Consider the following 922,746-nt stretch of genomic DNA (forward strand, 5'->3'; position numbering starts at 1 on the left):
TAATTGTCTGATCAGAGTTGTAGTCTGCTGCAGTAACATAGTTAAAGTCGACCGTATTACCAATGGCAGTACTTCCTGCGTCAATAGAGATTACATCGTTCAGGGTAATGTTTACGGTTGTGGTTGCAGTTGTATTTTGAGCTTGAACATTGCTAGTTCCTAATATAATAGCTCCAAAAGTTAAGGCTGTGATTACGATTTGTTTTGTCATGGCAATAATATTTTATTGTTATTTTTATTTAATTGTTATCTTTTGTATACTGCAAATCTACAGCGGCGATAAAAGTTTCTTTGTAGTGGAAAAAGGAAGTTCATGTAGTAAAATCACTACACGGTTTATTCATATGATCAATAGAAAAGCCCTCAATACTTTTGTAGTATTGAGGGCTTTTCTATTTTAAAATTGATATTTACTTACAGTGCAGTGGCAGTATAAGTTATTTTTTGTGTGTAAGTTCCCTGTGGTTTTCCTAGAAGTACCTTGGATGCATTTTCCGCCGAAATGGAGTAAGCAATATTTAAAGACTGTTTGGTCCCTAAACTTGCATTGCTCACCAGCACCTGATCATTTGTAGATAAAGTGACCTCATTCAGGGTTCCCACCAAGCTTCCGCCCGGTATTGCTTTTACCTGTAATATATCTACAGGAATTACATTTGCACCACTTACAAAGTGTGTACCTTCAGATTTTACTTTTACATCAAAATTTTTAGAGGAAATAATGACTAAACTGTTGGGAACGGTCACATTTTTTGCTGAATTATAATCTTTTGTGTTCCCATAATTAAAATCTACAGAACCTTCAGAAGCAACAGAGCCAACATCCATTGCAATAACGTCCGATAAAATAATATTTACTGATGTACTCACCTGCCCTGAATTTTGTGCCATAACCCGGTGGGTTCCTAAGGCAATGGCTACCAGAGACAGCGCAACGATAAAGATTTGCTTTTTCATGATTAATAAATTTAGTGAGGTGTATAAAATATTGTCGTAGAACTAATTATAAATTTAATAACATTATCTGACATTACCAAAGCCTTTTTCATCATTGGCTAGTCCACTATTTTTTATTCCTAAAATTTATCCTGAATTCTTACCGCTAAATTGCCAGAAACTTTAACTATAAAAAATACTTCAAAATGAGTTTTAAAAATTCAACAATAATCAATTATCAATTAAACTTATTAATCTTTATCACAAAATAATTCATTACATGATGAAAATTTATTATTTTAGTAATAAAACTAAAACCAACGCAAATGTGTAAAATATTTATAGTTGACGATGATATTTTCCTGGGAGAAATGTTAAAATATCATCTCCAGCTAAATCCTGATTATAAAGTTCCGCTATTCAACAGCCAAAGACTGCCTTTTCAATCTTTACCTTACTACGAAATTATTAGATATAGGTAAATCAACCATTTATAATCTAATTAATAACCTTGAAATTGAAAATAAATAAATGAAAGTTGCCAAGTTACTTTTTACAAACGGAGAATTCAAATCTGAAAGAAATGATGAAAATCTTGACTATAATGAAGCTCAGCTTGTTATAGGATATGGAGCCCGAAATATTATTGAAGAAAATAACTTTTATATTCTTTTAAAGGAAAAGTTTCCGCATGCAGAGATAGCACTGTCTTCTTCTTCCGGAGAAATTTTCTGTAATGAAGTCTATGATGATACAGTAGCTTTAACTATAATCAGCTTTTCAACATCCTATATAAGAACTTCACAAATTGATATTGAAGATTTTTCATACAGCTATGATGCCGGAAAAAAATTAATTGAGAATCTTCCTTCAGAAGGACTTAGATGGGTATTTATTTTATCAGACGGCAGTAAGGTCAATGGCAGTCAATTAGTGCGAGGATTAAACGCCAGCCGCCCCAATGAAGTTTTAATCTCAGGTGGATTAGCAGCAGATGGAGATAAATTTGAGAAAACCGTTGTTGGCCTCAATCAGATCCCTGAACCTAATAAAATCTTAGCCATTGGATTTTATGGAGAACACCTTGAACTGTCTCATTCTTCAATTGGAGGCTGGGAAAGTTTTGGACTTGAAAGAGTAGTTACAAAATCCCATAATAATATTCTTTATGAAATTGATAATAAGAATGCATTAGATCTTTATAAAAAATATTTGGGAAAATATGCTGAAGAACTTCCCGGCTCTGCCCTTCTTTTTCCGTTATCCCTTAAGCTGTCTCAAGACTCTTCATCAGTAGTAAGGACCATCTTATCCATTAAAGATAATACGATGATTTTTGCAGGAGATTTACCGGAAGGAAGCAAAGTGAGATTTATGAAAGCCAATATGGACAGACTTATTGACGCAGCAAATGATGCAGCAAATGAATGTCTTAAAATGACTACACACGATACAAAACTGGGAATCATAATAAGCTGTGTAGGAAGAAAAATGGTACTTGGAGACAGAGTTTATGAAGAAGTAGATATTGTAAGGGATGTTTTTAAATCCAATACAGTATTAACCGGATTTTACTCATATGGAGAGCTATCCCCTTTGAGCCCATTTGGCGATTGTGCCCTGCATAATCAGACTATTACCATCACCACAGTTAATGAAATTGAATAACATGGAAATCAAATTTCACAACTTACTCGAAAGACAGATTAATAAATATCTTACAGAAGATTGTAAAAACAATCCACAGTTTGCAAATTTCATTCATGCAGTTAATGAATCTTACAAATCATTTGAAAGAGATAAAGAGCTGATGGATTATGCATTCAAACAGAGCGAAGAAGAATATCAGGAAGTTTATCAGAGTCTCAAAAATGAAAATACGCTGAAGCAGGAATCTATCAGTAACCTTTATGAATCATTAAAAATTATTGATTCCGATATTGAAATAAAAAAATCTGAAGATCTTAAAGAATTATTGTTATATCTATCCGAACAGTTAAGGAAAAGAAAAAGAGCAGAAGATTACATAAAACAACAGGAGGAAAAATATAGGAATATTATTGCCAATATGAATTTGGGACTCATTGAAGTTGATAATGATGAAATCATTCAGTATGCCAACCAAAGCTTTTGCAATGTATCAGGGTTTGAGCTGGATGAAGTAATTGGTAAAAATCCCAACACGCTTTTCCTATATGGAGAAAACAATCTCAGATTCTTACAGGACCAGATAGAATTGAGAAAAAAAGGAATTTCCAGTGTATACCAGCTTCCTGTAAAAAATAAAAGAGGGGAAATAAGATGGTGGGCCATAAGCGGGGCTCCTAATTATGATGACCATGGAAATTTGTTGGGATCTATAGGTATCCATCTTGATATTACAGACCAAAAAAAACTAGAAGAAGAATTAAAACTCGAAAAAGCAAAAGCATTAGAAGCATCTAAGGCAAAAGAGGTTTTTCTTGCCAATATGAGCCATGAAATAAGAACACCTCTTAATGGTATCATTGGTTTTTTAAGAGAATTAAAGAGAAGCTACCTTTCTGATAATCAAAAAGAATTTGTGGAAAATAGCTATAATGCTTCTCAACATTTATTATCAATTATTAATAACATCCTGGATATTTCTAAAATTGAATCAGGAGAAATGTCTCTGGAAAACAAAAGTTTCTCCATAACAGATAGCATTCAAAAAGTTATTTCTGTCCTTAAACCCAAAGCAGAGGAAAAAAAACTCAACCTCATTACATATTTTTCTCCTGATATTCTTCCTGCTTTAAAAGGAGATTCTTTAAGACTTGAACAGGTTTTGTATAACATCATTGGGAATTCTTTAAAATTCACCACTGAGGGCCACATTAAAGTTGAAGCTAATGTATTGAAAAGCTTGCCAAATCAACAGACCATTTCGATCAGCATTACAGACACGGGTATTGGAATGAGCGAAGAATATGTACGCAATATATTTAAAAAATTCAATCAGGAAGACAGTTCAATTTCAAGAAAATATGGAGGCACAGGCCTAGGAATGTCTATTACCCGGGAACTTGTTCACCTTATGAAAGGAGAAATTAATGTAAAAAGTGAAAAAAACTCAGGTACCTGTATCACAATAATTCTGATTTTAGATAAAGGTAGTGAAGAAAACCTAAAAGAGAGTGACTGGAAAAACCAAAATATTTCTATTGTGGGGACAAAAGTTTTACTGGTAGAAGACAATGCTCTTAATCAACTGGTTGCAGAAAAATCTCTGAAACATTTTAAATGCAGCATTGTTAAAGCTGAAAATGGTAAAATAGCTATAGAGATATTAAAAAAAGAACAATTTGACATTATTCTGATGGATGTGCAAATGCCTGAAATGGATGGTATCGAAGCGACGAAAATACTACGGAATGAATTGGGTATCAGCACCCCCATAATAGCACTCACCGCAAATGCCTTTAAAACAGAAATAGATAATTGCATTAATGCGGGAATGAATGACTATATCACCAAACCATTTAGTGAAGAAAACTTACTTAGTACCATTTATAAATATGTAAAAATTACGGAAAAAATAAAAGATATACCATCAGATACAAACGAAGCTCTCTATGACCTCAAAAATATAGAGTTTCTCAGCAGAGGTGATGAAAATTTTATTCAGAAAATGTTATCAATTTTCATTTTACAGACCGAAACAACGATTCCTTTGGTAGAAAAAGCATTTGAGAAGAAAAACTACCCTGAAATCGCAAAGCTGATGCATAAAATCAAACCAGGTATTCAAGCTGTAGGAATAAATTCTATTGAAAATGGAATAAAACAGCTTGAATTACTTGCTATAGAGCAAAATAAAGAACTCCCAGAATTATATTCTCTGTTTGAAAAAATAAAACAGACTCTTGAAATAGTAGTCAAGCAATTGAAAGATAAAATCACCCCCTCAATCTGATCCAAAATCAAGAAATAATTCCCTATTTTGGAAAAATACCAAAACACAAATACCTACAAAAGTGTTCGAAGATACGCTCAACCGGGTCACAAATAGTCAAAAGGCACCACTTTAAAACAAGTAGTGCCTTTTTATGTATTAGGATTTAGTATAATTATTTTTAAATCAATGCTTTTGTCTTTAATCCGGTTTTTCAAAAATTAGCTTATCAACTGATGATATTATTCAAATTTCTTAAAAACCCATTGTATTATTAACCTGATAGTGTAATGTTTTATAATAACGATGTAAGTAATCATATATCACCATCTCAAATACCCTTTGATTGGAAACAAATAATCTATTAATATTCATATGAAAGAAACTTTTAAAGAAACTTTCCATAGAAACTTCTAAAGTTTGATTTTCACTGTGGTAAATGATATTTTGTAATATTAAAGCCATTTCGTCAAGATTGGAGATAATAAGTTCTCTTTCTTCTGCAAACTCTTCAGACTGTATAAAATCCCTAAATTTGGGTTTAAAAGCTCTATATTTTTTATCTAATTGGCTGTTCAGTCTTTTATCTGTATTAAATTCCTTTTTAAAAGCTATATTATAATTGTTTACCCATTTCATTCTTTCATCAATGGAAAGATTAAGCCTATCCAACAGCTTATCAATATAAAACAGAGAAGCAATAATTTTTTCTTCGTCATCATAATCCAAACACTGTATGGCCAGTTCACTATTTCTGTAAAACAATGTTTCTGCATCTTCAATAGTAGCTTTACCGTACCTTTCAATCTCTCTGTTGTATATGTCTGTCTGAATAGATGAAATCTCACCACTGGCTACATATTCCTGCAAAATCATGTTGATTCTTTCAAGAACTCTGCTATATTCTGCGGTATTCTGTAAATTAAACCTTACTCGAAGATGGGGTTTAGGATCATTATAACGAATAAAAAACCATTTTGAAATATATCTTTCCTCATCAAGATAAGCAACTAAGGGCATAATTGCCTCTTCCAGAATCAGATCTGAAGTTTTTACACCTGCATAAATTTTCAGGTAAAGCCATTCGCTGCCAATAATAAATTTTCTCATTTCCATTATTAATTATTTCCCCTTTTCATCTTTATACATCGGGAAAATAAATTCACGCTTAAAATTATCCTGAGCGTTATATAAAAATTCTTCAATGATACTATATTCTTCATTTTTTATAGTATCAATAAAAACTTTCAACAAATCATAATTTTCCAAATTAAGAGTCAATTTATGATCCGATTTTACCAATTGTACCCATTGTGGAATCTGCCTAATTTTTCTCCATTCTTGAATTTTTGAAAACAGTAAGTCTTTTTGATTTACAGATAAAGAAAATTGCTTAATTTCTTTTTTGGTGATTTTCCACGAGGCCTTAGACAGAACAATATTATTGTATTCTACTCTAGGAAAAAAATGATAAATATTTTTCAAATCTCCCCAATTAAAATATAATCCTGATCTAAGATTTTGAGATTTCAGATCACATAAAAAATGATAAATCGGTAAACTATTTGCTGAATAATTATGAGCGTTGGTTAGATAGGGTTTAATCTCTTTATTGAGTTTCTTTGACCGTAAAATGATTCTGTTATTCTTTAAAGAAATATATAAATCATCCACGCATATTTGATTTTTTTCGGGCAAAACAGATTGTGCTAAATACGGAATTTCGTATTGCCGCAGTGCAGGCCGTCTTATTACATTGCCTATTCTGGCTTCCGGAAGATGAATAATTTCTGCTGTGATATAATCCGAATTCAGATATTCTTCTTTCTTTGCAATTGCTCTTGTTACATTTTTTACATTTGATTTTTCTGAACAAAATCTCCCTAAAAGATTAGCTGCACTCCCTCCTCCACTTCTGTTTAGATAGAGTTTCTCTACATTATTTTCAGTATTTATTTCAGCTAAAAATGATAAAGTATCAGGTAAATTATCCCAATTTTCTTCAAAATCTTTAAAATCATCATCTGTAAGCTGTATTATTTGTCTATTTTCGACTAAAGCTTCCTGCAATTTTTCATTTAAAATTTGCTGAATTGGATTAAGTTCAATTTTTATATTTTGTTTTTTTTGAGAGGATGGTAATTCTAAATCATCAAGATAAGCGTGCAATCCCTTGGCAGCAATATCTTGTCTATAACCAATCCCAACTTCAGTATCTAAAGCGTAAGCTAAAGAAATTTCCTGCGTTTCAAATCTTTCATAAAAGGCATTTTTAAACTTCTCAAAATGACTATCCTTATTATGTGATGTAATTTTATTTAAAAAGCTTATACCCTTTTTCAGTTCCTTTTTTAACTGAGGATTAATAGTAAATTCTCTCTCAAAATAAAGATCCGTCTGAAACAGGTATTTTTTTTCGTATTCTGTTGTAAATGTTTTTATTAAGTTTTCAATTTCAGAATAGAGAGTAACTGAATTTCCGATGTTACAATCTAATGCATTCAGTCTTTCTTTTATCAAATGTAAAGCTTCAACCTCTTTTACAGATCCTATTTTATGTAATACAAAAATTAATGTATCTAAAAAATCTCTTCCTGAAACATTTGCCTCAATTTCACTTACTAAAATTTGATTATCTATCAGTTCTGTTACAAATTCCCGAGCTTCAGAATAGGATACTTCTTCATTAGTAATGACTTCAGCAATCTGTTCCATAGTTTTACCTTGCTGCGAAAAGGTCAGTATCTGCTGTAACTCATGTGATTGAGCCACTGATGAAATTATATATTCTCTTTTACCCCCAACACTTGTATATTCTACATACCGAATTTTATTCCCTACTTTATAAATACTGTTATTGGGAAAAAATAACAATTGCTCTCTAATTTCCGTAATTGCTAAAAAATGCTGAGCCAGATTGACTAAGAAACACATATCCAGTTTTGTATCTCTTATAAGATCAATATGGGTTTCTTTGTTTATTTCACTATTGAAAGTACCTGTTCCAACACCGGAAAATAAGCCAAAAGGAGTACAGCGGGTGCTCATTCGGCTATAATATTTCAATAAGGTATTTCTTAATTTTTGATCTTGCTTTAAAGACAGCTCTTTATTTGAAAGCCATTGAATAATTTCTTCATATAAATAAGGTGATGCCAGGTAAATAGCTTCCTGAAATATCTCATTATCAGCTATTCTTTTTAATTCTTCATCTGAAATATCTTCTTTATCAAACGTTTTAATGAAATCTTCATAGGTAAATAAAGGAGAACGAACAATGAATTTTTCAAAAAACTGATAGGGAAATCTTGACATTTTTATTTTTTAATTTCCTTAAATTTATAATCAGGATGCCCTAATTGCCATAATGCAAATGCAAAAGTATCAGCAATATTATCATATTTCTGAGCAACCGGGATATCACCTCCGTGGCCTCCTTCATAGTCAATTTTTAGGAATATTGGATTTTTGGATTTATCTGCTGCCAAAAGCTTTGCTGCAAATTTTGTAGGCATCCACGGAGAAACTCTCGGGTCATTAATTCCTGAAGTGATTAATGTAGCAGGATATTTTTCACCCTTTCTAATCTGTTGATAAGCATCCATTTCTAAGAGTGCTTTGAATTCCGATTCATTACTAAGCGAGCCAAACTCTTTTGCGCTGTTCAAACCATTGGGTGTAAATTCCATTCTTGTTGTATTGACTACTCCTGCATCAATAATAGCGACCTTAAACAAGTCCGGCCTTGCTGTTATTGCTCTGCCAATAGTAATTCCTCCTGCACTTGCCCCCCAGATTGCTATTTTATTTTTTGAAGTGTATTTCTCACTGATCATATATTCTGCACAGGAAATCAGATCTTTCCAGGAATTCGATTTCGTCATTTTATATCCTCCTTCATGCCAAGGTTCTCCTTTCTCGCCACCTCCTCTTACATGAGCAATGGCTACTATTCCTCCTTGTTGAACCCAAAGCAGATAAGTCTTGGATAAATTAGGACTGATATTAGTTCCGTAAGCTCCATAAGCATAGATTAAAACCGGATTATCTGCGTTTCTCTTAATGTTCTTATTGTACATCAAAGAAACCGGGATATCTAATCCGTCATGAGATTTTATGGTAATCTCTTCAGCAATAATATTTTTAAATTCGGGATATTCAATGATCGGAGCTATATTTTCCGGAACAAATTTATTTTGTAACGAGTCATATTTAAATCTCTCAGAATCATTTTTCCAACCGCTGCAAACGATCCAAAAATCATTGGAAATATCTCCTTTAGAGGTAATTGAGACATTACCGGCAAGAAATGGTAACGGCTGTAAGATCTTATTTTTTTCTTTATATAAATATACCTTAGCTTCTACTCCATTCTTTGAAGTACTGAAAACAAATCCCTCTTTTAAATTGTTCAAACTTGTAATTACTTCATCAGCTATATTGGAAACTAATATTTTTGCATTTTGAAAATCTGGATTTTGCAATGATGTACTGTAAATTGCATTTGTTCCGTTTTTTTCTGAAATGTAAATAAGATGATCATCCTTTTCTATAAAATCGGTAATTTTTTCTTCCTTTCTAAATAAAAGTTTCCATTTTCTTTGAGAAAAAACCTCACCAATTGGCATATAGTAGGTATCCTTAAATGTTGTAGCACCGGATATTTGTCCAAAAATATATTTAGAATTTTTTGAAGACAGGCTAATACGAGGAAAATCCTCAGGGTTTATTTTAACCTCGGGATTATTTTGTCTTGATAATAATATTGTATGTGCTTGAGGGCTTTGTCCTATTGTATATAGTACAGATTCCGTATCCTTTAAGAATAACGGTGATTTGGGATCAATAACTGGATAATATCTGTAAATAAAGCTGTTATTATCAGAAAGCCATGCAATACCTCCGCTGTCAGAAGGCCAGCAATTGGTAAGAAGATCCGGCAGTAATTTGCCATGCGGTATATCATAAATTACCATCTCCGAAATCTCTTTACCACTTTCTGTCAAAGCAATAACGACCTTTGAACCATCGTAGCTTGGCTTGATATAATTTATCTGATATTTTTTCTTGTTTTCAGGTTTAAAGTTTTCAGGATTGAAAATTTCTGTTTCTGTTCCATTGAAGCTTTTCCTGTAAAAAAGTTTTGCTGTTTTTTCCTGTGGTAACCTTTTTAAATAAAAGTAAATATCATTATCCGTAATATTTAGCTGGTTGATAGAAACTGACTGTTTTTTATCAAATTCCAGTCTTTTATCAATATAAAACTGTCTGTTTGGAATGTTCCTTAAAACTGATAATGAATATTTCGTCTGATCTTCCATCCATTTTGAGGTCGAAAGATCATTCAGGTTTTCCAGGTTTCTGTATTCATCGACTATTTTTGTTCCAAAATACTCATTAGTTACAGGCTTGGAAATAGCTAGATTTGTCTTTTGAGCCTTCACTGTTGCACATAAAAATATCAGGAAAAAATATAATTTATATATATACATGTTTTAAAATATAAAAACAATTAATAATATATTGATTCAACATATTATTAATTGTTATACCATTAGCACTAAAAATTAATTAGTCCGGACTTGTAGGATCTGTTCTTGTATCATCTCCATTTTCTAAACCCAGACCGGTGTTTCCACCTCCTCCACCTTTAATTGAGCGAGGATTTATAACCTTAGTAAGTTGTAATTTTTCTAAAGACAATTTTTTTTGACCTTCTTTTTTCTTCTTCATTTCTTTCAAATAATGTTTAAAATTTATGAGTCGCAAAGTAAATTATAAATTCTTCCCAAAACAAAAACTTATACTCTGGATTTATAAATTTCGAGTACAAAATTCATATAAATCACTCATAAACAATCAATTATTTATTTCATTTTTATCGAGTGCTTTTATGAAATAAGAGGGTAATGTCCCTGTTATTTTACGGAATGCATTAGTAAATGATTCAGAATTATTGTATCCTGCATGGTCAGCAATGCTTGAAATTGTATATTTTTGAAGCTGGGTATTGGTTCTAAGTTCTTCTACAATATAGCTTATTCTAAGTTCGTTTAAGTACTGCGAAAAATTCTTTCCTTTTAACTCATTTACGGACCTTGACAAATAGGCTCTGTTTGTATTGAGTTCTTTTGACAAGAGATCTAAGTTCATATTTTTATTTAAAAAACTACTTCCTTCTTCAAATTCCTGTAATTTTAAACTTAATTGTTTAAGCTTTTCATCTGATAATTTCGGTTTTGTTTTTTCTTTTTCACTATCAATAATTTCAGGAATATCAAGATCCGGCTTTTCAATTGAAATAACTTGAGATGCTGACTCCGTTAATAGCAGATCTGCCTTTTTCTTATATAATCTTACTTTGTTTCTGTTTTTTGTATATAAAAATGATAAGACTATTAATAGTATGCCGCCAATTCCCAGTAACCAAAACAGCTTATTATTTTTTGAACTTAAGTCTTCAATTAATCTCTCTTTTTCTTTTAATAAAAGTGGTGTATCATACTTTTTATTAATCTCATGAGAAAGTGTATTATTTTTTTTATATAAAATAGAGTCTACAGCAAGCAGACGTTCAATATAATACAATTGTTTATCCTTATTATGATGGTTTTTATAGTGATCAATTAAAATTGGATAAACGTCTCTGAGTTCAGAAGTGGCATCTTTTGTTTTTATGATGATAGAATCTACAGTCTCAAATTTCTTTAAAAAACTGTCATTATTTAACTTTATAAGAGATTTTCCGGAATAGTATTCACTTAATGCTAAATTTTGTGAGTCAAAAGAATTCCTTCTTATTATATCTGAAACCTTAGATAGTGTACTTAAGGATTTAGTGTATTTCCCTCCAAAAAATTCATTAATACCCGAAATTAACAACAAATTTGAATACATTTTTTCATTTTTATTGGTTTCGTTTTTCTGAAATCCTAATTTCAAATATTGGTTAGAAGTTGCAATTTCTTTACGCTTGCTATAGGTATATGCCAATGCATAAAGACATCGCACGTAATTTGAATTGCCTGATAGATTATTTTTCTCTAAAAAATCTTTATAGTTTAAAAATAGATTTAGGGCTTCATCATAATTTTCCAGCTCCAATTTCAACAACCCGATGTTAAAATTAATGAGATTATAATTCTTACTGTTCTTATCACTTACCTTTCTCGCTTCCAGATAGTTATCTAAGGACTTTGAATAATCTCCGTTTAAATAATAGTAATTGCCTTTATAGGTATAGCTTTTAGATAAATACGGCAGATTGTTGATCTTTTTTGCAGCCACAATTGCACTGTCTAAATACGGTATCACTTTGTTATCATCAGAAAAACGGGATAGCAGCAGATATCCGTCAGCCAGCTTCGTATAATTTTTATTTTTCTTACCATTGGTAATCAGGTTATCCGCAAAAATCTTAGCTTTCACTGAATCTTTGGTTGAAAAATCTTTTATATTTTGTGACAAAAAGAAGTTCTGGCAGAGAAGAAAGAATAAAAAAAGTGAAATCTTACGCATATGATCATTTTCCATGAGCAAAAATACGGCTTTTTTATATTTTCAAGGCAACAAAAAAAATACACTGAAGATCAAACACTTAAACTCCATTCATCCACCTACATTTATAAATTCTATACAGCAAAATCCCAAAATATATAAATTTTGGAATACTAGTCTTGTGATAGTTTATGATCTCATGCATCTTTGTATCAGAAAAAAGCGCAATAATTAATTTCTGTAAGTGCATTAATAAAATCCTAAATGAAAAATATCATTCCTATATTCTGTCTTACTTTTCCAATACTTACTTTTTCGCAAAAGAAAGGTAATGATTCTATCAGCAGATTACCTGAGAAAAACATACAGGAAATAGAAATAAAAACCCGAAAAAGGATTATCGAAAAAAAAATTGACCGACTTGTTTTCAATGTTGAAAATTCCACTTCTTCATCCGGAGCAGATGCTATTGATATTCTAAGAATATCACCGAATGTCAGGGTTAACAATGATCAAATATCAATCATAGGGAAATCAAATATGACAGTTATGATTGATGACAGATTAATTCAACTTTCAGGAGATGATTTGATTAATTATCTTAAAACAATAAAATCTGATAATATAAAAAATATTGAAGTAATTACTAATCCCCCTGCAAAATATGATGCAGAAGGAAATAGTGGTATCATCAACATTAATCTCAAAAAAGCAAAGTCAAACAGCTGGAGTAATTCAGTAAGGAGTACCCTTAAACAGGCTACGTATTCTTCGTTTTCTGTAGGGAATAATTTCAGCTACCAAAAAAATAAACTGAGTGTACTTGTAGATATTGATTATAGAAGAAACCAGGATATCTATTCTAATGATACAGATTTTTATTATCCGTCTACTTTCTGGAAGTCATCGATTTATGAAAAATCCACAACAAATGGTATAGGAGGAACGGTGAACTTAGGATACAAATTTAATGATAATACACAGCTGGGAATTCAATATTTTGGATATGCTACAAAATCTGATAAGGGTAATAATAATATCTCTGATATTTCCGACTACAGTAATATTTTAAATGATAAACTTTTATCCTACGGCAATACACACAGAGTTAATAGCAGCAATTCATTAAATCTTAATTTTATTAAAAAAACGAATAATTCTAAAAACAAAATGACTTTTGATTTCGATTATTTCGATTTAAAAAATGACAGAGAAAATAACTTTATTACCGATAAAACAGTTTCATCCAACGTTACTTCAGAATACACAGAAAATATAAGTAAGCAAAATATTCAAAATATTTCATCAAGAATTGATTTTGAAATGCCTAATGATTTAGTTAATATAAATTTTGGGGCTAAGGTAAGTTTTACAGAAACAAAAAATAATCTTAGCTTAACTTCATATGATACAACTGAGGGTTTATCATCAGTAAATTTATCTCAAAACAATATTTTTAATTATAAAGAAAATATTCAGGCGCTGTATTTATCTCTTAATAAAAAGATAAACAAATGGAACTTTAAGGCAGGACTAAGAGCAGAATCTACCCAAAACAAAGGGTATTCGGCAGAGTTAGATCAGACCAATAAGAATAATTTTATAAAATTATTTCCTACATTATATGTCTTATATAAAAGTAATGACAAAAATACATTCTCTTTCTCTTATGGAAAAAGAATCAGACGTCCTAATTTCTCAAATTTAAACCCTGCTAAATGGTATTTTAATTCCAATTCATATGAAGAAGGGAATCCTTTTTTGCAGCCTTCATATTCTGACAATGTTGAATTATCACATACTTATAATAGTTTTTTAACATCTTCTGTTTCATTTACCAAAACAAATAATGGTTTTGGGCAGATAACACTTCACAATTCCGATGATCTTCAAAATTTAGATACTCAAATTATTGTAAGAAGAAATTACTTCAATAGCTCTTCTTTAAATTTTTCCGAAGAAATCAATTTTGACATTTTCAAATGGTGGAATACCAGCTCTGCTTTGTCACTTTTTTATAGCGAAACTAATACAAATTCGGATGTTTTAGCGCCTAAATTTTCAGGCTGGGGAGGAGATTTCAGCAGTACGAATAGTTTTATTTTAAATAAGAGTAAATCAATATCATTACAGGTGATATACAATTATACTTATCCATCTATTCAGCAAGAGAATAAAATAAGTGATTTTTCTAATCTGAGTATTGGAATAAAGGCTCAGTTCTTAAAAAGAAGTTTACAAGCTTCCTTGTTTGCAAACAATATATTAAGATCTGATGTAATGACTATCAATTCCACATCTGGAAATGTTTATCAGCAGTTTAAGCAATATTATGATACTCAATATGTTCGATTATCGTTATCCTACAATTTTGGGAATAATAAAATAAACCTCAACAAGAGAAATACCAGTAATGAAGATGAGAAGAAGAGATCAAATTAAGCATCGTTTGATGTTCGGATAAATAAAAATACCGTCAACCTTTTTCGCAATTTAATTTCAAAGACTACTATTTACTGAATAGTGGTAAGGGATTGTTGTTCATTAAAATAAGTCCAATGAGAGGTATTATGACTCTAAAAGATAACCGATTGTTTAACTATAAAATTTTAATTAAAGATGAAAAATCAAAAATTGAAATTGGCATTGAAAAATGTTTCTTCTCAAAAGAATGAGCCTTTTACAGTATTAGGGATTGAGGAAATCCGTACTATAAAAGGAGGAACGAAAGAGTCCACCCTTGATCCGGGAGAATGTACAAGTGGAAATTGCCAAAGTACGAATTGTGGTTGGAACTAATTGAAAGACTGCCTGCAATTTTTCTGTCCAAGAAAGGATTTATGACAATAAAAGAAGATCCTGTTAACTGTAAAAAAAAATAAAAATGAAAAATCAGAAATTGAAATTGGCATTGAAAAATGTTAGTAAAAAAAATGAATCTTTTCAGGTACTAGGAATTGAAGAAATTCGTACTGTAAAAGGAGGTACAAAGGAATCCGGCTTAGATCCTGGAGAATGTACAAGCTCAAACTGTCAAATGACAAATTGCGGTTGGAACTAAAATTAATCCGGGTGCAATGATCAATATTGCACCCATTTAAAAAACAAAAATTGAATGTATAAATTATCAAAATATCACGAATTTGAAGATATCAGTGAATCAGAAAAGCTATTATTTTCAACAAGAACCTCCAATTTATTACATATTTCTCATGATGTCTTTGAACACGTCCAGAAAGGTAACTTTGATCAGATCAATGAAAAAGTACTTTTTAAGCTTCTTTCATCAGAAATTCTAGTTCCGGAAGATGAAGACGAATTTTCGGTGATTATTGAAAATTTTAAACAAAAAACTTCTCAAAAAGGAAAAATACTCAACTATACCATCCAGCCTACAGCCAATTGTCAGTTAGGATGCCATTATTGCGGACAGGTCCATGAGAAAATAAATATGGATCAAAATATTGTTGATCAGACTTTTGATTATCTAAGCAATATTTTATTAAATGGTGAGTACGAAGGTCTGTTTATAACATGGTATGGTGCGGAACCTTTATTGGGGATAAAGGGAATCAGATCTTTAAGCGAAAAAATCATCAAATTCTGTGACGATAATAATATTAAGTATACAGCAATGATGATCACGAACGGTCTGGCTCTTAAAGAAAGAATCTTTGAAGAATTAGTTAACCTTAGAATTGTAAAATATCAGATTACATTAGATGGTGACGAAGATTCTCACGATTTGAGCAGATATACGAAGAAAAAGGAGAAAACTTTTAAAATAATACTGAATAATATTATCCAGGCGGCTAAAAACCCTATCTATGATGAAAAAGATTGTGTTATTTTAATTCGTTGTAACATACATAAAGACAATTACCAATCAATAGACAGTCTTATCGATATGTTATATGAAACTGGTATTTCAGAGAAATTAACTCTTGATTTTGCTCCGGTACATGATTGGGGTAAAAACTATGCAAAAGATAATTTAGGATTAACACCTACATTCTTTGGAGAGCTGGAAATAGAATGGTACTTAAAAATGAAAGAGTACAATTTCAAATTTGTTAAAGATGTTCTTCCTCAAAAAAGAGCAGGAACCTGTATGGTGACTAATAAAGAATCTGAACTTATTGATGCAAAAGGCCGTTTATCATATTGCTGGGAGACTCCATATACTCCGGAATTCGACAATGATGAAAGCCAGCTTTTCCATGGAGATATCTTCAATCCATCAGACAAAAAAGACAGAAATGATCTTCCGTTAGGAAACTGGTATGAAGACATAGAAAATGAAAATTACGGTACAACCTGCAGAAAATGTAAATTTTTACCTGTTTGTGGTGGAGGCTGCCCTATTCACTGGTACAAGGAAATGGCTATGTGTCCGTCATTCAAATATAATTTTAAAGATAGAATGGTTCTTCAATACGTAATGTCTAAAGAATACTTTGGTGAAGCTGCTGTATAAGGAATTAATTGTAAAGCTGGATCATACTCTAAAAAATTTAGAAAAGAGAAAGTCTTTTAATAGAGATCATATTTTTTATGATATGCTGGAGTTAATTAAAAGTAAAGTCAGTGCTTCTGAAAGGCTGAAAATAATATATACATTCAGCGAAATTGAAAAAGCACTTACCCTGTTAAAGTCCAAAAATGGCAACATTGAATTTCAAATTGGCAAAGTTGATAATATATACTTAAACCTGGATGATAATTTAAAGCATTATTTAAGTTTAAGCTATTACCCAATGAAAGCCTTACAGTATTTTGATATCAAAGAATATAATAAAGCTATAGCCCATTTGAGTTTTTTCTTTGATAATGCTAAAGCAATTTTAGGTGAAAACGCTATGCTTTTAAATTTAGCTTCCGGTGAACAATACCTGAATCTTTTCAGAATATTTTACGATTCTGAAAATGAAGACGAAACAATTACTACAGCTTTAAATTTAATGCTATTATGCCATTATAAAATATTGACCAAAAAGGATAAATGGGGTACAGAACCAAAGTTTGTAGAATTATCCGAATATGATGAAAGTGAGTATTTATTCTGGAAAATCTACCATACAGATAGTGTTTTCAAAAAGTTTATTACAAAAGAAAATGATGCACTACTGAAAAGGATTGTTCAAAAAATGACCTCTAAAATAAGTCAGAAAAACGATAACTTTTTTTATTATTCCTTAAAAAGCTTAGACGTTTTTTTCAATGAAAATTATATAGATACCATTAAAAATTTCATGAATAGTTTAGATCATTTTGATGAACGTTCAGATTCATTATTTTATTTGAATATGATGAAGGTTAATGATGCTCTTTCAAAACTAAATATTAATAATCAGGACTTTATCATGATTTGCAACTCATATATTTCAGATAAATTAATTAAAATAAACAATCAACAAAAGGTTGAACTCTTAAGCTAATGATTTTTGTTCCCCAGTTTGACAGCATGGACTGCGCTCCAGCCTGCCTTTGTATGATCGCAAATGCATATGGAAAAAATTATACTCTACAATACCTTAGAGAGAACTCTTATATCACTAAAGACGGGGCTTCTCTCTTGGGACTTGTACAAGCCGCAGAAAAAATAGGGTTTGAGACAATACCATGCAAGCTTACTGATGAACAGATAATGAATGAAGAACTATCTTTGCCATGTATTCTGCATTGGAATAACAATCATTTTGTTGTTTTAAAGAAAATAAAAAGAAGCTTATTTGGAAATAAAATATCCTTCCATATTTCTGATCCTGCTCATGGCCTGATTACATTAAATAAAGAAGAATTTTTAAAACACTGGAGTTCCGATAATACAGGAATTGCATTATTCTTAACTCCTACGAAAACTTTTTTCAATTTAAAATCTCCTGGTAAACAAAAAATAGGATTAAAATTTCTTTTTGAATATTTAAAATCTTTCAAGAGGCAACTTCTAATTATGTTTAGTATGCTTCTTTTAGGAAGTTGTATTACATTGATATTTCCATTTTTAACACAAAAATTAATAGATGAAGGGGTAAATGCAAAAAACTTAAATTTAATTACAATTCTTTTATTAGCTCAAACTACTCTATACCTGGGTTCTATATTTATTGAAGTTATAAGAAATTGGTTAGTATTATATATTGGAAGTAAGCTGAGTATTTCTATAATTTCTGATTTCTTAAAAAAACTATTATACCTTCCGTTTGTTTTTTTTGACAGCAGAATGATTGGTGATTTCAGTCAAAGGATACAAGACAATGAAAGAATTGAACAGTTCCTGACATCCCAAAGTTTATTAACCTTTTTTTCAATGTTCACTTTTTCTGTATTTTTTGGGGTTTTATGGTTTTATGATTTTAAAATACTGTTAGTTTACCTGGCCTTAACTTTAATTTCGATAGTATGGTCTTTATACTGGCTAAGAAAGAAGAAAATATTAGACTATTTTAAATTTCAGGAAAAAAGCAGAAATCAGGAATCTATTTATGAAATGATTAATGGGATTACGGAAATTAAGCTGAATCAATTTGAGGATTATAAACGTCAGGAATGGGAGTCTATACAGCAAAAATTATTCGCTGTGAACACCCGGATTCTAAAAAACGATCAAATACAGACTTCAGGATATGAGCTTATTAATCAGATAAAAAATATTATTGTTACATTTCTGGCAGCTACTTTTGTTGTACACGGAAAAATGACTTTAGGTGAACTTCTTAGTGTATCTTATATTGTGGGACAAATGAACGCTCCAGTCAATCAACTGATCGTTTTTTTCCGCTCCCTACAAGATGCTACATTAAGTTTAGAACGATTAAATGAAGTTCAGGAACACCCTGTTGAAGATGAAAAACTCTCTGAAAATAAAAATATTATTTCTAAAGAGAATTCCTCAGAATTAGCCATTCAGCTTAACAATGTATCATTTCAGTATGAAGGGCCAATGTCTCCATATGTTCTTGAAGATATAAATGTATTAATACCCAGAGGAAAGATTACGGCTATTGTTGGAGCTAGCGGAAGCGGAAAAACAACATTATTAAAATTACTTTTAAAGTTCTATAATCCCACAAAAGGAGAAATCCACTTTGAAGGAAAAAAAATTGAAGAAATACCCGCAATAAATATCCGCGAAAATTGTGGTGTGGTAATGCAGGACGGATTTATTTTTTCTGATAGTATTGAAAGAAATATAGCCACAAAAGATTTAGTTATTGATGAGCAAAAATTAAGAGTAGCCACAAAAATTGCAAACCTGGAAAATTTTATTGAAAATTTACCATTACAATACAAAACTAAAATAGGATCATCAGGAAATGGTCTGTCAGGAGGACAGAAACAAAGAATCTTGATTGCAAGGTCGGTTTATAAAAATCCACATTTTATTTTTTTTGATGAAGCAACCTCAGCATTAGACTCGGAAAATGAGAAAACTATACATGACAATTTACAGGAATTTTTTAAAGGAAAAACCGTAATAATAATAGCACACAGATTATCAACTGTAAAAAATGCCGATCAGATAATTGTTTTAAGAAATGGAAAAGTTACAGAACAAGGAAATCACAAAGAATTGGTAGAAAAAAATGGTGAATATTTTAATCTTGTAAAAAATCAATTAGAGCTTGGTAATTAAAAACCATTCCTATATCAGGACCTAACCCAATCAACAAAAGTCAGAAATTTTCTCAACAGTAATTTCTGCTTCTATATTTAAATTTCAAACAAAAAAAATCCCGAATTAACGGGATTTTAATTTATCTTATTTAAATTTATTTTATCTCTACAGGAACTGAGATTTTATCCCAATCCATTGTAAATCCATTATTATTTACTTTATAAACTAAAGTTTCCTGTGTTGCCGGCAAAGCTTTTGTTTTTACATCAACACGTAAAGCATCCTTTGCTTCCTCATATTTATAAGCACCCCATTGTTTTGGCTCTTTGTTAAAAATAGCAGTCCAGGTTCCGCTTTCTTTAGGGATTAAGAAAAAGCTGTATTTACCCGCAGCCAGTTTTTTACCCTGAACGGTAATGTCTTTGTCCGTTTCAAAAGTAGTTGCTTCATTGGCACCCGCACGCCAAACTTTATTATAAGCTTCTAAACCACCCCAGATTGTACGCCCTTTAACAGAAGGACTGCTATAGGCAATTGTAATAGTTGCATCTTTAATTTTTCCCGTAGCAGTAGCCGGAGGGCTGGCAGGTTTTTTAGTCTCCTGTGCAAAAGCATTCACTGAAATTGTCATTGCAGCAAAAAGCATGGTAGCAGATTTAATCATTGTATTCATAATATTTCGTTATTTGATTGTTTTTATTTATTAGTTTACGAATTTACTGCTTTTGGCTTATAAAACAACAACCCGATTGCTGAAAATATAATAACTGCCGCTGCCCCAATTACATTAAGCCAAAGGAAAGAAACAATATCGAACTGATAAACGGCAATAACCGCAATTTCTGATAAAATAGCAGCAATAAATACATTAGAACCGGTAATTTTTTTATAGTAAAATGCAACCAGAAAAATACCTAATATCGGGCCGTAGAAAAGAGAACCTAATACATTCACCGCTTCAATAAGGGAACCCATCTGCGTTGCAAACATAGCAACACCAATTGAGAAAATACCCCATGCTAAAGTATGCAGGCGGCTATACTTCAATTCGGTTTTCTCATCAGGAATTTCTTTTTTAAATATCAGATGAACATCTTTTAATGAGCAGGCGGCAAGGGAATTCAGCGCTGCCGAAATTGAACCCCAGCTGGCCAGAAAAATGACAGCAAACAGTAAACCGATCATTCCTACAGGCAAGGTATTTTTTACGAAATACAGGAAAATGTAATTCGTATCCGTTTTCTCCGCATTATAGTTTGAATTATTGATAGCTTCCTCTACCCTGCCGTGAAGTGCTTTTACCTGGGTTTGTGTGTCTTTAAAATCCTGAATTGTTTTGCTAAGTTGAGGAGAATGAGTTTCTTTTAACTTTAGAATTTCTTTGGATTCAGCATTAAATTTGATTTGTAAATACTGATGTTCTTTTTCAAAAACCGCAGCCTGTTCAGGTTTTGTATCCTTTAAATATTGATAAGAGCGTTCGTTGAAATAAATCGGAGCCGGTTTTAGAGAAAAGAATGCGAAAAGCAAAGCTCCAATCAGGAGAATAGCAAACTGCATCGGAATTTTAACCAATCCGTTCAACAGCAGACCCATTTTTGCATTGGTATTATCCTTAGCAGTGATATATCTTCCCACCTGACTCTGGTCTGTACCGAAGTAAGAAAGTGCCAGAAAAAAACCGCCAATCAGTCCGCTCCAAATATTGTATTTATCTTTCCAATCAAATTCTGTAGTAATTACATTGAGTTTTCCGGATTTCCCTGCCAGATAAAGTGCATCTTTAAAGCCAATTCCATTCGGCATATTCTGAATAAGCAGAAAACCTGCAAAAGCCATTGTTCCCAGAATAATGAGAAACTGTAATTTTTGGGTATGAGCGATTGCTTTTGCACCGCCAACATAGGTATAAATCAATAGAATACCACCTGTTAAAACATTGGTTAAATAAATATTCCAGTTTAAAACGCTTGACAAAATGATACTGGGAGCGTAAATGCTGATCCCTGTTGACAGCCCTCTGGAAAAAAGAAAAAGCAGTGAAGTAAGTACCCTTGTTTTCTTATCAAAACGGTTTTCCAAATATTCATAAGCCGTGTAAACATTTAAGCGCTGAAAAATCGGAATGAAAGTGATACAGATAACAATCATCGCCAAAGGCAGACCAAAGTAATACTGTACGAAACGCATACCGTCTGTATAAGCCTGTCCTGGTGCTGAAAGAAACGTAATAGCACTTGCCTGTGTAGCCATAATACCTATAAGTACAATATACCAAGGCATTTTATTATCCGCTTTCAGGTATGATTCGTTGCTTTTTTGGCCACGACCGATAAATACGCCATAAACAACCACTACCACCAGTGTAAAAATGAGAACTGTCCAATCTATATTACTCATGCCCAGAATTTAGTAAACCAATAATAAAATACGATCTGTAATACTAATGCAACGGCTAATAGTATGTACCAGATATTCCAGTTTTTAAGTTGCTTGTTCATTAGTTTTTCTGCGCAGATAAAAAGTTTAAAAATAAACGTGCCGCCCCAACATTTCCCGCAGGCAGCTGTCTGAAAAATGCCAAAGGGGTGTAAATAAAATTACCCTTCCCGTATTTGGCATACAAAGTAGATCCCTGCAGAGGCTCTTCATCTGTATCATGCATTTCAAAAAGAGGTTCATATGCTGCATCCCATTGAACAGGGAAATAGGCACCACGTTCCTGTACCCAGCCTTTAAAATCATCTGCAGTAATTTTGTTTGGGAAGTTCAGTAGTTTATGATTGGGATTTAAAAATTTAACCTCAGCATTTTCCTCCGTAACACGCTTATTGGCAATGCTGAATTTGTACATTCCCAATTGGTCAACGGTTGTATCCTGATTGGTATTGTACTGCATCACCAAATTACCCCCAGCTTTTGCATAAGACCATAAAAACGGCATCCAGCGACCCAGTTTTTTCTCCGTGTTATTGGCTCGAACACCCATTATGATGGCATCATATTGTGATAACTTACTTTGACTACCGTTTCCTCCAGATTCGTCTAAGTTGCCATAAAAATCCTCGTCTTTCAATACCTCTACCTGAATACCTGCAATACGTAGGAACTCAGGAATGAAATCTCCCGCACCTTCTATATAGCCCACTTTTTTTACCTTCGCCTGAATATCGCCTTTCATTACGGTTACCGTTGCAGGCACAAAATATTGTAAAGAAGATAAATGTGGATATTGAATTAATATTTGTTTTTTATTATACGTAACTCCATCTGCAACAAAATTGGCATCCAACTGTAAACGAGATGAATATATTGTGGCCAGCTTAGTTTTTGGAATAACGTAATCAATGGTAATATCTTTTCCTTTGATTGAATTTATATCAGCACTTCCTACTCTCTCTCCTTTATATGTCAGATTTAGAATACCTTTAGTGAATTGTTTATTAGAATTGACCTTAACATTTAGACTCAAATGCAGATCTTCATTTTCTTTGACCAGATAAAGTGGCTGCGTAAATTTCAGTTCCAATGCAGGAACAATACGCAAGGCTTCAACTACATCACCACGCACCGGATCTAATTTCTTGAAAGATAAAGGAAGTTTAACCTGAAACTTTTCCGAACCTACTCTTAAACCAAGTAAAACATTCAATGGTGATTCTGCTTCAGGCAAACCGATTAAAGTATCGTTTGGAACGGAGAAAGTGGCTGCATTCGTGGCTGGTTTTGCCAACCAGTAGGGTTCTGTAAGGGCAGCATCGGCAGGAATCTGAATGTCATGCTGAATGGTAATTAAAGAATCTTTTGATAGTTTTCTGTTAAAACTTTCTGACTGAGTTAACCATTTTACATCTTCTAAAACGACAGGATTTTCAGCTCTTGAAATCAGATTTAACCTGAAATTGTAATGATCTCCGGCAACAGCCTCAGCCTGATTTGTAACTACTTCACCCATAAACCCTGCACAGCTTAAAATGATATTGTCAAGAGATTTAAGTTTATCCCTTTTTAGATCCTCATCGTTTAGAGCTATAACCTTTTTTCGCAAAGCAAGCAAAGCAGGCAAGCTATTGTCTGGATTATTAAAATTGAAGGTAGAAATAATTTTATCTAATGATTGGTCAATATCAGCGTTTCCTTTTGAAGTCCAGGTTTTATCTATCCCATCAAAAAGTGTCGCTTTTGCAGGCTCACCGATAACATGGGAAAAATATTCAGTTCTGATCCCGGCTACAGACTGTGTTCCTGCACCCTGGCTTTTATGTAAACTTCTGCTTAATCCTGCCAACTCACCATAGCCCATCCCCAGTTGCGCGTCATATTGACCAACGGTAACTTTCAGTTGATTTTCAGCTGTCGTATTGACCCCACCAAAGCGGAAAGTATTCCACAATACACGTTTTGGCTGCCATACATTCACATGTTTTAATTGATCTGGGAAAGCAGTTTTATCGCCTGCCAGCTTAAAAGCTTTTTCCGCAACCACGGCCGAAGCCGCATGTTGTCCGTGGCCTGCCGCAGCAGTAGGAGGAAAACGGCAAATGATAACATCAGGACGAAATTTGCGAATCACCCAAACAACATCAGCTGTAATGCTGTCTGCATCCCATTGTTTAAAAGTATCAGTAGTATTTTTAGAGAAACCAAAATCAATCGCCCGGGTAAAAAACTGCTGGGCGCCGTCTAACTTTCTTGCCTCTAAAAGCTCATGCGTTCTGATTAAACCCAATGCAGCACCTTGCTCTGTTCCTAATAAATTCTGACCGCCATCTCCCCTTGTTAAAGACAAATAGCCCGTTTCTACATTTTGGTCGTTAATTAACCAGGAGAGTAACCCTGTATTTTCATCATCGGGATGAGCCGCGAGGTATAAAACTTTAGGCAGATGTTTAAGGGTTTTGATTTCGCGGTAAATTTCAGATGATTTGGAAGGCCGGACCTGCTGGGCCGAACAAAAAACCGTATAAAATCCGAGGATAAATACTGTACTTACTTTTTTGAACATTTAGATTTGCTTTGCAGGGCAAATATAAGTAAATCATCTTTCTTTCAACTTTAAAAAGAAAAAGCGATGAAAAATTTAAACATTTTATCATATCGTACTTAATAAGAAAACAAAAGTTGGAAAATAGAATATTGTTTGTATTGAACACATTGAAGTGTAGCGCAAAAACTCATTTTCTTATGGTATACTTTCAGGGTGTAAAGAAAGGATAAGCTCCGTTGATTTCATGAAGTAAATATTATATAAATAGTTTTAATTAAAAATAAACACTAAAATGAAACAGAATGTTAACAATTAATTAATTTTTCTCAATTATAAAGGTATTTTTTTATTATCCATAAAAAAGTTATATTTGATTTACCAAATCACACTTTAACATGAAAACAAAATTTACACAACTCAGTGCTATCCTTATTTCAGGATTCTCATTTGCTCAAGTAGGGTTTAATACAGCTTCACCAAAAACTACGGTGGATGTATCTGCTAAAAGAGATACTTCAGGACTGATTACGGATAACACACAAACATTCGGATTACAGGCGCCGAGACTTACAAGAGCTGAGCTTACAGCAAATACTGCTACCTATAGCAGCGATCAGAGTGGAGCATTAATTTATATTACGGATGTTACTGGCGGAGATGCTGCAGGACAACGTATTAATGTTACTGCAATGGGCTATTATTATTTTGATGGATCAGTATGGCAAAGACTTACACAAGCCACCAATGCTGTAGCTCCGGCAATTTCCGCATTACAATGTACTACAGCTTACTTAAATCCTTCTACTTATACTCCCGGTACTCCTTTCAGCGGAAACCTGAGAGTTACCTACAGCCAGGGAAACGGAGGGTCATATAATTCAGGAACTCCTTTTACGGTGAACGGATTAACCTTCCAGCTAAGACCCGGAACGCTAGAGTTTGGTGATGGCGAATTGGTATTCTCAGTGAGTGGAACTCCTACCACTGGTAATGATATGAGTCTTCCTATAACCAGCACTGCCGTTCCCTTCTTAACAGTAGGGCAAAATTGTACCGCTACAGTGGGAAATACCAGTCGTGCAGACATTTCATCTGTTGCTGTGATGGGATATCCTACCCTAACAACCGATCCCAACGGGAAACAGGCGTATACTTTCCCTCTTGCTACCCCAGATGGTAAGTATTCTATCAGGGTAATATTTGATACCACAAATGGTACAGCCCTTGCCAATCCTAATGTACAATTGTTCAATAATACAGGTACTACCGTTAATCTCTATTGGAATTATAATACCGAATATGGTGGTTATATTGGTTCAGCTGTAACAACAAACAATATTACTTCAGGAGTATGGGGTGGTATGGCAGATTCATCAACTAGCTGGTTTCCTCAAGGTACAGGGGCAATGGGAAATGCTTACTGGGGAAATATAGGGATTATAGATGGGGCCGGTGGTGGACCTGAACATAGAAGATACACCTGGATAGACAGTAATTCTTCTTCAAAAACGGCTTATACTGCAACCATTATGGCAGGCGCACCCACTTCCGGCAATGCCCAACCTAACCTTACTAAAATATTCATAAAACTAGAGCAAGTAAAAGCACAATAATATAAATAGGCTGTCTTGAAGCCAAATTATTGGACTTTTAAGACAGCCTTATTTCTTACTCATCTACGAAATTTACGGTACATTCATCATGTATAGAGTTTCAAGGTAAATGAAAACACTTATGTTTTTCTAATTGTATTCTGCGTGAGGTTGATATAATTAAACATACAAAATGTTGCTATTGCCCCGAAAGTATGCCATAAAAAGTGGGTTCCGAAACTCAGCCATTCCCATTTATCAGCGATGCGGAAGGTCAGTGCAAAAACAAACGACAATACAGCAAAGCCTACCCATTTGCCAGCTTTCCATTGAGTATACATCAAATACCTTAGTACTGAGAAAACTACCAATGAGGCCATGATTGCATAATTGACATTGATAAAAAGAGAAGGATTATCTGCCAGAATCCAGTTTCTCAAAGCGAACATAAGCATTGCATATCCCAGAACCATTACAGCAGCATAGTACCATCTGGTACTCTGAGCTATAAAATAAAATCCGGCAGAGAGGCATAATAACATAATGGGCAGCCAATCCATCATAATAAATACCGGCCATTGTCTGAATGAATGGTAAATAGTTCCTCCTATGGCACCAATATATAATAAAATTAGACAATAGGTTAAAAAAGGATATCCTTTAAAATTACCCTTTATTTTAAGAGTCCAGAAGATAGCTATGGCTAAAAAAAATATGGCAGTTATTGCATTTAATGGTTCAGGGAAAAACTGAGCCATATCTGTTTCTTTATATAACATGCCTCCATCGGGAGGTATTTGGTTTATTGGCATTGTCTTTTTTATATTATATTCATAGGCATGCTGTAGAGTACAAAATACAAACACAAGCCATTTTTCTAAACATCAGTAAAACAATTATTATATACTGATATACTTCTTCTAAATATAGAAAAAATTATGGCATAATATATTTTGATGTGCCGATTATATTTTACAAAATTGTTAATTCTATTTGTTATACAAATAAACCACATTGACTAAAAAACAAAAAGTGGAGAGCAATAACAGCCTTTCCACTTTTCATATTCTATTGTATTTTATTTAAACTTCTATTTTAATTTGAAATTAGGGGTAATTTTAATGCCTAACCAGGTCCATGTCTGTAAATTTTTAGGATCCGGGACATTTTTAACAAACTTCATGCTTTCGCCTGCGAACATAAATGAATGACCAAGATTTACTGTGATCACTTTTCCCAATGTATGGGTAAAAACCATGTCTAATTCGCTTCCTAAATAAGATGAATACTTCTCTCCTACATTATTAAATCCTAATTTTCCGTTTGAAGTAAAGACATGGAAATTGGTTTGAAACTGGGAATTTGAACTGATCTTAAAATTTGATTTTACATAATAATCATTCAATCCAAAGCTGTTGAAATGGCTGTTTCCCAAGTAGAAATAATCCATAAAACCATTATACAAGTGGTTGGTGCCGTACAAAGGACTAAAAGATAAGTTCTTACCGGATTCAGTATCATAGTTTTTCCCTGAAAGCCATTCCGTTCCGGCAATAATATTAAACCTTGGATGAATGATAAAATCAGAATTGAAAGAAAACTGATATGCAGATTTACTTTGAGCCAGAGTGTTTTTCCCGGTTTGATAATATGCTGAACCGAAAAACCCAAAATTTTCAAAATATTTTTTGGCATTCACCCCAAAAGTGATCATATCATAGTGTGTACCGGAAGGATTCTGAAGTACATTATTCATCGCAATAGCTGAAAATTGGAATTTATCTTTTCCAGTATATTGATAATGGATGATTTGAAGAGATTTTGTGATTTCACCACTTTCAGCAATACTGTAGATTTCTTTTTCAGGGAGATCATTGATGTCATTATCATCATTATTGTATGTTACAACAGCCTCAATTCTTGAGTTTGGATTAATTTTATAAGCTGCTTTTAATGCATCGAAACTTCTTCCCTGCATAGCCCAATCCAGCGCCCCTACTAAACGTTCATTATCATAAGAAAGAATTTGTCTACCAAGTTTCATTGCAAATTTGTCTGAAAATTGATATTTTGCCCAAGCTTCATTCAAGATAAAATTTTGATTTTTCCCGGCAGTCGTAGTTGTTTCTCCCCATGTTCTTACGTCCTGGGCACTGATATAAACTTCCAGATTTTTGTAATAGTAATCGATTCCGAAACGGGCACGTGAGGCAACCGTGGTTTCAGCAGATTTTCCTTTTGGGATTAAGGTTTTTACGCCATTATCCAGTTCACCTCTAGTTCTCAGGTCAAAATTCAATTTTAAACTATCCATTTGCGCATTCGCATGGCTGAAAGCTAAAACTAAAACTCCGGCCGCTATCATTCTTTTAAACATCTTTTAATAATTTATATTGCATTTTTTAATTATTTACAGGTCTAGCAAGGTCTTTCACAACCTTTTCTTGCATAGAAATACCAATTCACAAAAGTTGCCATCACACAACCTGCAATGAGAAACCAGAAGAATAAACGGGCATCACCGGAAATGGCTCGGGATTGACTGATGAGTACGTTGAAAACAAATGGACCAAAAGCAGCCACAGCAGCTGTCCATCCGATCACTCCAGCCGCTTTTCTGGGAGAATTTGAGAAAATCACAGGATATTGCTTGAAGGTTGCGGCATTCCCAATTCCTGTAAAAAAGAAGATACAAAGAATAATTGCTAAAAATCCATTAAACTCATTTTTGCTGGTAGGGGTTAGGTATCCGCCAAAAATCAAAGCCAGGAAAAGAAGAATTAAGCATAACCCCGTAAGTTGAGTAAGAAATGCACCTCCTATCTTATCGGCTACCTTTCCAAAAATAATTCTGGTGGCTGAGCCAATAAGAGGACCATAAAATGCATATTGCAAAGGATCCAGGTCTTTATCTAAAGGGACATACAGGTTTTTGATCATTAATGGAAAAGAGGCGGATAAACCTGCAAAGATTCCAAAAGTCATAATGTAAGTCATCGTACAATACAGGGTATGCTTATCCTTGAAAATATCTAACTGTTCTCTGAAAGTAGCCATCACCGGAATACTTTTTAAAGAAAACCATGCCCAGATACCTGTTATAAATAAGGGAACGATATAAATGAATGCAATATTCTCAAGGTAAATTTTCTTTCCGGTAGCGACAATTGTTTCACCTCCTCCCAGGAATGAGAATATCGTCAAACTCATAATGAGGGGAGAAAGCAACTGTACAAGGCTTACTCCAAAATTTCCAATCCCAGCCTGAATTCCCAATGCTGTTCCTGCTTCTTTTTTGGGAAAGAATAACGAAGTTGAAGGCATATAAGATGAAAAATCTCCTCCGCCAATTCCCATTAAAAAACCAATAACCATGAAATACTGGAAAGAAGTATTGGGATCCATTACTGCAAATCCAAGCATGAGCAGAGGGATGATTTTAATAAAAGTAGTTATGGAAATTACTTTTTTTGTTCCATAAATAGGAATGAGAAAGGTATTTACAATCCTTAGTATACCACCGGCAAGGCCAGGCATTGCAGCAAGCCAGAAAAGCTGATCATCTGAAAACTGATAACCGATCTGTGGAAGTTTAATGACAATGACACTGTATAAGAACCATGTAGCAAAAGAAAAAAGTAATGCAGTAGTAGTAATTGTAAGAGTTTTCCAGGCAATTTTTTTTCCTGTAGAGTTCCAAAACCCTTCGTTTGAAGGATCATAGTTGGATAACCATTCTGAGTTATTCATTTGTATTGATATTAAATTAGAAATTTTTGTTTTATGATCAATGTTCAATTTTATCTTTGATATGAGGAGCCTCCCGGTACGTCATATGTTTAATAACATGATTCATCCAGAAAAGAGATACGGCTGAAATGATGAATACAAAGATCCACGAGCTGGTCCATAACCCAGAAAAATCAAGGAGATAACCAAAAAGAATGGGCCCGATAAAACCTCCCAGCCCTCCTATAAGGCCTACCATTCCGCCAACAACGCCTATTTCGTTTGGAAAATATTCGGGGATGTATTTATAAACTGCGGCTTTACCAATTCCCCACATTATTCCCAGCAGAATAACAAGAACAGAAAACACCCAGATGTGAGCTTCAAATTTGATAAGTGTATGACCTTGGGCCAGCAGTTGCTTTTTAGATACCTGCTGGTTTTGCTTCACTAAAACTTCCTGCCATGAAAAGGATTCGGGAAGTATGGAAGTGTGTTCAGGAATTTCAGGTTTGGATTTTATATTCAGAACTTCGTTTTCCAATACAATTTTATTGCTGGAAACCTGAGTAATAATTCCTGTTTTCTTTGCGGTGATTCCTTTACCCGGCGTCAGTATATCCATTTTAGGGAGCATCAGAAAACCGCTCAGAATAAGAGACGAATACAATACCCAATTCATTACTTTTCTTGCTCCGAATTTATCTGATAAATAGCCTCCAAAAGCTCTTATGACTCCGCTTGGTAAACTAAAAGCTGAGCTTAAAATCCCTCCAAGAATCAGTGATGTTTTATAAACACTTACATAATAAGGAAGTAACCACTGAGAAAATGCTACAAACAATCCGAAAACAAGAAAATAATAAAGTCCGAATCTCCAGACTCTAAGCTTGGAAAGCGGAGCCAAAAGCTCTGACATTGTTTTATCCTGTACCTCAGCCTTTTTATTTTTAACAAAGAATATGAAAATCAGCCCGATCAGTATCAGTATAATTCCGTAAATAACAGGAAGCATTCTCCAGCCGTTTTCCGGATCATTTAGAGACAGATAATTCAGTAAAGTAGGTGCAAAAAAGGTAGTTAAAGCAGCACCGGCATTTCCCATTCCGAAAATACCCAGCGCTCTTCCCTGCCATTCTTTCGGATACCATACAGATGTAAAAGCAATTCCTACGGCAAATCCAGTTCCTATCATTCCGAATAAAGCACTTAATAGAAAATAAATCCAGTATGAATTTGCAAAATAAAGTAAAAATAAAGGGATACTACAGAGTAATAATAAGGTTGCAAATACAGGCTTTCCCCCATACTTATCTGTGAGAATTCCTAAAGGCAACCTCATGACAGAACCGGTAAGAATGGGAATTCCCAGCAGCCAGCCTGTTTCAACTACTGACCAGTTAAAAATACCATTATCAACCAGATAAGTAACCAATACACCATTCATTGTCCAGCAGGCAAAGCAGACTATAAATGCAAGGGTATTCAGGAAAAGGACTTTGTGTGCAGAGCTTAGAGAATTTTCAGTCATCATTATTTCTTTTGAATTTCAAAATTACTTTTTAAATAAGACAAAAACATCCTATTTAAAATTATTTTTCTGATTTCTGTCAAAAGTCATGCATTCCATCTTTTTCAATAATATTTCACAATAATTGGAAAAAATAAATCGTGAGAGGTAAATAATTGATAGTCAAATAATAAAAACCGCATCGTAAGCAGAATACTTTAATCATCTAAAATGTCATTACACCGCATAATTACTTAGTTTCAGACTGGATTTCGTATTTTTGTACATTAATGAGCCGGAAAGATTTTCTTTTTTAGCTTTAAAAATTCACATAAAAGAATGCTGATATTTTCATATACATGTCAATACGCCATCAAAGCCTGTATAGTGCTGGCGTCCGAGAGAAAAAAAATAGGAATAATTGATATCTCTGAACAGATTGGTACGCCTACTCATTTCACCTCGAAAATTCTTCAGCAGCTTACCAAGAAACAACTGATTTCTTCCGGAAGAGGAAAAGGAGGAGGATTTTATCTTAATGATGAGCAATTTGAAAAACTTACCATTCAGGATATATATGAAAGCCTTGAAAAAAAGGGAGTTCTCTCTTCATGTCTTTTAGGGCTTAAAGTCTGCAGTAGCGAAAACCCTTGTCCAATTCATGATATGGCAGTAGTAGTGAAGGAAAAAGTTAAAATAATTTTTGATTATAAAATTAAAGATTTAAAAGATCTCGGAAGCGTAATGAAAATGATGGAATATCCTGGTTAAATTTATTGATTTAAAATCATCTGATAACCAATTTATTGTGAGCATAGCCCTCAAATTCATTTTCGTTATGGCTGATCACAAAGAAAGTTAATCCCTGATTGACAGACGTTTTTACAATTTCATCTTTCATTACTTTTTTCATTGCGGGGTCTACAGCTGAAAAAGGTTCGTCCAACAGAGCAACTCTGGCATTCTGAACCAATGTCCTTGCAAGCGCAACTCTTTGCTGCTGACCGCCTGAAAGCTTAGAAGGGGTTACATTTTTTAAATTCTCCAGATTAAATATCTTTAAGAGATAATTAATGATAGTTTCATCCTTTTTTTTCTGGGCAAATTCAATATTTTTTTTCACAGTCATATTGGGAAACAAAGCATAATCCTGAAACATAAACGAAATATCGCGTTTTTGAGGTGACAGAACGTTTTTATTTTCAGTATCTGATACAATTGTATTATTTATTTTAATGAATGCAAAATCAGGAGATATTAATCCCGATAAAATTTTAAAAAAAGTGGTTTTTCCAATTCCTGAATCTCCGGAAACGTGGATAATACTCCCCTCTTCAAACTGTTCATTCACTTCAAGAAACTGGTTTCCTGAGGATGTAAAAATCTGGTGTTTAATATTGATTTCAATCATCGGAATGTTGTGATATTAACTTTACGGTTGATACTATAAATCAAAACTAACGTAAGAAATGAAAGAATAAAAAGGACAAATGCATATCTGTTTGCTGCTTCAAAATTGAGAGCCTGAACCTGATCGTATATTGCAACGGATGCAATTCTGGTTTCTTTCGGAATGTTTCCTCCCACCATAATGACAATACCAAATTCTCCGATACAGTGGGCAAATGTGAGGGCAATTCCGGTAATAACGGAAGTTTTTATGTTGGGAAGAAGAACTTTAATCAGGGTAACCATTTTGGATTTCCCCATCGTATAGGAAACCTGCCTCAGCTCGTCGGGCAGTGAAGAAAAACCATTCTGAAGCGGTTGAATCATAAATGGTAAATTGGCAATGATGCTTGCAATAACAATTCCGTTAAATGAAAAAGCAAGCCGCACATCAAAATATTGCTCTAAAAATTGTCCAAAAGCATTATCAGGACTGAAGGCCACCAAGAGATAGTATCCCATTACTGTTGGCGGCAAAACCATTGGCATACAAATAAGCGCTTCCACGATAAATTTCAGTTTAAATCGTGAATACGTAATCCAGTAAGCGACAGGAATTCCAATGATGATCAGAATGGTAGTGGTCACCAGTGCTAACTTTCCGGTAAGAAGTAAGGTATAAACAAAATCCTGATCCAGCATTAGAATTTAATTTCAGATTGGTAACCGTATTTTTTCCAGATTCTTTTTGATTTTTCGCTTCTAATAAAATCAAAAAAAAGCTGTGCTTCCGTTGTTTTTTTTCCCTTCAGAATAATACCGCTTTGTGGAATTGGAGATGATTCATTGTCTGAAAGCTCATAAAATTTTCCTTTTCCTGTCATTTCTTTGCCCATCACATTTGAAAGTGCTACAAAGGCAACATCAGCATTACCGGAAGTGGCAAATTGTGCTGCCTGATTAATGTTTTCTGCCCAGACAATTTTATGTTCAATGATTGTATATAAGCCTGATTTTTTCAAAGCTTCAACTGCATTTTTCCCGTAAGGAGCCAATTTCGGATTGGCAATGGCTATTTTTTTCACTTTGGGATTTAATACAACTTTCAGTCCTTCAGAAACATCTAAATCTGAACTCCACAGAGCAGTTCTTCCGTAGGTGTAGACTGAAGAATTACCGAAAGTTTTATTATTCATCTTCAGTTTTTCGGGAAATGAAGTGTCTGCTGAAAGAAACAGATCGAAAGGCGCACCATTCAATATTTGCTGAACCAGCAATCCTGAAGATGCAAAGCTGATTTCAACTTTTCTGCCTGAATTTTCTTTTATATAAGCTTCCTTAAGTTCTTCTAAAACATCTCTGAGATTGGCTGCTGCGGCAACAGAAATTACAGAATTCCCATTGTAATCCTTATTATCTGATTGTCCTTTTTTGCAACTGAAAATTACAATTGAAATTAAAAATATACTTAATACAAGTTTTAACTGAGTCAATTTATTCATAACATTAACTGCATAAAAGAAAGATTTAAAATTATTATCTGATTAAAAAGATAAGGTTTTCTGACCAATCAAAGTATTACCAAACAAAATTACTTTAGTTTTTCCAATGTTTTACATTTTTCTTTATCTCCGGTTTTTATCACAGAAATATCAATATATTTTACGGTTCCGCCACTTGATAATTCAAATTGTTTTGCTTTTTTGTCTGCATATTCAAGGGTGTACCCAATTCCCATAACGACTTTATGCCCGTTACATTCTCCCATTGCCAAAAACAGATATTCTCCTAATGCAGATTGAATATTAATGCTCATTTTTATAAATATTTAGATTCTTTGATTTGATTTTTTATACAATTTTTAATGCTGGGCTCCTGCCACTATTTTATAGATATGAAGAATTCCCGGAAATATGGCATCCATTGATTCCTCAGCACCTTTTGTAGAACCGGGAAGTGCAATGACAAGGGTATCACCAATCATCCCCGCCAGACTTCTGGAAAGCATTGAATAAGGCGTGCGCTGCTGTCCGTAACTTCTTATAGCTTCTGCAACACCCGGAATTTCCCGCTCCAGAAGTGGACGAACAGCCTCAGGTGTTACATCACGCTTTGAAAGACCGGTTCCTCCCGTGATCATGATAAGCTTAGTTCCCTGCGCTACATCCGATTTTATTTTTTCCTGAATTTCCATGACTTCATCCGGAATAACAACATAGTCATTGATAGCTACATTATGTTTTTCCAGAGCTGTAATGATTGCTTTTCCTGCTTTATCTTCTTTTTTTCCTGCAAAAATGCTATCTGAACAAACAATCACAGAGGCATCAATACCTTCTCCCGAATCTTTACTGTCAGATTTCCCTCCTTTTTTCTCAAGCAGCCTGATATTTCTGATTTCAATATTCTTATCAATCGGTTTCAGCATATCATACATGGTGAGTGCTACTACAGAGGCGGAGTGCATTGCCTCTACTTCTACCCCGGTCTTGTAGATGGTATGAATTTCTGATGTGACATGAATATCCAGATTCTTGATTTCAAACTGAATTGAGGTATACTCTATCGGAAGCGGATGGCAGTCCGGAATAACATCGCTTGTTTTTTTTGCAGCAAATAATCCAGCTGTTTTTGACATTTCAAAGACATTTCCTTTGGGAACTTTATGATTTACAATGGCATCGATAGTTTCCTGTTTGCTGACGCTTACTACTGCTTCTGCAACGGCTTTTCTAAGGGTATTGTTTTTGTGGGTGATATTGACCATATTCTTGTAATTAATTTATTGTGGAAACCTTATTCTATGTTTATCTGTTTTCTTTCCAGGTATGGGATTGATCTTCTAAAATCTCTTTTCCCCACAAAGGAATTTCTTTCTTAATTCTGTCTACCATTTCGTCACAGGCGCTGATGGCTTCTTTACGATGTTCTGCAGAAGTAAAAACAAAAAAGCAGATCTCCCCAATCTTGATATTTCCCAATGAATGGTAGATATGCGCACATATCAGCTTATATTTTGAAATAATTTCTTCCCGGATATCATGTGCTTTTTGCAATGCCATTTCCTGATAAGCAGTAAACTCCATGGATTGGATTTTTTGATCATTAATCATTTCTTCGCGAATCTGTCCCAGAAAAATACTATGCCCGCCAATATTAGTTTTAACGGTATGTTTGGCTATACTTTCTGCAACAAATGAGGGACTGATAGGGCCTTCAATAAATATATTTTTGATTTTTTTCATGATGATATTGATTTTGCTCCGGATGGAAAATGTCTGATTTCTTTTTCCGGAAAATAGGTTTTTGTAAGTTGTAATGCTTTTCTGCTTCTGCTTCCTGAGGCACAGATGAAGCAAAGATTTTCGTAGCTTTCTAATGTGTTCAAATGTTGTCTAAGAGAAGCTAACGGAATTTCCAAAGCCTGTAACGAGTTGAGCCTCGGCAACTCATCTGTTTCACGGACATCAATCAAAATGCTGTTATCCTGATTCAGGAATGTCTGTAAATCTGCCATTGACCGGATGTCTTTTTCTTTCCTGATATTACAGAATTCTTCATAGTTGAAGTTTTTAAATTGTTCAATTGTTTCAGGACCTGATTTTTCTTTACAAGGCGTAAAATTGACAATCATTGATTGGTAATTTCTGGTATTGAAAGTCAAAAGTTTATGAATCAACACCTCATCTGAACCAATTAACAGCTTGATTACTTCGTTAGCCTGAAAAGCACCTATCACAGCTGAATGTGCGGGTAAAACTCCTGCTTCATTACAATCAGGGACTTCATTTTGATCAGGGGGTACCGGAAAAAGATCACGGTAGCTGGTCACCTGATTGTCCTTTTCCACATTAAAAACGGAAATCTGGCCTTCATGCCTGAAAATGGATGCATAGACCAATGGTTTTTTCAACAGAGAGCAAGCATCATTGAGTAAATATCGGGTTGTAAAGTTATCAGTGCAGTCTACAACTACATCGAAATTATGAATAATGGAAAGTACATTGACAGTTGTTATTTTCTCCTGAAACGCAGCAATCTCAGTATCCGCATTCATCTTGTTCAACTGTTCAACGGCAGCAATGACCTTCGGTGTTCCAACATCCTGTTCATCATATAAAAACTGCCTGTGAAGATTATTCATCTCTACGATATCAAAGTCAACGATTCCTATTGCCCCGATTCCTGAGGAAACCAAAATCTGAAGAACCGGACAGCCCAAACCTCCTGCACCGACAACCAAAACTGAAGATTCAGCAAGTTTTTCCTGTGCAGAGAGTCCGAAGTCAGGAAGTATAATTTGTCTGTCATATCTTTTTAAATTCATTCTTTTGATGGAGTTTTTATTTTTCTTAATGTATCAGATAGGTATCAACCTCCTGAATAAGGTGGCAGCAAAGCGATTTCTGCATCTCCGGAAATGGGTTCACTGTCTTCAGCCTTTACTCCGTTCACTACAATTAAAAATGTAAGATCTTTTAAAGCCGGAAATTTTTCATTCAATACTTTTTTTAAATCAGAAACATTACTGATGTTTTCTATGTCTAAATCATATTGATCTTTCCTGAAGATGTCCGTAAGTTTTCCAAATATTTTAAGTGTCATTATTTTAATTTTAAAAGTGATAATTTAATGCTGTTATGAATGATCTTCCCTCTTTTGGGTACCCATAAGACAAATAATAATTTCTGTCTAACAGGTTTCTGACACCGAAGTCAAAGTTCACCCCTTTTACAATATTTACAGAGAGTTTGGCATTCACCAGGGTAAATTCAGGGGCCTGATCTCCTGTGCTGGTTATATATCTTTTTCCATAAAATTCTACATTAATATTGAGGGCAGAGCGAAGTGACGGAGCCTCTAATTTTGTGTAGGCCATCATTTTATGGTTAGGAACATCGGTGAATTTTTCACTGCTTCCTTCTGTTTTGTCCTTCATGTCAATATAACTGTAATTGGCTCCCAACGTAATATTCCTCATCGGCATGTAATTCAGGGCCAGTTCATATCCCTGAAATACAGCTTTACCAATGTTTACATTCTGAACAATAGGATTTCCGTTGTCTAAAGTTCCGACTGTTCTTGCAAAAATGGCATCCCGTATCGTATTGATAAATCCTGAAACTTCATAGTTAAAATTGTTTCCAAGCTTTGCAGAATAGGTAATATCGTAAGCCCATGTGTACTCTGATTTCAAATCCGGATTGGGAACCTGACTTCCAAAACGGCTGGAATATCTTTCTTTCTGAGAGGCAAATCTTGATCTTTTAGATGCAGATGCTGTAATAACATGATTTTTAAAAGGTTCTATGATAATTCCTCCTTTGTAGTCTAATGCATGATCAGACCCTTTCGGGAAATCATATAAAACATTCTTTTCTCCTGTTTCATAATGAGTTCCGTATTCCTGAGCTTTGATGTTGTTTCTTGAATTAAAAGATGCTCCAATCACTGCTTTTAAAAAAGAATTTATAGTTACAACATCTTCTACACCAACATAAAAAGTGTTGTCTTTATAATTTTGTTCCGGTTCTCCGGCTTTGAACTTTTGTCCTGAATTACTGTCAGCTAAAATTTCTTCGTTGTATTCTGTATGTGAATCGTATTTGTTGTTTACTGAAAGGGTAATGACATTGTTTTTGACCGCTTCTGTGGTCAGATTGAGAATCGCACCTAATGAATAGTCATCATAAACACTCGAAAAAGAAGAATTTTTGTTGAGTAAAGTATAGGTATTATCGTCATACTGCTTCATTTTATTGTAATAGGTATCATAGTATCCCGTAAAATTCAGGAAGGTTTTGGGAGCAATTAAAGTCTTTGTTTTAATGTATACACTTCTTTTATCATATATCGGATAATCGCGCCAATTACTGTTTCCTTTATTGTAAGCATTGGGTGAGATATTCTTATCAGCATTTTGTGAAAGAACACTCAATGAGTACTCATCTGTTTTGTTAGGCGTATACCCAAATTTTGCACTTAATCTGACATCAACAGATCCGGAATTTTCTCTTTCCAATGAGGGTTGCAATTCTGTACGGTCAAACTTTCTGGAAATTATATAATTATCAATTTTCAAGATTGAAGCGGAACCCATTAAGTAATATTTCTTCTGCCTTGTTCCGATGTTGAGTGATGTAAAATAAGAATTAATACCGGCTCCGTCTGCAAAACCCACTCCTGACTGGCCATCAATATCCAAGATCTTTACTGGTTTTCTGGATATAATGTTTACAGCTCCCCCCATTGTATTGGGACCATACTGAACGGAAACCAATCCTTTTTCCACAGAAATACTATTGATATCAAAAGTGGTAAACCGGCTCAAATCAAAATTACCGTCATAAGGTGTATAAATAGGAATTCCGTCATAAAAAACCGGTGTTCTGAGGGAATTAAATCCCCGTACCAGAATGCTTCCTTCATTTCTTGCTCCCATCTGTGTGATGCCTACACCAGGCAGTAGATTTACCGCATCTACCACATTCATTTTGTTAAAATCCTGCATCAGCTCAGCATCAATTCTGGTAATGGGCCCTTCATTCCTTTCTTTCCCGTGGATATTGACCTCCTGAATTTCATAAAGCTTCTGTAGGGTATCTACCTTCACCTGTTCCTGCCCAAACATATTGAGAGAGAGCAAAATTGCCCCTGCAATCACATAATTCTTTTTCATTTTCTTAACTGATTAATTAAAATTTCGGCATTTTTAAAGCATTCCGGTGTATTGATATTCAAAAACTGATTTTCAAAATCACCACCAAACTGTATATAATTGGCATTTTGCAACTCAAGAAAGTACATCATTTTCAGGTTCTCGTTTTCTATTGATCTTGTTAAGGCATCAAGAATGCTAAAGGGGTAAATTCCCACAACCGGATACACTTTTTCTTTATACTGTGCTACATTTATCCTGTTTTCCTCTTTTTTTTGAAGTATACTTTCTATTAACTCTGGTGAAAAGAAAGGCATATCACAACTGCAGACAAAAATATCTTCTCCACAGTGTTCTAAAGCTGAACGAATTCCTCCCATCGGGCCTTTAAGGGTAATAATGTCTTTAATGATCCCTTTAGAATTCGGATAATTTGAATGGTTGACTGAAATATAAACCTCATCAAAGACCTTCGCCAAATTATCTATTACATGCTCTATCACAGTTTTCCCGCCCAGCTTCATCAAGGCTTTGTCCTGTCCCATTCTGGAACTTTGCCCTCCTGCTAAAACAATTGCTTTCATGATTTTAAATTGTTTCCTTTGAAAATTTTATAAAAGACTCTTCCGCTGTCCTGAATTTTTCAACGATAAGTTTTCCGTAATCAGTGAGCAGACTTTGCCCTCCGGATTTTCCTCCCACTTCTTTTGTAACAATTTCACTGGAAGAATTAGCGTTAATATCACGCACGATTCCCCAAGCTTTCCGATAGGGTATTTTGAGTGCTTTCGCCGCTTCGGCAATACTTCCCAACTGATGAATATGCTCTAAAAGTCTGGCTCTTCCGACACCTATCTTCAGGCCGGATCCGGTTTCTATCCATATTCTTCCTTTAATTTTCAGATTTTCCATATTCTCACTTTTTCACCAATATGTATTTCAGTGGCTGTTTCAGAAAATTCTACCAGACAATTGGCCTGAGCTGCTGAATTCATTTTATAGGATTCCTGACCGTTGAGAATATGAACATTTCCTTTTGAATAAAATGCCTTCAGAAACTGGGTTTGCTCATTGTTTTTTTTCTTTACGTAAGATTCTGAAATAGCAAAATCCACTTCCTCATCAAAGTTTTCACGTCCGAAACACCCAAGTAAGAATGGCTTCACATACTGATGGTAACAGGAAAAAACAGAAGCAGGATTTCCTGGTAATGCGAAAACAAATTTCTCATTTTGCGTTCCGAAAAACAGTGGTTTTCCAGGTTTTTGCCTGATTTTGTAGAATAATTCTTTAACGTCCAACTTTTCCAGAGCAGGTTTCACATAGTCATAATCCCCCACCGAAATTCCCCCTGTGATCAACACAACATCATTATGCTGTAAAACTTCTCTGATCGCATGAAATGTTGCCTCTTCCGTATCTTCAGCATGCTTTATGTACGAAAACTGATGATTGATTTCTGCCAAAGCTGCTTGCAGAGTATATTTATTGGAATTGTAAATTTCACCTTCCGACAAAGGATTTCCCAGTTCTACCAATTCATTTCCTGTGAAAACGAGCCCCATTTTCAGACGCTGATAAACTGTAACTTTTTCAATTCCAAATCCAGCTAAAAATCCGATCACTGCGTGATTGATGTATGTATTTCTTTCAACAATCACAGTTCCTGACAATGTCTGTGAAGCTTTCAGACGAATATTTTCACCTTTTTGAATTTCAATATTTTTACAATGAATAAGATCTTCATTCTGTTTTACCTTTTCCTGCATTACAACAGTATCAACACCTTGTGGAATTTTTGCACCTGTAAAAATGCGAACGGCTTCTCCCCTGCCTAAAACAAAATCATTTTTTGAGATTCCTGCGGGAATTATCCGGGTAACCTTCAATTCCGTATATTCTGCCAGATCATCAAAACGGAATCCATATCCGTCCATTGCAGAGTTATCAAAAGATGGAACATCTAAAGTTGCCCGTATCTCTTCTGCAGCATAAAATCCCTGTGCTTCTAAAAGTGAAAGCTCTATTTTTTCTGTTCTGAAAATCTGATTTTCAATGATTTTTCTGGCTTCGGAAACGGATATAAAATGGTTCATCTTTTTTAGGTTTGAAATTTTTCAATTTGATTATTTAACTCTTGTCACTTCTATGCTTTTCAGCCATTTTACATGACGAGGGCCTGTTTTGATATCAGAAAGACTTACCACAATCATTTCTCCTTTTTTCTTTAGCGGTTCTCCGTTTTGTTCAAAAACCACATATACTTTTTCTCCTGTTGGATTGTTGAATAATTCTGCCCAGGAAAATGTAGCCTTGTAATCATCTGCAGCACGGGCAACAATGTAAAAATTACGGTCTTTATGATCCTTTTGGGCGATTTTTGCTTTATTTAAAATATCTGTAAGAAGAACACCTTTTGTAGATTCTATACTGTCTTTGGTTAAGCCGCTCTGACAGACAATTTTGAAGTCACGGAGTTCCTTCACATTCATTTTTTTCAAAGAATCTACCGTTAAGGTAAGCGGGTTGACTACATCTCCTTTTACGTGTACTTCACTGCTTACATATTTCAGATCATCTTTATCATCATGTTTATGGTTTTCTTTTTCAGAAATGGCTTGTGAGGTCTCTGCCTGTTTTTTAGCCTGAGCAGTTTCTGATTTTGTACACTGTATCATTATGAATGTTATCATGACAACAGCAATGAATTTAGTTATGTGTCTCATTGTTTATAAATTATTGAGTTTACTATAGCTTCGTTATGTCTTTTTTATCCTATCGGTTTATAAAAATTTTATCCTCCTATTTTGATCATACTTCGATTGATCATTGATTGGTTCCTGACACTTTCCATTTCAGAAAATTGTCCGCCTTTTTCTTTGTGTTTTTTGATCATACCGAGTTGTATGAGTTCTGTTATTTCTTCTTTATTTCTGAAAGCTTTAAGCAAATCAAACTCATCAGCACCAAAGAGGCAGTTTTTCATTTTTCCATCAGAGGTTATTCTGATACGGTTACATCCTGCACAAAATGAGTTGCTCATGGTAGAGATCAATCCAAAAACACCTTTACTTTCTTCGTTAACTCTATATTTTCTGGAGGTATCATTTTTATGATCTTCTATTTTTTCATGCGTGAAATGCTGAGAAATGATAGTGAGCATCTCCGCAATTGGAATTACTTTTTCTTTTTCCCAGGAATTTCCGTTAAAGGGCATGAATTCTATAAACCTCAGCTCAATTGGGTAATGATGTGACAAGGCTATGAACTCAGGAATTTCATCTTCATTGAAACCTCGCATGACTACAACGTTCAGCTTAACATTGAACCCTCTATTAATACTGTCTTTGATATTCTCCCAAACTGTTTGAAATAAGTCTCTTTTGGTAATATACCTAAACTTATCCCGATCTAAAGAATCAATACTGATATTGAGGTTTTTAACACCACATTCCTGAAATAAATCAAAATATTTGTGAAGCAAAACACCATTGGTTGTTATTCCTATACTTGTACCTAATGTTGAAATCTGACGGATAATTGTTTCAAAATCATTTCTTACCAAAGGTTCTCCACCTGTAATCCGAATTTTATTGATATTAAATTCATTAACGAAGATTTTTGCAATTTCAAAAATTTCCTGGCTGCTCATCAACTCGATGGATGGTGTACTTTTAAAAGGCTCATCTGGCATGCAGTACAGACATCTGAAATTACAGCTATCGGTAATTGAAAGTCTAAGATAATCGTGCTTTCTGCCAAAAGAATCAAGCAGATCAGTAGGCATTGTCATTTTCATCTTCCTGTTTTTTATTTTGACCTGTCGGAATATCCGGTACATATCTTAAAAAGAACATTGTACACAGAAATATGATAACCGAAGCAATGGCTGAATAGGTTGAAAAGTCTAAATGCTCTTTGTCTAAAGCTTTATTGATGGTTCCAAACAGAAGCCACATCTGCAGACTTACCAGTAAAATATAAACACTGATAATGGCTACAAGCATTTCATTGACTCTGAAGGTTACTTTTTTTATGGGTTTCTTTCGTACTGACATCTTTTGTTATTTTTTGGGTGAATCTATCCGTGAGATTCTTCTGTTACTTTTACGAAATCTGTTACGAATATTTTATCTTCCTTGATAACAACCGTAAGTTGCGGAAGTGGTCTGGGCGGCGGTCCTTGTATAACCGAACCATCCTCTGGATTGAAAAAACCATGATGGCAAGGACATTCTATCACTTTTTCATTATGATTGTATAAAACCGAACAGGAAAGATGGGTGCATTTCTGCTCAAAGACTTTCCATTTATCTTCTGACAGACGAATCAGCATATAAGGCGTTCTATGATCTTCATTGATATAGAAAGTCCGCATTCCTCCTACATTGAGATCCGTTGTCAATCCAACGAAATATTGCCCAATTTCCTTTTCTTCTTTAAAAAAATTGAATGCAGGAATGGCAACATTAGCCAATGCTAAAGTCCCTGAAAAAAAGGTAATCAATTTGATGAATTCTTTTCTGGAAACATAGGCTGCTTCACGTTTTTTGATCGGAAAATCAGCTTTCCAGGCGGGTATTTTTTTATTATCTTCTGACATTGTAATTAGTTTTAAAAGACTTTTAATTCTTCACTGCCTTTCGGCATCATTATATTTACTTTTGTGTTTACGATTTCCTTTCCGAAAATAAAGCGGTTAACCGGTGTACTGTTCGGTCTTTTCTTAGCTACGTTTTCTCTGGTATCAAAGGTTAATGCTCCACTTGGACAAACCGTGGCACACATAGGTTTCAGACCTGTACTGGTTCTGTCGTAGCACATGTTACATTTCATCATCAGCATTGCGCTCTGATCCGGAATTTGCGGAACTCCGAACGGACAGCCGATAACACAGTTGGCACAGCCGATACATTTGGAAGTATCTGCAGTGTGAACAATTCCGTACTCGTCTTTTGTGATGGCATCTGCCGGACAAACATTGGCACATATAGGATCTTCACAGTGCATACATACCTGAACGGTAGTCTGAATTGTTTCTGCTCTGTCCACATAATGAATATGAATCATTGAGGTTTCTCCATTGGTTTCGCACTCTGCACAAGCCATCTCACACGAGTGACAGCCTATACATCGCTGCATATCCACGAAAAACTCCATATCATTAAATCTCTCAAATTGCTCTGCCATAATTTTTTTTAACTTAATATTGAATGTCTCTGCTTTGATTGGCAAATTCTTTTGAATGCTCTCCTTTTTTTCTTCCTGTCTTTTCTATTTTGCAGGCACAGACCTTAAACTCAGGAATTTTTGATACAGGGTCTAAAGCATCAATCGTTAATTGATTTGCTGAGTTTACCCCTCCCCAATGGTAAGGGATAAATACGGTGTCCTGTCTGATTGTTTCTACAACATTTGCAGGGAACAAAGCGCTTCCTCTTCTTGTAGAAACCTTAATCAGATCGTTTTCTTCAATGCCATATTCTGCTGCAAGCTTTGGATGAATTTCCAGTAAAGGTTCCGGATACAGGTCTACTAATTTCCCAATTCTTCTTGTTTGTGAACCACTTAAGTATTGACTTACCACCCTTCCTGTCGTTAGAACAACCGGATAATCTGCATCCGGTTCTTCGGTTGGTTTTTTGTAGGGAGTAGGATTGAAATGTGCTTTTTTATCATTGGTATTAAATTGTCTGTCTTCCCAAAGTCTGGGAGTTCCGGGATGATCTTCAGTTGGGCAGGGCCAGAAAATACCCAAATTCTTTTCTACTCTTTCATAGGTAATACCGTAATAGTCTGCTGCACTGCCTTTTGAAGCTACTCTTAATTCATTAAAAGTTTCCTCACTGTTTTTATAATTGAATTTGTCTCCTTCCCCTAATCTTCTTGCTAGTTCCATCAGAATTTCGCTGTCTCTTTTGGCTTTCCCAGGTGGGTCTACTACTGCCCGGATTCTAATTACCCGACCTTCAGCAGATGTAGTTGTTCCTTCTTCCTCTTCCTGTAATGAGCCGGCAAGAATGATGTTGGCATGACGCAGGGTTTCGGATAAAAAGAAATCAATTCCGGCATAGAATTCCAGTTTTTCTAGTGCTGCACGTACATTGTTATTATTAGGTAAGGAAACCAGCGGATTAAAACAAATTGATAAAAGTCCTTTGATCTCACCACGGTTGATGGCTTCGATAATTTCATAGGCGCTCAAGCCTTTTCGTGGCAGATCTTCTTCTTTGATTCCCCAGACATCTGCTACAAATTTTCGGTGTTCAGGATTTTCAATGTCTCTGTTTCCGGGAAGCTGATCGCATTTGTGACCATGTTCTCTTCCTCCCTGCCCGTTTCCCTGTCCGGTAATTGTTCCGTAACCGCAATAAGGTTTACCGATTCTGCCTGTTGCCAGCACCAAATTGATACAGCTTGAAACATTCTGAACTCCTTTAGAATGGTGTTCTATTCCACGAGCATGCATCAGGAAGCTGGTTTTTGCTTTCCCCCACATTTCTGCGGCTTTAAAAATCAATTCTTTTGGAATTCCAGTAACTTCTTCGCCCCATTCTAATGTACATTCTTTTACCGCCTCAGCTGTTTCTTCAAATCCTGAGGTATAATTGTTAATGAAATCATTATCCAGCCAATTATTATCAATCAGAACCTTAAGCATCGTATTCGTTAATGCAGAATCAGTTCCCGGTCTAAGGGGCAAATGAATATCTGCAGTTCTCGCAATGGGTATCTGACGTGGATCAATTACAATTAATTTCGCTCCGTTATCACGAGCTTCCCAAATCTTGTGTGTGAGAACCGGAAAACATTCACTTACGTTGGCTCCGGTAATGATAATAACTTCTGCATGCGCCAAATCTGCCCAGCTATTGGAAGAGCGGTCCATCCCAAATGCTTTTTTATTTCCTGCACCTGCACTTACCATACAGAGACGGCCGTTATAATCAAGATTAGCAGTTTTTAAGGCAACGCGGGCGAATTTTCCCACCATATAACTTTTTTCGTTGGTCAGTGAAACACCGGAAAGCATTGCAAACGCATTTTTCCCATACTGATCCTGTATTCTTCTGATTTCTTTAATAACTGCATCATAAGCTTCATCCCATTCTATAGGTACAAAACCTTTTCCTTCTACTCTTTTATAAGGAGAAAGCAAACGATCCGGATGATTGTCCTGCATATATCGCTGAACTCCTTTGGGGCATAATCTTCCTTCATTAAAAGGGAAATCATTCCAGGGTTCAAAGCCTACTACTTTTTTGTCTTTTACTTTTAGCTGAATTCCACATTGCAGGCCACAAAAGCAGCAATGTGTTTTTATTAAAGCATCAGGATTCTGAGGGTTAGATCTTACTGTTCCTTTATTGGGATAGTGTTGATGTGGTCCGAATACACTGATGATTTCGTCGGCTGATACGGGTAATTTTGCCATTATATTTTATTTTAACCAAAATAAGTTCCTGATTCCTGTCTTGCTTTAAGATGTGCTTTTGCAAGCATTGCTCTTTTTCCTTCCGGGCTATAGTCCAGATAGCTTTTACCATCTTCACGCTCAAGATCAAATCCCATTTCTTGTGTAATTTCTTTCAAGTCTTCGATGTGCATTTTTGTAGTGTACTCGTCTCCGGTGTGCGGACAAACCTGCATTCCTCTGCGTTTTCCCTCAATTTTATAAATATTGGCTCCTACCTGCGCAGGTCTTTGGAAAATGTGAAAGAATTTCCCAAAAGGAATCCACATCAGAAACAGCGCTACGGTAATGGCATGGGTAATTGCCATAAACTGGCTCATTTTCCCCTCCAAAAAAGAATAGTCAAACCAAATTCCTAAGCCCGTAACAGAAACCGCTACCAATAAAATCAACGGCAACCAGTCTCTCTCAAACCATTGGGTTGCAATCTGCCCTTCGTCTACAAATCTCCTGTGCATCATGATCAGACATCCGATAATGACCATAATTGCAGTCCAGACCAGAATATGAAATAATATGAGGGCCATTATTGTATTAAGAGGGAAAGTCATCACTGTAAAACCCATCATATGAGTTTCGTACATATCAGTAGTTCCTTCCTTTAGGGTAAAATGCATCCATCCGAATGTCAATCCAAAAGTCACGGCAAAAGATATAAGACATCCTGTAGCTAAAAGAAAATGGCCAAACCATCTTGCCTTACCTCTTGGAAGAATAAATCGTTGAAATAAAATATTACGGACAGATAAACGGATTACTTCTTTGATGTATATGGGATAATCTTTGCTGAAAATAAATTCCCATGTGCGTTTCCAGTATTTCTGTGTTGCCGGACGCTGTTTCCATACTGAGTGGTGATAGACCACTCCAAAAGTCATACTGATTGTTCCGAAGAAATAAATAATTAACGCGGCATCAAAGTTCTGAAGATTAACAGACCCTATTATTGTCATAGCGATAACCACTAAAGTTGCAATAATGGCATTAATGAATGCTTTCCTGTTGATATTTGTAAAAATGCTGAACATCTTTTATGTTTTTACTAGTCAATGATGAATTCTCAAGGAGAAACTATATTATTCTTAAGCAAAGATACAGCAATGAAATTTTAAATAAGACTATTTTGTCTTATTTAAAATTATTCAAAATAAATTACTGAAATTACAGACCAAAAAATACTGATAAACAACACTTTAAATCAAATATGATTTACATCATATAAAAAATTATACTTTAAAAATATTCCTGATGTTCGTAAAATCAGAGATCAAAAAACTTTATCATTTCTCATTGAAAATAAGATTTGCATACTACAGCACAAAGCCCACAGTCAGAAGACTTTCATCTCTGACTGTGGGCTTTATCTTACATGATAGTAAGAAGTTTTTAATCTATATTCCGTAGAATAACTATTCTATTTTTTACCAGATAAACTTACAGTTTTGCTCTTGTTCTGCAATTATTCTTCGTGATTTTGTCACATATAACCTAAGGAAACAGCCCGGGCTGATATTATATATTCTTTTACCATATACATCAACTCCCATCGTACCTCCACCATTGTCAAAGTTATAAATAACGATCTGCTGTTTTGGGTAGATTTCTTTGAAATTGACCACCATTTTAATCTGTTCTCCAATAATATGGATAAGCCTGTTTCTATCATCTATGCTAAGATTGCTGGAAGAGAACTCATATTCATGCGGATCTAATCTAACGGCATAATCCTTAGGATCAGACTGATCATTAACAATTTCATCTTTGAGAGTAGCTGTTCTGCCATTAGGAATAAACATTGTATCTGGGTTTTCATCTTCAGATTTAAAGTTTTCACTGGCTTTTATGGATCCTTTTACCGCTAACTTATCACTATCATTGGCTCCTCTTCCCATTCCGAAGTGAGCAGACTCTATATGGAAATTTAAACCTCCCAACCCATCATACTCAGAACCATAAGAATAATATTCTTTTCGTTTCGTTGCTAAAAACCTTTTCTGATGAATATCTACAATACCTGACTCGGAACTATTCAGATGGTTATCCGAAATCATTAAACCTGATCCGGTATTTACCGTAAAGTCCTGGTTTAGCTGTAATCCATACTGAGTCATATAATTCCATTGCTGGATATTTGTTTCAGTAAAATCTGCCTCTGTCCATAATTTATACCATGGTGTCGTCCAGCTTCCATCAATTCCTTTTCTGATTTTCAGCATCGGAACGCCGGAACCATTAATCCCATTCTGATTGGCAAATGCTAACTGATAGGATGAATCGCCTGTAGAGGCAGTGGTACCATCCCATGGAGCGTAAGTCATTATACCTGCATAATTTCCAGACGCTCCCAGACCTGCACTGTTAGATTTAGCAAAATCAAATCTTACTCTTCTAGGTGTAGAATTGGGTGTAATATCATCTGCATTTCTTGATCCGTCTTTTGATGTTACAAAGTAATTTGTAAGACTAACAGAATTGTTGCCACTTATAGTTAATTGCTGTCCTCCTTCATTTTCAGGGCTGGCACTTAATGCAATTTGGTTCCTGTTTACAGCATGAGTTCCTAACGTTCCATTTGGAATCACAGGACTATGGGTAAATGTCTTTGTATCACTTATTGTTTCAACTCCGGTTTTTCCAACAAATAAATCTAAAGATTCACTTTTTGTGTAGTAATTAGATAATAAAGCACTCGTAAGATATCCTGCATTGGCATGATTTCCCCAATTAAATGCGGTATTCCAGTTGTTTATATTGGTGGCAGAAAAATCATTTGAATCCCAGTCTTTTGTCCAAGGATACCAAGTTCCGCTAAAATAGTACCTTCTATAAACGTCATTGTTATTAGCATACGTAGTATATTCCTGAACTATATGTACTGAACTATAGTAAACTCTTAGTTGTCCTGCTAAACCTGCGGGATAATTATTTGCAGAAGTGGCGTTTGCATTTCCTGTCTGAACCCACCATCCTGTAGAAGTAATACTATTTAAATCTACTGTAGGACTTAAAACACCTCTGTAAACAAGCCCTGTATTGTATGCTGACATCCAATCTGAGGAGGTTCCATCATTTAACGTTGTAATTTTACCGGTATTACTAATTTTCACAACCTCAGTTAATGTGGGAACACTGCCATTTGTACCGGTAGCACTGCCATAATTAAATGAAAAAGTTTTATGGTTGTTCACAGTAAGGCCCAAAGAATTTAATGATCCTCTTGGCTGAATAAAATCAGTACCATTAAATTGTAAATTATGGCCTAACCACATTCCATAACCATGTGTGGAGTTAGCTAGATTAGTATGGAAAATAGTTGATCCTGTCGATAGTTGATTGCCAAACAACAAATTATAAGCATCCACAAACTGAGTATTATTAGCATTGATCGTTATCTGCCCTGTACTTGTTGAATCTCCCTGAGGCCTCAAATAAATGATTCCTGAAGCTCCCTCCGCTGAAACTAATGTAATGGTAGAACTTGTTCTAATCCTGTTTACTCCCTGTCTTTGAATCTGAAGCTCACCTGTTGGATTGTTAATAGTTCCTGCTACTCCTATATTACCGGATGTATAGCTATTCCCGGAAACATGAAGCCTGTATCCATCCAGCGGCAAGGATGATCCATTTAATCCAATTCCTACCCTCTGATCTGATGTCCAGAGCAGCGCTTTAGTAGCATTGTAAGCTGTTGCACCGAAATAACCATACGACATTTTTACTGTCCCATCCGCCTCTACAGCTCCAAACCATGCAACAGTATCTACTACGCCATTAGAACCTGCTAATTGCAAAATATCTCTCGCAAACCCTGATGCTGCAGTTATTGTAGATAAATCTTTTTTTATTGTACTACTTACAGCATGATTTAATGTGAGGGTGCCACTCATCGTGTCTCCTGATTTACTAACATAAGAGTTGTTATCCAGGGAACCATCTGCCTTTAAGAATTGGGCAGCAGTGCCGCCCGTTACTTTATAGCCTTTAGAAGTGTTATAATATGCGTATTTTACATCCATGTTAAATATCTTTACGCGTTACTGTTATGGATACAGCATTAGGTAAAGCAGAGTCAAATTCAACATCTATTTTATTCGGATCGGTTAATTTTATTCTGCCCTCTATTTTGTACAAGGTTACCGTATCATACATGGTTACATCTATATTTCTGGTTCCTAAATTGTGTACCACCCCTCCTGTTCCTGAAATAGAGGTAGTGTATGACTTTACATTATTACTTCCGGCAATTACTCTACCTTTCGCATCAACGGTCACCTCATCATAAGTCCCGGCAGTTACTCCTGTTGCAGCTAATGTCAGCCCTGAAGTAACATTGGAAGAACCATCAAAGGTTGTTGTCCATGTAGCATCACCTGAAGCAGAAATTGTTCTCGGAGTTGTTAATTTTGCAGCTGATCCGGTTGTATTGACTGCTGCAGTTCCTGTTAATAATGTTGCAGGGACAGCAGTAATAGGAACTGTTACGTTTCCGGAACCGTCAATATTTTGTGCTGTTGCGGTAACTCCGGAAAGTGTAATGGTACGTACTGTAGTCCATTTTGTAGCGGAAAGAACATTTTTCGCTGCATCTGCCGTATTATCGGCATTCCCTAAACCTACATGAGATTTGTTTAAGACTACAACCCCCGTTAATCCGTTTACAGAATCTACAGCTCCGGAAGTGATATAAACGAACGTTGTTCCCGTCCATCGGTAAGTTTTATTGGTATCAAGGGATACATAAATTTTACCTGTCTCACCAGTGATAAGCGTAGCATAAGACGCTTCTTTATAAAACTTTCCGTCAGCAGTTTTATAATATCCCTCCAAAACATCATCCACATAAGATGGCAATTGAGATGCAGGTACCAATCCGGATGCATCCAGTGCAGCAACCCCATTCGCAGCTCCTTTTTGAGATAACGGGATATAATTAGCCAAATCAGATGTAGTGGGCATAGACCCCAGAGATACTATTATTCCATTGGTTGTCTGACTCACTCCCGTAACCACATTTCCTGTACCTGAAGTAGTAACCGGTAAAGAAAATGAGGCTCCTGTCAATGTTAAACCATTACCTGCACTGTAGGTTGTATCGGTAGAGACTAACGTAATTGTATTTCCTGTCTGGTTAACCGCCATATTTGCACCTGCAGCAAGGGTAACATCTCCGGATACCAACGAACCGGATGCACCGCCTTTCAGACGGGTAATGGTATCTGGCGTTGTAAATGATCTGTTTGCTGACAAATCATAGGCTGTCCCGTTAATTGTTAAAGTACGTGTTTTTGGTACATAATCTAACGGATTTAAATTTCCATCATGCCAAAAGGAATTGATTCCCCTTGTACCGCCGCCAGCGGTTACAATATCATTGTCTGTTTTCCCTTCTATTTTGTATCCAACAGAGCTTCGATAATAAGCGTATTTAATGTCCATAATTATATTTTTTTAATTGTTAACTGAATTATATTGGGTGGTACTGAATCAAATAGCACTTCAATTGTATTGGTGTCTATTCTTCTCACCTTAATAGGTATTGTAAACATGGTAACTGTGTCGTAAGCATCAATCACAAAACTTAGGGTATCAAGATCATGTTTTATCCTGGAGTCACCCCTCACTCTCTCTTCATATTTTATTTTTTCGGCATTGGCCGCATCTTCGATATTTTTAATTTTATCATACACCAGATCATTAAACTGATTTTGATACGTAATTGTGCCCCAGTGTGAATACAGGCCTGCAAGGTTGATCTGATCATCTGAAATATTTCTGATAACAACCTCTTTAAGCAATTCTATCTGTTTCCTGTTTTCTTTGATATAGTCTACGATTTCCTGAAGCTCATCAAGATTGGGGTCATTAGAGGCTAATATTTGGTTAATTCTCGAAATATGTTCAAGCATTTCATCGTCTTTTGCCTGAAATACATTAACAATTTCTTCGATCTGCTCTTTTGTATAGACATTTCCAGTCTCTTCATTCCCATCTATAGTAGCGGCAAATTTTATTTTTAATTTTTCTTTCCATTCATCTACGTTGACATCAGTAAGATTGGACGCATTACGTTTTGCCAGCACTGAAATATGTGCATTTTCATCTTCCAGATGGCTTGTAAAAGTTGTGGCAGACAGTGTTTTTTGAAAAGCCTCGTTTAAGCCCGTCACTTCATCCATTTTGATTTTTTCATCTAAATGGCGGAATGAAGAAAAGGTCTGCTTAAATTGATACTCTGTAGGAATATCACCTTTTTCAAACCAACTGAAAATTATATTTAATGGTGTACTCATTGTGATTATTGAAAATTATTTTGATAAAATTGACAATCCGGGAAATCTATAGGATGATTACTTTGAATGGAATCCTACATTTTTGGGCGATTTTTGACCAACCTTTTTATAACCCTGTCAATTGGTGAATTACCTGTATGTCATCAGCAAGAAAACCAGGCATTTTGCAGATGTTACTATTTACATTCTCTGGAACTCAAATTTCATTTTTATTTTGCTCTTATAAAAGTTTTTTGACCTTCCCATTCTGTAGTTGCAGTAAACTCTATCTTTCTGAAACGGAATGATATTGCTCTGTAATTACAATGTTCAAAATTCATTTTTTCCCAGCTCCTGTGAAAGTTTTTCAGCCTCTCTATTCTGTAGTTGCAGTAAGCTTACAGCTCAACAAGCCCGATCGAGCTAAATAATTTATAAAAGGGTTTGAAATAAGCGTGTCTTGGTCACCAACAGATATAATTTTTATAAAAGCAGGAACTTTTAAAAGAAAATGCTAAATATTCCGTTTAATTCTTAAATTTGGCTAATGCAAAAGTATCTTTACCTCATCATTACATTGTTATCTCTTACCAGCTGCTATACTTATCAGGTAAAAAAACAGCCGGATCCGGCAACCGAGAATAAAAAGGAGTCAAGAAAGGCGCCCGAATTAGCTAATAATACCTCAACGCAACTACCCAATGCGGCAGCTCAACCGCCTGCTCCGATTAATATTCAGGAGAAGCTTGCTCCTAATAAAAATGTCAAAATTGATGTTGATGGCAAAAGCTATAAAATAATCGTTGACAGATGGGAAAGTGACAGTCTGGTTGCTCATGCTGTTTATAATCCTAAAAAAGTTCTGAAATTTCATAAAAACCAGATCAACAGCGAAAAAATTGCAGAAAAACGTTTTTCACAACCTATTGCTGATATCATTACAGTGACTGTTTATGCCGGAATCGGTGTTTTAATATGGGCGCTTGTTCATTAATCTTAGCGACCCAATTTTGAAGATAACCCGATATGATCACGAACGGGCAAATGACGCCACTTTAAGACAAGTGACGTCATTTTATATTAGTTATGACTAGTCATTTTAATACATTTTATTTTCGGCATATCTATAAACAGTCTTTTCATCCCAGGCAAATAATTGAATAGAGCTATATGGTGGTATTTTGTATGAATACCCTGCACTTCTTATATCAAATCCTTGTCCGTAGCTGTCACTAGCATTGATTACCAATATTCTTTGACCCCGGAAACATTTTTCTAATGTAAATTGCTCACCATATCTACATCTGATTACCAACATTCTATTTTCAGAATCATAATACTGAACTCCCGGCTGCTGCTCAATCATACCATGAGACAATCTCATTCTGGAGTCTTCATTGATAATCTCATCTTCAAGATAGGAAAGACTTCCGTCCGGAATAAATAAAGTATTGGGCTTCTCATCTTTTGATTTAAAGTTTTCGGTAGCTTTTACCGAGCCTGAAACAGTTACTTTATCCGCATCATTAGCATCTGTACCTATACCAATGTTATAGCTCTTTCTATTGAAATTAATACCTTCCCAGGCACTATATCTACTTGAATATTTATAATACTCACCTTCCAATACAGCTAAATAGAATCCATCCTGTTCATTATATATACCAGATTCTCCGCCATTATATTCATCAGCAAGCATTAATCCGTTACCTGTATTATTAGTAAATTGCTGGTTTACGATAACGCCATTGCTGGACATAAAATTCCAGTTATTAATATGACCTTGTGAGAAATTCAAATCACTCCAGACGGTTCTCCAAGGCTGCCATCCAATATCTCCGGAACCTGAATTACTACCTCTGAATTTCATACCACCGCCTGCTCTGTCAATGGTTAACTGCTGTCTGCCATCAGATGAGTTGAGATTTAAAGTAGTAGTATAATTAAAGCCGGAAGAAGGGGCTTCCTGTCTGTAAATTCCAGATTCAGAGACTAAGTTTAAATCAGCAACAAACTTTAAATCTTTAAACTTATTGTTCCAATTACTGATCATGGTCGTAGTAAGATTACCTGCGTCCCACATTACATTTCCCTGAAATGTAGGTCTTGATCTTACATGGTTAACTGTACCTTGATTATCAATAGTCATTGCTATCTGAGGCCCTGCTGCAAACGAATTTGTTGTTGCAAAAGCCATAGATGTACCATTTTGATCATTACTTCTTACATATATACCCGCTTGTGTTCCACTGTTAGAAGAAAATCCTATGGAGGCTGTATATTGATTATCAGTATTTGAACCACTTTCAGTTTCTACTAAGAAAGAATATTCGGCTGATGTACTGGTATTGCCCCAGCCCGTGGCTGTATTTTTTGCTCTTCCTTTAATAGTCTTAAGTCCGGTAATGTCTTGTTGACCATCGACATTGACAAACTTGCCGGCAACCCAATTGTGTGTTGCTAAAAATACGTAGCCATCTGTTCTGTGATAGATGTAAGGCGCACCTGTAGACAAACCATTTGAAAATCCTAATGTCTGAGCATTTTCTGAGGAATTAACTTTAGCATCAGGATTAAAATTATTGTTAGTCCAAAGCGCTTCTCCGTCTGACAATAAAGGAATATTTCCTTTTTTGGTCATGGTTGTTGTATTGATCGCCTGCCAATATTCTAAGTGATTGCTGAATAAAGGAAAATCTATTCTATGATACCATGTATTATTTCCTGCAATGTGTAAAGAGTTCCCATAAGTAGTAGGGAATCCGGTACCTGAAGCCCAATCTGTAACGCTTAAAGGATAATCTGTTTTTACTGTAGCTGCATCCTGATGATTACCTCTTTTCGCTAAGTATTCTGCGGGGTTAAAATTGTTGGTAGTCCAAGGAATACCACCCTGAATTCTAACAGCACCATTGTCTGAATTTAATAATAAATCACCATCATTTACCGCTCTAATTACAAAATTATCTCCTGTTCCACCCCATGTAGCAGAACCTCCATCAGCTCCAATATAAGCTATATCTGTAGCCCCGTCATACTTTTGCCAGGTCAGGTAATTCCCTGTTTGTGCTGTACTTTTCCACCTACCTAACATCGCTGGAGTCTCTATATTAAAGGCTCCTGTCATAGTACCACCATCTTTTCTGAGATAGTTTCCTAAGTCTGAAGATGATACAAAGTCTGAGGCCAATCTCTGCCCACCACCTGCTGTTAAGATATAGTTATCATTATACCCGATTTTATTAAAACCTTTTGATGAAACCTGCCCGGCATCAGTGAATTCTACCCTGTTAGCCAAATCCCAATCTTCTGCATTATTTGTAACAGAAGGTGCCAATATTAAGTTGTTATTGGTAGGTTTCTGAATTGACCAGGATTTATATGAACTATTTTTTAGTTTAAAAGGTATTCTGTTATAATAGGATTTTGCTGCCGAAATAATTTCGTCCGTGTTTCTTGTCTGATAATCACTTGGTTTGAAATTTACATTATCCCAGGCTCTTCTCCATTGTGTCCAGTTACCATTATGCCCACTTCTATAGACTAATTCTCCTGCATCTGCATTACCATCATTGTATTTTATCTGCAACTGTGCTGTGGTATCCTGAGCCCCCATGTGCAACATTGGACTGTATAAATGCTGAACTCCTCCTGAGTTATTGTTTGCTCTATAAACTCCGGAACTGGAATAGCCTCCAAGGCCGTTGAAGTTATCATTGAACTGAACTGCTTTAGGAATATAGCTGCTATCTGCAAAATTTGTTAACCAACTTCTTGTAGCAACTACATCAGAAGGTAACACAATAATATTGGCAGGATATAAATCAAAGTTAGGTTCTATCGCATGAGACCATCCTACATTCCAGTCAAGATTATAGTTTCCGTATTTAACTTCCACTTTCGCGACTTCAAATGAGAAATACCCATTCCAGAATGTATTCGATTCTCCTAATAAAATACTCACATAGCCATCAGTTCCAATCCCAACCCTTGCTGTAGTGGTAGGAAAGTTATCTGTTACTTCCCATATGGCTTTTGAACCATTAGAAACCATAGTTCCTGATACATATTTATAGAAAGCTACATTCACTTTACCTAAGTATTGGCTTTCATATCCATAAATATTGATATCAATACTAAACATGGCATGTTCTGTTGAAGTTTGTGGCATTTTAATCGCTAAAATACCTGTGTGCCCTCCATCACCATAATAACCCTGATAAACTTTATTAAAAATCCTTACATTATTCTGGTGTTTGCTTACAGATCCTCCTCCTTCAAATTCCAAATCCTTTGCCCCAAGATTAACATCCTGTGCTGCGCCATTATAGGGAACATAATTATTTAGAGCTGATGCATTAACAAAAGTTGAAGGATCTAAGTTATGAGCATCCCAAACCACTCCATTTACTCCATTTTTGGAATGTATTATATCATTGTTATTAGATTCTATAATCGTATTAATGGTAGGATTTCCTATATAGAGTGTAGATGGACCACTATAATTTAAAACCTGGTTATTACCTGTAGTAAATGAATTAGAATAAATACCTACTTTAGAATAAATCTGCCCTGACCGTCCCAGAAAATGGGTAGGATTATTGGCATCTCCAAAATGAAAACCTATCCCTTCATTCAAGCTATTGGCACTTCCCTGATAATAGGAAAGTCCATAAGTATCTGCGTTGGCAAATGACCAGATTCTGTTTCTTTCATCTACTTTGTAAAATCTGTTCTGAAAACCTTCATCAGTTTGTACAAAGCCTCTTGAATGTATTCCGTAAGGAGGAATAAACTGAGAGTCCGAATAAGCAGAAGAAGCCAGTAAACCACCTGATAGAATAACCTGAGAACTATTACCATTTAAACCCGCTATAGGTCTATCTGAATCTAATACCCAATAGCCACCTGTATTTTTTTTCTCCCAAAATGTACCGGCAGAAGCTAATTCCTCCTTTGTAAGTAAATGCTTAAGGTTTATCTCAACTCTTTTTGTCCCTCCCGGATCCGGATGATCCGAAACTGAAATAACCCGGTTTCTTCCCTGGTCTAAACCTCCATACCCAACAGTTACTTTTACATCAAACCCCTGCCAATAAGACAATTGAGCAAACCAAAAACAAAGTTTACCGTTTAAGTTTAAGGCAGTAATTCCATTCCAATAATGTAATGTAGAATAACCACTATGAGAAATAATAGTACCGTTATAGATATATCCCTGGATCTTACAATCTAAAGGCTGATCACTTCCGTACATATTTCCTTTGATCTCTAAAAGAAACTGATCTCCATAGTCTACAGAATAGTCTACGTCAGTTTCAATCAATGTTCCCTGTGGAAAGTTTCTTCCGGAATGATACCAGGAATCTTCTTTTCTTCGGGAATCATAGTCATTTCCACCCCCTGTTAAAAAGAAGTTATCAGAGGAACCATTTTTCCTATAACCGGCAGAATTTACGTAATCAAAATCATTACCATTGATGTTCATAAAGTGGTAACCGTTTGACCTATACTGCAATGTAGCGGCATAAAGGCCCGGTTGATGAAAAGAAATTGCAGGGTAAATTGTATCAGATGTACCATTACCTCTTAATTCTAAAGCAGCTGAATTGTAAGCATTCCCGGTAGCTCCTGAGAATGTTTTTCTTGCCGATATCTCTTGCTCGGTATTAGTCGTTACTAAATTTAAATCAGAAACTATTTCCGCATGGGTTCTTTTGCTGATTTTTTTCGTTACAGAATTCCAAACCATTACAGAACCTGCATCGTTTGGAACACTTTTCACAATGATCTCGCCTTCTACGGCGATGTGATTGTTAAAATATTCAGGAGCAATCATTAGTCTAGTCTTGCAGTTAAAGTAATTCTATATTCATTCGGGGTAAGAGGCGCTAAAACATCTATCTGTACATCATTTGCCGATGTAGCCACACAGCTTACATTTATTTTTCTGTTATCAGCATTACGATAACAGATATAATCAACATTCAGGGTATCCCAGCCATGAGTAATGGAAAAAGCAACAGAAGAGCCGTCTCCGATTTGCCATGTTTTGGATTTAATTTTTGCATCCAGAACAGCTTTGGTAGATTTTGGAGTCATTGCTTTAATAGGATTAACACCCGCAATAGCTTCAACATCTGTAGCGATTTGAATCAGTCCTTTCACTGTATCTGTAGCATCTACAATGTCAGGAATCCCTTTTTCTATGATCTGATAATTCTTAGGCGCATTGGAAGCATCATCGGTATTAGCAATAAGATGATCACCAACAGAAACGGGCTCATTGCCCACCCAGCCATTTGCTGTAATCACCCACACCATCCCTGTTTTAATGGTGGCTGATGTAACGGGAGAAGGAGTCGTCATTGAACCTTCAGTAGTAGAAGGAATATAACCTCCGGGCTGATAAATTAATGCTCCTGTAAGGCTTTGCCCTATTAAGTTTTCAATATAAGTTTTAATCTTATTGGATGACCATGTATAAGTGCCTGACTGAGTAGCGTCATTCAGAAAGATAGAGACAATATCGGCATTGGTAAGATTTCTACCTGCTACTTTAATAACATGTCCTGAACTATTGGTCAGAATCTGACTTAGCAATAGAAGTCCGCTTGTTTGATCTGTCTGAAATGGATTATTGGTCAGTGGATAATCAGGATGTACATAATTCTGAGCCAGGTTAATCCATTCGGCTCCGTTCCATTGATGCAGCTGCCCCTTATAATCAATGATCCAACCAGCAGGAACTCCAGTTGTATCAGGTAATGAATTATGGTAATGAAATCTGGTACGTTGCAACTCACCGAAAAAATTATCCTGATTTGCGTTATTACTTATTACTGCGTTATTATTCATAGTTTTTATTTTTTATGGTTTAACTTTTAAAATGAGAATATTAATTGGGTTAACGAGAACGCCTATCATCTTAACCTCTATGGTTTGATTGGTGGCGTAATCGTCAATATTTATTTTTTTACCCGTGACACTATCTCTAGCCTGAATGATCACATTTTCTGTTTCAAGGGTATTAGGGAATACGGCATTTCCTGCAACTTGTACCACTGCACTTGTAGGGGTCTGCGAGATCAGCAAAACCCTATCATAGATCTGTTTATTAAATTCTTGCTGATTTTTCGGGCTGCCTACTCCATTGTAGTCAAGTAACAGCTTTACTTTATCTTCACTTGTCTGTCCTGAAGCAGCTTTTAAAATTTCAATATCGTCACGGCTTTTTTTAATGAAATCGATTATTTCCTGAAGCTCATCCAAAGAAAGATCATTAGATAACAGTATTCTTTTAATATTTTCTATATCAGATGCTAAGTCTTTATCTGTATCTTTTAATTCATTAACAAAGCCATCTACCTGTATTTTAGTGTATACATTGCCTAGCTGATCAGAACCGTCAACTGTCGCAGCATTGATTAATCCAAGTTTACTTTTCCAGCTGTTAACATGAGCTGAAGTCAGGTTACCCGCATTCAATAAAGCCAAATATTCAGAATGAGCATTTGGATCTTTTAAATGTGCCTGAAAGGCTTCTGCACTGGCAAATAATTGAAAGATTTCTTCAAACCCTTCAATACCTTCCATCGGGATTAATTCATCTTTGTGATAAAAAGATAAAAACGTGTCTTTAAACTGGTTTTCTGTTGGAAAATCTCCAGTTTCAAACCAACTGAAAATTGTATGTAATGGTGTACTCATTTGATAATTGATAATTAGTTTTGATAAAATTGATAATTTGGGAAAGGGCTAAAGGCTATTCCTATTGCGTGGCATGTTAAAGAGGCCGAAGAAAGCAATATGGTTGCTGGTGAAACAATATGGCTATGCATTCACGTAGAAGAATCAATGAAGCTGATTACGCCTTTACGATCTCAAAATATTACAATGATATCTATAAAATCTTCGTGAATTTAAGCTGTATGAGCAGTTAGAAGCCGGAACATGGAAACGAGAAAAGACCATTTACCTGATTTAAAGATTTATTTCCAATGATAATATGGTTTAAAATCCCACTAACAAGTGGGAATTGTTTATTTAGAAAAGAACAGATCAGCTTCAGCCTTTCTTCTTCGGATGAGTCCGTTTAATGTTTTTCCGCCAGCGGTAATATATTTTGTGGTAAACCAATTTCTGATTGCCTGCTCTTCTGCTTTTTTATTGATCAAAGAAAATAATCCATCTGATCCACCGGTATTGTAAGTGTGCGATACGAGAGCATCAAATTGATTTTGAGTAAGAGTCACTTTAATTTTACTGTTGACGATTTTTTCATAAGTCGGTAAAACAGCTGAAAATAGCTCTATCCCTTTTTCTTTGCTGATTGCAGGATCTTTCATGGTTACTTTCTTGCCTCCCGGATAGTAAGTGTTGCCATACCCTATTGTCGGAATTCCTGCAGAATCCAGATAAGGCTTAGCACTGAAGCCTTCAAATGATACAATCAGAGTTATTCCTTTTTGTGATGTTTTCATGTCTTAAAATATTTGTAGGTGAAAAAGATGAGTATTAAAGTAATTCCAAGAATTGTAATGATAATCCAGGCTACAATTTCAAATCCATTTGACTGAATTTTTTTTGTTTCTTCAGAGACTTTTGCATCCACTTCTCTGATGGTTTCTTTTGTGCTTGTTTTCTGGGCTAAATCGTGAATAATACGAGTAGATTCTTCTTTTTTAATTTCTGATTTTTCGTGATTGGCCTTTGCATAATGACTGCTTACCGAGTATTCTGCATTTCCTGTGATAGAAATACTTTGAATGGTATCACGCCCTACTACATTATGGTAAACAAAAGGATTAGATGCATCTGATTTTCCTTTGATCACCAGATCTCCGGATAGTTCATTTGTCTTTTCCTGTAGCGACACATCAGCTATTTTACTTTCAGTTGTTTGTGAACTTTGCAGACTTGAAGAATCAATTTTTACTGTTTCTGTCGCTTTTATATTCTCTTTATAAGTGGTTGTAATTTTGTGTTTACTCCGGCAGCCCAACATGAAGCTGCTCAATATGATTAATAGCAGAATTTTTAGTTTCATTAGTTTTTAGTTTTAAAAATTGAACAGATGTATAACTTTGATTTTTTCAATTCCAGGAAATCTAATTGAAATTCAAATTCTTACATAAATATTTTATCTTCTTTTACGTACTCTTTTTTGATGCTGTCTAATAACATGTCTGCACTTACTTTGTAGCCCGGTTCTTTTAATGCAATTGTTTTTAAACTTACATCCTGTATGATATTCATAATATTAGAACCGGTTAATTCATAATGTTTGGCAATTTGGTCCAGATCAATATCTTCAAGTTCTAATTGTTCAGGTATATTTTGCTGCCAGATACGCAGACGCTCCTCATGCTTTGGATTATTGAATTGTATGCAGCTATGAAAGCGTCGCGTAAAGGCTTTATCCATATTGTTTTTAAAGTTGGATGCCAGAATAATAAGCCCTGAAAATGTTTCTACACGCTGTAGTAGATAAGAAACTTCCTGATTGGCATATTTGTCATGGGCATCTTTTACAGAGGTTCTTTTTCCGAAAATAGCATCTGCTTCATCAAAAAATAAAATCCAGTTTTTATTTTCTGCTTTGTCAAACAGTTTCGCTAACTGCTTTTCTGTTTCTCCGATGTACTTTGAGACCAGCATAGAAACATCCACTCTGAAAACCGGACGTTTGGTGTATTTTCCTAAAAGACTGGCTGCAAGAGTTTTCCCGGTTCCCGGCTCTCCAAAAAACAACACCCTGAACCCTGGTTTAAGTTTTGCCTGCATGTCCCAATCTTCCATAAGAATCCGGCTGCTATGGTACCAGGCTTCAATACATTTAAGCTCATGCAACGTAGTTTGGGGAAGTATTAAATCTGTCCATGACCTGCGGGTGTGTAGTTGTTCTGCCGGAAAATCATTGCTCATTTTTGGTAATAATTCCAGGCCGAAAATGATTTTATTAAAAGCTTCTTCATGAACACTTATCTGGCTGTTCATTGATGCTTGTTCGTGAGCTGAACCTGAAAAAGTAATGAGTTCTTCTCTACTCAAAACCGAATTCGGGCCAAAATAATCCAGTGATTTCAATCGTTCTGAAATACTATCTCCTCCTAAAATGTATTGAGCGGCCTGAATGGTAGGATAAAAGAGCCTGCCGCTATCGTTGGTTGAACAAAAGTCAAACAGCACATTCCCTGGAAATTCCAAATAAATGCGTTTCAGAAATGACGGATCCAATCGTGGTAACAAAGCCATTAAAAGAATCACAACTTCCTGATGGGCAAGCTCTTTCCCTGAAATATAATTTCCTAATTGAAAGTTTTCATGGTTACTAGTATTAAATTCAGGGGCTCCTACATTAAAATCCTCTGATGGATTATTTATACGCCATGTAATAACCTTTTCTAAATGAGTAAATAATTTTTGTAATTGTTCTGGCTCCATTAGTTTTTATGCTTTTTAGATCTGGTGTATTGCCTCTTTTTACTTTTTAAGATGCTTCCACTTATCTTGTAGTTGATTTTAGAAAACCTCAACCGGAAAGTAGCTCACATTCGAGTGTCTCTCCACAACTACCAATGCAGCTGCCTTTTGGAAAGTCGCTCCATCACTGGAATCCTACTTTTTTAAAGAATCAATCTGCGCCTGAAAGAGAATAATAGATCCGAAGGTTTGTCACTCTGCTTCCGGGAGGAGATTCTAATGCTTTTACATCAGAAAATTCCCGGATTTCAAGCGCTCAAAGGTATCCTGTTAATGAGAATCTCTCCGATTGAGGTATGTTTTATATGTTTAAAATATTGTGCAACACATCTCAAGATGGTTACGTTGTATTTTGTAGTTTACTTAAAGAAACCTCAACCGGAAAGTAGCTCACATTCGAGTGTCTCTCCACAACTGCCAATGCAGCTGTCTTTTGGAAAGTCGCTCCATCACTGGAATCCTACTTTTTTAAAGAATCAATCTGCGCCTGAAAGAGAGCAATAAATCCGAAGATCTGTCACTCTGCTTCCGGAAGGAGATTCTAATGCTTTTACATCAGAAAATTCCCGGATTTCAAGCGCTCAAAGGTATCCTGTTAATGAGAATCTCTCCGATTGAGGTATGTTTGTGTTTTTATATGTTTTTAAAGATCGTGCAACACATCTCAAGATGGTTACGTTGTATTTTGTAGTTTGCTTAAAGAAACCTCAACCGGGAAGTAGCTCACATTCGAGTGTCTCTCCACAACTGCCAAAGCAGCTGCTTTTTGGAAAGTCGCTCCATCACTGGAATCCTACTTTTTTAAAGAATCAATCTGCGTCTGAAAGAGAGCAATAGGTCCGAAGATCCGTCACTCTGCTTCCAGGAGGAGATTCTAATGCTTTTACATCAGAAAATTCCCGGATTTCAGACGCTCAAAGGTATCCTGTTAATGAGAATCTCTCCGATTGAGGTGTGTTTGTGATTAATCAATAATATAATTAACCAAATCGTTCACGTCACGTCCTAAGACAATTTTTATATTAACGGGATACGATGTATATTTTGTTCCGTTTATCTCAATTTCCAAAAACATCTGAATAAGAGAAAATGGTTTTCTATGATGAACCGTATGTCTGAATGAGCCTGGTCTGGTAAGGGTTCCTGATGGATAAAATTCATTGAACTTTGATCCGGGTTTGAAATAATTAATAGGATTAATATCCAGAATCATTTCTTTAGACGTTACCGGATATTCGGACATTCTTCCCCAGGATTTTGCATCTAACAGGTGTTCCCTATAAAAACCGGAGTCTTTCACTCCATCCTTGATCTTTTTTTTCTGTTTGTAACGTTTTATGATAATCTTAGGCTTGTATTTATCAATATCTAATTCGTTTGATAATTTTACCTTTAAGTATTTATAACTTACAATTCTACTGAAAGCATGTACATAATTTTCTATTGGCTGTGGTTCGCTTCCGGATTCAGCTTCCAGGTTGATATGCCCTCGTCCTGATTTTTCAATGTTTCCAGCCTGATAGAAATGATAGTATTTGGCAGTCCAGTCTGCAGATGCTTTTACATCCAGTCCGAAATTAAGCTCATTTAAATGAAGATAATTATCTATGAACCTTCCAAACTGACTTTCTGTAGGATATTTACCGGTTTCAAAGTAGGTTTTCAGCTCCTCTCTTGGGATTAATGTATTGTTTTCTTCCATGATATTTTAGTTTTCTTTATTTGCTTTATGCTCTTAGTATACTTGTTTTCCGGAGCTGATTACCCGTTTTGATCTACAGTTCAAAATTGATTCTTTTTTTGTTCTTATAAAAGTTTTTCGCCCTCTCTATCCTGTAGTTGCAGTAACTCACATCTCACTAATAAACAAACCATTACACATATAACCTGCAGTTACGTTTCTTCATCTTCTGCAATGCATTTCCGCCTTCCGTTTTCACAGAATTTATTATTTGTTTTTGAAAAAAAATAGATTTGACAACCTTTATTCCGCTTTCCGGATGAAATTCCAATGGAAAAAACTTCCATTGTTGTGTATCTTACCGATTGAGGTTGTATTTTTAGTAGTGAGAATGTAATGGATAACTTCTCTGCCGTTCCTGGGATCTCAGTATCTTTTATAATGATAGAATACGGCTTGTTTTTTTATATAACAGCAATTGCTATTTATGTTGTGATGTACAGTTCAAAATTAATCACTTTTCTGTTCTTATCAAAGTTTTTTGCCCCCGTTTGTCTGTAGCTGCAGTTATTTATTTTTTAGGCTTTCTTAGTTTACATTCTCATAATAGCTGCATTCAATTCTTACATTTCTGAAGTCATTGATCCTACCGCCATTCACAGAATTCTGGTTTTGCCCTGCTGATAAATAGCCTGTCGTCAAAAGGGTATCATTTTCGGCATTATAAACCTCACACTTTATGTGTTGATTGATTTTTGTAAGGTCTGCCTTATAAAAGAAGGTCAAATAATCTCCCAGATCATAATGATCAGTAATGGTATCTTCAGCTCTATACCGATCACTCCATCCAACGGCTTCTATTCTATACCAGATGGGTACTTCCGTTTTATTAATGAATTTAACACTGGTGTTTAAAACGTTTATTTTTTGTCCATAAGCTCCTTTTGTGATTTGTATGGGTAAGCCGATACTTTCCACCTCTCCAAAGTCAAAACCAGCAGAAACGGCCTTCAGATTATTTCCGAATAATCTATTAATAGTATAGGTCTGATTTAATTGGTAAGCCAGAATGTAATATTCAAATTCTCCTAAATCACCTTCAAAAATTTCTTTTACTTTTATAGTATAAGGCGCACTGCCTATCACATACTGTTTATCAAAAAGGCTTTTAAAATCACTCGATGAAATCACCTGATCCGGTGCATCATTTGTACTTACCACTATTGAAAATTTTAAATTTCCGACACCATTTGCTAAATAATTAACAAATAGGTTATCAATAGATGCTAAACTATTGGCAAAAATTGCCAGTTCCTTTTTGGTAAAGACATCTTGTCTAAGTCTTAAAGCATCTATTAAATCTGCAAACTGGTTTTCTGTAGGATATTTCCCAGTTTCAAAATAAGTTTTTAATTGGTCTCTTGTAATCGGTTTATTATCTTCCATGATATGTTACTATTCTTTTACGGTTTATGCCTGGCATAATTACCTTTGGTTTCAATTATTATTTATGTTATGTTTTTAAATTCGGAATTCAGATTCTTTTATTTCACTTCCGTGATAAGATCCTGATAATTACATTCTATCCTCACATTTCTGGCTCTATCTGCTGTACCATTACTTGGGATATTTATATTGTTTTGGTTGGCAGCCAGGTAACTGGTCGCTAAAAGCTGATCAGTATCTCCATCATAGATCCTGCATTCTATAGTCTTATTGATTTTTCTAAGGTCTGCTCTATAAAAAAAGTTCAGGTAATCTTCTATATCATAGTGATCAGTAACAATATCTCCACTTGTATATTCATGCCCCCAAAGAACTCCTCCTCCTCCATATACCATATACTCAATAAATGCTTCAGTTTTATTAACAAACTTAATATTGGTGTTTACTATGTTTATTGTTCTCCCATAATCACGCTTGTTGACTTCAAAATAAAATCTTTTACCTTTAAGAGGTCCAAAGTTAAACCCATCAGGAATTGGAGGCAGCGTATTCCCGAACGTACGAGCCATTGTATTATTAAACGAATAAGCCGGGTCTGCTTCATAACGCAAAACATAATATTCTGTTCCTTTTAAATTATCTGCTGAGAATTTTTTTGTACTAATAGTGTAAGGTCCAGTACCAGCAAAATACCTCGTTGCTCCAAAGTTATTGCCTTTACCTGCATCAATTACCTCATCTTCTTCATCCTGTGAACTTATCACAATTGGAAAATGTTCATCTTCAGTACTATAATTTGCATAGCTGATGAATCCGTTATCAATAGCTGCCAACCTATTAGCAAGATATACGATTTCCTTATTGGTAAGGCCGTCTTCTTTATGTCTCAAAGAGTCTATCAAATCAGAAAATTGATTTTGTGTGGGAGATTTACCCGTTTCAAAATAGGTTTTTAATTGATCTCTTGTAGTTAATTTATTGTCTTCCATAATACTTTACTCTTATTTGCAATGCATGCTTGTCAGCACAATTATTTTTTGGTCTCAATGATTATTTATGTTATGTTTTTAAAGTTTGGAGCTTGTGCTTTTTTAATTCCTGTGAAAGATCTTTTGACTTTTCTACTCTGCAGTTGCAGTACCTTTTAGTTGTAATAACAGATGAGGAGTTGCTTGATTTCAAAACCCAAAATTCAGACTTTTTGTGTTTTTGTGAAAGTTTTTTGCCCTCTCTATTCTGTAGTTGCAGTAAGCTTTATTTTTAAGAGCAGGATGATATGTTGTTTAATTTCAAAGCTCAAAATTCAGCTTTTTTTTATTCTCTGGAAAGTTTTTGAGCCTCTCTATTCTGTAGTTGCAGTACCCTCTTTTTTCTGAATACATATTTGCATTTTGTATAGTAAAACATCATTTCTATCTATAATAAAAAAGGCCCGGATTATAAAATCCAAGCCTTGCTTTTTTAATGTATATCGTTAAAAGGTGAGTTTCCTTTATGAACAGGTTATCAATCTAATTTAAAGAAGAAATATACCACTGCTGCCCATTCTTTTTTGACTCCCCTGGCATACCCGATAGTACTGTGACTGCTGTTTTCTACCGTTCCATCGTCTTTGATATAACCAATGGTTGAGTGACTGCTGTTTTCTACCGTTCCATCACTTTTTACATACCCCACCGTTGAATGGCTCTTGTTTTCAATAGTCCCGTCACTTTTGATGTACCCAATCGTGCTGCGGCTTTTATTTTCGACAGTTCCATCACTTTTAATATATCCCACGGTGGAATGACTGCTGTTTTCTATGGTACCATCACTTTTAATATATCCTGTGGTGCTGTGACTTCCGGATTCTATAGTTTGGGCGCTTACAGCAGAAAGGCTGAAGAGAAGGGAACAAAGGAATAGTATTTTTTTCATAATCAATATTTTAATGGGTTATTAACTTTGGTTTATTTGATGTATTCAAAAGTATTGATTATTCTTTTATGTTGGATGCTATACCATTAAATCTGAGTTGATTTTTTGGGAATATCGAGTTTTATTGATCAAAAAAAGCGAAACTCTGCAGTAAAGTTTCGCTTTAAGTTTTTCACTATAACAAGGAAGCCGTTTTTATTGTCTAATAAAACGGCTTCCTTTAAAATTTAAATCAAAATTGTATAATATATATTAAATGCTTTTTTCGGCTTCTTCTATATTATACACAATTCTGTTATCCTCGCTTGTTAAAGGACTAAAAATATCTTTGTATTTATTAAAAGTATTTTTGTCATAATGCACCATCACCGGAAACAGCTGACTTGCCTGATAATACCTTTTATTTTCTAAGGCATGATCTATTGCCTGCTCTACTTCTTTTAAAAGTGGTCTGCAATTCTTCTTTAAAAGAAAATCTTTTAGATTGGATTCAAAAAATTTATCTCCATAAATGCTTAAAAAATGCTTAATATATGGATAAATCTCCTGCTCGGTCTTTCCATTTAGTGTAGCAATATATAAGGCATTGGTAATTACATCATATACATTGTCTTCACTATGGAGTCTGTGGGGTTCAAAACTTTCTTTTTCATCCCATTTTTCGACAATAAACCTATCTAGCTGCTTAAATCCTTCAGGGTTTGCCCACGCCAATAAAATAAGCATGGCCTGATAAGCAATATATTGATTGTCATTATGAAGAAGCAATTTTAATTTTTCAACTCTGTCCGGATCTATTTTTTCAAGGAGTTGTACTTCATTTAAATCATATCCTTCGCTTCCTTCTTCGTTATAGTGATAAAGGAGTTCGTTTATTTGAGTATTCATTTTTATTATTAATTATTTTTTAATATTAGTATAGGAAACTATTCCTTCTTTAAAGATTATTTTTTTCAAAATTAAATTCCGAAATCCAATTTTCATTTATAATCAATGATTTATTTTTTAAAGTATTTTTTAAATCATCCATATCCATTGTATAATCTGAGAACACACAATCGCTTTTTGGAAAATCAGAATATGATTTATAAATAAACTCTCCTTTACGAATAACTAATTACAACTTCTTTAGCTCCAAGTTTTTTCATTGATTTTAATTAGATTTTTACCATTCAGTGTTTCTTATAAATCTAATCTATTTGTATTGAAATTTCCTAATTTTTTTGCTATCCATATCCTTTCAGCTTGCCTTTTAGTTAATCCTATAAACATATTGGATAGCTTTTCTATTTCTTCTTTATCAAAAAAACTGCTAGATATTCCAAACCAGTCCTCACCATTTAATAGATTAATTTTCAAGCGAAAATATTTTTCTTTTCCTTCTCTTTTTTTTATGTCATCAATTATTCTAGCACAAGGAATTATGGTCACTTGTATGTAATCTAATGTCTTCATATATTTTCGCATGATAGCATTACTTCCTGACCTTGAAATCAAATCTTCTTTTTTTTCATTATCACTTGTATCAGCGAATATTTCCCATATTTCACCATTCTCTGAATGATATTCTCTCCATTCTTTTCTCATATATAAATAATTTAATAATATAAATGTACGTTATCTGAATAATATGTACCAGAACTTTTACTCCATGCATTAAAATGTCTAGGTGCTCCAAATGTGGAATGTCCTATTTCGTGGTCGTGGTATCCACTTGTTGGTTTTTTGTTAGAATCTAATTTTGATGAATGTTTTCCTATTTTTCTATTGGAATTATTGTTTTTATATGTATTCATTTCGTCTATGTAATCTTTTCTTCTAATAGTTATAGGATCGCTGCCAAGATCACCCGAAATCTCCGATGCTGCTTTCTTGGCACTATTTTTATCTGTGAATGTATATCTATTTTCGCCTATTTTTTCTCCACCGTATTTTTTAGCAATTTTGTCAACATCTCTTATTATTTTATTATTAGCTAATCTTTCACTATTTTTAAGATTTGTCAAATTTTCCTTAGCTTTAACCTTATTCTCTTTCTTTATTTTAGAAAGCTTAGGTTCTATTTCCTTCGCAATCCAATCTGCTTTTTCCTGATCGGTAAGCGTAAGATCTGCTTCCAGCTCATTTATCTGACGACTAATTTCGGGATTTTCTTCTAATTCTAATACATATTTTTCACGGATAGGCTCACAAGGAGAAGCACATACGTAAATTTCCCCTTTTTCCGTCATAGTAACCGTATGCCCTTCTTGAGTTTTAGCCTGTCCATAGGATTTGCCATGCTCGGTTTGAATTGGTCTTACATCCTCTTCCTTAATATTAGATTTACCACTGCCTTTTTCATTTCTCTTATTTTCGGGTAAAATATCCTCAGGGATCTTATTTTTAGTAGATTTCACTTTAAAATACTCCGAAGGAATTTCGCCTTTAATTAAAATCTCTTTGTCTCTGACACTGTTGTTAAGATCTCTTACCGCATCATCCACTCTTTTTTGATTTTTAGGCGTTGGACTTTCTTCAAATCTTTTCACCGCCTGATCTATTTTAGCCTGTAATTCCGCTTGTACCTTTTCAGGTCTCAATACCTCTACCTCACTTATTTTACCTGCGGCAATATCAGCTTCCAGTCTTTTGATATCAACTTCAATCACATTGTCTCCGTAAGTTTTGCCTATACCAGGACCTTCATCTGAGAAAGAAGTATAAGGGCTCTTACTTTTCATAGGTTCGCTTCCTCTTACGTGATCTGAAACAGTAGCGCTTCCGTTTTTGTCTGCAGGAGTTAAATTTCCTTCTTCATTAATGTGAGATTTTATCCTTCCTTCTTTTGAACCTGCAGGAGAATAAGGTCTGTTATCTTGTCTGAATATGCTTTCTTCGTATACATTTTCCTGCACTGGAGCTGATTTCACATCCTCTTGCTTACTATTGGATTTTGCATTACTTCTTTCATTTCTTACAGGCTGTTCATGCATTCTGTCAGGAACGGTCTGCTCTTCAAAAGGAAGTTGATTCAGGTTACGGTTTGGCGTTGTAGTAGTCTTTTTCTTGAAAGGTTCAGTAACCCAATCTTGTGCTTTTTTATACGCTGCTTTAAAATTTTGTGCCCCTTTAATCCATGTTTCTTTTTTGAAAACAGAGGTTATTCTTCTAGGTATAGAAACAATACTTGCTTTTATCCCGTTTCTTGCGGTAATGAACATTCGTTTACCAAAAGTTTTCGGGTTTCTTTTTGCCAGATCTTTTATGGAAGCTCCACCTTTTTTCGAGGCTTTTCCACCTATCATTGCCAAAATAGCCATACCTGAATTGGTAATATCACTTTTTAATTCACCAGAATTTTTGAATAAAACGTCAGCCGTTTTTGCCGTATGTACGTCATAAATATTTTTAATTCCGTTTAGTATATTCAACCCTAATGCTATGGCACCAATCCAGAATGTAATGGTTCCCATTGTTATTGTTGCTCCACCCAGCCAAGCTGCTAATGGTGCTAAACCACCCAGAGTGAAAATTGATCCTACAGCTGCCGCTAGTGTTAATATTCCCAGTATACCTGTAATTACACCAGCTATGACAAGTACTTTATTCGCTATTCCGGCTGCTTTTTGAAGAATCATTCCTACAGGGTCTTCTGAGAATCCTTTCCAATTTGTCAAATCGTCCCAGATACCACTTATAGATCCGGAAATAGCCTCAACCCATGCTTTAGGACTAAAGATCGATTCAATAAATTTACCTACATCGGTCCAGGTAATGGATGTGACGTCATTCCAAATATCTGAAAAGGCAATAGATATAGACATCCATAATCTTTTTAAACCTGTAATTCTATTCAGATTTTTGGTTACTAAGTTTAATGGTTTCTGTAAAGAATCTTTACGTTTGTTGTTAAAGGCTTCTATCTGAGAATTTCTGATGCTTTCAACATTTTGATCGATTAAGTTCTGATGCTCAGACTGATCACTATCATAATTAGCTTTTACTTCTTCAAATTTATCTCTTAGTGCATTTTGTTTATCCGGGCTTAATTGTCTTAGGAAAGCTACTTGTTCATCCTGTGTTTTCAATTGTGTAAAATCAACTAATAAACGCTCTGCCTCATTAAGTTCTCTTGGTGTTTGTTGAATTTTATCTTTTTCTTTTTGTATCAAACTATTTCGTCCCTCAACTTTAGACATATTGGCATAATAAGCATTTTGCGTTTTTATAACCTCATGTTCAATAATGTAAGAATCCAATAACAATGCATTTGCTTCCTGGTTTAATTTCTTACTTTGTGATTCTGCCTGTTTTAGTTTTGGGTTAAGTTTTCCTAACTCTCTTTTTGCTTCTTTGTTCTTTTTAGTGTCTGCAGCCAGTTTAGCTTTTGATTTTAATATCGATGCTCTGGAAGACATTATTTCACTCTGTATCCTTGTATTCTTACCTTTGGCTTGCTGAGCTTCCTGAGATAATTTCTGAGTTGTATTTCCTGCCTGAGATACTGCCTGATTTATTGTACCGGCGTTTGTACTTAGTTCATTTAATTTTCTGGTAAGGTTTCCGGAATCAGCATTTTCTGGATCCTGATGTTTTTGAGATCCGCCGAGTAAGCTTTTTGCTTCGTTATTGAAATCACTTGCTTTGGTCTTATTTTTATTATACTCCTGCTGGTATATTCCTACCTCTTTTTCTACCTTTTGCTGTCTTTTTACTGAGGTCTCCAGTCCTTTTTCTAATTTATGGATGAGAGCTTCTTTGCTTTCTATGCTATCTTCTGATTTCTGTAAATCATCGTCTGACTTCTGAATTTCTTTTTCAACCTCTTTAATTTTGCTTTTCAGTGTTTTAGCGGCTTCATTTTGAGATTTTACCTGATCTCTGGCTTCCACTCCCTGATCCCTAAATTCCTGTGCAGCTGCCACAAGCCCTACAATGTTGATTGTCGTTTGTGCATCTGGGGCTATTTCAGCCTGTTCACTATCAAAAGCCTTATCCATTCTTGGAGTAACAACGGATTGAATATCATCCGGAATAACAACTTTTGTGTCTTTTTCTCCTTTAGTTTTTGAATTTACTTTTTTATTGTTAGATTTTTTGTTATCCACAGCCTTTTCTGAATGAGGCACTTCATTTTTATCTGCAGCCTTTTTTGAGCTGTTGCTATTAACTTCGGATGAGATTGGTTTAGCTGAAGGTATTTTAATCTCTACTGCTTTCTCTTTTGGTTTCTGATCTGCAAGAGGTTTTGAGACTTCAGCTTTGCTGCTCATGTTTTTTAATCCTTTCTCTCCTTCTCTTGTCGTCTTTGCAGAAGTTTCCTGATTTTTAACCATTTGACTCACTGCGGACTGTTCTTCCGGTGTCTTTAGTACTTGATTTCCAGATTTAATATTATTATAATCTTGTACCTGACTGACATTCAGGGTTGCCAGATATCCTTTCTCCATCTTTTGAGTATCAGGATGGTTGATATCGCCGGTTTTGATTAAATTCTCCTGAAATCTTTCATGCATTATTTCTGCACCTTGGTCATAAACGGTCTGTGAGCCGTGAACGGCTGTAATAGGACCATTTAACCCAAGTCGGTTCCTATCAGGTTTTACTGATCCGGTTTTAGCGGATGAGTCTCCGGATTTTTGTGTCTGTATATTGGCCACTTGCCCCTCAGACAGAGGTACAACCACCCGATCTTTCAGCTTTTGCTTTTTGCTCTGGTTTTTATGGGCCTTATTGTCTTTTTCTACAGGTTTTGCTGCTTTCATTGACTTAGTTTTTTTAATTTCATATTGTTTTAAAAGACCTATAAAGCACAACCAAACTGTTATGCTTTATAGGGTGCCTGCCGGGTTTGAAAAATCGTACGTGTGGGGTGGATTCTTTAAGAAAGGAAGTAAATAGAAATGGTATTTGACTTTGAGAAACAGGCAACACTGAACCATTTCCTTGTTTGTTCTCTTGTTTTTTAAATTTTCAGGTTTTCAAGTTTTAAAATCACTCGTTTCGGGAAGATTTTCCGGTTTTTGAGTGATTAATTTGTAATTGCAGTAAAAAGCTTTTTACCATCTTTTCTATTGCAATGATTTAAGTATACCGACAAGTCCATTTATGGATATAAATCCTATTCATCAGGTTCCAATTGAGATCTACATCCAGATCGATTTTTCTACTCTGGTTCTCTCTTAATTCATATCACCTTTCTTTTCTTCCTCTTCATTAGGCTGTCTGTCGGTTTTCACTCCATAACGATTTTCAATAAAAAGATTTACTGCTTTATCAATCCAGTTAGGAAGGTTTGTGGTGATCATTTTCAGAAATTTATCGTAGCCGTAACCGAGTACAAATAATACCCCTGTTGAGTACCATTTGTCATGCAGTTCAGCTCTGTTCATTAAATAACTCATTGTAAAACCCACTATCACTACTATCACCAATGTTATAAAGTGTTCCCATGGCTGTTTTTTCTCTTTATTCTGTATGGAGACCAGTACCCTTAACAATCCTCCTGAAAATGCTATTGCAGTTCCGATCAAAAGGGCTTTTATACTATCCAAATTCATTCTTATCTATTATATTATTTATTAAAAATTTTGATTTTCTAACGGCTTTCAGATGCTTAATCATTCCTGAGACAGGATGTACATATCATCTAAAAATTTTCTGATTTTCCGGATATTTTCACTCTCATCCGCATAGGCCAGCTCATCAATAAGATCACTGATATCTCTGCCTGGCTTTTTCAGTTTCTCTTTATCTTTTTTCTTTTTTTTCTTTTCTTTTTTTTTCATGGCTTCTAGGATTTATTAATTACTTTTTTAGTTTTTTTTAAATTGATTTCTCTTCCAATCAACCAAGGCCAAACGGTTTCTTTTTAAATTCATGTGTCATTTAAAACAATAGAACTAAAAAGCAAAAACCGTTTTTCACCTTAGTATTTTTTCTATAATTTAAATTTGAGAAAGATATCAGAGCAGCCCTTTAATCTGATGTATGGGGCGATTGAGGATGTAGCATTAACTTTGAATCCTTTTGTATCTTTTCAGAATGAATAATTTTAAGATATGAATCGTAAGTACACATTATCACAAACATTATCTTTGACATTCACATTATAGCATGGTATTGATCGTAAGGACGGAACATTCTGTCACCGCCTGTACGCTATTATGGCTGAAGAATGATATTATATATTGTTCTTTCAGACAAAAACAACATTTCCATCAGCTCATTCACAATCACTTTCATTTGTTTATCCTGATTACGTTTTACATAATCAATGACAAAATCTTTTCTTTTTTCGACTAATTCTTTACTACGTTTCATATTCTATGGTTAAAGTTTTTTGGTTAAAAAGTTTTTTTTCGGAATCAGACAGACTTCCTGTTCTTATCTATTGACCGTTTCATTGAGTCATAAGAAACCCTAAAGACGAAAATTCCGTCTTTTAAAAGATGTCTAATTCAATTATTTAATTTTGTTTTTTTAGAAGCCGGCACCAGGTATTTCCCAATAAAATCTTACCCTGACTTCTTTATTCTAAATTTCATTTGCCTTTTTAGTATATATTAGCAATTTTACTGACAACTATAATTAATCGATTTTTTATATGCTGAACAGTAGATTATTCTACATTTTAGGCTCGCTTTTTATTTTCAGGAAAACAAAGAGCAAAATGATTGCTTTATTCAGATATCAATCAAAAAATAAACGCATTTTTATCATTATTCAAACAACACACAAACGAACAAAAATCAAAATATTCAATATTTTAAAACGCACTTTTTACATTTTATAGATTGTTTAAAATTTTTCCTGTTTCTATTAGTACCGGATTAAATAAAAAAGAAAAATATTTACATTTTAAAGACATTGCATGCAAAATAATTATTTAACATTTTTAATTACAGCTAATTACAATCAAAAATCAATATTTCTAAATATTAAAAAAATATTAAATTTTAAATATAATTTTGTACATTTGTACTGTTCTATCATACTGACGGAACAAATATACGAACATTGTTCGTTTTTCAAAACAAAAACGAACATTTTGTTCATTTTTTTTTACAAATAACTATAAACATATCAAAATGAACTATTTAGAATTCAAAGAAATCAGAAAGAAACTAAACATGAAGCAGGCTGATATCGCAAAATCTATAGGAGTAGGCACCAGAGCCGTGCAGTATTGGGAAAAAGGCGAACGAAAAATACCGGAAACAACGGCCTACTTCGTTACCAATTTACTATTAAAACAACAGGAACTTAATGATGACAGTGCATCTCCAGTTGTTTTTTCAGATTTAAAGGTTATGCACGTTCCACTGGCAAATCAATACGCACAAGCCGGCTATCTTAGTAATTTTGCTGATGAAGAATATATAGAAAGTTTACCAACTATTCCTTTTACAGACGATGTAGAACACCGCGGTGAATACATGTGTTTTGAAGTGAAAGGAGACAGTATGGATAACGGATCCTACGAAAGCTATTTAGAAGGTGACATTATCTTATGCAGAAACATCAGACAGGATTACTGGATGAGTAAGCTGCATTATGATAAGTGGGATTTTGTAATCGTTCACAAAGAAAAAGGAATTTTAGTAAAGCGAATCGTTAACCACGATGTTGAAAGAGGCATCATCACCCTTCATTCCCTGAATGAATATTATGAGGATTTCGAGATCCACCTAAAGGATGTTGCGAAGCTTTTCAATATTATAAGTACAAGACGTAAGAATAACAGAAGATAAACTGCCTGAGTGAATAAAATCCTCAATTTCTTGAGGATTTTATCGGGGCCTTTCAGATAACGTAAGAGAGTCTAACAAATATATCTGAGTGTTTCTCTGATTATTTCACCTGTATCTTGGTTTACATCATAAACTTTACTGTTACTGTAACTTGGAAATCTTACCCATAGGATTCCCTTTTCATTAAATCCACTTGCACCATTTGTATCAAACTCTGACAGATTTCCTGGTATTGCAGGGGTTATACCATCCTCAAGATAAATAAAACTTCCTACCTGCGGAAAAGGTGTTGTCAGATTCAAACTCTTAGTCCATCGGCTTGCTGACTGGCAAATACTTTCTCCTACATCACTAGGATTTGTTGGGTCCTTAAAACCCGCTGATACACAACAGGCATTTTTAACGGAATAAGGTGCTTTCTGAATTTTCCATTCCCCGGATTGAAACTCAACTGGACCTGACCATTCTGAAACTCCGTTAGATAGACAATATTTCCTTGCCCTTATGTATAAAAGAGTGTTATTATTAATCTTTCCAGTATTCATATCAACATATTCAGGCCAGGCATAAGTAAGGCCTACCTTTGAATAAATAATATTTTTAAATTCGGGATCTAACGCTATTTGATATTCCAGTGTAGCAAGGTCTGTATCGTCTCCTGAAAAATACACTTCTATCTGACCAAATTTATCTACCAAGACTCTGTCAATAGACGGAACTTTACAAGATGAAGGAATACACTTACCAATTTTAAAGGAACTTGTATCCTGGGCACTCACATTTCCTAAATCTAATTTTACCGTCAAATCGTAATTGCCCGGAGCTTGAATGATAGGAAGTTCTACTAATTTATTACTCTCAGGGTCTGGTATCTGATATTCCGCAGGTGAATGTCCCGTGATCCCGTAGTATGCAGTTGCCTTTTCTATTGGTGAAGAAGATGTATAATCTATCTTAAATGAAATCTTGCATTGTGCTTCTGCCATTATATTATGTTTTTATTGTTATTATTATGTTTTTCATTAATATGTAAGGGGATGATTTGAACTCATAGAATTACCATATCACCCCCTTTTACAGTATCATACACAGAATCTGTCCCTAAGTTCATCTTCATGCATGTGCAGATACAGGATTGTGATTATTCTTGTACAACAGCACTCACATCCTTAAAATCAAACGCATCACTGTCAGGATCAAAAACCATAAATCGGAATACATAGGGTCCATAATTCAAATTGGTAACTGTCAAAGCTCGTGTATCAGCATCTATAAGTACCGCTCCCGCTGGCCCGCTTGTCTGAATCCATGAATAAATAAGTTTTGCAGGATCACTATCATCAGGCTCTCCATTTAATGAACCTGTTCCTTTTAATATAAAAGAAAGGTCACGCTGATGGAATTTAAAACCAGTTTCTGCTACAGCCGTAACAACAGGCTTAACACCTTCACAGCACTGTACTCCTTCTGAGAAGTCGATATTGTTTATTACAACAGATGTAGGTCTGTACCAATCTCTTATGGACAACCTTTGATAACATCCGCCACCAGTCACTTCCACTCCTATCACCGGAATATTATTTGGATTAATATTGGTGTATTTGTAACTGATCTTACCATTTACAAGAGGCTGGGTAGTAAAATTCCCAGTACCCAGAAAATCCCAACCGTAAGTATATTCTGTAAAGTAAGGTCCGGAAACTTCAATGTTTATTGTTGTTTCTGTTGAACCGTTAGCCGGATAATCAACCGTATAATTAACGTTCACTTTAGGCGGTGGAATAACCTTAATACGGCAGTTAGTTGCTTTATCGTTTACAGTAAATGTAATATATTGACCATATAAGGCAGGGTTTACTAAATTCGGAGCAAAGGAATAGTTCCCATTTCCGGATCCAACAACACTAGACTCAGCACCAGGACTGGCTTTTACAACCCCATTCGCAGGGAATAGATCAATAAAAGGTATAGCGTCGGCTACAGAACAAAGAATATCTGTTGCTAAACTTACACGAACCGGAATATCATACCAATCTCTTATTGCTGTACTTTGATTACATCCTCCACCTGTTACTTTCACCCCTATCACAGGAATATTTTTCAAATCCAGATTGGTGTATTTGTAACTGATCTTACCATTTACCGGATTTTGTGCGGTAAACTGTCCCTGACCCAGGAAATCCCAGCTGTAATTATATTCTGCAAAGTACGGTCCTGAAACTTCAATGTTTATTGTTGTTTCTGTTGAACCACCACTTGGGTAATTAACAGTATAAGCAAAATCAACTTTAGGCGGCGGAATAACCTTGATCTTACAGTTCGTAGATTGTCCGTTTACAGTAAAGGTAATTTCCTGACCATACAACGTAGGATTCACTAAATTCGGAGCAAAGGAATAGCTCCCACCGTTGGATATAACACTAGCTTCAGCGCCAGTACTGGCTGCCACAACTCCATTCTCAGGGAATACGTCAAAAGGTAAAGGATCGGCTGCAGAACAAATAACACTTGCTGGCAAGCTCAATCGAACCGGAGCATCGTACCAACCTCTTATAATAATGTCCTGAGTACATCCGTGACCGCTCACATTCACTTTTATCAATGGAATATTTTTAGGATCCAGATTATAGAATTCGTAGCTTACATTTCCGTATTCATCCGGTTGCTTGTTAATGAAATGTCCATTATCCAGGAAATCCCAATCATAAGTGTAGTCTGCAAAGTCTGGTCCTGAAACTTTAAAGTTTACCACGGTTATGATAGACTCACCTTCCGGATAGAAGACATCGCTAACCACTATATTTATTTCTGGCTGTGAAATAACTTTGATACTGCAGTTTGTAGGTTTCCCGTTCACCGTAAATGTAATTTCCTGACCGTGGAACTCTTTAGCTACTAACTTCGGATCAAAGACATACTGTCCGTTGCCGGATTGTTTAACTCCACCACCAACACTAGCTTCTACAACTCCATTCAAAGGGAATACCGTAAAAGGTATAGGATTGGCTTCAGCACAAATAACAGCAGTCGGCAAACTTAATTTAACAATTGCTTTTGGTGTACAACAGATATATGGAAGTGAAAAGTCTGCGATAACTTTTGGATTTTTTATGGAATCATAAACCATTATAAAAGTACCTCTTCTTTCAACGCCTCGTTTGTGTTCTAACCCTGAGTTCTTTTCTATATATTCATTGAAATAAGCTTTTGACAGATCTTTATTGCCTACCAGTTCTTCTAAAGACAAAAGCATAACGTCAAATCCCAGCTGCTGCTTGTCCCTGATTTCTTTTATCTGTTCAAAAGCAATTCGGTGATCCATCCCCTGATGGCCTTCTATATTATAAAACGAATAGTTATCGATATTGAGATTTAAAGGTTTTTCTTTTTCAAACAGACCTACCGATACCCATTCTGTATCAAATGTCAAATTATTTCCAGATGACCGATTGCTTGTCTTATCAAAATTCCATGTTTTTAAAAACTCTTCTGTAGCCTGGTAGTAAAAAGGAACCGCCTTATTGCTCAGAGGATTTAATTTTTGCGACGGGGTAATTTTAACCTGTACTTTATTTTTAATAATATTATCCGGATCAAAATTTCCTACTTGTTGATTAAAACGCTTAATTAAGGTTTTAACTCTTTGGGTCGTTTTCTCATCGTCTAAAGCAGGTGAATTATAAAACTGATGTCTTGAGAAATCCAACTGAACATCTGATATTATTTTCCCCAGCATGATGTGTTTAGGAAAAGAGGCAAAATCGGGAAAACAGTTAGTAAATGCTTTAGGAAGTAATTCTATAATTTCAGAATAGGTATCCATCAAATCCTTTATCACATCATAAGTATACTGAAACCCTGTTTCCTGATTAATAACTCTGTCTAGTGATGCCTTGAAAGATTCATAGCTGGCACTTGGAATTCTTAAAATTTTAGCGATTGCCGTGATTTTTTCAAAAATACCCTTCCCATAATCAGCTTTATCTATCGCCTTGATATACATCTTTTTTAAATCAGAGACTTCCACCTTGTTTTTTGAAACAAACCGTTCTAAAATAATACGATTTTGTTTTACAGGCTCCATGATATCTTCTATAAACAAAGGATGAGGCTGAAGACGATCTTGTCTTTTAGGTTTAACAGCACCTGTTACGGGATCAGGCAGAGAAAAACCTTCTTCTCCAAGAATATGCGTGATACCACTTGCTGTAGTAACCAATACTTTAAGGTTTCTGATTTGCTGTATTCCATGATTATCACAGTCAACTCCTCTACAAGGTTTAACTTCTTTTTCATAATCCTCCAAATACAGCAACAGGTATTTATCTTCTAAATTTGTAAGGTTATTAATGGGTTGAAAATCAGGCTTAGCTTCATGAGCCGCAGCCAGTTCCCATAGTTCAATCTGATTGTTTCCTTCGTAAAAGGCCGGGTATTTTACTTTAAAATTATCATATACTTTAAAGTGGGTAAAGCTTTTATTTTCCAGATCCACGGTTTTCAGATCACTCATGTACAAGTCTTCACTCGTCTTGCTGGTATTATTCAGGGTGAGTAAATCTCCGTCAGTTGTAACTGCTACTCCCTGTGAAAGCTGTATGCTGTTCAGCAGCCTGTTTTTATAAATAAGTTTTGGTTTGAGACCGCATACAATACCTACTCCCTGCAGCAGTACTCTGGACAAACGGTCCTGATCTTCAAAAAAATCCAGAAACTCATTGAACTGATCCGGATCTTCTATATACTGTCCTTTACTGAATTTTCGATATTGAACTGATATATTACTTAATTGATTCTTCATTGTAATTCATTTTTTATGATTTTATTAAGCTGGTGTAATAACTTCTCAGGCAGAACACTGCCTAAGAAGTTATTGTTATTATTAAGGAATGTTATAACCCAGCTCTTGAAGCGCACCAACAACTTTACTCAAGTAGTTTTCAGGAGTATCTCCATCAGGAACATTATATTTGAATTTTACTTTTCCTGCTGCCACTTCGGATTGAAGGTTGAACTGCGAAGGATAAGACGCATTAGAACCATTTTCTACTGCCTTCATAAGCTCCTGGAATCTGGCATCTCCATCTACCTGGAACACTATTCCTCGGTAATAATTAGGATTATTTGTACCAAAATTGTTTGCAATTCTGGTTTTTAAAGCCTGAATATCATTTGAGAAACCATTTGTTCTAGGAGTAATAGACTGATAGCTATGATAGATAGAGTCTGCTTCATCCTGGAAGACCATAACAATTACATTACCTACCGCTGCCGGTCCACCTTCCATATTCAGGAAGTCGAATGTTCTTTCTGAACCTCTGGAGACTACCTGTACTTTCTCATCGTATGCTACAGAATCATTTCCATATAATGGCAACAATCTGTTTTTAAGTAAGGTTTCTTTCATCGTTTCCAAAGGTCTTAAAGTTGAGTTCATAGAACCTGAAGAATCGAAATAAATATATATTCTTGTATTTTTGTTAATAACCAGTTTTAATGTAATAGGAGTAATAGTATATGTTGTACTACATCCATTCTGATTTTTAACTGTTAAAACAGGTCTGAAAACGTCTTCCTGTCCTGCTACTCCTAATGAGTATACATGAGTGACCGTACCATTACCATCCGGCACCTGGCTGCCTGATGAATTATCACCAAAGTTCCAGTTATAAGTATATCCTGGCTGGTGACCGCTAATATTAAACGTAACTGTTGCTTTTGGATCATTAATATCTTCTCCGTAAACAACTTCTCCGACAGAAACATTAATAACAGGTTCTGCATACACTACCATTGTAGATTCTACAGGTTCATCATTAACGGTAAATGTGATTGTCTGCCCAAAATAAGTTGGGCTAACCAAACTTGGATCAAATAATTTCTGTCCTCCGGATTGTGTAACTGCAGGAATCTGAGTACCATTTACAAATGCTTTTACCTGAGCGTCTAACGGAACGAGTGTAAGCGTAACCGGATTATCTCTTTGGCATAGCTTGTTGGCCGGCAATACTAAGAATACAGGGTCTTTTTTAGAGCAGCACAAGTAAGGTAATGAGAAATCTGCAAGAACCTGATTATCAGATTCAGAATTATAAATCAAAGCAAAGGTTCCACCCGGTTCTACACCGCCCATATGTTCAAGACCCGGTTTTCGCTCTACGAATTCGCTTAAAAGTTCGCTGACAACGTCTTTTTTAGGATCTTGTTTTACAACGGTAATTCCTTCAGGTGATTCTTCTTTTGAGAATTCAGCCTTGTTCAGTAATCTTAACTGTTCATCCAGTTTGGAGATGTTCAGTAAGGTATTTTGTGAATTAACTGTCCTGTTGCTGACATCCGTGGAAATGGATACCAATTGCTTTCTAAGTTCTTCTATAGATACCGTTTTCTCTCTGATTGGCGGCTCGCTGCCAGGTTTTTCACCTTTATCCAAAACCAATGCAATGACATCAAAGGCTAATCCGTATTGTGTTTTAAGATCATTGATGTTTTGCAATGCTGTTTTATAAGGCATTCCTATGTGACCTTCAATTCTATAGAAGTCATTATTGTCAATGTTATAATTCAGCGGATTCTGAATAAAGTCTTCTCCTGCTAAATTGGCCGTATGATAGCTTAGATTGTAAGCAGCTCTATCGGTTTTTGCTTTTTCAAAGTTCCATTGAGCCAATAAAGATTTATCTACATTATAGTAATACGGTATTGCTTTATTACCCAATCTTACATTCAGATTGGAAGGCGTGATTTTAATACGTCCGATATAGGATTGAAATCCATTAACTTTCTGCACAAAACGATTGGCAAGCATGATGACTCTTTCATAATTCTCATCATCACTTGTGGTAACCGGTGAATTATAAAAACCGTGACGTAAAGGAGTATACTCTCCTAATTCCTGTTTTGCTCCAACATGTCCTAACAGAAGGTGTTTAGGGAATGAAGCAATATCCGGACAGCATTCAACATTCAGATGCAGGATCAAGCTTTTTATTTCATTGTAGGTATCCATCAAATCCTTTAGTAAATCATATCGGTATTGATAATCTTCCAAGACTGGAGAAGTGCTTGACAGTAAAGGATTTAATTTGTCAAATAATGTCTGACCTCCCAGATTCATATTTATATTAAAAGTTCCTGCGATAGAAGTAAAGCCTTCACTTAATTCTGCAACAGTACTGATGGCTCCTTTAAATTTTGTTTTTAGCTGCGGTGCTGTTTTAACAAGCGTATCCAGAATCACTCTTTTGGCTTCAATATTGGGTAAACTGTCAAAAAGCTTTTCATAAACATCATGCTGTTTATAGATTGTATCTTTTGCATCTCCCCTGGCAATAAGCTCTGAAACAGATGCTGAATCTGCCAGAAGCACTTTAAGATTAGACACCTGCTCTGCTCCGTTATTATCACAATCAGCATCCTGACATGGATTTTCATCGTTGGAATAGCTTTCTAAATAAAGGATTACAATTTTATCATTTAATGAACCACGAATATCCATTACCTGTTTAAAATCTCCTGCATTAGCTCCTTCCCTCACTAACTTTGTATACTCTTGCGTTGTAAACAATTCTAAAAGAGGAATCTGCTGTCCTCCGATACGAAAATGCTCATATCCTACGACATCAATATAATTTCTATAGTATCTGTAATTTTTAGCCTGGAAATCAATGGTGACCTCTGAGTTCTTGCTTCCCGCCTGACGCAGTGTTATTAAGTCTCCATCCGTAGTTACCCCGGCTCCCTGTGTAATTGCAATTGTATCAAAAGGAATCTCTTCAAGATCTCCGGGTCTGGCTGTTTTTTCTACTAAGGTAGGTGTAAGTTCAAGTTCTACATATTCCGATTGAAAACCACACACTATCCCCACACCACTCAAACGGGTTCTTGAAAGTCTGTCCTGATCTTCAAAATAATCTATAAATTCGTTTAATTGCCCCTCTGTTAACGCCTGATTGTCGTTAAACTTTCTATATTGGGTTGTTACATTGTCTAATTTGGTATTCATTATTTTTCAATTTTTTTTGATAAGTTCGATTGTCCTAATATGATTTTTCCGTCCAGACTGTCATTATCATTTGCATCACAATCCAGGAGTCTTCCCGGTCTGTAAATATTGTTCAAATGGCTAAGAGCGGTCAATAAATCCGTAATGCTGTTTCCAAGATTCACAATATTGTTTCTTGCCTTATCTGAAAGATATTTTTTAAAGGCTACTTCAAATTCAGCCAAATCATTCTGAGCCGTTTGTTTTTCACTTAAACGATCTCCTACCCAGCAGATTTTCGCTAAAATATGAGCCGGAATTTCCTGTCTGATAACGGTTTCTGCATAGCGCCTGAAATCAGGGTCCTGAAAACGATAAGCAAACCCCGGAAGGACAACACTTACTCTGTAAGAATAAGGGTCAAACACATCTGCTTCACAATCTTCTTCACAAGAAGACATAAAGGCTTCCGAATATTCTATCGGGTCTGTTGTAGGATTTTCTTCTTCCAGATCATACATGATTTTGAAGGTACCTCCGATAGACATACAGCCAATACCGCCCATGAGTTTATAATCTTTAGTGGTTGGCTTTAATAACAAATGCTCAATCAGAAAAATACCCTCTTCTGTAAATTCATATTTGAAATACTTCACTGTAGTTCTAATTCCTGTGATCAAATCTTCCAGATTTGAATAAGGATTTGTCTTTTTGTGAGTAGCAATTACATTTTTCTTTACGGGATCATCTACAATCTCAAAATAGTAATTGCCTCCCAGTGAAAAACGAATGATTATATTTCCAATTAACTGATTATGCTCGATTGGTTTTTTTAATGCATTTTCAAGGTCTTCCTCATCAATCTGAATGCTTTGATAAATCGCATCATTCATATTTTTGGTAGCAATATATTCCGTTGTATAACTGTTTACTGATGATAAAACAATGTTGTTATCAGCATCTTTTATTTTCCAGGTATATGTCTTTTTGCCAGCATTATCTATTGTTTCAATGATCGTTACCGGCGACTGAGATAAGTTTCTCTGTTTGTAATTTTTAATTCCCAACAAACGGGCTATTCTTTTCTGAACACCGGAAATATTACTGGTATTCCAAAGGTCTGAATCTCCGATTAACGTGTAATTGTAGCCTAATCCTCTGTCTTTACTTAATGACGGGTACTCTTTTAAGAAGTTTTCTTTGTTACTTAAGACAATTTCATCGGTAGATTTCCCATATAATGATTTCATTAAGAAGGTATAATCACTGAATGTTTCAGCAAAACGGGAGATCAGATGATCCAACACTTCATTTCGACGTTCCACGCTGTTATCCAGCTCTTCATATAACGAATCTGTAAGCAGATCATCATTCTCAGTATTATATTTAGATTTAGAAACCAGTTCATCAAAACCTTTAATATTCTTAAGAGCCTGTGTAAAAAAGGTTCTTTTTAACTTACCATTAATGCTTAATACTTCTTTTACTTTTTCAAGGTGTTTGAAATAGCCGGCAAGAATTTGATCAAAAAACAGCAAATACCCTTTCATTTGTTTGGCCAGGGCTTCTCTCTCAGGGGATTGATTTCCTATAATTCCTGATTCTCCTACTCCATAGGTATCCGGAAATTCATTCAGAATCGTAGCATAGTTTGCAATATCATATGAAGTTCCTTTTGGTAAAGCCAATTCTTTATTCTGTCTTGCATCCTCTCTCAGTACTTCTTCTTCTCTTTTAAGAGTTTCTAAGTAATCCTGAACTTTCTTATCGTTGATATTTAACGGAAGAGATCCTTTACTGTAACTGAATGAACTCAGTTCGCACAGTTCCGGTTTTCTGCCCTTTTCAATACAGATCAGCCAATCGTTATTTTGTTTGATGATGTTATCACACCCGGCAATAGAAACGTCATGAATTTCTTTCACCCCTTCAATTTTCATGATTTCACTGATGATATCGGAAAGGCGAACTTCTCTTCTCAGCTGGCTGTTTTTAAGCTCTTCAGTATCAATAAATCCGTTTTCCAAAAGTGGTCCCTCAAAGATCTGATCTGTAGTAAGACCTTTATCAAGCATTTGTTTCAGTGAATAAAAATGAACCTCAGGAGACAGGTAATTATTGATCGCTCTGATGACCTTAGCATGCACCAGTTCTTCATCTGCTTTACTGGCAAGCCCAAGACGGGCGCACACTGCAACTTTCTGAATTTCTACTTCTTTAATTTCCGCCAGATCTTCACAAAGTCCTCTATTGGCGTGGTAACTGTCTAATATTTTAATATTAACATTAGATTTATCACATCCGATACCATCCTCATCAATATCTTCAGTATAATCTACATAAAGGTCATACAGCCCTTTTACGTCAAAGCTTTGTGTTTTTTCTCCGATAGGTTTAAAGTCTAAATCCCCGGTTTTGCAATCAACGTATAATTTTTCATTTTTAGGAACCAGCCAACAGTTACGGATTGGTCTTTTATGGCTTCCCGTCATGTTAATATCTATAAACAACTTTCTGTAGTCCAGTTCGTTTAAAGGTCTTGATGGTAAAATTTCTTCAGCCTTTAAAAACTGGGTATGAATGTCATTTTTTACATCATCGGATGCTAAGATATCTTCCATGTTCAGGTTCATCCTCATCCCAAGATCCGTTATGGCATAGCTTAACACTTCCAGAGTGGTAATACCGGGATCATGAGAATTATAATCGGTCCAGAGTTTTCCTCCTAGCTTCTCGATGTATTCAATCCCTGTTTTGCGTAGAAAATGAAAATCTGTCTGATCCCCGGTTTCTATATTTTTTGATATACTAATATGTTTATTTTCTGACATGATTATGTTTCTTCTTATTTATTATTAAATACATACCTGTTCTGTAATAGTGACATTGTGCTGTTTGGCAGATACCAGAATTGATTTTGGATCTACTTCAATTAAAGATTGCCTTTGCGGGACATTGTTCACCAATATTTTAATATCATCAATGTAGTCTACATAATACAGCTGCTCCAAATAGTTAACCAACTGATTCACATTCAGCTCTACATTAAAATCAATATTTTCAGAGTCTGTAAAAGCCCAAGGCGATATGTATTTTTTAATATCTTCGTCCAGCTGCTTGGTATAAAATGTTTCGTCATACTGCTCAAAGAATTTGACCTTTGTTTCTACTTTTGCTTCTTTATAGTTGGGATTAATCACCTGAGCTTTCACATGCATTGTATTTAACTCATTTACATAATTCTGAATTTTATTCAAAGAGGCTCTGCTTACTCTGGGCTGATAGACATCAAAAGCATTTTTATTTTTAATATTCGGAACCACCATAAGGGTTACATGACCCGGAGCCATATAGGAATTTTCGGAAGTGTGATTTAAACATTTCACCTTAAAAACTTCCGGGAATTCCTGTAATACCAAATGTTCGTAATCCCATTGTGTAATAGCTCTGTGCTTATGTCTTAATCTTTCACTCACACGTCTGTAAAACTCTGTATCTGTTTCTTTGTATTTCCCATCAAACGAGTTATAAGGCTGGCTAACTGATTTTACCTGAGGAACTCTGGAGATAAGCTTAGCAATGGTTTTTGCTTCCAATCCGTTATTGAGATGAGACAGATTATTGTCCTGATTCTGGAATGTTGCTAAAACAGCCTGAGTGTAGATTCCCTGAATTTTACATACGGCATCATAGCTTCTTTGTGATTTCGCTCTGATCCAGACAAGTCCGTCGGTAAACCTCGTATGGCTTTTATCAACATCTTTAGGCACTTTAAATTTGAAAATCCCCGATTCCAGGAACTTTCTCGTGTCGTTCTGCAACATATAATTCGACAAACTCATCCAGGTATTGTTTGAAAGAATATGCCATTCTATGAATTCTTTTTCAAGGAAAGGATCTGCTAAAGGATTCTCACTTCCCTCCAGCATTTGGATTAACAGTGAAACTGTTGTCTGAGGCATTGCTTCCAGACCGATGTATAATTCACCTCCATTCTGATGTACAGGCACAATGCTGTTGGTTTCGACTTCTTTTTCGTATTGTCCGAACACATCTTCATGAAACAGCTGTACTTCTTTATTTTTTGAAGCTTCACCGGCCGATTCTTTTTCTAAATATGAGTACGCATTTTCTTTTGCGCTGTAATTCAGCTCAATATCTTCAGCAAAAGGAATATACGGCTCGTTGGGAATAAGCTTTTTAAAAGTCGGATTACTTGATAATGCCAGAGTATACAGTTTAGGATATACATCCTGAAGAGAGGACTGATTAAGGGTTAACCTGATCGTCTCACTTGTTCCTGCTTCATTACTTGCATTATTTACAGAAAACTGGATTTTATAAGCATCTCTTACTTTCGTGAATACATCAATATCATTGGCTTTTTCATACCATATTTCTTTATCCAGTAAGGCGACATCAGCTTTAAAATAACCATCAGAACCTACGATTGAAGAATTTTTTAAACCCTCAAAATCGGTTAAACTTATATTTTGATTAGGCTGAATGACATATCCGCTGTATAAATCTTTTATAGAATCCGGAGCATTTTTCCAGTTGATCGTAATGTCTGCATTCTGCCATTTTTTGGAAAACATCTCAGGACATTTGATAAAAAAATTGGATCCTTTAATGGGTTGTGCGGTGAAAGGATAGTAAGGCTTTTCTGAATTCAATGCCCCGTTGTCATTTTCTATCTGAATAGATTTTACTCCTTTTACATCAACTCCTATTTCTATGTTTTTTATTTGTTTTTCTGAAAGAGCTTCATACATATCATAGTATTTTTCTCCTTCAATCATCAATCTTACAACAGGAAAGCTGGTTTGAAATGTTTCTGCCAGCACTTCTTTGTTGTATTTTACAACTGCCGGGAAATCTTTAGGTAATGTAATAGAAAGCTCTAATCTTTCTTCTTCATTTTTAATACATGTTAAAATGGCACCTGACAACCATTCTTTCTCTCCGCTGCAAAGCACTTTGATATTATTTTTAATATCTGTTTTTGAAAGACTTTGTAATTTTTGGGTTGAATTTTTATTAAAATCAATCTTAAGGGTGATAGTACGGTCTCCTTCTTTTAAATCAAATAGTGAGGAGGCAATTGAAAAGCCAAGTTTGGCTTTCGGAAGTTCTTTATAAATAGATTTATTTGAGTTGGTTTCATCGGAATTATATCCAAACGGCCACCAATAATTACCGTCTTCCGGCAATTTATCACCCAATCCGTCAGCAGAGTTGGCCACCGGAGCCATTTTTAGTTCTCTGTTTTCAACATCATTTAAGAAACTTTTAATTTCTACTACTTTTGCCTGGTTGGCAACAAGTTCATTACCTGTTTTGTAGATTCGTTTTTTTCCATCAGCATCTTTATCTCCATCCAGTAATGTACCGGCCGGAATTTTTTCCTGAATCGCTTTTTTGGCGAGTTCAAAAATCACATACACTTTGTCTGATTTGGCATCATTTTTCTCAATTTGAAGAATTTCGTTGTAGTAGAAATCCAAGTGCCTTTTAGTAAGATTATTGAAGGCTTTTTTTGAGAAATCTAATAATTTTAAAAAGCAGACAAATAATGTGAGATGAGGAGTCAGGCTGCTATCCTGTTCAAACTGGGACATAAGATCTGTAACCTGTTTTTTCATACTTTTATACTCAACGCTTTCTCTACGCGGGATCGCATTGGCATCATCACCCAGGAAGAAGTTTCCCCAGTTTCCTTTTGGTGTTGTATTATCATCTTTGTCAAAATAGTTTACACGTTGAGCAAAATTGTTTGCGAATAATAGCCAGTCAAACAAATCGAAATCGTGTAACTCAAGATTCCCAGGATCTAGTTCTGCTAAAAAGCGCTGCATTTGTGATTTTCCTTCACGATAATGTGAAAATGTATCTGTTTTTTTCATTTGTTTATATTTATCTTTCTATGGTCAGATGCAATACTTATTGTAGTGTTTGGTAGTATTCAAAATGGCTACAGACATCCCGTAATTCATTATATTTCGGTAGCTTCTCCTTTGTAAAAAGGAAAAACCATATTGCTTCTTGTATTAGTATTTCTTACTTCGTAGTCAACTTGTATCAAAACTTCTCCTTGAATTTCTTCCTGAGTATCAATTTCAATACTTAGGATATTTATTCTGGGTTCATGATATAAAATAGCACGCTCAATGATTCCTTTCATTTGGGTAACCAGCGTTAAGTCCAGAGGTTTAAAGAGCATTTCCTGCAAGTCACACCCGTAGTTTGGGAACATTACACGTTCACCGGGGCGTGTTGACAATAAAATCTTAAGGCTGTTATTGATGTCTTCTACATCTGTGGTCATTGCCAGTTTTCCTTCAGTCTCGTTAAACTCAGGCGGAAAACTCCAGCCTGTTCCTAAAAAATCTGTATTTATTTTCATACGTTATTTGTTATATTTAATGTTCACATCCTGCATCTGTAGCATAGAGTTTTGGTTATTCTAACCGCTTGTTATTGATGTTTTACATTTTTACTTTTGGTCAGATCCTAATGTATTGGACAGCTTAAAAGCTTCCTTTAATCTCATCCGCCTATTAAAACAGTGGCTTCACCTGCGGTTATCACTCCTCCATGAGCGGTAGAATCGCCCATTCTTGCTGCAGGTTTTCCGCCTATTAAAACACTTGAGGATCCTGACGCAATGGTGTCTGGCGGACCTGTACATACTGCTTTGTCTCCCTGTCTTGCTGCAGGCATTCCACCGATAAGTACCGTGGGCTCTCCTGCCGGAATGATAGGACCTCCTACGTGGGGAACATTTCCCGTTACCATAGGACAGGTATGCATATCTGTAATTCTTGCTGCGGGTTTCATGATTATTAATTAATTTTAACTTGAGATCCTTTTACTACTGTTACTGCTCCTGATTTAAGCTCTGAACCGGAACTGCCTTCTGCTTTGAACTGCGCACTTGCTTTTACACTGATATTGGTTCCTTCCATTTTAATGTCACCTTTTGCTTTGATCTTGATGTCTTTTCCGCTTTCTATACTGATACCATCTTTATTAAGTGTAAGAATATTAGAATGCTCATCTTCTATTTTAATAACATCAGCATCTTCGTCTACAATCACTTTTTTACCTTTCGGGGTTTCCAGTGTGTATGAAATTTTGTCGTCATTAAAAATCATTTTCATTTCGCTTCGGGTAACAAAGCCCTTTTCGTGATTATCATCAGATGCTACAATAGGAGCTGGTTTTGCGCTGCTGTTCAGCATTCCAAGTACTACGGCATCATTGGGATCGTCATTAACAAATCCGATGATAACCTCATCTCCGATTTCCGGTCTGAAGAATGATCCTCTGTTCTCCCCTGCATCAAGGGTGGCAATACGTGCCCAGATTCCTTCTTCCTCGTTATTAATGATAGGGATCTGCACTAAAATTCTGTCTTCTCCGTCCGGATCTGATTCCAGTTGTGATACTACCCCTACATGCAATCCGCTTATGGCAGGCATAATTCCTGAACCTGGCTTTTCACTTACATCATAGGTTTCTGAGAACCATGTTGGAGAAAGCCCGAATTGAGCGTCTACCAGCCAGTTTCCTTCAGCGATTTCATGACGGACACCGGTTACGTATATTTTCCCGTTGAATCTGTTTCCTACGCCTTGCAGTGTTAATGAAACTCCTGGTATCACAGATGGGATTCCCTGAAATTGCACTCTTCCTCTTGTTTTGGCTAATTGCTGGAAGGTTGCTTTGGCATCGCTCCATTCCTGCAGTTCTCCCTGAGTAAGATTCCCACCATGTTTAAGCTGCAGATCTTCAATTCCGAAGACCTCTGCTAAATCACCTGATGAAAGATTTCCGTTGAGGTTAATGGCAGGATCCTGAGCTTCAACTTCCGTCATTTCCTGATCCGTATAGCTCCATGTTTTAGCTGTAATTTTGCTGAACTGGTCTCTGGCATCAATTTCGCCGTCAAATTCATGTACGGATGATCCGTAAACCACTGTTTCTACTGTATCACCGCTAAAATCAGGTTTACCGATTTTGATGGTTCCATCTTCAACGAAACAAAGTTTACCGTTTGCCTGTGCTCTGGTAAGCATAAAATCCCAATCAGAAACCTGATACTGCACCAATTCCTTATGTGAATTTGAAGTAGCTTCAACATCGGCAGTAAGCCCGTTATTACTAATAAGTTCTTCCATGACATCGCTGTCTGTGCTTTCATAGAAATACTTACTTTTTCTTCCTAGAGTCATTTTTACAGCCTTATCTCTGCATTCTACAATGAGGTAAGAAGAACCGTTTCTGATTTTTATGTTGTGCTTTACAACAACTCCTTTAAAAATGGTTTCCTCTTCGGAATGGTATCCAGCGGTAATCTCAATTTCTTTTCCGGGAATTAACAGATCTTCATTACTAAGCTTGAAATCCTGCTCCGGTATACTTCCGTCTAAAATAACAATGCGGGCATAAGGAATTCTGTTGAATTCTTTTTCCACGACAATGTTTTTTACCCCGTACTTGCCCGGCAATTCTGTTCCTCCAGACATTACCTTATAGGTGACTAAATCTGGATTTTTTGCTGTTTGTATGTATCCGCTATTATTCATATTATGAAACTTTTTCTAATGGCGGAAAGAATAATTCCTGTCCTGGTTTTAATTGTCTGAAGTTGATAAGATTGTTTATTTTAGCTACCTCCAGATAATATTTGGAATCTCCGTAGATACTTTCGGTCATTAATGGCAGTGTATCTCCGGCTTGTATTGTTCTTTTGTGGGTAACGTCTGGTGACTCATTTTTTTTCTGTGCAGCTTCCAGCTTAGGGCTAATAGATTCGCTGAACTTTGCTTTTCCTATCGCTCTCAAAGGCTGTCCTTCATTGTCAAACAACTTATATTCTACAGTAAATTCTGCCAGTACTCCTTTAAATTCAAAGTCTCCCCAATTCAGAATTACGTTATAAGGTTTGTGTATAGGACCTGAAACCTGGCCTGTAGCCTTATAAAAAGCATCAACCTGATCTTTTACAGATGTCTTTTTAAAAGCTTTCCCTTTAATTTTATTGATAAGTTTAATCCCGGAATTCGCTTCTGTAACTCCTGTACCATCAAATAGAAATTCTAATTGTAAATCCGTTGAAGGTGATGCTACATATTTTAAATCGGTTTTAGCAGTTCCTGGCACTGAGCCGGGTTCAAGTTCCGTTTTATATGTTACAGAATATCCTGTAGGATTGATAAAAGCCTTAAAAGCACCATTCTGAATTCTTTTTTCATAATCAGAATCTTTATAGGTTCCAATTGTCAGTTTTTGAATTGCTCCTCTCATTATCTTTCTTTTTTACGTTGTTCTATCTTTGCTGCCTGCTCTACACTTTCACTGATCGCACGCATGAGCAATGTTTCATCTACCGATGCGGCAGTTGTGGTTGCTGCTGCTTTTTCGTCCACATTTATTTTAATGTGAAGCTCTTTTATTTCTATTGGCATTTCGTTTGTTTTTTAATCGATCATTAATATTCAAAACACTAATAACCAATGATTTAACATATTTATTTTTAAAAATCTAAGCACATGAAGGGTGTGTTCAGTCTCTGTTATAGACCAATCTGTTGTTTTTTATGAAAAAAGATTTGGGTAAAAGTTATCTTTAAACTAACACACGTTCAGGTGCTTAGATTTGATTTAGAAATTACAAGCCTAAGCTTGCTAACGATGAGGGTATTGTGAAATATCTATATTTCAGTTCTATTGTTTCAATAGCAAGTTTGCTTTCTTCTGCGTTGAATTCTGACACTTCCCATCTTACGGGGTATGCTCCAACTACATTCCAAACCATTAAGGGTGCTGTAGACTGAATTCCTCCTGAAAGAGAAATGATCAGGTCTCTGGGTTCAAACTGGAAGTTTTCCATCGCATTTCTACACCAGCTTATCAATCCGGAACTTACGATTAACCCACGCTTAAGAACAAGATTAGGATATTTGGGTCTCAAAGGAAGCTGGTGTGTAAACCTGTTTTCGCCTCCTTCGGCATATTCTTCAGTTCCAATTTCTGTTGATAAACCAGATATAGATTGAAATCTGGAGTCAATACCCTCTGTTGTTGAAATCCCATTAACAATAAAAGAGAAACTGGTTGGAGGATATAAAACTGCCATGATTAGTTATTTTCAATAGTTAGTCCTTCGTGTGCAATTTCCAGCGTTTCAATAGCCACCTCATTACCTTCAGCTTTTAAGTCTGTTGATTGTAATTTAAGAGGGAATGCATTTTTCACTTTCCACGTTACTGCAGGTGCTCCTGTTTCATCTAAAAGAGAGATTGTAATAGATCTGCGCTCTACTGTACTTAGCTGAATACTCTGGAACCAGTCGAAATATTCGTTATCAGTTTTAAAAGTTCCTCTCTTTAAAGTAATGTTGCTGAAACTTTTCATTCCAGGCATTTTAATCTTACTAAAATCAGGGCTTGCACCGTGTCTGTATTCAATTAAAGCTGCTTCAACATTTAAACCGCTTACTTCCTGGAAACCTACTTTTGTTCCGCCCCAATCTACTTCAAAGGCAAACTTTACTAATGGATATGTACTCATAATGTATTTATTTTTATTTGTTATTTAGTTTATTTTTTATGCTTCCTGTAATTTGTGTGAAAAACGTAGCACAATAAATTCTGCCGGACGTACTGCAGCCATCCCAATTTCAATGATCATTCTTCCTTCCAGAATATCCTGAGCAGACATTGTTTTGTGTAAACCAACGCTTACATAATAAGCTTCTTCCGGCTTGCTTCCTGCTAAAGCACCGTCTCTCCACTGCTGATCAAGGAAATTCTCGATCATAGCCTGTACACGAACCCATGTATTGGCAGTATTCGGTTCAAAAACGAAACGTTCTGTAGCTTTCTTTACAGATTCTTCTACCATATTGAAGAAACGACGTACTGGTACATATCTCCATTCGTTACTGTTTCCGTCTAATGTTCTAGCTCCCCAAACTAATGTTCCTTTTCCTGTAAAAGTTCTGATGGCGTTGATGGATTTTCCTGCTACCGCATCTACGTTAAGACCATCCTGCACTTCGTTAGAAATTTTTACAACAGGTGCCAATACATTGCTGATTGCTAAGTTGGCAGGTGCTTTCCATACTCCGGAAGTACTGTCTACTTTAGCATAAATTCCGGCAATTGATGAAGATGGAGCTAATACCAGTCTTTTAGCTTCAATTTCTTTTTTAGCCTGATTATACAATGCTGAACTTTTTGATTTCAACCATGCTAAAGTATTTCCATTTTGAGGCATTGCAACATCTACAAGAACTCCTAAGTCATTTAATTCTTTATAGCTCTCGATTTTAACATCTTTATCATCAAAGCTATAGCTTAAAACGGTCTCCAATTTTGGATAATAGGCTGCTCCATATTTTAATCCTGTAGCATCTACTCCGGCTCTAAAAGCAGCAGCATTTTCAAAAACATCCATAATAACGAATCTGTCTTTCAAATCTTCTGCCTGATCCAAAGCTTTATTGTATAATTTGTAAGCATCTGCTCCTAAAACTTCAGCATCCGGGAAAACGATAAGTGTAGGCTCATCTTCTTTTTCTAGTGATTTCAATCCGAACCATAAACCGCCAACAAACGTTTCAGTTCCTAATACAGGAGTGTGTTCATAGTCAGCTACTGAAACAATATAACATGGTCCGCCACCATTAGCAAAATACATTTGCATAGCATAATACATTTTGTAAGGGCTTACTTTGCTGTTATCGATAGTTGCAGTAACAGTTGTATCTTCGATCTTAACAGAGATTGCCGTTTTTTCATCTTTTGCTCCTCCAAAAATTGTTTCGTATTCCAACATAGAAGAGATTCTTGTAGGTTCATTTCTTGGTCCTTTATCTGTATGACCGATAAAAGCAGGGATAGCCGTTTCTACTTGCGCTACAGATGGTGGGAATTTTGCAGTTTCCTCTACGTAAACTCCAGGTGTTTTGTAATTCATTTTTTAAAATTTTAAAGTTAATATTAGTTATTTTCAATAGTTAATCCTTCGTGTGCAATTTCTAAGGTTTCGATTGCCACTTCATTTCCTTCAGCTTTCAGATCTGTTGATTGTAATTTAAGAGGGAATGCATTTTTCACTTTCCATGTTACTGCAGGCGCTCCTGTTTCATCTAAAAGAGAAATCGTAATAGATCTGCGCTCTACCGTACTTAGCTGAATACTTTGGAACCAGTCGAAATATTCGTTATCAGTTTTGAAAGTTCCTCTCTTTAAAGTAATGTTACTGAAACTTTTCATTCCAGGCATTTTAATCTTACTAAAATCTGGGCTTGCACCGTGTCTGTATTCAATTAAAGCTGCTTCAACATTTAAACCGCTTACTTCCTGAAAACCTACTTTTGTTCCGCCCCAATCTACTTCAAAGGCAAACTTTACTAATGGATATGTACTCATAATTTATTTTTAATTTTAATTGTTATTTAATTGATTTTATGCTTCCTGTAATTTGTGTGAAAAATTCAGCACAATAAATTCTGCCGGACGTACTGCAGCCATCCCAACTTCGATGTTCATTCTTCCTTCCAGAATATCCTGAGCCGACATTGTTTTGTCTAAACCAACGCTTACATAATAAGCTTCTTCCGGCTTGCTTCCTGCTAAAGCACCATCTCTCCACTGCTGATCAAGATAATTTTCAATCATTGCCTGTACACGAGTCCATGTATTGGCAGTATTCGGTTCAAAAACGAAACGTTCTGTAGCTTTCTTCACAGATTCTTCTACCATATTGAAGAAACGACGTACAGAAATGTATCTCCATTCGTTGCTGTTTCCATCCAGCGTTCTTGCACCCCAAACCAGGTTTCCTTTTCCTGTAAAAGTTCTGATTACATTGATGGATTTTCCTGCTACCGCATCTACGTTAAGCAGATCTTGTTCTTTATTGGAGATTTTTACTGACGGTGCTTCTACTAAGCTAAGTCCAACATTAGCCGGTGATTTCCAAACTCCGGAAGTACTGTCTACTTTGGCATAAACTCCCGCCATTGCTGATGATGGACCCAATACTACTGATTTTGATGCAATTGCTTTTTTAGCCTGGTTATATAATTCTGAATTTTTTAATTTCAGTTCTGCTAAATTTTTAATACCAGCTGCGCCCGTAATCAAAACATTAGCTTCATTAAAATCATAGCTCAAAACCGTTTTTAATTTTGGATGATAAGCGGCTCCATACTTTAAACCTTTAGCATTTACTTCTTTTCTAAAAATGGTATCATTTCCAAGAACATCCATGATAACGAATCTGTCTTTCATAGATTCTGCCTGATCCAAAGCGCTATTATATAGAGAATAGGCCTCAGTAATAAAAGAATCTATGTTGGCATCAGAAACATTATCGGCATTTTGAGAAGCAAAAGCAGAAATAAGATTAGTAGTTGTAAGATCTTCATTATAAGCATCTGCTACAACTTTAGCAGCAGCCTTAACGGTAGCAACAGTAGAATTTGCAACGGCAGCAGCAACTTTAGCAGCATCTACAACATCTTGAGCAGCCTTAACAGCAGCAATTTCGCTAAGGTTTCCAGGATTAGTAACTTCATAATCATCAGCAATAGCAACAGCAGCGGCTATAGCAGCAGCTACATTAGCACCGTCAACCGCGTTTGAAACAGCTTTAGCAGCAGCTTCAGCAGCAACAGCTATATTCCTGTTATCCATAGTCACTTGCAAGGCATCATCTGCAGCAATAACTTCAGCAGCAGTGGCAACCAAACCTTGAAGATCCGGGAAAACGATAAGAGTAGGCTCGTCTTCTTTTTTTAGTAATTCAAGACCGTATAATAAAGTTCCGGCTACTGTTGTAGAAGTTCCAGCAGTTACCTCATCATTGTAACCTCCTACCGAAACAATATAGCAAGCTCCTCCTCCATTCGCAAAATACATTTGCATAGCGTAGTACATTTTATAATCGCTTACTTTAGGCTGTATTGCTGTTGCAACACCATCTTTGAAAGCTACAGCAAAGGTTTCCGGGTTTGCTTTTCCAAAAAGCTGTTCATACTCCAACATCGAAGCAATTCTCGTTGGTTTATTTTTCGGTCCATCCGCTGTATACCCAATAAAAGCAGGGATAGCCGTTTCAACTTGCGCTACGGAAGGTGGAAATTTTCCTTGTTCCTCCACGTAAACTCCAGGGGTTTTGTAATTCATTTTAAAAAAATTTTACGTTAATATTAATTATTCCTCGAAGTAAAAACTTCGGATATTTATTCGTGACTGATATATTGATTTTATTGTTTAGAATTGTTGCAGTGTGTGCGAGAATTTAAGTAGAATAAACTCTGCCGGACGTACCAATGCTATTTTAAGGTCTACATTCATTGTAGTAGTCCCATCAACTCCCTTAACTGTTACTTCGTAAGCTTCCTTCGGGGTACTGCCTGCTAATGCACCTTCCATCCACTGCTCGTGAAGAAAATTTTCTAACATTGTTTTTGCCCGTAACCATGTGTAGGGAATATTAGGTTCATTAATAAACTTGTCAAGTGCTTCTTTTATCGCCTGTCTGAGCATATTATAATAGCGACGTACATGTATATACTTCCATTCGTTATCTTTCCCTTCATCATTTTTATCCTTCCCCTCAAGAGTTCTTGCTCCCCAAATTAAGGTTCCTTTGCCTGTAAAAGTTCTGATTGCATTGATTGATTTTCCGAAATCATCTATATTTAAAGCAGCCTGTTCATTGTCAGAAATTTTTTCTGTAGGAGTAATGACATGGCTAATATTAACATTTGCCGGAGCTTTCCACACTCCTCTTGTACTGTCTACTCTACCGTATGCTCCTGCAATTGCTGATGATGGCGGTAAAACAACTTTTAACGACTGTATTTCTTTTTTTACCTGATTGTATAATGCGGAATTAGATGATTCTAAATTTTTAAGTGTTATCCCGTCTGCATCTCCTTTTTCGTCTTTTACCTCAAGAATGGCAGTTTTTAATGCCTCAAACTCTCCACTGAAGACAGGTGCATTTTCGTCGAAACCATCGGGAATCATAAAATCGTCAATTATTCCGTCATATATGGCTTCCAAAACAACTTTTGCCTCATCAATTACTTCTGTTAAAGCATTCTTTTTATCACCAGCATCAGCTGTTTCATTTATTTCTTCCGCTATTGCAATGGCCTGATCTAATAAATCAGCAAGGACGTAAGCATCAGCAGACCCGGTTGAAATTTCGGCACTTGCCAACCTTTTTAATTCATCTAAAGCAGCGATCTCACCCGCATAAAAAAGAGAACTTCCTTGTCCCGCTTTTTGTAAACCAGCATGAGTTATAGGAGTTTTAGTCTCATCAAAAGTATAATTCAAAATGGTTTTTAAGTGAGGGAAGTAAGCTGCCGCATAATTAGTGGGGTCTATATTACTTCTAAAAGCTTCAATAGTGGTAAGATTGTTTGATTTCGTAACAGAATTTCCGTAATAGGTATCTAAGATAACAAACCTGCTTTTCTTATCATCTTTAGCTTTATCAATTGCCTGATTATAGATATCATAAAACTCAGATTCATTGGTTAATGAAACAGCATCGGGGAAAATAATAAGAATCGGTTCTTTAACATTTTTATGATCAATCTTACTGAGCCCTGTTTCCAGTGAGGATAGTTGTACTTCTCCTGATGTATAATCCCCTACAGAAATGATATAACACGGCCCACCGCCATTTGCAAAATACATTTGCAGTGAATAATACATTAAAAATTGTACTTGAGGTACTATAATAGTTGTTCCCTGGCCTTCAACATCTTTTAGCTGGATATTTTCTTTTTTTGCTTTTCCAAAATATTGTTCATATTCTAAAAGAGAACTGATTCTGAAAGGGTCATTATACCCGGCAGGGAGTAGTTCGGTATACCCAATAAACGCTGGCATAGCTGTATCTATGTAGGCAACTGAGTACGGAAGTTTTGTAATTTCTTCAACAGAAACACCTGGTGTTGCTGAATTTAACATGTTTAAAAATTTAAAGGGTTATTAGTTTTTAGTTTTTGCTTTTATGATTAATCAACTTTAATACTTTGTATATTAACGTCATTAATTAATTTAACAGGGAATACCTCTTTAGCTGCAATTTTTATCACACTGATTTTATATAAAGCAGAAGGCATTACTTTTCCGCCTAATAATCCCCAGACGTAACTTAGCTGCTCAAAGGGAATAGAGTGCAGTTCAATTCTGAAACTGAAGTTGTTTTCCGGTTTAGGATCAACATATTCCAGAACATTTTTTGCCTGAAATACTTCAATAACTTTTGAAATACTTAGTAAAGATTTGCTATATGTACTTCTGTTGGCAGCAATCATTACATAGAGGTTTAAGTAAGCCGGAGTACTTTCTTTATCGTAACGGACTGGATTGTTGTCTACCACCACCTGCTGATACCTTGGTCTGTTTTTCAAGGTTGATTCTTCCTCAACGGTGAGCAGGCTGATTACTACTTTGTTATCAAGTCCTTCAGGATTGCTATCATGCTTTGCGATATCATCAACAACAGCGATTTCAATTTCGTTAGGAACGTTAGGGTCCCATAAACCATCCGGAGCATTTAGCTGATTTTTTAAAACTGTTAATACTTTATTAATCATAATTTCTGTTCTTAATTATTATGGTGCAAACATACAATCACCACCCCTCAGAAGACAAATATTTTGGGGACTCAATACAGTCTTTGCAGTAAATAGGATTTTATTACTTAGTTAAAAAAAACAAAAACACCACAATTAACACACTGAAAACAAATACATTAAAAACAATCCTAAAAAATAAAAATTTATACTGAAGATTTTCCTTGTCTAATTATGACTCAATTTCAGTCTGCCTATTGAGTCTCATTCTGCTTTTAAAAATCACTGTATTTCAACATCAGATTGTCCAATAATTAAATGACAATTTTATTGGTCCTTCCATTTTCTGGGTTGTAAATAATCGAGTATAATAATTGATTCCCTGAAATATTGGTTTTCAAAAAAATCACAGACTTTCTATCACGTTTTCCGTACTCAACAGCTCTAAAAATTGTAAACCTGCATCACGAGGAAATGATTTTGTCTTTTACTGCAAAGACAGAATAGAGCGGTCCTATAATTCGCAAAATGGTTTCTCTTCTTTCTAATTTTGACCCAATAATTAAAAAAACTTTAATCATATGAATATTAAAAATCTTTTCAGCAAGCGAAATGAAATCATTGGTGGTCATTTTAATGAATTACGTTCAAAACTGGGTGCAGCGAATCAAAACGAGGAGGCTATTTTCTCTTTAAGGGAAGAAATTTGTAATGCATGTCCTTTAAAAAACGGTAATAATTGCAACGCAATGAAATGGCTCAATCCAGAAACACTGGAAGTAATAGATGGTCCAAAAGACGGATTTATCAGAGGCTGCGGATGCAGATTGAGTGCCAAGCAAAGATCAAAATTAAGTCTTTGTCCTGCAGGTTTTTGGGGTGGAGAATTCGACCGAAAGTAAAATCATTTAACGATTTCCCATATTTTAAAAATTAAACCCATTTAATGTGAAGCAAAATCATATCATTCAGAAAGTTTTTGTTGAAATTACCGTAAACAACAAATCCAAAGCATTGAGTATAAAAGATGATATTAATAGCTTTTTGTCTATTGATGTTCTTCCGGAAATAGAAAATCATATCATGGCTTTAGAATATAAGTTAGCCGGTCATACCCTGCAGATTCCTCGTTTAGAATTAAATGTGGAGGTAAAAAGCAGCGCATTAAATACTGAGTTAAAAGATAAAATAGCTGAACTCTTCAAAGAAGAACTGTCAGAAGTGGCGAAACCTGTAGAAGTTTCCCATCAGGAAACAGAAAACGATACTAAAGCATATCTGGTAGACAATCAGGAAAAGATTCTCAAAGCTTTTATCTATTTTTTAGAAGAAGGAACTATGCCTTGGTGGAATTCGGAGAGCAATAGCATGGCTATTTTGGAATCATCAGTTTTTGACCGTATTATTTCGGCAGGAAGCTTTCAAAAAAGCATTGTATCAGTTTTGTCAAAAGAAAATGTCAGAAATCGAATTATCAACCAGCTTTCCAATGAACAAATTGCACAGTTATGCCTCGCAATTTTGAAAAATAAAGAATTGAAAATCAATCTAAACACTGATACAATCCATCATCTATCAAAACTGAAGCATACAGACAGAATTGCGATATGGCGTTTGATTTTCAATGTAATATCAAAGTATTTTAATACATCCGATAATCATCCCCGGGAGTATCTGTTACAAGAATTTTCAGCAACAAAAGAGCTTGGTTTATCAACCACAAAAAACAATCATCAGAACAGGAAAACAATAGTTAAAATATTCCCTTTTATTACAGAAAATGAAATTTCTGAAAGCATCAAAGTGAATGCAACAGATCAACCGGAAGATTTAAAACCTTTGGATCCTATTCAGGAAAATGTAAATCAGGACAAGGAACAATACATTCAAAATGCAGGGCTTATTTTAATCCATCCATTCATCAAAACCCTGTTTGAACATTGTGAACTCATTGATCCCAAAACCCAACAGCTCACTGATCCGGAATTGTGTGCCCACCTATTGCATTATATTGCTACGGGAAAAATAAATGCTCCGGAATACGACATGATTTTTGAAAAATTCCTGTGTAATATTCCGATGAACCAAACGATTAACAGGCATATTAAACTTTCTCGTAAGCATAAAACACAGGCTAAAAATGTAATAGAAAGTGTACAGCACAACTGGGCTCCTATGAAAAAATCTTCTGCAGCATTAGTACAAAACGAGTTTTTCCAACGACCAGGGAAATTAGTCATCACTGACTCTGATTACACGCTTACCGTAGAACGAAAAACACAGGATATTCTTCTTGAAAAGCTTTCCTGGGGCATTGGTCTTGTCAAATTGCCGTGGCACAAAAAATTCATATTTGTGAACTGGTAATAACAGGCTGCATTTTCTAGATACTCTGAAGCTTTCCAAATTCTCTAAAGTTGCTGATATAAAATCAGGAATACGATCACCACAACACTATTAATTCAAAATAAGATTATGAAATCTCCTATTAACCATGAACATACGTCATTAATTAAGACAAATATTAATGAAAAAACAGAAATAATCAATCCTTTATTCCAAGTCAATACTGTAAATCATAACTCTTTAAATGAAGAAATGAAATGGTTACAATCACTTATTGAAAAACGATGCAAAGAATTGTTTCTGGAAGATGAGATAGAATTGAATGGTGATTATGAAATCCCTGAACCTCCAAAATCAGACGATCAGTCTCCTTATTCGGTTACGGTAAACATCCATCAGCTTACCGTTGTGGACAGAATAATCTTAGCGCTGGGGATTGCTTCCGCTCATTATCCGTCTGTCCTGAAAACTTTTGTACAGATAGAAGAAAGCAGCAATGCATTTGCTATTGAAGCAGGCGGTGAATATGATAAAATAAGCCGCAGCTTTAAGCCAACTTTTCAAACCGCACTTTTCTTGCTGGCAGGTAAAGATTTGTCCCTGTGGTCACAATATGGTGCGCAACTCATCAATGGAAGTGTCCTGCTCAAAAATGATCTTATTTATAATCGTTCTTCAGCAGAGTTCATTCATGGAAAAATTGAATTGGATACCGCTTATCTGAATTATTTTTTATCAGGTCAAAAACCACAATTAGATCATGGTTCTTATTTTCCGGGAAAGCTCTACAAATCTGATCTCACCATGGAAGATATTATTTTAGAAGATAATGTGAGGGAACAAATAAAACCCATCGGACATTATATAAAAGCATTGGAAAACGGTTTTTTCAAAACCAATGAGCATAGTTTTAAACCTGGTTTCATTGCTTTATTTTACGGAACACCGGGAACTGGAAAAACGATGCTGGCAGGCATTCTTGCTAATGAATATGGTATTGATATGTATCATGTAGATCTTTCACAGGTAGTGAGCAAATACATTGGTGAAACTGAGAAAAATCTTGAAGTGCTATTCAACAGGCTTCAGGGTAAAAACTGTATGTTGTTTTTTGACGAAGCCGACGCTTTATTTGGAAAACGTTCTGATGTAAAAGATGCTCATGACCGCTACGCCAACCAGGAAGTTTCGTATTTGTTGCAGCGAATAGAAAAATTTGACGGATTAACAATTCTTGCTTCCAATTTTGAAAACAACATGGACGATGCTTTCAAGCGTCGTATAGATGTTTCTGTAAATGTAATACGACCTACAGAAACTACAAGAAAAGCCCTGTGGGAGCATTATCTCCCTCATAATATAGCTTTTGAAAGTGAGGAACTTTTAAAACATTTAACCAAAGAGTATGCTTATACTGGTGCTAACATCCGAAACATTATGAAAAATATAGCTATGGCATTACATGATCGTAATGAAACCACTATTACCTATTCATTAATAAGCACTTATTTAATGATAGAAAACGAAAAGGCTTTCGGAAAAAACCAGGCCCGCCTAAGCCCATTTGTACAAACCTCTTAGCATAACATAAACTCATCTAATAACCAATACCATGAGCAGACACAAAAAAACATTTGCGCCGAGGGCCGGCAGGTCCGATAAGCAAAAAAACAACAGTAAAGAAGATAAAGAAAAGCCTGAGCAGATCACCGATCAGGACAGCAAAATATCCCTCGCAAAAACAGAAGTTACCCAAATAACATATAGTCCTTTTAAAACCAGAGCATTCAGTAAAGTAGAAAAAAACGGATCTGTCATTCAATTGTTTGACACAGGGCAGCATGTTTCAACGCTTAATACCACACTTGAAAAGTTAGGGCATAAAGTATCTGAAAATAAGGCTTATTTTGGTGATAAAACAAGGCTTGCACTCATCAACTTTCAAAGCAATAACGGCATTACAGCTTCCGGAATTTTTGATAAGGAAACTTTGTTGAAAATGAATCACGAAACAAAAAAATCAGATGAAGGGGAAACTATCGGAAAAACCACATTATCAAATAAAAAAACAGAATCGGACACAAGAAATAAAGGTATATCTGAACCTGCATCTCTTTTAGAATCTAAGCTTGAAAGTCAAGAATTTTTTCAATCATCTTTCCAAACAGGCAAAGATCCTATACAATTAAAAAAATGTAACCCTGAACATGCAAATGATTATTGCCTAATTGTTAGCTTCATTCCCAATACAAAAATCCCAAAAGGCAATACAATTGAAGGATATGTTATTTATTATCAGGCTGTATATGGTGGCAGTAAAGAGAATGCGATAAAAGTAGCTGAGAGCTGGGGTGAAGAGGGTAGAATAAACTTTGCAGGAGAGATCAAAGCAGGAACACCAACAAATGTTACTGTACCTCTTGAGAAATATCTGGATAATCTTTTCTTTGGAGCACCAAAAAATGAATCTGCCAGAGAAGCTTTAAAACAAAAATTATTAGGAATTGTAGACAATGATCAAGATAAAAAAAATGAAAAGAAAATTAACAGAGAAGAGCTTAACAAATTTTTAACTAGCGAATACAGTAAAATTACAGAGGATAGTGAATATATAGCACTAAAAAACAAACTAAAATCTTTAAAAGCACCTGAACTTTCTCCAAAAGGTAAAAAAGCAGCTGCACTTTTAGAGAAAACCCCTAAAAATAGCGAAGCTCAAGACATATTAATTGAAGAGTTTGAAAAATTCGGAAAAGAAATGGCTCTTTATATGCTTCAAATTAACAGGAAATTAATTCTTACAGAGGCAGAGAGACATGGTATTTGGCTGCCATATGGAGAGCATAAAAATAAATTACAGGAACTTAAAACCGGTATAGAAGCTTATAAAAAACAAATGGCTGCTATACAAGCTAGTCTGCCTAGTTTTAAAGAGCAGCAAAAGCTATATCAAGAAGCCTACGATGCTGTTGGTAGGGATCCTTATGCAACAGACATTCATGATCAAAAAATAAATAAAGCATCAGGAATTGAAAGAAAATACTCTGCCAGAAATGAAATCTACAGATCTATTCCTATTTTATCAATAGGTGATGATTTCAACAATAAAGGACTGAAAGTCGAAAAGCAAGAATGGGCTCCTGATTGGGAAAATTTTGATTTCAAAACCGACGAACAAATTATAGCTGCTTTAAAAAACAGTATTATAACACAGTTGGAAAAAATAAATGAAGCTGAAGAAAATATAATAGATGAGGATTTAGATTTTATTTGGGATTTGGGAGAACTTATTCCTATTTCTATACAACAAGCAGGTATTTCCAGCAATAAAAATGCTGTAAAAGTTATACAGGATAAAGTCCGACAAGAAGCGAAATATGAATTTATAAAAAATATTATTCTTATAGCCGGAGGTATCATTCTTTCCATTGTATCTTTAGGGCAGGCTACTCCATTTTTGTTAGCTATTTTAGCCAGCGGTGGTACTTTAGCGATTAGTACATATTTTGTAAAACAGGAGATTCATGACTATAACTTAAACCAAAGTTTATATGATGCCTCAATACAAGTCGGGCAGGTGCTGCAAGGTGACGATCCTAGCTTGGCTTGGCTGGTACTCGCCATTGCTGGTGCTGCGTTAGATGCAGGATCATTAGCAAAAATACTAAGATCAGCTAAACCTATTTCTGCAGCAGCCAAGGCATTTAATGATGCCGACGATACTACAAAAGCATTAACTATATTAGAAAGTGATCTACTTAAAATTGAAGGTCTTGAAAAAAAAGTAAGGGAAAATATTGTTAAACAGGCCAAAATACAAGCCCAACAGCAAAAAATACTGGCTGGCTTTGTAAAAGCAAAACAGCTTACCTACGCAACAATACCAGGTTTAGCACAAACAGGCGAATTATTAGCCAGAGCGGTATTTGCTATTCGAAAAGGAATTGTTACATTTGATAGTTTTGTAGCCGAACTCAAACTAAACAAACTCATAAGTAATACAGGATTAACCCCTGAACAATTGCTTTTGGTTAAAAATACCTTTGAAAAGGCAAAAACTTTAGCTAAAGATGACAAGCTGGCTATTGAACTTGAAAAAGCAATGGCAGATAATGACCTTGTAAAGGTGAGGAGTTTACTGGAAGAAACTGAAAAAATTAAAGGTGAAAAACCGGTCAAAAATACTAATTTAGATGAATCAAAATCACCTAAAGAAAAGGAAACAAATTCCAGAGAGAGCAAGATTGAAGAAGAAGATATTTCTATTCCCTCTTCAATTAAAACAACAGAACAAATAATTACTGAAGCATCAGATAAATTATCTCAAATAATACCTGGTCTCTCAAAAGATCAAGCAACATTTATCTTAAAACAGGCATTTTCTAGAAACTCTTCTGTTATATTTGGTGGTAGTAGAATAAGAGGTAATTATACTCTAACAAGTGATTTAGATGTTGGATTTGGTCAATTGACAAGCTCTCAAGCAGGAAAAATAATAAAATCAAATAATGCTATTTTTGATGCCGGAAAAATTGAAGGATGGTTAAAAATGGAAACGACTAAAATAATTCCAGGTAATGAAACAAAAAGTATTGAAAGAATTACAACTCCTGAAGATTTTTTTCAGAGATCTGGTGTCAGATCAGCAGAAGATGCAAAAGCAGGTGAAGCATATGGTCCATCAGGATCTATTACAGTTGAACCAGACGGAAATATTTTTAAAATAGATATAAATGGAAACCAAACAAATATTAAATTAAATTAAATTAAAGATAAATAAGATGCAAGTATACATTAATAATCAAGAAACGAATTCTCAACATTTATTCTATGATGAACATTACTATGAAAAATATATTGAAGACAAAGAAATATATCAATTTGATATAAATATTGAGCTAGATATTTTCAATAAAATAATGCAACCCAAGTATGAAGAATTGTTGAATGAATTAATAGAAGATGATAAACAAACCGGTGAAAACTATGCCTTAGAATTATTTGAAAATCTTACCGAATATCCTTCTTATGAAGATATTTTGAATGACTCAAAAATTGGAATGAAAGAAAAAATGAGCTATCTTAATACTTTTTTTATATCACAAATTTTGAATGTGTATTTTAGTCAGAAAAGTAACTTTGATAATAAACGTTGGGTAATAAGGGAAGTTTTGTATCTAAATCAAAAAGAAAATAATGTTATAATCAAGGGTAATGCCCAAAAAATAGATTAATTATAGTAGTACAAACAAATTATTCTATTCTTAATATTATCAATAAATTGTATCAAGGTTAGCTCAAAAATGAGCTAACCAGCTCTCCGAAGTCTCCCGACTTCGGAGAGTTTTATTTCAAACAAATCGCTAAACAGGCTGCAGAATATAAAAAAATAAAAACACCAAAAAATATAAATTTACTTGAAAATGAATAAAAAAGATACAATAGAAAAGATCTTATATTATCACTTTGAAATAGAAAAGATCAATAATAAGGAACACTATTCACTACTAAGAGCGGTAATGTATAAAGACACAGGATTGCAGGGAGAAGAATACTATAATGGAGAATGGCATAATGAAAAAGCAGCATTAAGTTATTATCCGGATCCAACACCGGGAGAATTTGTAGATGAAATCAGAGCAAAAGAGATCATGAAAATAATAGATAAAGAAGTAAGATGAATTATAAAGACCAGTTGTATAATGCCAGAAAATTTGCAATAGAAAAGCACAATGGTCAGCACTATGGAATATACCCGTATGAAATTCATTTAGGCAATGTAGTAAGTATATTAATGAAATTTTCTATTCTTCCGACAAATCAAGAAAACACTGATATCCTGATAAGCGCATGGCTTCATGATATACTGGAAGATACTACAGTTTCAATAGAAGAATTAGAGAAAAAATTTGGAAAAAAAATTACTGATATTGTATTTTCTTTAACTGATGGAGAGGGGAAAAATAGAGAAGAAAGAAAAAACAATATGTATAACAAACTGATTCACAATCAAGCTGGCATTATTGTAAAATTAGCGGACAGAATAGCTAATATAGAGTTTTGTTTGATACAAAATAATAAGAAATTATATGAAATGTATCAAAAAGAACAACCAAAATTTCAACAAATAATATCATCTAAAATGAACACAGAATTAGCAAATTCTCTATTAATCTACTTAAAAACATTACTGTAAAAAATCTCTATCCGAAATTGACTGCCTGATATATTTTTTTGTTACTGCTGTTAGTCAAAGCCACTATAATTTAGCTAAAAGATATTATAAAGAGTCAAAAGCAAAACATAAAATTTATATTGGGTAAAGAATCAGAGCAGAAATCATCTGCTCTGATTGATATTTGATCAGCAATTATTTAATCTCTCAGACCTTACTGTTTGCCTGAAAAAACCATATCTTTTTCGGTCACTATCTTGGCCGCCTGATCATTGGTATACACACATACACCGCCTACCCAGGTTTCCAATACCGGAATGTCCCGCATTTTCATATATTGTAATGCAGGAGTATTTAATGAAAGAGGGTTCTGTTCCAATATCACAAAATCAGCAAAATACCCCTTATCTAAAGACCCCACCCATTTGTCTGCATAACATTGCCATGCAGCATCATAAGTAACAGCAATCAAAGCCTGTTCAGGGGTAATACGTTCTGCACTGTTTAAAACTTCAATATCTTTTGGATTCTTTTCCATAATTCTGGTAATCGATTGTTCCATCATTCTCAAAGGGCCTAATGGACTCACCTCATTATCACTATGAAGAGTAATTCTCATACCGGCAGCAAGCGTTGAACCACAAAGATCAAGCATTTGCGCCTTTTCACCGAATATTACTTCCTTAAAAGCATATCCCCAGTAGCCTACGTGTCCGATAAGGAAACTTGGAGAAACTCCCATTTGAAGCATATTCGTAATCTGATCTGCCGTCAGAAGCGAGCAATGCTCTATACGGTTACGAAGTTCAGAACCTTTATATTGAGCCAAAGTACGCTGATAAGCATTGATAGCAAATGTTACTGCCTGATCACCATTGGCATGAACCATTAACGGCCAGCCTTTTCCAGCCACCACAGTATTGATCAATGTATTATAACTTGGCGGAATTGTATTGGCAGGAATACCTGTCTGCGGGAAATTAAATACCCCTGTATTATTTGCAGGATCACACAGATATGGAGTACTCTGATATCCGGTTAGTCCTTGATTTGAACCATCCGAAACCACCTTAATATGTCCATAATATACAGGCTTATAATGTTCCGGTTCTTTATAATGATCCAGATTATTTACGTCTTCCTGATTAGAACAAAGAAGTGCCCCGCCCGTTCTTACCACTTCAGGATGAGTCTCAAAATATTTGGTTAAAAGTGTTTCTGATCCCTTATTCAGTCCCGCATCATACATAAAAGTTACACCTCTTGAATTAGCCGTGTGAAAAAGCTCCGTAAGATAACGATTGATCTCTATGCTCATCGCAATGATCTGTAGTTTTACGGTCTTCAATGCCGGAGTCATCTGCAAACCTTCCTGTAGCTGGCCTTTCGTTTCACTGATATATTTGTCAACAGTTTTATACTCGTTCTTTATATCCGAATTGTGATCAAACACATACTCCAATGCCTTAGTATTCAGATAAAGGGTATGCATAGAGGCACTTAACAACATCATAGGAGTATCATGATTAATAGTATCAAGTATTACATTATCAATCGTTATTAATTCTTTTTTGCCCTCTTTTTCCTTAAAAGGCATTAATGACGGATCCAATCCTCTACCTAAAATAACAGCTCCTGGAATTTTAGGAATATGTCCGTTGATGATTGCCCCAACAGAAGTTAAATCATACACAGCCTTTAAATTCTGCCCGTCAAAAGGACTCAGATCCAGCCAGCCAGTCATCATTGCTGTAGGAATCATATGAACATGGGGCTCTATCAGTCCTGGTAGTAAAGTTTGAGTACCTGTTAATTCTTTTCTTTGAAATCCTGAATGCTTCTCATTCATATAGGTTTCTACCTGATCTGCTGTACCGGTTACAACTACTTTTCCGTCAGCAAATCCAATGGCATCAATGGTACCAGTTGAACCTCCGATCATTGGCAGAATATTACCTCCGCTTATCATCAGGGTTTGCGGTTTTTCATGGGTTGCTTTTCCGGAACCGGGATTTATTTTCGTCAGATTTTCGGCGCTGAAAAGCTCGTCTTTAAAAATTTTCAAAATAGGATTGTCACAAGAACAATGTGTACATCCGTGAGAGTGCGTTTGTTTAAGCTGTTTTTCCATAAGAATAATTTGGTTTTAAGAGTATGGTTAAAGTTTAATTCTTTCTGTATCTATTTTAATAACATCCTATCTTAACGACATAGAAAGGCAACCTTATTAACGAATAAGACAGATTACATTATTAAAATTAAATGAGATTATTTTTAAAAGATATATTCAAATAAATATTTATGTATAAATATTTTTCATTTATTTACAGGTATTAGTTTGTTTTATAAAAATAACAAAAATATTCTTTCAACAAACTTTTTTCACTTAATATTGATTATTTTTTTCTGCCTAAAATTTTAATTTACAGTACCTTCTCATTTAATTCACATTTACAGCATACGTTTTTCAACACATTATAATGCGCTGTCTCTCAAAATTTCATGTTTAAAATCATTAGTTTGAATCCAGATAATTTTTCAGGTCTGAAATATTTTTAATTTTAAGTTCATTTGCCTGTTTCTTTCGCATCATCAAGGCATAAGCATTATTAAAACCAAGTGGTTTCAGCCATTCGATTCCGTATTGTTTCCGGAATTCCAGATTGACATAATCAAATGTTTTTTCCGGACTCTTAGAGACTTCTTCTATCTTTTTTGCCGAAGGTTTCAGCAAAACCAGCAGACCGGTTCCCGTATATTCGGGATAAAAATCAATTGCGTCATTCATCAGAGCATCAAAGCAGATTTTCGTTCCGCCAAGCCCTGTTTTCGTTTCCACTTTATAATCGGTATAGCCTTCAATGAGCATCTTATAAATTTCGGCAAGAATATATTGCTCACCAAAAATTTTTGACCCGATTTTTATGGTTTGGGAATTTCCTTTACGCGGATCTTTATATAAATTGGTTTTTATTAAAAAATCTTTAGCAATTTTCTCAGGAGTCTGCTTGAGATACTCTGCTTTATAATTCAGATCTGTCATGATTGAATCATTGAATTTCCCTGCTAAAAGATTCAGTGTTTTATCTAATTCAGGAAACTTTTCCAGTGTTTTTGTCTTGATCACCGGAGCTGCAAAATACGGAGGAAAAATCTTCTTGTCATCTTCCAGAACATACAGATCAAAAGCCTTGATTCTCCCGTCTGTTGAATATCCGCTGATGAGGTCCAGGTCTTTTTCGTAGGCTGCTTTGTACATAATAGCATCACTTACAACCAGAGGATGCGCATCAATCCCGTATACAGAACGAAGTCCCAGATCTCCGTCCTGCCTCCCCATAAATTCAGGGGTAAAGCCTGCTTTAAGTTTATGATCTGAAACAGAAGTCAAAAGGTAAATGATCCCAATAATCGCCAATACAGCCGGAACAATATATTTTAATTTCTTTACAGAGTGATAGCTTAATTTCTGCAAAACCGCGATGGTCTGATCTAAAAAAACCGCCAGCAACGCTGCCGGAATAGCGCCGGCCAGAATCATATTGGTATTATTGAGGGAAATTCCGCCAAAAATAAATTCGCCCAAACCTCCTGCCGCCACAAATGAAGCTAATGTTGCCACCCCAACATTAATAACCGCCGCCGTTCTGATACCCGCAATAATGACAGGCATCGCCAAAGGAAGCTGAACTTTGAAAAGCATTTGATTTCTATTCATTCCCATTGCTTTTGCGGCTTCAGTGACCGCCGGATCTACTTCCATTATTCCGGTGTAGGTATTTCTGATAATGGGTAAAAGCGCATAGATCAGCAATGCAACAATGGCCGGAGTTGCCCCAATCCCGAAAACAGGTATCATAAAACCGAGCAATGCAATGCTGGGAATGGTCTGCAAAATTCCGGCAATTCCCAAAACAGAACCTGATAATTTCTTTTTTCGGGCAATTAAAATCCCTAAGGGCACACCAATAATGATCGCCAGAAACAGAGACAAAAAAGTGAGTCCCAGATGCTGTACAACCTGAGTGAGCAGTTTTTCGTGCTGCTCTGCGATAAACTGCCAAAAACTCTGCTCACTCATACAGTCTGAAGTTTTCGGTATTCATTAAAAGCTTTAACCAGATTTTCGTAATCTTTAGAAAGCAAAATATCTGCACTCAATTGTTGCAACGCATCCCATACACTTGTATTGCCTGAAAACTGAAGTTCTTCATAGAAACGACCGCCTTCAATCAGAGAGGCCATATCTTTCAGTCTGGCCACTTTGTATTCCAGTAAAAGCCGGTTTTTAGCAAAGAAATTTTTAACAAAATCATTTTTCGGCTGATAGAGCATTTCTTTTGGAGTTCCCGTCTGAATAATTTTCCCCTGATCCATCAAGCAGATTTTATGACCTAAATCGAATGCTTCCTGAACATCGTGAGTTACCAGAATAATGGTTTTATTTTTAAGCTCTTCCAGTGATTTAAATTCTGCATGAATATCAGCTTTGGTAATATTATCCAACGCACCGAAAGGTTCATCCATCAACAGAACAGGCGAATCGGCAATCAAAGCACGGGCAATTCCCACTCTTTGCTGCTGACCGCCGCTTAATTCATTGGGAAACTGTGTAAGCACCTCTTGCGAAAGATGAAGCTTATGCAATAGTTCAAGAGTTCTTCCAGTTGTCTTTTTTTTGTTCCACTTCAGCAAATCAGGAATGACGGCAATATTCTGCTGAATGGTGTAATGGGGAAACAATCCGGAATGCTGCATGACAAAACCAATTCCCATTCGTACCTCTTCCACTTTTTGGGACTGAATATTTTTACCGTCAATCAAAATATTCCCGGAATCTACTTCAATAAGGCGGTTTATCATTTTCAGCATAGTGGTCTTTCCACAGCCGCTTGTTCCCAGAAGAACTAAAATTTCCTTGTCATTGGCCTGAAAAGAAATAGTATCTACTACTTTTTTTCCGTTAAAACTTTTTGAAACCGATTCCACTGTAATCATAGGCAAAATTATTGTGCAAGTCTGATTCCGGTAAACTGCCACTGCAAATGAGTCTGGAAAAAGTTCCGGTAGGTATTTCTGCTGTGTCCGTTCGGAGTCGCTATTGAAGCACCACGAAGCACCATTTGATTCACCATAAATTTACCATTATATTCTCCCACTGCTCCTGCTTCTTTTTTATATCCCGGGTACGGAAGATAAGCAGAATTGGTCCACTCCCAGCGTTTTCCCCAGTCAAAATATTCTGATGCAGCTTCCCATTCAGCTTCAGTGGGCAGGCGTTTTCCCTTCCATGAAGCAAAAGCAGAAGCTTCAAAAAAACTGATATGACAGACGGCTTCCTCCAAGTCGACTTCCTGTAAGCCGTTTAAAGTATAATTCATCCATTTCCCATCAATAAAATGCCAGTATAAAGGTGATTTTGCATTATTTTGCTTCACCCAATCCCAACCTTCAGCGTGCCAGTGCCGAAAATCTTCATAACCTCCGGCTTCAATAAATTCTAAGTACTCTTTATTGGTCACTAACTGAGTACAAATTTTAAAATCATTCAGATATACTTTGTGTCTCCCTAGTTCATTATCAAAACAAAAACCTTCACCATTAAAACCAATTTCATAAATTCCTTCTGAAAAACTTATCATTTCTGAGTTTCCGATACTTTCCTTTTTTGAAATATTTTCCTTTTTGTAGGCAGGAAATAAAGGATTGTGTCCTAAAATATATTTAATATCTGTCAGTAACAGTTCCTGATGCTGCTGTTCGTGGTTTAAGCCTAATTCCAGCAAAGATTCCAGCGATTCTGTGAGATATCCTTTCTGTAGAAATTCATCCATCTTCTGATCTACATATTCACGGTATTTAAAAACATCTGAAACAGAGGGACGGCTCAGATTCCCCCTGTCAGTACGGATCACACGCGCTCCGATGGTTTCATAATAACTGTTGAAGACAAAATTGTACTGAGGATCAAAAACTCTATATCCCGGAAAATTGGGCTGTAAAATAAAGGTTTCAAAAAACCAGGTTGTATGGCCTAAATGCCATTTCGGAGGACTCACATCCACGATAGGCTGAACCACGTAGTCTTCAATTTCCAAAGGACTGCAAATCTCAACGGAATGATTCCGGATTGCAGAGTATTTTTTTATCCAGTTTTTATGAGGATTTGCTTGTACAAGTAATGCATCTTTTTTCATAAAAATCATTTTAAATTATACCATCCAGATAGAATCTACAAACCAGTTTTTGGTATCTTTAATCTCAACAAGGATATGAAACCCCGAGTCTCCCGCCAGTTTTTTAATATCCTGTTCCGAAAATTTCTGAGAAATCTCCATATCAATCCACTCATCTTTTTTAAAGTAAAACAACTGTTTTCCCACATGAACTTCCTGATCACAAAGGCTTACCAGAAAACTTCTGCAGGCCCCCGAAACAGGATCATAATTTTGATAGTGCTGAAAATTTTCCACCTTGAAATCAGCGTTCAGCTCCCGGTTGATTCTTGTAAGAAGATTAAGGTTAAATGAAGCGGTAATACCCTCTGGATCGTTGTAAGCAGCGAGAATGGTATTCGGATTTTTTTTGAGATCAAACCCTATGAGAAACAAATCTCCGGCATTCAGTTTTCTTTTCACTTCATTGCAGAAATGTATGGCTTCCTCACTTTCCATGTTACCGATATTTCCACCTAGGAAAAGGACTACTTTTTTTCTTTTTGAAATACCGGTGGCTTTATCAAGCATATCAAAATACTCTCCTTCTAACGGTAAGATTTCCAGTTCAGGCAGTTTTTTCTTCAGGTTTTCCTGCAAAACAGAAAGAATATTTCCTGAGATATCAATAGGCATATAGGTGAAATTTGTTCCTTTCTCTACTAGGTTTTTGAGAAGGTAAGATGATTTCATTGCATCACCTGCTCCTAATTCTATCAGGTCAAAAGATTCATTGATATTGGAAATCGCTTTTGCAAGTTCCTCTGTTTTATTCTGAAATATGTCCAGTTCACAATTGGTAAGATAATATTCAGGCATGGCCATAATCTGCTGGAAAAGGCGATCACCTGTTTTGTCGTAAAAATATTTTGAAGGTAATTTTTTCGGATGAGCGGACAAGCCTTTTAAAATGTCTGAACCGAAATTATCGGCACCATCATTTTTAAAATGACAATCCTGTTTTAACTGTACATTCATAGTTTATATTTTGGTTTGGTTTTTTATTGAGTACAACTATCTTGCCGACACCGGAAATCCTTCCCTGTATCTATAAGCGTCTTCAATTCATCTAATTAAAGATAGGTTTTATTTACGATTTTAATGTACCACATCTTATTTTTATTAATTAGATACTGAACGGCATTGGGTATTGCACCCTGATAAAACTGCTTTATGATCGTCATTTTTTCAAAAAAGATCATCATAAATTTTGTGGTTAAAAAGCCAACTCATCAAAACATGAAAGAAATACACCTGAAATTCAATCAATATCAGTTTCCGAAGTCTTTAAATGATTACTTTAGCATAGAATTAAAATGCGCTGAGATTTTTATGAAAAATATATTCTGTGTTTTGCTTATTTCAATGGTAACCCCCGTACTGGCACAAACCAAATTAGAAAAAGCAATTACCAATCTTGAGAATAATTACGAACAGGAGAAAGTATACTTACTTACCGACAAGTCACAATATGCCGCTGGTGACAAAATCTGGTTCAAAAGCTTTGTATTTGACGGATATAACCGTTCTGCATTATCCACTACTCTATTTGTAGAATTGTACAATTCTGATAAAAAATTAATAGACTGGAAAACCGTTCTTCTTACCAATGGTGAAGGCAGCGGAGATTTTCAGCTGAAAGAAGATCTTCCTGAACAGGTGTATTTTGTGAGAGCCTATACGCCTTACATGACCAATTTTAATGAAGATTTCCAGATTGTTAAAACACTTCCCGTCTACAACCCAAACTCCACAGAATCATTAGTAATTTCTAAAAGTTCTGACTGGTCTGCAAAAGTATTTCCGGAAGGCGGAACTTTTATTAACGGAATGCCTACCAAATTTGCAGTAAGATTATCTGCCAATTCTTTACCGGAAAACTGGACGGGAAAAATAATTGATGTACAAAATCCAAAAACTCCCCTCACTACATTTAAATCTTTTGACAAAAATGTAGCTTCTTTTACAATAACTCCTGCATCAGGAAAAAAATACCAGGCTGTTATCCAGGATAATGCAGGAAAAAGCCAGACAATAGATCTACCACAAGCTGCAGACAGCGGTCTGAATGTAGAAATTCACAGCTCTAAGGAAGGAATTAAATATAGCTTAAAAGGTGTTAACCTGAAACAACAGCTTCAGGGGTATAAAATTATCGGGCTTATCAATAACCATCTTGCTTACAGAGCAAACATTAACCATTTAACCAATGAAGCTTCAAGTCTTATTCCTACAAAAATCAGCAATGGAGCCAACGGAGTTTTACAATTGGCAGTTTTTGATGAGCAGGACAATCTTGTAGCCCAAAGACTTTGCTTTATAAAACCCGGCGATTTAAAGGTTGAAAAAGCAGAAATCATAGCGCAAAGCTTAAAACAAACTCCAAGATCATTCAACAGCATTGATCTTTCTCCGGAGTCTTATTTTAAAAATTATACTGTTGTGGTAAGTGAAGATGACGGCTCCCAAACTCCTGACGAAGAAAATATTCTGAGCGCACTTTGGTTAACGGGTGATTTTACCTCAAAAATTGACAGTCCGGCACAATATTTTTCTAAAAATGCCAATACTGAAGCTTTGGACGCACTTCTTATTTCTGAAAACTGGAAAAGATTTGACTGGAATTCTGTACTCAGCGGAACTGCACCCACCATTAAAACCCAATCTCAGCAATACCTGTCTTACAGGGTAAAACCTATTAAAAACAATGCCCTGCTGATCAACTCTGATGTAAATTTAGTATTGCAGCTAGGAAAAAATCAACCGGCATTTAATCAATTTAAAACAGATCAAAACGGATATGTCTATTTAAACAATCTTAATAATGATGAACCGGTGAATGTTTCTTTATTTGTAAATTCAGATAACAAAGAATCAGGCAATGATAATTTATTCCTTACTGTAGAGCCCCTGATCAATCCTTCAGAATTTAAAGGCAATTTCCCGGGTACAAAGTATACATTGGTAAAAGCTGCTAAAAACAAAACCCTTCCTCCGGCAATTTCAAGAGCCATTAATACTCAGAAAAATTATAAAAAAATAGAAGGAAATGATATCCAGATTCAGGAAGTAGCATTGGTAGGGAAAAAGAAAGACCCAAAAGAAGAATTAGATAAACAACTGTCCACCGGAATGTTCAGCTCTGTAAATTCTACGGTATTCGATTTTGTGAATGAAGATCAGCATGCCGCAGGATATACCAATATATTAGACTGGCTGCAGGGAAAAGCTGCCGGCTTAACGTTTCAAAGAAATAATTCCGGAATAAATGTACCTTACATCCGCGGTCAGCAGGCTAAACTGTATTTAGATGAGGTCCTTACTGATCCTACCATGATTTCAAGCATGCCTGTCAATAATATTGCAATGGTAAAAATTATTAAAGGCTCAGGATTAATAGGTGATGCCGTAGCCATCTACACCATGAAAGGCAATATGAAATCTAAAACCAAAGTAAAAGAGGAACCAAAGAACAACTCAGCCATCATCAAAGGATATGACAAACCTTCTGAGTTTCTTGTTGAAATGATAGATGAAGATGCTCCGGCAAAAATTGAAAATGACACCCGCGAAACCCTTTATTGGAACCCGAATTTATTCGACAGCGATTATGTTCCGCCGAGAATTAAATTCTTCAATAACGACAGTGCAAAACAATATAAAGTACTGATCATAAGTTTTGATGAAGATGACCATCTTCTTTTTGATCAGCAGATTCTAAAATAGCAAAAAAGCCTTTCAATGATCTTGAAAGGCTTTTTTAGTTTTGAAGCAGGAAGCGGGAGGCAGGAAATTATAATGGATATAAAATAACCGTTTGCCTTTTTTAAAGAATGATAAGATCTGACGAGCAATTGTCATTGGCTACGCCGAATCTTCGATTTCTGACGAAGGAAGAATCTATTTAAATATATAAGATTCTTCACTACATTTCATTTCGTTCAGAATGACAGCATTGAAATCAGAAGTTTCGCACCAACCATCTATCACTGCACCTTAAAATACCTTCCTTCTTCCAACCTCCCGCTCCCAACCTATCTTTCTAAAACGCAAAGATTAAGTTCAAACCTTTTTTATCTTTAAGGGAGCCAAGATTGCGACAAAGTCGCGGATGAAGCTATATGGCTATGTGTCCGCTTAGAAAAATCAATGAAATTGATTACTGCTTTGCTCCCTTGTAATAAGATTTGATAGTAGTAAACCTTTGCGTTAAATCCTTAGCCCAGCACTGTCATTGGCTATGCCGAATCTTCGATTTCTGACGAAGGAAGAATCTCTTTAAGTTCTATAAGATTCTTCACTACATTCCATTTCATTCAGAATGACAGCATTGAAATTCAGATATTTCCACACCATCCCCGTCACTACGGACTCAAACTACCTTCCTTCTTCCAGCCTCCCGCTCCTTTCCAGTATAAGATGCCCCGCATCAAGCATTTTTATCAGATGAAGGTACGGAATGACAATATTTCTCTCCGGCAGATTATCATACATACCCAGTGAGAAATAGACAATTCCGGACATAAAATAATCAAACTCTTTGATGCTGTATTCTTTGAAGGCTTTTTTAAAAACCAACAGTGGGTTTTGGTATTCTTTCTCCGACAACAAGCCAAGAACCCATGGAGAAGGATTGTCCACCGGAGGATCTGCAACCCATTTCTTTCCCTCCAGATGGATGAGGTAGCACGCACGTACAAACGACCGCACCGCCTGATGAAACTGAAAGACTACCGACGGATCTTCATTGATCCAGCTATTTCGCTTTACGGCGTAGTTCACAATGCTGTTTAACTTCTCTTTAGAGGATGCCAGATCATTGAACTGGAAAAAGGTCTCCATCAGCTGTAATCCGGAGCGCTTCTTACCGCCTTTCCAAAGCTGAGGTTCAAAATGTGTGCTTGTCTTTTTCATGTTTGTATTTTTTTATAAATGTAATAAAAAATCACAAACATTCGGATTTAAGTCCGAGATTTTTATAAGAATAAGTAATTTATTTGTTTCTATGACAGAAGCAAATAGAAAGATTGTTGAATTTATAAGGGATGAATGGGTTATCCCTTTGAACAATAACAGCAAATTTGCAGTAGATCATAATATCGATGAAAAGACTGTCCGAAGAATAAAAGACGATGAAAATTATCAAATCGCTCTTCTTACAATCATGCGAATTTGCCATGCTAAAAACTTAACGCTGGCTAGCTTTTTTAAAATGGTTGGAATATAGATTACGAAAATAATATAATGAATAAATCCTAACGAGAGTTGGGATTTATTTTTTGTAAAAACTTTACAAACTTTTATTGAATTTTAATAAAATTCAGTAAAAACACTGAATTTTAATTAAAATCAATATTATATTTTTAACACCTAATATTTTATAAATACTAGATTATTATTTGCTAAAAAGGGACTAACAATATGACTGATACGGATTCCCGTAAAAAAATAAATAATTTCTATTATACATTTGTTCTCCACCAATAAGTAGATTATAAATTTAAACGTTAAAAACTGTATACTATGTCAGACAAAAAAATTATTTTTATTGCATTTGCAATTGAAGATGAGACACAAAGAGATTTTTTCAAAGGACAATCGCTTCATCCTAGAGCTCCTTTTGAATTTATTGATATGTCAGTAAAACAAGCATATGATAATGATTGGAAGGAAAAAGTTAGAACAAGAATAAGACGGTCTCACGGCATCATAGTTCTTGTTAGTAAAAATTCATTAAAATCTACCGGGCAAAAATGGGAGATTGATTGCGCCAAAGAAGAAGGTAAAAAAATTATGGGTATTTGGGCGTATACAGACGATAGAACTATTATTCCAGATATAGTTACCAAAGAATGGTCAGATAACAACATTAATAATTTTATTGATAGTCTTTAAATATTTCATTGATTTATGAAAAAAGCATTAGTTATTGGTATAAATAATTATCCAACCGCTCCTCTTAGAGGAGCGGTGAACGATGCAAAAGTTATATCAAAATTATTGAAAATTAATGGAAATGATAGCACTAATTTTGAAGTACTAAGCGCTTATGACATTCCAACGAGATCACAATTACTAAATCAAATCGTTGATTTTTTCAATGTTAGTTGTGACATGGCGTTACTTTATTTTGCAGGCCACGGTTATGTAAATGAATTAGGAGGTTTTATAGTAACCCCTGATCATAAAAAATATGATGAAGGAATTGCTATGCATGATATTTTAAATCTTGCAAATGGGGCCAATATCAGAAATAAAATTATTATTCTCGATTGTTGTAAATCTGGACATTTTGGAAATTCAACAGTAAATGGAAGTGTGATGGAAATAAAAACAGGTACTACAATCCTTACAGCCTCTCGAGAAGATGAACCAGCAAAAGAAATTAATGGTCATGGAGTTTTTACAAACTTAGTCATTGAAGGACTTAAAGGAGGTGCTGCTGATATAAGAGGTCATATTTCTCCTGGAGGACTGTACGCATACATAGACCAAGCTTTGGGAGCTCATGAGCAAAGACCTGTTTTCAAAACAAATGTTACTGAATTTGTAGAATTGAGAAATGTTGTCCCTCAAGTTCCGTTAAAAATTCTTCGTAGGCTAACAAAATATTTTGATTCTCCATCAGAGAATTTCAAATTAGATCCTTCTTTTGAGGACACTAATACGCATGACATTCCACACAATGTAATTGAACCACATGCCGATAAGAAAAATGTTTCCATCTTTAAAGATCTCCAAAAATTAGAAAGCGTTGGACTAATTGTTCCAGTTGATGAGGAACATATGTATTATGCAGCAATGCGATCTAAAGCTTGTAGACTAACATCTTTAGGACACCATTACTGGAGATTAGTTAATGAAGGTAGAATTTAATCATGGAAGGTTACAAAGAAAATTTTCTGGGAGATAGTTTTGTAGTTGGAATACCTAATTATGAAGAGTACACAGATGATATTGCTTTGAATAATCAAACATCAAAACATCTATTAGATTATATATATTATAGTGTAATCCAAAGTAAAAGTAGAAGAGTTCCTATTATTAGCGCAAGCAATATTTATAGAACAAAATTTGAAAAAGCAGATAGAATAGGAAATTTTAAGCAAGATGATAGGATTAAAACTGAGGAACAATTAACGTCAAATGATTACACAAAATTAAATACTCTTAAAACTGCAAGTATTGAAAAAGGACATATGACTAAAAGAGAAGATGTGCAATGGGATATTAATGGTGATATTCCTAATGCTCAAAAGGCTGCCCAAAGTACCTTCTTTTACCCAAATGCAGTTCCACAACATGATTCTTTAAATAATGGACCTTGGAAACATTTAGAAAATGCTGTTATTATAAAAGGTAGAGTACCAGAGCCAGTAAAGGTTTCAGTCTTTACCGGTCCTGTTTTAGATAAATCAGATCCAGAGTTTAAAGCAATGCTTCATGATGGCTCAGTATTTAAAATTCCAGTTTTATTTTGGAAAGTAATCTATTATTTAAAAGAAGATGGTAAACTTTACAGAGCAGGATTTTTAATGGGTCAAATTAATCCTTTAAGAAAGGATAATCTAATTAATGAAATTGGAATTAGAGACTTTGATATAATTGAAAAAAAATCATCATTGAAACCCTTCCTTGATTTTAAAGAAGATGAAAACTATCAAGTTTCAGTATTATTAATAGAAGAGCTAACTAAACTAAAATTTCAAGATGCTATAGACAGACATCAAGATAAAAAACCTACAATTTTGACACTTCAAGAAGTCCAAATTCGAAATTTTGATGAAAGTATAGTTAACCAAGAATCTAATTATGAAATTTCCGGGTTAATAGTTTAATATATAAATATGAAAAGTACTAAAAACGTTTTTATTTCTCATCCTACACCTCATAATAAGTATCAAGAAGTTTTTTTGTCTCATATAAGAAGCGAGCTAGAGAAGCATGAATTACATCCTATTAATCTAGGAATAAATAATTGGAGTTTTAAAAGTCCTTTACAACCTATTAAAGATTTAATAGATAATTGTGTTGCAGCGATAATCATAGGGCTAGAAAGACATCATTGTTATATTGGCTATGAAAAAGAATTTACAAAACACTCCAAGGAAACAACTCATAAATATACTTCTTCTCCTTGGGTTCAAATTGAAGCAGGAATGGCATATCAAGCAGGACTTCCATTACTAATTTTAAAGGAAAATATAATATATAGTGAAGGAATTTTTGATCCACAAGTTAGTGATTCTTTTGTTTTTGATTTTGAATTAAGAAAAATGCAAAAACAACTATCTCCTGAAATAAAAGAAATAATTCTAAGTTGGACAAAACATATTAATTAATTTATATTATGCCATTATTTACTAGTGATTATTTAAGAAGGCAATCAAGTGAAACATTAATTACCGAAAGTAAACGACTTTTTTCTTCTCAAGATAAATCAAATTTAAAGTTTGATATTTTTTTATCACATAGCTATTTAGATAGAAATGAAGTTTTTGGTTTATATAGAGAATTATCTTCTATGGGATATTTAGTATATGTTGACTGGATTGTTGATTCTGATTTAGATAGAAGTAATGTTACGAAGGCTTCTGCTGAATTAATCAGAAATAGAATGAAAAATTCGAAAAGTTTATTATTAGCTATTTCAACCAATGCTGCTATTTCGAAATGGATGCCTTGGGAACTGGGATATGTTGATGGTAATACTAATAGATGCGCAATAATTCCTGTTGCACAAAATAATGTTAATTATAATACATTTGAAAGAGTAGAATATTTAAAATTATACCCATATTTAGATAGAGCAACAATGATGGGTAGTCAAGATCAAAAAATTTGGGTCAATGAGGATACAAATACTTATGTTCTGTTAGAGCAATGGATAAGTGGTACAAATCCTTATAAAAGATAATTATATTAATATATTCTTAGAACTATTTTACAAATCCCTAACTACCACACGAAAGGATTCGTGTGGTTTTATTATTATAATTATTCAACCGTTCTACCAACAACATAATCTAAAAGTCCTATCTATTGTACTGTTCTATCTTTTTCAAACCAAAGCCCGCCCTATATCAATATTGAAGAGAGTTACCTATATTTGACACTTAACGAAAATTGTAGAATACCCCAACACTTACCATATGAAAACAAAACTTAGCTATCTGTTCATTCTGTTATATGCTCTTGTAAGTGGTCAGGAAAAATCTATCATTAATGACCTGAAGTTTTCTAACTATTTCGGACATCCAAAAACCATCACAGAGATCATCACTTATTCACCGGAGAACATCTATAAAAATATTTCCTATTATGACAAAGAGGGATTTCTGACAAAAATAGAATATTACAATGCTATCGGAAGCGGATCTTCACATGAAAGGTCTATCAATAAAATCATTACCTATAATTCAAAGGACAAAGCCAAACGCCATTTTGAAGCCTTTAATCCTGGAAATAAGAAGATAGAAACTACAGGCTATTTTGAAAAAGTTTCGGATTCTCTGTACAAAAGAGTTTCAAATGGTTCTGTTCACAATATATCCCTTAGCAAGTTGTTTTATTTCGACAAAAATAACCGTCTTATAAAAACAGAAGAAACCGGAAATTTCTTTGAAACCCCAGTTAACAGTACTATTTTCTACACCTACATCAATGAAATGAGAAGTGAAACACTTCTCGAAGATGCCATTAAGCAAAAAAAATCTAAGCTCATTTATAAAAATGTAAAACTTGATTCTCAAGCCAACTCCATTTATGAAGAATTAGTAGATGATCAGGGAGCAATACAACAAAAAATAGAAAGAGTATTTGAATATTATTAACCAGACTGGTTCAGCGCTTTCATAAACCTCCTACACCCTAAAAATTAATCAATAACACTTACTCAAGTGTCTGGAACCAATTACAGAAATAGCTTCAGCTGGTTCTCTAGTCATTACAGGTTCTTCCAAACAGCCTCTACGCACTTGAGAAACTGTCTGCAGACACTTAGATAAATATGTGTTGACAGTTATAAAAGTGTGTCTTAGAACATATAAACCGCCTTCCGACAGTTATCAAAGTGGCTATAACCACTTATCATACCCCCTCGAGGGACTTCCGAACGGACTCTACCCACTTGAGCAAGTGGCTCTACCCTGTTAAGTAAGGGTATCTCCCCCCTTGGGTAAGGGGGTGTAGGGGGTTGTACAAGGGGGTAAAGGGTGTTACATAAGGGGCTCGAGACCGTTATCAAAGAAGGTCCAGACCGTTGTTTTAGTGGCTCGAGGGACTTCTGAAGGGGGTAAAGATTATAAAACCACAAACATCCGTGAAAATCTGTGAGATCTGCGGTTAAATAAAACCACAAAAGTCACAAAAGCTTTAAACACTTAAATAAGCTTTAGAGATTATCATTACACAAAATAAGGACACATAAGTTTTTTTAAAAATCTTTGATTTTTTTTAAGTGTAGAATATTAATAACAACATCTGTGAAAATCTGTGAGATCTGCGGTTAAAATAAAACCACAAAAGTCACAAAAGCTTTAAACACTTAAGTAAGCTTTAGAGATTATCATTACACAAAATAAGAACACATAAGTTTTTTAAAAATCTTTGATTTTTGCTTAAGTGTACTTTTCATGTCTTTTATTTCAAATTTTCTTAAGTGACTAAAGTGTTAAAATAAACTAAAAAATTCTTAAATATTTAAGTAAGCTTTAGAGATTATCATTACACAAAATAAGGACACATAAGTTTTTAAAATCTTCGATTTTTGCTTAAGTGTACTTTTTCATGTCTTTTATTTCAAATTTTCTTAAGTGACTAAAGTGTTAAAATAAACTACAAAATTCTTAAACATTTAAGCAAGCTTCAGAGGATATTCTTGCGCAGAATAAGGACACGTAAGTTTTTAATCTCAGATTTTTCTCAGATTTAAAGATTAGGCTACTGTGTGGAAAACTTAAATAATTTTTATATTTGAAGATCAACCAATACACCAATCAAAATGAAAAATAGCACCTATGAAATAGAACTCAGGCCGACTGTAGTGGCTGATCTGGATACTCTTTTTGAATTTCAGCTTGATCATGAAGGAAGGCATTTGGCAGCATTTACTTCAAAAGATTCTACGGATAAAGAAGCTTATCTGGCAAAATACACCAGATTACTGGCTGATCCTACCATCAACAATCAGACGATTATCGCCGGTAATGTAATCGCCGGAAGTATCGCCAAGTTTATCATGGAAGGTGATGCAGAAATTACCTATTGGATAGATAAGCCTTTCTGGGGAAAAGGCGTTGCCACCACAGCACTGAAAGATTTTCTTACCCTTGAAACCACAAGACCTATTTTCGGACGTGTAGCCTTTGACAATTTTGGCTCACAAAAAGTTCTGGAACACTGTGGATTTGTCAAAATCGGTACAGATAAAGGTTTTGCCCATGAGAGACAAACCGAGATCGAGGAATATATTTATATACTTGAGTATTAATGCAGCCCCTATACCGCAAAGATTAATTGAAAGACTTCCTGAATTCTAAAGGAGAAAGCTTGGTCTTGGTTTTAAATAAATTACTGAACGACTGGGAATGCTCAAACCCCAGTGCATAGGCCACTTCACTCACAGACAGGCTGGTGGTGGAAAGCATTTCTTTGGCCTGACTGATCAGTTTATCATGAATATGCTGCTGGGTACTCTGCCCCGTTAAGGAACGCAGCATATCGCTTAAATAACTGGGTGAAAGATGGAGGTTTTCTGCAAAATAACTTACCGTAGGAATTCCTTTATTGAGAGACATTTCATCTTTAAAATACCCATCCAGCAAATCTTCAAATTTCTGCAGAAGGGTGCTGCTGGTTGCTTTACGGGTGATAAACTGGCGTTTATAAAAACGGTTGGCATAGTTAAGGAGCAGTTCTATCTGAGAGATTATCACATCATGGCTGAAGTCATCAATACGGCTGTTGAGTTCAGATTCAATAAAATTAAAGATAGAAAGTACCGTATTTTTCTCTTCTTCAGAAAGGTGCAGGGTTTCTTTTGTGGAATAGGAAAAAAAACCATATTGCCTGATTTTTCTGGCGATGGGATATCCTAAAAAGAAATCAGGATGAATAAGCAGAGAATATTGTGAGCAGACCGTATCACTGTTTCCGTTCCCTCCTATCACCTGGCCGGGTGCTGCAAAGAGCAGTCCGCCTTCATTAAAATCATAATAGCCCTGTCCGTATTCTATTCTGCCGTCCAGTTTGGGTTTATAGGATATTTTATAGAAACTCAATACATGTTTTTGGGACAATTTATCAGTAGCAACCAGATTATGTGCCCCATTCATTAAGCTAATGAGAGGGTGCTTGGGCGTTGGCAGTCCGAAAAACCGGCTGGCCTCTGATAACGATTCAAATTTGAACGGAGTTTGATCTGTCTTTTTCATAAATGGTATTTTAAAGGTACGAAAAACCGGCTATAATTTTATAACCGGCTGTTACTGTTTGTTATGATCCCTGTGCTGCGCTGGAAACTTCATCCCAGGCTTCCCAAAGATTGATTCTTTCTGCATATACAGACTTCACCAAAGGAAGGTTATGGCTTCCCAGATGGAAACGCAACGGTGGATTTTCGGCATCTACCATTTTGAAGAGAGCTTCCGGTGTTGCTTTAGGATCTCCCTTCTCATAAGACTGAATGGTCTTTATAAATTCTGTCTTAAAGTCATTGTACACCTCCATGTTCTGGGAAAACTTCAGTGAGTCCTGACTTCCGAATTCTGTAGCATACGCTCCCGGTTCTATAATAGTTACTTTAATCCCAAATTGCCTGATCTCCTCCGCAAGACTCTCATGGATGGCTTCAAAAGCCCATTTGGAAGAACTGTAATACCCAATCACTGGCAATGTAACGTGCCCGAGATTACTTGATGTCCCCAGAATATGTCCATATCCCTGCTCTCTCATGATGGGCAATACCGCCTGAATGACACTTACAGGACCCAAAATATTGGTTTCATATAAAGCACGGATTTCATCTGCACCCGCCTCTTCAATAGTTCCTACCAGCGAATATCCTGCATTGTTCAGTACGATATCCAGTTTTCCGAAATGCTGGTGGGCTTTATGTACGGCTTCTTTTACCTGCTCAGGCTGGGTAACATCCAATGCTAAAGTAAGTACATTATCCCCATATTTCTCTTTAAAATCGGCAATGCTTTCCAGTTTTCTTGCAGTGGCCACCACTTTGTCACCACGTTCCAACGCTGCCTCAGCCCAGATACGCCCGAAACCTCTTGATGCTCCGGTTATAAACCAGATTCTATTTTGCTGTATCATAATTTTAAAATGTTTTTTTGATAAAGCAAAATTATAAAGCCTGTCTCCTGAAATTGTAGTCTAATCGCAGAGCTTTGTAGGCGAATTGAGGATCTTTAATTTTTAAACAAAACCCAGAGGTGGCTATGCAAATAACCCTTGTCAAGGTTTAGAACCTTGACAAGGGTCTCAGATAACGTGTGGTAGCATCCTGACAATGTTATCAATTGTTATTTTGAGGTATTACCATTGAGCAAAAAGTGATTCCTTAAAAATTACAACAGCTCTGCATGCATCTCAATAAAGCACTGCAAAGCTTTAGACTGCGGACCGTCTTTCCTGAAAACAAGAATGGTATTCATGGTTCCCAGCTGCTTGTTGAGGCCATAGGTCTTAATGTCTCTTCCGGCGTAGTATTTAGAAATAATTTCTTCCGGCAGTATGCTGATTCCTAACCCTGCCTCCACGAAGTTGATCACGCCCTCAATAGAATTCAGGGTGGTACTTTTATAGTTCAGAATTCCTTTATGGCTTAACCACGATTCTAATCTTTCCCTGAAAATACAGCCTTCATCAAATACCACAATCTTCAGGGGTTCGTTCGCTATCAAAGTTTGCAGATTCGGACCTTTTGATGAGGTAAGAATCACAAGCTGTTCTTCTTTAATGCAGATTTTCTCCAGTCCTTTGGCATTTACCGGAGCAGAAACAAAAGCAGCATCCAACCTGTAATCCAGAACTCCGGAAAGTACAGCATCTCTTGTATCAGATTTAAACTCCAGCTCTATACCGGGGTATTTTTCGTCGAAACTGGTAAGGATCTCAGGAACTTTCAAAGCCATTGTTGTCTCTATACAGCCTATTTTCAGACAGCCTCTGATATTTTCACCACTCAGAATATTGTTCTTTGCTTCTTCCACCAAATGCTGAATCTGTTTAGAATACTGCATCAGGATCATACCTTCGGAAGTAAGCTCTACTTTCCTTGAAGTACGTGAAAAAAGCTGGGTCTTAAACTCATCTTCAAGACTTTTTATTCTTGCCGTAACATTAGACTGAACGGTAAACATCGTAGAAGCAGCTTTAGTAAAACTGCCACTTTCTGCGACGGCTTCAAATATTTTCAAATCGTTTATATTCATCCCAACTAATCATTAAAAGTGATTGCATTGATTATAATTAATCGTTTCCAGTAATCAAATATCCGTATTAATTTTGAACTGTCAAAAAAAATCAATGAAAACAATTTCAAGACAATTAATTGCAAGCCTGTCGCTTGGCTTAGTGATGAGCAATATGACAATGGCCCAATCCAAACAAAAATTAACTTTAAACAATCACATCATGGAAAACCATCCTATCCACTACAGAAACATCAAGGTAAATGATCTAAATCTGTTTTACAGAGAAGCAGGCCCAGCCGATGCTCCTGCAATACTTCTTCTGCACGGATATCCTACCTCATCCCATATGTTCAGAAACCTGATCCCGATTTTGAGTAAAAAATACCATGTCATCGCTCCGGATCTGCCTGGTTTTGGTTATTCTGATGCTCCGGATCATCAGCAGTTCTCATACACTTTTGACCACCTTGCAGAAACGGTACAGGCATTTATAGACCAACTGGGAATGAAACGTTTTGCGGTTTATATCTTTGATTATGGCGCTCCGGTAGGATTACGTCTTGCCATGAACAATCCTGAAAAGATCACGGGAATTGTTTCTCAAAACGGAAATGCCTATGAAGAAGGATTAAGCAAAGAATGGAATCCTATACAGAAATACTGGAAAGATCCTTCACAAGCCAACCGTCTTGCGCTGAAAGATTTTGTGTCTAAAGAAGCAACCGTCTTTCAATACGTCCATGGTGTTTCCGATCCTTCTCTCATTGCACCGGAATCCTACACCCTTGATCAGAAATTCCTTGACAGACCAGGTAATATAGAAATCCAACTGGACTTAGTAAGAGACTACAGAACCAATGTTGCTTTGTATCCTAAATTCCATGAATATTTCAGAAAACACCAGCCGAAAGTATTATTGGTGTGGGGAAATAAAGATCCTTATTTCCTGCCTGCAGGAGCTGAAGCTTATAAAAAAGATCTGCCGGATGCGAAATTAAAATTTTATGACACAGGCCACTTCGCCCTTGAGACCAATGCTGAAGAAATAGGTGCTGAGATATTTGAATTTATGGGAACGCTGCCTCAATAGTCAATGTAAGTTTTAAACTTTTAAAAAGTAAGCGAAATTATTGTATGAAAACAATCATCATTAAAAACTATGGCGGACCGGAAGTACTGGAGGTAACGGAAAGCCCCATTCCTTTTATAACGGAACCTTCTCAGGTATTGGTGAAAGTGAGAGCAACTTCGGTAAACCCTCTGGATTATCAGGTAAGACGCGGAGACTATGCATCACACTTTGAATTACCTCTCACAACCGGTCACGATATTGCCGGTGATGTTATCACAGTAGGTGAAGCCGTAAAAAAATGGAAACCTGGTGATAAAGTCTATTATTCTCCTCGTTTTGGTGGTACAGGCAGCTATTCTGAATACCATGTTACCGACGAATCCTCATTATCAAGAATGCCTGATAATCTTAGCTACGAGGAAGCAGCAGCCATTCCACTTATTGGAGGAACGGTATGGGAAATGCTTGTGGTAAGGGCCCGGATCAAAAAAGGAGACCGCATTCTCATTCTCGGAGGGGCAGGTGGTGTTGGCTCACTCGCCATACAGGTGGCTAAATCCCTAGGTGCTTATGTGTACACAACAGGACAGCGCATTTTACACGAAAAGCTTCAGCATCTTGGGGCGGATGTAGTCATTGATCATCATAAAGAAAACTGGGTTGAAAAAATACAGTCTTACACCAACGGAAAAGGTGTTGATGTGATTATTGATACGGTTGGAGAAAGCACACTCTCAGACAGCCCGCTTGCTTTAGCTGATTATGGAGCTGTTGTAACGTTGGTTGATATTGCCCAGCCACAGAACCTTATCCACGCCTGGGAAAAAAATGCAACCTATCATTTCGTTTTTACCAGACAAAGCAGGGATGAACTTCATCATATTACCCAATTAATTGAAACCGGACAGATAAAACCAGTCATAGACAGCATCTACCCTCTTGAAGAGATTCAAAAAGCCCATCAGAGAATAGAGGATTCTCAACGGGACAGACCTTTATTAGGGAAAATCGTATTGTCATTGTAAATGAATATAATTCTGGGAAAAAACATTCCGTTCTACTAACCTGTTATTGATCCGTTTTATAGCAAATCATTATATTTGAAAAAACATCTCAAAAATGTTTTCTTCGGATATGGAAAAGAAGTTGGCATTGGAGCATTTAAAGCTTGCAACATTAGATAGTCAGGGATTAACACAGAATACACCGTTCGGAACCGGAAAAGAAGCGGTTCTTCATGCTTTGGAGCATCTTGGATATATACAGATTGATACTTTGTCTATGGTGGAGCGCGCCCATCATCATACGCTTTGGACGAGAATTCCGGACTTTAAGGCAAATTATCTGGATGAACTGGTAGAAGAGCGTAAAGTATTTGAATATTGGTTTCACGCTGCTTCTTATCTTCCAATGCAGGATTTCCGGTATGTTTTGCCTCAAATGCTGACCATCAAACGAGGAGAATCCCGTTACTATAATGCAGATCCAAAAGTAATGGAATATGTTATAGACATCATCCGCAATGAAGGTCCTCAACGGGCAAGAGATTTTGAAAACGAAAGTCATAAAGCAGGAACCTGGTGGAACTGGAAGCCCGCCAAGCTAGCTCTTGAAAGACTTTTTATGCAGGGAGATCTCATGATCAGCGGACGCTCCGGTATGCAGAAGACCTATGATCTGGCTGAAAGGGTTCTTCCCTCTTCCGTTAATACCACAGAACCTACGCCACCTGAGCTGGCAGAATATCTGGTAACAACCAACCTCCGAGCTTATGGATTTACTACGGTGAAGCAGATTACTCATCTTAGGAATGGCAATGATCTGAAAAAGAATGTGAATGAGGTGTTACAAACTATGCTGGAAGAAGACAGAATATCTAAAGTCAAAGTTGATAGAGGAAACTCTGTCTTTGTTCAAAATAATCAATTAGAGAAAACCTTTGATCTGACAGATTCCAAGGTATGGCTGCTTTCTCCGTTCGATAATTCTATTATTCACCGTGACCGGATCAGGCAGATTTTTGATTTTGATTTCCGGTTAGAATGTTATACGCCAAAGGAAAAAAGACAGTATGGTTATTTCTGCCTGCCCATTCTGTTTGGAGATCAGTTTATCGGAAGAGTGGACTGTAAAGCGCACAGAAAGGAAAAAAAGTTTGAGCTTATCCATCTACATATTGAAAACCATACAATAGCCCCGGAAGTATGGCTTCCCCCTTTTGCAGAAACCGTAAAACGTTTTGCAGTCTTCAATAGCTGTGAATCATTAGTACTGACGAAAGTAAGCCCTTCAAAATTGGGTTCTATGGTAAAAAAAGTATTATCCTCCGGATCAAAGCTAAAAAAATAGGCTTCATTGATATTAAAAAACAAATCGCATTATTGACTTAATAATGCGATTTTATTTTTTCAGGAAACCCTGATTAGTTTAATTTCTGATTCGTTTTCTGGACAAAATCATTCCATTGCTGATTCAGATAAGCTACCGCTTTCTTTTTCTCATTTTCATTCAGAGAAGAATAATTAATGGAATTGAAAACCAGTTTTTTCAATGCTTTCACATCCAATTCCCAATATACCTGCGCTACCCAAAAATCATAGCTAAGCCCTTTATATCCGTATACGGAAGGATCATCACTGCTGATGGAACACTGTATTCCATTGCTTAATAATACTCTGGCAGGGTGGTTTCTCATGTCACTTACATACCCCAGAACCTGGTTACTTATAGGACTTACCTCAACCAGTTTGTTCTGTTTTCTGATCTGCTCCATTGTTTTTGGAAAATAGATCAGATTTAGTCCGTGGCCAATTCTTTTATTGTTTAATAAGGCAATATCCAGAACATTTTTATTCAGGGCAGAATTACTTTCTCCGGCGTGAAGGAAAAGAGGCATTTCTACCCCATACTTTTTATTAAGGTCGTTCAGTTTTGACCAGTTTTTCTCAAAAAAACTGATGTTATGTCCTGCGGCTTCATCAGCCACAAGGTCAAAGCCTGAGATCATATCCGGAAATTCTTTTTTCATCTCAAATGCTGTTTCCAGCTGTTTTCCGATACTTTCATTATTAAGAAATTTAAAGCTTGAATAAATCAGCTTCAGGGTGAACTGCGGATCAGATTTGTGTACTTCTTTCAGAATATCCTGCAGATCTGTGATGGTCGTTTTCAATGGATATTTCCCATGCTGGAAATCGTAAAGCTCATCAAAAATATATCTTATTTCTACATGCTGTACTTTATCTTTGATTAAATCCTGAAATCCTTTCAAATAATATTCTTTAAAGAATGGGCGATATGGAAGCAGTAAATTGATACGCTTAAAACGTTTTTCAAATTCAATCCAATAATCTGTATAGGAACAGAGATTATCACGTTTCAGAGTAAGAAGTTCCTGCAATTGTTTTTCAAAATCAGGGTTTGCGTTCAGTTTCTTATCAAGACTTACAAATCCGTTCGGAACTTTTCCTTTCTCAAAAAAAGCCAGCTGTCCGAAAATGAACTGGTCATTATCTTTCTGATCGTAAACATAGCATTCCTGATATTTTCTGGCAGCCGAAATAATCCATTTCACCTCTGTTATCCCTCCACTGTGGGTGTGCAGTAAACCTCCTTTCGGCATGGTCTGTAATATTTCGTACAGCTTACTGTTTTCTATTAAGGGTCTTAATTCATAAAAAGAGCTGTTGTATAAGGATATTTTTTTGGATTCTGTATCACTCAGAAATTGCTTACGTATCTGGAATAGCTTTTTATCCAAAGCTATTTCAGCATCAGACAGTTTTATATCGGCATCAAATGCCATGGCTTTATTTTCTTCTTCAGATACTTTCCAGTTCTGCTGGTAAGCAGAGATTTCGGTTACTTTATTTTGTCCCCAAAACAAAGGTGTTCCCAAAAGTGATATATAAATAAGGTATTTTTTCATCATAATAAATATTGGAGGAGTTTTTTGTATTATCGGTTATGTTCTAACCGTTAAAAGTAGCTTGTTACAGCAAAAATTGTGCAGAGTAAAGCTATTTCAAAAATAAGATTTATTTTTCTGTTAAAAAACTTCAGGAAGCTTTTCCAGTTAAATAAAATTAATTAAAACTGAACCTGTAGATTTTACCTTTCAGCATTGCAAAAAACCACAGCATCATTAAAAATTAATAACACTGTGGTTTCTTGAGTATTAAAGAATTCATTTATCAATTCCTTACTGAAAAGAATTTCTAAATTCCAATGGTGAAATTCTGGTTTTATTTTTAAACAGTTTTGTAAAGGACTGCGGATGTTCAAAACCCAGTTCATAAGCAATTTCACTTACTGAGCGATCTGTCGTGGAGAGCTTTTCCTTTGCTTTTTCAATCAATTTATCATGAATAAACTGCTGGGTACTTTTTCCGGTAAGAGTTGTCAACAGCCGGCTAAGGTAATTGGGAGAAATTCCAAGCTCTTTGGCTGTGAACTGTACTGTAGGCAGCCCTTTTGATATGAGATCATTATCATTGAAATAATCTGTCAATAAAGTTTCTAAACGGCTAAGAATGGTATGATGGGTTATTTTCCTGGTGATAAACTGCCTTTCATAAAACCTTTCAGAGTAATTGAGCAATGTTTCAATATGGGAGATTATAATATTCTGACTGAATTTATCAATCACTGCATGATATTCGTGTTCAATATTTTCTATAATTCCATTGATTGTAAGTTCTTCTTTTTTTGAAAGAAACAGAGCTTCATTCACAGAATAGTCAAAAAAATCATATTGTTTTATGGTTTTTGCCAGTGAGGTCTTCCATAGAAAATCAGGATGAATCAAGAGCATCCAGCCAGATTGTTTCTCCTTGAGACCGGAATCTGCTTCAATCCTGAAAACCTGATTCGGGGAAATAAAAAATAAAGTTCCTTCATCAAAATCATATTCCTGCTGACCATATTTCAGTTTGCCATTCAATCCTATTTTCAAAGAAATCTGGTAAAAATCCAACATCCAGTTAACTTCTCCAATGTCATCAGGCCGTTTGACATCTTTGTAGTCAATCACACTGATGAGCGGATGTTCAGGAGGTGGCAATCCTCTTGAACGGTGAAATTCTGTGATGGTTTTTATTCTTTTTACAGCCCGTCTTTCCATATCTATAAAATTACAAATTGTTTTACAAGTTATTAGCCTGCAGATAACACATATTTTGTGGTTAATAATGTACACTTAAGCAAAAATCAAAGATTTTTAAAAACTTATGTGTACTTATTCTGCGTAATGATAATCTCTAAAGCTTACTTAAGTGTTTAAAGCTTTTGTAACTTTTGTGGTTTTATTTTACCGCAGATCTCACAGATTTTCACAGATGTTTGTGGTACAATACTACACTTCCTCATTTTGGTAAGCAACGGCAAATTCCCTTGCAAAGTCAGCCAGTTTTATTTTTCCTAAAACGGGTGGATGCTGATCATAATCTTCATACAGAATTCCGCTTCTCTGTGCTGCCTGAGTTTCTACAAAGCCTTTAGCCGCCTGTTCATTGAAACCGATATCAAGCCAGCTTTTCAATAATTCCTGATCTGAAATCACTTTCCACTGTAGATCCGGTTTACCGATTGATTTACCCAAAGCTTTTGCAATTTCATTAGGAGAAACCTCATCACTGGCCACATAATGTATTGTCCTTCCATCAAATGGTTGTTCAATTTCCTCAGCTACAGTATCTGCAATATCCAATGGAGAAACCCACGGCTCTTTCTGATCTCCTCCCCAATTGGAAATAATAGCCCCTTGGTTTTTTATCGTATGGATAAACGAAAACATATTGAAATAAATACCAACAGGACGAATGAATTTAATCGCAATATCATCAGGTAATTGTTTCAGAATCTGTTCTACATGATGATGAAAAACAATAATCCCTGTCCCCTGATCCGTATGGGCACCAATACTGCTGAGGTGAACAATTTTCTTCACTCCCGAACGTTCCACAGCAGTTTTGTAATGCTTCCCTATTTCACTGATCTTCCCGATAAAATCAATGTTTTTATCAAATAAATCTCCCGCGGCTTCCATTGTTTCCATTAAATAAACAATGTCTGCTCCTGTAAATGTTTCTGTAAGAAATTCTACATCAAACATACTTCCTATAGCGGCCTTGGCTCCTAAAGCTTCAATAGCAGACTTTCTTTCTGCATTACTGCTGATCACCGTTACCGAGTGTCCTTTTTGTACAAGTTCTTTTGTAAGTGGCTTTCCGATGTTCCCGATGGAACCTGTTAAAACAATATTCATTTCTTTAATTTTTTGTTGATGTAAAATTCCGAAATGTGTCTAAAGAAGATTTCGCCAGATCTATCTTCTTCTTAGCCAAAAAAGCAAATCTGATTAACTGAACTTTTTTCAATAAACAGGCACTTTTTAACACTTTTTTAATCTATATCGGTTGCACTTATTTTGAACTTTACCTACCTTTGTCCCCGGGATGCGGAAAAGATTTCATCAATATTTGTACAGCTTGTTATTTGCATTGCTTACCGTTTTAGGTTGGTATTATGGGCAAATTCAGCAGTATATCTCTACCAATACTTCTTCCGGCCTTCATTTCACCACTGATCTTCTTGTTCACCAGAATAAAAGCAGTGAAGAATCTTTTGCCTTTCTTACCAATCAGGAAGCTCATGATGCTTACAGAGTCAGCCATCCGCGTTACAACAAAATCCGAGCTAATCTTTCTGAAAACGACAATGAAAACGACGACAATGTAGATACTTCCGGTTCTACAGAACTTCTTGCACTTTTCAAAGATGGTTTCTGGCATCTGATCTCAGGTTTCGTCACTACATTTCACAACAGACAAATCGCTGTTTCACTAGCTCAATCAGAACATTTAAAGCCTTTACATGATGATCTGTACATTCAGTACAGGGTCATCAGACTGTGATTTCATAATATTTTTTCCGAAAATTTTTATATGCTTTCATTTCCTATTTGAGAGCAGGTAACTCTATTTTTCAATTATAAATTATTATAAAACAATATATTATCATGGTCAAGAAAAGTCTCATGTATATCAACCTGTGCCTTATTTTCCTGTTTGCCGGCTGTCAGTCTGAAAAAAAGGAAAAAACAGAAGCAGCATCTTTCAACGTTACAAGCCCACTTATAAAAGATACTTTAGTCAACAAAGATTATGTTGCGCAAATCCGTTCTATCAATCATATTGAGCTTCGTGCCCAGGAAAAAGGATACATTCAGTCTATTTATGTAGATGAAGGGCAATACGTACAGAAAGGACAGCTGCTGTTCAAAATCATGCCTAATCTTTATGAATCTGATGTAAACCGTGCAAAAGCAGAGTCTAAATATGCACAAATCGAATATCAGAATACCAAAAATCTTTCCGACAAAAACATTGTTGCCCCACAGGAAATGGCTATGGCTAAAGCGAAATATGAAAAAGCCCAGGCAGAACTTTCATCTATGAATACCCATTTAAAATTCACCGAAATCTATGCTCCTTTTACCGGGATTGTAGGAAAATTACATGTCAGAAAAGGAAGCCTTGTGGATGAAGGAGAACTGGTAACGGAACTTTCCGACAATAGTAAAATGTGGGTATACTTTAATGTACCGGAAGCTGAATATCTTAATCAGATGGATGCAAAAAAGGACAACAAGCCGATGCATGTACGCCTGAGAATGGCCAATGGCAAAGAGTTCACCCAAGACGGTATTGTAGAAACCATAGAGTCTGATTTTGACAACGAAACAGGAAATATTGCGTACAGAGCTACATTTCCCAACCCTAAAGGACTGTTGAGATACGGGGAAACCGGAAATATCGTCATTACCTCGCCTTATGCTAATGCAATGATGATTCCCCAGAAGGCCACTTTTGAGGAGCTGGAAAAGAAATATGTCTATGTGATCGGCAAAGACGGCAAGGTACATGCACGGGAAATAAAAGTAGCTGCTGAGCTGCCCCACATTTATGTAGTTTCTTCCGGGCTTGGAAAAGATGACAGAATCCTTCTGGAAGGTCTTAGAATGGTTCAGGAAAACCAAAAGATTGGTTCAAAATACCAAAAGCCTGAAAAAGTAATGTCGAATCTGTATCTGTACGCCGAGTAACCCTAAAAACAGCATTATGTTTAAAAAAGTAATACACCGACCGGTTTTTGCTATCGTAATATCGGTTGTTATCCTGTTTATGGGGGGAATCGCGATGAAACAGCTTCCTACAGAGCAGTTTCCCAAAATTGCCCCTACCACTGTAGCGGTTTCTATTGCCTACCCTGGTGCAAGTGCAGATGTATTGGTAAAATCATCTCTGATTACCATTGAAAATGCCATCAACGGAGTTCAGGGAATGCGTTATATCACCACAGATGCTACCAGTGCCGGAGAAGCTACTGTAAATGTTGTCTTTGATCCCGGAACAGATCCCAATGAAGCGGTAGTTCTTGTAAAAACAAGAGTAGACCAGGTAATGCCTCTACTGCCAGAGCTTGTACAGAAAGAAGGTGTTGTTGTAAACCCTATTCAGCCAAGTATGCTGATGTACGTAAACCTTTACAGTACGAATAAAAGTATGGATGAAAAGTTTCTGTACAATTATTCTATGGTGAATATCATCCCGGAAATCAACCGTATCCACGGGATTGCAAAATCCCAGATCTTAGGTAGCCGTAGATATGCAATGCGTATCTGGCTGAACCCTGACCGCATGCGTGCGTATTCTATTTCTGTAGATGAGGTGATGAAGGCTATCGGTGAGCAAAGTATCATCGGACGTCCGGGAAGAATCGGGCAGAGTTCCGGTATTGCAGCACAGTCTCTGGAATATGTATTGACTTATAAAGGACAGTACAACAAACCGGAAGAATATGAAAATATCATTGTACGTTCCAATGCTGAAGGAGAAAATGTAAAGCTGAAAGATATTGCTAAAGTAGAATTAGGAAGTGAATTCTTTGATATTTATTCTAATCTTGACGGGCATCCTTCCGCTTCTATCGTACTAAAACAAAACTATGGAAGTAATGCCAATGACGTGATCAGAGATGTGAAAGCGAAACTGGCAGAAATGAAAGGAAACTTCCCTCCTGGTGTTGATTATAAAATAAGTTATGACGTTTCCCAATTCCTGGATGCTTCTATTGAGCAGGTAATGCATACTTTGAGAGATGCCTTTATCCTTGTTGCCATTGTAGTTTTCATTTTCCTTGGTGATTGGCGTTCCACCCTGATCCCTATTATTGCCGTACCGGTTTCATTAATCGGAACTTTCTTTGTAATCCAGTTTTTTGGGTTAACGATTAATCTTGTTACGCTTTTTGCATTGGTACTGGCGATCGGAATCGTTGTTGACAATGCGATTGTTGTCATTGAAGCCGTTCACGCCAAAATGGAAGAAAGCGACATCTCACCTTATAAAGCAGTAAAAGAAGTAATGGGTGAAATTGCGGGGGCTATTATCGCTATTACGGCTGTAATGGTTGCAGTATTCATTCCAATTTCTTTTATGACAGGACCTGTAGGAACTTTCTACCGTCAGTTTTCTATTACTATGGCCAGTTCTATCGTAATTTCTGCGGTTGTAGCTCTTACCTTAACTCCGGTATTGGCCGCAATGTTATTAAAGAATAACCATGGAAAGCCTAAAAAGTCTAATATTTTCACGAAATCTTTAGATGCTTTTAACAGCGGTTTTGATAAAGTGACAGGCAGATATGCTTCATTCCTTAGAAAGATTGTAAACCGAAAAGTGGTAACATGGGGAATTCTGATTGCTTTCTGTGCCGGAATTTTTGTGATCAACAAAGTACTTCCGGGCGGTTTTATTCCTAATGAAGATCAGGGAACTATCTATGCGATTATACAGACTCCTCCCGGTTCTACCCTTGAACAGACCAATAAAGTTTCGAGAACCTTACAAAAAATGTGTATGGGGGTTGACGGTGTAGAATCAGTATCATCACTTGCCGGATATGAAATCATGACAGAAGGACGTGGTTCCAATGCCGGAACCTGTCTGATCAACCTTAAAAGCTGGGACAACCGTGATCATTCGGTAAAAGAAATCATGGAAGAACTTGAAGAAAAATCAAAAGATCTGGGTGCAACCATTGAATTCTTTGAACCTCCGGCTGTACCGGGATTCGGGTCTTCGGGAGGTTTCTCCATGAGATTGCTAGATCTGAACAGAACGACCAATTATCAGGAATTTGATAAGGCTAATAAAGATTTCATCGCACAACTGAAAAAGCGTAAAGAACTTTCAGGAGTATTTACCTTCTTCGCAGCCAACTATCCTCAGTATGAACTGGTTTTTGATAATAATGCAGCCATGCAGAAAGGAGTTTCTATAGGAAAAGCTATGGACAACCTCAACATTCTGATCGGAAGTACATATGAACAGGGCTTTATTCGTTTTGGACAGTTCTTTAAAGTATATGTACAGTCATCTCCCGAATTCAGAAGGCTTCCTACGGATATTATGAATCTGTATGTAAAAAATGACCGCGATGAAATGGTTCCTTATTCTGCATTTATGACCATGAAAAAGACCCAGGGACCTAACGAAATTACCCGTTACAATATGTACAATTCTGCAGCAATCCGTGGACTTCCTGCAGCAGGATATACTACAGCAGATGCAATTCAGGCGATCAATGAAACGGCAGCAAAAACACTTCCTCACGGATATAAGGTAGCATGGGAAGGATTGTCTTACGATGAAGCACAGCGTGGTAATGAAGCTATTTATGTTTTCCTTGTTGTTCTTGTATTTGTGTATCTGGTTCTGGCGGCTCAGTATGAAAGTTTCCTTATTCCGTTTGCTGTACTTTGCTCACTTCCTGTAGGGGTTTTCGGATCTTTTTTATTATTAAAAGCAATGGGTCTTGAAAATGATATTTATGCGCAGGTAGGATTGATTATGATCATCGGATTATTAGGAAAAAATGCAGTTCTTATTGTAGAATTTGCGGTGAAAAGGCGTCAGGCCGGCGATTCTATTCTGGAAGCAGCAGTGGAAGGATCCAAAGCCCGTTTCAGACCTATCCTGATGACTTCATTTGCCTTCATCGCCGGTTTGGTTCCGCTTGTTTTTGCAAGAGGTGCCGGAGCTATCGGAAATCATACCATCGGAGCTTCCTCATTGGGAGGAATGTTGATAGGAACCCTTTTCGGAGTTATTGTAATTCCAGGGCTTTACTACATATTTGCCAAGTGGTCTGATGGTAAAAAAATGATTAAAGACGAAGATGAATCTCCATTAAGCGAAGACATGATCCATTATGAATAAAAGAAAAATATATCAATATACAGGTCTGGCAGTCTTCTTATTAAGCCTTACTGCCTGTAAACCTATAGAAATAGAACAGCGTGCTGAAAATAAAACCGTTCCTGAAAAATACGGTTCAGCAGAAAATGATACCTCCAATACCGGAAAACTGACATGGAATGAATATTTCAGTGACCCTCATCTTCAGGAGTTGATCAGCCAGGCACTTCAGAACAATCAGGAACTTAATATTGTTCTTCAGGAAATTGAAATGTCGAAAAATGAAATCAAAGCCAGAAAAGGCGAATACCTTCCTTCGGTAGGTTTAAAAGCCGGCGCCGGAGTAGACAAAGTAAGCCGATACACCAATATCGGAGCTATGGAAGCCAACACGGAAATAGAACCGGGCAGGGAAATGCCTGAACCCTTATTTGACTTTGGAGTGGGTGCGCAGGCGAAATGGGAAACAGATATCTGGGGGAAACTTCATAATGCAACAAAAGCTCAGGTACAGAGATATCTTGCCAGCGTTGAAGGGAAAAATTTCATGATCACCCATCTGATCTCAGAAATTGCTGATTCTTATTATGAATTACTGGCCATGGATAATGAACTGGTGATTTTGAATCAAAATATCAAGATTCAGAATGATGCACTGGAAATTATCAGGGATTTAAAAAAGAATGCCCGATCCAACGAGCTGGCTGTGCAGAGATTTGAGGCTCAGGTTCTGAAAACTCAGGGCATGCAGTATGATATTCAGCAAAAGATTGTGGAAACGGAAAACAGAATTAATTTTCTTGTAGGAAGATTTCCCCAACATGTAGAAAGAAGTCAGGATTCATTTGATTCTGTTGTTCCTCAAGCCGTTTATGGAGGGATTCCTTCTGAACTTCTGGAAAACAGACCTGACATCAAACAGGCTGAGTACGAACTTGCTGCAGCTAAGCTTGATATCAAAGCAGCCAAAGCAAGGTTCTACCCTTCTCTTGATCTTTCTGCAGGTGTCGGGTTACAGGCTTTTAATCCTTTGTATATCATCAGGCCTCAGTCGTTTCTGTTTTCTCTTGCAGGAGAACTTACGGCCCCATTGATTAACAGAAGAGCGATTAAAGCGGCCTATTACAATGCCAATGCAAAACAGATTCAGGCAGTGTATCATTATGAGCAGACTGTTTTGGGAGCTTATATTGAAGTAGCAAACCAGTTGTCCAAAATTCATAATCTGGAAAGCAGCGTGAACATCAAATCGAAGGAAGTAGATGCTTTAACCAAATCTATTGATATTTCCAATGACCTGTTCAAATATGCCCGAGCCGATTATATGGAGGTTCTGCTTACTCAGCGTGATGCACTGGAGTCAAAGTTTGAACTGGTGGAAAAGAAAGTGAATCAGCTTAAAGCGAGTGTGGCAGTATACAGGGCTTTAGGTGGCGGCTGGGATCAGACTCCTTTGGCTGTTCCTGATATTAAAAAACAATAAATCCATATTTCAATCTTGTTTTCATAAGAAGTCTTCCGAAAGGGAGGCTTCTTTTTTTAGTTAAAAAGACTAAATTAGTTTCTATTGAATATTACAACCTGTAAGTTATTTAACCACAGATTTCACGGATGAACACAGATGTTTGATCATTTTAAAATAAAGCTCCTAATGCCTATTCTGTAGTGAACGTGCTATAAAATAAACAAAAAGTCTACAAAAACAATAGACTTATAGTGTTAACTTTAATTCACACCTTTAAATCTTATTTTTTTATAATTTTTTAACATTTTAAATTATAGTTTAAATAATTGATTAACAAATAAATAAAAACAATACGCTTTGTATTTTTTAAATAGTCTACTAATTTAGTAGGTTAATATGATTTATCTCATACCCTCCTTTTGCCGGGTTCATCAATTATTAAATAATTTTGACCCAGTTAAAAAAACATAAACTTTATTCTCATGAATAAGAACCACTTTGATTCTTACCTATGCACTATCGCGGCAACTGCACAACAACAGTGTTCTGCAGAGCATCGCCTTTCACAGCACACCTGTATTTCTCAAGACATGTGCTTTGATATGATGTGCAAAATGATGATGTCATAACTTGCTAAGAGATACATTCATTACTGTAGGAATGAAAGCCATGAGTTCAGGGCTTCTTTAATCCGGGTACATCTCCTGTACATTTTATTATTCTGTTTCTTATATCTCCCTGAAAAAGGAGGAGGAAAGTTGTTATTGAGTACAGACAGATCAGCAGTAATACACACTTCAATTTTAAACCTAGATTAATATAATGAAAAAGAAACAATGTAAACTTGGTGTATTAGCTGTACTTCTGTTCGCGGAATATGGTTATGCCCAAACTAAAGACAGTCTTTCCAAAGAAACTTCAATAAAGGAAGTGGTTGTGGTAGCCTTCGGGAAGCAGAAAAAAGAAGAGATCACAGGATCTGTACAGTCATTGAAGGCAAAAGACTTGTCTAATCTTCAGAACGGAAATATCCTTCAGGGAATTGGAGGAAAAGTAGCGGGTGTACAGGTAATTTCTTCCGGCCAGCCTGGTTCTCAGCCCACCATCAGAATGAGAGGAATAGGTTCTATCAACGCTTCCAGTGATCCATTAATTGTATTGGACGGTATTCCTTACAGTGGAAACCTGAACAGCATAGCAGCATCAGATATTGAAAGCATTTCTTTTCTTGAGGATGCTTCTTCCAATGCTTTATATGGTTCCAGAGGAGCCAATGGAGTGATTATTGTGAATACAAAAAGAGGTAAGAGTAAAGGACTGAGCATTGAAGCCGATGTCAGAACCGGAGTTAACTTCAGATCTATTGAAGATTATTCTGTGTATACTTCTCCACAAGATTATTATACAGCCTATTATAACAGAGCCAGAATTGGCGAAATAGCCAGATTAAAACAACCAGGAGCAGTTCCTTCCGGAGCCAGTCCGCATGATGTGGGACTTTCAGCATTGAATAAATTAGGATATAATGTTTATAATGTCCCGTTCAGTCAACTTATTTCAAAGGATGGATCTTTCAATCCGGATGCGAAACTATTGTATCAGGACAACTGGAAAAAACTGCTTTTCAGACCTTCTTTGAGAAGAGAAGCGACAGTAGGTATCAATGCCAATGGGGATCAGGTAAAATCTTATACTTCCCTTAATTATCTGGATGATAAAGGGTATTTAATTTCTTCAGGTTTTGAAAGATTCGGGATCAGATCGAATGTAGATTATTCCATCACATCAAAACTGAAGTTAACCAGTGCTTTGTCTTATACCTACAGTAAGCAGGATTTCGGAGAAACAGGAGGCTTTTCCAACCCTTTCCAGTTTGCGAGAAACATTGCTCCGTTTTATCCTGTTTTCCTCAGGGATAACAATTACCAAAGATTGTATGACAGCAATGGAAATGCTTTATACGACTATGGAGACGGTCAGGGACCCAACGGAGCCACAAGGTCTTATGCTGTTTTTGAAAATCCTGTAGGCAATCTTCAGAAAGATAAATCTCAGACCGTAAGTAATATCACCAATCTTAACCTTGGTTTAAATTATGAAATTGTCAAAGGACTCGATTTCACTTACAATTTCGGAGCCTATCTTGAAAATACAAGAAATCTTCAGTTTGGAAATACGGAAGGAGGAACTTCATCTTCTGTAGGAGGAACTATTTCGCAGGGTTCTAATTTTAAATATACCCTGAACCACCAGCAATTGCTTACGTATCAGAAAAAATTGGGAAATCACAGTTTTAATCTTCTTGTAGGACATGAGCTGAACAAGATTAAAGATGATGGTTTTTCTGGATCAAAACAGCAACTTTTATTACCGGACTCCCAGTCTTTTGACAATGCTGTAAAAATTACAGATTTATCAGGCAGCGGCTATGAATATGCTGTGGAAGGATATTTCACAAGGTTATTGTATAATTATGACGGGAAATATTTCTTTAATGCTAATATCCGCAGAGATGGTTCTTCCGTTTTTTCTCCGGAAAGCAGATGGGGAAATTTCTATGGATTGGGGCTGGCCTGGAATATTGCAAAGGAAAATTTCCTTAAGGATAATACGATAATTAATTCTTTAAAATTAAAAGCATCTTACGGACAGCAGGGAAATGACAACATTCTTTTAGGAGGTTCCAACAGAGATTATTATGCTTATCAGGATATCTACGGAATTAATAATTTCGGGGATGACAAACCCGTTCTTTCGCTTAAAAAACAAGGAAATAAGGATTTAAAATGGGAAACTTCCAAAAATCTGAATGCCGGTTTTGAACTGTCACTTTTAAAAAACAGAATAACCCTGAATACTGATTATTTTGAAAGAAAAGTGTCGGATATGATTTACACACTTCCTCTTCCTCCGTCCAATGCAGGTTCTTATGTGAAATATGGAAATATCGGGGATATGACCAACAGAGGTGTTCAGGCCAATCTAAGCGTGGATATTCTCCGTGGTGACGAGTTCCAATGGAATATCTATGCTAATGCCACTCATTATAAGAATAAAATTACCAGATTACCTGCTGAACAAAGAAATACAGGTCTGGTTACCGGCTTGTTTATCCTTACAGAAGGTGGAGACCGCTATACCTATTTCCTTAAAGAGTTTGCCGGAGTAAATCCGGAAAACGGAGATGCATTATGGTATCGTACATCCATAAACCCTGCCACTCAGAAAGAGGAAAGAACTGTCACCAGCAATTATAAGGATGCTACAGATTATAACACTGGCAAATCAGCCATTCCAAAGGTATATGGTGGATTCGGGACAGATTTTACCTACAAGAGATTCAATCTGGCCGTGAATTTTGCCTACCAGTTCGGAGGATATGGATATGATGATATTTACAGAAGCTTATTCCATTCGGACAGCTATGGATCTAACTATTCAACGGATCTGGATAAAACATGGACTCCTGAAAACCCGACTGCTGCACTGCCAAGAGTAGATCTTACTGCAACGAACCAGAACGGAAATTCAACACTTTATCTGATTAAGTCGGATTATATCAGTCTTCAGGATGTCACCCTCTCCTATCAGCTTCCTGATGGTTTTGCACAGCAGGCAGGCTTATCAGGTCTAAAAATCTATGTGACAGGTAACAACCTGTATCTGTGGTCTAAGAGAAAAGGATATGATCCAAGAGCTTCACTAACAGGAGTTTCTGACGCCTACCGATATTCTCTGTTATCAAGTGTCTCTTTAGGCTTTAAACTTAATTTTTAAAAGAATAGAATGAAAAAAATAAAATACTTTATAGCAGCTGTAACCATAGGTTTTATAACCACCAGCTGTGCCAATGATCTCAATACTTTACCGGAAGGTGATATTTCCGGTGAACAGCTGAATAATGATTCTTCCAGTCCGGAAAAAATCCTGGGCGGAATCTATCTTGATCTTCGCAGCAATGGTGCCGGCGGTACTACCGTTCACTCAGATTTTGGAATCATGGGAATCAAAGCAGGTGCCGACCTGATGTCAAATGATGTTATCCAGTCTACAAATCAACATTTGGGAATGTTTTATAATTACGAAGCTACTAATGCCAGCAACATTGCTTCTGAGATTGTATGGACTACTTTTTATGCGAGAATATTTGTGATCAACAAGCTTCTAGATGATTTGGATAAAAATGCGAATGCAAAGAACAGAGCCATTGCAGGACAGTTATTGGCTTTGAGAGCCTACTCTTATTTTTATTTAGTCCGTTTTTATGCCAATGATTATAGCGGTCATCAGGCTGAACCGGGACTTCCATTGGTTCTTACGGCAAAAAATCCCAGCCAGGGACTTCCAAGATCAACTGTTGCTGAGGTGTATGCACAAATCAAAAAGGATATTGAGGAATCTATTACTCTTTTGGATACGTATGCCCGCCCGTCCAGAGCCCAGATTGATAAAAGAACTGCCAAGGCCATTGCAGCTGAAGTATTTCTGGAAACGGGAGATTACATCAAAGCTGCCCAATATGCTGAGGAAAGTAAGCAGGGTGTTGGCCTTATGACAGAAGATGATTATACCACTACCGGATTTTCCAATATCAATAATCCTGAGGTAATATGGGGTTTTCATAATACGATTTCTACCATGAGTATCGGAAATTATTATGCATCATTCTTCTCGATGTTCGATAATACCAATGAAGGATATGCCGGAGCTGCACAGATCCGTAAACTGATAGACAAACGTCTTTATGAAGCAATTCCTGAAACGGATTACCGTAAAAAAGTGTTCAATGGCAGTCAGGCTGCAGCTTATACCTTTAACGGAAAAACAAAAAATTATCCGCCTTATGTAAGCTTGAAGTTTAAGGATCCAACTCTTTTTGAAGGAGATTATATTTACATCCGGGCTTCTTCATTATATTATGTACAGGCTGAAGCCCTTGCCAGACAGGGAAGAGAAGCGGAAGCAAGACAAGTATTATTCGATATTACCTCGAAAAGGAATAAGGCTTATACACTATCTACAAAATCAGGCAATGAGCTGATCAATGAGATTGTCCTTCAAAAAAGAATAGAACTTTGGGGAGAAGGCTATGCATGGTTTGATATGAAAAGATTAAATACCCCTTTAGAAAGAGTATACACAGGAACGAATCATACTTTTGGAAGATTCAACCTTACTCCGGATAAATTCAGATTCCAGATTCCTAATAAAGAAATTAATAATAACCCACAAATCAAGCAGAATGAATAGATAAACCTAAAACAATTTTACATTCAAATATATTCAGTGACGAGGCATCATTTACTAGTAAATGATGCCTTTTTTATTGATAATTACTGAACTGTAAGTTTCTCAAACGCAAAGTTTTATTATTTAAATAATCATTAAAGAAGGCAAAGCAAGCGACAATGTCGCTGATGAAGCTAATGATAATACATAAGCTTAGAAAGAATCAATGCAATTGATTTCCTCTTTGCCTCCTTGTAAAATCATAATAGCAGAATTAAACTTTGCGTTGAATATTCTCATCCTCAGATTTTTAAAATTCACTTATCTGCAAAATATATAAAAACTAAAGGTTATTTTACAATAATATCAGACTTGTAATGATCTTTTAAAAGCTCACCGTTTTTATACAACCTCTGATTAATCACCTTCCCCTTTTCATTGAAATAAAGCCACAGTGCATTTTTTCTTCCTAAAGAATCCAAACGTCCCATTTCTTTCGGCATCTTATTATTGTGAAGAATCTGAATCGGGAACAGGCCTTTCAAATCTTTTAAAGAATCCATTTTTGCAGGAATCAGTTCAGCTTCATTCCCTATTTTGAAAGTATATTTTTTTCCTTTATCACTTTTTAAAGTAAGCTCATCACCCGAAATCTCATATTTCCCCTCTGAAAATGGAGCAGTCAAAATTTGATCGTAACTTATAAGTTTCGTTTTTAAAAATTCAAAGGTTCCGTTTTTTATATACAGTGAATATTCTCCGCCACCGGACTGCAGCTCAACATATTTCGGATACTCTTTATTTTTTTTACAGGAAATAATAGTGAAAAGAAGTACAAAAAGGCCAATAATTTTAATTTTCATGGAAACTAAATTATTAAAATATTTACAATAAAAGAAGAAGCGGAAATACATATATTTGGAAACATTTTAATGCCACCTATATTTCTTACTTTTCAATACAAAAACATAATGACCTCAACACAATTATTCTTCACAGCTTTATTTTCAGCGATACTGTCTGTCAGCGCAACAGCTCAGAAAAAAGATATTTATAAACACAAAATAGACAGCATTATAACGGCTTCCAGCCCGATCGCATTCAACGGCGTTGTCTTGGTTGCCCAAAAAGGAAAAATCCAATATCTGAAATCCAATGGCTACAAAGATTTTGAAAAGAAAATTCCTTTGAAAACAGATGATCAGTTTGAAATCATGTCCAATTCAAAGCAGGTTACCGCTGTTTTGATTTTACAGGCTGCAGAACAGGGAAAACTGAATCTTCATACTCCCATCAAAAAATACCTTCCCTCTCTTACCCAAAGCTGGGCAGACACCGTTACCATACATCACCTTCTTAACCATACTCATGGTATTACGGATATCAATAAACCGACAGCTTTCAAAGCCGGTTCCCAGTTCAAATATGGTAACCTTTCTTATATGCTGTTGGGAGAAATCCTTACAAATACAACGGGAAAAAATTTCACAGAACTTGCCACGTCTCTTTTCAAAAAGCTTAAAATGGATAAAACACTGGTATTCAACACCAAGAATAATCAGGCTCTTGTTCCCGGCTATATGAATGAAAACAATCAGTTTGAAAAGGTAAAACAGTCATTCCTGAATGATAATAATGCTCCTGCAGCTGGTATTATTTCTACTGTACAGGATCTTACAAAATGGGATGCTGCATTGTTTAAAGGAAAGCTTCTCTCTCCTGAGTTTCAAAAACAGATGCTGACTCCTTCTACCAGCTCCCAACACAATGTTTTTGGAAAAGAAAGTATGGGATTTGGGTACAATGTAAGATTTATCAAAGAATCAGGCCTTGATTATTTTGCCGTGACAGGTCTCGGTGATGGGTTTACATGTCTTAACGCTTACTTTCCTTCTACAGATACTACTTTGGTTATTTTAGAAAATCAGATGCCTGAAAAAAGTGAATACTGGAGTTTTAAAGAGGCTTCGATAAAAAACATCGTGTTGAAAGCTATGACATCCAAGTAATTTTAAATAATAAAGATCTGCTCAATTAGAATCATCTGTGGAATATACATTCTTAAACGCAAAGTTTCAATAACTTAAATGGATAAATTAAAGAGGGCAAAGAAATAGCGACAAGGTCGCATTGAAGTTGCATGATTATCACTCGCTTTGCTTTGCTCCCTTATTATATTAAGATTGAAAAGATAAAACTTTGCGTTAAAAAAGAATGAATATCAGGTAATCTTCACAGGCTTAAGAGGCTATACAGATTTTTTTAAAACTTTAGATTTAAGGACTGAGAAAGGTTTTTCAATAATAAAACGGTAAAACAAACCACCCAAAATACAAGCAAACAGACAAGTCAAAAGAATGAGATTATCTGAGGTTTCAAGTTTAAAATAATCAAGAAGGTCCTGCACCATATGAATAATTCCCTTATGTGAAAGGTAAACAGCATATGATAAGGCAGCCAGCTGAGCGGTAATATACGACTTTGAACGATACAGAAAAGACGATGGTGAAATGGCGGCCATCAGAATAATTCCATAGCTTATTGCCACCAGTGTAAAACCAAATACAGAAGCTGTTTTTGAAGCCTGCTCACTGCACATCCAAAATGAAATTCCCAGCAGTACTATTCCAAGAAAAAAAAGCTTATTTCCATTGCCGGCAACTATCCTTTTACCTATTGAAGAATACTGCATGAGATACCCGATCAGGACACCCATTCCCAGACCATCTAATCTTGTGTGGGTAGGGTAATATATTTTCATATACCATAATTTCCAAAAATCTGTGGAGGATGTATTTGCCGCTGCAATAAATTCATTCCATGCCATCAGCCTTGCTGTAATAGAAAATCCAATAACAGCAATCATCAGAACGGCCATATATCTGAACAGTTTTGTTGGCATAACAACCAAAAGGAACAGAGGAAGAATGAGGTAAAACTGTTCTTCAATACATAGCGACCATGTATGAGAAAATGTTCCCCGGCTGATGACATCCAATCCATAATTCTGAGTGAAAGTAACAAACTTCCATAAAGGGGATAAAGCTTCCCTCTCCCTGAAAAAAGGACACATAAAATAGAGAAAAAGGGTAAAAAAGTAAGCCGGAATAATTCTGAAAAAACGTTTTATATAAAATGTTTTCAGACTGATACTTTCTTTATTTTCTATTTCTTTGAACAACTGACTTGAAATCAGAAAACCACTTAAAACAAAGAAAAGATCTACTCCTGTCCATCCAAATTTTCCGATGCTGTCGATCCAGTCGGGATGCTTAAATGCTCGATAATGATATAGTAACACGAGTAAAATAGCAGCAGCCCTCAGATGATCCAATCCGTAAAGCCTTTCAGAACGTTCTGTCATTATTTTTTATGCAAATGTTGAGAAATTCCGGTGTATTTTCTGATGAAGAGTTTAGACAGCACAATATCTGCTTTCAATAGCAAAATTTGCCATTTGTACTATGAATAAAGTTGTCTGCCATTAATTTCAAGCATTTAACATTGCTTTTCCATCATATCAATTAAGATTTTATATTTTTGATAATGATGAAAACCCCGTCACAAAGCCAACTCAGACAAACCATTTATTTCCAGTTATTCTTCTGGACTGCTTTATTATTATTTGGAACAGCAAAAATGTATGGAGAATATAATGGCATGATTTTTAAAGATGTATTTCTTTACAACTTTTGTCACTGGATTTTTCAGATTATAGGAGCCAATTTCATCTATTTTATCCTGATCCGGTATTTTTTTGACAGGAAAAGATATATTGAATTTTCGCTGTATCTTATGATCAGTCTTTATCTTACCTCCGTTATGAACAGGTTTTTTATTGTTTATATTGCAGAACCACTTTTTATCAATAAATTAAAAGACAGCGTATTTGATATCTTAACTGATATTCCTTATCTTTTAATTCATTATACATTTACTATTATCAGCGGGGCATTTATCTTTATTTCAATTATGTTTTTTATAAGGTATAAGGATGAAAAGGAACGAACAATCAAACTGCAAAAGGAAAAAACAGAACTGGAATTACAATCGCTCAAATCCCAGCTCAATCCCCATTTTCTCTTTAATACTTTGAACAATATTTATTCGCTGTCAATCAGTCATTCTGATAAAACCTCTCAATCTATCAGCCAGCTTTCTGATATACTGGACTATATTTTACACAAGGGACAGAAAAAATGGGTAACCGTTTCTGATGAACTGAGTATTCTTGATGATTATATCGCTCTGGAAAGCCTTCGGTATCATGATGAAAGATTAAAAATTCAAAAACACATCAGATTAAACTCCCCGAATACTATTCCGCCCCTGCTCTATCTTACTTTGGTAGAAAATGCCTTTAAACATGGAGTTGGAAAAAGTTCGGAAACCACGGAAATAAAGATTGATATAGAAACTAATGACCTTCATTCTGTTTTTAAAATTGAAAATACCTTCTCAAGTCACCAGACAGCTGATGAAAAGGGAATCGGGCTGCAGAACATAAAAAGACAACTGCAGTATCACTATCAGAAAAATTTCACCTTCAGTATCTCACAGGAAAACAATATTTTTAAAGTTGAAATAACCACTCCTTCACATGATGATTAACTGTATTATTGTAGATGACGAACCGCTGGCCATGTCATTACTTGAAAACCATATTTCTAAGATCGACGATTTAAAGCTGGTGGGAAAAGCTCAAAATGCAATGCAGGCTTATAAAACACTGCAAAATCAAACTGTAGACCTTATGTTTCTGGATATTCAGATGCCTCACCTCAGCGGAATTGATTTCCTGAAATCACTGCCGCAGAAGCCTCAGACTATTTTCACTACAGCTTATAGGGATTTTGCCATTGAAGGTTTTGAACTGGAAGCTGTAGATTATCTCCTGAAACCGATTACTTTTGAACGTTTTTTCAAATCTGTGGAACGTATACTGAGAACTATAACTGATCATAAAGAAGATTTCATCCTCGTCAAAACTGAAGGAATGTACCGGAAACTGATGCTCTCGGAAATCGTTTATTTTGAAAGCCAGGGAAATGACATCAAAATAGTACTCCCTACCAATGAAAGTTTTATTTCAAAGAATAAAATTACAGATTTAGAACAGACATTATCGGGTAAAGGTTTTGTAAGAATTCACAGATCTTTTATCATTAATTCTATTTTTATGACGGCATTCAGTAGTAATGAAATTATTGTAAACCACCATAAAATTCCTGTAGGAAGAAGTTATAAGCAGGAGTTTGAAACCTTCATATCTTCTGTTTCTAAAGATAAATTGTTATAAAATTGTTTCCGAAAACTCCAATATTCTGTTTTCTGCTTCCCTTTTAGAATTAAATCTATAATGATATTTTTTTAACATTAATTTTAAATTAGTTTTTAACTCAACCTTATTCGAGCATTTTTCAATCTGTTTTTCAATACATTACATTCCCTTAACAGCTATCAGTCAGTTTTAAATCAAATAGGCTCTATTTTCACAAAAAATGACCAAACAATTAATTAACAAACATTTACGTAAACAATGAAATCCATAGCATCCGCGGATAATCTCATAGTGATATTAAAAAAAAATATTACTTTTGCTTGAACAAATAAAATTGCTTTTTAGCTTTTTTATTAGTAAATTTATGTACACCAAGTTGTAAAACATTAAAATTCATTTTATGAGAAAAATAATTCTACTTATTACTTGTATGTTCGGTATTTCAGTTTTCTCACAGATTAAAGTGTTGAAGAATGAAAGTTTGGTGGAAATTGGTAAAGATAATTCCGTTGGTCTCTATAAAAAGGAAGATAAATTTACAATTAACTACCAGGATCTGAACACTGCCAATCTGAATACAATCCGATCTTTTTCATTTCAGAATCTTAATGGTGATGTTACCGGATTATTTAAACTTATTATGGATGGGTTTATCTCTGCTCCTGGTGAGAATATCATTCTGGAACTGCCTAATGATATCATTGAGCTTCATTATGAAAAGAACTATGGCCAGCCAACCGTACAGTTTATCCAGGTAATCAACAAGAACCGAAAGTATATAGGAAAATCACAGTTTTTAACCCAAAAGCAGGTGGAGAAAATTTTCGGAAGAACCAATGGAAAGTATGCCATGTATGATTCAGCAAATCCAGCTGTAACCAAAGGAACTGGTAATACGGCCTCTACTGCTAATCCGGCAACAGGTGGAACCAAGAAAAAATCAAGAAAATAATTATATTTTATAAATATTGCGAAACTCATTCTATTGGATGAGTTTTTTTATTTTATTTTTGCAGAAAGACATTAAAACTTATGCCGCTTCAGATAATCAATTTAACCAAAAAATTTGGTGAGCAGACTGCCCTTGACAATATCAACATTTCTATTGATAAAAATGAGATCATCGGTCTCCTTGGCCCAAACGGTGCCGGAAAATCTACCCTGATGAAATCTATTGTCGGAGCGCTGAAAATTGACCAGGGTGAAATTATTTTCAATGGGATGAATATCGCAAACCATGAGATTGAAAGCAAAAAGAAAATAGGCTTTCTTCCTGAAAACAATCCGCTTTATCTGGAGATGTATGTAAAAGAATACCTTCAGTTTGTTGCCAATATCCACAAAATCCCCGAATCCAGAGTAGATGAGGTGATTGAACTGGTAGGAATTACCCCTGAAAAATCTAAAAAAATAGGACAGCTATCTAAAGGATACAAACAACGTGTTGGGCTGGCACAGGCTATTATTCATCAACCGGATTTACTGATTCTTGATGAGCCTACGAATGGTCTGGATCCTAATCAAATTATTGAAATCCGTAATGTGGTAAAACAAATTGGCCAGCAAAAGACTGTTTTACTTTCTACCCACATCATGCAGGAAGTGGAAGCACTTTGTTCAAGAGTTATACTTATTCATAAAGGGAATATTCTTCAGGACTGCCCTATTGATGAGTTTAAAGGTAAATTTGAAAGCCTGGAAGAGGCATTTGCAAGTTATACTGTATAAAGAATATGAGATCGCCCGGAAAAATTTCCGGGCGATTTTTAATTTTTAATTATATATCCTACTGGTGCTGTAATTTTTAAAATCTCATACTTTTTATAGTGAACCCAGAATTTATTTTTGTCATGAAAATCCTGATTCATGTAAACCGTATCTTTTTGAGGCATAAGCACTATATAAATATCCTTGTCAACAACTCTAATTTTCTCACTTACAATATGAATATCTGACAGTTCTCTTTTGGAAAAAAATGAATTGCTCTGATCTATTGTCGATGTCTTTATGTTTTCTACAAGTTCATTTTTAACCAAATGGTTGCGCACAGTAATCATTAAAAAAAATAAAGCGAAACTGATAAGCATAATCCAATAAGTCCTGGATTCTTTTTTTACAATCTTACAATAGATTTCAACAAAAGAGAAAATAACAAAACTAAGGATCAGAAGAGCAATAATGATCTGAACTATATAAATCATTTTAAAATACAAAATGTTTGGGAGTAAGCTAAAATTAAGAATTATCCTGCGGTTTTTCCTCGATCACAGTAACTGTTTCAGTATTTTTCTTCTGCACCTGTTCCAAAAGTTGAAGTCCTAAAAGGCCGCTGATACCGCCATTGGCAGAATCTCCACTTCCTCCGATTAATACCTCAGGCATTATTCTTACATTCTGATTAGCTATATTCTCCATGATTTTCAATTGGGTAAAGTTATTTCCACCCATTGCTTCTACAGATAGTTTGTAGGATTCCGCATTGGATTTACCAATCGCAAGAATTTTTTCCGCTTCGGCATTACCCGTTAATGAAATTTGTTCTGCATTTGCTTTTGCCAGCAACTCTATCTTTTCTGCTTCGGCTTTTGCGAGAAGTCTTGTTTTTTCTGCTTCACCTGTTGCTAACAGTTTCAATCGGTCTCCTTCCGCATTCGCCTGTAATCTTACGGAATTGGCATCTCCGGTTGCTTTTTTCACTGATGCATCTGCTATTCTTTCCGCAATCACAACTCCCTGATCCGCTTTTACAATTTCTTTCTGCATATCAGCAACAGCAGTTTCCTTTTCCAGGGCCTGACGCGTTTCCTGAGCCAACATTTCAGTTTCATAAGTAATTTTCTGTTCTTCCGCCAATTTTCTATCCGTTAAGGTTTTCATCAGACTTTCCGGAGGAACAATCGCTCCTATCAAAGTGTCTACAGCATTTACATTATACTGTTCCAAAACACTGCTGATATGGTCTTTTGCAGATTGCTGTCTTTCTTTTCGGGTTCCTAAAAACGCAATCACATCACTGTCCTGCGCTGAATTTCTGAAATAATTTCCAATAGTTGGTTCTAAAACCTGGCTTACAAGATTGATCATATTTCCAAAACGTGCGATTACTTTTGGAGCTTCATACGTAGGAATATGAATGATTTGCGAAACATCAAGATTGAAAGGGAAACCGTCTTTACTTCGTACAGTAATTGTTGAGAGGTTTTTATCCAACTGGTGAGATTCACTTCTTTCATAAGCCCAGTTCAATACCAGATTGGTGGTAGGAACAAGCTCAACCTTCATAATATAAGGATTGATGGGATATTTTCCCGGGCCAATGGGTTCTGCCCAAACTCCTTTATGACTTTTCTCAACAATATTCCCATGTTTAAAATCAATTCCGCTCAAATCTTGTCCTTCTTCTCCTACATAACTGATAATAACCCCCACATGGCCAATCGGAATTTCCGTCATTTTCACCATTTCCACTTTTGTAAACCAGGGATTCAGAAAATAAGAACCTGCCAGTATTACCTGCTCCTGAAGACCTTTGAATCCTCCGTTATTTAGAAAAGTGTCTACATCCTGAAACTTATTATGTTCATTGATAATTTTACCTGCAATCTGTCCTTCCGCTAAAGGATCTCCTTCCATAGTCGTGATAATTCCCACTGCATTATCAGGAATCTGAGTCATATCCGTTAATTCTACTTCAAATAACAGTGTATTGATTCTATAGGATCCAGGTGCAATAATCGCGGTTTGGCGGCCTTTTCTTCCTCCGTTTTTTAAAAAAGCTTCGGCATCCTGAAAAGAATCACAATCAACTTTTCTACCTAAAATTCTTCCGGTTTCTAATTCTACCCCATCTTTTGCCAGTAACAATCCTATTTTTCCGGTTGGAATTACTGTAAAAGATTGAAAATCGATAGTATATTGCCATATCCATTTTCTGAAATACACCCCCGGTGCTAATGTCTGAGCCTGAAAACCCGCTTCTCCATTGGTTGCAATAATTCTTCCTTCCGGAAGTTCCTGCTTACCCACCAACACAAATTTTTTGGTCACCAAACCAATTTTGTCCTGAGGAACAATGATTAATCCAAAGAAAATTCTTAAAATGAATTTATAAAAAAGTACGCACAAAAGTGCAATTACGGCCGGAACCATCCAGCCATGAAAAGCTAATTCCATAGTTTTGTTTTTTGATTTTGATTATATTTTAAAACAGGGATTGCGCTCTATTTCTTCGGTATATGAAAAAACAGAGTATGAATTATGTGATAATTCTCTCGAAAAAATTAAGAAATTACAGGAGGAGAAGTATTAAAAATCGTGAAGATGATTTCTGATACTTTTAATAGAAAAAACTTAAAGTTAATTAGTTTCATTTTGATAATAAAGGAACGAGATCCTTTGATGGTACAAATGTACAGAAGAAAAGTAATCAGTTGTTTCAAAAACTGACAATATTTCACAAACAAAATTATAATTAACTGAAAATCAAAGCAATTATTTCACTTAACAAACCTTCAAGCGCCTAAAATTTTATTTTGCAATACCTTATATTCTTCTTGATTGTTGAAAAATGGCTCTAAATTTGATAGACTCTGAAATGTTAACCAATAACCACTCAATATGATAAAGTCTATTTTACTTGGAACTTTCTGCTTAGCTCAGTTTTCTTTTGTTTATGCGAAAGAAGTTCCGAATCCGAAAACAGATATTTCTGTAACCTCTTCTGTTCTTCAACAGGTACCGAAAACAGTTATTATTAAAACCAAAAAGTTCAAGATCAGAATTGACAAACAACCCAATGGCAAGTATCTTTACCAGTCCTGGAATGCCAATGCAAAGATCACAACAAAACCAAGTATGATTATCAGCGATGGTGAGCTGGTTCCTGACGGCAGCGGAGGAAATTATTATATTGTCTTTAACAATGAAGGCCACAGTTATCAGGTGTGGAGGAATTATTTAACAGATTCTCCGAAAAAAGCTCCTTATACTTTGACGGTAAACGATGCCAACGACAATGAAATTGTACGTCAGGATGGGTATGTAGTGAAAAATTAAGAGTATAAAGGCTGGAAGTTTGAGGAAAGAAGCTGGAAGTTGTTACTGTCTGTCTATGACTTTACTTTAAGAACTCAAAATTTGCCTTTTTGTATAAACAAAATCCTGCATTGTTGTGGGATTTTTTATGTTCCGGACTGTTTTAATTCTTCAAAAAAGCCACTGGCTTCATAGCTTTCTTTTGCAGCTTTATAACCTATATTAAAAATCTCTTCCAGTCTGTCTTTTCTGCGTTCAAAAGTTCCATAAGAGGATAATTTTTGGGAAGAAATAAACCAGTCACAGTAATCAAATTTTACTTTTTCAATTCTGTAGGAAAGAAGATCATAGGAACGGGAAACGATTGCTTTAATGGAGTTCAGGTCTTTGATTTTAGCTTCGTTGGGCGGAGATACAAATACACCAATCAGCTTATCACAATCATCTCTGATGATATCTGCCGGAAAATTGTTCAAAACCCCTCCATCACAATACATTTCCTCTCCAATAATATAAGGAGTTGTTATTCCGGGAATGGAACATGAGGCAATGATGGCATCCACAATCTCAAAATCTTTATCAAAAATCTTCTGAGTTCCGGAAACCAGTTCTGTGGCCACAATTTTCACTTCAATATCGAGATCACCTAATTTCATTTCATGGAAGATAGGCTTCAGATAGTTCCTGAAGATTACCGAGGAAACAAGTCCCGGCTGATTGAATGTAAAATGTTTCCAGTTGAAAAAATACACAGAATTGAAAAATTCCAGGATTTCGTCCGGAGTCTTTCCGATAGCATGAAGACATCCTACAATAGACCCTGCACTACAGCAGGAAAGGATATCTACTTCAACTCCTTTTTCCTGTAAGAATTTTAATACTCCTGCATGAGCGATTCCTTTGGTACCGCCTCCTGATAATACAAGTCCTACTCTCTCAAAATTCATAGAATAAATGTAAGGAAACAGGCTGAAATAATTAAGTTAATTTTTATAAATATGCTAATTTTAAAATTATTTTAATAAAATCACTGATTTTATTGATTTATTTCAACGAAAAAACCCGGATAAATCCGGGCTTTTATACTATAGATTTCTGTGTATTTCAGATTAAATGTGAATCACTTCACCGTAAGCAGCAGCAGCAGCTTCCATAATTGCTTCAGAAACTGTTGGATGCGGGTGGATAGATTTGATGATCTCGTGACCTGTAGTTTCAAGTTTTCTGGCAACAACAGCTTCAGCAACCATATCTGTTACTCCTTCACCAATCATGTGGCATCCTAACCATTCACCATATTTAGCATCGAAAATCACTTTGATAAATCCATCTGTGTTTCCGTTTGCAGTAGCTTTACCACTTGCAGAAAGAGGGAATTTTCCTACTTTGATTTCGTATCCTTTTTCTTTAGCCTGTTTTTCAGTAAGACCTACAGAAGCTACTTCAGGGTGGCAGTATGTACATCCAGGGATATTGCCATAGTCGATTTTTTCAACGTGCATTCCTTTGATTTTCTCAACACAAGTGATTCCTTCTGCAGAAGCAACGTGAGCCAAAGCCTGAGTTGGAATGATATCTCCGATTGCATAGTAACCTGGTACAGAAGTTTCGTACCATTCGTTTACCAATACTCTTCCTTTATCTGTTTGAATTCCAACTTCTTCTAATCCGATATTCTCGATATTAGCAGCAATACCAACAGCAGATAATAAGATATCAGCTTCAAGAGTGATGTTTCCGTTAGCTGTTTTCACAGTAGCTTTTACTCCTTCACCTGTTGTATCAACACTTTCTACAGAAGCGTTTGTCATGATCTCAATTCCTGTCTTTTTCAGAGATTTCTCTAAGTGTTTAGAGATTTCTTCATCTTCTACCGGAACAATATTTGGCATAAATTCAACAACAGTTACTTTTGTTCCCATTGTGTTATAGAAGTCGGCAAATTCTACTCCGATAGCTCCTGAACCTACAACAATCATAGATTTTGGCTGCTCAGGAAGAGATAATGCCTGTCTGTATCCGATTACTTTTTTACCATCCTGTGGTAAGTTTGGTAATTCTCTTGAACGCGCTCCTGTAGCAATGATAATGTGGTTCGCTGAATATTCAGTTACTTTACCCTCTTTATCTGTTACAGAAACTTTTTTACCTTTCTGTACTTTTGCAGTACCAAGAATTACGTCAATCTTATTCTTTTTCATCAAGAATTCGATTCCTTTGCTCATTTTGCTGGCAACACCACGGCTTCTCTGAATTACATTCGGGAATTCAAAGCTAGCCTCCACTTTATTCAAACCATAATCTTCAGCATGGTTGATATAATGAAAAACCTGAGCAGATTTCAATAAAGCTTTAGTTGGAATACATCCCCAGTTAAGGCAGATTCCTCCTAAATTTTCTTTTTCGATAATTGCGGTTTTGAAACCTAATTGCGCTGCTCTGATCGCAGTAACATATCCACCAGGACCACTTCCAATGACAATAATATCGTAATTCATTACTTTAAAAATTTTTATGCGAATTTAAGGAAAAATATTGGATGTTTCATGTTTCTGCAAACTGATCTTAAAATGCATCAATAAAGCTATTTTTATTCAATTTTAAACAAAGAAAGAGAACACAAAACGCATTCTCTTTCAATAAATTTTCTTTTACTTTGAAAACTTCTCAAAGTTAAAAATATAAAAAACGGCTTTTCTTATTTTAATAACCGCAAAAATTCTGTATTATTTTGCCTGTCTAAGCAATCGTTTTTCGGCCGCATATCTTTGGTTTAAGGCTTTCATCTGATCTCGCTTCATCTGTTTGGTAGCAAGCGGATGATTAAGAATGAGCTTTTTCTCAGTATTATATTTTTTGGTAAGCTCTTGCATTTTAATATTAACCAATTCCGTTTTTGATGGATGTGGAGGTGCTGGCGGACGTTTCTGGGCAGAAACATTCATGGATAAACCTAATATTAGTAGTGTTGAAATTAATAACTTTTTCATAATGTTCATATTTTTGAATGAATTTAATAAATTCCAGTATTCATTAAATTCATTCCGGTTCGTGATAAATCTTGCATATATCATACCAATATTTTTTATGGAAAGTAAAATTCATCATGTAAAATCATTGGTTCATTTAAAATTACGGCCATTAATAACGATCTATTTTTCATATATTTATCTTTTAATAAGCACTTATGAAAATGTCTGCAAAAAAGGGTAATCTGACCAAAGACAGTATCTGGATGAAAGAACCTGAAACCCATGATTTTCCTGCAGCACAGGATTATCTGGAACTCCTTTTTGAACCGGATAAAGCCAGAAAAATGGTCGAAAAATTAAAGGCCGCTCCTACGATTACAAAAAAGTCGAAAGATATTTTAAGAGCGAGCAAGCTTGCCCTGCTTCCTGAGACTAATATTCATGTAAAAGAAAACCTGAAAAAGGTAGAAAAAAACAAAAAGCTTTCACCTATACTTCTGGTGAGAGGTGACAGTGAACTGATTATTGCAGATGGCTATCACCGTCTTTGCTGCAGCTATTATCTTACTGAAGATTTGGAAGTTCCGTGCAGATTGGTTTAATAATTTTTAAAAGTTTTTACAATATCAGATCATGCTTTTAATTAATAATATATTATTTATAAAGTTTTATTTAATTTTTAGTTATTTTTTTTCTATATTTGATCGAAAGCAAATTTCCAACACATGAAAAAATACATTTTGATCCTTTTATTTGGAACCGTTCCCTTAACTGCACAAGTAGGTATTAATACTACAACTCCCAACAGTACTCTAGCCGTAAATGGTTCCTTAAGAGCTGGCTATAGCGAAGTCACCTCCACTTCTTATAACATTCTGACTACTGATCATTATATTACGTATAATGGAACAGCCGATGCCACATTTACCCTTCCTGTCATCGGAACCGGAACAACAAGTTTTACGGGGAGAATTTATAAGATCAAAAACATTTCGCCGAATAATATCACACTTCAGGCCTCCAGCGGCAATACCTTAAGAATTGACAATACTCCTGTTGCTTCTTTTGTGATTCCTATAGGAGCCTATGCTGAAGTTGTGAACAACAGCAATACAACGGGCGGAACATGGGATTTATCTTTTACCGTTCTTCCTAAACCGAGCAACGTTGAAATCTATGGTACACAGGTTCTCATTCCCCCTCACAGACTAGGAACTGCACCTGTTGCCGACTGGACCAACCATGCCAATCCAGGTTATGATACAGGAGCAACAAACGACAGATGGTGGATCATCAGTAAAACATCAGTAGATAATGCTCACACTGCCACCTATGCCAATGCCAGCAGAATGACCCTGGTTTATGAATACCAAGGTACTCCGTTCAACGTTACGAATATGTATCCAATTCTTACTGCAGGAAATAATTCAAGTTTCCCTGATGTATTTACTGCATCTTTTGTAAGTCTTGCCAATAACGGTACTGCAGGAAGAACCAGACTTACTGTATCTGTAGCCCGTATAGATTTCATTGGAAATAACGGATCGAATAACAGTAACTGGACCGGAACATTCTTACTGAACGTTTTATTAGCCAGAAAATACTAGATATCTTCAAAAAAATATATTTAAAAAGAGCAGAAATTTCTGCTCTTTTTGTTTTTTAATTTAATCTAAAAAATTTCAATATTCTGTTTTAAAGGAAGGTTTTTGGATGAATTACCTACCATAATTCTGTAGGTTCCTTTTTCTACAGCCCATTCCATTTTTTCGTTCAGAAACTGTAATTGCTTTATGGGAACTTCGATGGTGACAGATTTTGATTCTCCTGGCTGTAATTCTACTTTTTGAAATCCTTTGAGTTCAATAACCGGTCTTGAAACGGTTGCCAATAAATCTTTTATGTATAGCTGAACGACTTCACTTCCTGCTTTTGATCCTGTATTCTTTACGTTGATCTTAGCAATAATAGTTTCATTTTCTGAATATTTGGTTTTGTTCAGCTGTAAACCGGAGATTTCAAAGGTGGTATAACTTAAACCAAAGCCAAACGGATATAATGGCTCACCACTCAGGTCATAATAATCATTTCCTCTTCCCGTTGGATGGTGATTATACGTCAAAGGCAGCTGGCCTTCTTCCGCCGGAAAGGTTATAGGTAATTTTCCGGACGGATTTTCTGCACCGAAAAGTGTTTTTGCTACCGCATTCCCTCCTTCTTCTCCAGGATACCAAACATCTAAAATAGCTCCTACTTTATCTTTCCAGGCGGTTGTTTTTATTGCAGACCCTCCTACTAAAACTACGGCTACCGGTTTTTTTAATGTCGAAATTTCCTGAATAAATGCTTCCTGATTTCCGGGCAGACTCAGTGAGGAACGGTCCTGAAATTCGCCTTCATGAATACCTGCAGTAACAATGATATAGTCTGCATACTGAGCAAGATTTAAAGCTCCCTGAAACTCTTTACGGTAATCATGAAGTCCATAGTTCCAGATCAGTTCAAGGTTTGCTTCTCCTCTATTTTCGTGAAACTCAATGGTAATGTCATATTTTTTACCTTTTACAAAATCTATCTCAACCATTTTGGTGGAATAGCTTAGTTTTTCCCATTGGTCAATGGCTAATTTTCCATCAAGATATAATCTGAAGCCATCATTTCCCCGTAATCCTAACTGGTATTTCCCTGAATCCGGAGCTTCCAGTTTTCCTGTCCAGCGGACACTGTAATGATCCGGTTGAAGTTTTTCAGGATTAGGAGAGTATAGTGTCCATTTAAAATTGATCTGCTCGTCCTGTTTTTCAAAAACCGGATTTCCTTTTAAATCAGTATTAGAAAAATACGTTCCTTTTAATCCTTTTTTGTTTTCGGAGGATAAATAGTCATTGGAAATTGTGGTAAAATCCTTTACATCCCAATCAGTTCCTTTTGCATAAATGACTTCAATATTTTTATCTCTGATATAGTTTTTAATCCCGTCCAGAATATTGATTTTTTTATTTCCAGGCCCTGAATAACCGCCTAATCTTGCATCCACAGCATCTCTTCCTACCACCAGAATTCTTTTTACATTTCCGGGAACGGGAAGAGTCTGATGATTATTCTGAAGCAAAACGAAAGATTCTGCAGCCGTATTTTCTGCCAGAGGTTTATGGTTCAGCTTTTTTAATTCATCAATTTCTTTGAGCGAAACATAAGGGTTTTCAAATAACCCAAGCTCAAATTTGGCCCTCAGTACTCTTGCAACCGCATCATCAATTCTTTCTTTTGAAATTCTTCCATCCAGAAAAGGAGGAATAAAGAGTTTATAATGCTTATATTCTGTCTGAAAAATCACATCCAGCCCTGCATTGACTGCCTGTGCAGAAGCATCATCATAATCTTTTGCTGTAAAATGCAGTACATTCGCTCCTCCTACCGCACTGGCATCACTGATGACAAAGCCTTTGAAATTCCAGTCATTTTTTAATTTTTCAGTCAGTAACCAGTGGTTAGCTGTTGAAGGTCTTCCATCGAGCAGATTATAGGAAGTCATCGCTGAACGGCTTTTCCCCTTTGTAAAAGCACTATAAAAAGGGATTAAATGGGTTTCCTCAAGGTATCTTTTACTCCAATGAATCGGGTATGAATCTCTTCCTCCTTCTCCTACATTAGCCAGAAAGTGCTTGGGAGTAGTGATGATTCCCATATTTTCAAATGAACTGACAAAGTTTACTCCCATTATGGAGGTCAAAAAAGGATCTTCACCATATGTTTCTTCTGTTCTTCCCCATCTCACATCACTCGCCAGATTTACTACAGGGGTAAGAATCTGACGGATTCCTCTTAATTTTGATTCTTTTGCAATCGCTGTTGAGACTTTGTTCATCAACTCCGGATTGAAAGTAGCTGCCAAACCGATTGCCTGCGGAAAAGCTGTAGCTCCTTCTCTCACCAAACCATGTAAAGCTTCGTCAAAGGGAATAATCGGGATTCCTAATCTTGATTCCTCAACGAAATATTTCTGAATAGCATTGATTTTTTTTACCAGTATTTCGGCATCTTCATTAGCATTATACTTCAATAACTGCCCTGCAGCACCATCTCCCTGATTTCCCGCACTCACCTGCAATCCAAAAATCCCATGGGAATACTGTCCTTTCGGGACGTGATCCAGATCTCCGGGGATCATAAAACACTGCCAGAATTTTTCTTCAGGGGTCATTCTCTTCAAAAGATCCTGAACTCTGGTTTCAATAGGTTGTTTCGGGTCTTTATATAAAGGTTTTTGAGCGGAAATAATGACAATATTCAATAATAATGCGGCTCCCGTAAGTTTAAAACGAAATAATCTCATTATTGTGTTATTTGAATTACGGTTGCATATTTCAGGTTTTTTCTTTCTTCAGGTAACTTAATTTCAACGGTATTTTCATTTGTTTTTTTCCATTGAATTTTTGATGAAATGCCAAGTACTTTCATAGATTTTGGCTGAAAGTTTTCCGGAACAGAAAAAGTAAGTACTGCCGGAGCTTTATATTCTGATTTTTCATCAAGATGGAAAACATTCACCGTATGGTGGTCTTTGCTTTGGGTATAATAGTAATTTCCTTCGTGGTAAGGAGCAATACTTCTTGTTGCAAAAACGGCAGACTGATTTTTGTTCATCCAGTCGGAAATCTGATGTAATCTTTCATACACTATGGGATCATAGTCACCATTAGGTCCGGGAGCAATATTCATCAGGTAATTTCCGCCTCTTGAAATGATTTTCACCAATGTTTCAATGATCTTTTGAGAGGTTTTATAATTGTCATTGGGAACGTAAGAAAAGGAATCTCCCATTGTGATACAGCTTTCCCAAGGGATGCTTAGAGCATGTTCAGGAACTGCCTGTTCCGGGGTAACATAATTTTCCCATTTTCCGGGAACGGTGCGGTCTACAATAATAATTCCCGGTTGATTTTTTCTGGCCATTGTTCCTATTTTATCCATATCAATATCCTGCTCTACTTTAATGGTGCGCTGCCATTCCACTTTCGGATCAATGGTATGAAAAGGGCGTACCCAGCCTCCGTCCAGCCAGAGAATATCAATTTTACCATAATTGGAAGTAATCTCGTTCAGCTGACTGAAAGTGAATTGTTTAAAATTCTCCCATCTTTCCGGATATTTCTTAGGATCATAATTAACATTTCTGTCTTTAGGCGGAAAGTATGGCCACCAGTAATCATCGGAATGCCAGTCAGGTTTTGAAAAGTAAGCTCCAATTTTAAATCCTTCTTTTCTAAAAGTGTTGAAGATTTCTTTTGTCACATCTGATTTTGGATTTTTTGAAAAGGGAGTTTTAGGGGATGTGATTTTATAATCTGACTGCTGTGTGTCAAACATCGCAAAGCCATCATGATGCTTGGTGGTAAAAACCACATATTTCATCCCTGCTTTTTTTACAGCATCTGCCCATTTTTGAGGATTAAACTGAGTGGGATTAAAGGTTGTCTGAAGGTTTTCATAATTCTTTACATATTCGTCATAAGATTTCCCATGCTCAGGCTTTCTCTGGGTCCATGATTCGTCTTCGGGGCATAAGCTCCAGCTTTCAACAATTCCCCACTGGCTGTAGGTTCCCCAATGCATAAACAGTCCGAATTTCATATCCTGCCATTGTTCCAGATTCTGAACAACAAGAGGGTCTGTGGGTTTCTGATATCCGTCAGACACATTATGAGCCTGTGAAAATACAACTGAACTTATTAAAAAAGATGAAAGGAAAAAGGGTTTTATTTTGGGTATAACCAGCATATGGAATAGTTTTCCGCTAATTTAATTATCCTTTGGGAAATCCGCAAACATTAGGCTTCCAAGAGATTAAGAATAGCTTCATCAAAACCCGGAAATGAAAACTGAAACCCGCCTTTAATCAATCTTTCAGGGTATACATTACGGCTTTTCAACAGTAATTCGGTTTCTGTTTTGAGCAATAAGGAAGCAATTTCCAACTGCCAGACCGGAGCATTAAGCCCGAAAGGCACTTTCAATTCTTTTCTCAATTTTTTCATCATATTATCATTGGAAAGCGGAGCCGGAGCAGTTATATTGATAGCTCCTGACATATCCTCATGTTGAATAATCCAGTCTAAGGCTTTACAAAAATCATCGATATGAATCCAGCTTACCATCTGATTTCCCTGGCCCTGCTTTCCTCCTAAGAACAGCTTTGTAACCATTTTCAGCTTTGGAAAAGCACCACCATTATTTCCAAGAACAATTGATGTACGAAGAGCTATTTTTCTCATCCCTTCATTTTTAAATGCAAAGAATTCTCTTTCCCAGCTTTTGCAGATATTCATTGAAAAATCATCTCCGATAATTCCGTTTTCTTCAGTATTCAGATGCTGTTCAGAATGAACGTAAATGGTTGCAGAACTGGCATTCATCCAAATTTTTGGTTTTTCAGAACACTGGTTTACAGCTTCCTGCAATATTTTCGTGCTGTTAATCCTTGAAGAATAGATTTCTTGTTTATTTTTCTCGTGATACCGGCAGTCTACAGATTTTCCTGTAAGGTTGATCAAAACATCTGCTTTTTCCAAACTGTTTTTCCATTCGCCTAATGTTTTAGCGTCCCAATAAATTTCGTTTTTACGTTGAGGTTTACGGGTCAGGATATAGACTTGGTTTCCTTTTTCTGTAAAGTATTTTTCTAAGTTTTCACCAAGAAATCCGGAGCCTCCGGCGATGATTATTTTCATTGTTTTCAAATTTAAAGGTTTTAACCACAGATTTGCACAGATGTTTGTGGATAGAATATGCTTATTTTAGCTGATATATTTCTTTGTTTTCACCTGAATTTCTGAGCCTTCGGCAAGCATTACTGAAATAGGTTCCTGATGATTCAGGCATTCAAAGTCATTTCCGTAATTTTTTTGAAAATCAATATCGAGCTGATGGTTTTTTATAGTGTAGCAATTCCATTTTGGGTGGCATACTTCATATTCAGAGGTTGTATTTTCTTTTTTTGTAAAGCCAAAATAATGTTCTGTGATAAATTCAAATTCGGAGTTTTCTTCCATAGGTTTTGCCGTACTGTCTGCCATAATTTCAATGGAATGCCAGCTTTTATCTTTCCATGAATACCGGATCAGCAGTTCACCTTCTTTTTTATGAATCTGGTTTTTCATCGGCATTGTGTGATAATTTTCTTTGTATACCGTATTAGCGACAAAGCTTAATGCGGATTTGGGAACTATCTCCTTGATAAAAACCACCCCTCTTTTCCAGATTCCGTTTTCTTTTTTCTTTACATAAAATCTTAGGTTTACTTCTTCAAAGTTCCGGTGAAAAGGGATGGGTAATCCCAGTAGTTTTGTATTTAAAAACATAAATCCCACTAAGCTTACATAACATCTGCCTTCGTAAAAATCGAGTTCTGTACCTTTTGGTAAGTAAGGCATTAAAATATTAGGATCAATTTCGTAATTGATGATGGCCAATTTTCGCCATTCTGCTTTTAAAAAGTTCATAATACTGTGTTTTTTAGGTTAAAAAATGGCAATTCCGTCGCGGGTAGAAGATTCTGCTATGGTTTTGATCATCTCGTTTCTTTTGAGCAGAAAATCTTTGAGATATCCTGTAAGAAAAATAACATTAAACAGTTTTCCTATGATCCCGAATGGAGATTCAAATTCAAAAATATCAGTCATTAATGTTCTCCCGTTTACAGATTTAAAAATATGCCTGTGCCGCATAGATTTGAAGGCTCCTTTCTGCATCACATCAATAAACTGAACCGGTTTTTCCATGCTGACAATTTTCGTAGTGAGGTTTTGGTATACTCCCAGATGTTTTGCCCGCCAGGTTACGGTTTCGTTTTCTTCAATCAGCCCTGAAGTACGTCCTGCAATTGCTTTTTCATGAGATGTTGAGGTTGACTGCTGATGCAGATCAATATTTCTTGCCAGATCAAAAACATAGTGAATATCTGCATTAATTACTGTATTCAAATAGATTGTTGACATTTCAGAGGTATTAAGTTTTTTAAATTTTAAATTCTATGGTTGTCAGAATAATGATAGCCAGTGCTGTTATCCTAAACAACATCCAGGAGATGGTAGGAAGAAAGTTCAGTTGAAGTATTCTGCATCTTCTTATATGTTCCAGAAACATGATCAATACTACAATTCCAAAGTATATGATGTGAAAAAAGGGAGTAAACCCTGTCATCAGTGCAGGAATTAAAAGTAAAGTCCCGATTAAGGATACAGTCATCATATTTCCGATATAATCCCAGATTTTATCTTTGAGATAAGCTTTTAAAAAGAGGGTCTGCCAAACGATCTGGCCAAGGCAAACTGCAAATTCTCTCAGAAAATTCCGTTCTAAATTAAAGCCCAGCTTTACAGAAAATTCACTTAGAATATATGCTGAAAAAATAACAACAAAACTGATGTAGACCATTCTGTATTTCATGTTAAAATCCGGAATACAAGATTGCTCTGTATTATCTTTTGGGGAAGGAATAATCTGTTTCCGATTGTAAGAAACGAAGGAATACAGCTTTTGAAAAAACCAATACAGAGGTTTTATGCGAGCAATTTTTTCCAACATAGGAAAAGAGTTTCCAATGATAAGAAGCAGGCTGTCTAATCCGTAAACGACTTCATTTTTGTTGTGATCTACGAGAGCAATTTCATTTTTCGCCCGATTGAAATCGATTAGATTTTTATTTTTACCAGAGAGTTCTGTAAATGCTTCTCTTCCATCTTCATCCAGCATTCCACATTTTGTAAAACCTTTGGAATAAAGATTACACATCGGACATTCATTGTCGTAGATCAGAGTGTGGTTTTTGAGCGTTTTCATAATTGTGATTTATAAGATTCATAAGTATTGTAGCAGTCGTAAACATATGCTGCTGCCATCACGGGGCTATATAAAAGAGCAGCCATTAAAACATATCCAAAAAAATCATTGATGTGTTTCTCTGTGAACAAGATTGTTACAATATTCCAGACCGGTACTATTACAATTCCATATGCGATATACAAGGCTGATTTTTTTGTTCTAAGAAATAGTTTGATTATGAAACTTATCAATTGAGGAATTCCAACTATAAAATAAAACAGAATAAATCCCGACAAGCCACCAAATATAAAAGCCAGTGGCCCAATTATTATAAAGAGTAGCTGAAGATAATAATCATATTTTGCAAATGTTTTCATGGCAATAATTGTTTAAAGTGATCCTTTTCTTCTGAAATAAATAATCAGGAATAAGTGAATGATTAAATTTTTCATAATTATTATTAATTTTATATTTTCAGTAATTTTTGAAATATAATTTCAAATAAAAAGCTAGTTTCTTTTCACGTGAAGAATTTCAACCAAATCCAAATATCTTTTGTGAGAAATGATAAACAATCCATTATGATTAAACTGCTCTCTCATATCTTCAAGACTATCATTTTTGTTGATATAATGAAAAAGTTTCCCAAATTCGTTTCCAAAAATTTTTGAAACAAGTACTTCAATATACCATTTCACACAACTAAATCTCCATGGTGTTTTGGGCTTTACAAATTCTACGATCATAATCTCTCCTTTTTCATCAATGATTCTTGATAACTCATCCACAAAAATCTTTTTATTGTTTTCCTCTATTGTTTTTGTCCCGTAAGAGCAAAGTATAATATCCATAGATCTGTCCGGAATTTGGTTTTTGAAGAAATCATCCTGAATCTGATTTATTGTGAGCTTCTTTTTAAATGTTGAAAAAAGTTTCATATTCATTGCTGAAGAAAAATCTAAGGTTACAATTTTCGTATTTTCATTGTGATCCTTTAGAAATTCCAAATTTTCACCTTGTCCACTCATCAGATCAAGAACTCTTTTATCCCTATAGTTTTTTACTTTTTGAACAGCCATCTTTCTGAATAGTCTGGTAAAACCTAAAGATGCAATTTCATTGATGTAGTATCTAGGCTGTATACGGTCAAAATATTGTTGTAGATCATTCATTTTCAAATTGAGATTTATTATTAGTTTAAAAAAATAAACATTTTATAAATTTTATATTTTCAGTAATTTTTGAAACTTTATTTGAAATAAAAAAGGATTTTCATCCTCTTTCAATTTTCTTATTTCAACAGATTGGTAATCTTCCCTACCAGCCAGTGATCATCACTTTTAATCGCCAGATCCATAATATTATTGATCTTTCCGGTTACCGAACTGAAGTCGTTCATCAGCTTGATAAATTCCTGAGCTTCTTCTGAGTCTTTATCCTCAATATTCTTTAATTCTTCAAGAAAAGAAATCACAGGCTCAATTTCCCTTTTTCTGCGTTCTTTCGTAATTTGTTTGAAGAGATACCAAACATCTTTTTCTGCAACAAAATATTCTTTACGGTCACCTTTCACAAATTCTTTTTTCACAATTCCCCAGTCGATCAGTGCGCGAAGATTCATATTGGCATTTCCTCTTGAAATCTCCAGCTGTTCCATTACTTCATCAGTAGAAAGAGGTTTTCCGCTAGCCAAAAGCAGGGCATGTACCTGTGCCATCGTACGGTTGATTCCCCAATTGGTAGCAAAGGTTCCCCAGGTCTGAATGTATTTTTCTTTTGCTTCTGAAAGTTGCATTTTGTTTTCCTTTTAGATTTCTGTAACAAATGTAATTATATTTTTTGAATCTTCAATAATTTTTGAAAATTAATTTTAAAAGATTTGATTGCCTAGTTTTTTATCCTTGTCAACGTTTAAAATCTTGACAAGGATAAATTCCTGAGAATGTCTGTTTTTGAAGTTTAAAAAAATTAAGGTTCAATACTCGCTGTAATCCCCTGATTCCAATATTTTGCTTCCGGCATATAATACAGATAGACATTGCTTGATTTACCTGTATAAGTTCCCGCAAATTCCACTTTGAGATCGAGATTGATGGTTTTCTTTTCCTCGGCATTGAAATGTTCCCAGTAAAGTACCAGATAGTTGTCAAAGATTTCATAGTAAGAAATCTGTTTTTTATCAATCAGGTCTTTCAGCAAGGCATTATGTAAGGTTAAGCCTGCAGGAATACCAATCTTCGCTATCGTCATTGGCAGCTGGCCGTTGATTTTGTTTTTAACGGTAACTGTCATTCTGTTGGTCTCTCCTACTCTGGACACCGTGGATTTTAGTTTTGTTTCCATCATAACAGGAATATCTTTGCTTTCCGGTGCCTGAAGGGTATAATACTGGTAATCTAATTTATAAGGCAGTCCATTTTTGGCGGGATAATGAATACTGATCTTATTTTCTCCGGCTTTATATGCTGATGAAAGGCTGATATTAGGATAAGTATTAGCTTTATTGATGGTGATAACCGGTCTTTCAGTTCCGTATAATTTTTCATTTTTAGAGAAAAACTCAGACAATGCCTGTATTGCCAACGTTGTTGCCTGGGTAGAACCGAACCCGTAATATCCATTGAAATTAATAAGCCTGTCTACAGCTTCAGCAATCTTCAACTGATTCAGTTTGTCATCTTTCTGAAGGGCTATGATGTATAATGAAAGAGTTTCCGCATCGGCAGACATTCCCCAGGAGCCTGTAAAAGTTGTGTTGGATTTTGCATTCTTCATTTCATATTGTTTCTCCAGCATCTTCATCAGATCGTCATACCCCTTCTGTTTTCCCAAATGAGCGGCGGTATTGGCAAGTAATGCCAGCTGATAGGTATCTTTTGTAGCCAAAGCTCTTTTCATCAAAACTTTAAAGGAATCTTCAATTTCATTTTTAAAGCCTAGTTTGGATAAAGCATAGATAACATACATATTTCTTGACCAGTAATATTCTGAAAAATCTCTTTTTAGTTCATAGCCTTTTCTTACTTCAAATAATCCGTTTGTATTCTTTTTGGATAAAATGAATGAGGAAAGTCCCTGAATAAGCTTAGCATCCGGATTCACATACTTTTTTAAATCTGTAAATTCCAGTAACGCAAATGCGGAAAGTGCCACATCTGATTCCTCACTGTTGAAATACCCGAAACCTCCGTCTCTGTTTTTATAGCTCAGCATTTTCTGGAATCCTTTTTTCATGTTTTTAACTATAAGATTCTCCGTTGCTGTATCAATTTTTTTTCCTGATTTTAAGTAATCCAGAATGAACATATTAGGATATACTGTTGATGAAAGCTGTTCAAAGCATCCGTAAGGCTCTCTTTTCAGCTGATCAATATTTGCAAACAACTGTAAAGCTGTATTTTCAAATACATAATATGAGGAATACAGGCTTCCGTTGATATATTCCGGAATATTGATTTTGATATCTTCTGTTTTGTTATTGATGATGGAAAACTGATGCGGGAATCCTTTCTCTTCTACTTTAAACGGAAGAATCATTGTTTCCCTGAAATCTCCGGATCTTATGGTAAACTGAATATTGGAATCCACAATCTCATCGGTCTGTATTTTGACAAATAATCTTCCTGATTCTAATGGTTTCAGGGTAATAAGACTATCTGAACGAATTAGTTTTACATGATTGGGAACAATCACATCCATTGTCATTTTTCTGATTTCCGAAGAATTATTTTTTATCACAACAGGAATCGCCATCTGATCTGTTCTTGTCAGGTATTCTGGAATTTTAGCATCTATTGAGATAAGGCTCTGTGCGGCATAAGTAGTTTCATCATTTCCAACAAGTCCTGATGCAGCAATACCTTCTGTCATAACTCTAAAAGTGGAGTTGGCATCAGAATTATAAAATTCCACTTTTGCTTTTCCGTTTTTATCAGTTTCTACTACAGGATTCCAGTAAAGAGCTTCTCTGTAATCGAAACGGTAGGAGGTATTGGTGGTTTTATATTCCGGATAGGCAAATTCTCTTGATCCCGCGTATGATATAAGCCTTCCTTGTGGTAGGGCTTCAACAGCAATATAAGATTTCGGGGTAATATCAAAACTGATTTTTGAGTTGTTGTTTTTATTTGAATTTACAATCACTACTCCATTCACAGCTCTGCTTCCATAAATAGCGGTAGCAGCCGCATCTTTGAGAATGGTGATACTATTGATGTCATTCGGATTTATGATGGTGTTGAAGTTTTCTACAGGAGTTCCATCTACAATGAACAATGGGCTCTTATTGGCAATGGATGCTGCTCCCCTTATTCTTATTTGGGTACTGGCTCCGGACTGTCCCGCTGGCGTAATTATCAATCCGGCCGCTTTTCCGCTTAGTAATGAAGTTACATTGGGATTCTGAATCTCCATCGAAGACACTATTGTTGTAGAAGTGATCGCAGTTTTATCTCTTTTCAAATTGTATCCTAAAACGACAACTTCTTCAATCCTTTTATTCCGAATAGTATCTTTTCCTGATGTGGGTTTATTTAGTGATTGAGTATTATTCCTGTTTTCTATTTTTATCTCTTCTTTTCTTTCAGCTTCTTTTACAATTTCTTCTACATCAATATTGGAGAGCTTCTGCTTCACAAAAGGGTTAATATCCAAATTGTAAGACAATATTCTTATTTTCAATTGATGTTTAGGCTGAGAGGATCTGGCTATTATTTTATATGAATTACCTGCATTCAGATCTGAAAAATAAAAACGTCCATTTTCCTCAGCGGTTTGTTTAAGAATTTTTTTGTTATCTGTGTTCAAGAGAAAAACATCTGCTTTTACAGGTTTCTTGTTTTCATCTTCTACCACTCCATAAATTGTATTTTTCTTTTCGGGCAGGTATTTGTATTTATGGGTTTTCAGAACTTCAGGAATCAGTTCAAAATACCGGTAACCGTTTGTAAGCATCACAAGATCTAAGCTTTTATCAGCTTTTTCTTCTTTTTTATCGAAATAAAATTGTGGTTTTTCAATTTTCCCTTTCAGCTCAGAGTCCATCAGAAGCCAGGAAATGATATGATTCTGCTTGTCATCAGCGTAGGTCCATAGTTTATCATCCACTACGCTCAATCCCAGGTTGGCAGGAACAGGTCTGTTATTTTCATCAGTAGTTTCAATGTCCAGAACTACTTTTTCTCGTGGCAGGTAATGTTGTTTTACAGGCTTAACTTTTATATTCAGGCGATTTTCTTTATTGGTAAAAACAACACGTTCTGCAAGAGGAATATTATTTTCCAGAACAGTAAACCTGCAGATTCCTATGGGGAAGTCTTTTTCATCAATTTCCAGATAGTTGCTGCCTTTTTTCAACAGAAGGTCTTTGGTATACAATTCTTTTCCACGGAAACTTCCCTTCAGGGTAATCGTTTTTTCATCAGTTGAAATGATGGTAAAAATCAGTTTTTTGTTTTCATTCTGAATATTCAAAACCAAACCTTCATCTTTTGCCACCGGAAAGTTAAAAGTCTGGGTAATATTTTCAGGTTTTACCACTTTTGCATAATAGGTTTCTCCATTTTTAGCGGTAAAATGAAAGCTTCCCATCCCAAAATTATAGGCTGAAATTTCTTTTATTTTTTCATGATTCTGGTTATAAACAGCCAGAACAGCGTCTACAGGTTTTTCAAATTCATCCAGAATTTTAAAAGCAATATTTTGTTCTATTCCATTGATAAAAGTTCCTCCTTCAGGCAAGAATTTCACATCCAGATTATTCAGAACAATCGGAATATTTCTTGAAATAGATTCTGTAAATCCGTCAAAATTCACTTTAATATTCAAAAGTCCATCAGAGGATTTCAAAACTTTAGGGAGCTTGAAAATTAATTGACTTTTACCTTCTTTATTGGTGATAAATTTTCCTTCTGAAACGGTTTCTCCGTTAGTCATTACCGTATAATCGGCTTCATAAAAAGGAATGGGAAGGCTGCTCAGACTTCTCATTGAAAAATCGGCTGTCACTTCATCTCCCGGGCCGTATCCTTTTTTAGGAAAATCCAGTTTCATTAATATTCTTGGGGATACTATTTTCTGGAGCGTAATTTCTTTCTCAAAGGCATTTTTACCTTCTTCATTCTGCATCCAGTTAGTAAAAGCTCTGATCTTATAAATTCCGCCTTTCATATCTTCATCAAAATAGAAATACCCTTGGGCATATCCATTGGTAATTTCATATTTTAATTTTTTCAAAACGCTTCCTGCGGGGTCAATAATTTCAAAATTAACAACTCTGCTGTCTTCCACCGGAAGGTTATTATTTCCTTTTACAATATATATTTTAAAATACATTTCCTCACCAGGTTTATAAAAAACATGATTGGTCTGAACATAGGTCTTTTCTTTCTCAAAGTCCTGAAATGGCTGCTGTGCTTGTAGTAAAACCGTTGAAAATACTAAGCTCAGCAAGATGATATATGGTGATATAAATTTGAAATTCATGGGTTAAAATTTGAGTGAAACAATACATCCAAATGTTTTAAAGGACGGAAGGTTGAAAAAATCCAGCCCTCTTCCGTTATCCATATCATAAAAATTCTGATTGGGATCTGCTCCTTTATTGGCCTGCCAAAGCATTAGATTATTCACATAAAAAGTAAGTTTAAGATTCTGCTTTCCATAGTTGATTGGAAAATTGGAAGACAGTGAAATATTGCTGATTCTTATATAGTCTGCCTTTTGAATATAGTTTTCTGCTACACCAAGGTAACCATATCTGGACCATCGGTTTTGCTGAACATTCAGATTGGGATCATAGAAATCTACGGGAATCTGGTTTACCGTTCCGTTGGCCTGCACGCCCTGAAAAACATAGTTTTTGATGTTTCTGTCTTCTCCTGAATCAGAAGAACGGCCGTAATAATCAAGAACTGCCTGCGTTCCGTTCCAGAGCTGACCTCCTTTTTTCCATTCCCAATTGATGTCTAAAGACAGGTTTTTATAAGCAAAACTATGAGTAAATTTCATCACGAAATCCGGGGTAGGATCTGCGATAATTTTCATTCCGTCTGCTTTTTTGGGGAATCCGGACTCATCAATGATCAATTGCCCGTCTGCATTTCTTTCAAAGTAGCTTCCCATGACAGCTCCCAAAACCTGTCCTTCCGACAGTGTTTTATAAATGTCCTTAAACCCCGAAACAGCCATATTCTGATATCCTGCAGATACTCTGTCTACGATATCTTTATATTTGAAAAATGAAATTTTATTGGTTAAAAATATGTCGTATCCAAAGCGCAGCCTGTCATAGGTAAAACTGAATTCATATCCACTGTATGTATGGTCAGCTATGTTCTTTAATTTCAGCTGATTGTTTTCAAAAACAGGAAATACATCATCTGTATTTTTTCTGTTGAAATATTCTCCTTCCAAATTTACATTATAACCAACATTAAGCTTAGCTCCAACTTTCCATTCTCTGGTGTTGATATTGGATAAACCTCTGAAGCTTTCCACTTCCTGTACGGGGAAATATTGATTATAGTTTTGTGCATTCAGTAAAGTTGTTGCATAAGAAGCATATGATCTTGTAATTTCCGGCTCGGAGCTTAGCTGCGTGTAACTTCCCAATAATTTAAAACTGTAATTGTGCCAATTGAAAATGTCACTGAATTTCACATAGAAATTAGCTTTGGGAAGCCAATAGTTATTTTTAAGCGATGTATTAGAAATGTAAAATGAATTTCCAAGATTAAGACCTGCTTCAAAATCATAATCACGGATATCCATATTATAATTAAAAATATGATCCTGTGAAGTTCTCTGATAGAAATACTTTTGATTGGTCAGACTGTTATAAACATCCGATTTTCTATCGTTTAAGATAAAATTCAGGCTGAACGTATTTTTAAAATCATATTTCCCTAATGTATATGAACCCAATATGTTGGAATGATATAAGCTATTGTTTTGAATCCTTTCATTGAGCAAACCGTTACTGAAACCATTGGTAGAAGGCTTATACTGATCTTTGTTCAAGATGTTGCTGTTTTCATAGGACTGGCTGATATTCAGTTTCAATTCATCCCAGTTTTTAACAACATTAAAACTAAACAGTCTTTCGCGGTTCTGATAGCGGTATTTGCTATCCTGTTCAAAAAGGAATGAAGGATTGTCTGCGTCTTTGCTATAACTTCTCTGTGAACCGTTACTCAGGAGGGTATTTTGCTCATTTGAAAAAGAAACAGGTGTTAATAAAGAATTCTGATAAGCTCTGTTGAACAACCCTATTCTATTGGTATTGGTAGCTTTGTCTTCTTCGTAATTAAAAGCAAGATTAATGGAATATCCGCTTAGTTCTGTATTCAGCTTTACTTTAAAGGTATTGGTAATATCAAACTGATCTATAAAATACATCTGGTTCTTCTGCTGGCCCAGATTTAATGACAATCGGATTTTTTCATTGTAACCTTCTTTTATAAAAGCATTTACATTCAACTGATTATTGTATCCTACAGTTGTTTTAAAAAGGTTGTTATCATATTTTCGGGAATGTTGAAGCCCATCAATCCACGGAATAAGTTTTCCGTTCTGATCGTACTCATAAGGCAATCCATTAAATCCCAAGGTAGAAATATCTGGTCCAAAGCTGAACATCTCATTGGTTTCAGGACCTTTCCAGACAAGGTTTCCGTTTTCTGACCGTCCCTGTACATATTTGCTTTGAGTTCCCGGAATAGAATTCCTGTTTTTAATCTCTAATGATGTGGTAAAGCTTCCATTGAGTACCAATGTTCTTTGATTGAGCCTTTTTAAGATATAAAGGCTGTCATTTTTTTGTCTTAATTGCCTTATTTCTTCAAAATAAGAGTGTGACCTTTTACTTAAATGGGTCTTCGTTTTTTCAATACTAAAATCATCTTTAATTTGCTTTGAAACCAGACTGTCATAAGCTTTATTGTAAATATTTTCTACATTTTTCTTTTCTGTCTGACTTTCCAGAATGGCTTTTAATTCTCTAAGCTCATAGGTAGAAATAACATGCGTATTCTTACCCTGATTCCAAGCAAGAGTATCATAAGGTTTGGCAGCAATTATTGCAAATCCTTTATCATCGGTAAATTCATAAATACCGCTGTTTTTATTATAAACCTTTAAAAAGTTCTGTTCTTTATTTTTAGTCGTTAAAAATTTTCCAGAGTAATATAATTGTGAATTTTGTGCCTGTAATACGGTAATCGTAAATGGCAGTAACAGCAGATAATTCTTTTTCATCGGTGATTAGTATGCTTAAAAATATGAAAAAAAGAAATTTCCGGGGAAATTTCTTTTTAAAAACAGTTAATTTTTAATGACTTTAAACGTCTCCCATAGATCATTAGTATAAAGACGTACAAGGTAAATTCCTTGAGGATAAGAAGTTAAATCAATTGTATTTTTACCTTCCGACAGATTTTCTTTCCTCATGATAATTTTCCCGGCGAGATCATAAACAAACAGTTCATCAATCATTTTTCTTGTTTTTATCTGCAATAGACCTTTTGTCGGATTAGGAAATATTATGGTCTTAGTATCACCCTGACTGTTAATTTCGGTCTCCATCTTTTTATTGATATTCTCATTTGAAATCCCTGTGCTGCATTCCGGCAAAACAGCTCTTTGGAGAATCAATCTTAATAATAAATCATTCAGTTTTTCAACTTCATAAGAATCTATCGTAGGTTTAATGTGATTATTTCCTATTCCGCTGTCATTGGTAAGGAATGTATAGGTTCCGTTTGTAAGCAAAGCAAAGGTCCGCATCAGATACTCCGTCTGTTTATCCGTATCGCTGGCTGCCAGTGGGATGATGGTAATACCCTTTTTTGCTGCGGCTTTTATTTTATTGTAAAGCTCCTTTATATTCTGCTCCGAATGATGTGGCGGTGCATCCAGAATTAAAAACATGATTTTAGTAGAGTTTTCATTGCTCCATTTCAACTCATCAACAGAGACATTCAAAGCTTCCACAACGGCTTCCGGTGTATCTCCTCCTCCTGCAGCTTTCTGTTTTTTGATAAAACTTACCAGATCTTCTGCCTTATCTGAAAAATCAAATTTTCGGGTTACATATTCATCTCCTTTATCTCTGTAGAAAACGGATCCATACCTTACAGTTGTATTTTTAAGCTGTCCTTCAATCTTTTTCAGCACATCCAAAAGTTCAGACTGAAGATAAGCAATTTCATCCCCCATAGAACCTGTTGCATCTACTACAAAAGCGAGATCCAATACTCGTTTTTGCAGACACGGTTTATCCAGGATAATCAGATTCTGTCCATTTTTAAAGGTTCTGATATTGCTGCTTACGATCTGCCCCGAACCATCAGACAGATAATATTTCCCTGAATCTGAGCTTTCATCTGTTATGGGTGATATCCATAATTCTACATTCCCAAGGTTATCGGAAACAGCTTCCCAAATAATATTTTTCTTATCATCCAGTAGCTTCACTTTTTCCCCTACAACAGGTTTTTTGTCTCTATTAACCAACTGAACTGAAACTCTTTTATCGGGAAAGAACTTCCATGTATTTTTATACTGATCAAGCGTAGGCACTGCAATATCTTTCCAATAATCCCATTTAGAAAAATCATTGACTTCTCCTGCTGTGAGCTGGCCAGCTTTTGGGAGTATTTTTTCGGGTTCTTCCGGTTCTTTTACTTTTTTCTCCGCACTGTCTGAAGAAACTTTTTTGAGTCGTTCTATTTCTGCTTCAGATAGTCCTTTTGTTGTGATCACAACAACTCCGTTATTGGCTTTGCTTCCATACAGGGCAGTAGCTTCCAGCCCTTTCAGTACTTTTAATTCTTTTATTTTTTTAGGATCCAAAGTATTTAAAAATTCAGACGCTCTCCCCATTACAATTCCGTCAACAATATACAGCGGGGTTACAGATTTTTCATCTATACTTTTTAATCCTCTAATTGATATTTCAGCTTTATTTTTAATCCCTGGTGATATTTCTAATCCGGCCACTTTTCCTTCCAAAGAAGACAATTTCATAGAAGGCCTTGCATAAGTTTTGTCTGTGGAAGCAATCGTTACAGTTGAAGATGAGGTTACAGACTTACTTTTAACTACTTTTGAATATCCCATTACCACCACTTCTTCAATTTCTTTTGTTTTTAAAGTATCACTGTATACATATGGTGAAGGTGTGAATATTTTATCAGGAGCTTCTACTGACGGTAAGCTACGAGCAGGAGGAACGGTATATAAATCCATTGCTACAACCGGTTGAGATTCATAGGCAATAGGAGCCGGTAAATGAAGTTCTTTTTTATGAATATTATTTTTGGTTAGGCTATCTATTTTTGCAATATCTGTTTTGTTAATCGGGCCTCTTGAAGTTCTGTTCTCTGCTATGACTGGTTTTAAAGACTCTACAGGCTCTTTTTTATTTAAAAAGTATAAAGCACCCAAACCTATCACCAGACTTGCAGCAGTACCATACGGCAGCCAAAAAGGAACTGTTCTTTTTTTCTCTTCTTTTTTATCTAATTTCTCTTCAATTTTTCCCCATACTTTTTCAAAACCAGGAAAAACAGTTGGCTCTTCTGAAAGCTTGGAAGCTTCATTGAATTGTTGATCTATATGATTATTTTCCATTGTTGTAAAAGTTTAAATGTTTTGATTCACTAAAAGTTCCTGCAGCTTTTTTCTTGCAAAATTGAGCTGTGATTTTGAAGTTCCTTCACTGATAGAAAGCATGGTGGCTATTTCTTTATGGGGATATCCTTCAATAGCGAAAAGATTAAAAATCGCTCGGCAGCCTTCAGGAAGGAAGTTTAATAAACTCAGGATATCTTTTTCCAGAGAAAGGCTCTCTGTAGTTTCTTCAGAATGATCCATGACATTCTCTTCAAGAGAAATCAACAATTGTTTATTAGATCTTAATTTCTGCAGACATTCATTTACCGCAATTTTTCTGGCCCACGCCTCAAAAGTCTCAGGGTTCTGAAGCTGAGAAATTTTTGTAAAGATTTTATAGAATGTATCCGCTAATACTTCCTCAATATCTTCATCGTTTTTCAAATAGCGTCTGCAGACTGCGTAAAGTCTGCCCGCCATTTTCTCGTAGACTTTCCGCTGTGCATTACGGTCACTACGCTGGCATTCCAATAATAATTCTTGTTCCATAGTCAGGAGTTATATTATTATAGATGCAGAAACTTTTGCCCGGGTTGGAAACATGATCAACTTTTTTAGAAAAATAATGAAAAAGTAACTTTTTTTCATTTCAAATTTAACTTTTCCTTCTGTAACAAATCTCTATTATCAACGACTCTTAATATAAATAATCTTTTTATAGTAATGAAAAATGCCAAAATTGCATCATTACTTTTTGTTTTGTCTGCAGGAAGTATGATGTTTGCCCAAGATGACTTAATCAATAAGTTAAAAAACAACCAATCACAAAATGCTAATTTTCAGTTCACAACGTTAAAAGACGTTGGCGCAACTTCTGTAAAGAACCAAGGTTCCTCAGGAACTTGCTGGAGCTACTCAGGAAACTCTTTCCTTGAATCTGAAATGCAGAGAATGGGCAAAAAACCTGTAGATCTTGCAGAAATTTTTACAGCGAGAAACTCTTATCATGATAAAGCGAAATTATATGTTCTAAATAATGGAGCAATCAGCTGGGGTGACGGAGGAGAACTTCACGACGTAATCAATATGTACAAAAAGTATGGAGCAGTTCCTCAGGATGTTTATACAGGATTAAAAGCGGGACAGACTACCAACAACTTTAAAGAAATGCAAGGGAAACTGAAACCGGTTCTTGACAGTCTTGTTCAGGCTTCTTCAAAAGGAAAACTGACTGACAACTGGATGGATTCTGTAGATGCTATTCTTGATGAGTATTTAGGAAAAGTGCCAGCTAATTTTACGTATGAAGGGAAGAACTACACTCCTAAAACATTTGCAAAAGAAGTGGTAGGAATCAATGCTGAAGATTATGTAGAATTATCTTCTTATAAAGATTATGCTTATTATGAGAAATTTGTAGTTCCGATTCCTGATAACTGGAGCCACGATTCTGACTGGAATGTACCGATGAAAGATCTTACAGCAATCATTGATAATGCTGTAACTAAAGGATATTCTGTAGGTTGGGCAACTGACGTTTCTGAACCTTATTTCTCTTACAAAAACGGTGTGGCTTATGTTCCTGATATGGATCTTGATCAGATTACTGCAGAGAACAAGCAGACTTTGTTTACAGAGCCTAAAAAAGATAAAACCATCACTGAAGATATCCGTCAGAAAGCCCTTAACAATCTTTCTACAACGGATGATCATGGTATGCACATCGTAGGTTTGGCAAAAGATCAAACTGGGAAAGAATATTATATGGTGAAGAATTCATGGGGAGTAACCAATGACTTCGCCGGATATATTTACGTAACAAGACCATATGTTGAATATAAATCAACAGCGATTCTTGTCCACAAAAATGCAATCCCGAAAAACATCTTAAAGCAATTAAAACCAACCAAAAACATTGGTTTATAATCAAAGAAATCATTTCTGCCGTTTTAAAGGGCAGTTTTAGATATTTAAATCTGTTAAAACCCGCTCCCGGAAATTCCGGGAGCGGGTTTGTTTTATTCTGAAATATTTCTTTCAACCAGAGGTTCTTTATATACGACTTTAAAGTATTCGCAAACCATTGGAATATCAGATGTGGGTATTTTTCCAATACATTCACATTCTGACCGAATATATTCCTGGTACATTTCCCTCCAACTTTCTAAGGTCCGGTCTCCTTCCCCACAATCAAAAGCAAACTTACTTTCTACTTTATCAAAAGGAACAATTGATAATCCTGTAGTTTCAATGATACAAACCGGACGGTCATCAGAATCTGTAATGATATTATATTCACCTACTGAAGGGACAGGATTATTTTCGGACTCAAACACCCACAGCAATGAGCCAGTAGCCGTTTTAGTGCCGGATACAACAAGCTCTGCAATAGATGTGGCATCTTCCTTTCCTCCAAAATGAAAGAAACCAGATAATTCAGGTAATTCTGAAGAACTATTATTCAAACTGTTTAAAAATTGTTTCCAGTATGCTATAATTTGAGACATGTCATTAGTGTTAAAAACGTAAATATAATGGTTTCAAAAAATGCAGGTGTCAAACAATAAAAATATTTCACATTTAAGTGCGAAATATTGTTTTATTTTAAAAAAATATTATATTTGTATGAATCAACAAACTAATTAACATGAAAAATCTAAAGAAATTAACAAAATCAACATTGAAAACAATCAACGGAGGAAATGCACCACAGTGTGAAGGTGATACTGTTGCCTGCCGCCACAAAGCTGAAAATGGTGTTCCTGCTTACTGGTCATGCGAACCCGCTGCAACCGGATGCAGATTCTTATAAAATAGTCAAGCTTTTTAGAAACTGTTTATAAAAAATAAAAACCCGATTTCAGAAATTCTGAAATCGGGTTCTTTAATAAATAGGTGAAAATTAAATATAAAATAAAGTGAATTATGCTGATTTAATACCAGATTGAATTGTCAACTCTGCTTTGCAAATCAATAAAATATGCTGTTAAAAAATTGACAGCGAAGCGAATTCACTATTCGATATTGATATTAAAATAAAACGCCCATACTTTCTGCTGAAAAGTCCAGAAGAGCTTCAATATTCCCGTCTTTGATCTTCTTTACCCATTCGTGGTCCTGTAAAATTGCTCTTCCTACTGCAACCAAATCAAATTCTTCATTATCAAGTCTTCTGATCAACTCGGTAAGATCTGTTTTTTCTGTTCCCTGCCCTGCAAAAGCATTAAGGAAATCTCCATTTAAGCCTACAGAACCTACTGTAATCGTTGGCTGACCTGTAATTTTTTTAGCCCATCCTGCAAAGTTTAAGTCAGAACCTTCAAATTCCGGTTCCCAGAAGCGGCGTTGTGAACAGTGGAAAATATCTACCCCAGCTTCTTTTAATGGTAATAACCAATCTTCCATTTCATTAGGAGTAAATGCTAATCTCGTTTTATAATCCTGCTGTTTCCATTGTGAAAGACGAATGATAATGGTAAAGTCCTCTCCTACTGCTGCTCTGATTGCCTTCACGACATCAACAGCAAATCGGCTTCTTTCTTTTAATGTTTTACCACCGTATTCATCTGTTCTTGTATTGGTTACTTCCCAGAAAAACTGATCGATAAGATATCCGTGGGCACCATGAATTTCAAGACAGTCGAAGCCAAGATCTTTCGCTGATTTTGCAGAAGCTGCAAACTGTGCAATGGTATCCTGAATATCTTCAATAGTCATTGTTGAAGCCTTTTCCATCTGAACTAACGGATAGTCTTCTGCCATTCTAGTATCACCTACGTGCCAGATCTGAGGTCCCATTTTACCGCCATTCTGATGTACGGTGTCGATTACATTTTTCCAGCCGTTCAAAGCTTCATTTCCGTAAAAATCAGGAATGTTCTGTAAGTTCTTTGATCCCGGTCTGTTGATTACAGTTCCTTCGGAAAGAATTAATCCTACTTCTGAAGCAGCTCTCCTTCCGTAATAGTCTGCAATATTCTGAGTGGGGACTCCATTGTCAGATTGTGCTCTGGTCATAGGAGCCATTACTATTCTATTTTTAAGCTGTAAATTCTTGTATTGAAACGGTTTAAATAATGATGATGTGCTCATATTTAAATTTATATTTTATAATTGTTACACAAAGTAACTAATAATAGTTCACTTTTGTATCTTTTATTAAAAAAATAGTGGTAACTTCGCAGTAACTTACATTAGTAACATCAAAGTAACGTATGGAATTCCGGTTTCATATGGTATTTAAAATCAATATTTTCTCTATGAAAAAGAATGAATTAATGCAATACAGCTGTCCTCTGGGTAAGGCAATGGCCGCTTTAGGAAGCAAATGGAAGCCTATTATAGTTCTTGTTATTAAAGACAGGAAATTACGTTTTGGAGAACTGGCAGTACGCATTAATGTCATTTCCAGAAAGGTATTGACTGATCAATTGAGGGAAATGGAAACCGATGGGCTGGTAATCCGTGAAGAGTTTAAGGAACTCCCTCCACGTGTAGAATATTCTCTTACAGAAAAAGGATTGGCCTTGTTGCCTATTTTATACTTACTGGAAGAATGGGAAGCAAAATATCAGGTGAAAGGACAACACGAAGATAAAGATTGTGCTTTTTTGAATGAGGATGTGAAAAATAATAAGGCTGTCAATGTTTGATAGCCTTTTGCTTTTAATAGGCAAAATTTATTGAAGCTGCTTTCAAAAAGGTAAGTATATAACCAAAGTGTAAGCATATAGGTTCAAAACCATTTCTGATGCAAATTTGCAGAAAAAATTTCATTATGAATTACAAAGAAATTGCAAAAGAAACCATTGGAAATCTGTATAAAGCCCATACCAGTATCCGAAAATCCGGAATTGATGAAAAACTGATTGCTCTGGCAGAACTTCGGGTATCTCAAATTAACGGCTGTGCATATTGCTGCAGTTATCACGCAAAAGAACTTTCTGATTTTGGCTTTGAACAGGATGTCATTAACAGGCTTCCAGGATGGAAACATACCAATGCCTTCAATGATCAACAAAAGCTTGTTTTAGAATGGGCAGAAGCTCTTATTTACAGTAAAGATGAGTGGCAACATATCAAAGTAAAACTTTTAGAGCAATTCACGGAGAGAGAAATTGTAGAATTAACAGCAAGTATAACGCTGATGAATACTTTGAATAAACTGAGGATTGCTTTGGCTGAGAAGGAGTAAAAGACGTTGGGCTTTCAGAAATCTGAAAGCCCAACATTTTATTATTGTTATCCAATTAGAATATCGCAGGATATTTCTGAGGATTTGTTTCATTAAACATTGCGTAAATCTTTTCTACCATATCGTCTGTAGACGGCTTACTGAAGTAGTCACCATCACTTGCATAAGCAGGTCTGTGATCATTTGCAGAGATTGTCAATGGATCTGAATCCAGATATCTGAATGCTTTTTGTTTTTCAAGGATCTGCTGTAAGATGAACCCTGTAGTTCCTCCTTCCACATCTTCATCAATCACTACTAATCTGTTGGTTTTCTTAACACTTTCAGCAATTTCGTGAGATAAATCGAAAGGAATTAACGACTGAATATCAATTACTTCTGCAGAAATTCCCAGTTTTTCCAATTCGTTGGCCGCTTCTGTTACAATTCTCCATGTAGAACCGTAAGTAACTAAAGTAACATCTTTTCCTTCTTTTGTAACTTCAATTTTACCTACAGGAACAGTGAATTCTCCTAAGTTATCCGGTTGTTTTTCTTTTAATCTGTATCCGTTCAGACATTCTACGATGATTGCAGGTTCGTCAGCCTGAAGCATAGTGTTATAGAATCCTGCAGCTTTAGTAAGGTTTCTAGGGACAAGAACTAAAATTCCTTTTGAAAGGTTAAGAATACCTGCCATTGGAGAACCTGAATGCCAGATTCCTTCTAATCTGTGACCTCTTGTTCTGATGATCAATGGTGCTTTCTGTCCTCCTTTCGTTCTGTAATGTACAGTTGCCAGATCATCACTCATTCCCTGCAGACAGTAAAGAACATAGTCTAAGTACTGGATTTCAGCGATAGGTCTCAACCCTCTCATTGCCATACCAATTCCCTGTCCAAGAATGGTTGCCTCACGAATTCCTGTATCAGCGATACGTAAAGCACCATATTTTTCCTGCATTCCTTCCAATCCCTGGTTTACGTCACCAATGTTTCCGGTATCTTCACCAAAGATTAAGGTTTCAGGATATTTTTCAAAAATTTTGTCAAAGTTATTTCTGATCACTACTCTTCCATCAACATCTTCAGAGCTGTCGGAATATACCGGCTTAATCTCCTGAATGTTTTCAGACTTCCACTCAGACTGAGAGTATAAGTGAGATGAATAGTTGTCTTTTTCAACAGCAGCTACTTCATTGTACTTCTGCATCAACTGATTTCTTTCCGCAGAATTAGTTCCTCTTGTTGCCAGTAAAGCTTTTCTTACTAAATGGAAAATGTCCTTTTTAGCTTTTGAAACAAGCTTATTGAATTGAGAAATGTATGTTTCAACTTCAGCATTTTGCCCTTTAAGACTTTCTACTAAAGGTAAGATAGACTGAATAAGTTCTGAAACTGCTTTCTGATAGTTTTCCCAAGCCGTTTTCTGTCCTGCTTTTGCAATCTTTTTGGCTTCTTCATCAATAGTTTCCAGCTCTTCAGCAGTAGCAATCACCTCTTCATTTCCATCAATTTCAATAGAATAGTTCAAAATCCATTCTTTGAATTTTGCTAATCCGTCAAACTCAGCTTCCCAAGCCAGACGTTCTTCATTTTTATATCTTTCGTGAGACCCGGATGTAGAGTGCCCCTGAGGCTGAGTAACATCAATTACATGAACTACTACCGGTACGCTTTCTGTTCTTGCAAAATGTTCTGCCTTAGCATATGCATCCAACAATGCAGGATAATCCCAAGCTTTCACCTGAATGATTTCACATCCCTGATTCTCTCCTTCTTTTCTCTGGAAACCGCTTAGCATCTCACTGATGTCAGCTTTTGCTCTTTGATTTTTAGTAGGAACTGAAATTCCGTACCCATCATCCCAGATAGAAACAATCATAGGAACCTGAAGTGCGCATGCTGCATTCAGAGTTTCCCAGAAATGACCTTCTGCAGTAGAAGCATCTCCAATTGTCCCGAAAGCAATTTCGTTTCCTTCTCTTGAGAATTTTTCTGAACCTTCAAATTTTACACTTTTATAAATTGTAGAAGCCTGAGCCAATCCTAACAATCTTGGCATCTGACCTGCTGTAGGAGAAATATCGGAAGAAATATTTTTCTGAGCTGTTAAGTCTTTCCAGCTTCCGTCTTCATTTAAACTTCTTGTTGCGAAATGTCCGTTCATCTGTCTTCCAGCTGAAGCAGGCTCTCTTTCCACGCTTGTATCTGCATACATCTGTGCAAAGAAACTTTCTACTGTTAAGGCATCTATTGCCAATGCAAAAGTCTGATCCCTGTAATATCCTGAACGGAAGTCTCCATTTCTGAAAACTTTCGCCATTGCAAGCTGAGGAAGTTCTTTTCCATCCCCGAAAATTCCAAATTTAGCTTTTCCAGTGAGTACTTCTCTCCTTCCGAGATAAGACATTTCACGAGAGATCCTTCCTAACCTGTAGTCTTCAAGTATCTGATTTTTAAAATCTTGAAAGGATATTTGCTGTGTTTCAATATAGGTTGTTTGCATAGCTAAGTAAAAAAGTTTTTAATCTTCAAGTATTTTGCTAATATACACTTTTTAAATTAATTTTAATTTTTAATAATCTTTTTTAAAAATTTGATAATAAAAAAAATTGTGCTTTATTTTGAAAAAAATTGTAAAAGATGGAAAAAAAATCACCCCATATTTTGAATGCATCGAGCAATCTTTTAGGATTTTCACTGATTATCATGACGTCTTTAAAAATCGCTAAAATAAGTCAGAATACGCATTTGGACGAATTTGCAGGTCTTGCCAGCATTTTTTTTGCATGCAGCTGCTTCTTCTCATTTCTGGCTATCAGAACGAAAACCGAAAAACGGGAATATACCTTTGAGAGTATTGCGGATTATTTATTTTTAATCGCTTTATTTTGTATAGTTCTAGCAGTTATTATTGTAAGTCTAAAAATAATTTGATTCCGAAATAGCGATTAAATTATGATTATCGAACTATAATTCATAGATATTTATCGAAAAACATTCATTTTTATTTTTCTGGTATATTATTTGAAATTAACGTCAGTAATTATTTTTAAAACACAATAAGATGATAAAAAAATTACTGACCGTAGTTAAGGTCTTCGCCTTTTCTACACTTTACTTTGCACAAGTAGGAATCAACACATCAAATCCTCAAACGACCCTTCATATTGATGGTGCCAAAGACAACTCAACATCCGGCGCTCCTTCAGTACTACAACAGGCTAATGATTTTGCAGTGACCAATTCAGCGCAAGTAGGTATAGGAACAATTACTCCAACAGAAAAATTGGATGTAGGTTCAGGAAATGTACGCGTCCGAAATATTAACTCCAATATTGGTGTTGGCGGAACGGACAGAGTAGTTGTTGCGGATGCCAATGGTGTCCTGAAAACTATAGATTTTACAGCCTATTCATTATTCCATGCACGTTTGGCTGCTGATCAGAACATCAGTAGTGCTGCTTCAATTGTGACATTAATGTTTGCCAGCCCGGTTGCTACTTCTCCATTTTATTCTTATAATACCTCTTCAGGGGTTCTGACTTTCAGTCAGGCCGGTAATTACCTAGTGACTTTGCAGGCAAGTTTTACCAATATTTCTGCAGGAGCGCAATTACTTTTAGGAATCAGACCTGTTCCGGACAATAACTACCTGGGAAGAGGAAGCCACTATGCAGGAGCTTCAACTCCTACTCTGACTGCTTCAACAAGAATTGGTGAACTAATGAATTACACAACTGTAATTGTAGTGCCTACAGCAAATTATCAGATTCGCTTTACAGCAGCTCCTAATCAGGCATGTACTATTTTATCAACAGAAATGGGACCTACAGGAAATGGAAATGTGACGAATGTAACGGTACAAAAAATATAAAAAAGAAAACACAGATAAAAAAGATTCGGCGCACCACAGGTGCGCCGAATCTTTTTTATTTATAAATATTTTTTTAAAACTTTCTTTCAATTACATAATCCAACATGCTATGTAAGGATTTTCTTGCTTCAGAATCCGGAAACTCGTTTAGGAGATCTTTTGCTTTCTGCTGGAAGTCTTTCATTACCTGAATAGCATATTCCAAACCACCGGAGCTTTTAACAAATTCTATAAGCTCTTTTACACGCTTGGGGTTGTTGTTATAACGTTTTATGGTATCAAAATAATACTTTCTATCCTTCTCACTGGCTATTTTCAGGGTATGAATTAAAGGCAGGGTCATTTTCTGTTCTTTAATGTCAATTCCTACAGGTTTTCCAATGACATTTGAACTTAAATAATCAAAAAGGTCATCTTTGATCTGAAATGCCATCCCAGTATAGGTTCCGAAATCCATCATTTTCTTAGCCAGAGCTTCGTCTGCATTGTTGGAAAGAACCCCTATTTCACAGCAGGCAGCAATCAGAGTAGCTGTTTTCTGGCGGATAATCTCGTAATAGACATCTTCAGTAATATCCAGCTTTCTCGCTTTTTCCAGCTGAAGAAGCTCTCCTTCTGACATTTCACGGATGGTTCTGGAAATTACACCAAGCAAGTCATAATCTTTATGGTCTGTAGATAATAATACGGATTTTGACAAAAGATAATCACCTACTAAAACTGCAATTTTATTTTTCCACAACGCATTGATTGAAAAGAAATTACGACGCTTAAAGCTTTCATCCACCACATCATCATGGACAAGAGTCGCGGTGTGGATCAACTCAATCATAGAAGCGCCACGATAGGTTTTTTCCGTCACTTCACCCACCAGTTTGGCACAGAGAAATACAAACATTGGGCGCATCTGTTTTCCTTTGGTGGTAACAATAAAACGGGTTACTTTATCTAATAAAGCTACTTTACTCTGCATTGATTCATAAAACTTCTGTTCAAAAAGTTTCATTTCATCATTGATCGGTCGTTTAATCTCTTCTACAATGTTTGCCACAATCTGCGATGCTGGGTGAATAATTATTAATTCTCACAAAGATAATTTTTTTCGCTCAATTTTAAGACAAATTAATCTTTGAGTTGATCTTTCGGGATAAAATAAAAAGAAGGTTTTGTAGTTCCCAATGGAGATTTAAATTTTTCTCCGGAAATATAAATTCCCGTTTCATCTACACTTATTCCTTCAATCTGAGCTAATGAAAGAGCCGTTCCCAGATAATAGTGCTTTGGTTTTTCTTTGAAAAATATTCCGGGTTCCGTTTCGGTAAAGACATCTAAAAAGACTTCCGTTTTCTTTGTATACCCCACTAAATAAAGCTTTTTATCAAAATAAGAAGCATCTGTAACTACAAAACCAGTTTTATAGGCTTCAAGCTTTTCTGCTTTTTGTAGTTCTGAAATATCTGGGTCTACAATATAATGAGAGGTCGCTTTTGCAGCCCACTCTTTAGTAAAAATATGCAGCTTTCCATTCAGATAAATCATGGCTTCTGCATCAAAGTCATTTCTGGTATTTCTGGAAATGAATTCGGTTTGTTCAGGATAATAAAAAGAAATCGTTGTTCCGTCTAACGCTCTTTCTGAACCGGGAATTTTAATGTTAATAGATGTATCAAGACGTTCGTAAGGAACTTTATAGATCATCAGATCTTTCCTTATTCCTGTATTATTTCCAAAATCTCCGATGTAAAAATTTTCACCATCATTCGCCAAAGCTTCCCAATCATTATTAATTAAATTGGTTTTCAGTGTTCGGATAATTTCACCATTATTTTTATCAATTTCAAAAAGCTCAGCTGGATTTCCACTATCATTGAAAGTATATAATTTCCCGTTCAAAATATCCAGTCCTGAGGTCTCATCAATCTTATCATTCAGATAATTAACTCTGTATTTTTTAATTTTCAGAAAGTCTGTCTGCTGGGAAAATGCAGATTGAAAGGCAAAAAGAGCAACAATGAGAAGAAATTTTTTCATAGAACAAAAGTAAGGTTTTATTGCCAGTTGAGTGGTTGGGATACGGGATACGGGGTTCGGGATTCGGGATTCGAGTTTTGAGAGATTGAGAGCGTTAAGATTATTGTAAGAATATAGATTCCTACAGAATGGACAAACTAAGCGATTATTTTTCTACAACTTGTCATTCCGCAGGAATCTAAATATTTTATGTAACCCTTTGAAAAGAATTCTTGATTTTGAGTTGGAGAGTTTAAGAGACTTATTATTTTGTTTATCCATCTTTATCTCATCTTAATCTTAAAACAGAAAAACGAGCTAAAATAGCCCGCTTTCCCTTAGATTTCTATTGATTTTAAAAACAAGTTTAAGCAGTTTTCTGCTCTTCCTGAGTTTGCTGTTGTTCTTTCTTTTTTGCCTGTTTTGCAAAATATTCTTTCTGATATTGTCTTACCGTTTTTCCGGTTCCATCATGTCTCCATCCCGGTGAATTGAAAATATAATTGATTCTGTCGGTGAATTTTAATCCGGGTTGTTTAAGATCTTTCCAGATTTTTCGCCATTCATAAAAAAGGACTGTATCTGGTCTGTTATCCGGCATTTTGGGATAGATTCCATATTTCACAGGAATATTAGGGTCTTCTTTTTGAAAGGTCCCGAAAATTTTATCCCAGATGATCAGGCACATTCCCATATTCTTATCCAGGTATTTTACATTACATGCATGATGAACACGGTGGTGGGAAGGTGTGACAAGAATATATTCCAAAAATCCCATACTCTTCACAGTCTGTGTGTGAACCCAGGTTCCATATACCTGACCAATGGCGTAAGCCACCATAATATGCCACGGATTGAATCCTAAAAATGCAAGCGGTGAAAAATACAAGTATCTGTAAAGCGGCTGCAGCACAGGACTTCTGAATCCTGTTGTAAGGTTAAAATATTCTGAACTATGGTGTGTGATATGAACTGCCCAGAATGCTCTGGAACGATGATCAACATAATGCAGAACGTAATAGGCAAAATCTGTGATTATGAAACAGGCCAGCAGATACCATACACTAAGATCCCATGAAAAAAGTCTGTGATTGTAGAAGAAAAACATAACGCCCATGGCAAATGCTTTCATAATAAGGTCCAGCCCAAAATTCATCAATGCCAGATAAACATTTGTAGCAAGATCTTTTCCACTGTATAGCTTAGCTTCTGAAACATGGCTGTAAATCATTTCAGCTAAAATAACGGTTGCATGCAACGGGATAGCCCATGCATATACATTTTCCAGCCCATCCTCGCTCATAAGAAAATCCATCATCACAAAATAATTTGTGCAAAGGTAGGGTTTTAACTTTTCTTTAAGGAAGTCTTGATTTTTTTTAAGGAAATTTTAATCCGTTGCTTTGTTCGCCAATTGTCCGCAGGCTGCATCAATATCACCTCCACGGCTTCTTCTGACCATTACAGTAATCCCAGCATTTTCAAGCTGACGGATATAGTTTTCTTCCGCCTGTTTGTTACATTGGTCATACTTTCCGTCACCAATAGGATTGTATTGAATAAGGTTTACTTTTGAAGGAACCTGTTTGCAGTACTTGATTAAAGCTTTAATGTCTTCATCCCCGTCATTGATTCCTTTCCATACACAGTATTCAAAAGTAATGACAGAACCTGTCTTTTGATACCAGTACTGAAGGGATTCCATAATATCCGTCAACGGAAATTTATCCGAGAAAGGCATAATTTCGTTACGCTTGGATTCTATAGCTGAGTGAAGGGATAAAGCCAGTTTCACACGCAGTTCGTCATCTGCAAGCATCTTGATCATCTTTGGAATACCGGATGTAGAAACGGTAATTCTTCTTGGAGACATTCCCAATCCTTCCGGCTGGGTAATTTTTCGGATGGCTTCCACTACGTTTTTGTAATTCATCATCGGCTCTCCCATTCCCATAAATACGATATTGGAAAGCGGTCTCTCGAAGTACATTCTACTCTGACTGTCAATCAGGGCTACCTGATCTACAATTTCAGCTACTTCAAGGTTTCTCATCCTCTTTAGTTTTGCTGTAGCACAGAATTCGCAGTTTAATGAGCATCCTACCTGCGAAGATACACAGGCTGTGGTTCTTGTTTCTGTAGGAATAAGAACAGATTCCACCATCAGTCCGTCATGAAGCTTCACTCCGTTTTTGATGGTTCCGTCAGAGCTTTTTTGAAGAAGATCTACGGAAACAGGATTAATGGTATATTCTTCGGAAATTTTTTCACGAAGTGATTTCGAAAGATTCGTCATTTCATCTATCGAATGGAGGTTTTTACTCCATAGCCAGTCATAGACCTGTTTCGCACGAAACGGCTTTTCTCCTAAAGACTCAAAGTAATCTTTAAGCTGGTCCAGTGATAATATACGGATATCTTTCATTTTAGAGGGCAGATTTTAGGTTGCAGGTTGCAGATACTATTACCTGCAACCTATTACCTAATATCTTTTTTATAGAATTAACATTGCGTCACCGTAAGAATAGAATTTATATTTTTCTCTTACAGCTTCTTCATAAGCCTGCATTACAAAATCTTTTCCAGCAAACGCAGCAATCATCATAAGAAGTGTAGACTTCGGTGTGTGGAAGTTTGTGATCATTGAAGTAGCTACTCCGAAATCGTGAGGCGGATAAATGAATTTATTTGTCCATCCGTTGAAAGCAGAAATCTTTTTGTTTGAAGAAACAGAAGTTTCCAATGCTCTCATTGTGGTAGTTCCTACTGCACAAACTCTTCTGTGAGACTCTACCGCTCTGTTGATAAGCGCAGCATTTTTCTCGTCAATGATGATCTCTTCAGATTCCATTTTGTGCTTAGAAAGGTCTTCTACCTCAATCGGGTTGAATGTTCCCAATCCTACGTGAAGTGTTACTTCAGCAAAATTGATTCCTTTGATCTCTAATCTTTTCATCAAATGCTTAGAGAAGTGAAGACCTGCTGTAGGTGCAGCAACTGCTCCTTCTACTTTTGCATAGATAGTCTGGTATCTTTCTGCATCTTCCGGCTCTACCGCTCTTTTGATATACTTTGGAAGTGGAGTTTCTCCCAATTCTTTTAATTTCGTTCTGAATTCGTCGTAAGAACCGTCGAATAAGAATCTTAGTGTTCTTCCTCTTGAAGTGGTGTTATCAATAACTTCCGCTACCAAAGATTCATCTTCAGTGAAGAATAATTTGTTACCAATTCTGATTTTTCTTGCCGGATCTACCAAAACGTCCCAAACTCTGGTTTCTTTATCAAGTTCTCTTAATAAGAAAACTTCAATTTTAGCACCTGTTTTTTCTTTATTTCCGTAAAGACGAGCAGGGAAAACTTTAGTATTGTTGAAGATAAACAAATCATCTTCATCAAAATAATCCACTACATCCTTGAATAATTTATGCTCAATAGTTTGTGTTTTTCTATCAAGTACCATTAATCTGGCTTCGTCTCTGTGTTCTGATGGGTGTTCTGCTAATAATTCCGCAGGAAGATCAAAATTAAAATCTGATGTTTTCATTTTTTAAATTACGGTTTAAAAATTATTGTAATTACAAGGTGTAATTTTCGGAGTGCAAATATACGACATTGAATACCCCTTTGTCAAGTATTATTTACAATGAAATATAAAACCGTGATTTTACGGGGATTTTTAAGCTTAAAAAGTTTTATTTTTGGAAAAATTAAAATTCAGCATGGAGCCAGTAAGCAAAATCTACTTCCTTAATAATCCGTATCCTAGCGGTCATAAAATCGTTACATTCAACTGGAGCGGACGGATTGATGAGGATGGATTTATCTGGTTTGATTTTCATTTAAAAACTGAAGATTATTATGCCAATGATGATCATGATAGCGATGAAGAAGACGAAGATTTATCGGACTGGGACTCTAAAGCCGTATGGGGAAACTACCATGCCTGTACTTTATCTTCCAATTATTGGGGTGAACAAAAGGGAATCAGAATAAACGACCTTGATGGAAAACTGGACTTTGAGGCTGTTGTTAAAAATAAACTTTTCAGTAACGATCTTCCGTCTGAACAAAATTTTGATGATGATGATCTGGCTTTTAATATTTATCTGCTTGGGCATGACAGCTGTGCGGATCATGAAATCCGGTTTTTAGAAACAGACAACAATCAATACAATATTACATGGACCGGCAAAATTGCATTAACCTACGCAGGCGATGACGAGTTTTCCCATGAGTTTAAAGCAGAGATTTTCAAAGTTGAATTTGAAGGATTCCATTATCCTAAAACCTGGTCGGTAGAAAAAGCCACTGAGGTATTCAAAGCTAAACTTGCCAACTTTGAGGCATACGAATTTGTGGATCTGAATCCTAAAAGTAATAAGAGAGAATATAAATTAAACAAAATCAAATCGATAATCGCATAAAACAACCAATCAAAAATTATTATGAGTAAATATTCAATTGAAGCATTTATCAACGAAACAAAAGAGAATCCGCAACAGAGAGATTATTTTGAACTGGAAACCAAACATCTTCTGGAAATCAACCTTAATAATCAGGCAGTATGGACCAAAAAAGGAAGTATGGTAAGCTATGTGGGAAATATCAATTTTGAAAGGCAGGGAATGCTTGCCGGAGGAATTGGGAATCTCCTTAAAAAAGCAATCAGCGGCGAAGGAAGTAAGCTTATGAAAGCAGAAGGAACCGGAAAATTGTATGTAGCAGATTCCGGAAAAAAAGTACGTATTCTTTATCTGAACAATGAATCCGTATGTGTAAACGGAAATGATGTTCTTGCCCATGAGCAAAGTGTAAACAGTGATATTACCATGCTTAAGAGTATTGCTGGAATGATGTCCGGCGGACTTTTTCAGGTGAAACTTTCAGGAACAGGGCATATTGCGATTACTACTCACGGGGATCCACTGACTTTACTGGTAACTCCTGATACGCCTGTATTCACAGATCCTAATGCTACTGTTGCATGGTCCGGAAATCTGAGTCCTGAACTGAAAACCAATGTTTCTTTCAAAAGCCTTATCGGAAGAGGAAGCGGTGAAGAGTTTCAGATGAAATTCTCAGGCCATGGTTGGGTATTGATTCAACCTTACGAAGAAGTGTATTATATGGAAAAATAATATATTAAAAATTGATAATTGTAAAACGGCTGCCCTTTATCCAGACAGCCGTTTTTTATTTTGCCAGAGCATTCCTTACCCCATATTTGCTAAAATTTAATATAAAAATAATCAGCAGATAACTTGTTGAAAAACCATCGCTCTGCAACCTAAAATCCTATAAACTCCCATCCGAAACCCACAGCTATAGCCTTTACCTCACATCTTTTTAATATATTTAAGAAAAAAATTTAATGGACACCACCACTTCACGCAGAAATTTCATTAAAACTGCTACTTTAGCAAGCTTTGGGGCATTGGTTTTACCCAATTCATTATTTGCTTATTCCAATGATTTTAAAACAGATAAAAAAGTCCGTGTCGGTTTCATCGGTGTTGGTCTTCGTGGGCAGGAACATGTGAAATTACTGGCTAAACGTAATGATGTAGAGATTGTAGCGTTTGCCGATCCGGAGAAAAGAATGCTTGCAGCTTCACAAAAAATATTAAAAGACAATAATAAACCGGCTGCTCAGGAGTTTTCCAACGGTGAATATGACTATCGAAATCTTTTAAAATTAAAAACTATAGACGCTGTTGTGATTGCAACTCCATGGGAATGGCATCTTACGCAAGGTGTAGAGGCAATGCGTGCAAAAAAAATTGTGGGTATGGAAGTTTCCGGAGCGATAAAGCTTCAGGACTGCTGGGAATTTGTAAAGGTATATGAAGAAACAAAAGTTCCTATCTTCATGATGGAAAACGTATGCTACCGAAGAGATATCATGGCTATTCTGAATATGGTCCGTAAAGGGATGTTTGGGGAGCTGGTACACGGAAGAGGCGGTTATCAGCATGATCTGAGAGGGGTTCTTTTCAATGACGGAATCAATCCTTACAATTCCGGTGCGGAGTTTGGAGAGAAAGGGTTCAGTGAGGCAAAATGGAGAACTGAACATTATGTAAAGCGTAACGGAGAGCTTTATCCTACACATGGATTAGGTCCGGTAGCGATGATGATGGATATTAACAGAGGAAACCGTTTAACGAGATTATCTTCATTTTCATCAAAATCAGTAGGACTTCATAAATATATTGTTGAACATCCAAAGGGCGGAGAAAATCATCCTAGTGCGAAAGTAAAATTCAATCAGGGTGATGTAGTAACCACGCAGATTGCCTGTGCCAATGGTGAGACCATCCTGCTGACTCATGATACAAGCTTACAGAGACCTTATGATCTTGGCTTCAGGGTTCAGGGAACTGAAGGATTGTGGCAGGATTTCGGATGGGGAGATTTCAACCAGGGGCATATTTATTTTGAAAAAACAATGAACCATACCCATCGTTGGGATAACACTGAAAAATGGATGACAGAATACGATCATCCGATGTGGAAAAGGTTTGAAAATACTGCTGCAGGAGCCGGACATGGCGGAATGGATTTCTTTGTGATGAATACTTTTATTGAATGCATCAAACGAAATATAGAATTCCCGATGGATGTGTATGACCTTGCGTTGTGGTACTCAATTACGCCACTGAGTGAAGAGTCTATTGCCAAAGGTGGTCAGGTAGTTGACATTCCTGATTTTACCAATGGAAAATGGAAAACTCGTAAACCTGTATTTGGAATGACCGATGAGTTCTAAAAAGACATTACTCATACTAGCAGGCGGATTAGGAAGCAGGTATAAAGGGCTTAAACAGGTGGATGGAATACTTGATAACGGTTCGCCGATTCTGGAGTATTCTATCTTTGATGCATTGGAAGCCGGTTTCCAAAAAGTGGTCATTGTTGTCAACAGGCTGATTCCTCAAAGTTATATTGAAAGGCTCAACAGCATCTCAGAAATTAAAAATTTTGAGCTACATTGGGTGTATCAGGAAATAGATAGTATTCCTATTTCGCTGGAGGGTTTTGATTATCCTGATCGTGAAAAACCATGGGGAACTGCTCATGCCGTTCTTTGTGCCAAATATTCAATTCAGGAGCCGTTTGTAATGATCAACGCAGATGATTTTTACGGAAAAGAAGCGTATCAATTGGCCGCACATGAAATGAACCATCATCATATTTCAGATTCACAACTGGGCATGATTGCCTATCCCGTAAAGACAACATTGAGTGGTAATGGAGCTGTAGCCAGAGGAATATGTACACTGGATCCTGAAAATTATCTGATCAATGTTGAAGAGCAGACTTCCATTCAAAGAATAAATAATTCTATCGTTTATATTAAAAATGGAGAAAATGTAAAATTAGATCCCGACACATTGGTATCGATGAATTTTTTCATATTCCATCCTCATATTTTCTGTTATCTGGAAGCTTATTTTTATGACTTTATTGAATCTGATCCACTGCCCACTCAGGAATTTTATATTCCTTCTGCTGTGCAGAGAATGATTGATGAAAACAGAGTACAGGTAAAGGTAAAAGCATCTCCTTCTCAATGGATGGGAGTCACTTATGCAGATGATAAAAAGGAAATTAAAGATTTTCTGACATCAGAGATTAAAAACAACAGATACCCAGAAAGTTTATGGAGCTAAACGATATTGTCATTCAATTTATTGGTACAGATCATTACGATCTCACTCCTATTACTGACGGACTGATCAATACAACCTATCTTTTGGAAAATAAGGATCAGGGAAAGAAGTTTATCTTACAAAAAATTAACAATCATGTCTTCAAACGGCCGGAGGTTATCGTCAACAATCATTTAATGATTAATAAGCTTCTCAGGTCAAATAATTATCAGTATCAAATCATAGAGCCAATTCCTTCTCTTACTGGTAAACTTTTGGTAAAAGATGCCAATGATGATCCGTGGCGCATGTTGAGTTTCGTAGAAAACAGTACTACTTTTCTTACTGCACCATCATTGCAGACGGCTTTTGAAGCAGCTAAGACCTTCAGCTATTTCCTTACCATTGTAAATCCTGAAAAACTGCCTGCTATTGAAGATACACTTCCTAATTTCCTCAATTTTGAGAAAAGGGTTGCAGATTATAAAAACTCATTAAAGAATGCAGCTCCTTATTTAAAAGAAAACGCAAAAGCTGAAATAGAAATCACCAATCAGCTTCTGTCCTTGCCTGAACAATGGATTGAAATGGAGAAAAACAATCAGATTCCCAAAAGAATCATCCATGCCGATGTAAAAATCAGCAACATTCTCTTCGATCAAAATCATCATCCTTTAGCTGTCATTGATCTTGATACGATGATGATTTCTACGATTTTGTATGATTTTGGAACGATGATTCAGTCTTATACCAATACAACCCATGAAGATGATGGCAGTGCCAAAAACAATTTCAATCCTGAAATGTATAAGGTTGTAAAAGAAGGATTTTTATTTTATTTAAAGGAAAAACTGACCCCCAAAGAATCTGACAATCTTGATTATGCCGCGCAGGTCGCTATTTATATTCAGGAAATTCGTTTTTTAACGGACTATCTGAATGGAAGCACCTATTATTCTACGAAATATCCTGAGCATAATTTAGACCGAACTAAAAATCAGCTAGAGCTGTTGAAAGGATTGAGGGAGTATTTGGGAGTTTGAGAGGGGGAGGGTTTGAGAATATTAGAGTAAAACAGACTCCTACGGAGTGACAAGGTGTATGGATAGATAAAGCGTTCTGTTTGTCATTTCGTAGGAATCTATACACTTACAAAACAATCCAACCCTCAAACTCTCCCACTCTCAAACCCGCAACTTATTCTAAAAATCCAAGATTCGCCACCGAAAATTATGTACAATGCTGAGACTCCTACGGAGTGACAAGGTGTATGGATAGATAAAGCGTTCTGTTTGTCATTTCGTAGGAATCTATACACTTACAAACCCTCAAACTCTCCCACTCTCAAACCCGCAACTTATTCTAAAAATCCAAGATTCATCACCGAAAATTATGTACAATGCTGAGACTCCTACGGAGTGACAAGGTGTATGGGTAGATAAAGCGTTCTGTTTGTCATTCCGCAGGAATCTATAAGCTTACAAACCCTAAAACTCTCCCACTCTCAAACCCGCAACTTATTCTAAAAATCCAAGATTCATCACCGAAAATTATGTACAATGCTGAGACTCCTACGGAGTGACAAGGTGTATGGGTAGATAAAGCGTTCTGTTTGTCATTCCGCAGGAATCTATAAGCTTACAAACCCTAAAACTCTCCCACTCTCAAACCCGCAACTTATTCTAAAAATCCAAGATTCATCACCGAAAATTATGTACAATGCTGAGACTCCTACGGAGTGACAAGGTGTATGGGTAGATAAAGCGTTCTGTTTGTCATTCCGCAGGAATCTATAAGCTTACAAAACCTTCAAACTCTCTGACTCTCAAACCCGAATCACGAACCCCTAAACTCATCCCAAAAACTCCAAAATCCTCTTCCACTCTCCCAATTTCTTTTCAAAGGAAACCGTATGAAGCGGACTTGTAGAAGGCAATAGAAAAATGGGTAATTTATAATTTTTCCCCAATAGCTTTTGTAAATTTTTATAAGATTTTCCTCCATTACAGAAAATAGCTTTCACGGCTGGATGTTCTTCCAGCAATTCAGCAATCTGATTGGCTTCTTCATTTTTGATTTCAGAATCCAGGCTTCCTTTTCTCTCACAGGAATCAATGACGTCCCAGAGGGCAATGTGATATTTCTTTAATGTTTCGATTCTTTGAGTATAATCTTCGGTAAATTCTTCATTCAGCAATTCAAAGATGATTTTCCAGAATTTGTTCTGGGGATGGGCATAATACTGCTGCTTTTCCAGTGATTTTACTCCGGGAATTGAGCCTAAAATGATAATTTGAGACTGAGCATTAATAAGGGGTTGAAATGAGGAAATCCGGTTTTGCATATTCAAATATAGAGATTTATTTCGCGCAGATTATGCTGATTAAGCAGGTTAAGAAATATGATCTTTCAAGGTTTTTAGGCATAAAAAAAGCGGGCTTCCTTCGTCTACGCTCAGGATAATAGCCCGCTATTATTTATTTGATATTTTATTTGTCTTATAAAGTTTCTTTCAACCAATCGAAGAATTCTCTCTGCCATACCAATCCGTTTTGTGGATGAAGTACCCAGTGGTTTTCGTTCGGGAAGTAAACCAATTTAGATTTTAATCCTTTTAATTTTGCAGCCTGGAAAGCTTCCTGCCCCTGCTCGTAAGGAACACGGAAATCAATTCCCCCCTGAACGATCATGATAGGCTTGTTCCATTTATCTACAAAATTACTTGGATTGAATTCTGTGTAAGCTCTTGGTTGTGGCTTTTCCCATGGTGAACCAAGATCCCAGTTTGCGAACCAAAGCTCTTCAGTAGTAAGATACCATGATTTCATATCAAATAATCCATCATGAGCAATGAACGTTTTGAATCTGTTTTCATGAATTCCTGCCAGCATAAATACGCTGTATCCTCCGTAGCTTGCTCCTACAGCTGCTACTCTGTCACCATCTACGTATGGTAAAGTCTTCGCAAAATCTGTAGCTGCCAGATAATCTCTCATCGGCTGTCCACCCCAGTCTCTTGAAATTTCTTCATTCCATTTTGTTCCCCAGCCTGGCATACCTCTTCTGTTTGGAGCTACCACGATATAATCGTTAGCCGTCATCAGAGCAAAGTTCCATCTTACGCTGAAATATTGCGTTAAAGCAGATTGCGGTCCTCCCTGGCAATACACCAAAGTAGGATATTTTTTGTTCGGATCAAAGTTTGGCGGGTAGTGGAACCACACTCCCATTTCTTTACCGTCTGACGTTTTCACCATCTTAAGTTCAGATTTCCCTTGAGCTAATTTAGCATATGTTTCTTTGTTAGCTTCAGTCACCTGCTTCATTTCTCCGTTTTTAACGTTTACAGAGAATATTTCTGTTGCATGATTTACGTCTGTTCTTCCTACTAAAAGTGAAGTTTTATTGTCTGTAAAGATCTCGTTTACGTCAAAATCTCCCTTCGTTATCTGCTGTACTTTTGCTGATTTTGAATCTAAGGCAAAAAGTTGTTTTGTTCCTCTGAATGCTGCTGTAAAGTAGATTGTTTTTGAATCTGCTCCCCAAAGTACATCTCCTGAAACACTTTCGTCCCAACCTGCCGTCAGATTGGTTGTTTTTCCAGACTTCCAATCCATGATTTTCACATCATTCTTATCTGCTTCATACCCGTCTCTGGCCATACTCTGCCAGATCAGAGATTTTCCATCCGGACTGAATTTAGGGTTTACATCATATCCTTTATTAGATTCTGTAAGGTTTTTGGTTGTACCTGATGCTAAATCGTAAGCAAAGATATCTGTATTGGTACTTGTAGAATACTCTTTTCCACTTTTAGGTTTTGTAACATATAAAAGCTGTGCAGAATCTGCACTCCAGATAAAGTCTTCAGCACCTCCGAAAGGTCTCTGAGGAGAGTCCCACATTTTTCCTTCCAGCAGGTCTTTAGCTGATTCTGCTTTGTCAGAAGTATTCACTACAAATACATGGTTGTATTTTCCTTCATTGAAATAATCCCAGTGTCTGTGGTTAAGATCTGTGTACACCTGAGCGGTAGTTTTAGGAGTATCAGCAAATTTATCTTTCCCCATCACTTTCTCTACCAATACCTGCTTGCTGAAAGCAATTTTCTTCCCATCCGGAGAAATGACAACATTATCAGCTTCACCAATGGTATAAAATTCTGTCCAGGTTTTCCCTGCATCTTTAGAAAGATAGATTTTATCACCTTCCTGAGCATAGATTCCGTTTTTATCCCACTGAATAAGGGCTTTCTTACCGAAATCAATTTTGGAAGACTGATTATTAAGAACATTCAGAAAATAGTTCTCATTTTTTGTTTTTTCTGTTTTCAGGTCCACTTGTCCTACTTTATAGATAAGGGAACCCTGATCCGGTGAAACAGCCTGTACCCCAACTTTTTTCAAAGTCCAAAGAATTTCAGGTGTCATTACTTGTTGTGCATTCATTAAAAGCGGAGCTGCCAAGGCCAGCAGACTGTACTTAAGTTTCATATGTTGATATTCATTTTTTAACGGATATACGGAATCCTGCTGATTTCGTACTTTCCTTTTATTAAACTCAAAGATTGCCAAAGTTAATATTTAAAATAAAAACGGACGAAAGAATTAACATTAAAATTCTTTTTATCCTGTAAAGTACATTTCCGGGAAAACACCTATTTTTTGAATATGGGGATTTTCCCTGTACCACTGTCTGCTTCAAATACTGAATTTTACATCATCAGACGTCCGATAAAATAAGTAACCAACCCATTAAAATTTTACATTATGAGTACACCAGACACAGGTAATTTTAAAGCAACGCGTGTAGACGCAGGTGCAGCTAATCTTTGGCATGTACATGAAGGTCATTTCAAGTATGGATCTATCAAAGAAACGAGAGTCAATTTTGCAGGCAGAACCCTTGAACAAATTATGGAAAAGATTGCTGAGAACGAACCCATTAATGCACCTTATACGAAAACAGACAACCAGAAACGAACTTATGAAGACTGCATAAAATGGATCAAAAAGAATTGTTAAAAAATAATAGGCTGCCTAAATGGGCAGCCTATTTTATGATATGATCTATTTTATAATTTACTCTCCATCTGAGAACATTGAATTCGCCAGAGAAGTCACAATGGACAGCAGGATACTGAAGATAAATGCCCACCAAAAACCGTCTACCACCATACTATCTATGAAATAGTCTGCAATCAGAATAATTCCGGCATTGATTACCAAAGCAAAGAATCCTAAAGTAAGGATCGTTAACGGCAGCCCAAATAGGCTTAAAATTGGCTTTACAAATATATTGAGAACTCCCAACACAATTGCAAAGATAATGGCTGAAGAAAACCCTTCAAAATGTACTCCCGGTAGAATTTTGGTTAAAAGATAAGCAACAATTGCTGTTACAAATAGTCGGATAATTAAGTTCATTGTGATATTTTTTAATGTTTATGGGGGATATGGAGCAAAAGCTATTCCATTTCAAAAAAAAGAATTCCTTGAAATCCTTTATTTAAGGAATATTTTCCCAGTTACTCCTTTTAATTTGTTATTTAATTTTCATCATGGTGACCAATGAGGTCGCTACGTGACTTTCTGAATCAGAATTTTCACTCTGAACATAGATTTCCGTTCTTACCACAATGATTTTCCCTCCGCCTTTAATGACATAGGATTTTGAAACCAAAGCATCCCCCATCGCAGGACGAAGATAGTTCACTTTCAACTCAACGGTTACCACATAACAATCTTCTGCATAATGACTTACCGCTGCATATCCTGACGAAACATCCACAAGAGAAGCAATCATAGCCCCGTTGAACATTCCTGCTTTTCTGGTCATCATTTCCATTTTAGGAATCTTCATGGATATAAAGTCGGTTTCTACTTCCAGCAGCTCTGCTTTATAGAACTGTAAAGTTTCCGAACGGTTGAAGCTGTCTGTGATGAGTTTTCTTTTCTCTGGTGTCATTATTTTTTGAATTTGCATGTAAATTTAAAGATTGATTTAAATAGTAAAGAATTAAAAGAGTAAAAATTTCCAACTGCAGGAATTTTTGTTTGTTCAGTAATAATTAAAATTTTTCAGTTCAAAAGGTTAGATTTGCAGGAAAGCTTTATTATGGGTTTAAAGAGGTTTTTTCAATTTTTAGGTTTAATTGCCGGCTCCAGTTTCCAGGCACAGACCCTGCATTTATATGGCGGTGCAGATCAGGATCAATATCTGGGTTGCTTAAACTGTGACAAATTTGATAAGAATTCGATCTGGAACAAGTTTAGTGATTATGGAAATGTATTCAGTTCAAAATCAATCTGGAATTCATATGGAAATTATGGAAGTCGCCACAGCACCTACTCTCCATGGAATGAATATGGAGCTTATCCTCCGGCAATCGTTGATCAGGATGGAAATTTCTTTGGTTATCTTACTGTAAATCCCTACAAATCTGAAAGATCGGAACTGGAACTGGCTGTGATTTTATGCAAACATCATGATGAGATTGCAAGTGATATTAGCGGCTGGCATGAGAAATTGTTTCGGTAGAGAATTGCTGGCAAAGGCACAAAATAGTTTACTATTGCATACTGACCACCCCGTCAAAAATTCTCTGAATTTTCGCCACCCCTCCGGAAGAGGGGAATTTTTACGCCCTCAGCTGGGGTATTTGTATTAAGATAATAATGGTGAAACTATAGCTGGATTCCTTCGGAATGACAAACTGTGTGGATAAACCAAGTGCCATACTTCTCATTCCATAGAATCTAAAATGTGTAAATTAAGCTTTTTAAAGAATGACTGTGTATATTTGCTGTTGACTCGTTATTTACAGAAAAAATTAATTAACTTTCACCTGATTTACTTCAAAACGAAACTCATCCATCATGCTGAATGATTACAAAAAATATGAATTATTTGGAAAGACCCTGATACAGAAAATTGATATGAAAGGGCCATTCAGATATGATTTTCCGGTTTCGGAGCAAGCGTGTTTTCTGTATGTGATTAAAGGAGCGTTTCAATATAAAACAGATGAGCAGGAATTTGACGTCCCTGCCAATTATTCCCTGTTTCTTAACTGTATCAACTCGGGAAAGCATATTCAAAATTCAAATTTAGAAAGTAACTGTCAGGTGGTGATTGTTACCTTCTACCCGGATATTTTGAAAAAAATTTACGACAGAGAGTTACCTTCCTTACTGCAAAGGCCTGCCCATATAGTTTCCAATCAATCCAGTGAGAAAATAAATAATGATTTTCTGATTCAAAAATATGTAGAAGGATTGCTTTTTTACTTTGAAAATCCATCGCTCATTAATGAAGATATATTAATTCTTAAGCTAAAAGAAATTATGCTATTGCTGGCCCAATCACAGAATGCAAATGCCATTCAATTGATTTTGTCTCAACTTTTTTCTCCAACAACTTATTCTTTTAAACAAATTATTGAAGCAAATTTATTTTCACAGCTCACCATTGAACAACTTGCAGAAAAAAACAACCTGAGTATATCATCCTTCAAAAGAGAATTCGCAAAACTCTATGACGATACTCCCGCCAACTATATAAGAAACAAAAAACTGGAAAAAGCCGCCGAATTGCTTTTAATATCTGATGAACGAATTACGGATATTGCATTTGACTGTGGATTTAATGATCTGGCGACTTTTACAAAAAACTTCAGCGATAAATTTCATGTAACGCCCTCAAATTACCGTCAGGAAAAGAAAGGGAAATAATTTGATACTTATTTTATACCCACGCATTTCTCTATTTCAATAAGGAATTTTTGTTGAACCAAAATATCAAATTCTTGAACGAAATCACAAAATCATTTCTGTGATTCTACCGCAACTTTGTACTATAAGTTTCAGGGAATAATTTTCCCATTCTGGTGCTGTAAAAGCAAAAAAGAATAAGAAGCTTAATACATTTAAAATAACATCAATATGAATCTATCAGTTTTAGGAATTTTTCATACCATCATTGGTATAAGCGCTCTTGCCGGTGCCATTATCGGATATATCAGATATGGTAAGATTAATATGGCTCATCTATCCGGAAAGGTCTATTTTTATGCTACACTCATCACATCACTTTCAGCGTTAGGGATCTCCAAAGCCGGAGGGTTCAATGCAGGGCATGTATTCTCTTTATTTATCATTGTTTTAATCTCTGTTGCCTATTTTCTTTTCTCTAGTAAAAAGGAAAGCAGGAAAGCCAGATATTTTGAGAATTTTTTGCTGTCATTCAGCTTTTTCCTGTCCCTTGTTCCAACCATTAATGAGACTTTTACAAGAGTTCCCATTGGACATCCTTTAGCCAAAGATATCAAAGACCCAATAATCGGTCAGACTCTTCTTGTCATTTTCCTGCTTTTCGTGATTGGATCCATCTTTCAGTTTATGAAGCAGAAAAAAGAGAATGTTGAAGTTTCACGTCTTCAGTAATGTATTTTTTTATGATAAAGATTGTGAAAGTATAGAAAATAAGGTTGGATTCCTACGGAATGACAAATACAACGCTTAGTTTATCCGTACAGTTTGTCATTCCTTAGGAATCTCGGTGTAAATTAAAAGTCAGAAGATTGTTGGAAAACGCAAAGGCGCAAAATGTTTTCCGAGTTGTATATTTAAGGCGCGAAGATTTTATCTCCGATAAAATATGGCAATGTCGAAAAATGGATCATCTATCTGTGTGCAGTTCTTTTTTTATCTCTGAAATATTAGCTAAGTTGAGTCTGAAAATCGTTACTCAACGTCAAAACACCTTCTGTAATAGCTTCCGGATGGGTGGTAAAGCCTTTTAACTTTGAAGTTTTTCCTTTTAATACAAGGTCTAAAAGCTGTTTATCTGATAATTTTTTACCGAAAATTTCAAAGGTGATTTTGAATCCACAATTTTTGAAATCGGAACATCCTACGGCTGTTTTTCCTTTGATGAGGTTGTGTTCTTTACATTTCGGACATTTTGTTTCTTCCCAGGACTGAAGTTCTTTTTTCTGTGCAGGTTCTCTTTTTTTCTTCTCCTTTACTTCTTCTTTCTCTTCTTCCTGAAGGGTAATCACTTTTCCTTTTCCGTACACTACTTTCTCGGTAAGTTCGGTCACCATCTGAATCAGTTCTTCTTTGAAAAGATTGGCTTCATACTCACCTTTTTCAATTTTACGAAGTTTTGATTCCCATTCACCTGTAAGTTCCGGACTTTTTAAAAGTTCGTCTTCGATGGTATCGATCAACTGAATTCCGGTTTGGGTAGCGATGAGGTTTTTCCTTTTTTTCTCGATGTATTTTCTTTTGAAAAGGGTTTCAATAATGTTTGCACGGGTGGAAGGTCTTCCGATACCGTTGTTTTTCAGCATTTCACGCAGCTCTTCGTCTTCAACCTGTTTTCCGGCTGTTTCCATTGCTCTCAGCAGTGTTGCTTCCGTGTAAGGTTTTGGAGGCGTTGTTTTCCCCTGGTGAATCATCGGATCGTGTGGTCCGGTTTCTCCTACAATAAATTCAGGGATCGTTTGTTCTTCTTCTTTTTCTTTGTCCTTATCAGTAGTTTCTTCTTTGGGTTCTTTGGCATAAACGGCTCTCCATCCTGCTTCAAGAACTTGTCTTCCACTGGTTTTGAAAGGAATTGTTCCTACTTTCCCTTCTACCAAAGTATTTGAAATTTTACATTCCGGATAGAATACAGCAATGAAACGTTTGGCAATCAGATCATAGATCAACTTTTCTTCCCTGCTCAGATTCTGGGAAGGTGGAATTTCCGTAGGAATGATCGCATGGTGATCGGTAACTTTGGTATCGTCGAAAACGGCTTTGGATTTTGGAATCGGAGCTTCTAATAACGGAGCAATCAGATCCTGATAAGGGTACATTTTCTGAAGAATCCCTGTTATTTTCGGATATAAACTTTCAGATAGATAGGTGGTATCAACACGCGGATAGGTTACGTGCTTCTTTTCATACAGACTCTGGATATAATTCAACGTATTTTCCGCTGAATATCCATATTTTTTATTGGCTTCTACCTGAAGTCCGGTCAAGTCGAAAAGTCGTGGATTTTTTTCTTTCCCTTCTTTAATTTCAAAAGAAACGATTTCAAATGGATTGACTTTAAGGTATTCCAGTCCTTTTTCTGCTCGTTCCAATGTTTTTAAACGATCAATCGCTGCACTGAAAAGAACGTCACGGTATTTGGTTTTAAGTTCCCAATATTCTTCTGTGGTAAAAGCATCAATTTCTTTCTGACGCTGCACCAGCATGGCTAATGTGGGAGTTTGTACCCTTCCAATGGAAAGAACGGCTTTATTTCCACCAAATTTCTTGGTAAAAAGTCTGGTGGCATTGATTCCCAATAACCAGTCTCCAATGGCTCTGGCATTTCCGGCCAGATAGAGATTTTTATAATCTTCTGCAGGCTTTAAACTCGCAAAACCTTCTTTAATGGCATCTTCCGTCAATGAAGAAATCCATAAACGCTGGATGGGTTTGTTACATTTTGCCTTCTGCAATACCCAACGCTGAATGAGTTCTCCCTCCTGCCCGGCATCCCCACAGTTAATGACCTCATCACATTCTTCCACCAATCTTTCAATGACTTTAAACTGATTTTCAACGCCTTTATTCGGGATCAGCTTGATTCCAAAACTGTTAGGAATAATCGGCAGTGAAAAAAGATTCCAGGATTTGAACTGAGGACCGTAATCGTGAGGTTCTTTCAACGTACAAAGGTGTCCGAACGTCCATGTCACGCAATAGCCGTTCCCTTCCATATAGCCTTGCTTAGGCATGGTAGCGCCCAATACTTTAGCGATATCTCTGGCAACACTGGGTTTCTCGGCAATACATAATTTCATGAACTCGGGTTTATTGAAGGAATGCAAAAATCGTGATTTTTTTTGACTTTTCAAATTTAGTTGAAGATTGAAGACTTAGAGTTGAAAGAGAAGGAATTAGGCTCTGTATTGTAGAAATGTAAAGTTTTACAATGTATATCATCAGTTTATTTAAATGCAAAGATGATTGAATTCTATTATTTATTTAGGAGGCAAAGAAAATGCGAGTAAGTCGCTGATGAAGCGAAAAGATAATTCATAAGCTTAGAAAAAAATCAATGAAATTGATTTCACCTTTGCTGTCTTAGAATTTTTTTAAAAAAATATATTAAATCTTTGCGTTTAAATAAACTGATACATATTTTTTGCAAAAAGCCCCCTTAAAAAAGGAGGCCGAATCAACAATGTAATGAAACTAGGTTCATTATTTCTTTTGAGCTTCTAAAATGGCATCGGAAATCCCTCCACCTGCGGTTTCAAAGAAGGCAGGGCCGGCCAGAAGGTATACTTTTTCTAATTTTTTTGTGGTGGATAGTTTGTGTTCTTTCAGGTAATTTTCAGAACGGTTGGCAAGTACAATTCCTCTTACTACATTTCCTGCTACCAAAGCGGTTGGAGAATCTATTCCTGCATCTTTCAAATCACTGGCGAAAGCAAAATTGGTAACGCCTAATCTCATGGCTTCACGGGCTGCTACTTCTCCTACGGAAATCATTAAATCAGGAGTGAATTTATTACGGTCACCTAAACCGATTAACAATAATTTTTTCGCAGACATAGATCCGGAAGGGGGCATAATTAAAAGGGTTTCTAAAGAATGTCCTTGAAACTGTCCTGCTTTTCTAATATTGGTTAGTTCTCCTTTTAAAGCTTCATCCAAGTGAACCAATCCGTTCAATTTAGCGGGTAAAGCCTGAGCATTGAAGATGTCTCCTTCTGTATATTCAAAGACACAGGCTACCTGAAGTTGGGCATCAGCAGAAGATGGTCCTTGTACCAATCCTACCATGGAGATTCCGTCTACGGTTCCCCATATTTTGGAAATTCCAATGGCTGTAGTAGTCTGTGCTAAGTATAGTGTTGAAAAGAACAGACCTAAAATGATGTATAATCTGATTGCGTTATTTTTCATGATTTTAATGTTGTTTTGGCTGATGATAATTCCTTAAAGTGTCATTGGCACGTCCATTATAAGGATTTCTGTACCTTCTTTAAGTGCTTTAATATTGATATCCTGAATATCCCATACTCCGAATCCATCTCGTTCTGCCAAAGTCTCTCCGCCTATTTCTGCGCTTCCTTTAAGAATGAAAATATAGATCCCGTTTCCTTTTTTTCTGATCTGATAATGGGTTTCTGTATTCTGATCAAAAGTTCCCAGATGAAACCATGCGTCCTGATGAATCCATACTCCTTCGTCATCGGAATTTGGAGAAAGTATCTGTTGAAACTGATTGTGGCTTTTTGTTTTGTCTAAAGTAATCTGGTCATATCTTGGCGTAACATTTCTTTTTTTCGGATAGATCCAGATCTGAAGGAATTTCACAAGTTTATCACTGTTTTTATTGAACTCGCTGTGCATAATTCCGGTTCCTGCACTCATTACCTGAATATCTCCGCTTCTTATTACTGCTGTATTTCCCATGCTGTCCTTATGTTCAAGATCGCCTTCCAAAGGAATACTGATGATTTCCATATTGTCGTGAGGATGTGTTCCGAAACCTCTTCCTGCTTCCACTTTATCGTCATTCAGGACTCTCAGGACTCCAAAGTGCATTCTTTCAGGATTATAATAATTGGCAAAACTGAAAGTGTGCTGGCTTAATAGCCATCCGTGGTCTGCTTTCCCTCTTGAGTCTGCTCTGTGAATGACAGAGTTTTCTTTTATCTTTGATTCTGTATTAGGAAGATGATTGTATCCGATGGGTTCTAATGGTTCGATCTCATCAATGTCATTTTTCATAGCGTTTGCAAGAGAAGCTGATGCTACAAACATTCCTGTTCCCAATAATCCTTTCTTTAAAAAATCTTTTCTGTCCATATCAGATTGTTATTTGTTCTTGTTTGATAGTACAAATTTAGGGAGACCGGAAAACCTGCACATTTAACTAGTTTAATAAATAGCTTTTGTAGCAAAAAAATGCCGGATACAAAAGTATCCGGCAGTAAGATTATATTTGAACTTCTTAGGGAGTCAAGAATATTTAAGAATAATTATGTTTTAGATTCCTACGGAATGACAAATAATACGCTTTCTTTCTGCATACAGTTGTCATTCTGTAGAAATCCCGCCGTTGCATTCATCAGTATTTATTTTTGAATTGAAAAAATAAAAAAGAAAGTTATTAAAACCTAAAGATTATTTCTCTTTTGAAGCAAGGCGTTTTCTGATGGTACTTACAAATTCTTTTGAAACACCAAGATAGGAAGCAATATAGTATTGTGCTACTCTTTGCGGGATTGAAGGATATACTTTTACAAACTCAAGATATCTGTCTGATGCGGTCTTGGAAATGGTATTTACCAATCGGCTCTGCAATGTAGAAAGGTTTCTCTGAACCAGCATTCTGAATACTCTTTCAAATTTAGGGACTTCCTTTAGTAGTTTTTCTTTGGTTGCAGGATTCAGCATATAGATTTCCGAATCTTCCAAGGTTTCAATATACACTTTTGAAGGTTTCTGCTCCTGAAAAGAGGCAATATCACTGATCCACCAGTCTTCAATAGCAAACAGTAAAGTGACTTCTGTACCATTATCATCCAGACAGTACATTCTCAGGCATCCTTTTTGAATATAGCCTTCAAACTGGCAGATCTCTCCTTCTCTCAGTAAAACTGTTTTTTTGGGAAACGACTGGCATGACAACAGATCTGTAAATGTTTTTTCTTCTTCGGGGGTGATTGAGATAAATCGGGTAATATTTTTGATGATATTTTCAAACATAATGTCAGGTTTACCCCTGCAAATTAGGAAAAAGACTGTAAACTTCGTTCTTTAAAAGTCCACTTCCTCCTCCGTAATGTTCTATCACTTTAACATCTTTATGTAAATCAGCGCAAAATATTTTAATATCTTTTTCAAAATCTTCCTCAAGGCCTGAACTTAAAAGAACAATATCTACTGTGTTGTCTCGTATATATTCATAGCAGAAATTTTCATCACTTTGTATTTCGGCAGCCCAGCCTTCATTATTTTCTATAATTCTTTTTAAAGTCTCGAGAATTTCCTGATTCTTTCCAATGACTAAAAAATGTAATGTTTTCATTTTGTTCAGGGTTTAAGGTTTAAAATTCAAGGTTAAAGGTTTATAGTGTTTGAATAAAGTGGAGATTCCTACGGAATGACAAAAAGTGTATAGAGAGGTAAAATTACTCTAATACACTCAAACCCTCCGACCCTCAAACTCGCATCCCGCATTATCTTACAAATGTTTATTTCCTGTAATTTTCAGTTCGTTCAGATCAAGCTGGGATTCTGCTTTTCTTATCTCGTCTTCACTGAATCGTTTTTCACGTTTCATCTGAAACAGTTCTTTTCTCTGCAGGGCAAATATATCCAGCATCACCTTGTGATATTCTACCATATCATTTCTTCTGTTAGTACACATTTCCAAAGAGTTTAGATGATTCTGGTGAAGTTTGATATCAGTTTCCAAAGCTTTTTTAAAGTTTTCAAGCAGACTATTGCTGTTCACCAATTCATTATATTCTTTATCAAGTTTTTGAACGGCAAGTTTATCCAGTCTCATTTGAATTCCGGCCTGCTGTTCATGAGAAGGAAGAATGGGGTCAATTTCCTGAATTTTTGTCAATTTAATTACCAATGACAGTGTCAATCCCTGAAATACCAATGTCACAAAAATGACAACAAATGTGATAAAAATGATGAGGTTTCTCATGGGAAATTCTGCCTGAGTATTCATCATGACCGGAATTGACAGGGCTGTTGCCAAAGAAACCACGCCTCTCATTCCTGCCCATCCAATAATTAAAGGATTTTTCCATCCCGGGCTTGGGTCACGGCGGGCTTTTTCACTCAACCATCTTGGGATATGAGCCACAGGATAAATCCATAACAGACGTACTACAATAACGATCAAACTTATAATTAAACCATATTTGATTCCTTCCATTAATGAAATTTCACCCAATCCATTAATGATATCCGGAAGTTCAAGACCTATTAATACAAATACCAAAGCATTCATTACAAAAATCAGGGTATTCCAGACTCCTGTCATGTTGATTCTTGTGGTTCCTGTTTTAAAAATTTCATGAGCGCGGAAAGACATAAATAAACCTCCGCTCACTACAGCCATTACTCCCGAAAAATGAAAATGTTCTGCAGAGAGAAACAGAATATAAGGTGTAATTACTGTAATGGCAGCATCAATGGCCGGTGTAGTAGGTAAAAACCTATGAATGGCGTAAAAAATATGAGCCCCTGCAATTCCTATTACAATTCCCATCCCTGCTACCAGAAAAAACTGTCCTGTTGCTTCATGCATTGAAAAAGCTCCTGTCATCACTGCGGCCAGCGCAAATCTGAAAACAATCAGTGAAGAGGCATCATTAATCAGACTTTCCCCTTCCAGTATAGCAAGGGTACGTTTTGGAACTTTCAATCCTTTTAGGACTGTCGTAGCAGCAACAGCATCTGGTGGAGAAACAATTCCTCCCAATAAAAACCCTAATGCCAGTGTAAATCCGGGAATCAGCATCTGTGAAGTATAGGCAACTACCAGAGAGGTCAGAAATACCAGACCAAAAGCCAGCAGACTAATAGGACGTTTCCATTTCCAGAAATCATTCCATGAAGTATACCAGGCTGCTTCATATAAAAGTGGTGGTAGAAAAATTAGAAATATAATATCAGGATCCAGCTTTAAAACAGGAACTCCCGGAATAAAACTAATTCCTAATCCGGCAAGCACCAGAAAGATAGGATAAGCAATCTTAATCCGTTGTGCCAGCATGACCAGCATCATGACGAGTAATAAAAGTCCCAGTATTAAAAGTAGTTGTTCGTGCATAGTTTTTCAGAAGTTAGATTTCAGATTCTGGTTATTCAGGTTTTGGCTAAGGCCAGCTATTTTTGTTTTTTGTAAAGCGGGCTAAATCCCACTCCTAATTGAATGTTCATTAATTTATTTAGATTCCTACGGAATGACAAATATTACGCTTTATCTATCCGTTCACTTTGTCATTCCGTAGGAATCTCAACATTACTTAAACACTTGAAGGATCATCAAAAATTACAAATAATTTTAAAGTTAAAATACTTATTTAAAAAGTATTGAATTAGCCAATTCAATTTCTTCCTCATTAATAGAATGTCCGAAATTAGCATACACTTTTTCTGTTACCTCAGCGTTCATTTCTCTTAAAATATTGGCTGTAGCATATACTCTTTCTACAGGAACATGAAAGTCAGGATTGCTTGTTCCCAGAAAAACGGGAGTTCCGGCAAAGTCTCCTTTATAATTTTCACTATTGATCTTATCTCCTATTACTCCTCCAATAATGGCTGCTGCCCCACCGAACTTCTGAGCATTACGGGCTAGAAATTCCAAGGTAAGACAGGCACCCTGAGAAAATCCGAAAAAGAATATATTCTCTGGTTTAATTCCTGCATTTACAGCCGCTTTTACTGTTTCTTCAAGCATTTCAAGGGCTGATGACAGCCACGGTTCGTTCTGATCCACGGGCGCTATGAATGAAAATGGATACCAGGTATGATTCAAAGCCTGCGGGGCTAATAAAGCGTAATCTTTTACATTCAAATGCTGAGATAAACTCAGAATGTCCTGAGCGCTTCCTCCACGTCCGTGAACCATGATCAAAGCTTTTTCTGCCTGACTCAACGGAATTCCTGCTGTTTTTATATTTAAAATATGACTCATTATTTCTATCTGAATTTTTCTGTTGGATAATTAATTGCGGGTAGAACTTCTGTCAGACGTTCTCTCCTTTTTTCAAACTGTGGCGGCAACTGCAGATCTTCTCCTAAAAATGCGGCTTCTTCATCTACATCGAATCCGGGACCTGAAGTTGCAATTTCAAATAAAACACCTCCCGGTTCTTTAAAATAAACTGAGGTAAAATATTTTCTGTCCTTCACTTCAGTATGTTCCAATCCGTATGCATTTAACCGTTTTACCATTTCAAGCTGAGATGCTGCATCCGGCGTGGCAAAAGCCACATGATGAACAGTTCCTCTTCCTGCCAATCCTTTCAATGCACTGGGTACAGAAAGCAGATCCACATATTTCCCAGGCAAATTGTCTGTCCCCAATCTCAATCTGTCAGGGGTTTCTTTAATCACTTTATGATCCATCTGAGTGGTCAGAAGAGCGGCTGTTCTTTCATAAGCATCCTGCCAGATTTCCACATGATGAATTCCTTTAACGGCATAATCTTTAGGAATATAACCATTGTAATACCCTTTTCTCTCATCTTTATCATTAAAAACCAACTCCAAACCTAAGCCGTCAAAATCTTCAAGATAAATAAAAACTTCATCAGAAAATCTTTGCTGTGGCTGTTTGAAAGGAATATTGAATTGTTCCAAACGGTTCATCCAATAATCCAAAGCTTCTATAGAAACTGAAAATGCAGTTGTATTGAGCATTCCTTTACCATGTCTGCCATTGATCAAATCTTTACCATACGGAAAAGTAGTCATGATCGTCCCCGGTGTTCCATATTCGTCCCCGAAATAAAAATGATAAACATCCGAGTAATCAAAATTGACCGTTTTTTTGACCAGACGAAGTCCTAAAACTCCGGTATAAAAATCTATATTTTCCTGTGCATTGCCAGTAATTGCCGTTACATGATGCAGTCCTGTGATAAGTTTCATTGTGTTGAAATTGTTAATTGGTTATTATGATGGGAAGCGAGATTTCGAGATTCGGGATTCGAGTTGATAATTTCGAGCGTAGCTTTATTCATCTTTTTTTTCACTTCTTTTTTTTAGCCCGAGACTCTCAAACCCTCTTACTCTCTTACCCTCCGGCTCTCAAACTCGAATCTCGAAAACCCGCATCCCGAAACCCGACTCTCAAACCCATTAGAGTTCTTCCTTTAACCAAACATCATTATATTCTTCCGGATGACGTTTGAACTGTGCGTGAACATACGGACACAACGGCAGAATCTTTAAATCGTTTTCTCTTGCGTAGGAAACCAGTCTTTCCAGTAAGATTTTAGCAAAGCCTTTTCCTTCGTATTCCGGATTTACTTCAGTATGATAAACCGTCAGTTTTTTACCAATGACTGAAATATCCATTTTACCTGCTTTATGATCATCTGAGAAAAGCTGGATTTCTCCTTTTCTGCCTTCTAAAACTATTTCTGTTCTTTCCATTTTCTTTGTTTTTTAAATCTTGATTCAAAATTAGCATCTTTATCAAAGCTGACCGATGATCTATGATAAGTTCGGAAGTACTCCTTCTATTTTCTCACGCATTCCTTCGTACTGTGCAGGAAGCTTCAGGTTGGTTCCCAATTCATTCAAAGGTTCATCTACAGTGAAGCCAGGATTATCGGTTGCAATTTCAAACAAAACTCCTCCCGGTTCACGGAAATATAATGAATAGAAATAATCCCTGTTGATCTTTGGAGTGATACTCAATCCTGCAGATAATGCTTTCTCACGATATTCCATCAGAACGTTGTCATCCTTTACCCTGAATGCAATGTGGTGATTGGTTCCGGCAGCATTTCTTCCGGCAGGAATGGTATCATTTTCAATAATATCTATAAGATTAGCTGTATCAATTGCATCAGTAGCAAATCTGTATCTTTCTCCTTCCTGTTTCTGCAAATCGTATCCTAAAACATCGGTCAGAACTTTGATAGTAGGATCTGCTTTTCTTAAGGTTAATGTTACATTATGGAAACCTTTCAACGCATTTTCATCTTTGATATCATCTGTTGTCCATACTTTTCTGCTGTCTTCACCTGCAGGTTCTATAAACTGTAACTGAAGCCCGTCCGGATCTTTAAAAGAGATCATCTTTTCACCAAATATTTCGCCTTCTTCTGCGTTTACATTAAAGCTTTGTAGACGGTTTTTCCAGAATTCAAGGCTTCCTTTGGGCACTGAGTATCCTATATGGGTAGCCATTCCGCTTCCGTTGTTTCCTTTACCAATTCCTTCCCATGGAAAAAAAGTAAGGATCGTTCCCGGTGTTCCGTTTTCATTCCCAAAATAGAAATGATACGTTCCCGGATCGTCAAAGTTTACTGTTTTTTTCACCAGTCTTACTCCTAAAACTTGAGTATAAAAATCCAAATTTCTTTTAGCATTGTCTGCTATTGCAGTAATATGATGCAGACCTAATATTCTATTGTCCATTGTCTTTAATTTTTATGCTAAATTACAGTGAACAGAAATGCTGCACATTTAACTAGTTTAATAAATAAAAATAATCAATGATCTCTTCCCGTTGATCTGATAATAATAAGATTTAAAATTCACAGATGTAATGGGAATTCAAGCAAGTAAATAACTTAGGGTTTATAAATAATCTACAAAATAAAAATGCATCAGAATAAATTTCTACCTAATTTATTTTTAACAATATAAAAATTATTTAATTCTCATAAATTTCAATTTATATTACATTTTCAGCAATAACAAATAAGTGATATTTTCAATATTTTTTGAAATAAAAGGCATTAAAATCGTTTTTAAAATTAAAATAAATGAATGAGTTATTACACTACAAAATACTGACAAACAACATATTAAATCATTAACAATAAATTAATATTTAAAATGTCTACATTTTTAGTGGACTAATAAAAATTAAATTATATATTTGCAACCGTATTCAGGAAATAAAACAAAATGAAGGCAGAATTCAAAAATAATTCAATAAAGAAACATATCATCAAAAACATGATGAAGGATATCTGTATGCCTGTACATCAAGAATACTGTGGTTGACCTTACTTTTATATAGATATATTTTCAAAGGCTTTACCACGTGGTAGAGCCTTTTTTATTGAACACAAAAACATAAAAAAATAAAAATGAGCAATTCTAAAAACAAATGGTTAATTCCATTAGCTTTTACAAACATCTATGTGATATGGGGAATTACGTTTTTAGCTATTTCATTTGGCTTAAAGGGTTTTCCGCCATTCATTCTTTCAGGGTTAAGATTTCTAGTTGCTGGAATCCTGATGATAGGATATCTTCTTTCTAAAGGAGAAAAAGCAAATTCTCTGATCAACTGGAAGAAAAATGCTATTACCGGTATTCTTATTCTTACCGGAGGAACAGGACTTGTAGCCTGGGGAGAACAATATGTGACAGCTTCAGAAGCGGCAATTTCTATTGCAACCGGCCCGTTCTGGTTTATTGCAATCGACAGAAAAAACTGGAAATATTACTTTTCAGATAAATTCATTCCGATAGGACTGGCCATTGGATTTGCTGGGTTAATTATGTTTTTAAAAGGCAGTGTACATTCAAATGCAGCCCATGCAGTTGCTGACGGAAACCTTCGTATTACTGCGTTTGTGGTATTAGGATTAAGTTCCATAGCATGGGTACTGGGATCTTTATATTCAAAGAAAAATCCGGCTTCACAATCTACCTTTATGAATATTGCTCAACAGCTTATAGTAGCGGGACTAGCATCTTTTTTAATTGCTTTTTTAAGAAAAGAATGGACTGATTTTTCAGTTTCTGCTGTTCCGTTATCGGCATGGTTTGGAGTCCTATTTTTGATCTTCTTTGGATCGATAGTCGCTTATTTGTCGTACATTTGGCTTCTGTCCGTAAAACCAGCTGCTTTGGTAAGCACCCATACCTACATCAATCCTATTGTAACAGTGATTGCAGGCTGGATTGTTGCCAATCAAAGCATCAATGGAGGTCAGCTATATGGTTTATTCATCATATTGCTGGGAGTACTTCTAACGAATGTCACCAAGTATTTCAGACTTTCAAAACGGTCAAAGGTAAAAATCAGAAGAGTAAGAAGATTTTTTAACAGAGCAGGCAGACCATATCAGCCTATTTAAACAGTATACAAAATCAGAATGATAGAAATCAGAAACATATCGAAAACATTTCACCAGAAAAAGCAGTCCTTTAAGGCCCTGGATAAGGTGAGTTTAAATATAGAGAAGGGAGATATTGTAGGAATTATCGGTTTTTCGGGGGCAGGAAAAAGTACCCTGATCCGTACAGTAAATTTACTGGAAAGACCAGATGAAGGGCAGATTATTATTAATGGAAAAGATTTTACCCAGCTCAATTCTAAGCAACTGGCTGAGGAACGTAAAAAAATCGGAATGATCTTCCAGCATTTCAATCTTCTTTCTTCAAGAACTGTTTTTGATAATGTAGCTCTTCCTTTGGAACTGGATCACAGCAGTAAGGATGAAATCAACAGAAAAGTTAACGAACTACTGAAGATCGTAGGCCTTGAGGATAAAGCCAATGATTACCCCAGAAGCCTTTCGGGTGGGCAAAAACAAAGGGTAGCTATTGCAAGGGCCCTCGCTAATGATCCTCACCTTCTGCTTTGTGATGAAGCAACCAGCGCACTGGATCCGGCTACCACGCAATCTATCTTACAGCTTTTAAGAGATATCAATCAGAGACTGGGAATTACCATCCTTTTAATTACCCACGAAATGGAAGTTATCAAAGCGGTCTGCAACCACGTTGCAGTGATCGACAAAGGAAAATTATTAACAAAAGGAACTTTAAGCGAGATTATTTCGGATAAAGAAAACCCGATAATCAGGCAATTTATAAATTCAGACATCATGACCCTGCCACAGGAACTCAGCAGCAGACTGCAGAAAGAACCAAAAGACGGTTTATTTCCGCTGGTCGAAATAGAACTTAACGAAAACATCAGTGTTGAACAAATTCTTTCAACGCTGTACAATCAATATAAAATCCCTTATAAACTTTTAAAAGCAGATGTAGAGTATTTTGGAAATTCCAACTTCGGTAAGCTTCTGCTGCAGCTTCAGGGTGAGGCGGAAGAAAACCAACAGGCGATCTATTATTTCAACCAAAATAAAATTCAAAATACAGTAAAAGGATATGCTTAGTGATACGGTAATTGCCCTTTTGGCAAAAGGAACCTGGGAAACGGTTTACATGACATTTTTATCCGGATTTTTTGGTTTTGTGCTTGGACTTCCGGTAGGAATCATGTTATTTTTAACCAGAAAAGGACAGCTGTTGGAAAATGCAGTCTATCATAGAGGATTATCTATTCTGGTTAATATTTTCCGTGCTATTCCTTTTATTATTCTGATTGTATGGATGATTCCTTTTACCAGAATTCTGGCGGGAACATCTATTGGAGTAAATGCAGCTTTGGTTCCGCTAAGTGTGGGTGCAGCTCCGTTTATTGCGAGACTTGTTGAGAACAGCCTTATTGAGGTTCCTCATGGTCTTATAGAAACGGCAAGAGCTTTGGGAGCTTCTCCTTTACAGATTATCAGAAAAGTATTGCTTCCTGAAGCACTTCCTTCTTTAATTAACAATGCCACTATCACTTTAATCACACTTGTAGGATACTCTGCAATGGGTGGTGCTGTAGGTGCAGGCGGACTTGGACAGGTTGGTTACCAGTACGGGTATATCGGCTATGATATTGTCATTATGAATACAGTGTTGATTCTGCTTGTTCTGCTGGTCTTCATCATACAATTTGCGGGAGACCGATTGTCAAAAAGGTTTGATCACAGGTAGTTGGGTGAGAGTGTCGGAGGGTTTGAGGGTTTGAGATTCGGGTTACGAGATGCGTAATGCGAGATATGTGATGCGAGATCAGTATATATAAAATTTAATTAGAATGAAAAAAATAAAGATTTTTGGTTTATTAACTGCAGGAATATTACTGTTCAGCGCCTGTTCGGGAAGAAAAGATGACCCTAACTTTATCCGCGTGGGAATCACCTATGGTCCGGAGCAGGAAATTGCTGAGGTGGCCAAAAAAGTAGCTAAGGATAAATATAATCTGGAAGTGGAACTTATTCCGTTTAATGATTATGTAGTTCCCAATGAAGCCCTGACAAACGGAGATATTGATGCCAATGCTTTTCAGCATCTTCCTTATTTGACAGAACAATCCAAACAGAGAGGATACAACCTCGTCCCTGTAGGAAATACATTTGTGTACCCTATTATCGCCTATTCAAAAAAGATTAAAAATATCAGTCAGCTGCAGGAAGGCAACACTGTTGTTATTCCCAATGACCCAACCAACGGAGGGCGTTCTTTACTTCTTCTGCAGAAAAGCGGTCTTTTAAAATTAAAAGAAGGTGTAGGACTTTTACCAAAAGTAACAGATATTACAGAAAATCCGAAGCAACTAAAAATCATGGAGATTGAAGGAGCGCAGATTCCAAGGGTTTTAGATGACAGAGACGTTGTTGTAGGGATTATCAATAACAATTTTGCAGCTCAGGCTGGATTAGATTCGGAAAAACAGGGTGTCCTTGTAGAAGATAAAGACTCTCCGTATGTAAATCTGGTGGTTGCCAGACAGGATAATAAAAACAGTCAGAAAGTAAAAAACTTTGTAAAAGCCTATCAGTCTCCGGAAGTGGAAAAGAAAGCCAAAGAAATCTTCAAAGGCGGGGCTGTGAAAGGATGGGATTAATGAGTTTGAGGGTTGGAGAGTATTAGAGTTGTGAGAATGGATTCGGGATACGAGTTTGAAAGTATGAGGGTTTGAGAGTATGAGGGATAATGTCTTTGTAATCTGCTCTTTTCATTTTTTCCACCATTATCAATAAAAAATATTCAACAATGGGCTGTCTGCGAATATGTGGGCAGTTTTTTTATTCTTTAAAATTTATTTTCTCAATTTGAGATAATAAAGAAATTTTCTTTATTTTTGTTTTTAATCAAATAGAAAGGCATCATGTTAAAGAAAACCGTCATTATAAGTTTATTCACCTTTATTTCTGCTTCTTATATGGCTCAGACTAATAATACCCTTCCCGTTTATTTAGATGAATCCAAACCTGTAGAACAGCGTATTCAGGATGCATTATCAAGAATGACACTGGAAGAGAAAGTGGCAATGCTTCATGCACAGTCGAAATTCAGTTCACCAGGTGTTCCAAGATTGGGAATTCCGGAATTTTGGACCACTGACGGTCCCCACGGGGTACGTCCGGAAGTAATGTGGGACGAATGGGATCAGGCCGGATGGACCAACGACTCTATTATCGCCTACCCTGCTCTGACTGCTTTATCCGCTACCTGGAATAAAAAAATGTCATGGAACTATGGTAAAGCTTTGGGTGAAGAAGCCCGCTACAGAAAAAAAGATATTCTTCTGGGACCTGGAGTTAATATTTACAGAACTCCGTTGAATGGAAGAAATTTTGAATATATGGGTGAAGATCCTTATCTGACTTCAAAAATGGTAGTTCCCTATATCAAAGGGGTACAATCTAATGGGGTGGCAACTTCTGTGAAACATTTTGCCCTGAACAACCAGGAAATGTTCCGTCATACAAGCAATGTGAATGTGGATGACAGAACTCTTTATGAAATTTATCTTCCACCTTTCAAAGCGGCGGTAACAGAGGGTGATTCGTGGACAATCATGGGTGCTTACGATATGTATAAAGGCCAGTATGCCAGCCAGAATCAATATCTGTTAAACGATATTTTAAAAAAAGAATGGAATTATAAAGGCGTTGTAGTCTCTGACTGGGGTGCTGTAAACAATACGGAACAAGCCATTCACAATGGTCTTGATCTGGAATTCGGATCTTGGACCAACGGACTTTCTGCCGGAACTAAAAATGCCTATGACAATTACTATCTTGCTAAACCTTATCTAGATCTGATTAAAGCAGGAAAAGTAGGTACTACAGAACTTGATGATAAAGTAACAAGATTGCTTCGTCTTGCCTATAAAACAACAATGAACCGCAACAAACCTTTCGGAAATATTGCTTCTGAAGAACATAAAGCTGTTGCAAAAGAAATTGGTGAAGAAGGAATTGTTTTATTAAAAAACCAGGGAAATGTTCTTCCAATTGATATCAGTAAGGCTAAAAAAATAGCCGTTATCGGAGAAAATGCCATTAAAATAATGACTGTAGGAGGAGGTTCTTCATCTTTGAAAGTGAAATACGAAACTCTTCCTCTTGACGGAATTAAATCCAGATTTGGAAAGCAGGCAGATGTACAGTATGCAAGAGGTTATGTAGGAGATATCGGAGGTGAATATAACGGTGTAAAATCCGGACAGGATTTAAAAGATACCCGTTCTGAAACCGAATTACTGAATGAAGCAGTAGAATTGGCAAAAAAATCAGATTACGTCATTTTCGTTGGAGGGTTGAATAAATCAGACTTTCAGGACAGTGAAGGAAACGACAGAAAGAGTTATGGATTACCTTATAATCAGGATCATGTGATCTCCGCTCTTGCAAAAGCAAATAAAAATCTTGCCGTTGTTCTGGTTTCCGGAAATGCTGTAGCTATGCCGTGGATCAAAGAAGTTCCGACCGTTTTACAGTCGTGGTATCTGGGTTCTGAAGCCGGAAATTCTATTGCCTCTATTCTGGCAGGTGACGCGAATCCATCAGGAAAACTTCCGTTTACATTCCCGGTAAAGCTTGAAGACAATTCAGCGCATCAGCTTGGAGAATATCCTGGACAGAAAGATGAATTTGCCGCAGGAAAAGGTAAAGATCAGAAAAACCCTATCAATATTACTTACAACGAAGGTGTTTTTGTAGGATACCGCTGGCATGACACTAAAAATATAAAACCTTTATTCAGTTTTGGACATGGACTGAGCTATACGACTTTTGAATTCGGAAAGGCAAAAGCAGACCAGACAACCCTTTCACAGGATGGTAAAATTACGTTTACAGTAACGGTTAAAAATACAGGTAAAAAGGCAGGTGCTGAAGTTGCCCAGCTTTACATCAGCGATTTAAAATCATCTGTTCCACGTCCTGCAAAAGAGCTGAAAGGTTTTGAAAAAGTATATCTGAATCCGGGTGAACAAAAAGAAGTTACTTTCACCATTGATAAAACGGCTTTAAGTTATTTTGATGCTCAAAAGCACGACTGGGTAGCTGAACCTGGAGATTTTGAAGCATTGATCGGGAATTCTTCCGATGCCATTAAAACGAAAGTGAAATTTACACTTAAATAAAAACTGAGAGTTAAGAGTATAAACTCTATTTAATAATTATTTGATAGAATGCAAACAGATTCCAGATTGGGATCTGTTTTTTTATTCTCCAACTGATCACATAGTTTTTGCTCTGCTTAAATTACGAAATCTATAAGATGATATTATTTAAACGCAAAAGAACGCAATTCTTTTAGAAATAATTTTATGGAAAAGATTTCGCAAAGCCGTTACACTCAGCTGAGAAAAATACCTTTTTGCTAAACGAAGTGCCGCTGCGATCGAAAAAAGTATACAATATAATACACCTTTGCGAATATTACATTTAGATAGAATGCAAGCAGATTCCAGATTGGGATCTGTTTTTTATGCTCCAACAGATCACATAGTTTTTGCTCTGCTTAAATTACGAAATCTATAAGATGCTATTATTTAAACACAAAAAAGCGCAATTCTTTTAGAAATAATTTTATGGAAAAGAGTTCGCAAAGCCGTTACATTTAGCTGAGACAAATGCCTTTTGCTAAACGAAGTGCCGCTGCGATCGAAAAAAGTATACAATATAATACACCTTTGCAAACATTACATTTAGATAGAATGCAAACAGATTCCAGATTGGGATCTGTTTTTTATGCTCCAACAGATCACATAGTTTTTGCTCTGCTTAAATTACGAAATCTATAAGATGCTATTATTTAAACGCAAAAAAGCGCAATTCTTTTAGAAATAATTTTATGGAAAAGAGTTCGCAAAGCCGTTACATTTAGCTGAGACAAATGCCTTTTGCTAAACGAAGTGCCACTGCGATCGAAAAAAGTATACAATATAATACACCTTTGCGAACATTGCGTTTATACAGCAACTAGTCTCCTACACTTTATGTACGCTTCTGAGAAACCAGGTGTTTATATAGTTAATAAAAAAGCAGATTCCCAATTGAAACCTGCTTTTATACGATCTAACAAATCTTAAATTATTTTCCTCCGCCAGCGTTTTTCTCAACGTCGGTTTTTGTATTTTCTTTTACCTTCTGGTTTCCGAAACGCTTCACAAACGTAAGAGAAACTCCGTACCAGTCCCATTTTGAATACTCTCTGAAAGTTCCATCCTGACTGTAAGTTGTGTTGTCACCATAAGGTCTTTTAAAAATATTCATCAGCTGCATACTTAGTTCCATCTGAGTTTTCGGGAATATTTTGGTAACTGAAATATTGTGGAATACGTTGGTATTATTCGCATATGAATTTCCATTGTTCTGATTGGCAAGTTCCACCCATGCACTCAGGTTAATGTTTTTATTGAAAAGATTCGTGTAAGAAACATTCGCAGAGGCTCCCCAATAACTGATATAATCTTTAGCTCCTAATTTGTTTTTTTCGTTAAAATCCTTATTATTAATATAATACCATCCAAATCCGGCATTTACGTTCAGTTTATTTTTCAGGAAATTTTGATTGGTATTGGCAAAAAGGTAGTATTTTTCTACTTTTCCGTCAAAATTCCCGGGCAGAGAAACCGTTCTGCCGTTTTCTGTTACATAAGTAGTCCAGTAATCCTGATTGGTATGCATATATCTTGCAGAAATAAAATACTTTTTCAGAATTCCGAATTTCAGATAAAGCCGGTCATTCGGGTTGGGATTCAGATAAAGGTTTCCTCTGGAATAGGTTCCGTTAATTTCCGGCATCACGAAAGGATTAAACTCAGAATACCAAGGTCTCCAGATGCTTCGGTTATAGGTAAGACTCAAATCAAATTTCTCTGAAAAATTGTATTTCAACAATAAATTGGGAAGAAACGTTCCATAAGAATCTCTTCTCTCTGTGCCTGCTACATCTTGTGTTACTTTATAATCAATATATTCATATCGGATTCCTACTCTTGTTTCCAGTTTTTCGAAAAATGTTTTGCTATAATTGGCATATAAAGAACTTAGGTGATCTTCATAATGGAATCTGTCATTCTTGGAAAGATTGGCATATTCCGGTGTGCCATTATCAATACTGAATCCATAGAGTCTGTTAGGAATAACATGATTATTCAATTCGGTTTTCCCTCCTACTTCCATGGTGCCGCCTGTTTTACCAAAAGGATGGGTATAATCAATTTTCAGATAATAATTACGCATTTGGTTTGTACTGATAACTCCCAGCTGCTGATTGGTAATCACACCCTGCTTATTAATTTGTTTGTCTATCAAATTATCATTGTTATCACTTGAATAATTGGTCCCCAAATTAACATCTAAAATCCTGTTCTTTTCTTTATCATAGTATTTGTAGAAGGCATTAGTCCCTAAATTACGGCTGAATCCCCAGTTATTTTGGCTTTGGTGAAAAGATTCACCGGGATCTCCATCTTTTGAAGTCATCCCATCAGATTCTGCTGAAAGCAAATTTCTGTTCTGTGAATACTCCAGTACAAATCCGAAATTATTTTTATCATTGATTTCAAACTCTGATGTAGAAGAAAGAGAAGGGCTTTCATTTCTCATTAGATTTTCCAGATTGAACTGGGTAAGCTTATTCCCTTCATATCGGTTATCCCATGTCTGGGTTTTCTGTACATAATTTCCACTGCTGTAACTTCCAATAAAAGTCTGGGTAAACTTTTTCTTATGGTAATTCAGGTTAAAATTCGTGTATTGTGAATTCTTGGTACTTTGTCTGTTGTTTAGGGAGATGCTTCCTTTCAATCCTTCGTCATCTCTTTTTTTCAGGACAATATTGATCACGGAGCCTGAAGTTTCATATCTTGAGGAAGGGCTGGTAATGACTTCAATTTTCATCAGGTTATCGGCAGGAATCGTCTTGAGATATTCCTTTAATTCCTTCCCTGTAAAAACAGATTTTCTATCATTGATGTATACCGTAACCATCTGCCCTTCGGCTTTTACATCATCATTATTATCTATGCTTACCAAAGGAGTCATTCTAAGAACGTCCCATGTTGTATTTCCTGCCAGAATTGCACTGTTTGCTACATTAAATACAGTTCTGTCTACTTTAGATTCTACGGTCGGTTTTCTGGCAACCAAAGTAACCGCTTCTATTTCTTTTGTATTTCCTTTTACAGTATCCTTTGCTGCCGGGGCCTGTGCCTGCTGAGCCATTGCAAATGAACCTGCTAATATTGCTATTGGAAATAAGATTACTTTCATGTGAAATTATAGTTTTTTCTATAAGACCATTATCTTCACAAGTTTGTTACATCAAAAAGTAAAAAAAAATAAAATAAATCCTTAATTCCCAGCAAGATACCAACCGAAAACCCCAGCATAAATTAAAAAACAGTGAAAAATTTTCAAAAAATCAACACAATACAAATCACTTTCGTAATAAATATTCTTAAAAATATATTTTATCTGTAATTTAAATTTTATTAAAAAAATTTTATCATTTATCATTAATGCGTGAATCTTCACTAGGAAAACAATCTGTTAATTCATTCAGTTTCCAAAAGTCTTATCAACAAAAAAGCCCGGATCTCACCCGGGCCGCTAGCAATAGCAAATTTACAAGGATTAAATATTAAAAAATATATGCTAGTTTACATTTTCAAAATAATGGATAACGCCTACTTCAGGCAGACGACGAGGATCTTTATTAAAATCCGACTCCTTATTCTTACTGTTTTCCAGAAAAGAATTGCTGAAAAGGGCATAAGAAGGCTGTTCTGCCACTCCGTTTTTCAAAAGCTGATGGGCTTCCACAATCGTTTTTCCATATAGCTTTCTGAAGTTTCCAATATTATATTGTGAAAAAGATCCATAATGAACAATAAACTTGAGAGCCAGATCAATGGTAGTGCTTAAACTTTTACTCAGCTCCTCAATCTTTCTGTTGAAGGCGCTTCTCATCTTCCACAGCATTTTTGAAATACTCTGGTAAGACGGATTTTCATCATACCGGTAAAATAAAATGGCATCCCCTTCAATCTCGGAAATTTCAAAATACTGATCGTTTGCATCAATCAGTGTAGACAATAACTGTCTTACAATATACTCGCCTGTATACAATTTTGTATTGAACACAAATTCGGTAAATCCGCTGAAATCCGGAATTAAAATGATCCCCTCCTGTATATTTGTCTTCATAATGATAATGGATTAAAAACCTGCTTCATCATTACAGACGAAGCAGATTCAATTTTACTTTATTGCCACCCGCCACCTACAGAGCGGTAAAGTGCTGTTATAGCATTCAATCTCTGAGTTTTCAGAGAAGCCAGTTCCAGTTCTGCCTGAAGTTTATTGGTTTGAGCAATTATTACCTCTACATAAGTTGCTGAATTATATTTAAATAAAAGATCAGCCTTCTTCACTGCTTCACCGGATTTCACGGCCAGTCCTTCTGCAATTTTCTGCTGTTCTTCCAGTTTTTGGATTTGCACCAATGCATCGGACACTTCTGCTACCGCTTTTAAAACAGATTGTTTAAAGTTGAGTTCTGCCTGATCAGCGACTACTTTAGACTGTTCATACTGTGTTTTCAACTGTTTTCCATTCAGAATAGGCTGCGCAACAGCTCCTGCCACCATTCCGAAAAGTGATCCCGGAACACTGAACCATTTACTGATCTGGAAAGCATTTACACCTCCTTGTGCTGTAATATTCAATGACGGATACATGCTCATTTTGGCAACATGGATTGCTGCAGCACTTTTTCTTACCTCAAGTTCCGCTGTTTTAATATCCGGTCTGTAACTTAATAATTCTGAAGGAACTCCCGCTGCAATATGATCCGGAGACTGTACATTGTTCAGTCCTGCGCTTCTTTCAATTTTCCCTGGCATTGAGCCTGTCAGCAGACTTAAAGCATTTTCCTGGGTCGTCACAGAGCTTTCAATCGCGGGAATTGATTTCAGGATCTGATCTTTTACAATTTCCTGCTGCTGCACTGCCAACGCTGTTGTTAATCCCAGTTCCTGCTGTTTAGTCAGATATTTTAAAGTATTATCAGCATATGCTAAATTGGATTTTGTAATTTCCAATTGAGTATCCAGCATCAGCAGATTATAATATCCCTGCACTACAGCAGACACCACTTGTGTTTTCACCGCCTTTGCTGCTTCCTGCGTTTTGAGATATTCTGCCAAAGCCTGCTCTTTTCTGCCTTTGATCTTACCCCAGATATCTGCTTCCCATGAAAAACTAAGAGAAGTTGTATAATCTTCCATATACCTTTTTCCCATGAACTGTCCGGCCATCATCCCGTTCATGCTGTTGTCTGAAGGGCGGTTGATATTTGCATTGGCAGAAGCACTGATCGTAGGAATATTAGCCCACTTACTCTGATTATATGCCAATGATGCAAATTCTATCTGCTTTAAAGCTACCTGAAGATCATTATTTTGTATCATCGCTTTATCAATCAATCCTACCAAAACCGGATCTTTGAAAAAGTCTTTGTAACTGATCTTAGCAATATTCTCTTCCTGTCCTGTTACAATACTGCCACTTCTGAAGGCTTCGGGCATTTTTACCTCAGGCTGTTCATATTTCTGAACTTTACATGAAATTGCCGTTCCAGAAATGAATGCGATATATGCTATATTTTTAATTTTCATTTTTAAAATCATTTGAATTAATATTCCCAATCCGCATCCGTTACTACTTTTCCGTTGATTCTTTCATGCAAGGCCTGGAATACCACGAAAAGAACCGGAACCACAAAAATTCCTAAGATCGTTCCGAAAAGCATCCCTGAAATGGCCGCATATCCGATAGAATGGTTACCCATCGCTGAAGGCCCTACCACAAAGATCAACGGCAGCAATCCGGTAATAAATGCCAGCGAGGTCATCAAAATGGGACGTAAACGGGCTTTTGCTCCTTCTACAGCGGAAGCAATAAGACTCTTCCCTGCTCTACGTCTCTGAATGGCAAATTCCACAATCAGGATACCATTTTTTGCTAAAAGTCCAATCAGCATAACGAGAGCAATCTGTACATAAATATTATTAGACAGCTCCGCAAATGTAATCCCTACAAAAACTCCTGAAAGTCCTACCGGAATGGCAATTAATACAGCTAATGGAAGGATATAACTTTCATATTGAGCAGATAAAAGGAAGAACACAAACACGATACATAATCCGAAAATCATTACTGACTGCGAGCTTGAACCTGCTTCTTCACGGCTCATTCCTTTATAATCGTAGGTATAACCCGGAGGAAGCACCTGCTTGCTCACTTCTTCAATGGCAGCCATCGCCTGTCCGGTACTGTATCCCGGAGCAGCCATTACCGTTAAGTTGGATGAGTTGAATAGATTGAAACGGTCTACCACCTCAGCTCCCGTTACCTGCTTAAGGCTTACCAACGTATTGATAGGAACCATCTGTCCTAAATTATTTTTAACGAAAATTCCGTTCAGGGATTCTTTATCCTGTCTTGTTTCCGGAGTAGATTGTACCAATACTCTGTAATACTTTCCGAATCTGTTGAAATCCGAAGCCTGAATACTTCCGTAATACCCCTGCATTACTCCCAATACGTCGGAAACATTCACTCCCAGCTGTGCAGATTTCACTTCATCTACAAGAACTTCAAACTGAGGATATGTAACATCGAAAGTAGTAAATGCTACTGCCACTTCCGGTCTCTGCATCAAAGCTCCCATCATTCCATAAGAAATATTTCCTAAATTCTGAAGTTCTCCGTTGGTACGGTCCTGAAGCACAAGCTCCATACCACTGGTATTTCCGAAACCGTCTACCGTTGGTGTATTGATCACAAGGAAATTGGCTCTTTTGTCCTGGGACAGCATTCCCTGAGTTTGTCCTATGATATCATTGATGTTATTCACAGGTCCTCTCTCACCTCCTTTTTTTAATTTAACAAAAATAGAAGCTGCTGAAGAAGACATAGAACCACTGAAAAGGTTTAATCCATCTACTGAAATTACTTTGTCCACAGCAGGATTCTTCATCAATAAGTCTTCTGTATCAGAAACTACTTTTGAAGTTCTGTCCTTTGATGCTCCCGGAGCAAGATTCGCTGTTACAATAATAAAACTCTGATCTTCATCCGGAATAAATCCTTTAGGGGTTGTCATAGACATCCATGCAAACAATCCACCGAAGGCTACAATGATGATGAGAGCCACCCATTTTCTTTTTAAAAGGAATAAAACAGCTTTCCCATATCGGAATGTCAGCTTATTAAAACTCGCATTGAATCCTGCAAAGAAACGGTCTTTGAAATTCATCTTTTCATGCGTTCCCGGATGATGTTGTTTTAAGAATAAAGCGCATAACGCCGGACTCAATGTTAATGCATTGATCGCTGAAATCACAATCGCAATCGCCAATGTCAAGGCAAACTGTTGGTAGAATAATCCCGTGGAACCACTCATAAAGGCCACCGGAACGAATACGGCAGACATGATCAGAGTAATAGAAACAATCGCTCCTGTAATCTCACTCATTGCCGACATTGTAGCCGCTCTAGGATTCAGCTTTTTATGTTCCATTTTGGCGTGAACGGCTTCTACCACTACAATGGCATCATCCACCACAATACCAATCGCCAACACCAGAGCAAACAAAGTCAGGATATTAATCGAGAATCCAAAAACCTTCATAAAGAAGAACGTTCCTACAATAGATACCGGAACCGCAATAGCCGGAATCAGGGTAGAACGGAAATCCTGAAGGAAAATGTACACCACAATGAATACCAGAATAAATGCTTCTATCAAAGTATGAATTACCTGTTCTATAGACTGATCCAATGCATCTTTAGTCGCGTATGGAATTTCATAATCCATTCCCGCCGGGAAAGATTTTTCCAGTTCTTTCATTCTTTCCTGAAGAGCGATCTGCACTTCATTCGCATTAGATCCTGCCATCTGGAAGATCGCCATCGTTACGGATGCTTTTTTATTATAATTGGAAGATACCGTGTAACTGTACGCTCCGAATTCTACTTTGGCAATATCTTTTAGTTTTAAAACAGAACCATCATTCAATGCTTTGATGGTGATATTTTCATATTGCTCCGGTTCTGTAAATTTCCCTTTGTACCGGAGAACATATTCCATAACCTCTTTACTTCTCTCTCCTAATCTTCCGGGTGCTGCTTCAAGGTTTTGAGTCTGAATAGCGCGGGAAACATCAGATGGAGTAAGATTGTAGGAAGTCAGTTTATTAGGATCCAGCCAGATACGCATAGAGTAATCTTTGTTTCCATACACCATGGCATCTCCTACTCCTTTTACTCTCTTCAGTTCCGGAACAATGTTGATTTTCGCGTAGTTTTCAAGGAAAAGGTCGTCCATCTTTCCATCCTTACTGGTCAGGGAAACCATCGCAATCATACTGTTCTGTCTTTTCACCGTGGTTATTCCCGCCTGAATTACTTCTGCAGGAAGCTGGTTGGTTACCTGTGCCACCCTGTTCTGAACGTTAATTGCGGCCTGATCGGGATCCGTTCCTAGTTTAAAAATAACGGTAATGCTTAATGTTCCGTCATTACTTGCGGTAGAAGTAATGTAATCCATATTTTCCACTCCGTTGATCGCATTTTCCAAAGGTGGAGCTACAGACCTGGCAATCGTTTCAGCATTGGCTCCCGGATAAGCAGCGGTTACCATAACAGTAGGTGGTGCAATGTCCGGAAATTTGGTAATCGGAAGGCTTACCATCCCGACAATCCCCAGTATAACAAGCAATACGGAAATAACCGTTGCCAGTACGGGTCTTTTTATAATTTTCTTTAACATGATTTCTTCTTACGATTTTTTCTGTTGAGCATTTTTCTTTTGTGCCACTACAGGAGTTCCCGGCTGTAATCGGTCGAAACCGCTGGTGATATACTCATCTCCGGCCTTAAGCCCTTTGGCTACGATGAAGTTATCTCCGGCTTTTCCATTCACCTCAATAGGAAGCATTGCTGCTTTCCCACCCTGAATGGTAAAAACAAACACTTTATCCTGAATGGTTCTGGTAGAAGCAATGGGAAGTAAAATAACATTGCTGTAGAACTGATCCAGTACAACTTTACCGGTATTTCCACTTCTTAAAAGATTGTTCGGATTGTTGAATTTTGCTCTTAGTGTAATAGATCCGGTTGTTTTATTAAACTGTCCTTCTACGGCATCAATCTTTCCTTTTTCAGCATATTGCTCACCGCCGGAAAGAAGTAATGATACTGCCGGAGTGTTTCTGATCACCTCATCAATACTGCTTCCCGTATATTGTTTCTGGAAATTATTAAAATCATTTTCGCTCAAACTGAAATACGTATATACCTGATGAATGTCTGACAATAAAGTAATTGGTTCCTGATTGCCCGGTGTCATCAAGCTTCCCAGACGATAGTTGAATCTTCCGATAAATCCGCTTACCGGAGCTTTGATTGTAGAAAAATTAAGATTAATTTTTGCAGATTCTATAGTGGATGTAGATTGGCTTACGGCTCCTCTTGCTCCATTGTAAGCCGCTTCAGCTTCTTTCACCTGAATTTCTGAAACCATTTTATTTCTGAACAGTTCTCTTTTTCTGTCCAAATCAATTTTAGAGGTTGAAAGAGTAGCCTGAGCGGTAATTAAAGCTGCCTGAGCGCTTTTCAGCTGCTCACGGAAAACCTGATCTTCAATTTTGAACAGAGGCTGGCCCGCTCTTACAAAGTCTCCTTCATCTACATAGATTTTGCTTAAATATCCTGTTACCTGAGGTCTGATTTCAACATTGGAAACACCCTCCACAGAGGCTGCATATTCTCTGGAAACAGAAGCGTCTCCCTGAGTCACTTTTGCAACAGGCAATTCCGGTGCCTGCTGCTGATAGCCTTGGTTTTTATTATCTTTCCCACACCCCGTCAAAACGATCAGTGAGAGGAAAAGTAAGGTTGATTTTTGAATAAAAAATCTTTGCATAACAATAGTCCTTTTAAATTTTCCGGACAAAAATCGAACGAAAAAAATTCAATAGGATTATTCAAAAAACTCCTTGTTTTGTCAAAAAGACTCCTTATTTTGAAAAACATGAGAAATATCATTCATAGACAATATAAATGATACTATTTGTTATTTTTAATTGGAATTATAGTTGATATTTGGTAAAAAGACGTCTTAAAACCATAAACAACTGATTATCAATACAAATCATCCTTTCTGTATTCCAGAGGAGATCTACCCACATGTTTTTTGAAAAATTTACTGAAAGACGCCTGATCAGAAAACTTTAATTGAGATGCTACTTCAGCGATATTCAGGTTGGGATTTCTTAACAGCAATCTGGCTTCGACTGCCAAAACCTGATGAATAATATCTCTTGGAGATTTAAAGATTGTTTTATTGATGACCTTTGTAAGGTATTTACGGCTGATAAAAAGCTTATCGGCATAGAACTGCACATTATGTTCTTCTTTGAAATGATGCTGAACCATCGTAAAAAAACTTGTGGTTAATTCATCTTCTCTATTGGTTACCTGATGAGGTTTTTCTGTTTTCTTGAAATAGTTATCAATTTCATAGATCACCAGCGAAAAGTGATGCCAGATCATTTCATTAAAATAATAATTATCTTTTTCTTTATCATTCAAAACCTTAAGTTCATCGAGATGAAAATTCAGTTTCCTGTACACATCTGCTTCGTTTCTGATGATATGAGTAGGGTCTGATGAAAGACTCTTCAAAACATTATTTGACTTATAATTAAAACCTGCATCAGAAATAAAATTTAATGAAAAGAAAATATACTTAGCATTATAATCTTCAGTAATTTCATCCACCCAGAAAGTTTCTAACATCGGACAAAAAACAATATCCCCTTTGGAAACCTCATAACTCTTGTCATCCAACCTGAATGTAACCCCGCCTTTCTGTATCATAAAAATGCAGAAATAATCTGAACGGTAAGGGATATTCGGTTGTATGATATAATTGGCCTTATCAATTTCCATCACCACAAATTCCTTGATTCTAAGATCAAATTCCACTTGCTGCAACACTTCATCAAAAGCTAACTGCGAAACAAAATCTGATTTTGGCTGGGATTTTTTAGACATTGGAAAGAAAATTAAGCACGAAGATAGTAATTAAGGTCAAAAAATTAAAAATACCAATAAGTGAATAATGCTTTTGTTAAATAACAACAATCAATTCTTTATCATACCCATTGTACTTTTCATCAATGTAACCGTGAGGATTACAGATGATTTCTGTCTCTTCAATTTTGTATCTGCATGGAGTATGAATATGCCCGTGAATCCAATATAATGGTTTATGTTCTGAGATTAAGTATTCCAGATCGGAGGCATAAGCAGACGTTACCGGATCTTCCTTGTAGTGTTCAGGAACAGATTTTATACTGGGTGCGTGATGGGTAACGACTATATTTTTAAGACCTTTTGAAGCTTCAAGACTTTCTTTTAACCATTCTTTTGAAAACTGATGGATTTTGAAGGTATCCAATGTTCTCATTTTGGAATAGGAAGGATCTCTTCTGATCATTTTATAGTCATTCATTTTAGACTGGCAAAGCATTCCGTACTGAACCGGATTCCCAAAGATGGAAAAATCCGTCCATAAAGTAGCACCATGAAAACGAATACCTTCAATATCTATAAATGAGTTTTCCAGGACAAATACATTGGAATCCAATGCTGCTTCTTTAATCTTATTAAGGGTTTTAGGGTAGGAACCTTTATAATATTCATGATTACCCAAAACATAAATTACAGGTTTATCGGGAATGGTATTTTTAATCCATTCAATGCCTTTGGTTCCTAAATTGACATCACCTGCCAAAACAACAATATCAGAATGATCAAAACATAATTCCGTACTCCCAAATTCCCGGTGAAGATCACTGATGATCTGTATTTTCATGATGTATAGTAAAAGAACAAAGGTAACGAAGTGAAGCGGAAAGACAAAAAAAAGAACCGACACCTAAGCACCGATTCTTCCTCATATAGTTTGTGTATTTTTAGGCCGCCTGCTATGAAACGGCTACTTTTGCCTGCTTCACTTTTAAGCTTTTCAATATAAAATAAAACAACATTCCGAGTGCTAAAAGAGCATAACTGATTAAGACAATCAGGTTCAGACTTCCTACTGAAAACTCTGAAGGAAAGATCTGGCTCATTAAAGTCATGAATGACAATCCAATCCCTGCACCCAAAAAGTAACTTGTAGAACTCAAACTTGATGCCAATCCATAATTTGAAGGTTCAACATCCTGAATTCCCATTACTGAAAGCGCCGTAAAACAAAACGTCATTCCTACTCCCGAAATACACGCCGCCCCCAATAAAACTACGGCTAGCGGATGTCCGGTATAAACGGAGATCAGCAATAACAATCCTCCCATCAGCATAAACAACCATCCTAAAACCCCCATTTGAGATGAATTCAGACGTTTTGAGACATGAGGAAGAATAAATTTAGCAGTCAAAGCAGATATGATACTGAATGGAACCAGCATTAATCCTGCTGAAGCAGCGCTATAGCCCATATCTTTCTGAAGCATTAATGAAATCAGGAATAAAAATCCGATAAAAAATGCACCCAGCGTAAAGAATACGGCATTGGAAATTACTAAAGATTTGTGTTTGAATAATTTTAAATCAACCAAAGGTTCAGCTACAGATTTCAATCGGTAATACACCATAACAAGCAGCGATACTGCCAAAATCAAAGAGCCAATGACCATAAAAGGCTGTTCTTTAACATAAACTAATTCATGAGTACCGTAAGTAAGACTTAAAAGCCCAAGCACCATTAATATTCCGGAAATCATATCTGTTTTCTGCGCTGTTTCATTTTTCTCATCTGCTGGCAGATAGTAGTAAGACAGCACAAGTGTTATCAGAAGAATAGGTACATTAATCAGGAAAACCCAGTGCCAGCTCAGGTATGTACTGATAATTCCTCCAACCGAAAGACCACTTCCTGAACCGATAGCAGCAAATGAACTGAAAATTCCGATCGCACGGTTTCTCTCCTGCTCTCCTCTGAATGTATTGGTCACAATCGATAATGCTGAAGGCATCACCAACGCAGCTCCCAATCCCTGTAAAGCACGGAAAACAGCCAGTACTTCAAAGTTTTGAGACAATCCTGCGCCTAATGAAGTCAGCATAAAAACCAGCGCTCCAAGCAAGAACATTTTCTTTCTTCCGATCTGATCTGAAAGCTTTCCGCCAATAATCAGAAATCCTCCAAAGAACAACACATACAGCGTTTGCAGCCATTGAACAGTCTCTGCTCCGATCTGAAACTGCTGTTGAATAGAAGGAATTGTTAAATTAATAATGGCAATATCCAAAGCCTCCACAAATGTCCCCACCGATGCTAAAATTAATATTACATTCTTCCTTGTATCCATATATTCAAATTTCCTGCAAAATTAAAATTTACAGAACGTATTTAAAAATTTAACCTTAAATTTGGAACAATGTTAAAATTAAAATCACAAAAAAAAGAACAAAACTCCTGATACACCAAACAACAATCCATAAAAACAGAACAAAATGGCAACTGAAAATTATATCCCCGACGAAAAAGACTTATCAATCCTGCGCCTTCTTCAGAAAGACGCCAAGATGAGTGTCCGTGACATTTCAGCAAGAATCAATCTAAGTCCCACACCCACCCATGAACGTATCAAACGTATGGAAAAACAGGGAATTATTAAAGAATACACAGCTGTTGTAGACCGTAAAAAAGTCAACAAGGGAATGATGGTGATCTGCATGATCGCACTGAGTGTTCACAATAAAAAAACAGCAGGAAAATTTATTGAGGAAGTCGGGAGACTGAAGGAAGTTGTGGAGTTTTATAATATCAGCGGAGATTTTGATTTTATGCTGAAGATCCTGGCTCCCAATATGGATGAATTCCATGAGTTTTTTGTAAATAAATTATCAGAAATTGAGGGAATCGGTCAGACCAAAAGTATTTTTGTGATGAACAGCATTAAAGAAAGTGCCCAGATTGTTTAAATCAAAATAAAAAACAGCCATATAAAACATATGGCTGCTATTTTATTGTTAACCAGAACATTCCGATTAATTCCTCATCATTATTTCCAGTAATTCCAGACTGATCCATCAAATATTGCCAGTGTTTTACTGGTTGTATCATAACAGATCATACCCGGATAAGGATTCTTTACGCTAAGATGCGGTGTTGCTATTTTTGGAAGAATCATTGCTTTATCCTGAGATTCAAGGACCAGCACTCCATCAGCTGCACTTACTCCTTCTCCCATAATAACTCCTTTCCCTGATTCTGCTGAATTATTGACAATAACCGCACTTGAATTACCGGCATCTGACAATGATTTCCAGGTGTCATTTTCATAGACTTTTACTTTATTATCTGTGATATCAAAGATTAATGTTCCATTCACCAAATTTCCGGTTGGAAATCCGGATGTTGCAGGAAGAATCAAACCTTTTGTATTTCCGGAAACGTTATCAAAATCCAATACGGTACTTTTTCCATCCACCGTCTGTTTTCCAATAGCTACCTGAGCGTAAAATGAATTAAAAACAATCAGGGCAACGGCTATACTTATATTTCTTATATTTTTCATACTCTTATTGGTTAAATTAATCATTACAGCTTTTTTGTACACATTTCCATTCTGTACCGTTATAAAGCTTTACACATTTGTCCTGAATATCATATAGAAGCATTCCTTCTTTCGGATCGGCAATGGCATCACCAGGTTGCGGTGTCTGGCTTACATGCTGAACTCTCGTCATAACAAAACCTTTATTTTTTGATTCCATTGCTAAGAATCCATTAGGTATATTTTCCGGCCAAGAATCGCTTTTCTGCTGTATGGTAATTCCAAATTTGGTAAAGCCATCGGGTGTTCCTGAAGCTCCTGGTTTTGTACAAAACCCATCAATTTCATCAATAATAACAGGAGCATTACCACAGCTTGATTTATCTTCGGACAACCCTTCAGGCCACAGCCCCGGGCACATGGCTTTCGTTGCATTAGGACCACAGAAGCTTGAATTCCCCATCCCTAATCCTGTGACAGATCCCATGGCAATTGTTACAATCTGACTATCATCACTAATAATAGAAGCTCCTCCACCTCCACTTACGTCTGCTTTTGCAATACAGTATGCTTTTCCGGTAGGAATTCCGACATATTCCACTGAAGGATAAGTGGTCGATTGCTGGGTAAATGTTCCACATATTTCTACAACACTATTGGTTCCCATTTCAATAACTGAAGTTGTACCAGGATAAAAGCCACCAAAAGTTGGATCTTCCTGAACTACCGATCCAACAAGGGATAAGAAGGATTTGGTTCCTAATTTAATTTTTGAATTTTTCTGAGATCCGAAAGTTCCTACTTTCACGGTCCCTGTAGACTGAACACTGGCACCATCACCGATTTCCAGAACACCATCCACCTGAATACTATTAGACTGAAGCTGTCCGGATTGAATAATAAGTGTTGCCCCATTCGGGATACTAATATTTGTACTTACACTAAGGCTGCCGTTAAGACAATAAGTATTACCACTTGTCATCGCCTGCCCTGTATAAGGAATACACTGACCATAGACTACAACGCTAAAAATAAGCATTAATAAAAAAATGACTTTTTTATTAATCTTTAAAAAAAATAATTTATCCATGTATATTTATAATATTTTAACAGATTATTACCGTTTAATTGAAAAATATTTAAATTTTCAACATCATTGCCGGACTAAGAAACAATTAACATACCAAACAGGTGTTTAATTTTTTATAATCTTAAAATACTTTATCAGCATTTGTATTTAATCATCCTACTAAAATATTTATAAAACACTATATTACAGTAAATTACAACACAAAAAACCACTATCAACCAAAAGATTACTTTTTATTATTTGAAAGTTTAAATCTTCTTTTTCATACCCAATCAGATTATGGTTTAATAAAAAAATGTTACGCTTTCATATACAACATCCTTATTTACAATCACTAAATAGTTAAAATCATGATAAATTTTATCACAATAGCCTCTTACCTGATTTTCATCTGAATACAACAATAGATAATCTGAATAACAGACCTCAGCAAAAATTCATATTAAAAATCGTAAATTTGCAGCATGAATAATGATACGATATGCGCACTGGCTACTGCCAATGGAATAGGTGCTTTAGGCATCATCCGGGTTTCAGGAAATGAAGCTTTATCTGTAGTTCAGAAAAGTTTTCCGGCAAAAAAACTGGAAAAACAGAAATCCCATACCATTCATTATGGTTATTTTATGGATGAAACGGAAGCAATTGATGAGGTAATGCTTTCTCTATTTCTTGCGCCGAAAAGTTTCACCACTGAAAATTCTGTGGAGATTGCTTTTCACGGCTCCCCGCATATCGGAAAACGTATTCTTGAAACTCTGATCAAAAACGGAGCGAGAATGGCCAAAGCAGGAGAATTTACACTCCGTGCCTTTATCAACGGAAGAATTGACCTTTCTCAGGCAGAAGCTATTGCTGATGTAATTGCCTCTGACAACGAAGCATCCAGAAAAGTAGCTATCAATCAGTTAAAAGGAGGAATCACCAACGAAATCTCTCTATTAAGAACAGATCTTCTGAATTTTGTTTCCCTGATTGAACTAGAGCTGGATTTCGCTGAAGAAGATGTAGAATTTGCAGACCGAACAGCTCTGAACGGATTATTGGATAAAATTGAATTAAAACTAAATTCTCTTATTGAAAGCTTCCAATACGGAAATGCCATTAAAAACGGAACTGCCGTTGCCATCATCGGAAAACCAAATGCCGGAAAGTCCACACTATTGAACTCTCTTTTGAAGGAAGAAAGGGCAATTGTAAGTAATATTGCCGGAACTACCAGAGATACCATTGAGGAAATTCTTCATATTAAAGGCCACGCCTTCCGACTGATTGATACTGCAGGACTTCGCGAGACTATGGATGAAATTGAAGCTATCGGGGTTAAAAAAGCAAAGGAAAAGGTTGAAAATGCTAATATCCTTGTTTATCTGGCGGATGCAGCTACAGAAGATTTTTCAGAGGATATTGAAATGATTCAGTCTCTGTTGAGAGAAGATCTGAAACTGATCATCTGCGCAACAAAAATTGATGAAGTAATTCCTACCAAATACGAAACGGTAGAAAACATCTTCAGGAATGCCATCACCCACGAGTTTGATTTCATTAAAATATCAGCCGTTGAAAATCAAAATATTCAGGATTTAAAAAATGAACTTTCATCCTATGTTGAGCATTTAAAATCCGAAGAAAACAATGTCGTGATTACCAATCAACGTCATTTTGAAGCACTACGAAAGTCACTGGATGCTGTTCATAAAGTAAAGGAAGCTATTTCTTTCCAAATTTCTACAGAATTACTTGCTTACGAGCTTAGAAATGCGCTGGAACATCTTGGAGAAATTTCCGGAGAGGTTACGAATGATGAAGTGCTGGGAAATATTTTTTCTAAGTTTTGTATCGGAAAGTAGGCTATGTTTTAGATTGTATATAGATTACAATTACAATAATACGAAAAACCCTTTAAATGTAATATTTAAGGGGTTTTTTATTTATTTTCTATTTTATTTCAAAATTTAATATTGCATAATATATACATTCTATTTGTTTCTATTCCGTTTCTATGAATTTGATTTGGAATAAAATTTGTAATTTCATCGTTAAAAAATGTTACATTTTGAAACAATGAGAAACATGGGGAAACAATGTGAAACATTTTTAGGGAGAATTTAGACATTATGGAAGTCAATAAAATTTGTCAATTCTGCGGAAATAGATTTGTAGCTAAAAAGACTACAACAAAATGCTGTTCCGATGACTGTGCTAAGAAATTCTACAAAAAGAGAAAGCGTGATGAAAAGATTCAAGAAAGTGATAAGGATTTGGAAGTTCAAATTAAAGGTTATGATATTGAAGAAATTCAAAAGAAAGATTACTTATCAATCAAAGAAGTTATGCTTTTACTCAATATTAGTAGAACATCAATTTACCGAATGTTAAAAGATGGCAGATTAAGCAAATTAGAAGGCTTTAAATCGGTTAGAATTAGAAAGATTGACTTAGATATACTCTTTAGGCAAAAAGTCGAAAATAACGAAGAAAAACAATATAATTTACCATATTTCTGTGATGATAATTATTATACTATTAATGAAGTTTTAGATGCATTTAATGTAAGTTCTGGTTCATTTTATCATTTATGCAAAAAACATAATATTCCGAAAATTCCCAAAGGTAAAAATGTGTATGTTCCCAAAAACCTAGTAAATACAATCTTCAATGAGTAAAAAAATAACCGTTCTAAAAAAACTTGTAAAAGGAAATAAGAGTAATTTGTCTTTAAACTTCTATCCACCTGTTTTCAATAGAAAGACAGGCAAATATACACGTTACGAGAAGACCAGTTACTTTTTGTATAATGACTTCCAAAGCGAGACTGTATATTACAACGATTCAAAAGGCAAAAAACAATCTAAAGTTGAAATTATTACAGATAAAACGGGTAGCCCTAAAAAATTAACTCTTACTCCGGCGCAAAAGCACCACAATAAAGAAATACTTGAAGCTATTGAATTACTTAGAGCCAAAAGATTCAGGGAAATTACGAAGCCTGATATTTATACAGAAACGGAGCTGAAAACATTAGAATTAGCTGAAAATAAAAAGAAAATATTTACAGAATACTTTAAAGAGAAAGCGGAAAACGCAACTAATTCAGTTGGCGCTTGGAAAGCTTGTTACGGGTATTTTGTCAAATATTATAATAATGTCCTTTTCAGTGATATTAATAAAACTTTAATCGAAGATTTCAAAAATAGATTACTTGACTCATATCAACTAAAAAGTACCAAACATAAACTAAGAAGAAACTCAGCGGCAAGTTATTTTATTCGATTTATACAGGTGTTAGAAATGGCTTATGAAGATAATTATCTATCACAAAGTTTTAAGGGACGTATTGGCTGGATTGAAGAAGAGGAAGTCATGAAGAATTTTCTTACAATTGATGAGTGTAGAACTCTATTCACAACAGAATTTTCTGATGAAACATTAAGGAGATATTGCATGTTTGCATTTTTAACAGGTCTTCGTTATAGTGATATTAATAATTTGACATGGGAAGATGTTGTTATAAGGGATGGTGTAAGCTATATATATTTCAGAATGCAAAAAACCTCAGCATTTCAATACCATCCTATTTCAGAAGAAGCTGTAAATTTAATGGGAGATAGAACAAAAAAATCAGATTTTGTTTTTGATAGAATTGCATATCATTCACTCAATGATAATTTGAGGAAATGGCTGTTGAAGGCAGAAATTGATAAGAAAGTAACTTTTCATAATTTCCGAACATCCTATGCTGTTACACAACTAGAAGCCGGAGCAGATATATATCTTATTTCAAAAATGCTTGGTCATAAAAATGTAACTACAACCGAAATTTATGCTAAAATAGTGGATAAAAGAAAAGTAAGTACAATTAATAATATAATATTGGAATATGATAGAATTTTTACCTGTTATAGATAATGATTTTGATTTCTCTCCGCTATTTCAATATTTTGAAGAAGGGAATAAAGACGACGAAGAATTCGATGTATACCCATTCTCAAAGTTTCGTTATTTCTTTTGGAATAAAGAAAGTTTACGTCCAAAAGGTTTAAATATTGATGAGACGAAAATAGAGAACTTTGATATGTTTAAAAATATCTTCATTAGAGGTGATTACTTTTACCTTATAGCATATCATTACTTTATCAATGTTAAAGAATATGAATTTGAGTATAAAGTTGAAGGTAAGATGAGAATTGAAGGTGAAGACGGAGAGCTTAAAATGGTTTCATTTTTTGAACCTTTATATAATGCTTTGTTAAAAGAAAAGACAAAATCACAAACTTTGCTTCGGCATGAGTATATCCTGTCAAAGAATAAGTTTAACTATATTAACAAACTTACTAAACTTTTGTTGAGTGATTATAATAATTTAGATGACGCAATTCGCAAGGAAAAAAATGTATTTTCTAAATATGGAATTGCTGTTAAAGAGATCTATTTAGATGTTTTTCGTGATTTCTATTCTAATTTTGTTGATTATTTATCTAAAGATAATTTTAATGCTTTAAAAAAACTTGTTTACCCCTCTAAGAAAGAAGTTCAATCTTTTCAGATAGAAAATAGACCTAATTTTAAAAAGGGATTAACTGATGAAGCAAGGAAAATTGTAATAAATTCTATTAAAAATGGTTTGTTAGGAAATGGGTTCATTTCAAATTTGACAACTTATGAGCAAGTAGATGATTTGTTCAATAATCGAAGAAGAGAAAGAGATAAAATTATTTGGCTTAAAACACCTTCACTATTAAAAAGTTTGTATAAAGTTTTGAATGATAAAAATATTATTACTTCAACAAATAATACACATTGGAAGATTTTATCCGATTTTTTCATTTATCAAAATAATGCTGAAGTAAATTCTGATAAGCTAAAAGATTTAAAATACTCAACCAATCAATCAGATGTTTTGAACTTAGAAAATTGCTTTAGGATTCTTGATGAAGTGGTAAGCATAAAATAACAAACTCCTACTTTGTATTTTTTATAAAAAAATTACATTTTATTAATAAAATCAGATATTATAAATGAATTGATATTTTATTTTAAATCATAAATACATGATTGCCAATTATTTAAAACTCCCACTACAAAGTGGGAGTTTTTTTGTTTTTGGCACAATTGCTAAATTCTTGATACGCCAATGGTATGGAAAAAACTACCATGACGGCGAAATCCAGCCATAACGAAAATTTCGGTTTTATAATCGAAAAGTTGGTACAAAAAATAGTAACCAGACTATTTTCTGTTTATATAGCAAAACTAGATATTTTTAGTCGTATTGTACAGACAAAAGAAGTTTTAACAACTAAAGAGGTTGCTGAACTTCTTGGAATGAATGAAAGAGTCGTTAGAGACAAAATTAATTCTGGATTGATTCCAGCATACAAACCTGAATTTGCAAATAAATTTCTTGTATTGAGGAAAGATTTAATGAATGAAATTATATCTGGACAAAGATATAAATCTCTTTCAATGATAGAAGCAGAGGTAAATTGCGGATTTGATAGCAGAAAATATGTTTAATCTTAATACTTCTGAAAATGATAGATTATATTAAAGCATATTTTCCCGATAAAAATGAAATTTTTGGAATTATGAAAGATAATTACAACCTTGAAAAAATAAGTTATACCAGATTTGATAAAGCTGAAAATGCACTTGTTTCGTATGAGACCTACAAAAAAGAATTTGAAAATATGGAACTTAAAATCACTAATCAAGGAGCTTATCTTCATAACTCTTTACATCATTTTTATAATAAAATAGTGTATGGAATTGATGGGAATTATAATGATTTTAAGCATTCTTCTCTTGTTAATGCAATTGATTTTCTAGAGGATAGGATTAAGTTCCCGGTTGATAAACTAGAACTTTCACAAGGTTTAGAATTTGGATTAAATATAAGATTGCCATTTGATTTGGATGAATTTATATTGAATCAATGTATTCTCTATGACTTTTGTGAAGTTTCTAAATTCCCTCCGCCCACAGAAGAGCAGGTCTATAAAGAATTTCAAAAAGGTAATTATAGACTTAAGATTTATCATAAGGGTAGGCAACAATGCGATGGAGAAGCAATTTTAAGAATTGAGATTAAATTTTTAGATAAAAGAGATTTTAATAAAAATGGAATTTGCTTTTTAAGCGATTTAGATGATCGAGATAATTTAATTTTTCTCTATGAAAAATTGCATAGTATTGTGAAATTTAAACTAATGTGCATTGATGATATCGAGGTTAGAGATTTTTCACATTATAAGAAAAATAAGCTATATAAATATTGCTCACACAAGTATTGGGCTGAACTAAGTAAGGATAGTTTCAAGTTAGAATCGAAAAAGGTTTACCCATACTTTGAAAAAAATAAATTATTAGAAAATAAAAAAACACTCTTATCGCTTATGGATAGTAAGTTTACTGAACTAATAGAAAGTTAGTTTACGGACATTGTATAAGAAGCCGGAGTTGTAATATTCGAAAAAAAGTAGGAGTAATTTCCTACTTTTTATGATAAGCAATTAGCTATTTTTGAACTAATTGATTTAAGTTCTGTTATTCCATTTGAATCATCTTTTAAGTATTCATTTTGGTAATGCTCCAAATCCTCTAGATAAACAAATACGTTCGATTTAATAAAATAAAGATGTTTTCTAATTTGTGAAAGTTTTTGCATTATTTCCATTCCTCCATATTCATCTGGACCAATTACTTTTATAGTGAAATTTGCTCCTTCAATAAATTCTGTAAACACAGTATCATTCAAATAATCAATATCATTTTGTTCGTTTTTTTTAGCACATTCATCTAAATATTTATAATATTTTTCGATTGATTTGTTAACTTTTTCAACCCAAGGTTTTATATGATGAATTCCTGGGAAAGCTCTTTTGTAATTTGTTATTAGGTTTGCTTTCATATTATATAAATCCAAAATTTCTTCACCCAAATTTTCTAATTTTTTAAATTTTTGTCTTTTATAGCTTTTATTATTTTTCTTAAGCTCAATCAATAGATCATTATAAAAATCTAAATTTTTAAATAATTCTGAAAATAAAATTTCAAAATCTTGATTAGAGCTTAAAGCTTTTAAGGCATTATAAATATTTTGCGGGTCATTGCTGATTATTCGAGAAAAATTTTTATTTACATTGAAATAGAGTGTATGTATTTGAGAGGGGGCTTTTTTTTCTTTTTCTATATAAATAGTAATTTGATTATTCATTTCTTTTAATGAATTAATAAATGACTCAATATGATTTACGACTAAATGTAACCTTTTTTTCAAATCATTTTTTTCATCAGTTACTTTTGTCTTTTCAACAATTACACTCTCATTTTTTTGATAGATTATAGTATATATTACAAAAGCAATTGATAAAAAACTTAAAAGACTTCCTATAAGGGACGCATAAGCAGATATCTCTGCTTGTTTACCATTAAAATCTATTTCATACAGTCTTTGAGATTCATTATTAATTAATTGAAAAGTTATAATTAATATAAAAATTATTATTATGATTGAAACGACTATTATAAAATTTCTATAAAGTATAAATCTTTTCATATGCTAAATGATTTTATAAATATTTCTAAGTTGTTAAACATTTCAGGATCATAATTCCTTTCAGGGATAATAATATTTAATGATTTCCCGATTTTATTATTTTTTGAGTTTATTAAATATGAGACAATTATAAGCTGACATAAAGTTGTTTTAGACATATTTAAACCTGTTATTCCTGCCCCTAGTATAGGTATATATATGTTTTTATTGTTACTATTATTTCTAATGGTTGACCATATTTTTTCTAATGCTCCAGTTAGCATTTTTATATCTGCTTCTTTCGTTTTAGCTCCTCCTTTATAAACTATTTTACATATTGCAGAAATGAAAACTTTAATATTTATATTTGATGGGATAGAAAAATAAGCAGTATCACCTATTTCATATCTAACTCTTTTTCCGACTGGTTTTTCAGTTGGCGAGACAGTTATACCACGAATGTTTTGAATGTTTAAACTTGTTTCTATTTGGCTATCCAAACTTTGGATGGCTCCATTGAAAAATTTATCTATTATTTGTTTTTTTATAGATGTTGTATTATTTGTAGTAGTATCAAAAAAATCACTTGACCCAATAATAATATTTCCTTCTTTGTCTAAAAGTTCACCAATTTCAATTTTTACAATAGTATTATTTAGATTTTTAAACTCTCTTGAAATTTCTGTTTTTGGATAATTTATTTTTAACGTAATAAGTAATGTAACTATTAAAATAAAAATAAATAATCCTAAGTTTTTGTTAGAAAATTCATTGAACCATTCCCAAAAAAAAGATGTTACTTCAATAAGCAACCAAAATAATCCTAATAAAGTTAAAAACCCTTTAATAAGATCTAATTTTCTATGGCAGAATAGAAATGTCATTTTTTTTCTCATTATTTAATTAATTATAGGTTATTGTAATTTTTTTCTATTTTTATTCCTTATTAGAAGGCATTTCATCATAGGTTCTACCATTTAATAATCTTCCTGCTGCTTTTTTATTCTTCCCTCCCCATTGCTTAAAAAAGAATGCTACATCAGCATTTTGACATTGTTTCTGTATATCAATAACCCAATCTTCCTTCATTGGTCTAGGTCGATGCCCACTTTCACCACCAACAATAACCCAATCAATATTTTGCAAATTCAAATTTTCTAATTCTCCAATTAATGGTTCAAGAGATAAAAATTTTACTTTTGCATTCGTTTTTCTAAGAAAATCTATACGCTCAACTACATCTTTACTTTCTACAGAAACCCCCATCCAAATGTTATGAGTCCATTTAAGGTCTTGATGAACCTCAAACAGACGCTCTGATCTTTTGGTCAATACTTGAAATATGTGTTGTGGATTCTCATTCATTACTTTGAAAACATCTTTTATAAACTCAAGTGGAATATCTTTATGAAAGAGATCACTCATAGAGTTGACAAATACAACCTTTGGCGCTCTCCAAGTATAAGGAATAGTTAAAGTATCTGGATGAGATTTAACAATTTTAAAACCGTCTTTGTATTTTTCCTGCCCCATAGCTTTTAATCTACGAGTCATGATTTCAGCATAACAAAATTTACATCCTGTTGAAATTTTTGTACATCCTGTTGTAGGATTCCAAGTCATTTCAGTCCACTCAATTGATGAATTTGCCATTAGTTAAAATTTAATAAACAGTCTTTAGATATTAAAACTGTCACTTTATGATTTTTGTTATCTGTAAATATTGCTTTTATCTTTTTTTGGTCAACTAGTTTTCTTAGTGCTTCAGTGTAATGATATCTACTGTAAAGACCACTTATTTGATGCTCGTCAAAAAGCTGACTTGCAGCTAGTTGTTTATTCTTATACTTTAATAATAATTCGTCCGCAAGTTTGTCAATATTTATTGACTTTTCATCAAAAAGTTCATTGATTTCTGTTTCATACTTTTTTGCATCAAAAGTGTAGGTATTAACTCCGTCGAAAACAGTTCCAACATTTGCGAAATCATTATAGGTTGTTTTAATCAGATCATATCCTCTTGCTCCTTTTGTTAAATGTAGTATATAATGACTCGTAGCATCAACATCTTCTTCTTGGAATTTGAAAGCTGTGTAAAAAATTTTTTGTCCAAGATGTGTTTTATATTCATCTCCTAAGCTATCAATAATTAAATTTAGTTTTTCGGGTACTGTAGCTTTAAATCGTCTATCATTCTTAAGTTTTTTAAATGTAGTAGGAAATAAATCCTGCATCAATCCTTCAAACTTATCATTTTCTAGAGCAGGATGAATCCTTTTTGTATTGACGAAAATAAATATTTCGTTTCCCCAATTTTTTAAAAATTCAGCTAAAACGAGCGTTTCAATACCTTTATATCCAAAAGGATCAATAAAAAGCAGTGACGGAAAATCATTTTTAGATCTATTTCTTGCCCCACTATGGGTATTAGCTTTTAAAAATTCCGTTATAGCAGTGCTTTCTCCTACCGTACTTTTTCCAAAATGAATGGATTTAGCAAAAGTACCTTCAGGGAATTCATTTTTGAAGTTTGTTTTTAAAGCATCATGATAGTAATTATCATTAAAAATCATTTTAACATTTTGTCTTAGCAACTCTATTTTACTACAATGCTTCCCAATTAGAATAGGTGTAGAAGGATTTCCGTCTTCATAAAACCCAGGACCAGCAAATAAGTCGATATATCTAATTTGCTTAGGCTGATATTTACTTGTAATTATACTGCAATAGCTTGGAAAGTATTCCGAAATTATGCTCGCTTTAATTTTCGACGAGATAGTTTGATTTTCGAAGAAATGATTTTCTTTCATTTTATTTGTGAATATGTCGTTATTAGTTATTAAACATTATGAATAATAGCAAATATATTAAATATTAACACTTATTCAAAAAAGCAATAATTTATTTAACAGAAAAATAAACCTGCTTATAAAAGCAGGTTTTAAAATTGCTACATATTCTTTTTGCTAAAAAAACATTTGAGTCTTTGTATTCCGATTTTTAAAGTAAGTGTGAGATAATAAGCACAAATAGTATAGAAAATTAAGAGTGTAAACATAATGAAGAAAAATAAAATATCTTCCCAAATCGTGTGCTCATTGTATTTAAATGTGGGTATACAACCGCTTTTAAACTGCAATATCATTTTGCATTATTAAAAGGATTTTTCCCCTCGCGCATAAACACAGTTCCCATTTTTTGATACTGAACAAGCTGTCCCTTTATGCAGGTAGTATAAATCCCACTTCCAAAGCCGTTTTGTGCTCTGATTATAGTTACCTCTTTTTCTTCAACACCGTTATCAATTGCTACAAATTTTTTCAAACGATTGTTTTTGATTGGCTCCTTGAAATCCTTTGGTAAGTCACACTCTTTAGCGGTTGTTGATGCTTTTTGTTTTTCTTCCTGTGCAAAATAAAACATTGGTAATACGAACATTAAAGTAAAAATTAATTTTTTCATTGTAATTATTTTTGAATTGTTAATAATGTCTATTTAATAAATTCTTCTCTCTGTTTTGAGGCTTCGGCGTAACTGTCAAAGACAAGAATTTTTCTTTTTCTGATATTCATTCCTACGGGAACAGCACCTTCCTTGTATAATGTTCTCTCGAACTCGTCCATCTTTTTGTACTTAGCATCTTCACTTATATCTGTCATTTCAATAACATCACTTCCGATACTTTGGTAGCGAGAAATATTCTCTTTAGTAAGTGTGGAATCACTATTGGGTGCTATTATAGCCCATACAATTGCGTATTTAGGCTTTATTGGAGCAATTGTTACTGTATCATGAATAATGCTTGTAGAATTGTTAAAAACAGGTGTAGAAGTCTGATAGGTGGTGTCAGTGCTAATGGAATCGGAGTCCAGATAAACATCATCCCATATATCACGCTTTTTACAACCAACTATTGCACAAAAAGCCATTAATAGATAAATCTTTTTCATAATGAATTATTTTTCAGATAATAATGTGATAATTCCAATGAGAATCAAGTATCCGATGTAGGAGAGAATTCCCCAAAGTATCATAAAGCCGATTGCTCCTACAAAAGATTTTGGTTCAATCCAGTTCCAAGAGAGAATTCCCGAACCGATAATAACGACTGCGTAAAGAATAAATCCCACTATGGGTAGGCATCCGCCCTCATTTGTGTTGCTCATATTTTAATAAATTTTATTTGATTTGGGCAACAAAAAAAAGCAAGTGGTTCTCACATGCTTTTAGTTCTGAAGGCTCGGCAAAGCCTATGTTACATAAAAACAGGATAAGCCACTCGCCCTATGACGAGTGTGCTGAAACTGTTTGCATTTTGTAACATTTTAGAATTTTGCCGATTCACAGAACAAAAGCAAAAGTTTTACACTTTTTATTTTTTCGTTGATGTCTTGGCGCAAAACTACAAATTTTGTGCCTTATTTTTTTATTCTAATAAAAAATATAATTATAATCCTTTATCAATTTTAAGGTTTCAGGTAAATTAAATGCTTTTGATTTGTGATTGTAAATAATGTCTTGTAGATCTTTCTCTAATTGACTAAGATAAAATAAATCTCCGTTAAGCTGCTTGATTTCTTTTGTATTAATATTTTTTATTATAGTGAAAATCTCTTCACAAGTTTCTAAATCATTTTTTTGACATATATTGAGGATAACTTCATATGCAATTCTGAGAGGGGAAAAATTACTGTTTAATTTGATAATTTCTTTTTTTGTCATTGCTAATTCAAGAATTTTTACCAAGTCACTAATTGAGTTTTTATTTGAGAAGTTTTGCCAATTTGAATTTTTAAAACTTTTTTCAATTTCTTGATATGGAAAAATAGTATTTTCAAGAATTATAAGTAGCATTTTGAAGCCATACTCGGAATTACAATTTATCAATAGTTTTATTAAGGACGACTCCATAATTATTTGATTATCGATCAAGTAATTATAATTCTTTCGAATATAGGTCTCAGCATAATCTGAATTTTCATATCTAATTAGCATACTTAAAATATCTTCTAAAAAGTTACCATCTTTAGTACCTATTTTTTTAATATTGATAATTTCATTTACAAATTTGATATCTTTAAAATATAATAACTCAATCAATTTTTGTGGATAATAATAATTATTGTTACTCAAGGAATGAATAATTTTGGCTTTTATATCAATTATAACTTTATCAAGATTCTTTTTGGAATTAACTAAGTGCTTCAAATAAATATAGATATTTGTTAAATCATTTTCATGATTAATATTTTGAATAATTCTTACATTTACTTTTTCCATATCAAAGTTTTCAGGAAAAAAATTTAAGCTTAATTTTTGTCTGACATTTAAACTTATCATTTCTAATAAAAATTCTTCCTTAATATTGAATTTAAAATATCTTTGAAATAGATATAGCAAGTCGAATAATAAAAAATCTCTATTACCTGAAGTTTTCCCTATACATTTAGATATTTTCTCACCATATATTTCTTTTAGTTTTTCTAATTTATTTTTACACCATATTTCAATTACTAATTTTTGCTCATTTGTTAATAGAACACTGGTATCATTTCTTTTTGGTAAAAAGTTTTCAACAGCTCTCATTATCTCAAGTTCATAATTGAGAATAAGCTTTGGTATCTCTGAATCTTTTACTGCTTTACCATTCTTTTTACTTAATATAAAATCTTTTAATATTTGTATAGAATTTCTTGTGATATTTTTATAAATATTATAATCTGTAGAGTACTTTTTATAAAAATCATTCCAGTCTGTTATTAAAAACTGCTTCTTTTTACTGAAATGAAATATTGATAATATTTCATCTCGCAAAGCTTCAAAATTTAATAAGATGTCAAACTCTCTTTGTCTTTCAACTAAATAAAACTCGGTTCTAATTTCGTATTCATTTACTGTCAGTTTTTCGTTAAATTTATAGCCTAAAGTTGATTCTATATAATTTTCAAAAAGTGAACTCAAATGAAAATCATTATCACGAATCGAATTACGAAACTTTATGAGAAATTCCTCCTTAACATTACCCTCTTTATAAACTTCTAAAATTTCGCAAAATAATTCTTCTTTTAAAATCTTTGACAAAAAAAAGATAATATAGTAGTTCTCTAATGAATTATTATGTAATACCTTCTTAAAAACGGGAATATTAAGGTCGCAAGCTATTGTTATCTCAATTAATAAATTATCTGCATAAAAAGATATTTTATCATTAATAACAGATTGTGAGATTATTTCGACAAGTTCACTGTATATTTCTTTTTTATTACCATATTTTTGATTTAAATGGTCCAAAAATTCACTTGTATCATAATCTTTACTATCAACAATATCATAATTCTTAATTAAATAAGTGTAAATAATTATTAATGAGTTAGAATTTTCAATTTGTTTTAATAATTCAAAAACGTAATGCTTCAATGTAGAGGCATGTTTATAGCTTACAACTTCATATTCTTCCCTTATAGAAATGTCTAAAGCATTGAGAATATACTTAAGATTTTTCTCGATTAATTCTTCGGGCATTGTTTTTAATAATTCAAGAATGACATCTTTATCATTCTCTAGCTGGAGCTTTTTAAATATTATTGAATAAAAGACAGATGTAGAAGTAAATGTGGGGTTTTTGAATAGTTTTAAAATGTTTTGTAAAAACAGAATGTTCCTTTCTTTACTAGATTGAAATTCAGAAACTAATTCTAATATTGTATTTCCAATTATATTTATTTGTTCCGCTGAGAAGCTCATGTACGATAAAAGCTCTATAGCTGTGATTCTTGCTCTTGAATGGTGTGATTTATTTGTTATTTGAGAAATTAAATAATCTACACTACTTTCTGTATTAGAAAATCTTGCAATTTCAGATATTCCTTCCAACCACAAAGTTTTTTCTATACAAATTTCTGTAAATCTCTTAACCAAACATTTTGTACGAATATCTGGATCAATTCTGTCAGAATCTACTTGAAAAATCAATTCTAAATCATTTTCAATTATCCAGTTTACTAGTCTTTCATAATCTTTTTTTTCCAATTCTAAGTTTAATAAAAATGATACAACATTATACCAAGTTGGATGAACTTTAAGAGTGTCAGAATCAATTTGTATGAAATCTATTATTTGTTCAAAATCTAATTGTGATAAAGTCTTTGCAACAAAATATTCTTGTATGTTTTTATACTCAAAGCTCCATGTTTCATCAAGATTTTGTTGAAGAAAAGAGTTCTTTGATAAATCTATTTTTTTTTCACATAATCCAAAAGATTCACTTGTTGAGATAAAGGATTTTTGCATCGCTTCCATTGACAATGCAATTTTTTTAGAACACTCTAAAATTTCTGCTTTACTAAATGAACTGTCATTTAAATATTTAATTTTTTCATCATCATCCAATCTGTTTTTCACATATGTTTCTAAAAGTTTTGACTTATTTAATAAAATTCCACGTGTATTATAATAATGTTGTCCAAGTAATTCTAAATAAAAAGGAGTTTGTAGTATATCTCTGAATTTCCAATAACTAAATCTTTCATCTTGTGTTACATCAAGGCTATACTTATTATATAGAAAATTAACAGCCATATTCTCAGGAACTTCATTAATAAAACATATGTCAAAACCATCGATGCTTTTTATATGATTATTGTAAATATTCGTTCTACAACTAACAACAAACTTAATTTGATTTGACTCAATAACATGTTGATTATCATAAATAAACGCTCTTAATTTAACAGCGAAATTTGTAATGTCATGAATTTCATCAATCCCATCTAAGATAATGATAAGGTTTGAGATATTTTTATAATTCTCGGGAAGTAAGTCTGTAAAATTTGTTCCAGATGAAAAGTTTTTTAGGATGCGAAATCTTGGAATTTTATTATTAGTATCTCTATTTTCCCATAGTTCTATGGCAAAGTTTTTTAATTCATGACTTTTGCCACTTCCTGGGTTTCCAAGCACAGCAACCCCAAACCTTGATTTATTTAATTGCTCCTCTAACTTGATTTCATAATCAGGATTATCAAAAACAAATCTTTCTCTTTCTTGATATTTTCTAAAAGAACGAGAAATGTAAAATTGATCTTTCTTCAAGTCATCAATAAATAAATTTCTATCTTCTTCTTCAATTATAGTTTTTTGTAGATTTTTATCAGAAAAAATTAGTTTTTTGAACTTTTGTAAAAGTTTTGTTCTGTTTTCAATTGAAATTTCTTCGATATCCTCTTTGTAAACTTTTTTGTATAGATTAGGGTATAATGAAAAATACTCTTTAATGTATGATTCAGGTGTTAGAAATTCAACTGGGCATTCATCACCTAATATTTCATAAAAACTCTCCAATTTCGAATCTTCATTTGTATTTGAAAAATTTTTATGAGGTGAAATGAAAAGAAGCAAATCAATTTTTTTATGTGTTGAAACAATATGTGGAATTTTTTCAATAGCCATAGAATAATTAAGAACAGTAGAATAGTCTTTGCACTCAGAATAAATAGTATAAGTTTTAAATTTCCTATCAACTATTTCCACAAGATTATCAAATCCATCTTGAGAACCTGTTTTTTGTATTCTTTTTCTTACAACTTCATAATCTAATTCCTGAAAGATTTTCTCAAGAAAATCAAGTGCAATTACTTCAAAGTCGCCACCTTTCTTTGCCATATTATTTTTCAATATTTTCAAATATAATTAATATTTGGCAATAGAGAAGGTACCTAAGCAAAAGCACCCCGTTATAAGTTAAGTTTTTGGTAGTACCCCCTATATACTGAAGGTCAGACAAAAGTTTTCGAAAATGTTGAGAGCTTATTTCTTTTTTTGATTTTTTTTCAATATGCTTAAAATGTGAATGAAAGTAGACGTCACCCACTTATTTTATAAATAACTACTGATGTTAATGTATAGTAATAAGGGAATAAGAAGTACTTTTCTTTGTATAGTAGTCAATCAATAGCTTTATTATTCTATATATTTAAAATGGTATCAAGTTATTTTGAATGTTCATTTTTCAAAATAATAAATTCCCACAATTGTTAATTGTATAGGCAATGGAGAAAAAATACTCAATTTGAAAATGCCAAAATTTATTTCTTTATAATATCTATATGAATATCTTTATAACTTGAGACTCGGCAGAATTTTGATGAAAATTTAAAAATTTCAAATCATTTGATTCTATATTGTTACTATTTATAGTAATCAATTGATATTCAGTTTTAACTATTTTTGTATCGGAAAATAACCTAGCATAGCACTATAATAAAGAAAACCCTTAAATGTTATATTTAAGGGTTTTTTTTCATGCACACTCCAATAAATCACAGAATTTTTAAATAAAAATACCGATTTGAATAATTAAAAAACAAATGTCTCAATTTCGAGACATTTGTCGTATATTTGAGGTGATAAAACAATGAATACACAACAAAAAATTATCAATACCGCCATATCAGTCTTCAATGAGGATTTTTCGGCAACATTTGAAGAAATCGCGGTACGTTGTAACCTTAACCGCAGGACATTGCATCGGTATTTTAAAAACCGAAACGAACTATTAGAAGCTTGCAATGCAAATATGATGAAGGCCTGGGAAGAAGCGGCCATAAATGCTTTCAACAGCTCTACCAATCCTTTGATACAATTGGAAAACTTATTATATGCCGGCATTGACAGCGGAACAAAGTATGCCTTTTTAATTAAACTCAACGAAGTAGAGCCTGCTTATACAACCAAAATAAGTAAGGATTATTTAAAAACAAGAAATGATATATTCAGTGCAATAATAATTCTACAAAAAGAACAATTGATAGACAACGAGCTACCATTAGCGTGGATAAGAATACTCTTTACCAGCACAATCACAGCAACTATCACAGCATACAGATCGGGAGATATCGCTGCTAATGAAGTAAAAAAATTAGCCTGGAACTCATTCAGTAGAAGCATAGGTTTAGTAGTAAATAAACAAAAATGATACAATCTTTCTTAATGATAGGCCAATCCAATATGGCCGGACGCGGTTATGCAAAAGAGGTTCCGCTTATTTTTGATGAACATATTAAAATGTTGAGAAACGGCCTATGGCAGATCATGTCAGAACCCATTAATTTTGACCGTCCCAGCGCGGGTGTGGGGCTCGCTTCATCATTTGCAGCTTCCTGGAGACAGGATCATCAACAAGATGAAATCGGATTGATTCCATGTGCTGATGGAGGAACAAGTCTTGATGACTGGGCTATAGAGAATGTCTTGTTTGAGAATGCCATTTCACAAGCCAGGCTTGCCCAGCGAACAAGTGAAATTAAAGGAATCTTATGGCATCAGGGTGAAAGTGACTGTTCTCCTGAAAAGGCAGACCAATATCAGGAAAAATTTTCCAGGATTATTGATACTTTACGTAAGGAACTCAGTATTTCTGAGGTCCCACTTATCATTGGAGGATTAGGAGACTATTTACCCACCGGAATATTTGGCCAGTATTTCACACATTATTCTTTGATCAACCGCGAACTTGAGGAGTTTGCACAATCTCATGAAAACTGTTATTTTGTTTCCGTAAAAGGACTTACAGCTAATTCTGATGGCATTCATTTCAATGCACATTCACAAAGATTATTAGGAATCAGGTATTATTGTGCGTATCGGGGTCTAAAACATCTTCTGAACCCCAATATTGATGAAAATGACATTTTGAACGAAATCTACAATCGTTCTTATACCAAGACAGAAAAACTCAAGCTGCTGGAACACGAATTTGCACTTGGGAATATTGAAGGCAAGGATTATTTAATGCAACTAAAAGCTATAGGTCAAGAGTAAAAGAATACGTTAATTATTATTTTCAGCATGTAATATATCAGCAAATCAATAACAGCCGATATTCACCATCATTTTCTACAGGAGCCCTGTGAACACATGGCAATGCTTTTTGTTCGGGATGATCCACAGCGATTCTCCAAAGATGGCCCACCTGTAAGTTTACTGGTTGAGCATTGGGTTTCGGCTGATAGTGAAGATCAAAGAAATATTCTTTGAGGAAATCTTCAAATTCTTCTTCGGGGCCGTCATGTAGCTTTTTGAGCTGTTCCCGGATTTCAGGAATTAAAATTTTCTGTTCCACCTGATCATTGGGAATAATATCACTTGCTGTCCCATGATAGGTACATAAAAAAGTATCCGTCCCGATGGGTGAGCGGTCTACATGATACGAATATACATCTGTGGAAATAAAACCAAGTTCTTCATCCCGTTCATAACATTTAAGCAAATTAAGAACAGGAGATGCTCCAAAATCAGTCAATAACTGTAAATCATTTAAGATCATTTTTCTTGCTGTATCTCCTTCTTCTGATAATTGTAAGGCTAAAAGATCTTGAGCAGAAACTACTGTTATATCATCTTTCAACTGAAGTTGAGAAACAACTTCTTTAAAATCTCCAACTAAACTCCGATGCCAGCAAATTGCATTCATCGTTCCTTGAAAATGGGTGTTGACAAGTTCTGAGAATGAAGATATCACCTCTACCTGCTGATTATCAGAAAATATATTGCTCATGTTTTTGAACCAAGCAGTTTAATGGCTTAGCTGTCTACAAAAATACGGAATAGGTTATTCAAATCGGCATCACAAAAAAAATCGAATATTCTTTGATATGGAATTTTTATTTTGACATTCTTCTTTTCTAATCATATTATATTTATTCCTAACTTAGAAGAAGCTATCTCCCAATGAATTAACACCTACCACCGCTATGCAAATTTCACCTTCCGCCAGCTTAGCCCCTTACATAAAAAGCTTTACCGTTGTTACAATTGACAAGGATCTCACGGATGAAGTTTTCTATCCCAGCGGATATATAGATCTTATAATCAATATTTCCGGTGGCGCTGCAGCTACTATTATTAACGGAAAAAGAAAGGATACTCCTGATATAGAACTCCTGGGACACCTTACCCTTCCCACCCGGCTTACAGTTGCGCAGGGAACTGTGGTACTGATAGCACGGATTTATCCATATGCCGGTATTTTATTCTTTTCTGATCCTTTGTCGGAATTCACGAACTACGCTACTGATATGTATGATGTAGCAAAAAGTGAAAGCAGAGATTTGTATGACCGCATTATACAGGCTAACGGTCTCCATACAAAAATCAATATTTTAGAAACCTATTTTCTTCAACAGCTGAAAAAAAATGAAACCAGGCTAAAGAAAACCAAAATACTTCAGGAACTCAGCCAGCAGTTTTTTATGAATCATCACATATTGGATCTACCTGTAATGGCAAAGGATTCAGGGATATCGGAAAGATATATTCAAAAGCTTTATCTTACAAATATGGGCATAAGTCCTTCTTCTTTTGCAGCTGTTATCAGGTTTAACAAAAGCCTTCAGATGGTTCTCAACACTCCGCAATCACTTACAACCATAGCTTATGACTGCGGGTATTATGATCAGGCACATTTTATCAAAGAGTTTAAAAAATTTACAGGCATTAGTCCTTCTGCATCCAGACATTCAATGATTAAAAACGATACAGATCTTCAACAGGCTGTCAATATTGGTTTTTGATTTTATTTTGCATGATGATTGCTGCTGAACATATCGCGGTGCATCTTCCAGCCTTCTTTTGTATTTTTCCAGATTACGATTACTTTTCCGTCATCCAGCTTTTTACCTTCTAAATCTGTCATTTCGTAATAACTTTCTTCAGTGACTGATGCTGTACCATCACCATACAGATTCTGAATCGTAAATTTAACACGTACTTTAGGTCCACCCTTAAAGAAACTGAGTATCTGTTCTCTTCCGCAGACTGGCACTGCATTGGGTGGAAACAGACAGGCATCATCTGTATATCTTGTTAAAATAGATCCGTCATTTTTGTTAGCCAGATCGGCATAGATTGCGTTACTGGCTTCAATAGTTTTTCTTACTGTTTCCAAATCTTTAGTCTGAGCATTAGACCATGAGGTAAGCAGTAATAGTGTGTTTAAAATAAGTAACTTTTTCATTTTATTTTTTTTACAAAGCAACTACTTCCTGCAGGCAAAAAATTGTAAAATAACGAACAAGTTCATTTTTCAACCCAAAAGTATCCTATAAAAAACAGCATCCTCTTTGGAGAACACTGTTTTATATATTAGGTTATTAATTTTCAGTTTTGTTTTTTTTACTTCTTCAATATTTTTTCTGTTACTGTAGAAGATTTTGTTTTAAGTTTAATATAATATACTCCTGTCTGAAGAGAGGATAATACCACTTGCTCCTGCATGAAATTCAAAGTTCCCTGTTTTACCAGCTGTCCTGCTGCACCGAAGATTTCATAGGAAACCAAAGGTTCTTTACTTCTGATCGTAAGTACCTCCTGAACAGGATTCGGGTATAATTGTATTCCTGCCTGAACAGCTGTTTCTTCTACTGACATTTGGCTGCATGCTGATTTAGCATATTTTGTAAAAAATGATTGAGATTTCCCTCCTGCTACATTGACAGCCATTGTATTGACATTATCATTAGCATCTGTAAACAATTGGTCATGAAAAAAGCCTCCTACAATATAATTGCCATTGTTATCTGCAGCTACTGCCGTAAATTCGTCTACCACATTAAAATTACTGCGGATCTCTCCGGCTCCCAAAACAGCTCCTGTGTCTTTGTTGAGTCTAACCAATAAAGGATCTGATCTATCTCCATCAGGTCGTGTCATTGTATAGCTGCCCCAGATATCAGACCAGCTTCCTTTGGCAAAAGCTACTTCATTTCCATTAATGACAATGGTACCTTTCGTAAAACGGTAACCAAACTGAAGACCGGACATTCCTTCAGGAGTTCTTGCCCACTGCACTGAACCAGCAGCATTAAGCTTCATCACAAATGGAACGGCTTCAACATAACTTCTTAAAGGGAAAGTATAACTCCCAAAAGTTGCTGGCACCGTTATCCCATTAAAATAACGTCCTGAAATATAGATATCCGAAGTAGCCGGATCTTTTATAATGGAATGAATTTCATCATCCGTGCTTACCGAGCCATTATCAAGTTCTTTTCTCCATACCTCTACTCCGGTAGTTCCATCAAAAGCCAATACATAAGCAGCTTTGGTAAATGGTACATTATTATAGGAAAGATCGATCAGGTTACTAAACCCAGCATCCATTCTTTTTCCTGCAAGATAATAGCGATTTAAGCTTTCATCGTACACCAGATTTACTTTACCTTCTCTTCCCACCGCATTTATTGCATCTCCGGTGATAGGAAGAAGTACAGGTGCTGCAGGGGTCATATTACCATTATCATAGTTGAATTTAACGGCATAATACTGATAGGTTGAGGTAAAAGTTGACGGTACTGTAATTAAACCATTCAAATGAGTTCCCGCCCGGAATCCCATAACAGCATGAATGTTTTTGGAAGAATCCATATACATCATCTGGACATCGCACATTCGGGTAGAATAATTAACATCTCCCTGCAAAGGCTTGCTCCATGCCAATGTACCGTCAGATGTATTATATTTTAACAGAAAGGCTGCTTTATGAGCAGGATCTATCGTTTGATCATAGTGGGTATACAAAGGTAAGGTATGGGTATCATCAAAATGCACCGGAACGGCACTCGGATCTCCCACATATGAATTATTATAAATGGTGGCCATCACATATAACCCCCCATTATTATCGACTTTAATGTGCCATGCATTTTCTCCGTCTCCCGATCCTCCTATTGGTCTGGACCATCTTATATTTCCTTCACAATCGGCAGAGAACAGAAAAAGGTCACTAAGCCCATAATTGTTTACAGAGGTACCATTCAGGTTTTGTCCCTGCTCACGCATCGTGGAGAGAAAATAGGTATTGTTGTTGTTATCCACTACAATATCCCTTATTGATTCATCAAATACATAATGAAATCCGGGATCAGCCGAACCTGTTATTCCTCCAGCCTGCTTTCCCCATTGCCATTGGTAAGTCTGGCTAAAAGATAATGCCGGCAGTATAAGAAGCAGTCCCCACAGTTTGTTTTTTAATTGTATCATAAAAATTCATTTAATTATCACATACTATAAAAAGACAGTGTCCTCCTAAGAGAACACTGCTTTATAAGCTACTAATTTTTAATTAGTTTTCCTTGTAATGAGGTGTCTCCCGTTTGTACAATAACAATGTAAACACCTTGCAGCCAGCTGTTAACTTCTACGTCTACCTCTCCGGAAGCCGCTTTTAGTTCTTTACGGAATTTGACATTGCCCATGGCATCAAAAACTGTAATCTGTTTTGCAAGTAATTTTTCATTGCCCGTATTATACGAGATTTTCACTTTTTCCTTCGCAGGATTTGGTATCATTTTCAGAGAAGAAACTGAAGCAGCAATTACGCTTCTTCCTGCGCTTCTCATACCTATCCACTCCGGATCTGATGCTTTGGTAGTAAACTTACAAGTTTCATTTGAGAATAAAATCTCATCAGTACCCTGGAAGTTTGAGTTTGGATAGAATGATAATGGATTAGCGTTCATATCATAGACTCCTCCTGCCGGAATAGTAATGATAGACGGAATATAACTTCCATATCCGTTAAGACTCGAAACTGTAAGACTTATCGGCTGGCTTCCTGCATTTTGAAGAATACCATTAACTTCGTAATGATCTCCAACCCATTTCATTCCTTTGATATTTGTCTCAAGCTTACATTCTGTTTCAAATCCACATTCTTTGCCCGGATAGTAATTCATAGTTCCGGAAGTGAACTGACATCCTAAATGATCAATCTGAAGCTGATATGTTCCCGGAGCATTGATATAAAGCGGATAGATGAAATTATTATTTCCGCTTTGGATACTGTTTCCGAACAGCTGCCAGTCATGATGATCAAAGATTCCTTTTGGTCCTAAAATATAATTCTTTCTAAGACATTCATCATAACATCCTGTAGGGAATACCCACATCAAGCTCTCAAGACTTAATGGAACTTCTGTATAATTACTTACTTTACAGCCGCTTGGCGCAGTATAAATAACCTGATAAGCACCACCTTCATTTACCGTAATAGACTGACCTGTCATTCCATTACTCCAGTTGTAATCTCCTGCAGATGGCCCGGAAGCTGTTAACTTAATTTTATAAGGCTGACAGCTCACCAAACTATAGGTTACCGTAACCGGTGATGGTGGAGGACTTACCGTAATAGTAAAGTTTTTAGAACTTGTACATCCTGATGTACCCGGAGTTCTTACTTCCAGCGTATAAACATAGGTACCTGCGGTTAATGTTCCTGTATCAAAAACAATCGGATAAGGGGCAGTACTCCATGGAGCTGATGCCAATCCTCCGTTTTTCTTCCATTGATATTCCAATGTATTATCCGTTACAATACCGCTAAGGATTGTAGAAGATCCTTCACAGATATTAGCTTTTCCGGATATGTTAACATATGGAGGATTTTTAAGCGTTACAGGTATTGCTTTAGTACTCATGATACTTGTTCTACATCCATCTGAAGATACCAGCACCGGCCAGTAGCTACCTGATTGAGTTGGAGTGAAGACTGGAGAACTCGGCGCTCCAGCCACAGGCTGAGAACCATTCATCCAGATATACTGACTTGGAGATCCAAGAGTACTTGTAAATATGATATTAGGCGCACTTCCTATACAAGCAACAAGAGCCGGAGGCGCCATATTACCATCAAGAGTAGCCTCTTTCACACTAATATTAATGACAGGAGAAGAATATTCACATCCATTAGGAGTTTTTATTTTCAGCTGTATTGTCTTTGTTCCGCTCGTATTGTAAGTAATCGTAGCATCTGGTCCTCCGGTTACATAAGATGTACCATCAAAGACCCAGGTATAAATATTTCCGGGAACATATGACAGCGGAGAGAACGTAATCGCCTCACGTACACATATCCATGCCGGAACCAGGAAGCTTGTACTTGGAACCGGAGCCAATGTAACAGTCTGCGTAGTAGTACACGTTGGTTTTCCAGGTGCAGACATTGTCATTGTAAAGGTGTAAGTACCTGGCGCCAGATTGTTATAAGTAGCCGTTTGTCCTGTTTGAGTAGGCTGTCCCGGGCTGGTGAATGTATATGTAATAGTTGACGGATTGATTTCAAATATAGTAGATGTATTGAAAAGAGTTACATTGTAACCACCTCCGTTACATACTGTGCTTACATTGAATTTAGGTTCGTAATTCTTTCTTACTTCTACTCCTTTGCTGTACCAGCATGTACCGTATCTTAAACGTACGAAAACAATATGTGCTGCGGCAAGATTCGTCTGATAGATCGGTGTAGCTGTTCCCTGTCCGGAAGACAAAGTAAGTACACTATCTGACAACCACTGAATCTCGTCAGGAGTTCCAACGTAAGATAAACCGGTAACAGAAATTGTGTTACACCCTGACCATTGTGGAACAAAACTAATCTGTGGGTCTGTTGTACAACCTCCGCTGCTAGGACATAGCTGAGTTACATTAACATTCTGAGAATACACCACACAGTTATTAATATCTACTGCCTGTACTTTATAAGTTCCAAAAGCACCTGCACCTGATATTGTATATGAGTTCGTATTAGCTCCCGGTATGATTCCATTGTTTTTATACCATTGCCATGAAATAATATTCGTAAGCCCTGTAGAACTGTTTGCCGTAAGAGTATACGGTGTCATTGTCGTAGGGTCACAAACAGTGATATTATACACCGGAGAAATTGTAATAACTGTCTCTGGATAAATAGTAAAGTTTGCGCTTGCTGTTGGCTTATAATTACATCCGTTAGTTCCCGTATACGTTACAGTAACTATCTGAGAAACATTACTTCCTGAAGTATTTGAGATATATCCATTATTCGGGAAGCTATAATTTCCTGACGGATTGAAAGCTGTAGTATAAGTTGTTCCGTTAGCAAATGTAAAAGTAACATTGGTAGCCGTAGTAATTGTACCCTGATTCACAGTGAAAGAAAGGTTTGAACCTAAGCAAACTCCGCCTACATTGGTAAAGTTTACTACCGGCAGTGTTATTAACGACACCGGTATGCTGATAATTTTCGTTACCCCGCATTTTACAATTCTTAAATTCAGAGTTGTGCTGCTTGTAGAAGAGATCTCGTTGAAGTTTACAGTAATATTAGCGGTACCCTGTCCTCCAATCACACTTCCGAAGTTGGAACTTCCAAATGTCCATTCCATAAATTCCGGAACAATTCCGTTCAGATTAGCACTGAAAGTCTGAGTACTACTCGGACAGAAAGGCCCTGGATTAGGATTAATTGTAATAGAGTTAAGATCTAAAGGTGCTACATTAAACGAAGTCGGAGCCGAAAGGCATCCTGCGCTGCTGATAGATTTATTCTGTGCAGACACGGTATACGAAGAAGCACCAGCATTAAATATAACCGTTACAGAAGATCCCGAATTACTTCCCTGAATCGTTCCGTTGGTAACACTCCAAACCGGAACCATTCCGGCATCAACAGGGTTGATCGTATACACATAAGGTCTTCCGGAACATACTTTTGTCTCTCCGGAAATAGTACCTGTAGGCACCTGAGGAATTGGTAATACCTTAATAATTCTTGCATTGCTTTCACAGCCTCCACCTTGTTTAGTAGCAGTAATTGTATAAGTGCCTGCTGCTGTAAATGTATGGGTAAATGGCCCTGTTGTTACTCCTGAAACAAAAGAAGATCCACCTGTGGTTACTTTCCAGATAACAGGCACATTAGGGTTAGTTGTAAATACCTGGCTTGTTCCTGCACAGATCTCATCAGTACCACCACTTACCACTACCGGTGCTTCCACTACAATATCAATAGAAGCCTGACCTTCACATGGTAATAAAGTATTGTGATAGTTTGCTACAAGGTGATAAGTACCAGGTTGATTTGCAGAAAAAATAGCTTCGTTTCTCTGTTGAGTATAATATAACTGTCCTCCTGCAGGACCCGTTACGTTCCATTGAACACTGGTTGTAGGCCATTGAGGAATTGAATACGTATATTGCTTACCTGCACACACTACCGCCTGTCCTTTCACTTTTGCATGGGCTAAAACTACAGGAATTTTGATGGTAGTCCATTCAGGGCAAGCACATTCAGATAAATACATTACATAACCAAAACCATCAAGCGGATCTACCTGATCCCACTTCACTTCGATTTCGCTTCCGAAATTATTCACAATAGATCCTCCAATCACTTTCCACTGTCCTTTACCACATCCGTCCTGTGCGCTGTATTTTTCAACACTGCCTTCACATACTACAGATGCACAGTTAATCTGTACAGGATCTGATTTTAGTACCTTGATCTCCTTTTTATATATACTTTGGCAGCCACACTTATTGGTTACAGTCAGCCGAACAGTAAAGGTACCAGGGTTAGTATACACATGAGAAGGTTCAAAAGCTGTGGAAGTGGAAGTAGCTCCATCCCCAAACTCCCAGAAATAATTGATAATATCCGATCCTCCGTTTTGTTCAGAAAGGTTATCAAAATACACCGTTGTATTTTTACATACAGTATAATCCAGGTTTAACAATTCAAATTTAGCAATCGGTCTGTTGATTTTTTCAATACAAATCGTCTGAGTTTCAACAGTTCCGTCATTGTATGTAATAACAGCCTGTAAAGAGCCATTACCTGCCGCTCCCCAGGTAACATACGCAGCGGTATTTCCTGGTCCTGAAGGGCTTAAAGATCCTCCCGAAATAGTCCATTGTACATTAGAAACATTCGCTCCCTGAACAAGATATTTGACAGGATCTAATGATTTCTCACAGACACGCAGACATTGGGAAGAGTTGATGTAGGAAACAGCGACTCCATTGTCAGGAATCTGGTCTTCTTTTTCGCCACGGAATTCCTGGCATCCGACCTGTTCAGTCCATGTAATTCGAGCTTGTGCTTGTAGTACCCAGGGTACCAAAAGCCAACATAGTAGCAGCCATCTAAAGATATGCCCCCTACTAAAATAGGTGTTGTTTTTCATAGTTATTAAAAAAGTGTTATTAATTTTTTGTCAAATTAATAAAAATAACAATACAAAAATCATTTAATAGTGAAAAAAATAACATTATTTCACTATTGAATTTCAACTATATAGACAAATTCATGATTATATGTTATTTCACCAACATATTAATTATATAAAAAAAATCTACTCATTCTCAATATCTGCGGATTCACGAGGTTTTCAACAAAATAAAATACTTAATTTTCGTCTATTCAAAAACCAAATCAATAACTAAGAACTTAATTTATTGATATTTTACTAAATAAATTTATTTTACATTAAAATAAATCACTTGAAAAATTACAAAAACGAAAGCTAATTTTTAAATTAAATTTCTCACTACCAACACCATCTTCCTACAGTCTTTTCAATACAAGATTAACGGCTATAATAAATGAGCATTGCCGACAAGATCAAAATATTCTATCTTTGTTTTTCGAGGCTTATCATAAACATTTTATTTGAAGATCTTCCCTATGAAAAACAACAGCTTTTTATTTTCTGCAAAAGGAATTTGTACCGCAGCTTTTCTTTCCTTAAACACAATAGTTTACGCTCAGAAAACCGCAGACATTTCAACAATTTCAGAAAAAACGTTAAACACCATTCTGGAAAAAAACAGAGCCTATTACACACAAGGCAAAGTGGCAGATTATATTCCTGAACTGGGAAAAATGGATGCTAAAGCAATTGCCTTTTCAGTAGTAGATAAAAACGGAAAAGTATTCAACACGGGTGATGTAAGTAAAAAATTCACCATGCAGAGTATCTCCAAAATCATATCATTAATGGTGGCTGTAAATGAAAAAGGTGAAGCTCACATTTTTGATAAGATGGGATATTTCGGTTCCGATAAACCCTTCAACCATTTTTCAAACCTTGAAACCACAGGCAAACCCCTTAATCCTATGATGAATGCAGGGGCTATTCTTACCACTTCATTAATTTCAGGAGATGGTGAGAAACCTTTCCTTAAGATCCTGGACATGGTAAGGTATATTACCAAAAATCAGACAATTGAGTATAACAAATCGGTTTATGAATCCGAAAAAGCAACCGGGCACCGTAACAGAGGTATGTTTTACATCATGAAAAACAGCGGGCTGATTTCCGGAAATGAAGACCAGCTGGATAATTATTTCAAGCAATGTTCTATTGAGCTTACCGCTGAAGACCTTGCAAAAATCGGTTATTTCTTTGCCAACCAATGTGTAAGGTTTGACGGTGATACTACTTATAAGAATGCAGATATGGCAAAACTGGTAGAATCACAAATGCTGACTGCCGGAATGTATGAATTCAGTGGTGAATACTCCAGAACCGTAGGCCTTCCAAGTAAATCCGGTGTTGGAGGGGGAATTACCGTAAGTGTTCCCGGAAAAATAGGAATTGGGGTATTCAGCCCATCTTTGGATCAGCATGGTAATTCACTGGCTGGATATCATATGATTTTGGACCTTGCAAAACAATACGGATTAAGTATATTTTAGAATCTAAAAGCCTGTCACCGGATAATAAAATACCCGACAATATTAAAAAGGCTTTATTTATAAGAAAAAACTTAACGATCAATCTATTTAAAAACAGTAAGTATATCAGATACTTACTGTTTTTTTATGAATTTCGGAAAGATATTTTAATTATTCATTAAAATATCTATCTGTTTATTTATCAAAAAGATAGATAAAGTTCACAAATAATTTAAATTAAATCACAATATATTGATTAATTTTACATAAATTCGCATATCCGTTTTATCAGATTGATAAAGGTTATTCTTACAGTTTCGGACCCCATCTATAGTATATTATCTTTTTGTAATATACCCGAAAACAAATCTCTCATTTTTGAAATATTCTATTTTTTATTCCTATATTTGCTTAACATTTTTTTAACTATAAATATTTATAGTTATAGTTAATAAGATTGTACCGGCCATGTTTATAAGAATAAATAAACAATAAATATACTTTAATAGCATTTGAACAATTGATAATTTTCTATTAAAAAATCATTATCAAATTACATTTATGATTGAAGATATATTATAGTTTTATTATTTTTATTCTCTCATAACAGTAAATCACGATTTATACCAATGGTATTAGTGTTTTGCTATGAGATATCATTAACTATTCCTATACCGTAAATGCTATGAAAAACTTGACCAAAATCAGGCTGATGCCTTTTGAAAAGCCGGATATCGACCTTATATCATATAATCTATTAACAAACGATAGATTCTTGAATAATTGCCATAAAACGACATACATCGTTAACGATTTAACAAAAACCAATTTTATTATATCGTAGCAAAAATCATTTGCCTTATTACCGAAAGGCCCTGCATTTTTTGTTATGAAACTCTTGCTATCATTCAATAATTATCACGCCATGAAAAACTTAACCATTATTGGACTAACGCCTTTTGAAAAACCGGACGTTAACCTTATTCCTAAACTGCATCAGGCGGGTGCATTTCCCGTTCTAAGTTTAGGAAATGAGTTAGTGACTGCCCAGGAAGCGTTACATCAACTTGATCAGATAGACGTACCATCGTATGGTATTTATTTTTCTAATGACAATTTCACCGCTCTTCAAATTCCTGAAAAAGTAAGGTTTGCAATCCTTCCGTTCGGAATGTCTAAACCTCAAAACCTGCCTGTAGTTTATCAGGTAACCAGTTTGGAAGAGGCCAGACAAGCTGAACAATCAGGAGCAGAAGGAATCATTATCAAAGGGAATGAAGCAGGTGGATGGGTAGGCTATGAATCCACGTTTGTATTATTTCAGCGTGTGATCAAAGAAATTCAGAACATTCCGGTGTGGGTACAGGGAGGAATAGGTCTCCATACTGCAGCGGCATCAAAAGCATTGGGAGCAACAGGAGTTGTACTGGACAGCCAGCTGGCACTGTTCCCTGAAAGTTCAGTTCCTAAAGATCTGAAAGAAGTTTGCTCAAAGCTGAATGGTACGGAAACTAAGGTGATTGCTAATCATCGTGTATTGGTAAGACCCAATTCACCGGTATTACCAGAAAACACAACGACTAAAGATCTGAAACAGTACTTCAACGGTCTGGATCTTAGTACATGTTATATCCCTATGGGACAAGACATTTCGCTGGCAACAGATCTGTATGAGGATTTCAAAACCTTGAAAAAACTGGTTTTCGGATTCAAAGAAGCCATGTATGGACACCTTAAGCAGGCAAAAGCACTTAAAGTAATTGATAAAGACAACTCTTTAGCTCAGGAACTGGGTCTTCGTTATCCCATCGCTCAAGGTCCAATGACGCGTGTAAGCGATGTTCCGCTATTTGCCAATGCAGTAGCAGACGCCGGAGCTTTACCTTTTGTTGCCTTATCGTTATTGAAAGGAGAATCCGCCAAGTCTCTGGTAATGGATACCAAAAAACTTGCTGGTGAAAAAACATGGGGTGTAGGAATTTTAGGATTTGCACCACAGGAATTAAGAGATGAACAGACATCCTATATATTAGAAGCCAAACCTCCCGTAGTTTTGATTGCGGGCGGAAGACCAGCTCAGGCTAAAGTATTTGAAAAAGCCGGAATAAAATCATTCTTACACGTTCCTTCCCCTGCCCTTCTGGATATTTTCCTGAAAGAAGGTGCCAGAAACTTCATTTTTGAAGGACGTGAGTGCGGAGGCCACGTAGGTCCGCTTTCAAGTATGGTTCTTTGGGAAAAACAAATTGAACGTATCTTAAAAGAAGAACACCCTGAAAACATCAGTGTCTTTTTTGCAGGAGGAATTCATAATGCTTTTTCAACAGCGTTTGTTTCTATCATGACTGCGCCATTAGCTGCAAGAGGAGTAAAAATTGGGGTACTGATGGGTACTGCTTATCTTTATACACATGAGGCTGTACAGACGGGAGCCATTCAGGAAGAATTCCAGTCGCAGGCTATGCAGGCAAAAGATACCGTTCTATTGGAAACAGCACCAGGACACGAAACCCGTTGTTTAAATACTGCATTTGCTCACCATTTCAATACAGAAAAAGCAAAGCTCCTTGCTGCAGGTATGGATAAAAAACAGGTGTGGGAACAGCTTGAAAAATTAAATGTAGGCCGTTTAAGAATTGCGGCTAAAGGTATAGAACGTCAGGGTGATAAACTTGTCAATATTCCTAAAGATGATCAATTAGACTTAGGAATGTATATGATTGGCCAGGTCGCTACCATGCACAATCGTGTAATTTCATTGGCTGCCCTTCATCAAAGTGTAGTTGACAATTACGAACATGTTCAGAATGCGAAATTACCGGAAGAACCAGTTTCTACGGAAAAACCTCTGGATATCGCTATTGTAGGAATGGAATGTATTTTCCCGGGTGCTAAAAACCTTGATGAATACTGGAGAAATATTATTTTAGGAAAAGATAGCGTTACCGAAGTACCGGATGAAAGATGGAATAAAGAATTGTATTACCACCCGGATTCTGACGGACCGGATGTGTCTCACTCCAAATGGGGTGGATTTATTCCTAAAATTGATTTTGATCCTTTGGCATTCGGAATTCCGCCACAATCTCTTGCTGCCATTGAACCTACACAATTGTTGACCTTATTGGTCGCAAAACGTGCAATGGAGGATGCAGGATATGGTGAAAAACACATCAACAGAGAAAACATTTCTGTAATTATAGGTGCTGAAGGAGGAAATGACCTTGCCAACAGCTATAGTTTCAGAGGATATTATAAGCAGGTTTTCGGAGAACTTCATGAAGAAGTAAAAGAAGCCTTCCCACATACCACAGAAGACTCATTCCCGGGTATTCTTGCCAATGTTATCGCAGGTAGGATTACAAACCGACTGGATCTTGGCGGTAGAAACTTTACGGTAGATGCAGCGTGTGCATCTTCATTAGCTGCTATTGATCTGGCTTGTCAGGAACTTGTATTAGGAAAATCTGATATGGTTCTTGCCGGAGGAGCAGATTTACACAACGGAATCAATGATTACCTGATGTTCTCCAGTACTCATGCTCTATCCAGAAAAGGAAGATGTGCTACATTCGATGGTGATGCAGACGGTATTGCCCTTGGAGAAGGTATTGCTATTCTTGTTTTAAAAAGATATGAAGACGCGGTACGTGATGGTGATCGTATTTATTCGGTGATCAAAGGAGTTGGCGGATCCAGTGATGGTAAAGCACTGGGATTAACTGCTCCAAGACAGATAGGTCAGGTAAGAGCATTAGAACGTGCTTATTCCCAAGCTGGTATCAGTGCTGCTTCTGTAGGTCTTGTAGAAGCTCACGGTACTGGAACTGTAGTGGGTGACAAAACTGAATTAAGTGCATTAACTAACCTATTCAGTCGTTCAGGTGCATTACCGGGGCAGACTCATTTAGGTTCAGTGAAGACACAGATCGGGCATACAAAATGTGCTGCGGGATTAGCTGGTTTAATAAAAGCTTCCCTTGCGGTATATCACGGAGTAAAACCACCTACACTTCACCTTCAGCAGCCTAATGCTTATTATAATGCAGAAACAAGTCCATTTGCCTTCCATGCAGAAAGCGGATTATGGGCAGAGAAAAACCGTTATGCAGGAATCAGTGCTTTTGGATTTGGAGGAACGAACTTCCATACGGTAATTGCCAATCATTCTAAGCAGGATAATTCAATCGCGATGCAGTCATGGCCTTCAGAGCTTTTTGTTTTCCGTGGAGATACTTACGAAGAAGCAAAAGGACAATCAAGCCAGATTAAAGCTTTATTAGAAATCAATGATGGTATTCCGTTAAAAGATATTGCTTACAGTTTAAGCATCAGCTCAGAAAAGCCAATCCAATTCAGTATTGTTGCAGACACTGCTGAAGATCTGATGATGAAGCTTGAACTGGTACTGCTAGGGATTGAGACAAAAGACACATTTACCGTAAATAAAAAAGAAGGTAAAGTAGCTTTCACATTCCCTGGACAAGGTAGCCAGAGAATCAACATGGCTCGTGACTTATTCGTCGTTTTCCCTGCTATGCGTAAGATTATTGATGAATATCCTGAACTTGAAAAAGTAGTTTTCCCATCTAAAACCTTTAATGAAGCTGATTTAAAACAACAAAAAGAAACCATTAAAGATACCCGTTTAGCGCAACCACTTTTAGGAATTGTAGACCTTGCACTGGCTAAGTTCTTAGAATCATTAGGCATTATTCCTGATATGCTGGCAGGTCACAGCTATGGTGAAATACCGGCTTTATGCTTTGCAGGGGTATTTGGAGAAGATAAGCTGGTTGACTTAAGTGTTCAGAGAGCTCAGTCTATTTTAGACTCAGTGGAAGGCGGAGATCCAGGTTCAATGCTGGCAGCAAGTGCTACCGCGGAACGCTTACAACCAATCATTACTAAAGTAGAAGGATGTTATCCTGTGAACTTCAATGCTCCTACACAATGTGTTATTGCAGGAAGTACAGAAGCAATCAACAAATTACTGGAAGTTCTTAAACAGGAAGGTATTTCTGCTAAAAAGCTGGAGGTTGCATGTGCATTCCACAGTCCATTATTGGCAAAATCCAAGGATTTATATGCTGAGGTATTGAAAGAAGTACCGTTCGGGGAAATGCAGATTCCTGTTTGGTCTAATACTACAGCTGAAATATATCCGTCAAATCCGTCTGAAATAAAAGAAAGACTTACTGATCATTTAGTACAGCCTGTAAGATTCGTAGAACAGCTTCAGGCCATGTATAACGACGGTGCAAGAATATTCATCGAAGTAGGGCCAGGAAAAGTACTTACCGGATTAACCAAATCCTGTCTTGAAAAAGATCAGCTGACCTTATATGTAGAAGATAACAGCCGTAATAAATTCAGCCACCTGCTTTGCATGCTGGCACAATATTTAGGAACAGGCCGAAGCTTCAATATTGATAAACTTTTCGATGGCCGAAGCGTTAAGGTTATTGATCTTAACCAACCTGAGCTTTACAAGAAAAGCCCCGCCATCTGGCGTGTAAACGGGCAGACTGCCCACCCAACTCATGGTAATCTGCCATCTAATGGTGCTTTACCACTAATAAACCCTATTCCCATGAACAATTTTACTAATAATCCACAGGCTCCTGCAACCGAAGCTCAGTCTACTGCTGAACGCATGCTGCAGGAATATTTAAACAGTATGAAATTAATGATACAGGCACAGCGTGATGTGATGCTTTCCTTTATGGGGCAGAATCCTCAGGCGTTCCCTGCTCCTGTATACCATTCACCCGTACAGACTCCTGCACACCAGCCAATATCTGCCATTCCGGTTCAGCCTGTTCAACAGGAAAAACCGGTAGCCGTTGCAGCTGTGAAGCAAGCGCCTTCAAGAGATATCAAATCCTTATTACTACAGGTAGTAAGTGACAAAACAGGATATCCTCAGGAAATGCTGGGTATGGAAATGGACCTGGAAGCTGATTTAAGTATTGATTCTATTAAAAGAGTTGAAATCATAGGAACCCTTCGTAATGAACTGGGAACTCTGGGCAACGGAAATACCAGTGAAGATACCGTTATGGAACAGTTAGCAGGAATAAAAACCTTAAGCGGTCTTGTTTCATGGCTTACTGAATTCTCAGGAGCAGGAACAACTGCTGCCCCTGAAAAAAACGGATCAGCAGCTGAAACCATTACTTCACAAGCTCAGCCGGCTTTCTCTTTTGAAGACCTTCAAAATGCTATTCTGAATATTGTAAGTGAAAAAACAGGATATCCAAAAGAAATGTTAGGTCTTGATCTTGACTTGGAGGCAGATTTAAGTATAGATTCCATTAAACGTATGGAAATCATCGGTGATCTTAAAACTAAGATCGGGTTTGGTCAAAACCTTGAACAGGCTGATGATGTCATGGAAAAGCTGGCTGCTATTAAAACCCTTCGCGGTCTGGCAAGCTGGATCAGCGAAATGAATGGTGAAGCGAACGAAACCAGTAACGAAATCAAGGAAACAAACACTGTAGAGCCAACGCTAAACGTACTTTCACGTCTTCGTTTTGATATTACTCCTACAGACGCCTCTTTAGTACAAAATACAGAAGTATTGCAGGGAAAACGTTTTGCCATTACTCAGGATGACAGCAAACAGACTTCCGCGATCAAAGAAGCTTTAGAAAAACATGGAGCTATCGTAGAATTGGTAGATACAGAAAAAGATCTTTCAAATATTGACGGATTAATTATGCTGGACCTGTTCTCAGCTGTTGACAAACCAAGCATTATCGATCACGTAGATCTGATCAAAAAACTGGATTTTGATAAAGCTAAATGGGTATACCTTATTTCAGATATTCCGGCTCATCTTCAGGAAATCACTGATGTAAGCATATTGCGTCATCATCAGGGGTATCCGGGACTTTTCAAAAGTCTGGCAAGAGAATTTGACAATACCACTTGCAGATTGATCAGTCTAAGCACTCCTCAGGAAGTAGATCAGATAGCTGAAATTACATTAAAGGAAATCCTTACTAACGATAAACCAGCAGAGATCATTTACAAAAATGACCAAAGACATAAAGTAGACATTATCCCTTCCCCATTGTCAACAAGTCTGAATGAAGCACATATTCAATTGGATAAAAAGTCTGTGGTCCTGGTATTGGGAGGTGCTCAAGGAATTACTGCTGAATTGGTAAAACATATGTCTCAGGCTTATCCTTGTACCTATATTCTGGTAGGAAGATCAGCAGATCCGAGAAATGAAATTTCTGCAAAAGAATTTGAAGGAATGAAAACCAAAGAGGAAATCAGAGGTTTCCTTATTAAATCCGGTCAATTTACATCTCCTGCAGAAATAGAAAAAGAAACGACCAAGATTTTCAAAAATAATCAGATCCTACGTACAATCCGTGATATGGAAGACCTTGGAAACACCATTATTTACCAATCATTGGACCTTTGTGATGAAGAAGGTTTGAGTAATCTTATAAGCAATATCTATGAAAAATACGACCGCCTTGACGGAGTAATTCATGGAGCAGGTCTTTTAGAAGATAAATTATTCAAACAAAAGACAACAAGCTCTTTCGGACGTGTATTTGATACCAAAGTAAAACCACTTCGTGTATTGGCTGAACAACTTCGTACCGACTGCCAGTTTGTAGTATTATTTTCGAGTATCGCTTCCGTGTACGGTAACAAAGGACAGACAGATTATGCTGCTGCCAACAGTGTACTGGATGATTACGCGAACGCTTTAAACAAAAGGTTAAAAGGAAAAGTAATCTCTATCAACTGGGGACCATGGAAAGGAGCCGGAATGGTTTCTTCCACCCTTGAATCAGAATACGAACGCAGAGGAATTTCCATGATTCCATTGGATGAAGGGAAAGAAATCTTCCTTAACGAAATAAAATACGGAACTGAAAGCCAGGTGCTGATCATGTCAGGAAATAATTGGTAAAACTCTGTAGAAACTAAGTATGAAAAAAACAGATGTTGCTGTAATTGGTCTATCCTGTGTCTTTCCCGGGGCACAGGATGCCAACACTTTTTGGCAGAATATTGTCAATAAAGTTGATTCTACCGAGCTGGCTCCGGCTGATCGGATAGATCCGGTTCATTTCAGTGATGCGACAAGCCCCGTTGACCGTTTTTATTGTCAGCGTGGAGGATTTATCCCTGATTATACTTTCGATCCTACAGCATTTGGTATTCTGCCATTGGCTGTTGAAGGAACAGAGCCAGACCATTTGCTTACCCTTGATCTGGTACAGAAAGCACTGGAAGATGCAGGTGTATTTCAGAAAAATATTTCCCTTGAAAAAACGGGAATCATCATCGGTAAAGGAAACTACACTGGTCCTGGAGCTACCCGCGCTATTGAAATTGTAAGAACCGGTGAACAGATTTCTTCATTACTGCAGGAATTACTGCCCAACGTTTCTTCATCCGACATTGAAAAGGTAAAACATGCTTTTCAGGAACGAAAAGGACGTTTTGCAGCAGATACTGCTATGGGATTAATTCCTAATCTTGTAGCCTCTCTTGTAGCCAACCGTTTCAATTTAGGCGGTGCTGCATTTACTGTGGATGCCGCTTGTGCCTCTGCCTTAATTGCTGTTGATCATGCCGTACAGGAACTTCAGAGAGGACGTTCCGATATCATGATTGCCGGAGGCGTACACACAGGGCAAAATGCCGCTTTCTGGAGTATTTTTGCCCAGTTGGGAGCTATGTCACGCCAACAGCAGATCAAACCATTCAGTATGGATGCTGACGGATTACTGATTGGTGAAGGTTGTGGTTTTGTCGTATTAAAAAGATTGGAAGACGCCGTTCGTGATCAGGATAAAATCTATGCAGTGATCAAAGGTGTTGGAGTAAGCAGTGACGGTACCGGAACCAGCGTAATGAGCCCATCCGTAAAAGGGCAGTTAAAAGCTTTGGAACAGGCATGGATCAATGCTGATTTAGATAAAAATAAAGTGGGATATCTTGAAGCTCATGGCACAGGAACACCCCTTGGAGATAAAACAGAACTTCAGACCTTAGCTCAGTTCTTCGGAAAAGAAGAAACTGCTCAGACGGCAGGTATCGGGTCTGTGAAATCCAATATCGGGCACGCTATGCCGGCAGCAGGAATTGCAGGACTGATTAAAACCTGTCTGGCATTACACCATGATACTTTACCACCAACCTTATATTGTGAAAATCCAACTTCGGATATGCAGAACACAAGGTTTGAACCGGTACAGGAAGCAAAAAACTGGTCAAAAACCGGACTTCCAAAAGTAGCAGCAGTAAATGCTTTCGGATTTGGAGGAATCAACGCTCATGTAGTTCTTGAAGGCTATGATATGCCGAAAAAAGATCAGGTACTGATATTAGCAAGACCCACTCATGAAGAACTGCTTTCCGCATTACAAAATAATGAAACAGCCATTGGTGAAGGAGATTTCAGAGTTGCTATATTCGATCCAACGCCTGCAAGAATAGAAAAAGCCATTAAAATTGTTTCCAAAAATATCATCTGGAAAAACAAACAGGATATCTGGTACACTTCTACCCCATTATTAAAGGATGGTGGTAAAGTAGCCTTTGTATTTCCGGGCCTAGATGGTCTTGCAAAAGGTGAAGTAGATACGGTTAGCCGTTATTTTGGATTAACAGCTCCTATTGAAACAGAAGGTGAAGGACTTCTAACCGATGCTTTAAACATCTTCAACAACTGCAGTATCCTTGATAATTCATTGAAAAAATTGGGGATTATCCCTGATATGAACGCCGGGCACAGTTTAGGAGAATGGCTGGCAGGATATTCGTCCGAATTAGCAGAAGCCAATTCTGTAAAAGCTCTAATTGATGTACTTCACCCAGAAACATTTGAATTAAAAGATTCCAAATTCATCGCCATAGGAGCAGGAATTGACGTTATAAAACCTTTTATTACTGAAATTTCAAATCTGTATGTTTCCAATGACAACTGCCCTAATCAGGTCATTCTTTGCGGAAGTAATACAGCGCTGGATGAATTGGTTCCTTTATTAAAGGCCAATCAGATTTTCCATCAGGTACTCCCTTTCCAATCAGGATTCCACTCTCCTTTTATCGCAGATAAACTGGATGTGATCCTTGCGGGAATGGAAAAAGCACAGTTCCAGCAGACCAAAATTCCATTGTGGTCTGCAACAACCTTAGAACCTTATCCCGCAGATCAGGCAGCGATCAGAAAACTGAGTGCAGAGCATTTGGTTCAGCCTGTTCGTTTCCGTGAACTGACCGATAAATTATACGATGAAGGGGCAAGAGTATTCATTCAGGTGGGTACCGGAGGATTAATCGGATTTATTGATGACACCTTGAAAGGAAAAGCATTCAGCACGATTGCTTCCAGCGTTCCAACCCGCTCTGCATTAGCACAGTTACAACGTGTGGTCGCTTCATTGTTTGTAGAAGGAAAAACGATTGCTCTTGACTTTTTAGAGATTCAGAATCACACAAAAAAAGCATCAGGAAAAGGTATTAAACTGGAATTAGGCTCTCCTATCATCCGTAATTTTAAAGAAGTGAAAGCGTTGGCTCAATCATTTGAGACACCAAAACAATATACCGCAACTGCTTCAGCTATTGCCACCAAAAGCGGTCATCCGCTGGTACAGGCATTCCAGGATAACGTTGCCGATATGATACGTATGCAGGAAGAAGTATTGACTTTATTCCAAAACCGTCCGGAAATCACAATTCAACGCCCTGCAGCTCCGGCAGCACAAGTTGCTCCGAAAGCACCAAGAAGTACAACCTTCTCAAAAGACTTGTATGTAACGCTTGAAAGTCATCCTTATCTGATTGACCACAGCTTATTGAGACAACCAAAAGGTTGGGCTCATGTCGCTGATATGGAACCGGTAATTCCGATGACCATGATTTTTGAGCAGCTTGCAGAAATAGCAGAAGCGGAAATTCCGGGAACGCTGGTTCATAAAATCATGAACGTAAGTGTATTCCAATGGATGAACGTTGCCAAGCCTTTTGAAAAAACCGTAAAAGGAGAATGGCGAGGAGCCAGCCATGCTTATCTGGATATTGAAAACTTTGCCAATGCAGAAGTGATTTTAAAATCTTCTCCTGTTCCAACACCAGCTTTCAATCTTTCCATCGGTAATCTTTTACCTATCGAAAGAACCCCAGAAGAAATCTATGACATGCACATGTTCCATGGAGACAAATATCAGGGAATTACTGAAGTTTCAGCCGTTGGAGACAAAGGAATTATCGGAAAAATAAAAGGAAACGGTGGAAAAGGTTCGTTACTGGACAATGCAGGACAATTATTCGGGCTTTGGCTGCAGCTTACTTTGGTGAAAGACCGTATTGCATTTCCTGTAAAAATCAGAGATATTGAATTCTTCGGAGATATGCATGATCAGGAAGGCATTTTTGAATGTACCTGTATGCTGACAGAGCTTAATGATGAATTCGCCATCGCAGATATCATCCTGAAAAGAGACGGAAAAGTATGGTGTGCCATTACAGGCTGGCAGAACAGAAGACTGGAAATTGATGCTCCGTTATGGAATGTTTCCATGTCTCCGCTGCACAACCGCCTTTCAGAAGAGATTGCTCCTGAAGTATTCTTCTTCCACCAGGCTTATACCAGAGTGGCTTCGTGGGATTTTATCCTGAAAAGATATTTCAACCAAACGGAAAAACAGCATCACCAGCAATTATTACCAAACAAGAAGAAAAACTGGATGGTAAGCCGTGTAGCAGTGAAAGATGCTGTAAGAAACCTTCTTCGTCAGGAAAAAAATCATGCCTGCTTCCCGATTACGTTTGAAATCCGTTCCGATGAAGTGGGAAAACCTTACCTCATCAGTGATTTTACAGAAGACATTCATATTTCTTTAGCTCACAAAGGCAAAGAAGCTGTAGGAATCGCGAGATATGGAAAATCTGTAGGAATTGATATGGAACTGATGGAAGAACGCAGCTCCGGATTCTACGACATGGTATTTACCGACAAAGAATTAGCCTTATTAAAAGACAGAGATCAGGCAGAATGGACCACCCGTTTCTGGGTAGCCAAGGAAGCTTACGGAAAGTTCCTTGGAACAGGACTGAAAGGAAATCCAAAAGCCATTGAAATCGAACTTATAAAAGATGATCACTTGTGGATCAACAACATTGAAATCAAAACTATTAAACATAAAAATTATATTATCGGATGGACACTGTAAACGCAACATTAAAAATGAACCACGAGGAACTTTTTACTTTATTAAAAGGTTTTATTACTGAAGTGATAGGTGCTGAATTTGTAGAAGAGATGGACATTACCCCTGAAAGTTCATTCACCAAAGATCTTGAAATGGACAGCATTGAGATTGTCTCTTTCTCTGAAAAAATCAAAGCGCATTTTGGCGATCAGATCGACTTTACAGGTTGGTTATCTTCTATGGATCTTGACCAGCTTATTAATCTTGACCTTAGTATGATCATCAATTATATCTACGAATGCCAATAATCACTGTCAATAACAGACAAGTTCATATACAGGAACTCAACAAAGGAGCCGAACAAACCGTGGTACTCATCCACGGTATGTTCAGTAACCTGTCCATTTATTATTTTAATATTGCCCCTGTGCTGGCAAAGCATTTCCATGTGGTGATGTACGATCTGAAAAGCCACGGTATGAGTGAACGCTTTTTGGATGGGTACGATCTTGATAACATGTCATCCGATTTAATAGGTTTAATAGATCATCTTCAACTGGAAAAAGTACACCTTGTAGGCTATAGCTTCGGAGGTCTTATTGCTTTAAAAACAGCTTTGGAATACCCTGACCGCGTGAATCAGCTCGTGGTAATGGAAGCTCCGGATCCTCAGGATGAAAAAGCCCGTAACATCATTGATGAATACAGCAAAGAATTTCTTGAGCATTATGTAGCCAATTTTACAGATACCACCAAAGTACAGATGGGTAAAAGACAAATGGAAAAGAACCATCGCATGTATGAATTTCTGTTTAATCAGACTACCATTAAAGCAGATATGATCAGGGAAAAACATTTCCTTGGTGAAGCTGACTTCAAGGGATTGGAAACTTCCACTTTATTGCTTTATGGAGCTGACTCCAACTGCAGACCTACCGGTGAGTGGCTTCAGTCTCAAATCAGCCAGTCTGAACTTGAATTAATCCCGGGCGATCACAACATTCCAATTCAGGAACCTCAGCTCATCGCTGAAACAATCGCTCAATTTTTATCTAAAATTTTAACACAAAACCATGGCTAAATTTGCATTTATAGTTCCACCATTGACAGGACATGTCAATCCTACCTTAAGCATCGGTGCTACTCTGCTGGAAAGAGGACATGAAGTAGCCTGGATCAGCCTTGACCCTACTTTAGAGGCTAAACTTCCGGAGGGAGGAAAATTATTACTGATCCAATACGATCAGACCGACGAAGAAAAGAAAGAAAGTGAACAATATCTTGATATCATTTCAAAAAAAGTAGTGTACGGTATAGACAGCGTTAAGTTCCTGTACGAAGAGGTTCTTATTCCGCTGAACAGACACTGCTATAACGGAATTGTTGCTTTACTTACAACATACCAGCCCGATTTGGTTATCGGAGATCATCAGTTGTTTGCAGCTCCTGTTGCAGCGAAGATGCTTGGAATTCCTTATGCCACTTCCGTTACTGCTCCGGCCGCCATTAAAATCATGAATGAACTGCCAAAAGTACACGAATGGGAAGTGAATCAAATCATAGGTTTGCAGAAAGAATTAGGTTTTCAGGAAGAACGTTCTCTGGCAACTTCAGACCTTTTGGCCCTTGTTCTGACTTCCAATTATTTCTTTGGTGAAATGGATGATCTGCCTTCTCAATATCAGTTCACAGGTCCGGTCCTTACAGAAAGACGTGTGTCATGTGAATTTGACTGGGAGAAATTAAAAAGCAAAAATAACAAAAAGATCCTGGTAAGCATTGGAACTACCTTCGATCATGATCATAAAAAAGCATTCTTTCAAAAGGTAGTTGATGCCTTTAAAGATGAAGATTTAACCGTTGTAGTGGTTTCCGATCCGCAGCTTTTCGAGCAGTGGCCGGATAACTTTATGGTGTATCAGCAGGTTCCTCAGCTGGATCTGTTGCCTCATCTTGACGGTGTTGTTTGCCATGGCGGTCACAATACTGTATCTGAAACCTTATCCAACGGTATTCCTTTGGTTGTGATCCCGATTGCCTATGACCAGTCACACGTTGCAGGACGTGTTGTACGTACAGAAGCAGGTGAACGTCTTAATTTTAACAGATTTAAAGCCAATCATCTGAGAGAAGCTGTACAGCAGATTCTGAATAATCCAGGTTATAAGGAAGCAGCTCAGAAAGTAGGACAGTCTTTTGTGGAAGCAGGAGGTGCAGCTACGGCAGCCAACTTATTGGAACAAGCAATATTGAAGACTTCAAAACCTGAAAAACCGTCTAAGTTTTTATTTGTAGTTCCTCCGTTTTTCGGACATGTGAGCCCTACTTTAAGTGTTGGAGCAAGTTTAATTGCCCGTGGCCACGAAGTAAAATGGTTCGGAATTACCCCATTAGACAGCAAACATATTCCGGAAGGAGGATCTTATTTCTATCCTGAGGAAGATCTTATTCCCTATCAGGAGGAAATTGCCCGTATTTTAAAAAGACAGGATGACGGACCAACCTGTTCCGGACCTGAAGTGATGAAGCTGGCACTGGAAGAAACCTATGTTCCTTTTGCCAAAATGATGATGCCGGGATTAACCCGTTTAACAGAAAGCTGGATGCCGGATGTGATCGTGAATGACTGTATTACATTCGGAGGTGCTCTTTTCGCTCACAAACATAATATTCCCTGTGTAACGACTACTCCGGTTCCGCCGGATGTGATGGGAGATACGGAAAAAAGTTCCCCAAAAATCTGGGAATGGCAGCAAAACCTGATCAAAGACCTGCAAAAAGAAGTGGGAATTCATGAGGAGGGTATTTACATCCATTCTCATAAACTGAACATGGTGTTTACTTCACAAGCCTTTGCAGGCTTTGAAACCGTTCCGCCTCATATGAAATTTGTAGGTCCGGTAAAAGGACGTCCGAATGATGCTCCATTTGACTGGGATAAACTGAATGCTTCTACTACTCCAAAGATATTCGTATCATTGGGAACTCTGTTGGTAGACATCAGAAAAGCTTTCTTTGAAAAGATCATCGCTGCATTTAAAGACCAGCCCGTAACAGTCATTGCTGCTACCCCACCGGAAATCTTTGAAGAATGGCCGGACAACTTTATTGTGAACAGTTTTGTTCCTCAGTCTGCAGTGATGCAGCAAATGGATATGGTAATTTGCCACGGTGGATTCAACACCGTTAACGATACTTTCCGAAACGGATTACCAATGCTGATCACTCCTATTGCCTATGATCATTTCCATATTGCAAAACTGATCGAACAGGCAGGCTGCGGAATCAGTATCCGATACAAAAGACTGCGTGTAGATGCCCTTCGTGAAACCGTTTTTGAACTGTTGGAAAACCCGAAATACAGAACAGCCGCTCAGGAAGTCCGCAATACATTTACCCTTGCAGGAGGAAACGATAAGGCAGTAGAATTATTAGAAAACTTTGTACAGGAACATTCAACACTAGCTTCGGTATAGCCTATGAATCAACACATAAAAAGAAGATTGCTATTTGGTGAGCGCATGTTACTCGGGGACGGTACAGAACCTTTTAATGCGGTCATCCCGTTCAGGCTGCGAGGTACTTTTACATTAAAAGATATCCAACAGGCTCTCACTCAAATTCAAAATAAACATCCATGGCTGAGAGCATTAATCAGCCATGATGAAAAAAATATTCCGTGGTTCAATGTTCCGGAAAAACCCATTTCTATCCCTGTAAGGATCATCACCCGACAGAGTGAAGATCAATGGCAGGAAGAATCCAGAAGAGAATGGAACACTCCATTTAATTATGAAAAATTACCCCTGATCCGGTTTATCTGGATCAAAGGAGAAGATGTTTCTGATATGCTGTTTGCCTTCCACCACTGTTTATGTGATGGAGGTTCTGCAATGTCTTTCCTGAATGAGTTTCTGAAAGTGCTGGATAATCCGGCTGCTGATATCGGGATAGAAAAACCGATTCTGGGAATACAGGATGTAGTTCCCGCCAACATTCTGAACAGCCGCAGACAAAAACTGAAAGCTAAATTTATAGGAAGACTGGCTGCTACTGCCATCAAATGGATTCCTGTAGGCAAAAAAGCCGTAGAAAGACAAAATGACTACCTAATCAACTGGAAATTGGATGAAACCGTAAGCAAGGAATTAATCTCTTACTGCAAATCTCAGAAAGTGACCGTGAATACCTTTCTGAGTGCAACTGTATTGCAGGCATTTAAAAAAGTAAGAGCTGAAAAATCCTTCAATAAAGTTTCCTGCCCTGTTGATATCAGACGTTTTGCCAATCAGATCAAAGAAGATCATATCTTCGCTTTTGGGCTGATGATTGTGGTTTCTTCTGATGAAAAGCTAAGCTTTGAGGATAACCTCCGCGCCATGCAGAAATCTGTGGAACAAAAAACTTCAAAACTGAATCCTTACATCACCATGATGGTCATGGAATCCGGGCATGATGCACTGAATAGTTTCACCAAACTGTTAAAGAACGGGAAATCATCCAACGACTGTATGTTTTCCAATCTGGGACGTATTCAGATTCCTCATGAGTATAAAGAATTTACGGTTGAAACAATCTTCAGTCCGTCAGTCATTGGACCGTTGGGAAATACCACTACTTTGGTGGTTTCTACCTACCGTGGAAAAATGGATTTTTCATTCATGGGAAGCGAAGGTTATTTACCGTATACAGAGGCATTAGCTATCCGCGATGAGGTTATGCAGACAATTTATTCACAAATTAAACAGACCGCAATATCATGATCAAGAGACCTTTAATGATGGTAGAAAGGATCATGTATGTAGATCCGGAGACGCCCTTAAACTGTGTGTATACCGCAAAAATCAAAGGACAGATTTCTGAGGAGACTTTTAAAACAGCTTTAATAAAAATCCAGCAGAAACATCCCATGCTGAGAGCTATCGTTGATCATAAGATCGGACGGTATCCTTTTTTTATGGGACAGAAAGATATCGAACCTATTCCCCTTCGTATTGTAGAGCGAAAGACAGACGATGACTGGTTCAAAGAATCCGAAAAAGCATGGTTTCAACTCTTTGACCAACCCAAAAAACCACTGGCCGAAGTAGTCTGGGTGAAGGGACAGGATCATTCCGAAATTCTTTGGATCATGCCTCACTGTATTTCAGACGGAACTACCGGAGTGACCTTAATGCGTGAACTTTTGAGTTTGCTGGATAATCCTTATTCTCCGTTAATTCCTTATGTAGCTTTTGAATCGGTAGATGATTTTCTGCCTTCGGATTTTAATACGGGAATTAAAAAATACAAAGCTGGTCTTTATCTGCTGTTCGCCAGAATATTCTTTTCTATCCAGCGAAAAAGTAAAAAGAGAAACCTTGGAAAAAGTTACGCCATCCACTGGAAAATGACTCCGGAGGATACAAAACTGATCACTGAGAAATGTAAAGCCAACGGAATCTCTGTACATGCTTTGCTATGCTCTTCCGTGATGCAGGCCTTCCGCGATATTCAGGGAGACCGCGCCAAAGGTAAGGTGATCAGCCCTGTAGATGTACGCCATTTCATTCCGGAAATTAAAGAAGATCATTTGTTTGCTTTTGCCCCAACCGTAGAACTTACCATCAGGAAAGACAGTAAAGACGTTCTGGGTAATGCCAAACAGATCAAAAGAGAACTTATTGAGAAAATCAGTAAGCTGGAAGCCCGTGAACTCCTGTGGATGGGAGAACGTATGCACCCTATTGTAGGACGCATGATCAATATGCTGAAATCCAGTGAAGGTGGGCATGATATCACCTTATCCAATATGGGAAAAGTGAATATCCCGAATGATTACAAAAACTTCAACCTGGAAACGGTATTCAGTCCTACCGTGGCTTTCCCATGGCTGAACTCGAATACTTTAGTTGCCAGTACGTACAACCAGCAGATGGACTTCACCTTCATGTCCAATGAAAATTTTCTTCCGAAAGAAGAAGCTCATCTGATAAAAGATAAAGCCATTGAGCTATTGACCACCTCTCTATGAAATTTAAAATAAAGCCTCCGAAGCCAAAACCTATAAAAAAAACCACCCTGAAGCGCTTTCTCATTAAGCGCACGATTTATTATGTCCTCCCGAATGTATTTTTTAATTTCATTATTGCGTATGCCAGCTTCAAAGAGTTAGGCTACACGCATTTTTTCTCAGGTACCCAAAATCTGGCCCGCCTTACCCTGCCAATGGCTATTTTCCTTCCGGTAGTTCTTACCATTGATATCATCAAAAGAGTAACGGATGCCGCCAGCCAGGAAGCCATAGAATTTACCGTAGACGAACAGCTGAATATTAAAAAACTCATGACTAAGCTAAGCATCTTACACGGTCTGATTACAGGTTCATTAGTACTCTCCCTACTCTTTATAGGACAGTACAATTTTTCAAAGGATTATAGACTGGATGCTACAGCAATGGCTGTGGTAGTGGGTGTATTGGCAGGTGTATTATCTGTGATTTTTGTGTATTTACCGGTGTGGAGATTGAGGAGGTGGATGTGTAGGAGGACCGTTGCAACAGTTTTAGATATTAATCAATAAAACTTCTTTAAAAGTATTAAAGGAGTTTTATTTTACTAATCTTATATAATTTGCAGATATATAAAGGTTTCCCGTTTGTTTTATACCACAATTTTGTCTAAATTAATCCCCTCTTATTTTAGACAATAACACATGAAAATTAATAAACTCGAACCTCAAAAAGCACTAAATCCAGCATACAAAAAGTTTAAACCTTTAAGAGCAGATATTGATGATTTTTCAGCGAAACTTCAAGACTGTATCAATGCTATTAATTTAGTTGACAGTAGAAATGAGAGTGAAGAGCATTTAAAATCTCCAATATCAAGATTTCTTTCATCAACTTTCTATTCTGAAAATGAAATCAATACAAAGGAGAGAATTGATCTGGCAATTTATTTGGGGAAAGATGCAACTTCTGACGTTGGAGTTTTAATAGAAGCAAAAAAACCAAGTAATAGAGTAGAATTTCCAACAGAGAAACAACTTAATAAAAAAGCATTTCAGGAAATGCTGTTGTATTATCTTAGAGAAAGGGTTGATTACAAGAACAACAATATTAAACACCTTATTATCACCAATGGTTTTGAATGGTTTTTTTTCAATGCAAGTGATTTCTACAACTTATTTTATAAAAACAGCGAATTAATTAAGGAATATAAAGCATTTAGAGATGGTTTAAAAGACACCATAAAAAATGAACTATTCTATAATGAAATAGCAAAGAAATATATAGAACAGGTAGAAGATACTCTTCCATTTGTATATCTTGATTTTAGAAATAAAGAAGTTTCAAAATTTAAAGATAAAGAGCTTGTTAATATTTACAAGTTATTCTCTGATGTTCATTTACTTGGAAAAAGCTTTGGCAACGATAGTAATCAGCTTAATAAAGCTTTTTATAACGAGTTACTTCATATCATAGGGCTTGAAGAAGTAAAAGAAAGTGGTAAGAAAATTATCCAAAGAAAAAAGAATAAAGAAGCAGATTATGGTCCATTGTTAGAGAATACAATTTTTACCCTTGAAGACAAAGATTATCTTATCAAGGTTAAAAATATCCCTAATACTGAAGAAAAATCGTTTACCGTTGGGTTAGAACTTTGTCTGACATGGGTTAACAGAATTCTTTTCTTAAAGTTACTGGAATCTCAATTGAGAAGTTACAATAATGATTCTCCGGAATATAAATTTTTAAATTCAGAATTCATACCTGGTTTTGATGCACTTAATGAAATGTTCTTCTCAGCATTAGCAAAGCCAGTAAAAGAACGTCACCAACGATACGCAGAAAAGTTTAAATATATTCCTTATCTGAACAGCAGCTTGTTTGAAAAAAGCGAACTCGAAGACCTTACTTTTGACATTACAGCATTAATGGATGAAGAAATGGAAGTTTTTTCATCAACAGTCTTAAAAAGCTCTAATGGAAAAAAACAGACTGGAAAACTTAATACTTTAGAATATTTATTCAAATTTCTAGATGCTTATGATTTTTCTGCGGATGCATCCGTAGAAATTAATGATAAGCAGCAAAATAAAACATTAATTAATGCCTCCGTTTTGGGATTGATTTTTGAAAAAATTAATGGTTACAAAGATGGATCTTTCTACACTCCCGGTACTATTACCATGTTTATGTGCAGAGAAACTCTGAGAAAATCTGTCGTTCAAAAATTTAAAGAAGAAATTGCTCCAACCATTGAAACATTTGAAGATGTTATTGATTATTGCAATACTTTTTTCAAGAAGGAAGATCGTAAGAAATTCAATGAAGTAGTTAACTCTATCAGGATTTGTGATCCTGCGGTAGGATCAGGGCATTTTCTCGTTTCTGCTCTTAATGAAATGATTGTCATTAAAAGCGAGTTGGGGATTTTAGGAGATGAGGACGGGAAAAAACTGCCATGTACAATAGAAATTGATAATGATGAAATTTATATTTCTGATGCTGATGGAGATTTATTCAGCTATAACCGTAAAGATCCACAGAGCTTAAAAATTCAAAAAGCAATTTTTCATGAAAAGGAAACTCTTATTGAAAACTGTTTATTTGGTGTAGATATTAATCCTAACTCAGTAAATATCTGCAGACTGAGACTCTGGATCGAGCTCCTTAAAAATGCTTATTATACAGATGAAGGAGAACTGCAAACCCTTCCTAATATTGACATTAATATTAAATGCGGAAATTCACTCATCAGTAAGTTTAAATTGAATGACAGTTTAAAGAGTGCATTTAAAAGCAAGGAAATTACATTCTCAGTCGAAGATTACAAACAGGCAGTAAAAGACTACAAAACCACCAACTCCAAAACTAAAAAGAGAGAGATTGAAGATATTATCAGTACTATTAAAAACAATCTCAAATCAAGTCTTGACAATAAGGAAAAAGAAAAAGTTTCTAAAGCATTAGGTGAATACCAAAATGAAGAACAAAGACAAAACAACTTAATTGCTTTTGGAGAAACCATTAAAAAAGCAGAGAAAGATAAACTCAAAAAACTCAAACTAAAGGCTGAACAAGCTAAAAAACAAAAAGAAGAAATTCTCAACAATGTTATTTATCGTAATGCTTTTGAATGGCGTTTTGAATTTCCGGAAGTGCTGGATAATGATGGAAATTTCATTGGTTTTGATGTCATTATTGGAAATCCCCCATATATCCAATTACAGAAAATGGGAGCTGCAAGTGATGCATTACAAACATTAGGTTATGAAACTTTTGCCAGAACGGGAGATATTTACAGCTTGTTTTATGAGCTAGGATATAATGTCTTAAAAGAAAAAGGACTTCTCACATTTATCACTTCTAATAAATGGATGCGTGCCGCTTATGGAGAAAACCTTAGAAATTTTTTTGTAGATAAAACGAATCCAGAAATTCTTATAGATTTTGGTGGCACCCAGATATTTGATACAGCTACTGTTGATACCAATATTTTAATGTTTTCAAGGGATAAAAATAGACAACAAACTTTAGCTTGTATTATAAAAGAAAAGGAGTTAAAAAATTTGAGCGATTATTTTAGACAGTTTGTTGTTCTTACAGATTTCAGTTCTTCAGAAAGTTGGGTTGTCTTATCATCGATTGAAAAAGAAATTAAAAGAAAAATAGAGACAATTGGTACACCACTAAAAGATTGGGACATTAATATCTATCGTGGAGTTTTAACAGGATATAATGAAGCCTTTATTATTGATGGAAGAGAGAAAGCTAGACTTATAAAAGAAGATCCCAAATCTGCTGAAATTATTCGACCTATTTTACGTGGCAGGGATGTCAAAAGATTTGGATATGACTTTGCTGATTTATGGCTAATTAATACTCATAATGGTATAAAAGAAAAAAATATAAGTCCCATAGATATAGAAAATTATCCTGCTATTAAAAAACACTTAAATCAATTTTATTCTCAATTAACCAAAAGAAGCGATAAAGGAATGAGTCCATACAATTTAAGAAACTGTGCTTATATGGAGGATTTTTATAAACAGAAAATAATTTGGGGGGAAATCTCAGACTCTCCAAAGTTTTCTATTGAGTTAGAAGGTAAATATATTAATGAGGCTACTACATTTTTAATGGTTGGCGAAAGCCTACTTTATCTTATTTCTTTTTTAAATTCAAAAATATCTGAATACTTTTTCTCAAAAATTGGAACTACAACAGGTGTTGGTACCGTAAGGTGGAAAAAATTCACAATTGAACAACTGTTTGTACCAAAGATTTGTCCCTCACTACAAAAGCAGTTTGAAGATATAACGATTCAGATCATTAATAATACAAAAAATAATAAAGATTCTTCTTCTCTTTTTAAACAAATAAATTCATTGACTTATGAATTATTTGAATTTTCTGCTGAAGAAATTGAATTAATAGAAAATAATTAAGATTCTTCTTCATAAATAAGTTTTTGAACAAAATTTTCAATTTCATATACTTCTTCTTCGCTAAAGTTATAGAAGCTATAAACCCATTTATCAATTTTTTCCATATTTATTTCATGTAATAAATCATTTGCTTGATTTAAAGTGGTATGATTTGGTTTTGGTATTGGAATATTTTGAAAGTAATCTGTAAACATTTTAAATCCGGTTTCATCAAATGAATATATATAATATCTAAATAGATAGCCTAGTAACGTAGAATTTAAAATAAGCCAAATGTATTCAATATGTTCACCAATAATAAAGTAACAATCATTTCCAAAAAAAAAGTTTTCAGATTCATCGTAAGCAAAACGGGGAAAATTTAATAAATTGCTTTTAGCTATTCGCATTATACCGGGATATATTATTTTCTGTTTATAAAAATCCTCCCAATAATTTATGCTATCTTGGGTCTCAAACCATTGATTATTAGTTTTTTTTCTTGCTCCCCTATCGCCTGTTTGCTTTAATCTGTCATATCCGAAACTCATAAGATGCTGTTTTACAGCCGGATAATCATCAATGTTAATTTTCAGACTTGGAAATGTTGTAATTATATGTAAATCAGCAAATTCATAAGAATAACGTTTAATATCACGCCCTCTTAATAATGGTCGTATGATTTCGGCAGATTTGGGATCTTCTAATATTAATTCTTCTTTCTTTTTTCCATCAATAATAAAGGCTTCATTATATCCTGTTTTAACTCCGTAGTTAATACTAATATTCCAATCTTTTAGTGGTGTACCAATTGCTTCAATTTTAGTTTTTATAGCTTGTTCAATATCACATAAAATCACCCAACTTTCAGTACTTAAAAAAGTGGTATTTGCTCCATTTTGTCTAAAATAATCGCTCATTTCCTTGCTATTATTATTGCATAGAATTATTTTAGACAGTATAGGTATAAATTAAATCAAAATAGCATAATAATTTTTAACAACAAATACAATGATTTACGGATACATCAGAGTAAGTACAGACAAACAAACAGTAGAGAACCAACGTTTTGAAATCAATCAATTTTGTCAACATCAGGAAACTATAGTAGATAAATGGATTGAAGAAACCATCTCTGGTGCAAAAAATGTGGATGACAGAAAGCTTGGTAAGCTCTTAAAAAAGATGAAGAAAGGAGATATTCTTATCTGCTCTGAGCTTTCCAGATTGGGAAGAAATTTATTAATGATTATGGGAATTCTTAATGAATGCATGAATCGTGATATTCAAGTTTGGACGATCAAAGACAACTATCGGTTAGGAAGCGATATTAGTTCTAAGGTATTGGCTTTTGCTTTTGGACTTTCCGCTGAAATCGAAAGAAATTTAATTTCACAAAGAACTAAAGAAGCTTTAGCGAGAAAACGGGCAGAAGGAGTAATTTTAGGAAGACCAAAAGGAAGCAAGTCTTCAAAAACTAAACTTACAGGACATGAAAAGAAAATTCAGGAGCTACTTGATAAAAAAGTATCTTATTCTGCAATTGGAAGAATCCTAGGTGTGCATAGGCTGACTGTAAGTAGCTTTGTAAGCAGGCAAGAGAGTTTTAATTAAACCATAACAAAAAAGGTTCAGCATCTGCGTGAACCTTTTTCTATATATTAAGTTAGCCCTTCTCAATCAACCTCACCATCATCTCATCCTTCTCCTTCAACATCCTTTCATAAGTTCCATTTTCTCCCTTTTCATCATTTCCTTCTTTACACACTCTTTTTTTCTTCAAAAAGTCAAAAAAAACAAACCTCATTATCCCGTTTTCATTTTCTGATGAATGCCTCCTAAAAATCTTATTACCCTCTATTTTTCTACGCTTTACACTTATTATATTTGATCAGATTAACAATCAAAAACACAAGCATATGGCACTAGACAATTTAATCAGTATAAGTTTTACCGCAGAAGAACTTAATAACCTCGATCAGGCATTACAAACTATTGAAACGGTTTTATCAGGAAAAACCATCAATCTTACTCCCGAAGAAAGACAACAGTATGGAAGTATTGCAGAACAGAACAAACTCTTCGTCAATAAAGCCAAAATCTACATGGAACAATATCCCCAGCATGTTCCGAATTTCTTAGATAAAGCGGAATTCGATAAGGATTATCTGGGAAGAGAACAGGTAGAACAACGTCTGCAAATAATGAGTTCATTAACAGAACAGCTGTCTGATACTAAAGTTTTGCTGGATCATGATAACTATCACAATGCTATTACCTTCTATAGAAACATGAAATTCCTTTCAGGAGAAAATGTTCCCGGCACGAATGTCATTTATGAAGATATGAAACAGTTCTTTGTGATAACAGGGGCTTCAACCCCTCCGGCAACTCCCTCTGATGATGTAAAGAACTGATAGCAATCGGTTAAGCAAGTATCAATAGGCGGTTCTGAAGTTCAAACACCTATTTCAATAAGTATCAATACCCCCTTCCCTAAGGGGGTATTGTTATTTAATAACTGCCTGCAGGTTATTGAGGAAGTGTCTATAAGCTATTTTAAAATACCTACAGACACTTGATTAACTTATCACAGCTATTTCAAGACCGGCTTTTGACATATTGATAACGTGTTTTAGGGGCTTATCCATCCCACTTTTGGTTCTTAAGAAATACTTATGGCTACTTTTATAAGTACCTATAATGACTATTCTATAAAATTTACGCTTTCCCGTAAGCAGAAGCTTATTCATAAAATTCAACTATTAAGAAGGTGGAGTTATTTTTGGTTTGGTAAAGTTTGATAATAAGAGATGAGAAAATAGGAGTTTAGATTCCTGCGGAATGACAAGGTGGGCGCGTATTTTTTTTTGTGTGTATGTATTTGTAAATAGCCACTTATTTGTCCCAGACTTAATACAAATTATTCGCTTAGTCTACCCACACCGTTTGTCATTCCGTAGGAATCCAGATAGAGATCTACGTAAATAAATGATGATACAATAAAAGTGTAGATTCCTGCGGAATGACAAGGTGGGCGCATATTTTTTTGTGTGTATGTATTTGTGAATAGCCACTTATTTGCTCTAGACCATAGTACAAACTATTCGATTAGGCTATCCACACCATTTGTCATTCCGTAGGAATCCAGGCAGAGATTTAGATAATAAATGATGAGAAAATAAGAGTTTAGATTCCTGCGGAATGACAAGGTGGGTGCGTATTTTTTTGTGTGTATGTATTTGTGAATAGCCACTTATTTGCTCTAGACCATAGTACAAACTATTCGATTAGGCTATCCACACCATTTGTCATTCCGTAGGAATCCAGGCAGAGATTTAGATAATAAATGATGAGAAAATAAGAGTTTAGATTCCTGCGGAATGACAAAGATTGTGTCTCATTACCTTGTTTGGGTTCATTATATATTTTTGCTCCTTTCTTACAAATAGAAATTCATACTTAACTAAGAAGCAGTTGAAACATATTTTTTGTAACTTGTTATAAAACAAATACACAAATGATTGAGTTTTCAACAGGAAGATATACCTACTATATCTATATTCTTACCAATAAAAATAGAAAAGTACTTTACACTGGCGTTACAGGAAACCTCCACAGGAGATTGCATCAACACAAAACAAAGCTAAATCCCAGTAGCTTCACAGCAAGATATAATCTTGAATTTCTAATTTATTACGAGAAATATGATTGGATTCATCATGCCATTGAAAGGGAAAAGGAAATTAAAAACTGGTCAAGAATTAAGAAGCTTGAACTTATAAGGAAGACAAATCCTAATTTAGAATTTTTGAATTACTTGTTTGAAAATTGGCTTTGATATGGGCAGTATTCACATCAAATGATAAAATTGTTTATCGCTGGTAGTGAACTACAAACTATGCACTTAGACTATCCACAGCGTTTGTCATTCCGTAGGAATCCAGACAGAGATTTGGATAATAAATGATGATGCAATAAAAGTGTAGATTCCTACGGAATGACAAGATAGGTACGTATTTTTTTGTGTGTATGTATTTGTGAATAGCCACTTATTTGTTCCAGACTTAATACAAACTATTCGCTTAGATTATCCACAGCGTTTGTCATTCCGTAGGAATCCAGACAGAGATTTGGATAATAAATGATGATACAATAAAAGTGTAGATTCCTGTGGAATGACAAGGTGGGTGCGTATTTTTTTGTGTGTATGTATTTGTGAATAGCCACTTATTTGCTCCAGACTTAATACAAACTATCCACTTAGACTATCCACAGCGTTTGTCATTCCGTAGGAATCCAGACAGAGATTTGGATAATAAATGATGATACGATAAAAGTGTAGATTCCTACGGAATGACAAGATGGGTACGTATTTTTTTGTGTGTATGTATTTGTGAATAGCCACTTATTTGTTCCAGACTTAATACAAACTATTCGCTTAGATTATCCACAACGTTTGTCATTCCGTAGGAATCCAGACAGAGATTTGGATAATAAATGATGATACAATAAAAGTGTAGATTCCTGTGGAATGACAAGGTGGGTACGTATTTTTTTATGTGTATGTATTTGTGAATAGCCACTTATTTGCTCCAGACTTAATACAAACTATCCACTTAGACTATCCATAGCGTTTGTCATTCCGCAGGAATCCAGACACAATCTACGCAATAAGTGATGAGAAAATAGGAGTTTAGATTCCTGCGGAATGACAAGGTGGGCGCGTATATGGATTGTTTGTTATACACAGTTCAACTAACTCCTACGCCCCTCATAATACTTTAACACCCATTATACCTATTCCCCAGATAAATTTTCGTTCTTTTGCAAAAAGTTTTAATTTTTAAATAATCGCATGTCGAAGTTTGATGAAATACGGTATTTTCATGATCATGAAGTGAATGAAAGATTGCAGAGTGTAGCCCGTGATCCTATGATGAAAGCACTGATGAACTTTACTTTTCCCGGTGTGGATGAGCAAGTCTGGCTGGAACAGTTTAAGGATATCCATTCTATAAGTGATTTTCAGCATCATTTTGTAGCACATACCGTTCGTCAGATCCTTGCAAAAAGTTCTGAAGGTTTAACGACCTCAGGTTTTGATAAACTGGATAAAAATACGCCATACCTTTACATTTCAAATCACAGAGATATTGTATTGGATACTTCACTGCTTAACCTGGCTCTTCTGGAAAGCGGCCATATTATGACTGCTTCAGCCATTGGTGATAATCTTGTGAAAAGAAACTTTTTGAATATATTGGCTAAACTGAACCGTAACTTTCTAGTTCAAAGAGGCTTGTCGCTTCGTGATCAGCTTAAAAGTTCACAAACCATGTCTGAGTACATTGATCATCAATTGTATTACGAAAACCGCTCTGTATGGATTGCTCAACGTGAAGGCCGTACCAAAAACGGTAATGATGCCACTCAGCAGGGTGTTTTAAAAATGCTTGCTATGGCATCCGGAGATCAGTCACTGATAGAATATTTTAAAACTTTAAAAATTGTTCCTGTATCCATTTCTTATGAATATGATCCTACAGATTCTTTGAAAATGCCTCAGCTTTTGGCACAGCACAGGGATGAGGAATATATCAAAGGTAAAAATGAAGATTTTACCACCATGCTCAGCGGAATATTAGGACAAAAGAAGCGAATTCATCTTCATGCCGGTGATGTTATTGATACAGAACTGGATGAAATTGCCGCTACAATCGAGAATAAAAACAAACAATTGCAGGCTATTGCACAGTTAATTGACCATTCAATCATTAAGAATTATAAGCTTTGGCCTACAAAATATATAGCCTACGATCTGATTCACAATACAGATACGTATGCTTCACACTATACCGAACAGGAGAAACAGCTGTTTATCAGAAGACTTGAGATGCGTATAGACCCTTCTGACCCCGTTTCTAAAGAATATTTCTTAGCGATGTATGCCAATCCTTTAGTTAATAAACTGAAGCTCGAAGAGGGTTTTGAAGGATAGTTTACGATAAGAAAAAGACTGTATCATACGTTAAATCATTTGACTCTCAGTTTACGAAGGAAGAATTTTATTAATGAGATTCTTCCTTCGTCAGAATGACACTTTTGAGAAAGCCTCGAATGTTGCTATGCTATAAATCCGATAGGTTTTATTTAGACTGTGACATGGAGTCTACCTCTATAATGGCATCAGCAAATGCTTTTGGAGCTTCCTGTGGTAAATTGTGCCCAATTCCTCCCGTTAACGTGTGGTGTGCATACTTCCCTGTATATCTGGAAGCATAACTTTCCGGGGCAGGAAACGCAGCTCCGTTGGCATCACCTTCCAGGGTAACTGTTGGAACTGTAATGGACGGAGATTTTGCCAACTTAGCTTCAAGGGCATCATATTGTTTTTCTCCTTTCGCTAATCCCAGACGCCAGCGGTAATTGTGAATCACGATATCTACATGGTCAGGATTATTGAATGCTCCGGCAGAGCGTTCGTAGGTCTGATCATCGAAAGCCCATTTTGGGGAAGCTGTTTTCCAGATCAGTTTGTTAAATGCCATTGTATTCTCTTTATAACCTTTATACCCTCTTTCAGTTGAAAAGTAATACTGATACCACCATAATAACTCAGCATTGGGAGGGAGAGGTTTTTCGTTTGCCTTTGGACTTCCTATTAAATATCCGCTTACGGCAACCAAGCCAGTGCAGCGCTCTGGCCATAATGCGGCCATGATATCTGCAGTTCTGGCTCCCCAGTCAAAACCACCAATGATCGCTTTATCAATTTTTAAGGCATCCATAAAAGCAATGATATCCAATGCTACAGCACTCTGCTGACCATTACGTTTTGTATTGGGAGATACAAAAGTAGTTGTACCGTAGCCTCTTAAATAAGGGACCAAAACACGGTAGCCTTTTCCGGCAAGTATAGCAGAAGACTGTTCAAAACTGTGGATATCATAAGGCCATCCATGAAGAAGGATGACAGGTTTTCCATTTTCAGGGCCTACTTCTGCATAGCCTACATCCAGCAGTCCTGCTCTGATTTTCTTTGTATGCTGAAAAGCTGATCTGACCTCTGTATTTTCTATGTTTTTTTCGCCAGCGGTATAAGTCTGTGCTTTCAGAGACCATAATCCCATTCCTATCAAAATAAGTAAGGATAAAATAGCCTGTACTTTTTTACTGAAGTTCAATGTAGTATTCATAATAGTGATGTTTTTGTTATGGTAAAATTATTGCAAAACAGAGACAGAAATAAGTACAAATACTCTGAACAGGTCATATTAAACGGTGAATACTGATTATCGGCCGTTAAACCAGACAGCGGATACCTGAAATGATTATCAAAATGTGTAAAACAGAATTCAGCATCCAACAGTTTTTCCAAAAACAGTATCTTCGTACCTGAAAAAATTTGACAAAATGAAGAAAATACTATTTCTGGCTTCGGCTGTGCTTGTTCTCAATTCATGTGTGGTAAGAACGGCTACAAAAGTAGTTTCAGGCGCTGTAAGCTTAAGTTATAAAGCAGTAAAAGGAACGGTAAACGGAATCAGCTGGGCGGTAAGCAAAGCGAAAGGAAAAATTGATGAAGACCGTATAGACGGAACCTGGAAGGTGGTAGGTGTTTACCGTGGTTCTTTCGAGGATTTTTCAAAAGATCAGAATCCTGACGGCTCATTCACTTCAGAATGTACGGAAGGTTTTGACCAGATTATTTTCAAGACTAAAAAGTCTAAATTCAAACCGGTACACTGCAGTTCACAAGATGAAGACTGGGTAAAATATTCTATGGAGTTCGGAAAAAATCCTTCAACGAAAGAAAAAGAGAATTATATAGAATACAATTCCAACAACTATATTTCTGTCATCGATGCTAATAATAAAACGATGATTCTGGAAGGAAATCTGATGCCTAAGCTGGGATTTTCGGGAGCTAAATTATACCTTCTTGAAAAAATAAAGTAGAAATACAGAGGATCAGGTTATTTTAAAAACTGCTCTGCAATAAAATAACCTCCTCCTACCACCAGTAATGGCAATGCAATAGAAATCAATATTAAAGGCCAGGCAAAAATTCTAAAATACGTATATAATTCTACGGAAGAGGGATCGGCAGGATCGTAAATAACGGTCTCCGTCTCCCCTACCGACCAGGCTGAAGGATTGGTGCCTTCCGGCAGTTCATACGTATATTCAGTATTATTTTGTGTTCTGAAGGTAAAGAGAGGACTGAATACTGTTCCCTCTGATTCATATTCCCTTAATGAAGTAACAGTTGCGGTTGCCTTTTCTGCTTTCTTTAAGAATGAAAGAGTGTTTCTTAAACTTAAGAATGCAAAAATAAACAGCACTATTCCCGCACCGAGAATTATATAATATTGCCACATAACTTTCTTTTTATTTCTGCTCATAATATTGCAATCTGAAAATAAATATTTAGCTAGCTTACTTATTTTCAGATTGATATTCTAAATATACAAAGATTTATTACAAACGGACAGCTATTTACTTTCTATCTCCACAATCTTCTTCCCCTGCTCTCCCAGATAGTGAAGAACGAGTTTTTCATAGACTTTGTACCCGTCATCTACATTGGTGAATATCACTATCCCTTTTCCCGAATTGGGCAGTACAATGGCAATACATCTTGTTCCCTGATCTGCCCCGCCGTGAGATAATGCATATTCACCATTCCCCAGATCATAGATTTCAAAACCTAACCCGGAATATTTACCCTCTTTTACTTTAACCTGTTTTTTGATCATTTCCTGAAAGACTTCCGGCTTCAGATTTTTTCCTTTCATAATGCTGATCATAAAATTTCCGTAATCTTCTATCGTAGTATGCAGATCATCAGCGGCATTGGCTGTTTTAATTTTTTCTACTGGATAAGCATTCCCTTTTTCATTGTATCCTGTTACAAATTTTGTTTCATCTGTATTCTGATCCCAGATATAGTTTGTATTGTGCATTTTGAGAGGCTGAAAAATAAGTTCTTTCGCAAGCTGGTCCAGTGATTTTCCAAACTTCTTTTCCAGCGCTTTCCGAAGGTATTCAAAACCTTCTCCTGAGTATTGGTATTTTGTACCCGGATCGAACTGAAAGTTCAGTTTTTTATCAGTGTTCATCCATCTCCAGTTGGGAAAACCGGTCTGGTGGCTAAGGACCATTCTGGTTGTCAGTTTCTGATGTCTCGGATCGCTGATGATATCGGGGTCTGTCCAGTAGGTATCTAAAGGTTCATCTAGTTTCCATTTTCCTAAACTTATCAGGCGTAACGCGACTATTGCGGTGACAGGTTTGGTAAGAGAGGCTACATTAAAACAGGCATTAGGAGGAGTTAAAATTCCTGTTTTAGTATTTCCAAATACTTTTACCTGCTGTAGTTTTCCTCCTTCTATAATTCCTAATCCCATTGTGGGAATATTATTTTCTTTCAGCCAGCTTTGCATCGACTGATCGTTATCAAACATAGTTTCATTATCAGTAGTCTGCTTCGGATGATGATCAAAACTCAGTGAATTCTTAAGTTTCCACTCTGCATTTTCCAGAATCCACAGATGGGTAAACTTTGCTTCTCCGACTAATTTTTCAGCCTGATCTCCCATCTTTTCGTAAAACAGATGATCTCCGTTCTGAATGGCAGCATATATTTTTCCCTCTTTATACATGGGATAAATCTCGGTGCTTTTATCAACTAATACTCTTTTTAACTGGTAGGTTTCCGGAGATTTGCACAGTCCGTTTTTAAAGTCAATGATGAATTTATTTTTATCCTCAAAGCCGCCTTTATCGTGATAAAATTCAAACCTGTCACTTAACATACTTTCCATCTTTCCGATGTTGCAGGTATTGTAGCCTGCTGAAAAAAAGAGGCTGTCTTTTGAGATAATTGTTTTATAAAGAGGGTCTGTTTTTGTCATCTGTGCATGAACGATATTCATCAACAGAATAAAAAAAGGAAGAATAAACTGTGTAGATTTTGTCATTGTTATTTTTTTGACAAAGGTTCAATTTCATTTTGGTTTTCAAATAAAAATGAACCCGACAAAAACCCGACAAAGCCATGACACAAATTATAACATGCTGAATTTCAGTTTAAAATACAGTTTCTTTTTACGATCAATCTCAGCAGTATTTCTGAGGATCATGAATACATTAGACAAGGCAATAAGGATCATAAGAATAAGCGTAAACTCTTTTCCAAGCTTTAAAAAGATACCAATTATAAATACAATGGGTGCTATTGCAGTCCAAAACATTTGCAGTGAGATAATCTGTTTGGTAAGACTGTTTCTCTGCTTCATGATAAACATCAGCAGAAAGGGAGCAAGAATATTTAATGGTGGTACTACTACAAATAATAAAGAGGAGAGATTGATCATTTTAGCTACAGAATAATTGATTGTTTCAGATTCTTCTGTGCTTTCTGTTTTTAGCTCAATATCTTCTCGGAAAATAATGTTTTGTTCCTGTAATAATGAAGATTCTTCTATCTCCAAAGTCTGCGCCAGCGCTCTTAAAGTATGTCCCTTAGGTTCTGTTCCGGATTCTATACGCTGAATGGTTCTTACAGAAATTTTTGATTTTTCTGACAGCTCTTCCTGAGTCAGATTTTTTTGTTCTCTTATGGCTTTTAGTCTGGACATGTTCTAAGGGTAATACGAAAAAAAATTGTTTGGCTAATTTACAGTTTTCCATTATTAAAAAACAGAGGACTTCTTTTTTAATCTGAACAGTGCTAAAATTAGTATTCATATAAGAAATAAGTGTACTTTTATTAAAAAATAACCTTCTATTTTTCAATCATTTATAAACTATAACACCCAATCAGTTTATGGAAAATACAATATCCAAATCCGAAATAAGGAAGAATATTGCCACTTATCTTTGCCTTACCCTGCTTTTCTGTCTTCCGGTGTATTATATGTGTATTCGTACTGGGAAACTCGGTGGCGGAATTATCTCTTATGCTACCATTGTGATGTGGTGTCCGGCTATTGCAGCCCTTCTTACCTGCCGTATCCGGAAAATTCCTGTTTCTTCCCTGGGTTGGAAATGGGGTCTTACAAAATATCAGATCATGGCTTACTGCATTCCTATTCTATATAGTTTTGTTCCTTACCTCATCATCTGGATCAGTGGAGCTGGCGGTTTTTATAACCATGAGTTTGTGGCAGATGCCGGTAAAGGTATGGGCTGGAATCTTTCTGATGGCCAGACCATCATCCTGTATGTCATTCTGATGAGCAGCTTTGGCATGGTACGGTCGGTAGGATCAGCATTGGGTGAGGAAATAGGCTGGCGCGGTCTTCTTACTCCGCAGTTAGCTAAAATTAATTCTTATACTGCCACTTCTCTTTGGATGGGTCTGATATGGGCTATCTATCATTATCCTCTTCTGCTTTTTTCCAATTATAATACGGGCGGTCCCAAATGGCTGGCTCTTTTATGCTTTACGATCATGATATTTGCCTCTTGTTTCATTTTCACCTGGTTACGGTTAAAATCAGGGAGTTTATGGACGGGTGCTATTTTACATGCCAGCCACAACCTTTTTATCCAGTCTATTTTTACACCGCTTACTGCAGATACGGGAAATACCAATTATTATATTGATGAGTTTGGTATTGCTCTGCCCATTGCAACCGCTGTTGTTGCCTATTTCTTTTGGAGAAAGAGAAAGGAATTGCCTGAAAGAGAGACTGAAGATGCTCTTCTTTCCTCATAGCTTTATAATCAAACGGCCAGTCTTCTGTACAGAAGACTGGCCGTTTGATTATTTATTTTTTTGATTTTTTTGAAAGTTTATTTCGGAGCAATCACTTCAATAAGGTCTACTCTTTTAAGTAAACGTTGAAATACTCTCTGTGTTTCTTTGTTTCTTCCTAATGAAATACTTAATGCTTCTCCTCCCTTGTTTTCATTTTTAAGACCTATTTTACCTGCTTTGTGCGCTTCCCCACTCTTTACCTCCTCAACCTGCATTTCTTGATTGTCTAACCAGGATTTTATCTTTGATGTGGTAGTATTCTTTGATGCTTTTTGTAAAACCAACTGCTCCGGATCTCCTAATAGTTCTCTGGCATTTTTCTTCAATGTAAACTGTAAAAGAAATTTATAGCCGGCATCGGCTTTTGCATACTGTTTTGCCTGGCTGTACCCTCCTAAATGATTCTGAACAGGTATATCATCAGGTATATCCTCATCATTGGGTACATTTTCATCCATTATCGGATGCCTGAAGGTAAGATAGCTTTTAATTTCTCCCCCCATCCTCTTGTGTTTTTTAGCCCATTCACTTATCCCTTTAAATTCGGTTTCCCCCATTGTCCTGTAAATCATCATCTTGCTGAGGCCAGGATCACTTTCTGTTATATTTCCGAAGGAGTCCAATCTCTGTTGCATAAATTCTTTCTCTTTATCTCCCATGGTTAATTTTCTTTCGTGAAATTTTTCAAAGAAAAACAACTGGCGCAAATCCCGATATACAGAAGCTGTAAGGCCCTGAACACTGATAATGGTATTAACTTCATTGAATTCTTTTTCACTGATGTCACCATACTTTTCTTTTCTTATCTTTTCGTTTTCATCACTTTCCCACTGATCCTGATTAAATTTATAATCTATTTCAGACTGATAATCTGTGTTATAAATATCAAGCACCTGAATAATATCTTTAACATCCGCACCTAATTGCTGCAATGTTACCAGCATTTTTCTTTCAGCTTCCCTGCTTCCGATGAAATAGGTATTGAAAACTTCCTGTACGCTCATTCTTTTTATTTTCCCATTTTTCATTCTGATTCCTATCTTCGCTTTATCATTCGTCCCCTTAGAACTGAAAAACAAGTCATTGTATTCTTTTATAATGTTCATAATTGTTTTATTTTAAAGTTAACTGATCCGATTTTCACTTTCCTATTACGAAAGTTTTTCTCTCAATTCCGCGGCTGATTTCTGTATGAAAGCCCTGGAATTTCCATCAAATGCAGCACCTAATCCAGCCATCAGTTTACGCCCCGGATGACTTTCGTCATTCCATTTACTCTGCCAGTATTTTTGCTCTTTGTCTCCTACATTCTGATGGTTTTCATGGGTACCGAGTTCTTTCAGCAGTTGCTGCATTTCCGGATCATTGAATATTTCGCCAATCTTCTGTTCCCCGATATTTCCAAATATTAAGTGAATCAATCGTATGGAAGGATAAACTCCGTACCCAACCTGATCAGGGGTGAAGTCTTTGGTGGCAAGCATCGCACCCAGTCGTCCAGTCCGGTCTACTCTATCAGGATCCAACAATGCTTTGTACTGCTGGTATTCATTTCTTCCCATCCAGGCGGTTCCTGCTCCTGATGCAGAAAGTAAAAACTGTAAGTATCTTTTTTTCATGTTAATAGGTTTTACATTGAATAAATATTTGTATCACAAATTTCTGTGTAAACATTAGGATTCATCAAAGGGGAAAGCCCCATTTTCAAAAATTAGGGGTTTACCCGTATCAGCGACCGGCATATTTGTGTATTCATGCAATAATGATTATTAGATCACTTATATATTGGGGTATTTTCCTTCTTTATATTATTTAGAATATAATGTTTTATCTGAAAATTTCACTCGTAGGAGAATTCCCTTATTTTTTAAAATTCCGTTTTTTCCCTTAATGAAGATTTATTTCGATTGATGAAATTTGTATCAGACAAAAGAGATCAACAATCTCATAGTTAAGACTTAACCAAGAAATAATAATAAGGTTGAGCTGAAGAAAGTCTTTGAAAAAAGATGTTTGAAAATAAAAATAATAATAACCCATTAAAACCAGAATATGGCAGAAACCGTAAACACCCAGACTACAGATGCAGTAACGCAGACCAATGTTACCGTACTTGGTGAGTCTCCCGCACAGGCTATGAGTATGCTTTACCAGATGGCCACGCATGCCAGTGGAATTTCCATTCAGAATTCTGTAACCAATCAGCAGAACTTGAACCAGCTCAACCCTGCGATTGTTGCAGATGCCATTAAAATTTTAAAAGGATAATATAAAACCTTACAATCATGAGTGAACACAACAGTGAAACCCAACAATCCCAGGCAGCAAATGCTACCACTCCGGCGGAAAAAGCTGTAGTATTTGTGAACAGTGAGGTACTGGCCCCGCCTAAGGCTTCCCCAATGACCGGAGTAACAAAAGTAATGATAGAACAGTCTACAGGAATGATGGTTCAGGATTTACAGTCTTTTTTGAAAGGATTTGAGCAGGTAGGCCTGATTGCATTAAGCAGACTCGCCAATAATTTACTGACGTATGGAACGACTTTCGGGCCGGCTCCGGGCAGTAAGGACACCTCCACTCAGATGGCAGAGCAACTGCAAGGCCAGGATGCAGGAAAAGGAAATGAAATGATGAAAGATTTATTCAAAATGGTAAGTGAATATGCTGAAGTGAAGGCTAAAATTTCCAATACTATTTATAATGTCAACACATCTCCGGTTCCTGCCGCTCTTCCATCTCCCCCATCGTTTACGGAAGTTTCTCCTGAGGTTGAAGATCCCGAAAAAAAAAACGAGTAGATCCGGTTCCGGAAGAAGTCTCATCAGAAAAGGAAGGTATGAGAAAAAGCTTTATCACGGCTGATCATGGGGGAAAATTAGTATTAAAGTCAGTAAAACTGACACAGCCACTCGTAAAACCAGAGATTAAGGAAGCAGTAATTCCTTCAGTAGAGCTTGAAATTAACCAAAAGAAAAAAACAATAATAAGCCAACTTCTTGAAAAAATTAAAATAAATAAAAGATGAATTATTCTTCAACAACTAAACCCGCCAAAATTTTAAATCTAGAAAGTTTAAATGATTTAAATGAACGACTTTACCTGACGCGAAGTAATGATATTTCTTATTTTGACCCGAAAAGTACTGATGCCAAAAAAACCGATCATAATGCAGAGCGTATTGTATTTAATCTTCAGACCTCCAATATTAATATTCAGCCTTCTATACGACTGGTCAACTGCATCAACAGGGGAAATAAAAGGTACAATTATTTCCAGTCTTTTGTAGTGGAACCTAAAGATAAGTCAACGGGAATTGCTGTAATCATGGTTAAACTGGATGATCCGAAAGCTTTTTACTGTAACGTCAGAATTTTACCTTTTACAACCTTAAGTGAAATTGCAGTTCCGGATCTTGATTCAAAGTTTTTAACAATCAATCTTGAAAAGGCAAAATGGATTCTTAAAACTGATATCACAATTACACCATCTGATACGGGAGAAGCCCAATATTCGGTACATGACGTAGATGTAGCTTCTATTTCCGAATTGATAAGTCAAGAAGATATAATCACATTAAAAAGAGAACTGGAATTCCAGGCTTCTAAGTTGATTGCACACTATTTCCAGGAAATCCTGAGCATAATTGTGAACGAAAACCCTCCAAACAACGGCAGGCTTCCTGTGATTCCTGATGATTATATCCTTACTCTGCCTGCTAATCAGTTAAAAGAGATGTTGTCTGCCAGTGCTGTGTCCGCCTGTATTGCTTTGGAAATTACAGGATATAATGTAGTAAAAGATATCAATCTGGATTGGAGAGCTGCAGCAGCATACATCAATTATCTGCTGTAAGTAAACGCTCTCTTTTTTCAACACTCAAAACAATACTTATGCGCAGAAGAATCCGTAAGAAGGCCCCCGCTCAGAAACCTCCGGTACCTGTAACGGAACCTGAAATCATCGACAAAGAAATCATGCCTTTTGTTTTAAGACATGAAGATGAAATCATCAATTATATCAGGGATAAAGCCGTAAAAGAGACTATGAAATCTCTCGCCCCACTGCTGGAAAAGCTGGAAGAAGCGGTGAAACAGCAAGAATCTCCTCAGGCACAGGTCGTCACACCAGCTCCGGCTGATCCTCCTATGATGAACTACGAAGAACAATTGAAAAGACTTCAGGAGGCATCTACGGCAAAGGTAAAAGAGAAGGAACTTAAAATTATGGACCGAATGAATAAACTGAATGCCAGATTTGGTAATATCCGTCCATAAAAACATCAAAACCAACAGATATTATGAACGAAATTGATACTATAATCATGGGAATGTCTACGGCTGTACCTAACGCTATTTCAACACAGGTAAGCGCACATTCTACGGGTGCAATGCAGATCAATTCTGCCTTGAACCAACAACGAAATAACATGACCGCCATCGGCAGCTATGTCATGGGCTTAAAAAAAATGAGTCCAAAGAATATGAAAATAAAAGAACTGGAGACCATTAGAAAAGGACGTTTCTAATTTCAGTTCAACTCAAACCACGGATGCGGTTTATTTTCTCTGTAAAGATGAAATCCGGTGCCCTCAGCATATACAATCAGGTCAACATTTATTTTGCACCGTTTTTCAGATGCTGTTTATGTACAGAAACAATTATTCAGAATCCATCTTTAGCCCAAAGGAAGCCAGCATTGCCAGCATACCTACAGCAGAAATGTATTTTTAAGACAGATATTAAAAATAAAAACCGCATCCTTTTTATCATGAAATATGCTTTAAACTCATACAGGTTTTACAGATAGGGGTTTCAATCATTGTATTCAGAGCCACCCTTCAAGTCTAATTTATTCATAACCTGTTAATATCAATGCCTTTGAAATGTATTCATCTGCAGAATCTGTAGTGAGTTTAAAATAAAATAGAAAACTAGTTTACCTCAATAATTATTAACCGAGATCAGATCTCAACAAAAAAACAAAAACAATTATGCCAGTTAATGAACAAATCACAGACGCAGTAACGCAATCTAATGTGAAAGTAGTAGGAGAATCTCCTGCAATGGCTTTGGCCAACGTGTATCAATCTGCAGCACATTCTACAGGAATTATGTTTGAAAATGCAGTGAATGCACAAAACCAACAGAATATTCTAGGTCAGGCAGCTACCACTCAGGGTATTCTGCAGATCTATAGCCTGGATACGGTAGCAGATGCGGTTTCCATTGCTAAGATTCTTAAGCCTTAATTTTTAAACTTTTTTAATAAAAGTAATTCTCTCAGCCGGAAAATCCGGTCGTTTCTTAACCTAAATAAACAATAATCATTATGCCAGTTAACGAACAAATCACAGATGCAGTAACACAGTCTAACGTAAAGGTAGTAGCAGAATCACCTGCAATGGCTTTGAGTAACGTGTATCAAACTGCTGCCCATTCTACAGGAATTATGTTTGAAAATGCGATGACTGCTCAAAATCAGCACAACATCGTAACGCAGGCAGCTACTACGCAGGGTATCACTCAGATCTACAGTAAAGATACCATAGCTGATGCCATTTCTATAGCTAAAATCCTTAAACCTTAATCCATTTTTGCTGATCGCAAATAAAACAATTTTATACCACCGGAAAATCCGGTTATTTTAACCCAAATAAACAATAATCATTATGCCAGTAAACGAAAAAATCACAGACGCAGTAACACAATCCAACGTAAAAGTAGTAGCAGAATCTCCTGCAATGGCACTTGCCAACGTATATCAGTCAGCTGCACATTCTACAGGAATCATGTTTGAAAATGCAGTGAATACACAAAATCAACAAAATATTGTCACTCAGGCAGCTACTACACAAGGTATCACTCAGATCTACAGTCTGGATACCATTGCTGATGCTGTTTCTATGGCTAAAATCCTTAATCCGTAATCCATTTTTGCGAAAAGCTTAAGTACATTGTCCGAACAACCGGAAAAACCGGTTGTTTTTTAACCCAAATAAACAATAATCATTATGCCAGTAAACGAACAAATCACAGACGCAGTAACACAATCGAATGTAAAGGTAGTTGCAGAATCTCCTGCAGTAGCTTTAAGCAACGTATACCAGACCGCAGCCCATTCTACAGGAATCATGTTTGAAAACGCAGTGAGCGCACAAAACCAACAGAACATTGTTACTCAGGCAGCTACCACACAGGGTGTCGCACAGATCTACAGTCTGGATACCATTGCTGATGCTGTTTCTATGGCTAAAATCCTTAATCCGTAATCCATTTTTAAGGAAAGCTTAAATAAATAATTAATCAAACAACCGGAAATCCGGATATTTTTAACCCAAATAAACAATAATCATTATGCCAGTAAACGAACAAATCACAGACGCAGTAACGCAATCGAACGTAAAAGTAGTAGCAGAATCTCCTGCAATGGCTTTAAGTAACGTATATCAATCTGCTGCACATTCTACAGGAATCATGTTTGAAAATGCAGTGAATGCACAAAACCAACAGAACATTTTAGGTCAGGCAGCTACCACTCAGGGTATTCTGCAGATCTATAGTCTGGATACGGTAGCAGATGCGGTTTCTATTGCTAAAGTATTGAATCCTAAATTATAGTGTATTTTTAGATTTCTTGTTATCAGGGAGTGCATTCATGTACTCCCTGATTCTTTTTTGGATACAACTATTTATCAAATAATATGATTTCGTTCGGATCTATAACCTGATTCTGTACTGCATAAATAACAAGCCCGGCCATATTTTTCACTCCTGTTTTGATCATAAGGTTTGTTTTATGGGTCTCTACAGTTTTGGGAGAAATAAAAAGAGAATCTGCTATTTCCTTAGTACTCAGCTGCTGACAAACCAGTCGCAGAACATCAACTTCTCTATCGGTAAGCTCATTCTTAGAAAAGGCATGAAACTCCGGAAGTTTATTGGAAAGCTGACTTCTCATGACATCAATCTGATCATTGGAAAAGTAATGTCCTGTATGGTAAACAGTTTTGATGACAGCCAATAATTCTTCTAATTCAATTTCTTTGGGCAAAAAAGCGTGGGCTCCCATTTTCAGCATTTGCCCCATGAATGAACGGCGGTAAAAACTGGAAAGAACAATGATTTTTGTTTCAGTTTCCCTTTTGGCCAGTTCTGTCATTACTTCAAGGCCATCACCATTGGTCATTCTGAGGTCCAGAATCAGAATATCTAAAGATCCGGAATCCTCAGTGAGAAACTGATAACCTCCTGTTGAGGTCAGTGTAACCTGATAATCCTCATTCTTATCAATATAGTTTTTCAAAAGCTGTACAAACAGCAGATCGTCATCTACAATTCCGATTTTAATTTTTGTGTGTTCCATGTTTATTTTTATTGTATAGCCATACAGGCTATGAATTTTGTGCCTTTTTCAGGCTGTGTTTTAAGTTTATAAATGGCTTTTATTTTTTGTGCCCTTGACTGAATATTTCTCAATCCGATACCTCCCGAGTGGGTTTGCATGATAAAACCTCTCCCGTTATCTTCTATGGTAAGCATCAGATAGTTTAGAGATATTCTTAGGGATACATCTACTCTGGTGGCTTCAGCATGTTTCAAAATATTGGTGATCAATTCCTGAACGATTCTGAAAAGATTTAGTTTTACAGGGCTGCTGATCGGAGTTCTTATCGTAATATGGTGGAAAATGACCTCTATATTTTTATTAACCTGTTCAAGATAATCTGCAATTAAATCTGCCAGTTCAACCTCATCAAGATCCGGCGGTGTAAGATTATGGGACAGTTCCCTTATCAGCTGCATAGATTTTTTTAAATCACGATTAAGCTCTTCCTGGTTTTTATCTGTAAGATTTAAACGGATGAGATTCAATTGTGAGATAATATTATCATGAAGTTCTTCTGCCAGACGTTCCCTGTCCTGTTCCTGTAAAAGCAGTGTATTTTCCCAGTATTCCTTTTTTGTATTCCGGACCAGCTGAGAAACTTTCTGCTTATTTTTCTTTATACTTCTCAAATAATTAATAACCAATAACGTAATGAATAACGTTGTTAAAAAAAATAGTCCAATACCGATCCATATCCATAGAACTATCTGATCCTGATTTTCCCAACGCCACATCCCAGATTAATAAAAGCAATATAAAAAGACAATAGCAAGATGCCTCTGAAAAGCCAGATAGGAGCTACCCAACTTAAATGGTTGCTGATTAAAAAATTAAAGGTAGTGGATATGATGCATTCAATAGAAAAAAACAGGAAAACAATGATGTTCACGATAAACATATCCCTGTCTGCCCTACCTTCCCTGATAATCTTCATAAAATAAGAGGCGGCATAACTACAAATAATAATACTGGTGATAATATTGGAATAAAAAGTAACCTGCGTATCATCTTGCACATACAACACATTCATAATCAGCGCCAAAATTGCATAACCATAGATCATCCATCTTAACTCGCGGGAAAGCTGAATGTAATAAATGTTATAAATCACAGTAAGAATCATTAAGCCAAAAAACTGGCTCAATGTATAGTTGTAAATATTAAGTGTATTTAATTTCATCATCCGGTCCGCTAAGTCCGTCAGCTCCAGCATGAACTCTCCTGAGAGCAGTATAATCACAGGAAGTTTTGTTTTTATCCCTTCTCTTACCAATACAATCAGTCCTGTACATAAGACCAGGTTAATAGTAATCTGTAAATAAAGGGATAAACTGTTATACGAAAACACTGGTGCTTTGCTTCAGAAGTTGATAATCATTAAGAGTATCAACAGTAAAAGGAGGTCTTGGAGTAGAATAATTTTCTGCCGTCTCACTCATATGATTAATTGCAAGGCTTTTCACTGTAATAATTTCTATATGATAAGGAAAATCCGGGTCTTTTTTCTCCAGATCATCAGTAAGTCCAAAGAAGCTGGTACAGGTTTGCTCCCCAGTAATCCCCATTCTGTCATAATCTGAAAACGGAATGGAAATCAGTTGAAAAATATCTTCTGTTTTCTGAGCCTGCAGCCACGCAGTACCAAACATATTCCATCTGAAATTTCGGTTAATGGCCGACTCTGAAGTAATTGGAGGAGAATCTAGCTCAAGATCATTATTACTTTCCATCTTTTCTTCAGTGAAATTTCGGGAAAATTCTTTAATAAAAATGTTATTAAAATCACCATCTTTATCACATTTAGAATCAATCAGGAAAAATTTCAGCTGTCCCTCATGAATACCTACATACGCATGAATTTTCTTTAATTCTGATGTTCCGAGATTCTGTTTCCATTGTTCAATTTCCTTACCTGAAACACTGAAATGAGTTCCCTGATTTAAAAAATTCAAAATTTCTACCCCATTTGTATCAATTCCGTTTTTATAGGAATCAATAAGATTTTTCCATTTTCTGATGGCTTCAAAGATGTTTTCAGTAGTCATGATAATATTTATTTGTGAATGATAATTATTTTATGTGTTGAAATTTACAAAAAAAACAGACTGCTATTTATTTTAAATCACATTCAGGTGGAAAATAAGATTTAACTAAGTGAAAATTAATATTTATTCAATTTTTTATAATATTGAATGAAACACAGTCAGTATCTTTGTGCGTGGAATACTCTCATTTAAATAACTACTGCCAATGATCCCATTTCACGAACTTATATTTTTCATCCTGGCCGCACTCATCTTAGTGATCAGTCCCGGTCCTAATATGATTTATCTTATTTCAAAATCTATAACGCAAGGAAAAAAGTCCGGGTTTATTTCCTTAGCCGGAGTGGTGTGTGGGTTTTTATTCCACATTATCATGGTATCTTTTGGTCTGACAGCAGTTTTACTGGCCGTTCCGCTGGCTTACACCGTTCTTAAAGCCATGGGAACTGTTTATCTTTTATATCTGGCCTATCAGGCTGTAAAACCAAAGAGCAGGAATATTTTTGATGTTGATAAGAATGCTGCGCATGATAGTCCTAAAAAGCTTTTTACTATCGGCTTTTTAACAAATGTATTAAATCCGAAAGTAGCGGTCTTTTATCTGTCTTTCTTTCCTCAGTTCATCAAACCTGAGTATGGTTCCGTATTCACCCAAAGCCTTGAACTTGGGGTTATTCAGGTTCTGATCAGCTTCAGCATTAATTTTATCATTGTGTTAACTGCTGCAAGAGTTGCTCTGTTCTTTTCCCATAACCGGTCTGGATAAAGGTTCAAAAATGGTTTATGGCGAGTGTGCTAACCTATTTAGCCATAAAAATGGCATTTTCAAAAGCAAAATAGAATCCGGAACAAGGTTTCTTTCTGTTCCGAATTCCGGTGTATATTCATATAAAATCTAATCTAAAGAAAACATGATCATGATGCACCGCGAATTTGAGATTAATATTCCGATTGTAAAACCGTGAAAATACCTAATTTTAAGGTTGCGTATTTATCCTCATAACAACAGGTTTACAGATGAAGCAGACAATTCCTACTTATGATTTAAACGGCATTTCCCACCACAGATTCCATGTCAAAAGAATGGACAAACGTACTCAGGATGCTGAGGATATTCTTTTGGACAAAGGGATACACAGGGACAGTCATTACATTTTCACCTGTATGGAAAGCGGTCATGTAAAAATGATGGTAGATTTTAAAACGATTGAATCAAAAGACGCCGGTATTTTCTGTGTATTGCCGGGACAGGTACATCAGGGACTTTTGATGAAAGACGTTTGCGGATGGTTTGTCGCTGTAAAAGCTGAACTTGTTCCAGATATGGTACGTTCTTTTTTTGATGAATCTCTAGGTGAAATACAGCCAATGCCTATAGATAAAAGCCTCATCAAAAAAATAAATACGACAGCCAGTATACTTCATGCCTCGTATACAAATGAGATGCTTTCCTCCAAAGAAGGTTTTTTGGTTGTACAGTCACTGCTTAATGCATTCTTAGGAATGTTTGCTTTGATCTATTCCCAGAAGAATCTATCTCCTTCTTCCAGCGAAAATAGGGCTTTACAGCTGTCAAGAACATTCAGAAGTTTGGTTCGGAAGGATTTTAAAACCTCGAAAAGTCCATCTGAATATGCAGAAATTTTAAATATTACAAGAGGATATTTAACGGAGGCTGTTCGGGAAGCAACCGGTAAACCCGCACAGCACTGGATTCATCAGGAGATTTTAATTGAAGCTAAAAGATTACTGGTCTTTACCAATCTAAGTATAAAAGAGATTGCTTATGAATTGGGATATAGCGATCACACTTATTTCAGCCGTTTATTTTCAAAACTTGAAGACCAGTCACCGTCAGAATTTCGGAATCTTCATCAAAACAAACACTAACCACGAATAGTCCAATTATTCCCCCGAAACAGCTATCGGTATTTTCTGATTTTGCAACTTCCTTTGCAATAAAAATGATTTATGCCGAGCTTACCAAAATGGATCAACGACACTGTAGAAAATGTCTGGTCCTCAAAATTTAAAGACTGTACGGTTATCCATATAGAAAAAGTTACGAATGATCTTCGTCTTATACGTTTTCAAACAGATTTACAGGATGTTTCTTACGAACCTGCGTATGCAATAGGGATAAGAATCAATGGCCGTGATTTCAGAAATTATTCACCCTTCAACTTCAATCAGGAAGCAGGGACTTTTGACGTTCTATTTCATCTGCATGACTCTTCTGCTGCCGGAAGCCATTTTGTTACCCAACTTTCTGCCGGAGATTCTATAAAACTTTTAATGCCCAGAGGGAAACAATTTTTTGCTCCCAACGCAAAAATTCATTTTTCTGTGGGGGATGAAACTTCACTGGGAAGCTCACTTTCGATAAAAGAAGCCGTGGAGGAAAACGGGGCTTTATTTGTCTGTCTTCATGAGCTGGAAGAGTATTCTGCTCTTGAAAAACTGAATTTATATGGCTATCACAGCCCTAAAAACAATACCATGAGAGTGATTGAAGCACTGAATGACTTTCTGAGGGAAGAAAAAGAGGCTATCTACAATGATGATGCTGTTTTTTACCTCACCGGAAACGGAGGAAGAATGTCTCTGATCAGGAAATTCCTTAAGGCGAGAGGTGTTTCTCCCAAATGTATAAAATCACAGGCGTATTGGATTGAGGGAAAGAAAGGACTGTAAAATGACAGGACAACAGCATTTTTATTCGGTAATTATATACAGTTTACATTAATTCTACTATCTTATTATTATGACTCTGTCATTCTGAATGTAACGCAGTGAAATGAAGAATCCAGGCTTTACAAGAGATTCATCCTTCGTCAGAAATCAAAGATTCGACGTAGTCAATGACAATGGTGTAAAATTGCATGTATTCGCCTTTTATTTTAATAATGAAACTTTATCTGATAATAAAAACAATTATTACCGGATAAAGTTATCATTACTCTGCATTCTAAAATTTGTATAGATTATTTATGTTTCTTCCCTAATTCCTTTACTTTTCTAAGCCATTGAGACCGCTGCTCATCTTTAGAATTCCGGATGATCCCGATATAAGTCAGTTTTACAGGTTTTACACCGCAATATTCCAATATGGATTTTTTAAGCTGATTCACACTTGGCCTTCCAAAAAACAAGCGGTAATACCAGCCCGGCTGATCTAATGTGGTAATTATATGTGCTGTTTTTCCTTTTAACAATTTATCCCACCATACAGAATTTTCCCGGTATTTATAGGCCATTCCCGGTAAGAAAAGGCGGTCTATGAATCCTTTCATCAAGGCTGGAAATCCTCCCCACCACACAGGATGAATCCAAACCAAATGATCTGCCCACTGAATAATTTCCCATGCTTTCATCAAATCCGGTTCAAGTTCCATTCTTTTCTGATATCCAAACTGAAGATTAGGATTAAAATTTAAATCCCTTATAACAATTTCCTTTACTTCTGCACCTGTTTCTACAGCTCCTGCCCTGTAAGCTTCCGCCACTCCAAAATTGAAAGAATCTTTATTGGGATGCCCGTTGATAATTGCTATTTTTTTCATTGTGTGACATTGATATTGATGGTTTCATAGCTATGAAGCTGCGCCATTAATGATAAAGGCTCATGCAGCTGATGACTGAAATACACCTTATTTTCATGGGGATTTCTCAGTAGTTCTTCGGTATGCAGAACAGCAGATAAAGCAGTAAGCTCTGCCTGTCCTTTCATACTTCGTAAACTTAGTTTCTTCTGACCTTCTTTATCTTTTACCACAATTTCAAAGACAGACTGATCTCCGTTTCCGCTGGATCCAAAAATCATTTTTCTTTCTTTTAATGATAAAATATTGAATATTCTCAGATACTGAAAAGAGCCCAGCAGCCAGGTAATGAATTTCGAGTTATAAGTCATTTTTACACTCACTCCGGGAATTCGTTCTACTTTATTAAGAATATAGAGATCCGGCACATCAAAATTATAAGCCTTTCTCTCTCCTATTCCAAAAGAGAATTTAAAAGATTCCGTATCCAAAAAGTGTCTAATGGAAACAGGTTTGTCATTTTTATAATGCACAAAAGGAACTGCTACATTTTCTGCCATAAAATGAGCTGAACTCTCCCCTGCCAGATCTTTTACCGAGTAATATACAAAAACCTTTACTTCTTTAATATCATCCGGATTGGAAAGGGTATTCACCAACCCCGGTACAATTCCACCCATCCATCCTGAACTGAAGACTACTCTGCTGTTCACGTCTGCTTTTCCGGCAATAGCATAAGCTTTCACCAAAGCGGGAGTAGGTTTGGTAATATCCAGATAATCTATATGATGAGCAATCGCAAAACGAAGAACATTATCTTCTCTATCATTCACAGAAAGGATGATGAGGTTTATTTTTTTTTCTAAAATAATTTTAAAAGAAGAAGGATCTGTAACATCAATCCTCAGGTCTTTATCTGTTTGCCCGCCTTTTCGTCCTCCAATAAAAACAGTAAGATGAGGGTTTCTTGATTTCAGAATGCGGGAAATAGTTTTTCCAACCAATCCATTTCCTCCAATGATTAAAATATTTTGCTCCATAACTTTTTTTGACAAAAGTATAGCGCTCCTGTTTCAATAAGCAGGACAAATGTCTAAAAAGAAACTTCCTTTCTGATACGGCTCAGATGACGTTGCGTAATCCCAAGGTAGGAAGCCAGATACTGCAATGGAATATTCTGAATATAATCAGGGTGATTCTTTAATAATGTTTCATACCGCTGTGCTGCACTATCTCTTTGAAGCTGAAAAAACCGTGTTTCCAGTTCTAGATATTCCTGTTCTGCAATGATCTTTAAAAACTTTGTCCAGTTAATACTATCTTTCACAAGTTCATCTACCGCTTCTTTTTTAAGAATAATCAGTTCTGCATTGGTAATAGCCTGCATACTTTCTTTGCTTGGACATCCTGAAACAAATGATGAATAAGCGGCGATCATATGATTGGGAAACCGGAAACAATACGTCATATCCTTTCCGTCATCAGAGGTATAAAAAGACCGGAAAATACCAGACTTCACCAGTGCAACTTCTTTACATTGTCCTCCTTCCCGTATGAAATAATCATTTTTATTGATATTCCTGAACTCGGAAAGTTTCAGAAATGCTTCAATTTCATCTTCTGAAAACAGATTAAAGCTGCGAAAATAATTACGTTCCATCATTCTTCAATTTGGGAAATTCTAATGAAACACGAAAATAGATAAAATCAGGATAAAAAATGAATGTAATTTTTTTATAAACGCAAAGTTTTTATTTTTATAGAAATTTATTTTAAGAAAGCAAAGATAGGATCAATTTCATTGATCTTTTTAAGCAAATACATAACTATATAGTTAGTTTATCAGCGACTTTGTTAATTTCTTGGCCTACTTAAGAATAGGATGATCTAATATGAACTTTGCACTTTTATATAATTTCAAAGTAGCAACATAATTTTTGATATAATTTCAATTAACAGCAAAAAAAATCATCTCAGGACGAGATGATCACCGTTTTGAATTTACTTGAGTTATTTATGAAGATATGAATGATGTTTTGGTGTAACAAAGATAGAGCAACACTGTTTTTTATCCATCAGTAGAATCCCTAGAATTATATCCGTAAAAATACGGTTGTACAAAAAGAAAAGCCCTGCAGGAAATACCTTACAGGACTTTGGTTTATCTAACAATTCTTTTGTTTATTATTTAAAAATCAAGATATACAGTAATGATTTTACTTAAACCCTGACACATCGCTATTAAAGAGGGCTTACCAATTGCATGAACCATTCTTTAACTTCTCCTTCTAAATAAGGAGCCAGCTTTTCTTCACAGGTTTTATGGTAACCATTTAACCACGCGATTTCATTTTCTGAAAGGATTTCTTTCACTACCGTATCTTTGAAGAACGGGCAGAATGTTAATGTCTCAAATTCATAGAACGTTCCGTGAATTGTTTTTTCTGCTTCTTTTACGGCGATCAGGTTTTCGTGACGGATTCCATAATGTCCTTCAAGGTAATATCCGGGTTCGTTTGAACATACCATTCCCGGAAGAAGTTCCTGAGGATTCAGATCTTTTCTGATGTTTTGCGGTCCTTCGTGTACATTCATGAAGCTTCCAACTCCATGTCCTGTTCCGTGGTTGAAATCTTTACCTTCCATCCACAAAGGAAGTCTTGCAATAGCGTCAAGGTGTACTCCTTTTGTTCCTTTCGGGAATTTTACCATTGATAAACGGATCAATCCTTGTAATACCAATGTTGAATTTCTTTTAAACTCCTCCGAAGGTGTTCCCAGGGCGAAAGTTCTTGTAATATCTGTAGTTCCTTCAAGGTACTGACCTCCTGAATCTACCAGGATCGTTTCCTCGTTGGTTACTTCTTTGCTTCCTTCTTTTTTGGCAGAATAGTGCATGATGGCACCGTTATCTTTATATCCTACAATAGAACCAAAGCTTTCTCCGACAAAGTTTTCACCTTCTGCACGGAATCCTCTTAGTTTCTGCCCGATAGAATATTCATTCATGGCTTCTTTTCCTGCATTGTGAGTTAACCAATAAAGGAATTTCACCATAGCCACCCCGTCTCTTACCATTACTTTTCTGAAACCTTCCAGCTCTGCCTCGTTTTTCTGGGCTTTCATCAGGTTACCGGGAACCGGAGCTTTGATAAACTGGTTGTCTGTTTTTAATGTTTCAAAAATCTGCTGGTTGCTGTTTGGAGAAACCAGTACTTTTTCATTTTTGAAGGTCTTCAGGTAATTATAGAATTCTTCGTAAGGCATCATTTTCACAAAGGAGTCATCCATTTGCTTTCTTGCCGCTACTTCCATTTTTTCTAATCCTGTGAAAAGTACAGCATCGTTTTTAGTGATTACAATATACCCTAGAAATACAGGATTGCTTTCTACATCACTTCCTCTCAGATTGGCAGTCCATGCTACATCATCCAGACTTGATATGATATGTACGGTAGCTTCCTGATCTTCCATTTTCTGGCGGATAGCAGCAATTTTATCGGAAACAGATTTACCTGCCCTTTCTACCGGATGTACAAAAATAGGATTGGCAGACGGCGTTCCTCTTTCTTTCCATACTTCTTTTAAAAGCGGAAAATCTACCAGCGTAATATTTTTTGAATTAAATTTCTGAGAAAGCAGTTCCCAGTTGGCATTAGAAGCTGCTAAAGCATTTACAGCCACAGTACCGCCTGAAGGGATTTCTGAAATGATCCAGTCGATATAATTAGGAGTTCCTTCCATACCATCTTTGAAAAGATCGATTCCTGAACCATCCAGTTCGATGGCAGCTTGTGTAAAGTATCTTCCGTCTGTCCAAAGTCCGGCTTTGTCTTTGGTAACTACCACAAAACCAGCAGAACCTAAGAAACCTGACAGCCAAGCTCTCTCCTGCCATTCTTCGGGAAGATATTCGCTCATATGCGGATCTGCAGAATATACTATAAATGCATCAACATTATTTCTCTGCATTTCTTCACGAAGCGCAGCAACTTTTTCCTTTGAAGTCATTCTTTTCTTTTTTAAACACCGAAAGTTACAAAAAATTTGAAGCCTGGAGCGGAAATCTACCGGCTATTTTGCTTAATAATCTGTTATTTTAGCAGGAATTCTTTTTGAAGAGATTTTTTTATGTTTTTAGATGGGATGATGTTAATTATTTAGCCTTTAAAATCACAAAATCTTTTTAATATTCCAGTTTTTCAGAAATTTTTTTCTCTTGAATAAGTGTACAGGAATTGGTTCGACTTAACAACACATTTATTATTTCAAAAACATTAAAAATATTAATCATATTTAATAAAATAAATCATTTTTATCTAAAAAAACTACCACATTATCAAAATAATCAATTTTTGGAAGGATTATTGCTGTATTCAACTCCATGAAACAGCAGAACTACAATAACCACAGGAAGTTTTATCCACCTCATCATTTTATTTATCTTCCTTTACTCATTCTATTAGAGATTTTCGGAATTTATAAAATCTGGGATGACCCTGGAAATCAGCTGATCTGGATTCTATTTTCTATCGTGATTTTTCTGCTTTTTTATCTGGCATTTATGACACGGCAGCATTATGCATTGGGACTTCAAAACCGAATGGTGATTCTGGAATTTCAGCAGCGGTATTTTGAAATCTTCAATAAAAGATCGGATGAAACTGTTGAAAAACTAAGATTTGATCAGATTGCTGCATTGAGATTTACCTATGACGATGAGTTCAAGGAGCTTTTATACAGGGCTCTTCATGAAAACATCTCAGAAGATGAAATTAAAAGGTCTATCAAAAAATGGAGAGCTGACCGACTCAGAATCTAACACCTCAACAAAATATAAACTTATGAAAAAGTGGAGCTTTTACAGTATTACGATATTAAGTTTGTTGACACTAACAAGTTGTGAAGCAGTAGAAACAATTTTTAAGGCAGGAATGTGGTGGGGAATTCTCTTAGTCTGTGTAATAGTAGGGATTCTTTTACTGATTTTTTCGAAGGGTAAAAACTCTTAACCATGTTTTATGGAGAAGAATGCAGATTTGGAGATGATTTCTCACCTTAAGCCTTCAAAAATTGTTAAAATAATGAAGGATCCGGAAGCTTCTGCAAAGGCGGTACATCTTGTATATACCTCCGATGCAGAGACAGCCGGAATTACCCGTAAGAAAACAGGAAAGAAATATTCCTATTATAAAGACGGTGAAAAAATAAAGGATAAGGAAGAGATTACAAGAATCAACAGCCTGGTACTTCCTCCCGCCTGGGAAAATGTATGGATCTGTGCCCTTGACAACGGGCATCTTCAGGCCACCGGCTTTGACGTTAAAAAAAGAAAACAATACCGCTACCATCCTCTTTGGAGCGCTTTAAGAAATCATACAAAATTTTACAGGATGCTTCAGTTCGGATATGCATTACCTGATATACGACTGCATATAGAACAGGATCTTGCGCTGAGAAATTTTGAGAAACGGAAAATTCTGGCTTTAATTGTAAGCCTTATGCAAAGAACCAATATCCGTATTGGTAATACGATTTATGAAAAACTGTACGGTTCTTTTGGACTGACTACTTTAAAGGATAAGCATGTAAAGGTAAAAGGGCAGAAAATCACTTTTTCTTTCAAAGGTAAAAAAGGCATTATGCACAATGTTGATCTTAGAAGTAAAAGGCTGGCAAGACTCGTTCAGAAATGTAAGGATATTCCCGGTAAAGAACTTTTCCAGTATTTTGACGATGAAAGGAACCGCCATTCTGTAGATTCAGGGATGGTGAATGACTATATAAAAGAGATCAGCGGCGAAGATTTTACGGCTAAAGATTTCAGGACATGGTCCGGAACGGTAAGTGCTTTAATTGCATTTAAGGAAATTGGGTATGCTGAAAACGATACTCAATATAAAAAGAAAGTAAAAGAAGCTCTGGACATGGTTGCAGAAAATCTAGGAAATACCTCGGCTGTCTGCAGAAAGTATTATGTTCATCCTTTAGTCATTAACCTTTACGAAAATAATACCATCAAAAAATACCTTGACGAACTGGAAGTTATAGAAGAAAATGACGGGAAAGCCGATCTGACACAAGAAGAAAGGCTGGTTCTGAAAATTCTGGAAAATGAGAGGATGTGAGAAGATTTGCCAATCAATAGTGAATGGTGAATTTGCTTTGCAGTGAATTTTTATTCTGTACTTCATCAACCAATTGACTATTCACTTGCGCAGCAAAAATTGACCATTGACATTCAATTATATTCTTTATATCAGACCGAAATCCTATTGTTATTCAAAAACTGAATTCTATATTCCTTCGGGGTAATGCCTGCAATCTTTTTAAAAAGCTGTGTAAAATGGGAAGCAGTATGAAAGTTCAGTTCGTAGGCTATTTCAGCAATATCTTTGCTGGAATGGAGTAATGCCTTGCTGTAATTGATATCAATCTCATTAATCCACTGTTTTGGGGATTTCTGGGTAACGCTTTTTACGCATTTATTCAGATAACTTTCCGTTACAGACAGTTTATCGGCATAGAACGCCACTCTTTTTTCTCCTACATGATATTTAAATAAAAGATCCCGAAACTGAAGAGACAGTTCCATAGGACGTGTTGCAGATTTGTGATGGGTATCAGAATCTGTACTCAGCATTTTGATTAAGATAAGATGGAGCATCGTAACGACTACATCATTGATATTGAGATTATTTAGCCATAATTCCTGTTCCATTATAGGAAGAAGCTGGGTAATGGTTCCATAAGTCAGGCTGTCCAGATTCAGAAAGGGAGTCATGAAAAAAATACTGCTTTTGTGTTTGGGCAGTTCTTGTTCGGACAAAATATTATTTTCATAAGCAAGGAAGAAACCTTCAATATCGTCAGATAATTCTACGGTTGCCGTAATGGTTCCCTGTTTGATAAAAATCACTCCTCCTTTCTCGGCATGGTATTCTTTATTTTCAAGATATTGTCTGATATGACCATTGGTAACGAAAATAATAAAATTAAACGTTGTACGGTACGGAATCACCGGCATCAGAATACCTTTAAGATAATTCTCTATCCGATAGAGCTGTATATCAGCATTATTAGCTAATATTTTGTCCGTAATATTCGGAAGAAAAAGCTTTTTATATTGAAAATTGGATAGTACTTCCATATCCTTGTTATGATTAATTAAAGTTATACAAAATATTTTTAAGACTCAATATTGAATCAATGGAAGGTAAAAGGGTAAAAACAACTCCTGCATATCCCAACTTCATCTCTCAAACCCTTCTACTCTCCCACTCATTCATTTAGAATTTATAATACACTCCTACTCTCACTCCAAAAGGACTTCCCGGTGTATAGGTAAGATCTGTAACAGGTTCAGCTTCTCCCTTCAACTGAGTTTCTGTTGCAAACTGAGCTTCATTCCATTTTACATTGAAAAGATTGTTAAGCTGAACATTTGCGCCCCATTTCTGGCGGTTATAAGAAAGCATTAGATCGTTTACAAAGTAAGCTTTGGTTCTGATGCTGTTATCCTCTACTGCTGGTCTTGCTCCCAGATATCGGTATTGAAGTCCTAAAGAAAAGCCATCCAGAAAATCCCAGTTTACAGATCCTGTACTGGTAACTACCGGAGCCAACGGAACGTAATCCTGTCCTTTTTCTTCTTCGGTAAATCTTGCATGGGAATAGTTGATATCAGCATTCAGATAAAAGTTTTCCAATGGCTGAAAACGAACTCCAAGATCAGCCCCGAAACGTCTTGATTTTCCGGAAGGTTCCACTACTGCATCGTCTCCTACATAGACAAATTCCTGTTGAAGGTCCATATACCATAATGCCGGAGTAATAATCAATGATTTTAACGGGTGTAACCTCACCCCGAAATCTGCTCCAATAGAATATGGAAGGGTGTTTTCGTTTTTATTGGGAACGACTACTCTCAGGTCATTGGAGTGGAAGCCCATTCCTGTTTTCAGGAACCACATTACATTATCGTTCTGAGCGTAGGAGAAGTTCAATTTCGGGCTTAGTCTTGTTGCTTCTTTTGACTGTCCGGACGGCAGTTGTTCCACATCCAGCAGATTATGCATATTAAAAATAAAATGATCTACTCTCAAGGCAGGGTTGATAGTCCATTTTCCTGTTTTCCAAATCAAACCTGAGTAGGCATGAAGATTAGTTTCTGTTCCCGTCACATCTGATAATCTGTCTAGCAGCATATCTCTGTGATAAACATGGTTAAGCTGTAAAGTATTGATATCATCATTTCTTAGCCCTATTCCTGAAGTCCAGTTTAAAGAGCTGTTTGCAAGGGAAAACGTCTTTGTATATTTCACTTCAGCTCCGTAAATATTTCTTCCGTCGGTCTGCTGAATTTCATCTCCATGATCTTTATCTTTTAAATTAAAGGTAAAATCGGAATATAGATTAAAATTGTACTTTGAATAGAAAGCCATAGCATCAATCTGCTCAGAAGGAGAAATGATGTGCTTGAAATTCATCTGAAGATTTGTTCTGGAAGTCTTTCCGCCTTCTGTAGGATCTATACTTCCCCATCTTCCAATGATCCCTTCATCTACAGCACGTTCCGGGATCTGTCCCGAAGCATTCCATGAAGAATTGAATGTAGAGAACTGTATATTGAAATAGTCTTTATCAGTTAACCATTGATTATATTTCCCGAAAATATTAACCCTGTTAAAGTTCTGTTTTACATCAAAAGGCCCGTCAGTATAGTTGTATTCTGCTGCGATATAAGCATTTTTTCTCCCCAGATCATCATGCAGAATATTGAACATTCCCAACACTCTTTTTGAATTAAACGAGCCTCCTTCCAGTTTAATCATACTGTTTTTCAACCCATTGTACGTCTGAAAATCAACATATCCTGCCGTATTAAAATCTCCACGATCCATATAATACGCTCCTTTTCCGAAGTCAATATTATTTACGGTTTCAGGAATTACAAAGTGTAAATCAGAATATCCCTGACCGTGGGCATGAGAAACAATGTTCACCGGCATTCCGTCTACATTAACGCTGACATCAGTACCATGATCTGCATCAAACCCTCTTAAAAAAAGCTGTTCGGCCTTTCCTCCTCCGGCATGCTGTGCAATAAACAATCCCGGAACTTTTCTCAATAAATCCTGTGCTGAATTTACCGGAAATTTATTCAGATCCACTTTGGTAATGGCTGATAAAAATGAACTGTGATTGATGGCAACTTCAGAAATCTGAAAAGGCTTGTGCTGTAAAAAAATAACTTTATTTTTATCTTCATCACTGGCTACCACCCATTTTACCTCATCATATCCCTGACGGCTGATTACAAGTGTATCAGGAAGGGATTTTACAGGAATGGCAAATGTACCATCTGTTCCTGTATGGGTATGGCTGTTTCCGTGGTCATATTTTACCAAAGCGTCTGCAATGGGAAATTTGTCATCTGCATCTTTTATCAGCAACTGTTTTTCTGTTTCCTGCGCCATCATTTTTCCATTGAATGCCATGACCAGAAATACGGCTGCTATTTTTGTTATTTTCATTTTTTGATTTAATTGTTTTTGATTTAATATGTATTTATGATGTTGGAAGTTAGAGTGTAGAAACCTGAGAGAAATCAATGGTGAATTTTGCATTGCAAGTGAATCGTTAATCATCAGGAAAGAACTTTAAACAGTCTTTCATTCTCAAACTCTCTCACTCTCCTACTCTAAGACTCTCCAACTCTCAAACCCTTAGCTTTTTACTTTAAGGAATACCTTCTGAATTAAAAGTGTAATCCACGTTCCGGCTACGAATGGGAAAGTAAATACTCCACCCACCAAATCCAGACAGTGATTATCTATTAAAAGATCATCAATTGCAATAGTGATAAGAACGGCAATAAGCACCCATAAACCATCTGTTTTTTTTACTCCGGAAAAAACGATTGCGGAAAGCACTGCATTAAAACCAAATAATCCCATATGGATTTCTTTGATAGGTTCTCCATTCAACTGTGATAATCCTGCACCAAGAATAGATGCTGCCAGCCCATATAAAGCTGCTATGGGAGAACTGATAAAAACGGCAAGAAAGAAAATCATTCCTGAAAGTATGCCACCCTGAAATATCACTTCGCCAAAACCATTGGTACAGGCAAGAAAGTCATCATATTCTGTAGGTACCACTTCACTGCTCAGCATCGCTGATGGCGGAATATGGGTAAAATGATGGAGTGCAAATACCAATACCCATGTAATAATGATAAAAGGAAAAGTAAAGACCGGAATTTTCTTCTGAATAAAGAAATGCTGAATAACAGCCGCCAATGCTCCACCCAACACTATTAAAATCCAGATCAGCAATGTAGTCTCAAACAGAAAAGACAACGCCACTCCTACAAGGGCCGCACTGAAGCCGTAAAGTCCGGCATTAATTTCAGATTTAGCATAGTTAAGTTTCATGGCAGTAAAAGTTCCGGCTGCAGTTGAAAGCAATACCGCCACCCCGCACTGCCAGCTTCCCATAAATATTCCTATAAGAAACAAAAGTCCTGTCCATCTGTTTTCCTGAAGCATAATCTGTCCGATTCCTTTCAAAACATGGTCTAGAAAAGGGAGTTTTTTGAAAAATTCGTTCATAGTTTTTTTTAATTGTATTAATGTAGAATGTTGTATCAGATTCGAGATACGGGTTTCTAGGTAAGGGGATCAGATTTGATATAAAAATTACGAGATTGTAAATTCATCATTTTCAATTTCAATTATTCTTCAACTCTCAAACCCTCTTACCCTCAAACTCTGCCACTCGCACCTCGAAACTTGTTTACCATCCAAGAAAGACCATTCCTACCCCGCAAACGGTTACTACTGCTCCGCTTACCACTCCCATATATCTTTCCAGTTTTTCGGTATTGAATAATGTTGAATAACCATAACGTCCCAGAAGAACCATTCCAAGCATTGTCAGGACTGTAGTTGCCGTGAAAGAAGTTACCAGAACAGCAATTTCAGACATGGAATGTTTCACTCCCGAATAGAATAATAAAGGAATTAAAGGTTCACTGGGTCCCATTACAAAAATCATGAAAAGTACAAGCGGAGTCACTTTTATTCTTTTTTGAGGCATTACCACTTCACTGTGATTATGTTCGTATACATAAACATCATCACCCATCACATCAAAATGTTTGTGAGGTTTGTTTCTGACTGCCTGAATGAGACCATATATCAGATAGACTCCTCCAAAGATGAGAAGTGCCCATCCTGAGAAATTCCCTCTGATATCCTGAAACCAGGAGATTTTATTAAGCTGCCATCCAAGGAAAACCCCGATAAAGCCTAAAATCAGAGAACTGAATACGTGTCCGAAACCGCAGACAACCGTTAATATTGCTGTTTTCATTCCGCTCCACTTCTTGGATTTTGAGATCACAATGAACGGCAGGTAATGATCCGGCCCTGAAGCAGTATGTATGAAACTTATTGAAACGGCACTCAAAAGAAGCGCCCAAACTGTACTATCCATTTTTTTATTTATTTTTTTTTACCTACCTTTTACTCCAGCGACCAGAGAATTTCCTGAATATGCAGGAAAAAGTTATACATCAGCTCTCCTCCATGTCCCAAAGCTCTTACTACAAAACCATTGTCATCCATTGCAGAGACTCCAACTTCCATTTCTTCATGATGCTGTGCTGCTGCTTCAACAATCTCTTCAATCAATCCGTTTTTATCTACATTTTCCTTTGTACTGTAGAAGATCAGGGTTCCCTGGTGGGTATATTGTTCCAGATTTCCGATGCTGCTGATCGGGATCATATCAGGCTGGATCAGAACATTATCTTTCACTACCAGCTTATTGTTGTGATATATTTCCATCACATTCTGAAAGCGCTTTAACTTAAAAACTTCTCCATAATGTTTTCTTCCGCAGGTAATGATCTCACTGATGATAATCTGGCTGTTGTTCCCGATATGAATATTCGCTTTACTCTTAAAATTGGAATCTTCATGCGGAACGATAGGATGAGGAACGTAAGCAAAAGATGTTTCATCTTCCATGGAAACATTCAGCTCCTGAAGTGCTTTATCCTTCATATTGAAAAGCCTCTGATAGGATTGTGACTGCAGCTGAAGGGCAGCACCTTTTTCAAGAGCAACGTCCAGATGATAGTGGTCTCCATCCAGAATTCCGGGAGAAGAACTCATCACCATCTGATAGAGCTTTTTGTCACTTTTTCGCTGTCCTACAGAAACTACTCTGAAAGGAAGTGAGACATAAAGATCTTTCACATAGGATTCTCCTCCTTTAAATCCTGCAATAATTTTTAAACGACTGTCCATTTATCTTACTAAGTTCGGTTCTTCAATCTCCTCTAAAAGAGCATATTTTTTGATCCAACCTATTACTTTGTCCAGTCCTTCGTCTGTTTTAAGGTTTGTGAATACAAAAGGGTTTCCTTTTCTCATTCTTCTGGCATCATTTTCCATCACTTCAAGACTGGCTCCTACGTAAGGGGCAAGGTCAATTTTATTGATAATTAATAAGTCTGATCTTGTAATACCTGGACCTCCTTTTCTAGGAATTTTTTCTCCTTCTGCCACGTCGATGATGAAGATAGTAACGTCTGCAAGGTCCGGACTGAATGTCGCTGAAAGGTTATCACCTCCACTTTCGATAAGAACCAGTTCAATCTCAGGGAAACGTGCTGCAAGCTCATCTACGGCTTCAAGATTCATACTTGCATCTTCACGTATGGCTGTGTGAGGACATCCTCCCGTTTCTACTCCGATAATTCTGTCATGAGGAAGAAGACTGTTTTTCGCCATAAATTCAGCATCTTCTTTGGTATAAATATCATTGGTGATTACTCCAAGGTCATAAGTCCCGAATAGTTTTCTGCTTAAACGTTCCAGTAGTGCGGTTTTTCCGGATCCTACAGGTCCTGCTACTCCTACTTTTATGTATTTTCTATTTTCCATTTTTTTTGATTTAATTGATTTTATTTAACGCTATAGACGCTAATTTTTTAATCCTGTATCTTATTTTTTTTGATCGCAAGGGCGTTTCACTCAGCAAAAAACAATTCATTCATTGCTTTATTTGCTAATTCACCTATTTGCTATTTTACCTTTTACGACATATAAAGTCTTGAATACAATCTCTCATGCTGCATACACCTGATATCAAAAGCGGTATTACAAAGTCCTACCATATCTCTGTCCAGCTCCATAGTTTCCCAGACTGTCTTTTCCATTACAGGATAAAGGGAAAATAAAATATCCTGCCCGTCCAGCTGACCAAGCGGCACAAGTTTTACCGCATTGGTAATCATTCCCGCAACTGAGGTATAATAGAATCCTAAAAGAGCTTCATACAAAGGAATTTCCATTAAGTAAGCATACACTCCAAACACAATACAGTAATGAGAATTAGCTTCTTTATTCTGCACTGCTTTTTCAAAAGCTTCCATAAAAGGGAAATGATCTCTCCTTTTAAAGATTTTGATCAGCCTGATCCCCAATTTCTGACTGGCCTGGCGGATTTCTTTTGGACATTTTATTGCGTTGCACTCATTATCAAGAAGTAACAATGCTTGCAGATCTCCCTTTTCGGCTGCTTCATAAGCCAGTTTTACAAAAGCCCCATCATTGAATTTAAGGTTGTACTGAAGCATATTCTGCACAAATTCTTTCGCTGTCTCTAAATTATGTACAATCCTCTCCTGCACATAGGTTTCAAGTCCGTTGGAATGGGTATAGCCCCCGATGGGAAGTGTAGGATCTGCAAGATGAAGCAGTCCTGACAGGAAATTTATGTTGCTATTATTCATCTTTCGGGGCTGCCATTTTTAAGATTTTTGTAAAGATTGTTGATCCCAGACTTCCATGTCCGTGAGGTTCTACGTTAGATTTAAGAAGGTTCAGCAATTTCACAGATTGTTTCTCTGGTTTAAACCCGCTAGCCTCCAGCCATCTGAACATTGGCATCTCAAAAGGAAGCAATACTTTATCATTCTGAATAAAAAGCGGAATATGCTTGTTTCCGATCTCATAACATACGGTTCCCATTTCCAATAATGAAGCGGGCGACATCACGATAGCTTCTGTTTCCAGAACATTTACCGCAATTATTTTTTCTGCATCCTCAAAAAGAATATCTCCTTCACGCAGACGCTGCCCTTCTCTAAGAAATTTAATGGCTACATCAGTCCCCTGTCTGGTTTTTTTACGCTGAATTCTTTTGGTAGTTTCAAACCATTCCAGATCAAGATAATCTATGGTTTTCCCTGTAGGATTTTCAGAGAGATTGCCTATGATTTGATTAATTATCATTTTTGATTTTTTTTCTGAAGTCTAAGTTTTTGGAGATTCCTACCCCGAATGTTGAACCACTGATCCCAGCTACATAGTTTTTTGTCCAGCCTTCTTCTTTGGTCTTTGTCTGAAGCATTGAAAGTTCTGCAAATTTGAATTTCAAAGCCCAGCCTCCTCCAAGTAATATTCCGATCAAAGGATAGGCACGAAGGCGGAAGCCATTAAAGTTCTGCATTGCATCTGCTGCCGTTGACAGTTGCTGACCCCAAACATAGTGAGCATCTACCTGCCCAATCAGTACAAAGTATTTTCCCAACATTAATGAAGGGCTATACCAGATACCGGCTTCATTTTGTTTATAGACAACATTATGATCAACCGTATTCTGTGAGTACGCATAATTGACTCCGATAAGATCATTATTGTTGATAAAGTATCCCACCCCAAGTGGCGCACTTGATACCGTACTGCTGCTGCTGGAGGGAGTTGTAAGTTTAGAATAGTCTAATGAACCGTACACCATAAACTGCCCTTTTGGCCCGTCTTCATCACTTTTAAGCCTGTGCCCGCCTAAGAACTGAGCGCTTAAATTCCCTGAAAGCATGGAAATTCCTGCTATGGCAAGAGAAAAAACTGTTTTATTTAATAAATATTTCATTTTAAACCTGTTCAAATTAATTATACATTCATTTTCCTGGAAAAGGCCCGGAATAACCGAGCCTTAGAAAACTCAAGATTAAAACAAGTAATACAGCTGTGTTAAAGGAAGTGTTTCCGCCGGTTCGCAAGTGATGTACTCACCGTCTACCGTTACTTTATAGTTTTCAGGATTCACTTCAATTAAAGGCGTCTTATCGTTATGAATAAGGTCTTTTTTGGAAATATTTCTACAATTTTTTACAGGGAGAATCATTTTCTCCAATTTGTAAGAAGCGATGGTGCCGTTGTCGATAGAAACCTGAGACACGAAGTTCGCACAAATACCAAACTTAGCTTTTCCGTGTGCCCCGAACATATTTCTGTAAATAATCGGCTGAGGTGTTGGAATAGATGCATTCGGATCTCCCATCTTAGCAGCAATTACAAATCCTCCTTTTACAATCATTTCTGGTTTCACTCCGAATAATGCAGGTTTCCAGATCACCAAATCTGCCAGTTTTCCTTCTTCAACAGATCCTACATATTCAGAAATACCGTGTGCAATAGCAGGGTTGATGGTATATTTAGCTACATATCTTTTTGCCCGGTAATTATCATTTCCACGATCCTGATCTTCGGCCAAATCACCTCTCTGCTCCTTCATTTTGCTTGCCGTCTGCCAAGTTCTTGTGATCACTTCGCCTGGTCTTCCCATCGCCTGAGAATCTGAACTCATGATACTGAAAACTCCCATATCATGAAGGATATCTTCTGCTGCAATAGTTTCCGGACGGATACGGGAATCTGCAAACGCCACATCCTCAGGGATGTTTTTACTTAAATGATGGCAAACCATCAGCATATCTAAATGTTCGTCAATAGTATTGACCGTGTAAGGACGCGTAGGGTTTGTAGAAGCCGGTAATACGTTTGGATACATAGCCGCTTTAATGATGTCCGGTGCGTGACCTCCTCCAGCTCCTTCCGTATGGAACGTGTGGATTACTCTTCCGTTGATTGCTCTCATTGTATCCTCTAAAAATCCTCCTTCATTCAGAGTATCGGTGTGAATGGCAACCTGAACGTCATATTTATCAGCTACTTTCAATGCTGCATCAATGGTTGCGGGAGTTGCTCCCCAGTCTTCATGGATTTTTACTCCTAAAGCTCCCGCTTCCACCTGTTCTTCGATAGGTTCTTCTGCTGAGCAGTTCCCTTTTCCGAAGAAACCAAGATTCATAGGATATTCTTCAGCTGCTTCAAGCATTTTCTGCATGTTGAATTTCCCCGGAGTAACAGTTGTAGCATTTGTCCCGTCATTTGGTCCCGTACCGCCACCGATCATTGTTGTGATTCCGCTGTACAGGGATGTTTCAATCTGCTGAGGACAGATATAGTGAATATGGGTATCAATACCTCCGGCTGTTACAATGTATCCTTTTCCACCATGAACTTCAGTTGAAGCTCCAATGATCATATTAGGGCTTACACCATCCATCGTATCAGGGTTTCCCGCTTTTCCGATTCCTACAATCTTCCCGTCTTTGATTCCGATATCCCCTTTTACAATTCCCCAGTGGTCAATGATTACTGCTCCTGTGATACAAAGGTCCAAAACACCTTCATCTCTTTTAGCAGTAACATTCTGCCCCATTCCGTCACGGACTGTCTTTCCTCCACCGAAAACGGCTTCGTCTCCGTAATGGGTAAAATCTTTCTCGATTTCAATAATAATTTCAGTGTCTCCCAGTCTGATTTTGTCTCCGGCTGTTGGACCTAATATATTGGCGTATTGTTTTCTGTCTACGTGTAAGCTCATCTTAGTGATTTTTAAAGTTTAATTCTTCAACTTTTGCAAGACTTTCTTTTTTCTGTTCTTCGGAATCTACCTGTCCGTCCACAAGATTATTGAAGCCCATTGCTTTTTTGGTTCCTCCTATTACTACCAATTCCACTTCTTTTTCTTCTCCCGGTTCAAAACGTACTGCAGTACTTGCTACAATATTCAGTCTCTTTCCGAAAGCTTTTTCGCGGTCAAAGCTCATCGCTTTATTAACTTCAAAAAAGTGGAAGTGTGAACCTACCTGAATAGGGCGGTCTCCTGTGTTTGTTACTTTTATTTTCACAGTTTCTCTGCCTTCATTGCAGATAATGGTGCCTTCTTTTACAAAAATTTCTCCTGGTATCATAATCAGTGTATTAGCGGATTGGGTTGTGTACGGTTACCAGCTTAGTCCCATCTGGGAAAGTGGCTTCAATCTGAACATCGTGAATCATTTCTGACACGCCTGGCATTACATCCTCTTTTGTCAGAAGATTAGCGCCTTCCTGCATCAGTTCGGCTACTTTTTTACCATCTCTTGCTCCTTCCAGCAAAAAATGGCTGATGAGTGCTATTGATTCAGGATAGTTTAATTTAAGGCCTCTTGCCTTTCTTTTCAGAGCGAGTTCGCCTGCCAGAAATAGCATAAGCTTCTCCGTTTCTCTCGGTGTTAAGTGCATAATGTTTTTTATTTAAAATTGGACAAACAATATCCTATTCACCTCTCCATAAAGGCAAACAGATATATGTTCAAAAATGTAAAATGGGAATGATTCTTACGGATCTGTATTCACATGAATACAAACCACAACGGATCATTAAAAATTTAAAAAAGGGATTAGCAGCCCGCTATCTGCAGACAGTGATACAGGATGTATCTTGGTGCTGTAATATAAATACGGTTTTGAACGGCCGCAACCCGTGTATTGTGAGAATACCCTGCAAAGAAATAATTAAGCCACTGCTGTGCAAGTACTGAGTAATCAAATTTCACTTTCTCCCAATCGTTGGAATCCTGTACATCCTGCACATCTGAAAAGCTATACATTTCAGGCTGGGTCTGCTGATCGGATTTCTGCTGAAGGAGATTAATTTTTGAAAGAATATCAGAGTATGGCTGAGTTTTCCCTTTCTGTGCAAAAAGACCTGCACACAACGCTGAGAAAAATATCAGAAAAGAGAAAAATATGACTCTTTTTTTCATACCCTGTTAATAATGGTGTAAAATTAGAACAATCTTAAAACCCCGGCTATCAAAAAAATTATTTAAAATGTTCAAAATCGCAACAAATACAACTTTATACATTTTTAACATTCCAGCTCAAATCCCTTATTTACAATACTTAAGCATAATTTATAAACTATGACAAATTTTTCATTGTCCTAAATCCTATAATTATAATAAAATGATGTATTTTTTTCTCAAACCTAAAAAATAAGACAAATCCATTAAGATTTTATAAAATTTATATGAAAAAAAAACATATGTGTTATCGTCAAATCTATTTTGGAATTTATTTGACAAAACAGAGTGTATTTTTTCTTTCCTTATAATTATTGTAAATTTGTATACACATCTTATTTAATTTAATAAAATAATAAAACGTAATATGTCAAAAGCAATTTCGCAAGTACCATTAGCGGTAAATGAGCCGGTAAATTCTTATGAACCGGGATCTCCGGAAGTTAAAAGCCTTATCGACACTTATAAAAAAATGTGGGCTGAAAAGGTAGAAGTTCCAATGATTATCAATGGAAAAGAAGTGAAAACTGATACAAAAGTACAGCTTCAGTCTCCTCAGGATCATGCTCATGACTTCGGTTTCTACTATCAGGGTGGTATGCAGCATGTGGATGACGCTATCAACGCGGCATTGGCAGCTAAACAGGAATGGAATGAACTAGGCTGGGAACAGCGTGCAGCAATTTTCTTAAAGGCAGCTGATCTTTTGGCAGGTCCTTACAGAGATGTAATCAATGCGGCTACCATGATCGGGCAGTCTAAAAATGTACACCAGGCTGAAATTGATGCAGCTTGTGAGTTCATCGACTTCTTAAGATTCAACGTTGAGTTCATGACAGAAATGTATGCTGAGCAGCCGGTTTCTGACAATGGAATCTGGAACCGTGTTGAGTACAGACCATTAGAAGGATTCTGCTTTGCAGTAACTCCGTTCAACTTTACAGCGATTTCAGGAAACCTTCCTACTTGTATGGCAATGTTAGGAAACGTTGTAGTTTGGAAGCCGTCTGACAAGCAGGTATATTCTGCAAAAGTAATCATGGATGTATTGACAGAAGCGGGTCTTCCTGCAGGGGTTATCAACATGATCTTTACCGATGGAAAAGAAACTGCTGAAAAAGTATTGGCACACCGTGATTTTGCTGGTCTTCACTTTACAGGTTCTACAAAAGTATTCCAAGGAATGTGGAAAATGATTGGAGATAATATCCACAACTACAGAACATATCCAAGAATTGTTGGAGAAACTGGTGGTAAAGATTTTGTAATCGCTCACCCATCTGCTAACGTAGAAGCTGTGGCAACTGCATTGGTAAGAGGTGCTTTTGAATATCAGGGGCAAAAATGTTCTGCTGCTTCAAGAGCTTATGTACCTAAGTCTCTTTGGGCTGACGTGAAAAAAGTAATGGAAACTCAGATGAACTCTATTAAAGTAGGTTCTCCGGAAGATACTTCAAACTTTGTAAACGCTGTAATTGACAAAAATTCTTTTGAGAAATGTAAAGGATATATCGACAGAGCTAATGCTTCAGGTGAAGCTACTGTAGCTATTGGAGGAAAATATGACGATTCTAAAGGATGGTTTGTACACCCAACAGTAATTGAAACTACAAATCCTCACTACGAAAGTATGGTAGAGGAAATCTTCGGTCCAATCTTATCAATCTATGTATATGAAGATCAGGACTGGAAAGAAACGCTAAAACTTGTAGATTCTACTTCTCCTTATTCATTAACAGGTTCTGTATTCTCACAAGACCGTTACGCGATCAACGAAGCTTATAAAGCTTTAGAGAATGCTTCAGGTAACTTCTATATCAACGATAAGCCAACGGGTGCTGTAGTAGGACAACAGCCTTTCGGTGGGGGTAGAGCTTCAGGAACAAATGATAAAGCAGGTTCTAAAATGAATCTTCTAAGATGGGTTTCTGTAAGAAGCGTAAAAGAAACTTTTGTTTCTCCAAAAAACTACAAATATCCATACCTGGGATAATAAACGATAAATGATCATTGATAAATGATTCAACAGCCTCGAAATTTCGGTTTCGGGGCTTTTTTTGTGGTGGTGACGGGATGCAAGGTTCGGGATGCGAATTGCGGGGATTCAAAGTTTAAAGTTTAGGGTTTAAGATTATTGGCAGTTTAAAAAGAAAGGTACTCTCATTTTTCATAACATTATCACTCCCCACCTCTCAACCTCAGAAACTCATAAATTCCTCCCTCAAGCTCTCAAACCCTCAAACCCTCTAACTCTCCCACCCTCTAACACCTCATCTCTGCTACCTGCTACCTAACATCTTTTAACAAACTTTACCTATATTTTACGATTCTCCGTACCCTCTTAGGAATAGTTATTGATTTTTAATATGTATTACACCCCAAAATAAAATAGTATGAAAAAGTTATTGCTAACAGTCATTGGAATAGGAATATTTGCAGTGAGCTGTGGAACCAAAGAATCGACAATGTCATCTAGCAGCCGTGATTCAGCGACGGTAGACACCACACAAAAAAGTGTACCGCCTACAACAACTGATACCATGACTACAAAGACGACAAATCCTGACAGTATCAAGATAAAAAAAGATTCAGCGGTAATGTCTCCTGTCAAATAGTATTGATATACGTTCAATTTAAAATGGAAAATCTGCAGATGAAAGTTCTGCAGATTTTTTTATTGGGAAGCTAGAGGTGATGTTGATCTAATTACTTCTATTGAATTTTAATAACAACATCTTTTATCTTTTATCTTTTATCTTTTATCTTTTATCTTTTATCTTTTATCTTTTATCTTTATATTTGATTAAAACCAACATTAAAATATATTGCTATGAAAAAATTCTGGATAGGAGCAGTTCTTGGACTTCTTTTCCTTGGAAGTTGCGCTCAGAATAAAGAAAAAAGAGAGGAATATAAAGAAGCCCACAACAAAGATTCTTTAAGAAACAAAATGGGTGATTCTGCTGTAGCCAATTCTATACCTGCTCCGGCAGCTGCCGATACTTCAAAAACAAAACCCGACAGTACAAAAGTTAAATAAAATCACAAATCCACAGACTTCTGTGGATTTGCACTTAAAAAAACTTGACTGAAAAAAAACCGGGCAATCAACCCCGATTATGAGATATGGTTTATATTCTGTGAACAGAATACTTCTTTTTAAAGATAAAAATAGGAACCGTGGCTGTTTCAATGATGAAATACACACGCGTTCCATATATCAATTTTCATGGTTTAGTTTTCAGTTTAGGGATGATTTCCTCATCATATAGCTTATTTCAGAAAAAGGAATATTCTTTCAAAAAATAAAAGAGATAGGCTGTAGTATGATTGCGTTCATGTCCCTGGAACTGGCGCAAAGATAGGATAGCAAAGGCTTCCTGTAAAACAATAGGTTGTTCATTTTCGTGAAAACAATAAGATAGAATTTAAAAATTTATCTCTTTTTAATCATTTTCCGGAAAATGAACATTTTTATCTGATTGATTTTCAGCATCAAGATATTTAATATAAGCTGACGGAGAATAGTCTGTAACCGCTTTGAAAACTGCAGCAAATTTACTGTGGGAAGAGAAGCCACATTCATCAGCAAGGATACTTATTTTATACTGCCGGTACTTTTCATCATTGATCAGTTTATCCACAATGTATTTGATTCTTAGACCGTTGATATATGATTTGAAGTCGGCACTCTTATGCTGATTAATTACATAAGACAGATATTTTGTATTGGTATTCAATTCACCTGCAAGAAAAGACAGAGACATTCCTTTATTGTTATAAAGGTCACCTTTCTCAAAATCTTCAAGAAGTTCAAGTAGTTTTGATTCTGTTTCGGATGTCATCAGAGAATCATTTCGTCTTCGGTCTGTTTCAGAATCTTTTTCATCAATTTCTTCTACAGATATATTGGAAAACTCAGAATTATCAGATTGCTTTAAAGGATGATTACTTCTGCTGCTGATCATATTCAACTGAGCCCTTATTATATTTCTGAATTTTGAACGTTGCTTTTTCTGCTTTGTCCTAAAGAAAACAAGTAAACCAACCAATAAAGTAAACAGGACAATAATAGTAGCATTTTTCACCAGATTCAGATGTCCGTTCTTTTTGCTGGCCTTCCCTTTTGTAATCTCTGCTCCTTTCATAGTGAAGCTTTGATTACGTGCCGCAATGCTGTCGTAGGTCCTTACATATTTTACAGCATATAAAGAAGCTTTGAAATTATCCCCCGTTCCTTCATAATAATCATTTATATTGGAGTATACTGCTTTTTTCAGGGTAAGACTTCTGGAAGTATCTGCTATTTTTTCTGCTTTTTTCAGGTACAGTTCAGCATCTTTCCAGTTTTTCTGCTTCAGACGGATTCCTCCCAGACCATTATAAACCAATCCGAGTGTACAGCTTCCAACTTTAAGCAAGCTTTCAGCTTTTCTGTAATAATTTTCTGAAACAGGATAATCATTAAGTTTGAAATAAACATCACCCAACAACTGATAAGAAGCAGCAGCCGTCTTGTTTTCGTTGCGGCTGTTTATTCTTTCAAAATATTTAAGAGAAGATTCTATAAATCGTATTGCATTCGAGTAATTACCCAGCTCCATTTCATAGAATGCCATTTCCTGATTCAGGAGTCCTGCCGCTTCATTGCTTTTTTGAAAGTCAGTAATCCTTCCGGAGGCTTCCAGACCTTTTATAATATATTTTTTAGATCTTTCGTACAACCCTACCTGTCTATATTGTCTGGCAAGTAATCTGGTTACAACAGCCATCCGTTCCGGGTCGTTAATCTGATTGATTACCGAGTGTGCGTTTTCACTATAACAAATTGCTTTCTTAAGCTCACCTGCATGTTGATAAAGTTCTGAAGAGAGAATAAGACTCTGTATTTTCTCAGAAGGCTTCTGTGCCAACATATAAAGAGAGTCTGCTGTCTTGATCGCTTTTGGTAAATCCTTATGCGACGTAACAGAAGAAGTTCTTTCACAGATAAGGTCAAAGCTGTTTTTTTTCTGAGCGAATATGGGGACTGCCGTTATCAGCAAAAACAAAAATTTCAGGAGATTATTAGACATACAGAAACAAATTATTATTTTAATTTTATAATAATTCATCATTATTTTCACTGGGTGTCTTTTTGTTTTTTACAAAACTAGTGATATTTTATTTTTTATTAAAACATTCTATTGAAATTTAATCATTTAACTTAAAATAGTTATTTGCATTAATTTTAATAATTATACCAAAATAATAAATGATTATCCTTCATATGAACCGATATCTGTTTTAAAGGTAAAGTTCATGTATAATTATTTTCAATATGAACGGCTCGTGTGTCTTCATATTTATTACATTTGCAGGGAATAAAAAAGTTTTTATGAAAAAAATAGCAATACTTTCCTCAATCTTTATAGGAGTTCTTGCATGGGCACAAGGGATTAAATTTGAAGACGGCAATTTTGCCTCTATCCTTGCCAAAGCAAAAAAAGAAAAAAAACTGATCTTTATAGATGCATATGCTTCATGGTGTGGACCTTGTAAACTAATGGTAAAAAACATTTTCCCGCTTCAGTCTGTGGGAGACTACTATAATTCTCACTTCATCAATGCTAAAATTGACATGGAAAAAGGTGAAGGAATTGAGCTGGCTAAGAAATATAATGTAAAAGCATTCCCTACTTATCTGTTTATTGACGGAAATGGTGAAGCGGTTCACAGAACATTAGGATATGTTGAAGAAAAAGATTTTATCCAGTTTGCAAAAGATGCTGAAGATCCAAACAAAAGATTAACTTCTTTGAAGCAACAGTTTGAGAAAGGGGAAAAAGATCCTGAATTTCTAAAGAATCTTGCAGGGCTTACAATGTATAATGATGCTGAGTTTGCCGGTAAAGTTATGAACCGTTATTTCCAGCAGAAAGCAACATTAGATCAGGAAGATATTCAGATGCTTCTTTCAGGGGTTCAAACTACAGACAGCCCTTTGTACAAGATTTTTCAGGATAAAAAAGCAGATATCGTTAAATTCTTTCCGGAAGATAAGTATGAAAAATTTGATAAAAACATCAAACTGAATACCGTTTCCAAAAAAGCATATAATGCAGATACTAAAAAATGGGATGATACCTATTTCATGTATGAAACTCAGAAATTTCTTAGTAAAGAGGAAGCAGAAAAGATCTTAAAAAGAATGAAAGCTAACAGAGCTTTAAAGAATAAAGATATTCCTGAATATGAAAAATTGATCCTTGAACTTTACAAAGACTACTCTGCAGCAGGTTCTGAAGAGCTGAATTCTCTTGCGTGGAACTTCTTTGAAAATGTAAGCAATAAGACTTCACTGGAAAAAGCAATTGCATGGGCACAGGAATCTGTAAAGAAAGATCAGAACTTTGCCAATACAGATACTCTGGCAAATCTTTACAATAAGATTGGTGATAAGAAAAATGCAAAAACATGGGCTGAAAAGTCTATTGAGCTGGCAAAAAGTACAGGACAAGATTCTACTGACACCGAAAAATTATTAAAAAGCCTTTAATAGGAATACATAAAGCAAAAACCGCAGAACTGAAGTTCTGCGGTTTTTTTATGTTGTTTGGAGAGTAGAAAATGGTAAAATAAACCATCCCGTCAAAAATTCTTTGAATTTTCGCCACCCCTCCAGCGGAGGAGAATTTTCACGTCTTCGGTTGTGATATACGAGAAAATAGGGCTACCTCTTGTATTTTATAAATATCATTAAGCAATTTTGCTATGATCTTCTCTTAGTATTCAAATAGAACACTTCCCCAGGTAAATCCGCTTCCGAAAGCTGAAAGAAGCACCAAGTCTCCTCTTTTGATTTTCCCTTGTTCAATCGCTTCACTTAAAGCAATAGGAATAGAAGCAGCGGTTGTGTTTCCGTATTTCTGAATATTGTTAAAGACTTTTTCGTTCGGTAAACCGAATTTTTCCTGTACAAACTGAGCAATTCTAAGGTTCGCCTGATGTGGAATGAACATATCAAGATCTTCAACTGTTTTTCCTGCTTTGTTTAAAGCTTCCATCATGGTTTCAGGGAATCTTGTTACTGCATGCTTAAACACGAAGTTACCGTTCATAATTGGGTATACTTCCTTGTTAGTTACATTTTCAGGATCTTTTCTCATTCTGTCACTCCATCCGAATTTTGAGCCCGGGAACTGAGTACAAAGATCATCAGCATATTTTCCTTCTGAATGCATGTTCATTGCCAAGATATCTCCTGCATTTTCATCTTCTGATGCAGAAAGAACAACAGCTCCTGCCCCATCTCCGAAAATAACAGACACTCCTCTACCTTCGTCAGAAAAATCCAATCCGAAAGAATGAACCTCCGCTCCTACAACAAGAATATTTTTATAGGTCCCTGATTTGATAAATGCATTGGCAACACTCATAGAATACACAAACCCTGAACACTGATTTCTTACATCCAATGCTCCGATCGTATCACATCCCAGCATATCCTGAAGCAATACTCCACATCCGGGAAAGTAATAATCCGGTGAAAGAGTAGCAAAAACAATATAATCAATATCTTTTGAGGTAAGTCCTGCATTCTGAATTGCTTTTTCCGCAGCCTTAAAACCTAGATAAGCACTGGTTTCCTGAGAATCGTACCTGTTTTTTCTATGTCTTCTTTCCTTGATACCCGTTCTTTCCGTAATCCATTCATCATTGGTAGTCATTAGTTTTGCTAAATCATCATTTGTAACAACGTTATCTGGAACATAAAATCCCACACCTTTTATTGTACTTTTAATCATATAGTTTTTTAATTTTGGCAAAGATAAAACTTATTTAACACATAGTTTTTCAAAATATTAGTATTTTTACTTTATGCCAATTGATACGATATACAGAACCTCCCAGTGCGAATGGGTAGATGTAGAGGCTCCTACTGCAGAAGACCTGAAATTTCTTCATGAAAGATATGAAATCAACAATCTTCTTCTGGAAGACACCATGGATCCCAACCACCTTCCCAAATATGAAGAAGACGGAAATGTCAAATTTTTTCTCCTTCGTGAAAGTACAGAGCTGGAAAGAAAGAATCTGAATACCATCAGTGATATCAGCACCAAGATCGGGATTTTTCTGGTGGAGAATACAATTATCACCATCCACAGGATGAAAACCAGAAGCATCACTGAAGTGAAGAAGAAAGTTTCTTTGATTCAGGAGGATCTTAATCCTCAGCAGATCACGCTGATGATTGCAATATTGATCATGAAAAGTTTTGATGATGAATCTTTAAGTCTGTTTGAAACTATGGACAATATAGAGAATGAAATTTTCCTTAAAAATACCAATCATACAAGCCAGATCCGCCGTCTTTATAAGCTGAAACGAAAATCAGGATTAAATTCACGGGTACTGGTAATTTCCACAGATGCCATTGATAAATTTAAATTACTGAATTTACAGGACTCCGAATTTGTTGATTTGAAGGATAAGCATAAGGATGTAGTAGCGGATTTTGATCACCTGAATATTCAGATCACCAACCTTATTTCGATGTTTCTGGCTCTTTCGGATCAAAAAGCGAATCAGGTTATGAAAGTTTTGGCTATCTATTCGGTTTATTTCTTACCGATCACTTTTATTGCCGGAGTTTACGGAATGAACTTCGACAATATGCCTGAACTTCATCATAAATACGGTTATTTTATAACGCTGGGAGCTATGGCAACCGTTGTGATCAGTACTTTTATTTATGTGAGACGAAGACAGTGGTGATTAATTTTTATATCAACGCAAAGACGCAGAGAATATGCAATAATATAATATTTTAAGGCGCAAAGATTTTATCTTCGATAAAATATAAAATCGGTTGATTACTTTTTTGTCTTTAACCCAAATACCATCAAAATAAAATACCATGACCGCTGAAAACCTCAACAAAATTCTGGAAGATTCTTCTCTTTCGCAGGCCTCCAAAGATAAACTGGCTGCTTTGCATGAGAATATATCTGCCAAAGAGTTTTCTGATCTCCTTGATCAGTCCGGGAATCAGTATATAGAGTTTGTACAGGAAGGTGGTGGTGTCTGGGGAAGTGCTTTGGTAGGTTATCTTTACGGTCTGGAAATATTCAGCATCCGTTTTCTGAAAGTGGCCGGAACGAGTGCCGGAGCCATTAATACAATGCTTATTGCAGCCTGCAAAACCAAAGAAGAGTCCAAAAGTGAGCTTATCAAAGATATCCTTTTCAGCTGGGATTTTTCGGATTTTATGGATGGGAAAACCTATGTGAAAACTACCCTCCATGCGATGCTAAACAATAAGGATTTTTTTAAGATCAACGCCATTATTGCTGTGATCCTTTTCATTATCCTGATCAGTATTCCGTTTTTGGCTTCTTCAGCTACGATACTGAATGCCAAACTGATGTTTCTGATTCCTCTGATTCCGGCTGTCATTCTCTTTTTTTGTGTTAAAAAGCTGTACAACAATTTCAGGAAAGAAAACAGCGGTCTCAATCCCGGAAATGTTTTCCAGAATACCATGCAAAATGCACTGGATCAATTTGGAATAAAAACGGTGGCCCTCCTCAATGAAAAATTTATTCAGAAAGAACGGGATCTGAATCTCAATTATCGGTATGGAAACGGGCAGGAATATTATACAATGACACTGCAAAGTATCGAGAAGATTAAAATAAAAAATAAGGAACATATTGATCAGACCCGATATAGAATTTTCTATGAAAGCGCCCTCAATAATGATTATTATAAAAACAATCCTTTTTACCTTCTCAAATCTGAATATGTTGTCATTACCACCGATATCAACGCTAAAATTAAAGTAGAACTTCCTACAATGGCCAACCTCTATTGGTCTGAAGAAGAACTGAAGCACATTAGTCCGGCTGAATTCGTAAGAGCTTCTATGGCTGTTCCTTTTTTCTTTGAACCTTTTCAGAAACAAATCAATAAAGACGACAGCTCTGTAAAGTATGCCTGGAGATATTGGATGAATACCCAACCGGAAGATATTAACCCTGCCGGAGTTTTCATTGATGGAGGCAGTATTTCCAACTTCCCGATCGATCTGTTTCATGCCGATGAAGTATTTTATCCGAGAATGCCGCTTTTCGGTGTACAGCTGACGAGTGATTCTGCTATTTTATCGGAAAAAGGGAAAACCAGTACAGAAATCCTTAAGACCCCCTTCAGCTATGCGGGGAATATCATCAGTACTTTAAAAGGTTTTAATGACAAAACCTTCCTTACCAAACATACTTTTTACCGTTTATACAGTATACAGAGTGTAAATTGCGGGACTAGCAGCTGGCTGAATTTCTTTATGAAAAGAGACGAGAAAGAAGAACTTTTCAACAGAGGTTTTCAGGCTGCTCTTGATTTTCTCAATGGATTCGATTGGGAAAAGTATAAATATGAAAGAATGATGCTCACCATGAAAGAAAAGAAAATATTGAAAGAAGAGGATACACCTACGGTGGGATAGGGATTTTTAGGTATTTTAGCGGAAAAACAAATTTAATCATGAAATACATCTGCCAATGCTGTGGAGAAGAGAAAGAAGACTGGCCTGCGTTAGCCTATAATGCTCCTTATTTTTATTCCTGCTTATCCGAAGAAGAATTAAAGAATGCAGAACTCAGTTCAGACTTGTGTGTCGTAAATGATCCTGAAAATACACACCGATTTATCCGTACAGTTCTTGTACAGGAGGTTAATGATGACTGTAGAGATCTGGATTATGGAATTTGGGTTTCATTGAGTGAAAAGAGCTTTAATGAATATGTTGAGAATTACGATAATAAGGAATTTGAAGCTGAATATTTCGGATGGCTTTCCACGTATCTTCCAGATTATGAGTTTGAGGAAAGTGTCCCTACAACTGTGGTAGTAAATAATTCTATTGGACGTCCGCTTGTTTATCCTCATCAAAGCTATGATCATCCGTTTGTTGATGATTTCTATAATGGAATTACAAAGGAAGAAGCTGAGACAAGAATCAACAGGATTTTAAATAGAGAATAGATGAAATGTAGATCATAGAGCATGAAAAAATTTATCTTTGAAAAATTCCATATTATTCTTTTGGTACTCACTTTAGGATTGATCATTTTCTGCATGGTAGACGAGAATTTATGGGTAAAAAAAATGCTCAAAAGGCCTAAATATACAATTGGAGAGGCTATTACGGATTGGCATCCAAAGAATAACAATGGTGTAGGAACAGATTATAGCTATCAAGTTAGTAATAAAATATATTATAAAACGACAAATTGTTCTTACAAAAAAGGAGATAAGTTTCTCATCATTTTTGATTCTATAAAACCTAAAAATGCAAAAGTTCTTGATATCTACTCCATTGAGAACTATCTTATAGATTTAAAAGTTCCTTCAAAAGGCTGGAAATATCAGGATGTTCCCTTTAATATTGACAGTAATACAATAAAGAAATATGTGCAGGACTGGAATGTAGAGCCTTTTGAATACATAGAAAAGTAAGTTGAACTCATTTAATTAAAGTTCAACTTTACTTTTTACTCTGTTATAAATTATCCAAAAACTCCAGATACATCGGAACACTTCTGTTGATCCATTCATCGGAAGAATCTCTTTCAATTCCGTAATAAACAAAAGGTTCTTTGTAATCAGCCTTTATATAATCAAAAGTCAGTTCATAAGGTCTGAAAAGCTCTTTCATGGTATATTTGTACTCTCCGGATGCGCTGTACCCTTCTTCATCAATTCCTGCTGTAACAGCCAGTGACATTTTCTTTCCGGCAAGCTTGAAACCGCTGTTACTTCCATAGGCCCAGCCGTACAAAACCACCTCATCCAGCCATTGTTTCAAAAGTGGCGGACTGCTGAACCAGTAAAAAGGAAACTGAAATACAATCTTGTCATAAGATTCCATCAGCTTTTGCTCTTTTTCTACATTAATTTTCCCATCGGGATAAGCTTCATATAATTGATGAACCGTATATTTTTCAGGATATTTTCTTAGCTCATCAATCCATTTTTTATTAATCGCTGATTTTTCAATATCAGGGTGTGTTACAATTATTAAGGTTTTCATTATGCTTAAATTTCTGATACAAAATTACTACACGTAACTTACATTTCGTACATTAGCTACCCATTGTATGGTACTATAAAAAATGTAAGTAATGACTAAAATAAAGGAAACCTCAACCAGTTTTGCCAATAAAAAAGCCCTTGCTGATGAATGTCCGGAAATCTATGCGTCCAACATTATCGGAGGACAGTGGGCATTGGCCATCTGCTGTTATCTGGTCAATGGAAAAATGAGATTCGGGGAACTTAGAAAAAAGCTTCAGAACATTACCGAACGTATGCTTACCCTTCAGCTTCGCAGACTGGAAGAAGACAAGATTATTACAAGAACAGTGTATGCTGAAGTTCCACCACGGGTTGAATACGAGCTTACAGAAATTGGTTATAAGCTTAAACCCATAATTCTTGAATTTGAAAAATGGGGGAATGAGCATAAAGAACTCATGAAAGAAACTTTAAAGAATGATTAAGTTTCCTACGGAATGACAAAGGCCTGTTTAAAGTTAAATACTTCTATTTCTCATTCCGTAGGGATCTAAATGTATTAGTGATCTAGATTTCTCTTCCACAAAGGTTTTTGGGCCAAAACTTTTGAGTGTATCGGACAGGTTTCATGATGGGCTCCTTTCAGATATCCGGTACTCATCAAAAATTCATTGACAATCTCTCCGCCTGTGAATTTGAATGTTTTTTTGAATAACTTCATCCATTCCTGCAATGTCAAAGGATGATTGTATTCCAGCCATTTTTCAAATGATCCGAATTCTTTCTGAAGTTCCAAAATTGTTCTGGCATTTTCAATGGCAGCATTTACCTTTAATTTATTTCTGATAATTCCACTGTCATTCAACAGTCTTTCTCTGTCTTCCTCCGTATAAGCTGCTATTTTCCGGATATTAAAATTGTCATAAGCTATTCTGAAACTGTCTTCTTTTTTGAGAACGGTTTCCCAGCTTAAGCCTGCCTGATTGATTTCCAGAATCAGTCTTCCAAACAATTCATTATCATCATGAATAGGAAATCCGTAATAGTTGTCATGGTAATTTTTGTGCAGTTCTTTTCTGCTTTCGGGCTGCATGCCTTCTATTGCTAAACAATAACTCATTACAATATTCTGTTTAAATTCTAAATAATGTTATAAAGATAAGACAGGTTTGTGACAACTGTCCGTCAGTAGTGTTTTTTTATTTTAAAATCTAATCATATTTGTATCAGTTTATTTTCTTCTGATCCGAGAATATTCAGTAGTTTAGAAGACTCAAAATAACCACCATGAAGCCACTGATCTCAGTCCTTTTTGTACTATGTTCAATTATCTTTAAAGCACAGAATTTATATTCTAAGGCGTATGGAAATCCGAAAAATCCGTCTGTTATTTTTATTCATGGAGGACCGAGCGGAAATGCCACTTTATTTGAAGGAACTACAGCTCAAAAACTGGCTGATAAAGGATTTTATGTCATTGTTTATGACAGACGCGGTGAAGGCCGTTCAAAAGATGAAAATGCCACCATGACCTTTAAAGAAAGTTTTGAGGATTTAAAAGGAATTTACACAACTTATCATCTCAAAAAAGCAAATATTCTTGCTCATAGCTTCGGTGGAATTATCGGGACTCTATTCGCTTCACAATTTCCAGAAAAAGTAAGTACTCTGACTCTTGCCGGCGCTTTATTTACCCAGCAGGAAACTTATGATCATATTTTAAAACAGGCAAAAGAACATTTTAAAAACGATTCTGCACAGCTTAAAGAGATTTCGGAAATAGAAAATCTGGACAAAAATTCTGCGGCCTACAGAAAAAGATGTTATGAAATGGCTGCTAAGCTAAGCTTCTTTGATATGCCCAATCCTACTCCCAAAAGTGAAATGCTGAGAAACGAATACAAAGCGGGTGAATTTTATAAAAACAACATCAGAAATTCTGATTCTCCTCTGAAATTCTATAAAAATGAACCTCTGAACAATCTTGATAATACTGCCGTTCTAAAAGACATCCGGAAAAAAGGAATTCCCATTTTTGCGGTATATGGTAATAATGACGGAATATTTTCACAAAAACAGCTGAATGATCTTAAAAATATCGTAGGAAAGAAAAATTTCAAGCTTATTGACAACTGTTCTCATTACTTATTTGTTGATCAGCAAGACGATTTTTTACAATTTATTAATCTTACATTGAAATAAAGTGTAGTTTTGTAACCATGCCCCATTCAGGACTCCATATGAAAACCTATAAAGCTGTCATTACCATGCTTGTATTGGTGTTTTCATTATCGCCGTGTTCTGTAAAAAGAAATGTACTTGATATTTTTGACATCCAGTACATCAGCGGGCTGAATAAGGTAAAGATAACTTCATCTCTTTCTTCAAGCTGTGATGTGGCATCTGCCTCAACAAAGATCTCAGCATCAAAAGCTAACATTCAGAAGCAGTACAAAGATTCTTTTTCCAGCTTTTATTCTTCTGCAGGAGTCTTTGCTGATAAAAAGATATTTTTCAACGAATACTCAGGGCATTCTACCGGAAACAGCCCTCCGAAATATATTTTATTTAAAAGACTGAAGCTTAATCTGGTTTAAACTTTTTTAACCTAATTAAAAATCAGTTTTTTACAATACAATATTAATTTCAATGAAACATACCGTAAACAGCCAGTCTTCGGACCTGGCCGGATTATATACTTTATCCCTCCGCATGGTGATCGGATGGACTTACTTTTCAGCCTTCTGGCGCAGACTTATCCTCGAAAATAAACTTATTCCTGATGAACAGGGATATATCGGGGAAAAATTTAATCATTTTTTACCGAATGCACTCGGCATAAAACCTATTATTGAATATCTGGTTACTCATCCGGATGCCCTACAGCGATCCATGATGATGTTCACTATTATTGAAGCTATTGTGGGATTATTCATTATTCTCGGGTTATTTACACGGTTGATGAGTATCGGGATCTTCAGCCTTGCCCTCGGGATTCTATTGGGTTCCGGCTGGCTGGGAACAACCTGTCTTGATGAGTGGCAGATAGGAGTTTTAGGAGTTGCTGGCGGATTTGTTCTGTTTCTTACCGGAAGCGGTCCTTATTCACTAGATTATTATTTCATGAAGAAGAATGAAAGCTTCACTCAAAAAAGGTGGTTCAAATGGTTGGGCTCAGGAACTTTTCCTGTCACACAACCAAAAATTCTTGTATTGACAGGTTCGCTTATCCTATTTGGTTTAACGCTTTTTACCAATCAGTATTTCCATGGAGGTGTATGGGGAACTTTGCATAATAAATCGGTAAAACCCAAACTGGAAATTTCAAATATCTCCCACAATACTTCGGATTTAAAATTTGAAGTGTACAGAACGGAAGGAGCTGATGTCTATGGTTCTTTCCTGATAGGTATCCACATTTTGGATAAAAACGGAAGGATTTTAAAAGAATTTGACCAGCAAAAGCTCTCTGGACTTTCAAAAGAAAATATACAGAATCATTATGTTGCCAAAGTAAAACCCGGAAAGCACAGCCTGGTCATTCCTCTGGGAGCAAAGGCGAATATAACTTTGAATATTGATGATATTCTTCAGAAAAGTGAAATTCATGCGCTGAAACTCACAGATATCAGTGGAATTGAGTGGATTGAGAGTATTAAATAAAATATTTTGTTGGTATACGCAAAGGCACAAAGGATTTTCATGCTTAGGCTATAAGACGCAAAGATTTTATCTCCGATAAAATTGAATATGGCAGATGACCTATATGATTTCATGAAAATAAAATCTACGGAATCAACTAAATCGTAAGTTTTCTTATAGTTTTGTCCAAAACCATTGGATATTTATTCATAATAAAAGCGGATTAAAGTCCGCTTTTATTACTATTTTGAGATAAAAATTCATTACAGTAAGATCTGTGAAATCCGTAAAATCAGCGAGATATTTATAAGAATCCTATTTTTCTGCGATAACCACATGATAGCTGCATGAACTGTCCGGATCAAGTTTCAGTACTTTTATTTCCAATAAAACATCCAGCCCCATGGTATCGCAAACTCCCTGAATAAAAGGTTTTATGACTGGCCATTTCAGCAGACCCGCGATCTGCAGGCTCTGCGTAATTTTATGGTAACGGTCTACTCCTTTGATCAGCAGCTCACATTGGTGGTCATTTAATTCTTTAAATTCAAAATTATATTCGGGACTGGATGTAAAAATTGCTCCTATCAGTATTTTGGCTACAGCCGGAATCCCGGGCTGCAGATTAGGTTTTGCTTCGAGATTTCTCAGTGTCATTCTGGATCCGAGATCATACATGAATGTACTGGAAAGCTGCTCGATTGCTTCGGCCCCGTAAAGTCTGCCAATCTGCTTGAGCATTCCACCGTAAAAAGCTCCTGTAATATCTGACAGACGCTGGGTAAGTTCTGTAAAGGTTGAGGGGAAAAAATCTGAAATAATCTGAGCCTGATTCATTTCAGGAAGATAGACATCATGCTTTCTGAAGTCTGATAATGCCAGATAGGTTTCCGGCAGCTGTATTTGATTCATATTTAATAGTTTGTAAGTATATTGAGATCATGGTTTAGTAAAAAAATGAAACGAAAGACGATATTTATAAGCTTTCGGAAATAAGAACATTGTCTTTATTGAATATAAAAACAAAGTAAAAGGCAGCTCAATCAATAATATTACAATTGATATTCAGATAAAATCCGGTACTCTATTGGGAAAATGCCTTTTTGAAAAGAACTTGAGGGATGAGGGAATCTATTCATATTTTTTCATTTGTTCGTGTAAAGCTAGAAAAAATAATTAAACTCTCCAATAAGTGATATTATTTTTTATTTAACAGAATTAAAACTTAAAGTTACTGTCTAGCATTATTTTACAGCTAAAATGAGCAAAAAAAACCTTCGATATTCTCGAAGGTTTTTAATTAAAATTTAGTGCATGGCTTCACTCAAATCTATTTTTTCTTTGCTCTTTCTTTCTTTTACGAGTAAGATAAACGGAATACATATCAGGAATATTACCCCGAGATAAAGAAATACGTCCATATAAGAGAGTACTGTTGCCTGTTTAGTTACAGATAAATCGAGCATTTTATAGGCGGCATTCATTGCAGCATCAGGTGTCATTCCCTTTGCTATAAAATTTGCTTTAAGGGCTGCGAGCCTTTGCTGGACATCAAAACTGTTTTCATCCAGATGGGAAATTAAGTTATTTCTGTACTTCTGTCCTGCATTGGCAATAAAAGTGGTGATCGCTGCAATCCCGAAAGATCCTCCCAGCTGTCTCATCATCCCGGTAAAAGCTGCTCCCTGACCAATCTCCTGCCCTTTCAATGTACTTAAGGATAGGGATGTAATTGGAATAAACAGTAATCCTAAACCAGCTCCTCTTACAATCAGCATCCAGAAAAATGCATCTTTACTGGTGTCCGGTGTCAGAATTTTATATCCCCAAAAACTATAGACAAAGAAGATAAACAATCCTAAAGAAACCAGGATCTGCTGTTTCGCTCCTTTGGCCAATAATCTACCGATAATAGGCATCATGAAGGCTGTCGTTAAAGCTGCCGGAATCATCAATGCTCCTGACTGAAGTGCCGTCCAGCCCAAAATACTCTGAGTATAAAAAGGAACGATGAACGTGGAGCCGTAAAGCCCAAATCCAAGTACAAAAGACATCATGGTCCCAATTCTTAAATTACTATTTTTGAGTACTCTAAGCTCAACAATAGGATACTTAAAGGTAAGTTCCCTCCAAAGGAATAATATAAATCCTAAAACAGCAGCTACTGTGAAGGCTACAATCATTCCGCTGGCAAACCAGTCTTCTTCATGTCCTCTTTCCAGAATGAACTGTAATGAGCCTACCGTTACTGCCAGCAATCCAATCCCAATCCAGTCTACATCCGAGACTTTACGTTTTTCTGCATATTTCGGACTTCTTACAAACTGCAGTGTCATCAAGGTTGCTGCAATTCCAATCGGAATATTAATATAGAAAATATATGGCCAGCTGAAGTTATCAACGATATATCCTCCAAGAGGCGGACCTAATGTAGGACCAATGATTACTCCCAGACCATAAATAGCCTGTGCCATACTTCTTTTTTCAATCGGATAAGATTCCGTAATGATCGTCTGTGAGGTTACCAATAAGGCTCCTCCCCCGATTCCCTGCATCAATCTGAAGAACACGAGTTCCCAGATATTAGTCGCATTTCCACATAAAAATGAAAATATGGTAAATATAATGATGGATGCCGCAAAGTAATTTCTACGCCCAAACTGCTGGGAAAGCCAGCTCGTCATTGGTACTATAATTACGTTACCAATGGCATAAGCCGTAATTACCCATCCCACTTCTGAAAGTGTAGATCCAAGATTCCCCTTCATTTCATTCAAGGCAACATTTACAATCGTGGAGTCTACAATTTCAAGAAGGGCACAAAGTATAGCCGTAATCGTAATGATTACTCTCCGCGCTCCATATTCTACTAATGAATCTTGCATAAGTTTTTTTCGATGTTAAAAATCAATGGTGAATTAATTTTTCTTCGCAAGTGAATGGTGAATTTTAAAGCTTCTTATTTTAATTGACAGCAAAGCTAATTCACTATTGACAACGAAGTTCATTGACTTTTAACAGTTTTAAATGTTATTTCAAAGCAACTTCTGCCTTTACGTTCATTCCTGTTCTTAATCTTTTTGCAATATTCTTGTCAAGATTTACAAAATCAATTTTTACAGGAAGTCTCTGAACTACTTTTACGAAGTTACCACTCGCATTATCCGGAGGAAGAATAGAGAAAGTAGCTCCTGTAGCCGGAGAGAATGAACTTACCACTCCTTCAAACTCCTGATCAGGGAAAGCATCAATCTCAATTTTCACCTTCTGTCCTTCTACCATTTTATCTACCTGTGTTTCTTTAAAGTTAGCTACAACCCATTTCTGATCATTTTTAACCAAAGCAAACAACTGTGCCCCCGCCTGTAGATACTGGCCTGCCTGTGTAGGTACTTTTCCAACGTATCCATCTTCTGGTGCAAGGATTACAGTGTATGATAAGTTTAATTTTGCATTTTCTACATCTACTTCTCTTTGTTTAGCAACAGATCCTGCAACACTGATTTGTTGTGAGCTTGCTGCTGTCTGAGAAGAAGCAATATGAGTTTGCTGTGCAATTTGATTTCTCTGATCAACTAAAACCTGTAACTGTCTGTCTGCAGATTGTTTTGCTGCTAAAGCCTGCTCATACTGTTGTTCTGTAATAGAATGATCTTTTACAAGATTAGCATATCTCTTCAAATCCTGAGAAGTCTTCCAAACGTTTACTTTTGCCGCTTCTATCTGAGCATTAGCCGTTACTACTGCTGCTTCTGAAGAACCGATATTTTTAGAAGTCGCTGTAGTAGTAGCTTCTGCATTTGAAATATTACTTTTAGCAGTAGATAATGCTGCCTGAGCCTGATCAAGAGCCATTTTCTGATCTCTGTTATCCAAAATCACCAATGTATCTCCTTTTTTTACAAACTGGTTATCTTTTACTTTTACCTGAGCTACATATCCAGAGATTTTAGAAATTACCGGTGCCATATTGGAAGCAATCTGAGCATCGTCAGTCTCTTCATGATACTGTCCGTAAGTAAAGGCTCTGTAACCATAGATTCCTCCTCCGATTACTACTGCCGCTAAAATGATAGGAAAAACTAAACTTTTTTTCTTTTTAGGTTCAGCTGCCTGTGTATTATTATTTTCCATTTTGGTTTCGATCTGATTATTTAATTGTTAAAGTTCCTGTTGTCTGTAATAGTTTTCTATATGCCAAGGCAGCATCTGCTTTAGCATTGATCACACCTACGTTTGCTGCGATCTGAGCCGCGTCTGCATCCAGTAATTCTGTCATGGTTGCAAGACCGTTATCGTATTTATTTTTTGTAATTCTGTAATTTTCATTAGCCTGTTCAGCTGATTTTTCAAAAACAGCAATTCTCTTTTTTGAATAGTCTGTATTCTGATACTCTCTGTTGACATCAAGCTTAATGTTGTCATTCAGTAATTCATCCGTAGCTGCCAATTGCTTTTCTCTCGCTTGCGACTGTCTTAATGAAGAATTTTCTTTCCATAGATTGGATAAGTTATAAGAAACCCCGATTCCTACATTGATGGCATTGTATACGGTAAGAAACTTAGGAATATCTGCAGCTACATATCCTCCGGTAAATGCAATAGAAGGAAGGTTTTCAGCTTTTGCAGCTTTTGATCCCAACTCTGCCGCTTTTCTCTGCTGTGCCAAAGCCTGTAAATCTTTACGGTTTTCTCTGGCTTCCGTTACATAAAAATCAACCGGTTTCACATCTGAACCTTCTTCAATATAGTTTTCATCCACTTCTAACTCTGTAGTCTCAGGAATGCCTAGTAACAAATCCATATTGATATTGGCAATATTGTAATTGTTCTTAGCTTCCAATAGCTGAAGTTCGATATTTGAAGTCTGAAGGTTTGCTTTTAATCTGTCATTTCTTGCAATCAAACCATTGTTTTCCATTTTAAGGAAAGTTTCATCTCTTTTTTGAGAAGCAGCAAGGTTTTCTTCAAAAACTTTGATAGACTGGTTAGCTTTAAATAAGTTGTTATAAGCCTGAGCCACATTATAAGCAATAGCAATTTTGTCGTTCTCAGTGCTTAATTTTGAAGCTTCCACCAAATATTTCGCAGACTGGATACCATATTTGATTCTTCCGCCACTATAGATGGGAACACTAAGATTAGCTGAACCATAAGCCACCTGATGCACCTCAGGACCTCCTGCTCCTGAAACACCCGGAAGTTTAATATCTACATTCGGTTTTATAGGAAGGTACATATAGCTTCCTGATACTTTCAATTCCGGCAACTGTCTGTTTTTAGCTTCCAAAAGATCAGCTGTAGCCTCTTCGATCTTGGCTGCATCGATCTTGAGATTCTTGCTGTTCTGGATTCCCAACTGTACAGCTTCGTCAAGAGAAAGTGTTTTTTTCTCCTGAGCATTTGCATTTGCTATCCCTACGAATAGTGATAATGCAATCACTGAATTATTTATTCTCTTCATAACCTAAAAGGTCTTTTAGTAAGTATTTAATATGTTTATTAAGTTCTGTATAGTATTTTTCATCAAAAGTTTCTTCATCTTCTGTTTCATTCAGGAACTCTTTATACATTTCTTTAGCATTGAAAGCATAAAATAAAGTGCCGCTTACCGTGGAATGAAGCAGATAAATAGGAGGATTTTTGGTGAAAATTCCATTTTTAAGACCACTTTCCAATATTTGAGAGTACATAGAAAGGAATCCCATTTTGGTTTGTTTCAAAAATTCTACAATCTGAGGATTCTTTGTATGCAGCTGCTCTCTCTGCATAATCCTGTAGAAGCATTTTTGAGTTCGGATCTTGTTAGAAAACTGATCAATTACTTTTTCAATTTTCTGCCACTCGTTGATATCGGTTCTTCCCAAAAGATCTTTTGAAAAAAACTGACCTTCATTCATTCTGTATTCTACTAATTTCTCATAAAGTTTTTCCTTAGAGCCAAAATAATACGAGATCATAGAAATATTTACATTAGCGTCCTTTGCTATTTCGCGGGTGGAAGTTCCTTCAAATCCCTTTTCTGCAAAAAGCTTTTCGGCTGCAAATAATATATTTTCTTCTTTTGAAATCATGTTAGTGTTCATTTTTCAGGGCGCAAATGTACACAAGTTTTAACACAAATCAAACGATTGATTGATTTTTTAATATAGATTTAATTTATTGCAAGGAAAAGATGGTTTCTATAATAAGCGCTGGAACTGCTGGAAAGCCTCTTTTTAGACAAAAATGGCTTCAGAAAGTTTAATAATAATGAAATATTTAGAAAAAATTCACTGCAAAATATGAGTCTTTAACACAATGTTAATGTAAAATACAGTTAAAAAAAGGAAAAAAAAAACAAAAACTCCGGCTATTACCGGAGTTTTATTTATGCGCTTTTGTGAATATATCTTGATAATTTTATCCCTAGATCAGTCCAGACAATTTTAGGATTTCCGTTTCGGGTAAGATGCAGATCGGCTGTATTGATTTCCTCTAAAATATGTTCAATATTCGCCCCGCTGATAAATTTTGAGAATCCTGTCCAGTTGAATCCATTCACATTGATTTTTTTATATACCAGATTTTCGGACTGATAATTCTGAAGCAATGCCAGTCTGAAGATTTCTGAACAGTAGTTCAGGAAATTTTTCTGCTTTTCTCTGTTCCATCCGGCAATTTCTCTTGCCCAAAGAATAATACTTCTCAGATACTCAGGTTTCTTTTTTACCATAAAGGCATCTCTCACCCATTGTACAAAAAGTTTTTCAAATTCATTGGTTTTATCTCCGGAATTCAACAGTTTTATGGCTTCATTAAGATCACCCTGCGCTTCATGAACAATCTCTTTCACTTTTTCTTCTGAAACAGAAAAGTTCTTTTTGAGATGGTTTTCAATATCCTCATCATGAATTCTCGGGATTTCTACAATCTGTGTTCTGGAAAGGATGGTAGGAAGAATATCATTGCTGCTTTCTGCTGTAAGGAGAATGATCGTTTTTGCGGGCGGTTCTTCTAAAAATTTCAGAAATTTGTTGGAAGCTGCAATATTCATTTTATCAGCTCTCCATACGATAAGGATTTTGGTTCCTCCTTCAAAACTTTTCAAAGAAAACTTCTGATTCTGGTCATCAATTTCATCGGCAGAAATAAACAGCTGTTTGTTTTCAGACTCTAAGAAAGCAGTCCAGTCATCATAGCTTGCATAGGGAGAAGCCATGATCATTTCTCTGAATTCATCAAATTTATTCTTACTTAAAGAATTTCTGTTGTCAGTAAAAACAGGAAAGCTGAAATGCAGATCCAGGTGATTGAGATGTTCTACCTTCGCCGCAGCATGCTCATTTTCACGATTTAAAATCTCTTTTGCATAGGCCAAAACCATAGGCAGGGTTCCGTATCCCTCTTTTCCTACAAAAAGTTGAGCATGACTCACTCTGTTTTCGGCAATGCTTTCTCTAAGAAGTTTTTTCAGATTCGTCTGTCCGGCGATGTTCTCCCAATTCATGTTTCAAAGATAAAAAATCTTATCTCAATTTATAAAATTAAGTCTGCTTAAAATGCATAAAACTATAGATTGTAACTTTAAAAAGAGCATGACTCCTACTCTATTATAGGAAATATCAATAATTAGATTAGAATAAAACTTAAAATTAAATTTTACACAATTTAATTTTAAACAATAAATTCACAGAGTGAAATTTTTCGTAAATTCATTACACTTTCACATCATTTTCAAATAATAAAAAATCGTACACCAATGGATACAAACCTGGAACAAAAGATCAAAAGAATATTTCAACAGCAGAAAGCCTTTTTCAAAACCAATCAGACAAAAGATATTGAATTCAGAAAAGCACAATTAAGAAAATTTCGTGACGTTTTCTTAAAACATACGGATGATCTTTGTGAAGCCTTATCTATTGATCTGGGAAAAAGCAGAAAGGAAGCAGAGTATGTGGAAATTCAAATTGTCATTAGCGAGCTGGATTATTTTCTGGAGAATATTGATGAATGGGCAAAACCAACACCCGTACCTTCAAAACCACATCCATCAGGAGCCGAAGTAATGAGCAAAGTAATGTATGAACCTTATGGTGTTACGTATATTATTGGTCCTTTCAATTATCCGGTTCAGCTTACATTCAGTCCGCTTATCGGAGCTTTGGTTGCAGGAAATACAGCAATTCTAAAGCCTTCTGAAAATACGCCTCATGTTGCCCAGGTTCTTGAAAATATTGTAAAAGAATCTTTCGATGAATCTTATGTAGCAGTCATTCAGGGAGCTATTGAAGAGAATACTCTGTTATTAAGCCTTCCTTTTGATTATATTTTCTTCACAGGAAGTCCGAACGTTGGAAAAATTGTGATGAAAGCTGCTGCAGAGCAATTAATTCCACTTGCTTTGGAACTTGGAGGAAAATCACCAACGATTGTTCATAAAGATGCCAATCTGGATAAAGCAGTAGCAAGAATATCTTATGGAAAATGGATCAATTGCGGGCAAACCTGCGTTGCTCCGGACTATATTTATATCCACGAATCTGTAAAGGATGCATTTATTGACAAGTTTAAAGCTCATTTAAATACCACTTATGAAGGCAATTCATTAGGAAAAATCGGGAAAATTGTAAGCCAAAATCAGATTAAACATTTGGCAGGTTATCTGGAAGCAGCTCCTGAAAAAGTAATTTATGGAGGAAGCTATGATCTGGAAACCCGTCATTTTGAAGCTACTTTAATGGATAATATCACATGGAACGATCAGGTAATGCAGCAGGAAATCTTTGGTCCTATCCTTCCTATTATGACATATAATGATATTAATGAGGCGCTGGAAGAAATAAACAACCGTCCAAAACCACTGGCACTCTATGTTTTCACAGAAAATCAGGAATTTGCAGATAACGTTTTGCATCATACCACGAGCGGAGATGCTGAGATCAACAGTACTATCATTCATGTGGGTTCACATTATTTACCATTTGGAGGTGTGGGAACTTCAGGAATGGGAAAATACCATGGGAAGTTCAGTTTTGAAAGCTTTAGCCACAGACGTTCTGTGTTACAGGTAAAATAATACATAGAGATGATAAATCCTATAAACAAAGGCTGTCCAATATTGAACAGTCTTTTTTTATATAATAAAATTGATATTCTAATTGATGAAAATTTGCATTTTTCTTTGAAAGAAAGGCCCTTAACAAACTTTAACCACATATAATTTTTACAATTCATTAATATTTAAGATATTTGCGCATTGTTTTAAAAATAAAGAATGAAAAAAATCTTTGTAGTATCATTCATATCAGTTGGATATTTTCTGAATGCACAGAGTCTAAGCAACTCGCCGTATGCAACTTATGGAATTGGGGATGTGAAATATGATAATACGATCGAGACTACTTCTATGGGAGGTATATCAACTGCTTTTATAAGTGATTTCACGAGTAGTTTCAATTTTGCCAACCCGGCAAACAACGCCAATTTTGAACTTACGAGTATCAGACTGGAAGCTACCAATGAAAACAACTATTTCAAATCGAACTATAACGATATGAAATCTACAAAGCATTCTACGTATCTTTCCAATATTTCGCTTGCATTTCCATTATCTTCAAAAGTGAAAATGGGGATCTCTTATCAGCCATACAGTTCTAAAAGTTATGACATCGTAAATGAACAACTGGCAGCAGACGGAACTCCACTGTATAAAAATAACTTTAAAGGCAGCGGAACATTGAATACTGCACAGGTTGCTGTTTCTTATAAAATTAATCAGGAACTTTCTGTAGGAGCAAGAGCGAACCTTTATTTTGGAGACCTTAATGACCTTAATGAATTCCGTGCGTACAACCCTGCTACAGGCAGTTACGCTGGTGAATATGTTAATGGTTATCAGACTAAAAACAGAGTCAGAAACTTTAACTTTACGCTCGGTACAAGCTACCAGACTTTAAATACCCGTACTGATAAAAAGTTCACAGTAGGAGCTACTGCTACTTTTGGGAACACCAGTAATATGACTACTGAATACATCAACAGTACTTACAGATACTCTGATGCTCAGGAAACCAATAAGGTATATGAAACAATCATAGATCAGCAGGAAACAAAATCTAAAAACCTTCTTCCATTACAGGCATCCGTAGGGGTTGGATATGGAAGTGAAAACCATTGGTTCCTATCAGGACAGGTGGATTATAAAAAAGGAGAAGATATCTCTTATTTCGGTAAAACTTTCGACTTTCAGGATACGTACAGAATTTCTGCCGGTGGATGGTACTTACCTAACTATAATAACTTCAGAAGCTATTTCTCAAGGGTTATCTACAGATATGGAGCTTTCTATGAGAGAGGAAATCTTAAACTGGAAGGAACAAGCATCAACAAATTCGGTATTTCTGCAGGGGTTATGCTTCCATTCAAAAACAGTAGTATCACAAGAATGAGTGGTCTTGAAATAGGACTTGAAGTAGGTAAAAGAGGAACTCTTAAAAATAACCTGATCAATCAGAACTTTATCAACCTGAAAATCGGCTTTAATTTTGCTGACAAGTGGTTCAGAAAGACTCTTTATAACTAGAATGAATTTTTCAAAAAAAATATCATATAAAAATATAGCATGCCTTTTTAGTTGTGCTATATTTTTTATATTGACATCCTGTGAAGAGGATCTTACCAAGAGAAATGGCAGCCAAAGCAAAAACTTCCCTTCACAGATTATCAATAATGCCAATATTATACAGCGTGACTCCGGCTTTGTTACTTTAAAAGCCAAAGCGCCCATCATTGAAAAGTATGAACTGATCGACAGCCCGTATGTAGTAGCCAGAAAAGGAATCGACATTGAGTTTTTTGATAAAAAGAAGCCTAAGGTTCCCGGAAGGATTACAGCTAAATATGCCCGTATTTTTGAGTATAAAAGATTCTACGAAGCAAAAGGTGACGTAAGGATAAAAACCAATGAAGGGCAGAGATTTGCAATGCAAAGCATTTATTGGGATCAAAGAAAAAACAGAATCTATACTAAAGATACAGTATATGTTACCATGGAAGACGGTTCTACACTAGTAGGTGCCAATGGAATGACCGCGAAGGATGACTTTTCTGAATATACTTTCTATAACAATTCAGGAGATTTCAGCTCAAAGAGAATTTCTGAGAATAAAAAATAATCCAAAAAAAGAATGAAAGCGCTGGCTATTGGACTGATGTCCGGGACAAGTCTGGACGGTCTGGATATCTGTCTTGCTGAATTTGAAAAACAAGACAAATGGACCTTTCAGATCCTGAAAGCCGAGACAATCCCCTATTCTGAGGATTGGGAAAACAAGCTTAGAAACTCCATTCATCTTTCAGCTGAAGACTTACTGGAACTGAATTCAGAATATGGCTTTTACCTTGGTCGGCAGGTGAAAGAATTCATTCATAAACATCAGCTCGAAAATATCAGCCTGATTGCCTCTCATGGTCATACGATTTTCCATCAGCCTGAGCGAAAATTTACCCTTCAGATTGGTGACGGCAGAGCAATCAAGTTGGAAACCGGATTACCCGTTATCTACGATTTCAGAAGCCAGGATGTGCTGATGAATGGAAACGGAGCCCCACTGGTTCCTATAGGTGATGAGTTACTTTTTTCAGAGTACAACGCCTGTTTAAACCTTGGCGGATTTTCCAATATTTCTTTACAATCAGACGGAAAAAGAATAGCTTTTGATATAGCTCCTGTTAATATTATTTTGAATCATTTGGCACAACAAATCAACAAAAGTTTTGATGAAAACGGAGAGCTAGCTCAAAAAGGAGAAATAAATGAAACTTTACTGAATGATCTTAATTCTTTAGATTTTTATCAGCATTCGCACCCAAAATCTTTGGGAATCGAATGGTGTTATGAACATATATTTCCAGCTCTTAAAAATATTGAAATCCTAGATGCTCTCGCCACTTTTACAGAGCATACCGCACAACAGATCGCCAATGTTATTAATAAAAATAACATAAAGAATATCCTTATTACTGGCGGAGGTGCTTACAACTCATTTTTAATTGAAAAAATAAAATCAAAAACCCCAACTGAAGTGCTCATCCCTAAAAAAGAAATCATTGATTATAAGGAAGCTCTGATCTTCGCTTTTATGGGGGTTTTAAAGATAAATAACGAAGTGAATGTACTTTCTTCCGCTACAGGAAGTCTCTATGACCACTGTTCAGGAGTCATAGCATAAATTTCATATCAAAAAACAAAAAAACCTTCAAAAAGAAGGTTTTCATATTATTTATAGGCTTCGATTTTATCGGTAAGCGTATTGATAAAATTCTGTAACGGTTTTTCTACCATCATTTTGATGAATGGGTTGAATTTCCCTTCAAATAACATCTGAACTTCAGTCTGGTTATCATTGATAGGGTTCAAAGTTGCCGTTAAAGTGAAGTCCAGGCTTGAACTTGCAGATCTTAAAACAGCTTTTTGATCATCCACTTCATCTATTTTTAACGCAATTTCCGGCATTCCCTGTAATCCGAATTTAAATCCGTTATCTCTTGTTTCAAATTTTTGAAGACCATCCGGCATAAAATCTTTATAATTTTCAGGTGATTTCAGTAACTCGGTAAGTTCTTTAGATGATTTATTGACAATAATCTTTCGTCCTTCTAAATTCATTTTTTATTTTTGTATTTAAATTCTTAACTATTACAAATGTATAAAGTTTTTGTCAACGAAAAAAAATTATTGATATCTAAGCATCCGGAAGAGCTTGAAAAAAAGCTTAGGTATGAAAATTATACAACTTTAGAGATCGCTTTAGATCTTCTGGAGAATACTTCTGTACAGGAACTCAATGTATACGGAGAGAATTTGGATGAAATACGGCAGGAATTCCAAAAACTTTTCAGAATTATAGAAGCGGCAGGGGGCCTTGTTAATAACCCTGAAGGAAAGATTCTTTTTATTAAAAGGCTCGGCAAATGGGATCTTCCGAAGGGTAAGATGGAAAAAGGAGAGTCCAGAGAAGAGTCTGCAGTAAGAGAAATAGAAGAAGAAACCGGCCTGAGTGATGTTGAGCTGGGAAAATTCATCAATACCACCTACCATATCTATGTAGAAAGAAATGGTGAAAAAATCTTAAAATGTACTCATTGGTTTGAAATGAACTTTGACGGAGAAGATACTTCCAAACCGCAAATAGAAGAAGGCATTACCGAGGTGGCATGGAAAACGACATCAGAAATTGAGCATGAAGTTTTTCCAAGTACCTTCAAAAATATTATCCTGATTGTACAGGAATTCTGGGATATAAAGAAGTTGGAAGCTTAAAGGCCAGAAGCTGGAAGAAGGAGGCTGGAAGTTATTATTCAACAACTTTCAACCTCCTTTTTTCTTTTTATAATTAAACAAAGTCGATTAGCTTTTCCAAAGCAATCCCCCTGGAGCCTTTCAACAATATATTTTCAGACTGAATTTTATTCTGTTTTAAATATTCTATTAGGACAGTTGTATTTTCAAAAGCAAGATCTGAAGAATTAACCTCTTTGAAATGTTTTCCTACTGTGATAATTTCATTGAAGTTAAGATCCTGAGCCAATTTTAAGATGTTCTGATGTTCTTTTTCACTTTCATCACCCAATTCCAGCATATCTCCGATAATAATAGTTTTACTGCCTTCAAAACTGATGAAATTATTTAGTGAAGCAGTCATAGAGCTTGGGTTAGCATTATAGGTGTCCAGCACCAGAGTTCTCCCCTCTTTTTTCACAACCTGCGATCTCATATTGGTAGGTGTATACAATTCCAGAGCGTGTTTTATTTTTTCAAAACTAATTCCGAAATGAAGTCCCAGAGTTGCCGCTGCACAAAGATTGGTGAAGTTATATTCTCCAGTCAGTTTTGAAACTGCTTTTACTCCCTGATAAGTCAATCCTACAAAATGTTCTGCAGAAAAAGATTCAAAATTGTAATCTGATGTATCTTTTCCAAAAGTAATCTTAGGTAAATAGTTTTCAGTTTTCTCGGCTTGGATAGGATCATTTTCATTAACAAGAATAGTTCTGTTATTGTTTTTAAGATAATCGTAAAGCTCAGACTTTCCTTTAATCACACCTTCAAAACCTCCGAATCCTTCTAAATGAGCTTTCCCAAAATTGGTGATATACCCAAAATCAGGTTGGGCAATGGTACACAGAAACTCAATTTCTTTCTGATGATTAGCACCCATTTCAATTACGGCCATTTCATGTTCCGGTTTAATGGAAAGAATTGTCAAAGGAACTCCGATATGGTTATTCAGATTTCCAAATGTATACTGCACATTATATTTTTCCGAAAGGACAGCATGAATCAATTCTTTGGTAGTCGTTTTTCCATTACTTCCCGTAAGCCCGATAAAAGGAATGGTAAGTTTGCTTCTATGATAAAGAGACAATTGCTGTAAAAATTCAAGAGTAGACGGAACATAGAAAATATTTTTATCTCTGTTTTCAAACTCCGGAAGTTCAACAATTACGGCCAAAGCTCCATCTTCTATGGCTTTTTCTGCTAATGTAGCTGCATTGAAATTCTCACCGGAAAAGGCAAAGAAAATATCGTTCTCTGCTATTTTTCTGCTGTCAATAGTCACTTTCGCAGCCTGCAGAAATAAAGGATAAAACTGTTCTATATTCATGTGGAAATATATATTATTTTTTAAAAGAGGTATATGCAACCGCCAAATCTATAGGAATATTTCAGACTTTTTAACCCAAGCGATTTCATGGTTCAAAAATAAAAAAACCTTCCGAAAGTTCGGAAGGTTTTTTATAAGTATTTTTTGATAAATATTATCTTCTAGTTCTACCCTTATCGTTAGTTCTTGAATCCTGTGCAACACGGAATCCTACCCAACCATAAGCTCTGTTTTGATTTTTATATCTTCTTTGTCCCGGATCCAGCCAATATGCTGTATCCTGCCAAGAACCACCTTTTACAACTCTAACCTCGTTAGAAATTCCTGAAGTTCTGTCTTTAGTATCTTTTTGAAGTTTCACTCTACCGTTTCCGTCTACAACAAAGCTTTGTTTAGGAGCATTGTACATATCGAATCCGGCAGCAGAATCAGAAGCTCTGTAATATTCTAAAGAAGACTGTCTGTCACCATCTCTGTAGTTTCTGTAATCAGCGATAGTTTGTCTTTCAAATTGTCCAGGAAGTCCTTTGTAAACTAATCTTCCGTCAGCTAAAGTATCATATTTGATAGAGCCTTCGTCGATCATTTTATAAGTTCCGTCACCGTTTCTTACGATAGCCTGAGGCATGTTTCCTCTATAGTAATTGAAATCACTGTAATCTTCATCAATGATTGGTCTGTAAACATCTGCAGTCCATTCTGAAACGTTTCCGAACATACCATATACACCTAAATCATTAGATGGATACTTTCTTACGTCAGAAGTCTGTGCAGAACCGTCATTCTTCCATCCTGAGATTCCTGAATAGTCACCTTTACCCATTTTGAAGTTTTCAAGGAACATTCCTCTGTCTCTTCCTTTGGTGCCTCTTAATCTTTCGATTTCAGGTTTTTTACCTAGGTATTGGTTGTACTCTCTCGTTTTAGCCATACCAAGAGCTGCATATTCCCATTCAACTTCGGTAGGAAGTCTGAACTTCTGTACCATAGCAGAATTTGGCGCTCTGTTAGCTGCAAGCAATCTCTGGTTTGTAGTTTTCATACCAGTTTTTTGCTGCATTCTTTTTTCATTGATATATCCTTGCATTTCAGGATCATTCGATTTGAATTTATCCATGTTAAATGCAGTCCCTCCTTGGTTATTGGATTCGTTGATATACAAATCTTTAGCAATAATACCAGACTGCATCAAAGCTTTTTCATTTGCTCTGTCTGTCAGCCACTCACAGTATCTGTTTGCCTGAGTCCATGAAACACCTACTACCGGATAGTAATCAAATTCCGGAGAACGCAGATAAGTTTCATTATAGTCGTTTCTTGCTAATTTGTTGTCCCATAATAAGGTATCCGGCAAAGCACCGTTATAAATTTCCTTAAAACTAGGATCACTTGGTGGGAATACATACTTCAACCATGTAAGGTATTCGCGGTATTCGTAGTTAGTAATTTCTGTTTCTCCGATAAAGAATGAACTTACCTGCATTCTGCGAGGCGTGTTATTCCAATCGTGCATAACATCATCTTTCACTAATCCCATTGTAAAAGTTCCACCTTCTACATATACCATTCCAGGCCACCCCTTCTGCTTTTGTTGCTTTCCTGCAAAAAACCAACCTTGTTTTTCGTTTGGTTTCCAACCTGTTTTACTGACAAATTTTTTGGTACCGCCACCTTTGCTGGTTCCTGATCCGCCACAGCTGGTTAATGCAAGTGTAGAACTTAATGCTATTAATGAAAACAACTTTAGTTTTTTCATAGTCGATATAAATATTTTCAAAGTACAAAGAAAAAATAAATTATTCAATAAATCAAGTAAACATTTGATTTTTTTGAAAAACGTTAACAATTTAATTTTATTGTATCGCAATTTAATTCTAAAATTTTCATTTATTTTGTAATTTAGCAATTTCAATAGTAAACATGAAACGAAAAATTACGCTTTTATCTTTAATCGCTTTTGCATCAACACTTTACGCCCAAAGAAACACCATAGAATGGAATGGATCGAAAATTCAGGATTTTGGCGATACAAAATTAAATCTTCCTAATTTTAAAAATGAGGGCTTTTCTTTCAGCCAAAATAATGTTTTTATAGTAACCAAGCAAAAAATCGGAGAAAAGCAGCTTAAAATTTCAGATCTTGTCTGGGAAAACGTTCCTGCTCAGGATTTATTTGAGTTGGATAAAGGAAGACTTCCTGATTATGATGTGGCAGATGTTTCCTATTATAATCTGGATGGAGACAGCTATGCCAGTATCAGTGTTGCTTTGTTTAAAAATGTAAAAGGCCGTGTTCAGAGATTATCTTCGTTTAATGTTTCAGAAGCCTCTTCATTTGTAAATACTACCGGAACTGTTAATAAGATAGGCACAACCGGCAACCCATTATCAAGTGGCAACTTTTACAAAATAAAAGTCGACAAGTCCGGCGTATTCAAAATCACATCTCAGTTTTTAAAAGACAACGGAATCAATCCCGGATCTGTAAATCCTAAGAATTTCAGAATTTATGGGAACGGAGGGGTAATGCTTCCTGAATATAACCAGGATGCAAGATATGGAGCCTTACAGGAGAATTCCATTCAGGTAGTAGGTGAAGATGACGGAGTATGGAATGATAATGATTATGCTCTTTTCTACGCACAGGGTCCTGATGGTTATAACCTTTATGACACTTCCAATGGAAATGGTTTTAAAAGAAAGGATACCCGATTCAGCGAAAGAAGCAATAATGTCAAAAATATCTATGAAGATTTTTCTTATTATTATATCAACTTTGACAAAGGTGCTGGAAAAAGAGTTCCGACTGTTGATGGAACCCTTCCTGCACAGCTGATTACAAGGTATGACAATTACCAGGTGATCAACAAGGACCAAAAAAACTTGTTGAAAGTTGGTAGAACTTGGGTGGAGGACACTCCTTTCAGTAATGAAAAAACAGTGACACTTAGTACCAACTCGCCAATACAGGCAGGTGATGTTATACGATACAGAACTCAGGTGGTAGCCTATAATTCGCAACAGAATACGATTGATTTTAAGATCAATAATTTAAATCCTCATCCACTGCAGACTATCCCTACGGATACTCCATCTTATCAGTATACTTTTTACCCTGTAACGTATGCCGGGGCGCTTACCAATCTTACAGGAAATCAGATTACAATGGTGTTGAATCCTGATATTTCCAAAAACCCTAACGGAACTTTCTATTTTGATTATGTAGAAGTACAGTACAAAGAAAACCTTGCGTTCAATGGTTCACAGATGAACTTCAGGGATTATTCAATTGTAAGTGGAAGCAATACAGATTACGGATTCAGCATTACCAATGCTGCTAATATAGAGCAGGTATGGGATGTAACGGATATTACCAACGTCAGCCGAAGAGTGAATAAAGCAGGAGCCGGCTCATTCAACTTTGCTTATACAGCCGCTGATCCGAATTTCAATAATGAATTTGTGGCTTTTCGTGCTGATGCGGCTTTCAGTCCACAGTTTGTAGGAAGAATTTCCAATCAAAATCTTTCCGCTTTACAAAATATAGATTACCTGATTCTGACAGTTCCTGAAATGATGGGCCAGGCACAGAGACTTGCCAATTATCATCAGACTGCTCATAATTATAAAGTGGAAATTGTAGATGTCAACAAAATCTACGAAGAATACGGCAGCGGTAGTAAAGATCTTACAGCTATAAGAGATTTTGTCAGCAAGCTCAATACTCCTCTTGGAAGGCTTCAGTATGTATTTATTCTGGGCGATGCTTCATTTGATTATAAAAACAGAGTTCCCAATAATACAAACGTTGTTCCCAGCTACCAGAGTGAGCAATCTTCAGATTACGTATCCTCATTTGTAACGGATGATTATATTGTAATGACCAAGCCACAAACTACATTATTAATTGAAAACAATTTACCGGATCTGCCTGTGGGAAGAATACCCGCTGCAAACGCAAGTGAAGCCGGAGATATGATTAATAAAACACTGGCTTATTACAACTCTCTTCAGGGGCAGTCAACTCCTTTTGGAGACTGGCGTATGCGACTTGATTTTGTTGTGGATGATAATAATGAAGGAGGAAGTCCTTTCCACAATGTAATGGACAACAGTCTGGCCGCTATATTTGAACAACCTGGCCAGCTGGAGCTGAAAGAATACAACGTTAAAAAATTATATATGGATGCCTTTAACGCTCAGAGTACATCTGGGGGACGAAGATATCCACAGGTAAACCAGGCTATTTCCAATGCCATTGGTAACAGTTTATATCTGTTTTATTTCGGGCATGGAGGAATTAACGGCTGGGCACAGGAAAGAGTATTAACATCTACTGAGGTTCAGAATGCCAATAATTTCTCTAATGTATACAGCAGATTCCCGTTTGTATCTACCATTACGTGTGAATTTACGTTATGGGATGAGCCTGCAACCAATTCTGTAGGGGAACAGTTTATCAAAATGAAGCAGGGAGGTGCATCAGCAATGATTACTTCCAGCCGTGCTATCGGGGTAGATTACGGACGTGATTTTACGAATACATTCACTCAGAATATCTTTAAACTAACCAGTGACGATTTCAATACGTTAGGAAATGCCCATTTACTGGCTAAAAAACAAAAGGGGCCAAACAATAACCATTTAAAGGTAAACTTCCTGGGTGATCCTGCCATGAAATTAAGCAGACCGCAAAGACTTCTTACCATTGATAACATTGAAACTCCTGTTCCGGGACTGATCAGAGGATTAGATTTCGTAAAAATAAAAGGACGCATCAATAATCCGAACGGAACATTGAACAATACCTTCAACGGAAAAGTCAGTATCAATATTTTTGATAAGAGATTAAATAAAAAAACATTAAATAACACTGGAGTTTTAACCCCGGTTTTAGATTATACAGAGGAAGGAAGTGCTATTGTAAAAGCTGCCGGAACTGCTGTAAACGGAGTATTCACTGCAGAATTCTATGTTCCTAAGGACATCAACTATGCGGTGGGTCAGGGAAGAATTTTAGCCTATGCAGACAACAAAGCAACGGATGTTTTCAACAATCAGGCAGTACAAGTAGGTGATATTAACCCTAATGGAGTGAATGACAGCCAGCCTCCAAAGGTAAAACTGTACATGAATAACACCAACTTTGCGGATGGTGGAATTACCAACCAAAACCCAATGCTTCTTGCCTGTCTTACGGATGACACAGGAATCAACTCTACAGGATCAGGGGTTGGTCACGATATTACAACGTACCTGGACGGGCAGATTATCAATACCGTTGTTTTAAATGATTTTTACTCTGCGGGAGAAGGAAACGGATGTTTAAATCCAAGTCTTGCTGACTACCAAAAAGGAAATGTAACCTATCCTTTCAGAAATTTGGCAATTGGACAACACCAACTGACATTTAAAGTTTGGGATATAAACAATAATTCTACATCTGCTACGTTAAATTTTGAAGTTAAAGATGAATCTGACCAACACCTAGTGATTAACCGTCCTTTGAACTGGCCAAATCCATTTACGAATAAAACCTACATTCAGTTTGAACACAATTGTGATGATATTCTGGATGTGAACGTACAAATTTATACAATAACCGGAAGATTGGTAAGAACTTTATCACAACCGGTAGTTGCAGAACCGTTCCTACAGGGCTTTAGAACCCCACGTCAGGCAATAGAATGGGACGGAAGAGATGATTTTGGGGCAACAGTAGCAAAAGGTACGTATATTTTTAAGATATTTGCAAAAAGTCAAAATCAAGAAAAATGCAAAGGAAGTGCTACAGCTGTAGAAAAAATGGTACTTTTGAAATAATTAAATAATACATAGACAATAATATTAACAAAAAACTGATAATATATAAAAGACAACATATGAATTTAACTACTAAACTGCTTTTAGGATTTGGTTTGAGTGCTGGTTTTTTAGGCTATTCGCAAGATTTAGGTAAAGTAAACCCAGTTCTTACCGGAGCCCCTTTCCTAAGAATTGCGCCTGATGCGAGATCAGGAGGTATGGGAGATCAAGGGGTGGTAACCTCTCCGGATGCATTTTCACAATTCTGGAATGCGGCTAAATATCCTTTCAGCAGAACAAGTTCTTCCGTAGGTCTTAACTATACGCCTTACATGGGAAAACTTACCAATGATGTATTCTTATTATATGCTTCGTTCCATAAGTTTCTGGGGCAGGAAGAGAGATCTACAATCTCTGCAAGTATCTATTATTTCAACATGGGGCAGGTAGACCTGACTCAGTTGGTAGGTACAGAAATTGCATCAATGGGTACATCAAAACCAAACGAATTCTCAATTGACGTTGCTTATGCTTTGAAGCTTTCTGATTCATTCTCTGGTGCTGTTACCGGTAGATTTATCCGTTCAGACTTAGCCGGAGGATTCAACACAGACACTACACTTAAAGCGGCTAACAGTTTCGCAGTAGACGTTTCAGCATACTATACCTCACCAAGATTCTCTAGTATCGGAGGATATGATGGTAAAGTGAATGCAGGTTTAGCGATTCAGAACGTAGGTCCAAAACTGGATTATACAGGAAATGAAGAATCAAGATCTTATCTTCCTACAATGGCAAGATTAGGGGTTGGATATGACATGTACCTGGATGATATGAACAGAGTTGGAATTTCTGTAGAAGGTTCAAAACTTTTGGTTCCCGGATCTGAATATGCAGGAATTGATCCCAATACAAGACAGCCTATTTATCAAATCCCGAATGTAGGGCCAATGGCTGGTATCGGAAAATCTTTCAAAAATAAAAACAGTATCATGTATAGTGGTGCTTTAGAATACTCTTATGACAACGCTTTTTCTGTAAGAGGAGGTTACTTCCATGAAAGTGAAGAGCAGGGAGCAAGACAGTTCGCTACAGCGGGTGTTGGGTTAAGATACCGTTCTTTCGGTCTTGATCTTTCTTACCTGATCAACATGTCTAAAATCAACAGTGCATTGGATAACACACTTCGTTTCGGTCTTACCTGGAACATTGGAGAAGAAACATCCAACAACGATCGTTAATAAAAGCTACAGCTATATAAAAAAAGCCTCATACATTGTAATGAGGCTTTTTTTATGGGCAACTGTGAATCGTCAATCCGCTTCGCTTGTCAATTTCTTTTACATACTACAGCCATTCACCATTCAATTTGCAAAGCAAAAATTCACTATTGAAAATATGAAAAGGGCAACTGTCAATTGTGAATCGTCAATTCGCTTCGCTTGTCAATTTCTTTTACATACTACAGCCATTCACCATTCACTTTGCGAAGCAAAATTCACTATTGAAAATATGAAAAGGGCAACTGTCAATTGTGAATCGTCAATTCGCTTCGCTTGTCAATTTCTTTTACATACTACAGCCATTCACCATTCACTTTGCGAAGCAAAATTCACTATTGAAAATATGAAAAGGGCAACTGTCAATTGTGAATCGTCAATTCGCTTCGCTTGTCAATTTCTTTTACATACTACAGCCATTCACCATTCACTTTGTGAAGCAAAAATTTACTATTGAAATATGAATGGTCAATCGTCAATTCACTTCGCTTGTCAATTTCTTTTACATACTACAGTCATTCACCATTCACTTTGTGAAGCAAAAATTCACTATTGAAAATATGAAAAGGGCAACTGTCAATTGTGAATCGTCAATTCGCTTTGCTTGTCAATTTCTTTTACATACTACAACCATTAACTATTCACTTGCGAAGCAAAAATTCACTATTGACCTTTAAACAATGCAATGGTATAATCAAGAAGCCTCCCATCCCCATACTCTCCATGTCCGGGAACTACAATTCTCACATTGGGATATTCTTTCTTAACTTTTTCTACTGTATTCGACCAGGCAGAGACATTTGCGTCTCCCAAATACCCTTTACCAGCTTCAAGTTCCTTTAATAAACAACCTCCAAATAAAATATTTTCACTTGGGAAATACCCCACTGTATTATCTTTTGTATGTCCTCCACCGAAAAATTTTGCAGTAACTTCTTTATCTCCCACTTTCAAAGTAACAGAATCAGTAAAACTATTTTCAGGAATGACGAAATTATTTTCTTTGGCCAGTTCTATTGTTTTAATATATGAATAAGAGGGAATATTATGTTTATGGAATGCCAGCAGTCCTCCAAGACTGTCATCATGAAAATGAGTAGGAATCACTGCATTAATTTTCGCATGAAGTTTTTCATTAATCCATTGTATCAGCTCTTCTGAACTTTTATCATTAGTAGGCGTATCAAAAACAATAGTTTCATTCTTATCTTTCACAACCAATCCGTTACAGGGGACATTCCCGAAATCATTTGTCTGTTTAAAGGAAGTATGAATAAAAGAATTCTCTGAAATCTGAGTAATAATTAGACTGTTTGATTTATAAATTTCTTTTGTTTTAAAACTTTCCTTGCTCTGTGAACTACAACTTAGAATGAAAAAAGAAAAGAATATGACGAAGATATTTTTAATGGTGTTTTTCATAAAGTTGTTATTTAATAGTTGAAACAGGCTAAGGTAAGAATTCATGGAACAAGATTTGTTAGCTGTTGTGTTAAAAGTGAATTGTGAATAGTCAATCCGCGTCGCTTGTCAATTTTTTTTAATATCATAACAACTCACATAAAAAATATAATATTTAAGTTTACAAAAGTCTCTTTTTTATGGCGATTTTCTTAAATTCAATAGCTATTTTTGTAGTATGAACTATTCGGCAGAACTAAAAAAATTTGTAACCAGTCAGTATGTATATTCTGCTATCAGAATTACATTAGCTACTGTTCTGCCCTGCTTGGTCCTCGCTCACTTCGGAATTTTGAAGGAATATTTCCTTTTCCCTCTCGGAACAAGCTTTGTAGCCCTTACAGATCAGCCCGGACCATTTATCCGAAGAAGAAATGCCCTTACTTTTGCAATCTTCTGTTTTGTTTTTGTCGCGCTCATTGCAAGTCTTGTGATGAATATCAAAATACTGGTACTTCTGGAAGTCATCGTATTTGGGATGTTTTTCTCCTTGATCGGAGTTTACGGTCAGAGGCTGGCCGCAGTAGGTTCGCTGTCACTCGTTGTACTCGCTATCTTTATTGACGGTCACCTTACAGGAAGTAATATCTTTAAAAGTCTATTGATCTTTGCTTCCGGCTGTATATGGTTTCTGCTCATATTCCTTATTGTAACAACAATTCGTCCTTATAAACTGGCAAGCCAGATGATTGGAGAAAATTATCTTCAGCTGGCTGAGTTTTTAAAGATTAAAGCTAATTATTATCAGAAGAATCCGGATTTTAATAAACTGACCACTCAGGTTATTGCCAAGCAGATTGAAATAAAAAACCTGCAGGAAGACACCAGAGAAACCGTTTTTAAAACAAGAACCATTGTCAATGAATCAACAACAACAAGTCGTTTATTGATGTTGATGTTTTTGAATTCCATGGACCTTCACGAGAAGCTGATGACCTCTGAAAGTGATTACCAAAAGCTTCAACAGAGCTTTGAAGACAGCATGATTCTGGTTAATATCCATGATTATCTCAATCTTTTAGCAGAAGAGATCACCAATATCGGAATCGCACTTCAAAGTGGTACCAGAGCAAAACCGATGGTGAATCTGGAACTGGAATTAAAAAATCTTAATTATAATTATTTCGAACTCCGAAATAAACAGCTATCTCCCGATAACCTGGAAAATTTCATGATCCTGCGCCAGATCCTGATGCGTATCTATGAAATCACCAAAGAAATCAACGAGATTTATAAAGTATTTTCTCAGAATATAAAACTGGCAAAGAGTTTATCCACGGGGTTAGACCTTAGGAAATTTATGCCTAATGAGCCCAAACTCAATGCTAAGGTTTTAAGGAATAATATTTCGTTATCATCTTCCCATTTCCGCCATGCGATAAGAATTACAACAGCTTTGCTGCTGGGATATATTTTCTCGATGTTTGATTTTCTGGGACTGGGGCATACGTATTGGATATTAATTACCATTACTGCCATTTTAAAACCAGCCTACTCCATCACGAAACAGAGAAACCTTCTCCGTCTCTATGGAACAATTGCAGGGGCCAGCATTGCCTATGCCATTCTGCATTTTGTACATATTAACGGTGTTTTATTTGCTATTCTGCTTATCAGCATGATTATGTGTTTCAGTTTCCTGAAGGGGCGGTATTTCTGGGCGGTATTATTCATGACCATCTATGTTTTCCTGAGTTTTAATTTTTTAAATCCGGGGAAAGTCAATATCATTTTTAAAGACAGAATATTTGATACAGCGATTGCCGGAATCATTGCTTTTGCAGTGTCCTATATTGTATTGCCGGTTTGGGAACATACCCAAAACCTGGATCTGATGAAGAAGTCTGCGGCAGACAACCTCATCTATTTTCAGAGTGTGATTTCCAAATTCTTACAGGGAAATTTTGATCTGGAAGATTATAAGGTAAAGCGAAAAAATGCAATTATTTCTCTGGCAAACCTGTCCGACAATTTTCAGAGAATGATTTCGGATCCTAAAAATCAGCAGAAAAAGCTGGAAGTTGTACACCAGTTTGTAGCAACGTCACACCTGATCACAGCGTATACTGCTTCTCTTTCTCAATACTCCAAGAGCAATGAACAATATCCTGAAATAGATGCTGAAAGCTGGAGCCGAAAGATTGAAGCAGAAATGCAGCAAACCTCTACCCTTCTTAACGGAAATGACATCAACGAAACATTGAAAATGGAAAGCCGTCTTGAACCGGAAGATTCTTCCATTGAAGATATGCTTCTGAAAAGAAAAACCGAAATTGAAGAAAATGACATTGTCGACAGAAGAGATCCTGATAAAATATCGCATTTAACGGAACTTAAAAACATCCATGATATTTTGGAACTGATCTATGATGTAGCTAAAGAACAGAGAAAAGTAATTGAGAAGTACAAAAACGAAACAGATTCTACTCCTCCACAATCGTAAAGCAATAGTCGTCGAAAAACTCTACCCTTGCCTTGAATTCATCTGAAAACTGATCATCATAAACACGGCAGCTTATTTTATGAAGATGCTTCAGCTCGAAAGGCTTTACTTCATAGTTTTTCTTTAAAGACCAGTATTTTGAGTGGTGAATTTTGTACATACTTTCTTTCACACTCCATATAATGGTATAAAAAGTATCCGCTTTATCCTCAGGAATAAATCCTCGCTCATTTTCATAGGTAAATTTATCGATTACCCTTAAAATCTTAGGATTGAACTTTTCTACATCAATCCCTATCTTATTTTTAGAAATGGCAATGGCTGCAAAGGGAAAAGAATGCGTAATGGAAATTTCCGCATCATTAGGAGAAAGAAAAGGTTCTCTTTCTTTATATAAAATCTTAGAATGGGGTTTTAATCCTTTCAGGAGCTGACGTACCATCAGGACTTCCAATAATTTTTTGGGATGATAATCTTTTACCTTCTCTGCATTTTCCGGTTCCAGAAGTTTATGGATATCAAGTTCTTCACTTTCATCATACTTCCAAACAAGGATGGTGGCATTATCATCTGAAAAATCTCGGTAAAGGGGCATTCTTTTTTTATATGAGACAAAAATACTAAAAAAAGCTTGAAGCTGGGAGCTGGAGGATGGAAGTTACTATTTGTTATAAAAATAATCTTCAGATCAAATTAAAAAAATTCATTCATGAAAAAACCAATTCTTTGTTTCCTTAATCTTTATAAACCTCAAGCTTCCCGCTCCCAACATCCAGCTTAATTATTTAGACTGATGATTTGCATCATTTCTGTGTTCTATAATTTCAAGATTCGCATCTACAAAATAAGCACTTCCGAATCCGTTTACGTAAGATCCTTTCATAGGCTGTAAAGCAATTAAGATAAAATCTCCCATTTCAGAGATAACATCCACTACTTTCCCGTGGGTTTCTTTTAGTTTGGCAACTACCTGAGTCCATACTTCAGAATCTCTTTCAATTTGAGAAGTTGTTGCCTCAAAAGTTAAACGTTCGCGGGCATAAATCTGTTTGGTAGCGGATTCGTCTTCAATAAACATGATGGATGTTTTTCTTCCGTCAGCAAGGTTTTTAGTATGCTTTGCCATAAAAGACACCAGAATATAAAAGGTCTGCTCTACTTGTACAAAAGGAGCATAGCTTGAATTGGGATTTCCTTCTGCATCCACAGTAGCCAGGATAATGCTTTTAGATGCATTGATCAGTTCTTTTACTTTTGGAGTAAGTGGCTTGGCATTCTTCTCTGTATGGGTTTGATTCATAATATATTTATTTATGAGCTAAATTAGTTATTTATATTAAGACTAAATAATATTAACTCATGTTTAATCTCATAAACCTGAACTTGATATGCCGTTTTTATATCTTAATTATTAATCGTAATTTTGCCTTTCGTTATCAATTGAATTTAAAATTATTCATTACATATGAGTACTACAACACAATACGTTCCTTATAAAGTTAAGGATATCTCCCTTGCAGAATGGGGTAGAAAAGAAATTACCCTTGCTGAAGCAGAAATGCCAGGTTTGATGTCTATCCGTGAAGAATACGGACCATCTCAACCGCTTAAAGGAGCAAGAATCGCAGGATGTCTTCACATGACAATCCAAACGGCTGTGCTTATCGAGACATTGGTAGCTTTAGGAGCTGAAGTTACCTGGTCATCTTGTAATATTTTCTCTACGCAGGACCACGCTGCTGCTGCTATTGCTGCTGCAGGAATTCCGGTATATGCATGGAAAGGTTTAAATGAAGAAGAATTTGACTGGTGTATTGAGCAGACTTTATTCTTTGGTGAAGACAGAAAGCCATTAAACATGATTTTGGATGATGGTGGAGATTTAACAAACATGGTTTTTGATAAATACCCTGAATTCACAAAAGATATCAAAGGACTTTCTGAAGAAACCACTACTGGTGTTCACAGACTTTACGAAAGAATGAAGAACGGAACTTTAGTAATGCCTGCAATCAACGTAAATGATTCAGTTACTAAATCTAAATTCGACAACAAATACGGATGTAAAGAATCTGCTGTAGATGCAGTGAGAAGAGCTACAGACGTCATGTTAGCCGGAAAAAGAGTGGTAGTTTGCGGATACGGAGACGTAGGTAAAGGTACTGCTGCTTCTTTCAGAGGTGCTGGTTCTATTGTTACTGTTACGGAAATTGACCCAATCTGTGCGCTTCAGGCTGCTATGGACGGTTATGAAGTAAAAAGATTAGATACTGTGGTAGATAATGCTGATATCATCATCACTACAACAGGTAACTTTAATATCGTAAGAGGAGAACACTTCCTTAAAATGAAAGATAAGGCTATCGTTTGTAACATCGGTCACTTCGATAATGAAATCGATATGGCTTGGTTAAACAAAAACTATGGTCAGACGAAATCTGAAGTGAAGCCTCAGGTTGATATCTATACTATTGAAGGAAAAGAGGTAATCATCCTTGCAGAAGGTAGATTGGTAAACTTAGGATGTGCTACAGGTCACCCAAGTTTCGTAATGTCTAACTCTTTCTCTAACCAGACTTTAGCTCAGATCGAACTATGGAATAACTCTGCTGCTTACAAAAACGAAGTATATATGCTTCCTAAGCACTTAGATGAGAAAGTAGCTGCTTTACACCTTAAAAAATTAAGCGTAGAGCTTGAAACTCTTTCTCCTGAACAGGCTGAGTATATCGGAGTAGACGTAAAAGGGCCATTCAAGCCTGAGTACTACAGATACTAAGATTTAAATAAATATGATATTATCCCACTATTGCTAAGATGGTGGGATTTTTTTATGCAGGGACATGGAGCATTCTGTATTTTTGTCAACTAAAAAAATAACATGAAAAACTACTTATTTCTGGGAATGATAGGCGCTGTTGTATTCTTTAACAGCTGCAGCAGCAATGATGATAATGAAGGGACAAATAATCCTTCCGAACAACCTCAGCTATTACTGAGTAAAGTTACAACTACTTATTACGACAATCCTGCTAATCCTGAAACAACAGTTTCAACATTAAGCTATAACAATCAGAAGCAATTAATCAAAACTATATCAGAAGGCAGAGCTTCAGTTTTTGAATATGATAATACCGGAAAACCTTCAAAAACCACTTATTATAAACCGGATGGTACGGTAGACTATTATTCTGCCTATACTTACAACGGAGAACTGCTTACAACAGTTAAGGCAATCTATACTAATAATCCGGATTATAACAGAACCATTACTTATAATTATAATACCGACGGACAGGTGATTTCTTCATCTCTTTGCCAGTCACCAGCCTGTTCCAATCCCATCATTGATACTTATACTTATAGCGGAAACAATATTTTATCAGAAACTTCAGAAGGTGGAGGATCCAGTTACAGCACTAAAATTGTTTACTCTTATGATAATAAACTGAACCCATACATTAATATCAATAAATACTTAAAAATTATGATGGGAGGAGCCTATTCGGTAAGTCAAAACAATTATCTGACAGAAAAGATCAGCTTTAAAAGTAATGGTGCCTGGGAACAAAACCAAACCCGCACTTCTACAATTCAATACAATAGTTCCGGTTTTCCTGTTCAGGTGATCTCAAAAGAAGCCAACGGAAACCTGTCAGCTCAATACAATTACGAATATATTACTCAATAATATTTAAACTCTCCAATTTGGGGAGTTTTTTTATGAACTAAATATTTTCGTCACCATTCTTATGGCTATTTTACAAATAAAGAATATATTTAGTCCTCATTTAAATAAAAACTTTTAATGCATGAAAATACAATTTTTTATAGGGCTGATGAGTTCATTTTTATTCTTCAACTGTAGTAGTAATAATGAAGAAAATGAAACCAATCCTTCTGAACCTCAAATATTATTAAGTAAAGCCACTACAGTGTATCATGGAAATTCAACTAATCCCTCAACAGATGTTGTCAAATTTGATTATAATAACCAAAAGCAGCTCATCAAAATCTCATCAGAAAACACAATTTCCATTTTGGAATATGATGCCACTGGAAAACCTTCAAAAATTAATTACCAGAAAACAGATGGTACTGGAGCATATTATAAGACCTGCACCTACAATGGCGATCAACTGACTATGGTTAAAACAATATACCCCACTAGTACATATAATACAGCAATAACGTACAACAATGGTAAAGTTACTGCCACATCCCTTTGCGAATCTCCCAATTGTACAAACCCGTCTACAACTTCATATTCATATAGTGAGAATAATGTTTCAGAAGAAAATTCAATAAGTGACGGTATTGGTGGGGCCCATCATTTTAAAAAAGAATTTTCATATGATAACAGAGTAAATCCTTATTCTTTAATCAATAGATATTTTAGGATTTTTATGGGAGGTCCACAATTTTTAAGTCAAAATAACTATACAGCCGAAAAAATAAGCAAGAAAGACAATGCAGGAAACTGGAATCAAATTCTAAATATCACCTACCAAATAGAATACAATAATTCTCAATTACCCACTCAGGTCATAGGAAAAGATGATGATGGTAATGAGTTTGTAAGATATACATACGAATATATTACACAATAATACTAAGCTCTCCAATTTGGGGAGTTTTTTTATGAGCCTATTTCGATAAATGATGATTATAAATTTTAAAAAATCATTGAAGGGCATTGTCCAGTATTTTCCCCATATTTCTCCTCTATTAAGGCTCTATTTATAAAAAATGAATATCTTAGCCTCTTAAATAAAACATTAAACTATGAAAAAACAAAGAGTATCGAATGCGTTCGTTGCAGCGTCGTGGGTAGCATTGGGTGCAGGAATGATTGGCTTCATCGTCGGTCTTGCAAGAGCTGAAATGCTGCTGAATGAAAAAGGATATTATTTTACCATTCTTCTTTATGGCTTATTTGCTGTTGTTTCTCTTCAGAAAGCGGTACGTGACAGATTAGAAAACATTCAGGTAACCGATATTTATTACGGGATCTGTTGGTTTGCCACATTATCATCCATTGTATTACTGGCTATCGGGCTTTGGAACGCCACCATCCTTCCAAGTGAAAAAGGGTTTTATGCCTTTGCCTTTCTGCTTGCACTCTTCGGAGCCATCGCAGTCCAGAAAAATACACGTGACAATATGCTTCAGGAATAAAGTAAACTCTCCATTTTGGAGAGTTTTTTATTTAAAAAATTTCATTAAAATACATAAAATACTACAAATTCCACATTTACATTAAAAATATATTAAGTTTTTTGTTATTTTAGCTACGCTTATTTCACAAACTAATGACATGTACAAAAAACTTCTCCCTTCTACTCTATTTATTCTATTATTTCAGTTTTCAAATGCTCAGAATGAGTTTATCACTGTTTGGAAAACCCAAAATGCACAATTCATAAAATTTCCCGGCCGGGGAACCAATTTCCAGGTATATTGGGAAGAAGTAGGCTATCCGCAACACAATGGAACGATGAATAATGTAACTTCCACTACTGAATTCATCATCAATTTAGGAACACCATTAAACCCATCTCCTGCCCAAGCCAGTTACAGAATCAAAATCAGTGACGGAAACGGAAGTTTTGATCAGGTGAGATTTTATAATGGTTCATCAATCCCGGTTTACAATGCTGCAGACCGTTCAAAAATCACTCACATTACCCAATGGGGAAATATAAAATGGAAAAGCTTTGATAGTGCTTTTGTATACTGCGATAATATGGATGTGACCGCTACTGATGCACCGGACCTCAGCATGGTAACCAGTATGCGCCAGATGTTTTATTTATGTATTTCATTGATCGGCAATTCTTCTTTCAATACATGGAACACCTCTACCATTACAGATATGTATTATATGTTTGGTGATGATAATTTATTTAACCAGCCACTGGGAAACTGGGATACTTCCAATGTGACAGATATGTCTTATATGTTTGACTATACGGGATTCAATCAATCTTTGAGCAAATGGAACACTGCAAAGGTTACCACCATGGAACATATGTTTCATGATTCAGAAAACTTCAATCAGGATATTCAAAACTGGAACACAGGAAATGTCACGAATATGAACGAAATGTTCCGTGGCACCGCTTTTAATCAAAATATTGGAAGATGGAACCTAAGTTCATTAACAACAGCTACCAATATGTTTCTCGATTCTGCGATGAACTGCCTGAATTATGATAAAACACTTTACGGATGGAGCCAAAGCTCTTCAACACCTGCTAATATTAATCTATCAAGTGCTGCTCCATTAATTTATTCCCATGCTGATGCTGTAGCCGCAAGAAATTATTTAATTAATTCTAAAGGATGGACTATCTCAGGAGATACTTACAACGGACTATGCAACCAGACACTTTCAACTTCTGAAAAGGAGATTTCTGGTAAAGCATCTATCTATCCCAATCCTGTAAAAGATCATATTTACCTGAAAAACATTCCAAATGGAGTAAGTTATATCATCACCGATATGAGTGGAAGAACACTTGCCAAGAACAACCTTGAATATGAAAAGATTAATGTCAGACTTTTGACCCCGGGAAATTATATCCTGCAAATTTTGACAAAGAATACAATTCATTCTTTCTCATTCATCAAACAATAAACTAATACATAAACTATAACCATGATTCTAAAAAAAATCCCAACCTTCATTTTTCTTTTGCTGGCTTTCATTGTAAAAGCTCAGGACGAATTCATTACCATCTGGAAACCTGCATCTACCGTATTACCAGCAGTAAATGTAGATGCTCCCTACCAAGCCACGACTCAGCAGATCTGGTTTCCCGGAATTGGTGATAATTATGATATTTACTGGGAGGAAGTAGGCTATCCACAGCACAATGGTTCGCTTCTCGATGTAACTTCCACAAAACAGGTTCTTATTGACTTCGGGACGTCAATCGCAGAAAAAAATGATGCAAAATACAGGGTAAAAGTTACGAATGGTAACGGAACTTTCAGACAAATAAAATTCGGAACTCCTCAACTATTTCCTGGTCCTGAGCAAGTCATTCCTATCTGGCAGATCAATGGAAGTTCAGATAAAATACTGGAAATAGAACAATGGGGTAATATTTCATGGACTACGATGGAAAGCGCCTTCAGTCTGTGCAGGCTTATGCAGCTTACGGCAACAGATACTCCCAATCTTAATAATGTTGAAGATGCTTCTTTTATGTTTTATGGTACAACCAGCTTTAAGGGAGCCAGTTCTATGCAAAACTGGGATACTTCTAAAATTAAGAATTTTAGTTTTATGCTCTCTCTTTTATTCGATGTGAATCCATCTTCTGCCGTAATAGAACAGTTCAACTCACCTTATCTGGACAGCTGGAATATGTCTTCTGCTACGAACCTCAGCTATATGCTGGGAAACAGAACGGCTTTTAACCAGACTCTTAACAGCTGGGATGTTTCAAAGGTGACGGATATGAGCTGGATGTTTGGACAATGTTTAAGCTTCAATCAACGTTTGGATAACTGGGATACTTCAAGTTTAGAGGACATGCACTTTATGTTTCATATGATTCCTGTTTTCAATCAGCCGTTAAACTGGAACACTTCTAAAGTTACTAATATGTCCCATGTATTTCATGGTTGTACAACCTTTAATCAGTCTTTAGAAAATTGGGATATGACAAAAGTGACCAGAATAGATCAGATGCTTAATATTGCATCAGGTTTCAATCAGTCATTAGGAAACTGGAACTTAGTTTCTCTTACCAATGGTAATGGTGCTTTAACACTGTCAGGCCTTAATTGTGAAAATTACAGCAAAACGCTTATGGGATGGGCCAACAACCCTAATACAGCCAACAATATTGCATTAGGTTCTCTAACGGGATTAAAATATGCTTCAAACGTGTCGGACAAAAGGGATATTCTTATCAATAAAGGCTGGTCATTAATAGGTGATACGGTAGGAAGTTGCTTATTATCTTCATCAGATGTAAGACTGAATAAAAAACTTTCGCTATATCCTAATCCTGCAGTGGATGACATTCATGTTGAAGGGTTAAGCGATATAAAGAGCTATAAAATTTATGATGCCAGCGGAAGATTGGTAAAGGAAGGAAATCCCAATAATGATATCATCAATGTAAGCTCCCTGCCTAAAGGAAATTATATGATACAGCTGATCATGAAAGAAAAAACAGTTTCTTCAAAATTCATTAAGAAATAACTATAAACCTCAATATGATATTGAAAAAAATTTGGGTGGGCTTTTTTATTTTACTGATATTCGTTGCGAAAGCCCAGAATGAATTTATCACTATCTGGAAGCCTGCTTCTACTGTGATACAGCCTATTACTGTAAGTGCTCCTTATCAGGCAAGTTCTCAACAAATATGGTTTCCCGGAATTGGCGAAAACTATGACATTTATTGGGAAGAAGTAGGCTATCCCCAGCACAACGGTTCTCTTACCAATATAACCTCTACAAAACAGGTTTTTATTGATTTTGGTACATCAATCGCAGAAAAGAACGATGCAAAGTACAGAATAAAAGTAAGCAATGGAAATGGTGTTTTTCAGCAAATAAAATTTGGAGACGTACAGGAAGTTCAGCTTCCGGACCAGATTTTTCCGGTCTGGCAGATCAACGGAAGTGCAGATAAAATACTTGAAATAGAACAATGGGGTAATATTTCATGGACTACGATGGAAAGCGCCTTCAGTCAATGTAAACTTGTTCAGCTTACTGCTACAGACCTTCCTGATCTTAGTAATGTTGAAGATGCTTCTTATATGTTTTATGGTGCAAAAACCTTTACAGGCGCAAGCTCCATGCAAAACTGGAATACTTCTAAGATTAAGAATTTCAAATTTATGTTTTCTATTATCTTTGATAGTATCAATACTTCAATTCCCGATCAGTTCAATCCTCCTTATTTTAATAGCTGGAATATGTCATCAGCAACTAATCTCAGCTTTATGTTTGCAGGACGGAGTATCTTTAACCAGATATTAAACAACTGGGACGTTTCAAATGTCACTGATATGAAATGGATGTTTGCTCTTTGCCCAAGCTATAATCAACCTATGGATAACTGGGATACCTCCAGCCTTGAAGACATTCGTTTTATGTTCCATTTTGATTCTGGTTTCAATCAATCTTTAAACCATTGGAATACTTCTAAAATTACCAATATGGCTCATGCTATTCATGGCTGCACAGCCTTTAGTCATTCCCTTGAAAACTGGGATATGACCAAGGTTATCAGAATAGACCAGATTCTTAAGGAAACGCCCAACTTTAATCATTCCCTTGCAAGCTGGAATCTTGCCAGCGTTAATAATGGAGCCCAGGCTTTGATGCAGACAGGAATGGATTGTGAAAATTTCAGTAAAACACTTGCAGGATGGGCAGATAATCCTGACACTGCCAATAATGTTGATCTAGATATTGTAACTCCTTTGAGTTATGCTTTCAATGCAGCAGATAAAAGGAATATTCTCATCAGTAAAGGATGGACAATGTCCGGTGATACAATAGGAAATTGTTTACTCTCTTCATCGGATGTAAAACTGAATAAAAAACTTTCGCTTTATCCTAATCCAGCAGTGGATGATATTCATATTGAGGGATTAAGTGACATTAAAAAGTATAGAATTTTTGATGCAAGTGGAAGACTTGTACTGGAAGGAAACCCCAATAGGGATATGATTAATGTAGGATCTTTACCAAAAGGAAATTACATTTTACAGCTCATTCTGAAAGATACTACCCTCTCTTCAAAATTCATTAAGAAATAAAACAAAGAAGCCTCGCTGAAAAGTGAGGCTTTTATTTTGAGATTAAAAGTAAACTATTTGTCAAAATGATTAGGATGCTGGGCTTTGATATCATCCACAGTTCCCAATACTTTATCTTTTAAAGAATCCTGGTATTTCTGAAGTTTTGCAGCGACTTCTTCATTACCGCTTCCTAAAATTTTTGCTGCTAAAATCCCTGCATTCAAAGCTCCGTTCAGGGCTACGGTAGCTACCGGAATTCCGCCAGGCATCTGAAGAATAGATAAAACAGAATCCCATCCGTCTATTGAATTACTAGACAAAATCGGAACCCCGATTACCGGAAGTGTAGTACAGCTTGCTACCATTCCCGGAAGATGCGCTGCCCCTCCTGCTCCCGCAACAATTACCTTCAGACCTCTTTCCTGAGCTGTTTTGGCATAATCGAACATTCTTTCCGGTGTTCTGTGCGCTGAAACTACTGTTAATTCATAAGGGATATCAAGGCTTTTAAGAAAATTTGCAGCCTGTTCCATGATCGGCAGATCACTCTGACTGCCCATAATAATTCCTACCATCTTCAATTTTTATTAGATCTTCAAAGATAAAAAATAAAGCGGGAAGTTGGAAGAAGGAAGCGGGAAGTTCTTTTATCACAATCAAACAAAATCCAATCAATCATCAATTATTTTCCCTTTTCCCATCTGTATCATCAAAAATTGAAAGAACTGTATCCATTATTTTTTCTGCAAAATTTTTACATTTGTTTGTTACACTACTTATTTACGTTGAAAGATTATAAACTTATTTTTGCTGTTCTTACCGTTGCTATGGTCTGGGGAACTACCTTTTTGGCTATACGTGTAGCTGTGGAAACCATTCCTGCATGGTTTGTAGCGGGAATCCGTCAGTTTTTGGCATCTCTTATTATGCTTGTCATTCTACTTTCGAGAAGAGAATTCAAATGGATTGGCTGGAAAAGCTTAGGATACCAGATTATTTTTTCTTCCCTGATGCTGGTTGTTGCTAATGGTATGACTACAGTAGCTGAGGAAACTGTTTCGAGCAGTCTTGCCTCTCTCATCAGTGCGTGTTCACCTATCCTTGTTTTTCTGGGAAGCGTAGCTGTGGGATTGCAGAAATTCAGTTTAAGGGCGCTTAGTGGTGTTTTGTTATGTTTCAGTGGAATTCTTTTTATTTTCTGGGACGGACTGAAAGACCTTGCCAACCCGGATTACAGAATGGGGATGATCTTTCTTTTCTGCGCTATTGCGGGCTGGGCTTCCGGAACTATTTTCACCAAGAAATTAAATATTCAGAGCGGAAATATAACATTGAATCTGTTTTATCAGTTCCTGTTTGCAGGTGTTGTTCAGATTATATTTGCATTCCTGTTTTCTGAAAATTATAACTTCGGAAACTGGACAGCAAAGAGTATTTCCGCAATGTTATACCTTTCTGTTTTCGGTTCGGTGGCTGCTTTTTTTGCCTTTCATTATGCACTGACCAAAATTTCGCCGGTACAGGTCTCTATTCTGGCCTATATCAACACCATTATTGCTATATTTTTAGGATGGCTTATTATGGATGAAAAAGTCACTTTCAAGTTCATTCTTGCAGCTGTAATGATCATCTGCGGTGTTTTTATTATTAATTACAAACCGGAAATGTTCAAAAGACAACGAATGGAATCTTAAGGTAAAAAACAATATCAATAATCTCACCCCATCTATCCAGCTGTTTTTTAACTTATTAAATATAATTAAAATCAAATCCGTTTCAGACGGAGTTTCATATTCCCTTCATTTTTCTTATATTGTAATACTCCAACCCATACAATATGCTGAAAAACACATTTTTTTTATTTCTGGTCTCCTCTTTTCTTCTTGTAAGCTGTGATTACAAAGAGAAAGAGAAAAACCTGACAGACAGAGAAAAACAATTATTAGAAAAGGAAAAAGTATTTGCGAAGAAAGAATCCGAATATCAGTCACTCCTGAAAATGAGAGACAGTATTTATGCTAAGAAAGATTCTGTAGTTATCGCGACATGGCCTGCGGAGATTTCCGGCCCATGGAACGGAAAAGTTATCTGTACAGAATCCAACTGCAGTGAATATGCTGTGGGCGACCAACGTACTGATATCTGGGAGTTTGATGACGATTCTACCCAGCCTATAACAAAAATCATCAATAACAATAATCTGGTAAGGCTGTACACCGGCAAGTTTGAGAATAATGAAATCAGATTGTCTTTCAAAACAGATTCTACGGCCAAAAAGAATGTAGAAATGAGCGTTCTTCTTAATGATATTTCAGACAGCAAGATCAAAGGAACAAGAACCATCACCTCTGATGGCTGTACCGCCAAGTTCTCTGTTGAATTAGTACGTTCCACAAAATAAACACCTATGATTTTACTGAGTATACACAACCTGAGTCTTCCTATTGAAGATCCGGTACTGAAGTTCCTGTTGGTACTGGTCATCATTCTGGCAGCACCATTGCTGTTAAATAAAATTAAAGTTCCCCACCTTTTGGGGCTTATCATCGCCGGAGCCATCATTGGTCCTAACGGATTTAATGTATTATCCAGAGACAGCAGTATTGTTGTAACGGGAACTACTGGACTGCTTTACATCATGTTTCTGGCAGGTCTTGAAATAGATATGGGAGATTTTAAAAAGAACAAGTGGAAGAGTCTCACCTTTGGTATCTATACCTTCACCGTTCCTTTTGTACTGGGATATCTGGGAGGATATTACCTTCTTCATTTCTCCATGCTGACATCTATCCTGTTTGCCAGTCTTTTTTCATCCCATACTCTTATTGCTTACCCATTGGTGAGCAAGTTGGGAATTGCCAAAAACAAGGCCGTTAATATCACAGTTGGAGGTACAATGATCACAGATATCCTTGCTCTATTGGTACTTGCCGTGATTGTGGGAATGTCCCAGGGAGATGTAGGAACAGAATTTTGGGTAAAGCTATCTGTTTCTTTCATTGTTTTTGCATTGATTGTCCTCATTGTATTTCCGATTATAGGACGTTGGTTCTTTAAAAGAGTAGATGACAAAATCTCACAATATATTTTCGTACTGGTCATGATTTATCTGGCAGCGATGCTTGCAGAACTTGCCGGTGTGGAAGCCATTATCGGGGCATTTTTTGCAGGATTGGCTCTAAACAGACTTATTCCTCATACCTCTTCTTTGATGAACAGAGTTGAATTTGTAGGAAATGCCATCTTTATTCCATTCTTCCTGATCAGTGTAGGAATGCTGATTGATTTTAAAGTGTTCTTTAAAAGCTGGGAAACACTGGAAGTTGCCGGAATTATGCTTGTAGCTTCTATCGGTGGAAAATATCTTTCTGCGGTAGCGACTCAGAAAACATTCAGACTGACCAAAGAGGAAGGAAAACTGATCTTTGGATTAAGCTCAGCCTCTGCAGCCGCAACACTGGCTTCAGTAATGGTAGGATATAATATCATCCTTTCTGAAACTGAAACCGGAGAACCTGTAAGGTTATTAAATGAACACGTGCTGAACGGAAGTATTTTACTGATCCTTGTTTCCTGTACTATTTCTTCCTTCATTTCCATGGCGAGTGCCCAGAAAATTGCTGAGAGCGATAATGAAGATACCGTTTCCGGAAACACCCATGAAGAAGAAAGTATTCTATTGGCAATCAACCACGAAGCGACAGTCGAAAGGATGGTAAATCTGGGAATTCTGATCAAAGCACATTCTAATACAGAAGATCTGTTTGCACTGAATGTCATCAATGAAGATAAAAATGAATCTTCAGTAAAGAATGCTGAAAAGCTTCTTCACCAGGCCGCAGATGCCGCAGCAGCAGCGGATGTGAAACTGCAAGCCTTAAAAAGATATGACAATGATGTCGTTAATGGAGTAAATAATGTGATTAAAGAACAGAAAATCACAGACCTCATCATCGGATTAGAGGATGAAAAGGGATTTTCCCCTTCTTTTGTTTACAATCTTTATAATGGTTATCTACAGAATGATGATGTGAATGTACTGGTATATCATGCAGCTCAACCACTTTCAACGATTAAAAAATATGCTGTGATGATTCCCGAAAATGCTCATCAGGAAGCAGGATTCTTCCATGCATTGCTGAGAGTCTGGAATATCGCCAGAAATTCCGGAGCTACGGTTGTTTTCTATGCTCCCGAAAATATTCTTGATATCCTGCAGAAAATTATTAAAAAAGCCAATATAGAAGCTGAGTTTATCATTATGAGTACATGGCAGGATGGCGAAAGAACCGCTGCCCAGCTGAAAGATGATGAAGCCTTAATTATTTTGATGGCAAAACGAGGCATGAAATCCTATATTCCACGAATGAGACTGATCCCGGAACTTCTGAACAGGAATCTGAGTGATAACAATTACCTTCTGATCTTCCCTTTCTCAGAATATGATAAAAACAGTCCGGAAATACGTTCCGTAGGAAATCACGGAGATTTTGTGGAGATCGGAAATGTGATTCAGAAGATTTTTAAGTAAGAGATTGGAAGCTGAAAGAGGGATGATGGAGGTGATCGATGATGTATAAATAATCATTTTTTATTAAATCATCAAACCATTCAGTCATCAATAGGATCGGGCTAAAGCCATTTAAATGGATAATTATTGATAAACGGGCTAAAGCCCATTCCTATTGAATTTCGTATTTTGGCCAAAAAAAAACAACCTATGAAACAAACTATCGGATTTTTCTTCTTTTTTATGTCCATCATTATTTCTGCACAAAGCCTTACTCTTTCTGATAAAGCGGTGAAAAAGAAACTGGACTCTATCAAAACTGAAGGAAATCTACTCTACTCTTACGAAAATGCGTCATGGCATGCAGGAGATCTTGTAGGCAGCAATAAAAGGCTTGCTGAAAATACCGGAAGCTATATCACATATCAGAAAAATGACACCATCAAAACTTCTTTTCTTAATAAAGCCGGTAATATGGTGATCGCAGAACTTTCTTTCAAAAATAACCAAACAAAACCTGTCAAAGAAAATTTTAAGGAAAGGGTAATTAATGAAACTGAAGGCACCTTAAAAAATATCCGTTCAACTGTTATCCCGCAGTTATCCGATCCAAAATATGCGGTAACAGTACCACAAGGATATAGTCTTAATATGATTATTATTCCGTTTAATGAAAACTATAAAGTATATTTAATACCAGGTACCGCACAATCCGGAGTCATTCCTTTCGGAAATGATTATCTTTTTGTTTCTGATAAAAAAGGGAATATTATTTCCCATAAAAAATTTCATTCAAGACTTATTCCAACCTCTACAGTATTGGAAAATGGAGGAACAGTAACAATGTCTACTCACAGCCATTTGGCAACCAATCCTTTTATTTCGGCAACGGACATTTGTACGTTTAAACTCTATGCTCCGTTTACAGCACTTGAAGAATTTTCTGTTTTATCAACAGCTTTAGGAAGTTATATTAAATACAATTATAAAAAAGACAATATCGAAGTGGTTAAGAACCCTTAATTATAAAAGCAATTACATCATCAATAGGATTGGGCTTTAGCCCGATGTAAACCATAGCAAAAAATTGCCTTTAGCCAAACCTAAAATTAAGTTTTGGCTAAAGTCAATTTCTATTGAATTGTTTGTAGAACAACATAAAAAGGGAGCTGTTTTATCTTTAAAAACAGCTCCCGTTCTTTTATTTTAAATTGATTTTACTCAGAAATTACTCTTACCATTCCCTTCACCATAACCAGCTTTTCCATAAGCTCTTCTCTGGAATCTGCAAGAACGTTGATGTGTCCCATTTTTCTTCCTGGTTTGGTTTCTGTTTTTCCGTATAAGTGGATGTAGGTTTCAGGTAACTGAAGAACGTCTTCCATTCCCTCATATACTACTTTTCCGGTGTATCCTTCCGCACCTACCAGATTCAGCATTCCGCTGTAAGTGATAGCATCGGTATCTGCTAAAGGTAAGTTTTTTACCACACGGTACATCTGCTCAAATTGAGAATTGGTATTTCCTTCCTGGCTCTGATGTCCTGAATTGTGAAGTCTTGGAGCCGTTTCATTCACCCATATTTTTCCTTCTTTGTCAAGGAATAATTCTATGGCAAATAATCCCGGAGAATTTACAGCATTTAAAAACTTCTCTGTAATGGAATCAATTTGATTCTGAACATCTTCTGTTAAAAGAACCGGACATACATTGAAATCCAAAAGGTTCAGCTTTGGATCAGCCACCATTTCTGTTACAGGAAAAATATTCGTTTCTCCTTTCTCATTTCGTGCTACAATCACAGAAAGTTCTTTATCAATATCTACCAGACTTTCAATGACAGATGCTTCTGTCCATAAGTGCTGATAATCTTCTTCTGTTTTGATCACCTGTACCCCTTTTCCATCATATCCGCCTGTATTCATTTTCTGAACAAACGGCAAAGGCATGATAATTTTCTCATCACTATTCCATACTACCTGAAATTCCGGACTTGGAATGTCGTGAGCTTTATAAAATTCTTTCTGAAGGATCTTTTGCTGAATTGTTTTGATGATACTGGCATTAGGAACTACTTTTATTCCCTGCTTTTCAAGTTCTGCCAGTGCATCAGCATTTACATGTTCAATTTCAATGGTTACAACATCCTTGTCTTTACCGAAGTTAAGAACCGTATTATAGTCATTAAAATTTCCCTGTGTAAAATACGATATGTTATGACATGGTGCATCAGAAGCCGGATCCAGAGTATAAAACTCATCATCATACTTCAATGCGCTTTGTATCAGCATTCTTCCCAGCTGTCCGCCTCCCAGAATTCCTATTTTCATTTTTTATTTTTATTAGATTTACTTCTTATTGAATTTTATCGATTTTTAAATACCCAAGTCCCATCGGGTTTTCCTGATTTTCTGCATCAGATTTTTTAAGTACGATAGCATATTTTTCTTTCATATAGGCAGGAAGAATATCACTCACATTGAAAATATCATCAATATCTACTCCATGCTTATCATCAATATGGCTTACCGCTCCTTCAAATCCCATCGTCTGATAAAACTGGGTAGCTTTTGCTCTTTTTACAATCTCTCCCATAGACTGGCCTACCATCAAGTGCTGCTCATGAAATTCTTCAAAGAAGCCCGGTTTGTACCCTCCCAGATTAAGGAAGAACAATTGATCTTCTGATGATTTCTCTCCCTTTTCTACAATCTCCACTTCATAGCCGTCAGCAAATTTAACCTCCTGATAACAATCAAGATGAATTTTACCTTCTGCTTCCTTCCAAAACTCTTTCATATCCGGAATTAAATCTTTAAGATTCTCTGCTATTCCGAAGAAAACATCGTGCTGCTCAATATTTCTTCCTTTAGGAGTTGACCCAAGGATGACATAAAATAATTTCATTACATTTTTCATGCATACAAAAATACGTTAAATTTATCTTTTTCAAATGTTTGGCAGACTACTACAATAATTTTATATTTGTAACATTATTTGTAGTATGTCAGAAATCATCATACTCTTCCTTGGCGCAATTTCCGCTGGTCTATTAGGTTCACTTACGGGTTTAGGAGGAGGAGTTATCATCATTCCTTTATTAACGCTGGGATTCGGCGTTCCAATGCATTATGCTATTGGTGCTTCACTCATATCTGTGATTGGGACCTCTTCCGGTGCGGCTGTAGCTTTCGTCAAAGAAGGGTTTACCAACATGAGAATCGGGATGTTTCTCGAAATTGCCACCACAGCAGGAGCTATTGTGGGTGCTTTGGTTTCGGGAATGCTTAATCCTAATACAATCGGGATTATTTTTGCAAGTATCCTTCTTCTTACTGTGATTTTGAATCTTAAAGGTAAACCTGATCATCAGGAGCCTCTGATCAAAGGAAGTCTTGAAGAAAAACTGAAATTGTACGGGACATTCCCTGATAAAGGAGTATTGAAAAGCTATTCAGCAAGAAATACAGTTCCTGGATTTTTGATGATGATGTTCGCCGGTGCTATGTCCGGACTTTTAGGAATAGGTTCCGGAGCATTGAAGGTATTGGCAATGGACAATATGATGAAACTGCCTTTCAAAGTATCTACAACAACCAGTAATTTTATGATTGGGGTAACGGCAGTAGCCAGCGCACTGATCTATTTTCAGAGAGGTGAAATTATTCCTGTCATTGTAGCTCCGGTATTAATTGGAGTTGTAATCGGAAGTTTTATCGGTTCAAAAACGCTGATGGTATCAAAGACCAAAAAATTAAAAGTATTTTTTGCCATTGTAATCACCATTCTGTCAGTTTACATGATGTATAACGGTATCAACAAAAGCTTCAGATAATGAGAAAGAATTTTACAGACGTAGATCTGAACCGCTCCGTTGGAAATCTTTTGAGGTTAGGTGTTATTCTTTCTGTAGCAACATCTCTGATTGGTTTTATCAAATTATTTTTTGAGGGTTTTAAAATGCCCGAAAAATATACAAGCCTTGTGGTAGGTACTTCTTCAGATAAAGTATGGGGACATTTCTGGAATTCTCTTTGTAAAGGAGAAGGAATGGCGATTATCCAACTGGGAATTCTTCTGTTGATCTTCACTCCCCTGATGAGGATTGTTTTTGCTTTAATTGGTTATTTAAAAGAAAAAGACTACGTATATGTAGTCATTTCTTCTATTGTTTTAGCAATTATGGCAGTGAGTTTCTTTGCAGGCTACGCCCACTAATTTTACATTTCATAAAATTCTAACGGCAACTGATCCGGATCCTGGGTAAAGAAAAACTCTTTTCCAGTGAATTCATCTATGCGGATTTCTTCGCAATTCAGCCCCTTTCCTATCAGTTCATTTCGTTTTTCCGAAACATTTTCTACAGAGAAAGCAAGATGTCTTAAACCGCATGCTTCAGGACGTGACGGACGTTGTGGAGGATCAGGAAAAGAGAATAACTCAATCACATAATGATCACCGATAGCCAGATCAAGTTTGTATGATTTTCTTTCTTCACGGTATACTTCCCGTATTATATTCAGACCTAAAATTTCCGTATAAAATTTCTTTGATACAGTATAATCTGAACAGATGATGGCAATATGATGGATCTTCATTCTTTAAATTTTAAACTACTTCTTAATTCAACATTTTTATTTAATCTCCTTACAGTTATCTTTTCTTCTTGTATCAATAATATACTGAATTTTCCATTCGTTATTCTGCTTTACCAGCTGAAAACTATTGGCTCCGCAATGTGACAGTTTTTCTTTTAAATAAAAAGAATAAGGAGTAAATACGCTTGCCAGATTTCCGTCCGTATGAATAGCTTCTATGATAATTCTTTCATCCAGATCTCCTTTTGTAAATTTTGAAACCGAAGCAACGAAATCCGGTATACTGTCACTTTTTACAGTACCGTCTTTGGTTATGGTCTGAAGAACTGCATTTTCTGTAAAAGCTGATTTTACCAGCTCAGGATCGGCATTTTTCATTCCAAGGAACAAATTACGGATTGGTTTTTCAATATCCTGACTCTGCTGACCAAAACAGGCAACACTGAGTAACAAAAGAATGCCGGCAATCTTTTTCATATAATAGGTTTTTAGAAAATAAAAATAGGGAAAATAATGTTTCAGCTAAGGGAATTTTTCTTCAAATACAAATATCTTTACGACAGTATATTTAGTTTTCTATAGAATGACAACTTTTGTTTGTGTCACTATAATTGTTGATATCATCAGCCTTTGTCATTCCGAAGGAATCTAATTTGTTTTAAAATATTTTCTCATAATACTCTATTGAAAATGATATGGATTAATAATCTTTATTATACAAACCAATGCCTCCTCATACCAAAAAAAGTGGGCTAAAGCCCACTCCTATTGAATATTTATTCCTTATTTTAGAATTTCATAACATCCTTCACTACCCCATTTTTCTGAGTGTGCTGTAATAATTCAGATTCAATGAAGTTTTTAATCTGCTCTTCAGAACCATTGCTTGGGAACAGAAGATGAACGTTTGCCCCCGCATCAAGGGTAAAGAATAAAGACATTCCTGTTTCTCTTCTGAAATCCCATACTTTATTGATAACCTCCAGCGTTCCTGTTTTCATCAGGATAAAAGCAGGATCACTCATCATCATCATTGCATGCAGTGTAAGCGCTTCATGTTCTACCAGCTTAATGAAACGTTCCATATCTCCGTTTTTCAGAATCTCTTTCATTGGAACAAAATTTTCTCTTGCTTCCTGAAATCTTCTTTCCGCGTAAGGATTGGTATTCATCAAACCGTGTCCTACTGTTGAGGAAACACTTTTCTGACCTTCATGAATTAACAGCACCCAGTCATTAAAGTTTTTGAATACTTCATGAACTTCAGCATCCGGATATTGCACCCCGAACAAATCTGAACTTTCTTCTACCTCATGTGTTTTCCCCCACACTACAAGTCCGTTGTATAAGCTTCGACATGCACTTCCACTTCCTAGTCTTGCTAAAAATGAAGCTTTCCTTAAAGATTCTTCTTCAGAATTTTTTCCTGTAAACGAAGCATCCAATGCCATAAGACATTTCGCAATGGCACCAAAACCAGACGCCGAGCTTGCAATCCCTGAACTATGAGGAAATGTATTTTCAGTTCTGATAATATATTTTCCTTTCAAAATCCATGGAAGGTATTGCTCTATATTTCTGAAATATTTCTCAATTTTCTCTGCAAACTTTACTTCTTCATTTCCAGCCAGAAAAGTCTGTACTGAAAAAGTTTCATTTGCTGTAAACTCCATTGAAGTATTGGTTTTACAATGGTTTAAGGTATAACTGATGCTTGGATTCGCAGGAATCTGATCAGCATATTTTCCCCAATATTTAATCAGGGCAATATTAGACGGACAGCTTTCTGAAACCGTTTGTGTATGAATGGTGAAGTTTTCTTTTCCTATAAAATCTTGTGTCGTCATAGTCTAATTTAAGTGTACTGTTTAGTACATTTTCTCGATAATATCTGCGTATTTTTTGATCACTACATTTCTTTTGACTTTCAATGTAGGAGTAATTTCGCCTGTATTGATATCAAATTCTGCCGGCATTAAAGTGAATTTCTTCACTTTTTCGTAATCTGCCAGATGGCTCTGTAATTCTTTAATTTTCTCTTTATAAAGGTTGATGATCTTCTCATTTTTCACAGCATCTTCCCAATTGGTAAAAGGAATATTATTTTTCTTGATATAATCCTGTAAAAATTCAAAATTAGGAACAATCAACGCTGAAACAAACTGTCTTCCTTCTGCAATCAGCATAATCTGCTGGATGAAGTTATTATTGGTCAGAAGGTTTTCGATCTGCTGCGGAGCAATATATTTTCCGTTAGAAGTTTTCATCAGATCTTTGATTCTGTCCGTAATAATCAGGTTTCCTTTATCATCAAACTTTCCTGCATCACCGGTTTTGAACCATCCGTCTTCCGTGAATACTTTCTGAGTTTCTTCAGGTTTATTATAATATCCTTTCATGATTCCGTTTCCTCTGGCCTGAATTTCATCGTTTTCTCCGATACGCATTTCCACTCCCGGCAAAGGTTTTCCACTGGTACCATGTTCAAAATGAGTTAAAGGGAAAAGGGTCAATGTTGCCGTAGTTTCCGTTAATCCATAACCTACTGTCACGTGAATTCCCACTGATTCAAAGAAACGGGTAACTTCTGGAGAAAGAGATGCTCCGCCACAAGGCAAAAACCAAAGTCTTCCGCCCATTTTTTCTTTTATTTTACTGAAAACCAATCGATCTGCAATAGCTTCTTTGAATTTTAATCCAAAAGGAACTGGTCTTTCATTTCTTCTTAATTCTGCAGTTTCCCATCCGGTTTTAAGGGCCCAGTCAAATATTTTCTTCTTCAGTGATGAACCTTCTTCTGCTTTTTCCAAAACTCCGGCATAGACTTTCTGGAAAAATCTTGGTACGGCACACATGGCTGTGGGTTTTACTTCTTCTAATGCTTTGGCTACATTTTTAGGATCTTCCAGAAAATAAACACGGGCACCTCCATACAGACACAATAAACTCCAGCTTCTTTCAAAAACATGGCTTAATGGTAAGAATGCCAGTGAAAGTTCTTCTTCAAAGTTTTTAAACTTAAAAAATTCAAAGTGGGAATCAAATGCCTTGATGAAATTTCCATGGGTAAGCATTACCCCTTTTGGAACTCCGGTAGTTCCGGAAGTATAGATCAATGTGGCAGTATCCTCATTTTCTTTTTTACAGATTTCCAGTTCTGACGAAGCTTTTACGATAAAATCTTCAAGATAAAAACTGTTGAATTCTTTCTTGATCCACACTGCTTTCTTAGAAACAATAATTGTTTCCAGAGTGTTTTCTTCTTTATTTAAAAACTCAAGACAGGCATCATACTGCATCTGGTTTCCTACTAAAACTGCTTTAGCTCCGGAATCGTTGATGATATGTTCTGCCTGCTCAGCATTATTGGTTGAATAAATAGGTACTGTAACGGCACCAATAGCCATTGAAGCCAGGTCAACGATCATCCATTCGGATGAGTTATCTGAATAAATAGCGACTCTGTCATTTTCCTGAATTCCAGCTTCTTTTAGTGCATTGGCTGTTTTAAAAATAACCTCACTGAATTTTTTCCAGCTCAGCTCTTTCCAGGCTGCGTCTTTCTTTTTAAATCCGATCGCCGCTTTTATAGGATGTTTTTCTACATTTTTAAGGATAATTGCCTCTGCAAGATTCATTTCTTCAGCTTTTTGTCGTTAATATAATTATTCAGGTGAAAGTCGATACTTTCTTTTACAGGAATAAACTGATAGTTCAGTTTTTCTTTGACTTTGTGATTGGAAATGGTGTTGAATGAAGAAATGGCTTCAATATTTGATTTGGTAACCATTTTCAGTTTGGGAATCAGCCATCCGAAAAGGATGTTGGCTATTCTTCCGATATTTAATACAGATTGTGAAAGAATTCTGGCATCTTTAAGTCCCAGACGGGTTCTTACCTGTTTTGCCAGATCGGCATATCTGTTGTTCTCAGCAACAATGATAAAACGTTCTCCGAAGAGATTATTGTCCATCAGCCCGATTGCTGTATTGGCCACGTCTCTTACATCAACATAGGCGGAGCCGCCGGAAAAGGTAAAACTATTGTCTTCAAAGGTTGAGAAAAGTTCTCCACTGCTTTGAGTCCAGTTTCCGCTTCCTACGATCATTCCAGGATTGATAATTATTACATTCATACCTTCTGCTGAGGCTCTCCATGCTTCCATCTCAGATAAATGTTTTGAAATAGCATAGGCAGAGTGTTCCAGTTTTGGATTAAAGTCCGAATCTTCATCCAGTTCTCCTTTTTCATTGAAATTATCAAGAACAGCAACGGAACTCACATGAAGAAATTTTTTAACGTCTGATCCTTCACAGGCAAACAGGAGATTTTCTGTACCCTTGATATTTGTACGGTACATTTCTTTTTCATCTTTGGGATGAAAGCTCACTTTTGCAGCACAATGATACACCTCATCCACACCCTGCAGTGCTGTTGTAAGAGAATCGAGATCATCAAAATCTACGTTTACCCATTCGATCTTGTTGAAAAAATCGTCGGGATTTTCCGTATAAAAGCTGTATGAATGCTTTACTTCGTTTATATTGCTTCCCGGTCTTTTAGAAGCACGTACATTTTTACCTCTTTTAAGAAGTTCCAGTACAATTATTCTTCCCAGAATTCCGGTAGCACCCGTTACAAAAATCATTAATTATTTTACTTGATTGCTGACTAAAATATAACAATATTTTCTATCCGGCAATTCTTCCGGATCCGGCAAAAATTCCTTAGAAAAACTGCTTTTGCAAATTTGCGATTTTTAATGCATAATTCAACTTTATTTAACCAATATTATCATTCATAAAACAATAAAAAAGGAAATTTCAACCGCTATAGATGATCAAACTTAAAAGTCCTGAAAGAATTTACAACTTTCAGGACTTCTATGATTAAAAAACACTTTGTTTTTAAGCCATTACCTCATTATTTCTTCTTGGAGCTTTATCGCAAAGAACGTCTGCAATACTCTTAGAAATAAGGTTTCCTTCTGTAAGATTATCCAGCCAGAAGAATTCTCCTGCTGCATTGATCTCGATGAAATAGTATTCGTCTTCAGGAGAAACAATCATATCTATTGCGCCGTAATCTACATTGTAAATATCCAGAAGTTCAAGCAGTTTTGCTTCTACATCTTCCGGAAGTTCCGTTCTGGTCCATTTATCAATCAGATTGATTCCGTCTTTTCTCCAGTCCACTTTGGCATCTTCGGATTGCTGGGAGTCTATTTCAAATGCATAAACATCTCTTCCTACAATGGTGATACGAAGTTCTTTTTTCTTTTGAATCATCTGCTGAAACTGCATCGGACAATATAACAATGAATCAAGCTCTTCTAATTTATCTTCATTAACGACGTTGGTAAACACTACATTTTCTACACCGTCTTCATAGATGGCAAAACCGGTTTGCATTTTTGCCACTACATTTTGATGTTTCAGAATAAATTTTCTGGCTTCATCAGGGTTATTGGTAAGGCAGGTTGCCGGAATGGTCAGCCCTAATTTATCTGCAATTTTCAATTGTTCTTCCTTACTGTCGAGTCTTCTGTACACACTTGGCTTCCCTAAAGAATAAGCATCTACAGATTCAAAGAAACCGAAAAGGGTATTTCTGATTTCTCCCATTGCCGCACCGTAAAACTTAGAGTCCATTTCTTCCCTAAGGCCTTTTCCAATATTGTAAGCTCTTCTGTACCAGATGGCGGAAATATCATCCAAACGATGCTTTGCTTCGGGAGTTTCAAGAAAACTCACCCATTCTCCATCCTGGAAAATAGTAGACAGTTTATTTTGTAAAGGATAGACGTCAACATCAAAACGAATGACTTCACAGTTATTTTTTTCAATGTATTCTGTTACTTTTTCAATAGAAAAATTATCTGCGGTATGGGTTATAATTAAAATTTTATTCATGGAAATTGATTCTGTTGATAAGATTATCGGCAATTCTTTCTGCGATGGGAAATCCCAGCTCTTTTTGCAGCATTCCCCATTCTCCCTGTGGATTCACTTCAAGGAAATAATATTCTCCGTCTCTTCCTTTGATCATATCGATGGCTCCCATATAAAGTCCCATTTCATTCATCATGGAAGTGAGATTGGCTTTTACAGATTCCGGGAGTTCATATGCTGACCAGAAATAACCTTCATGTGCTACTCTCCAATCTGCATTTTCACTGTTATTGATCTTTCCTGTGAAGAAATCACCGTCTATATAGACGATTCTCAATTCGTATTCTTTTTCAATATAAGGCTGAAAAATCATAGGGCAATAGGCAATGTCAGAAAGGTTTTCAAGAGATTCCTCTTCAATAATTGTAGTTGAAATCATGTTTTCACCCGACATTGTTTTTGCTGTTACTCCATGAAGCTTAGCAATTGCTTTTCCCTGACAGTATTGATGGAAAAATGTTGTTATTTTCTCTTCATCATTGGAAAAAATAGTTTTAGGGATCGTTAAGTTATTTCTTTCTGCAACTTTCAGCTGAAATAATTTATTGCCATCTGCCTTTTTTTCATTTTCATAAGGGTTGATCCAGGGAATATGTTCTAAGGAAGTCATCAGATTGTAACGCAGGCTTCCGTATTCGTTCAGAAAGATTTTTTCATACTCCTGATCCAGTTCTTCAGGAGCATTGATTCTCCATGCTTTTCTGTGCCATACTCCTTTGATTTCCTCAGAATGGAAGGTATTTCCATACTCATCTGTCAACTCAAATGAATTTTCATAAATGTTGATTTTCTGAAGGTGGTTCAGGCGGTCAGAATTCAGTCTGAAATATGGGATATTTTTGGAGGCCAGGTATTCGAAAAAGATATCGATATTATAAAAATCCTGTGAATGAGTGATGCAGAGAATCATTTGCCGGTTTTTATTAAAAAGGGAAACTTAATGTTTAAGTTTCCCCTACTATTTTATTGAATATTCTACTGATTTTATAGTGGAATAGTGATTACATCATCATCACCGTCAGATGGATATTTCAGCGTGTGCATCATATCATCTTTGGGAGAAGTTACAACGTCTATTGCAGGTTTTGTAATAACGTCTCTTTCAGGAATTGACATATCAGTTCCCCCTTTTACTGTTTCAGGATCCTTTACCTGTTTTTCTAAGAATGATGCGAAAAATGGCTTCTTCTTTGAGTTTTGGTTTTTCATAATGTTTAGTTTTGGTTTGATATATAATTTAGCTTAAGCTGTATGTATATTCTTACACATCTAAAACATCCTCATCTCCGTCAGAAGGATATTTCATCGTTACATTATCATTATCAGGCTTAGTAACATTATCCTTAAGAGGAGTAGTGATCTGATCCTGAAGGGATGTAGTAATCTGGTCTGCCAATACAGAAGTAATACCTCCTCCTTTTACTGTTTCAGGGTCTTTCACCTGTTTTTCCAAGAATGTCGCGAAAAATGGCTTCTTTTTTGAATTTTTGTTTTCCATAAGTTAATATTTTTATCGTTTTGGAAATCCAAAGTACGAAAAATTCAAATCATGGAGAAATAATATTACGTTTTAATAAAATTTTAACATAATGTTGAAAATCAAAGTATAATATTAATTTAAACCAAGAAAATCCTTCACAACATTTGCAAAATCTACCGGATTTTCAGCCTGCACCCAATGTCCGGCATTTTTCACCGTAACGACTTTAGCTTTAGGAAATTGCTGTTTGATTCCGAATTCATCCTGTGGCAGGATATAATTAGATTTTGCTCCTGCTATAAACAATGTATCACCTTCAAAAACACCGAATTTAATGGCGTTGGATACAAATTCAGTATATTTTTCGGATAATGTTTTAAGATTAAATCTCCATCCCAGTTTTTTATTGTCATCCCAATAAAGGTTTTTCGTTAAAAACTGTACGGTAGATCTTTCCGGGATATATTGGTTCAAAACTGCTTCCACATCATTTCTTGAAGCTACCGTATTGAAATCAACGGTTTCCAGTGCTTTGATAATTCCCTGATGATGTGGTGGATATGCTTTAGGAGAAATATCAACAACGATCAGCTTTTCAACACGTTCAGGATATTTTATAGCAAACTGCATCACAGCTTTCCCTCCCAGAGAATGTCCTAAAACATGAGCTTTCTGAATCCCATAATGATCCATATAATGTGCAATATCATCTGCCAGGTCGTCATGAGACATACTATCTGAATGAAAGCTTCTTCCGTGGTTTCTAAGGTCAATCAGGTGTACAGGAAGATATTCTCCCAGATCTTTTCCGAAACTTCCCCAGTTGTCAAGCATTCCAAATAATCCGTGAAATACAAGAAGCGGCGTATTGGTTGAATTTTCGCCGAATATTTTTGAGTTTAAAATTTCCATATTTTTAGAAGTTAGATGTGAGAAATTAGAAGTCAGATAACAAAAGAGATCAGCAACGAAATTGTACTAATTTCTGGTATCTGGCTTCTCATTTCTTATTTATTACCATTTTGCCAGTCTCTTCAGATAAGCCTGAACTGTATTTTCCAATCCCATATAAAGTGCTTCTGAAACCAAAGCGTGTCCGATAGATACTTCTAACAGGTTGGGAATAGTATCGGCAAAGTATTTCAGGTTTTCTAAGCTCAGATCATGACCGGCATTGATTCCCAATCCAAAATTGGTAGCTTCAACAGCTGTGTCGTAATAAGGTTTTATAGCCTGTTCTTTATTAATCAGGTAATTTTTTGCGTAAGCTTCGGTATATAGTTCTATTCTGTCTGCCCCTGTTTTAGCGGCGTATTCTACCAATTCCGGTAAAGGATCAAGGAAAACGGAAGTACGAATCCCTGCCTTTTTAAATTCCGCGATAATCTCTGTAAGGAAATCGAGATGTTTTTTGGTATCCCAGCCTGCATTGGATGTAATAGCATCATCAGCATCCGGCACTAAGGTTACCTGCTCCGGCTTCACTTCCAGCACCATATCAATAAAACTCTGATGTGGGTTTCCCTCAATATTAAACTCAGTCGTAACCAACGGTTTCAGATCATAGACATCTTTTCTTGTGATATGCCTTTCATCAGGTCTTGGGTGGATGGTAATTCCCTGTCCTCCGAATTCCTGAATTTTTACAGCTGCTTCTGTAACACTTGGGGTTTCACCTCCTCTTGCATTTCTTAACGTCGCAATTTTATTAATGTTTACGCTTAGTTTTGTCATTTTTTATTTTAGATGTTAGATATAAATGTTAGAAGTCAGAAATTCACAGTTGGAAGTAAATCCAGACTTTGTGCTTCTATTGGTCTTCCACATTTATGATCATTTAAAAATTTAATTTAAAATTTGTTTAAAAGGTTCTGAAACTTCCAGCTTCCCTCTTCAATCTTCCTACTTTATACTTTCACACTTACCTGCATCACCTGAAGCTCAAATTCTTTTGAAGCGACTAATAAATGGTCAAAAATATCGGCCTGTATTTCCTCAAAACGTTCCCATTTGGAATCATTAGCAAAACAATAGACTTCAAGAGGTAATCCTTGCGGGGTAATCTCCAGTTGGCGTACCATACGGGTTCCGTTTTTGTCCACATCCGGATCATTTTCAATATATTTCTGTGCATAATATCTGAAAACGCCGATATTGGTAAGCTGCCTTCCGTTTACTATTTTATCCTTATGTTCAAGGCTTTCTTTTTCTTTTTTGATCTCAGAAGTTCTTTCTTCAAGATAATCTGAAATGAGGTTGATCTCCTTTAAACGCTCTACATCTTCATCAGTCAGAAACTTAAAAGAATTAATGTTAAAGTAGATTGATTTTTTTATTCTCCTTGTATTGGACTCAGACATCACCTGCATATTCTTGATCTCTGTAGTCATCAAATCATAGGTAGGAATAGTGGAAACCGTTTTATCAAAGTTGGTAATTTTCGTAGTCAGAAGATTAATTTCCGTAATATTTCCTTCAATAGTATACTTTGGAATGCTTACCCAGTCACCTACTTTCAGGTTTTTAGAAGTCGCAACGTGAAGCCCTGTTACAAACCCTAATATTGTGTCTCTGAAAACCAATACCAGCACCGCTGTAATCGCTCCAAGACTTCCTACGATAGTGGTTCCTTTGATCCCAAAAATGACACAAAGTCCTACTACGGTAAATATAAAAAGTCCTAAAATCTTTACCGTTTCTGAAATGGCATTAAGCGCCATAATCTTATAGAAATCCTGTTTGATGCTGAAATAATTTCTGAAAGCTGTCAGCGATCTGTAGAGCATTCCTGCTAACATGAGTACCAATCCCAGATTGATACATCGTATGATAAAAATGGTTGTTTTTGGCAATGCATTTTCCGGAAATATGGATCCCTGGATCCCTGCTACAGCAATCAGAGCGGCAAAATGTGCTACAGAATTGGTGATTTTGGCCTGATAAATAGATTTTAAGATGGGAAATTTCTGTTCATTATGAAATAACCTGAATACAGAATTGATGATGAATTTAAAAACAAAATCAGTAATAAAAAACAGGACAAGAAGTAAACTCAATTTAACAATAATATGAAACACCCAGTCCAGCCCGGCTGGTGATATCTGGGTAATATAAATGTAAAGCTGTTCACTCAGCTCCTGTATAAAGTTTTTAGTTTCTTGTAACTGGTCATTCATTACAGCAAATTTATGAAATTAAGAATCATCATTTTACTATTCACAATCAATTTTCATCCCAAAAAGTATTAAACGAAAAATATTGTACAAAAAAACTTTTGCGAATTTATTTTCAAAATATCAAATCTTCCACAACCCTCAATTATAAATGAAAAATCAACTACAATTAATTGATTTAAATGAAAAATATTAAAATAAATTACAATTTTAACATTTTAATATTAAAAAATTATTAAATTTGATTAAAACTAACCCCATAAAAATCAATTAAATATGAAACAAAATTACTTGTTGATCATGCTATGCAGCCTTCTGCTCCTAGCTAATTGTAAAGGAGACGACTCTGTTACTCCCGAAGAAAATCCTATCAAAGTAGTTTCCACAGGCAAAGTGGAAGGCAAAGTATTTGCAAAAAACGGAACCAAACCCATTGGGGGCGCTATTGTATTTACTACCGACGGCCAAAGCAATATTTACCATACGTATTCTAACGCTGATGGTAGTTTCAGCTTAACAGCTCCTGAAGGTAAGACGACACTTCACATTCAAACCGGTGATGGTAAAAATTTCAGAACAGAACTTTCTGTTACCATTAAGAAAAATGAAACAGTTACTGTAGCTGCAACAGATTCAAAATTAGATCAGATTGCAAAAATGGCTTATATAAAAGGAAGTTATGATGAAATTGAAGCTATTATAACTTCTCTTGGATATACTGCTACTGAGATTACTTATCAGGATTTAAAAAACATCAATACTATTTCCCAGTATGATATTATCTTCCTGAACTGCGGATCGCGTACTTATGCCCAAACAGGAACTTCAATGCCAAGCAACGATGCCAATGTATATTCCAATCTTTCTACTTTTGTAAGCAATGGCGGAAGTCTTTACAGCTCAGACTGGGCGTCTGCTTATCTGGTAGGAGGAAATACAAATACTGAAAACTGTAATGCTCCCGGCGGTTTCATCAACGATAACCTTCTTTGTCTGAAAGATATTGGTACTGCCACCAATTATATAGGCTGCAGTGTTTCAAATCCTGCTTTGGCAAATGCATTAGGATTTAATACACTGGATATTCAATATGATATGGGTGCGTGGGAAAAAATTCAGAATTATGATCCTGCATTCTGGGATGTTCTGGTACAGAAAGGCAACGAGCCACTGATGATAAGAACAGGACATTATACAAACCCTTCTGCTCCACAGACTCCTGTAGGAACTTCTTTAAATAACAATCACATCACAATCTGCCATCACACAGCCAGTGGAAATAATATTACCATTACCATCAATCAGAATGCCTGGAATGCTCATCAGGCCCATGGAGATACAATGGGGCCTTGTACAGGAAACTCCAGCAGTGGGAATATCTACTATACTACATTCCATAACCATGCAAGTGGAAATATCGGTAAAGCAGGACCGATTCTGGAATACGTAATCTTAAATTTGTAATAAAATTTTATAACTCAGTTCTCTAAGTGGTCTTTTATAAGGCCACTTTTTTTATATTGCATCTATATTTTAAAAGAATGGATACAACAATTATTAATATCTTCTGCCTTATTCTTCTGTTTATAGGGATTTTGGGAACTTTCCTCCCTGTTTTGCCGGGACTTTTGCTCAGCATCTGCGGGCTTCTGATCTATAAATTCGGGACGGATGCAGACCTTCCCATGATCTATATCTGGGCTTTCGGGATTCTTACAGCAGCCTCTGTAGTGTTAAGTTATGTAATTCCTGCAAAAACCAACAGAAAATATGGAGGTACTCGCTGGGGAAGCATCGGGTCTGTAATAGGAACTATTGTGGGGATATTTATACCGATTCCCTTAGGTTTTCTGGTAGGAATGTTTGCTGGGGTATTTATTGGTGAATTACTTCATGACAGTAAGGATATGAATAAAGCCTTACAATCTACCAAAGGGGCCCTGATTGGATTCATTTACGGAACCGGATTCAGTTTTGTGGTAGGAGTGGCAATGTTTTTGGTAGTACTTCTTAATATGTTTAACGTTATTTAATTAAAATATAAGAAACTATGTTCCATAAAGTTATCATAATCAGTCTGGGAATTTTTGCATTAATAGGATGCGATGCCCAAAAGAAATCTAAGATTAATACAAAAGCTTCTGAAATGCAGACCAATCCAAGAGCTACAAATCCTAATAATCAGAAAGACGGCGTTCTGTACCTTAGTGAAGGTGAAAATAAGTTTTTAAGGGAATATCAGATGAATGTAACGTTCAAAGGGGTTTCTGAAGACAGCCGTTGCCCTGAAGGAGTCAATTGTATATGGGCAGGAGCCGCTCTTGCTCAGGTGGAAGTAATGGGAACTTCTACACGGCCTATGACTCTGAACCTCGCAAGCATAGATTACCCGGGAAAGAATTACCGCCAGTCAGCAGAATTTAACGGGTATATCATTACCTTACAGGATGTTACTCCCTATCCAAAACAACAGGACGGAGCAAAAGCATTGGCCGGAAAATATAAAATCGGAATTACGATAAAAAAGGCAGATCAATCAACAGATTCTACCAAGAAATAGGCTTCTTCCCTTTGGAAACAAGATACTCATTAATTTTTGAGAAAGGCTTGCTTCCAAAAAAACCTCTGTACACAGAAAATGGTGAAGGGTGTGCCGATTTCAGAATAAAATGCTTAGCCGGATCTATGAGTTCGGCTTTTTTTTGTGCAAAAGCTCCCCACAATACAAACACTACATTTTCTTTTTTATCTGAAATTTCTTTAATGATAAAATTGGTGAATTTTTCCCAACCCAGATCTTTATGGGAATTGGGTGAATGAGCGCGAACCGTTAACGTTGCATTCAACAGCAAAACACCTTGTCTTCCCCAGTCATCCAATTCTTTGGAAGTTCTTACGACTCCTAAATCATCTTTTAACTCAATAAAAATATTCTTAAGAGATGGTGGCGCAGCAACCTGTTCAGAAACAGAGAAACACAAACCATTTGCCTGAAAATCATTATGGTAAGGATCCTGACCAATAATAACGACCTCAACATCATCAAAAGCCGTTAGCTCCAACGCTCTGAAAATCTGATTTTTCGGTGGAAAAACTTTAGTTGTTGCATATTCATTCTTTACTTTCTCCCAAAGGGTTGTAAAGTATTCCGTACTCTTTATAGGGGCTAAAATTTCTGTCCACGTCATACTGCAAAAATAATAATATTAAAATAAGAGCCTGCATCATACTTTAAATATCTTCAGTTTTCTTTCAATCAACATATAAGAAATGTAGGACAGCAATAACGAAAAAGATATCAATAACAGATTATTAAGATGATAAGAATGTACAATAACAAAATTCTGCTTCTTCACAACATAATGGATAATATATAGTGAATAAGAGATATTTCCCAGGAAATACACTGCCTTGGTTTCTAAAAATGTCTTTATAAAGTTTTGCTTTCCTTCATACAGGTATTTTATCATCAATGCAGATAATAAAGGAATAAATAATAACCCCTTTTCAATAAACAACATAGATACAAACAGCAGGAGAATGATATAAATAATGAGGTTCTCTTTTTTCATTTTAAATGATGGTAAAAGAGCAACTCCAATTCCAAGAAAATAGGAAGATACTGTTCTCAGCAGAGAAACAAGACCATAAGAAAGATCAAGATATCGCGAGGATTCTCCTACCTTCATCGGGATCTCAGAACCTAAATACAAATTATTGGGAAAATAAGGAAGCACAAACCTCAAGACCAAACTTGCAATAATTAAAACTTCACTGCGTATTTTATAACGAAGGATAAACCATAAGATAAACGGGAATATCAGATAACAAATCCATTCTGTACTAAGTGACCAGTAAACAACATTCAGCAAATAATCCGGATTAAAAAAACATTGTAATAATGTGGCATTGATAAAGAATCCGCTTATAGAGCTTTTCTCTAAAAACAAAACAATAAAAATGACTGATATAATGTATACAGGATAAATCCTATTGATTCTTTTTTTATAAAAAACTTCTATTATTTTATAATTCAGCGTTTTAAATTTCCCCGCATAAGAAACGGTCAGTAAAAAAGCACTTAATACAAAAAAGATATCTACTGCCACATATCCCTTCCCTACTATATCCTGAATGAATTCATTCCTGAAAAAACTAAAATGAAAAAAAGCTACCCATAATGCAACAACCCCTCTAAGCCCCGTTAAAGATTTTATTTCATTTTTCATATATAAATTCAATCGGTGATAAAGATAGAAAAAACCTGTCAAATTTTATATTACCCATTACTGGCTGGTCTTTTTAAACTAAAAATAATGTTATCAGGAAAACCTTCATCTTTCTTTCCCTCCAGCAAAATAAAATCATATTTTATAAGAAGTCCTTTTGAATTTTCATTAATTTTATTGGTAATCGCAACAATTTCCTGTAAGTGTAAATCATTAAATCCAAAATCTAAAACCGCGTTCAATGCTTCAGACATTATTCCCTGCCTGTGATATTCCGGTAACAATTCATAACCAACTTCTGCTGTTTTCCGGTCTTCAGAAAAATTCCAAAGACAGATTGTTCCGATAAGATTCAGACGATCTTTTAGAGAAATTCCCCAATACACGGTTTGATTATTCTGAACTCTTTCCTTAATTGTCAAAATAAACTGCAGGGCATCATAGTTTGTCTTTGGCGAAACCCTTTTTACAAATTTATTGACCTCCGGATTGCTTCGGATTTTTAAAATATCTTCTGTTTGGCTTTCATTGATTCCGTTTAAAATCAATCTTGAGGTTTCTAGTTTCACATCTCAAATGTAGTAAAAAGAATATCATAAATTTATATAAACGTAAAGGTTATTGCATTCTCTTACTTATTTTGAGTAAGCAAAGAAATGCAGCTAAGTGAAAGATAATCGACATGCTTAGAAGAATTAATTTTATTGATTCCGTCTTTGCCCTCTTGAAATAAAATCCTATAAAAATAAAAATTTTAGCGTTTTAAAAGATTGATCTTTTTTTTGAAGTTTAAAAATTTCCAAGAAAAAAAGTAACTCTATAATCATACTATTCAAAGTTAATTTATTCTGTAAATCTCTCAGATATACGTAATAATCAAAATTCTCACTAAATTTGCAGTGTGTATATAGATAAAGAAGATTTAGACGAATTAGAGTTTCCGCAATTGCTCGCGGAAATCTCCCCATTTGCGTATTCTCCGAAAACAAGAGAAAAAATTCTTCAACTTCGCCCAATGGAAATAGACGAGGCGGAACTTTCCTTAAAAAAAACGTCAGAATATCTGTCCAGTTTTGAAAGTTCAAATGCGATTCCGTTTGATGAATATGAAGATATTGAAAGTGAGCTGAAATTGATGCTGATTGAGAACTACCGTCTGGAAAATGCTGCTTTCATCAAAATAAAAACCATCACGGAACAGATCGGAAGACTTCAGAAGTTCTTTCCTACCATGCCCGAAACATTTCCTACTTTATTAGAGGAAGTTTCTGTACTGGAATTCAGAAAAGAGATCATTGATAAAGTGGATAAGGTTTTCAACCGTTTTGGTGAGGTAAAAAGTGAAGCTTCTCCGGCTTTAAAAGGCTTGAGAACTGAAATCCAGCTTGCTAAAAAAGCAATTCAGGAAAATTTCAACCGCGCACTGACCACATATGGACAGAGTGACTTTTTGGATGATATACGGGAAACCATTATTGATGACCAAAGGGTTCTGGCTGTAAAATCAGGATTCAAAAAAAGAGTCGCCGGAAGAACACTGGGAATTTCCAAAACAGGTTCCATTACTTACATTCAGCCGGATAGTGTTGTAAAGCATTACTTCAAACTTCGTGAAAGTGAAGAGGAAGAGAAAAAAGAAATTGATAAAGTTCTCCGACAGCTTACCACAGAACTGGCAGAGTTTCAACCTCAGCTGTGGAGGTATCAGGTTTATATTTTTGACCTAGATCTTACAAGAGCGAAAGCTAAGTTTGCGGATTTAGTGAACGGAATTCTTCCCAAGATCAACCGTCACAAGACATTAAAACTTAAAGACGCTTATCATCCGTTGTTATGGTTGAGAAATAAAGTAGAGAATAAAACAATTCACCCTCAGACTCTTGCTTTAACGGAACATAACAGAATTATTTGTATTTCCGGGCCCAATGCCGGTGGAAAATCAATTACTCTGAAAACAGTGGGATTATTGCAGTTGATGATCCAGAGTGGTATTCTTGTTCCGGTTCATCCCAAATCTGAAATGTTTTTCTTTGAAAAGATCATGACGGATATTGGTGATAATCAATCCATTGAAAACCATCTATCGACCTATTCATCAAGATTGAAGAAAATGTCCGGAATTATCCGTGAGGCAGATGCCAATACACTTTTACTGATTGATGAATTCGGTACCGGTTCTGATCCGGAACTGGGTGGTGCCCTCGCAGAAAGTTTCATGGAATTTTTCTACGACAAAAAGAGTTTCGCGATTATTACCACTCACTACACCAATATTAAACTGGTGATAGAACAGCTTCCCAATGCCCAGAATGCAGCAATGCTCTTCAATGAAGAAACTCTGGAGCCAATGTATAAGCTGGAAGTAGGCCAGGCAGGAAGTTCATTTACTTTTGAAGTTGCAGAAAAGAATAAAATTCCAAGATTTATTATCCATTCTGCCAAGAAAAAGGTAGAGCATGATATCGTTAACCTTGACAAGACCATTGTAAAGCTGCAGCAGGAGAAATTTGAAGTTGAAAAGCTGAAATCCGACCTTGCAGAAAGAAAAGAGTCTGTAGAAGATAAGCGTGATAACCTTCAGAAGCTGAATGATCAGCTTCAGCAGAAACTGTTTAATTTCCAGAAACTGTATGAAGAGGAACACCGTAAGCTTCAGTTCGGGAATAAGATTGAAACGTTCATCGACAGTTATACAAAGGGAAAATCCAGAAAAGACGTTGTAAAAGACTTTGTAAAACTTCTTGAGCAGGAGAAATTCAGGAAATTAGGCCACGATAAGGACGAAACAAAACGTCTGCAGGTTGTTAAGAGAAAAATCACTCAACAGCTGAAAAAGGAGGAAGTCATTGAAAAAATTGCAGAGACCAATGAAAAACTTGAAGAACAACGTAAAAGCGACCGTGCCATTTGGATGAAAATCGGACAACGTGTTCGTATTACCGGAAGTACCAGTGTGGGAACGATCGAAAAGATTTCCAGAAACAAGGTGATTGTTAATTATGGAACCTTCAAGACAACGATTAATGCAGATGAACTTGAGAGAATTTAATATCTGAAATGAGTTCATTTTTAAACTCATTTTACGCAAATAGAAAGAGAGAGTGCCGGAAAGTACTCTCTCTTTTTTATTTTTATTTCTTAATGAATTTTAACCTGATTGCGCTGTTTTTATCTTTCAGCTGAATAAAATAAATTCCTTCGGATAAATTACTAAGGTTTACTTTATGATCGGAAACTTTTCCTTCATCTGTTTTCTGTCCCAAAACATTATAAATTTCATAATCCGTTGCTTCTGAAATTCCGGAAATATTTAAAATATCAGATGCCGGATTGGGATAAATTTCCGGTTTTGTCGATTTTCCAGCTTCGTTCACTCCCAATGTAGGGGTAAGAAAGTTTATACCATAATCCTCAACTTCTCCATAAGTAAATGAACCACAAGCATCCGCAGGCACCTCCTGTCTGCACATTACCCTCATTACAAGTCCGCAACCATTAATTACAGAGCTTGGCAATATAGGATAACTCGGGATAGAAAATGTGGTTACAACCGGAGTTGTTGATGTCACATTATTTGCAACCAATATTCTTTCACTAGCATCAAAAACACCATTGCCATTGATATCTATCCATGCTGTTACAGTAATAGGACTTGGTGTACCGGCCCATGTATTACTCACTGAAAGCGTATTTCCTACACTTCCTGCTAAAAATTTAATTCTTCGGTCTACATCAGTTCTGTAATCGATATAGTTGGAAGCTCCTGAGTTGCTCACCATTGGAGCTGTAACTCCTGTTGAATTTACGGTTACATTGGAAATATATACCATTGTTGCATCTATAGAGGCAGTAGTGCAATAATTGAGTGATGTCACAAAAAATACCGGATTAGACCACATTCCCTGAGTAGTACATATTTTTGCTACCTGTACTTCATAAACTGTACATGGCTCCAGATTCGTAATAGTAAATGAATTTTGTCCTGGTACAGGAGTAGCTACCGTCCAGGTAGTAGTTCCAGGTAATCTGTATCTGATAAGATTATTCGGGGTATCCGGATCAGCCGTCCAGGTAACAGTTCCGGAGGTAAGGGTTATACCGGACATCTGAACACCGGTGGGAACATTTGTATCACAGTAAAATAAAGATTTTGATTCTGCTTCTATTTTGTTTTCTGCCTGAAAGCTGGAAATACCCAAAATAAAAGAGAATACATAAAGTAGTCTTTTTGTCATGCTTATTAGTTTTAAAAATTCCTCTGAAAAATAGGATATTTTTCAAATATTACCTAGATCTCCTTTATATATTATTGTTTTTTTTAATACTTTTGAAATTAAAGTACAGAAATCTCATGCTTTTTTTATTAATATATGCTCAAAAGTATCTCTATTCTCTGGATCTTTTATAAAAAGATATTGATTCCTGCCTTGCTGTTTTCATTACTGATTTCTTTTCTGGTCCCCTACAGGTTTGAAACATTTGGATTGAGTTTTCTTTTAATTTCACTTGTTCTTCATTACTTTATTTATGAATTAAGGTTTAAAAGCGAATATTACTTTTATGCCAATTCAGGATTTTCAAGGACTTTTCTTTGGGCAGGAACAACATTATTGGGGATTATTGTAAAAATTATAATATCGTTTTTATGAGCAAACTTCATGTTGATAGTATAACAAAATCTTTTAATGAAAGAAAAATTCTGCAGGATATTTATATAGGATGTGAAACAGGAAAAATCATAGGGCTACTAGGCAGAAATGGAAGCGGAAAATCAACACTGTTAAAAATTATCTTTGGAGTTGTGCATGGTAATACTCAGTTTATAAAATATGACAATACAATTCTGAAAAGTATTTCTGACAGAAAAAACAGGATCTCCTACTTGCCACAGGATCTTTTTTTACCAAAAAATATAAAAATAAAAAATCTGATTCCCCTTTTTTGTAATCAAACGAATACTGATCTCCTTTTTACTTCAGAATTCGTACAACCTTTCCTTCATGAAAAACCTAAAAACCTTTCTAAAGGTGAACAGAGAATTATTGAAACCCTGATGATCATTTATTCTGAATCTAGTTTTATTTTACTGGACGAGCCATTCCACAGTCTTTCCCCCAAGGTTACTGAAGAACTAAAGAAAAATATACTTCGGGAGTCTGCACATAAAGGTTTCATTATTTCTGATCATAATTTTAATGATGTTCTGGATATTTCTGAACTTATATACCTGCTTTCAGACGGTCATCTGAAACAAATACAAGATTTAAGTGAACTGCAGCGGTATAATTATCTTCCGAAAAGCATTTAATTTATATATTTGGGGATCAAAAAAATTTCATAATGACGTTCATAAACAAAGCATTCTACGTATCGGCCTTGAGTATTTTTTCTTTAGCCCTTGTAAAAGGACAGAATAAAGTTCCTTTCGGAGTGGTAAAAGCTGAAGAAGGATATGCCAATGTACGGGTCCATAAAGACAATTACAGAAAAATTGTAGATAAAATCCGTATGCGTAAAGGAGATGTATTTGTTTATGTAAAGCCTGCTCCCGGAGAAACAGAGTGGATCTGGATCAAATATCCTGAAAAACAGGATGAAGACAAACCATTTGTACGTTATGAAACACTTGATAAAGAAGGAATGGTCAACAAAGAACGTATTGCTTATATAGACCAGCTTCCGGCCTATACCCCTTCCAAGTCTAAAAACGGGAAATCACTTATTTTCACAGACAATTCTGATCCGAAAGTTCCTACTGCCCAAAGAAGCAAAGTTGTGATTGATATCTACCCTTCCAACGCCGGCTACCGTAAAAAGGAAAAAGATGCGGAAGGAAAACTTCTTACCATTGATAAAGTAAAACCCTGGGGAATTGGAAATGATCTTCCTGAAGGAATGACCGAAATCAAATCGATCCGAGTACAACAGCCCGGAAGAGGTTCTGTCTTTGTAAGAGAGGCCATTAAAAACATGTTCCAGCCTACTATGGATTTTGAGAACATTGGTGTAACGTCCCTGGACACCGATAATATTTTCTTATACATGATAAACGGTTCAGGAGAAAACAGATACACTACGCTGTGGACGATCAAGAAGGGAAGAGTAATCAGCCAGATTATTTACCATAATCCGGAATAAATTCATTATTTTTGCACCCGAAAAGTTTTAACGCTTATTCATCACAGAAATTGGTTCTGCATCACTGCAGATTAAAAGGGAACCGTGTGAAAATCACGGACTGTCGCGCAACTGTAAGTAACTGAAATCTTTATCAAAGATCCACTGTGCGAGGCATGGGAAGGAGATAAAAGATGTTACAAGTCAGGAGACCTGCCTATTTCTTTAAACAAATAACTTTCGCGATTTGAAGTTGTATTGATCTGATGGATTGTTTCAGGGCTCTCTAAGCTCCTGTCATTATTCTGTTGTTTTAATATCGTTTTCATTTCGCTTTAATTAATAATGATATATGACTACAGAAGAAAGAATTGAAGCATCCGAAACCAGAATCTTTAAAGCGGTTTTTCCTAACACAACCAATCATTACGATACCCTTTTTGGTGGTACGGCCATGCAGCTGATGGACGAAGTAGCTTTTATTACAGCCACCCGATTTGCCAGAAAAAGAGTGGTAACAGTGAGCAGTGACAAGATCGATTTCAAAAAACCTATTCCTGCCGGAACTATTGTGGAACTGATCGGGAAAGTTTCCTACGTGGGAAAAACCAGTATGAAAGTAAATGTTGAGATCTATACTGAGCAGATGTATTCCTATGAAAGAGAAAAAGCTATTGTAGGTGATTTTACTTTTGTAGCGATTGACGAATTCAAGAAACCAATTCAGATACTATAAATGATGATTCGGGCGGCCTTTGGCCGCCCGAGTCTTTCTATTTTCAATAAATTTATTTCACAACTTTCTCTGTTTCCAGACTTCTGTTCAAAAGAAGTTCAAAAGCCTCACCCATTTCATCTGATGCTCTGCCAATTGCATTTTCAAGCATATTTCGGATTTGTTTTTCTGTTACTCCGGCTTCCGTCCAGCTTTTTCCTGAAGTATGAGAATTTAAAATAAACGGCATAATTCTGTCGATCCCACAGGCAAAAATAGCATCAGGCGTTTTCTCATCCTCAAATTCCAGCCATAGATTAAAGAATTCTGAGCGTAAAGGTTCATCCAGAATTCCAAAGATCTTTTGGGCAGATGCTTTTTCTCTTTCAAATTTCCCAACCATTGCTTTTTCATCAAAAATAAAAGTATCTCCAGCTTCTATTTCTACCAAATCATGAATAGAAAGCATTCTTATTACTCTCAGCAAATCAATATCTGCACGGTTTTTAGCATACGGATAAAGGATCTGAGCCAGAATAATAATCTGCCAGGAATGTTCTGCGGTATTCTCTCTTCGGGAATCATCAGCATTATAATTTCTTCGCTGTACATTTTTCAGGGCATCTACTGCCAGAATAAAGTCAATCTCTTTCTGAATTTTCATCTTACTTTTTATTTCTGTTATATTGATCTGCAGGATATACCTTTGTTTTGGTAATCCATTTATTATTGATCTTTTCTTTAGTTATTACTTTCACCTGATCTTCATTGGTCATATCCTCTTCTTTTTCAAAGACTTTCTCCAGTCCTTTATTGGGAATAACGGCATATTCAGTAGTAAAAATATCGCAGCAACCAGACTTTCCGTAGGAGATTAGTCGTTTGCGTTTGGCATCAACATCAAAGATATCCAGACCGTTTGAACCCAGCTCTGTAAGTTCGTCACTTTTTACAAACCCCATTCTTGTTTTGTTGAAGACATATACATCATAAGATGCACCACTATAATTTCCCATATTTCCGTTTCTTATTGCCACGTCTTCTGTTCCGTCAAAATTAAAGTCATCTATTATCACTACCCGCTGATCTTTTGAAAGAGGCATCAACTTATTTTGAATCAGTTTTTGCCCTTGTTCAGCATATAAAACAAGATCATCAGAAACAAAAGTCTGTACTTTGCTGTTTTTGCTATCAAACAACTCCACCGTTCCTTTTCCTCCACATCTGTCATCATAACAGTTTTCTATCTGGATGATAGCATCGTAGCTCTTCGACACATTTTTAATTTCAAACTGATATTGTCCGAAACATGCAGGCCCAAATAAAACAAATGCTGATAAATGCTTATATGTATGGAATAAATTCATGGTAATAGTAAATAGATTTAGGTGCTTTTTCCTAACAAAAATACGAATCATAATACCGATCTCAAAATTCCGGCCTTATTATCTGTAAGGATCTGAAACAAATGAACTGCCATTAAATACAGGAGTATTCATTGATAAGAAGCTGTTTCCCGCTATACGCTCATACTCCTCGCGCCTCATCTGAAGCCAATCTGCTGTGGGGTAACCGCTGCTATCGGGGCTAGAGGATAATGAGTAACGAGATAATTAATGAATAATAAGTAATTAGTAATGGGTAATCTCATTTATTTCTGCATATTTTTCCAATTATATCAAAAATTTTAGCAACTTTTTCAACAATTTTTCAGCAAATTCATTTTTCTTAAAATTCACAATGAAAATTATTTAATTGATTATCAATCATTTATGTTATTTATTTTAAAAATTTCACTACTTTGTATTGCATAATACCATTTTATTTACATATCTTTGTAATGTAAAATCGAAATAGGTACAACTAGCTAGGTTCCGAACTTCGAAAATTATATAACTAATTAACAAAACTTATCAAAGATGAATACCGAAAATACCAAAGCGCAAATGCGAAAAGGAATTCTGGAATTCTGTATTCTAAGTCTCATCAATAATCGCGAAATGTATGTTTCTGATCTTATTGATGAACTGAAAAAAGGAAAACTGGATGTAGTAGAAGGAACCCTCTACCCTCTTCTTACAAGACTTAAAAACGGAGAGTTTCTCTCTTACAGATGGGAAGAATCTACAGGAGGACCACCCAGAAAATATTATCAGATCACAGAAAAAGGAAAACTTTTCCTGGATGAACTTCAAAATACATGGAATGAGCTGACAGCCTCAGTAAACCACATCACCCAACAAAATTAAAAAACAAAGCTATGAACAAGACACTCTCAATAGGACTCGCAGGTTTTTCTTTTACCATAGAAGAACACGCATATATAAAGCTCAGCGATTACCTGAACGCACTGAGAAGCTCACTTGAGGCTTCAGAAGCAGATGAGGTAATGCATGACATAGAAATAAGAATGGTGGAGATCTTCAAAGATTCTCTGGGAAAACGCGAAGTGATTAACGATACCGATGTAGAAAAGGTAATCGCACAGATCGGAAGCCCTGAAAAAATTGAAGAACAGGAAGAGGCTTATTTTTCTGAAAAAACATCTACCAGAAAGAATTATTCAGGAAACAATTATACCGATAAAAAACAACTGTTCCGTGATCCGGAAAAACAAAAAGTAGCAGGGGTTTGCGCAGGTTTAGCTCAATATGTAGGAATGGATATTACTACCATGAGAGCCATCTGGCTGGGAATCTTCGTATTAGGAATTTTCACTGCAGCAATCTCTTCTTCACTGATCGGTCTTTTATATGTAATCCTTTGGATCGTACTTCCAAAAGCTGAAACAGCGGCAGATTTCCTGAAAATGCAGGGAAAGCCTATGAACTTCGACAATCTTAAGAATGAGTCTAATAAATTGGTTCAGTTTGCCAATGAATCTACTCAGAGGGTCGGAGAAATATACAACGAAAACAAACCTTACATCAACAATGCAGGAAGTGGAGTTTGGAATATATTCAAATATATCGTAGGAGGATTCTTCGTATTGATGGCTGTAGGAAGCATTATCGGAGTATTTGTATTATTCGGTCTTTTCGGAATGGATACAGATTTCCCGGGAGCTAATGAGATCAGATTCTATATGGATGACCAGGGACTTGATAAAGTATTGGCTGCCATGATGGTAATCGGAAGCTTAATTCCGGCAATTCTTTTCAGCTTATTAAGTATTAAGATATTCTCTCCAAAAACAAAACTGAGAAATATCGGATGGGTTATAGGAGGTTTATTCCTTCTTCTGATCGGACTGGGAACTTACTTCGGAATAAGCATGGCTAAGAAAGACATGATTTACAGAGGAAGCAAGGAGGATGTAGAAAATGTGGCCATCAACACTACTTCAGATACATTATATGTAGATGTAAAACAAATCAACATACCTCAGAATTTTAAAGCTTATAATAATGATATTTATTCTGACAAAAGATCTGTGTATGAAGAAGACTATATCTCAGTAGACGTTACAAGAAAAGCTGATATCAAAACACCTTATCTGATCATCAAAAAAGAAGGAAAAGGATACAATTTCCCAATCCAGCTGACAGTTCCTGTAGAAGTTGTAAACAATAAAATACTACTTCCAAACTATATCAAATATCCATATGAACACAGATTCAGAGACTATAGCCTGGAATATGAACTTGTAGTTCCGCAAAAAGCAAGGGTTATTTCAATGAACCAAAACCATATCCATATGGACGGTGACTTAGATGGAGACGGGATCAATGATGAAGATCAGGACAGCGATGAAGACAACAACAATGTCAGAATTGAAAAAAATAAAATCACGGTAAACGGTTCCAGTATTGAGTACAACTCTGATGACAAAGACAGCATCATTGTAAACGGTAAAAAAGTTCCAAACAACCAGGCAAAGAAAGTAATTGATTCTGCAGTGTCTAATATCAAAAAATCAAATAAAGATATGGACATTAAGATCAAAGACGGAAAAAACGAAATTTCCATACAAACTAAATAATTAACTTCAGAGAGTGGTAGAAGGTGTGGGTGGATGGCAACCGTTTGAAATTCACACCCTTCTTCTCTCAGAAAAGTGAAAATAAAGCTATATTTAGTTCGTTATGTAAAAAAAAAGTTTTAATTTCGTAGAGCTAAAATTTAATAACTAATCAACCAAAAACACAGCCTTATCATGATACAATTTGCAATGGAATTCGTAATGAAAATCGTAGATTTAATTAGCGGTTTGTTTTAAGAGCGATAATATTTCAATATATTTGTAAAGTATAACCAAAGTTTGGTTATACTTTTTTGTTTTTAATTCAAGAAATCTATGAAAAAGCTGATAGGCAAAGCAATGTTAAAAATATTAGGCTGGAAAGTCGTTCTGCAGGGCGATGTAAACAACCTGAACAGGTGTATCCTTGTAGTAGCACCGCACACCCATAATATGGAATATATTTTAGGGAATTTCGCCTATTGGTCTCTGGAAAAACCCTTAAAAATCATTATTAAGGATGCTCATACCAAAGCCTGGTACGGAAGTATTGTAAAAGGACTTGGAGGTATTGGGATTGACAGAAGCCAGAAAAATGATCTGGTAAATTTCGTAGCTAACCAGTTTGCTAAAGAAGATTTCAGCCTTGTGATTACTCCGGAAGGAACAAGAAGCTGGGTTCCGAAATGGAGAAAAGGGTTCTATCATATGGCATTGGCAGCGAAAGTACCTATCGTACTGGCCGCTGGTGATTTTAAAAGAAACATTGTTTATCTGGGATATACAATTCCGTACGAAAGAATAGCATCAGTCCCTTTTTCAGAAATCATGCAGGAAATTCAGGATTATTATGTCAAAAATGACATTGTCCCTAAAGTTCCGGAAAACTGGAATCCTAATATTATGGGAACCGGTACTGAATAAATGCTAGATGCTAAATTAAATCAATTATAAGAAATGAAAGGTCAGACAAAAGAAGAAATATTAGAATTCATCAATAACTGGGGTGACGTAACGCTTGCAAAAACTCTTGAGATAAAATTTATAGATATTGATCTGGAAAATGAAACCCTTACTGCCACGATGCCGGTTCTTCCAAGAACGCATCAGCCGTTTGGGATCATGCACGGAGGAGCAAGCTGTGTTTTGGCTGAAACTTTAGGATCAAGCCTGTCTAATATCTTTATCGATGGCGAAAAATATTATGGAGTGGGAACCAATATCAATTCTAATCATTTAAGAAGCAAAAAGGATGGAATTGTAACAGCTACAGCGCGTTTTATCAGAAAAGGGAAAACAATGCATGTTTCTGAAATTGAAATCCGTGACGAAAAAGGTGTTTTAATCAATCATACAACGATGACGAATAATATCATTCACAGATAAGTTGTACAACATAAAAAATAAAGAGCTTAAAATAAATTTAAGCTCTTTTTATTTTGACATCTTTAAGACTAGTAATACCTTTGCAGAAAGCAAAATCACACTGGGAATTTCCTATATTATTTCCCGTTATTGATTTTCAAAATTACTTCATAGCTCATGATTTATTTTAAACTTCCTTTCGACGAAAGACTACTGTCTGCCGATGAAAAAAATATAAAAAATGCAGTCAGTTTTTATTCCTACAATGGTTTAGACCAAATTAGCTTCCATGGAAATATTGTTGAAGTTAATGCTGAAGAATTCATTCACACCTCAATTACAAACGAAGAATTGATCAATGACTCAACAAATTCTGCTGCTGAAACTAAGGAAGAATACTGTAAAACATTACAGGAAGTCATTGAAGTGATCAAAGAAAATAATCTTCCAAAACTTGTTTATTCAAGAAGAAAGATCTTTACAGACTTTTATACAATCAATTATAGAGAGAGTTTTAAAAACCTCTGCGAATCTTACCCAAATGCTTTCAGATATCTGTTTAATGACGGACAAAATGCGTGGATGGGAGCTTTCTCCGAAGTGCTGGGGAGATTCAATAAAACAACTCACGAGTTTGAAACTATGGCTTTAGCAGGTACTCTTCCGGTATCTGAAGAATGGTCTGAAAAAGAAATTGAAGAACAAAAACCTGTAACAACCTATATTCAGGAGATTCTCAAAAATTATTCTGACCATGTAAAACAGTCGGAAACCTATGATCACATTTCAGGAAACATAAAACATCTACGCACAGATTTTACAACTCATATTAAAGCAGAGGACCTTGATAAGCTCATTCAGGATTTACATCCTACTCCTGCTGTTTGTGGAATTCCTAAAGATTTTTGCAACGAAAATATTCGTAAATATGAGAAATTTCCACGTGAATTCTATGCCGGTTACATCAAGATCGAAACTGAAGAAAGTATTCTGTATTTTGTGAATCTTCGTTGTGCAAGACTTTATAAAGACTCTGTACATGTTTTTGTAGGAGGTGGAATTACTGCCCAAAGCAATCCGGAAAAAGAATGGACCGAAACAGAACTGAAGTCTGAGGCAATATTGAAAAATCTGGTTATTTCTTAGTATTTGTAGATTTGCCCACAAATTCCGCAGATTTTCACGGATGTTTGCGTATATTTTTCTTTGCTGAGTGAAACGCCCTTGCGAACGACTCCAATGCTATTTATAAAACTTTGTGAACATTGCGTTGTAAAATAGTTTTGGTTAAAGCCAATAGAAATTCATACCTTATTTTAAACGGGTTAAAACCCGCTCCTATTGATATAAAAAAACTAATGGCAACCAGCCCTGCTACCTACCACCTATTGCCTGCTATCCGCAACCTATTACCTAATCCCTGCAACCTAATAAAAACAAAAAACCTCCTTCAAAAAGAAAGAGGCTAGTATCTATATTGAAAAGATTCAATTTATTTCTTTACACCTATTCTGCTCCAGGTATCCATTACAAAAAGTAAGATAAGACCTATTGCAGCAGCAGATGCTGAAAATACAAATCTTACATTATCTTCATCTCCTAAGATATCTGTTGTCTGCCAGTTGATCGCATAAAGATTGATGGCGATGAATACAATAAACAGTACTAAAAATACTTTATAAAACTTCTTCATGACTCTTAAAAATTAATATAATTCTGCACTAACTGGGCAAAATTTGCGGTGAATAATTTAATTGAAATTGCCAAAAGGATAATTCCGAAAACTTTTTGAAGGATCATCAAAGTAGCATCCCCAATTTTTCTCTCCAACCATTTCGCTGATTTCAGCACCAAATATACGAAAATTGTATTAAGAATAATTCCCAAGATAATATTAATATCATGAAATTCAGCTCTCAGAGACAGTGCAGTGGTTAAGGTTCCAGCTCCTGCAACCAGCGGAAATGCGATGGGTACAATAGATGCGGCCTTTGCTTCAGTTGTTTTATTAATTTCAATTCCTAAAATCATTTCCAGGGCTATGACAAAAATCACAAAAGCTCCGGCAATAGCAAAGGAATTTACATCTACTCCAATAAGCTTAAGAATTTTATTTCCTACGAAAAGGAAAACAATCATAATAGCACCGGCAGTGATTGCAGCCTTTCCGGCCTCAATCTGTCCAAACTTCTGCTGAAGACTTACGATAATAGGAACTGAGCCGATAATGTCAATAACGGCAAAAAGAACCATAAAGCTGGTAACGACCTCTTTAATAGAGAAACCATCAAGAATTTCCATCTCTTTGTAATTAAAAATTTCGCAAAAATATGAAAATAAACTGATTATTTGCTAATTTGTGAATACAAATTAACAATTGTTTTCAAAAGTTCTTCAAGTGCATCAGCAGATTTCACAGGATTGTATTTTTCCATTTGAACTCTCTGCTGCAATTTGCTGTATTCTTCTGCAACTGAAGCACCTTTGTGCTTTTCAAGAAAAGTCTTAAACTCTGCTGTAGAGCCTTGGAAATACTGACTTCTCACTTCCTGATCCAATTCCTCCAGTGTTGTAAAGAACTTTTCGTACTCACCGTTATCTTTAAGATTTTCCAGATATCCGAAATAATCATTGATATCTGTTTTCATCAATTCTCGGATCTCTTTTTCGGTTTCAGCCACTGAACCTAAGGGTTTTGACGGTACAGTTTCCCTAACTAATGTACGTTTTTTTTGCCAATTTTTAAATAACAGATAAGCAACAAATAAGCTTATCAGAATGGCAATATTCGTTAAAAGGATGTTCCAGTGGAATTTACTTTTTTCTTTTACTTTAAATGAAGTGGTTTTTAAAACCGGAGTGTTTACTGTCTCCAGAAGGTTATTGGTATATTCATTTACTTTTTCTACCGTAGAGCGGGCTTCCAGGATCTGATCGTGAGAAAAGGCATTCAGATCCAGAGTTTTTTGTCCCAGATCTACATATTCTTTGTTTTCAGGATTAAAGAAAGCAAATTGTTCAGTTTTAATAGAGATTGCCCCTGATTTTTTTGGAATAATGACATAATTAGCCAGAATCTCACCCTTCATTCCTGCAGTTCCCGGAGAAACTTTGGAGGTAATTTTCGGAGGAAAAATTTCATAATCCGGAGATGCTGCAATTTTAGGAAGTTCCATATCCGGTAAGTTTCCTTCTCCTGAAACCTTCACTACAACATTCAGTGGCTTCTTGGCTTCCGGTTTTTCTTTGGAAGCATTATATACGTTAACATTAAAGTTTCCGACTGCATTTTTAAAACACTCAGGCGCGCCTTCCGGAAGCTTCCTTACATTGATTTTTACTTTATTGGAAACAATCTTGGTTTTATTAGAATAAGTACTTACAGAGGCTGATACCCCAGGAACTTCTACATATCCGGCTTCATTAGGAAATACCATAAACATGGCCAGCACCTGTGAAGGCATATTCCCATATCCGGAAGGATCTATCTCTGATTTATCGAAATTGATAGGATGTACGTTGATATTATCCTGCTGCGGAAGATGGATATTTTTCACCTTTCTCAGGTTATCCATATTTCTTGAGTACACTCTAAGAACAGCAATGGTAGGCTGATCTTGATAGACTTCCCGATCATCAATCTCCATATTCAGATAGACATCATTGGATGTGTTGGCAGCTAATGATCTTCTGTCAACAATATCCCGGATATTGACATCGAAAGGTTCTGTTTTGTAGATTCTGTTGTTTACTGTAACCAGAACCGACCCTATTTTTATTTTCCCTTTTTTCTTTGGCTCAAGGGCAATTCTGGATACTTTTTGAGTAATTAAAGTATTGGTAGCGGGATCAATCACGGTATTGGTAACGGATCCGCTTCCTATGATATTAAATTTTGAAAGATCCGGAAGCTGGAAACCTGTCTGCTGTACAAGATCACTTCCGTTAAGTTCAAGAACAATGGTAAGGTTTACAATATCTTTCCCTCCATACTCGGATTTATCAGCATCCAGAGTAAGATTTACCTGTCCGTAAGTAATTACGGATGCAAGGGTAAGCAATATGTAAATCAATTTGTGCTGCATCACCAATCTTTCTCGTTGCTTTCAGGCATCGAATAAGAATTTTTGTTTAAAATTCTTCTGGCGGTTTCTTTTTCTTTTTCGTTTATTTTATCTAAGATCGCATTTTCAAGATTCTTAGGCATTCTGCCTTCATTATTCTGATTCTGCTTAGGATTATCACCTTGGTCGCTTTTACCTTCGTTTTGCGGGCCATTTCCCTGATCCTGTTTTTTATCTTTGTCGCCTTTCTGATCATCCCCTTTGTTCTGATCATTTCCACCGCCACCTTTACCTGAGTTATTCTGCTGGTTCTTTTGTTGTTCTTTTTCTTTCTCTTTCAGCTTGGCAATCTCATAATTTTTTCTTGTTACCTCACTGTAGGGATCCTGCTTCAGCGCTTTCTTATAAAAATCAGCAGCTTTTTCCGGCTGATTCATCTGCATATAAGCATTCCCTAAATTATGAAGAGCGGCAGTCTTATCAGGAAGTGTTTGTGAAAGTTTTTCTGCTTTTTCAAACTCTGTCTTTGCCTCTTCGTATTTTTTACTTTTATAGAGAGCATTCCCCATGTTATAATGAGCAGTAAAATCTTTATCATTAGACTTTATTGCTTCCATATATTTTGAGGAGGCTCCGTCATAGTCTTTACCGTCAAATTTCTGGTTGCCTTCATGAACTAAATTTCTGTAGTTTTCCTGCCCAAACAAGAAGCCTGAGAATGAGATGACGACAATAAACGATAAAAATATGATTTTAGTATTCATCACTTGCAAAATTATTCCTTTATATGTTAAGAAACAGAGTTTTATTTGTTAAAATTCGGTTAAAGTACTTGTAGAATTTCTTCTATATAAAGAGGAAATCTACACATTAAAATCCTTTTTAGGATTAAAAATATAAATTAAAAAGAAAAACAGTATTGATACTCCAAGGAAATATTGGTAATAATGATTGGCGTTCTGTGATTTGACCATCGTTTCAGCACCTGCAGACTTTTTATTGACTGCATCAACAATTCTGTCTGGAGCTTCATTGATATTATTGCCGTCAATATAAGTTCCGTCTGTAGATTCTGCCATTTTCTTCAAGGCTTCAGTCTGTCGCTTTGAAATAACCGTTCCTCCGTTCACATCTGTTTTGTAGCCCATCAGCTGTCCAAATACATATTCCGGCACTGGGGCTCCTTCGTCTGTACCAATTCCTACAGAAGTAATGCTTATACCCTCTTTATTAGCCAGTCTTATCGCAGCATTGTCATTACCTTCATTATCTTCACCATCGCTCAGTAAAATCACTTTTCTGGACCCTTTGCTTACATTTTTAAATTTTTCAACAGCAGCCTGTATCCCTTTCAAAAAATCTGTTCCCTGAATCTGCATAGAATTGGTTTCAATCCCGCTGATATAGGTCTCCGCAGAATTATAATCTGTTGTAAGAGGCATGATAGACATTGCATGTCCGGCAAAGATGACAATACCAACCTTATCATTATTCATTTTCTTCATGGTGGCCGTCATCAGGTTTTTAGCTTCTGTAAGACGGCTTGGATCTATATCCTCAGCATTCATAGAATTGGATACATCGAGCATAAAGATTACATTGTTCAGCTTTTGAGTACTTTTCACCTCTTCCGAGCCATTCAAAAGATCAATGATGGAAAATATAAGAAACAAGGTTCCTAATAAATATAAAGCAGGAAAAAACTTCGTAAATCCTGATCTCTTTTCAAATAAGTTTTCATGAAACTGGCTGGCTGCAAAAATTTCCCTTTTCTTGTTTCTCCATTGTAAAAAACGGATCAAAAAGGAAGCTAACAGCGGCAGAAGCAACAGTAAAAATAAATACCAATAATTTCCTAAAGACCAACTCATCAGCTTAAAATTTTATAAAACACCCATCTCAACAATGCATCAATCACCAACATTCCTAAAGCAACCCAAAGAAATATCTTGAAATATTCTTCATAATTGTACAGTTTGGAAACTTTCACATCAGATTTTTCCAGTTGGTTGATCTCATCGTACACTTCTTCAAGACTACTGTTTGAGGTAGCTCTGAAGTATTTCCCTCCCGTAGTCTGTGCAATTTCTTTCAAGGTATTTTCATCAATGGTCACCTCGGTTTCCGTAAAAATAAGGTCACCAAAGATGTCCTGCGAGGTCGGCATCAGAGCATACCCGTTGGTCCCGATTCCGATTGCATATACCTTTATATTATTATTTTTTGCAAGCTCGGCAGCAACCTGTGGAGGGATAGCATTCTGAATATTGCTTACCCCATCCGTCATCAGGATGACCACTTTACTTTTAGCTTTACTTTTAACCAAATGATTCACTGCAACAGAAAGACCTTCTCCAATGGCTGTACCCGGTTCAAGACCTGCAGAATTCAGGTTTTTAATTTCATCAATAACAACCTGATGATCTGAAGTCACCGGAACTTTCGTGAAAGCTTCTGCTGCATAAGCCACCACTCCTATTCTGTCATTGGGACGTTTCTGGACAAATTTTACAGCAATATCTTTCAAAGCTGTAATTCTGTCGGGATTCAGATCTTTTGCAAGCATACTTAACGAAACGTCAATGGACAGCATAATATCTACTCCTTTTGTATCATCCCTGTCCTGAGAAATCGTAAACGTTCTCGGTCTTGCCATGGCAATGATCAAAGCAGAAAGAATGATATACTTTGAAATTTTCAGCAAAAAAAGTACACCCTGAATTCCATCGCTGTGATCCATATTTTTGATGGTAGGCACTTTTATACCTTTTCTTTTCCGTTTTCCGGCATCCTTAATTAAAAGTGGGATAAACAGTAGAAAAAGCAATAAGAACCACGGGCTGTAAAACTCAAAATTAAACATCCTTTCTTAAGTTTTCAAATTCTAAATCTTTGGATGATCTTTTCACAAAATCTCTGATATTGGCAAAATCAGTCTCCATTGTATTTTGATCAGGAAAGGTTTTGGCAAATTTCACCAGATCTCCTCTCAGGAATACATCTTCTATTATTTTTTCGTTGTCCTGCGAAATCGTATTGTTCTTTTTCATGACGTCAATAAGGTCATCTGTAAGGAGAACATCTGCAGGAAGGTGATATTGTTTAGTAATGAATGTTCTGGAAATATCAATCAGTTCAACATAAAATGAACGAAAGTTTCCACCTTCAATATATTTTTTCTTTTTAAGGGAATCAAGTTCTTTCAAAGTCTGATTAGTAGCTACTACAGGGGAACTTTTTGATTTTCTTCCCCATTTTACAATCATAATAATTGCAATGATTATAGCAATACCAGCCAATGCTGCCAGAATATAAAATTTGTAAAGTTCCCAATAATCTTTAGCTTCAAGTTTCACTTGCTTATTCCCCATAATATCATTGATCTGATCTGCTTTCTGAGCAGTATTAATGACATCTATTTCATAAGGAATAGTTTTAAGTACTTTATCTCCTACTTTGAATTCCAGTTCCGGAATGGTGAATTTTCCTTCATCAAAAACGGTAAATTCAATCTTTCTTTCGTAAGAATTCGCAGTCTGTCCTATACTGTCTTTGGTTTCTTCAAAGTGAAAAGGCAACAGTTCATTTTTCGGAGCTGAAGTTACCTGCTGCTCATTAAGATTGTCAATCTTTATGGTAATATGATTGATTTCTCCAAGGGCAAGAGTTTTCTTTTCTACGTTAGAGGATAATATCTGTGAAAAAGCATTCGCACAGATCAGAAAAGATAATATTAAAAGTATTTTTCTCAATGTTACAATAATAAAGGCAGACGCCTCATGTTTTTTAGTTATGGGTTGAGCCCGGTGTTATTTTTTCTGAAAATAATTATACAACAATTTTGAATAATCTGAACCGGTATTAATATTCATAAAACTTGCAGAACTGCTGGCAAAATCTTCTTCCAAAGCTCTCAGTTTTTGTTTTTGAGCTTCTGCAAAGGTATACCGCCATCTTGCACTGGATGTATTGGCCCATATTTCTTTTCCGGTTTCCACATCAAGTAAACGGGCATATCCTACATCAGGAATTTCATTATCTTTTTCATCATAAATCCTCATTCCCAACAACTGATGTTTCTTTGAAGCGACTCTCAGCATTTTGGAATCATATTCATCTCCAAAATCTGAAAACAGAAAAACCAAAGATTTTCTTTTAAAAATCCCCATCATATATTCCATTGCTTTGTCTATTTTAGACTCGGCCGGAACATAATCTGCGGTCAGAATATTGCTAATGATGGAAAGAATATGTTTTCTTCCTTTTTGAGGAGGAATTACTTTATATACTTTATCAGCAAACAGGATCAATCCTACTTTATCATTGTTTCCGGCTGCTGAAAATCCTAAGCTTGCTGCTATTTCGGCTACATATTCTCTTTTCAGCTGGACTTTCGTACCATAATCCATGGAAGCGGAAATATCAACAAGAATCATCATCGTTAATTCCCTTTCTTCCTCCATTACTTTTACGAAAGGTTCACGAAACCTTGCGGTTTTATTCCAGTCGATTCTCCTGATTTCATCTCCAAACTGGTAAGGACGAACTTCAGAGAAGGTCATCCCCTGCCCTTTAAAGGCGCTGTGATATTGTCCCATCAAAGCAGCCTCCGTCTTTTTTCTGGTACGGATTTCAATCTGCTTTACTTTTTTTACAATATCTTTTATCTGCATAGATGAGTTCAAGGTTTAAAATTCAAAGTTTAAGGTTGAATGCGGACTCTGGTTTCGGGTTAATCTTTTAACTCCATAGAAACATTCGACCACTCATTGTCAAACTTTGTATTGTATTTTTTATAAAAATTGATGGCTGGTTCATTCCAGTTCAATACCTGAAAAACCATTCCGCTATAATTGTTTGATTTTCCATGTTCCAATGTTGCATCAAACAGCATTTTTCCGATCTGCTTTCCTCTCAATCTTTCTGTCACAACGAGATCTTCAAGATACAGCCTTCTTCCTTTCCATGTTGAATATCTGTCATAATACAGTGATATTCCCACTATTTCGCCCTCAAATTCCGCCACAAAAGCTCCCCACACCGGAGACGTCCCAAAACCATCCTGAATAAATTCATCCAGTGTCACCGTTACTTCATGCAGCGCTTTTTCGTATTCCGCCAGTTCTTTGATTAAATCCAGCATGGAAGCACAATCTTCCAGAACTGCTTTTCTGATTAGTACATCACTCATTATGGTGCCTGGATTTTTGCTAAAATTCTATTAACAATTTCTTCTGATGAAACTTCTTCGGCTTCAGCCTCGAAAGTCAAGCCTATTCTGTGTCTCAATACATCTTTTGCCAATGCTTTTACATCCTCAGGAATTACAAAAGCTCTTCCTTTTAAGAATGCGTATGCTCTTGAAGCGATAGCAAGGTTAATAGATGCCCTTGGAGAAGCCCCGAAGCTGATATAATTTTTAAGTTCAGAAAGACCATAATTTTCCGGATAACGCGTTGCAAAAACCATATCCAAAATATATTTTTCAATTTTCTCATCCAGATAAATCTGGTTGATCAATTCTTTTGCATCTATAATATCCTGAAGGGAAATCACAGGTTTCACAGCCGGTTGATGTGAAGTTGAGACCATTCTCATCACTTGCCTTTCATCTTCAAAAGAAGGATAATCTATGGTACATTTCAACATAAAACGGTCACTCTGTGCTTCAGGCAGCAAGTAAGTACCTTCCTGATCAATTGGGTTTTGGGTTGCCAATACCAGAAACGGCTTTGGAAGCTTCATGGTTTCATCACCAATTGTCACCTGTTTTTCCTGCATTACCTCCAAAAGAGCCGACTGTACTTTTGCCGGCGCACGGTTGATCTCATCCGCCAATACAAAGTTCGCGAATACAGGTCCTTTTTTTATAGAAAAATCATTGTCTTTGATATTATAAATCATGGTTCCCACTACGTCTGCAGGAAGCAAATCCGGAGTAAACTGAATTCTCGAAAATTCACCATGAACAGCATCTGCCAACGTTTTTATGGCAAGCGTTTTGGCTAACCCCGGCACCCCTTCCAAAAGAACGTGACCATTTCCCAAAAGCCCTACCAAAAGACGGTCTACCATGTAATCCTGCCCAATAATAACTTTGTTGATTTCCTGTCTCAGAAGAGAAAATAAGTAGTTTTTTTCTTTTACTTTTTCCGTCAATTGGCGGATATCTTCAGCTTGATATATCTCTGACATAGCTTGATTTAAAATAAGTGGTAAATTTCTGATAAATACTTGCATTAATCAACACAATAAATGCCATTTTTGAGTTAAAGTTTGTTAAATATTCCGGGATTGACGTGATATTTAAGGCTATAATGCTGAATTTCTTGTCTATAAAAAAATCTATATACACAAGTTATTTCCATAGGTTCAGTCAGCAGTTTTTCTCATTATTTATATAAAAAAGTGCTGCAAAATTACTTTCACAACACTTTTGATTTATCATCTCAATTTTTAATCAAAATCTGATTCCCGAATACTTTAAAGCTTGGTTACCGTGATGGTAAAAGTATTTTCAGGGGCATCTGTTGTATCATCATAAGCGCCTACATTTATAAAATAATCAATTCCTGACACAGTAGTAATTGTAAGCGTTTCTGCAGCACCGCCACCACCGTTATCTACTGTATCTGTACATGACAGATTGCTGCAACTTCCACTATACACGCCTATTTGAGGATCGAAACTACTTCCGGAAGGCATTGTTACTTTAATAGTATATTGACTTCCGTCTCCTACCAGTTTGAACCACGTTCCGTCATTCATTCCTGTATCTCCATTGCTGGTACAGACACTTATATTTCCGGAATTATTAGTCGCAGATACAGCATCATCCTGGGTATAACTGTAAGGAAAGACGGATGCAAGTAAAGCACCCGAACAAGCATCATTAGCAGGTATTGCAGGAACTGTTTTAAACATAAATTCCGAACATCCGGAAGATTCAACATTAGCAGAAACAGCTGTTACCTTCAAATAATAAGTCGTTCCTGTAGCAAGAGCAACTGAAGGTGAAAAAGCATTTCCAGATACTACCTGCTGATTCACAACATTAGCACTTCCCGGACTTGTCCCTATTGAAACTTTATAAGAATCTGCCCCGGAAACAGGAAACCAGGTAATATTAGGAGATAAGGAAACATTCTGGGCATTATTTGCAGGATACATCATAAAAGGACAGGCAGGACCGGCATTCGATGTAAGTCCTGAGATTGTAACTGCTGATTTATAATCTGCCCTTATTCCACCCGGCGGAGTAGAAATATCTACCACACTGCGATCTCCTTTGTAATAAAGAGTTGAGTTGGGAATATGAGGATAGACATGGAAGGCTTCATCAAAATTATTAATATCAATATTCGGAGCATTTTCTTTTGCAGCAACAATCAGATTATCAATATTATTATAAGCAAAAGGAGTTGTAAAAACAACCTGAACTTTATTATTATTTTTAGTTACAGTTCCGGTAAACACTTGAGTCAGCTGCACAGCAGGAATCCAGTCTGTACCGGAAGAAAATGATGTTTTTGAGGTATGACCAAGATAAACAGTCCAGTTTGAAGATTCTGTAATGGTTGAAGAAGGGTCTACATAAAATGTAAGACCTGTAATATTGCCCGCTGCATTAGCATTTATTTCCTGTTTAGGATAGATCTGCTGCACATAGGAGTAAGAGAAAAAACTACTTACGGGTGCTGTGCCCACATTCGCAGCTCCAATATTTATATTGATTTGAGCATTTAGCCCCGCCACTACAAAAAACAAAATTAAAAGTAAAGTTTTTTTCATTATTGATAATATTAATATGAAATAGCATGCTAATTTAATAATAAATACCTTGATCATAGCTATAAAAAAATATTTTCAACTATATGATTCAAAATAATTAAATTAATTAAACACAAATATGATTTAAAATTAAAAAAATCAAACATTTATTAATAAAAAACTACAAATAACAAAAATAAAAGAAATAAAAAGTAATTTTGATACTTAATTAATATATTTACACCAAACATCAATCTATGTATAAAAGGCTATTTTTTTCAAGTATTTTCATAGCAAATCTGGCTTTATCACAAACTACGATGACGAATGTGATTTCAGATGCTATTTATTACGATGGTTATGCAGCTACAGTTTCCAATCCCGTTCCCAGTGGCTTGACACGATTAAATAATGCCAGATATACAAGAAAACTTACTGATGCTGAATTAGACTCTTTTAAAGCCAAGATCGCCATGCGGGTAACCATAGGAGCATTGTGTGATAATTATGACCGCCTGGGAGAAGTCTTTTTAGCAATGGTTCCTAAAAATCAATCTACTTATATTATTAATGATGCGAACGTCAAAAGAATTGAAATAGGAAGATATATTACACCATTCATGAATAAAAACAGAACTCCGTCAGAAGTTCCTTACACTTATGACATTAGTAATCTTTACAGTGTTTTTCACGATACAGCATTACGTAACGCCTATGATTTCTATATGGAACTAGATGTTTTTGGTGTTCCTTATGCAGCTCAAACGCAGGTTTCAGGTTGTTCAGGGAGAATTGATGTTTTTTCCGGAACCCTTACTTTTTTTTCAACGGATACGGGAGCAACTCCCTCAGATTCAAATAATCTTATACCCATATTAAGTTACAACAGACTCAATAACTATAACAGCACCGATGTTACCGGAGAAACAGTGAGAATTGTCACTTTCAATCTACCAAACGCAGTAACAAACGCCCGTTTTTTTGTAATATCGACCCCTCATGGTGCCAACAGTGGCGGTGAAGAATATATCAGAAGACAAAACTACACCTATATCGATGATGTACAGGTACTCACTTACACACCGGGAGGTATTTCATGTGAACCTTACCGGGTATATAATACTCAAGGAAATGGAATCTATGGGGCAACTCCTAAAACTTTCGCAGATTGGACCTCATGGAATAACTGGTGTCCCGGAAACGCAGTTCCGATCAGGGAATTTACACTTCCCAACTTAGCTGCGGGTAATCACACTCTGAAACATACAATACCAACAGCTGTTTTCAATCAACAACAGGGAGACGTTATGTTATCAGTTTACATGCAGGGTAAAAGCAATTCTGTCTTAGATGTAAAAGATATCAAAACAGTAGACGTAAACATATATCCAAATCCTACTTCTGACTTTGTCCATATAAAATCAAAAACAGCTGTAACCTCAATAAGTCTGTTCAATATAGAAGGAAGAAAACTTATAGAAAATTATAATGAGAACAAAGTAGATCTTTCGCCATACAGTACTGGAATTTATTTTTTAAATATCATTCTAAAGGATGGAACTACATTTAAACATAAAATCATCAAAAAATAAAACTGCCTGTAAAAGCCATACAGCAAACAGAACAATAAAACCTTCCTATTTTCTAGGAAGGTTTTCTGTAAATATATACCTTGGTATGTTGTGTAAAAATAAATGTAAAAACATCATAATAACAATAAAAATCTGTTGGAAAAACAATCTAAATTTATCCTTTTTCTGAATAGTTAAAAAATTTTAACTTCAATCCTTTACCTAAAAAAATTGTCATTTCCAGTTTATTAAACTATTTTTGGTGATTAAAAATTTTGCAAAATGAATTATCATTTTCAAGCGCACAGACAGGTAAGAAAAAACCTTTTAGACATCCTTCAGAACACATCTCATGAAGATCTGATTCTGATTCCGGATGGTTTTAACAATAATATTTACTGGAATATTGCTCATACGGTTGCTACACAACAACTTTTGCATTATTACCTAAGTGGAAATCCTTTCCGTATTGACAAATATTGGATTGAAACTTACAAAAAAGGAACTTTACCGAATTTAAATGTGCAGAAGTCAGAAGTAGAAGATTTAGAATTTTTACTTACGGAAACTTCAAAGATTTTAATGAAGGATTATGACAGTGATTTCTTCTCAGACTACACGCCTTACACAACAAGTTTCGGGATGGATCTGAAAAGTATTCAGGATGCCATTATCTTCAACAATATGCATGAAAGCCTTCACTACGGATATGTGATGGCGCAGAAAAGAGCAATTTTAGGAGAGAAAGGGAGATAGTGAATCTTGCTGCGCAAGTCAATGGTCAAATGTGAATATACACACACGAAAAATTGACTTACAACGTAAAATTCACGATTGACAATTCACTCTATAACTATATAATAAATTTCAATGAAAGACGATTTTATTTTCGGGCTGCGTCCCGTGATTGAAGCAATTGAAGCGGGAAAAACGATTGACAAGGTCTTTGTGCAGAATGCACTTCAAGGTCCTATTTATGCTGAACTAAAAGCAATTTTAGCGAAAAATAAAATCCGTCCCAATTATGTTCCGGTTGAAAAACTGAACCGTTTTACAAGAAAAAACCACCAGGGTGTGGTTGCTTTTATTTCGGATGTACCGTTTCATAAAGTGGAGGATATTGTTCCACAGTTATTTGAACAGGGAAAAACTCCTTTTCTTTTGATTCTGGACAGACTTACCGATGTAAGAAACTTTGGTGCCATCTGCAGAACGGCAGAATGTGTAGGTGTTGATGCTATAATCATTCCGGAAAAAGGTGCAGCTCCTATTAATTCTGATGCTATAAAAACCTCTGCAGGTGCTATTTACAATATTAAAATATGTAAAGAAAATAATCTGGCTCATGCTGTGGATTTCCTTCAGCAAAGTGGAATTTCTGTGTATGCTGCCAGTGAAAAAGCTCAGAAATTAATTTATGATGTGAACCTTACAGAGCCATGTGCTATTGTTATGGGGAACGAGGAAACCGGAATTTCTAAAGAAGTCCTGCATCATGCTGACGAAAAAATAAAGCTTCCTATTGAAGGAAAAACTCAATCTCTGAATGTTTCTGTAGCGTGCGGAGCGATTTTGTATGAAGCGGTAAGACAGAAAATGACTGCTGTACCAAATCCTTAAACATGAAAATAAAATTGCTTTTACCATTATTTTTTGCGCCATTTATTTGTAATGCACAGACAAAAAATATAGCAACTGACAACCGCCTTACCACTGAACTTGATAAAATGGTTCAGAAGGAAGCACTTACTTATATGCAGAATCCTTCACGTGTAGGACTTTCAATAGGTATTTTTAAAGATGGTAAAAGTTATTTTTATAATTATGGAACAACGGAAATAGGAAAATCAGAACTTCCGACCTCCAAAAGTGTTTACGAGATTGCATCCATCAGCAAGACATTTACCGGAACTCTTCTGGCTCATGCTTTAACAGATGGTAAAATTAAAATGGAGGATGATATCCGGAAATATCTGAACGGAAATTTTCCTAATCTTGAATTTGAAAAGCATCCGATAACAATCGGTAATCTTACCAATCATTCATCGGGATTGCCTCAGTTCTTACCGGATCAGTCTGAGACATTTAAAAAACCTATGGACTCTGTTGCTATGGCATTAGCCAGTTTTTATAAAAACTACTCAAAAAAGAAGTTTTATGAAGATCTTCATCAGGCTAAAGTAGATTTTGTACCCGGAACAGACTATAAATATTCCAATGTAGGAACACAGATTGCCGGAGATATCCTGGAAAAAGTGTATCATAAAAGCTATGAAGACTTACTTTCAGAGTATATTACAAAGCCTCTGAAAATGAGCCAGACCATTATTGGTACGAATTCTGCACAGCTATTGACTTGCTATAATGAAAAAGGAAAAGTAATGCCCAGAAATTTCACAACAATTTTTGCTCCGGCAGGCGGGATCCTCTCCACAACAGGAGATCTGGTAAAATACATGCAGTATCATTTAGATGAAAACAATACATATGTAAAAATATCCCATACTCCTCTTGTAAAAAGCGATGGAGATGCAATTGGACTGTACTGGAGAGTACACACCTATGAAGACGGAACCCAAACGGTTTATCATACAGGAGGTACATTTGGTTTCTCAAGTGTGCTTCAGGTTTATCCGTCAAAAAATATGGGAGTAGTTATATTATCCAATGAGTCAGATGGAGAATCTCAGGGGAAACTGCATGATATTGCAGACCATATATTAAGAAATAGTAGTAAAAAATAAAGTTAAAAATCAAATGAAGAACATTGCAGCGCTTGCGCTTATATCATCAATAGCTCTTGTATCTTGTAAAAAAGAAACAGCAAAAATAACGAAAGTAGATCCTAAAACCGGAAAAACAGTAACCGTGGAAGTTCCTGCTGATTCTGTAGCAAAAGTTGCAGAAAACCCGGCAATCAAAGATTCTGCAGGAGTTATCACACAGACTTTTAAACTTGAAAAAGGGAAAACATATCCTCTTACCACTTATCAGAGAGATGTAAAAACAATGACGGATCCTCAGGGAAAATCCATCACTGCAACCAGCGAATCTACAGATGAAATGAACTTTGTAGTGAATGATATTAAGGGGAATGTATACGAAATGACCCTTAATCTTGTAGCGAAAAGAAATTCTCAGTCTGCACAGGGAAAAACAGTTGTGGTAGATACCAAACTTGCTCTTCCTAAAGAAGATGATCTTAAAATGATCTGGAACGTAAACAAAGCACTTACCGGAAACAAACTAGCCATGAAAATGGATACGAAAGGTAATGTAATCTCCATTACAGGATTTGATGCTGTTTATACAAAAGTTTCCAATGCAGTAGGGACTCTTATCAAAGATGCTAACCAAAAAGCGAGTGTTGTGGCAAGCCTTAAAGAATCATTCAATGAAAAGGTATTAAAAGATCAGTTCCATAAAAACCTGATGCTTATTCCTAAAAAAGGAGTAAAAATTGGTGAAAAATGGTCTACTTCCGAAAATGCGGATGCAAGCGGAGCGGTAAAAGTAACCTCCAATTATGTAATGAAAAGCTTAGGAAACGGAACAGCAGAAATTGCCGTTACCGGAGGTATTCCTAAGAAGACTGAAAAGAAAGCTCAGGGACCAATTACACACAGCCTGAGCAGTGAACTGGTTCAGAACGGAACCATTAAGTTTGACGAAAGCACAGGATGGATTACCAATCAGAATATCAACGTAAAAACGACACAGATAGAAACCATTTCAGATGGAAAACAATCTCAGTCTATGAAAAGCGTTTCCAATTCTTCGGTAATGGTAAACCCATCTGCTAAATAACTGAAGTAAATGCATTCAGGGTTTACTCTTAAACCCTGAACTTTAAATTTTAACATTATGAAGTACATTCTTGAGTTAGTACTCACTGCCATTATTATTTTCTTTGTCTGGAATATTCTTAAAAGGATTTTCTTTAAGACATTTTATAGTTACCGTTTTAATAACAATAATCAAAACAACGGGCAGCAGGACATACACAACTCGAATAAGAATAACAAACAGAACCTTAACTGGGATGCAGAAACTGTAGACTTTGAAGAGGTAAAAGAGAGTAAGGACAAAAGGTAAACATTCCAAGAAATAAAAGATAATAACCAGCATGGCAAAAAATAAAAACTTCATTTATATTGCAGCTTCATTAGTAGTATTTATAGTTTTAGCATTTTTATATTCCACTCCTGTATTTACAGGAAAACAACTTTTCCAGCACGATATTGTGCAATACAGAGGAGGCGCAAAAGAACTGCTCGACTATAGAGCGAATACCGGAAATGAGACCTATTGGAGCGACTCCATGTTTGGGGGAATGCCGACTTATCAGATGGGAAGCCAGTTCAAAGGTGACATCATCAAAAAAATCGACAGCAATCTAAATTTCCTGCCAAGGCCGGTTAATTATCTCTTCCTGCTATTTGCAGGTTTTTTCCTTTTGGGAATGGTAGTGGTCAGAAACTGGAAGTATGCACTTTTAGGAGCTACTTTCTTCGGACTTTCGACCTATTTTTATATCATTATTGCAGCCGGTCACAATGGTAAAGTAAATACCATTGAATATTTTGCACCGCTGTTAGCCGGAATTTTACTGGTTTATATCAGAAAAAAATACATCTGGGGATTCATTGTTACTACCCTTTTTATGGGGCTTCAGATTGCAGCCAATCACCCACAGATGACCTATTATCTGTTCCTTGCACTAGGATTTTTATTCTTGTCTGAACTGATCAGAGCAATACAGAAAAAGACACCAATGAAGCATTTCCTTATTTCATCAGGAATTATTGCTGCATCATGCATTATCGGAGTTGGAATGAATTCACAAAGAATCATGGCCAATTCTGAGTATGTAAAAGAAACGGTTCGTGGAAAACAGATCTTAGATAACGACAGTCACACTTCAGGAAAATCCGGAATGGATAAAGAAAGTATGCTGATGTGGAGCTATGGACAGCTTGAAACGTTAAACCTTTTCATCCCAAGACTGATGGGTGGCGGAAGCCAGGAGCCGGAAGGAAAAGAAATGATGAACAGGGTTCAGGAACTGGTTCAGGAAAATGTAGGGTCACAGGCTGAAATGGACAGAATTTCAAAAGGTTTCAGCGGAATGACTTACTGGGGAGATCAGCCGGGAACTTCAGGACCTGCTTATCAGGGAGCTATTGTATGTTTCCTTGCTTTATTAGGCTTTTTCTTTGCCGGAAAAAAATACCGATACTGGATTTTAGGTGCTTCTATCCTGACTATTTTACTGGCTTGGGGAAGCAATTTTATGCCGTTATCTGACTTCTTTATAGATTATGTTCCGTTCTATAATAAATTCAGAGCGCCTTCTTCAATTCTGGTTGTCGTAGAATTATTATTCCCTTTGATTGCCATTCTCGGATTATACAGATTCTTCACAGACGAAGAGTTGACTGAAGAATACAAACAGAAAATTCTTATGTACGTAGGAGGTGGAACTTTAGGATTTTTATTAATTCTTTTAATCTTCGGAAAATCATTATTAGGATTTTCAACAGAAAGCGAAAAGACTTATTTTCCTCCTTTCCTACTGGATTATCTTGTAGATGAAAGATATAAACTATTCAGAATAGATGCCATAAAAGCATTTATTTATGTAGCGATTACAGCGGTTGCTCTATTCCTGACTTTAAAGAAAAAGCTGAATCAAAATATTGCTCTGATAGTAATTGGAGTTGTAAGTTTATTTGACCTATGGACCGTAAACAAACGTTATTTGAATGACGAAAACTACGTAGATAAAATATTTGCTGAAAATCCTTTCCAGACAGAAAGTTCAGATCTGCTTGCTGAAAAAGTTCAGGGGAATCCCAATCTGGAATCTATTTTATCCAATGTAAACATCAACAAAACATTGGAAACAATTGCTGAAAAAGACAAAACTCACTATAGAATTTACAACCAGACACTGGGTGTAACAAGTGAAACCAATACCTCTTATTTTAAAGCTTCAATTGGTGGTTACCACGCCGTAAAACTAAGAAGATATGATGACGTTCTGAATGAATATATCAATAATGTAGACAGTGTAAAAACACCTAATATTTTAAACTTATTAAATGCCAAGTACATGGTTTTCGGGGGACCAGAGCAGCCACAGGTTGTTCCTAATCCAAAAGCCAATGGAAATGCATGGTTTGTAAGTGATTTAAAGTTTGTAGATACTCCTAATCAGGAAATTAAATCCATCGGGACGATTGACAACAAGAAAACGGCCGTTATTGCATCATCTGATAAATCATATTTTGACAATAAACCGGTTCAGGCAGATTCTACAGCATTTATCAATCTTACAAAATATCAGCCTAACGAACTTGAATTTAAATCTCAGTCGAAGACACCTCAATTAGCCGTATTCTCTGAAGTTTATTATCCTCACGGATGGAAAGTACTGGTAGATGAGAAAGAAGTTCCTTATGTGAAAGCAGATTACTTACTTCGTGCAGTACATGTTCCTGCAGGAAACCACCACATCAGAATGGTTTTTGAACCAGAAGTGATTGAAAAAGGAAAATGGGTTTCTCTTCTTTCATTCGGATTATTTATCCTGCTGTCTGCATTTGGAATTTTCTGGATGAATAAGAACAAGAAAAAAGAGATTTTAGCTGAACAAAAAGCTTAAAACAATATAATATTGCGCAATGTCATTCTGAATGGCAAATTATTCAAAATGGAACAGAAAAAAATATTGATTATCACCTATTACTGGCCTCCTGCGGGAGGTCCTGGTGTTCAAAGATGGCTGAAGTTTGCAAAATATCTGCCGGATTTCGGATGGAAACCTATTATTTATACTCCGGAAAACCCAAGCTACCCTTTGCTGGACGAAACCCTGATGAAAGATGTTCCCGAAAATATCGAGATGGTGAGAACCAGAATCTGGGAACCTTATCAGCTGGCTGAAAAACTGAATAAAAGCAATAAAAAATTTAAAGCAGGACAGTTTGATGTAGGGAAAAATCAAAGCTGGAAATCCAGACTTTCAATCTGGGTAAGGGGTAATTTTTTCATTCCCGATGCCAGAGTTTTTTGGGTAAAACCTTCCATTACATTTTTGGAGAAATATCTGAAAGAAAATAAAATAGATACCATTGTAACTTCGGGTCCTCCCCACTCTCTTCATCTGATTGGTTTGGGACTTAAAAATAAAATGCCTGACCTGAAATGGATTGCTGATTTCCGTGATCCATGGACAGAAATTTCTTATTACAAACATCTGAAACTAACCAAAAGTTCAGATAAAAAACATCGTCAGCTGGAAAGTGCTGTATTTAAAAATGCAGACATCACCTTAGCTACAAGCTATACTGATGCAGAAAACTTTAGAAATGCTGGAGCTAATGCCGTTTGTATTACGAATGGATTTGATGAAAGTGATTCAGACGGCAAAGTAAAAGGACAGCATAGTAAAAATCAATTTACTTTAAGCTATATCGGGGTTTTAGAACAACTCAGAAATCCTGAAAACCTTTGGAAAGCACTTGATGAACTGGTGAAGGAAAATGCTGAGTTTGCAACTGATTTTAAGTTGAAATTTGTAGGAAGAATAGATGATAAAATTCTTCAGTCTATCGAAAATTCAAGTCTGAAAAATCATATTCTGAACCTTGGATATCTTGCTCATGGTAAAGCTGTGGAGGAAATGCAAAATTCGGAATTGCTTCTTATTACTAATTTCCCGAACGAATCTTCAAAAGGAATTATCCCCGGAAAAATATTTGAATATCTGGCTTCGGGAAAACAGATTCTGTCATTCGGCCCGGACAAAGCTGATGTTGCAAAAATTCTGGATGAAACCCAGGCAGGAAAACATTTCAGTTATCAGGATACAGAAACAGTTAAGAAATTTATTCTTGAAAAATTCATCCTTTGGAAAAACGGAAATCTTCTCGAAAACACTCAGCATATAGAGCAGTTCTCAAGAAAAAACCTAACCCGTCAGCTGACTGAAATTTTAAGATAAAAAAGAATCGGGGCCGGAAACTTTGTTTCCGGCCCCGATTCTTTTTATAACTTCTAAATCGTCCATTGGTCATTTACCACGGCAATCAGATAATATTTTCCCTGAAATTCTTCAAATACAAAACGGAGTGTTTTCCAATCCATTTCGCCATTTTTTTCAGTTCCTTTGATATAGTTTTCGGTGAAATCATCTTTGGAGTAAATTTCCTTTAAATTATTCAGAGAATTACCTCCGCCGATGAATTTATTCAGTGAATATTGTGATGCTGTAAAATCTTTTGAAAAGACCCATTTACCAAGATAATCATTAACCGTTGCTTTATAAGGATCTCCTGAGCCGTCATGCGCTCCCCATGTGAATAATGTTTTGGTAGGCTGATATTTTTCAAACTCTGCTTTAGAAAAATGTTTGTCTCCTTTTATATCCACAAAAGCATACATTGAAAAACGGATTCCTTTTTCAGGGTGGATCAAGGCAGCGAAACTGGTATAGTCTTTATTTTTCAGAGCCTTCAAAACCTCATCATTGGTCTGTTTCAAAACAGCTTCTTTATTAGCAATATTCTGAACAGTGCCTGCACTGTCAGTTTTATTTTGAGCTATAGAATCAATCACATTGGGAACAGGTTTTCCTGCCTCTTTTTTACAGGCAACAACCAAAACCAAAACAACCAATGGAATAAGTAATTTTTTCATATTTAAAATTTTGCAATTGGTAAAAAACACCAAAACTGATGCCAAGCGATAAATAATTTAAAGAGATAAAGACTATGAGAGTTGCCGGGCTACAGCTTCTCATTTTAAAAATTACATCGTACATTTGTTAGATGGAAATGTTGGATATTCTCATTATCGGAGCGGGGCCAATAGGTTTGAACTGTGCCCTCGAAGCTCAAAAAAACAATCTTAGTCATTTAATCATAGAAAAAGGAACCATTGTCAACTCTCTGTACAATTATCCTTTATATATGCGTTTTTTCTCCACTGCAGAAAAACTGGAAATTGATGAAATTCCCTTTATTTCGACAGCTCCCAAACCGGGAAGGCAGGAAGCTCTGGAATACTATCAGGGAATTGCGCGACAAAAAAAGCTTAACATCAATCTGTATGAAAAAGTATTGAACGTTTCTAAGAGCAACGAACGGTTTGAGATAAAAACAACCAAAGCAAATTATCTGGCCAAAAATGTAGTGATTGCTACCGGATTCTATGACATTCCTAATCTTATGAATATTCCCGGTGAAAATCTTCCAAAAGTAAAGCATTATTACACTGAACCTTATCCTTACGCAAAACAGAAAATCGTAGTGGTGGGATCAAGTAATTCTGCGGTAGATGCAGCTCTTGAAACCTATAGAAAAGGGGCTGAAGTAACGATGATTATTCGTCATTCCGAGATTTCCAAAAGTGTAAAATACTGGGTAAAACCGGATATAGAAAACAGAATTGCAGAAGGCAGCATTAAGGCTCATTTTAATGCTGAAATGATTGAAATAAAAGACAATACGGTTACTTTTAAAGACGAAAACGGAGACATTCACGAAATTGACAATGATTTTGTGCTGGCCATGACAGGTTATCTTCCTGATTTTGATTTTCTGAGAAATTCAGGTATTGAACTCAACGGTGACTGTCTGAACCCGTTTTATAATCTTGAAACGATGGAAACCAATATTCCCAATCTCTATCTTGCAGGAGTAGTATGTGGTGGAAAAGATACTCATCTCTGGTTCATTGAAAACTCAAGAATTCATGCCAATATGATTATCAATACTATTCTTTCCAGATCTTAATTGGATGAATACATTGATATGAAAAGGCGGATAATTCTCAATGTTAGAATTATCCGCCTTTTCAGTTTATTACTATCAATCAGAGTTTTATTGTCTCTATATCAATTTATCTTCAACTTTATTCTTATCCTTAAGCATCCATGGAATGATAAAGTAAAACCCGATGGCAATAGCTACAGCCAGCACACCAGTTCCAATCCATAATGTGTTAAAGCCTAATTTTTCAGCAATAAGTGTTCCTATATAAGGTGTAATGATGAATGCTATAGAAAATGACATCCCGTTCAATCCCATGTAAGCACCTTTATTATTCTCTCCTGAACGTAATGCCGTAATGGTTGACATGAAAGGAAGTGTCCATATTTCTCCCACACAAAGTAATGTCATAGACAGCACAAGGGTAATCATACTATAATCGAAAGCCAGCATTGCATAAGAAACTCCACACAGGAAGGTCCCGATAAGCATGGTAAAAGCTAATGTAAAATACTTCTCAGCAATCTGTACCAGTCCCATTTCAAGCAATACAATCAGAAAACCGCTGTATCCAAGAATATACCCGATATTTTGCTGACTCATATGGGCAGTATCTTTATAAAATATGGTCAATGTACTGAACAACTGGAAGAAACATATGGAGAATAGCATACAGAATACACAGTAAATCAAAAATTTTCCATCTTTGTATGGAGAACTTTCTTTCTTAATAACAATTGCTTCTTTTACTTTTTTCGCCTGTTGCTTGGCTAATTTTGCACGGTCTTTAAAGAACCATATATACATCAACCCTGCCAGCAAAGCAGCCAGTGCATTACTGAAAAACAGAAATTCATAAGAAATAGCAGATAAAATACCTCCCAATGCCGGACCGATAGAAAACCCAAGATTGACGGCCATTCTGTTCAGTGAAAAGGCACGGGTAATATTTTCAGGCTTTGCATATTTGGTAATTGCTACTGAGTTTGCCGGACGAAAAGTTTCACTTACAATACTTTGAGCCAGAATAATCCCTGCCAATCCTGCTTCTGTTATAAAAAGCGGTATTAAACAAAATAAAGGAACACTGAGAAGTAAACTCAGGCTCTGTACCCTATATTCACCAATTTTATCTGTGATCATTCCTCCCAGCCACGAACCAATGACCGAACCTATTCCAAAAAAGCTCAGTACGATTCCTGAATTTTCAATACTAAAATGTAAATGATTCGTCATATAAACTCCCAGAAACGGAAGTACCATAGAACCAGCTCTGTTGATGAGCATTACCAACGCCAGCATCCAACTCTCCTGCGAGAGTCCTTTAAAAGAACTCGTATATACGTTAATTAGTCTCACAATAATATTTTGGGGAAATTTGAAAGTGCAAAATTAGATAAAAATAACCCAAAAGCCCTTGTTTAGCCCATTTTTTTATCAATAACATTGATAAGAACATACAATTAACTGTATCCTGAAAAAAACGGATTTTTTTAATACATAATCTCCAAAAACTTTTATAAAAACCGTAAATTGCAGTAACAATAGGGGTTTTTAGACTAAAATTACTTAAAAACACAATAAAAATTTAACCAATACGCAAGAATGGTAACCTACGAGAATTTACATGATACGCTATCTTTTTACAGTATTGACTGTCGGCAATCTTATTATATTTCTTCCGGAAAACCTATTTTTGAGTTTCCTAAAGCTCCTTTCAGGATGGATTATTATGCTCTGTGTATCTGTACTGCAGGAGAAATCAATATTGAGATAGACCGTCAGAAATATAAAGTAGATGCACACAGTTTTCTTATGGCTGCTCCTTCTACCATCGTAAAATTTGGAAAAACCAGTGATGATTTTACCATGAAACTGCTTTTCTTTGATAAGAATTTTCTGATTAAAAATATTTCCAATCCTTTCATCATTGAAAAAATGAATCTTTTCTCCAAAGGGTCTTACAGTATTGTGAAAACTACTTCAAAAAATTCTTCGTTGCTACAAAATCTCCTGGATTATCTTGAAAAAAAATCGAGGAAGCAGGGTAAATTTACAGAAGAAATCATCCGGACCATTATTTTTAATCTGCTGCTTGAAACTGCTGAGATTATGGAACAGGAGAATTCTTTAACTCCGGGAAAGGAGGATGGAAAAAAAGATCTTTATCTGAAATTCAGCAAACTTATCAGGGAAAATATCAGGCAGCAGCGAACGGTTCAGTTTTATGCAGACCAGCTGCATGTTTCTAATAAATATCTCATAGAAATTATTAAAAAATCAAGTGGTAAAACACCTCATGAGGTTATTGATGAAACCCTGCTGAAAGAAGCTTACGTCATGCTTGGGAATTCTGATATTACGATTTCAGAGATTGCATTTGAACTTCAATTTAATTCGGCTTCTGCATTTGGACGTTTTTTCAAAAAACATACTACTCTCTCTCCCTCAGAATACAGAATTAAAGAAAATATTCAGTCATAAGAATTTGGGGATAATAATTCTGAACTTGGGGATATATATCGCTTTGGGAATAGAGGTACCTTTATACTGTTAATTAAAAACAATACAAAATGAGTACGATCAATTCAAAATTCGATAACGTTTTAAATGCCTCTGACCAGTTTGGAAAAGTAAATCACGAACCGGATTCAAGTAAAGAAGTTCAGATTAACACTCCTGAAAAAACAATGCCTTTTTCCGACCAGATCGGAAACTATCAACGCAATAAAGGAATCCCTTTACAATCTTACGAAAATAGTAAAATCTATATTGTAGGAAGCGGAATTGCCGGTATGTCGGCAGCTTACTATTTTATCCGTGACGGACGTGTTCCCGGCAAAAACATTATTTTCCTAGATCAGCTGAATGTTGAAGGCGGATCTCTGGATGGCGCCGGTAATGCCAAAGACGGCTATATCATCCGCGGAGGAAGGGAAATGGATATGACCTATGAAAATTTATGGGATATGTTCCAGGATATTCCTGCTTTGGAACTACCTGCTCCTTACAGTGTACTGGATGAATACCGTCTTATCAATGACAACGACCCTAATTATTCTAAAGCAAGATTAATTCACAACCAAGGGCAGATCAAGGATTTCAGCAAATTCGGACTTGAGAAAAAAGATCAGCTGGCAATCGTAAAACTGCTGTTGAAGAAAAAAGAGGAACTTGATGATCTTACGATTGAAGATTATTTTGCAGAATCCTTCCTGAACAGTAATTTCTGGTTCTTCTGGCGTTCTATGTTTGCCTTTGAAAACTGGCACAGCTTACTGGAACTGAAACTGTATATGCACAGATTCCTCCATGCTATTGACGGAATGAAAGACTTTTCATGTCTTGTATTCCCTAAATACAACCAATATGACACCTATGTAACTCCACTGAAAAACTTCCTGGTTGAAAAAGGAGTACAGATCCAGTTTAATACTCTGGTAAAAGATCTTGACATCCATATTAATACAGAAGGTAAAACTGTAGAAGGGATTATCACCGAACAAAACGGAGAGGAAGTAAGAATACCGATCGGTAAAGATGATTACGTGATTGTGACCACCGGATCTATGACAGAAAGTACTTTCTACGGAGACAACAATACCGTTCCTGAAGTTACAATAGACAACAGCAGTGCCGGACAAAGTGCAGGATGGAAACTTTGGAAAAATCTTGCCGCGAAATCTGAAGTATTCGGGAAACCTGAAAAATTCTGCAGCCATATTGAAAAGTCTTCATGGGAATCTGCAACTTTAACGTGCCTCCCTTCCGCATTTACGGAAAAACTGAAAGAACTGTGTGTGAATGATCCTTATTCCGGAAGAACCGCTACAGGAGGTATCATTACGATTACAGATTCCAATTGGGTAATGAGTTTCACCTGCAACAGACAACCTCACTTCCCTACCCAGCCGGATGATATTCTTGTAGTTTGGGTATATGCTTTGTTAATGGATAAAGAAGGTAATTATATCAAAAAAACAATGCCTCAATGTACCGGAAATGAGATTCTTGCCGAACTATGTTATCACTTGGGAATGACAGACCAGCTGGATAATGTTATAGAGAATACAATTGTACGTACTGCGTTTATGCCTTATATCACTTCTATGTTTATGCCAAGAGCGCAGGGAGACCGTCCAAGAGTCGTTCCTGAAGGATGTACCAATTTAGGTCTTGTAGGACAGTTTGTAGAAACCAATAATGATGTTGTATTTACGATGGAAAGTTCTGTGAGAACAGCAAGAATCGCCGTTTACAACCTATTAAATCTCAATAAACAGGTTCCGGACATCAATCCGTTACAGTATGATATCCGACATTTGTTAAAAGCTACTCAGGCTTTGAATGACTACAAACCTTTCTTAGGAGAAGGTATTATAAGAAAAATACTGAAAGGAACTTATTTTGAACATATTCTGGTAAACCGTCCTGAAGAAAAAGAAGAACATGAATCTTTCATCATGGAACAGGTAGGCAGATTCCAGGAATGGGTAAAAGGGGTTAAGGGTTAATATCTTAGCACATTTTTACTACTTAGCACAATAAAAAAGCAGGACTTAGATTAAGTCCTGCTCTTTTTATTATTTATTCCTTAAAGTTATTAAGGTTTAAAAGAATCTTTCAGTGTTACTGTACGGTTAAATACCATCGTTTCATCTGTAGAATCCTGATCTTTTGTAAAGTATCCAATTCTCTGGAACTGAAGAGGCTCACCCACAGCGACATCTTTCAGGCTTGGCTCAACAAAACCTTTCACGATAGCCATAGATTCAGGGTTGATGAAGTTTAGGAAATCAACATCTTTCTCTGCATCAGGCTGTTCTACTGTAAACAGTTGATTGTAGATTCTTACATCTACAGGAATGGCATGTTTCGCAGATACCCAGTGTAGAGTTCCTTTTACTTTTCTTAAACTTTCTTCTGTTCCGCTTCCGGATTTGCTCTTCTCATCGTAAGTAGCATAGATGGTAGTGATCTCTCCATTCTCATCTTTCTCTACTCTTTCAGCTTTGATGATGTAAGCTGATTTCAAACGAACTTCTCCGCCTAATTTCAGTCTGAAGAATTTATTATTCGCTTCTTCTTTGAAGTCTTCACGCTCAATGTATAACTCTCTTGAGAAAGGAACTTCTCTTGTCCCTGCATTTTCCTGTTCAGGATTATTTTCAGTCTCTAACCACTCTTCTTTGTCCTCAGGATAGTTTTCGATCACTAATTTTACAGGATCTACAACCGCCATCACACGTTTTGCAACCTTATTCAGATCTTCACGTACACAGAAGTCCAGTAATTGGATTTCGATAAGGTTTTCTCTTTTCGCAACCCCTACTTTATCAATAAAGTTTCTGATGGAAGTTGGAGTAAATCCTTTTCTTCTCATTCCTGAAATAGTAGGCATTCTAGGATCGTCCCATCCGGTTACTACACCTTCAGCCACTAATCTCTGAAGCTTTCTTTTGGAAGTAATCATGTAGGAAACATTCATCCTTGCAAATTCTCTCTGCTTGTTTTTAACTCTTCCTTCTTCGTAAACCTGATCTAAATACCAGTTGTATAAAGGTCTGTGATTTTCAAACTCTAAAGAACAAAGTGAGTGTGAAATTTGTTCAATATAATCAGATTCACCATGAGCCCAGTCGTACATCGGATAGATTTTCCATGCAGTACCTGTTCTGTGGTGAGGTTTGTTCAAAATTCTGTACATCACAGGGTCACGCATATTCATATTTGGCGAAACCATGTCAATTTTTGCACGAAGAGACATTGAACCACTTTCAAATTCTCCGTTTTTCATCCTTTCAAAAAGATCCAAAGACTCTTCTACCGGACGGTTTCTGAATGGAGATTCAATTCCTGGTTCTGCAGGATTTTTTCTTTGCTCAGTAATCACTTCAGACGGTTGCTCATCTACATAAGCTTTTCCTTCTTTAATTAACTGAACTGCCCAATCGTAAAGCTGCTGGAAGTAATCGGATGCGTACAAAACTTTATCCCATTTGAAACCTAACCATTCAACGTCTTTCATAATAGAATCTACGAATTCCTGCTCTTCTTTCTCAGGGTTCGTATCGTCGAAACGAAGGTTTACGGGAGCGTTGTATTTTTCACCCAGACCAAAGTTGATGCAGATCGCTTTTGTGTGCCCTACATGCAGATAACCATTCGGTTCAGGTGGAAAACGGAAACGGATCTGATCTTGTTTCAAACCGTTTGCCATATCATCTTCTATAATTTGCTCAATAAAATTGAGTGATTTTTTTTCTTCTTCCATTAAAGTAGCTTTTATTTTTTAGCAAAAAAAGTTTCACAAAGTTACGGAAAAATAAGCTTTTGTAAAAATGATAATTTAAAAGCCTTATTGATTGTAATTCAATATTTTTCATTAACTTCGGGATAACTAAAACCATTTTAACCAATTAACCATCATGGCTGTTTATATCTTAAGCAACCGGAAAATAATCCGGCATAAAGGCGAAAGAGTGGACTCTTTTTCCAATGATGAATACTCAATTCCCAATTTCAGGATTGCCAAATGTGATTTTGATAACTACAAAGAACCTACCGCTCAAGCCAAAAAGAAAAAAGACTATACCAACAGGAATATCTTAAACTACAAGCTTTTCTCTGAACCCGAAAAACAGGGATATGAAGATGTTTTAGACGTTCTGCTAAGTGAGAAAGGGATTAAAAAGTCTTCCCTTACAGCCAATAATCTCGGCGGAACTCAAAGAATGTTCTATGAACTGTACAAAAACATGTCTTCTACCAAAGACCGAAGCGATGTACTGATATTCATTCATGGTTATCTGTATGATTTTGATGATGAATTAAAGGCTATTCTCGATCTTAAGAAAATATTCATTGATAATCCGGCATCTCCCGTAGAGCATATTTTATTCGTAAGCTGGCCGGCCTCAGGAAGCATTATTCCGTTGAGCTATTTTGATGATAAGGCTTCCAGTATCAATTCCGGAACCTCTCTGATGAGGTTGTTTTATTTCTACACTCAGTTTTTAAAAGATATCTTTTCCAACCGGGATCTTGCCCCCTGTAATCAAAGAATTCACATAATGGCTCATTCTTTGGGAAACAGAGTACTTCAAAGTATGCTGTACAGCCTTAAAAGAGAGAATATACTCCGTGTTATTGATCAGGTTTTACTGTTGAATGCAGATGTCAGTTACAAAGTATTTGAAGATTCTGAAGATTCCTATAATAAACTTCCATTACTGGCCAACCGGATCTCTATTTATCTGAACAGACAGGACGCCGTTTTGGGAATTTCTCAGTTTACAAAAAATATTCTGACACCACGACTTGGTAAAAATGGACCAAGTGATATCAGCCATTACAAAGACATTGTTTCTGTTATCGACTGTACATTTGTTAAAGATGATCTTCTGAACAGCTTTAAATATGAAGTGGGAAACCATTGGGGATACCTCTCCAGTTCACAGGTACAGTCAGATATTTTCCAGAATTTATACGGAGTAGACAGAAATCTTATCACCAACCGATCTAAGGATAACGAGAACATTTTCACAATTATTTCTTAACAAATAGTTTAAATAATTCTTAAAAAATGAACACTACGTTAAAATTAGTTCAGGTTTATAGTATGGCATAAATATTGCTAATTCAAACTATAGGGAATTATAATTTTTTTAATTATGGGACATATTAAAAAACAGTTTTCTTATATATTAAACTATATTAAGAAGGCCATCTTCGTAAAAGATGTCATTTAACTGAATAACAACCTCTAAATCAACAAAGTATCCGAACCAAAAATTACTCACCCTTATAAAACAGAACCGAAAAAACAAAAATTATTCCTCTTCATCTGATGTAGGAACACATTTTTATATTTAAAATTTATTGAAAAATTTCTTTAATATTGTTAAATATTGCCAAATAATTCCCCACTTGTTGTATAATTGAAAAAAGTTTTCGACATTTACTTACCAATCAAATAAAATTAATAACATGAAAAATCTTAAGAAAATCAAAAGAGGAGAATTAAAAACGATCAAAGGAGGAAGACCACCTCTTGGATGCAACAGTTGGAATCCGGCAGCAATGTGCTGCAGATCATGGGCTCCTGATTATTGTGGTCAGACTACATGTCCGGATTCACCTCCACCATTATGCTAATTAACTTTTCTAAATTTTATTTTTGAACCACAGCAGCTCATTTCTGAGTTCCAGATCGGATTCAAAATTATTTACAAATAAAGCTCCAGTGCCTAAACCTTGAGGCATTGGATTTTTTTTGGTAAAGGTATACTGAGCAATGGCATTCAAGCCGATATTACTTTCTAAAGCTGAAGTGATCCACCAACCTATATTCTGATTTTCTGCGAGGGAAATCCATTCATCCGAACCGGAAAAACCTCCCACCAATGCAGGCTTCAGAATGATATATTGTGGTTGTATTTTTTCTAAAAGTTTTTTCTTCTCTTCAGGATCAATAATTCCGATAAGTTCTTCGTCTAATGCAATAGGGGTAGGTGTTTTAGCACATAATTCCGCCATATCTTCCCAGTTCCCAGCTTTGATAGGCTGCTCAATAGAGTGAATATGGAGATCTGCAAGCTGCTGCAAAACTGTAACCGCTTCATCTTTACTGAACCCTCCGTTGGCATCCACACGAAGCTCCAACTGATCTTTAGAGAATTTTTCTCTTAATTTCTGAAGAATAATATGTTCTGATTTCCAATCGACCCCGATTTTTAATTTAATACAATGAAATCCTTTTTCAAGTTTCTCCTGAATCTGTTCTTCCATGTACTCTGCATCGCCCATCCATATCAGACCGTTGATGGTAATGGCAGATTTTCCATCCGTAAATTCACTTGGAAAATACAGGCTATCTCCATATTTCAGGTTCTGAACAGCCTGTTCATATCCAAACCAGATGGATGGAAATTCTTTCAGTTCTTCTTTCAAAAAAGAGGTGTCGTGATTAATATTTTCACAAAGCCATTTCAGTTTTTCTTCATAATCGGGTCGGTCGTCAAAACTCAGTCCTCTGAAAATGGCACATTCCCCTACTCCTTTTCTTCCGTCTTCCGAAATAGTGAGAATAAAGGTCTCCTTATCAAGCAAAACGCCGCGAGATGTTCCACTCGGGCGTTTGAATTGTAATGAATATTTTAAATAAGTTGCTTCCATTTATTTTACGCTGTCAATACGCATAAATTCCTCAGCTTTTTCTACCATTTCTATACTTCCGCAGAAGAAAGGAATTCTCTGGTGAAGTTCTGTAGGTTCTATTTCCAGAATTCTTCTGAATCCGTCTGTTGCTTTTGCTCCAGCTTGTTCAGCAAGGAAAGCCATTGGATTACATTCGTATAATAATCTTAGTTTACCATTTGGAGCCTGCGAATAAGAAGGATAGATATAAATTCCTCCTTTCAGCATATTTCTGTGGAAATCTGCTACCAGAGACCCGATATATCTTGAGGTATAAGGACGGTCTCCTTCTTCCATCTGGCAATATTTAAGGTAATTTTTTACTCCCTGAGGAAATTTGATATAGTTTCCTTCGTTGATAGAATAGATTTTACCTGTTTTTGGGAAAGTCATGTTAGGATGAGAAAGATAATACGTTCCTAATGAAGGATCCAATGTAAATCCGTTTACTCCATTTCCTGTGGTATAAACAATCATTGTAGAAGATCCGTAAATAACATATCCTGCTGCAATCTGATTGATTCCTTTCTGTAAAAAGTCTTCCAGCTGTACAGGAGTTCCGGGTTCAGTAACTCTTCTGTAGATAGAGAAAATAGTTCCTACGGAAACATTTACGTCAATATTCGAGGATCCGTCTAAAGGATCTATCAATACTACATATTTACTTAAATGTCCGTTTTCCCCGCACTTAATATCAATAAAGTCATCATTTTCTTCAGACGCAATACCACAAACAACCTCTCTTTGAGACAAAGCCGTAATAAAAATTTCATTAGCAATTACATCCAGTTTCTGCTGTTCTTCTCCCTGAATATTCTGGTTTCCGGCAGCTCCTGTTATATCTACAATTCCTGCTTTATTTACTTCTCTGTTTACCACTTTCGAAGCCAATCTTATTGCGCTCAGAAGACGAGAAAATTCACCTGTAGAATATTGAAAATCGTCCTGTTTATCTATAAGAAATTCTCCTAAAGTCTGTAATGGTTGATTTGACATATTTTTCTTTTTACGTTTTCCCCAAATTTCGGAAAATTTATTGCATTAAGAAAATTTAATTACAAAAGAGGTTACCAACTGTATTTCAATACAATACAAACGAAATTTTGCGTAACACTAAGCAACTATTGAAAATTATGTCTCCAAATTTGCTATATCAGACAAACGAAAAATTCAAATTATTTCATTAATTGTTGATTTTAAGGAAATCTTAATTCCATCTCCGTGCCTGCCTATTTCATATCTCGTTGTAAATTTATAATTTTGACGTCCGTAAAAAACTCATGTAATTTTTTATCTAACAATTTTATTTTTAACAATTTAATGAAAATTTTCAAGTTTGGTGGAGCATCTGTAAAAGATGCCGAAAGTGTGAAAAATGTGTCTATGGTTCTAAAAAGCCAGGGATTTGCCAAATGTTTGCTGGTGATATCAGCAATGGGCAAAACGACAAACGAGTTGGAAAAAGTTGTAGAACTTTATTTCAAAAAGGATAACTATCAAACTGAGATTGAAAAGATAAAACGAAAACACATTGAGATTGCGGAAGGTCTTTTTCCTGAAAATCATGCGGTTTTTGCAGAAATCAATCTCTTTTTTGATGATATTGATTCTTTTTTAAGAAGAAATAAATCTCCCAACTACAACTTTGTTTACGATCAGGTGGTAAGCTGCGGAGAAATGATTTCAACCAAAATCGTGAGTGAATACCTGAACGAGATTCAATTTACCAATCAATGGCTGGATGCCAGAGATTATGTGAAAACGGATAATTCATACAGAGAAGGTACAGTAGACTGGGTGAGAACTGAAGAATTTATTTCCAATCTGAATCCTGAGATCTGCTATGTTACTCAGGGATTCATTGGTTCTGACGAAAACAATTTTACGGTAACGTTAGGAAGAGAAGGTTCAGATTACTCTGCTGCTATTTTTGCTTATTGCTTAAATGCCGAAGCAATGACGATCTGGAAAGATGTACCGGGAGTAATGACCGGAGATCCACGAAAGTTCAAAGATGTTTCTCTTCTTTCCAATATCTCTTATGAAGAAGCAATTGAGATGGCTTATTACGGAGCAAGCGTTATTCACCCGAAAACGTTGCAGCCACTACAGCAAAAAAGCATTCCTTTTTATGTAAAATCTTTCGTAGATCCTACTAAAGAAGGAACAAAAGTAGGTGCTTCTGACAAAAACCAACAGGAAGAATCTTATATTTTAAAAGAAAACCAGGATCTTCTGAAAATATCAACAAGAGATTTCTCTTTTATCGCTGAAGACCATATGAGCTTAATTTTTGGATATTTATCTAAATACAAGATCAAGGTTTCTTTAATGCAGAATTCTGCTATCTCCCTGGCATTGTGCCTTGAAGATAAATTTAATCATATAGATGAGCTTAACCAGGAGCTTCAAAAAATTTTTAAAACCGAAGCAATTAAAAATGTATCTTTATTCACAGTAAGAAATGCGAAGATGGATCACATTGATAAATTTTACCATGAAAAAAATGTATTATTGGAACAAATTTCCAAGAATACTCTTCAAATGGTAACACAATAATATTAATTGCGACTAAACACACATGAGTTTAATTTCGAAAAACGATCTGATCAAAGCTTCCGGCTTAAGTAAACTTGGGTTTCTAAAGAACCCGGTAGCATCTGCTGTGATGAGCATTGCTAAAATAAACGAAGTAAATAAATTATACGACAAACTAAAAGATAAGGAAGGCAAAGACTTTTTCGACTCATTTGTAAGAGAAAGAAACCTAAGCTATGTAGCTTTTGAAGAAGATCTGGCAAAGATTCCGAAAACAGGACCGTTTGTTCTGGTTTCCAACCACCCGCTGGGTGCAATTGACGGAATTCTGATGTGCAAGATCTTATCAGAGGTTCGTCCGGATTTCAAGGTGATGGGGAATTTCCTTTTGGAAAAAATCAAACCTATGGAACCGTTCGTAATCGCTGTAAACCCTTTTGAAAACAGAAAAGAAGCTTACAGCAGCTCTTCAGGAATGCGCGATACGCTCAAGCATTTGCAAAACGGAGGCTGTGTAGGTATTTTTCCGGCTGGGGAAGTTTCCAACAAAAACAATCCTTACGGAGAAATTTTAGATAAAGAATGGGAAAAAACGGCACTTAAGCTTATCAGAATGGCTAAAGTGCCGGTAGTTCCTATGTATTTCCATGCTAAGAACAGCCGCCTTTTTTATCAGGTAGCCAAGCTTCATCCAAATTTGCAGACCCTGATGCTTCCCGCAGAAATGATGAATGACAGAGAAAAACCTATCAGAATCAGAATCGGGCGCCCAATCACTGTAAAGGCAATGGATGAAATGGAAACCATTGAGGAATTGGGAGAGTTTCTTAAACGTAAGGTTTATATGATGAAATCTTACTATGAAAAAAGAAAATCCCTTGCTCAAAGCATCAATCTTCAGAATTTATCTGTGAAGTTTCCTTTGCTGAAGGAAGAAAATATTGTTCAGAACATCATTGATGAAACACCTCTTGAAGACATTATTAAAGATGTTGATAAATTGAGAGGAACGGATAAAATGTTGTTCAGTAATGGAAATTACGAAATCTACTTTACTACTTACGAGGAAATTCCTTCTATTATGAGGGAAATCGGACGTCAGAGAGAACTTACTTTCCGTGCTGTGGGTGAAGGAAGTAATCTTCCGTTTGACCTTGATGAGTATGACAAGCATTACCACCACCTGTTTCTTTGGGATAACGGTGAGAAAAAACTGGCTGGTGCTTACAGAATGGCACTGGGTAGAGAGGTCATGAAAAAATATGGTATTAAAGGCTTCTATACAAGCTCTTTATTTGAGTTTGAGCAGGACATTCACCCTTTCTTTAAAAAGGTGATCGAAATGGGTCGTGCTTATATCTGCCAGGAATATCAGCAGAAGCCCCTTCCACTCTTCCTTTTATGGAGAGGAATCGTACATGTATGCCTGAGAAACCCTGATCATAAATTCCTTATGGGTGGCGTGAGTATCTCAAACAAGTTCTCAGAATTCTCAAAATCTCTGATGATCGAGTTTATGCGTTCCAATTATTTTGATTCCGCAGTAGCCCAGTATATCACTCCGAGAAATGAGTACAAAGTAAAGCTTCGTGACAGGGATAAAAATATTTTCTTTGAGGAAATGGAATCTGATCTTAATAAACTGGACAAGATTATTGATGATCTTGAGCCTGAATTGAGACTTCCTGTTTTGATCAAGAAATACATCAAACAAAACGCTAAAGTAATTGCTTTCAATGTTGATCCCAACTTCAATGATGCAATTGACGGATTGATGTATATCCGAATCAGTGATCTTCCGGAAAACACGATCAAACCGGTATTGGAAGAGATGAGTGAACAGATTAGAAAGGAGCAGGAAAATAATCCGACTGATAATCAGTAAGTTTTTAACTTTATTCAAAAAAAGTACGATGAATACTTGCTTTGTATACCAAAACTTACTACTTTTGCATCACTTTAAAACAACGAAGTAATAAACAAAAACATAAATGGTTTCTTAGCTCAGTTGGTAGAGCAATGGATTGAAAATCCATGTGTCCCTGGTTCGATTCCTGGAGAAACCACTTGAAAACCTCTGATTAGTCAGAGGTTTTTTTGTTTTATATATAGTTCCTTTTCCTCCCCCATTAGCTGCTTCCGGAATATTGAAAAATAAAAATTAATCAAAAATATGGGAATTAATTTTTTATTTGATCGGTAAAACTTAATTTAGTATTGTAAACCAAATTACAAATACTATTATGAAAATAAAATTATTAGCCGATACTTTTATGGGTATCGCTCTGCTTGTTTTTCAATCATGTGCAGAAACCCCTGTAGCAACAGAAGACACTGCTGCAGCACAAAAGAATATCTCAGCTTTAAAGAACGCATCGGTCTTTAGCGTTCCGGTTGCCGGAAATTCTTTTTTCACAGTAAAACCTTCGGGAGCCAGCGAGGTGATTACCTCTACTAACTTAGGTAACTGGACCAACTCTGCTACTGTTATCAGCACTTATTTCAGAGTAAGCAATACAGGAACATTAAACATTGGGCTAAAAGCTTCTGTTCCTTCGGGCACAAGTGTTGTAAAAGTAACGGTAGGCAATACATCCAAAAATATTACTTTAACAGGATCGGCTAATACAGATTATACCGTTGGAGATTTCTCTGTTTCAACTCCAGGTTATGTAAAAGTTGATCTTCAGGGTGTCTCTAAAACCGGCGGATATTTTGCGGATGTTACAGATGTTACTTTTAGTGGGCCTGCTTCTACCGGAACCAATATTTACAGTAATGATCCTTCTTACTATTATTGGGCGCGCAGAGGGCCTTCCTGTCATCTGAACTATATTGTTCCAACGACTGATAACGTAAGCTATTATTACAACGAAGTAACAGTTCCTGTGGGAGAAGATAAAATAGGCTCTTATTTTATGGCTAATGGCTTTAGTGCAGGCTATTTTGGAATGCAGGTTAATTCTGCCACTGAAAGAAGGATTCTATTCTCTGTATGGAGCCCATTTGATACTGATGATCCCAATAATATTCCTCCTGATCACAAAATTGTTCTCAACAGAGCGGGTACCGGAGTAACAATTGGAGAATTCGGGAATGAAGGTTCTGGTGGCCAAAGCTATTATAAGTATAACTGGAGTGCCGGACAAACTTATAAATTCTTACTAAGGGGTGAACCTGACGGAACCGGAAAAACAGATTTTACAGCCTGGTTTTTATCTCCAGATACAACAACATGGAAATTGATAGCCAGCTGGAAGAGGCCTCAAACCAGTACTTATCTTAAAAGCTTCTATAGCTTCGTTGAAAATTTCAATCCTGAAAATGGATATCAAGGCAGAAAGGCGGAATTCAAAAATCAGTGGGTAAGAACTTCAAACGGCAATTGGGTTGCTGTTTCCGGGGCAAAGTTCAGTGTTGATAACACGTATAATGCAAAACAAAGAATAGATGCAATGGGAGGAATAAGTGGTAATGCGTTCTTTTTACAAAATGGAGGATTCTTTAATGCAACGGTTGCTCCCGGCTCACAATTTTCTATTACTACGCCTACACAGGCTCCCAATATCAATTTTTCAACTCTCCCTTAACATTATAATCTAAAAAGTAAAAGCCAGTTAATTTATAAGAACTGGCTTTTTATTTATATTTTCCCGACTCCGTTTCATGGAAAAGAATTTCAGGACCGTAATAAAAAGGTATTTAAAATAATATCTTCAAAAAAATATAAAAAAAATAAAACCTACCAAACCACTGATGAACAAAGCATTGAATGTAAAAACATGCGATACCAAAAGCTTTCTTTGAAAAAATAAAACAAAATACTTGCGCGGTATTATAAAATGTTATACTTTTGCATCACTTTAAAACAACGAAGTAATAAACGAAAACATAAATGGTTTCTTAGCTCAGTTGGTAGAGCAATGGATTGAAAATCCATGTGTCCCTGGTTCGATTCCTGGAGAAACCACTTAAAACCTCTAATTTATTTTAGAGGTTTTTTTGTTTTTATATGCAGAATCAGATTAATGAATTGGAGATCACCTGTTCAGCCAGTTTAGGCACTCAGTAATCTGTGTTTTACTGATAAAAACTTCAGCATTCACTTCCGGTTCCGGAGAAAGTCTAAGCTCTACTTTTTGGCTGGAATATTTGATAATTTCGGAAACAGCTTCCTTATTAATGATAAACTTCCTGTTTATTTTAAAGAAGATATCGGGATTGAGTTTCTGAATAATATCTTTAATAGTATCATCATAGATATAGGTCTGATGATCTTTTGTAGTAAGGAAAAGGTATTTCCCGGAAGCGAAAAAATACGCAGTGTTATGCTCGTCAATTGATTTAAGCTTATTCCCTTCTCTTACCATAAAGCGTTTCATCACCTCATCATCTGCCTGACGCAATGAGGAAATAGATTTCAATACCGGTTCCGGATCAAAATTGTTTCTTATGGAAATAAACTTCTGTAAAGCTTTATGCAAATCCTCTTCTTCAAAAGGTTTCAGAAGGTAATCAATGGTAAAATGCCTGAATACTCTCATGGCATATTCATCAAATGCTGTAATGAAAATAATTGGGGTAAAAAGCTCCACATGTTCAAAAATTTCCAGACTCATCCCGTCACCAAGGTGAATATCCATAAAGATAAGATCTGCGGAATCTTTCTCAAAAAAATCAATTGCCTGTTTTTTGGAACGAAGAACAACAGTCTCTGTAACAGGGACTATGCTCTGTGTATCTAAAAGATTTTTCAGATAATTCACAGCCAGCAGTTCATCTTCTATAATGGCAATTTTCATAACAATGCAAAAGTACAAAAAAACCGCTGAAACAATTAAGTTCAAGCGGTTTCATCTGTATTGAATTTGATATGAAGTTCTATAGATTAGGATTATTCTTCTTCGCACTCATTGGATATTCAATGGTATATCGCGGGTCATTCTGCTGAAGAATATATTCCTTGCCACTGATGGTGTGGCTTATTTTTTTCTGATTTGCTCTTCTTAAGTCGAACCATCTTTGTCCTTCCAAAGCAAATTCTCTGAATCTTTCATCCAGAATAAAATTCATAAACGCTGCTGAATCCATCAAATTCACGGCATTTTGTACTGAAGTATATCCATCCGGAGTATATCTGTTCTTCATTACTTTAAGAAGGGTTTCTTTAGCCTCAGCCAGCTTATTCAGTTTTAATAATGCTTCAGCTTTTATAAAGTACTGCTCAGCTGCTCTGAAAGACACTTTGAATTCTAAGCTTCCTCCTTTAATAACTTTATACTTACTACCATTTTTTTCAAAATATATGCCAAACCTTTTGTCTGCAGTAGTATTGTATGAAGAAATAAGTTCGGGAGACACAAAAGATAAGTTCTTTATAGAGTTGTCCCATGTATTGTCCAGAGCCATGATAGATTCTGGGGAAGCATAATGGTTAGGCGGTGTATTTACGGTATTTAAATTCACCAGATCACCTTTTACTGCCAGTACCTGATCTGCATAGTTTAAAGCTTTGTTCCAATCTCCTTCATAAAGAGCTGCCCTTGCTTCAAAAGCCTGTAATACTATTTTTGAGAACCTGTAATTCATTCCCGTTACCTGCTTCTGCTCTACCATCAGATCTTCTGCTTTTTTAAGATCTGAGTGAACTTGATTGTATACTTCCTGTACTGATGATGGTTTCAAAACCTGTTCAAGATCAATTTCAAGATTGATTGGAACTCCTCTGTCTGTAGAAGCTGTAGCACTGTTGTATGGTTTCCCGTATAGATTCACCATATCAAAATACAGATAAGCACGAAGAGCATATGCTTCTGCCAAAATCTGACTCTTCTCGGGTGAGTCCTGCATAGTTTTGCTTCCTTCGTTAATAATCTGGTTCAGGTAGAAGTTTACAGAGTAAAAACTTACCCATGGAAATTCAGTAGATGCCGGATCATTGTTAGCATCTTTCCACATCGCAATTTCACGGTAGGAAATAAAGTCTGTGGAATTATCATCAATATTCACCTCATCGGTACGAAGAGCTACCAGAGATTTATGAACAGGATATTTTGAATAGGCAGATGTAAGTACTTTTCGGTAGTCTTCAGCAGTGGTAGGAATAACTTTCCCTTCTGGCTGAATATCTAAAAATCTGTCACATCCGATAGTGATAAAGCTGATTGCAGCAAGTGCTATGATTGTTGTAATTTTTCTCATTTTACTCAAGTTTTAAAAAGAAACATTAAATCCTACGGTTACCGACTTGGTGATAGGCTGTGCATAAATATTACCATACGTTTCAGGATCGAAATATCCTTTATATCCATTACTGAATACAAAAAGGTTACGTCCCTCAACGCTCAGTCTCAGACTGGAAATCCCCATAGGATTTGTAAATTCTTTAGGAAGTGTATACCCTAAACGGATACTGCTGATTCTGATATAGCTGATCTCTTTTGCCCATACATCCAGTAAGCTGTATGCATTGGAACGGTTTCCGGCAAACCATTTGTTGGCCATCCATCCGTCCGGATTAGCATCCATATCAGGACTTGTAATTCCCGGAAGTGAACCTCCTGCTTCGTAGATATCTCTTGTATAGTTTCTTCCTCTGTCCAGCTCCATTCCTCGGTAAGAAGGTGTTTTCATTACCGTCTGCTTCAGGTTGAATGTTGCAGAGATGGTAAGGTCAAAATTACTTACCTTAAAGGTGTTGATAATACCTCCGGTAAATTTCGGATCTCTGTCTCCCACATAAGTAAACAGGCTTCTTAACTCAGCGTTTGAAAGTTTCGTATCTACAAGTTGTCCCGGAAGGAAATCTGCATATACATCATACAATTTAAAGAATTCTGCTGCTGAAATCTTCTGATCCCCTTTCCAGAATAATGGATTTCCGTGTTCATCCATCCCTGCCGTTTTCAAAGCAAAAACAGCATTTACAGGAAGTCCTTCTCTTGATGGAAGCAATGAATTATCACGTGGCTGCTCGCTCAATACTCTACTCTTGTTATGAGCAAAGTTGATTGTAGTAGTCCACTTAAAATTATCATGATTGATGTTTCTGGTAGATATTGCCAATTCAAAACCTTTGTTCGTCAAACTTCCCCAGTTCATCATTGTATATTCAAACCCTGTTTCAAGAGGTGTTTCTTTCATGCTGATCATATCCGTACCTTTTCTGCTGTAGACATCAGCGGTAAGGCTCACACGGTTATTGAACAATCCTAAATCAAGACCGAAGTTGGTATTGGTTGTTTTTTCCCATCTCAGTTTATCGTTTGGCGGACTGATTACGTTGATGATACCTTCTTTTCCTCCAGGAAGAATCGTTGCATCGTTATATTCACCGATAAAGAATGGCGATGTATTTCTGTCGATATTTCCCTGAAGACCATAAGAAGCTCTCAGTCTAAGATTGGATACCGCAGCAATATTTTTCATAAAGTCTTCCTTCGTTACCAGCCATGATCCTGAAATTGCCCAGATTGGAAGATACTTATACTTTTTATTTACTCCGAAAAGGTTTGTACCATCATATCTTACACTTCCGAAGAATGTATATTTCTGATCATAGGTATAAGATGCTGTTGCAAACATGGAAGCATAAGCATTCTCAATTGGCGGGTTCTCACGGTACGTTTCATATCTCTTATCTGCAGCGAAACTTGTATTCGGGAATACAATTGCTGTAGCTCTTCTGGTCTTTGGATCATATCCGAAAGCTCTTGTGATCGTTGTATTATCCTCTGTTTTACGGATTTCAGTACCGGCCATCAAATCAATTTCATGTTTTGAATTGATCTTCGTGCTGTATGCTGCCTGCAATTTCCAGTTGTACTGGAAGAAATCATTATCCCAGTTTTGTTTTACAGCACCAGCTGGTAGAAAGTAATTATATTTGCCGTCTTTGTAATAACGGGTATTTTCTTTCATTTTTCTGGTGAAATACGTATTCTCTGCCGCAAACTTCTCTGTTTTATTAGTATCATACTGAATACCAAGCTGAGAGGTAAATCTTAAACTTTTTGAAGCTTTATATTCTAAATCTAAAATAGCTTTCAAAGAGTTATTTTTCAGTGAATAGTTTGTATTCTCTCTTTCTTCAAGGAAGTTAAAAGGAATATAACGGTCCTCAAAACCATCCATATCTTTATCATAATTATAACTTCCGTCTGCATTGAAAGGTTTCAGATAAGGATTGGCATTTCTTGAATAGTTAACCGGGTTTATTGAAGCATCAGCATCCGTTACAAAAGATTCACGTTCACTTTGCGTTCCGAAAATAGAGATTCCTGCATTTAACTTATCGCTTAATTTATAGTTATTTTTTAAAGTCAGGTTGTAACGTTTAAAACCTGTCCCGATAGTTGTTCCCTCTTCATCATAGTATCCCAGGGAGAAATAGTAATCTGCACGGTCACTTCCTCCGGAAACACTTAATCCATATTGTTTGTTGATGGCATTTCTGTATAACAGTTTGCCCCAGTCTGTATTATTATTTCTTAAACCATTAATTTGCTGGCGTGTGAATGAATTCAATGCATCGAAACCACCGTTTCTGAAAGCATCAAGCTGGTTGTTTTGAGTAAGAATTCTCATCACTTCTCCTTTATCTGCACGGTAAGTAAGATCTGCACGCTTGGCAAGCATCAGTTCAAGATCTACTTTTTCAGAAGCATTCAAAAGATTCAGTTTCCCAAAATCAGGACGTGAAGTGACGAAAGTATCTGCTGAGAAATTAAGTCTAAGGCTCCCCTTCTTTCCTTTTTTCGTTGTAATGGAAATTACCCCATTTGCTGCTCTTGCACCGTAAATAGCTGTTGCAGCCGCATCTTTAAGGATGGTGATATCTTCAATATCATTAGGGTTCAGTCCTGCAATAGAGAAGTTCTGAAGCTGGTCAATATTATCTTTATCCGTAAAGTTCGGGACATCATTTCCTTCTAACGGAAGACCGTCAATAACCCATAGCGGATCCTGAGGACCGGAAAGAGAAGCTGTACCTCTGATTCTGATCTTCGCCGGACTTCCAGGAGCCCCTGTTTCAGGAGTTACTGCCACACCGGCAATCTGTCCTGCCAGCATCTGGTCTACACTGGCAACACCAGCCTGGCTGATGTTGTCCATTTTCACTGTAGAAACTGCTGAAGTCTGCTTACGTTTTTCAATTTTCTGATATCCGGTGATGATTACTTCCTGGATCTTATTTTTATCTGTAACTTCAGAAGTAAGTCTGATTGTATAGTTGGTCTGCCCTTCATTAAGCTGAATGACTCTGGATTCGTAACCTGGATAACTTACTGATACAGACTTGGTATCTGCAGGAATTTCCAATATAAATTTTCCGTCCTTATCAGTCACTGTACCTACGGATACACTTTCGATAATTCCTTCCAATTCTGTTTTTGTAGAGACCGACTGTGTCTCGATTTTTATAGATGCACCGGTAATCACATGAGAAGTGTTTCCGTCTTCTATTTTTCCGGTGATGGTTTTCTTTTGCTGGGCCATTGCTATATTAGCAGCCAAAAGAGGTAAAAGTATTAGAGTTTTTTTCATTGCCGTTTATTTGTTTAAAGCCTCTTGTATACGAATGATTAAATCTGTGTAATGCGCTCTTGAAGCATCATCACCTCTGTATCTTGTTCCGTTCAGTAAGTCCAGAACCTTCTGAAGTTCCGCTCTCTTGTAAGTGGTCACTTCAGATACTCTTTTCATGGATGAATAATTGATATTCCTAAGACCGTGATCATCTTCATGGAAATTACAGATGGTCGGGATATTCAGGGTGTCATCTGTTTTCAATCCTTTCACTGCTGTTTTTTCAAACAATTTGTTCACCGAAACAATCAGGGCATCCACATAGTTTTTCTGAGTCATCTTTTCAAGCATTGTCAGGCTTCCTTTTTTATTAAAAATGGCCGTTCTTACCTGATCAAATAATTTCTCAACAGTGTAGATCTCTTCTTTTGAACCGGACATCTGATGCTTCAGCTCATTTTCAAGTAACCTCAGCAATCTGTCATCCATAAACAGGGAATAAATATTTGCATACTGCATTCCTCTTGCCATGGTATACGGTGTCTGCTCGAATGGTCCCATTGGTGAATCTTTCACCGGATACGTTTTTTCTGTAATCGGATTAAAGAATAACCATTCCGGAAGGTTGATGGCATTTTTAACAAGATAATCAACAGCTCTTCTCTGAATGTCTGCAGGAACAGCTTCATACGCCTTTTTCTTGTTGCCAAAAACAGTATGATTCAGGTAAATTCCTCCAACATTTGCCATCACATGACCTGTATACAGATCCCATTGCCCGATAGCTCCCATATACAGCTTTCCGGCATCCGTATACTCTTTACCATCTTCATAAGTCCATTTTAAAAGGCTATTGACAACCACTTTCAGATTTTTCATCCCATACTCACTGGCTTTCATGGCATCATCCCCTAAGTCTTCAGACTGCGAACGCGGATCAATAGTTTCCAGATAGCTCTGCTGCTCACCATAGAAATACATTGGGTCGTCCTCATGTTTTTCAATTAAGTTTCTCAGTGCTTTTTTCTCAACAAATTCATCCGGATACCAACGGTAACCCCAGTCTATAGCATATTTGTCGTAAAGACCAATTTTCGGTGTGATGGCTGTAACCCCATCTTCCGGCTGAGCTACGTAATTGTAACGTGCATAATCCATAATGGAAGGTGCCGTACCACCCATTTTGTCTGTAAATTCTTTTGAACGAAGCGATTCTACAGGGAAGGCAAATGAAGCTCCCATATTGTGCTTCAGTCCGAAAGTGTGTCCTACTTCATGAGATGAAACAAAACGGATCGCCTCACCCATATGTTCATCACTGAATTTATTTCCTCTTGCTTTCGGGTCAATAGGTCCTGTCTGAATTCTCATCCAGTCATGAAGAGAGGTCATTACATTATGCCACCAGATGATATCTGCTTCGATAATTTCCCCACTTCTCGGGTCTACTACTGATGGGCCCATTGCATTTGACTTTGGCGAAGCGGCGTAAGTAATCACAGAATATCTTACATCATCAATATCAAAATCTTCATCTTTTTCATCCGGCATTTTCGCAATCACTGCATTTTTGAATCCTGCCTGCTCAAACGCCGCCTGCCAGTCATGTACTCCGGCAATGATCTTTTCACGCCATTGTTTTGGTGTTGCCGGATCGATATAATAAACGATCGGTTTCTTAGGTTCTACCAGCTCACCTCTTAAGTATTTTTCTTTGTCCTCGTCCTTTGGTTCAAGGTTCCATTTAGTAATGAAGAATTTTTCATCCATTTTCTGCTGATTGTCATTAAACGACCAGTGCTTTTCGGAGAAAAACCCTACTCTTGAATCAGCTACTCTTGGTTTCATCGGTATTTTAGAAAGTAGTACCAGATTTGTAGTAACACCCAATGTCACCGGCAAATCTACTCCACCTTCATTTACAGAAGTAGACAATTGAGACTTCACCACAAGGTTCTGAGGAAATGTCTTCACTCCTTCTATGTAAGAAAGGCTTGATTTCACAGATCCTCCCAATCCTACATTAGCCAACACATCATTGAAGCTCTTTTGATTACCATCAAAAACTTTATTAACTTTGATTGCCACTGCTGTAGAATCACTGTTTTGTGCTTCAATATCAAAAACTTCAATCACAGATTCTGAAAAGTTATCTTTCACAGATTTTGTAATGGCATCATTTTTTGGGGATGACACTTTAGGAACAAGAGTTTTTACCCATACCTTTTTAGCAACGGGATCGCGGTGAAAAGAGATGACTTTATTTTCATAATTCATTCCTTTGTTCAAGCCAGCTTCATTTACCTGCATAGGCACCTGAGAAAGTTTGTTCACCACCAAAAACTGGCGTCCCATCAAACTGTCAGGAATTTCAAAATAAATATCCGTTTTTACCTGTATCGTATTAAAAAGTCCTTTTTTATAAGTTCCTTTTTTGATCAGTTCTTCAATTTTCTTTGTTTTCTTTGATGAGGAAGCTTCTGTCTTATCAGTTTTGTCTTTGTTGACCTTTACTGTATCTTTTTTCTGTGCCATCGCCATTGGTGAGGCCATAGCAAGACCTAAATACAGTGCCAGTCTGTAATTCTTCATTAAAATAGTCCGATTCATTCCAAATAGTAAATATCTTAGTTTCAGCTAGCAAAGCTATAGGTATAGTGAATTATATAAATAATATTAGGGAGTGAAAGGTGATTTTTCGGGAGTGAATGGATTTTTATTTTCACTTCATTAATGGTAAAAAACATATGAAATATTCACCATCTACAGAAATATGAAGAAGATTATTCTTAAAATATTCATAAACTTGATTCAAATAATCAATTCCGAATTTCTCTCCCTGCACCGGTTCAGTTTTTGGCTGCCAGGTGTTCTTCACGGTAATCCCATCTTCGTCAACAATAATGATAATTTCCAAAGGCTGATCTATGGTCGCAATATTGTGTTTGAGTGCATTCTCAGTAACGATCTGCAGGGACAAATACGGAATCCGCTTTTCCAGACTTTCCGGGTCATTAATGATCAGCTCAAAACTCATCTCTTCATCAAACCTGCTTTTCAGGAGTTCCATATACTGTTGTATAAATTTGATTTCCTGAGAAACCGGAACGATATTCTCCTTCGGAGGTACTATAAGATACCTGTAGATCTTGGAGAGATTCATTGTAAATTTCTGTGCATTTTCTTTATTGATACCTATTAGCATATAAAGAGAATTCAGAGAATTAAAAAGAAAATGTGGATTGATGTTATTCTTAAGCTGCTGCAACTGGTTGATCACCTCAGCTTTGTGCATCTTTTCATTCTCTATCAAAAGGAAATTTTTCTCCGACTGTATTTTTTCTTTTTCCTGATAGGCCAGATTGGCGGATCGCTGAAATAAAATAAAAACAGTTACAATCAGGAATAAAGCTGCAAGAAAAATATACACCGTATAGGTTTTTATCTTGTTTATATTTTCATCAATAATGAAATTAACATGGTTCACAACTGTATATCCCTCAAAATTCTCTGTTTTTAATGGTTTTATAAAACGTGTTACTTCAACTCCAAGATATTCCGAGACCGCTGTTCCTTTAGTGTATCCGGTTTCAGTGAGGCCGGACAAGGTATCTTTAGCTTTAATATCTGTAAAATCAAAAATATTCTTTCCGATGTATTTTTTTTCGGGATGGGTAATACAAATCCCTTCCTTGGTAAAGACATACGCGTAAGTATTGGAGCTTTTATCTACATTGATAAAATACTGATGAAGATCATCCAGACTTACGGTAGAACCATAATAGAGCTTATTTTTATCAGGCAGCATCAGAGAATCATAGCTCACCCAATACATACTGTCTTTTTTAGTGATCAAAAGATCCCTGAAATGTCCGGACCCTGTGTTTTTTAAAACAATAGATTTTTCTTTATGATCTGTCTTTTTGAAAATATCGGACAGCGGATTATTACTTTCTGTTTTTCCGGAAGCAGTATTTTCGTAATAATACCAGCTATAGGGCAGCAGATTTCTTTTTTTGTTTAAATCATTTAAAACCAAAGAATAATCTTTAAAATTCTTCAGGCCGTCTTTCTGAATCAAGGCACGAAGCAGATATTGATAATCCTCAATATTTCTGAATTCATGTTCTATAGATTCATATTTGCGGAAGAAAGTTTTCTTCGCAAAATCATCGGTATTTCTACGGCTGTCTTCAGTAATTAAAAGACTCAAAACAGCAAAGGCTGCCACTGCAATCAGGCAGGCAGACAGAACAGCGATGTAAATGGATTTTTGGGATAAAGCGTGTTTAAAATTAATAGCCAAGTTTCTCTAAATTGTTATTCTCCTACATATAAAATATTCGTTTGCAAAGGTATAACAAAGATTCCAGTACCGTAAAGTGAATTATTTTTATATTTTAAACCGCCAGTAAGCAAGGCTATTTTTGGACAAAAAAACCACTAAAAAGATGGCAGTTTCATTGTATTCAGATTATAATTTTCTACAGGTTTTTTAATAATTCTTCGGTATTCAGGATTATGGCAAATTCTTCACTCAGATTGGCTAATGCCATAAGATGAACCAGTTCTGCTTCATATTTTTCTCCGTGTATCCCTATTCTGTCAAAAGCTGCTGTGGCATCAGAAATCACGTAGGTTTCATATCCAAAGTTTCCTGCCATTCTTGCCGTAGTGGAAACACAATGATTGGTCGTAATTCCCAGAATCACTAAAGTATCTATTTTCTGAAGATCTAATTTTTCTTTCAGATCCGTTCCTATAAAAGCGCTGTTTACATTTTTTGTAATAATAGGTTCATTATTTTGAGGTAAGACATTTTCATTAAATTCAAATCCCGGATCAGACTCATGTAGTTTAGATGTAAGGTTGGTTGAACTGTGTCTGATATGAAATACCGGCAAATTCAGGTTCCGCCATGTATCCAATATTTTTCCGCTTAATTTTTCTGCCTCTTTATTGTTTCTGTTTCCTCCCCAATAGTTTTCATCAAGAAATCCTTTTTGAATATCAATAAGAAGTAATGCAGGTTTTTTGTCTCGCAATTTCATCTGTTTTATTTTATATCATTATTTGAATAGTCTGTTCATAAGAAACGTATTATATTCATCCTTTAAAGGAGAGTCGAAGAGATCAAATACATGCAGCGCGCCGGGAATCACCCATAATTCCGTTTTCACTCCTGCTTTATATAAAAGCTGCGCATATTCTAACCCCTCATCCCTTAAAGGATCCAACTCACAGGCAACAATAGTGGTTTGTGGTAGCCTTGAAAAATTATTATAATAAGTAAGATCCGAATATTGAATGCTTTTATCCTTATTTTCTTCACCCAGAAAATGCAGCCATGCTGTCTTTGCATAATTTTTATTCCATAGTGGGATATCGGTAAACTCTTCCATTGAAGGAGTATCCAGTCTGTTGTGAATGACAGGATATAGTAAGAACTGATGTTCTATATTTTTAATATTATGATCTGCCGCCATTTGAGTTACAGCCGCTGCAAGATGTCCCCCTGCACTTGCCCCGAAAACGGTAATACGATCAGAATCAATCCCCAACTCCGGTTCACCATGTTTTATGATCCATTGTAAAGCATCAAACCCATCTAAAACAGGAATAGGAAACCGATATTGAGGAGACAGCCTGTAATCAACAGAAATAATGGTAGCTTTGAGCGTATCTGCTATGTCAAACATCTGGTCATCCACCTGCTCCGGCAACCCGAAAACATATCCTCCTCCATGAAAGTAAAGAAGAACCCTTTCCGGGTTGAAGCCTTCAGGCTGATAAATGTGAAGTCTGATCTCATAACCGTCTTCTGAACTTGGTATAAAAATATCTTGCACAGCAACATGATCTGGTTTCATAAAAGGATGGGTAATCACAAATTCTTTTCTTTCCTGTTGAATAATTTCCGGAGCATTCAAAAATAAATTTTCATCAATTTCCAATGAATAGGGAATATTTTCAATACTATTTTTCAAATCACTATTAATTCTATTTAAATTCATATTATTTTAAAAATTTTATTCTACATAAACAACAAAACCACTTTCCTACAGGATATTCCCTGTTTTTATTTGTAAATTTAACTTATCAACGTCGTCCTTTCCAAGTGAACAAATGATTGTCCGGAACGAACAAAAATGTAAGTATGAGTATTAAAGAATCATCCACCAATAATGAAAATAAAAAAACACTGGAGTACAGCTGTTCTGAAATATATGCTGTAAACCTTATCAGTGGCCGCTGGATTCTTTCCATTTGTTATCATCTTAAACATGAAAAATTAAGATTTTTTGAACTGAAAGATAAAATCCACAATATTTCCGAAAGAATGCTTACCCTTCAGCTGAAAAAAATGGAGCAAGAAGAACTCATCATTAAGAAAGTATATGCAGAAGTCCCCGTAAAGGTAGAATATGAGCTTACAGAGATTGGTAAAAAACTGATTCCGGTCTTGGATCAGCTGGAAATATGGGGTAATGAGCATAAAAAGATTAAGAAAAAATAGTCTAAATTCTCACTCATCATTTTAAGCCTACTCCAAAGGATAACTCTTATTTCATATATAAACTGAAAGAAAAGAAAAATAGGTATAAGTCTTAAAATTAGTTAATATCAACGCTTGAACAGCAGATTCAGCGTTTTATATTTTTAAAATTAATTATCTTCGCCTACAAATCTTATTTGAAAATGAAGAAGATCATCTCCGGGATATCTATTTTTTGTGCCATCGCTATCTCTGCTCAGGAAGCCATCCAGTTTCAGGAACTCCCATTCAAGGATATTATTGCAAAAGCTAAAAAGGAAAAGAAATTAGTTTTTATTGATGCATATGCTTCCTGGTGTGGCCCATGTAAAATGATGGAAAAGAATGTTTTCACCCAGAAATCCGTGAGTGATTATTACAATACCAACTTCATCAATGCAAGATTTGATATGGAAAAAGGAGAAGGCAGAGATATCGCTTCTAAATTTGCAGTACGTTCTTATCCCACTTATCTTTTCCTGAACGGTGAAGGGGAACTTGTTTCCAGAAATACCGGTTATATGGAAGAGAGCATGTTTGTGGCTATGGCTCAGGATATCAATTCACCAGGCAATAAAAAAGGATCCCTAAAAGATCGTTTTGCCAGCGGTGATAAAGACCCGGAATTCCTGATCAATATTATGAAGCTGAACGCCAATACAGATTATGATTTTGCCAAAAAGGCTTCCGAAAGATATTTTCAGAATAAAAAGAAAACAGAGGAACTTACAAAAGATGAAATTGGCTTTCTTCTTTATTTCGTAAAGTCTTCAGAGGATACCAATTACAATGTTTTCGCATCCAGAAAAGCAGAGATCATTAAATTTCTTCCTGAAGAAACCTACAACGAATTTGATGCTCAGCTGAAATTAGGAAAAATAGTAGAACAGTCTATTGATGATAAAAATAAAAAGATCAATGATGATTATTTTCTAAAAACAGCAGAACCACTGGTAGGAAAAGAAGCTGCTCTTAAAAAACTGAATCAGACTAAACTCAGCTATTATGAGCAAAACAGTAATTTTCCTGAATACGAAAAAGCGGCTTTAGATTATTATAAAAATTCTGATTCATTTGATCCTAATGAACTTTTGAGAGCTGCATGGATATTTGTAGATCATGTGAAAACACCGTCTTCATTGAAGAAAGCTACAGAATGGGCTGAAAAGTCTGTCATGAGAGGCGAGACTTCAGAAAACACTTACATTCTTGCTAAACTCTATTACCTTACCGGAAATAAAGAAACAGCAAAAAACTATGCTGAAATGTCTAAAAATATAGCAGCTCAGGGCAATAAAGATTCTCAATTAGCAGATGAACTATTAAAGCAAATAAAATAAACATTACATACCGGATGAAATATAAATTATTAGCAGCGGGCATTTTAGCTTTCCTGTCAGCAAGCACAGTAAGTGCCCAGGAACAGGAACAAGGGGGACAGGAGAAAAGTTTATACATAAAAGGAAATGCTTTATTTGCTCCGATAGGTATTTTAAACCTGGGGGTTGAAAAACAGATAGCTCCAAGATATACACTTCAGGGAGATGTTTTTATTTCGCCATGGAAATCTTTTGCAGGCCACAAATTACAGTTTTATTCTGTCTCCGCTGAAGGAAGATACTATTTCGATGAAGCTTTCAAACATTGGTATGTAGGAGCAAACGTTTCTGTTGCCGCCTATAATGCCTCAAAATGGAATTACTGGAACGATGAAACTGTAGAAAACTGGAACGGAGAAATTCTAGTCAATTCTAATCTTTATCAGAAGGGATTCTCCATTATGCTCGGTGTTACAGCAGGATATCAATTCCAGTTATCTGAACGATGGAATCTCGATCTGTACGCAACTGTGGGGACATCACAAGGATTTTATAAAGGATATGACAAATCCACAGGAAGACGTTATGATTCTGCTGAGAAGTTTAACAAAAGCGGTGAAATTATGCCATACAGAGGAGGGGTAATGATTTCTTATAAATTAAAATAATACAATGAAGCTATTCGGAAAAAATCATATTATCATTTTGGTGATCACTTTTGTGATTCTTTTTTTGATGAATTATATCGGGAACGATCTTCCTGATAAATTGCAAAGAGCTTTATTAACTGCTTTTGCAGGAGTTGTTGGATTAACTATCGGGCTTTTTATATTAAATAAGGGCAGAAATGATAAAAATCCGCCCCAAAATTTTGATTAATTAATCTTCATATACCACATACCGGGTTCTGATCTTTTCAAAACTTTCCAGATCTTTTTTCCAGGAATTCTTAATTTCCTGAATTGATTTTCCGTCAATGATTTGTTTTCTGAAATTATCAGTACCGGAAAGGGTATCAAACCAAAGATTTTTCAGGAAGAAATCCTGCTGGGGATTTTTATAATTCTGATAAGCTTTAATTACCCATTCAAGATTGAGCTCTCTTAAGTCTTTAGGATATTCTGAAAGATTTTCACCATAACATAGTTTTCCGTTCAGAAATGGATCTTTAGCACCGTAGCTTGGCTTTGGTGTAAACTGATAAGGAAGATTTTCCGTCCATGGAGAACCATAAATCTGGAAAGGAAGATCTGTTCCTCTTCCTACAGAAACCTGAGTTCCTTCAAAAAAGCACAGACTTGGATATAAATTGATTGCTTTATCATTGGGTAAATTCGGAGAAGGTTTATCAAGCATCGGATAACGCTGTTTTTTATGATAGTTTTTCATCTGAATAAGCGTGTATTTAGCCTGAACACCATTTTTCAGCCATTTTTCGCCATTCACCATTTTCCCATACTCTCCTATCGTTAATCCATAAACTACAGGAACTTCATGCATTCCTACAAAACTTGTCCATTTTTTTCTCAATACAGGGCCGTCAGTATATCCATCATGTGGATTGGGACGATCCAGTACCATAATCTCCACATTATTTTCAGCTCCTGCTTCCATCAGATAAGACAAAGTGGAAATATAAGTATAGAACCTTACTCCAACATCCTGGATATCAAAAACAACAATATCAATTCCGGCCAGCTGTTCCGGTTTTGGTTTTTTATTATTTCCATATAGGGAAACAATCGGGATTCCTGTTTTTATATCTACACCATTTTTCACTTTTGCACCTGCATCTGCATCTCCTCGGAAACCATGTTCCGGAGCAAAAATCGACTTGATCTTTATTCCGTTTTTTACCAGAAAATCCACCAGATGAGTTTTGTCACTCATCAAACCCGTCTGGTTGGTTACCACTCCTATTGTCTTACCTTTTAAGAGAGGCAAATACATTTCAGGCTGGTCTGCCCCAGTTTTAAAATCTGATTGAACTTGAGTCTGAGAATAATATTGATTGAATACTCCTAAAAAAATTAGGCAAATCAGAAGTAAATTTTTAATTTTGAAATCTAAATTCATAAGCTTGAAATTTCCTTTATATTTCTCTAGAAAAATAGCATTTTCCAAAGATAACAAAAATAACCTTTCAAGGGTTATCATCTTCATTGGCAGGCTTTCCGTAGCACTGGGGATTATTGTTTCCTTAATTACCGTAGCCACCGGTTTTGGTTCAAAAAAAGCTATCAAAGAGAGGCTTGCAGATTTCAGCGGACATATTACTGTAAGATCAACTCGTTCAAATTCTTCCTATAACACTTCCGTACTTGATAATCAGGGACTCAATATTGCCAAAATAAAAGGGCTTCCCGATGTGGAAAGTACTCAGAAATATGTGATGGTTACCGGAATTATGCGTAATGAACACAATTTTGCGGGCATCATATTTAAAGGAATCGGAAAAGATTTTGACAGCTTAAGATTTAAAAAATTCCTTATTGCCGGTACTACTCCGAAAGTTACTGAGAAAGGCTTTAACAATGATGTTGCTATTTCGCAAAAAGTAGCCAATGATCTTCATCTCAAAGTGAATGATAGTATTGTTACCGTATTTTTAAAAGCTGATCAAAAACCACTTTATCGTAAATTCAAGATTATAGGAATCTACAGAACTGATATTAAATTAATTGATGAACAGTTTGTTATCGGTGGAATCAATCATGCCAGAAAAATTCAGGATATGAAACCTGATGAAATTGGCGGAATAGATATCTTTCTGAAAAATGTAAATGATATTGACAAGGATTTTCCTGAAATTGAAAAACTGATCGGCTATAAAAACTATGCTGAAAAAGCTACTGAAAAATTTCCGCAGATCACAGACTGGATCAGTATTTTTGATACTAATATAGCATTGATCATTATCATCATGCTGATTGTAGTGGTTATTAACATCATTATGGTTCTTCTGATTCTTATTATTGAAAGAACAAACTCTATCGGTCTTCTTAAAACATTGGGTGCAAGCAACTCACAGATAAGAGCCACCTTCATCAATTATACCCTGATTATTATGATTCCGGGACTTTTGTATGGAAATGCTGTCGGATTGGGGCTTATTCTGATCCAGAAATTCTTTGGGGTAATAAAGCTTAATCCGGAAAACTACTATGTAAGTACGGTTCCTGTAGACCTGAATCCTATTGCCATTATTTCTATCTCATTAGGAATTCTTCTTATTTCGGGATTGGCGTTAATTATTCCGAGTTATCTGATCAGTAAAATTTCTCCGGTGAAGGTTATTAAGTACAACTAAATTGACAATTAATAATTGATCATTACCTATTGTTTTTCAAAGGGTTTTGATTTTATCCACAACTTATCCACACGTTATCCACAGCGCAGATAATTTTAAAAGCCTTATCTTTGCGCCGCATATAAAACATTTATGAAATACGCAAAAAATATCCTTGAAACTATAGGTAACACGCCGCTGGTAAAGCTTAACAAAGTATTAGGTGAAGATTTCCCGGCATTAGTATTGGCAAAAGTAGAGACTTTCAATCCCGGAAACTCAGTAAAGGACAGAATGGCTCTTAAAATGATAGAAGATGCCGAAAAAGACGGCAGATTAAAACCTGGAGGAACCATTATTGAAGGTACTTCCGGAAATACAGGAATGGGACTTGCATTAGCAGCAATCATCAAAGGCTACAAATGTATTTTTGTAACCAATTCTAAGCAGTCAAAAGAAAAGTGTGATATCCTTCGTGCTGTTGGAGCTGAAGTAATCGTTTGTCCTACAGACGTAAAGCCTACCGACCCTCGTTCTTATTATTCAGTATCCAAAAGACTGGCAAAAGAGACGGAAAACGGATGGTATGTGAACCAATATGACAACTTATCCAACAGAGCAGCTCATTATGAATCTACTGCTCCTGAGATCTGGGAACAGACTGAAGGAAACCTGACTCACTTTGTGGTAGGAGCCGGAACAGGAGGTACCATCACAGGATGCGGAACTTTCTTCAAAGAGAAAAATCCAAACATTAAAGTAATTGGTGTAGATACATACGGTTCCATTTTGAAAGAATTCCACGAAACCGGGGAGCTTCACTACGATCATGCTTATACCTATATTACAGAAGGTATCGGGGAAGATATCATTCCTGAGAATTATGATATGTCTGTGATTGACCATTTTGAAAAAGTAACGGATAAAGATGGTGCCATCTATGCCAGAAAACTAGCTAAAGAAGAAGGAATTTTCTGTGGATATTCTGCCGGAAGTGCTATTGCTTCTTTGATTCAGATGAAAGATCAGTTCACTAAAGATGATGTGATCGTAGTTTTACTTCATGACCATGGTTCAAGATATGTAGGAAAAATCTACAATGACGAGTGGATGAAAGAAATGGGTTGGCTGGAAGAAAACAAAGAAAGCTAATAAATCACTTTACAGATAACAAAAAACGGAACAAAATTTTGTTCCGTTTTTTATTTTTATTATTTGATATTTTCTTTTAATCTGCTTTTAAGAAAACTGTAATCTTTCTCACTCATTGCTTTCCTGGGAAACATATAACTGTATTTTCCTTCAAGGAAGATAAATTCATGATTACTGTCAAAATATTCAAAATCTTTCCATTCACTGGTTTCTTTTTCACCATCAATATTCACCGTGAAAAAATTCTGATCAAATCTGATTTCATAGACTTTACACTTTTCCAGAATATTTAAATAATGATTCACCTGTTTTTTCCATCTTGAAACTTTATTAACACTTACTGAGAGGAAAACAGCACAAAGCAAAAATATAAAACTCAAAAAGTATAAAATACCCGCACTTTCTTTACTCAGGCTATCTTTTAAAAGAAACACTATAAAAACGATCACTGCAGCTGCAATGGTAGTAATGGTTTTACTTTTTGTTGTAGGTGAAAAAAGCAGACTTCCCTGATTACCGCTAAAATAAATATCTTCAAAAATCTTTCTGTCCGGTTTTAGTGTAATCACCTTTTCTTCATTCATAATTATAGAGTTTGCTTTAAAAAGCTACAAAACTAAACTAAATATCTTCATATTGGTCACTTATTGCAGAAAGTTTATTCATCAGCTCCCTGTTTCTGCGGTTCAGTGCATCCAGTTTTTTCAGCATATTGTGAATCACTTCAAGACCAGGAAGATTAACTTCAAGGTCATAATACCAGTTGGCAAATTTTTCCAGATCGGGCAGATCTTCATACATCAGATAATGAATATTGTCTTCAATCTGTATATTCAACAGCCCATAGTCTACAAGCTCATCAAAAAAAGTGATTTCTATATTATAGATTCTTACGAGTTCTTCCCGTGATATTCTTTCACTCATAGCTTAGGAATTTTTTAGTTGTTCAAAAAGTTCTTTCTGCTTTTCAGTAAGGTTGGTAGGCAGTTTCACTTCATAGGTTACAAAAAGATCTCCATGCTCTCCTTCTTTTTTATAGACAGGAAAGCCCTTCCCTTTTAGTCTTACCGTCATTCCCGTTTGGGTTTCCGGTTTTACTTTAAGGTTTACACTGCCCTCCAGGGTATTTACTTTCACCTCCCCTCCTAAAACAGCTGTATAGAGATCAATTATTACTTTGGTTTTCAGATCATCACCGATTCTTTCAAAATCCGGATCAGCCGGGATATTGAATGTGATGTACAAATCTCCGTGAGGACCGCCATTGACCCCCGGATTTCCATGTCCTTTCAGTTTGATCTGCTGCCCGTCATAAACTCCTGCCGGAATTGTGATTCTGACTTTTTTTCCATTGATTTCAAAGGTTTGCGGATGGGTTTTTGCAGCATCTCTTAGATTTAGATTCAATTCTGCTTTAATATCCTGCCCTTTGAATTTACCGGAAGCCCTTCCTCTTGAACTTTTACCGAATCCACCGCCAGATCCACCGAACATATTCTGGAAGAAATCTGAAAAATCTTCCCCTTCACCAAAATCAGCACCGGAGAAACCTCCGCCATAATTTTGTTGTTGATATTGTCTTTGTTGCTGCTGTTGGGCTTTTTCGTATTCTTCGCCGTGTTTCCAGTGTTCTCCGTACTTGTCGTATTTCGATCTGTTCTCCGGATTGCTGAGTACTTCATTGGCTTCATTCAATTCTTTGAACTGTCTTTCTGCTTCCTTATCATCAGGGTTCAGATCGGGATGAAGTTTCCTGGCCTGTTTCCGGTAGGCCTTTTTAATATCATCCTGTGTTGCGCTTTTATCTACGCCTAAAATTTTATAGTAATCTATATAAGCCATAGAAATGAGGTTTACCCAAATTTATGAAATTTAGGTCTGAAAATTGTATAACAAAATGTTAAAAATAAACCTATCTTTGATAAAAAGCACCACATGAAAGAGGTACTGAAAAACTACTCCGGAATCATATTTTTACTTTTGGGAATCACTATTGGAAGCATCATTGGAATTGTTGCCCCCGGTTTTGTGGAATATATAAAACCTTTAGGAGATATTTTTCTTAATCTTCTTTTTGTGAGTGTAGTTCCTTTGGTATTTTTCGCGGTATCCAATTCTATTGCTTCTTTGGAACAGCAATCAAAATTTGGAAAAATCATCCTTGTGATGTCTCTTACTTTTTTATTCTTTATTCTTACAGCCGCTGTTTTTACGATCTGTGCCGTATATCTTTTCCCGGTTTCAGGTGTCTCAGGAAGTTCTGAGATTATTTCTGAGGCGGCGAATGATGATACATGGGGCAACAGAATTGTAAGTTTCTTTACGGTAGGAGAATTCACTGAACTTTTCTCAAGAAGGAATATGCTGGCTCTTTTAGTATTTGCTTTTCTGACAGGATTTGCGGCCAGAAAAACAGGTGAAAAAGGACAGCCTTTCAGGGTTTTTATAGCTTCAGGGTATGAGGTAATGAAGGAGCTTCTTCTATTAGTGATGAAACTCGCACCAGTTGGTTTAGGAGCTTATTTTGCTTATCAGGTAGCCACTTTAGGTCCGCAGCTTTTTGGATTTTATGCAAAGCCCTTGGGACTTTATTATATTGCAGGAATTATTTACTTTCTGGTCTTCTTTTCTATTTATGCTTTTATGGCGAATGGGCAGAAAGGGGTCAAAAGTTTCTGGACGAATGCCATCTACCCTACCTTAACCGCTATCAGTACCTGCAGCAGTTTTGCAACCATGCCTGCCAATTTACAGGCAGCTTCAAAAATCGGGATTCCGAATTCTATTGCCAATCTGGTGATTCCTATTGGGACTACTTTGCATAAAAACGGATCATCCATGTCTTCTATTATTAAGATTTATGTGGCATTCCTGATCATTGGAAAAGATTTCTTTGATCCAGCCAACCTTCTTTTAGCTTTAGGAATTACTGTATTTGTCAGCATTGTGGCTGGAGGGATTCCTAATGGCGGGTATATTGGTGAGATGCTGATGATCTCTGTGTATAAATTACCTCAGGAAGCCATTCCTGCTGTAATGATTATCGGAACTTTGGTAGATCCTTTAGCTACAGTATTAAATGCGGTAGGTGATATAGTCGCCGCTATGTTTGTCAACCGGTTTGTAAAGGTCTGATTTAGTTTAATTATTTTCTTTAACAGATGAATTCATTTCTCAAAAGCATTGGCTTATACAGCAGCCTTACTATTGATCTCAATATCGGCAGTGCAGAACTTATACAGAGATTATGGAAAGTAACTTACAAAACCAATACTACCTTCATATCGCTGGAAAAAGATTCTTCAATTCCTACCCGGTTTGAATATCGGGGGATGATTGATGCAAATACTTTCACTATTAAAAGAAGAGCGAGACTATTTGATATGAACAGAAATAATCCTGTATTTCATGGGACTATTTCTGATAAAAATGGTCTATCATCTGTTTCTGTAGAGTTTTCCCGTCAGGATTTCAGATTTTTAACTGGATTATGATTCTGTGTTTTTGTTTAGTTATAATTTTTGTCAATATTCAAGGTGATCAACAGTTTCTAATATTCGCAGCAATTGCCTTAGTAGTTGGTGTTACTCAGTATTTCATTTTAAAAAGAGGGATTTCAAAAGGTAAGTATGAATTTGAAAGAGAGCTTATCTATATTGCACAGAAACCTTAAATCTATACTTTATTCACTACGTTTTACCGGCTCAAGCTTTTCGTATTCTTCAGGAGTAAAAAGCCTGTAATGAACTTTAAAAGTTTTTCCCAAAGGAGTTTCCAGTGAAAAACCACCAGGCCCGAAACCATTTGTAACATCTAATGTAAAATGTGAATATTTCCAGTATTCAAAAAGATCCCGGTCTATCCAGAACTCATATCCATTAATGGTTCCGATCATTGCATCATTCATCCTGGGAAAAAATCCTCCTTTTTCAAAACATTGGGGCTGGGTGCCTTCACAACATCCTCCTGCCTGATAAAACATCAGAGGGCCATATTGGTCTTCCAGCTTTCGGATTACCTCAAGAGCTTCTTCTGTAGCGGAAAGTCTTGATATTTTTGCTTCCATTTTTATATTTTAGTTTACTGCAAACTTTTATCGTTATAAAAGATCCCGGCAATTGAAACCAGCCGGGATCAGCAACACATCATCAATTAATTTGAGCCGGCAATATCCAAAACGATTCTGCCGTCAATCTGTCCTTTTTTCATTTTATCGAATACATCATTGATATCTTCCAGTTTTGCGGAAGTAACGGTGGCTTTTACCAATCCTTCATTGGCAAAATCCAATGCTTCCTGCAAATCTTTTCTTGTTCCTACAATAGAACCTCTCACGGTAATTCTTTTTAAAACTGTTTCAAAAATCGGAAGTTCAAAAGAGCCGGGAGGAAGACCGTTCAGGGCGATAGTACCTTTTCTTCTCAAAACATCTATTCCCTGTTTGAATGCGATGGGTGAAACGGCTGTAATCAATGCACCATGCATTCCACCTACTTCTTTATGTAAATATTCTCCAGGATCTGTGTTTTTTGCATTGACTACAAGGTCTGCACCTAATTTCTTCGCCAGTTCAAGCTTATCATCTGCAACATCAATGGCTGCAACATGCATTCCCATTGCTTTGGCATACTGAACGGCTACGTGCCCCAACCCACCGATTCCTGAGATAGCTACCCACTCTCCAGGTTTAGTTTCTGTTTCTTTTAATCCTTTATACACTGTAACTCCGGCACATAAAATAGGAGCAATCTCCAAAAAGTTAACATCTGATTTTAAATGTCCTACATATCTTGAGTCTGCAATAACGTATTCTGCAAAACCACCATCTACGCTGTATCCTCCATTTTTCTGTGCTTCACAAAGGGTCTCCCATCCTGTAATACAATAATCACAACAGCCACAGGCACTGTACAGCCACGGAACTCCTACTGCATCTCCTTCTTTTACAAAAGCCTCAGGTCCGCAAGCTACAACAATACCTACTCCTTCATGTCCTGGAATAAGGGGCATCTTGGGTTTTGCAGGCCAATCGCCATCTACAGCATGTAAATCTGTATGACAAACCCCGCAGGCAATTACCTTGACAAGGACTTCGTATCTTCCGGGTTCTCTTACGGGTACTTCTTCAATTTTCAGAGGCTGGCCGTAGCCCTGAACTACTGCGGCTTTCATTGTTTTTGGAATCATATCTTTTTTTTTGGATTGAGTTATTTGGGTTAATAGTTTTTATCACCAGGTCTAAACGACAGCTGTAAATCTTTGTGCTATCTCTATAAAGTCAATAATTATATCAAATGACTGAATTTCCCTGCGTGAGGGATAGTAAGGGCGGCGAGGAACGAGCCGGTGCGCAATGCAATGAAGTACCGAAACGAAGTGCAGCCCTGCATAGCCCGACCGTTTTGCCCTGGATAAAGCCAAGGCAATCGGGCACGTCCTAAATAATATTAAAAGAAACCTAACTTATTCTTGTTATAAGAAATCAGCATGTTTTTGGTTTGACGGTAATGATCAAGCATCATTTTATGGTTTTCTCTTCCGATTCCTGATTGTTTGTATCCTCCAAAAGGCGCTCCTGCAGGGTAAGAGTGATATTGGTTTACCCATACTCTTCCTGCCTCAATCTGACGCGGAATATTGTACAGCTGGTGAGCATCTCTTGTCCATACTCCTGCTCCAAGTCCGTAGATGGTATCATTGGCAATTTTCACTGCATCTTCTTCATCTTTGAAGGTGGTAAATGCCAGCACCGGACCGAAAATTTCTTCCTGGAAGATTCTCATTCTGTTATTTCCTTTGAAAATTGTCGGCTGAATGTAATATCCGTCTTCAAGATCTTCTCCAAGATGATTGACTTCTCCTCCTACCAGAACTTCGGCTCCTTCTTCTATTCCCAGCTGGATATAAGAAAGGATTTTATCTTTCTGAATTTTTGAAGCCTGCGCTCCCATCATCACCGTTTTGTCCAGTGGATTTCCTACTTTGATGGCTTTTACTCTTTCGATCACCTTTTCAATAAAAGCATCTGCAATATCTTCCTGAACGAGTAATCTTGAAGGACATGTACAAATTTCTCCCTGGTTAAGGGCAAAAAGTACGGCTCCTTCTATTGCTTTATCTAAAAATTCATCATCGGCATCCATTACAGAATTGAAGAACACATTGGGTGATTTCCCTCCTAATTCCAATGTCACAGGAATGATATTTTCTGTTGCATACTGCATCACCATACGTCCTGTAGCCGTAGAACCTGTAAATGCTGCTTTTGCTACTTTCGGATTGGTCACCAGGGCTCTTCCAAGCTCTGCTCCAAACCCGTTTACAATATTGATAACTCCTGCAGGTAAAAGGTCTCCAATAAGCTCCATCAAAACCATAATGGAAACAGGGGTGCTTTCTGCCGGTTTCAGGACCACACAGTTTCCTGCTGCCAATGCGGGAGCCAGTTTCCAGACCGCCATAAGTATCGGGAAATTCCATGGGATGATTTGTGCAATTACTCCAAGGGGTTCATGAACAATAAGAGATACGGTATCTTTATCCAGCTCGTTATGAGATCCTTCATCTGCACGGATAACAGAGGCAAAATATCTGAAATGGTCAATTGCCAAAGGTAAATCTGCTGCCAGTGTTTCTCTCACTGCTTTTCCATTATCTATTGTTTCTACGGTAGCAAGATATTCCAGATTCTGTTCTATTCTGTCTGCAATTTTATTCAGAATAATACTTCTTTCTGTAGATGAGGTATTTTTCCAGGTTCGGAATGCTTTTTCTGCAGCATCTACAGCCAGCTCCAAATCTTCTTTGGAGGAATGGGCAACCTGAGTAAAGTTCTTACCATCTACGGGAGAAACTACGTCAAAATATTGTCCTTTAACAGGTGGAGTGAATTTTCCGTCAATATAATTATCATATCTGCTTTTAAATTCAGGACGCTGTAAAAGTGTCGCTGATCTTGGTTCTGTAATAGTACTCATATTAGTATTGTTTTTATTTTTCGATAAAGCCAAATTACATTGAGATGCCCCAAAGAGTATAGCACAATCCTATAAAAAAAGTGTAAAATAGTGCAAGGTCTTCAATTTTAGTATTTTATTAACAGCAACGTACTGTCAAATTTTCTATATTTGAGTTACCTCCTTTTTAAAAAATTTTAGAAATGAATAACAATAGTAAGATTTTATTAAATACTCCTGAATTACGTAAGGAGAGCCAACTATTGAGTCTTGTTGAACACCAGACGAAATTCAATCTAAACAATTGTGAATTCAGTATTTATGAGACTCATCAGACTGCTTTTGATGTTAAACTTCATTTTGAAAACATTGCATTTACAGCCATGCTGAGAGGTAAGAAACACATGAAACTGGATAATAAGACCAATTATTTTGATTATTATCCGGGAGAAAGTATTCTGGTAGCTCCGGGGGAAACAATGGTTATTGATTTTCCTGAGGCCGATGAAACTCCTACCCAATGTATTTCTTTAAGTCTTAATCCTGATTTTATAGAGGATTCTCTTAATTATCTTAACTATCATCTTCCCAAAGTGGATGAAACTTCACAATGGAATATTCAACTGGATGAGTACTTTCTTTTTAACAATAAAGCGCTGGCTTCAGCTACTAACAATATTATGAGAATTGCCATGGATGATAATTCACAAAAGGATATCATGGCTGATTTTGCATTGAAAGAACTTCTGATAAGATTGATGCAGACCCAGGCAAGAGGCATGGTGGAAAAGAATATTGTTAAAAATAAATCCAGGATAGGCTTTGTGGTGGATTATATTAAAAGGAATCTGCACCAGAAACTCTCCATTGACAGTATTGCCAAGCTGGCTTATGTAAGCAAATCCAATTTCTTCAAAATGTTCAAAGATGAGCTGGGAACTTCCCCGAATGATTTTATTTTACAGGAGAGGATCAACAGGGCAAAAGAATTATTAGCCAACCAGACCAGCATTAAAGAAACTGCTTTTCAGACTGGGTTTTCAGATACAAATTATTTTACAAGAGTATTTAAGCAATTGGAGGGAGTAACTCCGAAAAGTTATCAGGATAGAATGATTATGAGATAGCGAATTGACAATATACCAATAAAAAAGGACTCCAATTAATGGAGCCCTTCTTATGTAAAAAAACAATAATTACAAAATTAGTAACCTTTATTTTGTTCAATTTTTGGATTAGCCTGGATTGCCGTAATAGGAATTGGCCACTGCCATTTGAAGTTTCCAGCCTCAAGAGTCTGTGCTACCGCTGGTGCACCTGTACCGTCAAAAAGGTCTCCTTTACCTGATCTCTGAACAGGAAGGTTTAATCTCTTCAATGTGTACCATCTGTCATTTTCAAATGCAAGTTCCATTCTTCTTTCTTTCAGAATAGCATCTAAAAGAGGCTGTCCTGTTTCAGTACCTGGAGTAAATGAAGAATGTCTTTCTGCTCTTAGCTTGTTCAATAAAACAAGAGCCTGTGCTCCATTACCTGTTCTGTAATAAGCTTCAGCAACATTCAATAATACTTCAGCAGATCTAAGATATTTAATCGGCACGATGTTAGCAGGGCCACCATTACCAGCATATTTTGTAACATGGTTGTATTTTTGTCCGCTATATGTACTCGTTGTGAAATAAGCTGTTTTTCTGATATCGTCAGCTGCATAAGCTGTGTATAGATCATAATCTACAACAAACTCAGATCTTAAAGCTGGAACTGACTGGTTATAAGCTGCACCAACAGTATTATTTGGCTCTGCCGCAGCGTTCGATACCTGGAATAATACTCCGTCAGTAATTCTTGATAAACCTTCATTTTCTTTCCAAATTCTTGTAAAGTTATCCAGTGTTGTGATGCTTGGAGAAAGTCCTAATGCCAGTTCACCATATTTGATTGTATTGGTATAATCTCCTTTATAAAGATTTACTCTTGATAACAATCCGTATACAGCTGCTTTGCTTAATCTTCCTTTATCAGCATCATTTTGTGTAATATTATCAACGGCAAATAAAAGATCAGCGATAATTTTATCATACACCTGCTCAACAGTCAGGTTTCGAGATGATGTTGTATTAGAAGGATTATAATTTTCAGCATAATAAATTCCAACAGAGTTTTTAGCACCTGCAGACTGAGTTGGGATTTGAGAATATGCTCTTACAATATCAAAATGAGCGGCTGCTCTTAATGCTCTTGCCTCAGCTTCTATATTTGTTTTCTGCGCTCCTGATAATACTCCGTTATTTATGTAAGACAATACAAAGTTTGCTCTGCTGATTACAAGGTAAGCTGCACTGTATAATCCTGTCGTCTGTGAGTTATCAGAAGAAAATTCAAAGTTTGACGCTGCAAAGTTGGTATTTCTTCCTGAAGCTGTACGGATTAGGTTGTCTGTAGTAAGGTCACCCATAATAAGCTGACTTCCTGTATCACCACTGTAATATCCAGCTCCTTTAAGAACTGTATAGGCACCGTCCATAGCCTGTCTGAATGATTCAGGTCTGGTCATTGCCTGGTTCTGCTCTTCATTAATTGAAGATGTTTGATCTAAATTTCTGTCGCAAGACGTTAACGAAACAAAGGCAGTTAACGCAGCTAAACTTATTTTTATTATATTCTTTTTCATAAAGCTATTCAATATTAAAATTCTAATTGCAATCCTACCAAGATTGTTTTTACCGCTGGATAAGTATAAAGGTTATATGCTCCAGGAACGAACAATGCTGTAGATTCACCAGATCCTACTGAAACTTCAGGTTCTCCGTGGAATTTAGTTACTGTAAATAAGTTTTGTCCCTGTACATATGCTCTAAGCTTATTGATAGGAGATCCTTCCCCAAGGAATGCTTTATCAAATGTATATCCTAATGTAAGTGATCTTAATCTTAAATAATCTGATTTTTCAATCCACTGATCAGAATCACGCATACCATTTGAGTCAACTTTTTGGAATACTCCTGTGTCTCCTGGATTTTGCCAAATCTGAGCAGCAGCCTGCGCCATGTTTCTACCTGCAACAGCCAATGTTGGGTCAACAGCAGCAGCATACATGTTGTTATACGTATATCCACCTAACTTGAATGCAAAATCTGCACTGAAATCAAGTCCTTTGTACTGAACTGTAGTTCCGAACCCACCAAAACTTTTTGGGAATGGAGATTTATCAGTAAGAGGAACTGCATTAGATGCACTGTAAACACTAGTAATGTTTCCTGCTTTATCATAGTATAATGCATTTCCGTTGCTTGCATCTACTCCTGCAAATCTTACATTATAGAATACATATGGAGTCTCTCCTACTTTCAGATAAGTATCCCCTAAGTTTCTTTCTGTCTGTCCGTCTGCTAACTTATCAAGAATTGATTTCTGGAAAGACATGTTAGCATGTAAGTTCCACTGGAAATCTTTCTGCTTGATTACATCTACACTCAATTCAACTTCAAGACCTTTCTGAGACATATCTCCCGCATTGATATACTGGTAGTATCCTCCTTCTTGTTTATCCAAAGGTACAAGCTGTACGAAATCTTTTCTCTTATTTTTGTAAACTTCAACGGATCCACGGATTCTTCTGTTCCACATTGTAAAATCAACTCCTAAGTTGGTGATTGCGTTAGATTCCCATTTAAGATTACTATTACCGATGATAAAGCTGCTGGATGTACCAGGATATAGTGCTCCGTTGGCACCATATAAACCATAGCTGACATTGGTTACGTTGTAGTAATCCGGCAATGTTCCGTCATTACCTGTCGTACCATATGATCCTCTAAGTTTTAAATCATTGATAAAACCACCTTTCATGAATTCTTCCTTCGCAATATTCCAGGCAGCACTTGCAGACCAGAAAATACCACTTTGGTTATTGGCACCAAATCTTGATGAAGCATCTCTTCTCAATGATCCTGTTACCAAATATCTACCTTCATAGTCATAGTTTAACATACCTGCTAAACTGAACAGGGTATTTCTTACTTTAACCCCGGTAAATGTATTTCTGTCAGACGGTGTCGTAATAGATGGAACATTTAATGCCGGTGATTTCAATCCGTAAGCTCCTCCGTTCATTGTTTCGTTGTAGTTATCGTTATATTCGATAAATCCTAAGAAATCGAAGTTGTGGCTTCCGTATGATTTTTTATAGTTAATGGAGTTATTCCAAGTATAGTTAAATGTATAGAATGAATTTTTGTTCAATGAACCTGTAGGAACTTTGTTCACTGTGATATCCAGGTTTGAACCTTTCTTCAGCCACTGAGTTCCCATGTACCAATCGAAAAGTCCGTTAAAGTTTGTTTTAAACTTCAGACCATCGATAATTTTATATTCAGCGAATAAAGTTACCGGAATTCTCAGTCTCTGATCATCTAATCTGTAATTACGGATCTGCTCAACAACGTTAGAACCCGCTCTCATTGTCTGATTATAGCTTCCGTCCGCATTATAAACCGGTTCATATGGAGCATATTTGTACATGGCTCCAAATGGGTTCTGTGTATTGTTTCTGTCTCTGAAATTCTGAGTTTCCTGATACTGAACTCCAAGGTTAATCCCAACGTTCAGTTTTTCACTCAGTTTATTCGTAAATCCAAAGTTACCAGTGTATCTCTTAAGTCCGTCTATGTCTCTGATGATCCCGTTGTCAGAATCATATCCTAAAGAGTAATAGAAAGTACTTTCTCTGGATCCTCCTTGCGCACTGAATAAGTAAGACTGGATGCTTGAAGGCTTCAACAGGTCTTTTTGCCAGTTGTGATCATAGGCAGCAAGTCTGTCCATTTCCTGCTGAGATCTTGGTTTAAATCCAAGGTATCCCAATTGATTCTGGAAATCCATCAACTCCCTAGAGTTCATCATGGTGTAGTTTTTGTCTCTTAGCTTTTCACTGAAACCGAACTTAGTTTCAAATGAATAGTGAGTTTTCCCGGCTTTCCCGGCTTTAGTAGTAACTACTACTACTCCGTTTGCTCCTCTCGCACCATACTGTGCTGTAGCGGCAGCATCTTTAAGAATTGAAATAGACTCTACGTCTGCAGGGTTAATTGCACTGAACTGTCTTGCAGTCATATACATCCCATTTACTACATAAGTAGGCTCTGAAGAACCACCAACACCGGCAATCCCTCTTACCTGAATTGTAGCAGCAGCACCTGGCTGCCCGGTAGTACTTTGTACAAATACCCCTGAAGCTCTACCCTGTAAAGAGTTACCAATAGATGTGGTAGGAGAGTTTCTTCTGATTTCATCACCACCTACAACAGCCTGAGCCTGGGTAATTTCATCTGCTTTTTTCTTCTGGTATCCAGTAACGATTACTTCATCGATCTTATTCTCCTTCAGAACAGAATCATTCTTAGATTTTTGTGCAAAAGCCGCCTGCCCTAAAAAGAACAAAGCACCAGCACTTAATACATGCAACTTCACATTCATATTAACAGATTTTAATATATTCAAGGGACAAATATGTCAATAAATATCTGTAACATCAATTCATTAAACTCTGAAAACAGGCTTCCACAGCGGAGAGATTCACATTCATACTAAAAAAATGATAGAGAATCATTTTAATTGTATTTAAAAAATTAACAAAAAATAAGTCAATTTAAACATTAACGGAATTTTAATAAATTTTAAAATTAAAATCAATTTTCTTTCATTTAAAATAATTAATTAAAAAAATCAACTTCAAATGTTGTTATTAACGAAAAAAATAAAACAAAACAATTCTTAATTTTATTGAAAATGGAGAAAAAAACGCCTTATTTTCTTAAATTTTATAAAAAAAATACACCTTTACAAGCAGACAGCCCCTATTTTGAGATAGTCTCATTGAGAATAAGATGAAAAAACCGTTAATATACTATATTCAGAATTCGGTTGAGGCCTGTAAAATTTTCATAGATATTCCCTGTCTTTTCCTAACTGTTTTACCGTTACATTTAAAAATAACTCAACTATAAAAATGAGGAAAATCCCAACCGTTTTAAAGTGATAAAAAATTAAAGCACCCCAAAATATGAGATGCTTTATATAGTAAGTTTACCTTAATTTTACTTCTGATAACTGTAATATCTGGCTCCAATTAACACCGGATTTTCTGCCTCAACAGAAACTAGCCCGAATCCTTTATATCCTCTGTTTACAGATTCCTTAAGCTGTTTTCTGTGAAGTTTTTCATAGGTTTCAAAATCAACGGCAGTTCTCTGGTTCAGGTTTTCAAATACATTCCATTTCTCTACCACCTGTTTCCAGTTCTTAGAAATTTTCCCTGCAAACACCTTTGATTTTGAACCACTTCCATAGCCTACAAATCCAATTTCTTCCCCTGCAAGTTCTTCATTTTCGTTAAAAGAAGTTTGTAATGCAGAAAGAAATGCCATAAAGACAGAGGCTGTGTACATATTTCCTATTTCTGAAGAGGCTCTCTGTGTCTTTTCTATTTTATTATTGATTAATTTTAAATAGTCTTCAGATTTTGCAACGGCTTTCTGTTCTTCTGCTGTTTCATAAGACAGACCATTCTCAAGACTGTAGATTTCAGTAAAAACCCTTTTCCCATGAAAGGCGTATGGAAGATGGAAAATAATATACTTCCAGTTTTCATAAGGTTTTTCCTGTCCGGTTATTTCTTTATAATGATGATAAGCTTCTTTTATTCTATCCTGATAACATTGGTTAGAATATTGTCCGTCAAAAACAGGTTCATCCGTAAAAATTTCAATCTTTTCAGGATAATTTTCCGGAGCAACTTTCAGGTCTTCTTTATTATAGGTTCTTCTCGGTTTGAAAAAATCAAAGACACTTTCTGAAGCTACTCCCCAGTTATTTTCAATTTCAAGAAGGTCCGGTTTTGATGAAACCAAAAGGGCTACCGCTCCTCCTCCCTGTGTATATTCGCCTGAAGAAGCCAACTCATATTTAGCATAATCACTGGCAATCACTACTGCTTTTTTATCAGGATTTACCCTTACAAAATCAAGGGCATTATGTAATGCATCTACACCTCCTACACACGCAAAAGTCATGTCCAGCACATCACAGTTTCTGAAACATCTGGTTCCAAATTCTTCTTCCAACACCTGCTCTACCATTTGTACCGCATAAGATGCCGTTGGTTTTGCTGCATCTACAGCACTTTCAGTTCCCAGATATACTCTTGCTATTTCCTTAGGATTGATATGATAATCTTGTATAAGCTTCAGTAATGCTTCTGCTGCAAAGGTTGCCGCGTCTTCGTGAACATCAGAAAGTCCCATTTTGTGAAGACCTAAGCCTTTTTCCAATTTTGCCGGTTCTATTCCCCTTTTTTCTGCTAAATCCTTAATTTCTAAATATAAACCAGGCACATAATAGCCCGCTGCTTCAATTCCAAAACCCATAATTGTCTAAATTTTAAACGAATTTATGAAAGATAATGCAAAAAACGGTGGTAAAAAATGCTGATTTTTGTAATATTACTAAAAACCAATCTGCTTTATATTATATTTCCACAAATTGATATTTGGTCATGATAAAAAAGAAAGCCGGCAAAATCTGCCGGCTTATCTGTTTACTTATAGTTTTCAATTGCTTTATTGATCACATCAATCTGTTTATTAATGCTTGCAGCATTCTGTGGATTCTGTTTCAGCAATTCCATTTTTTTGCTTAAGCCATCTTTCAGCATCTGAACGATCATCATTTTAGCCTGTGGATTACCTGCCATCTGATTCTTGGCATATCCTGCTATTTTCGTAATGCTCTCCGTTGCTTTCAGATTATCAGAGGTCATTATCCAGTTGAAACCATCTTCAGCGGCTTTCCCCAATTCCGGATTCTGGAATTTAATAAATGGATAAAAAGTGGCAAGAGGAGCAATATTCTCTATCTGAGAAGTAATTCTGTTCTTTACAATAATTGGAAGCAGCTGCGCCTGCAGTTCATCCGATGCTCCTTTCAGATCAATTTTATCAGCCAGTCCATTGGCTCTTGAAGGATCAATAGTAAGAAGTGCGCTCATTGAACTTCCTTTCACGGCGTTTGAAACTGCGTTGATCCCTTTCTCAAATAACGGAAGATATTTTTTTTCTTTTATTTTTGCTAAAGCAGTAATAGCCGCCGCCTGAGTTAAAGTTTTAGGATCATTGGAAGCCAGTTTTTCAACTTCAGCACCTAGTGCCTTCATCTGTTCAGGATTGGTAAGGTCTATTAAGCCTAACGCTTTTATTCTTACTCTAAAGAAAGGATCTTTCAATGCAGCAGCCAATAATTTTACTGCGGTAGGACTTTTTCCAACCTGGTCTTTTATTCCCGTTAAAGCTTTATATCTGCTTTTGAATTCCTTAGAATTTGTAAACTGCATCAGGTTCTGTTCAGGAGTTTTGCTCTCTGTAATATCTGCCAGTAAAACTCCGTCAGCATTGATATTTAGCAGATCAGGAGTTTTGGAAACATCAAAACTGAATGTGTTTTTTGCTTCTGCATTTACCCAGACATTATATCTTTTAGGCTTTCCATTGTCATATACATCTATGGCCAGAGGAAATTCAAATGGTTTTTCCTGAGACTGATTAATGGTTACTGCCACCTGTTTTTTCACAGGCTCAAATGTAAATGAGTAATTAAGTTTCGGGGTTCCGCTTCCAAAATACCATTGGTTGAAGAACCAGTTCAAGTCTTTCCCTGATACTTTTTCAAAAGATAATCTCAACTGATGAGCTTCTGCATTCTGATATTCGTTGGTTTTCAGGTAATCGTTCATTCCTGCAAAGAAGGCATCATCACCAAGATAGTTTCTCAGCATATTTAAAATACCTCCTCCTTTCTGATACGTTACCAGATCAAAAACATCTTCACGGGATTCATAATTGAACCTTACCAGATTCTTATTAAAATCGGATGGGTTGTGAAGATAATTATTCACATCGGTCATCAGGTGGTAATCTGCCTGATCTTTTCCGTATTTATATTCATTCCAAAGGTATTCGGAATAGTTGGCAAAAGATTCGTTGACGGTAAGATTGCTCCAGCTTTCTGCTGTAACAAGATCTCCAAACCAGTGATGGAACAATTCATGGGCAATGGTATCTTCCCATGTATTTTCATCAATAAGCTGCCCCGGTTTCTGAAGGATATCACTTCCATGAAGGGTTGCTGTGGTATTTTCCATCGCTCCACTCACATAATCTCTGCCTGAAATCTGAGCATATTTCGCCCACGGATAATCATAGTTCAGCTTTTTGGAGAAAAAATCAATCATTTCCGGAGTATTTCCGTAGATCTGCTTAGCATAAGGTTCGTATTCTTTTTCGATATAATAATCTACCGGGATGTTTTTCCATTTGTCTTTTACAATAGCATATTCTCCTACTCCCATGAAGAAAAGATAGGTAGAATGTCTTTTATCCATCACCCAGTGGTCTGTTCTAAGGCCGTTGGATTCTTTTTTAGATTCTTTCAGAAGACCATTGGAAAGGGTGACGTATTTATCAGGAACCGTCATATAGATTTCCTGTGTTGTCTTTTGGTTGGGTTTATCAATAGTAGGAAACCATGCAGAAGAAGATTCTGTTTCTCCCTGTGTCCAGATTTGTGTAGGCATATCCGGGTCTGTTCCCTGAGGATTAATGAAATATAGTCCTTTGGCATCATTGATCGCCATACTTCCCTGTTGTTTTACCTCATTCGGGCGGGACGTATATTTGATGTAAACTGTATACTCTTGATTTTTCTGGTATGTTTTGTCCAGACTGATTTTCAGAACATCATCTTTGTAATCATATTTCAAAGGAGATTTTTTCCCGTTGTTATCAAGAGCAACTTCATGAATCAGCATTCCTTTTGCATCAAGTGTAAGTTCGTTTGTCGCATAAAAATAAGGTGAAGCAGTAAGCCATTCTTCCCCATTCATCTGTTCTTTCTGATAATCGAAATTTACTTTCAGCTTTGTGTGTTTAAGTTCCGTTACTTTGGTGGGAGTCGCTCTGTATACTTTTTCCCTTCCTGAAGTTTCGGTTTGTGCTGATACATTGGCGGAAAATAAAATTCCGAGTATAGCAATTGATAAAATGGCCTTTCTCATCTGTCTACTTTATTATTTTTTAGAATTATTTTTTAATGATGATATCGAAAATATCATTGACTAGGGTCTCATAGTCACCTTTTTGAAGTTGTTCTTTGGTTTTTGCAAAAGCTTTTTTCAGCTCGCTTTCCGGATTTTCGTCATCCACTATTTCTGCTGAAGCTACTCCTTTCAATTGAAGTACAGCGTTTTTCAGCGCTTCAATGTCTGCGTTTTCTTCAATATTAATTTTTAAATACTTCATGATTTATTTTTAAGCATTTGAAATTTATGATCTGCAACCCACAATCTATTTTATTTTTAAAAGGATTAAATGACCAGAAGTTGTTCTTTCAAATTTAAGAAACAATTGCCAAACAAAGTGTACTAAAGGATTTATATTCTGATTCCCTAATTTATGAGTACAGATAATGCATCTATTACTATTAAAGTAACAGATGTAAATAAAAAATTAAAGTGATATTAGAATATTAAATCGCCACAGGAGCTTTGATTCCCGGATGTGGATCATAATTTTCCAGACTGAAGTCTTCAAAATCAAAATCAAAGATGTTTTTAACTTCCGGATTCAGTTTCATCGTTGGAAGGGCTCTCGGTTCTCTTCCAAGTTGTCTGTTTACCTGCTCAAAATGGTTATTGTAGATATGAACATCTCCGAAACTATGAACATAATCTCCCACTTCCAGATCACAAACCTGCGCCACCATCATCAACAGCAATGCATAGCTTGCAATATTGAACGGTACTCCAAGGAAAACATCAGCACTTCTCTGGTACAGCTGTAAGGAAAGCTTACCATCTGCTACATAAAACTGAAACAGGGCATGACAAGGTGCCAAAGCCATATTTGGTATTTCTGCAACATTCCAGGCGGAGACAATCAGTCTTCGGGAATCTGGGTTCTTTTTAATCTGATCAATTACTTCTGTGATCTGATCCACAACTTTTCCGTCTGCACCGCTCCAGCTTCTCCACTGTGCTCCGTAAACCGGTCCCAAATCTCCATTTTCATTAGCCCATTCATCCCAGATGCTTACTCCATTATCTTTAAGATACTTGATGTTGGTATCTCCTTTCAGAAACCAAAGCAGCTCGTAAATAATAGATTTCAAATGCACTTTTTTTGTTGTTACCAAAGGAAATCCTTTAGACAGATCATATCTCAGCTGATATCCGAAAACACTTCTTGTTCCAGTGCCTGTTCTGTCGGTTTTATCAGTTCCGTTATTTAAAATATGCTGTAAAAGGTCCAGGTAGTTTTGCATTTTGAATGAGATTTTAAGTTCCAAATTTAGTAAAAACCATCAAAAAAAGCACTCATTTTTATGAATGCTTTTTATAGACGTGATGTCTATTTTCTATTAAACAACTGTATATCTGCGATCTAACCTGTATTAATTTTACCATATATTTTCAATGGTCTGATGAATGTTATTTACAGTGAATGATTCTCCTGTTTTTTTACCATACATCACTTTTACCAAGGGAGATTCTGCAGATACGGTCATGATTTTCTGATTTTCAAAGACAAGTTCACCCATTGAGGCAGAGATATAGAACAGTCCTTTATTGGTTTTTACCAATGCACCATTCTGAACTTTTTCTGAAGGATCGGAAGTTATTTTCTGTAGCACAGCCTGCTGATTCAAAACTTCGTTAAGCTGTCTCTGCAGATTATTAATTTCCTGCTGAAGCATTTCTCTTCCGGTTTCGTATTTGTCACCCATCGAACTTTTGGTATCGTTATTGGAAGCCCGTGTTTCTGCAATAAGATTTTCAAAATACTGGATTTTGTCGGCTGCTTTTGCTTTTATGATATTGATTATTTCCTGTTTGTTCATTGTAATGATGGATTTTTATTGTAGGGGCAGCTAATACCACCCCGTCAAAATCATAGATTTCGACACCCCTCCGGCGGAGGGGAATTGAGTACCGTTAAAGGCTATTCATTAAGATTTTATAATTTCAGCCAAAAATTTAAAGGTTGTACTACTCATTTTTCAAATACGGCATAATCCGAAACTTTGAAACTAAAGTCTTTTCCATTGCTGAAATCTCTTTTGGTTTTATCAAAAACATTTCTGAATGTTCCGGATACATGTTCGTCTTCAATTGAAAAGGTAACAGGTTCTTTTGACATATTTAAGACCACCAATACTTCATTATTTCCATTTTTTCTTACATACGCCAGAATCTTGTCATTGGCTGTGGTATTAAGAAGATAAGTCGTTACGTTAGAATCTCCTCCTCTTAGAGCCGGATTGGAAGCTTTTAAATCTAATAATGTTTTATAGAAATCGGCAACCTGATAGGTATTGGTCCATTTGATGACATCTTTTTCAAAGAACTCAAGTCTTTTCATATTGGGAAGTTCCTGGCCTGAGTAGAGTAACGGAACACCATTCCATGTGGCAGAGAATACTGCCATAGGTTTTGTAATGACTCCATATTTTTCATATTCGGTTCCGTTCCATGAGTTTTCGTCGTGGTTTGTGGTAAACCATGCTCTCATTGAAGTATCTCCTATATTCGAGTATTGTCTCAGAAGATCTTTTAATTCCTGAAGAGGTTCATTCTTTTTATAGTAGTCGGCAGATTTGTGCATCCATTTCCAGGAATAGCTGGCGTCAAAAACTTTCCCGTATTCAGGGCTTTCCAACTCATCAAATTCTCCCAGCCAGAAAAGGGGTTTTACTTTTTCTACTTCGGGACGCGCTTGCTCCCAGAAATCCACTTCTACCCATGAAGCAAGATCACATCTGAAACCGTCAATATTGGTTTCCTGCACCCAGAATTTCATGGCATCTATCATTGCATGGCGCATTTCCTGGTTTTTATAATCCAGTTCGATAATATCATCCATTCCGGAAGCAATATGGAATTTTCCGTCCGGGTCTTTCAGATAAAATTCGGGATGAGTTTTTGTCCATACATGATCCCATCCTGTATGATTGGCCACCCAGTCTATGATTACTTTGAATCCCAATCTGTGTGCTTCATTCACCATATCTTTAAAATCCTGCAATGTCCCGAATTCAGGATTGATGGAAGTATAATCTGAAGCGGCGTAAGGACTTCCCATGCTTCCTTTCTTATTCTGCTGGGCAATGGGTGTGATGGGCATAAACCAAAGGGTTTTTATTCCCATAGATTTCAGGCGGGGCATTTCTTTTGCAAATGCTTTGAAGGTTCCTTCCTGAGTATATTGTCTTATGTTTACTTCGTAGATATTCGTATTATGTTTCCAGTCTTTTGGCAGTTCTGTCATCTTCCTTGTATTTTTTCGAGTGGTACAGGAAACAATTCCCAGACCAATTACAGCTAACAAAATTAATTTTTTCATTAAACTATTTTTAACAAAAGTAAGGATTGTTTTTTGGGAAAAGGCAAAATTTACGGACAGATGAATATAGTTTTTGATGTTACCAGACTGTTTTTATTTAAATACCTCAGCGCTTTTGCAAAAAAAAGCCCCGGATTAAAATCCAGGGCCTGTATATTGTGTTGACTATCTTTCGTCATCATTGTCATCCTCATCATCAAAGACATCGTCATTGTAGTCTTCTTCTTCCTCGTCATCGAAGCTGTCGTCTTCATCTGCGAAGTTTCCTCCTGATCCGAAATCTTCATCGAAACCAAACTCATCATCTGCCAATGGCATTGCTGATTTCTTTTTAGATCCTCCTGCACTTCCGTTTTTGCTTGGTGCCTTCAACGGAACGTTTCCGAATCTGTATACTGTGATAGGATAATTAACTCCTTTTGTTTCTTCAATTACTTCTATAAGTTCACAGAAGAATTCCCAAAGATCAAGAAGCCCATACTGGAACTGTGCTTTGTCTCCTACACTTTCAAAAGCTTCATCAATGTAAACATCTGACATAATCTCACCATCACCATCGTCACTCATATCTTCCAATGGGACACTTTTTACAATTGTTCCGTCATCTTCTAACAGGTTAAAAGTAGAAAGCTCATCTCCCTGCAGACTGAACGCACTTTTAATTCCTAAATGTAAGTTCCATAACGTTTGTTTTCCCTTAACTTCGACATCACGGAAAATATCTTCTTTCGCATCTAATATTACGCGGATTTTGTAAACCATATCAGTTTCTTAAATTACTTTTTTGCCTTTATAATTATGATAAATCTCTGGTGCAAATATATAATAAATGACATGTGACAAAAAAATATTTCAGGATTTTTTAAAATATTTTTTTTTCTTACATTTTGCCGGAATTATTTACTTTTTTCGAGCATAAAACTAAACTTTGTCCCTTCAAGGTATACGCTTTCTACGGTAATATTTTCGTTATGTGCTTCAAGTATATGTTTTACAATGGCTAATCCAAGTCCTGAACCTCCTTCTCTTCTGCTTCTGCTGGTTTCTACACGGTAAAATCTTTCAAAAATCCTTGGAAGAATCTCAGACTTTATTCCCATTCCGTTGTCTATAACTTCTATCAGGACCTTATTTTTGAGGATACTGGTCTTTACGATCACTTTTGCTTCCTGTCTGTTGGCATAATGGATCGCATTAGAAATAAGATTAATAAAAACCTGGGAAATTTTCTGTTTATCAGCTTCCACAAAAATCTGTGGATGAAGGGTCTGAATCTGTAATGTTGTATTTCTTTTTTCTGCTTCAAGATCAAGCAGATCAAAAATCTCTTTAATCAGGAGATTGACATCAAATTTTGAAACAGTAAGATTGATTTCGCCTGCTTCAAGCCTGTTGATCATATCAAGATCTGTTACAATAGCAATCAGTCTCTCTACAGATTTATCAATTCTTTCCAGGTATTTGTCCCGAATGGTAAGATTGTCTACCCCACCGTCTCTTAAGGTTTCTACATATCCCTGAATAGAAAACAAAGGTGTTTTCAGTTCGTGGGACACATTACCGATGTATTCTTTACGGTAGCTTTCCATCTCTTTCATCATATCAATTTCTGATACCTGCTGCTGATTGAGATCTGAAAATCTTTCTCCTAATTCTTTGATGGTAATATTTTCATCCTGATTCTGCACTATTTCCTGCGGCAAAAATCCGGAAAGACCTTTTACCTGTTTTCTGCTGTAATAATTGAAAAGCAGTTCCAATACCACACAGTTAATCAAAAAGATCAGGACAATACAGATGAAAAGACCCGTTTTGAACAAAGGGGTCTCATAATAGATATCTTTCAGTGAATCGAAGACGACTACCAAAAGGAGCATTACCAGTGTCAGCAGACAGGAGGCAACAAGGGTAAGTCTGTAAAATTTCAATTTTACAACGTTTTAATGATTGAACGTAAAGTTAAGATTTTTAGCGAATTAAACGATCAGTTTGTACCCAATCCCTTTTAATGTCTGAATCGTATTGATTCCCAGCTTTTCTCTCAATCTTCTGATATGTACATCGATCGTTCTTTCACCAACAATCACATCATTCCCCCAAACCTTTTCAAGAATTTCTTCTCTTTTGAAAACCTTTTCAGTATTAGAAGCCAAAAGGTAAAGCAAGTCAAATTCTTTTTTAGGAAGAAGAAATTGCTGTCCGCTTTTGGAAACTCTGAAATTATCTTTGTCGATAACAAGGTCTCCGATTTCGATTAGTTTTGCATTGTCAGAAACCTGAGAGGTAAGCTGTAATAATGCATTTACTTTAGAGATAAGGATTTTCGGTTTGATCAGTTTTACGATGTAGTCATTGGCACCCGCCTGAAAACCTGCTAACTGAGAAAACTCTTCGCTTCTTGCAGAAAGAAACACGATAAGTGTTTTTTGAAGTTCTTTCACTTTACGAAGTTCCTGACAGGTTTCTATACCATCTTTCTCAGGCATCATGACATCTAATAAGATAAGGTCCGGAACAATTTCCTTTGCTTTTTCTATACCTTCATTACCATTGGTAGCTGTATAGATATCATACCCCTCCTTTTCCAAATTGTAAGACAGAATCTCTAAAATGTCCAGTTCATCGTCTATTAAAAGAATTTTTTTGCTCATCTTCTAGTTTAAGAATTCCCACAAAATTAATTATTTCCATTGATTTCATCTATCTGCCAAATGTTAACTAATTATTAAAAAACCACATTTTAACATCGAATTATAAAATCAATAAAAAAATTAAACAATAAATACACATAAATCAAATATACGAAACAATATCTGAATTTAATATAAAAATTATAATTATATAAATTAAACATCGATAACTATAAAATCCATTCATTCGTTAATACAAATTTCATAATTAATTAAGATTCTCCTAAAGTTTTCTTAAAAACTTAGCCTTTATTTTGCCCTTGAAAAAGAAGTAAAAGAAGTAAAATGAAAAAACAACTCCACAAGAGCATCATGCTACTTGCCTTGTTTTCTGCTGGCTATGCTTTTGCACAAAGTCAGATTTTGGAAGGTAGGGTATTGGACGAGAAAGATAACACTCCTATAGAAGGGGTAAAGGTAAAAGTAAATGGACAGGAAGTAACGACTGACATTTCCGGATACTACTCTATCAACCTGTCCCCCGGCACCAATTACATTGTAACGGTAAGCTCCAATGGGTATAACAGAAAAGAGATCAGTGAGGTTATTATCAAAAATGAAGGTAATACTCATCTTGATATCGTAATGGACAAGCCCTCTACCAAGGAAAAAGAAATTGAGGGAGTTGTCATTAAATCTAACGCGAGAAAAGAAACCATAGCCTCTACGATCGGATTACAGAAAAATGCCGGTGTAGTTTCTCAGGTTATTGGTGTTGAAGCTATTAAAAGAAGTCCGGACAGAAACACAGGGGAAGTTCTGAAGAGAGTTTCCGGAGTGAGTTTATCTGAAGGAAAATATATTGTAGTAAGAGGTTTATCAGACCGTTATAATCAGGCGATGCTGAACGGTATTCAGTTATCCAGTACGGAGCCTGACAGAAAGACTTTCTCTTTTGACCTTTTCCCGGCAAACGTTATCGAAACCCTTGTTATCAACAAAACTTTCATTCCGGAATATACCGGTGAATGGGGAGGAGCGTTGATTCAGGTAAATACAAAGGATATTCCTAATAAAAACTTCTTCAATGTACAGGTAGGTGTAGGAGGAAACACCGCTACTATGGGACAGGAGTTCCATATGCAGAAAGGTGGAAAATGGGACTTTTTAGGAATTGATGACGGTTACAGAAAGCTTCCTACCAATATGCCTGCAAAAAATGCTTTCAGCATTCTGACTGAAGATCAGAAAACACAGATTGGTAAAGGATTTACAAAGAATTTAGGGTACAACAGTATTGGTTATCCTGAAAACTTAAGTTTACAGCTTGACGGAGGTTTCAATACCAAATTATTCGGAAAAGATTTAGGGGTAATTGCTGTTTTAAACTATAGTAACAACAAAAGAAGAACTGAGTCTACCAACCGTTTCTTTACCATCAACGACCAACTTGCTGATACCAACTTCGATTATTTTACAGAAAAATACAGCAACGATATTATCTTAGGAGGAATGTTGAACCTTGCTCTAAAGCTCAACAGCAACAATAAAATCTCCTTAAAGAATATCATCACCAACAATACGGTGAACCACATGTCCTTCAGAACAGGAAAGGACTTTGAATTTGACCCTATCAACGGGACAAACATTATGGCAAGGGAAATAGGTTTTAAAGAAACTACTTTCTACAACTCTACCCTTACCGGTAACCATAAAATTGATATCCTTGGCGGTCTTACTGTAAACTGGTACGGAAGCTTCGGGATCTTAGATCAATACATTCCTTTGCTACAGCGTTTACAGTATAACCAATATACTAATATGCCGGGAAGTCCTTATTTAGCTTTAATTTCTAATGGTCTTTCTCAAAAATCAGGAAGTGTATTCTACTCTACTCTAAGCGACTATTTATATAATGCCGGAGGTGATGTATCCAAAACATTTACCCTATTTGGACAAAAACAAACGATCAAAGGAGGGTATTTATTCCAGGTAAAAGACAGAATATACAATTCAAGGCCATTCTCTGTAAGACTTGAAAACTTCAATCAGGGATTACTTTCCCAGCCTTTTGAAACGATCTTCAATCCTGGGAACTTCGGAGGTAACGGTGGATTTACATTTGATGAAATTGCAGGAAACCAGTACAGATATATCGCCAACACAATCCTTAATGCGGGGTATTTACAGTTTGACAACAACTTTACACCATGGTTAAGAGCGGTTTGGGGATTAAGAGTTGAGAACTTTGATCAATTGGTAGGAAGCACGAAAAAAAGTGATGACCGTTTTGTGAACACCCGTGTTACAGATTTCTTACCTGCTGTAAACTTAACATTTAAGGTAAATCCTAAAATGAATATTCGTGTTGCAGGTTCACAAACTGTTGTAAGACCGGAGTTTAGAGAGGTTTCTCCTTTAGCATATTATGATTTTGATCTTGGAGCTACTGTAATTGGTAACAAATCAATTGAAAGAACTAAAATCACGAGTGCCGATGTTCGTTGGGAATATTACCCAAGAAATGGAGAAATTATTTCCGTGGCAGGTTTCTATAAAAACTTCAAAAAGCCAATCGAGTTATACTTCAACCAGTCTGGGGTAGGAACGAGTAATACCTTCAACTACCTTAACGTAGATAAAGCTGACGCCTATGGAGTGGAATTGGAAGTTAGAAAAAAACTTGATTTTGTAAGCGCTCTTAAAAACTTTACGCTGGGTGGAAACGTAGCTTTAATTAAAAACAAAGTAACAGACGAGGCTACTAAGATTGACAGACCAATGCAGGGGCAGTCTCCTTATACTGTCAACGTAAGCCTTCAGTATGATACTGAAAAATCAGGATGGTCTTCTACGGTACTATTCAACATGATCGGAAGAAGAATCCTTTATGTAGGAAACGATCAGGTACCACCAATTTGGGAAGCACCTAGACCTCTTTTGGATTTCCAGCTTGCTAAGAAAATATGGAGCAACAAAGGGGAAATTAAGCTGAATGTTTCAGATATTCTGAACCGTCGTGCTAAATTCTACCATGACCTGAATGACAACGGTAAGTATGACAGCAAAGATGCTCTTGCTATTGAAAGACTTTCAGGAACCAATATCAGTTTAACATTGGGATACAATTTTTAATTCACTCAACAAATAATCTAATAAATAATTTAATTCTTTATAACATGAAAAAGTTCGTTTTATATTCTTTAATGCTTGGCGCTCTAGTATCAACTACCGCATGTAGAAATATAGAAGAAGATGGACCTACCATTATTCAAAATGGAGGTAACGGAAACGGAGAAACTGAAAACCTTATTCTTTCAGGAAAGATCACTTCCAGCCTTACGCTTAAAGCAAATAAAATCTATAAGCTAAGAGGATTAGTATATGTAACTAACGGAGCTACTTTAACTATCGAGCCAGGTACAAAGATCGTAGGTGAAGCTGATAAAAACGGAGCTTTGATCATTACAAAAGGAAGTAAAATCATGGCAGAAGGAACTGCTGCCAACCCAATTATCTTTACTTCTGAAAAACCAAGTCCTAAAAGAGGAGACTGGGCAGGTGTAGTAATTTTAGGAAATGCTCCTACTAATGCTTCTTTCGGTGGAGCAAACGGAGTTGGAGAGATTGAAGGAGGAATCAACAACTCTGAAGGTCTTGGACTTTACGGTGGAAACAATGCTGCTGACAACAGTGGTGTATTAAAATATGTAAGAATAGAATATGCAGGATATGCATTCTTACCGGATAAAGAGATCAACGGACTTACATTCGGTGGTGTAGGTAGCGGAACTACAGTAGATTATGTAGAAGTTGCTTATGCTAATGATGACAGTTTTGAATGGTTCGGAGGAACGGTAAACTGTTCTCACCTTATTTCTTACAAAGGTCTTGATGACGATTTCGATACAGATAACGGTTTCTCAGGAAATGTACAGTTTGGTATCGCAGTAAGAGATTCTCAGGTAGCAGACGTTTCCGGTTCTAACGCATTTGAATCTGATAATGATGCTAACGGTTCTACTTTGACCCCTCAGACATCAGCAACATTCTCTAACATGACGATTATCGGGCCAATCAACTCTGCAGCGCCAGGATCAATCAACGCGTTATTCCAGAATGCATTACAGATCAGAAGAAACTCTTCAATCTCTGTATTCAACTCTGTATTCACAGGATTCCCGGTAGGTTTATTCATTGATGCTACAAAAGGGGCTCCAACAGATAACAATATTGTAGGTAATAAACTGTTCTTTGAAAACAACGTTTTAGCAGGAATGCAAACTCCTTTAAAATTCGGACCATCTACATCTACTCCGACAACTTATACATTGAACGATCTTACGACTTGGTTTAATGCTAAAGGAAATACAATCCTTGCTTCTACAGCTGATGTAAAACTTGCCGGTGCATGGGCTCCTGCAGGAACTACACCAAACTTCACGCCTAGCGCAGGTTCTCCATTATTAACAGGAGGTGCATTTACTAATCCTAAATTAGCGACTTGGTTTACACAGGTAACTTACAAAGGTGCTGTAAAAGATGCGAACGATACCTGGTATGCAGGATGGACAAACTTCAACTTATAATTATTACATAAGTACTTAGATTTAATTTCAAATAGAAGGCCTTCGGAATCATTTTCCGAGGGCTTTTTTTATTGGTATGAGCAGATTGTATGACGGTCTGCAGAAATCAATATTAAGAGGTGTTCATATTGTAAAAAACAAAAAAGAAATATGAACAGTTATTATTTTTGTTTAACAGGGGATTTTCATTAAGAATTTTGGCTAAAGCCAAAGAAATATATAGAGCAGCAAACCCGTAACCCGTAACCCAAACCCCGAAACTCATAATTCAAAAAAAAGCCACCAGGAAAACTCCCGATGGCATTCACAAAAAACAAGTGTATAAAAAATATATACTTCAATTAATTTCTCCAGAATAAATTCCCGTCATTCATCAGGGCTTTTATTTCAGACATTCTGGAAACAGCTTCTGCAGAACATGAAGCATCTGTAAGAACAATGGCAGCTTCATCACCGGCTTTAGGCCATTGCTGCTTCCCTTTTTCATCCAGAGGAAGAATACTCTGAGTGGCAAACTGTAAAGCTCTTGACAATGCATATTCTGTAGCATACCCATACAATTCGGCAATAAGATTGGCTTTCTGCAACATACTTCCTGAACCGAAAGTACTCCAGTAGTCCTGTACATTATCATTTCCAATCAATACATTTACCCCATATTTTTTCAGGGTTGGTATTGGCATTACCGTTCCTTTAAACGGTACGGATGACGCGATTCCCACTTTTCCGGCAGCCAGTCTTTCTGCAATCTGCTCTGTTTCTTTGGGTGAAAGATGAGCTAAAGCAAATGCATGACTTACAAATGTTTTCCCTTGCAGTGCAGGATTTTCAATTGCTTTATCAATCAGATAATTGATTGTTTTCATTCCGGATTCTCCTACTTCATGCAAATGAATATCAATTCCTTTATTGTGATCTAAAGCCAGCTGAACGGTAAAATCCATTACTCTTTCAATACTTCCGTCAATACTTAAAGGATCCAATCCACCAATGAATCCTACACTTTTCAGTTGTGCTGCTTCTTTCATCAACGGAGCAGATTCAGTATAATAAACTCCATGCTGAGGAAAGGCAACTAATTCTGCTTTGAAAGAATCTTTTTTATTTTCAAGAGCCTGCTCAAGATGTTCCAGAGATTTCAGTCCTGAAGTAGTATCAATATTAAAATGTGTTCTTGCGAAATGAGTTCCATAATGCTGCTGCAGACTGATCAGCTGTTCTGCTCTGCTTACGGATGTTTTTAACAGTTCAGGAATGATTTCCTGTTCATAAGCAATCATATCTTTTACCGTTCTTCTCTTAGGAGAAAGAGCCTGCCATGGAAGGCCGTACAGTGTTTTATCCAGATGGATGTGCATATCTCTGAAAGCAGGTAGCATCAGATATTCTTTAGCATCAATTGCTTCGGAAGCCGGATCATTGGATTTTACGGCTTTTATTTTTCCGTCTTCAATTTCAATACTGAAAAGATCAGTTTTTGTTCCGGTTACCTCTTCATTTTCGTATTCAAAACCTGTTTCCAGGCGGACATTTTTAAGGGAATATTTTCCTTTTGCAGTTAATTGATAGGGAAATTGCATGATTTAAAATTTTAACAATACAAAATTAGTCCGGCTTAAGCATAAAACCGGTGTATCAATTATGTCTTGTTTTGTACAGATTATTCTTTGAATTGGGAAGGTGTCATTCCCGTCTGTGCCTTAAAGAATTTGGAAAAGCTGGCATGATCATAGAAACCAAGATCATATACAATATCTTTCACCGACATTTCAGAAACTTTTAAAAGCCTTTTTGCTTCCAGTAAAATACGGTCCTGAATAAGCGATGAAGCCGAAGCATTGAGGTTTTTCTTGCAGACAATATTCAAATAATTGGCCGAAATATTCAGTTTATCTGCATAAAAAGAAACGGATCTTTCTGTTTTGAAATGTTCATCAATAAGATGAAGAAATTTTGAAATAATAGGGTTTGAATTATAGACTTCAAAGTCTTTGAAAGCTCCTTCCACAGATTTACTCACCAACAGCCCGATAAGTTCACTTCTTTTTTGAATAAGTTCCCAGAATACTTTTTCTTCATTGAGTTCTTTCTGGATGGCCTGAAATTCATACAGAAAAGTTTCAAAAACTTCCCGGGAAAGATTAATAACCGGATGATTCTGATAATATGATGCCGAGAATCTTAACGATGGCAGAAAACTTTCAAACCAGTCCCGACTGATCATCAGCTGATACCCAATGGTTTCTTTTTCAATCACCCACTGATGCACCTGATCCGGAAAAACCAAATGAATCTGATAATCTTTCACCTCATATTCTGTAAAATCTATGGTATGTGAGCCTACTCCATGCTCAAAAAGATTGATGATAAAAAAATCATGCTTATGAGGATCGTCAATGGAACGCGCCCCGTAAAGTTCATTAAACAGCAGATTACAGCCCTTCAGCTGATTTTCACTAAATTCCTGAATTTCTAAAATTGGAAAATGATCCGTATGATAGCTCACTCTGCCTGATTTTCTCCTAAAATTACTAAAATTTGTGAGAAAAAACTAAAATAACCACAAAAGGGACAAAAGTCTTACATACACCACTCCTTCTTCAATCCTATCTTCGCTTAGTAGCTGTTTCCGAAAATCAATAATGAATTCTCAGGCTTTCCCTCGTAAAACTTTCATACCCTTTGTGGTTAAAAAAACACAACTAAAAATATATTAATTTATCAAATTTCTTTTTTGAACTAAAAGACAACATTTCCATCATGTACCAATGATTCCACATCTGAAATTCTTGATACCGCTTCTGCAGAACAGCTTGCATTCATCAGTACAAAATCTGCTTTATCTCCTGTTTTTGGCCATTGCTGAGTTCCTTTATCATCCAGTGGAAGAATATTTCCTGTTGCCAGTTTTAGACTTCTTGACAATAAGAACTCTGTTGAATATCCGTATAACTGAGCCATTAGATTGGCTTTCTGAAGTACACTTCCTGTTCCAAAAGTATTCCAGTGGTCTATGATACTGTCATTTCCTGTCAGAATAGTTACATTATGTTTATAGAGTGTTGGTATTGGCATGATCAGCCTTCCGAAAGGGATTGTAGAGACAATTCCTATCTGGGCTTCTGCTAATTTTTCAGCGATTTCTTCCTGTTTTGCAGCTTCTAATTTTGCCAGAATAAAACAGTGGCTTAAATAAGTTTTTCCTTTCAGAGAAGGGCTTTCGTTTACTTTTTTAATAAGATATTCTACGGTTTTCAATCCTGAATCTCCGGTTTCATGCAGGTGAATATCGATCCCCTTTTTATTATCCAAAGCAAGCTGAACAGTGAAATCTACCACTTTTTCAATATCGCCATCTACGTTGAAAGGATCTACTCCACCGATAAAATCAATATCCATCTTCGCCGCCTCTTTCAGATAAGGCACGGAATCCGTATAGAACACACCATGTTGTGGGAATGCTACCAGCTCAGCTCCAAAACCTTTCTTTTTATTTTCTAAAGCTTTCTGCAGGTTTTTTAATGACTGAAGTTTTGAAGTGGGCTCAATATTCACATGACTTCTTGCATAGGAAGTCCCTTTTGACTGTAATAATTCGATGAGTTTTTCTGCCTTGAAGGTTGAATTTTTCAGCATATCAGGAAGCATTTTCTGCTCTAATTCTATCATTCCTTTTATGCCTCCCGTTCTTTTTCTAACGGCCTGCCATTGATCTCCATAAAAGGTCTTATCAAGATGAATATGCATATCTTTAAATGCAGGAAGCATCAACAGCCCTTTGGCATCTACCGCTTTAGCATTGGGCTGGTTTGGGGCAATTTTTGTCATTTTTCCATTTTCAACCTCTACATAGAACAGATCTGTTTTGGTAGAAGCTACTTCCCCATCCTGATATTCAAAACCTGTTTCCAGACGAACATTTTTAAGGCTCATTTTTCCTTTTATTGAACTCTTATTTTCTTCCAGGAAAGGTGATGCAGTCATGATATTAGGTATTAAAGTTAATCCCGCTACAGCCAACGCTGAATTTCGGATAAAATCTTTACGGGATATGGTATTGTCTGAGGTCTTCATTTCCAATCTATTTATGACAAAATTAAAAAGAAGTGTCTTGAACAAAGTGTATCGTTTATTACAAAATCTGTATGATTTATGCTTTGTGTTGATTAGGCATTCAATCCCCGGTTTATCTTTCCTTTACTACAATAAGGAAGACAGCCATCACAATTGTCATTCCGTAGGAATCCAAATTATGCTACTTACTCTGTTGAGATTTCTACGGAGTGATAAACTTTGCGGATATTTTTGTTAGAGGTAAACGGATCATTTATCATTTATACAGGAAGTATTATCAGGCTGCTTGTCCATTCCGTAGGAATCTAAATTATGGTGTTCTTTATACCGCCGAGACTCCTACGGAGTGACAAAGATGGTGCATAACTTTGGTTGCATAGAGTTTTTTATTGATCTCCAACCTTCCTAATTCAAAAATTCAAATCATTATGCATAAAAAAACCGGATCTAAAATCCGGTTTCATTTATATTATTTATTAGAATATTCAAATTTTCTTACAGCTTCCAGTGTCATATCAATTTCTTTATCCTTGATGGCATCACTGATGAAGTACGTTTCATAACCGCTTGGCGGAAGATACACTCCATTCTGAAGCATCTGGTGGAAGAAGTTATTGAACAATGAATGGTTAGCTTCCTGAGCCTCATCAAAGTTAGAAACTCTGTTGATATGGAAGAAAACAGACATCATAGAACCTTTTCTGTTGATTTTATGAGCGATTCCCTTTTCGTTTAAAATTTTTCCGATCTCAAAATCCAACGTTTCTGTTGTTTTATGCAATCTGTTGAAAAACTCAGGGTCATTTTTAATAAGCTGAAGGGTTTTTAATCCGGCTCTCATTGCTAAAGGATTTCCACTTAATGTTCCTGCCTGATAAACACCTCCTTTTGGTGCCAGATGGTCCATGATTTCGTTTCTTCCTGCGAAAGCTCCTACCGGAAGCCCACCACCGATTACTTTCCCGTAAGTTACTAAGTCTGCTTTTACATTGAAAAGTTCCTGCGCTCCTCCGAAAGCCAATCTGAAACCGGTCATTACCTCATCAAAGATTAATAAAGCACCGTTTTCGTCACAGATCTTTCTCAGGTTTTGTAAGAAGTTGTTTTCCGGCAGTACACAACCCATATTTCCTGCAACAGGCTCTATAATTACCGCAGCAATTTCTCCCTGATTGTGACGGAAAAGATCCTCAACCTGCTCAAAATCGTTATAACGGGCTAATAATGTATCTTTAGCTGTTCCTGCTGTTACTCCCGGAGAATTTGGATTTCCAAAGGTAGCAGCACCACTTCCTGCTTTGATCAGGAATGAGTCTGAATGTCCATGATAACAACCTTCAAATTTTACGATTTTATCTCTTCCCGTATATCCTCTTGCCAGTCTTACGGCACTCATACATGCTTCTGTTCCTGAAGAAACCATTCTGATCTGGTCAATATTCGGAACGTTATCAATAATGAATTTTGCAATTTCCGTTTCCAGTTCTGTAGGCGCTCCGAAAGAAAAACCTTTCTCTGCCTGTACTTTCAGTTCTTCCAGTACTTCAGGATGTGTATGTCCTAAAATGGCCGGACCCCATGAGTTGATATAATCGATGTAAGTATTGTCATCTGCATCGGTAAGGTAAGCGCCTTTTGCCGATTTCATGAAAACAGGCACTCCTCCTACGGATTTGAATGCTCTTACCGGTGAGTTTACTCCTCCCGGAATGTATTTGTAGGCTTCATCAAACAAAGCCGAACTTCTTTGATACTTCATATATACTTAGTTGCTGTTGGCAGTTGCCGGTTGGCATGTAGCTGTCAACGGTAAACTCTCAACAAAAAATTAAATTAGTTTCGTGGTTTTTTGTCTATTAAATAAATTAGCTGTCCTGCAGATGGTTTCTGTCCTTCATCCATTCTGTTTTTAGCATACAATTTATTTAATTTGATTCCGAATTTCTGAGCGATATCATGCATATCTTCTCCAAATTCTGCTTTATAAGTAGCTGTATTTCCTGTAGAGTTTTTTGATTCAAGGAAAACAATATCATTTTTCTTTAAGGTTTCACCTTCCAGTTCATTCCACTTTATCAGTCTGCTTTCGCTAACTTTGAATTTATTGGCAATGAATTTCACATCAGTATCTTCAGGAATTACGATATATTTCAGGCCGTCATTTGGATGGCTTTTGATAAGAATCGAATTAAGAATTTCAGCTTTCGTCTTGATTCTTTCCACTCTTTTTTGCTGTTGTGCATAAGAAGTTTGTTTATACGGAACTTCTACAGTAACCGGGTCTTTAGCTTTTTTAAGGGCTTTTGAAGGCTCAAGCTGTGCCATGAAAGTTCTGTCGTCTTTCAGATCCGGATACATTTTAAGTACAGCATACAATACCTCATTAGAACTGGTATTGTCGAATTCATATAATTTGTACTTTTCAATTTTGGTGATAAGAATTGAAGCATAACGTGGGTTGGTAGCATAACCCGCTTTTTTTAAGCCGGTAGCCCACGCTCTGTAATCTCTCATATCCAGTTTGAAAAGATTTGCATAATATTTTCTTGTGGATAAAAATATAGAATGATCTTCATAAGACTGTCTTGGATCGTCATACACACGGAAGCATTCATTGGGTGCATCATCGGTATGTTTCATCGTTCTACCGGTCCAGTCTTCTTTACATTTTATACCGAAGTGGTTTTTACCTTCCTGTGCTAATCTGCTTTGCCCACCCCCGGTTTCCAATAATCCCTGGGCAAGGGTAATAGAAGCCGGAATTTTATATTTTTCCATTTCTTCTACGGCATATTTAGCAAACTTCTGAATATACTGATCTTCGGTTGCCCAAGTCTGGGCAGAAAATTTTGATAAAACTAAAAGGCTTATGGATAGGAAAAGTCTTTTCATGTTTTTCAATTTTACTTATATAATTAAATTTCTATTCTGTTTTTCTAAAAGCAGATTAGCACCTTCAATTCCCTGTAATCCACCAGTATGAAAGCATAAAACCCTGCTGTTTTCAGGAAAATAATCAGCTTCAATCAGTTCAAAAACTTTCTCCATCATTTTTCCTGTATATATCGGTTCTAAAGGAATACCATATTTCTCTTTGAAATCATTGATAAAACGGATGTTTTCATCATTTATTTTACCGTAACCTCCAAAACATGAATCTATTAGATTAAAATTCTGTTTCAAAGTTAATTCAAAAATTTTATTTTCCAGTGAAGTATCATTAACTACGTTAAATCCTATAACTTTCTGATTGTCTTCACTAAATTTTGAAATTCCTGCAATGGTTCCTCCGGTTCCAACTGCGGTGCAAAGATAGTCAAAATCTTTTGTTTGTTCGTTGAGCATCATTTTTACCCCTTCCACAGCTTCTTCATTAGTACCTCCTTCAGGCACTACCAATGCTTCGGGAAACTCCTGATAGAGGAATTCTGTCAGTTTTTCCTTATGACGGTATTCTTCGCGGGTGACAAATTTCAGGTTCATCCCATTTCTTTTAGCAAAAAGTAAAGTAGGGTTATCGCGCCACTTATTCTGCAGTTCTTCTCCTCTGATGATCCCTAACGTTGGAATACCTGCAAGATTTCCTACTGCTGAAACCGCTGCGATATGGTTGGAAAAAGCACCTCCAAAAGTAATAATATAAGGTTTATCCGGATTTTTTTCCAGATAGTAGTTCACATTGTAAAACAGTTTCCAGTATTTATTCCCTGAAATTAGCGGATGAATCTGGTCTTCCCTTTTAATGAAAAGTTTTACGTTTTTATGAATGGGAATTTCCTGAATAGAAACAGGTTCTTTGGGAAGTTGTAATAGCATTTCAGTTTTTAGCGGCTCAAGGTTTATTCTTTACAAAAGTAGGAAAAGATTTAGTGTTGTATGAGTTTTCTTTTTTCCCACAGATAACGCAGATTTACACAGATTTTTTTTGTTTTTTTTAAGTTTGGGCTAAAGCCGAATAAATTTGGAGTTATTTGATAAGCGGGCTAAGGCCAATTCTTAATATAGAGAACATTGAAGTTAGAACATAAAATTCCAAAAACTCGAATCCCGAATCCCAAAACTCATCATTCTAAAGATATTTCCTGAAGTTCCAGAATTTTCTTTTTTTAAGATAGTTCGGGTTATTTTCATTGGTATAGGCTTCTCTTTCAAAAGAGATTCTTCTGTAAGCCAGATAACCGTCTTTCAGTTTGAAAAACCAGTAATAATATTCAATAACATAGAAAATATAGAAGAAAATAATGAGCATTTCCAATTGTTGGCGTAAATGGATTTTTTCGTGATTGATCAATACATTATTTTCCTTATCTTCGGGTTTCCTAATGAAGATAAAGGGAAAGAGAGCAATGCCATTAATTTTTAATTTTTTTAAAGGCTTTTGGCATACAATTATCATAGTAACAAATATAAAAAGTTTTTTGACTAGCATTTAACTTATGGCCCATTATGACATCAAAGAAGGTGAAGACTTCTACTATAATGAACAGGGGTACAAGGTTTTTACAGAAAAATTCCATCTGAAAAGAGGATATTGCTGTAAAAGCGGCTGCAGACACTGTCCTTACGGGTACGATAAAAAGACTGATACATTCATTAAAAATGATAAAAAAAATAAATAAAATGAAAAAATATATTTTTATTTTGTTGGCATCTGCTACTTTAGGATTAACTTCTTGTAGCCCTTTTCAGGTACGTTCAGATTATGCTGAAACCGCCAATTTCAATTCTTTCAAAACGTATAAAATAAGAATTGATGATCTAAAATTGAATGATATTGATAAGGACAGAGTCCTGAATGAACTGTCAAGGCAGCTTCAAAGTAAGGGGCTACAATCCGGAGAAAATCCTGATCTGATTATCAATGTAAAAGCTAATCATAAAAAGGTTACGGATATCAATTCTTCTTCACCTTACGGAATGTGGGGATGGGGCGGACCATTCGGATGGGGCGTTGGAATGAGCAGAACGTGGACTTCAAATTATAATGAAGGCGCACTCATTGTAGACCTTATTGATGCAAAAACCAACAAATTGGTTTGGCAGGGTATCGGAAGCGGAATTTCTGTAGATTCTCCAAAAGCGAAACAGAGACAGATTCCGGAAATCATGGCCGAGATTATGAAAAATTATCCGCCACAAAGAAAATAAAATTTAAGTCATCCATTATATAAGCCAGTATTTTTTGTACTGGCTTTTTTTATGGGTAATTATTACGTTTTTCCAAAAGATACACTAAATTTTTACGGATTGATTTTGATAAGCGGGCTAAAGCCCATCACTATTAAACTAAAAAACAATCACTTATTAATAGACAAATAATTTATAAATCATAATTCATCATTACTAACATGTAGTACATTTAAAATTAACGCTTACTTAATTTTTTATTCACAAAAATGTGTTATTCTTGCTTAAACTTATATTATATGAAAAAAGTTATTTTATTTTCTGTATTTGCGGGACTTGCACACGCTCAGGCTCCAGCAGGATACTACAATTCTGCCAACGGACTGAGTGGCGCAGCGCTGAAAACTGAATTAAGCAGCATTATCACCAACGGACATATGGACAAAGGTTACAGTGGACTGTGGACTGCTTATAAAACCACTGATATTGATAAGGATTATGAAAATGATGGTTCTATCCTTGATATCTATTCCGAAAGACCTTCAGGAACAGATCCTTACAAGTATACTCCTGGGACTAACCAGTGTGGAACGTATTCTACGGAAGGAAACTGCTACAACAGAGAGCATATTGTTCCTCAAAGTCTTTTTAATGAAGCTTCACCAATGGTTTCTGACATTAATTTCATCAGAGCTACAGACGGAAAAGTAAACGGAATGAGAAGTAATTATCCTTTCGGAAAGGTAGGAAGTGCTACTTTTACTTCACAGAACGGATCAAAACTTGGAACCTCAGCTTCTTCAGGATATTCGGGGACAGTATTTGAGCCGATTGATGAGTTTAAAGGAGATGTGGCGCGTATGATTTTCTATTTTGTAACCCGTTACCAAAGTAAACTTTCTTCTTTCTCATCAGGAAACATGTTGGGAAGTTCTACATTCCCGGGATTACAGACATGGGAACTGAATGTTCTTCTGGCATGGCACAATCAGGATCCGGTATCCCAGGCTGAAATCAAAAGAAATAATGCTTCTTATACTTTCCAGGGTAACAGAAATCCATTTATTGATAACCCGAGTTACGTAAATCTTATCTGGGGTTCTCAACAGCCTTCAGGTGATACTCAGGCTCCAACCACTGCAACAGGGCTTACTATTTCAGGAAAAACTTCCAGCAGTATTTCTCTTGCCTGGAATGCCTCTACGGATAATGTAGGAGTAACGGGTTATAACGTTTATATGGACGGAAATCTGAAAACTACGGTAAGCTCAACCTCAGCAACTATTTCAGGACTTACTCCTTCTACTACTTACAGCTTCTATGTTGTGGCGAAGGATGCAGCAGGAAATTCGTCATCAAACAGTTCAACGGTTTCCGGTACTACCAATTCAGGAGGTACTACTCCAGCGACTAATTGTGCTAATGAGACTTTTGAAACAATTCCTGCAGCCAGCTCTACTTATTCAACCAAAACATGGAGCAATGGAGGGATCTCCTGGACTGCAACGGATGCAAGAACTGATCAGACTCTTAACAACAAAGCTATTACGGTAAGAAACGGATCTTTAACTTCCAGCAGTTCTGCAAACGGTATTGGTTCTTTAACCGTAACTACACAGCTTAAATTTTCAGGAACTAATGGTACTTTTGATGTAAAAGTAAACGGAACAAGCGTAGGAACTATTCCTTACAGTACTACATCTACAACTACTACCATTAGTAATATCAATATTTCCGGAAATGTAGTGGTAAGCCTGGTTAACAATTCATCAAGTAACAGAGTTGCTATTGATGATCTTGCATGGACATGTTATCCGGGAACATCTGCAAGGATGGCACAAACTACAGCTTTGGAAACCCCTGCAAAGAGTTTTAAAATTTCTCCTAACCCAATTACCAATCAGGAGATTTTTGTAAAAGGAGATCTTCAGAAGGTAAAAAAAGCTGAAATTTATAATCTTCAGGGGAAAGTTCTTCAGACGATTGATCAGCCTTTCAGAGATGGGAATTCTATTAAAACCAGGAATCTTGGTCAGGGAATTTATATTCTGAAACTGGATCAGACTACGATGCAGTTCCTTGTAAAATAATTCAAATATTAATTTTATATAAAATGCCGGTCTTTTTTAGACCGGCATTTCTTATTTTTAAAAACTCCTCAGATTTTGTTAATTGAATATTTTTTAACGCAGAGGTTTTATTTTTAGAGAGCAAAGAAGAATCAGCAAACTGATTTGACTAAGCGAATACTCTAATTTTTTTATTTATTTTATCTTAATCTAATTTTAGTTCAAGGAAATTTTATCCAGATCCGGATATCCTGATCCTTTTAAAAGGTCTTTCCATTCTTTATTTTTGAAAACGAAAAGATTACAGCGGTATTCATCAGGTCTGTTGTCTATTTTGGTTTCGCAGTAGTAATAGAGCATATCTTTGTTTCTCCAAATAGCCACTTCCTGTCTGAGTTTATTTTGAGTCTGAATAATCTCATTATCTACAACTTCCGATTCAAAACCTTCATGTATAGTATCAAAACTAGGTTTCTGAAGTGTTTTGTTCAGATTATCCAGAAGTGCAGTTTTTTCCTGTTCTGTATAAATATCAAGCTGGTACATTCCCAATTCATCTTCTTTTTCATTGGCAAGAGGACCAATTTCCTGATCTACTTTTCCAAAGTGTAAAATTACTTTATTGGTATTTTTATTGTTCTTTCCTTCCAGATCTATTCCGTTGAAGTGTAATAGTTCTTTTGATGAAAAAGCCAGTTTTTCATTTCCGATGAGGGTCACTTCGCTGGTACGTACTGCTTCTTTGGCTGTTGCTCCGGCAGATTTTAAAATATCATTGATGTTCTGTCCGGTTTTAAGTTGGGCAAGATTAAAGGGTTCTGTCTGCGTGCTTCCCTGGGTTTCAACAAAAGCCTCAGTATCTTTATTTTTCTGATGGCCACATGAAGAAATTCCCCAACAGATCATTGGCAGTATTATATATTTCAATCTTTTCATAATGTTAGTGTTAGTATGCGGTTCTCAATAATAAAACAGAAAAAAAGGGATTCAAGTATCTGGAAAATGTTTTTTTATCAATTTTTCTTTTTTATTATCTTCCTACGCTGATCTGTTTTTTTATTCTTACTGCCTGTATTTTGTATCATGGATCAGATCTCTTATTCTTTTCACAGAAAAGAATGCTGCAACTTTATATTATTTCAAATTCTTCTTTTCCTTCAGGGATATAGAATGAAATATCAAGCATGAGTTCTTCTTCTGTTTCCGGATTTTCCAGGTACAATGCAGATTCTCCGTTTACCTTTTTTAAAAAAGCCACTCTATTCTCGGCACATACAAACATAACGGCATCTTTAGAAACAGGCTGTATTTTAAATCCTGATTTGAAGTCATTTACAAGATCACTGAAGCGTTCTTCTGATTCTGCTTTTGACAGATACATAGAAGCCGCCATATTTTCTTCTCTTCTGGATATTGATTTTTTATAATCCTCAAATTTATTTTCCCTGATCAATCCTGACACCTTGTCGTAGGCCTGTTCCAGTTTTTTTCTACTGTCTTTAATATCCTGCAGGTTTCTTCCGTTCTGCCATGCAGCCAGTTGATAAGGAACTTCTGCCTTAAAGGATCCGACATGTTTTATAACCTGTTTCTTTTTATCTTCTATGGCTTCAGACTTAAAGTCTCCGAACTGCTGATCGAAAACAAAATCATTAGCTACATCAAAAAGTTTAATATTAAATTTTAATTCTGATTTAGGGTGCAGCTCCATGTCACCAATATTTGGTAAAATAGTGGCTGATATAGATTGAACACCACTTTTCAGTATTGCAAAATTGATAGGAATATTAGTGGCAACCTGGCCCTCAACATTCATGTGAATAACAGGATAATCATTAATCCTTATTTCAAATAAACAGGCAGATGCGCTGAAATCGATCATATAATAAGGTTGTTTTATCATAATTTTAGTTTTTAATGATTTTAGACCAGTCAGTAAACATTTTACTGATCGTATTGGTATTTATTATGCTGAAACAGAACATTCCTATAAGAATAGCCGACCAGCACCAGGCAAGTTTAACTCCGTTTTTGTCTGTTATAAAGAAAAGAATCAGCATGGTAACTGTTCCAAAAAAAAATGTAAAAAGCAAGGTGTATAGTAGGGCCTGAATAATATACATATTGAATTTCAGCTTTCTGAAAACCCATCCTATGATACTGATCACCATTATCAGCCCTATAGGAAGAAGCATTGCTCCAAACAGAACAACTTCTGGTTTTTCCATCAGTATATTTTCATACCCGAAAAATGTATTAAAACTGAACTCCTTCATACTGTTTTTCCTGATTTGTAACTTCTAATAGGGTCTTGTCATTATATCCGAGCATTTTTGCTAATATAACATTGGGAAATTCATGAATTCCTATGTTATAAAGATTTACACTGTCATTGAAAAATTCTCTTCTGTCTGCAATTTTATCTTCCAGTCCGGAAACTCTTTTCTGCAGTTCTAAAAAATTATTGTTGGAAAGTAGATTCGGATAGTTTTCTGAAACGGCAAAGAATGATGACAGCGCCTTGGATGTCTCATTGGCCAGCTCTGTTTTTTTATCAGAATCATTTGTACTGTTATAAAAAGTTCTAAGTTCGGTAAGTTTGGTAAGCAGATCATTCTCATGGGCCATAAACTGCTTGGCTACATTGACAAGGTTAGGAATTTCATCTGCTCTCTGTTTCAAGATAACGTCTATGTTTCCATAAGCTTTTTCTACATTGAATTTCAGCATGACAAGCTTATTGTATAAACTGATAAAAAAAGCCAGAATAGACAGGATAAGAAATACAGCGATGACGATGGCTACAATCTGATTCATTATTTTGATAAGATTAAAATCATTAATATAAGTATGATGATACAGGTGAATAGAAAAGACCTCAAAAGGGGCTGGTATTTATTCCATATCGAAATTCCTGAAACAGTGGTGATTCCTAAAAGTTTATGTCCTGTATCTTTTCTGATAAAAGCTTCTCCGTTTCTGGAATCTGCAGCACCCACCAGCAGCATTTCCTGCCCGGATTTCAGCAATGTCTCCTTATATCTTTTCTGTCCGTTATAGCTTATATTTGTTTCTTTGATGAATATAAGTTCTATTCCTTCCGGATGTATTTCAATTATTCCCGAATCATCCTGCATTTGAAAGACATTACACTGGGTTTCTTTATGAATTGTTGAATAAGAGTTTCTCCCTTCTTTGTCTTTTGTAACATCTTCAATGGTGTAATAATATCCTATGCACTCTTCTCTTGAGACAGGTGAAATCAGAGGTTCTTTCATAATAAGTTTTCCCTGGATTTCCACCAGCCCCATTGCCAGTGATTTTATTTTGGATGTAGGCAGCGATGCCTGAATTCTTAAAAACCTTTTTCTTGAATTGGGAAGCAGTAAAACAACCGCAATGACAGAAAGTATAACCAGCGGTAAATATGTCAATACTTTTTCTGCATAATAATCATAATTATCCATCAATAAGAATCTGCTATGGAGTATAAGTTTTTAAAAGATGTGAAGCTGCAGTCTCCTGCCCGTCCGCTGTTTTTACCTGATTGTCTACAATATACAGCACGGAAGAAGTGTTGGGTTTATTATTGGTGTATTCATAATATTGTACCAATACCATGGTTTTATCTTTCAGATTCCAGGAATAGGCTGCATTTCCTAATACTTTTCCTTCGTTGTTCTTTGCGGGAATTCCGGCCAGTACTTTAGGATTTTTGTATTGTGATTTCAGGTAAGCCAGAAGATCATTTCCTGCTGCGGTGTCTTCCAGTTCTATTTTTATTCCTTTTGTAAGGCGTTCTGTGGTATTGTTTATTAATAATCCTACTGCTGAACTTTTCACATTGTTTTCTTTATGTTCGGGAAAGGTTATGTTCCCGAATTTAAATCCGGCAACGTCCTTGGTATACGCTACAGGCAATGTAGTTACAATTTCTCTTGCTTCTGTCTGATACTTAGTATCTTTTAAAACTTCTTTATACCCTTTAGCAAAATCTACTTTTTCCAGGTCTGTCTTTTGTTGTGACTGGCATGATACACACATGATAAAACACAAAATTATTAAAACTATCTTTTTCATATTATCTAATTTCTTATTAACGGAATATCGGCGCTAAATCCGAAAAGTTCTTCGAGACTTTTGATGACATCAAATTTAGGTACAATTTCGTTAAATTTTCCTTCTGCGATGATACCTTCGTCTTCTGAACTTCCTTTAAGTTCTGCCGGCTTTTTGTTTCCTCCTCTTGGTATTTTCTTTTTTGCTGACATTCCTACTTTCCCTTTGATGACATATTCAGCATTAAGGCCGTCAAATCCTAATTCCGGACGGTAATTTAATCCTTTATCATCAAATTTCACACCATGTCCGAATGTAATGGAAGCTGACCCCTTTCCGCTCATTTCAAAATATCCTTCTATTTTGACAATCACAAGATTGGCTTCTGCTTTTGCCCAAACGCCTGCTTTTAATTCAATCTTAAGGGTATTCTTTGCTTCTATTTTGCCTTGTTTGTCTCCTTTTTCACTTACTGTATTAAATGAAAAACCAACCGTTGTCTTTATCTCACTTGAAATGATAAGATCAATGTAAACATCTGAACTCAGTTTTGCCCCGAAATCATCATTCCCGAATTCCACGCCGGTGTTCATCTGGTCTTTGATTACTCCGTATAATCTTACGGCTCCCGGTGCTGCTGTTCCTCCGCTCACTGCTCCTGCAACAAGTCCTACGGCTGTACACAGAAGGTCAACTGTAACTTCTAATCCTATCAGAGGTTCGGCATTAAAGGATATATCTACTTTTGTTCCTAATCTTTCTATCTCTGTATTTTTCTGTTTGGCTCTTTCTAAACACCATTCTCCTTTGAGATTAATATTAGGAGGTTTAATGGCAAAAGTTACCGGAAGTCCTTTAAAACCGATGTTTCTGACCTGTCCTTTGGTTTTGTTGGTAATACCGTCAGACATGGCTCCAAGTGAACCGAAAAGGTCATACAGTTTTTTGAATTTTGTTTCGTATTCTCCTTTCAGTTCTTTACTTTTCTGATAACTGCCACTTCTGTTTTTTTCCCATTCGCTTTTAAGACTGAATCCGAAAGAGGCGTCTTTTTGCTTCCATCTCCTCTCGGCTCCTATTTTACCTGCTTTGGCCTGTAGATCTTTATGTTTTGCTGCCGGTTGATTCTGCCATTTTACACTAAGCTCATTGGTAAGATTCACAAAAAATGTCAGTGTCCATTTAATATCCGGATAAGCCTTTATTAATACCGTAGTGCGTTTTTCATTACTGAAATATCTACAGGTATGTGCGTGCAGATGGAACTGGTTTGGATTGGCCCACATAGGCCAGATGTATTGTATAGGCATAGTATCAAATTTGGATAAATCTGAATACACTCCGTAATTGAATGAGGGTGTGGTAAATGTTTTCACCGTATCTCCCTTGTCTATTGCCTGTCCTACGTCTACAATCAGAGCTTGTTTTTTATGTTTTCCTTTACTGGCTCTGAAGCATTCATTAGTCTGAAAACCTGTGATATCAATTGTAAGATCTTTTTTGGTAGATACACTAGGTGCTGTTACTTCGTAATTAACAGTCTGGGCATCATGGGCGTTAAATATAAATGAGATATCTACTCTACGGTTGTTTTCATAGTCTTTCTCGTCTTTATACTTAATGTTATCTCTTCCTTTTTTATCGTCTGTAGGATCTACTTCTCCTTTTCCTACAGAGATTATTCTTCTGGGATCCAACCCTCCGTCTGCAAAGAATTTTTTGACAACGTCTGCTCTTCTTTGGGAAAGTCCTTTATTGTAATTTTGTTTTCCAATCACACAGGCATAGCCACTGAGATTCATGGTGGCATCTTTATGTTCCAGAAGGAATTTGAGAACATTATTCAAAATGGCTACCCCGTCTTTATCTATGACGGTAGAATCAAATTTATAAAAGATTGTTCTCTGAATATGCTCCTGCAGTGCAGGGGATTGTATTTGTTTTACACCTAACCCGTTATCAAAAACCTTAACCGTTGTATTATTGGCTTTCCCGTCTTTTATTTCACTTTCGGTGATTTTGATGACTTCAAATTTGCATGGTTCAAGCCTTACAGAGTTTACATCCGGCTTATATACTTTGGTAGGGGTCTGATTTTGGGCTCCGTTGGTATTGGTAGTGACTACTTTACTTTTTACATTCAGATAGATGGCGTGAAGATCATCACCAAGCTTATCTTTAATATATTGTTTTGATGCTATATCTTTTACTTTAACATAAAATTCTTCTACATTTTGGATATTGTCTACAGCGGCCATCCAGGCGAAGGTATTTTCTATCTTCAGATTCACTTCTCCGTCTATTACCTGCACATTGTTGTATACATGAACCAGCTTATCTTTTTTTGCAGTCTGCTGGTTCCACAGCTCTATAATCAGTAAATTCCCGTTGAGTCCTTCTGTCATCAGATTCAGGTGAACAATGTGTCCGTAAGAAATATACTCGGTCTTTTTATTGTTTTTTATGCTTTTGCTGTTTTTTTGTGTGGACCACTTACTGCTTACAATTTTGGGATCACACCAGCCTTTTACATACAATCCTGTATTGTTTTTAGTATCTCTTACTCCTGAAAGACTGGCTTCTATATAGAACTGATAGCTTCCGCAGTATTGTTTATCTATTAAAAATTTATACCCGCCTGCGGAGGATATCTGATTGATAATAATTTTCCTGCTGTTATTCTGCCTCATCCAGATAAGAGGTTTCTTTTTGTCTGCATCGGTAGTGCCTGGCAGCCATTCACCCACTCCAAATTGCACCCACTGATCAGGCTTTATGGTAACCCTTTGTCCTAATACAGACATTTTAGGATAATAAAGTCCACTTACAACTTTTATTTTTTTAACGCCTTTTGCCATTTTTTTATCATTTAGATTGCACCATCCTGCCCTCCTCCTGAAGGCTGTTCGTTATACATTTCTTCAGAGTCTACCAGCGGATTGATCTGCTGCTGGACGTCTTTATCTGCATTTTTAAAATTCTGCTGGCTGGCTTCTGCTCTTTGCCCGTGGTCTATAATCTCAATGCATGGAGTTCCGGCAATAGCACATACGGCTTTGCTGTCTTCTACAATGATATATCCGCCATTGCTGAGCTGTACTTTATCATAAAACTTCTGCCATTCTGTAACCATAATCTTGCAGGGTGGTGGCGGAACTCCCATTTTGGTACAGTTTCCGAATGTATTTTTTTCAAATGTGGCTGCTCCTATTTCTTTCGTGGTGACGATGAGCTTTTTGGAAGCGCTTTTATCATTGGCATATTCTTTTTGGTGTGTAAGTACTTTCAGCTTGTCCGGAGCCTGCCCGAACTGGCATTTGCACATGGCGCCCTGTACTACAATATGTTTTTCTGCCATATTAATTTTATCTTTAGTGAAATGGTAATTTAGTTTTCATCAATTCCTGAAACTGATACTGAAATCTTTTTTTCTTCCTGCAGCATGATACTGCATTCCAGGTAAAGAGATTCCGGAAGTGAAGTTTCTCCTTTCATATAGCTTATGAGTCTGAAAGTTCCTTCTTCATTCATTACAGGTTCGTCTTCTATAATCAATGAAAAAGGTGATCTTCTTATGAAATCATCAATGTCTCTTTCTTCATATAATTTCCCTGATCCTTCTATAGTGATCAGGCCTGTTTCTCCTTTTAGCGGGTCTGTTTGCAGTGTGATCTTGTATCTGGGTTCAATTGCATTGTCTACTACCGGAAAAGCTGTCATTATTTCTGTTTTATAATCCGGTCCGAAACGTTGGTACATCCCAAAGAACAGGGCACGGATGAAATAATCATTTTTAAGGTAAAGATCTATTGCTTCAGGCTGGCTGATCACTTTTTCAATCTTTCCGCAGTATTCATCTACGGTTTCGCCTTCAAATTCTTTATACAATTCTTCTTTTACTGCCGGCCATCTTTTGATAAATACCTCAGCATTTTCAACTGCTTCCAATTTCCCATGTTCATCAGTACTGATCTGTAGAGGGTACAAAATCTTAGAGGTCCTGTACGCCAGCAGATCTGCAATTTCATTGACTTCTTCTTCATTGAGATAAAGGTTTGATGTTCTGTCTATCTCAAAAAAATGGTGTCCTTTCTCCGTTTTCAGCCAACGGACTGATGTTTCATATTTTAATTCGCTTTTGTTGTCTCCTTTTTCTATGGTGATGACAACACTGTATTTTCGCACTGTTGTTTCCGGCTGAAAAACAATGCTGTTTCCTCTTCCGAATTTTACCAGATTGTTTTTATCTGCAACTGCTGTTCTCGGAACAAAAAGTTCTTTCTGCCCATTAAGGTTGATCAGGATCATATCCTTAACAGCGCAGTGGTTATTATGGAAGAGTTTTAATGCATCTTTATCCAACCCATACAGCGAAGCTATACTTTTTAAAGTTTCATCTTTCTGAACGGTATGTATGTTATATTTCTGCATAAAAATGTTCCTGCTTCAATTTCTTTCTTTGTATAAATCTTATTAAAAGTTTAATGGATAACCCTTGTTCTGTTCGGTCTCGGATCCATCCCTATTTTTTCTCTTCTTGCAGACCAGTGAAGGTATTCATGACGAAGCTTTCTTAAATCATTCTGTTCCTTTACTTCTTTCTGATAAGCTGCCTGACGGTCTTCCGGAACTTCGTTTCCTCCATAGGCATCTCTCAGTTCTTTATAATGTCTGAAAGAATAAGGTTTGCCATCTCCCATTACATAAGTTCTGAGACGGTCTTTTATTCCTATTAAAAACTGATCATTCAAAATGGAATATTTATCATCCGTCATTTTTTTTAAGGTGATAGGAAGGTTTTTATCAATGCCATATTCCGCCATAAAATGCAAAGGAATATAACTGAAAGTCTTCAGCAGCATGCGTGTTCCTCTTAGTGATAAATAGAATCCGGGGGTAATGGTGAGCTCATCTTTATGATACCAACCTTCATTTTCAAGCTCTGTTTTTAATGCTTCCAGTTTGCTGCTGGTAGTCCATGACGTTTCCACTTCTTCCCATGTTTCCCTTCCGTTTTCATAGGCTCCGCCCACATCACAGTGTACACCTGGAAATGTCTTTTCAGTTCCTATGTGTACTCTTGTAAGGTCAAAGTTTTCTCTGTGTTCATCGGTTGCAACAAAGTGAACTACAGTCTGCGCTTTTCCAATTTCATTCAAGCTTAATTCTTCTACGTCATTGCTGAAATTGGGCATTGGTGACAGATATTTTGAATAGGAAGAAACAGTATCGTAAATTCCCAGGAATCTTACTTTTAAAACATCTACCTTTAATCCGGCTTCTTCAAGTTTAAGACCTAAATGCCCCCATTTTGGAAGTTCTTCCGAAGCAACACTTTTCCCGTCATCATCTGAATAGGTTGTCACCGAAACAGCTTCATTGGCAATTGTGCGTGAAGTGGCTTTATACTTTGCTCTTCCTATTTCGTATACAAAATTACGGGCGGCAGCTGCTCCACGGCTGAAACCGAATACATCAAAAGTAAGCACAGCAATTTTATCGGCCTTTTTTTCTGCTTTAATGGTTTTCACCTTTTTCACAATTTCTTCACAGCCTTTTCTCACTTTCGATCTGATTCCCGTTTCTCCTGTTCCAAAAGCATATCCCAACGTAGCATCTCCTTCTTTATCCTGAGTACCGATACCTTCTATATAGATTCCAAAGTTTTTATCATAGTTATCCCACATGCGGGCCACATTACTCCAGTCATTGTTATAACTGGTATTGTCTGTAGCTTTACCACCATGTTTTTTGTGGGCATCAGTTTCGTTCTTTCTTTCGTCTGTATTGGTTTTATTATTCAGGGTTCCGTCAAAAAAAATCCCAATGGTAATATCCAGTACTTCCTCTTTGGATACAGATGGTGTATAACTTCCAAATTGATTGTTGTGCATAGTTCTTGTTTTTAAATTGACTGATTGAACGCTATGATTCTATCTTTCGGGATACCCTTATTTTTGCTTTGGTAACAGCCAGTTTTTCTTTTTCAGATTCTAAGGATACCAAAACATTTGTATTGTCTTCATTAACTTTAATGGTAAGATTAATGTTTTTATCCTTCCCGAGTTTCTGAAACAAATCAAATATTTCTTTATCATCAAAAGAGTCTATCCATACTGCATATCTGTTGTTATTTTTATCTTTCCAGTAAAAACCGCAGAATTTTGGTACGGCTCTGCTTTTATAGGTATTATCTTTTAAACTCTGGTCAAAAAGATTTTCCTGTTCTCCGTTATAATTGGTAAAACCGAAATCTATCCATGTTGCTCCTTCCGGAAGAACTACTGAAGGTTTCCAGTTGTATTTCTCTCTGTATACATTATAGATGTCAGCAGCAGGATATCCTTCTTTTTCAATTTTCTCACGCACTTCCGGCTTGAATGTCTTATAAGACGGATCTTTCAGCATTCTGTCTGCAAAGCCTTCTGCCAGCATATACTGAGCATTATCGTATGCTTTTTCTTTGGTAATAACAGTATCATGAGCCTGGAAAGCGCCTATTTCTTTCTGGTTTCCTGCTCCTTTCATCCAAAGGACAACTTTTCCTAACGGGGCTAATCCTACAACAAAGGAATTGTAGGTAGATTTCTTTTTCGTATCCTGATCTACAAATCCTTCATCAAAAAGGCTTTTTATCTTTTCTTTATCCAGATTCCATTTTCCGGTATAGAATTTTTTTTCTACCAAAGAATACCATGTGAATTCCAGTTCATGGGGAGCATTCATTCTTTCCGTGGTTACATTCATCGTTCCTCCTTCTTTCCCCCATCCTGTATTCTGTGTTCCCCAGATGGCATCAAAGCTGTAAGTAAAACCATCAGCAACAATAGCTCCTTCATATACTTCCATCGGATATTCCTGTGGGGCAGAAACGGTTCCCAGCCAATTGTATTTTTCTTCCATTTTTTTATTCTGACAATTCGTTAATGAGAAACAGCATACTATAAAAAGAATCAGTATGTTATATTTACTTATGACCATGGGACATAATCTTCTTGTTACTCGCTAAAACAAGATTATCTCTGTGTGCTTCCACATTGATTTTCTTTGCTATTTTTTCAACCTTTTTTCCTACGCTCAGATGATAAGAATCTTTAACTGTGATGCGTAGATTCGTTGCTGTCTTTATAATGGCCATATCAGAAAAGTTTTGATTTTTCAGCACTGTTGAATTCTACGATCTTTCCACTCTGCATGGTCATATTTTCCAGTTCGCTGAACATAGAAATTTCACCTGCTATTTCATTGGATGTTTCAGATTGTCTCTTGAATTCTTTTTCAATCATTTCTGTTCGGGTATCGGAAGCTTCTGTGATATCTCCCGAAGCCGTAAGTTTCATATCTTTTCCTGCAATAGAAATAATATTATCATTCGCGGTACTGGTAATGCTTGCTCCTGCTCCTATCGAAATTTCTTTTCCCGCTGTGATATTGATATTGTCACCGGCATTTAAAGTAAAGTTTTTAGGCGCTTTCATGCTGATATTGCCCTGTCCATCCATGAAATAAGTATTTCCGCTCGGATCAAGAATGGTTACGCTTCCTTCTTCATCATTCATTAAAATTCTGATCCCGCTTCTGGTTTGAATTGACTTAAGGTGATTGTTTACCCCACCTCCTAATGCAATACCTCCATGGAACATTCCTCCCATTACGAAAGGTCTGTCCGGATGGCTGTGAACAAAGTTGACCATCACCTGATCTCCTACTTCAGGAATGGCTACATAACCGCGGTTTTGGGTAATCTGATCTGTTCCTCCTGCATCAGGACTCATCATACGGATAAAGTGGGTGGTATCATTGGTCTGCCAGTCAAACCTCACCTGTATTCTTCCCTGTCCTTCCGGATCTGTATTGGAAATTACTGTTGCAGTCTGTGGTTCCGCCTTTGGAATAATATATTCCGGTTTTGGAAGAAATCCTGTATCTGCAGCTATTCCTATGAAGCTTCCATTATAATGACCTATTGTGTCAATTTCATGTTCTGCTTCTGTAATCATTATTCTGGTAAAATAGGAGGTTTCATTAGAATCCTGTTTACGCATCTGTACATCTGCCACACAACCCGGGTGCAGGAAAGGAACTGTTGTATTTCCTGAAATGGAAAAAACGTTGACCGCTTCACTTCCTGATGCACTTTTCTGAGAATACTCTACGTCAAGGTGTGTGGTAGCCTTAATGGGGGCCATTTGTAAAGCCGGAGTTTTATAAATAGACTCGTTATGACTGTATGCTGTTTTTGCCAGATCGCCCACATGTTTGATTGGTGTTGAACCGGAAGTCAGTCTTTCATTTTTATTACTGTTGTAGCCGTAGAATTGCGGCTTGGTATGTACAGCTTTTAATTCCACTTTTATATCATTGGCACTGCTTCCGTAAGTAAGGGTTATGGGCTTATTCTGAGCAGGAAGTTTTCCGAAGTGCAAAACTTCACCGTCATAATAGAACTGTTCACCATAAGCTTCAGCCATTCTTGCCAGGTAGTTATAGTGGGTTTCATCATACTGGCTGCTATAGATGATCTGGGAATAGTTATTGGCATCTACCCTGATATCAAAACGGCTTTTGTCAATACCCTGTTTAATCACTTCTTCTGCAATGATTCCTACATTTACAGACTGCGCACCTCCAAAACTCTGGATATGTGGCGCTCCGTCAAGGAGAATGGTAGGGCTGTATCCTGTAAGGACAATATTACCTAAGCTCATTTTTTCCTGGCTGAATCCTACTCCGGTAATCACTCCTACAAAGGTTCTCTCCGGGCTGTTGTCTATATCTTTATAGGAAATAACAGCGGTAAGTCGTTTTCCAAGAAACTTATTGGCTTCTTCCAGTGAGTGGGTCTGTCTGTCTCCCAGGGTATCATGTGCCAGTGTCAGCGTAAATTCGTGGTGTCGTCTGGTACTTTGTTTAAGCTTAAAATGTTTATAATACTTGATAATTTTCCCTTCTATAACAAGAGAAAGTTTTACCAAACGGTTGATACCTGTATGATGGTTTTCGGAAATACCATCTGCATTCTGCGTCGGACGAAAAGACGTCGCTTGTGATTTTCCAGGTGTATTTGACATATTTTTAGTGATTTGATTATTTTCTAAACGATTATTCAACGAGGCGGGAATTTAAAAATAAAAACAAAAAGCACCCACTGAATATAGTCTAAGGTAAAAAAAGACCGTCTTATTTAAGGACAGTCTTTTATTTTTTACTCATGAAAGACCTAGCTCATTGGCCAAAGTCCGTCATAAGATGAGTTTCCATATGTAATGCTTTCAGCACTTACTACAAAGCTGATCAGCATATTGTTGCTGTCCACTGCATCAAAGTCTACTTCATGCTGGATAACATATCCGTTTTCCCACTTTAAAGAGATTAGTGTTCCTTCTTCGTGAGATTTATTAAAGTTTATTTCTCCGTTTGTAGGCTTATATTTGCTGTTCAGTAAACTTTCTAAAACATCAGATTTTTCTGTTGCTTCAATGGTTACTTTAATCAATGCATTAGACGGATCAGACGCTACACGTCCTGAAATGTCTGTAGATCTTGATACGCTGTAGTTAAGCTTTAATAACTTTTGACCTTCCCCTCCATTGAATTTTAAGATTCCTCTTGAATTTCCTGCCATATTCTTAAATTTTAATCATTAACAACTGTTCCCTGATATAGGATTTATATAACAAAGATAGAGTTCATGTTCTAATTTAAAAAGTTTTTGTGGCACTGTTTTATAAATTGTAGTAGTTCTACGACATTTTCGAAATACCGTATTCAAAATTAATTTTAGAATTTCAAACTAAATTACTTTATTTTTCATTGAAATTTTTCTACAAAACCCTTTATAATCCCATATATAAAGGAAACCAAAAAAACAATCACTTTACTTGATATCAATTATTTAGCATTTTTTTGTGAAATCAATAATGCTTATATCCATACCCAATTACCATAATAATAAGGTTAATGATTACCAGTCCCATTAAAATATTGCTGTATTTTCTTTTTTTGTCTATAAAGCTCAGGCCCAGAGTCAAAAAAAACAACAATAAGGTATATACGGCAGGATACATTTGAAAAGCTTCAGAAAACTTTCCTTCAAACACCATTACAATTGCTCTCTGGGCACCACATCCCAGGCATTCTACTCCAAGGAATTTTTTACTGGGGCAGGTAAGCATGAAGTCTTCGATATCCATTTTTGTAATTTTGAAAGCTGTTTCCAGAATTAGGAAGAGATTTTGGCTCTGGTATACTGATGCGGGAAAAAGCAGTCTTCCTTCATTTCAAAAGACCCCTGAACAGCGATATATGGGTTTCTAAGAATCTCTCTTGCTACAAAAACAAGGTCTGCATCACCTTTCTGAAGGATTTCCTCAGCCTGCTCTACTTTGGTTATTAATCCTACTGCTCCTGTCTTTACACCGGCTTCATTTCTCACCTGTGACGAAAAAGGAACCTGATAGCCATCGAAAACCGAGATTTTTGCACCATGAATATTTCCACCACTGGATACATCAACAAGGTCTACAGAATGTTCTTTTAAAATTTTTGCCAGTTCTACACTGCTCTGGATGTCCCAGCCGTTCTCAGCATACTCTGTTCCGGAAATTCTTACAAAAAGAGCCGTATTTTCATTCAATTCTTCATTAACAGCATCTACAATTTCAATCAGAAATCTGATTCTGTTTTCAAAGCTTCCTCCATATTCGTCTGTTCTGATATTGGAAAGCGGTGACAGAAACTGATGAATCAGATATCCGTGCGCCCCATGAATTTCAATAATATCAAACCCTGCATCCACTGCTCTTCGGGCAGCTTTTCTAAAGTCCTGAACCAGTTCTTTTACTTCATCGGTACTTAATACATGTGGAATTCTTTCTGTGGGATGATACGGAATAGGGCTTGGGGCAACGGTTTCCCAGCCTTCTTCAATAGAGATCTGCAGGTTATTCCATGTGGAGCCTTTTCTTCCGGCATGAGCGAGCTGAATTCCAATTTTGCTGTCAGAATTTTCATGTACAAATTCTACAATTCTTTGTAATTTTTTGGCCTGTTCATTATTCCAGATTCCCATACAGTGATTGGTGATTCTTCCTTTTGGAACTACTCCTGTAGCTTCCACAATCAGTAGACCTGTACCGCCTTGTGACCTGCTTCCGTAATGTACAAAATGGAAGTCGTTAGCTTCTCCGTTTTCACATGAATACATGCACATAGGTGACATTACCCATCTGTTTTTCAACTCTACATTCCTGAATTTTATTGGTGTATATAACATGGTATCTTTTAAAAAAATTGAACTTTTTAACGGAAGAATAAAATATTGCCCACCTCATTAAAAAGAACTAATTTTACCCCCCTTTTTTAGTTGACAATATATGAAAAAAGACCTACAGATCAGTTACGAATATTTTAAAAATAGCAGTGAGCTGAGCAATATAGAAAATACATTATTTGAAAGAGCCAAAGAGGCCCGTGAGAATGCTTATGCACCTTACTCCCAGTTTTTGGTAGGATGTTCTGTATTATTGGAAAACGGAGAAATCTACTCCGGGAACAATCAGGAAAACGCCGCTTATCCATCCGGACTCTGTGCAGAAAGAACTACTCTTTTTTGGGTAGCCGCCAATTTTCCGAATGTGAAAATAAAAAAGATCTTTGTGGTAGGAGGTCCTAAAGAATTTCATGAAAAAAATCCTCCGATTCCACCCTGTGGAGCATGCCGTCAGAGTCTTATAGAATATGAAACCAAACAGCATGAAGATATAGACCTTTATTTCTCAAGCATGAATGAAGAGGTGGTAAAAGTGCGTGCAGTGAAGGATCTGCTGCCTTTTTATTTTGATTCTTCATTCTTGTAATAACGAGTTTAAAATATTTAAATTTAAAGGGTTTTCAGCAGCATGTCAAGGTTTTAAACCTTGACATGCTGCTGAAAATAACAAACCTCACATTTCAAAATAAAAAGGGCTGTCTCACAATTTGAAACAGCCCTATTTTTATCTTTTACTCTTTAGATTCTGCATCCTCATCTTCATCGTCTTCATATTGCTCCAGATAGTAGCTAAAGCTAAAGTCTTCTACTTCATCTTCGGCATCTTCAAGAGTGGTCAGCAGATCTTCAAAAATCTCCAGCTGATCTACAGTCATGTTTACGAATTCCAGGTGGAGCGGCATTTCCATATCTCCGGTGATGGTATCAAAAAGTGCATCAAGATTATCACCAAAATGTTCAGGAAGCTGAATTTTTTCCTTTAACTGGGCGTAAAAATCTTCATAGTCACCTATGTCTGTAAAATCTATATATATTGTCTTCATATTGAATTAAATTTCCAATTTTTATTGATTAAAAAAGTTTTGCATTTTTTGCAGAAATCCGTTTCTTCATTAGTAGGATTCTTGCCTTCAGCATCCCTCATAAAACACATTTTTTCCGGGCAGTGCGGCAGTCCTTGAGTATGTCCCAGCTCATGAATAGCTATTTTATAAAACTGCTCATCTGAGTTTTCTTTGCTCAGTCTGAACTTTGAAGCCACACAAGCCTTCCCCGGTCTATAGCCCAATCCCATGATTCCAAAGTCTTTTATTTTTCCTCTGGTAGCACTGATATCTTTTGATGTCAGACCAATCGTAACAAAACCTTCTTTTGTTTCCTTATTTAAGAATTTAATGATCGAATCGGCTCTATACCGGTTTCTCTCTTTATAATAAGTATTTTCCGGAAAGTCTATGGCATCCAAAACTTTTACATTCGGATATACTTTCTTGATACCTTCCGTTACTTTTGCTATACTTTCAGGCTGAATATCTTTAAATGGCTGAATAAGGATAACTACTCCTGATTTTTCAACTTTTTCTTTTCCAATACTTCTCTTTTCCGAACATGAAAGTATCAGAAGTAAGACGGTTGTAAGGTAAAAAAAGTTGTTATTCTTCATAAATTACTACTTATCCTTATTTAAATTACAAATTAAGCAATGACCTGATGTTATTTACATATTATTGTTTCTCAAAGCTCTTATAATGGTTCTTGGTAAGGTATACATCGCCATTTTGAGTGTAAATGATACGGTCAGCATTTCTTCCGCCACAATGATAGTTTACATCGGCTTCAAAATATTTTTCTCCATCTGGCAAACGTCCTTCTCTGTTTCCGAATTTATCTCCGCCAATAGCTTTTCCGGGAAGTACATCACACAGATTTCCCTGGGAAGGATTCCAGCCTTGCTTTCTGGCTTCATTTTTAGTGATATAATAATCCGGCAACTTATGATTTTGTTTCACATAGCTGATCACCGTCTTTTCTTCTGTCAGCTGGTCGATAGAAACCTGATTAGAATTTCCGTTACTGGAAACTCCGTCCGAAGAAGCACTGCCATAACTCACGGTTTCCTTTTTTACCGGATCCGGCTGATTTTTTTTATCTGCAATAAAGTTGTTGTAGATATACATTGCAGACATTCCGAAAAGGAGCCCGAGGCATATAAAAAACACAGATCTTATTTTACCGTTCATAACAATAGTTGTATTAATGTGACAATTTATCAGTACTGTTACCGTTTACGATACTCTCCACTCTTCGGGGATATCACAAACCGGAATTGGGTCCATTTTATGTTTTGCTGCTTTATGCATTCTGTCAAAGATCTGGAATACCTCCTTATCCCTTCCTTCGTAGTCATCAGCAGTTTTTGTTCCGTATTCTTTCTGGATTTTTTCCAGTTCCGGGTAAGTGGCACCAATCTGCTGTTCATCTGTTCTGTCTACATCCCAAAGTCCGTCTGTAGGAATGGCTTCCTGAATACTTTTGATCAGATTTAATCCTTTGGCAAGTTCATATACTTCGGTTTTATAAAGGTCTGCAATGGGAGAAACGTCTACTCCGCCATCACCATATTTTGTATAAAATCCGATCCCGAAATCTTCCACTTTATTTCCTGTTCCACATACTAAAAGTCCGTTCAGCTGTCCATAATAGTAAAGAGTAAGCATTCTCAAACGGGCTCTTGTATTTGCAAAAGCAAGTTTCTCGTTAGGAAACAGATCATCTTTTACATCAAAAGTTTTGTACAATTCTTCAAAAGCAGGTGTCAGATTTACAGACATTGTTTCTACATTTGGGAATCTGGATTTAAGGTCATTCATATGATCCTGTGCGCGGCCTACCTGATCTACCTTCTGACGAATCGGCATTTCGATCAGTAATGTTTTCAGGCCCGTCATTGCGGCTAATGTAGAAACAACTCCGGAATCTACTCCTCCTGAAACTCCAATTACATACCCGTTCACTCTTGCTTTTACAGCATAATCTTTTAGCCAGTTTACAATATGATCTATCACTTTTTGTGTCTGCATCGTTTATATTTTTTTAGTCTATTCCAAATTCCTGAGGGTATTTTACCACTCCTTTTTTATTTTTTAATCCGTCTTTTACCAATTCTACCGCCATACCGTTTTCTTCCGGAATATCGAATGGAAAAGAAATCCCAAAATTACTTGTTTTTTTGTAACCAAAGCGTGGATAATAATTTTCATGTCCAATCAATATTACAGATTCATATCCCAGTTCTTTTGCAATATGATGTCCTTGTAAAATCAATTTCGCTCCGATTCCCATATTTTGAAATTCAGGTTTTACAGAAACCGGTGCCAATGCAAGGGATTGGAAAGATTCTCCAGCACCTTCAATTGTAATTTCTGTAAACAGAATATGACCGGCAATTTCACCATTTTCATCTTCTGCCACTAATGACAATTCCGGAACAAAAGCATCAGATAATCTCAATTTTTCAACAAGAAACTGTTCCTGATGATCGCTGTGTTCCATATCTCTGAAAGCTTCCTCTACAAGGCTGAAAACTTTTTTATGATCTTTTTCTTCTTCTTTTCTAATAGTCATTTTCATTACTCTTATATTTCTCACGTTTCAGTTCGTACCAGAAACAGATTCCGTCCGGTTCTTCAAATTCGCTGGTTTTTTCAAATCCTAATTTTCTTAAAATATGATTAGAAACCTGATGTTCGGAATGAGCATAGGCATAAATAACTTCTGCATTCAGATCATTAAAACCATAATCCAGAGAAGCTATTCCGGCTTCCACAGCATATCCTTTACCCCATGATTCTGGCAAAAAACGATATCCCAGTTCCAAAACATTTTGGTAACCATTGGTTTCATGGGTAAGTAGTTTCAACCCGCTCCATCCTATCAGCTGCCCGCTTTCTTTTTCCACCACTCCAAGTCTTCCCACTCCATTTTCTTCATACTGTTTCTGAATCATACGGATAACATTCCGGGATTCATTAATATCCGTCAACACGGGCACTCCAATATATTTCATCACTTCCGGATTAGAATCCAAAAGAAAAATCCGTTCAACATCCGTGTCTTCAGGCTTTCTTAAAACCAGTCGTTTTGTTTCTATTTTCATATCATTAGTTTTTACTCTCCAGCTCCAAAAATGGTAACATCTGTTTTCATCCCCTTTTTAATATCCGTTTCTTGTATTTTATTTCCCATTACGTTCAGGGTTTGCAAAGCAAGGTTTCCGGAAATATCAATTTTTTGAAGCTTATTATGTTCTAAATTCAGTTTCCTTAATGCTTTAAACTGGGTCAGATCAATTGTTTTTAATTGATTTAAAGATAATGTTAATTGGTCAATTTTTGGAATTCCATTCAAAGAAATACTTTCCAACAGGTTATTATCCAGATATAAGGAACTTAAACTTTTCAGATTTTCTGCTTTGAACGAAGATATTTTACATCCTGTGCAGGAAAACAATTCCAACTGATCGAGATTATTTACTTTAATGTTCGGGATCACATTATCATCCAGGATAATCATTTTTACATTTTTAAAAAAATACAGATCTTCCGTGGAAGTGATTCCTTTCTGAACAAGGAACAGATTCGTAACTGTCGCTGCTTCCAGTGGTTCAAGTATTCCGTTTTTATTCAGATCAAAATTCTCAAGGACTGCTTTTTCAAAGTTTTTATCTTTAAACTCAAGCTTTTGCCCATAGAAAAAAGAAAGTCCCCAAATAAGGCAAAGGGTTGTAATTATTTTAATTTTCATCATGAATTGTGCATTTAATCCTTATTTTTGTAAACTTAAATTCCATGTAAAAATAATGAAGATTTTTAGATATATTGCGCTTTCTTCTATTTTAGCTGCCGGACTTGTTTCCTGCAAAAAAGAAACTGAAAATCAATGGAAGGTAGAAGTCAAAGAAACTGCCGAAAAAGTTGATGTAACAGATATTTCCAAAGAATTTTACAATCCGAATGTTCCGCTGGAGCAATTTAAAACTCAATTCCCATGGTTTCAGGGAAGTGTTTCAGATGCAGATTTTGAAAAAAGAAGGATGGATGCTGAAGAAATCAAAATCTACAAGGAAGCAATTGGTAAAATAAATCAGGCTACATTACAAACGGAGCTGAAGAGTTTATTCTCACATATTAAATATTACTTTCCGCAGTTCAAAAGCCCCAAAGTATATTTATTTTCATCAGCCTTACAGATGATCCAGGATCCTATATTTTATGACCAGAAAGGAAATCTTCTGTTTATAGATATTACCGGTTTCATGGGAGACGGAAATCCGAATTATAAAGGGTTGGAATTGTATTTCCAAAAATCAATGAACCCTCAGAATATTGTTCCTAAAGTATCACAGCTTTTCGCTGAAAATATTGTTACAGAATCTCCTGACCATCAGAAATTCATTGATCAGATTGTTCTGAACGGAAAAGTAATGATTCTTCAGGATGCTTTTCTTCCTGATGTTCCTGATTATCTGAAAATAAATTATACCAAAAAGCAGTATGAATGGGCAACAGGTAATGAAGCCAACATCTGGAATTATTTTGTAGAAAGCAACCTGATCTTCGGTGATGATCCAAGATTGGGAGAACGTTTCATATCGCCCGGACCATTCTCAAAGTTTTATACGGAGATTGATAATGAATCTTCACCACAAATCGGAATTTTTACTGGATGGCAGATCTGTAAGGCGTATCTTAAGGAAAAGCCTGAGACAAAACTTACCGCTTTCCTGAAAATGGATGCAACCACCATTTTTAATGAATCCGGTTATAAACCGAAACTTAAACAATAGAAAATTTAGAATTTAGAAAAAATAGAAAAATGAGAAAGACTCAGATTACGATAGATGTAGAGCTTGATGAAAATCATGTGCCTGAAAATATTACATGGAACGCTCAGGATGGAGGTATTGATAAACAAGATACTAAAGCAACGATGATTTCTGTATGGGATGACAAGACAAGAGAGGCATTAAGAATTGATCTTTGGACTAAAGAAATGCCTGTAGACCAAATGAAAATGTTTATCCACCAGATTTTAATATCTTTAGGAAGTACTTATCAGAGAGCGACAGGTGAAGAGGATGTAGCACAGTGGATGGAAGAGATTGCAGAAGAGTTTGCTGTAAAATCTGCCATTAAGTAAAAAAACAATTGTGATAAGCTGGAAGGCAGTAAGCGGTAAGCTTTTTGTATTCAGCTAGAGCAAATTTAATAAAACAATGGGCTTAAGTAATATATTCTATTCCTTAATGCTCAAACCTAAAGCAAAAAATTATGAATTTTAATACAAAAGTAATTCACGGAGGGCAGCACCACGAGTCTGCAACAGGTTCTGTAAATGTTCCTGTATTTTTGACCTCTACGTTTGCACAAAAAAGCCCAGGAGTACATTCCGGATATGAATATTCAAGAGCGGCCAACCCTACAAGGCAGGCATTGGAAGATTCTTTGGCAAGTATTGAAAATGGAGCGAGAGGTTTAGCTTTCGGTTCTGGTCTTGCTGCCATCGACTGTGTTTTGAAATTATTAAACCCAGGTGATGAAGTTATTGCTGTAGATGATCTTTATGGAGGTACTTACAGAATGTTCACAAGACTTTTTGAAAAATATCAGCTGAAGTTTACTTTCGTAAATTTTGATGATGTTTCTAAAATCGCTGATGTTATTACTGATAAAACAAAACTGATCTGGGTAGAAACGCCTACCAACCCATTGATGAAATTGGTAGATATCAAAGCAGTTGTAGATATTGCAAAAGGAAAAGATATTTTAGTAGCAGTAGATAATACTTTTGCAACACCTTATATTCAGAGACCTATTGATTTAGGAGCTGACATTGTAATGCACTCTGCAACGAAATATTTAGGAGGACACTCTGATGTGATTGCAGGAGCGCTTATTGCTAAGGATGCTGAGCTTGGAGAAAAACTTCACTTTATTCAGTTTGCGAGTGGTGGTATTTTAGGACCTCATGATTCTTACCTTGTATTGAGAGGGATCAAAACACTGGCTTTAAGAATGCAAAGACATTCTGACAATGGTCTTGCTGTAGCGAAGTATCTTGAAAATCATCCTGCTGTAGATAAAGTAATTTATCCGGGATTGGAATCTCACCCCCAATATGAATTGGCAAAATCTCAGATGAAGGAAGCAGGAGGAATGGTTTCATTCACTTTTAAATCCGGTAAGAAAGAAGATGCAATTAAATTCTTAGAGAAAGTAAGAGTATTCACCTTAGCAGAATCTTTAGGAGGTGTAGAATCTCTGGCTAACCACCCTGCTCTGATGACTCACGCTTCAATTCCTGCAGAAAAACGTGCTGAATTGGGAATCACTGATGACCTGGTTCGTTTAAGCGTAGGTATTGAAGATGCAGAAGATCTTATTGCTGATCTTGAGAAAGCTTTTTCTTAACATACAATAAAAACTAAAATGAGAAGGGTTAATCAATCCTTCTCATTTTATTATAACCACCACTCAATCATATGAAAAACACAAGAAAAGCGGTCATTTCTGACCTGCATGAACTGGCTGAACTATTTGACCAGTACAGAATATTTTATCATAAGACTTCAGATATTCCTGCCGCGACCAATTTTCTTCAGGAAAGACTTGAAAATAAGGATTCTGAAATTTTTGTTGCGGAAGAAAATGGGAAACTTACAGGCTTCGTACAATTATATCCCATATTTTCATCTACAAGAATGCAGCGTTACTGGCTGTTGAACGATCTCTACGTGAATGAAAACCATAGAGGAAAAGGTTATTCTAAAGAATTAATTGAAGAATCTAAAGAACACTGCCGTTTATCAAAAGCGTGTGGTATTCTTTTAGAAACAGGAAAAAGCAATGATATCGGGAATCAGCTGTATCCGGCCTGTGGATTTGAATTGTATGACTCTGTGAATTTCTACGAATGGAGCAATTCATGAGTAATGAGCAATAGGTAATGAGTAATTTTTGTAAAATGGATAATTTATAAAATATTCAAAAATAGCTCTGTCCTTTATACCAATAACTCGAATCTCGTACCCCGTACCTCAAAATCAATTTATAAAACAAAAAAATAATATGACCGATTTTCAAAAATACATCCAAAGATATTTAGATCAGATTCCATCAGGAAACTGGTTAAACGAATTACAGATATCAGCTGATAAAACCATAGGAATTTATTCTAACCTTACCGAAGAGCAGTCTACTTTTGCTTACGCAGAAGGAAAATGGACATTAAAAGGACTTTTACTCCATTTATCAGATACGGAAAGAGTTTTCCAATATAGAATATTAGCTTTCGCAAGAGGAGAAAAAAATAATCTTCCAGGGTTTGATGAAAATGAATATGCTGATCAGTCTTTCGCCAATGAAAGAACACTGGAGTCTCTTTTGGAAGAATATAAGCTGGTGAGAAAGTCTTCCCAGATTTTATTAGAAACGCTTACTCCTTCCGTTTTACACAATACAGGTATAGCCAATGGTCATGAAATCACCGTAGAAACCATCGGAAAACTGGTTGTAGGACACAATTACCATCATCTGAATATTATTGAAGAAAGATATTTATCTAAGTTGGGATGGATGTAGGAAAACGGACAGCGCTTATCAGTATATTCATCTTTATACTCTCACTTTGTTTTACAGCTTTTAAAATAGAAGATATGGGAGAAATCAAAGATTATAAATCATTTGAAGTATTTCTCATGGGGCCAATTAGTTTTTTGGGTGGTGGGATCTTTGAATTCCTAGTATGGACAGCCAATGGTTGGTTTTTCATTTCAGCTTTATTTTGTTATAAAAAGTCTCCCTTATTCTCTTTTATATTTGGTTTAGAGTCTTTTTTAACTGCCGGATCATTTTTTTTCTGGAAGGAAATTTTAGCTGCTGAAAATGGAAGAATGGGCAAAATATACAGTTTAGAAATGGGTTATTTTTTGTGGATGGCTTCTATTTTATTTTTAGTTCTCGGTTCATTTTATTTAATGATAAAATCTAAATTTAACAAAAATAAAATACCCGCTTAATTCCGAATGAGGTCTCTAAAAAATTTAAGAATTATTGAAAGTATTCAATCTAAAAAATTAGTTTTTGAAGAAAGTTCATATGATAAGTTTGAGACGATCTCAATCTATTTTGGATTTTCAGCATTGGCGGGGGCTTCTTTGCTCTTTTTAAGGGGTATAACAACTTCTCTTAATAACAGTTTTGAGTATTTAATTCTTATAGGTTTATTTCTCTTTAGCGTGTATGTTTTGTATTGCAAATATACCGAGAAGCATCTAAAAGAAATTAATTTTGATATTCCCAAAGAAGAAGCTAAAAATAGAATCATTGAATATGGAAAAAAACATCATTACAGAATTTCTAATGTTTCAGGCAATCTGATTTTCCTTAATGAACCAAGTGACATTTATAGCTTGGGCAAAGATTATGAACAAACTACAATTATTTTCTTTAAAGATAACGCTATTCTTTATACTTTAATTAAGGAAGGATCAAGATCGAATTTCACGGTATTGCTTTCTCAACATTTAACGAAAAGTGATTTCAAAAAAATACTTCAGCCGAAATATCGTGAACCTATAAAACGTGAAACTTATTTTAATTCATTTTTTCACGGATTATAATCTTTATAAAATGATCATTTGCGTACTGATCGTTTGCCCAAAATCCTTATATTTTCTACCTTTATCCACTCTTTGAATTCACATACAATTATGGAACATATTATTGAAGTATTAAAATCCGGCGGAACAATCCTTTACCCTACAGATACAATTTGGGGAATTGGTTGTGATGCTACCAACATAGAAGCTGTCAATAAAATTTTTGACATTAAGAAGCGCGAAAAAAACAAATCCATGATCATTCTTGTGGAATCTGAAAAAAGACTTCAGGATCTGGTGGATGTTCCTGAAATGGCCTGGGAAATTATTGATCTTAGTGAAAAACCGGTAACTATTGTTTATGAAAATCCAAGAGGATTACCCAAAGAACTTCTTGCTGAGGATGGAAGTATCGGGATACGTCTTGTAAAAAGTGATTTCTGTAAAAAACTGATTACAAAACTGAACAAACCTTTGGTATCTACCTCTGCCAATTTTAGTGGTGAGAAAAGTCCCTTGAAATTCTCTGATATTTCTGAAGAGATGATCAGCCTTGTAGATTATGCAGTGGAAGAAGACAGAGAAAAAGTTTCAAAGTATTCGGGTTCTTCTGTGATCAAAATATGGAATGACAATAGAATAAAGGTTCTTCGGGAGTAGAAATTCAGAACCTTTCTGTTTCTTTTTTTAGAGTCTTGTCAGTTCATATCGGCAGGATTTCTTTTTTTTAATTCTATCTTTGCAAACTCAACTCATAAATTATTTGCTATGAATCATCAGGAATTTGCTCAAATGTGGATTAATGCATGGAATTCTCATGATTTAGAGGCTATTCTTAACCATTATTCGGATGATATTGAGATTACAACTCCCATGATTGCTATGGCTACAGGGGGTAAAGAAAGCTCTTTAAAAGGAAAAGAAGCCGTTCGTGAATATTGGAGAAGAGCCCTGGATAAATTTCCGGATCTTCATTTTGACCTTATTCATTCCACGGCAGGAGTAGATTCAGTAGCATTATTTTATAAGTCGATCATGGATAAACATGCGGTTGAAGTTATGTTTTTTAATGAAGACGGAAAAATTAGTAAAATGTATGCTCATTATGATTAATGAGTAACATTGGTAGAAATTGACACTATTATTAACGATGATAATTAATCTTAATCAAAATAAGAATTTAAAACTTTTCAAAATAATTTCTGAAGCAGCAGAAAGGAATAATCAGTCTGTATATATTGTGGGCGGTTATGTTCGTGACCTTCTGATGAAAAGAAAAGCTTCCACAGATATAGACTTTGTAACGGAACAAAGCGGTATTGAGCTTGCCCAGAATGTGGCTCAGGATATAGATCCTAAATTAAAAGTTTCTGTATTCAAAACGTATGGAACTGCTATGATCAAGTATAAAGAACTTGATCTTGAATTTGTGGGAGCCAGAAAGGAAAGCTACACCGAAAACAGCAGAAAACCTGAAGTGGAAGGTGGAAGCCTGGAAGATGACCAGAAAAGAAGAGATTTCACCATCAATGCGATGGCTATTTCTTTAAATAAAGATAATTTCGGAGAACTGATTGATCCTTTCAATGGAGTTGAAGATCTTGAAAAAGGAATTTTAAGAACTCCTTTAGAGCCAGCTCAAACCTATTCTGATGATCCGTTGAGAATGATGAGAGCCGTGCGTTTTGCTTCAACTTTAAATTTTAAAATAGAAGAAAATTCCCTGCAGGCCATTCAGCAGGAAGCTGAAAGAATCAAGATTGTTTCTATGGAGAGAATCATGGTAGAATTCAACAAAATCATGCTTTCTGAAAAGCCATCTATCGGATTGAGACTGATGGAGCAAACCGGTCTTATGAAACTGATTATTCCGGAACTGATAGAATTAAAGGGAGTGGAAGAAGTGGAAGGCCAGACTCACAAAGATAATTTTTACCATACACTGGAAGTTGTAGATAATATTTCTGTGAATACAGATAATCTTTGGCTTCGTTGGTCTGCCCTGCTTCATGATATTGGTAAAGCACCTACGAAAAAATTTGTAGAGGGTACAGGATGGACGTTTCACGGTCATGAGTTTTTAGGCTCAAAAATGACCAAGACCCTTTTCCAGCGATTAAAATTACCTTTGGGAAGCGACATGAAATATGTTCAGAAAATGGTAAAACTTTCATCAAGACCCATTGCATTAATCACTGATGATGCTTCAGATTCTGCATTGCGAAGACTCTTATTTGATGCCGGAGAAAATCTGGAAGATCTTTTCACACTTTGTAAAGCCGATATTACGACTAAAAACTCTAAGAAGCAGGAAAAATTCAAAAGAAACTTTGAATATGTAGCGGTAAAGATCAAAGAAGTGGAAGAAAAAGATCAGGTAAGAAATTTTCAGCCTCCTATTACCGGTGAAGAAATCATGGAGATGTTTAATCTTAAGCCGGGCCGCGAAATCGGTATCTTAAAAGAGAAAGTGAAAGAAGCTATTCTTGAAGGTGAAATCCCCAATGAAAAAGAAGAAGCCACAAAATTTGTGATTGCCGAAGCTGAAAAACTGGGATTAACAATATAATTCAATTGATAAATAATAAAAGCCCGGCGGGATGTTCCATCCCGCCGGGCTTTTTTGTTCACTATGAAAACAAAAGCCGGCCGGTTTCAAAAGAAACCGGCCGGAAAAAAACACAAATGATGAAAAAATAAAAAATTATTTTTTATATACTGTAAAGTATTATGGATTCAGGTAAGTACCGTTAGCACCAAGACCTCCTGTTTTAAGAGATCCCATTTTGCTCCCTGTAGCTGCTGAATATATTACCATTTCACTTTCTTCTGTGAACTTCTTAACGTCTGATGCAAAGATTCTTCCGTCAATAACGTTGAATCCATAAAGCGTATAATAAAGACCACCATCCGCAGCTGTTAATAATGGGCTTGCAGGAATTGTTGGTGTAGCTAAGCCTGTTGTATACACTTTATTGGCAGAGCTGAAGTAGAATTTATCATTATCAATCTGAAGATTGGTAGCATTAGGAATTCCTGTCAGGGTAATTACCGGTGTCACGGTTCCTGTGCTTGTAATCTTGTAGATATAAGAATCTGTAGCTGTTGAAGAAATAGTGTAAACATTAGATTTATAAGATACTGTGTTTCCAATCTGACCATTCGGAATGGTAATTTCAGTTTTAGCATCATTGTTGGAAGTATTGATATACGTAATTTTATTTCCAAATCCTGATGAAGCATTCTGTACAAAAACATTACCTCCTGCTTCTACCGTTTTGTCAGAAACTTCAGTCATACTGATTTTGCTTACAAATGAATAGTCAGAAGCTTTATACTTTGTTACACTTTGAGTATTGGCAACGAAATTAGTATTGGCAACATAGATAAAGCCATTAGCAAAAGTAATTCCTCTTGGATTATCAAGCTGATCTGTAATCACTGCTAATTTCTTGAATGTATAACGGTCTACTACAACAATTTTGTTCGAGTTGTTAATCACAAGATAAGCCTTATTTCCGTCAAGACCAATCGTCTGAAGAACGTCACCAAGAATTTCTTTATTGTTGTTATAACCGTACACATCATCCTGTTTCAGACTCAAATCTCTTGTCAGGAATGTTACTTTAGCTCCCTGACTATTGAAGTTACCTTCATTAGAGATAAAATATCCGTTCTGGTAAGTGATCGGAGACATGTCAAACTCCGCAGAATCGCTTGTACATGAGGACATGTTAAATAATAACACTACTGCAAATAGTACAGTTAAAAGTTTAGTTATTTTCATAATTTATTCAATTTTAATTTTTAAAAATTTATTGCTGCGTATACACTATAGTTTCTTTTCGGTAAAGGATAGAAAGAAACTGTTTTATAGTAGGTATTTGTTAGATTATTCACTTTGAACCCTAAGGTATATTTTTTTGCTAAGGTTGCAGAAACTCCCATATTTAAAAGAAAATAAGGATCAATGGCGTCTGATCTTTTTTCGTCACTTGTGGTATAGGTAACACCATTCAGTAATCCCTGTGCAAAAAACTTAAAGAAACCGTATTCATAATCTACATTAGCAGTTCCTCTATGCATAGGAACATACGGTCTTTGCATCTTCGTTTCCTTATCAATAGATCTTGCATAATAGTATCCTGCATTCGCCCGGATTTTATGATTTCCCAATTGTTTGTTGAAAGACAGTTGAGATTCCAATCCGTAAGATTCAGATTTATTGACATTAAATGCCTGCCAGTAGCCCAAAGCAGTAGGCAGCCATACAATAAGGTCTGTCACATTCATATAATAAGGAGATAACGTAAGTCTGAAATCTCCCACCTTGAACTCATTCGTCATATCTACCTGAGTAGAAGTTTCCGGTCTCAGATCTTTATTTCCTCCCGGCTCATAATAAATATCATTAAATGACGGATATCTGAAGTTTTTTGACACGTTAACGCTTACATCATACCATTTTGCAGCACTCCATTTTCCGGAGAATGAATACATAAATGGCGACTTCACATCTTCCACAAAATCTTTCTTGAATCCACCTTCAAAGCGCAGGTCTTTTGTTGCAAAATACCTCAACAATCCGGAAACAGAGCCAATATTTCTACTGACACTGGAGATTCCGCTTTGGTATCCTTCACCTTTATTGATCTGAAATTCTCCGATAAGATTAAAATTCCATTTAGAATTCAGGAAATAATTGAAATCATTTTTAAAGATATAATTCTTACCTGTTCCGCCACTGGATTTAGGTTGGTTTAAAGAACCGAAATACTGAAAATTCTCTTCTGTATAGGCTGCTCTGAGAGAGTTGCTAAACTTTGCTTTGTTCCAGTCCCAGGAAAGAAGGCTTCTTATACTTTGGGTTTTATATTTTGTTTTTGTTCCCGTTTCTTCATACACAGGATAATGTTGTGAAGAATCAAAGAACTGGCTCTGCCAAGAAATTTTATGCTCGTTCGTAATTTTGTAGGATGCTCCTGCATTGAACGTTGTATTGTAATAATTTCCGTTTCTGTTGATGTAATTCAGATCACTTACCTCATAATTATTTTCGCTTACAGAATAATTTCCGGAAGCTTTAAAGCTGAACTTATCATTGCTGTAAGATCCTTTTACAAAATTATTATAGGTATTAAAAGAAGCTACTTCCGAAAATAAAGAACCATGGAAACCTTTGTTAAAATCAAGGGTATTATTGAGGTGAATACTTCCTCCGATAGCACCACTTCCGTACACTACACTTCCTCCGCCGGCTTTTATACCGATCTGGTCATACCCGAACAGAGCAATATTATTGATATCTCCCTGTCCTAAAAAACTGGAGTTGATATTAATTCCATTCCATACAAATGCGGTCTGTTGGGCAGTAGTTCCCCGGAAAGAGGGCGAAGAAACAGCTCCACGGCCATTTTCTTTAATAAAAACCTGTGACTGAAATCTCAGAAGTTCTGAAAGATTACTTGAATTTTTCTCGGCTTCTTCTGCCGAAATCGTTTTTACGGGATGAAAAAGCTTCACCCTATTCATCTGGTTGTCGAAGACATAAATAGTGTCAATGGTTTTCTCTTGTCCAAAAAGAAAACAGCCATAAGATGAAAAAAGCAGTACTAAAGATCTTTTTATATCCATACTTTTTTACTTTTCCTCCGAAAGCAATCTGTTTTTTTATTATAATTCTGGCAGGTCTCCTGACTTTCGCATTCTGCTCCTTCCCGTTTTAAACAGTGGCTGTTTGCAGAAACTTTTAGTGCGATTTACAGTTGCGGGGACAGTCCGGGAGTTACACCCGATTCCCTTTTCATTCCAAAATACTGGAAACCAAAATTTTTGCAAAGATAGTTTTTTATATGTATTTGCCAAAAACCGGACTTATCCATCAAAATCCTATCTTTTGTCATGTAAACGAAAAAAGAATAGCTGCTTTCAATATTGAAAACAGCCATTCATCCCACTACTTTACTATTTATATATGTTATTTTTTTATAAACTTATAAGCCTGTTGCTTTTCTCCCTTCACTTGATATTGCAGAATATAATCACCTTTTGACAAGGATGAAACATCAATCTGTCCTTCCACAGTATTGAATGATTTCACCCTTTGCCCAACCAAATTGTAAATTTCTGCTTTCTCTATTTTTCCTGTTCCTTTAAAATATAGGATGCCAGCAACCGGATTAGGATAAATACCTATGTTGCTTTTCTCCTTTACTGTATCATTTACTGATAAAAATTCTGAAGTATCCAGATAAAAAGCGACCATTTGACCTGAAGCGTTCGTACCCGTTCCCGCAATCTTTTTTCCATCCTGAGAAATGGCTAAAGGAAGTCCCATCGTTACTCCATTCGTTGCAATTCCTAAGGATACTGCATAATCATTCAGGTTAACTCTTCCGGTTGCCGAGGTCCAGATAAAACCTTCTCCCGACATTGGAGGCGCTCCAAATGCTCTGTAATATCCAATAACTTTTGTTCCATCAGCTGAAATTCCCGTTGCTCCCCCTTTAAAACTGAAAGAAGCATTAGGATGCGTTATATAGGTCAGCCCGCTTGCAGCATTCCAAACATAAGGATTCGGATTTGCTGATCCAATGATGGTATTTCCGTCCGCAGAAATTCCTCCAGCTTCCCCTACATTATTCCCGTTATTATCTGTGATGAAGCTTTCTACTCCATCCTGCCATTTTGCACCACTTCTTGTTCCGTTTGATTCATCCTGCCATCCTACAATCACTGTGCCTGAAGCATTGATTGCATTTGCTCTGGAACTACGCCCGGAAACTATACTTCCCAGATCTACCATTCCGTTTACTGCATCCCATTTTACAGCATGTGCATTGGCCGCAGTGAGGAATCCTAGCCCTACGATGATATTTCCGTTGGGTGACATTCCCCATGTAGAACTTACACTGCCATCCCAGCCGGTAGGAACCAACCCGCCCCTGTTTACCCATGTAGAAGCAGCCACATCATAAGTCGATATTTCATTAAATCCTGTTGTTACATTTGTAACGGAAGACGATATTTTAGTTCCGTCATTTGAAACAATAGTTCTGCCTGCAGCCGGATATCCGTTTGATATTGAACCTATTTGTACAAGTCCTCCTGCTGCATTCCATTTATATACTCCTCCTGCACTTGTATGCATACTCACCACTCCATTATCCGAAACTGCACCTACATTATAATTTCCCAAACCTATTACTGTAAGCTGAGCTTCAGCAATACCAAATTTCAGAAAAAGACCAGCCGTCAATATTTTCATTGACATTCTGTAAATTTTTTTCATATTTTATTATATTTAGCTTTTTGAATTGGTGAAAACAATATTAAAACAATATTTACCTTATTCAAAGAAAGAGACTTTCATAATTCGTGAATTTCAAAAGAGATTAATTTTTAAATAATTAATAATCAAACAGATACAAAAACATCATTTTGAATATGGATTTTACCAGAACTATTCAAAAAAACACAAAAAACAAATTATCAGGACAAAAATTATTTCAAAATAGCAGAAAAATCTTACTGCTTATTTTTATTTTCAGCTCACTTATTACCAATGGACAGTCCAGTCCGGATTTTAATCTTTTAGCAGATAAGGCATTTCTGAAATTGTATCAGAATTCTGACGAATGCATCACTTATACTCAGGGAATCCTTGTAAGCGATCAGAATACAGAGCATAAAATTGTACTTCAAAACATTATTTCACAAGCTTTTGCCATGAAAGGTGATTACGTACAATCTGTGAATATTTTTGCTCAGAAAGAAGATACTGATCAAAAAAACGAGCTTTCTTATTTTATGCAGATTTTCAGTGATTATAATCTTGCTGATCAGTATCAGAATCTGGGTCTGTACAATCAGTCAAAAAGAATCATCACCCATCTTTTATCTGATCAAAAGCTTCTTAAAAGTAATGATCCTGCATTAAGAATAACCACCGCAAAGCTTTACCAACTGCAAGCTCTGAACTCAGGAATCAACAGAGATTATCCTGCAGCATTCAAAAATCTTGATAAAAGCAATCATTACCTCAGCGATCATAATGAAGAAAATAGAATATTAAAAATGGAAAACAGAATTTTCCGTTCTTCTTATCTGCTGAAGCAAAATAAACTGACTGAATACAATCTGCTTATAGAAAGTATCATTTCCGATCTTGAACAGCAGAAAAACCAGCCATTTTTGTTAGGTCTGGCATATGAAAATCTTTCCCAGTACTACTTTTTGAAACAGGATTATACCGCATCTGTTAAAAAGCTGGAAGCCGGACTTTCATTGATTGAAAATCTACCCTTCAACAACTTAAAAATTAAAATCTACGAATCGCTCTCCCGCTGTTATTATGCACTTCATGATGATGCAAAATACCACCAGTACAATAAGCTTTATAATGAACTGAAAACCAAAACAGATTCCAGTTCAAGAGAAGGAATCCGATATATTGTAAAACTTGTTGAAACCAATCAGAATAAAAATATCGAGTTTCAAAAGCTGATGTTCCTTAAATCTTTTTTGCCTTTAGCTCTCACACTATTTCTAATAGTTATTGGCCTTCTCACCTATTTTTTAATGATTAAAAGCAAAAATAAAGATTTAAAAAAGCAATTTGATTTCTTTGAAAAACAGAACAATGAGAAACCTCAACCTATCTTATTAAACAAGGTTTCTACAACGGCAAAAGATTCCGGCTCTACCAAAATATCAAGAGAAAAAGAAGATGAAATTCTACAAAAGCTTGAAGAGTTTGAAAAATCTGACGGATATCTGAATAAAAATATGTCCCTGTCTATGCTTTCTTCTCAAATGGAAATCAATACAAAATACCTTTCGGAAGTGATTAATAATAAAGAGAAAAACTTCAACGGATACATCAACAAGCTTAGGATCAACCATATTGTACAGCTATTAAGGAACGATTCTACTTTTCTACATTATAAAGTAAGTTATCTTGCTGAATATTCGGGGTTTTCATCGCACAGCGCCTTTACAACCGTTTTCAAATCTGTTACCGGAATGTCTCCCAATGCCTATATTCAGGAAATCAGTAAAACTAAAGCCGTATGAAACTATTTTTAAAAATATTACCCCTGTTTCTGCTATTCTTTTATCCTTTCGTAAAAGCACAAAAGACACCAGATAGTGTTTTAATTAAAAAAGCCAGACTTGAAATTTATGACAATCCTGATAATACAATTAAAATCGGAGAACAGCTTTTAAAGAAATCTCATGATATCAAAACCTCTATTAGTCTTTATATGCTCCTTTCCACAGCTAATATTGCAAAAAGAGACTTTGAAGAATCTTTAAAATATATTTTAAAAGCTAAGGAACTGTCACAAAAAACCAACGACTCCAAAAGTCAGGCAAGTGTTCTTATTTCCGTTGCGATTCAATACCAGCAGATGGAACTTTTCAATAAAAGTCTGGAAACCTTGAACGAGGCGGATCAATATTTAGCCAAAATACCAGAAAAAACACCAGAAAAATATGTAGAAACAGCGACAAGCTATGCCATAAGGGGAATGATTTATAAGAGTCAGTCTAATTCAGAAATTGCGTTGGAAAAGTTTTTAATTTCAATACAGAACTTTGATAAAGTACCTTTAAAGAAAACCACCTATTCTAATATGAGTGTAGTGTATTACAATATCGGCTATTGTTATCTTAATCTGAATCAAATTGAGAAAGCACAGGAAGCTTTTTCAAAATCTATAGATTATGCACAGAGAAATCACGCCAAAAGCCTGGAGGCATTTGCATTGAAAGGAACTGCTGAAATCCACAAACAAAAACATGAAAATCAATCTGCTGTAAGGCTTTTATTAAAAGCAGAAAAGCTTTGCAAAAATACTGGAGATCTCATCCTGAACGAAGGAATTTACAAGGAACTGGCAGATAATTACCTTGCAATGGGAAAACAAAATCTCTATCAGCTGTATAATAAAAAATACCTGGAAATGCGTTTTAAAAGAAAACAAAACGAACTGAAATCCATTAATCAGGTTATAGACAATCACAATAAGGAAACTTCTTTAAAAAGCGAAAGGTTAAAAACTTATTACCACGCTATTAAAATTGGGTCGGTTCTGCTTGGAATAGTTTTTATCAGCATTCTGTTATTTCTTATCACAAAAACCAGAAAACAAAACAGGAAATTTCAGAAAGAAATACAACAGATCATACGCACTTCATAGTCTATGGAAAATAAAAAAACATTCCCGATTGGGAATGTTTTTTATGATGTATAATTTTCAGTTTATTTACCAATAACTTCTGTAATTGGATTTCCTACATTTCCGCTTGGGAACTGAATTTTCAATAAAGAAGATACAGTAGGCGCAATATCTGTCATGTGATACTCTTTATTACTTTCTCCCTGTTTAACTCCCCATCCCATAAAGATCAATGGAATATGTGAATCATAAGAATTCCAAACGCTGTGGGTAGTTCCTGTTTTAGAATATGGAGGAAGCATAGAATCATGAGAAATCAATTGAATATCTCCACTTCTCTGTCTGTTGATTCCGTTGATAATTCTTTGTTTGATGGGTTCCGGAATGCTGGCCTCCTGAACTTTATCTACAGAAACAGCATATAAAACGGTAGGATCTTTCTCCAGTTCTTTTACGGTGTAATTTCTTACATCATCCAATTCAAGTTTGCTGTCTGCCAATACTTTTCTGTCAAAATAAATCTGATAGTTATCAATCGCATTAATCAGTTTATCAGCTCCGAATTTATCTTTCAGTTTTTGGTTCAGATTTTTCTCTGCATCTTCTCCGAAGAAACCTGTCGGGATTTTATGTTCTTTAAGGAATCCTACAGAGTGCGCTCCACCATGGTCAGCAGAAAGGAAAACCGTATACTCTCCTTTTCCTACTTTTGAATCCAGATAGTTGAAAAATTCTGCCAAATCCTGGTCTAATCTGATGTAAACATCTTCTACTTCAATAGAATTCGGTCCGAATTTATGACCTGCATAATCTGTAGATGCAAGGTTGATCGCTAAGAAGTCTGTAATATTATCTCCACCCAGTTTTTCACCTTCTACAGAAGCTTCTGCCAACTTTAATGTCAGCGTATTTCCGAAAGGTGTATAACGGATATTATCCTTTTTAGTCTGATAATCCTTTGCCAGATTACTGTAAGGGAAAGTAGGCGTTTTTGCACTTCCCAGCAAACCTTCCCAAGAAGAATTGTCCGGCGCACTTTCAGTATATTGATTGATCGGAAGTAAGGTATTCCAGCCGTTTGCTACTAATTTTTCAGGAAGATTCTGAGAGTTGAATGATTTTACCCATTGAGGAAGATCATTCATATACCATGTACTGGTAATGAAGTTCCCTGTGCTGTCATCGAACCAGAAAGCTCCGTTTGGCGTATGTCCCGCAGGAAGAATGGAAGCACGGTCTTTCAATGAAACACCAACAACTTTTCCCTGGAAGTTGGTTGCTAATCTCAATTCGTCAGTCACCGTAGTAGACCAAAGATTTTTCGGAGAGTGGCTTCCTGTTTTTGTATTAGTGGTTCCTACTGGCTGAACGCTCTCATCCGCAGTACAGTAAACACCTTTCCCTGTTTCCTTATCCGTCCAGTCATTTCCGGCAATTCCGTGAATAGCCGGTACCGAACCCGTATAGATACACGTATGTCCCAAAGCTGTAATGGTAGGAACATAAGGAATATGTACATTATTTAAGGAATATCCTGTATTCAAAAGTCTTTTGAAACCGTCATTTCCATATTTACCATAAAAACGGTATAAATAGTCCCAACGCATCTGGTCTACTACCAGACCTACAACTAATTTTGGTCTTTCCAGTTGGGTATTTCTGTTCTTCTGCGCATTGATTGTAACTACGGACAATAAAGTAGCTGCCGCAATTGAAATGTTCCTAAGCATCCAAGTAAATTTTTATTGACAACAAATTTAAGGGTTTTGAAAGTTTTGGAGTGTGAAATTTTATTTAATTTTGATTATTGTACAATTCATCAATCAACCTTCAATGATTTTAGGCACATACTGGTATTTCAAATTTCCGGATCATTTATATGATTTCAGGTTTTTCAAATTTTATCCCGGATATGGCGGACATGCCGATAACTCTGCTGAACTGGCGGCAAGAGTTCAGGTGGAAAATACAGGTGAATTTATCAGAAAGCTGGAAAAATTAAAAGAAGACTTCAAAAACACCTATTTGCACCTGAACATCAATAAAAATCAGCTCATTATCAATATTGGAGATTATCAGCTCTTTGATTTTCATTTTCAGCTGGCGGAAGAAATAGAAGAACTGTTAATTCGTGAGCATGCAGAATTGTTAGATTCCGATATTCCTTTTACCATACAATCCAGCAAAAGTTATGCTCCGGAAAGAGAAGAATTCAAAAATATAGAACACCGATTCATCCAAATGGTTGGTTCGGATTTCAAGACAAATAATGCTGAAAATTACACCATCAGAATTGATTGTAATCTGCCTTTACAGTACAAAAAGGATTTCATCAATGACCTGACTAGAGTATGCAGAGAAGAAAATATCAATGTATTTTACTATAATGATTTTGATTGTAAAGATCATGGTAACCTGATGCTCTTTTTCAGCAATGGAAGACAATACAAAGAGTCTATTCAAAAGGTTGATATCAATTCGTTTGGAAAGAAAGTACGCCTGCTTACTCAAAAGTTTCCTCTTCATTTCGGACACTTCGGAAATTTCAAAGAATATCCTTTACATGGGCCTCATGTCAAACTCATGGTGGATGAAGAGTATATTTTAAATAAAAAATAAAACCATTTTAATTCAATACGATGATCAAATTCAAATATGTTATTCTGTATGTGGAAGATGTAGAGCAGTCTATGAGCTTTTATAAAAACACCTTCGGCTCTGAAATAAAATTCATTACACCTGAAAAAGATTATGGAGAGCTGCTGACGGGAGAAACCACTCTTTCATTCGCCTCTATCAGCCTCGCAGGTTCCAATATTAAAAAAGGATTTTTAACTTCAAAAACAAAAGACAAACCTTTCGGAATGGAACTTGGGTTTACAACAGATAATGTAGAAGCCTTAGTAGAAAAAGCAATAAAAAACGGAGCTGTACTCTATGAAGATATTGCAGTAAAACCTTGGGGACAAAAAACAGCTTATATTAAAGATCCCAATAATTATCTGGTAGAAATCTGTACTGAAATTCAATAAGCTTAAAATATCTGGTGTGGAAATAAGAAAATTACAAAAGCTAACCTCTGACCCGAGTGTAAATTGGGGACATAACGGCTATACAACAGACAGAATATACGTCGTTTCATCTATTGAATTTGGCAGTTCTTTCGAGTTTATTTTAAAAGAAAAGGCTTTACCTTATACCAAAATCTGGGAAACCACTTCTGAAGAATTTAATGAACTGAATACTCTTATTGAACAGGAAAATTCTTTCGGTGTGTTTGTTAATGAAGAACTTGTGGGCTGGATTATCTGTGAGTACAGAACATGGAACAACAGTCTGTACATAGAAAACATCCTGATTGACGAAAAACACAGACGACAGGGAATCGGGATTATGTTGATTAAAAGTGCTATTAAGGAAGCCCGTAGATTAAACTGCAGAGTTATTGAACTCGAAACACAGAATACCAACTACCCAGCCATCCAGTTTTACAGAAGAATGGGATTCAATATTACCGGACTGAATACAAGGCTATACAACAATGTGGACGAGATCGCCCTTTTCATGACTTTAGATGTGGAATAAACCTGATAAAAAAGTAGTATTATAAAATATTTTAATTCCCATTATTTAAAACACTTGTCGGTGTGCTAATTTTTCTATATATTAGTAATCAACAAATTAAATATTATTACTATGAAAAATTTAAAAAAACTAAAGAGAAGCCAGCTTGTGCTGATAAGTGGTGGTGACACTCCTTATGCACTATGTGATATTGATGGTAACTGCCCTCCTACAATAGGCTCATACTATTGCAGTGATGGTACTTGTTACAGAGTTTCCGGCGGCGGTGGCAGTAACCCAGGATGCAATGAACCAATGCGTCTTTGCCAGGAATGGGAAACCGGATGCGGATGTGTTTACATGTAATATATTTTGTTAGATAAAATCTTGTGGAGGGCGGTTTTTACCGCTCTTTTTTGTTTTAAAAAATGCATATTTGCAATAAACTAATATCAAAAGTCTCATGATGCGACAAACTTGTTTTATAGCTGCAATCATTATTTTTTCATTTACACATGCACAAAAGAAGGCATTCAAATGTGTAGAAGTTCATGATGCCATCAAACTCATTGATGAAGAAAAATATGACGAGGGTATTGCTATCCTGAAAGAATGCGAAAAAAAAGATCCAAAAGATTATACATATCCCTATGAAATTGCACTCGCCCATATCCGAAAAGAAGATTATAAAATTGCTATTTCACAATTGGAAAAAATTAAAGGATATTCAAATATAGATGACTATTATTATGCGCTTCTCGGAAATGCCTATGACTATGCAGATAACCCTGAACAAGCTATAAAGACTTATGATGAAGGATTGAAAAAATTTCCGTCTTCCGGAAAACTTTATTTGGAGAAAGGAGTTGTCTTTGAACTTCAAAATAAAATGAATCAGGCCATTGAAAGCTACGAAAAAGGGATAAAGGCAGAACCGTCATATCCATCTAACTACTACAGAATAGCTAAATTATTTTTAAATTCTAATAATCCACTGTATGGTCTCGTTTATGGTGAAATATTCTTAAATCTGGAACGCACCACTGCCCGAAGCCAGGAAATGAGTCAACTTTTATTTGACGGATATAAAAAAGCAGTGAAATTCACAGATAAAAATACTACCGTTGATCTTTGCCAAGCCTTTATCATTATTGAAAAAGACAGCAAGCCTGATGATCCACTCCCTTTCTGCCTCATGTACAGCGGATATTTTGCACTCGCTGCTGTTGACAAAAAAGAAATTAATCTGGAAACGCTGTCAGACATCAGAAGAAAGGCAATAAAAGAATATTTTAAATACAAGAACAATCCATCAAACGTTTTGTTAAACTATCAAAAAATAATGGAGGAAAAAAATGTTTTTAATGCTTATAATCATTATCTGTTTCAGATAGGAGATAAGGATGCCTTTAAAACCTGGCTCACCGATAATAAAGCAGAATATGAGAAATTTGTAGACTGGTACACCAATGATAAAAACAGTCTAAAAATCAATAAAAAAAATCTGTATATCTCTGATCCTTTACCCAAATAATATGGTGTTTTAACTTTAGATTTTATAAAAGTATATTTTTGTAAAATCTTATCTGAGGAAGACTTGTTTCTACAAATAATCTATGAGAATTTCACTATTTTCGTAAAAACAGGATCACTCAATATCATGCAAAATCTTCTGAAATACATCAGATCTCTCACCCCATTTTCTGACGAAAGCTGGAAAATACTTCAACCTGCTCTATCGGAAAGGAATTACAGGAAAAATGAACTGATGATACAGGAAGGTGAAATCTGCAACTCTTTATTTTATATCGATAAAGGGTTTTGCAAAAGCTATTATGAAATGGACGGAGATATTAAAAACACCGGATTTTTCTTTGAAAACGAAATTGTTACCAATATCAGCAGTTTTGGAAGCGGACAAAAATCAGAATTTAATATTATAGCTTGTGAGGAACTTCAGGTTGTTATTTTTGATAAAACAAAACTATTTGAAGCAGCCGGAAATGCACCTGAAATTGAAACATTAGGACGCCATTGCATTCGGGAATTTGCTTCCAGACAAGGAGAATTTTCAGATTTGTTCAAACTTTACACGGCAAAACAAAGACTGGAATATATTGAATCCAAACATCCCGAAATGCTGCAACGTATCTCACTCACTCAGCTGGCTTCATTTCTTGGAGTAGCAAGGGAAACATTAAGCAGAATACGGAAACGAAGAATCACCCGTTAATTACATCCAAAACTATCTATATGAAAACACTAATCTGGCAGGGAATTCTTTACCAGTCCCTTGAATATTTTCATTTACAAACCAATGATAAAGGTTATACTGTAGAATCAAAAATCATCGGTTACCACGAAGGTAAAATATATGCTGTAAATTATAGAATCCTCACTGATAAAGACTGGATTGTTCAGGACTTTCTGGTAGAATCTGAGATAAATAACATTCTAAGAACATTTGCTGGAAAAAGAAGCGGAAACCAATGGGAAATCAACAATACTTTACATCCGGAACTCAATAATTTCAAGTTTATTGACATTTCTTTAACTCCATTTACCAATACTCTACCGATCAACAATTTAAAACTTTCAGAGAACAGCTCACAAAAAATAGATGTCATTTACATTGATGTACTCAACCAGCATATCAGACCTGTTCAACAACAATATACAAGGACAGCATCCCATAAATATCTGTATGAAAATATTGAAAATGATTTTAAAGCTGAAATTTCAGTTGATGAAATGGGATTAGTCATCAGCTACCCAGAATTATTTGAGAAAATTGCCAAACTCTAATCTCATAATTTCTAATCTTAGTAATAAACAGCCCCTTACAATTGTTATTACTATATGAAAACAATCTCTGCACTACTCTTTTTGTTCATATCTCTGACTGTCGTTTCGGCTCAGAATCACCACTCTGAAGGTTTTTATGAAACTTCAGATCACGTAAAAATCAAATATAAAGTCTCCGGAAAAGGAGAAGCCTGTTTCTATATTCCCGGAGGTCCAGGTCAGGGATACCCGTCTTTTGAACTGATGGGTGGAAATAATCTGGAACAAAGTATGCAGATGGTTTACATGGATCAGCGAGGTTCTGGGGAATCCGGTACATCAGAGAATTATCATCTTGATAAAATGATTCAGGATATTGAAGAATTGAGACAACATCTTAAATTGAAAAAAGTATTCTTACTGGCTCATTCTTTTGGTGGGATCATCGCGGTAAACTATGCCAAAAAATATCCTCAATATACGAAAGGACTCATTCTTGCCAATGTTACCCTCCATTTTCTGAATGATGAATCAGTTAAAGAGCAGATTGAATATGGAAACAGTCTCTTACAGGCAAAGACCAAAGTTGTTCCTAAAGACAGTCTTTCATCCGAACTTTCAAAAATCAGCAGTGCTTTAAGGAAAAAAAGAATCGGGTATAAATTTCTGACTGATGATATTGAAACCATAAAAGTATCTGATAAAATTGATTCTCTCCATCCCCGTATCATCGACTTTGGAATGGCAGTCATCTCAAAACCCAAAGATTTCCCTGAATATTATGCTGATTATGCTCCCATAACAAAAGACATTCATGTTCCTGTACTCATCATTACCGGAAAAAAAGATAAAGCAGTAGGAATCCAGCACTATAAAACCTTTCAGTTTCCCAATCAGAAAGTAGTGTCCATTGATGGTGGGCATCTTTTGTACTACGAGAAAAATAAAGAATTTGTGAATACTGTTACCCATTTTGTGAAAACAACGAAATGACAATGTATCTATAGTTTTTAAAATGATTTTTAAGGATTAAAAAACAAAACTGGCTGTTTCAAATTGAAACAGCCAGTTTTTATCTATTATAATTCCTGCTTAAAGCCGGTAATTATTAAAATTTAAGATCTCCATTCACTTCTCTTACTGCATTAGCAGCTTCAGCAAATTTCAATTGCTCTTCAGCAGTCAATGTTACGTTTACAATTGATTCTACTCCGTTTGCTCCGATGATAGCAGGAACACCAAGACAGATATCGTTTTGACCGTACTCACCTTCAAGCATTAGAGAACAAGGGATCATTTTCTTCTGATCACATGCAATCGCCTGAACCATTACAGAAACTGCTGCACCTGGAGCATACCAAGCTGAAGTTCCTAATAATTTAGTAAGAGTAGCTCCTCCTACTTTAGTTTCTTCGATTACATATTTTTGCTGATCTTCACTTAAGAATTCAGTTACAGGAACACCATTTCTTGTAGCTTTACTCAATAATGGAAGCATACCTGTATCACTGTGAGCAGCGATTACCATACCGTCAACATCAGAAATTGGAGCTTCTAAAGCTTCCGCCAATCTGTATTTGAATCTTGCAGAGTCTAATGCACCACCCATTCCGATGATTTTGTGCTTAGGAAGACCTGAAGTTTTGTGTACAAGGTAAGCCATAGTATCCATTGGGTTAGAAACCACAATGATGATTACTTCCGGAGAATGCTTTACTAAGTTTTCAGTAACTTCTTTCACGATACCAGCGTTGATACCGATCAATTCTTCTCTTGTCATTCCAGGTTTTCTAGGAATTCCCGAAGTGATTACTGCTACATGAGAACCTGCAGTTTTGCTGTAATCTCCTGTTGTACCCGTAATTTTTGTATCAAATCCGTTAAGAGATGCTGTCTGCATCAAGTCCATTGCTTTCCCTTCAGCAAACCCTTCTTTAATGTCTACCAAAACTACTTCTGAACAGAAGTTCTTCATTGCGATGTATTCCGCACAGCTTGCTCCTACAGCGCCTGCACCTACTACAGTTACTTTCATATTGTTACTTTTTAAAATTATTTTTTGTTAGTTAAGTTTAAATTTGAAACTCCCCAAATTTAACAATTCCTGAAAAAATGCGCAATTTTTCAGGAATTTAATTAGAATTAAAATAAATTAGTTGACGTTCAGTAAAAACGTATACAGTTTTTTCGCGCCAGAAAGCACTTCATGGTAGTTTTCTTCAGCAACTTCCGTGTCCAGAACTTCTTTGAAATTCTTCCACATAGGCCCTGTATTTTCCTGATAACATCCGAAAAAGTTAAAAGTAACTTCATCAAAACCTTCCGTTTTAGAAAGCTGTTTGGCAATTACGTTCCCGCCAAGTGTAGAACCTTCAATTACATACATCGCGCCAAGCGCTTCATGCTCATTGCTGAATTCAAGATTGTGGGAAGCTTCCTGATTCTCCAGGGAAAGGCTTTTCAGATCTTTTTCAATAAGAGAAAGCTTCTTTCTTTCGTCAAGCTGAAGTTTTTCTGCATACTTATCAGAAAGGCTGCTGAAAATTTTATCTTCGCTGTGAAGAAGCATCAGGTAATTGGTATGAATGATTTTTTTATAATCCTCTAAGGTGAAAGTTTTGTTAAAAATCTTTTCAGAATTAAAAAGTTTCTCTGCTGCATCGTGATAATCTGCTGTATTCTGTTTAAGATATTCTGATACCATAAATAACGTTTTAAAAGTTTCTCAAATATAAGGCTTTTTGAACGTTAAAATAAATGAAGTTCCGTCACTGCTGCTTTCATAATCCACATTTCCTCCTAGCCTTTTCATGATACGGTGTACAATGGACAGACCTACTCCGTTTCCTTTAAATTTCTTGGCATTATCCATTCTGTTGAAGATCTTAAACATCTTATGCTTTTCCTCCTCGGGAATCCCGATTCCATTATCGGAAACTCTGTAAATAATAGTCTCACCATCTTCTGTTCCTTCAATTTCCACTTTCGGAAGCTCTTTATGGGAAGAATATTTCACAGCATTATTGATGATATTCAGGAACACCTGATGAAGCATCGTTTTATCGGCCAACACATCCGGACATTCCTTAATGATAATTTCACTGTTTGGGCTGCCGTAGGTCATCTTAGCATTTTGAGATATTTTCTCAATGGTATGAGCCGTTTTAAGACTTTCAAGCTGTATTTCACTATGCTTGGCACGGCTGAGCTGAAGTACATCATGCATCATTTCAGCCATATTATCTATTTCCTCAATAATGGTATTGATCTTGGTTTTGCTTTTTATAGAATCATCAGCAAGATTTCCCAAAAGCATTTGTGCATTCAGTTTCATTACCGTAAGAGGAGTTCCCAGATCATGCGAAATGGTATATGAAAAACTATCCAGTTCATCATTTACCTTTTTCAGCTCATCATTAAGCCTTTTGATTGCATTATAATTTTTGTGGGAGGTTTCTAAAATCAAATCCCTTACAGCCTGTACAGCACTTATATTTCTGGAATTCCATCTTTTAGAATTCCCTTTGATATTTTCTGTAAAAATACGGAAGGAGGTTCTGGGCGATACCATCTGCTTTTCCTCTCCGTTTTGAGAAAAGACCCCTATTTTTTTCTCCGGATTCCCGGCCCAGTTGATATGTTCATCAAACTCTTTCCGGAACCAGATCAGCATTTCGTTTTTCTCCCTTTCAATAAAGTAAATAACAATTCCTGCCGAATTTTCGGGCACATCCAGCTCCTCACCATGTTCTTTAAGGAAGTTCCGGCTTACATAGATTCTTTCATTGGTATTCTCCAGTGCCCATTGTACAATTCTACTGATGCTTTCCAAATTAGGAGTTTTGCCGTCTGTGATGATACTCTCATCTGAAACAATGGCAAGCCCGTCTGCTTCAGGAAGGTTTCTGATCTCTGTCTTACACTCAATAAGAGAGTCAAACAGATTATTATGTTTTAAAAACTCCGTTTTAAGCAGAGACACTTTCTCATTCAGTTCCAAACGGTAGTTCAGTTCACTTTTGGATTTAAAAGATGAATAAGCGTTGGCGGCCAAAGCTGTAAAAATTCCTGCCTGTACCCTGTCCTCAAGGTCAATATGCTTAGGCTCTACATTCTGGCAGGTTACTAATCCCCAAAGATGATCATCAATAATAATCGAAACACTGAAACTTGAAGCTGCCCCTGAATTTTTAAGATACTGACCGTGAATAGGTGACATTCCTCTGGAAGCAGAGAAAGTAAGATCAATATTTTCAGAACTTTTGCTTAAAATAGGAACCGTATCCGCATATACATTACTGAAGATCCGCTTTCTTTTTTTCAGATAAAGGTCACGTGCCTGTTTTGGAATATCAGATTCCGGGTAATGAAGCCCCAGAAAACTTTCCATATTCTCATTTTTCTTTTCGGCGATTACTTTTCCTGAACCATCCATCATGAATTTGTAGACCATCATCCGGTCATAGTTCACCACTTTCGACAGGGTTTCCAGAAGATGATTCCAGAGTTCCTTTTCATTATCGATGATATAAAAGTTATCGTACTTATTTGAAATCCGTTTATTGGGGTTAATCAAAACTTCTTCAAACTCCATAAAAATATAAAGTTCACTTCTGAAAACAGAGAAATGATACTCTGTATCTCCAATAAAAATCTTATCAAAATAAGTTTCATTCTTCCGTCTGGTAAACTTATCCAGCGAAGTATAGATTTCTGAATCAATAATGCTTTGAAAGCTTTCCGGAAAGTCAGTAAGCTGTCTTCCGAATAGTTCCTCTGAACTCCCGATTTTAAAAATATCCGAAATATTCCTGCTAAAAAAAGTAATGGTACGGGACTCTGCATCAATGCCAATCAAATAACCAAAACTTTGTATAGAACCCGGAATATGGATAGGTTCTTCATGGCATTCTATAAAATTCATATATCTCTTCAGTCTATCTATCAAATATAGCGTTTTTTAGAACAGCTTTCTATTTTGTGGTACTTAATTTTAAACCCCAGTCTATCAAGTATTCATAGAAAAAATCAGGTAAATAAAAGGTCAAAAACACATTAAAACATTCTTCATTTTCACCCACTTTTACTGTCATATCTATAAAATATACAAAAAAATAGACAATAATCCAATTATTATGCTTTAACCATGATTCATAACATGAATTACATATTATTAACCTTAATAATTATTTTATTTAAACAAATTTATCTAAATTTATATCACCAAATAATGAATATGATCAAAATTAATTGAATTATTCACAACAAATTCAATACAAAATTTAAATTCAAATAATACTATTATGAAAAAGTTCCCATTAATTTTATTTTCTCTGGTCCTATCCATAGGATTATGGAATCCATCAGAAGCATGTACAAGAGTAGTTTACAAAGGACCCCAGAATACCGTTATTACAGCACGGTCTATGGACTGGCGTGACGAAATCCCTGCCAATCTATGGGTTTTACCAAAAGGTATAGACCGCAACGGGCAGGTGGGCTCTAAATCTGTAAAATGGACCGCTAAATATGGAAGCCTAGTCAGTACGTCATGGGATATTGCATCATCAGACGGAATGAATGAAAAAGGACTGGTTGCCAATCTTCTTTGGTTAGGAGAATCTCAGTACCCGAAATTCGATGGAAAAGGAAGTAAAAAGGGAATTGCCATCTCATTATGGGCACAATATTATCTTGATAATTTCGCCACTGTAAAAGAAGCAGTAGAGTATTCACAAAAAGAACCTTTCGTGATTGTAAGTGATTATATTCCGGGGACAGAGAGATTTACGACTGTTCATCTTTCCCTTTCCGATGCTTCAGGTGACAGTGCTGTTTTTGAATACATCAACGGAAAACTGGTGATCCACCATGATCCTTCTTATACCGTAATGACCAACTCTCCTATTTTTGAGGAGCAGCTTGCTCTTAACAATTACTGGAAAGGCATTCCGGGAACAGTTATGCTTCCGGGAACCAACCGTGCTGCAGACCGTTTTGTAAGAGCTTCTTACTATGTGAATGCGATACCACAGACTGCCGATACCCGTACAGCTATAGCAAGTGTCTTCAGTGTCATCAGAAACTGTTCTGTGCCTTATGGAATTACTTCAGCAACGGAGCCTAATATTTCATCAACAAGATGGCGCTCTGTCTCAGATCAGAAAAACCTTGTGTATTATTTTGAAACGGTTTTCACCCCGAATACTTTTTGGGTAGATCTTAAAGATTTCGACCTGAGCCCTAAGGGAAAAGTAATGAAGCTGGATCTGAGTAATAATAACACTTATAACGGTAAATCCAATGCAAGTTTTAAAGAATCTGCACCGTTCACATTCTTAGGATTAAAATAAATTACCACAAAGACGCTTGCTTTAAGTAGACAACATACTTGAGTTTACTATACTATAACTGAATACATACCATTCCCCTTCCTTGGAAGGGTAGATTCAAAAATTATTTTTTTGAAGACGAAGTGGTTATGCTATTCACAAAAAACAAAAATAGATATGGCCTTTTTTTCAATTAAAAAGAAAAGCCTGATCCTGTGCATGCTGGCCTGTGGATTAACGGCTTATGCACAAAATCAGGATTCTCTGAAGACCACACCTCCCACACAGGAAGAAGACAATGTAAAATATCCACAACTACAGATTAAAGGCCTTTTTCAGGCACGTTATCTGGTAGGGATGAGTAAAGATGTAGATGTAAACGGACTTCATCATACAGATGGTTCCGGAACCGATAATAATTTTATGCTCAAATACATGAGGGTTCAGGTTCGGGCACAGATCAGTAAACGGACAGAAGTTGTTGTATTGGCCAATCTTGCCGATTTTAAAAATGATCCCAAAAGCAGAGTTCTTGAAAATGCTTATCTGAAATATACCTTCAATCCTAAATTGGCAATTACGGTAGGACAGTTCAGACCCTGGTTTGGTATTGAAGAGACTTATCCAATTGATATTATCAAATCTTTAGACTGGTCCAATCAGTATACGGAATTCGGAAAACTGGGCTGGACGAGTTTCCAGATCGGGATGTCTGCTACAGGACAGTTTCAACTGGGAGAGGTCCCTTTCCAATATGCTGTTTCGGTGGTAAACGGAAATGGAAAAAATCAAATCAATGATAACGATAACGGAAAGCAGTATTCGACCCGTCTCGTTTTCGGATTATCAAAAAAATACAATTTCAATGTAGGTCTGAATGGAGGTATCGGCGAAGTGTTCAGTAAAAAAGTATACGCACTGGGAGTTGATCTAAGTTCATTGATTCAGTTTGATCCAAAATGGAGTCTCGATATGCAGCTGGAAGCTAAACAGGCTACCAACCATGTCCTGTACAATTCCATTGCACCTGAATTACGACCTGACAATCCTGATCAGTATCTTATCCGTGGAGCCTACTTTCTTCCGAATCTGAGATATGAGATCAATCACAAAAATCTTAGTGCTTTTGAATTATCATGCCGGTATGAATATCTTGACACCAATTTCAGAATGGCTTCCAACCCAAGACAAACGATTACCCCGATGTTCGGATTGGAATTCCTGAAAAATTACGGTGCAAGAATTCAGCTGGGAGTACAGTTTGACCGCTACAAATATCAGGTGGAAAACACCTCACAATACAACAATAATCTATTTATAGTGCAAGTGCAAAGTAGGTTTTAAACGATTAAATAGTTAGTATCATGAAAGAAATAAATATCAGAAACGTAGCGATCACATTTGTTGTTGCGTTAATCATATGGTTCATTCCTGCTCCGGAGGGAGTTGCTGAGAATGCCTGGCATCTGTTTGCCATCTTTGCGGCAACCATTTTAGGAATTATTCTTAAAGCCGCTCCTATGGGTACAATGTGTATGATGGCTATTGGTTTTACAGCCCTTACACAAGTTGTTGCTCCGGGAGATGCAGGAAAATCCATTACAAAAGCACTTTCCGGGTTTGGAGATAAAGTAATCTGGCTGATCGGGATTTCATTCTTTATTGCCAGAGGATTTATCAAAACAGGACTTGGAAACCGTATTGCCTTTTTATTCATCAGAGTTTTTGGTAAAAGCTCATTGGGGCTGGCTTACGGATTAGGACTTGCCGATGTTTGTCTGGCACCTGCCATTCCGAGTAATACCGCAAGAGGTGGTGGGATTATCTATCCTATTATGAAATCTATGGCGATAAGCTTTGATTCCGTTCCTGAAAAACCTGAAACTCATAGAAAATTAGGTTCCTTCCTAACATTGAACAGTTACTACATGAACCTCATCGCGTCTTCTATGTTCCTTACCGGGACAGCAAGTAACCCGATGTGTCAGAAATTTGCGGCCAACCTTGGGATTGATATTACCTGGATGTCATGGGCCGCAGCAGGTTTCATTCCTGGTGCTGTAGCATTCTTTGTAGTTCCTTTGGTATTGTACAAATTATATCCGCCTGAACTGAAAAAAACAGGTGATGCTCCTAAAATGGCCGCTCAGAAACTAAAAGAAATGGGACCTATCTCTAAAAATGAATGGCTGATGCTGCTGGCATTTTTCATCCTGTTAGCCCTATGGATATTTGGAGGAGCGCTTTCAATTGATGCGACAACTACGGCGTTCATTGGATTAACCTTATTGCTATTAACCTCAGTATTAACCTGGGAGGACGTAAAAGGTGAAAAAGGGGCATGGGATACCATTGTTTGGTTCGCTGTACTGGTAATGATGGCAAGTTCTTTGAATGAGCTGGGTTTCATTGGGTGGTTCAGTAACCTTATCAAAGTTCAGATCGGAGGTCTGAGCTGGCAGGTCGCCTTCCCGGTTATTATTGTAGTCTATTTCTTCAGTCACTATATTTTTGCCAGTGCTACAGCTCACGTGGCGGCTATGTATGCAGCCTTGCTGGGTGTAGGGGTGTCTTTAGGTATTCCTCCTATGTTATTGGCGATGATGCTAGGTTTCATGGGTTCTATTTATGGTGTACTTACCCATTATGGCCATGGTCCTGCTCCTGTATTTTTCGGAAGCGGATATGTAGACCTGAAAGCATGGTGGGTCAGAGGTCTTGAAATAGGAATCGTCTTATTGATCATTTATATGGTTGTAGGAGGATTGTGGATGAAAGTCTTAGGATATTATTAATTTTTTAAATCAAAAATATGTTATCAACACTGTCAAGAAAAATGCTGATGTGCCTTACAGGACTCTTTTTGGGATTCTTCCTGTTGATTCATTTCCTTGGAAATCTTCAGCTTTTTCTGCCACAAGAACAGGCGCACCTGCAGTTTAATGCTTATTCACATTTTTTATCCGGAAATATTATTATCAAAATAGTTTCTTACGTTTTGTATGCCAGTATTATTCTGCATGCTGTAGACGGGCTGATCATTACGCTAAAGAATAAAAAATCTGGTGGTGGTTATCAGTCGGACAGACGTGGAAGAGCCAGTAAATGGGCTTCCAGAAACATGGGGATTCTCGGAACATTAATTTTGATCTTCCTGGTGATCCATTTTCAGAACTTCTGGTATATCTACAAATTCGGAAATCCTCCTTTGGATGAGAACGGAAATAAAGATCTGTACATTCTGGTAGTAACAGTGTTCAAAGAATGGTGGTATGTCCTCATTTATGTACTGTCAATGATTGCCTTATGCTATCACCTGATCCACGGAATACATAGTGCCGTAAGAACTCTGGGATTATACCATCCTAAGTTTGTACAATGGTTCAAAACGATTGGGATTGCCTATTCAATCATTATCTGTACAGGTTTTGCATTGATGCCGGTGTATGTATTCTTTACTTATCATTAAACAGAACGGTCATGATTTTAGATTCAAAAATACCACAAGGCCCATTGGAACATAAATGGGAAAATTATAAAAAGAAAGCAAGACTCGTAAACCCAGCCAATCGTAAAAAACTGGATGTGATTGTCGTGGGAACCGGACTGGCAGGAAGTTCTATTGCCGCTTCTTTGGGAGAAATGGGATATAATGTCAAATCATTCTGCTTTCAGGACAGCCCAAGAAGAGCGCACTCTGTAGCAGCACAGGGAGGTGTAAATGCAGCAAAAAATTATAAAAACGATGGTGACAGTGTTTACCGAATGTTTGTAGATACGCTGAAAGGAGGAGACTTCAGGGCCCGTGAAGCAAATGTATACCGTATGGCAGAGTGTTCTCTGAACCTCATCGACCAGGCGGTGGCTCAAGGTGTACCTTTCGGACGTGAATACGGCGGATATCTGAATAACCGATCTTTCGGAGGAGTTCAGGTGAGCCGAACTTTCTATGCAAGGGGGCAAACGGGACAACAGCTTCTTCTGGGAGCTTATCAGGCATTGATGAGGCAGGTTGGAAAAGGTTCCGTGCAATTGTTTTCAAGACATGAAATGCTTGATCTGGTTACTGTTGATGGGAAAGCCAGAGGAATTATCGTAAGGAATTTAGATACCGGAGACATTGAAAGACATGCAGCCCATGCCGTAGTATTGGCAACGGGAGGTTATGGAAAAATATATTATCTGTCCACCCTTGCTATGGGATGTAATGGTTCTGCAATCTGGAGAGCCCATAAAAAAGGAGCTTTAATGGCTTCCCCAAGCTGGATTCAGGTACACCCTACTTCTCTTCCACAATCCGGAGATTATCAGTCTAAACTGACTTTAATGTCTGAATCATTACGTAATGACGGGCGTATCTGGGTACCATTGAAAGAAGGTGAAAACAGGCCTCCGAATGATATTCCGGAAAATGAAAGAGATTATTACCTTGAAAGAAGATATCCGGCTTTCGGGAATCTTGCTCCGAGAGATATTTCCTCCCGTGCGGCGAAAGAAAGAATTGATGCCGGTTTCGGAATCGGGCCTTTGAAAAATGCAGTGTATCTTGATTTTTCAAAAGCAATACAGGAACAGGGAAAAGATAAGATCAGGGAAAAGTATGGAAACTTATTCGATATGTATCTGAAAATAACAGGGTATGATGCGTATAAAGAACCTATGATGATCTCTCCTTCTGCGCACTTTTCAATGGGCGGACTTTGGGTGGATTATGAATTGATGACCACCGTTCCGGGATTATTTGCTCTAGGTGAAGCTAATTTTGCGGATCATGGAGCCAACAGATTGGGAGCTAACTCTCTTTTACAGGCTTCTGTAGACGGTTACTTCATTGCTCCTTACACCATTGCAAACTATTTGGCGGATGAAATTCACACCGGAAAAATCTCACCAGATACTCCTGAATTTGAACAGGCTGAAAAAGCAGTTAAAGAACAGATTCAAGACTTTATGAATATCAAAGGCACCAAAACCGTTGATTATTTCCATAAAACATTAGGAAAACTCCTGTATGATTATTGTGGCTTGGCCAGAAATGAAGAAGGTCTGAAGTATGCCATTCAGGAAATCAGAAAGCTGAAAGAGGAATTTTATAAGGATGTAAGAGTTTCCGGACAGGGCGATAAAATGAATACCGAACTTGAAAAAGCAGGCCGCGTAGCAGATTATTTTGAAATCGGAGAATTGATGTGCTATGATGCCTTAACCCGTAACGAATCCTGCGGAGCGCATTTCCGGGAAGAATTCCAGACTCCGGACGGAGAAGCGATGAGAAATGATGCGGAATACCAGTTTATCTCCGCATGGGCATGGACAGGTGAAAATGGTGAACCTGAGCTGATTAAGGAACCTTTAACCTTTGAAGAAATTCAGCCAACGGTAAGAAGTTACAAATAAAAACAGAAAATTATGGATTTACATCTTAAGATATGGAGACAGAAAGACAGAAAAAGTGAAGGAAAACTCGTAGGCTACGATTTGAAAGGATTGAATTCTCATATGTCTTTCTTAGAAATGCTGGATACCCTGAACGAAAAGCTGATCATTGAGGGCGATGAACCCGTAGAGTTTGATCATGACTGCCGTGAAGGGATCTGCGGACAATGTGGAATGATGATTAATGGGATTGCCCATGGTCCTCTGAAAAATACAACCACCTGCCAGCTTCATTTACGGTCTTTTAAAGATGGGGAAACGATTCTGATAGAACCCTTCCGTGCTGAAGCTTTTCCAGTGAAGAAAGATTTAAAAGTAGACCGTTCTGCTTTTGACAGAATTATATCTTCTGGAGGATTTGTGTCTGTAAACACTGGTCAGGCACCTGATGCTACTGCCATTCCGGTAACCCATCAGACTGCTGAAGAAGCTTTTGATTCTGCAGCTTGTATTGGATGTGGAGCTTGTGTTGCTACGTGTAAAAATGGAAGTGCAGCATTATTTACATCTGCAAAAATCACTCATATGGCACTTCTTCCTCAAGGGAAAGAAGAACGAAGCAAAAGGGTTCTGGATATGGTAGCTCAAATGGACACCGAATTATTCGGGCATTGTTCCAATACAGAAGCCTGTGAAGTGGAATGTCCGCAAGGAATTTCGGTACTCAATATTGCCAGAATGAATTTTGAGTACAGCAGAGCCTTATTTTTCAGAAAAAAAGCTTAGATCAATAAACGAAGAACGCTAAAAATGATATGTTTGAAAGGGTAAATTTGCCAATGCAAGTTTGCCCTTTCTCTTTTAATTCACTCTCTCTATTCGTTCATCATAGCCACTACCCTTGCCGGAGCTGCAGAACCGCCTACAATCTTTAACGGAAATACACAGATTTTAAATCCGGACGGAGGCAGCGCACTCAGATTTGTAAGCTGCTCGATGTGTAAATATTCTTTTTCAATCCCTACGCGATGGCCTTCCCAGAAGAACTCTGGATCATTCATTTCTTTGGCTTTTTGAGCCATATATTTTAGAGGAAGATCCCAACCCCATTGATCAATTCCCATTACTTTCACGCCTTGGTCAATCAACCACTCTGTAGCTTCTTTGCTCATTCCGGTTCCTTTTTCTACAAAATCAGAGGTTCCCATCATTTTGTCCCGGTCAGTTCTGATCAGGACAATGTTTCCTTCTTGTATGGTGATTCCGTTTTTATCAAGGTCTTTTTTAAGATCATCTATTGTGATAGCCACAAAATCTTCTTTATGAGTACAGTCAATCACGATTCCATCCCCATAACACCATTCTAGAGGAATCTGGTCTATGGTCTTAGCGGGTTTCCCTTCTACTACAGGACCATAATGCCATGGAGCATCAATATGAGTTGTAGCATGAAGACCCATATTTTTGATCGTGTCGTCTGCCCAGCCTGTCCAGTTTTTAGGGAAAAGTCTTGACGGAAGTCTCAACGCCAGACGAATCAGCCAATGTGATTTTCTGTGTGCTTTATGTTTGATTTTCACCCTCATAAACCATGGGTCTCCTTCATTGTATTGAATAGGTTTTGTAAGATCAACAATTGTTGTTTTCATATGATTTTTAGGCTAAGAAGACAAAGATAGTGAATAAGGCAAAAAGCACTCTGTATGTTTGAATAAGAATGACGGATTTTTTAAAACCCCTTAGGAATCATAATTTTCTTCGGATCATTCTCATCATACATGATCTCAATGCTTCCATATTTAGGGACAGAAGAAAGATTCAAAAGACTGACAACTTTCTTGTAAACAGCAATATGTTCAGTTCCTCTGAAATCTTTAAAACTTACCTGAAACATAATTTGAGGCTGATCATTGACAAGAAGACCCGTCTGGCTTACGCTGATGATATTGGCTTCAGCATTTCTTCCTGAGAAGAGGATCCGTTCTTCTTTTTTATTTTTAAAAAGCTTACTAACCAGTAACTGGAAAACCAACACATAAATAAGAGTCATCACTCCACTGAAAATAATCGGATGCATGAATGTTAGAAATCTCCAGCCAAAATCAAAGGATTCCCGCATATAGAAATAATAGTAGAGTCCGGTTACGTATGCAATCATCAATATAGCAAACACAATTCTTAAAACGATTCCTGAGGTATTGAATCCCACTTTCTGATCACTTAAAATAAAGTAAGGCTCCTGCGAAACGTTGGGATTTAGCAGTACTTTCACCTTATTTCCGATATCAAATCTTTTTTCCTGTGGCTTAGAATCGTGAAACATCATTTCATGTTCAATCAATGTATTTCTGAGATTAGGAAAAGAAAGTACAATCTGAATGATATTCATATTGGTTTTCGGAATATACTTCAGGAGTTTATAATTGATGATTTTTGCTTCTCTCGGAATTCCGTTCCTCAGTATGGATTGAATAGTGTTCTTCTCTTTAAAGGTTTTTATAAAAAGGATATTCATAAAGAAGAAAATCACATACAACCATATGAGCAAAGAAAAACCGAGATACCCATAGCTCACAGCTAATGAATTTCTCGGTTCTGTTGCCAATTCCTCACTCATCATATAAATGAAAATCGGAAAAGGAACGCAGAAAAAAAAGAGAAAAATCCCCCAGAAAATGATCATAAATTTCATAGCTGCTATTTTGTAATCAGCAATAAAGTTATGATATTATTATGAACGGGAGACCTCTTTTTACACCTCTTTTTCGAAATAAAGTCTGTAATATTTTCCTTTATCATCTTCACCCATTTCAATTTTCTGTCGGTCTCCGTGGATGTAGATATGGAAGTTTTTATCCAGTTTAATAATACTTTTAAAGTGTCTCTGAGTCTTTTTTACCGCAGCTTCACTGATCGGGAATTCTTCAGCAATATTTACCTGCATATCTTGTTCGTAATCTGTTTTAAAGTTCACAAAACTTTCAATCACATGCTCGTCTCCCAATACTTCACTGGCAAATTCATCCAGTTTAAATTCTTCTTTTTCTTTGAAGAAATTGATAGACTTATTCAAGAAATCTGCCTGATCTGCTTTGGAAACTTCAAACTCCTGAGGAAGCTGTTTGGTAATATAATCTTTATAGACCATCAAAGCCTCCTGCGTGTGGAAATATTCATCATCACGCTGTTTTACTTTCAGGAAATCTTCAAACCAATAGTACATATCCCCGTTTTTGTTGTTATCAACTACAGAAAGTACATATCCGGTTTCCTTATTGTTGTTATAAATCAAAGCCGCCTTATCAATTTTAGACAAGCCGATTCCCTGATCTTTTTCAATATCAAATGTTTCTTCTGAAGGGTTGATCTTCAGGAAAGATTCTCTCTTCTCTGTTTTAAAAATCCCGATTTTATCCACTTTATCAGGACGGTCACTTTCGTCTTCAAAAAGTACGATAAAAAGTTCTCCGCTCTGAACTCTAGGGTTTTCTGCAGCATCAAAAAGGTGTTTTGCAATATTCTCAGACTCCCAGATGAATTTGGATTTATCATCAAAAATTTCAGAAACAGCACTGTAAACCGGGTTATTCACGAGATAAGTATCACTGTAAAAATGAAAAGTTTCTTCCGATTTGAAAGAGCCTAAAAAGTAATCTTCAAGCATTTCTGCCATTCCTTCTTCCAGCTTCAATTCCTCCTGGGAAATCGTCAAAGAATCTCCATTGATCTTATTTCCTACTCTGTGTACTATTATTTTTGAAAACATTTTTCTGAATATTTGGACTGCAAAGATATTCATTCTAATTCTTTCTGCGAAAATTAAAAAAAGTCATTTTAGAGAGAGCGCTGAGTTTTTAACCACCCCGTCAAATCTTCGATTTGCCACCCCTCCAAGGGAGGGGAATTCTCAGTCATTCATTTGTAGTAAGCTTTGTGGAAGAAGTTTTTTTGACTTTTATTTTCCAAATTGATAAAACCCTTATCATTTTGACATGCTTTTTTATTTAAAGAACCAACCTTAAAAATCACAAATCATTATTTATCAACACCTTAATTTAAATTTATTTTCAACGGAATACCATTGGCATCATGATTTGAAAACATAGCAAAATGGACTTAAAGACATTAAACAGACTCGATAAGCTTAGACGATTAAAAAGCAAAGGACCGGAAACTCCAAAGTGGCTGAAACCTTATCATCTGCTCTTTTTTGCTTTTTTAACCATTTTCATCTTTGGTGCCATCATTAAAATGTTAGAACACAATCCAAATTAAAATATAATATTATGAATTATCTACAGGCCGTAAAGGAAATCACAGACGTGGTTCCCGATTTTGAACAAGAAGTAAAAGAAATTAAAATTCAAAACTCATACAGTATCATCCGCACTTTCACAGAGCGTATTAAAAATATGATCCGCCAGAATGACAGAAATCTGCTGTTCAGAAGTTTACAGAAAATGGACAAAATTTATACTGACGGAGATACCATATTAAAAAATGCTATTGAGACGACTTTCATTTATTCTCTGGACAATTGTACCGCTTTCTGCAGTGAAGAATACAGAAAAGTGATTTTTAGTCACATTTCGGCCAACCTTCAGAAGGTATATTCAAGACAAATTTACAGTCACGGCATATAAAGGTTTATTACATTTTTTATCCCTTTCATTACAAAGTGTTTAAATTAAACAAAATTAAAAATAACTCACAATCAATAGATTATGAAAAATAAAATAAGAAGAATTTCAGACTGGAAAACCTGGAAAACTACGACCAACAGACACAATACAGAGATATTACTCACTCACATCGCTGTAATAGTAAGTGTATTTATTTTTGCGGCCTGCCTTTAAATTTTGGTATACATTTCGCTGCAATATAAAGTGTTTGAAAAATTCTTAATTATGATGAAAGTACAAATGCAAACTATTAATCAAAAAATAGCTGTTGAATACTTAAAATTTTTCTATCCGCCACTTCGCAATGAAATCACACAGTTGTCTGTTCAGAACAATTTTGCTGGGATCATGCAGGCTACCGTGAACTATCTGAAGAATCTTTTACAGGAATCTAAAATCAGCATTATTGCCCATCACCTTAAACTAATGGACTCAATCTATAAAAATGGGGATTCTTACGTAAGAACCATGATTGAAAATCTGTTTGTAAGATCTTTTGAAAGTTTCAAGAAACACGCAAAGATTCAACATTGGAAACTCCTTTATCAGTATATGCCTGTAAGCTTCCAGATCATTTATAATGAACAGCAGAAGCAGGATATGATATATTTTGGAAAATAACATGTAAAACAAAAAGGCGAATAATTGAATTCGCCTTTTTTGTTTTTCTATTACTGACAAATCACATCCTTATCTATTTCACCAATACGTGCAAAACCTCTATTTTTGTAAAAAAAAATAACGATGAAGTACCCTTTTTATGCAGCAATGATGTGCCTCTCGCTGATCTCATGTGGAAATAATGACAACACTATTGACGATCCGAAGCCGATTGATAAAGAAATGTATCAGTTTGAATTCAAAAGCTATGCGGTAAAAGGAACTACACTGTACACAGGATCATTTGGAAGTAAGTCTAATCCTGATGAATCTTATCTGAGCAAATACTGGAGCATGTATCAGGAACCTGCATGGAAAAAGATAAGTCTTGATCTTACAAACAAGACCATCAAATTGATTTCCGAAGCCTCAACTACAGATTTCACTTATAGTTTCACGATTGTAAATGACTCTGTACTTATCAAAGAGAATACTACTAATAAACCAACTTATATTGGTGATTTCAATAAAAATACATCCTTGTTCACTCTAAAAAGAACTTACAGATATATTAAAAGAGTACCCCGAACCAATGAAGAAGGGCTTCTGATTACTAAAAGTGCGCATTTTGGGATAACCCAATACGAAAATATTTTTGGGAATATATTTACCGCTCCTTCTGAAATGGTAAGATCAGAAGATCAGGTTTTATGGACAAATATTGAATATTACTACAAGAAGCTTTAATCAACCGATGATATAATAAAAATCCCTCCAATGAACTTATTGAAGGGATTTTTTTATTTTTTAAAGTCTTATTTCGTCACAAATACCTTTTCTATCGTCTGTGATTCTTCTTTACTCAGTGTTGAGGATTTCCCAAGCTTAGCAATGAAAGCAGATACTTCTTCCGGTGTTGCCGGTGATCCCAGGTTTTGTCCTTTAGCATCAAAAGAATCTGCGAGTACTTCTCCTTTTGGATTCAGAATCAGCCAGAAAGGGAGTCCGGCATTTTCACCTTTATATTTATTCATCAGCTCTTGTCCGCCAGGGTTTTCAAGGCTTTTCTTCTCGCCTCTTTCCTGAACATCCACATAAGCAGTAACGAATCTTTTATCAAAAATAGGTTTAGCTTCAGGAAGATCCATGTTTTTTTCCATCATTTTGCACCATTTGCACCATGAAGCATGGAATACCAGCAAAACATTTTTATTGTTCGATTTAGCTTCTTTGAAAGCTGTATTTAATACTACATCTGCCTTTTCCTGTGCTGCTCCTAACTGAAATAAGAACAACATAACAACGATAATAATTTTAGAGTATTTCATTCTGAATTTTTGTTTAAATCTACACGAATTTAGGCATTTTTCTTTGACAATATAACTTTAGAAATAATCAATTTAATTAAACATTTTGTAATTTAGTCAATGATAAATTTGTTTTCTGACATATTATAAAACAGAATTTTCTATTCATAAATAGATTTAAAAATGATTGAAATAAAAAAATATTCTAATCAATCAGGGCATGCTGAGCCAAGGCGGGTCATCAAATACACATTATTCTGGTGTGATCATGGGAGCGCTGAAATTCTGGTTGATGAAAATATTTTTTTCCTGAAAACCGGTCAGACTATAACCATTACTTCAGGACAGTTTCATCAGTTAAAATCGGTGGAAGGAGAACTTACAGCATTAGAATTTACCCTTGACTTCTTCTCTAAAAGTGACAGCGATATTGAACTTATTTTTCACAACGGGCTTTTTTGTCATTTTGGAATGAATGAAATGATTACTGTACTTCATCCCGAATTTTTCTCCGAAACACTCAACACTATTGAAAAAGAAATTCAGGAACAGCCTTATCAGTATCTGATCTCCACGCATTCTTTGGTTGAATTGCTGTTGGTAGAAATCAACCGTAGTAAAATTGCCAATGGTGATGAAGTCTGGAAACCGGATGCTTTATTCTTAAAATTCCTTGAAAGTGTAAGAACCCATTTTAAAAATAATTATCAGGTCTCCCATTTTGCTGATATCCTCGGAACTACTGAAGCCAAACTGAATGAAGTTTCAAAACTACACACCAGCAAAACCGCTCAGAATGTTATCTACAGCCTTATTATTTCTGAAGCGAAGAGACTTTTACTGTATGAAAAGCTTACCGTGAAAGAAATTGCTTACCTTCTTGGTTTCAATGATCCTTTCTACTTTTCCAATTTCTTTAAAAAACATACTTCCCGTTCTCCAAAAGATTACCAGAAAGCGGTAAAGGAAATTTAAAGAAGTCAGGATGGGAATCAGGTACAAAAATTGGAGAAATCTGTAATTCTGGATTTTTATAACACGCAAAGATTTATTTTCAATTCCGTTTTATCTTAAGTGAGCAAAGTGAATCGATATTCAATCGATTCTGATGAAGCTTGTGCCTAAAACTGTACTATAATTTATGGCCAAATGTCAATATACTGAATTCTCTACAGCCTTTGAGGACTCGTCTGTTTTATACGTCATCACTTCCAACTTCCATCCTTGTGCTTCTCTCTCCCCTCATTAAATATTCTATGCTTTTCCCGGAATTGTCTATTCTTTAGACATTGCTTTTCGCTGAACTTTGTACCTGTAATTAAGACCTAAAAATTATAAGTATGAAGACTCAACAGGACACCGCCGTTTTTTTATTAAGGATAGCTCTGGCATCCGGATTTTTATCTGCTGTAGCAAGCAGACTGAACCTTTGGGGAACTCAATCTTCGGGCTGGAAAAAATTTGTCGATTATACTGCTGAAACAAATTCATTTTTACCGCAGTCATGGGCTTCCATAATAGCCGTATTGTCTACAGCCACTGAATTATCAATCGGTATTCTGCTTCTTGTTGGGTATCAAGTAAAAGGAACTACACGGTGCGCCTCTATTCTTACTTTATTTTTTGCGGTTGCGATGAGTATTTCTTTTGGCATTAAAGAGCCTTTAGATTATTCCGTCTTTGCATTCAGTGCCGGAGCATTTCTCCTGAGTACGTTCTCACGCTATCAATGGAGTTTAGACCAATTTTTACAACAATAACAATTAAAATTTATATATTATGAACACTAACATTCACGACTACATCGTAAAAACAGAACAGAAAGAATGGCAGCCTTTAATTGAAAAAGGGATTCATTATGAAGGTATTTTTGTAAAATCTTTAAAGTTTGATCCGGAGAAAAACCGCTCAACCAGTATTCTTTTAAAATTTGAACCGGGAGCCAGCTATCCTTATCATAATCATCCTGCCGGCGAGGAGCTGTTTATTATGGTAGGTGATGCTACTATTGCAGGTGCCCAACTTGAAAAAGGGGATTATCTGTACACTCCACCGAATTTTAAGCATTCTGTGAAGTCAGAGCATGGATGTACCATTCTTTTTGTGATACCTGAAGAAGTGGAGATTCTTTAACTCATTATTAAAAACAAAACCACAGTGAATCTTTTACTGTGGTTTTGTTATAAAATATTTTTTAGCCTTAAATTGACATCTTTATTTCAGGGCTGTTTTGTTTGATGATATAGGTCTGAAATTAATTAAAGTTTTTTTCTTTCTTAGAATATCCACCAAAGTCTGTACTGAAAATGTGAGGATAATATACAATACAATCAGCACAGACACATAACCAATTTCATGTTGTCTATATCCAAAAATTCCTTTCCCCCAAGAGATCAGTATCCATTGGATCATATACATGGAGGTTAAATTTTTACTGCAGTATTTTAGAATACGCATAAAGCCATTTTCTTTAACGTTTGTCGTTATTGTATTAATCAGCCATAAAAAAAGTAATGTCCATCCTGCAAAATAGATCACTCCGCCAGGTCCCATATGATAAAACCCGTTGTAATTATAGTCACCATACAGAAAAACCAGCGGGGCTCCTACGGCAATGAACAACAGCCCTACATACAGCATATTTTTAAATATTTGTTTAGCGTTGTAGTTCAGCTCCTGAAACCATTTCCCGAAAAACATTCCGATGATAATAAAAGCCATCCATGGGAAAACAGGAAAATATACATAGGCCGGATAGTCTGTATTAAAAAGAAGATCCAGCACATAATTGATCACAGGATAGTCAAGATTAATTCCGCTAACTTCTCTGGATATCAACGCAACGAATAAACCTATCGCCAGAATGATATATTTATTTTTCACATATTCTCTGATAAATCCTACAAACAACAATGACATCCCTGCCAGCTGCAAAATATCACCCAGCTGTACCAGATATACATACTGCTGTTCTATAGGTGCATGCCATCCATATTTTTGCATAAAATTATCGGGAGCAAAATTAAAAATCACAGGGATCATAAATTTCATAAAATTCATGAACAGACCTGCAAAGACTAGTAAAACACCTCGCTTTAATGCACTTTTAAGGCTTTGATGGCTGGAAGTCATGAAGGTAATTCCCATACAGATCAGGAAAATGGAAGTTCCCCTTCCAAGAAAAACAATAAAACTTCCAATTGCTGTTTCATATTGTGATTTTACATTGGCATACACCAGCAAGGTATGTATTATGATCATTCCGATAACACTTATACCTTTTATTAAATCCAGTGTGAGGATTCTTTTGTTTTGTTGTTCCATAGTTTTTTTAGTGAAAATTGTGGATTAGATGGATAAAATTGTATTCATTATTCTTTATTAAACAATATTTTTATTTATTCTAAATAAAAATCAAATATACAAATTAAAACCACATTATGAATTTCGTTTATTAATTTTCATAAATTATTAATATCTAAAAATTCATTTTGAAATTTACATCTCTTTAGGTAAAACTTGCACCAAATTTTAACGGCAGAAGTCTGTATATTAGCACCTTATTATATTAGTCTTATAAAGATGAACTGGTGCTTTAATATATTTGATACTGTCGTTATCACGGCTGTAATACAGGGGGTAGCCACTACAATAGCTATCGGATATTCCCCTTCCCATACTTCGGGGAAAAAGTTATTATCTGCTATATTAATTACTCTGGCTTTTTTGAATATCAAAATATTACTACATACTCTTGGTTTATGGCAATATCCGGGGTTCCATTATTTTCCTCTGGCTATTGATACGCTTATGCAGCCATTGTTTTATTTATATACCTGTTCACTCACAGAGAAACATTTTTCGTTGAACCGCAAACATTGGTTACATTTTTTACCTGCATTGATATTTCAGTTTCATGCAATGATTGTCTATATCATTGGGTTTATACAGCCAGATGTGCAGACACAGGATTTTATTGCAGAAAAATATCTGTATTATAACTCTGTTAAATGGGCTGAAGATTTTTTTGTTCTTGTTTCCGCAGGCATATATTGGTATCTCAGTTTCAGGAAAACCCAAAAATACCGGCGGTGGTTATTTACCAGTCAATCTGCAACCCAATATCAGGAATTGGCATGGCTCCGAAATCTGCTTATCGGAACAGGAATATTGGTAATTGTGTTATTTTTATCTTCAATTACCTCCAATATCTTACAACTGAATCACTCATTTCTGTATCTGGAAATTTTTTACGGTTATCTGGCACTCTTAATTTACTTTCTCTCTTTTCAAGGGTATCGAACTATAATAGCTGGTGAAGTACAATCTGTACGGATCTCAAAAAATAAAATTTATACAGAAGAAATACCACAGCCAGAGATTACATCTATGGATATAAAAACGTCTCTGGACGAAAAAAATCTCTATGCCATTCAATCTGCATTATTAGAAATTATGGAAAAGCAACATCTCTTCATAGAACCTGAATTAAATCTGAAAGATGTGGCGAAAATAATCGGTTTTCCGGCATCACAGGTTTCTGCTGCCATTAATGCTAAATTTGAAATGAATTTTCGCAGCTGGGTAAACAGTTATCGTGTGGAAGAAGTGAAAAAAAGACTGAATAACCCGGAATATAAACACCTCAGCCTTACCGGTATCGCTTTTGACTGCGGGTTTAATTCTGAAGCCAGTTTCTATCGAATTTTCAGAAAACATACAGGTCATTCTCCCAAAACATACTCAAAATCTACAAAATGAGAGAATTTTAATACCACTCAAAACCTGTTTTGAGTGGGTAAAGACTTTGGGATATTGTTTATTTGCCGAATAAAATTTCACTTATGAAGCTTATAAACTTATTATCTATCATGTTATTAATGATTAGCAATTGGAGCCATTCTCAGATCAGCTCGAATCAGATTCCCGCACAGCAGCCTATTACTATTAAGGCCCCATTTCTATTAGAAACGAATTGGGATCAGTGGGGGACTTACACAAAATACACACCTGAAAATGAGGTATTGGGATGCTGGAGTACAGCTTTAGCACAGATTCTTTATTATCATCGTTTAAAACCATTTGGTTCGGTTTCCTATAGCTGTTCCAAAGGACATTTCATTAAAGATACATTATCAGATTATGTTCTGGAATGGAAGGATTTTACAACGGATATCAATGACAATAGTCAGCCTGAAGCTATAGATGCTGTAGCACGCTACTCCTATCTTACTGCCATAGCCATTCGTAAGGATTTCGGAACTCCAAAATATCTGGAAATGATCAATCCTGCCTCTCAGGTTGAAAAACATTTTGCTTGCAAAGCTACTTTTTATGGAAGCTTTACCGGAGAAATTCCTTTTTCACAGGAACAGATGAAACAGATTGCAGAGAAGGAACAAATAAGTCATATTATTACTAAAGACAGTATTATTATATTGATTAAAAAAGAGATCAACCAAAAAAGGCCCGTTTATTTTCACATGGGAAATTTTACGACATACGGACATTCGACAGTCATAGACGGATATCTGGAGAAAAATAATATTTTCTATGTACATATTAATTATGGTGCCGGAGGTTTTCGTACAGGATGGTATAATTTATTTAAACCAATTGATGTAGAAGACGATATACGCTTACGGGCATTTGTTACTATAGAACCGATACAAAAATGAATCTAAATGATTTATACTTTAAAATAAAAACTCTTCCAGTTGGAAGAGTTTTTTATAATTATTACGATTTAGGCAATTCCGGTGGACGCATTTTGTATTTGTAACTGTTTAACGTTTTTAAAAATGCTACGATATCAAAAACTTCGTCGTCCGTCAGATTCAGTTTTTCTACCATTCCTGATTTGTGGGGAAACTTAGGATCATTGATCTGATCTCCTTTTGGTGTTTCCCTTCCCATTCCGGCGTTGTACATCATTACAATGTTGGCCAGCTCAGGAAAAAGTCCATTATGCATGTAAGGCTTATTCTCAGAAACTTCTCTCAGCGTAGGTGTTTTAAACTTTCCTACATCTTCGTTCTTTTTGGTAACAATATATCTTCCCAGATCTTCATACTTCTTTCCATAATATGTAAGCCCCAGATTGTGGAACTTCTGGTCAGAAAAGTAAGGGGTGTTGTGACAATTGATACAATTCGCTTTGGTACGGAATAAATGAAGTCCATTGATTTCGGAATCCGTTAAGGCATCTTTTTTCCCTGTAACGAATTTATCAAACTTTGATGGCGGACTTATCAGAGAGCGTTCAAATGTAGCAACAGCTTTTGCAATTTTCTCTTCCGTCACTTCCCCATTTCCGAAAGCTTTTACAAAGAAATCTTTATAACCTTTGATCTTTCTGATATTTTTTGTGGCCATTGACATATGCAGATTCATTTCTACCGGATTTTCAATAGGAGCTTTCACCTGCTCTTCCAAAGTCGCTGAACGGCCGTCCCAAAAGAATGTTTTGGCAAATCCAATATTCACTAAAGTGGGTGCATTTCTGGTTCCCGTTTGCCTGTCGTGGCCAAAGGAAACTCTGCTCCCGTCTGACCAGCCAATTTCAGGGTTATGACAGTTGGCACAGGAAATTTGTCCGCTTTTGGATAATCTCGGATCAAAAAACAACATTTTTCCCAGTTCCATTTTCTCTTCGGAATAGGGATTATCTTCAGGAAATTTCATTTTAGACAAAGGTCCGATATCCTGAAAACCTTCTTTCGCTTCATCAAATAAATGAGCAGCCGGCCACTTGTTCTGATCCCCGCTGCTGTATAAAGTACGAAGCTCTTCCACGGTGTATCCCGTAGGGTCATTTGAGGTATAACTTAATAAACATGCTATTCCGACAAGGGCCAGAAAAGCGAGATATCTGTCTTTCATTTATTTTTAATAATAAACATTCAATCCTACCAAGGCAACATGATTAGCTCTGCCATTGTAGTCCACTTTATTTTTATAGGTACTGTTCATCAGCCAGGTTTGAGAAAAACTTCCAAACAGTTCATACCTGATTTTATTCTGGTCAAAAATATAACTTGCGTTAAAATTAAGACCAATTTTAGGCGTTGCATCATATGCAAAGTCCGGCTGGGCAATCTTAGTTGCAAAGATATTCTCTTTTGTGCTTTGATAAGGCTGATAATTGAATTCTTTTTCCAATGGAATATACAGATTTTGCGAAAGACCAACCGCTAATTTATGTGAAGGTTTTAAAACAAATTCTTTTTCTGCTCCAAGACGGTAATTGAAAAAAGAAAGTTTTCTCTCCATTACCACTGATGCATCTTTCACATGATTTTTCCCATATGCTGCATCAAAAAGAATTTTAAATGCCTCATTTTTATGGTTAAACCAAACCACACTATTCTGCCAGAAAAGATTCTTCTGCTCCAGACGATACGATCTGTACTCCAGGGGATAGTTATAATTGGTATCCAGCTGATCCTGATAGGTCATCATGGAAGCCCACTTTTTACCATTATAATTTCCTAAAAAATTAAGGTAGAAACTATGCAGATCTGTTTTCAGCCCGGAATATTTTGTATAGTCCTTATGCCATTTAAAACTGCCATCCTGATATTCAAAAACCCTGTAGAAGCGCTCAATCAGGTTTTTATAATCATATCCGGCAGAGAAATGGGTATTCTCACTATTAAAGGCATATTCTCCTCCCCAAATGTAACCTCCCATTTTATATTCGGAAGTTTTATACTCGGTATTCCCGATGTATTGATTACCATATCCTTCATTATATCGAATATAAATGCTGTCATTTGCCGGTACATTTCCTTTTATATTGACAAACATGATATCATTTCCCTTGTAATGATGTACGTAGCTCAGTTTTCCGAAAATGGCATGTTGTTTCCATTTTAAACCCAATTTTGCAAAGGCTTTGTATTTGTAATCGTCTACCTTCGGTCTTGGATCTGCATTCTGACGGTAAGATTTTGCATACATACCTTCTCCTCCCAACTGCAGGATTACAGGTTTTACAGGATTATAGGCAAACTGTCCGTTGATAAAATAGTTTTGTTTCTGCCATCTTGCCGTACGGGGAACCCAATAATATGAGGGATTATAAATAAAAGAAGAATTTGTAGTTCTTTCGTCGCTCAGGATATAAGGAACATCTTCTTCGGTGGTTTTGTCTGCTTTAAGTCTCCCTGATAAAGCAATTTTATCATTCAGTTTATAAACTCCTTCAGACTGAAAAGTAAAGCTTCCTGTTTCTCCCGCGGTCTGTACTCTTTTAAAATTTTGTTTTGCAGAAGAATACTGAAAGGTTGTCCGTGAAAAATCCAAAGGCTGGAAAAATGAAATATAGGGATCATTTATTCTGATTTCCTTTTCTACAGAACTGATATTAATACTATCTAAATGAGTAGTCTGAGCATGGAAGAGCTGACTGCCTAATGCAGCCAATCCCAATATACTGTATTGAAAAGCTTTAATTGTCTTATTTTTATTATTGTGCATATCCTCGAGGGTTTGCTTTAATCGTTACAAAATCATTGGCAGAATTATTCGTATCCTGCAGTACCACACGTCCATTGATAATTTCCTTCGTCTTACGGATTACAGAAAGTCCGGTAAAAGTACCTTCAGCCTGTCCTAGTGAATTGACAATGAAAGTTCTTGAAGCGTCTATATCTGCAGGGAAATCTTTAGGTACTTTCTGCTCTTTATCCGTAATATCTATTCCGTCTATGATATAGTTTTTAGGAATCTGTAAAAACAGGGTTCCTGTAGGAGCTTTAGGAGCAGCTACTTTTTGCCAGCTTGCCACTTCTGCATCAGTTGCTCTCAAAATTCCTAATCCCAGCATAGAATTTACATTCAGGATTAAGTCATTAGAGGCAATACTCCAGTAAGCAACCTGCATATCCGGCACCATAATATTCTGAATATCCCATGCGAAAGGCTTTTTACCAATACTTATATTATAGTCTCCCATATAGGTTTCAAAGTCTGCATGACTCAGATCAACGGTTCTGTCAGGTTCCTGTATTGCTACTCCTGTCCCGTTAATATCATCAAAAGGCATTTTATGATTAATGGCAGTTTGAGCTACAATAATACTTTTCCCTGGCAAAATAGGATATTGACTGCCGCTTCCAGGTATTTTGATAAGTATATTAGAGTATACATAATCTGTATTGGCTGCAGCACCGCCACCGGCAGTTTTGCTCCAGTCATACTGTCCGTTAGATAAAGTATAAGTGGTCACATTGCTATTCACATTTCCTTCGAGAAATACCAGATATAAGCCATCAGCATAAATAGTCTGATCTGAATTATTATGAATCTCAATAAACTGATCTCGGAAATTGGCTCCTAATTTATTATCCGAACCTGCATAATAATATTGTTTGATCACAAGATCTCCAAGGTTTCCGTTGGTAATTCTGACCAATTTTGAAGAGGTATTGGCATTGATGGTTACTTTTTCATCAAAACCTCCGAAATGAACAATTTCATAACTTGTTTCCTGTCCCAGCTGCTGTTCATATTCGTTCTGTTTCAGTTGCAATTCAGCCTGAATACTATAACTTCCTGGCAGAACGGCATCTAATTTCAGATCTCCGTTTGCATCTGTTTTTCCAATAATCTGATCTTCCGTGGCTGTATTTTTCAGGATAACGGTTACATTCGCTACTCCTTTGTCTGCAACAGAAGGGTATTTGGAAGCATCATATTTAATATTTACAGTAAACGGAACAGGCTTAATCTCGTTATTTCCTCCAAAGTCATCATCTCTGTTGCATCCAACAAGAGCAAGAACGGGAACTACTAACAATAGTATTAATCGTTTCATTATTTTTATTTTTAGTATTATTAAAATCTATATGAAATATTTCCTCCAAACGAAGTAGAGGTAAAGTTGCCATAAACACTTCCTTTTTCGTCATATGCTCTTAAATTGAAAACATTACTTACATATATTGACAATCTGAAGCCACTTAAGAAATCTTTTGTAACCCTTAAATGAACATTATGAAGTGTTTTGTTATACAACCCTGAAAGTTTTTCTTCGGAAGGTTTCAGAAACAATCCCTGATATTTTGGATTGGTACGGTCGTTTTCAGGAATCATCTGCATTTCTCCGTCATGCTTGATATAGCCTATCGGATAAATATCATTCATTCCTGTCAGAGATCTATCTGAAAGAAAATGATCTGTTCTCAGTCCAATAATTAAACCTGATGAAGCCAGGTGATAATCAAAACTGAAACTTGCTCTGGCCATGGATCTTTTATTTTTGATATCATTATAAATCCCAAATTGGTAATCCTTATCCATGATCTCCGGCGCACTGATTTTGTAAAGCCCTTCATCTTTCTGCCCGGAAGTTTCTACATAGCTGGCATTAAAACCAATAACAAGATTAAGTGCTTCTATCTTTTTGAAGCTGGCCATCAGTTCCAATCCTTTATCTGCAGACTGATACCCATTAATAATTCTGTTCTGGAGGTAATTGAATTTTTCAGTTCCTACAATTTCAAAAGTAGGCACGTTTGTTCCTGATATATTGACGTCAACTTTGGCTTTATCCATGATTTTATGAACACTCATTGTGGTAAAACCATCAATCAGCTTATTGTAATATGCTGTAAGGTTAACTGTTGCAAAAGGAAATCTGTAGTCTAATCCTATTTCCGTTTTCCAGCTTTTTGAAGGTTTAAGATTGGCATTATCTCCGGGAGTCACTACCGTCTGCATAATAGCAGCCGAGTAATACCCTGGCAAACGATAATCCCCTAACAAAAAGTCAAAATATCTCGGTGATGTATAGATCTGATTAAGAGAAGGTGCTTTAGATGTTAATCCAAATCCTCCTCTCACAGAAAATTTTCCCATCTGATAGGAAGTGTTTACCCTTGGTGAATAGGTAGAATATGAATTCTGCAGATCATAACGAAGTCCCAGATTTGCTTTAAAAATGTGTTTATTAGTAAAGACTTTGGTAATATTATCCTGAATATACAATGCATACTGCTTACTGGAAAATACATTATCTCTGTAATTAAAATCTCTCATCCCATTGGAACCTTGTCCGGCTGCAGTTATCGTAGTAAACTGACCTGCTGTTCCGTATCTTCCTTTTCCAAAGTTATCTCCATAACGGAAATTAGCTCCCATACTGTAATTATGAGCCCATTTTGAAGAAGTTAATTTTATTCCGTTAATACTAAAATTCGTATAAATATTAAGAGGTTTACCATCAGCAAAAGCTTGATTTTCATAGCTTGGAGGGGTATACTGAGCATAATAGACATCATTTTCTGTAGCCGTTCCATAAGGACGCGCTCCCTGATTCAGCCAATATCTGCGTTCTGTAAGCTGAGTTGCATAGCTTATCCCCATATCGACATTGATTGATCTAAACAAGGTTTTTTTACCATTCTGTGCAAAAAAATAGCTGATATTATTTCCTAATGAAAAGCTTTTATTCTCAACATTGATAATCATTCCATCAACATCATCAGGGTCTCTTTTTCCCTTGCTGCTATTGGTAGAAAATGAGGCAGACAGTTTATTTCTAAATCTATTTTTATTACTTGACCAAAGAAGATTGACATTTGTTCTGTCATATCCTACCAGACTGGTTCTGGGATCTGAAAGAGAATTCATATAATCCACAGAAGCATTCAGGGCATTGTTCTGATTAATTTTAAAACCTTTGGTAAGGCCAACCTGATAAGTTCCTTCTCTAAGAGATGCATCCAATCGTAATGGTGATGCTTTCGCTGTTGTGGTAACTTTGATCAATCCGGAAGTTAAATCTCCATATTTAGCATCCGGAACTCCTTGTACAACTTCTATACTTTCTATATTTTCTGTAGGAATTTCTCTTAAATCGACACCGTAGTTAGGCTGTCCCGGCATTAAACTTCCTCCGTTGGTCGTCGTATTGAAACTGATTCCAAAAGGGCCGCTGTTGGCAGAATCATAACTCTGCATGTTTTCGTTATTTGATAGGGCAATATCGTTGACCATCAGCTGTACTCCAAATGCCCTGTTCCCAAAATCATCACCTCCCGGAACACTTCCGGAACCCGTTACTGAAGGTCCGCTGGCGGTTCTGAATACAATATTTTTAAATTGGGTATTGTCAAATTGCTGTACATATTGACCGGGTAATTGCTGCAATACGTCACCGATAGAAAATGACTGTAGATTTTGAAGTGCTTCCTGTTGAATTACTATTTCAGAAAATTGTTTTTTTCTTGCTGTAAGCTGTACTCCTTCAATTCTGATTTCTGATGTTCCTGGAGGAATTACTTTATCTGGAAGAATGGTCAGGTTTAGTTCTTCTCCCTCTTTTAGAATAATAATTTCCTCTTCATTTTTATCATTCCGAAAACTGAGTTCACATTCTCCTGTAAGCGACATTTTAAAATTCTCTCTAAATACCCGTTTACATTTCTTTGTCTCATCATTGTTAATAATAGTTCCCTTCTTGATTTGTCCATTATGAGAAAATTCAACTTTCTGAGCAGACAAGAATCCGCCTGCTGTTAGAAAAACAGCACCTGCTAATAACGATAATTTCACCCTTAAAATATTTAGGGTGCAAAATTAATTATAATTATTCTAAATAAAAAGTAAGTTTTTGAAATTGTTTAAGTTATTTTAACTTAAAATAAAACAAAATACATACACAATTCCCTGTATAAAGAATAAAACAACAATACATTTTACTATAAACAGCTACTTTTACAGTATTCCACTATTAGCAAACTCAATCTTTCAGTTTAAAATATATTCTTAAAACAAATGAAAAAAAAACTCAAAAACATTAATAAATTATGTTTAAAAACAAAAATCCCGCAGTAAATAAATACTACGGGATTGATTTATAATTAAATGTTAATGTTTACATTTATTATTTTACTTCTTCAAAGTCTGCATCTTGTACATCTTCAGCCCCAGCGTTTCCACCAGCATTCTGCGCTCCTGCACCTGCATCAGCACCTGGCTGTTGACCAGCTGCATACAATTCCTCAGAAGCTGCCATCCATGCTGCATCTAATGCTTCAGTTTTAGCTTTTACATCATCTACACTTTTAGCTTCAAATGCTGTTTTTAATTCTGCGTGAGCTGCTTCGATAGCTACTTTTTTGTCAGCAGAAAGTTTTTCACCGAATTCTTTCAACTGCTTTTCAGTCTGGAAGATCAATCCGTCAGCTTTGTTGAAGATTTCAACTTCTTCTTTTCTCTTAGCATCAGCGGCAGAGTTTTCCTGAGCTTCTTTCTTCATTCTTTCGATTTCTTCGTCAGAAAGACCTGAAGATGCCTGAATTTTGATAGACTGCTCTTTACCAGTTCCTTTATCTTTAGCAGATACACTTAGGATACCGTTCGCATCAATATCGAAAGTTACTTCAATCTGAGGAACTCCTCTTGGTGCTGGCGGGATATCCTGAAGATCAAATCTACCGATTTCTTTGTTATCGTTGAACATTGATCTTTCACCCTGTCCTACTCTGATGCTTACAGCCGGCTGGTTGTCAGAAGCTGTAGAGAATACTTCAGATTTTTTAGTTGGGATGGTAGTGTTCGCTTCAATTAATTTAGTGAATACAGAACCCATTGTTTCAATACCTAAAGAAAGCGGAGTAACGTCAAGTAGTAATACGTCTTTTACATCACCTGTCAATACACCTCCCTGAATAGCTGCACCAATTGCTACAACCTCATCCGGGTTAACTCCTTTAGATGGCTTTTTACCAAAGAATTTTTCTACTTCTTCCTGAATGATAGGAATTCTTGTAGAACCACCTACCAAGATTACTTCGTCAATATCAGAAGTTGATAAACCAGCATCTTTTAATGCTTTAGCAACAGGCTCCATAGATCTTCTTACAAGATCAGCCGATAATTGCTCGAATTTAGCTTTTGTTAAAGTCTTCACTAAGTGCTTAGGACCTGTAGCAGTAGCTGTGATATATGGTAAGTTGATTTCAGTCTGTGGAGAAGAAGATAATTCAATTTTAGCTTTTTCAGCAGCTTCTTTCAATCTTTGTAATGCAATTGCATCAGATTTTAATTCCACACCTTCTTCAGCTTTGAACTCATCAGCCATCCAGTTGATGATCACATCATCAAAGTCATCACCTCCTAAGTGCGTATCACCGTTTGTAGATAATACTTCAAATACACCGTCTCCTAAATCAAGGATAGAGATATCGAAAGTACCACCACCAAGGTCATATACTGCGATTTTCTGATCTTTATGGTTCTTATCAAGACCGTAAGCTAATGCTGCAGCTGTAGGTTCGTTGATAATTCTTTCTACTTTAAGACCTGCAATTTCACCAGCTTCTTTAGTAGCTTGTCTCTGTGCATCATTGAAGTATGCAGGAACAGTGATTACCGCTCTTGTTACTTCCTGCCCAAGATAATCTTCAGCAGTTTTCTTCATTTTCTGAAGAGTCATTGCAGAAATTTCCTGTGGAGTATATTCTCTATCGTCGATTTTTACTTTTACAGTATCATTAGGTCCTGAAACCACTTTATAAGGTACTCTTGAGATTTCAGAAGCATCATCTTTAAAGTGTGTTCCGATAAATCTTTTGATAGAGTAAACAGTTTTTGTTGGATTCGTTACAGCCTGTCTTTTTGCAGGATCACCTACTTTTCTTTCTCCGTCTTCTGTAAAAGCTACAATAGAAGGAGTAGTTCTCTTACCTTCTGCGTTAGGAATAACAACAGGGTCTTTACCCTCCATTACAGCAACACAAGAGTTGGTTGTTCCTAAGTCAATTCCAATTATTTTACTCATAATATTTTATATTTTTTCTATTTTTAATTTAATTTACACTCTCAATTTCTCAATATCTGTACCATTCAAAGAATTGTGACAAAATGACACAATAAAAATAAAAACCCCGATAAAATCGGGGCTTTGTATGATTTAATATGGAAATATTTTCATTATTTTTTGATAAACTTCATAGATTTTACGAAGTCTTTGCCATTATAAGTTCTCACATAATAAGTACCACTGGCAAAATCTTTCACATCAATTTTATCTGTTTCATTTTTAATAAATGCCTTTTTTACAAGTCTTCCTTCAGCATTGAAAATTTCCACCTCGTTAATAGGTGCTAAAGGAGAAGCAATGGAAATATACTGCGTAGTAGGATTAGGGAAAAGATTGATAGAGTTTACTTTTTCCACATCATTTACAGATAAGAACGCACATGCATTGGAATTCAGAAGACTTGCTCTTGGGCCAGCCATTGTATTGGTCTTGATTGTTTTCTGATCATTGGTAAAGAATGCCATTTCAGTATCTGTCACATAATCCATAAAATTCATAAACATAGCACCGTTTGCAGTAGGATTACACATGAATCCATTATCTGGAAAAACATTTCCACCATAATGAGCATCATTAATAGCAGGAGTATCAGCACAACCATCATCATTATCTGGTGTATTACAAAGACTGCCATCTTCTCCCCATGGGTGAAGCAGTCCGAAATAATGTCCTATTTCATGCGTAGCAGTTCTTCCTCCATTATAAGGCGCCATAGCGGCTCCCGTAGTTCCAAAGTATTTATAACCAATAGCAAGTCCATCCTCCGGAAAACCCGCAGCGTCAGGCAGATAAGCCCAACCAAGATAAGGATTAGGCATATTTCCTACCCATATATTCAAATATTTAGTTGGATCCCAGGCCGTAAGTCCTGATGCTAAATAATATTGGTTTGCAAAATCAAAATTTGAAGCGACCGACTTTCTTTCTATACCAGTAGTAGCAGCTCCTGTAGGCGTTTTTGTTGCCATACAGAATGTAAGTTCCATATCTGCAGCATAAGGTTTGAAGACATCAGGAACTACAGAACTGAAATTAGGGTTTAATTTTCTGAAGTCATTATTCAAAATAGCTATCTGCGATGCAATCTGAGCATCAGAAATATTCTGGGCAGCACTTCCATAAAGAACATGCACTACAACAGGAATTGTAATCACAGTCTGGCCATTTTTAGCCATTGTATTAGCAGCGGCCTTTTTACTGGTTAAATAATTTCGTAAATCTTCTTTTTTTTCCAGAGCCTGAGGGTTTCTTGCATAAAACTCCTTCATTTTCAAATCAGTAGCACATTCTCTTTGTCCAAATACATTAGCCATCAGAAAGCCTGCTGTTAATAGTAGAATTTTTTTCATATAAATATCATAAATAGTCGGCAAATATAACCATTATTATAAAAAGACTATGGAATAAATGAATAATTTACAGTAAAATCACTGTAACACTAAGTTTAAACCAATTGATTACCAACACCCTTGTTATCAGCAAAACAATTTAATTCACCAACCTTTAAAAATTAATCAAAGTTTAACCTAAGAAATAAGGTTAGAGTCTTTATGAATTATTATTTTTGATAAAATATACACATTTAGAATGTCATTACACTTTAATCCACGAGATATTACATGGCTTGCCTTTAATGAAAGAGTATTACAGGAGGCCATGGACGAAAAAGTTCCCCTGCATTTAAGAATACGTTTCCTCGGAATTTTCTCCAACAATTTAGATGAATTTTTCAGAGTGCGTGTTGCCGGATTAAAGCGTGCCATGGATTTTAAGGAAAAAGTAATTGCTGAATCTTTCTATCAGCCGCCTTCCAAAATCCTGCAGAGAATCAATGAAGTTGTCATGAGACAGCAGCTTAATTTCGATAAAACCTGGAAAAAAATCCAGACTGAAATGGCTGATCATAAAGTTTTTATTAAAAATGCCAAAAACCTGACAGCAGGACAAAAGGAATTTGTCAGACAATATTTCGATGAGGTAGTAGAATCTAATGTCATTCCTATTCTTCTTCATGAAAATACACCAATGCCTTATTTGAGAGATAAAAGTCTTTATCTGGGGGTTGCGATGAGAAAAAAAGACTGGCAGTACTCCAGTAATTATGCTATTATTGAGATTCCGTCCCGTTTTGTAGGAAGATTCGTATTGCTTCCAACGGAAGATCCGGAAGAGAAAAACGTAATGCTGCTGGAGGATGTAATTACTTTCAATCTTCCGCACATATTCTCTTATTTCGGATATGATGAATTTTCTGCCAATGCTTTTAAAGTAACAAAAGATGCCGAACTGGATCTGGACAATGACATCAGAACTAACTTCGCAGAGAAAATAGAAAAAGGACTCAAAAACAGAAGAAAAGGAAAGCCTACCCGTTTCGTTTTTGATAAAGATATGGATAAAGCGTTGTTGGAACTCCTTATCAGAAAACTGAATTTAACGAAAAAGGACAGCATCATTCCGGGGGGGAAAATTCATAATTTCAAACATTTCATGGACTTCCCAGATGTTTTTGAAGCGTATGAAAGACCTGTGGAAAGAAATTCTTTTACTCATCAGGCATTTGAACATGGTGAAAGAGTAACAGACGTTATTTTAAAAGAAGATGTACTTCTTACATTTCCTTATCACAAATATAATCCGGTGATTGATCTTCTCCGTGAAGCGGCAATGGATCCGGATGTAAAATCTATACAGATCACCGCTTACCGTATGGCGAGCAGCTCAAAAATCATCAATGCACTCATCTATGCTGCCAGAAATGGCAAAGAAGTGACTGTAATGCTTGAGCTTCAGGCAAGGTTTGATGAAGAATCCAATCTGAAATGGAAAGATATGCTGGAACCGGAAGGAATTACAGTTCTTGTGGGAATTCCCAACAAAAAAGTACATGCTAAACTGTGTGTCATCAAAAAAAGGGCTCATAATAAAACCATCCAATATGGATTTGTAAGTACTGGAAATTTCAACGAAAAAACAGCAAGAATATATGGTGACCATCTGCTCCTTACAGCAGATCGCGGTATCATGGCAGATATCAATAAAGTATTCAATGTTCTGAAAAAACCAAAGGATGATTTTATTCCGATTTTGAAAACTTGTAAAAATTTATTAGTTTGCCCTCAATTTATGCGTGAAAAGATTGTTCACCATATTGATAAAGAAATTGAAGAAGCCAAAGCAGGCCGAAAAGCAGAGATCATCATTAAGGTAAATTCTATGAGCGACAGACTGCTGATAGAAAAGCTATATGATGCTGCCAAAGCTGGTGTGGTAATCAGGCTTATCGTAAGAGGAATCTATTGTGCCGTAAACCAGAAAGAGTTTAAAGAAAAAATAAAAGCCATAAGTATTGTAGATGAATACCTGGAACATGCCAGAGTAATGTATTTCTACAATAAAGGAACAGAAGACATGTACATTTCTTCCGCTGACTGGATGACCAGAAACCTGGATTACAGGATTGAAGCCGCCGCAAAGATCACTGACAAAAACCTTAAGAAAGAATTAAAAGATATTCTTGACATTCAGCTTAGGGACAATGTAAAAGCCAGAATTCTTGACAAGAAGCTCAGCAACGAATATATAAGAAATGATAAAAAAGAATGCCGTTCACAAATAGAAACCTATAAATATTTAAAAGCTAAAACAAGCAAAAAATGAAGATAGCAGCGATAGACATAGGGAGTAATGCAGCCCGCCTTCTTATCAATGAAGTTAAGATTAATAACAGAAAACCTGAATTCATCAAACTCAACCTTCTCAGAATTCCTCTGAGACTGGGAATGGATGTTTTTACCATCGGAAAAATAGGTCCCGAAAGAGAAAAAATGGTTATTGATTCCATGAAAATTTTCAGTGACCTGATGAAAATATACAAAGTAGATCATTACAGAGCCTGCGCTACCAGTGCTATGCGTGATGCTACCAATGGGAATGAAATTATCGGACTCGTAAAGGAAACTTCCGGAATCAACATCGAAATTATTTCCGGTGATGAAGAAGCTACTCTGGTCTATGAAAATCATGTTGCAGAAGGGCTGGACAAAGAATTTGCCTATTTATACATTGACGTTGGAGGAGGTTCCACAGAACTTACTTTCTACGAAAACGGTAAAATGGTTTACGAAAAATCATTCAATATCGGAACCATACGTCTTCTTAACAATCTGGTTACCATGGACAACTGGAAAGAGATGAAGGATGAGATCAAGAAAAATATTGTCAGTAAAAAACCAATTGTAGCGATTGGATCAGGAGGAAATATCAACAAAGTATTCTCCATGAGCAAAACCAAAGACGGGAAACCAATGTCTTTGTCACATCTGAAAAAGGTGTATAAAGAATTCAATGAGCTGTCTGTGGAAGAAAGGATGACCAATTACAACCTTAGAGAAGACCGTGCCGATGTATTAGTACATGCCCTGAGCATTTTCAACAATGTGATGTCATGGTCTGATATCAATAGGATCTTTGTTCCTAAAATATCTGTGGCAGACGGATTGATCCATAATATTTATAGTCAGTTACAGCACCGAAAGTAACAACAAAAATAACAATATTGTAAACCAGCCTTTGAGCTGGTTTTATTTTTGAGAGCAACTTCCAGCCTTGTCATTGCGAGGAGCAACGCAACGAAGCAATCTCTATGTTCTCCCGTGCTATTAAGTTTTGGCTAAAGCCAATGTGATTCATTTATTTTCAGATGGATTAAAAACTACCCCTATTAAATTTTAAAACAAACATCTTTTATCTTTTAATAAAATTTTCTGAATTTTTTAAAGTAAAACATCATCCTCATTCGTCATACAACTATCAATAGCAAAGCAATGACCCCAATCAAAATAATTCTTACAGGAGCTACAGGGATGGTAGGCGAAGGTGTTTTAATGGAATGTCTTGAGAATCCCAATGTTTCTGAAATCCTGAGTATAAGCAGAAAACCTTCTGGAAAATCGCACCCTAAACTGAAAGAATACCTTGTTCCGGACTTTTTATCCATAGACCTTCATGATGAAAAACTGAAGGGCTATGATGCCTGTTTTTTCTGTGCGGGAATCAGCAGCATAGGGATGAATGAAGAAGATTACACCAAGATCACTTACGATACAACCCTACACTTTGCAAAAGCCGTTTTAAACCAAAATCCGGATATGGTTTTTAACTATGTTTCAGGGGCAAGTACAGACAGTACAGAGAGTGGAAAAATAATGTGGGCAAGGGTAAAAGGCAAAACGGAAAATGATTTGAAAAAGATGAATTTCAAAGGGGCCTACAATTTTCGTCCCGGATTTATGAAACCAGTTGATGGTCAATTGAATGTAAAATGGTTTTTTAAACCTTTTATTTGGATTTTTCCTGTATTTTTTCAATCAAAATCATTAACTTTACATGAAGTGGGTAGAGCAATGATCAATGTGACACAAAAAGGGTACCCTACATCTACTTTAGAAATTAGAGATATTAAAAATTTAGCGATATGAGAGACATGTTAAGAAGAATTGTTCTGGTTATTTTTGTACTCTTGCTTGTGACTGCTGTTTCAGGATATTTTTATATGCAGAAACATCCATTAGAAGGGAATAAGTCTGGAACAATTTTAAATTTTTCCGGAAAATCAGGTAAATAAATACATCCTTTACGCCCTCATTCAAACATTTTTTTATCTTTTATTGGAAAGAAACGTATTTTTTAAACATTTCTTAAAATTCCATTAAAATAGTTGCGAAACATAAAGTTCATTTTTGCATTTATCTAATTGAAGTAAAAATGATCAACAACTACCTATTAAAAGGATCTGTGATTGCCGCATTCTTTTTTCAGAGCGGTCTTTTCGGACAGACACTGATTCATTACTGGAATTTTAACAACAATACTTCTGCTGCCACCATTACCACACCATCTTCTACTATGGTGAATGGTTCTCTTACGGCTATAGCAGGAGGTACAAGTGTAATAGATTTTGCTGGTGGTACCGGACAGAATTTTAGCGATGAAAATTTAAATGCCAGAAATGGGGATGCATCTGGAACTCATCTAAGATTCAATAATCCAATTGGAGGAGGATTACAGTTTAATCTGCCTACCACAGGATACAGCAATGTTATTGTTAAATTTACCACCAGAAGATCCGGACAGGGAGCAGGTACTCAGACATGGTCTTATTCAACAGACGGAACTAATTTTGTACAGTTTCAGACCGTGAATCCTCAGGATGCCAATCCTCAGCTCGTTACTCTTGATTTTTCTGCCATACAGGGAGCTAACAACAATCCCAATTTTAAGTTAAAGGTTGAATTCTCAGCAACAGGAGGCGGAACCGGAGGCAACAACCGTTTTGATAATTTTACGGTAGATGCTACTCCTGCCGGAGGTGCTGATACGACTCCGCCAACAGTCACTTATCTTCCTGCTAATAATGTCAACAACGCTTCAACCACTGTAAACCCTACTCTTTCTTTTAATGAAAATATAAGATTAACAGATAATTCTGCGATCAACGATTCTAATGCACAAAACCTTATAGAGTTCCGTCTTGGAAATGCTACAGGAACACAAATTCCTTTTACAACCACTTTCAGCAACAATACCATCACTGTAATCCCGACTTCGGGACTGATACCGGGACAAACTTATTATGTAGCACTTAAGCCCAATACTGTAGAAGATTTCAGTGATAATGGAGTTACTGCCATCACATCAAGTACTTTCACCACTGCCGGAACGACAATTTCTTTGGAGAAGAATTTTATTAAGGTTAATGAAAATGCAGGAAGTCTTGCACTAAAAATCAATATCACCAATCCTTCAACGGCTAGTGTAAATCTTGTGGTAAAACCGGCACCTTTCAGTACAGCCAATGCCAGTGATTTTACATTAGCTAACCAGACCATTAATATTACTCCTTCTACAACAAGCTACACTGTTAATATTCCGATTATTGATGACACAGTGGCAGAACAGCAAGCCGAATATTTTGTAGTAAGCCTTGAAAATCCTACCGGAGCAACAATTTCCGGAGACAATTCTGCAACAGTTTATATTGTCGATAATGATAAACCGGCACCGGTCCCTTCCCATCAGATCCAACTGAATTATCTCGGAAGCTTTGATCCTTCAGGAAATAATAACAGCTCTACGGAAATTGTGGTTCATGATGCATCCACTCAACGTTTATTTACGATAAGCTCCATTACAGATGTTTTTGACATTATTGATTTTAGTACTCCTGCCACTCCATCAGTCGTAAAAACAGTCAACATGGCTCCTTATGGCGGAATCACAAGTATTGCCGTAAAAAACGGAATTATCGCAGCTGCCTCTCCGAATACCAATCCTCAGCAAAACGGTTCTGTAGTATTCTTTGATATTAACGGAAACTTTCTGAAACAGGTAAATGTAGGAGCTTTACCGGATATGATCACCTTCTCCCCTGACGGGACAAAAGTTGTTACCGCTAATGAAGGGGAACCTAATGATGCTTACACCATAGATCCCGAAGGAACAATAAGTATCATTGATATTTCCGGAGGTATCGGAAACCTTACGCAAAGTAATGTAACAACTCTTAATTTTAACAGTTTTGATTCTCAACTTGCTGCATTAACAGCTACAGGTTTAAGAAAAGTAAGAAACAACAATACTCTTTCTCAGGATCTGGAACCTGAATATGTTACCATCAGTGCAGACAGTCAGAAAGCATGGGTAACGCTTCAGGAGAACAATGCTGTCGCTGAAATTAATCTGGCAACGAAAACCATCACAGGAATCTGGGGATTAGGTAAAAAAGACATGAGCCTTCCGGGCAATGGTTTTGATGCTTCGGACAATAATGGAGAGGTTTTGATTGCCAATTGGCCTGTAAAAGCCTATTATGTTCCGGATGCAGTACAGAATTATAAGGTAGGAAATACTCATTATATTGTGACAGCCAATGAAGGAGATGAAAAGGATCTTTCAGGATACAGCGAAAGAACGACTGTAGGAGCAAACGGCTATATTTTAGATCCTGTACTTTTCCCGAATTCAAGTATTTTAAAGGCTTCTTATAATCTGGGAAGATTCAGGGTTTCATCTGCTACAGGAAATACAGACGGAGATGCAGAGTTTGAAGAAATGGCTGCTTTAGGAGCGCGCTCATTCTCTATTTTCAACACAGACACCAAACAGATTGTCTATGACAGTGGAGATCAGTTTGAAAGATATATTGCTGCTAATCATCCGTTAATTTTCAATGCAGATAATGAATCCAACGGTGCTAAAAACAGAAGCCACGCCAAAGGTCCTGAACCGGAAGGTGTGGCATTAGGAAACATTAACGGACAGACCTATGCTTTCATCACACTGGAAAGAACCGGAGGGGTTATGGTGTATAATATCACAGATCCTAACAACCCTACTTTCACAGATTATAAACATTCCCGTTCTACTTCAGCATATGGAGGTGACAACGGCCCTGAAGGAATTATCTATATTGCTCCCGAGAATACAACAACCAATAAAGGGTATGTAATTATTGCCAACGAGATCAGTGGAACTTTATCTATGTATGAAGTAGCGATGCCGGCTACGCTTGGAACTGGTGAAACAAAAGCTGAACAGGCCACCTTCAACGTATTCCCAAATCCTGTAAACAAAGGAAATACACTTTACTTCAACAGAAAACAGGATTACGAATTGTATGATATGTCCGGAAAATTAATTGGAAAAGAGAAAAATGCTTTAACCATAAGCACATCTAATCTTTCTACCGGGGTTTATCTTGTAAAAACTTCAGAAGGACAGATAAAAAGAATTATTATAAAGTAAAATATAATATTTAGTTGATTGAAAAGGCTTCGGATTTCCGGAGCTTTTTTGTTGTTGGGAAATTAGGATCAACTAAAATATAAAACTCATTATTTAAGATGATTTAACTTTTAAAATGTGTGAAAAAATCATTTTATTTCTATATTTACCTTTAACAAACCAAATTCACAATGAAAAATATTAAGACAGTAGGAATCCTGGCTATCCTGTTATTGGGAACAGGTACTGCTTTTTCACAATCAAGAAAAACAGAATCTACAAAAGGGGTAGAAAAAACAGACAATGATAAGATTGTACAGGTAGAAGGCGTAGGCCACAAACTCAATTATACACTTAACGGAGGAATTGCTGAAGTAGAAGGCGGTGATAATACCGTAACGATCAAAGGAAGTGCAAAAAAGATTGCTGTCTCAGGGACAGGCAACAAGGTATACATTGACAAAGTGGATAAAGTAACGATAGAAGGTGGTGGGAATGTTGTCTACTACCGTACTGCCGGAACAAAATCAGGAAAACCTGATGTTTCTATTACCGGAGTTGGAAATAAAGTTGTAAAACAATAGAGATATTTAGCTGCATGTTTGGATTTGCATTAGACACAGGGAACGATCCTGAAATCATCACATTAATAGATCAGGTAAAAAATATTGAAGGACCTTATCCTATTGCTTATAAAAAAGTTAGGCTGGTAAATGTTCATAACATTTCCAGCCTTATTTCTGCTGTTGAAAGTTCATCTAAAATGCATCAAAACAATGGTTTCATTTGTAAACTTGATCAACAAAACAATATTATATCAAACACTTTTATCAGCAATATTAAAATAAGCAAATCCAAAAAAAATATTATTCTAACCGGTCTTGCATGGACGAATCCAAAAGGGTATCAAAAAGCTCTGGATATGAGACTTAATAATGGATTTATTGAAAAGAATATCTGGAAAAGTTTCAGAAAAGATGAACTGCAGGGATGGCTTGTTCATGCTTTACATTTCCGTAATCCTAAAATAAACAGGGAAAATATCAACATTCAGATTGATGGAAATGAATTCCATAGCTTGGATGGTTTTTACTGCACATTAGGAGAGGAAATCCATGGAGTTTCAGGATATTTCGGACGTAATTTATACGCATTATATGATTGTCTCCGTGGAGATTTCGGAGTAAAATCCATTTCAGAACTGAATTGGCTTAATCATAAAAGAAGTAAAAAGTTATTGAAAACAAAATTCACGGAAATACTGGAAATTTTTGAAGAATATAATATTAAAGTTTTATTGAATTAACTTCGTCAAAATTTCAATTATTCCTTTAAAATATAAACTTCCTCCATAATTCTATAACATTGCGGCAGATATTCATTTTAATTTTATCCCGCGAAATGAAAAGAGTCTTTCACATACTGTTTCTCCTCCTATACATCGTGGTTTCCTCAGGGTTTACAACCAGCAGGCACGTATGTAAGGGAAATTCAAGTGAGATCCATGTAGGGCTGAAAAAGCTTTCTGATCTGGATTGTCCAAAATGTAAGGCCAATAAACAGAAAAATCATAGCGGATGCTGTAAACTGGAAGTCAAAAAAATCTGCAAAGAAGATAATCTTCCACATTCTTACAAAAACTCTCCGGTTAAGTTTCTATCAGCTTCCATTCCGTATTATACCTTAGGAACTGTATTTGAGCAGGCAGCAGTTCTTGATCCTGAAAACCATACCTTCTATTTTGATCCTTCAAAATACCATCTCAATTATCCTTCCCTTTTCATCCTTCATTGCGTTTATAGAATTTAGAATAGATTGAATCATATGATGATCCCGATCGGGACAATTATTTTTCAATTTTTAATTCTAAATATATCCTATGAATTTATCATTCAAAGCACTCATCTTATGGTTGGGCTGCCCTGCCCTATCCTTTGCCCAAATTACAGGTTTAGAGGAAGTATTACTAAGGGCAGAAAAAAATTACCAGTCCATCAAAAAAAAGGAAATCAATATACAGGCATCACAGGAAAGGCTTAAGCTTCAAAAGACTTATTATCTCCCGGAAGTTACAGTTATGGCTCAGCAAAACTTTGGGACTATCAACGCTCAAAACGGTCCAATGTATAGTCAGGGTGGTCTTGGAGCAGCCTCAACCTCTATGCCATTGGCAGAACAAAACTGGAATGCAGCATTTGGAAGTTTATACCTGGCCAACATCAACTGGAATGTCTATACTTTCGGAAAACTTAAAACCAAAGAAAATGTAGAAACAGCTGACGTAGAACTTCAGAAAGCAGATTTGAATCAAGAGATTTTTCAGCATCAGATCAAAACAGCTGCAGTTTATTTTAATCTTTTGGTGAGCCAGCGCCTTGAAAATGTACAGCATGAAAATCACAAGCGTTCCGAAGTTATCTATACCATTGCCAAAGCAAGAGCAGAAAGCGGTCTCATTCCTGAAGTAGACGCTTCTCTGGCAAAAGCAGAGATGTCCAGTACACAAACTGCAATCATCAATGCCAATGATCACGTGCTGGAATACAATAAAAAGCTTTCAGACCTCCTGGTGGAAAATTTCACAGAATATCAACTGGATCATTATTTCAGCAAAAATATTCCTTCCTTTGTTCAGGAAAACTCATCTATTGAAACTCATCCCAATATCCTTTTTATTAACGGACACATTAATAAAAGTAAAAAACAGGAAGCGTATTTAACGACAAACGGACTTCCTTCACTTTCTCTTTTTGGAGTATTTCAGGGACGTGGTTCCGGTTTCGGATGGAATTATGTACAGGATAATTCTGCTTTTTCACAATCTTATTTAAAAGGAATCGGGGTAGACAGAATGAACTATATAGTGGGCTTTAACCTCAGCTGGAATCTCACCGATTTTTATAGAAACCAATCCAGAGTCAATGAACAGAAACTAATGACAAAAGCATTGGATTTTGATTATCAGCAGCTGCAGCAGGAACTTAATAATCAACAAAGTCTTTCTGAGCTGAAGTATAAAAATGCACTGGTAAAAGTAGCAGAATCCAAAATTCAGATGGAAGCAGCAACGGACGCCTTTCATCAACAGAAAGCTTTGTATGAAAATGGGTTAACAACCATTGTAGACTTCACGCAGGCTCTGTATCTTCTGAATCAGGCTGAAATCAATTATGAGATTGCGCAAAACAATTCCTGGCAGGCTGTTGTACTCATTGCTGCTTCCCATGGAGATATTTCAATGATTACAAAAGCAATTACCCACTAACCAAAAATTTAAACATGAATCTTATAAAGTTTGCATTACGCAGACCGATATCTGTAATGGTATTGGTATTGGGTCTGCTGTTTTTTGGAATCAAAGCAGCGAAAGACGTCAAAGTAGATATTCTTCCGGAAATGAATCTTCCTGTAGTCTATGTTGCCCATTCTTTCAATGGGTATACACCACAGCAGATGGAAGGATATTTTACTAAAATGTATGTGAATATGCTTTTGTTTACCAACGGAATCAAAAGTATTGAATCTAAAAACACTCAAGGGCTTACCTTGATGAAAGTCAATTTCTACGAAGGAACCAACATGGGAGAAGCTATTGCACAGATTAATGCTCTTTCCACCCGGTCACAGGTATTTTTACCTCCCGGAGCACCGCCTCCGTTTATTATCCGGTTTGATTCTTCTTCCCAGCCTGTAGGACAATTGGTTTTCCGCAGCAATACAAAAACCAATAACGAGCTTCAGGATATTGCTAATTTCAATGCCCGTCCATTTTTGATCGCTATTCCGGGACTTACAACTGCTCCACCGTTTGGAGGAAGCCCGCGTACTATAGAAATAAATGTAGATCCTGTAAAACTCCGTAGTCATAATATGTCTCCGGAGCAGGTGGTGGAAGCCATAAGCCGTAACAATATTACATCTCCATCAGGAAATGTGTACATTGGTGAAACCAATTATCTTACACCCACCAATAATACAGTAAAAAAGGTGGAGGAACTTGGAGATATTCCTCTTTTCAAGGGAACGGCAGACAATGTATATATCCGGGATGTAGCAACGGTAAAAGACGGAGCAGATATTGCCACCGGATATGCACTGATAGATGGCAAGCGCTCTGTTTACATCAATATCGCCAAGGCCAGCAATGCATCTACCCTGGAAGTCGTTAATAAACTAAAAAAATCCTTACCTAAAATTCAAAGAAATATGCCGGATGATGTACAGATTTCCTATGAATTTGATCAGTCTGTTTATATTTCAAATGCTTTAAAAAGTCTTGCTGTTGAAGGAATTCTTGGAGCTTTACTCACTGGTCTTATGGTGATGTTGTTCCTCAATGACCGCAGAGCTGCTCTTATTGTCATCATGACCATTCCTATTTCTATTATTTCCGGGGTATTATTCCTGAAATTATTCGGCCAGTCTATTAATATCATGTCTTTATCAGGACTTGCGCTGGCAATTGGAATTCTGGTAGATGAAAGTACGGTGACTATTGAAAATATCCATCAGCATTTTGCCATGGGTAAAACTCGTGCAAAAGCAATATGGGATGCCTGCCAGGAGATTGCATTTCCTAAATTACTGATTATGCTTTGTATCCTGGCAGTATTCGCGCCAGCCTTTATGATGAGTGGTATTCCAGGGTCATTATTTATGCCCCTGGCTATGGCAATTGGTTTTTCTATGATTGTTTCTTTTGTTCTGTCACAGACTTTTGTTCCGGTAATGGCCAACTGGATGATGAAACATGATCCTAAAACCTGTGAAAACCATAAACCTAACTGGTTTACCAAATTCCGTGACCGCTTCACCGGATTTTTATCTTTATTGATGAAACGTAAAAAGATGATGGTAAGTCTAAGTCTTGCATCCGTTTTATGTATTGGAGCAGGATTATATCAGATTACAGGAAAAGATGTACTGCCCACTGTTAATTCACGACAGTTTCAGGTTCGTATAAAAGCTGCGGAAGGAACCCGTATTGAAGTTACAGAAATAAAAGTCAAAAAGTTTCTGGAACATTTAAAAGAAAAGGTTGGAAAAGACAATATCGCTATTTCCTCAGTTTTTATCGGACAACATCCCTCCACCTTTGCAGTGAGCCCTATCTATCTGTACAATGCGGGGCCACATGAGGCTTTGATGCAGGTTGCATTAAAAAAATTCGGTGGTAATTCTGATGAACTTAAAGATGAACTCCGTAAGTATTATAAAGAGAAGATGCCGGATCTCCAAATCTCTTTTGAACCTATTGAACTGACAGAGAAAATTTTGAGTCAGGGCACCAATACCCCAGTAGAAATAAGGGTTTCGGGTATGATGAAAAAAATGAACCGTATGTATGCAGAAAAGCTTTTAACCAAGCTGAAAGAAATTGAATATATGCGTGACCAGCAGATTCCTCAGTCTATGAACTATCCTGCCCTGCAGATCAATATAGACAGAACACGTGCGGCCCAATTGGGGCTGGATGCTCAGGATATTGCAAAATCGTTGGTAACAGCTACTGCTTCTACCCGATATACCAATAAAAATTTCTGGGTAGGAGGAATGATGGGAATCGCTTATGATGTACAGGTTCAAACTCCTCAAAATATTCTGAACAGCAAAGAGGAACTTGCCAACCTTCCATTATCTAAAAATTCTGACAGACCTGTTCTGGGAGATGTAGCTACTATCACTCCTTCAAAAGAATTGGGTGAAAGCTATAACCTGGGAACTATGGGATATACTACCGTTACAGCTAATATTCACAAAACTGATCTGGAGCAGGCTTCTAAAGACATAAAAAAAGCTATTGAATCATTAGGTGAACTTCCAAAAGGAGTCAATATTGAAGTTTCCGGAATGTCACCGGTATTGGAAGAAACGATGAACAGTCTTTCTTCGGGATTGCTTATTGCTGCTGCAGTTATTTTTCTGATGCTTGCGGCAACTTTCCAGTCTTTCCGGGTATCTATGGTTATTCTTACTACCGTTCCGTTTGTAATTGTAGGCTCTTTGGCCTTATTGAAGATTACGGGCTCAACTTTAAACCTTCAATCCTATATGGGACTTATTATGTCTGTCGGAGTGTCTATTGCCAACGCTGTCTTATTGATCAGCAATGCAGAGACCATCAGAAAATCAACTGGCAATGCTCCCGATGCAGCTATTGAAGCAGCAAAACTACGTATTCGGCCTATCATTATGACTACGCTGGCTATGGCTGCCGGAATGCTTCCTATGGCTATAGGTTTTGGCGAAGGTGGAGATCAGGTATCACCACTCGGCCGGGCAGTTATCGGAGGACTTATTTTCTCTACGTTTTCCGTACTGGTTATCCTTCCGCTTGTTTTTGGATGGATGCAAGACAAGACCAGCATTATTTCTCCTTCATTAGACCCTGAAGATGAGGAAAGCATTCATTATTCAAATACCAACCCATAATTTTTACATTCAATGAAAAATATTTTATATACAGCCGCCATCTTAAGTTTTCTCGTTATCCAGGTTTCCTGTAATCAGGAAAAAGAAGCTCCCAAACAGGAATCTAAACCTATGATGATGAACAATATGGAAACAGTAATCATTAAAAAAAGCAATCCTAAAGTTGATCTGAAACTTCCTGGTGAACTCGTTCCGGATCAGGAGACAGCATTATTTGCCAAGGTGCAGAGTTATGTCAAGAAAATCAATGTTGATATTGGTTCTTATGTGAGTGCCGGGCAGGTTCTTATGATTCTTGAAGCTCCTGAAATACAATCGCAGGCTGCCAGCGCAAAAGCTAAATGGCAGGCACAGGAAGCAATATACACTTCAACAAAATCGAGCTATGAAAGAATATACAGAGCAAACGAAACGAGAGGAGCTATTGCAAAAGATGCTCTGGATCAGATTACAGCAAGAAAATTATCTGATCAGGCACAGCTCAATGCAGCAAAGTCGGCATACCACGAATTGCTGGATATAACCCGCTATCTGGTTATCCGTGCCCCTTTCAGTGGGGTCATTACGGAAAGAAATGTAGATCTCGGTGCTTATGTAGGACCTATGGGCGGAACTCCGCTTTTGGTAATTCAGAATACTTCAAAGCTTCGGCTTAGTTTATCTGTTCCTGAAGCCAATGTTCCTTATCTCAGTGTAGGAGATACTGTTTCATTCAGGATTAATGCTATTCCTGAAAAGAGTTTTAAAGCAAGAATATCCAGAAAATCCGGTTCCTTAGACCTAAAACTGCGTTCGGAAAAAATAGAAGCCGATTTTATTAATCATTCCAAAGAATTAAAACCTTTTATGATTGCAGAATCCACGATTCCTTTACAGAACAATGAGGCCACGTTTTTTATTCCTCGATCTGCTTTGGTGGAAAGCAATATGGGTATTTATATCATTAAAAAAGAAAATGGGAAAGCCAGGTTTGTCCCGGTAAAAAAAGGAAGAATACTGAATGACACTATTGAAGTCTTCGGTGAGCTGTCAGAAGGTGACGCTATTATTAAGAAGGGAAATGAAGAGATTTTAGAAGGAAGTTTAATTAAATAATATCAACAATGACAATAGTAATCAGAAACACATTCATTATTATTTTCAGTGCTGTTGCCTTGTCTGCATGCACTCAGGAAAAATCTAAGAAAATTAATACAGAACAACCTACAATGACACAGCAAATGAAACCTGAACTTTCCGGAAAGTTTGCAAAAGGTGACAGAGTTCCCAATGAAACGGTATGTATGGTCAATAACGCATATATGGGTAAAAAACAAATTGAAGTTCCTCATGACGGTAAAATGTATTATGACTGCTGCGAGATGTGTGTAGAACGTATTCCAAAGGATAAAACGGCAAGAGAAGCTACTGATCCGTTCAGTGGAAAAACCATAGATAAGGCTGATGCCTATATTGTCCTGATCAGTGATGAAGGTGAGGTGGCTTATTTTGAAAATGAAGAGAATTATAAGAGATTTTTAGCACAGCATTCATAGTTATATTTTCCTGATTATTGTTTTTAATAATCAGAGCCCTCGCAGGTTTAAAATCTGCGGGGGTTTTATTATCATTTCTTTGAACAAAAAAAGACAGACTTTAAAAAGTCTGTCTTTTAAAAATATCTCAGATATAATTTTACTCTACGTTGATTACCTTTTCGATTTCTGGCGCATGTTGTTTGATGGTATTTTCAACACCTAATTTCAGGGTTGAGAAATTCAACGAACATCCGGAACAGTTACCCAAAAGTTTCACAAACACCTGATTATCTTTCACATCAATAAGCTCAATATCACCACCGTCTTTATTCAAAAACGGTCTGATGCTTTCCAGAGCTTCCATTACTCTTGTTACTGTATCTTCGTGCGTTATGTTTGTTTCCATATTTTTCAGTTCAATTTGGTTCTTTCAAGTGTATTGAAAGGTATTATTATTTTGCTTTTGGTGAGCATCCTGCCATTGTTGAAATCTTCACTGCTTCAGTAGGAGGAAGACTTTTGTTTCTTTCCACTAAGCTTTCTACCATTTTTCTGGCAGTTTCAGTATAGATATCTGCAATTTTAGATCCTTCCTGAAGCGCAGCCGGTCTTCCTACATCTCCTGCCTCTCTGATACTTTGGATCAATGGAATTTCTCCCAATACAGGAATTCCAAGGTCTTCTGCTAAATATTGCGCTCCCTGGTTTCCAAAGATATAATATTTATTCTCAGGAAGCTCTTCCGGTGTAAAATACGCCATATTTTCGATTAATCCAAGCACCGGAATATTGATACTCTCCATCTGGAACATCGCAATTCCTTTTCTCACGTCTGCCAAAGCAACATGCTGAGGTGTACTTACGATCACCGCACCTGTCACCGGTACTTCCTGAATGATTGACAAGTGAATGTCACCTGTTCCCGGAGGAAGGTCTATTAATAAGAAATCCAGTTCTCCCCATGCAGCATCTCTGATCATCTGGTTTAATGCTTTTGAAGCCATAGGCCCTCTCCACACTACCGCCTGATTAGCTCCTGAGAAATATCCTATTGAAAGCATTTTAACTCCATAATTTTCGATAGGTTTCATCAGGTTCTTACCATTCACTTCTACAGAAATCGGCTTTTGACCTTCTGTATCAAACATGGTAGGAACTGAAGGACCATAGATATCAGCATCTAACAATCCTACTTTAAAGCCCATTTTTGCCAACGTTACTGCCATATTTGCAGAAACTGTAGATTTCCCTACCCCTCCTTTACCGGAAGCAATAGCGATAATATTTTGAATTCCCGGAATTTGTTTTCCTTTGATCTGACTTTGCTGAATTTCACTAGGCTCCGGAGAAACGATTTTAAGTTTTAAATGAACCTCTTCTCCAAACTCACTGGCAAAAGCCTGTTTCATTGCAGCCTCCAGTTTTTTCTTTTCGTGCATTGCAGGCGAATGAGCAGTCATGTCAATATAAACATCATTACCCATAATCTGAAGATTATTCACCAAATCGTCTACTTCTATTTCTTTAAGGAAATCCTGAACCTTTTCTTTCGTCAACATATAAATATAAATTGTTTACAAATTTACGCATTTTTCACCTATTTAGAATAAGTAAACACAATCATAGATAAATTCTTTTGTAAACACAGACCTTCAGCCCTTTATATATTGGCAATTATTATCTGAAATAGGTTACTAACGGAATATTTTTATTCCAGAATTCACTGGATTTTAACAGCCATGAGGTGGAGAAGAAAAACAAGGATGTGGTCTCAAAAATGAGGGTAGAATATGTTAAAAATTGGTTCGCGGAAGCTGAATCATCCCCTAGAAGTGCAATAAGCCCAATGCAGGCGAGGCTGATGAGTATTCCCCAACCACAAAATTTATAATACAGGTTTCTACGGCTTTTCTTAAGTGCTTCTTCTTGGGAAATAGGTTCGCCATCCTGTTCTTTATCACTTTTTTGAAAAAAATAGAGACAAAAAACAGCAAAAGATACGAAAAGCAGTCCGGCACTGATATAATGCACCCAGCTGAACCAGTCCTGATAATTTGCCTTATCTATATTAATGTAAATATTTCCTCCATACCCGTTAAATTTTGTTGGAAATACAGCGACCAATACCGCCATTATTCCGGCAAAATTTGAAAGCATATTTTCATATTTATCTTTTCCCCTGTAGGTAGCAAATAATCCACCCAGAATACATAATGTTCCTACAAAGATTACATGCCCGAAACTGTAGTAATAATGGCTTATACTTACTTTGAGCGGATGTTCATCATTCAGGAAATAGGTGGTCATAAAAAGAAGAAATGAAAGGAGAAATCCTAATAATCCGATAAACATTCGTAATTGATAATAAGAAATCAAAACTCCATTGTTATCATCTGGAGCTGTTTTTTGAGAATGAGTTTCCATGACAATTGTTTTTTGAGGTTATAGTTTGTTTTGAGGTTATAATGAAATGGTTATTTTATCAATAATTTTCACATTTTTATCCGGATCCAGTTTAAAATTATCTTTGATAAACTTCTTTGGATCTTCGGTAAGCAACTCTTTTTGTAGTTGAGAAGCGTCTTTATTTTTTAATATATTCATCCATCGGTATGTTTTTTTAATGGCAACTACATAGATGACAATTTCTTTATCTGTTATTTTAAACTTCAGAAAGTTTTTATTTCCTGTATTGATTTTGCCGGATGAGATTTCGGTTACATACAATTTAAAAAAGTGATAGCCGAAAAGGATATACCATCCGAAAAGTATGGATTGCAAAAGAGCGGAAATAATCAGCTGAGAAACAAAATAATCACAGCCTGCCGGAATTTTAAAGAAACTTTTTATTTCATTAATATGAATAAAAGACAAATGGCTGTCCTTTAAAAAAGTATATCCATAAGTGGGAAGCTTCATGAATACAAACCATTGAACAGCAAACGATAATACAAACAAAAGTCCCCGTAAAATTTTGCTTGTCCATTTTTCCTTCCCGGAACATTCTGTATTGGTGACTTTGGTGATGGTAAAATGAAATATCGCAGGAATTAAAAATAAAATCAAACCTTTCAATATAGAATCTGAGTAACAATGGGTATAGGTAACGATTAATGAAAGAAAAAACAGCAATACGGTAAATTCATAATTGATGATAAAAAAGATAAGATTCCAGAATGTTTTTTTACCGGATTTTTCTTTAGACGGATATCTGCCATCCAGTGTATAGGTCAGTTCTGTAGTCGTTGTATTTTGTAAAATAGGAAGAGTAATGGTATCCTTTAAAAAATCGGTAATATGCCCAAAAGCGCCACCACCTCCTGAGGTAATATAATGTTTGATCTCTTTATCATAACCTTTCTCATTTTCATCCAATTTATAATGTGAGTAATGATGAATATCACCTGTAAGCACCACATCAAAAATAATTTCTGATTTTATATTACTTGCCTCCAGTTTTCTGACCGCTTCTTTCATTGTTCTGATGATATATTCCAGACTATCCATACGCTGTCTTCTTTTGTGTCTGTCTTTTATCTGATAATTGTACCAGTAAGGTTCTGCAATGAGCAATATAACATGGTTGGTATCATTTCCTTTTGATATTTTTTCGACATATTCAGTAAAAAAAGTCATCTGAGGAATATCAATATCACCGAGCAATTGATTATCAATTCCCATTAAGTGAACATTTTCCCTTAATGAATAGGCAAAATAGCTTCTGTTCTGTACAGTTCTGTAATCACTGATTTTACTTCTCTGGCACATCAGCCTGAAAAAAGCACTTAACCCGTCATACCAATCATGATTTCCTGGCGTGGCAATGAGTATCGGTCCTGCCTCTTTTGTATCAGGAGCAACAAGTCTTAAAGGTCCTTTGAAGCGGTCTCTGTAATTGGTTTCAGAACCCACAGGATATACCAGATCTCCTCCCACCACCAAAACAGATCCTCTTTTCAGTTTGATTTCAGGCTCATCCTCAACATCTCTGTTGAATTCATTTTTAAAAGAATAGGTATAGCTGCCTCTTGTCAAATGGTAAAAAACAGTGGTAGTAGCATCAAAACCATCACCTGTATCTGCAATAAAATCAAACCAGAATTCATCTTCCGATTCATTACCGGTATTTTCTATCAGCTCTCTTCCTGTATCTTTTCCCAAAGCAGTCTGCATTTCTCTTTTATCAATGATAGAAAGGATGTCCGCAGAAAGAGAAACCATCCTGAAACTATTCATCAATCCGGTAAAATCAAACCATTTGACAGGTTTTTGAGGAATAAAGTAATAGGGATATTTCTCAGCAATATCTTTAAATATTTTCACTTTTTTAGAAGCGTAAAAGCTATCTTTAAAGTAAAATATCAGAAACGTAAGCGCAGCAAGCAGCAGAAGGTAAAAAAATAGATCTTCCATCATATTATGTATTGAGTTGGTCTTCGTTTTTCCGTATTCTTATGCTTAAAAAGTTTATAAGCACTCCGAACTGGAAATTATTAGTTTACTATCAAATGTATGAAATTTAGAATTTGATTCATATAACACTTTTGTGGTATTTTATCTGTTAATAAAAACATTTATGAATAGGTATTTAAAATAAAATAATTAGATTTATCAACACCATTATCACTGTAAACAATTATTATGAAAACCAATACTTATCCTTCTAAATATGCACTTCCAAAAGGAATTTTCACCGTTGGAAAAACGAAATTCAAATGGTACGATCTGGCCAATGATCCGGAAGAAATCTCCCCGCAGGACATCCATAATGCACGGTTATGTGTTGAATATGCTGAAGAGGATTTCCAAAATATTGATGATTTGGGATTTATCATTATGCATCGCTGCGGAGAAAATTACCTTCTTTTGGTATGTACGTGGCGAAGTGAAAATGAATTATGGGAAAGTGTTTATTATGACGGTTCTGGCAACTTTGAGATATGGAACAGAAATAAAACCCACCTCCCGACTTACTGTGTTTGGGAAATGGGCATTGTATATCATGAATCCCAATCCTGGAAAAAGTTTCTGGGCTCCGGACGGGAAGAAAATGACAAGGAGAGGTATCTTAATGATTTCTTTGAGGGAGAAGTGTAGAAATTTACTGTATTGTCATTGATAATGTCGAATTTTAGATTTCTAATAAGGAAGAATGATAATACACAAAAAGAGATTCTTCATTTCACTCCGTTTCATTCAGAATGACATCAAAAAAAAATAATTTAAATATAGGTTATCAGTTGGCTCTGTTTTTTTCATCAAACCTCACATTGCGGTCCATACCTTTTACTTTTTTATTTCCAAAAGTATACGTTGCAGATACTGTAAGCCTTCTGGCATCGTAATAATTATTGTACGAATGAGTTCCTGTGGTGTAATATATTTCACCTAAACTTTTACCTTGTTTGAGAATATCGGAAACAAAAACATTCAGCTGGAGACTCTTTTCCATAAGGTTCAGTTTCAGACCCGATGTAAAATTGCCAGCGAATTTCATGTATGAATTTCCGGAATTAGAAGGCAGACGAAACCAATAGTTCAGGATAAACTGTATTGTTTTGCTTTGATTGAGCGATATATTATTCTGAAAATCGAAATCATAGCTGTTCCCTTTTCTGGAAAGGGCATCTGTTGCAAAAACATCTGTTTTCATATAAGAATAATTGGCAGAATAATTTGCCTCCCATTTTTTGAAAAAAGTATCTGAGTAATTGAGTGAAACTCCCATACTATTCTGATTGTAAAAGTTTTCAAAGGTACTCACCCGGTTTTCACCTTTCAGATTGGCCAGCTGCCCAAATGCCTCCAGTGTTCTCTGAAAATAAGCAGATGCTGATAATTTTCCTTTATAAACATAAGAAAGTTCAAAATTATGATTGATAGAAGGTTTCAGGAAAGGATTTCCGGTAAAATAAGAGTTGATATTGGTATACCATCTGTACGGATTGATTGCCCGAAATCCCGGTCTGTTGATTCTTTTGGAGTAATTCAGATTAAAAGTATGATTTTCATTGCTTTTATAGCTGATATAGGCTGTAGGGAAAAATTTTCCGTAAGAATTTTCTGTCTGCTGTCCGGAAGTTAAAGAATTTCCATTAACTACAGAATATTCATAACGTAAGCCTGCTTTTGCCGACCATTTTTCATTGAAGGATTTTTCAAAGCTGATATAAGCGGCATAGTTTTTTTCATTATACTCAAACTCATTGCTTTTCAGAGGATCTGTGATATATTGACCATTGGTTAAGTTCTGATAAAATATGCTGGAATTATTATCAAAATTGGTGAATTTCACTCCTGTTTCAGTCTTTGCAAACGAATAAGGAAGTGTAAGATCTGCCTGTCCGGAATAGATTTTATAATTCACCATTGAAGGCGATTTTACGACAAATCGGTCACCAGAACTTTTTGTGGTTGTAAAATCAATCATCGTTTCCGGCGTATTGGAAAAATAATTTCCTGTAATGCTCAGTTTATTATCCTGTTTCCCGAATTTCAGATCATAGTAAGCACTGGCAGTATGTTGTCTGCCCGTAGCTCTGTGTTCGGCATCAGTAAGCAGTGTATTGGTATAATTACCATTCTGGAAATACTTTGAAGTATTGGTGATATCCATATTAGAATGCCCGAATCCAAAATCATAAATAAATCCGATATCAGACTTCTTCCCCAGCTGATAATCCAGGCTTAAATTCGCTCCAAGTCCATCTCCAAAATCCCTTCTGTTATCATTACTTTTAAGACCATCTGCTCCTTCTATCCAATAGTTTTCGTAAGAGTGTTTTTCATTTTTATTTTGTCTTAATTTCAATGAAGTACGCAGTTTTTCATTCTGATAATTCAATGTTACACTGTTTGAATTTCCGGTGTAGGTCTGCTGCTGAAGACTGGAAGTCAAACTTCCGCTCCATCCGAGATTCTGATTTTTCTTTAAAACAATATTGATCAGTCCGCTGTTTCCCTGTGCTTCATATTTTGCAGGAGGTGCTGTAATAACTTCTATTTTTTCAATGTTTTCAGACCGGAGACTTTTCAGGTAAGTGACAAGTTCAGCATCAGACAAATTCAGAATCCTGTCATTAATCATTACTGCTACCCCACTTTTCCCAACAATTGAGACCCCTGTATTGTCATCTACTTTTACCAATGGTGTTGTCGCCAGAGCATCTGCGCCATCCATTCCCTGTGAGGCCACCGAATTGGAAACATTGAAAACTAATCTGTCCGCTTTTCTCTCAATCAGTTTCTTTCTGGCGGTAATTGTAACCCCTTCGATCTGTTTTTCTTTCCTTTTTTCAACAAAAAAATCATGTTTCACCTCACCATTTACCATCAGTTCATTATTGGCTATTTCTACACCGTCCTGAATAAGCTTAATAGTATAGATCCCGTTTTCTGAAAGTTTGAGTGAATAGTTTCCTTTTTCGTCTGAGATGGCTGTCTGTTTTTTCTGATCTTTTATGGCAATCACCTCAACATAAGGAACCGCATTTCCGGTTTGAAAGATTTTCCCTTTTATTGTCTGGGCAAATGTAACCGCCGGCAACAGCATGATTATAGCAAAAAATATCTTCTTCATGAATTATATCGTTTTTAATAAGACAAGCTACCCCCTAGTTTTATTACTTCTGTTTTGCTGTTTTTCAATATCTTCGTCTTTATAAAATCAGAACATGAAAAAAGGGCTTATAGCATTTTCTTTATTTATTACTCAGATCATTTCTGCACAGAATTACTCCCAATATGTGAATCCTTTTATAGGAACCGGAGGCCATGGCCACACTTTTCCCGGAGCAATTGTTCCATTTGGGATGGTACAGCTTTCTCCGGATACCAGAATTGACGGGAGCTGGGACGGGTGCAGCGGATATCATTATTCAGATTCTGTAATCTATGGTTTTTCCCATACCCACCTGAACGGAACAGGAGTTTCAGATTATGGAGACATTATGCTGATGCCTACGATGGGAAATCCAAGTCTGAACAGTAAAGATTATTCTTCAAAGTTTTCGCATAAAAATGAAAAGGCAGCGGCTGGATATTATGCTGTTAAATTAGACAAAAACAATATTAATGTTCGTCTTACGACTACCAAAAGAGTCGGTTATCATGAATATACCTTCAACAATGCGGGTAATGCCAATATCATTTTAGACCTCAATCACAGGGATAAACTTCTGGAAGGGGAAGTAAAAGTGATTGATGATAAAACCATTGAAGTTTTCAGAAGAAGTGAAGCCTGGGCCACCAACCAATATATCTATGCCAGAATTGAGTTTTCAAGACCTATGAAAATTTCAAAAAAAGAGGTTAACGGAAAAGATGAAAACAATCTGTTTACCGGAACAAAACTTGCCCTGGCATTTTCAGCCAATGTTAAAAAAGGAGAAAAAATAAACGTAAAAGTCTCTGTTTCTCCCACGGGATATGAAGGAGCTGGCAAAAATATGCTCGCAGAAGGACAGTCTAAAGATTTTGATGCTGTAAGGAAACAGGCACAATCTGACTGGGACAAAGAGCTTTCAAAAATTGAAGTGAAATCTGATGATAAAAACAAACTAGCTGTTTTTTACACTGCTCTCTATCATGTTTTTACCCAGCCAAATATCAATATGGATGTTGACGGGAAATACAGAGGCAGAGACAACAAGCTATATAATGCAAACGGCTTTGATTATTACACCGTATTTTCACTTTGGGATACCTTCAGAGGCGCTCATCCGTTAATGACTTTAATTGACAGAAAAAGGACTGCAGATTTTATCAACACTTTTATCAAACAATATGAACAGGGCGGAAAACTTCCGGTATGGGAACTGGCTTCTAATGAAACAGAATGCATGATTGGTTATCACTCCGTTTCTGTGATCGCGGATGCTATGGCCAAGGGAATTCAGGGATTTGATTACGAAAAGGCTTTTCAGGCAGCCAAAGGTTCAGCAATACAGGATATTTTCGGATTGAATGCTTACAAGCAGAATAATTATATCAGTATCGATGATGAGCATGAAAGTGTTTCCAAAACTGTAGAATATGCTTATGACGACTGGTGTATTGCTCAAATGGCAAAAATTTTAGGCAAAAAAGAAGATTATCAGTATTTCATGAAGCGTTCTCAAAACTGGAAAAATCTTTACAATCCTAAAACCGGTTTTATGCAGCCAAGAAAGAATGGAAACTGGTATGAACCATTTGATCCAAGAGAGGTGAATAACAATTATACCGAAGGAAACTCATGGCATTATTCTTATTCTGTACAACAGGATATTCCGGGACTGATTGCTGCCCATGGCGGAAAAGAAAAATTTGAACAATTCATTGATGCCATCTTTACCGCACCGGATAAAACAACAGGAAGAGAACAGGTAGACATCACAGGATTGATGGGACAATATGCTCAGGGAAATGAACCAAGCCACCATATTGCTTACCTGTACAATTTTGTAGACAAGCCTGAAAAAACAGATGCCAAAATAAAATACATCCTTGATAATTTCTATAAAAATACGCCTGACGGACTGATCGGAAATGAAGATTGCGGCCAAATGAGTGCGTGGTATATTCTAAGTTCCATGGGAATTTACTCTGTTACCCCAGGATTACCGGAATGGGAAACGACAACGGCTTATTTTGATGAAATCAAACTTCATCTGGAAGATGGTACCACAAAAATAATTACTAAAAACACCGGCAGAGCAGAGCTTAAAAAACTTGGTTTTGAAAATGTAAAACCTGTTAAGGATTTTAAATATATGGAACAAACGGCTTCACCCGTAATCGCTGCTGACAGAATCTTTGATTTTTCTACCAAAGTTGAGATCACCCCCTTACATCCAAATGACAAGGTATATTATATGACCATGGATGAAAGTGACAGTAATAAAAGAAAAACTTTCTCTACCTACAAAGGACCATTCTCTATCACAAAAACAACCCAGGTAATGGCTTATGCTGAAAGAAACGGAGAAAAAAGTTCTGTAACCACAGCCAGCTTCAACAGAAGACCTAATTATTGGGATATTAATATCCTGTCTAAAGTTACTCCTCAATACAGCGCTACCGGAAAACTGGCTCTTATCGACGGAATAAGAGGTGATGTCAACTGGAGAAAAGGTGAATGGCATGGTTACCAAGGGCAGAATTTTGAAGCAATTATTGATTTCAAATCTCCTCAGCAGATCAAATCATTATCGTCCACTTATCTTCAGGACAGCAGAGCATGGATTCTTATGCCTAAAAAAGTAGAATATTACGCTTCCATGAACGGGAAAGATTTTATCCTTCTAAAAACTATTGACAATGATATTGATCCAAAGGATGAAAAGGTACAGATCAAAGATTTTTCTACGGAAATTCTTCCTACTGAAGCACGATACATCAAAGTAAAAGCTTACTATTTCGGAAAACTTCCGGAGTGGCATCAGGGAGCAGGAGGAGATGCTTATATTTTCATTGATGAGATTTCTGCTAAATAAAACTACAGACATGAAAAAATTATCATTATTGCTCTTTTTACTTTTAAGTATCATAAAAGTTTCCGCCTGCAAATGTGTATACGAAACATTACCACAGAATTATTTAAATGCAAGCATTGTAGGCATCATTAAAATTGTAAAAGTGTATGATGAAGATTCTCAACAGCGAAACTATAAAGCTGATGTTGAATTTGAAAAAATTTATAAAGGAACTCCATTCAAAACGATGAATGTAAGAGGTCTGATTGGAAATTCGTACTCCGGAGCATGCGAAATTGATGTACAGCCTAATGAAAGATATCTGATCTTTCTGAATTCCGATAGCACCTATTCTATTTCATCCTGTACTCCAAAAGCAAAACTGGGAATTAAACCAACAAAAGCTGAAAATTTATGGCTTAAAAATCTGAGCAAAGCCTTCACCTACTTAGATAATAATAAATTCAGGTTCATAGGCCTACAGTTTACTAGTTGCTATGATGAAACCCAAACTGAACATGTATCTGATTTATCAAAAATCAGTAGATTCAAACCTAAGCAGCCTTTTGCTATTTATAAAGTAAAAATAGATGATAGGTCAAAAATTCAGGAAATTACTCCTGTTACAACTTTTGGAAGTAAGGATGATACAATCGAAAATATACTGAAAACAAATATGATAGTCTCCCCACCAAGATCTTTCTGGATTCCCAATCCAAAAGAAGCTTTACTTTTTCTTTTTTATAATAAAGAAAATATAGGAAAGCCATACGGTGAAGTCATCTCCTGTGATTAATACTAAAATAAACCCCTCTTCAGAATTTTTGAAGAGGGGTTTATTTTTAATTCATTCTTTCCGACCATTGCAGGACTTCCGGAAGTTCCATATCAGAGAATTCTATGTGGATCACTCTTCTTTTTTTACCGTTGGTTGTCCGGTTTGAACCATGAAGTGTTAAAGGTTTCATGATCATAATTCCTCCTTTTTCAACGTTACAGATCTCTTCTGTTTCAATGGTCCAGTCGATGGTTTCCGGTCTGTAAATGCCTTTTGCGTGAGATTTTGGAACTACTTTCAAAGCTCCGTTACTTTCATCGGTATCATCCAGATGGATTCTGATCGTATAGATATTTTCTAAAATATTCAGAGGAGGCTGCACCGCAAACTGGTTCTTTTTAGTTGTCCACGGGCCGAAATCAGGCAGATCCATTTTTTTATCAACAGAAATAGTCAGATCCTGATGATAAGCTACATACCAATTGGAAGTTTCAGGTTTATCAAAATAAATGCTTTTTACCACAAAATATTTTTCCCCAAAGATTTCCTTAACTACTTTCTGAATATTTTCATTGAAAACAAGATCTTTGATTTCCGGAACTTCTTTTAAAAACTGTCTTATAGCAAACAGATCTTCAGATTTTCTGAAATTCTCTTTTGAAGTGTCTATATTTTGCAGAACATGATTTATTTCTTCAAGTTCTTTCTGTGAAAACACATTATTGATAACAGCAAAGCCATATTCTTGAATATGGCTTTTATTGTTTTTTAAGTTATTTAAATTCATTGATATTTAAATTTTGTCTAATGGCTCTGTCAATTGCCCTTCCCATTTGGAAACTGCAGAAGTTGCCAATGTATTTCCTAATACGTTGGTCATACTTCTTCCCATGTCACAGAAATGGTCAATTGGTAAAATCAAAGCAATTCCTTCCGGCGGAATACCGAACATGGAACACGTTGCCACAATAATTACCAGAGAAGCTCTCGGAACACCGGCAATTCCTTTTGAAGTAAGCATTAATACCAATAACATGGTGATCTGCTGTCCAAGGCTCATTTCGATTCCGTAGATCTGAGCAATAAAGATGGATGCAAATGTCATATACATCATACTTCCATCAAGGTTGAAAGAATATCCTAAAGGTAAAATAAAGGACACTACTCTGCTGTTACAACCGAATTTCTCCAATTCTTCTACCAATTTCGGGAATACAGCTTCTGAACTTGTAGTGGAGAAAGCGATCAGTAATGGCTCTTTAATTCTTTTCAACAGGTCAAAAAGACGGTTTCCCAGGATAAAATAGCCCACCAGTAAAAGTACCAGCCAAAGAACTCCTATAGCAAAGAAGAAGTCTCTTAAATAAATAGCATATACTTTAAAGATTTCAAAACCATTGGTTGCCACTACTGCTGCAATAGCTCCCAGTACTCCCAACGGAGCAAACCACATAATATACCCTACCATTTTAAGGATTGCGTGAGCAATGATATCAAAAAGCTTCACTACTGGCTTAGAATATTCTTCTCCTAAATTCGCAAGCGCAACTCCAAACATCACAGCAAATATCACAATCTGCAATACTTCATTGGTAGCAAAGGCTTCAAATAAACTTTTAGGAATCATATGCTTTACAAAGTCTTCCATGGAGAAACTTTTGCTGCTTTTAAGAAGTTCGTCAGCAGAAGATACGTCCTGAATAGGGAGTTTTGTAACATGTCCCGGCTCCAGCCAGTTAACGAGGATTAACCCGATAAAAAGGGAAACCAGAGAAGCGGAAATAAACCAAAGCATTGCTTTTGTTCCTACTCTTCCGATCATTTTAATATCACTCATTTTGGCAATACCCACCACTAAAGTTGTAAAAACCAAAGGAGCAATAATCATCTGTACCAATCTGATGAAAACCGTTCCCAACAGTTTTATATTCTTAGCAAAAGGTTCTGCATTCTCAGGATATTTCACGTGTACAATACCTCCGATTCCTACTCCAACAAGAAGGGCAATGATAATTGCTATAAAAAGTTTATTCTGTCCTTTCATATATATAGTTCAATTTGCGCAAATATAATGGTTTTTCAATTGGCAGAAGATTTTCTTCAATGGGGATTAATTTTACATTAAGTTTTTAATACCTAAAAATTAAAAGCCTGGTTTAGAAAATATTGTAAAAAAATTAAGAAACATTTATTGAATTTTTATTCTTTTGGTACAAATTTTATTATTACATTTGATTGTATAACAACATTAATAAATATACAATATGAAAAAAACTATTGCAATGGCTGCATTAGCTGTAGCTGTATCTTTCGGTGCTATTTCTTGTAAAAAGAAAGTTTCTGATGCCGATCTTCAGACTCAGGCTACAACGGTAGTAACTTCTAATCCCAATGCTTCTGTTGAAGTAAAAGAAGGTGTAGCTCACTTAAGCGGTACTTTCGCAGACCAGCAGTCTAAAGACGCGATGATTGCAAAATTAAAAGCGATCAACGGAGTAAAAGACGTAATGGATATGTCTACTGTAGCAGCTGCTCCTGCGCCTGCACCTGTTGAAACTGCTTCTGCTGTAGATCCTGCTGTTCAGAAAAAAGTTCAGGATGCGGTGAAGGATTTCCCTTCTGTAAAGGTAGAAGTTGTAAACGGACAGCTTACTCTTACAGGAAATGTTTCCGGCCTTCAGGCTAGAAAAATCAAAGAATCTGTAGATGCTTTGAAAATCGGAAAGTATAATAACAACCTAATCGTAAAATAATTTAAGATGAGCGAATTACAAGATAAATATTCAAGCGTAGTTTCAGCGGCACAGTCTGCGGGGATCTCCAATCTTCAGGTTCAGGAGCAGGACGGGATTCTTTATGTTTCCGGAAATGCTTCCAACACTGCAGCTAAAGATGCTGTATGGAATGCTTTAGGAGCTATTGATTCTACTTATTCTGCTTCAGATATCAATATTGATGTACAGGTTGCAGGTCTTGCTTCAGGAGCTTCTTTAACAGTGGCAACAGAAGATTCTAACCTGAATATCAGACAGGAGCCTTCTACTGAAGCTGCCGTTGTAGGTAAAGCTGCTAAAGGTTCTTCAGTAACTTTAATTGAGCAAACTTCTGATGACTGGTGGAAGGTGAAAACTGATGACGGTCAGGAAGGATATGCTTATTCAAGATATTTAAGAGCATAAATTTTATTAAAAAGTAATAAAGTTTCACAAATAAAGCATAGAAACATCCCAATTTTGGGATGTTTTTTTATTTTTACGGCTCTGAAAAAAAAACTAATGAAGAAAACTCTGTTGCTATTGACTTTGATGTTCACAGTCATTATTTTGCACGCCCAAAAACTACACATTGACGGAAAAATATCAGATTCTGAAAAAAAACCGATAGAAAATGCTACCGTTTATCTTTTGAAAGAAAAAGATTCATCCATTGTCAACTATACGGCAACCAATAAAGAAGGTAAATTTTCTCTGAAGATTGACGATGTAAAAGAGCCTTCCATCCTGAAAATTGATGCCGATAAACTGACTTCTTATTCAAAAAAATTTGAGAAAATAGATCAGTCTTTATCCTTAGGAGATATTCTGCTTGAGAAACAAAGTATTGTCAACAATATTGATGAGGTAAAAATCACGGCATCGCCGGTAAAAATTAAAAAAGACACTATTGAGTTCAGTGCAGCGGCGATTAAAGTACGGCCTGACAGTAAAATAGAAGAACTTCTGAAGCAGATTCCCGGTGTAGAAATCAATAATGAAGGAAAAATTACAGTGAACGGGAAGGAAGTGGATCAGATTATGATCAATGGGAAACCTTTCTTTGATAAAGACGGTAAAATTGCCCTTCAGAACTTACCTGCAGATATCATCAAGAATATTCAGTTTACAACAACCAAGACCAAGGAAGAAGAACTGAGTGGACAAACCGCAAAGTCTCAGAATACCACCATCAATTTTAATATTGACGAAAAGAAAAACAAAGGATTGCTGACAAGGCTTACAGTCGGATACGGATCAGACAAACGGTATGAGGCAAGCGGGCTGGCCAGTTATTTTAAAGGCGATACCAAAGTAAGTATTCTTGCTTCATCCAATAATATCAACTCACAGGGGTTTTCCAGAGATGAGGTTTTTGACAGTATGGGGAACGGCCGGAATGCCTGGATGATGCAGGGCGGCACTGTCTCAACGGTAGGAAATGTAACGTATTATAACCAGGGAGGCGGTACAAGAGGAATTCAAAGATCTACCACCATAGGTTTGAATTACAGTGATAAAATAGGGAAAAATGCTGATCTGGATTCTTTCAGTCTGATGCATTCAGATTCTAATACGGAGACAAGATCCAAGGTTTCAAGATCTACTCTTTTACCCAATTATACGCTTCAGACCAACTCAGAAAGTAATGGAGAAAATGAATCTAAGCAGTACAGTTTTGATACTTCAGTCAAAATCAAGCTGGATTCTATGACAAGTGTTTATTTTTCCCCGAGATTTACTAAAAACAGCAGTTTTAATTTCAATAATTCACGATCATCTACTTTGAGGAATGGAAGCCTTCTGAATGAAAGTAACTCGTATTCAAGTAATGATTCGGACAGCAATTCATTTAATCCTTATATCTATTTTTCCAAAAAATTCAAGAAAAAAGGACGTGTGCTTTCCGCCAATATGAACAGTTCTATCTCTGAATCTAAAAGAGATAACCTAAGCCAATCCCAGAACACATTTTATGATCAAAACGGGATAACAAAAGATAATCGTGATCAATTAGCCAAAAATAAAAATCAGAACAGCTCTTTCAATTTCAGCACAGGGTATACAGAACCTGTTTCCGATTCGTCCAGTGTAAATTTTAAAATAAAATATGAAGCGAGATCAGTGAGGGATTTAAGGAATGTAAACGATTTTGATAATGCTACCAGAGATTACACTAAATTCAATCAGCTTTTATCGAATAATATGAAGCAGAGAATCAATCAGATCTCTCCTGAATTGAGCTATCAGATCAATAAAAACAAGCTCAATTTCTGGGCGTCGATGAACCTTGACATTTCAGATATGAAAGTAAACTCTATCTACAACGGACAGCAATATAACCTGCAGAAAAATTTTGTTTTACCTGAATATAATCTCAACCTTTACTATCAGGTTGGAGAAGGTAAAACCTTAAATATCTATAATTACTCTAACTTCAACATTCCGACTGCAGAACAGCTTACTCCTTATAAAGATGAATCCAATCCTTTGGTTACCTATCAAGGAAACCCTAATTTGAAAAATACCTGGATCAATAATCTTTATCTGTATTTCAATAATTATAATAAAGTAAAAAACCTCAGTTACTATTTCAATATTGGTTTTACTTACAGAAATAATGACATCATTAATTTTTCCACCTATGATAATGCAGGAAAACAAGTGGTAACTTATAACAACGTAAGCGGAAACAAAAGCATTAACGCCGGCGGGGGCTTCAGCAAACCCCTGAAATGGAAAAATAACAAACTGGTCATTAACCCAACATTCAACATGAATTATGCTTACAATAATGGTTTTGTTGACGGACAATCTTTTACCAGCAACTCATATAGTCTGAATCCTGGACTTAATCTTGTCTTTGAAATCAAGGATAAAATGACTATTAAGCCTTCTTACCGACTTGGATACAGCTTCTCAAATTACACCAACTACAATGTAACCAATGTAAATACAGCCAACCAATCCTTAAAATTGGAACTAACCAATTACCTGTTTAAAGGCAATTTCGTATTTGGAAATGATTTTGAATATAACACCAATTCCAATATTGCTCCAGGATTTAAAAAAGATTTCTACTTCTGGAATACCAGTCTGGGTTATTCATTCTACAAAAAACAGTTTACAGCAAAGGTGAAGATTTATGATGTCTTAAATCAAAATCAAAGCGTAAGAAGAACAATCACAGATTCTTATTTTGAAGACCGCGAAGATCTGATCCTAAAAAGATACATCATGTTTTCCATCAGCATGAAGCTGAATAAGTTTGCAGGTAAAAAACAGTAACAACACCATACTTTATATATATATATTTTGATAATGGCCGGATATTTCCGGCTATTTTTTATGAATACAGAGAAGGATTGATCAATAACCGTATTTTTATTTTTAAATTAGCATCAAATTTTTTTTATGAAGATCCATATTTCAGTATTATGTATTCTTTTTTTCATTCTTGGAAAAGCTCAGAAGACGGAACAGAAAGATACTTTCGTTAAAGACAATTTCACCAAGAAAGAATTTTATATTCCGATGCGTGATGGAGTGAAACTTTTCACAGCTGTATATATCCCGAAAGATATATCAAACAAGAACAAATATCCGTTTCTGATGCAGAGAACCTGCTACAGCATTGCACCCTACGGAGAAAATGAGTATAAAACTAAGGTAGGTCCCAACACTTATCTTATGAAAGACAAGTATATTTTCGTATACCAGGATGTACGCGGAAGATATATGAGTGAAGGTACTTTTACCAATATGACTCCGCAGGTAGAGCGTAAAACAAAAAAAGATGTTGATGAAAGTACAGATACTTATGATACTATCGAATGGCTTTTGAAAAACATCAAGGACAACAATGGTAAAGCTGGTCAGTTTGGAACATCATATCCTGGATTTTATACTGCTGTAGGGACATTATCACAGCACCCTGCATTAGTAGCTTCTTCACCACAAGCCCCTATCTCAGATTTCTGGAATGACGATTTCCTTCACAACGGAAGATTTATGTTAGGTTATTTCAGGACATTTCCTGTTTTTGGAGTTCAGAAAACAAAACCTGAAGACAAAGCATGGTATATGGATTCTTTCATTAAACAGACTTCCGAAGATGGACTGAAATTCTACAGAGATCTTGGTACGCTGAAAGATGCTTATGAAAAATATTATAAAAATAATTTCTTCATGACAGAAATTATGAATCATACCAACTATGATGAGTTCTGGCAAAAAAGAGGTCTTCTTCCCCATTTGAAGAATATCAACCACGCTGTAATGACTGTTGGCGGATGGTTTGATGCAGAAGATCTTTCCGGCCCTTTGAATATTTATAAAACCATTGAAAAAACAAGCCCTAAAGCAAAAAACACTATTGTAATGGGACCATTCTCTCATGGTGGCTGGTCTCAGGAGCAAGGGAAACATTTTCACAGTGAGACGTATTTTGGAGACAGTATTGCAACGTATTACCAGAAAAATATTGAAACAAAATTCTTCAACCACTATTTGAAGGGTAACACAAAAGAAGACGCCGGACTTCCTGAAGCACTGATGTATGACACCGGAGCTAAAGAATGGAAAGAATTTGCTTCTTATCCGCCTAAAAATGCTCAGAAAGTCAATTTTTATTTAGCTGACAACACCTTGAAAAAAACTTCCGGACAAGGATATTCCGAATATTACAGTGATCCTAATAATCCTGTTTTAAGCTCAGATCATTTGAAGGATTTCAACGGATTTACTCCTAAAAATTACATGTCGGAAGACCAGAGATTTGCAGTAGGCAGACCGGATGTATTAACGTTCACAACGGATGTTCTGACTGAAGATATCGCGTTCGCCGGAGAGATCATGGCTAAGCTGAATATTGCTTCCACTTCTACAGATGCCGATTTTGCAGTAAAGCTTATTGATGTCTATCCTGAGGATTTTAAGCCTGCTGAAAAGAAAGACGGTGTTATCTATGGCAATTATCACCAGATGGTAAGAAGTGAAATAATGCCTGCCAGATTCAGAAATACAAAAGAAAAAGGAGAAGCATTGGTCCCTAATCAGAAAACGGCTGTTAATTTCAGACTTCAGGATGTTGTTCACACCTTCAAAAAAGGACATAAGATCCAGATTCAGATCAGCAGTACATGGTTTCCGCTTTTCGCTATCAACCCACAGAAATTTATGGATAATCCGAATTTTGCAACCAAAGAGGATTATACCAAAGCATTCATTAAAGTATATAATGACAGCTCTATTGAAGCTGAAATTTTAAAATAAATTGAAAAAGCTGTTCGTCTGAACAGCTTTTATTTTTTTAATCTCTCTCTGATTAAGATGATTATGGTAAAAACCTGCGTAATCTGCAGGATAAAAAATATGGCGATTAGATGAAGCATTATTGAGATTCCTACGGAATGACAAACGTTGTGGGTAAAGTCTCTCTAAAAAAATTATTCCTCAATTGTTCTGAATGTCAGGTTGACTCTGGGAGTTTTCACTTTTGTAGTGGGTGGAAGCCTGTGAAGCCAATTGTCCTGGGTAGTTCCTTTCATAATTAGCAAACTTCCGTTTTCAAGGAATATTTCAACCTTTTCTTTGGTCTTTTTATGTTTGAATAAAAATTTTCTTTCTGCTCCAAAGGTCAGAGAAGCAATGGCACCGTGTTTCTTCAGATCTGTTTCGCCATCGCTGTGGTAAGCCATTCCCTCGCTTCCGTCATGGTATAAATTGAGCAGGCAAGAGTTGTAGGTTTCTCCTGAAACTTCCTCGCATTTTTTCTTTAGTTCCAATAATTCCGGAGTCCAGAATTTGGCATATTTTGTACGTTTAGAATACGTATATTCAAAAGGCTTTTCTCCGAACCAGGCTACTTTTCTTTTGGTTAAAATTAATTTTCCAAAGATGATGGCTTCATCATTTTCCCAGGGAATCTGGTTCAGCAAATAGGTATAAAAAGAATCAGAAAGTTCTTTAGAAAAAACCTTTCCGTAATAATGAACAGTTCCGTCATTCGGAAGTATATTGATCGGATAGTCTGATATTTCTTCAAAGAGGCTCATCATAGTTTTTTTTATTAAATGCTTTTATAACTAAACACAAATTACACTAATATTTCCACAAATCACACAATAGCTTTTGCAATAAAAATGGAATAAAAAGCTTTTGACAATCTAAGACTTTCATTTTTTTGAACTTTAAGACAGATAATTTTACTATCATCTTCATAAAGTCTTTTGTGCCTTTTGTAGTAAAATATATTACGAGTAAATACGTGAACCTTCCCAGCCTACAATCAGCTGTTTTCTGTCACTTCCCCAACGGTAACCACCAAGATGACCGGTAGCTTGAATAACACGGTGGCACGGAATAAGAAACGCAACCGGATTACTTCCAATAGCTGTTCCCACCGCTCTAAAAGCCTTCGGATTTCCAATTTTTTCAGCCAGACTGCCATAAGTAGACAGTTTTCCCATTGGAATCGTCAATAGGCTTTCCCATACTTTAAGCTGGAAATCGGTTCCTTTTAAATGTAATTTTATAGTATTGAGTTTCGTCCAGTCTTTATCGAATATGGACAGTGCATTCTTTTGAAGGGCGTCTTGTTGTTCAGTAAAAGAAGCATTAGGGAACTTTTGTTTCAGCTCCCCAAATGCTTTTTCTTTATCGTCTTCAAAAGCCATATAGCAGATTCCTTTTTCTGTAGAAGCTACTAACAGATTCCCGAAAGGACTTTCGGAAAAACTGTAATGAATAGTAAGGCTTTTTCCTCCGTTTTTATATTCTGCCGGAGACATTCCTTCAACCTTTACAAACAGATCATGAAGTCTGCTTGTGCTTGAAAAACCTGTCTCATATGCAGCATCAAACAAACTTGCTCTTTCTTCCTTTAATAAGTTCTTGGCATGTTCAAGACTGATGAACTGCAAAAACTTTTTCGGACTTGTTCCTGCCCAATCTGTGAAGATCTTCTGAAAATGGGCCGGACTCAAGTGAATATTCTCTGCCACTTCCTCCAAACTTGGCTGAAGCCTGAAATTGCTCTGGATATATTCTATCGCCTTAGCAATTCTGTTATAATCTATCTGACTTTGTGTGGACATTGTATTATTATTTTACCTCACAAATTTCCAAAGAATATACGGCAGAAAAAATCCGATTCTTGCGGAATATTAGTTGTTGTTATAAATATCGTTATAAGCAAGCATTTTATAATATAACTTAGCTGCAAGGAAAGCTGTTGGCTTAGCCATTGGAGAATCCATTAATTCTACAATATCAAATGCCACTACGTTACATTTTTCAAATACTTTTCTTATTAATTCCAGTGTTGGATACCATTGTAATCCACCAGGCTCAGGAGTTCCTGTAGAAGGAGCAATGGAAGGATCAAAAGCATCAAGATCTATTGTAATATATACGTTTCCTGAAACTTTTTCCAATACGTCATTGATCCAGTTTTCGTTATTTGCAATTTCGTGAGCAAAGAATACTCTTCCTTCCGGTAAATACTGAGCTTCCTCCGCATCCATAGAACGGATTCCCACTTGTACAAGATTATGTTTCTGGTTAGCTTCAAACACAGCACAAGCATGGTTAGAAGTAGAACCGTGAAATTCAGGACGTAAGTCTGTATGAGCATCAAACTGAAGAACGGTAAGGTTTTCAAATTTCTCTCCTACTGCACGGATAGAACCGATAGACACAGAGTGTTCACCTCCAAATAAAGTAAATACTTTCCCTTCATTGTTCAAAAGTTCTTTGGTTTTCTGGTAAACAGCTTCTGTCATTGCTTCCGGACTGGAATTTTCAGAAACTTCTCCTGCCAGGTATACTCCCTGAAGATAAGGTTCCGTTTGGGTTTCAATATCATAAAGCTCCATATTTTCAGAAGCATCTAAGAATAATTCAGGGCCTTTGTCAGCTCCTTTCCCCCATGTTGAAGTTCCATCATAAGGAACAGTTACCAACATTACTTTTGAATTCTCTAACGTTGCGTTTTCTTCGGGAATTCCTGCGTATGTTTTCATATATAATTATTAATTAAAAAATTAAATGATTTCGCAAAGATACGAAGAGTTTACGAGTTGAAGAGTACGAGTTTCGGAGAGTTTATGAGTTATACACTTTACTTTTACTGTCTGTTATCTGCTACCTGTAACCTAGCATCTATTATCTCATTCCTTTCCACTCTCGACTCAAATAACTACTTTTGCACAAAACTTTTAATATGTCTTTAAAAGCTGTTCTTTTCGATATGGATGGAGTGATTGTAGATACAGAACCATTACATAGAAAAGCTTATTTCAAAACGTTTGATGAATTGGAAATTGCTGTTTCCGAAGAACTGTATACCTCTTTTACCGGAGCGTCAACCAAGAGAGTCTCTGAAACCCTGATCAATGAATTCAATCTAAATCAGACTTATGAATCCATTGCAGGAATCAAAAGATCTCATTTTAAAGATTACTTTTATAATGATGATGAATTTGATTTAATTCCGGGGGTAAGAAAACTGATTGAACATTATCATGAAAATGGAATAAAACTGATTCTGGCTTCTTCAGCTACCATGGTAACAATCAATATGGTTTTTGAAAAATTCGGGTTGGAAAAATATTTCAGCGGAAAGATCAGCGGTGCCGATTTAAAAGAATCAAAACCTCATCCTGAAGTTTTTTTACTGGCTGCAGAAATGGCAGGTGAACCTGTTGAAAACTGTATGGTAATTGAAGATTCCACCAACGGAATTCTTGCTGCACACCGGGCTAAAATTTTCTGTGCTGCCTACAGAAGTCCTCATTCTAAAAACCAGGATTATACACTGGCAGATACTGTAGTTACGGATTACGAGGAACTCGAACTTGATAAAATCTCAACCTATTTCTAAATAAAAAAGCTCTCAGAATCTGAGAGCTTTTGTTTTGTATATACTTTGTCATCTGAACGAAGTGAAGATCCTTAACTTTCCTTAATTCTTAATAAAAAACTTAATGGTTAAATTTTAAACATTAAGATACATTGAGTGATTAAGATTATTAAGATGAGATTGCTTCGTCACATTCGTTCTCGCAATGACAGATTAAGTTCTTATTTATAACCAAGAATCTTCAGTATATCTTCCGGTTCCTGTTTCTCACGGAAAATTTCATATTGTAACTCACCGTTTTCATCTTTTTGGATCAGGACATGTCTCGGCTGAGGCATCAGGCAGTGGTGTACTCCACCATATCCTCCGATTGTTTCCTGGTAAGCTCCTGTATGGAAGAATCCGATATACAATGGCTTAGTATCACTGAAAACCGGTAAATAAATAGCATTGGTATGCTGTTCAGAATTATAATAATCATCTGAATCACACGTCAGCCCTCCTAAGAATACTCTTTCATAAGAATCTTCCCAACGGTTTAGCGGAAGCATGATAAAGTGTCTTGAAATTGCCCATGTATCAGGAAGAGTGGTCATGAAAGAAGAGTCAATCATATTCCATTTTTCTCTGTCATTCTGACGTTTCTGAGAGATAATCTTATAAAGATTCGCTCCGCTTTCCCCTACAGTAAAGCTTCCGAATTCTGTATAAATATTAGGTTCCTCCACTCCTTCTTCTTCACAGAATTTTTTGATCTGAGAAACAATTTCTTCTACCATATACTGATAGTCATAATCAAAATTCAAAGAAGTTTTAATTGGGAAACCACCTCCGATATTCAATGAATTTACTTCCGGAGCGATTTTTTTCAAACGTGCATATACACGAAGACATTTATACAATTCATTCCAGTAGTAAGAAGTATCTTTGATCCCGGTATTGATAAAGAAGTGAAGCATCTTCAATCTTGCATTCGGGTGTTCGGCAATCTTCTGGCTGTAATAAGGAATAATATCTTTATATCCGATTCCTAATCTTGAGGTATAGAACTCGAACTTCGGTTCTTCCTCAGATGCGATTCTGATTCCGATATTAAAGGTAGAATCGATGCTTTCCGTAAGTTTATCCAATTCTCTGTAATTATCAAGAATCGGAGTAATATTTTCAAAACCATTATTGATCATATCTGAAATATTTGTCAGATAATCATCGGTTTTAAAACCATTACAGATTACTTCAATGTTTTTATCTACTTTCCCTTTTTCGTAAAGAGATTTTACAATATCCATGTCATAAGCAGAAGATGTTTCTATAGAGATATCATTCTTCAAAGCTTCTTCCAATACAAAATTGAAATGACTGGATTTTGTGCAATAGCAGTAGGTATAATTCTTTTTATATCCGGTTTTTTCAAAAGCTTCTTTAAACCAGCTTTTGGCCTTCTGAATATTTTGAGAAATTCTCGGCAGATAGCTAATCTTTAGCGGAGTGCCAAATTGTTCAACTACATCCATCAATGGAACGTCGTGAAACAACAAATTGTTCTCAGATACATTAAATTCCTCCGTAGGAAAATATAATGTCTGATCAATAAGTTCCGAGTACTTTATTTTCATTTCTAAACAAGTGAATTAAGAAATGCAAAATTGCTAAAAAAGTTTGATTTTCGGGTGTTAAAATTATTATAATTTTAAATAAAGACCCAATATCATATCCTGTAAAAATTTATCTCTGATAATCAATAAGTAAACTTTTGAATATATGCTGTTCTTTTGGCATCTGAAATCCCTAATACCTGCTGAATATAGACATCTGTAGAGCCATACTTTTTATCAATCTCCCCAAAAGCGGCATCAAGGTATCTTTTTTCTACCCAGCTGAGTTTTTCCAGCACCTGTAAATCCATCTTTGGATAGATAAAATGTAACCGATTCGCAAGATGAAGTCTTTTCTGAACCATATCTTTTCTGTAGTTGTTGGAGAGAAGATATTCATTATAAATAGTCTCTTTATCAAACTTCAGAATCGTTAAGATGAGTGCTGTGGTAATCCCTGTTCTATCTTTTCCGGCAGTACAGTGGTATAAAACCGGATTGTCAGATTCCAGGATTTCTGTGATGATTTTCTTTATGGTTTCGGGATTCTCCGTAACGTATTCACGATAGAAATCTATCATTCTTTTGTCTGCATCAGAAGCATTTACTTTACCTTTCAGAACCAGCTTTTTTGCCTGGGCCAGCTGATCTCCTTCATCTTCAAATGCTGAATATTTTTTATACGTTATTTCTGCAGGAAGCTGATCCGGTTTCTGTGAGATTTCCTTAGAGTTTCTAAGATCAATTATTTCTTTGATTCCCAGATTATCAAGATCATCAAAAGACTTCTTTTTCAACTTATGAAGATGGGCACTTCTGTAGAACCTTCCTTTTTTTAAAGTTCTTCCTTCTGTATTTTTAATATTTCCTACTGTCCGGAAATTCGTTACTTTCTTAATATGAATTACTTTTTCAGTTTCATTTTTACCATATTCGGGCGTTTCAAAATGCTGTGTTTTGCATGATAAAATACTGCATAATGAAATGGTGAAAACTGATATTTTAATTAATTTATTCAATATTTTTATTTTATACGAAAGTTAGCTCCCCCGTCAAATCTTTCGATTTGTCACCCCTCCTATGGAGGGGAATTCTGACACCTTTAATTGTTATTATTCGTGAAGACTTGAAATATTAATATATTGTAGGATATTCTATTTCGCTGATTCCTACGAACAACAGGACATCACCTGATTCATATTCTATGGAAACCTCATCTTCAACAGCAAAGTTTCGGGTTCCTATTCTTGAAGTAATATTTAGAGTTTCATTCGTCAAAGGCCAGTTGAGCCCTTTCGTTGTAATATTATTCACTGATGGAAATGGATAGAGAGATATCATTCTATTCTTCGCTCCTTCCAATTTAAAATGATTTGGAATAAAATAATATTCTGAAAATTCATCATAAAATTTAATTCCCATCCGATCTTTGAATGTATAAGCAACGGTAAGATTCCCAAGAAAATGATCCTGCTCACCTCCGCTTCCTCCGAAAACATCAATCTCCGAAAAACCTTTTTCCAAAATAATTTCCAAAGCTTTGTGAAAATCTGTTTTATCCTGATCCAATGTAAGGATAAATTTTTCCTGATACATATCTTCATCTGATCCGGAGTGAGAATCAAAATCACCGGAAATAAAATCCAGCTTATCCAGTGAAAAACCCATTCTTTTTAAATAATGGAATGCCCCGTCTGTACAGGCAATTAAACCATAATTATCAGGATTGGGTAATGATTTTGGCGCATCTCCATTGATGAAAAGTAATGCTTTATCTCTCATTCGGGTTCCAGTATTCTTCCGGTTCGTTGTTCAGTTTTGAAATATACCTTGCCAACACGAAAAGATAATCTGAAAGTCTGTTTAAATATTTAATCAATTCAGGACGCACTTCTTCAGATTCATTCAAAAATACCAATGAACGTTCTGCTCTTCTGCAGATGGTTCTCGCCGCATGTAAAAAAGTTGCAGACTTTCCACCCCCTGGAAGAATAAAATACTGAAGCGGTTCCAGTTTATCTTCAAAAGCATCCATCCACTGTTCCAGTTCTTCAATTTCTGTTTCTGAAATAATGATCGGAAGACGTGATTTTCCGTTGGCCAGCATCAGTTTATCTACTGGTGTAGCAGCCTCCGAACCTACGGTAAACAAATCAAACTGTATTTTCTTAAGCTGTTTCAAAACTTCTTCATCTTCGATATGACTTTTTGCAATCCCGATGAATGAATTCAGCTCGTCTATATTTCCATAACTGTCTACTCTGGCACTGGCTTTAGAAACTCTCGTTCCGCCATATAATGCAGTCTGACCTTTATCTCCTGTTTTTGTATAAATTTTCATAGTACTAAAATACCCTTTTTTGTAGAATGTAAAAAGTAAAATATAGTAATAACTTCCTATTCTACCTGAAAAAATAAAACAGACATTAGAAATTAATGTCAGTTAATATTTGCATATCGGTTTATATCTTTTGAGATTGCTTATCCTTTTTAAGCATGACAAAACAAATGTTAATTCTTTTATTTAGAGATTAAAAAGTATAATTAACATTTAGCTGAAAAATTGTTCCGTTAAATCCAAACTGATTCACCTCCCAAGGGTATTTGAATCTTCCTCCAAGATCTGTTACTATATCTCCTTTGCTATCTATTACATCTGGATAAATATTAAACAAATTATTTACAACTCCGGAAACTTTAAGGTCTTGGGTAATTTTATATGTTAAAACGATGTCTGTAACTACCTTGCCAGAAAATGTCTGATCTTTGGCAGGATCAGTTGCGTGCTGCCATGTAACAGAACCAAAATAAGTATTATTAAGGTTAAAATTAAACTTTGAAATGTCATAAGAAAGACTAAGTATAGTTTTTGTTTTGGGTCTTGCAGAGGTAATTCTGGATTGTTCTTTTCTATCAAAAAAGTTTTCTGAGTAACCATTTTCAGCCAAAATATTCGGAACGGCGATATTATCTACTATTTTAGTTTCGTTATAATTGAAAGCAGCAATAACTCCCAATCTTCCTTTGCCAATAGCGGAAGTATAATAATTTGCGACGAAATCTACCCCTTGAGTAACTGTATTTACAGCATTGGTAAAAAACTTCAGGGAAGTTATTTTATTATTATCTAATATTACTTCCACAGGGTTTGTTATATCCGGACTCCCCGGACTCCCTGTTTTATAACCAATATCTCCTGAGAAAAGTACCCGGTCTTTAATTTTTATTCTATAATAATCGGCTGTAATCGTAAGATTTTTAAAAGGTTTTACGGCAAATCCTCCAGTAATGTTAAAGGCTTTTTCAGCATTTAATTTGGCTACACCAAGATCAGATCTTACAATTTGAGAGTCGTTATTAAAAGTCCCTTGATTAGCTACAGTATTCCCTGTAATTTTGGTTTGAACATTGGAATAATAAATCTGGTGTAATGAAGGTGCCCGAAATCCTGTAGAAACAGACCCACGGAAAACTAATTTATCATCTAACAACTTATATCTTGCATTTCCTTTCCAGGAAACATTATTTCCAAAATCACTAAAGTTTTCATATCTCACAGTTCCTCCAATCAACAGGTTTTTCGTAATATCCCATTCCGCATTCATATAAGCTCCGATATTCTGACGATTTTTATTGACTTCATTTTGAGGCTGCAGTCCCGGAAATGATTCTGCACCACTTCCTATATAAGACGCCTCTTCTCCTGCTCTTGCCTGATAATTTTCATTCCGCACTTCAGCTCCGGCTCCTAAAACAAGCGCACCAAAATCCCGGCTGACATCTATGTTTCCTATAATATTACTGAACTGGTGTCCACCTGCTTTAAAATAGGTTGGGGAATTTACACCTAAAGACGTATTAATTGTATTTCCTACTGCATAATCTACTGCATTAGAACCAAAGGTTGCACTTCCATCAAAATTCCATTTTCCAAACATTCCTTTCCACCCGGAGGTTAAATTATAATCGTAAACATCTGTTTTAAATTGCGGTTGAAATCCATTGTAAGGTTGCCCTTGTGGAGTTAATAAACCAAAATCTGAAGTTACCCAATAGGGAGTTCTGTACAAAGCAAAACTGGTCCCACTTCTGTAAGTTGTACCCCCAAAAGCATAGAATTTGCCCGTTTCACCCGTCGGCAGTTCAAAATTCACAAATAGATTACCAACTTTTGTGTCCGGCTGCCCAATAATCATTCCTAAACCAGGATTAGCTTGCGTCCAGGCATTATCCACACCAAAAAGTTCATCTTTTGTAACAGAACCTGCGCGGTTAGTTTTATTTTGGGATGAAAATCCTAGTGTAAGATTCAGACTTCCGTTTTTTGCCACTTTGATTCCTGTATTAAAATCTGCTCCGATATTAAAGCCGTCTCCTTTTGAAGTAATACCTGAAAAAAGGTTGACCGTGCTTTTTCCAACGCTGTTCTTAAGAATAATATTGATTACTCCCGCAATAGCATCAGAACCGTATTGTGCAGATGCTCCATCTCTCAATACCTCTACATTCTGTAAGGCGGCAGATGGAATACTTTTCAGATCCGTACCTACCTCACCTTTTCCAGGAGTATCATTGACATAAATTAAAGCACTTTGATTTTTTCTTTTACCATTTACCAAAACCAATGTTCTGGAAGGCCCTAATCCTCTTAAATCTGCCGGATCAAAATGAGCCGTTGCATCAGAAACAGTTTGCTGTGATGAATTAAAAGATGGAACAGCATAGGTTAAAGCTTTATCAAAAGTAACTTGCCCTGTGGATTTTAATTGTACAGCAGAAATATTATCAATAGGAATTGCTGAGGTAATGATGGTCCTGGGCTTAGTTCTACCCGTTGTAACCACAACTTCATCTATTTTATTTTGTTTTATGCTGTCCTGAGCATACCCCATTGCACCAGCTCCGCTTAATACTAATGCATAGATTTTTTTATTAAATAAACTCTCTATCATGTGAATTGATAATTATTCAATAAATCTAGTAAAAAAATTAATATTAAATACAAAAACAAAACATATAATAATAATTCAATTATATATTAACGAAAACCATACCATTTCATAAAAACAACAATTAATTCACAAAACATAAAGTCATTTATTAATAACATGAAAAAAAATAAATCAATAACATCATATTTGTATAAAAAAATTAATTCATCAACGTTAGAAATAAATATGATTTAATTCTTTCTTATAAGTAGTTTTTGTAGCTTGAGACTGCTTCACCTATAGCCCGCAATGACTATATATAAAAAATGGCCGGAGAAACCGGCCATATCCAAATTATTTATTTACCTCTACGTATTGTATGATGGTCTGATTTTTTGGGTTGTAGATAATTGTACTACTGTTGGGAAACCTTTTCAATTTATAATATTGAATATTTTTATCTGATTTTATATCTTCCAGAACACTTGTATCAAAGGTATTATCAGGGAGAAATTTTGATAAAAGACTTATTTTATCTATGATATTTTGTCCGTCAATCTTACGGGCTTTCTTTTCAGATTTACTTTCATCAGAAGTAGGCTGCCCCTCTAAAAACGGAAGCAATACAGCAATGTCTGCTTTGTATTTAAAAATATACCCTTCAGATCTTCCCGGGATTTTAATCTTTTTTCCCTTTTCTTCGGATATGATGGCAGCACCCGTACCAGGGAAAACTGTATTAAACTTAACGTCTTCGGAATTGGTTAAAGAATTTATAGATTCATTGACCGTTTTCTTCACTGTTTCTTCTACAACCTGCTGTGTCTTCTGCTGAACAGTCTGGTCAATTTTTTCTTCTATTTTATTGCATGATACTAATAAAAAAGCGGTGACAACAGGCAAAATATACTTCTTCATAATTCTAATAATAGCGATTTTTGTTATTAATATCCTTCCTTCTAACGGAAAAGTAGGTCAGGATATTTTAGCAAAGAAAAAAATATTTTTTCAATATTAAAAATCCTGCTGACAAACTGTTGTCATAACCTCCTCATACCTTTGTATCAACAACAAACAAAAACAAAACATTATGACAACTACAGCAACAGCCACAAAACAATTCATGACATCCGACCAGCTATTAAACGACTGGCAGGGACATAGAAATCTTACAAGAAGAGTCATTGAATCTTTTCCTGAAAAAGAGTTATTTGAATTTTCTGTAGGTGGAATGAGACCGTTTGCAAAACTGGCCGTAGAGCTAATCAGTATTGGCGGGCCTGCTTTAAAAGGTATTGTAGAAGGAAATATGGAAGCATACAATGAAGAAGCATTCAATCCGAAAACCAAAGAAGAAATTTTAAAGAAGTGGGATGAAGAAACAGAAGTAATTAACCATTACTTTAATATGATTTCCGAAGAGCGTTTCCAGGAAACTTTCAATTTATTTGGAGAATATGAATTTCCGGTATACCAGAACATCCTTTATTTTGTAGACAATGAAGTTCACCACCGCGGACAAGGATATGTTTATCTGAGAGCTTTGGGAATTGAACCTCCATTCTTCTGGGAAAGATTTTAATTTTAATAAAAGTAAGAGGTAAAATTGCAAAAAAGCGGAAATCCTGAAAAATACATCTGCAATGTCATTTATTACTAGTGATTTTCCTCCATTTTAACAACTTATATCATTTTTTGCGACAAAACAAATTTAATTTTTTTGCAATTTTTCTCTTGGCTTATTAACCATTTCATTTATTTGCCTCAATTAAGTCTTTAAACCTCAACAATTACTCTGTTGGGGTTTTATTGATGTCTTTCAGTCATTTTTACAAGCAGCTCGTTCAATCTGGTGCGAAGACTTTCCGGTTCCAGAACAGTGGCATAATCTGCAAAAGTGATGAGCCACCGGGGAAATCCGTCACTGATCCATTCTGTTTCAAAAGTGAGTTCTACACCGTGTTCAGTTTCTACTTCTTCTGTAAGTCCATAATATTTTTTGGAATTCACCAGATGAGACATTATTTTTTTGTCTACCAAAAGTTTAGCTTTGACTTTATTTCCGTTTGATTTTTTCCGGTAATCATTCACTTGCCCATACTCTTGTAAAAAAGGATTTAAGGTTTTTGAAATCTCTAAAATCCGGTCTATCCTAAATTGTCTGAAATCTTTTCTCAAGGTACAGAATGCCATGATGTACCAAAAATTAAACTCAAAGAACATCCCTACAGTTTCAATAGTTCTGTTGTCTACTCTTCCATCTACCGTCTGATACCTTATATTCAATTGGGTTTTGTCTGCAATACTTTCTAAAATAATAGGAATCACATTTTTAAGAGAATCTCCGGAATCGGTATGAAAACTAAAAACATCAATCTGTTTTTCAATATTCTGAATAAGATTTTTATCAGAATTCCGCAATACTGAGCGTACTTTCTCCATGGCTGCCTGATAATGACTTCCTAAACTTTGGTGGGAAAATTTCTGCATCAGTTTTTCGGCGGTAATGAAACTTAAAACTTCTTCTTTAGTAAACATGATTGGAGGAAGTTTGTATCCGTCCATTAAAGAATAGCCGTTCCCTGCTTCGCCTACAATAGGAATACCCGCATTTTCCAGGGTTTTTACATCACGGTAAATGGTTCTGATACTTACATCGAACTTTTCAGCCAGATCCTGTGCCCGAACAACAGGTTTAGACTGTAATTGGGTAAGAATAGCCGTTACCCGATCGAGTTTTTTAAGATAGTGATCATTCATTATGTAACAAAGCTAAAATTCTTTTTCGAGGTATGTCTTATAAATGGGACTGCTTTTTTTATTAATTTTATTTTTCATAAAACAGTTTCTTCTTTATGCTTCACACTCATTTTGTTCAGTCTGTTGAAAAAGTTTTAAAACCAGAACAGGCAGTGATAGACGAACTTGTTACCCATCTGGAATCCAAAACTTACAGAAAAGGAGATTTTCTGTTAAAAGCTGATGAAACCTGCAGGTATTTTTATTTTATCGAAAAAGGACTTGTCAAACTATTTTTTGACAATGGTGACAAGGATTTTATCATGACATTTTTTGCAGAAAATGCTTTTTTCGCTGAACTGAGTGGTTTTCTCACGGGACAGCCGTCAAAATACATGATTGTTGCTCTGGAACCTACTGAAGTTCTCCGGATCCACAGAGATGTCATTGAAGGATTATGTAAAAAATACCACACTGCAGAAACACTTTTCAGCAGGCTTTATTCAAAAGCTCCCGTCAATATGATGGGAAGGATCAGTGAAATGCTGGAAGACGATGGAAAAAAACGCTATCATAATTTTCTAAAACAAAGACCTGATCTTATCCAGCGAATCAGTCTTGGAGATCTGGCAGACTATATCGGCATTACTCAGGTTTCTTTAAGCAGAATAAGAGCGCAGAAAATTTAAAAGAATGGAAGTAAGGATGCTGGAAGAAGGAAACGAAAATATATAATCTGCTCAGTAGTAACATCCAGCTTCTAAAATCTTTCCTTTTAAAATTTATCATTTGTAAAAAAATTCAGGAAAATACAGTTCTACATTTGTCACATAATTAATCAAAAAACAAATATTATGTCACAAAGAATCAACGCATTTGCAATCGGAAACAAGGCTGTAAATGCTCTTCACACCATGGGATTTCAGGTACAGAATTCATCACTGGACAATTCATTTCTTGAGCTGATGTATTTCCGGGTTTCACAAATGAACGGATGTGCTTTTTGCCTGGATATGCATTCCAAAGAATTAAGAGCAAAAGGCGAAACAGAACAGAGAATATTTCTAGTAAGTGCCTGGAGAGAATGTTCGTTTTATACGGATAAAGAAAAGGCGGGATTTTTATGGGCTGAGACTTTAACAGCTTTAAATGGTAAAGAAGTGAATGATGAAATTTATTCAAAAGTAAGTCATTACTTCTCTGAAACTGAAATAGTGGATTTAACAATGGCCGTTATTGCCATCAACAGCTATAACAGAATTAATATTGCTTTCGGAGCAGATGTAGGTACTTATCAGGTTCCGGAAAAAGCACATTAAATTCTTATGAAAACAAAAACTCAGCGGACTGGCTGAGTTTTTTTATTTAATTTTCTTTGAAAGTATTCACAAGCTTATCGAGATTAAGGCTGCGGGCTGATGCATCAAAAATTTCACGGTAAGTACCTTCTTTACTATAAAGTTCATCATGAGTGCCATTTTCTACTACTCTTCCTTTTTTCATCACATAAATGATATCGGAATCCAGGATTTGTGAAAGGGAATGAGAAATGATGACCACAGTTCTTCCTTCTTTTATTGCATCCAGAGAATTCTTGATCTGCTCGGTGGCAATGGCATCAAGGCTAGCTGTAGGTTCATCCAGAAAGATAATCGGAGGATTTTTCAGAAACAATCTGGCAATGGCAATTCTCTGTTGTTGTCCACCGGAAAGCTGAGTAGCATCATGTTGATATTGATCCGGAAGATCCATAATCTGTTCATGCAGATACGCTTTTTTTGCAGCTTCCTGAATTTCTTCAAAACTGGCATTCATATCTCCATAACGGATATTATCTTCTATACTTCCCTGAAAGATGTGATTTCTCTGAAGTACCAGACCAAGGTCACTTCTCAGAAAAGTATTGTCAAATTCATTAAGGTTTACTCCGTCCAGAAGAATTTCTCCGGAATCAGGAAAATAAAATTTACACAAAAGATTAATGATCGTTGACTTTCCTGCACCGCTCAGCCCTACCAAAGCCGTGGTTTTTCCGTTTTCAATTTTCATGGAAACATCATGTAAGGCCTTTGTACCGTTAGGATAAGTAAAATCAATATTTTTCAATTCAAAAGTTCCTTTGATTTCTTTTTCCACAAAGGTTCCGTTCGATTCCGTTTCATCATCTGCATTCAGGATATCAAAATAGCCTTCAGCATAGATCATCGCATCATTCATATCATCATAAATCCTGTGAAGCTGGCGGATAGGTGCAGAAACATTGTTGAAAAGCATAATATGAAGCATGATTGCACCGATAGTCATTTGCTGATCAAGAACAAGATAAACAGTTAAAAGAATGATCAAAACCACTCCGAACTGCTCAATAAATGTTTTTAAACCATCATAAATAAAATTGGTTCTCCTTGTGATCATCTGGCTTTCCATAAGCTCCATCTGAAGATCATATTGTTTTTTCCCTTCAAATTTTTCACGGACAAAACTTTTAATGACCATAATGGAATTGATCAGGTTCAAAAGTCCGAAAGTCTTTTTTTCTCTCTGATTTCTAAGCTGACGGCGTACTCCATTCAGTTTTTTTGCCTGCAGGGAACTGATGTAGAAATAAATGGGAACGATAATCGTAGAAACAAGTCCCACATACACATTCTGCATATACATAATGATCAGCGCAATAATAGCATTAGAAAAAAGTGGCAGAATATCAATAAAAAAATTCTGTACCAGTTTTGTCAGACTTTCTATACCACGGTCTATCCTGATCTGTAATTTTCCGGATTCATGGTTTTCATCGTTAAAATAAGCTACTCTATAGGTTAAAATCTTATCAATAGCCGACTGAGCCAGCACAGAACTCACATTGATCCTGATCTTTTCGCCATAAAATTTCTGTCCGAAATTGATGAAAATATTCAGAAGTTCTTTTCCGAGTAAAATAATTGAAATGATGATAAGAATATGAATTCCCTCTGTCATGGGATGAGGAAGATGGGTAAGCTTGGTAACCTCATCTACCGTATATTTCAGAACAATAGGGTTTACCTGTGCTGCCAAAGCGCCCAGAAAAGTAAGAAACAGGGTTCCGTAGATCATTAATCGGTAAGGTCTGATGAATGGGACAAGCTGCTTATAAATTCCGAACAAAGTAACTGTTCTGTTAAAAGGTTTAGCCATAGAAATCATTTTAAATGAAAAACGTACCGCTTTCAAAAGAAAAAGGTACGTTTTATTATCATGTTCAGCAAATAAATGCTTTATATTTTATCCTTCAAACACATATGTTGTAAGATAGTGCAGTTCTTTTGTGCTGGCTTCTTTAGACTCTGCTTCTGCCTGTTCCAGAGAATATTGGGAATTGATTTCTTTTTTCTGGAAAATAAATGAGTTGTTGGCATTCTTATCTATAACTTCATCAAAGATATGCTTAATTTCAGCGTTTCCTAGTGAAGCAAAACTGATATCTTCAAAACCGTACATCCGTCTCAAATCATCAAACTGACTAAAATTTTCACTGACAAATGCCTGCAGCTGTGCTTTGGAATCAAAGTTACCAGCCCAGATATTATAAGCGTATTTCTTCTTTTTAGGCTTATCTAAAATACTTTGATACACGAAGTTTTCACCCAGATAAGCTTCTCTTACCTGTGGATCATTGGCAAGATCTTCCGGAAGTCCTTCTTTCAGGATCTTTCCTTCAAACATAATATAGGTTTTGTTGGTGATAGCCAACGTCTGCTGTACGTTGTGGTCGGTAATCAGAATTCCGATATTTTTATCTACAAGGCTTCTTACAATTTTCTGAATATCTTCAACAGCAATAGGGTCTACCCCTGCGAAAGGCTCATCCAAAAGAATAAAGTTCGGGCTTGTAGCAAGGCAGCGTGCAATTTCTGTTCTACGCCTTTCACCCCCGGAAAGAAGATCTCCTCTGTTTTTACGGACATGCTGTAAAGAAAATTCTTCAATCAGTTCATCACATTTGATTTGCTGCTCACGTTTTGAAAGCTTGGTCAGCTGCAATACTCCCATAATGTTTTCTTCCACGGAAAGTTTTCTGAAAACGGAAGCTTCCTGAGCCAGATACCCGATTCCCTTTTGGGCTCTTCGGTACATGGCATCCGTAGTAATCTCCTGTTTATCCAGGAAAATTTTTCCTGAAGTGGGCTTAACCAACCCTACGATCATATAAAACGATGTGGTTTTCCCTGCTCCGTTCGGACCTAGCAAACCAACAATTTCTCCCTGTTGAACCTGTACAGAAACGCCTTTTACAACTTTTTTAGGACCATATTCCTTGATTAAGTTTTCTCCTCGTAAAATCATAGGGCAAATATATCAAAAATATAAACTTCACTTATATGTTAATATCAACTTGTTTATTTAAATATAAACTTGTTCACTTCCAAATCATTGTAACTTTTTCTCATTTTAAACTACTTATCGTAAAACATCTCAATCAATTACAATCATTAAGAAATGGAAAATTACGGTTACACAAAAACAGAAAATGTACAAAACCAGCAAAGCAATGTTCCTTACCGTTCGGAAAAGAAAATTCCTGCGGCTTTATTGGGAATTCTTGTAGGCTGGCTGGCTTTAAATAAGTTTTATCTGGGTTACACGAAAGAAGGAATCATTCAGTTGGTTCTGAATGTTGTTACTTTAGGAGCGGCTTCTGTTATCCCTTTTATTGAAGGTATTTTGTATCTTTTTATGAGTGATAAACAGTTTGATGATACATACGTCTACGGGAAAAAAGGGTGGCTATAAAATGATAAACCACTTACCTGTCTGAAAATAATATAGGCTGTTCTTATTTGAACAGCCTATTTACTTTTATATTGAAATAATTAATCCGGCGGACAAGCTAAATGATTAATTGTACACGGATGCCAGATTCCCTTGCACCACGTTCCACAATTTGGATCATCAATAATCACTTCTCCTCCTTTGATTTCCTTCAATTGATTTCTTTCAATCTTTTTAAGATTTCTCATAAATAAATTCTTTTGATGTTTTAATTATTTTCGTTTCTCGAAATTAGCTTTACTCAAAAGTATATTTTTTATGTATACGAAAGTCTTCAATTCAGATCATTAACTTAACATTAACGTTAGTGTCCGGATCAATGATTTCCTAATCTTTATTTATTCAAAAGGATAGCCGCTTCTTTTGCAAAATACGTAAAGATCATATCTGCACCAGCTCTTTTGAAGCAAGTCAGGCTTTCAATGATCGTTTTGTCATTATCCAGCCAGCCGTTCTGTGCAGCCGCTTTTACCATCGCATATTCTCCACTTACATTGTATACCGCGATCGGAAGATCAATGGCTTCACGTACTTTGGAAACAATATCAAGATAAGGAAGTCCCGGTTTGATCATGATAACATCTGCTCCTTCGTCAATATCTTTAAATACCTCATTCAATGCTTCACGGGTGTTGTGGAAATCCATCTGATAGGTCTTTTTATCTTTCGGAATTTCCATATTATCTTTCGGAGCGCTGTCTAAGGCACTTCTGAAAGGTCCATAGAAAGAACTTGCATATTTGGCAGCATAGCTTACAATTCCTACATCTGTAAAGCCACTTTCTTCCAACGCTTCACGGATAACCTGTACTCTGCCATCCATCATATCACTAGGCGCTACAAGATCAGCTCCTGCTTCAGCATGAGATACTGACATTCTTGCCAGGGCATCATTGGTAGCATCATTTATAACTTTTCCATTTTCAATAATTCCGTCGTGTCCGTAAATTGAATAGGGATCCAGCGCTACATCCGGCATTACAATCATACCCGGAACGGCATCTTTGATTGCTTTGATTGTACGTTGCATCAATCCGTCTTTGTTCCACGCTTCTTTTCCTGTATTGTCTTTCAGGTGTTCTGACACTTTCATGTACAAATTGACAGCTTTTACTCCTAAAGAAAATAATTCCTTACATTCCTTCACGGTTAAATCTATACTCCGCCTAAAAATTCCCGGCATAGACGGGATCGCCTCCTCCTTGTTTTCGCCCTCCATTACGAAGATCGGCATTACAAAATCATCAGTTGTAAGCACATTTTCTCTTACCAAACTTCTGATAGATTCATTAACTCTAAGTCTTCTATTTCTTGAATGTATCATTTTGGAATACTTTTTGAATAAGTTTCTACAAATTTAATATAAGTTCTACAAAAAACTATTGTATGAAATTGTAGAATTTATTACATTTGTTACATATATTCGAGAAATTATAAATTTGATGAAAAAACTTTTACTTTTATTTCTATTTGTAGGCACTTTTGTTGGATTTTCCAACAATTTAAAAGCTCAGCTTAGAGAGCCGGGTTCCATCACTCAGAAAGCAGATGATGGGGTGTTGCTTGCTTATCCAAATCCTGCAAAGGATTTCCTTATCATTAAGGCAAAAGATTCTTCTTTAAGAATCAAAAGTGTGACTTTTTATTCTATTTTGGGTATGCAGGTCGCTAATTATACAGTGAATATGAATTCCGGTGAGATTAATATTGAAAAATTAAAACCCGGAAAATATATGATCCGTTATATTTTAAGTGACAACACGCAGAAAGTTACTCAAATCGTAAAACAATAAATTACAATCCTGATAATCATCAGGATTTTTTCTTTTACATTAATTCTGTTTTAATATTTCCGTAACTTTCGGGACCTTTTTATACTAATTGTAAAAAGAATAATTTTAATGCTAAAAGCTGAACATATTAAAAAGACCTATAATGCCGGAAAAAAGGTCGCCCTGGATGATTTCAGCATCCATGTTCCCAAAGGCAGTATTTATGGCCTTTTAGGACCTAACGGAGCCGGAAAAACTTCTTTTATCCGTATTATTAATCAAATTACTCAGGCAGACTCCGGAGATATCTTCATCAACGGACAAAAACTGAACCCGGATCATATCAAAGACATTGGCTATATGCCCGAAGAAAGAGGATTGTACAAAAACATGAGTGTTGGAGATCAGATCTTATATTTCGGAGAACTGAAAGGGATGAGTAAAAGCGATGCCCTGAATGAAGCCAAAAAATGGTTTGAAAAACTGAATATTGATCAATGGTGGAAGAAAAAACTGTCTGAACTTTCAAAAGGGATGGCACAAAAGATCCAGTTTGTAGTAACTGTTCTTCACAGACCTCATCTTTTAATCCTTGATGAACCTTTTTCAGGTTTTGACCCTGTAAATGCCAACCTGATCAAAGACCAGATCATTGATCTTAAAAATAACGGAACAACGATCATCCTTTCTACCCACAGAATGGAAAGTGTAGAGGAAATGTGTGATTATGTTGCTTTGATCAACAATTCTAAAAAAATCATTGATGGGAGGGTTTTTGACGTAAGGGAAAAATTCAAGAAAAATATTTTTGGGGTTACCCTTTCTGAAGTCAGCAGTGATCAGTTTGACAATTTCAAAAGTAAGTATGATATCTTCAATTTATCAAACGAAAATAATCTTGTTTCTTTTGACCTGAAAAATGAAGAGAGTCAGAATAATGTTCTTCTTGATCTTGTACAGGTAGGTAAAGTGAGATCGTTTGACGAAAGAATTCCTAGCATGAATGAAGTGTTTATTAATGCTGTAAGTAACCATCCTTAATTTTATGAATAATATTTTTTTAATTACCAAAAGAGAATTTCTTACACAGGTTAAGAAAAAATCTTTCATCATATTAACGCTGCTGGCCCCTATAATGATTATTGCTTTTGGAGCTGTGGTAGGATTAATGTTTAAGGCAAATGAATCACACAGTGTCATAGAAGTGGTTGATAAGAGCGGATTGTTTATGAATCAGCTGAAATCTAATGATAAATTAAATTATGTTTTTGTTTCTGCGGCAGATGAAAAATCAAAGATCAATAATCTAAAAGGAAATGAATCTCTTGATGGTATCCTGATTCTTCCGGAATTGAAAGATCAGAATTTCGATGCGCTTGAAAAAGAGACAAGACTGGTGATCAACAGCAAAATAGGATTTGACACAAAGCAGCAAATTGTGTCTGACATCAGCAATGTTGTTAAAAAAGAAAAAATCAAACAACTGGGCATTCAGGAAACTCAGTTAATTGATCTCGATAAAAGCTTCACATTAAAGACTATTAATGTTACTGATAACAATAAAGAGGATTCTGATCTTGCTTTCGGGGTTAAATCCGGGTTGAGTATGATTCTGATGTATGTTACTTTTATGTTTATCATTATTTATGGAGTAAGAGTAATGCGAAGTGTACTTGAGGAAAAAAATAACCGTGTTGTTGAGATCATTATTTCTTCCGTAAAACCTTTTGAACTGATGATGGGGAAAATTCTGGGGGTAACCATGGTTGCATTGACCCAGTTTCTGATCTGGATCACGATGTCTGTTATCGGGGCATTAGTTCTGAATACAGGGTTTTCACCTCTCCAGAAGAATATTCCGGGTGGAAATGATGAGATTGCAAGTAAACTCGATGTGGGGCAGCTTGCCACACAGATCTCTCACAGTTTGCTGGAACTGAATTTCCCACTGATCATTTTTGTATTCATCGTTTTCTTCCTTTTAGGATATATTTTTTACAGTTCTATTTATGCAGCAATTGGTTCAGCAGTAGATAACGAAACAGAGACACAGCAATTTACTTTATTTGCCATTTTACCATTAACATTGGGAATGTATGGAAGTTTTACACTGATGAACAATCCCGATGGGCCATTAGGCTTCTGGCTGTCAATCATTCCGTTTACCTCACCGGTTGCGATGATTGCAAGGATCCCATTTGGAGTTCCTGCGTGGCAGATTGTATTGTCCATTGCACTATTGATGGCAACAACTGTTTTTATGATCTTTCTGGCCGGAAAAATCTATCGTGTAGGTATTTTGATGTACGGTAATAAAGCTACATTAAAAGAGCTTTGGAAATGGATTAAAGGATAATCAAAAAAAGCTGAAAAGCAAAGATTGCAGATCAGCTTCTACAATTTATAATAAAAAAATCCCGGAAACTAAGTTTCCGGGATTTTATATATATTCTGAGATATTCTATTTGAATATATAGCTTAAGGTAAGCGCGATTACCTGCTCTGATTTTTTCTTATCAGTACCTTTAGTTTCTTTAGCAAGACCAGGGTATGTATCACCTAGACCTAAGTCATATTTTAAAGCTACTTCAAGTTGTCTCTTGTAGCTATATCCTACTCCCAGTCCAAGTCCCCAGTTAAAGCTCTTTGCCTTTCCATTTACACCTGCCGGTTGGTTAGGGTCGGTAACATCCGGGTCATAATAAGGTCTGCTTACAGGAACATCTTTAACGTTTTGACTTAGCAAAAAGTTAAATCTAGGTCCTATTAATCCAAAGAATTCTGATTCTGCTTCAGAAAAATATCCTTTGAAATAAAGAGGCACGCTTAGGTAGTTATTAGCATATACTGCATCATAACCACTTACCCCTTTAGCATCTTTATCTTTCCCGGTTTCTCCTGCACCATAGTACAGAACTTCGGGTTGTATAAAGAATTGGTTTGCCTTTCCTACGGGAATCAATGCCAAAGCTCCAGCCTGGAAAGTGTATCTTGGCCCTGAAGGATTATGGGCATTGGATACTCTGGAGTAGTTTAAGCCTGCTGTAACACCGAATCTTGTATTATTCCATTGCACCTGTGCAAAAGATAATGCAGAAAGAGTCAAAGCTGAGGCTAATAAAAGTTTTTTCATATGATGTGGTTTTATATTATCCTAGAATTTTTGCTACAGTAGCACCAATGTCAGCAGGAGAGTCTACAACGTTGATACCGTTTTCTCTCATAATTTCCATTTTTGCCTGAGCTGTATCTTCAGCACCACCTACGATAGCACCTGCGTGTCCCATTGTTCTTCCTTTTGGAGCAGTTTGTCCAGCGATGAAACCTACAACCGGTTTAGTAGAACCACTTGCTTTGTACCATCTTGCCGCTTCAGCTTCAAGACCTCCACCAATTTCACCGATCATTACAACCGCTTCAGTTTCAGGGTCATTAATGAATAATTCTAATGCTTCTCTTGTAGTTGTTCCAATGATTGGGTCACCACCGATACCGATAGCCGTAGAAATACCGTAACCAGCTCTTACTACCTGGTCAGCAGCTTCGTAAGTAAGGGTACCTGATTTTGAAACGATACCTACTTTACCTTTTTTGAAAACGAAACCTGGCATAATACCAATTTTAGCTTCTTCAGAAGTAATGATTCCAGGGCAGTTTGGTCCGATTAATCTGCAGTCTCTGTCAGCAATATAAGATTTTACTTTTACCATATCAGCTACAGGAATACCTTCAGTAATACATACAATTACTTTGATACCTGCTTCAGCAGCTTCCATGATAGCATCTGCTGCAAATGCCGGTGGTACGAAAATGATACTTACGTTTGCTCCTGCTTTTTCAACAGCGTCAGCCACTGTATTAAATACCGGTTTTCCTAAGTGTTCGCTACCTCCTTTTCCTGGAGTAACACCACCTACTACATTTGTTCCGTATTCAATCATCTGACCAGCGTGGAAAGTTCCTTCGTTCCCTGTAAATCCTTGTACAATTACTTTAGAATCTTTGTTTACTAAAATTGACATTTTATTGTTGTTTTAATTTATTTATTATTTTATTAATGCTCACAAATTTACTTAAATTTCTTTGATTTTGGATAAAACCTTTGGAATAGTTTATTTGAGATTTCTCAGCTTTACTTCTTTTTTCAGATAAGTCTTAAAATCTTCTGCAAACATCCCGATATAGGTACCTTTTTCCAAATCTCTGTTTACTCCTGTTTTTCCCAAAAGCACAGATCCTGCTTCAATTTTATTACCGGAAGCAATTCCTACCTGCCCCCATAATGTCACCTCATCTCCGATGATGCAGCATCCTGCAATTCCTACCTGAGATGCAATGAGACATTTTTTCCCGATAACGGTATCATGTCCAATCTGAATCTGGTTATCTAAAACAGAGCCTTCACCAATGATGGTAGAGTCTGTAACCCCTCTGTCAATGGTACAGCCATTACCGATCTCTACATTGTTTTCAATCACAACATTTCCTACAGAAATCAGACGGTCAAAGTTTCCATTCAGTTTTCTGTAATAAAATGCATCACCTCCTAAAACGGTGTTGGACTGGATAACAACATTATCACCGATTTCGGTACGGTCTCCTATCACAACATTAGGGAAAATAAGGGTATTTTTTCCGATTTTCACATTGTTCCCGATCACTGCAGAATGGTGGATCTTTGTGCCCTCACCTATTTCAACATCGTGAAGTTCTTCTGTGAAATTATAGATTCTGGTAAAATGAGTATTGATTTTATTAAAGTCTCTGAAAGGATCATCAGAAACTAAAAGCGCTTTGCCTTCCGGGCACTCTACTTCTTTATCAATTAAAATAATAGTCGCTGCAGAGTTTAATGCTTTGTCATAATATTTAGGATGGTTTACAAAAACGATATCACCCGGCTTTACCATGTGAATTTCATTGGTTCCCAATATTTCAAAGTCTTCCGGGCCAACAAATGCTGAGCCTATTAAATCTGCAATCGTTTTAAGCTTTTGCGGAGAATGGAATCTCATAACAATAGATTTTCTTATAAAACAAAATTCGGACTGCTAATGCAAACCGAATTTATGTAAATTTTATTTATTCTTTTACTCTTTCTAAGTAGCTACCGTCTTCAGTGCTTACTTTAATTCTGTCTCCCGGTTCAATGAACAAAGGAACCATTACTCTTGCTCCTGTTTCAACGATTGCGTTTTTAAGAGCGTTTGTTGCAGTGTTTCCTTTTACACCCGGATCAGCTTCAATCACATCCAGATATACTGACTGTGGAAGTTCAGCAGAAAGTGGAGTTTCATCAGCTTCTTTCAAAATGATTGTTACTTCTTCACCAGCTTTCATAAACTGAGAGTTTTCAATCATTTCTTTATTGATATATAATTGAGAGAAGTCATCATTGTTCATGAAGTGGAAACCGTTCTCATCATCATACAGATACTGGAACTTTCTTGTGATTACTTTTACTTCATCAATTTTGTGTCCTGCAGAGAAAGTATTATCAATTACTTTACCGTTAGTCACTGACTTTAATTTTGTTCTTACGAAAGCAGGTCCTTTTCCTGGTTTTACGTGAAGAAACTCAATTACTTTAAAAATATCATTGCTATATTCGATGCACAGCCCTTTTCTGATATCGTTACTTGTTGCCATTAATTATATAAATATTTATTTTCTTTTTTTAATTTCAATACCTTGTCCTTGAGGCATCATTCTGTTAAATGTATTATTATTGAATGTATTTACATTGTTATTCAATCTGTTTACATTCATCTGAATATCAGTTTTATACTGATCAGCTGTTCCTAATATTGAACTTCCGATACTTTTCTGTTTCAGAATACCATTTAAGTTATTCTTGGCAATACTATCATTAGACTCTTCGGAAAGTTTTCGTTCTATGGTAAAAGGTTTTTCTTTTTTCCCAGTTGCAGACTTTTCGGTTTGCTGTCCAAACAAAAAAGAAGTTGTAGAAAGCGCAATAAGTACAATTAAACTTTTCATTGTCTGATAGTATTTATAAATTAATCTCTTTCCTTTCCGGTACCATAGCCTTTTACGATACCTCTAGGTGAGTTCTGAATAAACTGTAGAATTTCATCTCTTTCAGCCGTTGGAAGCATTTCTTTTTCAATATGGGAAATTGCCTGCGAAACGTTCATCTTCATTTGGAAGATTGCTCTGTAGATTTTCTGGATTTCAAAGATTTTCTCATTGGTAAACCCTCTTCTTCTTAAACCAACAGAGTTGATACCAGCATAAGACATCGGTTCTCTTGCAACTTTTACATAAGGCGGGATATCTTTTCTTACCAAAGTACCTCCGGAAATCATTACATGTTTTCCGATTTTACCAAACTGGTGAACCGCTGATAAACCTCCCATTACAGTGTAATCCCCAATCTCCACATGTCCTGCAATACCACAACCGTTTACAATGATAACGTGATCTCCGATAACGCAGTCATGTGCAATGTGTGAAGTTGCCATAATAAGGCAGTGAGCTCCTATTTTGGTAAACCCCAGAGCTTTTGTCCCTCTGTTTACCGTAACACACTCTCTGATTGTTGTTTCGTCACCGATAATTACTTGGGTATCTTCACCATCAAACTTCAGATCCTGAGGAATTGCAGAGATAACAGTCCCGGGGAAAATCCTACAATTTTTCCCTATTCTTGCACCATCCATGATGGTTACATTAGGACCAATCCAGGTTCCTTCTCCGATTTCTACATCCCCTGCAATTGTAGTAAATGGTTCTACGATTACATTTTTGCTGATTTTCGCACGTTTATCTACGGCTGCTAATTGATGAATCATTTAATCAACTTTATTTTTTGCAACTTGAGCCATAAGCTCTGCTTCTACTGCTACAGTGTCTCCTACATATCCATACCCCTGCATATGAACAATTCCTCTTCTGATAGGCTCAATCAATTCAATTTTGAATATAAGCGTATCTCCTGGAATTACTTTTCTTTTAAATTTCACCTTATCAATTTTGATGAAATACGTAGAATAATTTTCAGGATCCGGAACGCTGGCCAATACCAGAATTCCTCCTGTCTGAGCTAATGCTTCTACCTGAAGTACTCCAGGCATTACAGGTTCTTTAGGGAAATGTCCAACGAAGAATGGTTCGTTCATTGTTACGTTTTTCAAACCTACCACGTGAGAGTCTGAAAGTTCAAGAACTTTGTCGATCAATAAGAACGGAGGTCTGTGAGGCATAAGCTTCATAATTCCATTGATATCAAATACAGGTTCTTTTGTCAGGTCAAAATCCGGAACATTTTTCTTTTTCTGCAGTTTCCACTGGCGGTTCAGTTTTTTTGCGAATTGAGTGTTTACGAAATGTCCAGGTTTGTTAGCAATAACTTTACCTTTTATTTTCACTCCTGCTAAAGCCAGGTCACCAATTACATCTAATAATTTGTGTCTTGCCGCTTCGTTAGGATAGTTTAAATTAAGATTGTCAAGAATACCGTTTGGTCTGATAGATACATTATCTTTTCCAAAGGCTTTCTTTAGTTTTTCTGTAGTTTCAGGAGTAAGATCTTTATCTACATATACAATGGCATTGGAAATATCTCCGCCTTTGATCAAACCGTGATCTAAAAGCATTTCCAATTCATGTAAGAAGCTGAATGTTCTTGCTGATGAGATTTCGTCTTTAAATTCTGAAATATTTTTAAGAGTGGCGTTCTGAGTACCTAATACTTTAGTCCCAAAATCTACCATTGTCGTTACTTCGTAAGTATCTGAAGGAATAATTGTGATTTCCGAACCAGTAGCAGGATCACTGTAAGTAAGAACTTCTTTTACAACAAGATACTCTCTCGCTACACCCTGTTCTGCAACCCCAACGCTTTCAATAGCTTCAACAAAGTATTTTGAAGATCCATCCATAATAGGTGGTTCAGAGGCATCCATTTCTAAAACTGCGTTATCAATATCACAACCTACAAGAGCTGCCAAAAGGTGTTCGCATGTGGTAATTTTTACCCCTAATTTTTCTAATGTAGTTCCTCTTTCTGTTGCTACAACATAATTTACATCTGCTTCTACCTGAGGATGTCCCTCCAAGTCTGTTCTTACAAATACAAAACCTGTATTTTCTTTAGCAGGTTTAATGGTAAGTTTTACTTCTCTACCCGTATGAAGGCCAATTCCAGAAAGAGTTACCTCTTGCTGAAGTGTTTTTTGCATATCACTCATTAGTATTATCTTTTGAGTTATTCTCAAGATTATTTATTCTATTTACTATTCCAGGAAGATTCCTGAAATGAACATAACTCCTCAAATAGTCATTATAACTGATGGCTGGTGAGCCATACAATGTTTCTCTGTCATTAACGCTGGAATTCACACCACTCTGAGCCTGAATTTTCACCTGATTGCCTATTTTGATATGTCCTACGACACCTACCTGTCCTCCAATCTGATTCCAGTCGCCAATTGTAGTAGAACCTGCAATTCCTGCTTGTGCTGCAATTACATTATTCTGGCCTATTTTCACATTGTGGGCAATCTGAATCAGGTTATCGATTTTGGTTCCTTTCCCTATAATTGTAGAGCCTATTGTTGCTCTGTCAATACTGCAGTTTGAGCCGATCTCAACATCGTCTTCAATAATTACATTTCCAAGCTGCGGTATTTTTTTGAAACCTTCGGCCGTTGGCTGGAAACCAAAACCGTCACCTCCAATTACCGTATTGGAATGAATCACACAGTTATCTCCTATAATACAATAGTCGTAAATTCTGGCGCCACTGTCTATCTTACAGTTTTTACCAATTTTCACTCCTTTTCCTATATATACATGTGGATAGATCTGTGCCCCTTCCCCAATTTTCGCCTTCTCGGACACATAAGTAAATGCTCCGATATATACTTTATCTCCTATGACAGCTGTATCGTGAATGGAAGAACCATTTTCTATACCTTCTTTTCTTCCCTGCATTTCCTGATATAAATTCATCAGAATCTGAAAAGAAAGATAAGCATCTTTTACAACGATTAAGGTAGGGTTATAACTATTTTTCTCCAGAAGTTTTTCCGAAATGATGATAACAGAGCATCGTGAGGTATCCAAGAAATGAGAAAATCTATCCTGTGCTATAAAAGAAAGATGTCCTGATTCCCCATTTTCAATTGGTGAAACCCCAGTAATAAGTGCATTCTCGTCACCTATTATTTTTCCGTCAATAAAACTTGCAATTTGCGAAGCTGTAAATTCCATATTCTGCAAAGATAAGAAATTCTAGAATTTGCAAACATTTTTTGGTTTCAGATCGTAAATTTTAATATTATTTAAGAGTCTAGCCTGGAGATATCTCTTGGAAACATAAGGATATAACGGGTCGTCTTATTTACAATTAACCCTGATAAAAGCTGATCTTCTGACTCATGAAGCCTCGTTCTCTTCCCATTTTTATGCAGTAAATAGATCGGTTGCTTTTCCGCATGATAGGGCAAAAGTTTTCTTTTTATTTCATGTACCAATTCTTTCCCATTATCAATTTTGAAAAATTCATTGGTATTTTTTACTTTTTCATCAATTATTTCCTGACCAAATGGATGTGATGAAATAATTGTTTTAGGTAAATTTCTCTGAATTACACATTTACACCAATATGACAATACAAAATCATCTGCATTCTGCCATTCTTTCATCGCCTGGATCACATCATTATCATCAAGACTTGTAAATCTCTCTATATCTTCATCCGTTGCCGCACTCTTTTCACGGTATAAAAAATATTTCAGATTATCCGCTGCAGGAAGCTCTGTTCCCTGGGAAATCAGATATTTTGCTCTTTCAAGGATCTTAACCAAAAGAAATTCTGCCAGAGCTGAAGTTTTATGGTAATAGACCTGCCAGTACATAAACATTCTGGCTGTAAGAAAATTTTCAATGGAATAAATTCCTTTCGCATCAATCACCAGTTCCCCTTCTTCACAGACATTCATCATGGAAATAATTCTCTGGGTATTAATATTTCCTTCCGATACACCGGTAAAAAAACTATCTCTTTTCAAATAATCCAAACGGTCTACATCCAGTTGGGAAGAGATCAACTGGTTAAAAAATTTCCTGTGATATTTCCCCTGAAACATTTCTATAGCCATTGATAACTGCCCATCAAATTCATCATTCAGCTTATTCATCAACAATAAAGAAAGGTTTTCATGATGCCAGTCATCCATCAGCATACTTTCCAGCGCATGAGAAAACGGACCATGACCAATATCATGCATCAGAATAGCCAGCATCGCTCCTTTTTCCTCTTCTTCAGAAATTTTCACTCCTTTCTGCTTTAAGGTTTCCAATGCAGTAAACATCAGGTGCATTGCTCCCAGTGCATGATGAAATCTCGTATGAGTTGCTCCCGGAAATATCAGATTCAGAAGTCCGGTCTGCCCTATTCTTCTTAATCTCTGAAAGTAAGGATGCTCAATGATATCAAATAAAATTTCGTGGGGAATTTTGATAAATCCATGAACAGGATCGTTGATGATTTTTAGCTTATTCTGCATTGAAACGTCAATATTAGTAAACAAAGTTAGGCATTTTAAAATTTAGACTTTTATTAAATTACTATTAAAACATGAAGTTAAAAAACTGATATCATTCATATTTTACACAAATAATACCTTCTTGATACAACTGAAAATCTCTCCGGATGATTTTTATTTTTAATTCAATATTTTTTTGAAAACCCTTTGCAGTTGTTGCAGCAAAGGACTACCTTTGAAAGAAACACGATAACCCTTAATGAGAAAGTATTCTCTTTTCTTTTTATTACTTTTAAGTTTAAATTTTTCTGCACAACTTATAACTGAGACACAAAAACTGGAATCCCTCTGCAGAATATGGGGATTTTTAAAATATTACCATCCACAGGTAGCAAAAGGAAATCTGAACTGGGACAAACAGCTTTTTCAAAAAATTGATGAACTTGAATCTATTAATGAGAAAGAGGCTTTAAATAATTTTTATACAGACTGGATCGGAAGCCTTGGAGAAGTTGCCCCTTGTAAAGAATGTTCAGTAAAGGAAAATAAAGTGTATTTCCTTAAAAACTTTAATCTGAGCTGGATGGATAATCGTGAAATTTTCTCCAGAGATCTGTCTCAAAAACTTCATTATATTGAAAACAACCGAAATCTTGGAGACAATCACTATTTCGGAACAGGCGGAAGGAAAGTATATTTCAGAAATGAAAAGTCCTACGGTTCAAAATTCACTTCAAAGACCATCAGCTTATTGGAACTATTCAGATACTGGAATTATGTAGAGTATTTTTTTCCTTATAAATACGAAACTGATCAAAACTGGAATGATGTTCTTACAGAAATGATTCCCAAATTTCTTATGATTGATAGTGACGAAAGTTATCATTTGGCATTAGCAGAACTGGTCGCAAAAACAGACGATTCCCATGCCTATCTTTCATCAAAGGAGATTCAGCTTCATCAATATGGAAACAGAAGAGTGCCCATAGACTATTCTTATGCAGAAGGAAAACTTGTGGTTACAAAAATTAATGCTACAAGATCCAGGGATAAAAATCCGCTTCATGTAGGAGATGTCATTTATGATATTGAAGGTAAAACAATTCCGCAAATGGTCAACAGCTTTGGAAAATATATTCCAGCCTCCAATTCCTGGGGTAAATTCTACAAAGCAAAAAATAAACTCCTCTTCAACAACAATGATTCTATTTCTGTAAAAATTGAGAGAGAAGGGCAAAACCTGGAAATCAAAACCAAGACATATTTTGCCAAAGATATTATTCATGAGAAAAATAAAGCTCCCAAAAAATGGAAATTCATGGATAAGGAGAAGAAAACAGGCTATGTCAATATGGAAATTATAGAGAAGGAAGATCTGGATGAAATGTACAGCAGTTTAAAATCTTCAACATCTATTATCTTTGATCTTAGAAATTATCCAAAGCAAACGATCATCCCTTTAAGCTATCTTTTGCTTCCTGAACCTTCCGTTTATTATCAGTTTACTTTTCCTGATCCTTATTATCCCGGTAAATTTTACAGCAGAAAAAATGTTATCGGCAGAAAAAATCCTGAATACTATAAAGGGAATGTAATCGTTTTAGTAGATGAGAGTACCCAAAGTCAGGCAGAGACAACCACAATGATGTTCAAGCAGCATCCGAACGCTACCATTATCGGAAGTAATACTTCGGGAGCCAACGGAGATGTGATTATGTTTAAAATTGCCGATCTCGACACCCGATTTTCTGGACTTGGTGCTTATTATCCGGACGGAAGGGAAACACAGAGAATAGGCATCACCCCTGACATTCTTGTAAAACCGACTGTGGAAGGTCTTAAAAAAGGAAAAGACGAAGTGCTTGAAAGAGCCTTGGAGTATATAAAAAGTACCAATTAGTTGAAACAAAAATATGAAATATCAAATGGTATTTTCATTTAACTTATATTTAACTTTTAATCTTTCTATTTTGTGAGATTTTAAAAGGAATTGGTCAACATTTTGATAGAATAACCATGTAAAAAATAAATTATGTCAGAAAAGATATTATGGATCGATGATGAAATAGATTTACTTAAACCTCATATTGTATTTTTAGAAAAGAAGGGCTACCAGGTAACCCCGGTTAATAATGTGAATGAGGCTTTGGAACTTATGGATTCAGAGAAATTTGCTTTAACGCTAATTGATGAAAATATGCCGGGTATCTCCGGACTGGAAGCCATCCCTATGATTAAGGAAAAGGATAACTCCTTAAAAATTGTGATGGTTACCAAAAGCGAAGAAGAACACATTATGGAAGAGGCTATCGGATCTCAGATTGCCGATTATATATTAAAGCCTGTAAATCCTAATCAGATATTACTTTCCCTAAAGAAAAACCTTCAGGAAGATAATCTTGTTGAGCAAAAAACAATTTTGCAGTACCAGCAGGAATTCAGAAACCTTTCTATGGAACTTTCATACCTGAGAACGTATCAGGATTGGGCAGAATATTATAAAAAAATCCTTAGTTGGGAGATCAAATTTGATAAGGTAGCAGACAATGAATTTGCAGACCTTCTGCAGTCTCAGAAAGAGGAAGCCAATATTCAGTTTGCCAAGTTTATTGAAAAAAATTACACAGACTGGTTAGTTGATTCTGACAAACCTTTAATGAGCCACACTCTTTTCAAAGAAAAAGTAAAACCTGAAGTTGAAAAAGAAAAAGTTCTTTTACTGATGGTAGACAATCTTCGTTACGACCAGTGGAAAGTGATTGAGCCTCTGTTTACAAAATATTATAATAAGATATCGGAAGATTATTACTACAGTATCCTTCCTACGGCTACCCAGTATGCGAGAAACTCTTTTTTTGCAGGATTAATGCCGTCTGAAATTGAAAAGCGTTTTCCTGACAAATGGTTTAACGATAACGAAGAGGGAAACAAAAATGAATTTGAACGTGATTTCCTTGAAGATCAGATGAAGAGAATTGGTCTTGGATCAAAATCTATGAAGTACCTTAAAGTACTGAATGCTGATTTTGAAAGAAAGATCTATGATGATTTCAATCAGCATAAAAATAACGACCTGCTGGTGATCGTATACAATTTCATTGATATTCTTTCCCACGCGAAAACAGATAACCATATCGTAGATCAGCTGATCCGTGATGATAAAACCTTCCGTTCTCTTACCTTCAACTGGTTTGAAAACTCTTCTTTGCTGAAGATTATAAAAACAGCGGCAGAAAACGGTTATAAACTGGTCATCACTACAGACCACGGAACGGTATACGTGAAAAAGCCAAGTAAAGTAGTAGGAGACAGAGAAACTTCTACTAATATCAGATATAAAACAGGTAAAAGCTTAACGTATGATGACAGTGATGTATGGGCGATTACCAATCCGGAAAAACTTTTCCTTCCAAAAGGAAACTTAAGCTCGAAATATATTTTTGCTAAAAACAATATATTCCTGGCTTACCCTAAAAATTACAATCATTTTGTTAATTACTATAAAGAAACCTACCAGCATGGAGGAATTTCACTGGAAGAGTGTATTATTCCTATCAGTATTTTAGAACCCAAGTAGTTTTTTTCATAGTTTATTTAATTTTGGGTTTAAAGCGGAAAAAATCGAATGATTTTTTCCGCTTCTTTTTTATAGTTCATATCTTCGTAAAAAATAAATCATGTTTATTATTTCGCTTACCTACAAGAGTTCTATTGAAAATGTGGAACGTCTTATTCCCCAGCATAATATTTTCCTTGATAAGTATTATGAATCCGGACGGTTTATTGCTTCGGGAAGAAAAGAGCCCAGAACGGGAGGCATCATTATAGCCAACGCAGAATTTAAAAATGAAATTGAGCAGATTATTTCTGAAGATCCTTTTTATATTCATCAGGTAGCGGATTATGACATCACGGAATTTATCCCGTCGAAATACAATGAAAATTTTAAACTTTTTATAGAAGACTAATGAGATTAATCACCTACAACGTCAATGGAATCAGAGCTGCTTTTACAAAAGATTTTCTGGGCTGGCTACAAACTGCTGATCCGGATATCATCTGTATTCAGGAGAGCAAGGCTGGAAACGATCAGATAGATATTGAAAGCCTTGAAAAATTAGGTTACCACAGTTATTGGCACTCAGCAGTAAGAAAAGGCTACAGCGGGGTCGGAATTGCCTCAAAAATTAAACCCAATCATGTAGAGTATGGCTGCGGGATTGAAAGCTATGATAATGAAGGCAGAATCATCCGTGCGGATTTTGACGGATATTCAGTGATTTCAGTATACGTTCCTTCTGCGTCTAATATTGAAAGACTGGATTTTAAAATGCAGTTTTGCCATGACTTTCTGGAGTATATCAAAAATTTAAAAAAAGAAATTCCTAACCTGATTATATCGGGTGATTTTAATATTTGTCATGAAGCCATTGACATTCACAATCCAATTGGGTTAAAAAATGTTTCAGGGTTTCTTCCTATGGAAAGAGAATGGATGACTGATTTCATGAATGAATGTGAACTGATAGATAGTTTCAGGTTTTTTAATAATGATCCGGACAATTATACATGGTGGAGCTACAGACAAAATTCCAGAGCCAGAAATAAAGGATGGAGGCTGGATTATAACTTCACTTCTTACAGTTTAAAGGATAAGCTCTCCAGAGCTGTTATTTTAAAGGAAGCTGTGCATTCTGACCATTGTCCTGCGTTATTGGAATTGGACCTATAATTAGCGAGTTATTTATGCATACAAAAAGCCAGCTGAATCAGCTGGCTTTTTTTTAATTTAAATCATAAAATTAATCGACAATTTCATATTCGACCGGAATTGTACCATGGCTGATATCTCCGATCTCATCGAACGCAGCTTTAGACATGTCTAAAGATCTTGATGAATGGTAAGGCCCTCTGTCATTAATTCTCACTATTACCTCTTTACCATTTTTAAGGTTAGTAACCTTAACGTTTGTTCCAAATGGAAGCGTTCTGTTTGCTGCAGTAAACTTTGAGTTATCAAAGATTTCTCCGCTAGCAGTTTTTCTACCGTTAAATTTATCGTGGTAGTACGATGCATAACTTGTTTTTTTCGCATCTAAGGCATTACTCGTAAAAGAATAAATACCTAAGGTTGAAATCATCATTATGATTACGAGAATGAATCTTTTCATCATTTTGAACTTTTATTGGTTTTGACGGAGCAAATGTATCAGGAATCTTTAGAAAACCCTATTCAATATGTTAAAAAACGTTAACAAAAGATTAAACAAATGTTAAGTATCGCTGTAACCCCCTATGAACAGGGGTTTTAGACTACAGTGTTAAAAAGTGTTAAAAAAACAGTCAAAAAGTTAACATAATTAACTAATTTGTGCATAATTTAAATTTCTACATTTTAAAAACAATTGAAAATCAGTTGGTTACAAATTAATAAAGTTAAAATAAAATCTGAAAATCAATCTTAAAAAAATTAAAGTCTTAAGATCCGGAATCCGGAAAAACTTTCTGCCAAAGGACATCTACTCTTATAAGGCAAGGTAGCAGACTCTTTTTTTAACACCATTTTATTTTGTTAAAATTTACAGACAGATCTATTATCCAACAATTATCTGCTTTAGTCATCCAAAAAAGTGAATAAGTGATGATATGTAACCCGAAAAAATAAATGAACGCAAATCTCTTAAAAGTAAAAAACCAATGATCTCTCATTGGTTTTTATATGTAATTAAATAAATATCTTATTTTAAATATTCTAATACATAATCATAAGTACCGTTAGGATACACTACAGACATACTAGGAGATCCTGTAATAGCATTTCCTGGAGTTGTAACAGGATTATAAGAATATAAACTTCTATCATAAACAGTGTTTGTACCTGCTTTATAGATTGTAATACCATACATTGTAGTCATTCCTGTAGGTGCAGGGATATTAACTGCTGTAGAAGTACCACTTGCAGTGAAAGATCCTTTGATAGCATAAAGCTGCTTATCAACACCCGGGCTTACATTTATAATAGTATTTGTAGTTGTTTCTGCTGTTCCAACAGTTACTTTAGGTGAAGTTGAAAGTGAAACCCATCTACCAGTTGAAGTTGCAAAACCATTTGCTGTTCCACCAGTTGGATTAGAGAAATAATAATATCCCGGAGTTACACTTGTAGCAATACCAGAAACTGTTGTTCCTGAAGCGCTATTAAAAACAATCATACCATCATAAGCAGTTGGGAAGTTATCCTCGTCAGTAACAGGAGTTGCAAACGTAAAAGTAGTTAAGTCTGTTCTTGGGAAAACAAGTCCTTTTCCGTTGTTTACACTGTCGGTGAAACCACCTGTACTTCCAGAAGCATCTAAGAAAACTCCTTGTCCTTGTATATTTCCGCTGGCAAAACCATTTGTTCTAACCTGCGCATTTGTATATTGAAGCATTGCCACTACAGAGGCAAAAGCTAATAAAACTTTTTTATTCATAACTAAATGTGTGTAAAAATTAAGATTAGTTTACAGAGTAAGACTGCCATGCAGTACCATCATAAACAAAAGCAATACCTCTACCTTGAACAGTAATAGAGTTAACAGAACTTGCGTTCATTCCCGTTATACTAACATTGGTAGATCCTATTCTTACGATAGTAACTGTTTTACCTTTAGTAGCTGCACTTACAGGAATAGTTGCCAAGTTTACTGAACCTGCTGTATCAATAAATACATAACCGTTTAAATCTGCTGCAGATAAGTCTGATCCAGTTGTAGAGATTCTTACAGAAGGAGCAGCAGGCGTAACGCTTCCGCCACCACCTACAGTGATCCAGGTATTAGTAGTCTGGCCATCATAGTAGTAGAAACCTACAGCTGTAACGTTGGTAGTTTTAGGAGTTGCAGTACCATCAATTGTTGTTACAAAAGCAAGCGCTCCATTTTGAGCTGCTGTATAAGCCGCATCTTTAGCTAATAATTGTGCTCTTGTCATACGAGGGACCAATAAGGCGTCAGGTCTAGCGTTGTCTGTAGTATTAGCTACTACATCTAGCGTTGCGGCAGGTGCGGTTGTGTTAATCCCCACTCGCCCTTGTTGAGCCTTAGAAAGGGCCGAAAGGCCAACAAGCATAATTGCTGTTAATAAAAATTTTTTCATAAGTTTTTAAAGATTTTTAATTACATTTTTTTTCATCAATATTTTCAAAAAAGGAAAACGCATCCCAACTTGTGAACATTATATAGAAACTAAAGGTTTAAAAAACTATTCTAATTACTTTTAGCTTCAAACAATATTTAACTTATTGAAAGCATATTATTTAAAAATATTGCTTCTTGCGCAAATTTAAGATATAATTTTCAAATTTATATACTTTAAAATAGAAATTTGAAAAATCTTGATTACACCAAATATTAACAAATTGATTATCAATAAAATAAAAATAAGTAACCGAGAAAATTCTATGTTAATTTTCGTTAATAACTTAATTTTACAAATCTTATTTTAAACTGATTAGTAAGCATTTAGCTAGACTAATTCTCCGTATAAGTCAAACTCTTCAGCTGAAGTAATTTTAACCTCTGCAAATTCACCTATAGAGATATAAGTATCTTCGGCAGAAACTAAAACTGTATTGTCCACATCTGGTGAATCATACTCTGTTCTTCCGATAAAATAATTCCCTTCTTTACGGTCAAAAATACATCTGAATATTTTACCTACTTTTTCCTGGTTTTTTTCCCATGAAATCTGGGACTGCAATTCCATGATTTCTTCTACTCTTGCCTCTTTTACTTCCTGCGGAATGTCGTCTTCCAATACGTAAGCCGTAGTATTTTCTTCATGAGAATATGTAAAGCATCCTAATCTGTCAAACTTCTGTTCTCTTACCCAGTCTTTAAGTTCCTGGAATCTTTCTTCTGTTTCACCAGGATATCCAACGATAAGGGTTGTTCTGATTGCCATATCCGGAACTTTTTCTCTGAACTTTCCTAAAAGAGCATCTGTTTTCTCATGGGTAGTTCCTCTTTTCATGGATTTCAACAAATCGGAATTGATATGCTGAAGAGGGATATCTATATAGTTACATACTTTAGGTTCTTCACGGATAATATCAAGAACATCTTCCGGGAAACCGCTTGGGAAAGCATAATGAAGACGAATCCACTCTACTCCTTCTACTTTAACCAATTCTTTTAAAAGGTCTCCTAATGCTCTTTTCCTATAAAGATCAAGACCATAATAAGTAAGATCCTGTGCAATAAGAATTAGTTCTTTTGTTCCTTTTTTTGCCAGTTTCTGAGCTTCTAAAACCAGTTTTTCGATAGGGGTAGACATGTGTCCTCCTCTCATCAATGGGATCGCACAGAAAGAACATGGTCTGTCACATCCTTCTGAAATTTTAAGGTAGGCATAATGTTTTGGAGTTGTTGTAAGTCTCTCTCCTACCAGCTCGTGTTTATAATCTGCTCCAAGATGTTTCAGAAGCATCGGAAGGTCTCTTGTACCGAAATACTGGTCTACATCCGGAATTTCTTTTACCAAATCCGGTTTGTATCTTTCTGATAAACATCCTGTAACGAATACTTTTTCAACTTCACCTCTATTCTTAGCCTCAACATAATCAAGGATAGTATTAATAGATTCTTCTTTAGCATTATCAATAAATCCGCAGGTATTGATGACAACAATGTCACCACGGTCTTCATGAACCACTTCTTTGCCATTAGCTTTCAGCTGGCTCATTAATACTTCAGAATCATATACATTCTTGGAACACCCAAGAGTGACTACATTGATTTTCTTCTTCCCTACAGATTTTGTACGCATCGTTTTGATTTTGAGTCTGCAAAGATACAAAATATTGAAGAGTTAAGAATTAAAAAATAAAAACCACTTTATAAAAGTGGTTTTCAGGGATATATTTTAAAAGTTTTTGTCTTTAAATCCAGGGGCGTTCTGGTCTTTTTCCGAAAGTATGGCATCTTTTTCGTCAACTTTCCAATCAATATCAAGCTCCGGATCGTTGAACTTTACACTGCCTTCTGATTCTTTGTTATAAAAATTGTCACATTTATAGGAAAATACAGCGTGAGTACTCAATACGGCAAATCCGTGTCCGAAACCTCTCGGCACATAAAGCTGTAATTTGTTTTCTGCAGTAAGCTCTATTCCGAACCATTCTCCGAAGGTAGGAGAATCTTCTCTAAGATCTACGGCAACATCCCACACACTGCCTTCCAGACATGACACCAGTTTTGCCTGTGCATGTTCACCTTTCTGAAGATGTAGTCCTCTTAATACTCCATAAGATGATTTGGAAATATTATCCTGTACAAAGTGGCCATTCATTCCTGTCAATTCCTCGAATTTTTTTTCGTTGAATTTTTCAAAGAAGTAGCCTCTCTCATCTTCAAATATGGTAGGCTCTATGATATAGCAATCTTTAAGCGGGGTTTCTTTAATTTTCATAATAGTAGAAAAACTCTATTTCAATATGGTTATTATTGTATTCAATAAAATCTTTATATCATTTTTGAAAGACATATTTTCAAAATAGTCAAGATTCATTTTTACTTTGTTCGGAAATAATATTTCATCATTATATGCCAAAGGATTCTTCTGACTGTTCAGAAGATTTTCTTCATCTCTGTATTTTATGCTAGCTTCGCAAGTTAACCCTGGTTTTAGTTCCAGAACTTTTCTATCTGCTCCGGTAAGTTTGTCGTAATACCCTTCGATATCAGGTCTGGGGCCTACAAAACTCATCTCACCCTTTAAAATATTAAACAATTGGGGAAATTCATCAAATTTAAATTTCCTGAGTGTCTGCCCGATTCTGGAGCATACTCTCTTGTCATCATGAATTGTTTTAAACTTAAATATGGTAAATGGCTTTCCATACTGTCCTATTCTTGTCTGAAAAAAGATCCCGTTAGAAGATGTATCGAGGCTAGCAATCACAAATAAAATAATCAGTACCGGCATAAGAAAGAGAGTCAATATTACCGCTAAGATAAAGTCAAAAACAACTTTCCAATATTTATACTGATTCATTCAATTCAATGATATTAAACTCCAAAATAGTTACGGATTACGTTTGCTATTCTTTCTCTGTCATTATCTGACAAGTTAGACCCTGATGGAAGACATAGCCCATTATCAAAAAGATTTTCAGAAATTTTTCCTCCGTAATAAGGAGAAGATTCAAAAACCGGCTGTAGATGCATCGGCTTCCAAAGCGGTCTTGATTCAATATTATCTTCTAAAAATGCAAGTCTCAGGCCTTCTCTGTTTTTTCCTGTAACCTGTGGATCAACGATAATGGCAGATAACCAGTGATTTGAATAAAAATCATTTCCAGGCTCTGAAAATACAGTCACTCCTTCAATATTTTTGAAGATATCAAAATAGAAATCATGCATTGCTCTACGGGCAGCCACTCTATCTTTAAGTACTTCCATCTGTCCTCTTCCTATCCCTGCAACAATATTGCTCATTCTGTAGTTGAAACCAATATGTGAATGCTGATAGTGAGGTGCATTATCTCTTGCCTGAGTAGAAAGGAAAACCGTTTTATCTTTATCTTCCTGAGTATGACAAACCAAAGCTCCTCCTCCTGAGGTAGTAATAATTTTGTTACCATTAAAGCTTAATACTCCAAAACGTCCGAATGTTCCGCACGCCTGTCCTTTGTAAGTAGAACCAAGAGCTTCTGCAGCATCTTCTATCACAGGAATCTGGAATTCCTGAGCTATAGCTGAAATTTCATCCATTTTTGCCGGCATGCCATACAGGTGAACGACAATAATTGCTTTGGGCTCTTTTCCTTTTTGAATTCTGTCTTCAATAGCTTCTTTTAAAGCTTTTGGACACATATTCCAGGTATCTGGTTCGCTGTCTACAAAAACAGGAGTTCCCCCACAGTAAGCAATAGGATTGGCTGATGCTGAGAAAGTCATTGACTGACAGATAACCTCATCACCATGCTGTACTCCACATTCAATAAGCGCAAGGTGTAATGCAGCAGTACCTGCCGAAAGAACGGCAACTTTTGCATTTTCACCCAAGAACTGTTCCAGATCTTTTTCAAGTCCATCAACATTAGGGCCCAACGGTGCTACCCAGTTTTCTTCAAATGCTTCGTTGATGTATTTTTGTTCGTTACCTCCCATATGGGGTGATGATAACCAGATTTTAGTATTCATATTATTCGTGGAATTTTATTGGTTTGGCTGGTATTCCAACTGCTGTACAGTTGGCGGGAAGACTTTTATAAACTACTGCTCCTGCTCCAACAATAGTATTTTCACCGATCTCCAGGAGATTTATAATTTTTGCACCTGTACCTACGTAGACTGCTTCATTTACAACTACCTCTCCTGAAATATTAACTGTCGGCATGAATGAAGAATAATTTTTTATTATAGTATCATGCCCTACCGTACAAGAAAGATTAAGGATTACGAAGTCTTCAATTTCAATATCAACTGTAATAATAACTCCTGCACATATAATATTTCCTTTTCCAATTTTGATATTATCCAGTCCAATAATCACTGACGGATGTATTAATGTTGGAAATTCAATATTAGGATTATTGATCCCCTGTATAATCTTCTTTTTTGTTTTAGGGTCTCCAATTGCTACTGCAATACACAAAGGATGATCTACTTCATTTATTTTTTCAATCTTTCCTAAGTAAGGAACTCCATTAATATCATGATCATAATGTTTATCATCATAAAAACCCTGAATTTCAAATTGTTTATCTTTCTGGTTGATATGATCGATCAGCATCTTTACCTCACGTCCAAATCCTCCTGCACCAATAATTGCTATTTTTTTCATATTTTAAATATTTCCTTTAAAAGGTTCCATAGTTGCCTGTCCTTCTTGTGAAATGCCTTCTCTTATAAAAACTTTTTTAGCTGTTAAAAAGAAAATTTTCACGTCTAAGCTTAATGATATATTTTCTACATACCATACATCGTAATCAAATTTTTGATTCCATGATATAGCATTTCTACCATTTACCTGTGCCCATCCGGTAATTCCTGGTCTTACTTCATGTCTGCGTGCCTGATTTTCATTATACAGTGGCAGATACTGAACCAAAAGAGGTCTTGGTCCGATAAGGGACATATCCCCTTTGAGTACATTAAGTAATTGTGGAATTTCGTCCAGAGATGTTTTACGGACAAATGCTCCTAGAGCTGTTAATCTTTCTGCATCTGATAAAAGGTTTCCAGTAGAATCCTTTTTATCATTCATTGTTTTAAACTTTATAATTTTAAATATTCTCCCGTTTTTACCAGGTCTCTGTTGAAAGAAAAAAGGTTTACCATTATTGGAAAGAAATAATCCAACCATTACGATAAGAAAAATTGGAAGCAGGATGGTAATTCCTATGAGAGCAACTACAAAGTCGAAAATCCTCTTTAAATAATTTTTGTACATTTTTAGAAATTTGGTGTATCAATCATCATATGCTTTTTATAAATATCTTTTTTAAATTTCCTGTGTTTTTGCCGTATAACCAATACCTATAATCATTGAGCTAAAGTACAAAAATTCCGGTATATTGAAAAGATTACAAGAAGTCTGTACTAAAGTAAAGTATTGCAAAAATAACGCAAAAATAAGTTTATAGTATATATTTCCCGTTTGAATTTTCCAAAATAAAGCAGCATTTTTTACAACGGGCCAAAACTTTAAGAAATAAACAATCAGTCCTAAAATACCAGTACCCATTAAAAGCTCTAAAAAGATGTTATGTGGATGAACGCCGTCCTCAAATAATATCCTTCCTCCCAATAAACGATTTGAATTAAATATTTCTATAGCTTTATTATATAGTGGTTCTCTGCTAGATGTATCTCCATGCGCTATCCATTTATACATTCTATTAAAACTTGTTATAGCTCCATTACCATATTGCTCATGAAGAATAATCAGTCCTATAAACAGCATAATGGAAATGAGAGCATAGAAAATATATTTTTTATTCCCTTTTAAAATAATCATGTATAAAGAACATACAGAAATAGCTACAATTGGGCTTCTCGCCATAGACTGTATAACATTAAAAAGGCCTAAGAAAAGGCAAAAGAACAGAAAATAGGTTTTATAATCTTCTCTGCAAAACAACAGCAAAAATAATGATATGATAAACAATGAAGCTCCTATATGACCATACATTATGTAATAGGTACTAAAAATATGGTCTAATTTTATATAGCCGTATATATAATTTATGACAAGAAGACCACAGAGAATACTAACACTATATTTTGCTATACTTTTAAAATCTACTGTACGGTAGTTGATGCATAATAATGCAATGCTGGGTAAAAGTATCATACATAAGATTCTAAAAATATCTTCATTCCTTGATAATAATACTTCCTGATTAAACGAATAATTATTAAAAGAGTAAATAAGCTTGATGATGTAAAAAATCCAGAACCCAACAAGGCTTATTATTGAAATATTTTTAAAACTGATATTTTTTCTTTCTCTATATATTATCAACAAAGAGAAAACAATGATCAAGATCCGATATGGTATAGAAAAATTCCTGGGGCTCATCTCCAAAGGTTTTGCAAAAGAAATGGCAATAGTATTTCCCACCATAACTGATAACAGGAATAGCTTATAGATGAAATTATTATTAATCGTAATTTTCAAAATAAAGCCTATTTTTTATTTCACCAGTGCAAAGCTACTTCTTTTGCTTTACAGAATGAGATAAAATAGCATCTATATATTTTTTCCCCAACACCGGATACGTTCTGTTTTTAAAAATCCATTTTCTGCCTTTACTTCCGATTTCAATTCTTTCTTCCGGACTCATATTGGCATAATATAAAATTGTATTTTTGATATCTTCTGCAGATGTACTGTTGATAAACTTGCCACATTCTGCCTCATTAATCATAGAAGGATATCCAGTGTACGAAGCAATAATTGGTTTGCCAGCCAGCATATATTCTACCACTTTATTCATAGACTGCCCATAGTCCCATACTTTTGAATCTTTTGTGGATAAGTATAGAATATCACAAACCTGAAGAAAATATTTAACCTCATTCTGTTGAATTCTCTGTAGGAATGTGACATTTGAACAATCTTTCAGCTGTTCTTCATAGGATGTTCTCAAATCTCCGCTTCCCACAAGTACAAAATGAGTGTTACGATCCCCCTTCATCATTTGTATTGCTTCAATAAAAGGCTCCAATGCATTGGTAACTCCCATACTCCCTGCGTACCCAACAATTACTTTACCTGAAGGTACTATTTCTAAAAATGGATTTTTCTCTTTCAAGAAATCTTCAGAATAATTTTCAGGATCAAATCCCAATGGAGAACAATGAAAAGGTTTTTTATATCCTAATATTTCTTCTACATGTAAATCCAGCCTTGGCATTGTACCGGCAACCAAATCAGCTTTTTTGTACCCAAACTTTTCTATAAATCCTATCAGTAAAACTAGAGGATGCCATTTTGAAAAACCTGCTTCCTCTGTCATTGTTAAAGGCCAGATATCACGAATTTCAAAAACTAAGAAACTTCCAAACTTCTTTTTCAGATAATAACCATATATAATCGTAAAAATAGAAAGTGATGAAATAATAACGGCATCTGGTTTTTCCATATTGGAAAGTTTCATCAAAAACAGCTTTCTTTCAAAATCAAGCCAGGATAAAATTCTGTCTATAGAGGCGGTTCTAGTATATTTTTTTGTTTTAATCCATCTTATAGCGACACCATCCTGCTCTTCATCATTATATATTTTATCGGTTTCGGGACAATTTGTAAAATGATTTGCATCTGATGTTATTAATAAAGCTTCGTTTCCCATTTTTTTAAACTCTCTCGCCAGATAAAATAAGCGTGACGGGGCTTTTGCATATTGAGGTGGTGAAGCATATTTTGAAATTAACCAGATATTCATTGGTATTTATGTGTTATTTTAAATTTACAATTTCTTGAAAATACCCTTTATTATCATTGATATAAGGATTTTGATTGGAATAATAAGAGTATTTAAGTGCAATCTTATCATACATCATATTTACCTCATTTGTATTCAGCATCTTCCACCATCCATAAAAAATATGGCTATAATCCTCAGATGGCAACAATCCCTTTTCTCCTTTTTTAAGGTTACTTCTAAAATTGCTATTATTTCCATCTACAAAATTATTGAAAGCATAAGTTCCATCTTTAGGATTATACATTGCAATATTGTTCAGTAATTGCCTTGAAAGCAACGCATTAAGTTTATCTAAATACTGAAATTTTGTAATATCAGATTGAAATGCTAATTTCAGAATATGGAGATAAGCCGGCATTCGAGAAAAATGAGATGCATCCCAATTAACACTTTGATTCTTTTTTAAGACCACATCTTGAAAATTGGGGTGATCTTTCCAGACATTAGGCTGCAAATACCATACATTATCCTGGAATACTACTTTTTTCTGCATTACCTGATAAAAGGAGTTTCTAATGTTTATCAAATCCCTAGTAGCAGTAAATGACATATCTTTCTCTATAAGGGAAAGACTAACTCCTGTTGCCATAATATAAAACTCAAGATCAGTAAATGCACTATAATAGCTCATATCACCGTTATACTCACCAGTCAGCAGATACTGTACTCTTTGCTTTACTCCATAGAATTTCTTTGATTCTGCATCCCAAATATTTGCATAGGTATTATTCCAATAGTTTAATATTTCTTTTTTGATGAAATTAAACATCTTTGTCTTTTCTGCATCACCACGTATTCCGCTTCTTCTCAGATATTCAGAAACTGTGAAATAGAAAGTTCTTTTACTTAAATCGTCTACATCTGATCTGTTTTTTATGATAAGCAGTCTATCGTAGGTAAAAAGTGTCTGCAGTTCTTTTATGATTGTCTGATTCTTTGTATCGTAAGCGTATTGTATCGGAATATATAAAAAAGCTGCACAGTCATAAACGGCATTCGGCCAATTCGCCATTTTTGTTTCGGAAGCAAAGATATCATCATAATGATTGATCAGACTAACAATTTCTGTAGTTTTCAGATTTTGTTGTCTGAACACAGGCTCAACCGATATTAAAGATGTTTTGCTTACAGATGCCTGTACCATCGGGCAAATGCTGATGGTACAAAACAAATAAATAAAAATAAACCTCAGTTTATAAATTAATAAATTTTTCATCTATAAGTAGGCATTTACAATTAGATTCAATTATTGCTTATACAATTTTGGAATATTGTTAACTATTTTTATCACGCGTTCAAAATCCAATCCTAAAGTATCAAGATACCATCTGATATTCTGATAACGTGGTGCATTCTCTATTTCGACAAGCTCTAAAGCTCTTTCTCTTGTCATTTGTCCTTCTCTAATCTGATTACTTCTAAATGTATCATGTTCTGTAAAACCCGCTACAGTATAATATACATAATTATAAAAAGCCGCTGTACCATCTCCAATTCTCCAGGTAGTAGTAGTATCTATCGCTTTTTCCCAATCATAATGATTTAAAAGAGTATCATCTACCTGCTCTTCATCCCATCTCCAGTAATCAAAAATATGGTAATAATCCTGTTTATCAGTAAAACTACGGTAGTATTCTCCTGAAAGAGTATCCCAGAGTGAGCTATTGAAATATCCAGGACTCTGCATCATCGCTCTGAATCGTTTAGAATGGTATCTCAGCTGTTTCATAGCACCATGGCTGTACACTCTTTTTTCTTCAAAATCAGGTTCAATATCTAAAAATCCTGTTTTAAAGTGAGTTACTTCCAAAGGATTTACTCCCCAAAGATTAAGATTGATTCCTGTTTGTTTCTTGATATCTTCTACATATCTGAAGAAATGCTTATCTCCTGCAGTGAGCATCGCCATCATCCCCAAATGTGGAGCTTTAAGCCAAGCTTCAAGATTCATTCTTATATTTTTTCTTTTGAGTGAGATATCGGCTGCCACAATAATATTTTCTACCCCAAGATCTGCACACATGCGGCTGATATTTCTTCGGCCAAGATCGGTTACCATTCCCCAATCATAGGTATAAGTAACCGGTTTCATTTCCAGCTCTTTTACAATAAGGTGTAATCCGTAACAGCTATCTCTACCTCCTGAAAAAGGAACAATACAATCTAATTCTTTTCCTTTTCTTCTGTATGGCTCAACCAATTTAAATAATTCTTCTTTCGGTTTGGGATTATTTCTTGGTTTATAATTTTTGCAATAATTGCATACTCCGGCATCATCAAACTTTATAAAAGGCATTGTTTCCGGCAGTATACATTTTGTACATCTCTTAATGCTTATTTTTTTATATTCCAGTAGGCCTTCTTCAATAGTATTAAATTTAAATTCAGGAATTAAATTTTCTACTCTGCTTTTTTCGTCTACAATATTCAGCTTTTCTTCTGAAACAGGAATATCAAGAATCATAGCTTCATCTTTTATCTGGCTAATATTCTCGCATCCAATAATTTTAAGTCCGTAATTTTCTGAAGCAAAATAAGTTTTATCCTCATTGTAACCTACATATAAGCTTCCATTATTGGAGAAAAGAAGCAGTTTTCCTTTTTCCGGTAACACAAGAGCACATGCAATAACTCCTTTACATAGAGAAAGTATTTCTTTAGGAAGATTTTCAATTTTATTCTCCGTATTACTAAGAAATTCTTCTGCAATGGCTACAATAGCTTCAGAATCAATTTTCAGTTGTCTAGTTACTGATAATTTACTCCAAACTTCTTCTTCGTTTACAATGATACCATTATGTATAGCACATATATTTCCTCTCACCACTGGCTGATTATCTCCAAGACCATTGGTGATTAACCTACTGTGTCCTAATACAATATTATTATTATACGGCTGTACTTTATTCAGTAATTTTTCAATACTATAATCTGCTCTGTTTACCTTATAGTGATTATTTTGATAATAGATCAAACCACTGGAGTCTACTCCTCTTTGTTCGGAATGTTTTACCAGGGTTTGAAACTTCTGTTTGTTTATATGAGTCTTTGATACGACTCCAAAAATTCCACACATTTGTCTTTATTTTTTATTCTTTATTTTTTAAAATATTGTTATACATTTTTAATAATTCACTTTCCTGAAAGTTCCAGCTAAGTGGATAAAGGTCTTTCTTAATTCTATTATCCAAATCTAAATGCTCAACGTCTTTTACAATTTCAAATAAATTTTCAGCATCCAAGCTACTACATTTTCCTAAATTATATTCACTAACAATTTTTTTAATATCTGGAAAATCTGACGCTAAAATATACAATTCTGAAAAAGCATATTCAAATAATTTATTAGGTAGGCAATAATAATCACTTAAAGAGACAGCTTCCACCAGACAAAGCCCTACATCAGCAGAGGTAGACACCTCTACTACCTGATGATGTGGAACCGCCGGATGGTAATGAATATTATCATTATTAAGTGCTATTTTTTTTATTTCATCAACATATTCACCATAACCAATAAAAACAATATGGGAATCTATTTCTTTTCTTTGAAAAACATCCAAATACAAATTTACACCTCTTCCGACTTCACTTATTATTCCCAGGTATAAAAATATTTTTTTTCCTTCAGGAATATTAAATTTTTCTCTGAGATAATTATTTTTAATGTGTTCTTTTTGAGAAGGATCAAGCAAAGGGGAATTCAATATCAGAACACTTTCCTTTTTCCCAAGATGCTCATCATACCAATCAATAATTGATGGGCTCACACTAATCAGGATATCAATATCTTTCCACAACATTTTTTCAATGAAAAGAGTATATTTTGAAAGTATTTTTGATTGCCCTGCTTTATCAGATTCAAGCTCATGGGCATCATAAATCAGTTTTGATCCACAAAATAATTTGATCATTTTTGCAATGGGCAAATACAGGGTATCATGACAATGAATGATATCCGGTTTATATTTGATCCCTGGAAAAACCATTCTAATAAATGCCTCTATAAGATTAAGAAAATATCTGACAGGTCTTGGTAAAAATTTCAGATTTTTTGTAGCAATATTGAATACCTTAATAAAAGGCATATGCTCTGTTTCATATTTATGTCCTTCGGAATCATCAATTCCATAGGCTATCAGAGTTGTATCTTCAATTTTCCGGACTGCTTTCAGCTCTTTTAAAATCCTACTATCATATCGGATATCTGTGGGTGAAAGATGAAGTATTTTTTTATTCATTTTTTTTATATCTAGGCATTAAATAAAGTAAAAAGCAAACAGCTAAAAACCCACCTGAAATAAGTGCTGTAAAAAAAGCTCCATTGATAAATAGAATTCCAAAAGAAAAACTAGAAATCAAATATATTCTTGCGTCTAATTTAAAGCTTGACATATCAAATACTCTAAAGAAATAAGCTCTCAAAATAGGAAATACCAGTAGGGAAGCCCAACCAAACTGTGCATAATCACTTCCAACCAAACCTGTGTTGGAAGACATATCCGGGTCATTAAAATAAGTTGCTGCTATAATATAAGGAGAGTTATTTTTATGATTTACGTTGGTCTCAAACCAATGTCCAAAATGCTCTCTGAGGTAAAGTAATTCATGAGTTGAAAAGTAATCATAATGACAATAGGCTAACAAAGTAGGCGTAAAAAAGGCTCTTGAATAAAGACTGGCAATACTGATTTGAACACTCTCACTTCCAAATTCAACAAAAAACATCAAAATAAGATTGAAACCAATAAATGCATGCAGAAGATACTTATTGTATTCTTTCTTATAAAAAAAATAGATCAGTATGGTCATGATCAATAATACGAAATCTGTCTTATGTGCACCAAAGGAATACATCATTAAACCAAAGAAGAAAAACAGGCAGCTTAAAAAAACATTTTTCTGTACCAGATAATACATAAAAGAAATCGGAATAAACATACTTGCTATCGGCCGGAGATAATTAATAAATGAAGGCATATTTAACTCACTAACTTTAGCCCGTATTTCATACACTTCTTCAAAATCAAATTTAATATTAAAACCATTATATATAACGGAAAAAACAATCATCAGTACCACTACGGTATATAGCAAAATTTTAAACAATATCATGGATTGGGAATTGTCAAAAATTTTATAATATTTCACGTTATTATACCTTATATAAAACAAAGATAGAAGAGCACAATATAAAACACTATATAAAAAAAACTCAAAATTATTGGTATATATACAAAAAGTTAAATTGGGTAAAAAGTATAATAGATATATCACCATAAGAATTAAGCTTGCAGGAGTATCTTTCTCTAAAATCTTTTTAAAAAAATAAGTATAAAATACTATAGCAATGTAAGAAAGCGTATTAATGGTATGACTAAATTCTCTTACATAACCAAGATACTCATAATATACAGATATTGAGTTAACATAGAGATAATCTAATGATAATTTATATAGGATAAAAAATATTAATAGTTTGAAATACTTCATAGTAATAAAAAATCAAGACTTATTAAATAGTAAAGAAAGCAATAAATATTTAAATAGAATTACCACTTTAGAGAACCTGAAAAAACAAAAATAAAATAAATAAATACTTTAAAAAATCTAAACTTGTTGGTAAATAATGACATCCTTCTTAATTATATTGTTTCTAGTTTATAAAGAATTGTTACTTCCTGAGATTTTGTATGAATTAAATATTAGTATTATGTTAAAAACAGAAGCAGAAATCGTGAAAAACACTAACGACATGTATGCATCTGAAAAAATTAAATAACCTGCCAAAATCATTATAAAACCTAATACAGCATTCAGCAATTGAAGTTTCATAAGCAATTTTTGCTTTCCTCTTATATAATAAATTGAGCTAAGGGGTGTAGCGATAAATTCAAAAAACAAAAAAACTGAAATAACTTGTGAATACTCACCAGCTACATACCACTGCTTACCAAAAATCCAACTAAATAAAAATTTACTTGTTAAAAATAGGAATAAATATGCAGGCAATGAAAGAAATATCAACTTCCTCATTGTAGAAAAGTATAAGTCTTTACAATTCCCGTTTATCCTAATTGCATCTATTGCCTCATTTCTAAAAACATTACTGATTGCACTGGTAATAACAATATTTGGAATTCTTATAATTCTATTTGCCATAGAAAAAAAACCTACAACAGTAGTGCTATATAATAAAGAAAATATAACTGGTATAAATTGCTGGCTAGCCACTAAAGACAAATCTGAAAATGTCATGTATTTTGGAAAAGAAGAATATTGTAGTGCTATACTCTTCACTTCATTTTGTTTGATAACACTTTTCACTATTGTACGTTCAGTCAATACATGATAGAGTATCCCAACCAAAATACCCATCATCAGAGATAGTATAAGTCCAGATTTCACATTGAAAAAACCTAATATTAGGCTTGTCAACGTTGTACTTATGATCTGTAAAGTAGTAGCTATTGTAATGGTTTTATATGCCTTTTGTCTCTGTTTCCAATAATTCAATGCTGAGAAAATGGCAACAGAAAAAATATAAAAAGGTGCTAAATAATAGATATTCTGAGATAAGAATAAATCTTTATCTAAAACATTCAATATATATTTCAGAATTATTATTAGCAATAGATATATAAAGGAAACTACAAACCCTATAATTACAATCAATTTGATAATTTTATAGGAGTCTTCCTTCGAATTTGGTAACCCAATAGCTAACTCGTATCTTCCTGTAGAAACAACAGCTAAAAAGGCAGTAACGCTTGTAAATATTGCCAAATTTCCAAAAGATTCTACCGGATAAATTCTAGATAAAAACGGAGAGGCTAAAATAACTAAAATTTGTCCAATTATAGTCCCTGAAGCCAGTGTTGTGACTCCTCTAAAAAAACTATCTTTGAATAGACGTAAAAATTTCTCTTGCAAAATATCAGTTTATTTTTTGGATATTCCTTTCCTTTTTAGAATGCAGTTCATAAGTATATAATTACTTCAGATTATATATTCTCTCAATAATATCAACCACTTTAAGCCCTTCTAAAGCATTAGTGGTGATGGTATTTCTCCCTTTTAATACGTCTACAACATTTTCAATGATATAGTGATGATTGGCTGCAGACCCTTTATAAGCGCCATAATCATTTCCAGGATTCGTTGGTGCTAGTTCCGGCATTACATAGTCTTTTATATTACAAACTTCTACTTTGTCCATATATTGCCCTCCTATTTTCACGGCTCCATGTTCTGCAATGATTGTCATAGAGCTTTCAAGATTCTGATTCCAAACGGAAGTAGAATAGTTTAAGGATCCCATTCCTCCGTCTACAAAATCAAAGCTAACGAAACCTGAATCTTCAAAATCAGTAAGCGTTTCATGATTAAAATCTGCAAATTTTGCCTGAATATTGGTAATATCACCGAACAACCAGTACATAATATCTATAAAGTGAGAAAACTGTGTAAATAAAGTTCCTCCATCCAGTTCTTTCTTTCCATGCCATGATTCCGGTTTATAATATCGGTCATCACGGTTCCAGTAACAATTAAGCTGAACCATATATATTTTCCCAAGTTTTCCGCTTTCTACCATTTCTTTTACCCATGCAGAAGGTGGAGAGTATCTGTTTTGCATTACAGCAAAAACTTGCTTGTGCTTGTGCAAAGCCTGAAAAATAAGTTTTTCAGCATGTTGTTTTTTCAGAGCCATTGGCTTTTCTACCACAACATGTTTTCCTGCATCTATCACTTTATAGGATTGCTCAAAATGGAATCCGTTTGGAGAAGCAATATTAATAACATCCACTTCAATCCCGGAAGCCAAGAACTCATCTAGTGATGCAAAAAAAGGAACTTCATAATTTTCAATTCCCAGTACAGATTTATCTTTAACATCGATCAATCCAACCAATTCACATTCCTCATTTCTTGAGATCATTTCGGCATGTCTTTTTCCGATATGCCCGCAGCCAACTACTGCAAATTTTATTTTTTCACTCATTTGTATGTTTTTAAATTTTAGAAACTTTGTTATTTTCTAATTTATATTTTTCTCCACTTTCTTCACAAACGGCAATATTTTCTGCATCAAAATGAAGTCTTTGCCCAAATTCACTCATCCAACCCATTTGTCTGGCAGGGTTTCCTACCACCAATGCATAGTCGGGCACTTCTTTTGTAACAACAGCACCTGCTCCAATAAAAGCATACTGGCCTATATTGTGTCCGCAGACAATAGTTGCATTCGCTCCTATAGATGCACCTTTTCCAACATGGGTCTTCAGGTATTCATTTTTTCTGTTGACAGCACTTCTTGGATTTATTACATTGGTAAAAACCATTGAGGGGCCTAAGAAAACATCATCATCACATGTTACTCCTTCATAGATAGAAACATTATTCTGAACTTTCACATTTTGGCCTAAAACTACTTTAGGAGAAATGACAACGTTTTGTCCTATATTACATTTTTCTCCTAAAACGCAGCCGGTCATAAGATGTGAAAAGTGCCAAACTTTGGTTCCGGTCCCTATCTGGCAACCTTCATCAATAACAGCTGTTTCGTGTGCAAAAAAATCTGACATATCTGCTTTATATTAATTAAAATAATTCTTAATTTCAGTAACAATAACATCCATTACTTCCTGATCAAATTCTGTATGTACAGGAATAGAAATCACTTCGGCGCAAAGCTGCTCCGTAACAGGAAGACTAAACCCATCTTCTACATATTGAAGAAAAGCTTCTTGTTTGTAAAGAGGTAAGGGATAATATATCATACTTGGAATATTTTTTTCTGCCAAGTATTTTTGTAGTTCATCTCTTTTCCCATTTTTCACTCTAAGGGTATACTGATGAAATACATGGGTAGAGTTTTCAGCTCTTTTGGGTATCTGAATTTCGGTAATACCAGCAAGATTTTTATCATAATAATCAGCCATTCTATTTCTGGCAGCTGAGTATTCATCCAAATGTTTAAGTTTTACTTTTAAAACTGCTGCCTGAATTGTATCCAATCTGGAATTACAGCCTAAAACTTTATGATAGTATTTCTTTTCCTGACCATGGTTGGCAATCATTCTGATTTTTAAAGCTAAATCATCATTATTGGTCATTAACGCCCCTCCATCACCATAGCATCCAAGGTTTTTTGACGGGAAAAATGAGGTACATCCGATATGGCCTATAGTCCCTGTTTTTTTGACAGTTCCATCAGAAAAAGTATAATCTGATCCAATTGCCTGAGCGTTATCTTCTATTACAAAAAGACCGTGTTTTTCTGCAAATTCAAGAATTTTCTCCATATTGGCACTTTGGCCATATAAGTGAACGGGAACAATTGCTTTGGTATTGGGTGTCAGATATTTTTCTAAACCTTCCAGATCAATATCAAAAGTATCTTCATTTACATCTACCATTACCGGTTTTAATCCTAAAAGACCAATAACTTCAGCAGTAGCTACATAAGTGAAAGCAGGGCAGATGATTTCGTCACCAGGCTGCAGATCAAGCGCCATCATGGCAATTTGAAGAGCATCTGTTCCGTTAGCACAAGGAATAACATGTTTTACACCCAAATATTTTTCAAAATCCTGTTGAAATTCTTTTACAGCAGGACCGTTAATAAATGCTGTATTGTCTATACATTCCTGGATACCGGCATCTACGTCTTCTTTTATTTTCAGGTATTGACCTTTAAGATCAACCATTTGAATTTTCATATCTTTAGTTTTTTGAGCGCACGTAGAGGTGCATATTTTAATTCACGATAAGCTCACTGATTTTATTTCCTATAGAAAGGCAGGAAGTGGCTGCCGGAGAAGGTGCATTTCTAACGTGAATGATGTTTCCGTTCTTCACGATATCAAAATCATCAATCAATCCTCCATTTCTGTCACAAGCCTGAGCCCTTACCCCAGAACCTCCAGCTACAAGATCGTTTTCCTGTATTTCCGGTAAAAGTTTCTGTAAAGCTTTTGTAAATGCAGATTTGGAAAGTGAACGATGCATTTCTCCCATTCCTGTTTTTCCGTATTTCGCAACAATTTTCCTAAATCCCGGCCATAACATGGTCTGCATAGTTTCGTTGAAATTGAAATCGAAAAAATGGTATCCTTCCTTTTTAAAAGCCAGAACTGCATTAGGGCCGGCTTCAATATTACCATCAATCATTCTGGTAAAGTGTACTCCAAGGAACGGAAAACTAGGGTCAGGAACCGGGTAAATAAGATGTTTTACCAAATATTTTTTTTCATCCTTAATTTTATAATATTCTCCTCTGAACGGAATAATGACCACGTCGTTTTTTTCGTTGGTCATTTTGGTAATCTTGTCAGAATAGAGTCCTGCACAGGAAATCAGCTTTTTGGTTTTAAATTCGGAGATATTAGTGTTTACAATAATTTCAGATCCTTTATCAATGATATTTTTTACTTCATTGTTAAATCTTACTTCTCCTCCTAATTCCTCAAAAAGTTCTTTTATTTTTTTGGCTATTCCCGGATAATCAACAATTCCGGTCTGTGGAACTTTAATTGCTTTTACGCCCTCACAATGTGGCTCAATTTCACGAAATTCTTCTCTTGAAAGGTATTTTAAATCCTGTAGACCGTTTTCAACACCTCTTTTATAAATATTATCTAAAAGGGGTAATTCTTCCTGTGAAGTCGCTACGATTATTTTGCCGCAAAGGTCATATCTTATTCCATATTTCTCGGCAAAATTAATTACTGAGTTATATCCTTCGATACAATTTTTTGCCTTAAGACTTCCCGGTTTATAATAAATACCACTATGAATTACTCCACTGTTATGTCCCGATTGGTGCAATGCGACATCGTTTTCTTTTTCTAAAATTAAAATCTTAGAATCAGGATTTTTCAGCTTAGTCTGATAGGCTGTAGCCAATCCTACCAAACCCGCACCAATGATTATAATATCATAATTCATGATCTGTTACAGTCTTGCATCCACCAGATTTCTGTCTAAACATGCTTTGGTATCAAAAACCACAGCATTTTCTTTTTTAAGCTGATCCATATCCATTTCCAGAAACTCGTTATGAGATACTGCAATAACTAAAGAATCATACTTTTTTCCTTCCTGCAGAGCATCCAGAATATCAATTCCATATTCATGCTTTACTTCCTCTTTGCTAGCCCAAGGATCATAAATATCCACATTTACTCCGTAATCAGCAAGTTCTCTATAAATATCAACTACTTTAGTATTTCTGACATCCGGACAATTTTCTTTAAATGTAACTCCTAAAATCAAGGCATTAGAATTTTTGATCACTCCACCTTTTGCAATAAGAAGCTTCACTACTTTAGCCGCAACAAACTTTGCAATAGAGTCATTCACACGTCTTCCAGATAAAATAACATCCGGGTGGTATCCTAACTGTTCTGCCTTGTGCGCAAGGTAATAAGGATCTACAGAGATACAATGTCCTCCTACTAATCCCGGTTTATATTTTAGGAAATTATATTTCGTACCTGCCGCTTCCAATACATCATTGGTATCGATTCCTACTCTATCGAAAATTAACGCTAATTCGTTAACAAAAGAAATATTAACGTCTCTTTGTGCATTTTCAATAGCTTTTGAGGCTTCTGCTACTTTGATGCTGGGTGCTTTATGAGTTCCGGCTGTAATGATTTTCTTATATAGATTATCTACTTCTTCGGCAATCTTTTCCGTAGAGCCTGAAGTTACTTTTTTAACACTGGTAAGCGTATTTACTTTATCCCCCGGATTAATTCTTTCCGGAGAGTATCCTACAAAAAAGTCTTCGTTAAACTGAAGTCCAGAATATTTTTCAAGAACCGGTACACATTCTTCTTCTGTACATCCAGGGAAAACAGTAGATTCATAAATAATAATATCTCCTTTTTTGATAATTTCTCCCAACATTTTTGAAGCAGAAATCAAAGGATTCAGATCCGGAGCATTATATTTATCAATAGGGGTAGGAACTGTTACAATGAATACATTGGCTTCAGAAATATCAGACAACAGGCTTGTTGCTTTGTAGCCTAAAGAACCATTGGATTCAGTGTATTTTTTCAGTCCGTTATTTAGTTTATCAACATCTGCTTCAAGCGTTATATCTTTTCCGTTATTAAGCTGGTCAACACGCTGTGCATTGATATCAAAACCAAAAACAGGATAGTGATCTGCAAATTCAAGAGATAAGGGAAGACCTACATAACCCTGGCCTATAACCGCTATTTTATATGTTGTTATCATTAACTAAATTTATTTTTTATTTTTTGAAACCAAGATTGTTCTGTATGTTGATTATATCCATAACCATATTTATTGCTATATCCTAAATTTTCCCTGCTTACATCATTAAGTACAAATCCTACATTTTTGATTTTTTTCTGATCGATATTGCTATTTGCAAATTCTAATAATGATTTTTCTGTGTATTTAGATCTGGATACATAAATTGTAACATCAGAAAGCTCAGCAATAAGGAAAGTGTCCGTTACAAGAAGTAATGGCGCAGTGTCCAGAATAATGTATTCATATTTCTCTTTCAACTCACTAAGAAGAACCTCATAACGACCATTAGATAACAATTCTGTTGGATTCGGAGGAATCATTCCTGAATAAATTACATCCAGATAAGGATTGAAAGATGATACATGAATAATATCTGCAAGTTTAGTGTCGTCATTGTAAAGATACTCCGTAAGCCCAGCAAGTCCTTTTCTTGCAGGATTATATCTTTGAAGCTGAGGGTTTCTGATATCAGATCCGATGATAATTGCTTTTTTCTTAGGGTTTGCCAATGTTAAAGCCAAATTTACAGATGTGAATGTTTTCCCTTCCCCTTTTACGGTTGAAGTAACAAATACTACTTTCCCTTTTTTCTCTTTTGAAAGCATGAAATTCATATTGGTAATAAGAATTCTAAATGCTTCCGCCATAGGAGTAATATCATTCATTTTTACTATTTCAGAATCTCCTTTTTCAAGGCTTGGTAATTCTGCAATAATAGGAGCGTGTACAATCTTCTCAAGATCATGTTTAGTAATAATCTTATTATTGAAAAGCATTGTCAAATAAATAATAATAAAAGGAATTAGCAGACCTGCAACCAGATAAACCGTCAAAATAACATTGGTTTTAGGAGAAATTGCTGCTGGTGAAGCATACGCAGCATCTAGAACTTTTGCTTTTGGGGCAATAATAGACTGTGCAATAGCCGTTTCCTCTCTTTTCTGAAGTAAAAGCAGGTACAGGTTCTCTTTAATCTGTTGCTGTCTTTCTATACTTCTGAACATTTTTTCTATAGAAGGAAGTTTTGATATTTTCCCGGAAACTTTATTTTGTTCTCCTAAATATTCATTTTTTGCCAGCTCCAGCCCCACTCTATTCCTTTGTAGCGTCTGCATTATAGTGCTACGCATTGCATTAATTTGCTTTGTAACATCTACCACAGTAGGGTTTTCCGGCGTAGCAGATTCAAGTAATCTGTTTCTCTGTACAACAAGCTGATTATATGAAGATATTCCTGATATTGCTTCAGGGTTATTCAATCCAACATTTGCGGGCAGAACCTGATACTGTCCTTGTTTAGAAACATAGCCTATAAGTGCTGTTGTTAATTCAAGCTGAGCATCCACATCCAGTTGCTTAGCTCTGGCAGCAGCAGAGCTTTCTAAATTAATTTTAGCTTCCGTTTCTAAATCAGTAAGATTATTTTTAGATTTAAAGCTTTCTTTCTGATTTTCAACTTCTCCCAGCTCACCTGATAATTTTTTAATTCTATCTTCAATGAAATCCAAAGTCTTTTTTGATTCTGAATTTTTATCTACAATAGCATCATTATTATAAGCTACGATCAGAGTATTGATAATATCTTTGGCTTTTGAGATCTGAGGGTACTGATATCCAAGTTTCAGGACGGTAGTTTCTCTATTGACAAGATCTACATTAAGTGGCCCTTGAAGACTATTTACGGCAGCTTCCAGAGAAGATATCTGAAGTACCAGATTATTTGTATTTAGACCTTTAACTTCTGCAGAGTTAAATTTGGGATTTTTCGTTATTATAATATTAGCAAATGGTAAACTTATTGTTTTACCATAAGTTGTTACAATATCTTTCTTAAGACTTCCTCCATTCAAAGTTAACTTCTCTCCATTGATGGCAAGTTGAATTGTATTTACAGAGCCTTTATCTTTTTTCTCTCCAATTACTCTCACTTCTACCGGTGAAGTTTCTTTATATAGCTCTAAGGTTCTTATTTTTCCTTTTGCTGTAATATTAGTTTGAAGATTTAAATTGTTGATAACTTCACTCATCATCTTTTTCGACTTCAAAACTTCAATTTCATTGGCTATGCTATTGGTTTTAAGACCTCCAATTCCTGACAAATCAGGTAATACTCCCAAATCATTTGCCATTACTGATGAAGAGGAATTTTTAGCGTCTTTGATAAGAATTGTAGACTGTACACCATATACAGGAACCATAAACTTCAATGAAATGTAGCCTATTATCAGGGCAATAAATGCACTTATAATAAACCAAGGCCATTTTCGGATATATGGTTTTATAATTTCACCAATATTAATCTTGATTATGCTGTTTTCTTCCTCTGAAAATTGTGAAGTTTTCTGGTTATCCATCAATTTTTATTTCTTATTAAATAAACTTACCACTACTGCTATGGCTGTAATACCGATAGAAATTGCCGTTAGGTAAAGACCTGTATTTGGATTTTGTTTTGCCATAACATCTTTTGTATTGTTTGAAGAAACAATAATGGCATCCCCTTGTTTCAGGTTATAATATGGAGAATTAATTAAATTAGCATCATGAAGGTTAATACGACCATGAGAAACAACGCCATTTTCTGTTCTTACAACCAATATATCTTCTCTTTTTCCATACTGAGTCAAATCACCAGCCATCCCCAATGCATTTAAGATAGTTGCTTGTCCATTTGCAATAGTATAGTCACCCTGTCTATTTACTTCTCCTAATACAGTAATTTTAAAATTTGACAGTCTAATATTAACGGTAGGGTTAATGACATATTTTGTCATCTTTTCCCTTAATTCATCTTTAAACGTTGTCAAACTTTTATCTGATGTATTCAGTTTTCCCAATATTGGAAAGTCAATATCACCATTGGCATCCACAATATATGTAGGACCTGAAAGTATTGTTGCTCCTTGATTTGGAGTATTTCCTCCTGCTACAGCATTCGTTTGAACAAGTTCTGATGAGGAGTAGTTTTGATTAAAAGGTTTCACAACATCCATATCCTTTGCAGTGATAAGAATAATAAGCTGATCCCCTGCTTGAATTGTATTTGCAGAATTTTTAGCAGAAGCATTGATTGCAACCTGTTCTATATTCTGCATATAATTTAAATCATTCTTCGCGTTGGGATTAACCTTACAGGAAATCACTAAAGAGGACACCAAGATTAATGCTAATATTTTTCCTTTCATTATATTGTTAAATTCTACAAATATACATTTATTTTTCACCTATTTATCTAGAGCCTCATAGATTGAATTATTACTTCTGAATTCCGGCACTATAGTTTTAAGAATCCTTACTACTTCCACTTTATCTCTTCTAAGGGAGGCTTTAGTAATTTGTGTGCTAAGCGTATCTATTTCTTCAAATCCCATAGAAGGGTCTTTAGAGATCATAATTTTATCATTATGGGTAGGAAGAGTTTTCGCATCATCACTCAAAAGTTCTTCATATAGCTTTTCCCCAGGCCTTAGTCCTGTATAAATGATCTTAATATCAATATTAGGTTCAAATCCTGATAATTTGATCATTCTTTTCGCTAGATCAAGAATTTTAACAGGTTCACCCATATCAAAGACAAAAATTTCACCACCTTCTCCCATTGTTCCAGCCTGAAGTACGAGTTCACATGCCTCCGGAATAGTCATGAAATATCTCACAATTTCCGGATGGGTGATGGTTACCGGACCTCCAGCTTCAATTTGTTTTTTAAAATGAGGAATTACAGAACCGTTGGATCCTAATACGTTTCCAAATCTAGTTGTAATAAACTTGGTAACATTTCCCTCTACATTTTGAAGCGACTGTACAAAAAGTTCTGCAGCTCGTTTTGAAGCTCCCATAACGTTGGTAGGATTTACAGCTTTATCTGTAGATACCATTACAAACCTGTTTACTTTATACTTGCTGGATAATTTTGCAACAATCTTTGAGCCTAATATATTAACAAAAATTGCTTCATGAGGGTTTTCTTCTACCAAAGGTACATGCTTATAAGCAGCAGCATGGTACACCATTGAGAAGTTGTATGTCTGGAACAAAGATTCCATTCTATGATGGTTAGAAACATCTCCTAAAACAAATTTGAAAGCAATATGAGGAAACTTATCCCTCATTTCGAGTTCAATTTCATAAAGAGGGGTTTCTGCTTGGTCCAGAATTACAATTAAAGAAGGGTTAAAGTTAGCTACCTGTCTTACAATTTCACTTCCTATGGATCCTGCTCCACCGGTTACTAATACTGTTTTATCAAAATGTCTGCTCTTGACTTTTTCATTCTGAATTTTGATAGGTTTTCTATTTAACAAGTCTTCAATCTGAAGATTTCTGATAGATCCTCCCAAATCACTGTCTCTTAATTTTTGTACAGATGGTGCTTTAAAGACATTAAGATCCTTTTCCAAAAATAAATTCACCCACGCATTCATCTCATCTCTGGCCATCATCTCTTTCACAATGAGAATCCCGTCAATAATAAGATCTTCTTTCGTATTTTCTTCTATTTTTTGTTTTCCGTAAATGGGTTTTCCTAGCAGAGATGCCCTTTTAGAATCTGTTCTTTGAGTTAAAAAGCCTACTACCTGATAAGGCAGGCTCGGATTATCCAGAATAGCACGTGCAATTGCAATTGATTGTTCATCAATTCCCAGCACCAAGATTCTTTTTTTCAATGCACTTCTTCTGTATTCTCTTACAATATGGAAAAATTCTTTCACATATAATCTGAAAAGAAATAATCCCATAAATGAAATTACAAAATAGAGGATCAGATAGGGAGTAAGTATAAACTTAGACCCCGTAGTCCAGAAATAAAGAATATTGATGGTTCCAATAGCCAGCATTGTGCAAAAGCAGGATATCAGAAGCTTAAATAAATCTATAAAGGTTGAATGGCGGATAATTCCGGCATATGTCTTGAAGAGATACATAAAAGCAGTATTCGCCAGAATAATAAAAGCAAAGATTAAGCTTTTATCTTCATGGTATATAAATTCCTGCTTGGTAATTTTTTCGATAATGTAAGTAGAAAGAAATAAAGATATAACCAGAATAATAATGTCTATTACAAGAATTATCCATCTAGGAAGGTATCTTACGTCTGAGAGATTGACAACATTATCCCCTCCAAATATTGTTTTTCTAAGAGAATCGTACATTGTCTATATTGGTGTTCATATTTAATTAAAATGTAATATCTGATCATCTGACCAAATATATTTCCGATACAATCATGCAAAAATAAAATAAATTTATTTCAATATGTTGAAATCAAAAATAAATTTGATGTTATATTTATGAAATCTCACAATTTCATTACGGTACAGCTAGGTTCACAGACAAAAATCATACCATATAAAGTCTTAAAAAGGCGATATTTATCTATAAAAATTCCTTACTCCAGCTGTTTTATCTTTAAAATAATTATAAATATTTATGTATCAATCTCTTTCAATGAACTGATTGTTTTGTTGTTAAAAGTCATACGTCAAGTTTTTTTTAATTCATTAATATATTATTCAAAAATATCAATTATTTTCTCATATTCAAAACCTTTACTCATCAAATGTTTTATAGTCTTGGTTTTTTTTTGATATTCTTTCAAACCGATTTGTTTAGAATAATACCCTTCAAAAATTTTTCTGATAGTCTTCTCATAATCAGAGTCATCTATTTCATCAAAACATGAGTTGATTAACCTTTCTGAAATCTGTTTTTGCTTCAGATTCATTTTTATTTTGGTCTTCCCCCAATGTTTAATATAAAATTTGCCTCTGATATAGCTTCGTGTAAACCTTTCTTCATTCAGATAGTTTTCTTTCAGGAGATATAAAATGATTTCTTCTTTAGCTTCATCAATAAGCAGAAACTCTCTCATCTTCTGTTCCACTTCTGCATGGCAACGGTCCTGGTAAACACAGTAATTCACCAGTTTCTGTTTGATTTCCTCGAAAGTATACGATTTCTTTTCCATTTGAATAAAAAAAGAATGAGCAGTTTGCTCATTCTTTATATGATATTGAAATGCCTGTTAATAATTAAACAAAGCTTTTCCTTCCATTAATTCATTAACTTTCTTTCTTACGGATGTAAGAACTTCTTCATTTTTGATGTTGTCTACCACTTCAGAAATCAATCCTGCAATAGTATCCATATCATTTTCTTTCAATCCTCTTGTTGTAATTGCTGCTGTTCCTAATCTGATACCAGATGTTGTAAATGGAGATTTATCATCAAAAGGAACCATGTTTTTGTTGCAGGTAATATCAGCAAGTACTAATGCTTTTTCTGTTTCTTTACCATTCACACCTTTATTTCTAAGGTCTACCAGCATCAAGTGGTTGTCTGTACCTCCGCTTACGATATCAAATCCTCTGTCGATCATTGCTTTTGATAGTGCCTGAGCATTGGACTTAACTTGTTTTGCATACGTTTCAAACTGTCCGTCCAAAGCTTCACCGAAAGCTACTGCTTTACCAGCGATCACATGCTCAAGCGGACCTCCCTGAATACCTGGGAATACAGCTCCGTCTAATACCTGGCTCATCATTTTGATTTCTCCTTTTGGAGTTTTGTGGCCATACGTATTTTCAAAATCTTTCCCCATCATGATCATACCTCCTCTTGGACCTCTTAAGGTTTTGTGAGTAGTGGTAGTTACTACATGACAATGCTCGAATGGTGAGTTTAATAATCCTTTTGCTACTAAACCTGCAGGGTGAGCAATATCTGCCCAAAGTGTAGCGCCCACTTCATCTGCCACTTCTCTGAATTTAGCATAATCCAAATCTCTTGAATACGCTGAGAAACCAGCAATAAGCATTTTTGGTTTTTCTCTCAACGCTACTTCTCTCATCTGGTCATAGTCAATAAGACCTGTTTCCTGCTGAACTCCATAAGAAACCACATTATATTGAATACCAGAAAAATTCACTGCAGAACCGTGAGTAAGGTGTCCTCCCATCGAAAGATCCATCCCCATGATTTTATCACCAGGTTTCAAAACTGCAAGATAAATGGCTGCATTCGCCTGAGAACCGGAATGGGGCTGAACATTCACATAGTCTACTCCGAAAAGTTCTTTTGCTCTGTTGATAGCCAATGTTTCAACCTCATCTACAACTTCACATCCTCCGTAATATCTTTTTCCGGGATATCCTTCAGCATATTTATTTGTCAGTACACTTCCCATTGCTTTCATCACGTTTTCAGAAACAAAATTTTCTGATGCGATAAGCTCTAATCCGTGAGTTTGTCTTTGTCTTTCCTTTTCAATCAGGTCGAAAATAATATCCATTTTACTTTTAGTTTTTGAAATTTCCACCCCAAATGTACGGAATTTTCATTGAGATTTCTCTATTGAAAAAATGATTTTAAACACTAAAAAATGAAAAATCCCCTCAATAAATCTAATATTATGTTCTTTTTAATCTAATCAAAAATCCTTTAAAATTCTTCGTCTGCAAGTTCTTTATTGACCACGGCACCTGCAAAATTTCCCTGCGCAACAGCATTAGCCACAGAACGCATCATGGTAACATTGTCTCCACAGGCAAAAACACCGGGTACAATTGTTTTCTGCATCATATCTACTTTAATAAACCCTTGTTCCGTCAGTTCACATCCCAGATCATTGGAGATATTGAGGTTTTGTTCAAAAGGAATTTTAGCGTATAAAGCCTGTAAAGGAACTTCTTTTCCGTTTTTGAAAACAATTTTTTGGATAGATCCATTTTCATGTTTGATCTCTTTAATTTCGTCTTCGTTAAGGATGATTTTATTCTGCTTTAGTTTTTCAATTTGTTCATCAGTAAGAACAGCCTTCCCATTAGTAAACAGGGTAAGATCTTTAGTCAGATTAAAAATCAGTTTTGAAAATTCGTAAGCCATATCTCCATTGGAAAGAATTCCGGTTACTTCATTTTTCACTTCATAGCCATGGCAATACGGGCAATGTATAACAGAAATCCCCCAGCATTCAGCAAATCCTGGAATATCCGGCATCACATCTTTCACACCGGAAGCCAAAACAAGTTTTTTAGCATGAAATTTCTCACCAGATGAAGTTTCAATCTCAAAACCTTCAGTTGTTTTTACTGTTTTTACAACTGTTCCATTATAAAAACGGACAGTGCTATATTTTTCTACATCTTCTTTTGCCAGTTTTGCAATTTCTGAAGGTGTTTTTCCATCATGAGTAACAAAGTTATGTGAATGCGGAGTCTGTCTGTTACAAGGTTTTCCGTTATCAATAATAAGGACATTTCTTAAAGACCTTCCCAATGACATTCCTGCTGATAGCCCCGAATAGCTTCCTCCTATTATAATGACATCAAAGTTTTTATTTTCCATAGTTCAGTTGATAAATGATAGTTGATAGTTGATAGTTGATAGTTGATAGTTGATAGTTGATAGTACAAAGTTAACATAAAATCAAACAACGCAACAAAGTTGCAATAACATTTATCTATTAACTTTATTTTGTCAACAAAACATCATTTACAATCTTATGAAAACTACTTCCATTCATTTTTAGTCTCATCAATTTCATCCTGAATTCTTTTATTGATATCTATTTTCGCTCCCTGTAAACTGAAAATTGCTGTTCCTCTTTCTCTTGCGTAGGGATTGGCAATAGAATCATATAATTTTGCCACTTCAAAAAAAGAACCGGATTCTTGAAGTTCTTTTCCTGCTTCGGGGGCATCTTTGACTCTGATAACGTTTTTATATTTTTTGCTTAAATCTATCCAATTGATATAGTCCGCATGAAAAGACATTGCTACAACACCGGCCTTTGAATAGTAATTAATAGCGCCCGTCTGTCCGTAATTGTCACACAGTACCATTGTATTTCCTGACTTTGATAATCGGGAATATTCTTTATCTACTTTTTGAGCCAATTCTTTCCAGCCTTTCATATCGGCAAAATCCTGTGGCAACGGATGATCTTTTCCGTCTTCCCATCGAAGCAGTCCGAACTTTTTGTATTGATCCTGATGAGACTCAATATACTGGGGGCTCTTATTCGGAAAGGCAACATTATATAAAGGAAGAAATAAAAGAATCGGGATAAGTACAGTAACCGGTTTCAAAAATCTCTTCCATCCCTTTTCAAATAAATGACCGAGAAAAACGGATCCAAAAGCAATATATACCGGATAAAGCCCTATCGCATAATAGTCTTTTGCTTTAAAAAACAAAAACAGAGTAATGGTGATGATATAGCTCCAAAAGAAAAACCTGAATTTCTCAAAAGGCTTGTACAACAATAATGCTCCCCACCCTGCTATAATAACAAAAGCAACCCCTATAAAAAAGAGAATCTGAGATTTCATAAAACCCATTCTATCCACATGCACAAGCTGCTTTTCCGAAAGCTCTTTCATGTGATGAACAACCGGAAAATGATTCTGATACTGCCAGAGAAGATTGGGAAAAACAATAATCAAAGCTAAAAGAGCAGCCCAATACACGTGAGACTGCATAAAAATCTTCCTTTGCTCTGTCAGCAATAATGCAGGAATAAGCCCTAATAACGAAAAAGCAATGTTGTATTTATTTAACACTCCAATTCCAAAAATAATCGCTCCAATGTAAATCCATTTTACTTTTCCGGAATTAAAATATTTAATCAAAGTATAATAAAGGAACAGCCACAGAAAAATTTCTAAAGACGTAGGCTGAAACAGCATATTTACCCGAAGGAGTACTGAGAACAGAATACCTAAAGAAGCAAGTATTTTGGCAAAGAGACTTCCGTTAAGTTCTTCAACAGTTTTCCACACCAGCACTATTGTTAAAGCTCCGAACAGAGCAGGGAAAAATTTAACCCAAAATATAGAATTTCCTAATATTTTGATTATCCATGCTATCCAGGAATTCACCGGAGGAACGGATAAATATCCCCAGGCAAGATGATTGGCCTGATCAAGATGCAGATATTCATCCCTGTGGAGTTCATACTCCGGACTTATCAGAGAGTATTGAAGAGCAAATTTCGCAATGATAAAAAGAAGCAGAATCCAATAGTCTTTTTTCATGGGATACAGTTTAAATTTAAAAGTAAGACATCTTAATCCTCTTTTTTGTTACAATAATTTATCTGATTTCAAACTTATTATCTATGATTTCAGCTTTTATCACCTGAATTTTGCCAGACCAATAATTAACTTCTTCACTTTTATTAGAACATTCTTCCGTGGAAATATTCTGACAGGCAGCCAAATATTCCTGATAAGTCTTCAAAATTTCATTCAAATATGTTTCATAGTCATTAGGACTTTTGGGAATATATCCTATCCCGTCACAACCACATGAATGAAAGCATTTTCCTGTTTTAAAAAGACTTTCTATAATTTTCCATTCTTTGACTGCTGTTTTTTTAGGGGCTTTGAAATCTTTTCCCAGATCAGCCATCACATTGCTGCATTCAGGACATTTTATTGTTCGGTTTTCAATGTCTGAAATAATTTTTTGTAATTCTTTTGTTTCTGCTTTTGTGAAAACATGCCCTATTTTGAGTACTGTCTTTCCATTAGGACCATGGTATACCTTTTCTTTTTCTATCCTTTGTATAATGTCATAGGCATCCGGCTGCTTAAATGATTTTCGGCATTTAAAACAGACATAATGTGATTTATAAGTTTTCCTTGCGTATCGACACATTTCCCACGAGTTTATCTAACTCAAATATAAGAATTTACTCTTGTAAAAGATTTTGATATAAAAAAGAATCCCGAAGAAAAAAATTCCTTCGGGATTCACAGTTTAAAAGTGTATAGTGTAGTTTATTATTTTTTCTTAGACTTTTCTTTCAGTTCTTCTTTGTCTTTATCAGACGGATTCCAAACTTTCACTTCTGTGTCTTTTGTAATATTTGACCCCGGAAGAACCTGAACGTTGATCCCGTCACTAGCCCCCAATTTCAAATATACTTTCTTGAATTTCCCATCTTTTTGTTTCACTTCTACGAAAGGAACGTCTTTACCTTGTTTCTTTTCATACTGAACTAAAGATTCATCCAATAATAATGCATTTTTCTGAGAACTCAAAACAATTTCACCGTTTGCAGAAAAACCTGCTCTAATATACTCATTATTAGGATTACTTACGTTACCTTCTACCGGAAATTTGATAGTTCCTGCATTATCCTTTCCTTTAGGTGCAATCATGGTAAGTTTTCCCGGGAACGTTTTATTTTGTAATGCACCGATTACGATGTTCATATCCATTCCTTCACTCAGTTTTCCAGCTTGAGCTTCATCAATTTCACCTTTAAAAATTAAGACATTCAGATCTGCTACTGAACAGATTGTAGTTCCGGCGTTGAAGTTATTGGCTTCAATCACCTGGCTTCCTGCTTTTACAGGAACTTCAAGTACAGTACCTGAAGCTTTGGAACGGATTTCCGTAGTAGCTAAGCCTTGTCCTTTAAGTTCAGGGGTTGCTCCTGTTTTAGCGATCTGCAATCTTTTTTGAGCGGTATTCAATTGCTGCTGAGCATTTTTCAGAGTCTGCTGCTGAGAAAACAACTGTTGCTGGGAGTTCAGGTACTCCTGTTTAGAGGCTACTCCCTGTTTGTACAGTTTATCCTGCATCTCAAACTGCTTCTGCATATTTCCTACATTCATCTGGGCGTTGCTGATCTGAATCTGTGCATTCTGAACTTCTTGCTGAGCTGCGTTTACTTCAGAGATACTTGGAACAATTTTCACTGTAGCAATCAGCTGACCTACTTCTACTTTATCTCCTTCTTTTACTAATATTTTTTCTATAATCCCTGCAATATTGGGTTTAATCTCAATTTCTTCTTTGGGAACAATTTTTCCTGTTGCCATTACTTTATCATCCATATTCTGGATTGTAGGATTACGGGTAAGGAAAGCCTCCCCCTCTTGAGAATTCGATTTAATAAGATAGCCAAGCCCTGAGAACAATGCCACTGCAAATAAAAGCCCCAACACTATATAAACGGCTTTTTTCCAGGTGAATTTCTTTTTCATATGTATAGTTTATTTTTTATTAAATAGATTGAAAAATTTAAAGATTAAAAGATTGATTCTGTGCATTTATTAACCATTCATCTTTATTTTCAAATTGTTTCATTTTTTAATTAATTATTACTCTGTTCTTAATGCTTCAATAGGTCTGATTTTCACCGCTCTCTGCGCAGGGATCATCCCGATAATCAATCCTAAAATCACCATCACAGCCATGGCTGCAAATACGTTTCCGTAGTTGACCGTTGGATTATAGAAAGGAAATGAATCCTGCCCCTGGGTAACGGCATTGAGAATCATCAACACAAAAATTCCAAACATAAAACCTAATAATCCCGAAGAGAGGGTAATCACCACACTTTCCAGCAAAATCTGATTTCTTACTTCTGCCGGCTTCGCTCCCAATGCTCTCCTGATCCCTATTTCTTTGGTTCTTTCTTTTACCGTAATCAAAAGGATATTCGAGATCGCAATTACTCCGGCAAGGATTGTCAGTGTACCTACAATGATAGTCAACAGCTGCATTCCCGTAAGAAAGCCTGTTAGTTTTTTAAATTCTTTTCCCAGGTTGAAGCTTCCGAAAGCATTGGTATCTTCAGGTGAAACTTTATTTTTTGTCTTCAACTCCTGCTTTACGTCTTCTTCTACCGAATTCACATTGGCATTAGGTTTACTTACAATCGCAAACATGTCTATCTGATCTCCTGCATTATACATTTTTGTATAGGTAGAAAGCGGAATGAAAGCTGTTTGGTCATTTTCAAATCCTCCTCCTTTTTTCACCCGGAAAACACCAATTACATTGAAGAATAGTCCTTTAATATTAATAGATTTCCCGATTGGGTTTTCTTTTTTCTTGGCATCAAAGAAGTTTTTATAAATCTCTTCTCCGATGACCACTACATTTTTATTCCCGGAAACATCAGCATCATTGATATATCGTCCGAAAATCAGTTTCTTTTCTGAAATTTTATTTCCTACAGAATAATCCCCTGTAAGCGAATACGTTCCGTTCTTGCCATTTCTTGACATGACTTCTCCAGGTGTTCCGGTAAAGCTTCCTCTTGCGTTTTGCGGTGATATATAATCTATAGCAGTTACTTTTCTTTTCAGCATTTCCATGTCATTTAAGTTCAGGTGAACTTCTCTTCCTTTAGGAAATCCTTCATATGGAATAGATGTTTTCTGTGCCCACAGAAATATTGAATTGGTAGCAAAACCGGAAAATAATTTATCAAAACCATTCTCCATTCCTTTTGCTGCTCCAAGAAGGCTTACATACAAAAACATCCCCCATCCTACGCCAATCATGGTAAGAAATGTTCGGAGTTTATTATTCCTCAGTGAGTAATAAATCTCCTGCCAAGTGTCTTTTTTAAATATGATATTCACCTTGTTGAATTATAAGTTATAAATTATGAATTTACTTCATTTCTTTTTTACACTAATTACTCTGTTCTCAATGCTTCGATCGGTTTAATTCTTGAAGCTCTGTATGCCGGTACAAATCCTGCAATCAGTCCTGAGAAAATCAAAGCAATGAATGCCATAATAATGGATCCCCAGCCTACACTTGGATTTTTAATGAAAAACTCTTCAAGACTGTTGCCGATAAGGTTTAGGGTCAAAACACCTATTCCTACTCCAACAAGTCCGGAAACCACTGTAATCACAACACTTTCCTGAACGATCAATCCTACAATTCCGCTTGGCTTTGCTCCAATGGCTTTTCGTACTCCTATTTCTTTGGTTCTTTCTTTCACGATATAAACCATGATATTACTGATCCCGATAATTCCAGCAAGCAGCGTCCCAAGACCAATAAATCCAACAATCGCCGTAAGAACTGCCATAAACATAAATGTATCATTCATGTTTTTCGCATTGTTCCAGACACGCACTCCGTTTTCATCATCAGGAGAAACACTTTTTCTCGCTTTTAATTTATCTTTAAGCTCATCACCATACTTAATGGCCTGGTCCGGAGTCAGTTTATCATTGTATGTAATATAGGCAATGTTTACAGTATCAGACCCTTTCTTCATCTGTTGTAAAGTGGTAATCGGAACGGTAATATGTCTTTCATCTCTATCTCCTCCATCATCTGAAAAAACACCAATCACCTTATACATCGTTCCATTAATATCAAGTTCTTTTCCTATCGGGCTTCCATTTTTGATCAAATCCCTCTGAACCATTCTTCCAATAACAGCAACATTTAATTTTCTTTCCAAATCCATATCTGTCAGATACCTGCCATCAATAATTTTTCTATTTTCAATGACTTGCTCCCCTGGCTCGGCTCCATTAATCTGATAAAGACCACTTTCTTTTCCATATTTCACCATTAAACTGGCACTATATCTTGGACTGGAGGGTCCGGCTTTTTTCTTATCTGCATTAATTAAAAAGTCATAGTCTGAGTTATTCATGGTTATATTTCGATCAGACTGAAGGCCTTTATAAGCAACAGAGGCTTTTCCTGTAGAAAAAATAATAAGATTTTTAGCATCTCCCGCAAACCCTTCAGAGAATGCATTCTGAAGTCCTTTTCCAATTCCAAAAAGCACAATGAAAATAAACAGTCCCAAAGCTACCGTAAACCCTGAAAGCACCGTCCGAAGTACATTACTCCGGATAGAACTGAATATTTCCTGCCAACGATCTAGGTCAAACATATTTTATTGGTATTAAAAGATTGAAAAATTTAAAGATTAAAAATAGAACCGCTAAATTTTCAAATTATCTCGTTTTCAAATTTTCAAATTTCTAAAGCACAATTTGCTTAATAAACTCATCACTTTCAATAATCCCGTCCTTCAGTACTACATTTCTTTTGGTCTGTGCAGCAACATCCGGTTCGTGGGTTACAACGATGATTGTTTTTCCTTCATTGTTGATGTCCTGAAGAAGTTTCATAATATCATGAGTGGTTTTAGAGTCCAATGCTCCGGTAGGTTCATCAGCCAAAACAACTTTTGGATTTGTTATCAATGCTCTTGCAATGGCAACTCTTTGCTTTTGTCCTCCGGAAAGTTCACTCGGAAGGTGGTTAGCCCATTGTGCCAGTCCTACTTTTTCCAGATATTCCATAGCTTTCTGGTTACGCTCTTTTCTCGGTACATTCTGGTAGTACAGAGGAAGTGCTACGTTTTCCAAAGCTGTTTTATAATTGATAAGATTAAAAGACTGAAAAATAAATCCCAAAAACTTACTTCTGTATTCTGCAGCTTTTACTTCTGATAAATGTTCAATAGGAACTCCATCCAATTCATAGGTTCCCGAATCTTTTTCATCCAGAATCCCAATAATATTAAGAAGTGTAGATTTTCCGGAACCGGAACTTCCCATAATAGAAACAAACTCGCCCTCAGAAATATTCAGATTAATTCCTTTGAGAACATGAAGTTTGCTTTTCCCTGTATCGTATGACTTATTTAAATCCTGAATTACTAACATTAAGTGATGTATGTTTTATACCCAATAAGTAGATGATATTTTCAAATTGTTACAAGAATAAAAATTTATTCAAATATTTTTTTGTTTAATGCTTTAAACCTTTATTAGTAATACTTTATATATTTTTGTTTAACTGTAACTTTAGATTTCCATGTATTTACCCTCAAGATAGTGGTCTAGCCTATTATTCTAGCCAGTTTCATGTAAATGTGGAAAACTTTTCCAGCTAAAAGTCAGCCGATTAGTATTTACCCCTTTCAAAATCAGTTCTTTTTTTCGAACTTTGCTATTAGTTCTTTACAAGAAATATGGTTTTGCGAAAGTGAATAACTTTATTTTACAACACGCAGACAAACAAAAAGTTAAGTATTTCCGGAACGTTATCCACAGAGATCTAAATTATTTAATTATAAAGATATTTAATATGGGAATTTTTGATAAAAGAGTAAGCTATAAGCCATTTGAATACCCTGAAGTTCTACAATTTGTAGAGGCAATCAACAAATCGTTCTGGGTGCATTCGGAAGTGGACTTTACTGCAGATGTTCAGGATTTTCATTCGCAGTTGGAACCACATGAAAAGCACGCTGTGAAAAATGCGCTGTTAGCCATTGCACAGATCGAGGTGTCTGTAAAGACATTCTGGGGAAATTTATACAACCACCTTCCAAAGCCGGAATTCAATGGATTAGGATCTACTTTTGCAGAATGCGAGTTTCGTCATTCTGAAGCATATTCCCGTTTATTAGAGGTATTAGGATATAATGATGAATTCCTTAACGTTATTGAAATTCCTGCTGTAAAAGGAAGAATCGAGTTTTTAGGAAATGCTTTAAAGCATGCTAACTCTGCTACTCCTAAAGAATATGTTTCTGCTTTATTGTTATTCAGTATTTTAGTGGAAAATGTTTCTCTTTTCTCGCAGTTTGCCATCATTCTTTCTTTCACAAGATTCAAAGGATTCATGAAAAATGTTTCCAATATTATCGCATGGACTTCAGTAGATGAGCAAATTCACGCCAATGCAGGAATCTATCTGATCAACAAAATCCGTGAAGAACAGCCTGACTTATTAACAGACAGCGATATTGAAGATATCTACACTTTGGTTGACGAGTCTATCGCAAGAGAAGGTGATATCCTTAGCTGGATTTTTGAATTGGGAGAAATCGACAACGTTTCTAAAGAAGACCTGTTAAACTTCATGAAATACCGTGTGGATGACAGTTTGAAGAAAATCAACATGAAAACAAAATACAACATCACTCCGGAACAATACAAACCAATGGTATGGTTCGAGGAGGAAGTTTTTGCGAATTCATTAGATGATTTCTTTGCAAAAAGACCTGTAGACTATACGAAGCACGATAAGAGTATTACAGCAAACGATTTGTTTTAATACCGGGGCGCGAGCGAAGCGAGCGTCAAAGCAGTCAGTATTAGGATATATTCCTTTCTGATTAATTTAACGGAATTTAGTTCATAATAAAAGCACAAATACAGAAGAGATGATCAATGTAATAGTAAGCTATACGGTAAACCCGGAATTTGTTCCAAACAATAAAACCAATATCCAAAAGTTTCTGGAAGATTTCAAGAATTTAGATTCTTCCACCTTTGAATATAAAGTTTTTGTAAAGGAAGACGGTGTTACTTTTGTACATTATTCAAACTACATCAATGAAGAAGTTCAGCATGAAGTTTTGAATGTTCCGTCTTTTAAAGAATTTCAGAGATTAAGAGACGAAAGCGGGCTGAACGGTTCCCACAAAGTAGAAATTTTACAATCACTAATATAAAAAACAAAATTCCGGAGTGATTCTCTCATTCCGGAATTCGAAAATATAACATCTATGGAAGAGCAAAATTCAAATATATGGTGGCTCAATGAAGAGTCTGAGCAGATGCTGAACAGAGGATATCTGTTGAAAGGTGAAACGGTAGACGGAGCTATCGACAGAATTACCACTGCTGCTGCAAAAAGGTTATACAAACCTGAACTTCAACCGGCATTCAAAGAAATGATCACAAAAGGATGGATCAGTTTCTCTTCTCCTGTATGGGCAAATATGGGAACAGAAAGAGGTCTTCCTATCTCATGTTTCAACACTCACATTCCGGACAGCATTGAAGGGATTACTCACAAAATGGGTGAAGTAATTATGCAGACTAAAATTGGAGGTGGTACTTCAGGATATTTTGGAGAATTGAGAAACAGAGGAACAGCCGTAACTGATAACGGAAAGTCTTCAGGAGCAGTTTCATTCATGAAGCTTTTTGATACTGCTATGGATGTAGTTTCTCAGGGAGGTGTAAGAAGAGGTGCTTTTGCTGCTTACTTAGATATTGACCACGGAGATATTGAAGAATTTTTATCTATTAAAGATATCGGTAGCCCTATTCAGAACCTGTTTACCGGAGTATGTGTACCAGATTACTGGATGCAGGATATGATAGACGGTGATATGGAGAAACGTAAAGTTTGGGCAAGAGTACTGGAAAGCCGCCAGCAAAAAGGTCTTCCTTATATTTTCTTCACAGACAACGTGAACAGAAATAAGCCTCAGGTTTATAAAGATTTAGGAATGACGGTGAATGCAAGTAACCTTTGTTCTGAAATCATGCTTCCATCTACTATGGAAGAGTCTTTCATCTGTTGCCTGTCTTCTATGAACCTTGAACTGTATGATGAGTGGAAAGATACAGATGCTGTGAAATTAGCAGTATACTTCCTGGATGCAGTTCTATCTGAATTTATTGATAAAACTGAGGGTAACTATTACTTACAGGGTGCAAGAAACTTTGCGATGCGTCACAGGGCTCTTGGATTAGGAGTTTTAGGATACCATTCTTATTTACAGAAAAATATGATTCCGTTTGAAAGTTTTGAAGCGACTCAGTTCAACGCAAGAGCATTCAGACATATTAAAGATCAGGCTGAGCAGGCTTCAAGAGAGCTTGCCAACATCTATGGAGAACCGGAAGTATTGAAAGGATACGGATTAAGAAATACCACAACAATGGCTATTGCTCCTACCACTTCAAGTTCTGCCATCTTAGGACAGACTTCTCCGGGAATCGAGCCTTTCTCTTCAAACTATTATAAAGCAGGTCTTGCTAAAGGAAACTTTATGCGTAAGAATAAATACCTTGCCAAATTATTGAAAGAAAAAGGACTGGATAACGAAGAAACATGGAGAACAATCATGTTGAACCACGGATCTGTACAGCATCTGAATGAGCTTACTCCTGAAGAAAAGGCAGTATTCAAAACATTCAAAGAAATCTCTCCGATGGAGATTATTTCTCAGGCGGCACAGAGACAGCAATATATTGACCAGGCACAATCACTGAATCTTCAGATTCCTTCTACAATGCCTGTAAAAGATGTAAACTATCTTTATATTGAAGCTTGGAAAAAAGGAGTAAAAACACTTTACTACCAAAGAAGCTCATCTGTTTCAAAAGAAATGATGGTTAATTTCGTGTCATGTTCAAGCTGTGAAGCATAAGATCAAGTAATAAACACGCTATATTTAAAAAAGCACACTTTTTAGTGTGCTTTTTTTATTTAACAGAGCTTTTGCAGGTAATTTATGCTAAAAAAGCCAAGAAATCCTTTTTCTTTAAAGTTAAAAATCAACACTAAAAACCAACATAACCCACACAAAATAAAAACCATAATACATTTTTATTAATAAATTATATTTAAAACAAGGAAATAAGCCCACAGAAACCTAAAAGGGATTTTTTTCAAAAAAAGAAATTATATTTACAACATCAGATTGTACATATAGGGATTTGAAACATTATCTGATAACTAAAACTCAAACATGAAAAAACTTTTATTTACCTTATGGGTAAGCGGATTTTCTATGGCTTACTCTCAGAATCTGAATTTTTCTGATACAAAATTTAAAGCATTACTTCTAAGCGCAAACGCAACTAACCAGATTGCACAAGACTTTAATGGAAATTCTATTGCCATAGATAATAACGGAGATGATGAGATCCAGCTTTCAGAGGCACAACAGGTTAAGGTTCTGACGGTCAGGTTAGATTCTGAGCAAATGTATATTGATCCCAATGGTAGCACATTTGATCCGGCTAATATCAATATCACCTACTATAACAGCCACCTGCCGGATGGAATTTCAGATGCCTTGCTGTTTTCCAATCTCGAGGAGCTTTATTTTTGGAATACCAAGACTGCCAACATTAGCTTTACAAACAACACTAAAATCAAAAAAGTACAGGGAAGACCTTTTTATTATGACTTATCACAGGGAGGTCAATATATAGCTTCTCCTATTAATCTTTCTTTTGATAATTGCTCAGGAATTCAGAATATTGCTGATATCATCGCCTATCAGATCTCAGGTAATCCATGGTATCCTGACGAAAACAGCTTAAGGATAAAAAATTGTCAGCAAATAAACAGTAATGCATTGATTAGTTCTGCAGAACTCAGAGAGCTGTATATTGAAGATTCCAGTATTCAGACGCTTACATTTGATTCCTGTAAATTTCTGGAAAAGATTGTCGTTCCTAATCTGAATACTTTAACTAAAATTTCAGTAACAGGAGGTTTTACCTCTTCAGGGTATTCAGAGCAGAATATTGAGCTTATTGCCAATAATTGCACCAACCTGCAGGAGATTATTGCAGATACGGATCACTATGAATCAACAGGATCATATTTCTCTAAAGTAAGCCTTAATGGCTGCTCTTCTTTAAAGAAAATAATAGGACTGAATGCTCCATCTATTGATTTGAGTACCGCAGGACTTATTAACCTTGAAGAATTAGACTGTTCTTTCTATAACAGATACCTATATTCTACCACTTCCGGAGTTTATTTCGGGAATGTAAATACATTAAACCTTGCAGGTCTTCCAAAACTTAAAATCCTGAAAGCTTTCAATCAAGAAATCACCAATAATATAAACTTTAGTGCTGCCCAAAAGCTGGAAAGCATTGATCTCACCAATTCCTGCGGATATATGAATACCGTGAATACAAGTAACCTTTCCCATCTGCATACTTTAAAAACGGATCGTTTCATCACCAATGGGACACAAGGAGCAAATAATCTTCAGAATATTTTTACTAAAAACTGTATTGTACTCACAAATTTTGCATTCGACAATAATAATGATTTAAGAAAACTCGATTTAGAAAACTGTCCGGGTTTACAGAATCTGTCAATCGGATACATGTTCTCTAACTTAGAAGAAATCAACCTCAGCCAATGTACAGGATTTAAAGACATTGCGGTAAGTAACACAAAAATATCCGCTCTGGACACCAAAGACTGTGCTTCTCTGCAATCATTGAGTCTTTCCTCTAATGACCTTCTTACCTCAGTCAATACTTCAGATAATACCAATTTAGAATCATTAACATTGGCAAATCTGCCTTTGCTTACCCAGATCAATACTTCGGATAATATTAATCTGAAGAATGTATATTTTAATGCTTGTCCTCAGATTACTCAGCTTGATCTTTCTACATCATCCCATCTGGAATCCGCTACTTTATGGAATATGTCTAATCTCACTTCTGTTAATCTGAGAAACGGATCTATAGAAGATTTCATTGATATTACCAATAACAACTCCAATTTATCCGTTTGTGTGGATGATGCTCAACTGAATGAGCTTCAGGCAATGTATCCCGATATCACATTTACCACAAACTGCAGCAATTCTTTTCTGAAGAGCGATAACGCAAATTTCAAAACAAAACAGATTAAAGTTTTCCCTAATCCGGTAAAAGACATCCTGCAGGTCAGCTCCGATGCTCCTATAAAAAACATAAAACTTATTGATTCTCAGGAAAGAATTATTTTTGACAGAAACTTCAGTCAGGCTATTGTAAATATTGATCTATCAGGCTATCCTACTGCTGTTTATATCATGAAAATTACTACCGATACAACTCAGGCTACTAAAAAAATCATAAAAAAATAAGTATTTCCAATACAATTATTTCCATTAAAAATCATAGAAAGTTCTATGATTTTTTTGGTTTATATTTGTGTTTATTGTTTAATACCAAAACTACAGATATGAAATTCGGACAAGTAGAAGACCCATCAAAAATAGATTTCACATTACCAAAAGATCATCCTAAAACTAAAGAAATGCTGGCTCTTAATAAAAAAGGACTGGAAAATATTTCTATCGGATGTGCGAAATGGAATAAAACGGATCTTAAGGGATTTTATCCTAAAGGAACTAAAGATGAACTGACCTATTATGCTACTCAGTTTAATTCTATTGAACTGAATGCTACTTTCTACGGAATGCCAACTCCCGATCAGGTAAAAACATGGAAAGAGAAAACACCTGAGAATTTTAAATTCTTTCCTAAAATTACTAATACAGTCTCTCATTTCAGAAGATTGATTGATGTAACTGATCCCGTGACTCACTTTGCTTCAGCGGTGATTAATTTTGATGAAAAACTGGGAATGGCTTTTCTTCAGCTTCATGATAATTTTAAACCAAAAGATTATGACAGACTGGAAAAATTTGTAAAAGAATGGCCTAAAGAAGTTCCTTTAGCAATAGAACTCAGAAATACGGAATGGTTTACTGATGAGGAAATCCTTAATACAACCTGTGAACTCTTTGAAGCTCATAATATCACCAATATCATTGTAGATACTGCCGGAAGAAGAGATATGCTTCATATGCGCCTTACTACACCTAATGCATTCATCCGTTATGTAGGAGCCAATGCTGAAAGTGACTATGAAAGATTGGATGACTGGCTGAAACATCTTACAAAATGGAAGAAAGAAGGTCTTCAGAATCTCTACTTTTTCGTGCATCAGAATATTGAAAAAGCATCTCCTCTATTATCTGCTTATTTTATCAGGAAGCTGAATGAAGAATGGAAAACTGATATTCATATTCCACAAATGGCAACAGAAAGCACAGGAACGCTATTTTAAACAATACAAAGTAGGTACGGGATAAAAGATTGATACCAATTCCTTTTTCATAACAAAAAATTTCATAAATTAGAGTATAGTGTATTTCACGATACATTATACTTTAAAACATAAATCATGGAAAAGGAAATTTGCAAAATCAGTATTGCCAATAACTGGCTTGGTGATGAATATTTTTTTTATGAAAACAATACCATAAAAAGAGTATATGATCATCACAGTCTTAATTCCAATAAAACGGAATGGATTACCCCAAAAGAAATCAGTAAACAAAGTAAAGACAAACTCATCAGATCCTGTCCTGAAGAATTCAAGGAACAAATCATGCAAATCCTGGATTATCCTTAGCAGAAACAATAATAGGTAATGGGTACTATAAAAAGACTCATTACCTATTCTATTCTTATTTATTTTTCTTCAGAATTAATACCAGATTGAGAAACAGAAGCAGAAAGTCCAATGTAATCCAGATCCCCAGTTTTGTATTCTCATAATTATAGGCATCTACCTGTTTTTTTGCAGATTCAGAAAGTTTCATACTTTGATTGATGTAATTCTGAACTTCTACAATCTGATCAATATTTTTATTCGGTACGGAATGCTGGGAAAAGTACACGAGGTTTTTCTTTCCAAGATAACCTACGATCCAGTATTCATCAGACTTATCCATTTTCAGATATTCTATTCTGTAGTATTCGGGACGTATTTTGCCAATATGTTTAGGTTCAAGGGTTATATTTTGATCGGTTTTATTTACATTGATCAGGTAAAAATCCAATGCCTGAGGAAGCTTATTGATAACCTGAAGCCCCACAGAATTATCCACAAATGCCACAGCACTTTTCTTGATAAACCAGTACGTAAAAACAGAAATTGAAAAAACTACTGTTACAATACGAAACAGCTTTGCCCACTTCGCCATACTTCCTGATTTCACCTTAAATAAAACCAGAGAAAGAACAGATGCCAGAAATATTATAAAAATAATGAGTGTCATATTTTACAAAGATACTTCTTATCTCTATTTTATCTATATTTGCGCCCATATTTTTAACCTTAACTAACCATGAAAAAAACATTATCGGTACTCCTTTCCTTTTGTATTGTATTTATTTGCGCACAGATAAAATTTGAAAAAGGTTACATCATCAATACCAATGATGTAAAAAAGGAAGTCCTTATCAAAAACCAGGGATGGGCAAACAATCCGGACAGCTTTGTTTACAAAACAGATGAAAAATCTCAAGAAAGTACAGGAACTCTCTCTACAATCAAAGAATTCGGGATCTATAATGATGTAAAATATGTTACTTACAATGGTGACATTGATTATTCTTCTGATAATATTGGAGATCTTTCTTCTAATAAAGACCCTGAATTCAAAAAAGGTTCTGTTTTCCTAAAGGAAATTGTAACTGGTAATAAAAATCTGTACTCTTATCAGGGACAAAATTTGATAAGATATTTTTACTCTGATTCAAACTCTCCTATTCAGCCATTGATCTACAAAAAATATTTTTTCAACGGAAACAACCTGCAGATCGCAACCAATGAAGAGTACAGCGATCAATTGATGACAATATTCTCAGGTGATACTAAAGCCCTGGCACTCGCTTCAAAAACAAAATATACGAGTAATGACCTGAAGAAAATTTTTAATGAATATAATAGTAACATTTCGGGTACTGCTAATGTAGATACTCCCTCTGAAACTAAAAGAAATTCAAAGTTTAATTTAGCTGTAAGACCAGGACTTAATTTTTATTCACCATTGGAAATAACAAAAACCTTCAGCAATGAAGGGGCTCCTTCAAAAACCGGGTTCAGAATAGGAGTTGAAGCAGAAATTGTATTGCCATTCAATAGAAACAAATGGTCCGTTGTGCTTGAGCCTACATTCAATCTTTACAATAACAAGACTGCTGTAAGAACAACTAATGGTAATTTGTATAATATAAATGTGGACAATTATTCATTTATCAGCATTCCTCTAAGTGTAAGACACTACATGTTTATCAATGATAAATCAAAGATCTTTATCAATGCAGGTATCAATGTTCTGACTATAAAAACCAGTGCAGCAAAGGATTTCTCACTTGATTATGACGGATATGTTTTTGACAGATTTAAGCTATCTTCATCCCAGGCTTTCAGAAGCGCTGTATTTGGAATAGGATACAATTATAATAACAAATACATTGTAGAAGCGAGATACAATACAGGTATGAACCTGCTTGAAGAAAAAGGTCCTGAAGCAAATCTAAAGTATGTATCCTTAATCCTGGGATATAATATTTTCTAATCTACATTCCATTCTTTATAAAACTGGTCGAGGAAATTCAGCATATAATTATGTCTTTCTTCGGCCATTTTTTTTCCTTTTTCAGTGTTCATCATACCTTTCAGAAGCAATAGTTTTTCGTAAAAATGATTGATGGTTGTTCCATCAGACTTTTTATATTCTTCTTTCGACATTCCCAACTTAGGTTTTATATCCGGATGATACATCAGATTATTTTTAAAGCCACCAAAGTTGAAAGTTCTGGCAATTCCAATAGCTCCTATTGCATCAATACGGTCGGCATCCTGCACAATTTTAAGCTCAATAGGTGGATTTACCGGTGCCTGATCTCTGTTTTTAAATGAAATATTTTCAATCACAAATAAAACCTTCAGGATTGTTTCTTCGGGAACATTCTGCTCTTCAAGAAACGCTCTGGATATTTTGGGAGCAATAGTTTCATCACCATTATGAAATTTCGGATCTGCAATATCATGAAGAAGGGCAGATAATTCTACCACCTCCTGATCACACTCTTCTGTTTCTGCTATCTGGCTGGCCAGTTTCCAGACTCTTTCAATATGAAACCAGTCATGTCCTGCCTCTGCGCCTTCTAATTTTTCTTTTACAAATGCTATTGTGTTGTCAATCGTACTTTTCATTTATCTATCAGTTCATTTAAAATAATATCCCAGAGTTTGCTATTGTAACTTCTAAAAAAATTGACATGTCCGATTTCTTTTTTATCAGATTCTGAAACGGCGATTAGCCTGTAAGTTGGTTTAAGATTAGGATAGGTATTATTTAATAAGCTTAATACCCCTCTTTCTGTCAGCCAGATATCATCTTCTGCGCGGATTACCAATACTTTTTGTGTCAATTTTTTAGAAAAGTTATCAATTTTCTCCAACAGTTTGTTGGTTGATTTCCTGTTTAAAATTAAGGTTCTCCAGTCATATGCGCAATTTTTTGGAAGACTTTCTCCCAGTCCAAACCAATGTGCGGGAAAATACCCTAATAATGAAGTGGTTAACGGCTGGGCAATTCCAAATCCCAGATAGGCTTCAATTTTTGTTATCCCTTTAAGGTTTCCGACAAAAGCATTTTGTGTTCCCACAAAAAAAAGTTCTTCAAATATTTCTGAATCTTCATTCATTCCCAAAATCAAAGCACCTACAGAATGGCCTAAGCAATACTTTTTGTAGTCTTTAAAGTTTGTTTTGATATACTGGGTTAAAGCTTTATAATCTTTTGAGCCCCACAATCTCATTGAACCATGAAACCCTCTCATATCTTTCGGCTTGGAAAGTCCTATTCCTCTGTAATCATACGTAATTACCGTAAATCCTTTTTCAGAAAAATAACTGGCAAAAGAAAAGTACACCTGTTGTTTTACTCCCGTTGCCGAATTGATCAGCAATAGTTTCCCGTTACTTTTTTCCGGTTTAAAAAGATGCACAGCCAGAGAAATATGGTCTTCCGTGGTCAATATTAGTTTTTCCATAGTATAAAAAGAAAAAATCCACTATAAAAGTGGACATTTTACTTATATTTTTATGTTAAGTTTCAGACTTTTGATATGTCGTAAATAGCTTTAAGAAAAGAAATCTGACATTCTTGGCAGCCCTGTCTGAGAACCTTTACCTCCGGAAACTCTTGATGAAACTTCATTTCCAAACTTCACACATTCTTCAATAGTGTTCCCATGGCAAAGCGCAATAGCAAATCCTGAAGTAAATGCATCACCCATTCCCATTTTATAAACTTTCTCATCTTTGTCATTTCTGTAATACTTCATCTCTGTACCGTCAAAATAAATGGTTGAGTTGGTATCATCTCTTACAAACACTTTATTGAAATATTTCTTAAGGACCTCTTCTCTTTTTTCCTCTCCAAAAATGGTGTACAATTCATTGCTCTTAGCTACAATAAAATCAACCTTTTCTAAAATTTCTTCACTGACTCTCATTGCAGGAGAAGCATATAGACCTACCTTCTTACCATATTTTTTAGCTTTTGTAACGGTATGTTCCACCACATCCATAGAAACCTCAAGCTGTACCAATACAAGATCTGCAGTATTAAAATACTTATCTGCTTCGTCTATATGTGATTTGCTAAGATATTTGTTGGCTGCAGGCACTACAACAATAGCTGCATTGCCGTGAGAAGTAGTCACATAAGCTGTTCCTGTAGCATCTTTATCTGTTTCATGTACAAAACCTACATTCACATTTTCACTTACCAGATTTCTCATAATCTGCTGCCCAAGTGGATCCATTCCCACACATCCTATAAAGTACACACTTGCCCCCAGCCTGGCAGTACCTACCGACTGATTAGCTCCTTTACCTCCAAAATAGCTATCTGACTTAACAGCTAAAACCGTTTCGTTGGGTGAAGGAAGTTTTTCGGTTTCAAGAACCAAATCTATAGATGAGCTGCCCACGACAATAATTCGGGGTTGTTCTGATGAGAAATTCATTGTGTTTTAAATTGTCTTTAAAGTTTAATATTTTGTAAAACTGGCACTTCAAAAATAACTAAATTTAATTTAACTTATTTCTATAAATTCAGTAATTATTTTTACCGGCAACTGATCCTTATCATAAGCTACATAACTGGCATAAAATCCCTCACCATATCCTGTTTCAAAAGCAAATATAGTTCCGGGATGTTCTTTGGCTGGTTTTAGGAAGGCATACTGGTCAATAGCCCCGTTTTCATCAAAGAAATAGTCATGGAAAAACTCTTCGTAGATTCCCATAAAATCTCCTCCTTTATTCTGGAATAATCTCTGTTCAAGTTCATTGAGGCTATTTTGAGTATCAACATCCATAAAACATCCCATCCCGCTTTCTACAGGGTAACCAAAGATTTCTTCTTTTGCCAGATCTTTTATATTCTGTCCTGCTGTAGTTGCCAGTTTCCATTCTTTAATTTCAGAATTATTGAATATGATTTCTGTATAAGCCACACAATTACTGTTTCTTTCTTTATGTACCATCACAGAAAAATCTCCCTTCGGAAATTCTGTGGTGAAAGGAAGCATATCATTCGTGATTAATGGATCGCAGGCAACCAGCTTTCCACTGGAAAGATAAATCTTTCCTGCTTCAAAACTTTCTAACAATGGATTTTCTACAAAATCCTTCGAGAATAGTTTTTTTATGTTTTCTATATGTGTCATTTTATTTATTCTTTAAACCATCAGGCTGGATACAATTTTCATCTGTATCCAGCCTGAGATTTTGACAAAATTTATTGTCTATATTTTACAAACTTTTCAGTTTCTCTTCAAGGATCGCAATTTTATCCTGAGCATCTTTCTGCTTTTTACGCTCTACTTCTACAATTTCAGGTTTAGCATTGGCAACAAACTTTTCATTAGAAAGTTTTTTATCAACTGAAATTAAGAATCCTTTTAAATATTTCAGTTCTTCTTCAGTTTTAGCTTTTTCTTCTGCCAAATCTAAGTTTTCACTCAATGGAATAGAAACTTCGGTTGCTCCTACCAGGAAGGTAAAACTTGGCTTATCTGTTTTTTGTCCAAAATGGATTTCAGAAACATTAGCCAGTTTTCTTACTACTGCTTCATTCGCAAATTCAGAAGCATTGGTATATACCTCAACAGCTTCTCTTGGCGAAATTCCTTTTGTCTGACGGTAATTTCTAACTCCGGAAATCAGTTCAGCTGTAATTTCAAAGTTTTTAATAACTTCTTCACTAAAGTTATCTGCATTCTTCTGCTGAGCAATAACAAGAGCTTCATCAATATTTCTCTCTGAAATCAATTGCCAGATCTCTTCAGACTGGAATGGCATGAACGGATGAAGCAGCTTCATCAATTCTTCAAAGAAATATATTGTTTTATTATAAACTTCTTTAGAAATTCCTTCTCCGTAGTTAGGCTTAATTGCTTCAAGATACCAACCGCAAAAATCATCCCAAATTAATTTGTAAATCAAATGAAGCGCATCAGAAATTCTGAACTTCTCAAACTGATCATTAATTTCAACGATTGTTTTGTTCAGTTTATTTTCAAACCATTCAATAGCCTGGTTATCTGTAGCAACTGCCGGTTTATCTTCATGATTCCACATATTGATCAGACGGAATGCACTCCAGATTTTCGTCATGAAGTTTCTTCCCTGAAGCATTAGATCTTCATCAAAAAGAAGGTCATTTCCTGCTGCAGAACTCAATAGAATTCCTACACGTACACCATCAGCACCATATTTTTCCATCAATTCAATAGGATCCGGAGAGTTTCCTAAAGATTTGGACATTTTTCTTCTTTGTTTATCTCTTACAATTCCAGTAAAATAAACATTTTTGAACGGAACTTCTTTTTTGTATTCCAGTCCGGACATGATCATTCTTGCCACCCAGAAGAAAATAATATCAGGAGCTGTTACCAGATCAGAAGTAGGATAATAATATTTGATATCTTTATTTTCAGGATCTAAAAGCCCTTCAAATACAGACATTGGCCATAACCAGGCAGAGAACCAAGTATCTAATGTATCCTGATCCTGTCTTAAGTTTTCCGGAGTAAGTTCCGGATTTCCGGATTTCTGTTTTGCCAGTTCTAAAGCTTCTTCAGCTGTTTCAGCTACTACAAAATCTTCATCTCCCGTTCCGTAGTAAAAAGCAGGAATCTGCTGCCCCCACCATAGCTGACGGGAAATATTCCAGTCACGGATGTTTTCCATCCAGTGTTTGTAGGTATTTTTAAATTTCTCAGGATAGAATTTTACTTCATCATCCATTACCACATCCAGAGCAGGCTTAGCCAGTTCAGACATTTTAAGGAACCACTGTACAGAAATTTTAGGTTCAATTACAGCACCGGTTCTTTCTGAAGTTCCTACTTTATTTACATAGTCTTCAGCTTTCAGCAAAAGATCTTTTTCTTCCAGTTCTTTTGCAATCTGCTTTCTTACATCAAATCTGTTTTTCCCAGCATAATGTAATCCATGTTCATTAAGATTTCCGTCATCATCCAAAGCATCAATCATTTTCAACTGATGTTTCTGTCCAATTTCATAGTCATTCACGTCATGCGCCGGCGTAATTTTCAAAGCACCAGTTCCGAATTCAATATCAACATATTCGTCTTCAATGATTGGAACTACTCTGTTTACAATAGGTACAATTACGTTTTTACCTTTTAAGTGAGCATATCTTTCGTCATTAGGATTGATACATACTGCGGTATCCCCAAAAATAGTTTCAGGACGTGTAGTAGCAACTGAAAGAAACTCTTCTGAGCCTTCAATTTTATATTTAAGGAAATATAGTTTTCCGTTCTGCTCTTTGAATATTACTTCTTCATCAGAAATATTGGTCTTTGCTTCAGGATCCCAGTTGACCATTCTGTATCCTCTGTAGATCTTACCTTTATTATACAGATCTACGAAGCTTATAATAACCTGTTGTGAAAGATTGTCTTCCATTGTAAAACGGGTTCTGTCCCAATCACAAGAACATCCCAGTTTTTTCAGCTGCTCAAGAATTGTACCTCCGTATTTGTGAGTCCAGTCCCAGGCATGTTTTAGGAATTCTTCTCTGGTAATATCTGACTTATTGATTCCTTCAGACTTCAATTTAGCAACAACTTTAGCTTCGGTAGCAATTGAAGCGTGATCTGTTCCCGGAATCCAACAAGCATTAAACCCGCGCATTCTTGCACGACGGACCAGAACATCTTGAATGGTATTGTTCAGCATATGCCCCATGTGTAATATCCCCGTTACATTTGGCGGAGGAATGACCACGGTATATGGTGGTTTGTCATTAGGTTCTGAGTGGAAATATTTATTTTCCAACCAGTAATTGTACCATTTCTGTTCTGTTTCCTGTGGATTGTACTTTTCTGAAATCTGCATAAATTCTATTTCTTTGGCTTGCAATTTGCAAAAATAGTCTAAAGAAAAAAATTTTTAAGCATGAATTAAAATAATTTTTAACTTTGTTTCACAAAATTTATCTAACAAACGTATTAACATTCAAGAATATGAAAAAACTAATTGCAGGAATTGCATTATTCGGGACATTTGCAATTGCATCTGCACAAACGATTACATTTGATAAAACAACTTTCGATTACGGTACTATTAAGCCTAACGCTGATGGTACAAGATTCTTTACAGTAACGAATTCAGGTGACAAACCTTTGATTCTTTCAAACGTAAAGCCTTCTTGTGGATGTACAACTCCTGAGTTCAGCCAAGATCCTATCATGCCGGGTAAATCCGCTAAGATCAAAGTTGGATACAACACTGCTATTCCTGGAGGTTTCAACAAAATGATTGAGGTTTTCTCTAACGACCCTGTAAACAGTAGAAGTGTAATCTACATTAAAGGTAATGTAGACGCTAATGCTCCTGCTCCTGTTGCTGAGGCAAAAGTATTGACTCCTGCGGAGCAGAAAGAAGCTGCTAAAGCTGAGAAAAAAGCTGCTAAACTAGCTAAAAAAGCTGCTGCGAAGTAATCTCTACTCAAAAAAATAAAAAAACCGTCTCCATTGAGGCGGTTTTTTTATTACATTTATGTTTGTGGAGGTGGCAGGTAGCAGGTGACAGGAAAATGATGTTAATATTTATCAAATGTTGGCCGAAGCTTTTTGATTTTTTTTAAGTAGATGGCTAAGCCCCACTTCTATTGAATTTTAATAGCAACATCTCTTAATCTCTTAATCTCTTAATCTCTTAATCTCTTAATCTCTTAATCTCTTAATATTAAAATATATGGACACCAATTTCTCGGATGACTTTAAGGTAAATGGAAAATTTTCAATAAAAAAAACTTCAACATCTTATAAAGGAAAACTCACCAAAGAAGATGGAGAACAAATGCTGATTCAGGAGAAAGAAAAGCTTCGTGAACTACAAGAAAAATTATATGCTGATGGAAGCCAGTCTCTCCTTGTTGTGTTACAGGCTATGGATGCAGCGGGGAAAGACAGTATGATAGAACATGTTTTCGGAGGGGTAAATCCGCAGGGATGTAATGTGACCAGTTTTAAAACACCAAGTTCTAAAGAATATTCTCATGATTTTTTATGGAGGCATTATCTCGCATTGCCACAGAAAGGGATGATCGGGATTTTCAACCGGTCCCATTATGAAAGTGTTCTCGTTTGCAAAGTGCATCCTGAATATAATTTAAGTGAAAAAACATGGTCTTCGGTAAAAGATTTCGATAATAAATTCTGGGAAAACAGATATGAAAGTATCAGAAATTTTGAAAAACACCTTGCGCAGAATGGTACAACCGTTGTAAAAATCTTTTTACATGTTTCTAAGGATGAGCAGAAAAAAAGGCTGCTGGACAGAATTGATGAACAGGAAAAAAACTGGAAATTCTCTGCAGGAGACCTCCCGGAAAGGGCATTATTTGATCAATATATGGAAGCTTATGAAACGGCAATCAATGAAACATCAAAAGATCATGCTCCATGGTATGTACTTCCTGCCGACAGCAAATGGTTTGCAAGAGTAGCTGCTATCCAGATCATTATTGATACCCTTGAAAAAATGAATCTCAAATACCCTACACTTTCTGATAAGGACAAGCAGGAGTTACAGGAATCTAAAAGGCAATTGGAAAGCGAATAATTCAAACAAAAATAAAGGATAGAAATTTGAGGTAATAGTACTGAACCTCAGATTTCTGTCTGTTTCCTTTCGGTTAAAAAAATCACGAGAAAATCTATAAGCCGGATTTTGTACTTCCGAAGAAGTGCCTGTTATTTATCTACGTGTTACATTGCTGCAACACTTGAGCTGATTACCCCTCGGTTTTCAGGACGAGCCGCCCCTATTTCCATTACTGAAAAGAACCGATATACTTACCATTGCACCGCAAAGAGTTTACCTGGTTTCACTACAGCCGAACTGTACCTGCTTTCTGTTGCACTTGTCCTACCCTCACGGGTGACGGATGTTATCCGCTTTGCTGCTCTATGGTGTCCGGACTTTCCTACCTCCCGTAAAACAGGAAATCAACAAGCCGATTTTCTCGCGGATGCAAAGATACATAAATTTCGCATAGAAAGCGTAGAAAGCCGGAGCAGCAGAGACATCTAAATTGTTAATTCTCTTTTTTTCACATTTTTACGATTTTACATTATAATTTTCATCAGTTACCACTTTATTATTATCTTCGTGCCATTATACATCTATGGATTCCAGAGAAAAAGAATTTGCGAAGCTTATCAAGGATAATCAAGGTCTGATTATCAAGGTATCGCGCCTTTATACCAATTCTCTGGAAGATGAAGAGGATCTTTTCCAGGAAATTGTGTTACAGCTTTGGAGAAGTTATGATTCCTTTAAAGGAAATTCCAAGATTTCCACATGGATGTATCGTGTAGCGCTCAATACAGCCATTACCCTCTTTAGAAAAAAAAGCAAAAGTCTTCCTACAAATGAGCTGGACATCAACCACAAGGATTTTGTGGAAGATGACGATGACAAACAGCAACAGGTATCACTTTTGTATACTGTAATCAAGACTCTTCCTAATGTTGAAAGAGCCATTGTCATGATGTATCTTGACGATCTGCCTTACAAGGATATTGCAGAAAACCTCGGTATCACTGAAGTCAATGCACGTGTGAAAATGAACAGATTAAAGAAAACCCTTAAAGAACAGATGGAAAAATATGCCTGAATTTGATCTAGATAGTTTTAAAAAAACATGGCAGGAACAACCTGTCCAGCCTAAATATGACGACAAGGAGATTCTCCAGATGTTGAATAGAAAATCACGTAATTACATCAAGTATATTTTCTGGATCAGCGTTGTAGAATTTTTGTTCTTTTCCGTATTGGGTCTGTTTTATCTTTTCCCGGAAGAAGAATCAGACAGTTTCCGTAAAATGCTGGAAAGATTAGGCGCACAGGAAGCTCCGGAAGTAGAAAATAACTTCGGTCATGCTTATTTAGCTATAAAGGTTTTAAGTTTATTGATCACAGCATATTTTGTATTAAAATTCTACCAGAATTACAGAAGAATTAAGATTGAGGAAAATCTGAAGGGGCTTATCACCAGAATTATAAAATTCAAAACAACCGTTAATGCTTTTATTCTGATCAGTATTGTATTATTATTGATATTCACGTTTGTATTGACTGCATTTATATTTTACACTTTAAATTCTCAGAATATACAGCCTAGCGGCTCGAATCTTACTATCATTATCGTAGGAATTATTGTCAGTACTTTATTAGGTATATCCATGATCTGGCTTTATTACAGACTGGTATATGGCACAATTATTAAAAAGCTTGATAAAAATTTAAAGCAGCTTAAAGAAATAGATTCTCAGGAAAGTTAATATACATAGGCATATTTCGGGATATAATTATTAATTTTAGCCCACCAAATCTTAAACTATGCCCTTATCTTATGTGTATGGAACTTCTGAGGTTCCGTTATTAGGACAGACCATCGGAGCCAATCTTAAAAGTACTGTCGAAAAATACCCTCATCAGGAAGCATTAGTCTGTGTTCATCAGAATTACAGAGCTACTTATCAGGAATTTTACAATCAGACAACCGCTGTTGCAAAGGCTTTACTGCTTTTGGGAGCAAAAGCCGGTGACAGAATCGGAATCTGGTCTTCCAATCGTTATGAATGGGTTCTTTTGCAGTATGCCACTGCGAGAATAGGAACTATTTTAGTCAATATCAATCCGGCCTACAGGACTCATGAACTTACGTATGTTCTTAATCAGTCTGAAGTTCGCTTTATTTTTTCTTCTTTAAGTTTTAAAAGCAGCAACTACAAAGAAATGGTTGAGTATGCCAAAGAAGTATGCCCTACCCTTGAGCATGAGATATTCTTTGATGAAAACTGGGAAGCATTTGTCAATAACGGTCAGGATATTTCTGATGAAGTTCTTCACAGTTTTGAAGAGCATGTACAGTTTGATGATCCTGTTAACATCCAATATACTTCCGGAACGACAGGTTTTCCTAAAGGTGTTACTCTTTCTCATCATAATATTCTCAACAACGGTTATTTTATCGGAATCAGATTAAAATATACTGAGAAAGACCGGGTTTGTATTCCTGTTCCTTTTTATCATTGTTTTGGCATGGTTATCGGAAATATGTGCTGCACTGCCCACGGAGCCTGCATGGTAATTCCCAACGACAGTTTTGATCCGGAAATTACGTTAAAAGCTGTTTCTGACGAAAAATGTACTTCTCTGTATGGCGTTCCTACCATGTTTATTGCTGAACTGGCAGTAAAAGATTTTGATAAGTATGATTTTTCAAGCTTAAGAACAGGTGTCATGGCAGGATCAGTATGTCCTCCGGAGATTATGAAAAAGGTTGAGAGCCTGATGAATATTAAAGAAATGAGCATCTGCTACGGAATGACGGAAACTTCACCCGTGTCTACCCAGACTTTAATAGGAACACCACTGGAAAAGCAAGTCAGTACTGTGGGAACTGTTCAGGATCATCTTGAGATAAAAATTGTTGATGAAAATGGCAGAACCCTGAAACGCGGGGAACATGGCGAGCTTTGTACAAGAGGCTATTCTGTGATGCTGAAATACTGGAATGATCCTGAAAACACTAAAAAGGTGCTGGATGATGCCCGCTGGATGCATACCGGAGATATGGCAGTAATGGACAAAGACGGATATATTACCATTTCAGGACGAATAAAAGACCTTATCATCCGTGGTGGAGAAAATATTTCACCTAAGGAAATTGAAGATTTTTTATATACATACACCAACATTCTCGATGTTCAGATTATTGGAGTTCCAAGTGAAAGGTTTGGGGAAGAAGTGATGGCCTGGATAAAAGTGAGAAAAGGTTTTACCATCACCGCTGAAGAACTGCAGGAATACTGCAAGGGAAGAATTGCCCACTATAAAGTACCAAAATACTGGAAGTTTGTAGATGAATTCCCAATGACTATTTCCGGAAAAATAAGAAAGGTTGAAATGCGGGAGATCTCTATGAAAGAGCTTGAATTAGGTAGTTTTAAAGATTGATTCAACGCAAATAAAAACGATAATCAATAATAGATCTTTTTTCTCTTGACTGATAATAAAAAAAGCATTTCAAATTGAAATGCTTTTTTATATTTTTAAAGTTCTTTTCTTAATCTTGCGACAGGAATATTAAGCTGTTCACGATATTTTGCAATCGTTCTTCTGGCAATATTATATCCTTGTTCTTTTAGAATTACCACTAATGCATCATCTGTAAGTGGCTTTCTTTTATTTTCTTTGTTGATTACTTCCTGAAGATGGGTTTTGATCTCTTTGGTAGAAACTTCTTCTCCGTCATCATTCGTTAAGCTGTCTGAAAACAGGTCTTTAAGATATACAATACCATTAGGGGTATCTGCATACTTACTTTTTACCACTCTTGAAATGGTTGAAATATCAAATCCTGTAATATCTGCAACATCCTTTAAGATCATTGGTTTCAGAGATTTTTCGTCTCCGGTAATGAAATAATCCTTCTGGAATTTTACAATCGCCGTAATCGTCTGTAATAGGGTATTCTGACGCTGATTAATAGCATCAATATACCATTTTGCGGCATCCAGTTTCTGCTTGATAAATAATGCTGCCTGTTTATGTTCCGATGAATTTTTATCATGGGAATAGGTAGTCAGAATATCTTTATATTCTTCAGAAACTCTTAAAGTAGGTGCATTTTTGCTGTTAAGCATAGGAATCACTAATCCGTCTTTTACCTGAATCACAAAATCCGGAATAATTTCCTGATTAATTGTAATGGTTTGTGTATCGAAGTTTCCTCCTACTTTCGGGGATAATTTTGAAATTTCTTCCAGTGCGTCTTTCAGATCTTCTTCTTCAATATCATATTTCTGAATGATCTTGTTATAGTGCTTATTCGTCAGGGCTTCAAACTGATGTCTCAAAATATTGGCAGCTAAAGAAACCGCTTTATCTGAGCTTACTTTCTTTTCAATTTGCAGCAATAAACATTCCTGCAGTCCTCTTGCTCCTACTCCAGGCGGATCCAGTTTCTGAACATAATTTTCAAGAATATCCTCCACTCTTTCTTTAGTGGTATAAATTCCTTGTGAGAAGGCCAGATCATCAACAATAGACTTAATTTCTCTTCTAAGATATCCGTCTGTATCTAAGTTCCCGATAAGATATTCTGCAATTTTCAGATCTTCATCACTGATATTAACAAGATGAATCTGTTCTGTAAGATAGTCGTATAAGGACTGTCCCTCCGTGAGAAGACTTTCGTTATCAAATTCTTCATCATCCGGAGAATAGTTGCTGGATGCGGTTTTATAGCTTGGTTCATCGTCATAGATATATTCATTGACGTCGAAATCTGTTTCAATGCTTTCCGTACCCTCATCCTTATAAGCGTCTTCCAGGGAAGAATATTCATCTTCCTTAGAATCATCTTTCGCAATTTCCAAAGCCGGGTTTTCTTCTAACTCTCTCTCTAGCTCCTCTTCAAATTCAAGAGTATGAAGTTGAATAAGCTTCATCAACTGGATTTGCTGAGGGGCCAGCTTTTGTCCTAATTTGAGTTGTAAGTGTTGTTTAAGCATATTCTTATTTGCGTTTTAACATAACATATTCTACGAATTTAATAAATTTATTTGACAAAAAACGTATTTAGCATGATTTTTGCAGTACACATCCCATCTTAATAAACTATTGAAAAATAAAAAAAGCCTTAACTTGTGATTAAGGCTTTTTTTTATTGTTCTAGAATTCAGCGCTTTTCGGCGTTCTTGGGAAAGGAATTACATCTCTGATATTCGTCATTCCGGTTACGAAAAGAACTAATCTTTCCAATCCTAAACCAAAGCCGGCATGCGGCACAGAACCAAATTTTCTGGTATCAAGATACCACCAAAGTTCGTGTTCATCTACATGCATATCTGCCATTTTCTGTTTTAAAACATCCAATCTTGCTTCTCTTTCAGATCCACCGATGATCTCACCAATACCAGGGAAAAGAACATCCATAGCGGCAACGGTTTTGTTGTCATCGTTCAGTTTCATATAGAAAGCTTTGATTTCTTTCGGATAGTCAAATAATACTACCGGGCTTTCAAAATGTTTTTCAACAAGATATCTTTCATGCTCAGACTGAAGGTCTGTTCCCCATTTTTCAACCGGGTAAGCAAATTTTCCTTTTTTGTTTTCTTTTGAGTTCAATAGGATTTCTATTGCTTCTGTATAGCTTACACGCTTGAAACGCTTAGCCACTACATTCTGAAGTTTTTCGATAAGACCTTCTTTTGCTCTTTCTTTTTCCGGTTTTGTTTTCTGTTCTTCTGCAAAACGGTTATCTAAGAACTCAAGATCATCTTTACAGTTATCCAATACATACTGGATCACATATTTTAAGAAATCTTCCGCAAGGTCGATATTGTCTTCAAGGTTGTTGAATGCCACTTCCGGCTCAATCATCCAGAACTCCGCAAGGTGTCTTGTTGTGTTGGAATTTTCAGCACGGAAAGTAGGTCCGAATGTATAGATTCTTCCTAATCCCATGGCGGCAGTTTCTCCTTCAAGCTGTCCTGAAACGGTAAGGTTTGTTTTTTTACCGAAGAAATCCTGTGCAAAATCAATCTCTCCTTCTTCAGTTCTCGGCATATTGTTCAGGTCGAAGTTTGTTACCCCGAACATTTCTCCTGCTCCTTCTGCATCTGCTCCGGTAATAACCGGTGTGTTGATATAGAAGAACTGGTTTTGGTTAAAGAATGAGTGAACCGCAAAACTAACTGCATGACGTACTCTGAACACCGCTCCAAAAAGGTTTGTTCTGAATCTTAAGTGTGCCTGCTCACGAAGCTTTTCAAGGCTGTGTTTTTTAGGCTGAAGAATTGTACTCTGAAGTTCTTCTGTAAAGTTATCTCCTAAAACAATAATTTTTTTAGCGATAATTTCCACAGACTGTCCTGCTCCCTGGCTTTCCACTACTTCACCTACTACTTTCAGGGAAGAAGCGGTACTGATATTCTTGATGATTGCTTCATCAAAATTTTCGAAATCAACAACTATCTGCAAATTATTAATCGTAGAACCATCATTAAGCGCAATAAAGCGATTTGCACGGAATGATCTTACCCATCCGTAAACTGTAATGTCATGATGTAATACTTTCTTGTAATCCTTTAGGACTTCTTTGATCGTTTGCTTTTTCATTTGTTGATGATAAATTTTTTATATAAAAATTAATGTCTGCAAAGTTACAAAAAAACAGCGCAACTTGATGATTGCGCCGTCTTTAAAAATCATTTAACAAGTATTTAAACTTTCAGTTCAGGAAATTTACCTTTTTTCTGCTGCAGACTCTTCTTCATTTTCAGGTTACATTTCCACTCAATATTGTCCTGAACTTCAATAAAATCCGCATTGACCCGGAGTGAACACACTACACTATCACTTTTAGAAAGAATAAATTTTACTTTATTCTGAGTTTTCATGGAATTAGTTTTAATTTATTGAAATGGTTATTAGTTTTTAAATAATAATTTCATGGTAAACTACAGGTCATGAATCCATCTATTAAACTATACTATACTTTTAAACACTGTGGATGGATTCTGCGAATTTGTCTTACTTATTTATGATTTTTTTAATGATACACCACTCATTTACATCTCTAACTTCTGAATAATTATGTCATACTTATGTTTCTTTTTTCCTGGTCATATTTTCTCACTTTTACCAGTTTCATTAATAATTTTGTTATCCAGCTCCTAACCCTGATCTTTTAATTAGCAGGTAGTCCGAAACTGTTATTCTGTACTGTACACATACAAAATAAATGGTTGTGTTTTTACCTGAAGCAAAGATGCAGGAAGTGAAATAATGACACAAGTGAATGGTTTATAGATTCATAAATTTATATACCTAAAATCATGAATCTATAAACATTAATTAAATGAATACCAGAAAATTAAACCTAATTTGAAGACATGTTTTCGATTTCTTTCAGATAGATAGAAAGAGGAGTTCCGGTTCGTTTTTTGAAGGCTAAAGTGAAAGCCTGTTCGTTATTATATCCTAATTCTTCTGCAATAAAAGGAATTTTATAGGACCTGAATTTTTTGTCATTGGCCAATCTGCTGATGGCATAATCAATACGGAGATCATTAAGATATGTTGCAAAATTTTTCCCTTTGTAGGTATTGATAATTTCTGACAAATATTTTGAGTTTGTTTTTATTTTTTTGGCAAGACTTCCCAAAGTAATTCCTTTATTTAAAAACTGGTCTTTGCTTTCAAAAATGTCAAGTTCTTTTAAAATGGTCTGGGCAATATCTTCAGAAATTGTTCTGGGTGTTCTTTCCTCAGAATTTTCCGTATTTTCTACAGGAAGCATCTCAGATTGAATTTCTTTTCCTGTTTCCTGATCTCTATTTTTTCCTACCCTATTTTCATTAACAGACTGAATAAGATCCTGAGCTATCTTTTTATAGTTCTTTTCGGATTTTTTGTATTTAAAATAGACGTTGATAAACAGGAGATGTGATATTAATAAAAGACTGAGTACAATATAAAACAGACTCTTTCTTTTGGTAAGCTCATTGGTAATGTCTTCTTTCTCCTGCTGCAGTTCCGGAGTATCATACCTTCTGGGAAGCTCTCTGGAAATGTATCTGAACTGAGTATCTAAAACCTTATCAACTTTAAAAAACCGATCCACATAATACAGCTGTTTTTCTTTATCATCGTTTTCTTTATAATAATCAATCAGGTAAGTATATACCTCCCTCAGCTCCGGATAGATATAATTTGTTTTAAGAACCAGAGAATCAATCTTCCGGAAAAAACCTACTGCTTTTTCTTTTTCCTGAAGCCCGGCATAGGATTTTCCCAGATATAAAAGAGTATAATTATGATTTCTTTTGCTGCCATTATTATTGGTAAAAAAATATTTTTCACACTCCAATAAACCATCGATAGCTTTCTGATAATTTTTGGAATGCAGGTAATAATATCCCAGCAGTCCAAGATTCTGATGATAACGGTAAATATCTTTATTTTTCTTAGAATCCTGTAAACCTTCCTGTATCAATGCATAGGCAGAATCCATTTTATTGATCTCTATATAAGCATCAGCCAGATTCAGTTTGAGAGAATTTTTCTCATCTTTATTCATATAATCGGCATCATAAGCATAGTGCCTCAGTACTTTTGCAGTCTCTGCATGTTTCCCGATATAATTGTTGAGATAGGCAATACTGATGTGGGCCATGGCAATCTGCCTTTTATTTCCTTTTTCTTTTGCATATTTCAGTCCCAAAATATAATTATTCAATGCAGACTGGAGATTATCATTTCTAAAATAAAGATTTCCTTTTAAAAGATAAATTCTGGCCGGATAGGTATTTTCTTTAGAATTTTTGGTAATATGCTGTAAGCTGTCAAGATATTTTAAAGCATTAGGTAAGTTCTCTTCAAAATGAAGCATAACATATCCTTCAGCAATCTGAGTTGTATTTTTTTCAGATTTTGCCTTTTTAAGATAAGAGTCTGCAATACTTTTACTGTTTCCTTCTTCTATACGGCTGCCATAGAATTCTTTTTCCAATTCTTCATAAGTACGGTGTTCCGGGATATTTTTTTCTATATTATGGGTTTGTGCATGAAAGAACACGCTCCCGATAATCAAAAACAGTAATAAAAGTTTTATTTTCATCATTCATCCTAGCTATATTACAAAAATATTATTTTTCTTCACTAGATACACTACTACTTTTGCTTTTTCTGAGTATTAGTCAATATTATCATTAAAATTTATATGGATAAATCTATAAAAAGAGAGTAAAACCTCAAGATTATACTCTCTTTAAAATCATTTCCATTCTACTTTTCCTTCAAGATAATATACTCTTCCGTTATTCTCGTAAAGAAGATCATATCCCTGAGATGTCAGATAAAAATGACAGACTTTCATCTCTCCGTTTCTGTCTTTAAACTGAATAATAGCAGGACACATTTTCGCGCGGTCCATTTTTTTCACGATCAGGTCAAAATTTTTCTGGATATTTTTTTTGCTGTAGAGAGACAGCATCCGGTCATCAATAAAGCGGATATATTTCAGAGATGAAAGAGGATAAGTAATTTGTGTAAAGGTTTCCCCCGCGAGCTTAGCAGCATTTTCGTTAAAAAAATTCGTGATTGAAAGACTATCCTGTGTAATTTTTTTCACCACACTGGATTCATATCTTTTCCCATCCGTAAATTCCATACTGTAGATGGCTTCCATTTTGATGGCAAAACCTTTCCCTGATTTTTTTAATTCTTTAAGATCTGTAAATTCTTTCCCTTTCTTGATCACAATCAAAACGTTTCCTTCTCCAAAATCGCAGTCATAATATTTTTTATAGTCAAAAGACTCTTCTTTATTAATATTCAAAGTATCATTACTGGTATTTTGTGAAAAAACACGGGTGGATAACATCAGTAAAAATAATATCAGTTTATAATTTTTCATGATTTAATAATTTAAAGGTTCAACATCATTTGCTTAATTTTTTGAGATACTGATAGTGTGAAACCACGGCATCCACAATACTTTTCTCATGGTATGGAAAGTTGTTTCTGAGCGCTGCTTTTTTGATAACCGGAGTAATAATTGTATAAACAGTATGTGGTAGGCCTGGAAAAAGATGATGAGCTGCATGGGAATTAAATCCTCCAAAAATCCAGTTCGCCAATCTGCTGGTTGGATGATAATCAAGAGATACAGCTAATTGATGTTCATAATAATCATAAGGAAGATAACCTTCATCATCGGCTTTTGGAAAATCTGTTTCAAGACTCAGGTGGGAAATAATCAAAGTCAGTACAAAGAATAACGAAATGGTCACATGCATAATAATGAACGAGAAGAGAATCGTCATCACCGGAATGGAAGTAAAAAAAACGGGTAAAACCAGCATATAGATGAAGTAAGCTAATTTTAAAAGAACAACTTCCGCTACAGACATAAATGAATGAGTCTGATTTCTAAGGTTAGCCAATTCTTTTTTCCTGACATAAATAAAATCTTTAATCATAATCCAATGTAAAGTGTAAAAACAATACAGCAGAGTAGCATACAAATGTTGGTAAGCATGTATTTTTCTTTTGGGATGATGTGCAGACAACCGTAAAAAAACATTATCATCAATATCCGCATCACAGCCATCCACATTAGGAAACACATGATGAGAGGCAATATGTCTTTTTCTCCACAATCTTGCATTCACTCCCTGCAGGTTAAATGTGATATAATAAATAATCTGATTCACTTTTTTATACCTGGAAAATGTATTGTGTACACAGTCATGAGCACAATTAAAAGCCAATAATATTCCTGTAAGTCCCAAGGCAATATAATTTAATGCCACCGCCCAATTCTTATCTTCCATATGAGGATTAAAAAGATTGGCATAAAACAGCAGAAAGCTCAAAGCATAGCACATAAATTTCGTAATCATTAATCTGCCGGCCTTTTTTGTCACTTCATCCGTCAGCAATATTTTCACCTCTTCACGCAATTCCGAATAAAAGGGAGAGGCTATTTTTTTGAATCTTATTTCTGGTTTCATAATCATTGTGTTTATCATTTAAAAGACGAGATTAATTCCCATACCATAGCGGAATCCTTTAATGGGAAAAGGCTTATAGGTATTATATTCAAAGTTGTACCCAAATTCTGCACAAAAGAAATGGTAAAAATTGATCCCGGCTTTAGGCGAAACCGCATAAGGTGAAACTCCCACACCAGCATATAAGGCTGATACTTCTACCCCATCCTCAAAGGAAACAACTTTTCTGAAATAATCAAACTCAGGAATGACCAGTAGCTTTCTTTCATCCCACCAGTTAAAGTGACCTCTTAAGCTGTAGTAATTTTTATCACCATCAGTAAGTTTTGTTCCTATTGACAGAAAGGCTTTATTATCTAACGAAGTCCCTTCAATTCTTGTACTGAGAAGAATGACCAGCCATTTTTTCTCTTTGATTTCTTCAAATTGAGCTTTCAGAAAGCCACAAAGAAATATTCCTGTGATTAGAATAAGCTTTTTCATAACATCTTATTTGTTTTCTGTTTCTTGAAATTCCCGTTGATAAGAGGCAGCTTTCTCCTTCCGTTTTCATTCCAACCACCGATTTGTATTCCTCGGAAATCACTGCATTTATTATACAATCCTATCTGTATTCCTCTGCATTTTTGGCCAACATTAGCCAATGGTGCTACAGAAATACCTTTCATTTCATGATGCAGATTAAAAAATGGAGAAACAGACATTCCGTTAGTCACCGCATACGTATTGATATTACTCGAAACATTAATCTCCAGACCATTGGTGACGGTAGGTTCCATATTGATCAGAGACAATTGAAGTCCATTGATTTTATTCATCTTTTCACGAGGAACTATTACATAATCATCATCAAGACTCCAGCTGCCTGGTGACTGGAACGTAAAAAGCATAAGCGGTGGAAGAAAGACCCCTATAATATTGAACCCCAGCCCTAATCCATTTACTTTTTTAGGCTTAAAATGATCTTCCTCATCATAGTATTTAAATAAAATTCCGTTGACATTTCTGACATTCTTTGAAGGAGAAGCCGCAATCAGTCTCGGTTTTAAAGAATCTACTTTTAAGCTGTCTGATGCATAGACCAGACTATTGAATAAAAGAACTGCTATTAATAAAATTCGTGTTTTCATAACTCATTATTTTAAAATTACATTTCAAAATTATCAGCAGAAAGCACAGTTCTGAATGTGAAAAAAAATTAAAAAAAATACTACATTTGTGAAAATCACAAAACTATGCACCAGGAAGCTCTATTGAAGGAAATCCGAAGAAAAATCGGAGAAAGATCTTTAAATGATGAGATTGCCAACATTTTGAATATCAGTTATGATGCGGCGCACAGAAGAACTTCTTTGAAAGCCAAGTTCAGCTTTGAAGAAGCGCTGGAGCTTGCCAAATACTATCAGATTTCATTGGATCAGTTTCTGGGTACAGAAAACCAGCTTGTTGTCAAAAGAACACAACCTGTAAAAACCACCGAAGATCTATTAAATTATTTTGAAAACTCTTTGAAAATTTTGAATGTTTTCCAGAATATTACAAATTCCAAAGTATTTTATTCCGCAAAAGACATCCCGTTTTTTTATACTATTTCAGATTCAATATTATCCCGTTTCAAGTTTTATGTCTGGATGAACTTACTAAATCAGGACAAATTTCTAAGCCCTTTTCATGAGTTTAATATGGAATATCATTCTGTAAAAAATGAAATGCTGAAAGATCTTTATGACAAACAAAATGTAACCGAAATCTGGAATGACACTACGATTATGAGTGCCTTAAGACAAATCTCGTTCTATTATGAGATGGGATTATTAAAGAAAAAAGATGTGGATCTTATCCTTGATGACCTGAAAAAATTACTGGAAGGTCTCGAAATAAAAACACTGGAAAAAACTAATTTCCAGATATATGTCAATGATTTAGTAATTTTAAACAACAGTATTTTATTTAAAAATGAGCAGCAATGTTCTTTTTTTGTTCCTTTCAGTATGTTTGGATATATGATGACCAATGATAAAATCACGTGTGAAGATTCTCTGAGCTATTTTGAGCATCAGATCAAGAACTCGAGATCACTGAACGAATCCGGAAACCGGGAAAGGAAAATGTTTTTTAATAAAATGTATGAACAGATTGACCGATTAAAACAGAATTTATCATGAATACTCTTCGTAAAGGCGAATATTTTGGAGAAACCAATCAATTGGTCAATTTAGAAGGATTGACTATCACTGATACGGAGTATACTCACCCTTACGTGGACTGGCATTATCATGAAAATGCTTATTTTACTTTTCTTCTTCAGGGCAATATGACAGAAGGAAACAGAAAAGAGACGTATGGCTGTTCTGCAGGAACGTTATTGTACCATCATTGGGAAGATCCGCATTACAATATTAAACCGGAAATTTTTACCAGAGGCTTCCACCTTGAACTTTCGCAAAGCTGGTTTGACCGTTTTGATATTCAGAAAAATAAAGTAGAAGGCAGTTTTAATATCAAAGATCCTGCTTTAAAATTACTGGTTTATCAGATGTTCAAAGAAACCAAAACCAATGATTTATCTTTTGAACTGGCTGTCAATCAGTTATTATTGCATCTTTTCAGTCAATTAACCCACCAGAAGGAAAGTGCTGATAGAAAACCAGTTTGGGTAGGCCAGATCAATGAAATTTTACATGAAAGCTTTACAGAAAGCCTGAATCTTACCGAACTTTCTAAAACACTGAACATTCACCCTATACATTTAAGCAGGGACTTCCATAAATACTTTCATTGCAACCTGGGCGAATACCTCAGGAAATTAAAGATTAATAAATCAATGGAACTTCTCAATTCCCCTTTTTCACTAACGGATATTGCTTTGGAGTGCGGTTTTGCAGATCAGAGTCATTTTACCCGATGTTTCAAAGAAAATATAGGAATTACGCCATTGAAATACAGAAACCTTCTGAAAATTCATTAAAATTTATCTGTATTTACATGATATAAAATCACCATTCACGATTTGGATACATCATTCCCCGATTTGGATACATTTTCCCTTCTGTAACTTTTCATCTTTGTACCATCATTTAAACAAAAAAATATTTAAAAATGGAAACAAAAAAAGTATGGTTCGTGACAGGAGCTTCAAAGGGCTTAGGATTCGAGTTGGTAAAAAAATTATTATCCGAAGGATTTCAGGTTGCTGCAACAAGCCGTACCGTTGAATCCCTGATCTCCACTATCGGAGAAACTTCTGAAAACTTCCTTCCGCTTAGCGTCAACATCACAAACAATAATGATATAAAATCTGCCATTGCAAAAACGGTTGAGCATTTCGGAAAAATTGATGTGGTTGTCAATAATGCAGGCTATGGACAAATCGGAACTCTGGAAGAGCTTACCGATGAAGAAGCCAGAGAAAATTATGCAGTGAACGTTTTCGGAACCTTAAATGTGATCAGAAATGCCATGCCTTATCTTCGTGAGCAAAGATCAGGAAACATCTTCAATATTTCTTCTGTTGGCGGATATTCTGCTAATTTTCCGGGATGGGGAATTTACTGTTCAACAAAATTTGCTGTTGCCGGATTTACTGAAGCTTTGGCTGAAGAAGTAAAAGATTTCGGAATCCATGCTACCGTTGTGTATCCCGGATATTTCCGTACAGATTTTTTAACTAAAGATTCTGTGAAAACACCTGCCAATCCTATTCAGGCGTATGAAGCGGCAAGAAATTCTGAACAGGCCCATCTTAATGACATCAACGGAAATCAGCCTAATGATCCGGAAAAGGCAGCTGATGTACTGATTCAGATCAGTAAAGAGAAAAATCCGCCTGTACATTTATTATTGGGTGTAGGAACTCTGGAGTTTCTGAATAATAAGATTGATATCTTAAAGAAAGATGCTGAGAAATGGGAAAACCTTACTGTTTCTACTGCGATTTAATTTGATACTATCCTTCCACTCCGCTCAGGATGATTCTAATACTTACTATTTTAATCGGATGAATTAAATATAAAACTTTAGAAGTCAGCCTGACCGGAGTTGAGGGTTTTATGATATCATGCATTACACTTTTTACAAAAACACTTAACTTCGCTATTATGAAACAGCCTGTTCGTTTTAATTCTATTTCAGATTTTCATGCTTTCTGTAGTCTTCCGAATCCTGAGCATCCGCTGATCAGTTTGATAGATTACAGCAAAGTCCGTTATGTAGTGGATGATAATGAACTGAAGTGGATTCAGAATTTTTATTCAATTGGTCTTAAAAAAAATGTCAGCCCAAAGTTCAACTATGGGCAGCAACAGTATGATTTTAATTCAGGAGTGCTGTGTTTTGTTTCACCCCAGCAATATTTAAGTCTTGAAATCAATCCTGATGTTGAAGTGGAACCTACCGGATTTCTATTGTTGATACACCCCGATTTTCTGTGGAATACTTCACTAACAAAAAAAATAAAGTCTTATGATTTTTTCAGTTATCAGGTAAAAGAAGCTCTTTTTCTTTCCAATAAAGAAGAAAAAATCCTTATTGATATTCTTAAAAATATTGAGCGTGAATATCTTACAAATACTGATAAATTTACACAGGAGCTGATTATTTCACAGATTGAATTATTACTGATTTATTCTGAACGTTTTTATGAGCGGCAGTTTTTCACCAGAAAAAAATCAAGTCATGAATTGCTGTATAAGTTTGAAGACATTCTTTCCCAATATTTTGAAGACGGAAATCTTCTTGAAAATGGCATTCCATCCGTGAAATGTATTGCTGAACAGATGAATATTTCACCTAATTATCTCGGAACCCTACTCCGCTTACATACACAGCAAAATACCCAACAGCATATTCAGAATAAATTGATTGATTCTGCCAAAGAACGTTTGAGTACCACCAATTTATCTGTAAGTGAAATTGCTTATGAATTGGGATTTGAACATCCACAGTCTTTCAGTAAGCTCTTTAAACAAAAAACCAATCAATCTCCAGGAGAATTTAGAAAACTGTTCAATTAGAATAGATCGCAAATAATAAAACAGCAATGTTAATTTCATTCTATTTTACCATGAAGAAGTTTGTTACTTTTGTTTAAATACTTCTTGTAATGAAACCTATTCTATTATTGATCTTTATTTTTACATTTTACCTTTATCACGGACAAAATAAAAATATAGTCAACTCTGAAAAAATTGAAAATCCAATTCAAAAAAATAATATCGGAAAAATTATTTTCCTTAATAAATCCATTGCTCTTGGAAGCCTGAAAGATTCGGACTTTCTCAGCTCTTCTCTCTTTCAGGAAAATGGAGATCTTAGTATTCATGCTTTTTTTGACAACTCTCTTGTCAACTATCTGCATCAGCTTGAACCCAATTGGACAGTTGATGAACTGCTCAAAAAAGGAAATTATCAATTCTCATTTTATGTAGACGGAAATCTGATCTATAAAGAAAATCTCAATACGGGTGCAGGTACAGCAGAAAATAAAAAAATCAAAACTGCATTGCAAATTCCTCTTCTCAGCAGTAAAAATGAAGATTCATGGGGAAGATATTTATGGATGCGTTTCTATATGGCTCATAACGGAATTGATGCTCTTACGGAAGGGAATCATATTTTAGCCATTGAAATACGCCCGTATCTCAATGATTCAACAATCAAGACAGGACCTGTTATTGCAAAAGGGCAGATCAATCTCAATGTTCCTTCCCAACATATTCCTGAGCAGAAAATTGCTATTCAACCCATTCAATCCAACAGCGGATGGAAGGTTTCTCAGGAAAAATTCAACACAGAAACTATCAGAAGCCTGAATAAAAAAATTGCAGAAAACAGGTTTAAAAATATAACCGGAATTGTCATTATAAAAGACGGAAAACTGCTTCTGGAAGAATATTTCAACGGATCCGGAAGAGATTCTTTGCAGGATACCCGCTCTGTAGGTAAATCATTTTCCTCAGCATTAACAGGAATTGCTGTCAAAGAAGGATATTTAAAAAGCGAAAATCAATACCTGAAAGATTTTTATGACCTGAAACAGTTTAAAAACTATTCTTCCCAAAAAGACAACGTTACTATAAAAAGCTTATTGACAATGAGTTCGGGATTTGAAGGAAACGATGAAAACTCTGAATCTGCGGGAAATGAAGAAAATATGTATCCTACCGAAAATTGGGTGAATTTCACATTAGATCTGCCAATGACAGAGAATACAATAGGAAAAAACTGGAGTTACTTTACTGCCGGAGTTGTTGTGACCGGAGATATTCTGGATAAAACTGTTCCGCAAGGCTTAAAAAACTATGCTGACAAAAAGTTATTTCAACCCCTTGGAATCACAAATTATAAATGGCAGTTTACACCGCAGCAAAAACCTTCTCTGGCGGGAGGACTACGTATGAAAGCTCTTGATTTTGCAAAATTCGGGCAGCTGTACAGCAACAATGGAATTTGGAATGGAAAAACTATTTTGACTCAAGATTGGATTAAGAAATCTTTCACCAATTATTTCACGGATAATCCTGATTTTGAAGGGTATGGATATTTATTCTGGAGAAAAGTTTACACGGTAGGAAACAATAGTTATGAAGCTTTTCAGTCCAGCGGAAATGGGGGAAACAAAATTATTATCTTCACTAAAATACCGGTTGTCATGGTAATTACCGCACAAGCTTACAATAAACCTTACGCCCACTCACAAGTCGAAAAAATGGTACAGGAATATCTTTTACCCGCCCTGATGATAAGTGGTAAAATGAGTAATGAAAATCAGTAATGAGTAATTATAAAGGGAGAAAGAAGAGATTATTGCTTATGCAAAATTATTCATCTTTTTTAGATGGAATCAGAAAAACATCAATAAGACCTTCAGGAAGTTCCATTTTGATTATTCTTTCTTCCCTGTCAACTTCAAGAATCCAGTCTTTGATCATAGGAATAACCACTTCTTTTCCATCCAGATTTGTAATGAAATACACCTGCGCTGTCTGATCGTTTACAGATCTGATCACACCACAGTTGTTATCATTTTGGTCAAAAATTTCAAATCCGATGATTTCGTGGTAATAGAATTGTTTTCCTGAAAGTTTAGGTAGTGAAGCAAGCGGAAGGTAAACACTTTTACCCAATACCTGATCTACCATAGCCTCAGAAGAGTTTTTGAATGCAAGATTCAGAGCATCAAGTTTGCTCCATGATGATCTTTCAATAAAAAATGGAACCAATAATCCGTTGATTTCAACGAATATTGATTCCAATTTATTGTAAAGCTCGGGTTGATCGGTATCCAATTTAAGGATTACGTTACCCGCAAGTCCATGTCTGCGTGTGATTTTACCTAAAAAATAGCAATCTTCTTTACGCATAACAGGGTTTGGTCTTAAGCTTCAGTGTTTTCTTCAGTTTCAGCAGCAGGAGCTTCTCCTTCTGTAGCTTCAGCAACAACTTCTTCAGCAGGTGCGTTTGCAGCCTCTTCAGCAGCTTTAGCATCAGCTTCAGCTTGTGCAGCAGCAGCAACTCTAGCTTCGTTTACTTTTACTTCAGCTTCTAAAGCAGCTTTCTTAGCATCAGCTTTAGCAGTTGCTAAACCTTCTACTTTACCTTGTACTTTAGCATCTTTAGCTTCTACCCAAGCATTGAATCTTTTTTCAGCTTCAGCTTCGTCAAAAGCACCTTTAGCTACACCACCTTGTAAGTGTTTTTTGTAAAGAGCCCCTTTGTAAGATAGAATAGCTCTAGCAGTATCAGTAGGCTGAGCCCCGTTGTTTAACCACTGTACAGCAGAATCAACGTTCAATTCGATAGTTGCCGGATTAGTAATTGGGTTGTAAGTTCCTAGTTTTTCGATGAATCTACCATCTCTTCTAGCTCTAGAATCTGCAACCACGATGTGGAAAAAAGGTTTTCCTTTTTTACCGTGTCTTTGTAATCTGATTTTTACTGACATAATGTTTGAATTTTACGGGAACTCGTCCCAGTTAAATATTTAAGAGTGCAAAGATAGTAAAAAAGTTTGAAGTAAAAAGCTTAAGACAAAAAGTTTTATAAATTCAAATTATTTTTTAACCAAGCAGGGCAAAAGATAAAATGGTTGAAACAATGACAGAAATTAAAACAGCCATAAAAACCACAAAATTATCTCGTGTCTTTCCTGTAATTCCATAGATTACAAAATAATTTATGATATAAACAGGTATTAGTAAAAAAAATGAAAATTGTCCTGTAGATACAATTATCGCTTTTAAGAAAAGAAGTCCGGTAACAGAAGCTATTACAAGTCCCAAAAGGCTTTTATAAATTGTTTCTTTATCTAATTTATCATTCTCCTTTACCTTTGAAAATTGATCAAATTTATCAAGAATAAAAACCTTCAGCTCACTACTTCCGATCATTTCTGAGGAGATATTTTTAAGAATGACATTTATATTCTCCCCTTTCTGTACTCTATTGTGAACCTCAAATGCAACTCTCCCTTTTTCTTTAACTAAGATTTTCCTGTACTCAGCTATTTTTACAAATTCATCATAATTGAATTTTTGACTGATGGCTTCACGCAACTCATCATTGACTTTACCGGTATGGTCAGTCATATGAAGATAAGCAGCATGCAAATCTTCCTCATTACAATTTCTGTAAATATTCTTCATTTACACTTCACCCATGTAGAAAAGTCCAAGACACTTCTGGTTTTCTTCGATGGTAAGAGAATCTTTCAACTCATCTACAATTTTAGGAGAACTCCAATAGCATCCGATATTATTTGCCGTACAGGTAAGATACATGTTCTGAACCGCCATTGAAACAGCGGCTATTTCCTCCCATTCAGGAACCATACCACTGAAGTTGACTACGATAGAAACTACAACATTGGCTTTATTGATTTTAAAACCAATATCATTGTATTTTTTTTCTAAGAAAAGTTGTTCGGGTGTAATTGCTTTATAAATAGCCTGCATTTCTGAAGCCAGCTGTATTTTCTCTTCTCCTTTAAATATTTTAAAACGCCAAGGCTTTGTTCTTTTATGATTCGGGGCCAGTGTTGCTGAATGTAAAATTTCATCAATGACTTCCTGAGATATTTCTACATCAGTATAATCTTTTGGGAAAATACTTCTTCTTTGCTCTATGATTTCTTTTAAAATGGATGCTTTATTCATGTAACAAAATTACGAAAAAGATGGAAGCAGGAAGCGGAATGAAGGAAGTTTAATGTTGAGCCGGGTGATAGATGCTGGAAGCTTATCAAAATTACTTTTTACTTTTACAAAACCTCTATAACCTTCTGATGAATTTTGTTTAAGGTAAATTCATCGCCTGATTTCATGCCCATCATTTTTTTGGCCATGGGACTTTCAGGAGAGATTGCATAGAACCGGTCTCCTTCAAAAAAGAACTCTCCTAATGACACAGATATATAAAACCGGGCCTTATTGGTGATCACCAGTGAGCCAAGCTGTACTCTTTCTGTAGCGGTATTCAGTACTTTTGCCATATTTCTTTTAAGATCATTCAAAGCCCCCAGCTGTCGCTGCATCTGATAAATCTCCTCCTGCATTTCTTCTCTCATGCTGTCATATTTCGGAGTTTTTTTGATGTCACGGCTGGCCTCCAGGGTAAATTCGATAAAGTTTTTAAGCTTTTCAATTTTCTCTGCGATAGTGGTTTTCACAAAGTCTCTGATATCACTTTTTTCAAATACAATCTTCTCCATACAATCGATTCTTTATATAAAGATAATATTTTTGAATAATATTTCTTTGACTTAATATAAAAAAACGATTGTAAAAAAGCCTTGTAAAATTTACAAGGCTTTCATTTTATTTTTCAGCAAGTTTTTTCAGGTCTCCCAGTCCCTGACTAAACATTTTATCCATATTGCTATTCATCATTGGTTTCATAATCTTCATCATAGCGTTCAGTTCATTATCAATCATCCAGGTCACTTTTGTTCCGCTGCCTTCGGGAGTTACAATGAAATTGGCTTTCATATCTCCTTCAAACGGTGCTATAAAGTGAAGTTTTGTTGCCATTTTTTGCTCCGGTACAATCTCAGTAATTGCCTGCTCTCCTTCGCCCACATTTTTATCTCCTTTCCAATGGTAAGAATCTCCTACTTTATCTCCGTCTCCCGAATAGGTAATCACAATATTTTTATCAGCTTTAGAAAAAGGATCCCATTGGTTATATCCTTTTAATGAGCCCACATAGGTCCATACTTTTTCTTTTGGAGCGTTGATGACAATAGATTTTTCATAATGGTAATCTTTACTGAAAGCCAGCACCGCAATTACAGCATAGATGAGAATCAGCACGATGATGGCACCGATGATTTTTAAGAGTGTTTTCATAGTCTATATATTTAAGGTTATTTATTTTAAATCTGTTCTCAAAATTAAATATTCCCACATCACTCCCACTTTCCATATGACAAGATTATTTAAAGATAAGTATTTTTGTCATAACTTGTGAGTAAGGCATTATTTTTGAGCGTTTCAGCTGTGATTCCCAATGAATCATTACATTTACCTTTTATAAAAAATCAAAAAATGAATATTTTAACAGAAAAATTTACCACTCCATATCATTCAGCTCCATTCAGTGACATTAAAAATGAAGATTATCTTCCGGCATTTAAAGAACTGATTCAAAAATCCGAAGCAGAAATTGATGCCATTGTCAACAATCCTGAAGCACCCACTTTTGAAAATGTGATTGAAGCATTGGCATACTCAGGGGAACAGCTGGATGTGGTTTCTAATATTTTTTTCAACTTAAATTCTGCAGAAACCAGCGATGAAATTCAGCAGATTGCTCAGGAGGTTTCTCCGATCTTAACGGAATATTCTTCAAAAATATCTCAAAACGAAGCCCTTTTCAACAAAATCAAAAAAGTATATGATGAAAAGGACAACTATAATCTCAACGAAGAACAGGAAATGCTTCTGAATGAGACCTACAAAGGTTTTGTAAGAAGTGGAGCTTTACTGAATGAGGAAGACAAAGAAACATTAAAGAAAATCAGCATGGATCTTTCTTTAAAATCTTTACAGTTCGGGCAGAATGTTCTGGCTTCTACGAATGCTTATTTCAAACACATCACCAATAAAGAAGATCTTGCCGGAATTCCTGAGGCTATCATTGATCAATATGCTGAGGAAGCTAAGGAAAGAAATCTGGAAGGCTGGGTAGTAACTTTGCAATATCCAAGCTATATTCCGTTTATGACGTATGCTGAAAACCGTGAGCTGAGAAAGGAACTGGCGCTGGCAAACGGTAAAAAATCCTTTGATGGCGGAGAGTTTGACAATCAGAACCTGATCAAAGAATTGCTTACTCTAAAACAGCAGAAAGCTGAACTTATCGGATATAAAAACTATGCAGATTTTGTTCTGGAAGAAAGAATGGCGAAATCTCCGGTAAAAGTTTTTGATTTCTTAAACGAGCTTTTAACCAAAGCAAAACCTTATGCTGATAAAGAAATTGAAGAATTAAAATCTTTAGCCAAAGCTGACGGAATTGAAGAAATGCAAGGGTATGACCACGCATTCTATGCTGAAAAACTTCGTAAACAAAAATTCGATCTGAATGATGAGGAATTAAAACCTTACTTCCCATTAGATCAGGTACAGGAAGCCGTATTCGGACTGGCAGGAAAGCTTTTCGGACTAACTTTTGAGGAAAAAAATGATATTCCTAAATACCACGAAGATGTAAAAGTATATGAAGTAAAAGATGCCTTCGGCTCTGCTCAGGCTGGCAGCTACAAAGCATTATTATATGTTGATTATTTCCCAAGAAAAGGGAAAAGAGCCGGTGCATGGATGACCAGCTACAAAAATCAGTATAAACAAAATGGTGAAAATTCCCGTCCGCATATCTCAATCGTTTGTAATTTCAGCAAACCGACAAAAGATACTCCAAGTTTACTGACATTCCAGGAAGTGACTACATTGTTCCACGAATTCGGGCATGCTCTTCACGGAATGATGGCAGATACTCAATATCCTACCCTTTCCGGAACTTCTGTAAAATGGGATTTTGTGGAACTTCCGTCTCAGTTTCTTGAAAACTTCTGTTATGAACCCGAGTTCTTAAAAACATTCGCCAAGCATTATAAAACCGGAGAAGTACTTCCTGACGAGAAAATTGAAAAAATAGAACAGTCTAAAAACTTCATGGAAGGTTATCAAACCTTAAGACAGCTAGGTTTCGGGCTTCTGGACATGAACTACCATACCAAAGTTGAAGAGTTGAAGAACGAAAGCATAAAAGATTTTGAGGATAAGTATACCAAAGCGACAACACTTTACCCTTCCAATTCTGAAACGGCCATGAGCCCAAGTTTCTCCCACATTTTCCAGGGCGGATATTCTGCCGGATATTATTCTTACAAATGGGCAGAAGTTTTGGATGCTGACGCTTTCCAGTATTTCAAAGAAAACGGAATCTTCAATCCTGAAATTGCAGCTAAGTATAAAGTATTGCTTTCTTCCGGAGGAACAAAAGATCCAATGGAGCTTTATAAAAATTTCAGAGGCAGTGAGCCGAAAGTAGAGAGCTTGTTGAAAAGAGCTTTTGGATAAGACCTAAGTTCAGATTGTAACAAAAAAATAAATATAAAAAGAACAGCATTTTGCTGTTCTTTTTTTGATCTTAAGCCTTTAGATTCCCTTGAAAATATATAAATTAGTCGCTCAATAATCTCCTATTTCACATGACCATCCAAGAACAAATCAAAGAGTATATCAACACTCAGCCTGAAAAGAAACGCAATGATATGCAGGAACTCCACCAAATCATTCTGGAGCTTATACCCGCATGCCAGCTGTGGTTTCTTGATGGTAAAAACAGTGAAAATAAGACCGTTTCCAATCCTAATATCGGATATGGATTCTATACCATACAATATACCGACGGAAAAACCAAAGATTTTTATCAGATTGGAATGAGCGCCAACACCACCGGAATTTCAATCTATGTTCTTAACATTGCTGATAAGAGCTATCTCGCCACAACCTACGGTGATAAAATAGGGAAAGCCAGCGTAACCGGATATTGCATTAAATTCAAAGCTCTGAAAGATATCAACATTGAAATCCTGAAAGCAGCCATACTGGATGGTCTTAAAGAATAATTTTTTAACCATATTAAAAAAACTAACCTATCTATTTTAAGAAAGCTAAATTTGTACAGTATACAAAGCAATCATCCATTCTGTAATTTTAAATAATGAGTACAATAACACTAAGATTAGAAAACGTAAAAAAACTTCAGGCTAAAAGATGGGAAAATGAAGACCATTGGGACACTTTGAATGATCTGCTAGTCAAAGAACTGGATGAAATTTTACTTATTGAGCCTGAAAACACTTCGGCTTTGATTAATATAGGTGCTATTTATTCCGATATGGGAGAAAACGAAAAAGCTCTGGAGTATTTAAAGATGGCTTTACAATTAGGTTCTAAAGACAAAAATCTGTTTGTAAACCTGGCTATTGTACTTGTTTATATGGAGAAGCATCAGGAAGAATATTTAGAATACCTTGAAGAAGCTGAAGATAAAACTGAAGATCCGCTTACTTTTAAAGCTTATTTTGATCCTCAATCCCGTTAAAATCTGTTCAATTAAAATTTAAAACTATGTTATTAGCCATATTACTTCCTTTCTTATCCTTCATCGTCCGCGGAAAAGTTCTCACCGGAATTATCTGCCTTATTTTACAGATTACGTTGATCGGATGGCTTCCTGCCGCCATATGGGCCGTTCTTTCTTTAAACAATGAAAGAGCAGATAAACGTAATGACAAGCTGATTAAAGCAATGCGCAAAAATCAAAAGTAATTTATCATTATATAATAGTTTCTGAACTTGCAGACAGAGAAATCCCCTGCATGAAACCACCTGATTTTTAGAAAGATTTGTAAGTGATTAAAATGTATATTTGTTTCGTTGTCAATCACAAAATATGAAGCTTTTCACTTTTTTCTTCATTTTTATTTTTTCAATGAATTGTCCTGCTCAACAATATGAAAAAGAGCTGGACCAATATTTTATGGCACTAACGGATCTGAAAAATTTCAATGGAAATGTGAAGATTGCTAAAAACAACACTATTCTTCTTGATAAAACCTATAATATTCAGGAAGCAGACAAAGCGTTAGGGGTAAATAAAAACAGTAAATTCATTATTGCATCGGTTTCAAAGATTTTTGTAAAGTATGGAATTTTGAAACTGGCTGAACAGGGAAAACTGAAGTTATCGGATACTCTCAATAAATACATTCCGGAGTTTCCCAGTGGTGAAAAAATTACTATTGAACACCTTTTATTTCATCAATCAGGGCTTCCAAGAGAAATCAAAGATTATGAAAAGTATGATCATCTCAGTCTTGAAAAAATTATAGAGTTGGCCCAACAGGAATCTCTGCAATTTGAGCCCGGAACCCAGACGTTATATTCAAATGTCGGATATTTTATCCTGCATTATATTATTGGAAAGCTATCTGACAAAGGATACTGGAATTTTATCCAGACAGAAATCATCAAAAAATATAAGTTAAAAAATACAGGTGAGTTTAATTCTGCTCAGTCATTATCTGATTTCGCTTATGGATTTTCGGGTGAAGATGGTAAAATCACTCCTGTTTCCCATACCAATATCAATCGGTTTGAAACCGGAAATTATTTTTCAACCACCGACGATTTGTACAGTTTCAGCCAACAGCTTATTTCCGGAAAGAACCTCAGAAAAGACCTTGTTCTGAAAATGTTCGGGAAAAACAGCCAATTGGTACAGGCGGGAGGCAGACCTGGTTACAGAGCTTATTATTATCAGGATCTGAAATCAGGAATCACCTTTATTTTTACTTCCAATTTTACCGATATTCCTTTTCAGAAAGTGACAGAAGATATTATTAATCTTTTGAATGGCCAGACTTATTCTGTTCCTCGGAAGATTAACAAAAAAGCAATTGAAGTTCCTGATGAAATTCTTAAGCAATACACCGGAAAATTTGCCCTTGAAGCCGATCAGTCACAAGTTTTCAACATTATTTTAGAAAACCATTTTTTGTATACTCGACAAAGACGGCGAAAAGACCAAAATCTATCCTGAATCATCAACTTCTTTTTTTGATAATCCTAAGTCTGAAGACGGTTATCAGTTTTTAAAAGGCAGCGATCAACAATATTACCTCATCATCATTTCAACCGGTGTTAAATTAAATACCAAAAGAATACAATAATCAACTTATTCATTTAAAGATCGAGAACAAACTAATTTTGGAAATTTAAAACACAAACAACTATATTGCATAACATAGTAATAGTAAATATTTATATCTTTGCATAACAAAATATAAAAATATGATTGTTAAAAAACTAATTCCCTTTTTGATACTGCCTTTGTTTTTTTGCAACATAACTGATGCTCAAACCAGTACAAAAAGATATGAAAAGAAAATTGACAGTATTATCCAGACAGAGTTCGGGAAGGAAAATGAGCCTGGCGGTGTTTTCCTAATTACTCAAAATGGAAAGAATCTTTACCGGAAAGCATTTGGAAAAGCCAATCTTGAACTCAACGTCAATATGACTCCGGAAAATGTTTTCCAGATCGGATCAATGACCAAACAGTTTACCGCTGTGGCTGTTCTGATGCTTGAACAACAGGGAAAGCTCAATGTCAACGATCCTGTTTCCAAATACCTTAAAGATTATCCTAACGGAGACAAAATTACCATTCATCATCTTCTGACCCATACGTCAGGAATTAAAGATTTTACCAAAATGAAATCCATTTCTTCTATTGCCCAAAAAGAGATGAAGCCAGAAGAAATGGTTGATTTTTTCAAGAATGAACCTGTAGATTTTACACCTGGAGAAAAGTTTGATTACAACAATTCCGGATATGTGATTTTAGGCTATATTATTGAACTGGTTTCCGGAACTTCTTATGAAGATTTTATCAGGAAAAATATTTTTGACAAAGCAGGAATGTCTCATTCTTACTATGCTTCGGACAGGAAAGTGATCCCTCAAAGAGCTTATGGCTATCACAAAAAAGAACAGGGATTTGTAAATAAAACGGTCATCAGCTTCAGTGTTCCTTTTTCTTCTGGTTCATTGATGTCCACTGTGGATGATATGCTGAAATGGCAGCAGGCATTACTTCAGAATACTTTGCTGAATCCGGCAGAAACCCAAAAAGCATTTCAGAAATATAAATTAAACAATGGTGAAGAATTTACCTATGGATATGGATGGCACCTGAAAGATATTAATGGAACGCCTGACAGGGAACATGGCGGAAGTGTATTTGGATTTAAAAGTATGGGCGTTTATATTCCCCGTGAAGATATTTATGTGATAGGATTTAGCAACTGCGACTGCCACTCCCCTACTGAAATTACCAGAAATATTGCGAAGGCAACATTGAATGAAGTTAAAACCTCATCAAAAACCCATAAAAAGTAATTATTTTTTATGTTTCATTTCAGGGAGAACATGATTGGGAACTTTAAAAACAGTAACAATCACCAAAATCAAGCAGATAATGTTGATCAATACTGCAACTGAAAATGCATTGTGGTACTGTTGTACTGCAGGTTTCGTTCCCAGAAAATAGTAGAAAATACTTCCTACAGCAACAATTCCAATGATGGCAGCAATCTGCTGGAAGGTATTATAAACTCCGGATGCATTTCCAATCAACTTTTCAGACATTCCCGACAGGGCAATATTGGCCAGCGAAGGAATAACTGAACCCACTCCCAGCCCATGTAAAAACAGCAGCAGGCAGAAAATGGGAAAACCGGTCTTCATATTGAATGAAAACAACTGAAGAATAAGTATAACAATAATAAAGCTGAGCCCTGCAATCAGGGCTTTTTTCCCATATCTCAAAATTAATTTTACAGAAATCATGGATGCCAGTATAAATCCCAATCCCTGAAAGACAATAATTTCTCCGGCTTCTAACGGATTGATTTTTAATCCATCCTGAAAAAAAAGTGACAGAATATAAAAATAGGAATCCAGCATAATGAAAAAGAAGGAAACTGCGAGAATCCCCAGATTAAAATTCTTATAACGGAACAGCTCAAAATCAATCAGATAAGAACGCTTATTTTGTATTCTCATTTTTTGATTTTTTATAAAACTGAAAATAATTCCGGCTGAAATAACCATCAGTGAAGCATTTTTAAAATGAAACCCCTCATGTTCAGACATCGTAAGGGCATAGGTAGCGCAGAACAATCCGGCAGAAAGTGTTACAACTCCACTTACATTGAAAGATTCCTTTACTGAGGTTTTAGATTCATTTAATAATCTCAGACTCAGAAAAACGGCTATAAGACATATAGGAACATTCATCAGAAAAATAAGTCTCCAGGATTCTTCCATAATCGTAAGAGATGAAAAATATCCTCCTAAAAACTGTCCCATAATTGTTCCTATTCCAATAGTGATCCCATACCAACCCATCGCTTTTGTCCGTTCATGATGAACAGGAAATAAAATCTGTATTATTGAAAGTACCTGAGGTGCCATCATTGCAGCACTTACCCCCTGTACAAATCTTGAAATAACAAGTTGTTTTGCTCCTGCAGAAATCCCACAGGCAATAGAGCTAATCATAAAAGCAATTAATCCGATAATATAGATTTTTTTTCTTCCGTACAGATCACCCAACCGACCTCCGGTAATCAGAAAAGAAGCAAACCCGATAAGGTAGGAAGCGATCATAAACTGCATTTCACCATTGGAAGCATGAAGATCACGCTGTATGGAAGGTATAGACACATTAATGATAAAAATATCCATGATCGTCAACAGCTGACCAAATAATATCACTAATAATTTCAAATACTTATGTTTCATTTTTATATAGATATATCTATTTTTTAATATTCAAAAAAATTAGGGTAGTAAACCCTGAACAATTTTTTTCACCTGATCAAAAGAATCATTTTGTTTACTGATTGTGGATGTTACCACCGCTCCTTCTATTAACAGGAAAATATTTTCTGATATTAAATCGGTATCGGTAAGTTGTCCCTGCATTCCGTATTCTGTAACGAATGCTTTTATCAAATCTTTCTGTTTTTCTTTATGCTGTTTCGCAAAAGCAGAGACTGAGGGGTTTCCTTCTCCTATTTCAGAAACTATTTTTATGAAATGACAGCCTGCAAATTTAGAAGTCTGCTGTAGTTTCTTCCTGTAGTCAATGAGTGCCAGTAGTTTTTCTTTGGGTTCTGAAATTTTGGATATACTATTTTCAAATCCTTCAAACCAATGAAGCTCTTCTTTGATGAGATACGCCTGAAGAAGATCATTTTTAGATGAAAAGTGGTTATACAATGAGCCAATAGCAATATCAGCTTCCGCAATAATCTGGTTGATTCCTGTAGAATTGTACCCCTGTTTATAAAATAAATCCGAAGCAACTCTGATAATCCTCTCGCGTACTTTTTCTTTTTTCATCGTGAAAATTTTTACAAATCTAATTAAAAAATAGATAAGTCTATCTATTTTTACAATACAGATAAAAACTTTATTTTAGATCAAAGAAATAATCACAGGTATGAAATCATGGTCTTCCGTTTTCCTATTCTTATTGCTAATAACTGTATCTTGCAGTCAATCACAGAAATCCAACCCTATAAAAAATATGAAACCGACCAATCCTGTTGTCTATTTTGAAATCCCTGTGCATGATCTGGAACGTGCTGAAAAGTTCTATTCTGCTGTTTTCAACTTTAGTTTTGAGAAAGAAATCATTGACCGCTATGAGATGGCATTGTTTCCTTTTGAAGAAAAAAAAAGTGGGATTACAGGAGCTTTGGCCAAAGGAGATGTCTATAAACCTTCCAAAAGCGGTGTCATTATTTATTTTAAAACAGAAAATATTGATCATACTCTGGAAAAGGCTATTCAACATGGAGGATCTGTTCTTTATCCTAAGAAAACAGATGAAAAGTATGGTTTTGCCGTAGCAGAATTTGAAGATTCAGAAGGAAACAGAATTGCACTGCATGAGACGGTAAAATAGGGATACCATTCGCTACATATTATTTTTTTAAATAAAATTAAAGCATATTTTGTATCTTTAAGTGACCATTTTTAAAAGATTATTTGGTAGATACCTATGGCGGAAGAACTTTATTTCATCAAAACCAACCCTACTATTGCCAAAATTAATTTGTACAATAAGCTCGAACGCGAAGAGGAAAATATTCTAAAATTTCTACCATCTGATGCAAAAGATACGCTTGAGAATATTAAAAACAAGGTAAAGGATTCTGTTGAAGAACTTACCCAGGAAGAACTTCTACTTATTTTTCAATGGTTTAGTAAAGTGTATTCCTCAGATCATGAGGAAACTAAAACACAACTTTTCATTAATGGTATTGATCTTTTTTATGAAATACCGACAAACGTTCATGCGGAAAACTTCCTTCAGATTCTTTCAGACTATGAAAAGCTCCTGAAACAGGACATGAATTATATTGTGGACTCCAAAAACTTCAATCAATTCCTGATCTACGGAATATTTCTCACAGAAATTATCAATAGAGGCCAACATGAGGATAATATACTTTGTGAATACCTGAAACCGGATAATCAGTCTTTATATCTTTTGGCAGAAAACCAATGTGATTCAAAAGAATTTGACGGGAAAATCATTCCGGAGCTTCAACATCATTTTGCTGATCTGTATGATCTTACCAAGTTTTACAAAGGTTCTATTATCAAACTCGAGCAGGAATAAAAACCTATCACTCACTTTTAGCTGTTCTGATGACTCCTTCATTCGTGTAGGAGTGAATTTCTTTATTCATGTTCAATACAAAACTTTAAAATTTATGAGTTTAAAAATATTCTCCTGCTCATGTAACATTCCCGATTCAATAATTGTCTTGTATATATAATCGAAAGTAAACATTGATAAAAATTGTAACTGAGATTACTAAGAAATATTGAACCAGGATAAAAACTATACCTCAGCCAGCAGTCTCCTTTACGATGTAGATATGTTGGCTTTTTTATTTATTTACAGCCAAATTCCTTACTGCAACAAAATAATATATCATTCCTCCGGCAAAATAGGCAAATACATCAAAAACATCTCCGGTAAAGCGTTCAGATAGTTTCGGGCAAAGTACTTCAAACAAAAAAGACAGGTAAAGTATTGATGTCAATACAAATTTCAGATCTGGTTTCCATTGATAACCTAAGATTGAATTCATCGTATATTCTATGAGATAACAATACATTGGAACAGTGATACCATCTGTAAAATAATCATTAATAAAAGGAATATAAATTCCGTTTCGTCTCAGTAAAACAATCATTCCCCAAATTGCCAGCCCCAGCAAAAACCAATATGAAATACTTTTGTTCATTACATATGCAGTACTGCCATTATGATCCCAAGAATTACCTGCAGTATTTTTGAAATAACTTCCTGAGGGTCTGTTTTACTTTCATTTTCGTTTTTGCCTGCTGATTCGTAATCAAATTTTTGTTTACCTTCCATTACCCTATATTTTGTATTGCAAATATATTAAATTAGAACAATTGCTCTAATTTTAAAAATATGATTTATATCCATTCTTATATTCTTATCTTTGATGTATGAAGACCAAGGATAAAATTCTGTCTAAAGCATTGGAATTATTTAATGACAAGGGATATAACAATATTACCACAAGACATATTGCGGCTGAACTTAACATCAGTGCGGGCAATCTCCATTATCATTTCAGGCACTCGGAAGACCTTATTAAAATTCTTTTCTCAAAGCTTACCCTGAAAATGGATGACCTGCTGAGCCAAATGAAAAAAAGGGAGAATAAAAGCCTTGAAGATCTTTACCAATTTACCTATTCTACCTGTGAAATCTTTTATTTCTATCGTTTTATATTTATCAATTTTATAGATATCCTGAATCGGATTCCTGAAATAGAATCCAAGTATGAAGGGATCAATTTCAGTAGAAAAGAGGAATTCCAGCTCATCTTTTCAGATCTTCAAAAGAGTAATATTTTTCAGAAAGATGTTCCCCATTTTATTGTGGATTGTCTTACTGAACAGATTTTCATTATTGCAGACAACTGGCTTACTCACAACAGGCTTATCTTAAAACTCAGTCCCCATGAAGCAATACAGCATTATACGCTTCTGCAGATGAATCTTTTTTATCCATTACTCAATAAAGAACAGCAAAAACTTTATGAACAACATTATGTCCAATAATCATCTAATTACCATAAGAAAAGGAATCAGCGGTGATCTCACGGAAATGTTGCAGCTTTTTGCCAATACGATAGATGAAGTATGCAAAAAAGATTATAATTACCAACAAATTGAAGCATGGAAATCCGGTGCTGAAAACGAAGAAAGATGGATGAATGTGATCAACAGTCAATATGTTTTAATTGCTGAACACAGAAATCAGATCGTGGGTTTCTGTACGCTTGATAAAGGAAATTATATTGATCTGTTTTTTGTACACAAAGATTATCAGCAGAAAGGAATCGCAACACTTCTTTACCATGAAATAGAAAAAAAAGCTCTGAAGCACCATGAGAAACAAATCACAGCAGATGTAAGCAAAACCGCCCGAACTTTTTTTGAAAAAATGGGTTTTTATATGATTGAAGAACAGACTGTTTATGTAAAAGGGATTGCTCTAACCAATTATAAGATGGTAAAAAATTTTTCTTAATTTCTGAATTATGGAATTACCACCAGAATACAATGAATTTAGGATTTCAGTTCCTCAGGAATTTGAAAGTGTATTCACTCATTTTTATTTTGCTGAAAATACTTCTGATATACGGGTTACAAAAACTCTTTTGCCCACTTATCAGACCATCTTGTTATTCTGTTTTGGAGAAAGTGCTACGATGTCTACGCGTGAAAAGACAACCGTTAGCGTTGATAAATGCATGGTATTTGGCCCTGTGAGACAATCTTTTGAATATATGCTTCCGGCAGGCTGTTCTATTCTGGTTGCCAATTTTAAAGATGATGCTTTCTTCAGGTTTTTTGGAAAGGTATCTATTGAACAGTCGGTAAGACATCCTGACGAACTGTTGGAAGAAAATTGTTTTACAGATCTTTGGCATCAGCTGGCAAAATTAGCTTCAACTACAGAGCAAGTGAATCATATCCTGGAATTCTGCCGGCCTTATCTTCAGCATCAGGATACCACCAGCAAGCTTTTGAGCAGTTTTGAAAATGATCTTTTAAATCCTGTCAAAGTAATTGCAGAGCAGACTCAGCAGACAGAAAGAAATATTCAGCGTAAGCAGAAAGAACAATTTGGATATTCTTTGAAAGAACTTAACCGCTATAACCGTTTTTTAAAAGCTGTAAAAGTCATTGAAGAAGAAACCGGAAAGCAGAATAAAGTGAAATGGTTTACCATTATTGATGAGTGCGGTTATTATGATCAAAGCCAGCTTATTCATGATTTCAGGCATTTTATGAACATTTCGCCTGCCCAGTATTTAAAATTTCAACAGGAGATCTGTAATCCAAAATCTAAATAATCCGTTTCGTTTTCTTACAATTTTTGCAAAACACATCCTGCTACTTTTGTCTCATTAATCTTAACAAGAAAAAACAATGAGACATTTAATAATTTATGCCCATCCGAATGAGAACAGTTTAAATCACCAATTTTTAAACACTGTTGTTGACACACTTGAATCCCAAAATCAGGAGATTGTAGTGAGAGATTTGTATAAAACAGGTTTCGATCCTGTATTTTCTTTGGCTGATATGCAAGGACAGCGCATGGGAAAAGTAGCTAATGATATACAACTTGAACAGGAATATATTTCTTGGGCGGAACAGATTACATTTATTTATCCTATCTGGTGGACTGGTCTTCCTGCAATCATGAAAGGCTATATAGACCGTGTCTTCAGTTACGGTTTTGCCTACCGTTATGATCACGGTATACAGAAAGGACTTCTCACCGGTAAAAAAACAGTAATTATCAATACCCACGGAAAATCTCATGAAGAATATGAACAAACCGGAATGGATAAGGCGCTCACTTTAACCTCTGATAACGGAATTTTTATCTACTCCGGACTGGAAATTATCAGACACTTATTTTTTGATAAAGCAGATAAAGCGGCTTCAGAAAATCTTGAGATCTGGAAAGATCAAATTAAAAATTTATATTCTGAACATGCACTTCATTATTAAATAACAATTGATAAAAACAACACTGATAAACAGACTATTAAATCACTATTAATCAACACCTATTGGCTGACAAAGAAAATAATAAAATATAGTTTTTGCATCTTTATTCTGTATTTTACTTTTAAGAAATTTATGGCATGAAATTAGCTTCAAAAACCGCAAGTAAAATTGTTTTGAACCATTATTTTAAGCCATTAAGATTGATGGATGGTTAAGTTTTTATTTAAAAACAAATCTTGTTATAACCCTGCAATGCGTCTTAATGGTTTAAATATTGGATCCTCAGGAAATTCCTGTATATTTATACAACAATGAAACATCTAAACAGTATATTACGTCTTCCATTCTTCAGTGAATATTACGTTCCGAGCTATCGTTCGGGAAGACTTTCTATATCTGTAATTCAATAAAATAATCTAACGTATATATAGAGCCCGGACAGTACCTGTCCGGGCTTTTCATTTTAAAATTATTCAACATGATCCATTTACTACAAGAAAATGTGGCTATCATCCTGCCTGAAAACGGCTTGGAAGAAAAACTTACAAAAGCCAAAGAGGAAAACAGAAAACTATCTATCAAGCTGGGATTTGACCCTACCGCTCCGGATCTTCATCTGGGACATGCGGTAGTGCTAAAAAAACTGAAGCAGTTTCAGGATTTGGGGCATCAGATCATTATCGTTGTTGGAAGCTTTACGGCGAGAATTGGTGATCCTACAGGTAAAAATAAGACCCGAAAACCATTAAGTACTGAAGAGGTACAGCATAATGCCCAAACTTATATCAGTCAACTTTCCAAAGTAATTGATGTTCAGAAGACAAAGATTGTTTTCAATTCTGACTGGCTGGATGCGTTTGATTTTTCAGAGGTTATCCAACTGATGTCAAAAGTTACTGTTGCTCAACTGATGCACCGCAATGATTTTAATAAAAGATTTACAGAAAACACCCCTATTGCAATGCATGAACTTGTATACCCAATTCTTCAGGGTTTTGATTCTGTAAAAATTGAATGTGACATCGAAATGGGTGGTACAGACCAGCTCTTCAACTGTACAATGGGAAGACAGCTTCAGGAAGTACACGGAATGCCTGCACAGATCGTCATGTGTATGCCATTACTGAAAGGGCTTGACGGAAAGGAAAAAATGAGCAAATCACTGAATAATATTATCGGGCTGACAGATGAACCCAATGAGATGTTCGGAAAAACAATGTCTATTCCGGATGCGTTGATTGAAGAATTTATCAACCTGACCACAGATTTCTCGATGGAGGAAAAAACGATCCTTGTTTCGAGAATCACAGGAGGTGAAAATCCTATGAATATTAAAAAACTCATTGCTAAAAATATCATCAGCCAATACCATGATGATGCTTCAGCAGAAAATGCGGAACAATTCTTTATCAATCAGTTTCAGAATAAAAATTTTGAAGAAAAAGTATATGAACCTGTTTCTATACAGTCTTTGAAGCCCATTCAAAACAAGGTATCTGTTGTGGAACTTTGTCATCAGCTTAAAAGTGACCTCAGCAAATCGGCAGTCCGAAGATTAATTGAAAATGGAGGCATTCAAATCAATAATATCAAAATAACAAACGCTGATGAAGAAATGGAACTGATCTCTCAAACGAAGATAAAAATCGGAAAAAGAAGTTTTTTTGAGTTAATATAAAAATGGAAGATGGGAACTGGAGGATAGAAGTCTGTTGGACAATAAACTGATGAACTTTTTTGATTGATATATTTTTGAAAAATAGAGATTAAAAACAGAAGAGTTCTTTACATCACAAAAATAACCTCCAGCTTCCTTCTTCTCTCTTCCCTTCTTCAACTTATTTCAATATCTTCGTTCCGTTAAAAACTATTTCCAATGAGCTATATCATGGTTGACATAGAATCCGATGGTCCGATTCCCGGTGATTTTTCAATGGTTTGTTTCGGGGCTGTACTTGTCACGGAGGAACTGGACACTACTTTTTATGGAAAACTGAAGCCTGTTTCTGAGAAATTCAACCCTGATGCTTTAGGGGTTTCCGGTTTTAGCAGAGAAGAGACAATGAATTTTGATGATCCTCAGAAAGTAATGCTTGCGTTTGAAGACTGGATTAAAATTCATTCTAAAGGCAGACCAATATTCATTAGCGATAATAATGGTTTTGACTGGATGTTTATCTGCTGGTATTTTCATCATTTTATCGGACGGAATCCTTTTGGTTTTTCTTCGAGAAGACTATCTGATCTTTATTGCGGACTGGAAAAAGATACTTTTGCCCAATGGAAGCATCTTCGTAAAACGGAACACACTCACAATCCGGTAGATGATGCTAAAGGAAATGCAGAAGTTTTGCTGCACATGAAAAAGGAAATGGGACTGAAAATTGTATTAAAGTAAGAACTCTAATTTTTATTTTTGAATATGAATCCTGAACTTCGCTACAAAAAAGCTGATGATACCGATATTGATTTTCTTCTTGATCTCAGAATGAAAACCATGAATCCCCATTATAAAACGTCAGGGCTTTCTACTGACAGTGAAACCACCTTACAAAGAGTTCTGTATCAGTTTGAAAAAGCAGATATTATTTTTTTAAACAACCAACCCATCGGGCTGTTAAAAGTAGACAGAACATTTACCAACATTGAGGTCCTTCAACTTCAGATTGCCCCTGGCCAACAAGGAAAAGGTCTTGGAAAAAAGATTTTATCTGATATTCTGGAGGAAGCTTCATTAGCAGGAAAAACGGTATCATTAAGTGTTTTAAAAACCAATAAAGCACAGCATCTTTATAAAAGCCTTGGTTTTAAAATAATGGGTGAAGATGAGTATTCTTATTTTATGGAAACTGAAAGGCAATAAATTAAAAACAGCTTCCTTCATGAACTTATGTTCGTAATCCTTCAGGTTATGTTCAGGATAATAGCACTTTCCTATTGAGTATTCGTCTCAATAATCGCTCAATCATTCTTTTAATTTTTACAAAAAAACGACTTATAAGGATACGTATTCTCTACTTATGATCGGAGTAATCAAGTGTTGAAACCTGTATCTGTATTTATTTTTAGTACTTAACCACTACTGCATTTCATTTTTAATAACTGCCAGCATTCTAAAGCTATATACCTTTGTTTCAACTTCACAAGCCGGTATCGTGAATCTGATCATTGCACAACGATTTAAAAGATCGTACAGTATTAACAAGTAACTTAAAAAGAATGCAAACAAATTTACTTTTTAAAAGGATCTTAATGATTTCCTTTATCATTTTCAGCCTCAAAAGCTTTGGCAGAATCATCGTATTAAATATTAATAATGGTAATTCTGACGGTTCCCTTTTCCAAATGAATGAAAATGTGGTCATTGGTGATAAGATTCGATTTACTAACAATTTTAACTTCGCTATCAACCAACAAAACAACAGCTTTATAAGTGGACCTGAAGGTAATATTCCTATCAACATTCAACCGGGAAGTTATTATGAGTTTGAGCTAACCTCAGATACTCAAACAATGTTCACTTTTGTTCATATGAATATGGTCCAGAACAAGTACTATAATAGTAGAATCAATTTAACATTTTCTGCTTTAGGAGTAAATGAGACACTGGGGAAGACTTCAGAAAAACTGATGATATTTCCTAATCCCTGTACTGATGTACTGCATATGAAGTCAGGAGACAACATGCAGCAGATAAGTCTTTTTGACTCGAATGGAAGGTTACTGTTTGACAAAAAAACAGTGAATTCAAAGGGCAATAATAAAGATGACATTAATATGTCCGCTTATACAAGAGGAAGATATTTTCTGAGGATAAGAAATGCTGACGGATCTTATTCAAAAGCTAATGTTATAAAAAAATAGACCTTTATATTCTATTACTCTCATATTAAAACTCTTAATATTCTTTTGTTTCTTCCGGCTGGTTATCAATTTTTGAAATAAAACTTCAGAAACAGTCGGAAGAATTTTTAGATCATCCAAGAATAAACAATGTAAAATTTCTGGTTAAGCTTAAAAAAATTTAACATTCATTTTTTTAATAGTTAGCTCAAAAAGTGTAAAAATGTACTTTGCTTTTTATCCTACTCTTGAAGAATTGCTGATATGGCTTTTTATAAAGAGTATACCTGCCCATCAGCTTATTCACTCTTCTTTTTCACGATCAAAGCTATATTTTACGATAATAAAAATTGTCTTGCTTATCGCTGATCGGTATTATATTCACCCAACCGTCTGATTTACGATACGGCTATTTCTTACATCTTCTGATTTGCCATTGTCACGTAGATGAGTCTTCCCCCTTCTTCTGCGGACAGCAATATTTTCTTACCATCAGTCAGTTCAACCATAGAACCAGGTGAAATTTCTTTCTGTTCTGTGACGTCTTTCATTCCTGATAAACTTTGGTTTACCAACACCCATTTTCCCTGATGAAATGTGAAATATCCCACAGGCATTTTATCCTGCATCGTCAGATTTTCGTTGCGTATCACTTTTCTGGAAACATGCCATTTAAATAAGTACTGATTATGATAAACCATCAGTCTGTGGTTTTCAGGCTTCCATACCTCATCATCAAATTTGAAATACAAGTCTAATATCGGTAATGTCCCCTGATGCGGTGTTCCACAGAACGGACATTTGGGGTTGCTGGTATTATCAAAAACATACCATTTTTCGGTACAATGGGAATTATGACAAGGCTGTATCAGATCCACGGTTTTCAACAGAGCAGCTTCCCATTCATTGGCTGTGGGACGCCTGATAGGGTCATGTAATCCATCTATGAATGTTTTCCGGAATAATTCTGAAATATAAGGACCGGTTACAGTATAAGGAATCTTTTGAGGATCTCCCCAGAATGCATCCCATTTCCGAAGATGATCTGCTTTTACGTGATTGGATAGATTTTCCGGATCTTCCACAAATAGAGCTTTTTCCCCCATGGATAGAATTTCATCTTTTTCAGAATCCAGATCCCATATTTTTCCTCCACGTAAAGGATGTCTTCTTAGCAGATACATATAAATGAGAACAGCAAGAGCATGCAGGTCTGTTTTTTGATTGGGCAGATGTCTTCCCGGATCCTGAAGGCTTAGATGTTTTGTTTTTAAAACTTCGGGAGCAATAAAGTCTGCGGTTCCTATCACTTCAGGCGGAAACAGTTTAGGAACAACAAGACCGTCTATATCAATAATACAGGCAGACTTCGTTACAGGATCTACCAAAATGTTATTGTAAGATAAATCAGAATGTGCGAGCCCCATCTGATGCAGCTTTTTTACCCCTCTGCTGATATTGACGGCAATCTGGAAATAGCTCAGCCAGTCTCCCAGCTCCGACTGGTCCAGTCTCAACGGATACTGCTGATTTCTGAACATGGGAGCGGTAAACCATTTTCCCACCTTATCTTCTCCCTGAATATTTTCTGAACCAATATATCCTTTTGCAAAATAGAATTTATTATGGTAAACAGGAACTACAATTCCTGTGAGTTTATTTTTTTCAACAATATCGTAAGGCCACCTGAATATTTCGTTCAGAAAGTACTCGGAAGCATTTCCGCTTTGTATACTTTGCAGATAGGTAGAAACAATTCTCATGATTCTTTCTTTTTGTCCTTCATCCAGCGGATTCCGGTAAAAAGCCACTACATATTCTTTATCGGGAGAAAAGTAAACATCTTTCACACCACCCCGGATAGGGTTTTCATCTACATATTCATAGGATTTGGCTGTATCCAGAACAGAAACAACCTTAATGGTTTTTTTCATGGTATTAATAGATTATTGCCAATGTACGGTCATCGTGGTTTCCTCTGCTCCAGAAATCACTCCATATTAAAAGTTCTTCATCAATTTTTTCATCATGGATAAAGTCTGCTTTTGTGCGGTCATCGTTTTTTCCGGCCAGATCTTCAAAAAAAGATTTCCAGCTTTCTATATCTTCCAGTTTATTTTCGGTAATGAATTTCGGATCATAAATACCATCCGTCATCAGTACGAGATAAGAAAAATCTTCTATACAGGTAATTCTGAAGCGGGAATTCATTTGATCATTAAAAATCTCTTTCATGGTGATAAAACGGGTGCCTCCACCAAACTCTCCTACATCCATCAGGTTTAAAAGTTTTACCTCAGAAAAATCAGAATTGATCAGGTTAATTGGGCAGTCTCCCACTCCAAAACTTAGAATCACATATCCAAAACTAAACTTTTTAAGTAATGTAAAAATAAGTGTCGCATGCAAATCATTAACAGACAGCACATTTTCTGCTGCCGTTTTTTCTAATGTCTGATAGACAGATAAAACACTTTCCGACAAAACATTTTTGATATTTTGCTCAGCATCCAACTGTTCTTCTCTGGAATGACCGGAAGCATACATCCGATTGATATTGTTTTCAAGTCTGCTTAAAATCTCCTGCGAATTGAAAAACTGATTGACCGTTGCCACTGCCAATCTTGAACCCTCTCTTGATGCAGTTGCCGAACCTGCTCCATCTGAAACTGAAACAATATTCCAGTCATTGGGCAAAATATTCACTGCAAAATCATCTTCCCGAAATTTCCCTTCATGGGCATGAGAACGTCCTCTTTTGGAAGCCACGACGATTTTTTTGTCTGAAAATGAACCTTTGAATGATTCTTCCTCCGATTTGTAAAAAACTGCATTTTTATCGCTTGGAATATTTTTCCATAAGTCTTTGGGATCTGCATTTACAAAAAGCTGTATTTTTTTTTCTTCAATCTGCTTCTGATCATGAGTGTGATAAAACTGAACATCCAGATGATACATATTGTTGGTAACCGGCGTTCCTGAAATTGTATCATTTTCAAAGGTAAGTCCTGTTTCTTCAAGACCACTGATATTCTGAATTTTTATATTCGGAAAATCTTCCATGTCAAGACGGAATTCATAGAACTGTTTTGCACTGGCATTTTTCAATACCCAATGAGCATCTTTGAACTCTTCTTTTTCTCTATAAACAGCAGCTTGTTCCATCGTCTTTGGTTTAGAATCGGAGGCTGATTTTCTGAAGAATTTACCCATCATTATCCTAAGGTTCTGTTAATATCAAATCCTCCACCGGAAAATCCGTAATAATCCGAAGTTCCGCACCATGGACATTTACTGTATCCTTCTCCTCTCAGACAGTGAATACCGCCACACGAACAGGTTGCCAGTGCAATAGGATTGGCACAGTGAGGACATGAAGTTCCTCCATCCAGCTCTTCTATATTGATTTTAAGATTCGTTTTTTGGTTTGAAGAAAGTCTATAGTAGGCTTTTTCATCAATTTTATAAGCCCCATCCAGTCTGTAATATCTTGTTGCCATCCCCGGAATACTTGATTCCGCAAATGCTTTTTTAAATTTCATTAAATAAAGCTTCTCTGTTTCCTGACATTTCCCGTTTAATACTACAAAATTGTTATCCGGAAATCTCTGCTCCATTTCAGGATCTACTTTCTCAAGGATAAGGGAATCAATCTTAGAAAGGTTAATTCCTTCTTTTTTGGCTTCCGTTACACTTTGGCTGGTTGTTTTAATAGAATCTGTTACCCATTTGAAAAATTCTTTATAGGAATTCTCATCAGAGTTATTAAACAGCAACACATTATCGGCCAATGAACCGAGAAGTTTATAGTTTGTATTTTCACCTATGGATACAGCAATTGTATTGGATTTCCCACTGTACTTACTATTCCACCTTTCAATAGCTTTGGTAGCATCATCAGTGGGAACACCGTCTGTAAACAGAAAAACGATAGGTTTCCAATCGCCTTTTCTCTCATAGGTTGTCTTCACAATATCCCTGTCGATACAATCCATTACTTTGATTAAACCCTGAGAAAGTGAAGTACCGCTTCCAATTGGGATTTTTGGAGGATAAAAACTGATAATATCCTGCATCGGAGTAATCACTTCCGCTTCTCCTGCAAAACCTATCACAGAAATATAAACAGTTTCCAGTGAATACGGATCTTTTTTTAATTCCCTGATGATATTGGCGATACCTTCCTGTACCTGCTCAATAGGTTCTCCTACCATAGATTCGGAGATGTCTACTAAAAAATAAATAGGCAGTCTTCTCATGTTGTAAAGACAATTTTTTAAATAATAATATTAAGCTCCGATGGTGGCGGAGGTAATGTGATATTTTCTCCCGTATTTTGCGACTGTCCTCCCTGTGTAATAGAAGAACTCACCCATTTGAAAAAGGAAGAAAGGGTAATAGCGTCTGTGGTATCCAGTTTTACCACATGATCAGTCAGTTCTTTCAGAAACTGTTCGTCTGCTTTCGGGCCGGCTGCACAACCTACGATGGCTCCAAACTCCAGTCCTCTGATCACAGGAATCATTTGTCTGTATTTCTGAATATCCGAAGGTTTTCCATCTGTAAATATAAAAAGTAACGGCTGCCAGTCTCCTTTTGCATCGGCCGATTCTTTTACAATCTCTTTCTGTACCAATCCGGAAACCATTTCCAATGCAGCTCCTGTATGGGTTGGGCCACTGTCCGGACAGGTAATTTCCATGGGATAAAAGCTTGCCAGATCCGTTAAAGGAATAATATTTTTAACTTCTCTATCGAAGGTAATAACACTTAGATGCAAACTATCCATCGCCTGTGGATCCGCACGAAGCATACTGATCAATCCATTGAATCCATTATTCAGTGCCTGAATAGGCTCCCCGTTCATAGAACCTGAAGTATCTAATAGAAAATAAGCTAATAATCTCCTGCTCATTATATGACAAGTATTAAGTCTGAAGCCGGCGGAGGAAGTCGAAGACTTCCAAGCCGGCTTTTATTTTGGTTTGATAAAAATTAAGAATCTAGTTGGAATAAGCGTACTGCTGTCTCAGAATATCTATAAAGTTATCTGTATGATGCGGCTCACCCACAGCACGGAATTTCCAATCTCCGTTATGACGGTATGCTTCTGCAAAAACCATAGCACACATTCCGTTCATACTTGAATCTCCGGAAAGGCTGTATTTTGTAATTTCTTTTCCTGCAGCATCTACCGCACGGATAAATGCATTTTCAATCATTCCGAAGTGCTGGTTATTCGTTCTTCCCTGATAAATGGTAACAATAAATACAATTTTCTGATAGCTCTGATCCAGCTGATCCAGTTTTACAATGATCTGCTCATCATCTCCATCTCCTGCTCCGGTTCTGTTATCTCCTGTAAGCCATACATTTCCGCTTGGATGCTGCATAGAATTGAAGAAAACCACATCTCCCTGATAAAGTCCCATCTGTCTTCCGTCATTGGTCTGTACCGTTCTTCCAAGATTCGCTACTTTGCCATTGCCATCTAAAAGGAAAGCTACTGCATCAAGATCATATTCGGCTTCCTTACTAAACAGTTTTCCAAAGAATCCTCCACCTGGTTTTCTTACATCCCATCCTAAGCCAATGGTTACTTTTGAAAGATCATAAACGCTTTCTCCGCGGTCATTCTTTCTTAAATCTATCGTTTGTCCTTTCTGTAAATTAATTGCCATAGTTATTGTTTTTGTGTATTGGAGTGTTTTTATTTGATAATTTGTCCTTTATAGTATTTCTCCAGGAAGAAACCAAGATCTGCTCTGTATCCTATTCCCGAAGCTTCAAATTTCCAGCTACCGTTTCTTTTATACAGCCTTCCGAACTCTACACCGGTTTCAATAGAGAAATCTTCGTCCAGTTCATATTTTGCAATTTCCTGATTTGAATGATTATCTACAACTCGGATATAAGAGTTTCTCACCTGTCCGAAATTCTGTCTCCTTCTTTCAAAATCTTCTATGGTTACTACGAAAAGAATCTCCTGCACTCTTGAATCTACTTTATCAAGATCTATTATGATTGCTTCATCATCATCACCATCACTGTTTTTACCATTGGGATCATCACCTGTATGGGTAAGAGCGCCATCCGGAGAATTCAGGTTATTGTAAAAAACAAAATATTCTTCACTTACTAATTTTCTGTCAGAATCAATCATGATTGCAGAAGCGTCCAGGTCAAAATCGTAACCGGTTCCTTCATTGGGATCCCAGCCTAATCCAATCGTCATTTTAGTCAATCCTATGTCGATTTTTTGTCCTTTCTGTAGATTAATTGCCATAGTGTTTTATATTATGATTATTTTTCGCATTAAGATAGAAGTGATTTATGAATTGACCAAATTTATTTAGGAAAAAATGATCTATAGAGCCCAATTAAAGCTATTTAAGTCACCAATCACCATAAAAAAAGGTTCAATTAAAAAATTGAACCTTGTATTGTATAAAAGAGTATTGAATTAATTTTCAAAATTCTTATCCGAAACTGCAGCATTTCTTGCTTTTGCCAGCATAGGAATGGAAATCAGTCCCATCACCAGCATAATAACAATCTGCAGTGGTAAAGAAATAAAGGAATAGGTTAATCCCATTTCACCTCCGAAATCAGCACTTTTTCCTACGGATATAAAAAGCGCCATAAAGCCGTATTTCATCGCAAGATTATAAGCTCCAATTCCTCCACTGGCAGGAATAATCATCCCCAATGTTCCTACTACAATAATGAAGAAACCGTCAGCAAAGGTAAATGCGGATGTTTCAGGAAGAGCAAAACATACAAGATAAGCTGCTAAATAATAACAAATCCAGATTCCTAATGTATAAAGGATGAATTTTCCTTTTTCTTTTAATTTAAAGATGGAAGTTAATCCCTGAAAAATCCCATCAATAAAGTTGACAATTTTTCCTAAAAACGGAATTCCTGAAAGTTTCTTTTTGAATACGAAAAATAAAATGGTTCCTACAATCAGAATTGAAAGGCCCAATAAAATCTTATTAGGATTCATACTGATTCCTGAATTTTTGTAGAATGACAGAATTGCATCATACTTAAACAATAAAGTCAATCCTAAAAATCCCAGCATACAAACCAAATCCACCACTCTTTCCAAAATGATCGTTCCAAAAGATTTGTCTACAGGTACTTTTTCCACTCCATACAAAGCCGTTGCCCTTGCCACTTCACCACTTCTCGGGATAGTAAGATTCATCAGATACCCAAATGATATTGACCAGAGAGCATTAGAATTTGAAATACGGTGTCCCATTGGCTCCAGCATTAAATTCCAGCGAATCGCCCTAAACCAATAGGCAAGAAGGCCAAATACAGAAGCAAACAATACCCAAAGATAGTTTGCCTTCGCCAGTGACTTCTGAATGACTTTAAAATCAAGCCCTCTTAAGGCAAGCCATAAAAAAAAGCCTGCAAAAGCAAGCGATATTACTATTGTTAATATTGATTTTACCGGACTTTTTGATGTTTTCTCCATGTACTAGGTAAGAAGATTTGTTTTTTCATCCGGGAAAACGATCTTTGGCTGGAAGTCTTTAGCCTCTTCCGGGGTCATCTGCGCATAAGCAATAACGATGATGATGTCATCTTTCTGTACTTTTCTTGCTGCAGGCCCGTTCAGACATACTTCTCCGGATTTTCTTTTTCCTTTGATAACGTACGTGTCAAAACGTTCTCCGTTGTTCACATTCACGATATAAACCCTCTCTCCTACTACCAAACCGGCAGCTTCAATAAGATCTTCATCTATTGTTATACTTCCAATATAATTAAGGTCAGAAGCTGTTACTCTTACCCTATGAATCTTAGACTTGAAAACTTCTATTAGCATGATGCAAATTTATTAATAAAAATTAATAAAACAGCTCTTTAGTATCATTTAAAAACTCCCACAAACACAGGGGTTTAATTTTACAAAACACAAGGATTTTGAAAATTGCTTATAAATTTAATAATCATATGATTAAAAAAATTAATTGTTTATACTTAATTTAGGATTTAATAAATACAAAAAATAATATTAACTTTTTGCTAAAGTCAATAAACATAAGCATTTGGCATGATTTTAGTAACGCGTAACGTAGATTTTCTGTAAAAAGTGGAATTATCATATTTTAACTGTTTTCACCAAAAAGTAAAAAAATTTTACAAGTTTTAATAAAAAAATTGCACAATTAGAAAATAGTATTATATTTGCTATAATTACGAACTAACTTTAATATTAAAAATTATGAACAAGTCTGAATTAATCGACGCAATCGCTAAAGATGCAGGTATCACTAAAGTTGCAGCAAAAGCTGCTTTAGAATCTTTCATTGGTAACGTAACTACTACTTTAAAGAAAAAAGACGGAAAAGTGTCTTTAGTAGGTTTCGGTACTTTCTCAGTAGCTGAGAGAGCTGCTAGACAAGGGATTAACCCTGCAACTAAAAAACCGATCAAGATCGCTGCTAAAAAAGTTGCTAAATTTAAAGCTGGGGCTGATTTATCAAATGCAGTTTCAGGTGCTAAGAAAAAATAATCATTCAGATTAAAAAAATTCAGGGCTGTTTCTTAGAAACAGCCTTTTTTATTTCAAATTGTGGAAAATTATTAAGCAATTAAGACATTTTAAACGTATTAAGTTTCGTCTAAAGTCTTTTTCATGGTTAAAAATAAATAAGCGGGCTAAAGCCCGCTTCTATTGATATTAAAAATTTATATTTTCAGAATAGTTTTACAGTAAAAACTACACCACTAAGTTCTAGTTTCTAATCTTTCTATGGTGCCAATCTTGAAATCTTCCAATCCAGATCTTCAAGCTTATAAATAATCCTGTCATGAAGACGATTAGGTCTGCCTTGCCAAAATTCAATCTCATAAGGTCTTGCCAGATATCCACCCCAATTGGAAGGTCTTGGAACTTCAGTATTTTCATATTCTTTTTCCAGCTCTTTTAATTTATCTTCCAAAAACTCTCTGTTGGGAATCACCTGGCTCTGCGGAGAAACTACAGCTCCCAGCTGGCTTCCTTTCGGCCTTGAATGAAAATAACCATCACTTAAGTTTTCCGCCAGCTTTTCAAGATCAGCTTTAATAATGATCTGCCTTTCAAGATTAGGCCAGAAAAAATGCAGGCATGCTTTATGATTGTTTTCTATTGCTTTTCCCTTTCGGCTGTTGTAATTGGTATAAAAAATAAATCCTTCATGGGTATATGCTTTAAGAAGGACCATTCTTGTTCTCGGACACCCGTCTTCCTCCACTGTAGAAACAGCCATAGCATTGGATTCTGAGATCATTGGGCTCTCACTGGCCTCCAAAAACCAGTCTCTAAACTGCTCAATTGGATTTTGTTTTATCTCACTTTCAATAAGTTGGGATTTCTCGTACACTTTTCTTTTGTCGTGCAGGTTTTCCATAAATATTTTTTATTAAATTTGAGTATGAATCACTCATACAAAGGTAAAATATTAATCTCGACACCTGACATTTCCGGCGATATTTTTTCAAGATCGGTAGTGTTGGTTATTGAACATAATGAAAGTGGTGCGTTTGGTTTGATACTGAATAAAAAAAACAGCCAGATGAGCAGTAAGTTCAAAGATTTTTTTGACTTTAAAATTGAGGTCTATGATGGAGGTCCTGTGGAAAATGACAAAGTATTTTTTATTGTAAAAGGTAAAAGGGTTACTGAGATCTATACAGACATCACCGATGAATATTATCTTACAGAAGATATTGAACGTATTATAAATGCTGTCTTGAGCAGCGAACTGAATATTGAAAACATTAAAATATTTTCAGGCTATTCAGGATGGTCTCCAAGCCAACTAGACACTGAAGTTCAAAGAAAAATGTGGACAGTAGTAGATGTTTATAATCTTGACTATACGCTTCCCAATGATCAAACTCTTTGGAAATCTATTATGCAGAATCTTGGCGGAGAATTTCTTCTTTGGGCTAATTCTCCTGAGGACATTTCTTTGAATTAATGCAGGCTTTTCGTATCAATTTGATAATTAACAAACTTTAAGATTCCTTTAACCAATTTTAAAGAAAGTTTTTCCGTTCTTTGAAAAACTAAAATCACTGATATGAAAGGTATTACATTACTTGCTTTATCAATATTTTCTACCGCATTTTTATCATTCACCCCTATTAATAAAAAATACATTGTCATAGATGCCGGTCATGGCGGAAATGATTTTGGGGCTACTCATGGTGAAATTCGTGAAAAAAATATATCGTTAAGTGTTGCTAAGGAAATCCAAAAGATCAATGAAAGCCAGGATAAATATGAAATCATCCTGACAAGGGATTCAGACACGTATCCTACTCTTTCTGAAAGAACAGCCCAAATTAATAAACTTAATCCTGAAATGGTTATTTCACTCCATGTAAACTCTTCTCCTGAGAAAGAAAGAGCTGATAACGGATTTGAAGTTTATACTCAGAATTCTGATTTTTCAAAGGAGCTGGCAGGAAAAATTTACAAGAAATTCAATGCCCGTAAAATATCTGAGAGCAACCTTCATATTTTAAGAGAAACTAAAGCGCCTGCCGTATTGGTAGAACTTGGATTCATCAATAATTCTGAAAACAGGAATTATATAACGAGTGAAAAAGGGCAGAAAGAAATCGCACAGAAATTTGTTGAAATCATCAACGAATACTAAATAAAATACAATTTCTGATTTACTCAGAATAAAACCCGGTAAAGGACTTCTGGAACTTTGTTGTTTACCGGGTTTGTCAATTTTTATTGATCAAAACTTTTCTTCCAGCTTTCTACCAGTTCTGTGAAGCGGGATTTTTCAAAAGTCTTATTTCTTATCTTACCTACAGAAAATATACCTTTCTCTTCTGAAACCATTAAAATCTCTTCAGCTTTCTGAGATTCAAATGCAATAATCTCGTGTTCCTGAATATCAGCAAGATTATTTTTATGTAAAAAAGTAACAAAATTTTCCATCAAAGGAGAAATGTAAGCTCCTTCCGTCTGTTTTGGTACTTTAATAACATCTCCTTCTAAAAAAAGAAGATTTCCGGCAGTGGTACGTGCTATTCTTTTATTTGGATTCAGAAGAATAACGTCATCAAGGTCGTTTTCCTGGGCATAGATCGCTCCGTAGATATTTTCCGGACAGTGAACTCTAATATTGCTCAAAAGGTTGTTATTAACGTTTATTTCCTTAATTAAATCCAATTCTAAAGGTCTTTGATGAACTGCCAGTACATCTGCCACTTCTGAAACCTCATAAAAATAGGAAACAGAAGATTTTGCCAATGTTACGCCATCGTTATTCCTGAACACCTGGAAATTGATAATTCCGTTCTTTACTCCTTTACCTTCAATAATTTCTTTTTGAAAAAGTGTCTGGAAAAATTCCAGGGTATAAGTCAAAGGAATATTCATTCTCATCTTTCTCATGGAAGCCATCAGGAAAAAATAGCATTCTTCGTCCATGATTAATCCACCATTTCTTACAAAGAAAGAAACTTTCACTGAGTCGCCCCAAAGGAAGGCTCTGTTCTTTACATTTAACTCGTCTGATGTAAAATATTGATTTTCCAATTTTTGATGTGATTTATTTACAAAAAAATAATGAACGATAAATCGTTCATCAGTTTTATCATTTAATATTGCCCGGTATTATGCCGCACCTAATTTTATTCTCAGGTTTTCAATAAGATTTTCCCAATACATTGCATTTTCCTCTTCATCACCTTCTTCACAGAAATCTGTAATATTCAAAGCCAGATCTTCTGTAATATCATCAATTGTGATAGTCATTTCAAAGAAATTTTTTGTTCCTTCATCTTCTTCCCATCTGAAACGCACGAAACCTTCAGGCTTATATCTGATCAAAGTGGCCTTCTCAGCAGGTCCTCCACCCCAGCTAAAAAAGAAATCATCGCCTTTCTCTGTTACCTCATCCGCAAACCATTCAGACAATCCCTCTGCAGTCGCCAGATATTCATATAAAATCTCTGATAAACAGTGCATTGGAAATTCGTAATGGACTTTATGTTTCGCCATATAATCTTTGTTTTATCGTCCCGCAATATATAAATTAATTTTTTTATTACGCAAAAAAACAATTACTTTTTTAAAGAATCAGTATGATATTTATCACGGGATTTAAATCCTTATTCCATTAATTTTTAATGGATAAAGTTGTCATGTAAAGCATAAAAAAATCTCTCCTTTCCGGAGAGATTTTATCTTTAATTTTCGTTCAGGATATCAAGAATAATCTGACATCCTTCTCTGATTTCATCTTTAGATAATGTAAGAGGCGGAGAGATTCTCAGGTATTCATTTCTGTACAGCTGCCAGAAAACAACAAGCCCTTTTTCCATACATTTTTTTGCTACTTCCAGTGTATATTCGGGAGTTCCGAGATTCACGGCAAGCATTAAGCCTTTGCCATTGATATTTTTAATTTTAGGATGAACTAAAAGTTCTCTGAACAGTTTCTCTTTTTCTTCCACTTCATTCATCAGTCCGCTGTCCAGTACTTCTTTTAAAGTAGCGTAGCTTGCCGCTGCAATTAATGGATTTCCTCCAAAAGTAGTAATATGACCCAGCTTTGGTGAATGTGACAAGCTTTCCATAATTTCTCTGGAACTCATAAAAGCTCCTACAGGAACTCCTCCTCCCATTCCTTTCCCCATCACAAGGATATCCGGAACAATTCCAAAGTGTTCAAAAGAGAACAGCTTCCCTGTTCTTCCGAATCCCGGTTGTATTTCATCTAAAATCAAAAGCGCTCCTACTTCTTCACATCTTCTTTTTAATTTGATCAGATAATCATTATCAGGAACCAGAAATCCTGCTGCCCCCTGAATGGTTTCAAGGATAACACAAGCGGTTTTCTCAGTTATTTTATCGAAGTCTTTTTCGTTATTAAATTCAATGAAAGAAACCATTGGAAGTAAGGGACGGAATTCTCTCTTGTGGGTTTCATTTCCTGAAACACTCAAGGCACCATGTGTATTTCCGTGATAAGAGTCTTTAAAGGAAACAATTTCTTCTCTTCCCGTATATCGTTTTGCCAGCTTCAGACTTCCGTCAATAGCCTCAGCTCCGCTGTTTACAAGATAGGTAACCTCTAAAGGCTCCGGAGTAGCTTCTGCAAGCAGTCTGCATAAGGCAATAGGTTTCTCCTGTGCATATTCACCATACACCATTACGTGAAGGTATTTATCTGCCTGTTCTTTGATTGCATTCACGATTTTAGGATGTGAATGTCCCAGCGTATTGGCAGAAACTCCTGCTACAAAGTCAAGATATTTTTTACCGTCTGCACCGTAAATATAACTTCCTTCTGCTTTTTCAACTTCAAAACCTGCAGCAAATTTTGTGGTTTGAGCCTGATATATAAAAAAATCTTTTTGCATTTCCATTGTCTCCAAAATTTCAGCAAAGCTATAAAAGATTCATTAAAGGGTAAAATTAATCCACAAAAAAGACCAGCGAGTACTGGTCTTTTATATTATTTTCTTGTTCGTTTCGGTTTTTTAGCTTCTTCTTTGGCTTTTTCGTCATCAATAGCTTTCTGTGCTTTATCGAAGAGTTCGTTATCGGCGGTATACTGTATTTCTTCGTTATTTGGGGTGTCTACCAAAATATCCTGCCATTTCCGGATCCGGTCTTTGGTATTCCAGTTAAAATCGGGAAACTTCCTTCGTGCAGGTTCTATTTTACTCATCGGATAGGTGTCTGAATTTGCTCCAATACTACATGAAATAATCTGCAGGGCTCTTTCTTCAAACAATGCTCCGATAATTCCGCAGGTAGAAAGGGTAATTCCTATTCTTTCCGGTTTTTTGGTTTCCTGATCGGTATCATCTACATAAACAATAGACTGGGCATTTCCTACTACTCTTGCTTCTTTAATATCATTTTTCTCATAGTAAACCGTCATGAATTTTCCTTTCACCTGATTGAACTCGTCTTTCAGGTTCAGTGAATCCACTTTACTGATAGCAAAGGCATTTCCTATTACTTTTAAGGAGTCTATATCTTCTGTCTTGGTATTAAAGTAAGCTTCTACTTTATCACCGGTTACCTGTTTTTCACCGCTCCACAGAATTGGGTTTGTATACATATGCATCACCCCATCTGTTTCATTGAAAGCAATAGAGTCTGCTCTTCCCTGTGCATTGGATTTATAGATACGGGCTTTTTTGAATGCTCTTAAATAGCTTTTCTTAACTTTAATATCTAATGAATCCGGTCTTTGATAAGAGATAATTTTTTCTGATGCAAAATAAATGGAGTCTTTTTCCATCACTTTTACGGCATACGGATTTTTCGTCATCATTGCAGAGTCTTTTTTCTCAAAAATTTCTCCGTAGCCTCCTTTTATATACCTTCTTTCTTTGGGATCATCAAGGGTTACATTTCCGGTTGCTTTACCAAATCCTGAAATCTGATTGTAATACATATCATCACCGGTAAGGATTTTCTCGTTATAAAAGATCCTAGAGTTTTTGGTTAGATAAGCCTCCTTGGAATCCATTTTATAAGTTCCTCTTTCCGTATAAATTCTGTTTCGGGGATTGGTTTTGCTGGTAATGGTTGTAGGGCCATTAAAATCAGCAATTTTTGTATTCTGATTCTGCTTGATGTTCGGGCCTTCAATGATATATTGAGGAGTTTCAATTTTTACATTTCCCGTAAGGTCTACGACTCTTGTATTGAGGAAGTAAGTTCCTACTTTGGCGTAGGTTACATTCTGCCCGTCAGAAATTGTTCCCCCTGTATTAAAATAAGCCTGATTAGCCAGCCTGTCATAATACAGAATATCTGTTTTTATTGTTTGTTTTGGATCGGTTAAGACCACATTTTTTCTGGCAACACCTTTTTGGGTATTGGCATCATATTCCATTTCTCCTGCTGTGATTACAGAGCCGTCTGTATTTTGAAGTCTTGTATTGCCTATTGCTTTTACAAAGTTTTCTTCATTGTACAGAACAACTTCATCTGCTGTAAGGATGGAGCCTTGGTGTTCAATCTGAACATGACCGGTAAAGTATTGATTCCCGTCGTATTTTTCAGGGTCTTTCTTAATTTCATCAGCGTGGATGATCTTTACCTTATCTTCAGGTCTCATCTGTTTGGGCTGAGCTTGTGAAGGAGGCTGCAAATAGGGATCTCTCTTCACAGGTGTTTTATCCTGCGCAAAGTTTAGCGTAGAAATAAAGATTAGCAGAAAAAGGATTATTCTCATTAATTAGTCATTCTTAGTGCCATAGAAATATAGCGAATGAGAATCAATTTTTACGCCAAATGCTTCTTCAATGGCTTCTTTGATTCCTTGGATTCTTGGGTCACAGAATTCAATAATTTCTTCAATTTCTTTATCGGAGTCTTTTTTGTAGATCACCAAATGGTCATGCTGTTTATCAAAATAAGACTTCTCATAAGATGAAGAGGTCAATGTCTTTTCTCCGAACTGATGCTTACGGATCAAGCCTGCATCAAGGAAAATTTCAATAGTGTTGTAAATTGTTGCTTTGGAAACATGATATTTCTTCTGCATCATCAGAAGATACAGATCATCAACGTTGAAGTGATGATCCATATTATAAATCTCTTCTAATATCGTATATCTTTCAGGTGTGTTTCTGAACCCTTTTTCTAATAAGTAGTTTCTCAAAACATCCTTGATCAAAGCTATATTTTTTTCTTTTTGTACTGTATCCATTAAAAAAATTATCTACAAATTTATTGAATTTTATTTAAATAGATAGTATTGTTAAACGCCAGAAGGTTAAGAGTTGTGACGGAAGTATCCCGATTGCTCAATCTTATTATCATAAACGGTAAGTTCAGTAATAGGTGCAGATTCTACTTCAACGTTATGAGAAGATACTCCCCAAGCCTTAAAGTCATCACTTCCGATATACTTCACAAAGTTATAAATGTTAAGAATAATCTTTTGTTTAACAGTTAAAAGGATATCGTTGATATATGTATTATCTATGATTACATATTTAAGATCCGGCGGTATCTCATGAGATCTTAAAGAAGGGTGACTGCTTCTTGAAGGAATGGTTCCATCAGCCATTAAATCTTTAAGAACCATATTGAAATAATCATTAATTCTTCGGTCTACTTTAAATCCTAAAAGGAAGTTGATTTTATATACTGTTCCCGGAAGAATTTCGTCTACTGTATATTTGAAAGTATATGGATCTTCCTGGTTTACAATACTCAGGATAAAGTAATGATCTGCTCTTTTCGGCTGTTTCTTGATGATGGAGTAAATGATTTTTGATTCTACTTCATCGTTTCTTTTTGCTCTGCTCAGATAAGCCAGGTTTGTAGCATATTTCGGGATGGTTTCATCCAGCTTCATGTCTTTAAGGATAGACACGTATTTTTCAATTTTCACAAACTGGATAAATCTTGTTTTAATCAATCGTCCGTTATACCATGCATACATAGAAAGTCCGATAGAACCAGCCAATACAACGGTAATCCAACCTCCTTCCATGAATTTGATAATATTGGCGCTGAAGAAACCAAGTTCAATAGCCATATAAACAAATGCAAAAAATAAAATCAATATTTTGCTCACTCTTTGTTTTAATAGCCAGAACACCAAAAGGATTGTTGTCATCAGCATCGTAACTGTAATGGAAAGTCCATACGCGGCTTCCATTTTTCCGGATTCCCTGAAGTGCAGAACGACAATAATACACAGAATAAGAAGTCCCCAGTTAATTCTTGGGATATACATCTGTCCTTTAACTCCGGAAGGATAATCAATTTTTTGATTTGGCCATAGGTTAAGAGACATTGCTTCTGAGAATATGGTGAAAGAACCTGTAATCAATGCCTGGCTGGCAATAATTGCGGCAGCTGTTGCTAAAATTACTCCAGGGATAATCATCCACTCTTCCATAATTCCAAAGAATGGGTTTACTACAGAAAATCCAGGTTTGTTGTAATTGGTCAAAAGCCATGCTCCCTGTCCAAGATAGTTTAGAATAAGCATTACTTTAACAAATCCCCAGCTTACTCTGATATTTTTTGCACCACAGTGTCCTAAGTCTGAATAAAGTGCTTCTGCTCCTGTTGTACAAAGGAAAACAGCACCTAAAATAACAATTGCACTTGGTGAGTTGACAATAAGTTTGTAAGCATAGTAAGGATTGAAAGATCTTAATATCTCAAAATTCTCACTCAAATGCATTACTCCCAAACCTCCTAATACTAAGAACCAAACCACCATTACAGGACCAAAAAACTTCCCGATAAAGCTGGTCCCGAATTGCTGTACCACAAAAATGACAATCAAAATTCCAATGGTGATAGGAACAACAGGGGTGTGAGGATTATAAATTTCAAGACCTTCAATAGCCGACATTACGGTAAGCGATGGTGTAATTACCCCGTCTGCAATCAGAGCGGCAGCTCCTACAATGGCAATGAGATACAACCATCCTTTCTTAAGGTTTCTTACTAGGGAAAACAAAGCAAGAATACCTCCTTCACCTTTGTTATCTGCTCTTAAAGCAATGATCACATATTTTATTGTGGTCTGCAGGGTAAGTGTCCAAATAATACAGGAAAGGGCTCCTTCTATGTATTCATTGAAAGGCATATTACTCCCTTGGGATCTTGCATTCACAATTGCTTTCATTACGTAAAGCGGAGAGGTACCAATATCTCCAAAAACAATTCCTAGAGACACTAAAACTCCAATAAAGGAAAGTTTCTTTATGTCGAAGTGGTAGCCATCTTCTGTAACTTCTGCCATATCAGCTTAATTTATTTTAAAGGCGCAAATTTATACTAATTTTATGACGTCAAGAATTTTTCTTCATGAATATAATAAATGAAAAAACTTCCTTTCGGAAGTTTTTCTCTATAACTATTTTACGTACATCGCTTTTTTAATTTCCTCTTTTACTTTTTCAAGCTTAGGGAACCATTCTGCAAACAATGCCGCAGAGTAAGGTGCAGGTGCATCAGGAGTAGTAATTCTCTTGATAGGAGCATCTAAATAATCAAATGCTTTTTGCTGTACCATATAAGTAATTTCAGAAGATATAGAAGCAAATGGCCAAGCTTCTTCTAAAATAACCAATCTATTTGTTTTCTTCACTGATGCCAGAATGGTATCAAAATCAAGAGGACGAACTGTTCTAAGGTCAATAACCTCTACAGAGATTCCTTCTTTAGCCATATCTTCAGCAGCCTGTAAAGCCAGCTTCATGATCTTTCCAAAAGAAACCAAAGTAACGTCTGTACCTTCTCTCTTGATATCTGCTTTTCCTAATGGTAAGTAGTATTCTTCTTCAGGAATTTCCATTTTATCTCCATACATCTGCTCAGATTCCATGAAAATAACCGGGTCATTATCCTGAATTGCGGTTTTCAACAACCCCTTCGCATCGTAAGGGTTTGAAGGAACCACTACTTTAAGGCCAGGAATGTTTGCAAACCAGTTTTCAAAAGCCTGAGAATGGGTAGCTCCTAATTGTCCTGCAGAAGCCGTAGGTCCACGGAAAACAATTGGACAGTTCCATTGTCCACCACTCATCTGACGGATTTTTGCAGCATTATTGATAATCTGATCAATTCCTACCAATGAGAAATTGAATGTCATATACTCTACAATGGGTCTGTTACCATTCATCGCAGCACCCACAGCAATTCCTGTAAAACCTAGTTCTGCAATTGGGGTATCGATTACTCTTTTAGGGCCAAACTCATCCAGCATTCCTTTTGAAGCTTTATAAGCACCATTGTATTCTGCAACTTCCTCCCCCATTAAAAAGATGGATTCGTCTTTACGCATTTCCTCGCTCATTGCCTGTGCAATTACCTCACGAAAAGTATATTCTGCCATATTTATTCGAAAAATTTAGACTACAAAAATAGTGTTTTTTTATTATACACATAATAAAAACACTCTTCATTTGAATGAGAAGTCTTTTATTAATTTTATTTAAAACTGATTTTTCTCCTGTAAACTCAGTTCTTTGTAATTTTTTATAAGGTCCTGAAAAATTCCTATACATTCTCTATATACAAAAAATGACACCTCATTTCTGAGATGTCATTTAAAATTCTATCTAAACTTAAATTAATTCATTTTTTCCCAAACCTGGGTTCTTCCTAATAGAGATAATCCTAAGTACCCTCTTACATTCAGCTTATCTCCGCTTCTTGTAATAGTACACTTGTACGTTTTCCCTGTTTTAGGATCGGTAATTGTTCCTCCTGTGAATTCATCACCATCTTTTTTCAGTCCTCTGATGATCTCTAGTCCTAAAATAGGTTTTCCTTTTCTGTCATCCTTACAAGCTGTACAGTTTGGATCAGCTGGTTTTATCAACAGTTGGGAAACTTTTCCATAGTATTTACCGTCTGATTTTTTGTACACTTCAACAATAGATTTTGCCTGTTTTGTCTCATCATCAATTGTCTTCCACTTGCCTTCTATCTGTGCAAATGTAAGTACACCGCATAGAGAAAGCGCGAACGTTAACAATATTTTTTTCATATTTCTTATAGTTTTAATTTTTATACAATATTCTTATCTACGTATTGATAAAAATATAAATTAATTTTCAACAAACAAAAACTTTTATTATACAAAGCATAAAGAGCTTATAAAAGGTAGATAATAGGACTACAAAGGCTGATTACCTACTACTGTTTAGCACATCTTCCTTTATCTTAATTCAGTTTCCTGTTAATTACTCTATCCATATAATCCTGGTACCAGGCTTTTGCAGTCTGTTTTCCTTGTTCTACTTCAGGGTTTTTAACCTCATTTATAAGGTTTTTCTCAAGACTCAGATCAGATTGATTATATACTCCGATAATTTCTTTTCCGTCAAAACGGTAAATATAATTCCCGATCATGAACTGATCTGTACTTCCATCTGAATTTACCACTATAAAAGGGTATTTCTTATCACTCACCAAACTTCTTCCCCAGCTTCTGATAGGCTTATTATATCCGATAAGATCTGCCAATGTAGGATATATATCTGCCTGCTGTGCTATTTCCTGACTGACTCCTTTCAGCTGATAAGCAGGATTCGGAGAATAGAAAACCAATGGAACAGCATAACGGTTCATCGCTCTTTCGTATTCCGGATAATACACCTGATTCGTATGATCTCCAGTGAAAACAAAGATCGTATTGTTATACCAGGGCTGCTTTTTAGCAGTTTCAAAATATTTTTTGATTGCATAATCCGTGTACTGCATCGGCTCATGTATTTCAATCTTCCCTTTTTTAAATTTGCCGTTATATTTTTCAGGTACTTTAAAAGGATGATGTGATGAAGCGGTAAACACAGTGGTCATGAAAGGCTGTTTCTTCCCGACATTTTTAGCAAAATACTGAAGGAAAGGTTCATCCCATATCGCCCACATTCCATCAAAGTCTTCATCATGATTGTATTCTGTTTTTCCGAAATAATGCTTAAATCCTAAAATATTTCCAAATCCAAGAAATCCCATAGAACCATTCGGGGCCCCATGGTAAAAAGAAGTATCATATCCCAGATCATTACAAACAGAGACAATAGACTGAATTTTTTGATTGGAATAAGGTGATCCGGTAAAGGCATCAGTAAGACTCGGAATTCCGGCCAACACACTGCTCATCCCATGAATTGACTGTCTTCCATTCGCAAAAGTATTGGGAAAAATAAGACTTTGGCCAGCCAGGCTATCCATAAACGGAGTGTAAGAAACGTAATCTTTAATATTTTTATCTTTATTAAACGCTCCGGAATATTCTCTTCCAAAAGATTCTACAATGAAGATGACAATATTGGGACGGTTTTCAACTTTTCTGTCATACACTTTATAAGGCTGTACATTTTCTTCAATATATTTTTCATCTACGAAATGAACTTCCTTAAAATTATTGGTATTTAAAGTCCTGAAAAAGGAGAATGTACTGTTGAGTACCATATTTCCTTGTAATGGATTCGTTACAAAACGAGTTGCATCTACCATGTTAATAGGTCTTGTACTGTGTTTGAAATCCCCTCTGATTCCTCCTACCACCAAAACTGCTGTGATACACAAAGTAATAATGGACGTAATAAAATAAGGAACTAGTTTCACAGGTTTAATATCTTCTACTTTTACTCTTTTGTAAAGAAAAACCCATAATCCCATTAAAACAATAAACCAAATCAGCACAAAAGGATGCTCTCCTACTGAAATCATCAGCGTTTGGGAAACGTTGGATTCATGTTCAGCCACCTGAAATACTGCAGAGGTAAGCCTTGCCTGTGAGAATTTATAGTAAATAAAATCCCCGAAATTCATGGCATAAGCAATCCCATTCGTGATAAAATACAGCCAGAAAAGAATTTTCTGAAATATTTTATTTGTATTGATCACCAAAGGCAATAAACTAAGGAGTATAAACAATGCATTGACATATAAAATAGCTGTGGTATCGAAAGCTGTACCATGGAAGGCCAGCTTTATATATTCTGAAACAGAGTCAACTTTAATCAGATCTTTGTTAAAATACCAAAATAAAAATCTGGCAATCTGATAAAAAACATAGGCTAAAAAAATCCTGTAAACTAATGCCAGAACTTCCTGTTTTCTCAATCCTTTTAAAAATTTCATGGAACAAATTTACATCAAAATCACTTTAATGCATTTTTTAGTGCAGATTATTTTGAGTTAGAATTTTTAAAAACTGTAATTTTGTGGTTATGGATTTTATAAAGAATAATCTGGCCAATGCCTTAACCCTGGCTAACTTATTTGCAGGCTGTATAGGGGCAATACATCTAGTTTTAGGAGATTATCAGACTACGGCAATCTGCCTTATTCTCTCTTCGATTTTCGATTTTTTTGATGGCTTTGTAGCCAGAGCATTAAAATCAAACTCCAATCTGGGACTTCAGCTGGATTCTCTTGCAGATATGGTAAGTTTTGGAGTCATTCCCGGACTTACTATGTATAAAGCTCTTGAACCCTTTGGTGCTGAGCTTCTTGGAATGCACTTTCCGTTTGAAATCAAATATCTTGGATTAATTGTTACCGTATTTTCCTGCCTGAGACTTGCCATCTTCAACCTTGATGAAGAGCAGCGTTATTATTTTAAAGGATTGAATACGCCTACCAATACTGTTTTACTGTTTGGTCTCTATTATGCATTTAAAGAAAGCGGAAATTTCAGCTTCTTATTCGATAATGAGCTATTGCTGATTTTACTGACTCTTCTTACGTCATGGCTTCTAATCAGTCCGATTAAGATGATGGCAATGAAATTCAAATCCAAGCAATTGAAAGATAACTATCCTAAAGTCGTACTATTAGTAGGAGGTATTGCTATTCTTGCCTTGTTTCAGGTGGTAGGAATTCCTATGCTTGTTATTTATTATATATTAGTGTCTCTTGTTTTTCAGGGACAGTTAAAATAGAAACTAAAGAATAAGGTTTTTATCTCCTTATTTAAGTAAAACACATTTTCAAACTATTAATGATCAACATGAATTTAAAACTTCATAAACCACTTTGTATTTTTGACCTTGAAACAACAGGAACCAACATCGGAAAAGACAGAATTGTTGAAATCTGTATCTTAAAAGTAAATCCCGATGCCTCCAGAGAAAGTAAAACCTGGCGTGTAAACCCGGAAATGCTTATTCCTAAAGAAAGCAGCGAAATTCACGGAATTTATGATGAGGATGTAAAAGATGCGCCTACCTTCAGAGATATTGCTTCTAAAATTATGGAAATGATTACCGGAAGCGATTTGGGAGGATTCAATTCTAACAGATTTGATGTTCCGCTTTTGGCTGAAGAACTTTTAAGAGTAGGAATGGATTTTGATCTGAGTAAATTCAGATTGGTAGATGCACAGACTATTTTCCATAAGAAAGAACCTAGAAACTTAGGAGCAGCTTATCAGTTTTACTGTGGAAAAACATTGGAAAATGCCCATTCTGCAGAGGCTGACGTAATGGCAACCTTTGAAGTTCTGGATGCTCAGGTAGGAAAATATAATGATATTCCGAATGAAATAGCACCGCTAAGCGAATTTACATTCCATAATAAGAATGCAGATCTTGCCGGATTCATCGGATATAATGAAAAAATGGAAGAAGTTTTCAACTTTGGAAAATACAAAGGTCAGGGAGTGAAAGCAGTATTCCAAAAAGATTTAGGATATTTCGGATGGCTTCAGAACGCTGACTTTCCGTTGTATACAAAGAAGGTTTTCACAAAAATTCAACTCTCAAGCAGGTTTTAACATGTCTGAACTGGTTCGTTTTAAATTTTATGAAACTGCCCTTGAAGCTAACAGGGACAAACAAATATTGGCTGAAAACGGCATCAACAGCTTCATTGCAAATGAGCAGCTCATTCAGTCAGATTGGCTTCTGTCACAGGCAGTAGGCGGCATACAGCTTCAGGTTTTTGAAGAAGATCTTGAAAAAGCCAAACAGATATTACAGGATTATAAGGACAATGAACAGTATTCTCTGGAAGTAGAACATACCATTGAAGATCCTGAGTTTGATTTTGTATGTCCGAAATGTGGTTCCAATCATATTTACAGGGATGACAGTGCCACCAGCTTCTTTGGAATTTCATTTCTGACGAGTCATAAGTTCAAATGTTATTATTGCGGGAATGAATTTACCCATTAACCAATAAGAATTAATACATTTTACCCATCTGATAAAAGATTGCTCCGTTTTTCGCAATGACGAAGCATAAATAAAATAAAAAAGAATTATGAAGATCATCTGCATAGGAAGAAACTACAGCGAACACGCAAAAGAATTGGGAAACGAAATTCCTGAGAATCCTGTTATTTTTATGAAACCGGATACAGCGGTTCTTAAGGGAAATGATTTTTATATTCCTGAATTTTCAAATGATATTCACTACGAACTTGAAGTGGTATTGAAAATTTCAAAGGGAGGAAAATATATTCAGAAAGAAACAGCAAACAAACATTATGAGGAAATAGGTCTGGGAATAGATTTTACAGCCAGAGACCTTCAGAGTGAGCTAAAATCAAAGGGGCTTCCATGGGAGCTTGCCAAAGGGTTCGATGGTTCTGCTGTAGTAAGTAGTTTCTTTAAAAAAGACAGTTTCAGTCTTGAGAATCTTCAGTTTTCATTGTTAAAAAATAAAGACAAGGTTCAGGAGGGCAATACAAAAGATATGATGTTCAATTTTGACGATATTATTGCCTTTGCTTCTCAGTATTTTACCCTAAGAGTAGGTGACCTGATCTTCACTGGAACTCCAAAAGGGGTTGGAAAAGTGGAAGAAAATGACATTCTGGAAGCTTATCTTGAAGAGGAAAAAATTCTTGATATCCGAATATTATAAGTATTTAACATCAGAGTCTGACAAATTTTCCCTATCTTTAGGTAACAAAATAGAGGTTATGATAAATATTGTATTACCCGTAGATTTTGGGGACAAGACAGAGCAATTGGTGGAAGGTGCCATAAAATTTGCAAAACAGCTTAACGGCAGAATTTACCTGATTCATGTAGCGCCATCAGATATTGGTTTTGCTATTGGTGATATGGGGTTTCAATATTTCCCGGAAGTTGAAGCCAATGAAATCAGAGAAGAGCTGGTACAGCTTAATAAAATTGAGCAAAGAATCATTGCTCATGATATCGATTGTGAACACCTTTTAAAACAAGGACTTGCTAAAGATATCATTCTGGAGCATGCAAAGGAAAAAAATGCAGATTATATTGTGATGGGATCACATGGCAGAAGCGGAATTTATGATGTATTCGTGGGAAGTTTAACCAAAGGAATTACGAAAAGTTCAAGTATTCCTGTTCTGGTACTTCCAATTCACGACTAAGAAAAAGAAAATTTTAATCGTTAGTAATAAAAAAACCGATCAAAACATATTGTTTGATCGGTTTTTTACTATATAACCAATTAATTAACCTTCTTTTTTGTAGATATTCGGATCGTAGTAAGGATGCTTACCTTCCGTTGGAGAATAATAGTCTTTATCTTTGTCTCCACCTAATGTTACTACAAGTACATAGCACCAATAAGTAAATAATACACAGCAAACTGCAAATAAAATCCAGTTTAAAACATTACCGAAAGTATCAAAGAAACCGAAAGTCCATTTGAAAACTTTACTTAAGAATAGAAAGAAAGACGTCATTATTTTCCTTTTTTAAATTAACTTTGTACAAATTTATAAAAAATGTTTAAATTACTTTCAAAAGAAAGCAATATTTTTTCAATTCCTGTTTATATTGGTTTTCTTCTTTTAGTAGTCGTAATATTTAACATACTGAATTTCAACACTTACGAAGCTATTGTTGCCGGAATAACTTTTCTGGGAATTGCTTTGGGATATTTTTGTTTTCACAGTATTGCCCTTAATTATCAGACCCATCTTCCGTTATTTTTATATACTTTTTTTATTTTCGGGCTGTATCCCGGAAATCTGGATATCGGAATTGCAGTTTCACTGCTTACAAACTCCTTTCTTATCCTTCTTCTCACCAGTGCGGATGAAGATATCAGAAAGAAGTCGTATGTATTGGTAGGATCTATTGTGGCGTTGAACTTTATTTTCCTTCCTACCACCTGGCCAATGGCTGTTTTTGTGATCATTCACGTGATTGCTACTTCTGCCAAAATCACTTTGAACCTTTTCAGATTCCTGCTGGGAATTGTTCTGATTACCTTCAGCTATTTCTCTGTGATGTATTTTGTTCAGTTCACTTCCTGGAATATAGATTATTTCCCGTTTGGAAAGATGAAACCTGTAACGGATTATACGGAGCTTCTGCCACTGATTCCTGTGGTTCTGATGCTTATTTATGCGGTATATGACCATTTTAAAAACTATAATAAGAAAAGCCCGATAAGCAGGTATAAATATACTTTCCTGTTGGTCTTTTCGATGGCACAGCTTGTTTCCATCATCCTGTATATGAATAAGAGCTATGAATATCTGCTGCTTCTGGCATTTCCTTCAAGTATTATCTTAAGCAGAATGATGAGATTTTTACCCAAATATTGGATGCGTGAAGCCAGTGTATGGCTTATTATTATTAGTTTACTGACCTTTAAAGCAGGTACAGTTTTTGATTTATTTTAAAAAATTATGATTCAGATAGACGATAAATTGATTTCTGAGGAAATTTTTTCCGAAGAATTTGTTTGCAACCTTACGAAATGTAAAGGTGCATGTTGTGTGGAAGGAGATGTAGGGGCTCCGTTGGACAAAAACGAGCTTGAGATATTGGACAGTATTTTTGATAAAATAAAACCTTACCTTACTCAGGAAGGCATCAAAGCCCTTGAAGAGCAGGGAACATGGACTACTGATCCGCACGACGGAATGTATGTTACTCCTATGGTGGAGAACCGCGAATGTGCTTATGTAACGTTTGACGAAAAAGGAATTACCAAATGTGGTATTGAAAAAGCATATGAGGATGGTGCTGTAGACTGGCAGAAACCAATTTCCTGCCACCTGTACCCTATTCGTGTTACAGAATATTCTGCATTCACTGCTTTGAATTATCATGAATGGAATGTATGCAGCGATGCATGTACACTTGGAAAAGAACTTCAGGTTCCTGTCTATAAGTTTTTAAAAACGCCATTGACAAGAAAATACGGAGAAGAATTCTATAATGTTCTAAGTGAAGCCGCTGAGGAATGGAAAAAAGAATATGGTTCTTAACCGATTAGGATTTGAATTAAATAACAAAAACCGCAGATGAATCTGCGGTTTTCTTATTGTTCTAATATGGGTACATTACAGAATCTACGCATATTTATACTAAAAAACCGGGCAATCCCCGGTTTTAATATCTTAAAAAGTGATTTTTTATTTAAAATCAGCATCCGTAACTCCGGAGTTGATCACAATTTTGGTAGTTTTAATCGTCATTTTCTGACCTCCACCTTCAGCATCTACTTCAGCAGGAAACTGTATTCCGTCTACGGTCATGTAGCTTTTAATGGTAGCATTTCCTTCTCCTGCATTGGTTTTATACAAAAGTCCGGTTCCAGCATCAAAATAAAATTTTCCTTTATCCGAAGACAATACATTATAGTCTTTTCCGTCTAATTTTTCTGATGATACATTTGGAAAATTAGAAGCATCAAAAGCTAAAGCATCAATTGGCTTTCCTTTTTTCAATTCGCCAAGCTTGTCTGCAGGAATATCTTTTTTGGTTCCCATCTGATCAAAGTATCCTTTCTCACCGTCAAAAAGCTGAATCATTTCTTTCCCCATCAGCGATTGTACAGATTTGAATTTATTTCCTAATTTCTTAGTAGTCATTTGAATTTCCATTCCCTGCACAGAAACTATGTTATCAGTAATGGTAGATTTTACGGCCTCCAATTTATCTTTTCCTCCTAGAGCTTTGAAATAATTATCTACAACTTCTTTAGCGGTAAGTTTTGATTTTACAGCTTCTGTTTTAGCAGATGCAGCCCCTTTCTTCTGAGCTGCTGCCGGTACTGAAAAAAGTACAGCACAGAAAAATGGAATGATGATCTTTTTCATATTTATAATAAAGTTTAAAGAGTAAATATAGGAATATTGGCGGACATACAAATAAATAATGAGTGATGAGCAATTAGTAATGAATGATAATTGATAAATGATGAATGGTAAATATGATTATTGATTAATCTTTAGGATGGGTATATAATACAAAAAACCGTCAAAAAATTGACGGTTTTCAAATATTTATATCGGAGTATAATTATTTCTTAAGTTCTTCTAAAAATTCGTCGTGAGAAATTTTAGTTTCTTTTTTGCTGGCTTTTTCAAGAATTACATCTTTTAGTTTAGCCATAGCTACTTCAGAAGAAATTTGTCTTACCTGCTCTTGGTCTTTCAACATTTCAACAGCATATTTTTGGATTTCTTCATCACCCAGGTGGTGGATTCCGTAGATTGCCAATTGGTTTTTAACCAACTGTTCAGCCTGAGCCAATACATCAGCATAATCAAGGTTGATTTCGTTTTCAGTCATCAATTTACCTTCGATAATCTGATATCTCAATTGGTTTTTCTCAGCTTCAAGAATTTCCTTAGCCTGATCTTCAGACTGGATGTTCTGGTTAGAGAATAATAACCACTTCACAAGGAATGATTCAGGAAGTTTTACTTCTTCTTTATCAGTTACCTGCTCTAATACTTTATTCACAAAGTGAACATCAGCATTTTGCTGGAAGTACTCATCTAATTCAGTTTTTACTTTATCTTTAAGCTCTTCTTCAGTCTTGATGTTTCCTTCTCCGTATACTTTGTCGAATAAGTCCTGGTTAAGTTCAGCTAAGTTTAATGAATAGAAATCTTTTACTTTTACTTCTAATTCATTGTGATGTAGGTGTTCTACTTCTTCTTTGCTGAATCCTAATTCTTTAGCTAATTCTTCGTCACCTGCAAGAGTTTCTTTTGTTACTTTTACAGACCCTTCCATTTTCAAACCTTTTACCAATTTAAAAGCCTCTTTGTTTTCAGCTGTAATGGTAAGGTTTTTCGGGTGGTGGTGGTGTTCTCCTTCAGCATCTTCTTCTACAACCTGAGAAACTTCTAAAGCAATGTAAGAATCTTTAGTGATTTTATCTTGAGGAACCTGCTCAGCAAAACGCTTCTGCATGTTTTCAATACTCTTGCTGATTTCTTTGTCAGACGCTTCTACTTTGTAGTGAGGCGCTTCATATTTAGCTAAATCTATAGTGAATTCAGGCTCATATCCTACTTCAAAAGCAACTTCTAATTGATCAGCATTGTAATCTAATTCGTTTACTGGCTGAGGAACAGGCTGACCAACTAATCTTAATTTGTTTTCATTAACATAGTTGTTTAAAGCATCAGAAACTTGTCTGTTGATTTCTTCAAATGCAATACCTGCTTCATATTGTTTTTTAACCATACTCAAAGGCACTTTCCCTTTTCTGAATCCAGGAACTTGCGCATTTTTAGCATAATTAATCAACTGCTTCTCTACTTTTTCTTTGTAGTCAGATTTTTCCAATGTTACTGTAAGCAATGCACTTACGTCATCATGGTTTTGTGCGGTAACCTTCATTATTGATTAAAATTTTAGGTTGCAAAAATATGAATTTTTTATGAAAAATACCCATTTAAAATCAACTTATAACGCCAAATATTGTTAAATAAAAAACCACCGGAGATTTCCGGTGGTCCAAACAAGATTAATTATCCTAATTACTTAGGTTGTATTTTGCCTCAGCATCAGTTTCTCCTCCTACTACACTACCCCAGGCAGTTCCTGATTTAGCATCATTTACACTTTGAGGAGAGTGAATAAGTGTTAATTTTAAGAATGGATCCGTCCCGTCAACAGCTTTTACTACGGTCCATTTGGTTCTTAATCCTACTCTCTTTCCGTCACTTCTTAGATCGCTTCCATCTACTCTTTCTACCGTAATATTAGATTTTGGAAAATCGAAAATTAAAAAGTGTTCATTTTTAGCATCAATAATTTCCTGAGTAGCATCTTCATTTCCATTTTTGAATTTTGCCTGAACAGTATATGTCTTACCGTTTGTAAGCGGAATCGTAGGTGTTCCTCCTGCTCCGATACTGTAATCATAAGTCTGAGTAGTCCCGGCTGCATCATCTGTCACCAACAGAAGAATATTGGTAAGTTCTTCCTGAGGAAGATCATCTTCTTCTGCAGAACCATTTCTCTGGCAAGAGGTAACAGCAGTAACAGTAATAAATAAAACGGCTAATAATTTGATGATATTTTTAGTATTGAATAGTTTTTTCATTTTTAAGAATTTTAAATTGTAAAATTTTGATTGAATAGTTGTTTAAAATCTTTAGAATCTGTATCTAAAGTTTAAAATAAAGTTTCTTCCTGCCTCATCTGCAAAGAATCTCAAACGGTTTAGATATTCTCTGTACGAAGTATTGAAAAGATTATTTACGATAAGCCCTGCAGAAAGATTTTTGCTGATGTTAACTCCAGTCTGGATATTCCAAAGTGAATATCCGTTGGGCGGAGTACTGAAATCGATTTCCTTATCCACCAGCTCGCCATTTACATAAAGCTCCAGCGGCGCATTACGAATCGGAAATCTGGTTTGCTTTACAAATGTTTGATTTTCAACAGTGAAATAGAAATTATTCCATTTCTGTTTTTTGAACTGCAATGCATTGGAAAAATTAGGAGGCATCATTAAGATCAAAGGTTCATTGTGGGTATCGTCCTGTCCATATACATAACTTCCTTTTCCGATATAAGTCAGGTCATCCGTAAGTTTCCAGCTGATATCCAGATCCACTCCGTACATTTTCGCATCAATCTGCTGATACACCCATTCCGGGAATACTCCTCTGATAGTTCCTTTGATCCCCACCGGAATTTCATTAATGAAATTTTTAGTGATGAAAAAATAAGGGTTTACGGAAACATTCAAGCCTTTCAGAACATTGAACCTTGAGTCTATATTTAAATTAAACTGGTGTCCCTGCTCGTTTTTCAGTCTCATATCTCCGGTTTCGATCACCCCCGCAGAATGATGCAGCCCGTCTGAAAATAGTTCAGCAACATTCGGAGATCTTCCCACTTTTGCATAATTAAACTTAAGATCAAAATTAGCATTCGGGCGGTATTCCAAACCTGCATTGAAAGAAACGTTGTTATAATTAAGCTGAGGACGTGTAAGTACTCTGTTCTGATCTGTTTTCACATAAAATTGTGGATAAATATCCGCATATGATTTCTCCCAGTCACTTTTATCATACCATTTGGTGACATCATAACGGGTAAAATCATATCTCGCTCCTGCCTCAAAGTTGAATTCAGGTGAAATTTTATATTTGAAAACGGAATAGGCACCGGCAGAATATTTATCATAATTCGGGATCAGACGTCTTGCTTTGGTTGCCGGATCCGAATAATTATTTTGAAAACCTGCATCAATTCCGGTTTCTAAAGACCATTTTTCTCGTTCTAATAAATCATTAAGATTAAACTGATGTGTCATGAGTTCCAGATCCAGTGAAGGAGTATCACTCAATTCCCCTCTTCTGATATCATATTCCTGTCTATGGTTATACTGATAACTATATGTTGCAGACAACTTTCCTATATTTTCAAATCTTTTAAAAGCGGAAACTTTTGCAATATGATGCTCAATAACCTGTCTTGGATTATCAATATCATAACTGAATTTACCTGAATATATTGGAGGATTTGCAGTCATTGCTCTATCATAATCCTCAGAAGTTGAAACATGTGAGTCTCTTAAGATCCCAATATTCTGATTGGTAAGATAATAATCAAAAGAGATTCCTCTTTCATAAGTATTATTCTGAACAGTAAAATTGAAGGACGAGAAATCCATCCCTGTATTTTTCAGATTATAGTTAGGGGCACTCTGGTCACCCAGTTTTTTTATACTCCCGCCGGATTTCACCGCCCATCCGTTTTTCCAGACTTTGGCAACATCCACATCCAGTCCAAGACCTCTTCCATTGGAAATTCCGGTAAGTCCTACTGAACCTTTGATGGTATCTTTTTTAGGGAAAACTTCCGGCTCCATTACCACGACTCCACCAATAGCATCGCTTCCATATTTCAACGCAGAAGCACCTTTGATTACGTCGATATGCTGAAAATTATTGATATCCACATTTGGTGCATGTTCTACCCCCCATTCCTGCTCAGCAAGACGTACCCCATTATTCAGAATGCTGATACGGCTTCCATAAAGCCCGTGAATGACTGGTTTTGAAATATTATTTCCGGTTTTCAAAGCCGTAACCCCTGAAATTTTAGATAATAAGTTTCCAAGATTATCGGTAGAATTTTTCTCAATATCAGATTTATTGACTGTTTTAACCACCAAAGAACCATTATTTTTATGATTCCCATGTATGGTAACCGTTTCAATATCTTTGACATGATGTTCCAGCGTAATAACCAGCTGAACGTCCTGATCAACTCCTATATTTTCAGTATAATCATCGCAATCAGGATGTTGAGCAATGAGTGTATACTTTCCTGCAGGAATTTTGTCAAAAGAAAATTTACCTTTCTTATTGGTTTTAGCTGTAAAGTTTCCGATTTTAATCACAGCATTTTCCAGTAAGCTCTTGTCGTGAAAATCCTGAACGGTTCCTTCTACAGTATAGGTTTTTTGTGCGCTTATAAATACTGATCCGCAAAAGATCAGCAGCAGGCAATATATCAATTTCATTGTAAATAGATTGATTGCGTACCCTTTTCAACAGGGTACATTTTTCGTTAAAATTTGTGGGAAGGGTTAGTTTAATTGTAAAATGTACGTTGTACAATGTAAAAAGTAAAATGCCTAATGAGAAGTCAGAAGCTGTTATTAAATATCAATTACAAACTATCCGTTGTTTTCCAACAACTTTAAACCTTAAACTTTAAACATTGAATTTAAAGCATTAAACATTGAACTTTAAAGTATTAAACTTTAAACCCTATAGAATCTATGAATTATGAAATTGCGGGAGGTCCCCGAAGCTGAAAAGTGAATTTGGTCTGTGACCAGATTTTCTCCTGGATGGCGATGATTTGTTTTACTTCATGGCTGTAATGCTCAAAAGTAAAACTGAATTCTTCAGGAGCTAATGTATGTCCGGTAACCAAAAAGTGGCAGGCCAGACAGTCGCCAGCTTTCTCTTTAGTAACTGCTTTCGTCACCGTATTCTCTACTTTTTTAAGATTGAAAGCCTTAAAATAATCTACAGCATCGTGATGGTGAAAGCTTTGAGAAAGCAGCGCGAGGAAATATACTCCAAACAATAGCTTGGAGATAAAACTCTTCAGGTTTCTGCTTTCTTTAAAAATCATGGTTCAAAATTATGAAAATAATTTAATTGTTTCCTTAAACTTTTATTAAATTACTTGATGACTATGAGTAATAAGTAGAAATGCGCAGGATATTGTTACAAAAAAAATGCTTCATCACTTTTAATTGATGAAGCATTTTTATTTTATTTAATCAAGTTGGGTACCAAGATATTCCCACTCCTGCAAAGCTGTATCCAGGTCTTCCTTAGTTTTATTGTATTTTTCTAAGGTTTCATCCGAAGGATTTTCTTTAGCAAAAGAAGCTTCCATTTCCTCTATTTTTGTTTCGAGTTCGGAAATTCTCTCTTCTACTTTCTTGATTTTATTCTGAATGTTTTTCTGCTCTTTGCTAACGATATTTGAAGATTGACTGCTAGCAGCCGGTTTTTCTTCCACTTTCTTAGGTTCTACCTTTACTTCCTGATGAAGTTTAGCTTTTTCTGCAGAAATCTCTCTGATGGTTTCCTTTTGTCTGTATTCAAGATATTCATTGATGTCTCCAAGGAATTCTTTCATTTTCCCGTCACGGAATTCATAGATCTTATCACAAAGTCCCTGAAGGAATTCCCTGTCGTGCGAGATGACAATTAAAGTACCTTCAAAGTTTTGCAGGGCAAGCTTAATAATTTCCTTAGACTGAATATCCAGGTGGTTGGTAGGTTCGTCCATGATCAACGTATTGAAAGGGCGAAGTAACAGTTTACAAAGTGCCAGACGGTTTCTCTCTCCTCCGGAAAGCACTTTTGTTTTCTTAGTAACCGCATCTCCCTGGAAAAGGAAAGATCCTAATAAATCTCTTACTCTAGGTCTTGTCTCTTCCGTTGCCGCATCTTCGGCTTCTTCAAGAACCGTTTTATTAGGTGTTAAAACCTCTTCCTGATTCTGTGCGAAGTATCCGATATTGACGTTATGTCCAAGATTCCAGGCTCCTGAATAATCTTTGATATCTCCTGCTAAAATTTTAGCTAAAGTTGTTTTCCCTTGTCCGTTTTGTCCCAGCAAAGCAATCCTGTCTCCTCTCTGAACGATGAAATCTACATCATCAAAGATTTGTTTCTGCCCGTAAGCTTTTCCAAGATTTATTGCTTCAAAAATTACTTTCCCCGGAACCATAGACTGTACGAAACGGATATTGAATTTTGAAACGTCTTCATTATCAACCTCGATACGTTCTATTTTATCTAATTTCTTAATAAGTGACTGCGCAAAAGATGCTTTTGTAGCACTTGCACGGAACTTATTAATATTATCTTCCATCTGCTTGATCTCCGCATCCTGATTCTTTTTAGCCTGAATCAGCTTTTCACGGCGATCTTCTCTCATGACAAGATATTTAGAATAGTTGGCTTTATAGTCGTCAACTTTTTTGTTGTTGATATCAAAAGTACGGTTACAAACCGCTGTCATAAACTGTTTATCGTGACTTACCAGAACAATGGCTCCAGGATAGTCTTTTAAAAAGTTTTCAAGCCAGATGATGGATTCCATATCCAGGTGGTTGGTAGGCTCATCGAGAAGCATAATATCATTCTTTTGAAGAAGTAATTTTGCCAATTCGATTCTCATTCTCCATCCTCCGGAAAATTCATCGGTGATTTTCTGAAAATCGTCTGCTTTAAATCCTAAACCAAATAACACTTTTTCCATGTCACCTTCAAGATTGTAGGCATCGTGGTTCATTAAAAGGTCATTCAGCTCAGTCATTTTATTAATCAAATCTGTATAGGAATCACTTTCGTAATCTGTTCTTACCGTCATCTGGTGATTCACTTCTTCAAGCTCATCTTTCCATGCATTGATCTGCTCAAAGGCCTGCATTGTTTCAGCCCAAACGGTTCTTCCTTTTACAAAATCAAGATCCTGCTTCAGGAAACCAATGGTAACACTTCCTTCTGTCACAACCTCTCCTTCGTAGAAATTGATTTCTCCGGACAACATTTTCAATAAAGTGGATTTCCCCGCTCCATTTTTTCCTACGAGGCCAACTTTATCATCTTTTTTGATGGTAAAATTGACATTTTGAAATAAATAATTTCCTGAATGATGTAATCCTAAACTTTGAACCGAAAGCATCTTAATTAATAATTAGTAATGAATAATGAATTTTCGGGTGCAAAAATACGGAAAAAGAAATGAATAGCCCAGAAATAAAAAAAGCTATCCAAAACGGACAGCTTTCTTTTGAATATGAATTGATTTTATAAGGTCTTATCCCGGAGTAAGCGGTGGAGTTTTCTGGCCTGCTTCCACCATAGCAATCATTTCTACAAGGGTTGCTTCTGCTTCTTTATATTTTACCTGTTTGATCCCGTGGTTGGATCCTATTGCAACCTGCAATTCATTCAAAGTCTTAGCTTCAGACATTGTAATGGGTTTACTCCCATTTTTAATACTGATTTGATATTCACAAGTATCTAGAAGTTTGTTTGCTTTTTTAAGCCATTCTGAAACTTTCATAATTATTTTGTTTTTGGTGATTGATATAAAATTATTTTATCTATTGAGAAGCTCTCTCAAAGATTGTCCTGAAGATACTTTGTCCACGAAAGCTCCTCTTGGTGCATTTGTAATACCATATGTTCCCTGAATCATCTGTAAATCATAATCTGTATTTTTAGCACTGAACATAAAATGACACCCTGGATTTGTTGTATAGCCGGTAACAGCCCCTGGTGTCATATTTGTCTGAGCAGCAAATAAAACTATATTTTCATTAGGCTCCATACTCACCTGTCCCTGGGCATTAGAAGTAAATGCACAAAAGGGTAAAAATTGTCCATCTACTCTTGCGGCAAGTCCTATTGTGAGATCTGGAGTACCTAAAGGTCTTTCATTTCTTACCGTGATTACTCCTGCGGGAGCTGTCCCCCTAATAGAAAATGAGCCATCCGGATGGAAACTTACAGCTGTCCCTAAAGGTATTTCCTGCGATAATGCCTGCATTTGAATTGTCGTATTGGGAGCAATCATTGATTTATTGAAAACATATACTTTATATTCTGGTTCATAATCAATATCCACCATGCCAAACATATTGCTATAATCAATAGCAAACCAAGCCGGTACTCCTGAAGTAATCTGGTTCGTACCTGTTGCCCCTTTGTATCCCATTAACCTATAAGCACTTGCCTGCAGATATTGTAAAATTTGGTTCTGTTCTCCTGAACTAAAATCAAAGTTAATTGAGAACATTCTAGTTCCTGGTCTTTGAATGAGTGTCTTTTCCATTGTTTTAATCTTTGGTGTTCTTACTCTTTTGATATTAGGCTTTTCAGAATGCGCCTTTGTTCCTATTATATTTTGAAGCTTCGCGAAATGAACAATTCAAAGTAACGAGATTTAACATCCAAAAAATACCGTATAAAATACCAAATTTAAAATTCAGTGATTTTACTTATTGATAATCATAAACTTATAAAAAAAGGGAACATCTAAAATGATGTCCCCTAACCTAAATTTAAAACTGAGAAGCGTTACCACTAATTCTTAATTTGATTTAATGTGATGGCTGCCGGTGTTTTTAAAATGGAACGATCCCAAACATCATTATTGGGAACACTGGTTCCATAAAGAAAATCTGCAACAAAACTGTCTTCCGGCAAATGAAGTTCTACAGAAAGCCTTGTCCGGGTGGTTGGGTCAACGGAAGTACTGCTGGAGACATTTAATCCATTATTAATCAATTCAATAGTAATTTCCCGCTGTGATCTTTTCTGAAAACTGTTGCTATATAACCCGAAATTTGCTGAAATATGGGTATAATCTGCAAATTTCCCAAAATCATAGATTGGCTTTTTAACCGGAGAAAGATCTTTTATATATTCTTTTATTTTGATATAAAAACGATTGAGAAAAGGATGCTTATTATAATCTGTTCCAAAGTATGCATCGTTTTCTGTACTGAAAATGGATATTTTAGCATTGGTTTCTTCAAGCATTAGTTTTCCATATACTTTTGAAAGGTCATTGTATACCTTATCCCGGCACACATATGCCTGTGAAAGACCATTGGCAGTCTCAACTTCATATCCGGAAAGCAGAGCATTCCATATTTTATTGCCTTCAGCATTGGTTTTTTCATTCCTGATATCTGAAACATAATGATGCAGATCATCAATATTGATAAAGTCTGTAGAAATATAAACAGACTGCGGCCCTTCAAGGTATCCTCCTCCGATATCTGCATGATCACCGGGCACAAAGATTTCTTTCCAAACGTAAGACGTATTTTCCGATTTCTGATCTTCCATTATTTTTGAGTTATCAAAAAATCCGGTAAGCGGAAAGAAAAACCGACTCTCATTAACTGCACAGATATGCAAGGCATTCTCTACCTGAGCAGGGATATTCAGATTATAAGTATTAAAAGGTTTGGATTCTACCGTATCAAAAACTCCCAAAAATTTTACGCTGCAATTTCCCAGAGAATAATACGTTAAAAGCTGGTTGCAGAAAGTTCTTGCTAACATCCCTCCTCTTCCAAATCCGTAGATATAAAATTGATATTCTTTTGTATGATCATGGATAATCTGCTGCACAAAATCCCCGGCTTTCTGAAGTTTATCATCGGAAGAATATCCGTTGCTATAAGGTGGATTTGCACATGTTGCCATCGCAAAATTATTATCTTCACTTCCCGTTACGGTTCCAATTCCTTCGATATATATTTTTTCATCTCCAATAAATAAACTGTATAATTTATAGATATTGGTGAATGTACCATAATAACTTTCATTGTTGTTCAGCGGTTTATCTGGTGAAAGAATATTTACTCCATTATTTCCTGTACCGTCAAAGAAAATCCCGACGGAAATCACTCTACTGCCATTCATGTTTTTACTTTAATTTTTTATTACAGATCTTGTTTGTGTTTTTTTCAAATAAAATCCCTAAAAGAGACATTTCAAAATAACAGAAGAAAAACAAGGTTAGGTAGAGTGAAAAGTACCAAATAAAAAATTCCGTATTTCTACGGAATCGGATTACATTTTTTCAAGGGAATAAATATTGTTAATAATAGCATAAATCACTATTCCTACTGTATTTTTCGCTCCTATCTTCTCCAAAATACGCTGCCTGTGGCTTTCTACGGTTCGGGGGCTTATAAAGAGTTTTTCTCCTATTTCGTTATTGGTAAATTCCTGGCAGATCAGTTTTACCACGTCCTTTTCTCTTTCAGACAGCTCATCTTCTGTTTCAAAAAGAGAATTTTTCTTAGCAGAACCGTTCATATAGGTAAACAGCATCTGATGGTCTTCTGCTGTAAAGAAAACTCCATTTTTATCAACCATTGTGATGGCATCAATAAATGTTTTTTTGTTTGAGTTTTTGGGAAGAAATGCCGACACTCCCAATTTGACCATATATCCGAGAATAGAGGTTTTATAATGGGATGAAAGGATAATGATTTTAAGGTCAGGATATTTTTCTTTCAGGATTTCTACCAGTTCAAAACCGTTCATAGGTTTCATCTGAACATCTACAAGGGCAATATCAGGAAATTCATTTTTTGAAAGTTTTCCGAGGTCATCTATAAAATCGGGGCCGTTATCTGCAGTAAGGCATACCGATATATTTTTTTCATTGGACAGCAACATTTTTACCCCTTCGAGGATCAGCTGTTCATCATCAATCAGTGCTAGTTTGATTTGGGAACTCATGATATTTTGGAATTTTTATGATTAAACGACTTCCTTTATTTGAATAAGTTTTTTTCCATTTGTGTGTTGCGTTCATTGATTTGATACGGGATTCTATATTTTTAATTCCCATACCTTTTTTTACTTCTTCGTATTCAAAACCCTGTCCGTTATCAGAAATAATGACAGCCGTATTTTCAGGATAATCTTTAATATAGATCCAAAGATCTGCTGCATCTGAATGCTTAATTACATTCGTGGTAAATTCCTGAATAATCCGGTACAGCTGAACTTCTGCGAAAAGATCTTTCTTTTCATATCCCGGCATTACCTGCAGGGAAATATTAATTTTATGGGAAAGGTTGGCTATTAATTCTTCAACGTATAAAACCAATCCTACCGATTCCAGATTTACAGGGTACAATGAATGGGAGATACTTCTTGCGGCATCAATCAGGGAAGACATCTGGCCGTAGATATTTTTTTTAATAAGCTCATCACCCTGGGTATCAAGATTATTCAACCATAAAGAAAGAATATTGAGACGGTTTCCGATATCATCATGAATCATTACTGCAATTCTCTTTCTTTCTTCTTCCTGAGCTTTGATGTTTTCCAGCACTAATTTTTTCTGATGAAGAACTTCGGCCTCATGCTGCACGTTTTTCTCTTTAATAATCCTGGTTATAAAAGCTCGGTAAGCAAGCAGAATGAACGATACTATAACTGTTATGGTAACAATTATAAGGATCAGCAGATTGATATTTAAAGTTACTTCTTTAATCTGACAAATGTGTATAAAAATGAACAGTACAAAATACTCGAAAGAATATTATTGGCACTGAGAATAATATAATAATCGTTTTCCGAAAGCTCTGCAATCTGATGCTGGATGATAAAAATAAATACCGAAACGGAATAGTAGAAAAAAATACTGGCATCTACCAGAATAAAACGATTCTGTGCAGAGGTATTTTTAATCTCACGAATCAGGGTAAACCCGGAAAGGCAGATGATTACAATATTGGAAACTACTTTTGCAATATCGGCATTGGACGGATAATCAAATCCATATTTTGAAATCATAAAACCTCCTGCCAGCACTCCGGTTATCCCCAGGATAAATTTCGGCCAATCCAGTTTTCTGATGAACAAACCTGTCAGAAGAAAAAACTCTCCGGCGATATAAAAGGGATAAAGAAATGATGTATCATTGAGTCTGAAAATATAGGGCAGCGCCAGATTCAGCAGTTCAATAAAAAAAAGAAAAGCAATACAATGAAAATACTGCTTTTCTTTTTGGGTTAATATGCGATATTTTGCTGCTCCCAGCAGTATTACAGATAGAAGCAGTGCATAGTTCAGGAATAAAATTGTCTTATAAAGTCCAGCCATTCCTCAGTTTATCATTTTAAAATCCACTTCCAACATCTACATCCGGAATACGGCAGATAGGAGGACATGGTTTTGCCCAGTCATAGGTATTGGAAACAGTCTCTGCTCCCAGTTCAGAATTTCTAAGATTTGCTCGGGAAGAAATAAAAATAAGAGTTACCAGTATTTTCCCATAGATATCATTGTATCTAAGGCCAAAAGAACAGGTAATACCTAGTAAGCCATCATCATCAAGGCAAAGGTCTGCGGTAGGAACATAGAATTTTCTGAAAATTCCAATGCCTTCATTTTCTCTGCATTCTTTATAAAACCACTCCATACCTTCGTTTCTCCAACGTTCAATAGCTGATACAGCTATATCTTGTTCAAGAATAGGTGCATTGGAAACCGGGAATCCCATATTAGCATTCTTCTCTGTACTCTCAAGATTTTTAGAAAGAACAGCGTTTCTAATCACTGTATATTCCTGAACTTCCTGTAGTCTCAAATCTCTGTCAAGCTCAGTAAGGAAGCTGTACGGATATTCTTTGACATCTATTTTTACCCCTTCATTATCCATAGGATAAAAAATAATAATCAGACGATCTCTATAAACTCCTACTGCTGCACAAAAGTCTTTATAATCCTTGAAACCCTTCATCCATTCAAGGTGTTCACTGGAAATATTAAAAACATAGTTGGTAGGAATCAGCTTTTGAATTTTGGAAAAATCGGAGAAGTACGCTTTCCATTCGTTTGATGCTGCTCTACATTCTTCTACAGGCAGCATATAGTCTACAATGTTTAATGTTGACATAAGCATAGTTTTTAGTCCTATAAAAATATATAAACTAAACATCCTATGCAAGTAAGATTTTTAATTAATAATTTTTCACTGTAATATGATAACAGCTCTGTTGTCTTTCTTTAATGTAATATATTCTACCAGCATTCTGATAGTACTTTAAAACTTTCTCCAGTGCTATTTCCATTTTCGGATTATACTTCAGAACATTATTGAATCTTACATAAGAAATGTCAAAAGAGTTACCATAATTGTGAGAACTAATCCCTAGTGAGGCATTTGAGTTCACTCTTCTCAATCTACATTGGTCTTCAAGAGTTCTGGTAATAGAGGATACAGTAAATGTACCGCCTTTTGTATCCTTGCTGAATTTGGAACCTATTTTTTCCAAAGTAGTTTTGGCTTTGGATACCATATAAGCTCTGCTATAATCAAGTCTCTGAACCTGATATCCTTTACCTGATTTTTTTATTTTGTGAAATTTGCCTTTGTTAATATACTTTTGTACCGTTTTGGAGTCTTTCAACAGCTGTACTCCAAAACTCTTTGAGGCATCAAGATGGGGTTTGTAAAGAGGCGTAGGCTCTACCTTCAATACAGTAGTAAGATCATAGCAGGGAAAAGCCTTTTTTGCTGCCTGCGAATAATGTAAACTATAAATAAAGGGCACAAAGACCACACACAAAAACTTTCTCATTCACCATCCTTTTAAATTACAAATGAAAAATAAAACATTTATGTTACCTCTTTCAAAACCGACTATCATACTCTATAAATAAATCCCAAACAAACTTTACACCAAATTACCGATTTTGTAATTTTTGTTCACCCTTTTTTGAATTTTTTTTTCAGTTTTAACTTTTTATTTTAAGATTTAAATTTTACATTTGAGATACATAAACAATAAACAACATGATAAAAAAACTTTTCGCTGAATTTTTCGGCACATTTTGGCTTGTTTTCGGAGGGTGTGGAAGCGCTGTTTTCGCAGCCGGCGTTCCCGACATTGGTATCGGACTTCTAGGAGTTGCTTTGGCCTTTGGTCTTACTGTTCTTACGATGGCTTACGCTGTAGGTCATATTTCAGGAGGACACTTTAACCCGGCAGTTTCTTTCGGACTTTTAGCAGGAGGTAGATTTCCGGCAAAAGATCTTATTCCTTACATCGTGGCCCAGTGTCTGGGAGCCATTGTAGCAGCAGGATGTCTGTATACAATTCTCAACGGTGCAGGAGCGGTAGAATTCTCAAAACCCGGAGATTTTGCCACGAACTTTTACGGTGAGGCCGTTTATAACGGAAAAGCTTTCAGCATGGGAGCCGCGTTCCTTGCTGAGTTTTTATTAACCGCCTTTTTCCTTATTGTGATCATGGGAGCTACAGATAAATGGGCTAACGGTAAATTTGCTGGTCTTGCTATCGGTCTTGCTCTTACTTTGATTCACCTGATTTCTATTCCTATTACGAACACTTCTGTAAACCCTGCAAGATCCCTTTCACAGGCTGTCTTCATGGGAGGAATTGCTATGTCACAACTTTGGTTGTTCTGGGTAGCTCCTATTTTAGGAGGAGTTGTAGGAGGATTGATCTACAAGTTTTTACTTCAGAGAGATACTGCAGAAATTGCAGATTAATTTTTAAAATAACATTCAATAATAAAATCCTGTCAGGCGGCAGGATTTTATTATTTTTTGATTTTGAATAAGTTATTTTGAAATTCTTTGTAAACGCAAAGTTTTATGAAGAAGGACTTTTAGTGAAGGGAGCAAAGTGATTACGACTACGTCGTGGATGAAGCTAATTATAACGTTTGCTTCGTAAGAATCAATCTCATTGATTCCTTCTTTGCATCCTTAAAGCTTATCAATAAGAATTTAAGCTTTGCGTTAAAAAAAATATTAATCTTATTTCAGTTTTTTGATGTCAAAAGGATTTTTGAAGATCAGCTCTTCATGTTTACCCTTAATCTCCATTTTACGCTGAAGAAGATTTAAAGCCATTTTTCTGATAAAAAGATCTTTATCATTCAGTTTCCAGTAAGAATCTTCGTGAAGTTTTTTAGGCTGGCGGATCAGATAAAATTCGGTTTCCCAGGTATCTGCATTGTGATAGAATTCAATAATTCCGCAGTGTTCCGGAATGAGAGCAGCATCTACCATTCCCATCGGGAGCAAAAAGCTAAAAGAATTACACATATAATCACCACAGGAAATTTTATCATGTTTCAGAAATTTTTCTCCGGTATCTTTATTGAGATATGATTTTTTGAAATCATTTTTAAAATCACTTTTAGAAAACTTGATCTCAATTTCATGACTTCCGCCTTCTGAGTCTATGATGAGAATATCCGCTTCCCAGTCGGCCTGAAAATAATTGGTCAGTACAATTTCTTTTTCAAAATCACAATGGGAGTGGATATAAGCGTGTATGAGTTCTTCTATTTTGATCATGAATATAATTGTACAATGTAAAGTGTATTTATGATGATCCGATCCCGTTAATAATAAGTATTATAAACGCAATGTTCACAAAGTTTTTTAGTTTACCAGCTGTTTAAAATGTTCGCAAAGGCGTTTCACTCAGCAAAATTGACAAGCGAAGCGAATTGACTATTCACAATTGCCTTTCCATTCAGCTTTTTAGCTTACCAGCAGACTACATCCTCTGATATCAGAATGGTCTATTCTTCCCAGCACCTGAAATTTGTCACCTACAATTTTACCTAAATCCTGTGTCGCAATAAACGAACATGAATGAGTATTGGCAAGATCGATAATATTAATAGCTCCGGTTCTTCCTTCTTTTTCATAGGCCAAAGGATCTTCTGCATTCCGAACCATAATTCTCATCCAGTTCGGGCATTCATATTCATTATTTCCAAGAGAATATGCCTGTGAAAGCAGTTCTGTCATGGAGTATTCTGAATAAATTTTGTCTGTTTTAAGACCGTCCTGTAAGATTTTCAGCAGTTCATCTTTGGTCATTTCTTCTTTTCTGCCTTTCATTCCTCCAGTTTCAATGACTACTAAGTTTTCAAGAAAATCCAGAGATTCTTCGCTTCTTTCAGAATGACAGTAGTCCAGAAAGTCAAGAAGAGCAAAAGAAACACCGAAAAGAATGACTTTTTTATCCTGAAGTTTATTCAATAATTCAAAAAGATCAGAATGGTTATAAAGGAAATATCCGTTTTCCAGCTTAGCAGATTTCTTCATCAGATAATCTACCATATGAATCAGTGATGAATTCTGCTTTTCCAGATAACTTGGAAGTAAACCCAGAAAAATAAAATCTTCAGGTTTCCCGATAAACTGTTCAAAACTTTTATAAATACTTTCTTCATACAGTTCCGGATCTGCAATGAAATGTTTTGATAAATTCATCTGTGTTGTTCCTGAACTTTGAAAAAACAGATCCGTTGTTACATTTTTATCCAGAATCTGATGGTTTTTGAACATTTCGATAGGCAAAAACGGAATCTTCTCCAAGCCGTCCACCTCATCAGGATTGACATTCAGAAAGTCAACGAATTTCCTGTATATTTCAACATTTTCATATTGATAACGAAATGTTTTCAATGATGCATTCAGGAAATCCTGTTCAGTCTGTATATTGAATATATTTTTTAATTCCATAACCTTTTGAACGCATTATAACCTCAGTATAGGGCAATTATAAAGATAAAATATTAATATTTAATAATTTTTTAATCTACAAATCATATTTTGGTAAGCTTCTTGCACATACCTGAACGGAATATGGATTAAAAACAAGAGTGGGTTTCGGCCCGTTCGAAAGTTACCTCTTTTTAGGGGTAATTTTTTTGCTTTATTTTTCAAAAGTCTTCAGTTCAAAATCCTTTTCAAAAACCCCGTAAGTAAAATAGGAAATCCAGTCTCCAAGGTTGATATATTTTGAATTCTGTTCCAGATCAAGCACCATTGGCAGATGTCTGTGTCCATAGATGAAATAGTCTATCTTCTCAGATTTCAGTTTTTCTTTGGAATAAATGATCAGGAACTCTTTATCTTCTCCGAGAAATGCTTTGTCTTCTTCTCCGGAAATCATTTTATTTTTCTGGGAAAGGTATAATGCAATTTTCATCGCAATATCTGGATGAAGCCATTTGAAGAACCATTGTGCCACCGGATTTGTGAATAATTTTTTCATTCTTTTATATCCTTTGTCACCAGGTCCCAGCCCATCTCCGTGGGCCAGCAAAAACTGCTTTCCTCCCATTTCAAAATATTGTTTCTGATAAAAAACAGTACAGCCAATTTCCTCTTCCAGATAATCTTTCATCCACAGATCATGGTTTCCGACAAAGAAATAGATATGAATTCCTCTGTCTTTAAGTTCTGCAATTTTTCCGAGTACCCGGATATATCCTTTGGGAACTACATGTTTCCACTCATGCCAGAAGTCAAAAAGATCACCCATTAAAAACAAAACCTGAGCATCTTCTTTAATCTCATCCATCCAGCGTATAAATTTTTCTTCACGCACTTTGCTCTCACTTGGAGTAGGAGCCCCAAAATGCTGATCTGAAGCAAAATATACTTTTTTTCCAGGTTCTAAATTAATTGTTGTTTTTAACACTTTCTGAGTTTTGGGGTAAATTATTGATTATCTTCTGCAAACCATTCTCCATAAGAGTTTTCTGTCTCATGAAGTTTTAGATAGGCTAAAGAAATTCCATCAGGAAGTTTTGATTTTACTTTAGCAGCAATAGCATACAACATATTTTCACAGGTTGGCTGAAAACTGCAATAGATTACTTTATGCCCTTTCTGTTCCAGATCATCTCCTAATTCTTTGTGTGGAGACAGAGCATTTACAAGAACCGCATGGTCCCATACATCTACAATTTCGGAATTTACGATACTTTTAATATCTCCGAAATCTACCACCATTCCATTTTTAGGATTTTCAATATCATTGATCGGTTTCCCCTTCACTGTTACAAACAGCTTATAGGAATGTCCATGCATATTTTTACATTTCCCATCGTAGTTGTACAGTACGTGAGCTGTTTCAAATGTAAAAATTTTTGTAATACGTATCATACTGCAAAGATATAATAAAACCGCTTAACACAGAAAAGACTCTTTCTATTACAGCGATATTAATATATCTTTTTAGTCGATTTTAAAGGTTAAATTATTATCCGCAGTTCCATCAATATTGATGGCATTGTAAGGTACAGAAAGCCAGCCGTTTTTATTCATTACAAATTTGAACTGATAGGTTTTCCCTTTTTCAAACTGAGATTTTGGCAATACCAACTCAAAAGTATTGTTCTTTTTCAGATTCATATAGTAGGTCTTATCATCAGGATTCCAATCATTAAATGAGCCGGTAACTGAAACATTTTTGATAAATTCCACGCTTTGCTTTTCAGGAAATTGGTAGAAAAAAACGACATTATCCTTTTCTGTACGATACCCATAGATTTCTTTTTTAAGATTGGGATGAATAAGAGGTTCAGACTTTGTATATTCTTCCGCCAATGTATAAGGATTTAGCAAACGTTTATCCATGATCCCTGCAATCTGATTCATCACCTGATACATCACCGCAAATTCTTTATATCCGTTGTACATCAATATAACAGCCATATTTTTGTCGGGGAAAATTCTGTAGGCACTCACATTTCCGCCAGAAAAATGATAGGACTTTATATTATTAAAAGTTCCCATATCCCATCCGTGAGTAAAGATGATATTTTTATCTTTATATTCAAATGGTTTCCACATCAGCTCTTGTGTGGCAGGTTTTAGAAAATCATTTTTGCTGAGATGGATACTCCATTGTAAAAAAGCAGGTAAGGTAATGGCCAGACCATTCGCGGGATGCGCTCTTCTCCCTTCTACAAATGTAGATTTATCATATTGATGTTTATCCTTGTTATAAATATATTTTACAATTCTGTTGGGAATTTTTTCAATAGAATTAGATGAAAACACCACCTGATTTTTAGAGCCTGAAAACTGATTCTTCAGGATATACTCTTCAAATTTTTCTCCGGTTACTTTTTCGATGATCATAGATATCAGCATATAATTGGTCTGGTTATATCTGTAATCAGTTCCGGTTTCAAATTCCATCTTTTCTTTTGACAGTCGGGCAATCACTTCGTCATTAGCTGTATCTACTGTAATATCACTAAAATTAATCCAGTCCGGTAATCCCGAAGAATGTGATAAAAGGTTTTTCACACGAACATTTTGCCATTCTGCAGGTACATTATCTATATATTTTGAGATTTTATCTTCCAAAGAAACTTTTCCCTGCTCTATAAGCTGAAAGAGCCCAACATTTGACATCAATTTTGTAGTAGAATAGACCCTGAACATAGAATTGGCATCTACTTTTTTATCTGTTTCTAAGGTTTCTGTTCCATAGTATTTCTGGAAGGTCACTTTATTATCCGTAACGATTCCTACAGCCATTCCAGGTATCTCATTAATTTGAATAACCTTTTTTATATAGCTATCAATTGTTTTTGACTGATCTGCTGTCTGACTATGACCTGTAAAGAAAAAGCTTAAAAAAAGTATCGTTAAAATAGAAGGCTTCATGGTAATGTTTGTTTGGTATTTCTCTATTAAAACAATTGCTGGTGTTATTATATTACATGGAGGGAAAAACTCTTTATTTTCCGGGAATCAATTTATCTGTTTCAAAACCTAATTCATTTAAATAATGAAGTCCGTTTTGTATTTCTATTGAATGAGTCCCCGACCATCCTTTTTTTAATCCCAATACAATAAGCTGTTTGATGTATTTGGGTTCATTAAGATTAACCTCATCTTCCAAGCCCGTCATTTTATTTACCAGCTTAATCCCTGATTTTAAAGGCTGTCCCATTATATAATCATCAGCGGTCAGGAATTTGATAATCAAAGGAGTTTTTTTCTGGCCACTTAGAAATATTTTTATAGTCAGAGTATTGGTTTCTGTTTCAGAATGAAATTGATCTGTTACAGAGTACAGATACTCGATATTATTAATAATGATTTTCCTCAACTTATTTTTCATTGCCTCATTTTATCTAACTTATTTCTAACTGAACTTTATTTTATTCTTTTTTCAAATTTATGAATGACTTTGTACTCTTTATCTTTAATGACAATGTCATAATTTCCTTTATCAAGGATTAAAAAACGGCTGTCTTTAGAATTATTGAGTTCAATGATATCTGCGGGAATTCCTTTTTGCTCAAATTCACCTTTTCGGTACGCAAAAACCATAACCGGATATGTTGAAAGTTGAGCAGCCGGAATTTTATAAAACTTTCGGTTTTCCTTCAGCATCCAGTCTGGCCTTCCTTTGATGTATTTTGTAACGGGATGAATGATTTTAATATCTGTGTACAATTCTTTGTCCTCACCGTTATAGATTATTTGGTTTTCATCTTTCAAAATAACAGGAACAGTATTGTTTACCAATCTCAAAAGTGGTTCATTATACTTCAATAAGCTTTTTTCTGAAAACTGAGTTTGGTCAATGGTAAATGGATTGATGCCGGTCAAGTCTGAAAGTCGGCCAGCCATCGTTTTCTCCCACGATTTATGAATACCTTCATAAGCATGCTGATATCCGCAATAAATCAAATATTTTCCATCTTTGTTTTGCTGCATAAAATCGGAAATATTTTTTGCTTCTCCAATTTCCCTTTCTTTATTATTGCCTTCAGCTTCATAGGGGAAAAGCTTGAACCCCATTTTCAGCGCATGGTAAATAAAGTTTCCGAATTCCGGTTCTTTGGAATAATATCCACTGTTGAGGGTTGCAAATTTTACGATATTTAGAGAATCACCTTCCAGTGTTTCGATTCCTAAATACCGGTATCCCCTGTCATACAAACCCTGAAGTAAAGAAGATGCAAAGGTTCTGTGGCTGGCATTATGATGAGCTTCATTGATGATGATGATTTTCTCGTTGGCGGCTTTTTCCAGAATATAGTCTTTTGCATTGACTGGAATTAATTTTGTGAATTTCAGACTGTCTGCAGAGCTTAGCTTTTTCACCCTTCCGAAAGTCTGGTCCCAGCTTTCCAGTGCAGATTTATATTGTCCGCTTATAGAGTAATATGTTGCTTCCATCTGACTTCTCCAGGATTGGATTTGGGCGGGATCTTCCACTTTCTTATTAATATCATCAGAAAACAAGTAAGGATTTTCCTGACCATAACCTGCCATGCTAAGAAACAGCAAAGCCAGTGAATAAAAGAACTTCATGTTATATAGTTTTTTTGATTTATAATACCATCCGGTAAGCAACAAATTTAAAGCCAATAACATAAGGAATTCTATAAGTTGTTAGCAAATCTTGATTTATTCACTGTTACTTTATTTTTAAAGATTTTATAGATGTGGTACTGATCAATATTGTTCTGAGTAATTAAAATAGGGGGTTCACTGTTCTCAAGAATAATTTTAGAATAGCCTAAATCCGATGAAAATGCGTTTGAGTTCCAGGAATAATACAACTCAACTGCTTTAACCTTACTAAAATCTATTTCTTTTTCTTTTCTGCTCTGCTTATCAAATATTATAATCTGCTGCCCTAAAATATTTATTTTAGCTTCTTCTTTTAAGTTCTGCAGATAATATTTTCTCCTGATGAGAGCTGTACCTAAAAAAAGGTAAGTAAGAAAAGAAAATATAAAAATTGGAATAATCACAGGAAATATTTTAAATGATTGAAAATCAACCCACTCCAAAACACTTTTCCGCAAAATAAAAACAGAAATAAAAATAGTAAAGCACAGATAAAAATATCCATATATCAAATTACCTAAAATTTTATACTTTTTATACTCAAACTCCATGTTAATAAATTAAAATCAGCCTATTTCTTTTCTTCCCTTATTAAAAAAACTTCTCGAGCCAGTCACTACCCAGACGTTTGATCTTCTTGGTATCCTGATCGAAGAGAATCCAAAGTGTACTTGAATCTACCACAAGTTCATCATTGCAGTAAAATTCGACTTTTCTTGGCTGTTTGGCTCCTTCAGGGGTCATGGGATAGGTTCTTACTGTAATATTATCATTCAGATACACCTGTTTTTTATATTGAATATGGTGATCCAGAAGCATCCAGGCATCGTTTACATATTCAGTTTGATGTTTTAAAAGATCCCAGTGTTCCGCTGCCACTTCTTCCACCCAATGTACATATTGTACATTATTTACATGGTTGTTCTGATCAATATGTTCTTCCGTTACCTTTATTTGTTTTTCGTACATTAAATTCATGCTCCTGAAAGTTTACTCAAATTTATCATTTTAAAACAGAACTCTCTTCATATTATTCCACACTTTTGCCCATAAAAAAACGGAATCAATGAATCTGATTCCGTTTTAATATTCAGTATATTGAATTATTATTTAGATTTCCCGGCAGGTTTAGCAGTAGTTGCTGAAGCTCCTAATTTACTTTTCACAAGAGCAGTGATATCTTCACTTCCATCATTGTAAACAAGATTATTGGTTTCCTGAGAGGCAATGTCAAAAACATAATTGATCCCTTTTTCTTTAGCAGCAGCTGAAATAGCCGCTCTTACTTTTTGCTGTAATGGAGTAAACAATTCATTTTGCTTTGCAGAAATATCTTTAGCAGCCTGCGCTCTTGCTTCCTCAATTTTTTTACCTAACCCTTGCAATTCTGTTTGTGCTGCAATCAGTTCTTTAGTTACCGCTTCTTTATTAGCCTCGCTTAAAGTTTTTTCTTTATCCTGTGCTGCTTTCAGCTTAGTCTGATAATCCGTGATTAATTTTTCAATTTCAGTCTGCTTGGTTTTTGTCAGGTTATCTACAGTTGCACTTATTGTTTTTACTTCAGATAAACTTGCAAAAATATCATCAGTGTTCACGCTTCCAATTTTCTGTTGAGCTTTTGCAGCATTTGCAGTAAGTGTTAATCCTAATGTAATAAAAAGTACTTTGATTAAATTCATTTTTAATAATTTTTTCGTCCCCAAATATAATTCAAATTTCAATTACTTATCCTATGAGATTTATCCCTTTATTATCTGAAACTTAAATAAATTAAAAATAGACTCCAAAACGTGTTAAACAAAGAAAAACCTTCCCAATAAAGAAGGTTTAACATCAAAAAATATGGAAAAAAAATGACTAATGGAATTGTGCAGTTTCCGTAGAATCTTTCATCGCTACGGTAGCTGAGGAACCGTTTGTAACAACATTCTGTATTTCATCAAAATACCCTGTTCCTACAAAAGACTGATGCTTCACCGCTCTGAATCCTTTCTGCTGCAGGGCAAATTCACGCTCCTGCAGTTCTGAGTATCCGGCCATTCCTCTTTCTTTATACGCTAATGCCAATTCAAACATTGCCGTATTCAAAGCATGGAAACCTGCTAATGTAATAAACTGGAACTTGTAGCCCATTTTTGCCAGCTCTTCACGGAAAGTAGACATCTCTTCCACACTTAGCCTTGCAGCCCAGTTGAATGAAGGGGAACAATTATATGCAAGCATTTTCCCAGGGAATTTTGCATGAATTCCTTCTGCAAATCTTCTTGCCTGCTCCAGATCCGGGTTTGAGGTTTCCATCCAGATCAGATCAGCGTATGGAGCATAGGACAATCCTCTGTCGATTCCCTGTTCTACTCCGTTTCTTACTACATAGAATCCTTCAACAGTTCTTTCACCTGTTACAAATTTTTTATCTCTGTCATCAATATCAGAAGTCAGTAAATCTGCTGCATCTGCATCTGTTCTTGCAATAATAAGGCTCGGTACTCCCAATACATCGGCTGCCAGACGTGCAGCAATCAGTTTGTTGACAGCTTCCTGAGTAGGTACCAATACTTTTCCGCCCAGATGTCCGCATTTTTTTGCTGAAGAAAGCTGATCTTCAAAGTGAACGGCAGCGGCTCCTGCTTCTATCATCTGCTTCATCAGTTCAAAAGCATTCAGATTACCTCCAAAACCTGCTTCTGCATCTGCAATGATAGGTACCAGATATTCTTTATCTCCGGTTCCGCTCACAGACTGTACCTGATCTGCCCTCAATAAGGCATTATTAATTTTCTTTACTACAGAAGGTACTGAATTGGCAGGATACAATGATTGATCCGGATACATTTCTCCTGACAGATTAGCATCTGCCGCCACCTGCCATCCTGAAAGATAAATAGCTTCCAGTCCGGCATCTACTTCCTGTACCGCCTGATTGCCTGTAAGCGCTCCAAGTCCTGCCACATAATCCTGGTTATTTAATTTATTCCAGAATTTTTTGGACATTTCCGTAGCAATGGTATACTCTATGGTATAAGAACCGCGAAGTTTTAAAACTTCTGCTGCTGTATAAGGCCTTTTCACACCATTCCAGCGTGGGTTTGTCAACCAGTCTTGCTCTATAGCCTGGATTTGTTCTTGTCTTGTTTTCATAATATTTGGATTTTGTTTGATTAGCTTTGAGAGTAATTTTGTTGCTAGATGCTGGTTCTATTGTTACTTGTTAATTGATGATCTGGTTTTCAACCAGCAACTATAAAACCAGCAACCAAAATTCTTCCTAAATAAAAGGATAAGCTTTAAGGGTTAGAAATTCTTCAAATTTTTCAGAGAAGATCAATTCATTGAATAGTTCTTTGGCAAGGTTGAATTTTCCGTTTTTGAAACGGGTTTCACCTACATACTTTTCAACATTGTCCATTTCTTCGCTTTCCCACTGTAAAATCATATTTCGGGTCAGCGTTCTGTCATCACTCAGCACCGCTTCATTTTTCAGCCATTGCCAGATCTGTGTTCTTGAGATCTCTGCAGTAGCGGCATCTTCCATTAGATTATAAATGGCAGCAGCACCGGTTCCCATCAGCCAGCTTTCGAGGTAAAGAATCCCTACGTTGATATTTTTTCTGACTCCTTTTTCGGTAATATTACCTTTGGGAATTTCCAACAGGTTACTTTCTGTTATATGATATTCAAATTTTTTATCAATCTGGTTTTTGGAAGGCATATGCTTGTCAAAAATTTCTTTTGCCACTGAAACTAATGCAGGGTGTGCTACCCATGTTCCGTCATGACCGTTTTTCACTTCCCTTTCTTTATCATTTCTTACTTTTTCAAAAGCAATATTATTGGCTTCATCATTATCCTTTACAGGAATTTGAGCTGCCATTCCGCCGATAGCGTGTACATTTCTCCTATGGCATATTTCAATAACTCTTTTTGAATAGGCACTCATAAAAGGAGAAGTCATGGTCACCTGATCTCTGTCCGGTACAATAAACTCCGGAAGGTTTCTGAATTTTTTGATATAGGAAAAAATATAGTCCCATCTGCCACAGTTCAGTCCTGCACTGTGTTCTTTTAATTCAAATAAAATTTCATCAATCTGAAATGAAGCAGTAATTGTTTCTATTAAAACTGTAGCTTTAATTGTTCCCTGCTGAATTCCCAGATAGTTTTGAGCAAAGACAAAAACCTCATTCCACCAACGGGCTTCTTTATAATGTTCCAGTTTCGGAAGGTAAAAGTAAGGACCACTTCCCTTTTCTAAAAGCGACTTTGCATTTCTGAAAAAATACAGTCCAAAATCAATCAGCGATCCGGAAGCCTTTTCACCATTGATTTCAATATGTTTCTCAGGAAGATGAAGCCCACGGGGACGAACCAGTAAAACTGCAGTTTTTTCATTAAGCTTATAGGCTTTTCCTGTTTCATTTACAAAATCAATAGTCCGATTGATAGCATCAGAAAGATTAATCTGCCCATGAATACAGTTTTCCCAAACCGGCGAACTGCTGTCCTCAAAATCTGCCATAAATGTAGAAGCTCCTGAGTTTAAGGCATTAATAATCATCTTACGGTCTACGGGCCCTGTAATCTCTACTCTTCTGTCTGACAGATCTTCCGGCAGAGAGGCACATACCCAATTTCCATTTCGGATATCTTCTGTTTCTTTTAAAAATTGAGGAAGATTTCCCTGATCAAAATGCTGCTGTGTATTTTTTCTTTCTTTTAAAAGTTCAAGTCTTTTATGATTGAAGTTCTGATGAAGTGCAATCAGAAAATCTGCCAAATCCGGAGTAAAAACTGCTTCAAACTGCTTCTGAGCTTTTATTTCTAATTGAGTCTTGGTTTCCATAACATATTGATTTTGTGATTTGATACTACAAACATAAATAAAAATTTTCACAAACAGCGAACGTTCGCTAAATTTATTTAAAAATTATTATGCGAATAATCGCATCTAATTATTTATATTTGAGTAATGAATTCAGAAAGCGACTTTATCAAAACGGTTTTCGGGTTAAAACTGAAACAGCAGAGACAAAAGAAAAACTGGTCTCTGCAGGATCTTGCCGTAAAGACAGGATTATCAAAATCTTACCTTAACGAAATTGAAAACGGAAAAAAATATCCCAAACATGATAAGATCATTCAACTTTCTGAAGCATTGAGTTGTACTTTTGATGATCTGGTTTCCACCAAACTCGATAAAAGTCTGGCACCTTTCAATGAAATTCTGCAGTCTGATTTTTTTAAAGAAGTTCCATTGGAGCTATTTGGGATCAATAAAAACAATCTCATCAGTATCATCAGTGATGCTCCCAAAAAAGTGACGGCTTTCATCAATGCACTGATCGAGATTTCCCAGAATTACAATCTTGGAAAGGAAAGATTTTATTTTGCAGTGCTAAGGTCATTCCAGGAGTTATATGACAATTATTTTCCGGAAATTGAAGAAAAAGTAAGTCTGTTTACTCAGGAGAATAATGTAAAACCCAACAAAAATTTAAAATCTGAGATTCTGGAAAAAATTCTTGCAGAAAAGTTCAGCTATACGATTCAATCTGAAGATTTTGAGAAATATGGGACTTTGGACAACCTTCGCTCGCTTTTTATTCCGGAGAAAAAATTATTACTGCTGAACCAAAAACTGGAAAAGGATCAGAAAACATTTATCCTTGCTAAAGAAATCGGATTCAATGTTCTGGAACTAAAAATACGCCCGAATACGTATTCATGGCTTGACTTCGGAAGTTTTGAGGAAATTCTTAATAATTTTTACGCTTCTTATTTTGCAGGCGCTTTGTTGATTTCAAAAGAGCCAGTCATTGAGAAAACATCTGAATTTTTCCAACATAATACCTGGGAATCTAAAAATTTTGAGAATCTTATCAACAGTTTTACCCGTTCTCCTGAAACTTTCTACTACCGCCTGACTAATATTCTTTCGGCTGAAATGGGAATTAAGGATTTATTTTATCTGTGTCTGGTTAAAAAGAAAAATTCAGATAAGATTCAGATTTTAAAAGAACTTCACCTGAATCATCAGCAAGCTCCTCATGCCAACGCAATGAACGAACACTATTGCAGAAGATGGATTGCCGTGAAGAATCTTGATCATTTAAAAGAAAATGAAACTCTTACGGACGCTCAGATTTCTCATTATAAGGATCAGGGAATAAGCTATCTGGTTATTTCTACTTCACAAAAAAATCCTTTTTCGGATGGAAGCAACAGAAGTTACTGTTTAGGTATTTTATTGAATTCTCAAACGATCAAAAAAATAAGCTTCATAAAATCTCCTTCTCTGAAAACAATCAATGTAGGAGTTACCTGTGAATCATGCAGCATTGCAGATTGTGAAGTGAGACAAGCACCGCCTGTACGACTGGAAAAGGAACATTTTAATCTGAGTATGAAAAATTCTGTGGAGAAGATAAGGAAGAGGTTTGAGAATTAAAGGGTGAATGATGGAATCGTCAATCTGCTTCGCTGTGAATTTTAAATATGTTTTAGAGATACGTGATGCGGGGTTGTGAATACTCAATTTCTTGTTTTAACCCTAAGGCCAATGTGTTAATCTTAAACGCTGAGCTCGCAAAGTTTTCTATTATACTTTAGAGTATTTTGATCGCAATGGCGTTACACTCAAAAAGACTTTCCCCCAGCTAAATGAAATGCTCTTGCGAGCAATACGAAAGCAACAAACTTTGCGAATATTAGCATTAATAATAAATTCATTATTGACTTTGCGAAGCCAAAATTGACATTTTTTTATATCTTAGTACAAAACACACTTATGATACTGGATATATTGTTTCCAAACCGTTGCATCCATTGCAACAGAATCATTGATTCTGAACTTTTGGTATGTGATCTTTGTTTTAGCAAGATTTACTTTACCCATTATTCCTATTTTGAAAATAATCCGATTAAGGAAAAATGCAGTTTGTTTTTTCCTGTTGAAAACACGTTTGCTTTACTACAATTTGAGGAGGAAAGCCTAAGCCGACAGATTATTCATGAACTGAAATACAAAGGGCGCGAAAAAGCAGGAAAGATCCTTGCAGACTGGACAACAGAACGCCTGGACTTTAAGAACGAAAAACCAGATTTGTTGGTGAGCGTTCCTCTTCACACAAAGAAACTCAAGGAACGCGGATATAATCAGCTTCATTTATTTACTGAAACTTTAGGGGCATTTTATGACATCCCTTTTGATCATCAATTAATCAAACGAAATCATTATTCCAAGGCACAGGCTTTAAAAGATAAAAAACACAGATTGGAAACTGTCAATACATTCTCTGTTACAAAACCGGTTTCAGGGAAACATATTCTTCTTGTTGACGATGTTTTTACCACAGGTAATACCATTTCATCGGTTGCATGGGAGATTTTAAATGCCGGAACTAATAAAGTGAGTGTACTGGTAATGGCAATGGATCTTTGAGAGGGGTTGCGGAGTATGAGGTTCGAGATTCGAGGTCTAGGGATTTTCAGCACGGAAACATGTTTAAAAATATTCTCAAACTCCAGAACTTTCAGCCCCTCCGACACAATCACTCATTCAATTTTTTCCATTCAATTCTTTTTCCTAATTTTCCGGAAACTAAACAACTATGCCACATCTGCTTTTATTACATGGAGCTTTAGGTCACAGCGACATTTTTACACCTTATCTGAATACATTATCTCAGTATTTTACTGTACACACTCCTTTGTTTTCAGGTCATGGAGATTTGGAACTTCCGGCTGAAGGAATTAGTATTGAAAAGTATACTCAGGAATTATCAGAATATTGTGAAGTGAATAATCTGGCAGATGTATTTATTTTCGGTCATAGTATGGGAGGTTATGCAGCGCTTTGCTATGCAATGAAGAGTCATGAAAATGTAAATTCTATTATCACTCTGGGAACAAAGTTTGACTGGACTGAGGAGCAAGCTTTAAAAGAAAGTAAAATGCTTAATCCTGATGTCATTCTTGAGAAAATTCCACAGTATGCCCAACTTTTAGAATCACAGCACGGATCAAAGTGGAAGCAGCTTCTTCTCGCTATTGCTGATCTGATGATTGATTTAGGTAAAAATCCTCCGTTGGAAAATAATCTTGCAACGATTAATATTCCCGTTCAAATCATGGTAGGTGATAAAGATAATATGGTAACCATCGAAGAAAGTTCCAGAGTTTACAGGAGTCTTCCGAATGCAAAATTGGCCGTACTTCCAGATACAAAACATCCACTGGATAAAGTACGACCAAGTCTATTGTTGAACTTAATAAAAGATTTCTGGAATCTTTCTTAAATTATCTTTGAAGTTTTTCTCCGTAGCTAAGATCTCCCGCATCTCCTAAACCAGGAGTAATATACCCTTTTGATGTTAGCTCTTCATCAATAGCTCCTACCCAGATGTGAGCTTCAGGATAGGCATTCTGAATAGTTTCAACGCCTTGTTTTGAAGCAATAGCTGCGACAATATGAAGTTGGGTTGGATTTCCATTGGTTAGCAGGTCTTTGATGGCTTCAATTAAAGAAGCACCAGTAGCCAGCATCGGGTCTGCTACAATTAAAGGTCTGCCTTCGATGTTTGGGCATGTCAGATAATCCTGTTTGATTGAGAAATAATCGTTTGCATCGTGTTTTCTGTAGGCTGCCACAAAACCACAGTCTGCTCTGTCAAGATAGCTCAGAATTCCTTCAAACAAAGGAACTCCTGCTCTTAAAATAGTTGTAATAACAGGCTGTACAGCAATTTCCCTGCTTTTTATTGTATCTAAAGGAGTTTGAATTTCAACTTCTCTGTACTCCAGACCTTTACTGATTTCAAAAGCGGCAATCTCTCCGATTCTTTCCATATTTCTTCTGAATCTCATTCGGTCATGCTGGATATTAACGTTTCTAAGTTCGTTAATCCATTCATTGACAAGAGAAAAGTGTTGCGATAAAATAGTAAGCATGAAAATTTTATTTTTAATTTCAGTTAATTGATATTAATTCCTGCAAAATTACAACTAAAAAACGAATTGAAAGATTGAGCTAAATGAGAAATCCCGTTGTAATTTTATAAAAAACTCCGGCAAGCTTCGCTTGCCGGAGTTTCAGTGAACACTTGTTCTTATTATTTTTGTCTGAAATATACTTCAATCGGAACTCCGGTAAACCCGAATTCTTTCCTCAACTGATTTTCAGTAAATCTTTTATAAGGTTCCTTCACGTACTGCGGAAGGTTACAGAAGAATACAAACTGTGGTGACGGCGTAGGAAGCTGAACACAATATTTGATCTTGATATATTTTCCTTTCAATGCTGGTGGTGGAGTATTTTCAAAGATCGGAAGCATTACTTCATTCAATTTTGAAGTTTTAATTTTCTTCTTACGGTCTTCATAAACCTCCATTGCTACTTCTACAGCTTTTAAGATTCTTTGTTTCGTTAAAGCTGAAACAAATAGGATAGGAATATCCTGGAACTGACCGATTTTGTCTTTGATTGATTTTTCAAAATCACGCATTGTATTGGTCTGCTTGTCTTCGATCAAATCCCATTTATTAACAAGGATTACAATTCCTTTTCTGTTTTTCTGAGCCAGTCCGAAGATGTTCATATCCTGAGATTCCCATCCTTGTGTAGCATCCACCATAATGATAACTACGTCTGAATACTCAATAGAACGGATAGATCTCATTACAGAATAGAATTCAAGGTCTTCGCTTACCTTTGATTTTCTTCTCATCCCTGCAGTATCTACCAGTACAAACTCATGCCCGAATTTGTTATATAAAGTCTGAATACTGTCTCTTGTAGTTCCTGCAATATCTGTTACAATATTTCTTTCAGTATCCAGCAAAGCGTTTGTCATTGTAGATTTCCCTACGTTTGGACGCCCTGCAATGGTGATTTTAGGCAATCCTTCAAAAGGATCTTTATATTCTGTTGTTGGAAAGTCTCTAACGATATCATCTAAGATTTCTCCTGTTCCTGAACCGGTAGCAGAAGAAATAGTGTAATATTTATCAATTCCTAACTGATAGAATTCTGTTGCCGGAAGTTCTTCTTTGGCAGAATCTACTTTATTGATAACGATATAAATCGGTTTATTGGATCTTCTTAATAATCTGTAAATTTCATAATCTGTATCAGTAAGTCCTTCTTCCACATTCATCATAAAGATAATGGAAGTAGCCTCTTCTACAGCTAATTGTACCTGCTTACGGATTTCCTCTTCAAAGATATCATCTGTACCTACATCATAACCTCCGGTATCAATTACAGTAAAATCTACCCCGTTCCAGTCTGATTTTCCGTAGTGACGGTCTCTGGTAACACCGGCTGTAGAATCTACAATAGCTTCTCTTCTTTCTAATAAACGATTAAAAAGCGTGGATTTTCCTACGTTGGGACGTCCAACGATTGCGACAATATTTGACATAAAAAATGTTTAATAATCCTTCTGCTTCTGCTCAGGATATGTTATTAATGGGTTACTCCAACTTTTGGAGCCCAATTTTTTGCAAAGATAAGACTTTATTATTTAATGAGACTTCTGAGGATGGGAGCTGGAAGAGGGAGGCTGGAAGCTACTGTTCATCGAAGAATCCACAATAAACATTCTTCTTAAAATTAAACAAACAGCATTCATAATTATGCTATTTTCCTCTAAAAACTATTTTTTTGTTTTTTTTATTCAAAAATAATTATTTGGATATCAATAAGTAAAGCAGTTACTCCAGTATTATGTTAATTAATCTTTAATTTTGATTTTCATATTTAAAATAAATTCTATAATTTCGCAACATAGAAACAGACCTATAGTGTAACGGTAGCACTCCGGTTTTTGGTACCGTCAGTCGGGGTTCGAATCCCTGTGGGTCTACAAACCATCCTTTTTTAAGGGTGGTTTTTGTTTTTTATTCCCTTTTTGAAAAATAAAAAAAGGAGATACTGAATTAGTCATAAAAGGCTAAGCTCTCTCTATAATGATTCTCCAGTAGTTTTATCAATCCTTCTCCTCCTTTTGATATGAAGCAGAACCCGTTTTCCCCTCAAAGGAAAATCTTCAACAAGAACCGAAGAGTGAAAACCATTAGAATGATACAGACGATGGGTGAATTCTTGGGGAATGATATTCTTCTCCTTAAAATCGATAGGAAGCACTCCATCAACTTCTTCTGCTTTTATGATATCAAAGGACTCTACTAAAAATCCTGAAGTAAGAGTTTTACCAGTTTATCAGGAATATATATATATTCCAAATTTAAAAACTTAACACTACATCCACAACTTTTGAGACTGATCCCATGTATGGTACTCATATAAAATATTGATGAATTGATTATTAATTCACACCTTCTTATTTCGGTTAAAAATACGTCTTACTGCAACTACAGGATAGCGAGGTCAAAAAACTTTTATAGGGACCAAAAAACAATGAAATTTGCACTCTAAAGAATGTGAATGATCATTGGAGTCAAAAAAATACACCAAGAAAACAGCATAGAAAAAATGTAAAAAAATGTAGTTGATTTAAAATAAAATTACAAAAAAAACATTGCGAAAATATAAGTTTTCTAAGTTGTAACCCTATTAATAATTCACTAATTGACAGTACGATAAAAGAGGGCGAAAATCAATAATTGTTCAAAAGAAATAGAATTCTATTTACCTACAATAAGTCTATCAAGAATAGACTTTCCCTCAAATCATCAATTTTATAAAAACTAATTTCCAATAATAATGAAAGTACCATTAAAAACAATATTTAGCTGGTTTGAAAAGGGTGATATCCCCACAGAACAGCAGTTTCAGCAGACCTTTTCTTCATTCCGTCATTTAGATGAAAATATCAAGATGGATGAGGTAATGGGTTTAAATGAAACTTTTCAAAAAACGGTATCCAGCACAACTTTTACAAATCATCTGCAAGATGAAGGCGCACACGATTTAGTGCTCGCAAAACTTAATGCATCCAATCTTACTGCTAGAAATGTGGAAGAATGGAAAGAAAAATTAAAGATCAAACTAGCCGCCACTATAGACAATGATGAAGAGACCGGAAATGTCTATACAAAGGAGCAAATCGAGGAAATTGTAAATATACTTCAGGCAAAAGATAATGAAATGCTTGAGCTGACTGCAAAAATCAACGAAATACTAACCTCGAATGATGATAACCTTGATAAGCTTCAGAAAATCGTAGACTACATCAAAGAAAACAGGGAGCAGATAGAATTGCTTAAAGGTTCAGGAGCAAATTCTTCCTTTGGAGGAATTGTAAGACCTACTGATAATATTATTGTTAAGCCGGGATCAGCAAAATGGTTTTGGGCAGGGAGTGGAGTTTACGAAAATGCTTCAGGAGTTACGATTGAAAATTTCGGAATAATTTCTTTTGACGGTTTTGTTTGGTCTGTTCTGGAGATTAATATACCTGGAGGGGGAACAGATGGTTTTATTGATTTAACACAAGAAGATTAAAATGAGATATACAGGAAAAATTTATTTTACAAATTATGAAAGATCAGATAAAGAAGTTGCAGATAATTTCATTTATCCCGTCATGTTTTTCATTAAAAATGAAGATGGAAAAATCATTAAACAGATTGCATATTCAGCTTTAGGAGAAAAGTCAGAAAGTGAATACGGAACTGGTGGTGGAACTGGAGGAGGCAATGGAATTGTTTTCCGCGCAAAATCTGAAATACCTGCATCGTTCGTAAAATCATTTGGAAGTGAAGTTAGAATAGTTTTTTCATGGTCATCCATCGACAGTGTTGATGGTAGTGAGACTGGCGGAGGAACTGCAAGTATTTTAAAAGGAAATACGATCCTATTTAATAAAAACATTAATCAGGGAGCCAATGATATAGATATCACGCCATATATTTTGGCGGGAGATAATACAATAACACTTAGTATCACTGATAGTTATGGAAATAATAGGAAATTAAAATATGATATTCAAACAATAGCACTTGCTTTAAGTACTACATACGACAAGACCACTATTAATTCGGGACCCATCATTTTTCGATATATTCCAACCGGGAATGTCGAGAAGACGATTCATTTCAAATTAAATGGATCAGATCTTCCGCCAGTAATTACTTCAATAAATAACAAAGAGCTTCTTTATGAAATTCCTGCACAGTCGCACGGAGTTCATATTTTAGAGGTGTATATGACCGCTGATTTGTCAGGAGAGATCATTGAAAGCAATCACTTATTTACAGATATTATCAGTGTTGTTGCCGGTAATTTAACGCCCCTGGTTTCTTCAGCAAATAATGTTGTTGCTAATCAATATGCTCCAGCTTCTATTGAATATCTGGTGTATTCACCATCATCAAATTACAGTGATGTTGAGATTTTGGTCGATGGAGTGAAGGTTTCTGAATTACTTGTAAATAGAAGTTTGCAGAAGTTCATCTATACATTTACGGACTCAGGTGCGCACACTGTAACTTTTAAATGTGGCAATGTCACGAAAAATACTTCAGTAGTTGTAACTGCTTTCGATATTCAAGTTGAAGCCGAAACGTTAGGCTTGGAATTATTTTTAAGTAGTCGAAACAGAAGCAATTCAGAGATTAACAAAAACGAGTGGAAATACAAAAACCTGTCATGTACTCTTACTGATTTTGATTTCAGCACCAATGGGTGGATTCAAGACTCAAAGGGTTCTGTGGCACTTAAAGTGAGTGGAAATGCAAGGGTTGAGATTCCTTTTAAAATATTTGATCACGATTTTAAAACAGGTGGTAAAACATTAGAATTTGAATTTTCAACTTCAGATATAAAAAACAGTGACAGTACTATTTTTTCTTGTAAAAATGGAAATGTTGGATTTGTTGCTACCTCAAATTCGTTTTCGTTCAGTTCTGAGCAGGACGGTACGTCCATATTTTTTAAAGAAGAGGAAAGGATTCGTGTAAGTATAGTCGTTACAAAGGTTTCAGATCAAAGATTGGTATTTGTGTATATCAATGGAATTATATCTTCATTATATCAGTATAATTCATTAGACAGCTTTTTACAACAAGCTCCTCAAAATATTACCATTGGAAGCAGTGATTGTAATATTAATCTATATAATATTCGGGTTTATAATAATAACCTAAACGCCGATCAGATGTTGTCGAATTTTATTGCTGACATGGATAACCTGGTTGAAAAAGTCAACATTTACGAGAGAAATAAATTGTACGATGCATTCGGAAATTTGTCCTACGATAAATGTTTACAATCAATTCCATGCTTAACCATTGTTGGAGATTTGCCAACTTATAAAGGCGATAAAAAAACAATTGTTGGAGAGTATGAAAATGCTCAAGATCCTACAAAATCGTTTTCTTATGTAAATGCGAGTATTGATGTTCAGGGTACATCCTCACAATATTATCCCCGAAAAAACTTTAAAATAAAATTTAATGGGGGCTTTAAAAATGGAGAATTAGTTTCTTCCAAGTATAAGCTTCGTGATAATTCATTAGCTGAAAAAACATTTACTTTTAAAGCTGACTTCATGGAATCTTCAGGTTCTCACAACATTGGTTTGGCGAGGCTTGCCCAAGATTCTTTAAATCAATTGGGTTATTTAGTTCCACCACAATTAATTGATCCTAACATCCGTACTACGATGGACGGGTTTCCAATGCTTATATTTCACAGAGCGACACCAGACTCGGAGCGTATTTTTCTCGGAAAATATAATTTCAATAATGATAAGTCGAATGAAGCAACGACAGGTTTTACAGGTGGTCAGGAATGCTGGGAATTTTTAAACAATACTTCAGATAATACATTATTTATTGCTACAGATTTTCAAAGTGCAGACGAAAATGGTAAGCATTTATGGAAAAATGATTTTGAGGGAAGATATCCGGAAAATAATGAAGATACTTCGAATCTTGAAGCTTTGCATAGATGGATTGTGAGTTGCAAAAATAATCCTGCAAAATTCAAAACCGAGGCTCCAGATCATTTTAATATTCAGTTTTTACTGTTTTATTATGTCTTCACTGAGTTTTTTGCAATGGTCGATCAGCGTGCTAAAAATCAGATGTTTGCGATGTATCCGGATGCGCAAGAAAACAACCGTTGGTATCTTATTTTTTATGATAATGATACGGTTTTAGGTCTTAATAACGAAGGCCACAATGTGTATGATTACTGGGTAGAGGCTCACGACCAAGTAGGAAGTGGTTTTGTCTGGAATGGGGCCTTATCCGAGCTTTGGAAATTGGTTGAAGTGGCTTTTGATACTGAAATTACGGCTTTGTACCAGCAAATGAGAACTTCAGGAATTCTAACTTATGATAAGTGCAACACTTATTTTAACACATTAGAATCTGACAAATGGGCGGAAAGTATTTTTAATGAAGATGCGAAATATAAATATATAGATCCTTTGGTTGTTGCTGGGAACGGAAGTTACTTATACACCGCACAAGGCTCAAGAAAATCACACAGGAATTATTGGTTATTAAATAGATTCAGATATATGGACGGAAAGTACGACACCTCTACTTTCTCATCTGATTATATCACGATGAGACTTTATACACCTTCAGGAACGCCTGTAGTTCCTCCAAATGCTAATTTTTTATTAACAGCTCTGAAAGACGGATATACGAAAATTAAGTTTGGTTCCTATATCAACCGTGCGAGGCTTAGAAAAAATGTTGCATCTTTAGTTCAAGCTCCGGCTATTACTTTTAACGACACAGAAACTATTATCTATGGTGCATCTGCAATTAAAGATCTTGGAGATTTGTCAGGAAAGTATCTTGGTACTTTAGATGTTTCAAAAGCGACGAATTTGTCGAGACTTCAAATTGGAAGTCAAATTTCCGGTTATTCAAATCAAAATTTGAGAAACTTGTTTATTGGTAATAATACAATTCTGGAGGAGTTGGATGTAACGAATTGTCCAAATCTAAAACAGTCAATAGATCTTACTGCTTGTACAAGTATTAAAAGAGTTTCTGCTGCAGGAACAGGAATATCGTCGGTCTTATTGCCAAAAGGCGGTTTGCTTGCTTCCTTAATTTTGCCAAGTACAGCAAGTACTTTAATATTAGATAATCAAAAATTTATTACCTATTCTAACTTAACTTTTACAGCAAGTTCAATTAAAACACTTGTTATCAAAGATTGCCCTTTAATTAATGTTAGTGACATTGTTTCAAATCTTAAAAATTTGAGCAGAGTGAGAATTAATAATCTAAATGGAAGTAGTGCTTCGAGTGAGATGTTTTTCCCAATTATCAATGCTAAGGGGATTGATGATTCAGGTAACACAACGCCTCATTCTGTAGTTGAAGGAACTTGGAACTTTACTACCATATATCAAGAAGATAAAGATTTCATGGAAGCCAATTGGCCAGACTTTAAATTTACATTTTCAAATGTTGCCACTTTCATTCAAATTTCGAGTGCGACCAGGAAAGCTACATTATTAAATGTCTTTAATACCAACGGTGATGGAGAACTCAGTTTTGCGGAAGCAAGAGCTGTTATCAATATTCCTGCTGACACTTTCAACACAGATGTTAATACCTCGAGAAAGCTTTCTTACAGTTTTGATGAGTTTAGATTTTTCACGAATGTGGAGACAATTGGAGATAGAGCATTCAATTCATATGAAAATCAATTGGAAAGCATTATTTTTCCTCCCAATATAAAGAAGATAGGTTCTAATGCATTTTACTTTAAGTATAATGCTGTTGTAGTCGGAAATTTTGATAAGCTAGAGGAACTTGGCGAAATTCCATTTTATGGAAGATACTTCGATATTAATTTATTTAAGAATGTTAAGATTTATACAACAAATTCATTTCAGTTCATGTATCCGAGAGCGGGGAAATACACCCTTCCTTATATCACGAGAATTTTCAAGAATATGCTTACTAATAATGTAAATAATTATCCTGTTGAAGAGCTTGTTTCCAATCTTGTTGATTTATCCGGGTGTACGAGCTTAGAAAGAATGGATTCGTATGGTTTGACTTTAAGGCCTCTTAAGGGAGAGAATGAAGTTACTATTATTCTTCCGGCTTCAATTAACTACATAGAAAACTACTGCATGCCTATGTACCCAGCTGCAGGCCAATTTGGCGTTACAAGAGTAATAATTAAAGTATTGGCAACTACACCTCCAATTTTGGTGGGAACTAACTTTGTTGCTGACGGAATAATAATAAATACAGTAGAAATTCATGTACCTGCCTCAAGCATTTCTGCTTATAAAACGGCAACTAACTGGAGCTATTTTGCCGCAAAAATTTATCCGATAACATAATAATAAAATATGACACAGACAGACAATATAATTAAAGCGGATCCTGGGAAATGCTTTAAAAGAAAAATAGATGGAGTTGTTTTTAGCGATGAAATCTATTTGGGAACAACTTATTATCTTGATGGAATAAGGCTTCAAGAACCAATTCAGGAAACACCTGATGATTTTGAAGAAATTGATATTGAGATTCAAACAGAAGAAATTAATTAAAAGATGATGAATTCAATTATTTATTTCCCGAACGGAAATTTATAGCTAGTCCCGACAATATGATAAAGATTTTAGGACAGAAATAAATAATTATAAAATTTACATGTTTAAAAATCTCAAAACACGACCGAATATAATGGCAAATCAGTTAGAAGCTTTGATAGAGCTATAAGGTCTTCAACTATTTGGTTCGACATTTGTTCGCTTTTGACTACAAACCATCCTTTTTTTAAGGATGGTTTTTGTTTTTTATATCTCATGATAAGTCCTTAAATTGTAAATTTAGTCCGGATCAGGAATAGCGGCAGATCAAACCGAAAAATCATTTAATCCAAAAATTAGAAATCCGACTAAAGCTAAGTAATATGACAGAATCAAAATTAAAAAACATCATAGAAGTATGCAATAAAGCTACTCCATCTCCATGGACATCATATATCGAGGGAAGAGACTTTACTTCCGGCTCCAGTTTTATAATGACGGGAGAAAAAGAAAACAGAGATTATGATATAGAATTCATTTCAATAAAACCCGAAGATCAGGATTTCATTGCTATGGCAAGAAATGTAATTCCATTATTAATAGATGAAATTATTAAATTAAAAGGAGATCAATAAAATAAACAAAGTTTTCAGTAACCTTAAATATCACCAAAATATAAAACAACAGGCTGCCTTTCTAAGACAGCCTGTTGTTTTTATATAATTAAAAAGATTAAACCAGATCAAACCTATCCAGATTCATCACTTTCGTCCATGCTGCCACAAAGTCTTTTACAAACTTTCCTTGTGCATCAGCACTTCCGTATACTTCAGCAATCGCTCTCAGTTCGGAGTTTGAACCAAAAACAAGATCAGCTCTGGTTGCCGTCCATTTTGGCTGGCCAGTTGAACGGTCACTTCCCATATAAAGTTGTTTGTCATCTGACATTGCCTTCCATTGCGTTCCCATATCTAAAAGATTGACGAAGAAATCATTGGTAAGAACTCCCGGACGGCTGGTAAATACACCATGTTTTGAACCGTCAAAATTAGTATCTAACGCACGCATTCCTCCTACTAACACAGTCAGTTCCGGAGCAGTAAGACTTAACAATTGAGCTTTATCTATCAATAAAGATTCTGTAGACACGGTAAATCTTCTTTTCAGGTAATTACGGAATCCATCAGCAATAGGTTCAAGGTATCCCATAGATTCTACATCGGTCTGCTCCTGAGACGCATCCATTCTTCCCGGAGCGAAAGGAACTTTTACATCCTGTCCGGCATTTCCTGCAGCAACTTCTACTGCGGCATTACCTGCTAAAACAATCAGGTCGGCTAAGGAAATTTTCTTACCGTTTTGAGAATCGTTGAATTCTTTCTGAATTCCTTCCAGTACGTTTAATACCTTATTTAATTGAGAAGGATTATTTACTTCCCAGTTTCTCTGAGGTTCCAGTCTGATTCTCGCTCCGTTGGCACCACCACGTTTATCACTTCCTCTGAAAGTAGAAGCAGAAGCCCAGGCTGTAGAGATAAGTTCCGAATTACTTAATCCTGAATTTAAAACTTTTGATTTCAGTGCTTCCACATCATTTCCGTCTACCAGCTCATGATTCACTTCCGGAATAGGATCCTGCCAAATTAATTCTTCCTGTGGAACATCTGGTCCTAAATAACGGGCACGTGGTCCCATGTCTCTATGTGTCAATTTAAACCAAGCTCTTGCAAAAGCATCGGCAAATGCATCAGGATTTTCGTAAAAATGTCTTGAAATTTTTTCGTAAACAGGATCCAGTCTCAATGAAAGGTCTGTTGTAAGCATTGTTGGTTTATGCTTTTTGTCAGCATCAAATGCATCAGGAATAATATCTGCTCCCTCTTTTGCTACCCATTGATGGGCTCCGGCAGGGCTTTTTGTTAATTCCCATTCATTTTCAAAAAGGTTTTTAAAGAAATAATTACTCCATTGAGTCGGGGTTTCTGTCCAGGTCACTTCCAGACCACTGGAAATAGCATCTCTACCGCTTCCGGATTTGTAGCTGCTTGCCCATCCTAATCCCTGTTGTTCAATTCCTGCTCCTTCTGGTTCTTTACCTACATGATCTGCAGGACCTGCTCCATGGGTTTTACCAAAAGTATGTCCACCGGCAATCAAAGCAACGGTTTCTTCATCGTTCATCGCCATACGACCGAAAGTATCACGTATATCTTTAGCGGCAGCAATAGGATCTGGGTTTCCGTCCGGACCTTCAGGATTTACATAAATAAGTCCCATTTGTACGGCTGCCAATGGATTTTCAAGATTTCTTGAATGAATATCTCCGTCTGCATTATCATCGGTAGGAAGAACGGCTGCCTGTCCTTCTACTACTCCTTCTGAACCGTGAGCATAACGCAAATCACCTCCCAGCCATGTTTTTTCTGATCCCCAATAAACATCGGAATCCGGTTCCCAAACATCTGCACGCCCTCCGGCAAACCCAAATGTTTTAAAGCCCATTGATTCAAGAGCAATGTTTCCTGTAAGAATCAAAAGGTCTGCCCAGGAAATATTTCTGCCATATTTCTGCTTGATTGGCCATAGTAATCTTCTTGCTTTATCAAGGCTTACATTATCCGGCCAGCTGTTTAATGGTGCAAAACGCTGTTGCCCTGCTCCTGCTCCACCTCTACCATCTCCTACTCGATAGGTTCCGGCACTGTGCCAGGCCATACGGATAAAAAGAGGTCCATAATGACCAAAGTCTGCGGGCCACCAATCCTGGGAATCTGTCATTAATGCATGAAGGTCTTTTTTTACAGCTTCAAGATCAAGGCTTTCAAATGCTTTGCCATAGTCAAAATCTGCGTCCATAGGATCAGAAAGGGAAGAATGCTGGCGCAGAAGATCTACTCTAAGCTGATCCGGCCACCAATCAGAATTCTGGGTTCCTCCACCTGCCACACTTTTCTTCATTGTTCCGTTATGAAACGGGCATTTGCTGATGTCATTCAAATCTTTTTCCATTTTCGTTTATTTTATATTGATTAATTCAAGTTTAAATTCTCTGTTGTAAGAATATGACAAACCTACAACGTTTCGACAATAAATACAATCTATTAATTTTTATTTCAACGATAGTTAAAAACTATAAATACATATTTTCGGCTGCTTCTCAATTAAGGCAAAATTGAGGTATTAAGTTAGTCATTTTTCAGATTAACTTAAATAAAAACAGCAGTATAGCACTCAATTTAGAATTACTCAACGTAACATTACCACAAGAAAGGAGAAATTAAAAATTCGATGGTAATTAGAAAAAATTTAAATAATCAGACCAATTTCAAATTCAATTCGTTCTAAAAAATAATTTAGTTAACTTTATCATTATCAAACATGAATACTATCTCTATGAAAAAAATAATTGTTGTCATTCTTGTTGCTTTTATCATCATTCAGTTTTTTCCTATCGACAAAACCAACCCACCTCCTACGCCTGGGATGGATTTTCTGAAGATTAAAAACACTCCGGAGAAAATTGCCCGTACCATAAAAACTTCATGTTACGACTGTCATTCTAATGAAACAGAATATCCATGGTATACTAATATTTCCCCGGCTTCATGGTGGGTAAAAAATCATATTAATGAAGGCAGGAAACACCTTAATTTTTCTACCTTTGCAGTATACGAGCCTAAAAGACAGCTTCATAAACTGGAGGAATGTATAGAAATGGTTGAGAAAAAAGAAATGCCGCTTGAATCTTATTATTTAGGACATCAAAATGCTAAACTATCGGATGAACAGCGTGCAGAGCTTACCCAATATTTCAAAAAAGTAAAAGAAGATACGGAACGAAGAATCATGTTTAATAAATAAAGTCGTGGAAAACTGGGAAAATAAACATATTGTATTTTTTGATGGAGATTGCGGAGTCTGTAATTTCTGGGTGCAGTGGATTTTGGAGCGGGATAAGAAAGATAAGTTTATGTTTGCATCCCTTCAATCTGAATTCGGACAGCAGTTTTTATCCGAAAGAGGGTTGGAAACAAATGTCTTCAATACGATGTATCTGTGGAAACCGGGACGATATTATCAGATCAAATCACGGGCAGTACTGGAAATTGCCAACTTACTGGGAGGAGTGTATAAGCTTTCTTTTATTGGAAAAATTCTGCCGGCATTTTTAAGTGATAAAGTGTATGATATCATTTCGAAAAACAGGATGAAACTGGCCAACCAGAAGTGTTATTTACCGGATCAGCACCAGAAGAAAAAGTTTATTCAGGTGTAATTTTATCTTACAGAAAATTTCTTTCAACTTTATATAAAAATATCATTCCGTAAGAGTTTCCAATATGCAGTATTAAAATAATACTTTGTATAGATTCCTACGGAATGACAAATAAGACGTATAGTTGTTTAATGAAAATTAAATTGAAGAACAGTCTATTACCAGCTTAATCAATTATCAATTATCAATTATTACCCATTACTCATTGCTCATTACTTATAAATTAAGCGACCACACAGAATAAGAATTCGGCGGACACTGGATTTTCACCCATTTATCTCCCTGTGTTGTAGGATACCATGTTGAATTTCCGGTGAAATCTTTGATCTGCTGGCTGCTCCAATTGGTTTCTACCCATCTTTCCTGCCAGCTTGATGATGTATTGATATAGACAACCAGCCCGGGATTTCCATTGTAGCCGTTTCGTCTTGCTATATATTCATCATTATCCGTGTAGAGAATAGAGGTTGTTCCTGTTGCTTTATTGTTATGAATCCAGATCAGGTTATTTAATCTTTCTTTATTTAACCATTCTTCATAATCTCTGTAAAAAATGGTTGGATATCCTTCATGGGTTAAGATGTAAGCATAGGCTGGCATTTTATTATAAATAATATCCGTATCGTGATTGGCTACAAAAGTAACTGCTTTGTACGGGTTTCTTTTCCACATCATATCATCATTCAGAACGTTTAAATTTCCGTTGTCAAAAGCCTCATCCATTTTATAGTAAGCTGCAAAATCAAATACGGAACTGTTCGCATTATTAGCCCACCATTCCAGTGTATTTACATTAGAATCCCATAGTTCACCAACAGAAAATCCACCTACATTAGAATTCCAGGTATTGACAACCCAAGGACCGAAACCTTTAACATAATCGAATCTCCAGCCATCAAATTTCATTACATTCTTATAATATTTTGCCACAGAATCATCTCTTCCCCAAAGCCAGTCCTGAACATGAGGATTAGCGTGAGAAAGATCTGGAAATCCGCCAAAAGCCCCTTCATCATTGTTTCCATAGGCATTTTTATAAAAATCATTGTAGTTTCTCTGAAATTTTCCGGAAGCTACGCCTGAAAAATCAGTCCAGGTATTGGTTCCGGTGAAAGGATTGGCTTCGGATTGCCCGCCACTATTATGATTGATCACAATATCTGCGTACACCTGCATACTTTCTTCATGTGCTTTTGTAATCAATGCTTCAAGTTCTGTTCTAGATCCAAAACGCGTTTCCACGCTTCCATTCTGATTAAAATTTCCAAAATCATAGTAATCCGTAGGATCATATCCCATAGAGTAAGCCCCGTTCTGTGCTTTTGAAGCCGGAGGCAACCATACGGCACCAATTCCGGCGTTGGACCATGCAGTTAATTTATCTTTAACGGTATTCCACCAGTTGCCTCCTTCCGGAACATCCCAGTAAAAGCCCTGCATCAGAACTCCACCGCCAGGACCGGCTATAAACTTAGCCTGTGTAGATCCGGATTCCTTTCCGGTGCTGAAAGGGCGGCCGTCATGATGAGTAACATTCACCGTTTTGTTATGAACTTCCTCCTGTCTGGAAGTCTCCGTAATCAATTCATCTCTGTTCTGACAAGAGCTAACTACTGCTAAAGCCAGTAGGGAAAGGAAAAAATATGTTTTTTTCATCGTAATAATTAATTATCAATCTATTAAACAAGATACAATTTTATTGAAAACAAATTCAAATGAATGGGAAATATTTTAATTTTCAACAATAAAACAAGAAGAAAGTCATTTAAAATTTTCATTAAAAAATCATAAATTTTTCAGATTCTCGAAACAATTTTTCTTTTAATCCATATATTTGCATACTATGGAATACAATACCCAAAAAACTCAGCTTCATATGCCGGAATACGGCAGAATTATACAACAGTTGGTTGAGCGCTGCAAAGAACTTCCTACCAAAGAGGAAAGGAACGAAATGGCTATGGCAATCATCGATTTTATGGGTCAGAGAAACCCACAACTTCGCGACGAGGAAAATTATAAACATAAACTTTGGGACCATCTTTATATTCTTGCTAATCATGATCTGGATGTAGATTCTCCATATCCGTTCCCTACTCCGGAACAATTGGCAGAAAAACCTAAAAGAATGGAATATCCAAAACTTCAGGGTGACTTTAAGTTTTACGGAAAAAGTATTCTTCAATTGATAGAAAAAGCAATTGAACTGGAAACGGGTGATGAAAAAGAAGCCCTTATCGAGGTAATTGCCAACAATATGAAGAAATCTTATAATGTCTATAATAAAGAACATGTGACGGATGATGTTATTTTCCGCCATCTGAAAGAACTGTCTGAAAACAGACTGGACCTTACCGGAATAGATTCTCTTGAAAAAAGTAAAATCTATTACACCAGCAATAACAACAACAGGAATAATAACAATAACAACAGGAATAACAACAGTAATAAAAACAACAACAGCAACCAGCCTAACAAAAGAAGGCATAATAACAATCATAAAAACAGAAAATAATGAGTGGAACATTTCAAATAAGAGGAGGAAAAAGATTGCATGGTGAAATAACTCCACAAGGAGCCAAAAATGAGGCTCTACAAATTTTATGTGCGGTACTCCTTACGGACGAAGAGGTAAGAATCAAAAATATCCCGGATATTCATGATGTTAACAGACTGATTGAAATTCTTGGAGATTTTGGGGTAAAAATTACTAAAAACGGACAGGGAGATTATACTTTCAAGGCTGATCAGGTAAATTTTGATTACATAAAATCTAACGAGTTCAAAAAAGACGGCGCAAAATTACGTGGATCTATTATGCTGATGGGCCCAATGCTTGCCCGTTATGGAGAAGCTTATATGCCGACTCCGGGAGGTGACAAAATCGGAAGAAGAAGACTGGATACTCACTTTCAGGGACTTGTTGAACTGGGTGCTGAATTCAATTATGATGAAGAGGAATATTTCTATTCTTTAAAGGCTAAGGAATTAAGAGGGAAATTCATCTTACTGGAAGAAGCTTCTGTTACCGGAACTGCCAATATTGTAATGGCAGCAGTTTTAGCAAAAGGAAAAACAAGAATCTACAACGCTGCATGTGAACCTTATCTTCAGCAATTATGCAAAATGCTGAACAGAATGGGAGCTAATATCTCAGGAATCGGGTCTAACCTTCTTACCATTGAAGGAGTAGATTACCTGAGAGGAACGGAGCATACAATGCTTCCGGATATGGTAGAAATCGGATCATGGATTGGCCTTGCGGCAATGACGAAATCTGAAATCACTATTAAAAATGTAAACTGGAACCAGCTTGGTGTCATCCCGAATACATTCAGAAAATTAGGAATCGAGCTTGAGCAAAGTGGTGATGACATCTATATTCCTGCTCAGGAACATTATAAAATTCAGAAATTTATTGACGGATCTATCCTTACAATTTCAGATGCGCCTTGGCCAGGATTTACTCCGGATTTATTATCTATTATTTTAGTGATAGCTACTCAGGCAAAAGGAAGTATTCTGGTTCATCAGAAAATGTTTGAATCCAGACTATTCTTTGTTGATAAATTAATTGACATGGGGGCTCAGATCATTTTGTGTGATCCGCACAGAGCTACAGTAATCGGATTGAATCAGGAAGCTCCGCTAAGAGGTACAACGATGGTTTCCCCGGATATCAGAGCCGGAAATGCTCTTCTTATTGCAGCGCTTTCCGCAGAAGGAAAATCTATTATCCACAATATCGAACAAATCGACAGAGGATACGAAAATATCGATGGAAGGCTGAAAGCAATTGGTGCTGATATCGAAAGAATTTAAAATTATTTATTTAATATGGAAGCGTTCAGAGTAATCTGAGCGCTTTTTTGTTTGACTTCTGTCATTCTGACGAAGGAAGAATCTTATTATCAATCAAATACATGAGATTCTTCACTACATTTCATTTCGTTCAGAATGACACTTTTGAGGCAACCTCAATTCTGTACCGATTAATTATTGTTTTTTTATATCTGCTTTTAATAAAAAGTGCCCGGTAAAAAAACCGGACACTTTGAGTAATTAAAACTATATGAATCTCACTTAAAAATACTTTCTGCAGATATACTCCACCGTTGTATTCATAAGTTTATTTTTATTCAGATAGATCTCAAGCTGCTGAAAATCTTCTGAACTGACATTTATATATAACTGTACTGAACCAAAACTATATCCGTTCACATACTCTACATTAGCGGATAACACTCTATGACAGATACCCAATTGATTGTAGATGGTATTCATTAAATGTTCAAATTTCATTTTGCCATTCAACTCTATTTCCAATAACAATTCTTTTTTAGGCAGGTTAATTGTATTTTGTAAAACCTGCAGGCCCGGATTAGGTGTAATCATCGCTAAACATTTTTTGGTTAAACTTCTAAGATCATTTTGCTCTCTGCATTTAAATCTGTGACAAAAATATAAAAAAATATTAGTCCACCAAATTAGTAGACTAATATTTTTTAAATTTTAACATAAAAAAAGAAGCCTTATCAGCTTCTCTCTGTATTTTAATAATTTCCCAGTCTTTCTAATTTATCAGAACCGGCAAGTCCATTAGGATTACAACCAGGCTCTCCTTCAGGGACTTTCAGATTTTTTTTGGTATAAAATTCTTCCCAGAATGCATTCGTTTTTCCTGTTTTGGGATCAATGAATGTCATAGGCTCCAGTTTGAAAATCTTTTCTGCCCGAAAAGCTCTTTCTACAAAATCTGAACAGTAATACGAATTTTCATCCAGAATATAATTGAAGTTGTAAGGTTTTCCAAGCATAGAATTTGCTTTTTTAACTGCTCCGGGAATTGTTTTCTGATATTCCGGTTTCAAACGATAAATGATTACCTCCTGCCCTTCTTCTTTCTGGTCTTTGATAAAATCTTTCAGATCCTGTTTCTGAGAACCACCTTTAGGGGCAGCATGCAGAACAAACATTTTACTGCCTTCTTTTTCCAGAATTCCTATGTGATCAAATGAAGCTGTTTTTTGTTTTTGAGTAACATTATTAATTGCTCCGGAAAGTCCCGACTCTTTAGCGGTTACAAAAAGCAGATCACCGTTTTTAGGCTGTACATTACCAGAATAAGCATTTTTACACTGTATTAATACTATCATCAGACAGGATAAAAGCCCAATAACAGTAAGCTTTTTAATTCTTTTTTTAATTCTAAATTCAGACATTTGATTATACTTTCAGGGCCAAAATTACAAAATAGAATTCATTACATTTGTGGGAATATTGATCTATTCTTCACACCAACCCAAACATTTCCAAGATTCTTATGCCACATATTTTATTAGTTGAAGACGATGACAGGCTTTCCAAACTGATTGCAAAAGGATTTCAGGAAGCTGAATTTGAGGTAACCGTAGCCTATGACGGAGCCACAGGTTTAAAACTGGCTTTACAGACAAATTTTGATCTGGTAGTAACAGATATTGTCCTGCCTAAAAAAAACGGCCTTGAGTTTTGTAATGAAATCAAAGTATTACAGCCTAATCTTCCTGTGATTATGCTGACTGCGCTCGGAACTACTGATGACAAACTGGAAGGTTTTGATGCTGGAGCTGATGATTATCTGACCAAACCTTTTGAAATGCGGGAGCTGACAGCAAGGATCAAAGTGCTTCTAAAGCGTTTTTCACAACAGCAACAGCAAAAAATTTCTATTCTTACCTATGAAGGCATTGAAATGAATCTGGAGCAGAAAACAGTGAGCCGCAATCATACGCCTATAAAACTGACTCCGAAAGAATTTAACCTCTTAAAATTCATGATGGAAAATTCAGAAAGGGTACTTTCCCGAAGTGAAATTGCAGAGAAAGTTTGGGAAACACATTTTGACACAGGAACCAATTTCATTGATGTATACATTAATTATCTCCGAAAGAAAATTGATAAAGGTTTTGAAGTCAAGCTAATCCACACTAAAGCTGGTATGGGATTTATTCTAAAGAAAGACTATGAATCAGGCTTTGTACAGTAATCATTGAGATGAACTAAAAATATCCGGATGAAAATAAGAACCCGACTTACGCTGCTTTTTACCTTAATCACTGCAATGCTTTTAAGTGTTTACAGCGTGTCAATCTATTATTCATCCAAAGAAGCCAGAGAGAAATCTTTTTACAGCGAACTTCAAAACGAAGCCATTGCCAAAGCAGATTTATTTTTCCGAAGCTCATTACCGGAGCAGGAAATGCACAAACTTTATAAAAACAATACCAGAACACTTAATGAAGTTCAGGTAGCAATTTATGATGTTAATAAGAAGCTCGTTTATCATGATGATGCCAAAGTAGACTATGTAAAGGAAACTCCGGAAATGCTTTCACAGATATTCCGGAAAAAGAGAATCAATTTCTTTCTAAACGATTTACAGGTAATAGGAATGGTGTATCATTATGAAGGAAAAACGTACGCAGTAACCGCAGCAGCTTATGATCAATATGGATATGAATATCTCACTCATCTTTTTACCATCAGTATTATTTCCTTCTTTAGTATTTTAATTTTAATTTATCTGGCCGGAATATTTCTTTCCAAAAAAGCATTGAGCCCACTCAGTGAAATGGTGACTCAGATTAAAAAAATTACAGCCGGGAAATTACAGTTGCGCCTGAAAACAACTAAAGAGAAAGATGAACTCAACGAGCTTGCCCAAAACTTCAACAGAATGCTGGAAAGACTTGAGAACTCTTTTGATTCTCAAAAACATTTCGTATCCAATATTTCACATGAATTGAGAACTCCTTTAGCTGCTATTATTACCGAACTGGAACTGGCTTCTGAAAAGGATAAAACCAAAGAAGAGTATCAGGAAACTATTCAATATGCACTGGAAGATGCCCGAAATATGGTAAAGCTTTCCAATAGCTTAATGGATCTCGCCAAAGCAAGCTATGATCCCAATGAAATCAGCTTTTCCGAAGTTCGCCTTGATGAAGTTCTTCTGGAATCTTACACCAAAATCATAAAAGAAAATTCAGGGTATAAAGTTTCACTGAACATCGAAGATGTAATAGAAGAACACCAGCTTATCATCCAGGGAAATGAATATCTTCTGCAGGTGGCTTTTAACAATCTTATTGACAATGCCTGTAAATATTCTCCTGAACACATGTGTTCGATAGACGTCAAAAGCAATTCCAAAATTCTTTTGATTAGTTTTACCAATAGAGGAAACATGATTCCTAATGAAGATTTGGAACATATTTTCAAACCTTTTTACAGAAGCGAAACCTCCAGACAGGAGAAAGGACACGGAATAGGCTTGTTTCTTACTGAGAAAATTATTCTCCTTCACCACGCAAAAATCACTGTGGTATCAGATGATAATGAAACTATTTTTACCGTGATATTTGATATCATTTAATTTCTCATTCTTATTCATGAGAAAGAGATTTCTTATTGAAAACCGTAGTTCCTATACTGGCTGCAATTACACAGGCAATAGAAATCCATTGTAAAAAAGATAATTCTTCAGAAAGAAAAACCAGTCCTGAAAGCGCTGCAAACGCAGGTTCCAGACTCATCAGAATACTGAAAGTTTTTGCCGGAAGTCTTTTCAAAGCCATCATTTCCAACGAAAATGGCAAAGCACTTGAAAGAATAGCAACTCCCAGCCCTTTTACAAAAATACTCGGAGTAAGATTGAAGACCGCACCATCCCATATTGTAAAAGGAATGATCACAAGACTGGCAAATATCATCCCTGTAGTTACTGCATCTTTCCCATCCATTATTTTGGAAACTTTTCCACCCATGACAATATAAACAGCCCAGAACATCCCAGCAAGAAAGGCCAGTCCAAGTCCTACCAAATCCACATGATCATTCTGCCATGGAACAATCAGCAGAATTCCCACACAGGCCAGCAATGCCCAGACAACATCCAGCAGTTTACGGGACAAAGCCAATGCAAGAAATAAAGGCCCGGCAAATTCCACTGTAACGGCCAATCCTAATGGAATTCTTTGAATTGCCATATAAAAGATAAGATTCATTGCCGCCAAACCTATACCGTATATCGCACAGTATTTCCATTTTTGTCTGTCAAACTGTAAAAATTTCGGACGATTAATCAATGTAAGCAATACAGCAGAAAGTACAATTCTTAACGTAACCGTACCAATAGCTCCGATAGCAGGAAAAAGCTGTTTTGCAATGGAAGCTCCTCCCTGTACACATATGATCGCTAACAATGTAGCGGGTATCGCTATGTTTAATTTTTTCATTTCTAAAATATATAATTCAAAAGATTTTGGAAAGAAATTTCCGGGATTAAACAAGCCTTTATTTATATGAATCAATAGTGAAATTCATCATATAAATTGCCAGCCCCAAATGTATTGAAATTTTATCTTTTACAATGGGTACAGTTTATACTTATTAATAGGACCTAATCAATAATCGTTTCTCAAGGATCATTAAAAAAGAAGGGAAATATTTTCTCTAATGATTTTCTAATAACATTCTAAAGCTTTTCTAACAGTAAAAAAAGACAGGCATTTCTACTTTTGCACAGTAAAAAATAAAGCATATGGACTCAGATCCTTACAGTAATTATCAATCTTAAAAGCTTTAGTTGTACTCACTTTTCCCGTACAGCTGAAAAGCTTTATAAAAACAGGAAAAGTTATGAATACATTTGAATTTACCCTTCGTTTACTGACCGCATTCTGTCTGGGAGCCGGTATCGGTTTTGAAAGACAGTGGCGCAAAAAAAATGCAGGGCTCAGAACCAATACTTTGGTTTGCATAGGCTCTGCAGCATTCGTATTGATTGCCATCAGAATTGGTGGCGATGCCGCCGGAAGAATCACCTCTTATATTGTGAGCGGAATTGGCTTCCTTGGTGGTGGCGTTATCATGAAAGACGGCCTTACCGTAAGAGGATTAAATACTGCAGCTACATTATGGTGTTCTGCAGCCATAGGTGCATTATGCGCTTTGGGATATCCTGTAGAAGCCCTCATCACAGTTTTCTTCATTGTCTCTACCAATATATTCCTAAGACCCTCTCTATCCTCTCAGAAAGAAGTAAGGAGCAAAAAATGGCTCAGTACCAAGAAAAATAACAAAGAAAAAGTAAAAATCAGCAATAGCACTCAATTTTATTAAGATCATGAAAAAGATAATCTTAAGCAGCAGTATTCTCTTTGCAATCTCGTGTAAAGACAATATACCTCAGCAAAACAAAGAACCGGAAGTAATCTTAAAAGGCAATCTGGTAACCGTCCCGGAAAGCAGTCCTATTTTCAAAAAAATTAAAACGCAGATTGTTACCGAACAGGAACACAGTGATGGTGTAATTTCAGCAGGAACTATTCAGGCAATTCCAAATCATTATGCCGAAATTGCCAGTCCATTTTCCGGAAGAATTACCAGATCATTTATTCAGTTGGGACAACATATTTCTGCCGGAAGTCCTCTTTTTGAAATCCTTTCATCAGATTATTTTTCGGTTCAAAAGGATTATACAGATGCTCTGAATGATGTACAGTTAGCCGAAAAAAATTACAGACGCCAGCAGGATCTTGTCAAGCACGGAGTAGGTATCCAAAAAGAACTGGACGAAGCGGAAACCGATTTTAAAAATAAAAAAACTTCACTTTCCAATGCTTCTTCTGCCTTAAAAGTATATAACAGCAAAGGTGGGGGAATTGGTAGTCCTTTAATTGTAAGAGCCCCCATCAGCGGAGAAATTATTTCCAACAAAATTGTAAACGGCCAATATCTGAAAGGAGATGCCGATCCGGTAATGATCATTGCAGAACTATCCAAAGTATGGATTTCCGGTGATGTTAAAGAAAAAGATATCCGGTTTGTGAATACCGGAGATCAGGTTTCTGTAAAAATAGGCGCATATCCTGACAAGAGTATTACCGGAAAAGTATATCACATCAATGAAATTGTAGATGAAGATACCCGAAGTATAAAAGTTCTTATTGAATGTGATAATCCGGACAGAAAACTAAAGCCCGGAATGTATGCTACAGTTACCTTCTCCACTACTCCTGAAAAAGCAGTGATGATTCCCGTTACCGCTTTGATGCAGCAGGACAGCTCCCAGTATGTCTGGATTAAAACAAGCAAGAACCAATTTATTAAGCGTTCAGTGACAACAGGGGAAACTGATCAGAAAACCGTAAGAATTACAGCGGGCTTAAAATCCGGAGAAACCATCATGACTGAAGGAGGAATTTATATGCTGGATGCGAAATAGTGCGAAATGATGCAAAATCAACAATTATGAAGAAATTACTTACAATCTCTATACAGAAGAGATGGCTGATGCTTGCCCTCTTCCTTTTACTGGGATTCTTCGGGTATTATTCCTGGACCAGATTATCGATAGAAGCCTATCCTGATATTGCGGATGTCACCTCTCAGGTAGTTACACAGGTTCCGGGGCTGGCTGCTGAAGAAGTAGAACAGCAGATTACAATCCCATTGGAAAGATCTCTTAACGGACTTCCGGGAATGCATGTGATGCGAAGCAAAAGCACCTTCGGACTTTCTATTATTACCATAGTTTTCGATGACGGAATAGATGATTACTGGGCAAGACAGCGTATTCAGGAAAGGCTGACTGATGTAACACTTCCTTATGGGGCACAGCCAGGGCTGGATCCTCTTACTTCTCCTATTGGCGAAGTCTACCGTTATATTATCGAAAGTAATAACCACAGTCTGCGGGAATTGACAGATTTGCAAAACTTTGTAATCATTCCCCGTATCAAACAGGTTTCAGGAATTGCGGATGTTACCAACTTTGGAGGCATTACTACCCAGTTTCAGATTGAGCTGGATCCTCATAAACTTGAGCAGTATGCCCTTTCCTTATCAGAAGTTACGGAAACCATTTCCAAAAACAATATGAGCGCCGGAGGGAGTATGCTTCCCCGGGGAAATCTGGCTTATGTAATCCGGGGAATAGGTTTGGTTAAAGATTTAAATGACCTCGGAAAAATTGTAGTCAAAACCCAAAATGGTGTTCCTGTTTTTTTAAATGACGTAGGAACACTGAAATACGGAAATCTGGAAAGAAAAGGAATTCTTGGCTATTCTGACAGAAAACGGAATTATTCTGAAAGCGTAGAAGGAATTGTTCTTTTGTTAAGAGGCCAAAATCCTTCACAAGTACTAGACGGAGTTCATGAAGCAATTGATGAACTGAATAACGAAACTCTTCCTCCCGGCGTAAAAATCCATCCTTTCCTGGACAGAACAGACCTTGTAAAAACAACGCTTACTACAGTTTCTCATACCCTTACCGAAGGAATTGTATTGGTTATTATCGTACTGATTGTATTTCTTGGAAGCTGGAGAGGAGCATTACTCGTAGCCATTACCATTCCGCTTTCGTTATTATTTGCTTTTATATTAATGCATTTTACCAATATTCCAGCCAATCTTCTTTCACTGGGAGCCATTGATTTTGGAATTATTGTAGACGGAGCCATTGTCATGTTGGAAACCATTTTGAGGAAAAGAGAAGAAAACCCGGAAGAAGCACTGGAAGAAAAATCAATTACCCAAAAAGTGATTGAAGTAGCAAAGCCTATTTTCTTTTCAACGATTATTATCATCACTGCCTATCTGCCATTATTCGCTTTTGAAAGAGTAGAGAAAAAACTGTTTACTCCCATGGCTTTTACTGTAGGATATGCTTTATTGGGAGCCCTTGCCGTTGCATTGCTTCTGATCCCCGGATTAGCTTACGTAATTTATCGAAAGCCACAGAAGATCTATCATAACAAATGGCTTGAAAAAATAAGTACAGCCTATGGAAAAAGCATTGAAAAAATAATGCAGACTCCTAAAAAAGTTATTTTACCTGTCACCATTGTTTTAATATCTGCCGGAATTCTATCCTATACCGTAGGAAAAGACTTCCTCCCTGAGCTGGATGAAGGTTCTATTTGGTTACAGGTACAGCTGCCTCCCGGAATTTCTTTAGCCAAATCAAAAGAAATGAGTGATACATTGCGTGCCCGCACCTTAAAACATCCTGAGATTACTTATATGATGATTCAGGCAGGACGTAATGATGATGGCACCGACCCGTGGACAGCCTCCCACTTTGAAGTCTCCATTGGAATAAAACCTTACAGCGAATGGCCTGCAGGAAAAACAAAAGCAGATCTCATCAAGGAACTTGCGGCAGATTATAAAAACATGCCGGGATTCACCGTAGGATTTTCACAACCTATGATTGACGGGGTAATGGATAAAATCTCCGGAGCGCATAGCGAACTTGTTGTAAAAGTATATGGAGAAGATTTTAAGGAAACCAGACGTATTGCAGAAAATGTATTATCAACTTTAAATACAATTCCGGGTTCAGCAGATCTTGCCATTGATCAGGAGCCACCGTTACCTCAACTGCAGATTATTGCCGACAGAGACAAAATTGCTCAGTATGGACTGAATGTAGCAGATGTAGCCGATCTTATTGAAGTTGCATTAGGAGGAAAAGCTATTTCTCAGATTTTTATCGGTAATAAGGTATATGATATTTCGTGCCGTTATACCGAAGACAGCCGTGATACTCCGGATAAAATCGGAAACCTGATGCTTACCTCAGCTTCGGGAGCAAAAATTCCGCTGTCTCAGGTGGCAGAAGTAAAATTAAGCACCGGTGAAAGTACCATTACCAGAGAAATGAACAAGCGCCATCTTACCGTAAAACTGAATTTAAGAGGGACTGATCTTTCTTCTTTCCTGAAAAAAGCACAGGATAAAATTGAAAAAGAGATCAGATACGATCATGAAAAATACCAGATCAAATGGGGAGGGCAGTTTGAAAATCAAAACAGGGCTTATTCCAGACTGGCATTTATAGTTCCGTTGGCATTGGCTATTATGTTTTTGTTGCTGTATGGTGCATTTGGAGATTTCAGGCAGGCTTTGGTACTGATGTCTATTGTTCCACTCGCTTTATTTGGAGGAATGCTGGCACTCAATATCAGGGGAATGTCTCTGAATGTATCTTCTGCCGTAGGATTCATTGCACTCTTCGGAGTTGCCATCCAGAACGGAGTCATTATGATTTCTCACATCAACGATTTGCGTAAGAAAGGATATGATTTGAAACAGGCCGCCATCAAAGGAGCAAGAGACCGTTTCAGACCTGTATTAATGACAGCAACCGTTGCAGTCATCGGATTATTCCCGGCTTCATTGGCTACAGGAATTGGATCAGATGTACAGCGGCCACTGGCAACAGTAATTGTCTACGGGTTGATGTTCTCCACTATTTTAACCCTATTCGTACTGCCGGCTATTTATTTTATGGCTGAACGCCGCAACGAAAAACAAAATTTAGAATCAGATGAAAATTAAAGTTCATGTTATCATATTATGCGTAATGGTATTTAGCATTACAGGTATCAAGGCGCAGGAAAAAGAGCTTTTACAGTTTGAAGAGTACCTGAGTCTTGTTGGAAACAAAAATCTTGGTTATGCTTCCCAGAAATACAATGTAAGCATGGCTGAAGCTGCTATTCAGACTGCCAATATGTTTCCCGATCCTCAGCTGGAAATGGAAACTACCAATAACGGAGTGAATCAGAATATGGGATATGTGTATGGTACATCGCTCGGCTGGACCCTTGAATTGGGAGGCAAAAGAAAAGCTAGAGTAAATTTGGCCAAAAACCAAGCTGAACTGAGCAAAATACAATTGCAGGATTTTTTCAGAAACCTTCGGGCAGATGCAAGTTTAGGGTATATTGATGCTTTAAAATCCAAAGCTTTGCTTGAAGTACAGCAGGATTCTTACAAAAACATGCAGCAACTGGCAAAATCCGACAGTATCCGCTACAAACTAGGAACGATATCACTGGTCACATCCAAACAAAGTAAGCTGGAAGCTGCATCTTTACTGAATGAGGTTTATCAGGCTGAAAGTGCAGAGCAGCAGGCGATCACCGGTTTATCTGTATTTCTTGGAGACAGTAAAATTACAGACAGAAATGTTGCCGGAGATTTTAATGCCTTTAACAGGGACTTTAGTATTGATGATCTGATTCTTCAGGCATTGAATGAAAGAGCAGATTTATTGGTAGCCAGACAAAATACCGAGGTTGCCAAAAGTCAGATTACTCTGGAGAAAGCTAATCGTGTTATAGATTTAGGGATCAGTGCCGGAGCAGAACGGCATACTGAAGCAACCAATGAAATTGCTCCTTCTCCCACCGTAAATGCTGTAAAAATGGGAATTAGTATTCCCTTGAAATTTTCAAACAGAAGAAATGCAGGATTGAAAATAGCAGAAATGGCACATTCACAGGCAGAAGTTGAATACAAATATATTGAGCAAGGGATAAAAGCTGAAGTAATGCAGGCTTATCAACAATATACTGCAACTCAGAGACAGCTCAAACAATTTCATAATGGGATGCTTTCTGAGGCACAAAGTATTCTGGAAGGAATTACCTACAGCTATAAAAGAGGAGAAAGCTCTATCCTTGAAGTTCTGAATGCCCAGAGAACGTATAACAATGTAAGAAAAGAGTATTACCAGGCTCTCGCAGATAATGCAGCTGCTTTGATTGAGCTTGAACGAAAAGCGGGAATTTGGGACATTCATTTTTAAGCAGGAAGAAGGAAGCTGGAGGAGGGAAGTTTCTGAAGGACGATGAATAAATACACACCATTCAATTAACTTTTTAGTGCAAAAAAAATATACCATCAAACGATAATCAGTGATTCTAAAAACACAAATATTACTTCCAGCTTCCAGTATAAAAAAAGCCCTGAAATCAAATAGATTTCAGGGCTTTTTTTTTATCTTTTATACTGAGATTCATAAATTCCGATCCAGTCTTCGGGAGTCATTTTCTGACTCAGTTCGGCAATCAGTTCAAAAGGAATATCATCCACTTTTTTGAAACGGATACAGGATTTCCCCATGTCCAGTTTCTTTTTGGAATGTTTTGGATATTCTCCTACGAACCAATCCAGAAGCTCCGGTTTTGAATACAGTCCCATATGATAGAGTGCTATAAAATTCTTCTGGGAAGCCAGATTAACAAACGGCAGAGGTGTTCCGGGCGCACAGTGATATCCGGCAGGAAATGTTGTCAGAGGAACTACCCAACCTATCATCCCATAATTCGTAGCTTCTTCAAACCCTTTCGGAAGGTTGTCATTCACCGTATCAAAAAGTTTTTTAAAAGCTTCCTGTCTGTCTTCAGGAATCTTTGAGATATAATCTTCTATGGAAACTGACTGAATCTGCATATTTTAATTTTTTCTAAAATACGATTATTTTATAAAATTGTACACATTGAACATCTGAACATCTTTGCTGCTCTTCTGAAGGAACATCATTTTGTTCACATTCGGAACATACTGGATCATATTTCCGTCTGCAAAGCCATAGTTTTGAAAGAAATTTCTTCCTTTATAATCAAGACTTACCTCCTGAGGTTTCAGATTAGCAAAATCAAAAACTTTCATAGAAAATCCTGTGTTCCCGAATGCTCCTTTAGGATAGAATGCAGAAATATAAAGCTTATCTCCGGCTTCAACAACATGAATTCTCTTCCCTGTGGAAGTTCCGGCAGCCACAAATTGCTTTACTTCTCCTTCTTTATTGAATTTCATCAGCATTCCGGCATCCAATGAATATACAGGATCAGGAAAACGATTCATTGTTGTAGGCATCGGACGTGTAACCGTTTCCTGCTGAACGGCCATTAAAACCTCATCTCCTTTTACAATTGTTTTGATTACCTTCACATCATTCATGTCTTTGCTTCCGGCTAAATTGGTATTGCTGATGACCGCTTTTCCAGATTTCATGTCATAATACATTACCGTTCCGAAAGTGCTTGCTCCAATAGTAACCGCAGCATTTTTTCTACCAAAAGTTACCAGATAATCATTGTCGTTTTTACTGAATGCGTATAATTTTTCTGGAATATATTTATCATCGAACGGAAGATCTTTATCCTCAGTGTTGGAAACCAATTCCAGCTTATAGGATTCCTTCCATCCTGCAGCTTTACGAAGGACAACTATTTTTGCTGAGTTTGTCAATGTCAAAGACTTTTCAACATAATCATTACTCAATGTAATTTCTTTGTTCCAAACCGGAGAAAGTGTTCTAAGGTCCATTACCAGAACATCATTCACATTATCCGTTTTTTTATTGGCAAATCTGTCATTGAAAATAGCTGCATATTTCCCGTTTTCTGAAAAAAGCACGTAAGTAGTTCCTGATCTGTTGGTAGATTCAATACTGTATTTTGCAATACTTTTTGTTGTAAAAGCACCGTCCTTTCTACTGAAAACATGTTGAAAAACCTCCTTTCTGTTTTCTTTTCCGAAATACTCTTCCGTAAATGCTATAAATTTATCATCATCAATCTGCTGTGATCCCAGATAATTGTGAAGAACACCATTTGTTTTGTTAGCATAATCTTTAACATAAGTATCCACAAGACTTCCGTTCTGATCCAGTTTTCTCATTAGTAGTTTCTTGTGAGGAAAAGTATTTCTCATCAAGCCGTCAATATTGATTGCACTGAACATATAAGAATTGTAGTCATCTGCCAATACCAGTTTATCATCCGTTTCAAGATTGGCATCCACCGTGAATTTTGTTCCTTCAGTCACTTTCGTCTGTGCATAAGAGTACACAGAAGCTGTAATTAATGCCGAAGCAATAATCTGTTTAATCATATAGTTTTCTTTAGTTATTATAAATTTTTTCTTCTAATCTTTTCAGTTCAAGATTGGCATCGTAGGATAGTTTAATATCTACTAAATGTTCCTGTAGCTCATTTAAATATTTCTCTGCTTCCTGGTAATTCCCTAAAGCGATATTCAATCTGATCAGGTTAAAATAAAGATACTCCCCGATCTTCTGATTGTAAACAGCTTTCTTATCGCTGTAATTTACTTTTGTCAAAGCCGTTTTCCAGAGATCAATTCCTTTCTGCATATTTTCCATCGCTATTTTGTTCGGAGCATAATCTGACTTTGCCTGAAGTTTTTTCAGATTGGTTGTAACATAGATATATGCTTTTTCCAACTCATCATATTCCCCTTTGTTCTTTACAGTCGCCAGAGTTACTGTAGAGTTGATGGTTTGATACCCGAAATTCTCATTGATAATATTCCTTGTACGGTCCATCGTTCTCTGGAGATATCTTTTTTCCTGCGCATTCAAATTAATTTCATTGGTTGGAACGCTTGCTATTTCCGCGAAATCTGAAAAATAAGTCTTATCCAGTTTTACAGTTCCTCCTTGTTTCGCAATAATCCTTGTAGGTTGATTGGCAAAAGTTTTCCCCTGATTATCCTGAAAATTTGTCCGTTCCATTTCAATCACAATATCCAGATAATTTCCGCCTTTGGAAAATCCTGTCACATCCATTTGGGAAGCCAGAATCTTATTATCCACAATTAAGGCATCTCTCAGATCAGGCTGCTGATACACCGGAACCGGAGGGATGTTAAGGATAGGTCTTGAAGGTAATCTCAACGTAGGAGCGCCATTGGTTGCTGCAATTTTTTCAACTGCAGATAGTTTGCTGTATTCTGCAGATTCAAGTTTGTACTTTTCCTGAAGTTTTTTCACTTCAGCATCATAATCCTTCAATCTTTCCCCGTGTTCGTACTTGGCATTTTCAACATTTGCCTGATAATTATCCACCTTTTTCTGATGGTCTTCTTTTGAAAGTCTTATAACATCATCTTTTGTAATATTATAAGGAGATTTTACCGTAATTGTATAGTTTCTGCTGGACAGGTCTGTAGGGAAAACCGGTTCTTTCAAAAGCTGAAAACTGATTGTTTCTTTATCAATTCGTTGAGCCTGTGAAAACTCGGAATAAAATAATGGTATTAAAAAAAGTAGTTTAAATTTATTCATGGATGTTATAGTTTTCGGTGCAAATGTATAATAATTTCATCAACATTTTTTAAGAATAATCTGTCCAGTTATTATGTCACGGATCATAAAAAAGGCAGCCACACGAATGCAGCTGCCTACAGAAATTATTAACTCAAAAAATTTTATTTTTTAATGGCTTTTACTGTTGATTTTGAACCATCTTTAAAGTTCATTGTCACTAAGTAAAGACCAGCATTCAATTCTCCTAACTGAAGTTCAGTAGTTGGATTATCAATAGTTTTCACTACTCTTCCTGCTACATCTGTAACTGTTACAGATTTAACATCTTTGATATTCGCAACATGCAGAACGTCTTTGAAAGGATTAGGATATACATTTACTTCTTTTTTCTTAACAGATGTTTCAGCAGTGGCTAAATTAGACTGTGTAAGAGAAAAATCATCAAATCCCATATAATAAGGATCAGTTGTTGTATTCAAAGCTTTAATAGCAAATGAATAATCGCCAGTAGATGTTGGGGTATATGAAACAGTAACTTTAGTATAACTAGTACTATTCCCTCCACCTGCTGCTGTTTGATCAGCTGTAATAAATGTTGTTAAGCTAGTTGCTCCGGTAGCTGTTTGTCCGTTGTTTACCAATACTTCATTCTGCCAGCCTGAATAGCCATCTCCTACCCAATAGAATGAGAAATCATATGAATTTCCTGCAGTTAAAGTAAATGTAGGAGTCCATAAATAAGCAGCATTGCTGTATGGATAATAGATTGTCAAATAATTAGGAGCAGATTTAGGATCATTATAAGCTTGTTGGGAAGCATTTGCTGACGTAAAGTTATAGGTAGATGAACTTCCTCCCGGAGTCTGTTTCCAGCAATTCGGAACAATTGCAGAACCTATTGTTGCCATTGCGTCAAAATTTTCACTCCAAGGCAATGTAGTTATCGGAACACAAAGAGTTGTAAATGATGTAGAAGTACTCCAGATACTCTTATCAGATGCGCTACAGCTAGATCTAACCCATGTATAATAGGTTGTAGATGGCAACAGCCCACTTACCGGTGCAGATGCTGTTGTAGAAGTTACAGAGTTGGTAGCGTTTAATACAGTAGATGCATCCGGTGCCGTATTGCTTGTGCTGTAATAAACTTCATATCCGCCTGCAGGAACTGGAGATGGTTCCGTCCAACCGATTGTTGCTGAGTTTGCTGCTACGTTTGATGAGGTAACTGCAGTTGGCTCAAAACAAGAAGGAATATTCTGAACCGTAATATTATCAATATAAATAGAACGTGAAGAACCTCCTAAACCATGTTTAAATGCTAATTGTAAATCAGACCCCACAGGAATGTTAACCGTATATTGGGTGTGAGTAGTTGTTAAAGCAATAGGAGAACCAATTGGTGTAAATGAAGCAGGATCCGTAGGGTTTGATAATGTTCCTACTAATAATGTATAATTACTTCCTCCGGCTTTTGCATAGAATCTTACACGTTTAGTACCATCTGAAAGGTTTACAGTAGGAGGAGCAACTAACATTTGACTGCCCGTAGTAGCACTTGAGTTAGTCATATAATAAGCATTCGGAGCCGAATAGTTATTGGATGTCGTTACATATCCATACCCTGCAAATGATGCACTTTCCAGATATGCCCAACAACTTGGTGCATTCGTATTGGTGCTTGAACCTGTACTTGTTGTATCAAAGTTTTCAGTATATGGAACAGTGAAAGTAGAACAAGCTGTTTTAAATGTCCCTGCAAAAGACCATACACTCTGACCGGTTGCAGTGTTACAGTTGGATCTTACCCAATAATAATATGTTGTATTGGAGTTAAGCCCTCCGATGGTTGTACTTGTCCCTGTTACTCCCGGATAAGTAGGTGTTACTGAACTTGCAGGAGTGGTATTGGAAGTACTGTGATACACATCATAACTGGCAGCACTACCTGTCCATGAAACTAATGCAGAATTAGCTGTGATTCCTGAGACCGCCTGCAATACAGGAGGCATACAATCCGAATAAGCGTCTGCTGAAAAAGCAAAGATATTTGGTATCCCTGAACCACTTGCTTTGGTAACCGTTACACTTTGTATCAGCTTTGCCTGGTTCGCTGCATCAATTGCCAGTTCAACTTGATATAATCTTGGGTTCGTTCCGCCTTCAGGAGAAGGAACATCATCACCAGCACCAGGAGTTGCCCCAGGTTTTTTAATCCTTCCTATTCCCTGGATGGCAAAATTAGATCCATTATACCAGTCTGCAAGGCTGATGCTTGAAAATGTCTGCGAACTGCCATCTGTAAAGTTTACCACTGCATTTACTGTAGAAGTACCACTTCCACTTACAGCAAGCATGTACAGTTTGGTTACTGCTTTTGGTGTTGTAAATGCCAAAGTTCCGACATCACTGATTGCAGCCAGTCTTAAAGAATTATTTGCATTTAAACTTGCCAGCTGAAAACTCAGTCCAGGAGTTGTTGCCACTACAGAATTAATAACCCCGTCAACAGGAATACCATACGTAATAGCAGCACTTGTGGATGTCAGCTGAAAATCTTTAGCTACAAAAGCGTAAGAAACTCCGTCTACGTCATTGTTTGTAGTAATTGTTGAGGAACCTATCCCGTTTGCAATCACATCAGCTGTAAAGCCTGAAGAAACCGGCATAGTTTGATAATTTTGAGCCATTAGTACACTGGCTGAAAAGAGAGCGATAGCGGGTACCACTCTAGAAAATAAATTTATTGCCATTTTAATCACATTTGAGGCGAAATTTAGTAAAAATATCAATACGAAAATATTATTCTTAAAAAAATCTTAACCTTTATTTAAAATACATGAAAAATTAATATTAACAATCATTAAAATAAGCAGATTTAAAAGACAACATAAAGATTAATGAAACACCTTCTTGTTGACTCATAATTTTATTATTGAGAAATTAAATCCTATTTTTGTCATACAAATTTTTTGAACAATGCCGAATATTTCAAACAGAGCGCTGCATATGCCGCCATCGCCGGTAAGAAAACTGGTTCCCTTTGCATTACAAGCAAAACAGAAAGGAATAAAAGTATACCACCTTAATATCGGACAGCCTGATATTGAAACTCCGGAAACAGCTTTAAATGCTTTAAAAAACATCGATTTAAAAGTATTGGAATATGCACTTTCTGAAGGAAATATAGAATACAGAAAAGCCCTTACAGAATATTATCATTCACTAGGTTTTTCGGATCTTACCCCTGATAACTTCATTGTTACCAATGGAGGTTCTGAGGCCCTGAACTTTGCCATCTCTACTTTATGTGATGAAGGTGACGAAGTGATTATTCCTGAGCCTTACTATGCTAACTACAATGGTTTCACCAGCACATTTGATGTAAATGTAGTAGCAGTATCTTCTACTATTGATACAGGTTTTGCTTTGCCTCCTATTGAAGAATTCGAGAAAAAAATCACAGAAAAAACAAGAGCAATCATTATCTGTAACCCAGGAAACCCTACCGGATATCTGTATACCCGTGAGGAACTTCAGAAACTTGCAGATATTGCTTTGAAATATGATATTGTAATCATTTCTGATGAAGTATACAGAGAATATGTATATGACGGAAAACAGCAGATCTCAATGTTTGATTTCCCTGAACTGAGTGAAAACTGTATCATCATAGATTCAGAATCCAAGCGTTATTCTATGTGTGGAGTAAGAATCGGATGTATGGTTACCCGTTCAAGCAAAATCCGTAATGCTGCCATGCTTTTTGCACAGGCGAGATTGAGCCCGGTTCTTTTAGGTCAGATTGCAGCAACAGCGGCACACCAGAATGATGGTGCCTACATCAGAGCGGTAAGAGAAGAATATACTCACAGAAGAAACGTATTGGTAGATCTTTTGAATGCTATCCCAGGCGTAATCTGCCCAAAACCAAGAGGAGCTTTCTACTGTGTTGCTGAACTTCCGGTAGATGATACTGAAAAATTTGCACAGTGGCTGCTTGAAAAATACTCTCTTAACAACGAAACCATCATGGTAGCTCCTGCAGGAGGATTCTACAGTGATCCGGAATTAGGTAAGAAGCAGGTAAGAATTGCCTACGTTCTGAAAGAAGAAGATTTAAAAAGAAGCGCTGAAATTCTGAAAGAAGCTTTAAAGAAGTACAGAGAAGAATTCAGCCTGTAAAATATATTCTATGCCGACAACAAAAAAACTCCATCTGAAAATACTGTTTTCGATTCTTTTGCTGTCGGCATTTTTTTCCTGTGATTCCAAAAAAACGGAACAGACTAATTCTCACAAAAACCCATACGAGATTACGTTCATCAGTGTATCCGAAATCGGGGGACATCTTGGAAATTACAGAATTATTAAAGCCACAAAAGATTCCGTTTTTGCAGAAAAAGGAATGACGGCTAATCAAACCCATAAAACATGGGGATCTGCTATCAATTCCAGTACATGGAAACAGCTTGTATCATCGGTAAGGATTGTAGACCTTGACCATATAAAAAGTTCTCCCAGTCAGCAATCGATAGACGGAACAGATGAAACTTTCCAGATCCGGACTCCGAAAAAATCACATATCTATGTGAATGCTTATGTGGACACTTTACATTATAAGCAATTACGACAACTTAAAGAACAACTAGACAAAATTCTTCCCAAAGAATACAAATAAAACATGCAGGAAAATTTTTCATTAAAACCTTATAACACATTCGGTGTTGAAGCTAAAGCCCGCTATTTTACTGAAATCAATACCATTGATGAATTAAAAGAAGCACTCATTTTCTCAAAAGCACGATCTCTTCAGCTTCTGTTTTTAGGAGGCGGAAGTAATATCCTTCTGACAAAAGATTTTGACGGCCTTGCCATCAGGCTTAATCTAAAAGGAATTTCTGAAGAGAGCATCAATGAAAATGAAGTATTGGTAACTGCAAAAGCAGGTGAAAACTGGCATGAATTTGTGATGTACTGCCTGCAAAAGAATTTTGGCGGATTGGAAAACCTTTCTTTAATTCCCGGAAATGTCGGTACTTCCCCAATGCAGAATATCGGAGCTTACGGAACAGAAATCAAGGATATTTTTGTAAGCTGTAAGGTATTGGATCTGGAAAATCTTGAACTTACAACATTCAATCTTGAACAGTGCAGATTCGGTTACAGAGATTCTATCTTCAAACAGGAAGGAAAAGGCAGATATGTTATTCTGGAAGTTACTTTTAAACTTACCAAAAAAGACCATTCTATCAAAACAGAATATGGTGCTATAAAATCTGAACTGGAAAACCTTGGTATTAAAACCCCAACTATTCAGGATATTTCCAAAGCAGTTATCAATATAAGACAAAGCAAACTACCGGATCCAAAAGAAATTGGAAATGCCGGAAGTTTTTTCAAAAACCCGACTATTCCTTTAATTCAATTTGAAGATTTAAAGCAAAAGTTTGAAAATATTCAGGGCTATCCCAATGGGGATATGGTAAAAGTTCCTGCCGGATGGCTGATTGAACAGTGTGGCTGGAAAGGAAAACAAATCGGAAATGTAGCTTCACACAAACTACAATCTCTCGTGATCATCAATGCTACCGGAAATGCTACTGGAAAAGAAATTTTTGATTTTTCTACTGAAATTATCAATTCTGTGAAAGAAAAATTCGGGATAGAGCTTGAACGGGAAGTGAATATTATTTAATCTAAAAAAAAAAATATACAAGCTGTATTCATGATGAGTACAGCTTTTTTCTATTTGTTGGAAAACGCAAAGGCGCAGAGTCCTTAATTTATGTTGAACTTTTAAGGCGCAAAGATTTTATCTTCGATAAAATTGAATACCGTATAATCTTTGCTACAGGATTCTATAACATTTTATGCTTGCTGAAAATCTTACATTGAGCGAAGTCGAAATGTTCTTGCGCTTTACAACAGTATGTTATTCAAAATCTTTGCGCCTTTGCGTTTTCCAACAAAACTTAATTTAAAATCAATTCATATCTGGTCTCCGGAAAATCATTATTTTAGCTTAAAAATTACAATTCGTGATGAAAATAGCTATTCTTGGAGCCGGAAATATGGGACTTTCTTTTTCAAAATCATTTTTGAAATATGAGCTGATCAAACCTGAACATCTGCATCTGATCATCAGAAGTGAATCAAAAATCTCCAAAATAGCTGAAGAATTCCCCAAATCTAAAATCTCCACCTTTGAAGAAGTAAAAGAAATTGATGCTGATTTGATTATCATCGCTGTAAAACCTCAGGATTTTCAATCCGTTGCTCAGAATATTCAATTTACATTAAAAGAAAACCAGATGGTATTATCCATCATGGCAGGAATCAATATTGAAAAAATTCAGAAATTACTGAATCATCCGCTTGTGGTAAGAGCAATGCCGAACTCTCCTACTCTTTTGGGAATGGGAATTACGGGATATACTGCTGCAGAAGGAATTTCTTTCAGTCAATTAATCAGTATAGAAAGATTACTGAACAGCACCGGAAGGTCGGTTTATCTGGAGGAAGAGGAACTTTTGGATGGTGTCACAGCCCTTTCCGGAAGTGGTCCTGCTTATTTTTATTACATCATTGATGCGATGATTAAGGCTGGTATGGAAATGGGAATTGAAGAAAACCTGTCCAAACTTTTTGTAAAACAGACCATGCTGGGAGCTTATCACCTGATCAATAATTCAGAGAAAAATCTTGAAGAACTGATTAAAGATGTTGCATCTAAAGGCGGAACTACAGAAGCAGCTTTAAAAACATTTGAAGAAAATAGTTTCAAAGAAATTCTGAAACAGGGAATTCTGAATGCCGAAAAACGCGCCAAGGAGCTTAATAATTAAATCTTTTTTCAATAATTCCGCAAAATTTCCATCCCAGATACACTCCAAATGTATTCATGATGATATCGTCTACCTCAAATATTCCCATTCTTGTAAAGTATTGCAATGCTTCAACAATAACGATACACGAGATAAAGCTAAATATCAGTGGCTTTAGTTTTTTAAGATCGGGAAAAATCCAGCCCAAAAACCCGAAAGGAATAAACATGATAATATTTCCTAAGACTATCATCACAATATCTATCGTCCTGTTAGGCCCCTGAATAAATTTTATTGTAGAAAAAACAGGTTCTAAAGTAAGGAGATTTTCTTCATACTGAAATCTGCCCATTCCTAAAAACATCAGGTAAAGCAGAAACAGCGTATACGGAACAATAATGATTTTATATACTTTCTTTAACATTGAACTGCTAATATATTCATTTCAAAAACATTAAATTTGTGTATTAAAATAATTTAATGAAATACGTTCTACTTACACTTATTTCAGCAATGCTGCTGTCGGTTTCATGGCCAACTTATGGAGTTCCGTTTTTTATATTTTTCGCTCTTGTTCCTCTTTTAATGATGGAACATGGAGTTTCAAAATTTTCAGATTACAAAAGGAAAAGCTGGGTGGTCTTCGGATTGTCTTATCTGTGTTTTGTGATCTGGAACATCGTAACTACAGGATGGCTGTACGGCTCAAAGAATCCTGACGGAAGTCACTCTCTAATGGCTGTTGTATTTCCTGTATTAGTCAATTCTCTTTTATATTCTTTAGTATTCCAATGTTATCACTGGTACAAAAATGCTCAGGGAACCTATTGGGGATTAGGATTTCTGATTGCGATCTGGATGAGTTTTGAAAAATTTCATTTGGGATGGGAATTAACGTGGCCATGGCTGAACCTTGGGAATGTATTCGCTGATTATCCAAAACTAATTCAATGGTATGACACTTTAGGAGCTACCGGAGGAAGTTTCTGGATTCTCCTGATCAATATTCTGATTTTCTACACAGTAAGAACCTGGGAAGCTGGAAGAAAGAGAAAAGATCTGATTAAAAATTCTGCAATCGTTGGAGCTTTGATTGTTCTTCCGATGATTATTTCGGTGATCAAATACAACAATTTTGATGAAAAACCAACCGGACAGGTGAATGTTCTGATGCTGCAGCCGGATCTTGATCCTTACGCTGAAAAATACTCGAAAGACAGCCTGACCATTGAGCAGGATTTACTGGCGCTTGCTGAAAAAAATTCAACAGGTAAAATTGATTATTATATTGCTCCGGAAACCGCTCTTCCCGGCAGAGGTTCTATTTCTGAAACCGCTTTTGAAAAAAGTTTACTTTTAAACAATATCAAAGGATTTTTATCCAATCATCCGGGATCTGTTTTTGCAACAGGAATTTCTTCGCATCGTTTTTTTTATAACCCTGCTAATTTGCCTAAAGAAGCCTATCAGATCAACAGCGGTGTCTGGGTGAGCAGTTATAATACAGCGATTCAATTAGTCCCTAATCAAAAAGTACAGGCTTACCACAAAGGAAAACTGGTACCGGGTGTTGAAATATTTCCTTATATGAGTGTTTTAAAACCACTTTTAGGTGATGCCATGCTGAACCTTGGTGGTACTGTAGCCTCTTTGGGAACAGATAAAGAAAGAGTTGCTTTTTCAAACCCTTACAACAAAGGGAAACTGGCACCTATTATCTGCTATGAAAGCATTTATGGTGAGTTTGTAACAGATTATGTAAAAAAAGGATCCAATTTCTTAGCCATTATGACCAATGATTCCTGGTGGGGCGTTACAGAAGGACATAAACAGCTTTTATCTTATGCTAAACTTAGAGCCATTGAAACCAGAAGAGAAATTGCCCGCGCTGCAAACAGTGGAATTTCTGCCCATATCAATGCTAAAGGTGAAGTAACTGCTGATACTTTCTATGGAGACAAAACAGCCTTATTTGCAAAGGTGAATCTATATGATAAGATGACATTTTATACAAGAGCAGGTGATCTTCTTTCAAGGTTTTCCATATTTGCTTTAGGGTTTTTACTGTTTTATTACCTTATTGAATGGTTCAAAAAGAAAACAAAGAAAGCGTGATTTTAAACACAAACTGCACAATTTTTTGCACGAATACCACAAGAATCAACGATCAAAAATTCTGCAGATTATTCAGATTTATTCGATAAAAAAAAAGAGAAAAGCCAGCTGGACGTCTGGCTTTTCTCATTAATAGAAGATAGAATTGATTCAATTATTTAATCGTAAGCTTCCTTGTGGTTATTTCGTTTTTTATCTTCAGTTTTAATAAATATACTCCTTTAGGTAAATGAGAAACATCAATTGATTGATCTCCATTTACACTGATATTCAGTTTCTTCCCGTCCATTGAATACATTTCAGCTTCTGAAACCTTTTCTCCTTTGATATAGACTTTATCTGATACCGGATTCGGATAGATGATAAGTTGTTTATCAGATTTAATTTCTGCCGTTCCCAATACACTTTGTACAGAAGCATCAGAATACACCTTTGAAGCATCAATAGACTTTACGCTCCAGTACACATTCTGAATAGCCGGATCAAGATCCAGAAACCATGATGGTGTTGTCACCACATATCTGGCAATATCATAAGCTCCCTGTGTAGATCCTACCGTAATTTCATATCGTAATGCATTCACCGGAGTTTTGTCATCAGAAGCACCGCTCCATGTAAAATTAAATCGGTTTCCGTTTTTCGTAAGATTCAGTTGAGTTGGAGCTGTAGGCTTCGCGTTTTCAGCAGTAGAATTATTTTTAAATACTTTAGTCAGTGAAGGCAGATCAGAAGCCGCCCAATCAAATCCTCCCAGTAAAATATCAAGTTGATGATCATTATTAAAGTCAAACAGATGTACCAGTCCCGGGCCTCCCAATTCAGTTATTCCCGTTAATGTTCCTTCATTAAACTTATTATTGGAAACATCATAGATATACGTTTTCACAACCGCATTATAGTCTTCATTTCCTGAAATGATAAAGTCATAATAACCATCATTATTCAGATCACCAACACTTAATGAAACATCTGAAATATCAGTTCCTGTAATTACTTGAGGTGTAAAATTCCCCGTTCCATCATTCATTAAAACCGCAAAATATCCATCATCATTTCCATCTCTCCCAATGACAACAAGATCCTGAAAACCATCTGCATTGAAATCCGCAAAATCTATTTTTCCAACAGCTACAGGAGCGAGATCCTGCGTAGGAGTAAGAACTCCTGCCTGATTCATATATACTTTAGAAACCGGACCCCCATTGACATCTGACCCAATAATCACAAGATCCAGAAGCTTATCATTATTAAGATCCACCACTTTAAAGCTTCCATTCTGAGTTCCGTCCACCCAGTTTTCCGTCATAACAAACCCCGTACCTGTATTCTTATAATAATCCAATGTATTTCCAAATCCACCTCCATGGCCATATTGCGTTCCATTGATAGCATAATCCGATTTTCCATCGTGATTAAAATCAAAAACTTCTACAGATCCATAAATTTTTCCGGGAAGTTCAGCATCTTTTACAAACCCTGTTCCTGTATTTTTAAAACGGTATTGTTTATAATTCACCACATCCATATAGCTGAGCCCGGTGGAAATAATATCCATCAAACCGTCATTATTATAATCAATGAATCTAATATCTCCCAAATGGGTTGCACCAGCTCCCAATCCTGCATAGGGTAATAATGTTGTTCCATTATTCTGATATACTTCATTATAGGTACTGTCTACATTCCCATCACCATCAGAATCTATCGCGCCATTGAGTACGATATCCATTGTACCATTGTTGTCTATATCTGCAATATCTGCCGCAGAATAATAAAAATTATTCATGCTGGTCTGTACCTCCGTAAAATTCTGAGCCATCAGACTGACAGGCAACATAGACAATAAAATATAAATCCTCCTCATATCTATTTTTATTTAGATTAATTAAAAACAAAGATAGAATATTAAATTCTTTGCTTAAAAAAAAGCCTGTATGAAATATATCAGCACTGATTATCTGCTGTATCCCAAGGATTCTACTATTTTAAAAATTCATGATTATTAATCAGTCACTTATTTGCAAATATTTTCTAAAAGATTTGTCTATCTAAAAAATTCTTCGTTATTTTGCACTCTCAAATATTATACAAATAAGAACATCGAGATATGTCAAGAATTTGCCAAATAACAGGAAAGCGTGCAATGGTTGGTAACAACGTTTCTCACGCTAATAACAAAACGAAGCGTCGTTTTGAAATTAACTTATTAGAGAAGAAGTTTTACCTTCCAGAGCAAGATAAGCACGTAACACTGAAAGTATCAGCTCATGGATTGAGAGTGATTAACAAGATTGGAATCGAGGAAGCTATTGAAAGAGCTACTAGAAACGGATTGATTAAAAAGAATTAATAAATCATGGCAAAAAAAGGAAATAGAGTTCAAGTAATCCTTGAATGCACAGAGCACAAAGAAAGCGGTATGCCAGGAATGTCTAGATACATTTCTACAAAAAATAAAAAGAACACTACAGAAAGATTGGAATTGAAAAAATACAATCCTGTTCTTAAGAGATCTACCCTTCACAAAGAAATTAAGTAATTTATAAATAATAACTTACCATGGCAAAGAAAGTAGTAGCAACCCTACAAAGCGGTCAGTCTAAGAAAATGACGAAAGTGGTGAAAATGGTTAAGTCTTCTAAATCAGGAGCTTACGTTTTCGAAGAAAAAGTAATGAATGCTGACGAAGTAGACGGTTATTTGAAAAAATAATCAGTACTTTGTTTACAATATAAAAAACTACTCATATTTTGGGTAGTTTTTTTGTTATCTTTGTACACCAGATTATTAATCAGTAAAGTATGAAAAAGATACTTGTTCTGGCCTGTACAGCAACTTTTCTATTTTCATTCAGTCAGAGAACAATGAACCCTGTAGATTATAAAAGTTCGCCAAAAGTTTTCAATATAAAAGGATTGTCACAGTCAGTAAGTATTGACTGCGGAAGTTCCAAAATGATTTTATTATCTGGACAGGTACCTCTGGATTCGAAAGGTAACCTTGTGGGAAATACTATAGAAGAACAGACTCAGCAGGTTTTCAAAAATATCGAAAACATCCTGAAAGAATACGGAGGAACAGGAAAAGATATTATTAAACTGGGAATCTTTACCACAGACATCAAAAAAACACCTGATTTCAGAAAAGTCAGGGATTTGTATGTCAACCTTCAGAATCCTCCAGTAAGCAGCCTTGTGGAAGTAAGCAGGCTTTTCAGAGATGATGTGCTTATAGAAGTAGAAGCCACAGCAGTGATTAAAAATAAATAAGAATAAACTAAAACTATGAGTTGGTTTAAAAATATTTTCAAAAAGGAAGAAAAAGAAACCTTAGACAAAGGGTTGGAAAAATCCAGCCAAGGATTCTTTGAAAAAATGACGAAAGCCGTAGTCGGTAAAAGCAAAGTAGATGATGAAGTACTGGATGATCTGGAAGAAGTACTGATTGCATCCGATGTAGGCGCCTCTACTACTATCAAAATCATAGGAAGAATTGAAGAACGTGTTGCCAGAGATAAATATGTAGGTGTAAACGAACTGGATAAAATTCTTCGCGATGAGATTTCAGGGCTACTGCTTGAAAATCCTCATGCCGGCACAGGAAATATTGACACCTCCAAAAAACCTTATGTAATTATGGTTGTAGGAGTGAATGGAGTGGGAAAAACAACGACTATAGGAAAACTGGCTCATCAGTTCAAATCAGAGGGTAAGAAAGTAGTTCTCGGAGCTGCTGATACCTTCAGAGCCGCTGCAGTAGATCAACTTGTGATCTGGAGCGAAAGAGTGGGTGTTCCTATTGTAAAACAGGAAATGGGATCTGATCCTGCTTCCGTAGCATTTGATACTGTACAAAGCGCTGTAGCACAAAATGCAGATGTTGTGATCATTGATACAGCAGGAAGACTTCACAACAAGATTAACCTGATGAACGAGCTTTCCAAGATCAAAAGAGTAATGCAGAAAGTAATTCCTGATGCACCTCATGAGATCCTGCTGGTTCTGGACGGTTCTACCGGACAGAATGCCTTTGAACAGGCAAAACAGTTTACAGCTGCAACGGAAGTAAATGCATTGGCAGTTACAAAACTAGACGGAACAGCAAAAGGAGGGGTTGTAATTGGGATCTCTGACCAGTTCCAGATTCCGGTTAAATATATTGGTGTAGGCGAAAAAATGCAGGATTTACAGCTTTTTAATGGTACGGAATTTGTAGACTCATTCTTCAAGAAAAGATGATTTATATCATGTTTTCCCTTATATTAGCAACAAATCAATTTTAAATATTAACAATTAAAAAAATTTGCAACTATGGGAATACTAACATGGATTTTATTCGGTCTTATTGCAGGTGCAATCGCTAAAATGATCATGCCCGGAACTCAGGGAGGAGGATGGCTAATCACTATTATCCTGGGAATTCTGGGAGCTTTTGTAGGAGGAGCTATAGGAGTTTACATTCTACACTGGGGAGATGTAACTTCATTCTGGAATCCGAGAAGCTGGATTCTTTCAATCGGAGGAGCTTTAATTATCCTCTGGATTTATGGAATGGCAACCAAAAAGAGCTGATATCAACTGATAAAAAATAAAATCCCGGATCTGAAATTTCAGATCCGGGATTTTTGTATACAATATAAAATTTAGTTAGTTGTTGATTCTGATCTGGTAAGGCATTTCCATTTTCACCTCAGACTGTAGTTTTTTGTCTGTAATCTGTTGTAGAATCTCATAGTTGGATTTACCAATCTTGTTCTTGATAATTCTGGCAGAAACATCCTCTTCATTCAGATCTTTGAAGATTTGCTCAAATGGTGACATTCTCTTAGGGAAAGCATCTATCTGGTAAGACTTCAGTCCTGCTTTTTGAGCGGCAAATTTCACTGCATCATTCAAAGTACCAAGTTCATCTACTAAACCAATCTCTTTGGCACGAACTCCACTCCATACTCTACCTCCACCAACATTATCAATCTGCTCAAAAGTTTTCTTTCTGTTCTGAGTTACAAAATATACAAATCTTTTATAAGTACCTTCCACACTTCTCGTCATCATATTTACCCCATAAGGAGTTACTCCGTTTAACCCTGAATAATACATAGAGTTCGCATTCGTAGAAACAATATCCGCACGAATTCCGTTTTTATTTGCAATATCTTTATAATAAGGCATTACCCCAAATACTCCGATAGAACCGGTAAGTGTATTAGGCTCTGAATAAATCTTATCAGCTGCCATGGCAACATAATATCCTCCTGAAGCCGCATAATCTCCGAAAGAAACTACCAATGGCTTTTTCTTTTTCAATTGCTGCAATTCAAATAAAATCTCATCTGAAGCATTGGCACTTCCTCCAGGAGAATTAATTCTGAAAACTACTGCCTTTACTTTATCATCATCCTGAAGTTTTTTGATATACTTCACATATTTCTCAGAATGAATATCATTATACTCATCTCCGTTGTTGATAGATCCTGAAGCATAAAGTACAGCTATTTTTTCACCAGATTTATCTTCATCAGCATAAGAACTGATATAGCTTGTCAGAGAAATTTTATTAAGTTTTTCCTTATCTTTTACATTCAGCTTGGTCTTAAGAAGATCTTCATATTCCGATTTCTGAATAAGCTTATCTGCAAGTCTGTATTTTAAGCTCTGATCAGGAATCATTCCGTATAAACTGTCTGTAATTGTTCTGAACTGAGCCGTATCAATTTTTCTCGAAGCAGCCATTTTATTGGAAGTATTTTTCCAAAGATCATTCAAAAGAGTGCTTAGCTGCTCTTTATTTTCCGGAGAAATATCATTTCTTAAAAAAGGTTCTACTGCAGATTTGAATTTACCGTGACGGATTACTTCAATTCCGATACCATATTTATCAGCAAAATCCTTAAAGAAAGTAACTTCAGTAGAAAGACCTTTCAGTTCAATACCTCCTGCCGGATGAAGATAATATTTATCCGCCACCGATCCTAAATAATAAGCAGACTGTGATACTCCGTTTCCGTAAGCATACACAAATTTTCCGCTCTTCTTAAAATCTTCAATAGCATTTCTAAGATCATCAATCTGAGTCAATCCTGCATTCAGATAATCTGCTTCAATACTGATCCCTTTAATATTATCATCGGTCTTAGCCTTATTAATAGCCTCCAATGCATCATATAAGAGTACACTTTTATTTTGGGCACCTATACCAAACAATCCCATCTCCTCTTCAGTAGGACTATCGATTATATTTGTCTTTAAATTAATCGTAAGGACCGAGTTCTTTTTCACCACCACAGACTTATCATTCCCCATAGAACTGAACACAAGCATCATAATGAAAAAGATGAAAAATAAAGCGCAAAGTATGACAATTGCTACTATATTTGCCAAAACATTTTTAAAGAAACTTCTCATAAATCAATCAATTTTCTAATATGTCGCAGCATAAGGTCGTTTTGTTACTAGGAAGTAACTTAGGAGAGCAAAAAAAAAATGTAGAGCTTGCATTAGAGAAGCTAAAAGATGCTGGAAATCACATCTCACAAACCAGCGAATATTTAATGTCCGAGCCCGTAGAATTTGCCAGTTCCAATATTTTTTGTAATATTGCAGCAATAATATTCACACCTCTTTCACCAATTCAACTGCTTGATTGTATTAAGAATATAGAAGTTGAGATGGGAAGAATTAATGATTCAAAAGTATCCGGAGGCTATACTGACAGGATAATAGACATTGATATCATTAAGTATAATGAATTAAATTTTCAATCAGAAAGATTAGAAATCCCTCATAAAAAACATCTTTTTGAAAGGGATTTTTCCAGAGTATTATTAAAAGATTTTATTTAAAACATAAAACATATTGTATGAAATTAGGTTTATTATTATTGGCTACGACATTGCCAATTGCAGCTTTCGCACAGAACAGCAGCACTACAGTAAACTCTTCCACAGAGTATCCTAATACATTCTCCTCAGGCTCCGCTAATGTACAAACTTTCGACAATAAAGCCAGACGCTTCAGAGACTGGTCTATTTCTGTTGGAGGAGGCCCTGCATTTATGGTTCACTCCGATTTAAAATCTATCCGCAAGGATAAGACCAATTGGGGATACAATGCCTATGTAAGCGTAGACAAACAAATCACACATGCATTCGCTCTAAGCGTTATGTATATGAGAGGAGAGACGAAACAGACAGGACAGCTTCCTGGCGCAGCAGGTCAAGTGGCTGGTTTAGGCACAGCAACTACACAATTTGATCAGGTGTCTTTATTAGGAGATGTTAACTTCTCAAACTTATTCAGAAGAGTAGACAATCACTCTCCTTACAGATGGGCGTTCCATGGTTATTTAGGAATTGGTATCCAAGGATTCAGAACATCGTTGCATGACAATGATGAATTCAGATGGAGTAATAGTCCGAAAAGAGTTCCTCTATTCATTAAACAAGATTTTGATATCAACTCTTTCTTTTATCAGGGAGGTATTGGTCTTAAATATAATGTTTCAAAACTTATTGATGTGGAAGCAAGAACCATGTATATAATAAGTGGAGATGATGAATTTGATGGTGGCGGATGGGCAGATCCTAACGATTATGATCCTGCATCAAAAAACTCCAAATATAATATGCTGAATGCCAGAAGATCAGACAATGCATGGACTGTAAGTTTAGGTTTATCTTTCAAACTGGGAAAACAGTTATCACACCTTGCATGGCATGACCCACTTCAGGAAGCATATTACAGAACCAGCGTTCTTGAAAATGCATCAACAGATCTTGTTGTTTGCGAAAAAGGAGATGCTGATAATGATGGAGTATGTGATGACTGGGACAGACAGCTTGATACTCCTGCAGGAGCAAGAGTAGATGGTGCCGGAGTTGCTTTGGATATGGATCTGGACGGAGTTATTGACCTGTATGATAAATGTGTTACAGTTCCGGGACCTGTTGAAAACAATGGATGCCCAATTAAATAATTTAAAAAAATAAACTTCTTTTTCTAAAAAGAAATCAAATAATAATACACGATGAAATTAAGTTTAGCAATTGTTGCATTGGCTTTGGCAATTCCTTCTGCCACTTATGCACAAGACTCAACGGCAGTTTCAAATGGAGAATACCCCAATACATTTTCTTCAGGATCTGCTAATGTTACCCCATTTACCAACCAATCCAAAAGATTTAATGATTGGTCTATTTCTGCCGGAGTAGGTGTTCCCCTTATTCAGTCAGGAGATTTGACTTCAATCAAAAATGGTAATGGTAAGAACCTTTTTGGATATTCAGCTTACGTAAGTATTGACAAAGCAATTACCCACGCTTTCGGAATCAATTTACAATACGACAGAGGTGAAACCAGACAGGGATGGTTCAATACTAAAAATGCAGCACCAGATGCATCAGCAGTAGGAGCAAGAACTCAGTATGATGCAATCTCAATCTTAGGAGATATTAATTTTTCTAATTTATTAAGAAGAGTTGATAACCACTCCCCTTACAGATGGGCGCTTCATGGATATGCTGGTATTGGTACTATTGCATACAGAGCATACCAGAAAGACGGTAATAACAGACAAAGCTTAGTGACTGAAATTAAGCCTTTCCAATTAGGTTCTATGTTCATGCAGGCTGGTTCAGGTCTGAAATTCAAAGTGAACAGAAGAATTGACATTGAAGGTAGATTAATGTATGTTGTAACCGGTGATGATGAATTTGATGGAGGTGGAGATAAATACAGCGCAATCAACAAGCGTGAGGAGCAGGTTTCTGACAACTTCTTCAATGCTACTTTAGGTGTTTCTTTCAAATTAGGAAAACATGAATCTCATCTAATGTGGCATGACCCACTTCAGGAAATCTATTACAAACTGGATGTTTTGGCTAATAAAAACCAGGATGTTGAAGTATGTAAAAAAGGAGATGCTGATAACGACGGAGTATGTGATGATTGGGACAGACAGCTTGATACTCCTGCAGGGGCAAGAGTGGACGGTGCCGGAGTTGCACTTGATACCGACCTTGACGGTGTAATTGATCTTTACGACAAGTGTGTAACGGTTCCTGGACCTGTTGAAAACAACGGATGTCCTATTGCTAAAAAAGACAATAAAGAAACCGCTGTAGAAGTAGAGAGAGCCCTTAAAGATATTTACTTCAACTTTAATAAAGCGACTATCAGACCTGAATCTAATGAGAAGTTAGATCTTGCAGCTTCAATTATTAAAGAAAACGGAGGTAACTACCTGTTGACAGGACATACAGATATCAAAGGAAATGCAGCTTACAACCTAAGACTGTCTAAAGAAAGAGCTGCTGCTGCGGTAGGAGCTTTGGAAAGCAGAGGTATCAATCAAAATGTACTGAAATCAAGAGGAGTAGGTTCTGCAGAAGCAGTAATCCCTGCATCAGCTTCAGATGCTGAAAGAATGGCAGACAGAAAAGTTACAGTAAGATTTATAGAAACATCAGAATGGGATGCTATCAAAAAGAAAGACTATGAAGATGCTCCTGTAAAAAAAGCGGTAAAAAAGGTACCTGCTAAGAAAAATAAGAAATAATTTTCATAATAACCAAAACCGAAAAGAATTGCTCTTTTCGGTTTATTTTTTTTCTACTACGAATTATTTTACCTACCTTTATCATTATTTTCAGGATAGCGGTATGAAACACATTAAAAATCAACCAGTTTGATTTGAAAAAAAATAACATAAAACCGCTTTTTAGCGTAAAAAATCATTTAAAATAACTTAACTTAAAAAAATAACACTATGAAATTAAGTTTAGCAATTGTTGCATTGGCTTTGGCAATTCCTTCTGCCACTTATGCGCAAGACTCAACGGCAGTTTCAAAAGGAGAGTATCCTAATACATTTTCTTCGGGATCTGCTAATGTTTCCCCTTTCACCAATCAATCTAAAAGATTTAATGATTGGTCTATTTCTGCCGGGGTGGGTGTTCCACTTATTCAGTCAGGAGATTTGACTTCAATCAAAAATGGTAACGGTAAGAACCTTTTTGGATATTCAGCTTACGTAAGTATTGACAAAGCAATTACTCATGCTTTCGGAATCAATTTACAATACGACAAAGGTGAAACCAGACAAGGATGGTTCAATACTAAAAATGCAGCACCAGATGCATCAGCAGTAGGAGCAAGAACTCAGTATGATGCAATCTCAATCTTAGGAGATATTAATTTTTCTAACTTATTAAGAAGAGTTGATAACCACTCCCCTTACAGATGGGCGCTTCATGGATATGCTGGTATTGGTACTATTGCATACAGAGCATACCAGAAAGACGGTAATAACAGACAAAGTTTAGTGACTGAAATTAAGCCTTTCCAATTAGGTTCTATGTTCATGCAGGCTGGTACAGGTCTGAAATTCAAAGTGAACAGAAGAATTGACATTGAAGGTAGATTAATGTATGTTGTAACCGGTGATGATGAATTTGATGGTGGTGGAGATAAGTACAGCGCAATCAACAAGCGTGAAGAGCAGGTTTCTGACAACTTCTTCAATGCTACTTTAGGTATTTCATTGAAATTAGGAAAACATGAATCTCATCTAATGTGGCATGATCCACTTCAGGAAATCTATTACAAACTGGATGTACTGGCTAATAAAAACCAGGATATCGAAGTATGTAAAAAAGGAGATGCTGATAACGACGGAGTATGCGACGATTGGGACAGACAACTTGATACTCCTGCAGGGGCAAGAGTGGACGGTGCCGGAGTTGCACTTGATACTGACCTTGATGGTGTAATCGATCTTTACGATAAGTGTGTAACAGTTCCCGGACCTGTTGAAAACAACGGATGTCCTGTAGCAACAACAGGACCTGTAGTAGAAACAGAAACTAAATTGGAAGGAATCGAATTTGATTTAAATTCTGACAGAATTTTACCTTCAAACACTCCAATCCTAAATAATGCTGTAAACTATATTAATTCTTCAACGGGTTCTTATAATGTAATCGGAGCGACTGATACAAGAGGTACTGACGCTTACAACCAAAAATTATCTGAAAGAAGAGCAAACAACGTTAAGAACTATCTGATCAAAAACGGTGTTCAGACAGGTAAACTACAGTCAATAGGAAAAGGTGAAAAAGACCTTAAATACCCTGAGTGTGAGCCAGCAACAAAGTGCCCTGAATGGAAAAACAGAGCCAACAGAAGAGTATACTTCGAAGCTAAATAATAAACTTACTTATATTATATGAAAGTCACGCCTGGCGTGACTTTTTTTGTCCTAATACTTTCCTTATTTTTACAATATGATTTCGCCGCAGGATTTTCAAAAACTAAAATATGATACCCTTAAATATTTCTGGGGTTATACTGATTTCAGAGATGCTCAGGAAGAAATTATTAATGCTGTCATTAATGAAAAAGATACTCTGGTTCTGTTACCCACAGGAGCAGGAAAATCACTATGCTACCAATTGCCTGCCTTACTGAAAGAAGGAACATGCCTGGTAGTTTCTCCTTTACTTGCATTAATGAAAGACCAGGTAAATCAGCTTAAATCCCGTGGCATAGAAGCAGAATATCTTTCTTCTGAGCTGGATGAATATGATGCTGAAGCAATTTACGACCGCTGTAAAGAAGGTCTTACCAAATTACTTTATGTTTCTCCTGAAAGACTTACCAATACTCAGTTTATTCAGAACATGCAGGAAATTCAGTTATCCTTTATTGCAGTTGATGAAGCTCACTGTATTTCAGAATGGGGACAGGATTTCAGGCCAAGTTATCAGAATATCAAAGGATTCAGAAGTAATAATCCTGAGATACCGTGCCTTGCTTTGACTGCAACGGCAACACCAAAAGTTTTGGAAGAAATCAAAAATAAGCTAGAACTGAAGAAGCCTTATGTTTTCCAAAAAAGCTTCAAAAGAGAAAATATCAAAATATTTACAGATGAAGTATCTGATAAATTCCAACGTGTTTTTGATATTTTAAAATACAGCAACGATTCTGGAATTGTATATGTAAGAACCAGAAAAGAAGCTGAACTGCTGGCAGAATTTCTGAAAAAAAATCAACTGAAAAATGTAGATTATTTTCATGCAGGCTTAACGACCAAAGAAAAAAACACCAGACAGAATCTTTGGAACAACAGTGACAATCATGTCCTTATTTCTACCAATGCCTTTGGGATGGGTATTGACAAAGACAATGTACGGTTTGTAATCCACTATTCTCCTGCCGCCTCTCTGGAAAACTATTACCAGGAAATCGGAAGAGCCGGAAGAGATGGAAAAGACAGTTTTGCCTTTATGCTTTGGAATAAACAGGAACTGCTGAATTTTGATCAGATATTAAAAAATCAAACTCCCAACAAAGCAGAGTTTTTAAAGATCATCAGCTACCTCTACTCTATTTTTCAGGTGGCAGAATTTGAGCTTCCTGAAAAAACATTTCAGCTGAATACTCTTGGTATACAAAATTTCACAAAACTGTCGAAAGCAAAAATCAACAACATACTCAATTTTCTGCACAACCAGGAAATTATCTACTACAACGAAAACAAAAGCCTGTCTTCGCTTGAACTTTTTATCAAGGCTGATGAAATAGATCAGTTACCACAAAAAGATGCGCATTTCATAGAGCTTCTTTTCCGTACTGTATCCGGTATCACTACCCACAAAGTAATGTTCAGTGAGCAACAGGTAAGCAATAAAATCAATGTCAGTGTCCCTTTAATCAAAGAACGTCTTAAGGAGCTGCAGCAAAAGAATTATCTTGAATATATCGACGGGGCACTTTCCAGTATTAAATTCCTGAAACCCCGCGATGAAAGAGCAGTCAATAGTTCTTATTGGAAATTATTTGAACATATTCAAAGAAACAAAATCCAGAAATGGGAAGAGATGAAGTTTTACTCAGAAAATAATGAATACTGTAAAATGAAACTCATCCTGGCCTATTTTGGTGAAAAAAATTCAAAAAACTGTGGCCAGTGTTCTGTCTGTGAAAAAAATAAACAGTCCATGTTTGGTAAGAATATTTCTCAGCAGATCATTAATTTATTAGCTAAAAAGCCAGCAACCATTGAAGAGCTTTCTATACAACTGAGTTATCATTCTAAAGAGAACATCTTAGAAAACCTTATTTTCCTTTTAGATTCCGGAAAGGTAAGAATGCTGAATTTCAGAACTTATGAACTCAATCATTAATAATGAGTAATAATAAGCATAGAATGATTTTAAATTAAAAGATAAAATATACTCATCCTATCTCTAAAACTCTACTATCCTCAGACTCTAACACCCTTCGACTCTCAGATCAAAAACTTATCTTTGCAGTATGAAATCATTGAAAGTCGTTTTTTTAGGGACTCCAGAGTTTGCAAAAACTTCTTTGGAGGCAATCCATCAATCTCACCATCAGGTGGTAGGTGTTGTAACTGTAGCTGATAAAGCAAGTGGACGAGGGCAGAAAATACACCAATCTCCTGTAAAAGTCTATGCAGAGGAAAACAATATTCCTGTTTTTCAGCCGGAAAAGTTGAGAAATCCTGAGTTTTTGGAAGAACTTAGAAAACTAGATGCCGATGTTTTTGTAGTTGTGGCTTTCAGAATGATGCCTAAAGTTCTTTTTGAAATGCCTAAAATGGGTACCTTCAATCTTCATGCATCTTTACTTCCGGATTATAGAGGAGCTGCTCCCATCAACTATGCTGTAATCAACGGTGAAGAAAAATCAGGAGCAACAACCTTCTTTATTAATGAAAAAATTGATGAAGGGAATATTCTTCTTCAACAGGAAATAGAAATTTTACCTGACGAAAATGCAGGAAGCCTTCACGACAGACTCATGGAAATGGGTGCAGGATTAGTCGTTAAAACATTAGATGGTCTGGCTGAAAATGCTATTGAAGAAAAACCTCAGCCAGAGGTAGAACATCCTAAAAACGCCTATAAAATTTTTAAGGAAGATACAAGAATCAAATGGGATCAACCTTCAAAAACCGTTCATCAGTTTATTCTGGGAATGTCTCCCTACCCTGCTGCTTTCACTACTTTAAAAATTGAAAACGAAGAAAAAGGATTAAAAATATTCGGCGGTAAATTTGAACTTTCTGACCATGGGAAACCGGCAGGAACTTTAGATATTTCAAAGAATGAATTTAAAGTCTATACCCAGGACGGAATTTATTATCCTCTGGAACTTCAGCTGGAAGGTAAAAAAAGAATGACTGTGAAAGATTTCTTAAATGGTTTCAGAAATTTTGATGGAATTGCATTAAAATAAAGAACTATATTCAGTTCGTTACCATATAAAAAAGGTTTAGAAAATTCTAAACCTTTTTTATATGGTAAACAGCCAAAAATTATTGTTGGCGATTCATTTATTATAGTTGTACCATCTCAGTAACTTCTACATCATATCCTCCAACCTGAGGTTTGATATTAGGATTTTGAGTGATTACTTTGAACTTGTTGATTCCTAAATTCTTTAAGATCTGCGTTCCAATTCCGTAATCTCTGTAATTGTACGCCAAAGTAGGATGCTGCTCCTGCCCGTCCTGATAGTTCAGGAACTGCTGAAGTTTTCTCAGTGTATTTTCAGAGTTAGAAACGTTATTGATGAAAATAATAGCTCCTTTTCCTGCTTCATTTACCATACCGGTTACTTTTTCCAATAATGGTTTTTCACCGTTGTTCAATCTTGTCAGCACATCAAAATAAGAATCTGAAGATTGTACTCTCACCAAAACCGGCTCATCTACTGTCCATGTTCCTTTTGTCAGGGCAAAGTGGATCTGATCATTGGAAGTTTCTCTGAAAGCATAAAAATCAAACTCACCGTAGTGCGTTTTTACTTTTTTCTCCTCAAGTCTTTCAACCAGATTTCCTTTTTTAAGCTGATAATGGATCAGATCTTCAATAGAAACGATCTTCATATCATGCTTCTGAGCGAATGCATGAAGCTCAGGCAGACGGGACATTGTACCATCTTCATTCATGATCTCACAGATTACTCCACCTTCTTTCAAACCTGATAAATGGGTAAGATCAATGGCAGCTTCAGTATGTCCGGCTCTTTTCAATACTCCACCTTTTCTTGCACGAAGCGGGAAAATATGGCCAGGTCTCATAAAATCTGTAGGTTTGGATTTTTCATCCATCAGTGCTAAAATTGTTTTTGCTCTGTCACCTGCAGAAATTCCGGTAGATGTTCCGTTTCCTAAAAGGTCAACTGATACGGTGAAAGCCGTTTCTTTAGGATCGCTGCTTCTGCTTACCATCACTTCAAGCCCAAGCTCATCACATCTTTTTTCAGGAAGCGGCATACAGATAAGCCCTCTTCCGTGAAGAGCCATAAAATTGATAATTTCCGGCGTTGTTAGCTCTGCTGCGCAAAGAAAATCTCCTTCATTTTCTCTGTCTTCATCATCTACTACTATGATTATTTTACCATTTTTAAGGTCTTCAATAGCCTCTGGAATAGTATTTAATTTAATATCGGACATTTTTACTTTTTATTTTTGCAAAGATACTCATAAAAATAAGCATCTGCCAACTAATTATGAATGGTTTATTACGCTTTGGATAGAGTTAGCTGCCTCTCTGAAAATCTCATAAGACCTCAATCTTTTCTGATGATCATAAATATGTGAATTGATCATCAGTTCATCAACCTGGAATCTTTCCTGAAAATCTTTAAGCTTTTCCTGAACTTCAGCCTGATCTCCGATAAAAGTATATCTCAGTTTCTGTAGAACCATAGATTTCTCCATGGGTGACCAGATTTCGTCCATATCATCAACAGGTGGAGCAAAAGGTTTTCTATCATTTCTTACGATATTGATGAAGGCCTGAAATAAAGTGGTAGAGATTTTATGAGCTTCCTGCGAAGTTTCTGCTGCTACCCCGTTTACACAGGCAATGATATAAGGTTTATCCAGATATTTTGAAGGTTCAAAATGTTCTCTGTATATTTTAAAAGCCATTTCCATCTGCTCGGGAGCAAAATGTCCCGCAAAGGCATAGGGTAAACCAAGTTCTGCGGCCAGCCATGCACTGTCGGTACTTGATCCCAAAATATAAATTGGAATATCAAGTCCTTCTCCAGGAATAGCACGAACCATCGCATCTGAATTTTCTTTTGAGAAATATCTTTGAAGCTCAAGTATTTGTCTTGGAAACTGTTCATTGATAATTGCTGGATTTCTTCCTAAAGCCTGAGCCGTCAATCCGTCAGTTCCAGGCGCTCTTCCTACTCCAAGATCTATTCTTCCGGGGAAAAGGGATTCCAGGGTTCCGAACTGTTCGGCAATAATCAGAGAACTGTGGTTGGGAAGCATAACTCCTCCTGAACCTACTTTAATTGTTTTCGTTCCGTTGGCTATAAATCCAATCAAAACAGAAGTTGCCGAACTGGCAATACTTTCCATATTGTGGTGTTCTGCCAGCCAGAATCTTTTATAATTTAAATTTTCAGCGTGATTAGCTAATGTTAAGCTGTCCTGAAAGGTATCGTGAATGCTTTTGCCTTGCTTTACCGGTGCAAGATCTAAAACAGAAATTTCAAAATTTTTCATATTAAAATGCTAATTTTTCTTTGGTCTCGAAAAAAACCATACAAATGTAAAACATAAAAACTGCATTAGTTACTTTTTGTAATTAATAAAAACAATTGATCAGTTCAGGGAAAAACTATTGACATTCAAACTTTATTTGCCTGATTTTATTTATACATTAAAATCTATATACTTTAACAGTAATAATTCAATAAAAAGAGAAATATTTATTATATTCGTATACCTAATCTTAAAAAACCTTAATATGAACAAAAAACCAAACGGTCTGTTGTATCGGCAGATTCTGACAGGAAAAACTGTCTTTATGAGTTTTCTTATTGCAGCAGTATTAACATCTTGCAGTAAAAATAATGAGGAAATTGCCTCCGAAGCTGAAACCAATGCCTTCAATGTTAAAAACGTTAAAAAAGGACAATTGAATGGCCAGGAAATTATTTATGAAAGAAAAAACGGAATGAATTTTTTCCAGGGAGACATTGTTCTTACCGACAAACAACTTGCAGAAGGCAGCGAATTCAATAAAGGCGGCGCCAGCTATTCAAGGTGGCCCAGCGGTAAAATTTATTATACTGTTGCCAGTAACATGGGATCTATCAATGCTAATAAAATTACAACTGCCGTGAACGAGTACAATACAAAAACAAATACTCAATGGATTCCACGTACTAACCAAACCAATTATGTTGAATTTATTTTTGGAAGTTCTTCCGGATCAGATGGCTGGGCTCATATTGGATATCAGGGAGGAAAACAGACGGTTTCTCTGGATCAATATATTTCTGTAGGATCGGTTATTCATGAAATGGGTCATACGGTTGGACTGTACCACGAACATACGCGTAAAGACAGAGATCAATACGTAAAAATCCTGTGGAATAATATCCAAAGCGGGCAGTCTTATAATTTCAATATTTATAGCTCGGGGACAGATATAGGACCGTTTAATATTAATTCTGTGATGATGTATTGGCCAACTTCTTACTCTAAAAACGGACTACCAACTATTACAAGAGCAGACAATTCAAGCTTTACATATAACAGAACAGGCTTTACCACCGGGGATATCAATACTATTAATGCGATGTACCCTTAACTTTAAAGAACTTTTGTGACTATCAAAAAAGGGAAGAATTCTTATGAACTCTTCCCTTTTTTATAATTATAATGATTAATCAGAATCCTGATTTCATTGAATTCAAAATGGCTTGGCAATGCATTCTTCCACTCAGTCAATGTTTCGTGTGGATTTTTGTAAAACTCTTCTTCAAAAGCTTTGATTTTATCTGAGGTAATTACTCTTGAAATATCCAGCAATCCCTGTTCTGCAAACTTAGCAAGATGTCCAATGACTGTTTCTTTCACCAAACCTCTTTCCAGTGCAATTTCTCCGATCGTTTTTCCCTGTTCAAATAACTGAAAGGTTAAAACCTGAGACGGAACTTTAGCTATTTTCAGATTGATTTCTTTATCATTTTTTTCATCTAAAAGTTTAGTTTCCAGAAGATAAATTTCTCTTAAGCTATTCAGGTATTCTTCAATGTCTTCCAGCCAGTTTTTGAATTCCTCGTTATATTGTTTTAAACCTTTCGCTCCTTTTATTTCGGCATAAAATTCTTTCAAAGGATCAAAAATTTTGTTTCTGGTTTCTGTAAAGAAGAAATTAACGGCTCCTTTTGATTTACTTTCAATCTCGGACCAGTCTTCCTTTTGTTCAATGAAATTATTGACTTTCTGGAAAATGATCCTTTCCAGCTTTTCAAAGATTTTTCCAAGATTTACCGCTTCATGCTTCAACTGAAGATAAAGCTGTTTAGTCTTGGCATGATCTATATTCTTGGTTACGATGGACAGGTTATTCCACTCTTCTACTTCTTTTAAAAACCATGTACAATCAAGGGTACGAAGTACTTTCCTGATGCTGTAGTCATATTTTTCCTGATTCAGAATGGCTTCCACATTGTCGTTGGCAATAGTATCAGAATGAAAATGCAAAATCCTGTTATCTTTGAAAATAACTTCAGGGGTAATTTTTGATTTTAAAACAATTCCTTCCAACGTTCTGCAGCGGGATAAAGCCACATAAACCTGGCCGGCTGTAAAACTTTTTCCGGCATCAATAATAACTTTATCAAATGTCAGTCCCTGACTTTTGTGGATTGTTACAGCCCACGCAAGTTTAATAGGAAATTGTTCAAAACTTCCCAACACTTCTTCCTGAATATTTTTATCGGTATCAAGGAAATATTTTTTCTGTTCCCAGGTTTCTCTTTTAACTACAATTTCATTTTCGCTTTCGTCCAGAACAACACGAATTTCATTTTCATCCAACCCAATAATCTCTCCTAGTTTTCCGTTGAAGTATTTCTTTTCCCCTGAAATATCATTTCGGATAAACATAATCTGAGCGCCAATTTTCAATTCTAAAAACTGTTCGTTGGGAAACTGGTTTTCTTTAAAATCACCTACAAGTTTAGCTTCATAAGTCTGAGGATCTACCTTGATTTCCGCTAATTTTTCCAAGTTGATTTCATCAGCCATCTTATTGTGAGAACACAGATATACGTAAGATTCTTTCCCCATGTCAAAATCAGGATCATATCTTTCATTGAGGTGGTTAAAATCTATATTATCCACATCACCGTCACGGATAGCATTCAGAATCGCCAGAAATTCCTGATCAGACTGTCTGTAAACTTTTGTCAGTTCGATGGTAACAATCGGAATTTCCTTAATGGCATGGCTGTCAAAAAAGAAAGGTGAATTATAGTACATTTTCAGGATATGCTCATCCCTTACCACAGGCGGAAGCTGAAACAAATCCCCAATGAACAGCATCTGCACCCCTCCAAACCTTTGATTATTCCTTCTGATAAATCTCAAAGAAAAATCCATCATATCCAGAACATCAGCTCTCAGCATTGAAACCTCATCGATGATAATGATTTCAACCTCTCTCAGAAGTTTAAGTTTATCTTTACGGTATTTAAAATGGGGCATCAGATCGGCAATATTATTAGCCAAACTGGTGTCTATTCTTTCTGTCGTAGGAAGAAAAGTTCTCAACGGCAGTCCAAACATAGAATGAATGGTAACTCCTCCCGCATTGATTGCAGCAATTCCAGTAGGGGCTACTACAATATGTTTTTTCTTTGTACGTCTTACAAAATCATTGAGAAACGTTGTTTTACCTGTTCCGGCTTTCCCAGTCAGAAAAACACTTCTGTTCGTATATTCTATTAAGTCAAAAAAATGATTGTTCATCGTTGTCAAAAATACGGAAATGAATTTGAATTTCTTACCTTGGCATAAGTTTTGAAAATTCTTAAAAAGAAAAAAGTTTATTGTGAAAAAAATATTCTTCCATTTCCCGGTGATAGTATTATGTACTACATTAACTCTTGTTTCCTGTAATACATCAAAAAACGCCAATACCAATCTTCCTGTTGATATCGCAGACAGACCTGCTGACGAAGACAGTCAGAAATATGAGCAGGCACAGCTCGATAGATTAAAAGCCTCTATTGAATCTGAAGTGTCCGGAGAAAAATGTACAGATGCCAGTGAATGGGCATTTGCTCCCATGGGGTCAAAATCCTGCGGCGGACCTCAGCTATATATTGCTTATCCAAAGAAAATAGAAACCGCTTTCCTACAGAGAGTGAATGATTATACGGATAAAGTAAAAGCTTTCAATGAAAAATATAATATCATGTCTGACTGTGTAATGATCACCCCTCCTACATCTTTGAAATGTATTCATGGAAAGATCAGACTGATCACACCAGACACTAACTAACAATAAAGCAAAGGTTCTATATCAAATCGAAAAAAGCTCTGTCTCAGGACGGAGCTTTTTATATTTATTATAAGGTTAATTTTGAATTTTGCTTCGCAAGTGAAATGTGAGCTTTCAAAATTGACAAGCGTAGCGAATTGACTATTCACTATTCACTTAATAGCTAGAATTGATGATCTTTTACATTTTCCTTATACCATGATGAGTATTTCACATAGTTATCAGCAATTCTGTTAACTTCTCCTTCTAATAGCTGAGCATTAATATCTTTGATCTTTTTCGCAGGAACGCCACCCCAGACTTCTCCGGATTTGATATGAGTACCCTGGGTTACTACAGAACCTGCTCCTACAATAGAATTTTCCTCCACCAGACAGTCATCCATTACAATAGCTCCCATCCCAATCAGTACATTATCTTTAATGGTACACCCGTGAACAATTGCATTATGTCCGATAGAAACATTATTTCCGATATTCAACGGATGTTTCTGATAGGTACAATGCAGCATTGCATTATCCTGAACATTTACTTTGTCACCCATTTTTATATAATGAACATCGCCTCTGATCACAGCATTATACCAAACGCTGCAGTCTCTTCCCATTGTAACATCACCAATAATAGTAGCGGTTTCTGCTAAAAAAGTGTTCTCTCCGATCTGTGGTGCTTTTCCTAAAAGTTCTTTTATAAGTGCCATAATATTAATTTGAAAATTTGAAAATATGCCCAATTGAGATAATGATCTTCTGCCCTATAATCTCTGGTATCTAAGTTCTAAATTACAGCGATAGCAAAAATCTAACTCTCAATTTTCAGCTTCTAACTTCTAATGCGTATTTTTGTATCTCAAATTTAACGAAAAAATGCGTACCGTACTTATAGAACCAACCGAAAACCCGAAAGTAATGAAATTTGTTGCAGATTACAATCTCATTCCCGGGTCTTTAGAGTTGGACAGAACTTCAGATATTTCAGAAATTCCTTTGGCTCAAGAGCTTTTCAATTATCCGTTTGTAGAAAGAATTTTCATAACGGCTAATTTTGTAGCTGTGGCAAAACAGGATACCATAGAATGGGAACATGTAGCTGAAAGTCTGAAAAATGTGATTGAGGATGAATTATTGGCCAACCCAAGAATTTATCTTCAGAAGAAAAAAGAAATGTATCAGATCTATGCTGAAATGACTCCTAATCCTAATGTAATGAAATTTGTTTCAAACAAATTACTGATGGATGGTTTTGTGGAAGTAAAATCAAGTGAAGCTGCTGAGGAAGTTCCTTTGGCACAGGCTATCTTTAAAGAGTTTGAATTCACAAAAGAAGTTTTCATTTCTGATAATTTTGTAGCTGTTACCAGAGACAATTCTGTAGAATGGCATCAGGTAATGATGACTGTTCGTGCGCTTATTGCCGACTATCTTCAAAATGGAGGCGAGATTTCTAAAATAGAACCTCAGAAACACGAAAACCCTGTTGAAAAGATCATCAACAGAGATTACACGGAAGATGAGCAGAAAATTTCTGACATTTTAAATGAATATGTGGCTCCTGCAGTAGAAAATGATGGCGGAAAGATTTCCTTGATGGAATATGACCAGGAGAGCAAAACTGCAAAAATGCTTTTACAGGGCGCTTGTTCAGGCTGCCCAAGTTCTACGGCTACTTTGAAAAACGGAATTGAAAATATTTTAAAGCAATTCGTTCCGGATCTAGTAGAAAAAGTAGAAGCGGTAAACGGATAATCGAGTTTAAAAATGCCTTCCCAAAAGAAAATTTTAGTTATTATTGGAAGTGCTTCGGAGAATTCCAGCAACCAGAAACTGATGGAACAGGTTTTGGCAAAAATGGAAAATACAGATTTTCAGATGTATGATAATCTTTCTGTTCTTCCCCATTTTGATACTGCAATAACGGATGAGAATATTCCGGATGAGGTTCTGAAGATCAGAGAGGATATTAAAAACTCGAAAGGTGTTATATTTTCCACTCCGGAATATATTTTCAGTATTCCCGGAAGATTAAAAAACATGTTGGAATGGTGTGTTTCCACAACGGTCTTTTCTGAAAAACCCGTTGCAGTGATCACCGCATCAGCCAGTGGAGAAAAGGGACATGAAGAATTATTAATGATTCTAAAGACTCTTGGAGCGGTAACGAATGATAAACATCAGACATTAATAAAGGGAATAAAAGGCAAATTTGACAGCAATGGCTTACTGGAAAGTAATACCTTTGCTAAAGTATCAAAATTAGTAGCAGATTTTACAACATCTGTTTCATAATTAAAAAATAGAATATTGAATAATAAAGGAATTTTACTGGTCAACCTCGGATCACCGAGATCAACATCCGTAAACGATGTAAAGGAATATCTTGATGAATTTTTGATGGATGAAAGAGTAATCGATTACCGTTGGATCTTCCGTGCCCTTCTTGTACAGGGAATCATCCTGAAAACAAGACCTGCCAAATCTGCTGAAGCTTATAAAACCGTTTGGACAGATGAAGGTTCTCCTTTGATTGTCATCACTGAAAAAATTCAGAAAAAGCTTCAAAAACTGGTAGATGTTCCTGTGGAAATAGGAATGAGATATGCACAACCCAGCATTGAAACCGGCATTCAGAAACTGGTAGATCAAGGAGTTACGGAAATTGTTCTTTTTCCTTTATATCCTCAATATGCGATGAGTACTACCGAAACGGTGATTGAAAAGGCGGAAGAGGTAAGAAAAAAGAAGTTTCCAAAGGTAAAAATCAATTATATCCAGCCTTTCTATAACAGGGATATTTATATTAACTGTCTGGCAGAAAGTATCAAAGAAAAACTTCCTGAAAATTTTGATGCCCTTCAGTTTTCGTATCATGGGGTTCCGGAAAGACATATTTATAAAACAGATCCTACCAAGACTTGTAATCTTAATGACTGCTGCTCCAGAGAAGATAATCCTAGTCATCAATTTTGTTATCGTCATCAATGTTATGCAACGACACAGCGTGTTATTGAAAAACTAGATTTACCAAAAGAAAAAACAATTGTTTCTTTCCAGTCAAGATTAGGAAAAGACAAATGGATTGAACCTTACACGGATGAAACACTGGAAACAATTGGTAAAAAAGGAATAAAAAATCTGGCTATAGTCTGTCCGGCATTCGTTTCTGACTGTCTTGAAACTTTGGAAGAAATTTCTGTAGAAGGTAAAGAACAGTTTATGCACGGAGGAGGAGAAAATTTCCATTATATTCCATGTCTGAATGATGAAGACCGATGGATTGATGTAGTAAAAATACTTTGTGAAGAAAAACTGAATGATTTCTATCTGGTATAATTCACTTTACTCAAAATATACAAAAGGCTGTAAGAATTAACTTACAGCCTTTTTGTTGAATATATTAAAATTTGATTTGGTCTATTTTTTAATAAGGTTTCCTGCTTTTTGGCCGTTTACCGTTACAATATATACTCCAGGAAGCATATTGGAAGGAAGCTGAATGTTCAGTTTATTTGCACCTTCTGTAATTTCAACTTTTTCAGAAATTTCCTTCTTACCTGTAAGACTTACCACTTCTACAATTCCTTTTCCGGCTTTACCTTCAAAGTTTACAGTAAATCTGTCAGTTGCAGGGTTTGGACTGATGGTATAAGCTGAGACATTTGAAGTTGCTGCAACAAGTCCTGCTGCGGAAGTTCCTCCTCCTACACCTACTGCATTCCATGCATTGGTAACTTGTGTCACTTCATTGCTTCCGGCTCCGTATAGATCTGCTGCTGCCTGAAGAGAATAGGTTCTTGTGTTGGCATAGTTGGATGATGAAGTCAGGTAAGTAGTTAATGTTCTGTATGCAATAGCACCTGCCTTATCCAGTCCGATTCCGGAAACATTATAAGCGAAACCATTATCATTCGTCCCTGAACCTCCTGTTACCAATAAATAATACCAGAAATTAAGGACTCCTGAATTGGTATGAACTCCACAATAATCATTGGTAGTCTGTCCAGGTACTGCACACCCTGTAGTAGTAGCATCTTTCCAGTATGTACCTTTATAAGTATCCGGCTGGCGATAAGCATTAGGGTTTGCCATATCTCTGATGACATAATTAAAATCTTCTCCCAATGTCCAGCTTGCTTTTGTAGGTCTTGCCCAACGTTCTATTGAGTTTCCGAAAATATCAGAAAAACCTTCGTTTAATGCTCCCGGTTCTCTCTGATACACAAGATTCGCTGTTTTGGAAGTAAGCCCATGGGTAATTTCGTGCCCGCAGACATCTATCGCTGTTAAAGGCTTACCACCATTGGTTGTAGAGCTTCCGTCACCGTAAAGCATTCTTGAGCCATCCCAATATGCATTGAAGATATTATTTCCATAGTGAACATATGATTTGATGGTAAAGTTATTATTGTCAATACTTTTTCTTCCGTATTTTGTATAGTAATAATCCAAAGTCTTTTCTGCTCCCCAATGGGCGTCTGTAGCATATTGATCTTTATTGGTATTTACGTTATTCCAGGCATTATCTGCATCTGTAAAATCTACAGCAGATGCGAAATTGGTTGTTTTCTTAAGATTATAGGTTTCTACAGATGTTCCTGCATTTCTTCCTGTTTCTCTCAGTCTGTAACTTCCGTTATAAGAATCAGTCACTATATTTTGGCTTCCACTGTAAACAGTTGTAGCTGTTCCCGGAGTATTTACTTCATGAATAATTGCATCTACTCCTAGCACTTTTCCGTTTTTAGCATCTACAAAAACAAATTGTCTGCTTAATGGTTTGTCTGCGTAAATATCAAATTTATAAGCGAGTGTTAAATCATTCATTTTTTCATCCGTAGGATCTGAATAATACACTAATTCACCTTTAGGAGCAAAGCTTGCATTGGCATCATTGGAATCTCTTTTGATAAAATCTTCCTCTTCTTTGTTCTGCCATTTGTAGGATTCTGCCCCCACGAATGATAAAGCACTCTGCAGAGCGATGCTTTCAGAAATATTAGCTTTCTTTTCAGCTCCTTTTGGAATAGTAAGAACCCATTTTCCTGACTGTCCTACAATTTTGCCTCCTTTTGTCTGTACGGCCATCATCCCGTATTCTACCGGAATTCCATTTACAGTTTGTTGAAATCTGTGAGTTTCAAAACCTAAAGCATCTCTTTCCAGTCCCAACTTGAGCCCTTGTCCTTGAGAAAGTCTCTCTGTAGCTTCGTCAAATAAAACCGGGCTTCCCTGAAAAGCAGGTGCATTTTTTTCAAATCGCATAAAGTCTGCGTGTAATCCGCTTTTACCTGGAATTAATTTGGATGGTGTGTTTTGTGCAAAAACAAAAGAGCAGGCAGCAACACTTGCCACTAAGATAAATTTCGTTTTCATAATAATATTTGGTTGATTGTGAAGACGAATTTATAAACTTTTCGCAATAAAACAAGATTTTAAGTATTAAAAACTCAATTGATTTTATAAATCAATAAATAAAACACAATAATGATTTTAAAACAAAGAAAATTATTTAAAGATAATTTTATCGTAATAAAGATTTTACATGAATATATTTAACAAAAATCAAAATTTTGTGAATTATTTTTTTTCACTATGCGGTGCATTATAATTAAAAAAATTATAGTACCTGATATCTGGCAGTATAATATTTTTCAATATGAATAAAAAAAACAGGACTATCTTAATAGACAGTCCTGTTTTAAATGTATAATTTTTATGTATTAATTAATACTTAATCATTGCTTAACGCTTATTGGCAATCGGAGTTCTGAATTCACCATATCCCATCAAACCATCATAATTTCTTCCGAAAGGTGCATAATAAAGAAATGCCTGATACAGGTTTTCCGTCTGCCAGAAATTACCGTTTACCTCACCGAAATTCAATGCTCCATTTCCTTCTTTAGTCACTAAAACGTAATTATAAAAACCTTGCTTCAGGAATATTTTAGCCACATATTGTTTAGTAGCAGCATCATACTGCATCTGATTTTCTTTACTGGGTTTAAAATTATTAAAACCACCCAAAACATAAATCTCTTTATCTACCGGATCCGACTCCAGATAAAAATGTACCCATGAATAGTCAGCTTCTCTTTCTGCATCCCTTTCTCTTCCTAAATCATTTCTTCTGTAATACCATGCTCCATTGACGTCCGGCTGATATTGATAATTTAAAGGAAACGCCCAAACCGGATGAAGATAGGTCTGGTTGACATCTTCTTTTATTTCGGTAGCACGCACCATATCCGCGGCCATATTCATATTTTTATTATCGAAATAATAAAATTCATTGTCTCCCGGAAAGGTAAGGTTCATCTGCTGGAAAAGTACCTGATTTCCTAAAACACTGCTTGGCTTAAGATTAGAAATAACCATGTTCGGGTTATTATTCTGCATCACATTCATCGTGATTGAATTGACATTGGAAGAAATATCTCCTCCTTTCGGAGAAACGTTCACTTCTACCCTTTGGTTAAGGTTTGGATTTTTTGCATCTGCAAACCTTGAAATATTTAGCCCTACAGAGGTTGCATCTTCTACCAGATAAAATCTTTTTTTGAAAAGAGGCTGAACTGCAGAATCTTTGTAAACAATAAGCTCATAGTTCCCTGAAATTTTCAACTGGATCTTATCATTCGGAAAAACCAGTTTATAGTGGGTATAAGCCTGTAAAGTGTTGAAAGAATACTGAAACTGATCCAGAAGCGCATTCATACTTCCGGTAGCAAATTCTGTAAAAAACAGATTATCATCGTTCCAGTTTCTGTCATAATGTTTGAATGTGTATCTATAGATCTGACTGCCGTTTGTAAGATCATCAAAGCCCAGAACCAACTGTTCACCTATCTTGATTACCGGCGTTTCATCATTGGTCTGAGGATTGAACAGCTGAACACTTTGGATATTTTGTCCAAAAACCAGTCCGCTCAAAGTAAGTAAGAGTATTCGCAAAGTTTTCATTATGACGAAGATAACGAAAAATAGTCATTTTCTTAATAATATCGTATTTTTGAATAAAAATATTCAGATATGCTTCAGATTCAAGGTTTCGTATTCAATTTTGCGAGCGAAAATACTTACATCATTTACAACGAGAATAAAAATGCTTGGTTAATTGATCCGGGAAATATAAAAGGGCAGGAAACTCAGGCTATTGAAAATTTCATTACAGAAAACGGACTGAAAATTCAGAAAATTCTTCTTACCCACGCCCATATTGATCATGTATTGGGACTTCAATGGGCCTTTGATACGTTTAAAGTACCTGTAACGATGCATCAGGAGGATCAGGAAGTTCTGGATATGCTTCAGGCAAGCGGAATGAGATTCGGAATGCAGATAGATCCTGTAAAAGTAGATGTGGAATATATAAAGGAAGGGGATGAACTGGATCTGGATGGTGAAAAGTTTAAGATTTATCATGTTCCGGGACATTCTCCGGGAAGTGTAGTTTATCACCATAAAAATCAGAAATTCATGATTTCAGGAGATGTCCTTTTTGAAGGTAGTATCGGAAGAACAGATTTATATAAAGGTAATTACGAACAGTTGATTGATGGGATCAAAGCCAAACTTTTCATTTTAGATCATGATACTCAGGTTTTTTCAGGACATGGAAATCCTACCTCGATTGGTTTTGAGAAGCAGTATAATCCGTTTTTGAAGTAAGAGAGTTTGAGAATCGGAGAGTTTGGGAGTGCTGTTCATGTTTGGATTCAAAATGAGCCCTCTTAACATATGACACAATATAAAAATACAAAACCGTCAGTATATCCGACGGTTTTGTTGTTATAAAGAAATAGAGTTTAGAAATCCAAAGTAATTGACGCTCTGGCGGCAGCTCCCATAATAGGTCTGGCCATGATGATTCCATCTCCATTAGGCGATCCTGCTCTAGGGTCTCCTTCTGTAATTCCTATTGTATTAAAGATATTGGTTCCATCTACTGCAAAACGTATTTTTCCAAGTTGGTAAGACATTCCTGCTCCAAACTCTGTGAAAGAAGGTAAAGTCTGTACATTCTTCTCATCCTGGAAACGCTTTCCATAATAATTCATGCTTACATAAGCTCTCCATGATTTTGTAATATTAACTGCCGGTGAAATATTAAAATAAAATTTCGGCATTCTTCTTACTACATTGCCTTCAAGAACACTTCCGGCTTCAAGGTTTTTATATTTAGGACTCTGAATGGTTCCATTGAATGTTACCTCTAAAATATTATTGAATAAACGGGCGTAACCTTCCAGCTCAACTCCATAGTTTTCTGTATTGGCAAAGGTATTTTCGGATTTACCATCAGAGAAGATATCTGTAAATGACAGGTTCTTGAGGGTAGAATAGAACGGAATTACTGCTACATCAAAAGTACGTGAGTAATATTTATACCCTACTTCCAGCTGATTGGTTGTTACTGATTTTAAAGGTTTATCAGGGTTCGGATTGGAGAAATAGTTGTAATACGCTTCTTCATTTGGTGATCTGAAACCATTGGAAAAACGGGCATATACTGCATTCTCTCTATTGATTTTATAATTGGCAGCTAATGTGAAAGATACCTTATCTACATTATAATTCCAATAAGTATATTTATTTCCGAGTACACTCATATTATCATCCGCTGTAGTCGTGTTGAAACCATGAGTTCCATCAGTGGTCAGCCCTGAATTATTTAAATTGGAAGAGGTTGTATTGGCAAAATTCCCTTTATAATAATCATGGCTGTAGCGAAGACCTCCGTTCACGCTTAAAGCATCAGTGATATTATAATCAAGGTTTACATAAAGATCATTTAAACTTCCCTGAGTTTGAGTATCTCTCTGTAAAAATGTCATATTGGTAACTCCGTTATAGGTTTTGGAATATCCGGTATCTGATGGACTAAGAGAAGTGTCTACAAGATTCAGTAACTCTGGTCTGTCCGTAGCTGTAGTCAGAATATTACTCCAATTCCAGTATTGATGGGACTTCCAGTTAGATTTATAAAAACCTGCCGTAACATTTCCCTGATCAAATTTATAATTGAATTGCAGATCATTAACAAAGTTATTCATCTGCTTATCAATTGCCCAGAATCCTAATTTTTGTACATACTCAGGATTCACAATAGCTCCATTGCTTACCAATGAATATTGGTAATTGTTTCCGTTAATTCCGTTGCTTTTAGCAAATTCTTCCCTCGTCTGTGGGCCTCCTGCCGGAAAAATCCCAGTATAATTCATGTTGATATTAGTGTATCTGGTTTTGTTTAAAACACTGAAATTATTTCCAAGATCATATTTAAACTCAGCTCCCAGTACGTCTACTTTAGGATGAATTCCGTCTTCAAGATTTCTGTTAAAAAAACCTCCTCCAGCTTGTGGAATATTCAGCTGGCTGATTGCCCTGTAACTGTATGTTCCATAATTAGGATCAAAATTCTGGAATCCTTTCAGCTTGTTGCCGTTTTGTACCAAAGGAATAGGAAGGAAGAATGTATTTCTGTCATCCAGTTTTTTGTAATATACTTTTACATAGCCTTTATCAAAGACGTATTTCAGATTCATCCTGATTTGCCCGCCATTATTGGCTTTGAAACCTGTTTTTCTGATCCCGTCATCTGTTCTGTAAAAACCACCTACATTGAAAAACAATTTATCCTGAACCAAAGCTCCACCCACATTCACGTCAGTACGCATCAATCCATAAGTACTTGTTTCCAGCTTTGCTGTACCTCTGAAGTCATTAGTTCCTTCTCTGGTAATAAAGTTGATCAAACCGCCAGGTGAATTGGTGGCAAAAATAGATCCCGATCCTCCTCTCAAAGCTTCCATACGGTTTACCGAATTATCTACACGGAAAAAATTATCCGCATTGGCAAACTGAAGGGCGCCATCTTCAAAAACCGGAAGACCATCTTCCTGTACCTGTACAAACTCGTAAGCTCCTGCAGAAGGAATCCCTCTTGCAAAAAGGTTGTTTCCTACTTCACCTCCTGAGGTTTCTACCGCAAATCCGGGAACTCTTTGTAATAAAGCAGCTGCACTAATAGGATTTTGCTTCTGAATTTCTTTGGAACTGAATGTGGAAATCGCTGTACTGGATTCTATTTTTTTCTTTGGATTTGAATTTCCTGTGATGACAATCTGATCGATAGAGGAAATTTTTGCAGAATCCTGCGGAGTTTCCTGGGCATAAGCATTATTAAAGTATAACGTAGCTGTTGCGGCGATTAAAAAGATTGATTTTTTTTTCATAGCCTTATTTTTATTGTTAGTTTCAGTTTTGTTGTAATTGTAAATACACTCCATTGGTCCAACCGAATCCATCCTGATTAGGGTATTCCCCGCCGCCTGCTATTGTTTCTGTGTCTAATGCATTGTATTTTTCCATTAGTTTTCCGGTATTCTTGTAGACTCTTTCTACATTGGAACACCAATTATTTTTTATCTTCTCTGCCAGTTCATCAAAACCATAATTTTTCATTGCTTTGAAGCCCAGCCACTGATAAGGAGCCCATGCATTGGGAAGGTCCCACTGCTGACCTGAGTTTTTAGTGGTGGTAACCAACCCACCTTTATAAAGAAATTTTTCGGCTATAACTTTAGCAATAGCTTCCGCTTGTTCCTGATCTGCAATTCCAAGGAATAAAGGGTAAAGAGCAGCAATATGTTCAGACGGTGTTTTTGTGTTTTTTTTAATGTGATAATCTTTATAATTGTTAGTATTTCTATCCCAGAAATATTTATTGATCATCTGTCTTCGGCTTGCTGCTCTTTCTGAAAAATAATTTTCTTTTTCACTCAGATTCTGAAGCGCTGAAGATTTTGCCAAAGTCATTTCCAGATGCCACAAAAGGCAGTTTAGGTCTACTTGTGCAAGATTCAGTGTTTCTATCGTCTGTATATTTTCTCCGTCTGCGAACCATCTGCTGGAAAAATCCCAGCCTGACTCACAGGCACTTCTTATATTTCTGTAAAATTCATCTCCTGAAGTTTTTTCATGATCTTCAATGTCGATCAGATAACTTTCAGGACGTGGTGCATTTTCTGCATCGTAGTAACGGTTCAGAATATCTCCGTCTTTTGTTTTAATCACTCTTTTTACACTGGAATTATTTTCCAGCCATTCTTCACCATTCATCCAGAAAGCATATTCTTTTTCCAGAGTATCGTGATATTTTGTATAAATTCCTTCATCACTCGTTGTTTCAAAAAGAAGATCCAGCATTAATGAAAAATAAGGAGGCTGCGATCTGCTCAGGAAATGAGTTCTGCTGGCATTGGGAACAAACCCTACGTTTTGAATCAGATAAGAACAGTTTTCAATAATATTTTCCATCATTTCAATTCTGCCGGAAGCTTTTAACCCCAGCATAATAAAATAGCTGTCCCAATAGAAAAATTCATTAAAACGTCCTCCAGGAACGATATAAGGTTTCGGTAATTTTAAAAGCGTTCCTTTTTCTTCATAAGCTGTACGGGTCAGTTCATCCCATAATTTTTCAATATGTTCTTTAATAGGAAGATGATCTTCTCTCTGAACGGAAACTCTGGCCCCTAAAAAGTCAAAATGATTCATCACAAAATCTTTCAGATCAAAACCTTTAGTATTTTTTGATTTTTCATAATCCTCATTAATCTTTTCAATAGGAAATAAAGGAACTGCATCCGTCATCATTTTCTGATCTTCAAAAATTGCAGATCTCTGTACCTCATCAAAAAGAGTTTGAATTTCGTTTATGTAAAGCTGATTACTCATTTTTATTTTTTAGGATTAATTTTTAATTTATTCATGAAAACCGCCGAAGTGATCAGTAATGAAAGCGGAATGAGGGAAAGATAAAATGCCTGCTGCCCGCTGAATTCCTGAAACACAAAACCGGTAATAATAGATCCGATAGTTCCTCCGATTGCCGAGAAAACAACAATTAACCCTGACATCGCACTGTGTAAATATTTGGGGATTGATGCCAGAATTACAGAATTGATGCTTGGATAAATGGGTGCCAGCAAACCTCCCATTAATGGGAATAAATAGACAACCAAAGGTGCATTCAGCCAATTTGTATTTGTATCAATATGAATATTATGAGTCAATGGTAAAACCAGCAGTAAGCTGATGGCAAAACCTACCACACAAAAAGAAACTACATAGATCCAGTTGAATTTCTTTGAAAAGAATCCCGACAAAAATCTTCCCAGCGCAAAAGCTCCCGCCAAAACAGCTCCCGCCTGAATACTCATTGAGGTAGGTACTTTTAAGATTTCTTTATAAAAAGTGGGTGTCCATGTCTGAAAACTCTGCTCTACCAGTACAAAAAGAAAAGCACATAATAAAAAGAACAATACTTTTTTATAACTGAATAAGCTGGCACTATTCCTTAAATCTCCCAACAAGTCTGTTTTCTCACTTTTAGCTTCCTGCTCATTCAGTTTTGAAAAGAACAGGAATAAAAAAGATAAAGTGGATAGTCCTCCCAGAACCCAATAGACATTCAGCCATCGCGTAGATTCCGGATTGTGATCATCAATATATAAACTGAATAATACATTTCCTGCCAATACGCCAATCATGAAAAACCCTTCCAGAAATCCCATAAAACTGGAATGTTCCTTATCTGTTTCTGTCACCAACCCAATAGATGTAAAAACTGAAATTTTAATTAAAGCAAAGGAAACTCCTACTGTTGCAAATAATAATTTAAAAACCCAAAAGGTATTGCTAAACGGCATTACAAAACACATACAGCTTACCAGAAATAAAGCAATCAACATTGATTTTTTGATTCCTATTTTGGGAAGAAATGATGCCAGAATGAATGAGCAAATGGCGATAGGAAGATCTTTGAATCCTTCCAAAACACTGGCCGCAGATTTTGAAATCCCAAAATTCTGCTGTACCTGTAGAATGACTGTTCCTACAGAATTCAGAAGAATGGCGAAGACAAAATAATTTAAAAATAAAACGGCCTTGATGTTAATATTTTTCATTCAGGTTATTTCTTGTCGGCTAAGATAGAAGCATTTGTGTTAACGATAATTTAACACAGTAAATCAATATTTGAACTATATTAATATAATTAGTATTTTTAGTAATTAAATATGATTAATTAAATGAAAGTTACTTTTGAAAGGGTAATCCCTAATGAAAAGAGTTCATTTCGCACGATTCATAATAACTCTCCTATTTCAGAATTCAAATGGGAGTATCATTATCATCCCGAAATTGAGCTGGTGTGTGTCATTTCCGGGAACGGAACCCGCCATGTAGGCTATCATAAAAGTAATTATACCAACGGAGATCTGGTATTAATCGGGTCCAACATTCCTCATTCCGGATTTGGGCTTAATTCTATTGATCCGCACGAAGAAATTGTACTTCAGTTCAAGGAAGAAATTCTGCAATTTCCCCAACAAGAAGTAGAAGCCAGATCGATCAAAAACCTGCTGGAACTTTCAAAATACGGGATTCATTTTCATCATAAAGTTAAAAAAGTAATGCTTCCCAAACTGAAACTTATGCTGGAATGTGAAGGTTATAAAAGATATTTGCTGTTACTTGAAATTCTTTTTGAGCTTTCAAAATGTGAAGATTATGATCTTCTGAACAAAGAAATCATGCCTTATACCATTATTTCAAAAAACAAAACACGTCTTGAAAATATCTTCACCTATGTAGAACATCACTATGACAAGGAAATTGAAATTGAAGAAGTCGCAAGACTCGCTAACCTGACTTTACCAGCTTTCTGTAATTTCTTTAAAAAAGCTACTCAGATTACGTTTACAGAATTTGTCAATAGATACAGAATCAATAAGGCGTGTCTGCTGATGGCACAGGATAAGTCTATTTCAGAATGCAGCTATCATTGCGGGTTCAATAATGTGACCTATTTCAATAGAATGTTTAAAAAATATACAGGGAAAACGCCTTCGGAATTTATAAAGAATTATTCTCACAATAAAGTCAATGTAGATTTGAAGGTTGAAAATGAGACTAAAGCTAAGGTAAGTTTTTAATAAAAACTATACTGAGACTCCTACGGAGTGACAAGTTGTGTGGATAGACCATATCTTGTATTTGTCATTCCGTAGGAATCCAGATTTCTTAGTTATAAAAACTTTTTGAGGTTTACAATAAAAAAGCTACGCTGAGACTCCTACGGAGTGACAAAGTGGATGAAGAAATATGCTATGAATTAAACATCTTCCAAATCCACGAAGGAAAGACTAAATCTATAAAGAAACAAAAAAAGCCACCCTAAAAAGAGCAGCTTTATATTATAATGAACAAGCAACTAAATAACTAGCAACCTGTAATTATTTCCACTTAATATTACATCCCATGCTTGGTCTTTGAATTTCTTCCTGAGCTTCTCCGGCCAAAAGATTTTCAAAAGCAATAATAAGATCTTCACCTGTTACATCTTTATTGTTTCCCGGTCTTGAATCATCCATCTGACCTCTGTACACAAGATCCAGCTTATCATCAAAGAAATAAAAATCCGGTGTACAAGCCGCATCGTAAGCTTTAGCTACTGCCTGGCTTTCATCAAATAAATAAGGGAAATCAAAATTTCTTTCAATCTGAAATTCGATCATTTTCTCAGGAGAATCTGCCGGGTATTTTTCAATATCATTAGCATTAATGGCGATAAATTCTATTCCTCGCTCATTATAATCTTCATATAATTCGTTGATCTTATCAATCACATGAAGAACAAACGGACAGTGGTTGCACATAAAGATCACCAAAGTACCATTTTCTCCTTTCAGTTCTTCCAAAGACTGAAGTTCATTTGTTTTTGACGGGTTAGGAAGTTCAAAAAACGGGGCCTTTGTTCCTAATGCCAGCATATTTGATGGAGTATTCATATCCTTTTTTCTTTACCGGCAAAGATAGATATTTCTTTTATTAATTAGGAAGAAGACCTTTCTATTTTAACTTTAGTAAGGAAGATTGAAGCTTGAGGAGGGAAGATTGTAAGGTCTCAAAAATAGTTATAGTCAAATTCTATTAATAGTTTTTTTACACCCAAAATCAACTTCCAGCCCCCATTCTTCCAACTTTCAGCCTATTGATTAAAATCTTCTATAAACCATCTTTTGAATTTAAATGTATAATATCCTTTGGAAGTTATATTAAAAAGTTTGTAGTTTTGCTAACGCTGTTAGTAAATAAATATCATGGGTCTACATGAACGCCGTCAACGAGAAAAAGAATCCATCCGTGCAAATATTTTGCAGGCTGCTTTTACTTTGGCTAAAACGGAAGGCTGGGGTTCACTGTCTATGCGTAAAATAGCTGATGCTATTGAGTATAGTGCGCCTGTAGTATATGATTATTTTGAAAATAAAGAAGCTATTCTATTTGAAATTTCTTTAGATGGCTTTCATAAGTTACACATAGAATTATTAAAAGCTCAGCAAAAACATGACACTCCGGAAGAGCAGCTTGTTGCTATTGTGGATGCCTACTGGAACTTTGCTTTTAAAAACAAGGAATATTACCAGCTTATGTTTGGTCTTGGAATGCAATGCTGTGGAAAAGGGCAGATGAAAAAAGAATTCTCATCATTCCAGGAACTGATCTATGAATGTACCTATGAGATTATTAAGAAAAACGGATCCAATCCGGACAATGCCTGTCATATGTCTCACGCTCTGTTTTCTGCCGTTCACGGAATGATCTCTATTATGATGATGCGTACTGCTGATATCCCTTCCACAATGAACAAGACAACATTGGACGAAACTGTTTCGGCTTTTATTAAGTCTTTATAAAATTTTTTTGAATTTAAAATTAACACCGTTAGGAAACTTAACATCGAATTAACTTAGTTTATTCTGTAATTCCTGATTAAAAATAAACCCATTTATGAAGCAATTCATAGTATTCAGTTGTTAAAAATAGTCATTTTTTGCTTATTAATTAACACTGTTAGTAAAATTAACGCACCTTACACCATCATTATACACTTAAATACATTAAAAAAACAATTTTCAATTATGGAAACAATCGACTTTATCGGACATTAAAAATTCTGTAATTTTTTTTGAACTAATCATTAACACTGTTAGGAAAAAAAACAGCATTTATTAAAAAGAACTTTACTTAAATCTAACACTTCATTAAAAAAATTAAACCACAATGAAAATACCTGGAAAAACAAGGTTTATTGTACTTATTGCAAGTATAATTCTTTTACAGAGCTGTACCAAGGCTGCAGAAGGATCCAATGCCGCGCCGCCAGCTCCAGAACTTCCGGTTTATACCGTTCTCACATCACCCGCTACTACATATCAGGAATTCCCTACTGCCTTAGAAGGGAAAAATAATGTTGAAATAAGATCTCAGGTAGACGGATATCTTGATAGAATCTATGTAGAGGAAGGATCTTACGTAAGAGCCGGACAGCCATTATTTAAAATAGACTCCAGAAGCTATGGCGAGCAGATGAATATGGCGCAAGCTAATCTACAGGCTGCTAATGCTAACATACAGAAGGCAAGAGTGGAAGTAGACAGACTTCAGCCATTGGTTGCTGCAAAAGTAGTTTCTGATGTACAGCTAAAAACAGCAAAGGCCAACTATGAAGCCGCTGTTGCAGCTGCTTCACAAGCAAGAGCTTCTGTAGGAAGTGCAAGAATCAATGTAGGATTTACAACCATTACAGCTCCTGTAAGCGGTTATATCGGAAGAATCCCTTTCAAAAAAGGAAGTCTGATCTCCAGAACAGATGTAAATCCATTGACCTTATTATCTGATATCAGTGAAATTTATGCTTATTTCTCTCTGAGTGAACTGGACTTTATTGCTTTTCAGAATAAATATCCCGGAGCTACTCTGGAAGAAAAGCTGAAAAATATGCCAATGGTAGAATTGGTGATCGCTGACAACAGCACTTATCCTGAAAAAGGAAAATTGAGTATCGTAGACGGACAGTTTGATAAAACTACCGGAGCCATCAGTGTACGTGCCGTTTTCCCTAATGCCAACGGTACTTTAAGAACCGGAAACACAGGAAGAGTACGTATGCCGCAACTGATCTCAAATGCCGTAGTAATCCCACAGGAATCTACTTTTGAAATTCAGGATAAAACCTATGTATATGTAATGGGTAAAGATAAAAAGGTAACCGGAAGACCTATCAAAGTATCAGGAAAAACGGATAGCTATTACTTTATTTCTGAAGGGCTTGCACCTGGAGAAAAAATAGTTTACACTGGAATTGGAAACCTAAAAGACGGTGCTTCCATCAATCCAAAAAATATTTCTTCTGACAGCTTGCTAAAAGCAAAACCATTATAATTCTTTCCGAATACAGAAGACTTAAAAAAATAAACTTCTTATGTTAAAACAATTTATAGAAAGACCGGTCCTTTCAACGGTCATCTCCATAATACTCTTATTATTGGGAGCCCTGTCTCTCTTTAATTTACCGATAGCCCTCTTTCCGGATATCGCTCCACCGAGTGTACAGGTAACGGCATTCTACCCTGGAGCCAACGCGGAAGTTGTTGCACGTTCGGTTGCCACCCCAATTGAGGAAGCCGTGAACGGAGTTGAGAACATGACGTATATGACCTCAAATTCCAGTAATGACGGTACAATGACACTGAGTGTGTTCTTCAAACAGGGCGCTGATGCTGATAATGCAGCGGTAAACGTACAAAACCGTGTATCGAAAGCGATGAGCCAATTGCCTCAGGAGGTAGTACAGGCCGGAATTTCAACACAGAAAGTGCAGAACAGTATGATCATGTTCATGGGTTTGACCAGTGAAAATGAAAAGCAATATGACGAATTATTCCTTCAAAACTACCTGAAGATTAACGTTATTCCTCAGATACAGCGTATTCCTGGAGTAGCACAGGCTCAGGTTTTCGGAACAAGGGATTACTCTATGAGAATCTGGCTGAAACCAGACCGTCTGGCTGCCAACAATCTTTCACCTCAGGAAGTTCTGGGAGCCATTAAAGACCACAACCTTGAAGCAGCTCCGGGCCGTTTGGGACAGGGAAGTAAGGAAACTTACGAATATATCCTTAAATATAAAGGGAAACTGAATAAGAATGAAGACTATGAAAACATCGCTATTAAAGCCAATAGTGACGGCTCATTCTTAAGATTAAAAGATGTAGCAAGAGTAGAATTCGGTTCTTATACTTATACTGCTACCAACAGAGTAGATGGGAAACCGGTTGCCGGATTTGCGATTTTACAGACTGCAGGTTCCAATGCGAATGAAATCCTTACTGAAATTGAAAGTCAGGTGAAAGTAATGGAGACTACCCTTCCAAAAGGAGTAAAGCCGATTATCATGTATAACTCCAAAGACTTCCTGGACGCATCTATCCATCAGGTTGTGGAAACATTAGTCATTGCATTCATTCTGGTATTTATTGTAGTGTATATTTTCCTTCAGGATTTCAGATCTACATTAATTCCTGCTATCGCGGTGCCGGTTGCGATCATCGGAACATTCTTCTTCCTTCAGTTATTTGGATTCAGTATCAACATGCTTACGCTGTTTGCGTTGGTTCTGGCCATTGGTATTGTAGTGGATGATGCCATTGTAGTGGTAGAAGCCGTCCATTCTAAAATGGAACAAACAGGAATGCCTGTAGAACATGCTACAATGAACTCTATGAGCGAAATCTCAGGAGCCATTATCTCCATTACCCTTGTAATGTGTGCGGTATTTATTCCGGTTGGTTTCATGCAGGGACCTGCAGGGGTTTTCTACAGACAGTTTGCATTTACATTAGCCATTGCAATTTTAATTTCAGCAGTGAACGCATTAACATTAAGTCCTGCGTTGTGTGCAATGTTCTTAAATGATCCTCAGGGAGAACATGGAGAACACGGTCATAAAAAAGGTTTTGGAGCAAGATTCTTCAATGCATTTAATGCCAGCTTCAACAGCATGACCAGAAAATATATCTATAGCCTTAAATTTTTAATTAAAAATAAATGGGTTGCAATTGGAGGTCTTGTAGTCATTACAGCCGCAAGTGTATTTCTGATTAAAAAAGCACCATCAGGATTTATTCCTACTGAAGACCAGGGATTTGTATTGTATGCTGTAAATACTCCTCCAGGAAGTTCACTGGAAAGAACACACAGAGCGACAGCACAAATTGATAAAATTATCAACAGTGAAAAAGCCACCAATCACCTTTGGGTAGCCGATGGTATGAACTTTATCAGCAACGCCAATGCTTCTCCATATTCTGCAGGTTTCATCAAGCTTAAAGATTATGATAAACGTGGTGAAATGAAAGATCCTGATCAGATTGCAGGAACATTAACAGGAAAAGTAAGCCAGGTGAAAGATGCCAATGCATTCTTCTTCAACTTCCCTACTGTACAAGGTTTCGGTAACGTTTCCGGATTTGAATTCATGCTTCAGGATAAAACAAATGGTTCTTTTGAACAATTGGGAACAACCACCCAACAATTCATTGGAGAGCTGATGAAAAGACCGGAAATTGCCTTCGCATTTACCACTTATGCGGCAGGAAACCCTCAGTATACTATTGATGTGGACACTGATAAAGCCAACCAGCTGGGAGTTTCTGTAACAGAACTGATGCAGACGATGCAGATCTATTTCGGAAGTAGCTTCGTATCAGATTTCAACAGGTTTGGAAAATACTACAGAGTAATGGCACAGGCAGATATTCCTTACCGTACTGATATTAACTCTCTGGAAGGAATTTATGTTAAAAATAAATCAGGAGAAATGGTTCCGGCTAAAACACTGGTAACGTTAAAAAGATCTTTCGGACCTGAAACGGTAACAAGAAATAACCTTTTCAACGCAGTAACGATTAACGGAACACCAAAACCTGGTTACAGTACCGGAGATGCCATTAAAGCAGTAGAAGAAGTGGCTCAGCAATCCCTTCCGAGAGGATATGGATACGAGTGGACAGGGATTACCCGTGAGGAAATCAAAACAAGCGGACAGACTGCTTTCATTTTCTTCTTAAGCATTTTGTTTGTGTATTTCTTACTGGCAGCACAGTATGAAAGTTATATCCTTCCTTTTGCTATTATTCTTACAATTCCAACGGGGATTTTTGGAGTATTTGCTTTCACAGGGCTGGCAGGAATTGATAACAACATTTACGTTCAGGTAGGATTGATCATGCTTGTTGGATTATTGGCGAAAAATGCCATCCTGATCGTAGAGTTTGCCGTACAGAGAAGAAAAGCAGGGAAAACCTTGATTGAGTCTGCACTTCAGGCATCGAGATTACGTTTAAGACCAATCTTAATGACCTCTTTTGCCTTTATCGTGGGGATGCTTCCGCTGGTTTGGACACAAGGTGCTTCTTCAAAAGGAAATCACTCCATCGGATACAGTACTGTAGGAGGAATGCTTACAGGAGTAATATTCGGGATTTTTATTATTCCGGTGATGTATGTAATCTTCCAGTATCTGCATGAAAAAATGCCAAGCAGAAAACAAAAAAGACTTCTGAAAAAACAAATGGAGGAAGAACTTTTAACTGCTACTCACTAATAAAAAATGAATTACAAAAACTTAGAGAAAATTTTAAGATCACAAAAGATTCACTATTCTCTTATTGATTCTTAATGGTTAAAACAGCTAAATATTTTCTCCTACTAAAGACAATTTTTGCATCAACAAAACCTCTCTAAGTTTTGTATTCAATTAAAAGTTAAAAAACTATGAAAAGAGTAAAAAATATTATTCTAACTTTTGCGCTGGCAATAGGCTCTGTTTCGTGTGTGTCCAAACTGGCATACACGGAGCCTGAGCTGCCACTTCCGGAAAAGTTTCAGTATACTGCAACTGCCGATACTGCCAGCATAGCGAATCTGGAGTGGAAACAGTTCTTTAGCGATCCTATTTTACAGGGATTAATTGAAAAAGGAATTAAAAATAATTATGATCTTCAGATTGCTCTAAAGCAGGTTGCCTCTTCACAGGAAAAACTGAAACAGGCAAAATATATGCAATATCCAGATGTAGGGTTTGGAGTAAGCGGGCAGATCTCAAGGCCTTCTAAAAACAGCATGAACGGGCAAAGCTTAAATTTATTTTTAGGCTCAAGCCATGTTGAGGATTACAATGCAGCGTTCAACCTTTCATGGGAAGCTGACATCTGGGGAAAAATTAAAAATCAGCAGGAAGTTTCAAGAATGCAGTATCTGCAGACTTATGAAGCTTCAAAAGCAGTTCAGACTCAGGTAGTAGCAGCGATTGCTCAGGGATATTATAACCTGTTGATGCTTGACAGACAATTGGCTATTGCAAAATCGAATCTGGAGCTAAGCAGCAATACCCTAATGATCACACAAAAAATGTGGGAAAGTGGTGATAATACCTCTTTGGGTGTACAGCAGGCAGCAGCACAGAAACAAGCTACGGAACTTCTGATTACGCAGCTGGAACAGAATATTGCCATTCAGGAAAACGCTTTAAGCATTCTTGTGGGTGAAGTACCTAATAAAGTAAACAGAACGATTGAAATGTCTGATACTTCCCTGCCTCAGAATATCGCTGCGGGACTTCCTGCAGCCATGGTAAGCAGAAGACCGGATGTTCGCCAGCAGGAACTTGTTTTACTGGAATCAAACGCTATCGTAGGAATTGCTCAGGCCAATATGTATCCTGCATTGAAGATTACCGCTAACGGAGGGGTAAATTCATTCAAGTTTGATAACTGGTTTCAGATTCCGGCTTCGTTATTCGGATCTGTTTTGGGAGGACTTACCCAGCCTATTTTCCAGAAAAGACAGTTGAAAACAGATCTGGAAGTAGCTAAAATTCAAAGAGAGAAAAATGTACTGGCATTCCGTCAGTCGGTATTAAATGCTGTAGGTGAAGTTTCAGATGCTTTAGTATCCAATGAAAACTTAAAAGCTCAGGAACAAAAAGCGACCGAACAGGCAACTACGCTGAAAGACGGAATAAAAAGTGCGCAACTTCTTTACAAAGGAGGTTCAGCCAATTACCTGGAAGTGATTACAGCACAGGGGAATTCCCTACAGGCAGAGTTGAATCTGGCTTCCATTAAAAGACAGAGATTAAGCAGTATTGTAGATTTATACAGAGCTTTAGGCGGCGGTTGGAAGTAGTAAATTAAATTATATTTGTTGAAGTGCGGTTCTTTTTAGGACCGCATTTTTTGTTCTATAAGACTGCACTGTCATTCTGAATGGAACAAAGTGGAGTGAAGAATCTATTCGTAGTAATGAGATTCTTCCTTAGTCAGAATGACAAACTGTACGCCTAGCTTATTCATACACTATGTCATTCCGTAGGAGGAATCTCTATTTTCAAAATTGCGAAGTATTTATTTCTCAAACTGCTCAGCAATCCATTTTAGCAGCTCTTCAAAATCATTTTGAGAATATCCCAATTGCAAATAATGAATATCATCCGCTTTTCTGTACCAGGTCAATTGACGTTTAGCATACCTACGGCTATTTTTTTTAATTTCCGAAACAGCAAAATCAAGTTCCCACTCTCTATCAAAATATTTAAAAAGTTCAGCATAGCCTACTGTATTCAAAGCGGTAAGATCTTTGAATTGTTCAAGGCCTTTCACCTCATCCAGTAAGCCATTCTCCATCATAATATCCACTCTCCTATTGATTCTGTCGTACAGTTCTTCCCTTGGAGCTTCTATTCCGATTCTGATCACATTGAAATCTCTTGAATCCTGAGAAACAGCGATCAGTTCAGAATATTTTGTATCCGTTTGCCAGATCACATCTATAGCACGTAAAAGCCTGCGGTGATTGTGAATATCCACCACACTGAAATATTCGGGATCGAGTTCCTGTAAAATTTCCTGAAGTTTTTCTATCCCCTCCTCTTCCAGAATAGTCTGAAGTTTTTCCTGATTTTCAGCATTGGCTTCAGGCAGATCATGCAAACCTTCTATTACTGCTTTTTCATACATCATGCTTCCACCAACAAGAATAACAGTGTCATGAGTTGCAAAAAGTTCATTGAGTTTGTGAAGAGCATCTTCTTCGTACTGGCCGATAGAATAATATTCTTCAACCGAAAGATTTCCGATAAAATGATGAGGTGCCTCAGCCAGTTCCACTTCAGAAGGTGACGCTGTTCCTATTTTCATTTCTTTAAAAAACTGACGGGAATCACATGAAATAATCTCCGTATTGAAATGCTGAGCCAAATCAATTGCCAATCTCGTTTTACCAATTCCGGTGGGTCCTACTACAGAAATCAAATTTTTCTTTTTCACCGCGCTAATTTACGAAAATGAGTTTATTTAATTTGCTGGAAGATGGAAGCCTGAGATTGGAAGTTAAAATGAGATATAATTTATATTTACAACAATCTTCCTACTTCCTGCCTCATCTTCCAACCATTCAACCTAGTTAAACTATACACTTAAATGTTTATCTTTGTACAACAATAAAAAACTATGATTTTATCAATGACCGGATTCGGTAGAGCCGAAGATGTTTTTGAAGGAAAAAAAATTACAATAGATATTAAATCATTGAACAGCAAGAGCTTTGATTTGAATATTAAAATTCCTTTACGTTATAAAGAAAAAGAATTTGAAATCAGAAAAATTCTTAATGATAGAATTATCCGTGGAAAAGTAGACTGCTACGTTAATATTGAGAACCTTGAAGAGTCTAATGATGTAAAGATTAATAAAAATTTAATTGACTCTTATATCAAAGAACTTAAAAACATAGCTTCTGACGGCCCCGATTTCGAATACCTTAAAATGGCGGTAAGACTTCCTGATGCCATCTCGTCAAGACCTGATGAGCTTACAGAAGGTGAATGGGAAGCACTGGCAAAAATTGTTAATAATGCTGTAGACAGATTTGAAGAATTCAGAAAAACTGAAGGAAGCATTCTGCATGAAGAATTAAACAGAAATATTCAGAATATTGACAAATATCTTGGAGAAGTGATTCCTTTTGAAGAAGAAAGAATTGTAAGCGTGAAAGAGCGTTATCAGAAATCTTTAAAAGAATTTGAAAACGTTGATGAAACACGTTTCTATCAGGAAATGGCCTATTTCACTGAAAAACTTGATATTTCTGAAGAAAAGGTAAGACTTACCCAGCACTTAAAATATTATAAAGAAGTAATGGATAACGAATCTTTCAACGGAAAAAAACTGGGCTTTATATCTCAGGAAATCGGAAGAGAGATCAATACATTAGGTTCTAAAGCCAATCATGCAGAAATCCAGAAACTGGTAGTAATGATGAAGGATGACCTGGAAAAAATTAAAGAACAAACGTTAAACGTATTATAAGATGCGGGGTTCGAGATGCGAGGTAATAATTCCGAGTGCAAATACTACGGAATCACTACCCGAAACTCACAATCCCGAAACCCGAAACCCATAGAAATGGATAAAGTAATTATATTTTCAGCGCCATCAGGGAGCGGAAAAACTACATTGGTAAAGCATTCACTGGAAACATTTCCTGAACTGGAATTTTCAATCTCATGTACCACAAGACAGCCGAGAGGAAGTGAGGTGCATCAGGTGGATTATCATTTTCTTACACCGGATGAATTCAGACAGAAAATTTCTGAAGATGCTTTTGTAGAATATGAAGAAGTATATACTGATAAATATTACGGTACTTTAAAATCTGAAGTAGAAAAAATCTGGAATCAGGGAAAAGTTGTTATTTTTGATGTAGATGTAAAAGGAGGTATTTCGTTAAAAAAATATTTTGGTGAAAAAGCCCTGTCTATTTTTATAGAACCGCCTTCCATTGAAGAATTGGAACGAAGATTGATCTCCAGAAATACAGATGATGCAGAAACCATAAAAACCCGTGTAGCAAAGGCAGAAGAAGAAATGTCCTACGCAAGCGAGTTTGATAAGATCGTTATTAATACCGATCTTGATGTAGCTAAAAAAGAAATAGAAAGTTTAATAAAAAGTTTTATCAGTAATTAATGGCTGAAAGATGGAAGCAGGAAGATGGGAGTAAAATACTACACTCAAAATCTAACTTCTTAATTTCTAACCTCTAGCTTCTGATAATAAAAAATTGAGGTTGATATGAGTACCGAAACATTAGAAAAAGCTAAATCTGCAATTCCTGTCAGAGGATTTCTGGATATAAAAGATATAGCTATTCCTCAGGGAGAAGAGCTGGTAAAAGCAATTCTTAAACTTAAAGAGGAGAAAAATGCTGTTATTCTTGCCCACTACTACCAGCCAGGAGAAATTCAGGATATCGCTGATTTCCTGGGGGATTCCTTACAGCTGGCAAGACAGGCAAAAGAAACGAATGCAGACATGATTGTATTCTGCGGTGTACATTTCATGGCGGAAGCAGCTAAAATTCTGAACCCAACTAAAAAAGTAGTTCTTCCTGATACCATGGCCGGATGCTCTCTGGCTGACGGTTGTTCCGGAGAAGGATTAAGAAAAATGCGTGAGCAGCACCCGAATGCTTTAATTGCAACTTACATCAACTGTAACGCAGAAACTAAAGCAGAAAGTGATATCATCGTAACCAGTTCAAATGCTGAAACCGTAATAGAAGCACTTCCGAAAGACAGACCTATCATTTTCGCACCAGACAAAAACCTGGGAAGATATTTATCTAAGAAAACAGGCCGTGATATGATTCTTTGGGACGGAAGCTGTGTAGTACACGAAGCATTTTCAATGGAAAGAATTGCTCAGCAGTTAGCTGACAATCCGGATGCCAAGCTGATTGCACACCCTGAAAGTGAAGAAGCTGTTTTGAAATTGGCTCACTTTATCGGTTCTACTTCTGCCCTACTGAACTATGTAGAAAAAGACGACTGTCAGAAATTCATCATTGCCACAGAAGAAGGAATTCTTCACGAAATGAGAAAACGCGCTCCTCACAAGGAACTGATTCCTGCATTGGTTTTTGATGAAAGCTGTAACTGCTCAGAATGTTTCTACATGAAACGTAATACAATGGAAAAATTGTACTTATGTATGAAGTATGAACTTCCTGAAATTCTTATCGACGAAGAATTAAGATTAAGAGCATTGAAACCTATTGAAGCAATGCTTGATCTTTCAAAAAGCATAAAATAAACAAAGAGGCTGTCTCTGAAAGAATTTACTTTTGAGACAGCCCTTTTTATTTTTAGTCAGCACCAATTGCAACAAAACAATCTGCACTCACAACTACACACATCCTGCAATTCTCGGACAATGTCCAGTATGCCTCACATGATGGATCGCTGGAAGAGCCCGGTCCAAAAACCAAATGAGTAGGACAGCCATCACATTTTGATACACCAGCCCCTTTCATCTGTTCCAAATCTCTTCTGTTCAGTTTCCTTAAATTTTTCATAAGATCAAATTATCTTTTAAGAAACTCCTCCGTCCACACACTCTATACTCACTAAGACACACATCTTGCAATAATCAGGAAGTCCCTGATAAGCAGAACATGGATACTGATATTCAGGACCATCTCCAAAAGTAGCATGTTGTGGACATCCTGCACATCTTGAAGGACCTGCTGCTCCATTTAATTGTTCAAGTTCTTTTCTGTTTAATTTCTTCAGATTTTTCATAATAGTTTTTAAATTAAATTTTGATTTATGTTTTACAACAAATTGATAGTCTTTTAAATAATATTTTTCTAGCCTTCCAGAACCATACAACTTCCCGGAATTGATGGATCATAGGGAAAAAGATAAAGACAAACTTTACGTCCTCTAAAATCTGTACACACCGCACATCCTTTTGGTCCGCAATCAAGATCAACAGCACAGCTGTCTCCTACACCTCCAATAATAGCTCTTAAATTTTCTCTGTTTAATTTTTTTGAATTTTTCATGGTAGTTGAATTTTAAATTAAATTTTGATTTTTTTAATAGAACAATAGAAGTAGTAATCAGTTACAACATGGGTGCATAACAGGTTCCTCCAGGTTTTAGCCAGCATCCCCATCCGCCTTTACGGAAACATACAAATTGCTCACCTCCGCAAGCTTCAATCTGAATATCAGTGAATCCACCGATAACACTTTTCTTTTCTTCGCGTGATAATTTCTTAATTGTTTTCATAGCGCTTAATTTAAATATTAGAAATAAAGAATATTCTTGCCTTTATGCTAGTTAAGATCAGGGACGATCAAAGCATTCAATACTCACCAGTACTCTTCCTTTACAACATTCTGGTAAAGCATGATAATCAGTACAGGATCTTGGTTCGCCTGGTCCGTATGGTCCGGCAGGACAATTTTCATAACAAGGACCTATCCCGCCGTTGACTGATTTTAAATCATTTCGATTGATTTTCTTTAAATTTTTCATGTTTGTTTTGTTATTAGTTAATAGTATAAATGTAACATTTTTAATCAATTACACCAATTATATCTCCAAAAAAGGAAATATATTTTATTATGTTAAAAACTTGGCTGTTTCAAAATAAGTTGTACATTTGTTCCGTTACAATGAATTTATTAAGAAACATATCTGATATTTCTGCCCTGAAATCACCTATTTCAGGCATATCTTCTGTTTCTACATTCACAACTACAACAACTACCCCATAACGGGGTAAATTTTCACATATTATTTCCGGTACCTGTACTCTTTTTTCTAAAGAGTAATCACTTCGTTATATCCAACTTCAAATAAATAATTGATGAAAGTTTTAAAATTCGGCGGAACATCAGTCGCCCATTCTCAGAATATCCTTCTGGTGGAAAAAATCATAAAAGATGAATCTTTAAAAAGCAAAATAGTTGTTATTGTATCAGCACTTCATGGTGTCACCGATCAATTGATCAGAGCAGCAGAATATGCTTCCGTGAAAGATGAGAAGTATATTCAGATTGTTCAGAATCTTGAAGAAAAACATATCAATCTTGTCAAAGATCTGTTTCCAATCGCAGAACAAAGTTCATGGCTAAGCTTCGTGAAAAAACATTTCAACGATATCGAAGATCTTTACAACGGAATTGCTGTTCTTGGCGAGCTTACCGACAGAATAAAAGATAAAATTGCTTCTTATGGAGAATTTCTGTCATCAAAAATTATAGCTGCAAGACTTCAGCATGAAGGATTAGACTGTATATGGATGAATTCGGCAGACCTGATCAGAACAGACAGTAATTTCACTAATGCAAAAGTAGATTTTCAATGCACAGAAAATAATATCGTTAATTTTCTGAATGAAAATAAGAATCATATCATCGTAGGTCCGGGTTTTGTCGCTCATGACGAAAAAAATAATGCAACAACATTAGGACGAGGAGGCTCAGATTACACGGCTTCCATTATGGCAGCTTCTATTCATGCAGAAGAACTTCAGATCTGGACTGATGTAAGCGGAATGATGACTGCCGATCCACGTTTGGCTTCCAATGCGAAACCTATTTCAGAGATATCTTATCATGAAGCAATGGAATTATCACATTTCGGGGCAAAAGTGCTTTATCCACCTTCCATCCAGCCTGTCATGGTAAAAAATATAAACCTGATCATCAAGAATACTTTTGATCCGGATGCACAGGGAACTTTAATTTCTCATCAGTTGAAATCTTCAGGAAATGAAAAGCAGATTGCGGTGGGAATTTCAAATATGAACCATATTGCGCTACTCACACTGGAAGGCAGCGGAATGGTAGGAATACCGGGTATTTCAGCAAAACTGTTCCAATGCTTAAGTCATGAAAAAATCAACGTAATCCTTATTACACAGGGATCTTCAGAACATTCTATCACAATTGCAATTGAAGAAAAAGAGGCTTTACATGCTGAGCATGCTATCAATTCTTCTTTTGCGGATGATATCAATCTGGAAAGAGTCTATGCAGTAAAAATTGAAACAGGACTTTCCATTGTAGCCTTAGTTGGTGAAAGTATGAAAAGCAGAAGCGGTGTAAGTGCCAAAATGTTTGGGTGCCTGGGAAATAACGGAATCAATATAAGAGCAATTGCGCAGGGATCTTCTGAAAGAAATATCAGCATTGTTATTTCAGAAAAAGACAGTAAAAAAGCAGTGAATGTACTTCATGAAGAATTTTTTGAATCTGAAATTAAACAAATACACCTCTATATCTGCGGAACTGGAAATGTAGGTTCAAAACTGATTCGGCAGATCTATGACCAGAATGCATTTCTAAGAGAAAACTTTTTAATCAACCTGAGAATTGCAGGAATTACCAACAGCCGCCATATGATATTTTCAGACAAAGGAATATCACAGGAAGACTACCTTTTCTGGGATCAACAGGGAGAAAAGGCTTCTGCCAGGGAATTTGCTGAAGAAATCATCCGTCGGAACTTAAGAAATTCTGTTTTTGTGGATGTAACTGCAAGTCCGGACGTACCTGAAATTTATGAAAGCTTATTAAAAAGAAGCGTGAATATAGTGGCTTGTAATAAAATTGCAGCTTCCTCAGATTTTAAAAAATATAAAACTTTAAAAAATACAGCAAGAAATCACAACTGTAATTTTTATTTTGAAACCAATGTAGGAGCAGGACTTCCGGTAATAGGAACCATCAACGACCTGATTAAAAGCGGAGACCAGATCCAGTCTATTCAGGCGGTATTGAGCGGCACCTTAAATTTTGTATTTAATCATTATGACGGAAGCAGAACATTTTCTGAAGTTGTAGCCCAAGCCCAGCAGGAAGGCTATACAGAACCCGATCCAAGACTCGATTTGTCGGGAACTGATGTAGCAAGAAAAATATTAATCCTGGCAAGAGAGGCCGGATATCCGCTTCAGTTTGATGAAATTGAGAATATAAGCTTTCTTCCTGAAGAATGTATGCAGGGAAGCGTTGCTGACTTTTATGAAAAACTTACAGCATATGAAGAGCATTTTAAAAATTTATTGAATAATGCTAAAAAAGAAGGCAAAATTTTAAAATATGTCGCAGAATTTGAAGACGGAAAAGCAAAAGTAGGTTTACAGCATATCGCTCCAGACAGTGATCTGTTTCATCTTTATGGCAAAGACAATATTGTCATTTTTAAAACCCTCAGATATTCCGAACAGCCTTTGGTCGTAAAAGGAGCCGGGGCCGGAGCTGATGTAACAGCAAGCGGAGTTTTTGCAGATATTATTCGTTCCATTTAAAATATAGTTATGAAAAAAGTAAAATTAAAAGTCCCCGCTACTGTTGCTAATCTGGTTTGTGGGTTTGATATCCTGGGAATGGCTGTCCATGATCCATATGATGAAATGGAATTCAGATTATTGGAAACTCCTGAAATTATTATTAAACATATTGACTCCTTTGGACTTCCTGAAGAACCTTCCGAAAATGTTGCCGGAATTGTCTTATTAAAAATTCAGGAATATTTTAATATGAAAAACGGTTTTGAAGTCATTATCCGTAAACATATAAAACCTGGAAGCGGGCTCGGCTCCAGTGCGGCAAGTGCCGCCGGAGCCGCTTTCGGAGCCAATATATTATTAGGAAACAAATTATCAAAAGAAGAAATGGTCTATTTTGCCATGTTTGGAGAAGAACTGGCTTCAGGAGTACGACATGCAGATAATATTGCTCCGTGTATCTATGGAGGAATTACACTGGTAAAATCCACCAATCCGATTGATATTATCCCCCTGAACAGTCCTGATTTATTAGTAACCGCTGTGCATCCACAGGTGGAAGTAAAAACTTCTGATGCAAGACAGATTTTGAAGAAAAATATCACATTAAAAAGTGCAGTAGAACAATGGGGAAATATAGCAGGTCTTGTAACAGGAATTCAGAAAAACGATTTTTCGTTGATTGGCAGAAGTCTTAACGATGTTATTATAGAACCTATTCGTAGTATTCTGATTCCGAAATTTGACAAAATTAAAACCAGAAGTTTACAGTTGGGAGCTTTAGGTGGAGGAATTTCCGGATCAGGGCCATCTATTTTTATGCTGTCCGAACAAAAGGAAACGGCAGAAAAAATTGCTCAGATGATGAAATCAGTGTATGATGAGATTGAAATAGAAAGTCTTGTGTATGTTTCAAAAATAGATCCGGCAGGCATTCAAATCGTTGAAGAAGTTTAACATAAAAAACAGAAATGAAATATTATAACTTAAAAGATTCTCTGGAAAAAATTGATTTCAGAGAAGCAACAATAAAAGGTCAGGGAAAAGAAAAAGGATTGTTTTTCCCTGAAAATATCCCACAATTTGATAAAGAATTCATTCAAAATCTTCATCACTATTCTAATGAGGAAATTGCTTACCAGTGCATGAAAGATTTTGTGGGAGATGAAATTCCCTCAGAAATCCTAAAAGAAATTGTAGCAGAAACGGTGAGCTTTGAAATTCCTTTGGTAAAGATCAATGAACAGATATCAATCCTCGAATTATTTCATGGTCCTACCCTTGCCTTTAAAGATATCGGTGCAAGATTTATGAGCCGTTGTCTCTCTTATTTTCTGAAAGATCAGCAGAAAAAAGTCACTGTTCTTGTAGCCACTTCCGGAGATACCGGAGGTGCTGTTGCACATGGATTCTATAAAATTCCACAAATTAATGTAGTAATTCTGTATCCTAAAAACAGAGTAAGCCCGGTTCAGGAGAAACAATTGACCGCATTAGGAGAAAATATTTCAGCTTTGGAGGTAAACGGTAGTTTTGACGACTGCCAAAACCTTGTAAAACAGGCTTTTTCTGATGAAGAAATTAATAATCAGTTATTTCTGACCTCTGCCAATTCTATCAACGTTGCAAGATGGCTTCCCCAACAGATTTATTATCTAATAGCACTAAAACAATGGATTCAACACTATAAGGAACAGCCGGTAATCTGTGTACCAAGTGGTAATTTCGGAAATATCTGTGCCGGACTTCTGGCCCATTTCAGAGGACTGCCTGCCAGTCATTTTATTGCAGCCTGTAATGCCAATCAGGTAATTCCTGATTATTTTAAAACCCAAAACTACCAGCCACAAAAAGCAGTTGCTACCCTATCCAATGCCATGGATGTGGGAGATCCAAGCAATTTTGTAAGGATTTTAGAACTTTTCGGACATCGGTTTGATGCTTTAAAAAATAAAATATCTGCGTATTCCATTGATGATAACAAAACAATGAATATCATCACAAAAGTCTATGAGAAATACAGCTATATTCTGGAGCCTCACAGTGCCGTAGCATTCGCTGCAATGGAACATTATCTGCAAGAAAATCCTGATCAAAAAGGATTTATTCTGGGAACAGCGCACCCTGTAAAATTCCCTGATGCTGTGGAAAAAGCAATCCACACTCAGATTGAAATTCCGGATTCTTTGAATGAGCTGATGAAAAAGGAGAAAAAAACTGTAGAAATAAATTCAGACTTTGAAGAATTAAGACGATTTTTGCTTCATAAAATATGAGGCAATGAGCAAAATATATCTTGAAGATGTACGAATATATGCGTACCATGGCGTACTTCCTGAGGAAAACATTATCGGGACATATTATATTCTGAATGTAGAACTTCATACTGATCTGTGGAAAGCTGCAGCATCCGATGATTTGCATGATACCATAAGCTATGCAGATATCAACGATATTCTTCACAAGGAAATGAAAATAAAATCCAAATTACTGGAACATGTAGCCGGAAGAATAATCTCAACAATTCACAACAGCTTTCCACAGATTGATTATATTAAATTAAAAATCACCAAAACAGCTCCTCCTATGCAGGGAGAAATGACAGGTGCCAGCATTGAGCTGGAAAAGAGCTTTAAACCGGAAAATTAAAATTCTTATTTTCGTTCATTAAAAAAACATACAAATTGAAATTCGTTAAAATATTATTTTTAATAGCAGGTATCAGCGCTTTTGGGCAGACCGGTGTTGATAACCAGCTGGCGGCTTATAATTTCCCAAAGATAAAGTCCAGTATTACAATGCCTGTGACAATTCCTCTTTCGGAACTGAGCAATATGATCAACGCTTCTGTAAAAGAACTTGTTTATCAGGACGATTCTTATACTGACAATAATAATGATCAGTTTAAAGTAAAAGTATGGAAAACCAGACCTATTCGTCTTGTAGGCGGAACCAGTCAGAATTTACTGATCGAAGTTCCATTAAAAATATGGGCAGAAAAAGGAATCGGAACGTTGGGAGTATACACCTATCAGAACACTACTTTTGAAACGGTAATGTCATTTAATACCACCGTTACTTTTAAAAATAACTGGACCATTACCACCAATACGCAGCCCAATGGCTTCAGATGGGTAGCAAAACCCGTCCTTGATTACGGAAGAATACAAATTCCTATTACCTCCATCGTTGAAAAAAGTTTAAAAGAGCAGCAGGAAAAATTCTGTAAGACGATAGATCAGCAAATGGCTACACAACTTAATTTCCAGCAATATGCCTTAATGGCCTGGAATACATTTCTGCAGCCCTTCAATATATCGGAAGAATATAATACATGGCTGAAGGTAAGCCCGGTAGGAGTTAATATTACGCCTTTGAAATTTTACGGAAATCAGATCAATGCTACCCTTGGTGTTGATATTTATTCGGAAACTTTCACAGGAAGCAAACCTGCGGCTTCTTCACCGGTAACCAGTGTTGCCAATTTCAATTCCACTCCTACTGTTGCGGATAAATTTATTTTACAGACTACAGCCAATATCCCTTTTACAGAGGCAAGCAATATGGCCAGAAAAACATTTCTGAATAAAGAGTTTGATATCCGCGATTCTAAGGTGAAAGTAACTGATATCAGAGTATACGGCGTAGATAACAGAGTGGTTATTGAAGCTCAGACCGACGGTTATATAAAAGGTACCGCCATTATTTCCGGAATTCCGGTGTATGATGATACAAAAAGAAAAATTGTTTTATCAGAGACCAAATTTAAACTGAAAACAACCAATATTCTTCAGAAGACAGCTTCTCTACTATTCCAGGGGAAAATTGTGAAAATGATAGAGGAGGAATATGGAATCCCTACTCAGGAACTGGAAGAAACATCTAGAAAAAGTATTGAAGAAGCTTTTAATAAAGAATACTATAAAGGCTTAAAGATGAACGGGAGAGTCTTCAACCTGAAGCCCAGTAAAATTCTACTCAACAATACAGGAATTACCGCAGTTATTGATACGAATGCTTCACTAAAACTGCTTGTCAACGGATTTTAAAATTTCAATTAAAAAAACTAAACTAAAAACTAATAACCGACCCATGAGAAAATATTTAGTCGTTGTAGACAAAAGCAGAGCCCAAATATTGGCAAGATTTGCTAATTTTATCATTGACAGAGCGATTATTACCGTTATCTTTTTTGCTTTTGGAGCTATTGCCGCCCTAACATATAATCTTACCGATAATGATTTCCTTCTCAAAATCGTGTATAAAATGTCAGAAATAAATAGATTTCTCGATATACTGATCACTTCCTTAATCTACTTTCTGTATACTTTTCTTATAGAATATTTTTCCAATGGAAGGTCTATCGGAAAGTATATTACAGGAACAAAGGTTATTTGTATAGATGGTACTGAGCCCACTTTTAATGATTATCTTATAAGGAATATTTCCAGATTGGTTCCTTTTGATACGCTTTCTTTTTTCGGAGAAAACGGCTGGCATGACAAATGGAGTGAAACAAGAGTTATAAACATCAAAAATTATCAGGCTGAAATTCAAGCAAAAAGCGAAATAGAAGCTCTTGGAGAGAAAGAAATTGCTTAAAAACTTTTGTTCATAAAGAAATTTTACTATATTTGCACACCTCAAAAATGGTAAAAATGGTACTTTGGCCGAGCGGCTAGGCAGTGGTCTGCAACACCATCTACAGCGGTTCGAATCCGCTAGGTACCTCAGAAAAAACCTCTAAATAATTTAGAGGTTTTTTTGTTTTTATCTCAAAAATATATTCATTTTATTTATATCATACACCCTGCTCTTCGGCGGGATTTTTTATTTTAAATACATAAACAGTTATCACTGCTATTCTTTCATTGATTTTTTTTAAACAATCTGCTAAAAACAAGCTCTTCCAGATCAAAGAAGAGCTTGATAAATAATGTAAAAAGAAGATGGATAGAAAATTATCTTGCTCAAAGATAGAAGATTAATCAGCTTACATTTATGAGCAGCGTCATAATAGAACAAAAAAAAATCCTCGGAAATTCCGAGGATAAAAACTAATAACCATGAAAACTCAAATTAAACATGAGTTACATATCTATATCGAAAAATCGTGCCAAGAATGCCAATTTTCAGAAAAAAAAGCAATTTACTCTGGTGATATCAATTTTACAATTTCAGCATTTTAGACCGATTTTATTGATGCTTTAAAAACCACTTCATAATTATTTATAATTAATTATAATAAATCTAACATGCCAGCAAAAATATTAAAAATAAAATAATTTACAATTTGATAAAATAAAGTTCATATTCAGGAAATTTTTTTTTTTTTAATATTGAGTCAACCATCAAAAAAAACTAAACCAACACCAAATTGGCATAGTTTATTCTTAATATAAATCAATCCAATAAATTTAAATCATCATGGCACAAAGAATTTTTAATAAAGAAGATTTCACGAAAAGCAATGAAAAAGAATATCAGTTGGAGTATGATATAAATGAAATAGGCAAAGGTTCTGATCTCATTGTAGAAAGACTAACCGAAAAAGGAGACTATGAAATCGTTCAGGCTCCCTTGCGAAGATTAAATGATAAAATTTTTATCATCTGGGATACCCCTTTTGACGGTAGAATACTCTTTGATCTTTAAAATTAATATAAGAAAAAAAGCCCCCAAAAATGGAGGCCTCAAAAAACACAAATGATGAAAAAAAATTTTATATCAGAGATAAAAATTATTTTATCTATTAATTCTTAATCAAAGATATCCCAGATTTTTTTTTTATTTTATGAGTACAATCATAAAATATTATTTCTTTTAAACAGTAAGCTATTCAGCTACCAGACAATATTTCTCAAAAAAAGACAATAGATAATTCCTTTTTAATATCTTTTCTTCCGGCTATTCTCAAATATTTCAAACCCGGTTCTCCTGAAAACAATATTTAAGATATAATTTACACCGATAGATTTCAAAATATAATAAAAAAAATAAAATATCCTATGATCATAGTTATATTTTTCACATGTATTATTTTATAATTTTGCACAATTAATTCAATACAACGTGATAAATTTTTCTATACTTATAGCCAACTATAATAATGGAAAGTATTTCAAGGAATGCTATGATTCATTAATCAGCCAAACCTATAAAAACTGGGAAGCAATTGTTATTGATGATGCTTCCACAGACGATTCCGTAGAGATCATACAATCACTGATTCAAGGTGATTCCCGTTTCAAACTTTATCATAATACAACCAATAAAGGTTGTGGCTTTACAAAAGCAGCCTGTATGGAATATGCTAAGGGAGATTTGTGCGCCTACCTGGATCCTGATGATGCACTCTATCCGGAAGCATTGGAAAAAACAGTCCAAGAATTCTTTGACAGAGATGATATCGTCGCCATTTATTCCCAAATGATGATATGTGATGAAGATCTAACTCCTGAAAGAATATATGCCGGCACCAAGCAGATTTACAATAACCGTCATTTTTTCAACTGTCCTATTCAGTTTGCTCATTTTTTCACTTTTAAAAGAGAAACGTATTCGAGAACAACAGGAATCAATCCTAATTTGAAAAATGCTGTAGACCAGGATCTGTATTTAAAAATACTGGAACAGGGAGAAGCTAAATTCATCAAAGACCCTTTATACTTATACAGACTGCATTCCAATGGAATTTCCCAGGATAAAGCAAAACAAAGTGCAAAAGAATCTTTTGCAAGAGTGATACATGATACAATGAAAAGACGGGGAATAAAAAAAATAAACAATCAGGCTGTTCCTGAAGTTTTTACCAGTTCACAGGAAATCTATAAACTCCTTAATTATCAAACCAATAAAATGCACCGCTTAATCAGCAGAATAAAAGTCACTTTAGACAATATATAACAAAAGACTCCTCGAAACGAAGAGTCTTTTTGATAAAATATGGAATGAAAATGTTCTTATACTCAAAGATACCACCTCCCTTCCAATTATTATATGAGCAGAATCATAAAACTGAATAAATAGAAACGGCCTCCTGATGGAGGCCTAAAAAACACAAATGATGAAAAAAATCTATTTAGAAAAAATCCAAACAGAATATCGTAGAGTTATTCAATACAACTATTATTACTACATTTCTTCAAAAGAATATAATACAATATAGAAACAGAGAATAAATACTTCTATAAGAATCAAACAGCATCCCGAAGACAGAATGAATGATTATTTAATTGGTAAAAAAACACTCATTTTCGGAAAGGGTAAATTTAATTAAATATTTTTTGCCCACAAGGCCTATTCCTCCCAAATAATTGGAATATAAACGGTAATATATCCATCAGAATCTACCTGTGCGTCCGAAACTGTAGCAATTACCGTTCCATAACCTACCCATCCGCCTTGTCCCTGCATAGCAGAAAAGGTATAAGTTCCTGCCGGAAGACCGTTATAATATTGTGGTACCGGCTGAAACCCTCCACTATAATAAGTATCATACACTTCTCCGGTCACCATATTCTCTGCAAGAAAACTTCCTACATCATAATTTCCGGAAAGAATTTTCGTCCCGTTTTTTGAAAGAAGACCATAACGGATCTTATAAGTCTGAGCTTTTGGTGCAGGATCAGTTATTTCTGAACAGTTTTTATTATTCTCTACTATTTCCGTGGAGGAAAATGATGTTACAACAGCCAGCAATCCAATACATGCTGATACTGTAAAAATTGATTTTTTCATATTAAAAAGTAATTTGGTATTCAAAAATAGTCAACTTATATGAATTCAATAAAAATTATTAGTGAATTAAAATTTACAAATACACCTGCAATACCGCATTAACAACATAAAATCAATCATCATTCAAAATTATCTCCACTTTTTAGTCGTAATTTTAACATTCATTAACTAAAATTTGGCTTCATAATTGAAAATAAAATTAAAATCAAAGTCGTTTTGGCTTTATCTTATTAAAATTTGAATTATGAGAAAGATAGTATTAGCAGGTATTTTATCCGTCTTTTTAATGACGGCCTGCAAGAAAGATGACAGCGTTGCAGAAAAGTCACTGGAAGCACAGAAACTTGAATTTCAGGCCAGACAACTTGAAATAGAAAAACAAAAACTGGCTATTGAAAAAGAAAAGATGGTCTATGAAGCTCAGAAAAAAGCAGATAGCATCACAGAAACCAAAAAAGCAAGAGCTGCTGCTGAAAATAATTCAAGACCACAAGTAATCAGAGAAACAAGAACAGTATATAGAGACAGAAACTCAAATTCCGGTTCATCAGGAAGCAGCAACGGAAGTTATGCCAATAACGGAAGTGGAACTTCACAGGGAACTACTCAGAAAAAAGGATGGAGTAAAGCAGCCAAAGGAACCGTTATTGGTACTGTAGGTGGAGCAGCTGCCGGAGCCCTGATCGCTAAGAAAAACAGAGGACTTGGTGCTGTAATTGGTGGTGTTGTAGGAGGTGCAACAGGATATACTATTGGTAGATCACAAGACAGAAAAGACGGAAGGGTACAACCCCGTTAATAAATATTTTCACAATAAATATAAAGATTGCTTATTTTTAAGCAATCTTTTTTTATGCTGTTAATCCTGTTTTCTTCAATTTTTATCATTCCTGTCTTAATGGGCTGGGGAAAAATCATGAAAAATATCTCCGGGATTTTATTTCAGGGAATCTTAGGAAAAATTCTATCCGGAATCCTTGGAATAAGCCTGATATGGACAGTTATTTCTTTTTTTATCCCTTTAAATATACATGTAGAAACCGTTTCAGTAGTATTAGGATTATTCTTTTTCTTTAGAAACCAGCTCTACAGGGAGTTTCATCAATTTTCAAAGAAAGATTTTACACTCCTTAGCATTGTAACTCTTATTATCATGCTCGCGGGCTCTTATTATCCTTATATATTGGATCATTTTGGCTATTATATTCCGACTCTTCAGTGGCTCACAGAATACGGGCTGGTAAAAGGAATTTCAAACGTAGATCTCACGCTTGGACAGATGTCTGTCTGGCATATTTTTCAGGCCGGATTTTCCAATTTCTCTGACCCCTTTTTAAGAATTAATGCTGTATTACTCATTATCTATACCATTTATATTGTTGAAAGAAAAAACTGGATACATCTTTGTTTCCTACCAGTTCTATTACTGTTTTCACAATCCCCGAGTCCAGACCTTCCTGTCATTATTTTTTCATTGATTCTCTTAAATGAACTCATCACCGGAAACAGAAACACAACGCTTCTTTTTGCCTTTTCAGTTTTTGTTTTTGCGATAAAACCTACCATGATATGGCTACCTATATTGATGTTTTTAAGTTCTGTTTTTATTTTCAAAACCTATTTCAGACCACTGCTTTTAGGAATTCTGATTCTTTTTCTTTTCTTTATTAAAAATATATGGACATTCGGTTTTCCCGTTTTTCCAGTAGCAGTGGGTGATTTGAATGTATTCTGGAAACCCAATCCGGAAGTTTTAAAAGTTTCGTCACAGTTTGCCATCATGAAAACCTATGACATGCAATATTCTTATGATGAAATTCAAAAATTTTCAACAGGAGATTATATTAAAAACTGGCTCTTTCTGGAAGGAATCAAATCAAAAATTAATATTCTCTTCGTTCTGAGTTTAGTTGTTTTTTCTGTATTTGCCTGGATCAAAAAAAGTAAACTTATTACTCTGATCTGCATTTCATTGTTGATAAAAAGTATATTGGTCCTTGCTTTTTCCGCTCAATACAGATTTTTTATAGATGTTTTCTTTGTAGTATTTTTTGTCCTGTTTCATGAATATTTTAATAAGAAGAAATCTATTATTGTTTTTTCAGCTCTCAGTTTATTTTTCATTTCAATATTATCCTTTCCGACATTGATACAAAAATATATTCCGAGTTTCAGAGTTGGAAGCTTTATGACAGGTTTTGAAAAAGAACAGCTTTACAAACCCTCCACCTACGAATATCATCAGTTTAAAACATTTGAAATCGGGAATTTTAAATTCAATGTTTCTCATAATTACCCTTATAGTTTTGATACTCCACTTCCGGCTGTTACCCCATTCTATATTTTTGATGATGTAAAAGCAGGTATTTTCCCTCAGCTTTTAGACAAAAATGACGTCAAAAAAGGATTTATCTGGAAAAAAATGACTTCGGAAGAAAAAAAAGAAGCCCAAAAGGTTATCAATAATATCAAAAACACCGATAAATAGAACAAATCCAGAAACTTTATTATCTGAAGAAAAAAAGGTAATTTTGTACTATGTTCAACACATTAGGTAATCTTCTTAGTCTTACAACATTTGGAGAAAGTCACGGAGTGGCTTACGGCGGTATCATCAATAATTTTCCGGCAGGTTTAACGGTAGATCTCGATAAAGTTCAATACGAATTGAACCGAAGAAAACCCGGCCAGTCAGCAATTGTTACTCAAAGAAAAGAAAGTGACACAGTAAAGTTTCTTTCAGGAATCTTTGATGGAAAAACAACGGGTACCCCAATTGGTTTTATCATTGAAAACGAAAATCAGAAATCGAAAGATTATGATCATATAGCTGGGGCGTATCGTCCGAGTCATGCTGATTTTACTTATGACCAGAAATTTGGTTTCAGAGATCACCGTGGCGGAGGAAAATCTTCTGCAAGAGAAACGATGAACTGGGTAGTTGCCGGAGCGCTTGCCAAACAGCTTTTGTCAGACATTGAAATTAACGCTTACGTTTCTTCCGTAGGGGATATTTTCTGTGAAAAACCTTATCAGGCTTTAGATTTTTCTCAAACGGAAAGCAACGATGTTCGCTGCCCGGATGCCGAAACGGCTGAAAAAATGATTTCAAGAATCAAAGAGATAAAAAAAGAGGGTAATACCATTGGAGGAACAATCACCTGTGTGATCAAAAATGTTCCGGTGGGAATTGGTGAACCTATATTTTCAAAGCTTCAGGCTGAATTAGCAAAAGCCATGCTGAATATCAATGCCTGCAAAGGTTTTGAATATGGAAGCGGTTTCTGCGGAGCCAAAATGACAGGAAAAGAACACAATGATGCGTTCAATACAGATTTCACTACAAAATCTAACCTTTCCGGAGGTATCCAGGGTGGAATTTCCAATGGAATGGACATCTACTTCCGTGTAGCATTCAAACCTGTGGCCACTATTCTGAGACCTCAGGACAGTATTGATAAAGACGGAAATCCCGTGATCGTAGAAGGAAAAGGGCGTCATGATCCCTGTGTGGTTCCAAGAGCGGTTCCTGTAGTGGAAAGCCTTGCCGCATTTGTATTGGCAGATCTGTTTCTGATCAACAAAACAAGAAATATCAATAATTTTTAACATAAATATTTTTGGTAATGAAAAATTACTGGGAAAAAGGAATTTCTTTTGAGGAATATCTTCACATTGCAAAAGAAAGATTAGAAAATCCTGCCAACCAGCAGGAAGCTGAATTTAAACAATATTATGAGCTGGGTCTTCAGAGAATGGACCGAACGGTAAAAAAATACGTCCCGGATGAAGATCAGCTGAAAGAACTTGCCGCAAAAAATTTTGACGGAAAGATTCTGATCATTTCTGAGGCCTGGTGCGGAGATGCAAGTGCAACAGTACCTGCATTATTCAGGTTTTTTGAAGGTCATAATGAAGTAAGGGTTTTTCTCAGAGACAGTGATAAAAGCTTAATCAATCAGTTCCTTACCAACGGTACGGAATCTATTCCTAAAGTATTGATTCTTGATAAAGACCTGAATGTAAAAACTTCATGGGGGCCCCGTCCAAAATACGGATACGAGCTATTAATGAAATATAAAGCTGATCCTGAAGCGTATCCAAAAGATATGTTCTACAATGATCTGCAAATATATTATGCCAAGAACAGAGGAAAAGATGCTGTTCAGGAAATTTTAGATCTTCTATAAAAAAAGATATGAAAAAGAGTATCATTTATATTGTAATAATAGCAATCATTGGTGTTGCTGCATTTGTTCCGGGAATAAGAAATTTTCTAAAGGATACATTTTTTCCGGTGGCAACCATTGAAAATGCTGTTCACATCAGTGAAGAAGATTACGACATAGAACTTAAAGGAATTAATGCACCTAGTACAAATCTCAAAAATTTTAAGGATAAAGGTATTTTCCTTAATTTCTGGGGAACCTGGTGTCCGCCATGCAGAAAAGAATGGCCATCTATTCAGAAACTGTACAATACCCGAAAAGATCATGTAGATTTTGTATTGATTGCAATGAATGATAAAGAAGAGGATATAAGAAAGTTTTTAAAGGAAAATAATTATACGGTTCCTGTATATATTGCCCAAAGCCCTATTTCTGAAAAAATTCTTCCTAAAGTTTTTCCTACGACTTTCCTTCTGGATAAGCATGGAAGAATCCTTATTAAAGAAGATGCTACAAAAGATTGGGACACAGAAACTGTGCATCAGTTCATTGACAATATTATCAAATAAGATTTTAACTAAATTTTATAATTTATTGGTACAGGATTTGTGAAATTTATAGGGTTGAAAAATTTATTAAATCCAAACACAAAATGAAATATTCAAAATTAAATCTTGCAAAAGAAGCCATCAATCACAAAGGCTTTATAAAAAAGATCCCTGATATTTTCAGAATGGTTAAAATGTGGAGAAAAGGAATTTATCCAATGAAATCCATAGACATTATTCTTCCTTTACTGGGAATTTTATATGTACTCTCTCCTATTGACCTGCTTCCTGAATTTGTGATACCAGTACTTGGAGTCATGGATGACCTGGCAGTATTGTCACTCACCATTCCTAAACTCATCAAAGAGGTTGACAAGTTTTTATTATGGGAAGCCGAACAAAAATACAGAGGCGCTCAAGTAATTGATGCTGAAATCGTAAAATAATAGTTTATTATATTTTTCACACCATCCTGGTCAATCCGGGGTGGTTTTTTATTTACAAATGAACGATAAATTTTTAAGCCTTATTTCAATTCCTTAAATTTGCAATATCTAATAAAAAATAATGGAAAGTAAAAAAGAATTCTTCTTAGAGTGCTACAAACTAGGCATCATCAAATTTGGTAGGTTTACCCTAAAAAGTGGTATTGAAAGTCCTTTTTATGTAGACTTAAGACCTTTAGCTTCAGATCCTAAAATTTTAAAAAATCTTGCTAATTATTTATTGGAAATGCTTCCATTGGATAATTTTGATTTAATCTGTGGAGTTCCTTATGCTGCTCTTCCTATGGCGACTGCAATGTCTCTGGAAAGCTATATTCCATTAATTATTAAAAGAAAAGAAGCTAAAAGCTACGGTACAAAAAAACTGATTGAAGGAATTTACCAGAAAGGACAAAACTGTCTTTTGGTAGAGGATGTGATTACATCCGGAAAATCTTTGCTGGAAACTATTCCTGAAATAGAACAGGAAGACCTTAAAGTTTCTGATATTGTGGTTGTACTGGACAGAGAGCAGGGAGGAAAACAATTATTGGAAAGCAAAGGATACAGAGTACACACGCTTTTCAACATTTCTGAAGTATGTGATATTCTTCAGGAAACTGGTGAATTGTCCGATGAAGAAGTAAAAAGAATTCAGGACTTCCTTCAGGGAAATCATATTCAGTTTGAGGAGGAAACAAGATCTTCTTACGAACAGAAACTTCAGACTGCACAACATTCAGTTTCAAAAAAATTACTGGAAACTGCTTTAGCAAAAAAATCAAACCTTATTGCTTCCGCAGATGTTACTACAACTCAGGAGTTATTGGACCTTGCTGAAAAAGTAGGGCCACATATTATTGCTCTAAAAACGCATATTGATATTATTTCTGATTTTGAATACGAAAAAACAATCACCCCTTTAAAAGCCATCGCTGCAAAACACCAGTTCTTACTGATGGAAGACAGAAAATTTGCCGATATTGGAAATACTCAGGAGCTTCAGTTCACAAGCGGTGTTTTCAAAATTACCAATTGGGCAGATTTTGTAACGTCCCAGGTTATCGGAGGTTTTGAATCATTAGACTGCTTCCACAATGTAGGAGTAGTAGCTATTGTCGGAATGTCTTCTAAAGGAGCCCTTACAACTTCAAGCTATCGTGAAGAAGCTTTAAAAGTAGCTTTATCTCATCCAAATGTAATTGGCGGAGTATCTCAGAACAAAATCCCTGAAGATCTTTTATTATTCACTCCGGGAGTTAATCTTGCAGATTCAGGAGATGGTAAAGGACAGCAGTACAATACACCGGAACATGTTTTCAAAACGTTGCATACAGATTTTATCATTGTAGGAAGAGGAATCTACAAATCTGATAATCCTGAAGCATCTGCGATTACTTATAAGACAGAGGGTTGGAACGCGTATATTAATTCTTTGGAAAAAAAAGCAATTCAGGGTTAAAATCCTAGAAAGTATATACAAAATAAGTTATATTTGAGCTTTATCACGAATATTTGAAAAAGATCAGCATTTGCCTTATTTTGTTCTGGGGAGTCGCACAGGTTTCTGCACAGAAGGACAGTATCTATATTGATGCTAAACTATCTCCTGACAAAAAGAACCTTGAGATCAGTCAGGAAATTGTTTATTACAATCATTCTGAAAAAGATCTGCAGACCGTAAAACTCCTGAATTG

The 922,746-nt window shown here is 35.9% G+C and carries 819 protein-coding genes, 4 tRNA genes, 1 other RNA gene, 4 pseudogenes and 2 riboswitches (1 of these 830 running past the window's edge); of the genes and pseudogenes, 362 read left to right on the plus strand and 466 right to left on the minus strand.

Going from position 1 to position 922,746, the window contains the following annotated elements; all coding sequences use genetic code 11:
- Both FW780_RS06340 and FW780_RS06345 read right to left on the minus strand, forming a co-directional pair.
- A pseudogene (locus tag FW780_RS06340) lies at positions 1–211 on the minus strand (peptidoglycan-binding protein LysM); the annotation flags it as partial.
- A gap of 203 nt (positions 212–414) precedes the next feature.
- Positions 415–957: a peptidoglycan-binding protein LysM gene (locus FW780_RS06345; RefSeq protein ID WP_149832715.1), complete on the minus strand. Its 543-nt coding sequence runs from the start codon at positions 955–957 to the stop codon at positions 415–417.
- 510 nt (positions 958–1,467) lie between these two features.
- Between FW780_RS06345 and FW780_RS06350 the strand changes: the two genes are divergently transcribed.
- Both FW780_RS06350 and FW780_RS06355 read left to right on the plus strand, forming a co-directional pair.
- Entirely contained in the window at positions 1,468–2,604 is a 1,137-nt protein-coding gene (locus FW780_RS06350; RefSeq protein ID WP_149832716.1) for an FIST signal transduction protein, read from the plus strand.
- Between the two features lies 1 nt (position 2,605).
- Entirely contained in the window at positions 2,606–4,873 is a 2,268-nt protein-coding gene (locus tag FW780_RS06355; RefSeq protein WP_167510649.1) for a hybrid sensor histidine kinase/response regulator, read from the plus strand.
- Between the two features lie 234 nt (positions 4,874–5,107).
- Here the strand turns inward: FW780_RS06355 and FW780_RS06360 are convergent, their stop codons facing one another.
- The 5 genes from FW780_RS06360 to FW780_RS06375 form a co-directional block, all read right to left on the minus strand.
- Complete coding sequence (locus tag FW780_RS06360; protein WP_241676861.1) at positions 5,108–5,962, minus strand: thiopeptide-type bacteriocin biosynthesis protein; 855 nt, start codon at positions 5,960–5,962, stop codon at positions 5,108–5,110.
- A gap of 12 nt (positions 5,963–5,974) precedes the next feature.
- The gene (locus FW780_RS06365; RefSeq protein ID WP_149832719.1) at positions 5,975–8,167 is read right to left on the minus strand and encodes a lantibiotic dehydratase family protein; all 2,193 of its coding nucleotides are present in this window, start codon (positions 8,165–8,167) and stop codon (positions 5,975–5,977) included.
- Positions 8,168–8,169: 2 nt separating this feature from the next.
- Positions 8,170–10,344, minus strand: a complete 2,175-nt coding sequence (locus FW780_RS06370) for a prolyl oligopeptidase family serine peptidase (protein ID WP_149832720.1) — start codon at positions 10,342–10,344, stop codon at positions 8,170–8,172.
- Positions 10,345–10,423: 79 nt separating this feature from the next.
- Entirely contained in the window at positions 10,424–10,585 is a 162-nt protein-coding gene (locus tag FW780_RS22325; RefSeq protein ID WP_167510650.1) for a hypothetical protein, read from the minus strand.
- A 126-nt stretch (positions 10,586–10,711) separates the two neighbouring features.
- On the minus strand, positions 10,712–12,139 hold the full coding sequence (locus tag FW780_RS06375) for a helix-turn-helix domain-containing protein (RefSeq protein ID WP_167510651.1): 1,428 nt from the start codon (positions 12,137–12,139) through the stop codon (positions 10,712–10,714).
- A gap of 474 nt (positions 12,140–12,613) precedes the next feature.
- Here FW780_RS06375 and FW780_RS06380 point away from each other — a divergent pair, with 474 nt between their 5' ends.
- From FW780_RS06380 to FW780_RS06400, 6 genes are all read left to right on the plus strand, one after another.
- Positions 12,614–14,791, plus strand: coding sequence for an outer membrane beta-barrel family protein (locus FW780_RS06380; protein ID WP_149832722.1), 2,178 nt, complete (start codon positions 12,614–12,616; stop codon positions 14,789–14,791).
- Positions 14,792–14,968: 177 nt separating this feature from the next.
- Positions 14,969–15,148, plus strand: coding sequence for a hypothetical protein (locus tag FW780_RS06385; RefSeq protein WP_149832723.1), 180 nt, complete (start codon positions 14,969–14,971; stop codon positions 15,146–15,148).
- An 85-nt stretch (positions 15,149–15,233) separates the two neighbouring features.
- A complete protein-coding gene (locus FW780_RS22330) occupies positions 15,234–15,410 on the plus strand; it encodes a hypothetical protein (RefSeq protein ID WP_167510652.1) in 177 nt (58 codons plus the stop codon).
- A gap of 54 nt (positions 15,411–15,464) precedes the next feature.
- A complete protein-coding gene (locus tag FW780_RS06390; RefSeq protein ID WP_149832724.1) occupies positions 15,465–16,826 on the plus strand; it encodes a radical SAM/SPASM domain-containing protein in 1,362 nt (453 codons plus the stop codon).
- Positions 16,810–17,787: a hypothetical protein gene (locus FW780_RS06395; protein WP_149832725.1), complete on the plus strand. Its 978-nt coding sequence runs from the start codon at positions 16,810–16,812 to the stop codon at positions 17,785–17,787. The genes FW780_RS06390 and FW780_RS06395 overlap by 17 nt, the downstream gene beginning before the upstream one ends.
- Complete coding sequence (locus FW780_RS06400) at positions 17,787–19,985, plus strand: peptidase domain-containing ABC transporter (RefSeq protein WP_149832726.1); 2,199 nt, start codon at positions 17,787–17,789, stop codon at positions 19,983–19,985. The genes FW780_RS06395 and FW780_RS06400 overlap by 1 nt, the downstream gene beginning before the upstream one ends.
- A gap of 136 nt (positions 19,986–20,121) precedes the next feature.
- On the opposite strand, the gene FW780_RS06405 is transcribed toward FW780_RS06400, so the two are convergent.
- The 3 genes from FW780_RS06405 to FW780_RS06415 form a co-directional block, all read right to left on the minus strand.
- Positions 20,122–20,640 (minus strand): DUF2911 domain-containing protein, encoded by a 519-nt coding sequence (locus FW780_RS06405; protein WP_149832727.1) that lies wholly within the window; start codon positions 20,638–20,640, stop codon positions 20,122–20,124.
- 35 nt (positions 20,641–20,675) lie between these two features.
- Positions 20,676–22,367, minus strand: a complete 1,692-nt coding sequence (locus FW780_RS06410; protein WP_149832728.1) for a sodium:solute symporter — start codon at positions 22,365–22,367, stop codon at positions 20,676–20,678.
- Between the two features lie 100 nt (positions 22,368–22,467).
- Positions 22,468–24,972 carry a PIG-L family deacetylase gene (locus tag FW780_RS06415; RefSeq protein ID WP_149832729.1) on the minus strand — a complete coding sequence of 835 codons (2,505 nt, stop codon included), beginning with the start codon at positions 24,970–24,972 and terminating at the stop codon, positions 22,468–22,470.
- A gap of 377 nt (positions 24,973–25,349) precedes the next feature.
- Between FW780_RS06415 and FW780_RS06420 the strand changes: the two genes are divergently transcribed.
- Complete coding sequence (locus FW780_RS06420; RefSeq protein ID WP_149832730.1) at positions 25,350–26,567, plus strand: hypothetical protein; 1,218 nt, start codon at positions 25,350–25,352, stop codon at positions 26,565–26,567.
- A 119-nt stretch (positions 26,568–26,686) separates the two neighbouring features.
- On the opposite strand, the gene FW780_RS06425 is transcribed toward FW780_RS06420, so the two are convergent.
- The 4 genes from FW780_RS06425 to FW780_RS06440 all read right to left on the minus strand — a co-directional run bounded on the left by FW780_RS06425 (position 26,687) and on the right by FW780_RS06440 (position 31,809).
- Entirely contained in the window at positions 26,687–27,358 is a 672-nt protein-coding gene (locus tag FW780_RS06425; RefSeq protein WP_149832731.1) for a hypothetical protein, read from the minus strand.
- A 278-nt stretch (positions 27,359–27,636) separates the two neighbouring features.
- Complete coding sequence (locus FW780_RS06430; protein WP_149832732.1) at positions 27,637–28,923, minus strand: alginate export family protein; 1,287 nt, start codon at positions 28,921–28,923, stop codon at positions 27,637–27,639.
- A 41-nt stretch (positions 28,924–28,964) separates the two neighbouring features.
- Complete coding sequence (locus FW780_RS06435) at positions 28,965–30,296, minus strand: MFS transporter (protein WP_149832733.1); 1,332 nt, start codon at positions 30,294–30,296, stop codon at positions 28,965–28,967.
- Positions 30,297–30,333: 37 nt separating this feature from the next.
- Entirely contained in the window at positions 30,334–31,809 is a 1,476-nt protein-coding gene (locus FW780_RS06440) for an MFS transporter (RefSeq protein ID WP_149832734.1), read from the minus strand.
- Between the two features lie 315 nt (positions 31,810–32,124).
- On the opposite strand from FW780_RS06440, the gene FW780_RS06445 reads away from it, so the two are divergent.
- The gene (locus FW780_RS06445; RefSeq protein WP_149832735.1) at positions 32,125–32,556 is read left to right on the plus strand and encodes an RrF2 family transcriptional regulator; all 432 of its coding nucleotides are present in this window, start codon (positions 32,125–32,127) and stop codon (positions 32,554–32,556) included.
- 16 nt (positions 32,557–32,572) lie between these two features.
- Here the strand turns inward: FW780_RS06445 and FW780_RS06450 are convergent, their stop codons facing one another.
- The 22 genes from FW780_RS06450 to FW780_RS06555 all read right to left on the minus strand — a co-directional run bounded on the left by FW780_RS06450 (position 32,573) and on the right by FW780_RS06555 (position 53,596).
- Entirely contained in the window at positions 32,573–33,196 is a 624-nt protein-coding gene (locus FW780_RS06450) for an ATP-binding cassette domain-containing protein (RefSeq protein ID WP_149832736.1), read from the minus strand.
- On the minus strand, positions 33,193–33,876 hold the full coding sequence (gene modB, locus FW780_RS06455; protein WP_149832737.1) for a molybdate ABC transporter permease subunit: 684 nt from the start codon (positions 33,874–33,876) through the stop codon (positions 33,193–33,195). The genes FW780_RS06450 and modB overlap by 4 nt, the downstream gene beginning before the upstream one ends.
- Positions 33,876–34,676 (minus strand): molybdate ABC transporter substrate-binding protein, encoded by an 801-nt coding sequence (gene modA, locus FW780_RS06460; RefSeq protein ID WP_241676862.1) that lies wholly within the window; start codon positions 34,674–34,676, stop codon positions 33,876–33,878. The genes modB and modA overlap by 1 nt, the downstream gene beginning before the upstream one ends.
- 89 nt (positions 34,677–34,765) lie before the next feature.
- Positions 34,766–34,990, minus strand: a complete 225-nt coding sequence (locus FW780_RS06465; protein ID WP_149832738.1) for a hypothetical protein — start codon at positions 34,988–34,990, stop codon at positions 34,766–34,768.
- A gap of 45 nt (positions 34,991–35,035) precedes the next feature.
- Entirely contained in the window at positions 35,036–35,941 is a 906-nt protein-coding gene (moaCB, locus tag FW780_RS06470; protein ID WP_149832739.1) for a bifunctional molybdenum cofactor biosynthesis protein MoaC/MoaB, read from the minus strand.
- Between the two features lie 40 nt (positions 35,942–35,981).
- Complete coding sequence (locus FW780_RS06475; RefSeq protein ID WP_149832740.1) at positions 35,982–36,419, minus strand: molybdenum cofactor biosynthesis protein MoaE; 438 nt, start codon at positions 36,417–36,419, stop codon at positions 35,982–35,984.
- Positions 36,416–37,501, minus strand: coding sequence for a HesA/MoeB/ThiF family protein (locus tag FW780_RS06480; RefSeq protein WP_149832741.1), 1,086 nt, complete (start codon positions 37,499–37,501; stop codon positions 36,416–36,418). The genes FW780_RS06475 and FW780_RS06480 overlap by 4 nt, the downstream gene beginning before the upstream one ends.
- A gap of 44 nt (positions 37,502–37,545) precedes the next feature.
- Positions 37,546–37,779 (minus strand): MoaD/ThiS family protein, encoded by a 234-nt coding sequence (locus FW780_RS06485; RefSeq protein ID WP_149832742.1) that lies wholly within the window; start codon positions 37,777–37,779, stop codon positions 37,546–37,548.
- A gap of 10 nt (positions 37,780–37,789) precedes the next feature.
- On the minus strand, positions 37,790–39,853 hold the full coding sequence (locus FW780_RS06490; protein WP_149832743.1) for a TonB-dependent receptor plug domain-containing protein: 2,064 nt from the start codon (positions 39,851–39,853) through the stop codon (positions 37,790–37,792).
- Entirely contained in the window at positions 39,850–40,416 is a 567-nt protein-coding gene (locus tag FW780_RS06495; RefSeq protein WP_149832744.1) for a molybdenum cofactor guanylyltransferase, read from the minus strand. The genes FW780_RS06490 and FW780_RS06495 overlap by 4 nt, the downstream gene beginning before the upstream one ends.
- Before the next feature lie 4 nt (positions 40,417–40,420).
- Positions 40,421–40,744: a winged helix-turn-helix domain-containing protein gene (locus FW780_RS06500; RefSeq protein WP_149832745.1), complete on the minus strand. Its 324-nt coding sequence runs from the start codon at positions 40,742–40,744 to the stop codon at positions 40,421–40,423.
- Positions 40,732–41,928 (minus strand): molybdopterin molybdotransferase MoeA, encoded by a 1,197-nt coding sequence (locus FW780_RS06505; protein ID WP_149832746.1) that lies wholly within the window; start codon positions 41,926–41,928, stop codon positions 40,732–40,734. Before FW780_RS06505 ends, FW780_RS06500 begins: the two co-directional genes overlap by 13 nt.
- A 30-nt stretch (positions 41,929–41,958) precedes the next feature.
- Positions 41,959–42,525, minus strand: a complete 567-nt coding sequence (locus FW780_RS06510) for a molybdopterin-dependent oxidoreductase (protein ID WP_241676863.1) — start codon at positions 42,523–42,525, stop codon at positions 41,959–41,961.
- A gap of 101 nt (positions 42,526–42,626) precedes the next feature.
- Entirely contained in the window at positions 42,627–43,631 is a 1,005-nt protein-coding gene (gene moaA / locus FW780_RS06515; protein ID WP_241676864.1) for a GTP 3',8-cyclase MoaA, read from the minus strand.
- On the minus strand, positions 43,609–43,890 hold the full coding sequence (locus FW780_RS06520) for a DUF6755 family protein (RefSeq protein WP_149832748.1): 282 nt from the start codon (positions 43,888–43,890) through the stop codon (positions 43,609–43,611). Before FW780_RS06520 ends, moaA begins: the two co-directional genes overlap by 23 nt.
- Positions 43,891–43,913: 23 nt before the next feature.
- On the minus strand, positions 43,914–44,435 hold the full coding sequence (locus FW780_RS06525; RefSeq protein WP_149832749.1) for a QcrA and Rieske domain-containing protein: 522 nt from the start codon (positions 44,433–44,435) through the stop codon (positions 43,914–43,916).
- An 11-nt stretch (positions 44,436–44,446) separates the two neighbouring features.
- Positions 44,447–45,022 (minus strand): 4Fe-4S dicluster domain-containing protein, encoded by a 576-nt coding sequence (locus FW780_RS06530; protein ID WP_149832750.1) that lies wholly within the window; start codon positions 45,020–45,022, stop codon positions 44,447–44,449.
- 13 nt (positions 45,023–45,035) lie between these two features.
- The gene (locus FW780_RS06535) at positions 45,036–47,267 is read right to left on the minus strand and encodes a molybdopterin oxidoreductase family protein (RefSeq protein ID WP_149832751.1); all 2,232 of its coding nucleotides are present in this window, start codon (positions 47,265–47,267) and stop codon (positions 45,036–45,038) included.
- Between the two features lie 11 nt (positions 47,268–47,278).
- Positions 47,279–48,334, minus strand: a complete 1,056-nt coding sequence (locus FW780_RS06540) for an MFS transporter (protein ID WP_149832752.1) — start codon at positions 48,332–48,334, stop codon at positions 47,279–47,281.
- Between the two features lie 393 nt (positions 48,335–48,727).
- Positions 48,728–51,322 carry a pyocin knob domain-containing protein gene (locus FW780_RS06545; protein WP_149832753.1) on the minus strand — a complete coding sequence of 865 codons (2,595 nt, stop codon included), beginning with the start codon at positions 51,320–51,322 and terminating at the stop codon, positions 48,728–48,730.
- Between the two features lies 1 nt (position 51,323).
- Positions 51,324–52,742: a phage tail protein gene (locus tag FW780_RS06550; RefSeq protein ID WP_149832754.1), complete on the minus strand. Its 1,419-nt coding sequence runs from the start codon at positions 52,740–52,742 to the stop codon at positions 51,324–51,326.
- A 2-nt stretch (positions 52,743–52,744) separates the two neighbouring features.
- Positions 52,745–53,596: a hypothetical protein gene (locus FW780_RS06555; RefSeq protein ID WP_149832755.1), complete on the minus strand. Its 852-nt coding sequence runs from the start codon at positions 53,594–53,596 to the stop codon at positions 52,745–52,747.
- Positions 53,597–54,122: 526 nt separating this feature from the next.
- Between FW780_RS06555 and FW780_RS06560 the strand changes: the two genes are divergently transcribed.
- Positions 54,123–54,569: a hypothetical protein gene (locus FW780_RS06560; RefSeq protein WP_149832756.1), complete on the plus strand. Its 447-nt coding sequence runs from the start codon at positions 54,123–54,125 to the stop codon at positions 54,567–54,569.
- A 105-nt stretch (positions 54,570–54,674) separates the two neighbouring features.
- Here FW780_RS06560 and FW780_RS06565 read toward each other — a convergent pair whose 3' ends face one another.
- The 16 genes from FW780_RS06565 to FW780_RS22340 form a co-directional block, all read right to left on the minus strand.
- Positions 54,675–59,414, minus strand: a complete 4,740-nt coding sequence (locus FW780_RS06565; RefSeq protein WP_149832757.1) for a head decoration protein — start codon at positions 59,412–59,414, stop codon at positions 54,675–54,677.
- The gene (locus FW780_RS06570) at positions 59,414–60,433 is read right to left on the minus strand and encodes a hypothetical protein (protein WP_149832758.1); all 1,020 of its coding nucleotides are present in this window, start codon (positions 60,431–60,433) and stop codon (positions 59,414–59,416) included. Before FW780_RS06570 ends, FW780_RS06565 begins: the two co-directional genes overlap by 1 nt.
- A 12-nt stretch (positions 60,434–60,445) precedes the next feature.
- Entirely contained in the window at positions 60,446–61,285 is an 840-nt protein-coding gene (locus FW780_RS06575; protein ID WP_149832759.1) for a hypothetical protein, read from the minus strand.
- A 332-nt stretch (positions 61,286–61,617) separates the two neighbouring features.
- Positions 61,618–62,058, minus strand: a complete 441-nt coding sequence (locus FW780_RS06580; protein ID WP_149832760.1) for a lysozyme — start codon at positions 62,056–62,058, stop codon at positions 61,618–61,620.
- A complete protein-coding gene (locus FW780_RS06585; protein ID WP_149832761.1) occupies positions 62,055–62,624 on the minus strand; it encodes a hypothetical protein in 570 nt (189 codons plus the stop codon). Before FW780_RS06585 ends, FW780_RS06580 begins: the two co-directional genes overlap by 4 nt.
- A gap of 80 nt (positions 62,625–62,704) precedes the next feature.
- Positions 62,705–64,021, minus strand: a complete 1,317-nt coding sequence (locus FW780_RS06590; protein WP_149832762.1) for an ATP-binding protein — start codon at positions 64,019–64,021, stop codon at positions 62,705–62,707.
- A 1,003-nt stretch (positions 64,022–65,024) separates the two neighbouring features.
- The gene (locus FW780_RS06595) at positions 65,025–65,762 is read right to left on the minus strand and encodes a hypothetical protein (protein WP_149832763.1); all 738 of its coding nucleotides are present in this window, start codon (positions 65,760–65,762) and stop codon (positions 65,025–65,027) included.
- Positions 65,763–66,329: 567 nt separating this feature from the next.
- Positions 66,330–67,187 carry a hypothetical protein gene (locus FW780_RS06600; protein WP_149832764.1) on the minus strand — a complete coding sequence of 286 codons (858 nt, stop codon included), beginning with the start codon at positions 67,185–67,187 and terminating at the stop codon, positions 66,330–66,332.
- Between the two features lie 98 nt (positions 67,188–67,285).
- Positions 67,286–68,176 (minus strand): hypothetical protein, encoded by an 891-nt coding sequence (locus FW780_RS06605; protein WP_149832765.1) that lies wholly within the window; start codon positions 68,174–68,176, stop codon positions 67,286–67,288.
- A 517-nt stretch (positions 68,177–68,693) separates the two neighbouring features.
- A complete protein-coding gene (locus FW780_RS06610) occupies positions 68,694–69,104 on the minus strand; it encodes a 5-fold beta-flower protein (RefSeq protein ID WP_149832766.1) in 411 nt (136 codons plus the stop codon).
- A 252-nt stretch (positions 69,105–69,356) separates the two neighbouring features.
- Positions 69,357–69,992, minus strand: a complete 636-nt coding sequence (locus FW780_RS06615) for a hypothetical protein (protein ID WP_149832767.1) — start codon at positions 69,990–69,992, stop codon at positions 69,357–69,359.
- A 294-nt stretch (positions 69,993–70,286) separates the two neighbouring features.
- Complete coding sequence (locus FW780_RS06620; protein ID WP_149832768.1) at positions 70,287–70,691, minus strand: hypothetical protein; 405 nt, start codon at positions 70,689–70,691, stop codon at positions 70,287–70,289.
- An 11-nt stretch (positions 70,692–70,702) separates the two neighbouring features.
- A complete protein-coding gene (locus FW780_RS06625; RefSeq protein WP_149832769.1) occupies positions 70,703–74,851 on the minus strand; it encodes a coiled-coil domain-containing protein in 4,149 nt (1,382 codons plus the stop codon).
- Positions 74,852–75,268: 417 nt separating this feature from the next.
- Positions 75,269–75,646, minus strand: coding sequence for a hypothetical protein (locus FW780_RS06630; protein ID WP_149832770.1), 378 nt, complete (start codon positions 75,644–75,646; stop codon positions 75,269–75,271).
- A gap of 60 nt (positions 75,647–75,706) precedes the next feature.
- Positions 75,707–75,874, minus strand: coding sequence for a hypothetical protein (locus tag FW780_RS22335; RefSeq protein ID WP_167510653.1), 168 nt, complete (start codon positions 75,872–75,874; stop codon positions 75,707–75,709).
- A 376-nt stretch (positions 75,875–76,250) separates the two neighbouring features.
- Positions 76,251–76,409 (minus strand): hypothetical protein, encoded by a 159-nt coding sequence (locus FW780_RS22340; RefSeq protein ID WP_156106583.1) that lies wholly within the window; start codon positions 76,407–76,409, stop codon positions 76,251–76,253.
- Between the two features lie 767 nt (positions 76,410–77,176).
- Here FW780_RS22340 and FW780_RS06635 point away from each other — a divergent pair.
- Positions 77,177–77,839, plus strand: a complete 663-nt coding sequence (locus tag FW780_RS06635; RefSeq protein WP_149832771.1) for a S24 family peptidase — start codon at positions 77,177–77,179, stop codon at positions 77,837–77,839.
- Positions 77,840–77,910: 71 nt separating this feature from the next.
- Here FW780_RS06635 and FW780_RS06640 read toward each other — a convergent pair whose 3' ends face one another.
- The 17 genes from FW780_RS06640 to FW780_RS06715 form a co-directional block, all read right to left on the minus strand.
- The gene (locus FW780_RS06640) at positions 77,911–78,825 is read right to left on the minus strand and encodes a hypothetical protein (protein ID WP_149832772.1); all 915 of its coding nucleotides are present in this window, start codon (positions 78,823–78,825) and stop codon (positions 77,911–77,913) included.
- Positions 78,826–78,980: 155 nt separating this feature from the next.
- A complete protein-coding gene (locus FW780_RS06645; RefSeq protein WP_149832773.1) occupies positions 78,981–82,640 on the minus strand; it encodes a PKD domain-containing protein in 3,660 nt (1,219 codons plus the stop codon).
- Between the two features lie 81 nt (positions 82,641–82,721).
- Entirely contained in the window at positions 82,722–85,844 is a 3,123-nt protein-coding gene (locus FW780_RS06650; RefSeq protein WP_149832774.1) for a PKD domain-containing protein, read from the minus strand.
- A complete protein-coding gene (locus tag FW780_RS06655; RefSeq protein WP_149832775.1) occupies positions 85,844–88,654 on the minus strand; it encodes a hypothetical protein in 2,811 nt (936 codons plus the stop codon). The genes FW780_RS06650 and FW780_RS06655 overlap by 1 nt, the downstream gene beginning before the upstream one ends.
- 24 nt (positions 88,655–88,678) lie before the next feature.
- Complete coding sequence (locus FW780_RS06660; RefSeq protein WP_149832776.1) at positions 88,679–91,729, minus strand: baseplate J/gp47 family protein; 3,051 nt, start codon at positions 91,727–91,729, stop codon at positions 88,679–88,681.
- A gap of 89 nt (positions 91,730–91,818) precedes the next feature.
- Positions 91,819–92,229: a GPW/gp25 family protein gene (locus FW780_RS06665; protein ID WP_149832777.1), complete on the minus strand. Its 411-nt coding sequence runs from the start codon at positions 92,227–92,229 to the stop codon at positions 91,819–91,821.
- A 143-nt stretch (positions 92,230–92,372) separates the two neighbouring features.
- Positions 92,373–92,663, minus strand: coding sequence for a PAAR domain-containing protein (locus FW780_RS06670; RefSeq protein ID WP_194304315.1), 291 nt, complete (start codon positions 92,661–92,663; stop codon positions 92,373–92,375).
- Between the two features lie 5 nt (positions 92,664–92,668).
- Positions 92,669–94,414 carry a type VI secretion system tip protein VgrG gene (gene vgrG / locus FW780_RS06675; protein ID WP_149832779.1) on the minus strand — a complete coding sequence of 582 codons (1,746 nt, stop codon included), beginning with the start codon at positions 94,412–94,414 and terminating at the stop codon, positions 92,669–92,671.
- 1 nt (position 94,415) lies between these two features.
- Complete coding sequence (locus tag FW780_RS06680; RefSeq protein WP_149832780.1) at positions 94,416–95,135, minus strand: CIS tube protein; 720 nt, start codon at positions 95,133–95,135, stop codon at positions 94,416–94,418.
- Positions 95,135–95,296 (minus strand): DUF5908 family protein, encoded by a 162-nt coding sequence (locus FW780_RS22345; RefSeq protein WP_167510654.1) that lies wholly within the window; start codon positions 95,294–95,296, stop codon positions 95,135–95,137. The genes FW780_RS06680 and FW780_RS22345 overlap by 1 nt, the downstream gene beginning before the upstream one ends.
- 202 nt (positions 95,297–95,498) lie before the next feature.
- Positions 95,499–95,966, minus strand: a complete 468-nt coding sequence (locus FW780_RS06685) for a phage tail protein (RefSeq protein WP_047378137.1) — start codon at positions 95,964–95,966, stop codon at positions 95,499–95,501.
- 2 nt (positions 95,967–95,968) lie between these two features.
- Complete coding sequence (locus tag FW780_RS06690; RefSeq protein ID WP_047378138.1) at positions 95,969–96,400, minus strand: phage tail protein; 432 nt, start codon at positions 96,398–96,400, stop codon at positions 95,969–95,971.
- A 36-nt stretch (positions 96,401–96,436) separates the two neighbouring features.
- Positions 96,437–97,810: a phage tail sheath family protein gene (locus FW780_RS06695; protein ID WP_149832781.1), complete on the minus strand. Its 1,374-nt coding sequence runs from the start codon at positions 97,808–97,810 to the stop codon at positions 96,437–96,439.
- A 23-nt stretch (positions 97,811–97,833) separates the two neighbouring features.
- Positions 97,834–98,265 carry a phage tail protein gene (locus FW780_RS06700; protein ID WP_047378138.1) on the minus strand — a complete coding sequence of 144 codons (432 nt, stop codon included), beginning with the start codon at positions 98,263–98,265 and terminating at the stop codon, positions 97,834–97,836.
- A 36-nt stretch (positions 98,266–98,301) separates the two neighbouring features.
- Positions 98,302–100,026 (minus strand): phage tail sheath family protein, encoded by a 1,725-nt coding sequence (locus FW780_RS06705; protein ID WP_149832782.1) that lies wholly within the window; start codon positions 100,024–100,026, stop codon positions 98,302–98,304.
- An 87-nt stretch (positions 100,027–100,113) separates the two neighbouring features.
- Complete coding sequence (locus tag FW780_RS06710) at positions 100,114–101,832, minus strand: phage tail sheath family protein (RefSeq protein WP_149832783.1); 1,719 nt, start codon at positions 101,830–101,832, stop codon at positions 100,114–100,116.
- Between the two features lie 47 nt (positions 101,833–101,879).
- Complete coding sequence (locus FW780_RS06715; protein WP_149832784.1) at positions 101,880–102,464, minus strand: DUF4255 domain-containing protein; 585 nt, start codon at positions 102,462–102,464, stop codon at positions 101,880–101,882.
- Positions 102,465–103,024: 560 nt separating this feature from the next.
- Here FW780_RS06715 and FW780_RS06720 point away from each other — a divergent pair.
- The 7 genes from FW780_RS06720 (at position 103,025) to FW780_RS06750 (ending at position 110,985) form a co-directional block, all read left to right on the plus strand.
- Entirely contained in the window at positions 103,025–103,345 is a 321-nt protein-coding gene (locus FW780_RS06720; protein ID WP_149832785.1) for a hypothetical protein, read from the plus strand.
- A 46-nt stretch (positions 103,346–103,391) separates the two neighbouring features.
- The gene (locus tag FW780_RS06725) at positions 103,392–104,810 is read left to right on the plus strand and encodes a contractile injection system tape measure protein (RefSeq protein ID WP_149832786.1); all 1,419 of its coding nucleotides are present in this window, start codon (positions 103,392–103,394) and stop codon (positions 104,808–104,810) included.
- A 108-nt stretch (positions 104,811–104,918) separates the two neighbouring features.
- Positions 104,919–106,370 carry an ATP-binding protein gene (locus FW780_RS06730; protein WP_149832787.1) on the plus strand — a complete coding sequence of 484 codons (1,452 nt, stop codon included), beginning with the start codon at positions 104,919–104,921 and terminating at the stop codon, positions 106,368–106,370.
- Positions 106,371–106,401: 31 nt separating this feature from the next.
- Positions 106,402–109,554 carry a peptidoglycan-binding domain-containing protein gene (locus FW780_RS06735; RefSeq protein ID WP_149832788.1) on the plus strand — a complete coding sequence of 1,051 codons (3,153 nt, stop codon included), beginning with the start codon at positions 106,402–106,404 and terminating at the stop codon, positions 109,552–109,554.
- A gap of 16 nt (positions 109,555–109,570) precedes the next feature.
- Positions 109,571–110,023, plus strand: coding sequence for a hypothetical protein (locus FW780_RS06740; RefSeq protein ID WP_149832789.1), 453 nt, complete (start codon positions 109,571–109,573; stop codon positions 110,021–110,023).
- A 189-nt stretch (positions 110,024–110,212) separates the two neighbouring features.
- Complete coding sequence (locus FW780_RS06745) at positions 110,213–110,470, plus strand: hypothetical protein (protein ID WP_149832790.1); 258 nt, start codon at positions 110,213–110,215, stop codon at positions 110,468–110,470.
- Positions 110,467–110,985, plus strand: coding sequence for an HD domain-containing protein (locus tag FW780_RS06750; protein WP_149832791.1), 519 nt, complete (start codon positions 110,467–110,469; stop codon positions 110,983–110,985). Before FW780_RS06745 ends, FW780_RS06750 begins: the two co-directional genes overlap by 4 nt.
- Before the next feature lie 193 nt (positions 110,986–111,178).
- On the opposite strand, the gene FW780_RS06755 is transcribed toward FW780_RS06750, so the two are convergent.
- The 5 genes from FW780_RS06755 to egtD form a co-directional block, all read right to left on the minus strand.
- Positions 111,179–113,095 (minus strand): amidohydrolase, encoded by a 1,917-nt coding sequence (locus FW780_RS06755; RefSeq protein ID WP_149832792.1) that lies wholly within the window; start codon positions 113,093–113,095, stop codon positions 111,179–111,181.
- Between the two features lie 384 nt (positions 113,096–113,479).
- Positions 113,480–115,045, minus strand: a complete 1,566-nt coding sequence (locus FW780_RS06760; protein WP_149832793.1) for an ABC transporter permease/substrate-binding protein — start codon at positions 115,043–115,045, stop codon at positions 113,480–113,482.
- A complete protein-coding gene (locus FW780_RS06765) occupies positions 115,042–115,962 on the minus strand; it encodes an ATP-binding cassette domain-containing protein (RefSeq protein WP_149832794.1) in 921 nt (306 codons plus the stop codon). Before FW780_RS06765 ends, FW780_RS06760 begins: the two co-directional genes overlap by 4 nt.
- 8 nt (positions 115,963–115,970) lie before the next feature.
- Positions 115,971–117,161, minus strand: coding sequence for an ergothioneine biosynthesis protein EgtB (gene egtB / locus FW780_RS06770; RefSeq protein WP_206669028.1), 1,191 nt, complete (start codon positions 117,159–117,161; stop codon positions 115,971–115,973).
- 15 nt (positions 117,162–117,176) lie between these two features.
- Positions 117,177–118,157 (minus strand): L-histidine N(alpha)-methyltransferase, encoded by a 981-nt coding sequence (egtD, locus tag FW780_RS06775; RefSeq protein WP_149832796.1) that lies wholly within the window; start codon positions 118,155–118,157, stop codon positions 117,177–117,179.
- Positions 118,158–118,418: 261 nt separating this feature from the next.
- On the opposite strand from egtD, the gene FW780_RS06780 reads away from it, so the two are divergent.
- Positions 118,419–120,905, plus strand: a complete 2,487-nt coding sequence (locus tag FW780_RS06780; RefSeq protein WP_241676865.1) for a hypothetical protein — start codon at positions 118,419–118,421, stop codon at positions 120,903–120,905.
- A 651-nt stretch (positions 120,906–121,556) separates the two neighbouring features.
- Here FW780_RS06780 and FW780_RS06785 read toward each other — a convergent pair.
- Complete coding sequence (locus FW780_RS06785) at positions 121,557–122,093, minus strand: hypothetical protein (protein WP_149832797.1); 537 nt, start codon at positions 122,091–122,093, stop codon at positions 121,557–121,559.
- Positions 122,094–122,184: 91 nt separating this feature from the next.
- Here FW780_RS06785 and FW780_RS06790 point away from each other — a divergent pair, with 91 nt between their 5' ends.
- The 8 genes from FW780_RS06790 to FW780_RS06825 all read left to right on the plus strand — a co-directional run bounded on the left by FW780_RS06790 (position 122,185) and on the right by FW780_RS06825 (position 128,670).
- Positions 122,185–122,406, plus strand: coding sequence for a hypothetical protein (locus FW780_RS06790; RefSeq protein ID WP_047421839.1), 222 nt, complete (start codon positions 122,185–122,187; stop codon positions 122,404–122,406).
- 296 nt (positions 122,407–122,702) lie between these two features.
- Positions 122,703–123,074, plus strand: a complete 372-nt coding sequence (locus tag FW780_RS06795; RefSeq protein WP_149832798.1) for a TIR domain-containing protein — start codon at positions 122,703–122,705, stop codon at positions 123,072–123,074.
- 15 nt (positions 123,075–123,089) lie between these two features.
- Positions 123,090–124,055 (plus strand): caspase family protein, encoded by a 966-nt coding sequence (locus FW780_RS06800; RefSeq protein ID WP_149832799.1) that lies wholly within the window; start codon positions 123,090–123,092, stop codon positions 124,053–124,055.
- A 2-nt stretch (positions 124,056–124,057) separates the two neighbouring features.
- A complete protein-coding gene (locus tag FW780_RS06805) occupies positions 124,058–125,017 on the plus strand; it encodes a DNA/RNA non-specific endonuclease (protein ID WP_149832800.1) in 960 nt (319 codons plus the stop codon).
- A gap of 9 nt (positions 125,018–125,026) precedes the next feature.
- Positions 125,027–125,521 (plus strand): hypothetical protein, encoded by a 495-nt coding sequence (locus FW780_RS06810; protein ID WP_149832801.1) that lies wholly within the window; start codon positions 125,027–125,029, stop codon positions 125,519–125,521.
- A gap of 8 nt (positions 125,522–125,529) precedes the next feature.
- Positions 125,530–126,096 carry a TIR domain-containing protein gene (locus FW780_RS06815; protein WP_149832802.1) on the plus strand — a complete coding sequence of 189 codons (567 nt, stop codon included), beginning with the start codon at positions 125,530–125,532 and terminating at the stop codon, positions 126,094–126,096.
- A 235-nt stretch (positions 126,097–126,331) separates the two neighbouring features.
- Positions 126,332–127,012 carry a hypothetical protein gene (locus tag FW780_RS06820; protein ID WP_149832803.1) on the plus strand — a complete coding sequence of 227 codons (681 nt, stop codon included), beginning with the start codon at positions 126,332–126,334 and terminating at the stop codon, positions 127,010–127,012.
- Positions 127,013–128,181: 1,169 nt separating this feature from the next.
- Positions 128,182–128,670 (plus strand): GNAT family N-acetyltransferase, encoded by a 489-nt coding sequence (locus FW780_RS06825; protein ID WP_149832804.1) that lies wholly within the window; start codon positions 128,182–128,184, stop codon positions 128,668–128,670.
- A gap of 22 nt (positions 128,671–128,692) precedes the next feature.
- Here the strand turns inward: FW780_RS06825 and FW780_RS06830 are convergent, their stop codons facing one another.
- The 3 genes from FW780_RS06830 to FW780_RS06840 form a co-directional block, all read right to left on the minus strand.
- Complete coding sequence (locus FW780_RS06830) at positions 128,693–129,613, minus strand: helix-turn-helix domain-containing protein (protein WP_149832805.1); 921 nt, start codon at positions 129,611–129,613, stop codon at positions 128,693–128,695.
- A gap of 61 nt (positions 129,614–129,674) precedes the next feature.
- On the minus strand, positions 129,675–130,505 hold the full coding sequence (locus FW780_RS06835; RefSeq protein WP_149832806.1) for an SDR family NAD(P)-dependent oxidoreductase: 831 nt from the start codon (positions 130,503–130,505) through the stop codon (positions 129,675–129,677).
- A gap of 254 nt (positions 130,506–130,759) precedes the next feature.
- Positions 130,760–131,626, minus strand: coding sequence for a LysR family transcriptional regulator (locus tag FW780_RS06840; protein WP_149832807.1), 867 nt, complete (start codon positions 131,624–131,626; stop codon positions 130,760–130,762).
- Between the two features lie 94 nt (positions 131,627–131,720).
- Here FW780_RS06840 and FW780_RS06845 point away from each other — a divergent pair, with 94 nt between their 5' ends.
- The 3 genes from FW780_RS06845 (at position 131,721) to FW780_RS06855 (ending at position 135,029) form a co-directional block, all read left to right on the plus strand.
- Positions 131,721–132,698: an alpha/beta fold hydrolase gene (locus tag FW780_RS06845; protein WP_167510655.1), complete on the plus strand. Its 978-nt coding sequence runs from the start codon at positions 131,721–131,723 to the stop codon at positions 132,696–132,698.
- A 44-nt stretch (positions 132,699–132,742) separates the two neighbouring features.
- Positions 132,743–133,705: a zinc-binding dehydrogenase gene (locus FW780_RS06850; RefSeq protein WP_149832808.1), complete on the plus strand. Its 963-nt coding sequence runs from the start codon at positions 132,743–132,745 to the stop codon at positions 133,703–133,705.
- Between the two features lie 109 nt (positions 133,706–133,814).
- Positions 133,815–135,029, plus strand: a complete 1,215-nt coding sequence (locus tag FW780_RS06855) for a winged helix-turn-helix domain-containing protein (RefSeq protein WP_149832809.1) — start codon at positions 133,815–133,817, stop codon at positions 135,027–135,029.
- A 73-nt stretch (positions 135,030–135,102) separates the two neighbouring features.
- Here FW780_RS06855 and FW780_RS06860 read toward each other — a convergent pair whose 3' ends face one another.
- The 3 genes from FW780_RS06860 to FW780_RS06870 all read right to left on the minus strand — a co-directional run bounded on the left by FW780_RS06860 (position 135,103) and on the right by FW780_RS06870 (position 138,945).
- A complete protein-coding gene (locus FW780_RS06860; RefSeq protein WP_149832810.1) occupies positions 135,103–136,611 on the minus strand; it encodes an amidohydrolase family protein in 1,509 nt (502 codons plus the stop codon).
- Between the two features lie 270 nt (positions 136,612–136,881).
- Complete coding sequence (locus tag FW780_RS06865) at positions 136,882–137,802, minus strand: AraC family transcriptional regulator (protein ID WP_149832811.1); 921 nt, start codon at positions 137,800–137,802, stop codon at positions 136,882–136,884.
- 231 nt (positions 137,803–138,033) lie between these two features.
- A complete protein-coding gene (locus FW780_RS06870) occupies positions 138,034–138,945 on the minus strand; it encodes an SDR family oxidoreductase (RefSeq protein ID WP_149832812.1) in 912 nt (303 codons plus the stop codon).
- A 190-nt stretch (positions 138,946–139,135) separates the two neighbouring features.
- Here FW780_RS06870 and FW780_RS06875 point away from each other — a divergent pair, with 190 nt between their 5' ends.
- The 6 genes from FW780_RS06875 to FW780_RS06900 all read left to right on the plus strand — a co-directional run bounded on the left by FW780_RS06875 (position 139,136) and on the right by FW780_RS06900 (position 150,656).
- Positions 139,136–139,594 carry a hypothetical protein gene (locus FW780_RS06875; protein WP_167510656.1) on the plus strand — a complete coding sequence of 153 codons (459 nt, stop codon included), beginning with the start codon at positions 139,136–139,138 and terminating at the stop codon, positions 139,592–139,594.
- 104 nt (positions 139,595–139,698) lie between these two features.
- A complete protein-coding gene (locus FW780_RS06880) occupies positions 139,699–140,784 on the plus strand; it encodes an efflux RND transporter periplasmic adaptor subunit (protein WP_149832814.1) in 1,086 nt (361 codons plus the stop codon).
- Positions 140,785–140,800: 16 nt separating this feature from the next.
- The gene (locus tag FW780_RS06885; RefSeq protein WP_149832815.1) at positions 140,801–143,962 is read left to right on the plus strand and encodes an efflux RND transporter permease subunit; all 3,162 of its coding nucleotides are present in this window, start codon (positions 140,801–140,803) and stop codon (positions 143,960–143,962) included.
- On the plus strand, positions 143,955–145,424 hold the full coding sequence (locus FW780_RS06890; protein ID WP_149832816.1) for a TolC family protein: 1,470 nt from the start codon (positions 143,955–143,957) through the stop codon (positions 145,422–145,424). The genes FW780_RS06885 and FW780_RS06890 overlap by 8 nt, the downstream gene beginning before the upstream one ends.
- Positions 145,425–146,228: 804 nt before the next feature.
- On the plus strand, positions 146,229–149,183 hold the full coding sequence (locus FW780_RS06895; protein WP_149832817.1) for a SusC/RagA family TonB-linked outer membrane protein: 2,955 nt from the start codon (positions 146,229–146,231) through the stop codon (positions 149,181–149,183).
- Between the two features lie 9 nt (positions 149,184–149,192).
- Positions 149,193–150,656, plus strand: coding sequence for a RagB/SusD family nutrient uptake outer membrane protein (locus FW780_RS06900; RefSeq protein ID WP_149832818.1), 1,464 nt, complete (start codon positions 149,193–149,195; stop codon positions 150,654–150,656).
- Positions 150,657–150,985: 329 nt separating this feature from the next.
- Here FW780_RS06900 and FW780_RS06905 read toward each other — a convergent pair whose 3' ends face one another.
- Positions 150,986–151,498, minus strand: coding sequence for a hypothetical protein (locus FW780_RS06905; RefSeq protein ID WP_149832819.1), 513 nt, complete (start codon positions 151,496–151,498; stop codon positions 150,986–150,988).
- A gap of 108 nt (positions 151,499–151,606) precedes the next feature.
- Between FW780_RS06905 and FW780_RS06910 the strand changes: the two genes are divergently transcribed.
- A complete protein-coding gene (locus FW780_RS06910; protein WP_149832820.1) occupies positions 151,607–152,644 on the plus strand; it encodes a serine hydrolase domain-containing protein in 1,038 nt (345 codons plus the stop codon).
- A gap of 239 nt (positions 152,645–152,883) precedes the next feature.
- Here FW780_RS06910 and FW780_RS06915 read toward each other — a convergent pair whose 3' ends face one another.
- Positions 152,884–153,999, minus strand: a complete 1,116-nt coding sequence (locus FW780_RS06915; protein WP_149832821.1) for an acyltransferase family protein — start codon at positions 153,997–153,999, stop codon at positions 152,884–152,886.
- Between the two features lie 182 nt (positions 154,000–154,181).
- On the opposite strand from FW780_RS06915, the gene FW780_RS06920 reads away from it, so the two are divergent.
- The 4 genes from FW780_RS06920 (at position 154,182) to FW780_RS06935 (ending at position 157,644) form a co-directional block, all read left to right on the plus strand.
- On the plus strand, positions 154,182–155,246 hold the full coding sequence (locus tag FW780_RS06920; protein WP_149832822.1) for a sensor histidine kinase: 1,065 nt from the start codon (positions 154,182–154,184) through the stop codon (positions 155,244–155,246).
- On the plus strand, positions 155,236–155,934 hold the full coding sequence (locus FW780_RS06925) for a LytR/AlgR family response regulator transcription factor (protein ID WP_167510657.1): 699 nt from the start codon (positions 155,236–155,238) through the stop codon (positions 155,932–155,934). The genes FW780_RS06920 and FW780_RS06925 overlap by 11 nt, the downstream gene beginning before the upstream one ends.
- 382 nt (positions 155,935–156,316) lie before the next feature.
- Positions 156,317–156,868, plus strand: a complete 552-nt coding sequence (locus tag FW780_RS06930; protein ID WP_149832823.1) for a hypothetical protein — start codon at positions 156,317–156,319, stop codon at positions 156,866–156,868.
- An 80-nt stretch (positions 156,869–156,948) separates the two neighbouring features.
- Positions 156,949–157,644: an ABC transporter ATP-binding protein gene (locus FW780_RS06935; RefSeq protein ID WP_149832824.1), complete on the plus strand. Its 696-nt coding sequence runs from the start codon at positions 156,949–156,951 to the stop codon at positions 157,642–157,644.
- Positions 157,645–157,682: 38 nt separating this feature from the next.
- Here FW780_RS06935 and FW780_RS06940 read toward each other — a convergent pair whose 3' ends face one another.
- The gene (locus FW780_RS06940) at positions 157,683–158,117 is read right to left on the minus strand and encodes a hypothetical protein (RefSeq protein WP_149832825.1); all 435 of its coding nucleotides are present in this window, start codon (positions 158,115–158,117) and stop codon (positions 157,683–157,685) included.
- Positions 158,118–158,151: 34 nt separating this feature from the next.
- Positions 158,152–160,089 (minus strand): SPFH domain-containing protein, encoded by a 1,938-nt coding sequence (locus FW780_RS06945; protein ID WP_149832826.1) that lies wholly within the window; start codon positions 160,087–160,089, stop codon positions 158,152–158,154.
- 444 nt (positions 160,090–160,533) lie between these two features.
- On the opposite strand from FW780_RS06945, the gene FW780_RS06950 reads away from it, so the two are divergent.
- Positions 160,534–160,971 carry a hypothetical protein gene (locus FW780_RS06950; protein WP_149832827.1) on the plus strand — a complete coding sequence of 146 codons (438 nt, stop codon included), beginning with the start codon at positions 160,534–160,536 and terminating at the stop codon, positions 160,969–160,971.
- Positions 160,972–161,096: 125 nt separating this feature from the next.
- Here FW780_RS06950 and FW780_RS06955 read toward each other — a convergent pair whose 3' ends face one another.
- The 3 genes from FW780_RS06955 to FW780_RS06965 form a co-directional block, all read right to left on the minus strand.
- On the minus strand, positions 161,097–161,897 hold the full coding sequence (locus tag FW780_RS06955) for a patatin-like phospholipase family protein (protein ID WP_149832828.1): 801 nt from the start codon (positions 161,895–161,897) through the stop codon (positions 161,097–161,099).
- A gap of 162 nt (positions 161,898–162,059) precedes the next feature.
- The gene (lpdA, locus tag FW780_RS06960) at positions 162,060–163,448 is read right to left on the minus strand and encodes a dihydrolipoyl dehydrogenase (RefSeq protein WP_149832829.1); all 1,389 of its coding nucleotides are present in this window, start codon (positions 163,446–163,448) and stop codon (positions 162,060–162,062) included.
- A 228-nt stretch (positions 163,449–163,676) separates the two neighbouring features.
- Positions 163,677–163,940 (minus strand): hypothetical protein, encoded by a 264-nt coding sequence (locus FW780_RS06965; RefSeq protein ID WP_241676866.1) that lies wholly within the window; start codon positions 163,938–163,940, stop codon positions 163,677–163,679.
- A 197-nt stretch (positions 163,941–164,137) separates the two neighbouring features.
- Between FW780_RS06965 and FW780_RS06970 the strand changes: the two genes are divergently transcribed.
- Positions 164,138–164,524, plus strand: coding sequence for a hypothetical protein (locus FW780_RS06970; RefSeq protein WP_149832830.1), 387 nt, complete (start codon positions 164,138–164,140; stop codon positions 164,522–164,524).
- A gap of 123 nt (positions 164,525–164,647) precedes the next feature.
- Positions 164,648–165,529, plus strand: coding sequence for a hypothetical protein (locus FW780_RS06975; protein ID WP_149832831.1), 882 nt, complete (start codon positions 164,648–164,650; stop codon positions 165,527–165,529).
- Positions 165,530–165,594: 65 nt separating this feature from the next.
- On the opposite strand, the gene FW780_RS06980 is transcribed toward FW780_RS06975, so the two are convergent.
- The 13 genes from FW780_RS06980 to FW780_RS07040 form a co-directional block, all read right to left on the minus strand.
- A complete protein-coding gene (locus FW780_RS06980; protein ID WP_149832832.1) occupies positions 165,595–168,258 on the minus strand; it encodes a glycoside hydrolase family 3 N-terminal domain-containing protein in 2,664 nt (887 codons plus the stop codon).
- A complete protein-coding gene (locus FW780_RS06985) occupies positions 168,258–169,703 on the minus strand; it encodes an alpha-L-fucosidase (protein WP_149832833.1) in 1,446 nt (481 codons plus the stop codon). The genes FW780_RS06980 and FW780_RS06985 overlap by 1 nt, the downstream gene beginning before the upstream one ends.
- A 50-nt stretch (positions 169,704–169,753) precedes the next feature.
- A complete protein-coding gene (locus FW780_RS06990) occupies positions 169,754–170,653 on the minus strand; it encodes a TIGR01777 family oxidoreductase (protein ID WP_149832834.1) in 900 nt (299 codons plus the stop codon).
- A gap of 66 nt (positions 170,654–170,719) precedes the next feature.
- On the minus strand, positions 170,720–171,424 hold the full coding sequence (locus FW780_RS06995; protein ID WP_149832835.1) for a YqjF family protein: 705 nt from the start codon (positions 171,422–171,424) through the stop codon (positions 170,720–170,722).
- A gap of 18 nt (positions 171,425–171,442) precedes the next feature.
- Complete coding sequence (locus tag FW780_RS07000; RefSeq protein ID WP_149832836.1) at positions 171,443–171,919, minus strand: SRPBCC family protein; 477 nt, start codon at positions 171,917–171,919, stop codon at positions 171,443–171,445.
- A 19-nt stretch (positions 171,920–171,938) separates the two neighbouring features.
- On the minus strand, positions 171,939–172,763 hold the full coding sequence (locus FW780_RS07005) for a DCC1-like thiol-disulfide oxidoreductase family protein (protein WP_149832837.1): 825 nt from the start codon (positions 172,761–172,763) through the stop codon (positions 171,939–171,941).
- The gene (locus FW780_RS07010) at positions 172,760–173,122 is read right to left on the minus strand and encodes a hypothetical protein (RefSeq protein WP_149832838.1); all 363 of its coding nucleotides are present in this window, start codon (positions 173,120–173,122) and stop codon (positions 172,760–172,762) included. Before FW780_RS07010 ends, FW780_RS07005 begins: the two co-directional genes overlap by 4 nt.
- Positions 173,123–173,254: 132 nt before the next feature.
- Positions 173,255–173,917 carry a class I SAM-dependent methyltransferase gene (locus FW780_RS07015; RefSeq protein WP_149832839.1) on the minus strand — a complete coding sequence of 221 codons (663 nt, stop codon included), beginning with the start codon at positions 173,915–173,917 and terminating at the stop codon, positions 173,255–173,257.
- A 119-nt stretch (positions 173,918–174,036) separates the two neighbouring features.
- Complete coding sequence (locus tag FW780_RS07020) at positions 174,037–174,540, minus strand: GbsR/MarR family transcriptional regulator (protein ID WP_034696386.1); 504 nt, start codon at positions 174,538–174,540, stop codon at positions 174,037–174,039.
- Positions 174,541–174,713: 173 nt separating this feature from the next.
- A complete protein-coding gene (locus tag FW780_RS07025; protein ID WP_149832840.1) occupies positions 174,714–179,228 on the minus strand; it encodes a TonB-dependent receptor plug domain-containing protein in 4,515 nt (1,504 codons plus the stop codon).
- A gap of 3 nt (positions 179,229–179,231) precedes the next feature.
- A complete protein-coding gene (locus FW780_RS07030; RefSeq protein ID WP_149832841.1) occupies positions 179,232–182,000 on the minus strand; it encodes a hypothetical protein in 2,769 nt (922 codons plus the stop codon).
- Positions 182,001–182,066: 66 nt separating this feature from the next.
- Positions 182,067–184,376: a T9SS type A sorting domain-containing protein gene (locus tag FW780_RS07035; RefSeq protein ID WP_149832842.1), complete on the minus strand. Its 2,310-nt coding sequence runs from the start codon at positions 184,374–184,376 to the stop codon at positions 182,067–182,069.
- 12 nt (positions 184,377–184,388) lie between these two features.
- On the minus strand, positions 184,389–184,907 hold the full coding sequence (locus tag FW780_RS07040; protein ID WP_149832843.1) for an RNA polymerase sigma factor: 519 nt from the start codon (positions 184,905–184,907) through the stop codon (positions 184,389–184,391).
- A gap of 174 nt (positions 184,908–185,081) precedes the next feature.
- On the opposite strand from FW780_RS07040, the gene FW780_RS07045 reads away from it, so the two are divergent.
- On the plus strand, positions 185,082–186,284 hold the full coding sequence (locus FW780_RS07045) for a C1 family peptidase (RefSeq protein WP_149832844.1): 1,203 nt from the start codon (positions 185,082–185,084) through the stop codon (positions 186,282–186,284).
- Between the two features lie 92 nt (positions 186,285–186,376).
- Here FW780_RS07045 and FW780_RS07050 read toward each other — a convergent pair whose 3' ends face one another.
- On the minus strand, positions 186,377–186,865 hold the full coding sequence (locus tag FW780_RS07050; RefSeq protein WP_149832845.1) for an ASCH domain-containing protein: 489 nt from the start codon (positions 186,863–186,865) through the stop codon (positions 186,377–186,379).
- A gap of 140 nt (positions 186,866–187,005) precedes the next feature.
- Between FW780_RS07050 and FW780_RS22350 the strand changes: the two genes are divergently transcribed.
- The gene (locus tag FW780_RS22350; RefSeq protein WP_167510658.1) at positions 187,006–187,170 is read left to right on the plus strand and encodes a bacteriocin-like protein; all 165 of its coding nucleotides are present in this window, start codon (positions 187,006–187,008) and stop codon (positions 187,168–187,170) included.
- A 218-nt stretch (positions 187,171–187,388) separates the two neighbouring features.
- Here FW780_RS22350 and FW780_RS07055 read toward each other — a convergent pair whose 3' ends face one another.
- The gene (locus FW780_RS07055; protein ID WP_149832846.1) at positions 187,389–188,450 is read right to left on the minus strand and encodes an NADH:flavin oxidoreductase; all 1,062 of its coding nucleotides are present in this window, start codon (positions 188,448–188,450) and stop codon (positions 187,389–187,391) included.
- 167 nt (positions 188,451–188,617) lie between these two features.
- Between FW780_RS07055 and FW780_RS07060 the strand changes: the two genes are divergently transcribed.
- Positions 188,618–189,010 (plus strand): winged helix-turn-helix transcriptional regulator, encoded by a 393-nt coding sequence (locus tag FW780_RS07060; protein WP_149832847.1) that lies wholly within the window; start codon positions 188,618–188,620, stop codon positions 189,008–189,010.
- 125 nt (positions 189,011–189,135) lie between these two features.
- The gene (locus FW780_RS07065; RefSeq protein WP_149832848.1) at positions 189,136–189,552 is read left to right on the plus strand and encodes a carboxymuconolactone decarboxylase family protein; all 417 of its coding nucleotides are present in this window, start codon (positions 189,136–189,138) and stop codon (positions 189,550–189,552) included.
- A gap of 55 nt (positions 189,553–189,607) precedes the next feature.
- Here FW780_RS07065 and FW780_RS07070 read toward each other — a convergent pair whose 3' ends face one another.
- A complete protein-coding gene (locus tag FW780_RS07070; RefSeq protein WP_149832849.1) occupies positions 189,608–192,040 on the minus strand; it encodes an alpha-ketoacid dehydrogenase subunit alpha/beta in 2,433 nt (810 codons plus the stop codon).
- A gap of 137 nt (positions 192,041–192,177) precedes the next feature.
- On the opposite strand from FW780_RS07070, the gene FW780_RS07075 reads away from it, so the two are divergent.
- Together FW780_RS07075 and FW780_RS07080 are read left to right on the plus strand one after the other, a co-directional pair.
- Positions 192,178–192,471: a hypothetical protein gene (locus FW780_RS07075; protein WP_149832850.1), complete on the plus strand. Its 294-nt coding sequence runs from the start codon at positions 192,178–192,180 to the stop codon at positions 192,469–192,471.
- A 130-nt stretch (positions 192,472–192,601) separates the two neighbouring features.
- Entirely contained in the window at positions 192,602–193,411 is an 810-nt protein-coding gene (locus tag FW780_RS07080) for a hypothetical protein (protein ID WP_149832851.1), read from the plus strand.
- 73 nt (positions 193,412–193,484) lie between these two features.
- Here FW780_RS07080 and FW780_RS07085 read toward each other — a convergent pair whose 3' ends face one another.
- The 5 genes from FW780_RS07085 to queA form a co-directional block, all read right to left on the minus strand.
- Positions 193,485–194,462, minus strand: coding sequence for a polyprenyl synthetase family protein (locus FW780_RS07085; protein ID WP_149832852.1), 978 nt, complete (start codon positions 194,460–194,462; stop codon positions 193,485–193,487).
- A 71-nt stretch (positions 194,463–194,533) separates the two neighbouring features.
- Positions 194,534–195,442 carry a hypothetical protein gene (locus FW780_RS07090; protein ID WP_149832853.1) on the minus strand — a complete coding sequence of 303 codons (909 nt, stop codon included), beginning with the start codon at positions 195,440–195,442 and terminating at the stop codon, positions 194,534–194,536.
- Positions 195,443–195,788: 346 nt separating this feature from the next.
- Positions 195,789–196,739 carry a sterol desaturase family protein gene (locus tag FW780_RS07095; protein WP_047378207.1) on the minus strand — a complete coding sequence of 317 codons (951 nt, stop codon included), beginning with the start codon at positions 196,737–196,739 and terminating at the stop codon, positions 195,789–195,791.
- A 72-nt stretch (positions 196,740–196,811) separates the two neighbouring features.
- Positions 196,812–197,846: a 23S rRNA (adenine(2503)-C(2))-methyltransferase RlmN gene (rlmN, locus tag FW780_RS07100; protein ID WP_149832854.1), complete on the minus strand. Its 1,035-nt coding sequence runs from the start codon at positions 197,844–197,846 to the stop codon at positions 196,812–196,814.
- A gap of 69 nt (positions 197,847–197,915) precedes the next feature.
- Positions 197,916–198,965 carry a tRNA preQ1(34) S-adenosylmethionine ribosyltransferase-isomerase QueA gene (gene queA, locus FW780_RS07105; protein ID WP_149832855.1) on the minus strand — a complete coding sequence of 350 codons (1,050 nt, stop codon included), beginning with the start codon at positions 198,963–198,965 and terminating at the stop codon, positions 197,916–197,918.
- 154 nt (positions 198,966–199,119) lie between these two features.
- On the opposite strand from queA, the gene FW780_RS07110 reads away from it, so the two are divergent.
- The 5 genes from FW780_RS07110 (at position 199,120) to FW780_RS07130 (ending at position 204,116) form a co-directional block, all read left to right on the plus strand.
- On the plus strand, positions 199,120–199,845 hold the full coding sequence (locus FW780_RS07110; protein ID WP_149832856.1) for a hypothetical protein: 726 nt from the start codon (positions 199,120–199,122) through the stop codon (positions 199,843–199,845).
- Positions 199,846–199,866: 21 nt separating this feature from the next.
- Positions 199,867–200,559, plus strand: a complete 693-nt coding sequence (locus FW780_RS07115) for an AIM24 family protein (RefSeq protein WP_045499102.1) — start codon at positions 199,867–199,869, stop codon at positions 200,557–200,559.
- A gap of 233 nt (positions 200,560–200,792) precedes the next feature.
- The gene (locus FW780_RS07120) at positions 200,793–202,190 is read left to right on the plus strand and encodes a Gfo/Idh/MocA family protein (RefSeq protein ID WP_149832857.1); all 1,398 of its coding nucleotides are present in this window, start codon (positions 200,793–200,795) and stop codon (positions 202,188–202,190) included.
- Positions 202,180–203,094, plus strand: coding sequence for a nucleotidyltransferase family protein (locus FW780_RS07125; RefSeq protein WP_149832858.1), 915 nt, complete (start codon positions 202,180–202,182; stop codon positions 203,092–203,094). Before FW780_RS07120 ends, FW780_RS07125 begins: the two co-directional genes overlap by 11 nt.
- Positions 203,085–204,116, plus strand: a complete 1,032-nt coding sequence (locus tag FW780_RS07130; RefSeq protein WP_149832859.1) for a phosphotransferase enzyme family protein — start codon at positions 203,085–203,087, stop codon at positions 204,114–204,116. Before FW780_RS07125 ends, FW780_RS07130 begins: the two co-directional genes overlap by 10 nt.
- 809 nt (positions 204,117–204,925) lie before the next feature.
- On the opposite strand, the gene FW780_RS07135 is transcribed toward FW780_RS07130, so the two are convergent.
- Positions 204,926–205,417, minus strand: coding sequence for a DNA-deoxyinosine glycosylase (locus tag FW780_RS07135; RefSeq protein ID WP_149832860.1), 492 nt, complete (start codon positions 205,415–205,417; stop codon positions 204,926–204,928).
- A gap of 154 nt (positions 205,418–205,571) precedes the next feature.
- Entirely contained in the window at positions 205,572–207,566 is a 1,995-nt protein-coding gene (locus FW780_RS07140) for a S9 family peptidase (protein WP_149832861.1), read from the minus strand.
- Between the two features lie 276 nt (positions 207,567–207,842).
- On the opposite strand from FW780_RS07140, the gene FW780_RS07145 reads away from it, so the two are divergent.
- Positions 207,843–208,097 (plus strand): hypothetical protein, encoded by a 255-nt coding sequence (locus FW780_RS07145; protein ID WP_149832862.1) that lies wholly within the window; start codon positions 207,843–207,845, stop codon positions 208,095–208,097.
- A 57-nt stretch (positions 208,098–208,154) separates the two neighbouring features.
- On the opposite strand, the gene FW780_RS07150 is transcribed toward FW780_RS07145, so the two are convergent.
- Together FW780_RS07150 and FW780_RS07155 are read right to left on the minus strand one after the other, a co-directional pair.
- Positions 208,155–208,499, minus strand: coding sequence for a phage holin family protein (locus FW780_RS07150; RefSeq protein ID WP_105680840.1), 345 nt, complete (start codon positions 208,497–208,499; stop codon positions 208,155–208,157).
- Positions 208,500–208,617: 118 nt separating this feature from the next.
- Entirely contained in the window at positions 208,618–209,040 is a 423-nt protein-coding gene (locus FW780_RS07155; RefSeq protein WP_047388081.1) for a PaaI family thioesterase, read from the minus strand.
- A 150-nt stretch (positions 209,041–209,190) separates the two neighbouring features.
- Here FW780_RS07155 and FW780_RS07160 point away from each other — a divergent pair, with 150 nt between their 5' ends.
- From FW780_RS07160 to FW780_RS07170, 3 genes are all read left to right on the plus strand, one after another.
- The gene (locus tag FW780_RS07160; RefSeq protein ID WP_149832863.1) at positions 209,191–209,613 is read left to right on the plus strand and encodes a hypothetical protein; all 423 of its coding nucleotides are present in this window, start codon (positions 209,191–209,193) and stop codon (positions 209,611–209,613) included.
- Positions 209,614–209,951: 338 nt separating this feature from the next.
- Positions 209,952–210,806, plus strand: a complete 855-nt coding sequence (locus FW780_RS07165) for a helix-turn-helix domain-containing protein (protein ID WP_149832864.1) — start codon at positions 209,952–209,954, stop codon at positions 210,804–210,806.
- A gap of 210 nt (positions 210,807–211,016) precedes the next feature.
- Positions 211,017–211,517 (plus strand): hypothetical protein, encoded by a 501-nt coding sequence (locus tag FW780_RS07170; RefSeq protein WP_149832865.1) that lies wholly within the window; start codon positions 211,017–211,019, stop codon positions 211,515–211,517.
- A gap of 275 nt (positions 211,518–211,792) precedes the next feature.
- On the opposite strand, the gene FW780_RS07175 is transcribed toward FW780_RS07170, so the two are convergent.
- The 10 genes from FW780_RS07175 to FW780_RS07220 all read right to left on the minus strand — a co-directional run bounded on the left by FW780_RS07175 (position 211,793) and on the right by FW780_RS07220 (position 222,260).
- Positions 211,793–213,919: a type IA DNA topoisomerase gene (locus FW780_RS07175; protein WP_149832866.1), complete on the minus strand. Its 2,127-nt coding sequence runs from the start codon at positions 213,917–213,919 to the stop codon at positions 211,793–211,795.
- Positions 213,920–214,322: 403 nt separating this feature from the next.
- A complete protein-coding gene (locus tag FW780_RS07180) occupies positions 214,323–215,030 on the minus strand; it encodes a M17 family peptidase N-terminal domain-containing protein (RefSeq protein ID WP_149832867.1) in 708 nt (235 codons plus the stop codon).
- A gap of 33 nt (positions 215,031–215,063) precedes the next feature.
- Positions 215,064–215,939 carry a pirin family protein gene (locus FW780_RS07185; protein WP_149832868.1) on the minus strand — a complete coding sequence of 292 codons (876 nt, stop codon included), beginning with the start codon at positions 215,937–215,939 and terminating at the stop codon, positions 215,064–215,066.
- A 318-nt stretch (positions 215,940–216,257) separates the two neighbouring features.
- Positions 216,258–216,842 (minus strand): Crp/Fnr family transcriptional regulator, encoded by a 585-nt coding sequence (locus tag FW780_RS07190; RefSeq protein ID WP_149832869.1) that lies wholly within the window; start codon positions 216,840–216,842, stop codon positions 216,258–216,260.
- Between the two features lie 10 nt (positions 216,843–216,852).
- Positions 216,853–217,164, minus strand: a complete 312-nt coding sequence (locus FW780_RS07195) for a hypothetical protein (RefSeq protein ID WP_149832870.1) — start codon at positions 217,162–217,164, stop codon at positions 216,853–216,855.
- A 156-nt stretch (positions 217,165–217,320) separates the two neighbouring features.
- Positions 217,321–218,931: a Na+/H+ antiporter gene (locus tag FW780_RS07200; RefSeq protein ID WP_149832871.1), complete on the minus strand. Its 1,611-nt coding sequence runs from the start codon at positions 218,929–218,931 to the stop codon at positions 217,321–217,323.
- 249 nt (positions 218,932–219,180) lie between these two features.
- Positions 219,181–219,801 (minus strand): alpha/beta hydrolase, encoded by a 621-nt coding sequence (locus FW780_RS07205; RefSeq protein ID WP_149832872.1) that lies wholly within the window; start codon positions 219,799–219,801, stop codon positions 219,181–219,183.
- Positions 219,802–219,806: 5 nt separating this feature from the next.
- Positions 219,807–220,760 carry a ring-cleaving dioxygenase gene (locus FW780_RS07210; RefSeq protein WP_149832873.1) on the minus strand — a complete coding sequence of 318 codons (954 nt, stop codon included), beginning with the start codon at positions 220,758–220,760 and terminating at the stop codon, positions 219,807–219,809.
- Between the two features lie 210 nt (positions 220,761–220,970).
- Entirely contained in the window at positions 220,971–221,267 is a 297-nt protein-coding gene (locus tag FW780_RS07215) for a GNAT family N-acetyltransferase (protein WP_047433770.1), read from the minus strand.
- Positions 221,268–221,327: 60 nt separating this feature from the next.
- Entirely contained in the window at positions 221,328–222,260 is a 933-nt protein-coding gene (locus FW780_RS07220) for a ring-cleaving dioxygenase (RefSeq protein ID WP_149832874.1), read from the minus strand.
- A 680-nt stretch (positions 222,261–222,940) separates the two neighbouring features.
- Between FW780_RS07220 and FW780_RS07225 the strand changes: the two genes are divergently transcribed.
- The 5 genes from FW780_RS07225 to FW780_RS07245 all read left to right on the plus strand — a co-directional run bounded on the left by FW780_RS07225 (position 222,941) and on the right by FW780_RS07245 (position 229,077).
- Complete coding sequence (locus FW780_RS07225; RefSeq protein WP_149832875.1) at positions 222,941–223,939, plus strand: EamA family transporter; 999 nt, start codon at positions 222,941–222,943, stop codon at positions 223,937–223,939.
- Between the two features lie 18 nt (positions 223,940–223,957).
- Positions 223,958–224,986, plus strand: coding sequence for a methionine ABC transporter ATP-binding protein (locus FW780_RS07230; protein WP_149832876.1), 1,029 nt, complete (start codon positions 223,958–223,960; stop codon positions 224,984–224,986).
- The gene (gene metI, locus FW780_RS07235) at positions 224,979–225,635 is read left to right on the plus strand and encodes a methionine ABC transporter permease MetI (RefSeq protein WP_047378236.1); all 657 of its coding nucleotides are present in this window, start codon (positions 224,979–224,981) and stop codon (positions 225,633–225,635) included. The genes FW780_RS07230 and metI overlap by 8 nt, the downstream gene beginning before the upstream one ends.
- A 103-nt stretch (positions 225,636–225,738) precedes the next feature.
- Positions 225,739–226,548, plus strand: coding sequence for a methionine ABC transporter substrate-binding lipoprotein MetQ (gene metQ, locus FW780_RS07240; protein ID WP_149832878.1), 810 nt, complete (start codon positions 225,739–225,741; stop codon positions 226,546–226,548).
- Positions 226,549–226,866: 318 nt separating this feature from the next.
- Complete coding sequence (locus FW780_RS07245) at positions 226,867–229,077, plus strand: glycoside hydrolase family 3 C-terminal domain-containing protein (protein WP_407643677.1); 2,211 nt, start codon at positions 226,867–226,869, stop codon at positions 229,075–229,077.
- 239 nt (positions 229,078–229,316) lie between these two features.
- Here FW780_RS07245 and FW780_RS22770 read toward each other — a convergent pair whose 3' ends face one another.
- The 9 genes from FW780_RS22770 to FW780_RS07290 form a co-directional block, all read right to left on the minus strand.
- Positions 229,317–229,433, minus strand: a complete 117-nt coding sequence (locus FW780_RS22770) for a cbb3-type cytochrome c oxidase N-terminal domain-containing protein (protein WP_167510659.1) — start codon at positions 229,431–229,433, stop codon at positions 229,317–229,319.
- A 596-nt stretch (positions 229,434–230,029) separates the two neighbouring features.
- Positions 230,030–232,216, minus strand: a complete 2,187-nt coding sequence (locus FW780_RS07255; RefSeq protein ID WP_149832883.1) for a TonB-dependent receptor domain-containing protein — start codon at positions 232,214–232,216, stop codon at positions 230,030–230,032.
- Positions 232,217–232,600: 384 nt separating this feature from the next.
- Positions 232,601–233,152 carry a DUF2652 domain-containing protein gene (locus tag FW780_RS07260; RefSeq protein ID WP_149832886.1) on the minus strand — a complete coding sequence of 184 codons (552 nt, stop codon included), beginning with the start codon at positions 233,150–233,152 and terminating at the stop codon, positions 232,601–232,603.
- Positions 233,153–233,211: 59 nt separating this feature from the next.
- On the minus strand, positions 233,212–234,624 hold the full coding sequence (locus FW780_RS07265; protein ID WP_241676867.1) for an efflux transporter outer membrane subunit: 1,413 nt from the start codon (positions 234,622–234,624) through the stop codon (positions 233,212–233,214).
- A gap of 17 nt (positions 234,625–234,641) precedes the next feature.
- Positions 234,642–237,782, minus strand: a complete 3,141-nt coding sequence (locus FW780_RS07270) for an efflux RND transporter permease subunit (RefSeq protein ID WP_149832891.1) — start codon at positions 237,780–237,782, stop codon at positions 234,642–234,644.
- 9 nt (positions 237,783–237,791) lie between these two features.
- On the minus strand, positions 237,792–238,937 hold the full coding sequence (locus FW780_RS07275; RefSeq protein WP_149832893.1) for an efflux RND transporter periplasmic adaptor subunit: 1,146 nt from the start codon (positions 238,935–238,937) through the stop codon (positions 237,792–237,794).
- A gap of 218 nt (positions 238,938–239,155) precedes the next feature.
- Positions 239,156–240,070, minus strand: a complete 915-nt coding sequence (locus tag FW780_RS07280; protein ID WP_149832896.1) for a helix-turn-helix domain-containing protein — start codon at positions 240,068–240,070, stop codon at positions 239,156–239,158.
- 76 nt (positions 240,071–240,146) lie between these two features.
- Positions 240,147–240,893, minus strand: coding sequence for a metallophosphoesterase (locus FW780_RS07285; RefSeq protein ID WP_149832898.1), 747 nt, complete (start codon positions 240,891–240,893; stop codon positions 240,147–240,149).
- Positions 240,894–241,005: 112 nt separating this feature from the next.
- Complete coding sequence (locus FW780_RS07290) at positions 241,006–242,394, minus strand: MFS transporter (protein WP_149832900.1); 1,389 nt, start codon at positions 242,392–242,394, stop codon at positions 241,006–241,008.
- A gap of 145 nt (positions 242,395–242,539) precedes the next feature.
- On the opposite strand from FW780_RS07290, the gene FW780_RS07295 reads away from it, so the two are divergent.
- Positions 242,540–243,010: an Lrp/AsnC family transcriptional regulator gene (locus FW780_RS07295; RefSeq protein ID WP_149832902.1), complete on the plus strand. Its 471-nt coding sequence runs from the start codon at positions 242,540–242,542 to the stop codon at positions 243,008–243,010.
- A gap of 80 nt (positions 243,011–243,090) precedes the next feature.
- Here the strand turns inward: FW780_RS07295 and FW780_RS07300 are convergent, their stop codons facing one another.
- Both FW780_RS07300 and FW780_RS07305 read right to left on the minus strand, forming a co-directional pair.
- Positions 243,091–243,606 carry a hypothetical protein gene (locus tag FW780_RS07300; RefSeq protein ID WP_241676868.1) on the minus strand — a complete coding sequence of 172 codons (516 nt, stop codon included), beginning with the start codon at positions 243,604–243,606 and terminating at the stop codon, positions 243,091–243,093.
- A 16-nt stretch (positions 243,607–243,622) separates the two neighbouring features.
- Positions 243,623–244,675 carry a hypothetical protein gene (locus FW780_RS07305; RefSeq protein WP_149832907.1) on the minus strand — a complete coding sequence of 351 codons (1,053 nt, stop codon included), beginning with the start codon at positions 244,673–244,675 and terminating at the stop codon, positions 243,623–243,625.
- A 464-nt stretch (positions 244,676–245,139) separates the two neighbouring features.
- Here FW780_RS07305 and mnmE point away from each other — a divergent pair, with 464 nt between their 5' ends.
- The 6 genes from mnmE (at position 245,140) to FW780_RS07335 (ending at position 251,106) form a co-directional block, all read left to right on the plus strand.
- Positions 245,140–246,525 carry a tRNA uridine-5-carboxymethylaminomethyl(34) synthesis GTPase MnmE gene (mnmE, locus tag FW780_RS07310; protein ID WP_149832909.1) on the plus strand — a complete coding sequence of 462 codons (1,386 nt, stop codon included), beginning with the start codon at positions 245,140–245,142 and terminating at the stop codon, positions 246,523–246,525.
- Positions 246,526–246,792: 267 nt separating this feature from the next.
- The gene (locus FW780_RS07315; RefSeq protein WP_149832912.1) at positions 246,793–247,341 is read left to right on the plus strand and encodes a helix-turn-helix domain-containing protein; all 549 of its coding nucleotides are present in this window, start codon (positions 246,793–246,795) and stop codon (positions 247,339–247,341) included.
- Entirely contained in the window at positions 247,334–248,584 is a 1,251-nt protein-coding gene (locus tag FW780_RS07320) for a tyrosine-type recombinase/integrase (protein ID WP_149832914.1), read from the plus strand. The genes FW780_RS07315 and FW780_RS07320 overlap by 8 nt, the downstream gene beginning before the upstream one ends.
- The gene (locus tag FW780_RS07325) at positions 248,556–249,629 is read left to right on the plus strand and encodes a hypothetical protein (RefSeq protein WP_149832917.1); all 1,074 of its coding nucleotides are present in this window, start codon (positions 248,556–248,558) and stop codon (positions 249,627–249,629) included. The genes FW780_RS07320 and FW780_RS07325 overlap by 29 nt, the downstream gene beginning before the upstream one ends.
- A 185-nt stretch (positions 249,630–249,814) precedes the next feature.
- Positions 249,815–250,192, plus strand: coding sequence for a helix-turn-helix domain-containing protein (locus tag FW780_RS07330; protein ID WP_149832920.1), 378 nt, complete (start codon positions 249,815–249,817; stop codon positions 250,190–250,192).
- A gap of 17 nt (positions 250,193–250,209) precedes the next feature.
- Entirely contained in the window at positions 250,210–251,106 is an 897-nt protein-coding gene (locus tag FW780_RS07335; protein WP_149832922.1) for a hypothetical protein, read from the plus strand.
- Between the two features lie 68 nt (positions 251,107–251,174).
- On the opposite strand, the gene FW780_RS07340 is transcribed toward FW780_RS07335, so the two are convergent.
- From FW780_RS07340 to FW780_RS07375, 8 genes are all read right to left on the minus strand, one after another.
- Positions 251,175–252,233: a hypothetical protein gene (locus FW780_RS07340; RefSeq protein WP_149832925.1), complete on the minus strand. Its 1,059-nt coding sequence runs from the start codon at positions 252,231–252,233 to the stop codon at positions 251,175–251,177.
- A complete protein-coding gene (locus tag FW780_RS07345) occupies positions 252,230–253,108 on the minus strand; it encodes a macro domain-containing protein (RefSeq protein ID WP_149832928.1) in 879 nt (292 codons plus the stop codon). The genes FW780_RS07340 and FW780_RS07345 overlap by 4 nt, the downstream gene beginning before the upstream one ends.
- A 40-nt stretch (positions 253,109–253,148) precedes the next feature.
- A complete protein-coding gene (locus tag FW780_RS07350; protein ID WP_149832930.1) occupies positions 253,149–253,865 on the minus strand; it encodes a DUF5131 family protein in 717 nt (238 codons plus the stop codon).
- Positions 253,865–255,022: a three-Cys-motif partner protein TcmP gene (gene tcmP, locus FW780_RS07355; protein ID WP_149832933.1), complete on the minus strand. Its 1,158-nt coding sequence runs from the start codon at positions 255,020–255,022 to the stop codon at positions 253,865–253,867. The genes FW780_RS07350 and tcmP overlap by 1 nt, the downstream gene beginning before the upstream one ends.
- Positions 255,023–255,353: 331 nt before the next feature.
- Positions 255,354–255,674 carry a hypothetical protein gene (locus FW780_RS07360; RefSeq protein ID WP_149832935.1) on the minus strand — a complete coding sequence of 107 codons (321 nt, stop codon included), beginning with the start codon at positions 255,672–255,674 and terminating at the stop codon, positions 255,354–255,356.
- 29 nt (positions 255,675–255,703) lie between these two features.
- Positions 255,704–256,141 carry a hypothetical protein gene (locus FW780_RS07365; protein ID WP_149832937.1) on the minus strand — a complete coding sequence of 146 codons (438 nt, stop codon included), beginning with the start codon at positions 256,139–256,141 and terminating at the stop codon, positions 255,704–255,706.
- A gap of 27 nt (positions 256,142–256,168) precedes the next feature.
- Positions 256,169–256,378: a hypothetical protein gene (locus FW780_RS07370; RefSeq protein WP_149832941.1), complete on the minus strand. Its 210-nt coding sequence runs from the start codon at positions 256,376–256,378 to the stop codon at positions 256,169–256,171.
- A gap of 265 nt (positions 256,379–256,643) precedes the next feature.
- Complete coding sequence (locus tag FW780_RS07375) at positions 256,644–260,873, minus strand: NACHT domain-containing protein (protein WP_149832943.1); 4,230 nt, start codon at positions 260,871–260,873, stop codon at positions 256,644–256,646.
- Between the two features lie 751 nt (positions 260,874–261,624).
- Here FW780_RS07375 and FW780_RS07380 point away from each other — a divergent pair.
- Positions 261,625–262,185, plus strand: a complete 561-nt coding sequence (locus FW780_RS07380) for a TetR/AcrR family transcriptional regulator (RefSeq protein ID WP_149832945.1) — start codon at positions 261,625–261,627, stop codon at positions 262,183–262,185.
- The gene (locus tag FW780_RS07385; RefSeq protein WP_149832948.1) at positions 262,182–263,030 is read left to right on the plus strand and encodes a sialate O-acetylesterase; all 849 of its coding nucleotides are present in this window, start codon (positions 262,182–262,184) and stop codon (positions 263,028–263,030) included. The genes FW780_RS07380 and FW780_RS07385 overlap by 4 nt, the downstream gene beginning before the upstream one ends.
- Before the next feature lie 37 nt (positions 263,031–263,067).
- On the opposite strand, the gene FW780_RS07390 is transcribed toward FW780_RS07385, so the two are convergent.
- On the minus strand, positions 263,068–263,766 hold the full coding sequence (locus FW780_RS07390; protein ID WP_149832951.1) for a DUF1826 domain-containing protein: 699 nt from the start codon (positions 263,764–263,766) through the stop codon (positions 263,068–263,070).
- Positions 263,767–263,962: 196 nt separating this feature from the next.
- Here FW780_RS07390 and FW780_RS07395 point away from each other — a divergent pair, with 196 nt between their 5' ends.
- Positions 263,963–264,781 (plus strand): helix-turn-helix transcriptional regulator, encoded by an 819-nt coding sequence (locus tag FW780_RS07395; protein ID WP_149832954.1) that lies wholly within the window; start codon positions 263,963–263,965, stop codon positions 264,779–264,781.
- Positions 264,782–264,783: 2 nt separating this feature from the next.
- Here the strand turns inward: FW780_RS07395 and FW780_RS07400 are convergent, their stop codons facing one another.
- From FW780_RS07400 to FW780_RS07410, 3 genes are all read right to left on the minus strand, one after another.
- A complete protein-coding gene (locus FW780_RS07400; protein ID WP_149832957.1) occupies positions 264,784–265,224 on the minus strand; it encodes a YybH family protein in 441 nt (146 codons plus the stop codon).
- Between the two features lie 158 nt (positions 265,225–265,382).
- Positions 265,383–267,248 (minus strand): T9SS type A sorting domain-containing protein, encoded by a 1,866-nt coding sequence (locus tag FW780_RS07405; protein ID WP_149832959.1) that lies wholly within the window; start codon positions 267,246–267,248, stop codon positions 265,383–265,385.
- A 71-nt stretch (positions 267,249–267,319) separates the two neighbouring features.
- A complete protein-coding gene (locus FW780_RS07410) occupies positions 267,320–272,209 on the minus strand; it encodes a PKD domain-containing protein (protein WP_149832962.1) in 4,890 nt (1,629 codons plus the stop codon).
- A 500-nt stretch (positions 272,210–272,709) separates the two neighbouring features.
- Here FW780_RS07410 and glsA point away from each other — a divergent pair, with 500 nt between their 5' ends.
- From glsA to FW780_RS07460, 10 genes are all read left to right on the plus strand, one after another.
- A complete protein-coding gene (gene glsA / locus FW780_RS07415) occupies positions 272,710–273,723 on the plus strand; it encodes a glutaminase A (RefSeq protein ID WP_149832965.1) in 1,014 nt (337 codons plus the stop codon).
- A gap of 904 nt (positions 273,724–274,627) precedes the next feature.
- Positions 274,628–281,647, plus strand: coding sequence for a type I polyketide synthase (locus FW780_RS07420; RefSeq protein WP_149832968.1), 7,020 nt, complete (start codon positions 274,628–274,630; stop codon positions 281,645–281,647).
- A gap of 19 nt (positions 281,648–281,666) precedes the next feature.
- Positions 281,667–285,923: a type I polyketide synthase gene (locus FW780_RS07425; protein ID WP_149832971.1), complete on the plus strand. Its 4,257-nt coding sequence runs from the start codon at positions 281,667–281,669 to the stop codon at positions 285,921–285,923.
- Positions 285,911–286,210: an acyl carrier protein gene (locus FW780_RS07430; protein ID WP_002977699.1), complete on the plus strand. Its 300-nt coding sequence runs from the start codon at positions 285,911–285,913 to the stop codon at positions 286,208–286,210. Before FW780_RS07425 ends, FW780_RS07430 begins: the two co-directional genes overlap by 13 nt.
- Positions 286,201–286,983, plus strand: a complete 783-nt coding sequence (locus tag FW780_RS07435) for an alpha/beta fold hydrolase (protein WP_149832975.1) — start codon at positions 286,201–286,203, stop codon at positions 286,981–286,983. Before FW780_RS07430 ends, FW780_RS07435 begins: the two co-directional genes overlap by 10 nt.
- Positions 286,976–289,378: a glycosyltransferase gene (locus FW780_RS07440; protein ID WP_149832978.1), complete on the plus strand. Its 2,403-nt coding sequence runs from the start codon at positions 286,976–286,978 to the stop codon at positions 289,376–289,378. Before FW780_RS07435 ends, FW780_RS07440 begins: the two co-directional genes overlap by 8 nt.
- A gap of 45 nt (positions 289,379–289,423) precedes the next feature.
- A complete protein-coding gene (locus tag FW780_RS07445; RefSeq protein WP_241676869.1) occupies positions 289,424–290,665 on the plus strand; it encodes a condensation domain-containing protein in 1,242 nt (413 codons plus the stop codon).
- Complete coding sequence (locus FW780_RS07450; RefSeq protein ID WP_149832984.1) at positions 290,662–291,915, plus strand: condensation domain-containing protein; 1,254 nt, start codon at positions 290,662–290,664, stop codon at positions 291,913–291,915. The genes FW780_RS07445 and FW780_RS07450 overlap by 4 nt, the downstream gene beginning before the upstream one ends.
- Positions 291,912–292,463: a hypothetical protein gene (locus FW780_RS07455; protein WP_149832987.1), complete on the plus strand. Its 552-nt coding sequence runs from the start codon at positions 291,912–291,914 to the stop codon at positions 292,461–292,463. The genes FW780_RS07450 and FW780_RS07455 overlap by 4 nt, the downstream gene beginning before the upstream one ends.
- 132 nt (positions 292,464–292,595) lie before the next feature.
- Positions 292,596–296,336 carry a type IIG restriction enzyme/methyltransferase gene (locus FW780_RS07460; protein ID WP_149832990.1) on the plus strand — a complete coding sequence of 1,247 codons (3,741 nt, stop codon included), beginning with the start codon at positions 292,596–292,598 and terminating at the stop codon, positions 296,334–296,336.
- Here FW780_RS07460 and FW780_RS07465 read toward each other — a convergent pair.
- Positions 296,333–297,235 (minus strand): TaqI-like C-terminal specificity domain-containing protein, encoded by a 903-nt coding sequence (locus FW780_RS07465; protein ID WP_149832993.1) that lies wholly within the window; start codon positions 297,233–297,235, stop codon positions 296,333–296,335. The genes FW780_RS07460 and FW780_RS07465 overlap by 4 nt on opposite strands.
- 91 nt (positions 297,236–297,326) lie before the next feature.
- On the opposite strand from FW780_RS07465, the gene FW780_RS07470 reads away from it, so the two are divergent.
- Positions 297,327–297,929: a master DNA invertase Mpi family serine-type recombinase gene (locus FW780_RS07470; protein WP_061890314.1), complete on the plus strand. Its 603-nt coding sequence runs from the start codon at positions 297,327–297,329 to the stop codon at positions 297,927–297,929.
- 52 nt (positions 297,930–297,981) lie between these two features.
- On the opposite strand, the gene FW780_RS22355 is transcribed toward FW780_RS07470, so the two are convergent.
- Positions 297,982–298,122 (minus strand): hypothetical protein, encoded by a 141-nt coding sequence (locus FW780_RS22355; protein ID WP_167510660.1) that lies wholly within the window; start codon positions 298,120–298,122, stop codon positions 297,982–297,984.
- 112 nt (positions 298,123–298,234) lie between these two features.
- Between FW780_RS22355 and FW780_RS07475 the strand changes: the two genes are divergently transcribed.
- The 3 genes from FW780_RS07475 to FW780_RS07485 all read left to right on the plus strand — a co-directional run bounded on the left by FW780_RS07475 (position 298,235) and on the right by FW780_RS07485 (position 302,316).
- On the plus strand, positions 298,235–298,732 hold the full coding sequence (locus FW780_RS07475; protein WP_149832995.1) for a hypothetical protein: 498 nt from the start codon (positions 298,235–298,237) through the stop codon (positions 298,730–298,732).
- 1,103 nt (positions 298,733–299,835) lie between these two features.
- A complete protein-coding gene (locus tag FW780_RS07480; protein WP_149832998.1) occupies positions 299,836–300,156 on the plus strand; it encodes a GIY-YIG nuclease family protein in 321 nt (106 codons plus the stop codon).
- A gap of 1,017 nt (positions 300,157–301,173) precedes the next feature.
- Positions 301,174–302,316: a 1-acyl-sn-glycerol-3-phosphate acyltransferase gene (locus FW780_RS07485; protein WP_149833003.1), complete on the plus strand. Its 1,143-nt coding sequence runs from the start codon at positions 301,174–301,176 to the stop codon at positions 302,314–302,316.
- 148 nt (positions 302,317–302,464) lie between these two features.
- Here FW780_RS07485 and FW780_RS07490 read toward each other — a convergent pair whose 3' ends face one another.
- Positions 302,465–303,514 carry an alpha/beta fold hydrolase gene (locus tag FW780_RS07490; RefSeq protein ID WP_149833007.1) on the minus strand — a complete coding sequence of 350 codons (1,050 nt, stop codon included), beginning with the start codon at positions 303,512–303,514 and terminating at the stop codon, positions 302,465–302,467.
- Positions 303,515–303,731: 217 nt separating this feature from the next.
- Between FW780_RS07490 and FW780_RS07495 the strand changes: the two genes are divergently transcribed.
- Complete coding sequence (locus tag FW780_RS07495; protein WP_149833010.1) at positions 303,732–304,277, plus strand: hypothetical protein; 546 nt, start codon at positions 303,732–303,734, stop codon at positions 304,275–304,277.
- Positions 304,278–304,294: 17 nt separating this feature from the next.
- On the opposite strand, the gene FW780_RS07500 is transcribed toward FW780_RS07495, so the two are convergent.
- The 3 genes from FW780_RS07500 to FW780_RS07510 form a co-directional block, all read right to left on the minus strand.
- A complete protein-coding gene (locus FW780_RS07500; RefSeq protein ID WP_149833013.1) occupies positions 304,295–304,723 on the minus strand; it encodes a DUF3592 domain-containing protein in 429 nt (142 codons plus the stop codon).
- Positions 304,724–304,813: 90 nt separating this feature from the next.
- Entirely contained in the window at positions 304,814–306,301 is a 1,488-nt protein-coding gene (locus FW780_RS07505) for a serine hydrolase (protein WP_149833016.1), read from the minus strand.
- Between the two features lie 87 nt (positions 306,302–306,388).
- On the minus strand, positions 306,389–306,961 hold the full coding sequence (locus tag FW780_RS07510; RefSeq protein ID WP_149833019.1) for a helix-turn-helix domain-containing protein: 573 nt from the start codon (positions 306,959–306,961) through the stop codon (positions 306,389–306,391).
- A 188-nt stretch (positions 306,962–307,149) separates the two neighbouring features.
- On the opposite strand from FW780_RS07510, the gene FW780_RS07515 reads away from it, so the two are divergent.
- Positions 307,150–308,043 carry a CPBP family intramembrane glutamic endopeptidase gene (locus tag FW780_RS07515; RefSeq protein ID WP_149833022.1) on the plus strand — a complete coding sequence of 298 codons (894 nt, stop codon included), beginning with the start codon at positions 307,150–307,152 and terminating at the stop codon, positions 308,041–308,043.
- Between the two features lie 77 nt (positions 308,044–308,120).
- On the opposite strand, the gene FW780_RS07520 is transcribed toward FW780_RS07515, so the two are convergent.
- Both FW780_RS07520 and FW780_RS07525 read right to left on the minus strand, forming a co-directional pair.
- Positions 308,121–309,191: a hypothetical protein gene (locus tag FW780_RS07520; protein ID WP_149833025.1), complete on the minus strand. Its 1,071-nt coding sequence runs from the start codon at positions 309,189–309,191 to the stop codon at positions 308,121–308,123.
- A gap of 45 nt (positions 309,192–309,236) precedes the next feature.
- A complete protein-coding gene (locus FW780_RS07525) occupies positions 309,237–309,704 on the minus strand; it encodes an SPASM domain-containing protein (protein ID WP_149833028.1) in 468 nt (155 codons plus the stop codon).
- A gap of 433 nt (positions 309,705–310,137) precedes the next feature.
- Between FW780_RS07525 and FW780_RS07530 the strand changes: the two genes are divergently transcribed.
- From FW780_RS07530 to FW780_RS07580, 11 genes are all read left to right on the plus strand, one after another.
- Positions 310,138–310,353: a RebB family R body protein gene (locus FW780_RS07530; RefSeq protein WP_034697211.1), complete on the plus strand. Its 216-nt coding sequence runs from the start codon at positions 310,138–310,140 to the stop codon at positions 310,351–310,353.
- Positions 310,354–310,370: 17 nt separating this feature from the next.
- Positions 310,371–310,886 carry a hypothetical protein gene (locus FW780_RS07535; protein ID WP_149833032.1) on the plus strand — a complete coding sequence of 172 codons (516 nt, stop codon included), beginning with the start codon at positions 310,371–310,373 and terminating at the stop codon, positions 310,884–310,886.
- A 38-nt stretch (positions 310,887–310,924) separates the two neighbouring features.
- On the plus strand, positions 310,925–311,113 hold the full coding sequence (locus FW780_RS07540) for a hypothetical protein (protein WP_149833035.1): 189 nt from the start codon (positions 310,925–310,927) through the stop codon (positions 311,111–311,113).
- A complete protein-coding gene (locus tag FW780_RS07545) occupies positions 311,110–311,940 on the plus strand; it encodes a hypothetical protein (RefSeq protein WP_149833037.1) in 831 nt (276 codons plus the stop codon). The genes FW780_RS07540 and FW780_RS07545 overlap by 4 nt, the downstream gene beginning before the upstream one ends.
- 38 nt (positions 311,941–311,978) lie before the next feature.
- Positions 311,979–312,362: a hypothetical protein gene (locus FW780_RS07550; protein ID WP_149833038.1), complete on the plus strand. Its 384-nt coding sequence runs from the start codon at positions 311,979–311,981 to the stop codon at positions 312,360–312,362.
- Between the two features lie 23 nt (positions 312,363–312,385).
- Entirely contained in the window at positions 312,386–312,613 is a 228-nt protein-coding gene (locus FW780_RS07555; RefSeq protein ID WP_077418521.1) for a RebB family R body protein, read from the plus strand.
- A gap of 465 nt (positions 312,614–313,078) precedes the next feature.
- Complete coding sequence (locus FW780_RS07560) at positions 313,079–313,336, plus strand: RebB family R body protein (RefSeq protein ID WP_047378383.1); 258 nt, start codon at positions 313,079–313,081, stop codon at positions 313,334–313,336.
- Positions 313,337–313,416: 80 nt separating this feature from the next.
- Entirely contained in the window at positions 313,417–313,674 is a 258-nt protein-coding gene (locus tag FW780_RS07565; RefSeq protein WP_047387828.1) for a RebB family R body protein, read from the plus strand.
- A gap of 82 nt (positions 313,675–313,756) precedes the next feature.
- Positions 313,757–314,014 (plus strand): RebB family R body protein, encoded by a 258-nt coding sequence (locus FW780_RS07570; RefSeq protein ID WP_047387826.1) that lies wholly within the window; start codon positions 313,757–313,759, stop codon positions 314,012–314,014.
- Between the two features lie 84 nt (positions 314,015–314,098).
- The gene (locus FW780_RS07575; RefSeq protein WP_149833039.1) at positions 314,099–314,356 is read left to right on the plus strand and encodes a RebB family R body protein; all 258 of its coding nucleotides are present in this window, start codon (positions 314,099–314,101) and stop codon (positions 314,354–314,356) included.
- Between the two features lie 85 nt (positions 314,357–314,441).
- A complete protein-coding gene (locus tag FW780_RS07580) occupies positions 314,442–314,705 on the plus strand; it encodes a RebB family R body protein (protein ID WP_047378387.1) in 264 nt (87 codons plus the stop codon).
- A 67-nt stretch (positions 314,706–314,772) separates the two neighbouring features.
- Here the strand turns inward: FW780_RS07580 and FW780_RS07585 are convergent, their stop codons facing one another.
- Genes FW780_RS07585 through FW780_RS07600 form a run of 4 tightly spaced genes read right to left on the minus strand, consistent with a single transcriptional unit; the run spans position 314,773 to position 317,519 of the window.
- A complete protein-coding gene (locus FW780_RS07585) occupies positions 314,773–315,450 on the minus strand; it encodes a response regulator transcription factor (RefSeq protein WP_149833040.1) in 678 nt (225 codons plus the stop codon).
- Between the two features lie 8 nt (positions 315,451–315,458).
- Complete coding sequence (locus FW780_RS07590) at positions 315,459–316,208, minus strand: sensor histidine kinase (protein WP_149833041.1); 750 nt, start codon at positions 316,206–316,208, stop codon at positions 315,459–315,461.
- Positions 316,178–316,822, minus strand: a complete 645-nt coding sequence (locus FW780_RS07595; protein WP_149833042.1) for a hypothetical protein — start codon at positions 316,820–316,822, stop codon at positions 316,178–316,180. The genes FW780_RS07590 and FW780_RS07595 overlap by 31 nt, the downstream gene beginning before the upstream one ends.
- A complete protein-coding gene (locus FW780_RS07600; RefSeq protein ID WP_149833043.1) occupies positions 316,809–317,519 on the minus strand; it encodes a hypothetical protein in 711 nt (236 codons plus the stop codon). Before FW780_RS07600 ends, FW780_RS07595 begins: the two co-directional genes overlap by 14 nt.
- Before the next feature lie 205 nt (positions 317,520–317,724).
- On the opposite strand from FW780_RS07600, the pseudogene FW780_RS07605 reads away from it, so the two are divergent.
- The 3 genes and pseudogenes from FW780_RS07605 to FW780_RS07615 all read left to right on the plus strand — a co-directional run bounded on the left by FW780_RS07605 (position 317,725) and on the right by FW780_RS07615 (position 320,213).
- A pseudogene (locus FW780_RS07605) lies at positions 317,725–318,359 on the plus strand (LysE family translocator).
- Positions 318,360–318,536: 177 nt separating this feature from the next.
- A complete protein-coding gene (locus FW780_RS07610; protein WP_149833044.1) occupies positions 318,537–319,409 on the plus strand; it encodes a helix-turn-helix domain-containing protein in 873 nt (290 codons plus the stop codon).
- Between the two features lie 81 nt (positions 319,410–319,490).
- A complete protein-coding gene (locus FW780_RS07615) occupies positions 319,491–320,213 on the plus strand; it encodes a siderophore-interacting protein (protein WP_149833045.1) in 723 nt (240 codons plus the stop codon).
- 290 nt (positions 320,214–320,503) lie between these two features.
- Here the strand turns inward: FW780_RS07615 and FW780_RS07620 are convergent, their stop codons facing one another.
- The 4 genes from FW780_RS07620 to FW780_RS07635 form a co-directional block, all read right to left on the minus strand.
- Entirely contained in the window at positions 320,504–321,082 is a 579-nt protein-coding gene (locus FW780_RS07620; RefSeq protein ID WP_149833046.1) for an NAD(P)H-dependent oxidoreductase, read from the minus strand.
- On the minus strand, positions 321,079–322,101 hold the full coding sequence (locus tag FW780_RS07625) for a saccharopine dehydrogenase family protein (protein ID WP_149833047.1): 1,023 nt from the start codon (positions 322,099–322,101) through the stop codon (positions 321,079–321,081). The genes FW780_RS07620 and FW780_RS07625 overlap by 4 nt, the downstream gene beginning before the upstream one ends.
- Before the next feature lie 53 nt (positions 322,102–322,154).
- The gene (locus FW780_RS07630) at positions 322,155–322,721 is read right to left on the minus strand and encodes a Crp/Fnr family transcriptional regulator (protein ID WP_149833832.1); all 567 of its coding nucleotides are present in this window, start codon (positions 322,719–322,721) and stop codon (positions 322,155–322,157) included.
- Between the two features lie 581 nt (positions 322,722–323,302).
- Positions 323,303–325,072 carry an aminopeptidase P family protein gene (locus FW780_RS07635; RefSeq protein WP_149833048.1) on the minus strand — a complete coding sequence of 590 codons (1,770 nt, stop codon included), beginning with the start codon at positions 325,070–325,072 and terminating at the stop codon, positions 323,303–323,305.
- 373 nt (positions 325,073–325,445) lie between these two features.
- Here FW780_RS07635 and FW780_RS07640 point away from each other — a divergent pair, with 373 nt between their 5' ends.
- Together FW780_RS07640 and FW780_RS07650 are read left to right on the plus strand one after the other, a co-directional pair.
- On the plus strand, positions 325,446–325,883 hold the full coding sequence (locus tag FW780_RS07640) for a DUF6526 family protein (protein WP_149833049.1): 438 nt from the start codon (positions 325,446–325,448) through the stop codon (positions 325,881–325,883).
- 199 nt (positions 325,884–326,082) lie between these two features.
- On the plus strand, positions 326,083–327,189 hold the full coding sequence (locus FW780_RS07650; protein WP_149833050.1) for a DNA topoisomerase IB: 1,107 nt from the start codon (positions 326,083–326,085) through the stop codon (positions 327,187–327,189).
- Between the two features lie 131 nt (positions 327,190–327,320).
- Here the strand turns inward: FW780_RS07650 and FW780_RS07655 are convergent, their stop codons facing one another.
- The 13 genes from FW780_RS07655 to FW780_RS07715 form a co-directional block, all read right to left on the minus strand.
- Positions 327,321–328,211: a helix-turn-helix domain-containing protein gene (locus FW780_RS07655; RefSeq protein ID WP_149833051.1), complete on the minus strand. Its 891-nt coding sequence runs from the start codon at positions 328,209–328,211 to the stop codon at positions 327,321–327,323.
- Between the two features lie 139 nt (positions 328,212–328,350).
- A complete protein-coding gene (locus tag FW780_RS07660) occupies positions 328,351–330,597 on the minus strand; it encodes a TonB-dependent receptor (protein ID WP_149833052.1) in 2,247 nt (748 codons plus the stop codon).
- A gap of 192 nt (positions 330,598–330,789) precedes the next feature.
- Entirely contained in the window at positions 330,790–331,677 is an 888-nt protein-coding gene (locus FW780_RS07665; protein WP_149833053.1) for an urea transporter, read from the minus strand.
- Positions 331,678–331,861: 184 nt separating this feature from the next.
- Positions 331,862–332,563: a hypothetical protein gene (locus FW780_RS07670; protein ID WP_149833054.1), complete on the minus strand. Its 702-nt coding sequence runs from the start codon at positions 332,561–332,563 to the stop codon at positions 331,862–331,864.
- 29 nt (positions 332,564–332,592) lie between these two features.
- Positions 332,593–333,381, minus strand: a complete 789-nt coding sequence (locus FW780_RS07675) for an urease accessory protein UreD (protein WP_149833055.1) — start codon at positions 333,379–333,381, stop codon at positions 332,593–332,595.
- Positions 333,382–334,020: an urease accessory protein UreG gene (gene ureG, locus FW780_RS07680; RefSeq protein WP_047094673.1), complete on the minus strand. Its 639-nt coding sequence runs from the start codon at positions 334,018–334,020 to the stop codon at positions 333,382–333,384.
- A gap of 152 nt (positions 334,021–334,172) precedes the next feature.
- Entirely contained in the window at positions 334,173–334,871 is a 699-nt protein-coding gene (locus tag FW780_RS07685; protein ID WP_149833056.1) for an urease accessory protein UreF, read from the minus strand.
- Complete coding sequence (gene ureE, locus FW780_RS07690) at positions 334,864–335,373, minus strand: urease accessory protein UreE (RefSeq protein ID WP_142718679.1); 510 nt, start codon at positions 335,371–335,373, stop codon at positions 334,864–334,866. The genes FW780_RS07685 and ureE overlap by 8 nt, the downstream gene beginning before the upstream one ends.
- Positions 335,363–336,013 carry a hypothetical protein gene (locus FW780_RS07695; RefSeq protein WP_149833057.1) on the minus strand — a complete coding sequence of 217 codons (651 nt, stop codon included), beginning with the start codon at positions 336,011–336,013 and terminating at the stop codon, positions 335,363–335,365. The genes ureE and FW780_RS07695 overlap by 11 nt, the downstream gene beginning before the upstream one ends.
- Positions 336,014–336,091: 78 nt before the next feature.
- Positions 336,092–337,813, minus strand: a complete 1,722-nt coding sequence (ureC, locus tag FW780_RS07700; RefSeq protein ID WP_149833058.1) for an urease subunit alpha — start codon at positions 337,811–337,813, stop codon at positions 336,092–336,094.
- A gap of 1 nt (position 337,814) precedes the next feature.
- Positions 337,815–338,183, minus strand: coding sequence for an urease subunit beta (gene ureB, locus FW780_RS07705; RefSeq protein ID WP_149833059.1), 369 nt, complete (start codon positions 338,181–338,183; stop codon positions 337,815–337,817).
- A gap of 10 nt (positions 338,184–338,193) precedes the next feature.
- Complete coding sequence (ureA, locus tag FW780_RS07710; RefSeq protein ID WP_034697260.1) at positions 338,194–338,496, minus strand: urease subunit gamma; 303 nt, start codon at positions 338,494–338,496, stop codon at positions 338,194–338,196.
- 158 nt (positions 338,497–338,654) lie between these two features.
- Positions 338,655–339,020: a hypothetical protein gene (locus tag FW780_RS07715; RefSeq protein WP_149833060.1), complete on the minus strand. Its 366-nt coding sequence runs from the start codon at positions 339,018–339,020 to the stop codon at positions 338,655–338,657.
- Between the two features lie 406 nt (positions 339,021–339,426).
- Here FW780_RS07715 and pruA point away from each other — a divergent pair, with 406 nt between their 5' ends.
- The 3 genes from pruA (at position 339,427) to FW780_RS07730 (ending at position 342,099) form a co-directional block, all read left to right on the plus strand.
- Positions 339,427–341,052, plus strand: coding sequence for an L-glutamate gamma-semialdehyde dehydrogenase (pruA, locus tag FW780_RS07720; RefSeq protein ID WP_149833061.1), 1,626 nt, complete (start codon positions 339,427–339,429; stop codon positions 341,050–341,052).
- Positions 341,053–341,464: 412 nt separating this feature from the next.
- Positions 341,465–341,674, plus strand: a complete 210-nt coding sequence (locus tag FW780_RS07725) for a cytochrome C551 (RefSeq protein WP_241676871.1) — start codon at positions 341,465–341,467, stop codon at positions 341,672–341,674.
- A gap of 215 nt (positions 341,675–341,889) precedes the next feature.
- Positions 341,890–342,099, plus strand: a complete 210-nt coding sequence (locus tag FW780_RS07730; protein WP_149833063.1) for a hypothetical protein — start codon at positions 341,890–341,892, stop codon at positions 342,097–342,099.
- A 406-nt stretch (positions 342,100–342,505) separates the two neighbouring features.
- On the opposite strand, the gene FW780_RS07735 is transcribed toward FW780_RS07730, so the two are convergent.
- Positions 342,506–344,134: an AraC family transcriptional regulator gene (locus tag FW780_RS07735; protein WP_167510661.1), complete on the minus strand. Its 1,629-nt coding sequence runs from the start codon at positions 344,132–344,134 to the stop codon at positions 342,506–342,508.
- Positions 344,135–344,436: 302 nt separating this feature from the next.
- Between FW780_RS07735 and FW780_RS07740 the strand changes: the two genes are divergently transcribed.
- Complete coding sequence (locus tag FW780_RS07740) at positions 344,437–345,597, plus strand: thioredoxin family protein (protein WP_149833065.1); 1,161 nt, start codon at positions 344,437–344,439, stop codon at positions 345,595–345,597.
- 226 nt (positions 345,598–345,823) lie between these two features.
- Here FW780_RS07740 and FW780_RS07745 read toward each other — a convergent pair whose 3' ends face one another.
- Positions 345,824–346,846, minus strand: a complete 1,023-nt coding sequence (locus tag FW780_RS07745; RefSeq protein ID WP_149833066.1) for a 3-oxoacyl-ACP synthase III family protein — start codon at positions 346,844–346,846, stop codon at positions 345,824–345,826.
- 73 nt (positions 346,847–346,919) lie between these two features.
- Between FW780_RS07745 and FW780_RS07750 the strand changes: the two genes are divergently transcribed.
- The 4 genes from FW780_RS07750 to FW780_RS07765 all read left to right on the plus strand — a co-directional run bounded on the left by FW780_RS07750 (position 346,920) and on the right by FW780_RS07765 (position 350,561).
- On the plus strand, positions 346,920–347,819 hold the full coding sequence (locus tag FW780_RS07750) for a magnesium transporter CorA family protein (RefSeq protein WP_047421246.1): 900 nt from the start codon (positions 346,920–346,922) through the stop codon (positions 347,817–347,819).
- A 142-nt stretch (positions 347,820–347,961) separates the two neighbouring features.
- Positions 347,962–349,548, plus strand: a complete 1,587-nt coding sequence (locus FW780_RS07755; RefSeq protein WP_149833067.1) for a patatin-like phospholipase family protein — start codon at positions 347,962–347,964, stop codon at positions 349,546–349,548.
- Between the two features lie 38 nt (positions 349,549–349,586).
- Positions 349,587–350,087, plus strand: coding sequence for a DUF2199 domain-containing protein (locus tag FW780_RS07760; RefSeq protein ID WP_149833068.1), 501 nt, complete (start codon positions 349,587–349,589; stop codon positions 350,085–350,087).
- Between the two features lie 21 nt (positions 350,088–350,108).
- Entirely contained in the window at positions 350,109–350,561 is a 453-nt protein-coding gene (locus FW780_RS07765; protein WP_149833069.1) for a cytochrome ubiquinol oxidase subunit I, read from the plus strand.
- A gap of 43 nt (positions 350,562–350,604) precedes the next feature.
- On the opposite strand, the gene FW780_RS07770 is transcribed toward FW780_RS07765, so the two are convergent.
- A complete protein-coding gene (locus FW780_RS07770) occupies positions 350,605–351,135 on the minus strand; it encodes an NAD(P)H-dependent oxidoreductase (RefSeq protein WP_149833070.1) in 531 nt (176 codons plus the stop codon).
- Between the two features lie 91 nt (positions 351,136–351,226).
- Here FW780_RS07770 and FW780_RS07775 point away from each other — a divergent pair, with 91 nt between their 5' ends.
- Positions 351,227–351,604 carry a winged helix-turn-helix transcriptional regulator gene (locus FW780_RS07775; RefSeq protein ID WP_149833071.1) on the plus strand — a complete coding sequence of 126 codons (378 nt, stop codon included), beginning with the start codon at positions 351,227–351,229 and terminating at the stop codon, positions 351,602–351,604.
- 74 nt (positions 351,605–351,678) lie between these two features.
- Here the strand turns inward: FW780_RS07775 and FW780_RS07780 are convergent, their stop codons facing one another.
- Positions 351,679–352,239 carry a DNA-3-methyladenine glycosylase I gene (locus FW780_RS07780; RefSeq protein ID WP_149833072.1) on the minus strand — a complete coding sequence of 187 codons (561 nt, stop codon included), beginning with the start codon at positions 352,237–352,239 and terminating at the stop codon, positions 351,679–351,681.
- Positions 352,240–352,406: 167 nt separating this feature from the next.
- Between FW780_RS07780 and FW780_RS07785 the strand changes: the two genes are divergently transcribed.
- From FW780_RS07785 to FW780_RS07795, 3 genes are read left to right on the plus strand one after another with little or no spacing between them, the layout of a single operon-like run.
- Entirely contained in the window at positions 352,407–353,321 is a 915-nt protein-coding gene (locus tag FW780_RS07785) for an alpha/beta hydrolase (protein ID WP_149833073.1), read from the plus strand.
- A gap of 38 nt (positions 353,322–353,359) precedes the next feature.
- Positions 353,360–353,716, plus strand: a complete 357-nt coding sequence (locus FW780_RS07790) for a hypothetical protein (protein WP_149833074.1) — start codon at positions 353,360–353,362, stop codon at positions 353,714–353,716.
- A 52-nt stretch (positions 353,717–353,768) separates the two neighbouring features.
- The gene (locus tag FW780_RS07795) at positions 353,769–354,782 is read left to right on the plus strand and encodes a TQO small subunit DoxD (protein ID WP_149833075.1); all 1,014 of its coding nucleotides are present in this window, start codon (positions 353,769–353,771) and stop codon (positions 354,780–354,782) included.
- A gap of 294 nt (positions 354,783–355,076) precedes the next feature.
- Here FW780_RS07795 and FW780_RS07800 read toward each other — a convergent pair whose 3' ends face one another.
- From FW780_RS07800 to FW780_RS07825, 6 genes are all read right to left on the minus strand, one after another.
- Positions 355,077–355,673 (minus strand): hypothetical protein, encoded by a 597-nt coding sequence (locus FW780_RS07800; protein ID WP_149833076.1) that lies wholly within the window; start codon positions 355,671–355,673, stop codon positions 355,077–355,079.
- 395 nt (positions 355,674–356,068) lie between these two features.
- On the minus strand, positions 356,069–357,646 hold the full coding sequence (locus FW780_RS07805; protein WP_149833077.1) for a DHA2 family efflux MFS transporter permease subunit: 1,578 nt from the start codon (positions 357,644–357,646) through the stop codon (positions 356,069–356,071).
- Positions 357,647–357,791: 145 nt separating this feature from the next.
- Positions 357,792–358,895: an HlyD family secretion protein gene (locus FW780_RS07810; protein WP_047433975.1), complete on the minus strand. Its 1,104-nt coding sequence runs from the start codon at positions 358,893–358,895 to the stop codon at positions 357,792–357,794.
- A gap of 16 nt (positions 358,896–358,911) precedes the next feature.
- The gene (locus FW780_RS07815; RefSeq protein WP_149833078.1) at positions 358,912–360,225 is read right to left on the minus strand and encodes a TolC family protein; all 1,314 of its coding nucleotides are present in this window, start codon (positions 360,223–360,225) and stop codon (positions 358,912–358,914) included.
- The gene (locus FW780_RS07820) at positions 360,209–360,847 is read right to left on the minus strand and encodes a TetR/AcrR family transcriptional regulator (RefSeq protein ID WP_149833079.1); all 639 of its coding nucleotides are present in this window, start codon (positions 360,845–360,847) and stop codon (positions 360,209–360,211) included. Before FW780_RS07820 ends, FW780_RS07815 begins: the two co-directional genes overlap by 17 nt.
- Positions 360,848–361,131: 284 nt before the next feature.
- A complete protein-coding gene (locus FW780_RS07825) occupies positions 361,132–362,250 on the minus strand; it encodes a DNA polymerase III subunit (RefSeq protein WP_149833080.1) in 1,119 nt (372 codons plus the stop codon).
- Between the two features lie 252 nt (positions 362,251–362,502).
- Between FW780_RS07825 and mdlD the strand changes: the two genes are divergently transcribed.
- From mdlD to FW780_RS07845, 4 genes are all read left to right on the plus strand, one after another.
- Positions 362,503–363,822, plus strand: coding sequence for an NAD(P)-dependent benzaldehyde dehydrogenase MdlD (gene mdlD, locus FW780_RS07830; protein ID WP_149833081.1), 1,320 nt, complete (start codon positions 362,503–362,505; stop codon positions 363,820–363,822).
- A gap of 198 nt (positions 363,823–364,020) precedes the next feature.
- The gene (locus FW780_RS07835; protein ID WP_149833082.1) at positions 364,021–365,328 is read left to right on the plus strand and encodes a hypothetical protein; all 1,308 of its coding nucleotides are present in this window, start codon (positions 364,021–364,023) and stop codon (positions 365,326–365,328) included.
- 1 nt (position 365,329) lies between these two features.
- Positions 365,330–365,920 (plus strand): LPS export ABC transporter periplasmic protein LptC, encoded by a 591-nt coding sequence (gene lptC / locus FW780_RS07840; protein WP_149833083.1) that lies wholly within the window; start codon positions 365,330–365,332, stop codon positions 365,918–365,920.
- 12 nt (positions 365,921–365,932) lie between these two features.
- Positions 365,933–366,976, plus strand: a complete 1,044-nt coding sequence (locus FW780_RS07845) for an anhydro-N-acetylmuramic acid kinase (RefSeq protein ID WP_149833084.1) — start codon at positions 365,933–365,935, stop codon at positions 366,974–366,976.
- Between the two features lie 47 nt (positions 366,977–367,023).
- On the opposite strand, the gene FW780_RS07850 is transcribed toward FW780_RS07845, so the two are convergent.
- Positions 367,024–367,413, minus strand: coding sequence for a hypothetical protein (locus FW780_RS07850; protein WP_047378450.1), 390 nt, complete (start codon positions 367,411–367,413; stop codon positions 367,024–367,026).
- A gap of 36 nt (positions 367,414–367,449) precedes the next feature.
- Here FW780_RS07850 and FW780_RS07855 point away from each other — a divergent pair, with 36 nt between their 5' ends.
- Positions 367,450–368,067 carry an NUDIX hydrolase gene (locus FW780_RS07855; RefSeq protein ID WP_149833085.1) on the plus strand — a complete coding sequence of 206 codons (618 nt, stop codon included), beginning with the start codon at positions 367,450–367,452 and terminating at the stop codon, positions 368,065–368,067.
- A 73-nt stretch (positions 368,068–368,140) separates the two neighbouring features.
- Here the strand turns inward: FW780_RS07855 and FW780_RS07860 are convergent, their stop codons facing one another.
- Together FW780_RS07860 and gldJ are read right to left on the minus strand one after the other, a co-directional pair.
- Complete coding sequence (locus tag FW780_RS07860) at positions 368,141–369,412, minus strand: UDP-N-acetylmuramoyl-tripeptide--D-alanyl-D-alanine ligase (protein WP_149833086.1); 1,272 nt, start codon at positions 369,410–369,412, stop codon at positions 368,141–368,143.
- 154 nt (positions 369,413–369,566) lie between these two features.
- On the minus strand, positions 369,567–371,168 hold the full coding sequence (gene gldJ, locus FW780_RS07865; protein WP_149833087.1) for a gliding motility lipoprotein GldJ: 1,602 nt from the start codon (positions 371,166–371,168) through the stop codon (positions 369,567–369,569).
- 164 nt (positions 371,169–371,332) lie between these two features.
- Here gldJ and porU point away from each other — a divergent pair, with 164 nt between their 5' ends.
- Complete coding sequence (porU, locus tag FW780_RS07870; protein ID WP_149833088.1) at positions 371,333–375,235, plus strand: type IX secretion system sortase PorU; 3,903 nt, start codon at positions 371,333–371,335, stop codon at positions 375,233–375,235.
- Positions 375,236–375,294: 59 nt separating this feature from the next.
- Complete coding sequence (gene porV, locus FW780_RS07875; RefSeq protein WP_047378455.1) at positions 375,295–376,458, plus strand: type IX secretion system outer membrane channel protein PorV; 1,164 nt, start codon at positions 375,295–375,297, stop codon at positions 376,456–376,458.
- Between the two features lie 702 nt (positions 376,459–377,160).
- Here the strand turns inward: porV and blaCHM are convergent.
- Positions 377,161–377,919, minus strand: coding sequence for a CHM family subclass B1 metallo-beta-lactamase (gene blaCHM, locus FW780_RS07880; protein ID WP_149833089.1), 759 nt, complete (start codon positions 377,917–377,919; stop codon positions 377,161–377,163).
- 217 nt (positions 377,920–378,136) lie between these two features.
- Between blaCHM and FW780_RS07885 the strand changes: the two genes are divergently transcribed.
- Positions 378,137–380,401 (plus strand): FUSC family protein, encoded by a 2,265-nt coding sequence (locus FW780_RS07885; RefSeq protein ID WP_149833090.1) that lies wholly within the window; start codon positions 378,137–378,139, stop codon positions 380,399–380,401.
- On the opposite strand, the gene FW780_RS07890 is transcribed toward FW780_RS07885, so the two are convergent.
- Together FW780_RS07890 and FW780_RS07895 are read right to left on the minus strand one after the other, a co-directional pair.
- Complete coding sequence (locus tag FW780_RS07890) at positions 380,382–380,996, minus strand: 4'-phosphopantetheinyl transferase family protein (protein ID WP_149833091.1); 615 nt, start codon at positions 380,994–380,996, stop codon at positions 380,382–380,384. The two genes, FW780_RS07885 and FW780_RS07890, sit on opposite strands and share 20 nt — an antisense overlap.
- A 186-nt stretch (positions 380,997–381,182) precedes the next feature.
- Positions 381,183–381,701 carry a pyridoxamine 5'-phosphate oxidase family protein gene (locus FW780_RS07895; RefSeq protein WP_149833092.1) on the minus strand — a complete coding sequence of 173 codons (519 nt, stop codon included), beginning with the start codon at positions 381,699–381,701 and terminating at the stop codon, positions 381,183–381,185.
- A 165-nt stretch (positions 381,702–381,866) separates the two neighbouring features.
- On the opposite strand from FW780_RS07895, the gene ahcY reads away from it, so the two are divergent.
- The 7 genes from ahcY (at position 381,867) to FW780_RS07930 (ending at position 390,196) form a co-directional block, all read left to right on the plus strand.
- Positions 381,867–383,180 (plus strand): adenosylhomocysteinase, encoded by a 1,314-nt coding sequence (gene ahcY / locus FW780_RS07900; protein ID WP_047421190.1) that lies wholly within the window; start codon positions 381,867–381,869, stop codon positions 383,178–383,180.
- A gap of 102 nt (positions 383,181–383,282) precedes the next feature.
- Complete coding sequence (locus FW780_RS07905; RefSeq protein WP_149833093.1) at positions 383,283–384,092, plus strand: hypothetical protein; 810 nt, start codon at positions 383,283–383,285, stop codon at positions 384,090–384,092.
- Positions 384,093–384,213: 121 nt separating this feature from the next.
- Positions 384,214–385,011: a hypothetical protein gene (locus FW780_RS07910; protein WP_149833094.1), complete on the plus strand. Its 798-nt coding sequence runs from the start codon at positions 384,214–384,216 to the stop codon at positions 385,009–385,011.
- 175 nt (positions 385,012–385,186) lie between these two features.
- Complete coding sequence (yiaA, locus tag FW780_RS07915; protein WP_034699887.1) at positions 385,187–385,579, plus strand: inner membrane protein YiaA; 393 nt, start codon at positions 385,187–385,189, stop codon at positions 385,577–385,579.
- Between the two features lie 139 nt (positions 385,580–385,718).
- Complete coding sequence (locus FW780_RS07920) at positions 385,719–387,041, plus strand: BspA family leucine-rich repeat surface protein (RefSeq protein ID WP_149833095.1); 1,323 nt, start codon at positions 385,719–385,721, stop codon at positions 387,039–387,041.
- A 21-nt stretch (positions 387,042–387,062) separates the two neighbouring features.
- Complete coding sequence (locus tag FW780_RS07925) at positions 387,063–388,622, plus strand: BspA family leucine-rich repeat surface protein (protein ID WP_149833096.1); 1,560 nt, start codon at positions 387,063–387,065, stop codon at positions 388,620–388,622.
- A 14-nt stretch (positions 388,623–388,636) separates the two neighbouring features.
- Complete coding sequence (locus FW780_RS07930) at positions 388,637–390,196, plus strand: BspA family leucine-rich repeat surface protein (protein ID WP_149833097.1); 1,560 nt, start codon at positions 388,637–388,639, stop codon at positions 390,194–390,196.
- A 53-nt stretch (positions 390,197–390,249) separates the two neighbouring features.
- Here the strand turns inward: FW780_RS07930 and purE are convergent, their stop codons facing one another.
- Positions 390,250–390,753, minus strand: coding sequence for a 5-(carboxyamino)imidazole ribonucleotide mutase (gene purE, locus FW780_RS07935; protein WP_034699885.1), 504 nt, complete (start codon positions 390,751–390,753; stop codon positions 390,250–390,252).
- 210 nt (positions 390,754–390,963) lie between these two features.
- Here purE and FW780_RS07940 point away from each other — a divergent pair, with 210 nt between their 5' ends.
- The 4 genes from FW780_RS07940 to FW780_RS07955 all read left to right on the plus strand — a co-directional run bounded on the left by FW780_RS07940 (position 390,964) and on the right by FW780_RS07955 (position 395,711).
- Complete coding sequence (locus FW780_RS07940) at positions 390,964–391,872, plus strand: DMT family transporter (protein WP_149833833.1); 909 nt, start codon at positions 390,964–390,966, stop codon at positions 391,870–391,872.
- Positions 391,873–392,015: 143 nt separating this feature from the next.
- Positions 392,016–392,579 (plus strand): hypothetical protein, encoded by a 564-nt coding sequence (locus FW780_RS07945; RefSeq protein WP_149833098.1) that lies wholly within the window; start codon positions 392,016–392,018, stop codon positions 392,577–392,579.
- A 6-nt stretch (positions 392,580–392,585) separates the two neighbouring features.
- Positions 392,586–394,709 (plus strand): cation:proton antiporter, encoded by a 2,124-nt coding sequence (locus tag FW780_RS07950; protein WP_149833099.1) that lies wholly within the window; start codon positions 392,586–392,588, stop codon positions 394,707–394,709.
- Positions 394,710–394,898: 189 nt separating this feature from the next.
- Complete coding sequence (locus FW780_RS07955; RefSeq protein WP_149833100.1) at positions 394,899–395,711, plus strand: hypothetical protein; 813 nt, start codon at positions 394,899–394,901, stop codon at positions 395,709–395,711.
- 194 nt (positions 395,712–395,905) lie between these two features.
- Here FW780_RS07955 and FW780_RS07960 read toward each other — a convergent pair whose 3' ends face one another.
- Both FW780_RS07960 and FW780_RS07965 read right to left on the minus strand, forming a co-directional pair.
- On the minus strand, positions 395,906–397,018 hold the full coding sequence (locus FW780_RS07960; RefSeq protein WP_149833101.1) for a 5-(carboxyamino)imidazole ribonucleotide synthase: 1,113 nt from the start codon (positions 397,016–397,018) through the stop codon (positions 395,906–395,908).
- Positions 397,019–397,043: 25 nt separating this feature from the next.
- Positions 397,044–397,595: a DUF1543 domain-containing protein gene (locus tag FW780_RS07965; protein ID WP_149833102.1), complete on the minus strand. Its 552-nt coding sequence runs from the start codon at positions 397,593–397,595 to the stop codon at positions 397,044–397,046.
- A 97-nt stretch (positions 397,596–397,692) separates the two neighbouring features.
- Between FW780_RS07965 and FW780_RS07970 the strand changes: the two genes are divergently transcribed.
- Both FW780_RS07970 and FW780_RS07975 read left to right on the plus strand, forming a co-directional pair.
- Positions 397,693–398,523, plus strand: coding sequence for a sulfite exporter TauE/SafE family protein (locus FW780_RS07970; RefSeq protein WP_124533834.1), 831 nt, complete (start codon positions 397,693–397,695; stop codon positions 398,521–398,523).
- On the plus strand, positions 398,523–398,906 hold the full coding sequence (locus FW780_RS07975) for a DUF1634 domain-containing protein (RefSeq protein ID WP_149833103.1): 384 nt from the start codon (positions 398,523–398,525) through the stop codon (positions 398,904–398,906). The genes FW780_RS07970 and FW780_RS07975 overlap by 1 nt, the downstream gene beginning before the upstream one ends.
- 2 nt (positions 398,907–398,908) lie before the next feature.
- Here the strand turns inward: FW780_RS07975 and gloA2 are convergent, their stop codons facing one another.
- The 12 genes from gloA2 to FW780_RS08035 form a co-directional block, all read right to left on the minus strand.
- Positions 398,909–399,286 (minus strand): SMU1112c/YaeR family gloxylase I-like metalloprotein, encoded by a 378-nt coding sequence (gene gloA2 / locus FW780_RS07980; protein ID WP_149833104.1) that lies wholly within the window; start codon positions 399,284–399,286, stop codon positions 398,909–398,911.
- A gap of 36 nt (positions 399,287–399,322) precedes the next feature.
- Positions 399,323–399,763 (minus strand): nuclear transport factor 2 family protein, encoded by a 441-nt coding sequence (locus FW780_RS07985; protein ID WP_149833105.1) that lies wholly within the window; start codon positions 399,761–399,763, stop codon positions 399,323–399,325.
- A gap of 311 nt (positions 399,764–400,074) precedes the next feature.
- Positions 400,075–401,133, minus strand: a complete 1,059-nt coding sequence (locus FW780_RS07990; RefSeq protein ID WP_149833106.1) for a diphosphomevalonate/mevalonate 3,5-bisphosphate decarboxylase family protein — start codon at positions 401,131–401,133, stop codon at positions 400,075–400,077.
- Between the two features lie 21 nt (positions 401,134–401,154).
- Positions 401,155–402,924: an AMP-dependent synthetase/ligase gene (locus FW780_RS07995; RefSeq protein ID WP_149833107.1), complete on the minus strand. Its 1,770-nt coding sequence runs from the start codon at positions 402,922–402,924 to the stop codon at positions 401,155–401,157.
- Positions 402,921–403,934: an NAD-dependent epimerase/dehydratase family protein gene (locus FW780_RS08000; RefSeq protein WP_149833108.1), complete on the minus strand. Its 1,014-nt coding sequence runs from the start codon at positions 403,932–403,934 to the stop codon at positions 402,921–402,923. Before FW780_RS08000 ends, FW780_RS07995 begins: the two co-directional genes overlap by 4 nt.
- 259 nt (positions 403,935–404,193) lie before the next feature.
- Complete coding sequence (locus FW780_RS08005; RefSeq protein WP_149833109.1) at positions 404,194–405,198, minus strand: MvdD family ATP-grasp ribosomal peptide maturase; 1,005 nt, start codon at positions 405,196–405,198, stop codon at positions 404,194–404,196.
- Complete coding sequence (locus FW780_RS08010) at positions 405,191–406,147, minus strand: MvdC family ATP-grasp ribosomal peptide maturase (protein ID WP_149833110.1); 957 nt, start codon at positions 406,145–406,147, stop codon at positions 405,191–405,193. The genes FW780_RS08005 and FW780_RS08010 overlap by 8 nt, the downstream gene beginning before the upstream one ends.
- A gap of 74 nt (positions 406,148–406,221) precedes the next feature.
- Positions 406,222–406,446: a microviridin/marinostatin family tricyclic proteinase inhibitor gene (locus tag FW780_RS08015; protein WP_047387582.1), complete on the minus strand. Its 225-nt coding sequence runs from the start codon at positions 406,444–406,446 to the stop codon at positions 406,222–406,224.
- Positions 406,447–406,498: 52 nt separating this feature from the next.
- Positions 406,499–406,735 (minus strand): microviridin/marinostatin family tricyclic proteinase inhibitor, encoded by a 237-nt coding sequence (locus tag FW780_RS08020; protein WP_047421157.1) that lies wholly within the window; start codon positions 406,733–406,735, stop codon positions 406,499–406,501.
- A 114-nt stretch (positions 406,736–406,849) separates the two neighbouring features.
- Positions 406,850–407,629, minus strand: coding sequence for an alpha/beta fold hydrolase (locus tag FW780_RS08025; RefSeq protein WP_149833111.1), 780 nt, complete (start codon positions 407,627–407,629; stop codon positions 406,850–406,852).
- A 102-nt stretch (positions 407,630–407,731) separates the two neighbouring features.
- On the minus strand, positions 407,732–408,451 hold the full coding sequence (locus tag FW780_RS08030; RefSeq protein WP_149833112.1) for a pyridoxine 5'-phosphate synthase: 720 nt from the start codon (positions 408,449–408,451) through the stop codon (positions 407,732–407,734).
- A gap of 173 nt (positions 408,452–408,624) precedes the next feature.
- Positions 408,625–409,893, minus strand: a complete 1,269-nt coding sequence (locus tag FW780_RS08035) for a mechanosensitive ion channel family protein (RefSeq protein WP_149833113.1) — start codon at positions 409,891–409,893, stop codon at positions 408,625–408,627.
- A gap of 273 nt (positions 409,894–410,166) precedes the next feature.
- Between FW780_RS08035 and FW780_RS08040 the strand changes: the two genes are divergently transcribed.
- The 3 genes from FW780_RS08040 to FW780_RS08050 all read left to right on the plus strand — a co-directional run bounded on the left by FW780_RS08040 (position 410,167) and on the right by FW780_RS08050 (position 412,450).
- The gene (locus tag FW780_RS08040; protein WP_241676872.1) at positions 410,167–411,354 is read left to right on the plus strand and encodes a carboxypeptidase-like regulatory domain-containing protein; all 1,188 of its coding nucleotides are present in this window, start codon (positions 410,167–410,169) and stop codon (positions 411,352–411,354) included.
- Between the two features lie 77 nt (positions 411,355–411,431).
- A complete protein-coding gene (locus tag FW780_RS08045) occupies positions 411,432–411,923 on the plus strand; it encodes a DUF456 domain-containing protein (protein ID WP_149833114.1) in 492 nt (163 codons plus the stop codon).
- Positions 411,924–411,940: 17 nt separating this feature from the next.
- Positions 411,941–412,450 carry a hypothetical protein gene (locus FW780_RS08050; protein ID WP_149833115.1) on the plus strand — a complete coding sequence of 170 codons (510 nt, stop codon included), beginning with the start codon at positions 411,941–411,943 and terminating at the stop codon, positions 412,448–412,450.
- Here FW780_RS08050 and FW780_RS08055 read toward each other — a convergent pair.
- The 3 genes from FW780_RS08055 to FW780_RS08065 are packed head-to-tail and all read right to left on the minus strand — an operon-like array spanning position 412,437 to position 414,688.
- Positions 412,437–413,078 carry a uracil-DNA glycosylase gene (locus FW780_RS08055; RefSeq protein WP_149833116.1) on the minus strand — a complete coding sequence of 214 codons (642 nt, stop codon included), beginning with the start codon at positions 413,076–413,078 and terminating at the stop codon, positions 412,437–412,439. The genes FW780_RS08050 and FW780_RS08055 overlap by 14 nt on opposite strands.
- Before the next feature lie 36 nt (positions 413,079–413,114).
- Entirely contained in the window at positions 413,115–414,119 is a 1,005-nt protein-coding gene (locus FW780_RS08060; RefSeq protein ID WP_149833117.1) for an acyltransferase family protein, read from the minus strand.
- Between the two features lie 50 nt (positions 414,120–414,169).
- Positions 414,170–414,688: a GNAT family N-acetyltransferase gene (locus FW780_RS08065; protein WP_149833118.1), complete on the minus strand. Its 519-nt coding sequence runs from the start codon at positions 414,686–414,688 to the stop codon at positions 414,170–414,172.
- Between the two features lie 332 nt (positions 414,689–415,020).
- Between FW780_RS08065 and FW780_RS08070 the strand changes: the two genes are divergently transcribed.
- The gene (locus FW780_RS08070; RefSeq protein WP_149833119.1) at positions 415,021–417,168 is read left to right on the plus strand and encodes an endonuclease MutS2; all 2,148 of its coding nucleotides are present in this window, start codon (positions 415,021–415,023) and stop codon (positions 417,166–417,168) included.
- Between the two features lie 82 nt (positions 417,169–417,250).
- Here FW780_RS08070 and FW780_RS08075 read toward each other — a convergent pair whose 3' ends face one another.
- Positions 417,251–418,354 (minus strand): T9SS type A sorting domain-containing protein, encoded by a 1,104-nt coding sequence (locus FW780_RS08075; protein WP_149833120.1) that lies wholly within the window; start codon positions 418,352–418,354, stop codon positions 417,251–417,253.
- A 410-nt stretch (positions 418,355–418,764) separates the two neighbouring features.
- On the opposite strand from FW780_RS08075, the gene FW780_RS08080 reads away from it, so the two are divergent.
- The 3 genes from FW780_RS08080 (at position 418,765) to FW780_RS08090 (ending at position 420,972) form a co-directional block, all read left to right on the plus strand.
- Positions 418,765–419,427, plus strand: coding sequence for an ATP-binding cassette domain-containing protein (locus FW780_RS08080; protein ID WP_149833121.1), 663 nt, complete (start codon positions 418,765–418,767; stop codon positions 419,425–419,427).
- A 32-nt stretch (positions 419,428–419,459) separates the two neighbouring features.
- Positions 419,460–420,257 carry a hypothetical protein gene (locus FW780_RS08085; RefSeq protein WP_194304319.1) on the plus strand — a complete coding sequence of 266 codons (798 nt, stop codon included), beginning with the start codon at positions 419,460–419,462 and terminating at the stop codon, positions 420,255–420,257.
- A 34-nt stretch (positions 420,258–420,291) separates the two neighbouring features.
- Positions 420,292–420,471: riboswitch (cobalamin riboswitch) on the plus strand.
- 117 nt (positions 420,472–420,588) lie between these two features.
- On the plus strand, positions 420,589–420,972 hold the full coding sequence (locus FW780_RS08090) for an acyl-CoA thioesterase (protein ID WP_002977578.1): 384 nt from the start codon (positions 420,589–420,591) through the stop codon (positions 420,970–420,972).
- Positions 420,973–421,024: 52 nt separating this feature from the next.
- On the opposite strand, the gene FW780_RS08095 is transcribed toward FW780_RS08090, so the two are convergent.
- Complete coding sequence (locus FW780_RS08095; protein ID WP_149833123.1) at positions 421,025–421,615, minus strand: HD domain-containing protein; 591 nt, start codon at positions 421,613–421,615, stop codon at positions 421,025–421,027.
- A gap of 1 nt (position 421,616) precedes the next feature.
- Positions 421,617–422,318, minus strand: a complete 702-nt coding sequence (locus FW780_RS08100) for an XAC2610-related protein (protein WP_149833124.1) — start codon at positions 422,316–422,318, stop codon at positions 421,617–421,619.
- A gap of 552 nt (positions 422,319–422,870) precedes the next feature.
- Here FW780_RS08100 and FW780_RS08105 point away from each other — a divergent pair.
- The 5 genes from FW780_RS08105 to FW780_RS08125 all read left to right on the plus strand — a co-directional run bounded on the left by FW780_RS08105 (position 422,871) and on the right by FW780_RS08125 (position 427,423).
- Positions 422,871–423,200, plus strand: a complete 330-nt coding sequence (locus tag FW780_RS08105; protein WP_047421133.1) for a PadR family transcriptional regulator — start codon at positions 422,871–422,873, stop codon at positions 423,198–423,200.
- Positions 423,201–423,211: 11 nt separating this feature from the next.
- Complete coding sequence (locus FW780_RS08110; protein ID WP_149833125.1) at positions 423,212–424,933, plus strand: PspC domain-containing protein; 1,722 nt, start codon at positions 423,212–423,214, stop codon at positions 424,931–424,933.
- Positions 424,934–425,248: 315 nt separating this feature from the next.
- Positions 425,249–425,836, plus strand: a complete 588-nt coding sequence (locus FW780_RS08115) for a 1-acyl-sn-glycerol-3-phosphate acyltransferase (protein ID WP_149833126.1) — start codon at positions 425,249–425,251, stop codon at positions 425,834–425,836.
- A 33-nt stretch (positions 425,837–425,869) separates the two neighbouring features.
- Complete coding sequence (locus FW780_RS08120) at positions 425,870–426,298, plus strand: PaaI family thioesterase (protein WP_149833127.1); 429 nt, start codon at positions 425,870–425,872, stop codon at positions 426,296–426,298.
- Between the two features lie 156 nt (positions 426,299–426,454).
- Complete coding sequence (locus FW780_RS08125) at positions 426,455–427,423, plus strand: chorismate-binding protein (RefSeq protein WP_149833128.1); 969 nt, start codon at positions 426,455–426,457, stop codon at positions 427,421–427,423.
- Between the two features lie 346 nt (positions 427,424–427,769).
- On the opposite strand, the gene FW780_RS08130 is transcribed toward FW780_RS08125, so the two are convergent.
- From FW780_RS08130 to FW780_RS08180, 11 genes are all read right to left on the minus strand, one after another.
- On the minus strand, positions 427,770–427,970 hold the full coding sequence (locus FW780_RS08130; RefSeq protein WP_047421124.1) for a hypothetical protein: 201 nt from the start codon (positions 427,968–427,970) through the stop codon (positions 427,770–427,772).
- Between the two features lie 5 nt (positions 427,971–427,975).
- Positions 427,976–428,578 carry a MarC family protein gene (locus FW780_RS08135; RefSeq protein WP_149833129.1) on the minus strand — a complete coding sequence of 201 codons (603 nt, stop codon included), beginning with the start codon at positions 428,576–428,578 and terminating at the stop codon, positions 427,976–427,978.
- A 44-nt stretch (positions 428,579–428,622) separates the two neighbouring features.
- Positions 428,623–430,362: a BatD family protein gene (locus FW780_RS08140; protein ID WP_149833130.1), complete on the minus strand. Its 1,740-nt coding sequence runs from the start codon at positions 430,360–430,362 to the stop codon at positions 428,623–428,625.
- Positions 430,362–431,105 carry a tetratricopeptide repeat protein gene (locus tag FW780_RS08145; RefSeq protein ID WP_149833131.1) on the minus strand — a complete coding sequence of 248 codons (744 nt, stop codon included), beginning with the start codon at positions 431,103–431,105 and terminating at the stop codon, positions 430,362–430,364. The genes FW780_RS08140 and FW780_RS08145 overlap by 1 nt, the downstream gene beginning before the upstream one ends.
- A gap of 99 nt (positions 431,106–431,204) precedes the next feature.
- The gene (locus FW780_RS08150) at positions 431,205–432,212 is read right to left on the minus strand and encodes a vWA domain-containing protein (protein WP_149833132.1); all 1,008 of its coding nucleotides are present in this window, start codon (positions 432,210–432,212) and stop codon (positions 431,205–431,207) included.
- On the minus strand, positions 432,212–433,204 hold the full coding sequence (locus FW780_RS08155; RefSeq protein ID WP_149833133.1) for a VWA domain-containing protein: 993 nt from the start codon (positions 433,202–433,204) through the stop codon (positions 432,212–432,214). Before FW780_RS08155 ends, FW780_RS08150 begins: the two co-directional genes overlap by 1 nt.
- Positions 433,197–434,093, minus strand: coding sequence for a BatD family protein (locus FW780_RS08160; protein WP_149833134.1), 897 nt, complete (start codon positions 434,091–434,093; stop codon positions 433,197–433,199). Before FW780_RS08160 ends, FW780_RS08155 begins: the two co-directional genes overlap by 8 nt.
- A 57-nt stretch (positions 434,094–434,150) precedes the next feature.
- A complete protein-coding gene (locus FW780_RS08165; protein ID WP_149833135.1) occupies positions 434,151–435,014 on the minus strand; it encodes a DUF58 domain-containing protein in 864 nt (287 codons plus the stop codon).
- 59 nt (positions 435,015–435,073) lie between these two features.
- On the minus strand, positions 435,074–435,532 hold the full coding sequence (locus FW780_RS08170; protein WP_149833136.1) for a GNAT family N-acetyltransferase: 459 nt from the start codon (positions 435,530–435,532) through the stop codon (positions 435,074–435,076).
- Positions 435,532–436,536, minus strand: a complete 1,005-nt coding sequence (locus tag FW780_RS08175; protein WP_149833137.1) for an AAA family ATPase — start codon at positions 436,534–436,536, stop codon at positions 435,532–435,534. The genes FW780_RS08170 and FW780_RS08175 overlap by 1 nt, the downstream gene beginning before the upstream one ends.
- A 288-nt stretch (positions 436,537–436,824) precedes the next feature.
- Complete coding sequence (locus FW780_RS08180) at positions 436,825–438,132, minus strand: hypothetical protein (RefSeq protein WP_149833138.1); 1,308 nt, start codon at positions 438,130–438,132, stop codon at positions 436,825–436,827.
- A 236-nt stretch (positions 438,133–438,368) separates the two neighbouring features.
- Here FW780_RS08180 and FW780_RS08185 point away from each other — a divergent pair, with 236 nt between their 5' ends.
- The 8 genes from FW780_RS08185 to FW780_RS08220 all read left to right on the plus strand — a co-directional run bounded on the left by FW780_RS08185 (position 438,369) and on the right by FW780_RS08220 (position 447,690).
- A complete protein-coding gene (locus tag FW780_RS08185; RefSeq protein WP_149833139.1) occupies positions 438,369–439,703 on the plus strand; it encodes a peptide-N-glycosidase F-related protein in 1,335 nt (444 codons plus the stop codon).
- Between the two features lie 261 nt (positions 439,704–439,964).
- Positions 439,965–440,438 carry a DinB family protein gene (locus FW780_RS08190; RefSeq protein ID WP_047434092.1) on the plus strand — a complete coding sequence of 158 codons (474 nt, stop codon included), beginning with the start codon at positions 439,965–439,967 and terminating at the stop codon, positions 440,436–440,438.
- A 114-nt stretch (positions 440,439–440,552) separates the two neighbouring features.
- The gene (rlmB, locus tag FW780_RS08195; RefSeq protein ID WP_149833140.1) at positions 440,553–441,302 is read left to right on the plus strand and encodes a 23S rRNA (guanosine(2251)-2'-O)-methyltransferase RlmB; all 750 of its coding nucleotides are present in this window, start codon (positions 440,553–440,555) and stop codon (positions 441,300–441,302) included.
- Between the two features lie 2 nt (positions 441,303–441,304).
- A complete protein-coding gene (locus FW780_RS08200) occupies positions 441,305–442,426 on the plus strand; it encodes a serine hydrolase domain-containing protein (protein WP_149833141.1) in 1,122 nt (373 codons plus the stop codon).
- Positions 442,427–442,439: 13 nt separating this feature from the next.
- Positions 442,440–443,489 (plus strand): DUF6263 family protein, encoded by a 1,050-nt coding sequence (locus tag FW780_RS08205; RefSeq protein ID WP_149833142.1) that lies wholly within the window; start codon positions 442,440–442,442, stop codon positions 443,487–443,489.
- Between the two features lie 57 nt (positions 443,490–443,546).
- Positions 443,547–443,777 carry a hypothetical protein gene (locus tag FW780_RS08210; protein WP_149833143.1) on the plus strand — a complete coding sequence of 77 codons (231 nt, stop codon included), beginning with the start codon at positions 443,547–443,549 and terminating at the stop codon, positions 443,775–443,777.
- Between the two features lie 31 nt (positions 443,778–443,808).
- A complete protein-coding gene (locus FW780_RS08215) occupies positions 443,809–446,349 on the plus strand; it encodes a YfhO family protein (RefSeq protein WP_149833144.1) in 2,541 nt (846 codons plus the stop codon).
- Positions 446,350–446,397: 48 nt separating this feature from the next.
- On the plus strand, positions 446,398–447,690 hold the full coding sequence (locus tag FW780_RS08220; protein WP_149833145.1) for a glycosyltransferase family 4 protein: 1,293 nt from the start codon (positions 446,398–446,400) through the stop codon (positions 447,688–447,690).
- A 53-nt stretch (positions 447,691–447,743) separates the two neighbouring features.
- On the opposite strand, the gene FW780_RS08225 is transcribed toward FW780_RS08220, so the two are convergent.
- Entirely contained in the window at positions 447,744–448,385 is a 642-nt protein-coding gene (locus FW780_RS08225) for a hypothetical protein (RefSeq protein WP_149833146.1), read from the minus strand.
- A gap of 131 nt (positions 448,386–448,516) precedes the next feature.
- Here FW780_RS08225 and FW780_RS08230 point away from each other — a divergent pair, with 131 nt between their 5' ends.
- Positions 448,517–449,482: a YpdA family putative bacillithiol disulfide reductase gene (locus tag FW780_RS08230; protein ID WP_149833147.1), complete on the plus strand. Its 966-nt coding sequence runs from the start codon at positions 448,517–448,519 to the stop codon at positions 449,480–449,482.
- A gap of 96 nt (positions 449,483–449,578) precedes the next feature.
- Here FW780_RS08230 and FW780_RS08235 read toward each other — a convergent pair whose 3' ends face one another.
- On the minus strand, positions 449,579–450,760 hold the full coding sequence (locus FW780_RS08235) for an MFS transporter (protein ID WP_149833835.1): 1,182 nt from the start codon (positions 450,758–450,760) through the stop codon (positions 449,579–449,581).
- A 303-nt stretch (positions 450,761–451,063) separates the two neighbouring features.
- Here FW780_RS08235 and FW780_RS08240 point away from each other — a divergent pair, with 303 nt between their 5' ends.
- Both FW780_RS08240 and FW780_RS08245 read left to right on the plus strand, forming a co-directional pair.
- A complete protein-coding gene (locus tag FW780_RS08240; RefSeq protein ID WP_149833148.1) occupies positions 451,064–451,942 on the plus strand; it encodes an AraC family transcriptional regulator in 879 nt (292 codons plus the stop codon).
- Between the two features lie 89 nt (positions 451,943–452,031).
- Positions 452,032–453,972 carry an oleate hydratase gene (locus FW780_RS08245; RefSeq protein WP_149833149.1) on the plus strand — a complete coding sequence of 647 codons (1,941 nt, stop codon included), beginning with the start codon at positions 452,032–452,034 and terminating at the stop codon, positions 453,970–453,972.
- A gap of 89 nt (positions 453,973–454,061) precedes the next feature.
- Here the strand turns inward: FW780_RS08245 and FW780_RS08250 are convergent, their stop codons facing one another.
- Positions 454,062–455,732: a glutamine--tRNA ligase/YqeY domain fusion protein gene (locus tag FW780_RS08250; protein WP_149833150.1), complete on the minus strand. Its 1,671-nt coding sequence runs from the start codon at positions 455,730–455,732 to the stop codon at positions 454,062–454,064.
- 154 nt (positions 455,733–455,886) lie between these two features.
- Here FW780_RS08250 and FW780_RS08255 point away from each other — a divergent pair, with 154 nt between their 5' ends.
- Positions 455,887–457,017, plus strand: a complete 1,131-nt coding sequence (locus FW780_RS08255) for an alpha/beta hydrolase (protein ID WP_149833151.1) — start codon at positions 455,887–455,889, stop codon at positions 457,015–457,017.
- Positions 457,018–457,447: 430 nt separating this feature from the next.
- The gene (locus FW780_RS22360; protein WP_167510662.1) at positions 457,448–457,615 is read left to right on the plus strand and encodes a bacteriocin-like protein; all 168 of its coding nucleotides are present in this window, start codon (positions 457,448–457,450) and stop codon (positions 457,613–457,615) included.
- Positions 457,616–457,624: 9 nt separating this feature from the next.
- Here the strand turns inward: FW780_RS22360 and menC are convergent, their stop codons facing one another.
- Positions 457,625–458,635 carry an o-succinylbenzoate synthase gene (gene menC / locus FW780_RS08260; RefSeq protein ID WP_149833152.1) on the minus strand — a complete coding sequence of 337 codons (1,011 nt, stop codon included), beginning with the start codon at positions 458,633–458,635 and terminating at the stop codon, positions 457,625–457,627.
- Positions 458,636–459,652 (minus strand): class 1 fructose-bisphosphatase, encoded by a 1,017-nt coding sequence (gene fbp / locus FW780_RS08265; protein WP_047434129.1) that lies wholly within the window; start codon positions 459,650–459,652, stop codon positions 458,636–458,638. It lies immediately after the preceding gene.
- Between the two features lie 324 nt (positions 459,653–459,976).
- On the opposite strand from fbp, the gene FW780_RS08270 reads away from it, so the two are divergent.
- From FW780_RS08270 to FW780_RS08290, 5 genes are all read left to right on the plus strand, one after another.
- Positions 459,977–461,215, plus strand: a complete 1,239-nt coding sequence (locus FW780_RS08270; protein WP_149833153.1) for an aspartate kinase — start codon at positions 459,977–459,979, stop codon at positions 461,213–461,215.
- A gap of 22 nt (positions 461,216–461,237) precedes the next feature.
- Complete coding sequence (locus FW780_RS08275; RefSeq protein ID WP_149833154.1) at positions 461,238–463,079, plus strand: lysophospholipid acyltransferase family protein; 1,842 nt, start codon at positions 461,238–461,240, stop codon at positions 463,077–463,079.
- 108 nt (positions 463,080–463,187) lie between these two features.
- A tRNA-Phe gene (locus tag FW780_RS08280) sits at positions 463,188–463,260 on the plus strand.
- A 177-nt stretch (positions 463,261–463,437) separates the two neighbouring features.
- Positions 463,438–464,784, plus strand: coding sequence for a DUF3472 domain-containing protein (locus FW780_RS08285; protein ID WP_149833155.1), 1,347 nt, complete (start codon positions 463,438–463,440; stop codon positions 464,782–464,784).
- Between the two features lie 307 nt (positions 464,785–465,091).
- Positions 465,092–465,164, plus strand: a tRNA-Phe gene (locus tag FW780_RS08290).
- Between the two features lie 70 nt (positions 465,165–465,234).
- Here FW780_RS08290 and FW780_RS08295 read toward each other — a convergent pair.
- The 7 genes from FW780_RS08295 to FW780_RS08325 form a co-directional block, all read right to left on the minus strand.
- On the minus strand, positions 465,235–465,996 hold the full coding sequence (locus FW780_RS08295) for a LytR/AlgR family response regulator transcription factor (protein ID WP_149833156.1): 762 nt from the start codon (positions 465,994–465,996) through the stop codon (positions 465,235–465,237).
- A 79-nt stretch (positions 465,997–466,075) separates the two neighbouring features.
- Positions 466,076–467,395: a RagB/SusD family nutrient uptake outer membrane protein gene (locus FW780_RS08300; RefSeq protein WP_149833157.1), complete on the minus strand. Its 1,320-nt coding sequence runs from the start codon at positions 467,393–467,395 to the stop codon at positions 466,076–466,078.
- 12 nt (positions 467,396–467,407) lie between these two features.
- Positions 467,408–470,740 carry a SusC/RagA family TonB-linked outer membrane protein gene (locus FW780_RS08305; RefSeq protein ID WP_149833158.1) on the minus strand — a complete coding sequence of 1,111 codons (3,333 nt, stop codon included), beginning with the start codon at positions 470,738–470,740 and terminating at the stop codon, positions 467,408–467,410.
- 6 nt (positions 470,741–470,746) lie between these two features.
- On the minus strand, positions 470,747–473,332 hold the full coding sequence (locus tag FW780_RS08310) for a zinc-dependent metalloprotease (protein ID WP_149833159.1): 2,586 nt from the start codon (positions 473,330–473,332) through the stop codon (positions 470,747–470,749).
- 112 nt (positions 473,333–473,444) lie between these two features.
- Positions 473,445–475,028 carry a histidine kinase gene (locus tag FW780_RS08315; RefSeq protein ID WP_149833160.1) on the minus strand — a complete coding sequence of 528 codons (1,584 nt, stop codon included), beginning with the start codon at positions 475,026–475,028 and terminating at the stop codon, positions 473,445–473,447.
- A gap of 178 nt (positions 475,029–475,206) precedes the next feature.
- The gene (locus FW780_RS08320) at positions 475,207–475,773 is read right to left on the minus strand and encodes a cysteine hydrolase family protein (RefSeq protein WP_149833161.1); all 567 of its coding nucleotides are present in this window, start codon (positions 475,771–475,773) and stop codon (positions 475,207–475,209) included.
- Positions 475,774–475,791: 18 nt separating this feature from the next.
- Positions 475,792–476,736: an alpha/beta hydrolase gene (locus FW780_RS08325; protein ID WP_149833162.1), complete on the minus strand. Its 945-nt coding sequence runs from the start codon at positions 476,734–476,736 to the stop codon at positions 475,792–475,794.
- 143 nt (positions 476,737–476,879) lie between these two features.
- Here FW780_RS08325 and FW780_RS08330 point away from each other — a divergent pair, with 143 nt between their 5' ends.
- From FW780_RS08330 to FW780_RS08345, 4 genes are all read left to right on the plus strand, one after another.
- Positions 476,880–477,239 carry a winged helix-turn-helix transcriptional regulator gene (locus tag FW780_RS08330; RefSeq protein WP_149833163.1) on the plus strand — a complete coding sequence of 120 codons (360 nt, stop codon included), beginning with the start codon at positions 476,880–476,882 and terminating at the stop codon, positions 477,237–477,239.
- 182 nt (positions 477,240–477,421) lie between these two features.
- Positions 477,422–478,597: a thioredoxin family protein gene (locus tag FW780_RS08335; protein ID WP_149833164.1), complete on the plus strand. Its 1,176-nt coding sequence runs from the start codon at positions 477,422–477,424 to the stop codon at positions 478,595–478,597.
- A gap of 14 nt (positions 478,598–478,611) precedes the next feature.
- A complete protein-coding gene (locus tag FW780_RS08340) occupies positions 478,612–479,244 on the plus strand; it encodes a DUF3575 domain-containing protein (protein ID WP_149833165.1) in 633 nt (210 codons plus the stop codon).
- Positions 479,245–479,248: 4 nt separating this feature from the next.
- On the plus strand, positions 479,249–479,455 hold the full coding sequence (locus tag FW780_RS08345) for a hypothetical protein (RefSeq protein WP_077418263.1): 207 nt from the start codon (positions 479,249–479,251) through the stop codon (positions 479,453–479,455).
- Here the strand turns inward: FW780_RS08345 and FW780_RS08350 are convergent, their stop codons facing one another.
- Positions 479,456–480,652 (minus strand): exo-beta-N-acetylmuramidase NamZ family protein, encoded by a 1,197-nt coding sequence (locus tag FW780_RS08350; RefSeq protein ID WP_149833166.1) that lies wholly within the window; start codon positions 480,650–480,652, stop codon positions 479,456–479,458.
- 4 nt (positions 480,653–480,656) lie between these two features.
- Between FW780_RS08350 and FW780_RS08355 the strand changes: the two genes are divergently transcribed.
- Complete coding sequence (locus tag FW780_RS08355) at positions 480,657–481,886, plus strand: ABC transporter permease (RefSeq protein WP_149833167.1); 1,230 nt, start codon at positions 480,657–480,659, stop codon at positions 481,884–481,886.
- Positions 481,887–482,018: 132 nt separating this feature from the next.
- Positions 482,019–483,017, plus strand: coding sequence for a PLP-dependent cysteine synthase family protein (locus FW780_RS08360; RefSeq protein WP_149833168.1), 999 nt, complete (start codon positions 482,019–482,021; stop codon positions 483,015–483,017).
- Positions 483,018–483,076: 59 nt separating this feature from the next.
- On the opposite strand, the gene FW780_RS08365 is transcribed toward FW780_RS08360, so the two are convergent.
- From FW780_RS08365 to FW780_RS08375, 3 genes are read right to left on the minus strand one after another with little or no spacing between them, the layout of a single operon-like run.
- Entirely contained in the window at positions 483,077–483,601 is a 525-nt protein-coding gene (locus tag FW780_RS08365) for a YcxB family protein (protein WP_149833169.1), read from the minus strand.
- A 37-nt stretch (positions 483,602–483,638) separates the two neighbouring features.
- Entirely contained in the window at positions 483,639–483,941 is a 303-nt protein-coding gene (locus FW780_RS08370) for a chaperone modulator CbpM (RefSeq protein ID WP_149833170.1), read from the minus strand.
- A 3-nt stretch (positions 483,942–483,944) separates the two neighbouring features.
- Positions 483,945–484,859, minus strand: a complete 915-nt coding sequence (locus FW780_RS08375) for a DnaJ C-terminal domain-containing protein (protein ID WP_149833171.1) — start codon at positions 484,857–484,859, stop codon at positions 483,945–483,947.
- A gap of 93 nt (positions 484,860–484,952) precedes the next feature.
- On the opposite strand from FW780_RS08375, the gene FW780_RS08380 reads away from it, so the two are divergent.
- Positions 484,953–486,152 carry a dicarboxylate/amino acid:cation symporter gene (locus tag FW780_RS08380; protein WP_149833172.1) on the plus strand — a complete coding sequence of 400 codons (1,200 nt, stop codon included), beginning with the start codon at positions 484,953–484,955 and terminating at the stop codon, positions 486,150–486,152.
- A 26-nt stretch (positions 486,153–486,178) separates the two neighbouring features.
- Positions 486,179–486,511, plus strand: coding sequence for a hypothetical protein (locus FW780_RS08385; RefSeq protein ID WP_149833173.1), 333 nt, complete (start codon positions 486,179–486,181; stop codon positions 486,509–486,511).
- A gap of 188 nt (positions 486,512–486,699) precedes the next feature.
- Here the strand turns inward: FW780_RS08385 and FW780_RS08390 are convergent, their stop codons facing one another.
- The 3 genes from FW780_RS08390 to FW780_RS08400 form a co-directional block, all read right to left on the minus strand.
- Positions 486,700–487,083, minus strand: a complete 384-nt coding sequence (locus tag FW780_RS08390) for a DUF779 domain-containing protein (RefSeq protein WP_149833174.1) — start codon at positions 487,081–487,083, stop codon at positions 486,700–486,702.
- An 86-nt stretch (positions 487,084–487,169) separates the two neighbouring features.
- Positions 487,170–488,204, minus strand: coding sequence for an alcohol dehydrogenase AdhP (gene adhP / locus FW780_RS08395; RefSeq protein ID WP_047434164.1), 1,035 nt, complete (start codon positions 488,202–488,204; stop codon positions 487,170–487,172).
- Between the two features lie 260 nt (positions 488,205–488,464).
- A complete protein-coding gene (locus FW780_RS08400; protein ID WP_047378604.1) occupies positions 488,465–489,994 on the minus strand; it encodes an aldehyde dehydrogenase family protein in 1,530 nt (509 codons plus the stop codon).
- Positions 489,995–490,176: 182 nt separating this feature from the next.
- Here FW780_RS08400 and FW780_RS08405 point away from each other — a divergent pair, with 182 nt between their 5' ends.
- Positions 490,177–491,100 carry an AraC family transcriptional regulator gene (locus FW780_RS08405; RefSeq protein WP_149833175.1) on the plus strand — a complete coding sequence of 308 codons (924 nt, stop codon included), beginning with the start codon at positions 490,177–490,179 and terminating at the stop codon, positions 491,098–491,100.
- A 77-nt stretch (positions 491,101–491,177) separates the two neighbouring features.
- Here FW780_RS08405 and FW780_RS08410 read toward each other — a convergent pair whose 3' ends face one another.
- The 11 genes from FW780_RS08410 to FW780_RS08460 form a co-directional block, all read right to left on the minus strand.
- Positions 491,178–492,644 carry a RagB/SusD family nutrient uptake outer membrane protein gene (locus tag FW780_RS08410; protein WP_149833176.1) on the minus strand — a complete coding sequence of 489 codons (1,467 nt, stop codon included), beginning with the start codon at positions 492,642–492,644 and terminating at the stop codon, positions 491,178–491,180.
- A 14-nt stretch (positions 492,645–492,658) separates the two neighbouring features.
- On the minus strand, positions 492,659–495,448 hold the full coding sequence (locus FW780_RS08415; RefSeq protein ID WP_149833177.1) for a SusC/RagA family TonB-linked outer membrane protein: 2,790 nt from the start codon (positions 495,446–495,448) through the stop codon (positions 492,659–492,661).
- A gap of 620 nt (positions 495,449–496,068) precedes the next feature.
- The gene (locus FW780_RS08420; RefSeq protein WP_149833178.1) at positions 496,069–497,397 is read right to left on the minus strand and encodes a hydroxymethylglutaryl-CoA synthase family protein; all 1,329 of its coding nucleotides are present in this window, start codon (positions 497,395–497,397) and stop codon (positions 496,069–496,071) included.
- A gap of 170 nt (positions 497,398–497,567) precedes the next feature.
- On the minus strand, positions 497,568–500,078 hold the full coding sequence (locus FW780_RS08425; protein WP_149833179.1) for a M1 family metallopeptidase: 2,511 nt from the start codon (positions 500,076–500,078) through the stop codon (positions 497,568–497,570).
- A 25-nt stretch (positions 500,079–500,103) separates the two neighbouring features.
- A complete protein-coding gene (locus FW780_RS08430) occupies positions 500,104–500,322 on the minus strand; it encodes a hypothetical protein (protein ID WP_149833180.1) in 219 nt (72 codons plus the stop codon).
- 226 nt (positions 500,323–500,548) lie between these two features.
- Positions 500,549–501,343, minus strand: a complete 795-nt coding sequence (locus FW780_RS08435; protein WP_149833181.1) for a thymidylate synthase — start codon at positions 501,341–501,343, stop codon at positions 500,549–500,551.
- A gap of 135 nt (positions 501,344–501,478) precedes the next feature.
- Complete coding sequence (locus tag FW780_RS08440; protein WP_149833182.1) at positions 501,479–501,919, minus strand: hypothetical protein; 441 nt, start codon at positions 501,917–501,919, stop codon at positions 501,479–501,481.
- Between the two features lie 152 nt (positions 501,920–502,071).
- On the minus strand, positions 502,072–503,421 hold the full coding sequence (locus FW780_RS08445) for an alpha-amylase family glycosyl hydrolase (RefSeq protein WP_149833183.1): 1,350 nt from the start codon (positions 503,419–503,421) through the stop codon (positions 502,072–502,074).
- Between the two features lie 165 nt (positions 503,422–503,586).
- Complete coding sequence (locus tag FW780_RS08450) at positions 503,587–504,183, minus strand: plasmid pRiA4b ORF-3 family protein (protein WP_149833184.1); 597 nt, start codon at positions 504,181–504,183, stop codon at positions 503,587–503,589.
- Positions 504,184–504,317: 134 nt separating this feature from the next.
- Entirely contained in the window at positions 504,318–505,349 is a 1,032-nt protein-coding gene (locus tag FW780_RS08455; protein WP_047387319.1) for a sensor histidine kinase, read from the minus strand.
- 48 nt (positions 505,350–505,397) lie between these two features.
- Positions 505,398–506,072 (minus strand): response regulator, encoded by a 675-nt coding sequence (locus FW780_RS08460; RefSeq protein WP_002977493.1) that lies wholly within the window; start codon positions 506,070–506,072, stop codon positions 505,398–505,400.
- Positions 506,073–506,396: 324 nt separating this feature from the next.
- On the opposite strand from FW780_RS08460, the gene FW780_RS08465 reads away from it, so the two are divergent.
- Together FW780_RS08465 and FW780_RS08470 are read left to right on the plus strand one after the other, a co-directional pair.
- On the plus strand, positions 506,397–509,186 hold the full coding sequence (locus FW780_RS08465; protein WP_149833185.1) for a TonB-dependent receptor domain-containing protein: 2,790 nt from the start codon (positions 506,397–506,399) through the stop codon (positions 509,184–509,186).
- 44 nt (positions 509,187–509,230) lie between these two features.
- Positions 509,231–510,640: a hypothetical protein gene (locus FW780_RS08470; protein WP_149833186.1), complete on the plus strand. Its 1,410-nt coding sequence runs from the start codon at positions 509,231–509,233 to the stop codon at positions 510,638–510,640.
- A gap of 341 nt (positions 510,641–510,981) precedes the next feature.
- Here the strand turns inward: FW780_RS08470 and FW780_RS08475 are convergent, their stop codons facing one another.
- From FW780_RS08475 to FW780_RS08505, 7 genes are all read right to left on the minus strand, one after another.
- On the minus strand, positions 510,982–512,220 hold the full coding sequence (locus tag FW780_RS08475; RefSeq protein WP_149833187.1) for an amidohydrolase: 1,239 nt from the start codon (positions 512,218–512,220) through the stop codon (positions 510,982–510,984).
- A gap of 80 nt (positions 512,221–512,300) precedes the next feature.
- Positions 512,301–513,146 (minus strand): AraC family transcriptional regulator, encoded by an 846-nt coding sequence (locus FW780_RS08480; RefSeq protein WP_149833188.1) that lies wholly within the window; start codon positions 513,144–513,146, stop codon positions 512,301–512,303.
- Between the two features lie 233 nt (positions 513,147–513,379).
- Positions 513,380–514,714, minus strand: a complete 1,335-nt coding sequence (locus tag FW780_RS08485) for an amidohydrolase (RefSeq protein WP_149833189.1) — start codon at positions 514,712–514,714, stop codon at positions 513,380–513,382.
- A gap of 469 nt (positions 514,715–515,183) precedes the next feature.
- Entirely contained in the window at positions 515,184–516,473 is a 1,290-nt protein-coding gene (gene hemL, locus FW780_RS08490; protein ID WP_149833190.1) for a glutamate-1-semialdehyde 2,1-aminomutase, read from the minus strand.
- Positions 516,474–516,547: 74 nt separating this feature from the next.
- Positions 516,548–517,606: a glucosaminidase domain-containing protein gene (locus FW780_RS08495; RefSeq protein WP_149833191.1), complete on the minus strand. Its 1,059-nt coding sequence runs from the start codon at positions 517,604–517,606 to the stop codon at positions 516,548–516,550.
- A gap of 15 nt (positions 517,607–517,621) precedes the next feature.
- Positions 517,622–518,530, minus strand: coding sequence for a 1-aminocyclopropane-1-carboxylate deaminase/D-cysteine desulfhydrase (locus FW780_RS08500; RefSeq protein ID WP_149833192.1), 909 nt, complete (start codon positions 518,528–518,530; stop codon positions 517,622–517,624).
- Between the two features lie 253 nt (positions 518,531–518,783).
- Positions 518,784–519,110, minus strand: coding sequence for a hypothetical protein (locus FW780_RS08505; RefSeq protein WP_149833193.1), 327 nt, complete (start codon positions 519,108–519,110; stop codon positions 518,784–518,786).
- A 40-nt stretch (positions 519,111–519,150) separates the two neighbouring features.
- On the opposite strand from FW780_RS08505, the gene FW780_RS08510 reads away from it, so the two are divergent.
- From FW780_RS08510 to FW780_RS08520, 3 genes are all read left to right on the plus strand, one after another.
- Positions 519,151–519,333 (plus strand): DUF5522 domain-containing protein, encoded by a 183-nt coding sequence (locus FW780_RS08510; RefSeq protein WP_007842321.1) that lies wholly within the window; start codon positions 519,151–519,153, stop codon positions 519,331–519,333.
- A gap of 1 nt (position 519,334) precedes the next feature.
- A complete protein-coding gene (locus tag FW780_RS08515) occupies positions 519,335–519,862 on the plus strand; it encodes a DUF4136 domain-containing protein (protein WP_047420971.1) in 528 nt (175 codons plus the stop codon).
- A gap of 278 nt (positions 519,863–520,140) precedes the next feature.
- Positions 520,141–521,931, plus strand: coding sequence for an endonuclease (locus FW780_RS08520; RefSeq protein WP_149833194.1), 1,791 nt, complete (start codon positions 520,141–520,143; stop codon positions 521,929–521,931).
- 195 nt (positions 521,932–522,126) lie between these two features.
- Here the strand turns inward: FW780_RS08520 and FW780_RS08525 are convergent, their stop codons facing one another.
- The 16 genes from FW780_RS08525 to namA all read right to left on the minus strand — a co-directional run bounded on the left by FW780_RS08525 (position 522,127) and on the right by namA (position 537,244).
- On the minus strand, positions 522,127–522,846 hold the full coding sequence (locus tag FW780_RS08525; RefSeq protein WP_149833195.1) for a hypothetical protein: 720 nt from the start codon (positions 522,844–522,846) through the stop codon (positions 522,127–522,129).
- 193 nt (positions 522,847–523,039) lie between these two features.
- A complete protein-coding gene (locus tag FW780_RS08530; RefSeq protein ID WP_149833196.1) occupies positions 523,040–523,813 on the minus strand; it encodes a hypothetical protein in 774 nt (257 codons plus the stop codon).
- A gap of 4 nt (positions 523,814–523,817) precedes the next feature.
- Entirely contained in the window at positions 523,818–524,186 is a 369-nt protein-coding gene (locus FW780_RS08535; RefSeq protein WP_149833197.1) for a hypothetical protein, read from the minus strand.
- A complete protein-coding gene (locus tag FW780_RS08540; protein ID WP_149833198.1) occupies positions 524,167–524,727 on the minus strand; it encodes a LemA family protein in 561 nt (186 codons plus the stop codon). Before FW780_RS08540 ends, FW780_RS08535 begins: the two co-directional genes overlap by 20 nt.
- The gene (locus FW780_RS08545) at positions 524,727–525,377 is read right to left on the minus strand and encodes a hypothetical protein (protein ID WP_149833199.1); all 651 of its coding nucleotides are present in this window, start codon (positions 525,375–525,377) and stop codon (positions 524,727–524,729) included. Before FW780_RS08545 ends, FW780_RS08540 begins: the two co-directional genes overlap by 1 nt.
- 13 nt (positions 525,378–525,390) lie before the next feature.
- Positions 525,391–525,990 carry a hypothetical protein gene (locus FW780_RS08550; RefSeq protein WP_149833200.1) on the minus strand — a complete coding sequence of 200 codons (600 nt, stop codon included), beginning with the start codon at positions 525,988–525,990 and terminating at the stop codon, positions 525,391–525,393.
- Positions 525,991–525,995: 5 nt separating this feature from the next.
- Positions 525,996–528,827, minus strand: a complete 2,832-nt coding sequence (locus tag FW780_RS08555) for an OmpA family protein (RefSeq protein ID WP_149833201.1) — start codon at positions 528,825–528,827, stop codon at positions 525,996–525,998.
- Between the two features lie 11 nt (positions 528,828–528,838).
- Complete coding sequence (locus FW780_RS08560; RefSeq protein WP_077418171.1) at positions 528,839–529,327, minus strand: DUF4280 domain-containing protein; 489 nt, start codon at positions 529,325–529,327, stop codon at positions 528,839–528,841.
- A gap of 29 nt (positions 529,328–529,356) precedes the next feature.
- Positions 529,357–530,400, minus strand: coding sequence for a hypothetical protein (locus tag FW780_RS08565; protein ID WP_149833202.1), 1,044 nt, complete (start codon positions 530,398–530,400; stop codon positions 529,357–529,359).
- A 50-nt stretch (positions 530,401–530,450) separates the two neighbouring features.
- Positions 530,451–531,863 (minus strand): phospholipase effector Tle1 domain-containing protein, encoded by a 1,413-nt coding sequence (locus tag FW780_RS08570; RefSeq protein WP_149833203.1) that lies wholly within the window; start codon positions 531,861–531,863, stop codon positions 530,451–530,453.
- Between the two features lie 31 nt (positions 531,864–531,894).
- Positions 531,895–532,872 (minus strand): DUF2931 family protein, encoded by a 978-nt coding sequence (locus FW780_RS08575; RefSeq protein WP_241676874.1) that lies wholly within the window; start codon positions 532,870–532,872, stop codon positions 531,895–531,897.
- Positions 532,873–532,936: 64 nt separating this feature from the next.
- Entirely contained in the window at positions 532,937–533,107 is a 171-nt protein-coding gene (locus FW780_RS22365) for a hypothetical protein (protein ID WP_156106421.1), read from the minus strand.
- A 1-nt stretch (position 533,108) separates the two neighbouring features.
- Positions 533,109–535,040, minus strand: coding sequence for a type VI secretion system Vgr family protein (locus FW780_RS08580; protein WP_149833205.1), 1,932 nt, complete (start codon positions 535,038–535,040; stop codon positions 533,109–533,111).
- 149 nt (positions 535,041–535,189) lie between these two features.
- Positions 535,190–535,594 carry a type VI secretion system tube protein TssD gene (gene tssD / locus FW780_RS08585; protein WP_047378640.1) on the minus strand — a complete coding sequence of 135 codons (405 nt, stop codon included), beginning with the start codon at positions 535,592–535,594 and terminating at the stop codon, positions 535,190–535,192.
- Positions 535,595–535,883: 289 nt separating this feature from the next.
- Entirely contained in the window at positions 535,884–536,162 is a 279-nt protein-coding gene (locus tag FW780_RS08590; protein WP_149833206.1) for a DUF2752 domain-containing protein, read from the minus strand.
- A gap of 29 nt (positions 536,163–536,191) precedes the next feature.
- Positions 536,192–537,244: an NADPH dehydrogenase NamA gene (gene namA / locus FW780_RS08595; RefSeq protein ID WP_149833207.1), complete on the minus strand. Its 1,053-nt coding sequence runs from the start codon at positions 537,242–537,244 to the stop codon at positions 536,192–536,194.
- 100 nt (positions 537,245–537,344) lie between these two features.
- Between namA and FW780_RS08600 the strand changes: the two genes are divergently transcribed.
- A complete protein-coding gene (locus FW780_RS08600; protein ID WP_149833208.1) occupies positions 537,345–537,827 on the plus strand; it encodes a cytidine deaminase in 483 nt (160 codons plus the stop codon).
- A gap of 145 nt (positions 537,828–537,972) precedes the next feature.
- On the opposite strand, the gene FW780_RS08605 is transcribed toward FW780_RS08600, so the two are convergent.
- From FW780_RS08605 to FW780_RS08635, 7 genes are all read right to left on the minus strand, one after another.
- Positions 537,973–538,284, minus strand: a complete 312-nt coding sequence (locus FW780_RS08605) for a barstar family protein (protein ID WP_149833209.1) — start codon at positions 538,282–538,284, stop codon at positions 537,973–537,975.
- Positions 538,281–538,904, minus strand: coding sequence for a Zn-dependent protease (locus FW780_RS08610; protein ID WP_149833210.1), 624 nt, complete (start codon positions 538,902–538,904; stop codon positions 538,281–538,283). The genes FW780_RS08605 and FW780_RS08610 overlap by 4 nt, the downstream gene beginning before the upstream one ends.
- Positions 538,905–538,965: 61 nt before the next feature.
- A complete protein-coding gene (locus FW780_RS08615) occupies positions 538,966–539,481 on the minus strand; it encodes a ribonuclease domain-containing protein (RefSeq protein WP_241676875.1) in 516 nt (171 codons plus the stop codon).
- 45 nt (positions 539,482–539,526) lie between these two features.
- Positions 539,527–540,321, minus strand: coding sequence for an NAD(+) synthase (nadE, locus tag FW780_RS08620; RefSeq protein WP_149833211.1), 795 nt, complete (start codon positions 540,319–540,321; stop codon positions 539,527–539,529).
- A gap of 13 nt (positions 540,322–540,334) precedes the next feature.
- The gene (locus FW780_RS08625) at positions 540,335–540,871 is read right to left on the minus strand and encodes a GNAT family N-acetyltransferase (RefSeq protein ID WP_167510663.1); all 537 of its coding nucleotides are present in this window, start codon (positions 540,869–540,871) and stop codon (positions 540,335–540,337) included.
- A complete protein-coding gene (locus FW780_RS08630; protein WP_149833212.1) occupies positions 540,855–541,397 on the minus strand; it encodes a GNAT family N-acetyltransferase in 543 nt (180 codons plus the stop codon). The genes FW780_RS08625 and FW780_RS08630 overlap by 17 nt, the downstream gene beginning before the upstream one ends.
- A gap of 11 nt (positions 541,398–541,408) precedes the next feature.
- Positions 541,409–542,047 (minus strand): leucine-rich repeat domain-containing protein, encoded by a 639-nt coding sequence (locus FW780_RS08635; protein WP_149833213.1) that lies wholly within the window; start codon positions 542,045–542,047, stop codon positions 541,409–541,411.
- Between the two features lie 52 nt (positions 542,048–542,099).
- Between FW780_RS08635 and gldB the strand changes: the two genes are divergently transcribed.
- From gldB to FW780_RS08685, 10 genes are all read left to right on the plus strand, one after another.
- Positions 542,100–543,086 (plus strand): gliding motility lipoprotein GldB, encoded by a 987-nt coding sequence (gene gldB / locus FW780_RS08640; RefSeq protein WP_174774446.1) that lies wholly within the window; start codon positions 542,100–542,102, stop codon positions 543,084–543,086.
- Positions 543,087–543,115: 29 nt separating this feature from the next.
- Positions 543,116–543,439: a gliding motility protein GldC gene (gene gldC, locus FW780_RS08645; protein WP_034695059.1), complete on the plus strand. Its 324-nt coding sequence runs from the start codon at positions 543,116–543,118 to the stop codon at positions 543,437–543,439.
- A gap of 131 nt (positions 543,440–543,570) precedes the next feature.
- Entirely contained in the window at positions 543,571–544,710 is a 1,140-nt protein-coding gene (locus FW780_RS08650) for a cystathionine gamma-synthase (protein ID WP_142718526.1), read from the plus strand.
- 71 nt (positions 544,711–544,781) lie between these two features.
- Positions 544,782–545,228, plus strand: coding sequence for a GNAT family N-acetyltransferase (locus FW780_RS08655; RefSeq protein ID WP_149833215.1), 447 nt, complete (start codon positions 544,782–544,784; stop codon positions 545,226–545,228).
- 139 nt (positions 545,229–545,367) lie between these two features.
- Positions 545,368–545,880, plus strand: coding sequence for a DinB family protein (locus FW780_RS08660; protein WP_149833216.1), 513 nt, complete (start codon positions 545,368–545,370; stop codon positions 545,878–545,880).
- Between the two features lie 74 nt (positions 545,881–545,954).
- The gene (locus tag FW780_RS08665) at positions 545,955–546,317 is read left to right on the plus strand and encodes a hypothetical protein (protein WP_149833217.1); all 363 of its coding nucleotides are present in this window, start codon (positions 545,955–545,957) and stop codon (positions 546,315–546,317) included.
- 6 nt (positions 546,318–546,323) lie between these two features.
- Entirely contained in the window at positions 546,324–546,920 is a 597-nt protein-coding gene (locus FW780_RS08670) for a hypothetical protein (RefSeq protein ID WP_149833218.1), read from the plus strand.
- Positions 546,921–547,010: 90 nt separating this feature from the next.
- Positions 547,011–547,559 (plus strand): L-threonylcarbamoyladenylate synthase, encoded by a 549-nt coding sequence (locus FW780_RS08675; RefSeq protein WP_149833219.1) that lies wholly within the window; start codon positions 547,011–547,013, stop codon positions 547,557–547,559.
- Between the two features lie 108 nt (positions 547,560–547,667).
- Positions 547,668–548,012 (plus strand): nuclear transport factor 2 family protein, encoded by a 345-nt coding sequence (locus tag FW780_RS08680; RefSeq protein WP_149833220.1) that lies wholly within the window; start codon positions 547,668–547,670, stop codon positions 548,010–548,012.
- Positions 548,013–548,049: 37 nt separating this feature from the next.
- On the plus strand, positions 548,050–549,468 hold the full coding sequence (locus FW780_RS08685) for a CCA tRNA nucleotidyltransferase (protein ID WP_149833221.1): 1,419 nt from the start codon (positions 548,050–548,052) through the stop codon (positions 549,466–549,468).
- Between the two features lie 159 nt (positions 549,469–549,627).
- Here FW780_RS08685 and FW780_RS08690 read toward each other — a convergent pair whose 3' ends face one another.
- The 3 genes from FW780_RS08690 to FW780_RS08700 form a co-directional block, all read right to left on the minus strand.
- The gene (locus FW780_RS08690) at positions 549,628–550,686 is read right to left on the minus strand and encodes a YncE family protein (RefSeq protein WP_149833222.1); all 1,059 of its coding nucleotides are present in this window, start codon (positions 550,684–550,686) and stop codon (positions 549,628–549,630) included.
- Positions 550,687–550,706: 20 nt separating this feature from the next.
- A complete protein-coding gene (locus FW780_RS08695; RefSeq protein WP_149833223.1) occupies positions 550,707–552,533 on the minus strand; it encodes a TonB-dependent receptor plug domain-containing protein in 1,827 nt (608 codons plus the stop codon).
- Positions 552,534–552,565: 32 nt separating this feature from the next.
- Positions 552,566–552,742: riboswitch (cobalamin riboswitch) on the minus strand.
- A gap of 134 nt (positions 552,743–552,876) precedes the next feature.
- Positions 552,877–554,190 carry a T9SS type A sorting domain-containing protein gene (locus FW780_RS08700; protein WP_149833224.1) on the minus strand — a complete coding sequence of 438 codons (1,314 nt, stop codon included), beginning with the start codon at positions 554,188–554,190 and terminating at the stop codon, positions 552,877–552,879.
- Between the two features lie 155 nt (positions 554,191–554,345).
- Here FW780_RS08700 and FW780_RS08705 point away from each other — a divergent pair, with 155 nt between their 5' ends.
- Together FW780_RS08705 and FW780_RS08710 are read left to right on the plus strand one after the other, a co-directional pair.
- A complete protein-coding gene (locus FW780_RS08705; RefSeq protein WP_149833225.1) occupies positions 554,346–555,974 on the plus strand; it encodes a helix-turn-helix domain-containing protein in 1,629 nt (542 codons plus the stop codon).
- Positions 555,971–557,104, plus strand: a complete 1,134-nt coding sequence (locus tag FW780_RS08710; protein WP_149833226.1) for a tetratricopeptide repeat protein — start codon at positions 555,971–555,973, stop codon at positions 557,102–557,104. The genes FW780_RS08705 and FW780_RS08710 overlap by 4 nt, the downstream gene beginning before the upstream one ends.
- A 62-nt stretch (positions 557,105–557,166) precedes the next feature.
- Here the strand turns inward: FW780_RS08710 and pafA are convergent, their stop codons facing one another.
- Positions 557,167–558,813, minus strand: coding sequence for an alkaline phosphatase PafA (gene pafA, locus FW780_RS08715; protein ID WP_149833227.1), 1,647 nt, complete (start codon positions 558,811–558,813; stop codon positions 557,167–557,169).
- Positions 558,814–558,916: 103 nt separating this feature from the next.
- On the opposite strand from pafA, the gene FW780_RS08720 reads away from it, so the two are divergent.
- From FW780_RS08720 to FW780_RS08755, 8 genes are all read left to right on the plus strand, one after another.
- Positions 558,917–559,702, plus strand: coding sequence for a hypothetical protein (locus tag FW780_RS08720; RefSeq protein ID WP_149833228.1), 786 nt, complete (start codon positions 558,917–558,919; stop codon positions 559,700–559,702).
- A 20-nt stretch (positions 559,703–559,722) separates the two neighbouring features.
- Complete coding sequence (locus FW780_RS08725) at positions 559,723–560,115, plus strand: VOC family protein (protein WP_149833229.1); 393 nt, start codon at positions 559,723–559,725, stop codon at positions 560,113–560,115.
- A 16-nt stretch (positions 560,116–560,131) separates the two neighbouring features.
- The gene (locus tag FW780_RS08730) at positions 560,132–560,668 is read left to right on the plus strand and encodes a GNAT family N-acetyltransferase (RefSeq protein WP_149833230.1); all 537 of its coding nucleotides are present in this window, start codon (positions 560,132–560,134) and stop codon (positions 560,666–560,668) included.
- A gap of 111 nt (positions 560,669–560,779) precedes the next feature.
- Positions 560,780–561,013, plus strand: a complete 234-nt coding sequence (locus tag FW780_RS08735) for a hypothetical protein (RefSeq protein ID WP_149833231.1) — start codon at positions 560,780–560,782, stop codon at positions 561,011–561,013.
- A 97-nt stretch (positions 561,014–561,110) separates the two neighbouring features.
- On the plus strand, positions 561,111–562,181 hold the full coding sequence (locus FW780_RS08740) for a tetratricopeptide repeat protein (RefSeq protein ID WP_149833232.1): 1,071 nt from the start codon (positions 561,111–561,113) through the stop codon (positions 562,179–562,181).
- Between the two features lie 126 nt (positions 562,182–562,307).
- Complete coding sequence (locus FW780_RS08745; RefSeq protein ID WP_149833233.1) at positions 562,308–562,880, plus strand: Crp/Fnr family transcriptional regulator; 573 nt, start codon at positions 562,308–562,310, stop codon at positions 562,878–562,880.
- 20 nt (positions 562,881–562,900) lie between these two features.
- Complete coding sequence (locus tag FW780_RS08750) at positions 562,901–563,452, plus strand: putative glycolipid-binding domain-containing protein (RefSeq protein ID WP_149833234.1); 552 nt, start codon at positions 562,901–562,903, stop codon at positions 563,450–563,452.
- Between the two features lie 54 nt (positions 563,453–563,506).
- Positions 563,507–564,424, plus strand: coding sequence for an alpha/beta fold hydrolase (locus FW780_RS08755; protein WP_149833235.1), 918 nt, complete (start codon positions 563,507–563,509; stop codon positions 564,422–564,424).
- Positions 564,425–564,539: 115 nt separating this feature from the next.
- Here FW780_RS08755 and FW780_RS08760 read toward each other — a convergent pair whose 3' ends face one another.
- The 3 genes from FW780_RS08760 to FW780_RS08770 form a co-directional block, all read right to left on the minus strand.
- Entirely contained in the window at positions 564,540–565,466 is a 927-nt protein-coding gene (locus FW780_RS08760; protein WP_045500033.1) for a malate dehydrogenase, read from the minus strand.
- A 117-nt stretch (positions 565,467–565,583) separates the two neighbouring features.
- Complete coding sequence (locus FW780_RS08765; protein ID WP_149833236.1) at positions 565,584–566,135, minus strand: biliverdin-producing heme oxygenase; 552 nt, start codon at positions 566,133–566,135, stop codon at positions 565,584–565,586.
- A 21-nt stretch (positions 566,136–566,156) separates the two neighbouring features.
- Positions 566,157–568,355 (minus strand): ATP-binding protein, encoded by a 2,199-nt coding sequence (locus tag FW780_RS08770; RefSeq protein ID WP_149833237.1) that lies wholly within the window; start codon positions 568,353–568,355, stop codon positions 566,157–566,159.
- A gap of 379 nt (positions 568,356–568,734) precedes the next feature.
- On the opposite strand from FW780_RS08770, the gene FW780_RS08775 reads away from it, so the two are divergent.
- The 6 genes from FW780_RS08775 to FW780_RS08800 all read left to right on the plus strand — a co-directional run bounded on the left by FW780_RS08775 (position 568,735) and on the right by FW780_RS08800 (position 575,925).
- A complete protein-coding gene (locus FW780_RS08775; protein ID WP_149833238.1) occupies positions 568,735–569,784 on the plus strand; it encodes a linear amide C-N hydrolase in 1,050 nt (349 codons plus the stop codon).
- 156 nt (positions 569,785–569,940) lie between these two features.
- Positions 569,941–571,107 carry a porin gene (locus FW780_RS08780; RefSeq protein WP_149833239.1) on the plus strand — a complete coding sequence of 389 codons (1,167 nt, stop codon included), beginning with the start codon at positions 569,941–569,943 and terminating at the stop codon, positions 571,105–571,107.
- Positions 571,108–571,127: 20 nt separating this feature from the next.
- Positions 571,128–572,558, plus strand: a complete 1,431-nt coding sequence (locus FW780_RS08785) for an anion permease (RefSeq protein WP_149833240.1) — start codon at positions 571,128–571,130, stop codon at positions 572,556–572,558.
- Positions 572,559–572,575: 17 nt separating this feature from the next.
- Entirely contained in the window at positions 572,576–573,232 is a 657-nt protein-coding gene (locus tag FW780_RS08790) for a succinate dehydrogenase cytochrome b subunit (RefSeq protein WP_149833241.1), read from the plus strand.
- An 11-nt stretch (positions 573,233–573,243) separates the two neighbouring features.
- Positions 573,244–575,160, plus strand: coding sequence for a fumarate reductase/succinate dehydrogenase flavoprotein subunit (locus FW780_RS08795; protein ID WP_149833242.1), 1,917 nt, complete (start codon positions 573,244–573,246; stop codon positions 575,158–575,160).
- Between the two features lie 12 nt (positions 575,161–575,172).
- Entirely contained in the window at positions 575,173–575,925 is a 753-nt protein-coding gene (locus FW780_RS08800; RefSeq protein ID WP_047378678.1) for a succinate dehydrogenase/fumarate reductase iron-sulfur subunit, read from the plus strand.
- 89 nt (positions 575,926–576,014) lie between these two features.
- On the opposite strand, the gene FW780_RS08805 is transcribed toward FW780_RS08800, so the two are convergent.
- The 3 genes from FW780_RS08805 to FW780_RS08815 all read right to left on the minus strand — a co-directional run bounded on the left by FW780_RS08805 (position 576,015) and on the right by FW780_RS08815 (position 578,905).
- Positions 576,015–576,788 carry a cyclase family protein gene (locus FW780_RS08805; RefSeq protein WP_149833243.1) on the minus strand — a complete coding sequence of 258 codons (774 nt, stop codon included), beginning with the start codon at positions 576,786–576,788 and terminating at the stop codon, positions 576,015–576,017.
- An 80-nt stretch (positions 576,789–576,868) separates the two neighbouring features.
- Entirely contained in the window at positions 576,869–577,831 is a 963-nt protein-coding gene (locus FW780_RS08810) for a hypothetical protein (RefSeq protein WP_149833244.1), read from the minus strand.
- A 60-nt stretch (positions 577,832–577,891) separates the two neighbouring features.
- On the minus strand, positions 577,892–578,905 hold the full coding sequence (locus FW780_RS08815; protein WP_149833245.1) for a nucleoid-associated protein: 1,014 nt from the start codon (positions 578,903–578,905) through the stop codon (positions 577,892–577,894).
- A 344-nt stretch (positions 578,906–579,249) separates the two neighbouring features.
- Between FW780_RS08815 and FW780_RS08820 the strand changes: the two genes are divergently transcribed.
- The 5 genes from FW780_RS08820 (at position 579,250) to FW780_RS08835 (ending at position 581,168) form a co-directional block, all read left to right on the plus strand.
- The gene (locus FW780_RS08820) at positions 579,250–579,414 is read left to right on the plus strand and encodes a hypothetical protein (RefSeq protein WP_241676876.1); all 165 of its coding nucleotides are present in this window, start codon (positions 579,250–579,252) and stop codon (positions 579,412–579,414) included.
- An 11-nt stretch (positions 579,415–579,425) separates the two neighbouring features.
- On the plus strand, positions 579,426–579,782 hold the full coding sequence (locus FW780_RS08825; protein ID WP_149833246.1) for a DUF7674 family protein: 357 nt from the start codon (positions 579,426–579,428) through the stop codon (positions 579,780–579,782).
- Between the two features lie 81 nt (positions 579,783–579,863).
- Complete coding sequence (locus FW780_RS22710) at positions 579,864–579,995, plus strand: hypothetical protein (RefSeq protein ID WP_262712104.1); 132 nt, start codon at positions 579,864–579,866, stop codon at positions 579,993–579,995.
- A gap of 51 nt (positions 579,996–580,046) precedes the next feature.
- Entirely contained in the window at positions 580,047–580,442 is a 396-nt protein-coding gene (locus tag FW780_RS08830) for a DUF7674 family protein (protein ID WP_077419304.1), read from the plus strand.
- A 123-nt stretch (positions 580,443–580,565) separates the two neighbouring features.
- Positions 580,566–581,168, plus strand: a complete 603-nt coding sequence (locus FW780_RS08835; protein ID WP_149833247.1) for a hypothetical protein — start codon at positions 580,566–580,568, stop codon at positions 581,166–581,168.
- A 68-nt stretch (positions 581,169–581,236) separates the two neighbouring features.
- On the opposite strand, the gene FW780_RS08840 is transcribed toward FW780_RS08835, so the two are convergent.
- Entirely contained in the window at positions 581,237–581,749 is a 513-nt protein-coding gene (locus FW780_RS08840; protein ID WP_149833248.1) for a thioredoxin family protein, read from the minus strand.
- Between the two features lie 162 nt (positions 581,750–581,911).
- Here FW780_RS08840 and FW780_RS08845 point away from each other — a divergent pair, with 162 nt between their 5' ends.
- The 3 genes from FW780_RS08845 to FW780_RS08855 all read left to right on the plus strand — a co-directional run bounded on the left by FW780_RS08845 (position 581,912) and on the right by FW780_RS08855 (position 583,861).
- Positions 581,912–582,703, plus strand: a complete 792-nt coding sequence (locus FW780_RS08845) for a helix-turn-helix domain-containing protein (RefSeq protein WP_149833249.1) — start codon at positions 581,912–581,914, stop codon at positions 582,701–582,703.
- A 365-nt stretch (positions 582,704–583,068) separates the two neighbouring features.
- Complete coding sequence (locus tag FW780_RS08850) at positions 583,069–583,488, plus strand: DoxX family membrane protein (RefSeq protein WP_149833250.1); 420 nt, start codon at positions 583,069–583,071, stop codon at positions 583,486–583,488.
- Between the two features lie 19 nt (positions 583,489–583,507).
- The gene (locus tag FW780_RS08855; protein ID WP_149833251.1) at positions 583,508–583,861 is read left to right on the plus strand and encodes a cupin domain-containing protein; all 354 of its coding nucleotides are present in this window, start codon (positions 583,508–583,510) and stop codon (positions 583,859–583,861) included.
- Between the two features lie 81 nt (positions 583,862–583,942).
- On the opposite strand, the gene FW780_RS08860 is transcribed toward FW780_RS08855, so the two are convergent.
- Positions 583,943–585,052, minus strand: coding sequence for a heparan-alpha-glucosaminide N-acetyltransferase domain-containing protein (locus FW780_RS08860; RefSeq protein WP_149833252.1), 1,110 nt, complete (start codon positions 585,050–585,052; stop codon positions 583,943–583,945).
- 258 nt (positions 585,053–585,310) lie between these two features.
- Between FW780_RS08860 and FW780_RS08865 the strand changes: the two genes are divergently transcribed.
- Positions 585,311–586,489 carry a helix-turn-helix domain-containing protein gene (locus FW780_RS08865; protein ID WP_149833253.1) on the plus strand — a complete coding sequence of 393 codons (1,179 nt, stop codon included), beginning with the start codon at positions 585,311–585,313 and terminating at the stop codon, positions 586,487–586,489.
- A gap of 83 nt (positions 586,490–586,572) precedes the next feature.
- Positions 586,573–587,406 (plus strand): C10 family peptidase, encoded by an 834-nt coding sequence (locus tag FW780_RS08870; RefSeq protein ID WP_149833254.1) that lies wholly within the window; start codon positions 586,573–586,575, stop codon positions 587,404–587,406.
- 61 nt (positions 587,407–587,467) lie between these two features.
- Here the strand turns inward: FW780_RS08870 and FW780_RS08875 are convergent, their stop codons facing one another.
- The 6 genes from FW780_RS08875 to FW780_RS08900 all read right to left on the minus strand — a co-directional run bounded on the left by FW780_RS08875 (position 587,468) and on the right by FW780_RS08900 (position 597,910).
- Positions 587,468–588,610 (minus strand): cytochrome-c peroxidase, encoded by a 1,143-nt coding sequence (locus FW780_RS08875; RefSeq protein WP_149833255.1) that lies wholly within the window; start codon positions 588,608–588,610, stop codon positions 587,468–587,470.
- A gap of 6 nt (positions 588,611–588,616) precedes the next feature.
- A complete protein-coding gene (locus FW780_RS08880; protein WP_149833256.1) occupies positions 588,617–590,209 on the minus strand; it encodes a DUF6850 family outer membrane beta-barrel protein in 1,593 nt (530 codons plus the stop codon).
- Positions 590,199–591,548 carry a DUF4876 domain-containing protein gene (locus FW780_RS08885; protein WP_149833257.1) on the minus strand — a complete coding sequence of 450 codons (1,350 nt, stop codon included), beginning with the start codon at positions 591,546–591,548 and terminating at the stop codon, positions 590,199–590,201. Before FW780_RS08885 ends, FW780_RS08880 begins: the two co-directional genes overlap by 11 nt.
- A gap of 20 nt (positions 591,549–591,568) precedes the next feature.
- Positions 591,569–594,289 (minus strand): TonB-dependent receptor plug domain-containing protein, encoded by a 2,721-nt coding sequence (locus FW780_RS08890; RefSeq protein WP_241676877.1) that lies wholly within the window; start codon positions 594,287–594,289, stop codon positions 591,569–591,571.
- A 331-nt stretch (positions 594,290–594,620) separates the two neighbouring features.
- A complete protein-coding gene (gene dnaK, locus FW780_RS08895; protein ID WP_149833258.1) occupies positions 594,621–596,519 on the minus strand; it encodes a molecular chaperone DnaK in 1,899 nt (632 codons plus the stop codon).
- A 152-nt stretch (positions 596,520–596,671) separates the two neighbouring features.
- Positions 596,672–597,910, minus strand: a complete 1,239-nt coding sequence (locus FW780_RS08900) for a T9SS type A sorting domain-containing protein (protein ID WP_149833259.1) — start codon at positions 597,908–597,910, stop codon at positions 596,672–596,674.
- A 238-nt stretch (positions 597,911–598,148) separates the two neighbouring features.
- Here FW780_RS08900 and ppk1 point away from each other — a divergent pair, with 238 nt between their 5' ends.
- The 12 genes from ppk1 to FW780_RS08955 all read left to right on the plus strand — a co-directional run bounded on the left by ppk1 (position 598,149) and on the right by FW780_RS08955 (position 613,312).
- Complete coding sequence (gene ppk1 / locus FW780_RS08905) at positions 598,149–600,221, plus strand: polyphosphate kinase 1 (RefSeq protein ID WP_149833260.1); 2,073 nt, start codon at positions 598,149–598,151, stop codon at positions 600,219–600,221.
- Positions 600,218–601,102, plus strand: a complete 885-nt coding sequence (locus FW780_RS08910; RefSeq protein WP_149833261.1) for a Ppx/GppA phosphatase family protein — start codon at positions 600,218–600,220, stop codon at positions 601,100–601,102. Before ppk1 ends, FW780_RS08910 begins: the two co-directional genes overlap by 4 nt.
- Before the next feature lie 285 nt (positions 601,103–601,387).
- Positions 601,388–602,041: an NAD-dependent epimerase/dehydratase family protein gene (locus tag FW780_RS08915; RefSeq protein ID WP_149833262.1), complete on the plus strand. Its 654-nt coding sequence runs from the start codon at positions 601,388–601,390 to the stop codon at positions 602,039–602,041.
- Positions 602,038–602,187 (plus strand): hypothetical protein, encoded by a 150-nt coding sequence (locus FW780_RS22370; protein ID WP_167510664.1) that lies wholly within the window; start codon positions 602,038–602,040, stop codon positions 602,185–602,187. Before FW780_RS08915 ends, FW780_RS22370 begins: the two co-directional genes overlap by 4 nt.
- Positions 602,188–602,327: 140 nt before the next feature.
- Positions 602,328–605,366: a choice-of-anchor I family protein gene (locus FW780_RS08920; protein ID WP_149833263.1), complete on the plus strand. Its 3,039-nt coding sequence runs from the start codon at positions 602,328–602,330 to the stop codon at positions 605,364–605,366.
- Between the two features lie 170 nt (positions 605,367–605,536).
- Positions 605,537–605,929, plus strand: a complete 393-nt coding sequence (locus tag FW780_RS08925; protein WP_149833264.1) for a DUF3060 domain-containing protein — start codon at positions 605,537–605,539, stop codon at positions 605,927–605,929.
- 14 nt (positions 605,930–605,943) lie between these two features.
- A complete protein-coding gene (locus FW780_RS08930; RefSeq protein ID WP_149833265.1) occupies positions 605,944–606,651 on the plus strand; it encodes a barstar family protein in 708 nt (235 codons plus the stop codon).
- Positions 606,652–606,746: 95 nt separating this feature from the next.
- A complete protein-coding gene (locus tag FW780_RS08935) occupies positions 606,747–607,154 on the plus strand; it encodes an HYC_CC_PP family protein (protein WP_149833266.1) in 408 nt (135 codons plus the stop codon).
- A 70-nt stretch (positions 607,155–607,224) separates the two neighbouring features.
- Positions 607,225–608,610 carry a TolC family protein gene (locus tag FW780_RS08940; RefSeq protein ID WP_149833267.1) on the plus strand — a complete coding sequence of 462 codons (1,386 nt, stop codon included), beginning with the start codon at positions 607,225–607,227 and terminating at the stop codon, positions 608,608–608,610.
- Between the two features lie 14 nt (positions 608,611–608,624).
- Positions 608,625–611,777 (plus strand): efflux RND transporter permease subunit, encoded by a 3,153-nt coding sequence (locus FW780_RS08945; protein ID WP_149833268.1) that lies wholly within the window; start codon positions 608,625–608,627, stop codon positions 611,775–611,777.
- Between the two features lie 12 nt (positions 611,778–611,789).
- Positions 611,790–612,872, plus strand: a complete 1,083-nt coding sequence (locus FW780_RS08950) for an efflux RND transporter periplasmic adaptor subunit (protein WP_149833269.1) — start codon at positions 611,790–611,792, stop codon at positions 612,870–612,872.
- Positions 612,873–612,880: 8 nt separating this feature from the next.
- A complete protein-coding gene (locus FW780_RS08955) occupies positions 612,881–613,312 on the plus strand; it encodes a hypothetical protein (protein ID WP_149833270.1) in 432 nt (143 codons plus the stop codon).
- Positions 613,313–613,451: 139 nt separating this feature from the next.
- Here FW780_RS08955 and FW780_RS08960 read toward each other — a convergent pair whose 3' ends face one another.
- The 4 genes from FW780_RS08960 to FW780_RS08975 form a co-directional block, all read right to left on the minus strand.
- Positions 613,452–613,700 (minus strand): NifU family protein, encoded by a 249-nt coding sequence (locus tag FW780_RS08960; RefSeq protein ID WP_002977212.1) that lies wholly within the window; start codon positions 613,698–613,700, stop codon positions 613,452–613,454.
- A gap of 46 nt (positions 613,701–613,746) precedes the next feature.
- Entirely contained in the window at positions 613,747–614,853 is a 1,107-nt protein-coding gene (locus FW780_RS08965; protein WP_149833271.1) for an Mrp/NBP35 family ATP-binding protein, read from the minus strand.
- Between the two features lie 118 nt (positions 614,854–614,971).
- Complete coding sequence (locus FW780_RS08970) at positions 614,972–615,718, minus strand: hypothetical protein (protein WP_149833272.1); 747 nt, start codon at positions 615,716–615,718, stop codon at positions 614,972–614,974.
- 36 nt (positions 615,719–615,754) lie between these two features.
- Positions 615,755–617,710 carry a metallophosphoesterase family protein gene (locus tag FW780_RS08975; protein ID WP_149833273.1) on the minus strand — a complete coding sequence of 652 codons (1,956 nt, stop codon included), beginning with the start codon at positions 617,708–617,710 and terminating at the stop codon, positions 615,755–615,757.
- A gap of 225 nt (positions 617,711–617,935) precedes the next feature.
- Here FW780_RS08975 and FW780_RS08980 point away from each other — a divergent pair, with 225 nt between their 5' ends.
- Entirely contained in the window at positions 617,936–618,391 is a 456-nt protein-coding gene (locus FW780_RS08980) for a hypothetical protein (RefSeq protein ID WP_149833274.1), read from the plus strand.
- Positions 618,392–618,530: 139 nt separating this feature from the next.
- On the opposite strand, the gene FW780_RS08985 is transcribed toward FW780_RS08980, so the two are convergent.
- Entirely contained in the window at positions 618,531–620,873 is a 2,343-nt protein-coding gene (locus tag FW780_RS08985) for a TonB-dependent receptor domain-containing protein (protein WP_149833275.1), read from the minus strand.
- 94 nt (positions 620,874–620,967) lie between these two features.
- On the opposite strand from FW780_RS08985, the gene FW780_RS08990 reads away from it, so the two are divergent.
- Positions 620,968–623,769: a GH92 family glycosyl hydrolase gene (locus tag FW780_RS08990; protein ID WP_149833276.1), complete on the plus strand. Its 2,802-nt coding sequence runs from the start codon at positions 620,968–620,970 to the stop codon at positions 623,767–623,769.
- A gap of 10 nt (positions 623,770–623,779) precedes the next feature.
- Positions 623,780–624,544, plus strand: coding sequence for a hypothetical protein (locus FW780_RS08995; RefSeq protein ID WP_149833277.1), 765 nt, complete (start codon positions 623,780–623,782; stop codon positions 624,542–624,544).
- Positions 624,545–624,590: 46 nt separating this feature from the next.
- Here FW780_RS08995 and FW780_RS09000 read toward each other — a convergent pair whose 3' ends face one another.
- Both FW780_RS09000 and FW780_RS09005 read right to left on the minus strand, forming a co-directional pair.
- Positions 624,591–625,313 carry a phytanoyl-CoA dioxygenase family protein gene (locus tag FW780_RS09000; RefSeq protein ID WP_149833278.1) on the minus strand — a complete coding sequence of 241 codons (723 nt, stop codon included), beginning with the start codon at positions 625,311–625,313 and terminating at the stop codon, positions 624,591–624,593.
- A gap of 6 nt (positions 625,314–625,319) precedes the next feature.
- On the minus strand, positions 625,320–626,570 hold the full coding sequence (locus FW780_RS09005; RefSeq protein WP_149833279.1) for a dicarboxylate/amino acid:cation symporter: 1,251 nt from the start codon (positions 626,568–626,570) through the stop codon (positions 625,320–625,322).
- A gap of 220 nt (positions 626,571–626,790) precedes the next feature.
- Between FW780_RS09005 and FW780_RS09010 the strand changes: the two genes are divergently transcribed.
- The 4 genes from FW780_RS09010 (at position 626,791) to FW780_RS09025 (ending at position 632,553) form a co-directional block, all read left to right on the plus strand.
- Positions 626,791–627,279: a BON domain-containing protein gene (locus FW780_RS09010; RefSeq protein WP_149833280.1), complete on the plus strand. Its 489-nt coding sequence runs from the start codon at positions 626,791–626,793 to the stop codon at positions 627,277–627,279.
- Positions 627,280–627,285: 6 nt separating this feature from the next.
- Positions 627,286–627,705, plus strand: a complete 420-nt coding sequence (locus FW780_RS09015; protein WP_149833281.1) for an SH3 domain-containing protein — start codon at positions 627,286–627,288, stop codon at positions 627,703–627,705.
- Positions 627,706–627,801: 96 nt separating this feature from the next.
- Entirely contained in the window at positions 627,802–630,567 is a 2,766-nt protein-coding gene (locus tag FW780_RS09020) for a TonB-dependent receptor (protein WP_167510665.1), read from the plus strand.
- Positions 630,568–630,693: 126 nt separating this feature from the next.
- On the plus strand, positions 630,694–632,553 hold the full coding sequence (locus FW780_RS09025; protein WP_149833283.1) for a CocE/NonD family hydrolase: 1,860 nt from the start codon (positions 630,694–630,696) through the stop codon (positions 632,551–632,553).
- Between the two features lie 173 nt (positions 632,554–632,726).
- Here FW780_RS09025 and FW780_RS09030 read toward each other — a convergent pair whose 3' ends face one another.
- From FW780_RS09030 to speB, 3 genes are all read right to left on the minus strand, one after another.
- Positions 632,727–633,335 carry an alpha-ketoglutarate-dependent dioxygenase AlkB family protein gene (locus tag FW780_RS09030; RefSeq protein ID WP_149833839.1) on the minus strand — a complete coding sequence of 203 codons (609 nt, stop codon included), beginning with the start codon at positions 633,333–633,335 and terminating at the stop codon, positions 632,727–632,729.
- 198 nt (positions 633,336–633,533) lie between these two features.
- Positions 633,534–634,376 carry a bifunctional helix-turn-helix domain-containing protein/methylated-DNA--[protein]-cysteine S-methyltransferase gene (locus FW780_RS09035; protein WP_149833284.1) on the minus strand — a complete coding sequence of 281 codons (843 nt, stop codon included), beginning with the start codon at positions 634,374–634,376 and terminating at the stop codon, positions 633,534–633,536.
- A 69-nt stretch (positions 634,377–634,445) separates the two neighbouring features.
- Positions 634,446–635,303, minus strand: coding sequence for an agmatinase (gene speB / locus FW780_RS09040; RefSeq protein ID WP_149833285.1), 858 nt, complete (start codon positions 635,301–635,303; stop codon positions 634,446–634,448).
- 200 nt (positions 635,304–635,503) lie between these two features.
- Here speB and FW780_RS09045 point away from each other — a divergent pair, with 200 nt between their 5' ends.
- Positions 635,504–636,163 (plus strand): HAD family hydrolase, encoded by a 660-nt coding sequence (locus FW780_RS09045; RefSeq protein WP_047387015.1) that lies wholly within the window; start codon positions 635,504–635,506, stop codon positions 636,161–636,163.
- 200 nt (positions 636,164–636,363) lie between these two features.
- Here FW780_RS09045 and FW780_RS09050 read toward each other — a convergent pair whose 3' ends face one another.
- The 6 genes from FW780_RS09050 to FW780_RS09075 form a co-directional block, all read right to left on the minus strand.
- Complete coding sequence (locus FW780_RS09050; protein WP_047378719.1) at positions 636,364–637,758, minus strand: type III PLP-dependent enzyme domain-containing protein; 1,395 nt, start codon at positions 637,756–637,758, stop codon at positions 636,364–636,366.
- A 122-nt stretch (positions 637,759–637,880) separates the two neighbouring features.
- On the minus strand, positions 637,881–638,756 hold the full coding sequence (locus FW780_RS09055) for a tyrosine-protein phosphatase (RefSeq protein ID WP_149833286.1): 876 nt from the start codon (positions 638,754–638,756) through the stop codon (positions 637,881–637,883).
- A gap of 115 nt (positions 638,757–638,871) precedes the next feature.
- A complete protein-coding gene (locus FW780_RS09060) occupies positions 638,872–639,519 on the minus strand; it encodes a thiamine diphosphokinase (RefSeq protein WP_149833287.1) in 648 nt (215 codons plus the stop codon).
- Positions 639,509–640,078: a cob(I)yrinic acid a,c-diamide adenosyltransferase gene (locus FW780_RS09065; RefSeq protein WP_149833288.1), complete on the minus strand. Its 570-nt coding sequence runs from the start codon at positions 640,076–640,078 to the stop codon at positions 639,509–639,511. Before FW780_RS09065 ends, FW780_RS09060 begins: the two co-directional genes overlap by 11 nt.
- A 190-nt stretch (positions 640,079–640,268) precedes the next feature.
- Positions 640,269–642,689, minus strand: coding sequence for a TonB-dependent receptor plug domain-containing protein (locus FW780_RS09070; protein WP_149833289.1), 2,421 nt, complete (start codon positions 642,687–642,689; stop codon positions 640,269–640,271).
- Between the two features lie 333 nt (positions 642,690–643,022).
- Positions 643,023–643,586 carry a hypothetical protein gene (locus FW780_RS09075; RefSeq protein WP_149833290.1) on the minus strand — a complete coding sequence of 188 codons (564 nt, stop codon included), beginning with the start codon at positions 643,584–643,586 and terminating at the stop codon, positions 643,023–643,025.
- Between the two features lie 172 nt (positions 643,587–643,758).
- Here FW780_RS09075 and FW780_RS09080 point away from each other — a divergent pair, with 172 nt between their 5' ends.
- Positions 643,759–644,250: a DinB family protein gene (locus tag FW780_RS09080; protein WP_149833291.1), complete on the plus strand. Its 492-nt coding sequence runs from the start codon at positions 643,759–643,761 to the stop codon at positions 644,248–644,250.
- A 224-nt stretch (positions 644,251–644,474) separates the two neighbouring features.
- Here FW780_RS09080 and FW780_RS09085 read toward each other — a convergent pair whose 3' ends face one another.
- Positions 644,475–645,428 (minus strand): helix-turn-helix transcriptional regulator, encoded by a 954-nt coding sequence (locus FW780_RS09085; RefSeq protein WP_149833292.1) that lies wholly within the window; start codon positions 645,426–645,428, stop codon positions 644,475–644,477.
- 95 nt (positions 645,429–645,523) lie between these two features.
- Between FW780_RS09085 and FW780_RS09090 the strand changes: the two genes are divergently transcribed.
- Both FW780_RS09090 and FW780_RS09095 read left to right on the plus strand, forming a co-directional pair.
- Positions 645,524–646,096 carry a Crp/Fnr family transcriptional regulator gene (locus FW780_RS09090; protein ID WP_149833293.1) on the plus strand — a complete coding sequence of 191 codons (573 nt, stop codon included), beginning with the start codon at positions 645,524–645,526 and terminating at the stop codon, positions 646,094–646,096.
- Between the two features lie 165 nt (positions 646,097–646,261).
- Positions 646,262–646,726: a carboxymuconolactone decarboxylase family protein gene (locus FW780_RS09095; RefSeq protein WP_149833294.1), complete on the plus strand. Its 465-nt coding sequence runs from the start codon at positions 646,262–646,264 to the stop codon at positions 646,724–646,726.
- Positions 646,727–646,772: 46 nt separating this feature from the next.
- On the opposite strand, the gene FW780_RS09100 is transcribed toward FW780_RS09095, so the two are convergent.
- The gene (locus FW780_RS09100; RefSeq protein ID WP_149833840.1) at positions 646,773–648,500 is read right to left on the minus strand and encodes an ABC transporter ATP-binding protein; all 1,728 of its coding nucleotides are present in this window, start codon (positions 648,498–648,500) and stop codon (positions 646,773–646,775) included.
- 504 nt (positions 648,501–649,004) lie between these two features.
- Positions 649,005–649,730, minus strand: a pseudogene (lptB, locus tag FW780_RS09105) (LPS export ABC transporter ATP-binding protein); the annotation flags it as partial.
- A gap of 153 nt (positions 649,731–649,883) precedes the next feature.
- On the opposite strand from lptB, the gene FW780_RS09110 reads away from it, so the two are divergent.
- The gene (locus FW780_RS09110) at positions 649,884–650,177 is read left to right on the plus strand and encodes a TM2 domain-containing protein (protein WP_047386984.1); all 294 of its coding nucleotides are present in this window, start codon (positions 649,884–649,886) and stop codon (positions 650,175–650,177) included.
- A gap of 80 nt (positions 650,178–650,257) precedes the next feature.
- Here the strand turns inward: FW780_RS09110 and FW780_RS22375 are convergent, their stop codons facing one another.
- Together FW780_RS22375 and hemB are read right to left on the minus strand one after the other, a co-directional pair.
- The gene (locus FW780_RS22375) at positions 650,258–650,404 is read right to left on the minus strand and encodes a bacteriocin-like protein (protein WP_156118482.1); all 147 of its coding nucleotides are present in this window, start codon (positions 650,402–650,404) and stop codon (positions 650,258–650,260) included.
- Positions 650,405–650,550: 146 nt separating this feature from the next.
- Positions 650,551–651,540 carry a porphobilinogen synthase gene (gene hemB, locus FW780_RS09115; RefSeq protein ID WP_149833296.1) on the minus strand — a complete coding sequence of 330 codons (990 nt, stop codon included), beginning with the start codon at positions 651,538–651,540 and terminating at the stop codon, positions 650,551–650,553.
- Positions 651,541–651,658: 118 nt separating this feature from the next.
- Between hemB and FW780_RS09120 the strand changes: the two genes are divergently transcribed.
- The 3 genes from FW780_RS09120 (at position 651,659) to FW780_RS09130 (ending at position 654,344) form a co-directional block, all read left to right on the plus strand.
- Positions 651,659–652,009, plus strand: a complete 351-nt coding sequence (locus FW780_RS09120; RefSeq protein WP_103231678.1) for a T9SS type A sorting domain-containing protein — start codon at positions 651,659–651,661, stop codon at positions 652,007–652,009.
- Positions 652,010–652,117: 108 nt separating this feature from the next.
- Complete coding sequence (locus tag FW780_RS09125) at positions 652,118–653,029, plus strand: ABC transporter ATP-binding protein (RefSeq protein ID WP_149833297.1); 912 nt, start codon at positions 652,118–652,120, stop codon at positions 653,027–653,029.
- Between the two features lie 4 nt (positions 653,030–653,033).
- Positions 653,034–654,344 (plus strand): ABC transporter permease, encoded by a 1,311-nt coding sequence (locus FW780_RS09130; protein WP_149833298.1) that lies wholly within the window; start codon positions 653,034–653,036, stop codon positions 654,342–654,344.
- A 105-nt stretch (positions 654,345–654,449) separates the two neighbouring features.
- Here the strand turns inward: FW780_RS09130 and FW780_RS09135 are convergent, their stop codons facing one another.
- The 9 genes from FW780_RS09135 to FW780_RS09175 form a co-directional block, all read right to left on the minus strand.
- Positions 654,450–655,121 (minus strand): porin family protein, encoded by a 672-nt coding sequence (locus tag FW780_RS09135; RefSeq protein WP_149833299.1) that lies wholly within the window; start codon positions 655,119–655,121, stop codon positions 654,450–654,452.
- Between the two features lie 16 nt (positions 655,122–655,137).
- A complete protein-coding gene (sucD, locus tag FW780_RS09140) occupies positions 655,138–656,010 on the minus strand; it encodes a succinate--CoA ligase subunit alpha (RefSeq protein WP_002977143.1) in 873 nt (290 codons plus the stop codon).
- Between the two features lie 90 nt (positions 656,011–656,100).
- On the minus strand, positions 656,101–657,003 hold the full coding sequence (locus FW780_RS09145) for a UDP-3-O-(3-hydroxymyristoyl)glucosamine N-acyltransferase (RefSeq protein ID WP_149833300.1): 903 nt from the start codon (positions 657,001–657,003) through the stop codon (positions 656,101–656,103).
- Positions 657,004–657,070: 67 nt separating this feature from the next.
- Positions 657,071–657,637, minus strand: a complete 567-nt coding sequence (gene efp, locus FW780_RS09150) for an elongation factor P (protein ID WP_076596574.1) — start codon at positions 657,635–657,637, stop codon at positions 657,071–657,073.
- A gap of 15 nt (positions 657,638–657,652) precedes the next feature.
- Positions 657,653–657,988 (minus strand): hypothetical protein, encoded by a 336-nt coding sequence (locus tag FW780_RS09155; protein ID WP_241676878.1) that lies wholly within the window; start codon positions 657,986–657,988, stop codon positions 657,653–657,655.
- Positions 657,989–658,008: 20 nt separating this feature from the next.
- On the minus strand, positions 658,009–658,803 hold the full coding sequence (gene lpxA / locus FW780_RS09160; protein WP_149833301.1) for an acyl-ACP--UDP-N-acetylglucosamine O-acyltransferase: 795 nt from the start codon (positions 658,801–658,803) through the stop codon (positions 658,009–658,011).
- Positions 658,804–660,201, minus strand: coding sequence for a bifunctional UDP-3-O-[3-hydroxymyristoyl] N-acetylglucosamine deacetylase/3-hydroxyacyl-ACP dehydratase (locus tag FW780_RS09165; protein WP_149833302.1), 1,398 nt, complete (start codon positions 660,199–660,201; stop codon positions 658,804–658,806).
- Positions 660,194–661,225 carry a UDP-3-O-(3-hydroxymyristoyl)glucosamine N-acyltransferase gene (gene lpxD, locus FW780_RS09170; RefSeq protein WP_149833303.1) on the minus strand — a complete coding sequence of 344 codons (1,032 nt, stop codon included), beginning with the start codon at positions 661,223–661,225 and terminating at the stop codon, positions 660,194–660,196. The genes FW780_RS09165 and lpxD overlap by 8 nt, the downstream gene beginning before the upstream one ends.
- Before the next feature lie 71 nt (positions 661,226–661,296).
- Positions 661,297–662,523, minus strand: a complete 1,227-nt coding sequence (locus FW780_RS09175) for an HD domain-containing protein (protein WP_149833842.1) — start codon at positions 662,521–662,523, stop codon at positions 661,297–661,299.
- A gap of 238 nt (positions 662,524–662,761) precedes the next feature.
- Between FW780_RS09175 and FW780_RS09180 the strand changes: the two genes are divergently transcribed.
- The 4 genes from FW780_RS09180 (at position 662,762) to FW780_RS09195 (ending at position 667,234) form a co-directional block, all read left to right on the plus strand.
- Entirely contained in the window at positions 662,762–664,402 is a 1,641-nt protein-coding gene (locus tag FW780_RS09180) for a S41 family peptidase (protein ID WP_149833304.1), read from the plus strand.
- Between the two features lie 132 nt (positions 664,403–664,534).
- The gene (gene porX, locus FW780_RS09185) at positions 664,535–666,079 is read left to right on the plus strand and encodes a T9SS response regulator signal transducer PorX (protein ID WP_149833305.1); all 1,545 of its coding nucleotides are present in this window, start codon (positions 664,535–664,537) and stop codon (positions 666,077–666,079) included.
- Positions 666,080–666,179: 100 nt separating this feature from the next.
- Positions 666,180–666,470 carry a YciI family protein gene (locus FW780_RS09190; RefSeq protein ID WP_149833306.1) on the plus strand — a complete coding sequence of 97 codons (291 nt, stop codon included), beginning with the start codon at positions 666,180–666,182 and terminating at the stop codon, positions 666,468–666,470.
- The gene (locus tag FW780_RS09195; RefSeq protein ID WP_149833307.1) at positions 666,470–667,234 is read left to right on the plus strand and encodes an exodeoxyribonuclease III; all 765 of its coding nucleotides are present in this window, start codon (positions 666,470–666,472) and stop codon (positions 667,232–667,234) included. The genes FW780_RS09190 and FW780_RS09195 overlap by 1 nt, the downstream gene beginning before the upstream one ends.
- Positions 667,235–667,304: 70 nt before the next feature.
- On the opposite strand, the gene FW780_RS09200 is transcribed toward FW780_RS09195, so the two are convergent.
- The 33 genes from FW780_RS09200 to FW780_RS09360 form a co-directional block, all read right to left on the minus strand.
- Positions 667,305–667,676 carry a septal ring lytic transglycosylase RlpA family protein gene (locus tag FW780_RS09200; RefSeq protein ID WP_149833308.1) on the minus strand — a complete coding sequence of 124 codons (372 nt, stop codon included), beginning with the start codon at positions 667,674–667,676 and terminating at the stop codon, positions 667,305–667,307.
- 564 nt (positions 667,677–668,240) lie between these two features.
- Positions 668,241–668,975 (minus strand): hypothetical protein, encoded by a 735-nt coding sequence (locus FW780_RS09205; protein WP_174774447.1) that lies wholly within the window; start codon positions 668,973–668,975, stop codon positions 668,241–668,243.
- Between the two features lie 25 nt (positions 668,976–669,000).
- On the minus strand, positions 669,001–669,639 hold the full coding sequence (locus FW780_RS09210) for a hypothetical protein (RefSeq protein WP_149833309.1): 639 nt from the start codon (positions 669,637–669,639) through the stop codon (positions 669,001–669,003).
- A 369-nt stretch (positions 669,640–670,008) separates the two neighbouring features.
- On the minus strand, positions 670,009–671,310 hold the full coding sequence (rimO, locus tag FW780_RS09215) for a 30S ribosomal protein S12 methylthiotransferase RimO (RefSeq protein ID WP_149833310.1): 1,302 nt from the start codon (positions 671,308–671,310) through the stop codon (positions 670,009–670,011).
- A gap of 96 nt (positions 671,311–671,406) precedes the next feature.
- Complete coding sequence (rfbC, locus tag FW780_RS09220) at positions 671,407–671,952, minus strand: dTDP-4-dehydrorhamnose 3,5-epimerase (RefSeq protein WP_149833311.1); 546 nt, start codon at positions 671,950–671,952, stop codon at positions 671,407–671,409.
- 15 nt (positions 671,953–671,967) lie between these two features.
- The gene (locus tag FW780_RS09225) at positions 671,968–672,537 is read right to left on the minus strand and encodes a sugar transferase (RefSeq protein ID WP_149833312.1); all 570 of its coding nucleotides are present in this window, start codon (positions 672,535–672,537) and stop codon (positions 671,968–671,970) included.
- A gap of 14 nt (positions 672,538–672,551) precedes the next feature.
- Positions 672,552–673,688, minus strand: coding sequence for an aminotransferase class I/II-fold pyridoxal phosphate-dependent enzyme (locus tag FW780_RS09230; RefSeq protein ID WP_149833313.1), 1,137 nt, complete (start codon positions 673,686–673,688; stop codon positions 672,552–672,554).
- 1 nt (position 673,689) lies between these two features.
- Positions 673,690–674,331, minus strand: coding sequence for an acetyltransferase (locus FW780_RS09235; protein WP_149833314.1), 642 nt, complete (start codon positions 674,329–674,331; stop codon positions 673,690–673,692).
- A 3-nt stretch (positions 674,332–674,334) separates the two neighbouring features.
- Positions 674,335–674,940: a sugar transferase gene (locus tag FW780_RS09240; RefSeq protein ID WP_149833315.1), complete on the minus strand. Its 606-nt coding sequence runs from the start codon at positions 674,938–674,940 to the stop codon at positions 674,335–674,337.
- 51 nt (positions 674,941–674,991) lie between these two features.
- Complete coding sequence (locus FW780_RS09245; protein ID WP_167510666.1) at positions 674,992–675,843, minus strand: O-antigen ligase family protein; 852 nt, start codon at positions 675,841–675,843, stop codon at positions 674,992–674,994.
- Between the two features lie 361 nt (positions 675,844–676,204).
- Positions 676,205–677,437, minus strand: a complete 1,233-nt coding sequence (locus FW780_RS09250; RefSeq protein WP_149833317.1) for a glycosyltransferase family 4 protein — start codon at positions 677,435–677,437, stop codon at positions 676,205–676,207.
- A gap of 13 nt (positions 677,438–677,450) precedes the next feature.
- Complete coding sequence (locus tag FW780_RS09255) at positions 677,451–678,695, minus strand: hypothetical protein (protein ID WP_149833318.1); 1,245 nt, start codon at positions 678,693–678,695, stop codon at positions 677,451–677,453.
- Positions 678,696–678,725: 30 nt separating this feature from the next.
- Entirely contained in the window at positions 678,726–680,555 is a 1,830-nt protein-coding gene (locus tag FW780_RS09260) for a glucosamine 6-phosphate synthetase (protein ID WP_149833319.1), read from the minus strand.
- A 13-nt stretch (positions 680,556–680,568) separates the two neighbouring features.
- Entirely contained in the window at positions 680,569–681,720 is a 1,152-nt protein-coding gene (locus tag FW780_RS09265) for a glycosyltransferase (protein ID WP_149833320.1), read from the minus strand.
- On the minus strand, positions 681,713–682,594 hold the full coding sequence (locus tag FW780_RS09270) for a hypothetical protein (RefSeq protein ID WP_149833321.1): 882 nt from the start codon (positions 682,592–682,594) through the stop codon (positions 681,713–681,715). Before FW780_RS09270 ends, FW780_RS09265 begins: the two co-directional genes overlap by 8 nt.
- Before the next feature lie 546 nt (positions 682,595–683,140).
- Positions 683,141–684,412: a lipopolysaccharide biosynthesis protein gene (locus FW780_RS09275; protein ID WP_167510667.1), complete on the minus strand. Its 1,272-nt coding sequence runs from the start codon at positions 684,410–684,412 to the stop codon at positions 683,141–683,143.
- A 61-nt stretch (positions 684,413–684,473) separates the two neighbouring features.
- The gene (locus FW780_RS09280) at positions 684,474–685,484 is read right to left on the minus strand and encodes a Gfo/Idh/MocA family protein (RefSeq protein ID WP_149833323.1); all 1,011 of its coding nucleotides are present in this window, start codon (positions 685,482–685,484) and stop codon (positions 684,474–684,476) included.
- Between the two features lie 10 nt (positions 685,485–685,494).
- A complete protein-coding gene (locus FW780_RS09285) occupies positions 685,495–686,067 on the minus strand; it encodes an acyltransferase (protein WP_149833324.1) in 573 nt (190 codons plus the stop codon).
- Positions 686,068–686,079: 12 nt separating this feature from the next.
- Entirely contained in the window at positions 686,080–687,204 is a 1,125-nt protein-coding gene (locus FW780_RS09290; protein WP_149833325.1) for a DegT/DnrJ/EryC1/StrS family aminotransferase, read from the minus strand.
- 37 nt (positions 687,205–687,241) lie between these two features.
- Positions 687,242–688,432 carry an L-2-hydroxyglutarate oxidase gene (gene lhgO, locus FW780_RS09295; RefSeq protein ID WP_149833326.1) on the minus strand — a complete coding sequence of 397 codons (1,191 nt, stop codon included), beginning with the start codon at positions 688,430–688,432 and terminating at the stop codon, positions 687,242–687,244.
- Positions 688,433–688,438: 6 nt separating this feature from the next.
- Positions 688,439–689,734: a nucleotide sugar dehydrogenase gene (locus FW780_RS09300; RefSeq protein WP_149833327.1), complete on the minus strand. Its 1,296-nt coding sequence runs from the start codon at positions 689,732–689,734 to the stop codon at positions 688,439–688,441.
- The gene (locus FW780_RS09305) at positions 689,734–692,130 is read right to left on the minus strand and encodes a GumC family protein (protein WP_149833328.1); all 2,397 of its coding nucleotides are present in this window, start codon (positions 692,128–692,130) and stop codon (positions 689,734–689,736) included. Before FW780_RS09305 ends, FW780_RS09300 begins: the two co-directional genes overlap by 1 nt.
- 6 nt (positions 692,131–692,136) lie before the next feature.
- Positions 692,137–692,961, minus strand: coding sequence for a polysaccharide biosynthesis/export family protein (locus tag FW780_RS09310; protein WP_149833329.1), 825 nt, complete (start codon positions 692,959–692,961; stop codon positions 692,137–692,139).
- 39 nt (positions 692,962–693,000) lie between these two features.
- Positions 693,001–694,929: a polysaccharide biosynthesis protein gene (locus FW780_RS09315; protein ID WP_149833330.1), complete on the minus strand. Its 1,929-nt coding sequence runs from the start codon at positions 694,927–694,929 to the stop codon at positions 693,001–693,003.
- A gap of 356 nt (positions 694,930–695,285) precedes the next feature.
- Complete coding sequence (locus FW780_RS09320; protein WP_167510694.1) at positions 695,286–695,750, minus strand: regulatory protein RecX; 465 nt, start codon at positions 695,748–695,750, stop codon at positions 695,286–695,288.
- A 51-nt stretch (positions 695,751–695,801) separates the two neighbouring features.
- Entirely contained in the window at positions 695,802–697,067 is a 1,266-nt protein-coding gene (gene glyA / locus FW780_RS09325; RefSeq protein WP_047378780.1) for a serine hydroxymethyltransferase, read from the minus strand.
- A gap of 149 nt (positions 697,068–697,216) precedes the next feature.
- Positions 697,217–698,122, minus strand: a complete 906-nt coding sequence (locus FW780_RS09330; RefSeq protein WP_149833332.1) for an NAD(P)/FAD-dependent oxidoreductase — start codon at positions 698,120–698,122, stop codon at positions 697,217–697,219.
- A gap of 164 nt (positions 698,123–698,286) precedes the next feature.
- The gene (locus FW780_RS09335) at positions 698,287–699,813 is read right to left on the minus strand and encodes a glycosyltransferase family 39 protein (protein ID WP_149833333.1); all 1,527 of its coding nucleotides are present in this window, start codon (positions 699,811–699,813) and stop codon (positions 698,287–698,289) included.
- 58 nt (positions 699,814–699,871) lie between these two features.
- Complete coding sequence (locus tag FW780_RS09340; RefSeq protein ID WP_149833334.1) at positions 699,872–700,438, minus strand: hypothetical protein; 567 nt, start codon at positions 700,436–700,438, stop codon at positions 699,872–699,874.
- 125 nt (positions 700,439–700,563) lie between these two features.
- Positions 700,564–701,775 carry an efflux RND transporter periplasmic adaptor subunit gene (locus FW780_RS09345; protein WP_174774448.1) on the minus strand — a complete coding sequence of 404 codons (1,212 nt, stop codon included), beginning with the start codon at positions 701,773–701,775 and terminating at the stop codon, positions 700,564–700,566.
- A 117-nt stretch (positions 701,776–701,892) separates the two neighbouring features.
- A complete protein-coding gene (locus tag FW780_RS09350; protein ID WP_149833336.1) occupies positions 701,893–703,164 on the minus strand; it encodes an ABC transporter permease in 1,272 nt (423 codons plus the stop codon).
- Positions 703,165–703,220: 56 nt separating this feature from the next.
- The gene (locus FW780_RS09355) at positions 703,221–704,450 is read right to left on the minus strand and encodes an ABC transporter permease (RefSeq protein ID WP_149833337.1); all 1,230 of its coding nucleotides are present in this window, start codon (positions 704,448–704,450) and stop codon (positions 703,221–703,223) included.
- Positions 704,451–704,541: 91 nt separating this feature from the next.
- Positions 704,542–705,231, minus strand: coding sequence for an ABC transporter ATP-binding protein (locus FW780_RS09360; protein WP_047386828.1), 690 nt, complete (start codon positions 705,229–705,231; stop codon positions 704,542–704,544).
- 424 nt (positions 705,232–705,655) lie between these two features.
- On the opposite strand from FW780_RS09360, the gene FW780_RS09365 reads away from it, so the two are divergent.
- The 6 genes from FW780_RS09365 (at position 705,656) to FW780_RS09390 (ending at position 712,540) form a co-directional block, all read left to right on the plus strand.
- Positions 705,656–706,630 (plus strand): ribonucleotide-diphosphate reductase subunit beta, encoded by a 975-nt coding sequence (locus FW780_RS09365; protein ID WP_149833338.1) that lies wholly within the window; start codon positions 705,656–705,658, stop codon positions 706,628–706,630.
- Positions 706,631–706,739: 109 nt separating this feature from the next.
- Positions 706,740–707,030 carry a hypothetical protein gene (locus FW780_RS09370; protein WP_149833339.1) on the plus strand — a complete coding sequence of 97 codons (291 nt, stop codon included), beginning with the start codon at positions 706,740–706,742 and terminating at the stop codon, positions 707,028–707,030.
- 54 nt (positions 707,031–707,084) lie between these two features.
- Entirely contained in the window at positions 707,085–708,743 is a 1,659-nt protein-coding gene (locus FW780_RS09375) for a ribonucleoside-diphosphate reductase subunit alpha (RefSeq protein WP_149833340.1), read from the plus strand.
- 321 nt (positions 708,744–709,064) lie between these two features.
- On the plus strand, positions 709,065–711,203 hold the full coding sequence (locus FW780_RS09380) for a T9SS type A sorting domain-containing protein (protein ID WP_149833341.1): 2,139 nt from the start codon (positions 709,065–709,067) through the stop codon (positions 711,201–711,203).
- A gap of 98 nt (positions 711,204–711,301) precedes the next feature.
- Positions 711,302–712,192 carry a DUF72 domain-containing protein gene (locus FW780_RS09385; protein WP_149833342.1) on the plus strand — a complete coding sequence of 297 codons (891 nt, stop codon included), beginning with the start codon at positions 711,302–711,304 and terminating at the stop codon, positions 712,190–712,192.
- A 117-nt stretch (positions 712,193–712,309) separates the two neighbouring features.
- Positions 712,310–712,540 (plus strand): hypothetical protein, encoded by a 231-nt coding sequence (locus FW780_RS09390; protein WP_149833343.1) that lies wholly within the window; start codon positions 712,310–712,312, stop codon positions 712,538–712,540.
- Between the two features lie 55 nt (positions 712,541–712,595).
- On the opposite strand, the gene FW780_RS09395 is transcribed toward FW780_RS09390, so the two are convergent.
- On the minus strand, positions 712,596–713,189 hold the full coding sequence (locus FW780_RS09395) for a hypothetical protein (protein ID WP_149833344.1): 594 nt from the start codon (positions 713,187–713,189) through the stop codon (positions 712,596–712,598).
- Positions 713,190–713,258: 69 nt separating this feature from the next.
- Here FW780_RS09395 and FW780_RS09400 point away from each other — a divergent pair, with 69 nt between their 5' ends.
- On the plus strand, positions 713,259–714,494 hold the full coding sequence (locus FW780_RS09400; protein WP_149833345.1) for a porin family protein: 1,236 nt from the start codon (positions 713,259–713,261) through the stop codon (positions 714,492–714,494).
- On the opposite strand, the gene FW780_RS09405 is transcribed toward FW780_RS09400, so the two are convergent.
- From FW780_RS09405 to FW780_RS09425, 5 genes are all read right to left on the minus strand, one after another.
- Entirely contained in the window at positions 714,491–715,135 is a 645-nt protein-coding gene (locus FW780_RS09405) for an HD domain-containing protein (RefSeq protein ID WP_149833346.1), read from the minus strand. The two genes, FW780_RS09400 and FW780_RS09405, sit on opposite strands and share 4 nt — an antisense overlap.
- Positions 715,132–715,977, minus strand: coding sequence for an alpha/beta hydrolase family protein (locus FW780_RS09410; protein WP_149833347.1), 846 nt, complete (start codon positions 715,975–715,977; stop codon positions 715,132–715,134). The genes FW780_RS09405 and FW780_RS09410 overlap by 4 nt, the downstream gene beginning before the upstream one ends.
- Positions 715,978–716,067: 90 nt before the next feature.
- Complete coding sequence (locus FW780_RS09415) at positions 716,068–716,958, minus strand: ribokinase (RefSeq protein ID WP_149833348.1); 891 nt, start codon at positions 716,956–716,958, stop codon at positions 716,068–716,070.
- Between the two features lie 69 nt (positions 716,959–717,027).
- Positions 717,028–717,663: a DUF4241 domain-containing protein gene (locus FW780_RS09420; RefSeq protein WP_149833349.1), complete on the minus strand. Its 636-nt coding sequence runs from the start codon at positions 717,661–717,663 to the stop codon at positions 717,028–717,030.
- Positions 717,664–717,748: 85 nt separating this feature from the next.
- Positions 717,749–720,364 (minus strand): valine--tRNA ligase, encoded by a 2,616-nt coding sequence (locus FW780_RS09425; RefSeq protein ID WP_149833350.1) that lies wholly within the window; start codon positions 720,362–720,364, stop codon positions 717,749–717,751.
- Between the two features lie 128 nt (positions 720,365–720,492).
- Here FW780_RS09425 and FW780_RS09430 point away from each other — a divergent pair, with 128 nt between their 5' ends.
- Both FW780_RS09430 and FW780_RS09435 read left to right on the plus strand, forming a co-directional pair.
- The gene (locus tag FW780_RS09430; protein WP_047386795.1) at positions 720,493–720,969 is read left to right on the plus strand and encodes a DUF1573 domain-containing protein; all 477 of its coding nucleotides are present in this window, start codon (positions 720,493–720,495) and stop codon (positions 720,967–720,969) included.
- A 256-nt stretch (positions 720,970–721,225) separates the two neighbouring features.
- The gene (locus FW780_RS09435) at positions 721,226–722,095 is read left to right on the plus strand and encodes a polyphosphate kinase 2 family protein (RefSeq protein ID WP_149833351.1); all 870 of its coding nucleotides are present in this window, start codon (positions 721,226–721,228) and stop codon (positions 722,093–722,095) included.
- Between the two features lie 81 nt (positions 722,096–722,176).
- On the opposite strand, the gene rnpB is transcribed toward FW780_RS09435, so the two are convergent.
- Positions 722,177–722,501: RNase P RNA component class A (gene rnpB, locus FW780_RS09440), an RNA gene on the minus strand.
- A gap of 159 nt (positions 722,502–722,660) precedes the next feature.
- Between rnpB and FW780_RS09445 the strand changes: the two genes are divergently transcribed.
- The 3 genes from FW780_RS09445 to FW780_RS09455 are packed head-to-tail and all read left to right on the plus strand — an operon-like array spanning position 722,661 to position 725,500.
- On the plus strand, positions 722,661–723,152 hold the full coding sequence (locus FW780_RS09445; RefSeq protein WP_047420794.1) for an RNA polymerase sigma factor: 492 nt from the start codon (positions 722,661–722,663) through the stop codon (positions 723,150–723,152).
- The gene (locus tag FW780_RS09450) at positions 723,145–723,819 is read left to right on the plus strand and encodes a beta-carotene 15,15'-monooxygenase (protein ID WP_149833352.1); all 675 of its coding nucleotides are present in this window, start codon (positions 723,145–723,147) and stop codon (positions 723,817–723,819) included. The genes FW780_RS09445 and FW780_RS09450 overlap by 8 nt, the downstream gene beginning before the upstream one ends.
- A 58-nt stretch (positions 723,820–723,877) precedes the next feature.
- Positions 723,878–725,500: an AMP-binding protein gene (locus FW780_RS09455; RefSeq protein WP_149833353.1), complete on the plus strand. Its 1,623-nt coding sequence runs from the start codon at positions 723,878–723,880 to the stop codon at positions 725,498–725,500.
- A 95-nt stretch (positions 725,501–725,595) separates the two neighbouring features.
- On the opposite strand, the gene rpoN is transcribed toward FW780_RS09455, so the two are convergent.
- From rpoN to FW780_RS09490, 8 genes are all read right to left on the minus strand, one after another.
- Complete coding sequence (gene rpoN, locus FW780_RS09460) at positions 725,596–727,059, minus strand: RNA polymerase factor sigma-54 (RefSeq protein WP_149833354.1); 1,464 nt, start codon at positions 727,057–727,059, stop codon at positions 725,596–725,598.
- 160 nt (positions 727,060–727,219) lie between these two features.
- The gene (gene asnS / locus FW780_RS09465; RefSeq protein WP_149833355.1) at positions 727,220–728,668 is read right to left on the minus strand and encodes an asparagine--tRNA ligase; all 1,449 of its coding nucleotides are present in this window, start codon (positions 728,666–728,668) and stop codon (positions 727,220–727,222) included.
- Positions 728,669–728,772: 104 nt separating this feature from the next.
- Positions 728,773–728,949, minus strand: coding sequence for a hypothetical protein (locus FW780_RS22380; RefSeq protein ID WP_167510668.1), 177 nt, complete (start codon positions 728,947–728,949; stop codon positions 728,773–728,775).
- A 482-nt stretch (positions 728,950–729,431) separates the two neighbouring features.
- Positions 729,432–731,174 (minus strand): AraC family transcriptional regulator, encoded by a 1,743-nt coding sequence (locus FW780_RS09470; RefSeq protein ID WP_149833356.1) that lies wholly within the window; start codon positions 731,172–731,174, stop codon positions 729,432–729,434.
- 153 nt (positions 731,175–731,327) lie between these two features.
- The gene (locus tag FW780_RS09475) at positions 731,328–731,969 is read right to left on the minus strand and encodes a hypothetical protein (protein WP_149833357.1); all 642 of its coding nucleotides are present in this window, start codon (positions 731,967–731,969) and stop codon (positions 731,328–731,330) included.
- Positions 731,970–731,994: 25 nt separating this feature from the next.
- The gene (locus FW780_RS09480; protein WP_167510669.1) at positions 731,995–733,068 is read right to left on the minus strand and encodes a fatty acid desaturase family protein; all 1,074 of its coding nucleotides are present in this window, start codon (positions 733,066–733,068) and stop codon (positions 731,995–731,997) included.
- An 18-nt stretch (positions 733,069–733,086) separates the two neighbouring features.
- Positions 733,087–733,551, minus strand: coding sequence for a hypothetical protein (locus tag FW780_RS09485; RefSeq protein ID WP_149833359.1), 465 nt, complete (start codon positions 733,549–733,551; stop codon positions 733,087–733,089).
- On the minus strand, positions 733,548–734,198 hold the full coding sequence (locus FW780_RS09490; protein ID WP_149833360.1) for an LA_2272 family surface repeat-containing protein: 651 nt from the start codon (positions 734,196–734,198) through the stop codon (positions 733,548–733,550). Before FW780_RS09490 ends, FW780_RS09485 begins: the two co-directional genes overlap by 4 nt.
- A gap of 105 nt (positions 734,199–734,303) precedes the next feature.
- On the opposite strand from FW780_RS09490, the gene FW780_RS09495 reads away from it, so the two are divergent.
- The 5 genes from FW780_RS09495 (at position 734,304) to FW780_RS09515 (ending at position 739,840) form a co-directional block, all read left to right on the plus strand.
- Positions 734,304–735,233: a helix-turn-helix domain-containing protein gene (locus FW780_RS09495; protein WP_149833361.1), complete on the plus strand. Its 930-nt coding sequence runs from the start codon at positions 734,304–734,306 to the stop codon at positions 735,231–735,233.
- Positions 735,230–736,036, plus strand: a complete 807-nt coding sequence (locus FW780_RS09500; protein WP_149833362.1) for a helix-turn-helix transcriptional regulator — start codon at positions 735,230–735,232, stop codon at positions 736,034–736,036. The genes FW780_RS09495 and FW780_RS09500 overlap by 4 nt, the downstream gene beginning before the upstream one ends.
- Positions 736,037–736,167: 131 nt before the next feature.
- Complete coding sequence (locus FW780_RS09505) at positions 736,168–737,007, plus strand: SDR family NAD(P)-dependent oxidoreductase (protein ID WP_149833363.1); 840 nt, start codon at positions 736,168–736,170, stop codon at positions 737,005–737,007.
- Positions 737,008–737,165: 158 nt separating this feature from the next.
- Positions 737,166–738,080, plus strand: coding sequence for a helix-turn-helix domain-containing protein (locus tag FW780_RS09510; RefSeq protein WP_149833364.1), 915 nt, complete (start codon positions 737,166–737,168; stop codon positions 738,078–738,080).
- Between the two features lie 89 nt (positions 738,081–738,169).
- Positions 738,170–739,840: a serine hydrolase domain-containing protein gene (locus FW780_RS09515; protein ID WP_149833365.1), complete on the plus strand. Its 1,671-nt coding sequence runs from the start codon at positions 738,170–738,172 to the stop codon at positions 739,838–739,840.
- Between the two features lie 46 nt (positions 739,841–739,886).
- On the opposite strand, the gene rimM is transcribed toward FW780_RS09515, so the two are convergent.
- The 6 genes from rimM to FW780_RS09545 all read right to left on the minus strand — a co-directional run bounded on the left by rimM (position 739,887) and on the right by FW780_RS09545 (position 743,411).
- Positions 739,887–740,429, minus strand: a complete 543-nt coding sequence (gene rimM / locus FW780_RS09520) for a ribosome maturation factor RimM (RefSeq protein WP_149833366.1) — start codon at positions 740,427–740,429, stop codon at positions 739,887–739,889.
- A 14-nt stretch (positions 740,430–740,443) separates the two neighbouring features.
- Positions 740,444–741,010 (minus strand): 30S ribosomal protein S16, encoded by a 567-nt coding sequence (locus FW780_RS09525; RefSeq protein WP_149833367.1) that lies wholly within the window; start codon positions 741,008–741,010, stop codon positions 740,444–740,446.
- A gap of 115 nt (positions 741,011–741,125) precedes the next feature.
- Complete coding sequence (locus FW780_RS09530) at positions 741,126–741,710, minus strand: hypothetical protein (RefSeq protein ID WP_149833368.1); 585 nt, start codon at positions 741,708–741,710, stop codon at positions 741,126–741,128.
- Positions 741,711–742,220 carry a nitroreductase family protein gene (locus FW780_RS09535; RefSeq protein WP_149833369.1) on the minus strand — a complete coding sequence of 170 codons (510 nt, stop codon included), beginning with the start codon at positions 742,218–742,220 and terminating at the stop codon, positions 741,711–741,713.
- 104 nt (positions 742,221–742,324) lie between these two features.
- Positions 742,325–742,774 carry a hypothetical protein gene (locus FW780_RS09540; protein WP_047420780.1) on the minus strand — a complete coding sequence of 150 codons (450 nt, stop codon included), beginning with the start codon at positions 742,772–742,774 and terminating at the stop codon, positions 742,325–742,327.
- Between the two features lie 106 nt (positions 742,775–742,880).
- Positions 742,881–743,411 (minus strand): SRPBCC family protein, encoded by a 531-nt coding sequence (locus FW780_RS09545; RefSeq protein ID WP_149833370.1) that lies wholly within the window; start codon positions 743,409–743,411, stop codon positions 742,881–742,883.
- 198 nt (positions 743,412–743,609) lie between these two features.
- Here FW780_RS09545 and FW780_RS09550 point away from each other — a divergent pair, with 198 nt between their 5' ends.
- The 6 genes from FW780_RS09550 (at position 743,610) to FW780_RS09575 (ending at position 749,537) form a co-directional block, all read left to right on the plus strand.
- Entirely contained in the window at positions 743,610–745,646 is a 2,037-nt protein-coding gene (locus FW780_RS09550; RefSeq protein ID WP_149833371.1) for a M3 family metallopeptidase, read from the plus strand.
- 131 nt (positions 745,647–745,777) lie between these two features.
- A complete protein-coding gene (locus FW780_RS09555) occupies positions 745,778–746,197 on the plus strand; it encodes a DUF1801 domain-containing protein (protein ID WP_149833372.1) in 420 nt (139 codons plus the stop codon).
- A gap of 95 nt (positions 746,198–746,292) precedes the next feature.
- A complete protein-coding gene (locus FW780_RS09560) occupies positions 746,293–746,676 on the plus strand; it encodes a tetratricopeptide repeat protein (RefSeq protein ID WP_149833373.1) in 384 nt (127 codons plus the stop codon).
- 26 nt (positions 746,677–746,702) lie between these two features.
- The gene (locus FW780_RS09565; protein ID WP_047386728.1) at positions 746,703–746,903 is read left to right on the plus strand and encodes a YqaE/Pmp3 family membrane protein; all 201 of its coding nucleotides are present in this window, start codon (positions 746,703–746,705) and stop codon (positions 746,901–746,903) included.
- Between the two features lie 163 nt (positions 746,904–747,066).
- Positions 747,067–748,176 (plus strand): serine hydrolase domain-containing protein, encoded by a 1,110-nt coding sequence (locus FW780_RS09570; protein WP_167510670.1) that lies wholly within the window; start codon positions 747,067–747,069, stop codon positions 748,174–748,176.
- 251 nt (positions 748,177–748,427) lie between these two features.
- On the plus strand, positions 748,428–749,537 hold the full coding sequence (locus FW780_RS09575; protein ID WP_149833375.1) for a serine hydrolase domain-containing protein: 1,110 nt from the start codon (positions 748,428–748,430) through the stop codon (positions 749,535–749,537).
- Here FW780_RS09575 and FW780_RS09580 read toward each other — a convergent pair whose 3' ends face one another.
- Together FW780_RS09580 and FW780_RS09585 are read right to left on the minus strand one after the other, a co-directional pair.
- Positions 749,538–750,944: an MFS transporter gene (locus tag FW780_RS09580; RefSeq protein ID WP_149833376.1), complete on the minus strand. Its 1,407-nt coding sequence runs from the start codon at positions 750,942–750,944 to the stop codon at positions 749,538–749,540.
- Positions 750,945–750,983: 39 nt separating this feature from the next.
- Entirely contained in the window at positions 750,984–751,547 is a 564-nt protein-coding gene (locus tag FW780_RS09585) for a TetR/AcrR family transcriptional regulator (RefSeq protein ID WP_149833377.1), read from the minus strand.
- Positions 751,548–751,734: 187 nt separating this feature from the next.
- Between FW780_RS09585 and FW780_RS09590 the strand changes: the two genes are divergently transcribed.
- Positions 751,735–752,115: a VOC family protein gene (locus tag FW780_RS09590; RefSeq protein WP_149833378.1), complete on the plus strand. Its 381-nt coding sequence runs from the start codon at positions 751,735–751,737 to the stop codon at positions 752,113–752,115.
- A 96-nt stretch (positions 752,116–752,211) separates the two neighbouring features.
- A complete protein-coding gene (locus FW780_RS09595) occupies positions 752,212–752,835 on the plus strand; it encodes a hypothetical protein (RefSeq protein WP_149833379.1) in 624 nt (207 codons plus the stop codon).
- 274 nt (positions 752,836–753,109) lie between these two features.
- On the opposite strand, the gene FW780_RS09600 is transcribed toward FW780_RS09595, so the two are convergent.
- Positions 753,110–753,469 carry a hypothetical protein gene (locus FW780_RS09600; RefSeq protein ID WP_149833380.1) on the minus strand — a complete coding sequence of 120 codons (360 nt, stop codon included), beginning with the start codon at positions 753,467–753,469 and terminating at the stop codon, positions 753,110–753,112.
- On the minus strand, positions 753,469–753,603 hold the full coding sequence (locus FW780_RS22715) for a hypothetical protein (protein WP_262714031.1): 135 nt from the start codon (positions 753,601–753,603) through the stop codon (positions 753,469–753,471). Before FW780_RS22715 ends, FW780_RS09600 begins: the two co-directional genes overlap by 1 nt.
- Positions 753,604–753,701: 98 nt before the next feature.
- On the opposite strand from FW780_RS22715, the gene FW780_RS09605 reads away from it, so the two are divergent.
- The 8 genes from FW780_RS09605 (at position 753,702) to FW780_RS09640 (ending at position 760,154) form a co-directional block, all read left to right on the plus strand.
- Positions 753,702–754,322, plus strand: a complete 621-nt coding sequence (locus FW780_RS09605) for a TetR/AcrR family transcriptional regulator (protein WP_149833381.1) — start codon at positions 753,702–753,704, stop codon at positions 754,320–754,322.
- Positions 754,300–754,794 carry a GNAT family N-acetyltransferase gene (locus tag FW780_RS09610; protein WP_149833382.1) on the plus strand — a complete coding sequence of 165 codons (495 nt, stop codon included), beginning with the start codon at positions 754,300–754,302 and terminating at the stop codon, positions 754,792–754,794. The genes FW780_RS09605 and FW780_RS09610 overlap by 23 nt, the downstream gene beginning before the upstream one ends.
- A gap of 10 nt (positions 754,795–754,804) precedes the next feature.
- Complete coding sequence (locus FW780_RS09615) at positions 754,805–755,623, plus strand: helix-turn-helix domain-containing protein (protein ID WP_149833383.1); 819 nt, start codon at positions 754,805–754,807, stop codon at positions 755,621–755,623.
- A 76-nt stretch (positions 755,624–755,699) separates the two neighbouring features.
- A complete protein-coding gene (locus FW780_RS09620) occupies positions 755,700–756,290 on the plus strand; it encodes an NAD(P)H-dependent oxidoreductase (RefSeq protein ID WP_149833384.1) in 591 nt (196 codons plus the stop codon).
- A gap of 478 nt (positions 756,291–756,768) precedes the next feature.
- The gene (gene tyrS / locus FW780_RS09625; protein ID WP_149833385.1) at positions 756,769–757,968 is read left to right on the plus strand and encodes a tyrosine--tRNA ligase; all 1,200 of its coding nucleotides are present in this window, start codon (positions 756,769–756,771) and stop codon (positions 757,966–757,968) included.
- Between the two features lie 198 nt (positions 757,969–758,166).
- On the plus strand, positions 758,167–758,688 hold the full coding sequence (locus FW780_RS09630; protein WP_149833386.1) for a 3'-5' exoribonuclease: 522 nt from the start codon (positions 758,167–758,169) through the stop codon (positions 758,686–758,688).
- A gap of 24 nt (positions 758,689–758,712) precedes the next feature.
- Positions 758,713–759,153 (plus strand): GNAT family N-acetyltransferase, encoded by a 441-nt coding sequence (locus FW780_RS09635; RefSeq protein WP_149833387.1) that lies wholly within the window; start codon positions 758,713–758,715, stop codon positions 759,151–759,153.
- 389 nt (positions 759,154–759,542) lie between these two features.
- Positions 759,543–760,154 carry a T9SS type A sorting domain-containing protein gene (locus FW780_RS09640; protein ID WP_167510671.1) on the plus strand — a complete coding sequence of 204 codons (612 nt, stop codon included), beginning with the start codon at positions 759,543–759,545 and terminating at the stop codon, positions 760,152–760,154.
- 395 nt (positions 760,155–760,549) lie between these two features.
- On the opposite strand, the gene FW780_RS09645 is transcribed toward FW780_RS09640, so the two are convergent.
- From FW780_RS09645 to panD, 8 genes are all read right to left on the minus strand, one after another.
- Complete coding sequence (locus tag FW780_RS09645) at positions 760,550–762,067, minus strand: helix-hairpin-helix domain-containing protein (RefSeq protein WP_149833389.1); 1,518 nt, start codon at positions 762,065–762,067, stop codon at positions 760,550–760,552.
- 4 nt (positions 762,068–762,071) lie between these two features.
- Positions 762,072–763,349 (minus strand): PP2C family serine/threonine-protein phosphatase, encoded by a 1,278-nt coding sequence (locus FW780_RS09650; RefSeq protein ID WP_149833390.1) that lies wholly within the window; start codon positions 763,347–763,349, stop codon positions 762,072–762,074.
- Complete coding sequence (locus FW780_RS09655) at positions 763,349–764,392, minus strand: TerY-C metal binding domain-containing protein (protein WP_149833391.1); 1,044 nt, start codon at positions 764,390–764,392, stop codon at positions 763,349–763,351. Before FW780_RS09655 ends, FW780_RS09650 begins: the two co-directional genes overlap by 1 nt.
- 17 nt (positions 764,393–764,409) lie before the next feature.
- Complete coding sequence (locus tag FW780_RS09660; protein WP_149833392.1) at positions 764,410–765,048, minus strand: vWA domain-containing protein; 639 nt, start codon at positions 765,046–765,048, stop codon at positions 764,410–764,412.
- Positions 765,049–765,136: 88 nt separating this feature from the next.
- A complete protein-coding gene (locus FW780_RS09665; RefSeq protein WP_149833393.1) occupies positions 765,137–765,814 on the minus strand; it encodes a TerD family protein in 678 nt (225 codons plus the stop codon).
- A gap of 29 nt (positions 765,815–765,843) precedes the next feature.
- The gene (locus tag FW780_RS09670; protein WP_149833394.1) at positions 765,844–766,419 is read right to left on the minus strand and encodes a TerD family protein; all 576 of its coding nucleotides are present in this window, start codon (positions 766,417–766,419) and stop codon (positions 765,844–765,846) included.
- 177 nt (positions 766,420–766,596) lie between these two features.
- Complete coding sequence (locus tag FW780_RS09675) at positions 766,597–767,625, minus strand: lysylphosphatidylglycerol synthase transmembrane domain-containing protein (RefSeq protein ID WP_149833395.1); 1,029 nt, start codon at positions 767,623–767,625, stop codon at positions 766,597–766,599.
- 3 nt (positions 767,626–767,628) lie between these two features.
- Positions 767,629–767,979: an aspartate 1-decarboxylase gene (gene panD / locus FW780_RS09680; RefSeq protein WP_047386679.1), complete on the minus strand. Its 351-nt coding sequence runs from the start codon at positions 767,977–767,979 to the stop codon at positions 767,629–767,631.
- Between the two features lie 399 nt (positions 767,980–768,378).
- On the opposite strand from panD, the gene FW780_RS09685 reads away from it, so the two are divergent.
- Positions 768,379–768,669, plus strand: coding sequence for an HU family DNA-binding protein (locus FW780_RS09685; protein WP_002976900.1), 291 nt, complete (start codon positions 768,379–768,381; stop codon positions 768,667–768,669).
- Between the two features lie 238 nt (positions 768,670–768,907).
- On the opposite strand, the gene pdxH is transcribed toward FW780_RS09685, so the two are convergent.
- Positions 768,908–769,549: a pyridoxamine 5'-phosphate oxidase gene (gene pdxH, locus FW780_RS09690; RefSeq protein WP_149833396.1), complete on the minus strand. Its 642-nt coding sequence runs from the start codon at positions 769,547–769,549 to the stop codon at positions 768,908–768,910.
- A gap of 24 nt (positions 769,550–769,573) precedes the next feature.
- On the opposite strand from pdxH, the gene FW780_RS09695 reads away from it, so the two are divergent.
- Both FW780_RS09695 and FW780_RS09700 read left to right on the plus strand, forming a co-directional pair.
- Complete coding sequence (locus FW780_RS09695) at positions 769,574–770,122, plus strand: YqgE/AlgH family protein (RefSeq protein ID WP_149833397.1); 549 nt, start codon at positions 769,574–769,576, stop codon at positions 770,120–770,122.
- A gap of 102 nt (positions 770,123–770,224) precedes the next feature.
- Complete coding sequence (locus FW780_RS09700; protein ID WP_149833398.1) at positions 770,225–770,806, plus strand: N-acetylmuramoyl-L-alanine amidase family protein; 582 nt, start codon at positions 770,225–770,227, stop codon at positions 770,804–770,806.
- A gap of 83 nt (positions 770,807–770,889) precedes the next feature.
- Here FW780_RS09700 and FW780_RS09705 read toward each other — a convergent pair whose 3' ends face one another.
- The 9 genes from FW780_RS09705 to FW780_RS09745 all read right to left on the minus strand — a co-directional run bounded on the left by FW780_RS09705 (position 770,890) and on the right by FW780_RS09745 (position 781,764).
- Complete coding sequence (locus FW780_RS09705) at positions 770,890–771,705, minus strand: aminotransferase class IV (protein WP_149833399.1); 816 nt, start codon at positions 771,703–771,705, stop codon at positions 770,890–770,892.
- Positions 771,706–771,783: 78 nt separating this feature from the next.
- Positions 771,784–772,170, minus strand: a complete 387-nt coding sequence (locus FW780_RS09710; protein WP_034696870.1) for an START-like domain-containing protein — start codon at positions 772,168–772,170, stop codon at positions 771,784–771,786.
- A gap of 188 nt (positions 772,171–772,358) precedes the next feature.
- Positions 772,359–773,534: an aspartate aminotransferase family protein gene (locus tag FW780_RS09715; RefSeq protein ID WP_149833843.1), complete on the minus strand. Its 1,176-nt coding sequence runs from the start codon at positions 773,532–773,534 to the stop codon at positions 772,359–772,361.
- 95 nt (positions 773,535–773,629) lie between these two features.
- On the minus strand, positions 773,630–775,369 hold the full coding sequence (locus FW780_RS09720; protein WP_149833400.1) for an OstA-like protein: 1,740 nt from the start codon (positions 775,367–775,369) through the stop codon (positions 773,630–773,632).
- Between the two features lie 3 nt (positions 775,370–775,372).
- Entirely contained in the window at positions 775,373–775,846 is a 474-nt protein-coding gene (locus FW780_RS09725; RefSeq protein ID WP_027374694.1) for a Fur family transcriptional regulator, read from the minus strand.
- Between the two features lie 66 nt (positions 775,847–775,912).
- Positions 775,913–777,907 (minus strand): KUP/HAK/KT family potassium transporter, encoded by a 1,995-nt coding sequence (locus tag FW780_RS09730; RefSeq protein WP_047378879.1) that lies wholly within the window; start codon positions 777,905–777,907, stop codon positions 775,913–775,915.
- Positions 777,908–778,021: 114 nt separating this feature from the next.
- A complete protein-coding gene (locus FW780_RS09735) occupies positions 778,022–779,002 on the minus strand; it encodes a pyruvate dehydrogenase complex E1 component subunit beta (RefSeq protein ID WP_047378880.1) in 981 nt (326 codons plus the stop codon).
- 237 nt (positions 779,003–779,239) lie between these two features.
- Complete coding sequence (locus FW780_RS09740) at positions 779,240–779,659, minus strand: DUF2147 domain-containing protein (RefSeq protein ID WP_149833401.1); 420 nt, start codon at positions 779,657–779,659, stop codon at positions 779,240–779,242.
- Positions 779,660–779,835: 176 nt separating this feature from the next.
- Positions 779,836–781,764, minus strand: coding sequence for an LTA synthase family protein (locus FW780_RS09745; RefSeq protein WP_149833402.1), 1,929 nt, complete (start codon positions 781,762–781,764; stop codon positions 779,836–779,838).
- 89 nt (positions 781,765–781,853) lie between these two features.
- Between FW780_RS09745 and FW780_RS09750 the strand changes: the two genes are divergently transcribed.
- The 5 genes from FW780_RS09750 (at position 781,854) to FW780_RS09770 (ending at position 784,990) form a co-directional block, all read left to right on the plus strand.
- Positions 781,854–782,567, plus strand: coding sequence for a CDP-alcohol phosphatidyltransferase family protein (locus tag FW780_RS09750; RefSeq protein WP_149833403.1), 714 nt, complete (start codon positions 781,854–781,856; stop codon positions 782,565–782,567).
- A 68-nt stretch (positions 782,568–782,635) separates the two neighbouring features.
- Positions 782,636–783,400 carry a 3'-5' exonuclease gene (locus tag FW780_RS09755; RefSeq protein ID WP_149833404.1) on the plus strand — a complete coding sequence of 255 codons (765 nt, stop codon included), beginning with the start codon at positions 782,636–782,638 and terminating at the stop codon, positions 783,398–783,400.
- 1 nt (position 783,401) lies between these two features.
- Positions 783,402–783,800 (plus strand): putative signal transducing protein, encoded by a 399-nt coding sequence (locus FW780_RS09760; protein WP_149833405.1) that lies wholly within the window; start codon positions 783,402–783,404, stop codon positions 783,798–783,800.
- Positions 783,801–783,888: 88 nt separating this feature from the next.
- The gene (locus tag FW780_RS09765; protein ID WP_149833406.1) at positions 783,889–784,494 is read left to right on the plus strand and encodes a fumarylacetoacetate hydrolase family protein; all 606 of its coding nucleotides are present in this window, start codon (positions 783,889–783,891) and stop codon (positions 784,492–784,494) included.
- 58 nt (positions 784,495–784,552) lie between these two features.
- Positions 784,553–784,990, plus strand: coding sequence for a universal stress protein (locus tag FW780_RS09770; protein WP_149833407.1), 438 nt, complete (start codon positions 784,553–784,555; stop codon positions 784,988–784,990).
- Between the two features lie 84 nt (positions 784,991–785,074).
- Here the strand turns inward: FW780_RS09770 and FW780_RS09775 are convergent, their stop codons facing one another.
- Complete coding sequence (locus tag FW780_RS09775; RefSeq protein ID WP_149833408.1) at positions 785,075–785,308, minus strand: DUF6341 family protein; 234 nt, start codon at positions 785,306–785,308, stop codon at positions 785,075–785,077.
- A 42-nt stretch (positions 785,309–785,350) separates the two neighbouring features.
- Between FW780_RS09775 and FW780_RS09780 the strand changes: the two genes are divergently transcribed.
- Complete coding sequence (locus FW780_RS09780; RefSeq protein WP_047378892.1) at positions 785,351–786,256, plus strand: DUF6427 family protein; 906 nt, start codon at positions 785,351–785,353, stop codon at positions 786,254–786,256.
- A gap of 6 nt (positions 786,257–786,262) precedes the next feature.
- Positions 786,263–786,847: a DUF3109 family protein gene (locus tag FW780_RS09785; protein ID WP_149833409.1), complete on the plus strand. Its 585-nt coding sequence runs from the start codon at positions 786,263–786,265 to the stop codon at positions 786,845–786,847.
- Positions 786,848–786,994: 147 nt separating this feature from the next.
- Here FW780_RS09785 and FW780_RS09790 read toward each other — a convergent pair whose 3' ends face one another.
- The 14 genes from FW780_RS09790 to FW780_RS09855 form a co-directional block, all read right to left on the minus strand.
- On the minus strand, positions 786,995–787,681 hold the full coding sequence (locus FW780_RS09790; RefSeq protein WP_149833410.1) for a hypothetical protein: 687 nt from the start codon (positions 787,679–787,681) through the stop codon (positions 786,995–786,997).
- 202 nt (positions 787,682–787,883) lie between these two features.
- Positions 787,884–789,218: a trigger factor gene (locus FW780_RS09795; protein WP_149833411.1), complete on the minus strand. Its 1,335-nt coding sequence runs from the start codon at positions 789,216–789,218 to the stop codon at positions 787,884–787,886.
- 136 nt (positions 789,219–789,354) lie between these two features.
- A complete protein-coding gene (locus tag FW780_RS09800) occupies positions 789,355–789,927 on the minus strand; it encodes a hypothetical protein (RefSeq protein WP_149833412.1) in 573 nt (190 codons plus the stop codon).
- 51 nt (positions 789,928–789,978) lie between these two features.
- On the minus strand, positions 789,979–792,363 hold the full coding sequence (locus FW780_RS09805) for a TonB-dependent receptor (RefSeq protein WP_149833413.1): 2,385 nt from the start codon (positions 792,361–792,363) through the stop codon (positions 789,979–789,981).
- 266 nt (positions 792,364–792,629) lie between these two features.
- Positions 792,630–792,986: a hypothetical protein gene (locus FW780_RS09810; RefSeq protein WP_167510672.1), complete on the minus strand. Its 357-nt coding sequence runs from the start codon at positions 792,984–792,986 to the stop codon at positions 792,630–792,632.
- 147 nt (positions 792,987–793,133) lie between these two features.
- Positions 793,134–795,059 carry an ABC-F family ATP-binding cassette domain-containing protein gene (locus FW780_RS09815; RefSeq protein ID WP_149833414.1) on the minus strand — a complete coding sequence of 642 codons (1,926 nt, stop codon included), beginning with the start codon at positions 795,057–795,059 and terminating at the stop codon, positions 793,134–793,136.
- 135 nt (positions 795,060–795,194) lie between these two features.
- Positions 795,195–795,443, minus strand: a complete 249-nt coding sequence (locus FW780_RS09820) for a hypothetical protein (protein WP_077419135.1) — start codon at positions 795,441–795,443, stop codon at positions 795,195–795,197.
- A 36-nt stretch (positions 795,444–795,479) separates the two neighbouring features.
- Positions 795,480–796,214 (minus strand): hypothetical protein, encoded by a 735-nt coding sequence (locus FW780_RS09825; protein ID WP_149833415.1) that lies wholly within the window; start codon positions 796,212–796,214, stop codon positions 795,480–795,482.
- Positions 796,215–796,465: 251 nt separating this feature from the next.
- Positions 796,466–797,818 carry a T6SS phospholipase effector Tle1-like catalytic domain-containing protein gene (locus tag FW780_RS09830; protein ID WP_149833416.1) on the minus strand — a complete coding sequence of 451 codons (1,353 nt, stop codon included), beginning with the start codon at positions 797,816–797,818 and terminating at the stop codon, positions 796,466–796,468.
- A 150-nt stretch (positions 797,819–797,968) separates the two neighbouring features.
- Positions 797,969–798,646, minus strand: a complete 678-nt coding sequence (locus FW780_RS09835) for a response regulator transcription factor (RefSeq protein ID WP_149833417.1) — start codon at positions 798,644–798,646, stop codon at positions 797,969–797,971.
- On the minus strand, positions 798,615–799,286 hold the full coding sequence (locus FW780_RS09840; protein WP_241676879.1) for a sensor histidine kinase: 672 nt from the start codon (positions 799,284–799,286) through the stop codon (positions 798,615–798,617). The genes FW780_RS09835 and FW780_RS09840 overlap by 32 nt, the downstream gene beginning before the upstream one ends.
- Positions 799,287–799,396: 110 nt before the next feature.
- Complete coding sequence (locus FW780_RS09845) at positions 799,397–800,020, minus strand: hypothetical protein (RefSeq protein ID WP_149833419.1); 624 nt, start codon at positions 800,018–800,020, stop codon at positions 799,397–799,399.
- A 16-nt stretch (positions 800,021–800,036) separates the two neighbouring features.
- A complete protein-coding gene (locus tag FW780_RS09850) occupies positions 800,037–800,816 on the minus strand; it encodes a hypothetical protein (protein WP_228460116.1) in 780 nt (259 codons plus the stop codon).
- A gap of 64 nt (positions 800,817–800,880) precedes the next feature.
- The gene (locus tag FW780_RS09855) at positions 800,881–801,501 is read right to left on the minus strand and encodes a DUF5715 family protein (protein ID WP_149833421.1); all 621 of its coding nucleotides are present in this window, start codon (positions 801,499–801,501) and stop codon (positions 800,881–800,883) included.
- A 218-nt stretch (positions 801,502–801,719) separates the two neighbouring features.
- On the opposite strand from FW780_RS09855, the gene aqpZ reads away from it, so the two are divergent.
- A complete protein-coding gene (gene aqpZ, locus FW780_RS09860; protein WP_034696881.1) occupies positions 801,720–802,436 on the plus strand; it encodes an aquaporin Z in 717 nt (238 codons plus the stop codon).
- Between the two features lie 270 nt (positions 802,437–802,706).
- On the opposite strand, the gene FW780_RS09865 is transcribed toward aqpZ, so the two are convergent.
- The 12 genes from FW780_RS09865 to aceB form a co-directional block, all read right to left on the minus strand.
- Complete coding sequence (locus FW780_RS09865) at positions 802,707–803,252, minus strand: hypothetical protein (protein WP_149833422.1); 546 nt, start codon at positions 803,250–803,252, stop codon at positions 802,707–802,709.
- 189 nt (positions 803,253–803,441) lie between these two features.
- On the minus strand, positions 803,442–804,434 hold the full coding sequence (locus tag FW780_RS09870) for a LuxE/PaaK family acyltransferase (protein WP_149833423.1): 993 nt from the start codon (positions 804,432–804,434) through the stop codon (positions 803,442–803,444).
- Positions 804,435–804,627: 193 nt separating this feature from the next.
- Entirely contained in the window at positions 804,628–805,398 is a 771-nt protein-coding gene (locus FW780_RS09875) for a UDP-2,3-diacylglucosamine diphosphatase (RefSeq protein ID WP_149833424.1), read from the minus strand.
- Between the two features lie 20 nt (positions 805,399–805,418).
- Positions 805,419–805,865, minus strand: coding sequence for a 6-pyruvoyl trahydropterin synthase family protein (locus FW780_RS09880; protein WP_047386591.1), 447 nt, complete (start codon positions 805,863–805,865; stop codon positions 805,419–805,421).
- A 72-nt stretch (positions 805,866–805,937) separates the two neighbouring features.
- Positions 805,938–807,380, minus strand: coding sequence for a serine hydrolase (locus FW780_RS09885; protein ID WP_149833425.1), 1,443 nt, complete (start codon positions 807,378–807,380; stop codon positions 805,938–805,940).
- A gap of 73 nt (positions 807,381–807,453) precedes the next feature.
- Positions 807,454–807,840 carry a hypothetical protein gene (locus FW780_RS09890; RefSeq protein ID WP_149833426.1) on the minus strand — a complete coding sequence of 129 codons (387 nt, stop codon included), beginning with the start codon at positions 807,838–807,840 and terminating at the stop codon, positions 807,454–807,456.
- 35 nt (positions 807,841–807,875) lie between these two features.
- Positions 807,876–809,042 carry a hypothetical protein gene (locus FW780_RS09895; RefSeq protein ID WP_149833427.1) on the minus strand — a complete coding sequence of 389 codons (1,167 nt, stop codon included), beginning with the start codon at positions 809,040–809,042 and terminating at the stop codon, positions 807,876–807,878.
- A gap of 71 nt (positions 809,043–809,113) precedes the next feature.
- A complete protein-coding gene (locus FW780_RS09900; RefSeq protein ID WP_149833428.1) occupies positions 809,114–809,488 on the minus strand; it encodes a hypothetical protein in 375 nt (124 codons plus the stop codon).
- Between the two features lie 187 nt (positions 809,489–809,675).
- Complete coding sequence (locus FW780_RS09905) at positions 809,676–810,062, minus strand: acyl-CoA thioesterase (protein ID WP_149833429.1); 387 nt, start codon at positions 810,060–810,062, stop codon at positions 809,676–809,678.
- Positions 810,063–810,190: 128 nt separating this feature from the next.
- Positions 810,191–810,763, minus strand: coding sequence for an OmpH family outer membrane protein (locus FW780_RS09910; protein WP_149833430.1), 573 nt, complete (start codon positions 810,761–810,763; stop codon positions 810,191–810,193).
- A gap of 178 nt (positions 810,764–810,941) precedes the next feature.
- On the minus strand, positions 810,942–812,222 hold the full coding sequence (gene aceA / locus FW780_RS09915; RefSeq protein ID WP_149833431.1) for an isocitrate lyase: 1,281 nt from the start codon (positions 812,220–812,222) through the stop codon (positions 810,942–810,944).
- 127 nt (positions 812,223–812,349) lie between these two features.
- On the minus strand, positions 812,350–813,924 hold the full coding sequence (gene aceB / locus FW780_RS09920; RefSeq protein WP_149833432.1) for a malate synthase A: 1,575 nt from the start codon (positions 813,922–813,924) through the stop codon (positions 812,350–812,352).
- A 126-nt stretch (positions 813,925–814,050) separates the two neighbouring features.
- Between aceB and FW780_RS09925 the strand changes: the two genes are divergently transcribed.
- The 3 genes from FW780_RS09925 (at position 814,051) to FW780_RS09935 (ending at position 817,378) form a co-directional block, all read left to right on the plus strand.
- A complete protein-coding gene (locus FW780_RS09925; protein ID WP_149833433.1) occupies positions 814,051–815,529 on the plus strand; it encodes a helix-turn-helix domain-containing protein in 1,479 nt (492 codons plus the stop codon).
- 339 nt (positions 815,530–815,868) lie between these two features.
- Positions 815,869–816,522: a ComF family protein gene (locus tag FW780_RS09930; RefSeq protein WP_149833434.1), complete on the plus strand. Its 654-nt coding sequence runs from the start codon at positions 815,869–815,871 to the stop codon at positions 816,520–816,522.
- A 169-nt stretch (positions 816,523–816,691) separates the two neighbouring features.
- A complete protein-coding gene (locus FW780_RS09935) occupies positions 816,692–817,378 on the plus strand; it encodes an alpha/beta fold hydrolase (protein ID WP_149833435.1) in 687 nt (228 codons plus the stop codon).
- A 1-nt stretch (position 817,379) separates the two neighbouring features.
- On the opposite strand, the gene upp is transcribed toward FW780_RS09935, so the two are convergent.
- Complete coding sequence (gene upp, locus FW780_RS09940; RefSeq protein ID WP_149833436.1) at positions 817,380–818,030, minus strand: uracil phosphoribosyltransferase; 651 nt, start codon at positions 818,028–818,030, stop codon at positions 817,380–817,382.
- A gap of 161 nt (positions 818,031–818,191) precedes the next feature.
- Positions 818,192–819,502 carry a ribosome biogenesis GTPase Der gene (gene der, locus FW780_RS09945; protein ID WP_149833437.1) on the minus strand — a complete coding sequence of 437 codons (1,311 nt, stop codon included), beginning with the start codon at positions 819,500–819,502 and terminating at the stop codon, positions 818,192–818,194.
- Positions 819,503–819,875: 373 nt separating this feature from the next.
- On the opposite strand from der, the gene FW780_RS09950 reads away from it, so the two are divergent.
- Positions 819,876–819,946, plus strand: a tRNA-Gln gene (locus tag FW780_RS09950).
- A gap of 98 nt (positions 819,947–820,044) precedes the next feature.
- On the opposite strand, the pseudogene FW780_RS22790 reads toward FW780_RS09950, so the two are convergent.
- Positions 820,045–820,263 (minus strand): annotated as a pseudogene (locus FW780_RS22790) (ISAon1 family transposase N-terminal region protein); the annotation flags it as partial.
- Positions 820,264–820,806: 543 nt separating this feature from the next.
- On the opposite strand from FW780_RS22790, the gene FW780_RS09955 reads away from it, so the two are divergent.
- The 4 genes from FW780_RS09955 (at position 820,807) to FW780_RS09970 (ending at position 827,199) form a co-directional block, all read left to right on the plus strand.
- Positions 820,807–821,547 (plus strand): hypothetical protein, encoded by a 741-nt coding sequence (locus FW780_RS09955; RefSeq protein ID WP_149833438.1) that lies wholly within the window; start codon positions 820,807–820,809, stop codon positions 821,545–821,547.
- A 1-nt stretch (position 821,548) separates the two neighbouring features.
- A complete protein-coding gene (locus FW780_RS09960; protein ID WP_149833439.1) occupies positions 821,549–826,372 on the plus strand; it encodes a CotH kinase family protein in 4,824 nt (1,607 codons plus the stop codon).
- Between the two features lie 9 nt (positions 826,373–826,381).
- Entirely contained in the window at positions 826,382–826,582 is a 201-nt protein-coding gene (locus FW780_RS09965; RefSeq protein WP_149833440.1) for a hypothetical protein, read from the plus strand.
- A gap of 365 nt (positions 826,583–826,947) precedes the next feature.
- Positions 826,948–827,199 carry a hypothetical protein gene (locus tag FW780_RS09970; RefSeq protein ID WP_149833441.1) on the plus strand — a complete coding sequence of 84 codons (252 nt, stop codon included), beginning with the start codon at positions 826,948–826,950 and terminating at the stop codon, positions 827,197–827,199.
- Positions 827,200–827,296: 97 nt separating this feature from the next.
- On the opposite strand, the gene katG is transcribed toward FW780_RS09970, so the two are convergent.
- Positions 827,297–829,573, minus strand: a complete 2,277-nt coding sequence (gene katG / locus FW780_RS09975) for a catalase/peroxidase HPI (RefSeq protein WP_149833442.1) — start codon at positions 829,571–829,573, stop codon at positions 827,297–827,299.
- A gap of 384 nt (positions 829,574–829,957) precedes the next feature.
- On the opposite strand from katG, the gene FW780_RS09980 reads away from it, so the two are divergent.
- Together FW780_RS09980 and FW780_RS09985 are read left to right on the plus strand one after the other, a co-directional pair.
- On the plus strand, positions 829,958–830,425 hold the full coding sequence (locus FW780_RS09980) for a heme-binding domain-containing protein (RefSeq protein WP_149833443.1): 468 nt from the start codon (positions 829,958–829,960) through the stop codon (positions 830,423–830,425).
- A gap of 4 nt (positions 830,426–830,429) precedes the next feature.
- Positions 830,430–830,840 carry a thiol-disulfide oxidoreductase DCC family protein gene (locus FW780_RS09985; protein ID WP_149833444.1) on the plus strand — a complete coding sequence of 137 codons (411 nt, stop codon included), beginning with the start codon at positions 830,430–830,432 and terminating at the stop codon, positions 830,838–830,840.
- Between the two features lie 216 nt (positions 830,841–831,056).
- Here FW780_RS09985 and FW780_RS09990 read toward each other — a convergent pair whose 3' ends face one another.
- Positions 831,057–832,496, minus strand: a complete 1,440-nt coding sequence (locus FW780_RS09990; protein WP_149833445.1) for an alpha-amylase — start codon at positions 832,494–832,496, stop codon at positions 831,057–831,059.
- 187 nt (positions 832,497–832,683) lie between these two features.
- Between FW780_RS09990 and FW780_RS09995 the strand changes: the two genes are divergently transcribed.
- Together FW780_RS09995 and murA are read left to right on the plus strand one after the other, a co-directional pair.
- Positions 832,684–833,355, plus strand: coding sequence for a DUF4290 domain-containing protein (locus tag FW780_RS09995; protein WP_149833446.1), 672 nt, complete (start codon positions 832,684–832,686; stop codon positions 833,353–833,355).
- Entirely contained in the window at positions 833,355–834,662 is a 1,308-nt protein-coding gene (murA, locus tag FW780_RS10000; RefSeq protein WP_149833447.1) for a UDP-N-acetylglucosamine 1-carboxyvinyltransferase, read from the plus strand. The genes FW780_RS09995 and murA overlap by 1 nt, the downstream gene beginning before the upstream one ends.
- Positions 834,663–834,923: 261 nt before the next feature.
- Here murA and FW780_RS10005 read toward each other — a convergent pair whose 3' ends face one another.
- Positions 834,924–835,235, minus strand: a complete 312-nt coding sequence (locus tag FW780_RS10005) for an NIL domain-containing protein (RefSeq protein WP_149833448.1) — start codon at positions 835,233–835,235, stop codon at positions 834,924–834,926.
- Positions 835,236–835,393: 158 nt separating this feature from the next.
- Positions 835,394–836,062: a YiiX/YebB-like N1pC/P60 family cysteine hydrolase gene (locus FW780_RS10010; protein ID WP_149833449.1), complete on the minus strand. Its 669-nt coding sequence runs from the start codon at positions 836,060–836,062 to the stop codon at positions 835,394–835,396.
- A 101-nt stretch (positions 836,063–836,163) separates the two neighbouring features.
- Here FW780_RS10010 and FW780_RS10015 point away from each other — a divergent pair, with 101 nt between their 5' ends.
- Together FW780_RS10015 and FW780_RS10020 are read left to right on the plus strand one after the other, a co-directional pair.
- On the plus strand, positions 836,164–836,868 hold the full coding sequence (locus FW780_RS10015) for a response regulator transcription factor (protein WP_149833450.1): 705 nt from the start codon (positions 836,164–836,166) through the stop codon (positions 836,866–836,868).
- 27 nt (positions 836,869–836,895) lie between these two features.
- Positions 836,896–838,257, plus strand: a complete 1,362-nt coding sequence (locus FW780_RS10020; protein WP_149833451.1) for an ATP-binding protein — start codon at positions 836,896–836,898, stop codon at positions 838,255–838,257.
- Between the two features lie 10 nt (positions 838,258–838,267).
- Here the strand turns inward: FW780_RS10020 and FW780_RS10025 are convergent, their stop codons facing one another.
- Positions 838,268–839,119 carry an EamA family transporter gene (locus FW780_RS10025; RefSeq protein WP_149833452.1) on the minus strand — a complete coding sequence of 284 codons (852 nt, stop codon included), beginning with the start codon at positions 839,117–839,119 and terminating at the stop codon, positions 838,268–838,270.
- 403 nt (positions 839,120–839,522) lie between these two features.
- Here FW780_RS10025 and FW780_RS10030 point away from each other — a divergent pair, with 403 nt between their 5' ends.
- Genes FW780_RS10030 through FW780_RS10045 form a run of 4 tightly spaced genes read left to right on the plus strand, consistent with a single transcriptional unit; the run spans position 839,523 to position 845,487 of the window.
- Positions 839,523–840,005 carry an MgtC/SapB family protein gene (locus FW780_RS10030; RefSeq protein ID WP_149833453.1) on the plus strand — a complete coding sequence of 161 codons (483 nt, stop codon included), beginning with the start codon at positions 839,523–839,525 and terminating at the stop codon, positions 840,003–840,005.
- A gap of 4 nt (positions 840,006–840,009) precedes the next feature.
- Entirely contained in the window at positions 840,010–841,110 is a 1,101-nt protein-coding gene (locus FW780_RS10035; RefSeq protein WP_149833454.1) for an efflux RND transporter periplasmic adaptor subunit, read from the plus strand.
- 26 nt (positions 841,111–841,136) lie between these two features.
- On the plus strand, positions 841,137–844,232 hold the full coding sequence (locus tag FW780_RS10040; protein ID WP_149833455.1) for an efflux RND transporter permease subunit: 3,096 nt from the start codon (positions 841,137–841,139) through the stop codon (positions 844,230–844,232).
- On the plus strand, positions 844,222–845,487 hold the full coding sequence (locus tag FW780_RS10045) for a TolC family protein (RefSeq protein WP_149833456.1): 1,266 nt from the start codon (positions 844,222–844,224) through the stop codon (positions 845,485–845,487). The genes FW780_RS10040 and FW780_RS10045 overlap by 11 nt, the downstream gene beginning before the upstream one ends.
- A 191-nt stretch (positions 845,488–845,678) precedes the next feature.
- On the opposite strand, the gene FW780_RS10050 is transcribed toward FW780_RS10045, so the two are convergent.
- The 4 genes from FW780_RS10050 to FW780_RS10065 all read right to left on the minus strand — a co-directional run bounded on the left by FW780_RS10050 (position 845,679) and on the right by FW780_RS10065 (position 851,510).
- Positions 845,679–846,134 (minus strand): DUF1801 domain-containing protein, encoded by a 456-nt coding sequence (locus FW780_RS10050; RefSeq protein WP_149833457.1) that lies wholly within the window; start codon positions 846,132–846,134, stop codon positions 845,679–845,681.
- A 24-nt stretch (positions 846,135–846,158) separates the two neighbouring features.
- Positions 846,159–847,580, minus strand: a complete 1,422-nt coding sequence (locus FW780_RS10055; protein ID WP_149833458.1) for a hypothetical protein — start codon at positions 847,578–847,580, stop codon at positions 846,159–846,161.
- Positions 847,581–847,590: 10 nt separating this feature from the next.
- A complete protein-coding gene (locus FW780_RS10060) occupies positions 847,591–848,775 on the minus strand; it encodes a hypothetical protein (RefSeq protein ID WP_149833459.1) in 1,185 nt (394 codons plus the stop codon).
- Positions 848,776–848,918: 143 nt separating this feature from the next.
- Positions 848,919–851,510: a fibronectin type III domain-containing protein gene (locus FW780_RS10065; RefSeq protein ID WP_149833460.1), complete on the minus strand. Its 2,592-nt coding sequence runs from the start codon at positions 851,508–851,510 to the stop codon at positions 848,919–848,921.
- Between the two features lie 226 nt (positions 851,511–851,736).
- On the opposite strand from FW780_RS10065, the gene FW780_RS10070 reads away from it, so the two are divergent.
- The 4 genes from FW780_RS10070 (at position 851,737) to proC (ending at position 855,605) form a co-directional block, all read left to right on the plus strand.
- Positions 851,737–852,942 carry a pyridoxal phosphate-dependent aminotransferase gene (locus tag FW780_RS10070; protein WP_149833461.1) on the plus strand — a complete coding sequence of 402 codons (1,206 nt, stop codon included), beginning with the start codon at positions 851,737–851,739 and terminating at the stop codon, positions 852,940–852,942.
- Between the two features lie 10 nt (positions 852,943–852,952).
- Positions 852,953–853,438 (plus strand): hypothetical protein, encoded by a 486-nt coding sequence (locus FW780_RS10075; RefSeq protein ID WP_149833462.1) that lies wholly within the window; start codon positions 852,953–852,955, stop codon positions 853,436–853,438.
- Between the two features lie 3 nt (positions 853,439–853,441).
- The gene (gene murB, locus FW780_RS10080) at positions 853,442–854,455 is read left to right on the plus strand and encodes a UDP-N-acetylmuramate dehydrogenase (RefSeq protein ID WP_149833463.1); all 1,014 of its coding nucleotides are present in this window, start codon (positions 853,442–853,444) and stop codon (positions 854,453–854,455) included.
- A gap of 346 nt (positions 854,456–854,801) precedes the next feature.
- On the plus strand, positions 854,802–855,605 hold the full coding sequence (gene proC, locus FW780_RS10085) for a pyrroline-5-carboxylate reductase (RefSeq protein ID WP_149833464.1): 804 nt from the start codon (positions 854,802–854,804) through the stop codon (positions 855,603–855,605).
- Here proC and FW780_RS10090 read toward each other — a convergent pair.
- A complete protein-coding gene (locus FW780_RS10090) occupies positions 855,595–856,008 on the minus strand; it encodes a VanZ family protein (RefSeq protein WP_149833465.1) in 414 nt (137 codons plus the stop codon). The genes proC and FW780_RS10090 overlap by 11 nt on opposite strands.
- 56 nt (positions 856,009–856,064) lie before the next feature.
- Here FW780_RS10090 and lnt point away from each other — a divergent pair, with 56 nt between their 5' ends.
- Positions 856,065–857,699, plus strand: a complete 1,635-nt coding sequence (gene lnt, locus FW780_RS10095; RefSeq protein WP_149833466.1) for an apolipoprotein N-acyltransferase — start codon at positions 856,065–856,067, stop codon at positions 857,697–857,699.
- Between the two features lie 154 nt (positions 857,700–857,853).
- Here the strand turns inward: lnt and FW780_RS10100 are convergent, their stop codons facing one another.
- Complete coding sequence (locus tag FW780_RS10100; RefSeq protein ID WP_241676880.1) at positions 857,854–859,563, minus strand: T9SS type A sorting domain-containing protein; 1,710 nt, start codon at positions 859,561–859,563, stop codon at positions 857,854–857,856.
- Positions 859,564–859,806: 243 nt separating this feature from the next.
- Between FW780_RS10100 and rpmB the strand changes: the two genes are divergently transcribed.
- From rpmB to FW780_RS10130, 6 genes are all read left to right on the plus strand, one after another.
- Entirely contained in the window at positions 859,807–860,049 is a 243-nt protein-coding gene (gene rpmB / locus FW780_RS10105; RefSeq protein WP_002976757.1) for a 50S ribosomal protein L28, read from the plus strand.
- 6 nt (positions 860,050–860,055) lie between these two features.
- A complete protein-coding gene (rpmG, locus tag FW780_RS10110) occupies positions 860,056–860,238 on the plus strand; it encodes a 50S ribosomal protein L33 (RefSeq protein WP_027373683.1) in 183 nt (60 codons plus the stop codon).
- 20 nt (positions 860,239–860,258) lie between these two features.
- The gene (locus FW780_RS10115) at positions 860,259–860,411 is read left to right on the plus strand and encodes a DUF4295 domain-containing protein (RefSeq protein ID WP_002976755.1); all 153 of its coding nucleotides are present in this window, start codon (positions 860,259–860,261) and stop codon (positions 860,409–860,411) included.
- Between the two features lie 89 nt (positions 860,412–860,500).
- Positions 860,501–860,968 carry a RidA family protein gene (locus tag FW780_RS10120; RefSeq protein ID WP_149833467.1) on the plus strand — a complete coding sequence of 156 codons (468 nt, stop codon included), beginning with the start codon at positions 860,501–860,503 and terminating at the stop codon, positions 860,966–860,968.
- 15 nt (positions 860,969–860,983) lie between these two features.
- On the plus strand, positions 860,984–861,937 hold the full coding sequence (gene ftsY, locus FW780_RS10125) for a signal recognition particle-docking protein FtsY (protein WP_149833468.1): 954 nt from the start codon (positions 860,984–860,986) through the stop codon (positions 861,935–861,937).
- A gap of 72 nt (positions 861,938–862,009) precedes the next feature.
- Positions 862,010–862,270 (plus strand): GlsB/YeaQ/YmgE family stress response membrane protein, encoded by a 261-nt coding sequence (locus FW780_RS10130; RefSeq protein ID WP_047425902.1) that lies wholly within the window; start codon positions 862,010–862,012, stop codon positions 862,268–862,270.
- A gap of 75 nt (positions 862,271–862,345) precedes the next feature.
- On the opposite strand, the gene sppA is transcribed toward FW780_RS10130, so the two are convergent.
- The gene (sppA, locus tag FW780_RS10135) at positions 862,346–864,103 is read right to left on the minus strand and encodes a signal peptide peptidase SppA (RefSeq protein ID WP_149833469.1); all 1,758 of its coding nucleotides are present in this window, start codon (positions 864,101–864,103) and stop codon (positions 862,346–862,348) included.
- Positions 864,104–864,123: 20 nt separating this feature from the next.
- Between sppA and folK the strand changes: the two genes are divergently transcribed.
- From folK to fmt, 6 genes are all read left to right on the plus strand, one after another.
- Entirely contained in the window at positions 864,124–864,540 is a 417-nt protein-coding gene (gene folK / locus FW780_RS10140) for a 2-amino-4-hydroxy-6-hydroxymethyldihydropteridine diphosphokinase (protein WP_149833470.1), read from the plus strand.
- Positions 864,541–864,557: 17 nt separating this feature from the next.
- On the plus strand, positions 864,558–865,673 hold the full coding sequence (locus FW780_RS10145) for an OmpA family protein (protein WP_149833471.1): 1,116 nt from the start codon (positions 864,558–864,560) through the stop codon (positions 865,671–865,673).
- A 51-nt stretch (positions 865,674–865,724) separates the two neighbouring features.
- Positions 865,725–867,254, plus strand: coding sequence for an OmpA family protein (locus FW780_RS10150; protein WP_149833472.1), 1,530 nt, complete (start codon positions 865,725–865,727; stop codon positions 867,252–867,254).
- Positions 867,255–867,464: 210 nt separating this feature from the next.
- The gene (locus tag FW780_RS10155) at positions 867,465–868,904 is read left to right on the plus strand and encodes an OmpA family protein (RefSeq protein ID WP_149833473.1); all 1,440 of its coding nucleotides are present in this window, start codon (positions 867,465–867,467) and stop codon (positions 868,902–868,904) included.
- Between the two features lie 76 nt (positions 868,905–868,980).
- Positions 868,981–870,885 carry a RecQ family ATP-dependent DNA helicase gene (locus tag FW780_RS10160; protein WP_149833474.1) on the plus strand — a complete coding sequence of 635 codons (1,905 nt, stop codon included), beginning with the start codon at positions 868,981–868,983 and terminating at the stop codon, positions 870,883–870,885.
- A 130-nt stretch (positions 870,886–871,015) separates the two neighbouring features.
- The gene (fmt, locus tag FW780_RS10165) at positions 871,016–871,963 is read left to right on the plus strand and encodes a methionyl-tRNA formyltransferase (RefSeq protein ID WP_149833475.1); all 948 of its coding nucleotides are present in this window, start codon (positions 871,016–871,018) and stop codon (positions 871,961–871,963) included.
- A gap of 100 nt (positions 871,964–872,063) precedes the next feature.
- Here the strand turns inward: fmt and ribB are convergent, their stop codons facing one another.
- Together ribB and FW780_RS10175 are read right to left on the minus strand one after the other, a co-directional pair.
- The gene (gene ribB / locus FW780_RS10170; RefSeq protein WP_149833476.1) at positions 872,064–873,185 is read right to left on the minus strand and encodes a 3,4-dihydroxy-2-butanone-4-phosphate synthase; all 1,122 of its coding nucleotides are present in this window, start codon (positions 873,183–873,185) and stop codon (positions 872,064–872,066) included.
- Between the two features lie 54 nt (positions 873,186–873,239).
- Entirely contained in the window at positions 873,240–874,256 is a 1,017-nt protein-coding gene (locus tag FW780_RS10175; protein ID WP_149833477.1) for an LLM class flavin-dependent oxidoreductase, read from the minus strand.
- Between the two features lie 244 nt (positions 874,257–874,500).
- Between FW780_RS10175 and FW780_RS10180 the strand changes: the two genes are divergently transcribed.
- Complete coding sequence (locus FW780_RS10180) at positions 874,501–875,349, plus strand: M12 family metallopeptidase (protein WP_149833478.1); 849 nt, start codon at positions 874,501–874,503, stop codon at positions 875,347–875,349.
- A 41-nt stretch (positions 875,350–875,390) separates the two neighbouring features.
- On the opposite strand, the gene FW780_RS10185 is transcribed toward FW780_RS10180, so the two are convergent.
- Positions 875,391–877,517 (minus strand): helix-turn-helix domain-containing protein, encoded by a 2,127-nt coding sequence (locus FW780_RS10185; RefSeq protein ID WP_149833479.1) that lies wholly within the window; start codon positions 877,515–877,517, stop codon positions 875,391–875,393.
- Positions 877,518–877,599: 82 nt separating this feature from the next.
- Between FW780_RS10185 and FW780_RS10190 the strand changes: the two genes are divergently transcribed.
- Positions 877,600–878,052, plus strand: a complete 453-nt coding sequence (locus FW780_RS10190) for a 2-hydroxyacyl-CoA dehydratase (RefSeq protein ID WP_149833480.1) — start codon at positions 877,600–877,602, stop codon at positions 878,050–878,052.
- 163 nt (positions 878,053–878,215) lie between these two features.
- Here FW780_RS10190 and FW780_RS10195 read toward each other — a convergent pair whose 3' ends face one another.
- Complete coding sequence (locus FW780_RS10195) at positions 878,216–878,752, minus strand: gamma carbonic anhydrase family protein (protein WP_047378983.1); 537 nt, start codon at positions 878,750–878,752, stop codon at positions 878,216–878,218.
- A gap of 166 nt (positions 878,753–878,918) precedes the next feature.
- Between FW780_RS10195 and FW780_RS10200 the strand changes: the two genes are divergently transcribed.
- From FW780_RS10200 to hemH, 3 genes are read left to right on the plus strand one after another with little or no spacing between them, the layout of a single operon-like run.
- A complete protein-coding gene (locus FW780_RS10200; RefSeq protein WP_149833481.1) occupies positions 878,919–879,797 on the plus strand; it encodes a NifU family protein in 879 nt (292 codons plus the stop codon).
- A 12-nt stretch (positions 879,798–879,809) separates the two neighbouring features.
- Entirely contained in the window at positions 879,810–880,337 is a 528-nt protein-coding gene (locus FW780_RS10205) for an NADPH-dependent FMN reductase (RefSeq protein ID WP_149833482.1), read from the plus strand.
- A gap of 15 nt (positions 880,338–880,352) precedes the next feature.
- A complete protein-coding gene (hemH, locus tag FW780_RS10210; protein ID WP_149833483.1) occupies positions 880,353–881,381 on the plus strand; it encodes a ferrochelatase in 1,029 nt (342 codons plus the stop codon).
- Positions 881,382–881,462: 81 nt separating this feature from the next.
- On the opposite strand, the gene FW780_RS10215 is transcribed toward hemH, so the two are convergent.
- Both FW780_RS10215 and FW780_RS10220 read right to left on the minus strand, forming a co-directional pair.
- A complete protein-coding gene (locus FW780_RS10215; RefSeq protein WP_149833484.1) occupies positions 881,463–883,421 on the minus strand; it encodes a M4 family metallopeptidase in 1,959 nt (652 codons plus the stop codon).
- A gap of 369 nt (positions 883,422–883,790) precedes the next feature.
- Positions 883,791–885,011, minus strand: coding sequence for a type IX secretion system plug protein (locus FW780_RS10220; protein WP_149833485.1), 1,221 nt, complete (start codon positions 885,009–885,011; stop codon positions 883,791–883,793).
- A gap of 69 nt (positions 885,012–885,080) precedes the next feature.
- Here FW780_RS10220 and FW780_RS10225 point away from each other — a divergent pair, with 69 nt between their 5' ends.
- Positions 885,081–885,719, plus strand: coding sequence for an MBL fold metallo-hydrolase (locus FW780_RS10225; protein ID WP_149833486.1), 639 nt, complete (start codon positions 885,081–885,083; stop codon positions 885,717–885,719).
- 137 nt (positions 885,720–885,856) lie between these two features.
- On the opposite strand, the gene FW780_RS10230 is transcribed toward FW780_RS10225, so the two are convergent.
- The 3 genes from FW780_RS10230 to FW780_RS10240 are packed head-to-tail and all read right to left on the minus strand — an operon-like array spanning position 885,857 to position 891,022.
- Positions 885,857–888,286: a TonB-dependent receptor gene (locus FW780_RS10230; RefSeq protein ID WP_149833487.1), complete on the minus strand. Its 2,430-nt coding sequence runs from the start codon at positions 888,284–888,286 to the stop codon at positions 885,857–885,859.
- Positions 888,287–888,308: 22 nt separating this feature from the next.
- Positions 888,309–889,790 (minus strand): trehalase family glycosidase, encoded by a 1,482-nt coding sequence (locus FW780_RS10235; RefSeq protein ID WP_149833488.1) that lies wholly within the window; start codon positions 889,788–889,790, stop codon positions 888,309–888,311.
- Between the two features lie 2 nt (positions 889,791–889,792).
- Positions 889,793–891,022 (minus strand): MFS transporter, encoded by a 1,230-nt coding sequence (locus FW780_RS10240; protein WP_149833489.1) that lies wholly within the window; start codon positions 891,020–891,022, stop codon positions 889,793–889,795.
- 123 nt (positions 891,023–891,145) lie between these two features.
- Here FW780_RS10240 and FW780_RS10245 point away from each other — a divergent pair, with 123 nt between their 5' ends.
- The gene (locus tag FW780_RS10245) at positions 891,146–892,051 is read left to right on the plus strand and encodes an AraC family transcriptional regulator (protein ID WP_149833490.1); all 906 of its coding nucleotides are present in this window, start codon (positions 891,146–891,148) and stop codon (positions 892,049–892,051) included.
- A 300-nt stretch (positions 892,052–892,351) separates the two neighbouring features.
- On the opposite strand, the gene FW780_RS10250 is transcribed toward FW780_RS10245, so the two are convergent.
- Positions 892,352–892,906 carry a thioredoxin family protein gene (locus FW780_RS10250; protein WP_149833491.1) on the minus strand — a complete coding sequence of 185 codons (555 nt, stop codon included), beginning with the start codon at positions 892,904–892,906 and terminating at the stop codon, positions 892,352–892,354.
- A gap of 312 nt (positions 892,907–893,218) precedes the next feature.
- Between FW780_RS10250 and FW780_RS10255 the strand changes: the two genes are divergently transcribed.
- The 4 genes from FW780_RS10255 (at position 893,219) to FW780_RS10270 (ending at position 900,149) form a co-directional block, all read left to right on the plus strand.
- Complete coding sequence (locus FW780_RS10255; RefSeq protein WP_034694942.1) at positions 893,219–893,815, plus strand: TetR/AcrR family transcriptional regulator; 597 nt, start codon at positions 893,219–893,221, stop codon at positions 893,813–893,815.
- Positions 893,816–894,182: 367 nt separating this feature from the next.
- Entirely contained in the window at positions 894,183–895,343 is a 1,161-nt protein-coding gene (locus FW780_RS10260; protein WP_149833492.1) for an efflux RND transporter periplasmic adaptor subunit, read from the plus strand.
- A gap of 40 nt (positions 895,344–895,383) precedes the next feature.
- The gene (locus FW780_RS10265) at positions 895,384–898,566 is read left to right on the plus strand and encodes an efflux RND transporter permease subunit (RefSeq protein WP_149833493.1); all 3,183 of its coding nucleotides are present in this window, start codon (positions 895,384–895,386) and stop codon (positions 898,564–898,566) included.
- 170 nt (positions 898,567–898,736) lie between these two features.
- Entirely contained in the window at positions 898,737–900,149 is a 1,413-nt protein-coding gene (locus FW780_RS10270) for an efflux transporter outer membrane subunit (protein WP_149833494.1), read from the plus strand.
- Positions 900,150–900,367: 218 nt separating this feature from the next.
- On the opposite strand, the gene miaA is transcribed toward FW780_RS10270, so the two are convergent.
- Complete coding sequence (gene miaA, locus FW780_RS10275; RefSeq protein WP_149833495.1) at positions 900,368–901,288, minus strand: tRNA (adenosine(37)-N6)-dimethylallyltransferase MiaA; 921 nt, start codon at positions 901,286–901,288, stop codon at positions 900,368–900,370.
- A gap of 183 nt (positions 901,289–901,471) precedes the next feature.
- On the opposite strand from miaA, the gene FW780_RS10280 reads away from it, so the two are divergent.
- From FW780_RS10280 to nadA, 3 genes are all read left to right on the plus strand, one after another.
- Positions 901,472–902,329, plus strand: a complete 858-nt coding sequence (locus FW780_RS10280; RefSeq protein ID WP_149833496.1) for a YicC family protein — start codon at positions 901,472–901,474, stop codon at positions 902,327–902,329.
- Positions 902,330–902,425: 96 nt separating this feature from the next.
- Positions 902,426–902,989, plus strand: a complete 564-nt coding sequence (gmk, locus tag FW780_RS10285) for a guanylate kinase (protein ID WP_149833497.1) — start codon at positions 902,426–902,428, stop codon at positions 902,987–902,989.
- Positions 902,990–903,094: 105 nt separating this feature from the next.
- Complete coding sequence (gene nadA, locus FW780_RS10290) at positions 903,095–904,114, plus strand: quinolinate synthase NadA (protein ID WP_149833498.1); 1,020 nt, start codon at positions 903,095–903,097, stop codon at positions 904,112–904,114.
- A 52-nt stretch (positions 904,115–904,166) separates the two neighbouring features.
- Here the strand turns inward: nadA and FW780_RS10295 are convergent, their stop codons facing one another.
- The 5 genes from FW780_RS10295 to FW780_RS22775 form a co-directional block, all read right to left on the minus strand.
- Entirely contained in the window at positions 904,167–904,376 is a 210-nt protein-coding gene (locus FW780_RS10295; protein WP_149833499.1) for a hypothetical protein, read from the minus strand.
- Between the two features lie 16 nt (positions 904,377–904,392).
- Positions 904,393–904,602, minus strand: a complete 210-nt coding sequence (locus FW780_RS10300) for a bacteriocin-like protein (RefSeq protein WP_149833500.1) — start codon at positions 904,600–904,602, stop codon at positions 904,393–904,395.
- Positions 904,603–904,670: 68 nt separating this feature from the next.
- The gene (locus FW780_RS10305) at positions 904,671–904,868 is read right to left on the minus strand and encodes a bacteriocin-like protein (RefSeq protein ID WP_149833501.1); all 198 of its coding nucleotides are present in this window, start codon (positions 904,866–904,868) and stop codon (positions 904,671–904,673) included.
- 61 nt (positions 904,869–904,929) lie between these two features.
- Positions 904,930–905,097, minus strand: a complete 168-nt coding sequence (locus tag FW780_RS22385) for a bacteriocin-like protein (RefSeq protein WP_167510673.1) — start codon at positions 905,095–905,097, stop codon at positions 904,930–904,932.
- Between the two features lie 57 nt (positions 905,098–905,154).
- Positions 905,155–905,346 carry a bacteriocin-like protein gene (locus FW780_RS22775; RefSeq protein ID WP_407643674.1) on the minus strand — a complete coding sequence of 64 codons (192 nt, stop codon included), beginning with the start codon at positions 905,344–905,346 and terminating at the stop codon, positions 905,155–905,157.
- A gap of 334 nt (positions 905,347–905,680) precedes the next feature.
- On the opposite strand from FW780_RS22775, the gene thrA reads away from it, so the two are divergent.
- The 9 genes from thrA (at position 905,681) to FW780_RS10350 (ending at position 915,013) form a co-directional block, all read left to right on the plus strand.
- Positions 905,681–908,128, plus strand: coding sequence for a bifunctional aspartate kinase/homoserine dehydrogenase I (gene thrA, locus FW780_RS10310; protein ID WP_149833502.1), 2,448 nt, complete (start codon positions 905,681–905,683; stop codon positions 908,126–908,128).
- Between the two features lie 9 nt (positions 908,129–908,137).
- Entirely contained in the window at positions 908,138–909,064 is a 927-nt protein-coding gene (locus FW780_RS10315) for a homoserine kinase (protein WP_149833503.1), read from the plus strand.
- A gap of 14 nt (positions 909,065–909,078) precedes the next feature.
- Entirely contained in the window at positions 909,079–910,383 is a 1,305-nt protein-coding gene (thrC, locus tag FW780_RS10320) for a threonine synthase (RefSeq protein WP_149833504.1), read from the plus strand.
- A gap of 4 nt (positions 910,384–910,387) precedes the next feature.
- Entirely contained in the window at positions 910,388–910,756 is a 369-nt protein-coding gene (gene folB / locus FW780_RS10325; RefSeq protein WP_149387023.1) for a dihydroneopterin aldolase, read from the plus strand.
- A 35-nt stretch (positions 910,757–910,791) separates the two neighbouring features.
- Positions 910,792–912,156: a DUF4403 family protein gene (locus tag FW780_RS10330; RefSeq protein WP_149833505.1), complete on the plus strand. Its 1,365-nt coding sequence runs from the start codon at positions 910,792–910,794 to the stop codon at positions 912,154–912,156.
- Between the two features lie 43 nt (positions 912,157–912,199).
- On the plus strand, positions 912,200–912,709 hold the full coding sequence (locus tag FW780_RS10335) for an RDD family protein (RefSeq protein ID WP_149833506.1): 510 nt from the start codon (positions 912,200–912,202) through the stop codon (positions 912,707–912,709).
- Between the two features lie 58 nt (positions 912,710–912,767).
- A tRNA-Cys gene (locus tag FW780_RS10340) sits at positions 912,768–912,838 on the plus strand.
- Between the two features lie 696 nt (positions 912,839–913,534).
- On the plus strand, positions 913,535–913,762 hold the full coding sequence (locus FW780_RS10345) for a glutathione synthase (RefSeq protein ID WP_149833507.1): 228 nt from the start codon (positions 913,535–913,537) through the stop codon (positions 913,760–913,762).
- Between the two features lie 417 nt (positions 913,763–914,179).
- Positions 914,180–915,013, plus strand: coding sequence for a glycosyltransferase family 2 protein (locus tag FW780_RS10350; RefSeq protein ID WP_149833508.1), 834 nt, complete (start codon positions 914,180–914,182; stop codon positions 915,011–915,013).
- Between the two features lie 393 nt (positions 915,014–915,406).
- On the opposite strand, the gene FW780_RS10355 is transcribed toward FW780_RS10350, so the two are convergent.
- Positions 915,407–915,847, minus strand: a complete 441-nt coding sequence (locus FW780_RS10355; protein ID WP_149833509.1) for a hypothetical protein — start codon at positions 915,845–915,847, stop codon at positions 915,407–915,409.
- 244 nt (positions 915,848–916,091) lie between these two features.
- On the opposite strand from FW780_RS10355, the gene FW780_RS10360 reads away from it, so the two are divergent.
- From FW780_RS10360 to FW780_RS10395, 8 genes are all read left to right on the plus strand, one after another.
- Positions 916,092–916,646, plus strand: a complete 555-nt coding sequence (locus FW780_RS10360) for a YMGG-like glycine zipper-containing protein (RefSeq protein ID WP_149833510.1) — start codon at positions 916,092–916,094, stop codon at positions 916,644–916,646.
- Between the two features lie 117 nt (positions 916,647–916,763).
- Positions 916,764–918,335, plus strand: a complete 1,572-nt coding sequence (locus tag FW780_RS10365; RefSeq protein ID WP_241676881.1) for an LIC_10190 family membrane protein — start codon at positions 916,764–916,766, stop codon at positions 918,333–918,335.
- A gap of 50 nt (positions 918,336–918,385) precedes the next feature.
- Positions 918,386–919,456: a chorismate synthase gene (gene aroC, locus FW780_RS10370; protein WP_142717824.1), complete on the plus strand. Its 1,071-nt coding sequence runs from the start codon at positions 918,386–918,388 to the stop codon at positions 919,454–919,456.
- 17 nt (positions 919,457–919,473) lie between these two features.
- Entirely contained in the window at positions 919,474–920,037 is a 564-nt protein-coding gene (locus FW780_RS10375) for a thioredoxin family protein (RefSeq protein WP_149833512.1), read from the plus strand.
- Between the two features lie 8 nt (positions 920,038–920,045).
- Positions 920,046–920,585 (plus strand): TlpA family protein disulfide reductase, encoded by a 540-nt coding sequence (locus FW780_RS10380; RefSeq protein ID WP_149833513.1) that lies wholly within the window; start codon positions 920,046–920,048, stop codon positions 920,583–920,585.
- An 83-nt stretch (positions 920,586–920,668) separates the two neighbouring features.
- The gene (locus tag FW780_RS10385; protein ID WP_149833514.1) at positions 920,669–921,010 is read left to right on the plus strand and encodes a YkvA family protein; all 342 of its coding nucleotides are present in this window, start codon (positions 920,669–920,671) and stop codon (positions 921,008–921,010) included.
- 121 nt (positions 921,011–921,131) lie between these two features.
- Complete coding sequence (pyrF, locus tag FW780_RS10390; RefSeq protein WP_149833515.1) at positions 921,132–922,511, plus strand: orotidine-5'-phosphate decarboxylase; 1,380 nt, start codon at positions 921,132–921,134, stop codon at positions 922,509–922,511.
- 53 nt (positions 922,512–922,564) lie between these two features.
- A protein-coding gene (locus FW780_RS10395) for a gluzincin family metallopeptidase (RefSeq protein ID WP_241676882.1) crosses the window boundary here: on the plus strand, positions 922,565–922,746 show its beginning. Its footprint extends 2,641 nt past the window's final position; 182 of the gene's 2,823 nt are visible here — the first part of the coding sequence; its start codon is at positions 922,565–922,567; the stop codon falls past the right edge of the window.

The organism is Chryseobacterium sediminis, from assembly GCF_008386505.1.
GTDB lineage: Bacteria > Bacteroidota > Bacteroidia > Flavobacteriales > Weeksellaceae > Chryseobacterium > Chryseobacterium sediminis.

Excerpts from the sequence above, each read along its gene's own strand:
- FW780_RS06345 (WP_149832715.1), bottom strand. The coding sequence starts at position 957 with ATGAAAAAGCAAATCTTTATCGTTGCGCTGTCTCTGGTAGCCATTGCC.
- FW780_RS06350 (WP_149832716.1), top strand. The coding sequence starts at position 1,468 with ATGAAAGTTGCCAAGTTACTTTTTACAAACGGAGAATTCAAATCTGAA.
- FW780_RS06355 (WP_167510649.1), top strand. The coding sequence starts at position 2,606 with ATGGAAATCAAATTTCACAACTTACTCGAAAGACAGATTAATAAATAT.
- FW780_RS06360 (WP_241676861.1), bottom strand. The coding sequence starts at position 5,962 with ATGAGAAAATTTATTATTGGCAGCGAATGGCTTTACCTGAAAATTTAT.
- FW780_RS06365 (WP_149832719.1), bottom strand. The coding sequence starts at position 8,167 with ATGTCAAGATTTCCCTATCAGTTTTTTGAAAAATTCATTGTTCGTTCT.
- FW780_RS06370 (WP_149832720.1), bottom strand. The coding sequence starts at position 10,344 with ATGTATATATATAAATTATATTTTTTCCTGATATTTTTATGTGCAACA.
- FW780_RS22325 (WP_167510650.1), bottom strand. The coding sequence starts at position 10,585 with ATGAAGAAGAAAAAAGAAGGTCAAAAAAAATTGTCTTTAGAAAAATTA.
- FW780_RS06380 (WP_149832722.1), top strand. The coding sequence starts at position 12,614 with ATGAAAAATATCATTCCTATATTCTGTCTTACTTTTCCAATACTTACT.
- FW780_RS06385 (WP_149832723.1), top strand. The coding sequence starts at position 14,969 with ATGAAAAATCAAAAATTGAAATTGGCATTGAAAAATGTTTCTTCTCAA.
- FW780_RS22330 (WP_167510652.1), top strand. The coding sequence starts at position 15,234 with ATGAAAAATCAGAAATTGAAATTGGCATTGAAAAATGTTAGTAAAAAA.
- FW780_RS06390 (WP_149832724.1), top strand. The coding sequence starts at position 15,465 with ATGTATAAATTATCAAAATATCACGAATTTGAAGATATCAGTGAATCA.
- FW780_RS06400 (WP_149832726.1), top strand. The coding sequence starts at position 17,787 with ATGATTTTTGTTCCCCAGTTTGACAGCATGGACTGCGCTCCAGCCTGC.
- FW780_RS06405 (WP_149832727.1), bottom strand. The coding sequence starts at position 20,640 with ATGAATACAATGATTAAATCTGCTACCATGCTTTTTGCTGCAATGACA.
- FW780_RS06410 (WP_149832728.1), bottom strand. The coding sequence starts at position 22,367 with ATGAGTAATATAGATTGGACAGTTCTCATTTTTACACTGGTGGTAGTG.
- FW780_RS06415 (WP_149832729.1), bottom strand. The coding sequence starts at position 24,972 with ATGTTCAAAAAAGTAAGTACAGTATTTATCCTCGGATTTTATACGGTT.
- FW780_RS06420 (WP_149832730.1), top strand. The coding sequence starts at position 25,350 with ATGAAAACAAAATTTACACAACTCAGTGCTATCCTTATTTCAGGATTC.
- FW780_RS06425 (WP_149832731.1), bottom strand. The coding sequence starts at position 27,358 with ATGCCAATAAACCAAATACCTCCCGATGGAGGCATGTTATATAAAGAA.
- FW780_RS06430 (WP_149832732.1), bottom strand. The coding sequence starts at position 28,923 with ATGTTTAAAAGAATGATAGCGGCCGGAGTTTTAGTTTTAGCTTTCAGC.
- FW780_RS06435 (WP_149832733.1), bottom strand. The coding sequence starts at position 30,296 with ATGAATAACTCAGAATGGTTATCCAACTATGATCCTTCAAACGAAGGG.
- FW780_RS06440 (WP_149832734.1), bottom strand. The coding sequence starts at position 31,809 with ATGATGACTGAAAATTCTCTAAGCTCTGCACACAAAGTCCTTTTCCTG.
- FW780_RS06445 (WP_149832735.1), top strand. The coding sequence starts at position 32,125 with ATGCTGATATTTTCATATACATGTCAATACGCCATCAAAGCCTGTATA.
- FW780_RS06450 (WP_149832736.1), bottom strand. The coding sequence starts at position 33,196 with ATGATTGAAATCAATATTAAACACCAGATTTTTACATCCTCAGGAAAC.
- modB (WP_149832737.1), bottom strand. The coding sequence starts at position 33,876 with ATGCTGGATCAGGATTTTGTTTATACCTTACTTCTTACCGGAAAGTTA.
- modA (WP_241676862.1), bottom strand. The coding sequence starts at position 34,676 with ATGAATAAATTGACTCAGTTAAAACTTGTATTAAGTATATTTTTAATT.
- FW780_RS06465 (WP_149832738.1), bottom strand. The coding sequence starts at position 34,990 with ATGAGCATTAATATTCAATCTGCATTAGGAGAATATCTGTTTTTGGCA.
- moaCB (WP_149832739.1), bottom strand. The coding sequence starts at position 35,941 with ATGGTCAATATCACCCACAAAAACAATACCCTTAGAAAAGCCGTTGCA.
- FW780_RS06475 (WP_149832740.1), bottom strand. The coding sequence starts at position 36,419 with ATGAAAAAAATCAAAAATATATTTATTGAAGGCCCTATCAGTCCCTCA.
- FW780_RS06480 (WP_149832741.1), bottom strand. The coding sequence starts at position 37,501 with ATGAATTTAAAAAGATATGACAGACAAATTATACTTCCTGACTTCGGA.
- FW780_RS06485 (WP_149832742.1), bottom strand. The coding sequence starts at position 37,779 with ATGACACTTAAAATATTTGGAAAACTTACGGACATCTTCAGGAAAGAT.
- FW780_RS06490 (WP_149832743.1), bottom strand. The coding sequence starts at position 39,853 with ATGAAAAAGAATTATGTGATTGCAGGGGCAATTTTGCTCTCTCTCAAT.
- FW780_RS06495 (WP_149832744.1), bottom strand. The coding sequence starts at position 40,416 with ATGAAAGCAATTGTTTTAGCAGGAGGGCAAAGTTCCAGAATGGGACAG.
- FW780_RS06500 (WP_149832745.1), bottom strand. The coding sequence starts at position 40,744 with ATGGAAAATCTGAAAATTAAAGGAAGAATATGGATAGAAACCGGATCC.
- FW780_RS06505 (WP_149832746.1), bottom strand. The coding sequence starts at position 41,928 with ATGAACCATTTTATATCCGTTTCCGAAGCCAGAAAAATCATTGAAAAT.
- FW780_RS06510 (WP_241676863.1), bottom strand. The coding sequence starts at position 42,525 with ATGATAACATTCATAATGATACAGTGTACAAAATCAGAAACTGCTCAG.
- moaA (WP_241676864.1), bottom strand. The coding sequence starts at position 43,631 with ATGAAAATGACAATGCCTACTGATCTGCTTGATTCTTTTGGCAGAAAG.
- FW780_RS06520 (WP_149832748.1), bottom strand. The coding sequence starts at position 43,890 with ATGTCAGTACGAAAGAAACCCATAAAAAAAGTAACCTTCAGAGTCAAT.
- FW780_RS06525 (WP_149832749.1), bottom strand. The coding sequence starts at position 44,435 with ATGTCAGAAGATAATAAAAAAATACCCGCCTGGAAAGCTGATTTTCCG.
- FW780_RS06530 (WP_149832750.1), bottom strand. The coding sequence starts at position 45,022 with ATGGCAGAGCAATTTGAGAGATTTAATGATATGGAGTTTTTCGTGGAT.
- FW780_RS06535 (WP_149832751.1), bottom strand. The coding sequence starts at position 47,267 with ATGGCAAAATTACCCGTATCAGCCGACGAAATCATCAGTGTATTCGGA.
- FW780_RS06540 (WP_149832752.1), bottom strand. The coding sequence starts at position 48,334 with ATGTTCAGCATTTTTACAAATATCAACAGGAAAGCATTCATTAATGCC.
- FW780_RS06545 (WP_149832753.1), bottom strand. The coding sequence starts at position 51,322 with ATGGATGTAAAATACGCATATTATAACACTTCTAAAGGCTATAAAGTA.
- FW780_RS06550 (WP_149832754.1), bottom strand. The coding sequence starts at position 52,742 with ATGGACATTAAATACGCTTATTATCGAAGCTCTGTTGGATACAAAATA.
- FW780_RS06555 (WP_149832755.1), bottom strand. The coding sequence starts at position 53,596 with ATGAGTACACCATTAAATATAATTTTCAGTTGGTTTGAAAAAGGTGAT.
- FW780_RS06560 (WP_149832756.1), top strand. The coding sequence starts at position 54,123 with ATGCAAAAGTATCTTTACCTCATCATTACATTGTTATCTCTTACCAGC.
- FW780_RS06565 (WP_149832757.1), bottom strand. The coding sequence starts at position 59,414 with ATGATTGCTCCTGAATATTTTAACAATCACATCGCCGTAGAAGGCGAG.
- FW780_RS06570 (WP_149832758.1), bottom strand. The coding sequence starts at position 60,433 with ATGAATAATAACGCAGTAATAAGTAATAACGCAAATCAGGATAATTTT.
- FW780_RS06575 (WP_149832759.1), bottom strand. The coding sequence starts at position 61,285 with ATGAGTACACCATTACATACAATTTTCAGTTGGTTTGAAACTGGAGAT.
- FW780_RS06580 (WP_149832760.1), bottom strand. The coding sequence starts at position 62,058 with ATGAAAACATCACAAAAAGGAATAACTCTGATTGTATCATTTGAAGGC.
- FW780_RS06585 (WP_149832761.1), bottom strand. The coding sequence starts at position 62,624 with ATGAAACTAAAAATTCTGCTATTAATCATATTGAGCAGCTTCATGTTG.
- FW780_RS06590 (WP_149832762.1), bottom strand. The coding sequence starts at position 64,021 with ATGGAGCCAGAACAATTACAAAAATTATTTACTCATTTAGAAAAGGTT.
- FW780_RS06595 (WP_149832763.1), bottom strand. The coding sequence starts at position 65,762 with ATGGAAGAAAACAATACATTAATCCCAAGAGAGGAGCTGAAAACCTAC.
- FW780_RS06600 (WP_149832764.1), bottom strand. The coding sequence starts at position 67,187 with ATGGAAGATAATAAACCGATTACAAGAGACCAATTAAAAACTTATTTT.
- FW780_RS06605 (WP_149832765.1), bottom strand. The coding sequence starts at position 68,176 with ATGGAAGACAATAAATTAACTACAAGAGATCAATTAAAAACCTATTTT.
- FW780_RS06610 (WP_149832766.1), bottom strand. The coding sequence starts at position 69,104 with ATGAAAAAAATACTATTCCTTTGTTCCCTTCTCTTCAGCCTTTCTGCT.
- FW780_RS06615 (WP_149832767.1), bottom strand. The coding sequence starts at position 69,992 with ATGAATACTCAAATAAACGAACTCCTTTATCACTATAACGAAGAAGGA.
- FW780_RS06620 (WP_149832768.1), bottom strand. The coding sequence starts at position 70,691 with ATGAGAAAAGAATGGAGAGAATATCATTCAGAGAATGGTGAAATATGG.
- FW780_RS06625 (WP_149832769.1), bottom strand. The coding sequence starts at position 74,851 with ATGAAAGCAGCAAAACCTGTAGAAAAAGACAATAAGGCCCATAAAAAC.
- FW780_RS06630 (WP_149832770.1), bottom strand. The coding sequence starts at position 75,646 with ATGAATTTGGATAGTATAAAAGCCCTTTTGATCGGAACTGCAATAGCA.
- FW780_RS22335 (WP_167510653.1), bottom strand. The coding sequence starts at position 75,874 with ATGAAAAAAAAAGAAAAGAAAAAAAAGAAAAAAGATAAAGAGAAACTG.
- FW780_RS22340 (WP_156106583.1), bottom strand. The coding sequence starts at position 76,409 with ATGAAACGTAGTAAAGAATTAGTCGAAAAAAGAAAAGATTTTGTCATT.
- FW780_RS06635 (WP_149832771.1), top strand. The coding sequence starts at position 77,177 with ATGAACTATTTAGAATTCAAAGAAATCAGAAAGAAACTAAACATGAAG.
- FW780_RS06640 (WP_149832772.1), bottom strand. The coding sequence starts at position 78,825 with ATGGCAGAAGCACAATGCAAGATTTCATTTAAGATAGATTATACATCT.
- FW780_RS06645 (WP_149832773.1), bottom strand. The coding sequence starts at position 82,640 with ATGAAGAATCAATTAAGTAATATATCAGTTCAATATCGAAAATTCAGT.
- FW780_RS06650 (WP_149832774.1), bottom strand. The coding sequence starts at position 85,844 with ATGAATACCAAATTAGACAATGTAACAACCCAATATAGAAAGTTTAAC.
- FW780_RS06655 (WP_149832775.1), bottom strand. The coding sequence starts at position 88,654 with ATGTCAGAAAATAAACATATTAGTATATCAAAAAATATAGAAACCGGG.
- FW780_RS06660 (WP_149832776.1), bottom strand. The coding sequence starts at position 91,729 with ATGAAAAAAACAGATACATTTTCACATTATCGTGAAGGAAAATCACAA.
- FW780_RS06665 (WP_149832777.1), bottom strand. The coding sequence starts at position 92,229 with ATGAAAATAAATACAGATTTTTTAGGAACAGGCTGGAGTTTTCCGCCT.
- FW780_RS06670 (WP_194304315.1), bottom strand. The coding sequence starts at position 92,663 with ATGAAACCCGCAGCAAGAATTACAGATATGCATACCTGTCCTATGGTA.
- vgrG (WP_149832779.1), bottom strand. The coding sequence starts at position 94,414 with ATGAATAATAGCGGATACATACAAACAGCAAAAAATCCAGATTTAGTC.
- FW780_RS06680 (WP_149832780.1), bottom strand. The coding sequence starts at position 95,135 with ATGAGAGGAGCAATTCAAAAACTGACAATTGGAACCTATAAAGATTCT.
- FW780_RS22345 (WP_167510654.1), bottom strand. The coding sequence starts at position 95,296 with ATGCCAATAGAAATAAAAGAGCTTCACATTAAAATAAATGTGGACGAA.
- FW780_RS06685 (WP_047378137.1), bottom strand. The coding sequence starts at position 95,966 with ATGGCAGTTTTATATCCTCCAACCAGTTTCTCTTTTATTGTTAATGGG.
- FW780_RS06690 (WP_047378138.1), bottom strand. The coding sequence starts at position 96,400 with ATGAGTACATATCCATTAGTAAAGTTTGCCTTTGAAGTAGATTGGGGC.
- FW780_RS06695 (WP_149832781.1), bottom strand. The coding sequence starts at position 97,810 with ATGAATTACAAAACACCTGGAGTTTACGTAGAGGAAACTGCAAAATTC.
- FW780_RS06700 (WP_047378138.1), bottom strand. The coding sequence starts at position 98,265 with ATGAGTACATATCCATTAGTAAAGTTTGCCTTTGAAGTAGATTGGGGC.
- FW780_RS06705 (WP_149832782.1), bottom strand. The coding sequence starts at position 100,026 with ATGAATTACAAAACCCCTGGAGTTTACGTGGAGGAACAAGGAAAATTT.
- FW780_RS06710 (WP_149832783.1), bottom strand. The coding sequence starts at position 101,832 with ATGTTAAATTCAGCAACACCAGGTGTTTCTGTTGAAGAAATTACAAAA.
- FW780_RS06715 (WP_149832784.1), bottom strand. The coding sequence starts at position 102,464 with ATGATTAATAAAGTATTAACAGTTTTAAAAAATCAGCTAAATGCTCCG.
- FW780_RS06720 (WP_149832785.1), top strand. The coding sequence starts at position 103,025 with ATGAATATTAAAAATCTTTTCAGCAAGCGAAATGAAATCATTGGTGGT.
- FW780_RS06730 (WP_149832787.1), top strand. The coding sequence starts at position 104,919 with ATGAAATCTCCTATTAACCATGAACATACGTCATTAATTAAGACAAAT.
- FW780_RS06735 (WP_149832788.1), top strand. The coding sequence starts at position 106,402 with ATGAGCAGACACAAAAAAACATTTGCGCCGAGGGCCGGCAGGTCCGAT.
- FW780_RS06740 (WP_149832789.1), top strand. The coding sequence starts at position 109,571 with ATGCAAGTATACATTAATAATCAAGAAACGAATTCTCAACATTTATTC.
- FW780_RS06745 (WP_149832790.1), top strand. The coding sequence starts at position 110,213 with ATGAATAAAAAAGATACAATAGAAAAGATCTTATATTATCACTTTGAA.
- FW780_RS06750 (WP_149832791.1), top strand. The coding sequence starts at position 110,467 with ATGAATTATAAAGACCAGTTGTATAATGCCAGAAAATTTGCAATAGAA.
- FW780_RS06755 (WP_149832792.1), bottom strand. The coding sequence starts at position 113,095 with ATGGAAAAACAGCTTAAACAAACGCACTCTCACGGATGTACACATTGT.
- FW780_RS06760 (WP_149832793.1), bottom strand. The coding sequence starts at position 115,045 with ATGAGTGAGCAGAGTTTTTGGCAGTTTATCGCAGAGCAGCACGAAAAA.
- FW780_RS06765 (WP_149832794.1), bottom strand. The coding sequence starts at position 115,962 with ATGATTACAGTGGAATCGGTTTCAAAAAGTTTTAACGGAAAAAAAGTA.
- egtB (WP_206669028.1), bottom strand. The coding sequence starts at position 117,161 with ATGAAAAAAGATGCATTACTTGTACAAGCAAATCCTCATAAAAACTGG.
- egtD (WP_149832796.1), bottom strand. The coding sequence starts at position 118,157 with ATGAATGTACAGTTAAAACAGGATTGTCATTTTAAAAATGATGGTGCC.
- FW780_RS06780 (WP_241676865.1), top strand. The coding sequence starts at position 118,419 with ATGAAAGAAATACACCTGAAATTCAATCAATATCAGTTTCCGAAGTCT.
- FW780_RS06785 (WP_149832797.1), bottom strand. The coding sequence starts at position 122,093 with ATGAAAAAGACAAGCACACATTTTGAACCTCAGCTTTGGAAAGGCGGT.
- FW780_RS06790 (WP_047421839.1), top strand. The coding sequence starts at position 122,185 with ATGACAGAAGCAAATAGAAAGATTGTTGAATTTATAAGGGATGAATGG.
- FW780_RS06795 (WP_149832798.1), top strand. The coding sequence starts at position 122,703 with ATGTCAGACAAAAAAATTATTTTTATTGCATTTGCAATTGAAGATGAG.
- FW780_RS06800 (WP_149832799.1), top strand. The coding sequence starts at position 123,090 with ATGAAAAAAGCATTAGTTATTGGTATAAATAATTATCCAACCGCTCCT.
- FW780_RS06805 (WP_149832800.1), top strand. The coding sequence starts at position 124,058 with ATGGAAGGTTACAAAGAAAATTTTCTGGGAGATAGTTTTGTAGTTGGA.
- FW780_RS06810 (WP_149832801.1), top strand. The coding sequence starts at position 125,027 with ATGAAAAGTACTAAAAACGTTTTTATTTCTCATCCTACACCTCATAAT.
- FW780_RS06815 (WP_149832802.1), top strand. The coding sequence starts at position 125,530 with ATGCCATTATTTACTAGTGATTATTTAAGAAGGCAATCAAGTGAAACA.
- FW780_RS06820 (WP_149832803.1), top strand. The coding sequence starts at position 126,332 with ATGAAAACAAAACTTAGCTATCTGTTCATTCTGTTATATGCTCTTGTA.
- FW780_RS06825 (WP_149832804.1), top strand. The coding sequence starts at position 128,182 with ATGAAAAATAGCACCTATGAAATAGAACTCAGGCCGACTGTAGTGGCT.
- FW780_RS06830 (WP_149832805.1), bottom strand. The coding sequence starts at position 129,613 with ATGAAAAAGACAGATCAAACTCCGTTCAAATTTGAATCGTTATCAGAG.
- FW780_RS06835 (WP_149832806.1), bottom strand. The coding sequence starts at position 130,505 with ATGATACAGCAAAATAGAATCTGGTTTATAACCGGAGCATCAAGAGGT.
- FW780_RS06840 (WP_149832807.1), bottom strand. The coding sequence starts at position 131,626 with ATGAATATAAACGATTTGAAAATATTTGAAGCCGTCGCAGAAAGTGGC.
- FW780_RS06845 (WP_167510655.1), top strand. The coding sequence starts at position 131,721 with ATGAAAACAATTTCAAGACAATTAATTGCAAGCCTGTCGCTTGGCTTA.
- FW780_RS06850 (WP_149832808.1), top strand. The coding sequence starts at position 132,743 with ATGAAAACAATCATCATTAAAAACTATGGCGGACCGGAAGTACTGGAG.
- FW780_RS06855 (WP_149832809.1), top strand. The coding sequence starts at position 133,815 with ATGGAAAAGAAGTTGGCATTGGAGCATTTAAAGCTTGCAACATTAGAT.
- FW780_RS06860 (WP_149832810.1), bottom strand. The coding sequence starts at position 136,611 with ATGATGAAAAAATACCTTATTTATATATCACTTTTGGGAACACCTTTG.
- FW780_RS06865 (WP_149832811.1), bottom strand. The coding sequence starts at position 137,802 with ATGGAAAGACGGGCTGTAAAAAGAATAAAAACCATCACAGAATTTCAC.
- FW780_RS06870 (WP_149832812.1), bottom strand. The coding sequence starts at position 138,945 with ATGAATATTGTTTTAACAGGTTCCATCGGGAACATCGGAAAGCCACTT.
- FW780_RS06875 (WP_167510656.1), top strand. The coding sequence starts at position 139,136 with ATGCGGAAAAGATTTCATCAATATTTGTACAGCTTGTTATTTGCATTG.
- FW780_RS06880 (WP_149832814.1), top strand. The coding sequence starts at position 139,699 with ATGGTCAAGAAAAGTCTCATGTATATCAACCTGTGCCTTATTTTCCTG.
- FW780_RS06885 (WP_149832815.1), top strand. The coding sequence starts at position 140,801 with ATGTTTAAAAAAGTAATACACCGACCGGTTTTTGCTATCGTAATATCG.
- FW780_RS06890 (WP_149832816.1), top strand. The coding sequence starts at position 143,955 with ATGAATAAAAGAAAAATATATCAATATACAGGTCTGGCAGTCTTCTTA.
- FW780_RS06895 (WP_149832817.1), top strand. The coding sequence starts at position 146,229 with ATGAAAAAGAAACAATGTAAACTTGGTGTATTAGCTGTACTTCTGTTC.
- FW780_RS06900 (WP_149832818.1), top strand. The coding sequence starts at position 149,193 with ATGAAAAAAATAAAATACTTTATAGCAGCTGTAACCATAGGTTTTATA.
- FW780_RS06905 (WP_149832819.1), bottom strand. The coding sequence starts at position 151,498 with ATGAAAATTAAAATTATTGGCCTTTTTGTACTTCTTTTCACTATTATT.
- FW780_RS06910 (WP_149832820.1), top strand. The coding sequence starts at position 151,607 with ATGACCTCAACACAATTATTCTTCACAGCTTTATTTTCAGCGATACTG.
- FW780_RS06915 (WP_149832821.1), bottom strand. The coding sequence starts at position 153,999 with ATGACAGAACGTTCTGAAAGGCTTTACGGATTGGATCATCTGAGGGCT.
- FW780_RS06920 (WP_149832822.1), top strand. The coding sequence starts at position 154,182 with ATGATGAAAACCCCGTCACAAAGCCAACTCAGACAAACCATTTATTTC.
- FW780_RS06925 (WP_167510657.1), top strand. The coding sequence starts at position 155,236 with ATGATGATTAACTGTATTATTGTAGATGACGAACCGCTGGCCATGTCA.
- FW780_RS06930 (WP_149832823.1), top strand. The coding sequence starts at position 156,317 with ATGAGAAAAATAATTCTACTTATTACTTGTATGTTCGGTATTTCAGTT.
- FW780_RS06935 (WP_149832824.1), top strand. The coding sequence starts at position 156,949 with ATGCCGCTTCAGATAATCAATTTAACCAAAAAATTTGGTGAGCAGACT.
- FW780_RS06940 (WP_149832825.1), bottom strand. The coding sequence starts at position 158,117 with ATGATTTATATAGTTCAGATCATTATTGCTCTTCTGATCCTTAGTTTT.
- FW780_RS06945 (WP_149832826.1), bottom strand. The coding sequence starts at position 160,089 with ATGGAATTAGCTTTTCATGGCTGGATGGTTCCGGCCGTAATTGCACTT.
- FW780_RS06950 (WP_149832827.1), top strand. The coding sequence starts at position 160,534 with ATGATAAAGTCTATTTTACTTGGAACTTTCTGCTTAGCTCAGTTTTCT.
- FW780_RS06955 (WP_149832828.1), bottom strand. The coding sequence starts at position 161,897 with ATGAATTTTGAGAGAGTAGGACTTGTATTATCAGGAGGCGGTACCAAA.
- lpdA (WP_149832829.1), bottom strand. The coding sequence starts at position 163,448 with ATGAATTACGATATTATTGTCATTGGAAGTGGTCCTGGTGGATATGTT.
- FW780_RS06965 (WP_241676866.1), bottom strand. The coding sequence starts at position 163,940 with ATGAAAAAGTTATTAATTTCAACACTACTAATATTAGGTTTATCCATG.
- FW780_RS06970 (WP_149832830.1), top strand. The coding sequence starts at position 164,138 with ATGAAAATGTCTGCAAAAAAGGGTAATCTGACCAAAGACAGTATCTGG.
- FW780_RS06975 (WP_149832831.1), top strand. The coding sequence starts at position 164,648 with ATGAAAAAATACATTTTGATCCTTTTATTTGGAACCGTTCCCTTAACT.
- FW780_RS06980 (WP_149832832.1), bottom strand. The coding sequence starts at position 168,258 with ATGAGATTATTTCGTTTTAAACTTACGGGAGCCGCATTATTATTGAAT.
- FW780_RS06985 (WP_149832833.1), bottom strand. The coding sequence starts at position 169,703 with ATGCTGGTTATACCCAAAATAAAACCCTTTTTCCTTTCATCTTTTTTA.
- FW780_RS06990 (WP_149832834.1), bottom strand. The coding sequence starts at position 170,653 with ATGAAAATAATCATCGCCGGAGGCTCCGGATTTCTTGGTGAAAACTTA.
- FW780_RS06995 (WP_149832835.1), bottom strand. The coding sequence starts at position 171,424 with ATGAACTTTTTAAAAGCAGAATGGCGAAAATTGGCCATCATCAATTAC.
- FW780_RS07000 (WP_149832836.1), bottom strand. The coding sequence starts at position 171,919 with ATGTCAACAATCTATTTGAATACAGTAATTAATGCAGATATTCACTAT.
- FW780_RS07005 (WP_149832837.1), bottom strand. The coding sequence starts at position 172,763 with ATGAAAACGCTCAAAAACCACACTCTGATCTACGACAATGAATGTCCG.
- FW780_RS07010 (WP_149832838.1), bottom strand. The coding sequence starts at position 173,122 with ATGAAAACATTTGCAAAATATGATTATTATCTTCAGCTACTCTTTATA.
- FW780_RS07015 (WP_149832839.1), bottom strand. The coding sequence starts at position 173,917 with ATGAATGATCTACAACAATATTTTGACCGTATACAGCCTAGATACTAC.
- FW780_RS07020 (WP_034696386.1), bottom strand. The coding sequence starts at position 174,540 with ATGCAACTTTCAGAAGCAAAAGAAAAATACATTCAGACCTGGGGAACC.
- FW780_RS07025 (WP_149832840.1), bottom strand. The coding sequence starts at position 179,228 with ATGAATTTCAAATTTATATCACCATATATCATCTTGCTGAGCTTAGTA.
- FW780_RS07030 (WP_149832841.1), bottom strand. The coding sequence starts at position 182,000 with ATGAAAAAGAATTATCTGCTGTTACTGCCATTTACGATTACCGTATTA.
- FW780_RS07035 (WP_149832842.1), bottom strand. The coding sequence starts at position 184,376 with ATGGAAAATAATCATATAGATCAACAATTCAATGAAGCTTCCAAGCTT.
- FW780_RS07040 (WP_149832843.1), bottom strand. The coding sequence starts at position 184,907 with ATGGAACAAGAATTATTATTGGAATGCCAGCGTAGTGACCGTAATGCA.
- FW780_RS07045 (WP_149832844.1), top strand. The coding sequence starts at position 185,082 with ATGAAAAATGCCAAAATTGCATCATTACTTTTTGTTTTGTCTGCAGGA.
- FW780_RS07050 (WP_149832845.1), bottom strand. The coding sequence starts at position 186,865 with ATGTCTCAAATTATAGCATACTGGAAACAATTTTTAAACAGTTTGAAT.
- FW780_RS22350 (WP_167510658.1), top strand. The coding sequence starts at position 187,006 with ATGAAAAATCTAAAGAAATTAACAAAATCAACATTGAAAACAATCAAC.
- FW780_RS07055 (WP_149832846.1), bottom strand. The coding sequence starts at position 188,450 with ATGAGCACATCATCATTATTTAAACCGTTTCAATACAAGAATTTACAG.
- FW780_RS07060 (WP_149832847.1), top strand. The coding sequence starts at position 188,618 with ATGAAAAAGAATGAATTAATGCAATACAGCTGTCCTCTGGGTAAGGCA.
- FW780_RS07065 (WP_149832848.1), top strand. The coding sequence starts at position 189,136 with ATGAATTACAAAGAAATTGCAAAAGAAACCATTGGAAATCTGTATAAA.
- FW780_RS07070 (WP_149832849.1), bottom strand. The coding sequence starts at position 192,040 with ATGCAAACAACCTATATTGAAACACAGCAAATATCCTTTCAAGATTTT.
- FW780_RS07075 (WP_149832850.1), top strand. The coding sequence starts at position 192,178 with ATGGAAAAAAAATCACCCCATATTTTGAATGCATCGAGCAATCTTTTA.
- FW780_RS07080 (WP_149832851.1), top strand. The coding sequence starts at position 192,602 with ATGATAAAAAAATTACTGACCGTAGTTAAGGTCTTCGCCTTTTCTACA.
- FW780_RS07090 (WP_149832853.1), bottom strand. The coding sequence starts at position 195,442 with ATGAAAAAATTTCTTCTCATTGTTGCTCTTTTTGCCTTTCAATCTGCA.
- FW780_RS07095 (WP_047378207.1), bottom strand. The coding sequence starts at position 196,739 with ATGATGGATTTTCTTATGAGCGAGGATGGGCTGGAAAATGTATATGCA.
- rlmN (WP_149832854.1), bottom strand. The coding sequence starts at position 197,846 with ATGAAAGATATCCGTATATTATCACTGGACCAGCTTAAAGATTACTTT.
- queA (WP_149832855.1), bottom strand. The coding sequence starts at position 198,965 with ATGAAAACATCAGATTTTAATTTTGATCTTCCTGCGGAATTATTAGCA.
- FW780_RS07115 (WP_045499102.1), top strand. The coding sequence starts at position 199,867 with ATGAGTAAATATTCAATTGAAGCATTTATCAACGAAACAAAAGAGAAT.
- FW780_RS07120 (WP_149832857.1), top strand. The coding sequence starts at position 200,793 with ATGGACACCACCACTTCACGCAGAAATTTCATTAAAACTGCTACTTTA.
- FW780_RS07125 (WP_149832858.1), top strand. The coding sequence starts at position 202,180 with ATGAGTTCTAAAAAGACATTACTCATACTAGCAGGCGGATTAGGAAGC.
- FW780_RS07130 (WP_149832859.1), top strand. The coding sequence starts at position 203,085 with ATGGAGCTAAACGATATTGTCATTCAATTTATTGGTACAGATCATTAC.
- FW780_RS07135 (WP_149832860.1), bottom strand. The coding sequence starts at position 205,417 with ATGCAAAACCGGATTTCCTCATTTCAACCCCTTATTAATGCTCAGTCT.
- FW780_RS07140 (WP_149832861.1), bottom strand. The coding sequence starts at position 207,566 with ATGAAACTTAAGTACAGTCTGCTGGCCTTGGCAGCTCCGCTTTTAATG.
- FW780_RS07145 (WP_149832862.1), top strand. The coding sequence starts at position 207,843 with ATGAGTACACCAGACACAGGTAATTTTAAAGCAACGCGTGTAGACGCA.
- FW780_RS07150 (WP_105680840.1), bottom strand. The coding sequence starts at position 208,499 with ATGAACTTAATTATCCGACTATTTGTAACAGCAATTGTTGCTTATCTT.
- FW780_RS07155 (WP_047388081.1), bottom strand. The coding sequence starts at position 209,040 with ATGACACCAGAGAAAAGAAAACTCATCACAGACAGCTTCAACCGTTCG.
- FW780_RS07160 (WP_149832863.1), top strand. The coding sequence starts at position 209,191 with ATGGGTTTAAAGAGGTTTTTTCAATTTTTAGGTTTAATTGCCGGCTCC.
- FW780_RS07165 (WP_149832864.1), top strand. The coding sequence starts at position 209,952 with ATGCTGAATGATTACAAAAAATATGAATTATTTGGAAAGACCCTGATA.
- FW780_RS07170 (WP_149832865.1), top strand. The coding sequence starts at position 211,017 with ATGAATCTATCAGTTTTAGGAATTTTTCATACCATCATTGGTATAAGC.
- FW780_RS07175 (WP_149832866.1), bottom strand. The coding sequence starts at position 213,919 with ATGAAATTATGTATTGCCGAGAAACCCAGTGTTGCCAGAGATATCGCT.
- FW780_RS07180 (WP_149832867.1), bottom strand. The coding sequence starts at position 215,030 with ATGAAAAATAACGCAATCAGATTATACATCATTTTAGGTCTGTTCTTT.
- FW780_RS07185 (WP_149832868.1), bottom strand. The coding sequence starts at position 215,939 with ATGGACAGAAAAGATTTTTTAAAGAAAGGATTATTGGGAACAGGAATG.
- FW780_RS07190 (WP_149832869.1), bottom strand. The coding sequence starts at position 216,842 with ATGTTTGAAAATATCATCAAAAATATTACCCGATTTATCTCAATCACC.
- FW780_RS07195 (WP_149832870.1), bottom strand. The coding sequence starts at position 217,164 with ATGAAAACATTACATTTTTTAGTCATTGGAAAGAATCAGGAAATTCTC.
- FW780_RS07200 (WP_149832871.1), bottom strand. The coding sequence starts at position 218,931 with ATGCACGAACAACTACTTTTAATACTGGGACTTTTATTACTCGTCATG.
- FW780_RS07205 (WP_149832872.1), bottom strand. The coding sequence starts at position 219,801 with ATGAGTCATATTTTAAATATAAAAACAGCAGGAATTCCGTTGAGTCAG.
- FW780_RS07210 (WP_149832873.1), bottom strand. The coding sequence starts at position 220,760 with ATGAAACTTATCACAGGACTGCATCATGTAACGGCAATTACTGGCAAT.
- FW780_RS07215 (WP_047433770.1), bottom strand. The coding sequence starts at position 221,267 with ATGGAAAGAACAGAAATAGTTTTAGAAGGCAGAAAAGGAGAAATCCAG.
- FW780_RS07220 (WP_149832874.1), bottom strand. The coding sequence starts at position 222,260 with ATGGACAATAGAATATTAGGTCTGCATCATATTACTGCAATAGCAGAC.
- FW780_RS07225 (WP_149832875.1), top strand. The coding sequence starts at position 222,941 with ATGAGCAATTCTAAAAACAAATGGTTAATTCCATTAGCTTTTACAAAC.
- FW780_RS07230 (WP_149832876.1), top strand. The coding sequence starts at position 223,958 with ATGATAGAAATCAGAAACATATCGAAAACATTTCACCAGAAAAAGCAG.
- metI (WP_047378236.1), top strand. The coding sequence starts at position 224,979 with ATGCTTAGTGATACGGTAATTGCCCTTTTGGCAAAAGGAACCTGGGAA.
- metQ (WP_149832878.1), top strand. The coding sequence starts at position 225,739 with ATGAAAAAAATAAAGATTTTTGGTTTATTAACTGCAGGAATATTACTG.
- FW780_RS07245 (WP_407643677.1), top strand. The coding sequence starts at position 226,867 with ATGGCTCAGACTAATAATACCCTTCCCGTTTATTTAGATGAATCCAAA.
- FW780_RS07255 (WP_149832883.1), bottom strand. The coding sequence starts at position 232,216 with ATGAAAGTAATCTTATTTCCAATAGCAATATTAGCAGGTTCATTTGCA.
- FW780_RS07260 (WP_149832886.1), bottom strand. The coding sequence starts at position 233,152 with ATGAAGACAAATATACAGGAGGGGATCATTTTAATTCCGGATTTCAGC.
- FW780_RS07265 (WP_241676867.1), bottom strand. The coding sequence starts at position 234,624 with ATGAAAATTAAAAATATAGCATATATCGCATTCATTTCTGGAACGGCA.
- FW780_RS07270 (WP_149832891.1), bottom strand. The coding sequence starts at position 237,782 with ATGTTAAAGAAAATTATAAAAAGACCCGTACTGGCAACGGTTATTTCC.
- FW780_RS07275 (WP_149832893.1), bottom strand. The coding sequence starts at position 238,937 with ATGCAAAGATTTTTTATTCAAAAATCAACCTTACTTTTCCTCTCACTG.
- FW780_RS07280 (WP_149832896.1), bottom strand. The coding sequence starts at position 240,070 with ATGTCTAAAAAATCCCAGCCAAAATCAGATTTTGTTTCGCAGTTAGCT.
- FW780_RS07285 (WP_149832898.1), bottom strand. The coding sequence starts at position 240,893 with ATGAAAATACAGATCATCAGTGATCTTCACCGGGAATTTGGGAGTACG.
- FW780_RS07290 (WP_149832900.1), bottom strand. The coding sequence starts at position 242,394 with ATGGATACAAGGAAGAATGTAATATTAATTTTAGCATCGGTGGGGACA.
- FW780_RS07295 (WP_149832902.1), top strand. The coding sequence starts at position 242,540 with ATGGCAACTGAAAATTATATCCCCGACGAAAAAGACTTATCAATCCTG.
- FW780_RS07300 (WP_241676868.1), bottom strand. The coding sequence starts at position 243,606 with ATGAAAAATATAAGAAATATAAGTATAGCCGTTGCCCTGATTGTTTTT.
- FW780_RS07305 (WP_149832907.1), bottom strand. The coding sequence starts at position 244,675 with ATGGATAAATTATTTTTTTTAAAGATTAATAAAAAAGTCATTTTTTTA.
- mnmE (WP_149832909.1), top strand. The coding sequence starts at position 245,140 with ATGAATAATGATACGATATGCGCACTGGCTACTGCCAATGGAATAGGT.
- FW780_RS07315 (WP_149832912.1), top strand. The coding sequence starts at position 246,793 with ATGGAAGTCAATAAAATTTGTCAATTCTGCGGAAATAGATTTGTAGCT.
- FW780_RS07320 (WP_149832914.1), top strand. The coding sequence starts at position 247,334 with ATGAGTAAAAAAATAACCGTTCTAAAAAAACTTGTAAAAGGAAATAAG.
- FW780_RS07325 (WP_149832917.1), top strand. The coding sequence starts at position 248,556 with ATGATAGAATTTTTACCTGTTATAGATAATGATTTTGATTTCTCTCCG.
- FW780_RS07330 (WP_149832920.1), top strand. The coding sequence starts at position 249,815 with ATGGAAAAAACTACCATGACGGCGAAATCCAGCCATAACGAAAATTTC.
- FW780_RS07335 (WP_149832922.1), top strand. The coding sequence starts at position 250,210 with ATGATAGATTATATTAAAGCATATTTTCCCGATAAAAATGAAATTTTT.
- FW780_RS07340 (WP_149832925.1), bottom strand. The coding sequence starts at position 252,233 with ATGAAAAGATTTATACTTTATAGAAATTTTATAATAGTCGTTTCAATC.
- FW780_RS07345 (WP_149832928.1), bottom strand. The coding sequence starts at position 253,108 with ATGAGAAAAAAAATGACATTTCTATTCTGCCATAGAAAATTAGATCTT.
- FW780_RS07350 (WP_149832930.1), bottom strand. The coding sequence starts at position 253,865 with ATGGCAAATTCATCAATTGAGTGGACTGAAATGACTTGGAATCCTACA.
- tcmP (WP_149832933.1), bottom strand. The coding sequence starts at position 255,022 with ATGAAAGAAAATCATTTCTTCGAAAATCAAACTATCTCGTCGAAAATT.
- FW780_RS07360 (WP_149832935.1), bottom strand. The coding sequence starts at position 255,674 with ATGAAAAAATTAATTTTTACTTTAATGTTCGTATTACCAATGTTTTAT.
- FW780_RS07365 (WP_149832937.1), bottom strand. The coding sequence starts at position 256,141 with ATGGCTTTTTGTGCAATAGTTGGTTGTAAAAAGCGTGATATATGGGAT.
- FW780_RS07370 (WP_149832941.1), bottom strand. The coding sequence starts at position 256,378 with ATGAGCAACACAAATGAGGGCGGATGCCTACCCATAGTGGGATTTATT.
- FW780_RS07375 (WP_149832943.1), bottom strand. The coding sequence starts at position 260,873 with ATGGCAAAGAAAGGTGGCGACTTTGAAGTAATTGCACTTGATTTTCTT.
- FW780_RS07380 (WP_149832945.1), top strand. The coding sequence starts at position 261,625 with ATGAATACACAACAAAAAATTATCAATACCGCCATATCAGTCTTCAAT.
- FW780_RS07385 (WP_149832948.1), top strand. The coding sequence starts at position 262,182 with ATGATACAATCTTTCTTAATGATAGGCCAATCCAATATGGCCGGACGC.
- FW780_RS07390 (WP_149832951.1), bottom strand. The coding sequence starts at position 263,766 with ATGAGCAATATATTTTCTGATAATCAGCAGGTAGAGGTGATATCTTCA.
- FW780_RS07395 (WP_149832954.1), top strand. The coding sequence starts at position 263,963 with ATGCAAATTTCACCTTCCGCCAGCTTAGCCCCTTACATAAAAAGCTTT.
- FW780_RS07400 (WP_149832957.1), bottom strand. The coding sequence starts at position 265,224 with ATGAAAAAGTTACTTATTTTAAACACACTATTACTGCTTACCTCATGG.
- FW780_RS07405 (WP_149832959.1), bottom strand. The coding sequence starts at position 267,248 with ATGATACAATTAAAAAACAAACTGTGGGGACTGCTTCTTATACTGCCG.
- FW780_RS07410 (WP_149832962.1), bottom strand. The coding sequence starts at position 272,209 with ATGAAAAACAACACCTATTTTAGTAGGGGGCATATCTTTAGATGGCTG.
- glsA (WP_149832965.1), top strand. The coding sequence starts at position 272,710 with ATGAAAAACAACAGCTTTTTATTTTCTGCAAAAGGAATTTGTACCGCA.
- FW780_RS07420 (WP_149832968.1), top strand. The coding sequence starts at position 274,628 with ATGAAAAACTTAACCATTATTGGACTAACGCCTTTTGAAAAACCGGAC.
- FW780_RS07425 (WP_149832971.1), top strand. The coding sequence starts at position 281,667 with ATGAAAAAAACAGATGTTGCTGTAATTGGTCTATCCTGTGTCTTTCCC.
- FW780_RS07430 (WP_002977699.1), top strand. The coding sequence starts at position 285,911 with ATGGACACTGTAAACGCAACATTAAAAATGAACCACGAGGAACTTTTT.
- FW780_RS07435 (WP_149832975.1), top strand. The coding sequence starts at position 286,201 with ATGCCAATAATCACTGTCAATAACAGACAAGTTCATATACAGGAACTC.
- FW780_RS07440 (WP_149832978.1), top strand. The coding sequence starts at position 286,976 with ATGGCTAAATTTGCATTTATAGTTCCACCATTGACAGGACATGTCAAT.
- FW780_RS07445 (WP_241676869.1), top strand. The coding sequence starts at position 289,424 with ATGTTACTCGGGGACGGTACAGAACCTTTTAATGCGGTCATCCCGTTC.
- FW780_RS07450 (WP_149832984.1), top strand. The coding sequence starts at position 290,662 with ATGATCAAGAGACCTTTAATGATGGTAGAAAGGATCATGTATGTAGAT.
- FW780_RS07455 (WP_149832987.1), top strand. The coding sequence starts at position 291,912 with ATGAAATTTAAAATAAAGCCTCCGAAGCCAAAACCTATAAAAAAAACC.
- FW780_RS07460 (WP_149832990.1), top strand. The coding sequence starts at position 292,596 with ATGAAAATTAATAAACTCGAACCTCAAAAAGCACTAAATCCAGCATAC.
- FW780_RS07465 (WP_149832993.1), bottom strand. The coding sequence starts at position 297,235 with ATGAGCGATTATTTTAGACAAAATGGAGCAAATACCACTTTTTTAAGT.
- FW780_RS07470 (WP_061890314.1), top strand. The coding sequence starts at position 297,327 with ATGATTTACGGATACATCAGAGTAAGTACAGACAAACAAACAGTAGAG.
- FW780_RS22355 (WP_167510660.1), bottom strand. The coding sequence starts at position 298,122 with ATGAGGTTTGTTTTTTTTGACTTTTTGAAGAAAAAAAGAGTGTGTAAA.
- FW780_RS07475 (WP_149832995.1), top strand. The coding sequence starts at position 298,235 with ATGGCACTAGACAATTTAATCAGTATAAGTTTTACCGCAGAAGAACTT.
- FW780_RS07480 (WP_149832998.1), top strand. The coding sequence starts at position 299,836 with ATGATTGAGTTTTCAACAGGAAGATATACCTACTATATCTATATTCTT.
- FW780_RS07485 (WP_149833003.1), top strand. The coding sequence starts at position 301,174 with ATGTCGAAGTTTGATGAAATACGGTATTTTCATGATCATGAAGTGAAT.
- FW780_RS07490 (WP_149833007.1), bottom strand. The coding sequence starts at position 303,514 with ATGAATACTACATTGAACTTCAGTAAAAAAGTACAGGCTATTTTATCC.
- FW780_RS07495 (WP_149833010.1), top strand. The coding sequence starts at position 303,732 with ATGAAGAAAATACTATTTCTGGCTTCGGCTGTGCTTGTTCTCAATTCA.
- FW780_RS07500 (WP_149833013.1), bottom strand. The coding sequence starts at position 304,723 with ATGAGCAGAAATAAAAAGAAAGTTATGTGGCAATATTATATAATTCTC.
- FW780_RS07505 (WP_149833016.1), bottom strand. The coding sequence starts at position 306,301 with ATGACAAAATCTACACAGTTTATTCTTCCTTTTTTTATTCTGTTGATG.
- FW780_RS07510 (WP_149833019.1), bottom strand. The coding sequence starts at position 306,961 with ATGTCCAGACTAAAAGCCATAAGAGAACAAAAAAATCTGACTCAGGAA.
- FW780_RS07515 (WP_149833022.1), top strand. The coding sequence starts at position 307,150 with ATGGAAAATACAATATCCAAATCCGAAATAAGGAAGAATATTGCCACT.
- FW780_RS07520 (WP_149833025.1), bottom strand. The coding sequence starts at position 309,191 with ATGAACATTATAAAAGAATACAATGACTTGTTTTTCAGTTCTAAGGGG.
- FW780_RS07525 (WP_149833028.1), bottom strand. The coding sequence starts at position 309,704 with ATGAAAAAAAGATACTTACAGTTTTTACTTTCTGCATCAGGAGCAGGA.
- FW780_RS07530 (WP_034697211.1), top strand. The coding sequence starts at position 310,138 with ATGGCAGAAACCGTAAACACCCAGACTACAGATGCAGTAACGCAGACC.
- FW780_RS07535 (WP_149833032.1), top strand. The coding sequence starts at position 310,371 with ATGAGTGAACACAACAGTGAAACCCAACAATCCCAGGCAGCAAATGCT.
- FW780_RS07540 (WP_149833035.1), top strand. The coding sequence starts at position 310,925 with ATGAGAAAAAGCTTTATCACGGCTGATCATGGGGGAAAATTAGTATTA.
- FW780_RS07545 (WP_149833037.1), top strand. The coding sequence starts at position 311,110 with ATGAATTATTCTTCAACAACTAAACCCGCCAAAATTTTAAATCTAGAA.
- FW780_RS07550 (WP_149833038.1), top strand. The coding sequence starts at position 311,979 with ATGCGCAGAAGAATCCGTAAGAAGGCCCCCGCTCAGAAACCTCCGGTA.
- FW780_RS07555 (WP_077418521.1), top strand. The coding sequence starts at position 312,386 with ATGAACGAAATTGATACTATAATCATGGGAATGTCTACGGCTGTACCT.
- FW780_RS07560 (WP_047378383.1), top strand. The coding sequence starts at position 313,079 with ATGCCAGTTAATGAACAAATCACAGACGCAGTAACGCAATCTAATGTG.
- FW780_RS07565 (WP_047387828.1), top strand. The coding sequence starts at position 313,417 with ATGCCAGTTAACGAACAAATCACAGATGCAGTAACACAGTCTAACGTA.
- FW780_RS07570 (WP_047387826.1), top strand. The coding sequence starts at position 313,757 with ATGCCAGTAAACGAAAAAATCACAGACGCAGTAACACAATCCAACGTA.
- FW780_RS07575 (WP_149833039.1), top strand. The coding sequence starts at position 314,099 with ATGCCAGTAAACGAACAAATCACAGACGCAGTAACACAATCGAATGTA.
- FW780_RS07580 (WP_047378387.1), top strand. The coding sequence starts at position 314,442 with ATGCCAGTAAACGAACAAATCACAGACGCAGTAACGCAATCGAACGTA.
- FW780_RS07585 (WP_149833040.1), bottom strand. The coding sequence starts at position 315,450 with ATGGAACACACAAAAATTAAAATCGGAATTGTAGATGACGATCTGCTG.
- FW780_RS07590 (WP_149833041.1), bottom strand. The coding sequence starts at position 316,208 with ATGTGGCGTTGGGAAAATCAGGATCAGATAGTTCTATGGATATGGATC.
- FW780_RS07600 (WP_149833043.1), bottom strand. The coding sequence starts at position 317,519 with ATGACTACTGAAAACATCTTTGAAGCCATCAGAAAATGGAAAAATCTT.
- FW780_RS07610 (WP_149833044.1), top strand. The coding sequence starts at position 318,537 with ATGAAGCAGACAATTCCTACTTATGATTTAAACGGCATTTCCCACCAC.
- FW780_RS07615 (WP_149833045.1), top strand. The coding sequence starts at position 319,491 with ATGCCGAGCTTACCAAAATGGATCAACGACACTGTAGAAAATGTCTGG.
- FW780_RS07620 (WP_149833046.1), bottom strand. The coding sequence starts at position 321,082 with ATGAAAAAAATAGCAATTATCAACGGGCATCCCAATAAAGATTCTTTC.
- FW780_RS07625 (WP_149833047.1), bottom strand. The coding sequence starts at position 322,101 with ATGGAGCAAAATATTTTAATCATTGGAGGAAATGGATTGGTTGGAAAA.
- FW780_RS07630 (WP_149833832.1), bottom strand. The coding sequence starts at position 322,721 with ATGGAACGTAATTATTTTCGCAGCTTTAATCTGTTTTCAGAAGATGAA.
- FW780_RS07635 (WP_149833048.1), bottom strand. The coding sequence starts at position 325,072 with ATGACTTCAAAGGAAAAAGTTGCTGCGCTTCGTGAAGAAATGCAGAGA.
- FW780_RS07640 (WP_149833049.1), top strand. The coding sequence starts at position 325,446 with ATGAAACAGCAGAACTACAATAACCACAGGAAGTTTTATCCACCTCAT.
- FW780_RS07650 (WP_149833050.1), top strand. The coding sequence starts at position 326,083 with ATGGAGAAGAATGCAGATTTGGAGATGATTTCTCACCTTAAGCCTTCA.
- FW780_RS07655 (WP_149833051.1), bottom strand. The coding sequence starts at position 328,211 with ATGGAAGTACTATCCAATTTTCAATATAAAAAGCTTTTTCTTCCGAAT.
- FW780_RS07660 (WP_149833052.1), bottom strand. The coding sequence starts at position 330,597 with ATGAAAATAACAAAAATAGCAGCCGTATTTCTGGTCATGGCATTCAAT.
- FW780_RS07665 (WP_149833053.1), bottom strand. The coding sequence starts at position 331,677 with ATGAACGAATTTTTCAAAAAACTCCCTTTTCTAGACCATGTTTTGAAA.
- FW780_RS07670 (WP_149833054.1), bottom strand. The coding sequence starts at position 332,563 with ATGGATAGTACAGTTTGGGCGCTTCTTTTGAGTGCCGTTTCAATAAGT.
- FW780_RS07675 (WP_149833055.1), bottom strand. The coding sequence starts at position 333,381 with ATGGACAGTCGTTTAAAAATTATTGCAGGATTTAAAGGAGGAGAATCC.
- ureG (WP_047094673.1), bottom strand. The coding sequence starts at position 334,020 with ATGGAAAATAGAAAATACATAAAAGTAGGAGTAGCAGGACCTGTAGGA.
- FW780_RS07685 (WP_149833056.1), bottom strand. The coding sequence starts at position 334,871 with ATGAATAATAGCAACATAAATTTCCTGTCAGGACTGCTTCATCTTGCA.
- ureE (WP_142718679.1), bottom strand. The coding sequence starts at position 335,373 with ATGATAATTAATCAAATCATAGGCAATCTCTCTGAAAATCCTACAGGG.
- FW780_RS07695 (WP_149833057.1), bottom strand. The coding sequence starts at position 336,013 with ATGAAATATTTATTAAATAAAACAGTTTTTTCTCTTGCCATAGCAGGA.
- ureC (WP_149833058.1), bottom strand. The coding sequence starts at position 337,813 with ATGAGCTTACACGTAGACAGAAAACAATACGCCAATATATTAGGTCCA.
- ureB (WP_149833059.1), bottom strand. The coding sequence starts at position 338,183 with ATGATACCAGGAGAAATTTTTGTAAAAGAAGGCACCATTATCTGCAAT.
- ureA (WP_034697260.1), bottom strand. The coding sequence starts at position 338,496 with ATGCACTTAACACCGAGAGAAACGGAGAAGCTTATGCTATTTCTGGCA.
- FW780_RS07715 (WP_149833060.1), bottom strand. The coding sequence starts at position 339,020 with ATGAAAAAAAGAGTCATATTTTTCTCTTTTCTGATATTTTTCTCAGCG.
- pruA (WP_149833061.1), top strand. The coding sequence starts at position 339,427 with ATGTCAAAAGCAATTTCGCAAGTACCATTAGCGGTAAATGAGCCGGTA.
- FW780_RS07730 (WP_149833063.1), top strand. The coding sequence starts at position 341,890 with ATGAAAAAATTCTGGATAGGAGCAGTTCTTGGACTTCTTTTCCTTGGA.
- FW780_RS07735 (WP_167510661.1), bottom strand. The coding sequence starts at position 344,134 with ATGTCTAATAATCTCCTGAAATTTTTGTTTTTGCTGATAACGGCAGTC.
- FW780_RS07740 (WP_149833065.1), top strand. The coding sequence starts at position 344,437 with ATGAAAAAAATAGCAATACTTTCCTCAATCTTTATAGGAGTTCTTGCA.
- FW780_RS07745 (WP_149833066.1), bottom strand. The coding sequence starts at position 346,846 with ATGATTAAAAGTACAATAAAAGGTGTGGGATTTTATGTTCCAGATAAC.
- FW780_RS07750 (WP_047421246.1), top strand. The coding sequence starts at position 346,920 with ATGCCAATTGATACGATATACAGAACCTCCCAGTGCGAATGGGTAGAT.
- FW780_RS07755 (WP_149833067.1), top strand. The coding sequence starts at position 347,962 with ATGACCGCTGAAAACCTCAACAAAATTCTGGAAGATTCTTCTCTTTCG.
- FW780_RS07760 (WP_149833068.1), top strand. The coding sequence starts at position 349,587 with ATGAAATACATCTGCCAATGCTGTGGAGAAGAGAAAGAAGACTGGCCT.
- FW780_RS07765 (WP_149833069.1), top strand. The coding sequence starts at position 350,109 with ATGAAAAAATTTATCTTTGAAAAATTCCATATTATTCTTTTGGTACTC.
- FW780_RS07770 (WP_149833070.1), bottom strand. The coding sequence starts at position 351,135 with ATGAAAACCTTAATAATTGTAACACACCCTGATATTGAAAAATCAGCG.
- FW780_RS07775 (WP_149833071.1), top strand. The coding sequence starts at position 351,227 with ATGACTAAAATAAAGGAAACCTCAACCAGTTTTGCCAATAAAAAAGCC.
- FW780_RS07780 (WP_149833072.1), bottom strand. The coding sequence starts at position 352,239 with ATGAGTTATTGTTTAGCAATAGAAGGCATGCAGCCCGAAAGCAGAAAA.
- FW780_RS07785 (WP_149833073.1), top strand. The coding sequence starts at position 352,407 with ATGAAGCCACTGATCTCAGTCCTTTTTGTACTATGTTCAATTATCTTT.
- FW780_RS07790 (WP_149833074.1), top strand. The coding sequence starts at position 353,360 with ATGAAAACCTATAAAGCTGTCATTACCATGCTTGTATTGGTGTTTTCA.
- FW780_RS07795 (WP_149833075.1), top strand. The coding sequence starts at position 353,769 with ATGAAACATACCGTAAACAGCCAGTCTTCGGACCTGGCCGGATTATAT.
- FW780_RS07800 (WP_149833076.1), bottom strand. The coding sequence starts at position 355,673 with ATGAATCAAATACAGCTGCCGGAAACCTATCTGGCATTATCAGACTTC.
- FW780_RS07805 (WP_149833077.1), bottom strand. The coding sequence starts at position 357,646 with ATGCAAGATTCATTAGTAGAATATGGAGCGCGGAGAGTAATCATTACG.
- FW780_RS07810 (WP_047433975.1), bottom strand. The coding sequence starts at position 358,895 with ATGGAAAATAATAATACACAGGCAGCTGAACCTAAAAAGAAAAAAAGT.
- FW780_RS07815 (WP_149833078.1), bottom strand. The coding sequence starts at position 360,225 with ATGAAGAGAATAAATAATTCAGTGATTGCATTATCACTATTCGTAGGG.
- FW780_RS07820 (WP_149833079.1), bottom strand. The coding sequence starts at position 360,847 with ATGAACACTAACATGATTTCAAAAGAAGAAAATATATTATTTGCAGCC.
- FW780_RS07825 (WP_149833080.1), bottom strand. The coding sequence starts at position 362,250 with ATGAATTGGGAGAACATCGCCGGACAGACGAATCTGAAAAAACTTCTT.
- mdlD (WP_149833081.1), top strand. The coding sequence starts at position 362,503 with ATGGATACAAACCTGGAACAAAAGATCAAAAGAATATTTCAACAGCAG.
- FW780_RS07835 (WP_149833082.1), top strand. The coding sequence starts at position 364,021 with ATGAAAAAAATCTTTGTAGTATCATTCATATCAGTTGGATATTTTCTG.
- lptC (WP_149833083.1), top strand. The coding sequence starts at position 365,330 with ATGAATTTTTCAAAAAAAATATCATATAAAAATATAGCATGCCTTTTT.
- FW780_RS07845 (WP_149833084.1), top strand. The coding sequence starts at position 365,933 with ATGAAAGCGCTGGCTATTGGACTGATGTCCGGGACAAGTCTGGACGGT.
- FW780_RS07850 (WP_047378450.1), bottom strand. The coding sequence starts at position 367,413 with ATGAATTTAGAAGGACGAAAGATTATTGTCAATAAATCATCTAAAGAA.
- FW780_RS07855 (WP_149833085.1), top strand. The coding sequence starts at position 367,450 with ATGTATAAAGTTTTTGTCAACGAAAAAAAATTATTGATATCTAAGCAT.
- FW780_RS07860 (WP_149833086.1), bottom strand. The coding sequence starts at position 369,412 with ATGAATATAGAACAGTTTTATCCTTTATTTCTGCAGGCTGCGAAAGTG.
- gldJ (WP_149833087.1), bottom strand. The coding sequence starts at position 371,168 with ATGAAAAAACTAAAGTTGTTTTCATTAATAGCATTAAGTTCTACACTT.
- porU (WP_149833088.1), top strand. The coding sequence starts at position 371,333 with ATGAAACGAAAAATTACGCTTTTATCTTTAATCGCTTTTGCATCAACA.
- porV (WP_047378455.1), top strand. The coding sequence starts at position 375,295 with ATGAATTTAACTACTAAACTGCTTTTAGGATTTGGTTTGAGTGCTGGT.
- blaCHM (WP_149833089.1), bottom strand. The coding sequence starts at position 377,919 with ATGAAAAACACCATTAAAAATATCTTCGTCATATTCTTTTCTTTTTTC.
- FW780_RS07885 (WP_149833090.1), top strand. The coding sequence starts at position 378,137 with ATGAACTATTCGGCAGAACTAAAAAAATTTGTAACCAGTCAGTATGTA.
- FW780_RS07890 (WP_149833091.1), bottom strand. The coding sequence starts at position 380,996 with ATGCCCCTTTACCGAGATTTTTCAGATGATAATGCCACCATCCTTGTT.
- FW780_RS07895 (WP_149833092.1), bottom strand. The coding sequence starts at position 381,701 with ATGAATCAAACCCATACAGAGAAGAATGCCAAGCCACTTACTCCAAAA.
- ahcY (WP_047421190.1), top strand. The coding sequence starts at position 381,867 with ATGAGTACTACAACACAATACGTTCCTTATAAAGTTAAGGATATCTCC.
- FW780_RS07905 (WP_149833093.1), top strand. The coding sequence starts at position 383,283 with ATGAAAAACTACTTATTTCTGGGAATGATAGGCGCTGTTGTATTCTTT.
- FW780_RS07910 (WP_149833094.1), top strand. The coding sequence starts at position 384,214 with ATGAAAATACAATTTTTTATAGGGCTGATGAGTTCATTTTTATTCTTC.
- yiaA (WP_034699887.1), top strand. The coding sequence starts at position 385,187 with ATGAAAAAACAAAGAGTATCGAATGCGTTCGTTGCAGCGTCGTGGGTA.
- FW780_RS07920 (WP_149833095.1), top strand. The coding sequence starts at position 385,719 with ATGTACAAAAAACTTCTCCCTTCTACTCTATTTATTCTATTATTTCAG.
- FW780_RS07925 (WP_149833096.1), top strand. The coding sequence starts at position 387,063 with ATGATTCTAAAAAAAATCCCAACCTTCATTTTTCTTTTGCTGGCTTTC.
- FW780_RS07930 (WP_149833097.1), top strand. The coding sequence starts at position 388,637 with ATGATATTGAAAAAAATTTGGGTGGGCTTTTTTATTTTACTGATATTC.
- purE (WP_034699885.1), bottom strand. The coding sequence starts at position 390,753 with ATGGTAGGAATTATTATGGGCAGTCAGAGTGATCTGCCGATCATGGAA.
- FW780_RS07945 (WP_149833098.1), top strand. The coding sequence starts at position 392,016 with ATGCTGAAAAACACATTTTTTTTATTTCTGGTCTCCTCTTTTCTTCTT.
- FW780_RS07950 (WP_149833099.1), top strand. The coding sequence starts at position 392,586 with ATGATTTTACTGAGTATACACAACCTGAGTCTTCCTATTGAAGATCCG.
- FW780_RS07955 (WP_149833100.1), top strand. The coding sequence starts at position 394,899 with ATGAAACAAACTATCGGATTTTTCTTCTTTTTTATGTCCATCATTATT.
- FW780_RS07960 (WP_149833101.1), bottom strand. The coding sequence starts at position 397,018 with ATGAAAATAGGAATTCTGGGAGGCGGACAGCTGGGAAGAATGCTGATA.
- FW780_RS07965 (WP_149833102.1), bottom strand. The coding sequence starts at position 397,595 with ATGAAATTATTTTATGTCATCCTTGGGTCAACTCCTAAAGGAAGAAAT.
- FW780_RS07970 (WP_124533834.1), top strand. The coding sequence starts at position 397,693 with ATGTCAGAAATCATCATACTCTTCCTTGGCGCAATTTCCGCTGGTCTA.
- FW780_RS07975 (WP_149833103.1), top strand. The coding sequence starts at position 398,523 with ATGAGAAAGAATTTTACAGACGTAGATCTGAACCGCTCCGTTGGAAAT.
- gloA2 (WP_149833104.1), bottom strand. The coding sequence starts at position 399,286 with ATGAAGATCCATCATATTGCCATCATCTGTTCAGATTATACTGTATCA.
- FW780_RS07985 (WP_149833105.1), bottom strand. The coding sequence starts at position 399,763 with ATGAAAAAGATTGCCGGCATTCTTTTGTTACTCAGTGTTGCCTGTTTT.
- FW780_RS07990 (WP_149833106.1), bottom strand. The coding sequence starts at position 401,133 with ATGACGACACAAGATTTTATAGGAAAAGAAAACTTCACCATTCATACA.
- FW780_RS07995 (WP_149833107.1), bottom strand. The coding sequence starts at position 402,924 with ATGAATCTTGCAGAGGCAATTATCCTTAAAAATGTAGAAAAACATCCT.
- FW780_RS08000 (WP_149833108.1), bottom strand. The coding sequence starts at position 403,934 with ATGATTTTTGTAACGGGTGCTACCGGAATTCTGGGAAGAATAATTGTA.
- FW780_RS08005 (WP_149833109.1), bottom strand. The coding sequence starts at position 405,198 with ATGAATAAAATTTTAATTATAACCCATACCGCAGATAATTTTTCTATT.
- FW780_RS08010 (WP_149833110.1), bottom strand. The coding sequence starts at position 406,147 with ATGATTCTCTGCATCACTCATTCACAGGATTTTTATAATATCGATATC.
- FW780_RS08015 (WP_047387582.1), bottom strand. The coding sequence starts at position 406,446 with ATGAAAAACCAAAACTCAAAGAAGAAGCCATTTTTCGCATCATTCTTA.
- FW780_RS08020 (WP_047421157.1), bottom strand. The coding sequence starts at position 406,735 with ATGGAAAACAAAAATTCAAAAAAGAAGCCATTTTTCGCGACATTCTTG.
- FW780_RS08025 (WP_149833111.1), bottom strand. The coding sequence starts at position 407,629 with ATGGAAATTTTAAACTCAAAAATATTCGGCGAAAATTCAACCAATACG.
- FW780_RS08030 (WP_149833112.1), bottom strand. The coding sequence starts at position 408,451 with ATGACAAAACTAAGCGTAAACATTAATAAAATTGCGACGTTAAGAAAT.
- FW780_RS08035 (WP_149833113.1), bottom strand. The coding sequence starts at position 409,893 with ATGAATGACCAGTTACAAGAAACTAAAAACTTTATACAGGAGCTGAGT.
- FW780_RS08040 (WP_241676872.1), top strand. The coding sequence starts at position 410,167 with ATGAAACAAAATTACTTGTTGATCATGCTATGCAGCCTTCTGCTCCTA.
- FW780_RS08045 (WP_149833114.1), top strand. The coding sequence starts at position 411,432 with ATGGATACAACAATTATTAATATCTTCTGCCTTATTCTTCTGTTTATA.
- FW780_RS08050 (WP_149833115.1), top strand. The coding sequence starts at position 411,941 with ATGTTCCATAAAGTTATCATAATCAGTCTGGGAATTTTTGCATTAATA.
- FW780_RS08055 (WP_149833116.1), bottom strand. The coding sequence starts at position 413,078 with ATGACGTGGACAGAAATTTTAGCCCCTATAAAGAGTACGGAATACTTT.
- FW780_RS08060 (WP_149833117.1), bottom strand. The coding sequence starts at position 414,119 with ATGAAAAATGAAATAAAATCTTTAACGGGGCTTAGAGGGGTTGTTGCA.
- FW780_RS08075 (WP_149833120.1), bottom strand. The coding sequence starts at position 418,354 with ATGACAAAAAGACTACTTTATGTATTCTCTTTTATTTTGGGTATTTCC.
- FW780_RS08080 (WP_149833121.1), top strand. The coding sequence starts at position 418,765 with ATGAGCAAACTTCATGTTGATAGTATAACAAAATCTTTTAATGAAAGA.
- FW780_RS08085 (WP_194304319.1), top strand. The coding sequence starts at position 419,460 with ATGACGTTCATAAACAAAGCATTCTACGTATCGGCCTTGAGTATTTTT.
- FW780_RS08090 (WP_002977578.1), top strand. The coding sequence starts at position 420,589 with ATGACTACAGAAGAAAGAATTGAAGCATCCGAAACCAGAATCTTTAAA.
- FW780_RS08095 (WP_149833123.1), bottom strand. The coding sequence starts at position 421,615 with ATGAAAATTCAGAAAGAGATTGACTTTATTCTGGCAGTAGATGCCCTG.
- FW780_RS08100 (WP_149833124.1), bottom strand. The coding sequence starts at position 422,318 with ATGAATTTATTCCATACATATAAGCATTTATCAGCATTTGTTTTATTT.
- FW780_RS08105 (WP_047421133.1), top strand. The coding sequence starts at position 422,871 with ATGAATACCGAAAATACCAAAGCGCAAATGCGAAAAGGAATTCTGGAA.
- FW780_RS08110 (WP_149833125.1), top strand. The coding sequence starts at position 423,212 with ATGAACAAGACACTCTCAATAGGACTCGCAGGTTTTTCTTTTACCATA.
- FW780_RS08115 (WP_149833126.1), top strand. The coding sequence starts at position 425,249 with ATGAAAAAGCTGATAGGCAAAGCAATGTTAAAAATATTAGGCTGGAAA.
- FW780_RS08120 (WP_149833127.1), top strand. The coding sequence starts at position 425,870 with ATGAAAGGTCAGACAAAAGAAGAAATATTAGAATTCATCAATAACTGG.
- FW780_RS08125 (WP_149833128.1), top strand. The coding sequence starts at position 426,455 with ATGATTTATTTTAAACTTCCTTTCGACGAAAGACTACTGTCTGCCGAT.
- FW780_RS08130 (WP_047421124.1), bottom strand. The coding sequence starts at position 427,970 with ATGAAGAAGTTTTATAAAGTATTTTTAGTACTGTTTATTGTATTCATC.
- FW780_RS08135 (WP_149833129.1), bottom strand. The coding sequence starts at position 428,578 with ATGGAAATTCTTGATGGTTTCTCTATTAAAGAGGTCGTTACCAGCTTT.
- FW780_RS08140 (WP_149833130.1), bottom strand. The coding sequence starts at position 430,362 with ATGCAGCACAAATTGATTTACATATTGCTTACCCTTGCATCCGTAATT.
- FW780_RS08145 (WP_149833131.1), bottom strand. The coding sequence starts at position 431,105 with ATGAATACTAAAATCATATTTTTATCGTTTATTGTCGTCATCTCATTC.
- FW780_RS08150 (WP_149833132.1), bottom strand. The coding sequence starts at position 432,212 with ATGAGTTGGTCTTTAGGAAATTATTGGTATTTATTTTTACTGTTGCTT.
- FW780_RS08155 (WP_149833133.1), bottom strand. The coding sequence starts at position 433,204 with ATGTTTAATTTTGAGTTTTACAGCCCGTGGTTCTTATTGCTTTTTCTA.
- FW780_RS08165 (WP_149833135.1), bottom strand. The coding sequence starts at position 435,014 with ATGCAGATAAAAGATATTGTAAAAAAAGTAAAGCAGATTGAAATCCGT.
- FW780_RS08170 (WP_149833136.1), bottom strand. The coding sequence starts at position 435,532 with ATGAGTGATGTACTAATCAGAAAAGCAGTTCTGGAAGATTGTGCTTCC.
- FW780_RS08175 (WP_149833137.1), bottom strand. The coding sequence starts at position 436,536 with ATGTCAGAGATATATCAAGCTGAAGATATCCGCCAATTGACGGAAAAA.
- FW780_RS08180 (WP_149833138.1), bottom strand. The coding sequence starts at position 438,132 with ATGAAAAAAACTTTACTTTTAATTTTGTTTTTTGTAGTGGCGGGGCTA.
- FW780_RS08185 (WP_149833139.1), top strand. The coding sequence starts at position 438,369 with ATGTATAAAAGGCTATTTTTTTCAAGTATTTTCATAGCAAATCTGGCT.
- FW780_RS08190 (WP_047434092.1), top strand. The coding sequence starts at position 439,965 with ATGAATTATCATTTTCAAGCGCACAGACAGGTAAGAAAAAACCTTTTA.
- rlmB (WP_149833140.1), top strand. The coding sequence starts at position 440,553 with ATGAAAGACGATTTTATTTTCGGGCTGCGTCCCGTGATTGAAGCAATT.
- FW780_RS08200 (WP_149833141.1), top strand. The coding sequence starts at position 441,305 with ATGAAAATAAAATTGCTTTTACCATTATTTTTTGCGCCATTTATTTGT.
- FW780_RS08205 (WP_149833142.1), top strand. The coding sequence starts at position 442,440 with ATGAAGAACATTGCAGCGCTTGCGCTTATATCATCAATAGCTCTTGTA.
- FW780_RS08210 (WP_149833143.1), top strand. The coding sequence starts at position 443,547 with ATGAAGTACATTCTTGAGTTAGTACTCACTGCCATTATTATTTTCTTT.
- FW780_RS08215 (WP_149833144.1), top strand. The coding sequence starts at position 443,809 with ATGGCAAAAAATAAAAACTTCATTTATATTGCAGCTTCATTAGTAGTA.
- FW780_RS08220 (WP_149833145.1), top strand. The coding sequence starts at position 446,398 with ATGGAACAGAAAAAAATATTGATTATCACCTATTACTGGCCTCCTGCG.
- FW780_RS08225 (WP_149833146.1), bottom strand. The coding sequence starts at position 448,385 with ATGAAAAAATTACTTATTCCATTGGTTGTTTTGGTTTTGGTTGTTGCC.
- FW780_RS08230 (WP_149833147.1), top strand. The coding sequence starts at position 448,517 with ATGGAAATGTTGGATATTCTCATTATCGGAGCGGGGCCAATAGGTTTG.
- FW780_RS08235 (WP_149833835.1), bottom strand. The coding sequence starts at position 450,760 with ATGCTGGCGTTGGTAATGCTCATCAACAGAGCTGGTTCTATGGTACTT.
- FW780_RS08240 (WP_149833148.1), top strand. The coding sequence starts at position 451,064 with ATGGTAACCTACGAGAATTTACATGATACGCTATCTTTTTACAGTATT.
- FW780_RS08245 (WP_149833149.1), top strand. The coding sequence starts at position 452,032 with ATGAGTACGATCAATTCAAAATTCGATAACGTTTTAAATGCCTCTGAC.
- FW780_RS08250 (WP_149833150.1), bottom strand. The coding sequence starts at position 455,732 with ATGGAAGAAGAAAAAAAATCACTCAATTTTATTGAGCAAATTATAGAA.
- FW780_RS08255 (WP_149833151.1), top strand. The coding sequence starts at position 455,887 with ATGGCTGTTTATATCTTAAGCAACCGGAAAATAATCCGGCATAAAGGC.
- FW780_RS22360 (WP_167510662.1), top strand. The coding sequence starts at position 457,448 with ATGAAAAATCTTAAGAAAATCAAAAGAGGAGAATTAAAAACGATCAAA.
- menC (WP_149833152.1), bottom strand. The coding sequence starts at position 458,635 with ATGGAAGCAACTTATTTAAAATATTCATTACAATTCAAACGCCCGAGT.
- fbp (WP_047434129.1), bottom strand. The coding sequence starts at position 459,652 with ATGTCAAATCAACCATTACAGACTTTAGGAGAATTTCTTATAGATAAA.
- FW780_RS08270 (WP_149833153.1), top strand. The coding sequence starts at position 459,977 with ATGAAAATTTTCAAGTTTGGTGGAGCATCTGTAAAAGATGCCGAAAGT.
- FW780_RS08275 (WP_149833154.1), top strand. The coding sequence starts at position 461,238 with ATGAGTTTAATTTCGAAAAACGATCTGATCAAAGCTTCCGGCTTAAGT.
- FW780_RS08285 (WP_149833155.1), top strand. The coding sequence starts at position 463,438 with ATGAAAATAAAATTATTAGCCGATACTTTTATGGGTATCGCTCTGCTT.
- FW780_RS08295 (WP_149833156.1), bottom strand. The coding sequence starts at position 465,996 with ATGAAAATTGCCATTATAGAAGATGAACTGCTGGCTGTGAATTATCTG.
- FW780_RS08300 (WP_149833157.1), bottom strand. The coding sequence starts at position 467,395 with ATGAGAAAAATTACAACAATCATAGCACTTGCTGCAATCAGCTTTATC.
- FW780_RS08305 (WP_149833158.1), bottom strand. The coding sequence starts at position 470,740 with ATGAAAAAAACTCTAATACTTTTACCTCTTTTGGCTGCTAATATAGCA.
- FW780_RS08310 (WP_149833159.1), bottom strand. The coding sequence starts at position 473,332 with ATGAATCGGACTATTTTAATGAAGAATTACAGACTGGCACTGTATTTA.
- FW780_RS08320 (WP_149833161.1), bottom strand. The coding sequence starts at position 475,773 with ATGAAATTGCGAGACAAAAAACCTGCATTACTTCTTATTGATATTCAA.
- FW780_RS08325 (WP_149833162.1), bottom strand. The coding sequence starts at position 476,736 with ATGAATTTAAATAGAATTAATAGTGATTTGAAAAATAGTATTGAAAAT.
- FW780_RS08330 (WP_149833163.1), top strand. The coding sequence starts at position 476,880 with ATGAGTATTAAAGAATCATCCACCAATAATGAAAATAAAAAAACACTG.
- FW780_RS08335 (WP_149833164.1), top strand. The coding sequence starts at position 477,422 with ATGAAGAAGATCATCTCCGGGATATCTATTTTTTGTGCCATCGCTATC.
- FW780_RS08340 (WP_149833165.1), top strand. The coding sequence starts at position 478,612 with ATGAAATATAAATTATTAGCAGCGGGCATTTTAGCTTTCCTGTCAGCA.
- FW780_RS08345 (WP_077418263.1), top strand. The coding sequence starts at position 479,249 with ATGAAGCTATTCGGAAAAAATCATATTATCATTTTGGTGATCACTTTT.
- FW780_RS08350 (WP_149833166.1), bottom strand. The coding sequence starts at position 480,652 with ATGAATTTAGATTTCAAAATTAAAAATTTACTTCTGATTTGCCTAATT.
- FW780_RS08360 (WP_149833168.1), top strand. The coding sequence starts at position 482,019 with ATGAAATACGCAAAAAATATCCTTGAAACTATAGGTAACACGCCGCTG.
- FW780_RS08365 (WP_149833169.1), bottom strand. The coding sequence starts at position 483,601 with ATGAATGAAGAAAAGGTGATTACACTAAAACCGGACAGAAAGATTTTT.
- FW780_RS08370 (WP_149833170.1), bottom strand. The coding sequence starts at position 483,941 with ATGAGTGAAAGAATATCACGGGAAGAACTCGTAAGAATCTATAATATA.
- FW780_RS08375 (WP_149833171.1), bottom strand. The coding sequence starts at position 484,859 with ATGGCTTATATAGATTACTATAAAATTTTAGGCGTAGATAAAAGCGCA.
- FW780_RS08380 (WP_149833172.1), top strand. The coding sequence starts at position 484,953 with ATGAAAGAGGTACTGAAAAACTACTCCGGAATCATATTTTTACTTTTG.
- FW780_RS08385 (WP_149833173.1), top strand. The coding sequence starts at position 486,179 with ATGAATTCATTTCTCAAAAGCATTGGCTTATACAGCAGCCTTACTATT.
- FW780_RS08390 (WP_149833174.1), bottom strand. The coding sequence starts at position 487,083 with ATGGAAGCAAAAATATCAAGACTTTCCGCTACAGAAGAAGCTCTTGAG.
- adhP (WP_047434164.1), bottom strand. The coding sequence starts at position 488,204 with ATGATTCCAAAAACAATGAAAGCCGCAGTAGTTCAGGGCTACGGCCAG.
- FW780_RS08400 (WP_047378604.1), bottom strand. The coding sequence starts at position 489,994 with ATGAGTACTATTACAGAACCAAGATCAGCGACACTTTTACAGCGTCCT.
- FW780_RS08405 (WP_149833175.1), top strand. The coding sequence starts at position 490,177 with ATGAATAACAATAGTAAGATTTTATTAAATACTCCTGAATTACGTAAG.
- FW780_RS08410 (WP_149833176.1), bottom strand. The coding sequence starts at position 492,644 with ATGAAAAAGAATATAATAAAAATAAGTTTAGCTGCGTTAACTGCCTTT.
- FW780_RS08415 (WP_149833177.1), bottom strand. The coding sequence starts at position 495,448 with ATGAATGTGAAGTTGCATGTATTAAGTGCTGGTGCTTTGTTCTTTTTA.
- FW780_RS08420 (WP_149833178.1), bottom strand. The coding sequence starts at position 497,397 with ATGGGTTTTGGAATTGAAGCAGCGGGCTATTATGTGCCTGGTTTATAT.
- FW780_RS08425 (WP_149833179.1), bottom strand. The coding sequence starts at position 500,078 with ATGAGAAAGGCCATTTTATCAATTGCTATACTCGGAATTTTATTTTCC.
- FW780_RS08430 (WP_149833180.1), bottom strand. The coding sequence starts at position 500,322 with ATGAAGTATTTAAAAATTAATATTGAAGAAAACGCAGACATTGAAGCG.
- FW780_RS08435 (WP_149833181.1), bottom strand. The coding sequence starts at position 501,343 with ATGCAAAACTACCTGGACCTTTTACAGCATATTTTAAATAACGGAACT.
- FW780_RS08440 (WP_149833182.1), bottom strand. The coding sequence starts at position 501,919 with ATGAACAAACAGGAAATAATCAATATCATAAAAGCAAAAGCAGCCGAC.
- FW780_RS08445 (WP_149833183.1), bottom strand. The coding sequence starts at position 503,421 with ATGAAAAAATTAATTTTGTTAGCTGTAATTGGTCTGGGAATTGTTTCC.
- FW780_RS08450 (WP_149833184.1), bottom strand. The coding sequence starts at position 504,183 with ATGGTTTACAAAATCCGCGTAATATTAGATGCGAAAGAAGATATTTTC.
- FW780_RS08460 (WP_002977493.1), bottom strand. The coding sequence starts at position 506,072 with ATGAGCAAAAAAATTCTTTTAATAGACGATGAACTGGACATTTTAGAG.
- FW780_RS08465 (WP_149833185.1), top strand. The coding sequence starts at position 506,397 with ATGAAAAAACAACTCCACAAGAGCATCATGCTACTTGCCTTGTTTTCT.
- FW780_RS08470 (WP_149833186.1), top strand. The coding sequence starts at position 509,231 with ATGAAAAAGTTCGTTTTATATTCTTTAATGCTTGGCGCTCTAGTATCA.
- FW780_RS08475 (WP_149833187.1), bottom strand. The coding sequence starts at position 512,220 with ATGCAATTTCCCTATCAATTAACTGCAAAAGGAAAATATTCCCTTAAA.
- FW780_RS08485 (WP_149833189.1), bottom strand. The coding sequence starts at position 514,714 with ATGAAGACCTCAGACAATACCATATCCCGTAAAGATTTTATCCGAAAT.
- hemL (WP_149833190.1), bottom strand. The coding sequence starts at position 516,473 with ATGAAGTATCAAAGAAGTTCGGCTTTGTTTGATGAAGCCTACAAATAC.
- FW780_RS08495 (WP_149833191.1), bottom strand. The coding sequence starts at position 517,606 with ATGAAAAGACTTTTCCTATCCATAAGCCTTTTAGTTTTATCAAAATTT.
- FW780_RS08500 (WP_149833192.1), bottom strand. The coding sequence starts at position 518,530 with ATGCTATTACAACTTCCCAAAGAACCTGTTTCTATTCAGGAAATTCCC.
- FW780_RS08505 (WP_149833193.1), bottom strand. The coding sequence starts at position 519,110 with ATGATAATTGTATGCCAAAAGCCTTTAAAAAAATTAAAAATTAATGGC.
- FW780_RS08510 (WP_007842321.1), top strand. The coding sequence starts at position 519,151 with ATGGCCCATTATGACATCAAAGAAGGTGAAGACTTCTACTATAATGAA.
- FW780_RS08515 (WP_047420971.1), top strand. The coding sequence starts at position 519,335 with ATGAAAAAATATATTTTTATTTTGTTGGCATCTGCTACTTTAGGATTA.
- FW780_RS08520 (WP_149833194.1), top strand. The coding sequence starts at position 520,141 with ATGAAAAAAGTTATTTTATTTTCTGTATTTGCGGGACTTGCACACGCT.
- FW780_RS08525 (WP_149833195.1), bottom strand. The coding sequence starts at position 522,846 with ATGAAAAGATTGAAATATATAATACTGCCAATGATCTGTTGGGGAATT.
- FW780_RS08530 (WP_149833196.1), bottom strand. The coding sequence starts at position 523,813 with ATGATAAAACAACCTTATTATATGATCGATTTCAGCGCATCTGCCTGT.
- FW780_RS08535 (WP_149833197.1), bottom strand. The coding sequence starts at position 524,186 with ATGAAGGAGTTCAGTTTTAATACATTTTTCGGGTATGAAAATATACTG.
- FW780_RS08540 (WP_149833198.1), bottom strand. The coding sequence starts at position 524,727 with ATGAATCAGATTGTAGCCATCGTCATCGCTGTATTTCTTATCCTGTCT.
- FW780_RS08545 (WP_149833199.1), bottom strand. The coding sequence starts at position 525,377 with ATGGATAATTATGATTATTATGCAGAAAAAGTATTGACATATTTACCG.
- FW780_RS08550 (WP_149833200.1), bottom strand. The coding sequence starts at position 525,990 with ATGAAAAAGATAGTTTTAATAATTTTGTGTTTTATCATGTGTGTATCA.
- FW780_RS08555 (WP_149833201.1), bottom strand. The coding sequence starts at position 528,827 with ATGGCAAAAGGCGTTAAAAAAATAAAAGTTGTAAGTGGACTTTATTAT.
- FW780_RS08560 (WP_077418171.1), bottom strand. The coding sequence starts at position 529,327 with ATGGCAGAAAAACATATTGTAGTACAGGGCGCCATGTGCAAATGCCAG.
- FW780_RS08565 (WP_149833202.1), bottom strand. The coding sequence starts at position 530,400 with ATGCAGAAATATAACATACATACCGTTCAGAAAGATGAAACTTTAAAA.
- FW780_RS08570 (WP_149833203.1), bottom strand. The coding sequence starts at position 531,863 with ATGCACAACAATCAATTTGGAAGTTATACACCATCTGTATCCAAAGAG.
- FW780_RS08575 (WP_241676874.1), bottom strand. The coding sequence starts at position 532,872 with ATGGAAGAAAAATACAATTGGCTGGGAACCGTTTCTGCCCCACAGGAA.
- FW780_RS22365 (WP_156106421.1), bottom strand. The coding sequence starts at position 533,107 with ATGGCCATTATAAAGACAGCAACGAATCTACGCATCACAGTTAAAGAT.
- FW780_RS08580 (WP_149833205.1), bottom strand. The coding sequence starts at position 535,040 with ATGTCAAATACACCTGGAAAATCACAAGCGACGTCTTTTCGTCCGACG.
- tssD (WP_047378640.1), bottom strand. The coding sequence starts at position 535,594 with ATGGCAGGAAATTCAAGAGGAATCTTAAAATTCAATGGAGGGGAAGGT.
- FW780_RS08590 (WP_149833206.1), bottom strand. The coding sequence starts at position 536,162 with ATGGATATCGAAGACTTCATGCTTACCTGCCCCAGTAAAAAATTCCTT.
- namA (WP_149833207.1), bottom strand. The coding sequence starts at position 537,244 with ATGTTATATACACCAATAAAATTCAGGAATGTAGAGTTGAAAAACAGA.
- FW780_RS08600 (WP_149833208.1), top strand. The coding sequence starts at position 537,345 with ATGAAAAAAGACCTACAGATCAGTTACGAATATTTTAAAAATAGCAGT.
- FW780_RS08605 (WP_149833209.1), bottom strand. The coding sequence starts at position 538,284 with ATGAAGACAATATATATAGATTTTACAGACATAGGTGACTATGAAGAT.
- FW780_RS08610 (WP_149833210.1), bottom strand. The coding sequence starts at position 538,904 with ATGAAGAATAACAACTTTTTTTACCTTACAACCGTCTTACTTCTGATA.
- FW780_RS08615 (WP_241676875.1), bottom strand. The coding sequence starts at position 539,481 with ATGAACGGTAAAATAAGATCTGTGTTTTTTATATGCCTCGGGCTCCTT.
- nadE (WP_149833211.1), bottom strand. The coding sequence starts at position 540,321 with ATGCAGACACAAAAAGTGATAGATCATATTGTAAACTGGCTAAAAGAT.
- FW780_RS08625 (WP_167510663.1), bottom strand. The coding sequence starts at position 540,871 with ATGAAAATGACTATTAGAAAAGAAGAAGAAAAAGATCATAAAAAAGTT.
- FW780_RS08630 (WP_149833212.1), bottom strand. The coding sequence starts at position 541,397 with ATGAAAATAGAAACAAAACGACTGGTTTTAAGAAAGCCTGAAGACACG.
- FW780_RS08635 (WP_149833213.1), bottom strand. The coding sequence starts at position 542,047 with ATGATGAAAATTAAAATAATTACAACCCTTTGCCTTATTTGGGGACTT.
- gldB (WP_174774446.1), top strand. The coding sequence starts at position 542,100 with ATGAAGATTTTTAGATATATTGCGCTTTCTTCTATTTTAGCTGCCGGA.
- gldC (WP_034695059.1), top strand. The coding sequence starts at position 543,116 with ATGAGAAAGACTCAGATTACGATAGATGTAGAGCTTGATGAAAATCAT.
- FW780_RS08650 (WP_142718526.1), top strand. The coding sequence starts at position 543,571 with ATGAATTTTAATACAAAAGTAATTCACGGAGGGCAGCACCACGAGTCT.
- FW780_RS08655 (WP_149833215.1), top strand. The coding sequence starts at position 544,782 with ATGAAAAACACAAGAAAAGCGGTCATTTCTGACCTGCATGAACTGGCT.
- FW780_RS08660 (WP_149833216.1), top strand. The coding sequence starts at position 545,368 with ATGACCGATTTTCAAAAATACATCCAAAGATATTTAGATCAGATTCCA.
- FW780_RS08665 (WP_149833217.1), top strand. The coding sequence starts at position 545,955 with ATGGGAGAAATCAAAGATTATAAATCATTTGAAGTATTTCTCATGGGG.
- FW780_RS08670 (WP_149833218.1), top strand. The coding sequence starts at position 546,324 with ATGAGGTCTCTAAAAAATTTAAGAATTATTGAAAGTATTCAATCTAAA.
- FW780_RS08675 (WP_149833219.1), top strand. The coding sequence starts at position 547,011 with ATGGAACATATTATTGAAGTATTAAAATCCGGCGGAACAATCCTTTAC.
- FW780_RS08680 (WP_149833220.1), top strand. The coding sequence starts at position 547,668 with ATGAATCATCAGGAATTTGCTCAAATGTGGATTAATGCATGGAATTCT.
- FW780_RS08685 (WP_149833221.1), top strand. The coding sequence starts at position 548,050 with ATGATAATTAATCTTAATCAAAATAAGAATTTAAAACTTTTCAAAATA.
- FW780_RS08690 (WP_149833222.1), bottom strand. The coding sequence starts at position 550,686 with ATGAAAATAACTAAACTTTTAACTGTACTATTTGCAGTAGTGTTATTA.
- FW780_RS08695 (WP_149833223.1), bottom strand. The coding sequence starts at position 552,533 with ATGGATATAAAAAGATCTTTAGTACTGCTTTTTTCATCTTATGGCTGT.
- FW780_RS08700 (WP_149833224.1), bottom strand. The coding sequence starts at position 554,190 with ATGAAAAAAATTTACAGAATGTCAATGAAAATATTGACGGCTGGTCTT.
- FW780_RS08705 (WP_149833225.1), top strand. The coding sequence starts at position 554,346 with ATGGATTTTACCAGAACTATTCAAAAAAACACAAAAAACAAATTATCA.
- FW780_RS08710 (WP_149833226.1), top strand. The coding sequence starts at position 555,971 with ATGAAACTATTTTTAAAAATATTACCCCTGTTTCTGCTATTCTTTTAT.
- pafA (WP_149833227.1), bottom strand. The coding sequence starts at position 558,813 with ATGCTTAGGAACATTTCAATTGCGGCAGCTACTTTATTGTCCGTAGTT.
- FW780_RS08720 (WP_149833228.1), top strand. The coding sequence starts at position 558,917 with ATGATTTTAGGCACATACTGGTATTTCAAATTTCCGGATCATTTATAT.
- FW780_RS08725 (WP_149833229.1), top strand. The coding sequence starts at position 559,723 with ATGATCAAATTCAAATATGTTATTCTGTATGTGGAAGATGTAGAGCAG.
- FW780_RS08735 (WP_149833231.1), top strand. The coding sequence starts at position 560,780 with ATGAAAAATTTAAAAAAACTAAAGAGAAGCCAGCTTGTGCTGATAAGT.
- FW780_RS08740 (WP_149833232.1), top strand. The coding sequence starts at position 561,111 with ATGATGCGACAAACTTGTTTTATAGCTGCAATCATTATTTTTTCATTT.
- FW780_RS08745 (WP_149833233.1), top strand. The coding sequence starts at position 562,308 with ATGCAAAATCTTCTGAAATACATCAGATCTCTCACCCCATTTTCTGAC.
- FW780_RS08750 (WP_149833234.1), top strand. The coding sequence starts at position 562,901 with ATGAAAACACTAATCTGGCAGGGAATTCTTTACCAGTCCCTTGAATAT.
- FW780_RS08755 (WP_149833235.1), top strand. The coding sequence starts at position 563,507 with ATGAAAACAATCTCTGCACTACTCTTTTTGTTCATATCTCTGACTGTC.
- FW780_RS08760 (WP_045500033.1), bottom strand. The coding sequence starts at position 565,466 with ATGAAAGTAACTGTAGTAGGTGCAGGCGCTGTAGGAGCAAGCTGTGCG.
- FW780_RS08765 (WP_149833236.1), bottom strand. The coding sequence starts at position 566,135 with ATGGTATCAGAATATCTTAAACAGAATACAGCAGATTATCACGATGCA.
- FW780_RS08770 (WP_149833237.1), bottom strand. The coding sequence starts at position 568,355 with ATGAATTTTATAGAATGCCATGAAGAACCTATCCATATTCCGGGTTCT.
- FW780_RS08775 (WP_149833238.1), top strand. The coding sequence starts at position 568,735 with ATGAAAAAGTTCCCATTAATTTTATTTTCTCTGGTCCTATCCATAGGA.
- FW780_RS08780 (WP_149833239.1), top strand. The coding sequence starts at position 569,941 with ATGGCCTTTTTTTCAATTAAAAAGAAAAGCCTGATCCTGTGCATGCTG.
- FW780_RS08785 (WP_149833240.1), top strand. The coding sequence starts at position 571,128 with ATGAAAGAAATAAATATCAGAAACGTAGCGATCACATTTGTTGTTGCG.
- FW780_RS08790 (WP_149833241.1), top strand. The coding sequence starts at position 572,576 with ATGTTATCAACACTGTCAAGAAAAATGCTGATGTGCCTTACAGGACTC.
- FW780_RS08795 (WP_149833242.1), top strand. The coding sequence starts at position 573,244 with ATGATTTTAGATTCAAAAATACCACAAGGCCCATTGGAACATAAATGG.
- FW780_RS08800 (WP_047378678.1), top strand. The coding sequence starts at position 575,173 with ATGGATTTACATCTTAAGATATGGAGACAGAAAGACAGAAAAAGTGAA.
- FW780_RS08805 (WP_149833243.1), bottom strand. The coding sequence starts at position 576,788 with ATGAAAACAACAATTGTTGATCTTACAAAACCTATTCAATACAATGAA.
- FW780_RS08810 (WP_149833244.1), bottom strand. The coding sequence starts at position 577,831 with ATGAAATTTATGATCATTTTCTGGGGGATTTTTCTCTTTTTTTTCTGC.
- FW780_RS08815 (WP_149833245.1), bottom strand. The coding sequence starts at position 578,905 with ATGTTTTCAAAAATAATAGTACACAGAGTAGGAAATAAGATCAATGGA.
- FW780_RS08820 (WP_241676876.1), top strand. The coding sequence starts at position 579,250 with ATGGACTTAAAGACATTAAACAGACTCGATAAGCTTAGACGATTAAAA.
- FW780_RS08825 (WP_149833246.1), top strand. The coding sequence starts at position 579,426 with ATGAATTATCTACAGGCCGTAAAGGAAATCACAGACGTGGTTCCCGAT.
- FW780_RS22710 (WP_262712104.1), top strand. The coding sequence starts at position 579,864 with ATGAAAAATAAAATAAGAAGAATTTCAGACTGGAAAACCTGGAAAACT.
- FW780_RS08830 (WP_077419304.1), top strand. The coding sequence starts at position 580,047 with ATGATGAAAGTACAAATGCAAACTATTAATCAAAAAATAGCTGTTGAA.
- FW780_RS08835 (WP_149833247.1), top strand. The coding sequence starts at position 580,566 with ATGAAGTACCCTTTTTATGCAGCAATGATGTGCCTCTCGCTGATCTCA.
- FW780_RS08840 (WP_149833248.1), bottom strand. The coding sequence starts at position 581,749 with ATGAAATACTCTAAAATTATTATCGTTGTTATGTTGTTCTTATTTCAG.
- FW780_RS08845 (WP_149833249.1), top strand. The coding sequence starts at position 581,912 with ATGATTGAAATAAAAAAATATTCTAATCAATCAGGGCATGCTGAGCCA.
- FW780_RS08850 (WP_149833250.1), top strand. The coding sequence starts at position 583,069 with ATGAAGACTCAACAGGACACCGCCGTTTTTTTATTAAGGATAGCTCTG.
- FW780_RS08855 (WP_149833251.1), top strand. The coding sequence starts at position 583,508 with ATGAACACTAACATTCACGACTACATCGTAAAAACAGAACAGAAAGAA.
- FW780_RS08860 (WP_149833252.1), bottom strand. The coding sequence starts at position 585,052 with ATGGAACAACAAAACAAAAGAATCCTCACACTGGATTTAATAAAAGGT.
- FW780_RS08865 (WP_149833253.1), top strand. The coding sequence starts at position 585,311 with ATGAACTGGTGCTTTAATATATTTGATACTGTCGTTATCACGGCTGTA.
- FW780_RS08870 (WP_149833254.1), top strand. The coding sequence starts at position 586,573 with ATGAAGCTTATAAACTTATTATCTATCATGTTATTAATGATTAGCAAT.
- FW780_RS08875 (WP_149833255.1), bottom strand. The coding sequence starts at position 588,610 with ATGAAAGACAGATATCTCGCTTTTCTGGCCCTTGTCGGAATAGCATGT.
- FW780_RS08880 (WP_149833256.1), bottom strand. The coding sequence starts at position 590,209 with ATGCACAATAATAAAAATAAGACAATTAAAGCTTTTCAATACAGTATA.
- FW780_RS08885 (WP_149833257.1), bottom strand. The coding sequence starts at position 591,548 with ATGAAACGATTAATACTATTGTTAGTAGTTCCCGTTCTTGCTCTTGTT.
- dnaK (WP_149833258.1), bottom strand. The coding sequence starts at position 596,519 with ATGAGTAAAATAATTGGAATTGACTTAGGAACAACCAACTCTTGTGTT.
- FW780_RS08900 (WP_149833259.1), bottom strand. The coding sequence starts at position 597,910 with ATGAAAAAAATTCTACTATTAACAGCAGGCTTTCTGATGGCTAATGTA.
- ppk1 (WP_149833260.1), top strand. The coding sequence starts at position 598,149 with ATGTCATTACACTTTAATCCACGAGATATTACATGGCTTGCCTTTAAT.
- FW780_RS08910 (WP_149833261.1), top strand. The coding sequence starts at position 600,218 with ATGAAGATAGCAGCGATAGACATAGGGAGTAATGCAGCCCGCCTTCTT.
- FW780_RS08915 (WP_149833262.1), top strand. The coding sequence starts at position 601,388 with ATGACCCCAATCAAAATAATTCTTACAGGAGCTACAGGGATGGTAGGC.
- FW780_RS22370 (WP_167510664.1), top strand. The coding sequence starts at position 602,038 with ATGAGAGACATGTTAAGAAGAATTGTTCTGGTTATTTTTGTACTCTTG.
- FW780_RS08920 (WP_149833263.1), top strand. The coding sequence starts at position 602,328 with ATGATCAACAACTACCTATTAAAAGGATCTGTGATTGCCGCATTCTTT.
- FW780_RS08925 (WP_149833264.1), top strand. The coding sequence starts at position 605,537 with ATGAAAAATATTAAGACAGTAGGAATCCTGGCTATCCTGTTATTGGGA.
- FW780_RS08930 (WP_149833265.1), top strand. The coding sequence starts at position 605,944 with ATGTTTGGATTTGCATTAGACACAGGGAACGATCCTGAAATCATCACA.
- FW780_RS08935 (WP_149833266.1), top strand. The coding sequence starts at position 606,747 with ATGAAAAGAGTCTTTCACATACTGTTTCTCCTCCTATACATCGTGGTT.
- FW780_RS08940 (WP_149833267.1), top strand. The coding sequence starts at position 607,225 with ATGAATTTATCATTCAAAGCACTCATCTTATGGTTGGGCTGCCCTGCC.
- FW780_RS08945 (WP_149833268.1), top strand. The coding sequence starts at position 608,625 with ATGAATCTTATAAAGTTTGCATTACGCAGACCGATATCTGTAATGGTA.
- FW780_RS08950 (WP_149833269.1), top strand. The coding sequence starts at position 611,790 with ATGAAAAATATTTTATATACAGCCGCCATCTTAAGTTTTCTCGTTATC.
- FW780_RS08955 (WP_149833270.1), top strand. The coding sequence starts at position 612,881 with ATGACAATAGTAATCAGAAACACATTCATTATTATTTTCAGTGCTGTT.
- FW780_RS08960 (WP_002977212.1), bottom strand. The coding sequence starts at position 613,700 with ATGGAAACAAACATAACGCACGAAGATACAGTAACAAGAGTAATGGAA.
- FW780_RS08965 (WP_149833271.1), bottom strand. The coding sequence starts at position 614,853 with ATGTTGACGAAAGAAAAGGTTCAGGATTTCCTTAAAGAAATAGAAGTA.
- FW780_RS08970 (WP_149833272.1), bottom strand. The coding sequence starts at position 615,718 with ATGGAAACTCATTCTCAAAAAACAGCTCCAGATGATAACAATGGAGTT.
- FW780_RS08975 (WP_149833273.1), bottom strand. The coding sequence starts at position 617,710 with ATGATGGAAGATCTATTTTTTTACCTTCTGCTGCTTGCTGCGCTTACG.
- FW780_RS08980 (WP_149833274.1), top strand. The coding sequence starts at position 617,936 with ATGAAAACCAATACTTATCCTTCTAAATATGCACTTCCAAAAGGAATT.
- FW780_RS08985 (WP_149833275.1), bottom strand. The coding sequence starts at position 620,873 with ATGAAGAAGATATTTTTTGCTATAATCATGCTGTTGCCGGCGGTTACA.
- FW780_RS08990 (WP_149833276.1), top strand. The coding sequence starts at position 620,968 with ATGAAAAAAGGGCTTATAGCATTTTCTTTATTTATTACTCAGATCATT.
- FW780_RS08995 (WP_149833277.1), top strand. The coding sequence starts at position 623,780 with ATGAAAAAATTATCATTATTGCTCTTTTTACTTTTAAGTATCATAAAA.
- FW780_RS09000 (WP_149833278.1), bottom strand. The coding sequence starts at position 625,313 with ATGAATTTAAATAACTTAAAAAACAATAAAAGCCATATTCAAGAATAT.
- FW780_RS09005 (WP_149833279.1), bottom strand. The coding sequence starts at position 626,570 with ATGAAAGGACAGAATAAACTTTTTATAGCAATTATCATTGCCCTTCTT.
- FW780_RS09010 (WP_149833280.1), top strand. The coding sequence starts at position 626,791 with ATGAAAAAAACTATTGCAATGGCTGCATTAGCTGTAGCTGTATCTTTC.
- FW780_RS09015 (WP_149833281.1), top strand. The coding sequence starts at position 627,286 with ATGAGCGAATTACAAGATAAATATTCAAGCGTAGTTTCAGCGGCACAG.
- FW780_RS09020 (WP_167510665.1), top strand. The coding sequence starts at position 627,802 with ATGAAGAAAACTCTGTTGCTATTGACTTTGATGTTCACAGTCATTATT.
- FW780_RS09025 (WP_149833283.1), top strand. The coding sequence starts at position 630,694 with ATGAAGATCCATATTTCAGTATTATGTATTCTTTTTTTCATTCTTGGA.
- FW780_RS09030 (WP_149833839.1), bottom strand. The coding sequence starts at position 633,335 with ATGAGCCTCTTTGAAGAAATATCAGACTATCCGATCAATATACTTCCG.
- FW780_RS09035 (WP_149833284.1), bottom strand. The coding sequence starts at position 634,376 with ATGTCCACACAAAGTCAGATAGATTATAACAGAATTGCTAAGGCGATA.
- speB (WP_149833285.1), bottom strand. The coding sequence starts at position 635,303 with ATGAAAACATACGCAGGAATTCCCGAAGAAAACGCAACGTTAGAGAAT.
- FW780_RS09045 (WP_047387015.1), top strand. The coding sequence starts at position 635,504 with ATGTCTTTAAAAGCTGTTCTTTTCGATATGGATGGAGTGATTGTAGAT.
- FW780_RS09050 (WP_047378719.1), bottom strand. The coding sequence starts at position 637,758 with ATGAAAATAAAGTACTCGGAACTTATTGATCAGACATTATATTTTCCT.
- FW780_RS09060 (WP_149833287.1), bottom strand. The coding sequence starts at position 639,519 with ATGAGAGATAAAGCATTACTTTTCATCAATGGAGATGCGCCAAAATCA.
- FW780_RS09065 (WP_149833288.1), bottom strand. The coding sequence starts at position 640,078 with ATGAAAATTTATACAAAAACAGGAGATAAAGGTCAGACTGCATTATAT.
- FW780_RS09070 (WP_149833289.1), bottom strand. The coding sequence starts at position 642,689 with ATGATAGAGAGTTTATTTAATAAAAAAATCTATGCATTAGTATTAAGC.
- FW780_RS09075 (WP_149833290.1), bottom strand. The coding sequence starts at position 643,586 with ATGAAGAAGTATATTTTGCCTGTTGTCACCGCTTTTTTATTAGTATCA.
- FW780_RS09080 (WP_149833291.1), top strand. The coding sequence starts at position 643,759 with ATGACAACTACAGCAACAGCCACAAAACAATTCATGACATCCGACCAG.
- FW780_RS09085 (WP_149833292.1), bottom strand. The coding sequence starts at position 645,428 with ATGAATGATCACTATCTTAAAAAACTCGATCGGGTAACGGCTATTCTT.
- FW780_RS09090 (WP_149833293.1), top strand. The coding sequence starts at position 645,524 with ATGCTTCACACTCATTTTGTTCAGTCTGTTGAAAAAGTTTTAAAACCA.
- FW780_RS09095 (WP_149833294.1), top strand. The coding sequence starts at position 646,262 with ATGTCACAAAGAATCAACGCATTTGCAATCGGAAACAAGGCTGTAAAT.
- FW780_RS09100 (WP_149833840.1), bottom strand. The coding sequence starts at position 648,500 with ATGATCTACGGAACCCTGTTTCTTACTTTTCTGGGCGCTTTGGCAGCA.
- FW780_RS09110 (WP_047386984.1), top strand. The coding sequence starts at position 649,884 with ATGGAAAATTACGGTTACACAAAAACAGAAAATGTACAAAACCAGCAA.
- FW780_RS22375 (WP_156118482.1), bottom strand. The coding sequence starts at position 650,404 with ATGAGAAATCTTAAAAAGATTGAAAGAAATCAATTGAAGGAAATCAAA.
- hemB (WP_149833296.1), bottom strand. The coding sequence starts at position 651,540 with ATGATACATTCAAGAAATAGAAGACTTAGAGTTAATGAATCTATCAGA.
- FW780_RS09120 (WP_103231678.1), top strand. The coding sequence starts at position 651,659 with ATGAAAAAACTTTTACTTTTATTTCTATTTGTAGGCACTTTTGTTGGA.
- FW780_RS09125 (WP_149833297.1), top strand. The coding sequence starts at position 652,118 with ATGCTAAAAGCTGAACATATTAAAAAGACCTATAATGCCGGAAAAAAG.
- FW780_RS09130 (WP_149833298.1), top strand. The coding sequence starts at position 653,034 with ATGAATAATATTTTTTTAATTACCAAAAGAGAATTTCTTACACAGGTT.
- FW780_RS09135 (WP_149833299.1), bottom strand. The coding sequence starts at position 655,121 with ATGAAAAAACTTTTATTAGCCTCAGCTTTGACTCTTTCTGCATTATCT.
- sucD (WP_002977143.1), bottom strand. The coding sequence starts at position 656,010 with ATGTCAATTTTAGTAAACAAAGATTCTAAAGTAATTGTACAAGGATTT.
- FW780_RS09145 (WP_149833300.1), bottom strand. The coding sequence starts at position 657,003 with ATGAGATTCCATTCTCCGCAAAAGCTTAAAACGATTGCAGATTTAATA.
- efp (WP_076596574.1), bottom strand. The coding sequence starts at position 657,637 with ATGGCAACAAGTAACGATATCAGAAAAGGGCTGTGCATCGAATATAGC.
- FW780_RS09155 (WP_241676878.1), bottom strand. The coding sequence starts at position 657,988 with ATGAAAAGTTTAATTGTACTTATTGCGCTTTCTACAACTTCTTTTTTG.
- lpxA (WP_149833301.1), bottom strand. The coding sequence starts at position 658,803 with ATGATTCATCAATTAGCAGCCGTAGATAAACGTGCGAAAATCAGCAAA.
- FW780_RS09165 (WP_149833302.1), bottom strand. The coding sequence starts at position 660,201 with ATGAGTGATATGCAAAAAACACTTCAGCAAGAGGTAACTCTTTCTGGA.
- lpxD (WP_149833303.1), bottom strand. The coding sequence starts at position 661,225 with ATGGAATTTACAGCTTCGCAAATTGCAAGTTTTATTGACGGAAAAATA.
- FW780_RS09175 (WP_149833842.1), bottom strand. The coding sequence starts at position 662,523 with ATGCAGAATAAGCTAAAAATCATCAACGATCCTGTTCATGGATTTATC.
- FW780_RS09180 (WP_149833304.1), top strand. The coding sequence starts at position 662,762 with ATGAGAAAGTATTCTCTTTTCTTTTTATTACTTTTAAGTTTAAATTTT.
- porX (WP_149833305.1), top strand. The coding sequence starts at position 664,535 with ATGTCAGAAAAGATATTATGGATCGATGATGAAATAGATTTACTTAAA.
- FW780_RS09190 (WP_149833306.1), top strand. The coding sequence starts at position 666,180 with ATGTTTATTATTTCGCTTACCTACAAGAGTTCTATTGAAAATGTGGAA.
- FW780_RS09195 (WP_149833307.1), top strand. The coding sequence starts at position 666,470 with ATGAGATTAATCACCTACAACGTCAATGGAATCAGAGCTGCTTTTACA.
- FW780_RS09200 (WP_149833308.1), bottom strand. The coding sequence starts at position 667,676 with ATGATGAAAAGATTCATTCTCGTAATCATAATGATGATTTCAACCTTA.
- FW780_RS09205 (WP_174774447.1), bottom strand. The coding sequence starts at position 668,975 with ATGAATAAAAAAGTTTTATTAGCTTTTGCCTCTGTAGTGGCAATGCTT.
- FW780_RS09210 (WP_149833309.1), bottom strand. The coding sequence starts at position 669,639 with ATGAAAAAATTTTTATTAACAGCAATTATGCTTGTTGGCCTTTCGGCC.
- rimO (WP_149833310.1), bottom strand. The coding sequence starts at position 671,310 with ATGCGTACAAAATCTGTAGGGAAGAAGAAAATCAATGTAGTCACTCTT.
- rfbC (WP_149833311.1), bottom strand. The coding sequence starts at position 671,952 with ATGAAAATTAAAGAAACCCCGCTTAAAGATTGCTATATCATAGAGCCT.
- FW780_RS09225 (WP_149833312.1), bottom strand. The coding sequence starts at position 672,537 with ATGAATCAGTATAAATATTGGAAAGTTGTTTTTGACTTTATCTTAGCG.
- FW780_RS09230 (WP_149833313.1), bottom strand. The coding sequence starts at position 673,688 with ATGAATACTAAAATCTGGTTATCATCACCCCATATGGGAGGTAACGAA.
- FW780_RS09235 (WP_149833314.1), bottom strand. The coding sequence starts at position 674,331 with ATGAAAAAAATAGCAATTATTGGTGCAGGAGGATTTGGACGTGAGGTA.
- FW780_RS09240 (WP_149833315.1), bottom strand. The coding sequence starts at position 674,940 with ATGTACAAAAATTATTTAAAGAGGATTTTCGACTTTGTAGTTGCTCTC.
- FW780_RS09245 (WP_167510666.1), bottom strand. The coding sequence starts at position 675,843 with ATGATACTTTTACCCAGCATTGCATTATTATGCATCAACTACCGTACA.
- FW780_RS09250 (WP_149833317.1), bottom strand. The coding sequence starts at position 677,437 with ATGAATATCTGGTTAATTTCAAAATATGCTTCACCACCTCAATATGCA.
- FW780_RS09255 (WP_149833318.1), bottom strand. The coding sequence starts at position 678,695 with ATGAAAAATTTATTAATTTATAAACTGAGGTTTATTTTTATTTATTTG.
- FW780_RS09260 (WP_149833319.1), bottom strand. The coding sequence starts at position 680,555 with ATGTGTGGAATTTTTGGAGTCGTATCAAAGACTCATATAAACAAACAG.
- FW780_RS09265 (WP_149833320.1), bottom strand. The coding sequence starts at position 681,720 with ATGAATAAAAAAATACTTCATCTTTCACCCACAGATATCCGATATGAT.
- FW780_RS09270 (WP_149833321.1), bottom strand. The coding sequence starts at position 682,594 with ATGATATTGTTTAAAATTTTGCTATATACCGTAGTGGTACTGATGATT.
- FW780_RS09280 (WP_149833323.1), bottom strand. The coding sequence starts at position 685,484 with ATGAGTGAAAAAATAAAATTTGCAGTAGTTGGCTGCGGGCATATCGGA.
- FW780_RS09285 (WP_149833324.1), bottom strand. The coding sequence starts at position 686,067 with ATGTCAGATTTTTTTGCACACGAAACAGCTGTTATTGATGAAGGTTGC.
- FW780_RS09290 (WP_149833325.1), bottom strand. The coding sequence starts at position 687,204 with ATGAAAATTCAAATGGTTGATCTTAAAGGTCAATACCTGAAAATAAAA.
- lhgO (WP_149833326.1), bottom strand. The coding sequence starts at position 688,432 with ATGAATTATGATATTATAATCATTGGTGCGGGTTTGGTAGGATTGGCT.
- FW780_RS09300 (WP_149833327.1), bottom strand. The coding sequence starts at position 689,734 with ATGATAACAACATATAAAATAGCGGTTATAGGCCAGGGTTATGTAGGT.
- FW780_RS09305 (WP_149833328.1), bottom strand. The coding sequence starts at position 692,130 with ATGGATAACCAGAAAACTTCACAATTTTCAGAGGAAGAAAACAGCATA.
- FW780_RS09310 (WP_149833329.1), bottom strand. The coding sequence starts at position 692,961 with ATGAAAGGAAAAATATTAGCATTAATCTTGGTGTCCTCTTTAGTGATT.
- FW780_RS09315 (WP_149833330.1), bottom strand. The coding sequence starts at position 694,929 with ATGTACGATTCTCTTAGAAAAACAATATTTGGAGGGGATAATGTTGTC.
- glyA (WP_047378780.1), bottom strand. The coding sequence starts at position 697,067 with ATGGATATTATTTTCGACCTGATTGAAAAGGAAAGACAAAGACAAACT.
- FW780_RS09330 (WP_149833332.1), bottom strand. The coding sequence starts at position 698,122 with ATGGAAAATAAAAACTTTGATGTCATTATAATAGGAGGAAGCTATTCG.
- FW780_RS09335 (WP_149833333.1), bottom strand. The coding sequence starts at position 699,813 with ATGAAAAAAGACTATTGGATTCTGCTTCTTTTTATCATTGCGAAATTT.
- FW780_RS09340 (WP_149833334.1), bottom strand. The coding sequence starts at position 700,438 with ATGTGTCGATACGCAAGGAAAACTTATAAATCACATTATGTCTGTTTT.
- FW780_RS09345 (WP_174774448.1), bottom strand. The coding sequence starts at position 701,775 with ATGAAAAAGAAATTCACCTGGAAAAAAGCCGTTTATATAGTGTTGGGG.
- FW780_RS09355 (WP_149833337.1), bottom strand. The coding sequence starts at position 704,450 with ATGTTTGACCTAGATCGTTGGCAGGAAATATTCAGTTCTATCCGGAGT.
- FW780_RS09360 (WP_047386828.1), bottom strand. The coding sequence starts at position 705,231 with ATGTTAGTAATTCAGGATTTAAATAAGTCATACGATACAGGGAAAAGC.
- FW780_RS09365 (WP_149833338.1), top strand. The coding sequence starts at position 705,656 with ATGGGAATTTTTGATAAAAGAGTAAGCTATAAGCCATTTGAATACCCT.
- FW780_RS09370 (WP_149833339.1), top strand. The coding sequence starts at position 706,740 with ATGATCAATGTAATAGTAAGCTATACGGTAAACCCGGAATTTGTTCCA.
- FW780_RS09375 (WP_149833340.1), top strand. The coding sequence starts at position 707,085 with ATGGAAGAGCAAAATTCAAATATATGGTGGCTCAATGAAGAGTCTGAG.
- FW780_RS09380 (WP_149833341.1), top strand. The coding sequence starts at position 709,065 with ATGAAAAAACTTTTATTTACCTTATGGGTAAGCGGATTTTCTATGGCT.
- FW780_RS09385 (WP_149833342.1), top strand. The coding sequence starts at position 711,302 with ATGAAATTCGGACAAGTAGAAGACCCATCAAAAATAGATTTCACATTA.
- FW780_RS09390 (WP_149833343.1), top strand. The coding sequence starts at position 712,310 with ATGGAAAAGGAAATTTGCAAAATCAGTATTGCCAATAACTGGCTTGGT.
- FW780_RS09395 (WP_149833344.1), bottom strand. The coding sequence starts at position 713,189 with ATGACACTCATTATTTTTATAATATTTCTGGCATCTGTTCTTTCTCTG.
- FW780_RS09400 (WP_149833345.1), top strand. The coding sequence starts at position 713,259 with ATGAAAAAAACATTATCGGTACTCCTTTCCTTTTGTATTGTATTTATT.
- FW780_RS09405 (WP_149833346.1), bottom strand. The coding sequence starts at position 715,135 with ATGAAAAGTACGATTGACAACACAATAGCATTTGTAAAAGAAAAATTA.
- FW780_RS09410 (WP_149833347.1), bottom strand. The coding sequence starts at position 715,977 with ATGGAAAAACTAATATTGACCACGGAAGACCATATTTCTCTGGCTGTG.
- FW780_RS09415 (WP_149833348.1), bottom strand. The coding sequence starts at position 716,958 with ATGAATTTCTCATCAGAACAACCCCGAATTATTGTCGTGGGCAGCTCA.
- FW780_RS09420 (WP_149833349.1), bottom strand. The coding sequence starts at position 717,663 with ATGACACATATAGAAAACATAAAAAAACTATTCTCGAAGGATTTTGTA.
- FW780_RS09425 (WP_149833350.1), bottom strand. The coding sequence starts at position 720,364 with ATGCAGATTTCAGAAAAGTACAATCCACAGGAAACAGAACAGAAATGG.
- FW780_RS09430 (WP_047386795.1), top strand. The coding sequence starts at position 720,493 with ATGAAAAAACTAATTGCAGGAATTGCATTATTCGGGACATTTGCAATT.
- FW780_RS09435 (WP_149833351.1), top strand. The coding sequence starts at position 721,226 with ATGGACACCAATTTCTCGGATGACTTTAAGGTAAATGGAAAATTTTCA.
- FW780_RS09445 (WP_047420794.1), top strand. The coding sequence starts at position 722,661 with ATGGATTCCAGAGAAAAAGAATTTGCGAAGCTTATCAAGGATAATCAA.
- FW780_RS09450 (WP_149833352.1), top strand. The coding sequence starts at position 723,145 with ATGCCTGAATTTGATCTAGATAGTTTTAAAAAAACATGGCAGGAACAA.
- FW780_RS09455 (WP_149833353.1), top strand. The coding sequence starts at position 723,878 with ATGCCCTTATCTTATGTGTATGGAACTTCTGAGGTTCCGTTATTAGGA.
- rpoN (WP_149833354.1), bottom strand. The coding sequence starts at position 727,059 with ATGCTTAAACAACACTTACAACTCAAATTAGGACAAAAGCTGGCCCCT.
- asnS (WP_149833355.1), bottom strand. The coding sequence starts at position 728,668 with ATGAAAAAGCAAACGATCAAAGAAGTCCTAAAGGATTACAAGAAAGTA.
- FW780_RS22380 (WP_167510668.1), bottom strand. The coding sequence starts at position 728,949 with ATGAAAACTCAGAATAAAGTAAAATTTATTCTTTCTAAAAGTGATAGT.
- FW780_RS09470 (WP_149833356.1), bottom strand. The coding sequence starts at position 731,174 with ATGATGAAAATAAAACTTTTATTACTGTTTTTGATTATCGGGAGCGTG.
- FW780_RS09475 (WP_149833357.1), bottom strand. The coding sequence starts at position 731,969 with ATGAAAAATTATAAACTGATATTATTTTTACTGATGTTATCCACCCGT.
- FW780_RS09480 (WP_167510669.1), bottom strand. The coding sequence starts at position 733,068 with ATGAAACCAGAAATAAGATTCAAAAAAATAGCCTCTCCCTTTTATTCG.
- FW780_RS09485 (WP_149833359.1), bottom strand. The coding sequence starts at position 733,551 with ATGAAAAAGCTTATTCTAATCACAGGAATATTTCTTTGTGGCTTTCTG.
- FW780_RS09490 (WP_149833360.1), bottom strand. The coding sequence starts at position 734,198 with ATGAAAACACGAATTTTATTAATAGCAGTTCTTTTATTCAATAGTCTG.
- FW780_RS09495 (WP_149833361.1), top strand. The coding sequence starts at position 734,304 with ATGCACCAGGAAGCTCTATTGAAGGAAATCCGAAGAAAAATCGGAGAA.
- FW780_RS09500 (WP_149833362.1), top strand. The coding sequence starts at position 735,230 with ATGAATACTCTTCGTAAAGGCGAATATTTTGGAGAAACCAATCAATTG.
- FW780_RS09505 (WP_149833363.1), top strand. The coding sequence starts at position 736,168 with ATGGAAACAAAAAAAGTATGGTTCGTGACAGGAGCTTCAAAGGGCTTA.
- FW780_RS09510 (WP_149833364.1), top strand. The coding sequence starts at position 737,166 with ATGAAACAGCCTGTTCGTTTTAATTCTATTTCAGATTTTCATGCTTTC.
- FW780_RS09515 (WP_149833365.1), top strand. The coding sequence starts at position 738,170 with ATGAAACCTATTCTATTATTGATCTTTATTTTTACATTTTACCTTTAT.
- rimM (WP_149833366.1), bottom strand. The coding sequence starts at position 740,429 with ATGCGTAAAGAAGATTGCTATTTTTTAGGTAAAATCACACGCAGACAT.
- FW780_RS09525 (WP_149833367.1), bottom strand. The coding sequence starts at position 741,010 with ATGTCAGTAAAAATCAGATTACAAAGACACGGTAAAAAAGGAAAACCT.
- FW780_RS09530 (WP_149833368.1), bottom strand. The coding sequence starts at position 741,710 with ATGAAGAATATTTACAGAAATTGTAATGAGGAAGATTTGCATGCTGCT.
- FW780_RS09535 (WP_149833369.1), bottom strand. The coding sequence starts at position 742,220 with ATGAATAAAGCATCCATTTTAAAAGAAATCATAGAGCAAAGAAGAAGT.
- FW780_RS09540 (WP_047420780.1), bottom strand. The coding sequence starts at position 742,774 with ATGGAGAAGATTGTATTTGAAAAAAGTGATATCAGAGACTTTGTGAAA.
- FW780_RS09545 (WP_149833370.1), bottom strand. The coding sequence starts at position 743,411 with ATGAAAACACTCTTAAAAATCATCGGTGCCATCATCGTGCTGATTCTC.
- FW780_RS09550 (WP_149833371.1), top strand. The coding sequence starts at position 743,610 with ATGAATATTTTAACAGAAAAATTTACCACTCCATATCATTCAGCTCCA.
- FW780_RS09555 (WP_149833372.1), top strand. The coding sequence starts at position 745,778 with ATGACCATCCAAGAACAAATCAAAGAGTATATCAACACTCAGCCTGAA.
- FW780_RS09560 (WP_149833373.1), top strand. The coding sequence starts at position 746,293 with ATGAGTACAATAACACTAAGATTAGAAAACGTAAAAAAACTTCAGGCT.
- FW780_RS09565 (WP_047386728.1), top strand. The coding sequence starts at position 746,703 with ATGTTATTAGCCATATTACTTCCTTTCTTATCCTTCATCGTCCGCGGA.
- FW780_RS09570 (WP_167510670.1), top strand. The coding sequence starts at position 747,067 with ATGAATTGTCCTGCTCAACAATATGAAAAAGAGCTGGACCAATATTTT.
- FW780_RS09575 (WP_149833375.1), top strand. The coding sequence starts at position 748,428 with ATGATTGTTAAAAAACTAATTCCCTTTTTGATACTGCCTTTGTTTTTT.
- FW780_RS09580 (WP_149833376.1), bottom strand. The coding sequence starts at position 750,944 with ATGAAACATAAGTATTTGAAATTATTAGTGATATTATTTGGTCAGCTG.
- FW780_RS09585 (WP_149833377.1), bottom strand. The coding sequence starts at position 751,547 with ATGAAAAAAGAAAAAGTACGCGAGAGGATTATCAGAGTTGCTTCGGAT.
- FW780_RS09590 (WP_149833378.1), top strand. The coding sequence starts at position 751,735 with ATGAAACCGACCAATCCTGTTGTCTATTTTGAAATCCCTGTGCATGAT.
- FW780_RS09595 (WP_149833379.1), top strand. The coding sequence starts at position 752,212 with ATGGCGGAAGAACTTTATTTCATCAAAACCAACCCTACTATTGCCAAA.
- FW780_RS09600 (WP_149833380.1), bottom strand. The coding sequence starts at position 753,469 with ATGAACAAAAGTATTTCATATTGGTTTTTGCTGGGGCTGGCAATTTGG.
- FW780_RS22715 (WP_262714031.1), bottom strand. The coding sequence starts at position 753,603 with ATGGAAGGTAAACAAAAATTTGATTACGAATCAGCAGGCAAAAACGAA.
- FW780_RS09605 (WP_149833381.1), top strand. The coding sequence starts at position 753,702 with ATGAAGACCAAGGATAAAATTCTGTCTAAAGCATTGGAATTATTTAAT.
- FW780_RS09610 (WP_149833382.1), top strand. The coding sequence starts at position 754,300 with ATGAACAACATTATGTCCAATAATCATCTAATTACCATAAGAAAAGGA.
- FW780_RS09615 (WP_149833383.1), top strand. The coding sequence starts at position 754,805 with ATGGAATTACCACCAGAATACAATGAATTTAGGATTTCAGTTCCTCAG.
- FW780_RS09620 (WP_149833384.1), top strand. The coding sequence starts at position 755,700 with ATGAGACATTTAATAATTTATGCCCATCCGAATGAGAACAGTTTAAAT.
- tyrS (WP_149833385.1), top strand. The coding sequence starts at position 756,769 with ATGATCCATTTACTACAAGAAAATGTGGCTATCATCCTGCCTGAAAAC.
- FW780_RS09630 (WP_149833386.1), top strand. The coding sequence starts at position 758,167 with ATGAGCTATATCATGGTTGACATAGAATCCGATGGTCCGATTCCCGGT.
- FW780_RS09635 (WP_149833387.1), top strand. The coding sequence starts at position 758,713 with ATGAATCCTGAACTTCGCTACAAAAAAGCTGATGATACCGATATTGAT.
- FW780_RS09640 (WP_167510671.1), top strand. The coding sequence starts at position 759,543 with ATGATTTCCTTTATCATTTTCAGCCTCAAAAGCTTTGGCAGAATCATC.
- FW780_RS09645 (WP_149833389.1), bottom strand. The coding sequence starts at position 762,067 with ATGAAAAAAACCATTAAGGTTGTTTCTGTTCTGGATACAGCCAAATCC.
- FW780_RS09650 (WP_149833390.1), bottom strand. The coding sequence starts at position 763,349 with ATGATGGGTAAATTCTTCAGAAAATCAGCCTCCGATTCTAAACCAAAG.
- FW780_RS09655 (WP_149833391.1), bottom strand. The coding sequence starts at position 764,392 with ATGAGAAGACTGCCTATTTATTTTTTAGTAGACATCTCCGAATCTATG.
- FW780_RS09660 (WP_149833392.1), bottom strand. The coding sequence starts at position 765,048 with ATGAGCAGGAGATTATTAGCTTATTTTCTATTAGATACTTCAGGTTCT.
- FW780_RS09665 (WP_149833393.1), bottom strand. The coding sequence starts at position 765,814 with ATGGCAATTAATTTACAGAAAGGACAAACGATAGATTTAAGAAAGAAT.
- FW780_RS09670 (WP_149833394.1), bottom strand. The coding sequence starts at position 766,419 with ATGGCAATTAATCTACAGAAAGGACAAAAAATCGACATAGGATTGACT.
- FW780_RS09675 (WP_149833395.1), bottom strand. The coding sequence starts at position 767,625 with ATGGAGAAAACATCAAAAAGTCCGGTAAAATCAATATTAACAATAGTA.
- panD (WP_047386679.1), bottom strand. The coding sequence starts at position 767,979 with ATGCTAATAGAAGTTTTCAAGTCTAAGATTCATAGGGTAAGAGTAACA.
- FW780_RS09685 (WP_002976900.1), top strand. The coding sequence starts at position 768,379 with ATGAACAAGTCTGAATTAATCGACGCAATCGCTAAAGATGCAGGTATC.
- pdxH (WP_149833396.1), bottom strand. The coding sequence starts at position 769,549 with ATGGAAAACCTGCACGACAAAAGAAAAGTGTACGAGAAATCCCAACTT.
- FW780_RS09695 (WP_149833397.1), top strand. The coding sequence starts at position 769,574 with ATGAATCACTCATACAAAGGTAAAATATTAATCTCGACACCTGACATT.
- FW780_RS09700 (WP_149833398.1), top strand. The coding sequence starts at position 770,225 with ATGAAAGGTATTACATTACTTGCTTTATCAATATTTTCTACCGCATTT.
- FW780_RS09710 (WP_034696870.1), bottom strand. The coding sequence starts at position 772,170 with ATGGCGAAACATAAAGTCCATTACGAATTTCCAATGCACTGTTTATCA.
- FW780_RS09715 (WP_149833843.1), bottom strand. The coding sequence starts at position 773,534 with ATGCAAAAAGATTTTTTTATATATCAGGCTCAAACCACAAAATTTGCT.
- FW780_RS09720 (WP_149833400.1), bottom strand. The coding sequence starts at position 775,369 with ATGAGAATAATCCTTTTTCTGCTAATCTTTATTTCTACGCTAAACTTT.
- FW780_RS09725 (WP_027374694.1), bottom strand. The coding sequence starts at position 775,846 with ATGGATACAGTACAAAAAGAAAAAAATATAGCTTTGATCAAGGATGTT.
- FW780_RS09730 (WP_047378879.1), bottom strand. The coding sequence starts at position 777,907 with ATGGCAGAAGTTACAGAAGATGGCTACCACTTCGACATAAAGAAACTT.
- FW780_RS09735 (WP_047378880.1), bottom strand. The coding sequence starts at position 779,002 with ATGGCAGAATATACTTTTCGTGAGGTAATTGCACAGGCAATGAGCGAG.
- FW780_RS09740 (WP_149833401.1), bottom strand. The coding sequence starts at position 779,659 with ATGAAAAAAATATTGTTAACGTTCGCGCTTTCTCTATGCGGTGTACTT.
- FW780_RS09745 (WP_149833402.1), bottom strand. The coding sequence starts at position 781,764 with ATGAAATTTTTAAAAGGATTGAGAAAACAGGAAGTTCTGGCATTAGTT.
- FW780_RS09750 (WP_149833403.1), top strand. The coding sequence starts at position 781,854 with ATGGATTTTATAAAGAATAATCTGGCCAATGCCTTAACCCTGGCTAAC.
- FW780_RS09755 (WP_149833404.1), top strand. The coding sequence starts at position 782,636 with ATGAATTTAAAACTTCATAAACCACTTTGTATTTTTGACCTTGAAACA.
- FW780_RS09760 (WP_149833405.1), top strand. The coding sequence starts at position 783,402 with ATGTCTGAACTGGTTCGTTTTAAATTTTATGAAACTGCCCTTGAAGCT.
- FW780_RS09765 (WP_149833406.1), top strand. The coding sequence starts at position 783,889 with ATGAAGATCATCTGCATAGGAAGAAACTACAGCGAACACGCAAAAGAA.
- FW780_RS09770 (WP_149833407.1), top strand. The coding sequence starts at position 784,553 with ATGATAAATATTGTATTACCCGTAGATTTTGGGGACAAGACAGAGCAA.
- FW780_RS09775 (WP_149833408.1), bottom strand. The coding sequence starts at position 785,308 with ATGACGTCTTTCTTTCTATTCTTAAGTAAAGTTTTCAAATGGACTTTC.
- FW780_RS09780 (WP_047378892.1), top strand. The coding sequence starts at position 785,351 with ATGTTTAAATTACTTTCAAAAGAAAGCAATATTTTTTCAATTCCTGTT.
- FW780_RS09785 (WP_149833409.1), top strand. The coding sequence starts at position 786,263 with ATGATTCAGATAGACGATAAATTGATTTCTGAGGAAATTTTTTCCGAA.
- FW780_RS09790 (WP_149833410.1), bottom strand. The coding sequence starts at position 787,681 with ATGAAAAAGATCATCATTCCATTTTTCTGTGCTGTACTTTTTTCAGTA.
- FW780_RS09795 (WP_149833411.1), bottom strand. The coding sequence starts at position 789,218 with ATGAAGGTTACCGCACAAAACCATGATGACGTAAGTGCATTGCTTACA.
- FW780_RS09800 (WP_149833412.1), bottom strand. The coding sequence starts at position 789,927 with ATGAAAAAACTATTCAATACTAAAAATATCATCAAATTATTAGCCGTT.
- FW780_RS09805 (WP_149833413.1), bottom strand. The coding sequence starts at position 792,363 with ATGAAATTGATATATTGCCTGCTGCTGATCTTTTGCGGATCAGTATTT.
- FW780_RS09810 (WP_167510672.1), bottom strand. The coding sequence starts at position 792,986 with ATGATTTTTAAAGAAAGCAGAAACCTGAAGAGTTTTATCTCCAAGCTA.
- FW780_RS09815 (WP_149833414.1), bottom strand. The coding sequence starts at position 795,059 with ATGCTTTCGGTTCAAAGTTTAGGATTACATCATTCAGGAAATTATTTA.
- FW780_RS09820 (WP_077419135.1), bottom strand. The coding sequence starts at position 795,443 with ATGAAAGTTTCAGAATGGCTTAAAAAAGCAAACAAACTTCTAGATACT.
- FW780_RS09825 (WP_149833415.1), bottom strand. The coding sequence starts at position 796,214 with ATGGAAAAGACACTCATTCAAAGACCAGGAACTAGAATGTTCTCAATT.
- FW780_RS09830 (WP_149833416.1), bottom strand. The coding sequence starts at position 797,818 with ATGAATGGCAGTAGAGTGATTTCCGTCGGGATTTTCTTTGACGGTACA.
- FW780_RS09835 (WP_149833417.1), bottom strand. The coding sequence starts at position 798,646 with ATGAGTTCCCAAATCAAACTAGCACTGATTGATGATGAACAGCTGATC.
- FW780_RS09845 (WP_149833419.1), bottom strand. The coding sequence starts at position 800,020 with ATGGCTGGACTTTATAAGACAATTTTATTCCTGAACTATGCACTGCTT.
- FW780_RS09850 (WP_228460116.1), bottom strand. The coding sequence starts at position 800,816 with ATGTCAACATTAAACATTGTAGACTATATGCTGCCTGTAGAAGAATGT.
- FW780_RS09855 (WP_149833421.1), bottom strand. The coding sequence starts at position 801,501 with ATGAGAAAGTTTTTGTGTGTGGTCTTTGTGCCCTTTATTTATAGTTTA.
- FW780_RS09865 (WP_149833422.1), bottom strand. The coding sequence starts at position 803,252 with ATGATCAAAATAGAAGAACTCATACACGCTTATATCCACTCCCATTGT.
- FW780_RS09870 (WP_149833423.1), bottom strand. The coding sequence starts at position 804,434 with ATGGAATTAAAAAATATATTCAATATACAGACTGAACAGGATTTCCTG.
- FW780_RS09880 (WP_047386591.1), bottom strand. The coding sequence starts at position 805,865 with ATGATACGTATTACAAAAATTTTTACATTTGAAACAGCTCACGTACTG.
- FW780_RS09885 (WP_149833425.1), bottom strand. The coding sequence starts at position 807,380 with ATGAAGCCTTCTATTTTAACGATACTTTTTTTAAGCTTTTTCTTTACA.
- FW780_RS09890 (WP_149833426.1), bottom strand. The coding sequence starts at position 807,840 with ATGAAAAATAAGTTGAGGAAAATCATTATTAATAATATCGAGTATCTG.
- FW780_RS09895 (WP_149833427.1), bottom strand. The coding sequence starts at position 809,042 with ATGAAGTTCTTTTATTCACTGGCTTTGCTGTTTCTTAGCATGGCAGGT.
- FW780_RS09905 (WP_149833429.1), bottom strand. The coding sequence starts at position 810,062 with ATGAATTTAATGTACGAAAAACAAATAAAGGTAACGGAAGAACATATT.
- FW780_RS09910 (WP_149833430.1), bottom strand. The coding sequence starts at position 810,763 with ATGAATTTAATCAAAGTACTTTTTATTACATTAGGATTAACACTTACT.
- aceA (WP_149833431.1), bottom strand. The coding sequence starts at position 812,222 with ATGAAAACAAGACAAGAACAAATCCAGGCTATAGAGCAAGACTGGTTG.
- aceB (WP_149833432.1), bottom strand. The coding sequence starts at position 813,924 with ATGGAAACCAAGACTCAATTAGAAATAAAAGCTCAGAAGCAGTTTGAA.
- FW780_RS09925 (WP_149833433.1), top strand. The coding sequence starts at position 814,051 with ATGAATTCAGAAAGCGACTTTATCAAAACGGTTTTCGGGTTAAAACTG.
- FW780_RS09930 (WP_149833434.1), top strand. The coding sequence starts at position 815,869 with ATGATACTGGATATATTGTTTCCAAACCGTTGCATCCATTGCAACAGA.
- FW780_RS09935 (WP_149833435.1), top strand. The coding sequence starts at position 816,692 with ATGCCACATCTGCTTTTATTACATGGAGCTTTAGGTCACAGCGACATT.
- upp (WP_149833436.1), bottom strand. The coding sequence starts at position 818,030 with ATGCTTACTATTTTATCGCAACACTTTTCTCTTGTCAATGAATGGATT.
- der (WP_149833437.1), bottom strand. The coding sequence starts at position 819,502 with ATGTCAAATATTGTCGCAATCGTTGGACGTCCCAACGTAGGAAAATCC.
- FW780_RS09955 (WP_149833438.1), top strand. The coding sequence starts at position 820,807 with ATGAAAGTACCATTAAAAACAATATTTAGCTGGTTTGAAAAGGGTGAT.
- FW780_RS09960 (WP_149833439.1), top strand. The coding sequence starts at position 821,549 with ATGAGATATACAGGAAAAATTTATTTTACAAATTATGAAAGATCAGAT.
- FW780_RS09965 (WP_149833440.1), top strand. The coding sequence starts at position 826,382 with ATGACACAGACAGACAATATAATTAAAGCGGATCCTGGGAAATGCTTT.
- FW780_RS09970 (WP_149833441.1), top strand. The coding sequence starts at position 826,948 with ATGACAGAATCAAAATTAAAAAACATCATAGAAGTATGCAATAAAGCT.
- katG (WP_149833442.1), bottom strand. The coding sequence starts at position 829,573 with ATGGAAAAAGATTTGAATGACATCAGCAAATGCCCGTTTCATAACGGA.
- FW780_RS09980 (WP_149833443.1), top strand. The coding sequence starts at position 829,958 with ATGAAAAAAATAATTGTTGTCATTCTTGTTGCTTTTATCATCATTCAG.
- FW780_RS09990 (WP_149833445.1), bottom strand. The coding sequence starts at position 832,496 with ATGAAAAAAACATATTTTTTCCTTTCCCTACTGGCTTTAGCAGTAGTT.
- FW780_RS09995 (WP_149833446.1), top strand. The coding sequence starts at position 832,684 with ATGGAATACAATACCCAAAAAACTCAGCTTCATATGCCGGAATACGGC.
- murA (WP_149833447.1), top strand. The coding sequence starts at position 833,355 with ATGAGTGGAACATTTCAAATAAGAGGAGGAAAAAGATTGCATGGTGAA.
- FW780_RS10005 (WP_149833448.1), bottom strand. The coding sequence starts at position 835,235 with ATGATTACACCTAATCCGGGCCTGCAGGTTTTACAAAATACAATTAAC.
- FW780_RS10010 (WP_149833449.1), bottom strand. The coding sequence starts at position 836,062 with ATGTCTGAATTTAGAATTAAAAAAAGAATTAAAAAGCTTACTGTTATT.
- FW780_RS10015 (WP_149833450.1), top strand. The coding sequence starts at position 836,164 with ATGCCACATATTTTATTAGTTGAAGACGATGACAGGCTTTCCAAACTG.
- FW780_RS10020 (WP_149833451.1), top strand. The coding sequence starts at position 836,896 with ATGAAAATAAGAACCCGACTTACGCTGCTTTTTACCTTAATCACTGCA.
- FW780_RS10025 (WP_149833452.1), bottom strand. The coding sequence starts at position 839,119 with ATGAAAAAATTAAACATAGCGATACCCGCTACATTGTTAGCGATCATA.
- FW780_RS10030 (WP_149833453.1), top strand. The coding sequence starts at position 839,523 with ATGAATACATTTGAATTTACCCTTCGTTTACTGACCGCATTCTGTCTG.
- FW780_RS10035 (WP_149833454.1), top strand. The coding sequence starts at position 840,010 with ATGAAAAAGATAATCTTAAGCAGCAGTATTCTCTTTGCAATCTCGTGT.
- FW780_RS10040 (WP_149833455.1), top strand. The coding sequence starts at position 841,137 with ATGAAGAAATTACTTACAATCTCTATACAGAAGAGATGGCTGATGCTT.
- FW780_RS10045 (WP_149833456.1), top strand. The coding sequence starts at position 844,222 with ATGAAAATTAAAGTTCATGTTATCATATTATGCGTAATGGTATTTAGC.
- FW780_RS10050 (WP_149833457.1), bottom strand. The coding sequence starts at position 846,134 with ATGCAGATTCAGTCAGTTTCCATAGAAGATTATATCTCAAAGATTCCT.
- FW780_RS10055 (WP_149833458.1), bottom strand. The coding sequence starts at position 847,580 with ATGATTAAACAGATTATTGCTTCGGCATTAATTACAGCTTCTGTGTAC.
- FW780_RS10060 (WP_149833459.1), bottom strand. The coding sequence starts at position 848,775 with ATGAATAAATTTAAACTACTTTTTTTAATACCATTATTTTATTCCGAG.
- FW780_RS10065 (WP_149833460.1), bottom strand. The coding sequence starts at position 851,510 with ATGGCAATAAATTTATTTTCTAGAGTGGTACCCGCTATCGCTCTCTTT.
- FW780_RS10070 (WP_149833461.1), top strand. The coding sequence starts at position 851,737 with ATGCCGAATATTTCAAACAGAGCGCTGCATATGCCGCCATCGCCGGTA.
- FW780_RS10075 (WP_149833462.1), top strand. The coding sequence starts at position 852,953 with ATGCCGACAACAAAAAAACTCCATCTGAAAATACTGTTTTCGATTCTT.
- murB (WP_149833463.1), top strand. The coding sequence starts at position 853,442 with ATGCAGGAAAATTTTTCATTAAAACCTTATAACACATTCGGTGTTGAA.
- proC (WP_149833464.1), top strand. The coding sequence starts at position 854,802 with ATGAAAATAGCTATTCTTGGAGCCGGAAATATGGGACTTTCTTTTTCA.
- FW780_RS10090 (WP_149833465.1), bottom strand. The coding sequence starts at position 856,008 with ATGTTAAAGAAAGTATATAAAATCATTATTGTTCCGTATACGCTGTTT.
- lnt (WP_149833466.1), top strand. The coding sequence starts at position 856,065 with ATGAAATACGTTCTACTTACACTTATTTCAGCAATGCTGCTGTCGGTT.
- FW780_RS10100 (WP_241676880.1), bottom strand. The coding sequence starts at position 859,563 with ATGAGGAGGATTTATATTTTATTGTCTATGTTGCCTGTCAGTCTGATG.
- rpmB (WP_002976757.1), top strand. The coding sequence starts at position 859,807 with ATGTCAAGAATTTGCCAAATAACAGGAAAGCGTGCAATGGTTGGTAAC.
- rpmG (WP_027373683.1), top strand. The coding sequence starts at position 860,056 with ATGGCAAAAAAAGGAAATAGAGTTCAAGTAATCCTTGAATGCACAGAG.
- FW780_RS10115 (WP_002976755.1), top strand. The coding sequence starts at position 860,259 with ATGGCAAAGAAAGTAGTAGCAACCCTACAAAGCGGTCAGTCTAAGAAA.
- FW780_RS10120 (WP_149833467.1), top strand. The coding sequence starts at position 860,501 with ATGAAAAAGATACTTGTTCTGGCCTGTACAGCAACTTTTCTATTTTCA.
- ftsY (WP_149833468.1), top strand. The coding sequence starts at position 860,984 with ATGAGTTGGTTTAAAAATATTTTCAAAAAGGAAGAAAAAGAAACCTTA.
- FW780_RS10130 (WP_047425902.1), top strand. The coding sequence starts at position 862,010 with ATGGGAATACTAACATGGATTTTATTCGGTCTTATTGCAGGTGCAATC.
- sppA (WP_149833469.1), bottom strand. The coding sequence starts at position 864,103 with ATGAGAAGTTTCTTTAAAAATGTTTTGGCAAATATAGTAGCAATTGTC.
- folK (WP_149833470.1), top strand. The coding sequence starts at position 864,124 with ATGTCGCAGCATAAGGTCGTTTTGTTACTAGGAAGTAACTTAGGAGAG.
- FW780_RS10145 (WP_149833471.1), top strand. The coding sequence starts at position 864,558 with ATGAAATTAGGTTTATTATTATTGGCTACGACATTGCCAATTGCAGCT.
- FW780_RS10150 (WP_149833472.1), top strand. The coding sequence starts at position 865,725 with ATGAAATTAAGTTTAGCAATTGTTGCATTGGCTTTGGCAATTCCTTCT.
- FW780_RS10155 (WP_149833473.1), top strand. The coding sequence starts at position 867,465 with ATGAAATTAAGTTTAGCAATTGTTGCATTGGCTTTGGCAATTCCTTCT.
- FW780_RS10160 (WP_149833474.1), top strand. The coding sequence starts at position 868,981 with ATGATTTCGCCGCAGGATTTTCAAAAACTAAAATATGATACCCTTAAA.
- fmt (WP_149833475.1), top strand. The coding sequence starts at position 871,016 with ATGAAATCATTGAAAGTCGTTTTTTTAGGGACTCCAGAGTTTGCAAAA.
- ribB (WP_149833476.1), bottom strand. The coding sequence starts at position 873,185 with ATGTCCGATATTAAATTAAATACTATTCCAGAGGCTATTGAAGACCTT.
- FW780_RS10175 (WP_149833477.1), bottom strand. The coding sequence starts at position 874,256 with ATGAAAAATTTTGAAATTTCTGTTTTAGATCTTGCACCGGTAAAGCAA.
- FW780_RS10180 (WP_149833478.1), top strand. The coding sequence starts at position 874,501 with ATGAACAAAAAACCAAACGGTCTGTTGTATCGGCAGATTCTGACAGGA.
- FW780_RS10185 (WP_149833479.1), bottom strand. The coding sequence starts at position 877,517 with ATGAACAATCATTTTTTTGACTTAATAGAATATACGAACAGAAGTGTT.
- FW780_RS10195 (WP_047378983.1), bottom strand. The coding sequence starts at position 878,752 with ATGGCACTTATAAAAGAACTTTTAGGAAAAGCACCACAGATCGGAGAG.
- FW780_RS10200 (WP_149833481.1), top strand. The coding sequence starts at position 878,919 with ATGCGTACCGTACTTATAGAACCAACCGAAAACCCGAAAGTAATGAAA.
- FW780_RS10205 (WP_149833482.1), top strand. The coding sequence starts at position 879,810 with ATGCCTTCCCAAAAGAAAATTTTAGTTATTATTGGAAGTGCTTCGGAG.
- FW780_RS10215 (WP_149833484.1), bottom strand. The coding sequence starts at position 883,421 with ATGAAAACGAAATTTATCTTAGTGGCAAGTGTTGCTGCCTGCTCTTTT.
- FW780_RS10220 (WP_149833485.1), bottom strand. The coding sequence starts at position 885,011 with ATGAAAACTTTGCGAATACTCTTACTTACTTTGAGCGGACTGGTTTTT.
- FW780_RS10225 (WP_149833486.1), top strand. The coding sequence starts at position 885,081 with ATGCTTCAGATTCAAGGTTTCGTATTCAATTTTGCGAGCGAAAATACT.
- FW780_RS10230 (WP_149833487.1), bottom strand. The coding sequence starts at position 888,286 with ATGAAAAAAAAATCAATCTTTTTAATCGCCGCAACAGCTACGTTATAC.
- FW780_RS10235 (WP_149833488.1), bottom strand. The coding sequence starts at position 889,790 with ATGAGTAATCAGCTTTACATAAACGAAATTCAAACTCTTTTTGATGAG.
- FW780_RS10240 (WP_149833489.1), bottom strand. The coding sequence starts at position 891,022 with ATGAAAAATATTAACATCAAGGCCGTTTTATTTTTAAATTATTTTGTC.
- FW780_RS10245 (WP_149833490.1), top strand. The coding sequence starts at position 891,146 with ATGAAAGTTACTTTTGAAAGGGTAATCCCTAATGAAAAGAGTTCATTT.
- FW780_RS10250 (WP_149833491.1), bottom strand. The coding sequence starts at position 892,906 with ATGAATACTCCATCAAATATGCTGGCATTAGGAACAAAGGCCCCGTTT.
- FW780_RS10255 (WP_034694942.1), top strand. The coding sequence starts at position 893,219 with ATGGGTCTACATGAACGCCGTCAACGAGAAAAAGAATCCATCCGTGCA.
- FW780_RS10260 (WP_149833492.1), top strand. The coding sequence starts at position 894,183 with ATGAAAATACCTGGAAAAACAAGGTTTATTGTACTTATTGCAAGTATA.
- FW780_RS10265 (WP_149833493.1), top strand. The coding sequence starts at position 895,384 with ATGTTAAAACAATTTATAGAAAGACCGGTCCTTTCAACGGTCATCTCC.
- FW780_RS10270 (WP_149833494.1), top strand. The coding sequence starts at position 898,737 with ATGAAAAGAGTAAAAAATATTATTCTAACTTTTGCGCTGGCAATAGGC.
- FW780_RS10280 (WP_149833496.1), top strand. The coding sequence starts at position 901,472 with ATGATTTTATCAATGACCGGATTCGGTAGAGCCGAAGATGTTTTTGAA.
- gmk (WP_149833497.1), top strand. The coding sequence starts at position 902,426 with ATGGATAAAGTAATTATATTTTCAGCGCCATCAGGGAGCGGAAAAACT.
- nadA (WP_149833498.1), top strand. The coding sequence starts at position 903,095 with ATGAGTACCGAAACATTAGAAAAAGCTAAATCTGCAATTCCTGTCAGA.
- FW780_RS10295 (WP_149833499.1), bottom strand. The coding sequence starts at position 904,376 with ATGAAAAATTTAAGGAAACTGAACAGAAGAGATTTGGAACAGATGAAA.
- FW780_RS10300 (WP_149833500.1), bottom strand. The coding sequence starts at position 904,602 with ATGAAAAATCTGAAGAAATTAAACAGAAAAGAACTTGAACAATTAAAT.
- FW780_RS10305 (WP_149833501.1), bottom strand. The coding sequence starts at position 904,868 with ATGAAAAATTCAAAAAAATTAAACAGAGAAAATTTAAGAGCTATTATT.
- FW780_RS22385 (WP_167510673.1), bottom strand. The coding sequence starts at position 905,097 with ATGAAAACAATTAAGAAATTATCACGCGAAGAAAAGAAAAGTGTTATC.
- FW780_RS22775 (WP_407643674.1), bottom strand. The coding sequence starts at position 905,346 with ATGAAAAATTTAAAGAAAATCAATCGAAATGATTTAAAATCAGTCAAC.
- thrA (WP_149833502.1), top strand. The coding sequence starts at position 905,681 with ATGAAAGTTTTAAAATTCGGCGGAACATCAGTCGCCCATTCTCAGAAT.
- FW780_RS10315 (WP_149833503.1), top strand. The coding sequence starts at position 908,138 with ATGAAAAAAGTAAAATTAAAAGTCCCCGCTACTGTTGCTAATCTGGTT.
- thrC (WP_149833504.1), top strand. The coding sequence starts at position 909,079 with ATGAAATATTATAACTTAAAAGATTCTCTGGAAAAAATTGATTTCAGA.
- folB (WP_149387023.1), top strand. The coding sequence starts at position 910,388 with ATGAGCAAAATATATCTTGAAGATGTACGAATATATGCGTACCATGGC.
- FW780_RS10335 (WP_149833506.1), top strand. The coding sequence starts at position 912,200 with ATGAGAAAATATTTAGTCGTTGTAGACAAAAGCAGAGCCCAAATATTG.
- FW780_RS10345 (WP_149833507.1), top strand. The coding sequence starts at position 913,535 with ATGGCACAAAGAATTTTTAATAAAGAAGATTTCACGAAAAGCAATGAA.
- FW780_RS10355 (WP_149833509.1), bottom strand. The coding sequence starts at position 915,847 with ATGAAAAAATCAATTTTTACAGTATCAGCATGTATTGGATTGCTGGCT.
- FW780_RS10360 (WP_149833510.1), top strand. The coding sequence starts at position 916,092 with ATGAGAAAGATAGTATTAGCAGGTATTTTATCCGTCTTTTTAATGACG.
- FW780_RS10365 (WP_241676881.1), top strand. The coding sequence starts at position 916,764 with ATGAAAAATATCTCCGGGATTTTATTTCAGGGAATCTTAGGAAAAATT.
- aroC (WP_142717824.1), top strand. The coding sequence starts at position 918,386 with ATGTTCAACACATTAGGTAATCTTCTTAGTCTTACAACATTTGGAGAA.
- FW780_RS10375 (WP_149833512.1), top strand. The coding sequence starts at position 919,474 with ATGAAAAATTACTGGGAAAAAGGAATTTCTTTTGAGGAATATCTTCAC.
- FW780_RS10380 (WP_149833513.1), top strand. The coding sequence starts at position 920,046 with ATGAAAAAGAGTATCATTTATATTGTAATAATAGCAATCATTGGTGTT.
- FW780_RS10385 (WP_149833514.1), top strand. The coding sequence starts at position 920,669 with ATGAAATATTCAAAATTAAATCTTGCAAAAGAAGCCATCAATCACAAA.
- pyrF (WP_149833515.1), top strand. The coding sequence starts at position 921,132 with ATGGAAAGTAAAAAAGAATTCTTCTTAGAGTGCTACAAACTAGGCATC.